We start from the raw sequence: 700042 nt of genomic DNA, 5'->3' as shown, positions 1-700042 counted from the left end.
TTAGGCCTGCCGCTAGCGTTCATCCTGAGCCAGGATCAAACTCTCCATTGTAAATGATTTGTACTTATACTTTACGCAGAATCCTTACTTCTTACTTACTTGGTCAAGTTGTCAAAGAACGTGTTTTCCTCGCTTGGAAAACTGTTGCTGAACGCTTCCGTCCAGCCGTATCACTTATTTGGGACTGCAAAGATAGAGGTTTGTTTTGCTTAGCGCAAGTCCTTTTTCGAAAAAAGTTAATTTACCACAACATTCTTTTTTGAATGCAATTCTATCTCCTTATTGATCATTTTAAATGTTATTCACTCTCCAAAAAAGGATACCGGAAGTCAGTTGGTGACACCAACGTCTCCTTGATGGTCCGGGCCGAAACCCACCGCAGCAAGTTTAATAAGGAACCGGCTTTGTCGTTTGTCCCTGACGCCCGGGCTCCGCCAAAGGGTTGCTGACCCACAACGGCTCCCGTTGGTTTGTCATTGATGTAGAAATTACCGGCCGCATTTGACAGTTTTTTCGTGACCAATTCAAGGGCATACCGGTCTTTGGCGAAAACCGCCCCCGTCAAGGCATACGGTGACGTTTGATCAACCAGTTCGATGGTATGTTCAAAATTGTCAGGATGATAGAGATAAATGGTCAAAACCGGGCCGAATATTTCCTCACACATCGTTACATACAGCGGATTAGACGCGACCAAAACCGTTGGTTCCACAAAAAAACCGTCGGTTTTATCCACATTTCCCCCCGCAATGATTTCGACGGTCGGATCAGCCTTCGCATCAGAAATGTATTTGCTGATCTTATCGAAGGATTTTTCATCAATAACCGCATTGACGAAATTCCCGAAATCTTCGACACCTCCCATTTTGATGGCCTGCAAATCGGCCACGATGTACGTCCGGATCTGTTCCCAGAGGTTTGACGGAATGTACGCCCGGGATGCCGCCGAGCATTTCTGCCCCTGGTATTCAAAGGCCCCGCGAACCAGGCCGGTCGCCACGGCTTTCGGATCGGCTGATTCGTGAACCAATACGAAGTCTTTTCCGCCGGTTTCGCCCACAATGCGCGGATAGGATTTGTACCGATGGATGTTTTCGCCAATCGTTTTCCAGATCTGCTGGAAAACACCAGTGCTACCGGTAAAATGTATTCCCGCAAAATCCGGGTGTTTGAAAATCACTTCCCCCGCCAATGGCCCATCCACGTAAATCAAATTGATGACACCATCGGGCAAACCGGCTTCTTTCAGCACTTCCATGATGACTTGCGCTGAATAAATTTGCTGGTAGGCCGGTTTCCAAACCACGGTATTTCCCAACAAAGCGGGCGCGGTGGGCAGATTGCCGGCAATGGCGGTGAAGTTGAATGGCGTCAGGGCAAAAACGAAGCCTTCCAGCGGACGGTATTCCAGACGGTTCCAGACACCAGCCGACGATTTAGGTTGCTGGCTGTAGATTTCCGTTGCGTAATGGACATTAAATCGTAGAAAATCAATCAGTTCACAAGCCGAATCAATCTCGGCCTGATATGCGTTTTTCGACTGACCCAACATCGTTGCCGCATTCATTTTGTAGCGATACGGCCCAGCCAGCAGTTCAGCGGCTTTCAGAAAAATGCTGGCGCGGTGTTCCCACGACAGATTCGCCCACTCTCCTTTCGCATTCAGTGCCGCCGTAATAGCCTGTTCAACATGCGATTGATCTCCTTCATGAAAATGCGCCAGAATCTGATGGCGGTTATGCGGAGCTACTAATTCCTTCTGAATTTCGGTCCGAACTTCGTCTGCACCGATGTACATCGGAATATCAACGGTTTTCGAAGAAGCCTCGGCGAGGGCGGCTTTTAACTTTGCGCGCTCGTCGGAACCGGGACGATACTCTTTAACCGGCTCATTTTGTGGAATCGGAACCTGAAAAAAGCCTACTGACATACGTTTGTTGATTTTTGAAGCTGCTAAACTAGATAATTGAATGTAACCTATTTAGGTTCCCAGTGGTTTATACCACAGTTTTTGTCATTTGTCGATTCAATTGTTCGCTTAACGGTTTGGGGTTTCGTAACTTGCGGCAATTTTTTAGCTCCTTACCATGAAGTTTTACAGTACGAATAATCCTTCTGTCCGGGTTTCGATGGAAGAAGCGTTGCTCCGCAGTTTGCCAGCAGACCGGGGCCTTTATATGCCGGAAACGATCCCAGCGATGGGCGCGGATTTTTTCAATTCCATTTCCGGCGGCTCACTGGCCGATATTGGCTTTCAAATCAGCTCGGCGCTTTTTAAAGACGCTATTCCAACCGCGAAACTGGAAGAACTGGTTCACCACGCTTTTCCATTCGATACGCCCGTGGTGGCACTCGAAGACGGAAAAACGCACGTTCTGGAGTTGTTCCACGGACCTTCGCTGGCTTTCAAAGATGTGGGCGCCCGCTATATGGCGGCCATGATGGGCTATTATCTGGAAAAATCGAACCGGGAAGTGCATATCCTGGTCGCGACGTCCGGTGATACGGGTGGTGCCGTGGCCATGGGCTTTCTGGGTGTTCCCGGTATCAAAGTGACGATTCTGTATCCCACCGGTCGGGTCAGTGAGTTGCAGGAAAAGCAGTTAACGACTCTGGGGCAAAATATTACGGCCATTGAAGTCGACGGTTCGTTTGATGATTGTCAGGCGCTGGTGAAAACCGCCTTTACCGATTCTGAATTGAATCAGCAGTTTAGCCTGGCGTCGGCCAACTCCATCAACATCTTCCGCCTGATTCCGCAAAGCTTTTACTACGCCCGGGCCTATGGACAGGTGAAGCATTTGGGAAAACCGGTGGTTTTCTCGACGCCCAGCGGCAATTTCGGTAATCTGAGTGCGGGGGCGTTAGCTTACAAAATGGGACTTCCCGTTCAACAGTTCATTGCGTCGACGAACCTGAACTACGTGGTTCCGAAGTATTTGGAAACGGGCGTATACGAGCCCAAACCGTCGGTTGAAACCATTTCGAACGCGATGGATGTGGGAAGTCCGAGCAATTTCGTGCGCCTTACCCACTTGTTCAACGATAATTTTGAAACGTTGAAACACGTTTTATCCGGTTATTTCTTCGATGATGAGCAGACCAAACAAGCCATGGCGGCTGTTTATCAACAATTCAACTACGTGATGTGCCCACACACGGCGGTCGGTTACCTCGGTTTACAACGTTATCAACAAACCAACCCGGATGTGTGTGGAATAACGCTGGCCACGGCTCATCCGGCCAAGTTCAAAGAGCTGGTCGAGTCAGTTATCCACACGCCTGTGGATATCCCGGCGGCTTTGGAAGAATTGATGAACCGGCCAAAAAGCAGTTTTAAAATGAAGGCTGATTTTGCGGAGTTTAAAGATTTCCTTCTGCAAACCGCCTGATAATCAAAAAGACCCGCCGAGTAGCGGGTCTTTTTGATTAATTGATGGTGTCTCCCCGCAAGGCTCGAAACCGCTTTCGGGCGTCGGCGCCAAAAATACTTCCCGGATATTTCTGTAAAAGCTGGTTGTAGAGTTCCATCGCTTTCGGCTTATCCTGTTTGTTTTCCTCGTACGTTTTGGCCGTCAAAAAAAGCGCGTCGTCGCCCAGAACATCTTCTCCGTAGTTGGCCGAGATTTTTTCCAGATCCTGCAGGGCTTCATCGATCTTATTCTGCTTGATCAGCGTATTGGCCCGCAGCCACAAAATGTTGTCGGCCAGACTGTGGTCTTTGTATTTGGCATACAACCGGTTGAGTTCCAGCGCGGCCGAATCGACTTTGTTCTGAAACAACATCAGCTCAATGGAAGCGTATTCTTTCATGGCGGTTTCGTTGCTATCCGAATCCATGCCGGTATTGTCCATAATGAGCAAACTGAGTGCCCCGGCGTCGTTGGCAATTTCCCGGCTGGTGGCTTGCTTCAGAATATCCAGCACATCTTTCGATAGCTCAAATTCGCCTTTGTAGTAATGCAACCGGGCATTCCGCAGCTTGGCTTCGTACCCCAGCAACTCTTCTTTCTGTGATTTTTCAACCTGTGAATACAGCAACGTGGCTTCCCAGGGTTCGCCTTTCAGGAGGTAAATATCGCCCATGTCCAGTTTGCACCGGTCGATAAACCCTTTTTCGTTTTTGCTGATTTCGGTGGCCAGTTGCAGAATTGTCAAAGCCGTGTCTTTTTCATCCAGGTAAAACGCATACAGACTGGCGGTGCTGCGGAGGGCTTCGAGCGTCCGGTTGTTTTTGCCCAGTTCCTGAAACATCTTCTGGTAATCGGCAATGAGCTTCCGGATTTCAAGATTATCCACCGGGTAGGTGTTCTTTACCTGCTCCTCCCGGGCCTTGATCACTAGCCGCCGGGCAAACGGATAGAGCTGCCCCTGGGGATATTCCTTCGCTACGTACTCAAACATGGCCGCTGCGTTCTTATAATCTTTGTTCTGGAGTGCGACCGCTCCCAGGTCATAAACGCGCACACCGGTCAATTTTAAGCGTTTGTCGAGGGCGCGTTCCTGAATGAATGCTTTATAAAACTCCTTCTTCTGCGTTAAGTACCAGACGAGCATCTCGGTATAGAACATCTCGTTCGGATTTTCCTGCACTTTCTTGTACAGAACCGTCTCCAGCATCTTCTGATCGGCGTCTTTCAGGTTGTCCTGCAAAATGGCCTGCACATTGTCACGATTGCCCGGAATGAGTCCCCAGTGCAGCAATTCGTCAATCATGTTTTCCTTTTGCCCGACAGCGCCATATAGGCGAGCCAGTTCGCCGGCATAGGCCAGCGGTTCCCGACTTTGCTCGCGCCCCTTCTTCAATACTTTGATGGCCCAGTTCTGTTTGCTTTGCTCGGCAAAATCCTGAGCCAGTTCCGGCAACCCGTTCATTGCGTTTCCTGCAACGGCGATAGCTTTGTTAAAGTAAACGTCTGCTTTAGCCGAATCGCTCCGGCTTTCTTCGAGAATGCCGGCCTGTAGAAACACATACGGATTTTTGTCGTCCGACTTCACCAGCTTCCTGATCACCTTTTCCGCTTCTGGTATTTTATTCAACTTGACTGAGCTTTCCACGTAGCGACTGATGATTTGCTTGCTGGCTCCGGGCTTCATCAATTTCTGGTAGATTGTATGCGCTTTTTCAAATTCGCCTTTTTTGAAATATTCATCTGCCAGGTCTGCTCCTTCCTGCGCAAATCCACTCAATGAGCCCACCAACAGTAGCATTATCAGGAGTCCTACTATCTTCTTCATTTTCTTTTTTATTAATTAAAGAATAAAAGGATTTAAAGGATTGTTGCCTGTGGATATGTGGACAACTTCTTTATGCACATTGGTTTGAAAATTCTGTGGAAAACAAAACTGACTTATCCACATTGGTTACATACTTATCCACATGTAATATACTGATTACCAGAGGTTTTATTTCTTATCAACATTCACACTCTGGAATACACCGGTCTTTTAGACACATTTCCACAAGATACACTATAAACATTTCCACGTGTTGATGAAGGTAGGAATAAGTTGTGGAAAATAGCAGAGTTGTACACGCTCTACACTTTACTTTTTTCTTATCCACAGCCGCAACCTGTTTGTCCACAGCAATTTTTGTACCCCGTCACATTTTATCCACACTCATTATTAACTTTTCCACGCACTTTTCCACCGATTACTTGTGTTTTTTTAATTTCACATTGACCTTTCAAAAGGCGTCTATATCCTCATTAACGTCGAAGTTCTGCTTGATGGGTATGATGCCCTTGTTATTCGTGAAGAAAAAGATGGGTTCAGGAAAGCGGTTTTCGGTCACATTCCCACTGTCCCACCGGCCGTTTCCATTCTCATCGATGATGACCCGAAGCCGGTAGCGACCCGGTTTTATGTTAACGAATCGATAGGTGGGGTTGTTTAATTGCTTCTCAACCAGCTTAAAATTCTCGTCCAGTAATTCCACAATAAACTGCTTTGCCGAGGTATTCACCCGGCCCGTCAGGACGCCATATTTCTCGGGATCACGGATGGTATAGTTCAATTCCGTTCGCGCCGTCGAGTCATTGAGTGCACTGATAAATGCTCCTCTTCCCAATCGGAGGATAAGGTTGTTCCGGGCGGTGGTCGACCTGGTCAGTACAAAACGGGTTTGATTATCTTCCCATCGGTAGTCCTGCGGGGTCAACGGAATGCGGTTTGTGCTGTCACTAAAGAGCTGTACCGAATCCGGTGTGATTTGCTTCATCGGCTTCGAAAACTCAAGCACGACTTCCAGGTTTCGATCACTATCTCCATTGTCGGTCGGCCTGGCCGTGATCGTTACCGGCTCCGGCGTTTCCCGGCGCGTGGAGGTTCGAAACTTGAATTTCTGGGTAAGTTCTGTCGTGTTTTTTAGCGAGTCCGTCACTGAAATCTTCACCCGAATCGTATCCGATGTTGCCTTCGCATTAAAGAAGGTCAGCTCCGTTGGCGTTCTGAAATACGATGGAATGCTGTCCTCCGGATTGTTAAAACGTATGGAATACTTTTCAATTCCCCGATCGAATACATAGGTATACGTGTTAACCATTTGCTGCGTTCGGACCGATCGCGGAGGGGTATTGTAAAACGAAAATAACTGCAAATTCAGGGTGTCATTGTTTGCCTTCAGGTCAAGATCACCTTTCAGAAAAGCTACTTTTTCCGTATTTGGATTCAGGATAAAATTCAGATTTTTATCGTCGAACGCGAATACTCTATAGCGACCGTCTTTCACGTTTTCCAATAGAAATACCCCTGATGTATCGGTGCGCGTGAAGTAATACGGTTTGCTTTTGGTGGGCGTCAGCGTATCATTTGGAATGTAGAGTCCCACCAATGTATTCAAGGTGGGCTGGCCCGTCTGGATGTCCGTCACCTTCCCTCCTACCCTGAGCGAGTCGATGGTGTTGCCCGTGCTGAAGACCAATTTGAGGCTCAGAGCCGGGTTGTTTTCGGTCACGTCTTTTACGGCATCCGTGAAATTGAAGGTGTACGTCGTACTATCCTTGAACGGTTTGTCGAACGAGAGCCGCAAACTGGTCGGCTTGATTTTGACTTTGAAAGGTGTTTCCGGCTCCGGCGTGATCAGGATTTTCTGGTTGGCATTCTCCACCCGGATGTATTCGTTAAAGAAAACTTCGACGGTTTTTCCTTTAAAATTCTTTTGTTTATTGATGGGTGTGCTGACCACCAGAACGGGCGCGAGGGTGTCTTTTTTACCCCCAATCGGTGCGGCATACTGGGAACAGGAGTTCAGAAAAACAACGATAATGGCGAATAGAGCGAGTGCTTGTTTCATTTTTGGCAATAAAAAACCCTGAACAGTTTCCTGATCAGGGCATGAGAAATGATTTATTATTGGGCCTGAGCGACGTAAATCAAGCTTGAATAATTCCCTCCATCCTGATAGGCTGACCAATTAGAACGAATTCCATTCCAAAAACTTTCAAGATAAGCCGGCTTTCCGTCCCGGTTTTTCGTGCTGAGCATGTTCACATAGAACGCATCAAATACCATCGGCCGCTGTTCTTTCAATTCAAAACCGTATCGTTTCAGCAACCTTTTCATGGTATCGGGCGAAAAGTGATAGAGGTGCCGGGGCACATCATAAGCCGCCCAGAACTGTTTGTAGTGCCGGGCATCCCACGAGTGATAGTTTGGAACGGCAATCACCAAATGCCCTTTCGGGTGACTGTGCCTGCGTATCCACTCCAGAGTTTCCTGCAATTCGTGAACGTGTTCCAATACGTGCCACATCGTAATCACATCAAATGGCTCCTTGTTTTCAAGCTCAAAAATAGACTTTCCAAGCTCCGTTTTAGTCCGTTCTGCGGCTTGTTGTCGCGTGTTGACATCCGGTTCAGTCCCCCTGATTTTCCAGCCCGCTTCCTGACTGGCTGCCAGAAAATAACCGGAGCCGCAGCCGATGTCCAGTAATTGACCTTTCCGTGGAGATAGCTCCGTAATCAGTTTCACCTTCTGCCGAACGGTTATCGTTCGAACGGTATGGTAGAGCTGGCTGATGATTCCTTTCCGCGTATCGCTGTGCGAAATGTATTCTTCTGATTGGTAATACTGTCCAATTTCTGCTTCTACCGGTCGTGGATTTGTTGCCTTAAAACCGCATTGTTCACAACGCTGGATGGCAAATTCGTTCTTCGAAACCAGATAATCCGTACAAGTCATCCAGTTGGAAAAAGACTGATTTCCACAAACCGGGCATTCTACAAGGTGCTCAACCGTCATGTTTACCGGCCTAAATAAATCATCAATATGGAAATATCCGAAGCACTAACACCGCTGATCCGCGATGCCTGGCCAATGGTTTGGGGACGGATCCGCTTCAACTTTTCACGCCCTTCGAACGACAAAGCAGAAAGCCGGTCGAAGTCAAAATCCGGACGGATCATCAGGCTTTCCAGCTTTTCCGTGCGTTCCACCAGCAGTCTCTCCTTCTCGATATAGCTTTCGTATTTCACCAGAATCACGGCTTCCTCAACGGTTTCTTCGTTGAACGCATTGAGATAATCGGCAACGTTTTCGCCCAGCATGGTCAGCTCTTTGCGATTAATTTCCGGTCGTCTTAGCAGCGCATATGGCGATGTTTTTTCCCGAATCTGTGCACTCCCCAGCGAATCCAGCAGGGTGTTGATGGTTTCCGGTTGCACCCGCATTTGTCTCATTTCATCCAGAATGGCCGTTACATTGGCCTGTTTGGTCTGCATGAGGTCAAACCGTTCCTGCGAAGCGAGACCAATTTTATATCCTTTTTCGGTCAGACGCAGGTCGGCATTGTCCTGCCGGAGAATGGTTCGGTATTCAGCACGGGACGTAAACATGCGATACGGTTCTTCGGTCCCCTTCGTAATCAGGTCATCGATCAGCACGCCAATGTAGGCTTCGGAACGTTTCAGCGTGAATTCGCCGAGACCTTTTGCGGTATTGTGGGCGTTGATGCCGGCCATCAAACCCTGGCAGGCGGCTTCTTCATAACCGGTTGTTCCATTGATTTGACCGGCAAAAAACAGCCCGTCGATCAACTGGGTCTCCAGCGTTTGCTTCAATTGGGTCGGTGGAAAGTAGTCATATTCGACCGCGTAGCCGGGGCGAAACATTTTGGCATTCTCGAAACCCGGTATTTTTCGCAAGGCTTTTATCTGCACATCTTCCGGCAAAGAAGTCGAAAAACCGTTGACGTACACCTCGACGGTGTCCCATCCTTCCGGTTCTACGAAAATCTGGTGGCGATCTTTGTCGGCAAACCGGTTGATTTTGTCTTCCACAGACGGGCAATACCGGGGGCCTAAACCCTTAATTCGGCCTGTAAACATGGGTGAACGCTCAAAACCGGTCTTCAAAATTTCATGAACTTCCGGGTTTGTATACGTGATCCAGCAGTGCCGTTGTTTGGTTAAAGCGGTTGTATTGAGGTAAGAAAACTTGCCCGGGTTTTCATCGCCGGGCTGTTCCTCCATCAACTTATAATTTAAACTACGACCATCGACCCGCGGTGGCGTACCGGTTTTCATCCGGCCTGCTTCAAAACCGAGGTGCACGAGTTGTTCCGTTAAGCCGGTGGCCGATCGCTCCGCGGTTCGTCCGCCCCCGAATGTTTTCTCACCAATGTAGATTTTTCCATTCAGAAATGTTCCGTTTGTAAGTACAACGGAATCAGCCAGAATTTCCATACCCATGCTGGTTTTTACACCGGTAACCCGTTGGTCCTTTACGATGATTTCAGTCACCATATCCTGCCAGAAGTCAAGATTGGGCGTTTCTTCCATAGTTTTACGCCACTCGGCGGCAAATAGCATGCGGTCACTTTGACAACGTGGACTCCACATAGCGGGACCTTTGGAGCGATTCAGCATTCGGAATTGAATCATCGATCTATCGCTGATGATTCCTGATTGCCCCCCTAATGCATCGATTTCACGAACAATCTGCCCTTTTGCCACACCGCCCATCGCCGGATTGCATGACATTTGAGCAATCGTTTGCATGTTCATTGTAATCAGTAAAACGGATGATCCCATCGTTGCGGCTGCTGTGGCAGCTTCACAACCGGCATGACCCGCTCCTACTACAATAACATCATACTTATTGAACATTGGTTTGAGATTTTACAATTTTGAAAAAATGTTCCACGTGGAAACATTTCACAGCGTGACAAAAAAGAAATACAAAAATAGAAATAAAACAAGCGTAAAGAGAAGGATTGTCAAAATCAACGTAGGCCGGACAGAAAAGATTCAAAAGAAAAAAGGGGCCGAAGCCCCTTAACTTACTTTAACTTTTTGAGATATGAATCCACTTCGCGTTTGTAGAATGGTGAAAAATCAGGTGGTACCGAGCGCAACAATTCAACTTGTTTTTGCTTGTCCTTCACCAATTGTTCATACTGTGGAGGTGGTTTCCGCATAACCGGTTTGGCCGATTCTGCTTTCCGTTGCATATCCTCCTCCTGCTCCTTAATTGCTTTTTCAGATTCCAGTAAGCGAATTAACATCTCCTGCTGGCGTTTAATGGTATTCTGTGTGACACGTTTGTTGACCAGATCCGTTTCCGTCTCATCCATTTTATTCATAATGTCATTCATTTCACCACCCAGTTTCTTGCCCATTTCAGTGCCTTTTTGAGCGTCCTGAAGTTCTTTCAGCATTTTCCGCATCATGGCCTGTTCGGCTGCCAGACGCGAAAGCTCTTCCGACATACCCCGTCCGCCTTTGCCTCCCTGCCCTTGCCCCTGTCCTTCTTTCATGAGTTTTTGCATCCGCTCATTCAATTGCTTTTGCATTTCTCCCATCGACATGCTCTTACCTTTGCCTTTTTTCTTGCCTTTTCCCGAACCGGAGGCCGACATTTGGCTCATCTGCTCCTGCATTTGCTTGAATACATCGCTGAGCATTAAGGCCAAATTATTGATGGAAGTCATCGCAAATTGCTGCTTCGATGTAGCAACATTTAATCGACGTTCGCGAATATATTTAACACTTTCATCCATGTATCCTTTCATGCTGTTCAATTCCCGGGTCACAAAAGACTGGATTTGTAAGACCCGATTGGCCAGAGCATAGAGGCTGTCTTCAATAATTTTGGCGTCATCTTGGAGCTTTAATTGATCCTGGGCGAGTTTTACGAAGCGGGGGTCCTGCAACGAAACCGCCTTGAAATCCTTCATAACGCGTTCCTGATCAAATGACAGTTGGATCAGGTTTTCAAGAATGTCACGCAAATCGTCCATGTTTTCCTGCGACTCTTCCATCTCTGCCGACTGCTGTTGTTGCTCCAGTTCCTGGCTCAGCTTCTTCATTTGCTTGGCGGCATTCTTCTGCGATTTCGACGCTTTGTCATTTTGTTTCTGATCAAGCTGCTTCTGGCTCTCCTGCTGCTCGTTGCTGATTTCCTGCTGAAGATCTTCGCGCGTGTCTTTTTCCTGCGCATTCTTCATCTCTTCGGCCATTTTCTCGATCTCTTTCAGATCCTCGCGGGTCTTCTCAAACTCCTTGTTAAGTTCCTCCTGTTTCTTGCTCAGCTCGGCATTCTCTTCTTTTTTGGCGTTATCCTCTTTTTTGGAATCAGCGTTCTGATCCTTCTTATCGCCGTTTTCATCCTTCTTCGCCGACTGATTTTCGTCTTTCTTCGACTGAGCCTTATCGTCCTTCTTCGATTTGGCGTCGTCTTTTTTCGGCTGAGCCTTGTCGTCCTTTTCTTTCTGAGCTTCCTGTTTCTCCGTTTCGTTCGCCAGTTTCTCCTGTTTTTCAGCCTGCTTCTCCAGATCTTTGATGGCATTTTCCATCTTCTGTTCCATCTGAAGCTGCTTGAAAAGCTCCAAAGCGCGCTCTAATTCTTTCTCCAGATTTTTCTCTTTATTCTTCAGCCGGTCGAGCATGTCGATCATTTTGTCGTCCTGCTTCTGCTCCAGCATCTTTTTCAGTTCCTCGTACAGCTTCTGCGTTTCCGGATCCATCAGCTCGTTCATGAGCTTCTGGAGCTGTTCAAATTTCTGGAGCATTTCCGGATTCTGGTTGTTAAACCGTTCCTGGCGTTCGTTGTTGGTCTTGTTCTGTTCCTGCAGTTCTTTCAATTCCTGCATCAGTTCTTCCCGCTTTTTCAGCAAATCTTCGGCTTGCTTTTTATCCTGAAAGTCCAGATTCTTCTTCGTTTGCAGGCGGTTTTCCAGCGCATTCAAATCTTTTTTGAGCTGCTGTGCTTTCGTCAGCGTTTTGCTAATCTGGTTTTCGGTCTTCTGGGCCGACTGCTCAGCGGCTTCTGCCAGCTTCGCCTGATCGGGAACGGCAAACTGAGCGAAGCTGGAACGGGCGCTTTTGTAGCCATTGACCACGTCGTTATCCCAGACCTGAACGAAATACTCAAGCCGGTCGCCGGGCTGCATTTTCAGGCTATCAAGCCCCCACTGGTAATAAAAATTCTGGGTAGCCGCCGATCGGTTGAATGGAACCGCGCGGGTTAGGAATTTATCCGGTGAGTTTTGACCAGCCCGGATCACTTTGTACATCACTTTCAGGTTGGAGAAACCGTAGTCGTCGGTGATGGTGCCTCCCAGCATGACGTAGTTGTAGAAAGTCGTATCCTTGAAATTTTCCAGCGAAACCTGCGGAAATTTGTCATTGACAACATTCAGCGTATACTGAATATTATCCCGGCTGGCGGCTACTTTGTTCTTCAGGGAAATAGAATACGTCGAGGATTTCTTCACCACGCGGGAGAATTCGAACTCGTCTGACGACTGTTTGTCGGCCACCAGGCCCCTGGGTTCATTGCCAAACCGCACCAGAACCGAGTCGGTATTGGCCGCGGAAAACCGCCAGGTCACCTGTGTTCCTTCGGGGACGAGCAAATTGCCAACATTCGAAAGTTGCTCCGACGGTTTGTTGAGATAGGATGGATACACCAGGCTGACGTCGAAAGCTAGCAAACCCGGACGATCCAGAACGACCAGCTCGTAGCCCGGCGAATTGAATCCGACGGCTTCAAAACGGAAGGGAATATCGCGCTGAACATTATCAAACGTATAGGTAAAAAGCCCTTTGCCGTCATTGGTCAGCTTGAAGCGCGTATTATTCGAAACCAGGTAAACGTCCTGTGGCAAGCTGTTTCCCTTGAGTTGTAATTCCAGTGTATAGTCTTCGTTCCGAAAAGCTTTGAGGTTTTTGTTGCGCAATTGAAACTGAAACGGGGCTTCTTCCGCAAACTCCTGATCATAGCTGATAATTCGCTTCGACGTGCTGGTCAGAAATGCCGGATACAGCAGCAGCAAACCGCCGATGATAAACGCCGGAATAATGGCAAATTTGATGAAACGGCGGTTTTGATTGATTTGAATGGCGTCGGCAAACCGAACGATCAGCAGTTGTTTCGACCGCTGGTTGATGCTGGCTTCAAGCAAATCGCTTTGCTGGCGTGACAACGCCTGAAGTTGCAGCGTGTTCAGGAGCTTATCCCCTACTTCCGGAAAAAACCGGCCGATCTGTTGGGCCGCTTCTTCGTTGGTCAGTGATTTTCCAATACCGTACAGATGCACCAGTGGATTAATAACCCAGTAGTACAAAGCCAGCAGCAGAACCGTCAACGAACCAAAAAACAGCACACCACGAACCGGCGAGCTAAACCGGCCGAAAAACTCGGCCGTGTTCATCAGGAGATAAATCGACAGCGTAAAGGCAATGAAAAATATGGCCCCTTTGGCAATCTGGTTGATGTAAAATTTCTTTCGGTATTCTTCAATACGCAGCAGCAGCGATTGAATGGATTCTTGCATCGGCATCGGTCTAGTCTTAAAGGGTTGACACTGCTCTGGTCATCACAACTCAATGATCCTTAAAATGAAGATAATCAATTGAACCTTAACTTCCTTCTGATAACGAAAAAGATCGTTGTACAATTTTATCCCGTGGCTCGACTCACTGATTTCCGGGTAAATCGAGGTAGTCGTTAAAATACGTAATGACGTGGAGTTTCAGAAAATTCTCCTGCGTCAGCAAGTCGACGTATGGGACTTTCTGGACCAGTTTCCAATGGGGCCAGCCGTCCTGATCCGTTCCTGCCAGTTCGTAATACCCCGAAAAACTCAGGACTTTGCAGATGGCGATGTGCATCAAATCCTGTTTCTGTTCTTTTGTAAAGACCTGCGTTCCCCGGCCCAGTTCCTGCACACCAATCAGAAACAGCACGCTGTTTAAATCCGCCGGCCGTTTGCCAACGGCTTTCTCCAGATAGTCCAGCACCTGCTCCCACTCCTGTTCAATTTCCTGTGTAATCATTCTTCGTAAAGATTTATGGAGTTTGTTCACTCATTTTTATGACTTTTTCCACCCGCCTTCGTCACATAGGAAGAGAACAAAAGAGGAATGGATTCTGCACGTCGTTGCATCAAAATAATTTCAACAAACCAAGTTCGTGAAAATCATTGGAAAATTGGTTGCAGACGGTTTTCGGGATCTGCTCAATCTGTTTTATCCCAACCCTTGTCTGCTGTGCCGCAACACACTGCAAAGCCAGGAACAACTGGTCTGCACGGCCTGTCGTCTTGAACTTCCGGAAACCGGACAGCACCGGGGCGAAGCACTGGTGTCGGGCCAACTCCGGTTTGCCGGAAAAGTGCCGGTGGACTTTGTGTATGCGTATCTCTATTTTAACAAGAAAGGAAAAACGCAGCGACTGATTCATGCCCTGAAATACCGCACTATGAAAGAGGTGGGAAGCGTGCTCGGGCGTTGGTATGGCTATCAGTTAAAAACCGACATTCGATTAAACGATCAGGTTGATCTTATCGTAGGCGTACCGCTGCATCCGGCCAAACTTCGGCAACGCGGTTATAACCAGAGCGACTGGTTTGCTCAGGGTCTGTCGGAAACGCTGGAAATACCGTGGAGTGATCGGGCGTTGGTACGCAATCTGTACACCATTAGCCAAACCGGGAAAGATCGAATTGAACGCTGGCACAATGTCAACAACGTCTTCGGGATTGGTGATCCGGATTTGGTGGCAAATAAGCGGATTTTGCTGGTCGATGATGTCTTGACCACCGGAGCCACTTTGGAGGCCTGTACGGCGACTTTATTGGCCGCCAACAGCCAATCGGTTGGGATTGTAACACTAGCGGCCACCCGATAGTCGGGTGGCCGCTGTAAGGGTCCAGGAAGTTCGTTCTTATTTGTTCCGTCCTCCGGCGATCATGGCACAACGGAAACCGATGGTAGCCGTTGCCGAATCCTGCGCCATGAACCGACGGGTACCCGGTGACAACCAGTAGGCAACATCCGACCAGGAACCACCTTTGTAAACCCGTAATTTATCGTTGATGATCGAGTTGCCGTTTTTCGTATCGTAGTTTTTCTCTTCATCCTGATACCCATCCCGACGCAGCGGATTGAGATCGTTCATGTCCTGATACGACAGCGGACGATAGACGTCATACACCCACTCGTTCACGTTTCCGGCCATGTTATACAAACCGAAGTCGTTGGGAGGATAGGTGTAGATTTCTGCGGTGATAATGGCCGCATCGTTCGATTTCCCGGCAATCCCGGCGTAGTCACCGCGACCGCGTTTGAAGTTGGCCAACATCTGGCCTTGTTTGCGGCCTTTTTTGGCGTTCCGAACAGACGAACCATCCCACGGATAAATGCGCTGATTCGACTGGTTTTCGTCAATGTATTGCGTACCGATCATAGCTTTGGCGGCATATTCCCATTCCGCTTCGGAAGGCAATCGGTAATTCGGCAACACATTCCCGCTTTCCATCGAAGCCGTGGTTTGCGAATTTTTGGCGACCGCGACTGGCTGCTCTCCTTCGGCGGCTGCCGGAGCGGCATCTTCTTTCTTCTTCCGCTTCAGCGAGAATCCTTTTTTCTTGCCGCTGCTGGCACCTTTCTGGGCCAGGTTGGCATTGACGGCATCCGTCCGCCAGGTAGAATAATCCACGGCCTGTTCCCACGAAACCCCAACGACCGGATAATACCGGAAACCCGGGAAACGCAGGTATTGCGTTACGTAGGGATCGTTATACGATAGCGGGTTTTTCCACACGTTCGTATCGGGCAGCGCGCGGCTGTAAATTTCTTCCGACGAATCGCGCTGAATGGCGTCGAGGTATTCGAGGTAGTGAATGTTGGCGATTTCGGTTTCGTCCATGTAGAACGACTGAATACTGACGGTTCGCTCGCGGTTGTCGCGCGAATTCATGACATCTTCTTCCAGCGCACCCATCGTGAAACGGCCTCCTTCGATGAAGACGAGGTTCGGGCCGGCCGATTGTCCTCTGTACTTAGCTACCTGAAATCCGTTTTCCTTGTTGTAGTTAATACCGGTGGCCGTACTTTCCTTCCCCGGCTTCACGCTGGTCGGGTGCTTGGACTTACACGCGCCTAACACTGCGGCAAAAGCCAGCAGACAGACCATCGAGCGTAACGGTTGTTTTCGATTCATTGTGATTAGGTAACTAATAGAAGTTCAAAATTACAGTTTGTCAGGGAAACTTTCACGATTACGAACAGCCGAATCCGAATTTTACGGCCATCACTCCACCATCTGGCTCAACACATCATCCATCTGATCGACTGCATTTACGTCTCGTTGCGTAAAAATCAATTTTCCTTTAAAGTCTTTTAATGAGCAGGTTGCCGAATTTTTCTTGACATAATCAATTACTTTGCCAAACTGCCCGGAGTTGAAGAAAGCGTCATTCCCAGAAGAAACGAAAGTTCCCTTCATGATATTATTTTTTAGTGTCAATTTTTCAAGCTGTAAGCGCTCGGCTTTCCAGCGAACCATCACTAATTTGATCAGATTCTCGACCTCTTCCGGCATTGGGCCAAACCGGTCGGCGATGGATCGCTGAAAACTCGACAGTTCCGTCTGGTTTTGAATGTTATCCAACTGGTTATACAACGACAGACGCTCCGAGATATTGGCTACGTATCGTTCGGGAATCAACACTTGCAAATCCGTTTCGATGAGCGTGTCCGGCAGCAGACTTTTCAGCGTTTCGTCATTGGGCATAAACAGGTTTTTGAACTCGGTTTCTTTCAGTTCCTGAACGGCTTCGTCCAGAATCTTGTGATACATTTCAAAACCGAGGTCATTCACAAAACCGCTTTGTTCGGCACCCAGCAGATTTCCGGCACCCCGGATGTCGAGGTCACGCATCGCAATTTTAAAGCCTTCGCCCAGTTCCGAAAAATCCTCGAGGGTTTGCAGCCGCTTCCGCGCATCCGTCGTGATCACCGAAACCGGGGGCGTCATCAGGTAACAGAACGCTTTTTTGTTGGACCGCCCTACCCTGCCGCGCATCTGGTGCAGATCCGACAAACCAAACATGTGAGCCTGGTTGATGATGATGGTATTGGCATTCGGAATATCCAGACCGGATTCGATGATGTTCGTCGAAACCAGCACGTCATTTTCGCCTTCGATAAACCGGGTCATCACCCGCTCCAGCCGGTCGCCTTCCATCTGGCCGTGCGCCACCGACACGCGGGCGTCGGGCACCAGCCGCATGATTAGATTGGCCATCGACTCGATGTCGCTCACCCGGTTGTGAACAAAAAATACCTGACCACCCCGCCGAACTTCGTAGCTAACGGCGTCGCGGATGACGGCTTCACTAAACGTGTGAACTTCGGTCGTCACCGGCTGGCGGTTGGGCGGTGGCGTCGCAATCACCGAAAGGTCACGCGCACCCATGAGTGAAAAGTGCAGGGTTCGGGGAATCGGCGTGGCCGTCAGCGTCAGCACGTCGACATCGACCCGCATTTCTTTCAGCCGGTCTTTCGTTTTGACGCCGAATTTTTGCTCTTCATCGATAACCAGCAATCCTAAATCCTTGAATTTGATGTCTTTATTCACGATCCGGTGCGTTCCGATCAGAATACCGGTTTCGCCCGTAGCCACCCGTTTCAGCGTTTCCTTGATTTGGGCTGCCGTTCGAAACCGGTTGATGTATTCGATTTTAACCGGGAAATCGGCCAGCCGCTCGCGGAACGTATTGTGGTGTTGCATGGCCAGAATGGTCGTCGGCACCAAAACCGCCACCTGTTTATTGTCCGTCACGGCTTTGAAAGCCGCCCGAATCGCCACTTCGGTTTTGCCAAAACCGACATCACCGCACACCAGCCGATCCATCGGGTGACTTTGCTCCATGTCGACTTTCACGTCCGCCGTCGCCTTGGCCTGATCGGGCGTATCCTCGTAAATAAACGACGACTCGAGTTCGGCTTGCAGGAAACTGTCGGGCGAAAACGCAAAACCGGGGGCTTGCCGGCGTTTGGCATACAACGCAATCAGTTCCTTGGCAATATCCTTGACCTGCTTCTTGACCCGCGATTTTTTCAGATCCCACTCCTGCGAACCCAGTTTGCTCATCACCGGTGGCGTACCTTCCTTCCCCGTGTATTTAGCAATCTTGTGCAGGCTGTGAATGCTGACCAGCAGAATGTCGTTATCGCGGTAAATGAGCCGGATCGCTTCCTGTTCACGACCGCCAACGTCCACTTTTTCCAGCCCCGCAAACCGCCCGATGCCGTGGTCGACGTGCGTGACGTAATCGCCGGGTTGCAGCGTTTTCAGTTCGCGTAGCGTCAGGGCTTTCGATTTGGAGAATTTATCACGAACCCGGTATTTGTAATACCGGTCAAAAATCTGGTGGTCGGTATAACAGACGATTTTCGTCTGCTCGTCTACAAATCCTTCTTTCAGCGAAATGCCTAAGGCCTGAAATTTGAGAAACGGATCGAGTTCTTCGAAAATCGTTTTTAAGCGTTCATGCTGTTTATACGACTCAGCCGCGATGATGTTGGTGTAACCTTTCGACTGGTTTTCAGCCAGGTTTTCGACCAGTCGCTTGAAATCTTTGTTGAACGACGGCTGTGCCTTGGATGCGTAGGTGAGTTTGTCTTCGGATTTAAAATAAAACCGGCGGCCAAACTCCACCGTCCGAAACGGCTTGATCTGATTCAGAAAACCGCGCCGGGTTTCAAACAAGGTGTTCGGATCAGAAACAATCTTGATCGCGCCTTTGGCACCCACCAGACTGGCCAGGCTCTCTTCCGCTTTTTCAAAACTCTTCTCAATGATTTCAAGCGTGAGTTCCACGTCTTTGAACCAGAGCGTGGCGGTTTCCGGAAAAAACTCCAGAAACGGCTCCCGGCTTTCGTGCGTCAGCTTGTTTTCAATGTTGGGAATGATGCTGATGCGGTTTACAGGATCGGTGGAAAGCTGACTTTCGGGATTGAACAACCGGATACTTTCGATCTCATCGCCAAAGAGTTCGATCCGATACGGAAACTCGCTGGCAAACGAAAAAACGTCGATAATTCCCCCGCGAATGGAGAATTGACCGGCTTCGTATACAAAGTCGGTTTTCTCGAAATCATAACTGTTCAGCAGTTCATTGATGAAATTGGCATCCAGTTTATCACCGGTCTGGACCGACAGCGTATTGGCCCGCAACGACCGTTTGTTGATTACTTTTTCTGATAAAGCTTCCGGATAGGTTACGACAACGGCATTTTCTTTGGCCTCCGAATTGAGTTTATTCAGTACTTCCGCCCGCATCAGCACATTGGCATTTTCGATTTCCTCGTATTGATACGGTTTTTTATACGACATCGGAAAGAACAAAACCTCCTGACCCAGAACGTTTTGCAGGTCGTTGTAGAAATACGAAGCTTCTTCCCGGTCGCTTAAAATGAACAGAAACGTGGAGGGGTTTGTACGGTAAATCGACGCGGCCAGTACGGCATCCAGGCTACCGGTAATGCCTTTCAGTTGAATGCGCGAAGGTTCTGTCGTATGCGGCTGTCGGAATTGTTCACCAATGATTTTGATGAAACTATCTTCAGTATATAAAGTGATTAAATCGGCTACTTTCATAGAAAAATAAAATGCCAAAAGCCGCAGGGAGCGAATTTTCCATGCGGCACACAGCAACTGATTAACCGTCTGCAAGCGGTTTTGGTTGCAAAATTAAACGGTGCGGTCGTACGCAAAATCTTCTTTATCCAACAGCGCAGTGAACGCGTCGCCGGGTTGAAACAAAATCACCAGCTCGCGGGGCGTAACGCCCTCTTCTTCCTCATCGACCCATTTCCAGTCTTCGGCGGCCACATCCAGGACGTTCAGCAATTCCACCTTGCGCGCTTCATTTTTTTCCTGCGACAGAAAAACGTCCGAATGGGTGATGTACAGCGCAATTTTGTCATCCTCCAGCCAATCCAGATCGTTCAGTAATTCATCCAGGGATTCCAGGTTGAATTCAAAATAATCCGGGAATTTGAGCTCGCGGGCCATTTGCTCATAAAATGCTTTGAACGTCTGGGCCTTCTGGCCGTCGATTCGGGCCACTCGAAAAGCAGCGTACGGTTTTAAGTCCGAATCCGATTGAACGACTCTAAAATTTGCCATGAATAAGCGGAAGATGAGAAGGCAAAAATAGTCAATTCAGCGAAAACAAGGGCATTCGTAACGAAACGATATTGTTGAACATCAGTTCCGTAATCGTCGGCTCCATGTAATTGATCAACGGGAATTCCGAAATAATTTCAATCGCATCAAATTCAGTCAGTGCTTTCACAACACACCATAATTTCTGACGATCGTAGGATAAAGCGTACGAAAGCAGTTTTCCGCTTTCCATCAGCTCATTTACTTTCAGCCGCTGAAGCGGGATTTTTGACGTAAATTCCTCGGTCATGTTAACCGGGAGATCAAATTCTACCATAAACTGGCTCATGGCGGTGGTAGTTTTAGGTGTACAGTTCTCGAATGGTGGCACCGGACGTGGGCGAACCAGCAATCAATTGATTAACAATCTTTAGCTCATCTTCGTTGACCGAATGCGGAAAATTTGGATATAATTTCATCGTCACTTCCGCACCCATCGATCGAAACACACCTTCCGACTCAATCACGCGTTCTTTCGGGATATGCGGGTCAATGTCGCTGCAACCCAGAAAAACCGGTGTTTCGTCCAACTCCCCTTCATACAACCGGGGTGTTCCCGGAGGGCCGATCAAACCACCGCTCAAACCAAAGACACCCCCGTAGGGCATTGCGTTGCGGGCCACGTATTCCAGCGCCAGACAAGCGCCCTGCGAAAAGCCCAGCCAGAAAATCTGGGGCGTTTTAAAATTATAATCGGATTGCAACCGGGCGCGAATGCTGCTCAACACCTGAAGTGCCGATGACAAATACGGTTCGTTTTGTTCCAGCGGACTCAAAAACGAATAGGGATACCACGTATTCTGGCTGGCCTGGGGCGCAATGAAGGCAAATTCCTTGTCGTCGATGTGGTCCGACAACGACAAAATATCCCGCGCCGGCGCTCCCCGACCGTGGATCATAATCATGACTTTGGTAGCTTTTTCCAGCGGTTTCCCGGCGGTTACGAAATTATTCGGATTGTGTATCATAGCAACTTCTACGGATTACTCCGGTTTTGCCATGCCAATCGAAAGGACTGGAATGACAAAACCGGACGAGAGAAAGCGATTATTTTACTTCGATTTTCGGTAAAGCCGCTTCGATTTTAGCGCGACGGGGTTCGTACCACTCCGGCAATTTAAGCGTTTTGCCCAATTCTGCAACCGGTTCGTCCACCGAGAAGCCCGGAGGATTGGTGGCGACTTCAAATAAAATACCGCCCGGTTCGCGGAAATAAATGCTGTGGAAATAATTCCGATCCTGAACGGGCGTCACCTGATACCCGGCTTCCAGAAGCTGATGCTGGAGAACGAGTTGTGATTCGTCCGTATCCGTCGAGAAAGCCACGTGGTGAACCGAGCCACCACCCTGCTGTCCGCGGACATCATTCGGTGAATGCTGAACGTCGACGTAATTGCCGGAACCGCCTTTCCCTGCCTGGAACCGGAACCGTCCGGCTTCTTCCGATACCAACGTGTGGCCGAGCGATTCGGTTAATAATTTTACCGTGTCGTCGATCCGAAACTCGTTCAGTGTAACGGTGTGAAAACCTTTCACGGCGTGTTCGACGGGAATAAAACCGTTCGACCAGCCCGGCCTTTGATCAGCGTCATTGGCGACCAGTTCGATGCCCATGCCGTCGAAATCTTCAAACCGTAGATACGTTTCGTTAAACCGTTGCAGCGGTTCAGTATGCGCAATATTGAATTCATTCAACCGGTTGATCCAGTAGGTCAACGATTCGGACGGAATAGAAAAGGCGGTGTAGGTCAGTTGTCCCCCACCCTTGCGTCCGCGGTGAATGTTTTTTCCGTACGGGAAAAAGGTCAGAATGCTGCCCGGCGACCCGGTTTCGTCACCGTAATACAGGTGGTACACGTCCGGTGCGTCGAAATTGATTGTTTTTTTAACCAGTCGTAACCCCAGAATATGGGTGTAAAAATCAACATTGCGTTGGGCTTCTCCGGCGAGAGCAGTGACGTGGTGTAACCCATTGACGAGCGTTTCCATAATTGAATATCAGTTAATTAAAGCAATTCGTTTTGGTTTGAGTTTTTAAATGTTGCTACATTTAATGTATATACATTTAAACTAGGATTTGAGTTCACTGGTTTTAAATAAAAGTGTAAAGATGCCTTTTTTGTCAGCATGACCGCTTTTATGCATTACCTTTGCGTCGCTAATCTTAATAAGGGGTGCCTTAATACAACGGGCTGAGATTATACCCATTGAACCTGCACCGGGTAATGCCGGCGAAGGGAACGGATCTGCGGAACGGGTCAAAATGGCTCGACCGCACAATTTAATTTATCATCCAAACAACCAAAAGGTAGGTTGGCCCCTTGCCTATCGTAAACTTTTCAGTCACATGAAAAAAGTTACGACCTATCTTGTTGGTGTGGCAGCGTTACTTTGCTTGTCATGCCTGCCCGCCTGGGCCCAATTCTCCATTTCTGGAAAAGTCAGCGATGCCGACGGCGGAATCTTACCCGGAGCTGCCATTGCGGTCGAAGGCACGTTCAAAGGCACCTATGCCGACGCCAGCGGGGCTTTTCGTCTGACCAATCTCAAACCGGGTTCACTCCAGCTTCGTATTTCTCTGCTGGGTTATGAGCCGGTTTTGCAAGCCGTCGAACTGAATCAGGATGCTGAGATCGCCGTATCGCTCACTAAAACCGCCGTTGCCATCGATGAGGTGGTGGTTAGTGCCACGCGGGCTAATCAGAAGTCGGCAATTGCCTACACGAACGTTTCGGCGCGGGAACTCAACAAACAGAATCTGGGTCAGGACATTCCGCTGCTGCTCAATTTCACGCCATCGCTGGTTACGACCTCCGACGCGGGCGCGGGCGTGGGCTACACCGGTTTTCGGATTCGGGGTTCGGATGCGACGCGGATTAACGTCACCGTTAACGGAATACCATACAACGATGCCGAATCGCAGGGGACGTTTTGGGTCAATATGCCCGATCTGGCGTCGTCCGTCAGCAGCATTCAGATTCAGCGGGGCGTCGGCACATCGACCAACGGCGCGGGGGCTTTTGGAGCATCGGTGAACGTGCAAACCAACAGTTTCGAGAAAAATCCGTATGGCGAAGTAGATGTTTCGGGCGGTTCTTTTAACACGTTAAAAACGACGGTTAAAGCCGGTTCGGGCTTGTTGAACAATCACTTTGTGGTAGATGCCCGGCTTTCCCGCATTGTTTCCGACGGTTTTGTCGATCGTGCGTCGTCCAATCTGAAATCGTTTTACCTTTCAGGGGGCTGGTACGGCAAAAAAAGCTTCGTGCGGCTGAATGTCTTTTCCGGGACAGAAAAGACGTACCAATCCTGGAATGGTATTCCCGAAAGCTTGCTGAAAACCAATCGTACGTATAATTCCTACACCTACGACAATGAAGTGGACAATTATCAACAGGATCATTACCAGTTGATTAGTTCGCGCGAACTGAGCCGCAACTGGCGATTGAACGCGTCGTTGCACTACACGCAGGGCCGGGGCTATTATGAGCAATACCGGGCTGATAACGACCTGGCCGACTACGGTTTGCCGTCGATCGTGATCCGTGATTCGACCATCAGCCGAACTGATTTGATTCGTCGTCGCTGGCTGGACAATGACTTTTACGGGGCGGTTTTTTCGCTGGATTACAACAGTTTCGGGAAGCTGACGGCCCACATCGGCGGGGGCTGGAATCAATACCGGGGTAAGCATTACGGCGAAGTAATCTGGGCGCGGTTTGCCAGCACGGGCAACATCCGGCACCGGTATTACGACAATGATGCCACCAAAACCGATTTTAATCTGTACGGGAAGGCCTACTATCAGTTTACGTCAAAACTAAACGCTTTTGTCGATTTGCAGGTGCGGACGGTCGGTTACTCGTTTTTAGGCTTCGACAATCAACTACGGAATGTGCAGCAGGATGCTAATTTGAGCTTCTTTAATCCCAAGGCCGGTATTACGTACGCCCTGAACGACCGCAGCACCGTGTATGCATCCTACGGCGTTGGTCACCGGGAACCGAACCGCAATGACTACACGCAATCGACACCCGCCAGCCGCCCGAAAGCGGAGGCATTGAATGACTGGGAAGCGGGGTACAAGCTGCAAACCCAGCGGCTGGCTTTTTCGGCCAATCTGTATTACATGAAATACAAAAATGAACTGGTATTGACCGGGCAGATCAATGATGTTGGGGCGTACAACCGTGTCAATATACCGAGCAGTTACCGCGCCGGGATCGAACTGGAAGCTGGAACTGCGCTGGCGAAAAATCTGCGCTGGAACGTCAACGCGACTTTCAGCCAGAATAAAGTCAAAACGTTTACGGAGTTTCTGGACAACTATGACACCGGCGAGCAGAAAGTAAATCAGTATGCAAACACCGACATTGCGTTTGCGCCGAATACCATTGTAGGCTCGCAATTGCTGTATACGCCCGCGAAAGGGCTGGAAATCGGGTTGTTATCGAAATACGTCGGGAAGCAATACCTGGACAATACATCCAACGAAAACCGCCAACTGGACGCGTATTTTGTGAACGATCTGCGGTTTATTTATACCGTAAAGCCCAAAGGGATGAACGAACTTTCGTTTTCATTTCTGCTGAATAATGTCCTGAGTGAGTTGTATGAGTCGAACGGCTACACGTTCAGCTACATTTCGGAAGGGAAAACCGTGACGGAAAACTTCTATTATCCACAAGCCGGACGGAATTTTCTGGCGGGGGTAAAAATGCGGTTTTAGTAAAAAAAGCCGGTTTGTAACCGGCTTTTTTATGCCATTTCTATTTCAACTTTACTCGGATTAATTTGTGTACTCGAAGCATTTAATACTTCGATTCCAACCAGCGAGCCCGTTTCCGAATAGTCAAGGATAACACCAGGTTTATCTTCATCACTTTCGGCAATCGGTTCATCGCTCAGGCGAATGTAAAGTATATCGGTTTCTTTATCGTATTTCACTTTCATACGTATTTACTTAGTTTAGAAGTTCGATATACCGTTTTAACCAAGTTCGGCGTCTTTTCGGAGTTAACAAATATTCTGACTAGATAATTTTTGCCAGATAAAAGAACCGTGGACTGGTAAATAACTTGTCCAATTCCATCGGGGATTATTTTGTCAGGATTCTCTAAAATCGTATTCACCACTTCTAAAGAAATACCGCGTAAGCTCATTTGTTCGATCGCATGGCGTGATAGTTCGAAACTCCTATTCATTACCCAATCGCCTGATTCAAATCTGCAATCAAATCGTCAACGTCCTCAATACCAACACTTAACCGAATCAGCGTGTCTTTCAAGCCGTTCTTCGCCCGTTCTTCTTTCGGAATGCTGGCGTGCGTCATCGAAGCCGGATGCGTGCAAAGCGACTCGACACCCCCGAGCGATTCGCCCAGCGAAAACACCTCGAAACTTTCCATCACTTTGATGGCTTCCGGGAGCGAATCGCCGTGGAGTTCGAAGGACACCATCCCGCCAAAACCGCGCATCTGCTTCTTCGCCAGTTCGTGCTGCGGATGATTTTCCAGCCCCGGATAATTCACCTGACTCACTTTCGGATGCTGACTCAAAAACCGGGCAACTTGCAGCGCATTTTCGCAGTGCCGCTGCATCCGGATGTGCAGCGTTTTAATGCCGCGCAAAACCAGAAAGCAATCTTGCGGCCCCGGAACGGCCCCGCACGCATTCTGGATAAATTCCAGCCGTTTCGTTAGCTCATCATCGTTCAGAACAATTGCGCCCATCACCGTGTCGGAGTGACCGCCGAGGTATTTCGTCACCGAGTGAAGCACAATATCAGCACCCTGATCCAGTGGATTTTGCAGATACGGCGACGCAAACGTATTATCGACCACCAACAAGGTGTTTTTTGCTTTGGTAATCGCGGCAATGGCTTGAATATCAACGATTCGCAGCAGTGGATTGGTCGGCGTTTCAATCCAGACCATTTTCGTTTCGGGCGTGATAGCGCTCTCCAGTGCTGAAGGATTCTCCAGTCCGATAAAGGTGAATTTGATGCCGTATTCCTGAAAAACCCGCACCATAATCCGGTACGTGCCGCCGTAGAGGTCGTTGCTGGCAATAATCTCGTCGCCGGGTTTGAAAAGCTTCAGAATGGCATCAGTCGCGGCCAGCCCGGATGCGTAGCAAATCCCGTGTTTGCCATTTTCCAGCGCGGCCAGGTTGTTTTGCAAAACCGTTCGCGTCGGGTTTTGCGTCCTGGCGTATTCGTAGCCCTTGTGCTTGCCGGGCGATTCCTGAACATAGGTCGAGGTTTGGTAAATCGGCGTCATGATGGCGCCCGTCGTGGGGTCCGGTTCAATGCCGGCGTGGATGGCTTTGGTTGCGAATTTCATACCCGAATGTAACACGGTTTTGGAAACCGTGCCAGTCATTGCCATGAAAAGCTGTAAGTTTGGTGCGTGAAGACGGTACTACTCAAAGCATTTTCGGGACCAGCACTGGCGGGATTGGTCCTGTCGGTGGCCCCCCTCCTGTTCAGTTCGGCGCTGACGTATCTGACCATTTCGAACGAAGAAACCGTTGCTCAATTTAACGGCTGGGAATGGCTGCTATTAACCATCGCCTGTTGCCTGACGTCGACGTTTGCCCTGACGCCACCGACCTTTCTAGCACTAATATTTGGTTATTTTCTGGGCTGGAATGCTTTGCTGCCGCTTTTTGCGCTCAATATGGTTTGTATCTTACTGGTCAATAAACTGGTAAGCTGGTTCGATCAGGACCGGTTTTTGCATTTCATCGAGCAAAATCCCAAGGCCAAAAACGTCCTGGAACGCATTCGGGAGCAGGAATTGAAGGTGATCTTTTTTACGAAATTATCACCGGTTTTGCCTTTTGCCGTGACGAATCTGGTGTTTGCCCTGTCGGGTGCGCGGTTGAACAATATTTTGCTGGGCGGTTTTCTGGGCATGATTCCGCGAACCCTGATTGCGGTCTGGACGGCAAAGCAAGCCAAAGAAATCCGGGCATTAGTCGAAGATCCAAATGCCGGCAATGAAACGCAGCTTCTCATTGGGATTCTGCTGTTGGCGTCGGTTGTTGGGTTATTTGTCGTCTTGAATCGGGCCTTAAACCGTTAAAGAATCTTCCCTACGCGTTCGAGGAGTCGGTTGTGACCGGTTTTTAAGACCGTCAGTTCATATGCGTGTAATTTTTGGCTCAATGGTTTGATGTATGAAACCGGCAGCACCTGATCAAAATGTCCGGCAAAAAAACGCACGCGTACCGGGTGATTATTCAAAGTCTCGCTCAGTTTTCGATGATTGAACTGTAATTTCCGGAAATACACCCAGGCATTATACACCGATTCCCGCTGTTCCGGCGTAGCAAGCGTACTTTCGGCGAACCGCAGGACACTGCGATTGATAAGCCCCAACGCTAAAAAAAGCAACCCAAACCGGTGAAAAAGCGGCATATGCTTCAGGAAATACCGAAAAAGCCGCCGACCCAGACCGGTATTCGTTGCCATTTGGTACCAGGGACTAATCGTAATGCCATCGGGTGCCAGCAAAATGAGTTCGGTGGTGTGTTTAGGAAAAGCCTCGGCGGTGGCCAGCGCAAAACGACCGCCCATGCTGAACCCCAAAACGGCGAAGCGATTGATCTGGTATTGATGCAGAAAAGCCTGAATGATTTCCTGAAACCGTTGTTTGGTCAGCACATCGTCAGAAACCGGAGCGGGTTGGGAGCCGTGAAAAAACAGATCGAAGGCATACACCGCAAACCGTCCTTCCAGTTGCTGCGCCAGCGGTTCAAAGGCCCGGTGATCCTGACCAATTCCGTGGAAAGCCAATAAGGGAACGGGGCCGTTTGACAGCTTGAAAACCGGGAGCATGGCCAAACATACAATAAACGACTGTTCCCGGCAAGCCAGAGCCTGCCGGGAACAATGTAGTGGGCCAAAAAAGACTTAATCCTGCATCAGCAGGTACGATTTGATAAACCCGTCGAGGTCACCGTTCAAAACCGCATCGGTATTGGACGTCTGGTAACCGGTGCGGTGATCTTTCACCCGGCGGTCGTCGAGAACGTAACTGCGGATTTGGGAGCCCCACTCGATTTTCTTTTTGCTGGCTTCCACTTCCGCGCGGGCCGCATTGCGTTTTTCAACTTCGATCTGGTACAGTTTCGATTTCAACAGCCGCATCGCCACTTCCTTATTCTGCAACTGGCTCCGCTCCTGCTGGCATTCGATGATCAGACCCGAGGGCCGGTGACGCAGCCGTACGGCGGTTTCGACCTTGTTGACGTTCTGACCACCCGCGCCACCCGACCGGAAGGTATCCCAGTCGATGTCAGCCGGATTGACTTCAATCTCAATCGAATCGTCGATGAGCGGATACGCGTAAACGGAAGCAAACGACGTATGCCGACGGGCGTTGGCGTCGTAGGGGGAAATCCGCACGAGCCGGTGAACGCCGTTTTCCGATTTCAGGAAACCGTAGGCCAACGGGCCGTCCACTTCCAGCGTGGCGGATTTGATCCCGGCTCCGTCGCCAGGCTGATAATCCACCTGTTTGACCTTGTAGCCGTGTTTTTCGGACCACATCAGGTACATTCGGTAGAGCATATCGGCCCAGTCCTGGCTTTCGGTTCCGCCCGCACCCGAGTTGATTTCCAACACTGCACTGAGCTGGTCTTCCTCGTTGCTGAGCATTTTCTTCAGCTCCAGATCGTCGAGCGCGGCTTTCACTTTTTCGCCCTCGGCGTCAACTTCTTCTTCCGTAACGTCGCCCGCTTCGTAAAATTCATAAAGCGTTTCGAGGTCGCCCACCAGGGCATCGACATGCTCGAAACCGCCCGTCCAGCCTTTCAGGGCGCGGACCTGCTTCATGGTTTTCTCGGCACCTTCGGCGTCCTGCCAGAACTCCGGTTGGGTTGTTCGGTCTTCTAAATCAGCGAGTTGTTCTTTTTTGCTATCGTAGTCAAAGATACCCCCTCAGGGCCTCTACTCTGGCCCTCACGTCCTTTAATTGGTCGGTCGTCATATGCGTGAAAAAATAATTGAATGGTGAATGTCTTACTAATTAGCCTGCAAAGATACGATTTTGCAAACCGCTATCCGAACCCAACAAAAAAGCGGATGATTTCATCCGCTCGAAGGTCTATATACAAAACCGGTTAAATACCTTTTTGTTGAACATCGAGGACCAGAGCAATCGGAACTTCCATGAGTTCGGCAATCTGTTCGATGGATAGTGATTTCTTATGGAGAAACGAGAAAATCAACTCCCGACGGGCCTGTTCTTTGCCTATCTTGACTCCATTTTCCATACCTTCCCGTACACCTTCTTTTATCCCGGTTTTTATTCCTTCTTCCCGGCCTTTGATATAAAGCCGATCGATGGTGATGTCGAATCCGTGTGCCATGGTTTCTGCTTCTTCTGAAACGATTGAATTAAAATTACGGAGTTGGGACAAGATTTCCAACTGCCGGATAAATTTGCCCAACTGGAGATGATCGGGCGCTAACCGATGCAAATTCAGTAAAATCTGGCTGATAATCTCACGCGGTTTTTCCTGCTGAAAATCCGCTAAAATCGTCAGGATCAGCTCTTCCGGTTTTTCGGAATTGATAAAGTGCTGATACGGAATTTCACTCAGATTGACGAGCGTGAACTGATACCGCAAGGTCCCGGTTTCCAATTGAACCGGCATTCGGGCGTGGCCTTCACCAATGTAAAAGACGTATTGCCGAACCAGGATTTTGTATTTCCGCAGCATCATGGCGGCATATTCCAGCATCCGGTACACCATATCCGGCGTGTCGGTGGTTTGAATCTCGATGTGGAGAATATAGGGATCATTCGCCACATCGACGACTTTCTTTAAAAAGTCGGGAATCCGTTCGACGGTTCGCTGCAATTTCTCGGGCAAATTTTCTAACCTTACCGGATTCAGACCGACGGTTTTCCGAACCAGAGGCAAGATGATTTCAGCCAGATTTTCCCGAAAAATTTTATCGTAATCCTGTAACATGTATGCACAGTTTCAAAGCGGTTTCTCCTTAGACGGGAAAGGATGCGGAAAGTAATGCGGAAATAGGTTGTGATTGAAACCGGGGCGGAGTAGAAGTAGGTGGTAAATCAACTTTTCAAACTAACTTTGCGTTCCCCTGATAGAGTTACGGTTAATTCTACTATTCATTAACATTCCGCAAATTATGGCATCACAATATGATGTAATTGTTCTTGGCAGCGGCCCCGGAGGCTACGTAGCTGCTATTCGCGCGTCGCAGTTGGGTATGAAAACCGCCATTGTCGAACGCGAAAGTCTGGGTGGAATCTGCCTGAACTGGGGTTGTATCCCAACCAAAGCCCTGCTGAAAAGCGCACAGGTTTTTGAATACATCAAACATTCTGAAAATTACGGTATTACCATCAGCGGTGAAGCAAAACCGGACTTTGGTGCGGTGATCAAACGCAGCCGGGGTGTCGCCGACTCCATGAGCAAAGGGGTTACCTTCCTGATGAAGAAAAATAAAATCGATGTTCTGTTCGGAAACGGAAAAGTAAAACCGGGTAAGAAAATCGACGTAACGGATAAAGACGGTAAAACCGCCGAATACGAAGCCAAACACATCATCATTGCCACCGGTGGCCGCGCCCGCGCCCTGCCTGCCGTGCCGATCGATGGCGAAAAAGTGATCGAATACCGCAAGGCGATGTCGTTGACAAAACAACCCGAATCGATGCTGGTGATTGGTTCCGGGGCCATCGGGGTCGAATTTGCGTATGTGTATGCTTCGATGGGCACGAAAGTGACCATTGTCGAGTTTATGCCGCGCATTGTGCCGGTCGAAGACGAGGAAATCTCGAAAGAACTGGCTAAAAATTACAAGAAACTGGGCGTCGATATTTATACGAGTTCGGAAGTAACGAAAGTCGATACGAGCGGAAAACTCAGCAAAGTATACGTCAAGACGCCGGATGGCGAAAAGACGTTTGATGTGGAAGTGGTGCTGTCGGCGGCTGGCGTAGTGGCCAACATCGAAAACATCGGTCTGGAAGAAACCGGGATCAAAACCGAAAAGGGTAAAATCACCACGGACGACTTTTACCGCACGAATGTGGACGGTTATTACGCCATCGGCGACTGTACCAAAGGCCAGGCGCTGGCCCACGTGGCCTCAGCGGAAGCCATCATTTGTGTGGAAAAAATCGCCGGTCTGGACCACGTCGAACCGATGAACTACAACAACATTCCGGGTTGTACGTACTGCACGCCGGAAATTGCGTCGGTTGGCTACACGGAGGCTGCGGCCAAGGAAGCCGGTTATGACATTCTGGTGGGTAAATTCCCCTTGTCAGCATCAGGAAAAGCCAAAGCCGCTGGTGCACCGGAAGGCTTCGTGAAAGTGATTTTCGACAAAAAATACGGCGAGTGGTTAGGTGCTCACTTCATCGGGTACAACGTTACGGAAATCATTGCCGAGGTGGTGGCTGCTCGCCGGTTGGAGACGACGGGTCATGAAATCCTGAAAGCGGTTCACCCCCACCCGACCATCTCCGAATCCATCAAGGATGCGACAGAAGCGGCTTACGGAGAAGCAATTCACCTCTAAGTCAGGACAATAGAGTTTTAGCTTTTTACAGAAATGCCGTCGGGAACGTTATCCCGGCGGCATTTCTGTTTTTACGATTCAGCTAGCGAAATGTGCAGTTGAACAGGCTGAACTTCCGTTTGCTGATTGGTCTGCTTTCGGCCTGCCCCCGCCTGCCTATCTTTGCCGAACGGTTTTTAAAACCGGTATACCAACAACAAATACCGCTAAACACTCATGAAAAAACCAGTACTGTTCTGGTTGGCAGCCACCTTCTGCGTCGCGGCCAATGCCCAAGACCTCATGACCGGCCCACTTTCCGGCGTATCTACCCAGTTGAAACCCGTCAAAACCGGAAATGCGCAGTTCATTCAGAAAATCGAAGCGTCTCAACCCAATTACCGGGCAACGTTTTCGGTGACCAAAACCAGCGATAAAGGCAAAGGAGATGAAAATACGTATTTTCTGAATCTATCGGATCTGGACGTCTCAACGGTAACGTATAAGGTTGAGCGAGACGTCATTGCGGTTTTGGCCGATACCAAACAACACCGCAAATTTGTTCGCTACAGCGAGAACGGCGAGTTGAAAAACCTGACCGACCGCGTTAAACTCTACGCCGATAATCCGGACATCGCCAAAGCACTCGTTGAGTCGTTGAAAAAGGTGATTCTGGCTGCCGAAAAAGCCTACAAACCCGCCCGGACGCCCGATACGCTGGACGAGTTGCGCCAGTGGTTGAAAGCCAACATTGGCAACGAAGCCATCGGTTCTGACAAATACGAACAGGCACTTACCTTCGATTTTGATAATCCGCTGCGGGCGGTTTTCCGCCGGAGCGAAGTGGGCGGAAAAGGGTCGGCCTCGTCGGAAACCTTCTCATTTAACCTCGGTGATCTGGGACTGGAAGGACTGCAAATAGAGACTAAAGGCAAGCGGTTTGAGCTGTCGCTGGTGGTTCAGCAAAAGCAGAAGCTGATGGGTTATGCGAAAGACGGAAAACTGGATAATGTCGTTCAGACGTTTGAAATCATCAGCGGTGATGCCGACAAAATCCGGGATGTGGCTGCCGCCTGGCGCAAACTGATCCCGCTGGCAGTCAAGCAACTGGAGTCTAAAAAGCCGGTTTTTGCCGCGATGCCCGCAGCGCAGAAATACCTGGAATCGAGCATCCAACCGGCTAAAACAAACGACCGCACGATTGAGCAGAGCCTGAAACCGGACTGCATCTGTACGTACACCCGGCGCGAAACCTACAATAAAAACAATACCGAAGAGGTTTATGAGTTCAATCTGGCCGATCTGGCAGAGAAAGGTGCCAAACTGGGCGTCGATAAAGAACTCTACACCATCGATCTGAAAACGCGCGACAACCGCCGGTTTATTGGGTATACCAAGAATGGTGTTCGTCAAAATTATGTATCCGAAATCGAACTGGCGTCCGACAATCTGGAGAACGTCCGATACATGTCACAGGCGTTTGAAAAAGCCGTTCAGGCCTGTGCGCAATCCCGGAAAAGCCCGGTGCCAACGGCTGGTCAACAAGCCCGGCTGGACTGGATTTCGCAGCAACTTCCCAAAGAATCCGCTGAAAAAGATCCGGTTACGTATACGCTGACGGCCGAAAATGGTACCTGCGATCTCAAGCTGACGGTGGCGCAAGGCGGCCGGAAAGTATCGGAACTCGTGTATGACCTGGCCTTGAAAGACCTGAATGCGGATGCCACCAGCTTCGATGTCGACGGCAAAACGGTCTACGTCAGCCTGGTGACCAAAGGAAAAGAAAAACTGGTGAAAACCTTTAAAGACGGAAAGCCTTCCGACTACGTCCACACCGTAAAAATTCAACTGGGTGATATTGAAAAAGGCCGCTACGTGGCCGAAGCCTTCAGGCAGTTGATTCGGAACTGCGTCTCGAATTAACAACATCCACACCTTCTGTTTAGGGTTTGGCATGAACGGTTTTGGGTCGATCGTTCATGCCAAACCTTTTTTGCCTTTCAAGCTACAGGAACGTGCGTTACTCTAACCGTCAGGCCGGAATGATTTCAACCGGCAGCTCACCCGTCAGGTTTTTGACCAAGTCCGCTACGTGAACGACGACGGCTTTCATGTCCTCTGCCGAGGGCGCATCAACATGCGGTATTGTTTCGAAGGTTGCCGTAAGATGATCCTTTTCAGCCGCTAAGGAAAAGCGGAAATCCAGCAGTTCTACCTCGACTTTTTCGTCGTCACTCATCTCTACCGACTGAATGATCCGGTGGCCGGGATTGAGCTCAAATTCATCGTTCCAGAGCTGCCGGATGCGTTTATACACTTTTTCGATCGTTGTATCCATGATTGGGAATTGAATTTTATAGCGCAATATAAGCAGCACCGCCGTTTTTTTTCACGCAAAAGCGATGGATGGGTATGCAAAAACCAGATGATGAGCCGTTTATATGAAATACGACGGGCTCTATGAAAAGGTATCTACTTCTGATCTTCTGGGCATTGCTGAATCTGGCAGCGGTTTCGGATGCGCTGGCCACCCACGTTCGGGCGGGCGAAATTACGACCCGGCGGGTGTCGTCTACGTCGCTGACCTACGAAATCACCTTAACGGTTTATTACGACGTCACACGCGGCCCCGGGGGGGGCTATGATGCTGCTCTTGCACAACGGGATGTCAATTTCTGTTTCGGCGTTGGGCAGCAAATGCGCCGGGTGCCCCGGGTCGATGCCGAAACCCGAAACATCAATGCCAATACCACCATCAACATGTACCGGACCACCTATACCTATTCGGGGCCCGGTGTCTATGACATCAGTTGCACCATCGTTAACCGGAACGAAGGAACCCGTAATATTCCCGTTTCGATCAATACCAGCTTTAAACTGCGGACCACCATTGTGGTGAATGCCAATCTGGGGCTCAACAGCACCCCGGTTTTGTTGAATCCCCCGTTGGATTCGGCCCGCGTGGGCCAGAAATGGTGCCACAACCCGGCGGCTTTCGATGCTGATGGCGATAGTTTGGCCTACCGGCTTTACACGCCTTCCGGGAAAATAAACGAGACCGACGATGCTTCCTGCGACCTGGGTTTTGTGGCCGGTTATTCGGACCCGACGACCATTGGTCTCAATCGGGTCAATGAAGCCAATACCGGCCCGGCGACCCTGACAGTCAACGCCCTGACCGGTGATGTCTGCTGGGACGCACCGGCCGAAGTAGGGCAATATAACATTGCATTCATTGTGGAAGAATGGCGGGATGGTGTCAAAATCGGCGAAATTGTCCGGGATATTCAAATCATTGTGACGCCTTCCGTCAACAAGCGTCCGGAACTGAGGGTACCGGAAGACCTCTGTGTGGAGGCCGGGACGCTCATCAACCAGACCATTACGGCCACCGACCCCGACGGAAACCGGCTCGAACTGACTGGCTACGGTGGCCCGTTCAACAAAGGTCCCAACAATGCCACCGTTCAACTGGTGGCTCCACCAGCCGCTACGCTGACGCCAGCGGGCGTTCAGAACAGTCCCGCAACCTCGGCTTTTCGCTGGCAAACCAACTGTGCCCACGTCCGGGCCGAACCGTACGATGTCATTTTCCGCGTTGTCGATTTCCCGCAAAGAGCGGGTCAGACTCAACTGGCAACACTCGAATCGTTCCGAATCAGGATTTATGCCCCCAAACCCCAGAATCTCACCGCCCGCCCGACCACGGACCCGGCCGGACGCGCCATCATTCTCAATTGGGCCGCCTATGCCTGCGGGGTTTCGGCGCTGCCGTCGGGCACGCAAATGGCTATTTATCGCAAGGAAGGCTGTGAGAATCTCACCCTCGACCCCTGCACCGAGGCCGGTCTGCTGGCGTCGACCGGTTATGTGAAAATTGGCGAAGTACCGATCGACCAAACCACGTTTACGGATAACAATTCCAGTCAGGGACTACCGCGGGGTGTGCAGTATAGCTACCGGATTGTGGTTATTCTACCGCGTCCTAACAACGGCCAAAGTGCGGTTTCCGAGCAGATTTGCGTGACCCTGCCCCAACAGGTGCCGCTGATTACCCACGTTACGGTCGACAGTACCTACGATACCCGGGGCGTTGTCACGGTTCGCTGGACCCGCCCGCCCGGTGTCGACCCCAACGATGGCACTGGCCCGTTCCAATACCGCCTTTTCCGGGCTACCGGCCTCACGGGCACCAACTTTACCCAGATTGCGGTCATCAGCACCACGCTGCAGCCTGGCGTTGCGGATACGGTGTATACCGACCGCGGACTGAATACGGTGGCGAATGCCTATCGCTACCGTATTGAATTTTACTTTACTGACCCGGCTTCCGGCCAGTTGCAGCGGCTCGATGCGACGGAAAACGCCAGTTCGGTTCGGCTGACGGCCACCCCCGGCATGCGACGCATTCAGCTTGCCTGGGAAGCCAATGTGCCGTGGAGCAATGACAACCAGCAACATCGCGTGTACCGCAGCAAAACCGGCCTCAACGGCCCGTTCAACCTGGTGGCCGTGGTTCCGGTTACCACGGCAAATAGCTATACATATACCGATCAGGGGGCCGATACGTACGCGGCCGATGGTATTCAGCCCGTCACGATGTCGGTCGATAGCAATTACTGTTACCGGGTGGAAACCGTAGGGCGGTATTCGGCTCCGCTGACGACGATGTTGCTGAACAATTTCTCGCAGGGCGTGTGTGCAATGCCCATCGACACGACCAAACCGTGCCCCCCACAGTTGGCCATCGATACGCTCAATTGCGCCAGTCTGACACCCGAAGCGTTCTGCAACCAGACGACCTTTGCCAACACGTTAACGTGGCAAAGGCCGACCACGGGCGAGTGTGACCCAAACGTAGTCAAATACAATATTTATTATGCGCCCTGCGAAGGCCAGGAGCTGGTTTTGCTGGCGTCGGTGAACGCGCCTACGATGACCTATCGGCACGAAAATCTGACTTCCTTTGCGGGGTGTTACGAAGTCCGGGCGGTGAGTCGGAGTGGTCAGGAAAGTGTGGCTTCCAACCGGGTTTGTAAGGACAATTGCCCGTATCTGATGATGCCAAATGTGTTTACGCCCAACGGCGATAGCAAAAATGACGAGTTTCAGCCTATGCAATGCCCCCGGTTTGTGGAGTCGGCCGAATTGATCATTGTAAACCGGTGGGGTGTACAAGTTTATCAGAACAACAGCGTCGATGGCGCGCTAACCTGGAATGGTACCAACAGCCGCGGTCAGGAATTGCCGGGCGGTTTGTATTACTACCAGATTCGGGTGAAATTCACGCGGCTGAATTGCGCAGCACCCGAGGAAATCTACAAAGGCTGGGTGGAGATTCTGAGAGAATCCGGCGGAACGAATTAATGAAGCGGTTTTGGGTTCTAAAGGGCCTGAATTTTAGGTGGTCCTACGGATTTACCGAAACCGCGAAGGGAAATCCCAATGACCCTGATCTCTTTTTCAACCAGGTACTGGTATTGATATCTATACAACCATATTGCGCGATCATTTCGCATAGAAAATCGCTAGCTGTTCCAGTCGCTGTTGAACAAGCGCGCTCTTCATGGGCTCGAATCTGGCCAGCTCGACGCCGTCTTTGGTGACGACCACATAAAACGGCTGATTCAACCGGGTGGTGAGGTGATAGATGGTTGCCAGTTCAGCGATGTCTTCAGACCAGGCCGCCATGGCATACAATGAGGCATACGGCGTCTTCGCGAGCTTTCGGTAGACTTCCGGTGCCAGGCTGATCGGCACGGCTTTGCCGCTTCGGAAACGGGTTTGTTCCAGCAGCGAATCGATATAGGGATCGACGGGCACGTTCATCGTGCGCCAAATACCGTTGGTGAACGCTGTCGGTTCACCAACGGACTGTTTTTCGGCCGCCTGCGGGGTGACCCCCATCACCACATCGACGATGTGGGTAGCCTCGTGCAGCAGCACGTAAATAATGGCATCCAGATTTCCGCCTTCAATGCGTAGTTTGTAGTCAGCATCATCTGCCGGTTTGAAGCAGGTATTTTCTTTCCACGATGCCCATTCTGAAATGGTCTCGTCCAGTAAACCCGCCCGAAAGGTAATGTTGAACAGCTTCGGCACGCCAGCGGAATCAACCGGAGATGTCAATGCCGTGTTCGGCATGTTATCCATAAAGCTGATGCTGTGCAGATGCTGTTTCAAAATCCGCTGATGCAACGGTGGCAACAGCGCGAACGCATTCTTCACCTTGTCTTTCTGGGCGGGCGTCAGGCCATGATCGACGGGCTTCATGCCGGCTTCGCGAAACATCTTGAAAACGCTTTCAGGTGCAATTCGTATCCGCTGAGACGGGTCATTTCTGTAGGTGACGTCCGACTTTTGCGCTTTGGTAAATGCGGAGAAAAACAGTATGACCAATGCCAACAGGGCCCATCTCAATCCCGATTTTTCGATTATCATTGGTAGAATACTTTTAAGGTTTCGCAGGAGGTTCCGTCACAAAAGTATGCGTTTTCTCGCAGCAAAGCCGGCGAAAGGAAGGTTTTGAAAGCTTACCCCGTAATCCTCAACGAGCGGATGAATTGACCAGCAAGGTCAAGGTGATAGTGCATCACGGCAGGACTTCCATCAAAGGTGCCCGTAACTTCTACGGTGAGATCGGCCACGGTGCCGGTTTGATTGTAATCGAGTGGTTGTAACTGCATTTGATACTTCTGAGTCGCCTGCTGGATCCACTGCTTGATTTCGGTTCGGCCCGAATACGCGGATCCTTCATCGGAAACGGTAGCTTCTTCGGTGAAGTACGCAGCAAAGGCCATGCTGTCCAAATCGTTTTGAGCCTTGATAAGCCCTTCAATAGTGCCAGGAAGTTTCATGAAATTTAAGGTATGATTAAACGAGTTTTGCTTCAATAACGGTTTGATAAATGCCCGCCTATACCGTGGGTATCGTGCCGCCGTCAATCACATAATCGGTGCCGGTCAGGTAAGTTGCCCTGGGCGAAACCAGGAACCCTACCAGCTCGGCAACTTCCTCGGGCCAGGCCGGCCTGCCGAAGGGAATGCCGCCCAGGGCCTCCATGACCCCCTTAGCGGCCTGTTCAGCGGTGCTGCCCGAACTCTGGGCAATACGTTCCATCATCCTGGCGGATGCCGTGGTCATAATCCAGCCTGGCGATACCGTGAGCACGCGCACGCCTTTCGGTGAAACTTCATTGGAAAGGCTTTTGCTGTAATTAACCAGGGCTGCTTTTGCCGCTGCATAGGGGAGCGTGGAGTCATACAGGGGCAACTTCGCCTGGATGGACGCAATGTGGATGATAACCCCTTCCCCGCGACTGATCATGCCGGGCAAAAATCCGCGGTCCAGTCGTACGGGTGCGAGGAAATTGGTCTGAATGGATGACTCCCAATCCTGATCAGAAAGCACCGCAAAACCGCCACCCGACGTTTCTGAGCCCCCCATATTATTAACGAGGATGTCCAGGTGGCCGAATTGATCCAATACTGCGTCAACGACTTTCTGCGTTTCTTCTGCCTTGCTTAAATCGGCCGCTATAAAAAAGGTGCTGTTGTTTTCAATTTCCGGCTTGTTTCTTGCCGTGATGATCACCGTTGCTCCCGCCTTCAAAAGGCGATCCGCAATCGCTTTACCGGTACCTTTGCTGCCTCCCGTTACCAGCGCAATTTTGCCCGCCAGTTCATTTTCAAACGTAAAGTCCATTGACCTGCTGATTTGTTTAGGACAAATTTCGGGCGTAGGACACGGGCTGACAAGTACGGACTTACGATTCAGATAGGGATAAATTTATCCCTATTGAACAGCCAGATGCATCTGGTTATCTTTGCCGTATGTACGAAAGAAAGACATTGCCCGACCTGAACTGCGGGCTCGACCTGATCGGCGAAGTACTTTACGGGAAATGGAAGATGCGGCTTTTGTGGTTTATCAACGAAGGATTTAAACGTCCCAGCGAGTTGCAGCGAAAAATTCCGGGTGCGTCCCGGCGCGTGCTGAATGTGCAGTTGAAGGAACTGGAAAGCCACGAGCTGGTGGGAAAGGTGATTTATCCGGTTGTTCCCCCAAAGGTGGAATATTATCTGACCGATTTTGGCCAATCCCTGATCCCGGTCATCGGCGCAATCGGGCAGTGGGGTGATGAGCATGACCAGCGTTTGCGGACGCTCATTCTGAAGAACGCGTGACCTTATAAAGGATATTGTTTAGGATTATACCGGAAAAGGACGATAAATGTTAAATGATGAATATCGAATGCAAAAGTGTTTCAAATCGAGCACTTTTACATTCGATATTCATCATTTAACATTTATCATTCCCTTTTATTTAATATGCGCCCGCAGCATCCAGGCGATTTTCTCATGTTTTTCCATCAAACCGGTGATGTAATCGCTCGTTCCGGCATCTTTGTGGGCATCGGCAAACTCGTCGATATTGCCCCGGATAAACGCAATGATGCTTTCGTGGTCGGCCAGCAGTTTTTTGATCAGGCTACGGCTGTCGTTTCCACCGGCATCGTGCTCGGTTAAGTGCGTCAGTTCCAGGAAGCTTTTCAGCGTGGCGGGCGCGTAATGACCCAATTGGCGAATCCGTTCGGCGACCTCGTCCACAATCTCTGCCGATTGCGTGTATAACTCCTCAAAATACAGGTGAACCGAATGGAAATCCATGCCTTCCAGATTCCAGTGGGCATTGAGGGTTTTTGTGTACAATACAAATTCATCGGCCAGTAATTTGGCCAGTTGGTGAGCGACAACCTCCCGGTTTTCGGCTGAAATACCAATACTTGTTTTCATCTGTTGTGTGTGTTAAAATGGGAACTGTGGGCTTGAAAGGCAATGTAGACAAAACACTGTTAAATCCGTTCGGCCAGATGGGCGGCCACTTCGGCCAGGCGGTTTGAGAAACCCCACTCGTTGTCGTACCAGGCCGCTACCGACAGCAGATTCCCTTCTTTCGCGGTCAGTGGCAGATCGATAATGGACGAATGCGGGTCGGCCACAATCCGCGACGAGGCCCACTCCTGCTCCAGCACATCCAGCACACCTTTCAAGGGTCCTTCCGAGGCCGCTTTACGGAACGCGTCGTTGACTTCCTGCACGGTGCAGTCTTTTTCAGTAATCAGGTTCAACTCGGCGATGCTACCCGTGCGCGTCGGAACGCGGTAGGCTTTCCCGGTGATTTTGAGGTCTTTCCAGATGAATTGCAAGGCACGGGCGGCTCCCGACGACGACGGAATGATGTTTTCGGCGGCCGCCCACGAATCCCGCCGGTCCTTCATCGGCTGGTCGGTCAGCGACTGGGTGTTGGTATACGAGTGAACCGTCGAAAATAAACCGTATTGAATGCCAAAATTCTCCCGAATCACTTTCACCACGGCCGCCAGGGCATTGGTCGTGCAACTTCCCATGCTGATGATGTGGTGATTTTCCGGATCGAACGTGTCGAGGTTAATGCCTTTCAGCAACACCGCGTCGCAGTCGGCCAGGGATTTGCTGGGTGCACTGATGAGCACATATTTAGCACCCCGGTCCAGGTGAACCTGCGCTCCGGCGCGGGTGGTGGCCCGGCCCGTACAATCGACCACCAGATCGACGCCCAGTGCCTTCCAGTCGGGGACTTCCTTGGCGGAGTTGATATACGGAATGGTCCGGTCGCCAATGGTCAACTGGCCTTCGCTGCCCGAAACAGGCTCCGGCCAGCGGCCGTAGTTGGTATCGACTGCGAACAGAGCCGCCAGAGTAGGCTCATCACGGATGTCGGAAATCGAAACGGGAACAAAGAGGTTGTTGCTCAAGCCAACACGCAGAAACTGCCGCCCGATGCGACCGAATCCATACAATGCAATAGTTGCCATACGAAAGATGATTTGTTGAACAAACGGGGAATTTGGCGTAAATCCGCGCTAAAACGTCACGATTGATCTTTACGCCCCTACAAAATGATAAGAGAGAGGAGCCTTCAAAAAGTTCAGTGAACTGTAATAAATATACGAACCGTGAAATTGTGCTTATGATGCTTTTTAGCAAGGGTAGGAAGTCAAAAACCGGTTATTTTCCGAAAATCAAAGAACCGTTGTTTTTGAGCTTCCAGCCCGCCTTTTCAACTATTTTTAGAAAAAAAAGGATTAAAATTGATATAACCCGGCATTAGTAATTAAACGGACGTGGTTTTGGGCCAATAAATCCTACCATTGTTCAACTATTCCTAACCCGACCTTTTACCACTGTGCCGACTCATCACTCCCCTATGGATTTGTGGTATGCCTTCCGCCAGGGGGATGAAGCGGCTTTTCAACAGATGTATCGGTTATATGCCCGCGACCTGTTGAATTATGGCTACAAAGTAACCAACGATGTACCGCTCATCGAAGACAGCATCCACGACCTGTTCATCGAACTGTGGCAAAGCCGGACTAACCTGAGCGACACGGATTCGATCCGGTTTTACCTGTTTCGGTCGTTGCGCAACAAGATTAACAAAACCCGCCACCGTGATCCGTTTTTTCAGGCTTCTGACATCGATACCGTTCATACGGCGGACGACTTTATCATTGAAAATACCCTCATCGAGCACGAACAGCGGGAACAGGTACACCAGCAGCTTCGCAAAAGTTACGATCTGCTGACACCCCGCCAGCAGGAAGCCCTGAATCTTCGATTTTACCAGCACTTCAGCAACGAAGAGATTGCCCGGATTATGGGCGTCAACTACCAATCGGCCTGCCGGTTTATTTACTCCGCGTTGAAAACACTCCGGGAAGCCGTTCGGATTTTTTCCTGGGGACTTTTGTGGGTCGGGCTGGACGAATTCTTTAAGCACATACAACCATGAATTATTATCAATTCAGCACGGAAGATCTGGCGGCTGACGACTACTTCAAAGAGTGGGTCAGCTCGCCCGGTCCTGAAACGGAGGCCTTCTGGACGGAGTTCCTGCGGGAGTATCCGGAACGGTATTACCAGGTGGCGGAAGCCCGGCAACTGGTGAGCGGTTTGCGGGACATTCAGCACCAGCCCGCGCTCACGAAAAACGTAGACGCCATCTGGAACCGGATCGAAAACACGCTCGAACGTACCCGGCCGATGCCGGTGGAACGTTGGCTGACGGGCTCCCGGAGTTGGAAAGTGGCGGCAACGGTTTTGCTGATGCTGGGCGTCGGCTGGTTCGGTTGGCAGCAACTGGAGAAAGCCGGTTTTTCGCCGACAGAACGTTCTCTGACGGCGAATGAATGGGTGGAAACGCTCAACGAAGCCAGCCAGATCATGCATATTCAACTGGCGGATGGCAGCCGGGTCGATCTGAAAAAAGGTGGCCGTCTTCGCTACCGGAAAGAACTGGCAGGCGCTCAGCGGGAGGTGCATCTGACCGGCGAGGCCTTTTTTGATGTGAAAAAGAATCCTAAAAAACCGTTCATTGTCTATGCCAATGGGTTGGTAACGAAGGTGTTGGGGACCAGTTTTTGGATCAAAGCCCCGAAGGATGCGCCCACGGTGACGGTGGATGTCAAAACCGGTCGGGTGTCGGTCTATCCCAACCAGCCGAGCCGGGTTCACGACCCGGAGTCAAAAGGAATGGTGTTGACGCCCAACCAGAAAGTCGTTTTTCAACGCGAGGCTGAGACGCTCAACAAACTGCTGGTGGAAAAACCGCTCCCGTTGATTCCCAAAAAAGAAATGCAGCGGTTTGTGTTTGAAGATGCGTCGGTAGACCGGGTTTTTACGGCCATCGAGCGGGCTTACGGGATCGATATCATTTTCGATGAGGAAGTGATGCAGTATTGTACGCTGACGATGAGCATCGACAATGAAGATCTTTTTCAGAAACTGGATGTCATTTGCAAAGTGCTCGACGCCCGGTATAAACTGCTCAATGCGCAAATCGTAATCTATAGCAAAGGCTGTCCTAAACCCTTGTAATAAACCCCTGCCGGTATGCCAATCCGATAAGCTTTTACCCAAAAAAACATCAGTGATGCTCGTAACACCACTGATGCCGATTCCCCCTCGATGCGCTGGTTTTGCCGTCGTCCTTTTCAGGATGAAGAGGGTTGTTTTGTCCAAAAATTTAACAAAACCTTTAAAGCTAATGAAAAAACCAATACCAATCCAAACCCTGCTATTACTCATGAAACTCTCGCTGGCCCAGGTTATTCTGGCCATGATTTGTACGGGTGTTTCGCTGGCCTATGATGCCACCGCCCAGGAAGTATTGAATAAGCGGGTAAGCTTTCGGTTTGAAAATCAGGGCTTACGCAAGGTGCTGAAAGAAATCGAAAACCAGACCAACATTCGGTTTGCGTTCCGGCCCCGGGAGATTCCCTTCGACCGAAAAACGACCATTAGTGTGTCCAACGAATCGCTGGGAACGGTTTTGGACAAAGTGGTAAAACCGCTTCGGCTTCGTTATGAAGTCATTGGACGACAGATTGTTATCTCGCCGATTCCGGAACCCGCCAAGCCGGAAACCGCCCTTCCGGTAGCCAATGAAAACACGGCTTTTGTGGGTTCGGTCGAGCAAACCGTCAGCGGAACCGTGCGGGATGAAGCCGGGCTGGCCCTTCCGGGGGTGAGTGTGGTGGTGAAAGGCACGACCAAAGGAACGTCCACCGATGCCGAAGGCGCTTTTCGCCTTTCGGTGCCGGATACCAAATCGGTGCTGGTGTTTTCCTACGTTGGGTTTGTGAATCAGGAAGTTCCGGTTAACAGCCAGACCACGTTTACGATCACGCTGAAGTCCGACGACAAAACGCTGAGTGAAGTGGTCGTCGTGGGATACGGCACCCAGAAAAAAGCTGATCTGACCGGGGCCATTGCGACTATTTCGGCGGACAAATTCAAAAACAAGGCAGCGGTTTCCTATGGTGAAGCGCTGGTGGGCCAGATGGCGGGCGTGCAGGTGCAGCAGATCAACGGTGCTCCCGGTGGCGAAGGCCTGTCGGTGCGGGTGCGGGGAACGGGTTCCATTACGGCAGGAAATGCGCCCCTCTACGTGATCGACGGGTATCCGATTGAAGGCAGTGCGTTTTCGCTGGTGAACCCGTCCGATATTGAAAGCATTCAGGTGTTGAAAGATGCCTCTTCTACCGCCATTTACGGGTCGCGGGGTTCCAATGGGGTTATTATTGTTACGACGAAAAAAGGGAGCATCGGCGCTCCAACCATCTCTTACAACGCTTTTTACGGGATTCAGCAGGTTGCCAGAAAAATGGACGTCATGAACACCCGGGAGTACATTGAGTTTTTTAAAGACGGCCACAACCAGGCCTGGCTGGATCGGGCACCGATGCCCGGCAATGCCCCGCATACCATCAATGATCCCAATTCCGTCCGCCAAAAATATACGAACTCCAGCTTTTACGTCATTCCCGAAAGTTTTAACGATCCGAGCCAGTTTGCGGACATCAACTGGCAGGACCAAATTTTCCGGATTGCTGCAACGCAGCGGCACGAGCTTTCCGTAACTGGGGGCGTTGAGAAAACCCGGTATGCGATTTCCGCAGGGTATACGAATCAGGAAGGTATTCAGATCAAAACCGACTTCAAACGGTACAATTTGCGGGCAAACGTTACGTCGAACATCAGCAAAAAGCTGGAGATCGGTACCACCATCAGTGCCTATTATTCCGAAAACAACAACGTCGATGACGGGAAAGACAGCCCGCTGGCGTATGCGGTATACCTGCCACCGATTTATCCGCTCAGAAATGCCGATGGTACCTACGGTTCGCAGGTTCGGAACCCCGAAATCTGGGCGGGCGACGTCGCCAACCCGGTCGGTATTGCGGAAAACATAACCAATTTTACGACCAGAAACGGACTGATTGCTTCGGTCTACGGGCAGTATGAAATCATCGAAGGCCTGAGATACCGGATCAGTTTGAACGGCTCGCTGGAAAACAAGCGGTTGAAATACTACCGCCCTTCGTTTGTCGATACCGACGGTTCGCGCGCGCCCAAAACCGCCGATGCCCGGAATGAAACCTGGCTGGACCGCAACTGGCTGATCGAACATACGTTGAATTACAACAAGACGCTTTTTAATAAACACGCCATTGGCCTGTTGGCGGGGTATACGGCCCAGAAAACCTTCGGCGAATACACGCAGGTGATGGCCCAGAATTTTCCCAATGACGTGATCCGGACCCTGAATGCCGGGCAAATCGTGGGCGGAACCAACACGGAATTCCGCAACTCACTGATTTCGTATTTAGGCCGGTTTACGTACGCGTACGATGAAAAATACCTGCTGACGGCCAGCATCCGAACCGATGGCTCGTCCAAGTTCGGGGCCAACAACAAATGGGGGACGTTTCCGTCGCTCTCCGTCGGCTGGCGGGTGAGCAGTGAACCGTTTATGCAGGACATCCGGCAAATTACGGACCTGAAACTGCGGGCGAGCTGGGGTTTGGTCGGCAATAACCGCATCGGCAATTATGACGCCATTGCCCGCACCAGTTCCAATTATTACATCCTGAACAACAGCCTGGTTAATTCCGTCAATCCGATCAACTACCCGAACCCCGATCTGGGCTGGGAAAAAACCCGGCAGTGGAACCTCGGTTTTGATCTGGGCTTACTGAACGGGCGGATTCAGGTGGAAGCGGATTTCTACAACAGCCGGTCGGTGGATCTGCTGCTGAACGTGCCGGTTCCGACGCTGACTGGCTACGCGACGCAGCTTCAGAACATCGGGCAGGTGGAAAACAAAGGCATGGAATACCTGGTGAGAACCCGCAACCTGATCGGCAAGCTGAAATGGTCGACGGATTTCAACATTTCCTTCAACAAAAACAAAGTGCTGGCACTGGGGCCGGATCGGCTGCCGATTTATGCGGGTGCGCCCAACGCGAATAACACGTTTATTACGACGATTGGCCAGCCCATTGCCACGTTCTACGGCTACCAGTACGACGGGGTCTTCAAAAATCAGTCGGAGCTGGATGCTGCGCCCCATTTGGCGAACGACCACCCCGGCGATCCGCGCTACGTCGACATCAACAAAGACGGCATCATCAGTGCTGCCGACAAAACCTATCTGGGCAATAACCAGCCGAAGTTTATGTACGGTTTTAGCAACGATTTTTCGTACAACCGCTTCGATCTGAATGTGCAGTTGACCGGTTCGCAGGGTGCCAAACTGTTTAGTTTCTTCAACCGGATGGTCGGTATTTACCACGGCGACCGGAACGGACGGACCAAGTTGATCGATCGCTGGCGGTCGGAAAGTGACCCGGGATCGGGCGACATTCTGCGGGCCAACCGTGACCCGAAAGGCTTGCAGAAAGAGCCTTCCAGCTATTGGGTGGAAGACGGCTCGTTCCTGCGCATCCGCAATGTTTCGCTGGGCTATAATTTCGCACCGGCTCTCACCCAACGCCTGCACGTCAAAGGTTTACGGGTTTACGTGACGGGGCAAAACCTGTACACCTTCACGAACTATCCGGGCTTCGATCCGGAAACGAGCAGCCAGGGCGACGGGTTGTCGCGGGGTGGTGATTACCTGGGGTATCCGGCCGCCCGCACCATCATCGCTGGTCTTAACGTAAGTTTTTAATTACCTGATCGTCAAACTTCTGGAACATGAAACGAATTCTTATACTCGTCCTGCTCATTGCGGTTTCTTTCTCCTGCAAGGAGGAGTTTATCAACCTCCAACCCATTTCGGACATGAACGCGGGCGTATTTTACAAGACCGAACAGGATATGAATCAGGCGGTTATGTCGCCTTATGCGTCGCTGCGGAATGTCTACAACCAGCTTTTTATCTACATGGGCGAGGTTCGTTCGGATAATACGACGTTTTCCTGGGTGCCCGGCGACTCCAAAAACATGACGTCCATCGACAATTTCGGGGATGTGATGCTGTCTGACAATACGTTTGTTCTGAATTTCTGGAACAACGTCTACAACACCATTCTGCGGTGCAACATCGTGCTGGATAAAATCGACGCCGTACCGTTCAAAGATCCAAAACTGAAAGAGCAGTATAAGGCGGAGGCCAAATTCGTTCGGGCGCTGATGTATTTCTGGCTGGTTCGCGTTTACGGCGATGTGCCGAAAGTCGACAAACAGTTATCGGTTTCGGAAGCCTATGCCGTCGGGCGCACATCGACGCAGGAGATCTATGACTTTATCGTCGAGGATCTGAAATTCGCCGAGGCCAATCTGCCGGTTTCGTACGCAACGGTCGACAAAGGACGCGTCACGGTGGGCGGTGCCAAAGGGCTGCTGGCGAAAGTCTACATGACGATGGCCGGTTTTCCCCTGAAAAAAGGCGCATCGCATTACGCTTTGGCGGAAGCCAAAGCCCTGGAAGTGATCAGCATGCCGACCTATTCGCTGGTGCCGGATTACAAGGCGTTGTTCGATGTGAAAAATGAAAACACGGCCGAATCCTTGTTCGAGATTCAATACAAAAAGGGCGGAACGACAACGGGAAGCCCGTGGAACAATGATTTCGCGCCCCGGTTTTCGAACCGGGAAGTTGTTTTGGTTGGCGACAAGAGCGGTTTTAACGCGCCCACGCCGTCGATATCGGCAGCCTACGAAACTGGTGATCCGCGAAAAACCGTATCCATGAGCGATAACTACGTGGCGGTGCCGGGTGGCAACACGGTGAACGAGAAATACGTACGGAAATACTACGACGTCTCGTTTGCGGGTTCCGACAACGACAACAACTGGATCGAACTTCGGTTGGCGGATGTCTACCTGCTCTACGCCGAAGCACTCGTTCGGCAGGGCAAGCAGTCCGAAACCGCCCTCGTTTACCTCAATAAAATTCGCCAGCGCGCCCGGAACAGCACCGGCGGTTCGGCAAGTATACTGGCTGATTATCCGCCTTTTACCTCCAGTGAAGCGTTCTTGCTGGCCATCGAAAAAGAGCGTCGGGTCGAGCTGGCTTTTGAAAACCACCGGTGGTTCGATCTGGTCAGAACGGAACGGGCCAAAACCGTGATGTCGCAGGAGCAGAAAGAACAGAATGGATTTAACCCGGCTTCGTGGAGCGACAACATGCTGCTGTTTCCGATTCCGTTGTCGGTTATTCAATCGAATCCGGATAAAATCAAGCAAAACCCTGGCTATTGAGACGCATGAAAACACGGATGATACCAGGGCTTTTAGGTATTTTGACGCTCGGAATGCTGCTGCCAACGGCGGTTTTCGCCCAGAAGGCCAACACCTTGACTGGAAAAGAAAAAAAGGACGGCTGGGTTCTGCTGTTTGACGGCACGAGTTCGGCGGGTTGGAAAACACCAGCGGGAAATCCGGTTCCGGCGGGTTGGGAAATCAAAGACGGGACGCTGACGGCCAAAAAAGGCGGTAAAGGCGGGGATATTGTCAGCGAAAACCAGTATTCGGATTTTGATCTGAGGTTCGATTACACTATCGAACCGACTGGCAACAGTGGCGTCAAGTATTTTTACACGAAATACGATAAAGGCGGTAATCTGGGCATGGAATACCAGCTTCTGGATGATAAACTGGCGGAAGACAACAAGAAGGAAAACCACCTGACGGGCTCGTTTTATGATGTGATACCGCCCAATGCGGCCCTGAAAAAGATCCATGAACCAGGTCAGTGGAATACGGTGCGAATCGTTTCCAAAGCCAAAAAAGTGGAACACTGGCTGAATGGCGTGAAGATTCTGGAGTTTACACGCGGCAGTCAGGCGTTTACGGATGCGGTGGCGCTGAGTAAGTTCAACAAAGCCGAACCCGCTTTTGGAACGGTTGAAAAAGGCCATATTCTGTTGCAGGAACATGGCGGTGAGGTTTCGTTTAAAAATATCAAAATCAAAGAGTTATAAGCCCTGCGCATGGAAAAAAGACGTGAATTTATTAAGAAAATAGCCGCCGGTTCGGCCAGCCTGGCCGTCGGCGGAACGGCCTTCGGATTCAGTGCCAAAAGCTATAACCGCATCATCGGGGCGAATGAACTGGTTCGGGTAGCCACGATTGGCGTCAATAGCCGCGGAAACAGCATGGGCGGCACCATTGCCGGACAGAAAAACGCGGAAGTCGCCACGGTTTGTGACGTAGATGAGCGCACCATTCCGAAGGCCATCGCCACCATCAAAAAGGTTAAAGCAACGGCCAGCCCGAAATCCGAAAAAGACTGCCGGAAAGTGCTGGAGGACAAATCGATCGATGCCATCTACATCGCCACGCCCGACCATTGGCACGCTCCGCTGACCATCATGGGCTGTCAGGCCGGAAAACACGTGTATGTTGAAAAACCGCTGAGCCACAATCCGCACGAGGGCGAACTGGCCATTGCGGCCGCCCGGAAATACAACAAGGTGGTGCAGATGGGCGCCCAACGCCGGTCGGCACCGGTTTTGACGGAAGGGATTCAGCAGTTGCACAAGGGCATTATCGGACGCGTGTATCTGGCGAAAGCCTGGTATACGAACAAACGCAAGGCTACGGTTTTAAAACCGGGCACGGTTCCGTCCTGGCTGGATTATGAACTGTGGCAAGGCCCGGCTCCGCGTATGCCGTACAAAGAAGGACTGATTCACTATGACTGGCACTGGTTCTGGCACTGGGGAACCGGCGAAGCACTGAACAACGGCACCCACGAAGTCGATGTAGCCCGCTGGGGATTGAACGTCGATTTTCCAACGCGAGTCACCTCCGTAGGGGGTCGCTATGAGTTCAAAGATGACTGGGAAACGCCCGATACGCAGGTGATTACGATGGATTATCCCGGTCGCGTGTCGCTGATGTGGGAGTCCCGAAGCTCAAACGGCCGGAAAATCGAAGGCCTGGATCGGGGTATTATTTTCTACGGCGAAAACGGCAGTCTGGATACCGGTGGCGACAGCTACAAAGTCTATGATCTGGATGGCAAGCTGGTGAAGGAGATCAAATCCGTCGGTGATGGCGAAGGCGATGTGCAGGGACGGAATACGGCCAGCCCGAGTTTGGGCATGGACAATCTCCACGTTGCCGACTTTCTGGACGCAATCAAGAACAACCGCCGTCCGAACTGCGATGTTGAATTGGGGTATAAAAGTGTAGTGGCGATGCAGTTGGGCAACATTGCCTGGCGCGTGGGCCGGGATTTGAAAATCGACCCCAAAAACGGCCATATCATTGGTGACAAAGAAGCGCAAAAGCTCTGGAGTCGCGATTACGAAAAAGGCTGGGAGCCGAAAGTATAAAAACCGTGTGGTTTTCAATTGCCGTCAGGTTTTTTCTAGCCCCCGGTTTCAACCGGGGGTTTATAAACGCCATTTTGTTAGCTTTTAACAACCGTTTTAACGGTTTCTAAACCGTTAAAACGGTTCGGCTGTCGGCGTTACCGTCATTTTCCCGTCCACCCGGTCGAAACCGGGGGCTACTGTCACTGCAATCAATTATTCCGGAATCAGGGCGTATTGATCAATCGTGTTACCGGTTTTACGGCTTTCCGCCGTGCGTTGCAATTGCAGGGATAAACCGTCGGGTTCGCTTAAAATATAGTATTCAATAAGGCCGCCGGTATTAGTCGGTTTGGGTGTCAGATTGCTCAATATCAGGCGTTTGTTGTCGGTCGATACCGTCCAGGTTCCTGTTACCAGCCGTCCATCGATGTCGATTAAACTGGCCTTGTCAGCCTGGCTTAAGTCGAGCCGGAAGCGGGTATAACCCGGTTTAATGTTCGTGGAAGATCCCAACGTAAACACAAGCAAATCCGCTTCTTTAACGGTATTGGCTTTCCAGACTTTCGCCAGCAAATCGGTAATGGGTGCCAGCGGTTTCACCCGGCAGCTTCCCAGACTCATCAAAACGAGAAACAGCAAAAAATAACGTTGTTTTTTCATGGCAAAAGAAACCGTTTGGTGAGCGAACGCCCGTCGGCGACGAGGGCAATGAGATAAATCCCGGTGGGTAGCCGATCAAGCGAATACGTCCAGACATCAGCGGGATGCACCTTGCGGGTATCGGTCAAAACGACCTGTCCCGTCATGGTGATCAGTTGAATGGTTGTTTGGGTGGGCTGGAACCAGTTGGTGTTGACCTGCAGGGTTTTCTGACTGACGGAAAAGAACGTGTGCGTCGCCCATTCATCTTCCACCGCAATGATGATCTCCTCAATCCGCACGTTGGCAACATTGGAATAGCCCGATTTTCCTGCCGGGTTGACAGCCCGAATGCGATAGTAATAGGTCGTAAATTCCTGTAAACCCGTGTCGAGGTAGTTGGTTTGGGCGGCTGGCTGCTGCGCAATCTCTGTAAATCCGGCATTCGGGTCCGTCGATCGTTCAATCGCGACTGTAACCGTACCGGACGATACCACAGGCCACGTTAACAGCACCTGATCGTAATCGGCTAATTGGGCCACCAGCGTTCCGGGAACTGCCGGAGGAGCCAGGGGCGTGGTGGCGCAAACCGCGTCGGTGAAGCCCGAAACGCCAGCGGCATTTTTGGCCCGGACCCGGTAACAATACGTGGTATTATCAACCCGGTTTTTGTCTTCGTAGGTCGTAGCATTGGGGGCTACATCGGCAATTTTTGTAAACGAACCTGTCGCGCTACTCCCCCGCTCGATTTCAAAACCGCTTTCGTTCGTCGACAGATCGGCCCAGGCCAGATTAATCTGAGTTGGTGCAACGGCGGTGGCGGTCAGTCGGGCGGGCGCGGCTGGGGGTACGTTCGGCGTCGTGACACAGGCCGCGTTGGAGAAGTCTGACGCGCCAATCGCGTTTCTGGCCCGAATCCGGTAGCAATACGGTTCCGCAGGCGTCAGGCCCCGGTCTTCGTAGGTGGTCACATTCGCGGCTACATCCGCCAGTTTGCTGAACGTACCGGTTTCACTCCTACCACGTTCAATTTCAAAACCGGTTTCGTTGCCCGATAAATCGGCCCAACTGAGCGTAACGCTAACCGCCGACGTCGCGGTGGCCATCAGCCGGGCGGGTGCAACCGGGGCCACATCGGGCGTCGTGGCATCGGCAATGTTGGAAAAAGCCGACTGCCCAGCCACGTTGGTCGCCAGAATGCGGTAAAAATACTTCGTGACGGGTTGCAGACCGGTATTCTGAAAAGAGGTCGCGTTCGCTGCTGCATCGCCGACTTTAGTCCAGTCGCTGGTACCATTGGCACTGCGCTCGATCATAAAACCGCTTTCGTTGTCCGATAAGTCCGCCCAAACCAGGTTAATCTGGGTGGCCGAAACCGCCGTGGCCGTCAGCCGGGCCGGCGCCACGGGCGGAGTCAGCGGTTTGTCCTGCGTGGTTGCGTCGGCGGTATTGGAAAAGCCGGATTCACCTACGGCATTGGTGGCCTTAACCCGGTAAAAGTACTTCGTAGCCGGATTCAGACCGGTATGTTGATGCGTTGTCGTGTTGGCCGGGAGATCGGCAATTTTTTTCCAGATCGCCCCGTCAGGACTTTGTTCGAGTTGAAAACCGGTCTCATTGTCCGACACGTCGGCCCACTGCAAATTGATCTGATTGGGCGAAACCGCCGTCGCTGCTAGCCGGGCGGGGGTTGCGGGCGGAGCGTCGGGCGTCGTTGCATCCGCTACGTTGGAATAGGTGGAGGAACCGGCTGCGTTTTTAGCCAGAATGCGGTAAAAATATTGGGTACGCGGTTGCAAATTCGGGTCGCTGTACGACGTGGCATTGGCTCCCAGATCAGCGATTTTCTGAAACGAAGCGCCATCCGTTGAGCGTTCCAGTTCAAAACCGGTTTCATTATCCGACACATCGGCCCATTGTAGATTGATCTGGCTGGGCGAAACCGCCGTGGCCGTCAGCCGCGCCGGATTGTTGGGCTTCGCAATGGGTGGAGCTTGCGTCGTGGCACAGACGATGCTGGAATACGGTGCGGCTTCGTACGTAGCCAGCATGATCCGGTAGCAGTACTCCGTCGCCGGCGTCCGGTTGTTGTCGGTATACCCCACCGTCGTGCTGGCAATCCGCTCAAAACGACCCGATTGCCCCGTTCGCCGTTCGAGGTAGTACTCGGCTTCTTTGCCGATGTCCGTCCAGGTCAATTCGATGGACGTGGTGCTTTTTGCCGTCGCTTTCAGGTCGGTTACGGTTGACGTCGGCACGGGAAGCGTTGTAGCATCGGCAGTATTTGAATTAGGGGTTGGGCCACCCCGCAAACTCGCCCGGATTCGGTAATAGTATCGGGTGGTGGGCTTCAAACCGGTGCTTTGGTACGACGTGGCGTTGGCATCAGCATCGGCAATTTTCGAAAACGACCGGTTATCGGTACTGATTTCAATTTCGAAGCCCGATTCGCCGGTGCTGTTGTCTTTCCAGGTCAGATTGATCTGGCTGCTGGATTGGGCCGAAGCGACCAGATTCGACGGAGCGTTATTCGTCTGGGCGAACGTGGACGTGAGCACCAGCCACCAGCCCAAAACGGCAAATAGGTGTTGTTTTTTCATGGGATTCTCAGTTAGCGCCATTCCACGCCGATGGGGTCGGTCGGGTCGCTTTCGCGTTTGTCGGGTTGAACGGCTACCAGAGTGTAGAAATAGGCAATACCGGGTGTGGCTTCGCGATCGATGTACTCGGTCTGACGTCCCGGCAAGGTGCCAATCAGCCGGGGGCGGTCGGTTTTATCGGTGTACCGATACACCACAATTTTGTCCAGGTTCCGGTCCAGCGGCTCATCCCACGCCACGCGAACGCCCTGATTGACAGCCAGTACTTTGATTCCGCGCAACGGAAGCACCGGCGACAGAGGACGAAAATAGTCGCTGGTGGCCGTACTGAAAGCACTTTCTTTGCGATCGGTTCGGTACGCTTTGATCCGGTACGAATACCGGCGTCCGGGCTGCACGGTCATGTCCGCGTAGGCATTGCGGGCGCGATCCTTCGGCGTCTGGCGATACAGCAGCGTTTCTTTCTGATTGTTTTCGACGCGATAAACCGCATATCCTGCGATGTAGGGATCGATTTCTTTCATGTTCTCCCAAACCACCAGCACGCCTTTCTCCTGCCGCAATACCACCGGGTTGAACGGCGTCGCGACGCGTTCGGGCAGGCGCATGGACGTATAGACTTCATTACTTTTGGGACCGATGTTGTAACTGGTATTCAAAGCCGCTACGGCCCAGCGGTAACTCACGCCGATGGGCAGGTTTTTCGTCGGAATGGCAAAATGAACCACCGAATCCCGCGTTTCGATCAGGCCCGAATAAGGTTGTAAGGGTGTGCTGGCGTTGGTCGACTGGTAGAGGTAATAGCCCCGGGTGTCGAAATCAGCGCGCTGCCAGCTAAAGCGTAACGTATCATTTCCTTCACTTACCCGCAGAAACGAAGGCGAAACGACCGCCAGACGATAGGCTTTCACCATGCCCGACACGATCACCGAGGTCGCCATCTGACTGTAGGTGCCGTTGGGCCGGAGCTGGTAGTAGTAGCTTTCGACGGGCTCAACCCGGTTATCCAGAAAAACCGTATCGGCAGGTTGGGCCGAGCCGATGCGGACATAACCGTCGTCGTAGCGGGTGCTGCGCCAGATTTCCACCGAGCGCAGGTCTTTGGTGGACGACAACTGCCACGAAAGCCGGATGGCGCCGTTTTTTTCGTCACTGGTGGCTTTCAGGTCGGCAATGACGGGCAAGGCTTCTCCATCGCGCAGGTTGGTAATTGTCAGCGTATCGGACGGTTGTCCTTCGTTGCCCAACAGGTCGATTGGAATGACCACATACTGATAAATCATTTTCCGACGCGCGTCACGGTCGACAAAAAAAGCGAACGTACTGTCTTTCTTTCCTTTCGTAAATCCCCAATCCGCACCGATTTCGGCAAAACCGGTCTGGGCATAGGTCGCCCGCATCACCCGCATTCCGGCCAGTATCGGGACGGTTTTTTTAAGCAGATACGTAATGCGTATGGAACGTCCGTCAGCTTCGTGGTGCAACGACCGGGCCGTGGTAGCCAGCCGCCCGCGCAGGGTTTTGAGATCCGGCACGGTGACGGTTCGCGTGGTGCGAATGGGCGCGTCGGCGGGTAAATCGGCCAGCCGAATCCGGTAGTCATACCGACGCCCGGCAACGACCGCGGTGTCCAGATAGCCCACGCCGAGGGCTTCCAGAATCTGCGGATGCTGCCCAAAAGCAAACAGCGAATCGGTGGTGGGAGCTGCCGAGAATTGCCGGAATAAGCTGATAGCCAGCGTATCCGAAGGGAGATCGTAAAGCGGATTTTTTGGCGCAATCAGCATCAGCCGCATTTTTAAATCGCTGGCCGAGCGGGGGGCATCGTCGTTGGTATACACCCGTTTCCACTCGCGGGTGCCCGCTTCGAGCCGTTCCAGCGCGAAACGCGGGCCGTGCAACAGCCGGTCAACCTGGACAAATACCCCGTAACGACCCGACTGAATCTGCGGGTACTGCGCCCGTGCTGACAGGCCGGACAGGGTTGATAGCAACAGAACGATAAGGCGCGTTTTCATTGATTGGTTGAAACCGATTGACATCCTTTTTCTTCACACGAATTGAAATCACAGCTAAATTTTGGGGCAGACACGCTGGCGCCCCCGCCGATGGTGTACGATAGATTCGGCATATTCATCCCCAGACAAAAGCCAATGGTTTGATCGACGGAATAGGAATCGATGCCGAGATCGACGTTGAGTCTGGCGTTGAAATTTGCCGACATTTTCATGTCAGCCGCCATCGATACCGTGGAGCCATTCAGGTTTAGTGCAAACTGCGATGCTCCGTCTACGTCGATTGAACCGGATGCCGACACGTTCAGAACCTGGCCGTAGGCATAGTAATGAACCCCCGCACCCAGACCCGTTCCGAACGTAAATCCACCACCGGACTGGTAATTGGCGAAGGCATATCCGTCGACGTAGGCATTCAGGCCCATTTTGACCTCCCCCACGCCGAAGCTTTGCTGGTAGGTAAAGTTGTCGATGACGGGAATTGGTAGCTGGCCGTTCACGAAAACCCCTTTGAAACCCGTTCCAAAGGCACAGGGCAATGATTTTCGGTGGGTGTTGCTGAACAGAATGGATTCCGCATCCTTGAATTCCGGGCTGTCGTAGTAGCCCAGCATCAGCCCCGCCGTCATCGTCACCGGAATAATCAGCGGCACATTTTCAACTGTTGCCGAGGCCGCGAGGTAAAAGCCTTTGGGGTCGATCCGGACCTGCGCCACACCTTTCTGAACCCGCATGGTGGGTGGCAGCGGCATATTGGGCGGTAACGTCACGGTGCCGGTAAAGCGGCTGTTGGGCATGTCGTACTCCAGGCTCATGCCCGGAAAACCACCTTCGCCACCGATTCCGTCGGCTTTGATTTTTTGATTTTCGGCCCGGATCGACCCGTAGTTGGTGAACGTCAACCGGTTTTCTTCTTTCTCAGGAATCATCGTGTAGCCCTGTGGGATCCCCGAAAAGGTGAGCAAATCCCACTGGCCGCCTTTGACGGGCTGGTAGCACTGCACCGAACCGAATGATTTACCGCCCAAATCAATTTTCAGCGGTTTGTAATTGGCTTTAACGAAGGCCTGAACGGGCAGGGACTCCACCTTTTTGGAATCGTTGAGGTCAATAGTGACATCGTGGGTGATGTAGGTCGATCCGCCGTCCTGGATCGAATGAACCAGCACGACTCCCCCATTTTTCACATTGTCGGTTTGGCCCAGTTTCAGCTTGCCCGGTTCTTCCACCATGCCCCGAATGGCCATGATCTTGTCGCCGAAATAAAAAGCGGTTTTCTGCGCGCCATCCTGCGCTACATCCTGCCCGGCCACAAACCGTACCTGCCCTTTGGTGTCAATGGTATAGCCGCCCGGCACGATGGTTTTGAGGGTAACGGGACCGGTTCCGCCCGGTCTGAAATACGTCAGCCGCATCGGGACATCTTTCGGCGCATTCGGAATGGTGGTGGACATCCCGGCGTCGAAGGAGAAATAGTCAGGACCGGTTTCGATGGTTTTGGGCCGGACGGTCATCACGCCCCCGTAATAGTTTACCAACTGGCTGCTGGCTCCGAACGAAAACACGTCCTCCCCGTTGTCGAGCAGCGAAATGGTTTCAAAGGACAGATCACTGCTCAATCCCGGCAGTTTGGAAGCCGCCGATAACACCCCCGCCTGTTTATTGCCGTCGGGCACCACCACCAGCGCCCAGTGGCCTTTCTGATCGCTGCCGGTGGCCTGGTCGTAGCCGAAATAGGCTTTTCCGCCCAGATTAATTTGCGCAATACCCGCCAGGTCGAGGGTGTTGGTGGGTTTGGCATCGAGTTTGAAAAAGTCGGCGCGGAGGTTGAAGAGCGAAATCGGCATATCGACTTTACCGGTTTTTACCACACCTTCCGTGGCATAAAAACCGCCCTGTTTGTAGTCGAGCACCCAGTTGCGAACTTCGACGCTCCACTTCCCGGCGAGCGTAAACGTGAGCGGAGTCTGGCCCGATTTGGCATCTACCGTGTTATTTTTCAACACCAGGTCGCCCACATTCACCGTCATGCTGCTGGGAATGGCGTCTTTGAGGTGGCAGGTCAGCGTGGGGCTCAGGTGAATTTCATCGCCCATCAGGCGCGAACCTTCCAGGCTGCTGGTGGCTTTGAACGCCAGCAGTTCCAGCTCAATCGGTTTACCGTCTTTGCTGCAAATACCGAAGTCCGTCCGTTTTTTGGTGCCGTTGCCCGAGTCGAAAGCCACCACGATGGGGCGCGTTCCGGGTTGCCCGGCGGTTTTCGGATCGTAGAGGAAAAACTGGCCTTTCTGGTATTTGAGTAGATTCTCCGAGAACTTAAATGAGTTGTCGATGACCTGGGCCTGCGCCATAATCACCCCTGCCGACCCTTCGGATTTGACAATTTGAAAATTTCCACCCGAGAATACGTTGTCGAACGCGGTTAAGCGGATGTTATACAGCGGAACGTCGCCGGGTTTGTAGAGCTTGCTGTAATACCCCAGATTATTCAGTATGCCGGTTTTCAGCGGAACGTTCACGGTCGTCGGTTCACCCAGTTTCGGGTCGCTGGCGCTGGGTTTGAAGATGACATTTTCGAAACGAACCCGCAAATCAGGATCGAGAATGGCGAATGGCCCCAGATTTGTACCGCTCAGATCGACCTCACCCGAAACCCGGACGGTGCCGTTTGGCAAGGCCGTTAGGGTTTCCACCTTGATCGGAAAGCCCCAGATGGTCGAAATCTTGAATGTATCGAAGGAGGTCAGCGTCAGTTTCAGCGACGCACCGGGGGCTTGCGGTACCGGGTAGTTTTTTTCGGTGGCGCCCGCGTAGCTCTCGCCCGCAACGACCACGTTTACCGGCGTTCCGCCCCGGCCGGTCGACGAAGATTGGCTGCCCGCTTCGCGGTAGGTGGCCTGAATCGTTACGTCTTTCAGTTGTTTGCCAACGGCCAGCGTAAACGAACCGCCCGGCCCCGAAGTTGTGCTGTAGGGCGTCTGGGTGTTGGAGCCGCCCGCGACAAAGACTTCGGCACCGACCAGCGGTTTTTCTTTGTTATCGGCGGTTTTAACCACCACAACCCCTTTGATGAGACTGGCGGGTTCGAGCAAAACCGGTTGGATTTTGGACGATTTCGATTCTACGTTCGTGACCGACTGCGTTTTGGTTACGTAACCGGGGGCCAGAATTTCGACAAACAGATTTTCGACCGAGACGTTCTTGAATTGGGCATCCAGCAAACCGTCTCCATCGCTTGGTCCAAAGACAAAGCCCGGTTCATTGCGTCCGAAAAGCCGAACGGTGCCGCCTTTAATCGGTTTTTTAGCGACATTATCCAGCAGGAAAAAACTGATCCGGTGGTCGCGCTGGTAGATTTTGATTTCACCCGCATCGACACTGAGCATTCCTTTGGCGTCGGAAGCGAGCGTGCTGGGTATCGGTTTGGGTAGTTGGCTCACCAGCCGGAATTCGTTGAAATAACTGATGTTGACGGGATAAATTTTCAGCGAATCCGCCTTGCTGCTGGGGGCGTAGGCCGCAAACCGCTGAACGTTCTTGTTGCCGTTCGACGGAAACGTCTTGAAATAATAACCGTCGTCAATCTGCACGTAAGCTTCCAGCGACGGTTTTGGCTGCACGCCGGGGTTGGCTTCAACCGCGTCCTGATCGACCGTCGAGCCGATGTACCGCGTATTGGGCTGCATCAGAATCCGGTCGATATACACGTTCTGACCCAGCATCAAATCGCCGAGGTTGATTTTTAATTCCGCACCGGCCGACATTTTTACCGTGTCTTTTTTCACCGGGTCATAATACACGTAGCTGTCGAAAATATAGCCCTCCTTCTCAATCGTCAGCACGGTATTCTTGCCGGTTGGCAGGTCCGTGAATGACACATACCCCGAGGGGTCGGACCAGTGCCCGGCGATGATTTTGTTGCCATGATTGAGGTATACTTCAGCGGCCCAAATGCCTTTGGTTGGGTTCGTTTTGTCCACCACCCGCAGGTTCACACTGGGGTTTCCGGGTTTGAGAAAGCGGGTGATCGGCGCAATAAGGCCATATTTATAGTCATCGGTGAAGGCCGCGTTACTGGTATACTTGAGCAGAGCACCGGAATTGTTGACGGGGCTATCGGCAACCCGCATGGTGGTCCAGGCGCAGTCGATGGACACAGAACCGATCGTTCCGACGTCTTTTTTGTAGGTTACCTGCCCTTTGGCAATGGCCTCTTTCAACTGCGCGGCTGACGCGTTTGAATAGGGATGCTCCATGCAATCCGGGTAATATTTTTCCGAAAGCAGGATACTTTTCAGGCTGACCATCTCGTAGTTATTCTGACCGGTTTTTCCCGACTGGGTCGCAATCAGGTATGTATCGGCTTCGTCTTTTGCCACCACCAGCCGCGTAAATTTTACGATGCCTTCGGCGTTGGTTTTCCCGGACGAAACCACCGCGTACGTCACGCCGTTGAGGGTCATTTTCTCGTTCAAACCCTGGCCTTCGTCTTTGGGGGGCGCTAGTCCGGGGGCCACCGGCAACGGTCGGCGAAGGACATGAACCGCAATGCCCGACAAGACCTGCTGAATGCCACTGACCTGCTTTTCGGCTCCGCCCAGACCCGTCGTGTCCGAGCGAACCTCGACGGTCAGGCCGTAACTGCGGACTTTGGACAGCAGATTGCCGAGATCATACTGGCCCTGTGGCTGAATGCGCTCCTCCGCAGTGTCGCCAAACTGGCTCGAGGGATGCGTGTAGTAGGCATTATCGACCATTACCTGTAGAGTTCGGACGTATACATTCTGGTCCGTTCCAAAATCAGCATTGCTCTCGGTAACGGGGTCAAGCGTGCCCAGTTCGAGTGGTTTGGTGAGTTTGACGCTGAACGAGAAATTGCCGTCTTGATCGGTTTCGTCCGTCGCCAGCGTCTGATTCAAGGTTTTGTGAAACTCGGCAAATCCGGAAGGTACCTGGTTGTAATACAGCGTTTTGCCATTGCTGCTGCGATAAACCACCTGAAGCCGTACCAGAGTCTTTCCCAACGGCCGGACATCGGCGCCGTCTTTCCCAAGGTCGGCAAACCGATACGTCAGTTTCCCTTTGAACGTCACCGTGGGCGCTTCGGTAGTCTGGATGTTGAACGTATAACTTTCGGTGCGGGCCAGTACGGGCGACAGCGCTTCTTTGGGGGCGTTGATCCAGAACGTTTCGGCATCATCGGGATTCTGGCCGCAATCGGGGCAATACACCGCGTATTTATCGAGTGGATTAAAGGCATAAAGCAACTGGTCGATACCAGCTTTATACGCATTGCCGTCGGCCTGAAGCGTAGTGATTCCGATGAATGTATACCCGGCCTGTTCAACCTCTTTCTGCAACGCGTTGGCTTGCAACTGGGTAGTGATCACCTCTTTTTTCTTGTCAGCATCGGCATTCAACGGTCCTGCATTAACTGGATTGGCCGGTTTTTTTTGGGTATTGGTACCGGAGTTGGCAGCATAAGCTCCAAGTCCGATGCTGGTCTGCCCGCCAGACGTCGTGTCGTTCTGGGCCTGTTTCTGCTCATCCGTAGAACGGTCTATCTGGCCTTCCAGGGGCAACCGATAGTCGTCAACCTGCTTGTTGGGCTTGCGGTACAGCACCAGGCGTTTGCCGCTAAGGTTCACATGGGGCGCACCGGGCCAGTCGTTGTAAGCCTGCCGGGCCGTTATGCTCAGGCGATAGCCTTTGGCGGGCATCAGAATGGTTCCGGCATCCAGCGGGCCAACCTGTTCGTGCGAAATGGTGAACGTCTGCTCCGAAGGCAGCAAATACATGTTACCAGAAACCACCCGGTACCGAACCTGATAACTGTTGGCCTTGACCACCGTATCTGCTGGCGTAATTTGCCAGCGGGCAACGGCCACCGTAAACTCGCCGAGGGCATTGGTTTTGGTGTAGCCCATGTTATTTTCGTAGCCACTTTTTTCGATGCGCTTCAGCATCAGCCAGGTGTTGGGCATGACGTGGCCGCCCCCGTTTTCGCCGGGGTAGCGAAACACCAGCACGCCTTTCACATACACCGAGTCGGACTGACTTCCCGAATTTTTGCTAACCAGTGAAAAACTGCGGGGCTCGGCGGCAATCGGGCGGCTCGACAGGCCGAAGGTTTTACGTTGCAAGTCCGTCAGCCCCACCAGTTCGACTTCCGCCCGATACGGTTTTCCCGGCAGAAGCGTAGCGGGTAAATCACCTTTTTCAGCACTCAGATAAGGCGTTTTCACCTGCCGGTCGAGCACGATCTGGGCGGGTTTGTTCGGCTGCGCCAGCGTTTTAATGAGAACCCGGTAACTGAGATTGGTTTTGGTCAGGTCATGACTCTTTGCCGGTGTTTTCAGCGCATTTTCCTGACCAGACGGCGATGACCGGTTTTCGGCCAACATCGTCGCCAATGGGCCCGACATCTCCCAACTCAGGTACAGCGGATTGCCGTAACCCAGGGCCACCTCCGGTAGTTTTCTGCCTTTGCCCTCACCCGGTTTCAGAAACGCCAGGTAGTGCGGTGGATTATCGCCAAGGGGGTCGCGCAGCATCGGGCCATACCGAAACGCACAAACCGGACTTTTGCCGTTGTTGAGCAAATTCAGCCGACCGGTTTTGTCCACGGCCTGCACCCGCCAGGCGTAGCGTTTACCCGGTTTTAGCGGCAGGTACTGGGGGCCGTACAGAAACGTACTGGTGAGCAGATTTTTGATTTCGATGCCTGAAGGCGGCAGCGTAACGGCATCGATAAACACGTTAGGGTCCACGTTTTCGAGCGGCAATTCCACCACCCGCAGCGTGTAGCTGACCTGTGCGGGCGAAATCCCGGTAGGCGGTGTCCATGTAAAAACCGTTACCTGGGGCGTTGTAGGCAGGATTTCACCATCGCACAAGGGCGCGATCAGGATGGGCGGCTCGATGGCCCGAACCGGAAACGGGGGCGAACACCCCAGCGGTTCACCGGCCGACAACTGGCGGCTGGTCGCGTTGTCGAACACCTGCACGCAGAGTTGATACTGACCGTCGGGCAGCGGTTTTCCCTGATACAACAAGTTTTTATCCAGGCCCTCCACGCTAATCTGATTGAGGTCGAACAGACCTTCGAGATCGGGGCGGGTGAGCAGCTTGTTTTCCAGCGGTCCCAGTCGCAGCGGCACAACGGGCCGAAAATTCGGCAGGGTGCGAATATCCACGCCGTTATCGCCCGTCACACTGGCCTGCAGCCGGATGTTGACCGCTGTGGTCGTGGTATTGCGCACAAAAATCTGGACCCGGTTCACCGACGTGGCATAGTCCTGAATGTAGGCGCTGTAGGGCGGCAGCACGTTGACCGTCACCTGAACCTGTTGCGCCCAGGCGGTTTTAGGGCCAAAAAAGGCAACAAAAAGCAGCCAGAAGGCCCGATGTCCGGTGCGTATTTTAGAAAGAGATGCCATAGCCTAAGGTGCCCCGAAGTTCGTTGTAGCGTTGTTCAGCAACGCCGGTATTTGAGTTGAGATACGCCATCTGGAAAGTAAGATTCTGGCGTTTGCCAAGTTGGTAGCCCACGTTGGCCGATGCATTGATGATTTGCCCCTGCATCGTTTCCTGGGTCGCATCCGTCTGCTGATTGATCAGGTAACTGCCATTGAGCGAGGTGCTGAGTTTGTTGGTCAGGAACGACTTGGTCAGCCCCAGCGTCGGGCCGTAGAAACTGGTTTTCATCCCCTGCGCCAGATTGGCCTGCGTGTACGATACGAGCAGATTGGCCCCAAAACCGCTGGTGATGCGTTGGTAGAAATAGCCCAGATTCAGGTTTGTATTGGTGTTGTTGGTAAAAACCGCCGTGTTCGGATTGAGATCGCTCAGTTGCTGGCGCGTTGCTGTCAGGGTAAATAGGTTCAAAATGCGTTCATTCTGAATGGTATAGCGAGTATTGACGGTGGCTGAAAAATTATTCTGGGCCAGCCGGATGGTGTCGATGATGGGCCGGATTCCCGCCTGCTGGCTGATGCCGTAGTTGGACAATTGCAGGTCGATGCCGAACGCCGTCGCCGGGTTATACGAAGCCACCAGTGAGCCGATCTTCCGACCGGTCCGGGCGTTTTTCGTGCGGGCTAAATTGTCGAATTGCACGCCGTAACTGCCGGAAAGCCGAAGTTTTCCCTTCATCAGCGACAGGTTGGGTGCAAGGGCGTAACTTTCGATATCACTCTGGAAATAGTAGGCTCCCATGGTCTGGAAATTCGGGTCGATGCGCTTGTACTGGAGTTTAATTCCGGCGTTTTTCGTCCGGTAGCCAATGGCGGCCTGGGTGGCCTGCGTGAGCTGGGTTGACAGCCGGGCCGTCAGGAGTTTGCCAAAAAGACGGATCAAAGGCGAATTGCCCTCTGCCGAAACCGGGCTGCTCCGAACATCGCGGGTGTAGCCACTCACGGCACCGTCCAGTTCAATTGTAATGTGTCTGACAATCAGCAGGCGGGTGGTGACGCCAACCACCAGGTTTTCGGCGGGTTTAATAATTTGGGAAGCGGTTTCGGGCACAGCGCCGATGGATGCCGTATCGTCTTTCGCCCGCAGCATCACCAGATCGACGTAGTTACCCGGTTTTCCGTAGCCAACTTTCACGGCGTAGCCGGTGCGTTGGTAAGCGGGGATTATATCGGGTTCGGCCAGATTGCTGGAAATGGCTTTGTTAAACCGGCCGTAAACCGCTCCCAGCCGCAGTTTGCCGGGATTTACTTCAACACCCCCGCCCAGAAACGTATGCCCCGCCAGCGTGAACGGTGAAAACGAAACGTTGCGATAACCGGCGTGAACCGTCGCCCATTTGTACGTGGGTGATACGCCAAATTGATTGAAAGGCTGGCGGAAACTGTTCCCCTGATTGCCCAAAACCGCCGAGAACGGCAGCGAAATACCGCCGGGCAGCGAAACCGTAACCGAACCGCTCAATCCAAACGGCGTGGGCTGGTTCCGGGCGGCAAGACCGCTGGCCCTATAAAAACCGGCGTAAGCGTTGAGCCCTCCCGATACCTTGACCAAAGAAGATTTGGTGGCTAGTGAATCCGTCTGAGCCCACGCTGGAACGCTCAGCCAAAAACCGCAAAGAAGAAGTAAAAATGGACGCATTCGCTGACACCGGTTTGAAGTAACTCAACGGTATCAAAGCTACCGATAGTCCCCGTGCGCGTCAATCGGATAAATGTATGATGGGGAAACTACGGAGGAAGAATAATAGAGTTATCGTACTGATTTTTAATTGATTAATTTTTGGAGAGCAGCGGCTCCTTAGCCTATAACGCGTAGTACTACGTACGGTCGGGAAACCGGATGCTGAAATTCAGGAACGAAACAGACCGGTTTTCAAGGCCTTGGCGACGGCTTCCGATTTGGAATTGACGTGGAGTTTCTCGTAGATGTTGACAATGTGTGTTCGAACGGTTCCCATGCTGATCCCGCAGTGGAAGGCAATGAGCTTGTAACTATCGCCTTCCACCAGCCGATAAAGCACTTCATTTTCCTTGTCTGTTAATGGGTAGGTAATCGCTGGTGATTTGGGCTGCGGCCGGAACGATTCGAGGACTTTCAGGGCAATGGAGGGCGTCATAGCCGCTCCTCCATTCATCACTTCGCGGATGGAATCGATGATTTTATCGGCGGGTGTTTTCTTGAGCAGATACCCGACGGCCCCCGCCGAAATAGCCGCAAAGATGCGCTCCACATCGTCAAAAACCGTCAGCATCAGGATTTTAGGCAGGGCTACTCCACTCGTAGTAAGTTGTTCGCGGATGAGTTGAACGGCCTCGATACCGGTGCGACCCGGCATGTCGATGTCCATCAGAATGACGTCGGGCGAGTCGCGCTGAACGGCCTGCACGACATCAAGCGCGTTGGCATACAATCCGGTCGTAATCAAATCGTCGGTGGCGTCGAAGATCAGCGCGAGGGTTTCGCGCAGGGAGTCATTGTCATCAAAAATAGAGACGCGAATCATAGCGAATGGAACGGTGGCGGAAAGCAGGTGAACAAATGTAAAGCCGTTGTGAAAACCGCACAATCGGATAATCATCCGATGGGTACCGATACCTGCAGCGTGGTTCCGAAACCCGTTCCCGACTGGACGTTGAGGGTTGCCGCCATAGCCTTCGCCCGTTGTTGCATACTGGTTTGCCCCGTTCGTTCCGAAAGCTGACTGGTGTCGAAGCCCCGGCCGTTGTCTTCGATCACGACGTTGAGCTGGTCTTTCTGATGCTCAAACCGCATGGTGGCGATGGTTGCTTCCGAATGTTTGACCAGGTTGTTAATCGCTTCCTTACCAATGAGATACAGATTTCGGCGCACTTCCATCGAAATCGGTAAACTGTCCAAGACCGGGTCGGCCACCAGCGAAAACTGAATGTTCTTCGACTCCATCAACGGTTGCGCGTATTCCTGTAAGCGCAGAGCAATGCGGTGCAGCGTGTCGTTGCTGGGGTTGATGGTCCAGATGATTTCGTCCATCGCTTCCAGAATCTGGCGGGCATCGGTATTGATTTTCTGAACCGCCCGCTCCACCGATTCGGGCCGGTTTTGGGCAATGATGCCATTGACCATCCCGCTCAAGAGTGAAATGCTGCTGAGTGTACTGCCCACCTCATCATGGAGGTCGTGGGCAATCTGTTTACGGAGTTGCTGCGCTTCCTCCAGACGCCGGAGTCGGGCGCGGTTGAGAAGCCAGGCCGTTACGGCCGCCCCCAGCAACAGGAGCATGACCGCACCCATGAGCAAGGCTGTCGTTTGCAGGCGTTTATTCGCCAGCTCATCGTCGCGGATTCGGGCCTGCTGGTTGAGCAGTTTGATTTGCTGTTCTTTCTTTTCGGTTTTATACTGCGTGATCAATTCTTCCACCTGTCGATTGGTGGCCAGCGTTACCGACGAATCTTTCAGAGCAGCCAATTGCACCTGTTTGTCGTAAGCGAGTTTGTACTCCTTCATGTCGTTGTAGAGCTCCGCCAAACCTGCCGTGTAATCGGTAATCTTTTGTTTATTCCCCACTTCATTGGCTAGCGCCAGGGCCTTTTTCATGTAGTCTTCGGCCGGGCCAAGCTGCTTAAGATCCTGATAAATCTGCCCCAGATTAAAAAAAGCTGTGCCTAAACCGCCTTTATTTTGCAGTTTCTGCTCAATCGCCAGCGAGCGTTTTACATAAGGAAGGCCCTCTAACGGGCGGTTTGTCAGACGGTAAACCAGTCCCAGATTAACCAGAATATCAGCTTGTAATAATTCAAAGTTAACTTCCTCTGCGTGTTTCAACGCCCGGCGATAGTACGGGATTGATTGGTTGTATTGCTCCAGGAGATCATACGTGACTCCCAGATTATTTTCAACGATTGCCATCCCCTGAATTTCTTTTCCAGCTTGGCGAATCGCCAGTGCCTGCTGGTAATAGGGCAATGCTTCGCGGGGTTTGCCCAGGTTTCGATAGGCATTTCCAAGCCCCTCGTAAGTCGCTGAAATGCGGGGCTGGAGGTTCTTTTCTTCCTGAAGACGCAGGGAACGAAGCTGGATTTCTACCACTTTGTCGTACTGTCCCAGCTTGTTGTAAGCGGCCGCTACATTGGAGAATGCGCCACACGTAAACCGCAGCGAAAGAGGATAGGATTCCGCAACTGACAATGCCTTCTGGAAATACGCCAAAGCCTGCTGCGGCCGGTCGGTCAGGAAGTAGATGGATGCTATATTCGTGTAGGCTTTGCCTAATCCCAAACCGTAGTGAAGGTTAAGAGCCAGTTTCTCGGAAACGCGCAGAGCAGAATCGGCGCGTTTGTAATCAGGGTTGCCGGTCGAGTGAAGTTCCCGTCCCATAACATTGAGCGCAATGACACGGTTGGTATCCTGATCCGTATGGTTTTTCAGGTAAACCATCACCGAATCGAGGGTCTGCGGAACCTGCGCTCCTGCAAGTTGGTAAACCAGCCAGAAACTAACAATCAGATAGCCAATCTTCATTGCGTTGTAGTAGATTACCAGCTAATTACTCATTTATTTTTAATGAATCAATAAACAGTTTAGCATGTGGTTCTACGACGGAGGAGTCTCCACAGGATTGATTTTATAATTGAATGTACATCTAATGGTGTTAAGTTGATGATATTATGTATAATTTCTAAAATTCATTAGAATTTGATGTCCGAATTCTTCTTTATCATGAGCCGTAGCTGAAGTGTTATTCAAGCAGGATGGGGTGTAAATCTAACACTGTTATCAGATAATGAGATAGTTACTATTTTCGAGAATTGGTATACATAAAAAAATCGAACGGATTGGATGAAGCTCTCCTTTATTGGTGCCGGGAACCTGGCCTGGCATTTGGCAATGGCATTCGAAAATGCTGGTAATTTTATTTGTGAGGTGTATAGTCGCGACGAAAAAAACGCCCGGCGGCTCATTTCGATGCTGTATGATGCACGATTAAATCCCGATCTGAACTTTGCCGAAAGCGAGTCCGAGCTGTTTGTTCTGGCCATTCCGGACGACGCCATTGAAGAAGTAACCGCCCAACTGGTGTTGCCTGAAAACGCGCTGGTGGTTCATACGTCCGGTAGCAAATCCCTGGAAAGTCTGCGTCAACTGATGGACATTTACAGCGACGTACCAGTTCGGACGGGCGTTTTTTACCCGCTTCAAACGTTCAGCAAAGGCATCAATCCCCTGCCTTTTGAAACCATTCCGCTCTGCATCGAAGCCAGCGACAAGAGCACTGAAAAACTACTCATTGCACTGGGGCAGGAACTGAGCCAGATTGTGTATCTGGTCAATTCGCACGAGCGGAAAGTGCTGCACATCGCTGCGGTGTTTGCCTGCAATTTCACCAATTACCTCTTCGGCATTGCCAAAGACCTGACCGATTCTGAAAACCTGGAGTTTGATTTATTGAAACCGCTGATTGAGGAAACCGTTCAAAAAGCACTCGATGCGCGGCATCCGGCCGAGGTGCAAACCGGCCCGGCCCGGCGTGGTGATGTGACTACGCTGAGTCTCCACCGGGCTTATTTATCGGACAAGCCGGAGCTGTTACACCTGTATCGAATGCTGTCGGAGGGAATTCAAACCCGGCGTTAAAACGGATTCAGCGCAATGGGCGACCAATCCGGGTTTCCAGGCGGGGTTTGTCAGCGATGGCGGCACTTTGTTCCAGAGCCTGCCAGGTTTCGTACAAGCCTTTGATGAGGTGGTAACACCCTTTTTCGGGAGTCGCTTTCACCGTCGACACCGGCTCCCCTTTTCGATCGAGGATGCCGAACCATTCCTTGTTTAGCTTGTCCGGGAAGTGTAACCAGGTATAGTCGTGAACCTTCCGAAACCATTTCAGGCAATCATTTTGCCGCGTGCGGACATACCCTTTCGAAAAAACCGCCAGGGCTTCGGAGTGAATCCACCACAGTTTCCGGTCCCATTCACTGGATACGCTGGGTCGTTCTTTCAAATCGGCATACTGAAAAAAACCGCCGGCCGGTTCATCCCAGCAAATATCGGCCAGGTGAAGTGCCATCTGCATGGCTTGCTGGGCCAGTCGCCGGTTGCCGGTCAGATCGGCGGCATCCAGCAGGTAATTCGCGGTTTCAAATCCGTAGCCGCCGTGGAGCCGCCGACCGGTTGCACTGTCGTAAAAAGAACCGCCCGGCAGCACATGCTCTCGTAAAACCGTGATGCGTTTGTCGAAAAACTCGTTTTGAATTTCGCTCAAAACCGCTTCATACGCCTGTTTATAGAACTCCGGGTCCAGCAACGAACGGGTTTCCAGCAAGGCTTTCAGGAGCAGCATCGGTTCGCCCAGGTGTTTAAACTCCCGGAAACCGCCCAGCTGACTCTCCCATTGTTCGCGTTGCTCCAGACGATGGGTAGCCACAGAGAAAATGGTTTGCCGGGCGATAGTCGCAAATTTTGCGTCTTTGGTCGCCACGTACAACTGCGCAAACGCCATGGCGGCCGAGCAATCCGATTCGATGGTCGCGGCTGGTGTCACGGCCCTTCCCCGCCGATCGACTACGCCCAGCCAGCGGTTTTCTTGCTGCCCGTGGTTCAGCAAAAAATCGGCACCGTGCCGGGCCAGATCAAGCCACAACGGAATGGCATCGACCTGGTTGTATAAAAAAGCAAAGGCCCAGATTTGTTGCGCCTGAAGTTTGATGACTTTGTCGGTGTCGAAAGCTTCTCCCTGATCGGTAAGTGCATTAAAGTACCCTCCGCAGAGCGTATCGCGGCTGTTTTTGGTCCAAAAAGGGATGATCGTTCGGAAAAGGCTTTCCTGGTACTGAGCAGCCAGTTTACTGAAATCCATTCAAAATATCTGCATTCATTGGCATTCCCGAAACTATAAGAAAATCGGAGTAAATGGAAATTAAACCGATTGAACGCGTACTTTCGTCCGTTTTGATGGGAACGCGGATTCAACGGATGAGACGGATTTGCGCGAATTGAAATCCGTTTTGATCTGTTCGATCCGTTTAATCGGTGTTCCCATCAGTAGTCTCATTAACCGTATCAGTATGGATGCTTTACAGGAACGATTTAAACAAATAACTACCTTCATTTTCGATGTCGACGGGGTGATGACGGACGGCAGTGTGAACGCCCTGGAGTCGGGGGAACAATTCCGGACGTTCAATATCCGCGACGGGTATGCCATCGAGCGGGCCGTAAATGCCGGCTACCGGGTAGCTGTCCTTTCCGCCGGAAATCAGGTGGGCGTTCGAAAGCGGCTGGAATTCCTGAAAATCAAGGATATCTTCATGGGCAGCCCCACGGAACAAAAAATCTATGCCTACCTGGGGTATTTGAACCGCGACCAGATCAACGAAGCCGAAGTGTTGTATATGGGCGACGACATTCCGGATTTTCAGGTGCTTTCGCGCCCTAATCTGTTCAGCACTTGTCCGGCCGATGCCGCCGATGAAATCAAAGCCGTTTGTGATTACATCTCGCCCGTGCCAGGTGGTCGTGGGGCGGTTCGCGATGTGATTGAGCAGGTGATGAAAGCGCAGGGCAAATGGCTGTCGTGGCTGACGGATGTGGAACCGTTCAAACTGCACAACGAGCGGTGATCAAGACGACACCACAGCAATACCTGACAGGTTTTCAAAACCTGTCAGGTATTGCTGTGGTGTTACCAATTCCCGATCAGTTCGTTAAATTCTTCCAGTAAGAACAATGTCCGTTTGCCCGGTTTTCCGTCGGCAATCGTCAACTCGCCAATCTGAACGATGGGCAATACTTTTTTGGTCGAACTGGTCGTAAAGGCTTCGTCAGCGTCGTAAAGATCGGAGAGCAAAACCGGGCGCTCTTCCACCTGAAAATCGTTCTGTGCCAGGTTCATGACCGTTCGGCGGGTGATGCCGTGCAGAATATGCCGGTTGGGCGTAATGAGTCGGTCGCCTTTGAAGATGAAGAAGTTGCTGCGGCTGAGCTCGCTGATTTCGCCGTTTTTGTGGTACAACACATCCGACGCCCGTGCCGACCGGATGGCTTGGGCGAGCAGAATGACGCGCTTGTAATCCGTACTTTTCACTTCGGCCATCTCGCGGACGTAGTCGTCCAGAATTACCTTGATGCCCTCTTCAAACTGGCTGAGTGGGGTGGGATGGATTTCCTCTGTAATTATCACCAGATTGGGATTGACCACGCTGATGCTGTCGGAGCTGTAACCGCCCGTCATCACGAAGCGTATAGCAACATCCGGCAGACTGCTTTTATCGACCAGTTCCATCACCACCCGGTAGGCTTCCTCCTTCTGAATCGGAACCGGCAAGTGCATTTTGGTGGCTGAATTCGCGAAACGCTCCCAATACCAGTCCCACTGAAACGGGCGTCCGTTGTAGGTACGGAAATAATCGAACAACCCGAAGCCGCGCAGCAAGCCGAGGTCTGTGATGCCGAAAGCGATTTGCTCGACGGGGAGAATGGAGCCGTTGAAATAGCCGTACATGTGCAGTGATACCAAAATTTCAACCTGTCAGGTCTACAAGACCTGACAGGTTACCAATCCTAAACCAGTTTCTTGTACTTAATCCGTTTCGGCGTAGCATCTCCACCCAGCCGTTTTTTGCGGTTTTCTTCGTATTCGGAGAAGTTGCCTTCAAACCAGTAGACCTGCGAATCGCCTTCAAACGCCAGAATGTGCGTGGCCACGCGGTCGAGGAACCAGCGGTCGTGGGAAATGACGACGGCGCAACCGGCGAAGTTTTCCAGCCCTTCTTCCAACGCCCGCAGCGTGTTGATGTCCAGGTCGTTGGTCGGCTCATCGAGCAGCAGCAAATTGGCGCCTTCTTTCAGCATCATGGCCAGGTGAACGCGGTTGCGCTCCCCGCCCGACAGATTGGCAATTTTCTTCTCCTGATCGGAACCGGTGAAGTTGAACCGGCTGACGTAGGCGCGGGCATTCACTTGCTTGCCGCCCAGAATCACCCATTCGTTGCCGCCCGCGATGGTCTGAAAAACCGTCTTGTCGCCTTCCAGCCCGTCGTGTTCCTGATCGACGTATGCCCACTTCACGGTTTCGCCCACTTCGAACGTGCCGTTTTGGGGTTTCTCTTTCCCGGTGATGAGTTTAAACAGGGTCGTTTTCCCAGCACCGTTCGGGCCAATAATACCGACAATACCGCCTTGTGGCAACTGAAAATCCAGGTGTTCGAACAGCAGCCGGTCGCCAAACGCTTTGGCAACGTCGTGCGCTTCAATGACCTTGGAACCCAGTCGCGGACCAGCCGGAATAAAGATTTCCAGTTTGTCTTCCTTCTGGCGGTTGTCTTCACTCAGCAGCTTTTCGTAGGCACCCAACCGCGCTTTCGACTTGGCCTGACGGGCTTTGGGAGCCATCCGGACCCATTCCAGTTCGCGCTGCAAGGTCTTTTGGCGCTTCGATTCCTGCTTTTCTTCTTTGGCTAAGCGGGTTTGCTTCTGATCGAGCCACGATGAATAATTGCCTTTCCAGGGAATGCCTTCGCCCCGGTCCAGCTCCAGAATCCAGCCGGCGACGTTATCCAGAAAATACCGGTCGTGCGTTACGGCGATGACCGTTCCGGCATACTGGCGCAAGTGTTCTTCGAGCCACAGCACCGATTCAGCGTCGAGGTGGTTGGTCGGTTCATCCAGCAGCAAGACATCGGGTTGTTGGAGCAACAGGCGGCAGAGGGCCACCCGGCGTTTTTCCCCGCCCGATAAATTCGCCACTTTCGCATCGGAAGGCGGGCAACGAAGGGCGTCCATGGCTTTTTCGAGCCGGTTATCCAGTTCCCAGGCATTCAGGTGGTCGAGTTTCTCCTGCACCTCGCCCTGTCTGGCAATTAGCTTGTCAAAATCAGCATCGGGATCGCCAAACGCTTCATTGATCTGATCGAATTCTTTCAGCAGATCCACCGTTTCCTGCACGCCTTCTTCGACGATTTCCTTCACGGTTTTGGTTGGATCGAGCTTCGGTTCCTGCTCCAACATGCCCACTGAATAGCCCGGCGAAAACACAACGTCGCCCTGAAAGTTCTTGTCAATACCGGCAATGATGCGCAATAGCGTCGATTTCCCGGAGCCGTTCAAGCCTAAAACACCAATTTTTGCACCGTAAAAAAAGGAAAGGTAGATATTCTTTAGGATTTGTCGGTTTGGCGGAATAATTTTACTGACACCCGCCATGGAAAAAATGATCGTTTCCTGACTCATTGGTTTGGTTACTTTTTTAGGTGGCAAATATCAACAATTAAACCCATAGCTTAGTCTTAAAGAGTAAAATAATGGAACAAGCTCAATTGGTAGACGAATACGGTTACGTCAAAGACGGAAAGGTATTCTTATCGAGCTACCTCAGCTATCCGGACCGACAAATCGGTGAAGTGAAACGCACAGAACAGGAAGCGCTCGATTATTTCAAAAATAGGTTTACAATTGCCGAAAACAAAGTAAACCAGTTAGAGCAGGAAGTTGAGGAGGCCCAGAACAAAGGGTCGTACCTGACGAAACTCGTTCAACTGCGAAAAAAATTACTGAGTTTCGACGCAATTGGAAATTTCATTCCGCTGCTGAACCGGCTCGACGAACAGGAACAGGTCCTGGTCGAACTGATTCGGACGAACCAGCTCAAAAATCTTGAAATCAAGCACGCTCTGCTGGCAGAAGCCGAACAGGTCGCCGACAGTACGGAATGGCGCGAAACGGCGGAGAAGTTACAGGAGATTAAGCTAAAGTGGATAAAAACCGGGCCGGTCGATAAAGAACTGGACGAAACCATCGAGACGCGTTTTAGCGATACCCTCGATGGCTTTTTTCAGCGTCGGCGCGAATTCTTCAATGAACAGAATAAGGTGATTCAGGAGCGCATGGATCGCTACGATAACCTGATCTGGCAGGCCGAACGGGCCGTTCGGAGCATCTATGAAGCCGACCGCAGCCGCCCCTTCAAACGCGACGGCCTGGAAGGCGAAGCCCTCGAACGGGCTAATGTCGCCGAAGAACGGTACATGAAAGTGCTGACGGAAGCCTATCACCTCGTTCGGAATCTGAACAACGACTGGAAAGAGGTGGGCGAAGTGCCGATCAAAAAATCCGGAAAAATTCTCAAAAAATACCGTCGGGCCACCAAAACCATCTTCGACCGCTACAACCTGGCGCGCGGAATCCAACCGAAAGTTCGGATCGACCCACGTGTGGAGCAGCAAATGAAAATGGCTGACGAAGCCGAAAAACTGGCGAAACAATCAAACATTCCGGCGGCTGCCGATCGGGCGAAAGAACTGCTGAATCAGTGGAAAGAAATCAAGATTCCGTTCAAACTGGTCGATAAGGCGGTTTCGGAGCGGTTCCGGTCTTCGTGTGACAAGATTTTCGAATTGAATTATCTGGAACGTGTCATCAGCCGCAAATACCCGGCCTTCGAACTCAAAAGCCGCTCGGAGCAACTCCGGACGAAAGTTCGGGAACTGGAGTATCTGGTTCGTCGCGAAAAAAGCGATCTGGCCATGTCGATGAGCAGCATGGACACGATGGGGCGTCCCGGTAATGAGGACGTAGACAAGATGATGATGAGCAAGATGAACACGCAAAAAAGGAAGATTGCCATGAAGGAACAGATACTGACGGAGTTCAATAAAGAACTGAGTCAATATTGAGGTAGAATAGAGAAGTTAGAGAAAAGACAAGAGAGTAAAGAAAACCGCACTGGAATTCTTTACTCTCTTGTCTTTTAGTAGTATTACCGTCTTTGTTCTCTTGTCTTTTCTCTCTTGTCTATCACGGTTTCCGGCGCTTTAACGCCAGATCGTGAGCGGTGTCGTAATACGAGCGGAGGTTAGTCCAGTCGAAGACTTCGGCAATGTTTTCAACCCGGTTGCGCTGCGTAATCCGGTCGCGTTGTGAAAGCCGGACAAAGCGGAACAGGATGTTGGCCAGTTGATCGGCTGCTTCGTTGAACGTTTGCGTTTTCCGGTTGACGACATAAATGCCCCGGTTTTCGTAATCCCGCATGATCTGCATGATGAAATCGCCAAAACCGGACAGGTCGCTGGTGACGGTCGGAATGCCCCGGACCACGCATTCCAGGGGCGTATACCCCCAGGGTTCGTAATAGCTCGGAAAAACGCCCAGGTGACAACCCCGCACAAACTGGCCATAATCAAGCCCAAACAGCGGATTGGTCGAGGAAATGAAGTCAGGGTGATACACGACTTTTACGCGGTCGTGGGCATTGTTGACCAATTGCACCTGCCGGATAAACCGCACCATGTCATCTTCTTCAACCAGATCGTGGGTCACAAAAGGCGGCAGTTGCTTGGTCTTGAAGCTCTGGATGGTTCGCCGGAGCCGGAGCCGCCAGTATTCATCCACAAACTGATTCAAGTCGGGCAAATTGATGTCTTCGCCGGAAGCGGCATTCAAAAATAACTTATCACCGAGTTGATTTTCAATGGCTTTACAAGTTTCCTGAATCTCGTCCAGCAGTGCCCGGCTGTGCAACACGTCGGGGTTGATGGACTTGAAGGGTTGCTTGGTAATCATGAACATAACGACGGTCATGTCCATATTGGCCTCGCGCATTTTCCAGTTCAGCCGGGCGAGCGCTTCGAGCGTTATATCGTACCCTTTGTTGCTGAACTCAAACCGGCCTGAGGTGAAAAAATACAGGGTCTTTTCCAGATCGAACGAATAACTCTGGAAGAAGTGGCCCATGATAAACTCATGAATCCGTTCCTTGAACTTGACGTGCAGATTCTGGAATTCATGAACCGCCGTAAACCGGACGATATTCAATCCGTTGGGCAGAATCAGGTCGGGAACGCGGCCCAGAAACACTTCACACTCGCGGGCGGTAACGTCGCTGACGGTCGTGAAAACGTGGGAAAGCTGCGCCGAAAGCCGCTCGATGGTTGCCTGAGCCTCGATATTGTAGTGTTTGGCTTCGCGCTGCCAGTCGAAAAACGGCAGTTTGCCGTAAAAACCGGATTCATTCTGGGCCAGATAACGACCGAGCATGGTGGCGTGGGTGGTGAAAACCGTAGCCACCTTCACATTGTCTTTCCGCAGATCCGGCAAACCGCTGCTGGCCATCCACTCGTGAAAATGAACCACAATATCGACGTGCTTAGCACTTTCAGCGGCCAGTTCGGTCAGGAAAATGCGCACCAGTTCACCAAAACCAACCACCTGATTGACCAGGTCCTCGACGCCCAGCGTCGAAATCTGGTGACGCTCCCAAAGCTGGTATTTTACCTGCTCAATGGCCGGTCCCAGACTTGCAATGCCAAAAAGAACCACGCGCGGCTTGCCCGTGATGAGCCAGTGGCCATATTGAACGTCCAGCCCCCGCGAGCGCATGTTCAGCACAACGCGACCGATTTCAGTGCCGTCGTCGTGCGTAATCGGTTCAAATTCAACGGCGGCCCGTTGTGGAAAATACGGGCCCAGCAGGATGTAATCAGTATCCCATTTCTCGACCATCGAAGGCACCTTCGACCGGATGACGGTATAAATACCACCGACCTGGTTGCAAACTTCCCAGGCCACTTCAATCAGTAATTTTCGCTTAGATGCAGAGAACATCGATTCCAATGCCATACAATTTGTTAGGGTGGCTAGCCTGCCTTATTCAGTCGGGAAAGGCGATTCGCGAGGTGATTTTACTACTTTTACACTAACTTTCAAATTATCAATTCGTTCATGTCAATCGAAACACGTCACATTCTGTTAATGGACGGCCCCGATAGCACGGGACTCATTCACCGCGTCACCGGCGTACTGGCGCATTACAATCTGAATATCATCCGAAACGACGAATACGTAAGCCCCGACCGGCAGTTTTTCATGCGTACCGAGTTCGAAGGTAATTATGATTCATCTGCTTTGTCTGATAACTTACAACAAACGCTACCACCGGGCATCAATCTCCGTATTAATCCCAAAAAAAAGAAAAATATTATTGTTTTTGTTACAAAAGAGCATCATTGTTTGGCCGAATTGCTGATCCGGTATGCTTTTGATGAACTCGATGCCGATATTCTGGCGGTGGTCAGCAACTACAATACGCTCCAGCCGCTGGTCAGTAAGTTCGGTATTCCGTTTCATTATGTTACGCACGAGCACAAAACCCGGGAAGAACACGAGGAGGCCATTACCCGAACCTTGTCGATTTATGAACCGGAATACATTGTGCTGGCCAAATACATGCGGGTGTTGACGCCGACGTTTGTAAAAAAATTTCCGAACCGGATTGTCAACATTCACCACTCGTTTTTGCCGGCCTTCATGGGAGCTAACCCATACCGGCAGGCGTATGAACGGGGGGTCAAAATCATTGGAGCCACCGCCCACTTCGTGAACAATGATTTGGATGAAGGACCGATTATTGCCCAAAATATCAAGGAGGTCGACCACCGGCACACGGCGGCCGACATGTCTACGGAAGGAAAAGACGTGGAAAAAATCGTGTTGTCGCAGGCGCTAAAACTGGTTTTCAACGACCGCGTCTTCATTCACCAGAATCGGACGATCATTCTGTAGGGTCGAACAGTGTGCCGTCGATGGGTGTTTAGGTATAACCGGCTATTTCGCCGGTTTCGATTGCTCAACGATCTGTCTGTAAAAGCATGGCGAGGTTTTCTCACTGGATAAAAATAGGAGCCGCTCTGGCTGGCGTTCTGCTGGTGGTGGGCTTGCTGATTCCGCTTTTGCTGACAACCGTCTACAAAGAAAAAGTCATTCTGGCCGTTCGCAATGAATTTGCCAGCCATTCCGAACAGCGTCTGGCCGATTTCGGCGTAAATTTTTCATTGCTCAGCCACTTTCCGAATCTGGCCATTCAACTCAACGATGTGTCGATTCACGATAACCAGGGGCCAAAACCGATGGAAATTGTGGGCGTCGATCAGGCCAATCTGGTGATCCGGCTCACCGATATTTTCCGGGAAAGCCGGACGGTGAAGAAGATCTTGCTCAAAGGCGTTCGGTATCACCAGCGCGTTGATTCGACCGGACAAAAAACCGGGCTGGTCTGGAAAGCCGAAACCCGGCCGGACACCAGCCACACGCATTCGATTGCCATTCCCGAAATCCGGATCGAAGACGCTGCGGTGGTCGTTGAAAATGAGTACAAAAAGAATGCATTTTCGATGACCATCCGGAATGCCGATCTGAGTGGACACCTCAACCAGCCGACGCTGCAATTGCAGGGAACCGTCGAGGGCGCCATCGACTTCATTAAAAACCGGAACCTGATGCTGTTTCGGGCGCAGGCTTTCACGGCCAATGTCCGGTATGAATACAATCCGACGACCAAAACCGGGACGTTCAGCCAAAGCCAGCTTCTGGTCAACGGTTCGCCCATTCATCTGACGGGCAGCCACCGAAAACTCCCCGAAAACCAGGGCATGGATTTGAACATCGGCCTGAACGGCCTGCAACCGGCTCACGAGTTTCTGGCAGCTTTGTTGCCCGACTCGCTCAAACGGTATGCCGGTGATGCCGCCATGAAAGGGAAAGTCGCTTTCCGGTTTCGAATGAGCGGACAAAGCAGCACGACGGTGCGGCCCCACAACGACATCAGCTTTCAGCTTCAGGCCCAAAATTACCACTGGCCCAAAACACCGGTGGTTTTTCAAACCGTGCAGGTGCGGGGAAACTGGAACAATGGGGCTAAAAACGCCCGTGAAACCACTAAACTGACGCTTCAGCAGTTTCGGGTTCAGTCGGGCGACGATACGCTGGTGGTACGCGGCACGCTGGCCAATCTGGTATCGCCGGTTGCCGATGCCACCATTCAGGGAAACTTGTCGCTGCAACAACTGGCACAACTGATGAACTGGCCCGGCGACTCGCTCTACTCCGGGACAGCCGCCATCGATCTGACCGTTCGCAGCCCGCTGCTGTATTCGAATGTAATCAAACCCTCTCCCAATGAACCCTTCTGGAAAGGAACCCTTCGCGTGAAAGACGGGTGTCTTCATTTTCCAAAACCGTCGGGTCGGTGTACGGCACTCAATGCGGATATTCATTTTATTCCGGAAAATAACATGCTCCGGCTTCGGGAAGTGGTGGGAAAACTGGATGGCCGGGTTTTTAAAATCAACGGCGAAGTGACCAATTTGCTCCGGTATGCCCTGGGCGGCAACCGGACTACCTACCCGGTTCGGACCAAACTGGCCGCGCACTGGCAGGAACTGGATTTCTCGAAACCGCTGCCTCCGCCAACCCGGCGGGCGGCTCCCCCCAAAATACCGACTTCAACGGATAGCTTGCTGGCCGGGCTTTTGTTCGGCGCCGAGTACTCGGCCGTCATTCGGATTGACCGCATCCGATTGCCGTCCCGGGAAGATTTGAGCGATATGTCGTTTGTGGTTAACAAGAAGGGAGAACAGGTGCGCGTTCCGCAGCTTCGTTGCCGGACTACCCTGGGCGGATCGATCGCGGGGCTGGGTCACTTTCAATTGACTCCGGACGGCATTCAGGAGCCGTATGCGGCTTTAAGTCTGTCCTACGAACGGCTGGATCTGCAACGGCTGGTGGGGCTGCTGGCAGGTTTAAACAGCATGCAGGCAACGTATAAGCGCCCTGCTTCGCAGCAAAAAAAATCCGCGTTGAACGATTACCAGTTCGATGTGGAGGTGAAAGCCCGCAAGCTGGATTACCAAACGCTGAAAGGTGATGACTTTGGTCTGAAAACCGTCATCAAAGACGAAACCGCGCAACTGGAACGGCTTACGATGAATGTTTTTGGCGGGCGGCTGGGTTCTCACGGTCTGATGAAACTGGGGCGTCCCGAAGGGTTTCCGGTAACGCTCAATGTAACGCTCCAGAAGATGGATTTGCACCAGCTTTTCCGGGCCGCTGAGGAAATGAGAATCGATGTGCTGAAGAGCGAGAACATCCGGGGCAATGTGGATTGCGCCATGACGCTCCGGACGGAATTAAACAACGATTTTTTGCCGGATATCAAGAAAATAACCGCCTATACCAGGGCGTCGATCCGGCAAATGGAACTCATCGAAGTCCAGCCCATTCAGCAAGCCCTGCGATTTTTGCCGAAAGCCAAGACGAGCCACATCTATTTTGAAGACGTGGAAGCCCAGTTTTTGCTGCACGACAACCGGATTCTGATGCCGGATCTGAATCTGTCCAGCAACCTGTCGTATCTGCATTTGAACGGCGATTACACGCTCAACAAGAAAGCCGCTTTTCTGGTGGAAATTAGTCTGACAGATTTAATCTTTGGCAATAACAAACGACGCATTCGGCAAATCCAGGAACCGGATTCAACCCGAACCTCCCGGGGCCTGAAAAACCATTTGCTGTTGCAGCGCGATCTCGGAAAATACCGCATGAAAATGTTTGGCCGAAGAGATTTTGAAGCCCAGAAGCAAACCCTCCGTTCGGAATGGCAGGAAGAATTGAGCCGCCACAAAATTGACACTACCTTTGCCCGATGAAGCGACGTTTGAAGGGTAATCGTGAGCGTGCCAGCGCCATAATCCGGGCGGTTTCTTACTTTTTTCCGGTTGTCTGGCTGGTGTTCGAAACGGTTTCGCCAGCACGGGCCCAAAGCCTCCTGGGTCGTGGGCTGGACTCGACGTACGTAAAGACGTTCCCCGGAAAACTGACGGGGCGGCTGTATCTTTCCCAAAAATACACCTCGTTTGTTCTGTCAACCCCGGTTATTCCGAGTCCTACGCTGCGTTTCAAGCCCAATTCGTCGCTGGACCTGGGCATTGGTGCCACCTTCAACGCTCTGACGCTAAACCTGGCTTACGGTCTTTCGTTTCTAAACAACAACGGGAAAGGAAAAACCCGCGACATTGACCTGCAAACGCATCTGTACATGCGAAAATGGGTCGTCGACGGATTCGGGCAATTTTACGAAGGGTACTACCTCGCCCCCCGGGGCAACGCGTCGCCTGGTCCCGATCAGTATTACCTGCGCCCCGATCTGGGCATTTATTTGGTGGGCGCATCGATTCGGCGGGTTTTTAATTTTCGGCGGTTTTCGTTTCGGGCGGCTTTGGTGCAAAATGAGTGGCAGAAAAAGTCGGCAGGCACATTTCTGGCCGGTTTCCAGTTGTATTATGGCATTATGCGGGGTGACAGTGCGCTGTATCCTACCGTTCTGCGACCGGTTTTCCCGGAGTCCGACGTGCGTCGGATGCGGTTTCTCAAATTTGGCCCCGGTGGGGGCTATGCCTACACGTACGTCTATCGGCAACACTGGTTTGCCACGGGTTCGCTGACGACCAATTTGAACGCCACCTTTAGTAAGGAGACCTTCGGAGCGGGCAAACTGACCTACAGCACACTGCGTCCGGATCTCCTTTTCAGGATCGTTGCGGGCTACAACAGCAATTTGTGGTGTGTAACGCTCGGCTGGGTCAACGGCTCGGTGTCGGTCATAACGCCCATTTACAATTACACCATCCATACCGGCAACTACCGGCTCACCGTTGCCCATCGCTTTAAAACCAATCCCCGGTTGCGAAAAATCGTGCCGGAGACCATCAAAATCTGATGATTTGGCAAAAAAACGCTTCGCAACAATAATCCGCGCCGAAGTCGAAGATTGGCAAGAATATGTTCTGTAAATTATTATCTTTCGAGTCGTAATAATCCTAAGCTTATTTCTTCCCTGCTTACAGTTGCCGTCATGCAAAAATTACAGACTCTCGATTACGTTGTTTTCTTCATTTATTTCATCATTGTAGCGTCGTACGGCTACTGGATTTACCAACGAAAAAAGACCAAAGAAACCTCCTCCACCGATTTTTTCCTGGCCGAAGGGTCACTTACCTGGTGGGCCATCGGGTCGTCACTGATTGCTTCCAACATTTCGGCGGAGCAGTTCATCGGTGCTTCCGGTGACGGTTTTGCGATGGGGTTGGCCATTGCCACCTACGAATGGATGGCGGCCGCTACGCTGATCGTGGTCGCCGTTTTTTTTATGCCGATTTACCTCAAGAACCGGATTTTTACGATGCCGCAATTCCTGACCAAACGGTATAACAACACCGTCGCGATGATCATGGCCATTTTCTGGCTGTTTCTTTACATCCTGGTCAACCTGACGTCGATTCTGTTTTTGGGCGCATTGGCGGTTTCCACCATTTCAGGACTCAATTTTACATTCTGTATGTTCGCTCTGGCCGTTTTTGCGGTCATCATCACGCTGGGCGGCATGAAAGTGATTGGTTATACGGACGTAATTCAGGTGTTTTTTCTCATTCTGGGCGGGCTGGCCACCACCTATCTGGCGGTCAATCTGGTCTCGTCGGAAAACGGTACCACGGGCATTCTCAACGGCTTTAATCACATGCTGGCGAAATCCGAAGACCATTTTCACATGATCTTTCCGAAGGGTCACCCGCATTACGCGTCGCTGCCCGGTCTGACGGTACTGATCGGCGGGATGTGGATTGTGAACCTGAACTACTGGGGCTGTAACCAGTACATCACGCAACGGGCGCTGGGAGCCGATTTGAAAACCGCCCGGGAAGGTATTCTGTTTGCGGCATTTCTGAAACTCCTGATGCCGATTATCGTGGTTTTGCCGGGGATTGCCGCCTACACACTGTATCAACAGGGCTTGTTTCAACAGGAAATGCTCGATGTTACGGGGGAGGTAAATAAAGATCATGCCTATCCGGTTTTGCTCAATTTGCTGCCCGCCGGTCTGAAAGGTCTTTCATTTGCCGCGCTGACGGCTGCGGTCGTGGCATCGCTGGCCGGGAAAGCCAACTCGATTTCGACCATTTTTACGCTCGATATTTTCAAGAAATACATTGCACCGGATGCCAGTGAGAAGAAACTGGTTCGGGTGGGTCGAATCGCCATCTGGGTGTCGATGCTGATGGCCATTTTCATTTCGCCGTTTATGGGAATCGATAAAAAAGGCGGTTTTCAATTTATTCAGGAAATGACGGGGCTGGTGTCGCCGGGCGTTTTTGCCGCCTTTATCATGGGTTTCTTCTGGAAAAAAACCAACTCGTCCGGGGCCTTGTTCGCCATTGTTGGCGGGTTCCTGTTGTCGCTGTTTTTCAAATACATGCTGCCCGGTCTGGTAGATCTGCAATTTCTGGCCCCAACCGGTTTTGCTGTTCCGAACCCGGATGGCATCTACACCATTCCGTTTCTCGACACGATGGGCTTTGTCTTCCTGATCTGTGTCGCTGTGATGATCGTGCTTGGTTTGCAAAAGCCCAGTGACAAAGGGCTGGAGATTGACAGCAGCATGTTCAAAACCTCTTCCAGCTTCGCCATCGGAGCCGCCATTGTTCTGGTGCTTATCGTACTTTTATACGGGTATTTCTGGTAAAAAGAGAAATTATTACACAGAGGGAATCAGAGATTATCAGAGTTAAACAGAGTATTTCTCTGATAATCTCTGATTCCCTCTGATAAACTCTGTGTAATAACTCAAACCGCGTCAACCACCGCCCGGACGACTTCACGGCTCGTACTGAGCCATTCGTATTCGCTCATGGCTACCGAAGCCATCGGCACGTTGGGGTTACGGTATTCCATGCCGCTATCCATCACCTTTTTTCCAGTCAGGTGGAGCGCGTGGACGCCTGTGGCAGCCAGTTGCGCGGCATTGGTGGCTGTCACGCCCGCTCCGGCCATAATTTCAATCCGATCGTCTGCCTGTTGAACCAACTGCCGGAGAAGCGGAATACCGGCTTCTGCGCTGGCTTGCTGCCCCGAAGTCAGAATCCGTTTGGCACCCGTTCGGATGACGGCTTCCAGGGCTTCTTCCGGATCGCGCGTCAGGTCGAACGCCCGGTGAAACGTCACCGCTAAGGGGTGGGCTACCTGAATGAGTTCGGCGGTTTTTTCTTCATCGACCGTACCGTCGGCCTTCAACAGGCCCAGCACCACGCCATCGGCACCGGCTTGCTTCGCGGCTTCAATATCCCGGCGCATCACCGCCAGTTCGGTGTCGTTGTATAAGAAATCGCCCCCACGGGGACGTATCATGACGTAAAGGGCAATCGTTACCTGCTGGCGGGCCAATTCGATCAGGCCGTAGCTCGGCGTGGTGCCGCCCTCCCCGGCTCCCCCACACAACTCGATCCGGGTGGCACCGTTGGCCTGCGCAATCAGGCAGGACTCCAGAGAAAACGCGCAAATTTCAATGTTCATTGATTAAGAGACGGTTAGAAAAAGAAGAAGTTTGACGAAAGAATACAAACATTTTTAGCCGTGAATCCGTTAAATGGCCTGAATAGCATTCCGAACGTTTCTGAAAGAATTTTCGGGGACATGTATAGGATATTCATATTTTTTTACTTTTGCACAATTTTACGACAATCAGTCGTCATATTTTAGCAGCAACGCGTATGTATTGGACACTCGAATTGGCATCCTATCTGGAAGATGCCCCCTGGCCGGCTACCAAAGATGAGTTGATTGATTACTCGATCCGCTCTGGCGCTCCCTTAGAAGTAGTTGAAAACCTGCAGGAGTTGGAGGACGACGGTCAGCCCTACGAGAGTATCGAGGAAATATGGCCTGATTACCCAACCAAGGACGATTTCTTCTTCAACGAAGACGAGTATTAGCCGGTTGTTTCCATGAATTTGGCCCATAAAGGTACAGCGTCAATGTTGTGACTTTATGGGTTTTGCCATTTGCGGGAAATCACCGATTCCGGTATTTCTTTGGCGCATACAAAAAACCAAATGCCTCAGCTCCCTGGCGCTTGTGAACCTTGTGGTGAATGTAATGCGCCCGAATGATTCGCTTGAGGTACGAATTTCGGGTGTTGAACCGGATTTTGATCCGCCGGTGAACAATCACATCGTGGAAAAGAAAATAAAAAATACCGTATAAGGTCACGCCAATGCCGATTGGTGCCAGAAACCAGAGCGAGTCCACTTCAAAACCCACTACCACTGTTCCGACTGCGGCCAGACTGAAAATGACACTGAACAGATCATTTCGCTCCAGAAAACCGGCATGGTGGTTGTGGTGCGAATGATGCCAGCGCCACATGAAACCATGCATGATGTATTTGTGTGTCCACCAGGCCACTCCTTCCATTCCCACAAACGTAACCAAGACGATAACAACGTTTACCAGCATTTTTTCGTTACTAGATCAGATCCTACCAAAAGGTAAAACCGCTAACTAGTTTAAATGGTTAATACGGAGAACAACGGACAAAATTACGGCAATTTCCGGTAAAATAGTTGTTCAACCTTTTGGTTCGTATGGGTTAAAACGGTTATATTTAAAAGCAAGGGAGGGGCTGACATCCTTCCTGATACCTACACAGCCGACTGACGGATGGACTACAGGGCGCTCAAGGAACTGGTTAGACAGGGTGAGGGAACGCATCTCGAATTCAAATTAAAGTCCAATCACCCCGAACGGATTATTCGCGAAATTGTGGCGTTTGCCAACACCGAGGGCGGAAAACTGCTGATTGGCATCGGTGATGACAAAAGTATCCAGGGCCTTAAACACGTCGACGAAGACGAATACCTGCTGGAACGCGCCATCGAACGGTATTGTACGCCCACCATCGCCTACTCCATGGAACGCGTGCTGCTCGCCAACGAGCGGGAAGTGCTGGTGATTACGGTTCCGGAGAGCGAGCGAAAACCGCACTACGTCGACGATCCGCTCAACGATTTTCGGCGGGCCTACATTCGGGTTGACGACAAGGCCGTTCAGGCCAGCAAAGAGGTTCGCGAGATTATGAAAGGCGAAACCGCCGAGCGGGCCGTGCGGTTTACATATGGCGACAAAGAGCAGACGCTGATGCAGCATCTGGATCGTAACCAGAGCATTACCGTCGATCTCTTCGCCAACATCGCCAACATCCCCCGCAAAATGGCCTCCCGGACTCTGGTCTTGCTGGTGTTGGCCAATGTGCTGGAAATTCATCCCAACGAAACCGTGGATCAGTTTACGACGCGGATTGAATGAAAGGTTTTTTAATAACGAATATTGAACAACGAATAGCGAATAACGAAGTTAAAACCGAAATCCTGGCCTTCACTTCGTTATTCGCTATTCGTTGTTCAATATTCGTTATTAGTACTTTCCACTAAAGATCAACCCGCCTTTGTCGGATGACTATCCGATGTTTTCCACTACCTTTGCATATTGTGACCAATGGTTGCATCCGGTTGCAATAGAGACTGTGCCTGACACGTTTGAACAGGAGAGCCCGGTGGGCATTCAGAGTCGTTCAATTCATTTAAGTAACTCATACAGATGCACTATCTGGTAAAACCCAATTGGCGGAAATGGCTGGTTGCCGGTATCGGTTGCCTGATGGTGTGTAGCACCACACCCGCTGAGGCACAACGTAAAGCCAGGGAGAAAGAGCAGCAGAAGCCAAAGGAAGGCGTTCGGGGGGTGGAGGAATCCCTGTTTACGGAAGGGATGAAGTTCATGATGATGGATGAACCGGCCAAAGCCGTAGCGCAATTCCAGAAAGTAATCCAGCTTGATCCCGAAAACCCGGCGGCCAACTACGCAGCCGCTACGGCCCTGATGAAACTGAGCAAACCGGAAGAAGCCCTTCCTTTCGCCCAGAAAGCCGTTCAGTTGGATAAAGGCACCAACAAATATTATGTGCTGCAACTGGCCGAACTGCTGGTGAAGCAGAAACGATACGCCGATGCCGAAAATCTGTATGAAGAACTGATCAAGAAAAGCCCGGAAAATATCGAATATGGCGTTGAACTGGCGGCCATTTACCTGTTTGACGAAAAACCGGATAAGGCCCTCGACATGTACGACAAAGTGGAGAAGGCCACTGGCATGAACGAAGAGATCATCCGGCAGAAACAGCGGATTTACCTGAAGCAGAACAAGGTGGAAAAAGCCATTCAGGAAGCTGAAAAACTGGTGGCTTCCGAACCGGGCGAAACCGATTACCTGCTCGAAGGGGCAGAATTGCTGATTGCCAACGACCGGAACGATCAGGCGGTGGACTGGCTTCAGCGAGCCTTGAAAGTCAACACGGATTTACCCCAGGCCCACGTGATGCTGGCCGATCTGTACCGGAAGCAGGGTAATCTGGAAAAATGCAGCCAGGAACTCGACAAAGTCTTCTCGAATCCGAACCTGGAAGCCGACATTAAAGCGCGGATTTTGTCGAGTTACATCCGCATGGTTGGGAAGGACGAAAAAGCAAAACAGAGTGCGGTGAAGCTGGCAAAAGAACTGTCGGCGGCTCATCCCAAAGACGCTCAATCCCAAGCGATTTATGCCGACTTGCTGGTGCAACAGGGTAAAAAAGCCGAAGCCCGGGATTATTACGTCAAAGCCGCCCGGCTGGACAAAGCCACCTATGAAGTATGGGGGGCCATTTTGCAGCTCGATGGCGAACTGAATCAGATGGACAGCATGCTGGTTCACTCCGAACAGGCACTGGAATTGTTTCCGAATCAGGGCGTCATTTGGGCGTTTAACGGATCGGCCAATTATTTCAAGAAACGGTACAAAGAGGCCATTGAAGCCTACGAGGAAACCCGGCGGCTTTCGGCCACCAACGCCGAGCTGATGAAGAGCGTAAATGCACAGTTGGGCGACGTTTACAACGGCATGGGCGACCACCAGAAGTCGGACGAAGCCTACGAACTGGTGTTGAAAGAAGACCCGGACAACGATCACGTTTTGAATAACTACAGCTATTTTTTGTCCCTGCGGAAAGAAAAATTGCCGCTGGCGCTGCAAATGTCGGAGCGACTGGTTGAAAAAAACCAGACTAACGCGACCTATCTGGACACCTACGCCTGGGTTTTGTACGTCATGAAAGACTACGCCAAGGCCCGTACTTTCCTTGAAAAAGCCATTCAATCCGATCAGAACGTGAGTGGGACAATTATCGAACACTACGGCGATGTGCTGTACCAGCTTGGTGAGCACGACAAAGCGGTTGAACAGTGGAAACGGGCTAAACTAAAAGGCGAAACGACCGAACGGTTGGACAAGAAAATTGCAACCGGAAAAATTTATGAGTAAATACCTTATTGGACTTTTGTGCGTCATCATGCTGTGTACATCGGAAGGATGCCGTCGGCGGAGACTGTTCCGCAACGCCCCTCCTTCGCCCACAGCCGATACGGTTTCCGTGCAAGCCCAAACCCCAATCCGGACCGATACGATTGCCACCGCCCCGGTAGTGTCTTCTGTTGACCCCAAGGCGACCGTCGACCAGGTTGATTTTGCCTATCTGACGGCTAAATCGAAGGTTTCGTTCAAAAGCAAAGACCAGGACATCAACAACGCGAACGTAAACCTTCGCATCGATAAAGACAGCCTGATCTGGTTGTCGGTGTCGGGCGTCGGGGTTGAAGTGGCACGGGCGCTGATTACAAAAGATTCCGTGGTGATTATGGATCGCATTCACCGCGAATATTCCGTATATGATTACGCGTCATTGAGTCAACGGTTTAATTTTAACCTGACTTTCGGGTTGATCCAGTCGCTGCTGATCGGGAATCTGCCGCTGCCCCAGGAACCGGCTCAGCGGGTTAAAAACGAGAAGGATTACCTCCTGTTGCGGCAGCGCGAAGGCAAGGTGATGGTCGACAACTACATTGGCGAAGAAAACCGGAAACTGAAAAAGCTGCTGGTGGTGGAACAACCCACCCGAAATTCGCTGACGCTGGATTATGAAGACTTCACGGTATTGAATAATTTTCTGTTTCCGTACACCAGTCTGGTAACCGTCGATTATAAATCCAAAAATGATGGTCAACCGTACCAGACCGTCTTACGAATACGACACAATAAAGTAGAGCTTACCGATAAAAATCCGGGCTTTCCGTTCAGCATTCCGCCAAAATACCAGCGGAGACCGTAACAGCCCCGGTATTGCAAGATGCTTATGAAGTACAGAGTGGTTCGGGCTACCGATTGGAGGGAATTGATCCTCGTGCTTACCCTATGCTGGCTGGCTGGCGGGAGCGTAATGGCCCAACAGCGGAGTCGTCAGCAGTTAGAAAAAGAGAAAAAACAGAACATCGAGAAGGTATCGCAGATCCGGACGATTCTGAAAAAGACTTCTTCGCAGAAACAGGCCACCCTCGGCCAACTAAAAGCGCTGAATCAGGAAATTGCGGCCCAATCCAAACAGATCAACCTGCTGACGGAAGACGTTAAACTGATGACGTCCGAAATTCAGGACCTGCGCCGGACTTCCAACCAGTTGCAGAATAATCTGGAAAAACTCAAAAAGGAATACGGCGAAATGATTTATGCCGCCGATAAACGCCGGCAGCAGGTGAACCCGCTGGGCTTTCTGTTTTCGGCCGAAAATTTCAACCAGTTGGTGGCGCGGTATAAATACCTCCAGCAATATTCTGAAGCCCGGCAGGGACAGGTACGGCAGATGGAGAAAGTACGGCAGGAAATGCTCACGAAGCAGCAGGACGTTGAGCGTAAAAAGAAACAACAACAGGGAACACTGGCTGTGCAGGTCAACGAATCGAAACGCCTGGAAGGGCTGAAGGATGAGAAAAACCGGGTTGCTGAGGAACTGAGCGAGAAGGAGCAGGATTTGCGTACTGAGCTGGCCGAAAGCCGCAAGGCCGTCAACCGGCTGGAATCGGCCATCACGGAAATGATTCGCCGGGAAATTCGCGAACGGGAAGAGCGGGAACGCGTGGCCCGTCTGGCCCGATTAAAAGCCGAACGCGAGCGCATTGCCCGCGAAAAAGCCGCTGCTGCTGCCGCAGCCAAAGCCGAACGAGCCGCAGCCGCGACGGAATCGGAAACAAACAAACCGGAAACTGCTGAACCGAAAGCCGCCGAGCCCAAAGTCACGGAATCGGCCCCGGAAGCATCCGAACGAACTGCCCGGAAGCCCGATGAGCGTCGGAATACCTTGCTGAATGACGAAGAAGCGGCTTTAGCGTCCTCCTTTGCATCCTCGAAAAACCGGCTGCCCTGGCCCGTTACGCGCGGGTTTATTTCGGATCATTACGGCGTAAAACCGCACCCGGTTTTGAAAGGCGTCATGCAGGATAATCCCGGCATCGACATTCAGACCACGCCCGGTGAGGTGGTGAAAGCGGTTTACGACGGAATAGTTCAGTATACAACCTATGTAACCGGGATGCACAACATCGTGGCGGTTCAGCATGGGGATTATTACACGGTTTATGCCAAACTGAAAAGCGTATCGGTGCAGGTGGGACAGCGCGTCAAAGCCCGCGAAGTGATTGGCGTGGTGGCCACCGACAAGGATGGCGTGGCGGAAGTGCAGTTCCAGGTCTGGAAAAGTACCAGCCGGATGAACCCCGAATCCTGGCTGATCGACCGTTGATTTTGATCCAAACCGCAAACCGTTCACCTTCAACAGAATCATTTTGCCGTCATCGTGGTTTTATTACCTACGAATACCCGTAGATTGCCTGCTAAAACCTGCTCACTGACTATTATAAACGGTTTACCTAAGGAATGTCTGTTCATAACCCCGACATCAAACGGATCACTACCCATGTTATTCAGGAGCTGAAAAGCAAGGGAGAGAAAATTTCGGCATTAACTGCCTATGATTATTCACTGGCGCGGTTGGTTGATGCCGCCGGTGTCGAAATCATCCTGGTGGGTGATTCGGCCTCCAACGTGATGGCTGGCCACGAAACGACCCTGCCGATCACGCTGGACCAGATGATCTACCACGCGACGTCGGTTGTTCGGGCCGTGAAGCGGGCGCTGGTCGTGGTCGATTTGCCGTTTGGTTCCTACCAGGGGAATTCATCGGAAGCCCTGCGGTCGGCCATCCGGATCATGAAAGAATCGGGTGCGCATTCGGTGAAAATGGAAGGCGGTCTGGAGGTTCGGGAGTCGATTATCCGGGTTCTGAGCGCGGGCGTTCCCGTGATGGGCCACCTGGGTCTGACCCCGCAGTCGATCTATAAATTCGGGACGTATGCCGTTCGGGCGAAGGAAGAAACCGAAGCCCAAAAACTGTTGGAAGACGCCAAAATGCTGGAAAACATTGGCTGCTTTGCCGTCGTTCTGGAGAAAATTCCGGCCGCATTGACCAAACAGGTCTCTGAAAGCCTGACTATTCCGACGATTGGTATTGGGGCCGGACCGGATGCCGATGGCCAGATTCTGGTGTTGCACGACCTGCTGGGCATCAACAAAGAATTCAAACCGCGTTTCCTGCGCCGGTATGCCGACCTGCACGGCGTGATTACACAGGCCATCGGGCATTATGTCGACGATGTAAAAGATCGTGAATTTCCGAGTAAAGAAGAAGCATACTAGCCGAACAAACGGTCGGATGACGCATGGCGTCCGGCGTATCAGGGAGGCACAAAAGACGGTTTTAAAAACCGTCCCAAACGAATGAAACAGAAATACGTCGTTGTCTACGAGGATAACCATCTCATTATTGTTAACAAAGAGCCGGGGGTATTAGTGCAGGCGGATAAGACCCGCGATGTGCCGCTGCTTGATATGATGAAAAATTACATCAAGAAGAAATATGACAAACCCGGCGATGTGTTTTTGGGGACCGTTCATCGGCTCGACCGGCCCGTGAGTGGGCTGGTGGTGTTTGCCCGGACGTCGAAAGCGCTGGAACGGATGAACGAAATCTTCCGAAAACGGCAGGTTCAGAAAACTTATTGGGCGGTGGTGGGGCGAAAACCCCGGGAGGAGAAAGGGCGACTGACCCATTTTCTGCTCAAAGATGAAGCGACGAATACCGTCAAAGCCTATGACGACGAAGTACCGGGTTCGCAAAAGGCCGAATTGACGTACCGTTTACTCGGAAAAATCAACGATCATTATTTGTTGGAAGTGAATCCGATTACGGGTCGGCCGCACCAGATTCGGGTGCAATTGGCAAGTATGGGCTGCCCCATCCGGGGGGATATCAAGTACGGTTTCCCGCGGCCGAATCAGGACAGCAGCATCAATTTACATGCCAGACGGCTTTATTTTATTCATCCCATAAAAAAAGAACCCCTGATTTGCAAAGCCGGGGTTCCAAACAGTCCATTTTGGGAAGAGTTTTTAACGCTTGATCCGGAAGATTACAAGGATAAAAACCTAGATTTTATTTATTGATCACTCCCGTCAGCGAAAGGCCAACGTAGAATCATCCTACAATTCGTTAAAATGGCGTAGAGATTCGGGCGAAGAGAAACCGGTCTTCGAACCGGAAAATGAGGAATACAAACCGCTTACTTTACGGTGGGTGCTACATCAGACCAAAACTGGTTGAGCACTTTGTCTGCCATCTGAATCGCTCCCTGAAAAGCGCCAAAAATCATGCATAAAGGCAGAATGATAGGGAAGAATACGACCCAGTGCAAAATCATGTTCAATTTGACCTTCTTCATCTCGGTATTTGGGTAAAAGGGTGCCACTTTTAACGGAACTCAAGGTATTAAAACCCCTATTGGTAGTGTACTGGATTCAAAGAAAGAAACGTTTAATTTCTGCTTATATTCAAAGTTACTCTTGAATTATTTCTATAACAAACATTCAAAAAAAAAGATTTACTAAATTACAAAAGCTGGTCTGATTGCTTTTCCGTATGTCATGGAAAAATAGTAATTTGTTCTTCCATTAAAGGTTTGAAATAGTAGATAAATACAAAATGTTGAATATTATTCAACTGTTACCGGATTCGATTGCCAATCAGATTGCGGCAGGAGAAGTGGTGCAACGCCCGGCATCAGTGGTCAAAGAATTACTGGAAAACTCAGTAGATGCCCAAGCAAAAACCGTACAAATTATTATTCGGGACGCCGGGAAAACACTGATTCAGATTATAGATGATGGCATTGGCATGTCTGAAACGGATGCCCGGATGAGTTTTGAACGGCACGCTACCTCAAAAATTCGTTCGTCCGACGACCTGTTTCGCATCCGAACGATGGGGTTTCGGGGCGAAGCCTTAGCATCCATTGCTGCTATTGCTCAGGTCGAACTGCGCACCCGCCGGTCCGATGCATCCCGCACCAACGACGAGCTGGGAACGCTCATCCGGATGGAAGGCTCCGAACTGAAAACCCAGGAAACGGTTTCGTGTTTGCCGGGGACGAATATTCTGGTAAAAAATTTATTCTTCAATGTTCCGGCCCGGCGCAATTTTCTGAAGACCAATTCGGTAGAAATGCGCCATATACTCGATGAGTTTCAGCGTGTCGCGCTGGCCCATCCGGAGGTAGCCTTTTCTCTGTATCACAACGATTCGGAAGTCTACAACCTGCAGGCCGGAAAGCTGAGCCGCCGGATTGTCGATTTATTTGGCAAGCAATACCGCGAACAACTGGCTTTCTGCGAAGAAGAAACGCCATATGTAAATGTCCGGGGGTATATCGGCAAGCCCGAATTTGCCCGCAAAACGCGCGGAGAACAGTTTTTCTTTGTCAATTCGCGCTTCGTCAAGCACAACTACCTGCACCACGCCGTGGTGGGGGCCTACGAAGGAACGATTCAGGACGGTTTTCACCCTTTTTACGTCCTGTTTATCGAAATTGACCCGTCACACATCGACATCAACATCCATCCCACCAAAACGGAAATCAAGTTCGACGATGAACGTTCGGTGTATGCCATTGTCATGGCGGCCGTTCGGAAAGCCGTCGGCGTCTATAATTTGACCCCTTCGCTTGATTTTGACTCCAATGTGAACTTCCTGCCTGTGACCCCGGCCCCCCGTCGTTCGTCTGAAGTACAGGTGGGAAACGGCAATGGTCAGGCTGATGCCCCAAACCGGTCGTCTCTGCGCCCGATGTCACCCGCTTGGTCGACCGAACCGGCGGAACACAAAGCGGCAACCGGTTTTGACTTTCCGCGGAAGTCGGCGGCTAACTGGCAGGCACTGTTTGAAGGGCTGGAAACCAACGAAACCCCGGCAACGGAAGCGCAGAATCTGTTTGACAACACCGTTTCCGCCGATTCACAGGCCGAAATCGAGTCGGTAACGCTGGGAAGCCGGGTGAACAAACTGATCACGTCGGCGGTTGCTCTGGAAGGGGCTGGTCCCATTCTTCAAGTGCACAACCGCTATCTGGTGACGTCCGTTCAGGCTGGTATGCTGGTGATCGACCAGCGCCGGGCCTACGAACGGGTGTTGTATGATCAATACCAGACCGCGCTAACCAAGCGCAACGGCGTGTCGCAGCAATTGCTGTTTCCAAAAACAGTAACGGTGATGCCGGTCGATTACAACCTGGCCCTCGAGCTGCGCGACGATTTGACGAGTCTGGGGTTTCTGTTCGACGAGATCGGGCAGAATGCGTTTATGATCCGGGGCGTTCCGGCGCTTTCGGTTGGCGAGAATGAAGAAGAACTGTTTGCCAACCTGCTGGCGCAACTCCGCGAAGATACGGGGCGGTTGAAACTGGAGCGGGCCGAAGTCCTTGCCCGTTCGCTGGCCCGGCGGTCGGCTGCGCGACACCAGAAGCAACTGGCCGAACCGGAGCAACGGGCCCTGGTTGATCAGTTGATGGCGTCATCGAACCCATCCTATACGCCCAATGGTGAACCGATCACAACTGTATTGGCGTTAGATAAATTAGCGGGATTATTTCGATCCTGATATGGTTATTATGCAAGAAAACGTTACAATTTTATGAATCTTACGCCGGTCGTCAGGACGCTATTGCTGATTAATGTTGGTCTGTTTATTGTTAAAGCGTTGGGAATCGATCTGATCAGTACGTTTGGACTCTATTCTTTTCTTTCACCGGCCTTTGCACCCCACCAGTTTGTAACCTACATGTTCCTGCATGCTGATTTTGGTCACATTTTCAGTAATATGCTGGGTTTATTTTTCTTTGGCCCGATGCTTGAGCAGGTATGGGGGAGCAAGCGATTTACGATTTTTTATTTTATTACCGGCGTTGGAGCCGGATTATTATTTCTGGGCATAAACTATTTTGAAGCCAGCCAGTTACGAGATGCAGTGGCTGCTTTCCAAAGTAACCCAACCCCCGAGTCGCTGGAGATGTTTCTGTCGGATCGGGGTCTATTGAGTCAGGGCGATAATTTTTTACGCGTGTTTGAAGACAACCCGACGGACCCGGCGTATCGACGAGGGGCCGTGCAACTGATTCAAACGTATTACGAGCAGCAATTGGCGGTGCCGATGGTGGGCGCGTCGGGAGCAATTTTTGGGATCTTGATGGCATTTGGATTATTATTCCCAAATACCGAACTTTTCCTTTTATTTCCACCGATCCCCATCAAGGCGAAATACCTGGTGGCGTTTTACGGTGCGTATGAATTGTATTCGGGCATTTATCGGGCACAGTCCGACAATGTGGCGCATTTTGCTCATATTGGCGGTATGCTGTTTGCTTTTATATTGGTAAAATATTGGGGGAAGCAACGAAATAATTTTTATTGAGTAATGAGTGGACTGTTAGATGACTTCCGGAGCGAATTCAACAAGCCCAACAACACGTTGGTGCAGTTGATTCTTATTAATACGATTGTCTTTCTGCTGCTGTTGATCCTGAAAGTCATTCTGACGCTGGCAGAGATGTCAGGAGTCTACACCCTGATTGTCGATCAAATGCGGTTACCGGCTGCCCTGGGCACTTTCATCACCAAGCCGTGGACAATGATTACGTACTTCTTCACCCACGAAGACGTCTTCCACATTCTGTTCAACATGCTCTTCCTGTACTGGTTTGGCCGGTTGATCGACGAATACCTGGGGAATCGCCGACTGGTGGCCCTCTACATGCTGGGCGGTTTGGCGGGCGGTCTGGCCTACATGGCCATCTACAACCTCCTCCCCTATTTCCAGGAACAAGTGGGTGACTCCCGGATGCTGGGCGCGTCGGCAGCGGCTTTTTCCGTTGCCGTCGGAGCGTCAACGCTGCTGCCCAACTATACGTTTCATCTGCTGTTTTTCGGTCCGGTTCGGATCAAATACATTGCCTTCTTTTACATTGTTCTGTCGCTGGCCCGGTCCATTGGTCCGAATGCCGGGGGCGATCTTTCCCATTTGGGGGGGGCTTTAGTCGGGTTTCTGTTCATCAAAATGCTTCAGAATGGAACAGATCTGGGGCAGCCCATTTATTGGGTGATGGACGGCTGGCAAAGCCTGTTTCGGAAAAAACCGCCGGTTAAAGTGTCTTACCGTCAGCGCAGTAGTGCCAGCCTGAGCACCGGAGCCTACGCGGCTCCGTCGTCTCCTTCGGCGGTTGCGATGCCGGATCAGGACGAAATTGACGCGATTCTGGATAAAATATCCCGTTCCGGTTATGAAAGCCTGACTCGTGAAGAGAAACAGAAACTTTTCCGGGCGAGCCAGCGTGGATAGAATCTAAATTGTATTTTTCTCGCGCAAATTCGGCGGTATTTTTAGCAGGAAAGAACACGGAAGTTTGACAATTTTTATTTAAAAGCACGCTGAAACACGGTTTTGGCGTGCTTTTTAACCCTTTACCGTTCCTCTGGTTCATTTATCCGGAATCCGGACAAGCACTGTGCCGTTTGTATTTTTTTTGTACTTTTGCCCGATACTTATTTCATGAATGAACGCTGTGAAACAGTTTGTTACCACACGTAGTTTATGAAAAACATTTTATACCATTCAACCTACTATGTTGATCACACCCGGCAGGCTACTCGCCAAGATTGACAGTCCGGACGACCTCCGTCATTTGAATCAAACCGATCTTCCACAAGTCTGTGCCGAACTTCGGCAGTTCATTGTCGATAACGTATCGGTTTATGGGGGCCATTTCGGGGCCAGTCTGGGCGTTGTCGAATTGACGGTAGCACTACATTACGTTTTCAACACGCCGGATGATCAATTGGTCTGGGATGTTGGGCATCAGGCGTATGGCCATAAAATTCTGACCGGACGACGGGATACTTTTCATACCAATCGGTTTTATAAGGGGCTTTCCGGTTTTCCGAAACGGAAGGAAAGTCCATATGATTCTTTTGGCGTTGGCCACTCTTCAACTTCGATTTCGGCGGCCCTGGGTATGGCGGTTGCCTCGCAGCTACAAAACCATCCCAAACGGCATCACATCGCCGTCATTGGCGACGGTGCGATGACGGCCGGTTTGGCTTTTGAAGGCATGAACCACGCTGGTGCAACCGAAGCCGACTTGCTTATTGTGCTGAATGACAACTGCATGTCCATCGACCCCAACGTGGGCGCCTTGCGCGAATATCTGACGGACATTACCACCTCGCCGACCTACAACAAAATGAAGGACGAAGTCTGGAATTTGTTGGGCAAGATGAGCAATTTCGGAAAAAGCGCGCAGGACATTGTTTCTAAAATTGAAACCGGACTGAAAGCGTCGCTGCTTCACCAGAGCAACCTGTTCGAATCGCTGAACCTGCGGTATTTTGGCCCCATCGACGGCCACGACATCGATCATCTGGTGAGTGTGATGAACGACCTGAAAGACATTCCCGGCCCCAAACTGCTGCACTGTCTGACGGTAAAAGGCAAAGGATACGGCCCCGCCGAAAAAGACCAGACCAAATGGCACGCGCCGGGTTTGTTCGACAAGGTAACGGGCGAAATCAAAAAGAAAGTCTACGATAAACCGCAACCGCCTAAATACCAGGATGTTTTCGGGAATACACTGGTGGAACTCGCCGAAGCAAACGAAAAAATCGTAGGTGTAACGCCCGCCATGCCGTCCGGATCGTCAATGAACATCATGATGAAAGCCATCCCGGACCGGGCTTTCGATGTCGGCATTGCCGAACAACATGCCGTTACGTTTTCGGCGGGAATGGCCACACAGGGACAGGTCGTTTTCTGTAACATCTACTCCACGTTCATGCAACGGGCCTACGATCAGGTGATCCATGACGTCTGTATTCAGGAACTGCCGGTTATTTTCTGCCTCGACCGGGCCGGTTTTGCCGGTGCCGATGGTCCAACGCACCACGGAGCCTACGATTTGTCTTTCATGCGCTGCATTCCGAACATGATCGTGGCCAGCCCGATGAATGAGCAGGAACTCCGTAACCTGATGTTTACGGCCCAGTCGGACACCATTCAGCAGGGAAAACAGGCTTTTACCATCCGCTACCCACGGGGTGAAGGCGTGATGCCCAACTGGCGGACTCCGCTTGAAGCCATTGAAGTAGGAAAAGGACGCAAAATCCGGGATGGGAAAGGCGTCGCCATTCTGACCATTGGCCCCATTGGTAACTACGTCACAAACGCCTGTGAACTCCTCGAAACCGAGCTGATTCACCCGGCGCACTACGACATGCGGTTCGTAAAACCGCTCGACGAAGCGATGCTGCACGAAATATTCCAGCGGTACGACAAAGTCGTGACCGTTGAAGATGGCTGCGTGATGGGCGGTTTTGGCAGTGCGGTGATCGAATTCATGACCGACCACGGTTATGTGGCCCGCGTGAAGCGGCTGGGCATTCCGGATGCGGTGATCGAACACGGCGAGCAGATCGACCTTCACCGCGAATGTGGTTTCGATCCGAAAGGAATTGCCGATGCCGTCCGGGAACTAACCTATGCCGAGCGCATCATTACCGCTTAACCGATAACCCTTACTCAGCAACGTGGCCGGGTTACCAGTGTGATTGAACCGATGGATGGGTGCGGAAATCAAACGGCCTCCTCTCTTCAATCGCATCGGTAATCCGGCCACGTTTTTATTCATTTCTACATTTTGACAATGCAGGTATTTAAATTCGGCGGAGCATCGGTGAAAGATGCGCAGGGAATTCGCAACGTGGCCGGAATCATTCAACAGCAGCCACCGAAGCAACTGGTGGTGGTGGTGTCGGCAATGGGTGAAACCACGAATGAGCTGGAGAAGCTGACCTGGGCCTATCTCGGCCGGGAAGCGGCCAAAGACACGATCTGGCAGCACATCCGGGCGCGTCACGAACACGTGATCAATAATTTGGCTGGTGATAACCGCGAGCCTTTTGAGGGCGTCTACGAGCTGTTTTCCGCCGTAGAAAACCTGCTTGCCGAGGAGCCGGAACCCAATGGGGATAAAGTATACGACCAACTGGTTTCATTTGGTGAACTGCTGTCAACGCGCATTCTCAATGCTCACCTGAACCAATCCGGTTTGGACTCCTACTGGGTGGATGCCCGGCGGTTAATTCGAACGGATGATACCTACCGCGAAGGCAAGGTAGACTGGGATCGAACCGGTGAACACATTACGGACACCCTCGCCGATCTGATCGAAACCAGCGTCGTGATCACGCAGGGGTTTATTGGCAACACAGGCGAAGGCTACACCACGACTCTGGGCCGGGATGGTTCAGATTATACGGCGGCAATTTTTGCCTATTGCCTCAACGCTGAGCGCGTTACGATCTGGAAAGATGTGCCGGGCGTTTTGAATGCCGATCCGAAATGGTTCGACGAAACCGTCAAAATCGACCAGTTGACTTATCAGGATGCCATCGAACTGGCCTATTACGGCGCTACGGTTATTCACCCGAAAACCATCAAACCGTTACAGAATAAGAACATTCCATTGTACGTCCGGTCGTTTCTGCAACCGCAGGAGCCCGGAACGGTAATCGGCCATTTTGAGAAGCACCTGCCCGTTCCGTCGTTCATTTTCAAGATGAACCAGACGCTGATTTCATTGCATCCAAAAGACTTCTCGTTTATTGCGGAAGAAAATCTGAGCAAGATATTCGGTCATTTTGCAGAATACGGCGTGAAAATCAACCTGATGCAAAATACCGCCATCAGCTTTTCCGTCGTGGTCGATCACCGGCCGGAGCGGTTGGCCCGTTTGATGCCCCATTTGCAGGAAAACTTTCGGATTACCTACAACGAGGGGCTGGAGCTCATCACCATTCGCCACTACGACGAAAAAACCATCGACCGGGTTTTGGTCCATAAAAAACTGCTGCTGGAACAGAAAAGCCGGTATACCGTGCAACTGGTGGTGAAAGACGAAGCCAGTAGCCCGACCCCGGAACTTACGCCAGAATAGGTTTTACCACCTTTCCGGCCACATCGGTCAGCCGGAAAGGGCGGCCCTGAAACTGGTACGTGAGTTTTTCGTGATTGAACCCCAGCAAATGCAGAATCGTCGCCTGTAAATCGTGGACGTGTACCTGATCCTTCACGCCGTAATAGCCGATGTCATCGGTTTCGCCAAATGAAAAACCACGTTTGACGCCACCGCCCGCCATCCAGACCGTGAACGCATCCAAATGGTGATCGCGACCCATGAATGGCAGAGTCTGGCCATCGCGGTTTTCCTGCATCGGCGTCCGGCCAAATTCGCCACCCCACACCACGAGCGTATCGTCGAGCAAACCGCGTTGTTTCAGATCCTGGAGCAAAGCCGCCACGGCCTGGTCCGATTGCCGGCATTTGTCGTGCAGTCCCAGATCGATGGCCGTACTGGTGTCTGTACCGTGGGAATCCCAGCCCCAGTCGAACAACTGCACAAAACGCACTCCGCGCTCCACCAGCCGCCGGGCCAGCAAACAGTTCCGGGCAAATGAGCCTTTGTTCGGGTCAACGCCGTATAGATCAAGCATATACTGCGGTTCGCCTTTGATATCCATCGCATCCGGCACCGACATCTGCATCCGGAACGCCAGTTCATACTGCGCAATTCGGGTCAGAATTTCCGGATCTTTGACGTCGTTGTATTGCTGCTGGTTAATTTCTGAAATGGCATCGATGGTGTTTTTCCGCATATCCCGCGACATCCCATCCGGGTTGGAAACGTACAAAACCGGGTCGCCTTCCGTCCGGCACTGAACGCCCTGATACACCGACGGCAGAAAACCGCTGCCCCAGACCGATTTGCCCGCATCGGGTTGTTTGCCGCCCGATGCCAGCACGATGTAACCGGGCAAATTGTCATTTTCCGTTCCCAAACCGTAGGTCACCCACGAACCCATGCTGGGCCGTCCCAGCCGGGCGGCTCCGGTGTGCATCAGCAACTGCGCCGGAGCGTGGTTGAACTGGTCGGTGTGCATGGCTTTCAGAAACGTAATTTCGTCCACCACACCCTGTAAATGGGGCAAATAATCGGAAACCCAGGCTCCCGACTGACCGTGTTGCGCAAACTTTCCCTGCGGTCCCAGCATTTTGGGAACGCCCCGGATGAACGCAAATTTCTTCCCGGTCAGCAGTTCCTGCGGACAGTCTTTTCCGTTGTATTTCGCCAGTTCGGGCTTGTAATCGAACAATTCCAGTTGCGAGGGCGACCCGGCCATGTGGATGTAAATCACCCGCTTGGCTTTGCCCGCAAACTGCGCCGGACGCACCGCCGTCGGGGAACGGTCGTCGTTACCCAGCGGTTGCGCACTGGTTACGGACGAACCTTTCTCGTCGGATTTCCCCAAAAAATCACAGCTAGCCAGGACGGAACCCAGTGCCATGGCACCCAAACCGGTGGAACACGTATGCAAAAAATGCCGCCGGGTTTCGCGCTGGACAGCCGCCTGTTGTAATTCGTTGATGAGCTTTTTCATGTCATTCTTTGGTTATCACCTCATCCAGATTGAGCATCGTATTGGCCGTAATCGTCAAAGCCGCCAACTGCGGAGTGGCGTCTTTCCGGGCCAGTAACTTCTGCGCGTCGATGGGATGTTGTTGATAATAGGTCTCCGCTTTTTGATACAACTTCACCAGCACGGCCAGTTTCTGAGGGGCCGGATTCCGCTGCATGACTTGCCGAAAACCGGCCTGAATTTGTTGGTCGGCGGTTTTTCCGTGTTTCTGCATCATAGCCGCCAGCGTCTGGGCCGATTCAACAAAAACCGGATCGTTTAGGGTAACGAGTGCCTGCAAAGGCGTGTTCGTCCGAATGCGCCGGACCTGACAAAATTCCCGGCTTGGGCTGTCGAAGGTAATCATCGACGGATAGGGCGAGGTGCGTTTCCAGTAGGTGTAAAGTGCCCGGCGGTGGCGGTCTTCGCCCTCGCTCAGTTTCCAGCTCTCGCCGTTGTAGGGCGACTGCCAGATGCCGTCGGGTTGCGACGGTTTTACACTCGGACCAAACCGTTTCGAACTCAGCAAACCACTGGTTGCCAGCGCCTGATCGCGAACTTGCTCGGCGGTTAACCGGACACGCGGGCCACGCGCGAGCCAGCGGTTAAACGGATCTTTTGCGACCAGATCCGCCGAAGCCTCCGAACGCTGGCGGTAAGTCGCCGACAGAACCATGCGTTTCAGCAGGCGTTTCACCGACCATTGATCGGTTTCCATGAATTCGGTCGCCAGATAATCCAGCAGTTCCCGGTGGGTGGGCGGAATGCCCTGCGTTCCCAGATCCTCCACGGTTTCGGCCAGACCGGTTCCGAAAAGTTGCTCCCAGAAGCGGTTGACGGCTACCCGGGCGGTCAGCGGATGATCGCGGTTGACCATCCACAACGCGAGTCCCAGACGGTTGCGGGGAACCGGTTTTCCGTTTGAATCAGTGGGCAAGGGTGGCAGCGATTGGGGAACGTCGGGCTGAACCGGTTTTCCTTTCACGAGCCAGTTACCCCGGTCGAACACGTGCGTTTTCCGGGCAAAATCGCCTTTTCCTTCGAACAAAACCGGCGTCGATTCCGGTTTGGCGTTCAACACAGCCTGGAGTTTGTAATCCATTTCGCCCAAAACCGTTGCCGAGGTTCCCGGTAAGGCAGGCCGAAACGACACCCATTTGATCATCGTCCAATCCTTCGGTTGCTTCGGGCTATCCATGGTCAGATACACATGATGACGCCCCGAAATCGTCGGAAGCGCGTAAATCATCACCGTATCGCGCCACTGGCTACCGGTTTTCGGTACCGGGATCGTTAGTAGTGTCGGGCCGGTCGGGCTGTCCTGGTGAAGCGTCAAAACCGCTTTTTCGGCATTCGTTCCGATCGCCATAATCAGGCGATTCGTTCCGTTCAGGTTGACACTTTTGATTCGCGCCGATCCGCCGTGCTGCACGCCGAAAAACTTGGCATCCAGCAGCGACGCATTGACGTACTGATCGAAATCGTGTGAGTTGATTTTTGGCTCCGTCAGCCGGACAAAATTCACCAGTTCCTGCACCGGCTGTGGTTGCTTCGTATGCGATGCCACCCAGTTTTTCAACTCAGCCACCTTCACCGAATCCTGGTCCTTGAAAAACCGCAGGGTCGGCGTATCGGTCTGAACGTCCTCGTCGCGCGTGTTGTTGAAAAACGCCAGATACTTGTAATATTCATCATGAACAAACGGGTCGTAGGGGTGACTGTGACACTGCACACAGGCAAACGTCGTTCCCTGAAACACGTCCCAGGTCGTGTTGACCCGGTCCAGCACCGCAGCTACCCGAAATTCCTCGTCCTGCGTGCCGCCCTCGTCGTTGGTCATCGTGTTGCGGTGAAAACCGGTCGCAATGAATTGATTGTCAGTTGCATTGGGCAACAAGTCGCCTGCTAGTTGTTCGATGGTGAACTGGTTGTAGGGCATATCCTGGTTGAACGCGTTGATAACCCAGTCGCGGTACCGCCAGATTTTTCGTTCGGTATCTTTTTCGTAGCCTTTTGAATCGGCATAGCGGGCCAGATCGAGCCAGAGCGCCGTCCAGCGTTCGCCGTACGCCGGTGAAGCCAGAAGCCGGTCCACCACTTTTTCGTACGCATTCGGTGATTGATCCTTCACAAAATCAGCCACTTCCTGTTGGGTGGGCGGCAAACCGGTCAGGTCGAGGGAAACGCGCCGGATGAGCGTGGCGCGGTCGGTTTCCGGTGACGGTTTGAGCGATTGGCCCCGGAGTTTTTCGAGCACAAACGGATCGATTTCGTTTTTAACCCAGTCGGTTTCATCATTTTTGGCCATTCCCATGCGGCTCCAGAACGTACCCACTTTCGGAATTTCCGGTTTTTCGATGCGGGTATAGGCCCAGTGATCTCCCCATTCCGCGCCCTGATCGATCCACTTGCGGAGGGTTTCAATTTCTTCGGGTTTCAGGGGGGGCGCATCCAGCGGCATCCGGTCGTCATGATCGGTTAGCGTCAACCGGCGAATCATTTCACTGGCGTCGGCATCACCGGGAACGATCGCGGGTTTGCCCGATTTCGTCGGTGCGACGGCTTCGTGCCGAAACAAGACGGAAAAGCCCCCGGCCTTTTTGACGCCCCCGTGGCAGGCAATGCAGTTTTTATTCAGCAGCGGTTTGACCTGGGTGTTGAAGTCGACGCGCTCCTCGAACCAGCCCAGAAAAGACGAGAGCAGCAAGCCTACGCCTACTACAGCTCCACTGACGACGATTACTTTTGTGTTCATACGCGGCCCTAACTGGGCGGTATTGGTTCTACACAAATTTAGTCAGCCATAATCCTAATCGGAATGGAGCAAATTTTGCTTTACATGGATAATTTTACGGAATTTGCTGAAGAGCCTATTACAAAGTTTTTACTCCGCCATCCATGACTAATTCGGAACCAACCATGTATTTAGAAGCATCCGAGGCTAAATAGAGGAATCCTTCCGCAACTTCCTCAACCGTGCCCAGCCGTTTCGCGGGGATAATGCTGGCCATGTATTCTTTTGTGCCATCAACTTCTTCCTGTGAAGCACCACCTCGGCCGAAAAATGGGGTGTCAATCGCGCCGGGTGACAGAACGTTCACCCGGATATTCCGGTCCATCAATTCGGTCGAAAAACTTCGGGCCAATGACCGGACGGCCGCTTTTGTAGCCGAATAGGCCGCCCCATTGCTAAATCCTTTTTCGTTTACGGCGCTGGAAGTCAGAATAATGGACGCTCCATCATTTAAATACGGCAACGCGCGCTGCACCGAAAAAAAGGCCCCTTTGAAATTGATGTCGCTGATCTGATCGAATTGTTCTTCCGTATAGTCGGCTAACGGCCCGGCATGATTTACACCCGCATTGACGACCAGTACGTCAATCTTGCCAAACACTTCGCTTACTTTTTCATACGCTTTTGTGATGTTGTTTACATCGGAAACATCACTGACAATGCCGACCGCTCCGTGGCCTATGGCTTCTACAGCACGGTCTAAAGAAATCGGGTTGCGGCCGGTAATGGCTACGTTGGCACCCTGTTCGGCAAATAGTATGGCGGTTGATAAACCGATTCCGCTGTTTCCACCGGTGACCACTGCGACTTTGTTTGCTAACTTTTTCATGTTCGTTTTTAGTATGGCTGCAAAAGTATGCACCAGTTGCTATACATTTGTGTGCAGTATACTAAGGTATAGCGCTATCATCGGGAATAGCACCCACAACATGAAAGAGGAATACGTCTGCAACTTCAGTTGCCCAACCGATCTGAAATACATTCAGGACACCTTGTATGTAATCAGCGGTAAATGGAAAGTATTGATCATCGTATCGCTAAGCAGCGGCCACAAGCGCTACCGGGAAATTGCCAAAAGCATCCCGAATATTACGTTCAGGATGCTTTCAAAAGAGTTGAAGGAATTGGAAATGAATAAGTTGGTAACCAGAACGGTACATAATGAAACGCCCGTCCTCATCGAATATGAAATCACGGAGTATTGCAAAACGCTCTGGCCAATGCTGAGCGAAATGATTAGCTGGGCGAAGCATCATAGAACCGTGATCTAGTTCTTCCTGGGCTGAAAGACCTTTAAAGGGCCATTATTGACCGAGACCACAATCAGCCGCTGGGCAGGGCTGTTGACTCCAACGATGAATTTGCAATCGCCATCCGCCAGAAAACCGCTTTGCGGAAACAATAATGGCTGAAATCCGCCTTTTCCGTCGCCTTTCAGCACGAGTCCCGTCATCGCATCGTATTGTCCGGCCACCGACTCGGCATCATACGCGTTTCCGACCGCCAGCACGTCGAGATGACCGTCCTGATTGATGTCTTCCACCAGCAAACTCTGGATGGGTGCCCACTGAGCAAGCGCAGGCAAGGGTTGAAGCCGGAAACTGCCGCCGGTATTTTCGAGGAATACACTTTGCTGCCAGCAAGCCTGCAAAACCGTGCTGATTTTTTGTCGCTCGGGCGTCAGCAGGTCGGTGACTTTGGCTTTGGCGTAGAGGGCGTAATTCGTGAACTGCTTTTTGATGAGGGGCAACTGGCGACCCAGCTCGTCGCGGGACGCAATCGGATATTCGATGCCGTCTAAATAATAGGTGGCGATGGCATCGAGCCGACCGTTATTGTCGTAATCACCCGCGTAGATGCGCATCGGCTGGCTGGGCGACACCCGGTAGCGGCTGTTCAGCCCCAGATTGCCAATCACAAAATCAAGATCGCCATCGTGGTCGAAATCACCGGAACGAATGCAATTCCAGAACCCTTCCGAGCCTTTCAGTGCCTCCAGCGACAAGGGCACGAGTCGGCCCCGGTTATTTTTGAAAACCGTAATCGGCATCATTTCACCCACCACCACCAGATCCGGCCACGAATCGCGGTCGATGTCGGCCCAAACCGCATCGGTCACCATACCGACGTTCCGCAGGTTGGGTGCCAGCTCATCCGTTGCATTCCGAAAGCGCCCGCCGTCGTTGATCAATACGTAGCTTTCGCCGGGCAGAGGATATTGCAACGCCTTCAGTCGCCCACCCCGGAACAGGTCGAGGTCACCGTCTTTGTCCACATCAACCGCCAGCACACACGAACCACTGTGCCGGATGGCCGGTAATCGGTCGGTGGCTGCCGTAAATTTGCCTTTTCCGTCGTTGAGATACAGCCGGTCCTGGTAATACTCGGAACCGTCGTAATACTCGTTGGAGCCGCTGACAATGTACAAATCCTTATCGCCATCGCCATCCGCGTCGAACAGCAGCGCCCCAACATCCTCCTCGTCTTTCGGCTGCGATTCATCGGTGTACGGTTTTTCGATAAACCGCCCTGCCGACGTCTGGATCAGCAATTTTCCGTAATGCCGGAACGAACCGCCCACGAACAGATCTTCCAGACCGTCGCCGTTAACATCGCCTGCCGCCAGTTTCGGGCCTTGTTGCGAGAGTTTGTGCGGCAAAAGCGGTTCCTGGTTGTAATCCAGATACGACTCTTCCTGGTGCGTCAGCCTTATTCCAGATGCCTGGGTTACGTCGGTCAGCAGCGTGACCGGGCGGATTTCCGGTTGCCGGGCGGTTTGGGTAGCTTGACGGTAATCCAACGATACCAGCCGGTCGATGCCCGGTTTTTTGAGCGTCTGCAATTTGCCATCCGGCCACACAATCCGCAGGGAATCAACGGTTTTTGCGGCACCCAAACCAAAGTGAATAATGTAATCGACTGACGATTGATAGCCCCGCGTAACGGCCTGATGATGCGTTTGCGTCAATCCGTTGTTGTAGAGTGTCACATCCGCCCCCAGTCCGAACCGGTTCTGTTTCGGGCCTTGTAATTTCAGTTGCAGGTAATGCGAGTTGGCGGTCGCGTTTTGTAGGATGTAGGCGTCCTGGTTGATGTTGTTGACAATCAAATCCAGATCACCGTCGCGGTCGAGATCGGCGTAGGCTGACCCATTCGACAGGGATGTTTCCGAGCCGAACCAGGTGGCGGTCACATCATCAAAGGTCAGATCGCGACGGTTTCGGAAAAACCGGTTGGCCTTTTTGATGCTCGGCATTTTGGGTGCGCCCTGCCGCAGATACGCATTAATTTCTTCGGGCGTGCGGTTTCCCTGCGCGAAGGAATCGTTGAACGATACAAAATCCAGATCGGTAATGTCGCGCAGATAGCCATTCGTGATGACCAGATCCCGCCAGCCGTCGTTGTCCAGATCGGCCAGCAAAGGCGACCAGCTCCAGTCGGTGGACGAAACCCCGGCGAACTGCCCAATTTCGGAGAAAACGATCCGGCCGTCGGCGGCTTTTCCGCCGTTCACCTGCAGCATATTGCGCATAAACTGCGGGTGATAGCCCTGGCGGGTGATGCTTTCAAACTGCTGATAGTTAGCGGCCCCCGCCATTTTTTTACGCTGCTCGTTGTCGGCGGGCAGCATGTCGGCTACGACCAGATCCGGTAAGCCGTCGTTGTTGATGTCGGCAGCATCGCAGCCCATCGAAAACTGGCTGTGGTGCTTGAAATACGATTTACTGACTTCGCTGAAGGTCCCGTTCCGGTTGTTGACGTACAGAAAATCGTTCGCCAGAAAGTCGTTGGCGACGTAAATGTCCTCCCAGCCGTCCTGATTGAAATCCGAAACCGTCAGCCCCAACCCGAAACCGTCGTGCAGAATACCGGCCGCTTTGGTCACGTCCGTAAACCGGGGTCCCGATGCCTTCGAATCGTTGCGAAACAGCTTGTCGTTGGCCAGCCCGGAACCGTCGGCAATGACCGGCGTCACCTGGTTGGGATTGCGAACCAGATTCGTACTGGTCAGCAAAAAAACGTCCAGATCACCGTCCTTGTCGTAATCAAAAAACGTAGCCTGATTGGTGTAACTGGTATCGTCCAGACCGTAGCGTTCGGCGCTTTCTTCAAACTGAAAATTCCCTTTGTTGATGTAGAGCTGATTTTTCCGGCGGCTTCCGGCGTAATTCCCGGACTTACAAACGTAAATATCCAGCAGCCCGTCGGCATTCACATCGGCCATCGTGACCCCAGTCGACCAGCCGCCTTTCTGAATACCGGCCTTGTCCGTCACGTCCTCGAAGGTGGGCGAATCCGAACCGGGTTTGGTGGTGTTCCAATACATCCGGTCGCCCACCTGATTGCCGGTGAAATACAAATCGGGCAGGTTGTCGTTGTTCAAATCACCGACCGCGACGCCCCCGCCGTTGTAGACATAATAATAATCGACCAGATTAAAGGAGTCGTTTTCGGTAATGGAATTCTGGAAATGGACGCCGGTTTGTGAAGCGGGCAAGGTGGTAAAGAGCGTCTTCGGCTTTTGCTCGCAGGCCAGGATGCACAGGAAAACCGGCAAGAGGAATAGGTACTTCATACAGGCAAGGTCGCTAAAAAACAGAAATCAAAAAAGGGCTCGTGAAAGCCCTCTTTGATTGATCAAATTTTGCCCCTAAATCCCCTAAAGGGGACTTTCGTCCTGGAGAATCTGTGTACAAGTCTCCTTTAGGGGATTTAAGGGCAACTAACTATTACTGCCACACCGGGTTTTGCGTTACGTTCGGATTTCCCTGCATTTCTTTCAGCGGGAGTGGAAGCACGTAATCCCGTGGTTTGAGGGTCCGGCCCACTTTGTATTTCGTAATATAGTGGTTGATTCGCTCACCCAGGTAATCAGGCTGTCCGCCCGGTTTGCTTTTGCGACGCAATTCCGGATACATGACCTGCTCAAAGACGAACTCCTGCTCGCGCTCTTTGATGATCGCATCCCGCAACGCCGACTGGCTCAAACCGCTCAGGGCCGTCAGACCGGCACGAGCACGTACCTTATTGATTCCCATGAACTTGTCGCCCGCATTGCTTTCATTACAGGCTTCGGAATGACCCAGTAGAATGTCCGCCAGCCGGATGTAGATGGTGTTCTTTTCGGTATTGTTGTAGTTAATACCCAGTTCCACCAGCTTGCCCGCCCAGGCTTTGCCAAAAACCAGTTGATTAGGGTCCGCCGGATTCGCATCGGCCTTGACAATACCGCCAAACCGGGAAAGGTTGAAATCCGCTGTTGGGCTCCACTTCACAACCGGATATTGCCCGTTGACTTTGCCCAGGCGGCCCGTTGGATATGATTCGATGAACGTGGCATCGATGCGTTTGTCCTTGCTGTCGTACGAAGCCCGGAATTCCTGCGTCGCGCTCAGCCAGCTCCAGCCTGCACCACCCAGTTCGCTCGGATAATCTTCCGGATTGAAGTGGGCTGAATGCACATTCCACTCGCTGGCGTTGGCGGCTGCCGAAACCTGGCCTTCAAAAATCCGTTCGCCCTGGTTTTCGTGGGCCAGATCGAAGTTATACCCGAAGTTTTCGTACAACTGCAAACCGCTGTTGTTGATAATGTCTTCGGCGGTGGTTTTGGCGTCGGCCCATTTTTCATCCCAAAGCTGGGCTTTCATCAGGATCGATTTGGCGGCCCATTTCGTCGCCCGTCCGGCGTTGGCACCGGTGTAGGCTGCGGGCAATGCTTCAGCCGCGGCTTTGGCATCGGCGTAAATCTGGTCGATGACCGCCCGTTTTCCACCCGCGTTCGACGGCAATTCACTAATGCCCTTGGTCGATTTGGTCGTCAGCGGAGGATTGTCAAAATAACTCAGCAAACCGTAGTAATAGAACGCCCGCAGAAACTGCGCTTCGGCCTTCAGGCGTTTTACCAGGGCGTCGTTGGATGGATCTTTCATCGCATCGGCGGTTTCGATCACCGCATTGGCGCGGTTGATGGAACGGTAACTGATTGACCAGTAAGCCTCAATGTACTCATCGGCCGAGCTGACGTTCCCCAGGTTGTATTGCAGCGGGCCTTTTTCCCAGCCGATCTGGTCGCCCGTCAAACACTCAAACACGTAGCGGTCATAGAAATAACCGGAATAGCCGGAGTTCAGATCGTCGTAAATACCGTTGACGCCCAGTTCCAGTTCCGTAGCCGATTTATAAAACGTGTCGGGATTGATAAAGTCGGGGTTTTCCTTGAGATCCGAGCAACCGAGGCCCGTGGCCAGGACCGACAGCATCAGCAGGGATTTGACTTTGGAAGAAATAATCAGGTTCATGTCTCTTTAAAGATTGTAGGGTTAGCGAATTACAGACCAAGATTGACTCCCACCGTAAACATCCGGGCGCGGGGATACGCGTCGTAGTCATCGCCCCGGTTCAGGTTGTTCTGGCCCTGGTTGTTCACTTCCGGATCGAATCCTTTGTATTTCGTAATCAGGAACAGGTTCTGACCGCTGGCGTAGATCCGGGCCGACCGGATGTATTTGGTATTCAGCGGCAGGTTATACCCCAGCGCCAGGTTTTGCAACCGAACAAAAGATCCGTCCTGAATGAAGAACGACGACCGGCGGAAGGAGATGAAATCCCGGCGACCATCGATCACGGGCCGGCTGGCACCCGTGTTGGTCGGCGTCCACGAATCCGTCAGGATGTCGCCAATCTGGTTGATTTTCTGAACCCCATCGCCCATTTCCGACTGTTGCAGGTTCCGTACATCGTTGCCATGAACACCCCGGAAGAAGATCGACAGGTCGAAATTTTTAAACTTGACACTGGAATTCAGTCCCCAGGTAAATTTCGGGTTTGGATTGCCCATCACCACGTAATCATCGGCGGTATATTTTCCGTCGCCGTTCACGTCTTCGTATTTCGGATAGCCCGCGCGGGCGGCAAAGGTCTTGCCTTCGTCGTCAGTTTGAAACAGTCCGACGTATTTGTAGCCTTTCCAGACGCCGATCGGATTTCCGGCTTCTACCCAGCTACCAAAAACGCCCAAGTGGCCGCTGGTGCTGTTGGCGAAGAAGGGCGTACTTTGGCCCAAATTGGTAATCTCATTCCGCAACACCGAAATATTACCGCTCACATCCCATTTAAACGCGGCATTGTTAACGATTTTGTAGTTCGTGGAAAACTCAACACCCTTGTTAGTCAGCGATCCGGAGTTCAACATGATGGTGCTGAAACCGGTGCTCTGCGGAATGGAAACATCCAGCAACAGATCCGTGGTTTTGTTGCTGAACACGTCGAAGGTCATCGAAAGGCGGTTGTTCAGCAGGGACAGATCCAGACCGAGGTTCAGCATCGCCGTGCTTTCCCATTTCAGGTTGGGGTTCGCAATCCGGTTGGGGCCATAGCCCGCAGCCAGGCTACCGCCGAACACATAATTGTAGGTCGACAAACCACCCAAAGATCGGTAAACCGGGATTTGTGAATTCCCCGTCAGACCGTAGCTGGCCCGGATTTTAACGTCATCAAACACATTTTTCAGAGCCGAGTTCTGGAAGAAATCTTCGTTTACCAGACGCCAGCCAACAGCCGCTGAAGGGAACGTGGCCCATTTGTTGCTCGGGCCAAACCGGGACGAACCATCGCGCCGGAACGTTACCGTAAACAGGTAGCGGTCTTTCAGATTGTAGTTCACCCGGCCCAGCAACGATTGCAGGGCCCAGTCCTGACGCCCGGAATTGGGAATCTGCGGTTTGCTACCGTTTTGCATGTTAACCGACTCCGGATCGTCCGAGGGCAGTCCGCGCGTCGACGCCGAGTTGAACAGGTTGCTCTCCTGCTGGTAGGTATATCCCAGTGTTACGTCGAGGTTATGGCCCGGCCGGATTTGCTTGTTGTAGCTCAGAATGTTTTCGTTCAGGATGCTGCTGACGTTGCGGTTGGCCCGTTCCAGTTGCCGGCCATACTGCCGACCGGTGAAAGTGTAGTTGTTGTAGAACGTGTTACGGGTCGCATTCACGACATCAGCGCCCAGGCTGGTCCGGAATTTCAGCCCCTCAATGATGTTGAAGGTCAGCGCCGTGGTTCCGAATAACCGGTTGATGTTATCCCGGTCGTAGCCTTCCTGAGCTTCCGCCAGGGGGTTGATGTTGAAGCGCTGATCGTAGCTGGGGTAATTGTAATTGCCATTCTGGTCATACACCGCGACGGTTGGGTCCAGGCCCAGTGCCGTAATGATGATTCCGCCCGGGCCGCCCCGATCCGTTGCCACGTTGCTGCTTCCTGTCCGGTTATACGACCAGCTATTGCTGAGTGTGGCCCGGCCGTTGAGAAAATCATTGTCGAGGTTCAGCCGAAAACCGTACCGTTTGAAAAATGTATTCTTGACAATTCCCTTGTTATCCAGATAGTTGGCAACGAAAGCATACCGCATGGCCTTGTTTCCGCCGGTAAACGAAAGCTGGTGGTTAGACAGTGCGCCGGTTTGCGTAATCGCATTCAGCCAGTTGGTGCCCTCGCCGATCTGGCTGATTTGCGCGTCGGTAAACCGAGGGCTGCCGCCCTGGCTTCGTTCCAGAAGGTTCAGATACCGGGCGTAATCGCTGCCGTTCAACACTTCAATGGGCCTTGCAATTTGCTGGAACGAGTACGATCCTTCGTAATCGACCCGGCTCTGGCCTTCTTTCCCGCGTTTGGTCGTAATCAGAACCACCCCGTTCGAACCCCGCGACCCGTAAATCGAGGTGGCGGAGGCATCTTTCAGAATTTCGATGGATTCAATTTCGTTGGGGTTGATGGTGGCCATCGCGTTGCTCGATTGCCGGTTCCCCGCGGTTCCCATCGCGCCATTGTCGGGATACATCGGAAAACCGTCGATGACATACAGCGGCTCACTTCCGCTGTTGATGGAGTTGGCACCCCGCACACGAATGGAAATCCCACCGCCCGGAGCCGCCGAACTCTGGGTCACCTGAACGCCAGGTGCCCGCGACTGAATGGCCTGATCGACCGAAACCACCGGCATTTCCTTGATGGCATCGGCCTTGATGGTCGAAACCGAACCGGTCAGGTCACTTTTCTTCACCGTACCGTAGCCCACCACCACTACTTCTTCCAGACTGCGGGTGTCGGTCAGCATTTTGATGGTCAGGCTGGTGCGGTTGCCAACAACGGCTTCCTGAGTCACATAGCCCACGTAGCTGAATACGAGCGTTTCGTTGGGGCTGGCATTCAGTTGAAACCCGCCAGAAGCATCAGTTGTCGTGCCCCGGGTCGTGCCCTTTATGGTAATCGTAGCACCCGGTATGCCATCGTTTTGCTCACCAACCACCTTGCCCGTAATCAGGCTCTGGGCAAAAGTGGTCAGTGTAAGGCAAACCAATACCAGGGTTGTTTGCAGACACCGTATAGAATGATTCATACGTAAGAAAGGATTAAGGGTTTAGTTGATTAGTCAGAATTAGCCGATTGAATTGATGGTAGGCACAATAAAATCCAAATCATTATTTGCTAAATTCCATAACTACAAAGATTAAAGGCTTCGACGCCTAAATCAATAGAGAGAATTTCGATTAAGATGGATAATTTTATGAAATCAGTGTGCGGTGAAGGTATCTTCCAGTTCTTCCAGCGTTTTTCCTTTGGTTTCGCGCACATTTCGGCGGACAAACCAGAATCCGACGAGACAGATTACCGCGTAAAGCCCGAAAGGTCCGTATGTCCCGAGCTGTTCGGCCAGAATGGGAAAGGTGAAAACCAGAATGAAGTAGGCACCCCACAACGCCAGAATCGCGACCGACGACGCCAGTCCACGGACCCGGTTGGGAAAAATCTCCGAGATCAAAACCCAGGTGATGGGTGCCAGGGAGGTTGCGTAAACGCTGATTGCCAGCAGCACAAAGACCGACAGCAAACCCGACGATGCACCGGTTTTCAGGAGCACTGCAATCACCACATACAACACCGCCAGCCCCAGGGTTCCGATGAGCATCAGCGGTTTTCGGCCCAGTTTATCCACCTGCCACATGGCCACCAGCGTGAACACCAGATTGACGATTCCGATGGCTACGGTTTCGAACAACTGCCGGTCGAGATTGGCTCCCACGGTCTCGAAAATCGTGGAGGTATAATTGAAAACCACATTGATTCCGCACAATTGCTGCAGCACCGCCAGGCCAATGCCGACAATCACCGCCGGGCGAACGCCCTGCTCCAGCAGCATGGACAACGACGGTTTTTCGGCTCCTTCCATTGACCGATTGATGGCAGTAACGGTCTGTTTTACAAAGGATTCTCCACCAATCCGACGCAAAATCGTTTCGCCTTCCTGCACCCGTCCTTTCTGTACCAGCCACCGTGGACTTTCGGGTAACCAGAACACGCCCAGCAAAAAACCGGCGGATGGCACCGCCCCCAGCCCGAACATCCACCGCCAGGCATCGGGGCCGTTATCAGCCAATGCGTAGTTAACCAGATTGGTGATCAGAATCCCGATAACGATGGTCAACTGGTTGATGGACACATTCCGGCCCCGGACTTCGGCGGGCGAAATTTCGGCAATGTAGAGCGGACTCAGCGTCGACGCCATCCCGACCCCGATCCCGGCCACGAAGCGCATGGTGATGAAAACCGGTAAGGTGGAGGAGAAGGCCATGCCCAGCGAAGAGAGCGCAAAAATGAGGGCCGCCACCATCAGGCCGGGCTTACGACCGTAGCGGTCGGCGAGGTTACCAGCCAGCACGCAGCCCAGCATACAGCCCAATGCCAGCGAACCGGTTAGAAATCCCTCCCACCAGGCTGTGAGCCCGAAATAGCCCCGCAGAAACGGCAGCGTCCCCGAAATCACGGCAAAATCAAAGCCAAACAGATACCCGCCCAGGGCCGAAATGAAGGCGATTCCAAAAATATAGTTGGCGTTAAGCCCGGTTTTTGCCATGGTGGTTTTGTTAAAGTATTCGGGTAATTTTTAGAAAAAAAGCGATACAGATGCGTATTTTTACAAACCATTCCTGACCCATACCTAGATAATATTGCGACATGATCAAAAAGAAAGAAGGCTTTGCCGGACAACGCAGTTATGTGTTGCCGGGCGAGTTAAAAAAACTGATTGCCGTTCATCCGCTTTGTGAGTCGTTGTACATCACCGATATCGGGTATTATCCGAAAGCCGCTTTCCATGACCGCGAACGCCGGAAAGGAAGCCCGCAGCATATTCTGATCTACTGCGTTCAGGGGGAAGGCTGGTACGTCCTCAACGACCGTAAACACCTTGTCAAACCCAATCAGGCCTTTATCCTGCCCGCTGACCTCGCCCACCGCTACGGAACCGACGCCCAAAATCCCTGGACCATCTACTGGCTGCATTTTACCGGTTCCAACGCGCATCATTTTTTGCAGTTTTTAAAGCAGGATACCGATCCTTCCCCGGTAACCGTGTCGCCCCAGCCCGAACGGTTTCAACTTTTCGACGACATTCTGTCGCACGTTGAAATGTCGTATAACATGGACAATATTGTGTATGCCAACAGCAGTCTGTCGCGGTTTCTGGCCACGTTCAACAATGCGGTTTATAACCCCAACCAGTTTGCCCAACCCGAAAATGACCCGATCAGCCGAACCATCGCGTTCATGAAAGAAAACCTGAGCAAGAACCTGACGCTGGAAGACCTGGCGCAGATTGCGGGTATGTCGGCGTCGCATTATTCGGCGGTTTTTCGGACCAAAGTCCAAAGTGCGCCCATCAATTTCTTCACCTTTTTAAAGATTCAGGAATCCTGCCGTTTACTTGAAAACACGCAATTGCGCATCAAGGAAGTCGCCTATCAGATCGGGTACAGCGACCCGTACCACTTCAGCCGGGTTTTTGCCCACGTCATGGGCGTGTCTCCGCGCGACTTCCGCAAACTCCGGAAATCCTAACCCGAAACGACCTGTGTGGTTAGAAAATCGACCATTTTTCGGTGCAAAGCTGCGCCCTGGTGGTTGCGATCACTCGCCAGAACGGCATCAAAACTACTTAAGGCCCGGTCGATATGTCCATTTCCCAAACCCAGGTGACCAAGGCCCATCAGGTACTGACAACCGATGCGGTTTCGTTCGTTCAGATCGGCATCAAAGACCAGTAAATCGGGGAGCGATACCGCGAAATAATCGATCTTGATGGCGTCGTTCAGGTGCGTTTCTCCGTACTGAATCAGCATCTTGAAGAGCTTTTCGGCCCGGTCGTTCTGCCCCAGTTTTTTCCAGGCCAGTCCCTGATAAAACAGTTTGTCCGGTTGCTGATCGTTGTAGAAAACCGCCTGTACCGGCGCATCCAAACCGACTGATGCCCGTTCAAAATACGATCGGGCGGTTTGCGTTTCGCCCATCGCTTCGCAGGCCAAGCCTTTCAAATAGAAAATATCAGGCTCCTGCACGCCATACAGTTTGCCTTCGCCCAGATTGACCGGATAGGTTTCAGCGGCCGTCAGTAAAGTCAGAGCCTCCGAATAATCCGCATTTTGCAACGCCTGTTTCGCCAGTTCGATGTGGCAAATCAGGTACTGACTCACCACTTTGCCTTCGCCCCCCTCCCACGGATGAAATTGCCGGGTGGCCAGCAAATCACGGGCTTTTTCATACGCGCCGAGCTGATTATACAGCGTGATTCGCTCTAAAGACAGGTCATCGCGCTCTTCGGTTGTATCAAGATGTTTTTCCAGTAGTGCCAGCCGCTCTTCGTGCGGGTAATTCAGCTTTTTATACAACTGATCCAACTCCATCAGTACCCGCGCATCGGCGGTATCCAGCGCAAAGGCGATTTCCAGAGACGCCAGTGCTTTGTCGGCCCGTTGCTGTTTGTTGTAATACGCCAAAGAGAGATTCCGGTGCACGGTGGGAAAGGTATTATCGAAATTCACGGACCGCTCCCAGGCGTCGATGGCTTCTTCATATTGCCGGTTGCCATACCAGAAATTGCCCAGAAAATACCAGGCATGGGCGTGATTAATCGGCTGATTATCCGGTTTTTGCAAAACCGCCCATTGCAAAACCATCAATTCTTCCAGCCGGTTGGGGAACACAAAGTCAGGACTGGCTTCGGTGGCTTTTTTGAGATGATCGTGAGCGGTTTCGGTTTGGCCCAACTGCGTGTTGAAAAAGGCCAGAAAGTAATACACCATCGGATAAACTGCTTTTCCAGTTTTCAGCAATTCCGAGAGCAGTTGAATGGCTTCGTCGTATAAACCGGCCCGGCTGTAATCCAGCGCGTAGTCCAGGTAGGTATGGACGTTGTAGCGCATCAGGTCGTTAAGCTGGCTCCGCGTCTGGGCCGCAGCCGTTGCGTCGTCGGTTTGCAAGAGGAGCGATTTTTCGAACAGACAGCCGAAATGAAACCGGTCGATCGCCAGGGTGTCGTTGATGAGTTGCAAAGCCTCGTGGGTTCGCCCGGTTTTCCGCAGCAAAGCGACTTTTAAATGCCGCGCCGAATGCCCGTGCCAGTTACGCGCCAGTGAACGCTCGACCAGTTCGAGGGCCTGGGTATAGGTTTTCCGCCGGGTGGCAATGCGAGCCAGTTCCAGAAAGCTGGTGTCCTGCCAGGCGGCATTCCAGGTGGCTTTGAAAAACGCGTCGAAGGCTTCGTCATACCGCCCCACCCCCTGCAAACACAGGCCGAGGTTGTAATACGGTTCGCCGTCGTACGGATTCGGATTTCGCTGGATCAGTGTCTGAATGGCTTGCCTGAAATACGGTTCCGCTTTGGCGAACTGACCGCGTTTCATATGCCAAAGCCCCAGGGCGTTGTTGCACCGCACATCCTTCGGATCACGGCGCAGGGCTTCTTCGTAATAATCGGTGGCAACATAGGTTGCGTGGCGGTATTGCTCGATGTGTAACCCCGTCAGATACAACTGCTCGTTGTTTTCCACCTCGGCGGGGTCCAGAGCGGCCTGCGCCGGTTCCGGAATAACCGTTGTCTCCGCTACTTCGTCGGGCTGGTAAGCGACCAGTTCCAGGCCGTCAGCGGTTTCGACGCTCAGGCGGAATACCCCTATATCCCCTGAAGGGGACTCGGACGCAAAATCCTCCGGATGCAAAAGGTCCCCTTTAGGGGATATAGGGGCAAAAAGCGGGATTTCATGCAGAAACGGTTTTTCCGGCGAAAGCTCAATCCGTTGTTCAAAAACCACGTTTCCATTTTTTGTCAATCGAATGACGGCCCCGGCGTACACGGCGGTGGCATACGCGCTGATCTGGACGGTTTTATATGTAAGTTCCAGATTGACAGCGGCTTCCTTCGTAGCGTTTTTGACGATGCCGATTTCGCTGTACGGCATGAAGTACTGCACAAACGTCCGTTCTTCATTGGGCATGATCCACGAAAAATCGGGTTGGTTGTCCGTAAAAACGCCGGTCATCAGCTCGATATACGGCCCGTCTTCGTCGGTCAGGTTGCGATCCCAGGCGTAGCCAAACTCGCCGTTGCCCCAGGTCCACTGCTTTTTACCGGGCGACAAATGGTGATTGGCTACATGCAGCAAACCGCCCCGGCTGTCGTGTTCGTAGCCGCCCATAAAATCATACTTCGACGCCACGGCCATGTAAGACGTTGGGACCGGAATGTTCTTGTACCGCGAAATATCCGTTCCCGGTGAATAATCCACTTTGTAGTAGGTCCCGGTGGCAATCGGAAACGAGGAAACATCCCGTTTTCCATGGTCGAAAACCGCATACACATCCGGCGGAAAAACCGACTGGTAGTGATCATTCACTTTGACGGCCGGATTCGTCCACCACAAAAAAGTCTGCGGAACGGGCGTGCGGTTGTACAGCACGCCCTGAATTTCGAGGTAGGCTTTATCAGGATGCAGCCGAAAACCGGCCATGCCTTTGGTGTGAAACATCCGCTCCACTTCGCTGACCCACACGGTTTTGGAGCCGTCGGGATGCGCTTCGGTCGTATAATCCACCGGCTCAAACGTGCTGGGGCGGTGGTGCTGCGGCCAGTTGAACTCGATACCGCCCGAAATCCACGGCCCTGTCAGCCCGACCAGTGCGGGTTTGATCACCTGGTTGTAATAGACGAAATGACGGTTTTTGATTTTATCGTAAGCCATCTGAATCCGTCCGCCCAACTGGGGCAACACCATGATTTTCAGGTAGCGGTTTTCCAGAAAAACCGCCTGGTAGGTCCGGTCCTCCTTGTGATCGTCGATCTTTTCGATCACGGCATGGGGATACACCACCCCGCTGCTGCCCTGATACACCCGTTTTTCCAGAAACATCGGATTTTTTTCGGGTGCGCCGACACCATACGTGGGAATCACAACCGATTCTTCCCACACAGTTACTTCCTGCAAAGCCATAAAGATGCTTGTATATAAAAACGGACCAGTTTTTAATGTTTTTAGAACTTTCGCTTGTTGCCCCTAAATCCCCTAAAGGACGGTCGGCCGCTGCCGGACTTTTAGCATCCAGAGGGTTCCGCGTCCAAGTCCCCTTTAGGGGATTTAGGGGCAATTTGTGAACACAATTTGAGTATCATACCTAAGTTCTAGTTCTTTAAGCTCGGACTAAGCAGAGACGTTTCGGCCTGAAACAACTGGTTTACCTGATCGAGTGCCAGCTCGTTCGCGGGCTTAAACTGGCTGCTGTTCATGTAGTTCAGCAGGCTGTATTTCAACTGCCGGGCGGACGGGCGTTTGGCCAGATCACTTTCCAGATCGATGCTGCACACCAGCAGTTTTCCTTTGCCAACCCGGCCTTCGAAGGCCAGCGACAACCGGCGGTTTTCAAACCAGGTATCGATCGGCTGAATCAGCGGACGGAGGTTTTTCGGAAAACCGTTCAGAATGACGGTTTGCGAATGACTGACCAGATCCTGCCACTGGTAGTTGCTGCTGGCTTCGGTCGGGAAGCTGGCAAACAGCGGATGAGCCGGGTTGCAAACCAGACCGAGCGTGTGCGGAGCCTGCCCTTTGGTCCAGGACGTATTCCAGAAAACACTCGAAAACCCAATCTCCACTTCAGCCCCTTTGCCTTTTTTGACGTGTCCGTAGGGCAACAGCAACACGTTCGCGCCGTTCTGCAATTGATTGACAACATCCGGCGTTAACGTATGAGCAACAATAACTTTGCCCGTAGCCGCATCGGCATCAACGCCCGCCGGATAGACCCAGAAATTCCAGGAATTCGTACTCTCAGCCCCTTTCAACGCGACTTTCAACGTAAGCATCTCCGGTTTTTTGAAACCCGCCAGCGGCAATTGAATGGTTCCGACCGACTGGAGGTTATCAATTGCTATCTTGTCTTTGGTCAGCGAACCACTTCGTTTTACTTTACCGGCTGCATCGAGCACCTGCCAGAGCACGGTTTGGTTGGTCAACTCGCCCGCGCCAAAGTGGGCGATTTCCACAGCGGCCTGTAACGTTTCATTGTTTTCATACACGAGCTTTTCCATGCGGGCCAGCAAAACCGTTGGGCTGCAAAACGTGCGGTATTCCTCAGGGGTGGTGTAGCCTTTGGATTCCCAGAAAACATCCAGCGCGCCCACCAGCGCGGTGCCCTGTCCCGGAAAATCGTGTAACCCCAGCAACTGAAAACCGGCAAAACCGGGCGTGCGCAGGGCCGCTTCGATATCGGCTTTATAGCAAAGCGTCTGCAAACGACCCGACGAATGCAGAAAGGCTTCGGCCTGATCGCCCATGCCGTTGGCTTCGAGCGTTTCCTTGAAAATTTCAAAATTTTTCGCCCGCACCACGCCGGTGTATTTAGCGATCTCCTTGAAATTCGGATAAACGCACCACTGCCCGATTTCATGGCTGACGTAGGGTGCCGTAGCGGTTTTGGTGATCTCGCGCCAGTCGTAACTGGTTTTGGGCGTTCCCGCGTTGATGATGCTTTTCACGCCCTCGCCCCACCGCTGAATCCGGGCGTCGGAATGAATATGAAACTGGTTTTCAGGAATCATCGGCCAGCCCGCGCCACTGGTGTAGAGTCGGCGGTTGTCTTTTTGCTTGAAATGATCGACCCAGCGACCCAGAAACTCGTTCTGCTCGGGTCCGGCTGGTTCATTGCCGTAGGACATCATGCAAAACGACGGGTGATTGCCGTACGCTTTCAGAATGCGTTCCGATTCCTGGTAAATGAAATCGTCGATTACGCCACCGGTGCCGACGGCACTGCTCTGGTTGGCCCACAGCGGGCTTTCCACGTACAGATACACGCCAAGCCGGTCGGCCACGTCAAATGCCGCTTCGGGCGGACACCACGAGTGAAAGCGCAGATGATTCAGGCCGTAACTTTTGGCGGTTTTCATGATTTTTTCCCAGTACGGTTCCGCCGTTGGCGGATAGCCCGTCAGCGGGAAGGTGGCGCATTCGACATCGCCCCGCAGAAAAATCGGGCGACCGTTGATGGCCAGTCGCGTTCCGCTCGTACTCATTTCGCGCATGCCAAACGTCACCTCCCGTTCCGATAGCAACTCGCCCTGATCGCTGACCAGCCGAACGTGCAATTTGTACAGGTTGGGGTTAAACTCGTCCCAGCGTTGCGGATTCGGTATGGCATACGTTGGGTTTACCGTGGTTTCTTCGCCGGTGAACCGAACGGCCTGCGTGAATTCCGGCAAGGCCGCGCCATTTTTTTGCAAACTCCGGGCCTGTAGAATCAGCTTCCCCTGAAATTCCTGGTGCCGGGGCTGGCGAAGCGCCATCGTCACTTTGATCGATTGAGTTGCCAGATTTGGAAAGGCTTGAACGTCTTCAATATACGTTGGTGCTTCGGCGGTTACCGACAAATCACCGACCAACCCATTCCAGTTGGTTTGCGTATGATCGGCAACGCTGTGCGAATTGGGGCCAATGTGCAGTTTATACCGGTTGTCGACCCGAATAGCGATGGTATTAGTGCCCGGTCGAAGGTGTTTGGTCAGGTCGAACTGATGGGGAGCCACGAGGGAGTTGCGGGTGCCGCAGAACTGGCCATTAACGTATACCATTGTTTCCCAATGGCAGCGTTCCAGGTTCAGCGTCATGCGTTTTTTGGCCCAGTTGGCGGGAATTTCAATCTGGCGTCGATACCAGGCCGGTCCGGCGTAATACTTGACGGATTGAAGCCAGAACGGTATTTTGATGGGATTCTCGCGGTATTTTTTGTAGCTGTCCGCGAAAAAATACGTGCTGTCGATGACATCGCCGACCCAGGGTGTTTGCAGGGTAATGTCATTCCCCTTTCCGTTTTCCGTTAAAGAACCCGGTAGCTTCACCCGATCGGGGTAGGTTCCCTGCCACCAGTGTTCCCGTAAACCCAGATCGGCGGGGTCTAAACGGAGTTGCCACTCCCCGGCGAGCGAAAGTTTGGATTGACTGACGGCTTGTGTAGAATTGGCAAGCCAGCTTCCGATGGAAAGGATAAAAATGAATAGCCCCCTTTTTTGCATTGTGAACCCGATCAGGCGGTTTATGATCAGCCGTGATCTACCTAATCGTCATGCAAAAAACACAAATTCATATAAAATAAACCATAGAGTTTATTTGGGAAAAGATGGATAATTTAACGGAAATTCCAGAGCCCTTCAATCAAGGACTTTCGCTTTCTGCCCCGTTCCCCTAAAGGGGACTTCTAGCATCCGGAGAATTCGCGTCCAAGTCCCCTTTAGGGGAACGGGGCAGAAAGCGAAAGAATTATCAGGTGTAAGTCCTAAATAAATTAAACGAAAAGGTCAGGCATTTCACGAAACAAAGCAACTAGAATTTGGGGCAGGAAAGCTGCTTGCGAGCTTTGCGGTTTTTCGGTTTGCCCGCAGGAAAATTCTCGAAGGTATACGACAGCGAAATTTCGTGGGCACCCCCGCTGCCCGGTCCGAGCGAGGAAATGGTGGCGTCGTAGCTATAGCCAATCGAAAAATTGTCCTGACGAAAACCGGCCAACACAATCAGTGATTCGCGGTTGGTGACACTCGGAGCGTATTTTTTCAACGGTAAACCACGGTACCAAAGCCCGACCACCATGGGCGAATAGGTCATGTAAACACCCAGATCCAGTTGGTCGTACTTGCCCTGATACCGGTAGTTAATCGCGGGGGATATCGTTTTCTCACGATCCCACTCGTCGCCCAGGCCGGTGAAACCCGCGAAGGGAATTCGCAGACCCGCGTGGACGCTCCCTTTCATCGGAAGACGGCTTTCGTCGCTCAGGACAAAAACGCCCTGATTGGGTCGCCCCAGGTGGTGAGCCGCCACGCCGATCCAGTACCAGTCGGAATACAGCAAACCGCCGGTTGAAAAATCCAGGTACGAAAGGGTTGGCGAGCCGTTGGAAACCACGGGGTCAGTGGTGGGATTGCCGGTGAAGCCGCCGTTGTTATATTGATCGCCAAAAGTCAAGCCAAACCAGTTGATCGAGCGGTTTACGTAGGAGCCCTGAACGCCCAGCCGCACGAACGTTTGTTCGGCCAATTGAATCTGGTAGGAATATTGCAAGCCAATGTCGGTGGAACGGATGCGCCCCTGACCCTGGTTATCGCTTTGCAGCATCAGGCCAACCCCGCTGTTGTAACGGTCGAAATAGTGATCGACGCTCACCATGGACGTGACGTAATTGGTCACGGCGGGCCATTGGTTCCGGTAGTTGACCGTTACCCGTGGCGCCAGGGCTGAACCGGCAAAAGCCGGGTTTAAGTACATGGGAGCCGCATAGAACTGCGAAAACTGCGGATCCTGCGCCCAAACCGTTCCGGCGATCAGCAAGCCAAAGAGGAGAAGAAGGTAACGTTTTAACATAACTGTATCTTTAGTGCAAACAACTTGCCAAACTGGTTCCGGGAAAACACTAAAACATAAACGTTTTTTTACCGTAAAATTGCACTTGACCGCCTAGATAAAGGTAGTGGTAACGGATGAAACGGATGAATGGAGTCCTATAAAATTTTTATAGCTGCCGTTTCGTTTACAATAACGTACTGCCGACCTTCACTGTTATGTTCACAGCCACTGGGAAAACCGGCAACCTACTTGATTTTATTAGCAGCGAATGACAACCTATACAGGAATGGTACGGCGGTTGGGATGGATGCTTCTGTGTTGGGGGCTGTTTGCCGGAATGGCCCGGGCGCAGTCGGGCATTAAGGTGAGCGGCAAGCTTTGTATTCCGGATCCATCGTGCGAGAATGGCCCCGCCGTAATGTTTGCAGATACCGTGCCGAATGTGCGCTCCCGGGCGTGGGATTTTGGCGACCCCTCTACCGCTGCGGACACTTCCACGGCGGCAAAACCGAGTTATGCCTATAGAAACCCCGGAGCTTATACAGTTTCGTTGACCCGAACACTGCAGAATGGGTCAACACTGCGCACGGATACGACGATCACAATCGGCGTCCCTCCTACCCAGTTTCAGAACTGGCGGACGGACACCATGCTTTGTAATGGTCAGAAAATCACGCTTGATCCGTATCCCAACGGCGCACCAGCCGGTGCCAGTTACCTCTGGTATCCCAAAGGCGACACGACGCGGACCATTCAGGTCGATAGCGCGGGGTGTTATTCGGTGGAAGTCTGGATTGGTACACAGGCGGATAAACAGAAAGTCTGCTCGGTGGAAGACCGGATCAATGTGCAGGTCTGCGGACAGCGGCCGCAGCAGCAGGGTGCCAAGTGGTATTTCGGGAACAATGCCGGGATCGACTTCTCCGGCGGAAGTCCCAGCCCGCTCGACGACGGGAAACTCAACACCATCGAGGGTTCGTCGTCGATCTCCAACACCAAAGGACAACTTCTGTTTTACACCGGCGGGGTGTTGATTTACGACAAAAACGGTAATCTGATGAAACCGCTTAACCCGGCAGATACCGCCCAGTTGCAGGGGAGCCAGACCTCGACGCAGTCGGCCCTGATTGTGCCACAACCCACCTGTAAAGGCTGCGAGTACCTCTACCGGGTGTATACAACCTCCGAAATCAACGGGAAAAAGATCCTGAGTGTCAGTACCGTCGATATGCGGTATAACCAGGGAACCGGTGCCATTATTGAAAAAAATACGCTGGTCGATTCCCTGACGACGGAACGGCTGGCGTCAGTCCGAAACGACCGCGACACGACCTATTGGGTCATTTCCCACGATTACGGCAACAACAAATTTCAGGTCTACCACGTGACCAAAGCCGGGGTTGAAGGGCCGGAAGAATATGCCCTCGGGATGCCCCACGACACGACGACAAAGGGCGAAGGGTACATGAAAATTGGTCCGGCGGATACGACCGGCAACGGAAACCGCCCCATCGCGGTGGTGGTGCCCGGTCCACCCACCAACTACGTCGAAGTGTTTACCTTCAATGATTCGACCGGAGTCATGACGGCCGGGCCTGCCATCAACATTGGCCCCGCCCCGCCCAAAGCCTACGGGGTCGAGTTTTCGCCGGATGGGTCGAAACTCTACGTTTCGTTACAGGGCGATACGGCCAATGCGTCCCAGATTCTGATTTATGACCTCACGAATCCGGACCCGGCGGCCATTGAAGCGTCCAAAACCGTGCTGGACAGTACGAAAAGCCGACAGTACGGGGCCTTGCAAATTGGCTCCGACGGAAAAATTTACGTGGCGATCAAGGATGGTACCAGCCTGGGCGTGATCGACAACCCGAACGACGAACTGCTGGCCCCCGCCACCTTCGACCCCAATGGACTCAATTTGAATGGACCAACCAGCCAGTTGGGTTTGCCCAACATGGTGGCCAACTTCAACGAGCCGTCCAACTCACCCGGTTTTTCGTATGCCGACACCTGCGCCGGTTCGCCCACACAGTTTACGGTGACGCCCATGTGTCCGCCGTTGAAGGATAATTATACCTGGAATTGGGGTGACAACAGTGCGCCCTTTAGCTCCACGGCCACACAGGCTACACACACCTACAATGAACCGGGCGTGTATTCGGTTAGTCTGCGGATCGTAACCATGCGGTCGGATGGCGGGATTTGCAAGGACACGGTTATTACGCAGGATGTAACCATCGTTCGGACGCCTGACCCGATCAATCTGGGGCCGGACATTGACAGTTGCAAGAATATGGTGACGCTGGATGCCAAAGTGGAGGCCAGTGTCTACATCTGGATTCGAAACGGGCGATTGATACGAGGGTATAATGAACGAACGTTACCCGTGACCGTGCCCGGATCGCCGGGTTATAACGGTATTCCTCCGGGACGGTTTATTGTCATTGCGGCCAATGGCGGTTGTTTTTCGAGTGATACCATCAACGTGACGTTGCGCCGACCGCCCAATTTCACACTGGGTCCCGACACTACGCTCTGTCTGAACAGTTCCCTGACGCTGACCGCCCGGGGCAATGCCTGGAACAGTTTCCGGTGGAGCAACGGAACCACCGAACGGGCCACGACGATTACCCAGGCTGGTACGTATTCCGTCATTGTTCGGGATGTGAACGGCTGCGAGAATACCGATACCGTCGCGGTGGTCGCTTTACCCAAACCGGTCGTTACGGCTTTCATGACTCCTCCCACGGGTTGTACGACCACCGACGGCAGCATCCGGCTCAGCGTTGGGTCGGCCACGGTTCGGCGGTTTGAATGGCGTTCTGGCGGGCAACCGCTTAGTGATACGACTGCGCTGTTGCAAGGCATCCGGGACGGCGAATATACCGTTCGAATTATCAGCGACAACGCCTGTACGGTCGATACGACCTTGACGCTGCGATCCAACAACAGCATTGAGGTTCAGGCCAATCCGCAGACCGCTTTGTGTACGGTTCCACAGAGTGGCTCGATTCGACTTACGATTGTGCGGGGACGACCAACCGAGTTTATCTGGCGGGATGCCAATGGTGCGGTGGTAGGCAACGGGTCTGGTCTGACGGGCATCAACGGTGGGATTTACAGCCTTGAAGCCCGCGATACCGGGGGCTGTCTGGATACCCTGAACAACATCCGGGTTCCGGTCGACACCACCGGTTTTGTTTCATTAGGGCCTGATCGGGGCAAATGCATTGGCGATACGATCCAGCTGTCGACGCTGGTGCGGGCGCCCGGCGACGTTTACCTCTGGAACAGTGGTCAGACTACCCCCTCGATCAATGTAACGACGGCTGGTCCCTACCGCCTGACGGTTCGCAACTCGATCACGGGTTGCCGGGGTTCCGACGAAGTGGTGGTTACCTTCAACGCAAAACCGGTGGTGGAAGCCGGGCTTCCGCAGGAAATATGCGCCAATTCGCCCAGTTTTACACTCAGTGGCGCAACGCCCCTGGGGGGCTTCTGGACGGGCCGGGGCGTCGACAGTACCGGGCGTTTCACCCCCGCCGATAGTCTGGCGGGCCCTAACCCCATCGTGCTGACCTATTCGGCTTCTCAGGGCGGTTGCGTGGCCTTCGATCGCAAGATTGTTTTCGTTCAGGTTCCGCCCACGGTGAGACTGGGGCCCGATACGACGCTCTGCCCATCACCGACACTGCGGCTGGCAGTAACCGCGTCGGCGGGGGCTACGTATCGGTGGTCGACGGGGGCCACCACGTCGTCAATTCAACCTACCACATCCGGCAGTTACTCCGTCGTGGCGACATCCGGAGCCTGTACGGCGACTGATGAGGTGAAACTGACCTTTTTGCCATTACCGACTTTCGATCTGACGCGGGAGGTGCCGCTGTGCGTCGGCGATCAGGGACGGGCGGTTTTGCAGGTATCCGGAAACAGCACGCTGACGTATTTCTGGCCCCATTCCGGCGATTCAACGCCCCGAATTACCGTTCTTGAAGTAGGCCGTTATGCCGTTCGGGTAACGGGCGCCAATGGCTGTGCCGCGGTAGATACGGCGGTGGTGGTGGACAAATGTGAACCCCGGGTTGTGCTCCCCGATGCCTTTACGCCGAATGGTGACGGTAACAATGATTTGCTGGATGTTTTTACGGCTTACGTAACGGATTTTGAACTTCGGGTCTTTAACCGCTGGGGCGAAGTGATTTTTGTTTCCAATGATCCGGAGCAAAAATGGGATGGCAATTACCGGGGCCAGGCCTATCCGTCGATGGTGTATGCCTACACCGTAAACTTCAAAAGTCTCTATTATCCGGAGCGGCCAAAAGTGCTGAAACGCGGTTCAATTCTGCTGGTTCGATAGTGAAAATATGCCCGAAATTCTGTATATTTGAATGAAAACAACGCCCGTTTAAGTACTTGACAAACAGGCTTGTTTTAGGTATAAACAACAAATACGTTCATTCAAATACCGATGCGGAAAGACATTTTGAAAGGTACCAACGAAGGGATGACGGCCACCGAAAAAGAGATTGAACGCGCCTTGCGGCCGCTTTCATTCGAAGACTTTACGGGACAAGCCAAAATACTCGAAAACCTGCGGATTTTTGTACAGGCTGCTCTCCAGCGTGGCGAAGCACTCGACCACGTTTTGCTTCATGGCCCTCCGGGTCTGGGTAAAACCACCCTCTCGCACATCGTTGCCAACGAGCTGAATGCCAGCATCAAGATGACATCCGGCCCGGTGCTCGACAAGCCGAGCGACCTTGCCGGTTTGCTGACCAATTTGCAGGAAAACGATGTGCTCTTTATCGACGAGATTCACCGGCTCAACCCGGTGGTGGAAGAATACCTGTACTCGGCGATGGAAGATTACAAAATCGACATCATGCTCGATTCCGGCCCGAATGCGCGAACCGTTCAGATCAAACTGAATCCCTTCACGTTGATTGGTGCCACCACCCGCGCCGGGTTGCTGACGTCACCGTTGCGGGCGCGGTTTGGGATCAACGCCCGGCTGGAGTACTACGATGCGGCTTTGCTGACCACGATTGTCAACCGGTCGGCGGCTATTCTGGGAACACCCATCGAAGCCGATGGGGCCTATGAAATTGCCCGCCGGAGTCGTGGAACGCCCCGGATTGCTAACAACCTGCTTCGCCGGACGCGCGATTTTGCGCAGGTCAAAGGGAAAGGAGTCATTACCGTTGCGATTGCCGAAATGGCTCTGCGGGCGCTCGATGTGGATCAAAATGGTCTCGACGAGATGGACAACCGAATTCTGACGACGATCATTGAAAAATTCAAGGGCGGTCCGGTTGGGCTGTCGACCATCGCAACGGCCTGTGGCGATGAGGCCGAAACGATTGAGGAAGTATACGAACCGTTTTTAATTCAGGAAGGCTATCTGAAACGAACGTCGCGGGGACGGGAAGCAACTGAAAAGGCGTATAAACACCTGGGCATTGTGCCCGCGTACCGGGATGGGGAGTTGTTCTCCTGAAAACTGAAAAAGGGAAGCGCTACTGCTTCCCTTTTTCATTACGCCAGAATTTTACTGCGGTAAATGCAATCGATAATTTCGGCTATCGAATTGTCTACCAGAAAATAATAGATGTTTTTGCCACTTCGCCGGATTTCAAGAATTCCTTTGTCGCGCATATTAATGAGATGGTGTGAGATCAACGACTGCTCTGCATTCAGGTTCTTATAGATCGTTGATACGTTTAATTCCTTGTGCTCATTCAACATCTGGATGATCTTGATGCGCAGCGGATGAGCGACGGCCTTCAGAACATAAGCGGCCCGCTCAATCTTTTTTTCGTCGTTAACTAACGTTTCCTTTGTCATGATTCTGTGTGCTATTTAGGTGCGTAAAGTAACTGAAATTTAGTTATTTATACGAGAGAAGCAAAAAAATATGCCAGTAACATTGATATGTTAATCTATTTAAAAAGGGTCTAAAACTAGTTAAGGGGGGCGACGGAATTAGCAGACAAATTGCCGTCACTTGCGGCCTTTCCAGCCAATCAGAAAGACCCCAAGCAGCACCAGCAACGTACCTAAAAGTTGGAAGAGCGAGATGGTCTCGTCTAAAAGCGTGGTTGCCAGAACGATGGTGAAAATGGGGCCGATGCTGGCGACAATGGAGGCATTGCCGGAACCGATGCGTTTGATGCCCTCGGCGATCAGAAACGTCGGAATCACGGTGACTAAAACCGCCATCAGCAGGGCCAGTCCGTACACCGGAGCCGCAAATCGGAACAGATCCAGGCCGTTGGCGATCAGACAATGGAGAACGATAGCCAGGGTGGCCGCAATCATGGCGTAACAGGTATACCGCTGGGCGCCCACGCGGGCAATCATCGTATCGCTGCCCACCAGATAAACGGCGTAGACCAGCCCACTCAGAATGACCCAGAACGCCCCCAAAAATACGTCTCTCTGCTGCCCGGTGTTGATGTTAGGGGCAAACGCCACCATGATCCCGGCATACGTCAGCAGCACCGCCAGAATCTGCAACCGGTTGACTTTACGGCCATAGACCACGCTGCCGAGCAGCAAGACGAACGTGGGATAGACAAACAGCAGGATGCGCTCCAGACTGGCCGTGATGTAAACCAGACCCAGAAAATTTAGAAAGCTAGCGATGTAGTAGCCCGTCAGGCCGAGCATACCCAGCTTTAACCAGTTTTGAATGGATAAACGGGCCGGTGGAAGCCGTCGGGACAGATTCAGGGCAATGGCTACGTAAAACGGCAACGCAAAGACCATCCGCAGCGTCAGCAGCGAAATCGCGTCGATCGGATACTGGTAGGCCATTTTGATTAAGATGCCCTTTAAGGCAAAACAAAACGCTGCCAGAAAAACCAGCAGCGCTCCAATCCAATACCGTGTCCGAGTTGATGCCGTTGTCTGCGGACCCCTCATTTTTGCCGGAAAAATATCGTTATCGGTGCTCCATCGAACCCGAAGTGATCGCGGAGTTTGTTTTCCAGATACCGGGTATACGGTTCCTTGATGTACTGTGGCAGGTTACAGAAAAACACAAACGTGGGCGAGGGCGTCGGTAACTGAATCATGTACTTGATTTTGATCAGCTTTCCTTTCGTGGCCGGGGGCGGGTAGTTCATGATTTCCTGCTGCATGGCCTCGTTGAGTTTCGAGGTCGAAATTTTCTTGTGCTTGTTTTCGTAGACCTCCATCGCTTTTTCCATGACCTGGAAAATCCGCTGTTTCTCTACGACCGAAGCGAAAATAACGGGCAGATAATCGATAGGCGCCATGCGCTGCACGATTTCTTTTTTCCACGTATCGGCGGTTTTGGTATCTTTCTCGATGGCGTCCCATTTGTTCACCATCAGCAGGACCCCCTTCTTGGCCCGAACGGCCTGTCCGATAATGTTCATATCCTGCGCTTCGAGACCGCGCGTGGCGTCCAGCATCACAATCACCACATCCGACTCTTCCAGGGCCTTCAGCGAGCGCATCACCGAGTAAAACTCGATGTTATCCTTCACTTTGGCTTTGCGCCGGATCCCGGCGGTGTCGGTCAGGATAAAATCCTTGCCAAAAGCTTTGTAACGGGTGTCGATGGCGTCGCGGGTGGTGCCGGCAATGTCGGTCACGATGCTTCGTTCTTCGCCGATCAGGACGTTCAGAAATGATGATTTCCCAACGTTCGGACGACCCAGAATGGCGATGCGCGGGATGCCCGCGTTCGGATCTTCGACGCCATCGGACGGAAAATGCTTCACGACTTCATCCAGCAAATCGCCCGTACCGGTTCCCGTCAGGGACGAAATCGGGAACGGATCACCCAGACCCAGCGCGTAAAATTCGCCGACGGAGTTCTGACGCAGCACGGTTTCGGATTTGTTGGCAACCACGATGACCGGTTTTTTCGACCGGCGCAGCACGTCGGCAAAATCCTTGTCCATGTCGGTCAATCCGGCCATGGTATCGACCATGAATAAAATCACGGATGCTTCGTCAATGGCGATCTGAACCTGCTCCCGAATCGACTCTTCAAACACATCATCCGATCCGACCACATAACCGCCGGTATCGATGACGGTAAAATACTTCTCGGTCCAGTCGGCATAGCCGTAATGCCGGTCGCGGGTTACGCCCGGCTGGTTATCCATAATGGCCTGGCGCTGTTCGACCAATTTATTAAACAGCGTCGATTTACCGACATTCGGTCGGCCCACAATTGCTACAATATTTGCCATGATTCACTTTAGAGGAAAGAAGGAGCGCGTTGGCTGGCCTTCGGTTATTCTTCGTACCCAAACCTCTTCAGCGACCGTTCTTTGGTGCGCCAATCGGGTTCAACTTTTACGTATTGTTCAAGGAACACCTTCTTGCCGAAGAAGCGTTCCAGTTCCTCACGGGCCATAATACCCGTTTTTTTAATCATTTTACCCCCTTCGCCCAGCAAAATCGCCCGTTGAGTAGCCCGCTCAACCAGGATTTCCGACTGGACAACGATGATGTCGTCTTTTTCTTTAAAGCCCGTGATGATCACTTCACAACTGTAGGGAACCTCTTTTTTGTAGTTCAGGAAAATCTTCTCGCGAATGATTTCTGAGGCAAAAAAGCGCTCGGGCCGGTCGGTCAATTCGTCTTTCGGGAAATAAGGCGGATGAACCGGCAGGCGGCTTACAATGGCTTTAAAGACATGCTTGATGTTGATGTCGGTGAGGGCGGAAATCGGAATGATGGCTTCGGATTTGAAGTTCTCTTTCCAGTACTGAATTTTCTCCTCCACCTGTTCGGGGGTCGCCAGATCGATTTTGTTGATGAGCAACAAAACCGGGGTCTGCGTTTTCTGCAACCGCTCGATCACGTCATTTTCGTCGTATTTCTCGAAAATGTCGGTCACGAACAAAATCACATCCGCGTCTTCCAGCGAACCGCGCACAAAACTCATCATCGATTCATGCAACCGGTATTGCGGCTTGATAATACCGGGCGTATCCGAATAGACCAACTGAAACTCCTGCCCGTCGTGCACCCCGTTGAGGATGCCCATGATGCGGTGGCGGGTGGTTTGCGCTTTTGACGTGATGATCGAAAGCCGCTCGCCCACCAATTGATTCATCAGCGTCGATTTGCCGACATTGGGCTTACCGATGATGCTGACATAGCCGGCCTTATGATCCGGGCCGTACGTTTCATTTGAAATATCCATGTAATTGACAACCAATGACTACAGAAAAAAACTCCCCTCCGGCTAAAAAAAATAGCGGGAGGGGGCAGATTTTTTCACAAAGGTAATTGTTTTTTATGAAAAACGCCTTACCTTTGCAGTCCCAACATCGCGGGATGGAGCAGTTGGTAGCTCGTTGGGCTCATAACCCAAAGGTCGCTGGTTCGAGTCCAGCTCCCGCTACAAAAAAAAGGTCACACAATCGTGTGGCCTTTTTCTGTTTTCAAACAGTTTCCTTTCCCAAAATACCTGGTCAAATCCCTTAGAACGACTATGAGCCGGAGGTGATTTCCAATAGCGATACGCTTAAACCGTTATCCATCAGCGTGCAGTCGAAATGTACGCTATAAAAAAATCGGCCAGTTGGACCAAAAACCAATGACCAGAATACCGGGCCAATATTTTGTACCTTTGCGTTTTAAGATAAAAACGTACCCATATTCATTCATCATTCCACTCGCATGAAGTCACTTAAGTTTCTCACAACGGTTCTTGCTATTTTTCTGGCGGTGGGCGCAACCGCTCAGGCCCAACTGAAAATACCAGCCGCCAGCCCCGCCCAACTCACCAAACAAAGTTTTGCCCTGGGCGACATTACCCTGGAATACTCCCGACCAGCCGTGAAAGGACGGACCATCTTTGGTGATCTGGTTCCCTATGACAAGGTGTGGCGGACCGGTGCCAATGCTACTTCTAAAATCACCTTTTCATCGGATGTCAAACTCGAAGGCAAAGACGTGAAAGCAGGTACGTATGGATTATTCACCATTCCCGGTAAAACCACCTGGCAAGTCATGCTTTCCAAAGACCTGAACCTGGGGGCTAACGTGGGCGACTATAAACAAGAAAACGAAGTACTGCGGGTGTCGGTAAAACCGACTGCATTGACTAACAAAGTAGAAAACTTTACCCTCAATATCGCCGATATTTTGCCCAGTTCGGCGGTTTTGGAAATCATTTGGGATAAAACCCGTGTTCCCGTAGCCATTACGGCCGATGTTGACCAGATCATTGTCAAGAACATCGAGACTTCGTTGGCTTCTGATAAGCCGTCCTATTTTGAGGCCGCCAGCTATTATTATGATACCAATCGGGATTTAAAACAGGCGCTTACCTGGGTAACCAAGGCCACTGAACAAAACCCCAAGGCGTTTTGGGTGATGTTACTCAAGGCTCGCATTCAACTGAAATTAAACGAAAAAGCCAATGCCATTGCCAGCGCCGAGAAAACCGTTGCCCTGGCAAGCGAAGCTAAAAACGCGGATTATGTGAAAATGGCCAACGATCTGATTGCTTCCGCTAAGAAGTAATCAGATGCAGGCAAAGTGAATCAGAAACCTAAAAAGTTGGCTACCGGCAGAGATCATCCTGCGATAGCCAACTTTTTTTACGTTATTCCCGATTAGGAAAGTCTCAGTCCAAAACCGTTACGGTTTGTTGCTGTCTACCACCAGTTTATTCTCCCGGTTCACAATTTCCCAGGCGGTATAAAACACCAGCCGGGCGGATTTTTCGGCCAGTGTGAAGTTGATTTTCTCGACGTCGTCGCCGGGGCGGTGGTAGTCGGCGTGGAGGCCGTTGAAGTAAAAAATAATGGGGATTTTGTGCTTGGCAAAATTGTAATGGTCGGAGCGGTAGTAAATCCGTTGCGGATCGCTGGGCTCGTTATACTTGTAGTCCAGCTCCATCATGGTGTACTTCCGGTTGGCATCTTCGCTGATCTGGTGCAGTTCAGACGATAATTTGTCGGAACCGATGACGTAGATGTAGTTGTCGGATTTGCCTTCGTGCAGATCGTCGACGCGGCCCACCATGTCGATGTTCAGATCGCAGACGGTTTTTTCCAGCGGCAGAACCGGACTCATATCCGTGTAATATTCCGATCCCAGCAAACCTTTTTCTTCGCCCGAAACCGTTAGAAACAGCATGCTCCGGCGAGGGCCGTGGCCTTCGGCTTTGGCTTTGGCAAAGGCCTGCGCAATTTCAATCACCGAAACCGTTCCCGAACCGTCGTCGTTGGCACCGTTGTTCACTTGCCCGTCCGGATTGACGCCAATGTGGTCGTAATGCGATGAAATCACCACGATTTCGTCTTTTTTGTCGGTGCCTTCCAGAAACCCAAGCACGTTGCTGCTTTCCAACTGCACGTCTTTCCGCTCGGCTTTCAGGCTGATTTTACCTTTCAACGCGCCGGAATTGGTCTTGCCGGTTTTGTTGATTTTGGCCACCGCGCTCTGTAATTTGGCCGTTGTCGTGTTGAGAACAGCCGCGGCCATGTCCTGCGTGATCAGGAATGTTCCAACGGCTCCAATTTTTTCCATGGCCGGGCGGAGGCTCAGGCGATTGAACCGGCCCATCAACGCGCTGCGTTCGGCCACCAACCGGCGGTAGGCTTCCGGCGATTCGGCCGAAACGATGAAAATTTGTTCGGCCCCCTTGTCCTTGGCAATCGTGACTTTTTTCCGCAGACTCTCGTCATTGCTCCATTCCGAGGCTTTGTCCGAATTGGAAATCACGTAATTTCCGTTGGCTTTTTTGGGTTCACCTTCCAGAATGACAACGGCTTTTCCCTGAATGTTGATTTTCGCGTAGTCGTTGTATTTGTCGGTCAAGATGCCGTAGCCCGCAAACACGGTTTCTACCGACGCTTCCTGCATCACGCCAAACAAGCCGTTGACAATGAAATCTTTGGGGTAGGTGTACGTTTTTCCGTCGGCCTTGACGTAAAAATCGCCCCAGGTTTTCTGGTACAGCTTGAACGGCTGAAAATAGCCGGTTTTCCCGTCGTCGGTTTTGACGATCGCTTGCAGATTTTCAGCCGCAAACTGTTTAGCAATGTAATCGGCGGCTTTCCGCTGTCCTTCGGTACCGGTTTCGCGGCCCTGCATATCGTCGGCAGCCAGCACGCGCAGGTGTTTTTCGAGATCAGCCGCCGAAATGGTGTTGGCATAATCGGTGGCGGTTTGGGCCGTCGCTAAGTGCGTAATCAGGAGCAAACCGGCACTATACTTCAAATATTTCATCGGGTTGTTGTGAAGAAAATGACAAATCAAAAAAGCAGGAATAGACAATCGTCCTCCCTGCTTGTGCAAAGATAAAACGAAATTACGGGTTAATTATGTTAACGTAGGTTCACTGTTCATATCCGATTCGTCAGGCTGCCTTGCCCCGGTTTTTGGCCAGAATAAACGGAACGATCAGGAAGCTCAGGCTGCTCAAAACGAGATTGATTCCGAAGCCCACGGCGTGCAGGAACGTGGCGACAACGGCTCCCTCGGCGGGCGTAAAACCGTAGACCACCAACACCCGGCTGACCAGAAAATGGTAGGTTCCGATTCCGCCCTGCGTGGGCACCGCCAGTCCGCCGAGTGAGCTAACGGCCAGGATCGTCAGGGCTGCGGTGGGCGGTAGAGACCGGGTGCTGTCCAGCGCCATCAGGAGCCAATAGGTGCTCAGCCAGGAAAAAAACTGACTTAACACTGTTAGAAGTACAAACAAGTAAGAGTTCGGGATCTGCCGAATGGCGTTAAAACCCTTCCAGAGCCCCTTAACACTGTTAGCTATTTTGAGAGCAACCGGATGTTGTTTTTTATTGAAAATCAGTAACATACGCCAAATGCCAGCGCCTGCCAAAACCAGAAAGACCAAAAGTCCGCCCGCCAGAAACCAGGCGGTTTTGTCTGGTACCCGGAAAGACAGGCCGGACACATAGCTACTAACGCGGTTTATTTCGAGCAGGAAGGTCAGCAAAAGCACCAGACCGAGCATGATCAAGTCGATGATTCGCTCGGCCACGACCGAACCAACGCCCTGCGAAAACGGTACGTTGTCGGTCCGTTGCAGCGTGGCGCAGCGGGTTAGTTCGCCGGAGCCCGGCACAATCATACTGGCAATGACACCCGCCAGTGTGGCAACCGTGGTCCGGAAAGCCGTCGGAAAAAACCCGAGGGCGAGTAAAGGCTGCTGCCAGCGTTTTCCCCGCACCAGGTAGATCAAAACCGTCAGCAGCCCCACCAGCGCAATCCAGCCATAGTGAGCCTGCTGAAACTGCCGCCCGATGTCGGCGAACGAAATGTCCTTCAGCGCATACGCCAGCAGGGAAATGGCCAGGACAAAGGGAAGGGCGGTTTTGAGAAGTTGCTTCATTCAGTTTGACAATCGGCTGTAAGATAGGGAAACATCGGATAATTTATGGCACATAATTTGACCCAAATCGTGCGTCCTGCTACCTTTGAAAATTGCGTAGCAGATTCCCGCTTTAACTCGTCCAACGTTCTACCTAAGAAAGAAAATGAAGTCACTTCGGGTGCTGGTGGTGGTTCCGTGCTACAACGAGCAGCGTTCGGTTGCTGCGGTTGTGAATGATATTCACTGGGTAAAAACCCGGTTTGGCCTGTCGCTGGATACGCTGGTGGTCAACGATTGTTCAACCGATAACACGATGGCCGTTGTCCGCACGCTGGACTGCCTGCACCTCGACCTACCCGTGAACCTCGGTATTGGTGGCTGCATGCAGGCTGGTTACAAGTATGCGTACCGCAAGGGGTATGACATTGCGGTTCAGATCGATGGCGACGGGCAGCATCCCGCCGAAGGGCTGATAAAGCTGCTGCGACCGCTGTTCGACGATCAGGCCGACGTCGTCATCGGCTCCCGGTTTTTGGAGCGCCAGGGGTTTCAGTCGTCGTTTGTCCGGCGCATCGGGATTCGGTATTTTCGCTGGCTCAACCAGTTGCTGATTCGTAAAACCGTGCATGACAGTACGTCGGGTTTCCGGGCCTTCAACCGCAAAACGATTGAGATTGTCAACCGCTATTATCCCGACGAATACCCGGAACCGGAAGCCATCGTGCAGTTTGGATTGCATAAACTGCGGCTGCTGGAAGTGCCGGTTTTGATGGAAGAACGGCAGGGGGGAACCTCATCAATTGGCTGGGTTCAATCGGTCTATTATCTGTTTAAAGTGACGCTGGGTACCCTGTTTGTTTACATTCGTTTACGGAAAATATAGTTTTCAATTATGGAATCCTTACCCATCACTATTCAGGTTTTCAGTCTGATTGGCACCTTAATCTTCCTGGCCTTCATCGCCCGGCTTATCGTTAGAGGAAAATTGCGCGAAGAATATTCCTTCATCTGGATTGTTTGCGCAATCATCTTGCTTGTCTTTGCAGCCTGGCGGGATGGATTGACCCAGATTTCCCGGTTATTAGGGGTTTTTTATCCACCCTCTCTTATTTTTTTAACGGCTATTTTTGCCATCATCTGTTTCCTGGTACACTTGTCGGTGGTTAACTCCAAACTGCAAAATTCCATCAAAGAATTAACGCAGGAAGTGGCCATTTTAAAAAAAGAAGTAACGGATTTACAAGTCCCGGATAAATTAGTGATGGCGAACGAAAGCCAAACAAATTTGCCGTAATTGTCGAATCGATCCCGAGTTTTTAGATCCACTTGTAGTTGCAGCGCTTAAAAAAATAGAACGGCAGTTATGTCAAAAAAGAAAAAAATACCGGCATCAGTACAACCTACCCCACCCAAAAGTATCTCCCAACCGGCAAAGTCCGATTCACCGGTCAGCCGATCGGCGGTTTCGTCCGAAAAACCGTCTCCGGTACGCCCTGAAAAAACTGGTCAGCTCATCGATTTTAACAAGCGGTTAAAATGGTTTATCGGTGTTTGTATCGGTCTCTTTCTGCTGCTGACGCTGGCTAAAATTCATTACTCCTCCTTGCCGTATTGGAATCAGGTTATTCCGGATGGGTCTGATCCCAAACGGGGTTTGATTTCCGGCAAGCCCCGCCCCATTCGCATGGACGAGTGGGCGGCCATGGTGCCGTTTACGCTCTCGCAGGCTAATCAGAACTATCCGGTTGAGAACATGGCAATCGGGGGCGAAAAACCGGCCCTGGTTTTGTATCTGCCGGTTAAGCATTTTATCATGCTCTTTCGGCCCGACTACTGGGGCTTTTTCATCAGCACGGATTTTGGCCTGTCCTGGCGCTGGAATTTCATGTTGCTGGGGAGCCTGATCGTAACAACTTTGCTTTTCCTGATTCTTACCCGCAATAATTTCTGGGTTTCGGTCTGTGGCGCCATCTGGCTTTTGCTTTCACCGGGCTTTGCCTGGTGGTCGTTCTCTCTGCTAACCAGCATGATATCCGGCGGATTGCTGTTAATTTCGTCGCTTTATCTGTTTTATGCTCAAAAACGAAGTACGCTGCTTTGGGCCGGTTTGCTGTTTGCCTGGTCCTTGGTTGCCTACGCGCTCAATTTGTATCCGCCCTACCAGGTATCGATTGGTTACCTGCTGGTTTTTATTCTCATCGGATTTGTCGCCAGTAATTTTCGCCGGGAGCAACTGTTCTCCCAACTGGGCAGTAAAGCCGTCACGTTTGCCCTTGCATTCGCGCTGATTGGCTTCGTTTTGTACCAGTATTATGTGGAAGCGAAAGCCACCATCGACGTGATGTCGCAGACGGTTTATCCCGGGAAAAGGAGCGAAACCGGCGGAACGGGCTTCATTGCCAACTGGTTTTCCGAATATTATGCCGGCTGGCTGCTGGACGATCAGCGGTTTCCGAAGGGCTGGCTGAACATTTGTGAACTTTCCCACTTTGTAACTTTCACACCGGTTATTGCGGTTTGTATGGGTTTCTATTTTGTAACATTCCGCAAAATCGACCCGCTTTTGACGCTGGTTCTGCTCTACGTCGTGTTGCTCTGGCTCTGGATCGAGGTGGGTTATCCGGCAGGACTCGCCAAACTAACGCTGATGGATATGAGCCCGACCCGACGCACGCAAATCCCGTTTGGTATCGGAAATGTGGTGTTGGCGGTGCTGTATCTGGGGTACATTCAGGACAAAAAGATTGCCCTGAAACCGCTGATCAGCGGTTTGCTGGTAGTGGGCGTCGTTGCATTCATGGTGTATGCCGCCTGGCTTAACCTGAACGATTCCGACGGTTTCTACAAAGCACACCAGCTCTTTTTGCCAACGGCGTTCTTTCTGGCCTTAAACTTTCTGATGTTGCCCGTCAGCACCTTCCGGTATAAAGAAGTGGTGATCGGGCTGGTTCTGGTTCTGTTTTCGCTCCCTAATCTGGGCATCAACCCGGTTTCTAAAGGAACCGCGCCCCTAACGCAACACATTCTCTACCAGAAAATTCGGGCCATTCACGAGCAGGACCCTACGGCTCGCTGGGTGGTTTTGGGGAGCCAGTACATCACGTATCTGGTTACCGCAACCGGTGTCAATCAGTTGAGTGGGATTAAATACCTGCCGGATTTTAAAACCATGCGGGTGCTGGACCCGACGGCGAAGCGTGATTCCGCCTACAATCGGTATGCACACACGGTTTACAGCACCTACATCGACGGGCGGGATTCCATTGTGATCCAAAATACCTTTGAAGATGGGTATCAGGTCGCGCTCGATCCGTGTTCACCACGACTTAAGAAGCTCAACACCAAATACTTTGTTTTTGACCGGACGCCACAAGCTGTCGAAACGCGTTGCCTTAAACTCGTCGATAAATTAGGCTCGGTTGAAATTTACCGGATCAATGAGTGAGGAGACGGATTAGCGGTTGGTTAGGCCGGTTTCGGTCCGGAGCAAGGCCTCATACCGGTCGATCATCGTTTCGTTTTCAAAATAGCGGGGTGGTGCGTAGTTGCTGCGGTGATGAACCATGTCGGTAATGGCGTCAGCCAGCGCGTTGCTGTCGGCCGGAGGAACCAGCCGGTAATGCCCGCTGATGACTTCCGGAATGGAACCGGCCGTGGTAGACACCACGCTGCGGCTCAGCATGCAAGCTTCCACGGCGGCATACCCAAATCCTTCGGCCAGCGACGGAACCACCACACAGTCGGCGGCCTGGATGTAATGCAGCAAATCGGTCCGTGATTGTTTGTCGAGAATCCGCACCGATTTGCCAGCCTGAAAGCTGTCGAGCCGTTGGACGAGCGAGTCGCGCAGGGAAATAAAATTCGGTGCTGACGGCCAGATGAACAAAAACCGGACGTTGGCTTGTGTCTTCAGCACCTGCGGAACCGCATTGACCAAATAATCGAACCCTTTGGAAATGCCGGGCCGACCGAATCCAACCACCAGAAAATCGTCGGAGCTATAGCCTTTTTCAGCGCGAAAAACCGCCCGTTGCTCGTCACTGAGCCGGTTTTTCTCAAAATCGTCATAATCGACGCCGGGGTAAATCCGGGATACGGGAGCCGACGGAAACAGACGAACGTAATCCCGCAGCGTACTATCCGAAATACAGACCACGCGATTAAACGGAAAGGTCAAAAGCATCCGTTCGAACAGGCGGAACAGGCTGGCTTTCCAGCGCGATTGGCCGCTCAGCGTATACCATTTGGTGTCCCACACTTCGTAAACCGTCAGAATTGCTTTTTTGCCGCTCAGTTTACTGGCAATCCAGGCGGGTACAATGGCGTTATACGTTGCCGTCTGGATAATGTCGTGGTGTTTGGCCAGACGAATGGCCCGGAAAATAGCCAGGACCATAAAAAAGTAACGCTGCGCGAAGGAAGGCACCTTTTGCCGGATAATCTGAACGCCATTGTGGGTTTCTTGATCCAGATAGTCCGGGTAATTTTTAGGCACCAGAACCGTCACCGTCATGCCCCGCCGGACCAGCCCTTCGGCCAGGCGCTGAAACAACAACTCTGCTCCGCCAATGTGCGGATAATAGTTGTCCAGAATGAACAGTACTTTCATAGGCAGAATCGGTCAGGCTGAGGCATAGCGGTCGGCAAGTTCGCCAAAAACCATCCGGGACATATCTTTCCAGGTGGTACTTTTCAACCAAAACCGGCTCGGATTGTCGGTGATGGTTCGATGAAGTTGGCAGGCATCGAAAATGTTTTCCACGCCGTAGGTAGCGGCATTGATCAACAGAAACGGATACGAATAGCGTTTCAGATCGTAAGGGATAATATTGTTCAGGCGGCTGGTCGAGCCATGGATGAGCTTCTCAACCCGTTCACGGTCAAGGTGATTGGTTTCGGCGATATACCGCGTGACGTTCAGAATGTTGTCACGCTGATTATGAAACTTCGTATTGGCTTCCTTGATGGCGGTTTCGATAAAAGGCATCCAGTTAAAAGCCGCTTTTTCGTCCGGATTCAACCCGGCGTCAAAGGATTGTAGAAAGCTCTCGGCGATCAGATAGGTGTAGGATGGGCAATATTGCAAGGCCGGATGAAACGGAATATTGGGTTCGCTGGCAAATTTGTCCATCGCCTTTTTGTTGGCGTCGTAGTTAAACTGTGACATGCCCGTGCTGTGCGACGACGCCCCGGAGATCCGCAACCGTTTTTTCGAATAAACGTACGCGCCCACCTGATTGGCCAGGGCAATACCGGAATAAACGTCCGGTATTTGCGACCGGAAAAACGCACCGGTTTTTCGTTGAATCGGCTCGATTGCCGTCATGTTAACGAAGGAACTATAGACAAAAGGCAATGGCAAATAGTCTTCCCGGCATTGGAGAACTTTCCGCAAAACTGCCTTTCCCTCTTTAATTACAAAACCGCTCTGAAAGCTAACTTTCAGCATGTTAGCCTGTTTCTTGTTAAAATAAGAAGGCCAGAAATAGAAATCTGGCGCGGGATTCATGTTGACGGCCTGCAAGCCGGTTTCATTAAAAAGCACATTGACGTCCTGCACGGCGTCGGGCAGCAGGCCGTCGTCATCCCCCAGAAAGGTGACATACCCTTCCCGAACATGCGACAAGGCAAATTCCCAATTGTGCGACATGCTGAGCCGTTTGCCCGTGTTGACATACTGAATGCGCGGGTCGTTGAACGACCGAACGACTTCTTCCGTCGTATCCTGGCTACAGTTGTCCGAAACCAGAATCGTCAGGTTATCGTAGTTTTGGGTCACGCAGGTTCGCAGCGTGTGCAGTAAAGTGTCCGCGCGTTCGCGGGTGGGGACAACCACCGTGTATTTATGTTCTTTCATGAACGGATCGTTTTTTAACGGCTACCGAATCCGTTTCAGATACCCTTCCGGTGCCACCGAAATCAGGAGTTTATGGTCAATTTCGTGGTTGATTTCAAAATCTGAATTATGCTTCAAAAACTCCCAGACGGCGGTTTTAGGGTTGTTGCCTTTGTCCCAGGGCCGGTCGTAGGAGTTGGCGGGCAAGTCTTCCACAATCGTATCAAAAACAACCAGATACGACCCGACCGTTACCAGCGGAGAATACAGTTCCAGTTCCCGCAAGACGTGATCGTGCGTATGATTCGAATCGAGGCAAACCATCACGGTTTGTTTGTTTTCGGCTTTCCGGGCTACCTCAGCGGCCAGTGTTTCATCGATAGCCGAGCCTTCCAGCATCGTGATCCGCTTAAACATGGGGTGGTTTTCGATTTCCCGGCGGTTGTGAGCCCGGATGTCGATGTCGATACCCAGCACCTCGCCGTTGCCGATGAGTTCGAGGATCGACGCATAAAAAATCAGCGAACCACCGTGGGCGATGCCGGTTTCAATGATCAGATCCGGTTTGAGCTGCCAGATCAATTCCTGCATGGCGATCATGTCCTGCGGATACTGAATAATGGGGCGGCCCATCCAGGTGAAATTGTATGAATATTTATCCCGGTTAGAGGTCAGATTAAAAGCCGCAGCGGCAGCCAGTAAGTCGGGTTGGGTGGGATAGGCAGCGATGCGCTCGGTACGTTCTTTTTTAAACTCCTCAATTGGATCAGTCATGATTGGACAGTAGATTTAATAGTTTTCGATGATCGCCCCAGAAAGCCAGCGGCTCGTAGTCGGGATACGGATAATAGCCCAGATTGAGCGTCATGGTATAGCGATTCTCCCGCATAAACCGTTCCACCAGCGCCCGTACGGAAATCGGCTGGCCGCTGCAACAATTGACGATGCCGGTAATGCGCTGCTGGAGAGACGTTTGGATAAGGATCTTGGCGACGTCCGTTACCGGTAAATAGTCCCGCAACTGTTCCCCTTTCGACATGTTGAAAACCGGCTCATTCCGCAGCGCGGCTGCTTCAACCTGCGCAAGCAACGACTTCGGGTTCTGGCCTTTTCCGAACATGTAAAATAACCGAACCCATTTGAACGAAACGGTGCGGTTTTTTATAAACAGTTCGAGGGCTTTTCGCAGGCTGTCCTTTGCCAATCCATAAGCCGTAGTCGGCTGGGTTGGCGCGTCTTCCGATAAACAACCGCTTTGCAAACCGTATTCCAGACAGGTTCCGGTTACGGTCAGGTTGGTCAGGCCGTTGGTGATCAGATTGGTCAAAAACCGGTAATGCTGTAACCAGTAGGTGTCGATGTGCGCCAGCGATTTGTAGTCGGGCAAACCGGGCCAGGCGAGGTGGATAACGGCATCCGGTTTTCCGAAATACGTAAAAAGGTCTGTGTCGCCCCAGTCGGTACTGATGTCGAACGGGACAAACTCAACCTTTGAAAGCCCGGCGGTTTTTCCGGCTGACGGTTCGGTTCGGGCTGTCGCGATCACCCGGATGCTGTCTGTCGCAAGCAGGTGTTCCACAACGTGTTGGCCAACAAAACCAGTGGCGCCGGTGACCAGAATCGTCATAGCGTTGTCAGGGTTGGAATCGGTACAACACACTGCCCCCCCCATTCCCGGATGTACGATAGTTGCTGGGTAATCTCATCACGCAGATTCCAGGGCAAGATCAGGACAAAATCCGGTTTTCGCTCGCGAAGAGCGGTTTCCTGCACCACCGGAATGTGGCTGGCGGGCAGAAACTTGTTCTGTTTTGCCGGGTTTGCATCGACCACAAACTCGATCAGGTCGTTTTTGATCCCGCAGTAATTTAGCAGCGTATTGCCTTTGGCGGCTGCGCCGTAGGCCACAACGGTTTTACCCGCCCGTTTCTGTTGGGTCAGAAAATCAGTGAGTTCCAGCTTGACCCGGAGGGCTTTCTGCTGAAAATTCTCGTAATAACGCAGGTCGGTCAGGCCAGTGTCGGTTTCCTTTTGCAGCAGAGCCGTCACGCTGGCCGAAACCGGTTTGCGGTCATCTTCTTGGTGCCGGGCATAGATCCGCAACGAACCGCCGTGCGTCGGCAATTCCTCCACATCAAACAACACCAGCCCCTGCGATTCAAAAATCTGTTTGACGGTTCGAAACGACAGATACGAGAAATGCTCGTGGTAAATCGTGTCGAACTGGTTGTTTTCGACCAGTTGCAGCAAATGTGGAAACTCCATCGTGATTACGCCCGTCGGTTTTAGAACGATTTTCATACCGGCTACAAAATCCACAATATCGGGCACATGCGCCAGAACGTTATTGCCGAGCAATAAGTCGGCTGTCGTTCCTTGTGCAATCAACTCACGTGCCAATTCAGCACCAAAAAAACGGGTGATGGTCGGTATATTTTTCTCGATGGCAACAGCCGCCGTATTGGTAGTGGGCTCGATGCCTAAAACTGGAATCTCTTTTTCAACAAAATACTGGAGCAAATAACCGTCATTCGAGGCAATTTCGATCACCCGGGAATCGTGGCCCAGCCCGAACCGTTCGGTCATCCGGTCGACATACTGCCGGGCGTGGTTTAGCCAACTGGTGGAAAAAGAGGAGAAATAGACGTAGTCGCTATCAAAAATGGCGTCAGATTTTTTGTATTCGTCAATCTGCACCAGAAAACAGGAATGGCACGTAAAAACCTTCAACGGATAAAACGTTTCCGGTTCATTGAGCTGTTCGGTGGTCAGGAACGAATTGGATGCCGGTGAATTCACCAGATCGATAAAGACGTGTTGCAGCGGAGTTTTACAGAAGCGGCACTCCATGAATTAGAAAGTTAAACCGTGAAAAGAAGTGTCTAAAAGGGGATGGGCCGCATCCCGGGCCGACAGGTCGGCGGCTGGCAGCGGCCATTCGATGCCGATCTGCGGATCGTTGTAACGAACTGCCCCTTCGCTGCCGGGCGTGTAATAGTCGCTGTGGCAATACATCAGTTCGCAATGCTCCGTCAGCGTTTGAAAACCGTGGGCAAACCCTTTCGGAATATACAGCATCTGCTGGTTTTCGGCGGATAATTCCGTTCCAAACCATCGTCCAAAAGTCGGCGACCCGGCCCGTAAATCGATGATGACGTCAAATGCCCGACCAGCAATGCAGCGCACGAGCTTGATTTCGGCGTGGGGCGGATTCTGGTAGTGCATCCCGCGAATGGCCCCGGTTTGCTGCGTCATCGAATGGTTCATCTGCACCCAGTCGGCCGCCAGACCGACGGCTTCGAAATCCCGGCGGCAATAGGTGCGGGCAAACCAGCCCCGATTATCCCGAAACGGTTTCAGAGAAATGAGATACGCACCGGTTAATGCCGTTTCTGTAAAAATCATACTGCCCAGATTGAATTTGCCTCTGTTGCCCGTTGTACATAAGCCGCGAGGTCGGAATATGTACTGATCTGTTGGCTTTTTGTGTACGTTTTGTACCAGTTTATGGTGTATAGCAGGGCGGTTTCCGTATCCCAAACCGGTCGCCAGGCCAGTTGCTGCGCTGCTTTCGTGCAATCAAGGCTCAGAAAATGCGCTTCGTGCGGATTGGTTTCGGCCGGTAGTTCCTGATACGAAATCGCATCCCATTGTTCTCGCGCCTGACGAACCATCTCCCGAACGGGCAAAACGTCCGACAGCAACGGACCGAAATTCCAGCCGCCAGCCGCCGACGTATTTCCTTCCAGAAGCCGTTGACCGAGAAGCAGATACCCGGAAAGGGGTTCCAGAACATGCTGCCACGGCCGAACGGCTTCCGGGTTTCGAATCACGACTGGTTGCCCGCTTTGGGTCGTTTTGATCAAATCCGGGATCAGACGGTCGTCGGCCCAGTCGCCCCCGCCGATGACATTCCCGGCCCGCGCACTCGCCACGAGAACCTGATGCGTTTTGCCGAATTGATTGACATTGAAAAAGGAATTCCGGTAACTGGCAGTCACCAGCTCTGCGCAACCTTTCGACATGCTATACGGATCGTAGCCCCCCATGGGACCAGTTTCAACGAGCGGTTTTCCATCTTCCGGATTGTCGTAGCATTTATCGCTGGTGACGACAACGACGGCCCGCACCGAAGCCGACTGCCGGGCGCATTCCAGCACATGGGCCGTGCCGACGATGTTCGTTTCGATGGTTTCGAGCGGATGCTGATACGAATACCGGACCAGTGACTGAGCCGCCAGATGAAACACCACCTCCGGTTGATACCGGTCGAACGTTTGTCGCAGGCTGTCCAGATGCCGGATGTCGCCGGTTTGGTGCGGAACGGGTAGATCGAGCAAGCCCCAGTGGTTCGGCGTGGTGGGCGCCGGCAAGGCATAGCCAACCACTTTGGCCCCCATCTGGTGCAGCCAGTATGCCAGCCACGATCCCTTAAAACCGGTATTTCCGGTAATCAGGACGGTTTTATTCTGATAGATACCCGCAAAAAGTGTTGTCATCGTTCTGCTAAAATTACCAGCTTTTCCACTCTGCCTGCCCGGTGTTCCAGGCGGTTTCCAGTTCCAGTTTGTCGCGGAGGGTGTCCATCGGTTTCCAGAAACTATCGTGTTTAAAAGCCATCATTTGTCTTTCGGCCGCCAAGGTTTCCATCGGTTTACGTTCCCAAACCGTATCGTCGCCCTCAATGTAGTTGAAAACCGCCGGTTCGCAGACAAAAAAACCGCCGTTGATCCACGCACCATCGCCTTTCGGTTTTTCCAGAAAAGATTGGACGGTATGGTCGTCGCTCACATCCAGCGCCCCAAACCGCGCCGATGGCTGAACCGCCGTCAGGGTGCATAGTTTGCCGTGCTGGTGATGAAAGGCGACCAAAGCCGTGATGTCTACATCGCCAACGCCATCGCCATACGTCAGCAGGAAAGGTTCGTTGCCAATGTGTCGCTGAACCCGTTTGATGCGGCCGCCGGTCATGCTGTCTTTTCCCGTATCCACCAGCGTGATTTTCCAGGGCTCGGCGGCTGAATCATGCACTTGCAATGAATTGGTAGCCAGATCGATGGTAATATCGGACTGATGAAGGAAATAATTGGCAAAGTATTCCTTAATCAGATACCCTTTATAGCCCAGGCAGATGATAAAGTCGTTATAGCCGTGTGAGGAATAAATCTTCATGATGTGCCACAGGATGGGCATACCGCCGATTTCCACCATGGGTTTGGGTTTCACAACGGTTTCTTCACTCAGGCGCGTTCCTAAACCACCCGCCAAAATAACGACTTTCATATAATTTGGTTTTGTTGACAAACAACTATTGGGTTTCGTTGAAAAAATTGATGGTAATATAAGATTGCTTTATTTGTTGATCGTAATTTTTTTGTGCCGGAGAGTTAAAAACTTACACATTTACCGGATAAAATCAAATCGTGGCCGGATTCGTCGGTGGGAACCAATCGGGTTCATTTATTCTTTGTATTTTTGTATTTATGTCATTGCTTTCGGCAACCGCACTTTAACCCGGTTATCTCAATCGCTTTCAATCACACTTCACTGGTAATGAAGCTCGACCTACACTATCAGGAACGTTTCGAAGACCGTCACAACGGCTCGGATGTTTCACAAACGAATGCCATTTTGAAAACCATCGGAGTCGATTCGGTGGATGAACTCATTGACCAAACGGTTCCGGCCCTGATCCGGCTCGAAAAACCGCTCGATCTGCCCGAAGCCAAATCCGAGTACCAGTTTCTGGCTGATTTTAAAAAGCTCGCTCAGCTTAATAAACTGAATAAATCCTACATCGGCACGGGCTACTACGATACCATTACGCCGAATGTCATTCTGCGCAATATATTGGAAAATCCGGCCTGGTATACTGCCTACACACCGTATCAGGCCGAAATTGCCCAGGGTCGGCTGGAAGCCCTGCTGAATTTCCAAACCGTCGTCATCGATTTGACCGGCATGGAAATCGCCAATGCATCGCTGCTCGATGAGGGCACGGCTGCGGCCGAAGCCATGCACGTTCTGTATGCCCAGCGCCCGGCCGCCAAAAAGAATGCTACGACCTTTTTTGTGTCGGAAAGCTGCCATCCGCAGACCATTGACGTCATCAAAACCCGTGCCACGCCCCTGAACATCGCCATTCAGGTGGGCGATCACCGGAAAGTAAACATCACGTCCGACGATTTATTCGGTATGCTGCTGCAATACCCGGCGTCCGACGGCGAGGTGTTTGATTATACCGATCTCATTACAGCGGCTCACGAGCAGAATATTTTTGTGGCCGTTGCGGCTGATCTCCTGAGCCTTACGCTGTTGACTCCTCCAGGTGAAATGGGGGCGGATATCGTGGTGGGTTCTTCACAACGGTTTGGTGTTCCGATGGGTTACGGTGGGCCGCACGCGGCTTTTTTCGCGACTAAAGACGCTTTCAAACGGCAGATTCCGGGTCGGATTATTGGCGTTTCCATTGATGCCGAAGGAAATCCAGCTCTGCGGATGGCCTTGCAAACCCGCGAACAACACATTCGCCGGGAAAAAGCGACGTCCAATATCTGTACGGCGCAGGTGCTGCTGGCGGTTATGGCAGGAAGTTACGCGGTCTACCACGGTCCGCAACGGCTGCGGGCCATTGCCGAACGCATCCACGGCATGACCAAGCTGTTCGTGACGGTTTTACGGTGGAACGGCTATAAAATTCAGACGCAGAATTACTTCGATACCGTTACGGTCGAGGTGGATGATGTGGAATCGTTGCGGAAATCGGCGCGGACGGCGGGAATCAACCTGCGGTATCTGGACGACGAACGGGTCTGCGTTTCGTTCGATGAAGTAAAAACCGTCGATGATGTGGTTCAGTTGCTGGATGTCTTCGGGATCTGCGCCGACATGGATGCCGCCATCGAAACCCTGGCCATCAACTGGCCGGAGCGACTGATCCGTCAATCGGCGTATCTGACGCATCCGGTGTTCAACACACACCACACCGAGCACCAAATGCTGCGGTATTTGAAGTCACTGGAAGAAAAAGACCTTTCGCTGGTGCATTCGATGATTTCACTCGGCAGTTGCACGATGAAATTGAACGCAACCGCTGAAATGATTCCGGTCACCTGGCCCGAATTCGGTGGTTTACACCCGTTTGCGCCGAAAGATCAGGTGATGGGCTACCAAAAACTGGTCGATGATCTGAGTAAATGGCTGAGCGAAATAACCGGTTTTGCCGGAATCTCACTGCAACCCAACTCCGGGGCGCAGGGCGAATACGCCGGTTTGATGGTGATTCGGGCGTATCACGAAAGCCGCAACGATGGTCACCGCAATGTGTCGCTGATTCCGTCGTCGGCCCACGGCACCAACCCCGCCAGCGCGGTGATGGCCGGGATGAAAGTCGTGATTGTGAAGTGTGACGAGCGCGGCAACATCGACGTGGCCGATCTGCGGGCGAAAGCCGAGCAGTACAGCAGCGACCTGTCGTGTCTGATGGTGACCTATCCATCGACGCACGGCGTTTTTGAAGAAACGATCAAAGAAATCTGTGATATTATCCACGAACACGGCGGTCAGGTGTACATGGACGGCGCGAACATGAACGCACAGGTGGGCCTGACGAGTCCGGCGACCATCGGCGCCGATGTTTGTCACCTGAACCTGCACAAGACGTTCTGCATTCCGCACGGCGGTGGTGGGCCGGGCATGGGGCCAATTGGGGTCGTTGAGCATTTGATGCCCTTCCTGCCGGGTCATGCCGTGGTGGAAACGGGCGGCAAGCAGGCGATTCACGCGGTTTCGGCGGCTCCGTACGGTTCGGCCAGCATCCTGACGATTTCGTACGCGTACATTGCGATGATGGGCGCGGAGGGTTTGACGAATGCGACCAAAACCGCTATTTTGAACGCCAACTACCTAAAAGCGAAGCTGGAAGAACATTATCCGATTTTGTATACTGGGAAAAATGGTCGTTGCGCCCACGAAATGATCGTCGATTGCCGGCCGTTCAAAGCTGCGGGTGTCGAGGTGGAAGACATTGCGAAGCGACTGATGGACTACGGTTTTCACGCGCCAACGGTTTCGTTTCCGGTACCGGGTACGATGATGATCGAGCCGACGGAATCCGAATCAAAAGACGAACTCGACCGGTTCTGTGAAGCCCTGATCAGCATTCGGGCCGAAATCCGGGAGGTGGAAGAAGGTAAAGCCGACAAAGCCAACAACGTTCTCAAAAACGCCCCCCACACGGTCAACGTGTTTATCGCCGATGCTTGGAACCGCCCGTACAGCCGCGAAAAAGCGGCCTTCCCGTTGCCGTACGTGAAAGCCCGCAAATTCTGGCCGAGTGTCAGCCGGATCGACAACGCGTATGGCGACCGGAATCTGGTCTGTGCGTGTTTGCCGGTGGAGGAATATGCTACTTCGGAGGTCGCGGAGACGGCGTCGTAAGTTTTTAAATAGAAGAAATGGAAAAGCCCTCGTCTGGTGTCAGGCGGGGGCTTTTTTGTTGATCAAGATTTATTGATTTAAACAAAATAACCGTCGGATTCACATTCTGGCTAGCCCACTGCTTTAGCTGTGGGTAATGCGAAAAAAGATCTCCTGGTAACGGAACCGTTTTAACGGTTTCATGGTCCAGCCTAACCGTTAAAACGGTTCCAGAATGATTCGGTTTCACTTCAATTTACCAACAGCTAAAGCAGTGGGCTGATAAACATTTACTTCGGCGGTTATTTAGTGTAAATCCGTTAAATCTTGATCTTCTCTGTAACGGATTTGTAATCCAGTGTCGTGCAATCATAAGAAATGTTAAAAGGGGAATTCCTTACATTAATTTTTCACCTTCCAAAAACCCCTTATCACCTTATCTGTCAACGGGTTTCGTTTTCAACATGAATTATCGAAAAGCCGTTGGTCCTTACCCGAATTCGAATGACCTCACGGTAGCGCGATCAAACGAAGTAACGACGAATGTTCTGGTGGGATTAGGAGCGCAGTACCGAATCAATTCGAGGTGGTCGGTGATTGTTCAGCCAACGGTTTTGTACCGGTTGCAAAAGCTCAAATCAAAACCCAATGGCTACCTAATCCGGCATGAATATGGCCATTATCGGGACTGTCAGGTAGGCGTGCAGGCTTAGGTCAAGTACACGTTCTGAAAATTGAAAGTTAAGTAACCAAAAACCGCCCGGCTCCACAGGAACCGGGCGGTTTTTGAAATCTGTAATCTATTAAAAACTGTTCACCAAGTTAGAATAAATGACCCTTAATAGATTTATAAAAATGTGTTTCTACTGTAACTCCAGCATTAATTGGTCAAAATCAATCACCTTTAATTTGTTTTTGGTCGGTGTCATATTTTCCCACAGCCAATTATAATAGGCTATTACTTGCTGAGCCTCCATATGAGGACGATTTGCTGTCGTATGACCATCTTTAACAATTATTACATCATAATACTTGCTTAACGCCGATTTAACCGTTGTGTCAACGCAAAAGTCTGTAGCACAGCCAGTAACTACTAATTCTGTTATGCTATACTCTGAGAGTGTTTTCCTTAGATTTGTTTCGTAAAACGAATCATTAGCGGTTTTACCTATCGTTATATCTGTCGGGGATTTTGTTAGTGTGGGTAGGATTTCCCAATCGGATGAATGAGGTAAAAAGGAATTTTCTCTTGTGCCATCATGCTGAATAAAAATTACTTTTTTGCCGGTTTTTCTGAAATAGCTGGATAACTTATTGATTCTATCGATAACACCCGAATCGTCAAATCGTGGCGTCTCATGTTTAAAACTGCCAACCTGCATGTCAATAATAATCAACGCTTTCATCAACTGGTTGATAAAGTTTTAAAGGACAAATTTCAATCAGCAAACTACAAGTCCGCCACCACCGTCACCCCGCCTTTCGTCTTCTCGCCAATCTTCACTTTCACCTCCGCATCCAGCGGCAGGAACAAATCGACGCGGGAACCGAACTTGATGAAACCCAGCTCGTGGCCCTGCTCAACCTGCTGTCCTTCTTTGGCATACCAGACAATCCGCCGGGCCAGTGCCCCCGCAATCTGGCGCAGGAGAATTTCGGCCCCGTTTTTCGCCTTGATGACGACGGAAGTCCGTTCGTTTTCGGTGCTCGATTTCGGATGCCAGGCCACCAGGTACTTTCCGGGGTAATATTTGACGTATTTGACCGTGCCGGTAACGGGGTGGAAATTGATGTGCACATTCAACGGCGACATAAAGATGGACACCTGCCGACGCTGTCCTTTGAAGTATTCCGGTTCGTTCACCTCCTCGATCACCACTACCGTGCCGTCGCAGGGCGAAATGATGTGCTTGTCGTTCAGGGGCGTGTTTCGGCGCGGTTTCCGGAAAAATTGCAATACCAGGAAAAACAATACCAGACTAACAATGAGAATCAGTGTGCTGGCGGTTTGATTGCCGGTAAACAAATAGAAGATGGATAAAACGTTGACTCCTAACAGAATGAGGGCTGTCCAGAACAAAATTTGATATCCTTCCTTGTGGATGGTCATACGATTGGAAAATCAGTTGCGTCTAAAAAGATGGGCTAGAGCGGTGAAGGTACGAAACAAACTGCATTGGCTCCAATTCGGTTACTACATTCGCAGGACCGCAAAATACGGTTTTCAGACGCCAATTGATCGGAAAGTGAGTCCGTTGGCAATCGCCATTTGAAAACCGTGTCCGTCTGATCAATAACCGCCCCGGTATTTGTAGGTGCTGGCGACCTTGTCGATAGCGACGATGTAAGCCGCCAGCCGCATCGAAACCTTGTATTTCTGCGACGTTTCAAACACGCGGTCAAAGGCATCTTTCATGTTGCGGTCGGCTCGACGATTGATCCGGTCGAGCGTCCATTTGTAACCAATGCGGTTTTGTACCCACTCAAAATACGAAACCGTTACCCCCCCGGCATTGGCCAGAATATCGGGCACCACCATGATGCCTTTTTCGTTGATGATGTCGTCGGCACTCGCTGAGGTCGGACCGTTGGCGCCTTCCACGATCATTTTTGCCTGGATGGAATCCGCGTTTTCGGCCGTGATCACATCTTCTTTGGCCGCCGGAACCAGCACATCGACCGGCAACGCCAGCAGTTCTTCGTTCGTGATGCGTTCGGCACCGTTGAACCCTTCAAGTGTGCCTTTATTGGCGTTGCGGTAGGCGAGGGCCGCGCCGATGTCGATGCCGTGGTTGTTGTAGTAGCCCCCCGTCACATCGCTGATTGCCATCACCGTCACCCCCCGTTCGTGCAGCAACTCAGCCGCAAACGAGCCGACGTTGCCAAAACCCTGAATGGCCGCCGAAGAGCGGTAGGGGTTCATGCGGAGTTTGTCCATCGCCGACAGCGCGGCTACAGTCACCCCGCGTCCGGTCGCTTCCGTCCGGCCCAGCGACCCGCCCAGTACGAGCGGTTTTCCGGTGACGACGCCGTTGATGGTCATGCCGCGGGATTTCGAATATTCATCCATGAGCCACGCCATTTCGCGCGGGCCGGTTCCCATGTCGGGGGCCGGAATGTCGCGGTCGGGACCAAAAACGTCGAGCATGGCCACAGTGTAAGCCCGCATCAGGCGCTCGATTTCACCCGCCGACATTTCGCGCGGGTTGCAGGCAATACCGCCTTTGGCTCCGCCGTAGGGAATGTCGACCACAGCGCATTTCCAGGTCATCCAGGCGGCCAGGGCGCGTACTTCATCCAGCGTGACGCCCGGATCGAGCCGGATACCCCCTTTCGACGGTCCGAGGATGGTGGAGTGAATGACGCGGTGACCTTCAAAAACCTTGATCGATCCGTTGTCCATCGTGATGGGCAAACCCACCATGACCTGACGCGCGGGAACCTTCAGAATGTAGTACATTTCTTCCGTAATACCCAGCATTTGCGCTGCGGCATCGAACCGCGACATCATGGATTCGAGCGGGTTTTCTTTATCTTTTATGGGGGCTGGTTCTATATAAGCCATATTCCTGTTTTTTTAGTTGGCAATTCTGATGTGGTGCCACAGCAAACTTACCAAAAAAGATAACGATGTATCTTAAGAACTATTTTTTCGTGATTTAATCTAATTTTCCGTTTCGAAATCATGTATTACGCCACCTGTTTTATACCAAACATCGTCATAAACAAGCCGTTGAATAACCAAATATTGCTTGGTGTTTCCGGGTATTTACCGATGACTATTTTTTGAACTTTTTTTTAAACGGCAGGCTCTATTGATTGAAAAAGAATCAATAGAGTTGTAATTTTGTTATTTCATCGACGGAGAAATTTTCACCCACTTAACTAGCTGATCAGTACTATGGTTCAGGAAGACAAGAAAAGGTACTCGGAGGAGGAGCTAAAAGAATTTGAGGTGCTGATTAGCCAGAAGTTAGAAGCATCCCGAAACGAGCTGAATTACATCAAGGAAACGCTTAGTAAACGCAACGACAGTGGTACGGATAATACATCGGGTACGTCCAAATTACTGGAAGACGGTGCGGACACCAGTGAGCGTGAAAACTTGAGCCAACTGGCGGCCCGTCAGCAGAAATTTATTCAACAACTGGAATCGGCTTTGGTGCGGATTAAAAACGGAACGTACGGCATTTGCATCGATACCGGTCGGCTTATTCCGAAAGAACGCCTACGCGCCGTTCCACACACCCAGCAGACGATCGAAGCAAAACTGAAACGGACGTAGTTCTGCTCAGCATACATTAGGAAAAATCCCTTATACATCACCCGCTTCACAAGTGAAGCGGGATTTTTTTTGTACGTCCGTGATGACTATTTCGCATTTTTGCGTCCAATAAACAGACCCTGCCTAAAAAACCGGTTCTCCTAAAAAATTTTCCAAACAAAATAGGCTATAATTGGTAACTACTAGAGCAGTCATTACTACAAACCGCCATGTTAGAGAAATTAGAAGAAATCAGGGAAGGCATCTTTAAATACCTGGAAGCGCGGATTGAGTTATTTAAGCTGGAAACGCGCAATCAGGTTGAAAACATTGCCCTGAATGCGGTACACGGAATTGTACTGGGTTTTTTAGCGACCATCACCACCATCTTCCTATTCTCATTGTTGGCGGCTTACCTCAACGAAGTGCTGGATAGCCGCTACCTGGGTTTCCTGATTGTAGCCGGTTTTTTTCTGCTGCTGACGCTGATCTGGGCTTTTGCCAAAGGGCCGGTGGAAGGCATGCTGCGGAAGATGACCTACAACATGCTTAAAAATGCTCAGGAGAAAAAAGCCGAAGAACGGGCCGAAACCATTCAGGATTTGATGGACCAAACGCGGGAATCGCTCAACGAGAGCGGCTCGAGAAAGGAATAAAACGTTTATTTGCCCTCGAATACTAACTAAGTAGTGAGCTTTATCATAAGTCAATCCATTTTTTTACTAATTTTAGAACGCTCTTTTTTATGGATACAAATGTGCCCTTTTCAGATACCTCGGCCCGACGGGCTGAGTTGATGGAAGCCACCGAGCAGTATAAAAGTTCGATTGAGTCCAACGTCAAGGCACTAAAAGAGGATGCCGCAGAAGTCGGCAAAACCGTGGCGTTGGTGGCTGGAGTTTGCCTGGCCGTTTTTGTGGTGGCCAGCATTGTATTGCCAAAGTCTGATAAACCGGATCTGGAATACGATGATGACGACTACGAAGAGGCCGATGAGTATACCGGTGGCAGCACCCGGGCGCAGGTGCGACGGGCCGCGAAAGCCGCAGAGGAGGCTCCGGCAAAATCGGCAATCGGTGGTGCTATCACCGGGATTGTGACGTCCATTCTGACGAATCTGGCCCGGCAGCAGGTAACTGATTTTATTTCGCGTTTACGTCAGAATAATGCAACCACACAACCAGAACCAGGCCAGTACCCGTAACGTATTGAATACCCTGTATAGCCGCAAGGAAACAGGGCAAAAGTCATTTGCCGTCTTGCTCGACCCGGATAAGATCGAGCAAGATTCGTTTAAAGACCTGCTGATTCGGAGTGTTGAAAACCGGGTTGACTTCTTTTTTGTGGGCGGTAGTCTGATTACCAACTTCATTCTGCGCGAAGTCATTGAAACCATTCGAACGTATACCCCTATTCCGGCGATTCTTTTTCCCGGTAATAGCCTTCATATTGAACCCAGCGCGGATGCCATTCTGCTGCTTTCGCTGATTTCGGGCCGAAATCCGGAGTTTTTGATCGGCCAGCACGTGATTGCGGCTCCTCTTTTGAAAAGAAGCGGTTTGGAAATCCTGCCCACGGGCTACATGCTGGTCGATAGCGGGGTGCAAACCACCGTGTCATACATCAGCAACACCACGCCTTTGCCCTACGACAAACCCGGCGTTGCGGCCTGTACGGCGATGGCGGGCGAAATGCTCGGCCTGAAATTGATTTACATGGACGCGGGCAGTGGCGCCCGTCGCCCGGTTTCGCCGGAAATGATTGCCGCCGTGCGCAGTTGCGTCGACACGCCCATTGTCGTCGGGGGAGGCATCAACTCCGTAGAACGGGCTCAGGCGGCCCTGCAAGCCGGTGCGGACGTCATTGTGGTGGGCAACGGTATTGAGAAAAATCCGGACTTGCTACCGGAAATCGCGGCCGCGGTTCAGGACGTAAACCGGCAGTTGGCCTAACGAATACTAAAAATCGGGGCGCAAAGGCTGGAAGGAATCAACTCCTTCAGCCTTTGCGCCCCGATTTTTAGTATTTCGACTACCCGTTATACGTTCATCAGCGACTCCCGACGGCGCATCTTCCCGGCCGGAATCCCGAACATCATCTTGAACCGGCGGCAGAAATAAGCCGTGTCTTTGTAACCCACTTCGGCGCCGATGGCCCGGATGCTTTTCTTCGACGTCCGGAGCAGCCCAACGGCGGCTTCCATCCGTTGGTATTCGATGTAATCCTGCGGATTAATCCCGGTCAGCATTTTGAAATACTGCCCGACGTAATCTTCCGACACGTTGGCGACGTTGGCCAGCACCTTGTTCGACAGGTCACCGCCCAGGTTGTCTTTGATATAGGCGAAGATGTCGATCAGGCGCGGATCTTTGAAATACGTGCTGTTGGTCACCAACTGCTCGACGAACAGGCGGTTTTTCAGGATGTACCGAATCACTTCGATAACGATTTCTTCCGTCTTGATCTTAATGATCCGGCCTTTACCCGCCGTATCCAGCATTTCTTCGGCCAGAATCTGGTTGATCGTCTGTACCAGCGCATCTTCCCGTTTAATGATAAACGGCGGCACGTCCAGCGAGTTAAAGAAGTTCACTGAGTCGAATACCTTGGCTTCAAACGATACATAACCGAACGAGTTCGGCATGTTGGCGATTTTCTGCGGATCGCGGTTGGCTTCAAAATACAGCTCCCGATGAATCATAAATTCTTCGTTGGAGACGGTTTTGGGCTGCGAAGCATCGCCGTAGGTCACGGTAATGTGTTTACCACCCGGAATAAACAGCATGTCGCCGGTTTCCACCTTTACTTTTTCTTCGCCGAACGATACCTCGCCGTTATACAGAACGGTCAACGTATTTTCAACATCGTAATAGTTTTTGATGGTTATGGGCTGTAAAATGCGGATGTTTCGGGCCTTAATGAACTTCACACCCAGCGATTCGATAATCTTATTATAGTCTTCCATATGGGGAAAGTGATGTATCTACATGATAATAATTGCAAAGTTGCACAAAACTAATAAATTGTACAAATCTAATACAACATTCGTTCTTGCGAAAAGATAAAAAAAATAGCGCGATACCAATAAAGTAGCGCGCATGTTTTTTGAAAAAATTGTGCTAACGGTAAAAAAGTTCTATTTAAGCAGCTCCCGGGCGATTACTAATTTTTGGATTTCGGACGTACCCTCATAGATTTGGGTGATCTTGGCATCGCGCATCAACCGCTCGACGTGATACTCTTTTACGTAGCCATAGCCGCCGTGAATCTGGACGGCTTCGGTGGTGGCCCACATCGCAACATCCGACGCAAACAGTTTGGCCATGGCGGCTGCCTGCACATAATCCTTGTGTTCGTCCTTTAGCCGGGCGGCTTTGTAGACCAGCAAGCGGGCGGCTTCAATTTTCGTCGCCATTTCGGCGAGTTTAAACTGAATGGCCTGATGCTCAAAGATTTTCTTTCCGAACGACTGCCGTTCCTGTGCATACGCCAACGCCCGCTCGTAAGCACCAGCCGCAATGCCGAGCGCCTGAGCCGCAATGCCGATGCGGCCGCCGTTTAGGGTTGACATGGCAAATTTGAAGCCAAAACCGTCGTCGCCAATCCGGTTTTCTTTCGGCACGTGTACATCCGTAAACATCAGCGAATGGGTGTCCGACGCCCGGATACCCATTTTGTCTTCTTTTTTCCCGACGACGAACCCTGCCTGGCCTTTTTCGACAATCAGACAATTGATGCCGCGGTGCTTTTTTTCAACATCGGTTTGTGCCATCACCAGGTAAGCACCCGCCGACCCGCCGTTGGTAATCCAGTTTTTGGTACCGTTCAAAATATAATGATCGCCGTGGTCAATCGCCGTGGTGTGTTGCGACGTTGCATCCGACCCTGCTTCCGGTTCCGAAAGACAAAACGCCCCAATAATTTCGCCCGCAGCCAGTCGCGTCAGGTATTTCTGTTTTTGATCTTCCGTGCCGAAGGCTTCCAGGCCCCAGCAAACCAGCGAGTTATTGACCGACATCACCACGGAACAGGAAGCATCGACTTTCGAAATTTCTTCCATCGCAATCACGTACGAAACCGTATCCATCCCGCCACCGCCGTAGTCCGGTGACACCATCATGCCCAGAAACCCCAGTTCGCCCATGCGCCGAACCTGTTCGGTGGGGAATTTGGCGGCCGTGTCGCGCTCGATGACGCCGGGCAGCAGTTCGGTCTGCGCAAAGTCCCGCGCGGCTTCCTGCACGGCCAGGTGTTCTTCAGTCAGGTTAAAATTCAGTCCGGATAAGTCGAGTGTGGAGGTTGACATGTTGTGAAGTGGTTAAATTGGGAATGGAATACGCAAAAATAATAGGTCAGGGCGTAATGACTAGCTTTCCCATCACCTGTCGGTTCATCATTTCAGTGAGGGCCTGCGCCACTTTCTCAAGTGGATATTCCGCCTGAATGTGCGGTTTCATCTGCCCCCGTTCGTAAAACGTCAATAACTCCCGAACATTTTTAAAATTGTCTTTCGTTTGTTTTTCGGCAAACGCGCCCCAGAAAACGCCAACCACCGAACAGCCTTTCAGCAGGGGCAAATTGAGCGGAATCGCCGGAATCTGACCGGCCGCAAAGCCCACAACCAGATACCGGCCGCGCCAACTGACGGAGCGCAAAGCCGCTTCGGTGAGGCTACCACCAACGGGATCGTACACCACATCGACACCCTGCCCGCCGGTCATTTCCTTCAGTCGTTCGCGCAGGTCTTCGCGGCTGTAATTAATCGTATCACTAGCTCCGGTTTGTCGGCAGAGTTCCAGCTTTTCGTCGGTCGAAGCGGCTGCAATGACTTTCGCGCCCATGATCCGGCCCAGTTCAACAGCGGCCAGCCCAACGCCCCCGGCGGCTCCCAGCACCAGCAGGGTTTCGCCGGGTTGGAGATTGGCACGGTCTTTCAACGCGTGGTATGACGTGCCGTAGGTGTACATGAGCGATGCTGCCGTGACGAAATCCATGCCCGACGGAATTGGAAAAGTCTTGAAACCGTCGGCCAGCACCTCGTCGGCAAAACCGCCCCAGCCGGTGAGCGCAAAGACATTATCACCCGGTTTCAGGTGCGTGATGCCTTCGCCCACTTCTTTGACCACACCGGCCACCTCACCACCGGGCGAGAACGGAAACGGCGGCTTGAACTGGTATTTCCCCTGAATCATCAGCGTATCGGGAAAATTGACTCCGCAGGCTTTCACCTGAATCACCAGCTTGCCCGGGGCTGCTTTCGGCGTAGCGGTTTCTTCCACGGTTAAGGTTTCGGGCGGGCCATAGTGATGGCAGAGGACGGCTTTCATGGTTACAGCATTTTTTGGTGTTCAATAGATTGTATGCCTTTTCGGGCCAGCGCCCGAACGCCCGCCAGCAAGCCCGCAAACCGGTGGTCTTGGGTCAAACCCTTTTGGTAGCGGGTGTAAATTTGCTGCATCACCACCGAGTTTTTGAATAACCCAAAGATATAGTAGTACAGAATGCCTGACAAGTCGCGGCCACTGCCTGCGGCATAGCGATCGGCGAATTCCTGACGGGTCAGATTGCCGGGCAACCACGTCAGATTAAACGACTTCTCAAACGGGCCGTCGTTGCTTTCGGCCCAATAGGAGAGGGCGGTTCCGACGTCCATGAGCGGGTCGCCCACCGTACACATTTCCCAATCCAAAACCGCCCGAAGGTCGGTCAGGTCATCCGGATTCAGAACGACGTTATCGTATTTGTAATCATTGTGCAGCAAGGTCGGTGGATTTTCGGCCGGCAGATGATCCGTGAGCCAACGGGCTAAAGCGTCCATGTCGGGCAAATCATCGGTTTGGGAATTTACGTAGCGACGGTGCCAGCCTTCCACCTGCCGGCGAACGTAGCCTTCCGGTTTTCCCAACTGAATCAGACCGGTTGTCTGAATATCCAATGCATGCAATTGAACCAGGTTATCGACCAGCGATTCGGACGCGCGACGCCATATTTCGGCCGGAAGATTCAGTTTCGGAGCAGTATGCGCCCGCAAAATGATACCAGAAACCCGCTTCATGACGTAAAACGGGCCACCCAGAACCGACTCATCGTCGCAGAATACCACCGGTTCCGGAATTTTCGGGTAACCCGCCGACTGGAGTAACGACAAAACCCGAAACTCCCGACCCATATCGTGAGCGCCTTTGATCGTCGCGCCAAACGGCGGTCGGCGGAGAACATACTCCTGCGAGTTGGTTTTAAGCAAATACGTCAGGTTGGAATACCCGCCGGGGAATTGCTCGCAAGCTGTAATGGTCCCGAAACCGGGAACCGTATCGTTTAAATAAGCCGTCAACGCGGCCAGATCGAGTTCTTCGCCGGGGCGGATGCGGGTGGCGGAGTCGGGGTTGAGATCAGCCATTTTTCTTTTTCGTGTCTAAACCGTACTCTTTCAAAATGCTCCGCGCCAGGGCTGATTTATGCACTTCGTCGGCGCCGTCGTAAATCCGCGCCCCGCGTTCGTGCCGGTAATACCAGGCCAGCAGAAGGTCATCTGTAATGCCCATGGCACCAAACGTCTGAATGGCCCGGTCGACCACTTTCAGCATGGTATTGGCGACAAAAAACTTGATGGCCGAAATCTCATTGCGCACGCTGGCGGCTCCGAAACGGTCGATGTTGTGGGCCGTTCGTAACACCATCAGCCGGGCGGCATCGATTTCGGCGCGGCTTTCGGCAATGAACCCCTGAATAAACTGCTTTTCGCCCAACCGAACGCCCGGTTCGATTTCGCGCGTGGCGGCCCGGCTGCACATCAGATCGAAACAGCGTTCGCTGATGCCGATCCAGCGCATGCAGTGGTGAATCCGGCCCGGCCCCAGCCGTTCCTGCGCCAGCACAAAACCCAGTCCTTCGTCCCCGATGCGGTTTTCGATCGGCACCCGCACGTTTTCGTAAACGACTTCCGAATGACTGCCCCAATGATCGCCCGAATCACCCATGATGGAAATGTTGCGGACGAGCCGAAAACCGGGCGCGTCGGTCGGCACCAGAATCATACTGGCCCGGCGGTGGGGCGCGGCATCGGGCGTGGTGACGGCCATGACGATGGCAAAAGCCGCGCCGTCGGCGGAGGACGTAAACCACTTGCGACCGTTGATGACGTACGCGTTGCCGTCCAAAACGGCAGTTGTGCCGAGTTGCGTGGGGTTGGAACCGGCAAATTCGGGTTCGGTCATCGAAAAGCAGGAACGAATCCGGCCTTCCCGGAGCGGTTCCAGAAACCGTTGTTTCAGTTCATCCGACGCGTGCTTGTGCAGCAGTTCCATGTTCCCAATGTCCGGGGCCTGGCAATTGAAGGTATAATGCCCGAACGGACTAGTGGCCAGTACCTCGCTGATTTGCCCGAATTCACACAACGTCAGGCCCAAACCACCTTCGTCCACACCGTGTTGCAAGCCCCATAAACCGGCTTTTTTGACCAGATTCCGTTTTTGATCCAGAACCGTAGCGACTTTGGAAAAAGGCCCGGTCAAGTGCCCGGCGGTTTCGAGCGGGATGAGTTCGGTTTCAATAAAGGCCCGGATGCGGGGCACGAGGTCGCGGGTTCGGTCGGTGGCGAAAAGATCTTCCATGCTTTTAGTTAAAAACGACAATCAAAACCGCCCCGGTCACCATAATAACCGCGCCGATGAGTTTCTGGACAATGTTCTGCTCTTTAAAAAACTGATAACCGAACAGGACGTTGAGCAGGGCCGAGGTTTGGAACAAGGCGAGCACATACCCCACCTGCATGCCGCCAAAGGCCGTATTGGTCGAAAACTGCATCAATCCCGTTGCAACAAACAGGGCGGCATAGGTCCCTTTGTGGGTAGAAAAAACCCGGATCTGCGCTTTCCAGCGACTGCGCAGCGTCAGCAATACCCAACTGAAGGAGAACAGAAAACCCAGCGCACACCAAAGCACAAAGGTGGTCATGGGGGTAGACAAGAGCATGGCGCGTTTGATGAAAATCGCTTCGATGGCCGAGCAAACCAGCGCGATCAGACGAAACTGAATTTCCGGTTTTTTCAGAATGTCCAGCGAGAAACCGCGTCCGCGCTGGCCGGAACCCAAAACCACGTAACTCCCGGCGACAATCAGCAGGACGCCCACCACCCCCATCCAACTGGGTATTTCGTTGAGCAGCAGAATGCCCAGCACCAGGCTGACAACGGATTTGTAGGCATTGACCGGGCCGAGAACGGACAATTCGCCGGTTCGGATGGCTTTGATCAGGAGGACATTTCCCAGAACGCCGATCAGGTTAAAAACGAGCACATCCCACCAGAATGCCGGGGGCAGGTTGGCCAGGGCCAATTCAGACCAGAACGGGATTGTTAATATGGTCAAAAAGCCATAGGTTGCGGAGGAGACAAACAGGGGCTCGGCAGCGCGTTGGGTGAGTTGTTTCTGGAAAACATTCGATAAAGGGCTCGATACAATGCGAACAAGAATGGCAACGGTGGTTAGGGTTAGGGCAAATAACAACATCATAATCGGGTCTACAAATCAGGCTTTCAGGATGCGCTTCCGGCTTTTTATCGGTTTTTGGTTACTGACTTCCCAACTCTGGGCGCAGAAAAAGATCGTGATCACCGTCGATGATCTGCCGGGGGTTACCAGTTACTACCGAACCCCCGACGGTCGGCTGATCATGAATCAAAAACTGGTCCGGCATTTTCAGACGCACCGCGTTCCGGCCATCGGGTTTGTGGTTTCGCAGTGGTTGTACCGGGATGGCGCTCCCGACCCAAATCAGGTCAATGTACTAAAATTGTGGCTCGATGCCGGGCTGGAACTGGGAAATCATACGTTTTCACACAAAGACTATACGGTTATTACGATCCGGGACTACCTGAACGAAGTAACGGGCGGGGAGAAAATCGTCAAATCCCTGGTGGAACAACGCGGCAAGCCGTTTCGGTTTTTCCGGCATCCATTCCTCCGCAAGGGAGAAACGCCCGCTAAAAAAGATTCCCTGGAGCGGTTTCTCGTGCAACATAACTACCGTGAAGCCCCTGTAACGGTCGATAATTATGATTTTCTGTTTTCCCACGCCTACGACAACGCACTGCTGAAAGGCGATACCGCGTCGGCGGCCGAGGTTGGTCGGCAGTATCTGGACTACATGACGGCCTATGTTCGCTACTACGAAGCGCAGTCGGATTCGCTTTTTGGCCGACTCATTCCGCAGACGCTGTTGACGCACGCCAATACGATCAATGCGGTTTACATGGGCGAGTTGTTAACCCGGCTTGCGAAAAGCGGTTACACCTTTATTCCGCTGGATGAAGCCCTGAACGACGAAGCCTACCGCTCGAAAGACGGTTACATTGGCAAAGGCGGTATTTCGTGGATGCACCGCTGGGCGCTGACGCAGGGCAAAAAAGGCGCGTTTTTCAAAGGTGAACCCGAGGTCCCGGCAATGGTGACCAAATGGGCCGAAAACCCGTAGAGACGCGATTAATCGCGTCTCTACCCCGTCAACCCGCCGTCAATCCACCATCCATCTGCAGCGCCTGCCCGGTACAAAACGCGTTTTCGTCCGAACAGAGCCACAAAATCGCCTGCGCAATTTCCTCCGGTTGGCCGAAACGACCGAGGGGAATCACCTGGCGCATCCGCTTTTCCATTTCGGGCGACCGGCTGATGAGTTCATCGACCATCGCCGAATGCGTATAAACCGGGCAAACCGCATTAACGCGGATGTTTTGCCGGGCGTATTCCAGAGCCGCCGTTTTGGTCAGACCCAGCACACCGTGTTTGGCCGCGCTATAGGGGCCGCCTTTGATCATGCCCCGAACGCCCGCAATCGATGAGAGGTTGACGATTTTTCCGCCACCCTGCGCCAGCATTTGCCGGATTTCGAACTGCATGCAGTAGAAAACACCACTCAGGTTGACGGACAGCATTCGGTTCCAGTCGTCGCAGGTCTGGTCGGCCAGTCGGGCGTAGGCGCCACCGATTCCGGCGTTGTTGATGCCGATGTCCAGTCGCCCGAACTGTTCGACGGTTTGCCGAACAGCCGCTTCAACGTCTTCCGGATTCGCCACGTTGCAGGCTATAAACCGGGCTTCCGCGCCTTTGAATTCGGTAATTTCCGCCACGGTTTGTTGTCCACCGGTTTCGTCGATGTCCGCCACCACGACCTGCGCCCCGGCCTGTGCGAACGCTAATGCCGTCGCCCGCCCGATGCCAGAACCGGCTCCGGTGATGAATGCAACCTGATTCGCAAAGTTGGCCATCTTTGATTGTTTATGCCCCGGATTGCATCCGGGGTTATCCACGTTTTAACCCTTCGGGCTTTTTTGGGCAATTCAATGTCTATAAGTTCCGATTCATCCGGACATACTGCCTTTACCACCAAAACGGCTTTGGTTTGCTGGCGGCTTTCCACCAACTTTGAACCACCATGCGTACCCTGATCCGCTATCTCCGCGAACACCTGAAAGCCGACTTTCGCGCCGACTTATATGCCGCAGCCGCCGTGTTTCTGGCGGTTTGCATCAGCATCAATTATTACCTTGATTTTGAGGATAGTTACATCGACGCGTATCGGGGCGAAAACATCCGGATTCTGTTCTATTTTCTACTGTACGCTTTTGCCTATTATTCCGGGGTGTGGTTATGGACGCACTTTCACCAGCGGCTGGACATCTGGCGACGGCGGGATTTTTGGGTGTATAGTCTGGCGGGATTGGCGATCTACAGTTGGTACGCCGGTTTTTACGGATTCAACGACTGGAGTCACGCGGTTTTTGACGGTCAGATTTACCAGTTTGCGTTTTATTGCCTGCGCAACTGGCAGTCGCTGCTGACGGTTTTGCTGCCGTTGCTACTCTTTTACGGGTTTGTCGAAAAAGAATCGAACGGTTTTTACGGAATGCGGCCGAAATGGAAAGGACTGCAAATCTATTTTGTGCTGCTGCTGTGCATGGTGCCGCTGATTACGTACGCGTCTTTCCAGCCGTCTTTTCTGGAGTCGTATCCAACCTACCGCGACACCAACGCCAACGAGTTTTTCAACGTGCCGGAATGGGTAACAGCTTTGGTGTATGAACTGGCCTACGGCTGGGATTTTGTGCCGACGGAGTTGATGTTTCGCGGTTTTCTGGTGATCGGCATGGCGCGGATTCTGGGCCGGGGCACGGTTTTTCCGATGGTAATTACCTATGCTTTCATTCACTTCGGAAAACCGCCCGGCGAAACGATCAGCTCCATTTTTGGCGGTTACATTCTGGGCGTCATTGCGCTCCAAACCCGCAGTATCTGGGGCGGCATTATCATTCACCTGGGCGTGGCCTGGCTCATGGAACTGACGGCTTTTTTGCAGTTGGGGTTGGGGAAATAAGCCCGGTTTCTTGCGATTTGGCCCATTTCCACGAAATTGCGATCCATGAAATTTCTTCTTCTGTTCCTGTTTCTACTCCCGTATCCGCTCTACAGCCAGTCGAATGGAGTCGGATTGGGGCCGTTTCGAATTGGGATCACGACGCCTGACGCTTTGCAGCAGGCCGGTTTTCAGGAACAGGAGCTGGTGGTTGTCAAGGGAACGCTTGCCCTACCCTGCACGAATATTCGCGTTTTTAAAGCGGATTCTGTTGAGGTTCAAGGCATTCTGATGGCTCGATTATTCCTGGTCTTTCACGAAAACCGCTTGTATCGGATTACGTGCGAGTTCGATGGACCGCTCCAAACGGCTTTCGTTGCCCAACATGGCAAAGGCCAAAAGAGACCAACCACCCGCCTTGCCTTGTGCGACCGGAGCAACGCGAAGCGTATGGTTCTGGAAAGCGAAAGCTGGCAACTGGGTGATTGCGTAGCCCTGGCGATTCGTGCCGTGGGGACCAATGCGCGTTGTGAGCCGGAGCAAACGACCCGTCTGACCATCGCGAGTCCGTCAGTCGCTGCCATCACCTCGGAATGTGATCTGGATCATCTGGATCCTTATTTTGAGGGAATTGGGGTGAAGCGGTAGGCAAAGTTTTTCAACACGGTTGAGTATTGAAAATGACGCGGCTTATCTGGTCGGTTTTGACAAAGTTTTTAACGCAAACTGTGAGATTATTGACCCCGGAGGGGTCCGATTTGCTATTAACATTACGTGCCGCTGGCACTTAAACAACTGTCAGGCATGGGCATCGTCTCATAGTTGGCGTTCTTTTTACTATTTACAAGCTTCCGGTAGTGTTGAATTTCTTCAGTTTCAACTACTTCCCTTCCCCCGACAACGGCACCAGCTTCGCCGATAAATCTGGGGTTTTCATGGCTGCGTCGAAAGGAAACATCGGCCGTTTGATCCGTTTGTACGGTAATCGCGCCAAATCCTGATCAACGCCCCCGGGTGTCAGCGCCATGATCCAGTCGGCCTGCATGGCATATAGTTCCGGCTCAAGATAGCCGATTTTGACGACGACAATGTCCGATTTACGGGGATTCAGGCCCAGGCGGGTGAAGTCGATTTCCTTGTGGTACGGTTTTCGTTTTTGGGTAACGATGACATGCACGCTCCCTACTTTCACGACTACCTCAACTTCAGCGTTGATATCGCCTTTGACAATGGCTTCGACGGTGCCCTTCAGCGGAACCGGCGGGGCAAACCGGGCATCGACCCGGGCACCCGCAACGCCTTCCACCTGGCCTCCAATGCCCGCTGCCATCGCCTTTTTCACCAGTTCCGGATCGGGAATCGACGCGTAGATCAATGACGGGCCATCCGCCCGCTGAAATTCCGGACGCGCCAGAATCTGTGTAAGCGTCCAGGTGACGTCACCCGCCCCACCCGCCGTCGGGTTGTCGCCGGTATCGCTGATGAAAAAAGGATGCTTCTGGCTGACCAGGGCTTTGGCCAGAACGTCTTCCAGTTTGCCCGTCGGCGCAACAAAATCGAATTGGTTCCGGACCTTCCAGAACGCCTGCGCCAGCTTCTCGGCCGTTTGAATGACCTTGGTTTTGTCGTCACCGACCGCCATCACCACGGCATGGTTGCGGGGTTCGTCCGCCCAGGCGTAACCAATCCAGATGGCTGCATCGACAATGCCAGCCTGGTGGTCGGCCAGGGGAGCCACCTGTTGATACAGACTTTTGCCGGGTTCGATGCGCGTACTCGTTTTTTCGCCCGGCAACAGAATCGGGATCGGAATCCAGGCTTTGTAGGCCGGTTTTCCCTTGCCGCTTTTGATGCGATCGAGCAGGTTGACGACGGCCCGTTCCTTGGTTTGCATGGCATCCTCGTGCGGAGCCATCCGGTAACAGGTCATCAAATCCGTATTTTGGGCCAGCCGCCAAGACACGTTGCCGTGCAAATCCATCGACGTAGAAATGAGGGTTTTATAACCGATTACTTGGCGGATTCGGGTAATGAAATCACCTTCCGGGTCATCCAGCCCCTTGACGCTCATGGCTCCGTGAATATCAAAATACAACCCGTCGTAGGGGCCGTATTTTTTGAGCGAATCCAGCGTTTTGCTGACCAGCGATTCGTAGGCTTCCCGCGTCACGGCTCCGCCCGGCAGCGATTTTCCGACGATGGTGGGCACCCAAACCGCTTGTTTGCGCAGGGGCGAAATCGGCATCATAAACGGGTAGGCGTTGTAGATCTCCCCACCGTAGCGGGCGTGAAAAGCTTCTTCGTGGGTAACCGCCGGAGAAAACGTGCTGGATTCGATGCCTAACCCGGCGATGGCGATGCGGGGCAACTTCGGTGCACCAGTGTTGTTGGTCGGTTGGGCAAATGCGGAATGAGATGCCGTAAGCCAAACTGCCACGAAGAAGAACTGTTTCATGAGATTGGAGCGAGAAACCCCGCGCCTTTAGGCCGGGGAGGAAAGCGACGCGCCTGTGGCGCAACACCTTCCGGTGAAACATAACTTTTCAATGACTGAATGACTTTTCGTATCTTTGGGTTGTGAAACTGACTGCCAAAATAAAACTCCTTCCGACTTCCGAACAGGCTCAAAACCTGCTTGATACGCTTGTTCGAGCCAATCAAGCTTGCCATGCTTTGAGTGAAATTGCCTGGGAGAATAAACAGTTTAAGCAGTTTGGGCTTCACAAATTGGCCTACTACCCGATTAAAGAACAGTTCGGGCTTTCGGCGCAAATGATCGTCCGGTGTATTGCCAAAGTGGTTGATGCCTACAAATTGGACAAAAAGTCCAAGCGCGAGTTTCGGCCAACCGGGGCTATTGCCTACGATAGCCGGATTATTTCGTACAAGCCCGCTAAAAATACCGTTTCGATCTGGACACTGACCGGGCGCGTAGCCATTCCTTATATCGGTGGTGAGCACAATGAAGCCCTTTTGAAGTTTCAGCAGGGCGAATCGGACTTGTTTTACCGCAAAGGCAAGTGGTTTTTGTTGGCCACCTGCGATGTGCCCGATGAGCAAACCAGCGAGATTGATTCTATACTCGGCGTTGATCTCGGTATTGTCGATCTGGCAACTGACTCGGATGGTCAGCGGTTTACGGGCTCTGAAATTCGGAAGTATCGAAAGAAAAGGGCCTCTATTCGTGCCAGTGTTCAGGCCAAAAAGAACGCGAAGGCTTCTAAATCTACCATTAAGAATACCCGGCGTTTGCTTAAACGAATTAGTAAAAGAGAGCGAACGACCTCTACCATCATTAACCACACGATTAGTAAAAGACTGGTTGAGAAAGCCCAATCTTCTAATCGTGGCATTGCGTTGGAGAACTTGAAAGGCATACGGGATCGAACCGTACCACGGCTCCGCAAGAAACAACGCCGTGAACACAGTTCGTGGCCGTTTTACCAGTTGCGCCAGTTTATTACGTACAAAGCGCAACTGAATGGTGTTCCGGTGATGGTTATCCCACCGGCCTATACCAGCAAAACGTGCCACGAATGCAACCACCTTGGACACCGTTCCGGCAAGTCCTTTACGTGTACAAACTGCGGCAATTGTACTGATGCTGACCATAATGGGGCGTTGAACATTGCTGCGGTCGGGGCTAGTGTAACTTGGCCTGAAAACTCGACTCTGATTTGCTTTCTGCATCGAAGTTAGGGTTAAAGCCGCCTTGCTTTAGCTGGCGGAATAGTTACAGCTACAAGTTAAAGCATTTCGCCCATCTTTAAAATTTCTGGCTAAATCTGTCTTTTAGCTACTATAAATTCAACCTGTCGTTCAATTTTCTGGCACGATATGAGCCGTTTTTACTATTTTTAGAAGGTCGCTGACTGTGATAAACCGACGATCATGGCAAAAAATAAAACAACGGAAACCGAGCATAGCGTATCCGCTTATCTGAATGCAATTGCAAATGAGAAACGACGCAGCGATTGCACGGAACTGGTTGCCTTCATCACCGCACAAACCGGGCTTGAACCTAAAATGTGGGGTACAAGCATTGTCGGCTTCGGCAGTTACCATTACAAATATGAGAGCGGACATGAAGGTGACGCCCCGCTGATTGGGCTTGCTTCCCGTGCCAATGCCATTACCTTGTACATGGCTTCCGATTTCGATGAGAAAGAGCCATTGTTACAACAGTTTGGCAAGCACAAAACCGGGAAAGGCTGTATTTACATCCAAAAACTGGAGGACATTGACACGGCTGTCCTGGGCCAAATGGTGCAGAATTCGGTGAAGCACCTGAAAGATCGGTATCAAAGCACCTGATCGTTTTCGCTTCGCAGTAATAAACTGACCCGTTGGTAAAACGGAATATGACCTTCAATCACTTAAACGCCGGTTTTCTCCGCAGGAAAACAAAACCGGCGTCCTCCCGAATAATTTCCAGATTCGGATGATAGCGGTACTGATCAATGTTGATGTTGCGGGTGACGAAAAAAGCCGGTTTATCGACCGGGCCGTTGATCAGCCAGTCTTCCCGGTAGCTGTTGGGATTGGTCGGCGGTTGTTTCCGGAAATAAAACAGGTGGGCATAGCTTTTGTAACCGATGGGTTCGATATACACATCCTGTCCCTGTTTGGCTTCGTAAAAATCAATGACCGCGCCCTGCGTATACCGTTCGATTTTGGGAATAATCGCCGGTAACACAAACCACAATAAAACCGGGGTCGCCAGGAACAACGTCACCACACTGCCGACGGGCCGTTTTTGCCGGAGCACTAACAGACCAATAATAATCACGCCATAAGCCGTCCCGATGACCCATTCCCAGCCCTGCCATTCGACGGGGGCGGTCAGGTTGGCGGCTGCAAACCGGTCTTTGATGTACGGGATCAGTTCGACGGCATTCATTCCGACCAGCGGCAGGGCCGTAATCAGGAGGGCCAATACGCCACCAATCACGGCAATGCCGATGGTAAGCCAGCGGTTCCATGTCAGAGACCCTTTCAGATAGCTATACAAAACCGTAGCGGCCAGATAAGAAACCGGAAACCACGCCATTGAGGAATAGTGAACGATTTTGGTTTTGACGATGGAGAATAAGATCATCACCACCCAAAACAGAATGATCATCCAGCGCCGAAGTGAAACCGCTCGTTCAGATTTTAACGGTCCGGTGTTCCGATCTGAACGGTTTTCTGTCGCGGATTTGTAATCCGCAATGGATTCTGGTATTGGAACTGCGGATTGCAAATCCGAACGAGAATCCGCAAAAAAACCGCGAATCGCCAGCAGTGACATTGGAAAACAGCCCAGCAAAACCACCACAAAATGATAGTAAAACGGTTGTTGGTGGCCCGCGTCGGGCGTGGAGAAGAGCCGGATCTGGTAGCGGAAAAATTCTTCAAAAAACCAGAAACCGTTCTTGACCAGCTCCAGACCAAACCAGACCGAGGCTACGGCCAGCCCGCAACCAAAAAACAACAAACCGTTTAGAAAGCTGAGGATCGGACGAAACCGCTGAATGGCCCAGTAAACCAGAAACGTCAGGCCGACCAGCAAACCGCCTACTGGGCCTTTGGTCAACACTGCCAACCCGACGAACAGCCCCGAAAAAGCCGCCAGCCGGGTGGCTTTGGGCGTGCCGTAAGCCGAAACCGCCTGGGCGATGAACCAGACGCTCAGGAAGATAAAGAGGTTGAAGGTCGGGTCGATAATGCCGGATTTGAAATACAGATGGGGCGTTAAGGAACCGAAATAGGCCAGCGCCCACAGCAGACCAAACCGCTCATCGACACTCTTTTTTCCCACGAAATACAGAACCAGCAGCGTGACAATGCCCATGACGGCATTGGGAAACCGGGCGGCAAACTCGTTGATTCCGAATGCCTTCATGGCCAGCACCTGCAGCCAGAAAAACAGGGGCGGTTTTTCCCAAAACGGCTGAAAGTTGATCTGAACCCGGGTGTAGTTGCCCGTCACGATCATTTCCCGCGCCGACTCGGCAAAATTGATCTCATCCCAGTCGAAGAGGTGAACGCGGCCCAGAAACGGAAAATAGAACAACGCTCCGGCCAGAACCAGCAATAGGGGAATAAAACGGGACGGAATTCGGGGCATAGCGTTGGGATTGATTTCGCAAAAGTACAGAAACTAGCCGTTCCGTCGCGCGCTTGCGTGTATCTTTGCGCCATCATTCTAAAAGGCTTTTCATGGCAACTCCAATTCGTATCGGTGTAATCAATGTGTCTGACCGGGCCAGCGCGGGCATTTACGAAGACATTCCCGGCAAAGCCGTGGTGAGTCTGTTGACAAAATACCTGAGTTGTGACTGGGAGCCGGTGTATCGGGTCATTCCCGATGAGCAACCCCAACTGGAAGCCACGATGATCGAACTCGCCGATGTGGAAGGCTGCTGTCTGGTGGTGACCACGGGCGGCACCGGCCCGGCCCTGCGCGACGTGACACCGGAAGCCACCGAAGCGGTTTGTCAAAAAATGCTACCGGGATTTGGTGAGCTGATGCGGCAGGAAAGTCTGAAATACGTGCCGACGGCCATTCTGTCGCGCCAGACCGCCGGGATTCGCAACCAGACGCTGATGCTGAATTTGCCCGGAAAACCGACGGCTATCGAGCAATGTCTGTCGGTGGTTTTTCCGGCCATTCCGTATTGCATCGACCTGATTGGCGGCCCGTTTCTGACGACCAACCCGGACGTTATGAAGGTGTTTCGGCCCAAATCGGCCTGATTAGCTCAATCGAACGTCTTTCATAGTCCGCCCATCCAGTTGCCCTTCGATCCAGTCCATGCCCCGGCTCAGCAGCGCCTGGGTAAAGCGGACGCGGTTGTCGAAGTCGTCGTTGTCGGTTTCGCCTTCATTCATGAAATCGCGGATGAGTCGGGCGTTGTCGTTAACCTGTAGGTTCATCACGATTTCGTCACTGGCTGTGCGGTATTCGGCAAAGGCGGGCAAGTCGGCGTCGAAATGTTGGTAAAACAAGTGACCGCGGGCCGTCCGGACGGCGCACAGAATTCCGCTGCTCCGGCTGGTCGAGGGTGAAAGACTGCCTTCCAACCCGCGTTTCATCACAATGACGGCATCGAAACCGGCCATGAGTGCCAGTTCGGCCATTTTCATCTGGAAGGGGACCTGAAAAACCGGCGTCACCAGAATCCGGGCGCTGCACGGGTTCATGATTTTTTCGAGCGTCGCTAGAAAGGGTCGTTTGAGCATAAGCCGACGGCGGTCGACCCAGCGGTTCAAGGCAGGCGAGAGCGCTTTCTGATCGAGCACCCAGCCGAACGGTTCCGGTGGTGTATTGATTTCGTGGTTGCTCTGCAACATCTGACACCCCAGGTAGAGATACAGATCGAGGGCATTGAGGGTATATTTCGGCCCCGGCGTTCGGCCAACGACCGACAGCGCGCCGTAGCCGCGCTGTTCGAAAAAATGGGCCAGCAGCGGAGTAATCAGGTACGTATGCTCCACGCCATCGAACGGTTCGGCCAGTTGAACCAGCGGGCGGTCGACACAGCTCAGTTGCCGAAAACCGGGCGTAATGGTTTCCATGGCGGCATCATAGAACCCCTTGTATTCGTCGTTGGATTCGATGCGGATGCGCAAAATGTTGGTAGCCATGCCTTTGAACGTTTCGCAGTCGTCGTCCAAAAACAGAAAGTTTCCCAGCTGATGGGCTTCGCTGGCGCGGAGAATATGGCCTTTCAGGAGTTTGGTGGCAATGGGAAAGAGGTTTGTGGGCAAATCAGGACATACTTTATTGATAAAGAAGGTCGGATTCAAAAAAGCCCCTTTCCCGAAAATCTGCTCCAGTGACCGTTCTTCCGGCATCGGTCCTTTCGCCAGCAGAGCCCCCAGAAAAGCGCCCTTTTGCAACGGATCGGCGTGGCCCGACACCAACACCTGTCGGCATTCTTCCATCAAAGCAGGCGGTAAGGGTCGACGGCCCAATTTGCCGAAACCAATGTGCTGAATACCCCGACCTAAGGCTGTAGTGGTTGGATCAGCAATGGATGGCGTTTGAAGCATAATAATGGAGAACCTTGGATTTCAAGCTGAAATTACGAAAAGAGATACGTATTGTTGATAACTGAGAATATTTTTAAACTGAATTTTTGATAAATACCAAATAATTATTGATATAAACCCATTTAGGCAACCTATTTTTTGGGAAATAGACTATTTTGCCAAATTGAAAAGCTGGACGTACAGGGCATATCAAATACCCGGGCAGGCAGGTATATACGTAAAAGGTGAGCGATCGAACTATTTACCGATTCGATGTGATTATTTCAGGATTATTTTTGTATGCGCAAATTTGGGTATTAGAGCCGTAACCGACGATCGTGCCAGGTTTTCGGGTTTTGATCCCAGTGGCGGCTCAGGAGCCAGAAAACGAGCAGGGAAGAAACCGTTCCGATCAGTGAGCCGACGTATACATCCTCCACAAAGTGCTGAAAGAGATACACCCGCGAATACGCTGTAATACCGGCCATAAGCGCAAAAAACCAGCCCCGGCTTTTGCGATCGTCGAGCAGGGCCAGAAGGCAAAAAACCGCAAATGCTGTAGTGGAGTGGCCCGACGGAAAACTGTTGTAACTGTGGATGTCCAGGCCGTCGATAATCCGGTATTGCCAGGGCGAATGTTCGAAATATTTCAACGGGCGCAACGAATCCGAGAAAACAAATTGCTTCAGTACGCGGGTAATCAGAGTCGATAGCAGAAACGAAGCCACACCCATGAGGGCAAACCGGAGCGACCGGAACAAGAGAATGATGATGACCAGAACGGCGAAAGCCCCATCGCCCAGATACGTAACGTTCTGAAAAAAGAGATCGGCCAGGGGGGCGTGGTGGCCGTTCACCCACTGCATGAGTTCAGCCTTGGTGTAAAGCAGCATCAACACACCGACCGTTACCAGGAAAAGGAGATAGATGATGAAAAAAGAACGGTTTCTGGCTATAATTTCCATAAATGGCGTTTTTAACGGGCAGAAATACGGGAAGGGTGTGAAAAAAAATGAATTAGAAAGTATCTTGATGCGTTTTTACACTCGGCGTTATATGCGTTCTGTTTCATTGCCTGGTTTTTTTTCAGTGCTGCCCACGGCAGTCGCCTATCGCCGGATTGGCTGGCTCTTTACGGTTGCCTGGGGCGCTTTCATTGTTTTTCGACGTTTGCTGCGCGAAGGCATGTGGGCCGATGGTCTCACCTACGCGGCCCTTTCCCGCAATATGGCCATCGGAAAAGGGTCATTCTGGTCGCCGGTTTTTGCCAGCTCGTTCTGGCTGCCGTTCAACCAGACCGAAACATTTTACGAACATCCTCCCCTGTTGTTTTACATCCAGTCCTGGTTTTTCAGGCTCCTCGGCGACACGTACGTCACCGAACGCGTCTATTGTCTGGTGATGCTTCTTTTGATCCTTTTCCTGATGGTTCAGTTATGGCGGCAACTCGTTCCGACCGACCATCCGATGTACCGCTGGGAATGGTTACCGGTTTTTCTGCTGTTTACGTTTCCGCTTACAGAGTGGACCTATGCGCAAAATTACCTGGACGTAACGATGAGCCTGTTCTGTCTGCTGACCGTCAAATATACGATTGAAGGCTGGCAAAATCCCAAAAGATGGTTTCCAATGGCTACGCTGGCGGTTTTGGCCTTGCTGGCCGCCTTTTTGACCAAAGGCCCGGTGAGTCTGCATGTGCTGGCGGTTCCGGGGCTATACGGATTGTTTTGCTTCCCAACCCCGGAACTCGGAAAGGCGACCCGCTGGACGTTTTTGCTGATTGGTGGGTTTGCGCTGCTGCTGTCGCTCCTGTTGCTGTATGAACCGGCCCGGATTTTCCTGCATACCTACTTTAACCAGCAGGTGTGGGCGGCCCTGAACGGAAAACGCGAGGTCTACGGTGATACTTCAGGCTCGCTGGGCCGAACCTTCATTGTGAAAGTGTTGCTGACTAACTTGGCCCCCGCGCTGGTGCTTCTGGCGGTTTTGTGGCTCCTGAACCGGTTCTGGTTGAAATCAAGGGAAGCGATTCGTCCGCTTTCGGGAATGATCCGGTTTTATATAGCTCTGGGGCTGGCTTCTACGCTACCCATTATGGCTACCACCAAACAGATCGAATATTACATCGTTCCCGCACTTCCGTATATGGCACTGGGCCTGGGGGCCTGGATAGGGCCACAACTGGTAAAACTCACGTTTCGGTTGCCGAAAACCAGTTTGCGGATCTTCCTGGCGCTGGGCTGGATGGCGTGCCTCGGTTCCGGAGTCTACGGAATCAGCATTGCCGGAACGCCCTACCACAGCCACCGGGCCATTCTGGCCGATGTTCACACCATCGGATCGGTCGTTCCGTCGAACACCAGGCTGGGGGTTTGCCCGGAAATGATGGCCAGTGTCTTGCTCCATTCGTATCTGCAACGCTACCACCGCCTTGAAATGACGACGCTGGCGAAAAAGCCGGTCTATTTCCTGGCCGACCCCACGTGCCGGGATGCCCAGCATCCGCAATTGACCGCTGCCGGCTACCAACCCGTTGCGGTTTCGATGAAAAGTTACGTTCTCTACCACCGGCCGGCCCCACCCGTCTCAACAAAGAGACTGTAAATTGACAGTTAGTCTTTTAGGATTCAGAAATAGTTCGTAACTTTGCGGACTATTTTGAGACGATAGTGAAGGAGTTGCAAAAATACACCATCCCCATTAGCAGTCTTGAAGACAAATCGTACGAGTTTGACTTTGAATCCGGCGATGCGTTTTTCGAGGCCATGGATCAGGAACTGATTCAGAGCGGGTCATTCAAGACGCATCTGGTTTTAACCAAGTCGTCGTCGATGATTCACTTGAATTTCCATATCCAGGGAACGGTGGGCCTCATCTGTGACCGCAGCCTGGATCCGTTCGACGAGCCGATTGCTATTGAGGAACAACTGTTTCTGAAATTTTCGGATCGCGTGGAGGAACTGACCGACGAAATCGAACTGATTCTGTGGGAGACGCAGCAAATTAATATTGCGCGTTACCTTTTCGATTTTATCGTTCTGTCGTTGCCGATGAAAAAACTCCATCCCCGGTTCCGAGAGGAAGAAAACGACGAGGATGAGGAACAGGAAGGCAAGGTGGTGTACCGGTCGGACGCTCCGGGGCCTGATGACGAAACCCCTGAGCCGCCCGTTGACCCCCGTTGGGAAGCATTGCGAAAACTGAATAATAATTAATACAATTTGTTATCCCTCCAGCAACCGTTCCGGCGGTGGGAGAATGGCAAGACTTACTGACAATTGACACGATACAATTATGGCACATCCCAAACGCAGACATTCAACCACCCGCCGGGACAAGCGTAGAACGCACGATAAACTGACCCCGAAGGCGCTATCTTTCGATGCGACGACGGGCGAGATTCACATTCGTCACAAAGCGCACGTATTCGAAGGCAACCTGTATTACAAAGGCAAGGTGATGATTGAAAATTACGCACCAACCGCCTGACATTCCAGCCCCCAACCCCACGCAGGGGCTTTTTTCAGCGTATCGAAAACCTCTTTTGCGAGGTTGGGGGTAAAAAGTATTTCACAGGAATCTGCACCGGATGAACGTGAAATACTTTTTTATTGCCGGGCAACTACTATTTTTACACGTTCGTTTACCAATTCAGCGCACCCAAACCTGGTTCAATGAGAATCGCAGTCGACGCTATGGGTGGCGATTTCGCTCCGGACGCAATTGTGGAAGGAGTCGTGATGGCCGCTAAAGAATTACCGAGTGACGTTACCATCGTATTGGTGGGCAAGCAACGGGTAATTGAAGACCTTCTTCGAAAATATAATTACGCAGGTTCCAGCGTGGAAATTGTCCATGCAGAAGATGTGGTTGAAATGGGAGAGCACCCCACCAAGGCACTCTCGCAAAAACCCAATTCCAGCATCGGAGTTGGGTTTAAACTTTTACGTGACAAGTTGGTCGACGCCTTTTGCAGTGCGGGCAATACCGGTGCCATGCACGTGGGAGCCCTGTTCAGCATCAAGGCAATCGAAGGGGTCATGCGGCCTGCCATTGCCGGTTTTGTTCCCCAGCTTAGTGGCGGTTTTGCCGTTATTGTCGATATTGGTGCCAACGCCGACTGCAAACCGGAAATGCTGCTGCAATTTGGCGAAATTGGCTCCATCTACGCTCAATACACGTTCGGGATTGCTAAACCCCGCGTGGCATTGATGAACATCGGTGAGGAAGAGCAAAAAGGATCGCTGATTGCCCAGGCCGCCTATCAGTTGCTGAAAGACAGCCGGAAAATCAATTTTGTCGGTAATATGGAAGGGGGCGATTTTTTCCGCGATAAAGCGGACGTGATCGTAACGGACGGTTTTACGGGCAACATCCTGTTCAAAATGGGCGAGTCGATTTATGAAATGACCAAAGAACTGGGCCTGAGCCACGAGTTTACGGACAAAACCAACTATGAATCGGTGGGTGGTAGTCCGATCGTGGGTGTTAATGGCAATGTCATTATTGCCCACGGGATCTCGTCGCCGTTGGCCATTAAAAATATGCTTAGTCTGGCAAAAAAGCAGGTAGAATCCAACGCTTATACGAAAATCGCACAGGCTTTAAGTTGAAATAAGACCGAAGAGTAAAGCCATGAGACAAAAGACATCAGCACCCTTGCGACCGATCGACTCTCTTGTTCCCTGTCTCTATTCTCTTGTCTGTAAAATTGATTGCACCCCCGAGTATGAACAGTAAAGCGGCAATTACGGGCGTATACGGCTATGTACCGGACTACATCCTGACCAACGCGGAGTTGGAGAAAATGGTGGATACCAGTGACGAATGGATCACCAGCCGCACCGGTATCAAAGAACGGCATATCTTGAAAGGTGAAGGCCTGGGCACGTCGCACATGGCGGCCAAAGCTGTGGAAGGCCTGCTGGCCAAAACCGGTACAAAACCGGCAGACATTGAACTGCTGATCTGTGCCACCACCACACCGGATTACGTTTTTCCGTCGACGGCCAACCTGATTTGTGATATGACTGGCATCCGGGCCGTCGGGAGCTTCGACATTCAGGCCGCCTGTTCGGGTTTTCTGTATGCGCTAACGATTGGTTCTCAGTTTATTGAAACCGGAAAATACAAGAAAGTGATTGTGGTGGGCGCCGATAAAATGTCGGCCATCGTCGATTATACCGATCGAACCACCTGCGTGTTGTTTGGCGATGGTGCCGGTGCGGTTTTGCTGGAACCCACTCCGGAAGACAACGGCATCATCGACTCCATCATTCGCTCCGACGGTTCCGGCCAGAATCATCTGGTTCAGAAAGCTGGCGGAAGCCGTTACCCACCCACCCACGAGACCATCGACAAACGCTGGCACTACGTCTACCAGGATGGCCCGTCGGTGTTTAAATTTGCGGTCAAGAATATGGCCGACGTCTCCGCCGAAATTATGGAACGGAACCACCTGAAAGGCAGCGATGTCGCCTGGCTGGTACCGCACCAGGCGAACAAACGCATCATTGAAGCCACCGCAAACCGCATGGGCCTGGGTATGGATCGGGTCATGCTCAATATTCATAAATACGGCAATACCACCGCAGCAACCATCCCGCTTTGCCTGTTCGACTACGAATCGCAGTTGAACAAGGGCGATAATTTGATTCTGGCCGCTTTTGGCGGAGGATTCACCTGGGGAGCGGTTTACCTGAAGTGGGCCATTTGATTATCTGAACCGCACGGGCGGCCCCGCGGGATTACACTGATTATACTGATTAACTATGATTCTTTTAGTCGTATTAGTCGCAAAAATAAGTGTAGTTTCTATTCAGATTAATCAGTACAATCAGTATAATCCTAGTTCAAAATCATGGCAACGACTGCAGATCTTCGGAACGGACTCGTTATTAATTTTAACCACGACCTGTTTCAAATTGTTGAATTCCAGCATGTTAAGCCCGGCAAAGGCGGAGCTTTCGTTCGTACGAAACTGAAGAGCCTGACGTCAGGGAAAGTTCTCGACAACACCTTCAACGCCGGCGTGACGATTTATCCGGTTCGGGTTGAACGCCGGAAATTTCAGTTTCTTTACAAAGATGAAGCCGGCTACAATTTTATGGACAATGAAACCTTCGACCAGATCAACCTGACGGATAAAATCGTCGATGGAGCTGATTTGATGAAAGAAGGACAGGAAGTTGAAATTCTGATCAATGCAGAAACCGATACGCCCTTAACCTGTGAATTGCCGCCCTTTGTGGAACTGGAAGTAACGTATGCCGAACCGGGAATCCGGGGCGATACGGCCAATAGCCCCAAAAAGAAAGTGGAAGTGGCTACCGGTGCCACCATCATGGTGCCGCTGTTTATTGAACAGGGCGATAAAATCCGGGTCGATACCCGAACCTACGATTACGTTGAACGAGTAAAATAAAAGGAATGATGAATGATGAACGATGAACGATGAATGGTTTCCAGTCTTTTCATTCATCGCTCATCATTCAGCGTTCATCATTTAGAAAAACATGGACACGAAAGACATTCAGAACCTTATTGATTTCATCGCCCAGTCGGGACTGGATGAGGTCAGTATTGAAACCAATGAGCTGAAACTGAACGTAAAACGCTACGGTCAGACCCCGGTTTCTTCGGCTCAGCCGGTTGCGCAACCGGTTGCGCAACAACCGGCTCCGGCTGCTCCACAGGCGGTTTCAACCCCTGCGCCCGCTCCGGCTCCCAAAGCAGAAACAGCCAACTACCTGACCATCAAATCGCCCATGATCGGAACTTTTTACCGGTCGGCGGGGCCTGATGCTGAGTCGTTTGTGGAAATAGGCGATGAGGTAAAACCGGGGAAAACGGTTTGCATCATCGAAGCCATGAAACTCTTCAACGAAATCGAGTCCGAAGTGGCGGGCCGGATTGTCAAAGTCCTGGTCGAAAACGCTACGCCGGTCGAATACGATCAACCGTTGTTCCTAGTCGAACCTATTTAATCAATGAGTGAATGAGCGAATGAGTGAATGAGTGAATAGCTTCGCAGAATGCAGGTAATTGGCGAAGCTATTCACTCATTCACTCATTCGCTCATTCACTCATTCAAAAATATATGTTCAAGAAAATCCTAATCGCCAATCGGGGCGAAATTGCGTTGCGGATCATCCGGACGTGCCGCGAGATGGGCATCAAGACGGTGGCAGTTTATTCAACCGCCGACCGCGATAGCCTCCATGTGCGGTTTGCCGACGAGGCCGTTTGCATCGGCCCTCCGCCGAGCCGCCAATCCTATCTGAATATTCCCAGTATTATTTCTGCCGCCGAAGTAACCAGTGCCGATGCCATTCATCCGGGCTACGGTTTTCTGTCTGAAAACGCGGAATTTTCGCAAATCTGCGCGGATTACGGCATCAAGTTCATTGGAGCGACGGCCGAGCAAATCAACGCGATGGGCGATAAGGCGACGGCCAAAGCCACCATGAGAGCCGCCGGTGTGCCGGTTATTCCGGGGTCGGAAGGGCTGCTGGAGTCGGTGGAAGAAGGCAAGCGGCTGGCGGTTGAAATCGGCTATCCGGTCATTGTGAAGGCAACCGCCGGGGGCGGTGGTCGCGGAATGCGGATCATCAAAAGCGAGCTGGACTTTGAAAAAGCCTGGCTCGACGCCAAGATGGAATCCGGTGCGGCCTTTGGCAACGACGGCCTGTATCTGGAGAAATTTGTGGAAGAACCCCGCCACATTGAAATCCAGATCGTTGGAGATCAGTACGGCAAAGTCTGCCACCTCTCGGAGCGGGATTGTTCCATTCAGCGTCGGCACCAGAAACTGGTCGAAGAAACGCCTTCGCCGGTGGTCAGTTCCGAACTGCGGGAACGGATGGGGGAAGCCGCCATCAAAGGCGCGTCGGCCATCGGGTATGAAGGTGCCGGAACCGTTGAGTTTCTGGTGGACAAACACGGCGATTTCTACTTTATGGAGATGAACACCCGGATTCAGGTGGAACACCCCATAACGGAAGAAGTGACTGATTTTGACCTGATTAAAGAGCAAATTAAAGTCGCTGCCGGAACGCCGATTTCCGGAAAAAACTATACCCCGAAAATTTACGCGATGGAATGCCGCATCAACGCGGAAGACCCCGCCAACGGTTTTCGGCCTTCACCGGGCAAAATCACGAACCTGCACTTTCCGGGCGGACACGGAATTCGGATCGACAGCCATGTCTACAGTGGCTACACCATTCCGCCGAACTACGACTCGATGATTGCCAAGCTGATCGTGTCGGGCCAATCGCGCGAGGAGGTCATCACCCGAATGAAGCGGGCGTTGCAGGAAGTGGTAATCGAAGGCATCAAAACCACTATTCCATTCCACATTAAGCTCATGGACGACCCCAAGTTCCAGTCGGGCCAGTTTACAACCTCGTTTTTGGAAGGATTTGATTTTAGCACCTTGTAATTACCTTCGGACTCAGATCCGTGGGTGCATGGGCCGGAAGTTGTCTCCAACTTCCGGCTTTTTTATGACTCATAGATCATTCCGGAGAGGATATTTTGCCTGCTACGTCCTTTCACTACGTAGTATCTTTTTCGGAGTAGAGTAGTATTCGTTTAAATCGTAAATAGCCATGTCAAAACTGAATCTTACCCTGGGCGACAAAACGTATTTTCCGTTCGTAAAGGAACCTATTCCGTACGAAGGCCGCGAATCGGATAATCCCCTGGCGTTTAAATGGTACGACCAAAACCGCACGATTCTGGGCAAACCAATGAATGAACTGTTCCGGTTTGCGGTTGCCTACTGGCATACGTTCTGTGGCACGGGTGCCGATCCCTTCGGGCCGGGCGTCAAGCAGTTTCCCTGGAGTACGAATGCCGATCCGCTGGGAGCTGCTTTTGACAAGATGGATGCTGCTTTTGAGTTCATCACGAAAATGGGGATGGAATACTATTGCTTTCACGATACGGATGTGGCACCGGAAGGCAGTTCCAATGCCGAATTTGAAAGCAACTTCCGGAAGATTGTCGATTACGCGAAACAGAAACAACAGGCCAGTGGTGTTCAGTTGCTGTGGGGAACGGCCAACCTGTTCTCGCACAGCCGCTACATGAATGGCGCATCGACCAACCCTGATTTTCACGTACTGGCCCACGGTGGCTGGCAGGTTAAGAATGCCATCGATGCCACGATTGAATTGGGAGGTTCGGGCTATACGTTCTGGGGAGGTCGTGAAGGCTACATGTCATTGCTGAATACCAACATGAAACGGGAGCAGGAACACCTCGCCCGCTTCCTGACAATGGCCCGCGATTATGCCCGCAAACAGGGGTTCAAAGGAGCGTTCTACATCGAACCCAAACCGATGGAACCCAGCAAACACCAGTACGACTTCGATGCCGCTACCGTGGCTGGTTTCCTGAATAAATACGGTTTGCAGGATGATTTTGAACTGAACGTCGAAACCAACCACGCAACCCTTGCCAGCCATACCTTCGCGCACGAGTTGCAGGTGGCCGCCGACAACAACATGCTCGGCAGTATCGACGCCAACCGGGGAGACTACCAGAATGGCTGGGATACCGACCAGTTTCCGATGGATCTGTATGAACTGACAGAAGCCATGCTGGTGATTCTGGAAGCGGGTGGTTTGAAATCGGGCGGGGTGAACTTCGACGCCAAAACCCGCCGGAACTCCACCGATCTGGACGATATTTTCATTGCGCACATTGGCGGGATGGATGCGTTTGCGCGGGCCGCTATTGTGGCTGAAACCATCCTGAGCAAATCGCCATACAAAAAACTCCGCGCCGACCGTTACGCCAGTTATGACAGTGGCGAAGGAGCCCGTTTCGAAAAAGGCGAACTGACGCTCGAAGATTTGCGCGAATTCGCCCTGGCCAACGGCGAACCGAAGCAGACCAGCGGCAAGCAGGAGTTCTATGAAATGATTCTGAATCAGTATATTTAGATTATTTATCCTGTCAGCGGCCAGAGGCCCTGACAGGGTAATGCTATTTAGTTATGCCCTTTAACTTCATCAACCTATGAAAACAAGTCTTCTCCTTCTTCTTGGTTTGTTTTCAGCCTCCGCTTTTGCGCAGTCTGACGACGAAAAGGGTATACGTGCTGCCATCACGCAACTGTTCGACGGTATGCGGAAGGCCGACACGACGCTCTTCAAAGCGGTTTTTGCCCCCACGGCATCGCTCCAGAGTATTGCGAAAAACAAAGAGGGCGTGATCAGTGTGCGGAGTGAATCGATTCCCAACTTCGTTACGTCGGTTGGCAAACAGAAACCGGGGGCACTCGACGAACGGCTTTCGGCCTATGACGTCAAGATCGACGCCGAACTGGCCATCGCCTGGACGCCGTACGTTTTTTACTTCAACGGCCAGAAAAGCCATTGTGGGGTCAATGTTTTCACGCTGGTAAAACTGAACGGTAGCTGGAAAATTCAGTCCATCATCGATACCCGACGACGGGAAGGCTGTCCGGATTTGTAAAGAGAATGATAAATAATAAATGCGTAATGCTAAATGCAAAAGTGGTTAGGCGCTTCTGAAACACTTTGGTATTTAATATTTATCATTTTACATTTAAAATTATTTTTCTTTCCCCCACTTCGGCAATCGCTTCTCCAAAAAAGCCACCATCCCTTCTTTCGCGTCGGCGGTTTGTTGAATCTGCTGGAACTGTTCCTGCAAAAAGGCCTGTTGCTGATCCGCAGACAGGTTTTTTAATTGCTGGAAGGCTCGTAAGCCAAACTGCATGGCGGTCGGCGAATACTGCTTTAGCTCATCGACTAACCCCTGAACAGCCCGATTCAACGCATTTACCGACACCACTTCCGTAACTAAACCCACTTCCCGGGCGTCGGCTGCCGACAGCGTCCGGGCGCGGAGGCACAGATCCAACGCCGTTCGGGCGGGCATGATGTCTAGCAGAACTGCCATGACCTGAAACGGAAACAGCCCGCGTTTTACTTCCGGTAAACTGAACGTAGCGGTATCGGCGGCCACAACGTGCGTACAGCCGCCCACCAGTAGAAAACCGCCGGCATACACGGCTCCCTGCACTTTGGCAATACACGGTTTATGCAGACCCGCCAGCAACTCACCCAGCCGCACCGGGCCGGAGGGTGGAGGAACGGTTTGCGCATTTGGCTCGCTGGACGACAGGCTTTTCAGATCCATACCGGCGCAGAACACATCGCCCGTAGCCGCCAACACCACCAGCCAGACGTCGTTTTCGAAGTGCGCGTAGGCCAGCGCAAAGGCCAGCTCGTTCAACAGCGTCGGGTTCAACGCATTTTTCTTCTCAGGGCGGTTGAGCGTCAGAGTCAGCACATGATCGTCCAGGTTCGTCAGCAAATGCTGAAACGGATGAGTTGAAAAACCGGCGATTTGCCCGGGCGTGTAAAGCATTCTGTATCAATCGTAAAAGGTCGTCAATAGTTGCCGGTTGTAATACTACGAAATTGCGTTCTCCGTTTCAAAATAAATGATTCCATTGCTGGTATTACCCTATCCTTCCTTATCCCCTCCTGTATGAAAAAGATCACTACTCTTTTGCTGTTTTTGAGCGCATTTCCCGTGTTCGGTACCCACCTGATCGGGGGCTATATTCAGGTTAAACGGGTTTCGGCTTCGCTTACCTTCGAGTTTTCGGTTCAGGTGTACATGGATGAAGTTTACGGCAAAACAGCTGTTGATCAAAGTGACCTGATTTTGTTTTGTACCGGCGACGGTTCCGGCAATTTAGAAATTCCGCGGTATTCCAGAACACGGCTTGAAAACGGGATTAGCTTAAATGTCTATAAAGTTACGCATACGTACAGCGGAACGGGCTCGGGAATGTATACGGTTTCCACACAACTTCGCAGTCGTTCTGAACTCAGCAATCTGCCCAATGCGCTCACTGTACCACTTTATCTGGAAACTACGTTTTCGGCAGCGGTCGTTAATAACCTTCCGGTTTTTCAGGGACCAGCCCTCAGTAGTCTGACGGTTCCGGTCAACCAAAAAGCCGTGTACAATTTTCAGGCAAAAGACGCCGATGGAGACAGTGTTGTGCATCATTTGATTCGGGTTCGGAACGGCGATTGTGGCAAAAGCAGTCAGGCGCTTCCCGACTACAGCTTTCCCAACGATATAACCCGAAAAGGAACCTTTAAAGTTGATGTAAAAACCGGGCAGGTGACCTGGGATGCACCCGCGCAGGTTGGGACTTACGACTTTGCCGTTGTGGCCGAAGAGTGGCGAAACGGCCAGCGGATCAGCTCAACACTCTTCGATCTGGTAACGCGGGTAATCGACCAATCCGGCGGCAATCCCGGTGCCATTCCAGCCTACGAACCGGTTCTGGAGCGTGGTTTACTGACGGCTTTGGAAAACCGCATCAACGACCGGGATTTATCCATTGTGGTTTACCCAAATCCCTCGCAAAGCCGTTTTCAGATTATCCTGAAAAACCATAAACCGACCACCGCAACGTTTCAATTGCTGGACAGTCAGGGGAGAATTATTCAGGAGATCGCTGAAAATAAGAAGGTTTCTGAACACCAGCAGGCCATCGGCAACGAGCAACTGGCTCCGGGATTGTATTTGATCCGGACGTTGGTGCGTGGGCGGGTGTATACGAACAAAGTAATCAAGCAATAACGGTCCTGTCCCGGATGAAATACGAGTCGTCCGGTAAAGAGTTTGTCCAGCAACCGCAGGAAAATTGCACTTTTGAGTAGGTAGGCTCTATATTACACTTTATTTTGATCCGTAGCTTTACTTATTCTCACTTCATGCATTTCACTACCTGGAACCTGCTGTTTACGGGTATGGTCAGTTCGATACTGCTGCTAAACCTGGTGCAGTGGAATATCTACCGGGAGCGTATCTACGGTTTTTATGCCTTATACATGCTGGCCTGGCTGGTTTATTTCAGCCTGCGGGTAGACGGTTTAAACGCGTCCCTTTCGACAAATGCCCAAAATTTTGTTCGTGCCACGGTCCCTATGCTGGCGTATGTGGTGTATTTCAGTTTTATTGATTCTTTGCTTCAACTCCGCCGGACTATTCCACGCTTGCTGTGGCTGTTTGACTGGACCCGATTCCTAATTCTGGGCTACGTTGTGCTGATTGGCGTGGTGTGTTTTGCCCATTGGAACGAACCGCTCTATACCAGTGCTCATGCTGTTATACGTCTGATTATCATTGGATTGGCTACTTACGCCATTCCGCAAATCAGTCGGTTGAAGGGCGTTGTACCGCGCTACCTGGCCTTGGGTTCCGGTCTGTTGCTGGCAGGCGCTGTTGCGTCCATGATCATGTCAACGGGGCAGGTTTATACAATAAATCCCAACTCGTTTTTGTTCGCTCCGCTAACCTATCTGGAATTTGGTATTATGGGGGAATTAACCTGCTTTACCTTATTGTTGGGCTATAGCCAGCGACAGGGGGCCATCAAGAGTGCCATTGTTGAACAGGAACTTGCCCGCGAACGCGAGCGGCACCAACGTGAACAGATCGAAGCGGAGTTGGTGGCCGAAAAATTACAGCAGCAGATTTCGGCTGTTCAGATAAAGGCGTTGCGGTCACAAATGAACCCACATTTTTTTTATAACTCACTGAACGCTATTCGGTTATTTGTTCTCCAAAATGACAGCGACAACGCTGATAAGTTTTTGGTGAAGTTCTCCCGGCTCATGCGACTCATTCTGGAGAATTCCCGGCAGGAGTGGGTGACCTTAGCCAGTGAGCTCGAACAGTTGCAGTTGTATTTAGAATTAGAGCAGCTCCGCTTCAGTAATAAATTTGACTTTTCGATTAGGACTGACCCTGCCCTGTTTCAAGATGCGGTGTCGATTCCGCCTATGATTATCCAGCCCTACATCGAGAATGCTATTCTGCACGGCATTGCCTATAAGAAAAGCCGGGGCAACATCACCGTTTGCATCCAGCCCAACCAGCATGGACTGGATTGCAGCATCGAAGATGATGGAGTGGGCCGTCAGAAGTCAGCTGAACTAAAGAGCAAAACCGTTTCCTCGCATACGAGTGTGGGACTAAAGGTAACCGAAGAACGGTTGCAGCTCATTCGCCAGCAAACCGGCCAACCAAGCCAGGTCGTCATTCTGGATAAGGTGGACGCCGAACAGAAGCCAACCGGTACGAAGGTAGAGATTCACTTACCCATCCAATCGGCAAGGCCTGAATCTGAGTAAGGCGCAAGACTTCAGTGACCCTTCAAGTCGACTCTATGACCTCAGAACAACTGCTTCCAGGTGCCCTTGATGCGGTTGTATTTCAAGGTGCTGGGGAGGGCTTTCCACCAGTACCGGTTCATTTCAACGGCAAAGGAAGGTTGCATGTAGCAATTGATGGCGCAGCCTTCACAACCCGGCAGCCGACCTTCCAGTGCAATCAGTTTCTGCACTTCATCAGAGCGATAGAGATCATACAGCTTGCCGTCGATGGGCAGGTCTTTCAGGCCGAGGTGGTAGCAAGGTAGAACCAATTTGTTTTCGGGGGAGATCACCAGGGTGGTGCTGCCTGCCAGACAAATCGGATCGTCGACATGGTTGCCGCCATCGCGCCGGAGTTGAATGAAGGCATCGTTGAGGTACACATTTTTCTGCTTGCCCCACCACGTCATTTCCTGCAAGGTTTTCTCCGAAAAACCGCCCCCGGTTTCAACGTCGTTGTATTCAAAAACCGGGTTCAGAATTAGCACCAGATCATTGGGGAGACAAATTTCTTCGTGTAGCTGCTTGATCTGGTGAACGTTGTGTTCAAAAACCGTAAACAGAATATCCGGCCGTTCGCCCAATTGTTTTGCAATGGCGATGGATTCCATCACTTTGTCGAAACACTTGACGCCCCGCGATTTGTCGTGTTCTTCCGCAATCGGCGAATCCAGCGAAAAATGCAGCATATCGACCAGCCCGTGCAGCCGTTCGGCATATTTGGGGTAGAGCAGCCCGTTGGTCGTAATGGTTGTAATGAGCCCCAGGTTTTTGGCTTCGCGGAGCAGGTCGTTCAGTTGGCGGTGCAGCAGGGGTTCGCCCCCCGTAAAATCGATCACCCGGACGCCCAGCCGTTTCAAATCCCGCAGGTTGTCGCGCACGTTCTCCTGCGTCACGTAGGGCGAGGGACGCTCCCAAATGTCGCAGAAACTACAGGTCGCGTTGCAGCGATAGGTGATGTAGTAATTGCAGAGAACGGGATGGGAGACTAGGCGCATGTACTTAGAATGTTGGTTGAAGATTGTAGAGCAACATTCCTTCCGCCGATAAATCTTCGTCAATTTCCTCCCAGTGAACGCCATAACCGCCTGCAATCAGACGCCAGTTTTGCCGTTGGCTATCGCTGGCTTTTTTGAGTCTGGGAAACCAGCTAAGCGGACTTCCAATCGTTTTTCCGTCCGTAAGGTCAAAATAGACCTTTTCGCTATCGAACCAGACAGAATTTACTTTCAGACTCCTTAATAAGGTTGCGGTATCCATACGAGCTTCAACTAAAATAGCTTTTCCACTTTGCAATGAATTCCTGTTGTCGTTCAGCAATGATCGCTTCGGCTCTTTTTAAATCTTTATTTTTCATCCCCTCATTCTTCACAAGAGAGACCGGAATCAAATTAAATTTTGCTGCCGAGTCTCCCTTTTCAACATGAACGTGTAAAGGCTCATGTTCGTTGCTGAAAAAGAAAAACCGAACACCATCCTGAATCTAAACAGTAGGCATACCGAAGAGCTACTGCAACATTTTAAACAACCCGGTCAGCTTGTCTTTCAGATCTTTCCGATCGACGATGAAATCCAGAAAACCGTGTTCCAGCACGAACTCGGCACTCTGGAACCCTTCGGGCAGGTTTTTTCCAATGGTTTCGCGAATGACGCGTGGCCCGGCAAAACCGATCAGTGCTCCCGGTTCGGCAATGTTGAAATCGCCCAGCATTGCAAAGGACGCCGTCACACCGCCGGTGGTTGGGTCGGTCAGCAGGGAAACGTACGGTATTTTCTCGTTCGACAACAGCGCCAGTTTGGCCGAGGTTTTGGCCATTTGCATCAGCGAATAACCGGCTTCCATCATCCGCGCCCCGCCCGATTTCGAAATCATTACGAACGGTGTCCGGGTTTTGATCGAATGGTCGATGGCCCGGGCAATTTTTTCGCCCACCACCGATCCCATCGAACCACCGATGAAATTAAAGTCCATACAGGCCACCGTAACCTCCAGTTCGTTCATCTGCCCGTAGGCCGACCGAACGGCATCTTTTAGCTGCGTTTTGTTGATGGTCGCTTTCACGCGTTCCGGATACGGCTTCGTGTCGACAAACTTCAGCGGATCACCCGAGGTCATGTTCGCATCCAGTTCCGTGAACACACCGTCATCGAACAGGATGGAGAAATAGGCATCCGAACCGATTTTCTCGTGGTAGTTGCAGTGTACGCAGGTATAGGCATTCAGCTTATGTTCCCGCGAATGCATAATTTTCTTGCAATTCGGGCATTGGTACCACAAGCCATCCGGCGCTTCGCGCTTCTCTTCGGTTGGCGTGTTGATACCTTTTTCTTTACGGATAAACCACGACATAGGGGGTCAGTCTCCAGTTAACAGTTCGCAATCAATAACTTTGCTTTTCAGGCAGGGGGCAAAGATAGTAAGAAAACGGCAGGGCTGCTCATAGATCAAGGTAGTACTTTCGCCGGGCGGGGTCAAACCGCTCGATGGCATACCGCAAAGCCGTCCGCGGAAACCGCCCCGCATGGTCGTGCAGGAACTCTTCGAGCGCGTCCGGATTTTTCTTTCCTACTTCCCGCAGCATCCAGCCAACGGCTTTGTGAATGAGGTCGTGCCGGTGACTGAGCAACAGTTCGGCAATCTGAAAAGTGTCCTGAAACTGGTTTTTACGAATAAAAGCCAGCGTAGACACCATCGCGATCCGCTGCGACCACAGGTGGTTTTCCCGAGCCAGTTCGTATAAAACGCTGCGGTCTTTGTTCAGCAGGTAGTTGCCAACGATTCCGGGGCAGCTCGTATCCACCAGGTCCCAGTTGTTGACAACGTTTTTATTTCGGAGGTAGTAGTCGAAAATCAGTCGCCGGTTTTCTTCCCCGGGCCGTTTGGCCTGGTTGGTCCAGATGATCAGACCCGTCAGACGGCATTCGTGAAACGGATCCCGCACGAGTTTTTCCGTCTCCTCCGGCGGCAGCAGCCGGTAAGTTTGGGCGATGATGCGTTGTTGCGGAACCGTCACGCCCAGAAATTCATCGCCTTCGCCGTACTGACCCGGCCCGGTTTTAAAAAATCGTTTGAAAAAGACGGCTTTTTCGGGAACCGCCAGAGCCAATAGCTCATCCTTAACGTCCTGGTGAGTCATTTCTGTACTTGAACTAAAACCCGAACGGGTTGTTATTGCTGCAACTGAGTGTCTATTCAGCAGAACGAAAACAAGGATATGAATACAAATCCTACCGAACCGGTACGTGAAAATCCCATCGTCATCATCGTCGGAACCAATCGGAAAGACTCCATGTCGCGCCATATTGCCGATTATTACCACCTCATTTTGCAGCAACTGGGTAAACCGAGTGATATTCTGGATTTAAGCGGACTTCCCCCCGATTTTATGACGACGGCTTTGTACGAAAATACGGGAAAAAATCCTGAATTCAACCAGTATAAGGAAGTGGTCGAGCGGGCGAAGAAAATGGTGTTTATCGTTCCGGAATACAACAATTCGTACCCCGGCGTCCTGAAAGCATTTATCGACGGGATGAGCTATCCCAGCGGTTTATCAAACAAGAAAGTGGCTCTCGTCGGCCTATCCGCCAATCACCAGGGTGGCGCCCTGGCTCTCAGCCATTTGAATGATATTTTTAGCTACCTGGGGACGAATACACTGGCGTTGCGCGTGAAGCTGGCGCAGATCCGAAATTACTGGAAAGAAGGCGCTCTGCACAACGAGCTTTACAACCTGCTCCTGCAACAACAGGCGCAGCAATTAATTGATTTTTGAATGATTGCCCCTAAATCCCCTGAAGGGGACTTTCTGATCCGGATAGTGCCGCGTACAAGTTCCCTTCAGGGGATTTAGGGGCAATCATTCAATCATTCAGTCGGGTACGAATAATATCCCGCTCATCGAGAAGCGGTATTTCGTATAAATTCACTTTCTGGCGAGCAAAAGCCGGTGTTTCCAATTCCCGTTCCCGCTCCGAATACCGCCCCTGCGAAAATCCTTCGACCATTTTCTGGATCAGCAGCAAGTCATCTTCCCGCTTTTCGTCAATCAGAATGTCGTCGATGCTGGTCAGATGCGGGCGCGTTACCGGATCGGGTATCGGTGCTACTTCAACGTTCCCACCGCCCCGTGTCAGGGTGTCTGCTCCCTGGGGTTGATCCTCCGTTACCAGTTCCGTATCTTCTTCTTCGTCAACGGGTAATTCGTCGGTTACTTCCTCTTTTTTCAGCTCCGGCTCCGGCTGTTTCCAGTTCGTTGGCGGAAAATCCGGCCGTTCGGCGGGCAAATCAAAACCGGCAGCAATCACTGTAACGCGGAGATTTTTGCCCAGCGACTTGTCTTTGATCGTACCGTATTTGAAGAGATGCGCCTGCTTGTCTTTGCCGATTTTTTCCTTGATATAACCGGTAATGATCTGCAATTCCCGCATGGTCGTACGGGCATCCGGACCCGACGCCATCGTGAGCAGAATCCGTTTGGCACCCCGAATGTCGCGGTCGTTGAGCAACGGCGAGTTGAGCGCATCCTGAATGGCGGTCAGTGCGCGGGTTTCGCCTTCGGCATCGGCGGAGCCCATCACGGCTTGACCGGCACCTTCCAGTACGCGTTTGACGTCCATGAAGTCGACGTTGATTTCGCCCTGAACGGTAATGATTTCCGCGATACTTTTAACGGCATTCGCCAGCACGTCATCGGCCTTGGCAAATGCCTGATCCATCGGGAAATCCTCGAAGATTTCCGCCAGTTTGTCGTTCAGAATGACCAGAACCGTGTCGCAGTATTCCTTCAACTCTTCGATACCGCGCATGGCCTGATCCAGCTTCTCGATGCCTTCGAAGTCGAACGGTGCCGTAACAACCGCAATTGTCAGCAGGCCCATTTCCCGGGCAATCTGTGCGATGACCGGTGCGGCTCCGGTACCGGTGCCTCCCCCCATCCCCGCCGTGATGAAAACCATCTTGGTGGGTTCGCCCAGTAACTGCCGGATGTCGTCCGTGTTTTCCAGCGCGGCCTGACGGCCTACTTCGGGGTTTGTTCCGGCTCCCAGTCCGGAAGTCAGAAGCGCACCCAATTGGATTTTGGTCTTTACCGGGCTATTGGTCAGGGACTGGCGGTCGGTGTTGCAGACAATAAAATCCACATCCTTCACGCCCATTCGAAACATGTGGTTGACGGCATTGCTGCCACCGCCACCGACGCCTATTACTTTAATGATTGGGTCATCCTCCTCGTCGGGGAATTCAAACCTCATGCCGTACTCCAATGCCTCTGGCATACCTGCTAATGTTTGTTGCTATAAATATATATTTGGTAACGCTGGATAGCCAGTACGTTGTGCCGTCAAAATTGAGTACTACTGATTGTACCGGTCGTCGGGGCCGAGGTCTTTGCCGATGTCATCGGTCAGAAACTTCCGAACCCAGGTCATAAATCCTCCACCCCCTTTTTCTTCTCCTTTGCCCGTGTCCTTCGTATTCTTCCCGGATGTCTGTCCGTTTGTACCATGTCCATGACCGTGACCATGTCCGTTTGTGCCGGAACCAATCACCGGATTCAAAACCATGTGCTGCAAGGGAATGCGGTCGTCCAACCGTTTGAACCCGGCCCACACCAGACCCACTGCCGTGGCAAACGCCGGGTCGCTGACCAGGTCCGCCTTGACATTGTGTTCCAGTTGATCCGGAAAACCGATCCGGACGTCGAGGCCCGTAACGCGCTCAAAAATCCGCTCGATGCCTGAGATCGAAGCTGTTCCGCCGGTCAAAACCACACCGCCGACCAGTTTGTCACGGTAGCCGGAGCGGATAATTTCGGCCTGTACCATCGCTGCGATTTCTTTCAGACGGGCCTCAATGACGAGAGCCACGTTTTTCAGCAGAATATCTTTGGGCGGCCGACCGCTCAGGTTCGGAACCGCCACAACTTCGTTCAGTCGGAAATCGGTGGGGTCGGCACTGCCAAACTTCGTTTTCAGCAGTTCGGCCTGGGTTGGCAACACCCGGCAACCGACTTCCAGGTCGGCCGTCAGGCTATTTCCCGCATAAGGAACCACGGCAACATGCCGCAGCACATTTTTGTGATAAATCGCAATTTCAGTGGTTCCACCGCCAATATCGACCAGAGCGACACCCGCGTGTTTTTCCTCATCGGTTAAAACCGCCAAAGCCGACGCGAGGGGCGCCAGCAGGAATTTGTCGTTTTCCAGCGGTTCTTTCTGGGGAGATACCGAACGGGCACGCTGAATGCATTTCCGGGTGTAGGAAGCGGAACTCGTTTGGGCGGTAATGACCTGAAAATCAGCTTCCAGCTTAACACCAATCCGCCCAACGGGGTAGTCGATGTTCGATTCGCTGTCGACCGTGAAATCCATTGGCAGGACGTGGACAATTTCTGCACCGGCCGGCAGAACCGAACGGTACATATCGCCCACCAGGTGGTCGATGTCGTCGGCCACCACCTCGTCACCGGGCGACGTGCGCGTAATGCTGCCGTGTTGTCGGCGGGCGGTTACGTTTTGCCCGGAAAAACTGACATTCACGACGTGAATATCGATGTTGGCTTGCCCGGCAGCTTCTTCAACCGCCCGGTTGATGGCTTCGACGGTTTGCCCAATATTGACGACGGAGCCTTTGGTGACTCCCTTGGAAACGGCTTTTCCCACGCCCAGAACATCCAGGCGAGCGTGATCGTTACTGCGGATAAGGCGACCGGCCACGGCGCACACTTTGGTGCTGCCGATGTCCAGTCCAACTATAATTTCTTCCTGCTTAGGTATCATTCGCACACAATCTGGTTACGGTACTGCACACTAACCCTCCGGTATCGTTCCCACCCTTTCAGGGGCAGAATATGCTTGTAAAACAATTTAATCTTTTCAAATTTAGACTCCAGTTCGACGGGTTGCCCGATTTCGATCAGACAGTCACCCACCTGCGGAATCAGCGTAACCTCGCGATTTCTGTCGACTACCACCTGGGCCACCTGCGCTTTCCAGAACGGGTCTTTTTCAATCTGCTTCAGTAATTCAATCAACGGTTGGTTTTGCTCCGTCGTCAGTGATTTCCGTTCGCTAAAATACGAACCGGACACCAGAACAACCCGTGCCGTGTAATTCATAGACAGCGGAAACCAGTGCCCTTCTTCGGTCAAATAATAGCCAGCATACGCTGATTTGTCCTCATCGCCATCCGGAACCAGCCGCGCCAACGGCCGCTGCTGCTTGATATCAGCGATCAGAATGCCTTTCAGATCCCGATACAACTGACAACTTTTTATCAACCCATTCTGTTTCAGCCGTCTTTCCAAAAGCTTCAAATCCAGGTCGGCATAGTCGTCGCCCAGGAGTGGATCAGCGCCTTCGTTGGTCAGCGTTTTCAGTACGTCGTTCCGGTTCAAAAACCGGTGGCCATCAACTTCGTCCATCCGGATGTCGATGCCTTCACACTGGCGGTGGTTTTGGCGGTGTTCGGTAAAAGCAATTAGCCCCACCAAAATAGCCAAACCGGCTACGGTCAGAATGAAAGTTCTATTTAAGGGAAAAATAGAAAACATCCGTGTTTATTAACTTTAAAAGAGATGAATTTTTATTGATTGGTCTCAAATAGGTTTCGCAACACCGGAATCATCTGATCAATATCGCCTGCGCCGATGGTGGCCACCAATTCCGGCGGTTCGTTTCGCAGCAGATCGGGCAGGTCCGCTTTGGTGCATTGAACTTTATTTTCAGACAAAATCGATTTGAAAATCAGGTCGGCACTTACCCCTTCGATGGGCAATTCACGGGCGGGGTAAATATCGAGCAAAATAACCCGATCGGCCAGTGAAAGGCTCTTTGCAAACTCATCGGCGAAATCACGGGTCCGGCTAAAGAGGTGCGGCTGAAAAATGGCCGTTACCTTCCGTTCCGGATACAACGCTTTCAATGACGATAAAAAGGCAAATACTTCGGCGGGGTGATGGGCGTAATCATCGATAAATATAACGTTTTTTGATTTGAGTATATACTCGAAGCGACGTTTTACCCCCTTATAATTTCCGAGTGCCTGCCGGATCTGTTCCGGTGCGACACCCACCTGCAAAGCTGCTGCCGCGGCAGCCACGGCATTCTCGACGTTATGAAAACCGGGCATCTGTAAAGCTATATTTTCGATAACGCCCTGAGGATAAACGATGTCGAAAACGAAGCAGGCATTTTCGATGCGCAAATTCTTACTGTAGAACGAGCCTGCGTCTAACGCGTACTCATAAACGGTTGCCGGGGTTCGGTCGGCCAGTGCCAGCCCGCGTTTCATGAACAGAGTGCCATCCGGTTTAATCTGGCCGACAAAAGCACTGAACGAATCCAGAACCGCGTTGTGGTCGCCGTAAATATCCAGATGGTCGGCATCAGTCGAGGTGACGATGGCCACCTGCGGAAACAGGGTCAGAAAAGACCGGTCAAACTCATCGGCTTCCACCACGCAAATGACCTTCGACAGATCGTCGGTGGGTTCGTTTAGCAGAAAATTGGTACCGTAATTTTGGGTAATGCCGCCCAGAAAAGCCGCACAGTTCACGCCCGAATCTTTCAGAATGTGAGCCACCATCGACGACGTCGTCGTCTTGCCGTGGGTGCCGGCAATGGCCACAGTGGTCATCCGCCCGGCCAGCAAACCCAGCACCTGCGACCGCTTCTGCAACGTAAAACCGTGTTCGGTCAGGTAAATGTATTCCTGATGGGTTTTGGGTACGGCAGGCGTGTAAATGATCAGGGTTTCGTCCCGGTTTTCCCGAAAATGCGCCGGAATCTGTTCGACATCCTCCTCAAAGTGAATGGCCATGCCTTCCTGTTGCAGGGCGTTGGTCAGGGCGGTGGCGGTGCGGTCGTAACCCGCAACTTCATACCCGTTGACCAGAAACCATCGCGCCAGGGCACTCATGCCAATACCGCCAATTCCCAGAAAATAAACGTAACGGATGTTATTCATTTTTAATGGTCTACGATGGTTAAATGGCTATGATGGTTTGAATGGTTAAAAATGGTTTCGATGGTTAAATGGTTAAAAATGTTACAGGTCTAATAAACCATCCAACCATTTTTAACCATTCAACCATGCAGCCATTTACACCAGTCAAACCATTTCTACCCATCTATTTTATCAAGTTTAAAACTTCTTCCGCAATTTCCCGCGCGGCTTTGGGCCGGGCCAGTTCGCGAATCTGTTGACTGAGTGTTTGCTGCTGCCCGGGATCGGCCAAAAGCCGCAGAGCCGCCGGAACCAGATCGGTGGGGGCTGCACGGTCGTTGACCAGCAAAGCCGCCTGCCGGTTCACCAGACTCATCGCATTCTTGGTCTGGTGGTCTTCTGAAGCCGCCGGAAACGGCACCAGAATCGCCGGTTTTTCGACCAGGCAAAGCTCGGAAACCGACAAGGCTCCCGCCCGCGACACCACCACGTCGGCGGCTGCGTAGGCCAGATCCATCTCGTAAATAAAATCAAACGCTTTGACCCGGCTGGCCCCGGCATCGGCAATGGCTTTGCGGGCGCGTTCGATGAACAGCGGCCCGGTTTGCCAGACAACCTGATGGCCGGAATCGACCAGCAGCCGAAGGTCTTTTTCGATGCTTTCGTTGATGGTACGCGCTCCCTGACTGCCCCCAATGATCAGCAACGTTTTGCGATCGGGTTCCAGCTTAAAAAAAGACAGGCCTTCCGGTCGTTTCCCTTTGGCCTGCATAATGTCGGTCCGGACGGGATTGCCGGTCAGCTTGATTTTTTGAACGGGAAAAAATGCTTCCATGCCAGGATAAGCCACGCAAATGGTTTTGGCTCCGCGCGACAATAGCTTGTTGGTTAACCCGGCGTATGAATTCTGCTCCTGAATCAGGGTCGGAATGCCCTTCAGCGAAGCCGCCAGCAAAACCGGGCCGCTGGCGTAGCCCCCCACGCCCACGGCCGCATCCGGCCCGAAGTCGCGGACGACCTGTTGCGCCTTCAGAAAACTCCGCCCCAGTTTGAACGGGAAAGCCAGATTCTCCAGCGTCAGCTTCCGTTTAATCCCGACCACCGGCAAGCCGATGATCCGGTAGCCTGCCCGTGGCACTTTTTCCATTTCCATCTTTCCTTCCGCTCCCACGAACAAAATTTCGGTGGTTGGATCGATGGTTTTCAGCTCATTGGCAATGGCAATCGCCGGATAAATGTGTCCGCCGGTTCCTCCACCGCTGATGATGATGCGTTTTGGCATAGTGGGTTGACTCCAAATTGAAATTACGAATGTGTTAAAAACCGTTCGTAATCAGTTGGTTTACGTTATATTTTACTTTCGTCGGCTTCTCCCCGGCTCACACTGATGATAATGCCGATGGCCGTGCCGGTGAAGAGCAGCGATGTGCCGCCCATACTCAGCAAAGGCAACGGCTGGCCCGTCACGGGAACCAATCCGACCGAAACCGCCATGTTGATCATCGCCTGAATCACGATGCTGAACGTTAGACCGGCCGACAGCAAACCGCCATACGCCCGGTTGGCCTTTCGAATGGCCCGCATTCCTCGCCAGAGCAGATAGAGATAGGCCGCAATGATGACAATGCCGCCGATCAGCCCGTATTCTTCCACGATCATGGCAAAAATAAAGTCGGAATAGGAGTGGGGCAGGAAATTCCGCTGGTGGCTGTTGCCCGGCCCTTGTCCGTAAATTCCGCCGTGTGCCAGCGCGATGTACGATTGTTCAACCTGAAATTCGGGCGGTCGCCTTCCGTTGAAGGTCTCCCAGTAATTGGTCAGACGACTGCCCGATGTTTTAGCCCGCTGCCCGATCAAAAGAGCAAAGCTACCCATGATCATGCAAACCACCACCATGATGAGCAAATACTTGCTGGGTACGCGTCCGATGAACATCAGCAGAAAGCAGGTGGCGGCCAGCAAAGCCGCTGTCGATGCGTTACTCAAAACGATACAGGCACAAATAATCCCGATCCAGCCAATCATGTTGACCAGAACGCTGGGGTCATACTGTTCCTTTTTGATGTGCTGCCGTTTGGCCAGCATGGCGGCCAGATTGGAGATCAGCGCCAGTTTGGCCAAATCCGAGGGCTGAAAAGTCTGGTTGATCAACGGAATGGTGATCCAGCGTGAAGCTTCGTTCAGATTTGTCCCTTTGAAATAAGCCCACAGCAACAGGGGAACGGACAGCCACATGCCAAAGCGCGACAACCGGGCGTAGTAGACGTAGTTGAACCGGTGAGCCACCCACATGCAGGCCAGCCCCAGCACCACCAGCGCGCCGTGTTTAAAGAGGTAATGTTCCGTTGATTGCAGTTTCTGATAGGCCATCGTCCCCGTGGCACTATACACCACCGCAACGCTCATAATCGATAGAAAAAGTACGACCCCCCAAATGTGGTAGTCGCCCTTGATGTTGCTTTTCAACCAGTCTGTTGGAGAGATCGTCATATCTGAGTGAAGAGTTAAGAGTGAAGAGTGAAGAGTGAAAATGGCTGACGCACACGTTAACTCTTCACTCTTCACTCATCATTCATAATTCTTTTTACGGCTTCTTTAAACTGATTACCCCGGTCTTCGTAATTACGGAACAGGTCAAAACTGGCGCAGGCGGGGGATAACAGAACCGTATCGCCCGGATTGGCCAGCTCCAGTCCTTTGGCAACGGCTTCGTTAACGTCCTGCGTCTCGAACAAAGTCGGAACGCGGGCCGCAAAATAGCTCACCAGTTTCCGGTTATCTTTTCCCAGACAAATTAACGCTTTTACTTTTTCCCGAACCAACGGCTCAAGCTGGTCGTAGTCATTTCCTTTGTCTAACCCGCCCGCAATCCACACCACCGGCGTTGGTAGGCTTTCCAGCGCGTAGTAAACCGAATCGACGTTCGTCGCTTTGGAGTCGTTGATGAACCGCACGCCCCTGATTTCGCCCGCCGGTTCGAGCCGGTGAGCAGCATTTTGGAACGTCAGTAATCCTTCCCGCAGTGCGTCCGGTTTGACGCCGACCGCCAGAGCCGCCAGCGTTGCCGCCAGCATGTTGATCGCGTTATGCTGGCCTTTCAACGGCAGATCAGCCAGTGGAATCTCAAGGGACTGAGAACCATTGTCGATTACCAGCAAACCGTCTTTCAGATACGCCCCTGGTTTGGGCGCATCGACCAGCGATACGGGCAACAGCCGGGGCACCGGTTTTTTAACGGGCAGGGCCTCGCTGATCACCGGACTTTCCTGGTAGTAGATAAACGTGTCATCGGGAGTCATGTTTTGCAAAATACGGAATTTCGAGTCGACGTATTTTGAAAACTGGTACTCGTAGCGGTCGAGGTGATCGGGCGTGATGTTGAGCAGGATGGCGACATTCATCCGGGCCTGAATCATATCGTCCAACTGGAAACTGCTCAGTTCCAGAACGTAATAGTCAAATGAATGGTCGAGAACCTGTTGCGCGAAACTGTCACCGATGTTCCCCGCCAGACCGACGTCGAAGCCGGCGGTTTTCAGCAGATGATAGGTCAGGAGGGTCGTAGTGGTTTTTCCGTTGCTGCCCGTAATGCCGATCAGTTGGGCCTTCGTGTAGCGCGAAGCCAGTTCGATTTCCGAAATAACCGGGATTTTCTTTTCCCGGAGCTTCTGAATAATGGGTGCTTTTTCGGGAATGCCGGGGCTTTTCACCACTTCGTCGGCCTGAAAAATAGTTTCTTCGGTATGTTGCCCTTCTTCAAACGGGATGCCCTCTTGCTGGAGAATCTGACGATAGGATTCCTGTAAGAGACTTTTGTCCGACAAAAAAACCGTGTATCCTTTTGCTTTTGCCAGCAAAGCCGCACCCACACCACTTTCTCCTCCGCCCAAAACAACCATCAATTCCCTAATACCTTTCATAGATTTATGTGCAAACCGGAGACAAAAATAGAGGTTTCACCGTAGTCTGTTCGCCCCTTCACCAATCTTTTTGTTTCTAAAAAAGAAACCCCGCTCTGGAGCGGGGTCGATGGAGTGGGTACAGTGGAAAGGTTACTCTTTCTTTTCCTGCGACCTAAATCGGTTGGCCGCCTTAACAATGAGAAACACCACCCAGGCAATGATCAAGAACTGAATGACAATGTTGAGGAAATTGCCGTACCGAATGGCGACTTCCGGCGTTTCACCGACGGCTTCCTTCAGAACAACTTTCAAATTACTGAAATCGACACCGCCCGTTAAGAGCCCCAGGATCGGGTTGATAATATCTTCAACCAGAGAGGTGGTTATTTTTCCGAAAGCCGCACCAATAATGACACCCACGGCCAAATCCAGTACGTTGCCCTGAGCAATGAAGGTTTTGAATTCTTTCAGCATGGATTGAGTGGTTAAGTTGATTGGCAGGAAGTTATGAAATGTAACCGTTTTGTCAAATTTATTTACAAAAAAAGAAAACCGGTCTTATTTCGCCTGTCTGGCAACTTATGCGTCTGTTTTCTTTTCTTCCACCCACACCCGCATTTCTTCTAAAGTCATGGCGCCATACTGTGTTGCCAGGGCCACATCGGCCGCATCCCGGCCATAGGCGACCACGATCCGATTGCCACGGGGTTCTTTCTGGGTGGCGTCGAACGTATACCAACGGCCATCGATGAACGCTTCGAACCAGGCGTGCAGATCCATCGGTTCCAGCAGGTGCAGGTAGCCTACCACCATGCGGGCCGGAATGTTGATGCTGCGGCAGAGCGAAATGCCCAGGTGCGCAAAATCCCGGCAGACGCCAATGCGCTTTTCGGCGGTTTCAACGGCCGACGTGCTGGCGTCGCTGGTGCCATACTGGTACGTCACGCGGGTCTGAATCCAGCTCCGGATCGCTTCAACCTGGTCGTAACCGGGGAGGGCGGTTTCCGTAATTTCGGCCGCCAGGGCTCCCAGCCGGTCCGACTGGCAGTAGCGGCTGGGCAGTAAAAACTGCAGGGTGTCGTCGGGCAAATCCTGCACGGGCACAAAGGGCGCGCCGGGAGCCGTATCAATTTCGTCGGCAGTTTCGACCACCAGCGATATTTGGATCTTAAACTGGCCCTCCGGGGCCATCAGCCGCTGACACAGATTGCCGTACGGGTCGGTGTATTCGATCACCGGAATGCTCGGTTCGATCTGGTATTCTTCGGAAATTACCCATTGCCCGGCACCGGAGCGGGGGCGTAACATAAGCACAACAGGTGCTGGAGCCGGAACTTGGTAGAGGAGTTCACAGCCGGCGAAAAGTTTCATAAATTGTCAGGATGCGAGCGTCGGTTTTAAATTGCTCAAGCTTTCCTAACTTCAATTTCTGTGAAATTGTTCTTCGTTTTTCAGGAGTAAACGAATTATTTTCTGTACGGTTGAACGCAAAAGCGACCCCGCTTTAAAACCGGGGTCGCTTTTGCGTCGGAGGATGGTCAATCCGTTAAATCTTCACGGAATATTTCTGCTGATAGGTCTTCGTTTTGAACTGATCGAAGGGCTCTTTGCTGTAATGGTCTCCCCCGATGAAGGTAATGATCTGATGAAATTCCGGGGCTTTTATGTATCCGGGGATGGGTTGAATTGGCTGGAATTTCTCGTTCAGAAATACGACAGTCGGGTAGCTTAACTGGTTGCGCAACAACGCAGCCGCCAGTTGGTGATAGCCCCGGCCACCCTGCGCAACATACACAAACTTATCGGTTCCCAGCACGATGTCGGCCTTCTGTTCGGCGTTCAACTTGACGGCATAGTAGTTTTTATTGATGTAGTCGACGACGGAAGGGTTGGTGAAGGTTTCGCGATCCATAACCTTGCACCAGCCGCACCAATCGGTATAGACGTCGATGAAAACCTTTTTCGGGGTTTTCTGATTCAGCGCAAAGGCTTCCTCAATCGTGAGCCACTTGATTTTGGCCTCTTCTTTGGCGGCTTCCGGGCGGGGCCGAAACGAAACCAGTGTCACTGCCATAAGCAGCATGGTTACAATAACGGTGAATAATTTATTCATAAGTCTGATGATTTAGGCAAAACCGCTTCCGGGTTGCTGTACCAAATTAGATAACGAAAGATACGAAGGAAACCGTGTGGCACAACGCGAAGTTCGTGCTCCTTGTTTTGACTTCAAAAAGGAGGAAGAGTAACGCGTTTTCGCTAAAAAACTATTGGATGTATCGGTTTCGTCATTCAAAACGGATTTTGGTCATCGTGCAAGTCCTTGATCGATCCAAAACCGATGACATCCCGGAATACCGGGTTATCGCGGAGTTCGGTGGCACGCATCAGCTTATCGCTCCCGAACTTTGCTTTCACTTCATAAACCGTTTTCCGAAGGGTGTTTTTGCGGGTACTGTCTTCAAATAAGCTGAAGGGAACCAGTTGGGCAGGGATGAAACGAAATACACTGACGCTCATGCTCCGGATCGAGCGGTTTAAAATCGGTTCGCACTGGTTAAGTTTCTGAAACCGCTCGAAGCGTTGCCGGATCAGGTGGTAGAGTTCCATGCTGTCCTGCTTCGGTTCGGGCAGCCGGACTTCGTCGCTGTAGTTTCGGCCGTCATGATACCGACAATAGAACGTCACGATCTGGCAAAAGACATCCTGGCGCACCATCCGGCGCTCGAGCGTGAGGCAAAGCGACTGAAGCAATTCATCCAGTTGCTCTTCGGATCGTCGCTGGGCCGTCGAAATGGTTCGCATGGCCTGCATGCTTTTGTAGGCGCTGGTTTCCAGATCCACTTCGCCCCCGAAGTTCAGCCGCAAATGCCAGTGCCAGCCGATGACGCTCTGGCAAACCGCCCGCAGCCGCTCGGGCGACGCATACCGCAGATTCAGGGGCGTCAGAATGCCTTTGTCTTCGAGTCGTTTTGCCATTCGGGTTCCAATGCCGGGCAAATCGGTCAGTTTCAGATTCCGTAAAACGTCGTCGATGGTTTCGGGCGTGATCATCACCAGACCGTCGGGCTTCTGGAGATCAGAGCCTAATTTGGCCAGAAACGCATTGGGCGCAATCCCGATGGAGCAGCGCAGGTAATCACCGACTTTTTCGCGAATATCCCGTTTGATCTGCTGGGCAACTTCCCGCACATCCTTGTACATCAACTGGCAGTGCGTGAGGTCGACCACCGCTTCGTCGATGCTTTTCGGCAATACATCGGGCGTAAACTGGCGGAGCACGTCGATGATGGCAACGTGAAATTCGCGGTAGCGCTTGGAATTCGTTTCAACCGGAACCAGGTCCGGGCAAATCTTTACGGCTTCGTCCAGCCGCATCCCGAGCTTGATTCCCAGTCGTTTGGCTTCGATGGAGGGCGCAATCACGCAACCCTGTTTTCCGGTATAGACGCACACCGCAATCGGGCGGTCGCGCAGGTAATAATTCACCTGTTGCTCGCAACTGGCAAAAAAACTGTTCATATCGACGAACAGAACCGTCGGTTTTGTGTATTCCCCCAGCCGCTTCATCCTGTTTTTTAGCTATCGTATAATATTATTCTGGTAGTTTTCATCGGATTTGTTGTTTTATTTAGTAAATTTGATCACAATATATAATACTTATATTATAAAAGTCAACAACTATATTATGTTTAACGAACCCGGAAAATCTTTTGAGGAGGGTTTAGAACCGATTCAGGAGCGGTTGCGGCAAGTATTTGACGCGCTGGAAATCAGTATCTACCAGGCTGCCAAAGACCTGGGTGAGAACTCATCGAAGTTTTATAACATCCTGAACGGCCGCGCTAAACCATCGTATGATACCATCATGCGGTTGTTGGAGCAATATCCGCAGGTACGGGCCGACTTTCTGTTGCGGGGGCAGAAACCCGTGTTGGACGAGCCGGAGCAGAACGGAAAAATTATTGAACTGGAAGTACGGTATACCGACCTTCCTTTTGTGCCGACGCGTTTCTACGCGAGCTTCATCGAGACCTACATTGAAGGAATCAGCATGGCACAGATGGAAACGTACCGCGTTCCGGTTCATCTGGTGGGCAATCACAAGGACCCGGTTGTTATCGAGGTTTCGGGCAACAGCATGACGCCACAACTGGCCAACGGAGCGAAAGTGCTGGCGATTCTGGTGGACCCGAACAATTGGGAATACCAGTCGGGCGGCATCTTTGCGGTGATTTATCGCGACTTTTTTGTCGTTAAACGCATCAAAGACAACGAATTACTGACCAAGCAGCGGCTCACGCTGCATTCTGATAACCCAAACGGTGGCAGTGTTACGGTTCCGTTGAAAGACATTCGCGGCATCTGGAAAATCGTGCGGGTGATCGATTCGCCGGTGGAGTAGGGTATAGGAACGTAAATAATAACCGGCTTAAACTAGACAGACACCTGTCTAGTTTAAGCCGTATCTCCGTGAAAAGCAATAAAGGCAGCCCGCCCACCAAACCAACTCAAAACTTCATCGCGACACAATAAAGTCGGTTTTTCAGAAATCAACGATTGAAAAGAAGAATGCGGCCATTTAGCCAATTTCCTGCAAAAACCGTGTTTGACGGGATTATGGTGGATATAGTAAATAAGCTGGTTGTAATAGCGTTCATCGCTGACTTCTTTTCTTTTGAAAGGATTTAGGAATAAGGCTCCTTTTCGCCCAAATCGCCGGTTATAGGCTTTGGCGTATGCATTGAAGAAATTCGAAAATAGTTGACTGAGTTGCCAGGTTATTTTATCCTGTAATTCCAGAGAACTCAGATTTATAGGCATTTCAAAATAAGATACCAGCTCGCTTTCAGACTTTATGCGAACAAATAAATGAAAATGGTTAGGCATCAAACAATAGGCGAAGGTATCGACAACAGGCGCGCAGTGTTCTGCGTATTTTTTCAGAAAATACTGGTAATTAGGGATTTTCCGAAACAATAAGTTCGATGCGTTTGCATGGTTATAGATGTGATAATACTGATCAGGCAGCAGGGGAAGGGGACTAACTGACATAGTGGAAGTTTTATCTGTTTAGACGTAAAAACCCCTGTCAGGTTTTCAAAACCCGACAGGGGTTTTTGTTTAACTTGCGAAAGGATTTAACCGCTTTTATTCGATGAACCTCAACGGAAAGGCCAAAGAACAAATGAGCTACGACGCCATCGTCATCGGCTCGGGAATCAGCGGGGGCTGGGCCGCCAAAGAACTGTGTGAAAAGGGTCTGAAAACTCTCGTGCTGGAACGGGGCCGCATGGTAAAACACATCACGGATTATCCGACTGCTATGGCCAATCCGTGGGACCTGCCCCACCGCAACCGGATGCCCGACACGTTTGAAGTGGCCAATCCCGTAGCTACCAAATGTTACGCGCTGGACGAGGCAACGCAGCAGTATTTCGTGAAAGATGCCGAGCATCCCTACATTCAGGAAAAACCGTTCGACTGGATTCGGGGCTATCAGGTGGGCGGAAAATCGCTGATCTGGGCGCGGCAAACCCAGCGGTGGAGCGACTATGAATTTGTCGCCCCGGCCCGCGACGGTTTCGCCGTCGACTGGCCCATTCGCTACGCCGACCTTGCCCCCTGGTATAGCCGGGTCGAGAAGTTTGTCGGCATCAGTGGCAACAAAGACGGGATCGACAGCCTGCCCGACGGCGAGTTTTTGCCGCCTTTTGAATTGAACTGCGTCGAAAAACACATCCAGACGGCGGTTAAAACCAACTACGCTGACCGGCATGTGATCATTGGGCGCTGCGCCCACCTGACCAAACCGCAGCCCATTCACTTGCAGCAGGGCAGAGGGCAATGCCAGGCACGTCATCTTTGCTACCGGGGCTGTCCGTTTGGCGGGTATTTCAGTTCCAACTCCGCGACCTTGCCGTGGGCGGCCAAAACCGGTAACCTGACGATTCGGCCCGACTCCGTCGTTCACTCCATCATTTACGATGAACAGAAAGGCAAGGCAACGGGGGTGCGGGTGATCGACGCCCATACGAAGCAAACGACCGAGTATTTTGCCAAAATCATCTTTGTGAATGCGGCCTGTCTGAATTCCAACCTGGTGTTATTGAATTCGACCTCGAAACGCTTTCCGAATGGCCTGGGCAACGACAACGGGCTGCTGGGCCGTTACGTGGCCTTCCATAATTACCGGGGCAGTCTGACGGCTTCGTTCGAGGGTTATAAGGACCAGTATTTCTACGGACGTCGACCGACCACGGCTTTTATGCCTTCCTTCCGGAACGTGAAAAAACAGGAAACCGACTTTCAGCGGGGCTACATGGTGGCCTTTAGCGCCAGCCGCGCCGGTTGGGGACGCGGCAACGGACAGGAAGGGTTCGGGGCGGAATTTAAAGAAAGTCTGCTGACGCCCGGCGACTGGAGCGTGTACATGATGATGCAGGCCGAAACCGTTCCGAAATACGAAAACCACGTTCGATTGAGTGCCGATCAGAAAGATCCCTGGGGCATTCCGCAACTGATTACGTCGGTGGGGTACGACGACAATGACGTAAAAATCTTGAAAGACTTTCTGGTGCAGGGGGCCGAGATGCTCGACAAATCAGGGTGTAAAAACATCGCGTCTTATGACGATAACCGCAATCCGGGTTTGGACATTCACGAAATGGGCGGTGTCAGGATGGGCAAAGACCCCAAAACGTCGCTGCTGAACAAGTGGAATCAGTTTCACAACGTCAAAAACGTTTTCGTCACCGATGGAGCCTGCATGACGTCGGTTGGCAACCAAAACCCGTCCATTACGTTTATGGCCCTGACGGCCCGGGCGGCCAATTACGCGGCTGCGGAGTTGAAGAAAGGGAAGCTGTAAACTTAATGATGAACGATGAATGCGTCAGCCCCATTCATCGTTCATCATTCATAACTCATCATTAAATTCAATACCGTATCGTCCAATACGGGTTTTCCTGGGCTTTGGTGCTGGTCTGGATATGGTCTTTGATCAATTTATCGTAGTCGGCGGTTTTGATTTTCTTGCCTTTGATCTTTTTGGTAGCGGTCAATTCCTTCGAGACATCCCGCATCTCAATCTTGCTGGCGGTAATGACCGCGTCACCGTCGTTCAAATCCAGTTCCAGAATCAGGCCCGGTAAGCCGAAATACTGCTCGGGCCCGGCCGAAACCGGAATGTCCTGGGCAAACCAGGCGACGACTTTCTGTTGCTTGATGGGGTCTTCGGTTTCGGCCTTCATGCAGATATGGCCCGCAATGTCTTTCAACTGGTTCAGAATCTTCCATTGGGGCGTTTTCAGGGAATCGTCGATGAGGTAGGTTCTTCCCAACATTTCGATCACGTCCGACTTGGTTTCCTGTTTGAAATCACGACGGATGATGTAATCGCTGTTTCGGTAGGACCACTGACCGTTTTCGCTCCGCCAGTACTCACTTTCGTTTGTATACAGACTTTGATCTTCATTAAAATACAGCACCATTTGGGTGGGGCGGCTGCTGTAGTTTTTGTTGGTGGCCTTCATGCGCTCTTTCTGATCCAGGCTCAGAAACGTCATCCGGGACATGATTTTAACGTAATCCTGCGTGCGGTCATACGTAACGACACCTTCCATTTTTTGGGCCATTGACGGAGCACCGATCGTTACGAGAAGAAGAATCAGAAGCTTTTTCATTATCATTTCCAGTTCCTGCTGATTAATAAATGTAGTTGTTTTGACGCATTTGCGACTTCAGGCCCCGCAGGTTATACGAAAAAGAGAGCATGAAATACCGCGCTAGGGTTTGAACCCGCTCGGTTTGAACGTAATTCTGGTAAGCCTGTTGCGTAATGCCCCGGTTTTTGTTGAAAACGTCATAGGCCGTCAGCCGTACCTCCGCTTTGTTGTCTTTCAGGAAGAGTTTATAAACGGCCAGGTTCAAAATCGGCAACTCCTGTCTGAAGTCAAACTTGGGATTTTTGTAAATCTGGTAACTCATCCGCCCGTTGAAGAAAATCCCCTTTGGCAACTGAACGTTCATGTTACCGCCGTAATTGTAATTATAAATGGTCAGGTTTTGCGCCGTATTGACGGAATACTTCGTATCCGTGATGCTAAAATTAAACGTCGGATAGAACGTAAATTTTTCGCTCGGCGTCAAATCCAGGCTCATGTAGGCGTTGTAATTGTTGTTGTTGGTTTGATTCGGGATACCATTGATGAACGTCGGGAATTTGTTGAGGTTGGTGTAAAAATTCGTATTCAACACCGCTTTCGTCTTTTTTATCGGGAAACTAAAATAGACGCTTCCGCCCTTGCTCGTTCCTCCGCTGATGTTCTCCGGACGGGTTGTCGTTACCAGTAATTCATTAACGGTTTGATTGTAAACGATTTGGTTGATGTTGTACCCGTAGTTGACATTGACAAATACGTTGACAAAGCTACCAGGATTGAAGACCCCGAATCCGCCACTCACCCGGTGTGTGAGGGATGGCAACAGGTTGGGATTTCCTTCCCGGATGAAACGGGGATTGCTGTTGTCGACAACCGGTTGCAAATCACTGGTTTGCGGCTGGTTGACATTGACATTGTAACCGGCATTGAACCGTTTGTTCTTCTTGTTATAATTTACGCTGATGTTGGGAACGACTGAGAAATAATTGCGGTCGACTTTCGTAAAATTCGGGGACCCCTGATTCGAGGCAAATTGCCCGGCCTGATGAAACCACATCCCCGCCAAACCGCCCGACACATTAAATCCTTTGTCGGAATACCGGATCAGAGAGCCAATCCGGTTGTAGGTAAAATCATTGGTGTAATACCGGCTCAGGGTTTCATTCCGGACAGAACCCTGATCGCCCACATTGAAAACGTCGCGATCGACCTTGTCGTTGCGTAAACTAAAATTGTAAAACGTTTCCCAGAACGTTGTTTTTGATAACGGTTCGGTATAATCCAGACTGGACTTGATTTCGGTCCGTAAACTGCTGGTGACGTTGTCCTGGTTGATGCGGAAGACCGACGGGCCGGTGGCGGTGGTATCATTAAAATAGGTGTTGGTCGAGCGTTGCTGGGCCGAGCCATCGGTATCGTTTACGTTATAGGCCAGGCTGGCGGCAAAGTTGCGCCCTTTCTTCCGGAAGGTGTGCCGGTAAATCGCCGTTGTCGCAAGCTGAAAACCGTTGAACTGGTTGTAGTTGGCGAAATTGGTCTGGCTGGTGCGCGTCTCCTGATTGGGTCCTTCAAAAAAGTTCTGATCGCTGAACAGGGCCGTGTTGCCGTTGTTGGCGCGCAGGTTGCCGATGATGACCAGCGTATTGAGCGAATCGATCTTTTGTTCAAACCGGGCACTGCCCCGATGGTTTCGGGTCAGGCTACCCTGGCTCTTGTGATCCGTATTCAAAAAAGAACTGTTGGGCAGAAAGGTTTCCTTTTCCAGATCGGAGTTCAGTGTCAAACCGCTCTGGTTGTAGAAATAATTGGAGCTGAGTTTGGTCTTTTTGGTATCGTAATTATAATTCGCACCACCGGCATAGTTGCGGGAAAAGCCCCGGCTGTTGCTCCCCCCGCCCGTGATGGGAACCCCGATGCCATCGTCGCCCCCAAAGAAGTAGACCCCTCCGCTGTAGAACCCGAAATCACCCTGATCTTCCCAGTTAAAGGACTGGCTTCCCCGAAAATCCTGGTAATCATCGAACGATAAACCGGTCTGGTTGATGTTATTGCCGAGACCAATCACCGACATTTGTTCTTTGGTATTGAAGCGGTTGTAATTTCCCCGGAGCTGAAACCGGTCTTTGGTTCCGACGCCCGCCGTCACTTTCCCGAAACCGCCTTTGCGGTGGCTTTCCTTCAGTTCCAGGTTAACAGCCTTTTCCCGTTTTCCGTCGTCGATACCCGTCGTCTTGGCCGCTTCTGTTTTATCGTTGAACACCTGCACCTTTGAAATGGCGTCGGCGGGGAGGTTTTTGGTGGCTAATTTGGGGTCTGAGCCAAAGAACGTTTTTCCGTCAACGGTAACTTTCGTGACGTTTTCGCCCTGGGCTTTGATGTTTCCTTCCTGATCGACCTGCATCCCCGGCAGCTTGCGGAGCAATTCTTCTACCGTCGATCCGGGTGGTACCTTGAACGAAGCGGCATTGTACTCGATGGTATCGCCCCGAATGCTCAGCGGTGCTTTGGCCGCTTTAATGACCACTTCCAGCAATTCCTTCTGAATGGGCTTGATGGGCAAGGCCCCCAGGTCGGTCACCTCGCTGTTGTCGGGATTCACTTCCACCTGCAAAGGCAAAAAACCGACGTACGATACTTTCAGAATGTAGGGAGCCCGCTTTACATTCCGGAATTCAAACGCCCCTTTGTCGTTGGTTCGGCCGAAATTGACCAGTGCGGAGTCTTTCGGAGTCAGAAGCATCACCGTTGCTCCGGGCATGATGGCTTTGGACGTATCGGTAATGGAACCCCGGATGGTGATCCGGTTCGACTGTTGGGCAAAAGCCGCCTGGCAGCATACCGTTAATAACAGCAGCAGGAAAAGTTTTCTCATGGGGAATAGGAATCGATTGACGAATAAGGATCGGCAAGTTGGAAAGAATTAACATCCGTTGCTGAAAGTTAACAAATTTTAATAGTTGCAACTATGCATATAGTTAAAAAAATATTTTTATAGAAGCAATGCCGGGTTAGCAAACGGGCGGGGCAATTCTGAAAAACAAGGGAAAGACATTGATTCACAGCGGACTGTTGCATGAATCAACAGAAAAACGGAGAAAATATACTTTGTTATATGTTCCTTATCAAATTAATTCATTTACCCGCACCAGCCGGTATTTTTTCTGCTGTAAATACACAAGAAGTTCGTCCAGGTGTGCATACAGTTTATCGGTTCGGGCGGGGTGTGTTCCAATGTGGAACAAGAGAATAAAACCGTTCAGGCCGGTCGGATGCCGCTGCTCCTGCGCGTAAATGGACGCTAAAATGGCCCGGCTGCTGCGGTAATTTTTTAGATCGGGCGTCGTATAATCGGCGTGGCTGAGGGTTCCGGGTGTATAGTTGATAAGTTGGAAACCCGCGGTTTTGGTCCAGGCGGCAATCGTGTCGTTATACCATTCGTAGGGCGGCAGAAAAAAACGGGCGTCTTGTTTTCGAATACCGTAGGATTGCATGGCTGCGTAATTCTGCTCCAGATCGTTGCAAAACTGCGTTTGGGTTACCAACAAGCTGTCGCGCTTTGTCCAGTCGCAATACAGCAAATGGGCGTCGGAATGAGCACCGAGGTAATGCCCGTCTTTTTTCAGGCTGCGGATCAGGGGTTGGAAAACCGGATTGCGATAAAAGCGGCCCGTCAGGAAAAACGAGGCAGCAACCCGGTGATGCGCTAGTTTCTGCCGGATTGGTTCACCACCATCGGCGTATTCGTCCCCCGTAAAGACGATCGCCAGCCGCCGGGCGGTTGTGTCGCCCCGAATGATGGCCCCCCGGTGCCGCGCAATATATTTTTCGGGGTTTGTGTCGTTGCGTGCAACGTCGGCGACCCGGACTGCATCTTTTACCCAATTATCGATCCCAGGAGCGATAGTCCAACACAGTAAACACAACCAAACGATCAGCATAGCGGGACACCATTACTTCCAAAAACACCGTATCATGAATTTGATGAACTCTTGGGCTACCCGGACCCCTATGGCCACTCCATTGACCACTTACACCGTTGAAATGGAACACACCGGTTTATCCGGGTGGATCAGCTACCGTGAATCCATGCTGACGTTGCGGTTTTCGTACGAACGCATGCTGACCTCCATCTACGTTTTCGTACCGGGCAACGAACAATGGCCTGCCTATTGCCGGAGCGCGGGCGCCAAAATCGCCACCCCACGCCGAACCGAAATCATTCAGCGCATTGCCACCGAACTGCGCAACCAGCAGGCCCCTTCGATGGTGCAAATTAATGATTTTGGAATAGAAGTGGTGTTTTGAGGGAACAGAAACCCGGGCTGAATCAATTACACTTTTTGAAATCGAACTCTTCACTGGTAGGGTCGAGCCAGTCAACTTCTTCGGGTTGCCAAACCCGGTTGGCGGCTTCCATGCGGAATGAGTCCACATTCTTGTTCAGTCGGTAACTAAAAAGCTCTTTAATCCGGACTTTGAACCGGGTGCGTTCCGGATTGATCTCTTCAATAACTACCCGAATGGCCATTTTAGCACTGGTGCCCGGCACTTCTTTTCCATTTTCGTCAAGTTTGACGCTGCTGGTGGTCCAGCACAAACTTTCCCCAATCACCCATTCTTTGGCTAATTCCAGCCTGCGGGTGCGTTCAATCTGTTTCTTGCTTAACCGCTCGTCTGCACTGGTAATGAGAATGCCCGTTGCATTGGCCAATCCGGAAATGATTTGGCCGGCATATCCGTCGGCGTCCGGGATCTTACCCCGCTTTTCTGTGAGTTCAGTTTGCAGTTTCCGTCCCGTTTCCACGACCTTGTTGTAAGCTTCAAGCGTATTGGCTTCATAATACTGAGCCCGTAAATTTTGGACCTGAATGATTTCAGATTTTACCTGCCGAACGGCCTGACTATGCTCACCCCGAGCGAAATAGTTAATGTAGGTTTCCCAGGAATCATTGGAGCCAGTCGTCACTCTTTTATACGCCAGTACCTCTCCTTTTTGGAGTACTTCATTTTTATACCGGCCGTTCGGGAAGTGATCGAGGTAGTATTGCCAGGAATCATACTTTACGAAATTCTGATAAGCGGTTTCTTCCCGCGCTATTTCGGCTTGTCGGGCTCTTTCTTCCGCTTCCCGACGCTCCCGTTCGGCTTTCTCTTTGATTTGCTGTTCCGTTTGGTCGTAGTCTTTAACTTGTTTGTGGGGAATAAGCAACAGCCGTCCGCCCGGATCGCGCTCCCTGACTACATAATTGCCAAAGGCCGACACCCATTTGTCTTCCTCACTGGTTTGGTAGGGACGTGACCGAACGTTTTTCTTTCGAAAAAAGGCAAAGGGGATATAACCGGGTACCATCAGCCCCAATCCGGCCCCTACTGCCGCGGTGGTACCCACCGGATAGGGTGCGCCCGTATTTTTATTCGAATAAAATTGTGGATCCGCATTTTGACGTACGGCAAAAAAAGTGCCCATGGCCAACGGACCCACGATGAAAGGCCAGGCCTTGCTCCAAACCGTCCGTTTCGATTGCCAGGATGGAGTCACCCGTATGGCTCCATCATGGAGATTCTCCGTGCCGAGTGCGACCGGTTTATGCGATACACAGGCATTACCCAGCAGGGCAATTACAAGACAGAGCAAGCAGATGCGTTTCATAATTAACTGGAAGGAATCGTTGGAATCGACGGGATGGTGCGGAAGAAAACCGCTGGTTTGTTTTGTCGAATGTACTTGATTGCCAGAAGTGAATTATCGGTAACTTTACCAATGAAGGGGATGCCTATGCGGAGTCGCCGATTCTCTCAGTGAGGATTTCTGATTAGAATGACAAACCCTCTTTCTTTTGCTTTAATACGTAAATCTAGCCAGATCAATCCATGTCCTCTCTTTCCCTTTGGCCTACGACGGCGCGGCTCACTGGGCTTTTGCTGATCCTTGGATTGACGCTGGTGGCAGGCAGGGCACAGCAACCCCACTACCTGAAACTCCAGTCGCATAAACTGCTCTATGCGGATACGGTATACCGGGAAGCCACTGCGAAAAAAGATTCGATGTTGCTGGCTGAAGCGTATTACCTGTATGGAAAAACCTATGAAGCCTCCGGCGATCTTCTAACCGCTCACCGCTGGTTTCTCAAATCATTAAAAATCACAGAACCCCGTGGCGACTCCTTTGATCTGGTCAGATTGTACGTTCGGTTGAGCGGCACTCAGGAAAACCGCCAGGATAGGCTCTCGTATGCGTATCGGGCACTGGAGATGGCCGGGCGTATTCACTCTGATAAAGCCTTGATCAGAGCGTACGGGTGCCTGATGGGCTTTTATGTCTATAACGGCCCCGATGGAGCTAAACCACAGCCAGACAGTGTCATGCATTACTACCGGAAAATAAACCAGCTTGCTCATAAACTGAAAGATACCGTAACCCGCATTGAAAACCATTTGGCGGTTGGCCGCTTTTGGAGAAGTGTGGGGCAGAATCAGACCGGAACAGACTACCTGAAAAAAGCGCTGGAACTGGCAACGCAGCAGAAAGAGCAGGGAAGTCGGATGAGGCTCATGCTGGAACTGGCTTCGGCGTATACCAGTATGGGCCAGCCCAGGCAGGCATGGTCATTTCTTTCTCAGGCCCAGCATCTACTCAACCAGAGTCCGTTCATCGACCATTTTATCAATTATAGTTTCGAAAGCAATTACCAATCGTATTATCAATCCATTGGCGACTGGAAACGGGCGTATGTGCACAGCGAAAAATTGCGTCAGATTGAACGTGATAATTACACGGTTGATCACGCAGGGGCTATATCCCGCCTGAACATGGAGTATAAAGCCGGGCAAAAAGATGCACTCCTGAAAGCCCAGCAGCAGGAACTGGCGTTGCGTTCGGAAACCCTGTTCTTTCAGCAACGCCTGACCTGGGCCGTCTCGGCTCTCCTGCTCGTGACGGTCGTCACGAGCGTCGTTTTTTTTCGGCTCTATCGCAAAAATCAGCGCATCAGCGCCCGGAATGCCGAGTTGGTGAAAGAGCAGAACCACCGGGTGAAGAACAACCTGCAAGTAGTATCCAGCCTGCTCAACCTGCATTCCAGACAGCTTGTCGACGAAACCGCCCGAAAAGCCGTGGAAGAAAGTCAGTTGCGGGTGCAGGCAATGGCCCTGCTGCATCGCCGGCTTTACGATGGCGAAGGGCTGGTGACCGTCAATCTGCCTGATTTTATTCCTGAACTGGTCGAGAGTGTCATCCGTACCTTTGGTTATTCCGGGATTCAGACGATATACAACCTGGAAGAGATTGAATTACCAGCCACCCATGCGTTGTCGTTGGGATTGATTGTGAATGAGTTAACCACCAATGCCTGTAAATATGCGTTCCCGGATCATCCTGACCCGGTTTTCCGGGTGATGAGCCGGCGGCAGGGCAACGCGCTGCTGCTGATCGTCACCGATAATGGACCGGGACTACCGCTTTCGCAAACCGGTACGGCTATTTTTAGGGAAAGTAAGACCTTCGGAATGCGTCTCATTCAGATCCAGGTCGATCAGTTGTATGGCTCCTGTCAGTTTCATTCGGAAGAAGGCACCCGGTTTGAGATGCAGTTTAAAATTTGAACGTACCATGGAATCCTTAACCATCCTGATTATTGAAGATGATTTGTTGACAGCTCATGACCTCAAAGGAGCGTTGGAAAGTGCCGGGCACCGGGTGCCGACGATCGCCCGGAATTACCAGGAAGCGATGGCCGCTGTCCGGCGACACCCCCCTGATATGGCGCTGGTTGATATTCATCTGGAACGATCCACGGCTGACGGCATTACGACGGCGAGGGATATCCTGGCCATGCATTGGATGCCCATTATCTACCTGACCGCCAATTCAGAAACGCCGACGTTTCAACGGGCCAAAGAAACCGAACCGATTGCCTATCTGATCAAACCCTTTCACCAAAATGAAATTGTCTTTCAGATCGAACTGGCCTATACGAATCGTTCATTGAGCCAGCGGGCCAGCCACACAGCGGTTGCCGAGACGTTGTTTCTACCGATCAACAAGGGGTATGAAAAAGTATTGCTCCGGGAGGTTCTCTATCTGCTGGCCGAGGGAGCCTACGTTAAGGTTTTTATGGTCAATGAAGAAAAACCGCATCTGTTGTCCATGAACCTGGGTTATCTGGCTCAGTATTTCCCCATCTCCTACTTCTACCGGTTGTCACGCTCGCTACTGATCAATCTGAACCACATTGAACGTCTGGAACGAAACCAGTTGTTTATGCGCAACCAGAGCACGCCCATTTCTGTTCCGGAAAGCAACCGGACCGAGCTGTTAAGAAAATTGGGGGTGATTCGGACCCGATAAAAAGAAACGAAAACCGCTTACCGTCTCCGTTTCTTCTTTTTCCCCGACGAACGTTTGGCAGAGGCCTTTTTTCGTCCGGAGGACTTTTTGCGAACCGTCTTTTTGCGGGACGAGGTCTTCTTTTTAATCACTTTCGTTTTTGCCGGAGCAGCAACCGTGGCTTCCGCTGCCGTTTCGCCCTGTTTGGCGGCCAGCAGGTAAATCAGCGAAGCCGTGCCGTCCATCGTTGGCTCATTCGTGCTGTAGTCGCCATAATCATCGTGATAAACGACCAGATCACTCTGAAACTCCGCGTATTCATCCGGTTCTTTCAGCTCGATCCCGATCAGATTTTTGTAAATCCGGCCATACACCGGCCCGTCGACCAGACCGCCATCGATGGGGTAGTTTTTGAGGTGGGTAAAGGCCGAGTGCGGGTCGGCGGGCGTATCCGCTCCGGCGGGCAAACCGTACACAAAACTGGTTCCCCACGGATTACAGCCAAACAGCCAGTCGAAACAGGCCTGCTCAAGTTGCAGATAGCGGGTATCGCCGGTTAGTTTGCGGTACCAGTAACACTGAATGGCGAAAGACGTCGTCAGGTTGTTGCTGCACCAGATAAACGGAACACCCCGGTAAAAAGCGTTGCCCTGCGCCTTCTGCCAGACTTTTTCAATCCCATCCCGGTAAAAACCGACCATGTGTTGCCGACGGGTATCGACAACCCGCTTGGCCACCTCGAAATGGCCGATGTTAATGAACGGATACCACTGGTAATGCCGGGCCGTATCGGCTCCCAGCCAGGGCGTTACCGGTTCGATCAAGCCGTAGGCGTAGGCACTGTTGAGGTAGTCGGCGGCTTTATAGCCCTGAACCCGGGCGGCATTGTACATCTCGACAGCCGCCAGTTCCATGTCATCGACGTAATTGTCTTCTTCGTAAAAATAGGGTGCCCGACCCGGCGCGGTCTGGCAAACCCCCGGTTTTTGCAGGCCGAGCATGTAAGCACTTTGCGCCCGTTCCCACAATTTGTCGGCATAATCCAGATCCCGTTTGCGCAGTACCTGGTAGCCCAACGCAAACGCGCTGCTGAATTTGCCCGCCGTGGAAGCAACGCCCGTTGCGCGGTTTTTGTGTTTGAAAAGCCCCTGCGGTTTTCCGGTCGCGAAATACACGGGCCGCTCATAGCCCTTTCCATACGCCGAGTCCCGTTTGGGAATGCGCAACCCGGAATGATCCCGGTCGTCGGCCAGTTGGTTGAACATCCAGTCGTCTTTGGGGTGCATTTTCAGCAACCAGTCGAGGCCCCAGCGCGCTTCGTCCAGCACATCGGCCTGGTTGTTACTTCCTTCCAGCCCGTTGGCCAGGTGCTGATCACCGAAAACTTTCGGAAAATCGCGGAAAGCGGCCAGCAGGTGGTAGGTGGCGTTGGCGGAGGTCGGAACGTATTGCAGGTAGTCGGAGGCATCGTGCCAGCCGCCCGACACATCGATGTGGGTGCTGTCGGGCATGGGGCCATACATCGTATAACCGTCGTGGGTATGGCACGAATCTTTCAGGAAAGGATTGTAACCACTGCGTTGCTGGCGCATATAGCGCAGGCAGAAATCAGCCGCCCCGTTGTATACGTCGTCCGCAATCCGAAATTCCGGCGATTGAATGGTTCCGGTTTTGAGGTAGTAGGTACCCGGTTTGCGAACGCCGGAAAAATCCAGTCGGTGGGTTTGCACAAAGGGGCCGTACGCACCAAAGTCTTTCCCAACCGGATTTTCATAAACAACTTTTCCGGTTTGCGCGTCAATGACCTGAAAAGGCTGTGTGACGGCTTCCTCCGTTTTTCCGACCCAGATGGCTACTTTCGTACTGGCGGGCCGGTATCCCAGGGAATTGATTCGGATCCAGGCCTGTTCGTCAACGGTGGATTTGAAAGCAAAAAGCCAAACAATAAAACCAATCAGCAAAAATAATTTCCTCATCGATAGGCAAGTTACAACTTTTACCGTTTGTGGAGGAAGGTCCCGTTAAATGAAATAAACCCATTCCCGACTTTGGCTAAAAATCGTCAGGAATGGGTTCTCGGATGGATATAGTATAAGGGATAAGCTACCCGTACCGTTAGTAGCGCCGTTCGAGCATTTCGAGAATACGCAGCCACGGCATGCCGCTGCGTATAAATTGATCCAGCGGAATCTCCGAAAGGAGATTAAACCGCTTTTCCAGACTCTCCTCAATAGGTTGATCTTTTTTAGATGAATGCTGACGATATAATTCATCGCCCATCATGCTGGATAAGAGGTAATAGCGATTGTATTGCATACGATTACTTAATCTTTTCGGTGATACAAAGGTAGACTACAAAACGCCCTTCTCCAACCCGTTAAAACAGTTTATTCGGATCAACCCGCTCCTAATCAGGGGAAAACGAATGATTTAACCGACTTGGAATGTACTCGTCCCACCCGATAAAATGGTAGGATATACTTAATAGACGCAACTTAGTCCCAAAAGTCACTTTTCGATTTTTTTTATTAGTATGTGGTCAGGCTTCCGCCACCCGAATAGCTCCGCAAACTGCCGTCATACATCGCGTCGGCAGAGACCGGCCCCAGCGCAAAACGACCTTTGGACACCACCCGGACGAGGTAATAAAATGTTTTAACGGTTGTTGCGGTCGAGGTGAAAAAATGAATGCGGTCGTCGCGCACATCGAAGTGTTCCGGCGTCGAAGCCCCTTTGATCCAGGGCATTTCACGCGGTTCGGTCAGGCGCGGATTTTCGATCTCAAAACCGGCGGGTAGCATGTCCGTCACCACCACGTTGTTGACCGCAATCCCGTTGTCGCTTGCCAGTGAAATTCGGACCACCACCAGGTCATTTTGCTTGAACGATGCCATCGGCGCACCGTCGCGGTCCAGAAATTCCCGGCGAACCCGCAAACCCGCATCTTCTTCGGTATAGTTTCCCGTGGCACTCAATCCTTCGGTTTGGGCAAACCAGTACAGATTACCAGTGCCCTGCGTCATCAGCTTCAGTTTCCGGTTGGCAATACCGGTCGTCAGATTCAGCGTTTTGCCGGTAAACTGCCCCACGGTTTTTCCGTCCGCCGACAGCGTGGCGGTGGCCGTCGAGGTCGCGGCTTTTTTGGCCATTTTGCCCAGCGCCAGCACGGCAAAAACCGACTCCTGCGTGTTCAGATACGAGCTGGTGTTCAAGGCCAGCGACAATTGCCGGGCCAGGGTCGGAATCTGCAAATTGTCCGGATCAGTTTCCAGCAAGGTGTTCAGCACCAGCGCCAGATTCCGAATCGGTGACGCATAGCTGCCGCCCGATTGCCGCTGGCTGGTCGTATTGGTGAATTTTTTGGGTAGCAAAGCCGTGTAACTCCGCGTATCACCGGTGAGGTAAAACGCTGCTGCCAGCAAATACCGACTGTCTGGTGTTATCGAATTTTCGTTCGGCCGCAGGGCGGCTGTTTTATAATAATTCATCGCCGGACGATTGGGTTGCCCGCCCAGTGCCAGGGCATATAAACCGTACAGATTCTGCCGGCTCACCACTTTACGAATCGTATTACCCGTTTCTTCGTAAGTGATTTCATCCTCCAGCGCGGGGCTGCTCGTGCGGACATTCAGACGATCCAAGGCTTTGCTATACACCGACGGACTCACTTCAAAACCGGCGCGTCGGGCTTCGGTCAGGAAATGAACCGCGTAAGCCGACGCCCAACCGTCTTCCGTGGGCAAACCGGGCCACATACTAAAACCACCGTCGGCCAGTTGCATTGATTCCACGCGCCGGATGGCTTCCTGAACGGTATAATTCGGATTCAGATCACTGTCGCCCGAACGCACGAAATAGGTGCCCGGTTTGCCCATTGTTTTGAGCACTTCGGCAAAATACAACTGCGGAAACGCCTTGGAAATGGTTTGTTCCATGCAACCGTACGGATAGCCAAGCAGGTACGACAACTCCTTGCTCAACTGAATCATCGGCGACCGGCTGACGGTCAACTGGCTCCGCACCGTACCGGGAATATAGGCATTGGCCAGATCGATGGTTTGGGATTGGTTGGCCGCCACAACGCCCGATTGGGCGGTTTTCAGCAAAGTCGTTACCGGACGAACCGTCAGGTCGATGCTTTCGCTGAATGTTTCGTTCAGGCCTTTCACCAGAACCGTTATATTGCCCGTTCCGATGGCGGTTTTCGCTTTCACAGCAAAGGTCGCGCGGGCTTCCTGCCCCGGCCCGATGGTGAGTTGCTGCGTAGTCGCGCCGTTGGCCAGTAAAGCCCCGCTCAGTTTCAGCGAAGCCGTCACGGTTGCCGATTTTTTGGTGGTATTGCTGATCGTCACGGGCAGACTCAGCTCGTCGTCCGGACTCAAAAACCGGGATGCGCCGGTGCTGATGACGAGCGGATCAGCCACTTTCATGTTCTTCGTCGCCGAACCGAACGCCTTGCCTTTATACGCGACGGCCATGACCCGCAAATCGCCCGAAAACTGCGGAATCGCCACGTCGAAACTGGCTTCTCCACTGCCGTTGGCTTTCAAAACACCACTCCACAAGGCCACCAGTTTAACGCGTCCGTTGCTCAACGGATTGATGCGTTTGCCCAGATTATAGCCGTCACCACCAAACGACGAACGGCCGGAAAGGGCTAATTCCGGGAATAGGAAGGCATACAAATCGTGGCTATTAACTTCCAGAGCGCGTTTCTGGTAAAAATAACCGTGAATGTCGGGCGTCTGGAAATTCTTCAGTTGCAGAATTCCTTCATCGACGACGGCCACGGTCAGTTCGGCATTCGGGCTGGTTTTAACCGAAACGTGCTGCTTCGTTTTGGAGCGGGATTGGGTCACCGCCGTAATTTCCACCGGCAATTTCGTTTCCGGGTCTTCTACCGAAATCGGTGCAAAACCGTGGGCGACCGTGAGCGGCAGGTTGGACCCATCAACGGGGCGAATGAGCGTAGCCGTCACGTACACCGTTGGCAGGTGTTCACTGGACAAACTAAAGGTCAGTTCGGCGGATTTCTGGTCGGTTTCCAGCACATGCGTTTCCAGGACTTTGTTGCGCTCCAGCGTCACCAGCAGTTTTCCGGCAAACGGCGTTTTGAACAACACTTTCGCTTTATCGCCCACCTGATACTTTTCCTTGTCGAACTCCATCAACACCTGCCCTTCGGTGCTGACTTCGAACGATGAACTTTGCGTGGTGCCAAAACCGTAAGCATAATACGAAACCGCTGTGTAAGCCGCAGCCACGTCGCCGGATTTGCCCGTCCGTCGGATGCGCACCTCGTATTCGCCCGAAACCGTCGGCACGTAACTGAATTTCGCCCGGCCGTCGCCGAACGTCAGGTTATTGGTGTAAACGACCTTCTCGCGTTTTTTTGAGACATACCGCAACTGGTCGTACTGTTTTTCAACGACCGTCTGGTAATCAAACCGCACCACCTCGGCCTGCGCCGTAGCGCCTTTTTGCAGATTACCGTTTCGGTCAACAGCCACCACATCGACGGGCAGCGGAACGTTGGTGCCGACGTACGAATCCGCCAGCCGAATGCCATAAAACGTTTCCTGCGTGAATACATCGAGTTGTTTCAAACGATTGACCGGGCGGCTGTTTTCGTCAAAAACCGTGACGAACAGTTTGCCTTCCAGCACACCGATGTCGCGGTAACTGGTCGAAATCGGGAAGCGTTCAACGGCTTGGCCGTTGGCGTCGGTCACGCCCTGGCGCCGGTTTTTTTCAAACGAGGTGTTGCTCTCGATGGCAAAGGTGTAGTCTGGAAACTGTTTGGCCGTAAACGCCCGCTGCTTCAGTTGCAGGTCCATTTCGTAGGTTCGCCCGGTGGCTGGCGGGCCGAATAGGTTCGTGGCCGTAGCGGTCATCGTAACGGTTTCGCCGGTTTTATAGGCGTCGCGGTCGGTGCGGGCTTCCACCCGGATGCGGTCGGGAATAAATTCCTCGATGCTGATGGTCCGCGATGCCAGCAAAACGTCGTTGGCGTTGTAAATCTCCGTGACGTACGTTCCCGTGACGGCCGCCGGATCAATGGGTACGTCGGTGGCCACGGCGCCCTGCTCGTTGGTCGATTGGCGCAGCGCCCGGTATTCTTTGCCGTTGGGCGACAGCACTTTAATCTTCAGCGGAATCTCGCCGACGCTTTCCCAAACCGGGTTTCGAATGATGGTGTTGAAGTGAATCGTTTCGCCGGGGCGGTAAATGTTGCGGTCGCCGTAGACAAACGCGTCAAAACCGGTCGGGTTGTCGCGTTTGCCTTCCACCTCAAACCGCGACGTCTCGACTTTCGCGTCCTGCAACAACAGGTAATTGAAATCATCTTCGGTTTTTGACAGCACCATCGCCAGTTTGGAACCGGGCGTTTTCTCTGCTATTTTTTCGAAATGCGCGACACCTTTTCCGTTGGTTTGCACCGTGGCAATGATCTGGTTGTTGCTGCTAATCAGCGTGATATCGACGTTCGCCAGCGGCTCGGCGGTTTTGATGGAGTTGGCAAACACCCAGACTTCGTCGTTGCCCTGTTTGGTGATCAGACCAATGTCCGACACCGAAATGAGTTTGGTCGCACTGATGTACGCATCGTCTTTCGAACTGACCGTAACGAGGTAAATTCCCCGGGGCGGATTTGGGCTGGACGCGGTTTGGTCGGGGAGGGAGAGGTTTAAGGCCGAAACGCCTTTGGCTTTGGGTAAATTGGTTGTTTCGACGGTTTTCTGAACGATGATATCGCTGTAATTCTGTTGTTCATCGTCGTAATAATAGTGCGTTCCCAGCGGTTTCCATTCGCCGTCGATTTCGCCACTTTCTTCGTAGCGACCCGAGCGCAGGTAGTGCAGAATGTTATTTTCGTACACCTTCGCAATCTTCACGTCCACCTTCGGCACGTTGACGATGTTGACGCCCACGTTTTTTGCGCCTTTCGATGAAAGATACACGGCCCGCTTGTTGACGAAGGAAATACCGGCGGGCATTTTTCCGAAAAACACGTCTTTCGAAACCGCTTCGTCCAGTCGTGCGCCCAGAACGCCTTTTAGCTGGTCGGTGAGCGTCAGCACGTAGGTTTCGGTTTCGTTGAAATTGCCGCGAATGACAAAACCGTTCTCGGTGAGTTCGGCACGACTTTCGGCTTCCGGTGTCAGCGTATAATACGTGCTTAATTGATTTGCCTGCAATTCCTGCGTCGTGATGACCCGGATAACGCCTTCGTTGTTTTCAAACCCGGTTTTGACGTCTACCACCTCCAGGCTGTATTGCGAGGGCAGCGCGGTCGTTTGTTCAAACGCTTCTTTCGTGCTGAAAGCGGTATTCGGGACTTTCAGGCCTTGCCCGATCTGAATTTTCAGTGGCGTTTCGCTGCGGGAAGCGGGGGCGTTGGCGAGTGTAACCGGGATGGTTTCGTTCAGCGATGTTTGCAGAACCTGCGTTGTCAGCGATTTTTCAGCTTCGGCTTCAATTTTCAGTAAACCGGCCAGTTCGGCTCCGCTCACCGGATAATTGAAATTCAGTTTTGCTTTGGCAACCGGGCGGCCGTTCTCGCCCCGCGTCCACCAGAATTCGGTGTCGGCGAGCTGGAGATACGGCGTATGAAAGGCAATGGTTTCATTATCGAGAGAGAGTTGCGCGTCTTTCTGCTGACGAACCAGGGCGTTGTCCAGTTCGGCCTTGTATTCCGTGGCTGGTTTAAACGCAACTGCCGGTGAAAACACCAGTTCGTTGGGGGCAGTCCACTTGAAATTGCCCGCAACCGCCGGTTCAAAAACCACGTATTGCGTCGAATCCCATTCGTTGAGTCGGCCTTCCGGCACGAGGTCTTTGCTGAACGTGAAAACCAGATTCTGGTTCCGGCCCACTTCCTCTTCAAAGTTTTGATTGATCAGCCGGACGGAATTACTGAGGTGGGAACAGGTGCTTAAAAAAAACAGGACGCTAAGGGCCGTTAACGAACGCAGGTACGTCTTCATGGTTTGGAATTGTTACGGAGAAGAACGGCGAAAGGTCTTAAAAATAGTTGGCATTTTGCAATAGGAATGAATAAATGGCGGTTTCAGGCTGGTAATCACCGCTATATCACAGATGGCAGGAAGGGAAACCCGGATCGGTTCTACGGAATGAGGGGCCACACAATCGGTCTCGCCAGTTCGCAAAAACATAAAGCACGCACAAGCCGTTCTGCCGACTCACCCTTATCTCAACGGAGTCATGCAAGATCCCCGACACGACGAAGACGGCCATATCCAGAATCTCGCCGGAGCAGAAGCCCTCGAAAAATTAAAAGACCTCGCCGAAGGCATGTGTATGTTTACGACCTTCACCGACAGCCGCCCGGCCCCCAGCCGCCCGATGGCGTTGCAGGGCGTAGACGACGATGGCGCACTCTATTTCCTCAGCGCGGCTTCCTCAAATAAAAACAAGGAACTGGCCACCGACCCGGCGGTGCAGCTTTTCTTCTGCAAGGAAGGCCCCTCCGAATACCTCAGTTTGTATGGCACGGCTACCGTTTCGCAAGACCGGCAAAAAATTGAAGAATACTGGACGCCCTTCGCAAAGATCTGGTTTCAGGGCGGCAAAGACGATCCGGATCTGACGGTGATTCGTGTGCAGCCCGAAAGTTGCCGCTACTGGGATACGAAGAACAACCGCGCGGTGTCGTTCATCAAGATGGCGGCTTCGCTGGTGACCGGCAAAACGATGGACGACGGCGTAGAAGGCGAGCTAAAGGTCTGATTTTCGCTGCGTTTGTTGAAAGGTAACAAACAATAAAGCCGACCGCGAACCCGCAGTCGGCTTATACAGTTTTGGTTTTTAGTTGTGAAGTTAATCGGTCGGTCTGGCGGTTTACGTAAACCGGTAGACCTGAGTTTCTTAGAAAATATATTTATTCTCCGCAATCATCGCATCGGCAATGCGACGGCGGGTGTCTTTCAGGTTCAGCGGTTCAATTTTGGTAAAGCGTTTCAGGCCCATCAGCATCACGCGGAGTTCGTCGCCCTCGGCAAACGACGAGATGGCGGCCCGACCGGCGTTGTTGATTTTCTCGACGGCTTCGTGCAAGTAGACCAGTGCAAGGTCTTTCTGCAACGCGACCGAGGATTCGCCCTTGAGGCCCGTCAGCTTTTCAACCCGCAGCAAAACCGACTCGGCCACGTACAGTTCAATGACCATATCGGCGAGATTCATCAGGATTTCCTGCTCATCCGACAGTTTCATCATCAGTTTCTGAACAGCCGCCCCGGCCACCATCAGGATGGCTTTTTTCAGGTTCCGCAGCACTTTTTTCTCGGCGGCAAACAGCACGTCTTCTTCGTCGGCACTGAAATCCGGGATCGACATGATTTCTTTGGAAACCGCCATCGCCGGACCCATCAGATCGAGTTCGCCTTTCATGGTTCGCTTCAGAATCATGTCGACGGTCAGCATCCGGTTGATTTCGTTCGTACCTTCAAAAATCCGGTTGATGCGGGCGTCGCGGTAAGCACGGTCCATCGGCGCGTCGGCCGAATACCCCATGCCTCCATAGACCTGAACGCCTTCATCGACCACGTAATCCAGTGCTTCGGAACCGTGAACTTTCATCATGGCACATTCGATGGCGAACTGCTCCAGGGCTTTCAGTTTGGCTTCAGAGTCACCCAGGCCGTTGGCTTTCAAGTTTTCGATCAGGTCGTCGATGTTCTGTCCGGCGCGGTAACAGGCGGTTTCACAGGCATATACTTTCACCGCCATTTCGGCCAGCTTGTGCTTGATTGCGCCAAAGCTCGAAATCAGCGTGTTGAACTGCTTGCGTTCGTTGGCATACCGAATGGCGTTATTGATCACTTCTTTTGAACCTCCGACTGCGGCCACGCCCAGTTTAATCCGGCCAATGTTGAGAATATTGACGGCAATTTTGAAACCGTTGCCCCGCGTCGACAGCAGATTTTCGACCGGTACCTTGCAATCATTAAAGAAAATCTGGCGGGTGTCGGAGCCTTTGATCCCCATTTTGTGCTCCGGTTCGTTCATCGTAATGCCACCAAAATCCTTTTCGATGATGAAGGCACTCAGGTTCTTGTCCTCATCAATTTTGGCAAAAACAATGAACAGATCGGCAAAGCCGCCGTTCGTGATCCACATTTTCTGACCGTCGATGATGTAGTGCTTACCATCTTCGGTCAATTTAGCTTTCGTTTTGCCGGAGTTGGCGTCCGAACCCGAATCTGGCTCAGTCAGGCAGTAGGCAGCTTTCCATTCGCCGGTTGCCAGTTTGGGCAGGTATTTCGATTTCTGGTCGTCGTTGCCATAATACACAATCGGCAGGGTTCCGATACCGGTGTGGGCCGACAGCGCCACGGAGAACGAATGCCCGGCACCGGTTACTTCCGTTACCAGCATCGACGTGTTGAAATTCATGCCAAAACCGCCGTATTCTTCCGGAACCGACGTACCGAGCAGACCCAGTTCACCGGCTTTGTCCATCAATGAAGCAATCAGGTCCGGCGATTTGGCCTGGTCGATTTCGTCCAGACGAGTCCAGATTTCGCGCTCCAGAAACTCGCGGCAAGTCGCGGCAATCATTTGTTGCTCTTCCGAAAATTCCTCCGGAATGAACACCTGCGAAGCATCGGTTTCCTTGATCAGAAACTCTCCGCCTTTCAGCGATGCTTTATGGTCTGTTGCAATCATGATGTGTAGGTCGAATAGGGGTTTACAGGTTGGTATGCAGGCATACTGTTCCCATGCAAAAGTAAAAAAAGTAGAAATAGTATGCAAGCATACGGGTTTAATTTGACGACGGTTTTTGCCGGTAGTAGTCCTTCGGTTTGTTAATGGAATGGATCACTTGGTAGCTATAGAGTATAAAATTAATGCCATTTTGCTTGTACATGTATGATTTAACTGTATATTTCGTCTATTATTGGGTACGACTATTGCGTAGGTATGATCCAGGAAAATACATTCAGACCAGCGGTATTCCGGCGCGGCCTGAATCCGTCGTTCATCAGGCGACTGTTTGGATTGAGTTTAGGTCTTCTGCTTCAGGGTGGAGCCGTTCATGCTCAGGGTGTTCCCCGGATTGATAACCGACTGGAATTTGCCGGGGTAACGATTCTGTTGACCCCGGCCACGCAGCATTCCGTTCAACAGGAAGCAGAATTATTGTATGTCAATCGGGCATTGGTGACGGCCCGATTGGAACGAATGAATGCCTACTTTCCGATTATCCGGCCTCTTCTGGCTCAACATTCCCTATCCGACGATTTTTTATTTCTGGCCCTTCATCATTCGGTATCGGCTTCTGATGAAGCATCCTCCGGTTTTTGGGCTTTGGATAAGACGACCCTGCACGATCTGCGAACTGATGTTTTTGTGGATGAACGGCGGCATCCCGTCCGATCGACGCGGGCCGTTTTGACCCGGTTAAAACAACTGTATAACCGAAAGCCGAACTGGGTGTCGGTCATCCACCGGTACGATCAACTGTTGCGCGGAGACTCGACCCAGCTTTTGGCCCAAGACCCCGTAGATGGGAAAACTTACGCCCTCAATGATCCGCAGGATGTGTTTCTGATCCGGTTGCTGGCGTCTAAAATGGTTCTGGAGCGCGCCTTGTCGGTTTATCATCCGCAAAAACAAACGGTTTTGTTTCCGTATGAAGAGACCCGGGGGAAAAGCCTTTCGCAAATTGCGGAAACGTGTCGGGTTAGTGAAGCCCTGGTCAGTCCATACAACACGTGGCTAAAAGCCTCCCGCATACCGGACAATGAGGATTATACAGTTTATGTCCCGACAACGCCGGAACAGTATGCCGGGTTGAAGCAGCAAACCGGTTTGTCAGGCGACACGCAGGCCGCTCTTCAGGATGCCGGTTTCCCGGTTTTGCAAAAAAGTACGGCGGAACCCGGTAAACGGGGTGGGACATTCTACCAGATCAACGGAAAAAAAGGGATTCAGGCGCAGTTATTCGACAACCGGATTACGCTGGCTTATGAGGGCAAAATAAAGGTGGAAAAGTTTCAGCGGTATAACGACCTGCGGAGCGACCGCCCGATTGTGGCCGGCGAAATTTATTACCTGCGGAAAAAAAAGAAACGGGCCAACGTGCCGTTTCACATTGTCAGACGCGGGCAGTCGCTGTGGGCCATTGCCCAGCAATACGGGATTAAACTTCACAAACTGATTGCGTACAATGGGGTCAATCCCGAGCAGCAACCCGCGGTGAACCGGATTTTATGGTTGCAGAAAAAGCGCCCCTCCAACCTGCCGGTGGAATATTACCGGACACCCGCCGAACCGCCTTTGACACCTAAAACCGAACCCGTCCTGGCCGTTACCAAACCGGACTCCGCCGATCAGAAACCCGTCGTTTTGAAACCGGAGCCGACTGAGCAGCCCGAGCGGCTGGCGGTTGCCGAAAAGCCCCTGACCACCGTTCCGAGCCGAAGCACCCTGTCGACGCTGGACAGTATGATTGCGGCATTGAACGAACCGGAAGCCCCGCAGTTCCGTTCGAGTGCCGCCAAAACCATTCAGCCCGTTCGCGTAACAGAGAAAGCGGTTCCGGTGAAGGAAGCCGAAGAAGAGCCGGAAGAGGTGAGTGGTCCGCTGATTATGCACGTGGCGGAAAAAAGTGATACCTATGCAACGGTAGCCCGGAAATACAACGTGACGGTTTCCCAATTGTATCTCTGGAATAATTTGTCGGCCCAAAAACCGCTCCGGCCCGGTCAGGCATTGTTGATCGATCAATCGAAGTCGCCCACGAAAACCGGTTTAGTTCCGCTGGCCGCGAAACCCACCAAACCCGCAATGGCCCGTCCGCCCGTGGCAAAACCGGCAGCACCGGCCATAGTACCAACCCTTTCAACGGATGAACTCATTCATGTGGTGAAACCCGGCGAAAATATGTACCGGATTGGGTTGCGCTACAACGTAAAACCGGAGCAGGTTCGCCAATGGAATCATTTGCCGGATTTGACGGCGGTTGTGGGGGCACGGTTGGTGATCCGGAAAAAATAAAAGGGGCCGAAGCCCCTGTATTTGATGATGTCCCTAAATCCCCTAAAGGGGACTTTCTGCATTTGGAGTAAGCTGTGTCCAAGTCCCCTTTAGGGGATTTAGGGGTATCGGGCGGTTGTCAAAGCCGCTCAAAAATCCCGGCGACGCCCTGCCCGCCACCGACACAGGCCGAAACCATGCCGTACTTCTGGTTCTGCCGTTCCATTTCATTCAGGAGTTGCACCGACAAGCGCGCGCCGGTCGAACCAAGCGCGTGACCGAGGGCAATGGCCCCGCCGTTCGGATTGATCTTGCTGCGATCCAGCCCAAGTTCCTGAATAACCGCCAGCGATTGGGCCGCAAAGGCTTCGTTCAGTTCAATTTGATCGATATCATCCTGTTTTAACCCGGCTTTTTTCAGGGCTAACGGAATGGCGTTCACCGGCCCGATGCCCATAATGCGCGGTTCTACGCCAGCGGCTGCATAAGACACCATCCGGGCTTTGGGTTTCAACCCCAGTTCGTTGACCAGCTTTTCGGACATCACGATGACAAACGCGGCACCGTCGGATGTTTGCGATGAATTTCCTGCCGTGACCGAGCCGCCAGCCGCAAAAACCGGTTTCAGCTTGTTCAGGGCTTCAAAACTGGTGTCGGCGCGGGGTCCTTCGTCTTTGCCAACGGTCCACTCGCGGGTTTTCTTTTTGCCCGAATCGGCATCGAAATACGTCTCTTTCACCGCAATTGGCACAATTTCACCGTCGAATTTTCCGGCTGCCTGGGCCGCCAGGGCTTTCTGGTGTGATTCGTAGGCAAACTGATCCTGTTCTTCGCGGCCAATTTTAAACTGCTCGGCCACCTGCTCGGCGGTTAGTCCCATGCCAATGTAATAATCCGGGTGTTTCTGCGCGATTTCGAAGTTCAGGGCGGTTTTCCAGCCCATCACCGGCACCAGCGACATTGACTCGGTACCACCCGCAATGATGCAGTCGGCCAGTCCGGCGTGGATTTTGGCGGATGCGATGGCGATGGCTTCGAGTCCTGATCCACAATACCGGTTGATGGTCATGCCCGGCACGCTGTTGGGCAGCGACAGCAGGGCAATATACCGGGCAATCTGCATGCCCTGCTCGGCTTCCGGCACGGCATTGCCGACGATGAGGTCTTCGACGCGCGCGGGGTCAAAATTCGGAACCTGCGCCAGCAGGTGTTTGATGACTTCAGCCGCCAGGTCGTCGGGGCGGGTGAGCCGCAATCCGCCCCGGGGAGCTTTCCCGACGGCGGTTCTATAGCCAGCTACGATGTATGCGTCCATTTTTTATTGAGATTAAAGAGGTTAGACATGAGACAAGAGAAACTCTTAAGTTTAGGAAGAAATTTGACTTTCAAACTTTTTGTGGAGTGAGAATATCATTTTCTGTATCTCATGTAGTTTCCGGATTATTTCTTGAACAATAGTTTCTGCCAGGAAATTTAGACGATCTGCAACGATTAGTTGTGTTTCTAATTCGTAGGATGAAGCCAGCGATATAGATAAGAAACGGGCGAATTCCTTATTACTACCCCGTCCAGATCCTTCCGCGATATTGGAAGGAATGGAAACTACCGAGCGTTTAATTTGTGAAGACAAACCGAATTTCTCGTCATTTGGAAACAGGGTAGTCAATTGGTAAATAGCTGTCACAAAATCTACCGATAACTGCCATACTTTTAAATTTCTGAAATTGTGTGTTTCCATCTTCTAAATGTGAGATTATAATGAAAGGTCTTTATTCTCTTGTCTCACATCTCGCATCTAAAAAATCAATTCCTAGGCGGTTTCCCCCCATTCAATAACCCCTGAATCCGTTCCAGCGTCTTTTTCTCGCCGGTTAACGAAAGAAAAGCTTCCCTTTCCAGATCGATCAAATACTGCTCACTAACGTTTTGCGGAGAACTCAAATCTCCACCGCAAATAACATACGCCAGCTTTTCGGCAATTTTCTGGTCGTGGTCGGAAATGAAGCGGCCCATGCGCATGGCGGTAATCCCGGCTTTGAAGAGCGCAATCCCGGTTTTTCCCTGCACCTTGATGTCTTTGCGCGGTTTGGGTTGCGTGTAGCCGTTTTCAGCCAGTTCGATGGCGACCTGCTTGGCTTCGGCAATCAGGCGGCTGCGGTTCAGCACGATTTGCGCTGAGGGCAACAGGTAATTCATTTCGCGGGCTTCCTGCGCCGAAGTCGAGACTTTGGCAGTGGCAATGTTCATGAACATACTTTGCAGAATGTTCAGTTCGGGGTCGCCGGTTTGGTAGAGATCGCTGGCGCGGGCGGCCATTTCTTTTGTGCCACCCCCCGCCGGAATCAGGCCGACGCCCACTTCCACCAGACCCATGTACAGTTCGGAATGGGCCACCACGCGGTCAACGTGCAGGTTCAGTTCGCAGCCCCCGCCGAGGGCTAGGGAATGCGGAGCGCCCACGACCGGAATGGACGAATACCGCGCCCGCATCATCGTCTGCTGGAACTGCGCAATCATCAGATTGATCTCGTCAAATTCCTGCTCGATGGCAAACATGAACAGCGTCGCCAGATTGGCTCCCGCCGAATAGGCTTCCGACGAGTCATTGCCGATCACCAGGCCGCGAAAATCCTTTTCCGCCAGGCTGATGGCTTTGTGGATGCCTTCGATTACCTCGGCACCCATCGTGTTCATTTTGCTGCGGAATTCCAGGTTCAGAATCCCGTCGCCCAGGTCGTAGATGACCGAACCGGCATTTTTCCAAACCACATTGTTCGACAAACTTTCCAGCAAAATAAACTGCTCGGTTCCCGGAATGGCCTTGTAACTTTTCGTCGGAATGTCGTAGTATTTACGAATACCGGCTTCCACTTTGTAGAAACTGTCAAAACCGGCATCGAGCAGATCGTAGACCCACTGCGCCGGTTTTGACCCCTGCGACTCGATCAGTTCGATTCCCTTGCGAATGCCGATGGCATCCCAGGTTTCGAACAGACCCAGTTGCCAGCCAAAACCGGCGGTAATGGCGGCATCGATGCGGTAGAGTTCGTCGGCGATTTCAGGAATGCGGAGACTGGCATACCGGAACTGGTCGGCGAAGGTTTTGCGGTAAAATTCCCCGGCTTTGTCCTGACCAGCCAGCAGAACCGAAAACCGCTTTTTGAGGTTGTCGATGCTTTTGGTGCCTTCCAGCGTCGCGAATTTGACCTTCTGCGACGGTTTGTACTCGAACGTTTTCGGGTCGAGCGCCAGAATAACAGACTGTCCTTTTTCGTCCTTGATTTTCTTGTAAAAGCCCTGCCCGGTTTTATCGCCCAGCCACTTGTTTTCCATCAGTTTCTGCATGACGGGCGGCAACTGGAAGGTGTCTTTCGACTCGTCGTTGGTCAGCACGTTCAGCAGGTTGTTGGCCACATTCGCCGTCGTGTCCAAACCGACGACATCCGAGAGCCGGAATGTTCCCGATTTCGGGCGACCCACCACCGGGCCGGTCAGTTTATCGACTTCCTCCACGGTCAGCCCCATTTCTTCAGCCACGCGAATGGTCTGGATCATGGCGTAGATGCCCAAACGGTTGGCAATGAACGCGGGCGTGTCTTTGCACAAAACCGTGGTTTTTCCCAGATACAAATCGCCGTATTTCATCAGAAAATCGATGATCGCCGGGTCAGTTTCGGGGCCGGGAATGATTTCGAGCAGGCGCAGATACCGGGGCGGATTGAAGAAGTGGGTTCCACAGAAATGCCGCCGAAAATCCTCACTCCGGCCTTCGGTCAGCAGGTGCATCGGAATCCCGGAGGTATTCGACGTGATCAGCGTGCCCGGTTTACGGTATTGCTCGACGCGCTCGTACAACGATTTTTTAATGTCCAGCCGTTCGACCACCACCTCGATAATCCAGTCGTATTTGCCGATTTCGGGCAGATTATCGTCAAAATTCCCCAGCGTAATCCGTTGAGCAAATTTCGAACTGTAGAGCGCAGCCGGGCTGGCTTTCAGCAGATTCTGAAACGCGTCGTTCACAATCCGGTTGCGGACGGCGGGTTTTTCAAGCGTCAGTCCTTTGGCTTCCTCGGCGGGTGTGAGGGTGTTGGGGGCTATGTCGAGCAGCAGCACATCGACGCCGATGTTGGCAAAATGAGCGGCAATGCGCGAGCCCATAATGCCGGAGCCCAGGACGGCTACCCGGCGGATGCTGCGGTTTTTGGCCGTTGGAGTTCGACCTTCTGATTGTGGTTTTGCAAGGGTTGCTTCCATGGTATTGAAATAGGGTCTGGATCTTTATGGAAGAGTAGAGCGATGAGACCAGAGAAGAAAGACTGGGTCGTCCGACGAATTGTCTTACCTCTCTGGTCTCATTTCTTTACTCTCCTTCACTTCATTACGAATTCGGTAATTCCGCTCGCTTTCATTTTGGCATTTTCATCCTCCACCAACCGGTTGATGTCCTTCATCACGTCGAAGAAAACCACCAGTTTTTCCAGCGGAATATTGTCCCGGATCAGGTTATTGAACTGGATAACGCCTTCACGGGCTACTTCGCGTTTCTCTTTCCCGGCATCCGTCAGCAGGATACGGACAAACCGTTTATCGTTTTCGTCGATGACGCGCCGAATCCAGCCGCGTTCTTCCAGGCTTTTCAGCATCCGGACGAGACTGCGGGGCTCCATGCCCAGCAACGGCCCGATTTTGGTAGCGGGTGTGCCTTGTTCGGTGTCGATATTTAGCAACACATAGCCGATTGCCATCGTCATATCGTAGCGGATTGCGTAGGCATTGTACATGCGCGAAATGGCGTGCCAACCCGTTTTAATGTGATAATCGACGGTTTTCTCTTTCTTCATCTTCAGTTCTCGTTGCTCGTTAGGGGCCATCAACTGTAAAGCTACAATATAGACGAGGTATTATGCAAGCATACTATTGAAGAAATGAAGATAAAATTGGGATAAAACCGGACGACAAAGAGCGCACAAAACCGCTACTTCACCTCCCTGATCACCGCAATCGCTCCTTTGGCACCCACCGCCCAGCATTGACCGCCCGAACAGTCGATGGAATGAAAAGCCGAATCGTCAATTTTGGTCCAGGTTTTGCCGAAATCGTCGGTGTAACCCGTTCCCGACGGCCCCACTGCAATGAGCCGCTTGCCCGACAATCGCCCGACGGCTTCTTTCAACCCCGGTGGGTCGGTGGGGGTGCCGGCTTGCCAGGTTTTACTGCCATCGGTGGTTACGGCCACATTCTGCCAGACGCCTTTTTCATTTTTATAATCGCCCCCAACGGCCATGCCATTCTGGCCCTGCGCATCGAACCAAAGCCCAAAGATGCCGGCCGTTGGACCCGCCGGAATGGGCGTTTCGATCATTTGCCAGGTCGATTCGGGCGTTGCCGCCGTATACAATCGCCCGTTGCCGACGCCCCCTGATGCAATCCAGGCCCGCTGGTAACTATTCATGCGCCATTTATACCCCCGCGTGATCAGGCTGGTTCCGCTGGCGGCAAAGGCGGCTTCACCTGTGGGAAGGAGGGGCAAATTGTCCGCCGGAACCCGTTTCCAGTTTTTTCCGCCGTTCGTCGTTGTCATCACATACCAGGTTCCATTAACCGGATCGCTGAAAACCATGCCTTCCCAGCGGTTCCAGAAGTCCATCGAGTCGAAAAAAACGCCGGGCTGTTTGGTCTGGTAAATGAGCTGCCATTTTTTGCCGCCGTCGTTGGTGCGATACAATCGCGCCTGGCCTTTTTCGGCGGGGCCGGCAGCCATTAGAATGGCTTCTTTGGCACTGAAAGCCTGGACATCGCGAAAGTCGCAGCTTTCGGCCCCCGGCACGGTTCCGGTTTTCCAGGTTTTTCCGCCGTCGGCCGTGCGGACGAAGGTGCCTTTGCTGCCGCCCACCCAAACCACCTTCCGGCTCACCGCGCTGACGGCCCGGAAGTTGGCGTCGGTGCCACTGGTTTGGGGTTGCCATTGCGCAAAAACAAGGGAGGGGAGCAGTAAGAACAAAAGCAGTTTCATACGGGAAAAGAGCGGTTTTAACAGGATTAAATAGCAATACAGACCGGTTTTGAAAACCAGAACCGGCAAGGTAGTTTATTTTTGTAAACGGCTTTTCGTGAATGGTAACCGGATTGGTGCCGATTCACGTATGTTTGTTCCGAAATACTGCTAACAACAACGAACAGAATACCTTATGAAAAAGATTTTCGCCCTTATCGTAGCCTTCGGCTGGAGCGTACTGACGTATGCACAAGCGCCGGAGAATGTGGTTTCTGCCAAAATTAACGGGAAAGAGTGGCAAGCCAAAGCCCAGCGGCTCAATCTGCCCTTTACCGGTGTCAAATACCTCGCCATTGCCGGGATGAATGTGAGCCCGGATGTGCAGACCTGGATTCGTTTTGTGTATGTCGACCAACTGAAACCGGGCACCTATCCGGTTATTGCGGAAAATGACCGGGAGATGGAAAAGAAATACAAGGAATCGAACGGCAACGTGATTTGGGCGCTGGTCGATTACACGGAGGAATCGAAAGGACTGGGCCACGCGTTCCGTGATGGGGAGTCGTGGAAAGGGACGGTGACGATTACCAGTGTGACAGATAACAGCATTGAAGGGACGTTTGAAGCCACGTTAAAAGAAGTAACGTATAAAAAACGCGCCCTGGCTACCATTTCTGGTTTTGGAATCCGGCAGAATCTGGAAGACAAAGCCATCACGGCAGCCGGTGGCGGGATGCTGACGAAATCGGGGCCGCACGACCACGACAACACCAAACGCACTGAAGGCAGCGGTGAAATCTCAATCACCGAAGGCAAATTTAAGGTGAGCTGGGGCAAAGATTCGGCTAAAAAAGACAAATAATACCCACCAAACTGATTCCGCCCACCGGGGATTCGTCAGCGCGAATCCCCGGTGGGCGTTTTTATGGGCTGTAAGCGTTACAAGGAAAACCGCAAACGGCTGTAAATTCTGATTAAAATACAATTAACCACGAGGTTTAGTAGAACAAATGGATGGTCGGAGCGTTAAAATATAGTAACGAATCACGCGTTAGATTTACACACTTCTTTCAATTCGCATCAACAAAACGCACCTAATGAAAATTTCTGTGAACGTACGGCAGTCTGTTTGGATGGTAGTGGGAGGGCTTGGTTTTTGGATGACTGCTTGTACGAAAGACCCGTCCGTTACCCCGCAGTCGCCGGTGAGTGGCACACCTGCAAAGGCCGACCAATCGGTGAACAACTGGATTCTGGAAAATATGCGGACGGTGTATTACTGGAATGACAAAATTCCGGCTAGTCCGGATACGACGCTGGCACCCAGCCCGTTTTTTTACTCGCTGCTTTACGATTACAACAACAAAGCCAACCCGGAGCGCGACCGGTTTTCGTGGATTCAGGAAAGCGCCGATGAACTGAAGTCGTCGTTGAGCGGAGAAGAAAAAACAACCGGTCTGGAGGTCAAGTATTTTCTGCGGACGACGGGTTCGACGGATGTGATCATCAAGGTTCTGTACGTTTTGCCCGGTTCCCCCGCCTATAAGGCCGGTCTGAAACGGGGCGATATTATTACCACCATCAACGGGCAGAAGCTGACCACCAGCAATTATGCTTCTCTGGCCAATGACCCCACGACTTTCAACTACGGTTTGGCCAAACTGGAAAGTGGCAAAATCGTGGATACCGAAGTCGTGAAAACGGTTACGGCGGAAGTCTTTCAGCAAAACCCGGTTTTTCTGGATTCGATTTATGCAATTGGTGGAAAAACGATTGGCTACCTCGTCTATAATCAGTTTATCCCCGGCCCGAATGGCAGCACAACGCCCACCTACGATCAGAAACTGGAGCAGATTTTTAGCAAATTCAAGGCGCGGGGTGTCAATGAATTAGTGCTCGATTTGCGCTACAATCCGGGCGGTTACGTGTCGTCGTCGGTCAAACTGGCGAGTATGATAGCCAAGGGAGTCGATAACACGAAGACGTTTTACCGCACGGAATACAACAAGGACGTGATGGCGGAACTCCAGAGCCAAAATCAAACCGCTCAGTTAACGACCCGCTTTCAGACCAAAGCCCAAAACATTGGCGGCAATCTGTCGCGGGTGTTCGTCCTGACCACGGGCGGAACCGCTTCGGCCAGTGAATTGATTATCAATGGTTTGAAGCCTTTTATGCCGGTCATCACCATCGGTGAAACCACCTACGGCAAAAACGTTGGCTCCATCACGATTTCGGATGAAACCGGCAAAATCAAGTGGGGTATGCAACCCATTGTTTTCAAGTCGTTTAACGCCCAGAACCAGTCTGATTATTCGACCGGTTTTACACCCACAATTGCCAAAAGCGAACCGCTCGGGGTGAAGCAACTGGGCGATATCGAAGAGATTTATCTCAGTACGGCTCTGTCGCAGATTACCGGCAGTGGTGCCCGCATCTCCGCCGATCAGGGTCCGCAATTACCCGCCATCGGTTCCTCGGTTGAACGCCGGGCAGGCGGCAGCAATATGTTCGACGACCGGAGTCCGTTGACTTTGTGATGGGTCTGGACGTCAAATACAGTGAATCATAAATGTAAAATGATGAATTTTAAATGTAAAAGTAAAGACGCGCTCTTCGCACACTTTTACATTTAAAATTCATCATTTATTATTTTTGATTTCCTTTTTACCCAAAATACCGCCCCGACTCAATACGCGGTAACGAATCTGTTGGCGGTTTGAAAAGATACGTCCAGCAATCGACCAAACCATCGGCGGTTTGGACCGGCACAACCGACCGGACATACTCATCTCCTTCGTAGTCATCGAGCGTTTTCCGCTCCCGTTTCCACCCTGATTCTGTGAACGAATAGACTTCCCCAAACACATTCGATTGAGCAACCGGGTCATAAACCGCTCCGGGATACATGCCAAGATCGTATAACCGACCGGGGAAAAAACCCGGCCCGAGAAGCCGGGTTTTTTGACGTAAATTCTGCGCCATTGGGTGTTTTGACGCACTCAGCAGGGTTCCGTAAACAAAAAGACGGACAAAAGACGTTGTAGAAGTAGACATGCGATAGGCGGTATTCACCAGGATATTTGTAAATTTAAACCAAAAGTTAGCTTGCCCGTCGCAGGTGAACTCGTCTACTCGCCAACCTATGTACGATAAAACCATTGGAACCAAACAAAAAGGGCTGCGAATAAACCTCGACCGGCGGATTTACGGCTCTTTTGCCGAAATTGGAGCCGGGCAGGAAACCGCAGCCATGTTTTTTAAAGCCGGGGGCGCGTCGGGAACCATTGCCAAAACCATGTCGGCGTATGACATGACCTTCAGCGATGCGATTTATGGCCCGGAAGAAAGCGGGCGTTATGTGGTCGAATCGCGGCTGATCAAAATGCTCAGCAAGGAATACAGCCTGATGGAGAAGCGGCTGGCCGATCAACGTGGCGAAACCACCACGTTTTTTGCTTTTGCGAATACCGTCGTTGCGCTAAATTACCAGAAAACCAACGAATCACACGGCTGGATTGGCCTGCGGTTTCAGCTTGAACCCAAAGGGCCTTATAACGACGTGATCATCCACGTCCGGATGCTCGACAACGAAAACGTGTTGCAGCAGCAGGCGCTGGGTGTGATTGGCGTCAACCTGATCTACGGTTGTTATTATTACCATAAATCGCCGGAAACCTTGTTGTTGTCGCTCATGGACGATCTGTCGCCGGAGCGCATTGAAATTGACATGATCCGTTTCGACGGGCCGGATTTTCCCAACGTCGATAACCGGCTGATGAGCCTGTATCTGGTGCGGAACGGTTTTACCAATGCTGCTCTGTTTGGGCCGGACGGGCGGGTGCTGCAACCCTCGGAAGCACTCTATAAACGCCATATTGTGTTGTTGCGCGGGCGGTTGCGGCCCGTCACCAACGTTCATGTCGACATGCTCAGCAACGGCCTGAAGCAGTTTCTGGAAGAACCCGAAATTGACCCCAACCGGGTGGTGACTGTCGCGGAGTTAACGCTTCACAACCTGGCGGCCAACGTCGATCACGGGATCGACGAGAAAGATTTTCTCGATCGCGTCGATATTCTGTGCTCGCTTGGGCAAACGGTGATGATTTCGAGTTTTCTGGAATATTACCGGCTGGTTTCGTACCTCTCGCGGCTGACCCGCCTGAAAGTGGGCCTGATCCTGGGCATTCCCAACCTGGAATACATATTTGAAGAGCAGCATTACAAAAACCTGCCGGGGGGTATTCTGGAGTCATTTGCCACGCTGTTCAGCCGGAAAGTGAAACTTTTTGTCTATCCGACGCTGCTCTCCGACGGCGTGATTTACCGGTGTCAGGATTTTCAGTTGCCGCCCAACCTGCAACCGTTGTACCAATACCTCATTGCCAACGACAAAATCGAAGACATTACCGATTACAACGAAGAAAACCTGCACATTTCGACCGACCGCGTGCTGCAAATGGTCAAAGCCGGGGAAGATGGCTGGGAAGCGATGGTACCCGAGGGCGTTGCCAAGATCATCAAAGACAACTGCCTGTTTGGCTATCCGTGCGAAGTAGAATTCGTACCCACAATCCCGCAGATCCAGGAAGCCACGGAACCACGCCCCCAGTAAAAGAGCAATACACCCAACGCCACAACCCCAACGGGGTTGACTCTGGATAACCCCGGATAGAATCCGGGGCCTGGGGTGAGCGTGGGCCGACCTCCCGTACCCAACCCCAACGAGGTAGACTCTGGATAACTCCAAATGCAATCCGGGAGCAAGAAGATGGTGCTGTAGTTGAACGGGAATGGAAATAGTTCTATTTTGCCGTTCTTTAAGCCTAAAACTACCCTGGAATGAACCACCTTCAACCCGCCGATTACGCGGTGTTCCTGCTGTATTTTGTCATAGTATCCGGCTACGGTTATTGGATCTACCGCCGTCGAAAATCCGCTGAAACCAACACCAAAGACTTTTTTCTGGCCGAAGGATCGCTAACCTGGTGGGCCATCGGAGCTTCGCTGATTGCATCAAACATCTCCGCCGAACACTTCATCGGCATGGCCGGGTCGGGGTTTGCCATGGGCCTCGCTATTTCATCGTATGAGTGGTTTGCGGCTGCTGTATTAATCGTTGTGGCGGTTTATTTCATTCCGATTTACCTGAAAAACCGCATCTACACCATGCCGCAGTTTCTGGCGCAGCGGTATAACGACACGGTCAGTACGATTCTGGCTATTTTCTGGCTTGTCGTTTATGTACTCGTTAACCTGACGTCGATTCTGTACCTGGGCGCCATTGCCATCGAGTCGCTGGCCGGTATTTCGTTCACGACCTGCACCATCGGGCTGGCTCTTTTCGCCATTTTTATCACGTTGGGCGGTATGAAAGTCATCGGCTATACGGATGTCATCCAGGTGGTGGTGCTGATTACGGGCGGTTTGGTGGTGACGTATCTGGCCTTGCAACTGGTGTCCGACAAACTGGGTATTTCCGGCGTCTGGAATGGGTTGCTGTCGCTCCGCACCGAAGCCGATTCGCATTTTCACATGTATTTTCCGGAAGGTCATCCGCACTACAGCGTGTTGCCCGGCATGGCGCTGGTAACGGGCGGCATGTGGGTAAACAATCTGTCGTACTGGGGCTGTAATCAGTACATTGTGCAACGGGCGCTGGGAGCCGACCTGAAAACCGCTCGGAGCGGCATTCTCTTCGCGGCTTTTCTGAAACTGATGATTCCGCTCATTGTCGTGATTCCGGGCATCGCGGCTTATGTGCTGTTCAAAAATGGCACATTTCAGACCGAAATGACCAGCAACGGGGCGGTTCGGCCCGACAATGCCTACCCGGTTTTGATGAATCTGCTGCCAACGGGCATGAAAGGACTGGCGTTTGCCGCTTTGACGGCCGCCGTGGTGGCTTCGCTGGCGGGGAAATGCAACAGCATCTCGACAATTTTTACGCTCGATATTTACAAGAAATTCTTCGACAAAGACGCGTCGGAGCAGAAACTGGTGCGGGTGGGGCGGTATGCGGTGGTGGTGGCGTTCATCATCGCCATCATCATTGCGCCCATGCTGCGGTCGTTCGATCAGGTGTATCAGTATATTCAGGAATACACCAATTTCATTACGCCGGGCGTTTTCGCCATTTTCCTGCTGGGCTTTTTCTGGAAACGCGCCACCACGCGGGCGGCTTTGACGGTGGCCATCGTCACCATTCCGTTGTCGACGCTGCTCAAATTCTGGGCAGAAGTGATGGAGACGTTCGGAGTTCAGGCGGCTGACATTCCGTTTCTGCACCGGACGATGTGGGTTTTCTGCATCGACATCGCCATCATGTTCATCGTTTCGCTGACCGATCCGGCCAGTCACCACAACGAGAAAGGCCTGGAAATCGACCGGCAAATGTTCAAGGTAACGCCCTCGTTCATCGCCGGTTCGGCGCTGATTCTGGGGATTCTGGTGGTTTTGTATGCCAATTTCTGGTGATGATACGTTGTATCGGGTTCAATAATGGCCCATGATTTATTCATTACCGAGCCGTTGTTGCCTCATGAGGGGCTCCACAGCGCAGCGTCGGTAGTAGCTCTTGGTATAATCAAAACCATTCTACTAAAAATATAATCAAGCTTTAATCATGTATACAGCGTTTTTTCGTAGATTTCTTTAAAAATCTCGACGATGAAAACACTGTACCTTTTATTGCTGGCCTGGCCCGTGGGAGTGTGGGCGCAGTCTGAACCCTTGAAACCGATTGAAACGGTTACTTACTCAACATCGATTTATACCCAATACGGTTACCGAACCCAGCCTTCCTCGCAGTATCTGTACGACGGCATTGAAGTCCGCCGGGCGACGGATTTAGGCCAGTACATCCTGGCTTCCGGCGATCCGGATGCCATTCGTGAATACCGGCAGTTCAAAAGTGGGCGTGAATTGGGTACCAGCCTGATGCTCGTCGGCGGAGTTGCGTCGCTGGTAGGAATAATTGTTACTGCCAATCCCAAAGAGGTACAAAGTCAAAACGGGGTTCCCAAAGGGTTGACGTATTACAATGGTGCCTGGTACGGGAATGGGCTGGTCTACCTGGGTAATCCATACGCGAATACAGAAACGAAAAAAGAAGTCAGAAAAGGTGGACTCGTTACCATGACAACCGGCCTTAGTCTGTTTCTGGTGGGCTCGTTAATCCGCATTCCCGGTTTTCATTTCCGGCGTTCCATTCAGTATTATAATAAAGCATTGCGGACGAAAGACGTCTCTTTCCGGCTGGAACCGCACATTGACTACACCAATACCGGAATGGGTTTGGTCGCGCGGTTTTGACACTGAGCGATTTATCCGGATTTTTTTGAATCTTTCCCGGTTCTCTCAGCATTTCTCCGTATTTTTGCACCCAATTTTTAAGACTTGTTTCACTTAATTGATTGGTACGGAAATGAAAATTGCAGTAGTAGGTGCAACCGGCCTTGTCGGTGGCGAAATCCTGAAAGTGCTCGAAGAACGTAACTTCCCGGTAACGGAACTGATTCCTGTCGCGTCAGAACGCTCGGTGGGTAAACAGATTACGTTCAAGGGTAAACAGGTTACGATCGTGAGCTTTGAGGATGCCATCGCGGCAAAACCGGCTATTGCGATTTTTTCGGCCGGGGGCAGCACGTCGCTCAAACTGGCTCCGCTCTTCGCTGAAGCCGGGATTACGGTCGTCGATAACTCCTCGGCCTGGCGCATGGACCCGACCAAAAAACTGGTCGTTCCCGAAATCAACGCCCACACGCTGACGCTGGAAGACAAAATCATCGCCAACCCCAACTGCTCGACCATCCAGATGGTGGTGGTGCTGGACCCGCTGCATAAAAAATACGGGGTGAAACGCGTGGTGGTGTCAACTTATCAATCCGTAACCGGAACCGGGAAAGCCGCCGTCGATCAGTTGTTTTCCGAGCGTTCGGGCGATTATTCCAACCCGAAAGTCTACCCGCACCCCATCGACCTCAACGTGTTGCCGCACATTGACGTGTTTCTGGACAACGGCTACACGAAGGAAGAAATGAAGATGGTGAACGAAACCAAGAAAATCATGGGCGACGACACCATTCAGGTGACGGCTACGACCGTGCGTATTCCGACCATCGGCGGGCACTCCGAAGCCGTGAACATCGAGTTCGAAAATGACTACGAAGTGGGCGATGTCGTTAAAATTCTGGAAGAAGCGGAAGGTGTTATCGTTCAGGACGATCCGAAAAACTACCTGTACCCGATGCCGCTGACGGCACACGGAAAAGATGAGGTGTTTGTGGGCCGGATTCGTCGCGACGAAAGCCAGCCGAATACCCTCAATCTCTGGATTGTGGCCGACAACCTTCGGAAAGGCGCGGCTACCAACGCCGTTCAGATTGCGGAATATTTAGCGGAAAACAATTTGGTCTAACATCCCGTTATAGACATATAAGCCTGTCGGCCTTAGGCTGACAGGCTTTTTTCTTTATAGCCCCATCTACTCAAGCCTATACGTCTGATCCGGTTCATTTTGGATGAATTCCGGGTATAACGCCCTGGTTTACCTGCTAAAAACCGTTCAAGCCGACCCTGTTCGGTAAAAACGGTCGGCGTAGGAAATCCGGATGAACAGGCCTGCTTTCTTAAATAGATACCATTTATTTCAACGTTTTATGAAGACCGATCCGGTTTCTTTTTTAGTGATTTGTGCCCTCTGGCTCGTGTTGGGAACCGCCCAGGCGCAGCAACCAGCACCGGTTTCCAATGCGATGGTGCAAGCCATTGGACTGGAAGCGGATACGACCCAGCCAGCCGCTCCGATTCGTCCGGACACGACGCAGTACAATTCGGCCGACCGCCCTGATACGGTTCGTTCCGCGTCGACGCAGCCGGTTTTGCAACCAGCCCTTCCAACCACGGATGGGCCAACGTCGGCAACCCAACCGGCTGGTACAGGAACAGCAGCGGGTCGTCGGGCCAATGCGGGGGCACCGGAATCCGTTGTCGGTTCCGGAAAAATCAGCGGAAAACTCCTCACTCCGCAAGCCGGAAAAAACCAACCCGTCGAATTTGCCAGCATCGGCCTGTTCCGCTCGCGGGATTCGAGTTCGGTGACGGGCGCATTGACGGACGAAAAAGGGTTTTTCCAGATGAACAATCTGGCGCCGGATGCCTATTACCTGCTCATTCAAAGCCTGGGTTTCGCGGCCAAACGGGTGCCGCGCATTGTGATCAGTATGGACAAACCGATCGTCGATCTGGGGAATATTCTGATGACCGAAACCGCCAAACAGCTTCAGGAAGTGGTGGTTCAGGGGCAGAAACAGGCGTATGAATACTCCCTCGACCGCAAAATTGTGAACGTCGATCAGTTGCCCATCGCGCAGGGCGGTTCGGCCATCGATATTTTGCAGAATGTACCTTCCGTAACGGTGGATGTCGATGGTACACTGAGTTTACGCGGCAGCAGCAACGTGATTGTGCTGGTCGATGGAAAACCGTCGGGTTTGACGGGGCTCGACCGCCAGGCGATTTTGGAACAGATTCCGGCCAGCAACATCGAACGAATCGAGATGATCACCAATCCGTCGTCACGATTCGATGCCGACGGAGCGGCCGGGATTATCAACATTATTCTCAAAAAAGAACGTGCTGCGGGTTTCAATGGCAATGTGCAACTGAACGTCGGTACGCGGGATAAATACAATGCGTCGATTAATCTGAACACACGGTTTAAGAAATTGAACCTATTCAGCAGTTATAATTTCCGGGCAAACCGGCGGTTTCAGTACCGGATTTCGGAACGGCAGAATATATTCGGAGACTCGATCAGTTATCTGGCGCAACGCAACGACGCCATCCGAAGGAGCGTGAACAACAACCTTCGCGTCGGTTTCGATTACACACTGTCGCCCCGCGACAACATTACCGCTTCGATTCTCTACCGGCCTGAATACAGCCGCGATTCGGAAGAGGAGAATTTCAATACATTGGATGCTAACCGGGTGTCGCTGGGACGAACCCTGCGGATTACCGAAGAAACCGAACCTGAAAGAGGACTGGATTACGTTTTCGGGTATCGCCGGACGTTCGACAAACAGGGGCGGGAACTCACCTTTGATGCCACTACATCGACTAACGAAAGCACGGAATACCAGAACTTCAGCAACACCACGACCTTGCCCGAAACGTTGTTGACGCCCAATTTCCTGATTGGCCAGCAGCGCGCCGACAATGGCCGGGAAAACCGGGTGGCGGTGTTGCAACTGGATTTTGTGGAACCGCTCAAAGACAAGAAGAAACTCGAAACCGGCTTGAAACACACCTACCGGCGGCTGGCTTCCGACTATACGTTTGAGAACCTGCTGGACGGCATCTGGACGATAAACCCCGCCATCAGCAATAATTTCATTTACGACGAACGAACCAGCGCGGCTTATGTCAATTTCGGCAACGAGATCAGAAAGTTTAGCTACCAGGTGGGGTTGCGTACCGAATATACCAACATCACAACGGATCAGCGGACCACCAACGTGAAAAGCCAGCGGGATTATATCTACCTGTTTCCCAGTGTTTTCCTGAACTACAACGCCAGCGAATCGCAGAAGATGCAGATCAACTACAGCCGCCGGATCAACCGGCCGTCGACCTGGTCGCTCAACCCCTTCATCGACTTGTCCGATCCGCTGAACATCCGCTACGGGAATCCGGACCTGAACCCGGAGTTGATCAATTCGTTTGAGATAAGCCATTTGCTGTATGGCAAAAGCACAACGCTGACATCGTCGCTGTTTTTCCGCCAGACAAACAACGAAATTACAAATTACCGGACGCTGCGACCCGACGGTATTACCGAGCAAACGTCGCTGAACCTGAACCGTTCGCAGAATTACGGGCTGGAAGTGGTCGTGACGCAGGATCTTACGCGCTGGTGGAAGGTGAATGGTAATTTCTCGTTTTTCCAGCGAAACATCCAGGCCAGTGCCGATGTTCCGGGCATTCTGACCCGCACGAACCGGAGTTGGACGGCCCGGGTCACCTCCAACATGAACCCGAAAAAAGGAACCGATATTCAGGTGGCGATGAATTACCGGTCGCCGTTTATCGTGGCACAGGGAACCATCAAAGGCTTCTTTAACGTCGATCTGGGGGTCAAACAAAATATTCTGAAAGGGCGCGGAACGGTGAGCCTGCGCGTCAGTGACATCTTCAATACGCTGCAGTTTCAGAACGAGAGTTTTGGCTCCAACTTTGTGTCGTCTACGCGCAGCAAACGCGAAAGCCGCATCGGTTTCATTGGCTTCAGCTACCGATTGAGTCGGCAGGTGGTTCGGGAAAAAGATCGCGATCAGGAACGTGATCGGGATGATACGCCGACGGAGAATGAGTTTTAGTTATCTTTAGGCATGATGCGACTCTTTCTCCTCTTTCTTTTGGCCGGAAATTATGCTTTCGCCACTGCCGACAGTGTTGCGATCGACGGCAAAGCGTTTGTCAAACACATTCAGGTACTGGCTTCAGACGCCTTCGAAGGGCGAAAACCGTTTACGGCCGGTGAAAAGAAAACCGTCGACTACCTGAAAACCGCGTTTCAGAAAGCTGGTTTGCAACCCGGCAATGGCAAGAGCTATTTTCAGGATGTACCGATGGTAAACATTGCCTCGACCCCGGCGGGTCCACTGATGCTGAAGGGTAAAAACGGCACGGTTTCGCTCGCGAACCTGACCGATTTTGTCGTAACAACGCCCCATGTGGAAAATCAGGTGAAGATTACCGATTCGGAGCTGGTGTTTGTGGGCTACGGCATTGTGGCACCCGAATACAACTGGAACGACTACGCGGGTCTGGACGTCAGGGGCAAAACCGTGGTGGTGATGGTGAACGATCCGGGCCTGATCGACAGCACGCTGTTTAAGGGAAACATCATGACCTACTACGGTCGCTGGACGTACAAATATGAAGAAGCGGCCCGGCAGGGCGCGGCAGGCGTTCTGATCGTTCATGAATCCAAAGCCGCCAGTTACGGCTGGTCCGTGGTTCGCAGCAGTTTCTCGAAATCAAAACTGTACTTACAGGCCGCCGACAACAACCGATCGCGGGCGACGGTGGAAGGCTGGCTTACGCTGGATGCGGCCAAGAGCCTGTTCAAGCACGCGGGCGTTTCGCCGGAACTGTTTCGGGAAGCGGGTGTTCGTGGTTTTAAGCCCGTCAAACTGGGACTGACGACTTCGCTGGTGATCAACAACCAGATTACGAAATCGACCTCCCAGAATGTGCTGGCCTTGCTCCCCGGCACCGATCGAAAGAACGAATACATCATTTACACTTCACATTGGGATCATCTGGGCAAAAGCGAAGCCATCAAAGGCGACTCGATTTACAACGGGGCGTCCGATAATGCGTCCGGCACGGCGGCTTTGCTCGAACTGGCCGAGACGTTTGCCAAACTGAAAAAGAAACCGTCACGATCCATCCTGTTTCTGGCCGTGACGGCGGAGGAACAGGGCTTGCTGGGGTCGGAATACTACGCAACGCACCCGGTTTTCCCGTTAGCCAAAACCGTTGCCAACATCAACATGGACGCGTTCATTCCGGTGGGACGGACCAAAGATGTGGTAATTGTCGGCAAGGGACAGTCCGATCTGGAAGATTACGCGGAGGCTGCGGCCGCCAGACAGGGGCGGTTTATCCGGGGCGATTTCAATCCGTCGGCGGGGAGTTATTTCCGCTCCGATCACTTCAACTTTGCCAAAGTCGGTGTGCCAGCCTTGTACCTCAAAACCGGTGTTCGGTCGGTGAAAAACGGCGAAGCCTGGGGAAAAGCCCAACTGGAAGACCACAACCTGAACCGCTACCACGCGCCCTCGGACGAATATTCATCGTCCTGGGATTTGTCCGGCATCCTCGAAGACATGCAGTTGCTGTTCAACGTGGGCTATCGCCTGAGCAACGAATCCACCTTTCCCGGCTGGAAAACCGGCTCGGAGTTTAAAGCCGCACGGGATAAGAAGTAAGGAAGAAAAGATAGAACGGCCCCGGTTGATGCCGGAGTTCGGGCAAACCGGGACCGCCTATTTTGTTACTAGAGCGTACAGCGTTTTATCGATAGCAAGACGTTGGAGGTATGGAAAAGGCGGCTAGACGCCGGGAACCATCAGTTTTTTTACAAAGCGACGCAGGGTGTCGTGACTGACGGGTTTGGTTATTCGGGTATTGACGTGTTCTAAAACCTGGTTGTAATTGCCCTGATACATCTGAAAAGCCTGTTTTACTTCTTCTACATGATCCTGGCGGGCTACATTCAACTTGGGCTTCAGACCACGGCCCGGTTTATCGATCAGTGCTTCGATTCGGCCTTTGTTCCACCGATTCATCCAGTTGTAAATACTCCGGCGGTCGACCTGGAACATGCTTACGAGTTCATTGACCTGCATCCCCTGAAAACTGTAGAGAATGCACTGACAGCGTCGTCGCAAGATGACATTATCCGTGGTAGAAATCAACTGACGAAGTTGCTTCATTTCATCCGGGGTAAGTGCTTTAATGTTTTTCATTGCTCTCAACAGTTTAATTGATGAGATGACTGCGGTTGCGTACCCGATTATTCCACATAGAGGTGTCGAATTTGCCGCCCCAGTCTTCTTTTCGTTCACGTTTCGTTAAAATCAGGAATACGAAAATAGTCTGATAAACAGTACGTTAAAAGTGACCGTTCAGGTTTATTGGAAAGGTTATATCGCTTTTAAAATAGGGGCATTTTTTCTTATTTAGACTGAATGTAATCAACAAAAGGTTTTTTATAAAATTTCAATAATGCTGTTTTTTTTACTTAAAAAAATATAAATCGATTTAATTATTACAAGATATAACCCCTGTTTTTAGGAGTTTACCGTATACAAATGGTTACTTAGATAGTGGCAAAAAAGATGGAAAGTGGTTTTCTTTTACGAAATAGCCCCAAACCAAATAATCACTTCTAAAAAAATTACAATAGGAATTAGAGTTTGTGCAGACAATAGAACTTTAGCTTCCAGTCCGGTTAATAGTTAAACCAATTCTGGAAAACCAGGTTGAAAAGAGAGAACCGGTCTCAATTCGGAGGCTCATTGAACACAGCGAAAGAACGGTCTTTTACACCCTATTTTATTCATCCCTATTATGATTGCAGCTAAAGGATACGCAGCCCAGAATGCGCAAACACCACTGGCTCCGTTTCAGTTTGAACGGCGCGAGGTGAAACCCCACGACGTTCAGTTCGACATTCTCTACTGTGGGGTTTGTCATTCCGATTTACACCAGATTCGGGACGAATGGGGCGGGTCGATTTTTCCGATGGTGCCGGGTCACGAAATCGTGGGGCGCGTGACCAAGGTCGGCGCGGAAGTTACCAAATTTAAGGTCGGCGATCTGGCCGGGGTCGGCTGTATGGTCGATTCGTGCCGCGAGTGCGAAAATTGCCGGGAAGGTCTGGAGCAATACTGTCTGGTGGGCAATTCACAAACCTACAACGGCCGGGAGCAGGACGGTGTAACGCCGACCTACGGCGGGTATTCGAACCTGATTGTGGTCCACGAAGATTTTGCGCTGCACGTCTCCGAAAAGCTGGATTTGGCCGCCGTGGCTCCGCTACTGTGCGCCGGAATTACCACCTACTCGCCCCTGCGTCACTGGAAAGTGGGCAAAGGGCACAAGGTTGCTGTGTTGGGGCTGGGCGGCCTGGGACACATGGCCGTTAAATTTGCCGTGGCTTTTGGTGCTGAAGTAACCATGCTGAGTACCTCCCCTTCGAAAGAAGAAGATGCCAAACGGTTGGGCGCTCACAAGTTTGTGCTGACCAGCGATCCGGCCCGGGTGAAGGAAGTGAAAGGGTATTTCGACTTCATCATCGATACGGTTTCGGCACCGCACGACTACAACCTGTATCTGTCTCTGCTCAGAACCAACGGCATACACATTTGCGTGGGCGCCCCCCCGACACCGGCCGAAATCATGGGCTTTAGCCTCATCGGCGGTCGCAAAAGCATCGCTGGTTCGGGTATCGGCGGGATACCCGAAACGCAGGAGATGCTGGATTTTTGCGCCGAGCACAACATCGTTTCGGATATCGAGCTGATTCCGATCAAAGACATCCAAAACGCATACGACCGGATGCTGAAAGGCGACGTGCGCTACCGGTTTGTGATCGATATGAATACGTTGTAAAACGGGCGGTTTTCCGGCGAATGAGCCTTAGGCCGTAAAAATAGCGTCCATTTTCTCGCGGATGGTCAGCAGCCGGGTGCGGTCGCCACCGTTGACTTCGGCCGACGCCCAGCCGGAATAGCCAATCTTTACAAGGGCTTTGTTCACCGCCGACCAGTTGCAATCGCCCTCCAGGAATTCAACGTCGAACCCTTTCCAGAGACCCTCGTCCTGCTGTTTCTTCAGACTGTACTCTTTGACGTCCAGTTTCAGAATCCGCTTGCCGAGGGTTTCAATCCAGTGGGTTGGCCAGCCGTAGCGGAGGATGTTACCCACGTCGAAATACCAGCCCACGAGCGGGTGTTTGAACTCATCGACAAACCGGGCGGCTTCCAGCGGACTGATCAGAAAACCATTCCAGACGTTTTCGAAGGCAATCTTGACGCCGGTTTTTTCGGCCATCGGCAATAGCTTTTTGATTTCCTTGCGGCAGCGTTCGTAGGCATCTTCGTAGCTAACATCGGCTTTCACCACGCCGGGAACCAGCAAAACCGTTGTGCCGCCGTACTGCTTCGTGTCTTGCAGCGATTTTTCCATCGCTTTCACGCACACTTCCCGAACCTTCGGGTCCGGATCCGACAGGGGCGATTTCCAGTGCGCCGAATTGACCGTGCCGGGCAGTTCCAGGCCGGTTTTGTCGCGGGCGTCCAGTACCTCCTTCAGGTCGAGGTTGTTGGGCGTGTCCAGTTCCACCCCGTCGAAGCCCAGGTCTTTCAGCAATTTGAATTTATCGAGTACCGACAAATCCTCTTTCACCATACCCCATTTCAGGCTTTTCTTCACCATCGGCGTTTTAAGAACCGGGTTGGAAACCGGATTGACAAACGGGGCGGAAACCGATGCAATCACATGAGGTGCGGATTCAATAGCGGCAAAACCGCCTACAGCGGCCAGCGAGCCGTTTTTTAGAAATTCTCTGCGTTGCATGGTTTTCAGGAGAAAGAGGTAATACCGGGTCGGGCGACTTCCGCAACCGGGGGCTTCATGTCAAAACTATAGGTGTCCGGGCCTAATTTTTCGGTAGAATTCATCGCTTCATCCCAGGTGATTCGACGGCCCGTATAGGCCGCCATGCGCCCCATGATGCCGAGCAGCGTGCTGTTGGCCATGTATTCGCCCTGATTGATCGGTTCGCCCTTCCGAATGGCCGCAAACAGCTCGTCGTGTTCCGTCTGGTACATGTCGTTGGCAACTCCCGAATATTTCCATTTTTTCCGCCCGGTGATTTCGTGTACGTTCCGGGACACGTTGGCGACCGCGCGGCCTTTCGTTCCTAAGGCTTCGCACATATAACTCCCCTCGCAGTTGACCTGCTGGCGGCTGAAATGGAATCCCTTGGCTCCGTCTTCGTATTCGTAGGTAATGGCGAAGTGGTCGTAAATGTTGCCATAGATCGGTTCGGTTCGAACCTGACGGCCACCGGTTCCGGCTGCCGAAAGCGGCATTTTGTCACCAAAGGCCCATGACATCATATCGACGCTGTGAATCGCCTGCTCGACCAGGTGGTCGCCCGATAGCCAGGTGTAATAATACCAGTTCCGGAGCACATATTCGGCGTCGGTCCAGCCCGGTTTTCGGGGGTGCGACCAGACGGTGCCAGTATTGTAGGTGTTGTAAACAGTAAGCACGTCGCCAATGGCACCGTCCTGAATTTTCTCAAACGTGGCCCGTTTGGGTTCATGAAACCGCCAGCAGAAGCCCGAGAGAAGCGAGATTTTCTTTTCCTTCGCAATTTTAGCCGCTTCCAGCACCTTGCGGACGCCGGGTGCATCGACGGCCATCGGTTTTTCGCAGAAAACGTGTTTCCCGGCCTGCACGGTGGCCATCAGGTGTTCGGGACGGAAATGCGGGGGTGTCGCCAGAATCACCACATCGACCCCCGACTCCAGCACTTTTTTATAGGCATCGAACCCCACGAATTTGTGTTCTTCGTCGACTTTGACCTTGTCGCCGTGGATTTTCCGCAGGTTGTTCAGCGAGTCATCCAGTTTATCCTTGAAAATATCGCCAACGGCGTGCAGCACCACATTGGGGTCGGCTTTCAGCGCCTGGGCGGCTGCGCCCGAACCCCGGCCCCCACAGCCGACCAGGCCGACTTTGAGGGTGTCGGTGTTGATACCGGCAAATGAACGTTGGGGGTGCAAAATAGTGACGGCGGGTAAAACGCTGCTGGCCAACGCCATGCCAGTCATTTTTAAGACGTCTCGACGGGAAGTACTCATACGAAAGTGGTTTAGGATTTTGGGTCGAAAAATCGGTGAAGATTTTCCCGGAAAGATAGCCAGTCCAACCGGGAAAGTCAAAATTCGGGTGGTTTTCACCTTTCGAAAGGCCATTTATCCCACCGGTTTACCACTTATCTAATAGATTGCAATAAAAGGTACTGGGTTTTGCACAGTAATTAAATAGATTTTTATCTTTAAACCTTCACGCTAAACCAACAAATCCTGATGAAAACGTTCCTCTTCTCCTTTTCCCTGCTTTTCAGCACCGTCCTCAGCTTTGGCCAATGCGACAAGGAAGTCAAGTTAACCACTTCAAAAACGGAATACCTGGATGCCGCCGGTGTGGTTCAGCGGACGGTGGAGGAGCAAAGCACCATTGACATTGGGAAAACCGATGTGCTGATCGTACCGGGGAATGCCGATCAAAAAATGATCGGCACCATTCAGTCGACCACCTGCACCTGGAGCGTTCCGTACAAGGAAGGGAAAACCGTGATGAAAGCGTTATTTAAAGAACCGTCCGGCGAAGAACGCCACGTGACGCTGACCATCGAAGGCAAAGCCGACCAACTCACGTTCCTGATGGAAATTGCCGAAATGCCGGATCGAAAGATTCGGGTGTGGGTGGAGGAGTTTGGGGAGAAAAAGTGAGGGGGATTGGTGCAAAAGTCACTACTTGCACATACTGAAACTTTTATGATCGCCACAAATGACATTTCCCACTAAAACAAAAAGCCCGTAATCAAGCGATTACGGGCTAAATTGCTGTGCCGAAGGCGAGACTCGAACTCGCATGAACTTACGCTCACACGCCCCTGAAACGTGCGTGTCTACCAGTTTCACCACTTCGGCATACATTCCCCAGATGGGATTGCAAAGATGCAGGGTTTTGATTTTCTATGCAAGTCGTCGCTACAGATTTTTTACGGTTTCTTCGTTTTTTTAGGTTTCAGGCGTCTTTTGCCTGCGCTTTTTACAAACCGCCTACAATTCCACCGACTCATACAGCGCCGGGATGTAGACATTCTGGAAACCGGCGCTCTGGAGTTTCTGCCGGAAAACCACCTGCCGGTCGTATTCGCCGTGGACCAGAAACACCTGTTTTACCTGCCCCGCATCCTGGCACGACAGAAATTCGAGCATCTCCCGGTAATCGCCGTGGGCACTGAAGGAATCCATCACTTCCACGTCCGCTTTCACCAGAAACGTTTCGCCAAAGATTTTCACCTGCGAATCGCCCCGCTTCAGGGCCCCACCCAGCGTTTCGGGGCCGCAGTAGCCCACAATCAGAATCGTGCAACGCGAATCTTCGATGTTGTTTTTGATGTGGTGTTTGATGCGTCCGGCTTCGGCCATACCCGATGCCGAGATGATGATGCAGGGTTCGTCGCGCTCGTTGATGGCCTTCGATTCATCCACATCCGACACGTAATGCAGGTTCGGGAAAGCAAAGGCGTCGCCGTCTTTTTCGATGTAGGCCAGAATCTCCGGGTTGAAACATTCCTCGTGCGCTTTCATCAAATGCGTGGCTTTCACGGCCATCGGACTGTCGATGTACACCGGAAGACGCGGCAATTCGCCCCGGTTTTCGAGCTGGTCGAGCGCATACACCAGCTCCTGCGTCCGGTCGACGGCAAAAGCCGGGATGATGAGCTTGCCCCGACGCACCACGCAGGTTTCGTGTACAATCCGGAGCAAATGCGCACTCATGTCGACTTCCGGCTCGTGGAGTTTGTCGCCGTAGGTCGATTCGCAAAGAATGTAATCCGCCTGCGGAAAGGGTTCCGGCATTTTCAGTATCTTGTCGTGCGGCCGGCCAATGTCGCCACTGAAAAACAGGCGTTTCTCCACCGAATCGCCGTTCGGAGCGGTTTCGTGGACGGTCAGGCTAATGGCCGCGCTGCCCAGCAGGTGGGCGGTATCGGTAAAGACCACGCTGACTTCGTCGCGGCTGAGCCAGAACGTTTCGCCGTATTCGACCGGTTTCAACAGTTCCAGGGCGCGTTCCACATCGGCGGTTTCGTACAACAGCTCGAGCAAGGCGCGGTCTTGCTTTTTCCGGCGTTTGTTGATCCGCTCCAGATCCTTTTCCTGAATGTGCGCACTGTCGAGCAACATGAGCTGGCAGAGATCAGCGGTGGCAGGGGTGCAGTAAATCGGGCCGGTAAACCCCTGACGAACCAGCCGTGGAATCAATCCGCAATGGTCGATGTGGGCGTGCGACAGGAGGAGGTAATCGACGTCGGAAGCTTTAAACCGGAAATCCTGATTGAGATCGTCGGTATTGATGCCCTGAAACAAACCGCAGTCGAGCAAAATGCGTGTTCCGCGTTGGGTCGTAATCAGGTGTTTACTGCCGGTAACGGTGCGGGCGGCACCAAAAAATTGTATTTTCATAAAAGGATTTATTTTTATCTGCCCTTAAAATCGTTTACACCCCTAAATCCCCCAAAGGGGACTTGGACACAGAATCTCCGGATTCAAAAGTCCCCTTTAGGGGATTTAGGGGCTTTTTAAAATAAGGGTTCGCATATTGGAAAAATTACTTCATATCGCCAAAAAATTCTGGAAACGACGCGGGGTAAAAGCCCTGGCTGCGTTCGTCGGGCTGTTGCTGGGGTTGAATTTGTTTTTTCCGCTAAAGGTCCGGCCACGGTATTCAACGGTTATTACGGCCGCCGATGGCACCATTCTTCATGCCTTCCTGAGTGACGACGACAAATGGCGATTAATGACAGAACTGGACGAAATCACGCCGGTGTTGCGAAAAACGATTTTACACAAGGAAGACCGATTCTTCTATTACCACCCCGGTTTTAACCCCTTATCGATGGCGCGGGCGGCTGTTCGAAACCTGACAACGGGCCGTCGAACGTCGGGGGCGTCTACGATCACGATGCAGGTGGTCCGGCTGCTGGAACCCCGAAAACGGACGTACACCAGCAAACTCGTTGAAGTATTCCGGGCCGTTCAACTGGAGCTTTTTTATTCCAAAGACGAGATTCTGCAACTGTATCTGAACCTGATTCCGTACGGCGGGAATGTAGAGGGCATCAAATCGGCGTCGATGCTGTACCTCGGAAAACCGCCCCAATTGCTGAGTCTGGCCGAAATCACGACGCTCACGATCATTCCAAACCGCCCTTCGACCCTGCGGCTGGGAATCAATAACAAGCTGATCGTTCAGGAACGAAACCGCTGGCTGAACCGCTTCCGACAAACCGGGCTGTTCACGTCCGAAGCCATCGCCGACGCCCTGGCCGAACCCTTGGAGGCACACCGGCGGGCCTTACCGAAACAAGCCCCCCACCTGGCGCTGCGGCTGAAAAAAAGCCAGCCCGATCAGCCGATTATTCACACGCTGCTGCGGCCCAACCGACAGGCGCAGGCGGAGCAACTCGTCGCCAATTACGTCGGGCGGGTGCGTTCGATGAACATTCACAACGCTGCGGTTCTGGTGCTCAATAACCAGACAATGGCCGTCGAAGCCTACGTTGGTTCGGCGGATTTTGCGAATGGCTATGACGGCGGGCAGGTCGATGGTGTTCGGGCGGTGCGTTCGCCGGGCAGCACCTTGAAACCACTGCTGTATGCCGTGGCTTTCGACAAAGGCCTGATGACGCCGAAAACCGTCCTGAATGATGTGCCGACGAGCTTTTCCGGCTACGAACCCGAGAACTACGACCGGCAGTTCTACGGCCCGATCACGGTGGAATCCGCGCTGGCGAACTCGCTGAACGTTCCGGCGGTGAAGACGATGCAACAGCTTGGCACACCGACGTTTATTAATTATTTGAAAAAAGCCGGTTTTGAAACCATCAAAAAACAGTCGAAAGGGCTGGGTTTGTCGGTCATTCTGGGCGGTTGTGGTGTCACGCTGGAAGAACTGACGAGGCTGTTTGCGGCTTTTGCCAACGGCGGTCAGATGAGCAATCTTAACTTTATAGCTCCCCATTCGACTGAAAATCCCGCGAAAAAAAGCCGCCTGATTTCGGAGGATGCTGCCTTTTTGATTACCAACACGCTTACCCAAATTACCCGCCCGGATTTGCCGAATAACTTTGACAATAGCTACCATTTGCCGCGCATCGCCTGGAAAACCGGTACGTCCTACGGTCGGCGGGATGCCTGGAGCATCGGCTACAACAAGCGGTATACGGTGGGCGTTTGGATTGGCAATTTTTCGGGCGAAGGCGTGCCGGAACTGAGCGGAGCCAACATTGCTACCCCGTTGTTATTCAGCATTTTCAACGCCATCGACTACAACTCGACCAGCGGCTGGTTCCGAATGCCGAAAAGCTTGTCGATGCGTCAGGTCTGCGCCGAAACCGGCGATGTGCCGGGTGAATTCTGTGCGCATAAAATCGTTGATTATGCCATTATGGGCGTTTCGCCCTACCGCCGTTGCCAACACCAGAAAACCGTCTGGACCAACCCGGCCGGAACCGTGTCGTACTGCGCCCATTGTTTGCCCGAAAATACCGGTTCGGAATCCGATCCTGCCGTTCAACGGTTTTACCCGAATCTGGCGCCGGAGTTAATTGCTTTTTACGAAAGTCGTCGGATTCCGTACCTGAAAATACCGCCCCACAACCCGGCCTGCACACGGGTATTTGCCCAACAGGGGCCGCAGATTGTGAGCCCGAACGACGGCAGTGAATATTTTATCAATCCCAATCAGCCGCAACAGTTGCAACTGAGTTGTCAGGCCGACAATGAAGTGAAGCTGGTTTACTGGTATCTGAACGATAAACTTTACCGAAAAGCCGCCCCAACGGAGGGCGTTTTCTTCAGTCCGCAACCCGGTTTGCTCAAAATTTCCTGTGCCGACGACAAGGGGCGAAATACCGACATCCGGATTTCGATCAAAGCCGAATGAGTTGTCTGGTTAATTTTACGGAACCGCCTTTCAAAACAGCTATACTTCATTAGATTTGTGCAACTTATGATGGGAGGAAAGACAAGGGACTTGGATCTTGTCACACCTCTGATTTCTTTACTCTGGTAGTATTTCTCCTAAAACCATTCTGGCATGAATTCCAACCGTCGTGATTTTTTACAAAAACTTTCGAAAGGCATTGGCGCTTCGGCGCTCGCTTCGCCCTTAGCCGGTTATGCGGCTTCGCTGAATCAGCAGGATGAATTTTCCCGCATCAACACGCTCGTTTCGCATCTGGGCGAACCGCTGCGGCAAGGCCGTAAATTGGGTATGGCGCTGGTCGGTCTGGGAGGGTATGCCAAGAATCAACTGGCCCCGGCTCTGCAACAAACACAGCACGTTCGGCTGGCTGGTATCGTGACCGGAACGCCTGCCAAAGCAGAAGAATGGATGGCTAAGTACAACATTCCGAAAGCGAATGTGTACGACTACAAGACGTTTGACCGCATTATCGACAACAAAGACATCGACGTGGTCTACGTTGTTTTGCCGAATTCGATGCACGCGGAATACGTCATTCGGGCGGCCAAAGCTGGCAAACACGTCATCTGCGAAAAACCGATGGCGATTACGGTGAAGGATTGCCAGGATATGATCGATGCCTGTAAGAAGGCCAACGTGCAACTGGCGATTGGCTATCGGCTTCATTATGAACCATTCACGCAGGAAATGATGCGGCTGGGTCGGGAGAAAGTATTCGGAAATCTGAAATTTCTGGAAGCCAGCGACGGTTTCAAGGCTGGTGATCCGAATCAGTGGCGGCTCAAAAAAGCGATGGCGGGGGGTGGCCCGATGATGGACGTGGGCATCTACGCCATTCAGGGTGTGCGGCTGGTAACGGGTTTGGAACCCATCTCGGTAACGGCCCAGTTTGCACCCAAAACCGACCCACAGAAATTCAAGGATGTGGAGGAGACAATGTACTGGCAGTTCGAATTTCCGAACGGTATCACCTCAACGTCGACTACCAGTTACGCTGCGGGCGTCGAGCGGTTGTATGCGTCGGCCGAAAATGGCTGGTTCGAGTTGCGCCCGGCCTTTGGCTACGGTCCGCTGAAAGGCATGACCAGCAAAGGTCCGATCGACAAACCGGTGGTGAATCACCAGGCGATGCACATGGACGGTATTTGCAAGGATCTGATCGACGGTAAACAACTGCCGAAGCACATCACGGGCGAAGAGGGAATGCAGGATGTGAAAATCATCCAGGCAACGTATCAGGCTGCGGAAACGGGGCGGAAGATTAAGATTTAAGGAGTTGTTTCGCGGAGTTGAGCGGAGAAAAAAGGGAGTTAAGCGGAGTTAATTATTTTCTCTGCTTAACTCCCTTTTTTCTCCGCTCAACTCCGCGAAACAATAAATCTCTTTTTACTTTTTCTTTCCCATCGCGTACTTAATCCCCCCCAGGATGTGCGTCAGGAATTGGGCGTCGCTGTAGGATTCGTCCGTGTGGCCCCCGCCGGTGTAGAACGACCGGCCACCGTCGAATTCACGGTACCAGATGAACGGGTGATTGTCACCGTTTTTGCCACCTTCGTAGGTTTTCTCATCCAGTTTTCCCAGAATTTTCAGGCCTGGCACAATGCTTTTGTAGTTGTACCACTCGTCGTAGCGTTTCCAGCGGTCGGGCAGCGCTTTGGTTGAAAGGTGTTTTTTATCCACGATTTCGATTTCGGCGTTCTGTTGTTTGGGGTGGCTCAGGAAGTAAGCCCCCACCAATTGGTTGTACCACGGCCATTCGTATTCGGTGTCGGCTGCCGCGTGAATTCCGACAAAACCGCCCCCTTTTTTGATATATTGCTCAAAAGCCGCCTGTTGTTCAGCGTTCAGAATATCGCCGGTTGTGCTCAGAAAAACGACGGCCTTGTATTTTTTCAGGTTTTCGGGTGTAAAAAGAGCCGCATTTTCGGTCGTATCGACGCTGAAACCGTTTTCCTGCCCCAACTTCACAATACTCATTTTACCCACTTCGATGGACTTGTGCCGGAAGCCTGCGGTTTTCGAAAAAACCAGAATCGCATCTTTGGCGTTTGCGGTCGTAGTTGCCAGACCGGTCAATACACACAGAATGCTGAGGAACTTTACAATCGTTTTCATTACACAAGGTTAAATTACAGTGTCAAAAGTATCGGTTTTGTTGTACTTTACTGTTCATGTTCCATCAATTTCTTCCTGAGTTATGAAAGTACGGCCTGCGGTGCTCCTGATCGAGAATAATCATTTGTTGTTGATGCATTACCGGTATGGTGACACGGACGTGTATGCCCTGCCCGGCGGCAATCCCGACCGGGGCGAAACCCTGGATCTGACGGTGATGCGCGAGTTGCAGGAAGAATTGGGCATTGATGTCGAAGTCGGGCCCATCGCGTTTGTTGGCGAAGTGATTTTCCCCCCGACCCACGGGTCGGAAACCAAAGAGGATGTGTTGCACGTGGTATTTGTGAGCCAACTGATTGGCGGTATTCCCCGCATCAACCCGGAAGAAACCACAGCACTGGCCGTTAGCTGGAAGCCGGTTGGCGAATTGGACGATTTGAATCTGTATCCGAATGTCGGGCGGCAGATTCAGCGCTGGCTGACGTCGCAGACCAATTTGGAATACATCGGAAAAATCGATCAGGCGTTTTTTTGATTGCCCCTAAATCCCCTGAAGGGGACTTTTAGATCTGGATAAGCTGCGTCCATGTCCCCTTCAGGGGATTTAGGGGCAATCATCACCCCCAGAACCATGCCTGCTATACTGGCCAGTAAACCATAGACCAGGGCCGGATATTCCGTTTCAATGGCCAGACAGGTTAGCCAGACAACGATTCCGCCCACCATCGACAACAGACAGCCCAGCGTGTTGGCCGGTTTCCAGTATAAACCGGCTGTGAGCGGCACGAATAACGATACCAGACTAAACGCCGACGACTCGCCAACCAGTTCGAAAATGTTGACGTCGCGGGCTGCGGTCATCCAGACGCAAATCAGGGTGATCACCGCCACCGCCAGCCGGATGGTACGCAGCAGCGTTTTGTCGCTGATGTCGGGCCGGAAAAACCGGTAGATATTCTCGCCAAAAACCGTGGCCGGTGCCAGAATCGCCCCACTCGATACGCTGAGAATGGCCGATAACAAGGCCCCGAAAAAGAGAATTTGCAGCGGCATGCTGGCTTGTCGCAACACCATGTTCGGAATCAGCATCTGGTTGTCCAGGTTCAAATCCGGGTGTAGCTGCTTTCCCACCAGCCCAATAAACAGGGGCAGCATGGCAATGGTGATGTACAGAAGCGAGGCCAGATAGGAAGCCCGGACCGTGGTCCGCTCGTTTTTGGCCGACATCACGCGCTGGAAAACGTCCTGTTGCGGAATGGAACCCAGGCCGATGGTGATCCAGGCGGCCACCCAGCCGACGCTGTCTTTGAACGTCGGTTTGGGCAGGAAATGGAAAAAACCGGGCTTGGTTTTCTGGACGATGCTGGCTATCCCGTCGGTCTGATTATACAGAATAACGGCAATGATGATCAACGCAATGACGATGATGATGTTGTGGAGGAAATCGGTGATGGAAAGCGACCACATGCCGCCCATCATCGTGTAGATCATCACGATGGTTGCGCTGGAGGCAATGCACCAGAAAATAGGCACACCCGTGACCAGATTAAGGACAATCCCGATGGCGATGAACTGGGCGGAAATCCAGCTAAAATACGACGGAATGACCAGTGCTGCCGACAGAAACTCCGCCGAACGGCCAAAGCGGATGCTGAAATAATCCGAAAACGTGGTGATTCCCAGCCGATACAGCGGTCGGGCGTAAAAGGCCCCAACCAGAAACAGGCACAAGGCCGACCCGAACGGTTCTTCGATAACGGCCAGAAAACCGCCATCGACAAACATCGCCGGCGCGCCCATGATCGTTTCCGAGCCAAACCAGGTGGCAAACGTGGCTGAAGCCGCCAGCGCCAGCGGGAGCCGCCGACCAGCCAGCACAAAATCCTGACTACTGGTTACTTTTCGGGCCGCCCAGGCACCGATGGCGAGGTTGGAGAGGAGGTAAAGCGCAATGAAAGTGAGGAGCATCCGGCGAGTAGGCTTGTCGTCACCAAAATAAACAAAAAAACCGATGTCGGAAACATCGGTTTTTTGTGTAACCCCGTCAGCGCCGGGCCGTCGATACGGTTGAAAACCCTGACGGCGGTTTGTTTTTAAATCTGGCTTTATAACCGCCGTCAGGGTTTTCAACCGTATCGACGGCCCGGCGCTGACGGGGTTACAACCGAATCGTCGCAGGCAAATACTTCGCGATCAGGTCTTCGTAATACGGTTTCAGTTCTGAAACGACCGGCGTTACCGGGCTTTTCGAATACAAATCGTACGGATTGAATTTATCGACCCACTTGAACATCGCCCGGTCGTGATCGTCCATCAGGTGATCATACGCTTTTTCGCGGTGTTGCGCGTAGAACGAGTGATACCGGATCATGTACAGGGCCGGTTCGGGCAGGTGATCTTTCGTAATGTGGTACAAATATTCGTCGTGACCCCACGACATCGTGACGTTTTTCAGACCGCAATTCGGTTCGTAAACCCCGTATTTGGTGTTGAAATCCTTGTTATACGTATCCGGATTGGCCGAAAAATACTCGGGATAAACGATCTTGTCGGAATGCGCACAGCCCACCGGGAACGTGTCGCCAACAACCGCCCATTGCGGTTCACCGAACAGACACAGGACTTTGCCCATGTCGTGCAGAAAACCGGTCAGCACAAACCAGTCGGGGTGACCATCGGCGCGGATGGCTTCGGCGGTTTGCAGCAAATGTTGCAACTGGTCGAGTTCAATATCCGGATCGGAATCATCGACGAGGGTGTTCAGAAACTCCATCGCGCCCCAAACCGGGATTTCTTTTTTGTCGAATTTGAGGAATTCAGCCCGTTTTTCCTGCACAAAATCGTACGTCTGGTAGGTGTGATTCAGGCGGTAAAACTCCCGGACGGTATCGCGGGCGGGGTCATCATAATTGCGGTATTCTTCCTTGGCCTTGTGTTCGGGTTCGGGGTAGCGGATCAGCAGATCATCTTCCCATTGTTCCAGGCTGGAGAGGGGGTTGCGTTCGGTGTCGGTGAATGCCATAGTAAGGTAGCTGTTAATAAGCCAATTAATGGTGTAAAGATAATCATTCCCCCAACTATTTCAAGTCTATCGCTTACCCGAAATAGCCAGTCAATTCGTCAGATTGTGCAATGCCCAAACGTCAATAGAGCTTTCCGTGTCTGCTTCTAGCACGTTTAAAACGTCGGCAAAAGGCCGGTGATTGTCGGCCAGATTTGAAAACAGAACAACCAATGTCTTTTTCTGCGGAATGCGAACGACGCAGTTGCTAAAACCGCATGTACTGCCGGAATGAAAAAACTCCGATGCTTCGCCGTTTGTTTGGGTGAAAAACCAGCCCAACCCGTAAAAACCGTTTGGCTGTCCTTCAATCGGATGTTGGACGGTTTTGAGTTTTTCCACGACATCGACCAGTTGGCCGGTTGTCAGCGCGTTGTCCCACTTTTTATAGTCCGCCAGGGAAGTGTAAACACAGCCGTCGCCTTTGGTTCCGCTCGTCACGCTCTGGTCCGAAAACCGGACGGTTTGGTCCTGATTCCGGGCATAGCCCATCGCCCGGTTGGGAATCATCCGCGTTGGTTCATAGAGCGTGGTCTGCCTCATGCCCAGCGGTTTGAAAAGGTTTTCGGTAATGAACGCCAGATACGGTTTTTTCGTGACCCGCTCCACGACTTGGGTAAGCAAACAGAAGGCCGAATTGCTGTAGCGAAACCGGCTCCCCGGTTCGAAATATGTCGAGTCCCGCGACTTCAGCAGCGTCAACACTTCCGTATCAAAAACCGGCTCCTTTCGACCGGACGACAGAAGTGATTCGTAATCCAGAATCCCGGAAGTGTGCGTCAATAAGTAACGTAGTTTGATACTTTTGCCCACTTTCTGGTTGAAGTCCGGGAAGAATTTAAGCAGATTATCGTCTAAGGAAAGCTTTTTCTGTTTTTCCAGCAGCAGAATACACATCGCCGTAAACTGTTTGGAAACCGACGCCATCCGAAAATTGGTTTCCGGCGAAATCAGTGCTTTGGTCTCCAGATTCGCCAGGCCAACACCCCGGTTGTAGACGGTTTTTCCATCGATCACCACCAGCAGGGCGCCACCGGGCTGGTCGATCGAAAAGTGGCGGTGCATCACCGAATCGAGAGCCGCCGGGAGCTTTTGAGCCAAAACCGTATGAAGCATACAACACCAGAAAACGAGGATTTTCATTGCGGCAATCTACGAAATAGGAACACAGATTTGACGGATGGAACGGATTTTCACGGATAAAATCGGTTTTAATCCGTTCCATCCGTCAGATCAGCGTTCCTATCAAAAATCCCAGATTTGATCGGGTGTGATGCAGAAATTTATACGAATGTCGCCTTCGTAAACATCGTCAATTTGATCGACCGGATCGAACAGCGACAGCCCAATTTTCAGGCAATCCGGGCGGCACTGCGCCAGAAACCGGTCGTAAAAACCGCCCCCGTAGCCGACGCGGTTGCCGGTTTGGTCGAACGTGAGTAAGGGAATTAGAATAATGTTAAATGATGAATGATGAATGATGAATGATGAAGTGGCAAGAGGCTCGGGAATACCGTACCGGTTTTTGATAAACTCGGTTTGGGGAGTGATCTCGTAGTTTTCCAGCGTTCCGGTTTCCAGATTCGTAACGGGCGCGGCTACCCGAATCTGTGGGAAATCCCGCCAGAGCCGCCGGACGATGAGCCAGGTGTTGACTTCTTTCTGACTTTCGATGGGCAGAAACGTACCGATAACCGAAACCGGTTTGGAGGGCAGAAGCGTAAAAAACTGATTTGAAATCGCTTCGCACCGGTTTTGCCACTCGGTTTCGGACAACGACCGGCGCTTCTGGCGGAGTGCAGCACGCAGCTCGGATTTCGTCATTGCTTAGTCTTTCAGCACCAGCATCTGGTAGGCCAGCGGATCAAAAGCGGTCAGCAATTTCGGGATAAACTGCGGGTCGTTGAGCTGGAAATTCAGGTAGTTTTCGGAGCGTTCCTGAATACCGCCGTTCGGGAAGAGCTTCTGTTTCAGGGTCATCAACTGGCTGAGAACCGTCTCGTAATTCTTCTCCTCGGTTTTCTTCAGCCGCTTTTCCAAATGATCGATCGTGTGCATCAATCGGGTTTTTTCGGCCAGAACGGCCCCTTCCAGCGATCGATCCACTTTGACGGATTTGTGTAAAATCTCGGCAAAACATTGTTCCAGACACGCTTTCTGTTCCGACAGATCGAGGGAGTTTCCCGAAATCCGTTCCGTATACGCCCGGCGCAATTTCACCTCGTCCCAGAACAGCTCTTCGGGCGATACACCCAGTTTGTCCATCTTTTTGGCGCTGGCCGGATTCACGTACAACGCAAAATTGCGGGGCATCAGCAGCGGAAACGGAATCTTGAAATGATCGAAAACGCCTTTCAGTTGAAGCCAGTATGGCACTTCCGACGGGCCGCCGATGTAGGCCAGATTCGGCAAAATGACTTCCTGATAAACCGGCCGCAGCACTACATTGGGGCTAAACCGCTCCGGATGTTCGTCAACTAACGCCAGCAATTCTGCCTGCGAAAACCGGATTTCCGTGTTCAGTACTTCGTAAGAATCCTCGCCATCGGTAACGATTCGCTCGCGCAACTGGTCGTCCAGGTAAAAGAGATTGATTTCGCGGGGCGTTATCTGCGTTTTGTACCCGAGTGCTTCCAGTTGCTGGGTGGTTTTGGTCACAATGCCATCGGTTGGACGGTTTAGCAACTCGTCTTTAATGATGGGCGCAAACAGCCGTTTCAAGTCTGCATCGTCGGGGTCGAGGCAAATCAGGCCCTCTTTGCCGAGCAATTCGTTGGCGTACCAGCGAACGGCGTCCGACAACGTATCGTGTTTCAGGTAAGCCTCCTCAAACAGAAACAGCTTTTCCGGCATCTGGTCGAACACGGTTTTCAATTCTTTCGGGTTCATTCGCCCAACGGCTCCGCGTTGCTCCGTCTCCCAGGTATAGTTTTTGCCAAACAGCGTAAAATGGTTGATTTCCGCAAAATCATGGTCTTCGGCGGCCAACCAGTAGATTGGCACAAACCGGTAATTTGGATACGTTTCGTTCAGTTTTTTCGCCAGATTTACCGTCGTAATCCACTTATACAACACGTAAAGTGGCCCGGTGAAAATATTGAGCTGGTGGCCCGTCGTCACCGTAAAGGTATTGGGCTGGGTCAGGACCGAGAAGTCGGGTTTGTTGGGAATGTGCTGGTACTGCCGTTCCAGAACTTCCACCAGCGTCTGCCGTTTGCTGTCGTCGAACGCCCGGTTTTTGACTTGTTCCTCAAACGCTTCCAGGGTTGGAAAGTGGTTGTAATAGGGTTGGAGGGCTTCTTTTTGCGAGATATAATCGAGGAACAGATTCGAAAACTGGCCGGTGGCGGTGAGTGGCAGGTACTGACAGTCCATGAAAATGGGATTTTTGTCACTGAACACAGAATCGGGGATCAAGGTTCGGACGAGTTAAGGTGAATACACGAATGGCAAAGCAACGCATGCCGATCGGCTACGGTTTGGCCCCCGCAATCGTATCCAGAAATCAGGCCAGCCCGGTTTTCGGAATCTGGTTCCAGAGGTTGTTTCGGGTCGTGTGAATTTCCTGCAATGCCCGGGTTCCGCCCAGCGTCACGCTGAAAAACCGCTTTCGCCGACCCCCGCGTTCGGCGGTGGCCCCGCCCATCTGCGATTTAAGGTAGCCTTTTTCTTCGAGTCGTTGCAGCGTCGCGTGAATGGCGCTCAGACTGACGGTACGACCGGTTTGCTTCTCGATTTCTTCCAGAATGGTTACGCCGTAAGCCTGCCCGTTCAGCATGGCAACCGTTAGCAGAACCAGTTCCTCAAATTCGCCTAAGTACGGACGATTCATATTTGTTTAGGTTTTGTAAAACAAATATATCCAGATTCTTTTAGCAGCAAAGAACCGGTCGGGAAATCATCGTTTTTTGGCGGAAAATGACGGAAAATTAATTTATTAAAGTGCCCGAATCTTGATGTTCCGGTAGTAAACCGGGCTGCCCCAGTCCTGCAAACCAATGCTTCCTTCTAGCTTGCCTTTGCTGATCGGAGCATTTTTTAGGTTGCTTTCGGCGATTCGTTTTTTCCAGTCGGCACTCTCAACGTTGTGTTCCTGAATGAGATAACCGTTCATGTAGACCGACAGGACTTTCCCTTTCAGCTTGAAATGAATCTGGTTCCACTCGCCCACGGCTTTCGGTTCGCGAATGCGGGCGTTGGCCACACTGAAGAAATCACCCGCACGGTGTTTGTTTTCCGGGGCTCCTTCGTAGATGGCGTTGTCGAGCACCTGAAGCTCCAGGCCAGTATGGTAAATCTCCTTGTATTCCGGGGCTTCGGTTACAAAAAAGAAAATACCACTGTTCGTAAACCGTTCGACTTTACAATCCGCCTTGAATTCAAAATCCCCTTTAAACGTCTGATCCGTCACCAGATCGCCCCCGTTTTTGGCTTTGTTTCCGGCGCGTTCCGGTACATTCAATTTCAGTGCGCCATTCTCAATAATCCAGGCCGAGCCGACACCGGTTTTGCCGTACGTATGCCATCCGCTGACATCTTTTCCGTTGAAGAGCAGTTTCCAGCCTTCTTTCTTTTCCTGTGCAGTCAAGGTGTTCGGAGCCTGCGCAAACAGGTGGACGACCGATAGGAAGAACAGCACAGTTAGTGAGATTTTTTTCATAGGTTTTGAAAGAGAGAAAAGAGCAGAGACAAGAGAAGAAAGACGCGGGTTTTCAGGTCTCTACTCTCTTGTCTCTGCTCTGTATTCTAACAAAATTACATCGCCCAGCCCGGGCGGTATTCGCGTTTCAGGTAGGGGTTCAATTCCGGGGCGTTGGTGAAGGCCATGGTTTTCGTATCCCAGTTCAGTTTGGTGCCCTGTTTGTAGAGCGCCACGATGCCCAGCAGCATGGTTTCGCACAACGGACCGGCATATTCGAAGGGAGAAACCGCCTTGCCGTTTCCTTTACAGGCTTCCGCCCAGTTGCGTTCGTGACTCATGCCCACGCGAGGAATCGTCTGCGCCGGTTTTTTGTAGGAATCCATTTTTTCCTGCGGCAGTAGCCGCGGTTTGGAGCCGTATGTCTCATGAAAGAGTTTTCCTTTCGTTCCGACATACAAAACGCCACCACCTTTCGGAACGGGGCCGTCGCCGAATTCGATCGGTTTGGGTGGCAGAATACCGCCGTCGTACCACGTCATCGTCAGCGGATTTTTCTTGTCTTTGGTTTCAAACTCGAAAGTCACCAGCGACGAAACCGGGTAGCTTTGCTTGTTAAACGGCGTCGAGGAAGCCTCGACGGTGATCGGTGGGTTGAGCCCCAGCGCCCAGAACGGGTGATCGACCAGGTGAGCGCCCATATCGCCCAGCGCCCCGGCACCGTAGTCGACCCAGCCGCGCCATTTGAACGGGGTATACGCCGGATTGTAGGCCCGGTGCGGAGCGGGGCCTAAAAACAACTCCCAGTCCAGCGTTGACGGTGCGTCGACGGCTTCCTTCGGTACCTCCATGCCTTGTGGCCAGATGGGGCGGTTAGTCCAGACGTGGACTTCCTGTACTTTGCCAATGGCGCCGTCGGCAATCCATTCGTTGATCAGCCGGGCATCGTCGTTCGAGTGGCCCTGATTTCCCATTTGGGTAACGACTTTCGGATTTTCTTTCGCCAGCCGCGCCAGTTCGCGCGATTCCCACACCGTAACGGTCAGCGGTTTTTGCACGTAAACGTGCTTGCCGAGTTTCATGGCGGCTGACGCAATGATGCCGTGCAGGTGATCGGGCGTTGCTACCACGATGCCGTCGATGTCCTTCTGGGCTTCGAGCATCTTGCGGTAGTCTTTGTACCGCTTGGCGTTCGGGTATTTTTCGAAAACCGGGCCGGCGTATTTCTCATCAACATCGCAAAGCGCGACGATGTTTTCGGTGGGCGCCAGGGCGTTGAGGTTGCTTTTTCCCATGCCGCCGATGCCGACCCCGGCGACGTTCAGTTTATCAGACGGCGCGATGAAGCCTTTACCACCCAGCACGTGCCGGGGCAGAATGGTTACGCCAGCCAGAGCGAGCGACGAGGCTTTGACAAACCCGCGTCGGCTCACCGCCTGATCGGCTTTGTTTTTCAGATTGCTCATACGTGAAACAGTATGTTTGTTAAGGGATGGAATACGAATGTGTTAAAAGTACAAAATCATTGTTTGTGTCGTACTATTCAATCGTATTTTCATACTATTCTGTGTAACCCTGACAGCGGTCTGAAGACCCTGTCAGCGGTTGAAAAATCTATTAGCCAGATCAACCGCTGACAGGGTCTTCAGACCGCTGTCAGGATTACTTCAATTTTTTCGGATTAATCCGCCGGATCACTTCCCGTTTGTTGAACACGATTCGCCAGATCACGAACGGCAAAGCCGCATTGTCGGTGCAGGTTTTGCAGATGATATCATCCGTCGCAACGGGTGAATTGTAGACAAAAAGCGTGTCGTTCAGTTTCTGGACGTTATCGTTCTGCTCCAGTTTATTCTGAGCGTTATAGACATACGCTCCCAGCAAATCCCGCTCTTTGGGGTTCAGGGCCGGGTTGGTCACGTCCTTCGCCTTCAGCAAATCGATCGTAATAGCGTATTGTTTTTCCAACCGCCGAATAGCCGGTACATTTTTCAGGTTGCAAAAGGTGGAGTCTCCGGGCTTTTTGGTCAGCTCACGGATTAGCACTTTTCGGGTAGTCAGAACGAGGGCTTTGCCCCACTCGTCAACGGTGGTGGTCAGTTGGACATTGGTGACCCGCTTGATCTTGTTGTCGTTCATCTCCTGCACCAGCGCCTTCGTATTCTGGTTCCGTTCGGGGTTGCAGGCGGATGCGAAAAAGAGAAAAAAGGCCGGACAAATCAGAAAAAGGAATGGAGAAAAGATGCGGTTCATTGCCAGGAACTTAGTGTGGTGAATTCGTGTCATCAATCAGGATAACGATGGGGTTGGCCGTTTCGTTGACAAATGTACGACCGAAGCGTTGACTGACCGAATTTTCGTAGATTTGTATCAAAATACTCCTAAATCCCCTGAAGGGGACTTTTGCACATGGATTATTTCGTGTCCAAGTCCCCTTCCGGGGATTTAGGGGTAAGTTAGGCATAAAGTTTCTGAACAATGATTGATCAATTAGAATCCATAAAAGAACGGTTTGAGGAGGTGTCTCAGCAAATCATGATGCCGGAAATCGTTTCGGATCAGAAGAAATACACCAAGCTGAGCAAAGAATACAAAGACCTCGAAAAGATCGTCAAACAGTATCAGTTGTATAAAAAACTGATGAACGATATCGACGGCGCGAAAGAGTTGCTGGCGACCGAAAAGGACGAAGATTTGCGCGAAATGGCCAAAGCCGAACTCGATGAGCTGGTGCCGCAGCGCGAACCGATGGAGAATGTCTTGAAAGAAATGCTAATTCCGAAAGATCCCAACGACAGCAAGAACGTCATTCTCGAAATCCGCGCCGGAACCGGTGGCGACGAAGCCTCCATTTTTGCGGGGGATCTGTTCCGCATGTACCAGCGGCTGTGCGACCGCATGGGCTGGCGGATGTCGCTGATGGACTTCACCGACGGAACTTCGGGTGGTTATAAGGAAATTATCTGTCAGGTCGAAGGCGAGGACGTCTACGGCAAACTGAAATTCGAATCCGGCGTTCACCGCGTTCAGCGGGTTCCGGCCACCGAATCGCAGGGACGGATTCATACCTCAGCCTCCAGCGTAGCGGTTTTGCCCGAAGCCGAAGAGGTTGACGTTCAGATCAATATGAATGACATTCGGAAAGATACCTTCTGCTCGTCAGGTGCGGGTGGCCAGTCGGTCAACACCACCTATTCGGCGGTTCGGCTCACGCACATTCCGTCGGGTCTGGTCGTGCAGTGTCAGGATGAACGTTCGCAGATCAAGAATACCGAGAAAGCCCTGACGGTTTTGCGGTCACGGTTATATGAAATTGAATTGCAGAAACACAACGACGAAATCAGTTCGCAGCGCAAGTCGATGGTGGGCAGTGGCGACCGTTCCGACAAAATCAGGACCTACAATTACCCGCAGAGCCGCGTCACCGACCACCGCATCGGCCTGACGGTGTATAACCTGCCGACAGTGATGGACGGCGACATCGACAACTTTATCGAGCAACTCCGCATGGCCGAAAACGCTGAACGGATGAAAGAAGCCGCGTTGGTGTAAGTACTCTGGTCGGAAAGCCGCTGCCGCTCTAGTCCGTGAGATTCTTATCATTTTAGGAGCTTGGACAGGGATCTTACGGACTAGAATCTATTTGGGTTAATCCGGAAGCCCTGGAAGGGCAGTCTGTCAATAGTCAAAAGGTTATCCACAACTGGTAGCTCCGGCGGAGCGGCCTGAAGTTGTTTTTAGCCCGCTCCGCCGGAGCTACCAGTTGTGGATAACCTTTTGACTATTGACAGGGAAGGCCTCCGGCCTTAGTTCAAACCACTTCTTAGACATTTTGAGTCGCTTTCAACCGGTCGCGGAGTTGAAACAACTCATCCCGCAGCCGGGCCGCTTCCATGAAATCCAGGTCTTTGGCGGCTCGTTCCATTTTATTCTGAGTCTCTTTGATGACCTGCTCCAGGTCATTTTTCCCCATGTATTGCACCACGGGATCGGCAGCAATCCGGAATTCGTCGGGTTCAACGTAGTATTGTTTGGCCTCCGGACGCGAATCGGCAATGCTGGTTTGGCCCATAATGGCGTCGTGGGATCGCAAAATGGTCATTGGCGTAATACCGTGTTTCTCATTGTACTCCATCTGGATTTCCCGTCGTCGGTTGGTTTCGCTGATGGCTTTCTCCATCGAACCGGTGATGCGGTCGGCATACATGAGCACGCGCCCGTTGGAGTTCCGGGCCGCCCGGCCAATGGTCTGAATCAGGGATCGAATGTCGCGCAGGAAACCTTCTTTATCGGCGTCCATGATGGCCACCAATGACACTTCCGGCAAATCGAGTCCTTCGCGCAAGAGGTTGACACCCACCAGCACATCGAAAACACCCAGTCGCAACTCCCGCAGGATTTCAACCCGATCCAGCGTTTTCACTTCCGAGTGAATGTAGCGGCCTTTGACGCCCACCCGTTCCAGGTATTTGCTCAACTCCTCGGCCATGCGTTTGGTCAGCGTCGTCACCAGCACCCGTTCTTTGCGTTTGACGCGGATGTCGATCTCTTCCAGCAAATCATCGATCTGGTTCAGACTGGGCCGTACTTCAATCGCAGGGTCCAGCAAACCGGTCGGGCGAATCAACTGTTCGACCACTACGCCTTCGCTCCGGCGTAATTCGTAATCAGAAGGGGTTGCGCTAACAAAAACCGTTTGCCCGGCCATTTGCTCAAATTCCTGAAACGTAAGCGGACGGTTATCGAGCGCCGATGGCAGCCGAAAACCGTAGTCAACCAGGGCTTCCTTGCGCGAACGGTCACCGCCCCACATCGCCCGGATTTGCGGCATCGTCGCGTGGCTTTCATCCACAATCGTCAGAAAGTCGTCGGGGAAATAGTCGAGCAAACAGAAGGGACGCTGGCCGGGTTGCCGGCGGTCGAAATACCGGGAGTAGTTTTCAATACCGGAACAATAGCCCAGTTCGCGCATCATTTCGATGTCGAACTCGGTCCGCTCCTTGATTCGCTCGGCCTCCATATTCCGGAATTCGGATTGAAAATAGCGAATCTGCGCCACCAGGTCATTCTGAATTTCGCCGATGGCCATGTTCAGGGTATCCCGGCCCGTTACGAAGAGGTTTGCCGGGAAAATGGCAATGATCCGGTCGTCGCCGATCTTCTTGCCCGACGCCGGATCGATGCGCTGAATGGCTTCAATTTCGTCGCCGAAGAAAACAATCCGGTACGCAAAGTCGGCATAACCGGGAAAAATATCGACCGTATCGCCCTTTACCCGGAACGAACCACGCGTGAATTCCACCTCGGTACGGCTATACAGAATTTCGACCAGTTTGAAGAGAAACTGGTTGCGGCTGATGGTTTCGCCCACGCCCAGCCGCACGATGCTTTTCTGGTATTCGTTCGGGTTACCCGCGCCGTAGATGCAGGAAACCGACGCAATCACCACAATATCCCGCCGACCGCTCATCAGCGCCGAAACCGTCGCCAGCCGGAGCTTGTCGATCTCTTCGTTGATGGCCAGATCTTTTTCGATGTACGTGTTGGTCGTCGCGATGAACGCTTCCGGCTGGTAGTAATCGTAGTAAGAGATGAAATATTGAACGGCATTTTCGGGGAAAAACTGCTTGAACTCGCCGTAGAGCTGAGCTGCCAATGTTTTGTTGTGGCTCAGCACGAGCGTCGGGCGGTCGAGTTGGGCAATGACGTTGGCAACTGTAAACGTTTTGCCAGATCCGGTAACACCCAACAACACCTGCGACGGTTCGCCTTCCTTAATGCCTTTTACCAGCTTTTCAATGGCCTGTGGCTGGTCGCCAGTCGGTTTAAATTCTGAAGTCAGCTTGAAATTCATAACAAGCTAAGATACGAAAAAAGCAAGATTGAAACAAGAACGGTTTTAAAGATAACCGCACTTTGTCAGGATTGTTAGCGTATGCTCATTCTGTCATTTTTTTCCAAACAACTCGCCCACCTCCCGGTTACGATAGTAGTCACTCAACGTTCAATTACCATGAAAAATAACCTGAAAAATGCATACCGGAGCCTGATTGTCGGGTTTGGTATTCTTTCGACAACCTTTTGCCTGAGTTGTAATTCCAAACCGGAAAGCACGCAATCAGGCACCGATTCGACGGCCATGGCGAATGATACGAGCATTATGGGAATTCAGGGCGACACGACCACCAATTCGCTGGATGCACCACAAGCAGCCCAGGGCGATACCGGACAGACGCTCCCGGAAATGCGCGCTAAAAAGAAAAACTGATTCGGGCGGTATTCACTGATTATTGATACGTCCCCACCAGCGTAACGACCGACTTGGGTTCCAGCCGAATCTGATCGGCCCGTACGGTGGATTTCGTCAGGGTTTGGGTGGCGGAGGTGGTATAACCGGCAAAGCGTCCGTTCCGAATTTTTACTCCGCTGAGGGATACGGTCAGGGCGTCGGAGGTCATGTTGATGCAAACCAGCACAAGCTGTTTACGGGCAGCATCTTTGTAGGCCGACACCATACCCTGACTTGCTTCGGCCACCGGGTTCGCCACCTCACCGATGCGGACCGCCACCCGTTTCATGCCGGGCCGGATGAAGCGGGCATAATTGCCGAACGCCCAGAGTTGTTTGGAGTCGATCACCTGCCCGTCAAGCCGGGCGTTGTCGTGGTTTTTGTACCCGCCGTCGGGGCCGTTGATATACACCAGCCCATCGCTGTAATCGTACGGATTGATGGCCAGCCACCATTGCCACGAGGTCACGTTGGCGATGGTTAGGTCGTTGTGAATCACCTTTGCCACGTAGAGCCCATAGTCGATGTCGGTGTGGCGTGGACTGCCGTTGTACTGGCCGCAGATGTCGCCCAGAACACCAAACTCACTTTGCCAGAGTGGCGGACTCCCCACGGTTTTGGCGCGTTGAGCCGCTTTCTGGCGCATTGCCACGAGTGTCGAATCCCGGCAGGTCGAAAAATAGCTGTGATACGCCCAGATCGGTTCCACATTCGGGAGTTTGGGTAGCGAAGCGGTTTGGTTCGTGCCAAAAAAGTAGTCAAGCTGATTGCCGCGTCCACTTTCGGCTTTCTCGTAGAGGTAATCAAGCTGGCCCGCTTCACCCGTTACCACCTTTGTTTTGGATTTACCGGATGCCAGTTTGGTCGCTAAGGCTTTGGTTACCGCCAGAATATCCGCATTTTCCGCCGGGGAGCCTTCCTGATTGGCTTTGCCGTTTTTGCCGGCGGTCCAGTCCCACTGCGGTTCGTTGATGGGGCTCAGGTAATCAAAGTTGAAGTGTTCGGCCACGGTGACCAGAAAATCGGCGAAGGGTTCCAGCGCGGTTGGTTTGAGATTGAACGCTTTTCCGCCCGGCGAAAAGGCTTTGCCGTTTCGGGTCATTTGCACGGGCGGGGAGTTGGTAAACCCGAGGGTGTAGCGAACACCCCGCTGGCGGGCCGCCTGTAAAAACCATTGATTGCCAGCCTGTTTACTCCAGTCGTAACGGCCATCAGGAGTTAGAAAACACGCTTCCCGGCGCCATTCATCCCGGATGGTGCTGCTGTCTTTCTGTTCAAAGCTTCCGGCACCGATGTTGACCCGCCACAACGACAATCCAATGCCTTTCGGCTGGCCGCTGGCCAGGGTATCCTGACTGAAGAGCAGATCGGCGATCTGGTTCTTTTTGGCCTCATCGCTCCATTTCCCAATAAACTTGGCCGACCAGCAATCGGACGCGCCGAAGCTATGGATGGTTTGAAACTCCTCATTCAGGTTGATCGTCACCGCCGAAGCGAGCGGTTTGGCCGGTTCCGTGAAACCGGTTCGGTGGCTGGTGCCGGTCAATACAATCAGGAGGAGCAGGGCGGTTTTGGCAAGGAGTCTCATGGAAAAAGAAAAAATAACAGGTGTCTTTACGATTGACTTTTACCCGTCTTCCAACCCGATCAGGATTGAACACCCAGCCACTGGTAGCGGTTTTGCAAACCGGCCTCGTCGTCGTGCTGAACGAGCAGCACCGACGGCGCACTAACTAGGTCGGTGGTATCGTATTCCAGTTGCAGGCCGACAAACGCCAGGTATTCGTTCAGGAGCGATTCCAGCGGTTCATTGCCAAAGATGCAGCGGTCATAATACCAGTCGAGCGGTTCATCGGCCACTTCTTCCGTGATGGCGCGGTACTCCTCCAGCGTATACCCCACGAACGGTTTTCCGAATCGTTCCCACATCAGCCGCATGACGTCATCGAGTGAACGGGCGTGGTTCCATTTTCGGCGGATGTGCAAGTCCAGAATGAGCGCAACCGTAGCGCCCTTGTAATACACCGACACTTTCCGGTTCGGTACGCCTTTGTCGTAGCCGTCCAGCCACAAATCCCAGGACGATTCGGTAAGCGACTGGAACGATCGTCCGTTGGGTTCAAAATGCCGTTTCAACAGCACCTGAAGCTCTTTCCAATAGGCGGCATCGGTGAAAACGTTCGCCCGGCGAAGGAGCAAATCCCCGTAATAGGTCGTGACGCCTTCAGCCACAAAGCAGGTCGTAAAGTACGTTTCCCGGGTAAAATCATACGGCAATAACTCCATTGGCCGAATGCGAATGACATTCCAGGCGTGAAACAATTCGTGTGACGAAACGCCCAGCAAATCCGTATACAGGCCCTCGCCTTCGTCGTTGGGGCCCAGCACGAGCATGGTGGAGTTGCGGTGTTCGACGCCGTGGTAATGCGCCGTCGGCAGAATCAGCGTCAGAAAATGGTAGTCTTTCTCGGGAAATTCGCCGAAGAGCCGGATTTGGGTTTCCGAAAACCGGCTGAAATCGCGCCGGATTCGTTCCCAATCCGGTTTGATGTTGCCGCAGATCCAGAGGTGAAACAGGGTCTCATCGACTTCATATTCCAGGTGTTGCAAATCGGGCGAAGCGATGAGCGGGCAGTCGACCAGTTCATAGAAATCGGAGGCAACCAGGATGTTAGGTGCGGTTTGCTTCATTCCGCAGGCCATCTGCCAATCGTCCGGAATGGCCAGTTCGAGCGTGCAGGGTTCCAGCAGACGACCGTCGGCATACAGACACAAATTGACCGGATTGAGGTACAACAGCCGCTCGTCGGCGTAGCTGGTTCCCGCGTTGATGGTGTTGCTGTAATACGTGTACCGGGCGACGAGTTCCGAAACGCCTTCGGTTTGTACCCGCCAGCGGTCTTTGGTGAGTTTCTGAAACGCCAGCGGTTTTCCGGTTTGATCAAAGATTTCGAACCGCTGAATGTTTTTGGCGAAGTTCTGAATCTCATACCGGCCGGGGCGCCAGGCGGGGAGCTGCAGGTCAACGGTGGACGATGAAATGGCCGTCAGCAAAAAATCAACTTCAAGGAGCCGGGACGAAGGGTTGGTAGACGAAATACGGTAGTGCATACCTGCGAATATAACCGCTTGTTTGTGAAAACGCTAAATGTGAAAATCAAACTTGTTTCGTTCCGTAACATTCTCTACCTTTGCAGACTCATTTGAAAAATAGGCATCCAAGATATAGTTAGTCATGAAAAGAACGTTTCAACCTTCGAACCGTAAGCGCCGGAACAAGCACGGCTTCCGCGAGCGCATGGCATCAGCCAATGGCCGCAGAGTACTGGCCGCCCGTCGCGCAAAAGGACGTCATAAACTGACGGTTTCGGACGAGAAAAAAGGCGATCGGTTTAAAATCTAATCGTTTAAGGTTTGAAGTTTAAGGTTTAACGTTTCTGCGCAAGAAGCAGCCTTAAACGTTAAACATTAAACCTTAAACGCATTATGAAGCAAACGTTCAAAAAATCCGAACGGCTTTGCAGTAAAAAAACCATCGGTCAGTTATTTCAGAAAGGTAGTGCGACCACGCGGACGTTCTACCTTTTTCCATTTCGACTCCTCTATATGGACGACCCCGAGCGGGGCAATCCAGCCGGGACTGATCCGCTGCCTGCCGTCCTGATTTCGGTCTCCAGCCGAAACTTCAAAAAAGCCGTCGACCGCAACCTCATCCGTCGCCGGGTCCGCGAAGCCTACCGCCTGAATAAGGCACTTCTGTTCGGAACCGCTGAAAAACCGAAGCAACCTCCCGCCTATATTGTCTTTTTATATACCGCCCGCGCAATAATTTCGTTTGAAGAGATAGAAAAAAGTATGAAATTAGCTTTAGCTCGTGTGTGAGTAAAAAAGCTATTTCACAGAGTTTATCAGAGAAAACCAGAGGTAATCAAAGTTTTCTCTGATAAACCCTGATTTTCTCTGATTAGCTCTGAGAAACAACTCATTTTCCTTAAAGATATGCGCAAACGTCTGACTGTCGCCCTGGGAGCGACCCTTCTGGCAGGAAGCCTGGGTTTTTATTCGTTCCGCAACGACGACCGGTTTTTTGAAATTGCCCGCAACCTGGACATTTACGCGACGCTGTTCAAAGAGCTGAATCTGTATTACGTCGACGAACTGAATCCGAACCGGATGGTGAAGAACAGCATCGACGCCATGCTGAAATCGCTCGACCCGTATACCAACTTCTTCGCCGAAGACGAAATCGAGGATTACATGACGATGACCACCGGACGCTACAATGGCATCGGGGCGCTCATTGGCTCGCGGCAGGGACGCAGCATCGTGATGATGATTTATGAAGGCACACCCGCCGAGAAATCCGGTTTGCAGATTGGCGATGAGATTCTCAAGGTCGACGGTGTGGACATCAAAGCCCGGCGCGAACTGGATTCTGACAAACTGCTCCGGGGGCAAACCAATACGGCGGTTAAACTGACGGTGAAACGCTTTGGAGCCAAAGACCCCATTGATCTGAATGTGACGCGCGATGTGGTCAAAATGACCAACGTGCCGTATTCCGGCATGATTTCGAGCGACGTAGGCTACATCGATCTGAAAGACTTTACCGGTACGGCATCGCGTGAGGTGCGGAATGCGTTTGTCGAACTCAAAGGCAAGGGCATGAAAAAACTGGTGCTGGATGTACGCGAAAATCCGGGCGGTTTGCTCAATATGGCCATCGATATCGCCAACATCTGGTTGCCGCGCGAATCGGAAATTGTGACGACCAAAGGCAAAGTAACCGAATGGAACAAAACCTACACGGCTTTGAACCCGCCCCTGGATCTGGAAATTCCGATCGTCGTGCTGACCAACAGCCGGAGTGCTTCGGCGGCCGAAATCGTTTCGGGCGTTATTCAGGACTACGACCGGGGCGTTCTGGTAGGGCAACTGACCTACGGAAAAGGGCTGGTGCAAACCACCCGCGAACTGTCGTACAACACCAAGCTGAAAATTACCACGGCCAAATACTACATTCCGAGTGGTCGCTGCATTCAGGCCATCGACTACAGCCACCGCAACCCGGACGGCAGCGTGGGCAAGATTCCGGATTCGCTGAAAACCGCCTTCAAAACCAAAGCCGGTCGCCCGGTTTACGACGGTGGTGGCGTTACGCCGGATGTGCTGGTCGAACCGATAACTCCCGCCCCGATCGCGATTAGCCTGACCAACAAGGGGTTGATTTTCGATTACGCCATCAAATACCGGCACGACCACCCGACCATCAAGCCCGCGCGTGAGTTCAGCCTGACTGACGCCGAATACCAGAATTTTGTGACATGGCTGAAAGACAAGGAATACGATTACACCACGCAGGTTGAAAAAGAACTGGGAACGCTCGAAGCCTCGGCCAAGAAAGAAAAATCGTTCGATCAGATTCAGGATCAGCTAAAAGCGTTGCGTACGAAACTGTCGCACAGCAAGGATGTCGATCTGGTGACGTTCAAAAGCGAACTGAAAACGTTGCTGGAACAGGAAATTGTCGGGCATTATTACCTCCAGAAAGGCATGAAAGAAGTTTCGTTCGCGACCGATCCGGAAGTCAAAGCCGCCCTCGACCTGTTCAAAGACATGAACCGGTATCAGTCTATTTTGAAAGGAAAACCTTAATTTTTTAATGATGAATGATGAACGATGAACGATGAATTTGTGCGCCAGCCCATTCATCGTTCATCGTTCATCGTTCATCATTCATTTCATGTCTCTTATTCTCTCCCTCGATACCTCTACCACCGTCTGTTCGGTAGCCCTTCATCGCGACGGAGCGGTTTTGGCCTGTTTCGAATTGTTTACCGAAAAATCATCGTCGGGCATGTTGACGACGCTGATTCAGAATGTGGTTCATCAGAGTGGACACCAGCTTTCTGAACTGGACGCAGTCACCGTGGCCAAAGGGCCGGGGTCCTACACCGGTTTGCGGATTGGCGTTTCGACGGCCAAAGGGCTGTGTTTTGCGCTCGATAAACCGCTGCTGGCGATCAACACGCTCGAAGCGATGGCGTGGCAGGTGAACGGTTTTTATCCTGCGTCTTACGCCCTTTGCCCGTTGCTCGATGCCCGGCGGATGGAAGTCTACTGTGCGGTTTATGATTCGGAAGGCCGTGAAAAGGTGCCGACCTCAGCGCAAATCATTGATGAACAATCGTTCGCGGACTTACTGGCGCAACAGCCCGTCGTGTTTTTCGGGAATGGTGCGGCCAAATGCCGGGCGGTTTTGGCGCATCAACCGAATGCGATTTTTACCGAACAGCTCATTCATCCCTCGGCCCGAACGGTGGGCCAACTGGCCGCTCTGGCGTATCGGGAAGGCCGGTTTGAACGTGTCGCTGATTTTGAGCCCTACTACTTAAAAGATTTTGTGGGAACCAAGCCGAAGAAGCTGGTTGTTTAGCGGGTATGGAAACGGAACTGATTGTCAATCGGGTCGCCAAAAGCGGCCTGGTATCCCTGGATTTGGAAGATTATTACCACCCCGGCGAGCGGATTGTCTACGACTTGAAGGGCAACCTGTTTATGGGGCTGATTCTCAAGGAGAAAGATTTCCGTGAATTCCTGAAAACCCACGACTGGAGCCAATACGCTGATAAAAATGTGGCCGTCACCTGCACCGAAGACGCCATCGTTCCGACCTGGGCGTTCATGCTCCTGACGATTCACCTGGAACCCTACGCCCACACCGTGGTGTTCGGTTCGCTGCAGGATCTGGAAGAAAAACTCTATTTCGACGCCATTGCCCGCATCAACATCGAAGACTACCGCGACACCCGCGTGGTGGTGAAAGGCTGCAGCAAAGTTCCGGTGCCGACCGCGGCTTACGTCGAAATCACCCGCCGGTTGCGCCCCGTTGCCCAGAGTATTATGTTCGGCGAGCCGTGCAGCACCGTGCCACTATACAAGCGCCCGAAGCAGGGGTAATGGTTTACGGTTTTCAGTATACGGTTCTCGGTGGCTGACGCATGCTTCCTGGCGGATTTGCAACTGCGTTAGCTGTCATACGTCAGCCACCGAAAACAGAAAACCGTATACTGAAAACCTATTCGTTATAAATAAACTCCTCTTTCCGGCCATCGGCATATATCATCCGGGCGGGATAGCCGTCGGGGCGGTATTCGTATTTCCATTGTTCGTCGGTGCTGATTAACGAAACCAGGTTGATCGACTTTTGCCGGACAATGTTGTTGGGACTCATGTACCAGCTAATCTCGGAGTTCAGGCGGACCGTGCGATAGGGATTTGGCGCAGTATCGTATTCGTAGGTTGTGCTGACATTGGGCCGGGCATTATCGGAAACGTTTGTATATAGCTCCTCCATCGTTACGTTTCCCCGGTTATCGTACTGGAATACGGTGTACGAAGCCAGCTTTCCATCGCTCGTGTAAGTGTTTTTCCGCGTGATTCGATTCCCGTAGGCATACTCAAATGTAGTGGAGGAGCGATACTCGGTTTTTGTATCAGTCTGGGTATAGTTTTGTCGTTTGCGGATGGTCGTGTCGGGATTGAAAACCGTATCATCGTAGGAATAGATTTTCAGGGGTTGTCCCGATTGAATGCTGCTCGACCAGGGCGGATTGGTAAAATGCTGTTCCACGCGGAGCGTATTTCCGTCTGTCCACCGGTAAACCTGTTTGCTGTCCACCGTGCCGTTTGTGTTTGCCGAAATGACCTCGCGGAGCAGGTTGTTCTCGTCGTAGTCGTAGCGGGTGGATCGAAACGAAGCCGGATTCGCCGGATTTTCGTAGTAATCTGTTCGAATCAAACGAAAGGAGGAGCCTCTCGCCAGAATCGCGTCGTCGTTCTTGCGGTTACAGGCCGTTACCAGAAGGAGCAGAAACAGCAGGTTCAGAATTTTCATAAAGGGTTGGAAAAGCAGATACCGACAGGATTCCGTTGGGTCACAAACCGTTGTAATCGGCGACGGAATTTCTATACCAGCCGGAAACTCATCCGGTGCCACCGGCACGGCCCGAATTCCTGAATCGCCCGGCGGTGGTAGGGCGTCGGATAACCTACGTTCCGCTCCCAGCCGTAGTGCGGAAACTCAATCGCCAGGTTTTCCATCAACTCATCCCGATACGTTTTGGCCAGCACCGACGCGGCCGCAATCGACAGAAACTTGGTGTCGCCTTTGACAATGCAGGTGTGCGGAATCATCGGGTAGTTCACAAACCGGTTGCCGTCGACCAGCAAATGATCCGGTTTGACACCACCAATCTGACTCATGATCGAGTCCAGTGCCTGATGCATCGCCAGAAAGCTGGCTTTCAGGATGTTAATCCGGTCGATTTCCTCGTTCGACACCTCCGCAACGGCCCAGGCCAAAGCGTCGCGCTGCAATTCTGTCCGCAGTTGCTCGCGCTGAAAACGGCTTAGTTGCTTTGAGTCAGTCAGAATAGGATGGGTGTAGTTTTTCGGCAAAATAACCGCTGCCGCCACCACCGGCCCCGCCAAACACCCCCGCCCAACCTCATCCAGCCCCGCTTCAATGTAGTTTTCGTTGTAGTAAGAAAGTAGCATACGAGATGTGAGAGGATAGAGGTGAGACAAGCGACAACAACGGCAAAACGGTCTTTACTCTCTTGTCTAACATCTTTAATCTTCCAGTATATTTCCAAAAATCGTGTTCTTCAGGAACAGCGTCAGCAACAGGAACACGATGGCCCAGTACAGATAAACGCGGTAAAAATCTTTGACATCCTTGTAAATCACGGTTTTAACCGGCGCTTTTTCCAGTCGGTCGATTTCGTTGAAAACGGCCTGGAGACGCGGGGCATCGCCCGCCCGGAAAAAACTGCCGCTCCCGATGTTGGCAATAGTAGTCAGAATGCCTTCGTCCACCGTCACCGTCGTCAGGTTGCTGGACACACTCGGCATCGGTGGGCGGCCGATGGCTACGGTGTAAATCCGGATGTTAAACGCTTTCGCCAGCCGCGCCACCGTCACCGGGTCGAGGTTGCCCGCCGTATTGTCGCCGTCGCTGAGCAGAATGGTCACCTTACTCTTGACCTTCGATTCGCGCATCCGGTTGATGCAAACCGCCAGGGCGCTGCCGATGGCGGTTCCGGACGTTTTGATCATGCTGTCATCCAGGTCGTTCAGGTAGCCGTTCAGGAGGTCGTGGTCAGTCGTTAGCGGGCAGAGCGAATAGGCTTCGCCGGCAAAAATAACCAGCCCAATCCGGTCGTTCCGGCGGCTTTTAACGAAACTGCGGGCCACGCGCTTGGCGGCTTCCAGGCGATTGGGCTTCAGGTCGGTTTCGGCCATCGACGACGAAATATCAATGGCGAGCATCAAATCGATTCCTTCGGCCACCCGCTCGGTTTCTTCGCGAATGATCTGGGGCCGCGCAAGCGTCATCAGCAGAAGTGTGGTGGCAATAAACAGGCTGAGGGGCAGTAGATACCGCAAACTCCCCACCAGCGAAGGCTGGAGTTCGGTCTTGTTGAGGGCCACATTCAGCCGTTGCCGCGATGGACTGGACAACAACGATCGTAAGCCAAAGAGCAGGAGAATGGCCGGAATGGCGTACAAATAAATCGGTTGCGCCCAGGTAAACTGGCGCAGTTGCGAAATTGTAAACCATTGATACGAAAACCATTCCATAGGCAACTGTTCAAATAGGCACTTCCTGATTTACTTCCTCCATCCGAACGCTGCTCCGGCGGTAGGCCGTATCCGCCACCTCGTTCAGGATGCGGAGGGACTGCTGCGTCTGGTCGGAATACACACTTCCGTAAATCACACCGTCGATTTCTTTCAGCGCGTCGGCCAGCCGGTTATCCTGCACCGATTCAACAATTTCGCGGGTCGTCAGCGATGTATACGGTTTTCGCTCCAGCCGTTCCATGTACTGTTTCCAGATCACGACGGCCCGTCCGGCGTCTTCGTGGGCGGTTTCGGGGCCAATGCCGCGCGTCAGACGGGTGAACGCCCGTTGAAAATCCAGGTACTGCCGATACAACTGATACCGCCGGATGCGCGTTCGGATGGTTCGTCCGAAAAACAGAAACAGGATCCCCGCCAGCAGGCATAACCCCGCCACAATCGTCATTAGCAACGGATAATTCATCTGCTGCCGAAGCGAAACGACGGTGGTATTGGTCGACAGCCGGAGCGTGTCGGGGCGCAGCGTCTGAATGCGCTCCCGCAGCCGGATCGTATCGACATTGGAGAAAACAACAGTGCAGTCGGTGGGGGTGCGCAGCAGAAACACCGGCACTTTCAACGTCTGGGTCGGACTCGTTTCGAACGATACGAGCGTATACACCGAACTGTCGAGGCTGCCTTTGGCGTCGGTTTTGGTCGAAAAAATCGCAATGTCACGCACCAGAAACGGAGCGAAGTGACGGGAGGTGTCCGGAAACAACACATCGACCCTGGACCGGTGGCGAATGCTCAGGGAATACTGGAACGGTTTGCCGATTTCAATCGTGTCGGTGAGGAAAACGCCTTTGGGAGGCTGGGCGGGTGAGGGAGTTAAGAATGAAGAGTTAAGAGTTAAGAATAAATAATGAATAGCGAACAGCGAATAACGAATACCGATCTGTCGGCGCATAAAATCCGTTTTAGTCGGTTGAATCCGTTTTAGCGTGCGACGACCCGGCTGTGTTCCTGTCATACTATTCATCGGGTTTTTCGGACACGGAACAGCTCGATCAGTTGCGGAACGTAATCCGCCTGCGAATCGAGGGCCACGTAATTGGCGTTATATTGTTTACAAAACCGCTCCAACTGCTGCTGACTCTGCCGAAAGGTCTGTTTGATGCCATTCCGAAAGCCCGAAGAGGAGGTGTTGACCCAAACCGTTCGGCGGCTTTCCGTGTCATAGACCGGAATGATGCCCAATCGCGGCAGGCTGGTTTCCCGCTGGTCGTACATGTGAATCACCACCAGATCATGTTTTCGGGCGAGGGCTTTTAGGCTGTGTTCGTAGCCGGAGTCGATAAAATCCGACACCAGAAAAACCACACTCCGGCGTTTCAGTACGTTGAGCGTAAACAGCAGCGCATCGGTCAGGCTGGTTCGGACGGACTCCGGTTTTAGCTTGAACAGGTTGACAATCAACTGATAACCGTGTTTCATGCTGTTCGACGGTTTCAGGTATTTTTCCTTTTGATCCGAGAAACAATACATGCCCACGTGACTGGCTTCCTTGATGGCCGACAACGCCAGAACGCCACACACTTCGCGGGTCGTATCGAGTTTGGAGCGGGTGGTGGTGCCAATTTCCTGCGACGCGCTGACGTCGATGAGGAAAAAAACCGTCTGGTCTTTTTCTTCCCGGAAGATTTTTACGAACGTTCCGTGGCCTTTCGACGATACGTTCCAGTCGATTGCCCGCACGTCGTCGCCGTACTGATACGTCCGCAAATCGCTGAACTCCAGTCCGGAACCTTTGAAAATGGATCGAAAATTGCCGCGCATCTGCGAATTGACGGCTTTCCGGATCCGAATTTCAAACTGATATAGTCTTGCCAAAAACTCGTGCATGGTGTTTTTTCGGTTCAATGCGGCTGAAAATCCCGAGAAAAAGAATTCAGTCAAGAATAGCCGCGTTGAACAGCGTGTTACTAAGAACAGGATTCCCGACATTTGCATAACTTTCGATATCCCTAAATTCCCTTCAGAGGATTTTATGAATCTGGATACTTCGGTGTCCAAGTCCCCTTTAGGGCCGGGCCGTCGTTACGGATTTAGGGGCTATTCAAATGCCAGCTTTGACAAAAATAACGAAAATGAACGCGCAACTGTGCAGCCAATTCCGAATAGGCCTGCTGTTCCTGTTTCTGGCTCTGTCGCAGGCCTGCCAAACGCCCGTGGCAGAAGCGCCCGAAAACCTGATTCCGGAAGCAAAAATGGCGCAGATTCTGACCGAAATCCACTTGGCCGAAGCCCGGGTTACGAAACTGAACCGGATTTCGCAGGATAGCAATACGCTGATTTACAAGCATATCGAAAAACAGATTTTTCGAAAATACCAGGTCGATACAGCCGCTTATTCGAAGAGTTATACCTATTACTCATCGGACCCGGAACAGTTAGCCGAAATTTATAAAAAGGTGACGGAAGAGTTGGAACGGCGTAAAAAAACGACGGATACCAGCAGCGTGACAAAAAGCAAGCTGCCGACCCGACTGAAAAATTTAGCGAAATGATTGCCATTATTGGAGCAGGTATCTCGGGCCTGACGCTGGCGTATGACCTTCAGCAACGCCAGATCCCGTATCGGTTGTTCGATCGCGGACGTGAACCGGGCGGCCTTATGCAGTCCCGGCGCGACGGAGCGTATTTGATCGAACGCGGACCGAATTCGCTGCTGGGTGATGCGGCTTTGCTGGCCTGGCTCGACCAGTTGGGGCTGACGCCGGACATTCGGTTTGCCAAACCGGTAAGTAAAGCGCGGTATATTTACCGGAACGGAGCCTATCGAAAACTGCCCGCGGGGCCGTTGTCGCTGCTTTTCTCGTCGTTCTTCAGCTGGGAAACCAAAAAGGCATTCTGGCGGGAGCGTTCCAACCCGACGGTTTCGCCCCCGGGTGAAACCTTGAGTGCTTTTTTTCGCCGGCGGTTTTCGCAGGAAGTGGTCGATTATGCGCTGGCGCCGTTCGTGGCCGGTGTCTATGCCGGTGATCCGGATCAGTTGCTGGTTTCGGAAACCTATCCGATGCTGCTGGACTACGAAAAACAATATGGTTCGGTGCTCAAAGGCTTCATCAAAAAGGCGGGTTCGGCGGAGCGTCGGCAGTCGTTCAGTTTCCGTGAGGGATTGCAAACATTGCCCAATGCCCTGGCGGCCCAACTTACGGCCCTCAACCTGAACGATTCGGTAAACCGCCTGACCAAAACCGCAACCGGCTGGCTGCTCGAAGCACAGAGCGGAACGTATTCTGCCGATGCTGTCGTGCTGGCCTGCGATACAGCCGCTGCGGCTCACCTGCTCGAGGCAACCTGGCCGGAGGTGGCCAACCGGCTCCGGCAGATCACCTATCCACCCATGACCGCCGTTCATTCGGTCTATAAACGTGCCGATGTTACTCACCCGCTCGACGGTTTTGGCGGTCTGAATCCGCGGGTCGAAAACCAGTTTGCGGCTGGCCACATCTGGAGCAGTTCGGTTTTCGACGACCGCTGCCCGGCGGACGAAGTGTTGTTTACCAGTTTGGTGGGCGGACAGCAGGGCGCAGAAAACACCCAACACCCGGACGAGGTCATCCGGCATCGGGTGCATCACGAACTCGTTCAGGCGTTTGGCATTCGGGCCGAAGCGCCGGTGCGGCAGTGGCTCACGCGCTGGGAACGGGCTATTCCGCAGTATGACGCCCGGATGGTGCCGGTTCGGGAGCAGACGCCGGCACTGGAAACGGACGGTTTGTATGTGTGCGCCAACTGGTATGAGGGACCGAGTCTGTCTGACTGCATCCGGAAAGCCAAAACGTTGGGTGCGCGACTGGCCGGGTTGGAAATCGCTGAGTAATACCCGGTTTTTAACAAATTTTAAGGGAAGCAGTACCTGATTCCGGTATTTTTTTTTGTTATTTTATGAGTAACATACTCTAACCCGACTGTTGCCTTGAAAGAATGCTTGGTGGTCATTCCGACCTATAACGAAATTGAAAACATCGAACTCATCATTCGAAAGGTCATGAGCCTGCCGACGCCTTTCGATATGCTGATTGTCGATGATGGATCACCGGATGGCACGGCCCGGCGGGTGAAAGAATTGCAGCAGGAGTACGGCGCCGACGGGTTGCCGTGGCGGCTTCATCTGATGGAACGGAAAGGCAAGCTGGGCCTGGGCACGGCCTACATCACCGGTTTTCGCTGGGCACTGGAGCAGGGTTACCGGTATATTTGTGAAATGGATGCCGATTTCTCGCATAACCCTGACGATCTGGCGCGGCTCTACGAAGCCTGTGTCGACACCGGCAACGACGTGGCCATCGGCTCCCGGTACATTACGGGTGTTAATGTGGTAAACTGGCCGATGGGGCGCGTTTTGATGTCGTACTTTGCCGGGATTTACGTTCGCTTCATCACCGGTATGTCGGTCATGGACCCCACCGCCGGATTCATCTGCTACAGCCGGGATGTACTGAAAACCGTCCTGCAAAATAATATTCGGTTTGTTGGTTACGCGTTCCAGATCGAGATGAAGTTTCTGGCCTGGAAATACGGGTATCGCATCACCGAAGTGCCGATTATCTTCACCGATCGAACCCGGGGAGCCTCCAAAATGTCGAGCGGGATTTTCAAAGAAGCCGTATTTGGCGTTTTGCAAATGAAAATTGCCAGCTTTTTCCGGCAGTATATTCCCCCGCCGAAGCAACCAAAACCGGTTCTGGCTGAGCCGGAAACCACAGAAGCGGTGTAGGATCAACCTACACCGCTTTTTTTTTGCGTTTGTCTTTCACACAAAGGCTGATAGAATGGAAGAGTCGTGTTGTATTATTCTGCGGTATTGTGTTTACTATTCAATACACTCCGTTTCTATCCTATAAGGCTAAAACGGCCGTTCCAGCGCTGTTTACGGTACTTTGAAAATAGCCTGATGACGGTAAAACCTCGATTTATCTCCAGTTCGTGAAAAATAAAATTGTATTATATAAAGAATTTTTGAATTTTTCAATTATTTCTGATACTTGAGCAAGCGGCTTATCTGAAAATTAAATGAATCCGTTTTGTATAGATGCCAAATAATATTTGGTGCGTATAAGTACAATTGTAATAAGCTGTTGAAATTGAAATTGCACTGAAAACCAGTGCCTTAAATGGGTAGAACTTTATATCATCTTTTAATAGTTACTTTGTTGAATAGTTCGAAAAAAGGTTTTCCACTGTAAACAAATAGAAAGATGAACACCACACTGAAAGCTTCGTTGATGGCCCTTGGGATGGGCTTTATTATGATTTGCGTAGTCGACGCCGTTACTCCTAAATCACTGCTTGGTTCGTTAATGGGCCAATCTGGTCCACAGGCGAATGTAACCGTCGTTGTCAATAGAGTTGATGATCAGCCGATTACGGTTCGGTTGTCAAAATTGAACGGCGAAGTGATTGCCAGCAAAGAATTGGGAGAAGGAAACACGGTTCATTTCGGTTTGAAAGATGCCGTAAACGGTACCTACCGGGTTGAAGTTTCCAACGCGACCACTAAAAAGGTAAAAGACGTAGTTCTGTCTGCCCAGAAGGCGGTTTAATACGAAACGGATTAAAAATCCGTTCTGATTACATGCTAAGCCCAACAGTTTTAATAACTTGTTGGGCTTAGCATTTTTTTATGGCTTCACGTTTCCGATTTCTGTGGATTGGCTTGCTGGTGGGGATGGCGCTCGGAGCCAATGCTCAAAAACCGCTTTATAACCGGCAACAGCGGTCGTTTCTCAACCAGCTCAGTCAGGGTTTGCAGCAAAACCGTCGTCCGGCGTACCTCCGGGCCGTAGAAATCGCTCAGAAACAGAAGATTCCGCTGCGTCAGGAACGCTCAGACGGAACGATTCTTCTCCTCCACGGCGTCGATGAACACCATAATCTGCTCTTCAAGGCGACCACCAGTGCCACCCGGGCGGGCAATACGACCCGTACCTCATCGCTGTATACCGGCGGTTCGCTCGGCCTGAACCTGTCGGGCAATAGCGCGGCTGTGCGCGACAAACTGGGCATCTGGGATGGCGGCAAAGTGCGCTCGACCCACGCGGAACTGACCGGACGGATAACGCAGGTGGACAGCAGCGGGGTCATCAGCAATCACCCGACCCACGTGGCCGGCATCATGATCGGTGCCGGGGTAAACGAACGGGCGCGGGGAATGGCTTTCGGGGCCAATCTGAAAGCGTATGACTTCAGCAATGATGACGCCGAAATCGCTGCGGCTGCAGCTGATTTGCTGCTTTCCAACCATTCGTACAACATTCAGGCCGGTTGGGTTTTTAATGCCGACCGCGCGGGTGACGTCAAATGGGAATGGTGGGGCGATACGACGGTCAATGCGTTGGACGATTACAAATTCGGGATTTACAACAGCGGTGCCCGCGATCTGGACCGCATCGCCGTGGCGGCTCCGTATTATCTGCTGGTGAAATCGGCGGGAAATACGCACGGGCAGAATGGCCCGGGAGCCAACGAACCCTACTGGCTCGTCAACCGGAATGCCGCCAGCCGCACTCCCCGCAACAACCAGACCGGCTACGATCAGATTTCGACGGATTGCAACGCCAAAAATATTCTGTCGGTGGGCGCCGTCAGCAGCATTGCCACTGAATATGCCCAACCCTCGGACGTCCGGCTGGCGGGTTTCAGCTCCTGGGGTCCAACCGACGACGGGCGCATTAAACCGGATCTGGTGGGCGTGGGCGTCAGCGTGCTGGCTGCCGGGTCGGCCAATGACAATGCCTACGCCACACTTTCCGGTACGTCGATGGCGGCACCCAATGTGTCGGGGTCGCTGCTGTTGTTGCAGGAGCAATACGCTCAATCGCACAGTGGACAGCTCATGCGAGCGTCGACGCTGAAAGGGCTGGCGTTGCACACCGCCAACGAAGCCGGTGACGCGCCCGGCCCCGACTACCGGTTTGGCTGGGGGCTGCTCAACGTGGAAAAAGCCGCGCGCGTTATTGCCAATACCGACAAAAGTCATTTGCTGGAAGAGCGAACGCTGAATCAGGGCGAACGCCAAACCGTGCAGATCGTAGCCTCGGGGCGAGGGCCGCTGGTGGTCACGATTTGCTGGACCGATCCGGCCGGAACGAGTCTGGGCGCTTCAGTCGCGAATTTCAATAACCGCAGTCCGCGACTGGTCAACGACCTGGACATTCGGGTGGCGGATGGTTCGCAGACACTGTTACCCTGGGTGCTCGATCCGGCCAACCCGGCGAATCCGGCGACGCGCGGTGATAACCTTCGGGACAATGTCGAGCAGATTCTGATTGCTGACGCCATTCCCGGAAAGACCTACACGCTGACTATTTCGCACAAAAACAGCCTGTTGAACGGCCGGCAAGATTTCGGTCTGATCGTCAGTGCAACCGGCGGGAAAGCGTATTGTGCTTCGGCGGCTGCTTCGGCGGGTGCGGCCAACATCGACCGCGTTCGCTTCGGCACCATCGACCAGGCCGGGCGCGACGGCTGCCAGTCGTATTCTGATTTCACGAGTGTAATCACCAACGTTTCTATCGGTCAGCAACTGCCGCTGAACGTGACCCTCGGCAGTTGTGGCGAAAACCGGCAGACCGTTACCAGAGCGTTCATTGACTGGAATCTAGACGGTGATTTTGATGACGCGGACGAACTGGTCGCCACCTCGGGTGTGCTGACGACTCCGGCAACCTTTTCGACAACCGTAACGGTGCCGGGCGGTTTGGTCGAAGGGCAATCTACGCGCCTGCGGATTGTGACGGTCGAAACGAGTGATGCCAGCGCCGTGCAGGCCTGTGGAAATTATCCCAACGGCGAAACCCAGGATTATCTGGTGCGCTTCGTTCGTCCGCAAAGCGATGTCGGAATCAGTGCGCTGGTGTCGCCCCAGAACGGTTTTTGCAGCCAGTCCGAGATTCAGGTAGCCGTAACGGTTCGGAATTATGGCTCCACCGAGCAGCGGAACATTCCGGTGACGGTTCAGATTCTGGCCCCGTTTGGTGGTGCTGTTGCCAGCCTGAGCGACACGCTGAAAGTGACATTGGGGCCATCGCAGGAAGCCCGGTTGGTTCTGCGCGGCCCGGCGGAATTCAGAACCACAACCGCCTATCGCTTCACGGTTCAGACGCGTTTGCCAGCGGATCAAAATGCGGCAAACGACCAACTGGTAAGCATTCTGACGACTACGGCAGCCCTCACCGATCAGGGCAGTTTTTCGGTTTCGGCTTGTGACAACAGTGCAGTTTCACTCCGAAATACCGGCAGTGGCACGGCTTTCTGGTACGATGCTCCGACAGGCGGAAACCTGATCGGCGCGGGTAATCAGGCAACGGCACTCAGCCAACCAGCCAGCGGTATTTACTATGCGGCACTCAACCAATTTACCGGTACGTTCGGCCCGGCGACCAAACAGGCGTTTGGCGGAGGAACGTATTCGGGGAATTTTGGTCCACAACCGGTAATTTCGACGCAGGTTCCGATCATTCTGGAAAGTGCCCGGCTGTATATCGGCAGCGCAGGACGGATTACGTTTACGGTTCAGAAACCGGATGGCGCCTTCGTTTCCAGCGTAACGCTCGACGTAACGCCTACGCGAAGCCCCAACACGCCCGTCGGAACGCCCCCATCGGGACAGCAATCGGACGACCCCACCGATCCGGGTGCCGACTATTTGCTCAATCTGTCGATTCCGGAAGCGGGCAATTATACAATTGGTATTGCTTATGAAGATGGTGCTACTATTTTTCGAAGCAATGTCGGCGTCACGGGTTTTCCGTTCCAGATTCCCGGTGTCATCAGTCTGAAAGGATCGCTGTTTAATGGGGATACGCTGACGAATGCCTATTATTACCTCTACAACCTGCGGGTGAAAGCAACGGGTTGTCCGGCATCGGAGCGCGTGGCCGTGACGCCGAAACCGGGTTCTGCGGTGGTGGCGGTGGTAACGCCCGATGGCGCAACGGACATTTGCCGGGGCAGTTCGGTGGTGCTGCGGGCGCAGAATGTGGCCGGATATGCCTATCAGTGGTTGTTGAACGGACAGGCGATTTCAGCGGCTACCTCCGCTACGCTGGCGGTGGCATCTGCCGGTTCCTACAGCGTCCGGGTGTCGGGCGAGTGCCCCACGGCGACCTCGGCGGCTGTGGTCGTTACGGTCAAAGATCCACAGGTACCGGTGATTACCCGCGATGGCTACACCCTGCGATCCAACGCAACGACGGGCAACCAGTGGTTGTTGAACGGCGTTCCGATTGCGGGGGCCACGCAGCAATCCTATACGGCCACCCAATCGGGGCGGTATTCGGTGCGCGCCAACGCCAACGGCTGTGCGGAACTGGTTTCGGCAGAAATCACGCTGGATGTCATTACGTCAGTAAATCCGCCCGTCAGTTCTGGAGTCAGCCTGCGGATTTCGCCGAATCCGGCTTCCCGGCAGGTGACGATTGCGTTTATACCGGAATCGGTCAAGAGCCGAACCTACCGGTTTACGCTGGTGGATGTCCGGGGCATCGTCCTTCGCTCGGCGCTCCTGACCCGAACCGCTACCGATTACTCCGCAAACATCGACGTGTCTACCTTGTCGCCGGGCCTGTTTTTTGTATTGATTCAGGATGAAGACGGGCAAACCGTTCGGCGCAGTAAATTGCTAAAAGAGTGATTGAGTAGGTTACTGATTATGAGGTTTACTGCTTGATTGTGAGTTAATTACGTGCCATAGGTACGATATGTTTCCGGGTCGCCGGTGCGATAGCAAAAGGAATCACCCGGAAACATCAGTCCGCTACGCGTCCAATAATCTCATAGTTCGCGTTAATTTTAGTATCCGGTCGATAGTAAGTGTATTAAGAGAGCGGTTTTCCCCCGGATTACTTCATTTTTCATTCTTTCGGCGACCATCTGCAACGCTCATCCGTGCGCTGGCGTAAGGACAGGAAAGAGAATACAACCTGACTACCGTACTAAACGAATGAGGATGCTGGTAATTGGCGGATGCCACACCTATGGCTATGGTGTGCGCCCCGGACAGAGTTTTGTGGAGCAATTTGGCCGGCGTCTGGAGCAGATCGGTGCGTATGTGGAAATTGATTATTACACCCCTTTCGACTTACCTGTTGCCGCTTCGCTGGTGCGTAACCTGAATCTGGATCAGTACGACCTCATTTTGCTCCAACTGGGCAACTACCGGCTCCAGCATCCGTCGGCGTTTAAAACCCTCCTCAAAAACCGGATGCAGACGGCTGGCCCGAAACCGGACCCCATCAAGTGGACAACGCCTGTCCGGATTGTCACCTTGCGGAGCCAATCGCAGGCTCCCTTTCCAACCGGCCCGAATACCCTCGGCAAACGGCTAAAAACCGGCATTAAAATCATGGCGCTGAAAGCACTGGACATGACCCGGAACGTGGAGCGGCTGAACGAAGTAGGACAGCAATTGAGCAATGTCATGCATGCCTTGCACGCCCATCGCCGGAAAGTGGTTTTGCTGACTCCGTTTCCGCACCTCGACCCCGTCACGTACTGGCTCCGGCAACGGGGTCGGCAACTATTTTGTCAGATTGGTCGGCAGAAGGGCGTTTCGGTGCTGGATACACACCTCTACATTCGCGCTCAGAAACAGTATTTCATCACCGGCGATTCGGGTCATCTGAACGCGATTGGTCACGAGTTGATCGGATTGTATCTGTACGACTTCTATCAGACCAGATTGCAGCAGTGTGCTGTTGAAGAGACACTTACGTGATCATTGCCTGCGGGTTTGTGTAGAAAATAGAGAAAGATTGCGTAATTTAGGGTAGCCAGGCAACTGCTACTGCAACCGGCTCACCATCTCACATGTAAACGCTACGGATATGAATTCTCTCATTTCGCGTCGAACCTTTCTGAATGGTAGTTTAACGGCAGGGCTCAGCCTGCCGGGGCTGCTTTCTCCCACCGCCCACGGTTTTGCTCCGGAAGACAACCTGCTCGTGATCGGGCCGTTGAAGGGCTACAGTCCCCAAATTGGCACGCTCGTTTCGATGCTGAACTACAACCGGGACACCATCATCCGTTCGGTGAAAGGGATGACGAAGGCCCAACTCGATTTTCTGTTCGATGCCCACGCCAACACCATCGGCAGTTTGTTGCTGCATCTGGGGGCAACGGATAAGTTCTACCAGATCAATACATTCGAAGGACGGCAGGAATTCAACGAGGAGGAAAAAAAGGAATGGGGGGCCGCGATGGCGCTGGGCGATGCCGGGCGGAAAGAGATCAAAGGCCACGAGGTGAATTATTACCTGGACAAACTGGCTGCCGTGCGTGATAAAACGCTGAACCTGCTAAAAACCAAAGATGATGAGTGGCTGCTGGCGCTCGACCCGGTCTGGTCGAAACAGCAACCTGTCAATACCTACTGGAAATGGTTCCACGTCTGCGAGCACGAATCGAACCACCGGGGCCAGATTGCTTTTCTGAAAAGTCGCCTGCCCGGCGCGAAACCGGCGAAGGATTGAATGCTACTCCTTCGACAGGGCGATCAGTACGGCCCCACCGGCCATCAGGACGGCGCCCGCAATGACTTGCCAGTTGATTTTTTCTTTCAGGAAGATAACCGCCAGGATAATCGTAAACACCAGCGAGATTTTGTCCAGTGGAGACGTGCGGGAGGCATCGCCTAACTTCAACGCCCGAAATGTGAGCAGTGACGAGACGCAGGTGATGATGCCCGCAGCGATCAGGTAAATCCAGACCCGCCGTTCAATGCGACTGACGTCCGGCAGATTGCCTTGCCCGATCACAACGCCCCACGACACCAGGAGGATGCAAACCGATTGGATCGCAAACGCCAGGCTGGAATCGACCTGCTTGATGCCCGCTTTAGACAATGTCACCACGACAGCGGAAGCTAAAGCGGCCAGTAATGAAAAAACGATCCACATGAATTGATAGAAGATAAGTATACCATCAGAAAGCGTTCGTTGAAGGAAAAGGATATAAAAACTGATTGAAAGGATTTCCGGTTGGGCGAATCGTAAAAACTTGTTGTTCCAAAATTTATAATATATCTAAAATATAAAAAATGATCCAAATTAGGGCTATTTCCATCGAAAAAGCATTTTTTGTCACCTTAAAGCCTGAAGATTTAAACAACTCTTGCTTTTAGTCGGTTGTATGATATAAATATACGATACAATCAACGCTATGAAAATCGCAGTAGAAGAAGGGCAGGACAAAGCGGTACTGGCCAATGGCCGGCAAACCGTTACGATCACGCACATTGAGGAGGGCGTTAGCGAACGCAAAGGCATTCCGTTCTTTGCCGTCCGGTTTGAAAACGAATCGGGTTACGTTTCCCACCGGTTTTATCAATCCCCGGCGGGTATGCCCGCGATCATCAGCCTGTTCGATCAGGTTGGGATCAAAGCCCAGGAAGGCAAAGAACTCGATACCAAACAGTTGATGGGGAAAGAATTAACGATCGAGGTGGGTGAGCGGTCGTATAGCGACCCCGAAACCGGGAACGAGCGCACCCTGAAACAGGCTGTTAACTTTCTGGCGAGTTGACGCTACGCCGGTTCTCTGATTGCAAACGCCTTGACCAATCGAGTCAGGGCGTTTGCTTGAATAAGGTAAAAGGAAATTGCCAGGGGTCTTCCGGTCGCATAACGATTAACTCCGCCTAATCAATAAGTGCTGTTTTCTTAAGCCAGCAATACACTGGCCGGTATTCCTAACTCTTTGTGGAAGAATTTTGCCATGGCCAGCGTTAGCGGTTTACGCCTATTTAATACGGCTGAGATGTAACTTTTGCTGCCCAGCTTTCCAACAAAATCCTTATTTCTAACCCCTTTTTCTTCCATTTTGAGTCGAATAGCTTCAATGGGATCGGGAGCTGGAATGGGATAATGCTCATCTTCGTAAGCTTTTATCAGCAATAAGGCAACTTGCAAAATTTCTCCTTCGGCGCTATCTGGTTGCAGCTTTCTATCAAATTGTTCGTCTACCCATGTCATCATTTTGTCGTATTCCTGTTCAGTTTTAATAGGCTTTAGTTTCATAGTTTCTGGTATTGTACTGTTGTCACATCAATTTTATCGTATTCTGCATGCGTACCAAACCACTTGATTTGGATGGTTTTATAATCGAATACCATTCGAACCACCAGCCGGTATTTATTGCCCATGATGTTAAAAACTACTCGGTCATCAGCAACAACACTAACATTACCGTAGACGGATTTCAATTCATTGAAGTTAGCAAATTCCCGCCCTTGTAGTTCCGCGTACCATTGTTTCAACGCGTTAGCGGCCTGTGGATACAACCTGCAATAATCCAGTAACGTACGACGCGCTATTATGTTGAACATCGCTGTATCGAAAGAAGTTTACTTATAGTGAACAACTGTGATTTAAAATTATATCACTCCAGCGCAATCTTCGCCTGAATCACCGGATGCTCGCCTATTCCCACCCGCGAGAGGGGCGCGTTGCGTCGCCAGGTGCCGCCGTTGATGCGCTCCCAGTAGGTTGCCGTTCGTAGCTCCCGGTTAAAGGCCAGGTATTGCCCGAAACACTCCCGCACATTCTTCTGACCGTCCGGCATTTTGAACGAGGTCGCAAATTTATACCGGTCTTCGTTGGTCGGGAGCCATTCCATCGCGATGAAGAGACCTTCTTTCGGAAATTCAATCTGGTAGCGCGACAGATCGACCTCGCACCAAGCGTTGCCCCGCCGGGCCGCCGTCACTACGCTCTGAGGCAGCCGGTCCTCGCCCGGTTCGCCGTCCGCGTTGGCGTAGACGCGCACCCGAAACGGTGCCGTCGCCACGCCCCCGCGTGCAATCAGATACGAAACCCGGTGCAAATAGCCCCGAATGCCTTTGACATTGCGAACGTGCAGCGCAAACTCGATGTTCCGGCCCGAGCAGTTGCCCCAGACAATCGGCGCGCGCTTCCGAATGGCCCCAACGGCCACCACCTTCGGTTTTCGGCCCCGAACCACAATTTCGGTCAGCACGTTCGGTTTGGCCCGTAGCCGGTAAACCGCCGTGCTGTCCGACAAACCGGCCAGCGGCAGCATCAGGTTCTCAAAACCGACGCAGCTAATCAGAAGGGTGTCGATGCCCTCCGGAATCCGGGCCGAAAACCGTCCCTGCGCGTCGGCGTAGGTGCCAAACCGGTGCTGTGGCTCGCTGATCAGCGCGTAGGAAACCGGCTGGTTCGTGCTGTCAATCTGAACTTGTCCCTTGATAGTCGTTTGAGCAAGCATCCATACAGGGCTGAATAAAAAAACAAAGGCAAACAGAAACCGGCAGCAGGTGGTCGTATACATGGAAAACCGTCAACAATTCGGTAGTTTTGTAATTCGGGTGAATGGATAAAGAGCGCGATCAATGCGTTGAACCGGAATCCGAATCGCATTCACAATTCTTCCGTTTTATGGATTTAAAGCACGTACCGCTCGAAACGATTCACGAACAACTTGGGGCAAAAATGGTGCCGTTTGCCGGATTTTTGATGCCGGTGCGGTATTCGTCCGATCTTCTGGAGCACCAGACCGTCCGCAATGCCGTCGGAATTTTCGATGTGTCCCACATGGGTGAGTTCATTTTGAAAGGTGAAAAAGCCCTTGATCTGATTCAGAAAGTGTCGGCCAATGATGCCTCGCTGCTCTACGACGGCAAAGTGCAATACAGCTACCTGCCCAACGATCAGGGGGGTGTGGTCGACGATCTGCTCATTTATCAGATCAGCAAGTTAGAATATATGCTGGTGGTAAATGCGTCGAACATCGAAAAAGATTGGAACTGGATCCAGAGCCAGAACGATTTCGAAAGCGGCCTGGAGATGATCAACATCTCGGACGGCACCTGTCTGTTCGCCGTTCAGGGGCCCCTGGCGGCTCAGGCACTGCAACCGCTGACCAACGTCCTGCTGGAGTCGATGTCGTATTATACCTTCGAAAAAACGGATTTTGCCGGTTTTCCCAACGTCATTGTCTCGGCAACGGGCTACACCGGTGCGGGCGGTTTTGAAATTTACGTGGCCAACGAACAGGCCGAAGCTGTTTGGAATGCGATCATGAAAGCCGGCGAATCTTACGGCATCCAGCCCATCGGATTGGGCGCGCGGGATACGTTGCGACTCGAAATGGGCTATTGTCTCTACGGAAACGACGTAGACGACACGATTTCTCCGCTGGAAGCCGGTTTGGGCTGGGTGACGAAATTTACCAAGCCGTTTGTCAATTCCGAAAACCTGCAAAATCAGAAGAAGGACGGTTTGAAACGGAAACTGGTCGGATTTGAACTCATCGACCGGGGCATTCCGCGGAGCCATTACGAGCTTTGCGACGCTGATGGAAACCGCATCGGTGAAGTCACGTCCGGCACCCAGTCGCCCACGCTCAGCAAGGGCATCGGCATGGGCTACGTTCCGACGGAATACAGCAAACCGGGTTCCGAACTATTTGTCAAAGTCCGCGACCGGCTGTTGAAGGCGCAAGTCGTGAAATTACCTTTTGTAAAAAATTAACGTAGATGGGAACACGGATTGTGCGGATTTGCACAGATAAAAATCAGTTTTGATCCGCACAATCTGTGTTCCCATCCCTCCCCGTATGAAAACCATTGACGTCTGCCTGACTCCCGATTTACTCCACCTGCATACCGATTCCCTCGAAAATTCCATTGTTGTCGTAGCGGACGTGTTCCGGGCTACCTCCTGTATGGTGACGGCCTTTGCCCACGGGGTCAACAGCATCACACCGGTGGCAACGGTCGAGGAGTGCAGCCAATTGCAGGGCCGGGGCTATCTGGCCGCAGCCGAACGAAACGCCAAAAAAGTGGACGGTTTCGATCTGGACAATTCGCCGTTCAGCTACATGGACGAGCGGCTGATCGGCGCCAACATCGCCATGACCACCACCAACGGCACCTATGCTATCACGCGTTCACGAAATGCCGTGAAGGTGCTCGTCGGGTCATTCCTGAATCTGGAAGCCGTGGTGCGGTTTCTTCAGGGCGAACGCTACGATGTTCTGATCTTGTGTGCGGGCTGGAAAGGGCGCGTCAATCTGGAAGATACCCTGTTTGCCGGGGCGCTGATCGAGCGGCTGAAGGACGAATACATGGTTCCGGAAGACAGCGGGCTGATGGCCTTGCGGCTGTATGCCCAAGCGAAAAACGATTTACCCGCGTATCTGGCACCTTCTTCCCACGTCCGGCGGCTCCACCGGCTTAGCATTCACAAAGACATTATTTACTGTTTGCAGCACGATCTGTACGACGTCATCCCGGTTTTGCGGGGTAGTGCGCTGGTCAGTATGGAAGTGTAGCCAAAAAACGAGCCGACGCGCATCTCCTTCCGGAATCGCACGTCGGCTCGTTTCATATGCTATTTTTTAGGCTGGCTTAGTCCTGCATGGCAACGTGCTGCTCCGTCTGCAAATAGTCAACAACGCCCTGAAAAGTGGTCAGTTTCGAGTAATCTTCGTCGGGAATCCGAACGCCGAATTCCTGTTCCAACTGCATAATCAAATCAACTGTGTCCAGGCTGTCGAGGCCCAGGTCGCGCGTAAAGTGAACGGTAGGATGAATGGCCGATTCCTTGATGCCGAAGTTCTTGAGGATGTTGGTTACGCGATCTTTCATAGTCGTAAACTGTTTTCAGGTTGTCTAGTCGTGCAGACGAGCATCTGCTGGTGTGTGAGAGCGGCTATTTGTGTACGTGGCCACGCTGAAAGAACCGTCTGTTTTCTTTTTTAGTTTGCCAGACAATCAACTTTTCGTTTCCGGTACCTATAAATTTTCGCCCAGCAATCGTTTGTACTCCAAATGATTGAGTAATAGTTGGTACTGATAGTTCAATCGGGCCAGTTCCGCTTCTTCCACACCGGTTTCTGCGCTCTGCAATTCAACGGGTGTAATGACGCCGGAGGTTAACCGGATCTGGGCAATTTCGAGCGCTTTCCGGGCCTGTAACACCTGCGTTTCCAGGTTCTGTAACCGTTGCTGGTTGCTCCGAATATCAGCATTCAATTGTTCCAGACTCTGCCGCAACTGGGCGTTGGCGTTCTCAACGGCATACCGGCTGGCGTCCAGATTCAGACGGGCGGCCTGGTTTTGCAAGCTGTATCGTTTGCCGGCATAAATCGGTATTGTCAGATTGACCCCGGCGGCTACGTTAAACCTCAGCGCGCCAATTTCCGGTAAATACCCGTTTTTGTACCCCGCTGAACCGTTAAAACTCAGGTTAGGCCGTCCACTGCGGTCGTTGGCCAACACATCGGTTTGGGCCGCCCTTACCCGGTCTTGCGCTAGTTGTACTTCTTTATTTGTTGATTGAGCCGTTTGCAGGCTTCCTTCCAGTGTGAATGGCTGAACCTGTGCATCGAACTGGACGGCAACAGGGCTGATGGCCGGATTTGGATCGCCGGTCAGATACGTCAATAACGCCCGTTGCCGCTCCAGATTGTTTTGCAGATCAATTTTTCGATTCTGGGCGGTTTTCAACCGAACCTGTTGCGTCAGCAAATCATACTGTAACGCTTCGCCATTCTGTAAGCGGTTGGCAAAAATCTGAATATTGCCTTGCGCAACTTTAATAACCGAATCCTGCACGACCATACTTTTTTCCAGAAAGCCGATGCCGTAATAAACCGCAGCCACCTGATAACCCAGGTTTTGCCGGGTCAGCTCCAGATTTCGGCGCAGCAACTGCACCTGATCGACGGCTTGTTTAATGCTGGCATCCGTCCGGCCAAAGTCGTACAGGGTTTGTCCGATGCCGATGTTCGCATTGACGTTGTGATTGGGCTGAAATTGAATCGTGGCGTCCTGGCCGTTAACCGGCAAAGTGGCCTTTGCGACAGGCGTAACATACTGATAAATACCGTTGCCGGTAATGTTGGGCTGGTAGGCCGAACGGGCAATGGCCACGTGTACCTCGCCCGCCCGGAGCTGTTGCTGCTGCTCTTTCAGACGCGGATAATTGGTGTTGGCCTGATTGATAAGCCCCCGCAAGTCGTCCGGAATCGACTGGGCTTCTGCAAGGTTTGTGATTAAGGCGGTAACTATGAATAGGCTTAACTTTTTCATTTTATTAGTGTGAGCAACTACCTGAAAATTAGTTTCTAACAGATTTCGAAACACCCCCAACCCCCTAAAGGGGGCTAAAACCTCTGTTTTGAAAGCCCCCTTTAGGGGGTTGGGGGTGTTTCGATTGGGGGGGGTGAGATGTTTAGTGGGCAGCATCGGCTGCGGCTTTGGCGGCTGCGGGGTCCATTTTTTTGTTCTGCATCAGAAACAGCAGCGGAAGGGTCACCACGAAAAAGAGCCCGGCGAGTCGGAACGTGTCCAGATACGAAACCATCAGGGCCTGTTTGGAAATCAGCGCATCCATGTTTCGGTAGGCTGCTGTAACGGAGTCGAATGCATTCATGCCCCGGGATGCCAGGCTCTGGGCCATCGCATTCAACCGGTCGGTGGTCAACGCATCACCGGGTTGCAGGTTCGAAACCAGATCGTTGCGGTGGACGGCACTGCGCTGGGCGATGTACGTGTTGGTGATCGCAACCCCGAAGGCTCCGCCCAATTGCCTCACCATGTTGGTGAAGGCAATACCGGTCGGCAGTTCAGACGGTTTTAAGGTCGAAATCGACTGGTTGATCAACGGCGCATTGATCATCGCCAAACCGGCCCCGCGTACCAGCAATGCCCACGTAAAATCGCGCTCGCTGGCGTCTGCGTTGAGGTTCGACATCATGTAGCAGAAAAGAATGAACGCCAGATAGCCGAGAATGGCGAAAATGCGGGGAGAAACGCCAGCCGCCATCGATCGCCCGACCACCGGGAACATGATCAACGCCACCGCTCCGCCAGGAATCAGGATGTTCCCGGTTTTGGTTGCCGTATACCCGACAATCCGCTGGGCAAACAGGGGAAACAGCAAAATTGAGGTGAACAAACCGTAGCCGATGATGAACACCAGCACCGAACCGACGGCCAGATTGCGGTTTTTCACCACCCGTAAATCCATCACCGGACTCTTGGTTTTCAATTCCCACCACAGAAACAGCGGAATGGAAATGATGGCTACGATGGTCAGGTACAGAATGGCGCGGTCGTCGAACCAGTCGTCGGCCTCGCCCCGTTCCAGCACATACTGCAAACTCCCGACGCCCACGGCCAGCAACAGAATCCCGATCTGGTCGATCTTGATCGTACTGCGATCGATGCTGTATTCGGACGGCTGTTTGTCGATAAAGGTCGAACACAGAAAAACCGCCAGAATCCCGATCGGAACGTTGATGAAAAACATCCAGCTCCAGTGGTAATTGTCGATGATGTAGCCGCCCAGGGTAGGCCCTAGGGTAGGACCCATCACAATACCCATCCCGAAAAGAGCCGAGGCAATGGCGCGTTGCGAGGGCGGAAACGCGTCGTACATAATGCCCTGCGAGGTCGAGAGCAATGCGCCCCCGCCGATTCCCTGCAAAAAACGGAATGCCACCAGCGTCCACAGATTGTCGGCAATCCCGCAGAAATAGGACGCAATCGTAAAGAGAATGATGGAACCGATGTAGTAGGTTTTCCGGCCAAAATAGTTCTGGAGAAAACCGGTCATCGGAATGATGATCACGTTGGCAATCGCGTAGGCCGTGACAACCCACGAAATGTCTTCAATCGTGACGCCGAGATTGCCCGCCATCTGGGTGATCCCGACGTTGACAATCGACGTATCGATCAGCTCCAGAATGGCTGCTGATACGGTTGTGATGACGATAATCCACTTTTTGAATCCTGCTGATGCCATCTTATTGCACTTTCACGGCTACGTCCGTACTCAAACCCGCGCGTAGCAGATCTTTGTATTTCGCCGGATTTTCGATTTCAATTTTCACCGGAACCCGTTGCGTTACTTTTACAAAGTTGCCGGAGGCATTGTCGGCGGGCAGCAGGGCAAATTTGGCCCCGGTCGCTTCCGAGAGCGAAACGACTTTGCCTTTGACTTCCAGATCCGGGTACGCATCGATCTTCACGTCGACCGGTTGCCCGACGCGCATGTGTTGCAGTTGCGTTTCCTTAAAATTGGCCACCACCCAGAACGTCGAATCGTTGACGATGGTGAACAGGTTCTGGCCAGGCTGCACATACTGACCAACCACCACGTTTTTCTTGCCGATCTTACCGGCGATAGGAGCGGTAATTTTGGCGTAGCCCAACCGGAGTTTGGCGTTGTCGATGGCGGCCTGTTTCACTTTCAGCAGCGCCTGCGCTTTCAGAATGTTGGCCTGAGCCTTTGCAATGGAGGCCTGCGCAACGGCTTCGGAGGTTTTGGCCAGCCCGATCTGCTGCACGTTGGCGTCGAATTGCCGGGCCTGAACCTCGGAGTTGTTGCGGCTGTCTTCCAGTTGCTTTTGCGTCAGCGACTGGCCTTTGTACAGATTTTCGTCGCGTTTGAGGTCGTTGGCGGCTTTCGAGACGCGCAGTGATTGCACATTGGCATTCGACTGGGTGACTTTCAGATTTTGCTGCACATTACGGAAACTGGCCTGGGCATTTTGCAAATCGGCCCGGGCGGTTTGAATATCGGCCAGCGTTTGCTGGTAATCAGCCTCCGCCTGTTGCAGCGCCACTTCATATTCCTGCGGGTCGACGGTGATCAGCTCCTGACCGCGCCGGACGGCGGCATAATCTTCAATGCCAACCTGTTGCACATACCCGGCAACCCGCGCCAGAACCGGAGCCGTGTTGCCCTCAATTTGGGCGTTATCGGTCGTTTCGTACTGTTGATTATAGCGATACGATTGAAAACCGTAGAAAGCAGCCGCCACCACAACGACCAACACGAGCAGACGGGGGAGATACTTTTTTACGGGTGTGGTTTGTTCTGTTGCCATTTTTAGGAAAAGTTATACGAATCTTGTTTTAGTAAACCTGGTTGACTAGTTTTGGGCAAAAGTAGAAGAAGTTTTGAGAATAGTCAACTTAATTGACTAGTTGTTTTCGTACTTTAACAGGATTTTAATAGCAGGCAACGGAGCCTCGCGAACGACCGTTTACGCAGTCGATGCTCCTCACCTTGTGAAAAGTTTGTAACTTGTCGGCTCTGTAACGACGCAAAGGAAGACGTATGAATACCGAAGCGGTGGCGGTTGAAAAACCGTTTGATTTTCAGTTTTTTTACAAAGTGCGTGAGCGGACGTTAGGCCGGGTCATGTCGAAAATGAAGCGGTTTATAGGCCGGTATATTGAGCAACGGCTTCCTGAGCTGGGTTTTCCGGATTTCAAAGCGAGTTACATTGCCTTTCTGGCCAATCTGGAGGAGGATGGCATTACAAACAATGAGCTGGCAAGACGGGCGGGCGTTACCAAACAGGCGATGAGCAAGGTCGTCAAATTGCTGGAAGACGACGGCTATATTTATACGGTGAAAAACGAGCGTGATTCGCGTTCCAGCCAGATTTTTATCAACGAACGCGGCAAGCAGTTGATGGTAGCGGTTTTCAACTGCATGGAGGAGATTCGGGCGAAATTCGAGGTTATTGCCGGTCGCGAACGGGTCGAGCAAATGATCGATACGATGGTGATGCTGGTGCGGGAAATCGAGAACGATACCGGCCCCTTATCGGGGATTCACTGCGTTCAATAACGATTGATGCTGAAATTTCACCCTAACTGGTCAGTCGGTTAGGGTGTTTTTTTGTTTAGGAATAAAAACCACAGGCCATGAACTTTACATCCGTCAACCCCTATACCCAGAAAAAAATCAAGTCCTATCCGGCCCTGAGTGCACAGTCGCTCGACCAGAAAATCAAACAGGCGGATCGCGCATTTACGGGTTGGTCGGCCCTTTCGCTGGAAGAACGTCTGGCCTATTTTAGGAAAGTAGCGGCTTATCTGCGTCAGGAAAAACAGCGCTATGGGGCGTTAATGACGGCTGAAATGGGCAAAACGCTCAAGGAGGCCGTGGCCGAAGTGGAAAAATGCGCCGTTGGCTGCGATTATTACGTCGAACACGCGCCCCGGTTTCTGGCCGATCTGACGATCAGGACAGAAGCTAAAAAGAGTTTTGTGGCCTATGAACCGCTGGGCGCGGTGCTGGCCGTGATGCCCTGGAATTTTCCGTTCTGGCAGGTTTTCCGGTTTGCCATTCCGTCGCTGCTGGCGGGCAACGTCGGCTTGCTGAAACATGCCGCCAACGTCAGCGGCTGTTCACTGGCGATTGAGGAAATCTTCCGGGCCTGCGACTTTCCGACCGGCACGTTTCAGTCGCTGCTCATCGAATCGAAAACCGTCGAAACCGTTCTGAAAGACCCGCGCGTGAAAGCCGTTACGTTGACTGGCAGCGAAAAAGCCGGGATGTCGGTGGCGTCAATTGCCGGTAGCCAGGTCAAAAAATCGGTGCTGGAACTGGGCGGCAGCGACGCCCTGATTGTACTGGCCGATGCCGATCTGGAAAAAGCCGCCCAAACCGCCGTGCAGTCGCGGATGCAGAACGCCGGACAAAGTTGCATTGCCGCCAAGCGGTTTATCGTCGAAAAATCGGTTAAAAAAGAATTTACAGAACGGGTTCTCAGTCATATTCAAGCCATTCAGCAGGGCGATCCGACCCTGGAAACCACGACTATGGGGCCGGTAGCACGGGTCGATCTGGCCGAAACCATTGAAAGCCAGTGCGCGGAAACCGTTCGGCAGGGTGCCCGGATTTTGCATAGCGGAAACCGGGAAGGCTGCAATGTGCAACCGATTTTGCTCGATAAAGTAAAACCGGGTATGACGGCTTTCGATCAGGAAACGTTTGGACCGCTGGCCGTTATCGTTGAAGCCAAAGACGAACAGGATGCGGTGAAGCTCGCGAATCAATCCAACTACGGCCTGGGATCTGCGCTCTGGACGCGGGATCTGGAGCGGGCTGATCGGCTGGCGCGGCAGATTCAGGCCGGGTCGGTGTTTGTCAATTCGCTGATGCGTTCCGACCCTAGGGTGCCGTTTGGCGGGGTGAAATTGTCGGGATTTGGCCGGGAGTTGGCGGAAGTCGGGATGAAAGAATTCCTGAATATCAAAACCGTCTGGATGGAATAACGATCAGACCGCCACTTCCACGACCGTGCCACGATCGGAGTAAATCCGGAACTGACCGCCCAACTCCTCAGCACGTTTTTTCATGTTTTGTAAGCCGTAATGGTTGTCGAGCGATTCGTCCTGATTCCAGGCCAAACCGTTGCCGTTATCGCTGACACTCAGTTGGAAAGAACCGTCGGGTTTGGCGAGCAGCAAAACCGTCACTTCCGTCGCGTGGGCGTGTTTGACCACGTTGTGTAAGGCTTCCTGCATGATTCGGAACATGTTCAGGGCCTGAACCGAGGTCAGCGGCTGGGCGAGTTCACCTTCGGTATGGATCGTAATCTGCAGCGGGTCCAGTTGCTGAAAATACCGGCTGACGTAGTGGTTGATCCGCTCCTCAAATTCTTCCAGCGTAAAACTTTCCTGGTGGATAGCCCAGATGGTATCGCGGAGCATCTTGATGGCTTCGCGCGTGTAATCGACGACAGAACGGAGCTGCGACGACAACGGCCGGGTGTTGGCGACCGGCTGTTTTTCGGCCTGACGAGCGATTTGCTGCAAACTGTTGACAATAAACGACAATTGCGCGCCTACGTTGTCGTGCAAGTCGCGGGCAATGCGCTCTTTTTCCTGTAAGGATTCATTTCTGAGCTGAAGCCCCTGCACGTGCGCTTCAAACGCCAGCCGTTGCTGCTGGGTGCGTTCTTCGCTGAGTCGTTCGTTGTGGTCTCGAATGAGTTTATACCGGTACGCCAGCCCGAAAGTCAGCACCATCACTTCAAACAAAGCTGCCAGGGCGAAATTCTCGTAGCTTTCCAGAAACGCGTAGGTCGGAAACAACTTGAGATTGCACAGAATTACCAGAAAATTGAGGGCATAAAACGGGCTGACGGCCACCAGATAGAGCCAGGCTTCCTGCACGCGATACCCCCGGATGAGGTTGATAACGATGAAAGCCCAGATCAACGGCATCGGCAGCCAGTAAAAAACAATGAAAAGTCGCATCACCATCAACTCGACCAGGGGCGGAACGTAGGTGATCCATTCGACCAGCAGGGACGTCAAACAGAAGACGCCACCCACCAGAGCCACCGTTGCTACGCGATGCCACAGGCGGCTGGGGGTTTTTTCCAGCGACAAAAACGACCGCACGAACAGCAGTTGGAAGAAAAAGAGCAGCAAAGGAAACACGAAATAGATGTTTCGGTTGGGCATTCGGAACTGGCTGTCGAAATAGAACTGGTATAAAAAACCGTCGTTGATGAAAAAGTAGCCCGCCAAGCCAATCACGCAGAGAATATACTTCGCATAAATCCGGTCGAATGTCGTCAGATAGAAGAAAAAACTGATGGCGATGACGAAGAGAAATACCGCAAAAATACCACCCCAGAACGCGTAATCGCCCAAAATGAAGGTGTCGAGCCCTCCCTGTGGCCGAATGGTGATCGGAACGACCTGGACGCCCCGGCTTTTGAACGACCGAACGTAACAAGTGACTTCCATCCCGGCGGGCAGGGTGAACGGAAACCAGTAATTCCGGTGGTAAACCATTTTCTGTGTAACGGGCGTTTTCCAGCCGTATACAGGGGAGGTATAAACGACCTTCTGCCCGTTGGTAATAAACAGTTGCAGGTCGTCGAAGGCCCAGAAATCGATTTCGCAAAACAGCGCCTGAATTTGATCGGATGTGTTTTTCAGCCGGAAGCGCACCCAGACCGGGTGTGAAAACTGGTTGCCGCTGCTGTAGCCAAAATTCGGAATGGGCGACGAACTGGGCTGAAACGCTGCGGCCATTTCCGGTCGCACAACCTGATCGATGGTCAACCGATGAGCCGTATCCTGAACGAACCAGAGATCGTGATCGATAACCAGGGTTTGATTACCGGATGAAACGGGTATGACGGGTTGGTCTGCCCGGACAAAAACCGGAGAGAATAGACCAAGAAAAACAACAAGCCGGTAAAGAGGAGCCATACCGTCGGGAAGGTTCGGACCCAAATATACTGAAAAACCGGCTTGGTTGAGAGGGAGTTAGCGGTTTTTGTTATTCGGTTACGACGCCGTATACGTCGAACTCATGGGCTTCTGTAATGCGGACTCTGGCAAAATCGCCCTGCCGGACATATTGCCCTGCCGGAACAAGCACCTCGTTATCGACTTCGGGTGAGTCAAACTCCGTCCGGCCAATGAAAAAACCGCCTTCTTTCCGGTCAAAAAGCACCTTATAGGTGTTACCGAGTTTGGCCTGATTCAATTCCGACGAAATACCCTGTTGCAGATCCATGATGGCGTCGGCGCGCTCCTGCTTGATGTCGGCCGGCACGTCGTCGGGCATCGTGTAGGAATGCGTGTTGTCTTCGTGGGAATACGTAAAAGCACCCAGCCGGTCGAACCGCATCCGTTCGACAAAATCGTACGTTTCGTCAAACATCGCTTCGGTTTCGCCGGGATGGCCGACAATCAACGTGGTCCGGAGCGCAATACCGGGTACTTTTTCGCGAATGGTGTCGATCAGGGCTTCGGTTTTCTCGCGGGTAATGCCCCGGCGCATGGATTTCAGGAGTTCGGTCGAGCCGGTTTGCAGCGGCATGTCGAGGTAGTTACAAACGTTCGACCGCTCACGCATCACATCGAGCACATCCATCGGAAAACCGGAGGGATAAGCGTACTGCAAGCGAATCCATTCAATGCCTTCGACGTCGGCCAGGCGATTGATGAGGTCGGCCAACGTGCGTTTTTTATAAATATCCAGCCCGTAGTAGGTCAAATCCTGGGCAATCAGAATCAATTCTTTGGTGCCGCGCCGGGCCAGCGACTGCGCTTCCTTGATCAATTCTTCCGCCGGACGCGAAACATGGTGTCCGCGCATGAGCGGAATGGCACAAAACGAGCAGGGGCGGTCGCAACCTTCGGCAATTTTCAGGTACGCATAATGGGCGGGGGTCGTCAAAAGCCGTTCGCCCACGAGCTCGTGTTTGTAATCGGCTTTCAGCGTTTTCAGCAATCGGGGCAGTTCATTGGTGCCAAACCACGCATCGACGGTCGGCATTTCAATCTCCAGTTCGTCTTTGTAGCGATGTGACAAACAGCCGGTTACGTATACTTTGTCGACCACGCCGGCGTCTTTGGCATCCACATATCGCAGAATGGTGTTGATCGATTCTTCCTTTGCATTGTCGATAAAACCGCAGGTATTGATGACCACAATGTTGGCATCGTCTTTCTTCGATTCGTGCGAAACGTTGTAGCCGTTGCCTTTCAGTTGCGTAAACAATACTTCCGAATCCACCAGGTTTTTCGAACAACCCAGCGTGACGATATTGATTTTATTCGTGCGTAATCCTTTTGTTTTCAAAGTAGTAGAATGCTAAGTACCCAGAGCGGTGACCGTTCTGGCACAACACCGGTATTTTGGGCAAAGTTCGGAAAAGTACAATTCAGGAGAAAGTTATGGGGCAACAATCCACGGAATTTTATGCGGGACATACTGAATCGGAACGGTTTTGAAATAGGCTTCAAGCGCAAATTCGAGGTAGCTTTTGTTTAGATTGAGGTAAACCGCATGGCCGTTCTTCAATTTGAAAATCAGATAACTGTAGCCAGCGACCATTTTGCTGGACTTTAGACCGGACCCGTGTTTTTCAATTTCCTGCACATCATCGGCCGAAAATCGGATTATTTCCTCCGCCGTATCGATTGTCAGGCTTTTATCTGCTGGGTCAAGCGTAACGGTTTTGTTTCGGGTGATGAGCCAATATTGCCAATCCGGCTTAAAAACAGAAGCAATCAACCACAGAGTATAAAGACAAGTCGCAAACAATCCTAAACTGACCATCCAGTGCCAAAAGGTCTTGGAGGCTGGCATAAATAGAAATACATTCGCATACAGCATGGAGACCATGAGCAAGGTAATCACCACATTTAGAATGTAATCAAAGCGCGTAAAGTATTCCCAGTCTTCGATTTTGTAACTAACGACAATCACCAGTGGGGATTCGTCGCCGATGGTTCTGGCGGTGTAGCGGAGCAACTTGTAGATGACCCAGGCGAAGGGAGCCAGCACCGAAACCGTAATCAAAAAAGCGTTCATGACGGTTAAAATACCGCCTGATACGAAATATCAAATGCGATTGTTGACCGGCGGTTTTTCGCCACCGTTACCGGAAAAATGTTGTTTTGGCCGTCGGAGAGGTTGGCATACAAGCCTTTTTCTTCCTGCACAAAAACGGAATAACTACCGGCGGGCAGACTGATACAAAATTTTCCGTCTTGATCAGATTTTACTTTTTTAATGAGCCGGGTGTTGATTTTGGAGTAAAAACCGTCGTCGGTAGCTTCCGTCTGGTCAATTTTCGTCAATTCATAAATCAAAACCTCCCGAACGACGGGATGGCCTTTGGGCATCGGTCGGTCGGGGCCGGGCATGTGGTTGCCGGATTTGAAAAGAACCGTTCCGCAAATGCCCTGAAATGACGTGCTGGTCTGGCTGGGTTTGCAGGCGATGAAAAGGGTGAATGCCAGCAGGAGCAAAGATGGTTTCAGAATGGCTGAAAGACGGTTTTTAAGCATAATGCGAACGACCCTATTTTCGGCCCTGTTAGGGGACAGATGTTTGTAGCAAAACGGTAGTCTGAGCAGATTCGCGTGCCAGCGGTACGCAATATGGGTAAAAGTTGCGCACCGTTGGCACGCTGAGGAGTGGCTAGATTGGCCGTTTCTACAAACATTACGTGCCACTGGCACCCAACGAATAGGTGTTAACCACTCAAATTTTCTTAAAAAACGAATCCACGAACTCCATCTTGTGGAACGTCTGCAAATCTTCGATTTTTTCGCCGACGCCGATGTATTTAACCGGAATCTTGAATTGATCCGAAATGCCGATCACCACACCGCCTTTGGCTGTTCCATCTAACTTTGTGATGGCCAGGGCCGTCACATCCGTCGCTTTGGTAAACTCCGTCGCCTGAATAAAGGCGTTCTGGCCGGTCGACCCGTCGAGCACCAGCAACACTTCGTGGGGCGCTTCGGGCAGGAATTTCTGCACCACCCGCTTGATTTTCGATAACTCGTTCATCAAGTTCACCTTTGTGTGCAGACGGCCCGCCGTATCGATAATCACCACATCGGCGTTCATGTCCACGGCTTTTTTGACGGCGTCAAAAGCCACGGCCGACGGGTCGGTGTTCATGCCGTGTTCAATCACCGGCACGCCGACGCGTTGGCCCCACAGTTTTAACTGCGTAACAGCGGCCGCCCGGAAGGTATCGCCCGCGCCCAATACCACCTTGTAGCCGCGCTTGTGAAACTGCGAGGCCAGTTTGCCGATGGTAGTGGTTTTACCGACGCCATTGACGCCGACGACCATGATCACATACGGTTTTTTATCGGCAGGCAACGAAAAATCATCGTCCACATCGTCGGATTTGTTTTCGGCCAGCAAGGCGGCAATTTCCTCCCGCAGAATGCTATCGAGTTCACTGGTGCTGACGTATTTATCCCGGGCAACGCGGTCTTCAATGCGCCGGATGATTTTCACCGTGGTGCCAACGCCCACATCCGAGGTAATCAGGACTTCTTCCAGTTCGTCCAGAACCTCCTCATCCACCGTCGATTTGCCGACGACGGCGCGGTTGAGTTTCGAGAAAAAACTTTCTTTGGACTTCTCCAGTCCTTTATCGAGTGATTCTTTTTTTTCCTTCGAGAAAAAATCAAACAGACCCATTTCGTTGTCGTTAGAACTTTTGATGGCAGACCACAGACGGCGATTCGTACGTATACAGCTTCGTATCTGTTTTGTCGAACAAAGATACAAACAAAAAAGTCCCACAAAGGGGACTTTCGATGTACCATAAAACCGGAAGAACTAGCCTTTCAATGCGGCTTGTACTTCTTCCAGCGGGACCATTTCTTCTCTAAAGGTGTAGGCACCGGTTTTCGGTGACTTCACGGCTTTGATAATCTTCGCGAAGTTCTTACCGCCACCTTCCTTCTTCAGGGTTGCAACAACTTTCTTTGCCATCTTGGATCGTCGGGAACAGTCCCGCGGTTACAATTATTTAATTTCTTTGTGTACGGTTACGCGCTTCAAGTTCGGATTGTACTTTTTCAGTTCGATCCGGCTTGGCGTATTCTTACGGTTTTTGGTGGTGATGTAGCGTGAAGTACCCGGTACATTCGTATCCTTCTGCTCCGTACACTCCAAAATCACCTGAATTCTATTGCCTTTCTTAGCCATTGCTGTAAATATTTTCTCAAACAGGAACGCAAAGGTAAGATAAAGTCTTAAAAACCACAATGGTTGGTTGTGAAAAAAGCACTTAAAACTTGGTTTATGGTTTACGGTTTTCAGTTTTCGGTGGCTGACGCATGCTTTTCAACGATTTTTACAGCGCGTCAGTCCCGGCGGGGAACCGCACCGAAAACTGAAGACCGTAAACCGAAAACCCTGCCGGGTTTGACTTTTGACCGTCTCCTGCCGACCTTTGACGGACGATGACCACACAAACCATCCAATACGACTACCAGCCCGGCGTGTTTCAGGCTTCCGAGCCCAATAAATATACGCTCGATGAACTCGGCTCCGGCGAGATGATTCTGAACATGGGGCCGCAACACCCCTCGACGCACGGTGTTCTGCGGTTGGAAATCGTCACCGATGGCGAGATCATTGTCGATGTGGTGCCGCATTTGGGCTATCTGCACCGCTGTTTCGAGAAACACGCCGAAGCCTTGCCGTATAACCAGATTCTTCCCTTTGTCGACCGGCTGGATTACATGGCCGCCATGAACAGCGAACACGTCTTTTGCATGGGCGTGGAACGGATGCTGGGCATCGATAAAGAACTGTTAACGACGCCCAACGGCCGCCGGATCGAATACATCCGGGTGCTGGTTTCGGAACTAAACCGGCTGGCGTCGCACTTCGTGGCCATCGGAACCTACGCGCTGGACATCGGTGCCTACACGCCGTTTCTGTGGATGATGCGGGACCGCGAACACCTTCAGCGGCTTTTGGAATGGGTTAGTGGAGCGCGGATGCTGTATAATTACATCTGGATTGGCGGTTTATACTACGATTTGCCGGTTGGTTTTGAAGAACGGTGTCAGGAGTTTCTGACCTATTTGAAACCGAAACTGGTGGAATTGCAGCAACTGGTGATCGAAAACAAGATTTTCGTGAAACGAACCGCCAATGTGGGCGTTCTTCCGTTGCCGGTGGCAATCAATTACGGCTGTTCGGGGCCGGTTTTGCGGGCGTCGGGTTTGCGCTACGATCTGCGTCGGGTTGATGCCTATTCCGTGTATCCTGAACTGGAATTTGCTATTCCGATTGGCGAAGGAACCGTCGGGACGCTCGGCGACTGCTGGGATCGGAATTATGTGCGGGTGCTGGAATGCTGGGAGTCGGTGAAAATTGCCGAGCAATGCCTGGCGCGGCTGACGGGCGATCTGAAACGCACCCGGGATTTTGATCCGCAGGCGATGGCGCCCAAAAAAATCCGTCCCAAAGCACAGGAATTCTACATCCGGGGCGAAATTCCGAAGGGTGAACTGGGTTTCTACTTCCGGGCCGACGGCCGGGCCGATATGCCCTTCCGGTGTCGGGCGCGGTCATGTTCGTACCACAACCTGTCGGTCATCAGCGAAATTTCCAAAGGTGCCATGATGGCCGATTTAGTCGCCATTATCGGCTCAATCGATGTCGTAATGGGTGAAGTAGACCGTTAGGCCAATACAAAGATTTCCTGCGTATTACGGCCAAAACCGTCGTAATCCAGCCCGTAGCCGACGACAAACTGGTTTTGAATCTCGAAACCGACGTATTTAATGGCGACATCGATCTGCAAGGATTCCGGTTTGAATAGCATCGTGGCGATTTCCAGGGATGCGGGTTGCTGCTCCAGCAACTGCTGGGATACCTGCTGAATGGTGAGACCGGTATCGATAATGTCCTCAATCAGAATAAGATCCTGACCCGCCAGCGATTCGCTCAGACCCAGGATGTGTTTGACAACACCCGACGAAGCGGTCTGCTGGTAGGAACTGACCCGAATGAAAGTAACCCGGCACGGAACGGTCAAATGCGTCATCAGTTCAGCCGCGAAGATAAAAGCACCGTTTAGTACCACCACCAGCATGGGCTCCCGGTCCCGGTAATCCTGATTAATCTGTTCGGCCAACTGAACAATGCGGTTTTTCAGCGTGTTTTGATCAATAAACGGAACGAAACTCTTGTCTTTGATAGTCAGCATAGGATACCCGTTGACGCGAAACTCAAAGGTAAGGCATCGAAAGGGTTCGTAAAAACTTTTGGTGGCGTAAACTGGAAATTCAAAAACTTCGTTGATTGAAGACGATACCAGTGTCCCTTAAAAATGAAAAAAAACCTTCTGATTCTAATCGGCTTGTTTCTGACCTTAACGGCTCGCGCTCAGGTCTATTCACTGGCTGAATTTGACAAAAAATACGATATGCTGATGAAGCACCCCGGCGTTCAGATCGAGTCGGCGGAGGCTATCAATAACTTGTATAATTACAAATTTTACGAAGCGGACAAAGAGTTTCGTTGGCTAAAAATGAGGTATCCCGACCACCCGATGCCGTACTTTCTGATGGCCCTTGCCGAGTGGTGGAAAATTGTTCCGAACACCGAGAATACGGACTTCGACGACAAATGCATCGCCTATTTGGATACGACCATCACGAAGGCGGAGAAGATGTATGACGATAAGGAGAATAAAGTAGAACCCGCGTTTTTCCTGGCGGCTGGCTACGGTTTTAAAGGGCGGTTGTATTCGGAGCGCAAGAAATGGGCAAAGGCCACCTGGGCCGGGAAAAACGCCCTGAAATATTTCGAAAAGTGCAAAGGCAACGGTGATTTGACGCCCGAACTGCTGTTTGGCGACGGTTTGTTCAATTATTACGCCCAGTGGATTCCGAAAAATTACCCGGCTTTGAAACCGATTCTGATGTTTTTCCCGAAAGGCAATAAGGCGGAAGGCATTCAGCAATTGGAAAAAACTGCCAACAACGCTTTTTACACCCGAACCGAGGCCCGGTATTTCCTGCTCCAGATCTACAGCATGGAGAACCAGTATGAAAAGGCATATGATCTGGCCAAATACATGTGGCAACAGTATCCCGACAATCCGTATTTTGAGCGGTATTATGCCCGGACGGCTTTTGTGCGCGGATACAGCAACGAAGCGGCTGCCGCTTCCAACAGCATTTTGAGCAAAATCGAGCGGGGGATGGACGGTTATGAAGGGGTTGGCGGTCGAACGGCGGCTTATATTCTGGCGTATAACAACCAGCATTATACCCGCGATTTAGCGAAAGCGAAGCAGTATTACCTGAAAACCATCGAGTTTGCCAAGCAGACCAACTCCTACGATGCGGCCTATTACTGGGCGTCGGTGTTGAGTCTGGGAAAAATTGCGGCTGCGGAAAAAAACTACGATCAGGCGCAAACCTATTACAAGGAAGTCATCGACAAAGCCGACCGCAAATCCAGCCAGCATAAAGAAGCGAAGGATGGTCTACAGGAACTCAAGAAACTGCGGAGAGACGAGCGGAGGAAAGCGAGGAAAAGTTAAGAGTTATGAGTTAAGAATTATGAATGCGTCAGCCAACTCATAATTCTTAACTCATAACTCTTAACTCCTTCAGGGGATCGGAAGTACTTTACTTTCTTTAAACGTCGACAGAATGACCATGGTTTGGGTGCTGGCGACTTCTTCGATTTCGTTGATTTTTTCCAGCATCAGAACCTGATACGAGGCAATGTCTTTGGCGATGACTTTCAGCAGAAAATCGCCGGAACCCGTGATGTGGTGGCATTCGATAATCTCCGGAATTCCCTTCACGGCATTGACAAACGATTCGGTTACCTGCTTCTTGTGACCGACCAGCGAAACCTGCACAAACGTGGTAACGCCCAGGCCAACCCGGTCCCGGTTCAGTTGAGCATGGTAGCTCTGAATGATGCCCGAAGTTTCCAGTTTTTTAACGCGCTCAAGGGTAGGTGCCGGGGACAAACCAATTTCCTTCGACAGCTGAGCATTGGTGATTTTAGCGTTTGTCTGTAGAATTTCTAATACTTTCCGATCAATCTGATCGAGTTTGATTCCTGACATGATAGTGATGACCTTAAAACTTTATCCAACCAATATGAGATCACGCAAAACTAAACACAATCCTTTTATTTTTATAAAAAAATATGGATTATTTACTAAAATGTAAAATAATGATTGGTTTTGCGGCCCAATTTTAGCTACAAAATTACTGTATACAATAGTTATACCAAATACTGTTCAACATTAATATTAACCGTTCCTAAATTTTTTCCAAATAATATTTTGTGGATATAGGAGCGGTTTTCTGGAAAGGCATCCGAAAAAAAAGGAATCGTCTTCTTAAAATCCAAAACGCAGCAGCCCCATATCAGGGGACTTCAACAGAAGCAACGCAATAAACCGATTGGTAACAAAGTTTGAAAGGGGAGAGGGTTCTTCCGTATCTTTGAGCATCAATCTTTTTGACCAATCTCGTGCGCATGCGCTTTCACTACCGGGCTTTCTTCGTCTTTTTCGTCTGCTTTTTTTGGGAAATGTCTGAAGCGATTGCCCAGCACCCGCCCAAGCGGGAGTTTCGTGCGGTTTGGATTGCCACGGTGGACAACATCGACTGGCCGAGTGTGCGGGGGCTATCCGCCGAAAACCAGCAGGCCGAATTCATTGCCCTGCTCGACCAGCACCAGCGGGCGGGCATCAACGCCGTGGTGGTGCAGATCCGGGCGGCTGCGGATGCCTTTTACGCCAAAAGTACGGAACCCTGGTCGTTCTGGCTAACGGGCCAACAGGGCCGCGCCCCGGTGCCATTCTACGATCCGCTGGAATTCATGATCCGGGAAACCCACGACCGTGGCATGGAATTCCACGCCTGGTTTAACCTCGACCGGGCTACGTTCAGTAAAAACTCCAGTGTTACGCCCGATCACATCAGTTTCCGCCGGCCGGAATGGATGCTGCAATACGGTGGCCGAAAATTATTCAATCTGGGTTTGCCCGAAGTCCGCAATTATGTGACCGGTATTGTGACCAACATCGTTCGGAACTACGACGTAGACGGGATTCATTTTGACGATTATTTTTATCCGTACGGAGTGGCCGGACAGGTTATTCACGACGAAGTGACCTATAAAACGTATTTCAACGGGATGAACCTGGCGAATTGGCGTCGGGAAAACATCAACCAGTTGATACACCAACTCCGGGATTCGATTCAGGCCCTGAAACCGTATGTGAAGTTTGGCGTCAGCCCGTTTGGGGTCTGGAAAAACAGCAGCCAGGACCCCGAAGGCTCGCTCACGACGGGCGGTTTGACATCTTATTTTGATTTGTATGCCGATACCCGCAAATGGATTCGGGAAGGCTGGATCGACTACATTGCGCCACAAGTGTATTTTAGTACGGATTTTCAGAAGGTTCCGTACCGGCTTCTGGTCGACTGGTGGATCAAAAACGGTTTCGACCGACACCTCTACATTGGCCAGGGCGCGTTTCGGATCAACCGTTCTACCCCGCGCGACCGGGCCTGGAACAATCCGAACGAGATGACGACCCAACTGAACTACAACCGGCAGTTCAGCCAGATTCATGGCAGTATCTTCTTTAGCTCCAAATCCCTGACGGATAACCTGAATGGTGTTCGCGATACGTTGCTGACGAATTTCTACCGGTATCCGGCGCTGATCCCGCCAATGCCCTGGAAAGATCCCGAACCGCCCCTTTCGCCCAAAGACCTGAAAGCCCGGCCTACGTCCGAGGGCGTCGAACTGCTCTGGCAGGAGCCCGGCCCGGCACCGGACGGCGACAAGGCCCGGTATTATGTGGTGTATCGTTTTGACCGGAAAGACAAGGTGAATACGGAAGATCCGACCCACATTCTGGCGATTTGCGTGGGCGAGCGAACCACCCGGTTTATTGACCGAACCGCCGAAGCCGATGGACGGTATGTATACCTGATTACGTCACTCGACCGGTTGCACAACGAAAGCGTGCCGAGTCAGGTCAATGTCCGGGTTCCGGAGGAGTAAATTATAAATTGCCCCCGGCCCCTAAAGGGGAGAGGACGCTAAACGATCCAGATTAAGCGACGTCCTCTCCCCTTTAGGGGCCGGGGGCAAGCGTTACACCGTCTTCAAAAACGCCAGTCCTTTCACGGCAATGTCTTCGCCGGAGGGTTCGATGTCGCGCCAGATGGCTGCGGCTTTGGCAATGGCTTTCACCTCGGGCGTAAACGACTCGATAACCAGTTGGCCTTTGAAATCAATGTCTTTCAACGCCTGACGGATGGAGGCCCAGTCGATGTGGTCGTTGCCCGGAATACCCCGGTCGCACCCGCAACTGTGCAGCAATTCCAGCCGCGAACCGGCTTTGCGAATGGCTTCGGCCTGAAATTTCTCCTCGATGTTCATGTGGAACGTGTCCAGGTGCAGCCGAACGGCGTCGTTACCAACCAGATCCGCCAGGTGAATGGCCTGATCGGCGGTATTGATAAAGTCGGTTTCGAAGCGGTTGAGCGGTTCGAGGGCAATTTTCAACCCTTTGCCCGCAGCGTAAGCCGCCAGTTCTTTCAAATGCCCAACCACGGTTTTCTCCTGCTCTTTGTACACTTCTTTCGGGGTCGCTTCGGCACGGCCAACACTCGAATACAACGGCCCGACCAGCATTTCGGCGCCGATGATTTCCATGAAATCCAGCAGCGCTTTCAAATACGTCATTGCCGTTTGCTGCTGCTCTTCGTCTCCACGAAAATCCCGGTCCGGACCCATGGCCGCACAAACCGTCTTACAGCCTAAATTGGCATCGGTCAACGCTTTTTTTACCAATTGAGGATCAACGTTCCAGGGTTCTTCCAAACCGATTTCGACGGTATCGAAACCCCATTCCGCGAATTTTGAAAACCACTTCACGCTTTCGTTCGTGAAAGGCGATGTAAATAAAAACGTGTTGATGCCAATGGTGTACATACGGGTTGATTGGTTATGATCTGGTCTTGTTTCTGCGGTTTTGCCTCAGTGAGCCCTGTAAAACGGGTGTATCTCGGTAATTACCTTTTAGGCAATGCAAAGGACGGTTTGTGTGCTTTTTACTGTCATGGCAGGACATTTATGGCGATTTCCTGCCGGATTTCAGGAAGCAAACTGCTGTTCGACTTCTGCCATGACGGCGTCAATCGGGCGGGCATCGGCAAAAAAAGAGACGATTTTGAGGAGGATACCTTCTACCACTGCGTCGGGGCAGGACGCTCCGCAGGTCAGTAGAACGGTGACCGGGTTTTGATCCGGAAGAAAGTTTTCGGTGACCACTTCCTGTTTCGAATGCAGGTTAAAATGCCGGATCAACTCCCGTGACAGGATTTTCTGTTCGGTTTCAATAAAATACGTCGGCAGTTTTTCTTCGCACAACTCCACAATGTGCAACGTATTGGAGCTGTTGTAGCCGCCCGCAACAATCGCAAAATCGGCGGGATTCGTCAGCAGGGCGTAGGTAGAATCCTGGTTGTCGTTGGTCGCATAGCAAAGCGTGTCGCGGGTGTTGGCAAAACGACTATCCACCTCGTCCGGCAGCAGACGATAATGGCGGATCATGACGGTTTTCAGGAAATCGGCAATCTGCTGTGTATCCGACGCCAGCATCGTGGTTTGATTGACGACGCCGATGCGCTGCAAATCCCGTTCGGGGTCAAAACCGGGCGAAAACTGGCCGTTGAATTCGGCATAAAACGCTTCTTTGGTCGACTCGCCGGTGAGGTACGTCGCCAGCCGTTGCGCCTGTGCCATGTCTTTCACCACCACGGTCGGAGCCGATGCTTTGCTGTGCGAAAACGTAGCGCGGGTTTCCTCGTGCGACGGTTTTCCATGAACCACCACGGTATAGTCCTTCTGCCCGATTTGGGTGGCTTTGTTCCACACTTTTTCGACAAACGGGCAGGTCGTGTCATATTGCTCGACATTCAGGCCGATGTCGGCCAGCCTTTGCTGAATTTCGATGGTCGTGCCAAACGCCGGGATCACCACCACATCATCTGTGGTTAGTTCGGTCCACGGAATGATCTGTTTTCCGGACGTTTCCATGATAAACTGCACCCCACGTTCCTGCAAATCCCGGTTCACATCCGGATTGTGAATCATTTCACTGAGCAGAAAAATGCGTTTTCCGGTATTTTCAGCAATCGCTTTGTAGGCAATTTCAATGGCGTTTTCGACGCCGTAGCAGAATCCAAAATGCCGGGCAATGAGGAAGCGGACCGGACCAAAATCAAGAACCGTGGGCGTAAAATCGCGCTTGAGCTTATCGCGTTTCCGCCGAAGTTCTTTCAACGGGCTGATGATGGTACTGCGGTAATACTCCGGGATGTTGAAGGATTTCATTCGGGCAAAATTAGACAGACTTCATCGGAAGAACAACCGCTGCAAACGCTTCGTTCGGCTAAAAATGACCGGCTTATCAGGAGAGCGTTGTCAAACGGCCCAGAATATCGTCCAGATACTCCCGGCTGTTGCTCAGGCGCGGCACTTTATGCTGGCCACCCAGCTTGCCCCGGGTTTTCATCCAGTCGTAGAACGTCCCCCGCGGAACGGCGTGGACAATAGGCGGATGCAGCACCATGTCGTTATACCGCTTGGCGTCGTAGTCGGAATTAACCTGCCGGAGCGTTTGGTCGAGGACCTTGCGGAATGTATCGAAATTAGCAGGTTCGCTCGAAAACTCGATGATCCATTCGTGCCGGCCGTTGGTTCCGCTGCCCATATAAACCGGCCCGGCGGTATAATCGCTCACGGTAGCACCGGTTGCTGCGCAGGCTTGGGTAATGGCGTTTTCGGCGTTTTCGATGATCACTTCTTCTCCGAACGCATTGATAAAATGCTTGGTCCGGCCACTCACTTTCAAGCGGAAGGGGTATTTTGAGGTAAACCGCACGGTGTCGCCGACGCGGTATCGCCAGAGTCCGCCGTTGGTGGTAATCACCAGCGCGTAATTCTTGTTCAGTTCAACTTCTTCAATGGTCAGGGCTTTTGGAAAAGGCTTGTCGGCATCTTCCATCGGCACAAACTCGTAGAAAATACCGTAGTCCAGCATGATCAGCATCTCGCCGATCCGCTTCAGATCGTCCTGAATCGCAAAAAAACCCTCCGAAGCGTTGTAGATTTCAAGGTAGCGGGTGTCGTTGGAAGGAAAAACTTCGTTGGAAAACAACTCCCGATAGGGCTGAAAAGCCACGGCACCGTGGATAAAAACCTCAAAATTGGGCCATACTTCCAGAATATTCTGCTTGCCGGTTAGGGTCAGCACTTTTTCCAGCAAAACCAGCGCCCAGGTCGGAACGCCCAGAATACTCGTCACGTTTTCGCGGGCGGCAATTTCGGCCATCCGGTCGATTTTTTCCTCCCACTTGTCCATCAGCGCCACTTCAATGGGCGGGGTGCGAATGTATTGCGCCCAGGGCGGCAGGTTTTTCATGACCACCGCCGACACATCGCCCGCGTAGCCGTGCTGACCATACGGATTTTCGTGTAAACTACCACCAATCGACAACCCTTTCCCCTCGAAGGCTTTGCTTTCCGGGTTATTGGCAACGTAGAGCGCCATCATGTCTTTTCCACCCCGAAAATGGCTTTCGTCCAGCGATTCCTGCGAAACCGGAATGAACTTGCTGCGGGCGTTGGTGGTTCCCGACGACTTGGAAAACCAGTGAATGCGGGAGGGCCATAGCAGTTTCTGCTCACCCTTCATCGTCCGCTCAATGTACGGGAAAAGGTCTTCGTAGGACGAAACCGGCACCCGCTCCTGGTACTCACGGACGGTGCGAATGGAATCGTAGTGGTGTTGGCGGCCCCATTGCGTATGACGGCCTTTGCTGATGAGCTGCTGAAAAACCGCCTGCTGAACCTCGCCGGGGTGCGCCATCATAGCCTTGATGCGCGGCACACGCCGGAGCAGCAGCCATTTCAGTGTCGTATTCAGCAGGGTCATACGTGGAGCGGTAATTCTGATTCAAACTTACTAAAAATGTTGTATTTAGAAGAACTTTGCTTCATAACCTGATTCGGTGGATATTGTTCGTTGCACTTTGTTAACTGCCACCGTTGAAAAAACCGGGAGTTTAGGCTCTTTTATTGGTATAAAAGCGAGAATAAATTTTCTTTGTGAACGATCCGGCAAACGCCGTTCCCTGTATGAAAGTCTTGAAAGCCCTGCTGAGCCTACTTATTTCCATTGGTGTAACGGTTGCACTCAATCAACCCTGGGGCGCTATTCCGGCTCTGGGTCGTTTGCTGAGCCCATTTGAAGGGTTTTGGCAGAATGCCGAAACCGCGGGTTACTCTTCGGAACAAAAAATATCCGTCAAAGGTGCGAAGGAGGACGTCACCATTTTGTTTGACGATCTGCATGTTCCGCACATTTTTGCCAACAATGATTACGACGCTTATTTTGCCCAGGGTTACGCTACGGCCCGCGACCGTTTGTGGCAGATGGAATTTCAAACCCACGCGGCTGCCGGACGGATTTCGGAGCTAATCGGTGATCGGGCGGTCGAACTCGACCGCTACAACCGGCGGCTGGGCATGGCCTATGGTGCCGAAAAATCGCTGGAAGGCATGTCGAATGATCCGGTTTCCAAATCGGTGCTGGAAGCCTACACGGCGGGCATCAACGCATACATCGACCAATTGAAACCGGCTGATTATCCGATTGAATACAAACTGCTGGGATACGCTCCCGAACCGTGGACGCCCATCAAAGTGGCGTTTCTGCTCAAGCAGATGACCCAGACGCTGGCAGCGGGCGCCGACGATGTGATGATGACCAACGTCCGGCAGCAGCTCGGCCCGTCCCTGACGGCCAATTTATTTCCGGATTATCCTTTTAAAGAAGACCCCATCATTCCGGTCGGTACACGTTGGGACTTTGAACCGGTTAAATTGCCCAATCCGCCCCCGAATACTGAAACCGATAGCAGCGTCGCGCTGAACTGGCAGTCGCATGATCCGGGGATTGGCAGTAACAACTGGGCCGTCGGTCCGGAGAAAACCGCCACGGGCTACCCGATTCTGGCGAATGACCCGCACCTGACGCTGAGTTTGCCTTCCATCTGGTATCAGGTTCAACTCGTGACGCCCACGATGAACGTCTACGGCGTGTCATTGCCCGGTGCCCCCGGTGTCATCATCGGTTTTAACAAGGACGTGGCCTGGGGCGTTACCAACGTCGGGGCCGATGTGCTGGATTTTTACAAGATTCGTTTTCGGGATAACCGGCGACAGGAATACTGGCACGACGAAAAGTGGAAACCGGTGCGTCGGCGGGTTGAAACCATTCGGGTGAAAGGAAAACCGGCGGTTGTCGACACTATATTATATACCCACCACGGCCCGGTGGTTTATTTGCCGGAAGACAAACCGTTCCGAAACAACATTCCGACGGGCTATGCCGCTCGCTGGATTGCCCACGAGGTCGACAATGGCATCAAGACCTTCTATTTGCTGAACCGGGCCAAAACCTACGACGATTATGTAACGGCCTTGTCGTATTACGTAGCTCCCGCGCAGAACTTCGTTTTTGCCAATGCGGCCAAAGACATCGCGATTTCGCCGAATGGACGGTTTCCGTTAAAATGGCGCGATCAGGGCAAATTTCTTTTGGACGGTACCAAGGCCGCGAACGACTGGCAGGGCTGGATTCCGGCGGCTCAGAATCCGCGGGTCAAAAATCCGCCGAGGGGATTTGTCAGTTCGGCCAACCAATCGTCGACCGATCCGACCTATCCCTATTACATCAATTGGGAGTTTGAAACGACCGATCGGGGCATGCGGATCAACCAACGGCTGACAGCAATGCAAAACGTGACGGTGGATAGCCTGCGTCATCTACAAAATGATGTGTATAATCATCAGGCTTCCAAATTTCTGCCGGTTCTGCTGCCATATATTCAGGGAAAAGACCTTTCCGATCCGCAAAAGCAGGCGCTGAAAACCGTCCGCCAGTGGAACTACCAGCAGGATACGGCATCAGTTGCCGGCACCATTTTCGTGGATTGGATTAGCCGTCTGGAAGACGGAATCTGGGCCGACGATTTTCCGGATAACGCCAACCGGCCCCTGCGGTATCCGAATGCCGACCGCACACTGCAACTCGTCACCGAAGAACCCACTTCCCGTTGGTTTGACAACGTGCAGACGCCAAACCGCCAAGAAACGATTCAGGAAATCGTCACCAGCAGCTTTCGGTCTGCGGTCGATTCGCTGGTGAAACAGCACGGGCCGTTGGGGAAAACCTGGGCCTGGGCCGATCATAAAGGGACATCCGTCCGGCACCTGATTCCGGGTCTGGATGCCTTCAGTGCATTGAATGTGCAGATTGGCGGAGGGCGCGGCATTGTCAACGCGGCCGGGCGCCGGGCCGGGCCGTCGTGGCGGATGATTGTCCAGACGGGACCCGACGTTCGGGCCTACGGTGTTTTTCCGGGCGGCCAATCCGGCAATCCCGGCAGTCCTTACTACCTGAACATGCTCGAAACCTGGCGAAAAGGGAACTTGTACGAGCTGCTTTATTTAAAATCGGTAACCGAAAAAAGTCCGCGGATTCAATCGACTCTTCAACTGACCCGTTAAAACCATGATGCCCTTTTTGTTACTTGTGTTGTTAAGTGCCGTCGCGCAGTTGTTTTTGCCGTGGTGGAGTATTGCCCTGGTGGCGTTTGGGGTCTGTTTCTGGCGTAGCAAAACCGGCTGGCGGGCTTTTGGGATCGGGTTTTCAGGAATTGCGGTGGTCTGGTTTGTCTATGCATTCCTGATTCATCTGCAAACGGACGGTATTCTGACGGGTCGGATGGCTGAGCTTTTTTTTAAAACGAAAACGCCGGTTTTCCTGCTCCTCATCACGCCCCTGCTGGGCGGTTTGACAGGCGGCCTGGCGGGTTTGGCGGGTCATCAGACCCGGGCGGTTTTTACGACTAAACCGGAATGAATGCTCCGCAGAGCTTCATCAGATTGCTACGTAACGAGTAAATCGTACCTTTGTAAAATCATTAATCCATTAATTAACTGTTTCTTGTGAAAAACGCATCCCTTGTTTTGAACGCCGTACTGGCGGTTGCTGTAGCAGTTTTATACTACCTGCACTTCTCTGATAAAAACACTACAGACCCTGTTGCTGCCACTACAACGAAATCGGCGCCGGTCCGCAAGACGGTTTATGTCAACGTCGACTCCCTGCTGACCAATTACGATTATTTTAAAGACACCCGGAAAGTGCTGGAAAGCAAACGGTTTCAGCTTGACAACGAATTGAATAACAAGGGACGTTCACTGCAAAATGAAGTGGCTTTCTTTCAGCAACGGGCCCAAACGATGACGATGGAACAGGGCCGGGCAACGGAAGCGGCTTTGCAAAAAAAACAACAGGATTTGGTAGCGTACCGCGACCGGGTGGTTCAGCAACTGGCAGAAGAAGAGCAAAAAAAGAACGAAGAACTCTACAATCAGATTCATGATTATCTGAAGAAAGTCAACAAACAAAATCAGTACGACTTTGTGATGGGCTACTCCAGAGGGGGCGGCATTCTCTTTGCAGATACCACGCTGGATGCAACCAAATCGATCATCGGCGGCTTAAACAAAGAGTACCAGCAGAAGCAGACCAAAAAATAACCCCTTTTCACCTACCGGAACTATGCTCCACTACCAATTCGGTAGTGGAGCTTTTTTTATGTTCTTTTTCCAACAAAATAAAGATTCATGCCGGGTTTTTAGAAGGTTGGCAGCACTACGGCATAAAATTTGTTAAACGTAGGGTGATGTTGTATGTATCGACAAGTCATTTCGGTCCATCCAATGCAATAATCTTTCTAAATAATATTAGTTAGTCTGGAAAGATAAGGTTTAATTTTTAGCGATTAGTACACGCTCAGGGTGTGTATAAATGAAGATATCCTGGAGAATGCCGGTGTGTACAGAAGGGTCTTGAGGCTGTGATTCGGCTGTACGCCGTATCTTTTTGGATGCGGTTAAAACACCGGCTTCGCCAGGAAAATGTTTATAATGCAGGAATCATTTGATACCCCGGAGATTACTTCGGGGTATTTTTTGTTGACAAATCGGTACTTTTGAATTAGTATTTAAAAGTCGGTTTGTCAGCCCGTTTTCCTACACGCGAATGTTCCGGGAAGAACACAGGGGCGGTTTTCCGATGACCACATTGACCACACTATAAGTATGTCTGATAAAACACTGGCCAAACACATCGAAATCCGGAATCGCCGGGCTTCGTTTGAGTACTTTTTTCTGGAAACTTTTACCGCCGGGATAATGCTTACAGGTACCGAAATCAAATCGGTTCGGCAGGGAAAAGTGAACCTGGGAGATGCCTATTGTTTATTTTCCAAAGAAGAGTTGTATGTCCGACAAATGCACATTTCGCAGTATACCGAAGGGACCTACAATAACCACGAACCGCTGCGCGACCGGAAACTGCTCTTGCAGAAGCGGGAGTTGAAACGGCTGGTCAATAAACTAACCGATCAGGGGTTGACGATCATCCCAACGAAGCTTTTTATCAATGACCGGGGGTTTGCCAAACTGGAGATTGCCCTGGCCAAAGGGAAAAAATTATACGACAAACGCGATTCGATCAAGGAACGGGATGTTTCGCGGGAGATGAGCCGGGAGCAGTTTTGATGCGTAGTTGCCTGACGGTCAAGCTTGTCGCCGATAATTAAAAAAATACGTACGATTCCGGGAATAACCTGTCATTTATAATGAAATATCATTAACTTGCTTGAAAAAGTAGGAGTCAGATACATTGTTTATGGGTAGGAAAGTCCTGGTACTTAATCAAGACTATAGCGCATTAGGCATCTGTTCTGTACCGAAAGCGTTCTTGTTGGTCTACCTGAACAAAGCGGAACTGGTTGCCAAATCTCAGGGTTTTGTCCTGCGAACGGTGGACGTTGAGTACCCGTCTCCCACCGTCATCCGCCTGCACCGCTACATACACCTCCCCTACAAGGGGGTCATGCTCAACCGTCAGAATATTTTTAAACGCGACGGAAACCGGTGTCAGTACTGCGGCAAACACGAAGACCTGACCCTCGACCACGTTCTGCCCAAATCGAGGGGCGGCAAAACCAACTGGGACAACCTCATCACGGCCTGCAAACGCTGCAACTCCCAGAAAGGCGACCTTACGCCCGAGGAAGCCGGCATGAAATTGTATCAGAAACCCTTCAAACCGTCTTTTCTCGTCTTTCTGCGCGACTTTTCCGGCTCGCTCGAAGAAACGTGGGTGCCTTTCCTGGCCAAGCGCGAAAAAATGTACTGAGCAATCTGCACTTCAACGGCCCCGTTGACGGGAAATGACATTTTTTTGTCTTTCCTGGATGTTTTTCCAGAAAACTTCACTAGTTTTGCACCTCCTTTTTTGGGGCAGTGTCTCCATGTATCAACTAAAAGTCAGCCAGGAAGGCCCGGGGGCTGATGTATCGATGGGCCACAACCAAACTTTTATGAGCAAAACGCAAACACTGCCTGATTTTGATTGGGATAAGGCAGACAACCGGGGTTTCGGTAGCGGTTATTCAGACGAAGAACGTAATCGTCTGTCTGAGCTGTACGATAACACCCTGGCGCAAGTAAACGAGAAAGAGGTAGTGATCGGAACCGTTGTCGGTATTACTGACCGGGAAGTGATTCTTAACATTGGTTTTAAATCGGATGGTCTGGTTCCGGCTTCGGAATTCCGTGATCTGCCCGATATGAAAATTGGTGATGAAGTAGAAGTTTACGTAGAAAATCAGGAAGACCCCAACGGTCAACTGGTGTTGTCGCGCAAGAAAGCCAAAGTCATTACGGCCTGGCAGAAAATTCAGCGCGCCCTGGACGAAGACCTGGTCATCGAAGGTTTCGTGAAGCGCCGGACCAAAGGCGGTCTGATTGTCGATATTTATAGCATTGAAGCTTTCTTGCCAGGATCGCAGATCGACGTGAAGCCGATTCGTGATTTCGACGTGTTCGTCGGCAAGAAAATGGAAGTGAAAGTGGTGAAAATCAATTACGCTAACGATAACGTAGTGGTTTCTCACAAAGTACTGATCGAAAAAGATCTCGAAGCACAACGTCAGCAAATCCTGAACAACCTGCAAAAAGGTCAGGTGCTGGAAGGGGTGATCAAGAACATGACCAACTTCGGGGTATTCATCGACCTCGGTGGGGTCGATGGTCTGTTGCACATCACGGATATTTCGTGGGGCCGCATCAGCCATCCGTCCGAACTGTTGCACCTCGATCAGAAAGTCAACGTCGTTGTCCTGGATTTCGACGAAGACAAAAAACGGATTTCACTGGGTATGAAGCAACTCCAGGCGCATCCCTGGGATTCGCTGCAGGAAGGCATGCAGATTGGCTCGAAGGTGAAAGGCCGGATTGTCAATGTCGCCGACTACGGCGCGTTCCTGGAAATCATGCCGGGTGTTGAAGGTCTGATTCACGTTTCTGAAATGTCGTGGTCACAGCATCTTCGCAATCCACAGGACTTCCTGAAAGTAGGTGACGAAGTAGAAGCCGTTGTGCTGACGCTGGATCGCAACGATCGCAAGATGTCCCTTGGTATCAAGCAACTGACGGCTGACCCCTGGTCACGTCCGGAGCTGGTGGAGAAATACGCCATCGGTACCAAACACAAAGGCATCGTTCGGAACCTGACCAACTTCGGTTTGTTCCTGGAACTGGAAGAAGGCATCGACGGTCTGGTACACGTATCGGATCTGTCATGGACGAAGAAAATCAAACACCCGTCTGACTTCATCAAAGTGGGCGAAGAGCTGGAAGTAATCGTTCTGGAACTGGATGTTGACAACCGTCGTCTGGCGTTGGGTCACAAACAACTGGAGGAAAATCCGTGGGATACGTTCGAAAGCGTTTTCACTCCGGGTTCCGTTCACCGGTGTACGATCCTGTCGAAAAACGATAAGGTTGCAACCCTGGAACTGCCTTATGGCATCGAAGGCTTCTCGGCCCTGAAAAACCTGCAGAAAGAAGATGGTTCGTGGGCTGATGTCGGCGAAACGGTTGACTTCAAAGTGATTGAATTTTCGAAGGACGAAAAACGCATCATGTTGTCACACTCGAAAACGTGGCAGGAAAAAGGCGATGATCGCAAACCGGAGAAAAGACAGGCCGTTGCCAAAGCACCGACCACCAGCAGCAAAGAACCGGAGCGGGCTACGCTCGGTGATCTCGATGCCCTGGCTGCGTTGAAAGAGCAAATGGAAGGTCGTTCTTCGAAAGGAGAATAAGTTCTGAAATTTTTGAAGTGCCGCGCTGTCTGGAATGAATATTGTAGTAAGTTTGCGGCACGATAAGCAGTCGAGGAGTTTGGGAATTTGAGAATTCAGGAAGGCTCGAAGGAGAACTCCCCACCCCTCAAATTTCCAAACTCCGAAACCAAAAAGGTCCTGTGGCCGAGTGGCTAGGCAGAGGTCTGCAAAACCTTTTACAGCGGTTCGAATCCGCTCGGGACCTCTTCCGGTGTATCCAAGCGATACAAGTACTATTTTAAGACTGATTGCCATCCGAAGAGGTTCAACGCCTACCGGATGGCATTTTTTTTAGAATTAATTTTGGTCTGCAGGGGTCGGTAAAAGTGGTTAATTCGCGCAGAAAAGCCAGTTACTTAGACAAAGTATAAATAAAATCCCCTGGTAAAATATCAAACCGCAGATGTTTGATTAAAACCGTTCCTGTGCTACTTTTGTGCGTTAATGGAAAATAATTAGTAGGTATGCATACTGATTTTATCGGTTTCTCATTGATTAAAATGTACTCACGAAGTGTAATAAGTACTTTAGTAATTGTACTGATAGCAGTCTTCAGCAGCTATCAGTCAGTGGCTCAGGAAGCCGCGGCTGCAGGTGGTGATGCGGCAAAAGGAAAGGAATTATTCTCGACTTTATGCCAGCAATGCCACGCCGTAACGGACGAAAAAGTAATCGGTCCAGGATTGAAAGGAATCAAAAGCCGCCGGGATGAAGCATGGCTGATCAAGTGGGTGAAAAACCCGCAAGCCGTCATTTCCAGTGGCGATGCCTATGCCACGGCATTGTACGCCAAGTACCAGCCGCTGGTGATGCAGAGCTTCCCGGATTTGTCCGATGATGACATCAAGAACATTCTGGCGCACGTAGAAGCGGCTGGAAAGCCGGCACCGACTGATGCAACAGCATCGGCTGGAACTGTAGGGTCGGCGACAGCCGCACCGGCCAGCGAAAGCCCATCCGGGTTGTTTACGGCCGTACTGGTTGCGCTGCTTGTTGTTATGTTGCTGGTTCTGGGTGTTTTATTGGTTCTGGTATCGGTTCTGTCAAAAGCCGTTGCGCCAGCCGCCGGTGCTGAAGGCGGGCAATCGACGCCGTTCTTCCAGCGACTGAAAAGCAACCTGTCGGCTGCCGCCAGCAACAGTACCCTGCGCTCTATTGTATTGTGGTTGTTTGTGTTTGTGGTAACCAAGCAAACCTTCGACGGCATGTACAGTGTCGGCGTTTCGCAAGGCTACGCTCCCAAGCAGCCCATCGCATTTTCGCACAAGCTACACGCTGGTCAATACCAGATTAATTGTAACTACTGTCACACCAGTGTTTACAAGGGAAAGCTGGCCACGATTCCATCGGCTAATATCTGTATGAACTGCCACGGTGAAATCAAACGCGAATCACCGGAAATCCAGAAAATCTACAAGGCCATCGAAGAAGATCGTCCTGTGGAATGGGTGCGTGTTCACAACCTCCCGGATCTGGCCTATTTCAATCACGCCCAGCATACGAATGTAGGTCAGGTGCAATGCCAGACCTGCCACGGCGAGATCGAGAAAATGGAAGTAGTCGAGCAGCGGTCGTCCCTGACGATGGGCTGGTGTATCGATTGCCACCGGAAAACCGAAGTTGCTACGAAGGATAATGCCTACTACGATAAATTAGTTGCCCTCCACAAAAAGGGAAGCAAAGAACCGTTGCGAGTGGCTAATATTGGTGGCCTCGAGTGTTCAAAATGCCATTATTAATCACACCGAATCCCATTAAACAGTTGAACTGAATCAATAGGACTGTATGGAAAGTACAAATAAACGGTATTGGAGGGGACTGGAAGAGCTACGAAACGACGAATCTTTTGTAAAAAACGCGTATAAGGAGTTTCCAGAAGCCACGAGTGATAAATCATCTACCGAATCAGGAAGTATTGTCGACGGAATTGGTAGTGACCGTCGGGATTTCTTAAAAGTATTGGGATTCGGCATGGCCGCCGTGACATTGGCGGCCTGCGATACGCCGGTTCACCGTGCTATACCTTATATTAATAAACCGGAGAGCACCTTTCCGGGCATTGCCGATTATTACGCATCGACCTACAGTGAAGGGGGCGACTACATTCCGGTTTTGGTAAAGACCCGCGAAGGTCGTCCCATCAAAATTGAAGGAAATACGTCTTCGACCATCACCAAAGGGGGAACGTCGGCGCGGGTTCAGGCTTCCGTTTTGTCGCTGTATGACAACGACAAACTGAAAGGCCCGAAACGCGGAGAAGCGGACAGCGACTGGGCAACGATTGACAAGGAAATTCTGGGTCAGTTGCAACGGGGTGGAGCCATCCGCATCGTTTCATCAACCCTGTTGAGTCCGTCGACCAAATCGGTCATTGCGGCTTTCATTGCCAAATACCCAACGGCTACGCACATCCAGTATGATGCCAATTCCGTCTCCGGATTGGTGCAGGCCAACCAGACGTCGTTTGGTCAGGCGGTGATTCCTTCCTACGATTTCAGCAAAGCCAAAACGATCGTCAGCATTGGAGCCGACTTTCTGGGTAGTTGGATCGCTCCATTAGAATACACGGATCAGTATATTTCAACCCGCAAAGTCGGCGCAAACGGCGGGAACAAAAAGGAAATGTCACGGCATTACCAATTTGAAACCGGTTTGTCGATGACGGGTTCCAACGCCGATTACCGGAGTCCCATCAAACCTTCGCAGGAAGGCCTGGTTGTGGCCGCGCTCTATAATAAAGTAGCGGCTAAATTGGGTGGTGCACCGATTAGCACGGCGGCTGTGGATGTTCCGTATCTGGACAAAGCCGCTGCCGATCTGGCATCTGCCCGGGGGGCCGCTCTGGTCGTTTCCGGTTCAAATGATCCCAATGTTCAGGTGCTGGTCAATGCGCTGAACAACCTGTTGGGCAGCTACGGCGTTACGATCGATCTGAGTCGGCCGGTTAATTACCGCCAGGGTAATGATGTGGCCATGAATGCCTTCATCAACGATGCCAAGGCGGGACGGATTCAGGGAGCGATTTTCTACGCAGCTAATCCGGTTTACGACCACCCGCGCGGTGCCGAATTGAAGGAAGCCCTGCCAAAAATCGGCTTATCGGTTTCCTTTGCCGACCGTTCCGACGAAACCGCTTCCCTCTGTAAATACACCTGCCCGGCGTCGCATTACCTCGAATCGTGGGATGACGCGTCACCCAAAGCCGGGTTCTACAGTCTGACCCAACCGACGATCAATACGATCTTTAAAACCCGTCAGCCGCAGGTTTCGCTGCTGACCTGGGCCGGATTGAGTCCGAATTACGAAAACTTTATCAAAAGCTACTGGCGGACTTCCATTTATCCACAGGCTGGTAGCGGACTGCCCTTCGACCAGTTCTGGATTCAGTCCCTGCACAATGGTGTTCTGGAAGTGAATTCGGCGGCAGCCGGTGCAGCCAGTGCTTTCAAACCAGAAAGCGTTGCAGCCGCCGTCGCGGGGGTTACTCAAAAATACAAGCCAAACGCAACGGGATTCGAATTGTCACTTTACGAAAAAGTGAGCATTGGAACCGGTGCCATGGCGAACAATCCCTGGTTGCAGGAATTGCCCGATCCGGTGTCGAAAGCCTGCTGGGATAATTACGCGTGTCTGTCGCAGAAAACCGCTACCGAACTTGGTGTTCAGCAGTTTGATCTGGTTTCGGTTGAAGTACCGGGCAAACCCGCCGTTGAATTGCCGGTTCTGGTTCAGCCCGGGCAGGCCGATGGTACGGTTTCGATCGCTATCGGATACGGTCGCGAAAAAGCCGGTAAATCGGCTGATGGCGTTGGCAAGAATGTTTACCCGCTCGCGTCAGTTTCGGCAAATTCGCTGTTGTTTTCTGCTACGGATGTAAAAATTGCCAAAGCAAGCGGAAGTCGCACCATCGCCCAGACTCAAACCCACGATACGGTGATGGGTCGCCGGGCGGTTATTCAGGAAACCATCTTATCGGCTTACAAAAAAGATCCGAAAGCCGGGCGGTATTTCCCCAAAGTAGTTACCTCGGAAGGACCTGTAGCGCCTACGGATATTTCACTCTGGAAAGGCTACGAAAAAACGAACCACTCCTGGGGGATGATCATTGACCTCAACTCCTGCACGGGTTGTGCCGCGTGTGTTGTGGGGTGTCAGGCCGAGAATAATATCCCGGTTGTTGGACGGCAGGAAGTTATCAACCGCCGTGAAATGCACTGGATTCGGATCGACCGGTATTACAGCAGCGATGCCGAAGCCGAAGACCGGAAAGGACTGGAAATTGCTTCAAACAATCCGGAAGTTGTCTTCCAGCCCATGCTGTGTCAGCATTGCTCCAATGCCCCTTGCGAAACCGTATGTCCGGTACTGGCAACAACGCACAGCACGGAAGGTCTGAACCAGATGGCCTACAACCGGTGCGTAGGAACCCGGTATTGCGCCAACAACTGCCCTTATAAAGTTCGCCGGTTTAACTGGTTTAAATATTTCGATAACGATAACTTCGATTACCACTACAACAACGATCTCGGAAAGATGGTCATCAATCCGGATGTAACCGTTCGTTCACGGGGTGTTATCGAGAAATGTTCGTTCTGTGTCCAACGCATTCAGGAAGGGAAGCTGACGGCCAAGAAAGAACGCAGAAGACCAAAACCGGATGAGATTCAGGTGGCCTGTGCGCAAGCCTGCCCAACCGGTGGCATTATCTTTGGTGATATGAACGATCCGGAAAGCACAATCTCAAAACTGTTGAAAGAAGAGAATGAAGCCCGGGCTTTTCAGGTTCTGGAAGAAATCAACGTGAGACCGCAGATTTCATACCTGACCAAAATTCGGAACAAGGATGAAGTAGCGAAACCGGCTGCGGCTGCGGCTGAGCACGCTGAATAACGTCACCCCTGATTGTGTATTTCCAGTTTGTTAACTAGTAGCATTCAAAATTAACTACCATGCACGTTACATCACCCGTGAGAACCCCACTGGTAACCGGGGGCAAGACATATGCCGACGTGACGGAAGACATCTGCAAGCAGGTTGAAGGAAAACCAACCCGCGCGTGGACGATCGCTTTTGTCATTTCGTTTGTCGTACTGATTTACGGTACCTGTTGCGTATTCTGGACCTGGTGGGAAGGTCTGGGCGTCTGGGGCTTGAACAAAACCGTAGGCTGGGCCTGGGACATCACCAACTTCGTGTGGTGGGTCGGTATTGGTCACGCCGGTACCCTGATTTCCGCCATTCTGCTGTTGTTCCGGATGAAATACCGGACGTCGATCAACCGGGCGGCAGAAGCCATGACGATCTTCGCCGTTCTTTGTGCCGCCAGCTTTATCCTGATGCACATGGGCCGCCCCTGGCTGGCTTACTGGGCGTTGCCGCTGCCGAACGCTTTTGGTTCACTTTGGGTAAACTTCAACTCGCCCCTGGTTTGGGACGTGTTCGCCATCAGTACCTACTTCACCGTATCGCTGGTTTTCTGGTATATGGGTCTGGTGCCGGATTTAGCGACCATCCGCGACCGGGCCACAAGCAAAGTATCCCGCTATATCTACGGTGCTTTTTCGCTGGGCTGGAATGGCGGAGCTAAAACCTGGGCGCGCTACGAGTACATCAGCTTGATTCTGGCCGGTATCTCAACACCACTCGTTCTTTCGGTTCACACCATTGTTAGTATGGACTTTGCTACCTCGGTTATTCCGGGCTGGCACACAACCATCTTCCCGCCCTACTTCGTTGCGGGTGCTATCTTCTCCGGTTTTGCCATGGTGCAAAACCTGATGTTGATCACGCGGGTCGTTTTCAAACTGGAAGACTACATTACCTTCGAGCACATCGAGTCGATGAACAAAATCATCACGCTGACGGGTTCAATCGTCGGGGTTGCCTACATCACGGAGTTTTTCATTGCGTGGTACTCGGGTGTTGAATACGAACGGTATGCGTTCCTGAACCGGATGTTAGGTCCGTACTGGTGGGCTTACTGGGCCATGATGACCTGTAACGTAATTTCTCCACAGTTGTTCTGGTCACGGAAAATCCGCCGGAGTGTAACGTGGACGTTCGTGTTGTCGGTCATCGTAAACATCGGGATGTGGTTCGAGCGGTTTGTAATTATCGTAACGTCACTGCACCGCGATTACCTGCCATCAAGCTGGGCGATGTTCTCACCAACCATGTTTGACATTGGTGATTATATTTTCTCCTTCGGATTGTTCTTCACGCTGTTCCTGCTGTTTGCCAAATTCCTGCCGGTAATCAACATGTTTGAAGTGAAAGCCATCATCCGGTCGGCGTCTGAAAAGCTACCGAAATCGGTATCGGGCGTTGCCAAAGGCGAAAGCGTGACAAGCCCGACCTTCAATAAAAACGTCGAGTAAGAGGGTGCCACATTAACTGAAGAACTGGTTCAAATTTTATTATAGCAATGTCTCATCATAACGATAGCGCAAAATTTCTGGTAGGCGTTTACGACGACGATGAAGTCGTTTTGAAAGCCGTTACCGAAGTCAAAAGCGCGGGTGTCCGGATTCACGAAGTTTATACCCCTTTTCCTATTCACGGGCTTGATGTCGCATTGGGTCACCCCCGTACCCGCATCGGTATTGCTGCATTCCTGTTTGGTTTGACGGGCTTTCTGACGATGGTGTCGTTGACGTATTATACGATGGGCTACGACTGGCCCATGGTGATTGGGGGGAAAGACAACTACGCTTATCCGGCTTACATACCGGTCATGTTTGAGTTGACGGTTCTTTTTACGGCACTCGGTATGGTTGGTACGTTTCTGGTATCCAATGGTTTAGGTCCCACAGTGAAACCACTGATGTTTGATCTGCGCAGTACGGATAACAAGTTTGTGATGGCAATCGATCTAAGCAAAAACAAGCAATCAGAAGTAGAGATTGCTTCGGTTTTGCGGGCATCGGGCGCGGCAGAAGTAAATGTAAAACAATTTTAATCCGACTGACGACACATGAAGTTTACGCGACTAAACCGCTCTCTTCTGGTGATGGCAGCCGCCATGCTAACGATAACCGCCTGCAAGCGGGGTCACGACAATCCGGGTAGCCAATATGCCCCCAACATGTACGAACCGGTCGGTTATGAGCCCTACAAGCAAGTAGACGGTTTCAAAACACCTTATAGTAAAACTGGTACGGCTTTATGGCTGCCCGTAAAAGGAACCGTATCCCGGCGTAATTACAATACGACGTTCGGCGATGGTGACAGTACGACGAGCGACCTGATGATTTACAACATTCCTGCCGATAGCATCGAGATTGCCGAGCGGACCCTGGTTAACCCCATTCCGTTGAACGAGAAGACGCTGGCCGAAGGAAAAGAATATTACACCCGGTTTTGTCAGCATTGCCACGGCGAAGCCGGTAAAGGTGATGGCCTGGTGGCTGCCCAATACAAAGGGGTTCCGAATTATGCCTCCATGTCGGGCATGAAAGAAGGACACATCTTTCACGTGATTACCCACGGTAGAAACCGGATGTGGCCCCACGGCTCCCAGATAACGCCCGAAGACCGCTGGAAAATCGTGCATTATGTCCAGAAATTGCAGAATGGGGGTTAAGTTGTACATAGAAGACTCATTATAGTTCACAAAGGAATGGCTCATACACATTCAATCCCGTCTCTTGACGAACAATTTGAATTTACAGCCGAAAGCAAGCGCCGACTCACCATCGGAATCATTGCTGGGGTTGTACTGGTTGGCATTGGTGCTTATCTGGCGGCAAAAGGGGGTGGCGGACACGAGCACGTCGAAGCAGCCCACGGTGCGGCAGGACATGCGGCCCATGGCGAAGCAGCCCATGCTGCGGCTGGCGGACATCATGAATACAAGTGGACGACCCGTCTGTGGGCCAACGTCTGGGTAAATAGTGTTTACTTCACCGGAGCAGCCGTCATTGGTATGTTTTTCATCGCATACAACTACCTGGCGCAAGCGGGCTGGTCGGCGGTCTTTAAACGCATTCCGGAAGCCTTACCGGCCTTTCTGCCGATTACAGGTGTTATTATGCTCATCACATTCTTTGTCGCCGGGCACGATCTGTTCCACTGGACGCACGAAGGACTTTATGAAGTAGGCGGACCGGAGTACGATCCAATCATTGCCGGGAAAAAAGGATTCCTTAATACGCCGTTTTTCGTAGGCCGCATGATTTTTTACTTTGTAGCCTGGTATGCTTTGTGGCGAATTGTCCGTAAATTCTCTCTGGACGAAGATCTGGAAGGCGGAACGGAGTACTACGAAAAAAGCATTAAATATTCGACCGCTTTTCTGGTCGTTTTTGCGGTTACCTCATCAACTTCAGCCTGGGATTTGATCATGTCCATCGATACGCACTGGTTCAGTACGATGTTCGGTTGGTATACCCTGGCAAGCTGGCACGTGACGGGTCTGGCCATCATCACCCTGGTGGTTGTCAGCCTGCGCGAAAAAGGCTACCTCAAAGCCGTTAATGAAAGCCACTTGCACGATTTAGGTAAGTTCATGTTTGCGTTCAGTATCTTCTGGGCCTATGTGTGGTTTGCCCAATTCATGCTGATTTATTACGCCAACTTACCAGAGGAAACCATTTATTACCGGGAACGGTTTAGTGGGTATGGCGGTATCTACAAGGCCCCGTTTTTCATCAATATCTTCCTTTGTTTTGTCTTTCCATTCCTGGTGTTAATGACACGGGATGCCAAGCGGACGCCTATCATTTTGAAAGTTGCTTGCTGGGGAATTCTTGTGGGTCACTATTTTGACTTTTACACGAACATCATGCCCGGAACGGTGGGAGAGCACGGCGGATTTGGGCCGATCGAATTCGGAATGATCCTGATTTTTGCCTGTGCCTTCATATGGTCAGTATCTGCACAGTTGGCGAAAGCAAACCTGATTCCCAAAAATCACCCGATGCTGGAAGAATCTTTGCACCACGATATTTAAGAATCGGTACATTTTCGTATTCAAATTCATTCACAGATTGCTATGGTTTACCTTGTAGGACTGTTGTCGTTAGTATTTCTCGTACTGGCTATTCTGGTGCTGACGCGATTGACCTCTGTTTTAAAAGGCGTCAATGGTGACACACCTACCCAGGAAAGCGAAGGGGCGAGCGTGAGCAACCGGGTTAACGGGTTTCTATTTCTTGTTTTTTTTGTAGCCGGTGCTATCGCTGCTGCCTGGTCATTTATTCACGCTTCACAGTTTTTTCTGCCCGAAGCCTCTTCTCCGCATGGTCGGCACACCGATAACCTGTTTTGGTTAACGATGTCGGTTATTACCATCGCATTCGTGGTGACCAACGCGTTGCTGTTTTACTTTGCCTTTAAATACCAGTACCGGAAAAACCACCGGGCCACTTACTATCCGGAAAACCACAAGCTGGAATTAATCTGGACGGTTATCCCGGCCGTGGTAATGGCTTTGCTGGTATTTACCGGCTGGCGCGCCTGGCGTGATATTACCAAGGAAGCTCCGGAAAACGCATTAGCCATTGAAATCGTTGGCAAGCAGTTTAACTGGGAAATGCGCTATCCGGGTGTTGACAACGACAAACTGGGAAATTACAATTACAAACTCATTGATGCTGCCAACAGCCTGGGAATCGACCTGGAAGATGAATCCTCGTTTGATGACGTAACGGTTTCCAACGAAATGCACATTCCGGTTAATCGCCCGGTTTTGCTGAAAATTCGTGCCAAAGACGTACTGCACAGCGTTTTCATTCCGCACATGCGGGTGAAAATGGATGCTGTTCCGGGGATGCCAACGCGGTTCTGGTTCGTTGCGGATAAAACCACCGAGCAGATGCGGAACGAAACAGGCAATCAGAATTTCAAATATGAAATTGCCTGTACGGAAGTTTGCGGTCAGGGACACTTCTCGATGAGAACCACCCTGATTGTTGAAGACGAAGACTCCTACAACAAATGGATGGCTGAACAGAAACCGTGGTTGACCAAAAACCCGGAATATCTGGCTCGTGTACCGGAGAAACTGAAAGCGAAAGCCGCCAAGTATGCACCGGCCGATGCTGCAGCACCAGCCGACAGCACAGCAGCACCTGTTGAAGAAGGAGCGGGGGCAACAACCAGTGCATCGTTGCGATAACCAATTAACCTAAAGATTCTATAAAACCATACACTATGGCAACCGTTGAAACGAACGCAGCATCATCGGCGGTTCATGTTGAAGAACATGACCACCACGAAGAGCTAAGTTTCCTGAGGAAATATGTGTTCTCGGAAGACCACAAAACGATTGCAAAACAATACATGTTTTCGGGCATTTTCTGGGCGATCATTGGCGCATCGCTTTCCGTTCTGTTCCGGTTGCAATTGGGATTTCCGAACATGACGCTGGAGTGGCTTCGTCCCATTCTGGGCGGCTGGATCGATGAATCCGGTAAGCTCGATAAAGAATTTTATCTGGCTATGGTAACCATGCACGGTACCATCATGGTATTCTTCGTGTTGACCGCCGGGTTGAGTGGTACGTTCAGTAACTTCCTGATTCCCTTGCAGGTAGGCGCCCGCGACATGGCCTCAGGCTTCCTGAACATGCTTTCCTACTGGTTTTTCTTCCTGTCCAGCGTTCTAATGTTCTCGTCACTGTTCATCGAAACAGGGCCGGCATCTGGTGGCTGGGTGATTTACCCCCCTTTGAGTGCCTTACCACAGGCCATGTCCGGCTCCGGTCTGGGGATGACGCTCTGGTTGATGAGTATGGCGATTTTTATCGTCTCGCAATTATTGGGTGGGATCAATTACATCACCACGGTTATTAACCTGCGGACACGCGGTATGTCATTCAGCAAAATGCCGCTGACCATCTGGGCATTCTTATTGACGGCTATTCTGGGTTTGATTTCCTTCCCGGTATTGTTGTCGGCAGCCCTGCTGCTGATCTTCGACCGGAGCATGGGAACCAGCTTTTACCTCTCCGAAATTTACATTGGTGGAGAAGCGCTGCCGAACATTGGTGGTAGCCCGATTCTGTTTCAGCACTTATTCTGGTTTCTGGGGCACCCGGAAGTATACATCGTACTGCTCCCGGCACTCGGGATCACTTCCGAAATTATCGCTACGAATTCCCGCAAACCGATTTTTGGCTATCGGGCTATGATTGCCTCCATGATCGGTATTGCCTTCCTGGCATTCATAGTCTGGGCTCACCACATGTTCGTAACCGGGATGAATCCATTCCTGGGATCGATCTTCATGTTCCTAACACTGATCATTGCCGTTCCATCGGCGGTAAAAGCGTTCAACTACATCACAACCTTGTGGCGCGGTAATATCGTTTTCACACCGGCCATGTTGTTCTCAATCGGTCTGGTATCCTTCTTTATCTCAGGCGGTTTGACTGGTATTATTCTCGGAAACAGCGCATTGGATATTCAGTTGCACGATACGTATTTCGTAGTTGCTCACTTTCACCTGGTGATGGGAGCGGCTTCGGCCTTCGGATTCCTGGCGGGGGTTTACCACTGGTTCCCGAAATTCTTCGGACGGATGATGAACCCGACATTGGGTCATATCCACTTCTGGCTTACATTTATCGGAATTTACCTCGTATTCTTCCCGTTGCATTACATTGGGATTGCCGGGTTTCCACGTCGGTATTATTCATTCACCACTTATGAAGCCTTCCGCACGTTTGGTGATTTGAATATGTTTGTGAGTATCGCAGCGATTTTCACCTTCACGGCGCAGTTTATTTTCCTCTGGAATTTCTTCTACAGTATTTTCAAGGGGAGGAAGGCCGCACAGAATCCGTGGAATTCGAACACACTGGAGTGGACGACTCCGCTGCATCCGGGGCACGGCAACTGGCCGGGCGAAATCCCGCCGGTTTATCGCTGGCCTTATGATTACAGCAAACCGGGTGCAACCAGCGATTTCATTCCGCAGAATGTCCCCTACTCTCAAACGCCGGAGTCGAATCTGCCGCACGAAAATGCGCTGATCGCCTTGGAGAAAGAGATTGAGGCTCAGAACTACAATGACCAGTTCAAGCAGCCTCACTAATCAACGTGAGCACCTGTTCCGGCGCCTGGCCCTTCTGACCGTCATCACCATTTACCTGCTCATTCTGGCGGGAGGGATTGTCAGAAGTACCGGCTCCGGAATGGGTTGTCCAGATTGGCCCCGGTGTTTCGGACGATGGATTCCACCCACCGAAGTATCCCAACTCCCTCTCAACTATCAGGAAATCTACGGAGCCAAACTGAAAGGAGAAGTTGAGTTTAATCCGGTTAAAACCTGGATCGAGTACGTCAACCGTTTGCTGGGTGCTTTTGCCGGTTTACTGGTTTTTGCCCTGCTCCTGGTTTCGATTCCTTACCTGAAAAGCGATAAACGTGTTTTTTACTGGAGCTTCATCTCGTTCGTTCTGATCGGCCTGAACGGCTGGCTGGGATCACGCGTCGTCGCAACGGAATTGGCACCCTATCTGGTCACCTTGCACATGCTGTTGGCCATCCTGGTGGTCTTTGCCTTACTGTATGTCATGGCAATTTCTTATACCGGTCGTGTTCATGTAGAACCGATTAGTAAGAAGAAACGGGTGATTAATCAGATTTTACTCTGGGCTATGGTTCTTTCTGTGGTTCAGGTGTTGATCGGGACGCAGGTGCGCGAATCCATTGATGAAGTCATTCAGCGAATTGGTTACAGTGAGCGGTATCGGTGGATGGATAGCCTGGATTTTCGTTTTTACATTCACCGGTCTTTCTCATTGGTCATTCTGGTGTTTCACGTGGCGGTTATTTACCAGTTGCGCAAACATGCAACCACTAAAGGGCTCCTTTCTCAACTGATTACCGCTTTGATGATCATGGTTGTCGTTGAGATTCTGACGGGCATTATATTGGCTTATTTCGCAGTTCCTGCAGCGGCTCAGCCCATCCACCTGACGTTGGCTATTATAATACTGGGTCTGCAGTTTATTGCACTTTTGGTGTTGAATGCCAACCAATTGTTAAGAAATCGGGCTGTTCAACAGCCTATTTATTCAAAATTATAGAATGCAACAAACCAAAACCATTGGTATCAGTGCGTTTGCATTAAAAGGAAAAGCGTACTTCGATTTGCTGAAATTCCGTTTATCAGCTTTTGTCGCTTTGTCCGGCATGTTTGGCTACAGCCTCGCGGTCACCCGGATTGATTGGCTAAAGCTGGGATTGTTGTTCGTTGCTTCGCTGGCGATGACTGGTTCGGCGAACATCATCAACCAGATTATCGAGAAAGAGTATGATAAATTGATGAAACGGACGGCAGGTCGGCCTTTGCCAACCGGTCGGCTAACGGTTCAGGAAGCCGCCATTTTCGCGTTTGTCCTTTTCGTCGTTGCCTGCTATCTGTTTATTGTCGTTTTTAACCTGCGGGCGTGTGCTCTCTCGGTCCTTTCATTATTGCTTTATGGGTTTGTTTACACGCCCTTGAAGCGGGTCGGCCCGATCGCGGTTTTTGTAGGTGCTTTGCCCGGTGCATTTCCACCCATGATTGGCTGGGTTGCTGCCACGAACCACTACGGTTTGGAACCCGGCATTCTGTTTGCCATTCAGTTTTTCTGGCAGTTTCCACATTTCTGGGCCATTGCCTGGGTGGCCGACAACGATTACAAAAAAGCCGGGTTCAAACTGTTGCCTTCAACGGGCGGCAAGGATGAAAAAACCGCCCTGCAAATCATGATTTATACTCTGTTTCTGTTGCCGGTTGGCTGGTTGCCTTACGAACTGGGCATGACGGGGATCAACTCGGCGATTGTTGCCATGGTTTGCGGAATTCTATTTCTGACTCAGACGTTTTACTTAATGAGAAAACGGACGGACAAGGCGGCTTTACAGATTATGTTTGGATCATTCCTGTATTTGCCGATTGTTCAAATTGCCTTCTTGTTAGACAAATTGTAACAAACTATGAGCGAACTAGTTAAAATATTGCCAATGGCGGAGGAACCCGAAGAAACCTTATCGATGAACCCCAGGAAGTTCATCGTCTGGATGTTCGTGGTCAGTATTGTGATGTTGTTTGCCGCAATGACGAGTGCCTATCTGGTTCGTCGGGCGGAAGGAAACTGGCTGGAGTTCGAAATGCCCGCTATTTTCATGTACAGCACAGTGGTGTTGCTCATCAGCAGCGTTTCCATGCACTGGGCGTACCGGGCCGCAAAAAAAGATGATTTTGGAACCCTGAGAACAGCAATTTCTATTACTTTTGCGTTTGGGCTGGCCTTTTTAGTCATGCAATTGCTAGGCTGGAAAGATCTGGTGGCTCAGAATGTATATTTTGTCGGCAATCCGTCCGGCTCATTTATGTACGTTTTCACCGGACTTCATGCTTTTCACCTGATTAGTGGCTTGATTGTGCTTCTTTACGCACTGCGGGCTTCCTTCCAGTTGAAGATTCACGCTAAAAATTTGACCCAACTTGAAGTTTGCATGACCTACTGGCATTTTTTAGATATCTTGTGGGTCTATCTGTTTGGCTTTTTATTGTATTTTAATTGATTCAATTTCCGTAAAGCATGGCTGCTACTGCAACAACCGAAGCACCGGTGTTCGACAAGAAAACCTGGATGGGCGGTGTAGAACCAATGAAAGTGAGCTACGGTAAGCTCATGATGTGGTTCTTCCTGATTTCCGATACCTTTACCTTTTCTGCATTGCTGGTAACCTACGGGTTGATCCGCTTCAGTTTTCAGGCATACGATCCGGCCATTCACGGGGAGTTTCATTTCTCGAACCTCTACTGGCCCATTCCCGAGAAGGTTTACGAAGCCGTACCATTCCTCCATGGCGTTGAATTGCCACTGGTATTTGTCGGAATCATGACTTTTATCCTCATTTTCTCATCGGTTACGATGGTGTTGGCGGTAGAAGCGGGTCACCGGATGGACAAAGCCGCAGTAGAGAAGTACATGCTGTGGACAATTTTGGGTGGTTTGACTTTCCTGGGCAGCCAGGCATGGGAATGGACGCACTTTATCCACGGAACCGAAGAAGGATCGGTCATCCGGGAGATCGTAAACGGGCAATGGGTTGAACGCACCATTTTTGGAGCAAACCTGACTGAAAACCAGTATGGCCCTCCGGCTTTTGCCGATCTTTTCTTTTTCATCACCGGTTTTCACGGAACCCACGTTTTGAGTGGCGTTGTCCTGAACATCCTGATTTTCTACCGCACCTCTTTCGGTTTGTACCAGCGTCGCGGGCATTACGAGATGGTTGAAAAAGTAGGTCTGTACTGGCACTTTGTTGATTTGGTTTGGGTATTTGTCTTTACCTTCTTTTACCTGGTATAAAAATTCTGAGATACAATCATGGCAGATCATAGCTCCCATCACCACGATACGGAACCCGGCGTTATTGCCGAACCGCAAACCAAGGCCATCTGGCGGACGTTCATCATCCTGTCGGTTTTAACGGCTTTCGAATTCCTGATTGCCTTTACGTTGCACGCTGGTTTTCTGAAAACGTCGATTTTCGTTCTGATGACCATCGTGAAGGCTTTCTACATCGTCGGTGAATTTATGCACTTAAAACACGAAGTTAAATCACTGATCTGGGCGATTATTTTGCCTTGTATTTTTGTGGTTTGGCTGTTGCTTGCCCTGTTGATGGAGGGTGGCTTCATCTTCGTGGCACGATAAAATGGCGCGTCTTGTAAAGGCCGGAATCCTCCTGTTCTTGTTGGTGGTTCCGGCTTTTGTTTTTATTTTTCTCAAGGTATTTGGTCGCAATCAGTTTACTCTTCAGACCTTTTTTCCGGTAATCGATGCCAAAACCGGCCAGATTGAAACCAGGCCCGCCGACAGATCGGGTTGGGGAAAAGGGGCACGGGATACGGTTTTCTACACCTTACCTCGGATTGTGGGGACTTTACCGGATAAAAAACCATTCTCCACCTCAGATCTCAACGGTAAACTCTATGTTGCTTCGTTTTTTGGTCTGAATTGTGACAGCACCTGTGGCCAGGTGGCGGGCCAACTCAATCGCGTTCAGGACATCTTTATCCAGAAACCGGATATTATGTTGGTGTCATTTGTCGACACCGATTCGGTGGCCAGACAGGTCATGACAGCAAATGATGTACAGCCTGAAAAATGGCTCATTGCCAAACCCGATTCGCTGGAAACTGCCTTCCTGGGCGAACAGTATTATCGGATCAAACAGCGCCCTATGACGGGCCGTAAAAACGAAACTTTTACGCTCTACGAAGGGTTGGTATTAATAGACCACGAAGGACACATCCGGGGTTTTTACAACGGAACCGATAAAGCGGATGTCGATCGGTTGGTTCTGGAAGTCAGAGTTCTACAAGATATTTACTCCCATCAATAGGCTCCTGCATCGTATGGTAACCTTGCAAATTGAACAAAGTAAAAAATACAGCCGCCTGATCAACATCCTGGCGGTTGTGATCCCGGTGGTCGTAGCCGTTCTGCTGGGAATTCGCCAAAAAGTGGATTTAGGCGAATGGACAACTTACCTGCCGCACATCAATGCTGTCATCAATTCGGCCACGGCGGTTTTGTTGCTGGCGGGCTTTTATTTCATCAAGCAGAAGAACATCGCAGCCCACCGGGCAACCATGTTGGCCGCTTTTACGCTGGGCTTTCTTTTTCTGCTGAGTTATGTCTTATACCACCTGTCGAACGAGTCAACGCCTTTCGGTGGAGAAGGCTGGATTCGGCCGGTTTATTACTTTCTGCTGATCAGCCACATTAGTTTGTCCATTGTCGTCGTGTGGTTTGTGCTTCGGGCGGTTTATTTTGCGTTGAGTGGGCAGATTGCCAGACACAAGGCCGTAGTGAAATGGGCATTTCCCATCTGGTTGTATGTCAGCATCACCGGCGTTGTCGTTTATTTATTGATTGCACCTTATTACAATCATTAATCCAGTGGGCTATGAAAACCTTGAAAAGCTTTTTGGCACTTAGTGTACTGTATATGCTCACCCTCACCAACACCTTTGCCCAATGTGCCATGTGTCGGGGAACGGTGGAAAGCACGATGAGCAACGGTCGTAACCAGGTTGCGGTGGGCTTAAATACTGGTATTCTCTATTTGTTGGTAACGCCGTATCTGCTGGTAGCCATCATCATCTTTCTTTGGATAAGAACCAGCAAAAAAGAACATGGCAAACGTCTCGCAATTGCAAGCCGTGTCCGGGGGGCTATGTCCCAGATGTAGACAGGGCAAGGTTTTCCAATACGCGGTTTACAACCTCCGGCGGTTTGATGAAATGTATGAGCATTGTCCGCACTGCGGTTTGCGGTACGAAATTGAACCCGGTTATTTTTGGGGGGCCATGTTTGTCAGTTATGTTTTGTCGGCCGGTATTGCCCTTCTACTCGGCTTTTTGATTTTCTACGGACTCAACGACCCGGGCGGTTGGACCTACGTGCTGATCATTTGTCCGGCACTGGTTCTGATTACTCCCATCAACTTCCGCATTTCCCGCATTGTCTGGCTTCATTTTGTATCGGGGATCTATTACGAACCCGGCAAAACGTCGGAATTTTAAACTTCCTCAAGCCCGGTCAGTCGACCGGGCTTCTTTTTTGAATAATTTCAACCCACCGTGCAACCCTGATCGGCCCGGTTTGCATCTTGTTCCTGAAAACGATTCTTAACCGGCATGATTCGACGATTACTCGGCTATTCAACGGAAATGCAGCTCATAACGGCACTGCAACGGGCGGACAGCCGGGCGCAGAAGGCGTTGTTTGAGCGGTATTCTTCGAAAATGCTGACGATCTGCGTCCGCTACGTCTCCAACCGCTACGAAGCGGAGGAGATTCTGATGGACGGTTTTATGCGGGTTTTTGAAAAAATCGGGCAGTATAAAAGCGAAGGTAGTTTTGAAGGCTGGATCCGGCGGATCATGGTGAATGAATCCCTGATGTATCTGCGAAAGAACAAACAATGGCGGGCCGAAATTGCGCTGGAAGATGCCGCACCGGAAGCCGATACCACGTTTGCCGATCAGGATTTGATGGCTGAAGACCTGATGAATCTGCTCGAACAATTGCCAGCCGGCTACAAAACCGTATTCAATCTGTACGCCATCGAAGGGTACAGCCATGCCGAAATAGCCGAATCATTGGGAATTACCGAAAGTACCTCCAAATCGCAACTGCACCGCGCACGGGCTCTCCTGCAACGGTTGCTGACGCAGTTGGACGTAAAAAAAAAATCAATAAGTTATGAGCCAGCATCCTATTGACGATCTGTTTTCCAGCCAGTTAAGGGACCACAGGGTAAAACCGGAACGGGCTACGTGGGAAGAGTTACAGCGCCGAATGAACGCGAAAGAGGAGCGCAAATCACCGTTTGTCTGGTGGTATGCGTCGGCCGCCAGCGTAGCCGTACTGCTGTTGGCGTCGTGGTGGTTGTGGTCGGGCGATGAAACCGTCAAAACCGATCCGGCAACCACCCGAATAGCGAAGCAGACACCGAGAAAGTCGGTACCGGGCCAAAAACCTATACCATCAAAAACCGACCTGCCGTCAGCGATGGACGAAGCGGAAAAACCGGTCATCGCGTTTGAAAAACCGGCGGTTCGCCGAAGCAACAGCCAGAACGAAGACAGCCATCAGGTTGTAAAACGGGCTCCACATGCCGCTGAGGAACTGGTAATCACTGAAAAACCGCCTATTTCAATTCCGCAGGAAGAGGTTCGGAAACCGGAAGTGTTGCTTGCGGCCGAAGAAACTCCTAAGCAGGCCGAGCGAACATTGGTGGTTCAGATGGCGGCTCCGGAAATCAAACCAACGGCTTTGGTCGCATCAACGGAATCAGAAAACGCTGCGTTTACAGAACGCAATGGTGAGGATCAGCCGAAGAAAAAACGCTTCCGTCTGGGACGCGTGCTGCGCCAGTTCAACAAGATAAAATCCGGTGAACCCGTCGAATGGGAAGAAGTAGGCGTTCAGCCGGGGGCGTTGCTGGCCCGAGCGTCGGAGCGGGTTCAGGAAGGAAAAGAGAAGATTTCCAATTCGTACGAGAACCTGCGCTACAATGCATTCAAGAAAAATCCAAACAACAAATAGAACCATGAAATCCGTATTCACCACCCTCCTGATCCTGTTCGGTAGCCTGGCGTGGGCCGCTCCCGAAAGTCTGAAAGCCGATTCGCTGGTTATTCTATTCGGCAACAAAACCCGGCTGGTTATCCACTCCAACGATAAAGAAGGAATCCGGCAGTTGTCCAATTATGACATCAATAAAATTATCCGCGACATGGGCATGAAGCTCGATTCGGCCAAAGCGGGGGAGACGTTCATTGTCATCGACGAAAACCGGGTGCAGCGGTATTTGCAGGATACGGTTTTGATTGTGACCCAGCGGGATGGCGAGGTGAGCGTGACGATCAAAGAATCGGATGATCGGCGTTATGAGCGTTCGGATAGTGACTCGGACTGGTCGAGCCGGAACCACAGCCGCCGTCGGAAAAAAGACAACTGGGAAGTGGGCGCCGAGGGGGGCGGCATTGGGTTGAACAGCCTGGTTGAGAAAAGCGCCAATCCGAATTATCCCGCCGAAAGCTACCGGCTGCGGCCGTTGGGTTCCCGTTACATCAGCCTGGCTTTGAGCCAGATGCCGACCCTTGCCCGGAGCCAGCACGTAGGTTTCAAACTCTATTACGGAATAGAAGTGTCGTGGAACAACTACATGTTCGAAAACGATGTTATTGCGCAGAAAGGGGCTGAGGGAATCGTATTTGCGGATGCCGGACGGGATTTAAAGAAAAGCAAACTGACGGTTTGTTCGGTGAATCTGCCGGTGGTGCCACGGCTCAGTTTTTACAACAGCAGTGGCCGTAAGATGGGCCATTTGGGTTTCGGTGGTTACGCGGGGTACCGGGTCGATAGCTACACGAAAATCAAAGAGCAGGATAGCAACAAAGAACGGCAGCACTCGAATTTTTACCTGAATGATTTTCGCTACGGCCTCATTGCCCACATTGGCATTGCCCGTACGAACTTCTTTATCAAGTACGATCTGAATCCAATGTTCCAGGACAACAAAGGGCCGAACGTTCGGGCGTTGAGTTTCGGAATTGGTTTGTAAGAATTTCTGAGGGACAAAAACCGTCGTTGGCGCAGGCCAGTGGCGGTTTTTGTTTGTTACTAAATTGGTTCAGCTAAATTTATTTTAAGCGAATAGTTGACTTAGCAAAAAAAGCATGTAATTTTGCAACTCCGTTGGCAGAAGTGCTGGTTGAGTGACATCAAAAAGTACTTTTTAAGGACTGAAAGGGGAGTTTCCAGAGTGGCCAAATGGATCAGACTGTAAATCTGCTGGCGTACGCCTTCGGAGGTTCGAATCCTCCACTCCCCACCAAGTAAAAGTGTAAATAGTGCATAGGTTTGAGTTTACCGGTTTGATCAGGAATAATAAACTCATAAACCGACAAAAAGCGGGAGTAGCTCATTTGGTAGAGCGGTAGCCTTCCAAGCTTCAGGTGGCCGGTTCGAGCCCGGTCTCCCGCTCCAGATAATGAATAGTGTATAATGAACGTGACGAGTCAATCATTTTCATTCTGCATTATTCATTTTTCTTAGTTATAAGTGAAGAAAAGCCGTTGTAGCTCAGTGGTAGAGCACTTCCTTGGTAAGGAAGAGGTCAGGGGTTCAAATCCCCTCAACGGCTCAGAAACGCCAAATTTCAATCAATTAATAACCAGTTCAATTTAAGCTTTTCCAACAATGGCTAAAGAAAATTTTGACCGTTCCAAGCCGCACGTCAATATTGGTACGATTGGTCACGTTGACCACGGTAAAACAACCCTGACCGCTGCCATCACGAAAGTGTTGTCAGAAAAAGGTTTGGCCGAAAAACGCGACTTCTCGTCCATCGACAACGCACCGGAAGAAAGAGAGCGTGGTATTACCATCAATACCTCGCACGTAGAATATTCGACGGCAAATCGTCACTACGCACACGTTGACTGTCCGGGCCACGCTGACTATGTGAAAAACATGGTTACGGGTGCTGCTCAGATGGACGGTGCGATTCTTGTTGTAGCCGCCACAGACGGCCCAATGCCCCAGACCCGCGAGCACATTCTGCTGGCTCGTCAGGTAGGTGTACCTCAGCTGGTTGTTTTCATGAACAAAGTGGACATGGTCGACGATCCGGAACTTCTGGAACTCGTTGAAATGGAAATCCGCGAACTGCTGAGCTTCTACGAATACGATGGTGACAACATTCCGGTGATCCAGGGTTCTGCTTTGGGTGGTCTGAATGGCGATGCCAAATGGGTGGCTACCATCGAAGATCTGATGTCTAACGTTGACAGCTACATTCCGCTGCCTCCACGTCAGACCGAACTTCCGTTCCTGATGCCGGTGGAAGACGTGTTCTCCATCACAGGTCGTGGTACGGTGGCTACAGGTCGGATCGAACGCGGAATCATCAACTCTGGCGAGCAGGTTGAGATTCTGGGTATGGGTGCCGAAAACATGAAATCAGTTGTTACGGGGGTTGAAATGTTCCGGAAAATTCTGGACCGTGGTGAAGCCGGTGACAACGTAGGTTTGCTGTTGCGTGGTATTGAAAAAACCGATATCCGTCGTGGTATGGTTATTTGCAAGCCAGGCTCCGTAAAACCACACGCTAAATTCAAAGCGGAGGTTTACGTTCTGTCGAAAGAAGAAGGTGGCCGTCACACGCCGTTCTTTAACAAATACCGTCCACAGTTCTACTTCCGTACCACGGACGTAACGGGTGAGATCTCTCTGCCTGCAAACGTTGAGATGGTTATGCCCGGTGATAACATCACGATTGAAGTTGTCCTGATCAACAAAATCGCCATGGAGAAAGGTCTTCGTTTCGCTATTCGCGAAGGTGGCCGGACGGTTGGTGCAGGTCAGGTAACAGAAATCCTCGACTAATACAAGGCTATTAAAACAGGTGCATTTCTTTCGGGGAATGCACTTGTTTTTTCTGAATATTTAGTAACTTTGCAGTCCGTTTCGGCGGGCAAACCGGAACAAAGAGAAAAGAGCTAAGATAAAAGGCCTGATTCGCATCTTTTGTCTTACTTCTTTTCTCTTTCTTCTAACTAAACACGGGTGTAGTTCAAGGGTAGAATAGCGGTCTCCAAAACCGTTGATGGGAGTTCGAATCTCTCCACCCGTGCCAATCACATCACAGATGGACAAGGTTACCTCATTTCTGAAAGACTCCCTAGAGGAGGTTCAGCACAATGTTACATGGCCAAAGTTTGGCGATTTGCAAGCCAGCTCAACATTGGTCTTGATTGCATCGCTGATTTTTGCACTGCTGGTAGGAGGCATCGATTTTTTGTTTGAAAATGCGCTGAATCTTTTTTATCAGTCGTTTTGATGCCAGGTCATAATTGTCTCTGTGTGATTCGGAGTTGGTAATCATTCAGCAACAATTACAATTCGTAACGAATTCACGATGGAAAGCGGAATCAAATGGTATGTCGTCCGGGCCATTTCTGGCCAGGAAAAGAAAGTCAAGTCTTATCTGGAAAATGAAATTGCCAGACAAGGATTGGGTGACTTTGTTCCTCAGATTCTGATCCCGTCTGAAAAAGTATACGAAATGCGGAACGGAAAAAAGCGGGTTCGTGAGAAAACGTTCTTTCCGGGCTATATTTTAATTTCAGCCGATCTCTCCAACGGCGAAGTTTCCCACTTGATTACCAGCATGCCTGGTGTTCTGGGTTTTCTGGGAAATGCCAACGGCCCGACCAAAATACCGGTTCCGTTGCGACAGGCTGAGGTAAACCGTATTTTAGGGAAAGTCGATGAGGTAACTCAGGAAGTGACAACCCCTACGGTATCGTTTATTAAAGGAGAGTCGGTAAAAGTGGTTGATGGCCCGTTCAGTGGGTTTATCGGAACCGTCGAAGAAGTGTTCGACGAACGGAAGAAGCTGAATGTGGTGGTCAAAATTTTCGGCAGAAATACCCCTGTAGAGCTGAGTTACGCACAAGTAGAAAAGGAAAATTAACTGGCTATGCCCGAGACCATGCCGTCGTATGCTTCCCACTGGACGGACAGTCATTCGCAGGGCTTAGCGTAACAAACCAGAAGCAATGGCAAAAGAAGTAGTTGGCTACGTGAAATTGCAGGTGAAGGGTGGTGCTGCCAATCCCTCTCCTCCGATCGGACCAGCGTTGGGTTCCAAGGGTTTGAACATCATGGAATTCTGCAAGCAGTTCAACGGACGGACGCAGGACAAGGCAGGCATGGTCCTTCCGGTACTGATCACGTACTACAAAGACAAATCGTTTGAATTTGTCATCAAAACACCGCCTGCACCCATCCTGTTGATGGAGGCTGCCAAAGTCAAAACCGCGTCGGCCCAGCCGAACCGGAATAAAGTTGGCTCAGTAACCTGGGATCAAGTTCGGCAGATTGCTGAAACGAAAATGCCGGATCTGAACGCCTTTACCATCGAATCAGCGATGAAGATGATTGCCGGTACCGCCCGGAGTATGGGCATCACGGTATCGGGGAAAGCTCCCTGGGACAATTAATTTCAGCAGTCAAATTCAGAGAAGATAATGGGAAAATTGACTAAAAAACAAAAGGATGCTCTGAGCAAATACGAAGTTGCGAAAGAGTACTCATTGGCGCAGGCTGCCGAGATTTTAAAGACAATCTCGTATACGAAGTTTGACGCTTCCGTAGACATCGACGTTCGTTTGGGCGTTGACCCCCGGAAAGCGGATCAAATGGTACGGGGTGTAGCTACACTGCCTCACGGTACGGGTAAAACCGTTCGTGTATTGGTACTGTGCACACCGGATAAAGAAGCTGAAGCGAAAGAAGCGGGTGCTGATTTCGTGGGGCTGGACGAGTACATTACCAAAATCGAACAAGGCTGGACGGACGTCGACGTGATCATCACTATGCCGAACGTTATGGCTAAAGTTGGTAAACTGGGCCGGGTTCTGGGGCCGCGCGGTTTGATGCCAAACCCGAAATCGGGTACGGTAACGCCGGAAGTAGGCAAGGCGGTTCGTGAAGTGAAAGCCGGTAAAATCGACTTCAAAGTCGATAAATTCGGAATCATTCACGCCGGTATTGGTAAAGTGTCGTTCGACCCGGACAAACTGGCCGAAAACGCACAGGAAATTATTGCAACCCTGCTGCGCCTGAAGCCATCGTCCTCAAAAGGTACGTATGTAAGAACGATTCATTTGTCAAGCACGATGAGTCCGAGTGTAGTAATTGATAAAACGACGGTATCAGGACTGTAACATGACACGGGAAGAAAAAGGAGCGATTATTGAGGAACTGAGCGAGAAGTTCAAGACGGTTCCCTACTTCTATATCACCGATGCCAGTGGCATGTCGGTTGCCGAAGTAAACAAACTGCGTCGGATGTGTTTCGACCAGGGTATCGAATACCGGGTTATCAAAAACACACTGATCCGGAAAGCACTGGAAACGCTGGAAACCGACTATGCTTCCTTTGATGAGGCTGTATTAACGGGATTCTCCGGTGTCATGTTCCACGCAGAATCGGGTAAAGTTCCAGCCAAGCTGATCAAACAATACCGCAAAGAAGCCGGTAATGACAAGCTGAAGCTGAAAGGCGCATCGGTCGATTACAGCCTGTTTATTGGTCACGACCAATTAGAGACGCTGTTGACACTGAAAACCAAGAACGAACTCATCGGCGACGTTATCGCCTTGCTGCAATCACCTGCCAAGAATGTTATTTCTGGTTTGCAGAGTGGTGGCAACAAACTGGCCGGTATCCTCAAAACACTGTCGGAGCGGGAAGCCGCCTGACGCAATACAATGCTCACGGATTAACGGCTAATCGCCCCGGTCCCTGGGTACAGTTTTAAATCAATTTTGTAACAATCTAATCAAGAATACGAAAATGGCAGATTTGAAAGCGTTCGCGGAGCAGCTTGTCAACCTGACGGTAAAAGAAGTTAACGAACTGGCTGCTATTCTGAAAGATGAATACGGCATCGAACCAGCAGCAGCAGCACCAGTAATGGTAGCCGGTGGTGGTGGCGGTGAAGAAGTGGCAGCCGCTCCTGAGAAAACGTCTTTTGACGTGATCCTGAAAGCAGCAGGCGCCAGCAAACTGGCCGTTGTGAAATTGGTGAAAGACCTGACCGGTCTGGGCCTGAAAGAAGCCAAGGAATTGGTTGACACAGCTCCAAAACCAGTGAAAGAAGGTGTTGCAAAAGACGAAGCCGAAGCGCTGCGCAAGCAACTGGAAGAAGCCGGAGCAGAAGTTGAAGTGAAATAACCCTGCTTGGGGCATCACATTCTCCCCCGGGAATAGGCCTGGCATCTGTCAGGTCTTTTCCTGTTTGGGGAGTTTTGCGCTGTACACACGGGAAAGCAAACTATTTTCCTGTATATTACGTTGTCCGTTTACGCCCTTTTGTGTACCAAAAGTAAGCGGACGAGTCAATCTCGATCACTATCACTAAACGCAACGAAGTCTTGGCTACGAAAACAACCACGCGTATAAGCTTTGCGAAAATCAAACCAGTGATCGAATATCCGGATTTTTTGGATGTTCAGATACAATCTTTCCAAGATTTTTTTCAGTTAGACACCCCTTCTGATAATCGTTCGAAAGAAGGTTTGTTTAAAGTTTTTCAAGAAAATTTTCCGATTTCTGATTCCCGCGAGAATTTCGTGCTGGAGTTTATCGATTATTCGGTGGATCCCCCGAAATATTCGGTCGATGAGTGTATCGACCGGGGTTTGACGTATTCGGTGCCCCTGAAGGCAAAATTACGACTTTCCTGTAACGATGCGGATAACGAAGACTTCGAAACCATTGAGCAGGAAGTATTTTTAGGAAATATTCCGTATATGACCGCGAAAGGTTCGTTTGTCATCAACGGAGCCGAACGCGTAATTGTTTCTCAATTACACCGTTCACCGGGTGTGTTCTTCTCGATGAGCAAGCACACCAACGGTACGAAACTGTATTCAGCACGGATCATTCCGTTCAAAGGATCGTGGATTGAATTCTCGACTGATGTCAACAACGTCATGTATGCTTACATCGACCGGAAAAAGAAATTTCCGGTAACGACGTTGCTGCGTGCCATTGGCTTTGGTTCGGATAAGGAAATCCTGGACTTGTTCGGTTTATCTGAAGAAATACCGGCAACGCCGGCAAACCTGAAAAAAGTAGTGGGCCGTCGGCTAGCTGCCCGGGTTTTGCGGACGTGGACGGAAGATTTTGTGGATGAAGATACGGGAGAAGTGGTGTCAATCAGCCGGAATGAGGTATTGATGGAGCGTGATTCCGTCATCGCGGCTGATCACATCGACACCATTACTGATTCAGGACAGAAGTCGATCATCCTGCACAAGGAGGATATGAACGTCGCTGATTACAACATCATCTACAACACCCTGCAGAAAGATAGCTCCAACTCGGAGAAAGAAGCCGTTGAGCAAATCTACCGTCAGCTTCGGAACACCGAGGCTCCGGATGAGCAAACCGCCCGTGAAATCATTCAAAGTTTGTTCTTCTCGGACAAACGCTATGATTTGGGCGATGTTGGACGGTATCGGATCAATAAAAAACTGGGTCTGGATGTAGCGCCCGATACGAAGGTACTGACGACGGAGGATATCGTTTCCATCGTGAAATACCTGATCGGTCTGATCAACTCCAAAGCCGTTGTCGATGACATTGACCACTTGAGCAACCGGCGCGTCCGGACGGTCGGTGAGCAATTGTACGCCCAATTTGGTGTCGGTCTGGCCCGGATGGCGCGGACGATCAAAGAACGGATGAACGTTCGGGACAACGAAGATTTCAAACCGGTCGATTTGATCAATGCCCGGACCTTGTCCTCGGTCATCAACTCGTTCTTCGGTACGAACCAGTTGTCGCAGTTCATGGACCAGACAAACCCGCTGGCCGAAGTGACGCACAAACGCCGGATGTCGGCACTCGGACCCGGTGGCCTGTCGCGCGAGCGGGCCGGTTTTGAGGTACGTGACGTTCACTATACGCACTACGGTCGCCTGTGTACGATTGAAACGCCGGAAGGACCGAACATCGGTTTGATTTCGTCGCTTTGCGTCTACGCGAAGGTAAACAGTATGGGCTTCATCGAAACGCCTTACCGCATTATTGACAGCGGTAAAGTCGTGCCCGATATCCCGGTGAAATACCTGACTGCCGAAGAAGAAGATACGCACTACATTGCCCAGGCGAATACGCAGGTCGATACGAAAGGAGTGCTGACGGGCGACCGGATCAAGTCACGTTTTGAAGGTGACTTCCCCATCTCGGAACCGTCGAGCATTACCTATATGGATATTGCGCCGAACCAGATTGTCTCGGTGGCCGCTTCGATGATTCCGTTCCTGGAACACGATGATGCCAACCGGGCCCTGATGGGATCGAACATGCAACGGCAGGCAGTTCCGCTGCTCCGCCCGCAGGCACCGATTGTCGGAACCGGTCTGGAAGGACGCGTTGCGATCGACTCCCGTGCTCTGGTTATTGCCGAAGAAAACGGGGTGATCGAGTTTGTGGATTCGACCAAAATTGTGGTTCGCTACGATCTGGCCGACGATCAGCGGTTGATCAGCTTTGATGATGATCTGAAGACCTACAACCTGATTAAATTCCGCCGGACGAACCAGGATACCTGTATCAACCTGCGGCCGATGGTTCTGAAAGGTCAGAAAGTGAAAAAAGGCGAACCGCTTTGCGAAGGATACGCAACCGAAGGTGGTGAGCTGGCGCTGGGCCGGAACATGAAGGTGGCCTTCATGCCTTGGCAGGGCTATAACTTTGAGGATGCGATTGTGATTTCGGAGCGCGTTGTTCGCGAAGACATCTTTACGTCGATCCACATTGAAGAGTTCGAACTCGAAGTTCGTGATACCAAGCGTGGTGAAGAGGAACTGACGGCTGAAATTCCGAACGTTTCGGAAGAAACCGTGAAGAACCTCGACGAAAACGGGATTGTTCGCGTCGGTACGGAAGTGAAGGAAGGCGATATTCTGATTGGTAAAATTACGCCAAAAGGAGAAAGCGATCCGACGCCGGAAGAAAAACTGCTCCGTGCTATTTTTGGTGACAAAGCCGGTGACGTGAAGGATGCTTCCAAAAAAGCACCGCCGTCGCTGAAAGGTGTCGTCATTGATACGAAGCTGTTCTCGCGTCCGAACAAAGACGAACGCTCGAAGCACAAGGATGAGATTAAGGCGTTGATGAAACGGTATAGCCGGGAGTTGGTCGGTGTGCGCGAGCGCATGATCAACAAGATGTCGACGTTGCTGGAAGGGAAGACTTCGCAGGGAATCAACCACAAATTCGGCGATAACATCACGAGCAAAGGCGTTAAGTTTACCCGGAAGAACATCACGGATAACCTGTTCCCGGACAAAAACCCGTATCGTGACGAAAGCAGCTATTCCGTTCCGGAAGAAGTGAACCTGTTGGGTGACCTGTTGATCGAAGGATGGACCGATGATCCGCATACGAACAAGTTGCTGACCCAGATGGTTAAAAATTACAACAACCGTCGGAACGAAATCACCGGACGCTTCAAGCGCGAACGTTTTACGCTCGAAGTGGGTGACGAACTACCGGCCGGTATTGTGAAGCTGGCAAAAGTCTATGTTGCCAAGAAGCGCAAGCTGAAAGTGGGTGACAAGATGGCCGGTCGTCACGGGAACAAAGGGGTTGTAGCCCGGATCGTTCGGGATGAGGACATGCCGTTCCTCTCTGATGGATCGCCGGTCGACATCGTTCTGAACCCCCTGGGTGTACCTTCCCGGATGAACTTGGGTCAGATTTACGAAACCGTACTCGGTTGGGCCGGTTTGAAATTGGGTCGCAAATACGCTACGCCCATTTTCGACGGAGCAACGGAAGACCAGGTGGTTTCGGAACTGAATGATGCCGGGTTGCCTTCGTTTGGCCGTACGTATCTCCACGACGGGTTGTCGGGCGAACGTTTCGATCAGAAGGTTACCGTGGGTGTTATTTACATGCTGAAACTGGGTCACTTAGTGGATGATAAAATGCACGCCCGTTCGATTGGACCGTACTCACTCATTACGCAACAGCCGTTGGGTGGTAAGGCACAGTTTGGAGGTCAGCGGTTTGGTGAAATGGAAGTTTGGGCGCTCGAAGCATTCGGGGCATCGCACATTCTTCAGGAAATCCTGACCGTTAAATCCGACGATGTCGTGGGCCGGGCTAAAGCATACGAAGCCATCGTAAAAGGCGAAAATCTGCCGAAACCGAATATTCCGGAATCGTTCAACGTGTTGGTACACGAGCTACGCGGTCTGGCCCTTGAGGTGACGATGGATTAATAAAAATGGTTTACCGGTCGGTTCAGTCGAATCGACCGGTAGTACTAATTCGCTAAACGGATTTTCCGGTGTGACGCCAAAACTCATATATTTCTGAAAAGCTACAAGTACACGGTTGAAATCCTCAACCTACGTGCTTGTTTTTTATGCATATGCGCTTTTACATTGCCAAAACCGGTTTTCTTTCTCTTCCTAAGAAGCGCAGGATGATTTGCGATCAGCTACATAACGTGTACAGGGTGTGCGGGCAATCACACCCGTGAATGATAGTTGCGTAAAAGTTGTTTAGTCTAGTGGTGGTTAGCTTTTAAAAAATCCATACAAGTATGTCCTTTAAGAAGAACAAAAAACTCAACAGCGACTTTTCCAGGGTGCTGATAAGCCTGGCTTCGCCTGAGTCCATTCTGGAGAGTTCGTACGGGGAAGTGACCCAACCTGAAACGATCAACTACCGGACTTACAAGCCTGAGATGGGCGGTTTGTTCTGTGAGCGGATCTTTGGGCCGGTCAAAGACTGGGAATGCCATTGCGGGAAGTACAAACGGATTCGCTACAAGGGCATTATTTGCGATCGCTGTGGGGTGGAAGTAACGGAGAAAAAGGTGCGCCGGGAACGGATGGGACACATCGAACTGGTGGTTCCGGTTGCCCACATCTGGTACTTCCGGAGTCTTCCGAATAAAATTGGGTATCTGCTCGGTCTTTCTACCAAGAAGCTCGATCAGATTATTTATTACGAACGCTACGTTGTCGTTCAAACCGGTATCAAGGGGGAAGACGGTATTCAGGAACTCGACTTCTTAACGGAAGACGAATACCTGGACATTGTTGATAAACTGCCGAGTGGCAACCAGCTTTTGCCGGATTCTGATCCGCAGAAGTTTATCGCCAAAATGGGGGCTGAAGCCCTCGAAATGTTGCTATCACGGGTGAAGTTGGACGAACTGTCGTACAACCTGCGCCACGCTGCGGCAACGGATACATCGCAACAACGGAAAGCGGAAGCCCTAAAGCGACTGAAAGTCGTTGAAGCCTTCCGGGATGCCAACACCCGCGTTGAAAACCGCCCCGAGTGGATGGTGATTCGCATGGTGCCGGTGATTCCGCCGGAATTGCGTCCGCTGGTGCCTCTGGATGGTGGTCGTTTTGCTACGTCTGACTTGAACGACTTGTATCGCCGGGTGATTATCCGGAACAACCGTCTGAAGCGTCTGATTGAAATCAAGGCGCCGGAGGTAATTCTGCGGAACGAAAAGCGGATGTTGCAGGAAGCGGTCGACTCCTTGTTTGACAACTCCCGGAAAGTCAACGCGGTTCGTTCGGAAGGAAACCGGGCACTGAAGTCGTTGTCGGACATGCTGAAAGGAAAGCAGGGCCGGTTCCGTCAAAACTTGCTCGGTAAGCGGGTCGATTATTCGGGTCGTTCCGTAATCGTTGTTGGACCCGAATTGAAACTGCACGAATGCGGTCTGCCGAAAGATATGGCGGCTGAGCTTTTCAAGCCGTTTATTATTCGGAAACTGATCGAGCGCGGTATTGTAAAAACCGTGAAATCGGCGAAGAAAATCGTTGACCGGAAAGACCCGATTATCTGGGATATTCTGGAAAACGTATTGAAAGGTCACCCCGTTCTGTTGAACCGGGCTCCAACGCTGCACCGTTTGGGTATTCAGGCGTTCCAGCCGAAACTGATTGAAGGAAAAGCAATCCAGTTGCACCCACTCGTCTGTACAGCATTCAACGCTGACTTTGACGGTGACCAGATGGCCGTTCACGTTCCGCTGGGACAGGAAGCCATTTTGGAAGCCTCGATGCTGATGCTGGCGTCGCACAACATTCTGAACCCGGCCAACGGCGCGCCCATTACGGTACCGTCGCAGGACATGGTTTTGGGCTTGTACTACGTGACGAAAGGTCGCAAGAGTACGCCCGAATATCCGATCATCGGCGAAGGCATGACGTTCTATGGCGCGGAAGAGGTGATCATTGCCATCAATGAAGGCAAAGTCTCGAAGCATGCGAATGTCAACGTTCGGACGAAGGTTCGGAACGAAAAAGGCGAACTGGAAACGAAGATTATCGATACCGTAGCTGGTCGGGTGCTGTTCAATCAGTCCGTACCGGAAGAGGTTGGGTATATCAATGAACTGCTGACGAAGAAAAAACTGCAGCAGATTATTTCGTACATTTTCAAAATTTCAGGTGTATCGAAAACCGCTCAGTTCCTGGACGACATCAAAGAACTCGGTTTCCAAATGGCCTTCAAAGGCGGTTTGTCAATCGGTTTGAGTGACGTGAAGGTTCCTGATGCGAAAGAAAAACTGATTGGTGAAGCCAAACAGGAAGTTGAGTCGGTTTGGAACAACTATCTGATGGGTCTGATTACGGAAAATGAACGCTACAACCAGGTGATTGACATCTGGACGCGCGTCAACAGCCGGATCACCGAAACCCTGATGAAGCAGTTGGAAGCCGATCAGCAAGGATTCAACTCGATCTTTATGATGATGCACTCCGGAGCCCGGGGTTCACGCGAACAGATTCGTCAGTTGGGCGGTATGCGGGGGTTGATGGCCAAGCCACAGAAGAACCTGCAAGGTTCAGTCGGCGAGATCATCGAAAACCCGATTCTGTCGAACTTTAAAGAAGGTCTGGACGTACTCGAGTACTTCATCTCGACGCACGGTGCGCGGAAAGGTTTGGCTGATACCGCTTTGAAAACAGCGGATGCCGGTTACCTGACCCGTCGTTTGCACGACGTGGCGCAGGATGTCATTATTACGGAAGACGATTGCGGTACGTTGCGCGGTCTCCAGATCTCGGCATTGAAAGACAACGAGGACATCGTTGAACCATTGTCAGAGCGGATTCTGGGTCGGGTTACGGTACACGATGTGTATAATCCGTTGACGAAAGAGCTGATAGTGGCGGGTGGTAGCGAAATCAACGAAGAAATCGCGGCTGCTATTGACGAAACCAGCATTGAAACCGTCGAAATCCGGTCGGTGTTAACGTGCGAAGCCAAGAAAGGGGTTTGCGCGAAATGCTACGGTCGGAACCTGGCAACGGGTCGCATGGTCGACATTGGTGAGGCAGTGGGCGTAATTGCTTCGCAGTCCATCGGTGAACCGGGTACGCAGTTGACGCTTCGGACCTTCCACGTTGGGGGTACGGCTTCAAACATCGCAGTCGATGCGTCCATTCGGGCGAAATTCGACGGGATGGTTCAGTTTGAAGAAATGCGGACAGTTGAATCCGTTGATAACGAAGGAAACCCGATTACGGTCGTGATGGGTCGTTCCGGTGAAGTTAAAATTGTCGATCCGGCTAATCCGAATCTGGTGTTGATCAGCAACAACGTGCCTTACGGTGCTTTCATGCGGGTCAAGGAAAACCAACTCGTGAAGAAGGGAGACGAACTTTGCGCCTGGGATCCGTACAACGCCGTTATCTTGTCCGAAATAACGGGTAAACTGGAATTCGAAGCCATCGAAGAAGCCATTACCTATCGCGAAGAGTTTGACGAACAAACGGGCTTCCAGGAAATGGTGATCATCGAAAGCCGGGATAAGACCAAAAACCCGGCGATTATGGTGAAAGGAACCAGTATCCTGCTGGAAGACACCACTGAGAAAAGCTATAACCTGCCGGTGAGTGCCCGTCTGGTTGTGAAAAACGGTCAGTCGATCAAGGCCGGTCAGCCGGTGGCGAAAATTCCGCGTAACGTTGGTAAAACCCGCGACATCACGGGTGGTCTGCCCCGGGTAACGGAATTGTTCGAAGCGCGTAACCCGTCGAACCCGGCGGTTGTGAGCGAAATCGACGGTGTTGTTACCTACGGTACGATCAAACGCGGTAACCGCGAAATTTATATCGAGTCGAAAGACGGAACGAAGAAGAAATACCTGGTGCCGTTGTCGAAACACATTCTGGTTCAGGACAATGACTTCGTTCGGGCGGGTGATCCGCTGTCGGATGGCGCCATTACGCCGTCGGATATTCTGTCGATCAAAGGACCAACCGCGGTGCAGGAGTACCTGGTGAATGAAATTCAGGAGGTATACCGTCTGCAGGGTGTGAAGATCAATGATAAGCACATCGAAGCGATTGTTCGTCAGATGATGCAGAAAGTTGAGATTATGGACGCTGGCGACACGATCTTCCTGGATATGCAATCGGTTGACAAATGGAGTTTCCGGACCGAAAACGACAAAATCATGAACATGAAAGTCGTCATGGATCCGGGTGATTCTGAAACGCTGAAAGCCGGTCAGATCATTTCTGTACGTCGTCTGCGCGATGAAAATTCGAGCCTGAAACGTCGGGATATGAAACTGGTCGATGTTCGTGATGCCATGCCGGCGGTTTCACAACCGACCCTGCAGGGGATCACACAGGCGTCGTTGGGTACGGAAAGCTTCCTGTCGGCAGCTTCATTCCAGGAAACGACCAAGGTGTTGAGCGAAGCGTCGATCCGTGGAAAAGCCGATTACCTCGAAGGCTTGAAAGAAAACGTGTTGGTAGGCCACCTGATCCCGGCTGGTACGGGAACGCGCCGGTACGCCAACATCATTGTCAACTCGAAAGAAGAATACGAATCGTTCGTTGAAACGCGTGAGAAATTTACGCGCAGCAAAAAACGCGAGACGGTTTAGTCTCGATCCATACATGAAAAGTGAACAGGGTCAGGCCATTCGGTCTGGCCCTGTTTTTGTATAGGCAAAGGCCGGGTCAATCCAGAATCCACCTGCAATCTGATACCGCATAGTCAATAAGTTGTTGGTCAGGTGGATAAAAATACCCACAGTTTTTTTGAACTACGGAAAACCGCAGAGAGTTCTTTATCTTTGATTCTTACACCAAATGACTATGGAAAACCAGTTACCTGATCAGGACGCACAGATCAACATCGAATTAACGGAAGAAATTGCGGAAGGAATCTACGCCAATCTCGCCATGATTGCGCATTCCAACAGCGAGTTCATCATCGATTTCATTCGTTTGATGCCCGGTATTCCCAAAGCCAAGGTGAAATCCCGGATCATTCTGACCCCCGAACACGCCAAGCGGTTGTTGACGGCCCTGAAAGATAACATCCGGAAATTTGAAGATACGTATGGAGATATCAACGGCGCTGAAGATGCGTTTCGGTTTCCGACCCAGTTTGGCGGCCCGATCGGTGAAGCCTAATCCGGTAATGGACAAGAAATTACTGAAAATTAATTCGCCAGTCACTTTGGTTTTCCAGCCGATTTAGCTAATTTTGCACTCCTATTTTTCCAGAGGACTGTAGTAATACCAATTCTGATACAATGCCTACGATACAACAATTAGTACGCAAGGGCCGTGAAAAGCTGACTTTTAAATCAAAGTCGCCGGCATTGGACTCTTGCCCACAACGCCGTGGTGTGTGTACGCGTGTGTACACAACCACCCCCAAAAAGCCAAACTCGGCTTTGCGTAAAGTAGCCCGTGTGCGTCTGTCACATGGCAAAGAAGTTAACGCCTATATTCCGGGCGAAGGCCACAACCTGCAGGAGCACTCGATTGTTCTGGTACGGGGTGGTCGGGTGAAAGACCTTCCGGGTGTGCGTTATCACATCGTTCGTGGAGCACTTGATACGGCTGGCGTAAGCGGTCGGAAACAAGCCCGCTCGAAATACGGTACGAAACGTCCGAAACCGGGTCAGGTGGCTGCACCGACGAAGGGAGCTCCCGCTAAAAAGAAAAAATAATAGCTCCCGGATTTAATTGACTGAGCGTTGCCAACGATGCACAACGTTTAGAGTAAGATTTATCATCTGAAGATCATGAGAAAAGCAAAACCAAAGAAAAGATACGTTTTACCCGATCCTAAATACAAGGAGACGCTGGTAACGAAATTTGTGAACAACCTCATGTACGAAGGTAAAAAGAGCCTTTCGTACTCCATTTTCTACGACGCACTGGCGCTGGTTGAGAAAAAAACCAACGACAACGGCTTAGACGTTTGGAAAAAGGCGTTGAACAACGTAATGCCTTCAGTTGAGGTGAAAAGCCGCCGGGTAGGTGGTGCCACATTCCAGGTTCCGACGGAAGTACGTCCTGATCGTAAAGTATCAGTAGGCATGAAATGGCTGATCAAGTATGCCCGTTCACGTGGTGAAAAAACCATGGTCGATCGTTTGGCAGCGGAAATCGTAGCAGCAGCAAAAGGTGAAGGCGCTGCCGTCAAGAAAAAGGATGACACCCACCGGATGGCCGAAGCCAACAAGGCATTCTCCCACTTCCGGTTCTAATCCGAACCAAGTCAGTATTGAAAAGACCTCCCGAACAAGGAGGTCTTTTTTTGTTTAAAAGGCCATCATAAACTCGTTCAGATTCGCTTCCTGTGGCAAATTCAATCGTTTTCGCAAGCGATACCGTTTCAGTTCGACGCTCCGGACGGTAATGTTGAGCAATTTAGCCACTTCTTTACTCGAAAGATTCATCCGCAGGTAAGCCGCCAGCCGCATGTCGTCGGGCGTCAAACCGTCGTACTGGCTCAATAACCGCTTGAAGAACTGTTCGTGAACTTTGTTAAAGTTCTTCTCGAAAACCTTCCAGTCGTGCCGGCTTGAAATATTGGAATCGATCAGTTTGACGAGCTGGTTGATGTGTCCCGTTGCCTGATCGATGGTTTGCCGTTGTTGAACCTCATCTTTTAATTTCTCAACTTCTCCTTTCAGTTTGAGCAGCAGGTCATTTTTGTGAATCAGGTTCATGGTGGTGTTGGCCAGCTCCTCCGACTTGCCGATGACGTCCTGTTCCAGTTTTTCTTTCTGAACCTGCATCAGTTGCTGCCGGTGCTTTTCCTGTTCCCGGGCCAGTTTATCCTCCATTTGCTGCCGGACTTTGGTTTGATGAGTCGCCACCTGCCGCCGGTGAACGTAAAAGCTGCCACCAATCAAACCGCACCCAATCAGAAAGTAGGTCAGATAAGCCCAGACGCTCTGGTACCAGGGCGGCAAAATCTCAAACGGAAACGAGGTAACGGAACCTTCCGAAGTAGAACGCACCTGAAATTCGTAGGTGCCCGGCCGCAGACTGGCATACTCTTTTTCGGCCAGCGGGCTGAAATCCGACCAGTCCTCATCTAATCCGGCCAGACGGTAGCTGAATAAAGGCTCCTGAATGGATTCGGGCGTGCTAAAATGAAAGACCAGGTGGTTTTCTCTGGCTTTCAGAACCGGAGAAAAGGATGCCAGGAATGAAGCACTACGAAAGGTAAAATTCCGGCTGTCGTTTCCATTCAGAACGGCCAACTGCCGGATCAGGGGTTTGCTGGTCTGTTGTTGATTGCTTACCGCTGACAACTCCTGCCGGGGCAAAAGCGCATAGCCTTTCTCAAAGCAGAGCAAGTAATACACCGAGTCCAGTGGGACAATGTTCTCATAATCATCCATCCAGGCGAAGTGGCTGATGGAAAATTCCGCTTTTAAGCCGTCCGGTTTGGCCACCAGAAGACTGCCATCCTGCCGCAAGAAGAGCTGTTCATCGTTCCAGCCACCGAAAATTCGCCGAATCGATCCTGAAACCCCAAACTGCTTTTTCAAACCGGCCTCTTGGGAATAGGAAGCTACCCAGTTGAGGTGACTAATTTTCCGTAAATCCGCGGATAACTGGACCGAATACACCCCATTGTGGGCGTGACGCAGCCAGATTTGTCCCTCCGCATCTTCCCAAACCTGCCGAATGGGTTCGCTAAACCCTGTGATCGAATGGCTGAATTGCCATTTGCCGTTCGGGTCACGGCGATAAACACACAAGCCCGTGTACGTTCCCTGTAGCGCAAAACCGGGCTGTGAAGACAACGCCCGTAAACTCCAGCCACCGGTTTGCGTGAAAAGGGACTCCCACCCATCGGCAGGCGTTATCCGAAACGTACCGGCGTTGTGACCACAAAGCAACTGCCCGTCGAGTACGGTCAAATCCCAGACCTGCCCCTGTGAGCCCTCCACCAGATGGTAAACCGGTACACCGGATGTGGGGAAATCGCACCAGTATACGCCATGGTTGGTGCCTAAATACAGCTTTTTATGGTAAAGAACCGCATCGTAGGGCGTTCCTAGTTGACCGTTTGGATCCGTAAAATACTTCAGCGGGTAACTGAACGCTATGGCATCGATGCCGTCATCGAGTCCGGCCCAGACGTTTCCTTTGAGGTCGAGAGCCAGCGAGAGGACAGTATTGTTCTGCAGGCCCTGCCGCTGATTGACGGAATACAATAGAGTGCCGGTCGTATCAGTGACAATCATCCCGTTGAGAATCGTACCGAAAGCATACCGGCCATCCGACAACGCCAGCCCTTTATTGCACTGGTACCGCTGCAAAAACTGGCTGGCAGGGTGATTCGACCGGGAAAGACGTCCATTTTCATAGATGAATAAACCGTGATCGCGGGTGCCGATCAGCAGCCCTTTCAGCCCGTACGGGAGAATCGCATGAACCGCCGTGGAACCCAACGGCTCCGTATTGGGAAGGGAAACGAATTTTCCATTCACCAGTTCATACAAACCGTTTCCGATGGATTGGAGATAATAGCGGTTACGAACTCCGTAGAGAAAAAGCACATTGCCCGGTAAACGCACCTCGGAAACCCGCCCGTTGCGGTATAAAAAACCGGTCGAAAAAGACTGGAAAAACACGAAGTCAGCGCCAATGACAATATTCCAGATTTCTTCTTTCGGGAAAAGCTTGCCGGGAATCCGTCCGCTGAGTGAACGATAGTGAAGCACACCGGCAGCATTGGGCTGCCAATAGCCAATCTCACCCAAACCGCCGGTATAAATGCGTCCTTGTGGATCGATAGCCACCGACCGAACAATCTGCCGTTTGGGCAATCGATAGGTTTGCCAGCGCGTTCCGTCGTATTCCAGCAAGCCCTTAGAGTTAGCAGCATACAGGAAACCGGTAACCTTGTCCTGACAAAGCGACCAGTTTTGATTATAGGCCTGGTATTCCTGTTTCGGAAAATTTCGGATGTAGGGCGCCAGAAACGGATTTTGGGAAGTAGGAGCCGACATCAAATCGGATACAAGAAGTAACCAGATTGGAAGATGAATAAACCCCTTTATTCGTTGAAAGCACCTTGGCATGATGGGTAAGCACAAGTAATGTGAAAAGTTATTAAAAATGTAACAAACTCATTTACAGAACACTATCATAGGGTTATAGGCTGTTTTTAAGTTGAAAACTAATTGTGTAGTTAAAATGATGTAGTAGTGATGTACCCCATTTTAACAGAATCTGGTTGGAGTTCGTTTACATTTGAGCTAAGAATAAGCAAACAATTTATCAGAAAAATTATGGAGAGGGGTTTACTCAGTTTAATGGCATTGCTGCTGCTGACGGCTACGGCCTGGGCGCAGCAACGAGTCAACGGGAAAGTGACAGCGATCGACGGTTCGGTATTACCGGGTGTCAGTGTTCAGATTAAGAATACAACGAAAGGAGCCAATACCGACGCCAATGGTCAGTACAGCATCGAGGCTAATCAGGGTGATGTTTTGGTTTTCAGTTTTATTGGCATGAAGCCGACGGAACGCACGGTGAACGGCCCAACCGTAGACGCACAATTAGAAGAAGATGTCACTACGCTGACCGAAGTGGTAGCGGTCGGATACGGCGTGCAGCGAAAGGCGGATGTGACCGGGTCTATTTCTACCGTGAAAGCCCAGGACATTGCCAGCCGTCCGGTTGCGAATGCGACGCAGGCCTTGCAGGGCAAAGCGGCCGGGGTGTTGATTACTACCAACCAGGGTTTGCCGGGCGCAGCACCAAACGTCCGGATTCGGGGGGTTGGCACGGTGGGAAACAGCAATCCGCTGTATGTGGTCGATGGTATGTTTGTCGATGACATCCGGTTTTTGAACCCCTCCGACATCCAAACCATCGATGTGCTGAAAGATGCGTCCTCGCTGGCTATCTACGGGGTTCGCGGAGCGAATGGGGTGGTGTTGGTAACGACGAAAAGCGGTAAATCCGGTCGTACTGTGTTTAATTACGAAGGCTTTGGCGGGGTTACGCAGCTTAGTAAAAAGCTTGATATGACCAATGCCAGCGAGTTTGCCACGCTGGTGAACGAAGTGGCCGTCAGCGAAGGCGGAGCCATTAAATTTCCGAATCCGAGCTCGTTTGGGGCCGGAACGGACTGGTTCGATTATATCTTCCGCAACGGCAGTGTCCAGAGTCACCAGATTACAGCTTCGGGCGGCAACGAGCGGGTTACCTTCAACGTCAGTGGCAGTTATTACGACGAAAAGGGAATTGTTGACAAATCGGCGTATAACCGCCTGACTTTCCGTTTAAACAACACCTACAAACTGACGGGAAATTTCCGGCTTGGGAACAACCTGGCGTTCTCACGAGCGCAGTCCAACAACATCCCGGGCGGGATTGTCCAAACGGCTTATAATGCCGACCCGACCATCACGCCGGTCAATGCCAATGGGACCTACGGTTTTTCGAGTGTCAGCACCGTAGCGAATCCGGCAGCGGTTTTGGCGTATCAAACCGACGACATTGCCAAAAGCGGCCAACTGGTCGGGAATATCTATGGCGAACTCGACTTTCTGAAATCGTTCACTGTGCGCTCCAGCTTCGGGGTGGATCTGGGCCTCAACAACAGCAGCGTTTACCTGCCCCAGTATCTGGTGTCGGCCAGCCAGCGGAATGACCAGAGCAAATTGACGCGTGAGTATGGGCTTAACACGACCTGGTTGTGGGAAAACACGCTGACGTTCAATCGGACATTTAACAAGATTCACAACGTCAATGTGCTGGTGGGAGCGACGGCGCAGAATAGCCGTGCCGATGTGTTGCAGGGCATCCGTTTCAACGTGCCGGGGTATAACAACAACGTGAAATTCCTATCGCTGGGTAGCACCGTCGGCGCCCAAACGACCGATAATCCCGACAACCGCAGCTATGAGTTTACCTACGCATCGTACCTGTTTCGGGTCAACTACAACCTACTGGACCGGTATTTACTGACCGTGAGTCTCCGGCGGGATGGTTCGTCGCGCTTTCCGACCGAAAGCCGGTGGGCCACTTTTCCGGCCGTTGGCCTGGGCTGGCGGATCATCGATGAACCCTTCATGATGGACCAACAGTTGTTCAGCAACCTGAAGCTACGGGTCAGCTACGGAAAGCTGGGAAACACCAACATCCCTAACTATTTATATTATTCCCGCATCAGCAGCGGTCTGAACGCCATTTTTGGATCCGGGCAAACGCTGCAACAGGGCGCCACGCTGCAAAGTACCAATACGTCGAACCTGCTTTGGGAAACCGTTACCCAAACAGATATTGGTCTGGAAATGGGATTCCTCAATAACCGTCTGACGGCTGAAATCGACTATTACAACCGGAATACGTCCGACATGATCCTGAATGTCAACATCGGGAATGGCCGTCAGGTACAGTCCAATGCCGCCAGTGCCTACAACCGGGGTTTTGAATTCACGACGGGCTGGAATGATACCGCCGGCGACTTGAAATACAGCCTGAACGCCAACCTCACGACGGTGCAGAACGAAGTAACCAACCTGGGCAATGGCGGGATTCCGATTATTGGCGGTAGCCTGGGCAACGGCCGGACGGCTACGCTGACGGATGTGGGTCGACCCATTGGTGCGTTCTTCGGTTATAACCGAATAGGCGTTTTCCAGACCGCCGATGAAGTACGGGGCAGCGCTCAACCCAATGCCAAGCCGGGTGATTTGCGGTATGAGGACATCAACGGGGATGGCGTCATCAATGGCGATGACCGCGTTTATCTGGGAACACCGATTCCGAAAATGTTCTGGGGATTCAATACCAATTTTGCCTTCAAAGGCTTCGATCTGGGTGTCGATTTGCAGGGGACCCACGGCAATAAAATTTACAATGGTCGGCGGGCGGTGCGTTTCGGCAACGAAAACTACGAACGCATTGCCCTGGAACGCTGGACGGCCCAAAATCCATCGACGACCCAGCCGCGTCTGACCAACGGCGGGCCCAACTACGATGTCTCGAATTACTTCATCGAAAGCGGTTCCTTCGTCCGGATTCGGAACATTCAGGTAGGCTACACCCTGCCGTCGAGCCTGCTGCGTTCGCTGGGTGTGCGTTCCATCCGGGCGTATGTCAACGCCCTGAACCCGGTTACGTTCACCAATTACTCGGGCTTCTCGCCGGAAGTAGGCGGTAACGATGCCAGCACGCTGAGCCGCGGGGTCGACCTGGACGTCGTGCCGGTCTACCGCACCACGACGGTTGGTTTACAAATTGGATTTTAATTTTTAACGGGCAACCATCATGATTTCCATATCGAAACAATTTTTGAGAATTGCGCTGGCGGGTTCCCTGATGCTGACGGGACAGGCATGCAGCGAAGAATTTCTGGACAAAAAACCGCAGGGTGAGCTAATTGCCGAGGATTTTTTCAACAGCCAGGAAGGGGCCGTACAGGCTACCAACGCCATTTACTGGCAACTTCGCCAGTGGCCGACCCACGTTTTTGCATTCATCGGTCTTTCGAGTCTTCCGTCGGATGACGCCGACAAAGGGAGCGAACCGGGCGACGCGAGTTTCCTGAGCGAGTTCGATTTGTTTACCGTAACGCCAACCAACGGCGGTTTGAATGACTACTGGAGTGGACAATACCTGGGCATTGCCAAGGCCAATCAGGTGATCGAGCGGGTTCCGGCCATCGAAATGGATGAAACGCTCAAAGCACGGCTGATTGCGGAAGCCAAAATGTTGCGGGCTTATTTTTACTTCAATCTGGCACGGGCCTTCGGCGGGGTTCCGCTGATTATGCAGTTGCAGGACGACGATGCGCCAGCCGTGCCGCGTGCCAGCCGGCAGGAGATTTACCAGCAGATTGAAAAGGATTTGAATGACGCAATCACGGTTTTACAGGAAAAATCGGAATACGCAGCCACTGAACTGGGTCGGGCCACCAAAGGAGCCGCGAAAGGCTGGCTGGCGAAGGTGTCGATGTATCAGGGAAAGTGGAGTGAAGTACTCCGGCTGACGAATGAAATCATGCAATCGGGACAGTATGACCTCAAAACGCCTTACGAAGTGATCTTCACCGAAGCCGGTGAGAACACCTCCGAGTCGCTGTTCGAAGTACAAAATGCGGCCTTACCCCAAGGTGGAGGAGGGTCGCAATACGCCGAGGTGCAGAGCGTCCGGGGGCAGTTTGGTTGGGGTTTTAACGTCCCTTCCGAAGATCTGGTGAAAGCATACGAAACCGGTGATCCGCGAAAAGCGGCTACGATTATCGAGCGGGGCGAAACCATGCCCGATGGGGTCGTCATCATCTCGAATGCGACGAATCCGTACTACAATCAAAAGACATACGTGGCGCAGAACGAAACCAAATCACCCAACGGTATGGGCGATTCCAACAAGAACATTCGCCTGTTGCGGTATGCCGACATTGTGCTGATGAACGCCGAAGCCGCTAATGAGCTGGGGCAATCACAACAGGCTGTAGCGTCTCTGAATGCGGTTCGGGCGCGGGCGCGGGGCAGCAATGCCGCTTTATTGCCTAATGTCGTTTTCGCCAGCAAAGATCAACTGAAAACTGCGATCTGGAAGGAACGCCGGGTGGAACTGGCCATGGAACACGACCGCTTCTGGGATCTGGTGCGGCAGGGCCGGGCTGGCTCGGTCTTGCGGGCGCTCAACAAGCAATTTGTCGACGGCAAGAGCGAATTGATGCCCATTCCACAGCCGCAAATCGACGCCAGCGGGGGCGTATTAACGCAAAATCCCGGTTATTAATTTGTTGATGGTGGGAACGCGGATTGAACGGGTCAAAACGGATTTTTATCTGTGTAAATCCATTTTGATCCGTTCAATCCGCGTTCCCATTCAATTCTGTAGGCATGAGACTATTAAAATTACTCCTTTTCTTTTCCCAGGTTCTGGCCTGGCTGACCACCTGCTCGGCGCAGTCTGCGAACGAAGCCATTCCTCCCGTTGCCAACGAATACAGCGAGTACCTCGAAACCGTTCAAAAAGCCACGTTCCGGTATTTCCGGGATTTTGCGCACCCGGTTTCCGGCCTGGCTCCCGAACGAACGGCTACGCCCAACATCGTCACGACGGGCGGCAGCGGTTTTGGTATTATGGCCATCATCGTAGCCGCCGACCGCCGTTGGGTAACCCGCGCCGAAGCCGTGCAGCAATTGCAAAAGATGACCGGTTTTCTGGAAAAAGCCGACCGGTTTCACGGTGCCTGGCCGCACTGGCTCGATGGCAATTCGGGGAAAGTGATTCCGTTTTCGGAGCACGACAACGGTGGAGACTTGGTCGAGACGGCTTTTCTGGTGAATGGTTTGCTGAGCGCCCGGGCGTATTTCGATGGGACTGCCGCTGCTGAAAAAGACCTCCGGCAACGGATCGATAAACTCTGGCGGGAGGTCGAATGGGACTGGTACGTTCGCGATGGCAAACTTCTCTGGCACTGGTCGCCGAACCATGCGTGGAAAATGAACCACCCCCTGCGCGGCCATGACGAAACCCTGATTACGTATGTGCTGGCGCTCGGTTCACCAACGCATGCCATCAAACCGGAAGTCTACCAGAACACCTACCAGCAAAGTGACCATTATACCAACGGGCAAACCTATTTTGGCTATAAACTGCTGCTCGGTTTTCCGATGGGCGGGCCGCTGTTCTTCACCCATTATTCTTTCCTGAGCCTCGATCCGCGCCTGATGCAGGATGAACAGACCAACTACTGGGAGCAGAACCGCAATCACACGCTCATCAACCGGGCGCATTGCCTGCAACCGCGTCAGGCCATGTTTGGCTACGGGCCGGGCAACTGGGGGCTGACTGCCAGCGACGACTATAATTTTTACGATGCCCATTCGCCAACGAACGACAACGGCACGATTAGCCCGACGGCGGCTTTGTCGTCGTTTCCTTACACCCCCTATTATTCGATGCAGGTGTTGCGGAATCTGTATCTGCGGGAAGGAAACCGGTTTTTCGGTCCGTACGGTTTTTACGATGCCTACAACAAAGGCTTGAACTGGTATTCCAACCAGTATCTGGCGATTGATCAGGGGCCCATTGTGGTCATGATGGAAAATTACCGCTCGGGGTTGCTCTGGAAACTGGGTGAAAAAACGCCGGAACTCGGGACGGGACTGACCAAAATGGGCATCAAAAAACCGGCTTACCCGACGGGTTTCTATGCCTACGCCCCCGATTTTCGCACCGGTTATATTGATCTCTGGAAGCATCCCGACTGGGGGGCGTATGTACTGGACTTTGCCGTAAAAGGTACTGGGGCCATCACTCTGGCGGTTTTTGACGAAGCTGGCCGGGAGGTGCGGAAACTGATCGATGCTAAAACCTATCCGGAAGGAATGCAGCAATTGGCCTTTCAGTTTCCGGATGGGAAGTATGAATTTGAGCTGGTGCAGGGCGCGGACAAGCAGCGTGTTAAGATTTCACTTCATCAAAGTGTTGATAATCAGTAGGGAGGCAACCCTGTCAGCGGTCGAAGACCCTGACAGCGGTTTGTTGTTAGTATCGCTTTTCTAACCGCTGTCAGGGTCTTCGACCGCTGACAGGGTTAGAAAAGCGAATAAATGAACGGTGCCAGCGCCGAACCCGTTGTTAAAACCGTCAAGGCGCTCAGGAGCAGCAACAGAATCAGCAGCGGGTAGAGCCAGTACCGCTTGCGGGTGCGCATAAAAAGCCAGAATTCGCGTAGAAATTCCATGGTCGGGTTAGTTTTTAATCGCCTGGAGTTGGGATTTTAATTGCAGGGCTACGGCATTCCGGGGATCGGTGCGCAGGGATTTTGCCACGTATTTAGCGGCTCCGTCGGCATTGGCGAATTTCAGATACCCGGCGGCTAGCTGATTGCTCAGAGCCACGTTCGTCGTGTCGGTTAAATACCGGTTTTTGACAGACACCAGTTGTTCCACAAACGTTTGCAATTCGGTCAGGCTGAATTGGGTTTCGTTATGCGCGGCTGCATAACGGAGATACACCAGGGCTTCGTCGGGCCGATCCAGTTTCAGCAACGAGATGAACAGGCTCTGCGCCGTGGGAAAGGCTGGTTCCAGGTCAAACGCCTTTTTCAGATGCCAAACCGCCTGTTCAGGCTGGTTCAGGCTCAAGGATAATTTCCCGGCCTGCGCATAAAAACCGGGATCATACGGATATTCCAGCGACAAGGCTTCGGTGACCTGCAAAGCGCCCTGCGGGTTATTCTCGTTCTGGTAATGCGCCAGCAGTTGATCCATCGCGTCGCGCCAGGAAAGCTGCTTCACCACCAACGCCCCCGCCAGTTGCTCCTCCACGGTTTTGGCACGTTTTTCTTCGGGCGGCATCGGTTCATTAAACGGCCAGCCTTCTTTCAGAATCAGCATTTCAAAAACACCCTTCAGTGAATCGACGGACGTAATCGGCATGTGCTGGCGCAATTGAGCCAGGGACAGTTCGTTTGTCCAGTCGGCAGCAATGAGTTTCCTTTTTTTCAGGGCTTCGTAAAACGCGTCGGACAGCAGCGCATAGCCGTACAAATTCGGGTGAACGTGTTCCAGTAAGGTCTCGTGTCCCAGAATGCCGTTCGGCGAATACCGTTCAAAAACCGCCCGGGTGTCCACTTCCGTCACGTTTGGGTATTGAGCCGTCAGCTCCTGAATAACCTGATTGATGGCTTCCGGCGCCCGAAACCGCAGCAAATCCAATTCTTTCGCCCTGACAAAACGGTTTTTTGCGGCCTTAAAATCACCTTTTGCATAGGCTTGTTGCGCCTGTTTAAACTGCTCCTGCGCCGATTGGGCGGCATTTCCCGGCGCGCTGATGAACGGTTTTAGATCCTTTTCATTGCTGACCAGATTGCTGATCAATACCGGAATATGATGTTCTGAGAAGAGCTGACAGAGCTCGTTCAGGTTGGTTTTAAATTGTTCAATGCCCTGGTGATACGCTTCCGATCCGTACGGAATTTGCTGGTCGGCGGCCATGCGTTTCATCAGGTTTTCGCGCAAATCCACGTTTTCGCCCGAAACGGTTTTTCGAATACCGCCGAGCATTCGGTTCAGGAGTTGCATCAGCCGGAATTCCCGGAGTTTCAACACCAGACGCACGAGAGCAGGATGACCGCCCAGCGAACTGGTTGAGCCGACGCCCATAGCACCGTAATATTCATTGTGGCCGGTATAAATTAAAATTGCATCCGGTTCATAATCAATTAATTGTTTGCCAAAACCGAAAACCGTGTAGGAGTTGACGGCCGTCAGCGAAAGGTTGATGATTTCAAAATTCCGGTTCGGGAAGGTATGCATCAGCCGGTAGTGCAGCCAGCGGTGGAACGAGCCGTTGTGGAAATAGGGATAGCCGATGGTGGTCGATTCGCCCAGGACAAAAATCCGGAACGTGCCATCCGCTTTTCGCTGTCGGAAGGGTTCGAAATTCCCAACGGTCGCGTTGGCGGTTTCGGTAAAATACCGCTCCGACGCGTGTTGATTCATGATCAAAAAACCGTTGTGTTGCGGGTCTTCCACGAACAAGCGGTAATCCTGGCCGTAGCCGAACAGCCGGAGGAAGCCTTCGGCCAATCCCAGCAGCAACACCGGCAACAGCACCGCAAGTCCTTTAAACAGCCATAACCGCTTCTTCATGAATCAAACCGGTTACCGTTTGGCCGTCAAATGATAGGTTCCAACTTCTTTGCCATCGTCGAGCAACATGCTCAGATGCAGGTCTTTTCGGTCGGCTTTCAGTTTCATGATTGTCCGGGTACCGTCTTTCGAGCCACCGCCGATGATGATTGGATAGTTGTGTTGGTTGGCCACCGGCTCGTGAATCCCGTATTTGTGAGTATGACCGCTGATGCAAAGATCGATCTTGTGTTTGTTGAATAAGGGCGTAAAGACTTTCTGGCAGTGCATCGGGCCGTGCCAGTTGTTGTGGTGAAACGTCGGGATGTGCATGAAAACCACCCGGAATTTGGCTTTTTTGAACGCGGCACTCTGCATCACCTGCTCGACCCAACGCCCCTGTTCCTCGCGATAGGCATCAAAATCAACGATTCCGGCATAGACGGGTTCGCTATCCGGTTTGTCTTCGCCGGTGTCGATGACCGTAAAATGAACCGGCCCCCAGGTATAACTGTAGTAGGACTTACCGCCCGGATTGGAAAAATACTGCGGTAATTCACTGCGGTATTTGCCCCTCGTTTCGTGGTTGCCCCGCACAAATAGAAACGGAATTTCTTTGGCAAAACCGGCGGTGCAGGGCGTCAGCAGGTGGTCGATAAGCTGCTGCTCATCGGTCTGGTAATCGAACAGATCGCCGTTCAGGAACACAAAATCGAACGGATCATTGCCCTTCAGACTCAGCAGGTGCGTGATGGTTTCGGGCCGGTCGTGGACGTCGTTCAATACCAGGCAACTGACCGCATCGGATTGTTCGTCAGGCGTTTTAAAACGCAACAGGCCGCTTTCAATCGTCTGGCCGTACGTCAGTTTATACGGTTTGAAATCCGTAATTTCTTTGGAATACACCCGGTATTGGTAGGTGGTTCCCGGTTTTAAGTCACGGAGTGTAATGCCATTGATCCGGTTGTAGGCATCGACCAAACCATCCGTTATGCTGTGCGCTTTCTGCCCTAATGAATCGGTTTCGCCATACTCGACCCAACTGTACGACGGCAGATTGGCAATCCACCGCACCGTCATCGAACCCGGCCCGGCATATTGCAAATATGGTTCCGTCAGAAAAACGTGCCCTTTGGCCGGATCGGGCGACACCAGTTGTGGGTTGTTCGCCCAAACCGCTTCGGGCAAAACCGTACCGAGTGTGCCTAGACCGGCCGCCGATTTCAGGAAAGTCCGGCGGTTGGAGGAGTGGTTGGGATTGTTCATAATAAAGGGAAGGGACACTCGTTTGACCGCATTCCGTGAGCTACCCCAAAGGGGTTTACTGTTAATAGTCCAACCAAGTTAATTAATCGTTTTGAGCCCCGGTAGGGGCGTCCTAATGCCTGTTTTGGGAATTAGAACGCTCCTCCGGAGCTCAAATACTATTCAGGATTTTTGACTATTAACAGTAAACCCCTCCGGGGTAGCTCGCCGAATGCGGTCAAAATAGGTATCCTTTCAAAAAAGAAATTTTTCCTGCCAACTTACTCTTTTACGGCCGGATGATGGTTCCGTCGATTTTCCGAACCTGCCAGTTCGATTTCGTGCCGATGGGGTATTTAGCCGCTTCCTTCTCGTTGATGTCGACGCCCAGGCCCGGCACTTCATTAACCGACATATAGCCTTTGTTCATCGTGGGGCAACCGCTGAATACTTCCTTCATTTTGTCCGAAAACTGCACGGCTTCCTGAATTCCGAAGTTCCAGACTGCCAGGTCGATGTGCGCATGAGCCGCGTGGCCCACCGGCGACACGTCGCCCGGACCGTGCCAAGCGGTGCGGATGTTGAACCACTCGCCCAGCCGGGCCACTTTCATGGCGGGCGTAATACCGCCGATCTGCGAAACGTGAATCCGGATGAAATCGAACCACTGGTTCACCATCGGCTCTTTGAATTCGTTGATGTTGTTGAACAACTCACCCATCGCAATCGGCACCGACGTCGCCTGACGGAGTTGCGCAAACCACTTCATGTTTTCGGGCGAAAACGGATCTTCGATGAAAAACGGTCGGTATTCTTCGACCTGTTTGATCATGTTGATGGCGTCGATGGGTTGCACGCGCTCGTGAATATCGTGCAATAACTCAATCTCGTCACCACACTGTTTCCGAACGACCTCGAACATTTTCGGAACGGATTTCAGGTACATCCGCTCGTTCATGTAATTGTCGGTGGCACCCCCGAAACCGGCGGCTTTGAAGTCGGGTGTTGCCGAATTGGCGCCAACCGCCCCGTAGCCGCCCTGCTGAATCCGGATGTACTGAAAGCCCTGCTCCATGAATTTCTTTACGCTGTCGGCAGCCGCTTCGGGCGTGTTGCCGCCCGCGTGGGTGTAACACGGAATGGCAAACCGCGCTTTTCCGCCCAGTAATTGGTACACCGGCATGTTGGCGCGTTTGCCTTTGATGTCCCACAACGCCTGATCGAGTCCCGAAAGGGCGTTGTTCAGAACCGGACCGTTGCGCCAGTAGGAACTGACATAGGCCGCCTGCCACATGTCTTCGATGTTATCCACATCTTTTCCCACACAAAATTCATTCAGGTACGTATTGATGGCGACGATGACCACAGCCGCCCGCTGGGTGAAGGTGGCGCAGCCCAAACCGTATAAACCGGGTTCGGTCGTTTCAACTTTGACGACGATGAGGTTGGAACCCTGGGGGGCCGTGGCGATGGCTTTCACCGATTTGATTTTGACCGGGGCCATGGCTTTGGCGTAGGAGGGTGTGCCTTGCCGTTCGCGGGCTTCGGCGGTCGACATTCCCCCAAACAAGCCTAGCAAACCGGCTGAGGAGCCAAAACCTATTTTTTTTAGCGTCTCGCGACGGCTGTTCATTTCGGCGAAGTTTTCGTTTTTTTCCATGGGTACAGATAAGGGTTTAGATGCAAATGTGAATAGGTTTACGGCAAGGCAAAGGCAATGTACGAACCACCCGGTTTGTGGCCGTTTTTAACGCCACCGGCGGCAATGACCACGTATTGTTTTCCGCCAACCTGGTACGTGATCGGCGTGGCAAAACCGCCCGCCGGAAGCTGGTATTCCCAGACTACTTTTCCGGTTTTTTTATCAAACGCCCGGATTCGTTCGTCTTTCGTACCGGCAATAAAGACCAGGCCCCCAGCCGTAACAATCGGCCCGCCGTAATTTTCGGTACCCGTAATTGGAACGCCTTTTTTCGTTAATTCCGGAAATTCGCCCAGCGGAACCCGCCACAGGTAGTCACCGGTATTCAAATCGATGGCGTTTAGCGTTCCCCAGGGCGGTTTGACGGCCGGATAACCGTCTGGATCGAAAAACCGGGTGTAGCCATTGTTGATGTAAGGCGGGATATAGGGGAAATCTACTTTTTCATCCGTTCCGGTCAAAACCGGCGCGTTGTGCTGATCCTGACTTTCGGCCGGTTTGGGTTCCGGGGTTTTGGTATCGGCGTTGAGCAAATACCGGACAAGCGTAAACCGGTCCTGATCGGAAAGGTGCTGGAACGACGGCATCCGACCCCGGCCGGATCGTAAAACTGCGTTGATTTCCTGACCCGAAAGCCGCTTGCCCAGATCGACCAGGCTCGGGTATTCCTGTCCGCTGCCTTTGCGGTCGGGACCGTGGCAAGCCATGCAATTGGCCTGGTACAGCGTTTTCCCTTTCGAGGCAATTTCGGCATTTCGGGCGGCCAGATCCGCCATTCTCAAATCCCAGACCATCTCGTTCGAATTCTGGTACAGAATGCCCTGCGGATCGCTGGCGTTTCCGCCCCATTCGGCTCCACCCCCAATGCCGAAAAACAGCGTTCCTTCCAGGCTGGGCGGCATGAATTTGTCACCCGAACGGGTTTTTAGAAACTTCTCTTTGACGAAAGCATGTGCTTCGGGCGTCCGGTTGGTGATGTCGGCTTCGGTAAAAACCTGCCGGGCAAAGGGCGCGGGTTTGAGCGGAAATTTCTGCGTCGGCCACGGCACTTCGCCGGGCAGCGCGGGGGAAGTTGGGACATTCCGTTCTTCCACGGGGAAAAGCGACTCGCCGGTGTCGCGGTTCAGGACATACACCAGACCGTCTTTGGTGGTTTGGGCTACGGCATCCACGGTCTTGCCCTTATGCTTCACCGTCACGAGGTTGGGTGGACAGGGCAGATCGCGGTCCCACAGGTCGTGGTGAATCGTCTGGTAAAACCACTGCATATGGCCGGTTTCGGCGTTCAGTGCCAGAATACAATCGGAGTAGAGATTCTGCCCGGCCCGAATACCACCGTAGAAATCGACGGAAGGTGAGCCCGTTCCGAAATAAACCGTGCCGCGCTTTTCGTCGAGTACCATCCCGGCCCAGTTGTTAGCTCCGCCGATGCGTTTGTAGGCGTCTTTCGGCCAGGTTTCGTATCCTTTTTCGCCCGGTTGCGGAATGGTGTGAAAAACCCACTGCACTTTTCCGGTTCGGATGTCGAAGCCCCGAACGTGGCCCGGTGCCGCGTCGCCCTGTTCCGAAACCGCCGACCCCAGCACCAGAATGTCCTTGTAAATTACGCCCGGCGTCGTGGAGGTCACCGACAGTTTGCTCAGATCCCGCTTCGATTCGTCTTGCAGGCCCTCCCGCAAATCGACTTCGCCGTTTTGGCCAAAACCGGCAACGGGTTCGCCCGTCAGCGCATTGAGCGCATAGAGCGTCGAACCGGCGGAATACAGAATGCGTTTGTCGGTGCCCGGTCCGCCGTCGCGGCTTTCCCAGTACATGACGCCCCGGCTCTGGTTAAACCGGGGTGGTTTGTTCTTAAACGGATCAAAAAGCCAGCGTTGTTTGCCCGTTCCGGCATCGACCGCAAAAACCTTGAGCATGGGCGTCAGGCCGTAGAGAATCCCGTTGATGACAATGGGCTGGCACTGAATTTCGAGCGGTCTTCCGGCTTGGCCATCGGCACCAGCCGCGTCGAAAGTCCAGGCTACTTTGAGATTTTTTACGTTTTGGAGATTGATCTGGTTCAGGGATGAATAGCGGTTTCCGGCTTTGTTTCCGCCGTAGGTTGGCCAGTCCTGATTACGGGGCGGGTTGGTGCCGCCTTCGTCCCAATTAGGAACCAGGGCTGTACTACTCAAAATCAGCCATCCCAGCCCTAAAAACTGTAGCGCATACTTCATGATGGTATCCAGAAAAAAGATGGATTAGTGAGTTGATGCGGTTTTGGGCAGTGTATAAAAGTCGTACGAAATTTTCCACCTGAACGTCTGACCCGGTTCGGCTTTGATTTTAATGTAAGGCTCTGGACACACCGTCGTGTGAATTGACCAGAAGGCCAGTTGCACAATGGGCTGATCGCCGACTACCCGGACGCCGGACCCGGTTTTGGTGTTTTCAACGCGGAAATCATAGTCTTTGGCCGTGTCGCCAAAACCGGTCAGGTAGCAATGCGTGCTTTCGCCTTTGGGCAGTTCTTTCAGATACACAAACCGGTTGCCCTGCACATCCGCAAACGTGCCGATCCCCCGTGTCGGTTTAACCTGTAATTCAAATGGAAACGTGACCGAAATGTCCGGACCGGTTTGCTGGTTGTCGAGCATGAAAAAGTTATGATCATACACCGTCGTTTCTATGGTTTTCTTTCCGGTATTTTTCAGGCTGTGTTCCAGAACCAGCACCGGTTTGCCTTTTAAAAGCTTCACGGTTTTCTGGTAGCGGTAGGAATACCCGGCGGCATCGGTCAGTTCGTGGGTGAAAATAACCTCATCGCGACCGGTTTTTACCGCCCATTTTCCGGGATTGACAATGGCGTACGGCATCGCAAACCGGTAGGGCGAGTCTTTTGCTTTGCGCAGCGAACCGACGCCAATCTTCAGGAAATCGTCACCCGGTTTGGCTTCGTCGTAGCCAATGGGCGTAAATTCTTCGACCGGGCCGCTGATGGCGTCGTGCCCTTTCGGATCGTATTTCTCGAACCACTGACCAAAAAATGAATGCTCTTTATAGTCCAGGCTGGCAATCACGCCCGACCCGTCGAACCGGACCCCCTGGTAATACCCGTTGACCGAATCGGGCAGATACAGTTTCGCCCGGATGATCCCGTTGGTTATTTCCGCTTGCGGAAACGGTGGCAGGAGGGTGGCGCTGGCGAAACTGAGGAGAATGGTGAAAAAAACGACGATTTTCTTCATAAGAAAAACTAAACCCAACAGATTCTGTTATGCCGCCGAATTACCCCGGAGGGGTGTCCTGTTAATAGCAACAGCGGATCGATCCATTGTTTTAAGCTCCGGAGGAGCGCCCTGAAATCCCAAACCGCTATTCAGGACGCTCCTCCGGAGCTTGTATGAAATCATAATTCGGATGGCTATTAGCAGGACACCCCTCCGGGGTAATTCGGCGGCATAACAGAATCTGTTGGGTTGAATAAATAGATCAATAGCCCGGATTTTGCTTCATTTTAATATTCGAGTTGATCTCGTCGATCGGAATGGGTTGGGCGTAATCGGTGGCTTCCCACTGAATGGTTCCGCCCCGGATGCGCTGGTAATAAGCCGCTTCCTGGGCCCCCAACTGCCAGCGACGAACATCGATCCACCAGTGGCCTTCGCCAAACAATTCCGCCCAGCGTTCGTACTTGAGTGGATCGGATTTAAGAACCGCATCGGGGGCTTTCGTGGCATCGGTCAGGCTTTTGTAATCGACCGGCGACGCGGTATTGACCGGATAGCCGTAGGCCCGCCGTTTTACCTTGTTGATGTATTCCAGTGCCGTGGCATTGTCGCCGGTCCGCATGAGCGTTTCGGCATACAGAAGATACACGTCGGCTAACCGCAACAGCAGGATGTTGTTGCCATTGGCCATGTTGACTTCGGTTTCCGTAGCATCGACCGTCAGGTATTTCCGGAAACTCCAGGCTTCCATGTCCATTTCACTGATGTCGAGGAAGTGTGAAATGGGCCGTTTTTTACCGTTTACGGTCATGCTATCCACGTAAGGCTGCCAGCAGGCCACCCACAGGCGCGGGTCGACGGTTTTGTTCTGACGGGCTAATACCGAGCGGGTGATGTAGGCTGGATCGACGTTCGTGGCCAGCGGTTGTGTGGTACCGGCTTTGAAGTAATGTCCTTCATTGAAACCAAACCGGGCAAGGTTTTTGGCGTGCGGAAACACGTTCGACCAGGCTGAAGCGGCTGGCAGGTTGTTGTCGCCCACGTAGGTCGGTGCCAGCACCATGCCGATGCTCGACCCCATCGAGAGTTCTGTGTTGCCACGCGCGGTCATATCTACATTCAGGTTCATTTCCAGCAAGGATTCGGAGTTGAATTCGTTTTTGCCGTTGAACATGGTTTTGTAGACATCGAACGAAACCAGCGACTTACCGCTGTTGGTAATCACATCCGCCAGCGAGGTTTTTGCATTGGTCCAGTCCTGGGTGTAAACGTACGCTTTGCCAAGGGCTGCCTTAACCGCCCAGCCGCTGATTTTGTGTTTATCGTTGGCACCCGTCCAGGTTTTTCCGGCCAGCAGCGTTTCTGCCGCTTTCAGATCGCTGATGATAAAATCCCAGACCTGCTTCACCGTGGCCCGATCCACCTGCGTCTGATCGAGGCTGGTCGAGGCTTCGGTGATGATGGGAACACCCAGTTTGTCGCCACCCTGACCATTGACGATCATGGCTTCCCCCCAGATCGTGATCAGGTACTGGTAATACCAGGCGCGGAGGAAAAGGGCCTGCCCTTTCATGAGGTCAATGGTCGCTTTATCGGCTTGCGAAGTCGCTTTGGGGCGGTATTTTTCGATGTTGACCAACAGTGTATTGGCGCGCTGAACGCCTTTCCAGGTATCGCGCCAGGTTTCCGACAGAAAACCGTCGTTGGGCTGCGAGTTGTTCTGCCCGAGCTGAATCCAGGTGGGAGTTCCCTGCCAGCTCAAATCGCTGGTGTGATCCCACATATAAAACCCTTTCCCATAAATGTTATGGCCGAACAGGCCCGGGGTGTGCTGTGTCCCGTAAACGCCCGTTAGCAATTGCTCCAGATCGGTTACCGTATTGGGGTAATTATTGGTCGAGAGCGCACCGGGATTGGTCACATCGATAAAATCTTCTTTACAGCCGGCCAAACCGAGCAGGGCCATAAAGAGGGTTATTTTCAGAAATGGCTTCATCGTATGAAACATAGTTGTATCAACTGAGTAAGGTCTGGTGAATTAGAAAGTGGCGTCGATGCCCATTGACAGGAGCGTGGTGCGCGGATAAGAATAAATCGCGTCGATTCCGCGTCCGGTCGTCCCGTTCCGGCCCAGCACTTCCGGGTCCATGCCTTTGTACTTGGTCAGCGTCATCAGGTTTTGTCCCTGAAGGTAAATACGGAGGCTGCCCATCTTGATCTTGTTCGTTACGACAGACGGAAGCGTGTAGCCAATTTGCAGGTTACGCAGTTTCAGGTAAGCCCCATTTTCCACAAAATAATCCGAGATGCGGGTGTAGTTGGAGTTCGGATCGCGAATGTAGTTGCCGGAGGCATCCTTGTATCCCACCCGGGGCCGGTCGGTCAGGCCGTTTCCGTTGAAGAACGACGTCTGGAAAATGTCGTTCGTCGTGTTGTAATCCCCCACGAAAAACTGCGTGTAATACCGGTTGGCGTTGTAGATATCCAGCCCCTGTACGCCCTGAAACAAGGCCGAAACGTCAATGCCTTTCCAGCCCAGATTCAGCGTCAAACCGTAGGTCATCTTCGGCCAGGGATTGCCGATGTAGGTTTTATCGTCGATCGTAATCCGGCCGTCGCCGTTTACATCCCTGAATTTCAGGTCACCGGCACCGGTTCCGGCTGCCTGATACACCACGCCCGTTGTGGGTTTTCCGGCGGCTGCGGCTTTTTCCTGCGCCTGTTGATTCAGGGTGGCCACTTCCGCATCGGTTTGAAAAATGCCTTCCGTGATATACCCGAAATACTGACTCATGGCGTAACCGGCCTGCGTCCGGGCAATGGTGCTTTCCAGGTAATCGCCACCGGCGCCGTCGTTGATCGGGTTGTTGTTGGTGCCGCTCAGTTGTTTGACGAGGTTTTTGTTGAAAGCAGCATTAGCGGCAATGCTATACGTAAAGTCACCCGCTTTACCCCGGTAGTCGATGGCCAGTTCAAGCCCTTTGTTGCTCATCTGACCAATGTTGGTATACACGGTAGAGGCCGCAAAACCCGCCGACCGGGGAACCGGCACCTGATAAATCATATCCTGGGTCTGGCGGCTGTACCAGTCGACGGTCACGTTCAGGCGGTTGTTAAACAGCCCAATGTCGGCCCCGATATCCGTTTGGTTCACTTCTTCCCATTTGATATTCTCGTTCGGTAGCTGAGCGGTTAACGCATACCCTTTGGAGCGGCTGCCGTCCGGTAAACCCTGAATGTTGGTGCCCCCGGTACCGCCGTACGACGCCTGATAGGTAAACTGTGGAATGTTGCTGGTGCTTCCGAGCTTTCCGTAGCTTCCCCGGATTTTGAGGTTCGAGATGGCCGGAATATCCCGCATAAACGCTTCTTCGGTCACTTTCCAACCGACCGAAAACGACGGGAAGACCCCCCAGCGGTTGGTGGGACCAAACCGGTCGGAACCGTCCCGACGGACATTGGCCGTCAACAGGTATTTTCCGGCGTAGGTGTAATTGATCCGGCCAAACTGCGACAAAAGCCGCGTTTGTGGGTATTCGCCCCCACTGGCCCGGTAGGTGCTGGGGTCGGTGCTCAGTCCCAGGTTGTAGGTAATGATCTGAAAACCCTGGGCTTCGGCCGACAAGTTGCTCAGATCCTGCTGATACGCTTCGTAACCCGCCATGGCCTTGAACTCGTGCTGGCCGATGGTTTTGTCGTAGGTCAACACAAAGTTGGCCGTCAGGTTACGCTGACTGCTTTGGTCGCGGGTTAAATAGGCCAGGGTGTTTTTAACAACGCCGAAGTCATGAGCCTCCCGGAAGGTATAGTTGCGACCGCTGTAAACGGAAGCCCCGAAGGTCGAACGAAGATTTAATCCGTTGATGATTTCCCAGTCGGCGTAGATATTCCCTTCCAATGCATACTGATCATTCAAACGGTGGTGAATGTTTTCCCAGCCGACTAAGTTTGGTCCCGTGAAGAAGGAACCGGTTTTGGCCCAGCCGCCAAACGGATTGGTCGGGTCCAGAACCGCTACCAGGGGGGCTGAACGGAACGGATAGGTAGCACTTTGCACCGGATTGGTGCTGGTTTTCCAGGCAAACAGGGTTTCTCCGATCTTAAAACGCTTGTTAATTTTGAAATCCGCATTGGAGCGAATCCCGTAGCGTTCGAAGGAGTTATCGATGATGGTGCCGCCTTCGCGCTGGTAGTTGGCCGACAGGTAATAATTGGCTTTGGCCGAGGCTCCCGCCAGCGAAAGCGAATAGCTTTGCTCTTTTCCATTCTGGAAAATTTCGTCGACCCAGTTGGTGTTGGGCAGCGTGGCCGGATCGCCATAGCCGCTTGTGTTGACGCCGAAGGCCTGTTTGGCTTTGATGTAGTCGGCCGTATTCAGCATCTGGTAGAGATTCCGGGGTTGCCGAACGCCATAATACGCATTGAAGTTAATGCTCATCTTGTCCATCTTCGTGCCGCGTTTCGTCGTCACCAGCACCACGCCCCCCGCAGCCTGTGCTCCGTAAATGGCAGCCGCGCTGGCGTCTTTCAGCACTTCGATGGATTCGACATCCTGGAGGTTGAAGTTATTACCCGCACCCATCCGAATACCGTCCACAATATACAAGGGCGACATGCCGCCAATGGAGCCAATACCCCGGATGACAATGTCGGAGCCACCGCCCGGTGTTCCGTCTGGTCGGGTGACCTGCACCCCGGCGGCCCGGCCCTGCAGGGCTTCGTTGACGCTTCGGACAGGCAGGTTCTTGATTTCCTCCGCTTTGACCGACGAAACCGAACCGGTCAGATCCGACCGTTTTTGGGTACCGTAACCGACCACGACGACTTCACTGAGGTTTTTCGTGTCGGTCAACAGGCTGACGTTTACCTCCGTACGGTTTCCGACGGCAATTTCCTGGGACGTATAGCCCACAAAACTGAACACCAGAACCGCATCGCCCGTCTGCATCGTCAGGCGGTATTGTCCGTTGCCGTCCGTTGTGGTTCCGCGGGTGGTGCCTTTCACCACCACGCTAACGCCCGGCAGCCGCACCCCGGCTTCGTCCGATACCGTTCCGGATACGTTCTGATCCACCGCTGCGGCATCGTTGCTGCGCAACACCTCATCCGCCGACGGAACCGGCAGGGGTTCCAGGTTCAGAATGATCTGCCGCCCTTTTACGTAGTAGGTCAGGCTCAGTGGTTTCAATAATTTGTCCAGGATTTCGCTCAGCGGCTGGTTGCTGGCGTTGAACGATACACGCTGATTCAATTGAACCAGGGCCGAGCGGTAGGCAAAACGGACGTCGGCCTGTTTTCCGAGCTGGTTCAAAACCGCCTTCATCGGGAGGTTGGTGGCCTGGATCGTAACACGTTGATCCATGATTCGCTGGGCTTCTACGGGGCGGGCAAAAGCGAGCCCGGTGAAGATCGCGGCCAGGAGTAACTGATAGAAAGTCAATTTCATAAAGCTACGCAACAGGCTAAGCGGTTGTCGAAGTTTTTTCATACTTTTGCTTGTTTTTTGGCTGTTTGGGGTTTCGAATAGACAAAAAATACCCTTCTTCATCCTGGATGAGGTTGCTTAAAAAGGGGTCTGTTAGGGTCAGTGATGCTGGAACCATCATTGACCTTTTTTTGTGAAGAGACGGATTACTCAATCATAGGCGAATGGGATTAGGGATAGAGATGGGGTCTGCGTAAAATGTATAGGGTTTAGGAATAGGTACTTCAATGGCATCCTTTGCTGGTGATCACGATCTGGCCGTCGAGCACTTCATACGATGCGCCGATGGTCTGGCAGATGACATCCAGCCGTTCCAGCAAATTCTCTTCGTTAAAGGTCAGGTTCACAAGGCAGTTGGCCAGCGCTTCCTCATCGAAAAGCAGTTTGATGCCGTACATACGCTCAATGCTGGAAAACACTTTGTCCACCGGCGCATCTTCAAACACCTGCTCGCGACTGGGCCGGTTGGCGATCAAAGCCGCCGGTTTGGCCACCAGTGCTTTCACCAGCTTGTTCTCTTCCAGATTATACGTCATCTGTTGATTGGGCGTCAGCACCACGCCTTCGACGCGCCGGAGACCGGATTGCTGCGCCAGTTCATAGTCTTTCTGTGAATAGACTGAAACCCGACCGGTTTTTACCATGACCGTTACGTCTTTTTCGCCCGTGTAAGCCCGAACCAGAAAGCTGGTTCCCAGTACCTTCGTAACGGTTTGGTTGGCGTAAATCAAGAACGGTTTGGCCGGATTTTTCATCACGTCGAAGAACGCTTCACCGCTGAGGTACACCGTACGGGTTGTGTTGTCAAACCGTTCGGGATAGCTCAAGCGGCTGTTGGGATTCAGCGTTACCACACTGCCATCGCTCAGCAGGATATTGATCGCTTTGGGGCCGGTATTGACCTTTTCCTGAAGCGGTAGGGTGACGGTTTTGGTCAGGTATTCATACGGGTCGGTTGCCGGTTTGGGAGCCCGGTTCACAAAAAGCCAGGTACTGAGGCTGATCAGCAATACGGAAGCCGCCACCGCCCAGCGCCACCACAACCGTTGCCCCAGCGGCCGAACCGGCACGTCCAGCTCCGTATCCCGGTGTTCGACGGCCTTGCCGACCAGCCGGTTCAGCTCGTCCGCCAGCCGGTTTTCGGTCGCATCGTCGCGGTAATGAGCATCCAGCGCGCGAACCAGTTCCTGAGCCTGCCGAACCACGTCGGCGCGGTCGGGATTCTGGGCCAGCCACCGGTTCCAGAAAAGGGCGGCTTGCGGAGAGGACTCCGTCGTCCATTGCCGGAATGACGCATCGAACAGGAAGTCTTCAGCTTCGTACGTTCTGTAATTAATCATTGAGAAAATAGTATTCTAGGGCTTCTACTTCCATAGTGCCGGAGAGGGAGAGGCAATACCCAAAAAAAAGTAAAATTATTTTTGGGAAGAGTTCAATTAGGAAATGCCAGTGACATATGTATCCATTTTTTTACGCCGTTAGGGATTCAATCGCGCAGCGTCGGCCGCCGAAAACAATCAGTAGCCCTACGCGTGCCCTGAGGTAAGCGACTACATTGTACAGACCAATTGTTTCGTACCGATCGGCACGTGGATATGGAAATAACCGAATGTGCTCCTACTGACGCTACGCTGTTAAACCCCTATGGGATAAATTGGTTAAAATCAAAAGGAATTTTAGGCTGTTAGAAGATAGACGGGGATTGCTCTTGATAGTTAGCTCCTTCATGGCTTGATACCTGATACCTCACGATAACCGCACCATTCCCAGCAAAATCAGCAGCAGGCTGGACGACCATTGGTGGCGGAGTTCCTTGAAGGTTCGGTGAAGCAGATTAGCGACGCTCTGGCGCTCCAGCCCCATAATCAGGGCAATTTCGTGGTTTTCCAAATTCTGGTAAAACCGCAGGTAGAGCACTTCCTGCTGGCGTTTGGAGAGGGAAGCCATGAGCTGGCGTAACAGGCGGGTTTGCTCTGTCTGGTTCTCATCATCAATGATTTTCTGTTCGATGGAATCGGAAAAAGGCATTTGGGCGGGTTCCGATTCGTCGAGTTGAACCGCGGGTTGTTGGGGAAGTGCTTTTAGCAGTTTATAGCGAAGCGCTTTCAGCAAATACGTTTTGACAAACACCGCATCGCCGACGGTCGCTCGATGGTCCCACAATTCCAACAGCAAATCCTGGATGGTGTCCCAAACCAGTTCCGAATCCGCAGTCAGCCGCGAACCGTAGTTATACAGGCTACGGTAATGCCCCTGAGCCAGTTCGCCGAAAGCCAGTTCGTCACCGGCTTTGAAGCGTTGCCATAGCTCCCGGGGGGCAAGATTTTTATACTCAGCGGCTGTAAAGCGTTCCAATGGATGATGACCGTCAAGGACTAACTTTAATTGTACCAAATGTAGTGTTATTTTAACAGAGATGGTATTTTGTGGGTGAAATCTATAATTAAAAGAATTTAAAATATAGCGGTGCGGTTTGCGGATAAAACCCGGAACAAAGGCCGACGTGCGCGAAAAGCAGCAAAAATGGGAAGACGGCTTTCAATAAATCGGCAGTTCGCTAACTTTGGTGGAATATTGCTTTCAGGAACGCCCGGTTTCGATAAAGGCATTGATCAAACGAATAGCCACACCATGAATAACCGTTTCAAAATATGGCTCAAGCGCGTCGGCTGGCTGGGCTTTCTTTTCTTTCTCATTAAAGGCCTGCTCTGGCTGATCATCCCTTATTTAATTGCGAAAGGCGTTTTCTCAAAGTAAAACAGAACCAAGAAGGAACATCACTATAACATAATCACTTTCTGCACGGTTTATTGAAGAAGGAAATTGGCCGGATTATTGACACTGTCTCTATTATTTTTTTGTACAAATAGGATCCGCCGTTCAACATTCGGCGTCTAAAGTACGTATTGAATAAGGAGCAAAGACAGAAAGCAGGGTAGTCGGTTGGTTATCCGGTGACTGATACAAGGAACGTGAAAAAATTTCTGACGGTTTTTTTCCTGGCTATACTGGCACTGATTTTTCTGGTGATCGGGTTCCTCGGTGTAGTCGGTACGACGACCTGGGGGCAGGAATTTGTGACCCGTCAGGTCAATAATTACCTGGCCGGAAAACTCAAAAGCCCTTTTCGGATTGGCCGGATTACCTACGAAATTCCGGATTACATCAGTCTGGAAGAGGTGCTGTTTATTACGCCCCAAGGCGACACCCTTCTGGCGGGCCAGAAACTTCGGGTCGATCTCGACATGATGGGCCTGCTCAAAAACCGGATTGCGCTCAACCAGATCGAACTGGAGAAGGTTAGCGTGAACCTGAACCGCACACTGCCCGATACGGCTTTCAATTTTCAATACATCATCGACGCCTTCGACACCGGCGGACCACCCCAGCCGGTCGACACCACGGCGACCCCGCTGGACATCAGTTTGTCCGGTATCACGCTGAAAGACGTTCGGATTCGCTACAAAGATGATGTCGTCGGTGCCGATGTCGGTGCCTACGTCGATACGTTGCGGGCTAACTTCGACAAAACCAACGTTGATAAATCCCAATACCACCTTCGCGATGTGACGGTTGACGGTCTGGTCGCCAACACGCGGCTTTACAAAGGGATCGATACGCCGGACACTCCCGATACGTCGGCACCGGGTGATACGATGGATCTCCAGTTAGGCAATTGGAAACTCACCCGGGCGCGGTGGGATGTTAAGGTGGAAGAGGCTGATTTCCAGACGAAAGGCTCGGCCGGACGACTGGCGATGAACGCCGATTATCTGTATCTGGACGGGCAGCGCATCGGCATCAAATCCCTGGAACTCGAAAATTCGGATATTTCGGCCATCCTGACCAAACCGACTAAAAAAGCAACTCCGCCCACCATGACAACGGCCACCGCCGACGATGCGGGTGGCTGGCGGGCCAGCATCGGGCGGTTGGCACTGGCCAAAAACCGTATCCGGTTCGACGATCAAAATCAGCCCAAACAGAAAACCGGTCTGGATTATGGGCACCTTGATTTGCAGGATTTTTCGCTAACGGCTCAGGCGCTGCAATACAGTCCGCAGGTCATTTCCGGGAAGTTTCGCGGAGGCCGTTTCCGGGATCAAAGCGGTTTTGCGCTCCAGCGACTCGATGCCGACGTGGTTTATAGCGATACGCTGACGTCGATCAACCGGCTTTTGGTTCAAACGCCCCAGACACTCATTCGTGACCAACTCATTCTACGGTATGACTCCATCGGGCAACTGAGCCGTCCGCGCGAAGCCGGGCGTGTGGGGATTCGGGTCAACCTGAAACAAAGTCGGCTGGCAGTGGCGGACATCCTGCAACTCGCCCCTTTTCTGGCGACCACTGCGCCTTTTGCCGGAAACCGTCAGGCGGTTATTCGGGTCAACACTTTGATGCGGGGAACGCTGGCGAATCTGAGCATTCCGACGTTTGAACTCGATATGCTGTCGGGAACCCGGTTGCGGGCCAGCGGTCGGTTGCGCAACGTGACCGATGTCAACCGGATGGCGATGGACATTACTCTGACCGAAGGCTCAACGCAGCTTCGCGATATTCGGCAGTTGGTACCGAAAGGAACGTTGCCGGATTCCTTCAACATTCCACCGAAACTTCGGCTAACCGGGCGTTTTCAGGGCGAAATCAATGATCTGAACATCAAATCTGCGCTGCAAACCGATTGGGGCAATGTCGATTTCGACGGAAACGTGCGGGGATTTGTGGCCGGAAAAAATCAGGCTTACAAGGGCACCCTGGCGCTGGCGAATTTTGAAGCCGGTCGCTGGCTGAATCAGCAGGCAACGCTTGGCAGCATTACGGCTGATGCGACCGTCAACGGGCAGGGAATCGATGTCAAAACCATGCGGACCACGTTCCGGCTCAATGTCCGGCAGGCGGAACTGAATGGATACAACTACCAGAATTTTGCCGCCGAAGGCGAACTGGACAAAGGCATTCTGACGGCCAAAAGCACACTCGATGATCCGAACGCCAGGCTGGCTCTGAATTCCGAGGTTGGTTTGCTGGAAGACTATCCCAGCGTGAAAGGCGGTTTGGTGATTGAAAAGCTGGATGTGACGGCATTGAAGTTTTACAAGGATCCACTCAGCATCGAAGGCCGGATGCGGTTTGATTTTGCCTCCACTGACCCGGTTAATCCGGTGGGCACGCTGACGGCCCGGGAAACCGTGGTGCGATTAAACGGCAAAACGTATCCGCTGGATTCGTTTTATGTCAAGGCGGCACCGGAAGGCGTTCGGAAAATCGTGGAAGCCAAACTTCCCTTCGCGACTCTAAAGCTCGACGGTCAGTTTGACTACACCCGCCTGTACGATATTGTCGTGGGGGAATTCAGCAAATACATCAAACTACCCGACCTGACCTACAAGCCGGTGAATCCGCCTTATGGTTTCAACATCGACATGACGGTCAACCAGCATCCGTTGCTGACGGCTTTTTTGCCCGCCCTGACCAAAATGGACCCCGTTACCCTGAAAGCGTACATTGACAATACAAAAGACACCACCCTGTCGGCCTTGTTGAAAACCGGTACGATCGAGTACGACACCATGCGGTTTCAAACCGTAACGATGGGGCTTCAGGCGGTTAATGATCGTTTGCTGATCCAGAGCCGGGTTAATGCTGTTCACACGGATCAGGTTGATCTGAACGTAACCCGATTCAACGGGGAAGCTATCAAAAACCGCCTGCATTTCGATATTATTTCGGAAGACTCGACGGGCCGGGCCTGGTATGCCTTGTCCGGTAATCTGGGCGTTGCCGACCGCGCTTATCAGTTTCGGTTCAACCCGGACGGAATGATGACCAATTACCAGCGCTGGACGAGCGACACGACGGGGTATATTCAATACAGCGAGGACGGTATTCTAGCCGATAAATTCTTACTTCAAACCGGTTCCCAGAAGATTCTGGTCAACAGCATTGTTCCGAAACCCAATGCGCCCCTGGAAGTGAAAGTGGAGAACATCGACCTGACGAATATGGCGAAACTGGCCAATCAGGACACCACGCTGGCGGGCGGTTTGCTGAATGGTGACGTCATCCTGCGGAATGTGATGACCAATCTGTCGTTTACCGGCAATGTAACCGTCGATAGCCTGAAGGTGATGGCAAAACCGCTGGGAAATCTAACCGCCAGTTTTGAAAACACGACAGACCAGCGGATTTCGACCGATATTGCCCTGAAGGGTTCGGGAAACAGTGCGCGGGTAACGGGGTTTTACAAGGCGTCGGACCCGGCGAATGCCCTGGATTTCAAGATCAATCTGGAGCAGTTGAGCGCACAAACGATCGAAGCGTTTAGCTTTGGTCAGTTGCGGCAAACGTCAGGCCGGTTGCGCGGGCAGGTCGATGTGTCCGGTTCGACCGAACAGCCCCGGATGAATGGGTCGATGTCGTTCGATTCACTGGCTTTCAACGTCGCGTATCTGAATGCCACGTATAAAATCGACAAGGAAACCATTCGTTTCAACGAGAAAGTAATCACGTTTCAGGATTTCAGCGTTCGGGACGCGTTGAACCGCAGCCTGACCACCAACGGAACCATAACGCTCCGGAAACTGCCCGATGTGGCGTATAACCTGCGCATCAATGCCACGAAATTTCAGGTGTTGAATGCCACCCGGAAAGACAACGATCTGGCGTACGGGAATGCCGCCATCAGCGCCAACCTCAGCATTCGCGGGAGCGGCACCAGCCCCACCATTGGTGGCTCGATTAAACTGGAGGATGACAGCAAGGTGACAATGGTGTTGCCTGATCAGACGGCGTCGGTGAACGAGGCCCGCGAGATTGTCACCTTTATCGACCACAATGACACCCTGGCGTTGCGGAAATACCTGGTGGTTGCCCGGCCCGACACGGCCTTGCGCAGCCGGGCTTTCAAGGAGTTGAGCAATGCCCAGATCGATTTGAGCCTGGAAGTCAACGAAAAATCTGAAATTACCGTCGTTGTCGATGAACTCAACGGCGACAACCTGCGCATCAAAGGCAATGCCCGCCTGAACGTCGGTGTGAGCCAGAGCGGGGCGATTTCGCTGCTCGGTCGCTACGATGTAACCGAAGGGGAGTATTCGTTGACCTATCAGGTCCTCAAACGCAAATTCTCAATTCAAAAAGGGAGTTTTATCACCTGGACGGGCGATCCGCTCCGGGCTGAACTCGACATTACGGCGGTTTACCAGACCACGGCGGTTCCCTCGAACCTGATTGCCAACGAAACCAGCGAACAAATGCGGACGGCGTCCAAGCAGAAAATACCGTTCAACGTGTTGCTGAAGATGAAAGGCCGGCTGGCGGCACCCGACATCAGTTTCGACATTGTGATGCCGGAGGAAGATTTTCTGGCTTCCCGCACGGTGATCGACGCAGTCAATTCCAAACTGACGCAGTTGCGGAACGATCCGTCGCAGTTGAACAAGCAGGTTTTCGGGTTGATGGTATTGGGTAGTTTCATTGCCGAAACATCCTCCAGTTCGTCCGGGGGGGGAATCAATACGGAAGAGATTGCCCGAAACAGCGTCAGCAAGATTCTGTCAGATCAATTGGAGCGGTTTGCTTCCAGTCTGCTGAAAGGATTCGATGTCGATTTCAACCTGCTTTCGTCGAGCCAGTCCGCACAGTCGAACAATACGGTAGGTTCCCGAACCGATTTAAACGTCGGGGTATCCCGCAGTTTCCTGAATGGACGGCTGACGGTTTCGGTGGGCCGTAATTTTGTGCTGGAAAAAAACAGCAATACCATTACCCGAAATCCAAACGAAGTCTTTGATAACCTGTCATTAAACTATAACCTTTCCCGCGACGGTCGCTACATGATGCGGGGGTATCGCAAGAGTGATTATCAGGCGGTTTTGGAAGGGTATGTGATCGAAACCGGTATTGGCTTTGTCATCACCGTCGATTACAATCAGTTGAGTGAAATCTTTAAAAAACCGGAGGAGAAAGTGAATCAATGAGAAACGGTTTAGCATACATATCTTTTTTCCTCTTTCTGACGGGTTGCCACGTTGCCAGACACATTCCGCCCGGCGAGAAGCTCTACGTCGATACGGAAATCAATGTTCAGGTGGATTCGACCGTTTCCAAAACCGAAAAAGGGCAGATTGAAACGGCACTGGCCGACATGGCGCGTCCGAAGCCCAACAAGAGATTGTTCGGCTATCCGTACAAAGTCGGGTTGTATTATTTGATGGGCGAACCCAAAAAAGAGAAAGGATTTCGGGCGTGGTTTCGGCGAAAGGCCGGAGAACCGCCGGTTTTTGCGAGCGCCAAGGCGTTGTCGTCCAACGCACAGCTCTGGATGGGATTTCTGGAAAATGAAGGGTATTTCCGATCAACGGTTTCGGGCAGTTTGAAGGAAGAAGGGTATCAGGCTACGGGGGTCTATCAGGTGCAGGTGCAACCACGGTATTACATCGACTCAGTGGCCTTTCTGATGGATTCAACGTCTTTGCGGAAACCGATGGTGGAGGTCAGAAAACGTAGTTTGCTCAAGAAAGACAACCCCTACCGTTTTGAGTTGATTAAGCTGGAACGGGAACGGATCACGCAGGCCTTGCAGCGTCAGGGTTTTTTCTACTTCCAGCCCGACTACCTCGCTGTCTTGGCCGATAGTGCGCTGGGAAAACACCGCACCCGGCTCTACCTGGCCATCAAGCCTGAAACGCCACCGGCGGCTTTGTTGCCATATTCGATCCGGGATATTTATGTCTATCCCAATTACAGCCTTTCCTCCAATACAACCCAAACGGATACGTCAGAAAATCAGGCTGTTAAGTTTGGTAAATTAAATATTGTCGATCCGGCTGGCATCTATAATCCCAAGTTGTTTCGGGATATCATTGCCCTGCAACCCGGGAAGCGGTACAACAGCCGGGCGCAGGATCAGACCTTGTCACGGTTTATCAACGTAGGGTCGTTTAAATTTGTCCGCAACCGGTTTGAAGCGGATCAGCAAGGCGATTCGGCCGTGCTGGATGTGCATTATTTCCTGACGCCCTACCCTAAAAAATCAGCCCGGCTTGAAATTGCCGGGACGAGCCGCTCCAACAACCTAGTGGGGTCGCAACTTTCCCTGAACTGGCGAAACCGGAACGTTTTTGGACGCTCTGATCTGTTCACCATCAGCGCCAATGCCGGAATTGAATTCCAGGTAGGTGCGCGCGGGCAGGGTGTTGCCAACTACCGCTACGGCATTCAGACCAGTCTGACGTTTCCCCGGCTGGTTACGCCGATTCCCATTAAATATTACCAGCGCGGACAGGCGCTGCCCCAAACCATCGTCTCATTGGGGTACGATCTGATCGTTCGGGGAGAATTATACCACTTGAATTCGTTTCTGACCACGTTTGGCTATTCGTGGCGGAGCAATCCGCAAACGGAGCACATTTTTCAGCCCATCAGCATTAACTACGTGTTGCCTTCCAATTTTACCGAAAAATTCTTCGCCCTGGAAGACGACCCCAGCACACGGCAGCAGTACATCAATATTCTGCGTTCCGAACAGCTCATTCTGAGTACGTTATATACGTATAATCTCAGCTCATCACCCCGGACCGCTTCGGCATACACCTATCGGTTGAGTGTGAACGTTGAACCCGCCGGTAATCTGGCTTCGTGGCTGACGCGCAAAACCAATGCAGAAGGGCGGGAAGTGATCTTTGGAGTACCCTATTCGCAGTTTTTTCGGATGGATGTCGATAGCCGGCATTTTTTTAAAGTATCGGAAAATTTGACCTGGGCCAACCGGTTTTTTGGTGGATTTGGCGTTCCCTACGGTAATTCCACGGAATTGCCTTTCGTGAAGCAATATTTTGTCGGGGGGGCCAACAGCCTGCGCGCTTTCCGCCCCCGGGCGGTTGGCCCCGGGATTTTTACCCGAAATCTGGAAGGTACGGTGCAGCTTCAGGACGGCGGGGGCGACATCAAGCTGGAATTTAATACCGAACTTCGTCCCAAATTCAATAAATACATCCAGGGAGCCCTGTTCCTGGACGTCGGCAACGTCTGGATGTACTCCGATAATACGTTATACGGACTTGGAACACAGTTTAAGTCCGATTTCTACAAACAACTGGCCGTCGGCACGGGGGTGGGTCTCCGGGTGGATGTGTCGTATTTTGTCGTCCGGTTTGACCTGGCGTTTCCGCTGCGCAAACCGTGGTTGCCGGAAGGGCAGCAGTGGGTGACGGATGAAATTGCTCCCGGCAACCGAGCCTGGCGCCGGGAGAATTTGATCCTGAATGTCGCCGTGGGGTATCCGTTTTAACCCCGGCGTTCATTTGTCAGAGTTCTGTCGCGGAATGAAATGTTCCATCGCTGTTGAACAGAACCCGCCAAATCCGGGCATTCGTTGCATCCAGCAGGATGACCCGCCAAGGCTTATTCGCTTCGTCATCGACGTCCGTCAAAACCGTGTGGATGCTGCTTCCGGGAAAGGTTTCGCTCAGATGCGTGCGGGTGATTGCCGGTACTGAATCCGGACTGAGCAGCACGCCCTGTTCAACCACGACTCCGCTCGTTTGGAGGAGAGCGACTTTTGCAGTGGTTCCTTCCGTGAAACGGGCTTCCCAAATTCGATCCTGAAGACGATTCCAAGTCACCGACCGGGCGCTGGGAAACGCCGTTTTGAAGCCACTGTAAGCCCCCAGGGATACCCCCGAACGAGCTGCCTCATTAATTAAGTCGGCACCGGCTTTATCCTGGCAATTAAAACTGATTGTCGCTAAAATTAGGATGCTGAAAAGGGTTGTAAGACGGGAAACGATGGGATTGCGTTTCATGTTTCGATGTGTTTAAGTGAAAATTAAAACTTGACTATTGGTTTATTGGCCTGATTATTCATCCAGATCCTGGAGCCGGTGAACCCGGTGGCGGTAGAAAAACCGGTAGATGATGGGGAAAACCAGCAGCGTCAAAACGGTGGCGGTGATCAGTCCGCCGATGACGACAATCGCCAGCGGTTTCTGGGTTTCCGATCCAATTCCGGTGGAAAGTGCGGCTGGCAGCAGCCCGATGGCCGCCATCAGGGCCGTCATGACCACGGGGCGTATGCGCGACTGAACCCCGTCCCGGATGGCCTCGTCCAGCGACATTCGGGCCAGCAGGTTTTTGTTGAAAACCGAGATCAGAATCACCCCATTTTGCACGCAGATTCCGAAAAGGGCAATGAATCCGACCCCCGCCGAGATGCCAAAGTTCATGTTTGTTGCGTGCAGTGCCAGAATGCCACCAATCAGGGCAAACGGAACGTTAAGCAGCACCAGGCCCGCATCTTTGGTGTTGCCGAAGGTGATGAACAGGATCACAAAAATGGCCGCCAGACTGATGGGGACGACCTGTGCCAGCCGCTCGGTGGCCCGCACCTGGTTTTCAAACTCCCCAACCCATTCCATCGAGTAGTCTTTGCCCGGGTTGAGGGCCGCATTGACCTTTTTCTGGGCTTCGGCAATCGTACTGCCCAGATCACGCCCTCGCACCGAAAATTTGACGCCGATAAACCGCTGATTAATATCGCGGTAGATGAATGCCGGGCCGGTTTGCTTCTTGAGCGAAGCGATCTCCCGCAACGGAATCAGACCCCCTTTCAGCGTCGGAACCATCAGGCTCATGATGTCTTCTTCACTCTGGCGGTATTCGTCCTGATACCGGACCCGAATGTCGAACCGGCGCTCGCCCTCGTACAAAACCGATGCGGTTTTTCCGCCAATGGCCATCTCGATCACCGCCTGCGCATCCGCTGTGGTAACGCCATACAACGCCATTTTGTGGTCATGAAACAGCACGCTGATCTCCGGCTGACCGACATTCCGGATCACGCCCAAATCCCGGACGCCTTCGACGTCTTTCATAGCGTTCAGAACCTGGTCGGCGTATTTTTCGAGCTTGTAAATATCCGGCCCAAAGATTTTTACGCCGTTGCTGGCTTTGTAACCGGCGACGGCTTCGGCCACGTTGTCGATGATGGGTTGCGAATAATTGTAGACAATCCCCGGATAATTCCGCAGTTTTTTGTCCATCTCATCGGTCAGTTCTTCCACCGACAGCTTGCGTTTCCAGTCGTCTTTGGGGGCCAGATCGACCTGAAACTGGCAGAAGTAAAAACCGTTCGGATCGGTACCGTCGTTGGAACGGCCCACCTGCGAAAGCACCTGATTGACTTCCGGAAACGTCTTCAAATCCCGCCGGATCTGCCCGGCCATCTCCACGCTTTCGGGCAGCGACAGACTCATGGGCAACTCGGCCGTGACCCACAGTGCGCCCTCGTTCAGTTGCGGCAGAAACTCTGTTCCCAGAAACCGGGCGGAGAAAAACGTGCCGCCCATCAGCAGCAAAGCGGCCACGATGCTGCGTTTTTTATGACCGTAGCACCAGCCAAAACCCGCCATGACGATGCGGTTGAAGAAGTTGACAAGGGGGTTATTCTTTTCGCGGACGTTCTTTTTTAGCAAAATGGAACACAAAACCGGCACCAGCGTCAGCGTAAACAGCAACGCACCCAACAGGGCAAAACCGAGCGTCCAGGCCAGCGGAGAGAACATTTTACCTTCGACTTTCTGGAACGCGAAAATGGGCAGCAGGGCCGTGATGATGATGAGCTTTGAGAAGAAAACAGCCTTGCCCAGTTCGCCACCGGTTTTTTTGATCAGACCCAGTTTGGCCAGTTTGTTGAATTTGGTCATGCCAACTTTGTGCGCCCGATGATCGAGGGTGACGAAGATTCCCTCGACCATCACCACAGCCCCGTCGATGATGATCCCGAAATCGACCGCTCCCATCGACAGTAGATTGGCCGACATACCCCTCAATTTCAAACACATGAACGCAAACAGCAACGCCAGCGGAATGATGATCGAAACGATGAGCGTGGTTCGCCAGTCGGCCATGAACAGAAAAACCATTACCGTTACCAGCACAATGCCTTCGGTCAGGTTGTGCAGAACCGTGTGCGTACAGAACTCGATCAGGTTGTCGCGGTCGTAGAACGTCACTATGTTGACGTCCGGTGGCAAGACCCGCGTGTTCAATTGTTCGATTTTCGCCTTCACGCGGCCCAGCACGTCGCTGGGATTTTCGCCTTTTCGCATCACCACAATACCCTGCACCACGTCGTCATCGTCGTTCAGACCCACCTGCCCCACGCGCGGCAACTGCGATTCGGCCACCTCCGCGACGTTTTTGACCAAAACCGGGTTGCCGTTCAGTTCCTCAATGATGATGTTGCCGATGTCCTGAATGGATGTTAGCAGGCCAATGCCGCGAACCACATACGCCTGTCCGCTTTTTTCGATGACATCGCCCCCGACGTTGATGTTGCTGCGGGTAACGGCCTGGTACACTTCCAGCGGTGTCAGATCGTATTTGGCCAGTTGCGTCGGGTTGACGCGCAGTTCGTAGATTTTCTGCCGACCGCCAAACGCCACGACGTCGGCCACGCCCGGAACACTCCGCAACTGGCGGTCGATCACCCAGTTATGAACCGTCAGCAGTTCGCGACTATCCCGCTTGTCGCTTTTCAGCGTGAAGCGGTAAATTTCACCTGTCGGGCCATATGGTGGCTGCACATCCGGTTCGACACCATCGGGCAACGTGATGTTACGCAGTTGATTGTTAACCTGTTGTCGGGCAAAAAAGTCTTCGACCTCATCTTCAAAAATGATTTTGATGACCGACAACCCGAACATGGTGACGGAGCGCACGTTGGTTTTTTTCTGCACCGAATTCATGGCGACTTCGATGGGAACGGTGACGAAACGCTCGATTTCTTCGGCGCTCCGGCCGTTCCATTCCGTCACCACAATAATCTGCGTATTGGTGACATCGGGGAACGCTTCCAGGGGCGTATTGAGGTAGCTGAACACCCCCGCAATGACCAGACCGGCGGTCATGAAAAAGATAAAAAACCGGTTTTTCAGCGAAAAACCGACAATATTCCGAATGAACTGGTTCATGAGTTAGTTGTTCAAGGCGTTGTAAATCAGGATCTGATTCTTGGAAACCACGGTTTCGCCGGGCTTCAGACCCGCGTTGAGGTAGGTGACCGCCCGCAACGTTTTGTGAACGGATACTTCACGAACTTCCAGATCGCTCCGGTTGCGGTAGACGACAACGTAGTTTTTCGATCGGTCGAAAATAACCGCATCGGTCGGTACGGTCGCCAGTTGCCGGCCCGTTTCCAGCGTCAGCCGGATGGTCGCGTGCATCTGCGGTTTCAGCTTGTAATCCGGATTTGCCAGCCGAATTCGCACGCTCATGGCTTTGGTGTTGGCATCGAGTACGCTGTAGATTTTGTCTACTTTGCCCCGAAAAACCGCATCGGGATAACTCAGCGTTTCGATCTGGGCCGCCATCCCGGTTTTGACCCGGCCGATGTCGCTTTCATTAACGTTGGCCATTACCCAGACGTCCTTGATTTCGCCGATGGTGAAGAGGTTGTCGGCGTTATCGGCCCGGAGCTGCAAGCCGGGATTGACGTTTTTCTCGATGATGAACCCGGAAATAGGCGCTTTGACCGTGTAGTTACTGGTTTTGCCCAGACCATAAATTTGGAAGACTTCCCGCAACCGGGCCAGTTCGGCTTCGGCCTGACTGACTTCGTTTTGCGCCTGAACCACATCGCGCTGGGCGTTCAGTTTGCTTTCGTTCAGATCCTGGGCAACCCGCAGGTTTTTTTGCGCCACCAGCAAGCCCGACTGTGCCTGGATCATCTGCCGTTCCAGATCGGCCACTTCGCCGGATCGGATCAGCGCCAGCGTTTGCCCTTTCCGAACGTAATCACCTAACTCAACCGGCACGGTTTCTACGTTGCCACCCACCAGCGGAAACACCTTGATGACCTTGTTTTCGTCGGCCACAACGCGGCCCACCAGTGTCAGTTCATTTCGAACGGGCTGGTTCACAACCGAGTCCAGCCGGATGCGTTTCTGCATCGTATCCGATAGCATGAAGGCTTTCGTTTCTTCGGCAACTGGTGGCGTATCGCAACTGAGTGTTCCCATTCCGGCCGCCAGCAGGAAGGTGATGATGATGAGTTTGTTCATTGGATTAGTTTGACAGATTGGTACCCATGACGTAGTTGAATTCCTCGTAAGCCGCCATGCGGTCGGTTTTCAGGCGGTTCAGATCCCGAATGTTTTCGGTGTAGGTTTCGAAGAGATCGACAAATTCGAGCAGGGAGATATTCCGCTTCAGGAAGTTGGCCAGTACACCCCGGTTCAGTTCTTCGAATTGCTCCGTAAACCGGCCTTCCACCGAGCGAATCATCTGGTCGGCGTTGCGGATTTTTTGCCAAACCGCCGTCACCTCGTTCTCCACCTGAATCGTCTTCTGCTGGTGCAGCTTTTGCTGGTACCCGATCTGACTTTTGGCCGCCCGAATGGCTCCCTGATTGCGGTTGAACAGCGGCAAATCCATCGAAACCGACAAACCGGTGTAATTCTGGATGTAATTGGACGACTGATCGTAGACCCCACCGACGCGCACATCCGGTTTCGCCAGTGCCCTTTGCAGGGTGTAGTTCAGTTGCGCCTGCCGGGTTAGCGATTCGCTGATGCGAACATCCGGGCGGTTTTGGAGGGCCAGATTTTGCAACGAATCCAAGGGCTGAACCGGCGGTTGCAACCGGACCAGAGCGGCTTCATCGACCAGCGGCCGGATGGGTTGATTCGTAGAAAGCAGGGTTTGCAGAAACTGCTGCTGATCGACCAGTTGGGACTGAATTTCGGTGCGGTTTTTCGAAAGCTGAAAGAGCAGCGATTTAAGCCTCAGCATTTCCAGCAGCGAAACATTGTTACGTTGGTACTGCTCCTCAAAGGCGTTGAGGGTCGTCTGCAAAACCAAAACCTGCTGCTCGTATTGTTTCAGGGTGTTCTGCTGAAAATAGATTTCGTAGAACCGGCTGTGCAGCTCAAACCGGAGCACCCGGAGCAGATCGCGGAACCCCAGCTCGGTCAGGTGAGCCGATTCCTGCGCCAGCGCGATTCGTTTGTTTCGTTTCCCGGCGGTATACAGCAGTTGCTCAATCGCGACGAATTTTTGTCCCTGTTTGCCAACGTCCAGCACCCGGCGTCGTTCCGGGTTGTAGGCATTGATTTCTGCCGTAATCGTAGGATTGTCGAACAAACCCGCCTGGATTACTTCGGCTTGAGCGGTTTCGATCTGGTACCGGCCGGCCAGTGCGAGCAGATTTCTCCCAACGAACAGGCTATCAGCCTGCCGGAGGTGAATGGACAGCGTGTCCTGGGCCCGGGCCATCCCGCTCCAAAGCAGGACCACCAGGGTCACGTATTTGATCATGATCTAAAAATATCGTAAGAAAAAGAATGGCATGACCGCACGATCACCAGCACCGGGAGAAATGCCAGCGACCAATCCAAAAAGAACCGACGCAGCAAAACAGCGGATGACGGCAACCGGCGGATGCGAAAAACAGAAGAAAACCGTCGGCAACCGAATGCAGGGAGCCGGTCAGTTCTTCACACAAAAGGGGACTTGATCAGGCCCGTTGGGGCGGAGGAGAATCGATCTCGGGCGAATGAGACGAATAGAAAGAAGCAGAGAAGAGATGCTTCCGGGGAACCAGCAGGCAAAAGCTAACCGCCACTTTCGGCAACGGCACCATCACGCTGGGTGCGGTCCAGTCATAAACGGTTTTGACGAGTTTGACCGCAATGGGATGATCCGGATCATCCCGTTCCGGTACGGCATTGGGAATCGCCAGAACCTCTTCGAGCAGAACCTCGCCAATACTTTCCATTTTGTTGACCGACAGATCTTCCGCACCCACATTCTGATGAACAGATTGGGTGAGGTGATCCGGGGCATCAATGCTGAAGTTGAGGACATTAATGGCCATCAACAAACAGAAAAGCCGGTGCAGAAAAGGAAGTTGACGCAGTTTTTTCATAAAATCCGTACGACAAAGGTACGGTAAATTGCCGAAAATTAACAGGTTGCACCCAAAATGACACTGTCGATGCCGCACAAGGATGCCAGGCAGAACGCTATGCTCCTGAAAAAATAGAGGGTGAAAAGTAGGAAGACGAAGCAACAAGGCTGCCTAGTCTTCCCGCCCTTCCTTGCGGTTGGCGTCGGCCATCCGGACGATTTTCGGCGTAAATTTCGCCAGAACTTCTACCAGATCGCGTTGAGCATCGATAACGGTTTCGATGTTTTTGTACACCATCGGTGCTTCGTCCAGATCGCCACCGATCAGTTGGATATCGGCTTCTTTCAAGGCCTTGTTCCATTGGGAGCGCGTCAGGGTGTTGAACGCCTGCGTTCGCGACATCAACCGCCCCGCTCCGTGGGAGGCCGAATTCAGCGAATCCGCATGACCCTTTCCGCGAACCACAAAACCGGGTTGGGTCATGGAACCCGGAATAATGCCCAGCACATTGGCCCCGGCGGGGGTGGCTCCTTTCCGGTGCACAATGACGTCACGGCCGTCGGCGAGTTGTTCTTTCCACGCAAAATTGTGGTGGTTTTCGACCATCGTCAGCGGTTTTTCACCCAGTGCCTTCGCCAGTTTACGGTGAATCTCGTGGTGATTGGCGGAAGCATACGCACCGGCCAGATTCATGGCAATCCAGTATTCCTGTCCTTCCTCCGTGTTCAGGTCCAGCCAGGCCAAATGAGCCGCCTGTTTGGGCAACCGGGTTTTCTGCATCGCCAGTTTGGAATAGTAATTGGCGACGTTTCCGCCAAAACCGCGTGAGCCGGAATGGGAGAGCAGGGCCAGGTATTCGCCCGGTGGCAGGTTCAGTTGGTCATCCGGTTCGTAGACCTCCACGACGCCCCATTCGACAAAATGGTTTCCGGTTCCGGAGCTTCCCAATTGCCGGTAAGCCTTGTCTTTCAGGTTGCGGATTACCTTGGTGGCCTGCCAGTCCGGCAAATCCATGACGGTTTCGTCGATTTTGTCGCGGGTTTCACCCCCCATACCGAATTTGGTTTTTTCTAGCAGCGATTTTTTCAGGAGATCGGGTTGTCGTTTTAAAAAAGCCGGGGGCAAATCGAAGACCGACAGACACATCCGGCAGGCAATGTCGACACCCACCGCAAAGGGAATAACCGTATGGGCTTCCGTCGCCAGAACGCCCCCGATCGGCAATCCGTAGCCCTGATGCGCATCCGGCATCAAGGCCCCGGCTACCGAAATGGGCAGACTGGCGGCTGTTTCCATCTGTTTCAGAGCGCCTTCCTCGATCTGGTCGCGACCGAAAACCGCATACGGTAACGCATCGGAGCGCAGGCCGAAGTCGCGATCTGCTTGTTTTTCGCTGGCGTCCAGCACAAAAGGAGCGGGTTCCGGTGGTAGATAAGTCATGCCGGTTTCACTCAGCGGAACAGCAATTCCCTGCTTGTTCAATGCATAAACGGCCTGAGCCAGGTTGGTAACCTTGTTTTTGGAATACGCAAATTTTTTGGGATTCTGAAGCATCTGTGCCAGCAAACCCATCGCTTTTTCTTTGGAATACCCGGCGCGTTGCAGCAACCCATTGGCCACGCGCAGAAACGGGGTATGTAGCGATTCCGGGATGGGTCCCAGTATCAAAATATCTTCAAGTACAACGGAAGTTTCCATGATCTTTCAGTTTACCCGACTTTCCCAAAAGTGTTGATCTATCTTTCAGGAAGGTCGGGAATTTTATAAAATTAGCGGTTTCGCCGACGGACCAGAATTTCCTTCGATATTACCAGGCTATTGAGAAACCCGCATCCGGTTTGATAACTGGTCTGTTCTGTCGCTACAAAGGTTGGACTCTTCTGCGCAGTGTTTTTGCGCAGTTCAAAAAAAATATCGATTTTTCTCAAAAAATTCAGATTGATCCATGCCCGTCAACCGGAATGCCCTGATTCGTTATAAAACGCTGGATGCCTGTCTGCGAAACCGGCAACGCAAATGGACGCTGGACGACCTGATTGAGCGGGTTTCGGAAGCACTTTACGAGTACGAAGGGATTGACAAAGGAATCAGCCGACGGACCATTCAGGCCGACCTGCAACTGATGCGGAGCGACAAACTCGGTTATTTTGCGCCGATCGTCGTTCTGGAGAAAAAGTATTATACGTACGAAGATCCCGCCTACAGCATTACCAACATTCCGCTGTCGGATGGCGATTTGCTGCGCATGAATGAAGCCGTTGAGGTGTTGAAACAATTCAAAGGGTTTTCTCACTTTTCGTCGCTGAATGAAGTCGTTCAGAAACTCGAAGACCACGTGTACTCGACGGGCCGGAAGTCGGCCCCGGTTATTGATTTTGAGAAGAACGAAGGGCTGAAAGGGCTGCATTTCCTGGAAGAACTCTATCAGGCGGTTATTCAGAAAAAGGCCCTTCAGATCCGGTACCAGTCGTTTGTTGCACGATCTCCCCAGCTCTTCACTTTTCATGTCTGGTGGTTGAAAGAGTTTAAGAACCGCTGGTTTGCGGCCGGTGTGCAGAAAGGGAAAGATAAGCAAGGGATCATGCACTTAGCACTGGACCGCATGGTGGCTATCAACCCAGCATCCGATACGGATTATATTCCGAATGAGATGACGGATGCTGATGGGTATTACCGCGATGTGATCGGGGTTACGGTCAGTGAAAATCTGCGTGCTGTTCCAGTAAAACTGTTTGTAAGCCGTCTGCACGCTCCCTACGTGGAAACCAAACCGCTTCATCATTCCCAGCAGGTGCTGGAACGGCGGGACGAGGGTATTGTCATTCAACTCCGGGTGCAACACAATTATGAATTGGAAAAAGAGATTCTGGGTTTTGGGGAGGGGATGATCGTTCTGGCCCCCGAGCGGCTTCGTGTGGCCATCCGGCAGCGTCTGCAGGCGGGTCTGGATGCGTATGCCGCTGTGTAAAGCCCATCGCAGCCGCCGGAACCGGTGTCGTCCTGAAGAATCGGTTTGAAAACCGGTATTGCTTTCATTTCCTGACTATTAACTTTTGCAATAGTCTTTACAATACTTTTGCTTTTCCATCCCCGATTCCCTATCTTTGCGCTCTGATTCGCGAAAAGTGCCTTTTTGATACCAACAAGTTGCTTTTTCGGATCCCTGCAATTGTACATTAACTTCTGTAATTATACTTCATTATGGCAACTGATCTTCGATACCTGCGAAACATTGGTATCGCTGCCCACATCGACGCCGGTAAAACGACTACCACCGAGCGGATTCTTTATTACTCCGGGGTCAGCCACAAAATCGGCGAAGTACACGAAGGGGCCGCTACCATGGACTGGATGGAGCAGGAACAGGAACGAGGAATCACCATTACGTCGGCAGCGACTACCGTCAACTGGAAATACCGCGACCAGAACTACCACGTGAACATCATCGATACGCCGGGTCACGTTGACTTTACGGTGGAAGTGAACCGTTCGCTGCGGGTTCTGGATGGTCTGGTGTTTTTGTTTAGTGCCGTAGATGGGGTTGAACCTCAGTCGGAAACCAACTGGCGTTTGGCCAACAACTACAACGTAGCCCGTCTGGGTTTCGTGAACAAGATGGACCGCGCCGGTGCTGACTTCCTGAACGTTTGTCAGCAGGTGAAGGATATGCTCGGCAGCAATGCCGTGCCGCTGCAATTGCCAATCGGGGCCGAAGATAACTTCAAAGGTGTAGTCGATCTGGTGAACTTCCGCGGTATTCAGTGGAACGAACACGATAAAGGCATGACGTTCCAGGAAGTTCCGATTCCGGACGACATGCTGGAAGAAGCGAAAGAATGGCGCGAAAAACTCCTCGAAGCCGTTGCGGATTACGACGAGTCGCTGATGGAGAAATATTTCGAAGATCCGGAATCGATCACGGAAGACGAAATCCTGACCGCCCTGCGTCAGGCGACCATCGAGATGAAAATTGTTCCGATGTTGTGTGGTTCATCGTTCAAGAACAAAGGTGTTCAGACGATGCTCGACTACGTGATGTCGTTGCTGCCTTCTCCACTCGATAAACCGGAAATTAAAGGAACCAACCCCGATACGGATCAGGAAGTCATTCGTCATCCGAACGAAACCGATCCGTTTACGGCTTTAGGTTTTAAAATTGCCACTGACCCCTACGTAGGACGTCTGTGTTTTGTACGGGTTTATTCCGGTATTCTGGATTCCGGTTCCTACGTTTTGAACACGCGTTCGGGCAACAAGGAACGGATTTCGCGGATTTTCCAGATGCACGCCAACAAACAAAACCAGATCGACAAACTGCGGGCTGGTGATATTGGTGCCGTCGTTGGGTTCAAGGACATCAAAACGGGCGATACGCTTTGTGATGAGAAACACCCGATCGTACTGGAATCCATGGTCTTCCCGGATCCGGTTATTGGATACGCCATCGAACCGAAGAAAACGGCTGATCAGGATAACTTCTCGAAAGCCATTGGTAAACTGATCGAAGAAGATCCGACTTTAAAAGTAGAGACGGATGAAGAAACCGGTCAGACGATTATCCGCGGTATGGGTGAGTTGCACCTTGAAATTATCATCGACCGGATGCGTCGTGAATTCAAAGTGGAAGTCAACCAGGGTGCTCCGCAGGTAGCCTACAAAGAAACGTTGACGAAGAGCTTCGAACACCGCGAGCTTTACAAGAAGCAAACGGGTGGTCGTGGTAAATTTGCCGATATCGTGTTCGAAATCATGCCGGGCGAAGAAGGCAAAACCGGTCTGGAGTTTATAAACGGTATTGTGGGTGGGGTTATTCCGCGCGAATTCATCCCATCGGTCGAAAAAGGATTCCGCGAAGCCATGTCGACGGGTCCGTTGGCGGGCTATCCGCTGGATTCGATGAAAGTTCGCTTGTTCCACGGTTCTTTCCACGACGTTGACTCCGACTCTCTGTCGTTTGAACTGGCAGCGCGTCTGGGCTTCCGGGAAGCGGCTAAAAATGCCGGTCCTAAACTACTGGAACCGATTATGGCCGTTGAAGTACTGACGCCGGAAGAATATACCGGTCCGATCACGGGTGACTTAAACCGTCGTCGCGGTATCATGAAAGGAATGGATTCACGGGCTGGTTCGCAGGTAATCAAGGCTGACGTTCCGCTGTCGGAACTGTTCGGTTATGTAACGGATCTGCGTACGATGTCGTCAGGGCGTGCCACAGCCAACCTGACATTCGCACACTACGAACAAGTGCCGACTAACCTGGCAGAAGGAATCGTAGCGAAAGCAAAAGGAGCCGTTAGAGCTTAATGATTGAATCATAGATGACCAATGAACAGTCTGTAAGGCATTGTTCATTGGTCATTAAATAAAAACCGCTGCTGGAGTAAATGGTTCTTTCGGCAGAGGCTCACGTGTCGGTTAACTACCGGCTATTATAACCAGAACCACAACTTGTCATGAATCAAAAAATTCGGATTAAACTGAAGTCCTTCGACCACATGCTGGTCGACAAGTCGGCTGAAAAAATCGTTAAGGCAGTAAAATCAACGGGTGCTATCGTGAGCGGTCCGATTCCCCTGCCGACCGAGAAAGAAATCTTTACGGTTCTGCGGTCTCCGCACGTCAACAAAAAATCACGGGAGCAATTCCAGCTTTGCACCTACAAGCGGTTGGTGGATATTTACTCAACCAGCGCCAAAACGGTCGATGCCCTGATGAAACTGGAACTTCCGAGCGGGGTCGATGTTGAGATCAAAGTATAACGCTAAGAATCTTCAGTAACTTTTGGTAAAAAAGTTTTTTGAAGTCATAAAATAGCGTACCTTTGCAAGCCGAATTTAGAATTAAGAGCAAAGACATACCTCGGGTGAAGGTCCTTCACGGAAACCGCATCTGACTAATTTAGTACGGTAACACAGGCATTTGTGTCAACCGAGCGAAAAGGTCAGGTGGAACACGCCTGGCCTTTTTTGTTTTTAATTTGCTCGGAATCATTGGAATAAAGTAAAATACGGTTTGGAATAAAAGTTAGTAATTCCTACCTTTGCACTCCGATTTTTTCGGGTTGAAACTATAAATTCCTGCTTTACAACCACTTATTTATGTCTGGTTTAATTGGAAAGAAGATTGGGATGACCAGTCTGTACAATGCTGACGGGCAGGCTCTGGCATGTACAGTTATTGAGGCTGGTCCCTGTGTCGTTACACACGTAAAAACGCAGGAGAACGACGGCTATCAGGCTGTTCAGTTGGGTTACGGCGAGAAGAAAGAAAAACGTACAACCAAGCCATTGCTGGGGCACTTTAAAAAGGCCGGTACGACGCCAAAGCGCAAGTTAGTTGAGTTTAAAACATTCGAAAAAGAGCTGAGCCTGGGTGAAACCCTGCAAGCCGCGGATGTTTTTGTCGAAGGCGATTTCGTTGATGTCGTCGGAACGGTAAAAGGTCGCGGATTCCAGGGCGTTGTAAAACGTCACGGTTTCGGTGGTGTCGGTGGACAAACCCACGGTCAGCACAACCGCGCTCGTCACCCGGGTTCTATCGGTGCCTGTTCATTCCCTTCACGGGTTTTCAAAGGCATCCGGATGGCCGGTCGCATGGGTGGCAACCGGGTGAAAGTTCAGAACCTTCGTGTTTTGAAAATACTGTCAGAACAAAATCTGATCGTAGTGAGCGGCTCGGTTCCGGGCGCAAAAAATTCGTTCCTCATTTTAGATAAGTAAATCATGGAGGTAGCAATTTATAACTCGAAAGGCGAGGATACAGGCAAGAAGATCACCTTGTCTGCTGAAATCTTCGGAATTGAGCCAAGCGAGCACGCGATCTACTTAGACGTGAAACAATACCTGGCCAACCAACGTCAGGGAACGCACAAGGTAAAAGAACGTGCCGAGAATGCTCACTCGACTCGTAAAATCAAGAAGCAAAAAGGTACGGGTGGTGCTCGTGCCGGTTCCATCAAATCGCCGGTATTCGTTGGCGGTGGAACCATCTTCGGTCCCCGTCCGCGTGACTACTCGTTCAAACTGAACAAGAAAGTAAAGCAACTGGCCCGTAAATCAGCGCTTGCCGCCAAAGCACAGGGTAACAGCGTTTCCATCCTGGAAAACTTCACCCTGGAAGGCCCCCGTACGAAGTCATACATTGAGTTTTTGACCGGTTTTGAAGCTTTGAATACGAAAACGTTGCTGATTCTGCCCGAGGTAGACACCAACGTTGTGCTGTCGAGCCGTAACCTGCAAAAAGCGAAAGTCGTAACGGCTGACAACTTGAATACGTATGATTTGATGCACGCCGACCGTCTGCTGATTGCTGAAGGGGCTTTGTCGAAACTAGAATCTCTTCTCCAGTAATTGATTATGGAAAACGTACTGAAAAGACCGATCATTACCGAAAAAGTGACGGCCCAGAATAAGAAGGGACAATACGGTTTTGAGGTGTCGATGAATGCCAATAAAATCGAAATCAAAAAGGCTGTCGAGAAATTGTATGGCGTTACGGTGAAGGAAGTCAATACGATGCGTTGCTTCGGACACATGAAGTCGAAGAGCACGAAGAAAGGCGCTGTTACGGCAGGCCGGACGTCAACCTGGAAGAAAGCAATCGTGACGGTTGCCGACGGGGAGATCATCGATATTTACGCTGAAGCATAAGGCAACCCAACCACGAACGACTAAACGAAGTAGTTAGGAATCATGGGAGTTAAGAAACTGAAACCAACAACCCCGAGTCAACGTTTTCGCGTGGCCCCGGACTTTGCCGAGATTACGACGGACAAACCGGAACGGAGTCTGCTGGTATCGATAAAGAGATCAGGTGGCCGGAACAACCAGGGTCACCGTTCAATGCGCTACATTGGTGGCGGTCACAAGAAACAGTATCGGATTATCGACTTCAAACGCGATAAGGCTGATGTACCGGCAACGGTTAAAACGATTGAGTATGATCCCAACCGTTCGGCTCGGATCGCTCTGTTGTTCTACGTTGATGGGGAAAAGCGTTACATCATTGCCCCTCAAGGCATCACGGTTGGACAGCAGGTCATTTCAGGCCCGTCCGTTCCGCCGGAAGTTGGAAACGCCCTGCCATTGTCGGCCATGCCGATTGGTACCATCGTTCACAACGTGGAGCTGAAGCCTGGTAAAGGAGCCGCTATGGTTCGCAGCGCCGGAACCTACGCCCAGTTGGTAGCCCGCGAAGACAAATACGCGATTCTGCGGATGCCTTCGGGTGAGCAGCGGATGGTATTGGGAACCTGCATGGCAACCGTCGGCTCGGTGTCTAACCCGGATCACATGAACGTGAGCATGGGAAAAGCCGGTCGGAACCGTTGGTTAGGGATTCGTCCCCGCGTCCGTGGTGTTGCCATGAACCCCGTCGATCACCCGATGGGTGGTGGTGAAGGTCGGGCATCCGGTGGTCATCCCCGGTCACGTACCGGTCTGTACGCAAAAGGCAAGAAGACCCGCCCGGTGAACAAATATTCAGATCGTCTGATCATTAGTAAACGAAAAAAATAAGAGGTAGATGGCACGCTCACTCAAAAAGGGTCCCTACATAGATTTTCGTCTGGAAAAGAAGGTGGACACCATGAACGATGCAGGCAGAAAGTCTGTAATCAAAACCTGGTCCCGCCGTTCAATGATCTCTCCGGATTTCGTTGGCCACACGTTCGCCGTACACAATGGCAATAAGTTCATTCCAGTGTATGTCACCGAGAATATGGTGGGTCATAAATTAGGCGAATTTTCGCCTACCCGTAACTTCCGGGGGCACGTTGCGAAGAAAGACAAAGGCAAACGGTAGAATTGTTTAATGTTTAAAGTTTAAGGTTTGAAGTGTTCGTTAAACGTTAAACTTTAGACCTGAAACCAGAAAAAATGGAAGCAGTAGCAAAGCTAAAAAATGTGCCTTCGTCTCCTCGTAAAATGCGGCTGGTAGCCGATATGATCCGGGGTCAGAAGGTTAGCAAAGCATTGGGTATTCTGCGTTATCAACCCCAGGCCGGTGCAGCGCTGCTGGAAAAGCTGGTGCTCTCGGCGGTTGCTAACTGGCAGCAAAAAAACGAAGATGAACGCGCCGAAGACGCTGATCTGTACGTAAAGACGATTTTCGTCGACGGCGGTCGGATGCTGAAACGTCTGCGTCCTGCTCCTCAGGGTCGTGGTCACCGGATTCGCAAACGCTCCAACCACGTTACGATCGTGATTGAGAGTGCCGCCGGATCTCTTACGGTTGCACCAGTAGTTTCAACAGAAAACGCAGAATAACAAGACAATAAAATGGGACAAAAAGTAAACCCCGTTGGTTTTCGGCTTGGTATCGTCAAAGGATGGGATTCAAGCTGGTATGGCGGCAAAGAGTTTCCTGATAAGCTGGTTGAAGACGAAAGAATTAGAAAATATATTCAGGCACGTATCCCGAAAGGATCAATAGCCCGGGTTGTTATCGAGCGGACGTTGAAGCGCATTACATTGACCATTCACACGGCACGTCCGGGTATTGTGATCGGTAAAGGCGGTGGCGAAGTCGATAAGATCAAGGAAGAGCTAAAGAAAATTACCGGCAAAGACGTTCAGATCAACATTTTCGAAATCAAACGTCCGGAAATTGATGCTAAACTGATCGGTGAAACGATTGCCCAACAATTGCAGGCGCGTATTTCGTACCGCCGGGCCATGAAACAGGCGATTAGCTCAGCGATTCGGGTTGGCGCTCAGGGAATCAAAGTTCGCGTATCAGGTCGTCTGGGCGGTGCTGAAATGGCCCGTACGGAAGAGTACAAAGAAGGTCGGGTGCCCCTGCACACACTTCGGGCTGATATCGACTACGCCATCTCGGAAGCACAAACGATCTACGGAAAAATCGGTATCAAAGTTTGGGTATTCAAAGGTGAACTTTACGGCAAACGTGATTTGTCACCAGCGGCTCAAATTACCGCAGCGCAGTCCGATCGCGGTAACGACCGGGGTGATCGTCGCAACGATCGCGGAGACCGTCGCGGAGAACGCGGTGGTGAAGGCGACCGGGGTGATCGTCGCCGGGGACGCAATGATCAAAATCGTGGTGGCGGTGCCGGTGGTGGCGCTCCGCGTGGTCAGGGCGGACAAGGTGGAGGCCCACGTGGCGGACAGGGCGGAGGTCAACGTGGTGGTCAGGGCGGAGGCCCGCGGCCGGGCGGTGGCGGAGGTCAAGGTGGTGGCCCACGCAAAAGATAGTAAGAACATCGGACGTCATACCAGGCACGTCCTTTAGATACGACTAAAGATGTTACAACCAAAAAGAACCAAGTTTCGTAAGCAGCAGAAAGGCCGTGTGAAAGGCATTGCCGGACGGGGTCACCAAATCGCTTTCGGATCGTTTGCCATCAAGTCGCTGGAACCCGGTTGGATTACAGCCCGTCAGATTGAAGCGGCCCGTATTTCCGTCACCCGTGCCATGAAACGTGAAGGCCAGGTTTGGATCCGTATTTTTCCAGACAAGGTGATCACGAAGAAACCAGCCGAAGTACGGATGGGTAAAGGAAAGGGAGCTCCTGAGTATTGGGTAGCTGCCGTAAAACCGGGCACCATTCTGTTCGAAGCAACTGGTGTTCCCCTGGACGTAGCCAATGAGGCTCTGCGTTTGGCGGCTCAAAAGTTACCGATCAAAACAAGATTCGTTGTTCGTCGGGATTATCAGGAAACAGAAGACTAATCAGTCATGAAAAAGAACGAGATCAAGTCGCTGACGGTTGAACAATTGAATGAGCAGGTAGCGGCTGAGAAAGATCGCTTGCAAAAATTAAAGTTTGCGCACGCCATTTCGCCCATCGAGAACCCGATGCGGATTCGCACCACGCGTAAATTGATTGCTCAATTACTGACCGAGCTGACTGTTAAAGAAAACGCCAGCTAATTAAACGGTATCGACTCATGGAGCAGCAAGAAAGAAATTTAAGAAAAGAAAGAATTGGTAAGGTGGTAAGCAACAAGATGGAAAAATCCATCACGGTTGCAGTCGATCGGAAAGTGCAGCATCCCATTTATGGAAAATTCATGCACCGTACGAAGAAGTTCATGGCCCATGACGAAAAAAATGAATGTGGAATCGGTGATACGGTTCGCATCATGGAAACCCGTCCGCTGAGCAAGAACAAATGTTGGCGATTAGTCGAAATCATTGAAAAGGCGAAGTAATCATGATCCAGCAAGAATCACGTTTGGGCGTAGCCGATAATAGCGGTGCCAAAGAAGTACTCTGTATTCGGGTACTGGGTGGAACCGGCAAGCGTTTCGCTACGGTTGGAGATAAAATTGTAGTGACGGTTAAGCAGGCGCTTTCTTCGAGTAACATGAAGAAAGGTACTGTTTCGAAGGCGGTCGTCGTTCGCACCAAGAAAGAAATTCGTCGGAAAGACGGTTCCTACATCCGGTTTGAAGACAATGCAGCCGTCCTGCTGAACAACAATGACGAGCCGCGCGGTACCCGCATTTTTGGGCCCGTTGCCCGCGAATTGCGCGAGAAGCAGTTTATGAAAATCGTTTCTTTGGCTCCAGAAGTATTGTAACCCATGAAGAAAGTAGCAGACAAGCCTGCGAAGTTACACATCAAAAAGGGAGACGCTGTGAAAGTGCTCTCTGGTAACTCGAAGGGCCAAACCGGCACCATCCTGCGCGTTTTGGTCGATAAGCAACGCGCCGTGGTTGAAGGAGTGAACATGATCACCAAACATGTGAAACCCTCCGCAGCCAACCCACAGGGAAGTTTGGAGAAACGCGAAGGAACAATCCACATCAGTAACCTGATGGTGATTGACCCCGCCACCAAAGAACCGACCCGGACCGGCCGTAAACTGAATGACAAGGATAAGTTGCAACGGTACTCGAAAAAGACCGGTAATTTTATCTAATCGATTAGAAATCAGGAACGTATTAAACAGATACGAAAGTGGCAACACCGAGGCTGAAAGAGAAATATACAAACGAGATCGTGGCCCAATTGAAAGAAAAGTTTCAGTACAAAAGCGTAATGCAGGTACCGAAACTCTCTAAGATTGTTGTAAACAAAGGGATTGGGGCCGCCGTCGCTGACAAGAAGTTAGTCGATGTAGGTGTCGAAGAACTGACGATGATTACAGGCCAGAAAGCAGTGGCAACCATTGCGAAAAAAGCCGTCTCTAACTTTAAGCTGCGCGAAGGCATGCCGATCGGCGCTAAAGTAACCCTGCGCGGAGAGAAGATGTACGAATTTCTGGATCGTCTGACCGCTGTCGCTCTGCCGCGCGTTCGTGACTTCAAAGGAATTAGTGACAAAGGCTTCGATGGCAACGGAAACTACACGTTCGGTGTCCAGGAGCAGATTATCTTCCCGGAAATCACGATTGACAAAGTAAGTCGGATTTCAGGAATGGATATCACGTTCGTCACCACGGCGAACACGGATGAAGAAAGCTTTGCATTGCTAAAGGCCCTGGGCATGCCCTTCGCCGGCGGTAAAAAATAACGCATAACGCGAATAAAAACATGGCAAAAGAATCCATCAAAGCAAGAGAGCGTAAGCGGATTGCCTTAGTTGCGAAATACGCTACCAAGCGTGCCGCACTGAAAGCTGCCGGAGACTACCTCGGGTTAGACAAACTGCCGAAGAATGCTTCGCCGGTACGTCTGCACAATCGGTGTAAGTTAACGGGCCGCCCTCGCGGGTACATGCGGAAATTTGGTATCTCCCGCGTGACGTTCCGTGAAATGGCATCGGCCGGTAAGATTCCGGGTGTAACAAAGGCAAGCTGGTAACTTTCACGCCATCTTAGCGATTATCGAAACAATTCCCTAATTTTGCAGGCCCGTTCAAAACGGCTAATCCGTCAGCGAGGTTTGCAGTTACTAATCAGGAGGAAATGAATACTGATCCCATAGCAGATTATCTGACTCGCATCAGAAATGCGATCCGCGCCAAGCACCGGGTCGTGGAAATTCCTGCTTCCAATATAAAGAAGGAGATCACTAAGGTACTCTTTGATAAAGGCTTCATCCAGAACTACAAGTTCGACGAGACGGGCCCGCAAGGAAGTATTAAAATTGCACTGAAGTACAATCCGGTTACGAAACAACCTGCTATCGTTGATTTGCAGCGCGTGAGCCGCCCGGGTCTGCGTCAGTACAAAGGAGCTACGGACATTCCGCGGATTCTGAATGGCTTAGGTGTCGCCATCGTCTCTACCTCGAAAGGGGTGATGACGGACAAGGAAGCCCGGACGCTGAACGTAGGCGGTGAAGTGTTGTGTTACGTATATTAATCAGAAACTATGTCACGCGTAGGTAATAAATCCATTGCACTGCCCGAGAAAGTGTCAGTTTCGGTCGAGAACGGTAACACAGTTACGGTGAAAGGCCCGAAAGGGGAACTGTCGCAGAGCATCAACCCGGATATCAAATTAGAGATCGCCGACGGAGAACTGAAAGTGATTCGCCCGAATGATCAGAAGCGTTTCAAAGCCTTGCACGGTTTGTACCGCGCCTTGGTCAACAATATGGTAACGGGTGTTAGCACCGGGTATCGGTTGGAACTCGAAATCGTCGGTGTTGGTTACAAAGCCGTTGCAACGAACAATATTCTGCAATTGACGCTGGGGTATTCACATGATATTTATGTGGCCATCCCGACGGAGCTGAAGGTAACTTCCGTAACGGAAAAAGGGCAAAACCCGAAGGTCATTCTGGAAGGAATCGATAAGCAACTCATTGGCGATGTTGCGGCTAAAATCCGCTCGTTGCGGAAAGTTGAACCGTACAAAGGGAAGGGTATCCGCTTTGTGGGCGAGAAAATTCGTCGGAAAGCTGGTAAGTCTGCTTCCAAGAAGTAATAGGTGAACCATATAATAAGCACAGGCGAAAATGGCTGTCACGAAAGAAAGCAGAAGACTGCGTATTAAGAATCATATCCGGAACAAGGTTTCCGGAACGGCTGACCAGCCGAGACTATCCGTCTTCCGGTCAAATGCCCGTATCTATGCCCAAATCATTGACGACGAAAAAGGCCACACGCTGGTCAGCGCTTCATCAATCGAGATTACCGGCAATGATAAGAAAGGCGTTAACGTCGAACTGGCAAAACAGGTTGGACAGGCTTTGGCAGAGAAAGCAACTACCAGCGGTATTTCCAAGGTAGTTTTTGATCGGAATGGGTATTTATATCATGGTAAGGTGAAAGCTTTGGCCGACGGTGCCAGAGAAGGAGGCCTTAAATTCTAAGCAAAACAATGGTAACCAATACAAGACCTGCTAAAGTTAACGAGTCTGAACTGAAAGAACGCGTTGTCGCTATCAACCGCGTTGCCAAGGTGGTGAAAGGTGGTCGGCGTTTTAGCTTTGCGGCCATCATCGTAGTCGGCGACGGCAACGGCGTGGTTGGCTACGGCCTCGGTAAAGCGAACGAAGTAACGGATGCGATTGCCAAAGGAATTGAAGATGCGAAGAAAAACCTCGTTCAGGTTCCGTTGTTGAAGCACACGGTTCCTCATGCGATGGAAGGCAAGTTCAGCGGTGGTTTTGTTCTGCTGAAACCCGCTTCGGCCGGTACGGGTGTTATCGCCGGTGGTGCGATGCGTGCGGTATTGGAAAGTGCCGGTATCCGCGACGTATTGGCAAAATCGAAGGGTTCATCCAATCCGCACAATGTGGTGAAGGCAACCATCGACGCGCTGCTGAAAATGCGCGCTCCGCATCAGGTCGCCTTCCAGCGTGGGGTGAAACTGAGCAAAGTTTTTAACGGATAAGAATCCTTAACAACGGCAAGAAAATGGCACGGGTTAAAATAACACAGGTTCGCAGCATCATTAAGCGGCCGAAAACACAGAAACTGGCGATCAAGTCGCTTGGTCTGGGTAAAATCAACCGCAGCGTTTCGTTGGAATACAATGACGCAGTTGGTGGGATTATCCGTAAAATTCAACATTTAGTTACTGTAGAAGAAATTTAAGATTATGAATCTGAATACACTTAAACCTGCGGAAGGATCAGTCCGGCAGCGCAAGCGAGTAGGTCGGGGTACGGGTTCTGGGATGGGTGGAACATCAACCCGTGGCCATAAAGGTGCCCAGTCGCGTTCCGGTTACAGCGCTAAGAAAAACTTCGAAGGAGGTCAGATGCCTCTGCAGCGCCGGGTACCGAAATTCGGCTTCAAAAATATCAATCGGGTTGAATATAAGCCGATTAACCTAGACACACTTCAGCAGTTAATTGAAAGCGCCGGCATTACTTCCATCGATATCGATGTGCTAATGCAACACGGGTTAGCCGGTAAAAACGACAAAATAAAGATTCTGAGCCGGGGTGAAATTTCGTCAGTCGTGGAAGTGAAAGCACATGGCTTTTCGCAGAAAGCGATTGAAGCAATTGAGAAAGCAGGCGGTAAAGCAATCAAGCTCTAATCGGCTTGTTCGTTCATGAGTAGATTTAGCCAATATTTCTTCGTAAATTTGGTGACTTTTTTCGGACGAGCAGCTTGATACACTAATGAAACGATTCATCACGACCCTTCAGAATATCTTTTCGATCGAGGAACTGAGAACCCGCATTCTCAACACGTTGTTGTTTGTGACGGTTTTTAGACTAGGGTCTCAAATTGTATTGCCAGGGATCGATCCGACGAAATTAAACCTCAATCCGCAGGGACTCCTGGGATTGCTGGAAACGTTCTCGGGTGGAGCCTTCAGCAAAGCATCTATTTTTGCTTTGGGAATCATGCCGTATATCTCGGCATCGATTGCAATTCAGCTTTTGACGCTGGCCCTGCCTTACTTTCAGAAAATGCAGAAAGAAGGAGAGTCGGGCCGGAAGCGTTTAAATCAGATTACCCGTATCCTGACCATTTTCGTGACGGCGGCTCAGGCGATTACGTATTTGACGACGACCATTCCGGGCGAAGCCATTATGATCAACAAGGCCACATTCAATATTGTGTCTGTTGTTGTTTTGACGGCCGGTACCATTTTTTGCATGTGGCTGGGTGAGCGCATCACCGATAAGGGAATCGGGAACGGGATTTCGATGCTGATCATGATCGGTATTGTGTCGCGGTTTCCGGGTGCCGTATACGGAGAGGCTTTGTCCCGCGGATCAGGAGGAGCTTTACTGTTCGTCCTTGAAATCGTTGCTCTGTTCTTTGTCGTAATGGGTGCGGTGGTACTGACACAGGCGGTTCGCCGGATTCCGATTCAGTATGCCAAGCAGGTTGTTGGGAACAAGGTAGTGGGCGGTCAACGTCAGTATCTTCCCCTGAAGTTGAATGCCGCCGGTGTCATGCCGATCATTTTTGCCCAGGCACTGATGTTCGTTCCGTCACTGGTTGCTTCGTTGTTTGCGGAGAAGAGCGATTTGGCCGGTTCGGTACAGACGGTTTTCGCCGATTATACCTCGTGGCAGTATAACGTGTTGTTCGCCGTTCTGATTATCGTCTTTACGTTTTTCTACACGGCGATTTCGGTTAACCCGAATCAGATTGCGGATGACATGAAACGGAGCGGAGGTTTTATTCCCGGTGTTAAACCCGGTTTTATGACTTCTGAATACATCGGTCAGGTTTTGGACCGGATTACGTTACCGGGAGCGCTGATGCTGGCTATTGTAGCGATTTTGCCGGCTGTTGCGTCTTTGCTGGGAATGACTCGCAACTTCTCGCAGTTTTTCGGAGGTACGTCGCTGTTGATTATGGTGGGCGTGGTGCTGGATACCTTGCAGCAAGTTGAAAGTTATCTTCTGATGCGTCGTTACGAAGGCCTGATGCAGTCAGGACGCGTAACGGGCCGCACGGAGAGCATAACGGCTTAACGAAATGATTTACCTGAAATCAGACGCCGAAATAGAGCTGATGAAAATCAGCGGGCAGGTTCTCGGCAAAGCACATGCCGAAGTAGCCAAACGGATTCGTCCGGGTGTGACTACGAAAGAACTGGATCGCGTGGCTGAGGAGTATATTCGCGACAACGGTGGTATTCCTTCTTTCAAAGGATTCAACAACTTCCCGGCTGCTTTGTGTATTTCGGTCAATGAGACGGTCGTACACGGTTTTCCGAGTAAGTACGAACTGAAAGAAGGTGATATTATTTCGATCGATTGTGGCGTAAAACTGAACGGATACCATAGTGATAGTGCGTATACCTATCCCATTGGAGAAATTAGCCAGGAAGTTCGTGATCTGCTGATTCGTACCAAACAATCCCTGTATTGCGGTATTGAAAAAGCAACGGAAGGAAACCGGATCGGCGATATTGGGTATGCCGTGCAGAGTCATGTAGAGAAGTTTGGCTATTCAGTGGTTCGGGAGCTAGTGGGTCATGGACTCGGAAAGAGCCTCCACGAAAGCCCGGAAGTGCCGAATTACGGCAAACGTGGACAGGGCGTCAAGCTGAAAGAAGGCATGGTTCTGGCCATCGAGCCGATGGTAAATCTCGGCAAGAAAAGCATTGTTCAGGAACGGGATGGCTGGACCATCCGAACCGCCGACCGAAAACCGTCTGCTCATTACGAACACTCGGTTGCGATCCGGAAAGGCCAGGCCGAAATTCTGACGACGTTCCAGTACATTGAAGAAGTAACGGCCAATACCAGCTTAATGATTGAAGTCAACGAAGTGACCATAGCGTAACGAATGGCAAAACAGACATCCATCGAACAAGACGGTACCATTGTAGAAGCACTCTCCAATGCCATGTTTCGGGTACAACTCGAAAACAAGCATGAAGTAGTGGCTCATATTTCCGGGAAAATGCGGATGAATTACATTAAGATTCTGCCCGGCGACCGGGTGAAATTGGAAATGTCGCCGTATGACCTGTCCAAAGCACGAATTGTTTATCGGTATAAATAAGGTTTAAAGTGTACGGTTTATGGTTTACGGTGGGCTGACATTGTGCAGCAACAACCGAAAACTGAAAACCGAAAACTGAAAACCGTAAAACGGAGAGTAAAACCATGAAAGTCAAGGCGTCGATTAAAAAGCGCAGTGTTGATTGTAAGGTGATCCGCCGGAAGGGGAAGCTTTACGTGATCAATAAGAAGAATCCTAGGTATAAACAAAGACAAGGTTAATCACTGAATATGGCACGTATTGCAGGGGTTGATATTCCCGACCGGAAACGCGGTGAAATTTCGTTGACTTACATTTTTGGCATTGGCCGTAGCTCAGCGCAGAGAATTCTGAATAAAGCAGGTGTATCTGTTGATAAGAAGGTGAGCGAGTGGAACGACGAAGAGTCGAATGCCATCCGGACCATCATCAGCGCAGAACACAAGGTTGAAGGGGCACTGAAATCGGAAGTCCAGTTGAACATCAAGCGATTGATGGACATTGGTTGCTACCGGGGTCTGCGTCACCGGAAAGGCCTGCCGGTTCGTGGCCAGCACACGAAAAACAACTCCCGCACGCGGAAAGGTAAGCGTAAGACGGTAGCAAATAAGAAGAAAGCAACTAAATAATGAGTTTAAGGTTTGAGGTTTAACGTTTAAGGTTTTTCGCAAAATGCTTTAAACCTTAGACGTTAAACGTTAAACGATCAACTAGAAATGGCTCAGGCAAAACGCAAAGACAAAGCGAAAAAACGGGTAGTAGTCGTTGAACCCGTTGGTCAGGTACACATCCGGGCTTCGTTCAATAACATTATCATTTCCATTACGAATAGCTCGGGACAGGTAATCTCGTGGGCATCGGCCGGTAAAATGGGCTTCAAAGGCTCCAAGAAAAACACGCCGTATGCTGCTCAGACTGCCGCTCAGAACTGTGCTACCGTAGCCCACGATCTGGGTATGCGCAAGGCAGAAGTGTTCGTAAAAGGTCCCGGTTCCGGTCGTGAATCCGCCATCCGGACGATCCAGAACACTGGTATTGAAGTAATGTCCATCAAAGACATTACACCACTGCCACACAACGGCTGCCGCCCTCCGAAACGCCGTCGCGTTTAATCATTACTTTTAATTCTGCGGGTTGCGTTGAGCAAGCCGCTTCACTTAATGAATACGGGCAGGCGACATTGGGTTGTGTCTGTTCATCGTTTTTCGTTATTCATTCTCAGTACAAATGGCAAGATACACAGGCCCTAAGGCCAAGATTTCCCGCAAGTTTGGTGAGCCGATTCTCGGCCCCAGCAAAGCCCTGCAAAAGAAAGCCTACGCTCCCGGACAACACGGGCGCGGTCGGAAACGGAAACAGTCAGAATATGCTGTTCAGTTGCAGGAAAAACAAAAAGTAAAATACATCTACGGTATTCTGGAACGTCAGTTCCGGGGCTTGTTCCACCGGGCCGTTGTTAAACAAGGCATCACCGGTGAAAACCTGCTGAAACTTTGCGAAGCACGTCTGGACAACACGGTTTACCGTCTAGGCATTGCCCCAACCCGCCGGGCTGCCCGCCAATTAGTCTCTCACAAACACATTGCCGTTGACGGCGAAGTGGTCAATATAGCTTCTTACTCATTGAAACCCGGTCAACTGATCAGCATTCGTGAGAAATCGAAGTCACTTGAAGCCGTGACAACCAGCCTGTCGGCCCGGAATCCGAAGCGCTACAACTGGTTGGAATGGGATCAACAACAGTTGCAGGGGGTGTTTACCACCTACCCGGAACGCGATCAGATTCCTGAGAACGTGAACGAGCAACTGGTGGTTGAATTGTATTCTAAGTAACAGTTTTGGTTTTCGGTATACGGTTTTCGGTTTTCAGTTAGATTGCAAAGTGACCGAACCCGCTACCCTGCGTAAACCGTATACCGAAAACTGTACACTGCATTTCATTAGTTGAACGGTTAAAAACAAATTCGTATGTCAATATTAGCGTTCCAAATGCCCGATAAAGTTGTCATGGAGCGAGCTGACGACTTTCACGGGTTGTTTGAGTTCAAGCCACTCGAAAAGGGCTATGGCGTGACCATAGGGAATGCGTTGCGGAGAATTCTGCTGTCATCGCTGGAAGGCTATGCCATTGCCAGCGTACGATTCCCTGGCGTACTGCACGAGTTCTCATCCATAGAAGGCGTCGTTGAAGATGTTACCGAAATTATCCTGAACCTGAAAATGGTTCGGTTTAAGAAAGTTTCGGACATGGTCGACAACAAAATTACCGTTACGATCAAAAATCAGTCGGTGTTAAAAGCCGGCGACATATCAAAATTCACCGCGTCGTTTGAAGTACTGAATCCTGAACTGGAAATCTGTCACATCGACGATACGCGTGAGCTGGAAATGGAAATTCACGTGGAGAAAGGCCGGGGGTATGTGCCTGCCGACGAGCCACGTGCCAACGAACTGCCTTTCGGACACATCCCGATCGACGCCATTTATACGCCGATCAAGAACGTCCGTTACAGCGTTGAAAACACGCGGGTTGAGCAAAAAACCGACTACGAACGGTTGTTGCTGGACATCGAAACCGACGGTTCCATTCACCCGGAAGAAGCCCTGAAAGGCGCAGCTACCATCCTGATTCAACACTTCATGCTGTTCTCCGATCAAACGATGACGTTTGAAACCGCGAAAGCCGAAGAAGACAACGTGGTTGATGAAGAAATGCTGCACATGCGGAAGTTGTTGAAAACTCCGCTGGCTGATCTTGATTTGTCCGTACGGGCTTACAATTGCTTGAAATCTGCCGATGTGAAGTCACTGGGTGACCTGGTGAAACTGGAGATTTCAGATATGATGAAATTTAGAAACTTCGGTAAGAAGTCGCTGACTGAATTGGAACAGTTGGTGGCCGAAAAGAACCTGACTTTCGGCATGGACATTACCAAATACAGATTAGACGAGGACTGATACCATGAGACACGGTAAAAAAAATAATCACCTTAGCAGGACCCATTCACACCGGACGGCAATGCTGTCGAACATGGCATCCTCGCTGATTCTGAGCAAGCGCATCGAGACGACGGTTGCCAAAGCGAAAGAACTGCGGAAATACGTTGAACCCCTGTTGACCCGCGCCAAAGACGATTCGTACCAGAACCGCCGGGTTGTTTTCTCGTACCTCCAGAACAAGGAGACGATGAAAGAACTGTTCAACGTCGTATCTGACAAAATCTCGAACCGGCCGGGTGGCTACACCCGGATCATCAAACTGGGCAACCGGTTGGGTGACAACGCCGAAACCTGTATCATCGAACTGGTCGACTTCAACGAAACGATGTTGACGGCCGTTGACGAGCAAAAAGCAACCCGGACCCGTCGTGGTCGTCGGGGTGGCCGGAAAGCCGACGAAACCGTTGCAGCCGCACCGGTAGCCGAAGCAAAAACCGAAACCGCTCCCGCTGTCGAAGCAGCCCCGGAAGCGGCCGCTGATGATCTGGCGCTGATCGAAGGCGTTGGCCCGAAGATCGCTGAAGTGCTGGTAAACGCCGGTGTGACAACGTTCGCCCAGGTAGCCGATATGACCCCGGAAGCCATCAAGGAAATCCTTGACAACGCCGGATCTCAATTTGCTTCACACACGCCGGAAACCTGGCCACAACAGGCTGCTCTGGCCCGCGATGGCAAATTCGACGAGTTGAAGACCCTGCAGGATGAATTGAACGGCGGTCGACCCAGCTAATTAATCATTGTGAAGAGCGAACTCAAATACCAAATAGAGGGTTAACCGTAACGGGTTAACCCTTTTTTTTAACTCAAAAACTCCAACGTAATTCATGAAACAGGTTCAGCAACCAGATGCTTTACTGGTTTTGAAAGATGGTTCCGTGTTTAGGGGAACGGCTCTCGGCAAAATCGGGACGGCAGGTGGTGAAATATGCTTCAACACGGGCATGACCGGCTATCAGGAGATTTATACGGATCCCTCGTATTACGGTCAGGTGATCGTTAACACAACATCACACATTGGGAACTACGGGGTCCAGTATCGTGATGAAGAGGAATCCGGAAGTGTTAAGATCCGGGGTATGGTCTGTAATTTCTTTTCGCAGATTCATTCACGGCATACCGCTGATACCTCCTTGCAGGAGTATTTTGAACGGGCTAACATTGTCGGAATCAGTGGAATCGATACCCGTCAGGTGGTGCGGCACATTCGCGACAAAGGCGTCATGAACTGCATTATTTCGTCCGAAATTCTGGACCCGGCCGTTTTGCTCGATCGGCTGCACCAGATACCGGACATGGAAGGCCTGGAGCTTTCGTCGGAAGTGAGTACGCAAAAGATATACGAAGTAGGAGATGCAGGTCGGGCCGACTTTAAAGTGGCGGTGCTGGACCTGGGAATCAAAAAAAGCATTCTGAACAACCTGGCAAACCGGGGCGCGCACTGCCGGGTTTTTCCGGCTAAAACGCCTTTTGAAGAAATCAATGCTTGGAACCCGGACGGTTATTTTATTTCCAACGGCCCCGGCGACCCGGCTGCGATGCCTTACGCCGTTCAAACCGTAACGCAGGCGCTGGAAACCGATAAACCGTTGTTCGGCATTTGCCTCGGACACCAGATTCTGTCGCTGGCCAGTGGCATTACCACCTACAAAATGCACAATGGCCACCGGGGTTTGAACCATCCCGTCAAAAACCTGATTACGGGCCTGTGTGAGGTAACTTCCCAAAATCACGGTTTCGCCGTGCGGGCTGATGAAGTGATGGATAACCGGGATATTGAACTGACGCACATCAACCTGAACGATAAAACGATCGAAGGGATTCGTCGGAAAGACCGCCCGGCTTTTTCGGTGCAATACCACCCCGAAGCTTCGCCGGGACCCCACGACTCCCGGTATTTATTCGATGACTTTGTGAAATTGATCGAGGTCGAAGCACGATAAGAATGAAAAACCGGTCATTGGCCGGTTTTTTTATGACTATTGCCGACGGTGTATTGCTCCTGTTTACGCATAAAACTAACTTGTGTGTAAATTAAGCCATTCATCCTATGTCAGTTACGGCCACCTTGCCTCTGAATCGTGTAGCAGCCCGCATCCTGAGCATCGATACGGTGCGGGGTATCGTGATGGTCATTATGGCCCTGGATCATACGCGGGATTTTATCCACCTCAACGGTTTTTTTTACAACGCCACGGATTTAAATACCACCACGCCCAGCTTATTTCTGACGCGCTGGGTAACGCATTTCTGTGCGCCAACTTTTGTCTTTCTGGCCGGAACGTCGGCTTATCTCATGAGCCTGAAAAAGACAAAGCCGGAACTGAGCGTTTTTCTGCTGACGCGTGGCGTCTGGCTGATGTTCGTGGACATAACCGTCGTTAACCTGATTATATGGTTTGATATCACGTTTTCCGTAACCGCCCTGGAGGTGATTTGGGCAACGGGTGTTGGCATGGTGATTTTGAGCGGGTTGCTATTTTTGCCGCCAAGGCTTGTTCTGACACTTGGCCTGCTCATTTTGTTTGGTCATAATGCAACGGACAGCGTTTCCTTTCAACCCGGAACGGCCCTAGACACCCTCTGGTCGATGCTGCACAGGCCCAATGCGATTCCCTTAGGCTCGGGCCGGATTGCCATTACGATGTATCCGGTGTTGCCGTGGATTGGGATTCTCATTCTGGGCTATTGCCTGGGGGAATTATTCAGCCCGGATGTCGAACCGGCGAAGCGCAGCCGGATGCTCAGATGGATTGGAATGGTTGCGATCACGGTTTTTGTGTTGATTCGCGCCCTGAATCGCTACGGTGATCCTGTACCGTGGGCCGTACAGAAAACGCCCCTGTTTACCCTGTTTTCTTTTATCAACGTCACGAAATACCCGCCCTCGCTGCTTTTCACCCTGATTACGTTGGGACCGGCACTGTTGCTATTAAGTTGGCTGGAGGGCAAACGGGCCAACTGGATGAATTTTTTTATCGTTTACGGGCGTGTTCCGCTCTTCTACTTCCTGGTTCACTTTTTGCTGATCCACGTTCTGTCCGTTTTGCTTCTGATGTCAGATGGTATTCCGTGGTCGTCTATTAACTTTCAGAACAAAACGGCGGGTGCAATGCCCGATCATGGGTTGTCGCTGGGGCTGACCTATGGCGTGTGGATTCTGGTCATACTGGTTATGTATCCGCTTTGCAAAGCCTATGGTCGAATCAAAAACCGGAGCCGTAGCCCAATCTGGAGCTATCTTTAAGCCAGTGCAATGTCGGTTGAAAACCACTGAAGTTTGGCCGTTCGCTTGGGCGAAAACCGGGCCGAATAATTTTGGTATTCAATCGCCTGATAATGTAAATTGACCAGATAACGTTGGTAGGTTTCCTCAGAAGGGATGTCCAGCGATGGATCGATGCCTACATCCCACGTGTTCGATTCAGCGAATAAATGCTCCATGTTGAAAATAAAAGAATGGCATGTACGGGCCATTGGTGGATAGCCCGTACACAAATGCATGATCAGAACAGAGAAAATAGTAGTCTGCAATATTGATGAAATTACCACAAACAAACTCGCAATTTTCGGACAATTACACTCAATTTTCAGACAACACACTCCGAATGTACTCCGAAGGCGACAAGGTGAAGAGGTCTTTGAAGCATTGACCAAAATAGGAAGGGCTCTCAAAACCAACCATATAGGCCGTTTCTGAAACCGGATAACCAGCCTTTAACAAATCTGCGGCTTTGCGAAGGCGGTAATTGCGGATAAACTCACTGACCGTCATGCCCAGCATGGTCGTCAGCTTGCGATTGAGGGTTCGGGAACTCATCGACACTTCCAGGGCAAGATCGTCGACCGAAAGTTTGGCGTCGTCGATGTGCTTTTCGAGGGCCTGGTAGAGCTGACTCAGAAAAGCGTTTTCGTAAGCCGGCAACGCAATGGGTTGGGGTTTGCTGAACTGGAGGTTGTAAAATTTGCGCAACGTCGATTGGTAGTGGAGCAGGTTAGCCACCCGGAGCTGCAATTCCCGTTGATCGAAGGGTTTGGTTAAATAATCGTTGGCACCCACCGACAAACCTTCCAGTTTGCTTTCGGAAGCGGTTTTGGCGGTCAGCAGAACGACGGCAATGTGGCCCGTTTGGGTGGTTTGCTTGATAAGCCGACAGAGTTGAAGCCCGTCCATTTCGGGCATCATGATGTCGCTCAGCACCAGATCGGGCAATTCGGCCTGGCAGAATTGCCATCCTTCCTGCCCATTGGCCGCCGTAATGACCCGGTAGGTATTGGAAAGTCCGGCTGCGATCAGGTGGCGCAGGGCCGGGTTATCTTCTACGACCAGAATGAGCGGGAGTGTTTCATTGACGGAAGCGGTTTTGTCGGGTAATGGAGCAACAAACGGGGGGGGGAGTTCCGGCCACAGCGTCTGAGACGGGAGTGGGTTCAGCGTTGGATGCTCGGCAAAGGGAAGACGAACGGGACACTCGACGGTCACGGTGGTGCCTTTGCCGACTTCACTTTCCACCCTGACCGTGCCATTGAGCAGATCTGTCAATTCTTTTACGAGAGCCAACCCGATGCCGGTTCCGCCAAAAGAGCGCGTTCGGGAGTCGTCGATCTGATAAAAGCGATCAAAAATATGGGGAATCTGGTCTGACGCAATACCGATTCCGGTGTCGGAAACCGACAGCCGCAAGATGAGGTAGCCAGCCGCCTGCATTGGCTCGGCACTTAATTTGACCTCCACCGAGCCTCCGCCGGGCGTATATTTCAAGGCGTTCGAAAGCAGATTGTAGCTGATTTTTCCCCATTTGTCGTCATCGAACAGCAGTTGGTCTGGAAGAGGGCCCGGTTGGTACGTCAACTGAATCCGTTTGGTTTCGGCAGTTATCCGGAATGAATTAACGAGATCGTTCAGGAAATGAACCACATCGCCCTGTGATTCCTGGATGGTCAGACTGCCGGATTCGAGTTTTGACAAATCCAGCAATTGATTGATCAGTTGAAGCAATTGACGCGCATTGCGGTGGATGGTCGTCAGCGTATTTTGGAGAACGGAATTTTCAACGGAAAACCCTTTCCCCGGCGGGGGCAGCAGTTGCTCGATGGGGGAGATAATCAACGTGAGGGGCGTCCGGAATTCGTGGGTAATGTTGGAGAAAAACCGGTTTTTTACTTCCTCAACCTCCTTGCGCCGGTCGGCTTCCTGCCGTTTCACCGCCATTTGCTCGATGAGCTGGTTCGCCGTTTTCAACTCCACCGTCAGCGCTTCGGTCCGCTTAAAAGCCGTAGAGAAACGAATCGCCAGCAACAACGACTGACAAAGGGTGAAAATGACGACGGCGCTGGAAAGCAGGAAATAGGTATGAATGAGACCGGCCTGATACAAAGTGTCGTTGATCGCACAGGCCGTCAGCAGAATCATATCACAAAAAAGGATAAAACCGCCCTCTTTCTTTTGTCGGGTGGCCTGAAAGGCAATCCAGAAAAAATAACCGCATTCAACCGTCGCGAGGGGGCTGATGAGGGTTCCCCAGGCTGCGTAGACCGGGGGCGGTGTGAGCAACACCAGCGCCAGAAAACCCAGGTTCAAGGCGAAAATGCTTTTTCGGGCCAGGGCCGAAATGGCACCCGGAAACAGGCATTGCAGGTAGAGCGTGATGCCGATGATCCCAACCGGAAAGGCACTATAGAGTGCTTTGTTGGCCAGTATCCAGTCTGCTGCGGGAAAAACCAGAAAAAACAGACTCTCCGAATTGAGATTCTCCCGAAACGCAGCCAGTACACACAGTATGCCAAACAGCAAGGGCGCCCGGTCTTTTCGGCGAAGCGCATAGAGCACAAAGTGGTACAGGCCAATGATTAAAAGAGCGCCGACGATGAAGGAAGAAATCAGCAGGCTTCGTTCCCGGCTTTGTGAAATGACCGCCGGGTTGCCCAATTCCAGGCTTTTCCAGATGCCACCGTAGGCAAAATAATAGTTGGAAACGTGTAGCAACAGGAATGCTTCTTTGCCCGGAACCAGAAATGAGACGACTTTGGCGTTGATCTCCGGTTTCATGGTCTGGTCGGTTGCCACCTGGCCAGTCTGGGCCACCAACTGACCATTGACGTAAAGGGTATAGGCGGTTCGGATTGGCGGAAGGCGCAACGACCATACTTTTCCTGAATCGGGAAGGATAATCCGCAACCCGTAGGTGCAGTGGCCCAAATCCTGCGGAAACAAGGTGGAACTGCCGGTATACGAATGCCAGTTTCCGGGTACCGGTATCAGGGTTTGGCTCGTGGCGACGCGGGCTGAATCGACAAATTGGTTCCATTTAAAAAACCAGTCGCCCACGAGAGATACGGGTTCTGAAGCACCATAGGAGTAGGAAGAAAGATCCATGACGCCAGCCTGGGCCGTGTAGACACGGTTTTTCTGAGCCAGACCAACCAGGGTTTGGCTACTCAAATAAAACACCAGCAGCAAGACCCGTGGGTTCCGTAGGGGCGTCATAAAAATCTGCATACCTCATTTCCCGCTGAGACACCACGAACACGTGGGTCGGATGGTCAAATCGTCGGGTAATAATTGCGTAATACCGAATGGCTTAATTCATCGGGCATTCCCTACAAACCGAAAAAATCACTTACTTTGTATGGCAAAAATCGTGCTATAACCAATTGTCAGTAAATGGTAACAGTGTCAGTAAAGAGCCGTCAGGGAATTTTCTGCACACTTGTTCCTTTTCGTTTACAGAACATTAACCAACTTTTTCAGACACAATGAGTATTATTCAGTCCATTCATGCCAGACAGATTCTGGATTCGAGAGGCAATCCGACCGTGGAAGTCGATGTTCGCACCGAAAACGGTTTTTTGGGCCGTGCGGCCGTTCCATCGGGTGCCTCGACCGGTTCACACGAAGCCGTCGAATTGCGCGACGATGATCCGAAGCGGTACGTCGGCAAAGGCGTATTGAGAGCGGTTCAGAACGTCAATGAACTGATCTTCCCGGAACTGGTAGGATCGTCGGTGTTCGATCAGAGCATGATCGACCGGATTATGATTGAACTGGATGGTACGTCGAACAAAGGTCGTCTGGGTGCCAATGCCATTCTGGGTGTTTCGCTGGCCATCGCCAAAGCGGCTGCTCAGGAAGCCGGTTTACCACTGTATCGCTACATTGGCGGGGTCAATGCCAACACGCTGCCCGTACCGATGATGAACATTCTGAACGGTGGTAGCCATGCCGATAACTCCATTGACTTCCAGGAATTTATGGTGATGCCAGTTGGCGCGCCCAGCTTCTCGGAAGCTCTGCGTTGGGGAACGGAAGTGTTCCACTCGTTGAAAAAAGTGCTGAAGGGCAAAGGCATGTCGACCAACGTGGGCGACGAAGGCGGTTTTGCTCCCAACATTCCTTCGAACGAAGAAGCTATCCAGATCATTCTGCAAGCCATCGACAAAGCCGGGTATCGCGCCGGTCAGGATATTTACATTGCGATGGATGCCGCTGCGTCGGAGTTTTACGATGCCGAATCCGGAACGTACCATTTCAAAAAATCGACCGGCGACAAACTCAGCTCGTCCGAAATGGCGAACTACTGGAAAGAGTGGGTTGACAAATATCCGATCATCTCTATCGAAGACGGTATGGCCGAAGACGACTGGAGCGGCTGGAAAGAGCAAACCGAGCTGATCGGAAAGAAAACCCAACTCGTTGGGGATGACTTGTTTGTGACGAACGTTACGCGTCTGCAACAAGGCATCGATCAGGGAATTGCCAACGCCGTTCTGGTGAAAGTAAACCAGATCGGTTCGCTGACGGAAACCATCAATACGGTTAACCTGGCGAAACGCAATTCGTATAAAAACATCATGTCGCACCGTTCCGGCGAAACCGAAGATGCAACGATTGCCGATTTGGCCGTGGCCCTGAATACGGGTCAGATCAAAACCGGCTCGGCGTCCCGTTCCGATCGGATGGCGAAATACAACCAGTTGCTCCGCATTGAAGAGGAACTGGGCGAAATCGCGTATTTCCCGGGCATTAAAATGTAATACTACCCCAACTCACTAAAGGGCGCTAAAAAAGCCAGATGCTGAAAGCCCCTTTAGGGGGTTGGGGCCTTTATTTCAAAATCCCATGCTGACCAAAATCCTCCGAGTCGTCAAAAACTTCTATTTCGCAACGGGTGTGGGATTGTTGATCTGGATGCTGTTTTTTGATGCCAACGACATCATTTCTCAAGTTCGCAACAGCCTGAAACTGGGCGATCTGGAGACGGATCTGGTCTATTACGACGAAAAAATCGAGGAAGTAGAAATTCAGCGCCAGTCCATTCTGGGCAATCCCCGTTTGCAGGAGAAATACGCCCGCGAAAACTACCTCATGAAAAAGCCCAATGAGGATGTTTATGTGCTGGTCAATGAGAAAAATGAACCCATCGAAAAGTAGACCTTTAGTGACCATCGGCCATTGACGATTGACAATGCTCCATTGTCCATTACCCATCATCATGCTTAACGTTCTCTTTGTCTGTCTGGGAAACATTTGCCGGTCGCCGGTGGCGGAAGGCGTATTTCAGCAGTTGATCAAAGAACGGGGCCTGGAAGCGTCGATTCAATGCGACTCAGCCGGCACATCTTCCTACCACATTGGCGACCTGCCCGACCGCCGGACCCGTGAAAATGCGCTCGAACACGGCATTAAACTGACCCACCGCGCCCGCAAGCTGTCGGGTGAGGATTTGTCGCAGTTCGATTACCTCGTGGCCATGGACGAAGCGAATTATGACGCCATTCAGTATTTCAGCCACCGGAGTACCGGACTTTACAGCGAAGAAAACACGGTTCTACTGCGCGAATTTGATCCCCAGCCGGATTCCGGGCCGAATGGGCTGAGTGTCCCCGACCCTTATTACGAAGACGCTGTAGTTTTTGAACAAGTCTATCAGATTGTGTCCCGTTGCTGCGAAAATTTGCTGAATTACCTGGTGGAGCAACACGCACTGCAACCATCTGTAACGGGAGCAAAAAAGAAATAATGCACTTGATAATCTCCCCCGGAGGTACGGATAGTTTTATGAAATAAAGAAAAAATTTCAATAAAATAGGTCTGACAAACCGTATGGCTTTTAGTCTGCTAATTTTCTTTAGATTGAACCCGTTTGTGAATGGCCATCCATAACTACTCAACGATATACCATCTTAAAATTAGCTTCGTAAATGATGAGAATTAAAAAAGCGGTGATTACGGCGGCTGCCCGTGGAGAACGGCTCTATCCGGTTGCGGATACCATTCAGAAAGCCATGCTTCCGGTGATCGATACCGACGGCCTGCACAAACCGGTGATCCAGATTATTGCTGAAGAAGCGTTTGCCAGCGGAATTGAAGAATTGTGCGTGGTTTGTGCGCCCGGCGACGGCGACCGCTATCTTAAAGCTTTTGCTTCCCTGCGGGATAATCTTTTCAATTCATTCAAGGGCGTCGACTGGGCGAAGAAAGAAGCCGAGAAAATCGATCATTTGCTGGATCGCGTTCAGTTTGCCGAGCAACAGGAACCGCTGGGCTATGGCCATGCCGTCTATTGTGCTAAGGATTTTGTGAACAATGAGCCCTTTCTGCTGTTGTTGGGAGATTATCTTTATGTTTCCAATCTCAAATTGAAAAGCTGCGCGGCCCAATTGCTGGAACTGGCTTCGCAGGAAAACTGCTCGGTTTCGGCCGTTAATCCGACCATCGAACACCAGATTGGCCGCTACGGAACGCTTACGGGCAAGCAGGCTGCTAACCGTTCAGGAGTCTATCAGATTGAGAAAATCATTGAAAAACCACCCCTGAGTGTGGCCGAACTCGAACTCCAGACTCCGGGTTTACGGGCTGGCTATTACCTGTGCTTCTTCGGAATGCACGTCTTTACCCCCGCTATTTTCTCCATTTTACAGAAATACATCGACCAGAACAGCACCAACATTCTGTTGACGCCTGCCCTTCAGGAACTGGCCGAAACCGAAAACTATCTGGCGCTGGAAGTAAAAGGGAATCGCTACGATTTAAGCCGGAAACACGGGCTGTTACGCGCGCAGATTGCGTTGGGATTAGCGGGCGATGCCCACAGCGAAATCCTGTCGACAATGGTGGAATTACTGGCTGAAGCAAACAGCAGAACTGTCTGATATATGAACGTTTTTATAGAGACGATTACATCGACAGATCCCGCCAAACGCAACCGTTCTTTTTACGAAATAAGTCGCCGGTTGTCGGGGAAAGAGTTGCTGGGCCTGTTGCGGGAGCTCGATGAATTTCGGAAATCGACACCGAGTTTATACGATAAAGTAAGAGCCATTCTGTTCCTGTATGCGGGCTTCCGGTTTTTCCTGATGGAAACGCCCGAAACGCCAACAACCGGGAAAGTGCCGTACGCCGGTTTTGAGGATTTGCTGGCCCGCCGGTTCGAGCAGGCTATTGCTACCTTTTTGCACGAACTGGATAAGCAGGGACCCAATGCGGCTTTGTTCAGCGCGCTGGCCGAAAGCTACCACCATCTATCGTTCCAGATTCTGGCGGGGCAGGTTCGGAAAAGCGTACGTTCCAGCAAAGGAAACCAGTGGATGTTTCGGGTCGGCCACCGCGAAGAACACCCGATCCGGATTCATCCGACTTTGCTGAAACGCCCGGAGAATTCGCTCTTTTATCCCATTCTGCACGAACAGACGTCCGTACGGATGGACTTGACCCACAGCGGTTGGTCGGATATTTTCTTCCTCGGAATGGATTATCCGGAAGGTGCCCGCGTGGTCAATATATCAATTGATCTAGGCGTTTTTGGCCGTGATGCCGACATTCGCCCCCCGCTGAACTGCTACGTTCGCGTGATACCGGACCCGGTTCTACGCCTGACGAGCATCGACTTAAACACCACGAAAGACATTGCCGATCTCGCCGATTTGTTCAATTTCGGAAATGATTACCTGAGTCTGGTAAAAGCCGGGGTCATTGCCTCGGGTCTCATTCCGCCTTCGTTCGAAAACACGAATCAGTCGCTACCGGATATTCTATCCCGGATGGTGGCGCCGGGTATGGGCATCGAGCTGGTGACCAAAGTAAACGACATTCCGAAAGGCTCCCGGTTTGCGGTTTCGACCAACCTGTTAGGTTCGATCATCAGTCTGCTCATGCGGGCGACGGGTCAGACGAAGAAGCTGGAAGGCGGTTTGGAAGAAAGCGAACGACGGCTGGTGGCGTCGCGGGCCATTCTGGGCGAATGGATTGGCGGTTCGGGCGGAGGCTGGCAGGATTCCGGCGGGGTCTGGCCCGGTATCAAAGCCATTCAGGGTACGTTTGCGCAGGAAGGAGATCCCGAATCCGGCATCAGTCGCGGAACCTTATTACCGCGTCACCGGGTCTTGCAGGGTGACGAAATTCACCCGGAAATGGGTGAGAAGATCATGAAATCGCTGGTGTTGATGCACGGCGGGATGGCTTCCAACGTCGGCCCGATTCTGGAAATGGTGACTGAAAAATACCTGCTCCGGGGCGACAACGAGTGGACCGCCCGGCAGCAAACCAACCAGGTTTTCGATAATATTCTGGCGGCCATCAAAGAAGGCGACATCCGGAAGTTGGGGGCCAATACCGCCAAAAACTGGGAAGGCCCGATCAAAACCATCATTCCGTGGGCTTCCACGTATTTCACCGAGCAAATCATTTCCAAAGCGAAAACCGCCTTTGGCGACGACTACTACGGTTTTTTGATGCTGGGCGGGATGTCCGGGGGCGGCATGGGCATGTTTGTCAATCCGGTAGGGTACGAAGACTACAAAATGAAGGTGCTGGACATTCTGCGGAAAACGAAAGCGGAATTGTCGGCTTCGCTGCCGTTTGCGATGGAACCGGTAGTCTATAACTGGAGCATTAATTACAAAGGAACCTGGGCGACTTTGCAGGCCGGAACCGAAGCCCTGATGCCGGAGCAATATTACGGTATTCACGTGTCGGAACTGGTTCGGAAAGACCCCGCTTCGATTTCGTACATCCGGCGGGCGGAAATCGATCTGTTTACGACCTATTGTGAGAAAAATAACCTCGCCTATCCGCTTCTGCGAACCATAATTAGCAATTTGTTCAAAGTTTCCGATCCAACGTCGCAAAGCAACCGGAGTGTCGAAAACGAAAAAGCGGAACGCATCAAGAAAGAAAACGGTTTCGATTACATTCAACACGAGGAGATTCGGGAAGATTTACAAAAAGGCCGCATTGGTCTGTCCCGCAATCGGTTAGCGGCTGAGACGACCATTGAAGATGTACAACCGGGTGACATCGTTCAATTCGATGAACTGACGGCATCCGTCAAAACCGGGGAAGCGGCTATTCGCGCCGGAAAAGTGGCGGTTTTGAGTCTGGCAGCCGGTGTGGGCAGTCGGTGGACGAAAGGCGCCGGGGTGATCAAAGCCCTGAATCCGTTTGTGGAAATTGAAGGCCGGCACCGGAGCTTTCTGGAAATCCATCTGGCGAAAACCCGGAAAGTGGCGGAGACGTACGGCGGTCTGATTCCGCATCTGGTCGCCACCAGCTACCTGACCCACGAACCGATTCGGAAGATATTGGCGGAAACCGGCAATTTTGGCTATTCCGGCACTACCTATCTGTCGCCGGGCCGTTCGATTGGGCAGCGGTTTGTGCCAATGGAACGCGATCTGCGGTTTATGTGGGAAGAAATGCCGCAGGAAACGCTCGACGAAAACAAGCAGAAAGTGCGCGATGCGGTTCGACAGACGATGATTGGCTGGGCCAAATCGAAAGGCGAAGGCTCGGATTACGTCGATAACATTGCGGCCCAGCGGTTTTCGCCCCTGGGTCACTGGTATGAAGTGTCCAATTTGCTCCGCAATGGGGTTTTGGCGCAACTGCTGGCCGAGCATCCGCAGGTGGAAACGATCGTTTTGCACAACATCGATACACTGGGGATGAACGTGGACCCGGCGGTTGTGGGTCATCACCTGGAGTCGGGGAATATGCTAACGTTCGAGGTGGTTCCCCGCCGGATCGAGGATCGGGGGGGAGGGCTCGCACGCGTGAACGGAAACCTGCGGCTGCTGGAAGGACTGGCGCAGCCCCGCGAGGAGGACGAATTGAATCTGAGTTACTACAACTCAATGACGACCTGGATTCAGATCGATCCGTTGCTGGCGCTGTTCGGCCTGACGCGGCAGGATTTGCAGGACGGCGACGAAGCCAAACTCGCCAAAGCTGTTCGGAGCGTCGCTCACCGCATTCCGACGTATGTTACCACCAAAGATGTTAAATACCGCTGGGGACACGGCCAGGAGGATATTTATCCGGTGGCGCAGATCGAAAAATTGTGGAGTGATATGTCTGCATTAACTGACGTTCAGTGCGGTTACGTTGCCGTTCCGCGGATGCGCGGGCAACAAATGAAAGATCCGGCCCAACTGGATGCCTGGGTCACCGACGGCAGCAAAGACTATATTGCCGGTTTAGGGACATTTGAATGATTTGAATGGCTGAAGAATGGTTGAAAATTGGCAAGACTGCTCAAATGAACCATTTTTTAGCCATTCAGCCATTTCAACCATCAAAACCATTTTTAACCGTTCAATAATGTCTTTTGCCGCTAATGTTGTTAATTTCGAACTATGAATAAGAAAGTCATATTAATGATTCTGGACGGCTGGGGAATTGCCCGAAAGATCGATGTTTCGGCGATTGATGCGGCCAATACGCCCTTTGTAGACTCGCTGTATACGAATTATTCACACAGTCAATTGGAAGCTTCGGGCCTGGCGGTCGGTTTACCGGCGGGTCAGATGGGCAACTCTGAAGTGGGACACATGAACCTCGGTGCGGGGCGAATTGTGTATCAGGATTTGGTGAAAATCAATTTGGCCGTTGAGCAACATACACTGGACAAAGAGCCGGTTTTGCTGGATGCGCTGAATTATGCCAAAACCAACGGTAAAAAAGTCCATTTTATTGGTCTGGTATCCGACGGCGGGGTTCACTCGCACATCGAACACCTGAAAGGCCTGTGTACAGTAGCGCACGAGCAAGGCCTGACGGATGTGTTTATCCATGCCTTTACCGACGGTCGCGATACGGACCCGAAAAGCGGCTACGGTTTTCTGGCCGATCTGGAAGCGCATCTGAAAACGACTACAGGGCGGATTGCCAGCATCACCGGACGGTATTTTGCAATGGACCGGGATAACCGTTGGGAACGGGTCAAACTGGCCTACGACGCGATGGTGAAGGGCATTGGGAACGAAACCTGCGAAGTGGGCGGGGAATTGTCGGCGATTCATAAATCGTATGAAGAAGGCGTAACGGACGAGTTTATCAAGCCTATTATTGTGACGAATCCCGACGGAAGTCCGCTGGCGACGATTCAGGATGGCGATGTGGTGCTTTGCTTCAATTTTCGTACCGATCGGGGCCGCGAAATTACGCTGGCGCTTAGTCAGCGGGATTATCCGGAGCAGGATATGAAAAAACTGAACCTGTACTACGTCACGCTGACCAATTACGACAACGAATTTGTGGGTGTGAAGGTCATTTATGACAAAGACAACCTGACGAATACACTCGGCGAAGTAGTTTCGAAAGCGGGTAAAAAACAGATTCGCATTGCCGAAACCGAGAAGTATCCACACGTGACGTTCTTCTTCTCCGGTGGTCGGGAGGATGTCTTCGAGGGCGAAAGCCGTTTGTTGTGCCCATCGCCTAAAGTTGCGACCTACGACCTGCAACCGGAGATGAGCGCCAGGGACATCCGCGACGCCATTATTCCGGAACTGGAACGGGAGCAGGTGGATTTTGTCTGCCTGAATTTCGCCAATACCGATATGGTGGGTCACACAGGTGTGTTCTCAGCCGTTGTGAAAGCCGCCGAAACCGTCGATCAATGCGCTCAGGCGGTGATCACCACGGCCCTGGCCCACGGCTATACGACCATTGTGATTGCTGACCACGGCAATGCGGATTATATGATCAACGAAGATGGTTCGCCCAACACGGCCCACACCACCAACCCGGTTCCGTGTATTCTGGTCGATAACGGCTTTCATCCGAAACTGAACAACGGTGTTCTGGCGGATATTGCCCCGACGATTCTGCACCTGATGGGCATCGCGCAACCCGATGTCATGACGGGCCATAGTTTGATAGCGGAATAGACAAGAGAAGTGAGACAAGAGAGTAAAGACTTATAACAGATCATTCAAATGCGGTCTTTACTCTCTTGTCTCACTTCTCTTGTCTTGAACGACAAACTTTTCAGCTTTGGTTGGTGTTCGCCAACTAAACAGCATTGCACTCCCTCTGATTGGAAAGTCAGGGGGTATTTTTTAGGATGATGAAATTTAGTTACGGACTTGTTTTTATTCTGGCGTTAGCCGCTTGCAGCAATCCTACCAAAGAAGCCCCCGCCGGGACGTATTACGATCTGAAATCGTATATCGAACAGCAGATCAATCAGTTAAAAAGCCAGCAACCGACGGTTTTGAAACAGGCCGGTTTTGGCGATGAGAAAGAGCAGCAAACGACAAAAGACATTGACTGGAGCCGTGAACTCGATTTGTTTCTGCAAGCCGACATCAACAAGCAGGCCTATCAGTCCAGTTATCTGAAAAACCGCCCGGATTCGCTCACATATGAATATGTCCTGAAACCGGGAGAAAAGCTCCCCGTTCAGGTTCTGCGCATCGAGCTGGATTCGGCCACCCGCCAGCCCCGGCTGATCAAAGCGACCTTACGAACCAAGAATTCCCTCTATGAATCGGAACGGAACGTCTGGCTGGAAAGCGAGAAAGGCGCGGTCAAACGCTACCACCTGGAAGGATTTCAGCAACTGGCGTGGCTGGATCAGAAGCGGTTTTTGATTGATGGAAAGTTAGTGAAGAGTGAAGAGTGAAGAGTTATCTGATAGACAGTTTAACTCTTCACTCTTCACTCTTAATTCTTAACTCAGTAATCCCCGCCAGCACCGCCCCCGCCGAAGCTGCCGCCCCCGAAGCCCCCGAAACTGCTGCCGCCACCACCTCCGCCACCCCAATTGCCGGACGAACTGCCCCAGCCGGAGAACGTGGAAGTTGGGAAAGGGACCGGAAAGAAACCCCCGCCCCGGTTTCGGTTGCTACCACCCCCGCCCCGGTTCCGGCTGATCCAGATGATGACGATGATCACGACGAAAATGATGATGAAGAAGAGGATGCCGTCACCGCCCCCGCCGTCGTCCGCAGGATCGGCTTTGTATTCGCCACTGGCCCGGCGAATGATTTCGTCGGTCGCTTCGTCCAAACCGGCGTACCACTGTTCGCTTTTGAAACGCGGGACAATGATCTGGCTGACAATCCGCTTGGCGATGGCATCCGGAATCGCTCCTTCCAGGCCGTAACCCGTGGCAATAAATACCTTGCGGGTTGATGGTACCCAGGTCATTACCAGGCCGTTGTTCTGCCCCTTCTGCCCCACTCCCCACTTGCGGCCGATCTGAAAACTGTAGTCGCCAATCGGGTAGGGTTCGGTGGTTTTGGCAATCACAATGACGATCTGAGTGGATGTCGAGTCGTTGTAAACCCGTAGCTTTTCCTCCAGTCTCGCCCGTTCGTCTGCTTTCAGAATTCCCACAAAATCATTGACCAGACGCGGTGGATTGGGTCGGGGCGGAATGACATCATCCTGGGCGTAGGTCCGGAAAGAAACCACGGCCAGCAGAAGAATCAACAGAATTCGAACCGGTATTGCAAAGCGATATGTGACGAAAGGAAGTTTCATTTAGTGTGAAATTTCGTCGGAAAGCTCGTTAGAGTCATTATCCAGACGAGGAAAATACTGTCGTAACTGCTGTCCTGCCCGTTCAATTCCCAGACAGAATCCTTGCGTAAACCGACCGGCGCGAAAATTTTCACGCATAATATCTTTGGTGGTTTCCCAGAAGTCGTTGGGTACTACCTTGTCGATCCCTTCATCACCCAACACGGCGAACTTGTGGTCTTCCGTCGCCAGATAAAATAAAACGCCGTTGCGCTGGGCGGTTCGGTCCATGCTCAGTTGCCGGAAAACCTGCACCGCCCGTTCGATGACGTCGGGTGTCGGACAATGCAGCTCGAGATGGACCCGAATTTCGCCCGACGTTTCCAGTTCAGCCGACCGAATCGCCTGAATGATCTGCTGCTGTTCGTCGGACGTGAAAAGATTGATTGCGGACATAAAGGAGTTATGAATTAAAAGTTAAGAGTTAAGAGTTAAAAATGTTGATCTGCCAAATGTTTAATGAGGCAGTCTATTTTTAACTCTTAACTTTTAATTCTTAACTTAAAATTGAACGGCTGGGGCATTCTGGGCGGCTTGTGACGCTTCGAAGAAACCTTTCACTGAGAAACCGAAAATACCGGCGAAAATATTGGCCGGGAATGTGCGGACCGAAACGTTGTAGTCTTTGACGGCCGCGTTGAAGTCATTCCGCGCTACACTAATGCGGTTTTCGGTGCCTTCCAGTTGCGACTGGAGTTCGGAGAAATTCTGCGTGGCTCTCAACTGCGGATAGTTTTCGGACACGGCCAGCAGACGCGACAGCGTACCGCCTAACTGATCCTGAGCCGCCTGAAATTTCTGAACATTCTCGGGCGTCAGTTGGTCGGCGGTCAGTTGAACGCTGGTGGCTTTCGAACGGGCTTCCATGACCGCTGTTAACGTACTTTTTTCAAAATTGGCGGCTCCTTTTACGGTGTTCACCAGGTTCGGAACCAGGTCGGCCCGGCGTTGGTATTGTGTTTGGACCTGAGCCCATTTTTCACCCACATTCGCGTCTTTTCCGACGATACCGTTATATGTACTGCATCCGAAAAAACCAAAAATCAGAACCAGGACGATGCCAATAATAAGACCTTTAGACATGTTTTTTATCGATTAATTTGTTAGCAAAGTTCGTTAAAACCGGATCCATACCCCAATAAATTACACGGTCGGACGCTTTCGACCGTAATCCCTCCGCCGGGGTTGATGATTGGAAACCCGCATGGATGGGGGGCAGGTGATTCGGGTGAATAACTGATTACGGGTACCAATTGATTGGTAAATTAGTAAAAATATTGCCGCAATGCCGTTATTTAGCAATTTACACGAATGAACGGGTTGTAGCCGCTAAAAACGGCCCGGACTAAACCGACTTTACGATGAATCTTTCGCTTACCGGAAAAACCGCTATTGTCTGTGGAAGCACGCAGGGAATTGGCTATGCGACCGCCGTTGAACTGGCGCTATTGGGCGCGAATGTTACGCTGCTGGCTCGCAATGAAGAGAAACTGAAAGAAGCCATCGGCTCATTAGACACACAGCAGGGGCAGCAACACCGGTATCAGGTAGCTGATTTTGCCAGTCCGGAAGAAGTGAAAACCGCCATCGATGCTTATCTGACTGACTTTCCGGAGGTTCACATTCTGATCAATAATACCGGTGGCCCGGCGGGTGGCCCGCTGATCGACGCCAAACCGGAGGAGTTTACCAAAACGTTTGCCGCTCACCTTCTGAATAATCAGATTCTGGTGCAGGCCGTCGTGCCGGCGATGAAGCGGGCGGGGTACGGCCGGATTGTCAACATTATTTCCACATCGGTGAAACAACCTATTGTGGGCCTGGGCGTTTCCAACACCATTCGCGGAGCGGTAGCGCAGTGGGCCAAAACCCTGTCGCTGGAAATCGCTCAATTTGGAATCACGGTTAACAACGTGTTGCCGGGTTATACGCGTACGGCCCGACTGGATGCCGTGCTGACCATGCGGGCGGGCGCGCAGAATCAATCACGGGCTGAAATTGAAGCCCAAATGCAGGCCGAAATTCCCAGCCGACGGTTTGCGGAAGCGGAAGAAGTAGCGGCAGCCGTGGCCTTTCTCTGCACACCCGCAGCGGCTTCGATCAACGGAATCAATGTGCCGGTGGATGGGGGAAAAACCGGCGGTTTGTAATTACCGGTTAAACCGTTCAAACGATTCCTGCAACGGTTTAAACCGCTCTTCGGTAATCGGGAAATCGCCGTACCAGATGTATTCAAACTGCGTCGTCAGGGTTTCGAACGCCGGTTGCAGGGGCGACTGTGCCAGTTCGTAAACGTAGCTGCGGTTGGTCTTATTCGGTTTCCAGTCGATCAGGTTGTGGTTGCTCAGGTGTTTCAGCGTTTGCAAATACAGCAACCGAACCGCCAGCCGGTAATTTCGCTGGTCGATAGCCGCGTTGATCTGTTGCTCAAAGTCGATTTCGTGAATGTTTTCAGTCAGCGTTTCGTAAGCCAGCGCAGCTCCCTGTGATTTTTTACTAAAAATGAATCCCATGATTTCGGCTTTGATGACCAGCCAGACTACCAGACCCGCAGCAGCCGCCAGAAACACATATTGCCAGAAATTCTGGTAGGATTTGCTCGTCAAAAATTCGCCCACTTTTTGCCAGAACCAGCTCCAGAATTTAGACCACAGGTTGTTGCGGGGTTTAAAGTCCTGGCCATACTGGTAATCGCGGTCGTTGCGATAGTCGTTCAGTTTGGCGGTCGACGGTTTTCGCATCCGGATCGAACTGCGGTCGTCGGGAGCCGGTTGTGCCTGCGCCGTGTCTTTGGCCTGGGGAACGGGCAGTTGCGCTATCGCCGGAAAACCGGTCAGGGTCGCCAGGAGCAATAAACCGGCCAGGCGGTTTTTCGCCCTACGGTTAATAATCACCTTCATCGCTGGAACGGGGAATGGGTGGGGGCGTAGACGATCCGATGCTGTCGATGGCCGACAGAATGCTGCGGCCATCCCGCAATTCAACCAGGTTAAAATACTGAAAAGCGATGCCCAGGGCGATGAGCGACGAGACCACCACACTGCCGATCGTACTGAGGATGCTGGTCAGAATCGTCACGTAAACCGGCATGCTGGGGACGAGTTTCAGGGCGACCATCATGCTGACACCGGCTGCGGGCACATTGAATGCAAAACTGAGAATATAGGCGATAAAACTGATGATGATGATCAGCCCGAAGGTCGACCACCAGTGGTCGCGGATCAGTTCGAAACACCGCCCCATAAACGTGCTGGCCGAACCGTCTTCCAGAACCACCACAGCGAGTGCTAACGAAAAGACAACGCCCAGATAAATACCCGGAATCAGGAAAAAAAGCGTGGCCGCAATGACGAGGATGCCAACCACCAGCCAGGTAACGACAGCCCGCCCGAACGCATTTTGAACCTCCGCCCAAACCGCTTCAACGCTGACGGGTTCGCCCGGATTTCGGTTGTAGACTTTCAAATGGCCATAAACGGTGAGATTAACCAGCAGCGGGATGAACAACGCAAACACAATGGCCACCAGGTAATAAGGGCTCGACAACTGCTGAATCATCCAGTCGTTCATGCGGGGCGCATTGACGCCGGTTGGTTGGGTCGACAGCATCGACGCCGATGCCATACCCGACGCAATCCCCGCGATCAGCGCCGGAGCCCCGGCAATGTAGAGCAGCGCCGTGCTAAGACTGCGGATTTGCTTGACGGCATATTGAATCGTGGCGTTGATTTTTTCGCCGAAATCGCGCGTTTGGTAGAGATTCATGAGTTATTATTTATTTGACGGATGGGAACGCGGCCGGGTCGCCGTTGCGATTGAACGGATTGAAACAGATTTCCACGGATAAAATCTGTTTCAATCCGTTCGATCCGCGTTCCCATCCTCAGTAATTCTCTTTTCCAGTTGAATCGGATACAGGATAAAATACCAGATAATGAACGCAGCCGATGCCAGAATAATAGCCGAACTGACCACCGGATGCAGGGGTAACCGCGTGACGAAACTCTCCAGAAAACCCGCCGTGATGAAAACCGGTACGAGCCCGATCACAATTTTGAGCCCCTGTTTGGCTCCGTGTTTGAACGACTCCAGCCGTGACCAGGTGCCCGGAAACAACAAACTGTTGCCGAGCGTCAGACCCGCGCTGCCCGCAATGACGATGGCCGAAATTTCCAGCGTTCCGTGAATCCAGATCGTTAGGACAGACGGAAGCAGCAAACCGCGTTCGTAGAAAAAATACTGAAAAGCGCCCAGCATCACGCCGTTCTGAAACATGACAGCAATCGTTCCGAAGGACGCAAACAAACCCAGAATGAACGCGATGAACGAAACCCGGATGTTGTTGACGGTGATGCCCATGAACATATCGGCCTGTCCACTGCCTTTGTAAACCGCCAGCGGATCGCCTTTCCGGATGTTTTCGAGCGTCATATTGACGTAATCGTCGCCCAGAATCAGCCGGACAAACAACTCGTCGTTGGCCGCCGACACCCAGCCCAGTGCAGCCGCTACCAGAAAAATGACGAACGACACCAGCAAAAGCCGGTGTGATTTCCGGAACAGCAACGGCAATTCTACCGCCCAGAACTGGACAAAACGGCTGCGGTCCTCCCGTTTGTTGCCCATCAGCCGCCGGTGCATCGTGGCCGCCAGACCGTTGAGATACCGGGTGACGGGCGACGTGGGGTAGAACGTCCGGGCATACGACAGGTCATCGGTCAGTTCGATGAAGTGGTCGGTCAGCACGTCGGGGTTGGAGCGGTCGTTGGCGGTTACCGGTTCGCTCTCGATCTCCTTCCACTTTTCCGTATTCTGTTTGATAAAAGCCGCTTCGCGCATGAAAAAAACGGGTTATGGGCCGAAACCCATTGGGTCGGATAAGTTGCAAATCAAATGCCATATTTCAAAGCCGCTCATACGAACGGGGACAATACGGTCGATTTCGGCAACAAATAGCCGTTGTCAAAGGGTTTCTCCGTAAGTTTGTAGTTTCTGGGTGTATTTGGCTATTTTATGAAAGTATTGTTTGACCATCAGGCCTTTACAGGGGTGCGGTATGGCGGAGTGTCCCGGTATTTTTACGATCTGATGGTATCGCTGCGAGAAAAAGGCGTTGAAACCCAGTTGTCGCTTTTGTTTTCCAACAATGCCTACCTGCTGGAAAGTGACGCGTTTCGGGTGCAGTCATTTTCGTATTTCCTGGGTTTTATGCCCACCAATATGCTCTTTTCGCAGGTGAACCGGTTGTGGAGCGTGACCCGGTTGATGCAGAATAACTACGACGTTTTTCACCCTACTTTTTTTCACCCGTACTTTCTGAAGCACACGAAAAAACCGGTGGTGTTGACGTACCACGATGCCATTAAAGACAAGTTTGGGGCTGAATTCGGCCACATCGATAACGCGTCGAAAGACCTGAAACAAAGGTTGTTCGACCGGAGCGCCCAGATCATTGCGGTGTCGGAAAACACCAAAACCGATCTGATCGAGCTGTTTAACATCAAACCGGAGAAGATCACCGTCGTTTACCACGCAACGGCTTTTCAGACGCTGAAAGTCCCCGAAACCGTTCAGATCGAGGTGCCGGAAGCGTATTTGCTGTATGTCGGTGCCCGCAACGATTACAAAAATTTCATTCCTTTTCTAAAAGCAGTTGCGCCGACGCTCAAAAAACACCGTCATGTCCAACTGATCTGTGCCGGGGGCGGTTCGTTCAGTCCGGAAGAGACGCAGTGGATTCAGCAACTGGACCTGACAAACCGGATCAGCCAACGCAACATCGACGATTTTACGCTGTATCGCCTGTACCAGAACGCACTGGCGTTTGTCTATCCGTCGCTCTACGAAGGCTTCGGCATTCCGATTCTGGAAGCTTTTGCGGCCGGTTGCCCGGTGGTGTTGAGTCGGGCGTCCTGTTTCCCGGAAGTGGCGCGGGAGGCCGCGCTGTATTTCGACCCGGAATCGGCGTTGGATATGCAACAACAAATCGAAAAAATCATTCTGGACGAGTCACTGCGCCAGTCCCTGGTCCGGAAAGGACGCGAGCGGGGGCAGCATTTTTCGCTGGAAAAAACGGCGAGTCAAACACTTCAGGTTTACCAACGTATTGCATAAGTGAACAGAGCGAAAAAAATCCTGCTTTTTGATACGATCATCGACGGCCACCACGCTGATTACCTGACGCATCTGATCGCCTACTGGGTGCAAAACCGCCCCGAAGGTGAACTGATCGTCGTGACCCAGCAATCGTTCGGGAAGCAATTTGAGGCCTTGCTCGAAGCCAAACCGGGTATCGAAAACATCCGGTTCGTACCCATTTCGGAGGAAGACATTGAAACCGTACACGGAGCGTCGATGGCGACCCGTTCGTTCAAGGAATGGAATCTGGTGTTGAAATACGGGCAGACGCATCAGCCATCGCACGTGTTGCTGATGTATTTCGATCTGTTTATGCTGGCAACCTGGCTCGGACGGTCGGCGCCCTTTGCCGTTTCCGGTATTTATTTTCGGCCGGATTTTCATTACAAAACCCGGCCCGGCATCAAAGCCCGGCTGAACGGAATTCGAAAAAAAGTAACCTTAAACGGGGTTCTGAACCGGAAAGGCTTGACCAATCTGTTTTGCCTGGATCATTCGGCGGTGGAGGGCTTGCGGGCGTTGAGTCCGCACGTCAAAATCTGGCCGCTGGCCGATCCGGTCGAATCGCATGCCATTACGCCCGCCGAGGTCGAACACCTGCGAATGAAACTCCAGATTTCACCCAACCGCCGGATTCTGCTGCTTTTCGGGCACCTGGACGACCGCAAAGGCATTGAGCCGCTGCTCGATGCCCTGAAACTCCTGAAACCGGCGCAGCAACGGGCATTGTGTCTGGTGCTGGCCGGGCCGATTCAACCCGGTTTTCGGGAAAAAGTCGAACGCAGCATGACTGAGGTCGGGAGCGACATGCAGATTGTGCGGGTGTTTGACGAAATAAAAGGGCGGGAAATTCAGGTGTATTTCGAGTTGTCGGACTACGTTTTGGCGTTATACCAGAACCACATCGGCATGGCGTCGGTCGTGGTGCGGGCTGCGGTTTCCGGAAAACCGGTGTTGGCGTCGGATTACGGTTATCTGGGTCATCTGGTGCAAACCGAGCAACTGGGGGCCGTGACGGATGCCACCTCGCCGGATGCGATTCGGGCTCTTCTGGAACGGATTTTGACGGAAGCACCACCGTATTCGAAAACAAATCTGCAAAAGTTAGCCGATCGCAATTCGAACGTTTATTTTGCAGAGACAATTTTTAATCATCTTTGATTTGTTTCCAGGCTGACCCTGTTAGTGGTCAAAGACCCTGACAGGGTCAGCCTGGAAACAAATCAAATGGTCGAAAGTCTTGCCAGGAAAACCAGATTATTATGACCGTTTCGATTCAGACTTCCCAAAACGTTACGCTGGAATACGAACCCGCCAGTTTGGGCGACCGGATTCTGGCGTTGTTGCTCGATTACCTGATTCTGCTGGGATGGCTGATTCTGTATTTTGTGCTGACCAAACTACTCCCCGGCGCTTTTCGGAGCCCTTTCTGGACGGGCCTGTTTTTGCTGTTGCCATTCATGCTGTATGATCTGCTGTGCGAAACGTTTCTGAATGGACAAAGCCTCGGCAAAATAGCAATGAAAATTCGCGTCGTGATGCTCGACGGATCACAACCCGGTTTGGGGGCTTATCTGCTCCGCTGGCTGCTCCGGATCATCGAATCGCCGATGTTTTTTGGCGGTATGGTGGCCGTCATTACCATTGCGGCCAACGGCCGGGGCCAGCGAATTGGCGACATTGCCGCTGGCACCACGGTGGTGAAACTGACCCGCCCCGTTACGCTGGCGCAGATTACCTACCGGGCCTTACCCGACGATTATCAGGTGCGGTTTCCGGAAGTAGCCCAGCTTTCCGACCGGGATTTGAACATTGTCCGGGAAGCGTTGCGAATGAATAATCCCGAAATCAGCGGTTTAGCGGCTGATAAAGTCAAGCAAGTGATTGGGGTTCGGTCGGAACTGGACGATACCACGTTCCTTCGGACACTGATCAATGATTACCAGTTTTTAGCCTCTTAAAGCCTGCGCGGCCCGGTTCCGCAGGGATCTACCCATATGAAAGAACAAATCAAAACACTAGCGCGGGACTATGCGGCCGACTTGATTGCCAACCGCCGTCACCTGCACGCCAACCCGGAGTTGTCGTTCAATGAGTTCAAAACCGCTCAATTCGTTGCCGAACAACTCAAAGCCATTGGCCTGACTCCGCAGGAAGGCGTTGCCAACACCGGTTTGGTCGCGCTCATCGAAGGACAGGCGGGCCGTTCATCCGAAAGCCGGGTCGTGGGGCTGCGGGCCGATATGGACGCGCTGCCGATTCACGAAGCCAACGATGTTTCCTACAAATCGACCGTCGAGGGCGTCATGCACGCCTGTGGGCACGATGTTCACACGTCGTCATTGTTGGGAACCGCCCGGATTTTGCAGCAACTCCGCGACCAGTTTGAGGGAACGGTGAAACTGGTTTTTCAACCGGCGGAGGAAAAAGCCCCCGGTGGCGCGTCGTTGATGATCAAAGACGGCGTGCTGGAAAACCCGGCTCCGGCCAGCATGCTCGGCCAGCACGTGGCCCCGAATGTGCCGGTCGGGAAAATCGGCTTTCGGGAAGGCATGTACATGGCCAGCACCGACGAATTGTACCTGACGGTTATTGGGAAAGGCGGCCACGGAGCCATGCCCGACCAGCTCATCGACCCGGTGTTGATCGCTTCGCACATCATCGTGGCTTTGCAGCAGATCATCAGTCGCAACCGCAAACCGGCCAACCCCTCGGTGTTGTCGTTCGGGCGGTTTATTGCCGACGGCGTCACGAACGTGATTCCCAACGAAGTGAAAATCGAAGGCACGTTTCGCTGCATGGACGAAGAATGGCGGGAAGACGGCCTGCGCCGGATGAAAAAAATGGCCGAAGGCATGGCCGAAGCGATGGGAGCCGTGTGCGAATTTACGGTGGTACGCGGTTATCCGTTCCTGAAAAACCACCCCGAACTGACCCGGCGCATGCGCTCGGCGGCCACGGAATACATGGGTGCTGAAAACATCGTGAACCTCGATTTGTGGATGGCGGGCGAAGATTTTGCGTTTTATTCCCAAGTGGTCGATTCGTGTTTTTACCGACTCGGAACGCGCAACGAAGAGCGGGGCATCATTTCCGGCGTTCATACGCCCACGTTTGACATCGACGAATCAGCCCTGGAAATCGGGGCCGGGTTAATGAGCTGGCTGGCGCTGGAGGAGTTGAAGGTGAAGAGTTAAGAATTAAAAGTTAAGAGTTTTACGACGCTGCGATGAGGATCGATAAACTGCTCCCGGTTTTGTTTCTGGTGCTTGGCCTGACGGGCTGTTCGACGTCTACAGTTTACATTGTTCGGCACGCGGAGAAGGTCAACGAGGCCGACAGCAGCGGTTTGACCGCCGTTGGGCTGGAACGCGCTCAGGCTCTGGCCGACCGGCTGGAGGACGAGCGGATTAGCCAGATTCTGACCACGCCCTACCGCCGGACGCAGGAAACGGCCCGGCCCCTTTCGCAGCGACTTAACCTGCCCATCGACTCGTATCCGGCAAAACCGGTTGGTGCGGTGGTAGAACTGATCCAGCAAACGAAGGGTAAAAATAGCCTGGTGGTCGGCCACAGCAACACGATTCTGGAGATCGCGCAAGGGCTCGGGACCAAACCGACCAAAACAAAAATTGAATCGGGTGATCACGATAACTTGCTGATTGTGACCATCAAAAACGGCATTTTTGGCAAGTCGGTCAGTTTGCAGGAAGAAACGTACGGTAAGCCGACAGAACCTTGATCGGTTCGCTTTCGGGGAAATGTAAATACCAGGCGACAAAAAAACAGGCAATTTTTTGTCGTTTAGGCAGTTAAGAAAGAGAATGTTAATCCAAATTGAATGTGTTTGATGAGTTTGCGACCTGTGAGATTGTTCTTTGTTTTTTGTCTGACGTATCTGCTTGAAATTAGTCTGGCTACGGCTCAAACACCGGCACCGGCGGGGTCAACGTTTCCAAATCGGTTCACCGGCCGTCAGATTGTGGTAACGATTGGCAACGATACCGACCGGCCCGAATACCGGCTGCTGGACAACGGGTTGATGTATTACCGGGAAGGTTCCGAGGGTGGATTTACGCAATTGGGCCAGCAGAAAAAGGATACCACCCAGAAGGTGTTCGCGAACCTGGAGCAGACGTGTAAGATCAAAACCACCAAACTGGAAAAACCGGAGAATCCGGCGGTGACCGTGACCTGGAAGAGGGCCAAAACCGAGTTTGCCGTGGGCTGGGAAAAACGAAAAGCCCCGGATGAGTACGAACAGTTTTATGATCAATTCATGGAACTGTTCCCTAAAAACAGAAAGAAGTAATTTCAAAGAAGCCCCGGCACGTTGCGTACCGGGGCTTCTTGTTTTATTTTTCTTCCAACTCAAATTTAATCGGCAGGTTGTATTTCACCCGCACCAGTTTTCCATCCTGGGTGGCTGGCTTCCAGCGCGGCATGGCTTTGAGCACCCGAATCGCTTCTTCGTCGGCACCAAAACCAAAGCCTTTCAGGACCTGAATGTCCTGAAAACTGCCGTCCGTGTTGATAACAAACGAAAGAAAGACCTTTCCACTCACGTGTGCTTTTTGGGCGGCTTCCGGGTAACGCAGGTTTTCGTTGATAAAACGGGTCAACCCAACCATCCCACCCGGAAATTCAGGATGCTTTTCAACCACGGTGAAAACGTGCTCCTTATCCTGCACCGCTGTCAGTTTTTCAGCGGTCCGGTCTGAATCTGTGGACTGGCCCGAAAACCGCCCCGCTGTTTCGTCAGAACCTTCAACCAGCCGGGCATTCACAACGGTTTTTCCGCCGACTGCAATTTCCTGGCTTTTGTGCCCAACAAAACCGACCAGCAAGGCTCCATTGGCAGGGACCTGAATTTTATACCGACCATTCACGTCCGTTGTTGTGCCCTTTGATGCCCCTTTCAAAACAACGTTAGCGCCCGGAATGGGTTGTCCGTCACTAGCCAGAATCTGTCCGGAAACCGTTATTTCTTTGTCGTTGACCACGTCCTGCTTCGCACGGTCCTCACAAGCTGCCACAAATACAAACAAGGAAAAGGTGATCAGGGCTACAAAGCCGTATTTGACGACTGCCCAGCGGCTGGTTTCGGATTTCTGGAGCATGAGAATGCGTTGTTTTAGGGTGGACGATTGGAAGAAGGGCGTTACAAAAGCCGACGGTTTCGGCCCGAACGTGTAGGCAATGAGTCGGTTGTCCATCCGGCGCTGGCAGAAGCGGAGCCGGGCAGACACGGTTGTGGAAAGCTTCATAAGGGGTTTAGTTTTTGGTAGTGGCCTTGATGGTGTAAGTGGATTTGGTATGATCGACCTCGACACTTTGCAAACTCTTGGGGTTCAGCTTTTGGAAGTCTTCCCGCGTGATTGTTTTATCATCCAGCATATAAACCGGCGGTTTTCCGTCGTAATCGATCCGGCCAGCCTGCTGAATCTGTTCGCCCATTGCGGCCTGTTTGGTTTTCACCTGAATTACCCCGTTCTTACCTTCATCGCCATACAAGGTGGTCGCTGATTCACCTTTCAGGACGTTAATGGATTGGATATCAGCCGTTTTAACAGAAGCGTTGAGGCTTTCGGTTTTTGCCATTTTTTCACCATCAACGACAAACAGCGGCTTTTTGTCCGGGTCAGAAAGGGCAGAACCGCTGAGGATGACATTCGGAGAATTCGCTTTGTTGTTCATCAACCGACCGCTTCGCTTGTCGTCTTTTTCCAACGTAAACTGAATGGGTAGAACGTACTGGGTCATAACCGGTTTTCCGCTTTGCATGCCCGGTGTCCAGCGCGGCATCTGACTGACTACCCGAACGGCTTCTTCGTCGCAGCCCGAACCGATGCCTTTTTTCACCCGAAGGCCCTGAATGTCGCCGTTCAAATTGACGGTGAATTGCACGAAAACCGTTCCCTGGGTACCATTCTGCCGGGCTTCTGCCGGATACCGGATGTTTTTGGAGAGGTATGCTCCCAAAGCCGGTAAACCACCCGGAAACTCCGGATTTTGTTCTATTGCGGAAAAGCTTTCGACTTTTCCAGATAAGGTATTCGCTTCCGGTTTGGCGGGAGCCGGATTTGCCGGTTTTGTAGAAGACCCATATCCCACCACTACGACCGGTCGCAACGAGTCAACTTTAGTCTGCAGCGCAAAATCAAGCGTCTTTTTGCCGGCTACGTCCTTCACCTGCGATACATAGCCGACGAAACTGGCCACGATTTTGGCATCCGACGGAACATTTTTTAACTCGTAGCGGCCTTGTAGGTCGGTTTGTGCACCACTCGTTGTGTTGCGGACGATGAGCGTCGCACCCGGCAGCGGCTGTCCATCGTTATCGATAACTTTTCCCGAAACGGTTCCTTTTTCATCCGAAACCGGAGTCACCAGTTCCGTAAGTTGTTCGCGGGCGGCTGTCATCGCCAGTAAACTCAGCAAAAGCGGCAACACCAGCATGTATTTTCCCAGTGCCCAGCGGCTGGTGGCCCGGCGTTGCAGCATTTTGATGCGCTCTTTGAGCAACGACGGTTTGAAAAAACCGTTGGTCAGCGTATTGGGTTGAACGCCAAAGGCGTAGTCGATGAGGAAAGTGGCGTATTCGTGTTTGTCTTCCGCCTGGGCGTCGGCCAGAAACTCGTGGACTTGCTGAAGGGTCTGTTTGTAGAGAATCAGAACCGGGTTCATCCAGAAGAAAAGCTGGACAATTTCCAGCAGGAGCACATCGAAACTGTGTCTTTGCCGGATGTGAACCAGTTCGTGGGCCACAATCGGCGTGTTAGCCGTTTGCGCATCCCGGCGGCACAGTACGAGATAGCGGAAGAACGAGAACGTTGGAACGCGCTCATCGGCGGGCAACACCAGCGTGTATTCGTCCAGATCGTGCTGTTCCGAGCGTTTGATCAGCCGCCCTACGCCCGTTATCTGCACCAGCAACCGCAGGAACAGCGCTCCGGCGACCAGCCCGTATACCCAGTAGGCGATGGTTTCCCAATCCGGCCCGGTTGGCTGTTCCGCCGTTTGGATAACGACCGGCAACGAAAACGCGACCACCGGAACGGGAAGGGTTTCGGCTGCGTCGGCGGGCAGCTCCACCAGCGGCAGGGTGAGTGAAAGCAACACCGCGACGATCAGGTAGGCCCGGTTGAGCCGGAAAAACGTGTGCTTTCGGAGCCAGATCCAGTAACAGGCGTAAAACAGGATCAGAAACAGATTGGCTTTCAGCAGGTATTCGAGGGCCGCGTTCATGATTCTTTTTGGCGGTTTAGAAGGTCAATAATTTCGTTGGCTTCTTTCAGGCTCAGGTTGCGGTCTTTGACGAAAAACGACACCAGCTTTTTCAGCGAATTGTCGAAATAACCGGACATGAGCTGCTCCATTTCGAAGCGTTTATACTCCTCTTCCGTGATCAGCGGGTAGTATTCGTGCGTTTTGCCGTAGGCCCGGTAGCCCACCAGTCCCTTTTTTTCGAGAATGCGGATGATGGTCGAGACGGTGTTGTAGGCGGGTTTGGGCTCCGGGAGTTCGGCCAAAACATCCTTGACAAACCCTTTTTCCAGTTTCCACAACACCTTCATGATTTCTTCCTCGGCATTGGTCAATTCGCGAACTTGCATACGACATCAGGTTGATAACAATCTTAAACCAAATGTATGACTAATGATTTAGTTTTACAACTAATCTGTTAGTTTTTGTTTGAAAAAAAGGTTTTGTTGGGTTATTGGGGGAATAAAGAGTGAAAAAACAGCTCACGGTTTTAACCGTGAGCTGTTGTGGAAAGCCAATGAGGAAACCGTTGAAACGGTTTCAGGATGTAAAAATACTCTTTAAACCCACGGTTAAAACCGTGGGCTGATACTACTGAAGACAGATCTTACGAGTTCATATTATTTTACTTCCCCCGCCACCGGCCGTTGCCCCGCCTTCACCCAGCTTCGCAGTTGATCGAAAACCGCTTCGGTCTGGCCGGGGGTAAACCGGCAATGGCCCTGTCCGTCGGTGAATTTCATGATAAAAAGCCGGTCGTTGCCCGCTTGCCGGGCAATGGCGTCGTAGGCCGTGGCTTCTTCGGGTGGAATCAGCTCGTCGTAGGTCGTGTGAACCAGCAAAACCGGGTCGCTGATTTTGCCGCTAAACGTGGTGTAAGGCCCCAGGAACGTTCGGGCTTTGGGTTGGGCCGTCAGCCGGGTGGCCCGGCGGTTGACGAGCGCGTCGTCGGGAAAACCGCTGTACAACAGGTTCGTATTGTCGAACGGATTGCCACCGGCCTGCTGGCTGATGTCGCGGTAGATTTCCTGAAAAAACGAGAGGACGCCCGGCAGGTCTTTGTATTTGATGGAAAACCGGCGGGCAAATTGCTGGCCGGTCAGCGAGTCGGCCTGTAATTTTTGCCGGATCGCATCCGGTGCTGTGGGAACGCCGGTTCCTGTTGCCAGCTTCTCCAGTGCCAGCGTGTTGGGAAAAAGGCCGTCGAAGGTGACCAGAACCGCAAAAAGGTGTCTCTGCAACGATTGGTACAAATGGCCGGAGATGGGGCAAAAGGGCATGGCACCCTGGTAATGCTGCGGGAATTTCTCGATGGTCGCCAGTGTGATCATGCCACCCATCGAATGGCCGGTAACGAATGTACTGTCGGGCTGTCCGTATTTTTTGACAAAATGCTGCCGCAGGGCTTCCGTGTCGTCCACGCCTTCTGAAACGGCCCAGCCCTGCCGCCGGTAGGCCGACTGGGCTACGGCAAAGCCTTTTTTCAGGAAAGGGGCCATCCATCCGCCACTCAGGTTGCCCCGTTTGTTGCCGATCGTTTCGTAGCCGTGCGCGTACATCAACAGGCGTTTGGACGAACCGGTCTGGCCCCAGTTGGCGGGAAAGTCGATCCGGTAGCGGGCACCGTCGATGGTGCCGGTATCGACGCGAGCCTGTGAGGACGATTGCGCCAAGGCGCTCAGTGTAAGGCAGAAAAAAGCAAGAAGTAAAATTGATTTCATGATTAACCGGGAAGGAATACAGGAATAGTAAGTCGATTTAACAGAATGCATTCGTAAAAACAAGACCGTTTCCTCGAAACACCGTCCTGGCTTCAATCTCTGCCGAATCGATAAGGTTTATGACAGATAGGGCACCTTTCTTTGTTCGTTTGTTGTTCTAGAACAATAGAACTTATGCTTGCTAACCGGACGTAAAAATGAAGTTAAGTGTTTTAGATCAGTCACCCATTCGCAAAGGGAGCAACGCGCGGGAAGCCTTGCTGGAAACCGTGGCGCTCGCCCAACTAACGGACGAACTGGGATACACCCGGTTTTGGGTATCCGAACACCATAATGTGACCTCGCTGGCCGGAACAACGCCGGAAATTCTGATTGCCCACCTCGCCGGCCAAACGCAATCCATCCGCGTGGGCTCGGGCGGGGTGATGATTCCGCATTACAGTGCATTGAAAATAGCCGAGAATTTCCGGATGCTGGAAACGCTTTTCCCCGGCCGTATCGACCTTGGCATGGGCCGCGCACCGGGTGGAGACCGGGTTACGGCCAGCATTTTGAACCCGACCAACACCTTCAGCGAACAGGATCTGGTGCAGCAACTGTTTGATTTGCAGAATTATTTAAACGATCGGTACGCGCCGGGCAGCGTTCAGGCCAAGGTGCGGGCCATGCCGATTCCGCCGTCGGTGCCGGAGCAGTGGATGTTAAGTTCCAGCGGTCACAGCGGCTTGCTGGCGGCTCATTTCGGCATGGGATTTTCTTTCGCCCATTTCATCAACCCACACGGCGGGCCGGAAGCCATGCAGCAGTACCGGGCGCGGTTTCAGCCGTCCGAGAACCTGGAAGAACCGCAGACCAACGTCGCGTTTTTCGTCTTCTGTTCCAACGATCCCGAAACCGTACACCGGCAACAGGCCATGATCGACTACCGGTTTTTGCAATACGAAACCCGGGGCAAAGTGGACCCGTTCGACTACAACGATCTGAAAACCGTCACGTATTCGCCGGGCGAGGAAGCGCGCATTCAGCACAACCGGCAGCGGATGATTATGGGCAATTCCGAAGAAGTGAAAGCACAACTGCTGAAATACGCCGATCAATACGCCGTAGATGAAGTGATGCTGGTTAACGTGGCCTCCGAATTTGAAGAGAGGCTGGAGTCGTATCGGCTGCTGGCGGAGGTGTTTGAGCTGAAAACTGTGGCGGTTTGAGTTTCGGTATACGGTTTTCAGTTTACGGTATTCGGTGGCTGACGCAAGCTGCAACAAGAATGCGTCAGCCACCGAATACCGTAAACTGAAAACCGTATACCAACTCTTTATTTCTTCTTGTACGCAATTCGGAAAATCGTTCCGCCCAGATCGTCGGAGACGTACAGAGAGCCGTCAGGTCCCTGCGCCAGTCCGCAGGGGCGGTGTTGGACGGGGCCGGTTGGTTTTGCTAAGTCGATACCGGCAAAATTGTCGGCAAAAACTTCCCAGGCTCCTGATGGTTTTCCGTTTTTAAACGGCACAAACGCCACCAAGTAGCCTTTTTGTAGTTCCGCCGACTGGCTGTGAAACGCCACGAACGCGCCATTGCGGTATTTTTCGGGAAACATCGTGCCGGTGTAAAACAGCAAACCGTTCGGAGCCAAATGCGCCGGGAAGGCCACAACCGGGTTCATAGCTTTTTCGCCACCGGTTTTTTTACCATCACCGCCGTATTCGGGTGCCAGAATTTTCTTCTTCTGAATGTGGTCGTAATACACATACGGCCAGCCGCCATCCGATCCCTTTTTCACTTCATACATGGTTTCGGCCGGTAATTCTGCGCTGTGCTTGGGCGTATAATATTCCGGATAGAAATCGTGGAACTTGCCGCGACCGTGCTGTACGACGAACAACGAGTTGGTTTTGGTGTTCCAATCCAGGCCGACGGTGTTTTTCAAACCCGTTGCAAACCGGACACCGTCGCTGTAGGATTGGTTGAGTCGGTTGGTTTTAAACTGCCAGATGCCGGCGGCTGAATCCAGCAACGGGCATGGCATCAGGCCTTTACCGGTTCCGGCTTCGCGGCAGGCATCGTTGTCGGAGGCCACGTTGACATAAATCATCGACTGGTTATCGACCGCAATCGATTTGGACTGATCGCGTTCTTTCAGCCGCAGACCTTCCACAATTTTTTCTGGCTGATCCGGCTGCATCACCTCGCCTTTTTCATTCAACTGATAGCGATAAACGCCACTGTTGGACGACGCGTACAGGTAATCGTCCTTGATGAAAATGCCCGTGCCGGGATAGTCGCCAAAACCGGTTTGTTCATCGATTACGCCGTCTTTGTTGGTATCCCGCAGTCGGTAAATGCCTTTGCCATCTTTCAGTTTTCCCAATTTGACGTAAATGTCGCCGTTTTTGCTCACGGCCATGTGCCGGGCCGCGCCCAGATCCGTGGTCAGGATGGAAGCCGAAAAACCAGCCGGTAGTTTGATCGCCGAAGGCTCGACGGTTTTGCTTTTTGGCGTCGAAGAAGCGGGCGTGTCGCCGGTGGCCCAGACCGGATGAAAGCCTGCCAGGGCGCTAACCAGACAGATGGTCCGGATAAATGTTTTTTTCATGAAAGGGTTTAGTCGTTAAATGGGGAACCGTGAGTCTAAAGATTGCCAATTTCTGTGTATTTTGGCAGAATCACTGGATAAAATCATACTATTCCTAAAAACATGACCTTAAATCGTCGAATTTTCCTCCACCAACTGGGTCTGGGCGTTGCGGGCCTGGGTCTGATCGGCTCCCTGCCGACGACGCTCCGGGCGGCTCCGCTGCGTTCGTTCCGGCTGCCCCGCAGCCTGCCCGAAGCACAGGGCGTGTCGTCGGCGGGTTTGCTGGATTTTGTCAATGCTGTTGAAGCGGGGAAACTCAATCTGCACAGCCTGATGGTGGTGCGACATGGTCAGGTCGTGGCGGAAGGCTGGTGGGCGCCCTACGCTCCCGATCTCAAACATACGTTGTATTCGCTCAGCAAAAGCTTTACATCGTCGGCGATTGGCCTGGCGGTGGCCGAAAAGCGGTTGACGGTCGAGGATAAGGTGGTTTCATTTTTTCCGAACGAGGTTCCGGCTACGGTCAGCGCCAATCTGGCTGCCATGCGGGTGAAAGACTTGCTGACGATGGCAACGGGCCACGACAAGGACTCGACGGGTTCCCTTCGGGCCGACCCGGACAAGAACTGGGTGAAAGCGTTTCTGGCGCAGCCGGTCGAGCACGAGCCCGGTACGTTTTTCGTCTATAATAGTGGAGCCACCTACATGCTGTCGGCGATTATTCAGAAAGTGACGGGTCTGCCGTTGCTGGCTTACCTGAAACCCCGGCTTTTCGATCCGCTGGGCATCGAAGGAGCCGATTGGGAAACCGATCCGAAAGGCATCGCGACTGGCGGTTGGGGGCTGCGCGTGCGCACCGAGGACATTGCGAAATTCGGTCAGCTATACCTGAAAAAAGGCCTCTGGAACGGCAAGCGGATTTTGCCCGAAGCCTGGATCGAAGACGCCACTAAATTCCAGATTCAATCGAAAGGCGGATCACGCCCGAAGGAAGAAAACGACTGGCTGCAAGGCTACGGCTACCAGTTCTGGCGGTGCCGCAATGGCGCGTACCGGGGGGATGGTGCCTACGGTCAATATTGCATTGTGATGCCGGAAAAAGACACGGTGATTGCCATTACGAGCGAGACGAGTGACATGCAAGGCATTCTGGATCAGGTCTGGAAGCACATTCTGCCCGGCATTCAGCCGGAGGCCATCGCGGCAAAACCGGCGGTTTCGCTCAAGCAGAAATTAGCCGCACTGGCGTTGCCGCTGCCCGCCGGACAAGCCACTTCGCCGACGGTGGCGCGGGTGACGGGAAAACCGTATCAGATGGCCGACAATTCGTTGAACATCAAACGGGTTTCGCTGGCTTTTCAGAACGGTTCCTGCGTCTGCACGCTGCACGACGACCAGGGCGAACACCGGGTGGTTTGCGGTTTGGGAAACTGGAAAGAAGGTGACACCGATTTATCGACCGTTCCGCTGAAACTCGTTCCGACGGCAGTTCCGAAGGAGACCAAAACGAAACTGGCCGGGAGTGGTGCCTGGAGCGACGAAAACACGTTTACGATGACATGGCGGTTTATCGAAACGGCCCATTATGAGAACGTGATCTGCCGGTTTTCGGGCGACGATCTGCGGCTTGAATTCCAGAAAAGCCTGGCGGTTTTGTCAAACACCAAAGACCCCCGCCCGGTTTTGGAAGGGAAGTTGATGGGGGCGGTTTCGCAGGGGAAATGAGCGGGTTGAAGCTCAGGTAGTTTGGTATGATCTGCCTGGCGTAACCGGAGGTTGCGTTGAAAGTTTGCAGAGGCTGTCTCAGAAGGGGTGGCCTCTTTCATTTTAATCATTGTCCGAGGATTTTCTTCCGGTGATTGACACCCCAGGCATGCAGTTCCATCATGACACTTTTTAGCGTGCGTGAATAATCCGTGGCGATGTATTCGATTAAAACCGGATACTCGTCATGAACGATGCGTTTGATCAACTGGTGTTCTTCCATGTCTTTCAATTCTTTGGAAAGAACCTTGGGATTGATTTTGGGAATGCTTGTCTCTATTTCCTTGAACCGCCGGTTGCCATGCATAATGGAGGTCAAAATCAACATTTTCCATTTGCCGCTAATAACATCCAGCGCATCCCGGATCGGGAGCATCTGCTCCAGACATTCAATGTGCTTCGTTTTGCCTTCCGTTAAAATCATACCGCTTACGTTAAGGTAACTGCTTACTTTTTGAAAGCAAAAGTAGGCACCTTTGCCTAACGAACCAACTGCATGTTAAGCCGTATGACCAGTCAACCTAAAAAATTAAAAATCCTTCCCATTGCCTTGTGGATTGTTCAGGCAATGCTTGCACTCCTCTTCATCGGCACGGGAATTTTCAAGCTGGTTGCGCCCGTTTCTACAATCGCCGGGATGTGGCCCTGGGCGGGAGAATACCCGGATCTGCTTCGTGTGACGGGTATGTTCGATCTGGGTGGTGGCATCGGCCTCATTCTGCTTGCGCTGACCGGTATCAAGCCTGGGTTGACGGTAGTGGCTGCATTGGGATGCGCTGCGCTCCAGGTGAGTGCCATTGTCTTTCATTTTTCCCGTGGAGAGGCTGCGAACACGCCGTTCAACTTTGTCATGCTAGGCCTCGTTCTTTTCGTTTTCTGGGGACGTGGTATGAAAGCATCGGTCAGTCCACGGACGTAAGACCAGCCCTTTTGGTTTCTACATCCTGCTTCTTGTGAATTCGGCAGATTCACTGAACACGGTTTTCCGAGAAATGACTTTCAACAACAGCCTATAAATGCTCACAGACCCTGTTCTTCAGCGAACTGAATCAATTCGGCCAGGTTGTTGACTGCCAGCTTGTAATAGATGTTCTTGCGGTGGATTTTAACGGTTTCGGTCAACAGCAAAAGCCGTTTGGCGATTTCGGGCGTGTCGAATCCCTGTTTCAGGAGGGCGATAATTTCCAGCTCGCGGGGCGATAGTTTAAACCGTTTCAGAAGATCATCTTCGGGGTGCAGCGTTCCGGCCTTGCTGCCCGATTTCGGATCGAAGTACGGAATACCATCGACGACGTTTTGCAGGCAGGTGAACAGTTCCTGTTGGGAAGCACTTTTCAGGAGATAACCGGCCACACCGATGGCTTTCAGTTCGTCGACAAACGTCTGGTAGCTGTACATCGAAATGATGATGACCCGAACCAGTGGAAACGCCTGAACGACCTCGCGGGCCCTGTTTAGCCCATTTCGGTTAGGCAGGTTGATGTCCAGCAGGACCAGATCAGGGTGTACGTTCTGAATGGCCGGCAGGATGTCCGTTCCAGTATAGACCTGATCGACCACCTGATAGCGGGAGCCAACCGACCGGAGCAGGCTGTACAGGCCGTCGTTAAACACCTGATGGTCGTCGGCAATCAGAATGGTGATCGGTTTAACAGCAGAATCCATGCATTTACGAATCAATAGGCACCTCCAGAATGATGGTTGTTCCGCGTTCGCCGGAATCGACCAGTAATTTCGACTTCAGATACGTGACCCGGGAGCGAATATTGCGCAGCCCGATTCCGGCGGGTTTGTTGCGCCCGGCTGTCGCATATCCCCGGCCGTCGTCTTCGACCAATAAAGATACCTGTTGTGGGTAAAAAAGCAACTGAACGGTTATCTGCTTTGCCCGGGCGTGCCGGATGGCATTCTGAATGAGTTCAACCGCAATCCGGTAAATGGTCAGCTCCATTTCATTGTCGAGCCGGCGTTCCGGGCCAAACGAGATGAACAGAAAGTAAATCCCGGAATTGGCTTCGACCCGGTTTACGGTTTCGTGCAGGGCTTCGGTCAGGCCGAGCCGGGCAAACTCGGGGGGCATCAGGTTGTGGGAAATGTGCCGAAGGTCGCGAATTGCTTTTTCCATCAGCCTGATCGGCTGCAGCAGGGCATCGTCGGGTTCGTGAACGATTTCGAGTTGCACCTTGATGGCGGCCAGCGTCGATCCCAGGTCATCGTGCAAATCGGCCGCCAGCCGCTGACGTTCGCCCTCCTGCGCCTGCAAAACCTGTTTCATCTCGTGCCGTTGCCGGCTCAGTTTCATCTGCGTGTAAAGCCGGACGGCGCTACCGGCCAGCAGGAGGAGGCTCAGGATGGCCACCAGCCGAAACCCGGTCGTTTGCCACCACGGTGGATGAATGATGACCCGGATCGACGTTCCTTTTTCGTTCCAGACTCCATCGTTGTTCGATCCCTTGACCCGGAAAACGTACGTTCCGGGATCCAGGTTGGTATAGCTCACATACCGTCGCGAGCCACTGTACACCCAGTCTTTTTCCAGACCTGCCAGGTGGTAGGCGTATTGATTTTTGGAAGGATTTACATAATTCAGGGCCGCAAATTCAAAGGAGAAAAAGTTTTCATCGTAGTTCAGGTGCAGGGTTCGGGCTTCTATTTGACCGGCGATGGGTTTGTCGAACAATTTGGCCTGCGTAATCACCACCGGCGGAACGTGGCGGTTGGTGGTTAGCTGCCGGGGATCGAACGCAACGAATCCATTCTCACCACCGAAGTACAGCACACCGCTTTTCCCCTTGCAATGGGCCTTTTTGAAGCCGTCGCCGGGCAAACCGTCACTGACATCATAATTGATAAACGTCTTGTCGGCAAACGAAAACCGGGAGAGGCCCTTGGACGTTCCCAGCCACAAATGCCCCTGATTGTCTTCCTGAATGGAAAAAATAGAATGATCGGCCAGCCCGTCGGCCTGCGTAAGGACCTGAAATGTTTCCCTGTCATACTCAAATCGGCACAACCCTCCCCCAGAGGTTCCCAGCCACAGATTTCCCTTTGAATCCTGAAAGATGCTGGGAACGGCATCCGACGGCAGGCTACCCGGTTTGCGACGATCCGGGCGATAGTGGGTAAACCGCCCGGTTTTCCGGTCCAGCCGATTGAGGGCTACGCTGCCCGTCCCAATCCAGAGGTTTCCCCGCTGGTCTTCGCGGATCGAAATCGCCCAGGCATCGCTGATTCCCTTCGCGTTTTTCGGATCATAGGCATAGTGGGTTACGTGGCCCGTTTTTCGGTCGAAGCTTTTGATCCCGTTGTTGGTACCCAGCCAAAGCAGGCCCTGGCGGTCTTCGTACAGGGTGAAGATCGCGCCATTGCCGCCGAGTCCCGGATAGCGGAGGGTGTCCTGCGTAAACGGGATGAACGTTTCCGTTTGCCGGTTGAACAGCGCCAGGTCGCCCTGGCTACCCACCCACAGGTTGCCGTCGCGGTCTTCGAGCAGGGCATTGACATGGCGATTCGGCTGTCCCTTTGGCTGGTTGGGGGTGAATCGATACGTCTTAAAACGGCCCGTTCGTTGGTCCAGCCGGTCCAGTCCGGCCCCGGTGGCCAGCCAGACGATGCCGGAGCGGTCTTCCAGAATGGCATCGACGTACTTATTGCTCAAGGACGAAACCGGAGCGGGAAGCGGTCGGTAATGCTGGAACGGCTGCTGGCGGGGATGAGCCCGGTCAACGCCCTCGCCCCAAATGCTGACCCACAACAAACCGGATCGATCCACCAGGAGGGCGTTGACGAAAGACCCACGCAGGCTCGCTGGATTTTCCGGGTCGTGCTGCACCTGCGTGAAGTGCGTGCGTTCGGAATTGAGCTGAAACAAACCCTGCGTGTTGGTGCCAATCCAAAGGTTCCCCTGCTGATCTTCGGCAAAGTGCCTGAACTTTCGGTTGATGGTGGCATTGATGGCCGGCGATGGATCTGATGTGTACGGGTAATGCCTGAACGTCCCGCTTTTCCGGTCAAACCGGTTCAGGCCGTTCTCGGTGCTGATCCACAACATACCTGCCTGGTCTTCATACATTTCCCGCACCTCATCGTGGCTCAGGCTGCGGGAATTGGCAGGGTCGTGCCGGTAGGTTGTAAAGCTAACTGGAGTGGTTTTTCCGGTTTCTGTCGGGTTGAGAGTCATCCGGTGCAGCCCCTGTTGACTGCCCACCCACAGCGTTCCGGTTTTGTCGCGATAGAGTGTATTGACTTCCGGGACTATCCCGGTGGAAGACTTTTCGGCCAGCAAGGTCGCATAATTGAAGCGGGAATAAGTGCCGGTTTTTTTGTCGAATTTCCGTAGTTCGGGCGTGCCGTTCGCTACCCACAGATCGCCCTCCCGATCTTCTACAATGGTGTTTATCGTGCCTTGTTTCAGGGTTTGGGGGGTAGGGCCGTAGCAGGTAAAGATTTCAGTCTGTTTATCAAATTTGCAAATTCCCTGCCCCATCATGCCGAGCCAGAGGAAGCCTTCCCGGTCTTCCATCAACTGGATCACGGAATTGCCCGCGAGCGATGTGGTATCTCCGGGGATCTTTTTGTAGGTAGTAACCGTGTAGCCGTCGTATTTGCTGAGTCCATTGTCGGTCGCAAACCACACATACCCCTCGCGGTCCTGAAGCAGGGCATACACCACATTATTGGCCAGCCCCTGGTTGATGCCCAGGTGTTCGAAGCGGAGCTGGCGGGCCGTCTGGGCGTGGCTCCAGACGCTCAACGAGCAAATGAACAGCAGGGCGATACACCACAGACGGGTCATGGCAGCGGGTTTGGGGCTAGCTCCATCAATCGGTTTCAATCACTACCTTGACCGTATGAATTTGTCCGGCATTCGAAAGCCGCAACAGGTACAGACCCGGAGCGGTTTTCAGCCTGACCGGCACCGGCCCCACCGGTTTGCTGGCGTAGGAACGGCTGTAGACTTGGCGGCCCAGGTTATCCACCACCTCCAGATCCCCCGACCGGAACGCGTCGGGCCACTCCACCCAGAACGTTCCGTTGCCGGGATTCGGGTACACTTTCAAGGTTCCCGGCGTTGGCTCCACCGCCGTGATGATCATCGGGTCCGAGTCGTTGAAGCAGCCACCTTGTCCGGTCACGCGGACGGTATAGGTTCCGGCACCCGGATTGCGCAGAACCTGGCGCGTCGAATCCGGCAGGGGTTGACCGTTTCGGTACCACTGATTGCCCGTCGTACTGCTCGACCGGAAACCGTTGCTTTCCAGGGTCAGGGTTGGCTTGGTCGGTTTGGGGGAGAAGTTCATGGTGACATAATCGGAGGTCGGCCCTTCCAGATTGCCCCGTTTGGGCGTCACCGCCACGGAAGCGCTCTGCTTGATGAACCGGGTGCTGCTGGTGGTTGTCACCGACGGGCCGTCTTTGGTCAGCCACGTATACGAACTGAAATTATCGGGCGCTTTCAGCGCGACGCTGTCGCCCGTGCAAAGGGGGACGGGGGCAGTGACGGATAGCGCCGGTTTTTCAATCCGAACCGAAACCGGTTTTGACAGGGCTGAACAGCCGTCTTTTACAACGCGAACGGAATAGTCGGCCAGTAAAACCGGTCGGGCCGTGTCCTGCGTGGTTTCCTGCCAGCGTTCGCCGTTAATGAACCAACTGAAACCACCGGTAAAAGCTCCTGCGGGCGTTACCCGCAGCCGGTAGCGATCCGGGAACGTTTCGACCGTCAAAACCGGGATAACCGGCCCCGGTTTTTCGGTGATGGTAATGCCTTCACTGCTCACCTCCTGGCCGCACTGTTTGGCTTTTGCCGTGTAACTACCGCTCTGACTCACCACCAGTTTCTGGCTTTTGGCCGTAGTGATTTCCTGCCCGTTGCGGAACCAGCGGAAGTCAGTGAAGGTCTCGGGAACACGGAGCGAAACCGTATCACCGGAGCAAAGCGACAGCGAACCGGCGGCTGAAATCACGAGCGGTTCGGCATTCGTACAGGGCGGATCGAGGAGTAGGAGAGGGTCGCCAAGCGGGTATTGGGCGTCATTGAACGTGAAGCCATGCCGGAATGCATCGCTGACGTACGCTCCCCGGGCAAAGGCGTGAAAAGGACGTTTTTCCTTGAATTTTTCCAGTAATGGCGATTCATTTTCTTGGGTAGACGCAAATATGGTCACCGAATAGGCATTGACAAAAAGGGTGTTTCCTTTATCCAGGTACGTACCAGCCATATAATCCCGGACATCGATACCGCCCACCGAACAGGCCAGAAAGTCAAAAAGAAGCGTGTTGAGTTTACCCAAATTCTGAATTTCGGTCGGCGTTATTCCAAAATAATGCAAACCGGGGGAGCCATGCCCGTAAAAAGTGGCTATTTCGTATGAGTTGCTGCCTAACTTCTTAAGGTAATCGGCTCGCCAGATCGGGTCATCCCCGTGAAAATTAGGACCATATTTCCGGGGAACGTTGATCGTATCGTTGTTGGTCCAGCGCCCCGTCAATTCTTCAACTTTTTTCGGATAACTCCCGTCGTGGTAGAACGTATCGGCCAGCAGCGCTTTTTTATCAAACTTAATTTGCCCCGTTTTGTATCGGTGCAGTTTTTCAAAATACCGCAATAGGTAGGCTTTCCCTTCTTCCGGACGCGTAGGTACAATAGCGCCGTACGAAATATCGACAATAGATGATTGAGCATAGGTAGACGAAATATCATTCGGAATCGGATCGGCTCCAACGTCCTGACACCTGTATCGCCGGTTTATAAAAGCGTTTTGCTGGGGATCGAACGGGTAATCCTGGGTCAGGATTTTGGCATACACCCCAATGCTGGGTAAACTGAACACGTCGCCTGGCCCCGCCTGATTGGTTTTGGGGTTCAGATGATACGATCGAATGTAGGTGCTGGCATTCTGTCCGATAAAAAACAGGTAATGGAGCGGAGTCGTGGCATCGAAGTACCAGCTTTTGATCTGTTCGTAGAGTTTCCCTTTTTCGGCCGGATCCGTAGAAAGATAAAACCGTTCAAAAACGAGATTGGGGTCGGCCCGGTTCACGTCGGCTTTGTAAACCGACAGCGCCTGTTCAATTTGCAAATCGTTTTCGTACTGCTTGTCGAGTATCAATAGTATTCTTTTGGGCTTTTGCAGAGCCGCACCCGTTTTGTAATGAACTTCGGCGATGGTTTCACCCGTGCATTCGCTGGAATAAAGGAGCGTGAAGTAATAATCCGTGTTGGCATTCAGACCGCCAACCGGGATCTGCATGGTTCGGGAAGATCGATCGACAAGCTTGTTTGAAATGTAAATAACATCCGACTGGTTCGTAAGTTCAGGGGATGTTCTAACGATCAGCGTAAAATTGCTCCCATTGTTGAGGTTGATTTCGGGGCCGAGTGACACCGAAAGAACGGCCGCATCACCCGATCGTCGGGAATCATTCGCAATGGATACCGTCACCGTCTGCGCTTTTCGGGCCGCCGAGGTCTGCGAATTCGCGTTTTTCTGAAGCTGATAAAAACCGTGCTGATCAGGTTGAACCGAAAAGGATTGCGCCAAGAGGAGAGAGGTCGCAGGCAACAGAAGACAAAGGGCGAGGAAAAAGCCTTTAAAACCCTTGTTTCTGGCTGAATAAGATACCCTGTGGCGATTCGCTGGTAAAGTTTCCATACAGACAGGATTCCGGTTTTCAGGAAAGGGTTTGGCTGATTACCTGATAAAGTTACAAATAATCCTATCTTTTTATAAAATGGTAACAAAGAGCCAGTACCCGAAAAGCTGTAAACCACCCATCAATTCTGGCTGTTCCTGATCAGCGTGGCGTAAAACCGGATCATGTTCCGGTAGTCTTTCAGGCTAATCCGTTCGTTGGTGCCGTGAACCCGCTGGGTGTCTTCGTCGTTCATGGGCGTGGGCGAAAACCGGTAGATTTGCGGACAAACGCGGGCGTAAAACCGGGAGTCTGTGCCGCCCAGCGTTAAATACGGCGTGACGATGGTTTCGGGATAAACGCCCTTGATGGTGCGGTGAATCCGTTCGAATCCGAGCGCATTCGGATTCGAAACCGGTGAAGGCTGGCTGATGAATTTTTTCAGCACATTGACCTGAATCCGCTCATCATCAATGACTTCCTTTACGCGTTCGGCAACGGTCTCCACCGTTTCGCCGGGTAGAATCCGGAAGTTAATCGTCGCCGTGGCTTCAATTGGCAGCACATTGTCTTTGACGCCGGCCTGAAAAATCGTGGGCGCGGTAGTGGTTCGTAGCGTTGCATTGCCAGAATTCGACTGCGCCATGATGCGGGTGATGAGGGGCGCAAACAACCACTGGTTGGCAAACACGATCCGCTGTCCGAACGGCATTTCGGGACCGATGTACGTAAACATCTGATCCAGTCCCGCGTCCAGCCGCGCCGGAAACGGGTTCTTTTCCAGTTTGCTCACCGCTTCGGCCACCAGCCCGATGCTGGTCTGTTTCGGCGGCATCGACGAATGCCCGCCCTTGCTAACGGTCGTCAACTCGATGCTGGCGTAGCCTTTTTCGCCAATTCCGATGAGCGCGACCGGTCTGGGCAGGCCCGGAATACCGTCGGTTTTAATCACACCACCCTCGTCCAGCACGTATTCCAGCGTGATTTTCCGCCGTTCCAGTTCGGCGGCCATGGTTTGGGCACCCCGAAAACCGGTAACTTCTTCGTCCTGTCCGTAGGCCAGCATGATCGTCCGCTCAGGCTGAAAACCGGTAGCGAGCAGCCCTTCGACGGCTTCGAGTTGCGCCATGACGCTGCTTTTGTCGTCCAGCGTGCCCCGGCCATACAGAAAACCGCCTTCCAGCAATCCGTCGAACGGCGGTCGTTTCCACATTTTCTGGGTGCCCTGAATCACCGGAACGACATCGTAATGTCCTGTCAGCAATACCGGTTTCAACGCCGGATTTTTGCCTTTCCATTCGTACAGTAACCCGTACTGGTTAAACGTCTCGCGCTTCAGTTGCTGATGAATCCGGGGGAAGGATTGCTGCAGCAGGCTGAGGAATTGGTCAAACTGTGTGGTGTCCGTCAGCGACTCATCGGAATAGGAAACCGTCCGCAGCCGCAGTGCCGCCACCAGCCGGTTCACGGCCGAATCGCCGACAGAAACGGATGCTGCGGGTGGAACATCGCTCAGTTGCTTGGAGGAAAAGCGGAGGGTATTGACCAGCAGAACAAGCAGCAGGACAGCCAATCCAATCAGGAGCCAGCGGAGTCGTTTCATTTTTTCTAAATCATGCCCCGGGCTTTCAGTTCCAGGTATTTATTGACGGTGTTGGCGGTCAGGTTCTGCGGGGCGGTCAAAATGGCCTGAATGCCGTATTGTTGTAATTCTTTGACGATCAACTTTTTCTCGTAATAAAACTTCTCGGCAATGGTTTTCTGGTAGATTTCTTCCGTCGAACTGGCCGGGCTGCTCAATAACGTTTTCAATTCGGTATTTTCAAAAAAAACAACGATCAGCAGGTGGTCTTTGGCCATCCGGCGCAGATACGGTAGTTGCCGGCGCAGGGCATTAACCGTCTCAAAATTAGTAAATAACAGTAATAAACTCCGCTGGCGGATGTGTCGGCGCAGGTTGGTGTACAAGGCTTCGTAATCCGATTCCAGAAACCGGGTTTTCTGCCGGTATAACACTTCCAGGATTTTCTGCATGTGGCCCGGTCGTCGCTCGGCGGTCACCAGTTGTCCGATTTGTTCCGAGAACGTCAGCAGCCCGGCGCGGTCCTGTTTGAGCAGGGCAATGTTGCTCAAAACGAGTGTCGCATTAATGGCGTAATCGAGCAAACTAAGTCCTTCAAACGGCGATTTCATGACGCGGCCTTTGTCGATGAGGCAATAAATGGCCTGCGATTTTTCGTCCCGGAAGGCGTTCACCATCAGGTCGCTCCGGCGGGCGGTGGCTTTCCAGTTGATGGTCCGGACGTCGTCACCCCGGCTATAGGCCCGTACCTGTTCAAATTCCATGCTGTGCCCGATCCGGCGGACTTTTTTGATGCCGACCTCGCTCAACCGGTTCGAAATGGCCAGCAATTCATACTGCCGCATTTGCAGAAACGACGGAAAAACCGCCACCATCTTGTTCTGCGAAAACTGGTAGCGCCGTTTCAGCAGCCGCAGGGGTGTCATTGCGTAGACGTTCACGGCGCCGAAATTATATTCCCCGCGTTTGGTCGGCCTTAGTTCGTAGCGTAACGTTTTGGTTTCGTTGGGCTTCAGCGTGGCTGTAAACAGCACATCCCGCTTCTGAAACTGGAACGGGATTTCATCGATGATTTCGACCTGTGCCGGAAAGGAATAGCGGTTTTCGAGGTAAAGGGTCACCGGGTTTTCGTCACCGTTCGAGAGCCGGTCGGGGAGTTCGCGTCGGGCAAAAAAAGCCGCCCGTTTGGTTGAATTTCGGAACAGCAGAATGCCGTCCAGCAGGCACAGCGCCACCAGAACCGCCAGCAGCAGTTTGACAAACGGGAACAGGACCGGAAACACGTACGCCAGAATGAACAGCAACACGAACGCGATCAGCAACAGCCAGACGCGGGTAGAAACGTAGAGTGCGCGGAAAAGGGTCATCGCGGCACCTCAATCTTCTGCACCACCTGACCAATCACTTCATCCGCTGTGCCGCCTTCCATTTCGCGTTCGGGGGTGAGCAACACGCGGTGGCGCAACACCGGCGCGGCCAGTTCCTGCACGTCTTCGGGCGTGACGAAATCGCGGCCCCGGAGGGTGGCGAGGGCTTTGGAACTGTTCAGGAGCGCCACCGAAGCCCGGGGCGAGGCACCCAGAAACAGTGATTTGTGCGTGCGTGTACTCTGCACGATCTGAGCAATGTATTCAAACAACTTATCCTCAATGTGAACCCGGTGAACCTGAGCCCGTAACGCCTGCAACTGATCCGCCGTGAGAGACGCCTGAACCGCTTCGACCGCGTCGGCCAGATTCCGGCGTTCGTGGTGGCCTTTCAGGATGTTCACTTCCTCCAGCACGTTGGGATACCCGACGACGACTTTGAACAGAAACCGGTCGAGCTGGGCTTCGGGCAGCCGGTAGGTGCCTTCCTGCTCGACGGGATTCTGGGTCGCCAGCACCAGAAACGGGTCGGCCAGCAGATACGTGATGCCGTCGTTGGTGGCCTGCCGCTCTTCCATCACCTCAAACAAAGCCGCCTGGGTTTTGGCCGGGGCGCGGTTGATTTCGTCGATCAGCACGATGTTAGAGAAAATCGGCCCCCGGCGGTATTCAAAATCGGTGGTTTTGGGGTTGAAAATGGACGTTCCCAAAACGTCGGACGGCATCAGGTCGGGCGTAAACTGAATCCGGCTGAAATCGACCGAAATGGTTTTGGCCAGCAGTTTGGCAATCAGCGTTTTGGCTACGCCCGGAACGCCTTCGATCAGCACGTGGCCGTCGGCGAGCAAAGCCGTCAGGAGCAGATCGATGGTTTGGTGTTGCCCGACGATGACCTTGCCAATTTCGGCCCGAATCGCATCGACGGCGGTTTTGAGTTCGGTTAAATCTAAGCGGTTTTCGTAGGGAGACATGGTGTGAATTCGCAGTTACGCTTTCGCCTGTACATAAAAATTTTCTATCAACTCATTCAATCGAATCAAATCGTATTCACTCATCATCTGCTGTTGCGAAAAAGCAATTTGGCGGAATAAGGCCTGAACATCCGGCTCCGAAACGCCACTTTTCCGCGCCAGGGCCAGCTTGAATTCTTCGTCAGGAAATGCAGTATTCAATCCAAACTGTTCCCGAACATAGGCCAGAAAATACTGAATCTTCTTCTGGGCCAGATTCCCGTGGTCGGCGCGCTGGAAATACAAACGACCCACGTTCTGCACAAACGCCAGCGAGGTATTCTTCAACGGTTCGACCAGCGGAATAACGCGCTGGGTGCGTTTTCCCGCAAAAATAACGTACAGCAGCAAACCCACGACCGTGAGATAATAGGCCCAGGTCAACGGCGGCTGCGTCAGAATATACCGCAGCAGCGACTGCTCGTCCTCATCGAAACGCCCCAGTTTCTGGTATTCGTCCCAGAAGGTCGGCTGGGCGGGCAGATACGACAGGGCTTTGTAAGCATAATCTTCCGTAGACGGATCGAGGAGGTAGAAATTGGTAAACGCCAGCGGCAGGTTGTGGATAAAAAAAGCACCTTTGCCGTATTGAATTTTGAGGAAAATAGGCTCGTTTCGGGCATTTCGGCCCAAAACCGTCGTTTGAGCGGCTTTCGTGGTGACCAGAAAATTCCGCCCGTCGTCGTGCCGGAAGTGATAATCGACCCGGTTTTTCAGCTCCGGATTGGTGAAATTCATGCCTAAGGTCGTATCGCGCAGGGTAGGCGTTTTCAGATCGGCGCGAAAACCGAGCCGCATCGCCAGTGAATCCGGGAATTCGTAGGCCGAAATAAAAACCGTATTGCCCCGATTGGCATACTCCAGCAGCTTTTTCCGATCAAAACTGCTCAATTTCACCGTATGACAAATGAAGACATAGTTGCTACGGACGGGTAAGGTACTATCCGAGAGGTGGTTGTACACCGGTAGGCGCAGGCTTTTTACGGGTTGCTGGTTCAGCACGTCCGGCAACAGGTCGAACAACACCCGGGTGCCGAACGGAATTTTGTCCTTGTTCGTGTAGGTGGGATTCCAGTCGATGGGTTTTGGGCGATAAAATTCGAACAGCCCATACGCAACGATGGTTGTCATCAGAAAGAGAAGGTATTTGTTCGGTTTCAAACGGTATGGGTTTATTTGCTGCCACTTGACAAGCGGTTCGCGTGGGCATTCGCACAAATGACATGCCGGTTTATCTGCAAGTTATAATAAGTTAGAAACCCGCAACCAAACAAATTTTCATAACTTTCCTGCTAGCTAAACAAAATCCCTGTTTTATGAAAAAAGTCTTATGGATCGTCGGCGGCCTTGCGGTTTTGGTACTCATCGGTTTTTTTGGCCTGCGGTCGTTTACCAAGTCGTCCAGCCCGGAAGCGGTTGCGACCAGTGACCAGAATGGCGTTCAGGTAAAAGTGGAATATTGCCAGCCGTATAAAAAAGGACGCAAAATTTTCGGCGGTTTGGTTCCCTATGGCGAAGTATGGCGGACGGGAGCAAACGAAGCGACGATCATCACGATCGATCAGAACGTTACCGTGGCCGGACAACCGCTGGATGAAGGCGAATATTCGCTCTGGACCATCCCGTCGGAAGGCAGTTGGATGGTTATTTTCAACCGGGAAACCGGGCAGTGGGGAACCAGTTACGACCAGACCAAAGATGTTTTGCGGGTGCCGGTGGCGGCCCGGAAACGGAATGCGGTGGCCGAACAGTTCTACATCAGTTTTGCGCCCCAGGCGGGCGGGAGCGACATGCTGCTGGCCTGGGATCAAACCGAAGCCATTGTGCCGATTCGGCTCCGCGAAAATCAATAATATCTGATTGAGTGAGTCAATTCGTTGAAACCGGATTCAAACGGGGCATGAACTATTTTGTAATCGTTGTCAGTATTTTCTGGTTTGGCCGGAGTGTGTACGCGCAGAAAACCGTTTCTGCGGTGCCACTCAGTCCGCGAATTGCGAATTACCAGATTCAGGTCGAGCTCAACACGGCCACGAAGCGGCTGGAGGGCAAAGAGACGCTGGTCTGGAAAAACCCGTCGAACGAATTCGTTCGTGACCTGCAGTTTCATTTGTATCTGAATGCTTTCCGGAACCTGCAATCCACCTTCATGCGGGAATCGGGGGGGCAGTTGCGGGGTGAATTTATTGATAAAAACGACCCGGAGTCCTTCGGATCGATCGATATTGTGTCGATCAAAACCCGCGCCGGAGCCTCGGGTAAAGCCGAAAATCTGACGGGTAATTACCGGTTTATCCAGCCCGACGATGCGAATGCCGACGACAGAACCGTCATCCGCGTACCACTCAGCAAACCGGTTGCGCCCGGCGAGAGCATCACACTCGACATTGCGTTTCGGGCCAAATTGCCTAAAATTTTTGCCCGCACCGGCTACAGCCGCGATTTTTTTCTGATCGGGCAGTGGTTTCCCAAAATCGGGGTGTATGAACCGGCCGGAACCCGCTACGCCACACAAGGCCAATGGAATTGCCATCAATTTCACGCCCATTCGGAGTTCTACGCCGATTTTGGGGTCTACGACGTCGCCATGACCACACCGGCAACCTTCCGCGTTGGTGCGACGGGTCAGTTGAAAAGTGAGCGACGAAATCCGAATGGGACCAAAACCCAGCGTTGGTACGCCGAAGATGTGGTTGATTTCGCCTGGACGGCTTGCCCGGATTTTGACGTGTTTGACGACCGCTGGCGGCACGTTTCGATTCGCGCCCTGATGCAGCCCGAACACGCCGGCCAGGCAAAGCGGCACATCGATGCGGCCAAAGTTGCGCTGGCCTATTTCGATAAAAACCTGGGGCGGTATCCGTTTACCACGCTCACCATCGTGGACCCGCCCGTGTGGGCGCTGGGCGCGTCGGGAATGGAATACCCCACCTTTATCACCGCCGGAACAAGCTGGGGAATGCCCGCCGGGATGCGGCTGCCGGAGCAGGTAACCATCCATGAGTTTGGCCATCAGTACTTTATGCAACTGCTGGCGACCAACGAGTTTGAAGAAGCCTGGATGGACGAGGGCTTCAACCAGTATTACGAAGGCCGGATCATGGACGAAACCTACGGCCCGAAATCGTCAGTGATCGATCTGTTCGGCTACCAGATGGGCAACCTGGAGTTGTCACGCACCTCCTATGTTCACCTCGACCATCCGGCGATTGCCCCTTCGTTTGGTAATGTCTGGCAACTGCCCGACGACTATTACGGCGAACTGACCTACTTCAAACCCGCCACCTGGATGCGGACGCTCGACGGGCTGGTGGGCCGCCCGGTGATGGACGAAATCATGCGGACGTATTTTAACCGGTGGCAATTCAAACACCCCAATGCCGACAACTTCATCGCCATCGTGAATGAGGTCGTTGGCAAACGGCTGGGCAACCGGTTTGGGCCGGATATGAGCTGGTTTTTCGATCAGGTACTCTACGGCAATCAGGTTTGTGACTACGAATTGCACGCCGTACGCAGCACGAAGCAGGGAAGTTCGTACCGATCCGCCATCACGGTATACCGAAAAGGCGACGCACAATTGCCGGTAGAGGTGCTGGTGCATTTCGAGAACGGCCAAGAAGAACTTCTGCACTGGGATGGCAAGGCCCGCTCCCACACCTTTACGCTGACGCAGCCGACCCGCGCCGACTGGGCGAAAGTCGATCCGCAGCAGAAGATCTACATCGATAGTAACCTGAACAACAACAGCTTTACGACCCGTCCACCCGCCAGCCCGGCCGCTAAATACGCGGCTAAATTGATGTTCTGGGCGCAAAACTGGATGCAGTGGCTGGCGTGGCTGGTTTGATTTTAACACGGACTAATGAACGCGACCCTAGTCTTTTTATGTATTGTTTTTGAACCGAAATGCTGATTATTAGTGCCTTACACGTCGTCGTTCGTTCGTGGCGTATGGTTTTGTGGGTGTATTTTGTTCATTTTCTAGTGGGTTTGCTGGTCTTACTCTCGGCCTATGCAACGCTCCGAAGTGAAGCCGGTTCTTCCCTGGCGTATTTGAAATTACTGAATAGCTTCGACTATACGGTTTACAGCGATTTCATGCAAAACAGCGAATCGGCTATCGGCCCGTTGCTGGCTGTCGGGAGTTGGCTGGGCGTTTTGTATCTGATTCTCAGTGTGTTTTTTTCGGGCGGTATGCTGCTGTACGTAGCACCCTCGGCCGAACACCTCCGGCAGGCGTTCCGGCTGAGCTGGTTTCTATCGGCCTGTGTTGAATGCTTCGGGCGGTTTTTTCGGTTATTTCTCGGCATCGCCGGCATCCTGCTGGCGTTGGCCTTTGTCGGTATGTTTTTCGCCGGCTTGCTGGCCTACAGCCTGAGCGATCTGCTGAATGAGCAAAGTATGATTTATCTCCTGATGGCCTGCTTTTTTGTATTTGCCTTCTTCGCGTTGCTGGTGCTTTGCCTGGGAGATTACGCCAGAATTCTGCTTTTTCGTCAGGACGACACTCGCGCATTTCTGGCGTTCCGTCAGGCATTGCGGTTTGTTTTAGCCCATTTTCGAACAATTTTTGGTTATTATCTGCTCCTGATGAGTATAGGAGCGGGTTGTTTTGCTATCTACTTCCTGATCGAGTCCTGGATTGTCACCAGCGGCTGGCTCCCGATTATCCTGCTGTTCATGGTTCAGCAACTCTTCATCTTTTCAAGAGTCGCGCTGAAAGTTTGGACCCTGGCAACCGCCATGCAGGTGATCGTCCACCGTGAAGCGCAACTGACTCCGTATCAACCGATTTAAACCACCGGTCTGGCACTACCTTTGCGGATAAGTTGGTCAAATGTGGCTAAATCGGTAACTTGCCATTCATTCTATTTTCCTAACATCCTTTTACCAAACGAATGCATTCTACAGTTCCTCCCCCGCCAAAGGTATCGTACAAATCCCTGTTTGGCCTTCCGGTCATTGTCGCTGCACTGGGCTACTTTGTCGACATTTACGATTTGTTGCTATTTGGCATTGTCCGCGTTCCGAGCCTCAAAGATCTGGGGTTGAACGACGAGCAGATTTCCCGCGTTGGGGCCAACATTCTGAACTGGCAAATGGGCGGATTGCTCATCGGCGGCATTCTCTGGGGCGTTCTGGGCGACAAACGCGGACGGCTTTCAGTACTTTTCGGTTCCATCATTACGTATTCCATTGCCAACATTGCCTGCGGTTTTATCGACCGCGTGACGTTTATGGACCCGACCGATTATTACGCGGCCATGCGGTTTGTGGCGGGTGTCGGGCTGGCCGGCGAACTGGGCGCGGGCATCACACTCGTTTCCGAAGTGTTGCCCAAACAACTGCGCGCCATCGGCACGTCGCTGGTGGCCGGGGTTGGGTTGTTCGGCGCGGTCGTCGCGTATTTCACCGTCGAGCTGTTCAACTGGCAAAACGCCTTTCTGATCGGTGGTGCCATGGGAATCGGTCTGCTCCTGCTCCGGATCGGAGTCATCGAGTCCGGTATGTTTACGCAGGTGTCTGAACAGAAGCACGTTCAAAAAGGCAATTTCTTCGCATTTTTTACCAACTGGGAGCGGTTTTCAAAATACATGAAATGCATCGGCATCGGACTGCCAACCTGGTTTGTGATCGGTATTCTCGCGACGTTCAGCAACGAATTTGGTCTGGCGTTTGGCATCGCCGAACCGGTTAAACCGGGTCTGACCATCATGTGGTGTTACATTGGCCTGGCCATTGGTGACCTGGCGAGTGGTGTCATCAGTCAGGGCCTCAAATCGCGCAAGCAGGCGGTTTCACTGTTGATGGGCTTCACTCTGATTGTCAGCCTGATTTACGTGTATGTGGCACCGAAAACCGTCATGGGGCTTTACATGTATTTTCTGGCGATGGGCTTCGGCATCGGCTACTGGGCCATGTTTGTCACCATCGGAGCCGAGCAATTTGGTACGAATCTCCGGGCCACAGCTGCTACCACCGTGCCGAACATGGTGCGCGGAACGGTTATTCTGATGACCAGCCTGTACGCGTATCTCAAACCGTCCCTCGACATCGTCAATGCGGGCGTCGCTGTGGGAATCATCAGCTTTGCGATCGGCTTTTACTCCATCCTCACCATTCCCGAAACGCACGGGAAAGATCTTAATTACCTGGAGGAGTAAGGGACACGTTGTTAAAAATGATGAATGTAAAATGAGTAACGCTAAATGTAAAAGGGGTTCAGAAGCACCCAGCCTACTTTTACATTTAGCGTTGCTCATTTTACATTCATCATTCATTTAAAATTAAACCATTCTCCTTCTTCCTCTGGCATGGCTTCTTCTTCGCCTTCCGTAACCTACCGCCCGCTGTTTACATTGCCGGTTATTGTGGCCGCTCTGGGCTATTTCGTGGATGTCTACGATCTGTTGCTGTTCAACATCGTTCGCGTGCCGAGTCTGAAAGATTTGGGGCTCGACGAAAAACAGGTGTCGGTCATCGGGGGAACGGTTTTGAACTGGCAGCAGGCCGGGTTGTTGCTGGGCGGTGTTTTCTGGGGTATTCTGGGCGATAAGCGGGGGCGGCTTTCGGTGCTCTTCGGGTCCATCATTACCTATTCACTCGCCAACATTGCCTGCGGTTTTGTGCAGGACGCGGATACGTATGCGGTTTTGCGGTTTGTGGCCGGGCTGGGGCTGGCCGGCGAATTGGGCGCGGGCATTACGCTCGTTTCCGAAATCCTACCGAAAGAACTCCGGGGCTACGGCACCTCACTGATCGCGGGTGTGGGTCTTTTTGGGGCCGTGGTGGCATATTTCACCGTCGTGCTGTTCGACTGGCGGACAACGTATTTCATCGGGGGTGGCCTGGGCCTGCTGTTGTTGCTGTTGCGCGTGTCGGTTTTCGAGTCGGGAATGTTTCTCAAAATCAAGGAGCAAACCGTCCGGCGCGGTAATTTCTGGTCGCTGTTCTCCAACCAAAAACGCTTTCTGACCTACCTGCGGTGTATGGGGCTGGCCGTTCCGACCTACTTTGTAATCGGCATCCTGGCCACCTTCAGCAACGAGTTCGGGAAAGCCCTGGGCATTGCCGAGCCCATCACGCCGGGTCGAACCGTCATGTTCACGTATATCGGTATGGCGGTAGGCGATTTGATCAGCGGGGCATTGAGCCAGTGGTTTCGGTCCCGCCGACGGGCCATTGGGGCGTTGATGACGATGAATCTCGTGTTTGTAGGCATTTATCTCTTTGGCGGTATTTCGTCCGTCCCGCTGTTTTATGCCGTTTGCGTAGGGCTGGGATTCTCGATTGGTTATATCGCCCTGTTTTTAACCGTTTCGGCCGAACATTTTGGTACCAACCTGCGCGCCACCGCCACAACCTCCATTGCAAACAACGTCCGGGCTACCACATTAGTAACGATTCCACTCTTTCAATCGCTCAAACTTTCGGTTGGTGTGATTGGTGCAGCCGCCCTGGTTGGATTGCTTTGTTTTATGATTAGTTTCTGGTCTTTGGTGACATTAGATGAAACATATGGCAAGGATTTAAACTACATTGAAGATTAATACCGTTGTATTCTATAAATTATCTATATAAATAATATATTTACGATTAACTGGATATTCTATGTAATATACGCTCTACTCTGTTCCTATTATGCTTCCTGCTAAGACCGATTCCATTTACTTTAAAGGGTTTAATGGTATTCGTTTTATTGCTGCATCGGCTGTCATTATTCATCATATTGAAGAATACAAATCGGTCTTTTTTCTTCGTATTGATAATTTGAATGACCGGCCGGTCATTTACCAACTTGGTAAATTTGGTGTTGCTTTATTCTTCGTCCTGAGTGGTTTTTTAATTACATATTTATTACTGGCTGAAAAGCAGAAAACCGGTACGGTCGATATTGCCAAATTCTATCTGCGACGGATGCTTCGCATCTGGCCGCTGTATTTCCTGATCGTTCTGCTCAGCTTCTTTGTTTTTCCTGCTATTGGCCTTCTTCAGATGCCAATCTGGTCAGAAACCACTTTTCATCACTTTTACGAAAAACTAACACTCTATTTACTCGTTCTGCCCAACCTCGTCGTAGGTCTTTACGAGCCCATGCCGCTCTCCGGGCACGTCTGGTCGATCGGGGTCGAGGAGCAGTTTTATTTGTTCTGGCCCTGGCTAGTATTGAGCCGTCATTTCAAAAGAACACTGGTTATAATCGGAGCGGTCGGCCTGGTTTTGGCGGGCATTTTTTTCTATTTCCGGTTTGTTCTTAATCCGTATCACATTGCTAAAGAGCAAACCCATCCGGCTTTGTTTTTTATATCGATGTTTATGGCACAATTCAGAATTGGCTGCATGGCCATTGGTGGATTAGGCGCTTATTTCGTTTATAAAAATCATTTCGTTTTAAAAGTTTTACATCGAAAGTCAGTTCAGATTATCATGTATTTATTTTTAATTGCTTTTATAGCAACCGGTTTCCGGGTACCGGGAATTAATTATGAATTTTACGCTATATTCTTTTGTTTTTTATTGATTAATCTGGCGTCTAATCCGCAATCCATTGTGCAGTTCGAAAACCCGTTGATGAAGTTCATGGGAAGCATTTCGTACGGGCTGTACATCTACCATCCGGTTGCGATAACCCTGGTGCTTAATCTGCTTGCCGGTCGACGTGCCAACCCCGGGCTCCTCCATTCTTTCCTGTTCAATTTGCAGGCGTATGCATTGATACTCTTGCTCACGATTCTGTTATCGTACCTTTCTTATATGTACTTTGAGAAACCTTTCCTGCGTTTGAAAGACCGGTTTATGGTGGGGGCTTCCCCGGATCACCGTACGGCTGTTTCGAGCTTTGAAGTGCCGGTAATCAAGTAAGTTCAGGGCCTTTTCGGCAGTTCTTCCCGACTTACAACCACTCATCCTTTTTTTCTGCCGTTTTTCCCGGCCGTCGGTGCCAGCCTGTGTGTGGTGTTGTCTTTGGTCTGCAATTGAACAGTAAGCAACAAATACGAACACACATGAAAAAGCTCATTCGCCCCCTTGGTGCCCTTCTGTTGGGTGCCTTTCTCCTGGTCGGCCCGTCCTCCTTCGCCCAGGCAACTACCGGAGACAAGCCCTTTGTAGCCGCCACCTATCCATCGGCTAACCCGCTGAAGTTGTGGGTGACTATTCAGAAAAATGATCCCAAAAGTAAAATCATTGTCCGGTTGCGCGATCAGAACAACCGGGTCCTCTTTGCGCAAACCATGCCCAGAAATCTGGATAAATACCGCCAGCGGTTTGACATGAGTGAAATGGCCGACGGAGCTTATACGTTCCAGATCACCAACGGTGATGAAACGATCGAAAAAGCTTTTCAATTAAAGTCGTCCGGAATTCAGCAGCGTTCGACGCAGCGGCTACTGACGGTCGTGCCGGTTGTGGAGCCGCAGACGGGGATGTAGAGCAATTATTCGATCATTCACTTAGTGAGGCTGTGCCCAGGAGGTGTAGGTCAGCGGATTAACCTGGCGTCTGATCAGTTGGGTTGATTTTTCGTCGTACTCGGCCATACCGCCCCGTTGCAGGGTATATTTCTTCATTTCGCCCAGCATGCCTGAATAGTGAATGACGAAGTTAGCCAGGCCTTGTTCCACCACGACCCGCACTTTTTTGTCTTTTCGTGCTACGAAAATTCGGGCTTTTTGTGCTTCAGTCACCACGTGGTCGGCAGTATGAATCAGCAAACGGAAACCGATGGGCTGTTCTGCCACGTCAACAATCGCTTCGCCATCGAGCCAGATGCTGCGGTTCGGGCCTGACCAGTCGGAAGAAACCGTTAAGGTTGAGTTTTTATTGAGGATGACGGACGAATGATCTGTTAATTCCACCCGCATGGATTGATCGGCTCCGGATTGGTAGATGACATCGGCGGGCAACTGGGCTTCCCGCAGGAACCGGATGCCAAGTCCAAAAGCAATAATACACCCAATCCAGATCGCAATGCGGGCAATCTGACGCCAAACTGTGCGGTATAAAGGAGGCTCGGATTCTATGGGCAAGTCTTTGGTTTGTCGGGCAATACCCATCCACATCTGCTGCCAGTCGGGCGATTCGACCCCGGAAACCGACGGATTGCTCCATTGTTTCCGCATCAATCCGCGCAAGCGTGATTCGTTGTCCGGGTTCTGCAACCAGCCAATGACCCACTGCTCTTCTTCAGGGCTGCATTCATTCCGGACGTATTTAACCAGCAATTCCTCCATTCTAATGATAGAATGAGTGAATGAGCGAATGAGTGAATAAAAAGCAGGATCTTTGATCTATTCACTCATTCGCTCATTCACTCATTTAGTAGGTATGTCGTTGAAAATAACTGCCCAGCGTGTCGTAAGCCTGGGCCAGATGATCTTCGATTGTTCGGGTGGAGAGGTTCATGCGATCCGCGATTTGCTGCGACGTATATCCTTCGTGTCGGCTGAGCAAGTAGATTTCACGCCGACGCGGGGGAAGTTGCCCAACGGCCTGTTGATACAGTAATTCCAGTTCCTGATACAGCACTTGCTCCTCGGTATCGGTGCCGGACTGCGTGGTCAATCGCTGGAGAATTTCCTGCGGCTGGCATTGGCTGTGCCGTTCGCGAAAAGTCGAAAGCACGAGTCCGTAGGTCATGGTAAACAAATAACCGTTCAGGGGGATGTCTTCATCAAGCGTACTGCGTCGTTCCCAAAGCGTAGTAAAGACGTCACGCACAATCTGTTGAGCGGTTTCCGGTGATTTTAGAAAGCTTACTGTGAAATAATAAATCCGTTGAACGTACCGATCGTAGACCCGCCTGAAGGCAGTCGGGTCGGCGTTCCGCAGTTGTCGGAGAAGGGTTTGTTCAGCTTGCATCCTAATACACGTTTTTTTTAAGCAGCCTGATTGTTCTTAGTTATCAGACGCAGAACTCCACTGGCTCGTCAACAAACTTCGAATGCTCTGGTCACGGATTTGCGCTCTGGCGTTAGTGAGAATCTCCCGGCAGACCAAAGTAATACCTGCCGTCTGTGAAGACACGGGGAGGGTATTATCTATTCTGATCGTACAGATTGAGAGGGTAAATATACACAGAATTGTCAGAAATGCAGAAAATGGGATTACCGTTAAGTAAACCGTTGCTGTGGAGGATCGTTCCATCAGTACAGAGAAAATCAGATTAGTTCAGGGCGTGGTTAACGGGTTTGAACTTACTAAATTTTTCGGTATTCTTTACACTTTTACCAAAAAAACCGCCTAGTTTTAGCGGTTTTTGTCCTATTTCGAGTCATAAACGAACCACACGCATGAATTTACAGGAATTTACGGATCAAATCCGTCAACGCCTAGGTACCGACAGTGGGTTAGATGCCACCGTTAAACTGGCTACCGATCAGGGTGTTATCTACATCGATGGCCGACAGGTGCCGGCCGTTGTTTCCAACGAAGACACCGACGCAGATTGCACCATTAAGGTGTCACTGAGTGATTTACAAAAATTAGGCACCGGTGATCTGAACCCCATGACCGCGTTTATGTTCGGTAAACTCAAGGTCCAGGGCGATATGGGTCTGGCCATGAAAATTGGTCAAAAACTGAGCTAACGGCTCGGTCGTTCTCCCTGTTTCACTCCCTAAACCTAAACCCGTATGAAATTTACCTCCCTTTCCCGCCGGAAATTCATTCAGGGCAGTGCCCTGGCTGCCGCCGGTTTTACGATTGTACCCCGTCACGTGCTGGGCGGTTCCGGCTTTACGGCTCCCAGCGATAAGCTCAACATCGCGGCCGTGGGTTGTGGTGGTAAAGCGGATGTAAACATTCGGATGGCCTATAACAACGGCTCGGACAACATGGTCGCGCTGTGTGATGTCGACGACCGGCAGGCAAAGAAGTTCCGCGCCCAGTTTCCCAAGGCCCCGTATTTCAAAGATTACCGCCAATTATTCGACAAGGAAGCGAAGAATTTCGAAGCCGTGATTATCTCGACACCCGACCACATGCACGCGCCGATTGCGATGGCCGCCATGCAGTTGGGCAAACACGTGTATTGCGAAAAACCGCTGACGCACGATATTTACGAAGCCCGGATGCTGACCGAAGCGGCCCGGAAATACAAGGTCGTGACGCAAATGGGCAATCAGGGCAGCAGCGGTGATGATACACGCAAGATAGAAACCTGGATTCAGAAAGGGGCCATCGGGCACGTTCATACCGTCAACTGCTGGACCAACCGCCCGGTGTGGCCGCAGGGTGTTCGGTCGCCAAAAGACAAAGGCGAGTCGCAACCGGTTCCGTCGGAGGTCGACTGGGATTTGTGGCTCGGCACGGCCCCTGCGCGCGACTACCACGAAGCCTACATGCCGACCCGCTGGCGGGGCTATTGGGACTTCGGTACGGGCGCACTCGGCGACATGGGTTGCCACTTCATGGATGTACCGTTCCGGGCGTTGAAACTGAAATACCCGACTTCGGTGGAGTGTAGTGTGGGTTCGGTCTATTCTGATTTCTTCAAAGAAGCGTTTTACGACGATGTTTGTCCCCCCTCGTCGGCGATTCACCTGACCTTTCCGTCGGACGACAGGAAGGTAAAAGAAATCAAGTTTTCGTGGTACGATGGCGGGATTCGTCCGCAAGTACCGGACGGCATTCCGTACGAGAAAGTGTTTACGAACATCGACGGCGGCATGATGTTCATCGGTAGCAAAGGCATTCTGGTTGCCGAGCTGTTTGGGAACAATCCGCGTTTGTTTCCGGAAGAAAAATTTGGCGACAAAAAAATGCCGGATGCCGAAAAACCGCTGGTCGAGGGCAAAACCGACGGCCACCAGCAGCAATGGGTCAAAGCCTGCAAGCAAGGCTACGGGGCCTATACGAGCTCGTCGTTCGATGAATCCGGCCCGCTGACCGAAACCGTTCTGATGGGGAACCTGGCGACACGTAGTTATTTGTACCGGGAACCGAAAACCGGTGGAGGCTTCACTTTCCCGGGCCGTAAGAAGCTGTTGTGGGACGGCGTAAACATGAAAATTACCAACTTCGATTACGCCAACCAGTTTGTGAAACGGCAATACCGGGGTAATTATTCGTTGTAACACCCTGACAGCGGTCGGAGACCCTGTCAGCGGTGGATTTTACAGCTTTACTACTGCTGGGTCGGAAACCCTGTTAGCGGTGGATTTTATAGCTTTACTACTGCTCGATCGGAGATCCTGTCAGCGGTGGCTGCGCGGATACCGCTGACAGGGTCTTCGACCGCTGTCAGGGTATCCGCGCAGCCACCGCTTCAATCTCAATCAGAAAACCGTAGTGCAGTTCTTTCGTTGGCACCACGGCGCGGGCGGGTTTGTGATCGCCGAAAAAATCCGCGTAAACCGCGTTGACCTGGTCCCAGAGCGAAATGTCGGCGATGTAAACCGTCGTTTTCAGGACGTGGGCCAGATCGCTCCCGGCGGCTTCCAGAATGGCTTTGACATTTTCCAGCACCTGCCGGGTTTGTAGGTCGATCGGGCCGGTGAATTTCTCCTTCGTGACGGGATGAATGGGCAATTGACCGGATACGAAAATCAGGTCGTTCCAGACCGTGGCCTGGGCATAATGCCCGGCAGGAAGCGGAGCGTTGGGGGTTTCGACGGATGAAATCATGGTGTAGAGGATAGAGGATAGACAAGAGAGTGAAGACAAAGTGCTGGTAGCCAGCTTAGTTTGTCTTTATTCTCTTGTCTATCCTCTTTATTCCAATTCTTTTAAATACAATTGAATGGTATTTTCTAGGCCCAGATACAGTGCGTCGCTGATGAGCGCATGACCAATGGATACTTCGAGCAAACCGGGGATGTTCTGGTGAAAATACCGCAGGTTTTCCAGACTTAAGTCGTGACCTGCGTTGAGACCCAATCCCAATTCGTTGGCAAGTTTGGCCGCCTGAACAAAGGGAGCGATGGCGGCTTCCCGGTTTTCGGCGTAGTGAGCCGCATAGGGTTCGGTATACAATTCGATCCGGTCGGTGCCGACTTCTTTAGCCCCCTGCACCATCTGCTCATCGGCATCCACGAAGATCGAAACCCGGATTCCCAGGTCTTTAAACCGCTTGACCAGATCCGTCAGGTAATCCCGGTGCAAAACCGTATTCCAGCCCGCGTTGGACGTAATGGCGTCGACCGCATCGGGAACCAGCGTCACCTGCTCGGGCCGCACGCGCGTCACCAGTTCAATAAACCGCTCGTCGGGATTGCCTTCAATATTAAATTCGGTCGTGACTACCTCTTTCAACTGCAACACATCGTTGTAGCGGATGTGCCGTTCGTCGGGGCGTGGATGCACCGTTATGCCCTGCGCTCCGAACCGTTCGCAATCGAGGGCCACATTGACCACATTCGGATTATTGCCACCCCGCGAATTCCGTAGCGTGGCAATTTTATTGATATTAACACTCAAACGAGTCATTTTTTAGGGAAGAGTTATCAGTTAAGAGTTATGAGGTGCAAACAAGCCCATCCTGTTTTCGTAACTTTGCCAAACAGTCATTGGTTCCGGAGTTAAAGTAACTCTTAACTCATAACTTTTAATTATTAACTGACATATGGCGCTGAAACAACAAATCGATGCTGACATCAAGGAGGCTATGAAAGCCCGGGAGCAGGATCGGTTGCGGGCTTTGCGGGCGATTAAGTCGCTGATTTTACTGGAAGAAACCAAAGACGGTTCGGCCGGGGGCGACATCAAGCCCGAAGATGAACTGAAACTGCTGACCAAAGCCGTGAAACAGCGGAGGGATTCGGCCGATATTTACCGGACGCAGGGCCGCGACGATCTTTTGCAGGCCGAACTGGCAGAAATCGCCATCATCGAACATTATTTACCCCAACAGCTCTCGGAAACCGAACTGAAAACCCGCGTGCAGGACATCATCGCCCGCGTTGGTGCCACCGGGCCGTCGGATTTGGGAAAAGTAATGGGCGTGGCTACCAAAGAACTGGCGGGTCAGGCCGAAGGGAAAGCCATTTCAGCGTTGGTAAAGAATTTGCTGACTGCTTAAATGGTTGTGAATGGTTTTGATGGTTATCATGGTTAAAAATGGTTGGATGGTTAAAACTACGACGAGCCATTTAACCATTTTCCACCCATTCAACCATCAAAACCATTTTTCAGCCCTTTAACCATCAAAGCCATCCAACCATTTAACAATTGAAAATTCTCGACATCATCATTCTGATTACGTTGCTCTATGGCGCGTTCAATGGCTACCGAAAGGGTTTGCTGGTGGAAATTGTGGCCATTGTGGCGTTTATCGTGGCGATGATCGTCGGATTCAAGTTTCTGGGTTTCGGCATTGACCTGCTGGCACCGTACATCAGCATGGAAGTGGCCCGGCGGTTATTGCCGTGGCTGGGCTTTTCCATTATTTTTTTTCCGACTGTTTTTCTGATCAACCGCATCGGTTTTTCCCTGCGCCAGTCGCTTAAATACACGCTTCTGGGAACGTTCGACAGTTTAGCCGGAGCGGCCGTCGGAATTTTTACCTGGGTTTTCGGAATTAGTGTAATGCTCTGGTTGTTAACGTGGATGGGAATCCGTATGCCTGTGAAACACACGCAGGAAACGTATCTGTATCCGGTCGTAAAACCCATCGCACCCATCGTGATGGATGTAACCTCCGGCTGGATTCCCGTAGGAACGAACTGGATTCGAAAACAAAAGGAAGAATTCTCACGCAACTGGTCCGACGACAACACCGATTCGGAAGACTCCGGCGTGGAAAGACCGCATAAAAAAGGATGATTACGACGAAGCAGGATATACGCAAGCTCAGTGACGACCAACTGAAAACCTGGCTGACCAGCCACGGCGAGCAGGGTTTTCGGGCGAAACAAATTCAGGAATGGCTCTGGAAACATTCGGTACGCACGTTTGAGGAAATGACCAACCTGTCGCTGAAAACGCGGCAATTGCTGGCCGAACATTTTGAAGTGCGGGCGCTGGCGGTCTCGAAACAGCAGCAAAGTGCCGACGGTACCATCAAATCGTCGTTCCGGCTTTTCGACGGCAATCTGGTAGAGGGCGTGCTAATTCCGTCGTTGCGGAAAAGCGAAGACGACCGGATGACGGCCTGCATTTCGTCGCAGGTGGGGTGTTCGCTGACCTGCAAATTCTGCGCAACGGGCTACATGGACCGCAAACGCAACCTGGAAGCCAGCGAAATGGTGGATCAGGTGGTGGCCATCGACCAGCAGGCGAAAGAAGCCTACGGAACCGGTCTGACCAACATTGTCTACATGGGCATGGGCGAACCACTGCTCAATTATGCCAACATGCTGGAGTCGGTCGAGCGGATTACGTCGCCCAACGGCCTGGGCATGGCGGCCAAACGGATTACAGTTTCGACCGCCGGAATTGCCAAAATGATTAAAAAACTGGGGGACGATCAGGTGAAATTCAACCTGGCGCTTTCGCTTCATGCTGCCAACGACGAAAAGCGCAACCAGATTATGCCCATCAACGAGAGCAATTCGCTGCCCGCACTGGCCGAAGCGCTGACGCATTTCTACCAGAAAACCGGTACGCGGGTTACGTTTGAATACATCGTTTTCAACAACGTCAACGATACGCTGGAGGACGCCAAGGAGCTGTGGCAATTCACGAAGAAAGTACCGGCCAAAGTCAACATCATCGAGTACAATCCGATTTCGGAAGCCGATTATAAAAATACCGACCCCCAGACACTCGACCGGTTCGCCGGTTTTCTGGAAGACCGGGGCGTCATCGTCAACATTCGGCGGAGCCGGGGCAAAGACATCGATGCCGCCTGCGGACAATTGGCCGGTAAACAGTAAGTTAACGCCAACTATGAGATGATGCACTTGCTTAAGTGCCAGCGGCACGCCTGGAACTCTCAGAATACCGATTTGCTATTAACATCGGACCCCTCTGGGGTCAGTAATCTCACAGTTTGCGTTAACTTATTCATACCTTTCAGGTTTTGCGATTTCAATGAAGGGTATCACTTTAGCCAGACCTGCCAGGTTTTCAAAACCTGGCAGGTCTATTGCTTAACATTTAGGTAACATTGTGGTCAAAAGTTTACCGTACTTTTGAGCTAAATTGATTTGTTGAGTTTTTACTAAGACTCAGTTTCACAGACTTGTATCTGCATGTTCGGATTAGAAACGGATATTTTTATCCTCCTCGCACTTTGTCTCTTCGCTGCCTGCGCTTTTGAATTTGTCAATGGATTCCACGATACGGCCAATGCCGTGGCTACGGTTATTTATACGAACTCCCTGAAACCCAACGTTGCAGTTGTTTGGTCGGGCATCTGCAACTTTGTGGGTGTGTTGCTGGGCGGTATCGGCGTGGCCATGGGAATTGTCAATCTCCTGCCCGTCGAATTGCTGGTCGACCAGAATGTGTACCACAGCATTGCGATGGTTTTGGCGCTCTTATTTAGTGCGATTATCTGGAACCTGGGAACCTGGTATTTCGGTCTGCCCAGTTCGAGTTCACACACCCTCATTGGCTCGATTTTGGGGGTTGGACTGGCTTTTTCAACGATGGGCCGCGCTGGTGAGCCCGGAGGGGTCAACTGGGAGGAGGCCGAAAAAATCGGGAAAGCCCTGCTGCTGTCTCCCCTGATCGGTTTTAGCCTTGCCATCATCCTGATGTTTCTGTTGCGCCGGTTGGTGGGGAATAAAGAACTTTTTAAAGAACCCAAGAAAAATACACCCCCGCCCACCTGGATTCGTTCCATCCTGATCATTACCTGTACGGGCGTTAGTTTTTTCCACGGTTCGAACGACGGACAGAAAGGCGTCGGGCTGATCATGCTGATTCTGATTGGGATTACACCCGCTTATTTTGCCCTCAACAACACCATTGAACCAACCACGATGCGCGGAAATCTGGTCCAGATTTCACAAATCGTCAACAAAATTGATACCACGGGGCTGTCTGACACCGATCGGGGCCGGGTGGCGGGCACAAAAGCAGAAATTGTTGATTTGCAGCGCGTGATCAGCCTTCCGCTGGTCGACGGGAAGTTCAAAGCCGAAGAGCGGTTGCAGATTCGCCGGGACTTGCTGCTGATCAACAACAACGTCAAAAAGTTGATCGAAAGCGAAGATGTCGACCTGAGTGCAACCGACATCAACACGCTAACGACCAACCTGAATGAAAAAGTAGGCTTGCGCCGGTTTACGGATTATGCTCCGCTTTGGGTCATTCTCATGATCGCCCTATCGCTCGGTTTGGGTACGATGGTAGGCTGGAAGCGGATTGTGGTTACGATTGGAGAAAAAATCGGGAAGCAACATTTGACGTATGCTCAGGGTGCCTCGGCGGAGTTGGTGGCCGCTACCACCATCGCTCTGGCAACGCTTTACAAAGCGCCGGTCAGCACGACTCACATGCTGTCGTCGGGGATTGCCGGGAGTATGGTGGCCAGCAAAGGGATCAAGAACCTGCAGGGCGGAACGGTTCGGAACATTGCCCTCGCCTGGCTGATGACGCTGCCGGTTTCCATTACACTGTCGTTCACCCTTTACCTGCTTTTCCGCTGGATATTGGACTAAGATCTACGACAGCCAGGTTAGTTTCTCTTTCGGAATATCCTGCTCAATAGCTTCCCGCACTTTATTGATCAGGGCGTCAACCGATTCCGCTTCGCTATATTGCAAGGGCGGTTTGAAGCGTACACTCAACTGCGTATTTCGCTTTTTAATCCGCAACCCCTTCTTGTCGAAGGCCCGCCGAAAACCGTTGATCACCACCGGAATTACAATTGGATTGTTGTTTTTGAGAATGTGCGCCGTGCCTTTCCGGATCGGCGCGTAGGGGCTTGTGGTGCCCTGCGGAAAACTGATCACCCAGCCGTGTTCGAGGGCGGCAGCAATCCGGTCATTCGCTGTCGTATCGACTTCCCGTTTCACATCCTGCCCCTTCGCCCGCCAGGAACGCTCGACCTGAATGGCTCCTCCCAACGAAAAAATACGCGGTACTAAACCGCCTTTCATGGTTTCGCTGGCGGCCACATAATAGTTGCGGACACGGGGCCAGAACAGATACACGGGCGGCACAATCGTGTTGGTAAACCCCCATTTGACGCTACAGAAAATGTGGTAAAACGCAATGACATCGGCAAAATACGTCTGATGGTTGGAAAGAAATACCACGTTGTTGATTGGTAAATCCTTCAAATGCTCGGTTCCCTCTATGGTCAGCTTGTTATAAACCGTGTACCGAAAGTAGGTGATCCAGCCGACGATGGCAATCATGATTCGTTTGATAAACAACGAGTTACCGAATGGGTCTCTTTCGAAAACCCCCAAAAAATCCAGCCTGTCAAGCGGTTTTGGTAAAAAGCTGTAGCGGGTTGGTTTTTTCTCCGTCATCATGCAAAGCGTTGGCAGGGTTGAATAGGTACTAAAGCGACAAAAGCAAGGCAATGTTTTCGGTATAAAGTACTAAAAGATCCATGATTTTAACTAATTCTGAACAAAATGCCCCGGGTCATTAATCCATTGCCGCCGACGCCTGTCCAAGCATCAGATTGCGAAACCAACCAGCCCTTTTAAGATCAGAACGGAAGCGACCGGTTTGCCATCGAACAACCAACCAATCTTTTGATCGACCATGAAACGATTTACACTGGCAGCACTCGCTGCGCTGACCTTCTTTCTCATTCAAACGGCATCGGCTCAGGTTCAGGTCGGCTTTCGGGCAGGGGCCAATTGGGGAGCGGTTTCCAAACCCGAATTTTTAGACAGTTTTTCACCCACGTTCCGCCTGTCGCCCGGCCCAACCGGCGCGTTGTTCCTCGAAGTTCCGGTGAGTGACCGTGTAAGCATCCGCCCCGAAATTTCGTACGTACAGAAAGGATTTTTGGTCGACGAAGGCTTTGATCTGTCGATAGGCAACTGGGATTTGCCACTGGGTGCCCGCGTTGCCTACCAGACGCGGTATGTGGAGCTGCCGGTTTTGGCCAAAATCAACCTGAACGAAGGACCGGTTCAAGTCTACATGCTGGCGGGAGCTGCCGCCGGTTATGCGGTCAACGGTCGGATTCGCACCCGGACCAGCGGTATTTTCCGGAGCCAGCCCATCGACGTCGACATGAATATGAGTACGTTGGGCTATAACCGCTGGGATTTCAGTGCCATTGGCGGACTGGGTTTCAGCATCGACGCCGGACGGGGCAAATTCTTTGCCGAAACCCGGTATGAGCACGGTTTTTCGCGGCAATATGATCTGCCCTTCCTTCAGCTTCCCATCCGCAACCGCGGACTCAGCGCATCGATCGGCTATTCGTTCGCGATAGGGCAGTGAAGGAATAATGAGCTAATATCGAATAATGAATACTGAATAACGAACATTGAATTAGGGAAATGGCAAAGTGATGAACACTTCGATGTTCGTTATTCAATATTCATTATTCGATATTAATTCAATACAAGACAGTTTGTGTGTGTTTAAGGGTTAGAGTTGAATTGGAAAAGCCCGGTGCGTTTGCGCCGGGCTTTTTTGCGATAGTTCAAAAGTGTTTCAGTTTAAAGAACGCCTTTCACAAAGCCGAGTACACTGTCCAACTGGCCCTTCACGGCGGGTTCAGCCGCTTTTGCGGCTACGCCCCCTTTACTCAGTTTCGAGAGGCCGCCGAGGGCCGTCGTGATGAGTGAATTGCCCGTACTGGCACTGCTTCCGCCCAGCGCGGAAAGGCCGGTTTTAACCAGATTCAGGTTGCTGGTCAGTCCGGTGACTTTCGAGAGCAGGTTCCCGCCCCCCATGAGTTTTTCAACCTGACTGGCACCCAACGCCATTTTGGCGAGGCTCACCGCTTTCTGCAAAATATCGCCTTTCAGCAAACCGCTTTGCGCCAGCGGAATCAACTTTTTCAGATTCCCAACCTGCCCCAGCAATTTGTCTTTCAGACTTCCGGTGCTGCTTTTGGCTTCGGTTTCCAGGGCCGTAGTGCCAGCCTGCAACGCTTTTGCGGTTCCGGCCTTATCGCCTTTTGCATTTGCTTCCACAGCTTTGTCGAGCAGGGTTGCCGTTGAGTCGGAGCTGATTTGAAGCATTGTGGTGGCACCCCGGGCTGGTATTGCTGCCGATGCTGCGGTTGGCGCATAGCTGATGGCTGCGATCGAAGTCGCAAAACAGAAAAGGATTTTCTTCATAGTAGCATGGTTTTTAGCGTTTCTTCCAAGCGAATTGGGCATACCTGATAGACCCGCAGAAAGTTAATGCTTTTACAAACATGAAAGGCAGGTGAACTTCGTTTAGTTTTTTGGAAAACCGGTCGCTGGGCGTACACTTTTGTCCGCATTTGAACAGGGATTGTCCGGCTTCGTACACTTGAAAAGCAAGTGTAAATTCTTATTCTATGATTATCAATTAGTTATAAAATTGGTATTGCCTTGGCACGGCGTTGGCATTATAGATCATCGAACAGGAAACAACAACGCTAAGACATAAACAACACAATACTAAACAACAAATATCATGATGAATTTACTGAGTAACCTGATTTGCACCGCTATCCTGAGTACTACCCCAGTTGACAACGGGACGGCTCCCAAAACCCTTTCGTTCGATGCCAGCGCCTACGTGACCATCAACAACCAAATCCGGGTGGCGGTCGAAAAAACCGCCCTGGAACCAGTGGTCGTTCTGTTGCGTGACAAAAACAACCGCGTGATGTTTCAGCAGTTTGTGGGCAAAAAAGAACAGAAGTACGCCGTCAAACTGAACGTTGCGGAACTGCCCGATGGCCAGTATGAACTGGAAGTAAAATCGAAAGAAGGCAGCATCGTGAAAGAAGTGAACCTGGGTTCGGAACCGGTTGAAGCGCCGACGCGACTGGTGGTCATGAACTAAGGACTTCAAATGTCTTAATCATAAAAAAGGCCAGGTTGATCCTGGCCTTTTTTATGCGTCACTGTACGTACTTTTTTCGATCATTCGCCTGGCGATCCACCATCCAGCCCGGATATTCGGGAGCCAGTTTGCTGATGTCATCCAGTTTTTTCAGGTCATCGGCACTCAGAACGACGTCGATTGCTTTGAGGTTGTCTTCCAGTTGTTCCGGTTTTTTGGCTCCGATGATAACCGTAGTTACAGCGGGTTGGTGCAACAGCCACGCGAGCGCGATCTGGGCTACCGAAACGCCTTTTTCTTCGGCCATCGGCTCCATCACGTCCAGGATATCGTACGCTTTTTCCTTGTTGACCGGCGGAAAATCAAAATTCACCCGGCGGGAATCTTCCGGTTGTTTGTTACGACCGTATTTGCCGCTCAGCAAACCGCCCGCCAGCGGGCTCCAGACCATCAGGCCCACGTTCTGATCCAGCAGCAGCGGAACGATCTCACGCTCCAGATCCCGGCCCGCAATGGTGTAATACGCTTGCAGGGACACGAATTTGGCCAGATCCTTGTGTTCAGAATACGACAACGCTTTCATCAAATGCCAGGCCGCCAGGTTGCTGCAACCGATGTAGCGGACTTTCCCACTCTTCACCAGATCGTCCAACGCCCGGAGCGTTTCTTCCAGCGGAGTCAGAAAATCGAAACCGTGAATCTGGTAGAGGTCGATGTAGTCGGTGTTCAGTCGGCGCAGACTTTCCTCGGCCTGCTGTACAATGTGTTTCCGGCTCAGGCCGATCTGGTTGGGTCCTTCGCCCATTTTACCCCGGACTTTGGTGGCAATGACCAGATCATCGCGGTTGAGACCGAGGTTTCGAATGGCCTGGCCCGTAAGCTGTTCCGACACGCCTTCGGCATAGACATTGGCGGTGTCGATAAAATTAATGCCCGCATCGACGGAGCGTTTCAGAAGCTGATTGACCGGTTCCTGCTCCAGTTTTCCAATGGCCGCCCACATGCCCGTGCCGCTTCCGCCGAAGGTCATGGTGCCTAAACAAAGCTCGGAAACCAGTAATCCGGTGTTTCCCAGAAGATTGTATTTCATAGTGTGTGATGATTTTGGGTTTGTCGGTACCGCTTCAGGCTGCTTTGGGAAGCGTTATACCGTTCATTCTAACAAAACCGGTTGCAATTCGTTTCATTGAACAAATGATGTTATTGTTATGCGCCCGATTGTCATGTTCCTCGTTTTTAGTTTTTCCGCTGGTGTCTGTTTGGGACAAAGCGATACCGTTCGGCAAAAACCGCAACAACTCCCGACCACGATTGCGCCCGTGGTGACGCCTTCGAACAGCGCGCCCTTGACCAGCCCGGCTGCCGAACCTTTATCAACGCCGGGCAAGGTCATCAGTCCGCGCGAGGGAAGAGGCAAACGCAAGGTCAGAGTCGTTCCGCCGAGCGATCCCAATGCCTTTGGCGTGGGCGCAACCCTGGAAAAACGCGATACCACCCGGCGGAAGGATAATTAATCTAGTGATTTTGCAAGCTAATCGAACCACCTGCTTGCAGCTTCAACGTCACAAAACCGGGTTCTGCGCGTTCAACGGTCGCCTTTTGTGACATCTTGATAACGTAGGTATTGAAAGGCAGTTTTAGGCGTACTGTTCCGCCTTGGTCGGTTTTTACCGTAATCTCTTTCACGCTTCCGGCACGTTTTTGAGCACTGACCAGAAAAGCCCCTTCCGTTCTTAAATCCGTAAAACCGACGTCTTGCCAGTTGGCGGGAATGGCCGGAAAAATTTCGATCAAACCGGCGTAACTCTGGATCAGCATTTCCTGTAAACCGGCAGCAAACGCAAAGTTTCCTTCCAGCGTGAACGGGCGGTACGTAAACTTCGATTTTCCGGATTTGGTCTGATCGCCGTTCAGGTGAAACGAATTAACCGAACAAAAGGCCGAGGCAAAGGTATGCAGGGCTTCGGCGGCTCCCGATCCGTCTTTCGCCCGCGCTTTTAGACTGCCCAGCCAGGCGTAGGAATACCCGCACCACCAATCCGGCCCGACGCGGTCGAGCAACGCCAGTGAATTCCGAATAATCTGCTGCGACTTTTCGCCATCTTCCCACCGAATCAGGCCCAGTGGATGAATCGCCATGAGGTGCGAAAAATGGCGGTGGGATTCATTGTAGGGCAAACTGGCGGCAAACATCAGTTCGTTCCGGTCGCTCAACGCAAAATCACCAAACTGGTTTTGAATGGTCTGCCAATGCCGGGCGTCCGCTTCGTTGCCCAAAGCCGTCGCCATTTCGGTTGCGGATTTAAACACAAACTTCATGAGAGACAGATCGTAGTTGGTATTGGTGGGAAACCAGGCTTCCAGTTTATTATCCTTGATTTCCGGACTCGAACTGATGGGCAGTTTACGTTTCCCTTTTTCATCCAGAACCGTTAGTTTTTCCAGGTGCTGCGCCACGCCTTTCAGCCACGGATAGGCTTTCTGGCGCAGAAAAACCGCATCGTTGCTATACCGCCACTGTAAATAATAATGCTGCGCCAGCCAGGCCGAAACTGTGGGCGAGAGCGAATACTGAATCCAGCCGCCCATTTCCTTGCCCGTCAGTGTGGTGACGCCCGGTACGGCAATCCCGTCGGTTCCGAAAAACCGCTTCGTGTAGTCGCGATAGGTCGGCAGATTCTCTTCCAGGTGATTAATGTACCCGATGCTTTCTTCCAGATGATTCCCGCTGTAGCTCGGCCAGTAACTCAGTTGCGTGTTCAGATCATGGTGGTAATCGCCTTTCCAGGGCGGAATCCGGCCGTTGTCGGCCGTCCAGACGGCTTGCAGGGAAATCGGTGGGGCATCGGCGCGGGCGGTGGCGCCAAACTTGTAGGTTTCCAGATACCATTGTTTTTGCAGCAAGGAATCCGGCACCTGAACCGACGATTTCGACCAGAACCGCTGCCACCAGCTTCGGTGCGAAGCCAGATCTGTGGCAAAAGTTCGGGTTGTAGACGCGGTTTTTGCTAAACTGCCGGTTTTGGTTTTTTCGGGATAGGCCGATGCAATGGTCCAGGTTCCTTCCAGCGTGCTGCCTTTCTGCGTCCATTGCACCGTGACGTCGTACGAAAAACCGCCCCAGCCGGTCTGGTGATACGTAACCTTGTTTTTTTGCGGCAAAACGGTTCCTTGTGAATACCCTAAACGAACCAGATCGTCGCCATCAACCACGGCATTTTCCGCTTTTTCCTGAATCGATTTTCCGTAAGCCGGTGGAATGAGTTCCAGCGCAAAGTGGGCCGGGATCTTCTCGAAACGAAACCAGCCAACCGGTTCCGTCGCGTGGACGAACGAACGCAAAACCGCTCCGTTCTGCCAGGTCACTTCCGCAACGGCCTCCTGAATGAGTAGTCGGGCCGACTGCACCGAACCGAGGGCGGCCGTGTTGAATTCGAGAGCCGCCCCCGGAATTTTGGTCGGACCGGGTTCTTCATCATACGGTTTATCGAAATACTGCTGAACGATCTTGTAGTCTTTTTTCATGACCTGCCCCAGAACCCATTTATAGCTGAATTCGGGGCGGTCGAGTCCGCGCATCGGGCGCAAATCCCACAGATCCACCCGATCCAGCGAAAACCGGAGACGGTCGTTTTTCTGCCAGATCAGCGCGCCCAGAACCCCGTTGCCCAACGGCAGCGCTTCATCCCAGCGGGTGGGGAGTTGCGAAAACCGGAGATCCTGCGGGCTGACTTTGAGCGATTGTGCGGTGGTCGGCTGAGGGCCTAACAGAAACCAGCAGGCAATTCCTGTCAAAAATGAACGAATTTGATTCGCACGGATGGTCGTCGTAATCATAAAAGGGTAGAGGGCGGTATTTTACGGAAGGCAAGGTCTACAGGCGTACGCAAAAAAGCAAATGAGATGAAAGAAGTGAGACGAAAGAATAAAGACCAGTTGGCGGGTAGCGAATGATCTTTATTCTTTCGTCTTTTCTCTTTACTCCCGGCTGCGTATCTTGCCGTCCAACAAAACCTATTCCCATGAACCGATTTAAAAATTTCCGCTTCGGCACTCTACGCGACTATGTCCCCTTTACGATTCTGATTGCTCTTCATTTAGTCGTGAACCAGGCTGCTCAGGCCCAAACCGGCTCGTTGGCAGATGTTAGTTTTATGGAAGGCCGCTGGAAAGGGACTTTCAACGGCGGGCCGATCGATGCCGCCTGGGCTGCTCCGCAGGGCGACAACCTGGCCGGTTTTATGCGCATGATGAAAGACAACAAAGTGACGATGTATGAACTGTTGATTTTTGAGCAAACCGAAAAAGGACCGATCGTGCTGGTCAAACATTTCAAACCGGGTTTGATCGGTTCCGAAGAAAAAGACGTATCGGACCGGTATTCGTTCATCGAGGCCAAAAAGAACCAGGCCTTATTTGAGAAATCAGACGGCTCGATCCGGATTATCTACGAAAAACGCTCGGACAACCAACTGGTGATTCAACGCGGCAATCAAAAGGACGGCAAGTGGGTTTTCGCCGATTTGTTTGTGTTTGACCGGGTTCGGTGAGGAACTCGGCCAAGGGCCGGGGTGTTGTGACGTGAAGCCCAATGCTGAGCAACACCCCCTGCATGAAAAAAGTCTTGAAAAGAATGGCCCTGATTCTCGTTTCCCTCCTCATTCTCCTGGTTATTGCCGCCGTTGCGTTTGTAAACTTTGCTCCCCAGTTCGGCGAAAACCCGGCGGGTGAGCGGCTGAAACGCATGCAGGCTTCCCCCAATTTTAAAGACGGTACGTTTCAGAATCTGGTGCCGACCAGCCTCGATATGTCGGCGGGGAAAATGGTGTCGGCTACCTGGAAAATGCTGACGGGCGTGCCGGGAGCCGAGCCGACTGATACCATCCAAACCGTCCCGTTCGATCAGGCGGTTTTTGAAGGCAATGGCGGACCCGAGCAGGTCGCCATTAGCTGGTTCGGGCATTCATCTTTGTTGATTCGGATTCAGGGGAAAACCTTGCTGACCGACCCGGTTTTTAGCGAACGGGCGTCGTTTGCGTCCTTCAGTGGCCCAAAGCGGTTTCCCTTTGATCATTACATGAATGTGGATGAACTGCCGCCGGTAGACGCCGTTGTGTTGTCGCACGACCATTACGATCACCTGGATTACGAGACTTTTACAAAGCTGAAGGGAAAAGTCAGCCGGTTTTTCGTGCCGCTGGGCGTGGGGGCGCATCTGGAAAAATGGGGGATTGCGCCCGATCAGATTACGGAACTGGACTGGCATGAATCCACTAAATTCGGTGATCTGACGCTGGTGTGTGCCCCGGCGCGGCATTTCTCCGGGCGTAGCCTGACCAACCGAAACGGCACGTTATGGTGTTCGTGGGCGTTGCTGGGAACGCAGAAACGGGTGTATTACGGGGGCGATACGGGCTATTATCCGGGTCTGAAAACCATCGGCGAGAAATACGGCCCGTTCGACATTGCTTTGCTGGAATGTGGTGCCTACAACGAAGACTGGATCGATATTCACATGATGCCGGAACAAACGGCTCAGGCTCAACTGGATGTCAAAGGCGACCTGTTGATTCCGATTCACTGGGGAAAATTCAATCTGGCCCTGCACACCTGGCGCGATCCGATTCAGCGGTTGATGAAAAAGTCGGCCGAACTGGGCACCAAAGTCGCCACGCCCCGGATTGGCGAAGTGGTCGTTCTGGGTTCGACGGTTCCGACCGGGCGGTGGTGGGAAACCATGCCGTAGCCGCTACAGCCGGTCTACCAGGCCCTTCATCATTTCCACAAAATATGCCCCGTTTTCCGGCCCGAACCAGTTCATCGTCATGGTCTCGTACGAGTTCTTGTGGTAATATTGGTCGGGCGTAATGTAACCGACATAGCCGCCGTTGAAACTCGTAACCATCAACTGAAAGCCTTTCCGGTCGGCTTCCTGCCGGAGTTCGGCCACCAGCTCGCCCGAAAAATCGCAGGGCGTACCGAGCAAAACCGTCTGACCGATGCGCAACGCCTTCAGGTCGGAAGGGTAGTCGCCGTAAACGGAATGAAACAGCCAGCCACGTACCCGCCAGTCTTCGATTACACGGGCTTGGGGTTCGCGCAGTTGCAGAGGCAAGGTCAGAATTTCCAGCGTGCTGTCGGGCTGGGTTTTGAACTGGGGCAATGTTGGTAAAATCCGCGCAGTCAACGTATCGGCGTAGGTTCGGATGGTGGCAAATTCGTCTTTCCCCGGCGTGGTTTTTGAGCCCGTACTGCCCACCGAACCGGCCATGAAGGCCACAAAGCTCCCGGTTTGCTTCTCCAGCCGGTCTACCAATGCGCCCGGATAATCGCGGCTGAGGTATTGATAATCGGCGGCCCGGAAAATGGTAGCGTGCGCCCCGAACGTACAGAGGAGCGCCGACTCGCCGGTCTTTTTTTTGAGCTTCAGAAGCCGCACATTGGCGTCCACTTTTCCCTCCTGGTTCATCCGGTTATACACCAGATCGGGGGCGTCGAATTGCGAAAAACCCACTTCCACCGGGGCCAGTTGCTTCTCCGCCAGCACAATCGATTTCAGAATGGTATCCGTGATGTGATCGACTACGCGCTGGTCAAAATCGCCCGCAAACAGTTCACCGACCAGACCAGGCGCCCAGCCGCCGAGGCTATTGTGGCTGTGGATGGCACCCGTGAACACCTGATCCCACTGAAATCCGATTTCCGGCAATCTTTTTTTAAGTTGCTCGGTTACGGTGGGGGGCGTGATGAGTAAATCCAGCGCAATAATGGCTACTTTGGTGCCGCCGTTGCTGAGAACGATGGTCCGGACATAAATGGAATCGCTGACGGTGGTCCAGTGCTGGCCTTTTCGGGCCCCATAACCGCCCGTTGGCGTGGTGAACGAGGGCGTCAGGTTGGTCTTCGCCCAGCCTGCCCGCAAGCCCGTTTGCGGATTGGGCGGAGGAGCCAGATCGAGCAGTTGTTGCCGCGTATACCGGTAATAGTCGGTTTTCCGATACGGCTGATCATCGACGGGTGCCAGGCTGACGGCTAAAAACAGGAGAATGGCCGCAACCAGACCCAGCAGCACTTTGAAGAAGATACGGAGGTATTTCATGATTTTTGAAGCCCAAATCTAACAAAATCTAACCTTGTATCCTCAAATCCAGTTAATAGCTAAAATCAGTTTATTGATCAGCCGATATGGGTGCCCAGTAAGGTTAAATTATTTTCTTGATTTCCAGTGTGTTTAACTGTGTAAAATCATAAATTTTAACGGATAAACCCGTTCAATACCACAGGTGATTATTTTTACGGATGCAAGCCAGCACAACCCCATCGAAAACGGATACCACCCCTAAACCGGTCGTTTCCCGGCGGCTCGACCGCCTGTTTTTGTCTCTCAGCGATGTCGCATCGTTTGTCGGGCAATTTTTTAAGGAAGTTTTTGTTCCGCCTTACGAAGGAAAGGAAATTGTTCGACAATGTTATGAGGTAGGCGTTCGTTCGCTGCCGCTGATCTCGTTAACGGGTTTCATTACCGGAATTGTATTTACCAACCAGTCGCGGCCATCGCTGGCTACATTTGGGGCCACTTCCTGGCTTCCCTCGCTGATTTCCATTGCGTTGGTTAGGGCGCTGGCTCCGTTGGTAACCGCCCTGATTGCTTCCGGGCGGGTGGGCTCCAACATTGGAGCCGAGCTGGGTTCCATGCGCGTAACGGAGCAGATCGAAGCGATGGAGGTTTCGGGCACGAATCCATTCAAATTTCTGGTCGTCACCCGGGTCATTGCCACCACCTTTATGATCCCGGTTTTGGCAATGTTTTTCGTTTTCCTGGGCGTTCTGGGGTCGTATGTTAATGTGGCGCAGAACGAAAAAACCAGTTTCATGTCGTTTATCGAAACTTTTTTCAGTTCCATTACTTTTCTGGACATCAATTCGACCGTTGTCAAAGCCCTTATTTTCGGGTTCACCATCGGCATGGTTGGCTGTTACAAGGGTTATAATTCGTCGAAAGGAACGGAAGGGGTCGGAAAAGCGGCCAATGCCTCGGTGGTTACGTCGATGTTTCTGGTTTTTATCGAAGAACTGTTGTTCCTCCAAATCATCAATGCCATTCGCGCTTCGTAACGCATGAACACGAAAAAATCGGTCAATCATCCGAAAGAGTCCGTCATTGTGATTCGGGATCTGAAAATTTCGTTCGGCGATTTGCACGTCCTGCGCGGGGTCGATCTGGATTTGTACCAGGGCGAAAACCTGGTGGTACTGGGTCGATCGGGAACGGGGAAGTCAGTCCTGATCAAGATTATTGCCGGTTTGCTGGAGCCGGATGAAGGGTCGGTGAACGTATTGGGCGAAGACGTGGCGAAACTCAACAAGCGGGAATTGGACGCGTTGCGGCTGAAGCTGGGATTTTCCTTTCAGAACAGCGCCCTGTATGACAGCATGACCGTTCGCGAGAACCTCGAATTTCCGCTGATCCGGAACGTACGGAATTTGAGTCGCAGCGACATCGACAAAGCCGTTGAGGAAGCCCTGGCGGATGTTGGGCTGAGTCAAACCATCAACCAGATGCCCTCGGAACTGTCGGGCGGGCAGCGCAAGCGGATTGGCATTGCCCGGACGCTGATTCTGAAACCCGAAATTATGCTCTACGACGAACCTACAGCGGGTCTGGATCCGATTACGTCCAACGAAATCAACAACCTCATCAACGAGGTTCAGGAGCGCCACAATACCTCATCGATTATCATTACCCACGACCTGACCTGTGCCAAAACCGTCGGTGATCGCATTGCGATGTTACTCGATGGCCGGTTTGAACGGCAGGGTACGTTCGAGGAAGTTTTCGAAGATTCGAACGATGAGCGCGCAAAACAGTTCTATGAATACAACTTTGTTAATTAAACCCCTAAATCCCCTAAAGGGGACTTTTTAGATCTGGATGACGTTGACGTCCAAGTCCCCTTTAGGGGATTTAGGGGTTAACAGACTGAGGATTTGATAATTAATCCATACCTCAAAAAAGAAACTCAATGAAAGCGGCAGAAAATAAGCGGGCCATCACCGTCGGGATTTTTGTATTGATCGGCATTGTGATTCTGGTTACCGGAATCATGGTGCTGGGCGGGCAGCAAAAGCGGTTTGTTAAAAGTATTCGCGTGAATGCAATTTTCGACAACGTCGGCGGATTGCAGGCCGGTGCGAATGTCTGGTTTTCCGGTGTGAAAATCGGCACCGTTCGCCGGATTCAGTTCTACGGAAATTCGCAGGTCGAAGTGACCATGAACATCGAGGAATCGAGTCAGCAGTATATCCGCAAAGATGCACTGGCCGCCCTGAGCACCGACGGGTTGATCGGGAATAAAATCGTGGAAATCGTTGGGGGCAGCATGAAGGCAGGAACGGTGGAGGATGGCGATATTCTGCACGCCAAAGCGGCCCTCAACACCGACGAGATCATGGCGACACTCCAGCAAAACAACAACAACCTGCTGCGCGTAACGTCTGATGCCAAAAAGATTCTGGACGAAGTATTGAAAGGGAAAGGCATGGCAGGGGCGGTTTTGCGGGATTCTACGATGGCTAATCGCTTTAAAAATACGATGGCTAATCTCCAGATAGCTTCGAGCGGGGCGGCCCAGGCCACCAAATCGCTGAGCCAGGTGTCGAACTCCCTGAACCAGTATGCCGGTAAACTGAACACGAAAGGAACATTGGCTAGTGATCTGGTGTCCGACACGGTTATTTTCCACGACCTGCGGATGTCGTCGGCCAAACTGCGGCAGGTTTCGGGAACAGCGGCCGAAGCAACGGAGAACGTCAAGCGGGCGAGTGATAAACTCAACAGCAGCGACAATGCCATCGGAATTCTGCTCAACGACAAGGCCGTGAATAAGAACCTGAAAAATACAATTCAAAACCTGGAAAGCAGCAGCTACAAGCTCGACGAAAACCTGGAAGCCTTGCAACATAATTTCCTGTTGCGCGGGTTTTTCCGACGCCGGGCCAAAGACCAGGCGAAACAAAAAGAAGCGGCTGCAACGGCTGTCACCGTCACACCCGACTCGAGCATGCGGAAGTAACGGGACGGAAACCGTATCTTTGGGTCATGGTAGCAACCCAACCCATTGGCGTGTTCGACTCCGGCTACGGGGGCCTGACGGTCTTGAAGTCGATTGTTCAGCAACTGCCGCAGTACGATTATATTTATCTGGGCGACAACGCCCGTACGCCTTACGGAACGCGCTCGTTCGAAACCGTTTACCACTACACGCTAGAATGCGTTCAGCGTCTGTTTGACAAAGGTTGCCGACTGGTCATTCTGGCCTGCAATACGGCTTCGGCCAAGGCATTGCGCAACATTCAGCAACTCGATTTGCCAACCCTCGCGCCCGATCGTCGGGTTTTGGGCGTCATCCGGCCCACGACGGAGGTCATTGGAACGTATTCCAAAACCGGTCAGGTTGGGATTCTGGCCACCCGCGGAACGGTGACGTCGGAGTCGTATGTGGTTGAAATTGAAAAGTTTTTCCCGGACTTAAAGGTCTATCAGGAAGCTTGCCCGATGTGGGTGCCGCTGGTGGAAAATGGCGAACACAACGGCCCCGGTGCCGACTATTTCGTTCAGAAACACCTCGACCGGCTGTTGCAGCAGTCGCCGGAAATCGATACGCTTTTGCTGGCCTGCACGCATTACCCGCTCTTACTCCCCAAAATCCGGCAATTTGTTCCTGAAAATCTGACGATTTTGAGTCAGGGCGACATTGTTGCCAACAGCTTGCAGGATTACTTACACCGCCATCCGGAGATCGACGCCCAATGCAGCAAAGGCCGGACGCTGCACTTTTACACCACGGATTCGGCGGAAGAGTTTGAACAGAAAGCCGGGTTGTTTTGGGGAAAACCGGTGCGGGCGGAGCGGTTGGCGCTGTAGAAAACGGATAGATCAGAAAACGATACTACGGAGCCAACATGGCCAGTACCAGTGACCATGACGAAATTTTTACACCTCAGTTAATTTTCAGAACCGTATACGCGGCCTGATTCGGCTGACGGATTTTCGTCCCCACGGTTGTGTTGGCGCGGTCGTCGTCGTGAATCACCAGCAGGTGGTTGGCATCGATCAGCGTCAGATCTTCGGCTTTGTGGTTGAAGTGAATGGGCTGACCAGCCGCATCGCGCACCGGCTTGAAGGGTCGGTTGTTCAGCAATTCGTCGGGCGTTGCCGTCCAGAGATACGCATCTAACCGGCCGTTGGTTTCAATGGAGGTTAACAGCCAGAACAGCTTGCGGTTGCGGTCGTATTCAATGCTCGACAAGGCCAGCGGTTTTGGTAAATCAGCCACCGTCGCCGGGTCGAAGTCGGCCACGATGCGCCAGTCGTCGCGCAATGCCAGGCGTTCCCCTTCGGCGGTTTTCTCCACAAAAAACGGCACGGTGACGATGCGAACCCGGTAGTCGAACTTATCATATTTTTCGCCTTCCTCCCGAATTCCGAACAGCAGCAGCGAATCCATCACAGCCAGCCCTTCCACTTTGAAATAAGGCATCCCGTTCGGGAAAGCCGGGCGGTTTTGGGTTAAGACCTTGCTGAGTTGCTCCCGGTAAGCCACCGAATTTTTTGCCCCCCGTTGTGGTGCCAGCACCTGCGGATTCGCTTCGTTGCCCTTTTTCCAGTACAGAATGGTGTTATAGCCATCCCAGTCGGTCGAACCCGCTTTGACGCGGTCGAAGGCGGTGGTTAGAAAAACATAGTCGCCATTGGTGGCAAAATCTTCGTATTTCCGGGCCTCCCGAAACGCGCTCGCCAGCAGGGGCGTGGGCCGAACGGTGGTGTCGGCAAAGCTTTTCCAGGGCTTGGTAAACACCGAACTGAGACCGGCGGGCATGTCTTTGTCGTTGGCGACGTACACCATGCCGTTATCGAACAAAACCGCCGATGCTTCGCACCAGACCGGGTTTCCGTCGGGCATTTTCGTGCCGAAACCGCAGCAGGTCAGCAGGTTTTCCGTTTCAATGGACGCACGCAGAACCGGGGCGGTTTTTCCGGTCGGGATCCGGCTTGTTTTACACTCGACCAGCGAAAGGGAGAGCAGCAGTAGGCCGATCCATAGGGAATGATTTCTCATCAGACGAAAACGGAAACAATAAAATAGATACTTCCAGAATGCAAAATTAACAGAGAGCCTTAAATCACCCGTTTTTATGCAACACTTCTTTGCCGCACCGCGTATCGTCAGGTATAGATAAAAAGGTTAGAATTACAGGCCCCGGTACTTGCCGGGGTTTTGTTTTTCAAGTTGTTACCATCGGTGCGGTAGTGCGAAAGATAACGGATTTTGCGTCGTATATTTACCTGTATATCTGTCAATCTTGTCTTGCATGAAGCAACGCTACCTGATTAGTCTGATCGGATTCTTTTCTTTTCACCCGGTTTTTGCCCAATCGCCTTCGCAACCGCAAAATCGGGTTTATGCGGAAATCGGCGCACTGGCCTCTTCCACCGATCAAACGCCTTTCTGGCTTCGGTCCAATCAATACGGTATTATACCACTGACAGCGCCATTTGGCACGTTTCGGGTTGGCGGGGCTGGAGCCGTGTTGCTCAGTGACACGACAACGGGCCGCTACCAGACTCGACCCAACCGGGCGTGGCGGTTGGAATACCAGGCCGAAGTGGTGGCCAATGCCGGAAAATCGAGCCAGCTTCTGGTTCCGGAAGCCTACGTAAAACTGGCACACCGGGGTATCGAGTTGGTGCTGGGTCGTCGGCGCGAGGTGATTGGTCTGGTGGATTCCACGCTTTCGTCGGGTTCATATGCCTGGTCGGGAAACGCCTTGCCGCTTCCGAAAGTGCAGTTTGGAACGCGCGGTTTTGTGCCGCTCGGACGGCGGGAGTGGCTGTCGATCAACGGCTTTATCGCCCACGGCTGGTATGCCAAAACCTGGTATTTGCGGCACTCGTTTCTGCACCAGAAATCGCTGATTTTCCGCATCGGCAAGCCCACGTCAACGCTTCGGCTGTATGCCGGAATCAACCACAATGCGCAATGGGGCGGTCAATCCGACTACATCGACCCGAAATTCGCCGTCGATGGCAAACTGCCCGGCCGCCTGGAGGACTTCCCGAACGTGCTGTTTGCCATCCGCACCAACGGCCTGAACAACGATCGGCTCACCTCGTTCGATTACGTGAATTTATACGGTAATCACTTGGGTTCCATCGACTTTGCCGCGGAACTCCGGTTTCCGGCGGTGGATCTTTTTGTGTATCACCAACATGCTTTCGACGATGTGACGGGCATGTTTTTTAAGAATCTTCCCGATGGATTGAGCGGGATTCGGCTGCGGAACAACCGTCCGGGTGCTTCCGGTTTCCAACTGAATGAGGTGCTGCTGGAATTTCTCACCACCCTGAGCCAGAGCGGACCCACCTTGTACCAAACCAACAAAGCCTGGAAAGGAGCCGATAATTACTTCAACAATTCGCAATACCGGGAAGGCTGGACGTACCAGAACCGGGTAATCGGGACGCCCTTTCTAACCCGACGGCAGGACATTCAGGCGGCTTATCAAAACACCAGCGACTGGGCCTTTGTCAACAACCGGGTTCAGGTGTTTCATGCGGCTCTGCGGGCAACAGTGGCCCGACAGATCGACCTGCGTGCCCGGGTTTCCTACAGCCGCAATTTCGGGATTCCGGAAGTTTTTCTGGCGGGGCCTCCCACCCAGGTATCGACCTGGGTGCAGGTTGGTTTTCCGCTGCGCTGGCTTGGCGGCTCCTATCTGACAGCCGCTCTATCGGCCGATGTGGGGCAGTTGTATGAGGATGCTCTGGGCGGTTTTATAGGGTTTCGAAAAACCGTTTCGAGAAAAAAGAAGTAAGACAATAGAAAAAAGACGTAAACCGTTGTGGGTCTTTCTTCGCCCGTAAAATTTAATTCTGCTTTTTCCGTTGTAGGTTTGCCGCTGAACCGACATCGGCGTTCACCACTGAAGGGCCGTTTTACACGTTTCAGTTTGTGGTTTTCCCAGTTGAACCTTTTACCGATTTGATTCCTGTCGTTTGGTTACCACTTTTGTCGTATCGTGATGGATGCAGGCGCGAATGACCTCTTTCCTGAACAGTAAACAACTAGAAGAGCGTAACTATCAATCTGTTGTGAAGCTAAAAATACTCTGCACCTTTCTATGGCTCTCCACGGCGGCAACGCCCGGCTTTTCGCAAATAGCCCGAAAAGTGAACCTCATGCTTAACATGGGCTTAGGAATGCAGACGTATGCGTTGGGAGGATTGTGTAATGGAGCCTCTTTTGAACTCGGCTTTACGGATCAGGTCAGCGTGGGCGGTTTTTTCGATTATGCCCTGTACGGCACCAAATTCGGAGACCGTCAGTGGAAATCGCAGTTTGTGAGCGTCGGCCTTCGCAGCTCGTACCACCTGGCTAATCTGCTGGCCATCGGAGACGATAAATTTGATCCCTATGCCGGTTTGGCCGTAGGTACGCGCAGCACCATGCGCCGTGGTAAAGAAGATCATTTGGGCTACTTCAAACCCCGTCCCAAAGGCATTTTTCCGGGCATTCACCTCGGTGGCTTCTATCGGTTTAGCCAGAAAATCGGCGGTTTTGCTGAAGTAGGCCTGGGTATATCCCCCATCCGACTGGGAATCACCGGGAAATTCTAAGACCGTCTGTTCCGGATAGGTCACTCAATCGTTAGAAATAAAAAGAGGAATGATAAATGTAAAATGATGAATATCAAATCTAAAAGTGCGTCGCATTGAAACACTTTTAGATTTGATATTCATCATTTTACATTTATCATTCCTCTCCCATACCGTATAGGCCGGTTAATCTTCGTACCCGTCGCTTTTCATCAGTTCCTGCTCTTCTTTCAGCCGCAGCCGTTGAACGTAGCCCGATACCCAGATACTGACTTCGTAGAGCAGCACCAGCGGAATGGCCACCAGAATCTGGCTGTACACATCCGGTGACGGGGTAATGATGGCCGCAACCACCAGAATAACGACCAGCGCATGACGGCGGTAGGCCCGCATGAACTGGGGGGTCAGAATACCAATTTTAGACAGGACAAAAGCCGCAATCGGCATCTGGAACGTCAAGCCGCAGCCCAGCGTCAGCGTCGCGAGCGTTGAAATGTACGAGGTAATGTCGAACTCATTGACAATACGCGGGTCAAGCTGGAAATTGGCCAGGAAGTTTAATGCCAGAGGGGATACAATGTAGTAACCGAAAAGGACACCCGAGAAAAACAGCGACGTTACAAAAAAAACGGCACCCCGCGCAGCCCGGCGTTCTGACGATTTTAAACCCGGCATGATAAACCGCCACATTTCCCAAAAGGCATAGGGAAAGGCAAACAGCAACCCGATCATCAGCGAGGCTGTCAGTGCCATCGTAAACTGACCACCTACCTCACGACTTTGGAGCGTAAAGTTCAGCTTTTCAACGCATAAGTCCGTGAAGCCGGTTTTTTCCGACAGCTTACACATCATCCGGTACGTCCAGAAGGTGGGGCTTGACGGTCCCAGAATCACCTTATCATATATTTCACGAATGTAGATGAAACTCAGGAGCGAAAATATCGCAATCGATCCAACGGCACGAACCAGGTGCCATCGAAGTTCTTCCAGATGCTCAAGGAAGGTCATTTCCCCGGCTTCTTCAACTTCACTCTCGCTATCAAACTCTTGGTCTATGGGCTTCATTGAAGTAAATGAGTGAATGAGTGAATGAGCGAATGAGTGAATAGCTGCCGCGATTAAAAGCGTGATCTTTGATCCTATTCACTCATTCGCTCATTCACTCATTCACAATTAATTATAAAGTGGAAACGCTTTCATCCAGGAATTGATTTCTTCTTTCACAACCTGAATTTTGGCGTCGTTATCGTGATTCATCAGCACGTCGTCAATATATACGACAATTTGCTCCATATCAGATTCTTTCATGCCGCGCGTTGTGACGGCCGCTGTGCCAACCCGCATCCCCGACGTCACCATCGGCGACTTGTCGTCGAACGGAACCATGTTTTTGTTGATCGTAATGTCGGCCTTGATGAGCGTGTTCTCCGCCAGTTTTCCCGACAATCCTTTCGAGCGCAAGTCGATCAACATCAGGTGATTATCGGTTCCGCCCGAAATGATTTTATACCCGCGCGATACAAAAGCCGCAGCCATCGCCTGTGCATTCCGCTGGATCTGGTTGGCATAGTCACCGAATTCGTCGGACAACGCTTCCCCAAACGCAATCGCTTTGGCGGCAATAATATGTTCCAACGGCCCGCCCTGCGTACCCGGAAAAACGCCCGAGTCCAGCAAAGACGACATCATCCGGAGGTCACCTTTTGGCGTTTTGATGCCAAACGGGTTTTCAAAATCGTTCCGCAACATGATCATTCCGCCACGGGGGCCGCGCAGGGTTTTGTGCGTGGTCGTGGTCACGATGTGGCAATGATCCATCGGGTCGTTCAGCAAGCCTTTGGCAATCAGACCGGCGGGGTGCGAAATATCCGCCAGCAACAGCGCACCCACCGAGTCGGCAATGGCACGAAGCCGGACGTAATCCCAGTCGCGGCTGTAGGCTGATGCACCACAGATCAACAGCTTCGGACGTTCGCGCTGGGCGGTTTCTTCTACCTTGTCGTAGTTGATGACGCCGGTTTCCTGCTCAACGCCGTAAAACGTCGGCCGGAAATATTTTCCCGAAATGTTCACGGCTGAACCGTGGGTTAGGTGACCGCCGTGTGACAGGTCGAAACCCAGAATGGTATCCCCCGGTTTCAGGCAGGCCAGAAAAACCGCCGTGTTGGCCTGTGCGCCCGAGTGCGGTTGCACGTTGGCCCACGAAGCACCAAACAATTCCTTCACGCGGTCGATTGCCAACTGCTCGATTTCATCCACCACTTCGCAACCGCCGTAATACCGTTTGCCCGGTAAGCCTTCGGCGTATTTGTTGGTCAAAACGGTTCCGGCGGCTTCCATAACTTGTTTGGAAACGAAGTTTTCGGAAGCGATCAATTCGATACCGGATTCCTGACGGTGCTGTTCTTTGGCGATAAGCTCAAATACCTGCGTATCACGGGTGATGGGAGTAACTAGTGTCGACATGCTAAACGGTTCGCCGGAGCGAATGGCTATTCGTAGTTGGATAACAAATTAACGATACTGGTACAAAAGTACGGAGAAAAACAGCATTCTTGTTGTCTTCTACTTATTATGTTGAAGGGACTGGTATTTCAGGGGCGTAGTGCCGTTGTGCAGCTTGAATTGCCGGTGAAAATGCGAGATATTATTGAAACCGCACTCCAGCCCAACCTGGCTGATGCTGAGATCCGACTGCACCAGCAGTTTCCGGGCGTGGCTGATCCTCAGTTCGTTCAGGTATTCGATAAACGATTTGCGGGTTCGCTTCCGGAAATACCGGCAAAAAGCCGCCGGTGCCATGCCGGCCACGGAAGCCATGTCATCGACCCGGATTTCTTCCCGAAAATGGGCCAGCATAAAATCCAGCACCCGCTTCATGCGCTCGGTTTCGGCTTCGCTGGCTTTCAGTTCATAGTTGTCGCTGGCCAGCATCACGGCGTCGGTGTCGCTGGCCAGTTGCTGGAGCAGGAAAAGCAGGCGGAGCAATCGCTCGAGTCCCTGGCATTTCAACAAGGTTTCGAGGGCGGGTGTCACTTCGGCCACCTTCGGTTTTCCAAACCGCACGCCGTACCGGGCCCGATTCAGCAAGGCCATTAGCGGCTGGGTTTCCGGCAATTGGGGGAGCAAAGTGTCGCCCAGTGACTGGGAAAACTGCACCACGATGGATTCGGCCCGGCGGTCGGACTCCGGCTGGTAATACTCATCGTCATTGCGCCAGAAGTGCGGTAGCCCCGGCCCCAGCAACACCAGGTCACCGGCATCGAAGGGCTCGACGTGATCGCCGACGAACCGGTTTCCGTGGCTTCGGGCGATGTACGTCAATTCGTATTCGGGATGAAAATGCCAGGGGGCGTCGAAATACGGCAGATCGACGTGCACCACCCGCAGGGAATTGTGGTCTCCTAATTCAATTTTTTCAAATAAAGCTTTCACAACATGCAGTATTTTTACTCTCTGCGAGTAATATGGGGAACAAAAAGTCACAATTATACACTTATTGGCATAATAATTAAATTTTTACAAGAAACAATTGAACCAATTTTGTATCACTGATTTTCCTAAACCCGTTAATTGTATGCAAGTGACCGTTGACAACACTTCTTTGCTGGACGAACTGAACGAAGCGTATGCTGTCAGTCCGGAAGCAATTGCGTTTTATCAAAAAAACGGTTACGTAAAATTAAAAAATGTGCTCAGCCCGGAAGTCCTCAAACACTACGGAGACGTGATTACCGATCTGGTGATCAGGCTGAACACCCTGACCAAGTCGATGGAAGAGCGTACGACCTACGAGCGCGCGTTCCTCCAGATTATGAACCTCTGGCGGGAAGACAAAACCGCCAGAGAGTTCGTATTCTCCCGTCGACTGGCCAAAATTGCGGCCGACCTGATGGGCGTCGATGCCGTTCGGCTTTACCACGACCAAGCACTGTACAAAGAACCGTCGGGCGGTTTCACACCCTGGCATGCCGACCAGTTCTACTGGCCTCTTTCGTCTCCCAAAACCGTTACTGTCTGGATCCCGTTGCAGGATACCCCGATGGAAATGGGGCCGCTGGCCTTTGCCGAGCAGAGCCAGCAGGTGGAAATTGGCCGCAACATCGAGATCAGCGACGAAAGCGAGCGGTTGCTGGCGGAGGAACTGACCAACCTGAATTTTACCATCAACGATACGCCTTTCGAACTGGGCGAGGTGAGCTACCACGCCGGCTGGACGTTCCACCGGGCGGGACCCAACACCTCCAGCACCCCGCGTAAGGTGATGACGATGATTTACATGGATGCCGAACAAACGATTACGCAGCCCCAAAACACGTATCAGGAAGCCGACTGGACGACGTGGCTGGGAAGCTACCCCATCGGTAGCAAACCCGAAGGTGAGCTGAATCCATTGCTGTTTGAAAGAGAGTAAAGAATAGAGAATAAAGACAAAAGAGGATAGACGAGAGAATAGAGACTGAGTGCCTGGTGGTGTTCCTCTTTATTCTCTTGTCTTTGCTCTTTCATCCTCACTAAAACAAAATATAGGTTGGTTGTGCAGAACACCCCGCTGGAGCTCCGGCAGGGTGTTTTTTTTTAGGGCTGGATGATTTGTGCGCGGATTGGAGATATTTTTGCAGAAATCGTGTTGTAAGGTTGGGCAATTTAGTAAGCCATTGATATGAAACAAGTTGGTCATTTTTTCTCTTTTCTGACGGTATTTTTCGTAACGCTGACGGCGGCAGCACAAATTCAGCCCGATCCGACGCACTGGACGTTCACCGCATCAAAAACCAACGCCAAAGTCGGCGAGGTGATTGAGATTCGCATGAATGCAACCATCGACAAAGGCTGGCACATGTATGCTTCGGACCTGAATCCGGACATTGGGCCGATTCCGACGACCTTGAAGTTGAAGGAAAACGGCAGCTTTGAAAAAGTCGGCTCGTTCGTTTCAGTGGCTCCGAAAGAAGAGTTTGAGGAAGTCTGGAACAGCAAAGTGCGGTTTTTCGAGAACAAAGCCGCGCTCATTCAGAAGGTTAAACTATTGAAAGCCAATCCGGTTATCGCCGGTAATATTGAATACCAAACCTGTTCAGGGACCAATTGCCTGCCGCCTGCCGAACACGAATTTTCGGTATCGGTAAAAACCGTGGGCGTGGCTGCGGCACCAGTGACTGTAAAACCTACGGCTGAAGCCGTCGCAACGGGTGAACCCGCATCTGCTTCGATCACGCCAGACACCACTTCCCGCGTCGCCGTTGCGCCTTCAACCGGAGCCGACAGCCCGGATTCAGAGACCGTAACCACCGCCGAAGCGCCGGTTGCTACGCCACAACTGACTGATACGTCGGCAGAAAAACCGGAAGAATCGCTGATCGGGTTTATGATTGCCGCTTTTCTGTCGGGTCTGCTGGCCTTGCTGACGCCCTGCGTGTTTCCGATCATTCCGATGACGGTCAGCTACTTTACCAAGCAGGATCACGGATTGTGGAAAGCGGTTTTGTACGGTTTGTCCATTATTTTCATTTACGTGCTGATTGGTACCGTGGTTTCGCGGATCAACGGCCCGGCATTTGCCAATTTCGTCAGTACCCACTGGCTGCCCAACGTTCTGTTCTTTGCGATTTTCTTCATTTTTGGGCTGTCGTTTTTGGGCTTGTTTGAAATTGTCCTGCCGAATTCACTGGTCAACTCCATCGATGCCAAATCCGAAAAGGGCGGTATTGCCGGGATTCTGTTCATGGCCTTTACGCTGGTGCTGGTGTCGTTTTCCTGTACGGGGCCGATTGTCGGCAGTTTGCTGGTGGCCTCTGCGGGTGGTGAAGTCTTGAAACCAATCGTCGGCATGGCGGCTTTTTCGGCGGCTTTTGCCATTCCGTTTACGCTGTTTGCGGCTTTTCCACAGTGGCTCAAAAGCCTGCCCAAATCGGGCGGCTGGCTGAATTCCGTAAAAGTGGTACTGGGCTTTCTGGAACTGGCGCTGGCACTGAAATTTCTAAGCATTGCCGACCAGGTCTACCACTGGAATCTGCTCGACCGCGAAGTGTATCTGGCTTTCTGGATCGTCATTTTCGCCCTGATCGGTTTTTACCTGCTCGGAAAAGTTCGGCTACCGCACGACAGCGAAACGAAAACCGTCAGCGTGCCGCGTTTGCTGCTGGCCATTGTCACCTTTGCCTTTGTGGTCTACATGATTCCCGGTTTATGGGGCGCTCCCTTGAAAGCCCTGGCCGGTTATCTGCCCCCTGAAACGACGCAGGATTTCGGTTTCAGGGGTGTCGGCAATTCCACCCCAGAACAAAATACGTTGGGCGAAAAACCGAAATACAGCGAATTGTTCCGGTTGCCACACGGACTTCAGGGCTTTTTCGACTACAAACAGGCGTTGGCCTACGCGGCTAAAGTGAACAAACCCGTTTTCATTGATTTTACGGGCCACGGCTGTGTGAATTGTCGGGAAATGGAAGCCCGCGTGTGGGCCGAAGAGCCGATTCTGCGCCGGTTGCAAAACGATTACGTCATTCTGGCGCTGTATGTCGATGATAAAACCGAACTGCCGGAATCGGCCTGGTATACGTCGACCTACGATAACAAGCAAAAGAAAACCATCGGGGCGCAAAATGCGGATTTGCAGATTGTGCGTTACAACAACAACGCCCAGCCTCATTACTGCATCGTCGACCAGACGGGGAAACTGCTGGTCAAGCCGAAGAATTATGACCTGGATGTCAATAACTTCGCCGGTTTTCTAGACGAAGGCAAGACGGTTTTTGCCGCTCCGCAAACCGTAGCGGCCCGTTCGTCGGCGCCCAACCCAGGTCAATGATCGGCTTTGAAATAAGCCGGGGGAGGCAACAAATTCCTTCTACGATTGGTTAAACCATGACCATCCTCTATCCGTCATGGCAAAAACTATTCTGATTACCGGCGGCACCGGCACCATCGGCCGTCGGCTTACTCAATTGTTGCTTCAGCAGGGCTTTCAGGTTTCGCTGCTGAGTCGTTCCGCAGAAAAGAAGGCCATTCCGAATGTTACGGTTTACCAGTGGGACATCGAGAAAGGGCATATCGACCCGCAGGCGATTCTGACGGCCGACCACATCATTCACCTGGCCGGCACCGGTATTGCCGACGAACGCTGGACCGATCAGCGCAAACGGCAGATTATCGAAAGCCGCACCAAATCCACGCAATTACTGGCCAATGCCCTGCGTTCGGGTAAACACCACGTTCAGTCCTTTGTCTCATCCTCGGCCATTGGCTATTATGGAGGAGATACCGGCGACCGCCCGCTGACCGAAATCAGCGAAGGCGGAAGTGATTTTCTGGCGCAGGTGGTTCGGGCCTGGGAGCGGTCTGTCGATGAAGTGGCCGCCTTGGGCATTCGAACCGTTAAACTCCGGACGGGAATTGTGCTAACGATGGAGGGTGGTGCTTTGCCCAAGCTCGTGCAGCCCATTCGTCTGGGAGCCGGTGCTCCCCTGGGCTCGGGGCATCAGTACATGTCGTGGATTCACATGGACGACCTCTGCCGGATGTATTGTCAGGCGGCTACCGATGAGCGTTGGCGGGGAATTTATAACGCCGTTGCTGCCAAGCCTGTGACTAATGAGAACTTTACACGTCAAATAATAGACTTACTCAAAAAGCCGCATCTTTTACCCCGCGTACCGGCCTTTGCCATTCGGTTGCTTTTTGGTGAAATGGCCATTGTCGTACTGGGAGGAAATTATGTATTGAATAAACGGGTACGGGAAGAAACAACATTTGAGTATCTATTTCCTGATTTGCTGCCGGCTTTGAGGGACTTATTGCAATAACAGTTTCGTAGCGATAGTACAGATTAAGTTTAATATCAGTATACTTGCTTTCACAAACAAATTGGTAAACTACCTGTAGAAATAGTTGGCAATGAGGTAACCAGTATTCTCCGACCTGTGAACAAATGATTGAACAATTACTAAAAACGAGTGCGACACGCTTCGTGTCCAGTTATCTCGTGCTGAGTATCGATGTAATCATCTGCATTGTATCGTTTTCAGTCGCTTATCTTTTGCGGTTTAATTTTGAAACCAGCGGTCTTAACCGGGCCGACTTTTTTTATTGTGTACAGGTCGTTGTCGGTGTTCGTTTTCTGTTTTTTTTGCTGTTCCGTCCCTACCAGGGTATTATCCGGCATACCAGTCTGGAAGATGTCACCCTGCTGGTTTACGCCGTTACCATCAGTGGAGTAGTCACGGCGGTGGGTTCATTTCTTGTCTGGCAACTGACCGATCAGGTTTCCGTTTATATTCCGGTTTCCATCTTACTGATCGACTATTTTTCCTGCCTTGTATTACTCTCCGTCAGCCGGTTTATGGCCAAAGCGTTTTATTGGGCCTTACGAGCTGGAAACGGAGGAGTTCGGCAACCGGTTTTGATTTATGGTGCGGGTGAAACCGGCCTGTTGACGCGCAAGGCATTAGCCCAGGACTCCATCCAGCGCTACACCATTCTGGCGTTTATTGACGACAATCCGTACAAAATTCAGAAAGTAATTCAGGGCATAAAAGTCATTTCGCGCCAGGAAGCCTACGAGCGGTATGTGCGGAATCGGGATGTTTTACCGCAGGTAATTTTGGCGATGGGAACCGCTGATCTGCGTCAGAAAAACGAAATAACCGAGTTTTTTCTACAGCATCACGTCAGTGTTAAAACCATCCCGACGGTGGGGCAGTGGATCGACGGCGAACTAAAATCCTCGCAGATTCGGGACGTTCGGATTGAGGATTTGCTGGGACGGGCTCCCATTCAAGTCGTCAATCCGGTTACCGGCGAACAACTGCGGAATCAGATCGTGCTCGTGACCGGAGCTGCCGGCTCCATCGGGAGCGAGCTGGTTCGGCAGGTGGTCAGCCATAAACCGCACACAATCGTATTGCTGGATCAGGCTGAGTCGGCCTTGTTCGATCTGGAATTTAACTTGCGCCGGGAATATAAAACCGTGCTGGCCACTACGAACCTGATCCTGAAAATTGGGGATGTGGCCGATGAAGTGCGGATGCACCATATTTTCCGGGATGTTAAACCCGATTACGTCTTTCACGCGGCCGCCTACAAGCACGTTCCGTTGATGGAAGAGCATCCCTACGAAGCGGTTCGGGTCAATGTGCTGGGGACTCAAATCGTGGCCGATTTGGCGCTTCAATTCGGAGTTCGGAAATTTGTCATGATTTCGACCGACAAGGCAGTGAACCCCACCAACGTGATGGGAGCCACCAAGCGTCTGGCCGAAATGTACGTGCAGAGCCTGAATCAGCAGCCTGGAAAGCTGCGTCAGACCCGATTTATTGCCACGCGATTTGGTAATGTGCTGGGTTCCAATGGTTCAGTCGTAACGGTTTTTCGGCAGCAAATCCAGGCCGGTGGGCCGGTAACGGTGACACATCCGGACATCATCCGTTATTTCATGACCATTCCCGAAGCCTGCCAACTGGTGCTGGAAGCCGGAACAATGGGCAAGGGGGGGGAAGTGTTCGTTTTCGACATGGGTGAACCCGTACGAATCGCCGAACTGGCCCGGAAAATGATTCACCTCTCCGGCTATACCGTGGGCAAAGAAATTCAGGTGGTTTATAGCGGGCTGCGTCCGGGTGAAAAACTGTTTGAGGAACTCTTGAACAACAACGAAGAAACCTTGCCGACCCACCATCCGAAAATCATGGTTGCCCGGGTCAATACGCCGGACGCGAACGAGATAAAAGCCGTTCTGGAAGAACTGCGGTATCGCCTGGTCGAGGGTGATGCCACGAAACTGGTGCGAATTATTAAACTGGTCATCCCCGAATACATTAGTAAAAACTCCATTTTTACCGCACTGGATTCCCAAAAACCCAAAGCGGTTGAACTGTAACTTTCCACGAGTTCCGGAAAATAACCGATTCGTCCCGTTGATTTTAAAGCATTTGCTTGCGGCCTATGTGCCATACCGGTAAGTTTGTTTTTCGGTGATCGTATGTCCGCATACGGTTGTGAAATCCGATAAGCAACCATTCCTATGACCCAGGCCTTTATTTATGACGCTGTTCGCACACCCCGTGGCCGGGGAAAAAGTGACGGCTCTCTCCACGACGTCCAGCCTATTCAGTTACTGACCAGCGTTCTGCGCGAACTCAAAAACCGGAATCAGCTCGATACCGCTCTTCTCGACGACGTCATCATGGGCTGCGTAACGCCCATTGGCGAACAGGGGGCCGACATTGCCCGTACCGCCGTCATCGAAGCGGGTTATGCCGAAACCGTCGCCGGGGTGCAACTAAACCGCTTTTGCTCGTCCGGGCTCGAAGCCATCAACATGGCGGCCGCTTATGTGCTGTCGGGGCAGTTTGAGGCCGTTGTGGCCGGTGGTGTGGAGTCGATGTCGCGCGTTCCCATCGGGTCCGACGGAGGTGCCCTCTTCATGAATCCGCAGATTGTGGCCCGGCACAACATCGTTCCGCAGGGCATTTCCGCCGATTTAATTGCGACCAAATACGGTTTTAGCCGCGCCGATGCCGACGCCTTTGCCGCCGAATCCTACCGACGGGCCACGATAGCCCAGCAGGAAAACCGGTTTGGCCGGACGCTGGTTGCCATCAAAGACGACCTCGGCACCATCCTGCTCGACCGCGACGAAGGCGTTCGTCCGGGCACCACTGCCGAAAGTCTGTCGAAACTGAAACCTGCCTTTGACGCCATCGGGAAAGCCGGTTTCGATGCGCTGGCCCTACTGAAATACGCCGATCTGGCCCAGATTAACCACATTCATCACGCCGGTAATTCCTCACAAATTGTCGATGGAGCCGCCGGACTGTTGATTGGTTCGAAAGAATTTGGCAAAAAAACCGGTCTGAAACCCCGCGCCCGCATCCGGGCTTTTGCCGTTATTGGAACCGAACCGACCATCATGCTCACCGGTGTGGTTCCGGCCACGCAGAAGGTGTTGAAAAAAGCCGGTATGCAGCTCAGTGACATCGACCTGTTCGAAGTAAACGAAGCGTTTGCGGCTGTTCCGCTGCTGTATATGGAGCAATTGGGCGTCGATCACAGCCGGTTGAATGTGAACGGCGGAGCCATTGCGCTGGGTCATCCGCTGGGCGCAACCGGGGCCATTCTTTCGGCGACACTTCTGGACGAACTGGAACGAACCGGCCGGCAAACGGGGCTAGCAACGCTCTGCGTGGGCGGAGGAATGGGCGTTGCCACGGTTTTTGAACGAATCAACTAAGCCATTGACCATGATTAACTACACCATCGACCGAAACGTCGCCATGCTGAGCTGGAACATGACCAGTTCGCCCATGAACGTGCTCAACGACGACTCCATTCCGGCGTTCGAGGCTGCGCTGCAACGGGCTTACGACGACGCGGAGGTCAAAGGCATCATCATTACGTCGGAGAAAAATGAATTCATTGCCGGTGCCGATCTGAAGATGATTCTCCGCAATAATGACAAAGAGCCGGGCGACATGTTGAAGGTTTCGGCGGAACTGAACCGGGTTTTCCGGGCCATCGAAACATCGGGAAAGCCGGTTGTTGCCGCCATCAACGGTACGGCGCTGGGCGGGGGGTATGAAGCCTGTCTGGCCTGTCACCACCGCATTGCGCTCGACAACCCGAAAGCCGTTATTGGTTTGCCCGAAGTAACGCTCGGTTTGCTGCCCGGCGGGGGCGGAACCCAGCGATTGCCCCGAATGCTCGGGATGGAAGCCGCCCTGCCGCTGTTGCTGGAAGGCAAACGCGTGAGTCCGAAAGAAGCCCTGGCTCTGGGTCTGGTGGATGAGCTGGCGACCTCCCGCGACGAACTGCTGGAAAAAGCGTTTGCGTGGCTTTCGGCTAATCCCGAACCCTTGCAGCCGTGGGACGAGCGCGACCGAAAAACCGGTCGGATTGTCGGAAAAGAGCATTTCAAAGTGCCGGGGGGAGCAGTGCAAAGCCCGACGGGGGCGCGGGTTTTCAGTGCGGGAACGGCGATGCTGATGGAAAAAACGCGGGGAAACTACCCGGCCCCCCTCGCCATTCTGTCGTGTGTTTACGAAGGGTTACAGGTCAATATCGACCGCGCGCTGGTGATCGAAGCCCGGTATTTCGTGCAGGTCGCGACCTCGAAAGTGGCCAAGGGGTTGATCCAGACCATGTTTCTGGGGCTGAACGAAGTCAACAAAGGCATCAGTCGTCCGAAAACGATTCCGGCAACGGACGTCAAAAAAGTTGGTATTCTGGGAGCTGGTATGATGGGTTCGGGCATTGCGTATGCAGCCGCGCTGGCCGGTATCGAAACGGTTTTGAAAGATGTGTCGGTCGAAGCGGCTGAAAAAGGGAAAGCCTATTCGCGGACGGTTTTTAAAAAAGCCATCGAGCGCGGGAAAGGAACGCAAGAAAAGGCTGAAGCCACCTTGAATCTGATCAAAACCACCGCCGATGCCACCGATCTGCAGGGCTGCGACCTGATTATTGAAGCGGTTTTTGAAAACCGTGAGTTGAAAGCCGAGGTGACGAAAGAAGCCGAACCGATGCTGGTTGAATCGGGCGTTTTTGCGTCGAACACCTCGACCCTGCCGATCAGCGGACTGGCGCAGGCATCGGCCAAACCCGAAAACTTCATTGGTCTGCATTTCTTTTCGCCGGTCGATAAGATGCAGTTGGTGGAGGTGATTGTGGGAAAACAAACGTCGGACTATGCGCTCGCTTTCGCCCTGGATTTTGTGAAAAAGATCCGCAAAACGCCGATTGTGGTCAACGACTCCCACGGTTTTTATACGTCGCGGGTGTTTACGACCTACACGTCGGAAGGGATGGAGATGTTGCAGGAAGGTGTCAATCCGGTTTTGATCGAAAATGCCGGGAAAAATGCCGGGATGCCCGTAGGACCGCTGGCGGTTTCCGACGAAGTCGCGTTGGATTTGATCAGCAAAATTTCCGGCCAAAGCATCCACGACGGCATGATGACCGAAGACGATACGGCGTACCAGGTGGCCGGAAAATTTGTGGCCCTGGGCCGGTTGGGGAAAAAATCGAAAGCCGGTTTTTACGACTATCCCGAAGGCGAAAAGAAATACCTCTGGCCGGGGCTGTCGGAACTCTTTCCGCTGGCCGACCAGCAGCCGACGGTTGACGAAGTGAAAAAGCGGCTGTTGTACCGGCAGGTGATCGAGACCGTACGCTGTTTTGAAGAAGGCGTGATTCGAACCCAACTGGATGCCGACATTGGTTCCATTCTGGGCTGGGGTTTTCCGTCCTACACGGGCGGCACGCTGTCGTTTGTCGATTTTGTGGGTATAAAAACCTTCGTGCAGGAAGCGGACCGGCTGGCCGATGCCTATGGAGAGCGGTTTCGCCCCACCCAAAACCTGCGTGACAAGGCCGAACAGGGGAACAGCCGTTTTGAACAGATCAATTAAAGGATACACTTCATAGGACTTACGTCTGATAATTTTATCACACTTTCGCTTTCTGCCCCTAAATCCCCTAAAGAGGACTTTGGGAATCGGAGTTATCGTGTTCAAGTCCCCTTTAGGGGATTTAGGGGCAGAAAGCGAAAGTCTTAACTTCACAACCATGCAAAGATCATACGGCCTTCTGGTAACCGGTTTTTTCCTTTCCGTTGCTGCGGTGGCGCAACCGGTGGCTAAACTTCCCGAATCCAAACTCAGTCGCACCGAACTCGAAGCGCACATGCGTTTTCTGGCCGCCGACGAACTCCAGGGTCGCCGGACGGGCGATCCGGGCAATTTTGTGGCCGCCCGCTACCTTGCCGAACAATTTCGGACGCTGGGGCTAAAACCAGTGGCCGGGCAAGCGGATTATTTTCAGAAAGTGCCGTTTCTCCGGTCAAAACCGGCCACTTACGCCCGGCTCCAAATTGGCAGCGACTCGCTGCAAGCGGGAAAACAGTTCGTGGTGATTGGCGGGAGGGAAACGAATCTGAAAGCGGAAACCGTGTATGTCGGTTACGGACTTACCGAAACCGCTGATGGCTACAACGGACGCGATGTGCGGGGTAAACTTGTGGTGGCTCAGGTTGGTTCGCCGGAAGCCACTACCAACCGCGCCTTGCTGGCGGCTTCGGAACAGAAGCGGAAACTAGCCGCCGAAAAAGGAGCCGCCGGGCTGATTGAACTCTACACGAGCGGAACGTATCCGTGGCCGATTGTAACCCGGGCGTTTCAGGGCGAGCAAATGACGCTGGCCACGTCCACCGAATTGCCGACGCTGTTGCACCTTTGGGTTGATAACGGAAAAAACCAGTTGGCCGGACTGAAAGAGGCCGCTCAAACGGTGACGGTTCAGACGTCGGGTCGTTCACAGCAGTTGGTCAATGCGGTAAATGTGGCCGGGGTTATTGAAGGAACCGATCCGAAATTGAAAGAAGAATACGTGTTGTTGTCGGCCCATTTCGATCATGTGGGCGTTGGCAAGCAGGGCGGTCAGCCGTATACGTCGGCCGACAGCATCTTCAACGGAGCGCGGGACAACGTCTTTGGAACGGTGGCGCTCCTGGCATCAGCGAAGGCCTTGCAGGCGCAACGGCCCAAACGGTCGATTCTGATTCTGGCACTGACGGCCGAAGAAATGGGATTACTTGGCAGTCGGTATTACGCCGAACACCCGCTGATTCCGTTGAAACAAACTATTTTCAACCTGAACAGCGACGGCGCGGGTTACAATGACACCACGCTCATTTCGGTGGTAGGATTGGAGCGAACGGGCGCAAAAACCGAGATAGAAACCGCCAGCAAAGCGTTTGGATTGAGAGTTTTTGCTGATCCGGCTCCCGAACAAAACCTGTTCGACCGCTCTGATAACGTCAATTTTGCGGTGAAAGGCGTTCCGGCACCGACGTTCTCCGCCGGTTTCAAGAAGTTCGATGAGGAGCTGATGAAGTATTACCACCAGGCGGCCGACAACCCGGAAACGATTGATTTCGGCTATTTGCTCAAGTTCAGCCAGGCTTTTTCGTATGCCGCCCGGTTGATTGCCAACAAACCCGCCCGGCCGCAATGGGTTGCCGGTGACAAATACGAAGCCGCTTCAAAAGCGTTATACGGACAGTGATATACGTATCCAAGGGCCGCCTGTGCGGCCCTTGGATACGGGCTTAATAATTCCGGCCAATGCCGAAGCTGTAACCGAGGGTGAGCGCTACGGTTGAATTACCGAGCCAGGGCGACGGATTCGTTCTGACGTTCGTAAGGCCGAGGGTATACCGCGCATCGATCAGGAAACGCTGGCGATTTTTGACTTTGAAATTAGCCTGAAAACCAGCCGTTCCGCCCAGATCAAGGGGTTCAAACTCCTCGTCGGTTTTCGCATCGGGGAAAGACTGCCCCTGGTAGATCGAATTCGTCCGCTTGGAGTTCAGCAAAATTCCCAAAGAGGGTCCGATGAACAGATTGGGGCGGAAATTGCCGCTCAGGTTCAGATAATACCGGGCAACTACCGGAATCTCCAGGTAGTTGAGGTGCTGCGTATGGCTGCTTCGGTCGCTGGGCTGATCGTATTTACCACCCCGTTGCGAATATAGAATGTCCGCCGAAATACCAAAGTGATTGATCGAACTGTAGCTGACAAAGCCACCCGCTACTAAACCGACTTTGGCATTATAATAACTGCTCTTGCCATACAGACTCGAGATATTAACACCCAGACGGGGTCCGGCACTCCAGCGTTGCTGGGCCAGCAGGGTAGACGAGCTGGCTACTAATAACATCATTCCCAATACTATACTTCTTTTCATTGTGCAATGTAATCGATTCATTCGCGTGAGGTGAGTTTGATTTGCATTCATTACAACTGTTCCTGTCGTTAAATGTTTGACATTTTTTCGAAGGGCGCAAAGATAAAGGTTTCCGTAAAAAGGTGCCGCTTTAAAGAGGCCGAATCCACGGACCGAAAACGGGTAGCGGTTGTCCCGGTTTTTGGCGTGCTTTTAAAAGGCAACGGATTTTAGCCGCCGGCATTGCTTATTTTCTCCGATAAAGCATTGGCTTCGCGGATCACCTCCGCCGGATAAGCGTTCAGTTCCAGGATCCGTATGGCGTTCCGGGTTTTGAGATTGCCTTCCCGGAGCTTGAAATCAAAAGCAATCCGGTCTTCCTCCACAATCTCGGTAAAGTGATATAAATAAAACGTATCTTTTAGATAATCAGTCAGTTCGATGTCGTGCGTAGAAACAAAAACCAGGTGCGGCCCTTGGTTCAGATAGGTCAGTACGGCTTTTCCGGCCGCGATCCGCTCGACGGTATTGGTTCCTTTGAAGAGTTCATCCAGCAAAAATAAGGTTTGGATTTCAGACCGACTTTCGTCAATCATCCCTTTAATGGTCAGCACTTCCTCGAAATAATAACTCTTCTCGCTGAGCAGATCGTCGGCGATGCGAATGGCGGACAAAACGCGCATCGGAGGTATCGTAAACGCATTGGCGAAACAGGTGTGAATGGTTTGGGCCAGAATGCAATTGATCCCAATCGTTCGGATAAAAGTCGTTTTTCCCGACATGTTCGACCCGGTCAGCAAAACCGATTTATCGACGATGGTGATGGAATTGGCAACGGGATTGGGAATCAGCGGATGATACAAATCCGTCGCGCTGAGTTTTTTCGCCTTTTCGGTGATTTCTGGCTGGCAATAGTGGGTTACACCTTTTCGCAATGAAGCAATGGAAAGTGCCGTATCGATTCTGCCGACGTATTGAAAAACCGCGTCGATCTGAGCCCTTTTTGCGTCGATCTGGTGGAGAACCCGAAACAGTAACAACGGTTCGATGAGAAACAACGCTTTGAAAAGCTCGGTAAGCACTTCCACGATCATGCCCACTTCGCTCTGCAATTTGGACTCCAGTTTGAAAAAAGACATGGAATAGCCCATTTCATCGAGGATTTCGATCGACTGATTGACGTCATCGGTTTCCGGTTTTAACGCTTCGTGTTGGCGTAGTTCTTTTGCAACCTGGTTTAAACGAAGCAGTTGCGGAATGGAGGCAATGTACTGGTATACATTGTTTTTGTTCCAGTAATGAATGGCATAATTAATCGCTAAAATGCCAAACAGCCACAAAAACGCTGGTGGATAAAATGGAAGCAGCAGCAGCAGAAAAACGCTGATGAAGGGCAGCACCTTTACGATCCAAAACCAGTCCGGGGGTTGAAGATGGGATTTTAAAAACAACGACGGAATGTAATAGGCGTTCTGGTGCGAAAGGCTAGAAAGCTGAATTCCTGCATCTTCCCGTAATTTGCCATCGTCCTGAAAGGTTTTGATGAGACGTTCGAAGGACTGGTTTTTAGCCTCTAAAAAATCGATGGTTCGCAGCCTGGCGTATAAATATTGCTGGCCCACTTTCGAAATCGTTCGGTCTACAAACATGAAAACCTCATCAAAGTCCAGGTCCTGATAGGTCTTTTCAGAAATCAGGTGATCCGTGCTTTCTTTCGGCCGATTGGCAAAGAACTGTTCAATCCTGAAAAAATCGAACGATTCTGATTTGGGTTTGCCGTAAGTCTCCTGTAGTTGCGCCTTTTTCTTGGATTGAAGCATGTCTTTTCTGAAGCAGATGACCGGTTGGGGTAGAACATCCGTACGGCAAGTTACCGGGAATTTCCGCAGGAAACAGCCCCACCGGTTAGACGGTTTCAGAACGCAATGTCCTGTTCCACAAACTGGATGAATGGTTGGCCATTCCGGAAAGCCGGTTTCCAGCGCGGGCCTTCGCGGATGAGCCGGATCGCTTCTTCATCGCAACCGTATCCCAGCGATTGCACAATCGTGTACTGGCTGACCGAACCGTCGGCAGCGACCTGAAACCGGACGCGCACCGTTCCGGTAACGCTTTTCGCCTTCGCTTCGGGCGGCATCCGGCGGTTTTCTTCAAGGTAGGTTTTGAAGTTGGCAGGGGCGGAGGGAGCACCTGAATTCGCCAGGGCCAGCGAGGACACCCGTCTCGCTGCGGGCTTGTTGGCCTGGGCTTGTTGACCGTATCCTACCGCAACGACTTCTGACAGGGCCTTCGAATCCGGTTTTAGCTGGATTTTAGTGGTTTCAAGGTCCGCAACCCGAACGGTTTGCGTTTCAAAACCGACGGACATGATTTGCAACGAGTCTTGTTGATCGACATTCTCCAACCGGAACCGTCCCAACGAATCGCTACTGCTGCTACGTCGGGCCTTTTTGGCAACAATCGAAACACCCGCCAGGGGCTGGTTCGCTTCGTCAGTCACTTGACCGCTCAATCCCGGATTATCAAGACCGGTCGTGTTGTAAACCACGATTTCTTCGGATGCTGAACGAAACGCCCCGGGTGCTGCCCTCCGTTCTGACGAGGAGGCAATTAAATAATTCTTCGGAAAAATCAGGCTGTCTTTGGAAGGATTCTGTGCCACTTTTGGGTTCGCCAGTGCGGGTTTCGGTGGCGCAACTTTTTTCGCAATTCGTTCCGAACGAGGGATTTCAGTAGGAAAGACCGGCGGAGCGGTTTTTTCTGTCGCTGAAATTTTCGGCGCTGGTAAGCTGACCATACGCTCTGATTGCGGTTTTTCCTGTAACCGCAGATACAAACCAATACTCAACGCCAGCACCACCGAAGCCGCAGCAGCCGGGATCCAAACCGGCCATCGCCGGATTTTTGGGTTGCCGATGCGGTTTTGCAACCGTTCGCGCAACGCATTCGACGCCGTATGAAGCGCAATGCCTTCCTGTTCAGCGGCTTCCAGTCCTTCCAGCGCGTCGGCATACAGCGGATTTTCCAGCAACAGCCGTTCCACCCGGTGCTGTTCGGCAGCGGAAAGCGTACCGGCCCGGTAGTTGCGCAGGTCGTCGGCGGTCAGGAGGTCGTTATGTCGGTTGGCATCAGTCATGGGTTGCGTCGGTGTTCCGGTCCAGGCAGATTTTCAGGTTACGTCGGCCATTTTGCAGGTGGCTTTTCACGTGTTTGGGGTCGTAGCCGGTCAGTTCGGCAATGTCAGCATAGGTTTTCTGGTTCAGGTAAAACAGGGAAATGCTGGTGCGTTGTTCCTCCGACAGCTTTTTCAGGCAATCGTCCAGTTGGTTCAACTTCATTTCCAGTTCCAGACCGTCGGTTTCCGGCCAGACCGTCAGCGGCATTGCTCTGCTTTCGGTCTCGTCATTCACCTCCCCCGCGATCATTTTCCGCTGTCGCAACTGCATCAGGCAGTGGTTGCGGGCGGTCGAATGAAGCCAGCTTTTAAAGTTCTGAATCTCGTATTTCCGCAAATCCGTAATCAGTTGTTCGAATAACTGCATTACCGCGTCTTTGCTTTCGTCTTCGTCGCGCAAGTACTTGTAACACACCGCATACACGAGGTCCATATACCGTTCATACAACGCCCCAAGCAGTTCCAGATCGCCCGTAGTTTTATAAGCCGAAAGGTAGTCGGCGTCGGTAACGGGTTTGGATTTTCGGAACTGCCTGAAAAACATACGCTGGATACGGCTGCTGTGCAACTTACAAAAAAAAGTTTCGGTGCCGTATGGAATTCAAAACCGGTTTGCATCCATAGGAGAAAAAAGACTCCTCAATTCCATACGACCATGCGCACTATTTTTTCAATTCTGATGCTCGGACTGCTCTTCGTATCGACCGTTCGATCCAGTCGGACCCTTACGGGCCGTGTGACGGATGCCCTCACGAACCAGCCGCTGCCGGGCGTGAATGTCGCTTTCCGGGGCGCTCTGGCCGGGACAACCACCAACGCCGACGGCCGCTACACCATCGCCGTGCCGGACGGTCCGCAACTGCTCATTTTCAACTCCATTGGTTTTCAGCGAGCCGAAGTGAAAATTACGACGCAAACGGTGGTCGATGTAAAACTCAATACCGATGTCCGGGGCTTACAGGAATCGGTGGTGGTCGGATATGGTACGGTTCATCAACAAAGTATGCCGAGGCCGATGGGTGTGGGTATGCGGTCGGCCACCTCCTACGCGGTTGAACACGTAGTCGTTCCTGTTTTTAACACCGAAGATTACAGCAAAATTGATGAAACCGGCTTTCGAATGGCTCAGAGCCAGCCAGTTACCACGTTTTCGGTCGATGTAGACCGGGCTGCTTACGGCAACATCCGGCGGTTTTTGAACGGCGGAAACTTGCCGCCCAAAGATGCTGTCCGGGTCGAAGAAATGGTCAATTATTTTGAATACGACGATCCGCAACCGACCGGGACTGATCCGGTGGCCGTTAAAACCGAGTTGTCCGACTCCCCCTGGAATCCGGGTTTGCAACTGCTCCGCATCGGGCTACAGGCCAAAAGCATCCCGACCGGCAACCTGCCTGCCTCCAACCTGGTTTTTCTGATCGACGTATCGGGTTCGATGGAATCTGACAACAAACTTCCGCTGGTCAAAACCGCGCTCGGTTTGCTGGTCGATCAACTCCGCCCGCAGGATCGGGTGGCGATTGTCGTGTATGCCGGAGCCGCCGGGCTGGTGCTGCCTTCGACGCCGGGCAATGAACCGCAAAAAATCAAGGATGCGATCAGTCAGTTGTCGGCGGGAGGTTCCACGGCAGGGGGCGAAGGCATCCGGCTGGCGTACCAGATTGCGCAGGAAAATTTCCGGAAAGAGGGCAATAACCGCGTGATTCTGGCCACCGACGGCGATTTCAACGTGGGCGTTTCGAGCGACGGCGACATGCAGCGGCTGGTGGAGGAAAAGCGGAAATCAGGTGTTTTCCTGAGCGTGCTGGGTTTCGGAATGGGCAATTACAAAGACAACAAACTGGAGGTATTGTCAGACAAAGGCAACGGGAATTACGCGTACATCGATAATTTGCAGGAAGCGCAGAAAGTGTTTGGCAAAGAGTTCGGTGGCACGCTGTTCACGGTTGCGAAAGACGTGAAACTTCAGTTGGAGTTTAACCCGGCGCGGGTGCAGGGTTACCGGCTGATCGGCTACGAAAACCGGATGCTGAACAACGAAGATTTCCACGACGACCAGAAAGATGCCGGTGAAATGGGTTCGGGGCATACCGTGACGGCTTTATACGAAATCATTCCGGCGGGCGTCGAAAGCCGGTATTTGCAGAAAGTGGACCCACTGAAATACCAGCGGCAGGCGACTTCGACGGGCGACCCGAATGAATTGCTGACGCTGAAAATCCGCTACAAAAAACCGGATGACGAAACCAGTCAGTTGGTGAAACAGGTCGTAACGTACCAGCCGCAAACGTGGGACAAAACCTCGGCCGACTTCCGGTTTTCGGCTTCCGTCGCCGAATTCGGGCTGCTGCTCCGCGACTCGGAATTTAAAGGGAAGGCGCACTATAGCCAGGTCGAAACGCTGGCGAAAAAAGCCCTCGGTCGTGACCCGGAAGGCTACCGGAGTGAATTTATTCGGTTGGTGAAACTGGCTCATTCTCTGTCGAATGGGTCGGAAGTGGCGAAGAAAACCGCCGAAAAATAAACGAACGTTCCAACGGTGCCTTCCAAACCGGGGTCATTCAACCGGTAGCTACCACACTGTTTTGTTTCATATCAGCCCCTAAATCCCCTGAAGGGGACTTGGACGCAGAATCTACCAAATGCAAAAAAGTCCCCTTTAGGGGATTTAGGGGTGTATTAAAAGCTAGAGTTATGAAGTTTGTAAAATGGACGTTTGCCGCCATGTGGTTATTCATGGGCGCGGCTTGTCAGGATAGTGAAGTGGATCCCAATGGTCCGGTAACCTTGACCAACTCTGATTTTCGGAACAATACCGATGGCTGGATTGCCGAGGTGACGGATTATTCGACGGCTCAGGAGGAGATCATCGAGTTTCAGTCGGGCCACAAGGCGTTGCCCGAGCCGCTGGATGTCTCCAAAAAGTCGTTCATGATTTCGGGCCACAACCGCAGCGACGATCTGTTCATGTTTTTGAAAAAGAAAGTGACGGGTTTGAAGCCGAATCAGACGTATTCGATTGATTTTGAAGTAGAATTAGCGTCGAAATACGGCGACAACAGCGTCGGGATTGGCGGTTCGCCGGGTGGCAGTGTCTACCTGAAAGCCGGGGTTTTGGCCACGGAACCGAAGAAAGTGAAGGAAGGCGACGACTACCGTCTGAACATCGACAAAGGCAACCAGGCTACGGGTAGCGATGCCGTGCCGGTGCTGGGCAACATTGGTGCCGGAAACGACGCAACGCAGTATAAACTCATCCAGCGCAGCACCACGCAGCCGATTACGGCCAAAACCAACAGTGCCGGTGAATTGTGGCTGCTGGTCGGCACGGACTCCGGTTTCGAAGGGCTGACGACTTTGTATTACAACAAGATCAAAGTTGTTGCGGAGGTGAAGCCGGGCAACTGATTGAAGGCAGGTTACCAAAAGCCGCTCTGGTCTGAGGATCAGGGCGGCTTTTTCGTTTCAAACCTACCCGTTTTTAGTTGTGAATGAACCGGTTGCGTAAGTGTTACTTTCTGGATTGATAGATTTTTTAATGAAGTTCTATACAGCATCATTCGAATGAACAACGGATTTATCGGGTCCGTTTTGCTCCATATTCTGATTAATGGTTCCGTAGTCTGGCCTAAACTATTTACCTAGGATTAATCCTACAACCCCACAGTCCCCGTCATCACCTTTCCATCCAACTCCCAGACGCAGACGGCGGTTTTGCCCGCGACGGCCACACTGGGCATCGACCGAAATCGCTACTTGTTCTTTTGCTGGGTTCTGTTTTTTACCATGATCTGGATCATGCTCTCTTCATCAAAGGCAATTAATTGAACAACCGTAATTCTATAAAAGCGAGCAAGTTGTTGAAGGGTTTTAAACGTAGGATCGGTCTGACCCGCTTCATATTTCCGATACCCTTCGGTGCTTTTCCCCAGGCCATCCGCTACGCCCTCCAAGGTATAGCCATATAGATCACGTACTTTACGGAGTATTCTCGCGATGTCGATCTCCTGTTGCATAGGATGAGTGTTTTATGCTCAGACGTGCGGTTACCGGGAAAGTCACTTCAAAAGCAGAGATTGCCAGACGTTTAAGAAATAATTGTCGGATTCCCACTGAGAATAGAATTTTTACCACTCCCAGTGGCAAGATAATTGCTGGACAGTGTTTAGGTTTGTGCAACCAATCATCGCAGCTCACCAGCCCGGGAGGATGAGATGGCGGGGAGGTTGGGAGACAATTAATTTAAAAACCAATGCAAACATTAGATTTAAAACTAGAAAGGGATACTTTTCAAGACTTGGAAGTTGAACCATTGACAAGCCAGGAGCAAAATGAATATTCTGGAGGATTCTTTGGCCTTTTAACTCTTCCTATAACTGGCTTTATACTGGGATATACCTATCAAAAATTCTTCGGAAATTCACCACAGGGAAGTCATAATCATTTATTATGACTTCATTAGTGCCCATTTTTTACATCAATTCAAATTGTGAACAAATATGGAAAATAAATTGGTGCTTACAGAATCTGAATATTTTGAAGAGTTGAACTCGAGTGAGATGATAGAAATGTCAGGAGGATTCATACCATTCATAGGATTGTTAGTAGGAGCAACAGCTTTAAGCTATCAACTTTTTAAATGGGGATGGGACGAAGGTAAAGCTTTTGCCGAAAAACATTAGTTTTTTATCCAGGAGTATAATTTCTGAAATTATACTCCTGGATATTTATTTTTGATTGATTTTTAAACAGAACATATATGAAAAATCCGCTCACTGATACTGAAAAAAAAGCAAATTTATTTCTGTATATAATATTGATGAGTATAGTTTCATTAGCTATTCTAAGGTATTTTTTTGAACTGGGTAAAGAATTTGCCAAATAAAGCTTATTTACACAATCATAGGTTCTGGATTTTTAGCTTATTCTTATTATAGATATACAATAATTATGATACAAATAACTGAAAATGCGATTTTTTATAAATTTCACAATTTCCTATTTTGGAAAGGTATTATTATCCAATATCTTGTATTATTACTATTGTCACTAATAGTAAGTTATGCATTTTCTTTTACAATAGAAATTTTTGGCTATGAAGATTCATTATCAGGGGCTGATCTATCAAATTTAACAAATGAGGAATTATTCTTAACAGTTTCAATTATAGCTCCAATACTTGAATCTTTTTTATTTCAAATATGTATAATATATGGGATTTTGTATTTTACAAAATGGAAGTATAGTTATTTATTATCATTATTTGTATCTTCAATAGTATTTGGGTTAAGTCACTCCTATAATTCAATATATATGTTTTATGCTTTTTTGATTGGATTAATTCTTGCTTATGCTGTTTTAATTAACAAAGATAATTTACTAAAATCATTTCTTCTTATATTTTTGATTCATAGCACCTTTAATACCTATGTATATTTTTGTAATATTTATTTATAGTTCAATTTTTAAAATTCAAGAGTTGAAATTTATGGGTTTTAATATTGTTTTAATCAACGGTTCTGTAACGTGGCCTAAATTATTTACACATGGCTGACACGTCACTAACCGACCATGAATTGCTCGTTTACCTCCCCCGCGTCACCGTCCGCAGTCAACTCCTATACACCTCCGTTTTGCTGGCTATCACAGCGGCCATTGTCGCCCTGCCGTTCATTTACGTCGATGTTTCAGTTCAGGTATCAGGTTTAATCCGTCCGGTTGCGGAACGGAGTGAAGTTAAAACGACAACCAGCGGAACGGTAGCGGTTTTGTGGGTGCAGGATAATCAGGTGGTACGGGCTGGTCAGCCATTGCTGCGGTTGCAAACCGATATTGCAGACACGAAACTTCGGTTATTGACCACACAGCAAACCCAGAAACGGGCGTATATCCACGATTTGGAACAATTAACCCGGCTGACGGATAACCGCTTGTTTTCGGCAACCGGACTAACTTCCCCGCTCTACCGCCAGCAATATGAGCAGTTCCGCTATCTGGCGCAGGAAAACCTGCAAACCCAGCAGAAACGCCAGCGTGAGTTGGACGTGAACCGGCAATTGTATTCCGACAAAGTCATTGCCCGGTTAGAGTTTGAAGACAAGGAGTTTGCTTACAAAACCGTCGTGGCCCAATACCGCACGTTGGTGGAGCGTCAGCGGAGTGAGTGGCAAACGGCTTTATCCGAACACCGGTTACAGTTGACGGATTTGATGGCTCAGGAGCGTCAACTCAAGCAGGAGCAAGCATTCTCCACTCTTAAAGCACCCGTGGGCGGTACCATCAGCCAGCTTTCAGGTCGTTATGTCGGCAGTTTTGTGCAGGCCGGAGAAGTGGTCGGCACCATATCGCCCGATTCTACGCTGATTGTCGAATGTTATGCCACACCCAAAGACATTGGCCTGTTGCGGGTTGGACAGAAAGCCCGCTTTCAGATTGCGGCCTTCAACTACAACCAATGGGGTTTGCTGGAAGGCCAGATACTGGACGTTGCCAATGATTTTGTCCTTGTCGAAAACCAGCCGGTTTTTAAAGTCCGGTGCCGACTCAGTCAATCGTTTCTAAGCCTGAAAAATGGGTACCGTGGAAACCTCAAAAAAGGAATGACGGTTCACGCGCGGTTTATCGTTACCCGCCGGTCGCTGTTCGATTTACTCTACGACAAGGCCGACGACTGGCTGAACCCGGTGAATCAGTCCGTCGTCAGTAGCATCCGTTAGGCCTGTGTCGCCTTCCAACCACACCATGAACAGCCGAATCAAAGTTAAACAACGCGACATTACCGACTGCGGAGCGGCTTGTCTGGCATCCGTAGCCGCGCACCACCGGTTATTGTTGCCGGTGGCCCGGATTCGGCAAATGGCTTCTACGGATCAGAAAGGAACGAATGTGCTAGGTTTGATTGAAGCAGCACAGAAACTCGGTTTTCAGGCGAAGGGGGTGAAGGGGCCGTTTGAAAGCCTCTCTAAAATCCCTAAACCGGCCATTGCGCACGTGGTGTTGAAGGGTGTTTTGCAGCACTACGTGGTGATTTATGACGTAACGCCAAAATACGTTGTGGTCATGGATCCGGGCGACGGTCTCATCCATAAAAAGACTCACGACGAGTTTAAGCAGGAATGGACGGGGGTACTGGTTTTGTTACTTCCGGATGAAACGTTCCAAACCGGTAATTCCAAAGCCTCGGTTTTGCAACGTTTCAGTCAGTTGCTCCGTCCGCACCGGGCAGTTTTGGCGCAGGCTTTGTTTGGTGCGGTTGTGTATACCTTGCTGGGTTTGACCACTTCGATTTATGTGCAGAAACTGGTCGACAATGTTTTGCCGGAAGCCAACCAGAATCTGCTGAATCTTCTCAGTGTGGTGATGATCGTGCTATTGCTGTTGCAACTCTTCATCGGTACAGTCAAGAGTTTTTTCAATTTCAAAACCGGTCAGCGCATGGATGCGGCCCTCATTCTGGGCTACTACAAGCACCTGCTCAAACTACCCCAATCCTTTTTCGATAGCATGCGTGTTGGCGAGATTGTCTCGCGGGTCAACGATGCGGTTAAAATCCGGACGTTTATCAATGATACGGCTCTCAATCTGATTGTCAACGTATTGATTATCTTTTTCTCGTTCGGACTGATGTTCACCTACTATTGGAAACTGGCATTGGTGTTGTTGCTGGTTATTCCGATGTATGCCTTGCTGTATTGGATTACGAACCGCATTAATCGGAAAAATCAGCGTCGCCTAATGGAAAATGCCGCCGAGCTGGAATCGCAATTGGTGGAATCCCTCAATGCCATGTCAACGATCAAGCGGTTTGGATTGGAGGAATATGCCGGAGCTAAAACCGAAACCCGGTTTGTGAAACTCTTGCAAACCATTTTCCAGTCGGGCAGTAGTGCGATTTACGTTGGAAGCATTTCCGAACTGATTTCCCGGTTATTTACCATTATTTTGCTGTGGGTAGGTGGTTGGTTTGTTCTTCATAATGAGATTACGCCCGGTGAACTCTTGTCGTTTTATGCCTTGATTGGCTATTTTACCGGCCCGGCAGCTAGTTTGGTCGGTGCAAACCGAACCATTCAGGATGCCTTGATTGCGGCCGACCGATTGTTCGAAATCATGGATCTTGAACGCGAAACTTCTGACAATACCATTAGTCTGAAGTCCGATATGATCGGCGAAATTTCCTTCCGGAACGTGTCCTTCCGCTACGGTTCCCGTGTAACGGTTTTTGACGATTTGTCGCTGACTATTCAGGCCGGAAAAATTACGGCCATTGTGGGCGAAAGCGGATCCGGTAAATCGACCTTATTATCGCTGCTGCAGGGACTTTATCCACTGCAAAAAGGAAGTATTTACATTGGCAATTTCGATATCAAACACATCAATCCCGCCAGTTTGCGGCAGGTAGTTAGCGTCGTACCCCAGAAGATCGATCTGTTTGCCGGAAACATCATTGACAACATTGCATTAGGGGAGTCGGTACCGGATATGAAACATGTTTTGGCTATTTGTCAGCAGTTGGGCATCGCTGATTTCATTGAAAAACTACCGAACGGCTTCCATACCTACCTGGGTGAAAACGGAGCGATGTTGTCAGGCGGTCAGAAACAACGAATTGCCATCGCCCGTGCCTTGTATCGAAATCCCGAAATTTTGATTTTTGATGAAGCAACATCGGCCCTTGATTCGGTTTCGGAGCAATATGTCCAGCAAACCATTCACAGCCTTCGTGACGCTGGAAAAACCATTCTGATCATCGCGCATCGGCTGAGTACCGTTCGTCAGGCCGATCAGATTCTGGTCCTGGAAAATGGCAAACTGGTCGAAGAAGGGACGCATCATGAACTGGTAAACAAAGGGGAAATCTACAGCCATTTCTGGCAACAGCAAACCGAATACCATTAACAATCCTACAACCCTACCGTCCCCGTCATCACCTTTCCATCCGATTCCCAGACGCAGACGGCGGTTTTGCCCACCACGGCTACACTGGGCATCTGGCCCTTTCCGACCGAAACCGCCGGCTTGGTCCCGGATTTCACCCAAACCACCCCGGCATCGTCCCAGGCCAGGAGTGGCCCCGTTGGTCCGGCGGTGAGCGTTATGTTGCGGCCGGAGGCAACGGCTTGCTCCGGTTCGCCGGGCTGGCAGGTATACAGCGTGTTTTCGCGTCGCCAGGCGGTGAAGGGTTGACCCGCAGCCGAAATCGCCACGGCACCACCGTCCATCGGGCAGGCTTTTAGTGGCCAGGTGCCGGTTCCCAGTTTTTGAGCAGGGGCATACGTTTTTCCGCCGTCGGTCGAGTGAGCCAGGTATAAATTCCGGGAGCCGTCGAGCCAGTTGCGGAACTGGACGTACACATCATTGTTTTTAGCCGCCATCGAAACTCGGCAGCATTCGCAAACCGTGCCGTCGGGGGAGCGGTAAATCACCTGATTGGCCGACCAGGTTCGGCCCCCGTCGCGGGAGGTGGTACCCACAATCTTGTTCTTCTTATCGTCCCGAAGGTCGAGCCAGGCGGCATGAAATACCCCGCGCGACGCCCCGGCAACGGCCTGAAAACCCTCTTTGGCAATCTGAGGCACATCGTTCATGCGCACGGCGGATGACCACCGGCCCGTTGCCCGATCCAGGGAATAGGCAAAAAGATCGCCCGCCCGGTTGACAGCACTGATGACGACGTACTGGGCCGTAACGGCGATTTGGGGGCCTCGCTTGGCACCTGCCACCAGGTTTGGCAGAACCGCTACCACTATAGGTGGGCCGAATGACGCGGTTTTGGTAGACGAAGTCGCGTAATAAACAGCCGAATCCTGACCAAAAGTCAGGTGCAGCTTGCCGCTGGGTTCGGCTATCACCACCGGCAAATGGCCGGGTGCAAGTGGGTGGACAGAATCGGCGGGCGGGCCAGTCAGGAGAATGGCAAATCCGTATACCATCAAATAGAAAAAGGAGGGCATGGGAATATAAAAATGAATGATCAGGATTGAGGTAGCGAATTTAGCTAATATTTGGCAGCAAGTGCCTGTTTTTCCAGGGGAACCAAAAATTGGCGTCCACTCCGCCAGTTTTTGGCTGGCATGATTTATGCACCATCAGATTTGTTACTAATTTGTGGGTTTTATTGGTATAATCGTGTTGATGGGGCAAGTTCGCAATTTATTTTTAGTTGCTTTGTCAAACAATAAAATGTGATCTGTCTAAAAAGGATGGCTTTGGCATAGTAAATGGTTTTTGCACGATCAAGTATGGGCACTTGTATTTTGAAATGTTGGCGTAAGCGCTGGTTCACCTTCGGATTGTTTTTTTGCGCGGTGGCTGTTGGCTATGCGCAATCCGATACGCTGTTGCAGCAGGCTAACCGGCAATATACCCTGAAAGCCTACGGGCGGGCCATTGAGATATACACCCAATTATTGGCCGATTTGCCGGACAAGTTGACGGCTGAACAACGCACGGCGGCCCAGGCCAATCTGGCACATTCCTATCAACTGGCGGGCGATCTGAAAAAAGCAGAACGCGCTTACCAGGAGCTGACGACCGCTACCGAATTGACCGGAAACCAGATTGAAAGTTACCTTCACTACGCTCAAACCCTGGCGGCCAACGGAAAATACAGCGAATCGCAGAAGCAGTATGACCGATACAACAAGCTGAAGGAAAAAGCCGTCCAGGCAGAATCCTCGCCTTTTTTAGACCCGGCAACGGGGGTGATCGGCAAAAAAACACCGACTCGCTACCGGCTGGAAGTCCTTGCACTCAACACCTCAAACGCTGAATTTAGTCCGATGTATTACCGGGACGGACTGGTGTTTGTATCCGGAAAAAAAGCAAGTGCCGCCATCGAAACGGCCGGGAAAGGGGGGGGAGGCAGTTACCTCGACCTCTTTTACGTCCAGGACCGGCAGCAGTTGAAGGCCACGCAGTTGATTAAAGCCGATGGCACGGTTTCGAAACCGGTGTCGGTCCGTACGCGAAAAGAACGCCGGTCCGGCGGTACTCCACGCAGCCGCGCTTCGGCCAACGATTCCCGCACGATTGGCGGATACGATGGCGGAATCAATATTTCGGAGGGGTTACGGTTTTCGAAAACCATTCAGCCTTTTAGCCGCGCTCTCAACAGCCGCTACCACGAAGGGCCGGTTACGTTTTTCAACGATGGCTATCAGGTCGTTTTTACCCGGAATAACTACGACGGCCGGCGGGTACGCCAAAGTACGGAAGGGGTAACGAACCTCAAACTGTATACCGCCGTTCAGCAAAACGGCACCTGGATCAATATTCAGGAATTACCGTTCAACAGCGACGATTACTCGGTCGGGCATCCGGCCCTGAGCAAAGACGACCGCTTGCTGTTCTTTGCTTCCGATATGCCCGGGGGCGTTGGCGGGACGGATTTGTACGTCGCCCGGAATGAAAACGGAAAGTGGTCGAAACCGGTCAATCTGGGGAAAGAAATTAATACGAAAGGCAACGATTTGTTCCCGTTTATCGATGAACGGGGCAATCTGTATTTTGCCTCGGATGGCCGAAAAGGGCTGGGGGGACTCGATATCTACTACGCCCCGCTCGTCAATGGGGCGCCCGTGGGGCCGGTCGAACACCTCGATGCGCCGATCAATTCCGATCAGGATGATTTTGGAATGATTACCGACGGAAACCGCAAAGGCGGTTATTTTAGTACCAACCGGCAAAAGGGCAATGACGATATTTTTCGGTTTGTTCGGGAAAGTTCGCTGTACGGATGCCGGAACCTGACGCTCCGGTTTTACGACGAGGTAACGAAACAACCCATCGATAGTGTGCTGATCGACATAAAAGCCCGGGGCGAAGGCCGCAAAGACCGAACGGTGGTGACCAAAAAAGACGGGTTGGTGCAATTGTGTCTGGAGTCCAACAACGATTTTATGTTTCGGGCTTCCAAAGATAGTTATGTGACCAGCACGGTTGGTTTCTCAACCAACTCACTCACCGATGACTCGCCTTCCCGGCTGGAAATTGCGCTGAATCAACCCCCGAAAATTATTGATACTGTGCAGTATGTACCGCTTCCGGCGAATGATGGCTGGGATATTGTCGATTCTCAGAAAGCCAAAGTGCGGGGTATTGTCATGAGCGAAAAAGACCGGAAACCGATCGAAGGCGTCACGGTCAATTTGAAGAACGACTGCGACGGCGCCATCCGGCAAATCACCACCGGCGCCGATGGCCGGTATGAATTTGAACTGACCGAAGGCTGCGACTACACCCTCAGTGCCTCAAAAGAACGGTATGGGACGAATACAAACCGGATTAAGAAGCTGACACCCAAAGCGACAACCAAAGTGCTGTCGGCGGATTTGAACATGCTTCGGGTGGGCGACATTGTTCAGTTGGACAACATTTACTACGATCTCGACAAATGGACGATTCGGTCGGATGCGTCGCGGGAACTGGACAAATTGGTGGCTACCATGCAGAAATATCCCCTGCTCACGGTCGAACTCCGATCCCATACCGACAGCCGGGGCGATGCGGTTTACAACCGGTATCTGTCGGCGCAGCGGGCCAATTCGGTGGTCAGTTACCTGGCATCAAAAGGGATTAGCCGCAAACGGATGGTTGCGGCCGGTTATGGCGAATCACTCCTGCTCAACAATTGCACCAATGAAGTGAATTGTACGGAAGCCGAACACCAGCGAAACCGCCGGACCGAATTCAAAGTGTTGTCGATCAAGTGAAACCGGCATCCAGGCGGTCGGTCAACCAGTTGTTTGTAAGACAGGAAACAAAAAAGCCGCAGATTGTTCGTCTGCGGCTTTTCATACTCACAATTCTTTTTACTGGGTAATCAGCAGGCGTTTAATGAGTTGCTGCTCGCCGGTTTTCAACTGGACGAAGTGAAGACCGGTTCCGCCCTGGCTCAAATCAACCGTTTGGTGCTGCACCTTACCCGTGCCGACAACGGCCTGTTGCCACGTAACCCGGCCCAGTACATCCACCACCTGCAGTTGGGCGGTTTTTTGGGCCGCCAGCCGGAAGCTGATGACCACCCGGCCGCTGCTGGGATTCGGGCTGACCGACAGATCGGAGGTGAATTCCGCCGTGGCAACTCCCTCACGACCACCATTGGGGCAATTCAGGATTTTCGGCGACCATTTCAGGGTGAAATTACCCCCCGGCACGCGACCACTGATCGAGTGGTCTTGTCCATCCTTGAGCGAAGCCGGTACCGTAAAGATGTAACCGTGGATCCCGTTGCCTTTGTTAGCGTTCTTCAGATCCTGGCGGAAAATGTTGGCATCGACCGCACCCACTACGGTGTTGCCATCCAGAAATTCAAGCGCAATCGGCGTGTTAGGGCGGTTGCGGTCCCAAACCCAACCCTGAATGCTGCTGCAATTGACCACGTCCAGGTAGCCTTCGTAACTGCCCGGTCCGCTACCACCACTGGTGGGTGGGGGCGTTGTGCCTCCGCTGGTGCTGACCGTCAGGGTGAGCGTGGTCGAAACCGGCGAATTCTGGCTGTCCTTGGCCGAATAAGTCAGCGTGAAGGTGCCGCTCACGGTCGGTGTTCCGGAGATGACCCGGGTTCCGGCATCGAAGTTGACGCCATTGGGTAATCCCGTCAGAGTATAGGTCAGCGGATCGTTTTCGGCATCGGTAAAGACCGGCAGAGCGCTGGCGGTGAAGGCAACGCTGATGGTAGCCGACAGGGGCGCGATGCTCGCCGGGGCCACCGGAGCCGCATTCGTTGGCGTTCCTCCTCCGCCAACGGTGAGCGTGAGCGTGGTCGAAACCGGTGCATGCTGGCTGTCCTTCCCGGAGTAAGTCAGCGTAAAAGTACCGCTCACAGTGGGTGTTCCGGCGATCACACGCGTATTGACATCGAAGTTGACGCCGTTGGGCAATCCCGTCAGGGTATACGTTAACGGATCGTTTTCGGCATCGGTAAAGGCTGGCAGCGCGCTGGCCGTGAAGGCCACGTTGAGAGTGGCCGATAGGCCCGAAACGGACGGAGCTACCGGGGCTGCATTCGACGGCGTTCCGGAACCGACACACCGGATGGTTTTAGGAGCCCACTTGAGGGTAAATTCCGATCCTTGCACCCGTGCCCAGATCGTGTGATTCTGGCCGTCTTTGATCTCTTCCGGTATGGGGAAGTCGTACCAGTGTACTCCGTTTCCTTTACCGGCATCCAGCAAATGCTGTTTAAAGACATTGGCTGCAATTGACCCGATGAGCCGACCCGTTGCAATCGAAGCCCCATCGAAAAACTCGACGGTGACCACCCGGTTGACACTGGTGCGGTCGTAGGCCCAGCCTGAAAGCGTATTGCAATTGACTTCCTGCGTCAGATATCCGTCGAAATTAGCCGCCGGAGCCGGTGGTGGTGTAGAACCGCCAGCGGCAACGGTTAACGCAATCGTCATATCAGCCGTGACTTTTCCATCGTTGGCGGCATACGTCAGCGAGAAGGTTCCCTGCTGCGTCGGTGTTCCGGAAATCACGCGGGTACCGGCGTTGAAACCCAGTCCCGATGGCAACCCGGTGAGGGTATAGCTCAGCGGATCGGTATCGGTGAATGCGGGCAAGGTGGACGAATAGGCGACGTTGACGGTAGCCGACAAGGGCGATACTGCCGGGGCGGCCGGAGGGACATTGGCCGGAGGAGCTGCATTCGTGATGACGAAGGTCAGCAGGGCGGAGGCTGTTTTTCCTTTGGGGTCCGTCACAATCAAGCTGGTCGTAAACGTTCCCAGTGTTGTGGGTGAACCACTCAGGGTACGGCTGGCCGCCGAGTAGCTTAGACCCGGTACGGAACCGTTGAGCGCATAAATCAACGCTCCTGATTCCGGATCGGTAAACTCGGGAATCGTATACGTTGTTGCGACACCAAGTTCGCGGTTTTGTATCGGCAGGGTAGGACCGGTCGGGGGCTGGTTGCCCGGATCATTCGGCAGCGGACTTCCGTCTCCGGGGCAGTTCAGCATTTTCGGAGAACCCATCAATTCATACGACGTTCCCTGAACCCGCATTCCGATGCTGTGATTCTGACCGTTTTTCAGCGTTGCCGGAATAATGAAGGAATACCCGTGTTGGCCGTTCCCTTTACCAGCACTAACCAGATCGGGCCGGGCCAGCGAAGCCGTAATGGTCGCAATGAGGTTGTCATTGTCCCGGATTTCAATATTCAGCGGAGTGTTGGGCTGATTGGCATCCCAAACCCACCCAAAAATATCTCCGTCGCAGTTGATCACATCCAGGAAACCTTCAAACGCGCCAGTCGGCGGAGGGGTCGACGGATTCGCAACCGTGAGCGTGAGCGTGGTCGGCACCGGAGCATGCTGGCTGTCCTTGGCCGAATACGTCAGGCTAAAGGTACCACTGACGGTGGGTGTTCCGGCGATCACGCGCGTATTGACATCGAAGTTGACACCATTCGGTAACCCCGTCAGGGTGTAATCGAGCGGATCGTTTTCGGCATCGGTAAAAACCGGCAGGGCGCTGGCCGTGAAGGCGGCATTAATGGTGGCCGACAGGGGGGCGATGCTCGCGGGGGCTACCGGAGCCGCGTTCACCGGTGGCGTGCTGCCTCCAGCGTTCACCGTGAGCGTGAGCGTGGTCGGCACCGGAGCATGCTGGCTGTCCTTGGCCGAATACGTCAGGCTAAAGGTGCCACTGACGGTGGGTGTTCCGGAGATCACGCGCGTGTTGACATCAAAGTTGACGCCATTGGGCAATCCCGTCAGGGTATACGTTAACGGATCGTTTTCGGCATCGGTAAAAACCGGCAGGGCGCTGGCCGTGAAGGCGGAATTGATGGTGGCCGACAGGGGGGCGATGCTTGCGGGGGCCACCGGGGCTGCATTCACGGGTGGCGTTCCGGTTCCGACGCAATTGATCGTTTTGGGAGACCAGTTCAGGATGTAGGTTGCCCCCTGCACCCGGCCCCAAATGGTATGCGTCTGATTGTCCTTCACACTTTCGGGAACCGTGAAGACGTACCCGTGGGCGCCATTGCCCTTGTTGGCATTTTTCAGATCCTGGCGGTAAATATCGGCGGAAATCGAACCGATGGAAACCGCAGTTGCGGCTGTGGCCCCATCCAGAAACTCAACCGTGATCGGCGTATTGGGTTTGTCCCGATCCCAGACCCATCCCGAAAACGTCGAACAGTTGACGCCATCCAGATAGCCTTCGAAGTTTCCGGTCACCACGCCACCCGCCGAAACCACCAGCGAAATCGCGAGATCGGTTTTATTCTGACTATCACTGGCCGAATACGTCAGGGCAAAGGTTCCCTGTTGGGTTGGGGTTCCGGAAATCACGCGGGTTCCCGCGTTGAAAGCCAGCCCGGAGGGCAAGCCGGTCAGTGTGTAAGAGAGCGGTTCGCTATCGGTAAAAACCGGTAATGTGTAGGTATAGGCTACATTCAGGGTAGCTGCCAGTGAAGAAACCGAAGGTTTGACCGGGGGCGGATTCGTTGGAGTCCCGCCAGGCGCTACGACCAGGGTAATGGAAAGGTCGGTTTTATTCTGGCTGTCGGCGGCTGAGTACGTAATCGTAAAGGTTCCCTGCTGGGTGGGTGTTCCGGAGATCACGCGGGTTCCGCCATCGAAAGTCAGTCCGGAAGGTAAGCCGGTCATGGTGTAGGTGAGCGGTTCGCTATCCGTAAAAGCCGCGAGCGGGCCGGAATTATACACGACATTAACCGTGGCCGATAAGGGTGACACCGATGGCTTGACCGGGGGCGGATTCACGGGTGTTCCCGTTCCTTCGCAGGTCAGCGTTTTGGGCGACCACAGCAGCACATAGGTCGATCCCTGCACCCGGCCCCAGATGGTTTGTTGCTGGTTGGTTTTGATGCTGTTCGGTACCGTAAAGCTGTAGCCATGCGCGCCATTTCCTTTCCCGGCATTCAGCAAATCCTGGCGGAAGTTACTGGCCACCGTGGTGCCGAATGAGGTGGCCGATTCAATCGACGGATTGGTGCCGGTTGCGGCCAGAAACTCGACGGTATACGGCGCATTTGGACTATCGTAGTTGAATACCCAGCCCGAAATCGTGTTGCAATTGACCACATCCAGATAGCCTTCAAAGTTTCCGGTCACCGTTGGGGGTGGGTTGCCGGTGCCGGCAGTATTGACGGTCAGCGTAACCGTCGTATTCACTGCGCTGCTCTTGCCATCCGTTGCGCTGTAAGTCAGATTGTAGGAAGTCGCCTGGGTCGGCGTGCCGCTGATGACGCGGGTGCTGGCATTGAAGTTCAACGTACCGGGCAGTCCGGTCAGGGTGTACGTCAGGGCATCCCCGTCCACATCGTTAAACGGCGGAAGCTGGCTCGACGTAAAGCTCGTGTTAACGGTGGCCGTCAAGGCACCGACCGATGGGGCGGTTGGTGGCGAATTCGCCGGTGGCGTTGTGGTTCCGGTGGTCGTACCCGTTGCCGTGTTGCTGTTGGCCGACACGTTACCGGTCGGGTCGATGGCCCGAACGAAGAAATAATACTCCGTACCCGCCGTTAACCCCGTTGCGTTGTAACTGGTACCGGAAGTAACGTCGCCAATTTTAACGTTGTTGCGATATACTTCGTAACTGGCAACGCTGGCATTATCCGTCGACGCGTTCCAGGTTAATCGCATGGAATTCTGCGTGATGTTGCTGAGTGCCAGAGACGTCGGGGCCGTTGGCGGTTGTTTGTCGGCGGCATCGGAAACCACGTTGAACGATTTCTCCACCGGACGGGCCGGTTTAAAACCGTCCCCACCATGTTGCGCGGCCCGGATAGTTACTTTGCCCAGGCGGCCCGTCAGAAACACTTTGCCTTCCGCAATGACTGCGGGTCCGGCAATGACATAGAAAACAATGGGTTTTCCCGACGAAGCAGAAGCTGCCGGTGTAAAAGCGGGTGAGTTTGGAGCCCGGTCGGCAATGTCGTTGAGCGTGATGGTTTGCGCTGTTCCGGCACAATCGGGGTAGATATACCGAATCGTCTCCGTTTTCAAGCCACCCGCATCTGTTACTTCCAGTTTCACGCCATACCAGAAGGTCAGGGTTCCATCGCAGCCAATCGGTGGCAGTGAAGCCGAGGAGGTCTGGCTGGTGGTTACAAAGTCATCGTGCTGGTGATCGTTGTGAAATAACGAAACCGTCCATTTGTAACTCAACTGATTGGCGGGGGTTTCATCGGTGATCACTGCCGACAGGTTAATGTTCCGGATTTCATCCAGATTCATCTGTGTCAACGCGTCGATGCTGGTGCTGACAATCACCGGCGCCGAATTATTGGCACTACTGACGGTGATCGCTTTCGTGGTCTGATGGCTTTTTCCGTCAGGGTCCGTAACCGTCAGTTTAACGGTGTAGACCGTCGAGGTTGCCGTCGTGGTAAAGGTATGTTCGGGGTTGGCGGACGTACTGCTCGTATTGTCGCCAAAATCCCAGGCATAGGTCAGTGCTTTTCCTTCCGGATCATAGGAGGTATTTCCGGTAAATTTAACCGTCAGTGGGCTCGATCCATTGCTTTTGTCCGACAGAATGATGGCCACCGGCGGGCTTCCACCGGCCGCTCCGTTGTAAATGACCCGACGCACGCGCTCTCCGCCATCTTCCGGATAGCGCAGGTAATACATGTTTTTATCAATTGGGTTGAATGCGATGCAGGTGATGTACTGGTACGAGCTACCCCCATCCAGCAATTTGGTCAGCGTTGCCGGTTGCGGCTGGTTGTCGCTGTCGAAAGCCATTCGGGAAATCCATCCCCCGTTGAAATCGGCGAAGTAGTAGGCGTTTTGGTATTCAGCCGGATAGTTTCCGCCACCCGGATGCCAGCTACCACCGATGGCGCAATAACCCGGTAAAAGGCTGGCTGGTGTCGCATTGACATTGGTCAGGGTTCCGTTGCGGTTCACCTGCCCCGGCCCCGAACGCCAGGAAATTACGGGTTTGCTGAAGGTAACACCCTCTGGTTTGTACTGGGTTTTGGTGTAGGCGCGGGTCGACGGGTTTTGACCTTCTTCAAAAGGCCAACCGTAGTTGGCTCCTTTTTTCACCACGTTGATTTCTTCCCAGTCCGTAAAGCCAACGTCACCCACATACAAGGCACCCGGATTACCGGCGTTGATGTCGCCACTCCCCGTGTTGGGACGGACCGACGACCGGAACGGCTGGCGAAGACCGGAAGCAAAAATCCGGCTTTTGACCGAGCGGGGGGCACTGGGGTCAAAGTTTGGATTACCCGGCATGCCATCCCCGTTTTCAGGATTGATCCGAAGGACTTTACCGGACAACGAATAATCAACCTGAGAGCGGTAACTGCCGATGTTTTCTGCAGCCGTGATGAATCCGTTCTGGATCGATTGACTGTAGTACGATTCGGAATACGATCCCTGATCGAAGGCCGGTGCGGCTCCGTCACCCGTTGGAATCAGCAGCGAGCCGTCTTCGCCCATCGAAATGCCGCCCCCGGCGTGTGAGCTGGACGTCAGCGGAATACAATCACCGGGAACCCCTTTACTCGGATTATTAGGGTCGGGTTCGCCAATCAGCACCTTGCGGCTATTGGCTTTAATGGACTTGAATCCGTCATCTTTGTTGGCTTCGTAGCGCGTAACCCGGGCATACGTTCCCTGCCATTTAACGGAGGCATATTTGATCACATAAAACAAATAAAACCGGCCGTTGGTCAGAAAATTGTTATCGAGGGTCATCCCCAACAAACCAAAATCATCATATCGTCCTATTTCTGACGATATGTCCAATAACTGCGTTTTCTGCTTTGTCTGAGGATCCACCCGGGTAATCCGGCCATCGATTCCCCACACGTACATGGCCCCGTTTTTGTCGAAAGTAAAGCCAACAGCACCAGCCAGATCACCGGCGTAAACTTCTTCTGAAAAGCCAGATTTATACTGGCCGTATCCGTTTGATACAAAAACGGTAACCAGGGTCAGGACCAGGATTAGGTTTTTGAGTTGAGTACAGAGGTTTGTCATACGTTAAAATTTACTTAAGTGTTGTCATTCAGCGCAGATCGTGCTTCACAATTGGGGTAAAATGAAATGGGAAAATCCATTCAGGGCGATAAAAAGGAGTTAGCAGAGCTAAGTACTGTATATTTAGACTCTGAAATTCAAAATTTCAGATGGGAAACTGGATGGAAATATAAGAAAAATCCAAATGAGTCCAATGTTAGTAGAAATCTAATTTACTAAGCGGTAAACTTAATGTTTTGATAATCAGATTATCGGTAACATAGCTGCGCGTCAATTGCTTTGATTAAATTATTAAAAGGTCATACTCTCTTTTAAATGATACTCTTCCCCAATGCCAAAATTAACATCGGTTTGCAGATCACGGAGAAGCGCCCGGACGGCTTTCATAACCTCGAATCGTGCTTCTATCCGGTTCCGCTGAATGACCTGCTGGAAATCATTCCGGCTTCGAAAACGTCGTTCGAAATCAGTGGAACCGACATTCCGGGCGACCCGTCCACCAACCTTTGCCTGCGGGCCTACGAACGTCTGAAGGTTGATTTTGAGTTGCCGCCCGTTCAGATGTATTTGCACAAACTCATCCCGATCGGGGCGGGTCTGGGCGGAGGTTCGGCCGATGCTGCTTTTACGCTGCGTCTGCTGAACGAGCAGTTCAACCTGGCCTTGTCAATGGAGCAATTAGAAACGTATGCACGGCAGTTAGGCAGCGATTGTGCGTTTTTTATTCAGAATCGACCCTTGTATTGCTTCGAAAAGGGGGATCACTTTCAGGATATTGACGTATCACTCCGCGGGTATACCATCGTACTGGTGTATCCCAATCTGGCCATTTCAACGGCCGAAGCCTATGCCAACGTTCGACCCCAAAAACCCCTTGCATCGCTGCGTGCGTTGTTGCAAAATCCGGTTGGAACCTGGCGAAATACCATCCGGAATGATTTTGAAACCAGCCTTTTTCCGGTCTATCCGATTCTGCATACAGTGAAACAAGAACTATACCAAGCGGGGGCTATCTATGCCAGTATGAGTGGTTCGGGCTCCACTATTTACGGTATTTTCGAGCAAGCGGTATCGTTACCGGATTATTTCCATGCCTACCAGGTCTGGCAGAAAACCATATGAGCGGTTATTGAAAACAAAAACGATGCTAAAGTAAAAAACCCGCCAGTTTTCACGGGCGGGTTCTTCACTTTAGCAGTAAGCCGAATCTTTAGCGGCTAATCAGCAAGCGTCTGGTAACAATCTGCTTGGCAGTCTGCAACTGAATTAAGTACAAATTGGCTCCATCCGAACTCAGATCGACGGTTTCGCGCTCCACTTTGCCCGTGCCAATGGTGGGTTTTTGCCAGATCGAACGACCCATCATATCCACTACCTGCAAATCAGCCCAGCGATCGGCTTCCACCATATACCTGATTTCGACCTTGCCCCGGCTGGGGTTCGGGCTAACCGTGAGTTCCATGCTTAACTCGACGCGCTCGTCTGTTCCCTGCCGACTGCCATTGGGGCAATTCAGGATTTTTGGCGACCATTTCAGGGTGAAATTACCCCCCGGAACCCGGCCACTGATCGAGTGGTTCTGCCCATCCTTGAGCGAAGCCGGAACCGTAAAACTATAGCCGTGAATCCCGTTGCCCTTGCCGGCGTTCTTCAGATCCTGCCGGAAAATGTTGGCGTCGACCGCACCTACTACGGTGTTTCCATCCAGGAATTCAACGGTAATCGGCGTATTGGGGCGGTTTCGATCCCAAAGCCAGCCCTGAATGCTGCTGCAATTGACCACATCCAGGTAACCTTCGTAACTGCCTGGTCCGCTGCCGCCACTGGTGGGGGGCGGATTCGTGCCTCCGCCGGTGTTGACCGTCAGGGTGAGGGTGGTGGAAACCGGGGCGTGTTGGCTGTCTTTGGCCGAATAAGTGAGCGTAAAGGTGCCGCTGACGGTCGATGTTCCGGAGATGACCCGGGTTCCGGCATCAAAGTTGACGCCGTTGGGCAAACCCGTCAGGGTGTAGGTCAACGGATCGTTTTCGGCATCGGTGAAGGCGGGCAATGCACTGGCCGTGAAGGCGACATTGATAGTCGCCGACAAGCCCGAAACCGCGGGTGCGACCGGCGCGGCATTGGCTGGCGGTGTTCCGCTTCCCGCACAATTGATGATTTTCGGTGAATCTTTCAGCGTAAACTCGGACCCGACAACCCGCGCCCAGATGGTCTGGTTCTGGCCATTTTTGATGCTTTCCGGCATCGGGAAATCAAACCAGTGTATCCCGTTTCCTTTGCCGGCATCCAGCAGGTGCTGTTTGAAAACATCAGCGGGAATGGATCCTAGTGACGTACCGTTGGCAATCGAAGCGCCAACGAATAACTCGACCGTGACCACCGCATTGCCTTTGGCCCGTTCCCAAGCCCAACCCGAAATTGTGTTACAACTGACTTCCTTCGCCAGATACCCGTCGAAATTAGCCGCCGGAGCCGGTGGGGGCGTGGTGCCGCCAGCCGCAACAGTTAACGCAATCGTCATGTCTTCCGTGACTTTTCCGTCATTGGCCGCATAGGTTAAATTGAAGGTTCCCTGCTGGGTAGGTGTTCCGGAAATGACGCGGGTGCCGGTATTGAAACCGAGTCCCGATGGCAATCCGGTGAGGGTATAAGACAGCGGATCGGTATCGGTGAAAGCCGGTAGGGTAGACGAATAGGCGACATTGACGGTGGCCGAGAGGGGCGAAACCGCCGGAGCAGCCGGAGGAACGTTGGCCGGTGGCGTACCTCCTCCCGCGTTGACGGTCAGTGTCAGCGTAATCGGCACTGGGGCATGCTGGCTGTCCTTCGCCGAATAGGTCAGTGTGAAAGTCCCTTGTTGCGTCGGCGTTCCGGAAATCACGCGCGTATTGGCATCAAACGACAGGTTGTCGGGTAAGCCCGTCAGCGTGTAGGTCAGTGCATCGTTCTCGGCATCCGTGAAAACCGGCAGCGCGCTGGCCGTGAAACCCACGTTCACCGTCGCCGACAGGGGCGAAACCGCCGGGGCTACCGGGGCGGCATTGGCGGGTGGCGTTCCGGTTCCGACACAGGTAATCGTTTTGGGAGCCCACTTGAGAATGAACTCCGAGCCGACCACCCGCGCCCAGATCGTATGCGTCTGGTTGTCCTTGAGCCGTTCCGGCACCACAAAGCTGTAGCCGTGGGCGCCATTACCTTTGTTGGCATTTTTCAGGTCCTGCCGGAAAATATTGGCCACGGTTTGGTCGATCACCGTTGAACCGGCCACGGTTGGCCCGTCCATAAACTCGATGGTGATGGGCGTGTTCGGTTTATCGCGGTCCCAGATCCAGCCGGAAAAAGTGGAGCAGTTGACCACATCGAGATAACCTTCGAAGCTGCCCGTGACCACCGGGGGCGGATTGCCGGTTCCGGCGGCTACGGCCAGGCTGATGGGAACGGACGAAGTGACTTTTCCGTCGCTGGCCGCATAGGTGAGCGGGAAAGTGCCCTGCTGGGTGGCTGTTCCGGAAATGACGCGGGTGTCGGCGTTGAAACCGAGTCCCGACGGCAATCCGGTGAGGGTGTAGCTGAGCGGATCGGTATCAGTGAAAACCGGTAGCGTTATTGAATAAGCTGCGTTGACGGTGGCCGAGAGGGGCGAAACCGTCGGTGCGGCCGGTGGCACATTGGCCGGCGGGTTGTTGGTTTCGTTGACTACCAGCGAAAAGACAACGCTGGTTTTGGCCCCTGGCTGATCGGTGGCAGTATAGGTCAGGCTAAACGTGCCGGTGGTGGCAGGTGTTCCGGACACCACCCGTGTCGAGGCATTGAACGTCAGGTTTTGAGGCAGTCCCTGGAGTTCATAGGTCAGGGGGGTGCTTTCCGGGTCGGTAAAAGCGGCCAGGGCTGCGGACGTAAAAGCGGTATTTACGAAAGCCGACAAAGACGATACCGAAGGCGGGGTGGGTGGCAGGTTGGCGGGTGGGACTCCGCTACCGGCACAATTGATGGTTTTAGGAGCCCACTTGAGAATGAACTCGGAATTCTGTACCCGCGCCCAGATGGTGCGGTTCGTGCTGGTTTTAACGCTTTCCGGGATCGGGAAGTTGTACCAGTGTTCGCCGTTTCCTTTGCCCGCATCTTTCAAATGTTGCTGGAAGACGTTAGCCAAAATAGACCCCAGCGGAGTACCGGCGGTAATGGAAGCTCCCTCAAAAAACTCGATCGTAACGGGGGCATTGGGGGCCGTTCGGTCCCAGGCCCAGCCCGAAAGCGTGCTGCAATTGACTTCCTGTGTCAGATACCCGTCCAGGTTCGCAGTCGGTATGGTGGATGTTCCATTGACCGCCAGCGTGACGAGGGTCGTCACCGCCGGGTGCTGGTTATCCGTGGCCGAATACGTGAGCGAATAGGTTCCGGTAGCGGTTGGAGTGCCCGTAATGGTTCGGTTGGCCGCATTGAAATTCAACGTTCCGGGTAAACCCGCCAGCGAATGGGTCAACGCATCGCCTTCCGGATCGGTAAAGGCTGGCAGCGCATTGGACGTATAAAGGACATTCACCGTGGCCGCATTGAGCGAAAGCGTGCCGGGAACCACCGGAGGCTGGTTGCCGGACGGCGCGGCCGCGGTGGTTGCATTGGCGGTGTTGCTGTTGCCTGAACTGTTTGATGCGGCATCCCGCGCTACCACATGGAAGGCGTAAGCGGTGCTGGGGCTCAGTCCCGTAACGGCAAACGTAGTACCCGAGACCAGGTTGGTATTGATTTTTGTACCGCCCTGGTAGACATCATAGCCGGTTACGCCCACATTATCCGTAGACGCGTTCCAGTTCAGTTGCAGGGATGTGGCGGTGATGTTGGAAACAGCCAGACCAGAGGGGGCCGAAGGGTTCTGCGTATCGGGCGTTGAAGGGACATTGTTGGTCACCATAAAAGACCGCTCGACCGGCTGCGCGTATTTGTACTGACCGTTTCCGTGTTGGGTGGCCCGGATCGTTACCCGGCCAATACCGCCCGTTAACCGGACCTGCCCATTTTCGATGACGGCGGGGCCATCGGCTACATACAGGGAAATGGGCAGACCGGAAGTGGCCGAAACCGGGGGCCTGAACGCCGGTGCGGTGGGAGCCTTGTCGCCAATCGGATCAAAGGTGATGGACTGCTGTTGCCCCGAACAGTTCAGGTAAACGTATTTGGTGTAGGTCGTTGTGAGGCCACCCCCGTCGGTAACGTCCAGAACCAGGCCGTACCAATAGCTGGCTTCGCCGTCACAGTCGCCTTCCGTCAGGGTAACCGTTCCGGTTGGGCCGTTGAAAATAGACACCGAGTGCCGGTGGTCATTGTGGTAGAGATACACATTCCACTGGTATTTCAACTGATCTGCCGGGGTCTGGCTGTCCGTCGCCGTCGCATTCAGGTTGATCGTTTGCGGCAGCGAAACCGAGTTGTAGCCGTCGACACTGGTGGTTTGAATGGTTGGGGGCGTGTTGTTAAGCGAAATAACCGTCTGCGTGGTATTGCTTTTTCCCTGCGCATCCGTCACTTTCAGCGAAACGTTGTAGGACTTTTGGCCGCCGAAGGTAAAGGTTTTGGCCGGCGGGTTTTTGGTCAGGTCTTTGGAACTGCCATCGCCAAAATTCCATTCATAACTCAGATTCGTTCCTTCAGGATCATACGAGTCATTGGCGGAGAAATTAACAACCAGCGGACTGTTGCCAAACGATTTATCCTGGGTGATGACGGCAGTTGGCGGTTGGTTGGTGGTAAAGGCAAACTGACGAACCAGCGATTTTTCGCCCAGCGTAACGTAGTAAATGTTCCGGTCGTAGGGGTTGAACGCCATGCCCACAATCCGTTCCGAGAAGGGCGTGACGGTCATTTTCGTGGCCATTTTAAAGAGGCTCCCCGCTTCCGGATTTTCGTCATGCCCAAATTTGGCCCCCGCAATCCAGCCCGTTCCGTAATCGGCAAAGTAATACGTGTCCTGAAATTCTTTCGGGTAATTTCCTCCGCCTTCGTGCCAGACTCCACCGATGATGCAGTTTCCTTCGAGCGGCCGTTTGTCGGAGCTAACAACGGTATTGCCCTGAATGATTTCCGTGTTCTTGTTCTCCCGGTACTGAATTCGGGGTTTGATGGGGTTCGCTGGTTTGAAAACTTCCGTTTTCCAGTAACCGATTCGACCCTGGGCCTGGCCTTCGTAGTAGGGCCAGCCAAAATTCTGGCCCGGTGCCGTGACCACATTCAGTTCTTCCCAAGACGAAAAACCCACATCGCCGACGTAAAGAACGCCCGGATTTCCGCTGGATGGATCCGGATTACCCGTATTAGGCCGTACCGACATTTTGAAGGCCTGCCGGAAACCAAGGGCGTATACCCGGTTCTGGGCCAGTTTCAGGTCCGAACCGGCACCTTTGTAGAAAGGGTTCGAAGGGTACCCTTCTCCATTTTCCGGGTTAATGCGTAGAATCTTACCGCAAAGCGAAAACAGGGCTTGTGAACGGTAGGCCCCGATGTTCTCCGTAAGCCGGTCCGGGCTATAGGTGTTGCAGCCGCCGTAGCCGTCCGACGGAATGGTTTTGATGATTTTTTTGTCGATGGCCTGTGTATACCAGGTCGTGTTGTTACACCCAATGTCTACCTCCACAAAGCTGGCGGCATCACCCGTGCCCAACAGAATACTACCATCGGTTCCGGTGGTCAGCCCACCGCCGGCGTGCGAAGCGGTAATGACCGGAATCGCGTCCTCCAGGGTTTCGCCAATCAGAATTTTGCGGCTGGCCGGATCGGCCTTATACTCGTTATTGGGATTGACGGTATACCGAACCAGTCGCCCGATGGTGGCGATATTATCGGTAGACTGATTGGCCTGATAACCTGGTTTTCCAAAATTTTCGTACCAGTACATATCGACCGTGTAATAGACAAAAAACCGGCCGTTGGTCAAAAAGTCGCGATCCAGCGTAAATCCAAGCAGGCCGTGGTCGCCGTATCCCGCCACTTCTTCCTGAATATCCAGAATAACCGTGGCCTTGGTCTCACCCCTTTTGACCCGGTAGACCAATCCATACCGGCACGCAACATACAGGTTGCCGGCTTTGTCGAAAACTAAATTGGTGGCAGCTTTAAAACTAACAGCGGGATTGGGAGCGGGGGTAACGGAGTTAATGTAATCCTTGTCTTCCATATTTATTCCCACTTGCCCGTACCCGATCAGTGACAGGAATACAGACAATATCAAAGCAGCACAGGTACGTGAAGTAAAGGAGTTAAGCATAGAAAGATGAGTTAATAAATACCAATAGGCACCTCAGCCAGAAAGCGGGACGAATAGAAGAATCTTAATATTTTGGAAAGATAGCTAACAAAAACTGGGCCGCAAAACCTGAAGTTACTTAAACTTAGTATCCGGTTATCCATAATCTCCCCGATATAATTATGTTTTAAGCCGGAATTGTCTGTTTTTATGGACTTTACAAATATAAATCAATACTTTTTCATGAAGTCATAATTAATTTTAGGGTAGTGTGGTAACATGCTTTTAATTGGGGGCTGAAGGACTTTATCCGTCCCAAATCGTGTTGTATTTTTACAAACTGCCAAACCCGCCAAACCATTTTTGGCCGGTTTGCGTTTGGCAGACAAACCCTAAAAACCGTGGTGGTGTCGCCCGATGGAAACCCGTCGCCAGAATAACTTTATGACGCGTCGCCGGGAGCCCAAGCGCTTCATGCTGTGGCTGTGCATTGCCGCCAGTGTTTTTAGTTTTACCGTCCTGCTGCTGGCTTACATCGCCCGAAAAGTCAGTTCCGACTGGCGCGATGTTCCCCTGCCGACGGTTTTTCTGGCCAGCACGGGCGTTATTCTGGCCAGTAGTCTGACGTTGCACATTGCCAACGGAGCCTTTCGACACGAGCGGTTTACCCAATACCGGCTGTATCTGGGCACGACGCTTTTTCTGGGCACCCTGTTCGTGGTGCTACAGGTGCTGGGTTGGCGGGAATTGATGCTGAAGGGCGTTTATCTGCAAACGACCCCGTCCGGCAGCTTTCTGTTTGTGTTGTCGGGGTTGCATCTGCTGCACATTGTGGTGGGCTTGATTTTTCTGTCCATTGCATTTGCCGAAGCGATGCGCCGAATCCCGTACGTCGACGCCTTTGTTTACAGCGTTAATCCGCCCAACTTACTAAAAATTAAGTTGTTTACGCTATTCTGGCATTTTGTGGACGTGTTGTGGCTGTGCCTTTTTCTGTTTTTACTCTATCACCACGGCGTGTAAATTCACCATCCGAAACCGGAAATGAAGTTCGAACGAATCCAGCCACCAGCCTGTCTCAAGGACTACGTCCGGTACTTCTGGGTTCTGGAAAGCAGCGATACCGACCTGGCTCCAAAAACCTTCCTGCCGCTGGCCGACGGCTGTCCGGGCCTGCTGTTTCAGGAGCCCGACCGGGGTGCTTTTTACGGACCGATGCAGCAGAAGTTACCCGGTATTTTTGTCTACGGCCAAACCGTCAATACCATCGAGCTCTATTCGGTCGGTAACGTGCGGATGATTGGCGTCTATTTCCGTCCCGATGCACTGAACTCCATTTTCAGGCTCAATGCCAGCGAACTTACCGACACCTGCCTGGATCTGAATGCGTGGGCCGAAGAGCAGGGCGTTTCATTGCTGGAACAACTGGTTGCGATCCGTTCGACGGTGGGTAAAATCGAGCGGCTCTCGGCCTACCTGATTGACCAGATCAAAAAAAACACGGCTCGTCCGGATGCGATGATTCCGTATGCCGTGGCTCGGATCATCCAGTCGAAAGGAGCGGTTTCACTAAAAGAACTGCAAAAAACCGCCCACCTCTCGGAGCGGAGCTTTGAACGAAAGTTCAACCAGCAAGTGGGGATTTCGCCAAAAGTTTTTTCCCGGGTTTGCCGGTTTCAGGCTTCCCTGAGACAATTTCGGGCCGATGACTTCAACCGGCTTTCAGACATCGCCTTCGATAATTTATATGCCGACCAATCGCATTTCATCCGGTCTTTCAAGGAATTTTCCGGTTTTTCTCCCAATCAATTCCAAAAGCGGTCGTTCGAATTAGTCGAGAATTTTCCCCAGTTGATTCAGTAGTCCCCTGTCGGTTTTGTTCTATTTTTCGCTGGTCACTCGCCCTAGCTTTGTCGAAAAAAAAGACCAAAACGATGAGCAAAGGCATTGAAAATCCAGCGCAGAAAACACTGGTATTGGGTGGTACAGGCAAGACCGGCAGCCGGATTGTCCAACGATTAACGGAACGCGGCTGGCAGGTTCGCATCGGTTCGCGCTCGGCGACCCCCGCCTTCGACTGGATGGATGAATCCACCTGGGGGCCGGTTCTTCGGGGCGTCGATGCGGTTTACATCACATTTCAGCCCGATCTGGCTGTTCCGGGGGCGGTTGCCAGCATTCAATCGTTTGTCGAAATGGCGGTGGAAACCGGCGTTCAGAAGCTCGTGCTGCTGTCGGGACGTGGTGAACCGGAAGCCGAAGCCTGTGAGCAAATCGTGATCCATTCCGGGGTCGACTGGACGATTCTGCGGGCTAGCTGGTTCAACCAGAATTTTAGCGAAAGCTACCTGCTGGAGCCAATTCTGGCGGGGTATGTCACCCTCCCGGTTGGTCACGTGGGCGAACCGTTCATCGATGTAGACGATATTGCGGAGGTGGCGGTTGCCGCTCTGACGGAAAATGGGCATACCGGCCAACTCTACGAACTGACCGGCCCCCGGTTGCTGACGTTTGAAGAAGCAGTAGGGGAAATTGCCCGGACAATAGGCCGATCCATTCAATATGAACCCATTTCGATGAGCGCGTATGCGGCCATGCTCAAAGAATACGGTATTCCGGAAGCGTTTGTGGCGCTACTAACCTATTTATTCACCGAAGTGCTGGATGGGCGGAATGCCAGCCTGGCCGATGGCGTTGAACGGGCGCTGGGTCGGAAACCTACCGATTTTGCGGAATACGTCCGAAAAACCGCAATCACCGGTGTCTGGAATCAATAAAGTCGTCATGAACTTAAAACTTCAATAGAATTCCAGGCCCTCTGACTGATTTCCAGGAACGGGGCCATTTATCCCGCAGGGATTGTAGAGCGAAGCGTCGGTAGCAACCGAAATCATGAATCACCCCCGCATGCCGTCAGGTATGCGACCAAGCTGCAAATTGTTGCGTGCCTGACGGCACGCGGGGCTTGGAATAACCTAATCTGCTACCGACGCTTCGCTCTACAATCCCTGCGGGATAAAAAAGCAACCTTCCAGCGAAGCCGCAGCGTTACGAATCCGTATTTTTAAAAACCATCAACAGTTTCAATTTGACCTTTTCATCGACCGGAACCATCATCAGAGACGGTTTTTCCACTTTGTAATCGGACAAATTGATGTCGAACTCTCCTTTGATGGTCACCTGCGCATTGTCGTCCTGCCGGGTTCCCAGAATAACGACCGGTTTGGTGACGCCGTGGAAGGTCAGATTGCCTTTGACGGTCAGATTCGTTCCCTGTTGCTGCACATCGTTGCTGGTAAAGGTCACCTTGGGATATTTCAACGCTTCCATTTTTTCCAGCGCGTGGGAGTCGCGGTTGGTGTTATCGCTGTCGAAGCTGGACACTTTGGTGGCAGCCGCTACGCTCTCGATCTTGTTGGCGTCGTCGATCACCATCACGCAGGCCACATCACGGCTGACGCCTTCAAAACTGTGCATGGGGTGCGACATGGCGTAGGTAATCGTCGATTTGGTCCGGTCGGCCATCAGCTTCCGTTTGGCCGGTGCGGGCGCATGGTCCGGTTGGTGAAACGCCACCAGTCCGGCGCTGACGAGCAATACCCAACCCGTCAGCTTTTGGTATGAAAAAGCAGTCATCGTAGTAATCCGGCGTGAAATGAGTGAACTTACTTGAGTTTGATGGCGATGATAGCGGCCGCATACGCTCCAAACGTAGTGTAAGCGGCAGCCCGGTGGTAAGGCTTCAGGTCGGGATTTTTGCCCACTTTATGCGATAAAATGTTTGTGGCAACCATACCGGTCAGGTGCACAACGGCCAGGGCGCGGTGCAGCTTGATCGAACTGAATCCACGTTTCCGGCTGGCGGTAGGCAAACCCGGTGGCGAGGTGAGCGACAGCAAAGCCGTGGTGCCATAGGAAAAGTTGATGAGTGTGGCCATCGTTTCGTGTTGCTCCTTGATCCGGGAATAATCCAGTCCTTTGGCGTTGTAGAGTTTCGAACCCAGAATGCCCTGGGCCACAAACCCGGCCAGCGTGACAAACCCCAGAACCTGGTGGCTCACCAGAAACGCCCGGCGGATTTTCAACTCTTTCTCACGACCCTGGGGCGACAGCGGGGCGATGTTGGTAAGCCGAAGCAATCCCTTCGGCCCCCAAAACGCCCGTTGCGTGAAAACCATCTTTTTGGGCAGCAACTCCTGCGCATCCGCTGTACTGTCGCCCAGCTCGGCCAGCAGGTCGTTGGCATCCGACGGTTTAATACTGGTATCAGCCGGCGTTCTTACGCGCGTCGAATCCTGAGCCCAAAGTGGCAAATAGAGAATGGTAAGCAGGCAAACAATCAACAGATGCTTCATAGATTAGGCTTCAAATACGCGCAGACTGGTACCGGTCAGAGTCGTACTATATTTTTTCAGGCTGGCCTGGTTGGCGACAACCGGGACGGTAACTTTACCGGTGGAGTCATATTCAGAACCGTGATTGGGGCAATAAAAGTTGTCGACGGTAGGCCGATACGTAACCAGATTTCCTTCGTGCGTACAGATTTTGGCCAGCGCAACGTAGGTACCGTTCTTGATCTGGGCAATCAGAACATCGTCTTTATACACAAACTTCTTGGTGGCATCCTTCAAATCCGCGTACGTACTGCTATTGAGGTCAATCGTAAAATCAACTTTACCGGTGGGGGTGGGCGTTGGATCCGGATCGTCAGAACCTTTTGAACAGGAGGTCAGTGTTCCCATGCAGTAAAATGCCATCAATGCCGCACTGCTCAATCCCAGGCTCCGAAGGAACTCACTTCGTTTGATCGGTTCTTGTTGGTTGGTCTCCATAAATTAATGAGTAGGTTGTTAATTAATGTACATACAGTATTTACGACTAACGATTTGACAACCGCAAAAAGTGTTGATCAAAGCCGGTAGCGCAACGAGAAAAATACGCCGGTACTCGTCAACCGGATTTTGCCGTAGCCCAGTTTGGACAGCGGGCTTTTCAGGAACGGTTCAACCTGCCAGGAAAACCGACGCAGTGGGCCATCGGAACGGAAGTTGCGTTCGTAGCCCAATGAAAAATTCAAGTGACTCCATTTGTGCAAACCGGTTTGGCCGTTCCATCCCTTGTACTTCTGTTGAGTTGACGGTTTGCTGCCAGGCGGGTAATTGTATACGTACGTTTCTTTTTGCATAATGTACGAGGATACACCGGCGTTGATAAACCACCGTCGGCGGTTGTTCAACAACACATCGAATCGAAGATTGATCGGAATATCGAGAACTATACAAGCTGCACCGACGCTTTCATACTTAGGGCCATACCAGTGTTTGGAGATCGTATCAGGCATGGTATAATCAGACGCCGACGCCGTGTATTTTTTGACGGATCGCAGGACGCCACTTTGGATTGTAAACCGTCGTAGAAAGCGGTATTCGGCCATTATACCCATTTGGAAATCCCTGGCTCCCTGACGGCTTTTTCCCACAAAATTCAGATCGGGAGCGGCCACGAACCGAACCGATAGCGCGGGATACCCAATGACCGGAATCGCTGGTGCCGCGATTTTGGGCCCAACCGGTGGCCGAACGGGTTCCAGATCCAGTTCCGGCAACGACGGCAAAACCGGTTTTGCCGGTGGCCGGGCTGGGATGGATGCCAGGTTCGCCAGCCAATTGAGGGGCTCGCTTTCCAAAACCAGTGCTTCGGTTTCCGTCGGTTGAACCAAAGGTGGTTCACCGGGAACGACGACCGAATGAACGGGGCCTTGCAAGGCGGAAACCGGTTGGGTCCGGCGGTTTTTCAACCCGGACGGAACGGCAGCATAGCCGGTGGTTTTGGGTAATCGGGTTCGGGACAACCTTTTGCTCCTGTCTACAGAAAAGGTCGAAACCGTTTCATCAGAGTTTGTTGGGGTATCCGAAACCGTTGCTTCAGATCGTCTCCGTACCGCGCGCGCCGTTTTCTCTGGGCGGTTTTTCAGAGCAGAACGGTTTTCGCTTGTGGGCTTCAGGGATGGCGTTGCCATCGCCTTGCTGCCGGATGCTTCCGAAACGGATGGCCGCACCGCGGGAACCGCACCGGTTTCCGGCGTCGACTCCGTCCGGGCCGAAGCGATTTTTTCAGCCGGTTTTTCCGGTAGCCGGTTTTCGGTAGCTTTTGCCGGATTCACCTTTTCCGAAGTGACAACCAGGGGCCGTCCGGTTCCCGGTGTCGAAACCGACTCTGTCCGGGGGCCTGTTTTTGACGCGGGTGGCCGCACTTCGTCCGGCTGCACCACCAGCGAAACCGTGGTCAGCAACAGCAATAACAGCGGCAGGCCCCAATAAATAAACCGGTAGAGAAACCGCGACCGGTCGTCGTCGTCAAGACGTTGGCGCAGGCTGTTCCAGTCGTCAGCATTGTAAGGCGGTTCAAACTCCTCGGCTGACGACCGGAAGAGCTTATCCAGTTCGTCATCGGGAAGTTCTTGCAAACTCGCCATGGCATCTACGTTTTAATAATTGTTTCAATTGATCACGGGCACGCGCCAGATTTGATTTGGACGTCCCCATCGAGATATTCAACTGACTGGCGATCTCCTCGTGGGTGTAGCCATCAATGGCGTATAAATTAAATACCATTCGGTAGGCCGGCGTCAGCAACTGGACGACTTCCATCAATTCCTCATAGCTCAGTTGGTCGAGGGCACTGGCCTCAACGTCTGGTAACTGACCGGCCTGATCGATGTCCTCATGGTACCGGTGTTTCAGATTCAGCCGGTAATAATCAAGAGCGGTATTGATCATAATCCGGCGCAACCACATCTTGAAAGGTACTTCCGTCCGGTATTGATCCGAGCGGGTAAACACTTTCATAAAACCATCGTTCAAAATCTCCACAGCCTCGTCCCGGCTATACGAATACCGCACGCAAATTCCCATCGCATACCCATAGAACTGCCGGTAGAGCTGCTCCTGGCTTCTGCGATTGCCTTGCTGGCATTCCTTCAATAGTCCGGCGATATCTGGGGAGGGAACGGTCATACGTCGGGTTTCAATCGTCAATACGCTGATTACCGAAAATGGGTTGCGTCAATCGGGCAAAAACCGGCACAGTCTTCAGTGAGCAGTTCTCATTTTACAAAAAATGGCAGGACAGAGCAAGATACAAAAAAACCGAGAACTGACTCACCGAAGACCACCAATCAGGGCGCCGGAGCAACCGGGGTGTCTTTATTGATGATGGGCCACACGCCGGGTTGTGGGAAACTGATGCCTTTGTTCAAACCGCGTTTTCCGTTGTCCTGCTGGAAATAGTACAAGGGCCAGCCTTTGAACGTCAATTGCTGGCGTCCGAAAACCGTAATGCTGCCAAACAGCGTTTTGTCGATCGTAGAAGGCACTTCTTTCAGCGTTTCTTCATACAAAGGCCAGACGGCATTGTTGCTGAAGTCGGATTTGGTGAAGTTGTTCTTCATGTTTTTATCGTTTCTGAAACCGTACAGCGTTCGACCCATGCCGTCGGTAAAATAAATCGTTTTTCCGGTGCCTTCCTTGTAATCAGACGTATACGATTTGCCATTGTGGCCCACCAACTGGGCATTGGCCATCATGATGGAGTAGTTCGGTTTGGCAACAAACCAGACGTTGCTCACGTTTTCACCCTTTACATCGCCCGATTTTGCGTCATCCTTGAAGTAGTAGAGCGGCCATCCTTTATAGGTGGTCTGTTTCGCGCCGTCGGCCCGGGTAAGGGTGCCGAAATCGGTGGCGGTCAGGCCCGAAGCCAGTTTGGGGGTAGCGCGGTAAAACACCGGCCAGTTGGTCAAACAGCCGCCGGTACAGGTCGAAGCGCCGGTGCTGTCGTAATCATTGGAAAAGAAATAGAGCGTCCGGCCGGTTTCGTCGGTCATCACATTGCCCAGTGAGGTGCTGGTCAGGTTAATAGCGGGTTCCGGGGGCGTTGGGGTAGCTTCCTCCGAATCGTTGTCGCAGGACTGGGTGAGCGAACCGACAATAAGCAACAGAGCGGCCACAGGGGTCGCAATCCATCTTGATTTCATAGCAAATAAATAGAAAGATTAGAATTAGAAATGGTACCTGTCGAATCGATTCGATGGCAGTACGGTAGCTGCTGGAAAAGGGTTGCGTGTTCGGTAAAAAAGGACAAAAAAAAGCCCGTCAATACTGACGGGCTATACTAAACGGTGGAGATCGTTAACCGACCTGATCGGTGAAATGGCTCAGTTCGTGACCCATTTTGTCCCGTTTGGTCCGTAAGTACACTTCGTTGTGCGGGTTGGGGCGGATGTCGATGGGGACAGTTTCGACAATTTCGAGACCATAGCCCATCAGGCCCGCCCGTTTTTTGGGATTATTGGAAATCAGGCGGAGCTTGGTGATGCCCAGATCCCGCAAAATCTGCGCACCGACGCCATAGTCCCGGGCGTCCATCGGCAAGCCCAGTTCCAGGTTGGCTTCGACGGTATCGCGGCCCATTTCCTGCAATTTATACGCTTTCAGTTTGTTCATCAGCCCAATTCCGCGTCCTTCCTGAAACATATACAGCACCAGGCCTTTGCCCTCCTGTTCCACCATTTTCATGGCGGCATGAAGCTGTTCTCCGCAATCGCAGCGGCAGGAACCAAAGATGTCGCCCGTCACACAGGACGAGTGGACGCGCACCAGCACGGGTTCGTTTTTCTCCCAAGTGCCTTTGATCAGGGCCAGGTGTGTGTCGTCGGTGTTGAGTTGTTTGTAGGCAATCAGTTCGAAATCGCCGTACGTTGTGGGCATGTTCACCCCAATTTCGCGTTTGATCAGGCTTTCCTGTTGTAGCCGGTATTCGATCAAATCCTGAATACTGACCAGCCTCATACCGAATTTGTCGGCCATCGTCCGCAGTTCAGGAAGCCGCGCCATCGTGCCGTCTTCGTTCAGCACTTCGATCAGCACGCCCGCCGGTTGCAAACCCGCGAGTTGGGCGAAATCAATGGCGGCTTCGGTATGCCCCGCCCGGCGGATGACGCCCCCATCGACGGCCCGCAGCGGAAAAATGTGCCCCGGACGGCCCAGATCTTCCGGTTTGGTTTCCGGATCCACCAGCGCACGGATGGTTTTGGCACGGTCGCTGGCCGAGATGCCCGTGGTGCAGCCATTGCCCAGCAAATCAACGGATACCGTAAAGGGTGTCGTATGAACGGAGGTGTTGTTGCCCACCATCATTTCCAGGCCCAGTTCCTGACAGCGTGCTTCGGTGAGTGGAGCACACATCAGACCGCGGCCTTCCTTGACCATGAAATTGACCATTTCGGGCGTGATTTTCTCCGCAGCGCAGATCATGTCACCCTCATTTTCCCGGTCTTCATCGTCCACGACGATAATGATTTTTCCATCGCGAATATCCTGAATCGCGTCTTCAATCCGATCCAGCAGACTCCCGGGATTGGTATTATTATTGCTCATCATACAGTGAAATGACTTGAGAAAATAGAAGTGAGACAAGAGATGACAGACAAGGAGTAAGAGTCCATTTAAGGGTTTTAGTCTCTTGTCTCACTTCTTCATTCTCACGTCTTTTAGAACATTGTTCCACAAAGATACGTTCGATACGCTAAATTTGTGTTTTGCGCGTTTTTATCTGAAATAGCACCTGTAGTTACGAAAAAAACTTTACCCTTGTGAGAGCAGTCAGGAAATGGTCAGCCGGTTTGGTAGGAATGGTCCGGCATCAGGTCCGGTTTTTCCTGCTGGGAGCCTGTTTTGTTCTGAGTCTACATGCGTTTGCTCAAACAAACGACTGGTGCGCGACGCCCCCGTCCAATGCAGGAAAAGGCAGTTTCAATGTATCAGCAAAGAAAGGGTGCGCTCCCATGACCGTGACGGTGAGTAATACCACCGGAATACCGGATAACATTTTTCTCTACGTGTACGACTACAAAGGTGGTGACCCGGTTGCCACCAAATCGGGCGTTGCCGCTACGACTTACACCTTTACGAAACCGGGTACCTACAAAATATTGCAGTTGGGCAGTGTCGGAACCGGCTCCGTAGCCTGTCAGGAAATAGAAGTTCTGGATGCCACACCGCCCAATTTTCGGGCTTTTACCTGTTCCGACCGCCGGGTGCTGGTCGATATCGTCAACGATGCCGTGGCCAGCCAGTACGACGAATTTATCATTGACTGGGGGGATGGAAGTCCTCGGCAAACCGTTCAGAAAACCGCCATTTCGGGGCTTATTCACACCTATTCGTCGCAGGCAACCCGGACGATCAACGTGCAGGGCAATTACCGGGACATTTCGTGCGGGGGCATGACCCAGCAGTCGGTGACACCCGGCGGCACCATCATGCAACCCACCGTATCCAGCCTGAAAACCACCGGAACCACGGTTACGCTGCAAATTCAGGTGGCGGCTAATCAGGTGGTGGTCATCCAGAAAAAAAACGCATCAGGTACGTTCGAGAACACCACCACCACCCGAACCGGCAGTGGTTCGGTCAGCCTCACCAACGTAACCAGCCACCCGACCTGCTTTAAAGTCGTGTCGCAGGATGGCTGCGGCAACACCGTGGCATCGGACGAAGTGTGCAGCATCGGGCTGGAGGTGGAAGCGAAAGATCAACAGAATGCCGTGGTGTGGACGGTTCCCGGAAGCCCGGCCAAATTTCAGAAATATACCGTTTCCAAAAACGATGATGTCTTTCGCACGTTCACCAGCGTCGGCACCAGTTCCGTCACGGATTCGGAAGGGCTGAATTGCAACGAAGAGTACTGCTATCAGGTAACGGCGCTGGTGGGCACGACCGAAATCATCTCCGACCGGAAATGCGTAACCGTTCGCTCGTCGGCCATACCGCCCGCTTTTTCAACGGTGCAGGTGTCGGTCAATGGCGATAACCGGGTCGATCTGCGGGGTTTGCCGCCCGTTCCGACTTCGCAGAATCCGAGCTATAAAATGATCGTTTTCCGTCGGGATAATCCGGGCGGCTCGTTTGTGCAAACCGGCGAGGAAGTCGACCGGAACATCCACCAGGACGGCGGAGTACAACCCCAGAAGCAGTCGTACTGCTACCAGTTGGTGTATCAGAATGCCTGCGGGGTGTCGTCGGAACCGTCCAAAATGGTCTGCACGATTTTCCTGAACTCCCATTCCGCTTCCACCATCGACTGGATATCCGATTCGCCGTTTGCGAACGAAGAAATCGACCATTATGTGATCGAAAAAATCGACGATAGCGGGGTGGTTTGGGAAGAAGTTTCCGTTGGACTGCAAACCTCCTACCGGCCTGCTAATGAGCCGGATAATCAGCGATTCCGGTTTCGGGTCAAGGCGGTTTCCAAATCCGGTTCCATCAGTTATTCCAATTTCTACACCTTCGTGCAGGCTTCCCGGGTGTTTGTTCCCGATGCGTTTACGCCCAACGACGATGGTGTCAATGATCTGCTGGAAGTAAAAGGCAGTACGTATCTGGCGTCGATTCAGCTAACGGTCTACAACCGCTGGGGGGAGGTCGTATTTCGTTCCGAAAGCCGCGAAGGATGGGATGGGAAAATCAGTGGTCAGGCTGCTCCGGCCGGCACCTATGCCTATCGGGTCAGTGCAACCGATCAAAACGGTTTGAAAACAGAAAAGACCGGTCAGGTGTTACTGATTCGGTAAACCATAGAGGAACGACAAAAGAATGTGGAAAGCAGGGCAGACTGTTCAATCCTTGCTACCTTTGTTTAGACAATCCCATTGTGTGGTTGGTTTTCTCTTGTCTAGTCTCTCACTTCTTTTTTTGTAAGTTATGTTCAATATGATGGATATGTTCGGCAAGGTAAAGGAATTTCAGGCCCGCATGAAAGAAGCGCAGGCCAGCCTGAATACCATTACCGAATCGGGAGAATCAGGTGCCGGAATGGTCCGTGTGACCGTTAACGGGCTGAAACAAATTGTGCGGCTGAACATTGACCAGGATTTGATTCGTCCCGACGACCGGGAGATGTTGCAGGATCTGGTTGTGGCGGCCACCAACAAGGCACTCGAAAACGTGGAACCGAAAATCAAGGCTCATCTTCAGAAAGCAACCGAGGGGTTGTTGCCCAATATTCCCGGTTTCGACCTGGGCAACCTGATGTCGTAAGGAATGGACGAGGTTGCCATCGTGATTCTGAATTACAACGGAAAATCCTTTCTAGAGCAGTTTTTGCCTTCCGTTCTGACGCACTCGGAAGGTTGCCCGGTTTACGTTGCCGACAATCATTCTACGGACGGTTCGCTGGCATTGCTGGAGAGAAAGTTTCCGTCCGTCCACCTGATCCGTCTGGCGGCTAATTTCGGGTATGCAGGCGGTTACAATGCGGCATTGACACAGATCAACGCTACCTACCTTCTTTTGCTCAATTCCGACGTAGAAGTTAGTTCGGGCTGGCTGGCACCGCTCGTGCAGCGGATGAAAGCCAATCCCCGCATTGCGGCCTGTCAGCCCAAAATCCGGTCCTTCAAACACCCGCGGTTGTTTGAATACGCGGGTGGTGCCGGAGGCTACATCGACTACCTGGGGTATCCATTTTGCCGGGGTCGCGTGTTCGATACGGTCGAAGAAGACCAGAACCAATATGATGATGCACGGGAAATTTTCTGGGCAACGGGGGCGTGCCTGCTCGTTCGGTCGGATGTTTTTCTGCGTTTGGGCGGATTTGATCCCCGGTTTTTTGCCCACATGGAAGAGATTGACTGGTGCTGGCGGGCTAAAAATGCCGGTTACCAGATTTGGTATGTCCCCGAATCCACCGTATATCACGTCGGGGGCGGAACCCTTCACAAATCCAATCCGCGCAAGACGTTCCTGAATTACCGCAACAGCCTGGCGATGCTCTACAAGAATTTGCCGACGGGTCACGTGTTTCTCAACATCCTGATTCGGTTGGTTTTAGACGGGATATCCGGGGTAAGGCTTTTGCTGGCTGGAAACTGGCGGGATACGCTGGCGATTTTGCAGGCTCACTTCACTTTTTACAGTTGGTTGCCCTACCTTCGGAAGCAACGGAACGCGCTGGCCGATCTTCGTAATAACCGGATTACCCATCCGCAAATTTATCCGCACAGCATCATCTGGCAGTATTTCGTAAAAGGCCGGAAAACGTTCGCAGCGCTTTTGAAGGACAAAAAATAGCTTTTGCCCCTAACCCCCTGCAGGACGGTCGGCCGCTGCCGGCCTTTTTACATCCGGAGCAACCGCGTCCAAGTCCCCTTCAGGGTATTAGGGGCAAGTAGAAAACGATTATAATTCCCAGATAGTCGGGTGATTATGCCGCCGGAGGTGTTTGTTCATTTCCATCCAGAAGGCCATGATCAGATACAGCACAACGGGCGAACCCAGCGTGAGACACGAGGTATAGATAAAATAGAGACGAATGCTACTGGCAGAAATGTTCATCATCTCGCCTAGTTTGGTGCAAACGCCAAATGCCTGACTTTCGACGAAATACCTGAGTTTATTCATAGTAGTAACGCTCCTGATAATCAGTTCCTGGCCATAAAGAGAAAAGGGCGTCTGTCAAACCCGTTTTACAGCTTGCTTCGTTTACCAAAGATACACGGAACCAACTGGATCAACAATTCCGGTAACGAATTGTTTGTGCTACTTATTTAGCGGTAAGCCCATTTCGTACAATTATCTCTTTAAATAACGCAATTAAAATCAAAAAAAATTGTTTAAAAATTCGTAACAAATTTTGTTACTTTGTGTTTACTAAGGCGTTGTCTTATAAAAGTTAAGATTTTTTTGCTATTCAACAAAGTCAATGCATAGACGGTGTGTTCCATCCGTATCGCCCATTTCGTGTGTTAACCTGGAACCTGTTTGAAGACTTTTGTTAAGAATACTCCAGTCAGTAATGTTTTATTTTTAATTTTTTAAGTTTTATGCAAACAGGTGTTGTCAAATTTTTCAACGAGAGCAAAGGCTACGGGTTCATCGTCGAAGATGATACGAACCGTGACATTTTCGTACACATTACTGGCCTGAATGGTACCACTATTCGGGAAACAGACCGGGTCTCTTTCGAAGTAATCGAAGGGAAAAAAGGCCTTAATGCTGTGAAAGTTAAAAAAATTGAAGGAGCCTATTGAGAAACCACTCCTTTACAAACATAAAAACCCCGATCGAATGACCGGGGTTTTTGTTGTTTTAGGAGAGAGGTGATAGCATAGGCAAAGAGAGATGAAAGACTAAAATCGTTATCCATCTCTTGTCTTTATTCGCTTGTCTATGCTCTCACATCTCTTCTGTCTCATCCCACCGAAATAACCCGAATCGGCCTGCCGTTAAAAATCACTTCGTCACCGGCTTTCGCGTGATTCAGTCGGACGCCGATGGGCGAAGCGGCCGAAACTGCGAAGTAATCGGTTTGGTCCACGGTTATTTTTCCGGCGCTGATGGCGATGAAATAATTTCCCTGACTCGTCATTACCAGACTTCCCGGCTGAACGGCGGAATGGATCTTGCCCGCGTCGACGCGCGCCAGTTCCTGCTCCAGCTTGCGGGCTTCGGCCAGTTGCTGGGCGTGGCGGTCGCGCTCGATTTGCGCCATGGCCCGACCGGTTTCATATTTGTCGCCCGCACTGCTTTTCGACTCCTCGTTGGCTGCCGACTGTGCGGCTTCCATCGCGGTTCTGGCCGTTTCGATGCGCTGCTCTACGTACTGGCGGCAATGGTCAAAAAGCATGTGCTTGATAGTAACGTAATCGATCATGAGCGGTTTGGTGTTATACGCCCAAATTACGGGAAAGTTGACGTTCTTTTACAGGTTAGGTAGCCATAAGCGCATCATCGCCCCAAAAATTCCGATACCTGTGATGCCGGTACACAGAAAAATCAGCACCGATGCGAAAAGACTGAGCGCATCATTCTGTCTTTTTCGGGCATAAAAATACAACTCCAGCACAATCAGCGAGAGCGGAATGGCGTACGTGAGTAGAGAAAGAGCCGTGAGAAAAGGGCCGGTGAACGTTTTGGGATCAAAACCGACCGGGCCACCATTGATCAGTAACCAGAACATGAGTCCCACCCTGAAAAACCAAACGCCATTGACCACCATGAACAGCCGCAAGGCCCATTCCCGGTGTTGAGTGAATTGGCGGTCTCTGGCGTGTCGGATTGTGAGCAAGGCAAATAAAATAATGTAAATAGCCTGAATGCTGATGCTGATGTGCCGGATGGAATGGCCTTCACTACGGCGTGTCCAGATCATAATTAATCCCGCTACACTGACAACGATAGCCGTCGTGACGTAGGTTCTGCCGAGCCAGCGATGACAACGGGGCCAGTGCTGACGGATCGGTGGGATTACTTGCAGGGGTCCACCAATAACCAGAATAGCGGCCAGCAAAACGTGAATGGCAACGACCGTATTTGCTTTCCAGTCGCCTTCGACGTAGCCATGTGGTAGAACCCTATTCCATTTTTCAAAATCGCCCGTAACGGCGTACTTACCGTAGAACAAGAGAATGTAAATTCCAAATAACCATTGACCTATTGTCGCCACAACGAACCACGCGGTTGCAGCGAAGGTCAGGAGTTTGGTTGCATAGGGAGCATTTGCTTTTTGGAGGAGGACATCGGTATTTGTTGTCATAGCAGAAAGGACGTTAAGTTTTGCTTAAACTTAGGGCTGTACCTTTCTTTGATGACAAGACAAATGTCCAATACGGATGAGCGGTTCTATTTCGGGGTAGGCGTTACGGGCCAACTTTTCTGCATGATCCGGGAATTTGTTTCTATTGATTCCATCACTGACCCGTCCAGCTTTTTACCTGGTCCAGCGTTGGCATCGTCACGTCCAGTTTCAGTTTCTTCCGCATTCCGCCCAGATCGTTGAAAATCTTGTTGGCATTGGCACCATTCAACTGGCTGACGTGCTGAAAACCCATCTTCTGCAAGGCTGGGATCCAGCCTGCCGGAATGCCCAACAGTTCGTAATCGGCATCGGTCGACAGCTCAATTTTCTTCTCAGGACGCATTTGCGGGAAAAACAGCACATCCTGAATCGACGGCTGGTTGGTCATGATCATGGCCAGCCGGTCGATGCCCAAACCGACGCCCGCCGTGGGGGGCATACCGTATTCGAGTGCCCGCAGAAAATCTTCGTCCATGGCCATGGCTTCCTCATCACCGCGTTTCGCCAGTTCGAGTTGCTCCTCAAACCGGGCGCGCTGGTCGAGCGGATCGTTCAGCTCCGAATAGGCGTTGGCAATTTCTTTTCCGTTGCAAATGGCTTCAAACCGTTCCACCAGACCCGGTTTGCTCCGGTGTTTTTTGGTCAGGGGCGACATTTCGACCGGGTAATCCGTGATGAACGTGGGCTGAATCAAATTGCCTTCCACAGCCTCGCCAAACAGTTCGTCGATGAGCTTCGATTTGCCCATCGTGCTATCGGTTTTGATGCCCCGGCCTTCGGCCACAGCCCGCAGTTCGTCTTCGCCCATCGCCGACACATCAACGCCGGTGTATTCCTGAATGGCTTCGAACATGGTGAACCGCTTCCAGGGGCGCTGGAAATTGATGAGTTTGTCGCCCACCGGCAATTCGGTTTTTCCGTGGAGGTCCAGCGCAATCTTCTCGACCATCTCTTCGATCAGATCCATCATCCAGTTGTAGTCTTTGTAGGCGACATACAACTCGACCTGCGTGAACTCCGGGTTGTGAAACCGGCTCATGCCTTCGTTGCGGAAATCTTTCGCAAACTCGAACACACCGTCGTACCCACCCACGATCAACCGCTTCAGATACAGCTCGTTGGCAATCCGCAGGTAGAGCGTCATGTCGAGCGTATTGTGGTGCGTCCGGAAGGGCCGGGCCGCTGCGCCACCGTGAATCGGTTGCAGAATCGGCGTTTCCACTTCCAGATAACCGTGGTTGCTCAGAAACGTCCGGATCGAATTGACCAGTTGCGTCCGCTGAACAAAGGCGTTCCGAACTTCCGGATTCACAATCAGATCGACGTACCGCTGCCGGTAGCGTTGTTCCGGGTCCGAGAATGCGTCATACGTCTGCTTATTTCCCTGTTCGTCAACGACTTCTTTTACTACCGGCAAAGGACGCAGCGATTTGGTCAGCAGTTTGAACGCCGTTACGTGGATGGAAATTTCACCGGTTTGGGTCGTAAACACATACCCTTGCACGCCGATGATGTCACCAATGTCCAGCAGTTTCTTGAAAACCGTATTGTAGAGTGTTTTGTCTTCGTCAGGGCAGAGGTCGTCGCGCCGGAAATACAACTGTATCCGGCCCGTGGCGTCCTGCAACTCCGCGAAGGAAGCCGAACCCATGATGCGGAAACCCATCAACCGGCCGGCAATGGCAATGCTTTTATAGTCGGTTTTGTTGCGTTCGTAGTTTTTATGGATGTCGGCCGCCGTGACGTTGACTTCGAATAATTCGGCAGGATACGGGTCAATGCCCATCCGCATCAGTTCCTCGCGCTTGTTGCGCCGGTTTATCTCCTGTTCGCTCAGTATCATCTTGAAATAAAAAAGATTTGCAAATATAGGGGATTGGAACACGGATTCAGCGGATTGAACCGATTCGAACGGATTACTTTATCCGGGTTCAGAACGCATTCCCCGTAAAAATTTACCGCACATCCGAAATTCGTTGGCTGAGAATCAAAATAATTGCTACTATTGTGATATCAAAATACTATCACAAACTGCCATGAATGAAAAGAACCTTACTTCCCTTTCCGGCTATGTTCTGCTGCTCATAGCCCTAATTCTGCTGGGCGTCTCGGCCTACGGATTTTTTTTACGCGCGTTTTGGCTTGGTGGTCTTTCCTTCTTTGTTTCCATGGTTCTGATGAGCGGACTCGCCGTGATCAATCCGAAAGAAGCCGTTGTCACCACGTTTTTTGGTGATTACACCGGAACGATGAAACAAACCGGCCTTCGGTGGGTCAATCCATTGTATAGCAAGAAAAAAATCAGCCTGCGCGCCCGCAACCTGAACGGCCAAACGCTGAAGGTGAACGATAAAATGGGAAATCCCATCGAAATTGCCGCGGTTGTCGTGTGGCAGGTAGCCGACAGCGCCAAAGCCTTGTTTGAAGTGGACGATTACACACTGTTTGTGCAGATTCAGTCGGAAGCGGCTGTCCGACACCTGGCCAGTACCTGTGCCTACGACAGCATCGAAGACGAGGACGCGCCGGTTACGCTCCGCGACAGCACCGGCCAGATCAACATCCTGCTGGAACGGGAACTGAACGAACGGCTGGAACGGGCCGGGGTCGATGTGCTTGAAGCCCGGATTAGCCACCTGGCTTATGCGCCCGAAATTGCCGGAGCGATGTTGCAACGCCAGCAGGCTACGGCGGTCGTATCGGCCCGGAAGCAGATTGTGGAAGGAGCCGTCGGTATGGTTGAAATGGCGCTGGCGCGACTGGCTGAAAAAGGGGTGGTGCACCTGGATGAGGAGCGGAAAGCCGCCATGGTCAGCAACTTACTGGTGGTTTTGTGCGGAGAAAAATCCGTCAGCCCCGTTGTTAACGCCGGAACCCTTTACAACTAAGAGTGATGAGTTAAGAGTAATGAGTTGGCTGACGCAAGCAGAAAACAAGTGCGTCAGCCAACTCATCACTCTTAACTCTTAATTCATCACTAAAGAATGGCTGCGGAGAAAAAAGCATTTGTGTTGCGGATCAATCCCGAAACGCTGAAGGAACTCGAGCGCTGGGCGCAGGAAGAGTTTCGCAGTGTGAACGGACAGATCGAGTATATCCTCAATGAAGCGTTGAAAAAACGAAAAAAAGGCTCGAAGCCCAATCCCGACACCGATCCGGAGGTGGACTAAACCCGCAGGCCCACTTCCCGAATGCCGTCCAGGGTTAAATTCGGAACAATAGCCGCAAAATCAGCTTCTAAAGTTGGGATAGCGGTGGCCATGCCACCCGTGGCGATGGCGATGCAATCGCCGTTCAATTCGGCCCGGATGCGGTTGAGGAGCGACCGGACCAGGCCTTCGTAGCCCAGGACCACACCCGCCTGAATGGCGTGGGCGGTGCTGGTACCCAGGGCCGATTCGGGCATCACCAGCGGCACTTCGGGCAACTGCGCCGTGGTGGAAAACAGCGAACGCACGGCGGTTTTCAGCCCCGGTGCAATGGCGACGCCGAGCATCTGACCAGCCGCCGAAACCGTTGTAAAGGTTAGCGCGGTTCCGAAATCGACGACAACACAGTTCTGTTGGTAACGCAAGTGAGCCGCTAACGCGTTGGCCACCAGATCGGTTCCGATGGCGTAGGGCCGCAGAATCTGGAGTGGCAAGGCGTGGTAGATCGCCGGGCCAACCACCACCGGTTCCAGACCAAAAAGCCGGGCGAGTGTGGTTTTCAATGTGGGGGTGAGTTCCGGTACCACACTGCTAATGACAATCGACTGAATCGCACGGAGGGGAATATTGGCTTCCAGAAACCACAAACGCAGCAGTCGCTCATACCGGTCACGCTCAGCCGGAACGGCATCCGCATCGCCAAAGGGTCGGTCACTGAGGTGAAAAGCCATGGGTTCTTCGAGCAACGAACGCGTCCGCCAGACGTGTCGCCATTGCTGCTGATCGTATAAACCAAAGACGGTATCGGAATTGCCTGCGTCGACGGCGAGGAACATAGAGGGTATGGTATTTCAGTAGAATTTGCAAAGATAGCACGAAACCCCGTTCTGAAAATGAAGTGTTCGCGCAATGCTGTTATTTTTGACACCGGATTTGCTCAACAATTGATCTGACTACGAACCGGAATGACACATCGGATGAAAGGTTTCTGCGGGTTGGTGCTGCTAAGCATGCTGGTAACGGGTTGTCGGAAAGGCGATCAGGACGTTGCGCCGGACAAACCCCTGACTTGGTTTGATACGTTTGCAAAAGCCCTCGATGATTCGCTGAAAACCAAACAGATCGGCTACGGGTTTGTGATTCTGGAAAAAGGTGAAGTGCGGGCGTCGGGCCGTGGCGGCTTGAAGTCCCGAACAACGGAGTCGGAAGGGGAGAAAGCGTTTACACTCGATACCAAAACGCACATCGCCAGCATGAGCAAAACCATCACGACGATGGCTTTTCTGCACCTAGCCGCGGAGAAAGGCCTGAAAACCACCGATAAAATTGCCCCCTATCTGCCGCCGTCCTGGCCGAAAGGCGAGAATATCGATCAGATTACGTTTCGGGATTTGATGACGCACCGCAGCGGCATCATTGGACTGGGCAACAATTGCGTCAATGGGGCTTTTTCCGAAAACATCTGGTCGGGATTTAAACAACTCGTGCAGCAGGGCGTCAAAACCGCCAACCGGGGGAATTATTGTTATCAGAATGCCAATTTCGGTTTGTTTCGGGTCCTGATTCCCGGCATTTTAGGGTATTCATTTTCCGGCGACGATGGCACCGACGATCTGCAAACGCAGCAGCGGTATATGGATTACGTCCAGAAAAATGTGTTCGAGAAAGTCGGTCTCACCAACATTCTGGCCAACCATCCGACCGGCGACCCCACTTATACGTATTCCTATTTGAAGACGGGCATAACGGGCTGGAACCCGGGAAATTTTACCAACACGATTGGGGCGTATGGCTGGTATATGACACCCACCGAAGCCGGTAAATTGTTTGCCACGGTTCTGTCCACTACCGACCAGAGCGTGCTGACCACCGCGTGGAAAGACACCCTGCTGACGCACCGGCTGGGAACTTATGCCGGTACGATTCCGGGCGGGGCCATCCAGTACCACGACGGGTGGTGGTATCTGAAACTGGCTCAATACCAGGGCGTCCGAACAGTCTGGATGACATTTCCCAATCAGGTAACGGCGGTTCTGTTTGTCAATGCGCTGCACCATTCGCGCGGGAATTTCCCGAGCGACGATGGCACCGATATTGTCACCTATCTGAGTCGTGCGTATACGCTCACCCGGCAGATGAAAGGGGGGCGGAAACTGGCGGAAAAAGTAATTCTGGAACACGACGAGCCGCACTGATTCACCCCAAAAAAGGATGGAAATTCACCCGGTTCGTTGTATCTTTACTTGTTGATTTTCAGCATATGAAGAGTGCTTTGCCGATCGAATGAACGGCAGCCCGGTTACCAGGTAAACAATAAATACGAATCTATGTACCCGGCATTGCTAATTGCCAGACAGTTCATAAACAAGGGCGTTGCCGAAGGCCGTCCCCTGACGCCGATGAAGCTGCAAAAGCTCATTTACATGGCGCACGGGCTGCATTTGGCCCGGCACGAAAAACCGCTGATTGCCGAAAAAGTACAGGCGTGGTCGTATGGCCCCGTGATTCCCGACGTCTATACCCGCTTCAAACGGTTTGGGAATAACCCCATTACAACCCCAATTCCGACCAGTGACTGGGACGAAGAACTGGATCCGCAGGCGCAGGATTCCATCAATTTTGCCTGGGACATTGCCAAAGATTACAACGCCATTCAGCTTTCCAACTGGACCCACGTCGAAGGATCACCCTGGTATCTGTCGGTTAGCCGCAACGGGGATGGCACACTGGAGCAGGAACCCATCGATAACGACTTGATTAAAGACTATTTCACCGAAATTATCAGACGCGATGTCGGAGAATGAAGGCAGCGAAAAGGCGAAAGAGAACTTCCGGAAACTGATCGAATCGTCGTCGACGAACCCGCTTAACAGCGGACTTTCCCAAAACGAGTTCGAGCAATATGACAAGGAAGAACGCCGGACGCGTCTGGTAGGGCTGGCGCAGGACATTCAGGAACGGAAGAAATTCGCCCAATGGATTTTCTGGATGGTGGTTTTCTGGCTGGTCGTGATTCTGGGAATTATCATCGCCGAAGGGCTTCATTATCTGGACATTCCGCAGGCCGTCACCATCGCGTTGATCGGTTCTACGACGGTTAACGTGACCGCGTTTTTTGTGATTGTAACCAAGTATTTATTCCCCGGAAAATAAGGATTGATAGCTGTAGAAGGCTTGTGGCAGAACTTTCATGCCTGGAAGCCATTGCCTTTTACTAAAAAATAGTACAAAATGATTGTAGATTTATACTATTTGCAAGTGAGTTCAGTGTAAGTATGCCTTTCGCCTGGCCCGATCAAGGGCTTTCATTGCACCTGGTGTCAAAATACCTCTCTGCTAAACTTTTCCTCCCAATGAAAACAGTGTTTACCCAAAGAAGGCTGGGCTACCTGAGCCTCCTTTTACTGCTGGTTTTTCCCTGGTCCTGTTCCGATCATCAAATCGATCCCAATACGTCTGTAACGGTTACTTGCAGATGCCAGCTGATTGATAACAGCGGTCCTACCCCATTTTATGACGAAAGAACGTTGGAATGCCCGGGTGGCCGCTATACCTGCAAATGCGGAGGCATCAGCCTGAGAGGTTCTATCGAAGAGTTTCACTGCAACGATTGAGTCTTGCGGTACTTTTCGGAGAGAAACCGAACGCAAAGTGTTTACAAAAAGAGTAAAGCGAACCGGACCCTTTGCTTTTGGTTATTTAATCCGTCAGTTATGCTTGTCAATACCGCCGTATTCCGGATTCGTGCCTTTGTATTCTTTCTGCTGCTTTTCGTCAGTCGGGTCGCCGTTTCCCAAACTGGCGCTCCGGCATCTTCCGACTCGAAAAAGAATGGAAAACCGCTCCATGTGTTCCTCATCGGGAACAGTTTTTCGGGCAATGCGGCTAAATACCTGGGGGAACTGAGCGAAGAAGGTGGCCATGCGCTGACTCTGGGCCGGGCTGAATTAGGCGGTTGTTCGCTGCAACGGCATTGGGAAATTGCGGAAGCCGCCGAGGCTAATCCGGACGATCCGAAAGGAAAAGCCTACAACGGCAAGTCACTGAAAATGCTGCTGGCGGAGGGCGTCTGGGATGTGGTGACGCTGCAACAATATTCCATGCTGTCGGGCGACGTAGACACTTACCAACCCTACGCGAAAAAACTGGTCGACTACATTCGAAAGCTGCAGCCTTCGGCCAAAATCGTGTTTCATCAAACCTGGGCCTATCGCTCCGATGCCGACGGTTTCGGGCAAATTGCCGCCGGGAAACTGGCGCAGAGCGAAAAGGAAATGTGGGAGAAATCCCGGGCGGCTTACCACACCATCGCCCACGAACTGGGCGCGTCTGTCATTCCGGTTGGTGATGCCTTCTGGCGGATCAGTTCAGACCCCAAGTGGGCGTACCGGAAAGACACCGGTTATGATTTTGCCAAACCACAAGCCCCCAGTTTGCCGAATCAGGACCATTCTTTGCACGTGGGATATAGCTGGAAAGATAACAAACTGGGTTTTGATTCACACCATGCCAGTGCCGCCGGTTGTTATTTGGGGTCGCTGGTCTGGTACGGTTTTCTGTTCCATGAATCACCCGTCGACCTGAAATTCGTTCCCGAATCGGTTCCCACCGATTTTGCCGCTCAACTGAGAAAAACCGCCTGGTCGACGGTGAAAAAGAGTGGCAAAGGTGTTAAAAATTAGAAATTACTCCGCTCATACATTCAGTAACCATCAGGATTTGAACGCGATAGATCAGAATCTCACCCTGAAAAAGAACCGCTTGTAATTCAAAAACTGTATCCTGCATAACAATTCTCGCGGTGATCTGAACGATCGGTACATTACGGCCCAATCGGTCGTAGAAGTCCGAACCGTGTTCAACTCATAACCTGATGTGCAATGGATATTCGATCAATTACCCGCTATTTGCTGGTGCTGGTTGCTACGTTCTTTATTCTGAACGGAACGTTTGCCTTATTGAATCAGGCTAATTCGTTCCTGAATTTTGCCGGTTTTGTGCTAATCGCGTCCTGGATTCTGCTGGTAATTGGCACAAAAGGTTTTACAAAACTCCTTCTTAAAAATCGAAAACACCACAATGGAAACACTCCCTCGTAAACGTCTGGTTACCATCGGTATAACCGTCGTTATCTTCCTGATTCTTTTCTCGTTCATTGGCCGGTTTTACACCCGGATCGATGCCGGACACGTGGGGCTAAAAATTAACATGTCGGGGTCGGATCGGGGCGTGAGCGACATTACGGAGGTGACCGGTTTTGTGTGGTATATTCCCTGGCTGACTAAAATTGAAGAATTCCCAACCTTTACCCAGACGGTCGATTACCAATCCTTTACCGTGAACACCAATGATGGCGCATCCTTTACGGTGGACCCGACGCTGACGTACCACCCCAATCCGGCGGAGGTTCCCCAGATTTACCGGCAATACCGCCGACCGTTGCCGCAACTCGAGCAAACCATTATCCGAAACATGGTGTTCGATGCTTACCGGCTGACTACCAACGAGTTTAAATCCGATAGCCTGGTGGGGCAACGGGCGCGTTTCGAAGCGAAAGTGGAAGCCGAGTTGCGTAAATCACTCAAAGAAGACGGTTTTATTTACGAACGGTTGACTTCAGCCGTCACCCCACCGCCTTCTTTACAGGCTGCTATCGATGCCAAAAATACCGCCGTTCAAACGGCCATGGCCCTTCGGAACAAGATTGAGTCGGAAAAAGCCCAGGCCGAAATTGCGATTACCCGCGCAACCGGAGCCGCCCGCGCCCGGCTGATCAACGCCCAAGCCGAATCCGAAGCCAACACGCTGAAACAGCGTACCTTGACGCCCATGCTGATTCAGCAGCAGTGGATTGAAAAATGGGACGGAAAGCTCCCCACCACCTCGACGGGATCGGCCAATTTGATGCTCGGTATCAAGCCCTGAAACGAAGTTTGCTATTCTACTTGTAAATTGTCCCGTTCATCTAAAGGGCAGGGCTGTTAGGTTCTGCTTCGATTTGCCCCCCAAGCCCCCTAAAGGGGGAGTTTTTCCGCGCTCAAGGCTCTCCCTTTAGGGGGCTGGGGGGCAAAAGCGGACTTAGTCGATTCTAATTCAAAAACGTAACTAACCCTTCCTAAAGAGACCTGGACACAATAAATCCTTTTTATGAATCAAGTTCCTGCATCCATTCATCGTCTGGCTAAAAAACTATGGGATTACCACCGGCTTAACCAGCCTCTCCAGCCTGCCGACGCCATTTTCGTCCTGTGTAGCTACGATAAACGGGTCGCAGAACGGGGCGCGCAGCTTTGGCTGGACGGCTGGGCCCCGCTCCTGATCTTTTCCGGCGGCTTGGGCGTGATTACCCGAAACCTGTGGACCGAACCCGAAGCGGATCAGTTTGCCGAAATTGCCCGGAACATGGGTGTTCCGGACGAGGCCATGCTGATTGAAAACCAATCCACCAATACCGGTGAGAATGTCCTGTTTACCCAACAACGGCTTGCGGAGCGCAACCTGGACCCCACTCATTTTCTGCTGGTTCAAAAACCGTACATGGAGCGCCGGAGCTATGCTACGTTTCGGAAGGTTTGGCCCCAAAAACAAGTGCGTGTTACGTCCCCGCAGGCTTCCTACGAGGAATACCTGGAAACGTACTCGAATCCCGAGCTGTCGGCGGAGCAGGTGATCCACATCATGGTGGGGGATTTACAACGAATCAGGGAATACCCTCAGAAGGGGTTTCAGATTCCGCAGGAGATACCACAAGACGTTTGGGATGCCTATAAGGCCCTGGTTGCAGCCGGGTATGACCAGCACCTGATTAAAGCGTAACGAATTTTGGGCTTGTTCTTTTTTCCCAATTCGTCAATCCACAAAAAAAGCACCCTGATTCAATGTAACCTCCTCCCGGAGAACGGGACCAATTGCGAGCGTAGTCACTACTTCAGGCGTATAGGCATAATAATTGTTGCATTTTCTCTTAAGTGAACTTCCTAATCTTTTAACCCTTAAGAGCTTATGAATCAGTTTTCCATTATCAAAGTATTTAGTATTATGCTGGCGATCGCTGTAAGTTCGTGTTCTAAAACCGAAGACATTGTAAAGCCCGATGTTATCCATTGGAATTACGAACACCCTGATTGGCAAACACAGGGATTTTCGGAATGCGCAGGCCCGATTCAATCGCCGGTGGATATTCAAACGAATAGCACCATCAAAGTCGATCTGCCCAATCTGGATTTTAACTATAGCGCTTTTCCAATTAAAATACTAGACAATGGTCATACGCTCCAAGTCAATAATAACGGTACCAATCGAGTTGTTTACAATAAGAAAACGTATGACTTCAAGCAGTTTCATTTGCATTACCACAGCGAACACTTGCTTGATGGCGTAGCCAGCGATATGGAACTACATCTGGTGCATCAGGACCCCTCCTCCGGGGCGCTACTGGTAGTGGGTTTTTTTCTTAAAAAAGGAGTTAGCAATTCGCTCATTGAATCCGTGTTGAGTAATTGGCCAAAACAAAAAGAAACGGAGGTGAGTGCAACTACATCCATTGACCTGAATAGCCTACTGCCTTCCGATAAACGCTACTACACCTACATGGGGTCGCTGACCACTCCGCCCTGTTCGCAAGGGGTACTGTTTTTTATTGTAAAAACACCGATTGAGGTTTCAAGTGCACAAATTGATCAGTTTAAAGCGCATTATGATCACAATGCCCGGCCTGTCCAACCGCTGAATTCAAGGCTGTTGTACGAAGATGTTTTGTGAAAAATGGATGATTTTCTCTGATATCATCCGGTCGGCAAAGTCTGATCAGGAATGCCGCTACCGGTCCGTTCAGGCCATATCAAACAGGGTCTGCCTGGGATGCGGGAGATAACAAGGATTCTATTTTTTCCAATAAAGACTTCATGGCAAATGGCTTCATCAGAAACGCATCAGGGGAAGATTCATTGGCCCCTTGGCGGGCAATCGGCCATTCGGCACCTGAGATTAAGATAACTGGTGTCTTGCTGGTTGACGTCTTTAGTTTCGTCAGAACATCCACACCACTAAAACGGGGCATTAGCAGATCCAGCAAAATCAAGTCGGGTTGCTGTTCCGGTCGAAGCCAATTCAAGGCTTCGTATCCATCCCTGGCCAGAAAGACCTCGTAACCTGCTTTGGATAGGTGAAGCGTTAGGAGCTGGCGGTACGTTGCATCGTCATCAACAATGAGTATTTTCGGTTTCCGGTTTATCTTCTCTTCCACAATCTGTACCACAAGTGTAAGCTGGCTGGTACACGTTTACCAGGCAGGTCTTAGGGTATAGAACGCTCCTCGATATCAGTTGGTTATGCTAACTTATTATTCGGTCATATTCTCATCGGCCAACTCACTACAGATGAGCAGATAATTTCGTTCCAAGGTCCTGGTGTGCTGAATAGCCAAAATCTTTTGAACCGTTTCGGTAGCCTTTTAGCAGGAATAAGGATCCGGTCGGCGAGAAAGCATCCCCCTGAGCCCAGTTAGGATCGAACGTAGCCACTCCCGTTGGCAGATGGTAAACAACGTGTACGGAGTTAGGTTGGATGGGTTGATCGGCTGGGTTCCGGTGGAAATCACACATCAGGCAAGGGAAAGATAATGGCGGGGTAAATCCAATCTCGTTAACCATTTCGTCAACGCAAAAATAAAAAGACCGCTAACGGGATGATCGTTAGCGGTCTACATTTATTGTCAGTTGCCGGGGAAGGATTCGAACCCTCACAAACAGAACCAAAATCTGTCGTCCTACCCTTAGACGACCCGGCAATTGCGAGTGCAAAGATAGCGGTTCTGCACTTAAAAAAGCAAGAAGCTTTCGAAAAAAGTTAAGAGTTATGAGTTAAGAATGAAGAGTGGGCTGACGCGCTTTTTTAATTCTTCACTCTTCACTCTTCGTTCTTAACTAGTTACGCCCTGTGTTTCGGCGGTTGGAATAATTTTCTTCACCAGACCCTGAAGCACTTTGCCGGGGCCGCACTCCACGAAAACCGTGGCACCATCGGCACTCATGGCTTCAACCGATTGCGTCCAGCGGACGGGGGCTGTCAATTGCGCGATGAGGTTGGCTTTGATCGTTTCCACATCCGTGGCCGGTTTGGCATTGACGTTTTGGTAAATCGGGCAACGCGGCTGGCTGAATGGCGTCGTTTGAATGGCTTGGGCCAGTTCTTCGCGGGCCGGTTCCATCAGGGGCGAGTGAAAGGCTCCACCCACCTGCAACGGCAGCACCCGTTTAGCCCCCGCTTCTTTCAGTTTTTCGCCCGCGAGCCGGACGCCCTCGAGCGAACCCGAGATGACGACCTGACCGGGGCAGTTGTAATTTGCCGGAATCACCACTTCCTTAAATCCGGACCCGGCGGCCACGTCCAGACAGATCCGTTCGATGGTGGCATCGTCGAGCCCCAGCACGGCGGCCATCGTCGACGGCTGGAGTTCACACGCTTTCTGCATGGCACTCGCCCGCTGGGCCACCAGCCGCAAACCATCCTCGAAGGACAGACCGCCAGCGGCAACCAGGGCCGAAAATTCGCCCAGCGAATGCCCGGCCACCATATCCGGGGCAAAATCCCCGACGGTTTGGGCCAGAATGACGGAGTGCAGAAAAATGGCGGGTTGGGTCACGTTCGTTTGCTTCAGCTCCTCGTCGGTGCCTTCAAACATGACTTTCGTAATCTCGAAACCCAGAATGTGGTTGGCCTGCTCGAAGAAGTATTTCGCTTTTTCGGATTGCTGGTATAGACCCAGTCCCATTCCGGAGAATTGTGCCCCCTGGCCGGGGAAAATGTATGCTTTTTTCATGATCGAATAAGGTCGTCTTGAATTGTATTGGCAGAGAGTGGAGGATTCAAAGGATTGAACGGTTTGTCAAGTAATCTGCTTATCCTTTTTAATCTATGCAATCCAGTTCAGGGCAAAAGTAACAGCCTTCCGGTAATTATTCCAAAAGTCGCGCTTTTACTGCCGGAGCGGGAAGGAATAGGGTAATCGAAAAAGTTCAAAATTAACGAAGAGGGCAGGAGGAATATACGCTGTACAGAAAGAGTCTATACGTTATAAAGGCTTAAAATAATCCTATTCGGATCGTTGAATAACAAAACAAAATCGGTTTACAACCCGTTAGCCGGAGAAACGGAACAACGACCTTTTATTAATTCCAAATAAGCGTAAAAATACGGGGTTTTTTTGGTTCGAATCGCTTTGTGCTGTAGTTTTGACCTCTACGAATCGGTTAATTTTCAAGCCGGTTTACTAAACAAAAATTTCTTTACACGCTATATGTCTTGGGTAACAACAACACTTTCCAGCACCCTCGGTCGCAAAGTTGTCATGTCGCTGACGGGGCTGTTTTTGTGCTCGTTCCTGATTGTCCATTTGGTTGGGAACCTGCAATTGTTCAAAGGCGACGAAGGCCGGGCCTTCAATGAGTACAGCTACTTTATGACCCACAATCCGATCATAAAGACCATTTCCTATTTACTGTACAGTTCGATCATCGTTCATGCCCTGATGGCGCTGGTGCTGACGCGCCACAACCAGGCTTCGCGCCCCGTTAAGTATGCCTACGCAAAACCGGAAGCCAACAGCCCCTGGACCTCGCGCAACATGGGTATTCTGGGAACGATCATTCTGGTTTTCATCATCATCCACATGCGGACGTTCTGGTACACGATGCATTTCGGGCCGGTGGTGTTGAACGGCGAAACGATTACGGCCGGAAGCATCCCGCAGGTAACGTACGACGGCGAACCCATCAAGGATCTCTACGCCGTGACCGTTTTTGCCTTTTCCTACCTGTGGTATGTCGCACTGTATGTGGTGTCGATGATCGCCCTGTCGTTTCACCTCGTACACGGTTTTCAAAGTGGTTTCCAGACGCTGGGCCTTCGCCACAAGAAATATTCTCCGCTTATTGAATTTTTGGGTACGTACGGATTTGGGATCGTCATTCCGGCTTTGTTTGCCGCCATGCCGGTTTACATTTATCTGAAAGCGCACCATATTCTTTTTTAATCAGAACAGGGTTTTATCGTACAAGTATTGAACCGTATCTGTCTATGTTAGACGTATTAGAAGAGAAAGAAACCGGGACGAAGCTGGAGTCTAAGGTTCCGGAAGGCCCCCTCGCTGAAAAGTGGGCGAAGCATAAATTTAATCTGAAGCTGGTCAATCCGGCCAACAAACGAAAATACGAGGTCATCGTGGTCGGCACCGGGCTAGCCGGTGCCTCAGCAGCGGCTGCACTCGCCGAACTGGGCTACAACGTCAAGGCGTTTTGCTTCCAGGATAGCCCCCGTCGGGCGCACAGTATTGCGGCCCAGGGCGGTATCAACGCGGCTAAAAACTACCAGAACGACGGCGACAGCGTCTTCCGGCTGTTCTACGACACCATCAAAGGCGGTGACTACCGCGCCCGCGAAGGCAACGTTCACCGGCTGGCCGAAGTCAGTGTCAACATCATCGACCAGTGTGTGGCGCAGGGGGTCCCCTTCGCCCGCGAATACGGTGGCGCCCTGGCCAACCGCTCCTTCGGTGGTTCGCAGGTATCCCGGACGTTCTACGCACGGGGCCAAACCGGGCAGCAATTGCTGCTGGGTGCCTACAGCGCGCTGAGCCGGCAGGTTGCCAACGGAAAAGTGAAGCTGTATCCGCGTACCGAAATGCTCGATCTGGTGATTGAGGGCGGTAAAGCGCGCGGGATCATCACCCGAAATCTGGTTACGGGCAAAATCGAATCGCATTCAGCGCACGCGGTTTTACTCTGCACGGGCGGCTACGGCAACGTCTTTTACCTGTCGACCAACGCCATGGGCTCCAACGTAACGGCAGCCTGGCGGGCCCACAAAAAGGGGGCCTTAATGGCCAATCCGTGCTTCACCCAGATTCACCCGACCTGTATTCCGGTGAAAGGAAACTACCAGTCGAAACTGACGCTGATGTCGGAATCGCTGCGGAACGACGGCCGGGTTTGGGTGCCAAAAACGAAAGAGATTGCCGAGAAAGTCCGGAAGGGCGAAATCAAGGCGAAAGATATCAAGGAAGAAGACCGCGATTATTTTCTGGAACGCCGGTATCCGTCGTTTGGGAACCTTGTACCGCGCGACGTCGCTTCCCGCAATGCGAAAAACGTTTGTGACGAAGGTCGTGGCGTTGCACCAACCGGTCTGGCGGTTTACCTCGACTTTGCCGATGCAATCAAACGGGACGGTCGGAAGGTGATTGAAGCCAAATACGGCAACCTGTTCGAGATGTACGAGAAAATCGTGGATGACGATCCGTACGAAACGCCGATGAAAATTTACCCCGCCGTTCACTATACGATGGGTGGTTTGTGGGTCGATTACAACCTGATGACGAACGTTCCGGGCCTCTACGCCCTGGGCGAAGCCAACTTCTCCGATCACGGTGCCAACCGTCTGGGCGCATCGGCGCTGATGCAGGGACTGGCCGACGGTTATTTCGTTATTCCGTATACCCTGGGCGATTACCTGGCGACGATCGGTCCGGCGGACAAAATCGCGGTCACGCACCCGGCTTTCAAAGAAGCGGAGCAGAATGTGCAGGACACAATTGCCCGCATGCTGGCCATCAAAGGTGAGAAAACCGCCGAGGAGTTCCACCGGCAGTTGGGCCACATCATGTGGGAATACTGCGGAATGGCGCGGAATGCCGAAGGATTGACCAAAGCCAAGAAGATGATTCAGGAGTTGAAAAAAGAATTCTGGAGCAATCTGCGCGTCACCGGCACCGACCTGGAACTGAATCCGGCGCTGGAACAGGCTTCCCGCGTAGCTGATTTCATCGAACTGGGGGAACTGATGGTCGACGATGCATTGAACCGGAACGAATCCTGCGGAGGACACTTCCGGGAAGAATACTCGACTGAAGACGGTGAAGCCAAGCGTGATGATGAAAATTACACGTATGTAGCCGCCTGGGAATACAAAGGCCCGGGTCAGCCCGAAAAACTGCACAAGGAAGAGCTGAAGTTTGAAACCGTCAAGCTGACACAGCGGAGTTATAAATAAGGGTTTAACGTTTGGGGTTTAACGTTTAAAGATCGATCCGGCAGGCATCCTCTTTAAACGTTAAACCTTAAACCTCAGACATAAAAAGAAATGGATATTGCCTTAAAAGTCTGGAGACAAAAAAATAGCCAAACACCAGGCAAAATGGTGGACTATAAATTGTCGGATATTTCGCCGGATATGTCTTTCCTGGAAATGTTCGATGTGTTGAACGAAGACCTGTCGCACAAAGGCGAAGAACCGGTTGCGTTCGATCATGATTGTCGGGAAGGAATCTGCGGATCCTGTTCCATGTACATCAACGGTCGGCCACACGGTCCGCAAACCGGCACCACGACCTGTCAGTTGCACATGCGGAGCTTCAACGACGGCGACACCATTGTGGTGGAACCCTGGCGTGCGCGGGCTTTCCCGGTTCTGAAAGACCTGATTGTGGATCGCGACGCCTTCGACCGCATTGTGCAGGCTGGCGGCTATGTGTCGGTCAACACGGGTTCGGCCCCGGATGCCAACGAGATTCTGATTCCGCGCGAAGTGGCTGACGAAGCCATGGATGCGGCCCAGTGCATTGGTTGCGGAGCCTGCGTAGCGGCCTGTAAAAATGCGTCGGCCATGTTGTTCGTAGCCGCGAAAGTGTCGCACCTGGCGGTTTTGCCACAAGGCCAGGCCGAACACCAGTTGCGCGCTGAGCGCATGGTCGCCCAGATGGATGCCGAAGGATTTGGAGCCTGTTCATTCACGGGCGCCTGCTCGGTGGAATGTCCGAAATCGATTTCATTGGATCACATTGCCCGTCTGAACCGCGAATACCTGGGCGCCAAACTGGCTTCGAATAACGCGTAGATTCGATTTAAAAGCGAAATTCAAACGCCCGGCCATCATGGTCGGGCGTTTTTTGTTACCAATTCAGGTAAATTATAACATAATATGTGACTTCAGAAGGTATTCTGCGTCTGGATTAAACAAGCCACTCAACGGAGTGGCCGCAAGCAATTCACCGTAACTATACACATCGCTCTGAAGTCATGGGAATCCTCGTTACAATTTTAGTGGGTGCCGTTGCCGGCTGGCTGGCCGACCTGGTTTTTAAACGGTTTTCGTTTTCGATCTGGCTCCAGATTTTAATTGGTATCGCCGGCAGTTTTGTCGGCAGTTGGGTGTTAGGCAATGACTTACAGGTCATGTTCGGCCTGCCCGACCTGCTCGCCCGTATTCTGACGGCTTTTCTGGGAGCGTTGGTGATCCTGGGCATTGTGGCCTTCTTCAAAAGCAGACAGAATAGCTGATCGTCTTATTAGAAGGCAGACTGCAAGATTTCTGTAACTACTATGTGACTTTTCCCGACGTCCTGCGTCTGATTAGTGACTGAAAGCTAACAATCTTTACCAATGGAAAAAATCAAACGCAATCGTGCGCAGACTTCGCAGAGAATCATCAATGCCCTGGAAGATGTTATCGCAGAAAAAGGGATCGATGGAATCGGGATCAATCGAATTTCTGAAAAAGCGGGGGTCAGCAAAGTCCTGATCTACCGCTATTTTGGTGGGTTGGACGGCTTGCTGACTCATTACATTAAAATGGGGCGCTTATTTCCGCTACTCAGTCCGGCTACGCTGGAACAACTGCGCCCGGTTCATGAAAATGATTTATCCAAACTCTGGTACAAACAATTAATCCATACCTACCGGTTTTTTCGGCAATTCCCGGCAGCTTTTCAGGTATTAAAGGCAACCGTCGCCGAAACCGGCCAAATGGCTGACGAGGCCAGTGCTGCTTACGATGAAGAACTGACGCGCATGGTGGGGCAACTTGCTTACATCAAAGGGGCCGACTATCAGGCAGTTTCGGCCATCATGGCCGGAGCCATGTCGTATTTGACGCTGCTGTCGAAAAATAACCGTACTATCGTTGGCATTAATTTAACCACCGAAGAAGGCTGGAATCGGGTTGAAGATGCCGTGCGGGTTATCTACACCGCTCTGAACCGGATGGCTGTTCAATCGGAAAAGGTATCACTCGAGGTGCATCAAACCGGCGTTCCTTCTACTTTCTGGTAAGCCCTATGGTTGACCCAGTTTTAACTGGGGCTACAACATGGCCCATCCCTTCGGGATTATTAAATCCAACCCATCCCGGAGGGATGGATCGTTTTGTAGCGGTGGGTTTGAACCCACTGAAGGTAGGGTAATTGAAGGCAACCATCCCGGAGAATAACCGATTGAACGCTTCCTGAACTACCTGTAGGCACATTATTCGTTCCAGGAAGAACGGTAATATGAGCGAATGAACAAAACCGCAGCCGTCACCAAACCGGTGACGGCCAATGCCCATACGGGTAACCGGTACATTATCAGGAGGAAGCAGGCAATGAGGGGCCAGAAGAGCTGCGACATAAACCGGTCGCGGGGCTGATGACGGGACAGGAGTGCGGCATATTGCAGGAAAAGCAAACTAAGTCCCCAAAGCCACACGCCTATTACCGCCAAAAGCGTGACGTCAGCCGGATGGTTTTTTAGCAGCAAAACCGCTTCCGGGCTGATTACCAAAGCAAGGATTCCTGTATAGTATAGAAACCGGCTGGAAAGAGAGACTGGTAAATTCCGGAGCAACAGCAATTGGTTGGCTTCAAACCGGTACAATTCGAAGATTACCCCGGCATGCAAAGCCGCTGACAGCAACATTCCCAACGACAGCAGCCGGATGTCATACTCGTCGGTAGGATAGAGGGCCAGCACGCCAATCGTTACCAGACAGGAGCCAACCTTGGTTAGAAAGAGCGTGGCCGGTTGTTCGCGGAAAAGATAGCGAATAAAAAAGAGGACGTAGGGCGTGGTGAACCGTTGCCGAAGCCAGGCACCAATGTGGCCCGCAAACGGCTCCGGGTTGGGTTGTCGCAACGCCCGTTCCACAAACGGAAGCGGCAAAACCGACAGCAAGCCCATGAACACGACGACCATACTATTGGCTGCCGTTGTACCCTGCTGGTTGCCAACCCAGAGCATGAAACCGCCGTAGAAGACAACCGGAGCCAGCAACTGCAGGTGCAGAAAATACAGGATAGTGAGCCGTTTGAAAGACGGAATGAGCCGGAAAAGCTGGAGCAAATCGGTTTTCTGAAAAACCTGCAGGCTAAACTGAATCGTGTGAGCCGAATAGATTCCCCAAACGATGCCGTAGGCTGCCAGAAAAGCCCGGTCGTGCAGGGCGTAACTCGCCAGCGCGATGTGCTCGGTCGAACTCAGAAATCCAAAGGACAGCATCATCACGACCAGAAACAGACCGGTATTTTGAAGATAAAATTGCCTGACAATCAGCTTTTCCGGTACGGTCCACAAAGCACTCATAAACCAGCCGGTTGGGTGATGTGTTCCAGCGTCTGATTCTGAACAATCCAGACGGAATCGACCGGCAGTTCAGACGCGTCGACGTCCTGGTGCGATGACAGCAGAAAGCTAATGCCTTGTTCCCGGCTTTGCCGAATGCGGTCGATGACGGCTTTGGTGGTCGCGTGATCGAGGGTAATCAACGGTTCGTCGAGCAAAATCAGGCTGGGTTTTCCAAGAAAGGCCAGGACCAGCGACGTCTTTTTGAGCATCCCGCTCGAATACGTTCCGATGGGAGTTTTGATGAAATCCCGGATTCCGAACAGGTCGATCAATTCATCGATTTGTTTTGTCGCGGCCTGTTTGGTCGTTGCCACCCAGTGGATCAATTCCCAAGCCGTCAGAAATTGGGGATACAGCGGTTCGGCTTCCCCGTAATTGACCCGAAGCCGGTAGTCGACCGGTTGCTGCCGAATGTCGTACTTTGCCTCCAAAACCAGACTTCCGTCGAAGGGCAATAACCCGGCAACCGACCGAAAAAAAGTCGTTTTCCCAGAGCCATTGCGGCCCTTCAGCCAGTGAATGCCCGGAGAAAAATCCGCTTGCGGAATCGCCAGCACCAGCCGGTTGTGGTATTCTTTACGGAAATTCCGGACGGTGAGCATACAATCCAAATTACCTGGGTGCTACAGCCACCTCTTTTTTCGAGGTCAGTTTTTCCACCACGTATTCCCCCACTTTTCGTCCCTGGATGTTGCCGAGTTCCAGGGCATCCCGGAAATGAATACCGCCGTATAACCGGCTATACGATGCTTCCAGAGCGGCTTCCCGGAATGACTTAAACGAACGAACGCCGTGGCCGTACGGATTTTCGGTTGAATCGGTGAACGCGATGTTGTCACCGTAAAGAATCGTCAGTACCTCGGCGGCTGCGGCCGAGATGACGCTGTGTCCGCTGGTATATTCCGGAAACGGGGGCGTTTGTAGGTACGGCGTCCACTTCGGATCGATAAATTTGTTGATGACGGTTTCGGGCCGGATGCGGTTACTACGGTATTTCTCGTCCCAGCAACTGATAAACCCGTCGGCTAGCGCAAAGGAGGTCAACGTATAGGCCTGTACCGTTTGGGCAAAATTGGCTTTCTGCTGACGGGACACCGTTGCTGCGATGGCCAGCCAGTGACCACCCGGCGTCATTTTTTTAGATGCGTACGAAACATGACCGGCGACGTTCATCACAAAGGCATTGTCGTCCCAGAAAAAGGCAATTTTCCGCTCTTCCTCGGTTTGGCGAAGGCTCATTTGATAAACTTCATCGGCCAGTTTATAAAAAGGACTCCCTTTGGTCATGTTATACGGAACGGCCGGCGGAGGAATAAACTGCGAGCAGGTATCCATCACCCAGCAGCGAATTTGCATCCATTTCGGCTCGGCGGCTTCCATGTAGGCCGGGGGCGTTGGCACCCAGGTTCCTTCGGCGTTGGTCACCGTGTGCTTGAATCCACGCGTCTGTTTGTACGAATCCTTACCCGCAAACTCCATGATGTGTTTGGCCACCGCTTCACCATACGCCATCGAACGCTCGATGACTTCTTCGGGAACGCCAATGGCTTTGTATTGCTCATAAAAGTTTTTTTCAAAACCGTCGAACATGTCCCCGGAAAACGTCAGATTGCGACCAACCGTCAGAAACGCCCGCGCGCTGGCCAGCGGAAAGCAGTATTCCTGACCCGGTTCCGGTTTGGGGGGAGCCGTAAATTTCCGGAGTTTGCCCGCCAGCGATTCATACCCGGGCTGGCCCGGTACCATAGCTTCGTAACCGGCCAGATTGGCGTACCCATAAATCCGGCTGGCTACCGGCGGAGAGAAAATGTCGTGAATGATCACGTCGGTCAATTGCTTGACACACTGGTGATAACGTTCCGGTTCAGCAGCTTTGGCATTGTATTCGTCCGGAGTGGCTTTGGGCTGGCAACCGGCAAAACTCCATAGGCTGCCAAGGAATAAAACCCACAGGATTCGATTTTTCATGAACAACTCTGGTCATTAATGGTACAAGAGGACTACAAATTTACCTTAAAAAAAGTATATCTGATGCGCAGACCTGTGATTTCCGTCTCTTCAATGATGGATTATGAATGATGGACGATGAATGAGCTGGCGCAAGTAATTCATCGTCCATCATTCATAATCCATCATTTCTTATAGAACACCTGAATCGTCGTGTCGTTGCGGGCCACCAGCCAGCGTAGCGTCCCCGCTGCCCGAATCGGCTTGATATCGCGCACTTCGCCGTCGAGCCGAAAACCGCTGACAACCGGTGAAAGCGCTGCAAATCGGGCGGTATTGCTGGTCGTTTTGCCTTTGTTTTTGAGAACCAATCCGTAGTTGGCGTCATAACGACCCTGATAGGTGCTAACACCGTAGAAATTGCCACCCGCCAGGATGTCGGGGTAACCATCGTTGTCGATGTCATCGGTTCGGAGCGCAAACAGTTTGGAAACCTGGGCCAGCATCGGCAATGGGTGTACTACAAAACGCCCGTCGCCGGTGTTTTCCAGATAGACCGAGGCAAACTGGTTGACTTCGTATTCGTCGGCCCCGTTCAGTTCTTTTTTCTCAAACAAATCCTCCACCGGTTTTCCGGCGAATGAAGTATAATTGGTAAACCGTTTGTTGATAATGCCGGGCATCTGTTTGCCCAGTTCATCCTTGAAATTGACGGGATACCAGTCTTTTCCGTCGCGCTGGTAGGCCAGAATCTGTTCAATGCTACTGTTGTTGTCGAAGTCTTTCACCCACATTTTGAGTCGGGGTTCGGCCTGTTTGATGAATTTGGTGTTCAGACCCAAATTCCCGGCTACCAGATCCAGATCGCCGTCGCGGTCGAAGTCGGCAGCAGTCAGGCATTGCCAGAAACCGTTCAGGGGTGTCTTCTCGTCGGTGATGCGTTGAGCCGCTTCCAATTTGCCGTTCTGATTGGCGAACACCCGAATCGGCATCCAGTCGCCAGCCACCACCAGATCGAGATCTTGGTCCTGATCATAATCCATCCAGAGGGCGTCGGTCACCATCCCGGCTTTGCGGAGGTCGGGGGCGAGCTGGTCGGTTTTGTCCGTAAAATGCCCTTTGCCATCGTTGATCAGGAGATACGAGTTCGGAATCTTTCCATACGCAAAAGCGATCACCCGGCCACCCACGAACAAATCCAGATCACCATCCTGATCCAGATCAACGGGACGAACGCAGCTTTTGTTGTCATACATCGGCGGCAATCCATTCGAGCGGGCGAAGTTTCCCTTGCCATCGTTCAGGTAGAGCCGGTCGAACTGCTCGGGCATTTTCTCAAAAAATTCATTGCCGCCCGAAACCACGTATAAATCCAGATCCTTGTCGCCATCGGCGTCGAAGAAAACCGCATCGACATCCTCGTATGTCGAATCGACCCGAAAAGTTGGTTGGTTGCTTGGCAAAAACCGGCCACCGGGTTGCTGAATCTGCAAACTGCCGGCCTGCCATTTGGCACCAGACGCGTAAAAATCGTCTAAACCGTCGCCATTGACATCGCCGACCGCCAGCTTAGGCCCTTCCATCGACACCTTGAACGGCATCAGTGATTCCCGGACAAAATCGAAATACGTGTTTTCCTGGTGCCGGTACGCCATTGGCGACTGGCTGGTGATGTCTTCAAACAGCGGTTGGGGATCGGGAGCCGTGAACCGGAAAGTGCCAACATCCTGTTGAGCCGCCGTTTGTTTTAGCGTCAATGTCTGGTTGGTCTTCACGCCGGTCTGAATTTGCATCTTCTGGTTCGGCCAGATCACGATCAGCGAGTCAACCGTGGCGGTTTCGCCTAATCCAAACGTTAATATCGGCTCGACGGACGATTGAAAACCGCGTGTGGGCATCAATTGCTGGAGTTGCAGACCGGTTTTTGTTTTCAATACGACTTTGGCCCCTACGCCAAACGTGTTGGCCGACTCGCCCTGAAGTTTGATTTTCAGATACGTGTGAGTTGGGAATACCTCATTTGCCTGATTCTGGTAGACACCCGCCGGATCGTTGATGTCGTTGGTCACCAGATCCAGATCGCCGTCGTTGTCCAGATCGGCATACACCGCGCCACTCGAAAACGTCGGTTTTTCGAAGCCCCACGCCAGCGATTTGTCCGCAAATTTCAACTCTTTCGACCCCTGATACAGGTAATTGTGCACCTTACCTTCGGGCATCAGCGCAATCGCTTTCTGATCGATGGCTTTGGACGTTTCCATCGCATACCGTAGCGAATCGTCGGACGCGTACTTCACGTAATCGAGGTCGTTGGGCCGCCGGACGATGCCGTTGGAGATGAACAGGTCCTTGATGCCGTCGTTGTCGTAATCGGCCAGCAGGGGCGACCAGCTCCAGTCGGTGGCCGCAATCCCGGCCATCGCCCCAATTTCCATGAATTTCTGGCCCGACTGGCTGATCTGCAAACAGTTGCGGCTGTACTGATTCATGTAGCCAAAACTCAGTTTATAGAGGTAAATGTCCAGCGGATCTTCGCCCAGCGACATTTTTTCGACCCGTTCTTCTTCGGGGTACATGTCGAGCGTGACCACATCCGGGTAGCCGTCGTTGTTGACATCCCCCACATCGTTCCCCATCGAAAATCGGCTGGCGTGGGCAAACGCCTTTCGCATGCTTTCTGTAAAACCGCCTTTGCCGTTGTTGATGTAGTAATAATCGTCTTCGTGAAAATCGTTGGAGACGTAAATATCTTCCCAGCCGTCGTTGTTCAGATCCGCCACCGAGATGCCCAGGCCGTAGCCCATGGCCGCGCCGAAAATCCCGGCCTGCTCGCTGATGTTCGTGAAACGACCCTTCGGGTTTTTCGTACCGTTGCTGATCAATTCGTTCCGGTACAGGTAATCACCCGATTCGTTTTGCCGCAGATTCCGGGCCGTGACGCGGTCATAACTGCGGGAGGTGTGCACGGCGTGGTTGAGCAAATACAGATCCAGATCGCCGTCGTGGTCGTAGTCGAAGAAAGCCCCCTGGGTCGAAAAGCCGGTAAAGTCCAAACCGTATTCGGCGGCTTTCTCGGTAAAGGTGCCGTCGTGGTTATTGATATACAGTTCGTTGGAGCCTTCCAGCCCTTTGAAGTTGCCGACCGCGCACACGTAAATATCCAGCCAGCCATCGCCGTTGACGTCAGCCATGGTGACCCCGGTTTGCCAGTCGGAAAAACCTTCGACACCGGCATTCTGCGTAACGTCTTCGAATTTGAAATTGCCTTTATTCAGGTACAACTTGTTTTTCCCCTGATTGGAGACAAAATACAAATCGGTCAGGCCGTCGTTGTTGAGGTCGCCAGCCGCCACACCCGCCCCGTTGTAGAAATACAGGTAGTCGATGATGTTGAACTGATCCGTATTATGAACCTGATTGGTAAACCCGATGCCCGTCCGGGTCGAATCCAGAATCTGGAACAGCGGTTTTTCGGAAGTACTGTTCAGTTGTTTACAACCCGCTACGGAAAGGGTTACGGCTGCAAAAAAGATACTAATTCGTTTCATCATAGGTTAAATTCTGAACCAGGAATTGGGTACTACTGATTCAGACTCATTTAAACACCTGTACATTATCCTTATTTTTCCCCAACACAAACTGTCCCTGTTTCAGACGCACGAGTTGCCGGACCTGCCCATGGACAATGAAGCCGGAAACCGCCGGGTCGAGGGGCTTCCAACTGCCGTTGCCTTTTCCGAGCAGCACCAAACCGTAACTGGCATCATACCGCCCAATTTCTGGCAGAACGTCGTAAAAATTTCCGGTCAGCACCAGATCCATTCGTTTATCGCCATCGACGTCCGTGATTTCAATGCCGCAAACCGGTGAAAACTGCGCTTCTTTCGGCAGGGCCTGAAGGGTGAACTTTCCTTTTCCATCGTTCAGCAAAACCACCGATTCGCCTGTATACGCCCGTTGCACCACGGCACTTTGCAATTGTTTTTCGTCCAGAATCTCGTTCAGTTTCTTGCCTGCGTAATCCGTAAACTTGAGGTATTTCTTTTTAATGGAAGGCATTTCTTTTTGCAAATCCTGCTTCAATACCATCGGATACAAGGTTCCGGTTTCATCGGCGCAATTGATGATTTGCTCCAGGCTGCCATTCTGGTCAAAATCAGCCGTGTAGAGTTCCGCCGGGATTTTGGACGTTGCCTTGATCCGGGAATTAAGCCCCAGATTGCCGATCACCAGATCAATATCGCCATCGCCATCGACATCCCCGGCTTTGACGCAATTCCACCAGCCGGAAGCCGGTGTGGTCGAATCCGCCAGTTTGGGCGTTTCAGAGGTCGCCAGCTTGCCGCGCTGGTTTTGAAAAACCGTAATCGGCATCCAGTCGCCTACGACGATCAGTTCGGGATAACCGTCGCCGTTCAGATCGCTCCACGTTGCATCCGTCACCATGCCCAACTGCTCGGCGTTCGGCAGGTAGCGCCGGGTGTAATTCTTGAAATTGCCGGTGCCATCGTTGGTCAGCAGATAACTCGCCGGATTGAAACCGTATTTCCCCGGAATCAACCGGGTGCCAACAAACAGATCGATGTCGCCGTCGCGGTCATAATCGGCAGCCGCGACGCAGGAACCGCTGGCTTTCAGGTTCGGCAAACGGTCGTCGCGGACAAAACCGCCTTTGCCGTCGTTCAAATACAGCCGGTCGAGCAATTCGTCAGCCTCGGCTTCAAACTCATTGCTGCCCGAAACAACGTAGAGATCCAGATCCTTGTCACCATCGGCATCGAAGAAAACCGCATCGACGGCTTCGTAGGTCAAGTCCTGTCGCAAAACCGCCGGGGTTTTATCCACAAACCGGCCGTTGGGCTGTTGATAAAACAGATGATGCGGTTTTCCGAAGGCTCCACCAAAAAACACATCGTCCAGCCCGTCGCCGTTGACATCGCCCGTCGCCATGGCCGGGCCACCGGTCGAGAGCATTTGTTTCAGCAACGGGTCGCGGTTGTAATCCACAAACGGACTTTCTTCGTGGGTATAATTCAGGCCGGAAATCGTGGTAATATCCTGAAAAAGAGCCGGGGAGGGTGCTTTGGCTCTCCAATTGCCAGTTGCTTCCGGCTGCTTCAGCGTCAGCAATTGGTTGGCTTTGGGTTGGCGGACGGTTTGCATCCGGTCGTTCGGCCAGACCACCGTCACGGAGTCGATCACGTTGCCGGTTCCCAAACCAAACAGCAGATTCAGATCAACGGACGACTGAAAACCGCGGTTGGGCATCTGCTGCAACACTTGCTGGTTGCCTTTCTGGTACACAAAAACCCGCGCGCCGATGGCATTGCGGTTTCTGGCATCACCGACCAGCTTGACCCGCAGGAAGTTGGTTTTGTGTTTCTCGACCGACAAATTTTTAAAAACCGATACCGGCGAGTTGACGTTGTTGACCACCAAATCCAGGTCACCGTCGTTGTCGAGATCGCCGTAAGCCGCACCATTCGAAAAACCCGGTTCGCCCAGTCCCCAACTGGCGGCCTGGTTGGAAAAGCTCAGGTTGCCATCGTTTCGGAAGGCGTAATTGGGAATCGGTTCGGAGGGTGCTTTATCCAGAAACTCCTTGAAGTTGAAAGCGCGCTGGCGGGCAATCTGGGCCATGTTTTCCCGGTCGGCCAGGAAATGAATAAAATCCTGATCGGTCACCTCTTTGGCAATGCCGTTGGCAACAAAAATATCTTTCCGGCCGTCATTATCCATGTCGAAAATCAAGGCGCCCCAACTCCAGTCGGTCGCGTGAACGCCCGAAAACCGGGCGATGTCGCTGAACATTGGAGTGGCGGTTTTCCCGCTTTGTGCGGGTTCGTTACCCTGGTTCAGATGCAGCATGTTCTGCATGTACTGGTAATGAAAATCCCGCGACAGTTTGATTTCCTGCAGGTCGTAATTCTCGAAGGACGAATTCTTTTTCAAGCGAACATCGTTGCCCGGCAGCATATCGGTCACGAAAATATCCAGCCGGCCGTCGTTGTTGATGTCGGCCACGTCGGCACCCATCGACGACAGGCTCAGGTGCGGCATGGCGTCTTTCACCGACTCCCGGAAGGTGCCGTCGTGGTTGTTGAGGTAGAGGTAATCCCGTTCGTAAAAATCGTTCGAAATGTAAATGTCCAGCCAGTTGTCGTCGTTCACATCGCCGATGGTGATGCCGAGGCCAAAACCGATCAGGCTGCCGTAAATTCCGGCTTTCTCGCTAACATCAGCAAAGCGGGCGCCGTCATTCCGAAACAACTTATGACCGCCCAGCGAATCGCGTTCGGAGCGGATGTTGGCGTAGCCCAATTTCCCGACGGGCATGAAGCTGTTGTTGAGCAGATACATGTCCAGATCGCCGTCGCGGTCGTAATCGAAAAAGGCTGCGTGGGTTGAAAAACCGTGGTCGTCCAGGCCGTAATCGGCGGCTTTTTCGGTGAAGGTTACTGTGCCATTTTTGCCAATCCCGTTGTTGATAAAGAGCTCGTTGCCGCGGTCGTCGCCGGGGCGAATACCGGCGTTGCAGACGTACAAATCCAGCCAGCCGTCGCCGTTGACATCGGCAAAAGTCGCGCCCGTACTCCAGGCACGTTTGCCGGCTACACCGGCTTTGGCGGTAATGTCTTCAAATGCCAGCGCAGCAGCACCCGATTTCCCCTGGTTGAGATACAGGCGATTTTCGCCCATGTTGGCAATCAGGAAGACGTCCGGAAACCCGTCGTTGTTGACATCACCGATGGCGACGCCCCCACCGTTGTAGAAATTCCGGTAATTGAAAATGTTAAATTCCGGGTCGTCGACCACCGAATTGGTGAAATTGATGTGGGTTGTTTCAGACGGTAGTTTTTCAAAAAGCCGCTCTTCCGATGGCGCATCCGCAGAACCACAACCGACAAGAAAACCTACTATTAAAAAGAAAATCAGGTAGCGCATGGACCGTAGCGAACTGTCAAATCACGTCTTAAAGGTACTCAATAAATTGCTTTTGGTTGGCGGTTTTATCCTATTGAACGCCAATACTCCGGGAATGGATTAAAACAGAAAAAGCCCGGAAACCCCGGGCTTTTTACAGGAAAAGGCTTTTTACTAATTGTAACCTGGATTTTGCTTCAGATTGGGGTTCAACGAAATCTGGTCTTTCGGAATCGGGAACAGCTCGCGGTATTTCTCCGAAGCGGGTTTGAAACGCCATGCTTTGGTGAACTGCCCGAACCGGATCAGATCCTGACGGCGGTGGTATTCCCAGGCCAGTTCGCGACCCCGCTCGGCCAGAATTTCATCCAGCGTGAGTTGAGCGGCTGTGTAGTCGGGTACGCCCGCCCGTTTCCGGATCACGTTGAAATCCGTCAGTGCGTTGGCGGTTCTCCCCAACCGGAAATTGGCTTCTCCACGCATCAGATAGACATCACCCAGCCGGAAAATAACGAAATCGTTACTCATGTCATTGGTGGTGTTGTTTTTCTGAATCTCGTATTTCTGACTCCGGGCTCCGGCCAGACGACCCGCCGGACCCGCCGGCATTTCGAAGGCCGGGATTTCTGGGGTGATGACCAGCGGGATCCCGTCGTCGTCCAGTGCTTTGCCGCTGGCGTCGTACTGCTGACCAACGATCCACATTTTTTTGCGCAAATCCTGCGCCGTGAACGAGTTGTAAAACTCAACGACGGTTGCGTAGCCATTCCAGGGAGAAGCCGGGAGGTTGTAGGTCAACTGGTGCTTGTAGTGCAGAGTCGCCATATGGACGTTGAATCCACCCCGTTTCGAGTTGTCAAAAGGCGTTGCCAGGATAATTTCGGGCGAGTTCTGGTTCTGTACTTTGAAGTTGTCCAGCAAGTCGGCCGCCAGGGAGAACTTGCCCGACAGAATAATGCTATCACAACGCGTCACCGCATCGGCCCAGCGTGCCGTACCGGTATAAACCTGCGCATTGAGATACATCTTTGCCAGAATCATATTGACCACCGGTTTATTGAACCGGCCATAATAGGCACCGCCCACCGTTGCGCTCAGCTTGGGATATACCTCCAGCAGCTCTTTTTCAATCCAGGTAAATACCTCGGTCCGGGTTTTCTGAGCGGGTGTCGAGCTTCCCACCTGGTCGGCAATGATCACATTGCCAAACATGTCCATTGCCTTGTAGTGGAAGAAGGCGCGCAACGCCCGAAGTTCGGCTTTCACGGTTTCGTCCGTAATGGAACCCAACTGCTGGTTGATGGACGTGATGTTGTTGTAACACCAGGTCCAGGGGCCGTTGAACTGGCCGTTGTCGGTCGTCGGGTCCCAGGTATGCTGATAAAGCCGTTTCCAGTTGTCGCCATCTTTCCAGTCACCACCGCGGGTCGGCACGATCTGTTCGTCCGTTACCGCGTTCAAACCGGCACTGTTGCCGTAATAATCGGCCAGACCGCTGTAGAGCGGGCCAATCAGCGCAGCTTGCTGAGCCGCCGTTTGGCCAAACTGATCGGTCGGAATGACGTCGTAGGTTTTTTCGTCGAGGTCCGTACAGGCCTGGCCTGCCAGCAGCAGAACCAGGCAGACGCCCCAAACTCGTATGGTTGAATTAAACATCTTCGTAGTTGGTAGTTAGTTGATTAACAACGGTCAAAACGTCAGGTTAACGCCCAGTTGGAACGAACGGGTTTTGGGATAGATATTGCTAAAATCCATCCCGATGTTGTTGGGAGCCTGGCTTTCGTTCTGCAAATCCGCTTTTACCTGAAGTTCAGGATCGACTCCTTTGTAGCTCGTCAGCGTGAACAGGTTGTTACCACCGAGGTAGACCCGGGCAGCCGACAGGTATTTGCCACCGGTCCGGATGTTGTACCCGATTTGCCAGTTATCCAAACGGGCGTAGGTTCCGTTTTCGAGCCAGTAGGTCGACAACACGTTGGTGCCGTAATCTTTCGGCAGAGCCGCTACGCCGTTCAGCATATTGGTTTCCAGAATCGAGCCCGGAATCATCAGGTTCGAGCGCAGGTTGTTCAGGATTTTGTTGCCAAATGAACCCCGGATCTGAAAGTTCAGGTCGAATCCTTTGTACGTAAACGTATTGATGAACGAACCGGTCAGGAACGGTTGCGGATTGCCCTGCGCAATGGGGTTCTGCGTGTTGATTCCCGTAGCCGCATCGGCCTTGCTCACATCGGTGGTGGGCTGATCGCCCGTTCCCGGTTTCAGCAGCACTTTGCCATCGGCGGTATAATCCACGAACGTCGGAACGTTGTTGAATTCACCCAGCGGACGGCCCGGCCAGAGGTAGGAAGCAAACACATCCGACAGACCACGACCACCAAAGGCATTGAAACGGATCAGACCGGAGTCGAACTCGTCGCTTTTCAGGTTGACAATCGTGTTTTTGTTATACGCCCCCACAATGCGGGAAGTCCAGCTAAAGTTGTCTTTCTGGATGAGGTCACCCCCGAACGACAGCTCGATACCCCGGTTTCGCATGGTGCCTACGTTGGCCCAGATGAAGTTGGTGAAGTATTTAACCCCATCGGCCGGCACCGAATACCGGTACAGCATATCTTTGGTCGTCTTGCTGTAGAACTCCAGCGTACCCGAGAAACGGCCGTTCAGCAACTGAAAGTCTAACCCGGCGTTAGACGTCGTTAAAACTTCCCATTTGAGGTTTGGATTGGCATTTTGGGTAATTCCGTAGCCCGGCAGGAAGTCGGCCACGCTGCCATCGTAATACGTTCCTTTCTGGCCATACAACTGGAGCGACTGGTACGGTTTCAAGCCTTCCGAGTTCCCGGTTTGTCCCCAACCCAGGCGCAGCTTCAGGTAGTTCAGCGTAGTCGATTTCGGGAAGAAATCTTCGTTCGTCAGCGTCCAGCCTGCCCCTATCGACGGGAAAAGGCCCCACTTGTTGTTGGCCCCAAATTTCGAACTACCATCGCGACGCACCGTTGCGGTCAGGTTGTATTTGTCATTCATGTTCACCGTAGCCCGGGCAAAGAAGGACGCCAGGGTGGTGGCATTCCGGTACGAAGTCGCGTAGTTTGACGCCGGACTCAGCAGCGTTCCGGCACCCAGCCCCAGATTGTCGTACGATAACGTATTGGTCAGAAACTGGGCGTTCCGGGCCTGAAAACCGTCATAGATAATGTTCTGGTAGGAATAGCCTCCCAATACGTTGAAGTTGCTGTTGTTTTGGCCAAAAGCTTTGGTATAGGTCGCGGTCAGTTCCAGCAGTTTATTGTTGACCTGGTCCATTTTTCGGTAGGCTTCGCCATTGGTCGACTGGAAAGCCTTGATGCTGCGGTCGCGGGAGCGGCTTTCGTCGGTATTTTCGTTCTGGTAAGCCCCGTTGACGCCCAGCGTCAACCCGTCGATGATCTCGTAGCGCAGGTTGACTCCACCGATCAATAACCGTTTCTGCTGATCGAAGCGCTGGCTGTTGAGCATGGCAACGGGGTTGAAGAGGTCGAAACTACCGCCTACTTCATAATAACCGCCCACGTTGTTGGCCCCCGTAGGATCGGTAATAGGCAGGGTTGGCAGGAACGTAACCGCACGGGCGATGATGGCATCGTCGTTCAGTTTGGAGTTGGTGTTGGTCACCGACAGGTTATACTGGATGTTCAGGCGGTTATCAAGGGCCTTCTGATCCAGGTTAATCCGGGCCGTTACCCGATCGAAGCCGGTTTTTTTGATAATCCCGTCGCGGCCAATGTAGTTGAGTGACCCCCGGTAGCTGAACGCCGGTGAACCGCCCGAAATGGCCAGATCGTGATTCGTCGTAACACCCGCCCGCGTGATTTCCTTCACCCAGTCGGTGTCGTAATTGCCCGCCGGAAACCGGATTCGGTCTGCCGTGAGCGCACTGGCCCCCTTGAGCTGCGTGACAGCATCCCGGTAGCCCTGGGCATCCAGCAAATCCAGCCGGTTTGAGATGGTTTCAACGCCGACATAGTTGTTGAAGGTGATCGTGGTCTTGCCGGATTTTCCGCGTTTGGTCGTTACGATAATGACGCCGTTGGCCGCCCGAGAACCGTAAATAGCGGCTGCGGAAGCATCCTTCAGGACGTCCATCGACTCAATATCCGTCGGAGAGACCGTCTGGATGGGAACGCCGATCACGCCATCGACGACATACAGCGGATCGCTGCCACCCGCCAGTGAGGTATAGCCCCGCAAACGAACGGTCGGTGCCTGGTTGGGGTCACCCGACGGCATGGTGATCACCAAACCGGCCACTTTACCTTGAATGGCTTGCAGCGGATTCGGAACAATACCGGGGTTAAACTCCTTGGCGGTTACCTGCTGCACCGAGCCGGTCAGGTCTTTGCGCTTGGCGGTGCCGTATCCTACAACGACCACTTCCTCCAGCGATTTGGTGTCGGAAGTTAGAACGGCATCGACAACGGAGCGGTTGCCTACCGCGATTTCCTGATTTTGCAGCCCAATGAAGCTAAAAACCAGGGTGGCGTTGTCAGGAACATTGGTAAGAGAATACTTTCCTTCGGCGTCGGTATTGGTGCCGCGGGTTGTTCCTTTGATCTGAACGGTAACCCCCGGTAACGAAACCTTGTCTTCCGACGACGTAACGGTTCCGGTGACCGTCCGCTCCTGAGCAAATGCCTGGCTGAGGCCCAGGCAGAGAATGAACGCAAACGATAGCAAAAAGGCAGGTAACAAACCTTTTTGGCTGACTTGAAACACCCGTGAATTTTCAGGGTTGTTTACTTCTTTACGTTCATGATTGAATCTGATAAAATGATCCATCATAGGTTAACTAGTAGAAATAGGTGAAAATGAAATTGGTAAGCAGATGCAGAACCATGGAAAACGAAATTTCAGCGCAGTACAAATGAGTAAAACCCAATCAATCAGTAGGGCTACTGTTCGACCGGGTTGCTGTCATTTTTTTACGTATATAGTACCGTGATGAGATTTTATAGAACATATTTCTGAACTGATTAAGCAAATTACAATAAATAATCTTTATAATACAATGGAGAAAAGCCGAAAATTATCTACTGAATTGTTATTGCAACGAATGACCGGAAGTACCTCCGGAAGGCATTCTAAAGGAGCGGTCGCCCAAATTGCATAGTGCTTAGTAGTTGAATACGGTAAATGGCTCGCTATGAAGAGCTTTCCGACAGGCCGGGGCGGGGATTAAATAGCATTATTTAAATACAGCCTGCTGTCTGGTATTTGTTGGTTTCGGACGGCATACTGGAAAAATTTGTACCTTTAAGGTCGGGAACCCGATTTTTTTGAAAACTAATTTTGATCCGGTCTTGGACGAAGACTCTTATGGTCAATCAGGAGACGCTACAACAACTTTCTGCTCAGTTAGACGGTGAATTTTACACCGATACCACCCAACGTACATTATATGCTACCGATGCGTCAGCTTACCGGGAAATGCCGCTGGCGGTCGCCATTCCGAAGTCGGTCGATGATCTGAAAACGCTGATTGCTTTTGCCCGTGAAAACCGCACCTCGCTCATTCCGCGTACGGCCGGCACCTCGCTGGCCGGGCAGGTGGTCGGCAACGGAATTATCGTCGATGTTTCCAAAAACTTCACTAAAATTCTCGAAATTAACGAGCAGGAGCGTTGGGTGCGCGTGCAGCCGGGCGTGGTTCGTGATGAATTAAATTTCTTTCTGAAACCGTACGGCCTGTTTTTTGGGCCGGAAACCTCGACGGCCAACCGGGCGATGATTGGGGGCATGGTCGGGAATAATTCCTGTGGCTCCAACTCGGTTGTGTATCGCTCGACGCGGGAGCACGTCCTGTCCGTTAAAGCGTTGCTGGCCGACGGGAGCGAAGCCGAATTTGGTCGATTGGAAACCGATGCGTTTGCCCAACAGATCGACGCGGGTAGACACAAAAATGGCAGTGCGTCGCTGCTGGATAAAATTTACCTGAAAACCAACGAAATCCTGGCGAATCCGGACAACCAGGCCGAAATCCGGCGGCAGTTTCCCAAACGCAGCATCGAACGGCGGAACACGGGTTATGCGCTGGACGAACTGCTGGAAACGGCCCCCTTTACAGAAGGCACTGAGCCGTTCAACTTCTGCAAACTCATTGCCGGTTCGGAAGGAACGCTGTGCTTTCTGACCGAAATCAAACTGAATGTGGTGCCGTTGCCTCCCAAAGAACTGGGTCTGGTGTGTGTGCATTTCAACAACGTTGATGAGTCGTTGCGGGCCAACCTGATTGCGCTCAAATACCAGCCCCGCGCCGTCGAGCTGATCGATCATTACATTCTGGAGTGTACGAAAGACAACATCGAGCAACGCAAAAACCGCTTCTTCGTTCAGGGCGATCCGGGCGCCATTCTGGTGGTGGAACTGGGGGCGGCCAATCGGGAAGACATTGCACAGCGCGCGGTTGAAATGGAAGCGGAGATGCGGGCTGCTGGTTTGGGCTACCATTTTCCGGTATTGTATGGTGAGGATGGTAAAAAAATCTGGACCTTGCGGAAGGCGGGTCTGGGATTACTGGCCAACCTGCCGGGCGATGCCAAAGCCGTTGCTGTGATCGAAGATACGGCCATCGACGTGCATGATTTGCCCGACTACATCCGTGATTTCAACGAGATTCTGACGAAACACAGCATGTCGGCAGTGCATTACGCCCACGCCGGTTCGGGCGAAATTCACCTGCGCCCCATCATCAACCTCAAAACCGAAGAAGGCCACCGGCAATACCGGATGATCGCCGAAGAAATTGCCCGGCTGGTGAAAAAATACGACGGTTCGCTCTCGGGCGAACACGGCGACGGACGACTCCGGGGCGAGTTTATTCCGCTCATGGTAGGGCCGAAGAATTACGAGCTGATGCGGGAACTCAAGCAGGCCTGGGACCCGTACGGTATTTTCAATCCCGGCAAAATCGTGGAAACGCCCCCGATGGATACGTTTCTGCGGTATGAAGCCGGGCAGCAAACCCCGGATTTCAAGACGTTCTTCCGGTTTCCGGATCAGACCATTCTGCAACACGCCGAACAGTGCAACGGCTCCGGCGATTGCCGGAAAACGGAGCTGTCGGGTGGAACGATGTGTCCGAGCTACATGGCAACCCGCAACGAAAAGGAAACCACCCGGGCGCGGGCCAATATCCTGCGGGAAATGCTGACGCTGTCGCCGAAAGAAAACCGCTTCGACAACAAAGCGATTAAAGAGGTGTATGACCTCTGTCTGGCTTGTAAAGGCTGCAAGGCCGAATGCCCGTCGAATGTGGATGTGGCCAAGCTGAAAATGGAGTTTCTTCAACATTACCACGATGCCAACGGCGTTCCGGTGCGCAGTCGGCTGATTGCCAATTTTGCGAGTTTGTCGGGGCTGGCGTCGCTGGTGCCGTGGGCCTACAACGCGGTGCTGGGTACCGAATCGCTTCGGCGGGTGGCCAATCGGGTGATCGGGTTCCACCCCGACCGGACGATGCCGCTGTTGCACAGCACAACGTTGCGGAAGTGGGCGAAAGGCAGTGAAAAAGGCGCCGGAACCGCTGGACGGGTTTACCTTTTCTGCGATGAGTTTACGAACTACAACGATGTCGAAGTAGGCAAAAAAGCGGTTTTGCTGTTGAAAAAACTGGGCTATGACGTGATCATTCCCGAACACGGTGAAAGCGGGCGGGCGGCTCTTTCGAAAGGCTTGTTGCGGCAGGCTAAGCGGCTGGCCGAAAAGAACGTTGAGCAGCTGAAAGAGCTGATTACGATTGAAACGCCGTTGGTGGGCATCGAACCGTCGGCAATTCTGACGTTTCGGGATGAGTACCCGGATCTGGTCGACGAGTCGATGGTGGCCGATGCCCGGCGGATTGCCGAAAGTGTGCTGACTTTTGAGGAGTTCATCGCCCGTGAAATTGACAAGGGGGCTATTTCAAAAAGTGCCTTTACCACCGAAAAACGGTTGATCAAGCTACACGGACACTGTCAGCAGAAAGCGGTTTCGTCGCTGGTGCCATCGAAAAAAATGCTGTCGCTGCCCGAAAATTATACCGTCCACCTGATTCCATCGGGCTGCTGTGGCATGGCCGGGTCGTTTGGGTACGAAGCAGAACATTACGACGTATCGATGAAAATCGGGGAACTGGTCTTATTTCCGACGGTTCGCCAGCAAGCGGATGAGGTCATCATTGCTGCCGCCGGAACCAGTTGCCGCCACCAGATCAAGGATGGAACCGGGCGCAAGGCCAAGCATCCGGCCGAAATACTCTACGAAGCTTTAGCGATGAAGGAATGAAAAATCGACTCCTGTGGCCTTTAACGGGGATCTTCCTGATGATTGGTTTTGGTTTGGCCCTTACCCACAACCTGCCGTTGCGGTATGATGTAACCTTCGGCGACGAAATGACCTACCTGGCTTCCAGCCTGACCTACACCTTTCCGCCCGCGCCCTATCTGGCGCAGTGGGGATCATTTTACGCAGCCTGGCTGAAAGCCTTGCAAGCCTTCACCAATGACACCCTGGTTTTGTTTTACCTGAACTGGCGGTTGTTGATTCTCATGACCGGGTCCCTGTTGTTTTTATACCTTTATCTGCGAAAGTCGGGATTTATTGTCAGTCTTTTCTGCGCGCTCTGCTTTCAGTTTTCAGCCCTGAACGTGCAGCTCGATCCCCGGATTTCGGCGTTTACGCTCTGTCTGATTCTGGGTGGTTTGTGCGTGGTGCAGGCCTGGGAATGGTCGACCCGTAATGTGCTGCTGATCACAGCCTTAACAGCTCTCGTGTGTTCCTATGTTCGCCCGGAGTTTTACATTTCCATGATGACTGCGGTTGTGGTAGCCATCGAAACGTATTTTCCCCGCAAATACCGTAACCGGGAGTTGACCCTGAATTCGTTTTCCGGTCTTTTAAGCTTCGCCGTGCTGGTAATTGCCATGCGATTGCTTTTTGGCAATCCATTAGCGCAGGGCGAGGAGGGTACTAATCGCAGTTTCGACGCCTTTGTTCAGCACTTTAGCATCAACTACAACACCTGGAACAACCGTCCCATCGACATCCCAATTCCGGACCAGTTCAAACTGGTTGCGAATGTGTTCGGAAGGGATGTCAAGTCGATGAGTGCGGCTTTTTTTGTCCATCCCGACCTGGTCTTGAGGCACTTCTGGACCAACATCGCCAACACCGCGAAGGCGGAATTTCGGATTTTGAGCGATCTGTTTTTCAAAACACCCTTAATGAACCTGAGCTCGCCTTACCGAAAATGGTGGTTATTGGGCTTGCTGGTCGTTGTGGTATTCGGTTTGCTCGATTTGTCGGGGACGTTCCGACGACTGGTCACTAAGTCCATCCGGCTGAACAGCAAAGAACTGGCCCTTTTTATTTTGCTTTTCCCTTCTATGGCGTCCGTGGTGCTGGTTTTTCCGCGAAGTCATTACCTGTATTTCCACGCCTTTGGACTGATTATCATCGTCGCTTTTTTGTTGGGATACGTCAAATTACGCATTGCTCAGTCGTCGGCCTGGTTGGCGAGCCTGGCGAGCCTGATGATGATCTGGGTGATTTACCAGACTGCCCAGCAGCAGAAGGAACTTCGCCCTACGCCGGTAGCTGATAACATCCGGTTTATTCAGGCGCTTTCCATTAACGGGCCGGTATCGTCATTGGAACGGGACTGGTATCGGGTATTCTTGTATAGTCAGGAACAGAAACCGCGCTGGGTTCCGGTCGAATTTTACCAACCAAATACCGACTTCGGACGTTTTCTAACGGAGCAGAACGTCAATTTCATCCTGATGACAAAAGACATGCAAACGTATTTTGCCGGTGATCGTGGTTTTGCCGCCTTTATGTCAGGTGGGGATGCGAGTCAGTTTGTTCGCCTGGAAGCCCCGGAGCCCGGCAGCTATTTGCTGGTTCGGCCGGAACTCTTGTCGAAACCACCGACGGTTTCGGCCTTATTGGGCAATTAAAATCAAAGCGCGTAACGCATTCACATCAACTTCATGAATAAACTCCTTTTTTTTATTGGTATCCTGGTTTCGGTCGCAGAAGTCCGGGCGCAGTCGAAAACAAGTTCAAGTTACGACGCCCACGAACTCTTTCATCCGCTATTCAACATGCAGCCCGGAAACGATTACCGGGCAGGAAGTGGGGCTCCCGGTCCGCGCTACTGGCAAAACCGGGCCGATTACAAAATCAACGTTCGTCTGGACGACGAGAAAAACGTCCTGAGTGGGGACGTCGAAATCACCTACAAAAACAACAGCCCCGAAGCGCTGCCGTTCCTCTGGCTTCAGCTCGATCAGAACGCATTCTCCGACTCTTCCCGGGCCGCCAAAACGACGCCCTTGCGCGGTGGTCGCTACGGAAATGCGGGGTTTTCCGGCGGGTATGCCATTCAGTCTGTCACAATCGATCAGGGAAAAACCAAAACCGTGGATTACCTGATTACCGACACGCGGATGCAGGTGCGGCTGGCCGAACCGCTGAAACCCGGTGGTGATGTGGTGAAAATCAAAATTGAGTACTCTTTCAAAATTCCGGCCTATGGTTCCGACCGCATGGGCACCCAGCCGACCCGCAATGGGTTGATTTACGAAATGGCGCAGTGGTATCCGCGGATGTGCGTGTATGACGACATTGAAGGCTGGAATGTGCTACCCTACCTCGGAGCGGGAGAATTCTACCTGGAGTATGGCGATTACGAATACGCCATCGACGTGCCGTGGAATCACATCGTGGTGGGTTCCGGCGAGTTGCTGAACGCGCAGGAAGTGCTGACGTCCGATCAGCAGCGACGGCTGGCGCAGGCCCGGAACAGTGATAAAACCGTCTTGCTGCGTGCAAAAGACGAGGTGACTAATCCGCAAAGCCGACCGAAGCAAACGGGTCGTCTGACGTGGCGGTTCCGCTGCCAGAACGCCCGGGATGTAGCCTGGGCAACCTCAAAGGCGTTTGTGTGGGATGCCGCCCGGATCAATCTGCCGAGTGGGAAAAAAGCCCTGGCCATGTCGGTTTACCCCGCCGAAAGCGCCACCGACGATTCCTGGAACCGTTCGACGGAATACGTCAAAGGCTGTATCGAATTTTATTCGGATTACCTCTTCGAGTACTCGTATCCGGTGGCCACCAACGTCGCCGGAATCGTGGGCGGAATGGAATACCCCGGTATTGTTTTCTGCGACCGGCGCGACCGGAAAGATGCCCTCTGGGGTGTTACCGACCACGAATTCGGGCACAACTGGTTTCCGATGATCGTGGGCAACAACGAGCGGAAGTTTGCCTGGATGGACGAAGGGTTCGATACCTTCATCAACATGCTTTCCACTGAGAAATTCAACAAGGGGGAATACAACCGCCCGAAAGGAACGATGCACGACATTGCGCCGGCTTTGTTCAACATCGACGAGCCGATTATGACCACGCCCGATGTACTGCAACCGATGAGTCTGGGCATTATGGGGTATTATAAACCGGGAATGGGCCTGAAACTGCTGCGCGATGTGGTGCTGGGGCCGAAGCGTTTCGATTATGCTTTTAAAACCTACGTACACCGCTGGGCCTTCAAGCACCCGACACCCTATGATTTTTTCCGAACCATGGAGGATGCGTCCGGCGAAGATTTGGGCTGGTTCTGGCGCGGGTATTTTTACGAAAACTGGAAGCTGGACCAGTCGGTGAAAGACGTCCGGTATGTGGAGCAGGACCCGCAGAAAGGCTCGGTGATCACCATCGAAAACCTGGAAAAATGGGCTATGCCGGTTATTATTGAAGTAGAAGAAGTGGGCGGAAAGAAAACACGGGTCAATCTGCCGGTCGAAATCTGGCAGCGCGGTGGTACCTGGAGTTTCAAACAACCGACTACGACGCCCATTCGCTCGGTGACCATTGACCCCGATGAGCAACTGCCGGATATTAATCCACGGAACAATACCTGGAAAAACACCTCGGCTCCCTCGTCTTCAACGGCGAATTGAGAGATGGAATGATGAATTATAAATGATGAACGATGAATGGAAAATTAGATGTTAGCCTCTTTTCCATTCATCGTTCATCATTTATAATTCATCATTGCTGTATTACACTTCCACCAGCATGGCGCCGAACGAGTAGCCTCCTCCGAAGACGGTCAGCACAATGTTCTGCCCTTTCTTGAAAAGAGCCCGGTTTTCGGACAAGGCGATGGCGCAACCCGCACAGCCGGTATTCCCCAGCTTCTGAATGTTGGAAAGCAGCTTTGTTTCGGGGAGTTTCAGGGTATTGATGACGTTCAGGCTGATGCGAAGATTGGCCTGGTGTGGAATCAGGTAATCCACATCGTCAATGGTCAGGTTGTGTTTCTCCAGCACCTGTAAACTGACTTTGGGCATATAGAGACATGCATTGATGAAGACGTCACGACCGTGGGGCATCAGGACGCCCTGTTCGAGCGGTTTCAGCATCACGCCGGTCGTTGCTTTGCCGCTGGTGGCTGCTCCGCCCGTAATGATGGTGTGGATTGTCATATCCTCGTCGCTGATTCGTTCTTTCGAGATCAGCAAAGCGGCTGCACCATCGCCCCACAAATGCCCCGATACGGTATCCGTTTCGTTGTTGTAAGCCGTATTGTGTTCCGAAACCACCACCACGGCCAGCGTCGCTTTATTCATTGCAAAATAACCCTCAACAACCTCAACGGCGTTGATCAGCGAGGAGCAGGCCGTCGATACCGAAATAACCGGAATATCGGGAACTCCCAGATTGTGCTGGACAACATGAGCCAGGGTGACGATGGTATCGTATGGCGTATAGGTCGCACCTACAATGAGGTCTATTTGAGAAGGGTCAATCGCCGTTTGGTCGAACAGCCGCCGGACGGCTTCGAGGGCCATCGTGTTTGTATTCTCGTCGGGTGCCGCTTTGCGACGCTCCCGAATTCCGGTACGTTCGGTAATCCACTCGCTCGATAATCCATTGAGCCGGGTAAAGTGTTCGTTGCCAACTACTTCGCTGGGAAAGTAATGACTAACTGCATGAATATACATCATACGAAAGTAAAGAAGGGAATCAACTTTAGTGATTCCACACCGAAAATTAAGTATTTCCGGGAAAGCGTAGTATTGAAAATTGGAACAATACTACAAAATCTTTCTTTCTTTATTGTTTTTGTAAAAGATTTTAAAAATTTATTGTAACTACACGAATTTGGGCCTGAAATGGGGCGTCCTGCGGTAATTTCAACTCAGCAACCCAACGGTTTGTTCGTAAATGTCCCGCAGCGAAAGGGTCCAATCAAGCGTTTGAATGGTCAGAAAGTCGTCTACCGCGCCGGTTTCCTTCCGCAGCGTCCAGAAGCCGTTTTCCGGTTTATACTAGGCTTCTACCCGAATCTGTTCGGAGTCGACCAGAATGTATTCCTGAAAAGTCGGGATGTTGCGGTACAGCATGAATTTCCCGCCCCGGTCGTAGTCCTTCGTGCTTTCCGACAAAACTTCAACGAGGATGGTAGGATTCAAGAGCGTATCAAAGGTAGAATCCAGCAGTTCCGGTTCGCCACAAACAATGACCAGATCAGGATATGTATACAGCGAATTTGAAGGAATATGAAGCCGCATGTCAGATGAAAAACTCTGACAGCGTTTTCCTTTCAAATAGGAACCTATTCCAATCGACAGATTTTCCTTAATCCGATTGTGATTGCGGGATGCACCTGCCATCGCGACTATCTCACCTTTGAAATATTCGCTCTTGTATGCGGCTTTGCGCTCAAGTTCAAGATAGTTTTCCGGTGTGCAATACGGTTTTGGCTGGGCTAACATGGTTTTCAGATTTACGGTATTCAGTTTCCAGTTTACGGTTTTCAGTGGCTGACGCACGTTTATGAATGCGTCAGCCACTGAAAACCGTAAACTGAAAACCGTAAACGTTTACTCAATCAAAACCGCCCGGCCGCTTTGCACGTCGTTTTCGACCACCTTGTATTTGACATCCCGCTTGATGGTGCCGTCCATGTACTGAACGCTCACTTTCTCGTTGCGGTTGGCAATTTTGACGGCCCGAACCGGCGCCTGTTTCTCCGCCGTCGCCATCTTGCGGGCGTATTCCTCGGGGCCGCCCGCTACGGGTTCTTCGTGCTCTTCCTTGTTGGTGTGCAGTTCCGGCTGCGGTTCCGGACGCGGATTTTTGGGCGCCTGCCGCACTTCCTGCTGCACCTCTTCGGCTTCCTGACCCGGAATGTCAGTTTTCGTCAGGAAACTGATTGTGTCGAAATTGACTTTGCTCAAAAACCGCTTGAACAACTCGACCGACTCAAATTTATAGACCAGCAACGGGTCTTTCTGTTCAAAAACCGCGTTCTGTACCGACTGCTTCAGGTCGTCCATTTCGCGCAGGTGTTCTTTCCATTCCTGATCGATGATGGACAGCGAAACCGCTTTTTCCATTTCCGTGATCAGCTCGCGACCTTCCGTTTCAACGGTTCGGCGGAGGTTGTTGACCACCGTCAGTTCGCGCAGACCGTCGGAGAAAGGCACCACAATGTCCTGAATGGTGGCACCCCGCTCGGCCAGAATGGATTGTAGAACCGGCTGTGCTTTCTGCCGAATGGCGTTGTTTTTTTCGTGGTAGTGCTTGTCGGCTTCTTCGTATAGCTTCTGTGCCAGGTCCTTCGGTTTCAGCCGGATGAACTCTTCGCGGCTCATGCTGATCTCAAAACCGAGTGCCGTCAGTGTTTGCAGGGCCAGTTCGTCGTAGTTGCCTTCGGTGTTGTTGGCCAGATCTTCGCAGACGTCATACATCGTGTTGGCAATGTCCAGCGCCAGCCGGTCGCCAAACAGGGCGTTCCGACGGCGTTTGTAGATGGCCTCACGTTGGTAGTTCATCACGTCATCGTATTCCAGCAACCGCTTCCGAATCCCGAAGTTATTTTCTTCAACTTTCTTCTGCGCCCGTTCGATGGACTTCGTAATCATCGAGTGTTGAATCACTTCGCCTTCTTCCAGACCCATCCGGTCCATCACCTTGGCAATCCGGTCGGAGCCGAAAAGCCGCATCAGGCTGTCTTCCAGCGACACAAAGAACTGCGTGGTTCCGGGATCGCCCTGACGACCCGACCGACCGCGCAACTGACGGTCGACGCGCCGGGATTCGTGCCGTTCCGTACCGACGATGGCCAAACCGCCTGCTGCGCGAGACTCCGGCGTCAGCTTGATGTCCGTACCCCGACCGGCCATGTTGGTAGCAATCGTTACGGTACCCGGTTTTCCGGCTTCGGCCACGATTTCGGCTTCCCGCTGGTGTTGCTTGGCGTTCAGAACCTGGTGTGCAATTTTGCGCAGCGACAGCATCCGGCTTAATAACTCCGAGTTTTCAACCGAGGTCGTTCCGACCAGCACCGGGCGGCCTTTTTCAACGAGCGTGACGATCTCATCGACCACCGCGTTGTATTTTTCCCGAACCGAACGGTAGACTTTATCTTCTTCATCTTTCCGAACGATGTTCCGGTTCGTCGGAATCACGACCACGTCCAGTTTGTAGATCGTCCAGAATTCCGACGCTTCGGTTTCGGCCGTACCGGTCATCCCGGCCAGCTTGTGATACATCCGGAAGTAATTCTGGAGCGTAACCGTCGCGTAGGTCTGGGTAGCGTCTTCTACTTTCACGCCTTCCTTGGCTTCAACGGCCTGGTGTAAACCGTCTGACCACCGGCGTCCTTCCATGATCCGGCCCGTCTGCTCATCGACAATCTTGATTTTGCCATCCATGATGACGTAATCGACGTTGATTTCAAACAGACTGTATGCTTTCAGCAACTGGTTGACGGTATTGATCCGCTGGGTTTTGACCGAATAATCGCGAATCAGGGCTTCTTTGTGGAGAATTTTTTCCTTCTCGTCCAGTTCCGTGCTTTTCTCGATGTTGTTAATATCGATCGATAAGTCGGGCAGGATGAAGAAGTTCGGATCTTCGCCGGAACCGGTGATGTAATCGATGCCTTTTTCTGTCAGGTCGATGCTATTGTGCCGTTCGTCGATCGTGAAATACAACGGTTTATCCGCTTCGGGCATCAATTTCTGGTTTTCAGCCAGGTAAATTGACTCGGTTTTCTGCAAAACCGCCTTGATACCAGTTTCGCTGAGGTATTTGATCAGCGGTTTGTATTTGGGCAGACCCCGGTGGGCGCGGAAGAGGGCCAGACCGCCTTCTTTTTCGTCGCCGGCGGCAATTTTCTTCTTCGCTTCGTTCAAAAAGTCCTGTACCAGTTTCCGCTGCACCTCGGCCACGCGGGACACACGCGGTTTGAGTTCGGCAAAATCCTGTTCGTCACCGCGCGGCACCGGGCCGGAAATAATCAACGGCGTCCGGGCGTCATCGATCAACACCGAATCGACCTCATCGACCATCGCGTAATGGTGTTTGCGCTGAACCAGCTCGTCAGTACCGCGTGCCATGTTGTCGCGCAGGTAATCGAAGCCAAATTCGTTGTTGGTACCGTACGTAATATCAGCCAGATAGGCTTGTTTCCGCGAAAAAGAATTGGGTTGGTGTTTATCGATGCAATCGACGCGCATGCCGTGGAATTCGAACAGGGGCGCCATCCACTCGGAGTCACGTTTGGCCAGGTAATCGTTAACCGTTACGATGTGTACTCCGCGTCCGGCGAGGGCGTTTAGATAAGCCGGGAAGGTAGCGACCAGCGTTTTTCCTTCCCCGGTGGCCATTTCCGAAATTTTCCCCTGGTGCAAAACCGTCCCCCCGATGATCTGCACATCGTAGTGAACCATGTCCCACTTCACGAGCGTTCCGGCCGCATCCCAGCTATTGGCCCAGTAGGCTTTGTCGCCCTGAATGGTGATGTGTTTTTTGCGGGTGGCAAATTCACGGTCGAACTCCGTGGCCGTTACTTCCAGTTGTTCGTTTTCTTTCAGCCGTTTGGCGGTCTCTTTCACGACCGCAAATGCCTGGGGGAGAATATCGAGCAGCACCACTTCCAGTTCCTTGTTCCGGTCGGTTTCCAGCTTGTCGACCTGATTGAAGATGCGTTGTTTCGCATCGACGTCCAGGTCGGGCTGATCCGTGACCTGCTGGTGAAGATCGGCCAGCTGGGTATCGATAGGCTGCAACCGCTGTGCGATGATCTGCTTCAGCTCAGTGGTCACATTCCGGAGTTCGTCGTTGGATAAAGACTGTAATTTCTGAAACTCGGCATTTACCTTGTCGACATACGGGAGCAGGTCGCGCATGTCCCGATCCGACTTGGTACCGAAGAGTTTCGTAATGCTCTTGGTTATGAGGTTAATCATTCTAAATGTCTATTAAACGAATGTTTCAATACGATATGCAAAATTAGGGGTTTGCGCCATAGAATAGTAACAATTTCTGAATCAGTTTCATTGCGATGAACCGGGAGTTTTCGGAAAAGCGACTCTATTAGCGTATAAAGTAGCTTAACGGCACCATAGGCGGTTTTTTGCCCGGAACGAAAGCCGATGCGTCATTTACTAATTTAGGGTCAGATTATCCTTTGTATTCACCCAACAGGGGACTCGCAACCCGGATCAGCACTAGTTTTTGCGCGTGGGTTCAGCCGGTTTTTCGTCAATCCCCATGGTTGTCAACACCGGGTTCAGCGTTTGGGGGACGATGCGGATGCGGAATACTTTGGCTCCGGCCACGTCGAAATCACACTGATAACTACCGCGTTGCTTCAGGCTGCGGTAAACGGCGGTATAATTCACCTTGATCGGCCAGCCATTCAGGGCTAATTGACCAATGATGGTTTCAACGGCTTTTTTAAGATTGGAGAAGAAAACGATGAAAGGTTCGCGCTGGCGGAGCGCATTGAGGGAGCCAATATACAGAATCGTGACTTCGTAGATCGTCTGGGATTGTTTTCTCATAACGGGCGAACCCGGTTTTTATTGTCTGCCTTGAAAAACTGCGGGGTAATGTGTCAAAAAAAGCCCCTACAGACCTGGATCTGTAGAGGCAATGCTTACCGGGATGAGTAATTGGGTGCTTCTTTCTGAATCTGAATGTCGTGCGGGTGGCTTTCGCGAACCCCGGCCGACGTGATTTTGACGAACTTGGCATCCTGCAGGGTTTCGATGTCTTTCGCTCCGCAGTAGCCCATACCGGCTTTCAAACCACCCACCAGTTGGTAGATAATCTCGGCTACCCGGCCTTTGATGGGAACCCGCCCCACGATGCCTTCCGGCACGAGTTTCTTAATGTCGTCTTCCGCATCCTGAAAATACCGGTCTTTCGAACCTTCTTCCATGGCTTCGACAGAACCCATGCCACGGTAGGTTTTAAACCGGCGACCTTCGTACAGCACCACTTCGCCCGGAGCCTCTTCGGTGCCGGCCAGCAGCGAACCCACCATGACGGTGTAGGCACCACCCGCGATGGCTTTCGTAATATCACCCGAGAAGCGAATACCGCCGTCGGCAATCACCGGAACGCCGGTGCCTTTCAACGCTTTCGCCGATTCGTAAACCGCCGTCAACTGCGGCATCCCGATGCCCGCAATGATCCGGGTCGTGCAGATACTGCCCGGCCCAACGCCCACTTTAACGGCATCGGCACCGGCATCGGCCAGCGCTTTGGCACCCGCGCCCGTGGCCACGTTGCCCGCAATCACTTCCAGTTTCGGAAACCGTTCTTTGATGCCCCGGACGGCGTCGATAACGCCCTGGGAATGGCCGTGCGCCGTATCGACACTGATGACATCGACACCGGCTTTCACCAGGGCCTCGATGCGCTTGATCAGATCGTGCGTGACGCCTACGGCTGCTCCCACACGCAACCGGCCCAGTTCGTCTTTGCAGGCGTTGGGGTGGCTTTTCTTTTTCAGAATATCCTTGTAGGTAATCAGGCCGACGAGGTGGTTCTGATCGTTGATGATCGGCAGTTTTTCGATCTTATACTGTTGCAGAATGCTTTCGGCTTCTTCGAGGGTAATTCCTTCCCGGGCGGTGATTAGATTCGTGCGGGTCATGATATCCGTGACCGGCTTCGACAGCTCCGTTTGAAAACGCAGATCGCGGTTGGTCAGGATACCGACGAGTTTATTGGCCGCATCGACGACGGGAATGCCACCGATTTTGAATTCACGCATAATTTGGTGGGCATCGGCGAGCGTGGCCCCTTCCATGAGCGTGATCGGGTCGATAATCATGCCACTTTCCGAGCGTTTTACTTTCCGAACCTGCTCCGCCTGCAGCTCGATGCTCATGTTTTTGTGAATGATCCCGATACCGCCTTCCTGCGCCATCGCAATGGCGAGGTCCGATTCCGTAACGGTGTCCATGGCCGCCGAAATGAGCGGAATGTTCAGCCGGATGTTGCGGGTAAGTTGGGTAGTTGTCTGTGTATCGCGGGGGAGAACCTCCGAAAAAGCAGGCAAAAGAAGAACGTCGTCGTAAGTAAGCGCTTCGTAGAGGAATTTCGAGGAGTCTAAGCTCATAGCAAATAAACACGATAGGTTATTTGCCGGGTAAAGTTACTAAAAAAAATCTTCCGAACTCAGATTAATTTTATTGAAATCTTTTTTTCCGACTCCTCGACACGTACCCGGCAGTCGTCAAATGCGGGTCCTGACAGGGTGGGGCGGAAATTGTTGCTAAACCCATACGGCTCTTTCGGGATGCCAAACATCTTTTTATCCAACTGGCCATTGCCGTTTACATCGTGGAAAAGGGCGACGGCATAGTCGCCGGGTTTCACGCTAAACGTGATGCGGGCGGTGTTTCCGGTTACGTCAACCTGATGACTGACAATGGGTTTGCAGCCAGTCGGGAAGTTGGCGCAGGGTTTGTAAAGGCCGACCCGGATTTGGCCGGTATGGTGTCTGATATTTTGAACATCCACAACCAAGGTCTTTTCCGTCGAAAAGGAATGAAAGGCCAGGAGCCGGAGCGCAAAAAAGAGGAGCATGCAGACGGGAATTTGATTTTTTAATAAACGCAAATTGTAGACCCTTGTTTTGTGTCCTGCGGAAAAAGAGGAGAGAATTGTTACCGTTTAATTTTAGATGAATCGTTATATGACCGAATACTCAATAATTGTAGAATATGAGCTAATTTTTCTTATGAAACGTGTGACTTCATTCCCGTACTCACGTCTACTTCTGCAACGAGTGACTTTTTTTACAATTACTCTCTGGCTCCATGAAGGAAGAACTGTACGACCGATTTATTGCGTCTTTACTGGAAGCCTGCCCGATAAATGAAGAAGTAATCCGGTTCATTCGGCAATACCTTCTGGTGAAAAATTTCCCGAAAGGCACTCATCTTCTATCGATCGGGAGAACGGCCGATAAGCTATTTTACATTGGAAAAGGACTCGCTCGGAGTTATTACTACTTGGATGGAAAAGAAGTGACATCCGGCGTTGCGGCTGAAGGCGATATGGTGTTATCGATTCCGAGTTTTTTAAACCAAATTCCATCCTCAGAAACGATCGAATTACTGGAAGATTCGGAACTTGTTTTTTTGTCGTATCCAGATTTACAGCGGTTGTATTATAAATACCCGGTTACGAACGTGATCGGAAGACTAATTTGTGAAAGGTATCTGGTTATTTTTGACGAACGAATCCGTTCCCTGAGAATGCTCAACGCCGAAGAACGCTATTATCAGTTCTGTGAGCAGTACCCAACGATCTGCGCCAGAATGCCTTTGAAGCATATTGCTTCCTATCTGGGTCTGTCCCGGTTTACCCTGAGCAGGGTGAGGGGACAGAAAATAAAGACCGGATTGTTGACTAAAGAGTGCTAGGAAAAAATAACTTTTTTTTGGCAAAAAAATTGCTTTTTAGCAACTATTAATCAATAGTTGAACCGTATATTTGCTCCGCTTGGATTAAATAAAATATGACAGCCTCATTTTTTTTAATCAAGGTGTTTAAAGTAATAACTACAACGATCATAAAGACTATTGCCGCTGGTGATAGTCTTTATTTTTTAATGTACTCTGAGCAAAAGTAAAATACTTATGACAAAGATTAACAAATCTTTAGGTAGTTGCAATAGGGCCGCAAAAATAATTTCATATTTTTTATACTACCCTTTTGAATTGAGCCAAATAAAAAATGTTTCCTGTTAAACTAGTAGATACGTAAAGAGCAAAAATAGTAAACATTACGTTACCATTTTTGCTCTTTACAGTTGGTATTAAATCGAAATGTTACTGCCTTTTTTGATTGGTTAATCACTGAATTAATTCTGGCTCTTCTGCAGCTTTAGTTACTTTTAACTCGACGCGGGGCGGCAGCAATTTATACAATACCGGTGTCACAATCCGCGAGAGGAGGGTTGAGCTGATTAACCCGCCAATTAGCACCAATGCCAGGGGCGAATAAAGCGGATTTCCCTCGATGGCCAGCGGAATCAAGCCGCCAATGGCCGTGAGTGAAGTCAGCACAATCGGCACAAAACGAATTTCACCCGCCTGCTCGATGGCTTCGATGAGAGGCATTCCCTGCTCCCGGAGTTGATTGGTGAAATCGACCAGCAGAATGGAGTTTTTGACCTCGATACCGATCAGCGCAATCAGACCGATGACGGCCACAAACGAGAAGGGATTGCCCGACAGCAGCAGGGCCGCAATGGCCCCAATGATGCCCAGCGGAATCACCGACAGTACAATCAGCGTGCTTTTGAAGGTGCCAAATTCCAGGATCAACACCGCCAGAAAACCGAAGACGGTGATCAGAATGATGGTGCCCAAACCGCCGAATGATTTTTCCCGGCTTTCCAGTTCGCCGGCGGCCTTGTAGCGAAAATCGCTCGGAAACTTCAGCGCGTCGAGCTTTTTAATGACTTCATTGTAGACATTATCGACCAGATAACCGCTCTTGACGAAACCGGTCACCGTGACGTAACGGTCCTTGTCGTAGTGCCGGATCTGGTTGGTCGAGGTCTCGAACTGCAGGTTGGCAATCTGGCGCAGTGGGACCGAGCCACCCGCTAGCGTATTGACATAAAGATTATTGAGTACCCGCAAATCCGCCACCTTTCCTTTGGGCAACGTGACGTTAATCAGGAAATCGTCTCCCGCTTCGTCCTTGAACACGCCCACGTTCAAGCCCGCAATGGCCAGCCGGATGGTGCGGTTGATGTCGGCCACGGACATGCCCAGCATCCCGGCTTTTTCCTTGTTGATTTTGACGCGCAGGTCGGTTTTGCGGGTTGCCAGCGGATTGTTGATGTAAATTAAACCGGGTGTGGTTTTCAGGACTTTCTCCACATCGGCGGCCACGGTTCGGAGCGTATCCAGATTTTCGCCAAACACCCGGATGGCCACCGGCGCTTCCTGGTCGGGGCCCTGCTCAAAGTCCTTGACCTCAATTTTGGCGTTGGCATAAAACTTGAATTTCTCCCGCAGCTTGTCAATCAACTGGCGTTTTTGAGCCGGTGGCATGTCGTGCAATTGAACAAAAAACTGCGAGAAATTGGTAGCCTCGTTCCGCTGAATGATGTTGTAGTAAATCCGCGGATTGCCCTTGCCAACGTTGGTCGTGAAATACTTGACGTCCGGTTCGTTTCCCAACTGGCTTTCGACGTAGCGGGCCACGCGGTTGGTTTCCTGCAAACTGGTGCCTTCGGGCGTTTCGATATTAATCAGAAATTGCGGTTTTTCGGACGCCGGAAACAGCGCGAAACCAACTTTCGGAACCAGCGATACAGCCCCACCAAAAATCACCAGTGCCCCCAGCAGCGTAATGACCGGATGGCGCAAAGCCGTGTGCAACAGGCGGCTGTAGGATCCGCTGATGAGTTTTTTCAAGGCCCGCATGAAAATATTGCCTTCCGGATTGTGCTCTTCCTTCAAAATCCGGCTGGAGAGAAACGGGACAATGGTCAGCGAAACCAGCAGCGATGCCAGAATGGTGGTAACCACGGCGGTGGGTAACGAACGGATGAAATCGCCGGATGCTTCGGGCAAAAACATGAGTGGCAGAAAGGCCAGAATCAACGTAACCGTACAGCCAATGACGGCCAGCGTAATCTGTTTGGTTGCCTTGATCGCGGCTTCCCGCCGGGAAAAACCGTCGCGCAAATACCGCTCGATGTTCTCGACCACCACAATCGAATCATCGACCAGAATGCCCAGCGCGACGATCAATCCGACAATGCTTAACTGGTTGATGCTGAAACCGAACATGTTCAGCAGCGAAAGGCCGATCGACAACGAAAGCGGAATTGAAATCATGACGACGATGGCCGCCCGGATGCCGAGCGGCAGCAGCGTCAGGGCAACCAGCAAAATGGCGATGCCGAAATCTTTGGCAAACCGGCTCAGCCGGGCGTTGACGCTGGCGGCCTGGTCGAAGTTTTTGACGAGCTTGATGTGGGGCGGCAGGGTTTTCGCAAAATCCTCGATGACCGGGTTCAATTGTTCCCCCACTTTCGCGATGTTTTCGCCGAGCTTCTGACCGGCCGTGACCAAAACCGCCCGGTGTCCGTTCAGGCGGGTGATGTGGGTTTCATCTTCGTAATTGAAATCCACGTCGGCAATGTCGCGGAGGTAAATGATTTTTTGCCCGTTGGTCGAAACCACGGTATTTTTGATTTCGTCCAGCGACTGGTAATCCCCGCTGGTTTTGACGTTGAATTTCCGCGTACCGGCCTGAATGCTGCCGCCCGGAATGTTCAGGTTTTCGGCCTGCAACGCGCCAATCAGCCGATTGACCGCAATGCCTTCCTGCGCCATCCGCTCGATGTTCAGCGAAATGCGAACGGTGCTGGCCGGGTAGCCCCAGTCTTCGACACCTTTCAGACTTTTGACTTTTTCCAGCCGTTCTTTCAGCGCGTCGGCATAGTCGCCCAGCTCTTTGTTGGAAGCCACTTCCGACTGCAAAGCCACCTGAACGATGCTGACGTCGGTTGGTGAAAATTTGCGGATTTCGATGTTGAAAATGTCCGTTGGCAGTTGCGCCCGGAGTGCATTGACTTCGCGCACCATCTCCTGGTATTTTTCGTCCGGATCGACGCTGTAGTCGTATTCCACCCGCAAAACCGCCAGACCGTCGTCGATGGTGGTGATGACGTGGCTGATGTCGTCCAGGGAATTGAAACGCGCTTCGGCCGGATCGACCACCAGTTCCTCCATATCCTGCGCGTCGGTGCCGGGATACACAATCACCACGGCAAAGGAGGGAGCCGTAAATTCGGGGTCTTCGCCCCGGGGCATGTTAAACAGCGAGTTGACGCCCAGCGCCACCACGGCGATGAACAGCACCAGCATGAACTGCCAGTTTTTGACGGAAAATTCGGATAAGTTCATAGTGGAAGTGTTTTCTCTGATCACCTCCGATGATCTCTGATAAACTCTGTGTAATGGCTTTTTAGTTGTTTCGCAGAGTTAAGCAGAGGAAATCAGAGTTTATCAGAGGAGTTATTTGAGAACGACAGTTGACGTTTCTGTCAGATAGGCTGAACCGGCCGTTACCACATTTGATATTCCCGATAAGCCGTTTGTTAGCAGGACTTTGTCGTTGTCGATGAAGCCGATCTGCACCGGTATTTTGCGGACACGCTTCTGGTCCTCAGTCAACACAAAAACGAAACCGTCTTTGCCATTTCCTTCCACGATGGCTTCAATCGGAACCAGCGCGTAACTGCGGCTCTGGGCGGGTTGCAGGCTCACTTTGGCGAATAAACCGGGTGCAAATTTCACCGCGCCGGGGTTGATGCGGATCTCCACGTCGTAGAGCTTGTTCTGAGGATCGGCGGCTTGGGCCAGCTCACTCACGGTACCCACAAACGTCTGGTCTGGATAGGCTTCCAGCGTGATGGTGGCGCGATTGCCCACTTTCAGCCGCGCCCAGTCCTTGTCGGCCACGCCCACCCGCACGATCCAGTCGTTTTTCCGGGTCGACGAAATCATGAAGACCGCCCCACCCGCCGACGCAAATTCGCCTTCGTTCATCAGTTTCCGCGTCACCGTACCATCCACCGTCGACCGGATTTGGGCATAGTTCTGGTTGAACTGCGCGATGGTCAGGTTCTGTTTGGCAACTTCGTGGCCCGTCGTGGCATTCTGCAACTGTTCGAGGGTAGCGGCTGTGTCGGCATACAAGGCTTTGACGCGGTTGAGGTCGCGTTCGGCTTTTTCGTTCGAAAACTGCGCCTGGCTCACCTGGGCGTTGATTTCCGTCATATTGAGCGTCGCCAGCAGTTGCCCTTTCCGGACGGCCTGGCCTTCGTCGACGTACGTTTTTTGAATAATACCGCCAATTTTGAACGACAGTTTGGCTTCTTCCGACGACGACACCAGCCCCGATGCCACCACCGGTTCGGAGCGAACCACCGATTCAACTTTGGTTAATTTGACCGGTATGGCCATATCGTCGGTTTGTTCCGTCGGTTTTTTTTCCTGGCTTTCTTCGGCTTTGGTGCCGCAGGCCCACAGCCCGCCCGCCAGGAGTACGATTAGAAAATACTGGATGACTTTCATTGGAATACGTAAGTTTATAATCGGTGCAGTTAATCGTGTAGGGAGATGAATCAGAATGGAAAGCGGGAACTATTGAATGGCTGTTACCCGATCCAGGGCGGCCCGCTTCGTCAGAACGTCATAGCGCGTCAGAACCTGCTGAATCTGAGCCGTTAGCCGGTCGTTCTGGAACCGCAGGTATTCCACCAGCAGCGCCTGGCCGTTGCGGTATTTGCTGTCGACAAGCCGGAAGGTTTGCTCGGCATTGGCAAGTCCGGTTTGGGTGGCATTCAGGCTTTCGCTGGCCGCATCCAGTTCATAATACGCCTGCAAGACCTGCAACTGAATCTGTTTTTCAACTTCGGTCAGCTTCGTTTGCACGAGTTCGGTCTGGATTTTGGCCTGTTGCACCTTCGAGCGTTTTTCGTAGCCTTTGAACAAATCCCAGGACAGGCCCACCTGTCCAACCACATACGCCTGGTTGCTGAAGGTGTAGCCAAATCCCTGAAAACCAGCATTCCCGCCAACGTAAACATTGGGTAATTTGAGGGAAGCTTCGTTCATTTTAATGGCATTTTGCGACGCCCGGAGCGAGCCACCGAGTTGCTTCAATTCCTGGCGGCTTTGCAGGGCGGTTTGCTGCAACTCACCCAGCGCAGGAGGAGCCGGAGGCAGCGTTTGGGTCAGCAGCGAATCGACCTGGATGTCGGCGGTCAGATCGCGGTTGAGCAGAAAATTGAAATAGGCTTTGGCACTCTGGCGATTTTTGTCGGCAATGGCCAGTTGCTGATCGATCTTGCTGATTTCGTAGCGGGTTGAGGTCACGACGTCCTTGGTGGCCACATTGTTGGCGACCAGCTTTTCGTTCAGCCGTCCCAGTTCGCGCAACACCGCGCGGTTGTTGTCGTAGATCCGGAATGCGTCGAGCGTCTGTAAATACTGGTAGTACGCCGTGGCGATGGTATAGCGCAATTCGTTCTCGACCACGCGCTTGCGGGCTTCCTGAGCGGAAAGTAAATCTTTTTGAATCAGGTAATTATATTGAATGTCGGTATTGAAAACCGCGTACTGAACGCTGAGTTTGGTGTCGTGGAAATTGTTGGGAGCCAGCAATTCGTTGACGTTCGGAATGTTGGTGGGAAAGCGGTCGGAACCGGCGAGTTGATTGAGCGTGGCATACACCGGATTGAGCAAATCGCCGACTGGAAACTGCAACCGCCGACCGCCAGCCGCCAGCGAATACGTCGGGTTAAACGTCAGTCGGGGATAAAACAGGGCTTTTGCCTGGTTGATCGATTCTGTCACCCGGCTGATTTCCAGAGATTCCTGTTTCAGCGCGAGGTTGCTTTGTAAACCTTCCTGAATATAAGCGTTCAGAATAACCGAAGGGGCGTCGGCGGATTGAGCAGGACTTGCCAGTGGGCTAAGTGTTAAACTGAGAATCAGCAAGTAGCTGATTTGTAGCTTTGTAACCATGCAGTATAAAATTAACACTGTTCACTATGTTGATAAAATTTTTTACAGCCCTTTGTGAATGGTTTCGATGAAGAGTGTGAAAGCATCTTCCATCAATTGTTTCCGGCGGCTTTCCTCAAACATTTCCAGTCGTTTTCGCAGAAAAAGTGCGGTATTGCCATGCACTGCACTCCAGATCATCAGGGCGGCCACTTCGGCATCCTGGTACTTAAATACACCAGCGTCGATACAATCCTGCACGCAGGTTATCAGTAGTTGGAAGGCCGTTCGTCCTTCGTCCCATTTATCATCATCCCGACAAGCCAGCGAATCCATTGGTGCCGTCATGATAAACATCAGGTCGAACAACTCCGGATTCTCGAAGGCAAATCGAAAATACCGACGCCCCATTTCCACCAAGCGATCAAAAGGATCAGCCAGGTTGAGTGCTGGCTGGAACTCTTCGACCATTTTTTGAAAACCGATGTTGTGGATGGCGTACAGCAACTCGTTTTTATCTTTAAAATACAGGTAAATCGTCGCCGGACTGTATTCAATGGCATCGGCAATGTTCCGGATGCTTACTTTTTCGAAACCAGTCTCCAAAAACAGCTTTTGGGCTGCTTCCAGAATCAGTTTCCGCATTTCCTCTTTCTCGCGCTCTTTTCGCTCAACAATTCCCATATCTGTTAATTAACGTTACAAATGTACTGAACACTGTTTAGTAAACAAGGGGTGTTTAATTGAAGGGGTAAAAAAAGGGGATGAATGGTTAGAATTCGGGCGCCAACCGGATAAAAATCGACGTGAATACAGCGCGTATTTATTCGATCACCGCATAAACCGCCACCGGATTTGCTTTATTTTTCAGCAAAACTTCACCCAGCGGTTCACAACGGAAGGAGTTTTTGACCAACTGGTAGGCGGCATCACTGATGATGATCTGCCCTTCCTGGGCATACGACTGCAGGCGCTGGGCCGTATTGACCACATCGCCGATGACCGTGTAATCGAGCCGACGGAGGGTTGCCGAGCCGATGTTGCCGGAAATCACTTCACCGGTATTGATGCCGATGGCCACTTTGGGCGTGTAAATGGGTTCGTCGGGCAGCGTGGCTTCCATCGACTCAATGTGGTTCCGAACGGCCAGAGCGGCTTCGATGGCCCGGTCGAGGTGGTAGTCGCCCCGGAAAACGGCCATGATCGCATCGCCCATGAATTTATCGACAAAACCGCCCTGGGCGATGATTTCTTTCACCATCACGTCGAAATACAGGTTGATCAGCTTCACGACGGTATCGGCACTTTCGCGCTCCGTGATGGCCGTAAACCCGCAGATGTCGATAAAAACCGCCGTCGCCTGAACCGTTTCATTCACCATCAGTGACGATTCGAACTCCCGGCGATCCATGAAATTGAGCACCGACTCATCGACGTACATCCGCAGAATATTGTTTTCCTTGATGGCCTTCAGCGTATCCCGGAGTTGTGCCACGTGCCGGATGGTTTTCTGCATCGTAACGTCCAGGTCTTCAAAATTGACCGGTTTGCAGATAAAATCGAAGGCTCCCCGGTTCATGGCTGTCCGGATGTTGGCCATGTCGCTATACGCCGAAACGATCACGGTTTTGGTCAGCGGGCTGACCTCGCCGAGTTTTTCCAGCAGCGTCAGACCATCCATTTCGGGCATGTTGATATCACTCAGCACAACATCGATGTCGGGATGTTGCTGGAGTTTAACCAGCGCATCGACGCCATTGAAAGCAAAAACAAACTCATATTGCAGTTCGCGGATTTGTCGGCGAAACTTTTGCCGGATCAGCAGTTCCAGATCGGTTTCGTCATCCACGACCAGAATTTTAGACTTCATAGGGCGCTTTTGAGTTTTTCTTTCAGGTTGGTAAAGTCAAGCGGTTTGGTCAGAAACGCGTCGGCTCCGAGTTGCATCGCCTGGTCGTAGCTTTCGCTATCACCATACGCCGTGATCATCATCACAACGGGCGGAGGGGCCGGGTAAGAGGTTTTAATCAGGCGCAACAGTTCCAGACCGCTCATGCCGGGCATGTTGATGTCCGACAGAATCAGTACATATTCAGAAGGGTGTTCGTTCAGATAAGCGAGGGCTTTCTCGCCCGAATGGGCAAAAGCGAACAGGAGTTCGCCCGCGCGGATCTCGCGCCGAAAGCGTTGTTCAAAAAGTATTTGTACGTCCGTTTCGTCATCTACTACCAGTACTTTCATCTCAGGCGTATTTAGTAAAAAATAAAAAGGGTTCGTTCTCAAAGGTACGCAAACTCGGCCTTTATGTCGGTAACTGAATGATGAACTCCGTAAACTCACCTTCTTCGGTTTCGACGGTCAGCGCTCCACCGTGGCCTTTTGTAACGATGTCATAACTCAGCGACAGACCCAGACCGGTTCCCTGGCCCGTGGGTTTGGTTGTGAAAAATGGCTGGTAAATTTTGTTCAGGACGGTTTTCGGAATTCCGCAGCCATTGTCGCGCACCCGGATTTCAATTTGCTCGTCGGACAGGCGTTTCGTGCTGACCTGCACCGTGGGCTGATAGCCCGCCAGACCGGTTTTTCGTTTTTGTTCCGTGGCATAAAAAGCATTCGTAAATAGATTGAGCAGCACCCGGCCCATGTCCTGCGGCACCACAGAGACCTTGCTCAGGTGCTCGTCGAAATCCATGATCAAGGTGGCATTGAAGGACTTATCGCTGGCCCGCAAACCGTGGTACGCCAGCCGTAGGTATTCATCGGCCAGGTTGTTGAGGTCGGTGGGTTCCCGCTGGGGTGTGCTGGTGCGCGAATGTTGCAGCATGCCCTTCACAATCGAGTCGGCGCGTTTGCCGTGGTGCGTAATTTTTTGCAGGTTTTGCGTAAGATCGGTCAGCAGCTCTTCTTCCAGTTCAATGTCCCGGTCTTCCCGTCTGCGTTCTTCCTTCAACTCTTCGATCAACTCCACCGACACTTCCGAAAAGTTGTTGACGAAGTTGAGCGGATTCTGAATTTCGTGGGCGATACCGGCGGTTAGTTCCCCCAGCGAGGCCATTTTTTCGCGTTGAATCAGTTGATCCTGCGTGGCTTTCAGTTCGGTCAGCGTTTGTTCGAGTTCTTCTTTTTGGCGGGTCAATTCGGCCGTCCGTTCCGCCACAAGCTGTTCGAGCATGACGTTCTGACCGGCAATAATCCGACTTTGTTCTTCTTCCTGGAGTCGTTTCAGGCGTTCTTTTTCGAGGGCTTTCTGCTGCCGTTGCGTACTGACCCAGGTCGCAATCAGCCACACCAGCGTAAAGACTTCGGCGATCTCAACGACCGTACTGATGGATTCGTAAAAATCCGAATCGATCAACCTTGCGATGTCTTTGAAGAGCGAAACCAGGATGTAGGGGCCAACCGCCAGCCAGACGTTGCGAACCGGCCGGAACTCTTTCAGGAGATAAGCCGCCCCAACCATGCCGAGCAGCATAAGGTGCCAGAGCCATTTGGTAATGCTGGAATCAAGAAAGACATCGGCTGCCAATAAACCGGATGCCGCATACTGAACGATCACCAGGATTCTTTCCCACTCCGGAAACCGCACGGCTGTCTGGAGTGAGGTCCGGATGTATCGCACCATAAAAAAGACAATCAGAAAAGAAGCTATTTCCATAGAGATCGGGCAGCAGTGGGGCAAAGGGTGGTTTGGCTCCTCAAATTAAGCGTTCCGGTGTAGACTTACAATTTCTATTTGTAAGACAGCCGTTGTGGGCAGGAAACCGGGTGATGCAAATCGTGATATATTTGTCCCGGTTATTAAATTGACGGAATGGGAATCGTTATTTCGCGGAGTTAAGCGGAGAAAAATAAGAGGTACGCAGAGATTATTTATACACTCCGCTTAACTCCTTTTTCTCTGCTGATCTCCGCGAAATAACCTTTATTTTTAAATTCTTCATTGCTATGGAATACAGACAGTTAGGTGCGTCGGGGCTAAAGGTTCCGGTGTTGAGTTTTGGAACGGGCACGTTTGGGGGCGGCACGGATTTTTTTAAAGCCTGGGGCAGCACACAGGTCGATGAAGCGACCCGGATGGTCAATCGTTGTCTGGATGCCGGTCTGACATTGTTCGATACCGCCGACGTGTATTCAAAGGGCACGTCCGAAGAAATTCTCGGCAAGGCCCTGACCGGTTTACGCGATAAGGCCCTGATTTCGACCAAGGCAACCTTTAAAATGGGCGATGGGCCGAATGATTTTGGTTCGTCACGGTTTCACCTGGTCAAATCCTGTGAAGACAGCCTGCGCCGGTTAAAAACCGATCACATCGACATCTATTACATGCACGGTTTCGACGGCAACACGCCCGTAGAGGAAACGCTGAGTGCATTGAACCATCTGGTACAGAGCGGAAAAGTGCGCTACATCGGCTGTTCCAACTTCTCCGGCTGGCATTTGATGAAATCGCTGTCGGTTTCCGAACGCTACGGCTGGTCGAAATACGTGACACACCAGGCGTATTACTCGCTGCTGAGCCGCGAATTTGAGTGGGAATTGATGCCGCTTGCGCTGGATCAGAACGTTGGAACGGTGGTCTGGAGTCCGCTGGCGGCCGGACGATTGGGTGGCAAATACCGTCGGAGCAATCCGGCACCTGCCGACAGCCGGATTGCGCAGGGTGGGGGCGAAGGCCCGGTGATTCCGGAAGACTACTGGTTTACGATTGTCGATACGCTGGACGAACTGGCGGCCGAAACCGGCAAAACCGTCGCCCAGGTGGCCCTGAACTGGTTGCTGCAACGCCCAACCGTTTCGAGCATCGTAATCGGCGCCCGAACCGAAGAACAACTGACCCAGAATCTGGGTGCCATTGGCTGGAATCTGTCGAACGAGCAGGTGGCCCGGCTCGATGCTGCCAGCAACAAAGAGCCGATTTATCCGTATTGGCACCAGCGCAAAAACCCGGATCTGAATCCGCTGCCGGTTTAATAAAAGAACAGGCCGTATTCCCGGCGAGTGCCAGCATCCGGCCTGTTCGAAGGTTGCAGGGTTATTTTGTCAGCTTGTAAAAGTGTGTGATTAATCCACCGGCGGTCAGCGCAGCAATTTGAGTTGCCTTGCTGGTCGTTGGGTCGTAGCTATAAATACCGTTCAGCTTTTGCTCGGCATTGTAGACCGGCATGTAAATTTTGCCATCGTACTTGTACGTAATCGGATACCCGTAGCCAGCCGTCAGCGGAATATCCTGAATGATCGTGGCGGTTTTGGCGTTCAGATCCAGCCTGGCCCAGCGCTGGTTGGCTCCGTAGAAGGCCAGGTTGGAAAGTTCCTGATACTCCGTGGCCGTAATCGTGTTCGTCGCCAGTTTGGCGATCAACTCCAGGAGTCTTGGCGGATCCTGTTGCCCGGAAATGCAGGCATAGGCAATCCCGTTGGCGTCATAGACCCCACCCAACACCAGTTGAAACATCAGGTTGGGCAAACCCACCGCACTGACCGGATTGAAACTGTAGGTTTTGTCGAAATCCGTACTTCCCGCCGGTATTTTCAAAATCTGGGGGCGCGACCGTTTGGCGGCATTGGGACCGAGCTGCCCGTCGAGACCATACTGCCCCTGCGTAATGACGTAGATAGTACCGTTCTCGTCGACCAGGCTGTTTTCGGCTCCGCGCGAAACCGCGTAGGTCGCCTGCTCGAATACGGCCGTTTTTTCCCACTTTTTGGTGGTCATGTTAATTACCTCCACATACACATTCTGCGCATCATAAAACTGGCCGGTTTTCGAGCTATTGGTGTATAAAGACGCAAAGAGCCGGTTGTCGCTGGCCCGGTACGTCAGATGCGGATAGATGTTGGTCTCATGATCGGGAAAATTCTGGGCCGATGCCATATCGATCGGACCCAGGTTTTCCATGGTAGTCGGATTGAACATAAACAGGGCCCGATTGCCCCCCGTCGAATAAACCCCCAATTGATCGTTGATAATCAGCACCCGGGATATGTAGTCGACCAGCGGAATACTAGCCACTTCCTCAATGGCCCCGGTTGCCTTTACAACGGCCATTTTTGACAACTTTTTGTCGGAAACAAGCGGTTGGCCAAACAGGTAATTTTTCCAGGTTGCGCTCGGGTAAAAGCTGGAATAGCTCGATTTGGCGGTCAGGTCCACATTGCCGGAGGGCAGCGTTGGAAAATACCCGGCGTAAAATGTATTGCTGGCCGAGGTCTGCGAAATGGACGCCAGTACGTAGCCTTCCTCCTGGTATTTGGATTCGGCAGCGGGCGTGTCGGGGTCACTGGTTTGACACGAAAAGAGGGTACCTGCGATGAAAATAGAAAGGAGTAAACCGGTTTTCTTCATGGTTATTTAAAAATTAGCGATTTCATAAATGATCTTGACATTGAAGCTTCTACCGGCCCGGGGTACCAGAAAATTGTCGAACAACTCGGCATTGAAACTATTCAGGACGTTGACCGAGGTCGTCAGGCCCTGCTTGTTGAGCTTGTAGGAGACGCCGGCATCGACCCGGTTTTGCACCGGTACATACGCCGTTGGTGTTTTGCGGGGGCTGTTGTCTTTGCCGACCTGGATGTAGTTGAACGTGGCGATATAATTGTAAAAAACGTAGGCCCTGAAGTGGTCATTTTCGCTGAACAGCTTGCCTTTCTGCCACGAAAACTCGGTATTGGCGAAAAAATTGGGGTTGTTGGGAAAAGCCGCTCCGACCAGAAACTGATTTTCCGGTGCTTCGATTTTGGCGAAGGTTTTCCGCATAAACGTCACGTTCGTTTTGAGCGAAAAGGCGGTTTTGTAGGTCAGCAACACGTCGCCTTCAACGCCCAGCGTGCGGACTTCATCGGCATTTTCGTAACGGGTGAAAATCGTGTTTCCCAGAAAAATGACATCATGCTGTTTGCGATAAAACCCGTTCACCGCGCTCGCAATCCGCAACGTCGGAGCAACCGGACGGTCCACCGTAACGCCCAGATTCAGGTTGTCGCTGCTTTCGGGCCGCAAATCGGTGTTGCGCAGCACGTCGGCACCGTTGCCCACAAACTGGTAAAACTGCGGGATCAGATACCCTTTTTCGAACGACGCCCGGGCAAAAAGCCCCGGACTCAGGTCGTATTTCAAACCGGTATTCCAGCCCCAGAATCCATTCTTTTTCCGGATCAACTGGAGTGTGAGATTTTCCGCGCCGTTCAGGTTGAAATCAAATCGTTTGGCGGCTGCGGTGAACGTGAGCCTGTTGAAGAAAAAAGCCTCATATTGTAAACCCGCAATGTTTTTGGTCAAGTCCTGCGGAATTCGCAGGTAATCCCGCGCCGGGTCCAGGAGGTAATTTTTACCCAGAATCGTTTGTCTGGCGTAGAGGTTGGACAACAGCAACTTGTGTTTGGCTGCCAGTGCCACCGTCAGCGTACTGCGGTTTACCCAACTGTCCGTATCGGTGTCGGAATGGGTGTTGGTGTATTCTCCCGGCGAACTCCTCCGACCCACAATTGCCCCACTCCAGCTATAGACGTTGCGGGTCGTATCGACGTAGTTGATATGCTCACGGCTGTAATTACCGATGGAATTGAAGTGGACTTTTTCGTTCAGAAAGGATTTGGTATAGGTTAGCGTCGCCGACAGGTTGTTGGCGTGATAAACCGCTTCGCCAAAAGCCGTGTTGGTAACGCGGGCGCCGTTCATGAGTTGTTTGTAACCACCCGACAAATTCAGTGATACTTTCAACTCATCCGCCCACGGTTTGCTGTGTGTTCCAACGGTAATTCCGCCAAAAGCCATCCGGTATTGGTCGTGAAACCGCCGGACCTGCTCCACCTTGTTTTTCTCAAAAACCAGCGCATTCATCCTGTAATCGTTATCGGAATAATTATAGGCGCCCGAAACGTTGACGAAGAAATTCTTCGAATTGGCCAGGCTCAGGGAGAAATCGGCGAGGTGGGTGTTGAACGAGCCGACGTTGTACGACGCCCGCAGCGAATTGTGCATTTTCTGCTCCGTAATCAGGTTGATTCCCCCGCCCATCGCATCCGTCCCCACATCGACGGGCAGCACCCCTTTGTACACATCGACCCGTTTGACATTGCCGATGGGCAGCGTCGAAATGTCGAAGCGGGGATAGATGAATTCCATCGGCAAACCGTCGATGTACACCCGGATGGCGGTTCCGCGAATGCCGTTGATGGAAATATCCGAACCGTCGCCCAGCGAACTTGACCGCCGGATGCGCACGCCCGACAGACGATCCACCACGTCGGTGAGCAAAACATTCTGCGCGACAACGTCTTTGATCTGGATGCTGCTGATGGTAATGGGTTTGGTTTCCTGAATTTTGGTCTGCTTTTCGGCCTTCACCGACACCTCCGCCAGTTCCTTCGCCGTGTTGATCAGAACAAGGGTTGCCAGGGTCGTGTCTTTCTGTACCTCCACCTCTTTTTCGATCGTGCCAAAGCCCAGATAGCTGATGACCAGCGTGTGTTTTCCACCGGTAACTTTGGTAATCTGAAACGTTCCTGCTCCATTACTCAGCGTTGTGTATTTAGTATTTTTCAGGTAAACCGTTACGGAGGGTAAAGGACTGCCAGCCTCGTCGTGTACGGTTCCTCGCAAGGTATAGTGCTGCGCCAGCGTGCAATTTGCTACAGCGGCAAGGAAGGGTATGAGTATAAATGTTCTCAAATTCATTGGTCATGAGTAATCTTTATTTCGGCAGCAAATCTATTTGTATTTAATCTAAATAAATATAATATTGCCAAAAAAAGTTAAATGGCTATTTTCTACCTCTTCGTCTCTGGGGCATATTTGTACTATTGCAAGTCGAAATATTTTCCCGCCGGGATTTACAAGCTCCCGGCCTCGTGGTCATCCTGGTTGGGACTCGCTTTGTTTGCCACCGGCACCGCGCTCTACGTGAGCAGCGAAGGCTGGGCAAGCGGTCTGATTCTGGCCTTGTGTGCTGTGACGGTCGCACTGATGCTGATCCAGTTTGCCGCCATTTTGGGGAAGTGGTATTTCTACGGCCTGGTGATTCTGACCCACGGTTTGGCGCTTATTGACCTTCTATCCTGATGCCGGCTAAAAAAGAACACCTCACCACGTCCGGCCAGCGGGCGCTGAAAATCTCCGCCGGGATTCTGGGCGGTTTTGTCCTGACCACCTGCCTGCACCTGTTGCTGGCCGTGATCACTCCCTTTCGCGAACACGTCCTTTTAACCGCCACATTTTCATTTTTTCTGTGCTGGGTGGCGCTGATGATTCTGGCGTTTCTGGCCCGCAACGGCTGGAAAATCTGGGGGATTTATCTAGTGAGCAGCATCGTATTTTCAGGAATCATCTATTTCGCCCGATAACAATGAAACTCAAAGGCTTAGGAAACCGGGCTTATCACATCATGTTCCATACCCACACGGTATCGGGCATCGTTATCAGCGTGGCGTTGTACATTATCTTCTTTGCGGGGGCTTTCACCCTTTTTCGGGAAGAATTTTACCAGTGGGAAAACCCGTCTGCCCGTATCGGTGTTGTTGATCACATTGATTATCAAGATATAATCCGTAAAATAAAAATCCTCGACCCGACTTTTCTGGTCGATAAGGAAATGCGGATTGTTCCGCCCACCGAAGAAAATCCGCTGATCAGTGTGTATGGGATGGTGGCTAAATCCAACGGAAAACCAGAATACGAAGGCTTTCGGTATAATCCCCTCACCAAAACCGTTGCAGATCACGAATGGCATGAGTCCACGGTAGGGGAAACGCTTTTCCGGTTGCATTTCCTGGATCAATTGCCGTATGCAGGCCGGTGGATTGCGGGGTTCGTCTCCCTGTTTTTTCTGTTTGCCGTTGTAACCGGTGTGCTGGTTCACTGGCGGAATATCCTGACCAAGTTCTACGGGTTTTCGCTGAAAGGCACCCGGAAACAACTCTGGACCAACGCCCACACCGTTTTTGGTTTGATCGGCTTGCCGTTTCAGATGATGTACGCCGTTACGGGCGCATTTTATCTGCTCACGCTGCTGATTCTGCTGCCCGCCGTGATGGTGTTGTATGGCGGTGATCAGCAGAAAATTTTTGCGCTGATCCGACCCAACGAAGCCGTTAAACTGAATGAGAACGCAGCCGTTACCACCGGAAACACATCCATAAGCACTCTTTTAAACCGCATCGAAACAGAGTATTCGGGGTATAAAGTGCATTATTTTACGGTGGAGAATCTGACGCGCGAAGATGCGTTGCTGTCCGCCCGGATTGTCGATAACAAATCCTTTACGGGTGACGGCATTGTATCGATTTTCATGAAAGATGGTCGAAAAGCCGTCGAGGTAATTCCCGGTCGGAAGAAGTATGTTGAGTCGGTGATCGACGGCATTGCCCGCGTGCATTTTGCCCAATTTGGCGGCCTTTTCCTGAAAGGAATTTACTTTGTGCTGACGCTTTTCACCTGTTTCGTAATCGTCAGTGGCGTTTTGTTGTGGAAGGAGGCCCGGAATAAAAAAGGCTATACCGACCAGCAGAAACGGTTTCATCACCGGGTAACGATGATTTATCTGGCCATTTGCTTCGGTTTGTTTCCGGCAGTGCCGGTTTTGTTCATTGCCGAATTGGCGATTCCGGCGCAGGTTGCATCGCATGCCGTTCTGGTCAATACGGTTTTCTTTCTGTCGTGGCTGGGGTTTACTGTCATTGGATTATTCCTGAAAACCGAAGCCCGGCAAACCCGTCTCTTTCTGGTGCTGGGCGGTTTACTGTCGGTTCTGGTTCCGGTCGCCAACGGTATTCAAACGGATGACTGGTTGTGGAATCCGGCCACCAGCCGGTATGTCCTGGCGACGGATTTGTTCTGGCTATTAACCGGAATCGGTACGCTGGCAATTTATGGCTCCATGCTGAAAAACCGCCAAACCGTACTGGAAGGAAAAGCAGTAAAAGAAACCGCGATTGTTTAGGCGGTTTTTAAACTTCGTTATTCGGTGTTCGTTATCCAATATTCGGTGTTCAAGAATCTTAATATCGAACGCTGAATACCGAATAGCGAAGTTTAATGCTTCACGGAGGTCTGAATCAAATTCGAAGACGCTTTGGCGATGATTTTGCCATCGGCTGCCGTGATCTGGCATTCGGCATGCACGATGTTTTTACCCGCCCGCACCACCTGAGTCCGCGCCGTGACGGTTTCGCCCAGCCGGGCGCTGTGCAGAAAATCGACGTTCAGATTCACCGATGTATACAGATGTTCCCGGCCCAGGGCATAAACCGTCGTGCCAATCAGCTCGTCGATGATGGCCGAAGCGGCTCCACCGTGCAGAATCCGCGTCGGATTGGTCATGTCCTCCCGGACTTCGTATTCGACCGTTAGTGATCCTTCTTCGGCCGCCAGCAGCCTGCCATTCAGCCAGCGACCCAGGGGCGACGGGCTTTGGGCCATGGCCTGGCCGATCATGGAGCGGAAGAATTGCAGCCGGGGGTTGGTTTCGGGAGTCGACATAAGCGGGACTATTTTTACAAAAATAGCATTTAACCAAGTAGAAAACGGTTTAATGAACTATATTCCGTGGATTTTCTTGGGAGGTAGCTGGACTTGTGTTACTTTTGGGCGTTTTTTGCGCTAACACGCTTTTCCCCTCAAAATGAATTATACGCTTTCCCACATTCCGGAACGGACCGTAAAACCCCGGCAGGACGGCCTGACGATGGTTATGGACAAGGGGCTTAGTATCAGACAGGTCGAAGATTTTTTATCCACATCGGCCGCCCACATTGACATTGTGAAGTTAGGCTGGGCCACGTCATTCGTAACGCCCAATCTGAAAGACAAACTGCAGATTTATAAAGATGCCGGTATCCCGGTCTATTTTGGCGGAACGCTGTTTGAAGCTTTCGTGATCCGGAACCAGTTCGATGATTACCGGAGGCTGCTCGACACCTTTGATTTACAGTACGCCGAAGTCTCGGATGGCTCCATCGAGATGAACCAGGACGACAAATGTGAGTACATTCGTCAGCTAGCCACCCAGGTGACGGTTTTGTCGGAAGTAGGGTCGAAAGATGAGGCCAAAATCATCCCGCCCTACAAGTGGATTCAGTTGATGCGGGCTGAACTGGACGCGGGTGCCTGGAAAGTGATCGGTGAAGCCCGCGAAGGCGGAACCGTCGGCCTGTTTCGGGCCAGCGGGGAAGTCCGGCAGGGGCTGGTGGAAGAAATTCTGACGCAGATTCCCTCCGATCGAATCATCTGGGAAGCCCCCCAGAAAGAACAGCAGGTGTGGTTTGTGAAGTTGCTGGGTGCCAATGTCAATCTCGGCAATATCTCTCCCAACGAAGCGATCCCCTTGGAAACCATTCGGTTAGGTCTTCGCGGGGATACTTTTTCTCATTTTCTGAACGGACTCGGGCTGAAGACCGGCCAGGAATCTTCTCACTAATCAACCCAGAAACCACTCCTATGGAATTCCTTCAGTCGGTTCTCGACTTCTTTTTGCATTTGGACAAACACCTCGCCGATATCATCAATGAATACGGCACGCTGACCTATGCCATTCTGTTTCTGATCATCTTTGTGGAAACCGGTCTGATCGTCATGCCGTTGTTACCGGGCGACTCGCTGCTGTTTGCCGCCGGAGCCCTCGCGGCTTCAACTGGTTCGCTGGACATGAAAATCATGATTCCGTTGCTGATTGTGGCGGCTTTGTTGGGCGACAATGTCAATTACTTCGTCGGTAAATTCCTTGGTAACCAGATTAAAATGCGGGAGCGAATCCTCTTTTTCAAGCGGGAATACATTACTGAAACGGAGAATTTTTACCACAAACACGGTGGTAAAACCGTCATCATGGCCCGGTTCATTCCGATCGTCCGCACGATCGCGCCATTTGTAGCCGGTGCGGGAAGCATGGACTATGGCAAATACATTGGCTATTGTGTGGCCGGCGCTATTCTGTGGGTTGTGGGCGTGAGTATGCTCGGGTATCTTTTCGGGAATCTGCCTTTCATAAAAAATAACTTCGAGTTGGTCATTTTTGGCATCATCGGCCTGTCGATTGCTCCGATTATTTTCCAATTTATCAAGTCGAAAATGAGCCGGACGACGGCGTAATGCGCCGAATCGAAACGTTACCATCGGGGGTAATCATCCATTCCATTCGGGTGATTGCCCCCGATGGCGTTTGTGGTGATGCCTTATGAATCGTATTGTACCCCTGCATCCAGAGCTCGACCGCCAATCACTCGATCCGAAAGGAAAAAGAATGGCCATGCCGATTCGACCAACGTAGAAACTACGTTGCCAGATTTTCAAAACCGCTATAAGATTTCGGTGGGAGTGGACACAAGAAGGGGTCAAAGCAAGGAATGCTTGTGTGCCACTGGCAAGAAGGAAGAAGAGAAAGCCGGTTAGCCTTTAAAAATAATAATCCCTGAAAGCTAACCGGCCGTTGGTTACCGGGCCCGCTTAACGTTCGTTGCATTCAACCCTTTCGGGCCGCGCTCTACTTCGTAAGTGACTTTGTCTTGCTCCCGCAGTTGGTCCTGGCAGGCAGACACGTGAACGAAAATGTCTCCACTTGAGTCATCAGGTACAATAAACCCGAATCCTTTGTTCTCATTAAAAAACTTAACTGTACCCGTTGGCATGATTTTCAAGAATAAAATTGAGTTGTAAAGTAACGGTTTCTTCCCGGTAGTTTTCACTCTGAAGGTAAAAAAATATGCAAAGTGTGAAAAAAAAGTGTCCAAGTCGGTTCTAAGGGGTTTGTAGCGACAGCTATTGGATTATTTTTTGGCAAAATATTTTCCTTTTTAGTCCTCAATGATCGTTCAACGGGAGGCCGCGCCGTTGAAATTCTTTCCAGTTGACGTATTCCTCCCCCTTCCGTTGCTCCACCATCGTGATGCAATCGTCAACGGGGCAAACCAGTTTGCAGAGATTGCAGCCGACACATTCTTCCTCGATGACGGAATACGTATTGTACGGTTTGCCATACAGCAGGTTGATCGACTGGTGGGACGTATCCTCGCAGGCGATGTAACACAGCCCGCAGTGGATACACTTATCGGGGTTGATTTTAGCGACGATGTGGTAGTTGATGTCGAGATCTTCCCAATGCGTAATGGTGGGTACGGATTTGCCAATAAAGTCATTCAACGTTTTGAAGCCTTTTTCGTCCATCCAGTTGTTGAGCCCTTCGCACAGGTCTTCAATAATCCGAAAACCGTGTTTCATCACCGCCGTGCAGACCTGCACCGTGGTGGCACCCAGCAACAGAAACTCGGCAGCATCTTTCCAGGTGCTGATGCCGCCAATGCCCGAAACCGGCACCCGCGACGTAATGGGATCCTGGCTGATGGTCGTAAGCATCTTCAACGCAATCGGTTTGATGGCCGGGCCGCAATAGCCGCCAAAGACGGATTGCCCCGCGACGTAGGGATTGGGCACCAGCGTGTCGAGATCGACGCCGGTGATCGATTGAATCGTGTTGATCAGCGAAAGCCCGTTCGTGCCGCCCTCCACCGACGCCCGGCCCGACGGCACCACCGAATGGACATTCGGCGTCAGCTTGGTAATGACCGGAATTGTGGCTTTTTCCATCACCCATTCCACCACCATCCGGGCAATTTCGGGGTCCTGCCCAACGGCCGCGCCCATGCCGCGTTCGTTCATGCCGTGCGGACAACCAAAATTAAGCTCCAGGCCGTGGGCACCGGTGTCTTCCACCTGGGCAATCAGCTCGTGCCATTTTTCCCGGCTGTTGTCGGCCATGAGCGAAACCACCATCGCCCGGTCAGGAAACAGGCGCACGCACTCCGCAATTTCGCGGAGGTTGATGGCCAGTGGTCGGTCCGAAATCAGTTCGATGTTGTTGAAACCCATCATCCGGCTGCCGTTGTAATCGACGGAAGAATAGCGCGACGACACGTTTTTAATCTGGCTTCCCAATGTTTTCCAGACCACGCCACCCCAGCCGGCTTCAAACGCCCGCAGCACGTTGTATTTTTTGTCCGTCGGCGGGGCGCTCGCCAGCCAGTACGGATTGGGCGATTTGATGCCGAGGAAATTTGCCGATAAATCCGCCATGAAAGGAGTTGGTTGAGTTTATGGGTTTACGGTTTTCCGTATTCGGTTTACGGTGGCTGACGCATTCGAGCGAACGCAATGATAATTTGTTGGCAAGCGCGCGTCAGCCACCGTAAACCGAATACGGAAAACCGTAAACTATTTTAAGAATTCCAAAATCGCTTTGGCCCCGTCTTTCCCGGCCTGAACCGCGTCGACGACTTCTTTTCCGCCATTGACGCAGTCACCGCCCGCAAAAACACCCCGGAGGTTGGTGGTACACGCGTCGTTGATGGTAATTTTGCCTTTCCGGTTCTCCAGGTGATTCTCGCTGACTAATTCTTCAAACGGCATTTGTCCGGCGGCTTTGATCACCATATCGACTTCCAGCGTCATGGTTTCACCGGTTTCGACGGGCGACCGGCGGCCGCTGGCGTCGGGTTCGCCCAGTTGCATGAGGCTACAAATCAGTTGCGTAACCTGCCCGTTTTCGCCGATGATTTCCTGCGGAGCGGCCAGCCACATGATCCGACAGCCATCCAGTTTCGCCAGATTCAGTTCGGTTTCCGTGCAGGGCATTTCGGCCTGCGTTCGGCGGTAGACGATGGTTACCTCGCTGGCTCCCAGTCGTTTGGCTTGTGTTGCGGCATCGATGGCCGTCATGCCCAACCCAATCACGGCAACTTTATCCCCCACCGGTACGGAAGAATACCCATTGGTCCGGATGTCGTAAATAAACCGGATCGCATCTTCGACGCCGTTGAGATTTTCGCCAGGAATGTCCAGTTGCCGGGCCAGCCCGACGCCGACGCCCAGATAAACCGCATCGTAGTTTTGCTGTAAGTCGGCCAGCGAGACGGTTTTGCCCAGTTCGGCATTGTAATTAATGACAATACCGCCCAGTGAGGTGATGAAATCGACCTCATCCTCGCAGAACTGGGGCGTCACTTTATAAGCCGCAATGCCGTACGTCATCAGCCCTCCGCCTTTGCTTTCCTTTTCGTAAACCGTCACGTCAATGCCTTCGCGACTCAGTACGTGGGCGCAACTCAAACCAGCCGGACCCGCGCCAACCACGGCGACTCGCTTGGTTGTAGACGGTTTTCGCTGAAACAGCGGCCACTTTTCCGCAATGGCTTTTTCGGTAGAAAACCGCTGGAGTTTGGCAATCGGAATGGGCGGTTCGTCCATCAAGTTATAAACACACGATCCCTCGCATAATTTCTCCACCGGGCAAACTTTTGAGCAGCCACCACCCAGAATGTTGGCACTGAGGATGGTATGGGCCGATCCTTTGGGATTATCGGTCGTAATCTGCCGGATAAATTTCGGAATATCGATACTTGTCGGACAGCTTTTAATACACGGGGCATCGTAACAAAACAGGCAGCGGTTGGCTTCCACCAAAGCCGCATCGCGTGTTTCGAACGGCGGATGAATATCACTGAAATTCTCCCCGTACTGTTCTGCCGTTAAGCGATTATTGACAAGAGCCATAATTAAGAGTTATGAGTTAAGAATTAAGAGTTAAAAATTAAAAAGGCAACGCAACCGCCGGTGGCCGATGCCGTATCGTCTTAATTCTTAACTCATAACTCTTTACTAATTAGGGTTCAACCAATTTGTTGTACGTCTCCGGCCGCCGGTCGCGGAAGAACTGCCAGACGCTGCGGACTTCTTCGATCAGATCGAGGTCAAAATCGGCAATCAGCAGTTCATCTTTATCTTCCGAGGCCGTCGCGAAGATTTGCCCGCGCGGATCCACAAAATACGAGGAGCCGTAGAACCGGCCGAGGTTCCAGGGTTTTTCTTCACCCACCCGGTTGATGCAACCCATGAAATAGCCGTTGGCAGCCGCGTGGGCAGGTTGTTCGAGCTTCCAGAGATATTGAGAAAGACCGGCCACCGTTGCCGAAGGATTGTATACAATTTCTGCGCCATTTAATCCCAGACACCGGGCGCCATCGGGAAAATGACGGTCGTAGCAGATGTAAACGCCAACTTTTGCATACCGGGTCTGGAAAACCGGGTAGCCCAGATTACCCGGTTTAAAAAAGAATTTCTCCCAAAAACCGGAGGTATGCGGAATGTGGTTCTTGCGGTATTTGCCCAGATACGTTCCATCGGCGTCGATCACAGCCGCCGTGTTGTACAAGACACCGGCCTGCTCTTTTTCGAAAATAGGAACGATCATTACCATGCTGTATTTTTTGGCGTACTCCGCCATTTGATCGATGGTTGGCCCCGGAATGGTTTCCGCCGATTTATACCATTCCCGATCCTGTCCCGGACAGAAATAGGGCGTATTGAAGATTTCCTGAAGGCAAAGAATCTGAACGCCTTTTTGCCCGGCTTCGTCGATCAGCGGCAGGTGTTTTTGCACCATCGCTTCTTTAATTTCTGCAATCGTACCTTCGCCTTCCGTCAGCGGCAGACTCATCTGGATCAATCCCGATCGGATCATTCGTGGCATAGTGGTATGGATTAAATCGTTCCGCTGACTTTATTTCGTTTGATGAATTTTCCGTATCCTTTTTCAACGAGACAGTTTCCGTTGTCGATAACGACTTTCCCGCGCAGCAGGACGGTTTTCACTTTTCCGGTTATTTCCCAGCCTTCATACGCTGAATAATCGACATTCATATGGTGGGTTTTTGCCGAAATGGTATGCTTTTCAGTAGGGTCGAAAAGGACCAGATCGGCGTCACTTCCAACGGCAATTGTGCCTTTTTTCGGAAAGAGTCCAAAGATTTTGGCTGGATTGGTGCAAGCGACTTCAACGTATTTATTCAGCGTAATTTTTCCGGTATGAACTCCCTCGCTGTAGAGCAATTCCAGGCGGTTTTCGATGGCGGGATGGCCGTTAGGGATTTTTGAAAAGTCGTCTTTGCCCATCAACTTCTGTTCCCACATAAACGGGCAATGATCCGTCGCCACGACCTGCACCAGCCCCTGATTGATACCGGCCCAGAGCGTCGTCTGGTCTTTTTTCTCCCGCAGGGGCGGACTCATCACCCACTTGGCCCCCTCAAAATCATCCTCATAGAGCGATGCGTCCAGAATCAGGTACTGAATACAGGTTTCCACAAACAGTTTCTGATTCCGGCGAGTAGCATTCCGAACGGCATTCAGCGCGCCCTCGCAGGTCAGGTGAACGATGTAAGCGGGACAACCGGTGTAGTCGGCCATATCGGCGAAGCGGCCGCTGGCTTCGGCTTCGGTCATTTCCGGCTGCGAAAGGTAGTGGTAGAGCGGGGCGAGTTTGCCTTCCGCCCGGTGTTTGGCCACGAGGTAGTCGATGACGTCGCCGTTGGTCGCGTGAACGGTTACCATCCCCCCTTGCTTTTTCACTTCCTGCATCAGCGCTACCATTTGCCGGTCGTCGATCATCAACGCACCTTTGTACGCCATGAAGGTTTTGAATGATGTAATGCCTTCATTTTCAATCATGTGCTTGATTTCAGCGCGGGTGTTTTCGTTGAAATCAGTGACGGCCATGTGGAAACTGTAGTCGCCCACGGCGGTTCCGCGTGCTCTCGAATTCCAGTCGGCCAGGGCGTCTTTCAGGGAATGCCCCTGTTTTTGCAGAACAAAATCGATGACGGTCGTGGTGCCGCCGTGGAGTGCCGCCCGGGTTCCGGTTTCGTGGGTGTCGCTCGAAAACGTGCCCATGAACGGCATGTCCAAGTGAACGTGCGGGTCGATGCCGCCGGGAAAAACCAGCAGACCGGTGGCGTCGATGGTTTCATCGGCATGAAGCGACAAGTCTTTTCCGATGGCGCGAATGGTTTCACCTTCCACCAGAATATCAGCGACATACGCGTCGGTCGCCGTGATAATCCGTCCGTTCTTAATCAAAAGCGACATGCGGGAGTTCGTTAGAAGGGAGAGGTTGATACGAACGCATCATGACCAGATAAACCAGACCGCTGACCAGAAAACCGACAAACCAGGCGTAATTGTACAGGTGAGAAATCCAGGCCGGAACGCTGTCGGCCGGAATCAGTTGGATCGTGGTCAGAAAACCAGGTACGTTGGGCAGAATGCCCAGCAGTAAAGCGACCAGAGCCGCCGGATTAAAACCGTTTTTAAAGCTATACATACCGGTCGCGCTGTACAATTCGGAAGTGATTAATTGCTGTTTTCGAACAAAGAAATAATCCGCAATCATGATGCCGCCAACCGGCCCGAGCAGACTCGAATAACCGACCAGCCAGGTAAAAATATAGCCGCTCGGATCGGCGATGAGTTTCCACGGGAAAATCAGAATCCCGATGACGCCGGTGATGTAACCACCGGTTCGGAAGTTGATTTTGGCAGGAGCGAGGTTCGCAAAATCGTTGGCAGGACTGACCATGTTGGCGGCAATGTTGGTGGCCAGGGTCGAAATCGCTACCGCAATCATGGCGAGGCTGACGATGAGTTTGTTCTCGAATTTTCCGGCCAGCACGAGCGGGTCCCAGATCGTGGTGCCGTAAATAATCGTGGTGGCCGAGGTGACCACCACGCCGATGAACGAGAACAGAGTCATGGACGGCGGCAGTCCGATAATCTGGCCTTTGATCTGCGCCTGCTGGCTTTTGGCGTAGCGGGTAAAGTCGGGAATATTCAGCGATAGGGTAGCCCAGAAACCGACCATACCGGTTAAAGCCGGGAAGAAAAAGGCGAAAAAATCGGCGGTATTGGCAAATTTGGAAGGCTGTTCCAGAATAGGCCCTAACCCGTTTCCGGCCGAAATCGCCCAGAACAGCAACGCCAAAGCAGCCACGGGAAGAAAGAACGCTTTGAAGACGAGCAGCTTTTTGATGCTTTCTACGCCGAGGTAAATAACGTACATATTGAGCAGCCAGAACAGAAAGAAGCAGATCGCGGGGCCGGTTTGCAGTCCGAAAGAGGCCGGAAAAACCGGGGGCAGCGTTTCCAGGGCCGGTATCCAGAGCCGGAACATCTGGTAGAGCGCGAAACCGCCGATCCAGGTTTGAATGCCGAACCAGCCACAGGCCACGATGGCGCGGAGCAGGGCCGGGATGTTGGCTCCGCTGGTGCCGAAACTGGCGCGCGCCAGCACCGGGAACGGAATCCCGTATTTGGCGCCCGCGTGTCCGTTTAATACCATTGGAACGAGCACAATGGTATTGCCCAGGAAAATGGTCAGAATGGCCTGCCACCAGTTCATGCCGCCTTCGATAAGCGAGCTGGCGAGCATGTAGGTTGGAATGCATAAGCTCATGCTGATCCACAGTGCCGCGTAATTCCAGGTCGTCCAAGTGCGTTTGTCCACCGGAATGGGGGCCAGGTCTTCGCTGTAGAGCGTGGAAGCAGGACGTGGATGTTGACTTTCGCCGGTACGACTTTGCATAAACAAGCAGCAGGTTTGAAATAGACAGTTTCCCGTTGAATCGGAATGGGTAAGGTAGAAATAAAGCCCCGGATTATCAACTACCGTGTACTCACCTGATTCAGGGACGATGCTTTTCTTTTTCGTCTGATTATACCGGGTTTTCTTCGTAAAGAGATAGGCTTATTACTGAAAAAAATTATATTTTGGCATCAAATTTACTAGCACGCCAAGCGGTAAGAAAGACTCAACGATGCAACGGGACGATCAGAATGAAGAGGATATCGGGCTATTTCAGCGTATGAAACAGGACGATGCGCGGGCGTTCGAAGCGATTTACAACCGCTACTTTCTGAAACTATCCAATACGGCTTTCAAACGCCTTCAGGATCGGGAAACGACGGAAGAGATTGTGCAGGAACTGTTCGTGAATCTCTGGCTGAAGCGCCACCGGCTTCCGGATCTGAAAATTCCCGAAAGCTATCTGCAAACGTTGCTCCGCCATGCCGTGATCGACTGGTTTCGGGCGCAGGCCCGGCAGAATGGTTTTGCGGCCGAGATGCTGGCCCAGCCGGATCGGCAAACTGTCAATGCTACCGAGCAGCACATTCTTTACGCCGATTTGCAGCAGGCGTACGAATCGACCGTCGGGCGGCTTCCGGAAAAATGCCGACAGGTATATGCCCTTCATCAGCAGGGGCGGTCGGTGGCCGATATTGCCCACGAACTTCAGATTGCGCCCAAAACCGTGGAAAGCCACCTGCTCAAAGCCCAGCACACGCTGCGGGAGTTGCTGAAAGACTACTCCGCTGTTGCCGTGGCCTTGATGATCTCGTTTTGAAAATTTCGAAAAAATAACAGAAACCGACTAAGGTTTTCCCCCCACTTGTTCGTCTTAGAGTAAATGGATTGGATTTTACCGTCTTAATCTAGTATCCTGGACAGAATGGACAACCGCTACCCCTCTCCCGAATTACTGGAAAAATACCTCGCCGGCCGTTGTTCGACCGACGAAGCCCGGCAGGTCGAGCAATGGTATGACTCATTTGAAAACCAGCCGGATCTGGCGCAGCAACACCCGCAAACGCAGCAGCCTGACTACGCCCGCAAGATTCTGCACCAAATCCGTCGGCGAATTGAAGAAGCCGACCCGAAACCGGTGCGTAGGCTGCTTTGGAGTCGAAACGGTTTCTGGGCGCTTAGTGGTGTTGCCGCTGCGCTGCTGCTGTTAACCGTTGGCATCTGGCAGTTTCAACGCTCTGAAACCGGCGAAAAACCGGCATCTGACGAATCGCAAAGGCTGGAAATGGCGTTGCTGGAAAATACCAGCCAAACCATCCAGCGTCACCAGTTAGCCGACGGGAGCGTGGTTTGGCTGAGCCCGGCCACCCGATTGCGGTATCCGAAGACGTTTGCCCCGTCGTTGCGGGCCGTTCAGTTGGAAGGCGAAGCTTTTTTTGAGGTTCGCCGGGACACCACCCGTCCGTTTGTCATTCAGTCGGGGAAACTGAAAACGGAGGTGCTGGGCACGACTTTCAATGTCCGGGCGTATCGCAACAGCCCCCGGTTTGAGGTGTCGGTCGTGACGGGAAAAGTGGCCGTGAGTGTCGCCAATCAGAAGGCGGTTTTGCTGACAGCGCGTCAGCAGGCGGTTTTTAATCCCAAAGCCGAATCGCTCGCCAAAACCGGCTTGCCCCGCTCGGCCAAGCCGAAACTGTGGGAACCCACCACGATTGCTTTTGAATGGGCGTCGCTCCGGCAGGTGGCCGATGCGCTCGAAGACTCATTTGGCGTCCGGATTCACTTCCGCAATCCGGCGCTTCAGCACTGCAAACTCCGGGCTGACTTTTCGAACATGCGTCTGCCCGTTATCCTGAATGTACTCTGCAAAACAACCGATGCAACTTATACGCTCGATGGCCAGACGATTGAGCTCGATGGCGCGGGTTGTCCTTAATGTGCTTTTCTGATAACCTAATTCCAAACCTGTTTCACTAGTAAAACTATGAAGAATCCTTTTTACGTCCCGCCAGGCGGCAGGGCATGGCCGTTTCGGTCAATGTTCTTCCACCTGCTTTTGGTGGTTTTCGTGTCATCGGCCACCTTCGCCGGTCATCGGTCCGGCCAGGACGAACTCAGCCGGAAAGTAGCCCTGAAAGTCGAAAATGCCCCTTTGCGCGAGGTCCTTATGCAAATTGAGCGGAAAGCCAACATCAAATTTGTGTACAGCAGCCGCATCATCCAGGAGCAGCGGGTGAGCTTTCAAACCCACAACGACCGGCTGGCCGAGGTGCTGGATAAATTGCTCATGCCCCTCGGAATTGCCTACGAACTGGTTGATAACCAGATTGTATTGTCTAAAAAAGAAACGCCTGCAGCCGAACCCGCAGCAACCTCGAATGAAGAAATGACGGAGGTCAGTCAACCGCAAGCGGTGGTTTTTTCGGTACGCGGGGTGGTGAAAGAAGCCAGCGGAACTCCCTTGCCGGGGGTCAATGTCGTTGAAAAAGGCACGACCCGCGGAACCAACACCGACGCCAACGGGGCTTTTCAGCTCGATGTGACAGACGGAAATGCCACGCTGGTTTTCAGTTCCATCGGGTACAGCAAAAAAGAAGTGCCGGTTGGCAACCAGAGCACGATGGAAGTGAGTCTGGTGTCGGACGACCGGAGTCTGGAAGAAGTGGTGGTCATCGGGTACGGAACGGTCAAGAAAAGTGACCTGACCGGTTCTGTAGGGGCTATCAAGGGCGAAAAACTGCTTGACCGCCAGGCCACAAACATCGGCCAGGCCTTGCAGGGCCGGATTCCGGGCGTCGATGTGGCCGTGATGTCGTCGGCCCCCGGGTATCAACCACGGGTCCGGATTCGGGGGGTCGGTTCGATCAATTCGAGTCTGGAACCGCTGTATGTGGTCGACGGGATTATCGGCGTAACCAATGCCAACCTGATCAATCCCAACGACATTGAGTCGCTGGAGGTCTTGAAAGATGCGTCGGCAACGGCCATTTACGGCGCGCGGGGTGCCAATGGGGTCATTATCATTACGACCAAACGGGGCAAATCCGGGGCGACGCAGGTTTCGTATGATACCTGGGGATCGTACATCACACCCGCCAAATACATCGGCGTCCTGTCGTCGGACGAATTCATGTCCGTCTATAACAAAGCGTATGATAACGCCCAGAAGTATGATCCCGAAGGGTTTGCCAGCGGGAAATACGTGCGAAATGATCCAAAAAACTTTCCGAATCTGTTCGATAGCAACGGCAAACCTCTGTATAACACGGATTGGGAGCGGGAAATCTACAAACCGACCTGGGCGCAAAACCACGAATTGGGTGTTCGGGGCGGAAGTGAAAAAACGTCGTATAGCCTGGCGCTGGGCTACACCGATCAGGGCGGTTTGATGCTGAACTCCTGGTTCAAACGGTATTCGGCCAAGTTTACGCTGGATACCGACGTGAAGAAATGGTTGAAACTGGGTGGAAGCATGTTTCTGAACCGGACCAACCAGCGCGAGGTCGACGATGCGTCGGGTGGGTTGAATGTGCCGCGGATGGTGATGGAAGCCGTACCCATTCTGCCGATCCAGTATCCTGACGGAAGCTGGGGGCGTAACAAAGACTGGCCGGGGATGGAAGGGGGCGAAAACCCGGTCCGGATTGCGAATCAGCGCATGCGGATCAATCCCAAAAACCAGATGCTGGGACAAATTTATTCGTTGCTGACCTTTACGCCGGACCTGACGCTGCGCACCAACTTCGGGTATGAACTGAAGTTTGAGAAAAACAACTTCTATTCGGGCCGTGACCTGAACGCGCTGTCGGCCGATCAGAAAGGAACCGCCGACATCTGGAGCAATCAGGAATACTACTGGCAGTTTGAAAACTACCTGAACTACAACAAGACCATCGGAAATGACCACACCATTTCGGCTCTGGCCGGGTTGTCGTGGCAGAAACGCTCCTGGGAACGGTATTTTGCCGCAGCCCAGAATTTCATCGACGATTTCTGGGGATACCACAACCTCGGCGTCGGAACCAGCCTGCAAAAACCGTCTTCCGAAGATCAGGAATGGTCGTTGAACTCCTATTTTGCGCGGTTGAACTACAACTTCAAAGACCGTTATCTGTTTACGGTTACCGGGCGTTACGACGGGGCATCGAAGTTTGGGGCCAACAACAAATATGCGTTTTTCCCCTCGGCGGCCATTGCCTGGAACGTGAGTCAGGAGGAGTTTCTGAAGCCGGTTTCGTGGCTGTCGAACCTGAAATTACGCGCCAGCTACGGAAAAACCGGTAACCAGGAAATCGGGCAATACCGCTCACAGCAGTTTCTCGGCACGGGGGATGTGTTGCTGGGTGGTGTGCGGCAAACCGGCATCTGGCGCAGTTCGTTCGGCAACCCGGATCTTCGCTGGGAATATACCAACCAACTGGACATCGGGGCCGACATCGGGTTGTTCAACAACCGCGTCGATCTGACGGTGGATTACTACCACAAAATTACGAAAGACCTGTTGCTGGATGCCCCGATTCCGTGGTCGACGGGCTTGAGTGTGATTACGCAAAACATCGGTTCGGTGGAAAACAAAGGGCTGGAAATCGGGATCAACACCCGCAATGTGGCCACGAGCAATTTCTCCTGGACGACGAACCTCGCGTTTTCGACCAACAAAAACAAAATCCTGAAACTGGGGGCCAACAACGACGACATTTTTCCGGGACCGTGGTTCCTCGGCCAAACCAACATCCTGCGGGTCGGGCAACCGATCGGGTCGTTCTGGGGGCGCAAACGGCTGGGAACCTTCAGCACTTCGGAGGCTGATCTGGCGGCCAAATACAACCGCCTGCCGGGCGATATCAAGTGGGCGGATCTGAACAACGACGGGAAAATCGACGGTTCGGACGAAACCATCATCGGTCGGGCTTATCCCAAATGGAACCTGAACGTGGGCAATACGTTCCAGTTCGGCAAGTTTGACCTGTCGTTCGACATCCGGTTTGTGATGGGCGTCAACACCGTGAATGCCACGAAGCACTCGGTGGAAGACCGGCAGGCCATCGCCAGCAGTTCGCGGACGGTTCTGGGGGCCTGGACGCCGGAAAACCAGAACAGCATGATTGCCGAAATCCGCCACTACAACGCCGGGTATGACACTGCCATGGACGACTGGTGGATGGAAGACGGCTCGTTCATTCGGGGGCAGAATCTGGTACTGGGGTATTCGCTGCCCACCAAAATCGGCAAGGTCAATTTCCAGCGTTTGCGGGTGTATGCCAGCGCACAGAACTTCTTCCTGGTCTCCGACTATTCGGGCTACGATCCGGAAGCCCTGACGGCATTTGGCGGGCCATTGATTCAGAATATTGAGTTTTTCCAGTATCCCCGACCCCGTACGTTCAGCGTCGGTTTGAATGTCCAGTTTTAATCCCCGAACCTGAAATCATGAAAAAACAGATCATCTATACCCTGGCGGCACTCGGTTTGACCCTGACGTCCTGCGAAGACTTTCTGAAAGAAAACCCGACGGGTTCGCTCACCACTTCGTCGTCGGTTTCCAGCCCCGAAATTGCCCGGGCTTTTGTCAACGGTGCGTATTCCACAATCGGTACCTGGAACAACGGGGGCGGAGGCTGGGGCGGCAACAACGCTTCCCTGCTGGAGTTTATGACGGGCAAAGCCGACGGCAATTCCCAAACCGAAGCGTTCAAATTCTACAACCTGGAATACGACGCCCGGGCGTTTTACATCGACAACTGGTGGTCGGGTTTGTATGCCGGTATTGCCCGCGCCAACCTGGCCATTCAGAAGATCGGCGAATTTACGACCCTGCCTGCGGCCACCAAAACCAACATGATTGCGGAAGCCAAAACCATGCGGGCGTTGTATTATTTTCAGCTGGTGCGCATGTTTGGCGATATTCCTAAAATAACCTCACAAATTACGGAATTGAGTCAGGTGCAGACGAACCGTTCGCCGGTCAAGGAGATTTACGACGAAATCATCATTCCGGACCTGCTGGAAGCCGAAAAATCGACCTTGCCCTGGCGCGACACGGAAGGCAAAATATCGATGGGAGCCGTCAAAGCCATTCTGGCCGACGTCTATCTGACGTATGCCGGTTTCCCGGTCAGAGCGGGTACGCAGGCGTATGCCGAGTCGGCCAAACGGTCCAAAGAAATCCTCGACAATGGCACCTATACCTTGTTTACGGAGTATACGGACATGATTATCCCGGCCAACCGCAACCAGAAGGAGTTCATTCTGCAGGTGCAGCACGAGAAAGACATCCGCCACAACGGCATGACGCCTGTAACCCTGCCGGCGTTTCGGGGCATTGCGGCCTATGCCGATGAATACGGCGGGCTGATTCCGCGGAAGGAGTTTGTCGAAAGCTACGAAAAGGGCGATAAACGGACGGAAGAAAAGCAGTTCTATTACACGTTCTACAAAGGTCATCCGTCGGATTATCCGCTGGGCGACCCGCGTCGCGACAAACTCGAACTGGGCGGTTATTATGTATACAAGTACTTTGACAAACAGGCCGTCGATAGCGATGCCAAGGCCAACATCAACTACACCATTTACCGGCTGGCCGATGTCATGCTGATGTATGCCGAGGCTGCCAACCGGGCCGAAGGCAGCCCCAACGCCCAGGCGCGGAAGGCACTCAACGATGTTCGGGCGCGGGCGAAACTGGCTCCGGTAACGGCAACGGGCGTGGATGCGTTCGAGCAGGCGGTTTGGGCGGAGCGGTATTACGAACTGGCGTTCGAGAGCAAAATCTGGTTCGATATGATCCGGACGCGGAAAGTGCGCAACGATGTAACCAAAGCCTGGGACAATTTTGTGGGCCATACGACGGTATACGGCAAAACCTTCACCGCCAACCAACTGCTGCTGCCGATTCCGAAGCGCGAGATCGACAACAATCGCAATCTGGTGCAAAACGCCGGTTTTTGATTTTTCCTGACTACTTCCTCACCCTGGCCCCGTTGGATTCTCCGGCGGGGCTTTTTACTGGCGGTCACCCAACCCCTTATTTAACAAACCTTAACTTGGAGACGGCCAGTCGGTTCGTTTACCTTTACCGGCATATAGATAACTACTTTGACCGTGAAATTTCTCCTCGCTCTTCTGTTCGTTAGCACCCTGGCTAATCCCGTATTTTCCCAGCCTTCGCAACGCGCTCTGGGCGACTACACGGTTTTCACCATTCCTTTTCAGGGCGATTCCATCACGTTTGCCGTAGTCGCTAAGAAGGGAGAACTGACCCAGCGCAAGCCCATTTTTCTGTTTCGGCAGGGGTCGTTACCCATTCCCCTGTTTACGATCAATCCGAAAACGAACCGACCGGCTTTGACGGAACTGCCCGCCACCTGCTACGACCACGAAGCGGAGTATTACAGCATCATGATTGCCAAACCCGGTATTCCACTGATTGTTACTGATTCGTACCTGGATACCTTGTTCAGCAGCCCGTCGGCTCCCAAAACCGGGATGTATCCGAAGGCCTATCAGTCACGCAATTACCTTGATTATTACGTCGATCAGACGAACGCTGTGCTGCGGTTTGTCTTGAGCCAGCCCTGGGCCGATCCGAAACGGGTTGTTATTGCCGGTGGTTCGGAAGGCTATCATGTGGCCATCAAAACCGCTTATACCAACCCACAGGTAACACATCTGATTGGCTTTTCGGGCAATCTGGACGGTCGTTTTCAATCCATTTTGCGCACCGAGCGAATGAAAGGCTATACGGGGGAATACACGCAGGAAGAAGCGCAGCGCCGGGTCGAAGCCTTGCAAAACGACTGGGTGGCCCTGTGCCGGGATTCCCTGAACACCAGCGCAACGGAAGGCGATCCGAACCGGACGATGTACTCGTTTTCGCACGGACACAATCCGGATTTTTTATTGGCGCTGACCATCCCGGTCTGCATTCTGTATGGCACCGCCGACGTGGGGGCAACTTCCAATGATGTGTTGCCGCTGGCGTTTGCCCGGCGGGGTAAGACCAACCTGACGCTCCGGGCCTATCCGAACCACGACCATACGTTTCACAAATTGACTTACGATGCCAGCGGGAAGGTTATCGGCAAATTCCACAACGGGGCTGCTGTCGAAAAAGACTATTTTAACTGGTTAAGCCAGCACTGAGCCGTTGGGCAGAGCTCAGACTTCCCTTCATTCGCTCTTTCAGGCCTTTCTTTGATCTTTTTTGCGGCACTCAAATTATTAATTAACTTTACAGTAAATGGGTTTTTGTTTACTTTAGAGTACCAATCTCGTTTACATTACTAATCGGATGAAAGAGGATTCACTGGCCAATAAAGCGTATACCGAACTAAGAAGAAAAATCCTGTCCAATCAGCTGGTCTCCGGAATGCGGTTGAAGGAAGATGTTTGGGCCAGCAAACTGGAAGTAAACCGCATGGCCATTCGGGAGGCACTCACCCGGCTTCTGGGTGAGCAGTTGGTGGTTCTGGGCGAAAAAGGCGGTTTTTTTGTGAAGTCCCTCATTGCTGCCGACATCCAGCAGATTCGGGAGTTGCGGGAAATTCTGGAGCTGGGCGCCATCCGGTTGGCCATTCAGAAAATAGACCAGCAACACATCGACGAGCTGGAGCGAATATGTGAGGATTTTACGTCCATGATTCAGCGCGGTTATTTCGGCGGGGCCTGCGAAGCCGACGTAAAATTCCACGAAACCTTGATCGATAGTGCCGACAACGAAAAACTCCGAAATCTGTACCAGTCCGGCAATATTCCCCTTTTCCATCAGAAGTTAGGCCAGGCCCAGACGCACATGGACGACTATGAACTCACGGACATGGAACACCGGCAGATTCTGAAAGCCCTGAAAGAAAAAGACCTCAAACTCGCCGAAGAAACCCTTACCCGGCACCTCATCCGCGGTGAAGTAGCCACCCTGGACCTCGATTGAGGGCCATTTTTTTATCCCCTGTTTTCTTCTGATTGCCCTCTTCTCCGCAGTCTGCTGCACCGGTTTACCAATAGCCGCTCCCTTTTAAGATATCGGGTTGATTTTCCCTTTCCCATGCCCCTCTTCCACTTCTGTCCCTGAATACGCCGGTTCGGGAAACCAGCGTATAGGTCTGGCAGTTCTACACAATTTGTATAAAGTGAAAAAAAAGAATAGAATATTTTTTTGTTAACAAATAGAATCTATATTTGTAAGCATAAATCGGCTATTTAGTATGTCGGATCTTACTCCGGGTACGTATAGTATTAGTAAATACCCAATTTTTTGTGTTCTGCCCTGATTGAATGAAGGTGTGCTACCAGAACACAAAAGCCCGTTAAAGCCATCGACTTTACACCAAGCCTGAATTGTCTGATTCGGGATTTGTTTACGATTCTCTTTTCGAAGTAAGCCTGTATCCGTTATTCAGTTCCTGAAGAAGGGCCTGAGCTAGTGAGTTCCCCGCGTACGAGTGCCAAGTAGTGAGTCAAGACCCCTTAATCAACCTCAAAACGTATTGGTGTATGAAAAGAAGAAAGTTTTACCAGATAGGGCCGTGCTTTGTCCTGCTGTTTGCCCTTTTCCTCGGTACAAACGGGCGGTTGTCCGCTCAGGACACCCGGGAAATCCAGGGAACAGTCGTGGACAACAATGGTCAGGCGACCTTGCCCGGCGTTAACGTCGTGATCAAAGGGACCAGCCGCGGGACGGCCACGGGTGCCAACGGGCAGTTTACCATCAGTGCCAAGCCGAGCGATATCCTGATTTTTTCGTTTATTGGCTACGTTACCAAAGAGATTACGGTAAATTCCCAGACGACGATCAATGTTAGTTTAACATCTGATTTGCAGTTGCTTAATGAAGTAGTCGTGACCGGATATTCAAGCCAGCGGAAGAAAGACATTACAGGTTCGGTGGCGGTGGTCGATATGAAAGCCGTGAAATCGTTTCCGGCGGGTTCGGCGGTTCAGGCCCTGCAGGGGCAGGCTGCCGGGGTCAATGTCATCACGTCGGGGGTTCCGGGTGCGAGCAGCAACATCTTCGTTCGGGGCGTTACGTCCTTCGGCAATACGCAGCCGCTGGTGCTGGTCGACGGGATTCAGGCCGATCTGAACAACATCAGTGCCGACGATGTGGAGTCGATTCAGGTGTTGAAAGATGCCGGTGCAGCCGCTATTTATGGCGTTCGGGGTTCCAACGGGGTTCTGATCGTGACCACGAAAAAAGGGAAATCCGGCAAGCCCACCATCACGTATGATGCGTATTATGGGATGCAGATGCCTTTGCCCGGCAATCCGTTCGACCTGCTGAATTCCGAGGATTTTATGAAAGTGGTCAAAATTGCCACGCCTAATAACGTACTTTTTGCTAACGGGATGCCAGACTATTTGTATGCAGGGCCGGGTGTTGCCGGTGTGGCCAAAGCCGGGGACCCGGCCGTTGATCCGTCTAAATACAGTTACGATCCGATCAATACCGCCAACAATTACCTGATTCAGCAGGTCAATAAAACCGGTACTGACTGGTTTCACGAACTCTTTAAACCAGCACCCATGACGAGTCATAACCTGACCGCCAGCGGGGGAACCGATAAGTCCAATTATTTGCTGTCACTGGGCTATATCAACCAGCAGGGCACTCTGATCGAAACCTACATGAAACGCTATTCAGCGCGGGTCAATACGGCTTTTAAAGTGGGAAAAAATATCCGAATTGGGCAGAACGCGAACGTTTTTTACCGGGATAGCCCGGGCTTCGGTAACCAGTCTGAATTTGGTACCCTATCAGCGGTTTATAAAATGATGCCGATTATCCCGGTGTATGACATTAAAGGCAATTACGGAGGCACATTTGCCGGGCCTGGTTTAGGCAGTAACCAGAATCCGGTAGCCATGCAGAAGCGGAATATTAATAACCGTTCCAATTCCTGGAATATCGTCGGGAATGCGTATGCTGAAGTAGATTTTCTGAAAAACTTTACGGCGCGTACGAGCTTCGGTGCAACGATCGATAACAACTACGGGCAGAGCTTTAATTTTACGCAGTATGAGAACAAACAGGGGAACAGCAGTCCGAACAGTTATTCGGAAAATGCCAGTTTTAACAGCACCTTGACGTGGACCAACACGCTCAAATACGAAACCCAGCTTGGCAAACATTCGATTCAGGCGTTGGTCGGTTCGGAAGCCATTAAAAGCTCCGGCCGAGGTGTTGGCGGGAGTTCGCAGCGGTTTTTCTCCACGAATTATGATTACCTTATTCTGGGGAATGGAACCACGGGGGTTACCAATTTCAGCAATGCATACATCAACAGCCTGTTTTCTGTTTTCGGCCGGGTCGATTACGCCTACAACGATAAGTATCTGATCGGTGCCACCATTCGCCGGGACGGTTCTTCCCGCTTCGGTAGCGAAAAACGGTATGGCGTGTTCCCGTCCGTTTCGCTGGGCTGGCGGGTTTCGAACGAAGGTTTCATGAAAGACATAAGCTGGCTGAGTGACCTGAAAATCAGGGGAAGTTACGGTATTCTGGGGTCCCAGAACAACGTAGCACCCGAAAACGCCTTCAGCTTATACGGGGGCGGTTATGGCACGGCCTACTACGACATTGCCGGAACCAGCAACACCGTTCAACAAGGATTTATTCAAACCCGGATTGGCAACCCGAATGCGGGCTGGGAAGAAAACATCGTTTCCAACCTGGGCTTCGATGCCAGTCTGTTCAACAACAAACTGGACATTTCGGTCGAATATTACAAGAAATCCATCAATGGATTGCTGTTCACGCAGCCGCTGCCGGCCACGGTTGGCGGTGCAACCGCGCCCGTGGTCAATATTGGCGATATCCAAAACAAAGGGGTCGACGCGTCCTTGACCTACCGCGGTACGATTGCCAATGAATTGCAGTTTTCGGTTGGGGCCAACATCACCTCGTATAAAAACCTCGTGGTCGACATTCCGAACCCCGGTTATTTTGAAACATCGAGCTTACAGGGAATGGGTAATCTGGTCCGGAATCAGGAGGGGCAGGCCGTCAGTTCGTTCTTCGGGTATGATATTCTGGGTCTTTTCAATTCGGCGAGCGAAGTGTCCGAATCGCCCGCGCAAAGTGGTGCCGCTCCGGGCCGTTTTAAATACCGCGATGTCAACGGTGATGGCGTCATAACACCCGCTGACCGTACTTTTTTGGGTAGTCCGAATCCGGATTTTACGTACGGAATTAACCTCGGGTTAAATTACAAAGGCTTTGACCTGTCCACTATTTTTTATGGATCGCAGGGGAACGAAATCGTCAATACCATTCGGTCTTACACGCATTTTTATGCCGGTTATGTCGGGAATAAAAGCAACGTCCTGCTCAATGCCTGGACGCCGCAGAATACCAACACAACCGTCCCTGTTATCGAAACCGGTGCTTCCTTAAGCACGTCCGGTGCGTTGAACTCCTATTTTGTCGAAAACGGTTCTTACCTGCGGATGCGGTCGTTAATCCTGGGGTATACGTTGAAACCAACGCTTTTGCAAAAAGCGGGCATCGGTAAATTAAGAGTCTATGCGCAGGCGGCTAATTTGTTTACGATTACCAACTACACCGGCCTGGATACGGAGTTAGGTGGTAGCAGCTCGGCTTTTGGGGTCGATTTTGGGAATTACCCGAACAACCAGCGGAATTTTCTTTTCGGCGTTAATCTATCCTTTTAAAACACCTCCTGTTAAAAAATAGAAATCATGAAAAGAAGTTATCTAAAACCGATTTTAACAGGCTGTCTGGTATCGCTTTTGTCGTTGTCGGCCTGTACGGAAGAGTATCTGGAAAAACAACCCATTGGTTCGATTAGCGAAAGTACCCTGGCGAACAAGTCCGGTATTAAAGGGGTTCTGATCGGGGCCTACTCATTGCTCGACGGCGTAGGCGCCACGGGTGGAAGTTTCTGGAGCAGCCCGACGGTTTTGTCGAGTATGGCGTCCAGCGATGCGCACGTGGGAACGGAGCCGAACGGTTTGCTGGCTTCCTACGAGGCCTATACCCACGATCCGACCAGTTCGTCGACCAATGAACGCTGGCAGTTTTTGTATGCCGCCGTTCAGCGGACCAATGACGTCCTGCGTTTACTACCCAAGGTTACCGAACTGACGGCCGATGAAGCGGCCCAGATGAAAGCCGAAGCCATCTTCCTGCGGGCGGTCTATCACTTTGAAGCCGCCAAGCTGTGGCGGAACGTGCCGTTTGTGGATGAGTCGATTGGCTATGATGCCGGGAATTACAACGTTTCGAATACCGATCCCATCTGGCCTAAAATTGAAGCGGATTTTAAATACGCGGCTGACAACCTGACGCCGACCAAATCCGATGTCGGGCGGGCCAATAAATGGGCCGCTAAGGCTTTTCTGGCGAAAGTGTATCTGTTTCAGCAAAAATTCACCGAAGCCAAACCGTTGCTGGCCGAGATCATCGCCAGTGGCGTAACGTCCAACGGCAAGAAGTATGCGCTGGCGGAACAGTATGCCGACAATTTCAGAACCGACAAAAAGCATGGACCGGAAGCGGTTTTCACTGTTCAGATGTCGGTTTATGACGGGGCCAATGGGGCCAACGGGAATGCTGCCGACATGTACAACGGCCCGTTTGGTGGTCCGCCGTCGTGCTGCTACGGCTGGTTGCAGCCTTCGTTCGACCTGGTAAATTCGTACCAGACCGACGCCAATGGGTTGCCGATGATCGATACGTACAACAACAACCTCGTTACGAATGACCAGGGGCTGCAATCGTCGGCACCGTTTACGCCCTACGCCGGTACACTGGATTCCCGGCTGGACTGGGTGGTGGGTCGCCGGGGCATACCGTACCTGGACTGGGGCATTCATCCGGGCATGGCCTGGATTCGGCAGCAGAATACCGGTGGGCCGTATAGCGTCATCAAAAACATTGCCTGGCAGGCCCGCATCGCCACCGATCGCGAAAATGCGAACACCAACAACCCCTACAGCCTGATTCGTTTTGCGGATGTGCTGCTGTGGGCGGCTGAGGTCGAGGTGGAGGTGGGGAGTCTGGCGCAGGCCGAAATCTACGTCAACCAAATCCGGGCGCGGGCGGCCAATCCGGCTGGTTTTGTGAAGAAATACATTGACAATGCGGCCCCGTTGAAAGGCTTCACCAACGAACCGGCGGCTAATTACAAGGTAGGATTGTATAGCGGGCAGTTTGTTCAGAAAGGGAAGGAGTTTGCCCGCGAAGCCGTCCGGTTTGAACGCAAACTTGAACTGGCGCTCGAACACCACCGGTTTTTCGATCTGCAACGCTACGACAACGGCACGGGTTACATGGCCACGTATCTGAACAAATACCTGAAGTACGAAGCGGCTGTTCCCAAGTACTTTAATCAGGATTACATGAAAGGCGCTTTCTTTACCAAAGGAAAGAACGAGCTTTATCCCATTCCGCAGGCTCAGATTGATTTGAGCACGAAAGATGGCAAGCCGACACTCAAGCAAAATCCGGGGTATTAATTTTTGATCTATTCTGACTATTTCCGCTATGATTAACCCTAACAGCAACCCTCAGGCTTCGTCCGGAGCATCGGACGGGACGCCACTGAATTCAAAGGAAACCAGTCCTTTCAACCGCCGTTCGTTTCTGCAATCGCTTGGGCTGGGTGTTACCGCCCTGGGCGTTTTGCCGGGCTGTTCGACCGGAAAGCAACCCGCGCAGGCTGCTGCCGGAAAACCGGCCATTCAGGGATTTGAACGGACGCAGGAAACCGCCAGCGCGGCCAAAAAGTGGGTGCCGGTTTCGGACCGCAAAATCCGGGTCGGCATTGTCGGCTACGGTCTTTGTAAATTCGGGGCGGAGTTTGGTTTCCAGAACCATCCCAACGTCGAGATTGTGGCCGTGAGCGATCTGTTCCCCGATCGCTGCGCCCAGTTGGCCAAAGCCTGCAAGTGTTCGAAAACGTATCCGTCGCTCGAAGAAATGGTAAAAGACGATACGATCGAAGCGGTTTTTATCGCCACCGATGCGCCGAGCCACGCCAAACACGCGATCCTGGCCCTTCAGCACGGCAAACACGTGGCCACGGCGGTTCCGGCGGTTTTTGGTTCGCTGGAAGATGCCGACCGGCTGTATGAAGCGGTGAAAGCCAGCGGCAAAAAATACATGATGTTCGAAACGTCCTGTTTTCACGAAGATCTGTATGCCATGCGCCAGATTTACAACGCTGGCGGTTTGGGCAAACTCGTTTATTCGGAAGGCGAATATTATCACTACATGGACGACCCGCTGCCATCCTACAAGGAATGGCGCGTCGGTTTGCCTCCGCAATACTATCCGACCCACTCCAACGCGTATTATGTGGGCGTCACCAACGGCAGTTTCACCGAAGTTTCCTGCCTGGGTATGCCGAGTATTTCCAAGCAAATGCAACCCGGCAGCAACCGGTACAACAACCCGTTTGGCTCCGAAATTGCGATGTTCCGCACCAGTGAAGGCGGTTCGTCACGGATGGCGGTGAGCTGGGATACGCCCGGTGACCACGGCGAACGGGGCCGCGTTCGCGGACAGAAAGGATCGTTCTACGGCAAATACGAAGGGCTGGAGAAAAACCTGCCCGATCTGATTCGCCCCGCCTTGCCCCCCGGCGTCGAATCGGGCGGTCACGGTGGCTCGCACGGACGGCTGACGGACGAATTTCTGACGGCTATTTTGCAGGATCGCCATCCGCTTGTCAACATCGTCATGGCGCTGAACCTGACGGTTTCGGGGATTGTCGCCCACCAGTCGGCGCTGAAAAACGGCGAGACGCTGAAAATTCCGCAGTATAAACTGTGGAATGTATAAAGTTTGACTAATCCTAACCCTTAACGCCCCCGTTCCCCTGAAGGAGACTTGGACGCCGAAACATCCGGATTTTAAAGTCCCCTTTAGGGGATTAGGGGCAAATTTATTCTTTACAGTATGAATAATTCACTCAATCGTCGCGCCTTTCTGAGTATGGCCGGTGTTTCGGCAGCCGCACTATCGGTGTCTTCCCGGTTTGCGTTCGCGGGCCAGTTGTCAGCGGATCGGAAAGTGCGGATTGGCATTGTCGGCGGTCGGTTTGGCCTCGGTTTTTATTTCCATGAACATCCGAATTGTACCGTCGAAGCAGTCAGCGACCTGCGCCCCGAGCGTCGGGAGGCCCTGATGAAGACGTACAAGTGTACGAAAAGCTACGAATCGCTCGACAAACTGCTGCAGGACCCTAAAATCGAAGCGGTTTTTCTGGCCACGCCCGCACCCGATCACGCCAGTCACGTGCTGGCATCGCTGAAAGCCGGGAAGCACGTTCTCTGCGCCGTTCCGGCGGCTCTGAACCTGGAAGATTGCGCCAAACTGCGGGATGCCGTCAAGAAATCCGGGCTGACCTACATGATGGCCGAAACCAGCGCCTTCATGCAGAGCACGATTTCGGTTCGGAAAATGTACAAAGCCGGGGAGTTTGGAACCTTGTTTAGCGCGGCTGCCGAATACAATCACCCCGGCCTGGAGGTGCTTTATTTTGAAAACGGAAAACCAACCTGGCGCCACGGTTTGCCGCCGATGTTGTATCCGACGCACTGCACCTCGTTTCTGATTTCGGTCACGGGCGAACGCCTGACGCACGTCAGCGGCATGGGCTGGGGCGACAACAGCCCGGTTCTGAAAGGCAATCCCTACAAAAACCCGTTCTGGAACGAAACCGCCTTTTTCAAGACCAATAAGAATACGCCGTTTCGGGTGGAAGTCAACTGGCGCGGAGCGTTGCGGAATGTGGAGCGGGGCGAATGGCGGGGCGAGAAAATGAGCTTTTTCATGCCCCAGGCCGAACCCGGCGAATCGATTATCGTGCGGTCGGATGCCAAGGAAGGGCTGGATCACGGCGGGTTTCAGGTGGCTAAAAACACCACCGAGACGTTTAAACAGCCAAAGTGGTGGGAAACCGACATGCTGCCGGCCCCCATGCGGCACGACAGCGGCCACGGCGGTTCGCACACGTTCATCACCCACGAGTTCATCGACGCCATCGTCAACAACCGCCAACCGTTGGTCAACATTCACGAAGCGCTGGCCTACACCGCGCCCGGAATCGTTGCCCACCAATCGGCATTGAAAGACGGCGAATATTTGAAAATCCCGAGTTTCGATTAATAGTTTACGGTATTCGGTTTACAGTTTACGCCGGGCCGTCGCTACGGTGCGGTTCCCCGCCGGGGCTGACGCAAGTTTTCCTGAACGCGTCAGCCCACCGTAAACTGTAAACCAAATACCGTAAACCGAAAACAAACATCAACTGTATCAACCTGAATTAACAATGAACAAGTGGCCGAAATCGCAGGAAATTCTCAAAACCAACGAACAATGGATCCCCGGTGGGGTTGTATCGCTCAACCGGAAATCGGACCCCAATATCTGCTTTACAAAAGGGTCGGGTAGCCGGGTGTGGGATATTGAAGGAAATGAATACATTGATTATCAGGCTGGTTTTGCGGCTACGTTCCTCGGCCACAACGATCCGGATATTAATGAAGCCGTTCGGCAGGCGCTGGGCGAACAGACGGTTTTGATGGGCGCGGGACCCACCGATCTGGAAGGGCAGTTTGCGGAGTTGTTCTGCAACAGCGTGCCTTCCGTCGAAAGTCTCCAGATTACGTCAACCGGCTCCGAAGCTACCTACCACGCCATGCGCATCGCCCGCGCCGTCACGGGCCGCGATCACGTCATCGTGATCCAGGGCGGCTACAACGGCTGGCACAACGACGTGGCCTGCAACGTCATCAGCAGCCTCGCCGATGTGGGGCCGCGCGTCAGCCCCGGCGAGTATCCGTTCGATGCGCTTTCGGCGGGGATTCCGGAGGTTCATAAATCACTGGTCCACATCATTAACTACAACGACCTCGACTCCGTCCGCTACGTGTTGAAGCGGCATCCGGTCGCGTGTCTGATTATTGAACCCATTTTGCAGAATGTGGGCATCGTGAAACCGCAACCGGGTTACCTGGAAGGCTTGCGGCAACTGGCCAGCGAAGCCGGTTTTCTGCTCATTTTTGACGAAGTAAAAACCGGTTTTCGCCACGCCATTGGCGGTTACCAGAGCATATGTGGCATCCAACCGGATTTAAGTACGTTCGGAAAAGCCGTCGCCAACGGCTATCCGCTGGGCGTTATCGGTGGAAAAAAAGAATATCTGGACTATTTTATTCATCCCGACAAAGCCAAACGGGTGCTGATTGCGGGCACGTACAACGCTTTTCCGCTGACCACCGTAGCCGCCATCGCTACCCTTAAAAAACTGCTTTCGCCGGTACACAATGTCTACGACCACGTCAATAGGCTCGGTCAGATGCTGGAAGACGGTTTGAACACGATCTTCGCATCAACGGGTCGGCCTTTTCACCTGGCGCGGCAGGGCTCGGCGTATTGCCTGTATTTTATGGATCACGCGCCCGTCGATTTTCACGATATTGCCGAACACCACGATTTCGTGCTGGATAAAACGTACCGCGTGAAACTGATCGAGAAAGGTGTTTTCAACTTTCCCCTGCCAATCAAACAGGGCAGCATTTCGTTTGCCCACACGGTTCAGGATATTGAGGAAACCCTGGAACGAACCGAGGATGTGGTCAACCACCTGTTCAAAAAAACGCTGTCCACCCAAATCGCCTGATTAACAGTACCGAATAAAATGAAGATTACGGCCATTGAAACACAGGTTTGCCATGCCCGGATGCGGAATTGGATTTTTGTGAAAGTGATTACCGATCAACCCGGTTTGTGGGGCTGGGGCGAAGCGACGCTCGAGTGGCACACGCGCTCGGTGGTGGGGGCAATTGAAGACCTGTCGCAACTGCTGATCGGCGAAGATCCCCGGCGCATCGAACACCTCTGGCAGATGATGTACCGCCAGCATTTCTGGCACGGCAACGGCATTGTGCGCGGCACCGCCATCAGCGGCATCGACATTGCGCTCTGGGATATTGTCGGCAAAATCCACGGGGTTCCGTGTCATGAACTCTGGGGTGGCCGCGTTCGGGACTACATCCGGCTGTATTGCCACCTGGGGGGCGGGAAAATGGAAGATTTCTACCAGACCAAACCCGACGACGCCAACCGGTTTGGCGAGCTGGCGCAACAGGCCGTGGCCGACGGTTTTACGGCGTTCAAGTCGATGGCCGTTCCGGAAACGATGTCGCTGGAAGGCTTGCAACCCGTTCATTACGCCGAAGCCTGCGTCAAAGCCATGCGCGAAGCCGTCGGCAGCGAAATCGACATCATGGTCGATTGCCACGCTCGTCCTTCTCCGCGCATGGGCATGCAGTTTGCCAAAGCCCTCGAACCGTACGGGTTATACTTTTTCGAAGAACCATGCTGGCCGGAAACGATGGACGATATTGCGCTCATTCAACGCGCCGTCAAAACGCCGATTGCCAGTGGTGAACGGCTGATTGGCGTTCATGCGTTCCGCGAAATGCTCGAAAAACGGGCGGTGAGCGTCATTCAGCCCGACATTACGCACTGCGGAGGACTGAGCGAAGTGCGCCGGATTGCGGCCCTGGCCGAAGCCTACCGGGTTTCCGTAGCCCCGCACAATCCACAAGGGCCGGTCAGCACCGCAGCCTCCATCGAATTCGGCTTTTCCACACCATCTTACATCATTTGCGAAAGTGTCCACAACGACGTTCCCTGGCGGGTCGATGTGGTCAGCGAAGGGTTCACCGTTCAGGAAAAAGGCCGGATTGTCTTTCCGAATCAGCGTCCGGGGCTGGGTATCGAAATCGACGAAGACGAAGTGAAAAAACATCCGTTCCAGCAGGAAGTGCTGCAGCGGACTTTTTACAAAGACGGCAGTGTGGGTGATTGGTAAAAATTGACCGCCCTGAAATTTCCAAAGGCAGTCCTGTAGGATAGGCTAACCTTGTCTGCGTTTGTTTACCCCGGAGGGGTAGCCTGTTAATAGAAAAATCGTTTACAAGGCCCTATCTAAGCCCCGGCAGGGGCGTCCTAAATACATACAAGAATCCCTTTAGGGCGCCCCTGCCGGGGCTTAAATTTGGTGGCTTAACTCCATTCAGCTATTAACAGGTTACCCCTCCGGGGTAAACAAAAACAGACAGGGTTAGCCGAATGAAAGCATGACGTTACGTGAAAGATTAAAACCGTAGGCAGCGTGGACAACTTATTTACAAACCGAACCGTCCTGATCAGTGGCGGACTGGGCGACATTGGCCGGGCGACCGTGCTGGAGTTTGCCCGAAACGGGGCCGCCATTGCCATCGGCGACATCGCTCCACCGACGAAGGCGGAAGCATTTCTGGCCGAACTGAAGCAATTTGAGGTAGCCAGCCACTACACGCAGGTCGATGTGACGGACGCCGGTGCCGTGCAGGACTGGGTGCTGGCGGTCGAACATACGCTCGGGGTGGCGGATCTCGTCATTGCCAATGCCGCCACGGTTACACCAGCCGGTATTCACGAGATCACGCCGGAGCAGTGGGCCAACGAACTGAATGTCAATCTGAACGGAGCTTTTTACCTAACCCAAAGTGCCACCGCCCGGTTGCTGGCCCGCCAGCGTCCGGGGCGGGTGGTGTTCGTCGGGAGTTGGGCCGCCCACGCGGTGCATCCCCACATTCCGGCCTACTGCGTTTCCAAAGCCGGTCTCCGGATGCTCTGCCAGTGTCTGGCGCTGGAACTGGCCCCGCACCAGATTCTGGTGAACGAAATCGCGCCCGGCTATGTCAATGCCGGTTTGAGCGCGCGGTTTTGGGAAGAAGACCCGGCATCGAGCGAGGTGGCCCGAAATCAGGTTCCGATCAAAAAACTGATCAGTGCCGAAGCGGTTGCCAGACAGATTGTTCAGCTTTGCCACCCGGATAATGAGCACATGACGGGCAGCACATTGCTGATGGATGGCGGACTTTCCTTATTGACTTAAACCCTACCACTATGGCCTTTAGTCTAACCAATAAACAGGTTGAATCGTATCATGAAAATGGCTATTTGATCATTCCCGGTTTTTTAAACGCCGACGAAGTGGCGAAACTCTACCGGGTTGCCATCGAAGATGAAGCGATCCGAAAAAACAGTTTTGACCTGGACGATAAAGCCGGTAAAAAAACGAAACTGGCACTGTGGTTTACGCCGGGAAACGATGTGTATGGCTTGCTGACCCGCAGCGAACGCATGGTCGATTCGGTGCATAAACTGCTCGACGGAAAGGCCCCGGTTTGTCATTTTCATTCCAAACTGATGCAGAAAGAACCGAAGGTGGGTGGTGCCTGGGAATGGCACCAGGATTACGGCTACTGGTACAAAAACGGTTATTTATTTCCGGATCAGATGATTTCGGTAATGGTGGCCGTGACGGAAGCGACGAAAGAAAACGGCTGTTTGCAGGTCATTAAAAAGTCGCATAAAATGGGCCGGGTCGAACACGGTTTTTCCGGCGAACAGGTCGGGGCTTCCATGCAATACGTCGACTTCGCCTTGCAAACCATGGAACTGGTGTATGTCGAATTAAAACCGGGCGATTTGCTCTTTTTTCACAGCAATATTCTCCACCGGTCAGAAGCCAATCTCTCCGATACCGCCCGCTGGTCGCTCATTTCGGCCTACAACCGGCAGACCAATCCGCCTTACATTACTGAAACACCTTCCAGCATTACGCCTTTGCAAACGGTGCCGGACGATGCTTTACTTCTCCACGATGACGCGTCCGGTATTCTCGAAAATACGACGCAATTTCTGAGCGTAGAAAGTGCCAAGGCAAAGAAGTAAACTCAACAAACGGTTAGGTCTAGTTTGGAGAAAAACGGCGAAAACCATAGACGATAAACCATAAACCAGACACGACAGATGGCTTTGGTACTCACGGCAACCGACGCGTTTGCTTCCGGCGATTTTGCGTATAACAAAGCCTATATCTACCGGATTAATGCGATAGCGGCTTTGGGGGGAATTCTGTTCGGATTTGATACCGCCATCATTTCGGGGACGATTCATTTTTTCAGTCAGCATTTTCAACTGAACGACCTGCAAACCGGCTGGGCGGTGGGTTGCATCAGCGTTGGGGCCGCCATCGGAGCGTTGGTTTCCGGGCGATTGAGCGATCTGGTAGGGCGGAAAAGGATGCTGTTAGTCAGTGCGTTCCTGTTTGCCATCACCGGCGTCGGCACCGGCTGGGCCACGACTTTTCCGGTTTTTGTCGCTTTCCGCATCGCAAGCGGGATCGCCATCGGCTGTGCGGCTCTGGTCTGCCCGATCTACATTGCCGAAATGGCCCCGGCTCCCTGGCGCGGGCGGCTGGTTTCGTTCTATCAACTGGCCGTTACGCTCGGCGTTTTGCTGGCTTATCTTTCCAATTACCTGCTGCTTTATACGGGTGATGATAACTGGCGCTGGATGTTTTCGTCGCAGTCCGTCCCCGCGTTGTTGTTCTTTCTCGGTTTGTTTTTCGTGTCCGAAAGTCCGCGCTGGTTGATGAGTAAAAACCGGGAAAAGGAAGCCCGGATGGTGCTGACCCAGATTGGCGGCAGTGCGTATGCCGAAGCCGAAAGCAAAACCATCCGTGCCAGTTTTTCTGCGATCAGGAAGGAAGATCTCCGTTTTTTATTCCGGAAAGACGTTTTTGTTATTGTTCTGATCGGAATCGTTGTTGCGTTCTTTTCCCAGATTGGCGGGCCGCTCGTCGCCTACGCACCCGAAGTTTTTAAGCAAGTCGGCATCGCCGAAGATTCGGCTTTTCTGCAATCGGTTTTGTTGGGCATTATTCTGTGTGTATTCACCTTTGTCGCGATTGCGACCATCGACAAAGTGGGTCGTAAAAAACTGCTGCTGGTCGGTTCGGCATTGCTGTCGGCTGATATTCTGGCGCTGGCTTTCGCCTTTTATTTCCAGCTTCCCGGCTTTTGGGCGTTACTTTTTATTCTGCTGTTCATTGCCGGTTATGCTGCCACCATCGGTCCGGTTACGTGGGTGATTCTTTCCGAAATCTTTCCCAACCGCATCCGGGGCAGCGCGATGTCGCTGGCAACTCTGTCGTTGTGGATGGCCAACTTTGTCGTAATCGGTTCGTTTCCGGTCATGAAATCGCAGTTTGGAATGCCGCTTACCTTTGGAATCTATGCGGTTTTACTGCTGATTTATTTTGTTTTCATCGTCATCACCGTTCCCGAAACGAAAGGCAAATCGCTGGAAGAAATCGAACGGTTATTAATCCGTAAAACCTGATTATAGTACGAATAATCAAAGGATTACCCACGGTTTTAACCCTGGGATTACGCGAAAAGAAAACCAAATGTGGCAACCGTTTTAACGGTTTCAGGATTTTAAAACCGTTAAAACGGTTGTCGGTAATTCGCAAATCACATTTCTGGCCCCACGGTTGAAACCGTGGGCTGGTAATTATAAAACCATTAACTACCTGGAGAATGGAATCTCAAAAATACCCTGCCTTTAAACAACCGTCGTTCACCGGTTTTATTGGTGTTTCCCAGACGGATATAACCCCGCCGGTGGGCATTTACGCCCGCAACTGGGGAGCCGCCACGCACGAAGCTGCCGAGGGCATTCACCGGCCGCTGATGCTGACCTGCGTGACGTTTCAAACCGCCAGCGAAGCCGAACCGCTCGTGTTGATCGGCGCGGATCTGGGGTGGTGGCGCAGTTCCGACGACGAGCGGTTTTTGCGGAACGGGATTCTGGAAGCCGTGTCGCTCGATCCGTCGCGGCTGATGTTCTGCCTGTCACACACGCACGCCGGGCCGAGTCTCAGCCGCGATGACGCGTCGAAAGAGGGCGGTCACCTCGTGGAACCGTACCTCCGGTTTATTCAGACAAAGGCGATTCAGGCGATTCAAATGGCCTTGTCCAATGCAGAACCGGCCACGCTGACCTGGGGTTATGGGAAATGCAATCTGGCCAGCAACCGCGATTTGCCGGACGCCGATCAAGACCGATTTATCTGCGGTTGGAACCCCGAAAAAAGTGCCGACGATACACTGCTTGTCGGACAAATCGCCAATGAGCAGGGCCAAACGCTGGGAACCCTCGTCAATTACGCCTGCCATCCGACGACGCTGGCCTGGGAAAATCGCCTGATTTCGCCCGACTACATCGGTGCCCTGCGGGAAGTAGTGGAGAAGACCACCGACGCGCCGATGTTGTTCCTGCTGGGCGCTTGCGGAGAGTTGGCACCGCGCGAGCAATACGTCGGTGATGTCGGTATTGCCGATGCCTACGGACGGCAGTTGGGGTATGCGGTTTTGTCTACATTGGAAGCGATTTTACCACCCAAAACACAACTTTCGTTTGCCGGCATCGTTGAATCGGGCGCGCCCCTGGCAGTCTGGAAAAAAGAAGCCTATCAGCCTTCTACGGTTCTTTCGGTTGAGATGATTGAGGTGGAACTGCCCTTAAAACCGCTGCCGTCGCTGGCGGAAATTGAAACGCAATGGGCCGAATGCGAGGATAATGTTCTGAAGGAACGCATCTGGCGAAGACGCGGCATCCGGAAAACCGTCGGCGATGGCGACACCACCCACATGCCGCTTTGGGTCTGGCGGCTGGGCGATTCTGTGCTGGTGGGGCAGCCCAACGAAGCCTATTCTGAATTCCAGCAGCAACTGCGGGCAGAACTGGCCCCGAATGCCGTTGCCGTGATGAACATTGTAAACGGCTCGACCGGTTATTTGCCCCCCGAAAATCTGTATGCCGAAGATATTTATCCCGTCTGGCAATCGCCTTTCGAAAAAGGTTCGCTGGAACTGCTGACCGAAAAAGCCACTCGTATTACCCGTTCATTACTCCAACATGAATCTATCGACGCTTGACCTGATTATTTTTGGCGTTTACATTCTGGGCGTTATTTCATTGGGCATTTATGCCTCCCGCAAGGGCAAACAAACCAAGCGAGATTATTTTCTGGCGGGCGACAAATTGCCCTGGTGGATGATCGGCGGCAGCATCATTGCGTCCAACATCAGCAGTCACCATTTGGTCGGCGCGATGGGCGTGGCCTACAGCCGGGGCTTTGTCGCCATTGCCATGGAGTGGGGGGCCATCCTGATCGGTTTCAACGCCTTGCTCTGGATTTTTCTCCCGTTTTACATCCGCAACGGTTTTTATACGATCCCCGAATTTTTACAAAAGCGGTTCGGCGCGGCCGCCCGAACCACGTACGCAACCCTGATTCTGTTGACGTATGTTTTCGTGGAAATTGCGGCCGTTCTCTATCTGGGGGCCCTTTCCCTGCACTCGCTTTTGGGGATTCCGGTCATTGCCAGCATCCTGGTCTTAGCGGTTTTTACCGGTATCTACACCATCGCGGGCGGTTTACGGGCGGTAATCTGGACCGAAATGCTGCAATTGATCGTCCTCGTACTGGGCGGGGTGGCGCTGACGGTTGCCACGGTCAACGCGGCTGGCGGAATGGATGCCGTCATGGAAACGTCCAAAGACTGGGATCTCATTCTACCCGCCAACGACCCGGATTTTCCGTGGACAATGTACCTGGGTGGCACGTTGTGCATCAGTATTTTCTATTGTGCGACCAACCAGTTTATCGTGCAACGGGTGCTAGCGGCCAAAAACGAGTGGCACGCACGGATGGGCGTCGTCTTCGGTGATTACCTCAAATTTCTCATTCCGATCATCATTACGGTTCCGGCGCTGGTGGCGCCCAAACTGTTCCCGAACCTCGAAAAACCGGATTTGCTCTTTCCCACACTGGTCGAGAATCTGCTCCCGGCGGGCCTGGTCGGGCTGGTGATGGCGGGTCTGATTTCGGCGGTAATGTCGCACCTTTCCGGGGCTATCAACTCCTGCACCACGATTCTGACGGTGGATGTGTACCTGACCTATTTCCGAAAAGACGCGTCGGACGCCCAGGCGGTGCGGTTTGGCCGAATTGCCGGAGCAACGATCATCGTGCTGGGCATTCTCTGCACGGGGTTGTTCATGACCCAGTCCGACAAACCGGTTTTTCTGTATCTGATGAATGCCTACGGGTTGTTCACCCCCGGCATTGCGGTGATGTTCCTGCTCGGTATTCTCTGGAAACGCACCACCCACGCGGGCGCACTAACCGCTGGTATTCTGACCATTCCGCTTTCCATTGCCCTCGAAATGATCTTTCCGACCATGCCGTTTTTCAACCGCACCGGCATCGTTTTCTGGACCTGCATGTTGCTCTGCGTGCTGGTTAGTCTGGTGACTAAACCCAAGCCAGAAGCCGAACTGGTGGGATTGATCTGGAACAAGGAGAGCCTTTCACTGCTCCCCGCCGAACGCGACCAGCAGCGCGGTTTGCGAAATCCTTTTATCTGGTGGGCGATAGTTACCGCGATGGTTCTGTACTTTTACATCCGGTATGCTTAGCCCCCCAACCCCCTAAAGGGGCTTAGTGAAGCCATTTTTAAGCCTCCTTTAGGGGGTTGGGGGCTGCTAAATACAAGTAAAATGAATCAAAACAACTGGGAAACCGTCCTCGATCATTCCTGCCAGTTGGGCGAAGGCCCGGTTTGGGATGCGGAAAAGCAACGCATTTTATGGGTGGATATTCTGCCAGGCGAAATCCATTCCTTCGACCCCGTCAGCGGTGAACACCGTGTTTTTAAAACCGGGCAGATGGTGGGAGCCATTGCCCTTCAACCCACCGGCGATTTGATTGCCGCGCTTCAGCACGGTTTTCATACCATTTCGCTGGAAAATGAAACCGTCATTCCGATTGCCGATCCGGAAGTTCATCTGCCCGGCAACCGGTTTAACGACGGAAAATGCGACCCCGCCGGGCGGTTTTGGGCGGGAACCATGTCGATTACGGACGAACCCGGTGCGGGAGCGTTGTACATGCTGGATCAAAATCATTCGGTTTCGGTCAAGGTCGACAACGTCACCTGTTCCAACGGGCTGGCGTGGAGTCTCGACCACCGCCTGTTGTATTACATCGACTCGCCAACCCGGCAAGTGGTAGCCTACGACTATGACGTACACACCGGTACGATTACCAACAAGCGGGTGGTCATCCAATTTGAGGAAGTAGACGGTTTTCCGGATGGCATGACCATCGACGAAAAAGGCATGCTCTGGATTGCCCTGTGGGACGGCTGGAAGGTGGTTCGCTGCAATCCCAACACCGGCGAACGGCTTCAGCAGATCGGCCTGCCAGCCGCCCGGATTACATCCTGTACGTTCGGGGGCGAGTCGCTGGATGATTTGTACATCACCTCCGCCAAAACCGGTTTAAGCCAGCAGGAACTGGCCGAACAGCCGCTGGCGGGTTATCTGTTCGTGGTTAAAACCACTGGCATCAAAGGCGCAGGTAGCCCGGAACTCTGATTCGTGGGGTACGAGTTCTTACACCTCCGAAATCGTAACCGCTTCTTTGGGATAATCACCGGTTTTGTAAATCTCGACCATAAACCGGGCGACGTTAGAGCGGCTGATGGTCAGATTGGGTTTCGGCTCATTGTTAATCGTAATCCGGACTTGTCTCGGCTTCTTTGAATTCGTCAGCCCGACGGGGCGAACCGCCGTCCAGTCGCTCGGCGAAGCGGCCAATAGCTGTTCCTGACGCTCGTGATCGCGGTAGGCGACGCCCACGTTACTGTAGTTGATGACGAAGCGAAACCAGGCGGGGATGTCCTTTTTGGTTTCATTGACGCCCCAGGCGGTGGTGATAATAATCCGTTTGATGTGCAGTTCGTTGGCGACCTCCAGCACGTTTCGCATCGTGTTGGAGAGAAAATCCTTCGGCGTTCGCAGACTGCTCCACGGAAAATCGGAGGCTCGGGAGATATTGAGGGTACTTAAAACCGCATCGCAGCCGAGCATGGCGAGCCGGAGCGCCGTTCGGTCGAGCTTCTTGCTTTCGAACAGCTTGAGGTTGCGGGAGGTCATTTTCACTTTATCGATATCCCGAACCAGCGCGTGAACGGAAATACCGGCTTTCAACGCCTGATCGAGCAATTCTTTTCCCGTGCGACCCGTGGCACCGAGTATCAATATTTTCATCGTACCGCTAAGTTACGTGTAAAGAAAACAAAAAAGCCGCCATCAGAAGGGTCTGATGACGGCTTTTTCAGGTGTCGATAGGATTACTTCTTACCGTACCGTTTCAGGAATTTATCAACGCGACCCGCAGTGTCGAGCAGAACGTTCTTGCCGGTATAAAACGGGTGTGATTCCGAACTTACTTCGACTTTCACAACCGGGTAGGTGTTGCCTTCGTATTCGATGGTTTCCTTCGTTTGAATGGTCGAGCGACTCAGGAATTTGTGATCGCTGGTCAGATCCCAGAATACGACGTCTCTATATTCCGGATGGATGCCTTTTTTCATGACAATGGTAATATTATAAAATAAATCAGTTCTGGAACGGTCTCACCACCAGCCCAGTTGGAACGGGTCGGTGGATTTAAGGAGTGCAAAGGTAAAGAGTTTCCGACTGGATTCCAACCTCTTCGCTCGCTTTTGTTTGAATCAAAAAAAGTATGTTACTCTTGATTGAATTTTTATTGCTTTTTTGGTAATTTGGGTAACAATTCGGTAACAGTCAGAGTTTTAGCAGCAGGTACATACCGTTCGCTAAATTTAGCCTATCAACTTTTTTAGACCGTATTTCCGGTAGGCTTTCGATAAGTTATTCTGCGTAAGGTCTTAACAGTTTCGTAACACAGCCGCCTGTTTTAATAATTCCAAGTTCGCAGAGCATGAGTGAACATTCCGCTTTGCTTTGTTGTAGTACTGCTTAGTACCTTTAAGCAATCAATCGAGAGGCATCATATCCTATATATCTACTTTACAACATTCCATATCATATTATGTACGTACTCAAGCGTGACGGCCGCAGGGAATCGGTCAAGCTCGACAAAATCACCGCCCGGATCGAAAAACTGTGCTACGGTTTAGACCCGGCCTACGTTCAGCCGATCGAGGTGTCGATGAAGGTGGTGAACGGGATCTACGACGGCGTCAAAACGACGGAACTGGACAATCTGGCGGCTGAGACAGCGGCTTCGATGACCACCCGCCACCCGGATTATGCGATTCTGGCCGCTCGTATGGCGATCTCCAACCTGCACAAAGAAACCAACAAGTCCTTCTCGGGAACCATCAAGCGGCTGTACAACTACGTTGACCCCAAAACCGGTGAAAACGCAGCCCTGATTTCCAAGGAAGTGTACGACGTGGTTCGGAAAAATGCCGCCCTGCTTGACTCTACGATCATTTATGACCGGGATTACGGCTACGATTATTTTGGGTACAAAACGCTCGAAAAATCGTATCTGCTAAAGATGGAAGGCAAAATTGCCGAACGTCCGCAGCACATGCTGATGCGCGTGGCCGTCGGGATTCACATGGCCGACGTCGAAGCGGCTGTTGAAACCTACAACCTGCTGTCGGAAAAGTGGTTTACGCACGCAACCCCGACGCTGTTTAACGCCGGAACGCCCAAACCGCAGATGTCGAGCTGCTTCCTGCTGACGATGAAAGACGACAGCATCGAGGGCATTTACGACACGCTGAAACAAACCGCCAAGATTTCGCAATCGGCGGGCGGTATTGGTCTGAGCATTCACAACATCCGCGCCACGGGTACGTATATTAAAGGAACCAACGGAACGTCGAACGGGATCATTCCGATGCTCCGCGTTTTCAACGATACAGCCCGTTACGTCGATCAGGGCGGTGGAAAGCGCAAAGGTTCTTTTGCGGTTTATCTGGAACCGTGGCATGCCGATGTGTTCGATTTTCTGCAATTGAAGAAAAACCACGGCAAGGATGAAAACCGCGCCCGTGACCTGTTCTACGCTTTGTGGGTACCGGATTTGTTCATGAAACGGGTGGAAGACAACGACGTCTGGTCGCTGATGTGTCCGCACGAATGCCCCGGCCTGGCGGATACCCACGGGGAGGCTTTTGTGGAACTTTACGAACAGTACGAACGCGAAGGCCGGTACCGCAAGCAGGTGAAGGCGCAGGATTTGTGGTACGAAATTCTGGAATCGCAAACCGAAACCGGAACGCCTTACATGCTTTTCAAAGATGCGGCCAATGCCAAATCGAATCAGAAGAACCTGGGCACGATCAAGTCGTCGAATCTCTGCACCGAAATTATCGAGTACACGTCGCCCGATGAAATAGCGGTTTGTAACCTGGCGTCGATCGCGTTGCCGAAGTACATTGTGAAAGGCGCTGACGGCATTTTGCGTTTCGATCACCAGAAACTGTACGACATCACGCGGGTTGCGACCAAGAACCTCAACAAAATCATCGATATCAACTATTATCCGGTTGAGGAAGCCCGTCGGTCGAACATGCGCCACCGCCCCATCGGGTTGGGCGTTCAGGGGCTGGCCGATGCGTTCATCATGCTGCGGATGCCGTTCGAATCGGAGGAAGCGAAGCAGTTGAACAAGGATATTTTCGAGACGATTTACTTTGCCGCCATGACGGCGTCGATGGACCTGGCGAAAGTGAACGGTCCGTACGAAACCTGGAAAGGCTCGCCGATTTCGCAGGGCATCTTCCAGTTCGATATGTGGGGCGTTACGCCGGATTCGGGTCGCTGGGATTGGGAGTCGCTGCGCAAGGAAGTGGTTCAGCACGGGGTTCGGAACTCGCTGCTGCTGGCGCCGATGCCAACGGCTTCGACCAGCCAGATTCTGGGCAACAACGAGTGTTTCGAACCGTTTACGTCCAACATTTACGTCCGTCGCGTGCTGTCGGGTGAGTTCGTGGTGGTCAACAAGTATTTGCTGCGCGACCTCGTGAAACTCGGCATGTGGAACGACCGGATGAAAAACATGCTGATTGCCGCCAACGGTTCGGTGCAGAACATTCCGGGTATTCCGCAGAACATCAAGGATCTGTACAAAACCGTTTGGGAGATCAAGCAGAAAACCGTCATCGACATGGCCGCTGACCGGGGTGCGTTCATCTGCCAGTCGCAGTCGTTGAACATTCACATGGTGGATGCCAACTTCGGCAAGCTGACGTCGATGCACTTCCACGCCTGGAAGCGCGGATTGAAAACCGGGATGTATTACCTCCGCACGAAAGCCGCTGCCGACGCCATCCAGTTTACGGTGGAGAAGCAGGCCGAGTCGCAACTGGAGCCGGTGTTGGCCGAAACGATGGAAAAACCGTTGAACTACGAAAAATACGCCCAGGAAGGAGCAGCCGCTCATCCGCAACTGGTCAGCGACGCCGAAACCGCCTATGCCGCGATGGTGTGTTCGATTGACAACAAGGATGATTGTGAGGCTTGTGGGAGTTGAGAATCCGATTTTCCTAAAGTAATGAAAGCCGGTCCTAACAACGTTTGGGACCGGCTTTCATTTTTTCACTTATTAACTAAACAACCGGAGATTGCAGTTTTGCGTTAGCTTAGCAAATTGAAGGCAGAGACGATCATGAAAACTGCGGCCAAATCCAGTAGAGCCCTGCCAGGAAAACCGAAACCAAAATCCAACCTGAAATTGGCGATAGGAAAGTACAAAGGTGTCATTGTCGAGAAAGCTGACTGCTGGGATGGGATTTGAAGAAGACAGTTTTTAATTGATATGTCTAATTTACGCTAAATCAGGCTTAATCGTAGCCGTTTAAGCGTAACTGTCGATAGCCCACGGTTTTAACCGTGGGGCAAGGAGAAAATCCATGATTCATGAAACCGTTTCAACGGTTTGGCCGTCCAAAACCGTTAAAACGGTTTCCATTTTTCAGCCTTCCTTCCCGAAACCCACGATTGAAATCGTGGGCTGATCTGTTGGACTTGGCGAACCTATTACCGTATTCCATAAAATCGGCCCCCTTATTTCTTATGACTCGCCAGCCACTGGTCCACGGTACCGGTGATCGAAAACCGGACGTCTTTAAACCGCTCGGGCTTGGGCGTATTCAGGGCTTGCTGGAGCTTGACGATGCTGGGGTAAAAATCAGCGCTCCGGTTCAGGAATTGCCCGTCGAGGGCGCGCAGAAGCTGGTCGATGCCGTACATATCGAAGCTCCAGTGCTGGAGGTTGTTGCTGTCTTTGATGTCCGCCCGAATGTCGGCCGATAGCCGACTGATGCTCGCGTTCAGGGGACCGACAAACTGCTCGGGATGCTCCACTGCGTTGCCATCCAGAAAATAATAGACCTCCTTATACCGCCACTCACTCTGAAGCAACGCAATCATCTCGGCTTCCCAGTTTGGGTGCGCTTTGATCTTGGCCAAAGCGGCCTGCTTGACGTCGTCGGACTGATACCGGCCGGAATACCCCAGCAGGTTGACAATCGGATCGTCGACTTTCTGAGCCGCAATCGTCTCCAGATTTTCCCGGTGAATTCGGTCTTCCTGCTCAGCTCGCTGGGCCATTTCGACCTCCGCCGACCGGGCAGATTCGCGAAAGTATCCCACCAGCAAACCGCCGGAAAATACAGTACTAAGGCCCATGGCTACCCAAAAGGAACCTTTGAGAGCGGTGAGCGGAACCAGCGGGGGGCCAGCAGAATGGAGTGAGAGCAAACACGGGATCAGCCAGAGCAACGGGATCCAGAACTGTCCCTGCCGGACGGCCAACCCGTGCAAAAAAGCGGGGTAAAGCGTATCGCTGTGCCACTCCCATTTAAACAGGGCACAAAAAAACGTGGTCAACGCCACCACCAGCCAGGCAGAAAAAACAAGGAGGTTACGTGTGCTGCCATTTTGGGCAACCCAATCAAAACCGCCCCGGACGTTTAGCGCAATCGTTAGAATCAAACTGGTGACGACAAAACCGGCTCCCAAAAAGAACAGGCCCAGCCCGTAACCCATGGCGTTTTCGCCAACCAGCGACGGTTTGGAGGCCGTAAACAAGGTCAGGCCGATAAAGAATACGGTCGTAAGGACCGCAAAGAGGTAGGCAAGCATGGTGGTTTCAAGGTTACGGGGATGGGGCGAAATATAGCGGTTTAGGTGGAAATCTTAAAAAAAATGTTGCCTGATGCCATGGCCACTTGTTAGGTGACTGTATTGTTGGTAATAGTTACTTTTGTCAAAATATAATATTCTAAAATAGATTTTAATGCTATTGATATTCTGTTGAAATTAGTAATTTTGGAATTATCTATTTTTTGGCTAGCATGTTCAACGGCCGTCAGCGGTATTCCCTTCTCTTCCCCTTTCTGATCATCGTTGCCATTTCGTTCATGGGGATTGGCGGGTATATGTACATCGAAGAGTACAACTTCATCGACGCCCTGTACATGACCGTCATTTCGATTACCACGGTGGGCTACACGGAGGTGAAACCGTTGTCGCCCAATGGCCGGCTTTTTACGGTTTTGCTGCTGATTTCCAGCTTTACCACATTCGCCTATGCCCTGGCACTTATTACGCAATACGTCGCCAGTGGCGAATTGATCAACTATTTTAGACAACGGAAAATGGTCAAACAGATTGATGAACTCACCAACCATGTGATTCTCTGCGGGCTGGGGCGAAACGGGCAGGAAGCGGCTATCACGCTGCGTCAGAACAAAGTGCCGTTTGTCGTGATCGAGCAAAACGAAGAGCGCGTCCGGTCGTATATGGCCAAAAACGCATCGCTGCTGTATCTGATCGGCAATGCCACGGAAGATGAAACGCTCCAGAAAGCTGGCATCGACCGGGCAAAGGCCTTGCTGACTGCCCTGCCCACCGACGCTGATAACGTTTTTATCGTGCTGAGCGCCCGGAGCCTGAATGAGAAACTGACCATCATCAGCCGGGCATCGCAGCACTCGGCGCTGAATAAACTGCGGAAAGCCGGGGCCAACAAGGTCGTGATGCCGGATAAAATCGGGGGCGCCCACATGGCCAGTATCGTGAGCCGCCCCGACGTGATGGATTTCTTGGAATACCTGACAGGCTACGCCGAAAGCGGATCCATTGTCGACGTGATGGAAATTGGCACGTTATCAAAGGATTATGAGGGCGTTCCGCTCCGGCAACTCATCGATGACCACCTGGCCGAAGGCATCGTTATCGCCATCAAAACCACCACCGATTACCTCATTACACCCAGCCCCAGTCTGCTCCTCGAACGGACGATGAAGTTGTTTTTCCTCCATAAAATCAACGTTCGGAATGCTTCGATGGAAGTGGTGCAGAAAGCCTGACTAATGACGGTTTTTAGAGAATAGGCAGCCAGGACAGCCAGTTCGATTGCCGGAGCGGAATCCGCTGACTACCTTTGCCAGTCCTCTGAAATTATCACAATCGGTAATGTCTTCCCGCCTGAGTCTGATTATCGGCATTCTGTGCATCAGTATTTTCCCGGTTCTCATCCGGGCTACGCCGATTTCCGGCATCAGCGATGCGTTCTATCGCATGAGCATTGCCACGGTGCTGATCTGGCCTTACGTACTTTTAAATGGAAACTGGCAGGCTAAAACGCTGCGCTACTGGAAACCCATTCTGGTGTGCGGACTGTTTTTTGCGTCCGATATCGTCGTCTGGAACCTCTCCATTCAGGAATCGACCGCCACACAGGCGAGTTTGCTCACCAACCTGTCGCCCATCTGGGTGGGAATCGGCACGTTCCTGTTTTTTCCCGATAAACCAACGAAATATTTCTGGATCGGTACGGCCACGGCGCTGGTCGGACTCGTTCTTTTGATGGGCGTTGAAGTGTTTCTGACCATGCAGTTCGACCGCGCGTTTTTTCTGGCCGTTCTGTCGGGGCTGTTTTATGCCGGGTACATTGTCGTCAGCAAGACGGTTTTGGATAAAGTTCCGATTCTGAACTTTATGGCTTCGAGCATGACGGTGTCGAGCCTGTATCTGGTGCTGTTGTGCGTCGGGTTGGGCGAACCGCTGTGGGGTTTCGAACCCCGGATTTGGGGCTCTCTAGTGGTTCAGGCGGTGGTTTGCCAGCTTTTGGGCTGGATTGCGGTCAGCCATGCGCTCCAGAAAATCGATGCGCAACGGGTGTCGCTGAGTCTGCTCAGCCAGGCTATCGTGACCGGTTTTCTAGCCTGGCTGTTTATCGACGAAAAAATAACGGTTCAGATGGTTCTGGGCGGAATCATCATTTTGCTGGGCATTGCCATCACCTTCCGGCGGCCGGTTAACCCGTAACCTGCCGCACCATCGCTTCCAGCTTCTGAAGTGGCAGCACCCCCGATTGCCGCCAGATGATTTTTCCCTTGTGAAATAAGATCATCGTCGGAACGCTCTGAATCTGGTAGGTGCCGGAAGCCCAGCGGCTTTTGTCGACATCCACTTTGATGATGCGCAGTTTGTCGCCGGTTCGTTCGGCGAGTTGCTTCAGCGTGGGGGCCAATACTTTACAAGGCCCGCACCAGTCGGCGTAAAAATCGACCAGCACGGGCTTGTCGCCCCGGATAATATCATGAAAGGATTCGTTTTGTGTCGTGTTTGCTGCGTTGCTCATACCCATTGCCGGGCAAAAGAGACACCGGCAAAGGCATAACAACGCGATTCGTCAGGAAGTTTTCGGATCAGGATAAAGCTTCGGGCATCGTCGGAAACGAGACAATCGCGTATAGTATAGCGTTAATGTTTCCTATTTGTAGATTTGGGTTGCAAATTTATTCCGGTTTATCCCGCATTGTCCCCCTTACTTGCATCCCCATCGGGTTCGTCAGGCCCGTCAGGCTCTATAATTGACCATTCGGGGAATCGTGGATGGAAATTTCGATAGATTCGTTTTCTATCCTTTGTTGTGCATCCATTTTCCCTGTTTTGTTAACTATATGTTTATTTCTGCCACGATCTCCGGAGTCGTTCGTAAGAGGATTCCTAATTTGCTTGTCGGCCGCCTGTGTCTACTTTTCATAGCTCTGCTTACCGGTTGGTGCCTACCCAATTTCGGGCACGCGCAACCCCTGGTCTGTAGCCAATGCAATTCCGGCGATGTTACGTTTGACTGGATATACGTCGGTAGCCCATCCGGAGGTCCGTTGTCAAATACCTGCACGGTAGGAGCTACTGTGTCGGCTAATCTATGTGTAGAATTTGAAGTCGTCTCGAATACGCGGTACGGATTTTACCTTGCCCTGCAATACACGGTTAATTCCGTTCCCTACAGCTTCACACAATGCTATTCGGAAACTTTGAATCAGGGCGTGTTTACCAAGTGTATACCCATTACTTACCACTGTGGTGACCCGGTAATGGTGAACACCGTTTTGATTGCGTGGGGAAACCAGCAAAGAGATTTAACTTCGTTTTGTTTGCCTAATAACCTGACTTGCTCGGATTTTAATCCAAAGTGTTTCAGCGAGGTTGTTCCGGCCGTGGAAGCTCCCCTGATCGGCAATTTCGCCAACGCCCCTTCCTGCCAGGGAACGAATCCGTTTCAGACCGTAGCCTACAGCGGAACCGCAACCGGAGGTGCTGGTCCTTATACCTATGACTGGGATCTGGACGGAAATGGGACATTTGAGATTCTAAACCAGCGAACCCCAACCCGTCTTTATACTGGCAGTACCTCTGTCAGCGTAACCATGCGGGTGACCGACAGCGGAAATCCCGTTAAAACAGATTTGCAGACGTTTTCGATCGTTCCCGGAGCCTGTGTGGTACTTCCGGTGAACCTGACCCGATTTGAGGTGAGCGAAAAAGACCGAAAAGCTGTGTTAACGTGGGAAACCACGCAGGAAAAAGACAATGCCTACTTTCTGGTTGAATACAGCCTTGATGGGAAATCATTTGAAGCACTGGGCCGGGTGGAGGGTCATACTACAACTGAAAGCACGCATCGGTACGCGTATGTTCACGAAACGCCCCCGGTTGGCACTACCTATTACCGGTTGCGGCAAACGGATCTGGACGGCCAGTTTACATACTCTAAAATCAAGAGCGTTAGCATTCGCGCCAACGGAAAAATGGCTATTCAGCCGAATCCGGTTCGTGATTTTCTGATCCTTTCGGGTTTGGAGAAAGGCGCAGCGGTTTATGTGACCAACCTCAACGGACTCACTCTCTATCAGACGGTTGCTGAAACGGGATCGTTAAAATGGTCCGTTCCGAAAACGTGGGAGAATGGTCTCTATTTACTCCAGGTAGCTGATCGGTACGGACGGCAAACGTTCCGGTTTCTGCTGGAGCGATAATCGGGCAAATGTCGCCAGTCGGGGCGGACTCGTTGAGACCGAAATAAACTTTGTACGATCCGCTACACCTGGCACAAAGTTTATTTCGGCATCTACGAACGAAATCGCGGGTTAGTTGGATTAGCCGCTGTCCGGGCTGTCGTACCGGTTTGGCTTTCCAAAAAAGATCGATTCTGATTATTTACCGGATTGGGCCGTTTGGTTGTTCAGATTTGTGAGCGCACAGACGTGAATGATCTTCCATTTTCCACCGATTTTTTCAACCACCCGGGATTCTTTCGAGGTGGTTTTGCCGTGGCTGTCGATCAGCATCTGGTCATACCACACAAAGGCCATTTTTCCGTTCTGATGAATCTCGTAGTTTGTGTTGTAGATGGACACGCTGTCGGCCGGTCTGGAGCTGTTAAACTGGCTCTTGAACTGCTTTTCCATGTTGTCCCACCCTTTGATCAGGGTAAAATCTCCGCCGTATAAATTAGCCGCAAAATAGATGTAAGGGGTGTGTGCCCAGCAATCCGCCCATTTTTCTTTGTCTCTCTTAAAGAAACCCTCCGTCTCATCGTAAAGAACCTTTTTGATGGCCACCTGATCGTTCTGCCCCCATCCGGGAAGAACCGTGCCAGCCATGACGACGCATAAAATCAGAAGCTTTTTCATGATCGTATCGGGGAATGGTGTAGGATGAAGGTATGGACTTTTATTGCAATAATCAAGTATTATTTTGTATTTTATCTGTTCATGTGGGTACAATAAAAACCAATCCGTACTTTCGAGCCTATGTCAAACCAAACTGCTACCAGCCGGGCTGAAATGCCAAAGGCTGCCAACCCGATTCTGGATCGAAGAACCGTTGAAAACGCCAACCGGAATTTGTTGAAACACCTGAAACCGGGTCTGTCGGTGCTGGATATGGGCTGCGGTTCCGGAGCCATCACGCGCGGGATAGCCGAGCGGGTGGGGCCGCAGGGACGCGTGGTGGGCATTGACCCCAGCGAAACCCTGCTTTTACAGGCTCGCCAACAGGCTGGCGAATTGCCCCAACTCACGTTTCAAACGGCGGATGTGTACGATTTTGAAACCGACGAACAGTTCGATTTGGTCACCTGCGCCCGTGTGCTGCAATGGCTGGCTCGCCCGGAAGAGGCCCTGGCCCGACTGGCAAAACGGGTGAAACCGGGCGGTGTGTTGGCCGTACTGGACTATAATCACGAGAAGGTGGAATGGAGGCCCGAACCGCCCGAAACCATGAAGAAATTCTACGGGGCGTTTCTGAAATGGCGGCAGGAAGCCGGTTTCGACAATGCCATTGCCGATCATCTGAAAGACCAGTTTCTGCGGATCGGTTTCGAAAAAATAACGATTGAACCCCAGTTTGAAACCAGCCAAAAAAGCGATCCGACTTTCGGAGAAACCAGCCGCATCTGGTCGGAAGTGGCCCACCTTCGGGGACCACAACTGGTGAGAGACGGGTATATTTCGGAAGAAGACCGGACGGCCGCCATCGAAGACTACGATCGGTGGATTGCCACAACCGGCGAATCCATGCAGTTGTATTTACTGGCGGTTGAAGGGCAGAAGAACGGGTAAAACCGGTATTCGGTTTACGGTGGCTGACGCATTAAATGGCATAAGCGTGCGTCAGCGACCGTAAACCGTAAACTGAACACCATAAACCGTCAATTTACTTGGCCGATTTAACGGTTATTTCAAAAGCCAGTGGCGCATAGGGAGGGACGACGTAATAGCCTTTGGAATCAGAGCTACCCTGCGCACCATAACCGATTCCGGACGGGAAAACCAGCAAGGCTTTGTCGCCTACGGTGAGTTGAGAAATCCCTTTGTCGAAACCAACGATGTATTGTCCGGAACCCAGTTTGATGCTTAAGGAGTCACTTTTATCAAAAGGCGTAGTTCCTCGCAGTGAATTAGCGGTATAAGCAACGGTAACGGTTTGCCCGGCGGTGATGGGCGCCCCCGTTCCTTTGGAAAGGCGGTATATCCGAACGCTATCCGTGCCTTGAGCTAATACGGTAGCATCTGGACGAGGCAATTTTTTGAGCGTAGCATAATCATTCATTTGCTCCAGCTCGGTCCGCGACCGATTCAAGGTGACGTCAAAAATAACCGCACTGTATTCCGGCATTTTATTTTCGCGGGTATTACTGCCAAAGGCCAGATTGTTCGGCATATAAAACCGGCCTCGCTGCCCTTCTTTCATCAACAAAAACCCTTCTTCCAGACCTGGAACAACCACACCCGCCAGAAAAGGAATATAAGCCGGTTTGGTTCGGTTAGCGCTATCTACCAAAACCGCCTTTTTCGTGGTCGGATCGATGTAGGACAGCGTATAGGTAAACTCCAGTTCTTCGTTTGGCTTCGTCGCTTTGGCGTTCGAAGTGGTTGGTGTAATGATGTAATACAGCCCCGAAAGCGTAGGTGTTACCTGATCCTGTAACTGGTTTGTCGTCAAATAATCCTTGATCTGCTGGATGTTCTGTTCCACCGTTCCGGCACTCGGATCGTCGAGTTTATTCATACAGGAAACCAGTCCGACCGCCAGAGACAAGGCAATAAGCGCACTCAGATGTTTAGAATTCATGCTCGCAATTAAAATTGAATTGATAAGGTGTAACTGTACCAATGACCCCACCTTTTGAAAAACCGTTGCAACGGTTGGCAAAATTACGGTACCAACCGCCCTTCACCCTCCCGTAACGTCCAAAAATGCGTGGTTAGCTCAGGTCTGGTTTTCAGGGTTTTATGCAATTCTTCGACGGGCTCGTTCTCCCCGTCATCGGCCAGCGGAAATGTGCCGTAATGAATGGCTACGCTCTGTTGCGAACGGATGTCGTCGTGGATCCGGACGGCCTCGGCGGGCGAACAGTGGATGGGCGACATAAACCACGTTGGCCGGAAGGCACCAATTGGAATCAACGCAAGCCGGATGGGACCTAACTGCTCCCCGATTTTCCTGAAAAATGGACCGTAGCCCGTATCGCCGACAAAATACAACTTCCCGGCGGCCCGGCTATCGATCAGAAAACCGCACCAGAGCGTGGCGTCACGATCGAACATGCCCCGCCCGGAGAAATGCTGTGCCGGAACGCAGTGGATCGTGGTGCTGCCGTTGTAGGCCAGCGAGTCGTTCCAGTCCATTTCGGTTACGTTTTGGCAACCCTTTTCTTCCAGAAAAGCTTTCACACCCAGCGGACAATAGACTTTGGGCTGATCGCGCCGGCAAAGTTTCTGAACCGTCTCAATGTCCAGATGATCCCAGTGATTGTGACTCAGCAGCAGAATGTCAATTTTGGGAATGTCTTCGAAACGAAGGCCGGGCGGACGGTTTCGCGCCGGACCCACCCACTGAAAGGGGCTGGTGCGTTCGTACCAAACCGGGTCCGTCAGCACGTTCAGGCTGTCGAACTGGAGCAAAACCGTCGAGTGATTGACAAATGTGATGCGCACCGGAGAGCCGCCAACGCGGCCGGGTGGGGGAGGACCCGGCGGTTCATTACGGAAAGCCCCCCACGGTTTTTTGTCGCTGCCCGACAACATCCACTCGAGGGCTTCCATTAAGCCTTTGGCTTTCGCACCGTTGTAATTATGGAATTGTTTCCCATCGAAATGGTCGGTGACCGGCCCCTTGTAACCGGGTGCGGAAATCAAATAACCAATCGTGAGAAGAATGGCGACGGCAACGACGATAAAGACCAGTAAACCCAGCAGAATTTTCGGAACCATACGGCGGGCAGATTACAGCAACACCTTGTCGATCTTGTGAACAACGCCGTTAGTCGCGGTCATGTTGGCGCGGGTCACCGTGGCCGGCGACGTCAGGCCTTTGCTCTTCACGGTCACCGTCGTGCCAGTCGCGGTCACCGTCAGTTTGCCGGTGCTGTACGCCGTCACCTCACCCGTGGTCAGATCATTGGAATAGAGACGACCCGCTACGACGTGGTTGGCCAGAAGGGCGGTCAGGGCTGTTACCGGCACTTTATTGATCGTATCGGCCGTGCTGAGTTTCAACGCCCGAAACGCGTTGTTGGTGGGTGCAAAGGTGGTGTAAGGCTGCGTCCCGGTCAAAACGGCCGCCAGCGTTGGGTTGACGGTGGCAATCCGCAGAGCGGCAACCCCCAGCAACGACAGACTGGTGTCGGCCTGAACCACACCCACCAGACTGCCTCCGCTGCCGGTTGGTGGTGGCAACAGAATGCGGTCGATGACGTGCATGATGCCGTTTGCGGCCTTTACGTCGGGCGTGATCACTTTGGCGCCGTTGATGAATAAACCGCTGGTGCCGTTGGTAACGTAGGCGACAACCGCCTGGTTGTTAATGCTCAATGAGGTTTGAACCGCCTTATTCTTTTCCATCGGAAAACCGGAGGAGGCCACGGCGGCTTTCAGAACGTGGTATTGCAGAATGCCGGTCAACTGTTCTTTGGTTAGGGCCGTCAGTGAAGTCGCATCCGCAACCCCCGAAGCCCGGAAAGCCGCGTCGTTGGGGGCAAAAACCGTCAGGTTTGGGTTCTTGAACGCGTCGAGCTGACCCGCCTGGAGAATAGCCGCTTCCAGAATGGTGAAGTCGCTGCTTTCAACGATCAGATCAGCAACGGTTTTGGGCTGGGCGGATGCGGTGTCTTCTTCTTTGTCACAACTGGTCGTAAACGTAAAAAGAGCGGCTAAAACCGCCAGTAGCAAGGCCCGGGACCGGGGTGTGGACGAACGTGTTTTTTTCATGGAAAAGCGATGGATAAATAAGATTAAGTGGATAATCAGGTCGGACAGACGCATCGGCTTGCTATCTTTATGCCGGTACAGTTCAAAACGAAACCGATAGTATGTTTATTAGACAAAACCAACCGGTTACAACTACGTTACAAAACTACCAAATCCTTTGTTAAACTTACTTTTTTGATAACCCATGAAAGAAAAAATGCTCGTATTGGTTCTCCTGGTTGTGGTGTCGGTTGGTTTTATGGCACCAACCAAAAAAGTCCGGCTATTCAACGGAAAAGATTTGACGGGCTGGAAAATCTACGGTACCGAAAAATGGTATGTGGCGGATGGTGAACTGGTCTGCGAAAGCGGCCCCGACAAAGGCTACGGGTATCTGGCGACCGATCAATTTTATAAAAACTTTGACCTGTCGCTGGAATTCAAACAGGAAGCCAACGGCAACAGTGGCGTTTTCATCCGGTCGACGGTGGAAGGAACGAAAGTGAGCGGCTGGCAGGTCGAGGTGGCGCCCCCGAACCACGATACGGGCGGTATTTACGAATCCTATGGCCGGGGCTGGCTGATCCAGATTCCCGACGAGAAAGAGAACATCCTGAAGCCGGAGCAGTGGAACAAACTGCGGATTCGGGCCGAGGGCGACCGCGTGCAGACCTGGCTCAACGGGAAGGAAATGGTCGATATTAAAGACGAAAAAATCGGGAAAGGCGAAGGCGGAGTGGCCTTGCAGATCCACGATGGGGGTGGTATTAAAGTGCGCTGGAAAAACCTGGAACTGAAACCGCTGTAAACGAAGGAACGACCACGTTGTCACTTGCTTACAGCAAGTGACAACGTGAAAAAGGTTTTGAATCAGCTATTTTGTAGGGTTGCAATCGCTTGTCTGATGCGTATACATCTCTTTAATTTTTAATGATAAAAGCGGCCTGATCACCTTTATTTTCTTTGTTTAATTGCCGGGCGAGCCTTTTGTATTTTTCTTTTTTTAATTTTCTGTCTAAATAACTTGAATATAGGCTTTTTGAGTCCTCGTAAAGCCCGATGTTATTTTTATATTTTTCGCTGTTTGTAAATTGCGCATGGGTAGAATCATATATAATATCTTCTAGTTTCAGCCCCGTCTTTGAAATTAGAAATTTCATGCTCTCTAGCGAATGGAGAAATAAATGTCTGGGCGCATCCAGTTGAAACCAGTCTGTTCCGTAATGTTCCCAGGCGTATGAAGTAACCGTTGGAATCCGGATGACACAAATTCCACCGGGTTTTAACAAGTTGGAAACTGCCAGTAAATGTTCTAAAGGATCCGGAACATGCTCAAAAGAATGGTTATAAAGGATAATATCCCATTTTCCGGTAACCGTATAGATTTGATTTTTAATAACTTTATACCCGTTTGGATAGACAATAGTTTCCTTTATAAAGGGATCTACGCCTTGCACCCGCTTCATTCCTAATTCGTATAAGGGGTATAGAAAAGCCCCCTCACCACTGCCCACATCCAGTATTTTAGACTGCATGGTCAGCGACAAAGAACCCAGTATGTCGTATTGCTTTGCCTGAAAGAACCCGTTTAGAAAGCCTGAAGAAGCGGTTTTTGGGAATAAAGATGCTTTATATTTGTACTTCCTGATGGTGCCTTTTATTCCTCCGAATATATCCTTTTCAGGAGACTCGAATCCGTTGTAACCTTCGGGATAATATTTCGATAAATTGCCGGGAATGTCTTCTATTTGTAAACAATGGCATTGGCCGCACTGGAAGTAGGTAAATTCTTCTCGTGTGCCAAGCATCATTTCTTTTGCTTTGAAATATTTTTTTTCCTTTTCACTTCCGCAGATACGACACTTCATACGATACTTTCAATAAAACTGCGTTTATAACTTTATTACAGTTTTAAAATTAGTTTAAAACCCGGTTTCAGAATCTAAACAGTCTCTTTGCTTTTGACGAAGATAGTGAACAATCTGGGGAGTATGTACAATTAAGGGTAAATAACAGCCATACGGGTTATTTTAGGCGAAGTATACCTGGCGGTTATTGCTCCGCTCACGGACAACCTGTGGCCGCGAAACAACGCTTTGGGTCGTATTGTACTTCTTGTAGCTTTACAAAAAAATAAACCCGTCATGAAACCGCGTCACTACATTGCCATCACCGTCCTTGCCGTTCTGGGCATCATCTGGGTGGGGCCTTACTATACGGTTTATCAACTCAAAACGGGTGTGAAGGCCAACGATGCGGAAGCGATTGCTGATCAGGTGGACTTTACCCGGTTGCGCCAGAATCTCAAAGATCAGCTCAACGCACAGGCTGCCAATGCCGTCAACGACCCTAACAACAGCCCGGCTACAGCCATGGTGAAAGGATTGACCGGCCTCTTTGCCGGAGCGGTAGTTGACCGGATGGTAACACCGGTTGGCCTGGCGACGATGATGCGGGGGCAAAAAGTGAATCCCCTGAAGAAATCCACCGGGGGAACGACCGAACCGTTCGGTAAAGTGCGCTTTCGGTTCAATTCCTTCAATACGTTTTCGGCCTATGTTCCCCACAAAGACGGGAATGAAATTCGTTTTGTGCTCACACGCGACTGGTTCGACTGGAAGCTGACCAATGTGATTCTGCCGCTGGAGTAAGGCGGTTTTACCAACTCGCGGCTGACCCATTCCGGTCTCCGGCCTGCGCTATTCCGTACCGTGAAATTTCTGAAAAATCTAAAAACAGCGTCTATGATGACTTCCCGGAATCGACTTTTACTCGGTTTGATCCTACTTAGCAGCGGTTGGCTGGGGCTCGCCGTAACGCCCTCCCCGGTGGCTACCAAACCCAACGTAATCATCATCATGGCCGATGACCTGGACAGTCGGCAGTTGAGTTGTTACGGCGGGAAAAACCTGAAGACGACCCACATCGATGCGCTGGCGAATGAAGGCTTGAAATTCAATCACATCTACGCGTCCGAAGCCATGTGTGTGCCGACGCGGGCCTCGCTCTTTACGGGTTTGTATCCGGTGCGGCACGGATCATTCCAAAACCACAAGCCGGTTTATGATACCCTGAAAAGCGTTGGCCATTACCTGGCGGATCTGGGGTATCGCGTTGGGCTAACGGGCAAAGATCACAGCACCAAACCCAAAACCGTTTTTCCGTTCGAGATCATCACCGGTTTTGAACCCAACTGCGTGGCCCCGACGGACGACTACCAGTTGAATGATGTCCGGAAATTCATCACCCGCACGAACCAGCCGTATTGCCTGTTTGTCATGAGCATCAATCCGCATACCCCCTGGACGGTGGGCGATACCACCGAGTTCGATGCGGATAAATTGATTCTGCCCGCCAATTGGATCGATACGCCGGTCACGCGCCGACAATTTGTCAAATACCTGGCTGAAGTCCGGCGGCTGGACGAGCAGGTGGGCGAAATTACCCGCTTGTTGAAAGAAACCGGTCAGGACAAGAACACCATCGTCGTGTTTCTGGGCGAACAGGGTGCACAGTTCCCGGGTGCGAAATGGAACCTGTGGGATGTGGGACAGAAAAGTTCGATGGTGGTCAAATGGCCCGGAACCGTCAAACCCCGAACTGAAACCGACGCGCTGGTTCAATACGAAGACATTACCCCAACCCTTGTGGATATTGCGGGGGGCAAACCCATCGCCGGGCTGGACGGCAAAAGCTTTCTGCCGGTTTTGCTGGGAAAAAGTTCGACCGCGCGACCGTATGCCTACGGAATCCACAACAACATTCCCGAAGGAAATCCCTATCCGATCCGCAGCATCCGCGACACCCGCTACAAGCTGATTCTGAACCTGACACCCGATGAAGAATATTACAACCGGTTTATGATGAACGCGAAGCAAAAAGACCGCAATTCGGTCTGGTTCTCCTGGATCGACCAGGCACCGAACGATCCGAATGCCAAGCGGATCACGGACCGGGTTGTGAAACGGCCCGCCATCGAATTTTACGATACCCAGAAAGACCCCTGGGAGCTTACCAATCTGGCAACGGACCCGACTCACCAAAACCGGATCAGACAATACCGGCAGAAGCTGGAAACCTGGATGAAACAACAGGGGGATGCCGGAGCCGCACTCGACATCGTTTATGCTAAAAAGAAGGAATAACCGGCCATCCATAACACCAACCCAAAAAAATAGCACCAGGAAGATCCCGGTGCTATTTTGTTTGTCAATTTAATCGGTACTCGAAAACGATCTATCGTTGCCTATTTATCCCACCAGACAACGCTGGAGAGCGTGTTGGTGCCGCCCTGCCGTGTTCGTGCTTCGATGAAATTGGTTTTGTTGTACGTTTCTTCCGAATCGGGAACCACAAAGCGGGTTGGGATTTTTCCGCCCGTCAGGTTGCCCGGATAATTGGTCGGCGTCAGCACCGGATAGCCGGTCCGGCGCCAGTTGGCAAAAATCTCGTATTCGTCTTCCAGGAAAAGCGACACCCACTTTTGGGTCTGGATCTGTTCCATTTGCTGCGCCACGGTCCCACCGGTTTTGTACGGATTGAGGGCCAGGTACGCGTTGACCTTGGCCTCGGAGATTGCCCCACCGGTTCCAAACAGCGACCATTGCCGCATCCCGGCTCTAACGGCATTGGCATACGCCGTTGCCGCCGTTGTTCCGCTGGCCCAACCCCGTACGGAAGCTTCCGCCAGCAACAGGTTCGTTTCGGCATTGCCAAACACGATCAAGGGCGCACTGTATTTCAGCAGCGTGTTCGGATTGGGTTCAGAAAACGTGTTGAAGTTGGCTGGCAGGTTGTTGTAAGCCGCGTTGGGCATTCCGCTTTGCAAAGCCGTTGTGGTATCAGCCGTAAACGTTTTGCCGTCGGCAGACGTCCAGACGATGGAAATCACGTTCAGACGCGGATCTTTGGTGTTTTTCAAATAATCGATCAGCGTTTTGGCAAATTTGCCGCCTTCCACATTGTCGCCACCGGGTGTGATGTAATCGGTGCTGAGCAAACCGTTGGCAATGAAATTGCGGCTGGCGGTTTGCGAACCGTCCACGTAGGCAATGACGGCCCGGTCGGCATCCTCCAGAATCACGCCCCCGGCGATGGCTTTTTCAACCCAGGTTTTGGCCGTAGCCGCATCCACTTCGGTCAGGCGCATGCCCAGCCGCAGCATCAGCGAGTAGGCGAATTTTTTCCACTTCACCACGTCGCCCCCAAACATCAGGTCGGCTGAACCAAAAGTGGCCTTGGTGGCATCGAAAGCCGCAATCGACTGTTCCAGTTCTTTCAGCAAATCGGCGTAAATCGCCTGCTGGGTGTCGTATTTAGGGCCGTAATTCTTGTCAGAAAGGGCCTTTCCAGCCTCGAAATACGGAATGTCACCGTACAAATCCGTCAGCCGGTGAAATACATACGCCTTCCAGATGCGGGCCGCCGACAGTTTGTTCACGCTGGCCGGATTGGTCGAAACCGCATCGATCACCTGGCGGATGGAAACGATCGCGCCCTGCCCGGCACCGGTTCCGGCGTAGGCATTCCAGTTGCCGGTCGAATAGCTGAAATTGAAGTATTTGTCACCAGCCGCCGGGACCTCCTTGTAGGTAGCAAAGTGCTGCATCGACTGCCCGATGGTCAGGTAAGCCGCCCCGGTAAAGTTGGTGCTTACGCCGTCCAGCAAGGCGCGGGTGAACATGTATTCGGGAATGACTTCGGAATATTTATTGGGGTCCACGTTCATTTCCTCAAAACCCTTGTCGCAGGAAGACAACAGGAAGAACAATGGGGCCGCACACAGTATTTTTTGGATCAGACGCTTCATCGTGAGATAGTTTTAATTAGAATTTCACCATTAAATTCACACCAAGACTGCGGGTTCTGGGCACCCCAAAGGCTTCCAGACCCTGGGCGTTGGTGCTCGTATAGCCCGATTCAGGATCGAAATACTGGTTCTTTTTGTCCTTGTACAGAATCGCGAGGTTACGCGCCACGAAGGAAATCGAAGCCGATTGCAGTTTCAGGAACGACAGCTTGCTGACGGGTAGGTTGTAGCTCAAAACTACCTGACGAAGCTTTACGAAGTCGTTGTTGAACATGAACATGGCGGTGTAATTCTTGTCGTTGTCGTAGTAAGTGTCTACCTCTTCTTTTTTCCAGGTTTTGGTAAACGGATTGCCTTCGGGGGTGACACCGGTTACGGTGACACCGGTTTCACGACCCGGCAGCGTTTCCTGCGGCAGACCAAACCGGTAGGCATACTGGTAGAGGTTCGAATACACAATGCTGCCGAACTTGCCGTCGATCAGGAAATTGAGCGAGAAGTTTTTATACCGGAAATTGTTGGTAATCCCCATCGTGAGCGGAGGAGTGCCCTGCCCGATTTCCTGCAGATCGCCCCGAACGGCATAACCGCTGGCGGTATTGAAAACGACGTTGCCATTGGCATCGGTTTTCTTCTGGTATCCCCAAACCGTTCCATACGGGCGGTTCAGGACGTTCCGCACCAGACCACCACCCACACCGCTGCCGACGTCGATGCCGGTCAGCCCTTCGGCCAGCCGCTCGATCTTGCTTTTGTTGTAGGCCATGTTGAAGCTGACATCCCAGCCGAAAGCGCCTTTGGCAACGGGCGTGCCGGTCAGCAGCAGTTCCACGCCTTTGTTGCTCAACTCACCCACGTTCAGCAGGGCCGAGGTGTAGCCCGACGACAGGGCGATGTTGGACGTTACGATGTCGTCCGTGGTTTTCCGGTTGTAAAACGTCAGGTCGATGCCCAGGCGGTTGTTCAGGAATTTGGCTTCAAGACCGCCTTCGTAGGTGGTGGATGTCAGCGGTTTCAGATCCGGGTTGGGCACCTGCGACGACGACAACACCTGCACCGGACGACCATTGTGACCACCCTGCTGCATCGAGTAATACTGGTAAATCTGGTAGGCATTCACCGTAGCACCACCCACCTGCGCCCACGAGGCCCGCAGTTTGGCAAAGCTGATGGCTTTCGGCAAGCGGAACGCATCCGACAGAATCAGCGAGCCACCGATCGACGGGTAGAAAATGCTGTTGCTTTTCGGATTCAGAACCGAGAACCAGTCCTGCCGACCGGAAACCGTCAGGTACGCCAGACCCTTGTAGCCAAAATCGACCGAACCAAACACGGAATTGATCGCGCTTTTCAGATACGTCGGCGTGGTCGTCGATGCGGCCAGGTTGGTGTAGCTGTAGAAATAAGGCACCGTAAACTCGCTGCCCGCGATCACTGTCTGGTCGTAAATGGCGCGTTGCGAATTGGCTCCCAACATCGCCGTAAAGCTCAGTTCCTTGAAAAACGTGGTGTTATAGTTCAGCGTCAACATGCCGTTGGTTTCCGACGACGTCGTTTT

565 protein-coding genes, 8 tRNA genes and 2 pseudogenes (1 of these 575 cut by a window edge) are annotated in these 700042 nt (G+C 52.0%); 309 read left to right on the top strand and 266 right to left on the bottom strand.

Features of this window, described 5'->3' with window-relative positions; translation table 11 throughout:
* Positions 1-298: 298 nt before the first annotated feature.
* Positions 299-1930, bottom strand: coding sequence for an L-glutamate gamma-semialdehyde dehydrogenase (pruA, locus tag F0P93_RS15910; protein WP_150877526.1), 1632 nt, complete (start codon positions 1928-1930; stop codon positions 299-301).
* 157 nt (positions 1931-2087) lie between these two features.
* Between pruA and thrC the strand changes: the two genes are divergently transcribed.
* Complete coding sequence (gene thrC / locus F0P93_RS15905) at positions 2088-3392, top strand: threonine synthase (RefSeq protein WP_150877524.1); 1305 nt, start codon at positions 2088-2090, stop codon at positions 3390-3392.
* A gap of 37 nt (positions 3393-3429) precedes the next feature.
* Here the strand turns inward: thrC and F0P93_RS15900 are convergent, their stop codons facing one another.
* From F0P93_RS15900 to F0P93_RS15875, 6 genes are all read right to left on the bottom strand, one after another.
* On the bottom strand, positions 3430-5238 hold the full coding sequence (locus F0P93_RS15900) for a tetratricopeptide repeat protein (RefSeq protein ID WP_191908829.1): 1809 nt from the start codon (positions 5236-5238) through the stop codon (positions 3430-3432).
* 451 nt (positions 5239-5689) lie between these two features.
* The gene (locus F0P93_RS15895; RefSeq protein WP_150877522.1) at positions 5690-7297 is read right to left on the bottom strand and encodes an Ig-like domain-containing domain; all 1608 of its coding nucleotides are present in this window, start codon (positions 7295-7297) and stop codon (positions 5690-5692) included.
* Positions 7298-7353: 56 nt separating this feature from the next.
* Complete coding sequence (locus F0P93_RS15890; protein ID WP_225309503.1) at positions 7354-8184, bottom strand: class I SAM-dependent methyltransferase; 831 nt, start codon at positions 8182-8184, stop codon at positions 7354-7356.
* Positions 8185-8246: 62 nt separating this feature from the next.
* Positions 8247-10109, bottom strand: coding sequence for a tRNA uridine-5-carboxymethylaminomethyl(34) synthesis enzyme MnmG (gene mnmG / locus F0P93_RS15885; protein ID WP_150877518.1), 1863 nt, complete (start codon positions 10107-10109; stop codon positions 8247-8249).
* A gap of 173 nt (positions 10110-10282) precedes the next feature.
* Positions 10283-13780 (bottom strand): DUF4175 family protein, encoded by a 3498-nt coding sequence (locus F0P93_RS15880; RefSeq protein WP_191908828.1) that lies wholly within the window; start codon positions 13778-13780, stop codon positions 10283-10285.
* A gap of 142 nt (positions 13781-13922) precedes the next feature.
* Entirely contained in the window at positions 13923-14282 is a 360-nt protein-coding gene (locus F0P93_RS15875; RefSeq protein WP_150877516.1) for a hypothetical protein, read from the bottom strand.
* A gap of 136 nt (positions 14283-14418) precedes the next feature.
* Between F0P93_RS15875 and F0P93_RS15870 the strand changes: the two genes are divergently transcribed.
* The gene (locus tag F0P93_RS15870) at positions 14419-15135 is read left to right on the top strand and encodes a ComF family protein (RefSeq protein WP_225309502.1); all 717 of its coding nucleotides are present in this window, start codon (positions 14419-14421) and stop codon (positions 15133-15135) included.
* A 36-nt stretch (positions 15136-15171) separates the two neighbouring features.
* Here the strand turns inward: F0P93_RS15870 and F0P93_RS15865 are convergent, their stop codons facing one another.
* From F0P93_RS15865 to F0P93_RS15840, 6 genes are all read right to left on the bottom strand, one after another.
* Positions 15172-16449 (bottom strand): SUMF1/EgtB/PvdO family nonheme iron enzyme, encoded by a 1278-nt coding sequence (locus F0P93_RS15865; RefSeq protein WP_150877514.1) that lies wholly within the window; start codon positions 16447-16449, stop codon positions 15172-15174.
* 90 nt (positions 16450-16539) lie between these two features.
* On the bottom strand, positions 16540-19893 hold the full coding sequence (mfd, locus tag F0P93_RS15860; RefSeq protein ID WP_150877512.1) for a transcription-repair coupling factor: 3354 nt from the start codon (positions 19891-19893) through the stop codon (positions 16540-16542).
* Positions 19894-19986: 93 nt separating this feature from the next.
* Positions 19987-20424, bottom strand: a complete 438-nt coding sequence (locus F0P93_RS15855; protein WP_150877510.1) for a barstar family protein — start codon at positions 20422-20424, stop codon at positions 19987-19989.
* A 31-nt stretch (positions 20425-20455) separates the two neighbouring features.
* The gene (locus F0P93_RS15850; protein ID WP_150877508.1) at positions 20456-20752 is read right to left on the bottom strand and encodes a hypothetical protein; all 297 of its coding nucleotides are present in this window, start codon (positions 20750-20752) and stop codon (positions 20456-20458) included.
* 13 nt (positions 20753-20765) lie between these two features.
* The gene (locus F0P93_RS15845) at positions 20766-21431 is read right to left on the bottom strand and encodes an alpha/beta hydrolase (RefSeq protein ID WP_150877506.1); all 666 of its coding nucleotides are present in this window, start codon (positions 21429-21431) and stop codon (positions 20766-20768) included.
* A gap of 79 nt (positions 21432-21510) precedes the next feature.
* The gene (locus F0P93_RS15840; RefSeq protein ID WP_150877504.1) at positions 21511-22452 is read right to left on the bottom strand and encodes a ring-cleaving dioxygenase; all 942 of its coding nucleotides are present in this window, start codon (positions 22450-22452) and stop codon (positions 21511-21513) included.
* Positions 22453-22810: 358 nt separating this feature from the next.
* Here F0P93_RS15840 and F0P93_RS15835 point away from each other — a divergent pair, with 358 nt between their 5' ends.
* Positions 22811-25192: a TonB-dependent receptor gene (locus tag F0P93_RS15835; protein ID WP_150877502.1), complete on the top strand. Its 2382-nt coding sequence runs from the start codon at positions 22811-22813 to the stop codon at positions 25190-25192.
* A gap of 29 nt (positions 25193-25221) precedes the next feature.
* Here F0P93_RS15835 and F0P93_RS15830 read toward each other — a convergent pair whose 3' ends face one another.
* The 3 genes from F0P93_RS15830 to F0P93_RS15820 are packed head-to-tail and all read right to left on the bottom strand — an operon-like array spanning position 25222 to position 26806.
* Positions 25222-25416, bottom strand: a complete 195-nt coding sequence (locus F0P93_RS15830) for a DUF2283 domain-containing protein (RefSeq protein WP_150877500.1) — start codon at positions 25414-25416, stop codon at positions 25222-25224.
* On the bottom strand, positions 25413-25667 hold the full coding sequence (locus F0P93_RS32025; RefSeq protein WP_150877498.1) for a DUF4258 domain-containing protein: 255 nt from the start codon (positions 25665-25667) through the stop codon (positions 25413-25415). Before F0P93_RS32025 ends, F0P93_RS15830 begins: the two co-directional genes overlap by 4 nt.
* Complete coding sequence (locus F0P93_RS15820; RefSeq protein WP_150877496.1) at positions 25667-26806, bottom strand: cystathionine gamma-synthase; 1140 nt, start codon at positions 26804-26806, stop codon at positions 25667-25669. The genes F0P93_RS32025 and F0P93_RS15820 overlap by 1 nt, the downstream gene beginning before the upstream one ends.
* Positions 26807-26872: 66 nt before the next feature.
* Between F0P93_RS15820 and F0P93_RS15815 the strand changes: the two genes are divergently transcribed.
* Positions 26873-27550, top strand: a complete 678-nt coding sequence (locus F0P93_RS15815; protein ID WP_150877494.1) for a TVP38/TMEM64 family protein — start codon at positions 26873-26875, stop codon at positions 27548-27550.
* Here F0P93_RS15815 and F0P93_RS15810 read toward each other — a convergent pair.
* The 3 genes from F0P93_RS15810 to F0P93_RS15800 all read right to left on the bottom strand — a co-directional run bounded on the left by F0P93_RS15810 (position 27547) and on the right by F0P93_RS15800 (position 30449).
* Positions 27547-28305 carry an alpha/beta fold hydrolase gene (locus tag F0P93_RS15810; protein WP_150877492.1) on the bottom strand — a complete coding sequence of 253 codons (759 nt, stop codon included), beginning with the start codon at positions 28303-28305 and terminating at the stop codon, positions 27547-27549. The two genes, F0P93_RS15815 and F0P93_RS15810, sit on opposite strands and share 4 nt — an antisense overlap.
* A gap of 75 nt (positions 28306-28380) precedes the next feature.
* Positions 28381-29458 (bottom strand): peptide chain release factor 2 gene (prfB, locus tag F0P93_RS15805; protein WP_150877490.1). Its coding sequence is split into 2 segments (ribosomal slippage): positions 28381-29397 and positions 29399-29458, totalling 1077 coding nucleotides; the frame shifts between segments, so codons are not numbered across the junction.
* A gap of 133 nt (positions 29459-29591) precedes the next feature.
* Entirely contained in the window at positions 29592-30449 is an 858-nt protein-coding gene (locus F0P93_RS15800) for an RpnC/YadD family protein (RefSeq protein ID WP_150877488.1), read from the bottom strand.
* Positions 30450-30633: 184 nt separating this feature from the next.
* Between F0P93_RS15800 and lpdA the strand changes: the two genes are divergently transcribed.
* Positions 30634-32034 carry a dihydrolipoyl dehydrogenase gene (gene lpdA / locus F0P93_RS15795; protein ID WP_150877486.1) on the top strand — a complete coding sequence of 467 codons (1401 nt, stop codon included), beginning with the start codon at positions 30634-30636 and terminating at the stop codon, positions 32032-32034.
* A gap of 216 nt (positions 32035-32250) precedes the next feature.
* Entirely contained in the window at positions 32251-33936 is a 1686-nt protein-coding gene (locus F0P93_RS15790) for a hypothetical protein (RefSeq protein WP_150877484.1), read from the top strand.
* 109 nt (positions 33937-34045) lie between these two features.
* On the opposite strand, the gene F0P93_RS15785 is transcribed toward F0P93_RS15790, so the two are convergent.
* Positions 34046-34351 carry a hypothetical protein gene (locus tag F0P93_RS15785; protein ID WP_150877482.1) on the bottom strand — a complete coding sequence of 102 codons (306 nt, stop codon included), beginning with the start codon at positions 34349-34351 and terminating at the stop codon, positions 34046-34048.
* A gap of 122 nt (positions 34352-34473) precedes the next feature.
* On the opposite strand from F0P93_RS15785, the gene F0P93_RS15780 reads away from it, so the two are divergent.
* Complete coding sequence (locus tag F0P93_RS15780) at positions 34474-37380, top strand: T9SS type B sorting domain-containing protein (protein WP_150877480.1); 2907 nt, start codon at positions 34474-34476, stop codon at positions 37378-37380.
* A gap of 141 nt (positions 37381-37521) precedes the next feature.
* On the opposite strand, the gene F0P93_RS15770 is transcribed toward F0P93_RS15780, so the two are convergent.
* The 3 genes from F0P93_RS15770 to F0P93_RS15760 all read right to left on the bottom strand — a co-directional run bounded on the left by F0P93_RS15770 (position 37522) and on the right by F0P93_RS15760 (position 39717).
* Positions 37522-38304, bottom strand: a complete 783-nt coding sequence (locus tag F0P93_RS15770) for a hypothetical protein (protein ID WP_225309501.1) — start codon at positions 38302-38304, stop codon at positions 37522-37524.
* A gap of 242 nt (positions 38305-38546) precedes the next feature.
* Entirely contained in the window at positions 38547-38870 is a 324-nt protein-coding gene (locus F0P93_RS15765) for a nuclear transport factor 2 family protein (RefSeq protein ID WP_150877476.1), read from the bottom strand.
* A 58-nt stretch (positions 38871-38928) separates the two neighbouring features.
* The gene (locus F0P93_RS15760) at positions 38929-39717 is read right to left on the bottom strand and encodes an SDR family oxidoreductase (RefSeq protein ID WP_150877474.1); all 789 of its coding nucleotides are present in this window, start codon (positions 39715-39717) and stop codon (positions 38929-38931) included.
* Between the two features lie 128 nt (positions 39718-39845).
* Here F0P93_RS15760 and F0P93_RS15755 point away from each other — a divergent pair, with 128 nt between their 5' ends.
* Positions 39846-40199, top strand: a complete 354-nt coding sequence (locus F0P93_RS15755; RefSeq protein WP_150877472.1) for a winged helix-turn-helix transcriptional regulator — start codon at positions 39846-39848, stop codon at positions 40197-40199.
* 135 nt (positions 40200-40334) lie between these two features.
* Here the strand turns inward: F0P93_RS15755 and F0P93_RS15750 are convergent, their stop codons facing one another.
* Positions 40335-40808: a Dps family protein gene (locus F0P93_RS15750; protein WP_138992865.1), complete on the bottom strand. Its 474-nt coding sequence runs from the start codon at positions 40806-40808 to the stop codon at positions 40335-40337.
* A 59-nt stretch (positions 40809-40867) separates the two neighbouring features.
* On the bottom strand, positions 40868-41869 hold the full coding sequence (locus F0P93_RS15745) for a type I glyceraldehyde-3-phosphate dehydrogenase (RefSeq protein ID WP_114407583.1): 1002 nt from the start codon (positions 41867-41869) through the stop codon (positions 40868-40870).
* A 392-nt stretch (positions 41870-42261) separates the two neighbouring features.
* On the opposite strand from F0P93_RS15745, the gene F0P93_RS15740 reads away from it, so the two are divergent.
* From F0P93_RS15740 to F0P93_RS15715, 6 genes are all read left to right on the top strand, one after another.
* Complete coding sequence (locus tag F0P93_RS15740) at positions 42262-42846, top strand: RNA polymerase sigma factor (protein WP_150877470.1); 585 nt, start codon at positions 42262-42264, stop codon at positions 42844-42846.
* The gene (locus F0P93_RS15735) at positions 42843-43931 is read left to right on the top strand and encodes a FecR family protein (RefSeq protein WP_150877468.1); all 1089 of its coding nucleotides are present in this window, start codon (positions 42843-42845) and stop codon (positions 43929-43931) included. The genes F0P93_RS15740 and F0P93_RS15735 overlap by 4 nt, the downstream gene beginning before the upstream one ends.
* Positions 43932-44139: 208 nt before the next feature.
* The gene (locus F0P93_RS15730) at positions 44140-47568 is read left to right on the top strand and encodes a TonB-dependent receptor (RefSeq protein WP_225309500.1); all 3429 of its coding nucleotides are present in this window, start codon (positions 44140-44142) and stop codon (positions 47566-47568) included.
* Positions 47569-47594: 26 nt separating this feature from the next.
* On the top strand, positions 47595-49103 hold the full coding sequence (locus F0P93_RS15725) for a RagB/SusD family nutrient uptake outer membrane protein (protein WP_150877465.1): 1509 nt from the start codon (positions 47595-47597) through the stop codon (positions 49101-49103).
* 5 nt (positions 49104-49108) lie between these two features.
* Positions 49109-49825 (top strand): 3-keto-disaccharide hydrolase, encoded by a 717-nt coding sequence (locus F0P93_RS15720; protein WP_150877463.1) that lies wholly within the window; start codon positions 49109-49111, stop codon positions 49823-49825.
* Positions 49826-49834: 9 nt separating this feature from the next.
* Positions 49835-51184, top strand: coding sequence for a Gfo/Idh/MocA family protein (locus F0P93_RS15715; RefSeq protein ID WP_150877461.1), 1350 nt, complete (start codon positions 49835-49837; stop codon positions 51182-51184).
* A 195-nt stretch (positions 51185-51379) separates the two neighbouring features.
* Here the strand turns inward: F0P93_RS15715 and F0P93_RS15710 are convergent, their stop codons facing one another.
* The 7 genes from F0P93_RS15710 to F0P93_RS15680 all read right to left on the bottom strand — a co-directional run bounded on the left by F0P93_RS15710 (position 51380) and on the right by F0P93_RS15680 (position 68393).
* Complete coding sequence (locus tag F0P93_RS15710) at positions 51380-51826, bottom strand: hypothetical protein (protein ID WP_150877459.1); 447 nt, start codon at positions 51824-51826, stop codon at positions 51380-51382.
* Entirely contained in the window at positions 51823-54405 is a 2583-nt protein-coding gene (locus F0P93_RS15705) for a fibronectin type III domain-containing protein (protein WP_191908826.1), read from the bottom strand. The genes F0P93_RS15710 and F0P93_RS15705 overlap by 4 nt, the downstream gene beginning before the upstream one ends.
* An 11-nt stretch (positions 54406-54416) precedes the next feature.
* Complete coding sequence (locus F0P93_RS15700; protein ID WP_150877455.1) at positions 54417-56423, bottom strand: fibronectin type III domain-containing protein; 2007 nt, start codon at positions 56421-56423, stop codon at positions 54417-54419.
* Positions 56420-63859, bottom strand: a complete 7440-nt coding sequence (locus F0P93_RS15695) for a hypothetical protein (RefSeq protein ID WP_150877453.1) — start codon at positions 63857-63859, stop codon at positions 56420-56422. Before F0P93_RS15695 ends, F0P93_RS15700 begins: the two co-directional genes overlap by 4 nt.
* Positions 63843-65534, bottom strand: coding sequence for a hypothetical protein (locus F0P93_RS15690; RefSeq protein WP_150877451.1), 1692 nt, complete (start codon positions 65532-65534; stop codon positions 63843-63845). The genes F0P93_RS15695 and F0P93_RS15690 overlap by 17 nt, the downstream gene beginning before the upstream one ends.
* A gap of 211 nt (positions 65535-65745) precedes the next feature.
* On the bottom strand, positions 65746-66399 hold the full coding sequence (locus F0P93_RS15685; protein WP_150877449.1) for a response regulator transcription factor: 654 nt from the start codon (positions 66397-66399) through the stop codon (positions 65746-65748).
* A 71-nt stretch (positions 66400-66470) separates the two neighbouring features.
* Positions 66471-68393, bottom strand: coding sequence for a tetratricopeptide repeat-containing sensor histidine kinase (locus F0P93_RS15680; RefSeq protein WP_150877447.1), 1923 nt, complete (start codon positions 68391-68393; stop codon positions 66471-66473).
* 318 nt (positions 68394-68711) lie between these two features.
* On the opposite strand from F0P93_RS15680, the gene F0P93_RS15675 reads away from it, so the two are divergent.
* Positions 68712-69506 carry a Rossmann-like and DUF2520 domain-containing protein gene (locus F0P93_RS15675; RefSeq protein ID WP_150877445.1) on the top strand — a complete coding sequence of 265 codons (795 nt, stop codon included), beginning with the start codon at positions 68712-68714 and terminating at the stop codon, positions 69504-69506.
* Between the two features lie 7 nt (positions 69507-69513).
* Here the strand turns inward: F0P93_RS15675 and F0P93_RS15670 are convergent, their stop codons facing one another.
* A complete protein-coding gene (locus F0P93_RS15670; protein ID WP_150877443.1) occupies positions 69514-70725 on the bottom strand; it encodes an AGE family epimerase/isomerase in 1212 nt (403 codons plus the stop codon).
* A gap of 208 nt (positions 70726-70933) precedes the next feature.
* Here F0P93_RS15670 and F0P93_RS15665 point away from each other — a divergent pair, with 208 nt between their 5' ends.
* The gene (locus F0P93_RS15665; RefSeq protein WP_150877441.1) at positions 70934-71488 is read left to right on the top strand and encodes a KdsC family phosphatase; all 555 of its coding nucleotides are present in this window, start codon (positions 70934-70936) and stop codon (positions 71486-71488) included.
* A gap of 62 nt (positions 71489-71550) precedes the next feature.
* Here the strand turns inward: F0P93_RS15665 and F0P93_RS15660 are convergent, their stop codons facing one another.
* Together F0P93_RS15660 and ettA are read right to left on the bottom strand one after the other, a co-directional pair.
* Positions 71551-72369, bottom strand: a complete 819-nt coding sequence (locus tag F0P93_RS15660; RefSeq protein ID WP_374756773.1) for an aminotransferase class IV — start codon at positions 72367-72369, stop codon at positions 71551-71553.
* 59 nt (positions 72370-72428) lie between these two features.
* The gene (gene ettA / locus F0P93_RS15655) at positions 72429-74096 is read right to left on the bottom strand and encodes an energy-dependent translational throttle protein EttA (protein ID WP_150877439.1); all 1668 of its coding nucleotides are present in this window, start codon (positions 74094-74096) and stop codon (positions 72429-72431) included.
* 71 nt (positions 74097-74167) lie between these two features.
* Here ettA and F0P93_RS15650 point away from each other — a divergent pair, with 71 nt between their 5' ends.
* Positions 74168-75538 carry a DUF349 domain-containing protein gene (locus F0P93_RS15650; RefSeq protein ID WP_150877437.1) on the top strand — a complete coding sequence of 457 codons (1371 nt, stop codon included), beginning with the start codon at positions 74168-74170 and terminating at the stop codon, positions 75536-75538.
* A gap of 121 nt (positions 75539-75659) precedes the next feature.
* Here F0P93_RS15650 and F0P93_RS15645 read toward each other — a convergent pair whose 3' ends face one another.
* Positions 75660-77474 carry a glycosyltransferase gene (locus F0P93_RS15645; RefSeq protein ID WP_150877589.1) on the bottom strand — a complete coding sequence of 605 codons (1815 nt, stop codon included), beginning with the start codon at positions 77472-77474 and terminating at the stop codon, positions 75660-75662.
* Between the two features lie 108 nt (positions 77475-77582).
* On the opposite strand from F0P93_RS15645, the gene purU reads away from it, so the two are divergent.
* The 4 genes from purU (at position 77583) to F0P93_RS15625 (ending at position 84213) form a co-directional block, all read left to right on the top strand.
* A complete protein-coding gene (gene purU, locus F0P93_RS15640) occupies positions 77583-78422 on the top strand; it encodes a formyltetrahydrofolate deformylase (protein ID WP_150877435.1) in 840 nt (279 codons plus the stop codon).
* Between the two features lie 86 nt (positions 78423-78508).
* Positions 78509-81343 (top strand): AsmA family protein, encoded by a 2835-nt coding sequence (locus tag F0P93_RS15635; protein ID WP_150877433.1) that lies wholly within the window; start codon positions 78509-78511, stop codon positions 81341-81343.
* Positions 81340-82413, top strand: coding sequence for a DUF4421 domain-containing protein (locus F0P93_RS15630; RefSeq protein ID WP_150877431.1), 1074 nt, complete (start codon positions 81340-81342; stop codon positions 82411-82413). Before F0P93_RS15635 ends, F0P93_RS15630 begins: the two co-directional genes overlap by 4 nt.
* A 135-nt stretch (positions 82414-82548) precedes the next feature.
* Positions 82549-84213 carry a sodium/sugar symporter gene (locus F0P93_RS15625; protein ID WP_150877429.1) on the top strand — a complete coding sequence of 555 codons (1665 nt, stop codon included), beginning with the start codon at positions 82549-82551 and terminating at the stop codon, positions 84211-84213.
* A gap of 101 nt (positions 84214-84314) precedes the next feature.
* On the opposite strand, the gene F0P93_RS15620 is transcribed toward F0P93_RS15625, so the two are convergent.
* A complete protein-coding gene (locus F0P93_RS15620; RefSeq protein ID WP_150877427.1) occupies positions 84315-85040 on the bottom strand; it encodes a copper homeostasis protein CutC in 726 nt (241 codons plus the stop codon).
* Positions 85041-85237: 197 nt separating this feature from the next.
* Between F0P93_RS15620 and F0P93_RS15615 the strand changes: the two genes are divergently transcribed.
* Positions 85238-85459, top strand: coding sequence for a DUF2795 domain-containing protein (locus F0P93_RS15615; RefSeq protein ID WP_009284883.1), 222 nt, complete (start codon positions 85238-85240; stop codon positions 85457-85459).
* A 79-nt stretch (positions 85460-85538) separates the two neighbouring features.
* Here the strand turns inward: F0P93_RS15615 and F0P93_RS15610 are convergent, their stop codons facing one another.
* Positions 85539-85982: a sterol desaturase family protein gene (locus F0P93_RS15610; protein WP_150877425.1), complete on the bottom strand. Its 444-nt coding sequence runs from the start codon at positions 85980-85982 to the stop codon at positions 85539-85541.
* A 204-nt stretch (positions 85983-86186) separates the two neighbouring features.
* Here F0P93_RS15610 and F0P93_RS15605 point away from each other — a divergent pair, with 204 nt between their 5' ends.
* From F0P93_RS15605 to F0P93_RS15555, 11 genes are all read left to right on the top strand, one after another.
* On the top strand, positions 86187-86831 hold the full coding sequence (locus tag F0P93_RS15605; protein WP_150877423.1) for an AlbA family DNA-binding domain-containing protein: 645 nt from the start codon (positions 86187-86189) through the stop codon (positions 86829-86831).
* 291 nt (positions 86832-87122) lie between these two features.
* Positions 87123-88880 (top strand): tetratricopeptide repeat protein, encoded by a 1758-nt coding sequence (locus tag F0P93_RS15600; RefSeq protein ID WP_150877421.1) that lies wholly within the window; start codon positions 87123-87125, stop codon positions 88878-88880.
* Positions 88873-89724, top strand: a complete 852-nt coding sequence (gene lolB1, locus F0P93_RS15595) for a lipoprotein insertase outer membrane protein LolB1 (protein WP_138992887.1) — start codon at positions 88873-88875, stop codon at positions 89722-89724. Before F0P93_RS15600 ends, lolB1 begins: the two co-directional genes overlap by 8 nt.
* A 24-nt stretch (positions 89725-89748) precedes the next feature.
* On the top strand, positions 89749-91188 hold the full coding sequence (locus F0P93_RS15590) for a murein hydrolase activator EnvC family protein (RefSeq protein WP_225309498.1): 1440 nt from the start codon (positions 89749-89751) through the stop codon (positions 91186-91188).
* A gap of 134 nt (positions 91189-91322) precedes the next feature.
* A complete protein-coding gene (panB, locus tag F0P93_RS15585; protein ID WP_150877417.1) occupies positions 91323-92141 on the top strand; it encodes a 3-methyl-2-oxobutanoate hydroxymethyltransferase in 819 nt (272 codons plus the stop codon).
* Positions 92142-92222: 81 nt separating this feature from the next.
* A complete protein-coding gene (locus F0P93_RS15580) occupies positions 92223-92948 on the top strand; it encodes an RluA family pseudouridine synthase (protein WP_150877415.1) in 726 nt (241 codons plus the stop codon).
* Between the two features lie 535 nt (positions 92949-93483).
* The gene (gene mutL, locus F0P93_RS15575) at positions 93484-95433 is read left to right on the top strand and encodes a DNA mismatch repair endonuclease MutL (protein WP_150877413.1); all 1950 of its coding nucleotides are present in this window, start codon (positions 93484-93486) and stop codon (positions 95431-95433) included.
* A gap of 33 nt (positions 95434-95466) precedes the next feature.
* Positions 95467-96243 carry a rhomboid family intramembrane serine protease gene (locus F0P93_RS15570; protein ID WP_150877411.1) on the top strand — a complete coding sequence of 259 codons (777 nt, stop codon included), beginning with the start codon at positions 95467-95469 and terminating at the stop codon, positions 96241-96243.
* Positions 96244-96246: 3 nt separating this feature from the next.
* Positions 96247-97167 carry a rhomboid family intramembrane serine protease gene (locus tag F0P93_RS15565; RefSeq protein ID WP_150877409.1) on the top strand — a complete coding sequence of 307 codons (921 nt, stop codon included), beginning with the start codon at positions 96247-96249 and terminating at the stop codon, positions 97165-97167.
* A 283-nt stretch (positions 97168-97450) separates the two neighbouring features.
* Positions 97451-99385 carry a 1-deoxy-D-xylulose-5-phosphate synthase gene (dxs, locus tag F0P93_RS15560; protein WP_150877407.1) on the top strand — a complete coding sequence of 645 codons (1935 nt, stop codon included), beginning with the start codon at positions 97451-97453 and terminating at the stop codon, positions 99383-99385.
* 138 nt (positions 99386-99523) lie between these two features.
* Positions 99524-100816 (top strand): aspartate kinase, encoded by a 1293-nt coding sequence (locus F0P93_RS15555; protein ID WP_150877405.1) that lies wholly within the window; start codon positions 99524-99526, stop codon positions 100814-100816.
* On the opposite strand, the gene F0P93_RS15550 is transcribed toward F0P93_RS15555, so the two are convergent.
* From F0P93_RS15550 to F0P93_RS15540, 3 genes are all read right to left on the bottom strand, one after another.
* On the bottom strand, positions 100803-102317 hold the full coding sequence (locus tag F0P93_RS15550) for a DUF1501 domain-containing protein (RefSeq protein WP_150877403.1): 1515 nt from the start codon (positions 102315-102317) through the stop codon (positions 100803-100805). The genes F0P93_RS15555 and F0P93_RS15550 overlap by 14 nt on opposite strands.
* 1 nt (position 102318) lies before the next feature.
* The gene (locus F0P93_RS15545; protein ID WP_150877401.1) at positions 102319-105090 is read right to left on the bottom strand and encodes a DUF1553 domain-containing protein; all 2772 of its coding nucleotides are present in this window, start codon (positions 105088-105090) and stop codon (positions 102319-102321) included.
* Between the two features lie 118 nt (positions 105091-105208).
* On the bottom strand, positions 105209-105958 hold the full coding sequence (locus F0P93_RS15540) for an SDR family oxidoreductase (protein WP_150877399.1): 750 nt from the start codon (positions 105956-105958) through the stop codon (positions 105209-105211).
* A gap of 100 nt (positions 105959-106058) precedes the next feature.
* Here F0P93_RS15540 and F0P93_RS15535 point away from each other — a divergent pair, with 100 nt between their 5' ends.
* Positions 106059-106400, top strand: coding sequence for a winged helix-turn-helix transcriptional regulator (locus F0P93_RS15535; RefSeq protein ID WP_150877397.1), 342 nt, complete (start codon positions 106059-106061; stop codon positions 106398-106400).
* Here the strand turns inward: F0P93_RS15535 and F0P93_RS15530 are convergent.
* From F0P93_RS15530 to F0P93_RS15515, 4 genes are all read right to left on the bottom strand, one after another.
* Positions 106397-109705 (bottom strand): VCBS repeat-containing protein, encoded by a 3309-nt coding sequence (locus F0P93_RS15530; protein ID WP_150877394.1) that lies wholly within the window; start codon positions 109703-109705, stop codon positions 106397-106399. The two genes, F0P93_RS15535 and F0P93_RS15530, sit on opposite strands and share 4 nt — an antisense overlap.
* Before the next feature lie 154 nt (positions 109706-109859).
* Entirely contained in the window at positions 109860-111428 is a 1569-nt protein-coding gene (locus F0P93_RS15525; protein WP_150877392.1) for a RagB/SusD family nutrient uptake outer membrane protein, read from the bottom strand.
* A gap of 29 nt (positions 111429-111457) precedes the next feature.
* A complete protein-coding gene (locus F0P93_RS15520) occupies positions 111458-114517 on the bottom strand; it encodes a SusC/RagA family TonB-linked outer membrane protein (RefSeq protein ID WP_150877390.1) in 3060 nt (1019 codons plus the stop codon).
* A gap of 174 nt (positions 114518-114691) precedes the next feature.
* Positions 114692-116032 carry a sugar porter family MFS transporter gene (locus F0P93_RS15515; RefSeq protein WP_150877388.1) on the bottom strand — a complete coding sequence of 447 codons (1341 nt, stop codon included), beginning with the start codon at positions 116030-116032 and terminating at the stop codon, positions 114692-114694.
* Positions 116033-116133: 101 nt separating this feature from the next.
* On the opposite strand from F0P93_RS15515, the gene F0P93_RS15510 reads away from it, so the two are divergent.
* The gene (locus tag F0P93_RS15510; protein ID WP_150877386.1) at positions 116134-117015 is read left to right on the top strand and encodes an AraC family transcriptional regulator; all 882 of its coding nucleotides are present in this window, start codon (positions 116134-116136) and stop codon (positions 117013-117015) included.
* Here F0P93_RS15510 and F0P93_RS15505 read toward each other — a convergent pair.
* The 3 genes from F0P93_RS15505 to F0P93_RS15495 form a co-directional block, all read right to left on the bottom strand.
* Complete coding sequence (locus tag F0P93_RS15505; protein ID WP_150877384.1) at positions 117012-120440, bottom strand: DUF5107 domain-containing protein; 3429 nt, start codon at positions 120438-120440, stop codon at positions 117012-117014. The two genes, F0P93_RS15510 and F0P93_RS15505, sit on opposite strands and share 4 nt — an antisense overlap.
* 188 nt (positions 120441-120628) lie before the next feature.
* Entirely contained in the window at positions 120629-123514 is a 2886-nt protein-coding gene (locus F0P93_RS15500; protein ID WP_150877382.1) for a DUF8487 domain-containing protein, read from the bottom strand.
* 307 nt (positions 123515-123821) lie between these two features.
* Positions 123822-124856, bottom strand: coding sequence for a PorP/SprF family type IX secretion system membrane protein (locus F0P93_RS15495; RefSeq protein ID WP_150877380.1), 1035 nt, complete (start codon positions 124854-124856; stop codon positions 123822-123824).
* Positions 124857-125106: 250 nt separating this feature from the next.
* Here F0P93_RS15495 and F0P93_RS15490 point away from each other — a divergent pair, with 250 nt between their 5' ends.
* A complete protein-coding gene (locus F0P93_RS15490; RefSeq protein WP_150877378.1) occupies positions 125107-129198 on the top strand; it encodes a PKD domain-containing protein in 4092 nt (1363 codons plus the stop codon).
* Between the two features lie 111 nt (positions 129199-129309).
* Complete coding sequence (gene ruvB, locus F0P93_RS15485) at positions 129310-130338, top strand: Holliday junction branch migration DNA helicase RuvB (protein ID WP_150877376.1); 1029 nt, start codon at positions 129310-129312, stop codon at positions 130336-130338.
* 38 nt (positions 130339-130376) lie between these two features.
* Here ruvB and F0P93_RS15480 read toward each other — a convergent pair whose 3' ends face one another.
* The 4 genes from F0P93_RS15480 to era all read right to left on the bottom strand — a co-directional run bounded on the left by F0P93_RS15480 (position 130377) and on the right by era (position 134031).
* Entirely contained in the window at positions 130377-130685 is a 309-nt protein-coding gene (locus F0P93_RS15480) for an ArsR/SmtB family transcription factor (RefSeq protein ID WP_150877374.1), read from the bottom strand.
* A 156-nt stretch (positions 130686-130841) separates the two neighbouring features.
* Positions 130842-131765, bottom strand: coding sequence for a DMT family transporter (locus F0P93_RS15475; RefSeq protein WP_150877372.1), 924 nt, complete (start codon positions 131763-131765; stop codon positions 130842-130844).
* Positions 131762-133069, bottom strand: a complete 1308-nt coding sequence (gene der / locus F0P93_RS15470) for a ribosome biogenesis GTPase Der (RefSeq protein ID WP_138992910.1) — start codon at positions 133067-133069, stop codon at positions 131762-131764. The genes F0P93_RS15475 and der overlap by 4 nt, the downstream gene beginning before the upstream one ends.
* Positions 133070-133113: 44 nt before the next feature.
* Entirely contained in the window at positions 133114-134031 is a 918-nt protein-coding gene (gene era / locus F0P93_RS15465) for a GTPase Era (protein WP_114407539.1), read from the bottom strand.
* A 128-nt stretch (positions 134032-134159) separates the two neighbouring features.
* Here era and F0P93_RS15460 point away from each other — a divergent pair.
* Together F0P93_RS15460 and F0P93_RS15455 are read left to right on the top strand one after the other, a co-directional pair.
* Positions 134160-134232: transfer RNA gene (locus F0P93_RS15460), tRNA-Met, on the top strand.
* Positions 134233-134510: 278 nt separating this feature from the next.
* Positions 134511-135359: a DUF2911 domain-containing protein gene (locus F0P93_RS15455; protein ID WP_150877370.1), complete on the top strand. Its 849-nt coding sequence runs from the start codon at positions 134511-134513 to the stop codon at positions 135357-135359.
* 117 nt (positions 135360-135476) lie between these two features.
* On the opposite strand, the gene F0P93_RS15450 is transcribed toward F0P93_RS15455, so the two are convergent.
* Entirely contained in the window at positions 135477-137072 is a 1596-nt protein-coding gene (locus F0P93_RS15450) for a M28 family peptidase (protein ID WP_150877368.1), read from the bottom strand.
* A gap of 130 nt (positions 137073-137202) precedes the next feature.
* A complete protein-coding gene (locus F0P93_RS15445) occupies positions 137203-138195 on the bottom strand; it encodes a lysylphosphatidylglycerol synthase transmembrane domain-containing protein (RefSeq protein ID WP_150877366.1) in 993 nt (330 codons plus the stop codon).
* A 145-nt stretch (positions 138196-138340) separates the two neighbouring features.
* Here F0P93_RS15445 and F0P93_RS15440 point away from each other — a divergent pair, with 145 nt between their 5' ends.
* From F0P93_RS15440 to F0P93_RS15430, 3 genes are all read left to right on the top strand, one after another.
* Entirely contained in the window at positions 138341-139060 is a 720-nt protein-coding gene (locus F0P93_RS15440; protein WP_114407535.1) for a glycosyltransferase family 2 protein, read from the top strand.
* Positions 139061-139069: 9 nt separating this feature from the next.
* Positions 139070-139471: a DUF2304 domain-containing protein gene (locus F0P93_RS15435; RefSeq protein WP_150877364.1), complete on the top strand. Its 402-nt coding sequence runs from the start codon at positions 139070-139072 to the stop codon at positions 139469-139471.
* Between the two features lie 69 nt (positions 139472-139540).
* On the top strand, positions 139541-141622 hold the full coding sequence (locus F0P93_RS15430) for a DUF7657 domain-containing protein (RefSeq protein ID WP_150877362.1): 2082 nt from the start codon (positions 139541-139543) through the stop codon (positions 141620-141622).
* A 9-nt stretch (positions 141623-141631) separates the two neighbouring features.
* On the opposite strand, the gene F0P93_RS15425 is transcribed toward F0P93_RS15430, so the two are convergent.
* Genes F0P93_RS15425 through rfbF form a run of 8 tightly spaced genes read right to left on the bottom strand, consistent with a single transcriptional unit; the run spans position 141632 to position 149296 of the window.
* A complete protein-coding gene (locus F0P93_RS15425) occupies positions 141632-142786 on the bottom strand; it encodes a glycosyltransferase family 4 protein (protein WP_150877360.1) in 1155 nt (384 codons plus the stop codon).
* 12 nt (positions 142787-142798) lie between these two features.
* Positions 142799-144034: a glycosyltransferase family A protein gene (locus F0P93_RS15420; RefSeq protein ID WP_150877358.1), complete on the bottom strand. Its 1236-nt coding sequence runs from the start codon at positions 144032-144034 to the stop codon at positions 142799-142801.
* Positions 144035-144055: 21 nt separating this feature from the next.
* Complete coding sequence (locus F0P93_RS15415; RefSeq protein ID WP_150877356.1) at positions 144056-144787, bottom strand: cephalosporin hydroxylase family protein; 732 nt, start codon at positions 144785-144787, stop codon at positions 144056-144058.
* The gene (locus F0P93_RS15410; RefSeq protein WP_150877354.1) at positions 144780-145640 is read right to left on the bottom strand and encodes an NAD-dependent epimerase/dehydratase family protein; all 861 of its coding nucleotides are present in this window, start codon (positions 145638-145640) and stop codon (positions 144780-144782) included. Before F0P93_RS15410 ends, F0P93_RS15415 begins: the two co-directional genes overlap by 8 nt.
* Positions 145637-146863 carry a class I SAM-dependent methyltransferase gene (locus F0P93_RS15405; protein ID WP_150877352.1) on the bottom strand — a complete coding sequence of 409 codons (1227 nt, stop codon included), beginning with the start codon at positions 146861-146863 and terminating at the stop codon, positions 145637-145639. Before F0P93_RS15405 ends, F0P93_RS15410 begins: the two co-directional genes overlap by 4 nt.
* Positions 146864-146866: 3 nt before the next feature.
* Positions 146867-147418: a dTDP-4-dehydrorhamnose 3,5-epimerase gene (gene rfbC / locus F0P93_RS15400; RefSeq protein ID WP_150877350.1), complete on the bottom strand. Its 552-nt coding sequence runs from the start codon at positions 147416-147418 to the stop codon at positions 146867-146869.
* On the bottom strand, positions 147415-148512 hold the full coding sequence (gene rfbG / locus F0P93_RS15395) for a CDP-glucose 4,6-dehydratase (protein ID WP_150877348.1): 1098 nt from the start codon (positions 148510-148512) through the stop codon (positions 147415-147417). Before rfbG ends, rfbC begins: the two co-directional genes overlap by 4 nt.
* Positions 148513-148525: 13 nt before the next feature.
* On the bottom strand, positions 148526-149296 hold the full coding sequence (gene rfbF, locus F0P93_RS15390; protein WP_150877346.1) for a glucose-1-phosphate cytidylyltransferase: 771 nt from the start codon (positions 149294-149296) through the stop codon (positions 148526-148528).
* A gap of 270 nt (positions 149297-149566) precedes the next feature.
* Between rfbF and gcvP the strand changes: the two genes are divergently transcribed.
* Positions 149567-152452: an aminomethyl-transferring glycine dehydrogenase gene (gene gcvP, locus F0P93_RS15385; RefSeq protein WP_150877344.1), complete on the top strand. Its 2886-nt coding sequence runs from the start codon at positions 149567-149569 to the stop codon at positions 152450-152452.
* 443 nt (positions 152453-152895) lie between these two features.
* Positions 152896-153144, top strand: a complete 249-nt coding sequence (locus F0P93_RS15380) for a hypothetical protein (RefSeq protein WP_150877342.1) — start codon at positions 152896-152898, stop codon at positions 153142-153144.
* A gap of 150 nt (positions 153145-153294) precedes the next feature.
* Here the strand turns inward: F0P93_RS15380 and F0P93_RS15375 are convergent, their stop codons facing one another.
* The 3 genes from F0P93_RS15375 to F0P93_RS15365 form a co-directional block, all read right to left on the bottom strand.
* Positions 153295-153837, bottom strand: a complete 543-nt coding sequence (locus tag F0P93_RS15375) for a cysteine hydrolase family protein (RefSeq protein ID WP_150877340.1) — start codon at positions 153835-153837, stop codon at positions 153295-153297.
* 44 nt (positions 153838-153881) lie between these two features.
* Positions 153882-154541, bottom strand: coding sequence for a phosphatidylserine decarboxylase family protein (locus F0P93_RS15370; RefSeq protein ID WP_150877338.1), 660 nt, complete (start codon positions 154539-154541; stop codon positions 153882-153884).
* Between the two features lie 180 nt (positions 154542-154721).
* On the bottom strand, positions 154722-155996 hold the full coding sequence (locus F0P93_RS15365) for a Glu/Leu/Phe/Val family dehydrogenase (RefSeq protein ID WP_191908825.1): 1275 nt from the start codon (positions 155994-155996) through the stop codon (positions 154722-154724).
* Positions 155997-156332: 336 nt separating this feature from the next.
* Between F0P93_RS15365 and F0P93_RS15360 the strand changes: the two genes are divergently transcribed.
* From F0P93_RS15360 to F0P93_RS15345, 4 genes are all read left to right on the top strand, one after another.
* Entirely contained in the window at positions 156333-156716 is a 384-nt protein-coding gene (locus F0P93_RS15360) for a TraR/DksA family transcriptional regulator (protein WP_114407523.1), read from the top strand.
* 209 nt (positions 156717-156925) lie between these two features.
* Positions 156926-157351 (top strand): phage holin family protein, encoded by a 426-nt coding sequence (locus tag F0P93_RS15355; RefSeq protein WP_150877336.1) that lies wholly within the window; start codon positions 156926-156928, stop codon positions 157349-157351.
* A gap of 89 nt (positions 157352-157440) precedes the next feature.
* A complete protein-coding gene (locus F0P93_RS15350) occupies positions 157441-157899 on the top strand; it encodes a hypothetical protein (protein ID WP_150877334.1) in 459 nt (152 codons plus the stop codon).
* Complete coding sequence (locus F0P93_RS15345) at positions 157862-158647, top strand: phosphoglycerol geranylgeranyltransferase (protein WP_150877332.1); 786 nt, start codon at positions 157862-157864, stop codon at positions 158645-158647. The genes F0P93_RS15350 and F0P93_RS15345 overlap by 38 nt, the downstream gene beginning before the upstream one ends.
* A gap of 86 nt (positions 158648-158733) precedes the next feature.
* On the opposite strand, the gene F0P93_RS15340 is transcribed toward F0P93_RS15345, so the two are convergent.
* The 6 genes from F0P93_RS15340 to F0P93_RS15315 form a co-directional block, all read right to left on the bottom strand.
* Positions 158734-159660, bottom strand: a complete 927-nt coding sequence (locus F0P93_RS15340) for an AraC family transcriptional regulator (RefSeq protein ID WP_114407519.1) — start codon at positions 159658-159660, stop codon at positions 158734-158736.
* A gap of 171 nt (positions 159661-159831) precedes the next feature.
* Positions 159832-160971 (bottom strand): acyl-CoA dehydrogenase, encoded by a 1140-nt coding sequence (locus F0P93_RS15335; RefSeq protein WP_191908832.1) that lies wholly within the window; start codon positions 160969-160971, stop codon positions 159832-159834.
* 76 nt (positions 160972-161047) lie between these two features.
* Positions 161048-162022 (bottom strand): NADPH:quinone oxidoreductase family protein, encoded by a 975-nt coding sequence (locus tag F0P93_RS15330; RefSeq protein WP_150877328.1) that lies wholly within the window; start codon positions 162020-162022, stop codon positions 161048-161050.
* 2 nt (positions 162023-162024) lie between these two features.
* Positions 162025-163095 (bottom strand): phosphotransferase family protein, encoded by a 1071-nt coding sequence (locus F0P93_RS15325; RefSeq protein ID WP_150877326.1) that lies wholly within the window; start codon positions 163093-163095, stop codon positions 162025-162027.
* A complete protein-coding gene (locus F0P93_RS15320) occupies positions 163088-164308 on the bottom strand; it encodes an acyl-CoA dehydrogenase family protein (protein ID WP_150877324.1) in 1221 nt (406 codons plus the stop codon). Before F0P93_RS15320 ends, F0P93_RS15325 begins: the two co-directional genes overlap by 8 nt.
* Positions 164309-164312: 4 nt before the next feature.
* Complete coding sequence (locus tag F0P93_RS15315) at positions 164313-165209, bottom strand: DMT family transporter (RefSeq protein ID WP_225309497.1); 897 nt, start codon at positions 165207-165209, stop codon at positions 164313-164315.
* A 28-nt stretch (positions 165210-165237) separates the two neighbouring features.
* Between F0P93_RS15315 and F0P93_RS15310 the strand changes: the two genes are divergently transcribed.
* A complete protein-coding gene (locus F0P93_RS15310) occupies positions 165238-166170 on the top strand; it encodes a polysaccharide deacetylase family protein (protein ID WP_150877322.1) in 933 nt (310 codons plus the stop codon).
* Between the two features lie 28 nt (positions 166171-166198).
* Here the strand turns inward: F0P93_RS15310 and F0P93_RS15305 are convergent, their stop codons facing one another.
* On the bottom strand, positions 166199-166960 hold the full coding sequence (locus F0P93_RS15305; RefSeq protein WP_150877320.1) for an SDR family NAD(P)-dependent oxidoreductase: 762 nt from the start codon (positions 166958-166960) through the stop codon (positions 166199-166201).
* A 167-nt stretch (positions 166961-167127) separates the two neighbouring features.
* Between F0P93_RS15305 and F0P93_RS15300 the strand changes: the two genes are divergently transcribed.
* Positions 167128-168066: a CPBP family intramembrane glutamic endopeptidase gene (locus tag F0P93_RS15300; RefSeq protein WP_150877318.1), complete on the top strand. Its 939-nt coding sequence runs from the start codon at positions 167128-167130 to the stop codon at positions 168064-168066.
* A gap of 45 nt (positions 168067-168111) precedes the next feature.
* Entirely contained in the window at positions 168112-168693 is a 582-nt protein-coding gene (locus F0P93_RS15295; protein WP_150877316.1) for a hypothetical protein, read from the top strand.
* A gap of 232 nt (positions 168694-168925) precedes the next feature.
* Here the strand turns inward: F0P93_RS15295 and F0P93_RS15290 are convergent, their stop codons facing one another.
* The gene (locus tag F0P93_RS15290) at positions 168926-170500 is read right to left on the bottom strand and encodes a M81 family metallopeptidase (RefSeq protein ID WP_150877314.1); all 1575 of its coding nucleotides are present in this window, start codon (positions 170498-170500) and stop codon (positions 168926-168928) included.
* 122 nt (positions 170501-170622) lie between these two features.
* Between F0P93_RS15290 and F0P93_RS15285 the strand changes: the two genes are divergently transcribed.
* Together F0P93_RS15285 and F0P93_RS15280 are read left to right on the top strand one after the other, a co-directional pair.
* Entirely contained in the window at positions 170623-171744 is a 1122-nt protein-coding gene (locus F0P93_RS15285) for an RNA-guided endonuclease InsQ/TnpB family protein (RefSeq protein WP_150877312.1), read from the top strand.
* Positions 171745-171936: 192 nt separating this feature from the next.
* On the top strand, positions 171937-172359 hold the full coding sequence (locus F0P93_RS15280; protein WP_150877310.1) for a DUF1801 domain-containing protein: 423 nt from the start codon (positions 171937-171939) through the stop codon (positions 172357-172359).
* Positions 172360-172417: 58 nt separating this feature from the next.
* Here the strand turns inward: F0P93_RS15280 and F0P93_RS15275 are convergent, their stop codons facing one another.
* A complete protein-coding gene (locus F0P93_RS15275) occupies positions 172418-174154 on the bottom strand; it encodes an ArnT family glycosyltransferase (RefSeq protein WP_150877308.1) in 1737 nt (578 codons plus the stop codon).
* 92 nt (positions 174155-174246) lie between these two features.
* On the opposite strand from F0P93_RS15275, the gene mog reads away from it, so the two are divergent.
* Positions 174247-174783, top strand: a complete 537-nt coding sequence (gene mog / locus F0P93_RS15270) for a molybdopterin adenylyltransferase (RefSeq protein WP_150877306.1) — start codon at positions 174247-174249, stop codon at positions 174781-174783.
* On the opposite strand, the gene F0P93_RS15265 is transcribed toward mog, so the two are convergent.
* Positions 174784-176082 carry an anthranilate phosphoribosyltransferase gene (locus tag F0P93_RS15265; protein ID WP_150877304.1) on the bottom strand — a complete coding sequence of 433 codons (1299 nt, stop codon included), beginning with the start codon at positions 176080-176082 and terminating at the stop codon, positions 174784-174786. It lies immediately after the preceding gene.
* A gap of 296 nt (positions 176083-176378) precedes the next feature.
* Positions 176379-177026, bottom strand: coding sequence for a phosphatase PAP2 family protein (locus tag F0P93_RS15260; RefSeq protein WP_150877302.1), 648 nt, complete (start codon positions 177024-177026; stop codon positions 176379-176381).
* Positions 177027-177117: 91 nt separating this feature from the next.
* Here F0P93_RS15260 and F0P93_RS15255 point away from each other — a divergent pair, with 91 nt between their 5' ends.
* From F0P93_RS15255 to F0P93_RS15210, 10 genes are all read left to right on the top strand, one after another.
* Positions 177118-178665 (top strand): glycosyltransferase family 39 protein, encoded by a 1548-nt coding sequence (locus F0P93_RS15255; RefSeq protein ID WP_191908824.1) that lies wholly within the window; start codon positions 177118-177120, stop codon positions 178663-178665.
* Positions 178666-178730: 65 nt separating this feature from the next.
* Positions 178731-179276: a YceD family protein gene (locus tag F0P93_RS15250; protein ID WP_150877297.1), complete on the top strand. Its 546-nt coding sequence runs from the start codon at positions 178731-178733 to the stop codon at positions 179274-179276.
* 79 nt (positions 179277-179355) lie between these two features.
* Positions 179356-179550: a 50S ribosomal protein L32 gene (rpmF, locus tag F0P93_RS15245; RefSeq protein ID WP_114407505.1), complete on the top strand. Its 195-nt coding sequence runs from the start codon at positions 179356-179358 to the stop codon at positions 179548-179550.
* Between the two features lie 185 nt (positions 179551-179735).
* Entirely contained in the window at positions 179736-180674 is a 939-nt protein-coding gene (gene plsX / locus F0P93_RS15240; RefSeq protein WP_150877295.1) for a phosphate acyltransferase PlsX, read from the top strand.
* Positions 180675-180790: 116 nt separating this feature from the next.
* The gene (locus F0P93_RS15235) at positions 180791-181777 is read left to right on the top strand and encodes a beta-ketoacyl-ACP synthase III (protein WP_150877293.1); all 987 of its coding nucleotides are present in this window, start codon (positions 180791-180793) and stop codon (positions 181775-181777) included.
* Between the two features lie 144 nt (positions 181778-181921).
* A complete protein-coding gene (efp, locus tag F0P93_RS15230) occupies positions 181922-182485 on the top strand; it encodes an elongation factor P (protein WP_150877291.1) in 564 nt (187 codons plus the stop codon).
* A gap of 91 nt (positions 182486-182576) precedes the next feature.
* A complete protein-coding gene (accB, locus tag F0P93_RS15225) occupies positions 182577-183047 on the top strand; it encodes an acetyl-CoA carboxylase biotin carboxyl carrier protein (RefSeq protein WP_150877289.1) in 471 nt (156 codons plus the stop codon).
* Positions 183048-183160: 113 nt separating this feature from the next.
* A complete protein-coding gene (gene accC / locus F0P93_RS15220) occupies positions 183161-184504 on the top strand; it encodes an acetyl-CoA carboxylase biotin carboxylase subunit (RefSeq protein WP_150877287.1) in 1344 nt (447 codons plus the stop codon).
* Between the two features lie 169 nt (positions 184505-184673).
* Complete coding sequence (gene xylA, locus F0P93_RS15215) at positions 184674-186014, top strand: xylose isomerase (protein ID WP_150877285.1); 1341 nt, start codon at positions 184674-184676, stop codon at positions 186012-186014.
* 76 nt (positions 186015-186090) lie between these two features.
* Entirely contained in the window at positions 186091-186549 is a 459-nt protein-coding gene (locus F0P93_RS15210) for a nuclear transport factor 2 family protein (RefSeq protein ID WP_150877283.1), read from the top strand.
* A 99-nt stretch (positions 186550-186648) separates the two neighbouring features.
* On the opposite strand, the gene F0P93_RS15205 is transcribed toward F0P93_RS15210, so the two are convergent.
* Positions 186649-187470, bottom strand: a complete 822-nt coding sequence (locus F0P93_RS15205; protein WP_150877281.1) for an enoyl-CoA hydratase-related protein — start codon at positions 187468-187470, stop codon at positions 186649-186651.
* Positions 187471-187593: 123 nt separating this feature from the next.
* Here F0P93_RS15205 and F0P93_RS15200 point away from each other — a divergent pair, with 123 nt between their 5' ends.
* A complete protein-coding gene (locus F0P93_RS15200) occupies positions 187594-188706 on the top strand; it encodes a T9SS type A sorting domain-containing protein (RefSeq protein ID WP_150877279.1) in 1113 nt (370 codons plus the stop codon).
* 134 nt (positions 188707-188840) lie between these two features.
* Complete coding sequence (locus F0P93_RS15195) at positions 188841-190262, top strand: sensor histidine kinase (RefSeq protein WP_150877278.1); 1422 nt, start codon at positions 188841-188843, stop codon at positions 190260-190262.
* Positions 190263-190303: 41 nt separating this feature from the next.
* On the opposite strand, the gene F0P93_RS15190 is transcribed toward F0P93_RS15195, so the two are convergent.
* The 5 genes from F0P93_RS15190 to F0P93_RS15170 form a co-directional block, all read right to left on the bottom strand.
* A complete protein-coding gene (locus tag F0P93_RS15190; protein ID WP_150877276.1) occupies positions 190304-191281 on the bottom strand; it encodes a radical SAM protein in 978 nt (325 codons plus the stop codon).
* Positions 191282-191285: 4 nt separating this feature from the next.
* The gene (locus F0P93_RS15185; protein WP_225309496.1) at positions 191286-191603 is read right to left on the bottom strand and encodes a DUF2442 domain-containing protein; all 318 of its coding nucleotides are present in this window, start codon (positions 191601-191603) and stop codon (positions 191286-191288) included.
* Positions 191551-191766, bottom strand: coding sequence for a DUF4160 domain-containing protein (locus tag F0P93_RS15180; RefSeq protein WP_225309507.1), 216 nt, complete (start codon positions 191764-191766; stop codon positions 191551-191553). The genes F0P93_RS15185 and F0P93_RS15180 overlap by 53 nt, the downstream gene beginning before the upstream one ends.
* Before the next feature lie 24 nt (positions 191767-191790).
* Positions 191791-192633 (bottom strand): acetyl-CoA carboxylase, carboxyltransferase subunit beta, encoded by an 843-nt coding sequence (accD, locus tag F0P93_RS15175; RefSeq protein WP_150877274.1) that lies wholly within the window; start codon positions 192631-192633, stop codon positions 191791-191793.
* 88 nt (positions 192634-192721) lie between these two features.
* Positions 192722-193420: a DNA alkylation repair protein gene (locus tag F0P93_RS15170; protein WP_150877272.1), complete on the bottom strand. Its 699-nt coding sequence runs from the start codon at positions 193418-193420 to the stop codon at positions 192722-192724.
* Between the two features lie 78 nt (positions 193421-193498).
* On the opposite strand from F0P93_RS15170, the gene F0P93_RS15165 reads away from it, so the two are divergent.
* Positions 193499-194059 carry an NADPH-dependent FMN reductase gene (locus tag F0P93_RS15165; protein ID WP_150877270.1) on the top strand — a complete coding sequence of 187 codons (561 nt, stop codon included), beginning with the start codon at positions 193499-193501 and terminating at the stop codon, positions 194057-194059.
* An 88-nt stretch (positions 194060-194147) separates the two neighbouring features.
* On the opposite strand, the gene ftsZ is transcribed toward F0P93_RS15165, so the two are convergent.
* From ftsZ to F0P93_RS15110, 11 genes are all read right to left on the bottom strand, one after another.
* Positions 194148-195560: a cell division protein FtsZ gene (ftsZ, locus tag F0P93_RS15160; RefSeq protein WP_150877268.1), complete on the bottom strand. Its 1413-nt coding sequence runs from the start codon at positions 195558-195560 to the stop codon at positions 194148-194150.
* 78 nt (positions 195561-195638) lie between these two features.
* A complete protein-coding gene (gene ftsA / locus F0P93_RS15155) occupies positions 195639-197063 on the bottom strand; it encodes a cell division protein FtsA (RefSeq protein ID WP_150877266.1) in 1425 nt (474 codons plus the stop codon).
* Complete coding sequence (locus F0P93_RS15150) at positions 197060-197836, bottom strand: cell division protein FtsQ/DivIB (protein WP_150877264.1); 777 nt, start codon at positions 197834-197836, stop codon at positions 197060-197062. Before F0P93_RS15150 ends, ftsA begins: the two co-directional genes overlap by 4 nt.
* Before the next feature lie 32 nt (positions 197837-197868).
* Positions 197869-199251, bottom strand: coding sequence for a UDP-N-acetylmuramate--L-alanine ligase (gene murC / locus F0P93_RS15145; RefSeq protein WP_150877262.1), 1383 nt, complete (start codon positions 199249-199251; stop codon positions 197869-197871).
* A gap of 163 nt (positions 199252-199414) precedes the next feature.
* Positions 199415-200512 (bottom strand): undecaprenyldiphospho-muramoylpentapeptide beta-N-acetylglucosaminyltransferase, encoded by a 1098-nt coding sequence (gene murG / locus F0P93_RS15140; RefSeq protein ID WP_150877260.1) that lies wholly within the window; start codon positions 200510-200512, stop codon positions 199415-199417.
* 65 nt (positions 200513-200577) lie between these two features.
* Entirely contained in the window at positions 200578-201720 is a 1143-nt protein-coding gene (locus F0P93_RS15135) for an FtsW/RodA/SpoVE family cell cycle protein (protein WP_170315701.1), read from the bottom strand.
* A gap of 71 nt (positions 201721-201791) precedes the next feature.
* Complete coding sequence (gene murD, locus F0P93_RS15130) at positions 201792-203150, bottom strand: UDP-N-acetylmuramoyl-L-alanine--D-glutamate ligase (protein ID WP_150877258.1); 1359 nt, start codon at positions 203148-203150, stop codon at positions 201792-201794.
* Positions 203151-203282: 132 nt separating this feature from the next.
* A complete protein-coding gene (mscL, locus tag F0P93_RS15125; protein WP_150877256.1) occupies positions 203283-203606 on the bottom strand; it encodes a large-conductance mechanosensitive channel protein MscL in 324 nt (107 codons plus the stop codon).
* 105 nt (positions 203607-203711) lie between these two features.
* Positions 203712-204503: a transglutaminase family protein gene (locus F0P93_RS15120; RefSeq protein ID WP_150877254.1), complete on the bottom strand. Its 792-nt coding sequence runs from the start codon at positions 204501-204503 to the stop codon at positions 203712-203714.
* A 175-nt stretch (positions 204504-204678) separates the two neighbouring features.
* Positions 204679-205245, bottom strand: a complete 567-nt coding sequence (locus F0P93_RS15115) for a thioredoxin family protein (protein WP_225309494.1) — start codon at positions 205243-205245, stop codon at positions 204679-204681.
* 176 nt (positions 205246-205421) lie between these two features.
* Positions 205422-206699, bottom strand: coding sequence for a DNA polymerase Y family protein (locus F0P93_RS15110; RefSeq protein WP_150877252.1), 1278 nt, complete (start codon positions 206697-206699; stop codon positions 205422-205424).
* Positions 206700-206817: 118 nt separating this feature from the next.
* On the opposite strand from F0P93_RS15110, the gene F0P93_RS15105 reads away from it, so the two are divergent.
* The gene (locus F0P93_RS15105) at positions 206818-207534 is read left to right on the top strand and encodes a LexA family transcriptional regulator (protein ID WP_114407483.1); all 717 of its coding nucleotides are present in this window, start codon (positions 206818-206820) and stop codon (positions 207532-207534) included.
* Positions 207535-207587: 53 nt separating this feature from the next.
* Here the strand turns inward: F0P93_RS15105 and F0P93_RS15100 are convergent, their stop codons facing one another.
* Positions 207588-208184: a transposase gene (locus F0P93_RS15100; RefSeq protein WP_150877250.1), complete on the bottom strand. Its 597-nt coding sequence runs from the start codon at positions 208182-208184 to the stop codon at positions 207588-207590.
* A gap of 103 nt (positions 208185-208287) precedes the next feature.
* Between F0P93_RS15100 and F0P93_RS15095 the strand changes: the two genes are divergently transcribed.
* Complete coding sequence (locus F0P93_RS15095) at positions 208288-210000, top strand: GMC oxidoreductase (protein ID WP_150877248.1); 1713 nt, start codon at positions 208288-208290, stop codon at positions 209998-210000.
* Between the two features lie 67 nt (positions 210001-210067).
* Here the strand turns inward: F0P93_RS15095 and F0P93_RS15090 are convergent, their stop codons facing one another.
* The 3 genes from F0P93_RS15090 to F0P93_RS15080 form a co-directional block, all read right to left on the bottom strand.
* Positions 210068-210814, bottom strand: coding sequence for a GLPGLI family protein (locus F0P93_RS15090; protein WP_138992963.1), 747 nt, complete (start codon positions 210812-210814; stop codon positions 210068-210070).
* Positions 210815-210836: 22 nt separating this feature from the next.
* Complete coding sequence (locus F0P93_RS15085) at positions 210837-213665, bottom strand: outer membrane beta-barrel family protein (RefSeq protein WP_150877246.1); 2829 nt, start codon at positions 213663-213665, stop codon at positions 210837-210839.
* Between the two features lie 250 nt (positions 213666-213915).
* Positions 213916-214731: a polysaccharide deacetylase family protein gene (locus F0P93_RS15080; RefSeq protein ID WP_150877244.1), complete on the bottom strand. Its 816-nt coding sequence runs from the start codon at positions 214729-214731 to the stop codon at positions 213916-213918.
* Positions 214732-214801: 70 nt separating this feature from the next.
* On the opposite strand from F0P93_RS15080, the gene F0P93_RS15075 reads away from it, so the two are divergent.
* Positions 214802-215098 carry a hypothetical protein gene (locus tag F0P93_RS15075; RefSeq protein WP_150877242.1) on the top strand — a complete coding sequence of 99 codons (297 nt, stop codon included), beginning with the start codon at positions 214802-214804 and terminating at the stop codon, positions 215096-215098.
* Positions 215099-215120: 22 nt separating this feature from the next.
* On the opposite strand, the gene F0P93_RS15070 is transcribed toward F0P93_RS15075, so the two are convergent.
* Positions 215121-216443, bottom strand: a complete 1323-nt coding sequence (locus F0P93_RS15070; RefSeq protein ID WP_150877240.1) for a hypothetical protein — start codon at positions 216441-216443, stop codon at positions 215121-215123.
* 221 nt (positions 216444-216664) lie between these two features.
* Here F0P93_RS15070 and F0P93_RS15065 point away from each other — a divergent pair, with 221 nt between their 5' ends.
* Together F0P93_RS15065 and F0P93_RS15060 are read left to right on the top strand one after the other, a co-directional pair.
* Complete coding sequence (locus tag F0P93_RS15065) at positions 216665-218395, top strand: sensor histidine kinase (protein WP_150877238.1); 1731 nt, start codon at positions 216665-216667, stop codon at positions 218393-218395.
* Positions 218396-218402: 7 nt separating this feature from the next.
* Positions 218403-219140, top strand: coding sequence for a response regulator (locus tag F0P93_RS15060; RefSeq protein WP_150877236.1), 738 nt, complete (start codon positions 218403-218405; stop codon positions 219138-219140).
* A 17-nt stretch (positions 219141-219157) separates the two neighbouring features.
* Here F0P93_RS15060 and F0P93_RS15055 read toward each other — a convergent pair whose 3' ends face one another.
* The 3 genes from F0P93_RS15055 to F0P93_RS15045 all read right to left on the bottom strand — a co-directional run bounded on the left by F0P93_RS15055 (position 219158) and on the right by F0P93_RS15045 (position 227107).
* A complete protein-coding gene (locus tag F0P93_RS15055) occupies positions 219158-221095 on the bottom strand; it encodes a glycoside hydrolase family 9 protein (RefSeq protein WP_150877234.1) in 1938 nt (645 codons plus the stop codon).
* 139 nt (positions 221096-221234) lie between these two features.
* The gene (locus F0P93_RS15050) at positions 221235-221435 is read right to left on the bottom strand and encodes a hypothetical protein (protein ID WP_114407472.1); all 201 of its coding nucleotides are present in this window, start codon (positions 221433-221435) and stop codon (positions 221235-221237) included.
* A 212-nt stretch (positions 221436-221647) separates the two neighbouring features.
* Complete coding sequence (locus tag F0P93_RS15045; protein WP_150877232.1) at positions 221648-227107, bottom strand: alpha-2-macroglobulin family protein; 5460 nt, start codon at positions 227105-227107, stop codon at positions 221648-221650.
* A 238-nt stretch (positions 227108-227345) separates the two neighbouring features.
* Here F0P93_RS15045 and F0P93_RS15040 point away from each other — a divergent pair, with 238 nt between their 5' ends.
* The gene (locus tag F0P93_RS15040) at positions 227346-227870 is read left to right on the top strand and encodes a pyridoxamine 5'-phosphate oxidase family protein (RefSeq protein WP_150877230.1); all 525 of its coding nucleotides are present in this window, start codon (positions 227346-227348) and stop codon (positions 227868-227870) included.
* Positions 227871-228008: 138 nt separating this feature from the next.
* Here the strand turns inward: F0P93_RS15040 and F0P93_RS15035 are convergent, their stop codons facing one another.
* The gene (locus F0P93_RS15035; protein ID WP_150877228.1) at positions 228009-229808 is read right to left on the bottom strand and encodes an acyl-CoA dehydrogenase FadE; all 1800 of its coding nucleotides are present in this window, start codon (positions 229806-229808) and stop codon (positions 228009-228011) included.
* A 255-nt stretch (positions 229809-230063) separates the two neighbouring features.
* Here F0P93_RS15035 and F0P93_RS15030 point away from each other — a divergent pair, with 255 nt between their 5' ends.
* Positions 230064-232142 carry a LysM peptidoglycan-binding domain-containing protein gene (locus tag F0P93_RS15030; RefSeq protein WP_150877226.1) on the top strand — a complete coding sequence of 693 codons (2079 nt, stop codon included), beginning with the start codon at positions 230064-230066 and terminating at the stop codon, positions 232140-232142.
* A gap of 118 nt (positions 232143-232260) precedes the next feature.
* Here F0P93_RS15030 and F0P93_RS15025 read toward each other — a convergent pair whose 3' ends face one another.
* From F0P93_RS15025 to F0P93_RS15005, 5 genes are all read right to left on the bottom strand, one after another.
* Positions 232261-233436, bottom strand: a complete 1176-nt coding sequence (locus tag F0P93_RS15025) for an acetyl-CoA C-acyltransferase (protein ID WP_150877224.1) — start codon at positions 233434-233436, stop codon at positions 232261-232263.
* Between the two features lie 51 nt (positions 233437-233487).
* Entirely contained in the window at positions 233488-233859 is a 372-nt protein-coding gene (locus F0P93_RS15020) for a four helix bundle protein (RefSeq protein WP_150877222.1), read from the bottom strand.
* A 65-nt stretch (positions 233860-233924) separates the two neighbouring features.
* Positions 233925-236378 carry a 3-hydroxyacyl-CoA dehydrogenase/enoyl-CoA hydratase family protein gene (locus tag F0P93_RS15015; RefSeq protein WP_150877221.1) on the bottom strand — a complete coding sequence of 818 codons (2454 nt, stop codon included), beginning with the start codon at positions 236376-236378 and terminating at the stop codon, positions 233925-233927.
* Between the two features lie 116 nt (positions 236379-236494).
* On the bottom strand, positions 236495-236965 hold the full coding sequence (locus F0P93_RS15010) for a MarR family winged helix-turn-helix transcriptional regulator (protein WP_150877219.1): 471 nt from the start codon (positions 236963-236965) through the stop codon (positions 236495-236497).
* Positions 236966-237099: 134 nt separating this feature from the next.
* Entirely contained in the window at positions 237100-238137 is a 1038-nt protein-coding gene (locus F0P93_RS15005) for a beta propeller repeat protein (RefSeq protein WP_150877217.1), read from the bottom strand.
* Between the two features lie 175 nt (positions 238138-238312).
* Between F0P93_RS15005 and F0P93_RS15000 the strand changes: the two genes are divergently transcribed.
* Positions 238313-238981, top strand: a complete 669-nt coding sequence (locus F0P93_RS15000) for a hypothetical protein (protein ID WP_150877215.1) — start codon at positions 238313-238315, stop codon at positions 238979-238981.
* Positions 238982-239279: 298 nt separating this feature from the next.
* Positions 239280-240659 carry a S41 family peptidase gene (locus F0P93_RS14995; protein WP_225309493.1) on the top strand — a complete coding sequence of 460 codons (1380 nt, stop codon included), beginning with the start codon at positions 239280-239282 and terminating at the stop codon, positions 240657-240659.
* 127 nt (positions 240660-240786) lie between these two features.
* Here F0P93_RS14995 and F0P93_RS14990 read toward each other — a convergent pair whose 3' ends face one another.
* On the bottom strand, positions 240787-241176 hold the full coding sequence (locus F0P93_RS14990; protein ID WP_191908823.1) for a gamma-glutamylcyclotransferase family protein: 390 nt from the start codon (positions 241174-241176) through the stop codon (positions 240787-240789).
* An 88-nt stretch (positions 241177-241264) separates the two neighbouring features.
* On the opposite strand from F0P93_RS14990, the gene F0P93_RS14985 reads away from it, so the two are divergent.
* The 6 genes from F0P93_RS14985 (at position 241265) to F0P93_RS14960 (ending at position 251120) form a co-directional block, all read left to right on the top strand.
* A complete protein-coding gene (locus F0P93_RS14985; RefSeq protein WP_150877209.1) occupies positions 241265-242734 on the top strand; it encodes a TonB-dependent receptor in 1470 nt (489 codons plus the stop codon).
* A gap of 227 nt (positions 242735-242961) precedes the next feature.
* Positions 242962-244596, top strand: coding sequence for a sodium/sugar symporter (locus tag F0P93_RS14980; protein WP_150877207.1), 1635 nt, complete (start codon positions 242962-242964; stop codon positions 244594-244596).
* A gap of 192 nt (positions 244597-244788) precedes the next feature.
* Positions 244789-245433, top strand: a complete 645-nt coding sequence (locus F0P93_RS14975) for a hypothetical protein (protein WP_150877205.1) — start codon at positions 244789-244791, stop codon at positions 245431-245433.
* Positions 245434-245545: 112 nt separating this feature from the next.
* Positions 245546-246538, top strand: a complete 993-nt coding sequence (locus F0P93_RS14970; RefSeq protein WP_150877203.1) for an aspartate-semialdehyde dehydrogenase — start codon at positions 245546-245548, stop codon at positions 246536-246538.
* 241 nt (positions 246539-246779) lie between these two features.
* Positions 246780-249500, top strand: coding sequence for a TonB-dependent receptor (locus F0P93_RS14965; protein WP_150877201.1), 2721 nt, complete (start codon positions 246780-246782; stop codon positions 249498-249500).
* A gap of 12 nt (positions 249501-249512) precedes the next feature.
* Complete coding sequence (locus tag F0P93_RS14960; protein ID WP_150877199.1) at positions 249513-251120, top strand: M28 family metallopeptidase; 1608 nt, start codon at positions 249513-249515, stop codon at positions 251118-251120.
* A gap of 123 nt (positions 251121-251243) precedes the next feature.
* Here the strand turns inward: F0P93_RS14960 and F0P93_RS14955 are convergent, their stop codons facing one another.
* Entirely contained in the window at positions 251244-251660 is a 417-nt protein-coding gene (locus F0P93_RS14955) for a helix-turn-helix domain-containing protein (protein ID WP_150877197.1), read from the bottom strand.
* A 604-nt stretch (positions 251661-252264) separates the two neighbouring features.
* Here F0P93_RS14955 and F0P93_RS14950 point away from each other — a divergent pair.
* The gene (locus F0P93_RS14950; protein WP_150877195.1) at positions 252265-253308 is read left to right on the top strand and encodes an NAD(P)-dependent alcohol dehydrogenase; all 1044 of its coding nucleotides are present in this window, start codon (positions 252265-252267) and stop codon (positions 253306-253308) included.
* 27 nt (positions 253309-253335) lie between these two features.
* On the opposite strand, the gene F0P93_RS14945 is transcribed toward F0P93_RS14950, so the two are convergent.
* Positions 253336-254274, bottom strand: a complete 939-nt coding sequence (locus tag F0P93_RS14945) for a sugar phosphate isomerase/epimerase family protein (protein WP_150877193.1) — start codon at positions 254272-254274, stop codon at positions 253336-253338.
* 5 nt (positions 254275-254279) lie between these two features.
* Positions 254280-255569 (bottom strand): Gfo/Idh/MocA family protein, encoded by a 1290-nt coding sequence (locus tag F0P93_RS14940; protein WP_225309492.1) that lies wholly within the window; start codon positions 255567-255569, stop codon positions 254280-254282.
* 228 nt (positions 255570-255797) lie between these two features.
* Here F0P93_RS14940 and F0P93_RS14935 point away from each other — a divergent pair, with 228 nt between their 5' ends.
* Positions 255798-256223, top strand: a complete 426-nt coding sequence (locus tag F0P93_RS14935) for a hypothetical protein (protein WP_150877191.1) — start codon at positions 255798-255800, stop codon at positions 256221-256223.
* Between the two features lie 117 nt (positions 256224-256340).
* Here the strand turns inward: F0P93_RS14935 and F0P93_RS14930 are convergent.
* A tRNA-Leu gene (locus F0P93_RS14930) sits at positions 256341-256424 on the bottom strand.
* Between the two features lie 132 nt (positions 256425-256556).
* Complete coding sequence (locus F0P93_RS14925; RefSeq protein ID WP_150877189.1) at positions 256557-257969, bottom strand: MBL fold metallo-hydrolase RNA specificity domain-containing protein; 1413 nt, start codon at positions 257967-257969, stop codon at positions 256557-256559.
* A gap of 133 nt (positions 257970-258102) precedes the next feature.
* Here F0P93_RS14925 and pbpC point away from each other — a divergent pair, with 133 nt between their 5' ends.
* Positions 258103-260451: a penicillin-binding protein 1C gene (gene pbpC / locus F0P93_RS14920; protein ID WP_374756775.1), complete on the top strand. Its 2349-nt coding sequence runs from the start codon at positions 258103-258105 to the stop codon at positions 260449-260451.
* A 153-nt stretch (positions 260452-260604) separates the two neighbouring features.
* The gene (locus F0P93_RS14915; protein ID WP_150877187.1) at positions 260605-261765 is read left to right on the top strand and encodes a Gfo/Idh/MocA family protein; all 1161 of its coding nucleotides are present in this window, start codon (positions 260605-260607) and stop codon (positions 261763-261765) included.
* 114 nt (positions 261766-261879) lie between these two features.
* Here F0P93_RS14915 and F0P93_RS14910 read toward each other — a convergent pair whose 3' ends face one another.
* The gene (locus tag F0P93_RS14910; RefSeq protein ID WP_150877185.1) at positions 261880-262608 is read right to left on the bottom strand and encodes a ThuA domain-containing protein; all 729 of its coding nucleotides are present in this window, start codon (positions 262606-262608) and stop codon (positions 261880-261882) included.
* 82 nt (positions 262609-262690) lie between these two features.
* Here F0P93_RS14910 and F0P93_RS14905 point away from each other — a divergent pair, with 82 nt between their 5' ends.
* A complete protein-coding gene (locus F0P93_RS14905; RefSeq protein WP_150877184.1) occupies positions 262691-263143 on the top strand; it encodes an NUDIX domain-containing protein in 453 nt (150 codons plus the stop codon).
* On the opposite strand, the gene F0P93_RS14900 is transcribed toward F0P93_RS14905, so the two are convergent.
* From F0P93_RS14900 to F0P93_RS14860, 9 genes are all read right to left on the bottom strand, one after another.
* Positions 263128-264576, bottom strand: coding sequence for a high affinity choline transporter 1 (locus F0P93_RS14900; protein ID WP_150877182.1), 1449 nt, complete (start codon positions 264574-264576; stop codon positions 263128-263130). The two genes, F0P93_RS14905 and F0P93_RS14900, sit on opposite strands and share 16 nt — an antisense overlap.
* Positions 264577-264766: 190 nt before the next feature.
* Positions 264767-265630, bottom strand: coding sequence for an inositol oxygenase family protein (locus F0P93_RS14895; RefSeq protein WP_150877180.1), 864 nt, complete (start codon positions 265628-265630; stop codon positions 264767-264769).
* A 90-nt stretch (positions 265631-265720) separates the two neighbouring features.
* A complete protein-coding gene (locus tag F0P93_RS14890) occupies positions 265721-266812 on the bottom strand; it encodes a serine hydrolase domain-containing protein (RefSeq protein WP_150877178.1) in 1092 nt (363 codons plus the stop codon).
* A 102-nt stretch (positions 266813-266914) separates the two neighbouring features.
* A complete protein-coding gene (locus F0P93_RS14885) occupies positions 266915-267493 on the bottom strand; it encodes a 5-formyltetrahydrofolate cyclo-ligase (RefSeq protein ID WP_150877176.1) in 579 nt (192 codons plus the stop codon).
* Between the two features lie 3 nt (positions 267494-267496).
* Positions 267497-269044 (bottom strand): bacillithiol biosynthesis cysteine-adding enzyme BshC, encoded by a 1548-nt coding sequence (gene bshC / locus F0P93_RS14880; protein WP_150877174.1) that lies wholly within the window; start codon positions 269042-269044, stop codon positions 267497-267499.
* Positions 269045-269174: 130 nt separating this feature from the next.
* Positions 269175-269501, bottom strand: a complete 327-nt coding sequence (locus F0P93_RS14875) for a PadR family transcriptional regulator (protein ID WP_150877172.1) — start codon at positions 269499-269501, stop codon at positions 269175-269177.
* A 105-nt stretch (positions 269502-269606) separates the two neighbouring features.
* Positions 269607-270329, bottom strand: coding sequence for a 3-keto-disaccharide hydrolase (locus tag F0P93_RS14870; RefSeq protein ID WP_150877170.1), 723 nt, complete (start codon positions 270327-270329; stop codon positions 269607-269609).
* 95 nt (positions 270330-270424) lie between these two features.
* Positions 270425-271774, bottom strand: a complete 1350-nt coding sequence (locus F0P93_RS14865) for a Gfo/Idh/MocA family protein (RefSeq protein WP_150877168.1) — start codon at positions 271772-271774, stop codon at positions 270425-270427.
* Between the two features lie 196 nt (positions 271775-271970).
* A complete protein-coding gene (locus tag F0P93_RS14860) occupies positions 271971-272561 on the bottom strand; it encodes a hypothetical protein (protein ID WP_150877166.1) in 591 nt (196 codons plus the stop codon).
* Between the two features lie 225 nt (positions 272562-272786).
* On the opposite strand from F0P93_RS14860, the gene prfA reads away from it, so the two are divergent.
* Positions 272787-273860, top strand: a complete 1074-nt coding sequence (gene prfA / locus F0P93_RS14855) for a peptide chain release factor 1 (protein WP_150877164.1) — start codon at positions 272787-272789, stop codon at positions 273858-273860.
* A 271-nt stretch (positions 273861-274131) separates the two neighbouring features.
* On the opposite strand, the gene uvrB is transcribed toward prfA, so the two are convergent.
* Positions 274132-276162: an excinuclease ABC subunit UvrB gene (uvrB, locus tag F0P93_RS14850; RefSeq protein WP_150877162.1), complete on the bottom strand. Its 2031-nt coding sequence runs from the start codon at positions 276160-276162 to the stop codon at positions 274132-274134.
* A 159-nt stretch (positions 276163-276321) separates the two neighbouring features.
* Between uvrB and F0P93_RS14845 the strand changes: the two genes are divergently transcribed.
* The gene (locus F0P93_RS14845; RefSeq protein ID WP_150877160.1) at positions 276322-276576 is read left to right on the top strand and encodes a hypothetical protein; all 255 of its coding nucleotides are present in this window, start codon (positions 276322-276324) and stop codon (positions 276574-276576) included.
* Between the two features lie 19 nt (positions 276577-276595).
* Here the strand turns inward: F0P93_RS14845 and F0P93_RS14840 are convergent, their stop codons facing one another.
* Together F0P93_RS14840 and F0P93_RS14835 are read right to left on the bottom strand one after the other, a co-directional pair.
* The gene (locus F0P93_RS14840) at positions 276596-278185 is read right to left on the bottom strand and encodes a glycoside hydrolase (RefSeq protein ID WP_150877158.1); all 1590 of its coding nucleotides are present in this window, start codon (positions 278183-278185) and stop codon (positions 276596-276598) included.
* A gap of 59 nt (positions 278186-278244) precedes the next feature.
* Positions 278245-279708 (bottom strand): M61 family metallopeptidase, encoded by a 1464-nt coding sequence (locus tag F0P93_RS14835; RefSeq protein ID WP_150877157.1) that lies wholly within the window; start codon positions 279706-279708, stop codon positions 278245-278247.
* Positions 279709-279832: 124 nt separating this feature from the next.
* Between F0P93_RS14835 and rpmH the strand changes: the two genes are divergently transcribed.
* The 5 genes from rpmH to F0P93_RS14810 all read left to right on the top strand — a co-directional run bounded on the left by rpmH (position 279833) and on the right by F0P93_RS14810 (position 283557).
* Positions 279833-280000, top strand: a complete 168-nt coding sequence (gene rpmH / locus F0P93_RS14830) for a 50S ribosomal protein L34 (protein WP_111628991.1) — start codon at positions 279833-279835, stop codon at positions 279998-280000.
* 83 nt (positions 280001-280083) lie between these two features.
* Positions 280084-280479, top strand: a complete 396-nt coding sequence (gene rnpA / locus F0P93_RS14825) for a ribonuclease P protein component (protein WP_150877155.1) — start codon at positions 280084-280086, stop codon at positions 280477-280479.
* Between the two features lie 117 nt (positions 280480-280596).
* Positions 280597-282252 (top strand): S41 family peptidase, encoded by a 1656-nt coding sequence (locus F0P93_RS14820; RefSeq protein ID WP_150877153.1) that lies wholly within the window; start codon positions 280597-280599, stop codon positions 282250-282252.
* Between the two features lie 88 nt (positions 282253-282340).
* Entirely contained in the window at positions 282341-283033 is a 693-nt protein-coding gene (gene tsaB, locus F0P93_RS14815; protein ID WP_150877151.1) for a tRNA (adenosine(37)-N6)-threonylcarbamoyltransferase complex dimerization subunit type 1 TsaB, read from the top strand.
* A 5-nt stretch (positions 283034-283038) separates the two neighbouring features.
* Positions 283039-283557 carry a DUF2480 family protein gene (locus F0P93_RS14810; protein WP_150877149.1) on the top strand — a complete coding sequence of 173 codons (519 nt, stop codon included), beginning with the start codon at positions 283039-283041 and terminating at the stop codon, positions 283555-283557.
* A 118-nt stretch (positions 283558-283675) separates the two neighbouring features.
* Here the strand turns inward: F0P93_RS14810 and F0P93_RS14805 are convergent, their stop codons facing one another.
* The 5 genes from F0P93_RS14805 to F0P93_RS14785 form a co-directional block, all read right to left on the bottom strand.
* Positions 283676-284494 (bottom strand): hypothetical protein, encoded by an 819-nt coding sequence (locus F0P93_RS14805; RefSeq protein WP_150877147.1) that lies wholly within the window; start codon positions 284492-284494, stop codon positions 283676-283678.
* 71 nt (positions 284495-284565) lie between these two features.
* Positions 284566-285156 (bottom strand): ribonuclease HII, encoded by a 591-nt coding sequence (gene rnhB / locus F0P93_RS14800; protein WP_150877145.1) that lies wholly within the window; start codon positions 285154-285156, stop codon positions 284566-284568.
* A 75-nt stretch (positions 285157-285231) separates the two neighbouring features.
* Complete coding sequence (locus F0P93_RS14795; protein WP_150877143.1) at positions 285232-286242, bottom strand: VWA domain-containing protein; 1011 nt, start codon at positions 286240-286242, stop codon at positions 285232-285234.
* A 10-nt stretch (positions 286243-286252) separates the two neighbouring features.
* Entirely contained in the window at positions 286253-287257 is a 1005-nt protein-coding gene (locus F0P93_RS14790; protein ID WP_150877141.1) for a hypothetical protein, read from the bottom strand.
* A gap of 5 nt (positions 287258-287262) precedes the next feature.
* On the bottom strand, positions 287263-288129 hold the full coding sequence (locus F0P93_RS14785) for a DUF58 domain-containing protein (RefSeq protein ID WP_138993017.1): 867 nt from the start codon (positions 288127-288129) through the stop codon (positions 287263-287265).
* Positions 288130-288374: 245 nt separating this feature from the next.
* Here F0P93_RS14785 and F0P93_RS14780 point away from each other — a divergent pair, with 245 nt between their 5' ends.
* The 7 genes from F0P93_RS14780 to F0P93_RS14750 all read left to right on the top strand — a co-directional run bounded on the left by F0P93_RS14780 (position 288375) and on the right by F0P93_RS14750 (position 297764).
* Positions 288375-288794 carry a DUF4296 domain-containing protein gene (locus F0P93_RS14780; RefSeq protein WP_150877139.1) on the top strand — a complete coding sequence of 140 codons (420 nt, stop codon included), beginning with the start codon at positions 288375-288377 and terminating at the stop codon, positions 288792-288794.
* Entirely contained in the window at positions 288791-290113 is a 1323-nt protein-coding gene (gene hemG, locus F0P93_RS14775) for a protoporphyrinogen oxidase (protein ID WP_150877137.1), read from the top strand. Before F0P93_RS14780 ends, hemG begins: the two co-directional genes overlap by 4 nt.
* Positions 290114-290209: 96 nt before the next feature.
* Complete coding sequence (locus F0P93_RS14770; RefSeq protein ID WP_150877135.1) at positions 290210-291010, top strand: polyprenol monophosphomannose synthase; 801 nt, start codon at positions 290210-290212, stop codon at positions 291008-291010.
* Positions 291011-291491: 481 nt separating this feature from the next.
* On the top strand, positions 291492-291836 hold the full coding sequence (locus F0P93_RS14765; protein WP_138993021.1) for a T9SS type A sorting domain-containing protein: 345 nt from the start codon (positions 291492-291494) through the stop codon (positions 291834-291836).
* A gap of 80 nt (positions 291837-291916) precedes the next feature.
* Positions 291917-295927, top strand: a complete 4011-nt coding sequence (locus F0P93_RS14760; protein WP_150877133.1) for a S8 family serine peptidase — start codon at positions 291917-291919, stop codon at positions 295925-295927.
* 309 nt (positions 295928-296236) lie between these two features.
* Positions 296237-297010 (top strand): SGNH/GDSL hydrolase family protein, encoded by a 774-nt coding sequence (locus F0P93_RS14755; RefSeq protein WP_150877129.1) that lies wholly within the window; start codon positions 296237-296239, stop codon positions 297008-297010.
* Positions 297011-297119: 109 nt separating this feature from the next.
* Positions 297120-297764, top strand: a complete 645-nt coding sequence (locus F0P93_RS14750) for a DinB family protein (protein ID WP_191908822.1) — start codon at positions 297120-297122, stop codon at positions 297762-297764.
* Positions 297765-297767: 3 nt separating this feature from the next.
* On the opposite strand, the gene F0P93_RS14745 is transcribed toward F0P93_RS14750, so the two are convergent.
* Complete coding sequence (locus F0P93_RS14745) at positions 297768-298190, bottom strand: EamA family transporter (protein ID WP_150877127.1); 423 nt, start codon at positions 298188-298190, stop codon at positions 297768-297770.
* Positions 298191-298452: 262 nt separating this feature from the next.
* Between F0P93_RS14745 and F0P93_RS14740 the strand changes: the two genes are divergently transcribed.
* Positions 298453-298815: a hypothetical protein gene (locus F0P93_RS14740; protein WP_150877125.1), complete on the top strand. Its 363-nt coding sequence runs from the start codon at positions 298453-298455 to the stop codon at positions 298813-298815.
* A 137-nt stretch (positions 298816-298952) separates the two neighbouring features.
* Here the strand turns inward: F0P93_RS14740 and F0P93_RS14735 are convergent, their stop codons facing one another.
* Genes F0P93_RS14735 through F0P93_RS14725 form a run of 3 tightly spaced genes read right to left on the bottom strand, consistent with a single transcriptional unit; the run spans position 298953 to position 300519 of the window.
* Positions 298953-299309 (bottom strand): helix-turn-helix domain-containing protein, encoded by a 357-nt coding sequence (locus F0P93_RS14735; protein ID WP_150877123.1) that lies wholly within the window; start codon positions 299307-299309, stop codon positions 298953-298955.
* Positions 299306-299617, bottom strand: a complete 312-nt coding sequence (locus tag F0P93_RS14730; protein WP_150877121.1) for a type II toxin-antitoxin system HigB family toxin — start codon at positions 299615-299617, stop codon at positions 299306-299308. Before F0P93_RS14730 ends, F0P93_RS14735 begins: the two co-directional genes overlap by 4 nt.
* A 53-nt stretch (positions 299618-299670) precedes the next feature.
* Complete coding sequence (locus F0P93_RS14725; protein ID WP_191908821.1) at positions 299671-300519, bottom strand: carboxypeptidase-like regulatory domain-containing protein; 849 nt, start codon at positions 300517-300519, stop codon at positions 299671-299673.
* Positions 300520-300689: 170 nt separating this feature from the next.
* Between F0P93_RS14725 and gcvT the strand changes: the two genes are divergently transcribed.
* Both gcvT and F0P93_RS14715 read left to right on the top strand, forming a co-directional pair.
* The gene (gene gcvT / locus F0P93_RS14720; RefSeq protein WP_150877117.1) at positions 300690-301784 is read left to right on the top strand and encodes a glycine cleavage system aminomethyltransferase GcvT; all 1095 of its coding nucleotides are present in this window, start codon (positions 300690-300692) and stop codon (positions 301782-301784) included.
* 85 nt (positions 301785-301869) lie between these two features.
* Positions 301870-302586, top strand: coding sequence for a 2-phosphosulfolactate phosphatase (locus F0P93_RS14715; protein ID WP_150877115.1), 717 nt, complete (start codon positions 301870-301872; stop codon positions 302584-302586).
* A 76-nt stretch (positions 302587-302662) separates the two neighbouring features.
* Here the strand turns inward: F0P93_RS14715 and acpP are convergent, their stop codons facing one another.
* The 4 genes from acpP to F0P93_RS14695 all read right to left on the bottom strand — a co-directional run bounded on the left by acpP (position 302663) and on the right by F0P93_RS14695 (position 307152).
* Positions 302663-302902 carry an acyl carrier protein gene (gene acpP, locus F0P93_RS14710; protein WP_114406463.1) on the bottom strand — a complete coding sequence of 80 codons (240 nt, stop codon included), beginning with the start codon at positions 302900-302902 and terminating at the stop codon, positions 302663-302665.
* Between the two features lie 147 nt (positions 302903-303049).
* Entirely contained in the window at positions 303050-304348 is a 1299-nt protein-coding gene (locus F0P93_RS14705) for a TolC family protein (RefSeq protein WP_150877113.1), read from the bottom strand.
* A gap of 142 nt (positions 304349-304490) precedes the next feature.
* Complete coding sequence (locus tag F0P93_RS14700; protein ID WP_150877111.1) at positions 304491-306065, bottom strand: DHA2 family efflux MFS transporter permease subunit; 1575 nt, start codon at positions 306063-306065, stop codon at positions 304491-304493.
* A gap of 1 nt (position 306066) precedes the next feature.
* Complete coding sequence (locus F0P93_RS14695; protein WP_150877109.1) at positions 306067-307152, bottom strand: HlyD family secretion protein; 1086 nt, start codon at positions 307150-307152, stop codon at positions 306067-306069.
* A gap of 233 nt (positions 307153-307385) precedes the next feature.
* On the opposite strand from F0P93_RS14695, the gene F0P93_RS14690 reads away from it, so the two are divergent.
* Together F0P93_RS14690 and F0P93_RS14685 are read left to right on the top strand one after the other, a co-directional pair.
* The gene (locus F0P93_RS14690) at positions 307386-307904 is read left to right on the top strand and encodes a MarR family winged helix-turn-helix transcriptional regulator (protein WP_150877108.1); all 519 of its coding nucleotides are present in this window, start codon (positions 307386-307388) and stop codon (positions 307902-307904) included.
* Positions 307905-307981: 77 nt separating this feature from the next.
* A complete protein-coding gene (locus tag F0P93_RS14685) occupies positions 307982-309337 on the top strand; it encodes an NAD-dependent succinate-semialdehyde dehydrogenase (protein ID WP_150877107.1) in 1356 nt (451 codons plus the stop codon).
* Positions 309338-309340: 3 nt separating this feature from the next.
* Here F0P93_RS14685 and F0P93_RS14680 read toward each other — a convergent pair whose 3' ends face one another.
* The 7 genes from F0P93_RS14680 to rpmG form a co-directional block, all read right to left on the bottom strand.
* Positions 309341-311293, bottom strand: coding sequence for a sensor histidine kinase (locus F0P93_RS14680; RefSeq protein ID WP_150877106.1), 1953 nt, complete (start codon positions 311291-311293; stop codon positions 309341-309343).
* A 70-nt stretch (positions 311294-311363) separates the two neighbouring features.
* A complete protein-coding gene (gene rimO / locus F0P93_RS14675) occupies positions 311364-312674 on the bottom strand; it encodes a 30S ribosomal protein S12 methylthiotransferase RimO (protein ID WP_150877105.1) in 1311 nt (436 codons plus the stop codon).
* Positions 312675-312767: 93 nt separating this feature from the next.
* On the bottom strand, positions 312768-313409 hold the full coding sequence (locus tag F0P93_RS14670; RefSeq protein ID WP_150877104.1) for a PH domain-containing protein: 642 nt from the start codon (positions 313407-313409) through the stop codon (positions 312768-312770).
* Between the two features lie 5 nt (positions 313410-313414).
* Positions 313415-313888, bottom strand: coding sequence for a hypothetical protein (locus F0P93_RS14665; RefSeq protein WP_150877103.1), 474 nt, complete (start codon positions 313886-313888; stop codon positions 313415-313417).
* A gap of 196 nt (positions 313889-314084) precedes the next feature.
* Positions 314085-315044 carry a signal recognition particle-docking protein FtsY gene (ftsY, locus tag F0P93_RS14660; protein WP_150877102.1) on the bottom strand — a complete coding sequence of 320 codons (960 nt, stop codon included), beginning with the start codon at positions 315042-315044 and terminating at the stop codon, positions 314085-314087.
* A 141-nt stretch (positions 315045-315185) separates the two neighbouring features.
* On the bottom strand, positions 315186-315341 hold the full coding sequence (locus F0P93_RS14655; RefSeq protein WP_111626371.1) for a DUF4295 domain-containing protein: 156 nt from the start codon (positions 315339-315341) through the stop codon (positions 315186-315188).
* Positions 315342-315374: 33 nt separating this feature from the next.
* Positions 315375-315557: a 50S ribosomal protein L33 gene (gene rpmG, locus F0P93_RS14650; RefSeq protein ID WP_038121932.1), complete on the bottom strand. Its 183-nt coding sequence runs from the start codon at positions 315555-315557 to the stop codon at positions 315375-315377.
* Between the two features lie 69 nt (positions 315558-315626).
* Between rpmG and F0P93_RS14645 the strand changes: the two genes are divergently transcribed.
* Together F0P93_RS14645 and F0P93_RS14640 are read left to right on the top strand one after the other, a co-directional pair.
* On the top strand, positions 315627-315818 hold the full coding sequence (locus tag F0P93_RS14645) for a hypothetical protein (RefSeq protein WP_150877101.1): 192 nt from the start codon (positions 315627-315629) through the stop codon (positions 315816-315818).
* Positions 315815-317050: an NADH-quinone oxidoreductase subunit D gene (locus tag F0P93_RS14640; protein ID WP_150877100.1), complete on the top strand. Its 1236-nt coding sequence runs from the start codon at positions 315815-315817 to the stop codon at positions 317048-317050. The genes F0P93_RS14645 and F0P93_RS14640 overlap by 4 nt, the downstream gene beginning before the upstream one ends.
* Here the strand turns inward: F0P93_RS14640 and hpt are convergent.
* Positions 317047-317574 carry a hypoxanthine phosphoribosyltransferase gene (gene hpt, locus F0P93_RS14635; RefSeq protein WP_150877099.1) on the bottom strand — a complete coding sequence of 176 codons (528 nt, stop codon included), beginning with the start codon at positions 317572-317574 and terminating at the stop codon, positions 317047-317049. The two genes, F0P93_RS14640 and hpt, sit on opposite strands and share 4 nt — an antisense overlap.
* Before the next feature lie 123 nt (positions 317575-317697).
* Between hpt and F0P93_RS14630 the strand changes: the two genes are divergently transcribed.
* Positions 317698-318918 carry a tetratricopeptide repeat protein gene (locus tag F0P93_RS14630; protein WP_150877098.1) on the top strand — a complete coding sequence of 407 codons (1221 nt, stop codon included), beginning with the start codon at positions 317698-317700 and terminating at the stop codon, positions 318916-318918.
* A gap of 69 nt (positions 318919-318987) precedes the next feature.
* Here F0P93_RS14630 and F0P93_RS14625 read toward each other — a convergent pair whose 3' ends face one another.
* Entirely contained in the window at positions 318988-319458 is a 471-nt protein-coding gene (locus F0P93_RS14625) for an Lrp/AsnC family transcriptional regulator (RefSeq protein ID WP_114406450.1), read from the bottom strand.
* A 419-nt stretch (positions 319459-319877) separates the two neighbouring features.
* On the opposite strand from F0P93_RS14625, the gene F0P93_RS14620 reads away from it, so the two are divergent.
* Positions 319878-321419, top strand: a complete 1542-nt coding sequence (locus F0P93_RS14620) for a glycoside hydrolase family 10-like protein (protein ID WP_150877097.1) — start codon at positions 319878-319880, stop codon at positions 321417-321419.
* 93 nt (positions 321420-321512) lie between these two features.
* On the opposite strand, the gene F0P93_RS14615 is transcribed toward F0P93_RS14620, so the two are convergent.
* The 3 genes from F0P93_RS14615 to F0P93_RS14605 form a co-directional block, all read right to left on the bottom strand.
* Positions 321513-322355 carry a sugar phosphate isomerase/epimerase family protein gene (locus F0P93_RS14615; RefSeq protein WP_150877096.1) on the bottom strand — a complete coding sequence of 281 codons (843 nt, stop codon included), beginning with the start codon at positions 322353-322355 and terminating at the stop codon, positions 321513-321515.
* A 162-nt stretch (positions 322356-322517) separates the two neighbouring features.
* Positions 322518-323759, bottom strand: coding sequence for a 4-hydroxy-3-methylbut-2-enyl diphosphate reductase (locus F0P93_RS14610; protein WP_150877095.1), 1242 nt, complete (start codon positions 323757-323759; stop codon positions 322518-322520).
* Between the two features lie 76 nt (positions 323760-323835).
* Positions 323836-325362, bottom strand: a complete 1527-nt coding sequence (locus F0P93_RS14605) for a GH3 auxin-responsive promoter family protein (protein ID WP_150877094.1) — start codon at positions 325360-325362, stop codon at positions 323836-323838.
* A 203-nt stretch (positions 325363-325565) separates the two neighbouring features.
* Between F0P93_RS14605 and F0P93_RS14600 the strand changes: the two genes are divergently transcribed.
* The 43 genes and pseudogenes from F0P93_RS14600 (at position 325566) to rpsG (ending at position 368314) form a co-directional block, all read left to right on the top strand.
* On the top strand, positions 325566-328001 hold the full coding sequence (locus F0P93_RS14600) for a penicillin acylase family protein (RefSeq protein ID WP_150877093.1): 2436 nt from the start codon (positions 325566-325568) through the stop codon (positions 327999-328001).
* A gap of 4 nt (positions 328002-328005) precedes the next feature.
* Positions 328006-328356, top strand: coding sequence for a hypothetical protein (locus F0P93_RS14595; RefSeq protein WP_150877092.1), 351 nt, complete (start codon positions 328006-328008; stop codon positions 328354-328356).
* 86 nt (positions 328357-328442) lie between these two features.
* The gene (locus F0P93_RS14590; RefSeq protein ID WP_150877091.1) at positions 328443-329039 is read left to right on the top strand and encodes an OmpH/Skp family outer membrane protein; all 597 of its coding nucleotides are present in this window, start codon (positions 328443-328445) and stop codon (positions 329037-329039) included.
* Positions 329040-329603: 564 nt separating this feature from the next.
* Positions 329604-330065, top strand: a complete 462-nt coding sequence (gene smpB, locus F0P93_RS14585) for an SsrA-binding protein SmpB (RefSeq protein WP_138993052.1) — start codon at positions 329604-329606, stop codon at positions 330063-330065.
* 130 nt (positions 330066-330195) lie between these two features.
* Positions 330196-330708 carry an HNH endonuclease gene (locus F0P93_RS14580; RefSeq protein WP_114406440.1) on the top strand — a complete coding sequence of 171 codons (513 nt, stop codon included), beginning with the start codon at positions 330196-330198 and terminating at the stop codon, positions 330706-330708.
* 184 nt (positions 330709-330892) lie between these two features.
* Positions 330893-332680 carry a 30S ribosomal protein S1 gene (gene rpsA, locus F0P93_RS14575; RefSeq protein WP_150877090.1) on the top strand — a complete coding sequence of 596 codons (1788 nt, stop codon included), beginning with the start codon at positions 330893-330895 and terminating at the stop codon, positions 332678-332680.
* A 155-nt stretch (positions 332681-332835) separates the two neighbouring features.
* Positions 332836-332906: transfer RNA gene (locus F0P93_RS14570), tRNA-Cys, on the top strand.
* Positions 332907-333201: 295 nt separating this feature from the next.
* Complete coding sequence (locus F0P93_RS14565; RefSeq protein WP_150877089.1) at positions 333202-334440, top strand: c-type cytochrome; 1239 nt, start codon at positions 333202-333204, stop codon at positions 334438-334440.
* A gap of 46 nt (positions 334441-334486) precedes the next feature.
* Positions 334487-337591 carry a TAT-variant-translocated molybdopterin oxidoreductase gene (locus tag F0P93_RS14560; RefSeq protein WP_150877088.1) on the top strand — a complete coding sequence of 1035 codons (3105 nt, stop codon included), beginning with the start codon at positions 334487-334489 and terminating at the stop codon, positions 337589-337591.
* Positions 337592-337650: 59 nt separating this feature from the next.
* Entirely contained in the window at positions 337651-339078 is a 1428-nt protein-coding gene (nrfD, locus tag F0P93_RS14555) for an NrfD/PsrC family molybdoenzyme membrane anchor subunit (RefSeq protein ID WP_150877087.1), read from the top strand.
* A gap of 47 nt (positions 339079-339125) precedes the next feature.
* On the top strand, positions 339126-339659 hold the full coding sequence (locus F0P93_RS14550; protein WP_150877086.1) for a DUF3341 domain-containing protein: 534 nt from the start codon (positions 339126-339128) through the stop codon (positions 339657-339659).
* A 15-nt stretch (positions 339660-339674) separates the two neighbouring features.
* Positions 339675-340283, top strand: coding sequence for a c-type cytochrome (locus F0P93_RS14545; RefSeq protein WP_150877085.1), 609 nt, complete (start codon positions 339675-339677; stop codon positions 340281-340283).
* Positions 340284-340319: 36 nt separating this feature from the next.
* Complete coding sequence (locus F0P93_RS14540) at positions 340320-341651, top strand: quinol:cytochrome C oxidoreductase (protein ID WP_138993057.1); 1332 nt, start codon at positions 340320-340322, stop codon at positions 341649-341651.
* 42 nt (positions 341652-341693) lie between these two features.
* A complete protein-coding gene (gene coxB / locus F0P93_RS14535) occupies positions 341694-342818 on the top strand; it encodes a cytochrome c oxidase subunit II (protein ID WP_150877084.1) in 1125 nt (374 codons plus the stop codon).
* Between the two features lie 35 nt (positions 342819-342853).
* Positions 342854-344737: a cytochrome c oxidase subunit I gene (locus F0P93_RS14530; RefSeq protein ID WP_150877083.1), complete on the top strand. Its 1884-nt coding sequence runs from the start codon at positions 342854-342856 to the stop codon at positions 344735-344737.
* Entirely contained in the window at positions 344712-345734 is a 1023-nt protein-coding gene (locus tag F0P93_RS14525) for a COX15/CtaA family protein (RefSeq protein ID WP_150877082.1), read from the top strand. The genes F0P93_RS14530 and F0P93_RS14525 overlap by 26 nt, the downstream gene beginning before the upstream one ends.
* 1 nt (position 345735) lies before the next feature.
* A complete protein-coding gene (gene cyoE, locus F0P93_RS14520) occupies positions 345736-346623 on the top strand; it encodes a heme o synthase (RefSeq protein ID WP_150877081.1) in 888 nt (295 codons plus the stop codon).
* A gap of 6 nt (positions 346624-346629) precedes the next feature.
* Positions 346630-347220 carry a cytochrome c oxidase subunit 3 gene (locus F0P93_RS14515; protein ID WP_150877080.1) on the top strand — a complete coding sequence of 197 codons (591 nt, stop codon included), beginning with the start codon at positions 346630-346632 and terminating at the stop codon, positions 347218-347220.
* A 17-nt stretch (positions 347221-347237) separates the two neighbouring features.
* The gene (locus F0P93_RS14510) at positions 347238-348014 is read left to right on the top strand and encodes a cytochrome c oxidase subunit 3 (protein WP_150877079.1); all 777 of its coding nucleotides are present in this window, start codon (positions 347238-347240) and stop codon (positions 348012-348014) included.
* An 18-nt stretch (positions 348015-348032) separates the two neighbouring features.
* On the top strand, positions 348033-348362 hold the full coding sequence (locus F0P93_RS14505; RefSeq protein WP_150877078.1) for a cytochrome C oxidase subunit IV family protein: 330 nt from the start codon (positions 348033-348035) through the stop codon (positions 348360-348362).
* A 1-nt stretch (position 348363) separates the two neighbouring features.
* Positions 348364-349053, top strand: a complete 690-nt coding sequence (locus F0P93_RS14500; RefSeq protein ID WP_150877077.1) for an SCO family protein — start codon at positions 348364-348366, stop codon at positions 349051-349053.
* Positions 349054-349066: 13 nt separating this feature from the next.
* Complete coding sequence (locus tag F0P93_RS14495; RefSeq protein ID WP_150877076.1) at positions 349067-349609, top strand: DUF420 domain-containing protein; 543 nt, start codon at positions 349067-349069, stop codon at positions 349607-349609.
* A gap of 11 nt (positions 349610-349620) precedes the next feature.
* Positions 349621-349905, top strand: coding sequence for a CAMCR motif-containing small membrane protein (locus F0P93_RS14490; protein ID WP_150877075.1), 285 nt, complete (start codon positions 349621-349623; stop codon positions 349903-349905).
* A gap of 52 nt (positions 349906-349957) precedes the next feature.
* Positions 349958-350239 carry a DUF983 domain-containing protein gene (locus tag F0P93_RS14485; RefSeq protein WP_255472168.1) on the top strand — a complete coding sequence of 94 codons (282 nt, stop codon included), beginning with the start codon at positions 349958-349960 and terminating at the stop codon, positions 350237-350239.
* A 114-nt stretch (positions 350240-350353) separates the two neighbouring features.
* A complete protein-coding gene (locus F0P93_RS14480; RefSeq protein ID WP_114406422.1) occupies positions 350354-350941 on the top strand; it encodes an RNA polymerase sigma factor in 588 nt (195 codons plus the stop codon).
* Complete coding sequence (locus F0P93_RS14475) at positions 350922-351767, top strand: hypothetical protein (protein ID WP_150877073.1); 846 nt, start codon at positions 350922-350924, stop codon at positions 351765-351767. The genes F0P93_RS14480 and F0P93_RS14475 overlap by 20 nt, the downstream gene beginning before the upstream one ends.
* Positions 351736-352656: pseudogene (locus F0P93_RS14470) on the top strand (outer membrane beta-barrel protein); the annotation flags it as partial. The gene F0P93_RS14475 and the pseudogene F0P93_RS14470, both read left to right, overlap by 32 nt.
* 319 nt (positions 352657-352975) lie before the next feature.
* Positions 352976-353061: transfer RNA gene (locus F0P93_RS14465), tRNA-Tyr, on the top strand.
* 76 nt (positions 353062-353137) lie between these two features.
* A tRNA-Gly gene (locus F0P93_RS14460) sits at positions 353138-353213 on the top strand.
* 85 nt (positions 353214-353298) lie between these two features.
* Positions 353299-353370: transfer RNA gene (locus tag F0P93_RS14455), tRNA-Thr, on the top strand.
* A gap of 56 nt (positions 353371-353426) precedes the next feature.
* A complete protein-coding gene (tuf, locus tag F0P93_RS14450) occupies positions 353427-354614 on the top strand; it encodes an elongation factor Tu (protein WP_114406419.1) in 1188 nt (395 codons plus the stop codon).
* A gap of 176 nt (positions 354615-354790) precedes the next feature.
* Positions 354791-354864: transfer RNA gene (locus tag F0P93_RS14445), tRNA-Trp, on the top strand.
* Positions 354865-354876: 12 nt separating this feature from the next.
* Positions 354877-355068: a preprotein translocase subunit SecE gene (gene secE, locus F0P93_RS14440; protein WP_114406418.1), complete on the top strand. Its 192-nt coding sequence runs from the start codon at positions 354877-354879 to the stop codon at positions 355066-355068.
* 78 nt (positions 355069-355146) lie between these two features.
* Complete coding sequence (gene nusG, locus F0P93_RS14435; protein WP_138993071.1) at positions 355147-355704, top strand: transcription termination/antitermination protein NusG; 558 nt, start codon at positions 355147-355149, stop codon at positions 355702-355704.
* Positions 355705-355789: 85 nt separating this feature from the next.
* Entirely contained in the window at positions 355790-356233 is a 444-nt protein-coding gene (gene rplK, locus F0P93_RS14430) for a 50S ribosomal protein L11 (protein WP_114406416.1), read from the top strand.
* Positions 356234-356260: 27 nt separating this feature from the next.
* Positions 356261-356959: a 50S ribosomal protein L1 gene (rplA, locus tag F0P93_RS14425; RefSeq protein ID WP_114406415.1), complete on the top strand. Its 699-nt coding sequence runs from the start codon at positions 356261-356263 to the stop codon at positions 356957-356959.
* A 1-nt stretch (position 356960) separates the two neighbouring features.
* Positions 356961-357497: a 50S ribosomal protein L10 gene (gene rplJ, locus F0P93_RS14420; RefSeq protein WP_114406414.1), complete on the top strand. Its 537-nt coding sequence runs from the start codon at positions 356961-356963 to the stop codon at positions 357495-357497.
* Between the two features lie 94 nt (positions 357498-357591).
* Positions 357592-357972, top strand: coding sequence for a 50S ribosomal protein L7/L12 (gene rplL / locus F0P93_RS14415; RefSeq protein ID WP_114406413.1), 381 nt, complete (start codon positions 357592-357594; stop codon positions 357970-357972).
* A 200-nt stretch (positions 357973-358172) separates the two neighbouring features.
* Positions 358173-362036 (top strand): DNA-directed RNA polymerase subunit beta, encoded by a 3864-nt coding sequence (gene rpoB, locus F0P93_RS14410; protein ID WP_150877071.1) that lies wholly within the window; start codon positions 358173-358175, stop codon positions 362034-362036.
* Between the two features lie 326 nt (positions 362037-362362).
* Positions 362363-366691 (top strand): DNA-directed RNA polymerase subunit beta', encoded by a 4329-nt coding sequence (gene rpoC / locus F0P93_RS14405; RefSeq protein ID WP_150877070.1) that lies wholly within the window; start codon positions 362363-362365, stop codon positions 366689-366691.
* 214 nt (positions 366692-366905) lie between these two features.
* Positions 366906-367226, top strand: coding sequence for a DUF3467 domain-containing protein (locus tag F0P93_RS14400; RefSeq protein WP_114406410.1), 321 nt, complete (start codon positions 366906-366908; stop codon positions 367224-367226).
* A gap of 122 nt (positions 367227-367348) precedes the next feature.
* Positions 367349-367771, top strand: a complete 423-nt coding sequence (rpsL, locus tag F0P93_RS14395; protein ID WP_114406409.1) for a 30S ribosomal protein S12 — start codon at positions 367349-367351, stop codon at positions 367769-367771.
* Positions 367772-367846: 75 nt separating this feature from the next.
* The gene (rpsG, locus tag F0P93_RS14390; protein ID WP_114406408.1) at positions 367847-368314 is read left to right on the top strand and encodes a 30S ribosomal protein S7; all 468 of its coding nucleotides are present in this window, start codon (positions 367847-367849) and stop codon (positions 368312-368314) included.
* Positions 368315-368368: 54 nt separating this feature from the next.
* Here the strand turns inward: rpsG and F0P93_RS14385 are convergent, their stop codons facing one another.
* Positions 368369-371080 (bottom strand): triple tyrosine motif-containing protein, encoded by a 2712-nt coding sequence (locus tag F0P93_RS14385; protein ID WP_191908820.1) that lies wholly within the window; start codon positions 371078-371080, stop codon positions 368369-368371.
* A gap of 282 nt (positions 371081-371362) precedes the next feature.
* On the opposite strand from F0P93_RS14385, the gene F0P93_RS14380 reads away from it, so the two are divergent.
* The 3 genes from F0P93_RS14380 to F0P93_RS14370 all read left to right on the top strand — a co-directional run bounded on the left by F0P93_RS14380 (position 371363) and on the right by F0P93_RS14370 (position 377545).
* Positions 371363-374335 carry a SusC/RagA family TonB-linked outer membrane protein gene (locus F0P93_RS14380; protein ID WP_150877068.1) on the top strand — a complete coding sequence of 991 codons (2973 nt, stop codon included), beginning with the start codon at positions 371363-371365 and terminating at the stop codon, positions 374333-374335.
* A gap of 19 nt (positions 374336-374354) precedes the next feature.
* The gene (locus F0P93_RS14375) at positions 374355-375833 is read left to right on the top strand and encodes a RagB/SusD family nutrient uptake outer membrane protein (protein ID WP_150877067.1); all 1479 of its coding nucleotides are present in this window, start codon (positions 374355-374357) and stop codon (positions 375831-375833) included.
* A gap of 104 nt (positions 375834-375937) precedes the next feature.
* Complete coding sequence (locus F0P93_RS14370) at positions 375938-377545, top strand: glucoamylase family protein (protein WP_150877066.1); 1608 nt, start codon at positions 375938-375940, stop codon at positions 377543-377545.
* 95 nt (positions 377546-377640) lie between these two features.
* Here F0P93_RS14370 and F0P93_RS31500 read toward each other — a convergent pair whose 3' ends face one another.
* The 11 genes and pseudogenes from F0P93_RS31500 to F0P93_RS14325 form a co-directional block, all read right to left on the bottom strand.
* Positions 377641-377790: a DUF5989 family protein gene (locus F0P93_RS31500; RefSeq protein WP_171062891.1), complete on the bottom strand. Its 150-nt coding sequence runs from the start codon at positions 377788-377790 to the stop codon at positions 377641-377643.
* Positions 377791-377797: 7 nt separating this feature from the next.
* A complete protein-coding gene (locus F0P93_RS14365) occupies positions 377798-379702 on the bottom strand; it encodes a GSCFA domain-containing protein (RefSeq protein WP_191908819.1) in 1905 nt (634 codons plus the stop codon).
* A gap of 12 nt (positions 379703-379714) precedes the next feature.
* Positions 379715-380947 (bottom strand): purple acid phosphatase family protein, encoded by a 1233-nt coding sequence (locus F0P93_RS14360; RefSeq protein ID WP_150877065.1) that lies wholly within the window; start codon positions 380945-380947, stop codon positions 379715-379717.
* Between the two features lie 268 nt (positions 380948-381215).
* Positions 381216-382586 (bottom strand): enolase C-terminal domain-like protein, encoded by a 1371-nt coding sequence (locus F0P93_RS14355; RefSeq protein ID WP_225309490.1) that lies wholly within the window; start codon positions 382584-382586, stop codon positions 381216-381218.
* A gap of 38 nt (positions 382587-382624) precedes the next feature.
* Entirely contained in the window at positions 382625-384844 is a 2220-nt protein-coding gene (locus F0P93_RS14350) for an outer membrane protein assembly factor BamB family protein (RefSeq protein WP_150877064.1), read from the bottom strand.
* Between the two features lie 24 nt (positions 384845-384868).
* Positions 384869-385855, bottom strand: coding sequence for a hypothetical protein (locus F0P93_RS14345; RefSeq protein WP_150877063.1), 987 nt, complete (start codon positions 385853-385855; stop codon positions 384869-384871).
* A 244-nt stretch (positions 385856-386099) separates the two neighbouring features.
* Positions 386100-386594, bottom strand: coding sequence for a RagB/SusD family nutrient uptake outer membrane protein (locus tag F0P93_RS32080; RefSeq protein WP_510186273.1), 495 nt, complete (start codon positions 386592-386594; stop codon positions 386100-386102).
* A gap of 525 nt (positions 386595-387119) precedes the next feature.
* Positions 387120-387803, bottom strand: a pseudogene (locus tag F0P93_RS32015) (RagB/SusD family nutrient uptake outer membrane protein); the annotation flags it as partial.
* 72 nt (positions 387804-387875) lie between these two features.
* Positions 387876-391325, bottom strand: a complete 3450-nt coding sequence (locus tag F0P93_RS14335) for a TonB-dependent receptor (protein ID WP_150877061.1) — start codon at positions 391323-391325, stop codon at positions 387876-387878.
* 221 nt (positions 391326-391546) lie between these two features.
* Positions 391547-392662, bottom strand: a complete 1116-nt coding sequence (locus tag F0P93_RS14330) for a FecR family protein (RefSeq protein ID WP_150877060.1) — start codon at positions 392660-392662, stop codon at positions 391547-391549.
* Between the two features lie 406 nt (positions 392663-393068).
* Positions 393069-393677 (bottom strand): RNA polymerase sigma factor, encoded by a 609-nt coding sequence (locus F0P93_RS14325; RefSeq protein ID WP_150877059.1) that lies wholly within the window; start codon positions 393675-393677, stop codon positions 393069-393071.
* 168 nt (positions 393678-393845) lie between these two features.
* On the opposite strand from F0P93_RS14325, the gene F0P93_RS14320 reads away from it, so the two are divergent.
* The 3 genes from F0P93_RS14320 to tamL all read left to right on the top strand — a co-directional run bounded on the left by F0P93_RS14320 (position 393846) and on the right by tamL (position 401616).
* On the top strand, positions 393846-394079 hold the full coding sequence (locus F0P93_RS14320) for a hypothetical protein (RefSeq protein WP_150877058.1): 234 nt from the start codon (positions 393846-393848) through the stop codon (positions 394077-394079).
* Between the two features lie 215 nt (positions 394080-394294).
* Complete coding sequence (locus tag F0P93_RS14315; RefSeq protein ID WP_225309489.1) at positions 394295-399304, top strand: translocation/assembly module TamB domain-containing protein; 5010 nt, start codon at positions 394295-394297, stop codon at positions 399302-399304.
* Positions 399301-401616 (top strand): translocation and assembly module lipoprotein TamL, encoded by a 2316-nt coding sequence (tamL, locus tag F0P93_RS14310; RefSeq protein ID WP_150877057.1) that lies wholly within the window; start codon positions 399301-399303, stop codon positions 401614-401616. The genes F0P93_RS14315 and tamL overlap by 4 nt, the downstream gene beginning before the upstream one ends.
* A 16-nt stretch (positions 401617-401632) precedes the next feature.
* Here tamL and F0P93_RS14305 read toward each other — a convergent pair whose 3' ends face one another.
* From F0P93_RS14305 to F0P93_RS14290, 4 genes are read right to left on the bottom strand one after another with little or no spacing between them, the layout of a single operon-like run.
* Positions 401633-402130, bottom strand: a complete 498-nt coding sequence (locus F0P93_RS14305) for a hypothetical protein (RefSeq protein ID WP_150877056.1) — start codon at positions 402128-402130, stop codon at positions 401633-401635.
* Positions 402131-402184: 54 nt separating this feature from the next.
* Positions 402185-405298: an efflux RND transporter permease subunit gene (locus F0P93_RS14300; RefSeq protein WP_150877055.1), complete on the bottom strand. Its 3114-nt coding sequence runs from the start codon at positions 405296-405298 to the stop codon at positions 402185-402187.
* Positions 405299-405301: 3 nt separating this feature from the next.
* Entirely contained in the window at positions 405302-406387 is a 1086-nt protein-coding gene (locus tag F0P93_RS14295) for an efflux RND transporter periplasmic adaptor subunit (RefSeq protein ID WP_150877054.1), read from the bottom strand.
* 4 nt (positions 406388-406391) lie between these two features.
* A complete protein-coding gene (locus tag F0P93_RS14290) occupies positions 406392-407642 on the bottom strand; it encodes a TolC family protein (RefSeq protein ID WP_150877053.1) in 1251 nt (416 codons plus the stop codon).
* 31 nt (positions 407643-407673) lie between these two features.
* Between F0P93_RS14290 and F0P93_RS31495 the strand changes: the two genes are divergently transcribed.
* Positions 407674-407841 (top strand): hypothetical protein, encoded by a 168-nt coding sequence (locus F0P93_RS31495; protein ID WP_191908818.1) that lies wholly within the window; start codon positions 407674-407676, stop codon positions 407839-407841.
* Here the strand turns inward: F0P93_RS31495 and F0P93_RS14285 are convergent, their stop codons facing one another.
* Together F0P93_RS14285 and F0P93_RS14280 are read right to left on the bottom strand one after the other, a co-directional pair.
* Positions 407842-408252, bottom strand: coding sequence for a hypothetical protein (locus F0P93_RS14285; RefSeq protein ID WP_150877052.1), 411 nt, complete (start codon positions 408250-408252; stop codon positions 407842-407844). It abuts the gene before it with no gap.
* A gap of 153 nt (positions 408253-408405) precedes the next feature.
* Entirely contained in the window at positions 408406-409932 is a 1527-nt protein-coding gene (locus F0P93_RS14280; RefSeq protein ID WP_150877051.1) for an RtcB family protein, read from the bottom strand.
* Between the two features lie 247 nt (positions 409933-410179).
* Here F0P93_RS14280 and F0P93_RS14275 point away from each other — a divergent pair, with 247 nt between their 5' ends.
* From F0P93_RS14275 to F0P93_RS14110, 34 genes are all read left to right on the top strand, one after another.
* On the top strand, positions 410180-411202 hold the full coding sequence (locus F0P93_RS14275) for a helix-turn-helix transcriptional regulator (RefSeq protein ID WP_150877050.1): 1023 nt from the start codon (positions 410180-410182) through the stop codon (positions 411200-411202).
* A 233-nt stretch (positions 411203-411435) separates the two neighbouring features.
* Complete coding sequence (gene fusA / locus F0P93_RS14270; RefSeq protein WP_150877049.1) at positions 411436-413538, top strand: elongation factor G; 2103 nt, start codon at positions 411436-411438, stop codon at positions 413536-413538.
* A gap of 149 nt (positions 413539-413687) precedes the next feature.
* Entirely contained in the window at positions 413688-413993 is a 306-nt protein-coding gene (rpsJ, locus tag F0P93_RS14265) for a 30S ribosomal protein S10 (RefSeq protein ID WP_114406391.1), read from the top strand.
* A gap of 339 nt (positions 413994-414332) precedes the next feature.
* On the top strand, positions 414333-414953 hold the full coding sequence (gene rplC / locus F0P93_RS14260; protein WP_114406390.1) for a 50S ribosomal protein L3: 621 nt from the start codon (positions 414333-414335) through the stop codon (positions 414951-414953).
* 3 nt (positions 414954-414956) lie between these two features.
* Complete coding sequence (gene rplD / locus F0P93_RS14255; protein ID WP_150877048.1) at positions 414957-415583, top strand: 50S ribosomal protein L4; 627 nt, start codon at positions 414957-414959, stop codon at positions 415581-415583.
* Positions 415584-415589: 6 nt separating this feature from the next.
* Positions 415590-415883 carry a 50S ribosomal protein L23 gene (gene rplW, locus F0P93_RS14250; protein WP_114406388.1) on the top strand — a complete coding sequence of 98 codons (294 nt, stop codon included), beginning with the start codon at positions 415590-415592 and terminating at the stop codon, positions 415881-415883.
* A gap of 42 nt (positions 415884-415925) precedes the next feature.
* Positions 415926-416750 carry a 50S ribosomal protein L2 gene (rplB, locus tag F0P93_RS14245; RefSeq protein ID WP_114406387.1) on the top strand — a complete coding sequence of 275 codons (825 nt, stop codon included), beginning with the start codon at positions 415926-415928 and terminating at the stop codon, positions 416748-416750.
* Positions 416751-416757: 7 nt separating this feature from the next.
* Positions 416758-417036 (top strand): 30S ribosomal protein S19, encoded by a 279-nt coding sequence (gene rpsS, locus F0P93_RS14240; protein ID WP_114406386.1) that lies wholly within the window; start codon positions 416758-416760, stop codon positions 417034-417036.
* 74 nt (positions 417037-417110) lie between these two features.
* Positions 417111-417500: a 50S ribosomal protein L22 gene (gene rplV, locus F0P93_RS14235; RefSeq protein ID WP_114406385.1), complete on the top strand. Its 390-nt coding sequence runs from the start codon at positions 417111-417113 to the stop codon at positions 417498-417500.
* 12 nt (positions 417501-417512) lie between these two features.
* Complete coding sequence (gene rpsC / locus F0P93_RS14230) at positions 417513-418448, top strand: 30S ribosomal protein S3 (RefSeq protein ID WP_150877047.1); 936 nt, start codon at positions 417513-417515, stop codon at positions 418446-418448.
* Between the two features lie 49 nt (positions 418449-418497).
* Positions 418498-418926: a 50S ribosomal protein L16 gene (gene rplP / locus F0P93_RS14225; protein WP_114406383.1), complete on the top strand. Its 429-nt coding sequence runs from the start codon at positions 418498-418500 to the stop codon at positions 418924-418926.
* A 6-nt stretch (positions 418927-418932) separates the two neighbouring features.
* Positions 418933-419127 (top strand): 50S ribosomal protein L29, encoded by a 195-nt coding sequence (rpmC, locus tag F0P93_RS14220; protein ID WP_114406382.1) that lies wholly within the window; start codon positions 418933-418935, stop codon positions 419125-419127.
* Between the two features lie 17 nt (positions 419128-419144).
* Positions 419145-419408 carry a 30S ribosomal protein S17 gene (gene rpsQ / locus F0P93_RS14215; RefSeq protein ID WP_038119974.1) on the top strand — a complete coding sequence of 88 codons (264 nt, stop codon included), beginning with the start codon at positions 419145-419147 and terminating at the stop codon, positions 419406-419408.
* A 2-nt stretch (positions 419409-419410) separates the two neighbouring features.
* Entirely contained in the window at positions 419411-419779 is a 369-nt protein-coding gene (gene rplN / locus F0P93_RS14210; RefSeq protein WP_111626186.1) for a 50S ribosomal protein L14, read from the top strand.
* A 3-nt stretch (positions 419780-419782) separates the two neighbouring features.
* Positions 419783-420121: a 50S ribosomal protein L24 gene (rplX, locus tag F0P93_RS14205; protein WP_138993097.1), complete on the top strand. Its 339-nt coding sequence runs from the start codon at positions 419783-419785 to the stop codon at positions 420119-420121.
* Positions 420122-420159: 38 nt separating this feature from the next.
* The gene (gene rplE / locus F0P93_RS14200) at positions 420160-420714 is read left to right on the top strand and encodes a 50S ribosomal protein L5 (RefSeq protein WP_114406379.1); all 555 of its coding nucleotides are present in this window, start codon (positions 420160-420162) and stop codon (positions 420712-420714) included.
* Between the two features lie 20 nt (positions 420715-420734).
* Entirely contained in the window at positions 420735-421004 is a 270-nt protein-coding gene (gene rpsN / locus F0P93_RS14195; protein ID WP_114406378.1) for a 30S ribosomal protein S14, read from the top strand.
* Positions 421005-421108: 104 nt separating this feature from the next.
* Positions 421109-421507, top strand: coding sequence for a 30S ribosomal protein S8 (rpsH, locus tag F0P93_RS14190; RefSeq protein WP_114406377.1), 399 nt, complete (start codon positions 421109-421111; stop codon positions 421505-421507).
* A gap of 9 nt (positions 421508-421516) precedes the next feature.
* Positions 421517-422074 (top strand): 50S ribosomal protein L6, encoded by a 558-nt coding sequence (gene rplF, locus F0P93_RS14185; protein WP_150877046.1) that lies wholly within the window; start codon positions 421517-421519, stop codon positions 422072-422074.
* A gap of 31 nt (positions 422075-422105) precedes the next feature.
* Complete coding sequence (gene rplR, locus F0P93_RS14180; RefSeq protein WP_114406375.1) at positions 422106-422462, top strand: 50S ribosomal protein L18; 357 nt, start codon at positions 422106-422108, stop codon at positions 422460-422462.
* Positions 422463-422470: 8 nt separating this feature from the next.
* Positions 422471-422986, top strand: coding sequence for a 30S ribosomal protein S5 (rpsE, locus tag F0P93_RS14175; RefSeq protein ID WP_114406374.1), 516 nt, complete (start codon positions 422471-422473; stop codon positions 422984-422986).
* Between the two features lie 23 nt (positions 422987-423009).
* Complete coding sequence (gene rpmD / locus F0P93_RS14170; protein ID WP_114406373.1) at positions 423010-423189, top strand: 50S ribosomal protein L30; 180 nt, start codon at positions 423010-423012, stop codon at positions 423187-423189.
* Positions 423190-423193: 4 nt separating this feature from the next.
* A complete protein-coding gene (rplO, locus tag F0P93_RS14165) occupies positions 423194-423640 on the top strand; it encodes a 50S ribosomal protein L15 (protein ID WP_150877045.1) in 447 nt (148 codons plus the stop codon).
* Positions 423641-423725: 85 nt separating this feature from the next.
* Complete coding sequence (gene secY, locus F0P93_RS14160; RefSeq protein ID WP_138993100.1) at positions 423726-425039, top strand: preprotein translocase subunit SecY; 1314 nt, start codon at positions 423726-423728, stop codon at positions 425037-425039.
* Between the two features lie 4 nt (positions 425040-425043).
* The gene (map, locus tag F0P93_RS14155; RefSeq protein ID WP_150877044.1) at positions 425044-425856 is read left to right on the top strand and encodes a type I methionyl aminopeptidase; all 813 of its coding nucleotides are present in this window, start codon (positions 425044-425046) and stop codon (positions 425854-425856) included.
* 3 nt (positions 425857-425859) lie between these two features.
* A complete protein-coding gene (gene infA / locus F0P93_RS14150; RefSeq protein ID WP_114406369.1) occupies positions 425860-426078 on the top strand; it encodes a translation initiation factor IF-1 in 219 nt (72 codons plus the stop codon).
* A gap of 104 nt (positions 426079-426182) precedes the next feature.
* Positions 426183-426299, top strand: a complete 117-nt coding sequence (rpmJ, locus tag F0P93_RS14145) for a 50S ribosomal protein L36 (RefSeq protein ID WP_091512700.1) — start codon at positions 426183-426185, stop codon at positions 426297-426299.
* A 9-nt stretch (positions 426300-426308) separates the two neighbouring features.
* Positions 426309-426686, top strand: a complete 378-nt coding sequence (gene rpsM, locus F0P93_RS14140) for a 30S ribosomal protein S13 (protein ID WP_114406368.1) — start codon at positions 426309-426311, stop codon at positions 426684-426686.
* Positions 426687-426773: 87 nt separating this feature from the next.
* Positions 426774-427169 carry a 30S ribosomal protein S11 gene (gene rpsK, locus F0P93_RS14135; RefSeq protein WP_114406367.1) on the top strand — a complete coding sequence of 132 codons (396 nt, stop codon included), beginning with the start codon at positions 426774-426776 and terminating at the stop codon, positions 427167-427169.
* 115 nt (positions 427170-427284) lie between these two features.
* Positions 427285-427890 carry a 30S ribosomal protein S4 gene (rpsD, locus tag F0P93_RS14130; RefSeq protein ID WP_114406366.1) on the top strand — a complete coding sequence of 202 codons (606 nt, stop codon included), beginning with the start codon at positions 427285-427287 and terminating at the stop codon, positions 427888-427890.
* 135 nt (positions 427891-428025) lie between these two features.
* Positions 428026-429015: a DNA-directed RNA polymerase subunit alpha gene (locus tag F0P93_RS14125; protein WP_150877043.1), complete on the top strand. Its 990-nt coding sequence runs from the start codon at positions 428026-428028 to the stop codon at positions 429013-429015.
* Positions 429016-429019: 4 nt separating this feature from the next.
* A complete protein-coding gene (gene rplQ / locus F0P93_RS14120) occupies positions 429020-429787 on the top strand; it encodes a 50S ribosomal protein L17 (RefSeq protein WP_150877042.1) in 768 nt (255 codons plus the stop codon).
* 94 nt (positions 429788-429881) lie between these two features.
* A complete protein-coding gene (gene carA / locus F0P93_RS14115) occupies positions 429882-430997 on the top strand; it encodes a glutamine-hydrolyzing carbamoyl-phosphate synthase small subunit (protein WP_150877041.1) in 1116 nt (371 codons plus the stop codon).
* A gap of 107 nt (positions 430998-431104) precedes the next feature.
* A complete protein-coding gene (locus F0P93_RS14110) occupies positions 431105-432301 on the top strand; it encodes an acetyltransferase domain-containing protein (RefSeq protein ID WP_150877040.1) in 1197 nt (398 codons plus the stop codon).
* Here the strand turns inward: F0P93_RS14110 and F0P93_RS14105 are convergent.
* Both F0P93_RS14105 and F0P93_RS14100 read right to left on the bottom strand, forming a co-directional pair.
* On the bottom strand, positions 432298-432498 hold the full coding sequence (locus tag F0P93_RS14105) for a hypothetical protein (protein WP_150877039.1): 201 nt from the start codon (positions 432496-432498) through the stop codon (positions 432298-432300). The two genes, F0P93_RS14110 and F0P93_RS14105, sit on opposite strands and share 4 nt — an antisense overlap.
* A gap of 139 nt (positions 432499-432637) precedes the next feature.
* Positions 432638-435541 carry an ATP-binding protein gene (locus F0P93_RS14100; RefSeq protein ID WP_191908817.1) on the bottom strand — a complete coding sequence of 968 codons (2904 nt, stop codon included), beginning with the start codon at positions 435539-435541 and terminating at the stop codon, positions 432638-432640.
* Between the two features lie 269 nt (positions 435542-435810).
* Here F0P93_RS14100 and eno point away from each other — a divergent pair, with 269 nt between their 5' ends.
* The 7 genes from eno to F0P93_RS14065 all read left to right on the top strand — a co-directional run bounded on the left by eno (position 435811) and on the right by F0P93_RS14065 (position 444959).
* Positions 435811-437088, top strand: a complete 1278-nt coding sequence (gene eno, locus F0P93_RS14095) for a phosphopyruvate hydratase (RefSeq protein ID WP_150877037.1) — start codon at positions 435811-435813, stop codon at positions 437086-437088.
* An 85-nt stretch (positions 437089-437173) separates the two neighbouring features.
* Positions 437174-437485: an FtsB family cell division protein gene (locus F0P93_RS14090; protein ID WP_150877036.1), complete on the top strand. Its 312-nt coding sequence runs from the start codon at positions 437174-437176 to the stop codon at positions 437483-437485.
* Positions 437486-437546: 61 nt separating this feature from the next.
* Positions 437547-438074, top strand: coding sequence for a low molecular weight protein-tyrosine-phosphatase (locus F0P93_RS14085; protein WP_150877035.1), 528 nt, complete (start codon positions 437547-437549; stop codon positions 438072-438074).
* A 181-nt stretch (positions 438075-438255) separates the two neighbouring features.
* Positions 438256-439206: a UTP--glucose-1-phosphate uridylyltransferase gene (locus F0P93_RS14080; protein WP_225309488.1), complete on the top strand. Its 951-nt coding sequence runs from the start codon at positions 438256-438258 to the stop codon at positions 439204-439206.
* Positions 439207-439209: 3 nt separating this feature from the next.
* Positions 439210-442545: a UTP--glucose-1-phosphate uridylyltransferase gene (locus F0P93_RS14075; protein ID WP_150877034.1), complete on the top strand. Its 3336-nt coding sequence runs from the start codon at positions 439210-439212 to the stop codon at positions 442543-442545.
* A gap of 141 nt (positions 442546-442686) precedes the next feature.
* The gene (gene gpmI, locus F0P93_RS14070) at positions 442687-444222 is read left to right on the top strand and encodes a 2,3-bisphosphoglycerate-independent phosphoglycerate mutase (protein ID WP_150877033.1); all 1536 of its coding nucleotides are present in this window, start codon (positions 442687-442689) and stop codon (positions 444220-444222) included.
* A gap of 176 nt (positions 444223-444398) precedes the next feature.
* On the top strand, positions 444399-444959 hold the full coding sequence (locus F0P93_RS14065; protein WP_225309487.1) for a hypothetical protein: 561 nt from the start codon (positions 444399-444401) through the stop codon (positions 444957-444959).
* Positions 444960-445012: 53 nt separating this feature from the next.
* Here the strand turns inward: F0P93_RS14065 and F0P93_RS14060 are convergent, their stop codons facing one another.
* The 3 genes from F0P93_RS14060 to F0P93_RS14050 all read right to left on the bottom strand — a co-directional run bounded on the left by F0P93_RS14060 (position 445013) and on the right by F0P93_RS14050 (position 446944).
* Positions 445013-445822, bottom strand: coding sequence for a TPM domain-containing protein (locus F0P93_RS14060; protein WP_150877032.1), 810 nt, complete (start codon positions 445820-445822; stop codon positions 445013-445015).
* Entirely contained in the window at positions 445823-446257 is a 435-nt protein-coding gene (locus F0P93_RS14055) for a TPM domain-containing protein (RefSeq protein ID WP_191908816.1), read from the bottom strand.
* A 105-nt stretch (positions 446258-446362) separates the two neighbouring features.
* Positions 446363-446944 carry a LemA family protein gene (locus tag F0P93_RS14050; protein ID WP_150877031.1) on the bottom strand — a complete coding sequence of 194 codons (582 nt, stop codon included), beginning with the start codon at positions 446942-446944 and terminating at the stop codon, positions 446363-446365.
* Between the two features lie 278 nt (positions 446945-447222).
* Here F0P93_RS14050 and F0P93_RS14045 point away from each other — a divergent pair, with 278 nt between their 5' ends.
* The gene (locus F0P93_RS14045) at positions 447223-448011 is read left to right on the top strand and encodes an SDR family oxidoreductase (RefSeq protein WP_150877030.1); all 789 of its coding nucleotides are present in this window, start codon (positions 447223-447225) and stop codon (positions 448009-448011) included.
* Here F0P93_RS14045 and F0P93_RS14040 read toward each other — a convergent pair whose 3' ends face one another.
* From F0P93_RS14040 to F0P93_RS14030, 3 genes are all read right to left on the bottom strand, one after another.
* Positions 448012-448761 (bottom strand): DUF4129 domain-containing protein, encoded by a 750-nt coding sequence (locus tag F0P93_RS14040; protein WP_191908815.1) that lies wholly within the window; start codon positions 448759-448761, stop codon positions 448012-448014.
* Positions 448745-449626, bottom strand: coding sequence for a hypothetical protein (locus tag F0P93_RS14035; RefSeq protein WP_150877028.1), 882 nt, complete (start codon positions 449624-449626; stop codon positions 448745-448747). Before F0P93_RS14035 ends, F0P93_RS14040 begins: the two co-directional genes overlap by 17 nt.
* A 90-nt stretch (positions 449627-449716) precedes the next feature.
* Positions 449717-450700 (bottom strand): stage II sporulation protein M, encoded by a 984-nt coding sequence (locus F0P93_RS14030; RefSeq protein ID WP_150877027.1) that lies wholly within the window; start codon positions 450698-450700, stop codon positions 449717-449719.
* 174 nt (positions 450701-450874) lie between these two features.
* Here F0P93_RS14030 and F0P93_RS14025 point away from each other — a divergent pair, with 174 nt between their 5' ends.
* The 6 genes from F0P93_RS14025 (at position 450875) to F0P93_RS14000 (ending at position 456311) form a co-directional block, all read left to right on the top strand.
* Entirely contained in the window at positions 450875-451975 is a 1101-nt protein-coding gene (locus F0P93_RS14025; protein ID WP_150877026.1) for a glycosyltransferase family 4 protein, read from the top strand.
* Entirely contained in the window at positions 451976-453160 is a 1185-nt protein-coding gene (locus tag F0P93_RS14020) for a glycosyltransferase (RefSeq protein WP_150877025.1), read from the top strand.
* Between the two features lie 101 nt (positions 453161-453261).
* Positions 453262-453960 carry an RDD family protein gene (locus F0P93_RS14015; protein WP_150877024.1) on the top strand — a complete coding sequence of 233 codons (699 nt, stop codon included), beginning with the start codon at positions 453262-453264 and terminating at the stop codon, positions 453958-453960.
* A 36-nt stretch (positions 453961-453996) separates the two neighbouring features.
* Positions 453997-455196 (top strand): M20 metallopeptidase family protein, encoded by a 1200-nt coding sequence (locus F0P93_RS14010; RefSeq protein ID WP_150877023.1) that lies wholly within the window; start codon positions 453997-453999, stop codon positions 455194-455196.
* Between the two features lie 32 nt (positions 455197-455228).
* Positions 455229-455741, top strand: a complete 513-nt coding sequence (locus F0P93_RS14005) for a SixA phosphatase family protein (protein WP_150877022.1) — start codon at positions 455229-455231, stop codon at positions 455739-455741.
* A gap of 123 nt (positions 455742-455864) precedes the next feature.
* The gene (locus F0P93_RS14000) at positions 455865-456311 is read left to right on the top strand and encodes a hypothetical protein (protein ID WP_150877021.1); all 447 of its coding nucleotides are present in this window, start codon (positions 455865-455867) and stop codon (positions 456309-456311) included.
* 43 nt (positions 456312-456354) lie between these two features.
* On the opposite strand, the gene F0P93_RS13995 is transcribed toward F0P93_RS14000, so the two are convergent.
* From F0P93_RS13995 to F0P93_RS13980, 4 genes are all read right to left on the bottom strand, one after another.
* Positions 456355-457266, bottom strand: coding sequence for a TonB family protein (locus tag F0P93_RS13995; RefSeq protein WP_150877020.1), 912 nt, complete (start codon positions 457264-457266; stop codon positions 456355-456357).
* 7 nt (positions 457267-457273) lie between these two features.
* Positions 457274-459247, bottom strand: a complete 1974-nt coding sequence (locus F0P93_RS13990) for a M56 family metallopeptidase (protein WP_150877019.1) — start codon at positions 459245-459247, stop codon at positions 457274-457276.
* The gene (locus tag F0P93_RS13985) at positions 459244-459615 is read right to left on the bottom strand and encodes a BlaI/MecI/CopY family transcriptional regulator (RefSeq protein ID WP_150877018.1); all 372 of its coding nucleotides are present in this window, start codon (positions 459613-459615) and stop codon (positions 459244-459246) included. The genes F0P93_RS13990 and F0P93_RS13985 overlap by 4 nt, the downstream gene beginning before the upstream one ends.
* Positions 459616-459885: 270 nt before the next feature.
* Entirely contained in the window at positions 459886-460986 is a 1101-nt protein-coding gene (locus F0P93_RS13980) for a DUF6351 family protein (protein ID WP_191908814.1), read from the bottom strand.
* A 197-nt stretch (positions 460987-461183) separates the two neighbouring features.
* On the opposite strand from F0P93_RS13980, the gene F0P93_RS13975 reads away from it, so the two are divergent.
* A complete protein-coding gene (locus F0P93_RS13975; protein ID WP_150877016.1) occupies positions 461184-462194 on the top strand; it encodes an LLM class flavin-dependent oxidoreductase in 1011 nt (336 codons plus the stop codon).
* Between the two features lie 107 nt (positions 462195-462301).
* On the opposite strand, the gene F0P93_RS13970 is transcribed toward F0P93_RS13975, so the two are convergent.
* Positions 462302-463579, bottom strand: coding sequence for a PQQ-dependent sugar dehydrogenase (locus F0P93_RS13970; protein WP_150877015.1), 1278 nt, complete (start codon positions 463577-463579; stop codon positions 462302-462304).
* Between the two features lie 102 nt (positions 463580-463681).
* On the opposite strand from F0P93_RS13970, the gene F0P93_RS13965 reads away from it, so the two are divergent.
* Positions 463682-465286, top strand: a complete 1605-nt coding sequence (locus F0P93_RS13965) for a serine hydrolase domain-containing protein (RefSeq protein WP_150877014.1) — start codon at positions 463682-463684, stop codon at positions 465284-465286.
* Between the two features lie 106 nt (positions 465287-465392).
* On the opposite strand, the gene F0P93_RS13960 is transcribed toward F0P93_RS13965, so the two are convergent.
* Positions 465393-465749, bottom strand: a complete 357-nt coding sequence (locus tag F0P93_RS13960) for a winged helix-turn-helix transcriptional regulator (RefSeq protein ID WP_150877013.1) — start codon at positions 465747-465749, stop codon at positions 465393-465395.
* An 84-nt stretch (positions 465750-465833) separates the two neighbouring features.
* Between F0P93_RS13960 and F0P93_RS13955 the strand changes: the two genes are divergently transcribed.
* Positions 465834-466244 carry a DoxX family protein gene (locus F0P93_RS13955; protein ID WP_150877012.1) on the top strand — a complete coding sequence of 137 codons (411 nt, stop codon included), beginning with the start codon at positions 465834-465836 and terminating at the stop codon, positions 466242-466244.
* Between the two features lie 101 nt (positions 466245-466345).
* On the opposite strand, the gene F0P93_RS13950 is transcribed toward F0P93_RS13955, so the two are convergent.
* The 7 genes from F0P93_RS13950 to F0P93_RS13920 form a co-directional block, all read right to left on the bottom strand.
* Positions 466346-466990, bottom strand: a complete 645-nt coding sequence (locus tag F0P93_RS13950; RefSeq protein WP_150877011.1) for a response regulator — start codon at positions 466988-466990, stop codon at positions 466346-466348.
* 4 nt (positions 466991-466994) lie between these two features.
* Positions 466995-470120 (bottom strand): sensor histidine kinase, encoded by a 3126-nt coding sequence (locus F0P93_RS13945; protein ID WP_150877010.1) that lies wholly within the window; start codon positions 470118-470120, stop codon positions 466995-466997.
* A gap of 25 nt (positions 470121-470145) precedes the next feature.
* Complete coding sequence (locus F0P93_RS13940) at positions 470146-472869, bottom strand: T9SS type A sorting domain-containing protein (protein ID WP_191908813.1); 2724 nt, start codon at positions 472867-472869, stop codon at positions 470146-470148.
* Positions 472870-473102: 233 nt separating this feature from the next.
* Positions 473103-474563, bottom strand: a complete 1461-nt coding sequence (locus tag F0P93_RS13935; protein ID WP_150877008.1) for a M20 family peptidase — start codon at positions 474561-474563, stop codon at positions 473103-473105.
* 5 nt (positions 474564-474568) lie between these two features.
* A complete protein-coding gene (locus tag F0P93_RS13930) occupies positions 474569-475909 on the bottom strand; it encodes a DUF58 domain-containing protein (protein ID WP_150877007.1) in 1341 nt (446 codons plus the stop codon).
* The gene (locus F0P93_RS13925; protein WP_150877006.1) at positions 475906-476880 is read right to left on the bottom strand and encodes an AAA family ATPase; all 975 of its coding nucleotides are present in this window, start codon (positions 476878-476880) and stop codon (positions 475906-475908) included. The genes F0P93_RS13930 and F0P93_RS13925 overlap by 4 nt, the downstream gene beginning before the upstream one ends.
* A 15-nt stretch (positions 476881-476895) precedes the next feature.
* Positions 476896-478080 (bottom strand): DUF4350 domain-containing protein, encoded by a 1185-nt coding sequence (locus F0P93_RS13920; protein ID WP_225309486.1) that lies wholly within the window; start codon positions 478078-478080, stop codon positions 476896-476898.
* A gap of 155 nt (positions 478081-478235) precedes the next feature.
* Here F0P93_RS13920 and F0P93_RS13915 point away from each other — a divergent pair, with 155 nt between their 5' ends.
* The 7 genes from F0P93_RS13915 (at position 478236) to F0P93_RS13885 (ending at position 486353) form a co-directional block, all read left to right on the top strand.
* Complete coding sequence (locus tag F0P93_RS13915) at positions 478236-478772, top strand: DUF2911 domain-containing protein (protein ID WP_150877005.1); 537 nt, start codon at positions 478236-478238, stop codon at positions 478770-478772.
* A 47-nt stretch (positions 478773-478819) separates the two neighbouring features.
* Positions 478820-480769 (top strand): M1 family metallopeptidase, encoded by a 1950-nt coding sequence (locus F0P93_RS13910; protein WP_150877004.1) that lies wholly within the window; start codon positions 478820-478822, stop codon positions 480767-480769.
* A 59-nt stretch (positions 480770-480828) separates the two neighbouring features.
* Complete coding sequence (locus tag F0P93_RS13905; RefSeq protein WP_150877003.1) at positions 480829-481719, top strand: hypothetical protein; 891 nt, start codon at positions 480829-480831, stop codon at positions 481717-481719.
* 101 nt (positions 481720-481820) lie between these two features.
* Positions 481821-483086 (top strand): MFS transporter, encoded by a 1266-nt coding sequence (locus F0P93_RS13900; protein ID WP_150877002.1) that lies wholly within the window; start codon positions 481821-481823, stop codon positions 483084-483086.
* A 150-nt stretch (positions 483087-483236) separates the two neighbouring features.
* A complete protein-coding gene (locus tag F0P93_RS13895; RefSeq protein ID WP_150877001.1) occupies positions 483237-484472 on the top strand; it encodes an MFS transporter in 1236 nt (411 codons plus the stop codon).
* Between the two features lie 91 nt (positions 484473-484563).
* Positions 484564-485784 (top strand): acyltransferase family protein, encoded by a 1221-nt coding sequence (locus F0P93_RS13890; protein ID WP_150877000.1) that lies wholly within the window; start codon positions 484564-484566, stop codon positions 485782-485784.
* Positions 485785-485927: 143 nt separating this feature from the next.
* Positions 485928-486353 (top strand): T9SS type A sorting domain-containing protein, encoded by a 426-nt coding sequence (locus tag F0P93_RS13885; protein ID WP_150876999.1) that lies wholly within the window; start codon positions 485928-485930, stop codon positions 486351-486353.
* 21 nt (positions 486354-486374) lie between these two features.
* Here the strand turns inward: F0P93_RS13885 and F0P93_RS13880 are convergent, their stop codons facing one another.
* Positions 486375-487154, bottom strand: coding sequence for a FecR domain-containing protein (locus tag F0P93_RS13880; protein ID WP_150876998.1), 780 nt, complete (start codon positions 487152-487154; stop codon positions 486375-486377).
* Positions 487155-487239: 85 nt separating this feature from the next.
* Complete coding sequence (locus tag F0P93_RS13875; RefSeq protein WP_150876997.1) at positions 487240-487782, bottom strand: RNA polymerase sigma-70 factor; 543 nt, start codon at positions 487780-487782, stop codon at positions 487240-487242.
* 431 nt (positions 487783-488213) lie between these two features.
* Between F0P93_RS13875 and F0P93_RS13870 the strand changes: the two genes are divergently transcribed.
* Both F0P93_RS13870 and F0P93_RS13865 read left to right on the top strand, forming a co-directional pair.
* Positions 488214-488510 carry an SCP2 sterol-binding domain-containing protein gene (locus F0P93_RS13870; RefSeq protein ID WP_150876996.1) on the top strand — a complete coding sequence of 99 codons (297 nt, stop codon included), beginning with the start codon at positions 488214-488216 and terminating at the stop codon, positions 488508-488510.
* Positions 488511-488555: 45 nt separating this feature from the next.
* Positions 488556-489998, top strand: coding sequence for a Gfo/Idh/MocA family protein (locus F0P93_RS13865; RefSeq protein WP_150876995.1), 1443 nt, complete (start codon positions 488556-488558; stop codon positions 489996-489998).
* Between the two features lie 166 nt (positions 489999-490164).
* Here the strand turns inward: F0P93_RS13865 and F0P93_RS13860 are convergent, their stop codons facing one another.
* The gene (locus tag F0P93_RS13860) at positions 490165-490548 is read right to left on the bottom strand and encodes a RidA family protein (protein ID WP_191908812.1); all 384 of its coding nucleotides are present in this window, start codon (positions 490546-490548) and stop codon (positions 490165-490167) included.
* Between the two features lie 87 nt (positions 490549-490635).
* Entirely contained in the window at positions 490636-491349 is a 714-nt protein-coding gene (locus tag F0P93_RS13855; RefSeq protein WP_150876994.1) for a pyridoxine 5'-phosphate synthase, read from the bottom strand.
* A 136-nt stretch (positions 491350-491485) separates the two neighbouring features.
* Between F0P93_RS13855 and F0P93_RS13850 the strand changes: the two genes are divergently transcribed.
* The 4 genes from F0P93_RS13850 to F0P93_RS13835 all read left to right on the top strand — a co-directional run bounded on the left by F0P93_RS13850 (position 491486) and on the right by F0P93_RS13835 (position 495470).
* Positions 491486-491941 carry a GatB/YqeY domain-containing protein gene (locus F0P93_RS13850; RefSeq protein ID WP_150876993.1) on the top strand — a complete coding sequence of 152 codons (456 nt, stop codon included), beginning with the start codon at positions 491486-491488 and terminating at the stop codon, positions 491939-491941.
* A gap of 149 nt (positions 491942-492090) precedes the next feature.
* A complete protein-coding gene (locus F0P93_RS13845; protein WP_191908811.1) occupies positions 492091-492684 on the top strand; it encodes a CvpA family protein in 594 nt (197 codons plus the stop codon).
* Positions 492681-493736 (top strand): dual-specificity RNA methyltransferase RlmN, encoded by a 1056-nt coding sequence (gene rlmN / locus F0P93_RS13840; RefSeq protein WP_150876992.1) that lies wholly within the window; start codon positions 492681-492683, stop codon positions 493734-493736. Before F0P93_RS13845 ends, rlmN begins: the two co-directional genes overlap by 4 nt.
* Before the next feature lie 318 nt (positions 493737-494054).
* Complete coding sequence (locus F0P93_RS13835; protein WP_150876991.1) at positions 494055-495470, top strand: inorganic phosphate transporter; 1416 nt, start codon at positions 494055-494057, stop codon at positions 495468-495470.
* 3 nt (positions 495471-495473) lie between these two features.
* On the opposite strand, the gene F0P93_RS13830 is transcribed toward F0P93_RS13835, so the two are convergent.
* Entirely contained in the window at positions 495474-496289 is an 816-nt protein-coding gene (locus tag F0P93_RS13830) for a lysophospholipid acyltransferase family protein (RefSeq protein WP_150876990.1), read from the bottom strand.
* A 241-nt stretch (positions 496290-496530) separates the two neighbouring features.
* Here F0P93_RS13830 and F0P93_RS13825 point away from each other — a divergent pair, with 241 nt between their 5' ends.
* Positions 496531-497223, top strand: coding sequence for a porin family protein (locus tag F0P93_RS13825; protein WP_150876989.1), 693 nt, complete (start codon positions 496531-496533; stop codon positions 497221-497223).
* Positions 497224-497444: 221 nt separating this feature from the next.
* Here the strand turns inward: F0P93_RS13825 and F0P93_RS13820 are convergent, their stop codons facing one another.
* The gene (locus F0P93_RS13820) at positions 497445-498071 is read right to left on the bottom strand and encodes a hypothetical protein (RefSeq protein WP_150876988.1); all 627 of its coding nucleotides are present in this window, start codon (positions 498069-498071) and stop codon (positions 497445-497447) included.
* A 325-nt stretch (positions 498072-498396) separates the two neighbouring features.
* On the opposite strand from F0P93_RS13820, the gene F0P93_RS13815 reads away from it, so the two are divergent.
* The gene (locus tag F0P93_RS13815) at positions 498397-498771 is read left to right on the top strand and encodes a DUF3244 domain-containing protein (protein WP_138994691.1); all 375 of its coding nucleotides are present in this window, start codon (positions 498397-498399) and stop codon (positions 498769-498771) included.
* A 58-nt stretch (positions 498772-498829) separates the two neighbouring features.
* Here the strand turns inward: F0P93_RS13815 and F0P93_RS13810 are convergent, their stop codons facing one another.
* Positions 498830-499861: an aldo/keto reductase gene (locus F0P93_RS13810; RefSeq protein WP_150876987.1), complete on the bottom strand. Its 1032-nt coding sequence runs from the start codon at positions 499859-499861 to the stop codon at positions 498830-498832.
* Positions 499862-499979: 118 nt separating this feature from the next.
* Between F0P93_RS13810 and F0P93_RS13805 the strand changes: the two genes are divergently transcribed.
* Positions 499980-500285: a hypothetical protein gene (locus F0P93_RS13805; protein WP_138994692.1), complete on the top strand. Its 306-nt coding sequence runs from the start codon at positions 499980-499982 to the stop codon at positions 500283-500285.
* A 1-nt stretch (position 500286) separates the two neighbouring features.
* Here F0P93_RS13805 and F0P93_RS13800 read toward each other — a convergent pair whose 3' ends face one another.
* A complete protein-coding gene (locus tag F0P93_RS13800; RefSeq protein ID WP_150876986.1) occupies positions 500287-502608 on the bottom strand; it encodes a glycosyl hydrolase family 95 catalytic domain-containing protein in 2322 nt (773 codons plus the stop codon).
* A gap of 185 nt (positions 502609-502793) precedes the next feature.
* Between F0P93_RS13800 and F0P93_RS13795 the strand changes: the two genes are divergently transcribed.
* Both F0P93_RS13795 and F0P93_RS13790 read left to right on the top strand, forming a co-directional pair.
* Complete coding sequence (locus tag F0P93_RS13795; protein ID WP_225309485.1) at positions 502794-503321, top strand: DUF6265 family protein; 528 nt, start codon at positions 502794-502796, stop codon at positions 503319-503321.
* A 62-nt stretch (positions 503322-503383) separates the two neighbouring features.
* The gene (locus tag F0P93_RS13790; RefSeq protein WP_150876985.1) at positions 503384-504517 is read left to right on the top strand and encodes an MBL fold metallo-hydrolase; all 1134 of its coding nucleotides are present in this window, start codon (positions 503384-503386) and stop codon (positions 504515-504517) included.
* A gap of 3 nt (positions 504518-504520) precedes the next feature.
* On the opposite strand, the gene F0P93_RS13785 is transcribed toward F0P93_RS13790, so the two are convergent.
* On the bottom strand, positions 504521-505870 hold the full coding sequence (locus F0P93_RS13785) for a neutral/alkaline non-lysosomal ceramidase N-terminal domain-containing protein (RefSeq protein WP_150876984.1): 1350 nt from the start codon (positions 505868-505870) through the stop codon (positions 504521-504523).
* 200 nt (positions 505871-506070) lie between these two features.
* Between F0P93_RS13785 and F0P93_RS13780 the strand changes: the two genes are divergently transcribed.
* The 4 genes from F0P93_RS13780 to murI all read left to right on the top strand — a co-directional run bounded on the left by F0P93_RS13780 (position 506071) and on the right by murI (position 509695).
* A complete protein-coding gene (locus F0P93_RS13780) occupies positions 506071-506886 on the top strand; it encodes an MlaE family ABC transporter permease (protein ID WP_150876983.1) in 816 nt (271 codons plus the stop codon).
* 3 nt (positions 506887-506889) lie between these two features.
* Positions 506890-507666, top strand: coding sequence for an ABC transporter ATP-binding protein (locus tag F0P93_RS13775; protein ID WP_150876982.1), 777 nt, complete (start codon positions 506890-506892; stop codon positions 507664-507666).
* A gap of 128 nt (positions 507667-507794) precedes the next feature.
* Entirely contained in the window at positions 507795-508844 is a 1050-nt protein-coding gene (locus tag F0P93_RS13770; protein ID WP_150876981.1) for an MlaD family protein, read from the top strand.
* 26 nt (positions 508845-508870) lie between these two features.
* A complete protein-coding gene (murI, locus tag F0P93_RS13765; RefSeq protein WP_150876980.1) occupies positions 508871-509695 on the top strand; it encodes a glutamate racemase in 825 nt (274 codons plus the stop codon).
* Between the two features lie 76 nt (positions 509696-509771).
* Here murI and F0P93_RS13760 read toward each other — a convergent pair whose 3' ends face one another.
* Positions 509772-510890, bottom strand: coding sequence for a hypothetical protein (locus tag F0P93_RS13760; protein ID WP_150876979.1), 1119 nt, complete (start codon positions 510888-510890; stop codon positions 509772-509774).
* A gap of 253 nt (positions 510891-511143) precedes the next feature.
* On the opposite strand from F0P93_RS13760, the gene F0P93_RS13755 reads away from it, so the two are divergent.
* Complete coding sequence (locus F0P93_RS13755; RefSeq protein WP_150876978.1) at positions 511144-512646, top strand: capsule assembly Wzi family protein; 1503 nt, start codon at positions 511144-511146, stop codon at positions 512644-512646.
* Between the two features lie 277 nt (positions 512647-512923).
* Entirely contained in the window at positions 512924-513448 is a 525-nt protein-coding gene (locus F0P93_RS13750) for a hypothetical protein (RefSeq protein WP_150876977.1), read from the top strand.
* Between the two features lie 165 nt (positions 513449-513613).
* Here F0P93_RS13750 and tatC read toward each other — a convergent pair whose 3' ends face one another.
* The 3 genes from tatC to F0P93_RS13735 form a co-directional block, all read right to left on the bottom strand.
* Positions 513614-514492: a twin-arginine translocase subunit TatC gene (tatC, locus tag F0P93_RS13745; RefSeq protein ID WP_150876976.1), complete on the bottom strand. Its 879-nt coding sequence runs from the start codon at positions 514490-514492 to the stop codon at positions 513614-513616.
* 108 nt (positions 514493-514600) lie between these two features.
* Positions 514601-515893: a serine hydroxymethyltransferase gene (gene glyA / locus F0P93_RS13740; protein ID WP_150876975.1), complete on the bottom strand. Its 1293-nt coding sequence runs from the start codon at positions 515891-515893 to the stop codon at positions 514601-514603.
* A 99-nt stretch (positions 515894-515992) separates the two neighbouring features.
* Positions 515993-516862: a helix-turn-helix domain-containing protein gene (locus tag F0P93_RS13735; protein ID WP_150876974.1), complete on the bottom strand. Its 870-nt coding sequence runs from the start codon at positions 516860-516862 to the stop codon at positions 515993-515995.
* A gap of 142 nt (positions 516863-517004) precedes the next feature.
* Here F0P93_RS13735 and F0P93_RS13730 point away from each other — a divergent pair, with 142 nt between their 5' ends.
* From F0P93_RS13730 to F0P93_RS13700, 7 genes are all read left to right on the top strand, one after another.
* Positions 517005-517841, top strand: a complete 837-nt coding sequence (locus F0P93_RS13730; RefSeq protein WP_150876973.1) for a phytanoyl-CoA dioxygenase family protein — start codon at positions 517005-517007, stop codon at positions 517839-517841.
* Positions 517842-518090: 249 nt separating this feature from the next.
* Positions 518091-520238, top strand: coding sequence for a protein-disulfide reductase DsbD family protein (locus F0P93_RS13725; RefSeq protein WP_150876972.1), 2148 nt, complete (start codon positions 518091-518093; stop codon positions 520236-520238).
* Positions 520239-520314: 76 nt separating this feature from the next.
* The gene (locus tag F0P93_RS13720; RefSeq protein ID WP_150876971.1) at positions 520315-521232 is read left to right on the top strand and encodes a TIGR01777 family oxidoreductase; all 918 of its coding nucleotides are present in this window, start codon (positions 520315-520317) and stop codon (positions 521230-521232) included.
* A 125-nt stretch (positions 521233-521357) separates the two neighbouring features.
* The gene (locus F0P93_RS13715) at positions 521358-523304 is read left to right on the top strand and encodes a polysaccharide biosynthesis protein (RefSeq protein ID WP_150876970.1); all 1947 of its coding nucleotides are present in this window, start codon (positions 521358-521360) and stop codon (positions 523302-523304) included.
* Between the two features lie 144 nt (positions 523305-523448).
* Complete coding sequence (locus F0P93_RS13710; RefSeq protein WP_150876969.1) at positions 523449-524657, top strand: acetyl-CoA C-acetyltransferase; 1209 nt, start codon at positions 523449-523451, stop codon at positions 524655-524657.
* A 10-nt stretch (positions 524658-524667) separates the two neighbouring features.
* Positions 524668-526830 (top strand): 3-hydroxyacyl-CoA dehydrogenase NAD-binding domain-containing protein, encoded by a 2163-nt coding sequence (locus tag F0P93_RS13705; protein ID WP_150876968.1) that lies wholly within the window; start codon positions 524668-524670, stop codon positions 526828-526830.
* 157 nt (positions 526831-526987) lie between these two features.
* Positions 526988-528484 carry a M20/M25/M40 family metallo-hydrolase gene (locus F0P93_RS13700; RefSeq protein ID WP_150876967.1) on the top strand — a complete coding sequence of 499 codons (1497 nt, stop codon included), beginning with the start codon at positions 526988-526990 and terminating at the stop codon, positions 528482-528484.
* A gap of 43 nt (positions 528485-528527) precedes the next feature.
* Here F0P93_RS13700 and F0P93_RS13695 read toward each other — a convergent pair whose 3' ends face one another.
* From F0P93_RS13695 to F0P93_RS13680, 4 genes are all read right to left on the bottom strand, one after another.
* Positions 528528-529166: a porin family protein gene (locus tag F0P93_RS13695; protein WP_225309484.1), complete on the bottom strand. Its 639-nt coding sequence runs from the start codon at positions 529164-529166 to the stop codon at positions 528528-528530.
* A 209-nt stretch (positions 529167-529375) separates the two neighbouring features.
* Positions 529376-530965 (bottom strand): MutS-related protein, encoded by a 1590-nt coding sequence (locus tag F0P93_RS13690; protein ID WP_150876966.1) that lies wholly within the window; start codon positions 530963-530965, stop codon positions 529376-529378.
* Positions 530966-531060: 95 nt separating this feature from the next.
* Complete coding sequence (locus F0P93_RS13685; RefSeq protein WP_150876965.1) at positions 531061-532281, bottom strand: energy transducer TonB; 1221 nt, start codon at positions 532279-532281, stop codon at positions 531061-531063.
* Positions 532274-532864 carry an RNA polymerase sigma factor gene (locus F0P93_RS13680; protein ID WP_150876964.1) on the bottom strand — a complete coding sequence of 197 codons (591 nt, stop codon included), beginning with the start codon at positions 532862-532864 and terminating at the stop codon, positions 532274-532276. The genes F0P93_RS13685 and F0P93_RS13680 overlap by 8 nt, the downstream gene beginning before the upstream one ends.
* 111 nt (positions 532865-532975) lie before the next feature.
* Here F0P93_RS13680 and F0P93_RS13675 point away from each other — a divergent pair, with 111 nt between their 5' ends.
* Both F0P93_RS13675 and F0P93_RS13670 read left to right on the top strand, forming a co-directional pair.
* Positions 532976-534844, top strand: coding sequence for a vWA domain-containing protein (locus F0P93_RS13675; RefSeq protein WP_150876963.1), 1869 nt, complete (start codon positions 532976-532978; stop codon positions 534842-534844).
* Between the two features lie 170 nt (positions 534845-535014).
* Positions 535015-535728 carry a hypothetical protein gene (locus F0P93_RS13670; RefSeq protein WP_150876962.1) on the top strand — a complete coding sequence of 238 codons (714 nt, stop codon included), beginning with the start codon at positions 535015-535017 and terminating at the stop codon, positions 535726-535728.
* Between the two features lie 344 nt (positions 535729-536072).
* Here the strand turns inward: F0P93_RS13670 and F0P93_RS13665 are convergent, their stop codons facing one another.
* On the bottom strand, positions 536073-536336 hold the full coding sequence (locus F0P93_RS13665; RefSeq protein WP_150876961.1) for a helix-turn-helix domain-containing protein: 264 nt from the start codon (positions 536334-536336) through the stop codon (positions 536073-536075).
* A 236-nt stretch (positions 536337-536572) separates the two neighbouring features.
* Between F0P93_RS13665 and F0P93_RS13660 the strand changes: the two genes are divergently transcribed.
* The 5 genes from F0P93_RS13660 (at position 536573) to F0P93_RS13640 (ending at position 541218) form a co-directional block, all read left to right on the top strand.
* A complete protein-coding gene (locus F0P93_RS13660) occupies positions 536573-536773 on the top strand; it encodes a hypothetical protein (RefSeq protein WP_150876960.1) in 201 nt (66 codons plus the stop codon).
* A gap of 46 nt (positions 536774-536819) precedes the next feature.
* On the top strand, positions 536820-537002 hold the full coding sequence (locus tag F0P93_RS13655) for a hypothetical protein (protein WP_150876959.1): 183 nt from the start codon (positions 536820-536822) through the stop codon (positions 537000-537002).
* 268 nt (positions 537003-537270) lie between these two features.
* On the top strand, positions 537271-537777 hold the full coding sequence (locus F0P93_RS32010) for a CPBP family intramembrane glutamic endopeptidase (protein WP_150876958.1): 507 nt from the start codon (positions 537271-537273) through the stop codon (positions 537775-537777).
* Between the two features lie 89 nt (positions 537778-537866).
* Positions 537867-539036, top strand: coding sequence for a beta-barrel domain-containing protein (locus F0P93_RS13645; RefSeq protein ID WP_150876957.1), 1170 nt, complete (start codon positions 537867-537869; stop codon positions 539034-539036).
* 25 nt (positions 539037-539061) lie between these two features.
* A complete protein-coding gene (locus tag F0P93_RS13640) occupies positions 539062-541218 on the top strand; it encodes a peptidase domain-containing ABC transporter (RefSeq protein WP_150876956.1) in 2157 nt (718 codons plus the stop codon).
* A gap of 5 nt (positions 541219-541223) precedes the next feature.
* On the opposite strand, the gene F0P93_RS13635 is transcribed toward F0P93_RS13640, so the two are convergent.
* A complete protein-coding gene (locus F0P93_RS13635; RefSeq protein ID WP_225309483.1) occupies positions 541224-542273 on the bottom strand; it encodes a sialidase family protein in 1050 nt (349 codons plus the stop codon).
* Positions 542274-542627: 354 nt separating this feature from the next.
* Between F0P93_RS13635 and F0P93_RS13630 the strand changes: the two genes are divergently transcribed.
* A complete protein-coding gene (locus tag F0P93_RS13630; protein WP_225309482.1) occupies positions 542628-545033 on the top strand; it encodes a carboxypeptidase regulatory-like domain-containing protein in 2406 nt (801 codons plus the stop codon).
* A gap of 99 nt (positions 545034-545132) precedes the next feature.
* Here the strand turns inward: F0P93_RS13630 and F0P93_RS13625 are convergent, their stop codons facing one another.
* On the bottom strand, positions 545133-552290 hold the full coding sequence (locus F0P93_RS13625) for a putative Ig domain-containing protein (protein WP_150876954.1): 7158 nt from the start codon (positions 552288-552290) through the stop codon (positions 545133-545135).
* Between the two features lie 315 nt (positions 552291-552605).
* Here F0P93_RS13625 and ispE point away from each other — a divergent pair, with 315 nt between their 5' ends.
* Positions 552606-553412, top strand: a complete 807-nt coding sequence (gene ispE, locus F0P93_RS13620; RefSeq protein WP_150876953.1) for a 4-(cytidine 5'-diphospho)-2-C-methyl-D-erythritol kinase — start codon at positions 552606-552608, stop codon at positions 553410-553412.
* Between the two features lie 88 nt (positions 553413-553500).
* Here the strand turns inward: ispE and F0P93_RS13615 are convergent, their stop codons facing one another.
* A complete protein-coding gene (locus F0P93_RS13615; RefSeq protein WP_191908810.1) occupies positions 553501-559458 on the bottom strand; it encodes a putative Ig domain-containing protein in 5958 nt (1985 codons plus the stop codon).
* Positions 559459-559944: 486 nt separating this feature from the next.
* Here F0P93_RS13615 and F0P93_RS13610 point away from each other — a divergent pair, with 486 nt between their 5' ends.
* From F0P93_RS13610 to F0P93_RS13600, 3 genes are all read left to right on the top strand, one after another.
* Positions 559945-560550 carry a cytochrome c oxidase subunit 3 gene (locus F0P93_RS13610; protein ID WP_225309481.1) on the top strand — a complete coding sequence of 202 codons (606 nt, stop codon included), beginning with the start codon at positions 559945-559947 and terminating at the stop codon, positions 560548-560550.
* A 21-nt stretch (positions 560551-560571) separates the two neighbouring features.
* Positions 560572-561390, top strand: a complete 819-nt coding sequence (locus F0P93_RS13605) for a helix-turn-helix domain-containing protein (RefSeq protein ID WP_150876951.1) — start codon at positions 560572-560574, stop codon at positions 561388-561390.
* 71 nt (positions 561391-561461) lie between these two features.
* The gene (locus tag F0P93_RS13600; protein ID WP_150876950.1) at positions 561462-562304 is read left to right on the top strand and encodes an NAD(P)H-binding protein; all 843 of its coding nucleotides are present in this window, start codon (positions 561462-561464) and stop codon (positions 562302-562304) included.
* A 271-nt stretch (positions 562305-562575) separates the two neighbouring features.
* On the opposite strand, the gene F0P93_RS13595 is transcribed toward F0P93_RS13600, so the two are convergent.
* The 7 genes from F0P93_RS13595 to F0P93_RS13565 all read right to left on the bottom strand — a co-directional run bounded on the left by F0P93_RS13595 (position 562576) and on the right by F0P93_RS13565 (position 568964).
* Complete coding sequence (locus F0P93_RS13595; protein ID WP_150876949.1) at positions 562576-563163, bottom strand: YceI family protein; 588 nt, start codon at positions 563161-563163, stop codon at positions 562576-562578.
* 29 nt (positions 563164-563192) lie between these two features.
* On the bottom strand, positions 563193-563882 hold the full coding sequence (locus F0P93_RS13590) for a hypothetical protein (protein ID WP_150876948.1): 690 nt from the start codon (positions 563880-563882) through the stop codon (positions 563193-563195).
* Positions 563883-563885: 3 nt separating this feature from the next.
* On the bottom strand, positions 563886-564359 hold the full coding sequence (locus F0P93_RS13585) for a QcrA and Rieske domain-containing protein (protein ID WP_150876947.1): 474 nt from the start codon (positions 564357-564359) through the stop codon (positions 563886-563888).
* A gap of 77 nt (positions 564360-564436) precedes the next feature.
* Complete coding sequence (locus tag F0P93_RS13580) at positions 564437-566002, bottom strand: porin family protein (protein ID WP_150876946.1); 1566 nt, start codon at positions 566000-566002, stop codon at positions 564437-564439.
* Positions 565974-566543 (bottom strand): RNA polymerase sigma factor, encoded by a 570-nt coding sequence (locus F0P93_RS13575; protein ID WP_150876945.1) that lies wholly within the window; start codon positions 566541-566543, stop codon positions 565974-565976. The genes F0P93_RS13580 and F0P93_RS13575 overlap by 29 nt, the downstream gene beginning before the upstream one ends.
* Positions 566544-566704: 161 nt before the next feature.
* Entirely contained in the window at positions 566705-567562 is an 858-nt protein-coding gene (locus F0P93_RS13570) for a hypothetical protein (RefSeq protein WP_150876944.1), read from the bottom strand.
* Positions 567563-567716: 154 nt separating this feature from the next.
* Complete coding sequence (locus tag F0P93_RS13565; RefSeq protein WP_150877552.1) at positions 567717-568964, bottom strand: bifunctional 3,4-dihydroxy-2-butanone-4-phosphate synthase/GTP cyclohydrolase II; 1248 nt, start codon at positions 568962-568964, stop codon at positions 567717-567719.
* A gap of 215 nt (positions 568965-569179) precedes the next feature.
* Between F0P93_RS13565 and F0P93_RS13560 the strand changes: the two genes are divergently transcribed.
* The 3 genes from F0P93_RS13560 (at position 569180) to F0P93_RS13550 (ending at position 572660) form a co-directional block, all read left to right on the top strand.
* Positions 569180-571162 carry a T9SS type B sorting domain-containing protein gene (locus F0P93_RS13560; RefSeq protein ID WP_150876943.1) on the top strand — a complete coding sequence of 661 codons (1983 nt, stop codon included), beginning with the start codon at positions 569180-569182 and terminating at the stop codon, positions 571160-571162.
* Positions 571163-571292: 130 nt separating this feature from the next.
* Entirely contained in the window at positions 571293-571628 is a 336-nt protein-coding gene (locus F0P93_RS13555) for a YbaB/EbfC family nucleoid-associated protein (RefSeq protein WP_114410022.1), read from the top strand.
* Positions 571629-571631: 3 nt separating this feature from the next.
* Entirely contained in the window at positions 571632-572660 is a 1029-nt protein-coding gene (locus tag F0P93_RS13550) for a glycosyltransferase family 2 protein (RefSeq protein WP_150876942.1), read from the top strand.
* A 108-nt stretch (positions 572661-572768) separates the two neighbouring features.
* Here the strand turns inward: F0P93_RS13550 and F0P93_RS13545 are convergent, their stop codons facing one another.
* On the bottom strand, positions 572769-572990 hold the full coding sequence (locus tag F0P93_RS13545) for a PspC domain-containing protein (RefSeq protein WP_150876941.1): 222 nt from the start codon (positions 572988-572990) through the stop codon (positions 572769-572771).
* A gap of 422 nt (positions 572991-573412) precedes the next feature.
* Here F0P93_RS13545 and F0P93_RS13540 point away from each other — a divergent pair, with 422 nt between their 5' ends.
* Positions 573413-573619: a cold-shock protein gene (locus F0P93_RS13540; RefSeq protein WP_114410025.1), complete on the top strand. Its 207-nt coding sequence runs from the start codon at positions 573413-573415 to the stop codon at positions 573617-573619.
* 161 nt (positions 573620-573780) lie between these two features.
* Here the strand turns inward: F0P93_RS13540 and F0P93_RS13535 are convergent, their stop codons facing one another.
* The 3 genes from F0P93_RS13535 to lysS form a co-directional block, all read right to left on the bottom strand.
* Complete coding sequence (locus F0P93_RS13535; RefSeq protein WP_150876940.1) at positions 573781-574242, bottom strand: 3-oxoacyl-ACP synthase; 462 nt, start codon at positions 574240-574242, stop codon at positions 573781-573783.
* Between the two features lie 48 nt (positions 574243-574290).
* Positions 574291-575124 carry a DUF2306 domain-containing protein gene (locus F0P93_RS13530; protein WP_150876939.1) on the bottom strand — a complete coding sequence of 278 codons (834 nt, stop codon included), beginning with the start codon at positions 575122-575124 and terminating at the stop codon, positions 574291-574293.
* A 154-nt stretch (positions 575125-575278) separates the two neighbouring features.
* Complete coding sequence (gene lysS / locus F0P93_RS13525; RefSeq protein WP_150876938.1) at positions 575279-577009, bottom strand: lysine--tRNA ligase; 1731 nt, start codon at positions 577007-577009, stop codon at positions 575279-575281.
* Positions 577010-577202: 193 nt separating this feature from the next.
* Here lysS and F0P93_RS13520 point away from each other — a divergent pair, with 193 nt between their 5' ends.
* Positions 577203-578054 carry an SPFH domain-containing protein gene (locus F0P93_RS13520; RefSeq protein WP_150876937.1) on the top strand — a complete coding sequence of 284 codons (852 nt, stop codon included), beginning with the start codon at positions 577203-577205 and terminating at the stop codon, positions 578052-578054.
* A gap of 96 nt (positions 578055-578150) precedes the next feature.
* Positions 578151-578336, top strand: coding sequence for a type II toxin-antitoxin system antitoxin (locus F0P93_RS13515; protein ID WP_150876936.1), 186 nt, complete (start codon positions 578151-578153; stop codon positions 578334-578336).
* Here F0P93_RS13515 and F0P93_RS13510 read toward each other — a convergent pair.
* The gene (locus F0P93_RS13510; protein WP_150876935.1) at positions 578333-579151 is read right to left on the bottom strand and encodes a type III pantothenate kinase; all 819 of its coding nucleotides are present in this window, start codon (positions 579149-579151) and stop codon (positions 578333-578335) included. The genes F0P93_RS13515 and F0P93_RS13510 overlap by 4 nt on opposite strands.
* 141 nt (positions 579152-579292) lie before the next feature.
* On the opposite strand from F0P93_RS13510, the gene F0P93_RS13505 reads away from it, so the two are divergent.
* From F0P93_RS13505 to F0P93_RS13470, 8 genes are all read left to right on the top strand, one after another.
* Positions 579293-580510 carry a serine hydrolase domain-containing protein gene (locus tag F0P93_RS13505; RefSeq protein ID WP_225309480.1) on the top strand — a complete coding sequence of 406 codons (1218 nt, stop codon included), beginning with the start codon at positions 579293-579295 and terminating at the stop codon, positions 580508-580510.
* Positions 580511-580642: 132 nt separating this feature from the next.
* Positions 580643-581119 carry a Panacea domain-containing protein gene (locus F0P93_RS13500; RefSeq protein WP_150876933.1) on the top strand — a complete coding sequence of 159 codons (477 nt, stop codon included), beginning with the start codon at positions 580643-580645 and terminating at the stop codon, positions 581117-581119.
* Complete coding sequence (locus tag F0P93_RS13495; protein WP_114410033.1) at positions 581106-581468, top strand: hypothetical protein; 363 nt, start codon at positions 581106-581108, stop codon at positions 581466-581468. The genes F0P93_RS13500 and F0P93_RS13495 overlap by 14 nt, the downstream gene beginning before the upstream one ends.
* A gap of 560 nt (positions 581469-582028) precedes the next feature.
* The gene (locus tag F0P93_RS13490) at positions 582029-582997 is read left to right on the top strand and encodes a DUF4886 domain-containing protein (RefSeq protein WP_150876932.1); all 969 of its coding nucleotides are present in this window, start codon (positions 582029-582031) and stop codon (positions 582995-582997) included.
* Between the two features lie 198 nt (positions 582998-583195).
* Positions 583196-583414 (top strand): hypothetical protein, encoded by a 219-nt coding sequence (locus F0P93_RS13485; RefSeq protein ID WP_150876931.1) that lies wholly within the window; start codon positions 583196-583198, stop codon positions 583412-583414.
* A complete protein-coding gene (locus F0P93_RS13480) occupies positions 583395-584240 on the top strand; it encodes a prohibitin family protein (protein WP_150876930.1) in 846 nt (281 codons plus the stop codon). The genes F0P93_RS13485 and F0P93_RS13480 overlap by 20 nt, the downstream gene beginning before the upstream one ends.
* Before the next feature lie 222 nt (positions 584241-584462).
* Positions 584463-585131 (top strand): YdcF family protein, encoded by a 669-nt coding sequence (locus F0P93_RS13475; protein WP_150876929.1) that lies wholly within the window; start codon positions 584463-584465, stop codon positions 585129-585131.
* Between the two features lie 186 nt (positions 585132-585317).
* Positions 585318-586076 carry a carbonic anhydrase gene (locus F0P93_RS13470; RefSeq protein ID WP_150876928.1) on the top strand — a complete coding sequence of 253 codons (759 nt, stop codon included), beginning with the start codon at positions 585318-585320 and terminating at the stop codon, positions 586074-586076.
* 79 nt (positions 586077-586155) lie between these two features.
* On the opposite strand, the gene F0P93_RS13465 is transcribed toward F0P93_RS13470, so the two are convergent.
* From F0P93_RS13465 to fabD, 3 genes are all read right to left on the bottom strand, one after another.
* Positions 586156-586572 (bottom strand): response regulator, encoded by a 417-nt coding sequence (locus F0P93_RS13465; protein ID WP_150876927.1) that lies wholly within the window; start codon positions 586570-586572, stop codon positions 586156-586158.
* A gap of 460 nt (positions 586573-587032) precedes the next feature.
* Positions 587033-587103 (bottom strand) — tRNA-Gln (locus F0P93_RS13460).
* 132 nt (positions 587104-587235) lie between these two features.
* Entirely contained in the window at positions 587236-588135 is a 900-nt protein-coding gene (gene fabD / locus F0P93_RS13455) for an ACP S-malonyltransferase (protein ID WP_150876926.1), read from the bottom strand.
* A gap of 477 nt (positions 588136-588612) precedes the next feature.
* Here fabD and F0P93_RS13450 point away from each other — a divergent pair, with 477 nt between their 5' ends.
* The 5 genes from F0P93_RS13450 to F0P93_RS13430 all read left to right on the top strand — a co-directional run bounded on the left by F0P93_RS13450 (position 588613) and on the right by F0P93_RS13430 (position 593419).
* Positions 588613-589347 carry a succinate dehydrogenase cytochrome b subunit gene (locus F0P93_RS13450; protein WP_114409977.1) on the top strand — a complete coding sequence of 245 codons (735 nt, stop codon included), beginning with the start codon at positions 588613-588615 and terminating at the stop codon, positions 589345-589347.
* A 44-nt stretch (positions 589348-589391) separates the two neighbouring features.
* Positions 589392-591362 carry a fumarate reductase/succinate dehydrogenase flavoprotein subunit gene (locus tag F0P93_RS13445; protein WP_150876925.1) on the top strand — a complete coding sequence of 657 codons (1971 nt, stop codon included), beginning with the start codon at positions 589392-589394 and terminating at the stop codon, positions 591360-591362.
* A 90-nt stretch (positions 591363-591452) separates the two neighbouring features.
* The gene (locus F0P93_RS13440) at positions 591453-592205 is read left to right on the top strand and encodes a succinate dehydrogenase/fumarate reductase iron-sulfur subunit (RefSeq protein WP_150876924.1); all 753 of its coding nucleotides are present in this window, start codon (positions 591453-591455) and stop codon (positions 592203-592205) included.
* A gap of 182 nt (positions 592206-592387) precedes the next feature.
* On the top strand, positions 592388-592648 hold the full coding sequence (locus F0P93_RS13435; RefSeq protein ID WP_138994412.1) for a GlsB/YeaQ/YmgE family stress response membrane protein: 261 nt from the start codon (positions 592388-592390) through the stop codon (positions 592646-592648).
* Positions 592649-592750: 102 nt separating this feature from the next.
* On the top strand, positions 592751-593419 hold the full coding sequence (locus F0P93_RS13430; RefSeq protein ID WP_150876923.1) for a TetR/AcrR family transcriptional regulator: 669 nt from the start codon (positions 592751-592753) through the stop codon (positions 593417-593419).
* A gap of 192 nt (positions 593420-593611) precedes the next feature.
* Here F0P93_RS13430 and F0P93_RS13425 read toward each other — a convergent pair whose 3' ends face one another.
* From F0P93_RS13425 to F0P93_RS13395, 7 genes are all read right to left on the bottom strand, one after another.
* Complete coding sequence (locus F0P93_RS13425; RefSeq protein WP_150876922.1) at positions 593612-594706, bottom strand: hypothetical protein; 1095 nt, start codon at positions 594704-594706, stop codon at positions 593612-593614.
* Positions 594703-595350: an ABC transporter ATP-binding protein gene (locus F0P93_RS13420; RefSeq protein WP_150876921.1), complete on the bottom strand. Its 648-nt coding sequence runs from the start codon at positions 595348-595350 to the stop codon at positions 594703-594705. Before F0P93_RS13420 ends, F0P93_RS13425 begins: the two co-directional genes overlap by 4 nt.
* Positions 595351-595360: 10 nt before the next feature.
* Entirely contained in the window at positions 595361-596716 is a 1356-nt protein-coding gene (locus F0P93_RS13415) for a vanadium-dependent haloperoxidase (RefSeq protein WP_150876920.1), read from the bottom strand.
* Positions 596717-596880: 164 nt separating this feature from the next.
* Complete coding sequence (locus F0P93_RS13410) at positions 596881-600243, bottom strand: VCBS repeat-containing protein (protein ID WP_150877550.1); 3363 nt, start codon at positions 600241-600243, stop codon at positions 596881-596883.
* A gap of 46 nt (positions 600244-600289) precedes the next feature.
* The gene (locus F0P93_RS13405; RefSeq protein ID WP_150876919.1) at positions 600290-603640 is read right to left on the bottom strand and encodes a VCBS repeat-containing protein; all 3351 of its coding nucleotides are present in this window, start codon (positions 603638-603640) and stop codon (positions 600290-600292) included.
* A 153-nt stretch (positions 603641-603793) separates the two neighbouring features.
* Positions 603794-605275, bottom strand: coding sequence for a RagB/SusD family nutrient uptake outer membrane protein (locus tag F0P93_RS13400; protein ID WP_150876918.1), 1482 nt, complete (start codon positions 605273-605275; stop codon positions 603794-603796).
* Positions 605276-605308: 33 nt separating this feature from the next.
* The gene (locus F0P93_RS13395; protein WP_225309479.1) at positions 605309-608350 is read right to left on the bottom strand and encodes a SusC/RagA family TonB-linked outer membrane protein; all 3042 of its coding nucleotides are present in this window, start codon (positions 608348-608350) and stop codon (positions 605309-605311) included.
* A gap of 624 nt (positions 608351-608974) precedes the next feature.
* Here F0P93_RS13395 and F0P93_RS13390 point away from each other — a divergent pair.
* From F0P93_RS13390 to F0P93_RS13380, 3 genes are read left to right on the top strand one after another with little or no spacing between them, the layout of a single operon-like run.
* A complete protein-coding gene (locus F0P93_RS13390) occupies positions 608975-611920 on the top strand; it encodes an FAD-binding and (Fe-S)-binding domain-containing protein (protein WP_150876917.1) in 2946 nt (981 codons plus the stop codon).
* Positions 611917-613593, top strand: coding sequence for a hypothetical protein (locus F0P93_RS13385; RefSeq protein ID WP_150876916.1), 1677 nt, complete (start codon positions 611917-611919; stop codon positions 613591-613593). Before F0P93_RS13390 ends, F0P93_RS13385 begins: the two co-directional genes overlap by 4 nt.
* Before the next feature lie 33 nt (positions 613594-613626).
* Positions 613627-615600, top strand: coding sequence for a M1 family metallopeptidase (locus F0P93_RS13380; RefSeq protein WP_150876915.1), 1974 nt, complete (start codon positions 613627-613629; stop codon positions 615598-615600).
* 102 nt (positions 615601-615702) lie between these two features.
* Here the strand turns inward: F0P93_RS13380 and F0P93_RS13375 are convergent, their stop codons facing one another.
* The 6 genes from F0P93_RS13375 to F0P93_RS13350 form a co-directional block, all read right to left on the bottom strand.
* Positions 615703-616647: a 3-oxoacyl-ACP synthase III family protein gene (locus tag F0P93_RS13375; RefSeq protein ID WP_138994440.1), complete on the bottom strand. Its 945-nt coding sequence runs from the start codon at positions 616645-616647 to the stop codon at positions 615703-615705.
* A gap of 327 nt (positions 616648-616974) precedes the next feature.
* Positions 616975-617478, bottom strand: a complete 504-nt coding sequence (locus F0P93_RS13370) for a Uma2 family endonuclease (protein WP_225309478.1) — start codon at positions 617476-617478, stop codon at positions 616975-616977.
* Between the two features lie 51 nt (positions 617479-617529).
* Positions 617530-620904 (bottom strand): preprotein translocase subunit SecA, encoded by a 3375-nt coding sequence (gene secA, locus F0P93_RS13365; protein WP_150876914.1) that lies wholly within the window; start codon positions 620902-620904, stop codon positions 617530-617532.
* 261 nt (positions 620905-621165) lie between these two features.
* Positions 621166-621501: a hypothetical protein gene (locus F0P93_RS13360; protein ID WP_150876913.1), complete on the bottom strand. Its 336-nt coding sequence runs from the start codon at positions 621499-621501 to the stop codon at positions 621166-621168.
* 95 nt (positions 621502-621596) lie between these two features.
* Positions 621597-623069: an IMP dehydrogenase gene (guaB, locus tag F0P93_RS13355; protein ID WP_150876912.1), complete on the bottom strand. Its 1473-nt coding sequence runs from the start codon at positions 623067-623069 to the stop codon at positions 621597-621599.
* 59 nt (positions 623070-623128) lie between these two features.
* Positions 623129-623539, bottom strand: coding sequence for a DUF2141 domain-containing protein (locus tag F0P93_RS13350; RefSeq protein WP_150876911.1), 411 nt, complete (start codon positions 623537-623539; stop codon positions 623129-623131).
* A gap of 233 nt (positions 623540-623772) precedes the next feature.
* Between F0P93_RS13350 and F0P93_RS13345 the strand changes: the two genes are divergently transcribed.
* The gene (locus tag F0P93_RS13345) at positions 623773-624381 is read left to right on the top strand and encodes a Crp/Fnr family transcriptional regulator (protein WP_150876910.1); all 609 of its coding nucleotides are present in this window, start codon (positions 623773-623775) and stop codon (positions 624379-624381) included.
* Positions 624382-624813: 432 nt separating this feature from the next.
* Here F0P93_RS13345 and F0P93_RS13340 read toward each other — a convergent pair whose 3' ends face one another.
* The 7 genes from F0P93_RS13340 to F0P93_RS13310 form a co-directional block, all read right to left on the bottom strand.
* On the bottom strand, positions 624814-627891 hold the full coding sequence (locus F0P93_RS13340; protein WP_150876909.1) for an efflux RND transporter permease subunit: 3078 nt from the start codon (positions 627889-627891) through the stop codon (positions 624814-624816).
* Positions 627892-628002: 111 nt separating this feature from the next.
* Positions 628003-629064 (bottom strand): efflux RND transporter periplasmic adaptor subunit, encoded by a 1062-nt coding sequence (locus F0P93_RS13335; protein WP_150876908.1) that lies wholly within the window; start codon positions 629062-629064, stop codon positions 628003-628005.
* Positions 629065-629133: 69 nt separating this feature from the next.
* On the bottom strand, positions 629134-630519 hold the full coding sequence (locus F0P93_RS13330; protein WP_150876907.1) for a TolC family protein: 1386 nt from the start codon (positions 630517-630519) through the stop codon (positions 629134-629136).
* A gap of 42 nt (positions 630520-630561) precedes the next feature.
* A complete protein-coding gene (locus F0P93_RS13325) occupies positions 630562-631182 on the bottom strand; it encodes a TetR/AcrR family transcriptional regulator (RefSeq protein WP_150876906.1) in 621 nt (206 codons plus the stop codon).
* A 139-nt stretch (positions 631183-631321) separates the two neighbouring features.
* Complete coding sequence (locus F0P93_RS13320) at positions 631322-632368, bottom strand: adenylate/guanylate cyclase domain-containing protein (RefSeq protein WP_150876905.1); 1047 nt, start codon at positions 632366-632368, stop codon at positions 631322-631324.
* The gene (locus F0P93_RS13315; protein ID WP_150876904.1) at positions 632365-632739 is read right to left on the bottom strand and encodes a response regulator; all 375 of its coding nucleotides are present in this window, start codon (positions 632737-632739) and stop codon (positions 632365-632367) included. The genes F0P93_RS13320 and F0P93_RS13315 overlap by 4 nt, the downstream gene beginning before the upstream one ends.
* A gap of 61 nt (positions 632740-632800) precedes the next feature.
* A complete protein-coding gene (locus tag F0P93_RS13310) occupies positions 632801-634153 on the bottom strand; it encodes a sensor histidine kinase (RefSeq protein ID WP_150876903.1) in 1353 nt (450 codons plus the stop codon).
* Between the two features lie 290 nt (positions 634154-634443).
* On the opposite strand from F0P93_RS13310, the gene F0P93_RS13305 reads away from it, so the two are divergent.
* The gene (locus F0P93_RS13305; protein WP_150876902.1) at positions 634444-635469 is read left to right on the top strand and encodes an aldo/keto reductase; all 1026 of its coding nucleotides are present in this window, start codon (positions 634444-634446) and stop codon (positions 635467-635469) included.
* Between the two features lie 61 nt (positions 635470-635530).
* On the opposite strand, the gene F0P93_RS13300 is transcribed toward F0P93_RS13305, so the two are convergent.
* Positions 635531-636841: a DUF4374 domain-containing protein gene (locus tag F0P93_RS13300; protein WP_150876901.1), complete on the bottom strand. Its 1311-nt coding sequence runs from the start codon at positions 636839-636841 to the stop codon at positions 635531-635533.
* Positions 636842-636847: 6 nt separating this feature from the next.
* Positions 636848-639100 carry a TonB-dependent receptor gene (locus F0P93_RS13295; RefSeq protein ID WP_191908809.1) on the bottom strand — a complete coding sequence of 751 codons (2253 nt, stop codon included), beginning with the start codon at positions 639098-639100 and terminating at the stop codon, positions 636848-636850.
* Positions 639101-639256: 156 nt separating this feature from the next.
* On the opposite strand from F0P93_RS13295, the gene F0P93_RS13290 reads away from it, so the two are divergent.
* Genes F0P93_RS13290 through F0P93_RS13280 form a run of 3 tightly spaced genes read left to right on the top strand, consistent with a single transcriptional unit; the run spans position 639257 to position 641435 of the window.
* Positions 639257-639559 (top strand): hypothetical protein, encoded by a 303-nt coding sequence (locus F0P93_RS13290; RefSeq protein WP_150876899.1) that lies wholly within the window; start codon positions 639257-639259, stop codon positions 639557-639559.
* On the top strand, positions 639559-639840 hold the full coding sequence (locus F0P93_RS13285) for a hypothetical protein (protein WP_150876898.1): 282 nt from the start codon (positions 639559-639561) through the stop codon (positions 639838-639840). Before F0P93_RS13290 ends, F0P93_RS13285 begins: the two co-directional genes overlap by 1 nt.
* A gap of 2 nt (positions 639841-639842) precedes the next feature.
* On the top strand, positions 639843-641435 hold the full coding sequence (locus tag F0P93_RS13280) for a PepSY-associated TM helix domain-containing protein (RefSeq protein ID WP_150876897.1): 1593 nt from the start codon (positions 639843-639845) through the stop codon (positions 641433-641435).
* A 92-nt stretch (positions 641436-641527) separates the two neighbouring features.
* On the opposite strand, the gene F0P93_RS13275 is transcribed toward F0P93_RS13280, so the two are convergent.
* Positions 641528-641974: a PaaI family thioesterase gene (locus F0P93_RS13275; protein WP_150876896.1), complete on the bottom strand. Its 447-nt coding sequence runs from the start codon at positions 641972-641974 to the stop codon at positions 641528-641530.
* 142 nt (positions 641975-642116) lie between these two features.
* Here F0P93_RS13275 and F0P93_RS13270 point away from each other — a divergent pair, with 142 nt between their 5' ends.
* Both F0P93_RS13270 and F0P93_RS13265 read left to right on the top strand, forming a co-directional pair.
* Positions 642117-642911 carry a phosphosulfolactate synthase gene (locus F0P93_RS13270; RefSeq protein ID WP_150876895.1) on the top strand — a complete coding sequence of 265 codons (795 nt, stop codon included), beginning with the start codon at positions 642117-642119 and terminating at the stop codon, positions 642909-642911.
* Positions 642912-642931: 20 nt separating this feature from the next.
* Complete coding sequence (locus F0P93_RS13265; protein ID WP_138994382.1) at positions 642932-643582, top strand: DedA family protein; 651 nt, start codon at positions 642932-642934, stop codon at positions 643580-643582.
* Positions 643583-643923: 341 nt separating this feature from the next.
* Here F0P93_RS13265 and F0P93_RS13260 read toward each other — a convergent pair whose 3' ends face one another.
* The 6 genes from F0P93_RS13260 to F0P93_RS13235 all read right to left on the bottom strand — a co-directional run bounded on the left by F0P93_RS13260 (position 643924) and on the right by F0P93_RS13235 (position 650897).
* On the bottom strand, positions 643924-644118 hold the full coding sequence (locus F0P93_RS13260; RefSeq protein ID WP_114406921.1) for a cold-shock protein: 195 nt from the start codon (positions 644116-644118) through the stop codon (positions 643924-643926).
* Positions 644119-644290: 172 nt separating this feature from the next.
* Positions 644291-645559 carry an NAD-dependent dihydropyrimidine dehydrogenase subunit PreA gene (gene preA / locus F0P93_RS13255; protein ID WP_150876894.1) on the bottom strand — a complete coding sequence of 423 codons (1269 nt, stop codon included), beginning with the start codon at positions 645557-645559 and terminating at the stop codon, positions 644291-644293.
* 138 nt (positions 645560-645697) lie between these two features.
* Entirely contained in the window at positions 645698-647035 is a 1338-nt protein-coding gene (locus F0P93_RS13250) for an NAD(P)-dependent oxidoreductase (protein WP_150876893.1), read from the bottom strand.
* A gap of 109 nt (positions 647036-647144) precedes the next feature.
* Positions 647145-648011, bottom strand: a complete 867-nt coding sequence (locus F0P93_RS13245) for a nitrilase-related carbon-nitrogen hydrolase (protein ID WP_191908808.1) — start codon at positions 648009-648011, stop codon at positions 647145-647147.
* An 11-nt stretch (positions 648012-648022) separates the two neighbouring features.
* Complete coding sequence (hydA, locus tag F0P93_RS13240; RefSeq protein ID WP_150876892.1) at positions 648023-649405, bottom strand: dihydropyrimidinase; 1383 nt, start codon at positions 649403-649405, stop codon at positions 648023-648025.
* On the bottom strand, positions 649389-650897 hold the full coding sequence (locus tag F0P93_RS13235) for an NCS1 family nucleobase:cation symporter-1 (protein WP_150876891.1): 1509 nt from the start codon (positions 650895-650897) through the stop codon (positions 649389-649391). The genes hydA and F0P93_RS13235 overlap by 17 nt, the downstream gene beginning before the upstream one ends.
* 232 nt (positions 650898-651129) lie before the next feature.
* On the opposite strand from F0P93_RS13235, the gene F0P93_RS13230 reads away from it, so the two are divergent.
* The 18 genes from F0P93_RS13230 (at position 651130) to F0P93_RS13145 (ending at position 678213) form a co-directional block, all read left to right on the top strand.
* The gene (locus F0P93_RS13230; RefSeq protein WP_150876890.1) at positions 651130-651717 is read left to right on the top strand and encodes an RNA polymerase sigma factor; all 588 of its coding nucleotides are present in this window, start codon (positions 651130-651132) and stop codon (positions 651715-651717) included.
* 105 nt (positions 651718-651822) lie between these two features.
* Positions 651823-652833, top strand: coding sequence for a FecR family protein (locus F0P93_RS13225; protein WP_150876889.1), 1011 nt, complete (start codon positions 651823-651825; stop codon positions 652831-652833).
* 48 nt (positions 652834-652881) lie between these two features.
* Positions 652882-656310, top strand: coding sequence for a SusC/RagA family TonB-linked outer membrane protein (locus F0P93_RS13220; protein WP_225309477.1), 3429 nt, complete (start codon positions 652882-652884; stop codon positions 656308-656310).
* 17 nt (positions 656311-656327) lie between these two features.
* Positions 656328-657845 (top strand): RagB/SusD family nutrient uptake outer membrane protein, encoded by a 1518-nt coding sequence (locus F0P93_RS13215; protein WP_150876888.1) that lies wholly within the window; start codon positions 656328-656330, stop codon positions 657843-657845.
* A 153-nt stretch (positions 657846-657998) separates the two neighbouring features.
* On the top strand, positions 657999-659039 hold the full coding sequence (locus F0P93_RS13210) for an alpha/beta hydrolase family protein (RefSeq protein ID WP_150876887.1): 1041 nt from the start codon (positions 657999-658001) through the stop codon (positions 659037-659039).
* A gap of 148 nt (positions 659040-659187) precedes the next feature.
* On the top strand, positions 659188-659826 hold the full coding sequence (locus F0P93_RS13205; protein ID WP_138994373.1) for a GntR family transcriptional regulator: 639 nt from the start codon (positions 659188-659190) through the stop codon (positions 659824-659826).
* Between the two features lie 563 nt (positions 659827-660389).
* A complete protein-coding gene (locus F0P93_RS13200; RefSeq protein WP_150876886.1) occupies positions 660390-663566 on the top strand; it encodes a SusC/RagA family TonB-linked outer membrane protein in 3177 nt (1058 codons plus the stop codon).
* A 27-nt stretch (positions 663567-663593) separates the two neighbouring features.
* Positions 663594-665372 (top strand): RagB/SusD family nutrient uptake outer membrane protein, encoded by a 1779-nt coding sequence (locus tag F0P93_RS13195; RefSeq protein WP_150876885.1) that lies wholly within the window; start codon positions 663594-663596, stop codon positions 665370-665372.
* A 28-nt stretch (positions 665373-665400) separates the two neighbouring features.
* Positions 665401-666699: a Gfo/Idh/MocA family protein gene (locus F0P93_RS13190; RefSeq protein WP_225309476.1), complete on the top strand. Its 1299-nt coding sequence runs from the start codon at positions 665401-665403 to the stop codon at positions 666697-666699.
* 117 nt (positions 666700-666816) lie between these two features.
* Positions 666817-668028 carry a Gfo/Idh/MocA family protein gene (locus F0P93_RS13185; RefSeq protein WP_150876884.1) on the top strand — a complete coding sequence of 404 codons (1212 nt, stop codon included), beginning with the start codon at positions 666817-666819 and terminating at the stop codon, positions 668026-668028.
* 163 nt (positions 668029-668191) lie between these two features.
* Entirely contained in the window at positions 668192-669544 is a 1353-nt protein-coding gene (locus F0P93_RS13180; protein WP_150876883.1) for an aspartate aminotransferase family protein, read from the top strand.
* Positions 669545-669562: 18 nt separating this feature from the next.
* On the top strand, positions 669563-670741 hold the full coding sequence (gene dgoD, locus F0P93_RS13175; protein ID WP_150876882.1) for a galactonate dehydratase: 1179 nt from the start codon (positions 669563-669565) through the stop codon (positions 670739-670741).
* A 303-nt stretch (positions 670742-671044) separates the two neighbouring features.
* Positions 671045-671812: an SDR family NAD(P)-dependent oxidoreductase gene (locus F0P93_RS13170; protein ID WP_150876881.1), complete on the top strand. Its 768-nt coding sequence runs from the start codon at positions 671045-671047 to the stop codon at positions 671810-671812.
* Between the two features lie 11 nt (positions 671813-671823).
* A complete protein-coding gene (locus tag F0P93_RS13165) occupies positions 671824-672654 on the top strand; it encodes a phytanoyl-CoA dioxygenase family protein (protein WP_150876880.1) in 831 nt (276 codons plus the stop codon).
* Positions 672655-672732: 78 nt separating this feature from the next.
* Positions 672733-674106 (top strand): sugar porter family MFS transporter, encoded by a 1374-nt coding sequence (locus F0P93_RS13160; RefSeq protein ID WP_150876879.1) that lies wholly within the window; start codon positions 672733-672735, stop codon positions 674104-674106.
* Positions 674107-674306: 200 nt separating this feature from the next.
* Positions 674307-675707 carry a neutral/alkaline non-lysosomal ceramidase N-terminal domain-containing protein gene (locus tag F0P93_RS13155; RefSeq protein ID WP_150876878.1) on the top strand — a complete coding sequence of 467 codons (1401 nt, stop codon included), beginning with the start codon at positions 674307-674309 and terminating at the stop codon, positions 675705-675707.
* Positions 675688-677253 (top strand): SLC5 family protein, encoded by a 1566-nt coding sequence (locus F0P93_RS13150; RefSeq protein WP_150876877.1) that lies wholly within the window; start codon positions 675688-675690, stop codon positions 677251-677253. The genes F0P93_RS13155 and F0P93_RS13150 overlap by 20 nt, the downstream gene beginning before the upstream one ends.
* An 81-nt stretch (positions 677254-677334) precedes the next feature.
* Positions 677335-678213 carry an SMP-30/gluconolactonase/LRE family protein gene (locus F0P93_RS13145; RefSeq protein ID WP_150876876.1) on the top strand — a complete coding sequence of 293 codons (879 nt, stop codon included), beginning with the start codon at positions 677335-677337 and terminating at the stop codon, positions 678211-678213.
* Between the two features lie 18 nt (positions 678214-678231).
* Here F0P93_RS13145 and F0P93_RS13140 read toward each other — a convergent pair whose 3' ends face one another.
* Together F0P93_RS13140 and F0P93_RS13135 are read right to left on the bottom strand one after the other, a co-directional pair.
* A complete protein-coding gene (locus tag F0P93_RS13140) occupies positions 678232-678888 on the bottom strand; it encodes an NAD(P)-dependent oxidoreductase (protein ID WP_150876875.1) in 657 nt (218 codons plus the stop codon).
* Between the two features lie 83 nt (positions 678889-678971).
* Positions 678972-679214, bottom strand: coding sequence for a type B 50S ribosomal protein L31 (locus tag F0P93_RS13135; protein ID WP_138994361.1), 243 nt, complete (start codon positions 679212-679214; stop codon positions 678972-678974).
* Between the two features lie 482 nt (positions 679215-679696).
* Here F0P93_RS13135 and F0P93_RS13130 point away from each other — a divergent pair, with 482 nt between their 5' ends.
* Positions 679697-682156 (top strand): ribonucleoside-diphosphate reductase subunit alpha, encoded by a 2460-nt coding sequence (locus F0P93_RS13130; RefSeq protein ID WP_150876874.1) that lies wholly within the window; start codon positions 679697-679699, stop codon positions 682154-682156.
* A gap of 533 nt (positions 682157-682689) precedes the next feature.
* Here F0P93_RS13130 and F0P93_RS13125 read toward each other — a convergent pair.
* Positions 682690-683769, bottom strand: coding sequence for a hypothetical protein (locus F0P93_RS13125; RefSeq protein ID WP_150876873.1), 1080 nt, complete (start codon positions 683767-683769; stop codon positions 682690-682692).
* A 212-nt stretch (positions 683770-683981) separates the two neighbouring features.
* Here F0P93_RS13125 and F0P93_RS13120 point away from each other — a divergent pair, with 212 nt between their 5' ends.
* Positions 683982-684998 (top strand): potassium channel family protein, encoded by a 1017-nt coding sequence (locus F0P93_RS13120; RefSeq protein WP_150876872.1) that lies wholly within the window; start codon positions 683982-683984, stop codon positions 684996-684998.
* Positions 684999-685104: 106 nt separating this feature from the next.
* On the top strand, positions 685105-685959 hold the full coding sequence (locus F0P93_RS13115; RefSeq protein WP_150876871.1) for a DMT family transporter: 855 nt from the start codon (positions 685105-685107) through the stop codon (positions 685957-685959).
* Here the strand turns inward: F0P93_RS13115 and trxA are convergent.
* Complete coding sequence (trxA, locus tag F0P93_RS13110; protein ID WP_150876870.1) at positions 685949-686275, bottom strand: thioredoxin; 327 nt, start codon at positions 686273-686275, stop codon at positions 685949-685951. The two genes, F0P93_RS13115 and trxA, sit on opposite strands and share 11 nt — an antisense overlap.
* An 865-nt stretch (positions 686276-687140) precedes the next feature.
* On the opposite strand from trxA, the gene F0P93_RS31490 reads away from it, so the two are divergent.
* Positions 687141-687959, top strand: coding sequence for a PKD domain-containing protein (locus F0P93_RS31490; RefSeq protein ID WP_191908807.1), 819 nt, complete (start codon positions 687141-687143; stop codon positions 687957-687959).
* A 177-nt stretch (positions 687960-688136) separates the two neighbouring features.
* Here F0P93_RS31490 and F0P93_RS13100 read toward each other — a convergent pair whose 3' ends face one another.
* Positions 688137-688616, bottom strand: a complete 480-nt coding sequence (locus tag F0P93_RS13100; protein WP_150876868.1) for a Cif family virulence factor — start codon at positions 688614-688616, stop codon at positions 688137-688139.
* Between the two features lie 120 nt (positions 688617-688736).
* Between F0P93_RS13100 and F0P93_RS13095 the strand changes: the two genes are divergently transcribed.
* A complete protein-coding gene (locus tag F0P93_RS13095) occupies positions 688737-689546 on the top strand; it encodes a class I SAM-dependent methyltransferase (RefSeq protein WP_150876867.1) in 810 nt (269 codons plus the stop codon).
* 94 nt (positions 689547-689640) lie between these two features.
* Here the strand turns inward: F0P93_RS13095 and F0P93_RS13090 are convergent, their stop codons facing one another.
* The 3 genes from F0P93_RS13090 to F0P93_RS13080 all read right to left on the bottom strand — a co-directional run bounded on the left by F0P93_RS13090 (position 689641) and on the right by F0P93_RS13080 (position 692696).
* On the bottom strand, positions 689641-690558 hold the full coding sequence (locus F0P93_RS13090) for an FKBP-type peptidyl-prolyl cis-trans isomerase (protein ID WP_150876866.1): 918 nt from the start codon (positions 690556-690558) through the stop codon (positions 689641-689643).
* Positions 690559-690641: 83 nt separating this feature from the next.
* Positions 690642-691700, bottom strand: coding sequence for an MBL fold metallo-hydrolase (locus F0P93_RS13085; RefSeq protein WP_150876865.1), 1059 nt, complete (start codon positions 691698-691700; stop codon positions 690642-690644).
* Positions 691701-691712: 12 nt separating this feature from the next.
* Positions 691713-692696, bottom strand: a complete 984-nt coding sequence (locus F0P93_RS13080; RefSeq protein WP_191908806.1) for a fasciclin domain-containing protein — start codon at positions 692694-692696, stop codon at positions 691713-691715.
* Between the two features lie 196 nt (positions 692697-692892).
* On the opposite strand from F0P93_RS13080, the gene F0P93_RS13075 reads away from it, so the two are divergent.
* On the top strand, positions 692893-693483 hold the full coding sequence (locus tag F0P93_RS13075; RefSeq protein WP_374756774.1) for a 3-keto-disaccharide hydrolase: 591 nt from the start codon (positions 692893-692895) through the stop codon (positions 693481-693483).
* A 112-nt stretch (positions 693484-693595) separates the two neighbouring features.
* Here the strand turns inward: F0P93_RS13075 and F0P93_RS13070 are convergent, their stop codons facing one another.
* Positions 693596-694543: a class I SAM-dependent methyltransferase gene (locus F0P93_RS13070; RefSeq protein ID WP_150876862.1), complete on the bottom strand. Its 948-nt coding sequence runs from the start codon at positions 694541-694543 to the stop codon at positions 693596-693598.
* Positions 694544-694819: 276 nt separating this feature from the next.
* Between F0P93_RS13070 and F0P93_RS13065 the strand changes: the two genes are divergently transcribed.
* Together F0P93_RS13065 and F0P93_RS13060 are read left to right on the top strand one after the other, a co-directional pair.
* Positions 694820-695326 carry a DUF2939 domain-containing protein gene (locus F0P93_RS13065; protein WP_150876861.1) on the top strand — a complete coding sequence of 169 codons (507 nt, stop codon included), beginning with the start codon at positions 694820-694822 and terminating at the stop codon, positions 695324-695326.
* A gap of 93 nt (positions 695327-695419) precedes the next feature.
* Positions 695420-696820, top strand: coding sequence for a sulfatase family protein (locus F0P93_RS13060; RefSeq protein ID WP_225309475.1), 1401 nt, complete (start codon positions 695420-695422; stop codon positions 696818-696820).
* Between the two features lie 101 nt (positions 696821-696921).
* On the opposite strand, the gene F0P93_RS13055 is transcribed toward F0P93_RS13060, so the two are convergent.
* Positions 696922-698484, bottom strand: coding sequence for a SusD/RagB family nutrient-binding outer membrane lipoprotein (locus tag F0P93_RS13055; protein WP_150876860.1), 1563 nt, complete (start codon positions 698482-698484; stop codon positions 696922-696924).
* Between the two features lie 16 nt (positions 698485-698500).
* Positions 698501-700042, bottom strand: partial view of a SusC/RagA family TonB-linked outer membrane protein gene (locus F0P93_RS13050; protein ID WP_150876859.1) — the end only. Its footprint extends 1863 nt past the window's final position; 1542 of the gene's 3405 nt are visible here — the last part of the coding sequence; its start codon lies off the right edge, out of view — the gene reads right to left on this strand; its stop codon occupies positions 698501-698503.

The organism is Larkinella humicola, assembly GCF_008727875.1.
In the GTDB taxonomy this organism is placed as follows: Bacteria; Bacteroidota; Bacteroidia; order Cytophagales; family Spirosomataceae; genus Larkinella; species Larkinella humicola.
Note: the sequence above shows the minus strand (reverse complement) of the source record. Positions and strands in the feature narration are given on the sequence as shown.

Coding starts and splice junctions, on each gene's coding strand:
- F0P93_RS14960 (WP_150877199.1), top strand. CDS start 249,513: ATGATGCGACTCTTTCTCCTCTTTCTTTTGGCCGGAAATTATGCTTTC.
- thrC (WP_150877524.1), top strand. CDS start 2,088: ATGAAGTTTTACAGTACGAATAATCCTTCTGTCCGGGTTTCGATGGAA.
- accB (WP_150877289.1), top strand. CDS start 182,577: ATGGACACGAAAGACATTCAGAACCTTATTGATTTCATCGCCCAGTCG.
- F0P93_RS32025 (WP_150877498.1), bottom strand. CDS start 25,667: ATGAATAGGAGTTTCGAACTATCACGCCATGCGATCGAACAAATGAGC.
- F0P93_RS14835 (WP_150877157.1), bottom strand. CDS start 279,708: ATGCACTACCGTATTTCGTCTACCAACCCTTCGTCCCGGCTCCTTGAA.
- F0P93_RS14840 (WP_150877158.1), bottom strand. CDS start 278,185: ATGAGACTCCTTGCCAAAACCGCCCTGCTCCTCCTGATTGTATTGACC.
- F0P93_RS13530 (WP_150876939.1), bottom strand. CDS start 575,124: ATGACAACAAATACCGATGTCCTCCTCCAAAAAGCAAATGCTCCCTAT.
- rfbF (WP_150877346.1), bottom strand. CDS start 149,296: ATGAAAGTCGTTATTTTGGCGGGTGGTTTAGGAACGCGCCTGAGTGAA.
- F0P93_RS31495 (WP_191908818.1), top strand. CDS start 407,674: ATGACCGCACGATCACCAGCACCGGGAGAAATGCCAGCGACCAATCCA.
- F0P93_RS15355 (WP_150877336.1), top strand. CDS start 156,926: ATGTTAGAGAAATTAGAAGAAATCAGGGAAGGCATCTTTAAATACCTG.
- F0P93_RS13800 (WP_150876986.1), bottom strand. CDS start 502,608: ATGATTACGACGACCATCCGTGCGAATCAAATTCGTTCATTTTTGACA.
- bshC (WP_150877174.1), bottom strand. CDS start 269,044: ATGGACTGTCAGTACCTGCCACTCACCGCCACCGGCCAGTTTTCGAAT.
- rfbC (WP_150877350.1), bottom strand. CDS start 147,418: ATGATTTTTACAGAAACGGCATTAACCGGTGCGTATCTCATTTCTCTG.
- F0P93_RS15330 (WP_150877328.1), bottom strand. CDS start 162,022: ATGAAAGCCGTCCTCTGCCATCACTATGGCCCGCCCGAAACCTTAACC.
- eno (WP_150877037.1), top strand. CDS start 435,811: ATGAGTATTATTCAGTCCATTCATGCCAGACAGATTCTGGATTCGAGA.
- F0P93_RS13440 (WP_150876924.1), top strand. CDS start 591,453: ATGGATATTGCCTTAAAAGTCTGGAGACAAAAAAATAGCCAAACACCA.
- F0P93_RS14055 (WP_191908816.1), bottom strand. CDS start 446,257: ATGTCCGCAATCAATCTTTTCACGTCCGACGAACAGCAGCAGATCATT.
- F0P93_RS15200 (WP_150877279.1), top strand. CDS start 187,594: ATGAAAAAGATCACTACTCTTTTGCTGTTTTTGAGCGCATTTCCCGTG.
- nusG (WP_138993071.1), top strand. CDS start 355,147: ATGGAAAGCGGAATCAAATGGTATGTCGTCCGGGCCATTTCTGGCCAG.
- F0P93_RS14690 (WP_150877108.1), top strand. CDS start 307,386: ATGAATACCGAAGCGGTGGCGGTTGAAAAACCGTTTGATTTTCAGTTT.
- F0P93_RS13830 (WP_150876990.1), bottom strand. CDS start 496,289: ATGACGGAGAAAAAACCAACCCGCTACAGCTTTTTACCAAAACCGCTT.
- F0P93_RS13055 (WP_150876860.1), bottom strand. CDS start 698,484: ATGAAGCGTCTGATCCAAAAAATACTGTGTGCGGCCCCATTGTTCTTC.
- F0P93_RS13510 (WP_150876935.1), bottom strand. CDS start 579,151: ATGTTCCTCGCCGTCGACGCAGGCAATTCCGATACCGTCTTTGGTTTA.
- F0P93_RS14665 (WP_150877103.1), bottom strand. CDS start 313,888: ATGCTTAAAAACCGTCTTTCAGCCATTCTGAAACCATCTTTGCTCCTG.
- F0P93_RS14125 (WP_150877043.1), top strand. CDS start 428,026: ATGTCAATATTAGCGTTCCAAATGCCCGATAAAGTTGTCATGGAGCGA.
- F0P93_RS13860 (WP_191908812.1), bottom strand. CDS start 490,548: ATGATTTCATCCGTCGAAACCCCCAACGCTCCGCTTCCTGCCGGGCAT.
- rplP (WP_114406383.1), top strand. CDS start 418,498: ATGTTACAACCAAAAAGAACCAAGTTTCGTAAGCAGCAGAAAGGCCGT.
- F0P93_RS13865 (WP_150876995.1), top strand. CDS start 488,556: ATGAAATTTACCTCCCTTTCCCGCCGGAAATTCATTCAGGGCAGTGCC.
- F0P93_RS13265 (WP_138994382.1), top strand. CDS start 642,932: ATGGAATTCCTTCAGTCGGTTCTCGACTTCTTTTTGCATTTGGACAAA.
- F0P93_RS13655 (WP_150876959.1), top strand. CDS start 536,820: ATGGAAAATAAATTGGTGCTTACAGAATCTGAATATTTTGAAGAGTTG.
- F0P93_RS14580 (WP_114406440.1), top strand. CDS start 330,196: ATGGGTAGGAAAGTCCTGGTACTTAATCAAGACTATAGCGCATTAGGC.
- F0P93_RS14350 (WP_150877064.1), bottom strand. CDS start 384,844: ATGAAGTATGCGCTACAGTTTTTAGGGCTGGGATGGCTGATTTTGAGT.
- F0P93_RS15520 (WP_150877390.1), bottom strand. CDS start 114,517: ATGAATCATTCTATACGGTGTCTGCAAACAACCCTGGTATTGGTTTGC.
- F0P93_RS13445 (WP_150876925.1), top strand. CDS start 589,392: ATGTTAGACGTATTAGAAGAGAAAGAAACCGGGACGAAGCTGGAGTCT.
- F0P93_RS15605 (WP_150877423.1), top strand. CDS start 86,187: ATGGACTACAGGGCGCTCAAGGAACTGGTTAGACAGGGTGAGGGAACG.
- F0P93_RS14845 (WP_150877160.1), top strand. CDS start 276,322: ATGAAAAATAACCTGAAAAATGCATACCGGAGCCTGATTGTCGGGTTT.
- F0P93_RS14275 (WP_150877050.1), top strand. CDS start 410,180: ATGCCCGTCAACCGGAATGCCCTGATTCGTTATAAAACGCTGGATGCC.
- F0P93_RS13315 (WP_150876904.1), bottom strand. CDS start 632,739: ATGAAAGTACTGGTAGTAGATGACGAAACGGACGTACAAATACTTTTT.
- F0P93_RS15165 (WP_150877270.1), top strand. CDS start 193,499: ATGAATACAAATCCTACCGAACCGGTACGTGAAAATCCCATCGTCATC.
- F0P93_RS13475 (WP_150876929.1), top strand. CDS start 584,463: ATGAATCAAGTTCCTGCATCCATTCATCGTCTGGCTAAAAAACTATGG.
- F0P93_RS13325 (WP_150876906.1), bottom strand. CDS start 631,182: ATGGGAATTGTTGAGCGAAAAGAGCGCGAGAAAGAGGAAATGCGGAAA.
- F0P93_RS15545 (WP_150877401.1), bottom strand. CDS start 105,090: ATGAACACAAAAGTAATCGTCGTCAGTGGAGCTGTAGTAGGCGTAGGC.
- F0P93_RS13130 (WP_150876874.1), top strand. CDS start 679,697: ATGTACGTACTCAAGCGTGACGGCCGCAGGGAATCGGTCAAGCTCGAC.
- F0P93_RS15445 (WP_150877366.1), bottom strand. CDS start 138,195: ATGAAGCAACTTCTCAAAACCGCCCTTCCCTTTGTCCTGGCCATTTCC.
- F0P93_RS15435 (WP_150877364.1), top strand. CDS start 139,070: ATGGAATCCTTACCCATCACTATTCAGGTTTTCAGTCTGATTGGCACC.
- F0P93_RS14605 (WP_150877094.1), bottom strand. CDS start 325,362: ATGACCCTGCTGAATACGACACTGAAATGGCTGCTGCTCCGGCGTGTG.
- F0P93_RS13200 (WP_150876886.1), top strand. CDS start 660,390: ATGAAAAGAAGAAAGTTTTACCAGATAGGGCCGTGCTTTGTCCTGCTG.
- F0P93_RS15425 (WP_150877360.1), bottom strand. CDS start 142,786: ATGAAAGTACTGTTCATTCTGGACAACTATTATCCGCACATTGGCGGA.
- F0P93_RS15060 (WP_150877236.1), top strand. CDS start 218,403: ATGGAATCCTTAACCATCCTGATTATTGAAGATGATTTGTTGACAGCT.
- F0P93_RS15735 (WP_150877468.1), top strand. CDS start 42,843: ATGAATTATTATCAATTCAGCACGGAAGATCTGGCGGCTGACGACTAC.
- F0P93_RS15345 (WP_150877332.1), top strand. CDS start 157,862: ATGCAACCACACAACCAGAACCAGGCCAGTACCCGTAACGTATTGAAT.
- F0P93_RS15170 (WP_150877272.1), bottom strand. CDS start 193,420: ATGACTCACCAGGACGTTAAGGATGAGCTATTGGCTCTGGCGGTTCCC.
- F0P93_RS14105 (WP_150877039.1), bottom strand. CDS start 432,498: ATGGAGCATTTATTCGCTGAATCGAACACGTGGGATGTAGGCATCGAT.
- F0P93_RS14110 (WP_150877040.1), top strand. CDS start 431,105: ATGTCAGTTACGGCCACCTTGCCTCTGAATCGTGTAGCAGCCCGCATC.
- tatC (WP_150876976.1), bottom strand. CDS start 514,492: ATGAAGCCCATAGACCAAGAGTTTGATAGCGAGAGTGAAGTTGAAGAA.
- F0P93_RS13305 (WP_150876902.1), top strand. CDS start 634,444: ATGGAATACAGACAGTTAGGTGCGTCGGGGCTAAAGGTTCCGGTGTTG.
- F0P93_RS14940 (WP_225309492.1), bottom strand. CDS start 255,569: ATGAGTACTTCCCGTCGAGACGTCTTAAAAATGACTGGCATGGCGTTG.
- F0P93_RS13540 (WP_114410025.1), top strand. CDS start 573,413: ATGCAAACAGGTGTTGTCAAATTTTTCAACGAGAGCAAAGGCTACGGG.
- F0P93_RS14695 (WP_150877109.1), bottom strand. CDS start 307,152: ATGGCAACAGAACAAACCACACCCGTAAAAAAGTATCTCCCCCGTCTG.
- F0P93_RS15635 (WP_150877433.1), top strand. CDS start 78,509: ATGGCGAGGTTTTCTCACTGGATAAAAATAGGAGCCGCTCTGGCTGGC.
- F0P93_RS13340 (WP_150876909.1), bottom strand. CDS start 627,891: ATGAACTTATCCGAATTTTCCGTCAAAAACTGGCAGTTCATGCTGGTG.
- F0P93_RS13385 (WP_150876916.1), top strand. CDS start 611,917: ATGAAAAATCGACTCCTGTGGCCTTTAACGGGGATCTTCCTGATGATT.
- der (WP_138992910.1), bottom strand. CDS start 133,069: ATGGCAAATATTGTAGCAATTGTGGGCCGACCGAATGTCGGTAAATCG.
- F0P93_RS13675 (WP_150876963.1), top strand. CDS start 532,976: ATGCGCACTATTTTTTCAATTCTGATGCTCGGACTGCTCTTCGTATCG.
- F0P93_RS15450 (WP_150877368.1), bottom strand. CDS start 137,072: ATGAAATATTTGAAGTATAGTGCCGGTTTGCTCCTGATTACGCACTTA.
- F0P93_RS14280 (WP_150877051.1), bottom strand. CDS start 409,932: ATGGAAACTTCCGTTGTACTTGAAGATATTTTGATACTGGGACCCATC.
- F0P93_RS15035 (WP_150877228.1), bottom strand. CDS start 229,808: ATGATTGCAACAGACCATAAAGCATCGCTGAAAGGCGGAGAGTTTCTG.
- F0P93_RS31500 (WP_171062891.1), bottom strand. CDS start 377,790: ATGGAATTTCTACGCGAATTCTGGCTTTTTATGCGCACCCGCAAGCGG.
- F0P93_RS13065 (WP_150876861.1), top strand. CDS start 694,820: ATGAAACCGCGTCACTACATTGCCATCACCGTCCTTGCCGTTCTGGGC.
- F0P93_RS14705 (WP_150877113.1), bottom strand. CDS start 304,348: ATGAAAAAGTTAAGCCTATTCATAGTTACCGCCTTAATCACAAACCTT.
- F0P93_RS15315 (WP_225309497.1), bottom strand. CDS start 165,209: ATGATGTTGTTATTTGCCCTAACCCTAACCACCGTTGCCATTCTTGTT.
- F0P93_RS14890 (WP_150877178.1), bottom strand. CDS start 266,812: ATGAAAATCCTCGTTTTCTGGTGTTGTATGCTTCATACGGTTTTGGCT.
- prfA (WP_150877164.1), top strand. CDS start 272,787: ATGATTGATCAATTAGAATCCATAAAAGAACGGTTTGAGGAGGTGTCT.
- F0P93_RS14360 (WP_150877065.1), bottom strand. CDS start 380,947: ATGAACAATCCCAACCACTCCTCCAACCGCCGGACTTTCCTGAAATCG.
- rpsJ (WP_114406391.1), top strand. CDS start 413,688: ATGAATCAAAAAATTCGGATTAAACTGAAGTCCTTCGACCACATGCTG.
- F0P93_RS14910 (WP_150877185.1), bottom strand. CDS start 262,608: ATGAAAACGATTGTAAAGTTCCTCAGCATTCTGTGTGTATTGACCGGT.
- tuf (WP_114406419.1), top strand. CDS start 353,427: ATGGCTAAAGAAAATTTTGACCGTTCCAAGCCGCACGTCAATATTGGT.
- F0P93_RS14285 (WP_150877052.1), bottom strand. CDS start 408,252: ATGAAAAAACTGCGTCAACTTCCTTTTCTGCACCGGCTTTTCTGTTTG.
- F0P93_RS13785 (WP_150876984.1), bottom strand. CDS start 505,870: ATGAAATACCTCCGTATCTTCTTCAAAGTGCTGCTGGGTCTGGTTGCG.
- F0P93_RS15195 (WP_150877278.1), top strand. CDS start 188,841: ATGCATTTCACTACCTGGAACCTGCTGTTTACGGGTATGGTCAGTTCG.
- F0P93_RS14970 (WP_150877203.1), top strand. CDS start 245,546: ATGAAAATTGCAGTAGTAGGTGCAACCGGCCTTGTCGGTGGCGAAATC.
- ftsZ (WP_150877268.1), bottom strand. CDS start 195,560: ATGCCAGAGGCATTGGAGTACGGCATGAGGTTTGAATTCCCCGACGAG.
- F0P93_RS13260 (WP_114406921.1), bottom strand. CDS start 644,118: ATGCCAACGGGTACAGTTAAGTTTTTTAATGAGAACAAAGGATTCGGG.
- F0P93_RS13835 (WP_150876991.1), top strand. CDS start 494,055: ATGTTCGGATTAGAAACGGATATTTTTATCCTCCTCGCACTTTGTCTC.
- F0P93_RS13590 (WP_150876948.1), bottom strand. CDS start 563,882: ATGAAGCATCTGTTGATTGTTTGCCTGCTTACCATTCTCTATTTGCCA.
- F0P93_RS15835 (WP_150877502.1), top strand. CDS start 22,811: ATGAAAAAAGTTACGACCTATCTTGTTGGTGTGGCAGCGTTACTTTGC.
- F0P93_RS13930 (WP_150877007.1), bottom strand. CDS start 475,909: ATGACCCTTTTCCGCGCACTCTACGTTTCTACCCGCGTCTGGCTGTTG.
- F0P93_RS15540 (WP_150877399.1), bottom strand. CDS start 105,958: ATGAAAAAGTTAGCAAACAAAGTCGCAGTGGTCACCGGTGGAAACAGC.
- F0P93_RS14015 (WP_150877024.1), top strand. CDS start 453,262: ATGACCGTTTCGATTCAGACTTCCCAAAACGTTACGCTGGAATACGAA.
- F0P93_RS14860 (WP_150877166.1), bottom strand. CDS start 272,561: ATGAACCGCATCTTTTCTCCATTCCTTTTTCTGATTTGTCCGGCCTTT.
- rplX (WP_138993097.1), top strand. CDS start 419,783: ATGAAGAAAGTAGCAGACAAGCCTGCGAAGTTACACATCAAAAAGGGA.
- F0P93_RS13670 (WP_150876962.1), top strand. CDS start 535,015: ATGAAGTTTGTAAAATGGACGTTTGCCGCCATGTGGTTATTCATGGGC.
- F0P93_RS14100 (WP_191908817.1), bottom strand. CDS start 435,541: ATGACGCCCCTACGGAACCCACGGGTCTTGCTGCTGGTGTTTTATTTG.
- F0P93_RS15875 (WP_150877516.1), bottom strand. CDS start 14,282: ATGATTACACAGGAAATTGAACAGGAGTGGGAGCAGGTGCTGGACTAT.
- F0P93_RS13725 (WP_150876972.1), top strand. CDS start 518,091: ATGAAACAAGTTGGTCATTTTTTCTCTTTTCTGACGGTATTTTTCGTA.
- F0P93_RS13795 (WP_225309485.1), top strand. CDS start 502,794: ATGAACCGATTTAAAAATTTCCGCTTCGGCACTCTACGCGACTATGTC.
- fabD (WP_150876926.1), bottom strand. CDS start 588,135: ATGAAAAAAGCATACATTTTCCCCGGCCAGGGGGCACAATTCTCCGGA.
- F0P93_RS14550 (WP_150877086.1), top strand. CDS start 339,126: ATGTCTCATCATAACGATAGCGCAAAATTTCTGGTAGGCGTTTACGAC.
- F0P93_RS15070 (WP_150877240.1), bottom strand. CDS start 216,443: ATGAAACGCATCTGCTTGCTCTGTCTTGTAATTGCCCTGCTGGGTAAT.
- F0P93_RS14975 (WP_150877205.1), top strand. CDS start 244,789: ATGAAAACACTGTACCTTTTATTGCTGGCCTGGCCCGTGGGAGTGTGG.
- F0P93_RS14685 (WP_150877107.1), top strand. CDS start 307,982: ATGAACTTTACATCCGTCAACCCCTATACCCAGAAAAAAATCAAGTCC.
- rpmD (WP_114406373.1), top strand. CDS start 423,010: ATGGCACGGGTTAAAATAACACAGGTTCGCAGCATCATTAAGCGGCCG.
- F0P93_RS14085 (WP_150877035.1), top strand. CDS start 437,547: ATGCTTAACGTTCTCTTTGTCTGTCTGGGAAACATTTGCCGGTCGCCG.
- ruvB (WP_150877376.1), top strand. CDS start 129,310: ATGCGGAAAGACATTTTGAAAGGTACCAACGAAGGGATGACGGCCACC.
- F0P93_RS15715 (WP_150877461.1), top strand. CDS start 49,835: ATGGAAAAAAGACGTGAATTTATTAAGAAAATAGCCGCCGGTTCGGCC.
- F0P93_RS13570 (WP_150876944.1), bottom strand. CDS start 567,562: ATGAAATCAAGATGGATTGCGACCCCTGTGGCCGCTCTGTTGCTTATT.
- F0P93_RS14875 (WP_150877172.1), bottom strand. CDS start 269,501: ATGAATCGTCCGTACTTAGGCGAATTTGAGGAACTGGTTCTGCTAACG.
- F0P93_RS13695 (WP_225309484.1), bottom strand. CDS start 529,166: ATGAAAAGAAGTATAGTATTGGGAATGATGTTATTAGTAGCCAGCTCG.
- rplW (WP_114406388.1), top strand. CDS start 415,590: ATGGAAAACGTACTGAAAAGACCGATCATTACCGAAAAAGTGACGGCC.
- F0P93_RS14790 (WP_150877141.1), bottom strand. CDS start 287,257: ATGACAGGAACACAGCCGGGTCGTCGCACGCTAAAACGGATTCAACCG.
- F0P93_RS13990 (WP_150877019.1), bottom strand. CDS start 459,247: ATGAACGCGGCCCTCGAATACCTGCTGAAAGCCAATCTGTTTCTGATC.
- rplL (WP_114406413.1), top strand. CDS start 357,592: ATGGCAGATTTGAAAGCGTTCGCGGAGCAGCTTGTCAACCTGACGGTA.
- F0P93_RS13965 (WP_150877014.1), top strand. CDS start 463,682: ATGACCTTAAATCGTCGAATTTTCCTCCACCAACTGGGTCTGGGCGTT.
- F0P93_RS13435 (WP_138994412.1), top strand. CDS start 592,388: ATGGGAATCCTCGTTACAATTTTAGTGGGTGCCGTTGCCGGCTGGCTG.
- F0P93_RS14500 (WP_150877077.1), top strand. CDS start 348,364: ATGGCGCGTCTTGTAAAGGCCGGAATCCTCCTGTTCTTGTTGGTGGTT.
- F0P93_RS13235 (WP_150876891.1), bottom strand. CDS start 650,897: ATGCAAAGTCGTACCGGCGAAAGTCAACATCCACGTCCTGCTTCCACG.
- F0P93_RS15115 (WP_225309494.1), bottom strand. CDS start 205,245: ATGAATAAATTATTCACCGTTATTGTAACCATGCTGCTTATGGCAGTG.
- F0P93_RS15505 (WP_150877384.1), bottom strand. CDS start 120,440: ATGGCTTTGCAGGAAGTAACTGTGTGGGAAGAATCGGTTGTGATTCCC.
- F0P93_RS15510 (WP_150877386.1), top strand. CDS start 116,134: ATGATCAAAAAGAAAGAAGGCTTTGCCGGACAACGCAGTTATGTGTTG.
- F0P93_RS15085 (WP_150877246.1), bottom strand. CDS start 213,665: ATGAGAAAACTTTTCCTGCTGCTGTTATTAACGGTATGCTGCCAGGCG.
- F0P93_RS15475 (WP_150877372.1), bottom strand. CDS start 131,765: ATGAGGGGTCCGCAGACAACGGCATCAACTCGGACACGGTATTGGATT.
- rnpA (WP_150877155.1), top strand. CDS start 280,084: ATGAAGCAAACGTTCAAAAAATCCGAACGGCTTTGCAGTAAAAAAACC.
- F0P93_RS13480 (WP_150876930.1), top strand. CDS start 583,395: ATGGAAACACTCCCTCGTAAACGTCTGGTTACCATCGGTATAACCGTC.
- F0P93_RS14065 (WP_225309487.1), top strand. CDS start 444,399: ATGATGAAATTTAGTTACGGACTTGTTTTTATTCTGGCGTTAGCCGCT.
- F0P93_RS13640 (WP_150876956.1), top strand. CDS start 539,062: ATGAACAGCCGAATCAAAGTTAAACAACGCGACATTACCGACTGCGGA.
- F0P93_RS15590 (WP_225309498.1), top strand. CDS start 89,749: ATGAAGTACAGAGTGGTTCGGGCTACCGATTGGAGGGAATTGATCCTC.
- rpmF (WP_114407505.1), top strand. CDS start 179,356: ATGGCACATCCCAAACGCAGACATTCAACCACCCGCCGGGACAAGCGT.
- F0P93_RS14375 (WP_150877067.1), top strand. CDS start 374,355: ATGATTTCCATATCGAAACAATTTTTGAGAATTGCGCTGGCGGGTTCC.
- rpsA (WP_150877090.1), top strand. CDS start 330,893: ATGAGCAAAACGCAAACACTGCCTGATTTTGATTGGGATAAGGCAGAC.
- F0P93_RS15685 (WP_150877449.1), bottom strand. CDS start 66,399: ATGATTCGCGTCTCTATTTTTGATGACAATGACTCCCTGCGCGAAACC.
- F0P93_RS14290 (WP_150877053.1), bottom strand. CDS start 407,642: ATGATCAAATACGTGACCCTGGTGGTCCTGCTTTGGAGCGGGATGGCC.
- F0P93_RS14885 (WP_150877176.1), bottom strand. CDS start 267,493: ATGACGAAATCCGAGCTGCGTGCTGCACTCCGCCAGAAGCGCCGGTCG.
- F0P93_RS14505 (WP_150877078.1), top strand. CDS start 348,033: ATGGCAGATCATAGCTCCCATCACCACGATACGGAACCCGGCGTTATT.
- map (WP_150877044.1), top strand. CDS start 425,044: ATGATTTACCTGAAATCAGACGCCGAAATAGAGCTGATGAAAATCAGC.
- F0P93_RS14625 (WP_114406450.1), bottom strand. CDS start 319,458: ATGTCAGGAATCAAACTCGATCAGATTGATCGGAAAGTATTAGAAATT.
- F0P93_RS13625 (WP_150876954.1), bottom strand. CDS start 552,290: ATGACAAACCTCTGTACTCAACTCAAAAACCTAATCCTGGTCCTGACC.
- murC (WP_150877262.1), bottom strand. CDS start 199,251: ATGAATAACATCCGTTACGTTTATTTTCTGGGAATTGGCGGTATTGGC.
- F0P93_RS13715 (WP_150876970.1), top strand. CDS start 521,358: ATGATTGAACAATTACTAAAAACGAGTGCGACACGCTTCGTGTCCAGT.
- F0P93_RS14640 (WP_150877100.1), top strand. CDS start 315,815: ATGACCACACAAACCATCCAATACGACTACCAGCCCGGCGTGTTTCAG.
- F0P93_RS14025 (WP_150877026.1), top strand. CDS start 450,875: ATGAAAGTATTGTTTGACCATCAGGCCTTTACAGGGGTGCGGTATGGC.
- F0P93_RS15850 (WP_150877508.1), bottom strand. CDS start 20,752: ATGAGCCAGTTTATGGTAGAATTTGATCTCCCGGTTAACATGACCGAG.
- F0P93_RS15670 (WP_150877443.1), bottom strand. CDS start 70,725: ATGGATTTCAGTAAACTGGCTGCTCAGTACCAGGAAAGCCTTTTCCGA.
- rpoC (WP_150877070.1), top strand. CDS start 362,363: ATGTCCTTTAAGAAGAACAAAAAACTCAACAGCGACTTTTCCAGGGTG.
- F0P93_RS15265 (WP_150877304.1), bottom strand. CDS start 176,082: ATGCTTCAAACGCCATCCATTGCTGATCCAACCACTACAGCCTTAGGT.
- F0P93_RS14620 (WP_150877097.1), top strand. CDS start 319,878: ATGCGCTTTCACTACCGGGCTTTCTTCGTCTTTTTCGTCTGCTTTTTT.
- F0P93_RS15750 (WP_138992865.1), bottom strand. CDS start 40,808: ATGAAAACAAGTATTGGTATTTCAGCCGAAAACCGGGAGGTTGTCGCT.
- rpmJ (WP_091512700.1), top strand. CDS start 426,183: ATGAAAGTCAAGGCGTCGATTAAAAAGCGCAGTGTTGATTGTAAGGTG.
- F0P93_RS14305 (WP_150877056.1), bottom strand. CDS start 402,130: ATGAAACGCAATCCCATCGTTTCCCGTCTTACAACCCTTTTCAGCATC.
- F0P93_RS15350 (WP_150877334.1), top strand. CDS start 157,441: ATGGATACAAATGTGCCCTTTTCAGATACCTCGGCCCGACGGGCTGAG.
- F0P93_RS15030 (WP_150877226.1), top strand. CDS start 230,064: ATGATCCAGGAAAATACATTCAGACCAGCGGTATTCCGGCGCGGCCTG.
- F0P93_RS15675 (WP_150877445.1), top strand. CDS start 68,712: ATGAAGCTCTCCTTTATTGGTGCCGGGAACCTGGCCTGGCATTTGGCA.
- F0P93_RS13995 (WP_150877020.1), bottom strand. CDS start 457,266: ATGAAGCTTTCCACAACCGTGTCTGCCCGGCTCCGCTTCTGCCAGCGC.
- rlmN (WP_150876992.1), top strand. CDS start 492,681: ATGATTACGACGAAGCAGGATATACGCAAGCTCAGTGACGACCAACTG.
- rpsD (WP_114406366.1), top strand. CDS start 427,285: ATGGCAAGATACACAGGCCCTAAGGCCAAGATTTCCCGCAAGTTTGGT.
- F0P93_RS13885 (WP_150876999.1), top strand. CDS start 485,928: ATGAAAAAGCTCATTCGCCCCCTTGGTGCCCTTCTGTTGGGTGCCTTT.
- F0P93_RS14380 (WP_150877068.1), top strand. CDS start 371,363: ATGGAGAGGGGTTTACTCAGTTTAATGGCATTGCTGCTGCTGACGGCT.
- nrfD (WP_150877087.1), top strand. CDS start 337,651: ATGCACGTTACATCACCCGTGAGAACCCCACTGGTAACCGGGGGCAAG.
- F0P93_RS14355 (WP_225309490.1), bottom strand. CDS start 382,586: ATGGAAAAAAACGAAAACTTCGCCGAAATGAACAGCCGTCGCGAGACG.
- F0P93_RS13760 (WP_150876979.1), bottom strand. CDS start 510,890: ATGAGAAATCATTCCCTATGGATCGGCCTACTGCTGCTCTCCCTTTCG.
- F0P93_RS15120 (WP_150877254.1), bottom strand. CDS start 204,503: ATGAAACTTTTCGCCGGCTGTGAACTCCTCTACCAAGTTCCGGCTCCA.
- gpmI (WP_150877033.1), top strand. CDS start 442,687: ATGAATAAGAAAGTCATATTAATGATTCTGGACGGCTGGGGAATTGCC.
- F0P93_RS13660 (WP_150876960.1), top strand. CDS start 536,573: ATGCAAACATTAGATTTAAAACTAGAAAGGGATACTTTTCAAGACTTG.
- F0P93_RS14540 (WP_138993057.1), top strand. CDS start 340,320: ATGGCTCATACACATTCAATCCCGTCTCTTGACGAACAATTTGAATTT.
- cyoE (WP_150877081.1), top strand. CDS start 345,736: ATGCAACAAACCAAAACCATTGGTATCAGTGCGTTTGCATTAAAAGGA.
- F0P93_RS13220 (WP_225309477.1), top strand. CDS start 652,882: ATGAAGAATCCTTTTTACGTCCCGCCAGGCGGCAGGGCATGGCCGTTT.
- F0P93_RS15380 (WP_150877342.1), top strand. CDS start 152,896: ATGAATTATCGAAAAGCCGTTGGTCCTTACCCGAATTCGAATGACCTC.
- F0P93_RS13160 (WP_150876879.1), top strand. CDS start 672,733: ATGGCTTTGGTACTCACGGCAACCGACGCGTTTGCTTCCGGCGATTTT.
- F0P93_RS15535 (WP_150877397.1), top strand. CDS start 106,059: ATGAAAGAGGAATACGTCTGCAACTTCAGTTGCCCAACCGATCTGAAA.
- F0P93_RS13415 (WP_150876920.1), bottom strand. CDS start 596,716: ATGAAAAATCGAATCCTGTGGGTTTTATTCCTTGGCAGCCTATGGAGT.
- carA (WP_150877041.1), top strand. CDS start 429,882: ATGAAACAGGTTCAGCAACCAGATGCTTTACTGGTTTTGAAAGATGGT.
- F0P93_RS13770 (WP_150876981.1), top strand. CDS start 507,795: ATGAAAGCGGCAGAAAATAAGCGGGCCATCACCGTCGGGATTTTTGTA.
- F0P93_RS13450 (WP_114409977.1), top strand. CDS start 588,613: ATGTCTTGGGTAACAACAACACTTTCCAGCACCCTCGGTCGCAAAGTT.
- F0P93_RS14985 (WP_150877209.1), top strand. CDS start 241,265: ATGTACGATAAAACCATTGGAACCAAACAAAAAGGGCTGCGAATAAAC.
- hemG (WP_150877137.1), top strand. CDS start 288,791: ATGATTGCCATTATTGGAGCAGGTATCTCGGGCCTGACGCTGGCGTAT.
- F0P93_RS13135 (WP_138994361.1), bottom strand. CDS start 679,214: ATGAAAAAAGGCATCCATCCGGAATATAGAGACGTCGTATTCTGGGAT.
- F0P93_RS13430 (WP_150876923.1), top strand. CDS start 592,751: ATGGAAAAAATCAAACGCAATCGTGCGCAGACTTCGCAGAGAATCATC.
- F0P93_RS14365 (WP_191908819.1), bottom strand. CDS start 379,702: ATGAAGAAGCGGTTATGGCTGTTTAAAGGACTTGCGGTGCTGTTGCCG.
- F0P93_RS13925 (WP_150877006.1), bottom strand. CDS start 476,880: ATGTCTCCCTACGAAAACCGCTTAGATTTAACCGAACTCAAAACCGCC.
- rplO (WP_150877045.1), top strand. CDS start 423,194: ATGAATCTGAATACACTTAAACCTGCGGAAGGATCAGTCCGGCAGCGC.
- F0P93_RS13505 (WP_225309480.1), top strand. CDS start 579,293: ATGAAAGGTTTCTGCGGGTTGGTGCTGCTAAGCATGCTGGTAACGGGT.
- F0P93_RS15045 (WP_150877232.1), bottom strand. CDS start 227,107: ATGAAGACGTACCTGCGTTCGTTAACGGCCCTTAGCGTCCTGTTTTTT.
- F0P93_RS15580 (WP_150877415.1), top strand. CDS start 92,223: ATGAAACAGAAATACGTCGTTGTCTACGAGGATAACCATCTCATTATT.
- F0P93_RS13520 (WP_150876937.1), top strand. CDS start 577,203: ATGAATGAAAAGAACCTTACTTCCCTTTCCGGCTATGTTCTGCTGCTC.
- F0P93_RS13635 (WP_225309483.1), bottom strand. CDS start 542,273: ATGCCCTCCTTTTTCTATTTGATGGTATACGGATTTGCCATTCTCCTG.
- rnhB (WP_150877145.1), bottom strand. CDS start 285,156: ATGCTACTTTCTTACTACAACGAAAACTACATTGAAGCGGGGCTGGAT.
- F0P93_RS13280 (WP_150876897.1), top strand. CDS start 639,843: ATGAAACTCAAAGGCTTAGGAAACCGGGCTTATCACATCATGTTCCAT.
- coxB (WP_150877084.1), top strand. CDS start 341,694: ATGGTTTACCTTGTAGGACTGTTGTCGTTAGTATTTCTCGTACTGGCT.
- rfbG (WP_150877348.1), bottom strand. CDS start 148,512: ATGACAACACTTTTTGCGGGTATCTATCAGAATAAAACCGTCCTGATT.
- F0P93_RS15855 (WP_150877510.1), bottom strand. CDS start 20,424: ATGGCAAATTTTAGAGTCGTTCAATCGGATTCGGACTTAAAACCGTAC.
- F0P93_RS13665 (WP_150876961.1), bottom strand. CDS start 536,336: ATGCAACAGGAGATCGACATCGCGAGAATACTCCGTAAAGTACGTGAT.
- purU (WP_150877435.1), top strand. CDS start 77,583: ATGTCAATCGAAACACGTCACATTCTGTTAATGGACGGCCCCGATAGC.
- F0P93_RS14955 (WP_150877197.1), bottom strand. CDS start 251,660: ATGAAAAACATTAAAGCACTTACCCCGGATGAAATGAAGCAACTTCGT.
- lpdA (WP_150877486.1), top strand. CDS start 30,634: ATGGCATCACAATATGATGTAATTGTTCTTGGCAGCGGCCCCGGAGGC.
- F0P93_RS13905 (WP_150877003.1), top strand. CDS start 480,829: ATGCTGATTATTAGTGCCTTACACGTCGTCGTTCGTTCGTGGCGTATG.
- F0P93_RS13230 (WP_150876890.1), top strand. CDS start 651,130: ATGCAACGGGACGATCAGAATGAAGAGGATATCGGGCTATTTCAGCGT.
- F0P93_RS14600 (WP_150877093.1), top strand. CDS start 325,566: ATGAAAGTCTTGAAAGCCCTGCTGAGCCTACTTATTTCCATTGGTGTA.
- F0P93_RS14075 (WP_150877034.1), top strand. CDS start 439,210: ATGAACGTTTTTATAGAGACGATTACATCGACAGATCCCGCCAAACGC.
- F0P93_RS15790 (WP_150877484.1), top strand. CDS start 32,251: ATGAAAAAACCAGTACTGTTCTGGTTGGCAGCCACCTTCTGCGTCGCG.
- F0P93_RS15325 (WP_150877326.1), bottom strand. CDS start 163,095: ATGGCTGATCTCAACCCCGACTCCGCCACCCGCATCCGCCCCGGCGAA.
- F0P93_RS15530 (WP_150877394.1), bottom strand. CDS start 109,705: ATGAAGTACCTATTCCTCTTGCCGGTTTTCCTGTGCATCCTGGCCTGC.
- F0P93_RS13825 (WP_150876989.1), top strand. CDS start 496,531: ATGAAACGATTTACACTGGCAGCACTCGCTGCGCTGACCTTCTTTCTC.
- F0P93_RS15490 (WP_150877378.1), top strand. CDS start 125,107: ATGACAACCTATACAGGAATGGTACGGCGGTTGGGATGGATGCTTCTG.
- tamL (WP_150877057.1), top strand. CDS start 399,301: ATGAGAAACGGTTTAGCATACATATCTTTTTTCCTCTTTCTGACGGGT.
- F0P93_RS15080 (WP_150877244.1), bottom strand. CDS start 214,731: ATGCTGATCGTTTGGTTGTGTTTACTGTGTTGGACTATCGCTCCTGGG.
- F0P93_RS15275 (WP_150877308.1), bottom strand. CDS start 174,154: ATGCCCCGAATTCCGTCCCGTTTTATTCCCCTATTGCTGGTTCTGGCC.
- hydA (WP_150876892.1), bottom strand. CDS start 649,405: ATGTCGCTTTTGATTAAGAACGGACGGATTATCACGGCGACCGACGCG.
- murD (WP_150877258.1), bottom strand. CDS start 203,150: ATGAAAGGTATTAGGGAATTGATGGTTGTTTTGGGCGGAGGAGAAAGT.
- F0P93_RS13575 (WP_150876945.1), bottom strand. CDS start 566,543: ATGACCGTTCCCTCCCCAGATATCGCCGGACTATTGAAGGAATGCCAG.
- F0P93_RS15050 (WP_114407472.1), bottom strand. CDS start 221,435: ATGCAATACAATCGCTATTACCTCTTATCCAGCATGATGGGCGATGAA.
- tsaB (WP_150877151.1), top strand. CDS start 282,341: ATGTCTCTTATTCTCTCCCTCGATACCTCTACCACCGTCTGTTCGGTA.
- F0P93_RS14990 (WP_191908823.1), bottom strand. CDS start 241,176: ATGTCTACTTCTACAACGTCTTTTGTCCGTCTTTTTGTTTACGGAACC.
- F0P93_RS13075 (WP_374756774.1), top strand. CDS start 692,893: ATGCTCGTATTGGTTCTCCTGGTTGTGGTGTCGGTTGGTTTTATGGCA.
- rplD (WP_150877048.1), top strand. CDS start 414,957: ATGGAGGTAGCAATTTATAACTCGAAAGGCGAGGATACAGGCAAGAAG.
- F0P93_RS15785 (WP_150877482.1), bottom strand. CDS start 34,351: ATGGATACAACGATCGAAAAAGTGTATAAACGCATCCGGCAGCTCTGG.
- F0P93_RS14925 (WP_150877189.1), bottom strand. CDS start 257,969: ATGAAAATACAATTTTTTGGTGCCGCCCGCACCGTTACCGGCAGTAAA.
- F0P93_RS15235 (WP_150877293.1), top strand. CDS start 180,791: ATGAACAGTAAAGCGGCAATTACGGGCGTATACGGCTATGTACCGGAC.
- murG (WP_150877260.1), bottom strand. CDS start 200,512: ATGCCAAAACGCATCATCATCAGCGGTGGAGGAACCGGCGGACACATT.
- F0P93_RS14935 (WP_150877191.1), top strand. CDS start 255,798: ATGAAAACGTTCCTCTTCTCCTTTTCCCTGCTTTTCAGCACCGTCCTC.
- F0P93_RS13330 (WP_150876907.1), bottom strand. CDS start 630,519: ATGGTTACAAAGCTACAAATCAGCTACTTGCTGATTCTCAGTTTAACA.
- rplA (WP_114406415.1), top strand. CDS start 356,261: ATGGGAAAATTGACTAAAAAACAAAAGGATGCTCTGAGCAAATACGAA.
- F0P93_RS15150 (WP_150877264.1), bottom strand. CDS start 197,836: ATGTTTTCTATTTTTCCCTTAAATAGAACTTTCATTCTGACCGTAGCC.
- F0P93_RS14870 (WP_150877170.1), bottom strand. CDS start 270,329: ATGAAAAAAATCTCACTAACTGTGCTGTTCTTCCTATCGGTCGTCCAC.
- F0P93_RS13730 (WP_150876973.1), top strand. CDS start 517,005: ATGCAAGTGACCGTTGACAACACTTCTTTGCTGGACGAACTGAACGAA.
- F0P93_RS15255 (WP_191908824.1), top strand. CDS start 177,118: ATGCGTTCTGTTTCATTGCCTGGTTTTTTTTCAGTGCTGCCCACGGCA.
- rpsK (WP_114406367.1), top strand. CDS start 426,774: ATGGCTCAGGCAAAACGCAAAGACAAAGCGAAAAAACGGGTAGTAGTC.
- F0P93_RS13945 (WP_150877010.1), bottom strand. CDS start 470,120: ATGACCCGTCTGTGGTGTATCGCCCTGCTGTTCATTTGCTCGTTGAGC.
- F0P93_RS14005 (WP_150877022.1), top strand. CDS start 455,229: ATGAGGATCGATAAACTGCTCCCGGTTTTGTTTCTGGTGCTTGGCCTG.
- F0P93_RS14740 (WP_150877125.1), top strand. CDS start 298,453: ATGAAAATCGCAGTAGAAGAAGGGCAGGACAAAGCGGTACTGGCCAAT.
- F0P93_RS13275 (WP_150876896.1), bottom strand. CDS start 641,974: ATGTCGACTCCCGAAACCAACCCCCGGCTGCAATTCTTCCGCTCCATG.
- ftsA (WP_150877266.1), bottom strand. CDS start 197,063: ATGATACCTAAGCAGGAAGAAATTATAGTTGGACTGGACATCGGCAGC.
- F0P93_RS15005 (WP_150877217.1), bottom strand. CDS start 238,137: ATGAAACTGCTTTTGTTCTTACTGCTCCCCTCCCTTGTTTTTGCGCAA.
- gcvP (WP_150877344.1), top strand. CDS start 149,567: ATGAAGCTCGACCTACACTATCAGGAACGTTTCGAAGACCGTCACAAC.
- F0P93_RS13390 (WP_150876917.1), top strand. CDS start 608,975: ATGGTCAATCAGGAGACGCTACAACAACTTTCTGCTCAGTTAGACGGT.
- F0P93_RS14495 (WP_150877076.1), top strand. CDS start 349,067: ATGGTAACCTTGCAAATTGAACAAAGTAAAAAATACAGCCGCCTGATC.
- accD (WP_150877274.1), bottom strand. CDS start 192,633: ATGTCGTGGTTTATCCGTAAAGAAAAAGGTATCAACACGCCAACCGAA.
- F0P93_RS13545 (WP_150876941.1), bottom strand. CDS start 572,990: ATGAATAAACTCAGGTATTTCGTCGAAAGTCAGGCATTTGGCGTTTGC.
- F0P93_RS15415 (WP_150877356.1), bottom strand. CDS start 144,787: ATGACTGATCCAATTGAGGAGTTTAAAAAAGAACGTACCGAGCGCATC.
- F0P93_RS13685 (WP_150876965.1), bottom strand. CDS start 532,281: ATGACTGATGCCAACCGACATAACGACCTCCTGACCGCCGACGACCTG.
- F0P93_RS13245 (WP_191908808.1), bottom strand. CDS start 648,011: ATGCCACGAATGATCCGATCGGGATTGATCCAGATGAGTCTGCCGCTG.
- F0P93_RS14755 (WP_150877129.1), top strand. CDS start 296,237: ATGAGGATGCTGGTAATTGGCGGATGCCACACCTATGGCTATGGTGTG.
- mutL (WP_150877413.1), top strand. CDS start 93,484: ATGTTGAATATTATTCAACTGTTACCGGATTCGATTGCCAATCAGATT.
- F0P93_RS13490 (WP_150876932.1), top strand. CDS start 582,029: ATGCTTGTCAATACCGCCGTATTCCGGATTCGTGCCTTTGTATTCTTT.
- F0P93_RS13950 (WP_150877011.1), bottom strand. CDS start 466,990: ATGGATTCTGCTGTTAAACCGATCACCATTCTGATTGCCGACGACCAT.
- xylA (WP_150877285.1), top strand. CDS start 184,674: ATGTCAAAACTGAATCTTACCCTGGGCGACAAAACGTATTTTCCGTTC.
- F0P93_RS14560 (WP_150877088.1), top strand. CDS start 334,487: ATGGAAAGTACAAATAAACGGTATTGGAGGGGACTGGAAGAGCTACGA.
- F0P93_RS15300 (WP_150877318.1), top strand. CDS start 167,128: ATGCGTACCCTGATCCGCTATCTCCGCGAACACCTGAAAGCCGACTTT.
- ispE (WP_150876953.1), top strand. CDS start 552,606: ATGATACTCTTCCCCAATGCCAAAATTAACATCGGTTTGCAGATCACG.
- F0P93_RS14795 (WP_150877143.1), bottom strand. CDS start 286,242: ATGGAATGGTTTTCGTATCAATGGTTTACAATTTCGCAACTGCGCCAG.
- F0P93_RS15625 (WP_150877429.1), top strand. CDS start 82,549: ATGCAAAAATTACAGACTCTCGATTACGTTGTTTTCTTCATTTATTTC.
- mog (WP_150877306.1), top strand. CDS start 174,247: ATGGCAACTCCAATTCGTATCGGTGTAATCAATGTGTCTGACCGGGCC.
- F0P93_RS13815 (WP_138994691.1), top strand. CDS start 498,397: ATGATGAATTTACTGAGTAACCTGATTTGCACCGCTATCCTGAGTACT.
- F0P93_RS14515 (WP_150877080.1), top strand. CDS start 346,630: ATGAGCGAACTAGTTAAAATATTGCCAATGGCGGAGGAACCCGAAGAA.
- F0P93_RS15135 (WP_170315701.1), bottom strand. CDS start 201,720: ATGACGATCTCTCCAACAGACTGGTTGAAAAGCAACATCAAGGGCGAC.
- F0P93_RS13755 (WP_150876978.1), top strand. CDS start 511,144: ATGAAGCAACGCTACCTGATTAGTCTGATCGGATTCTTTTCTTTTCAC.
- rpmH (WP_111628991.1), top strand. CDS start 279,833: ATGAAAAGAACGTTTCAACCTTCGAACCGTAAGCGCCGGAACAAGCAC.
- F0P93_RS15095 (WP_150877248.1), top strand. CDS start 208,288: ATGAACCTCAACGGAAAGGCCAAAGAACAAATGAGCTACGACGCCATC.
- F0P93_RS14300 (WP_150877055.1), bottom strand. CDS start 405,298: ATGAACCAGTTCATTCGGAATATTGTCGGTTTTTCGCTGAAAAACCGG.
- F0P93_RS15810 (WP_150877492.1), bottom strand. CDS start 28,305: ATGCTCCCGGTTTTCAAGCTGTCAAACGGCCCCGTTCCCTTATTGGCT.
- rpsM (WP_114406368.1), top strand. CDS start 426,309: ATGGCACGTATTGCAGGGGTTGATATTCCCGACCGGAAACGCGGTGAA.
- F0P93_RS14610 (WP_150877095.1), bottom strand. CDS start 323,759: ATGAAATCCTTCAACATCCCGGAGTATTACCGCAGTACCATCATCAGC.
- F0P93_RS15840 (WP_150877504.1), bottom strand. CDS start 22,452: ATGGAAACGCTCGTCAATGGGTTACACCACGTCACTGCTCTCGCCGGA.
- F0P93_RS13915 (WP_150877005.1), top strand. CDS start 478,236: ATGAAAAAAGTCTTATGGATCGTCGGCGGCCTTGCGGTTTTGGTACTC.
- rpsN (WP_114406378.1), top strand. CDS start 420,735: ATGGCAAAAGAATCCATCAAAGCAAGAGAGCGTAAGCGGATTGCCTTA.
- F0P93_RS13225 (WP_150876889.1), top strand. CDS start 651,823: ATGGACAACCGCTACCCCTCTCCCGAATTACTGGAAAAATACCTCGCC.
- glyA (WP_150876975.1), bottom strand. CDS start 515,893: ATGTCGACACTAGTTACTCCCATCACCCGTGATACGCAGGTATTTGAG.
- F0P93_RS15800 (WP_150877488.1), bottom strand. CDS start 30,449: ATGTTACAGGATTACGATAAAATTTTTCGGGAAAATCTGGCTGAAATC.
- F0P93_RS14480 (WP_114406422.1), top strand. CDS start 350,354: ATGATTCGACGATTACTCGGCTATTCAACGGAAATGCAGCTCATAACG.
- F0P93_RS13195 (WP_150876885.1), top strand. CDS start 663,594: ATGAAAAGAAGTTATCTAAAACCGATTTTAACAGGCTGTCTGGTATCG.
- gcvT (WP_150877117.1), top strand. CDS start 300,690: ATGGATTTAAAGCACGTACCGCTCGAAACGATTCACGAACAACTTGGG.
- F0P93_RS14060 (WP_150877032.1), bottom strand. CDS start 445,822: ATGAAACTTCCTTTCGTCACATATCGCTTTGCAATACCGGTTCGAATT.
- F0P93_RS13850 (WP_150876993.1), top strand. CDS start 491,486: ATGGCGCTGAAACAACAAATCGATGCTGACATCAAGGAGGCTATGAAA.
- F0P93_RS14345 (WP_150877063.1), bottom strand. CDS start 385,855: ATGAAGAAAATCGTCGTTTTTTTCACCATTCTCCTCAGTTTCGCCAGC.
- guaB (WP_150876912.1), bottom strand. CDS start 623,069: ATGAGCTTAGACTCCTCGAAATTCCTCTACGAAGCGCTTACTTACGAC.
- F0P93_RS13910 (WP_150877004.1), top strand. CDS start 478,820: ATGAACTATTTTGTAATCGTTGTCAGTATTTTCTGGTTTGGCCGGAGT.
- F0P93_RS13425 (WP_150876922.1), bottom strand. CDS start 594,706: ATGAGTGCTTTGTGGACCGTACCGGAAAAGCTGATTGTCAGGCAATTT.
- F0P93_RS13535 (WP_150876940.1), bottom strand. CDS start 574,242: ATGATCGATTACGTTACTATCAAGCACATGCTTTTTGACCATTGCCGC.
- F0P93_RS15700 (WP_150877455.1), bottom strand. CDS start 56,423: ATGAAAACGCGCCTTATCGTTCTGTTGCTATCAACCCTGTCCGGCCTG.
- F0P93_RS15755 (WP_150877472.1), top strand. CDS start 39,846: ATGTACGAAAGAAAGACATTGCCCGACCTGAACTGCGGGCTCGACCTG.
- F0P93_RS15845 (WP_150877506.1), bottom strand. CDS start 21,431: ATGATACACAATCCGAATAATTTCGTAACCGCCGGGAAACCGCTGGAA.
- F0P93_RS13500 (WP_150876933.1), top strand. CDS start 580,643: ATGTACCCGGCATTGCTAATTGCCAGACAGTTCATAAACAAGGGCGTT.
- F0P93_RS14370 (WP_150877066.1), top strand. CDS start 375,938: ATGAGACTATTAAAATTACTCCTTTTCTTTTCCCAGGTTCTGGCCTGG.
- F0P93_RS13935 (WP_150877008.1), bottom strand. CDS start 474,563: ATGAAACGACTCCGCTGGCTCCTGATTGGATTGGCTGTCCTGCTGCTT.
- F0P93_RS13580 (WP_150876946.1), bottom strand. CDS start 566,002: ATGGCGAGTTTGCAAGAACTTCCCGATGACGAACTGGATAAGCTCTTC.
- mscL (WP_150877256.1), bottom strand. CDS start 203,606: ATGCTGAAAGAATTCAAAACCTTCATTGCTCAGGGCAACGTACTGGAT.
- F0P93_RS14485 (WP_255472168.1), top strand. CDS start 349,958: ATGTATGAGCATTGTCCGCACTGCGGTTTGCGGTACGAAATTGAACCC.
- F0P93_RS15025 (WP_150877224.1), bottom strand. CDS start 233,436: ATGGACGCATACATCGTAGCTGGCTATAGAACCGCCGTCGGGAAAGCT.
- F0P93_RS13080 (WP_191908806.1), bottom strand. CDS start 692,696: ATGAAAAAAACACGTTCGTCCACACCCCGGTCCCGGGCCTTGCTACTG.
- F0P93_RS14760 (WP_150877133.1), top strand. CDS start 291,917: ATGGCTTCACGTTTCCGATTTCTGTGGATTGGCTTGCTGGTGGGGATG.
- F0P93_RS15055 (WP_150877234.1), bottom strand. CDS start 221,095: ATGAGGAAATTATTTTTGCTGATTGGTTTTATTGTTTGGCTTTTTGCT.
- F0P93_RS13895 (WP_150877001.1), top strand. CDS start 483,237: ATGGCTTCTTCTTCGCCTTCCGTAACCTACCGCCCGCTGTTTACATTG.
- F0P93_RS13150 (WP_150876877.1), top strand. CDS start 675,688: ATGAATCTATCGACGCTTGACCTGATTATTTTTGGCGTTTACATTCTG.
- rpsG (WP_114406408.1), top strand. CDS start 367,847: ATGAGAAAAGCAAAACCAAAGAAAAGATACGTTTTACCCGATCCTAAA.
- rplC (WP_114406390.1), top strand. CDS start 414,333: ATGTCTGGTTTAATTGGAAAGAAGATTGGGATGACCAGTCTGTACAAT.
- F0P93_RS14785 (WP_138993017.1), bottom strand. CDS start 288,129: ATGCACGAGTTTTTGGCAAGACTATATCAGTTTGAAATTCGGATCCGG.
- uvrB (WP_150877162.1), bottom strand. CDS start 276,162: ATGAATTTCAAGCTGACTTCAGAATTTAAACCGACTGGCGACCAGCCA.
- F0P93_RS14820 (WP_150877153.1), top strand. CDS start 280,597: ATGCGCAAACGTCTGACTGTCGCCCTGGGAGCGACCCTTCTGGCAGGA.
- rplK (WP_114406416.1), top strand. CDS start 355,790: ATGGCAAAAGAAGTAGTTGGCTACGTGAAATTGCAGGTGAAGGGTGGT.
- F0P93_RS14040 (WP_191908815.1), bottom strand. CDS start 448,761: ATGAAGGTGATTATTAACCGTAGGGCGAAAAACCGCCTGGCCGGTTTA.
- F0P93_RS15760 (WP_150877474.1), bottom strand. CDS start 39,717: ATGGACTTTACGTTTGAAAATGAACTGGCGGGCAAAATTGCGCTGGTA.
- F0P93_RS13290 (WP_150876899.1), top strand. CDS start 639,257: ATGGCTATTTTCTACCTCTTCGTCTCTGGGGCATATTTGTACTATTGC.
- F0P93_RS13380 (WP_150876915.1), top strand. CDS start 613,627: ATGAATAAACTCCTTTTTTTTATTGGTATCCTGGTTTCGGTCGCAGAA.
- F0P93_RS13090 (WP_150876866.1), bottom strand. CDS start 690,558: ATGAATTCTAAACATCTGAGTGCGCTTATTGCCTTGTCTCTGGCGGTC.
- F0P93_RS13550 (WP_150876942.1), top strand. CDS start 571,632: ATGGACGAGGTTGCCATCGTGATTCTGAATTACAACGGAAAATCCTTT.
- F0P93_RS13645 (WP_150876957.1), top strand. CDS start 537,867: ATGGCTGACACGTCACTAACCGACCATGAATTGCTCGTTTACCTCCCC.
- F0P93_RS13405 (WP_150876919.1), bottom strand. CDS start 603,640: ATGCGCTACCTGATTTTCTTTTTAATAGTAGGTTTTCTTGTCGGTTGT.
- F0P93_RS15705 (WP_191908826.1), bottom strand. CDS start 54,405: ATGAAAAAACAACACCTATTTGCCGTTTTGGGCTGGTGGCTGGTGCTC.
- lysS (WP_150876938.1), bottom strand. CDS start 577,009: ATGATACTGAGCGAACAGGAGATAAACCGGCGCAACAAGCGCGAGGAA.
- F0P93_RS13495 (WP_114410033.1), top strand. CDS start 581,106: ATGTCGGAGAATGAAGGCAGCGAAAAGGCGAAAGAGAACTTCCGGAAA.
- F0P93_RS15000 (WP_150877215.1), top strand. CDS start 238,313: ATGAAAAAGATTTTCGCCCTTATCGTAGCCTTCGGCTGGAGCGTACTG.
- F0P93_RS13060 (WP_225309475.1), top strand. CDS start 695,420: ATGATGACTTCCCGGAATCGACTTTTACTCGGTTTGATCCTACTTAGC.
- F0P93_RS15830 (WP_150877500.1), bottom strand. CDS start 25,416: ATGAAAGTGAAATACGATAAAGAAACCGATATACTTTACATTCGCCTG.
- fusA (WP_150877049.1), top strand. CDS start 411,436: ATGGCAACTGATCTTCGATACCTGCGAAACATTGGTATCGCTGCCCAC.
- F0P93_RS14320 (WP_150877058.1), top strand. CDS start 393,846: ATGGGAAGACGGCTTTCAATAAATCGGCAGTTCGCTAACTTTGGTGGA.
- F0P93_RS14730 (WP_150877121.1), bottom strand. CDS start 299,617: ATGTTCAACATAATAGCGCGTCGTACGTTACTGGATTATTGCAGGTTG.
- hpt (WP_150877099.1), bottom strand. CDS start 317,574: ATGCTGACTATCAAAGACAAGAGTTTCGTTCCGTTTATTGATCAAAAC.
- F0P93_RS15090 (WP_138992963.1), bottom strand. CDS start 210,814: ATGAAAAAGCTTCTGATTCTTCTTCTCGTAACGATCGGTGCTCCGTCA.
- F0P93_RS15890 (WP_225309503.1), bottom strand. CDS start 8,184: ATGACTTGTACGGATTATCTGGTTTCGAAGAACGAATTTGCCATCCAG.
- F0P93_RS14525 (WP_150877082.1), top strand. CDS start 344,712: ATGACCAGTTCAAGCAGCCTCACTAATCAACGTGAGCACCTGTTCCGG.
- F0P93_RS13140 (WP_150876875.1), bottom strand. CDS start 678,888: ATGAAAATATTGATACTCGGTGCCACGGGTCGCACGGGAAAAGAATTG.
- plsX (WP_150877295.1), top strand. CDS start 179,736: ATGAGAATCGCAGTCGACGCTATGGGTGGCGATTTCGCTCCGGACGCA.
- F0P93_RS15065 (WP_150877238.1), top strand. CDS start 216,665: ATGTCCTCTCTTTCCCTTTGGCCTACGACGGCGCGGCTCACTGGGCTT.
- F0P93_RS15865 (WP_150877514.1), bottom strand. CDS start 16,449: ATGAATCGAAAACAACCGTTACGCTCGATGGTCTGTCTGCTGGCTTTT.
- F0P93_RS13690 (WP_150876966.1), bottom strand. CDS start 530,965: ATGCTTCAATCCAAGAAAAAGGCGCAACTACAGGAGACTTACGGCAAA.
- rpsC (WP_150877047.1), top strand. CDS start 417,513: ATGGGACAAAAAGTAAACCCCGTTGGTTTTCGGCTTGGTATCGTCAAA.
- era (WP_114407539.1), bottom strand. CDS start 134,031: ATGGATATTTCAAATGAAACGTACGGCCCGGATCATAAGGCCGGCTAT.
- F0P93_RS14400 (WP_114406410.1), top strand. CDS start 366,906: ATGGAAAACCAGTTACCTGATCAGGACGCACAGATCAACATCGAATTA.
- F0P93_RS14915 (WP_150877187.1), top strand. CDS start 260,605: ATGAATTCCAACCGTCGTGATTTTTTACAAAAACTTTCGAAAGGCATT.
- F0P93_RS13705 (WP_150876968.1), top strand. CDS start 524,668: ATGATTAACTACACCATCGACCGAAACGTCGCCATGCTGAGCTGGAAC.
- F0P93_RS13805 (WP_138994692.1), top strand. CDS start 499,980: ATGCGCCCGATTGTCATGTTCCTCGTTTTTAGTTTTTCCGCTGGTGTC.
- F0P93_RS13710 (WP_150876969.1), top strand. CDS start 523,449: ATGACCCAGGCCTTTATTTATGACGCTGTTCGCACACCCCGTGGCCGG.
- F0P93_RS32080 (WP_510186273.1), bottom strand. CDS start 386,594: ATGGACATGGAAGCCTGGAGTTTCCGGAAATACCTGACGGTCGATGCT.
- F0P93_RS13585 (WP_150876947.1), bottom strand. CDS start 564,359: ATGGAGACCAACCAACAAGAACCGATCAAACGAAGTGAGTTCCTTCGG.
- F0P93_RS15820 (WP_150877496.1), bottom strand. CDS start 26,806: ATGAAATTCGCAACCAAAGCCATCCACGCCGGCATTGAACCGGACCCC.
- F0P93_RS13155 (WP_150876878.1), top strand. CDS start 674,307: ATGGAATCTCAAAAATACCCTGCCTTTAAACAACCGTCGTTCACCGGT.
- F0P93_RS15745 (WP_114407583.1), bottom strand. CDS start 41,869: ATGGCAACTATTGCATTGTATGGATTCGGTCGCATCGGGCGGCAGTTT.
- mfd (WP_150877512.1), bottom strand. CDS start 19,893: ATGAAAGTAGCCGATTTAATCACTTTATATACTGAAGATAGTTTCATC.
- F0P93_RS14385 (WP_191908820.1), bottom strand. CDS start 371,080: ATGTCGGCTCCTACTTCCCAAAATCCGTTTCTGGCGCCCTACATCCGA.
- F0P93_RS13185 (WP_150876884.1), top strand. CDS start 666,817: ATGAATAATTCACTCAATCGTCGCGCCTTTCTGAGTATGGCCGGTGTT.
- panB (WP_150877417.1), top strand. CDS start 91,323: ATGTCTGTTCATAACCCCGACATCAAACGGATCACTACCCATGTTATT.
- F0P93_RS15040 (WP_150877230.1), top strand. CDS start 227,346: ATGCAAGATCCCCGACACGACGAAGACGGCCATATCCAGAATCTCGCC.
- F0P93_RS14750 (WP_191908822.1), top strand. CDS start 297,120: ATGAATTCTCTCATTTCGCGTCGAACCTTTCTGAATGGTAGTTTAACG.
- F0P93_RS15515 (WP_150877388.1), bottom strand. CDS start 116,032: ATGGCAAAAACCGGGCTTAACGCCAACTATATTTTTGGAATCGCCTTC.
- trxA (WP_150876870.1), bottom strand. CDS start 686,275: ATGAGCAACGCAGCAAACACGACACAAAACGAATCCTTTCATGATATT.
- F0P93_RS13780 (WP_150876983.1), top strand. CDS start 506,071: ATGCAAGCCAGCACAACCCCATCGAAAACGGATACCACCCCTAAACCG.
- F0P93_RS15190 (WP_150877276.1), bottom strand. CDS start 191,281: ATGCGCCTAGTCTCCCATCCCGTTCTCTGCAATTACTACATCACCTAT.
- F0P93_RS13085 (WP_150876865.1), bottom strand. CDS start 691,700: ATGGTTCCGAAAATTCTGCTGGGTTTACTGGTCTTTATCGTCGTTGCC.
- F0P93_RS15550 (WP_150877403.1), bottom strand. CDS start 102,317: ATGAAAAAGCTCATCAACGAATTACAACAGGCGGCTGTCCAGCGCGAA.
- F0P93_RS14780 (WP_150877139.1), top strand. CDS start 288,375: ATGAACGCGCAACTGTGCAGCCAATTCCGAATAGGCCTGCTGTTCCTG.
- acpP (WP_114406463.1), bottom strand. CDS start 302,902: ATGAAAGATCGCGTAACCAACATCCTCAAGAACTTCGGCATCAAGGAA.
- F0P93_RS15295 (WP_150877316.1), top strand. CDS start 168,112: ATGAAATTTCTTCTTCTGTTCCTGTTTCTACTCCCGTATCCGCTCTAC.
- F0P93_RS13400 (WP_150876918.1), bottom strand. CDS start 605,275: ATGTTTAATTCAACCATACGAGTTTGGGGCGTCTGCCTGGTTCTGCTG.
- F0P93_RS15900 (WP_191908829.1), bottom strand. CDS start 5,238: ATGAAGAAGATAGTAGGACTCCTGATAATGCTACTGTTGGTGGGCTCA.
- mnmG (WP_150877518.1), bottom strand. CDS start 10,109: ATGTTCAATAAGTATGATGTTATTGTAGTAGGAGCGGGTCATGCCGGT.
- F0P93_RS15440 (WP_114407535.1), top strand. CDS start 138,341: ATGAAGTCACTTCGGGTGCTGGTGGTGGTTCCGTGCTACAACGAGCAG.
- F0P93_RS13345 (WP_150876910.1), top strand. CDS start 623,773: ATGAAGGAAGAACTGTACGACCGATTTATTGCGTCTTTACTGGAAGCC.
- F0P93_RS13125 (WP_150876873.1), bottom strand. CDS start 683,769: ATGCTTGCCTACCTCTTTGCGGTCCTTACGACCGTATTCTTTATCGGC.
- F0P93_RS15495 (WP_150877380.1), bottom strand. CDS start 124,856: ATGTTAAAACGTTACCTTCTTCTCCTCTTTGGCTTGCTGATCGCCGGA.
- F0P93_RS14295 (WP_150877054.1), bottom strand. CDS start 406,387: ATGAACAAACTCATCATCATCACCTTCCTGCTGGCGGCCGGAATGGGA.
- F0P93_RS15630 (WP_150877431.1), top strand. CDS start 81,340: ATGAAGCGACGTTTGAAGGGTAATCGTGAGCGTGCCAGCGCCATAATC.
- F0P93_RS13600 (WP_150876950.1), top strand. CDS start 561,462: ATGAGCAAAGGCATTGAAAATCCAGCGCAGAAAACACTGGTATTGGGT.
- F0P93_RS13360 (WP_150876913.1), bottom strand. CDS start 621,501: ATGAGAAAACAATCCCAGACGATCTACGAAGTCACGATTCTGTATATT.
- F0P93_RS13775 (WP_150876982.1), top strand. CDS start 506,890: ATGAACACGAAAAAATCGGTCAATCATCCGAAAGAGTCCGTCATTGTG.
- accC (WP_150877287.1), top strand. CDS start 183,161: ATGTTCAAGAAAATCCTAATCGCCAATCGGGGCGAAATTGCGTTGCGG.
- F0P93_RS15570 (WP_150877411.1), top strand. CDS start 95,467: ATGAATCTTACGCCGGTCGTCAGGACGCTATTGCTGATTAATGTTGGT.
- F0P93_RS14335 (WP_150877061.1), bottom strand. CDS start 391,325: ATGAAAAAACTTCGACAACCGCTTAGCCTGTTGCGTAGCTTTATGAAA.
- F0P93_RS14865 (WP_150877168.1), bottom strand. CDS start 271,774: ATGAGCAATCTGAAAAACAAAGCCGATCAGGCGGTGAGCCGACGCGGG.
- F0P93_RS14565 (WP_150877089.1), top strand. CDS start 333,202: ATGTACTCACGAAGTGTAATAAGTACTTTAGTAATTGTACTGATAGCA.
- F0P93_RS13615 (WP_191908810.1), bottom strand. CDS start 559,458: ATGGAAGACAAGGATTACATTAACTCCGTTACCCCCGCTCCCAATCCC.
- F0P93_RS13870 (WP_150876996.1), top strand. CDS start 488,214: ATGAATTTACAGGAATTTACGGATCAAATCCGTCAACGCCTAGGTACC.
- F0P93_RS15290 (WP_150877314.1), bottom strand. CDS start 170,500: ATGAAACAGTTCTTCTTCGTGGCAGTTTGGCTTACGGCATCTCATTCC.
- F0P93_RS14700 (WP_150877111.1), bottom strand. CDS start 306,065: ATGGCATCAGCAGGATTCAAAAAGTGGATTATCGTCATCACAACCGTA.
- F0P93_RS14475 (WP_150877073.1), top strand. CDS start 350,922: ATGAGCCAGCATCCTATTGACGATCTGTTTTCCAGCCAGTTAAGGGAC.
- rplJ (WP_114406414.1), top strand. CDS start 356,961: ATGACACGGGAAGAAAAAGGAGCGATTATTGAGGAACTGAGCGAGAAG.
- F0P93_RS15100 (WP_150877250.1), bottom strand. CDS start 208,184: ATGTCAGTTAGTCCCCTTCCCCTGCTGCCTGATCAGTATTATCACATC.
- dgoD (WP_150876882.1), top strand. CDS start 669,563: ATGAAGATTACGGCCATTGAAACACAGGTTTGCCATGCCCGGATGCGG.
- F0P93_RS14950 (WP_150877195.1), top strand. CDS start 252,265: ATGATTGCAGCTAAAGGATACGCAGCCCAGAATGCGCAAACACCACTG.
- efp (WP_150877291.1), top strand. CDS start 181,922: ATGGCAACGACTGCAGATCTTCGGAACGGACTCGTTATTAATTTTAAC.
- F0P93_RS14980 (WP_150877207.1), top strand. CDS start 242,962: ATGAACCACCTTCAACCCGCCGATTACGCGGTGTTCCTGCTGTATTTT.
- rpsH (WP_114406377.1), top strand. CDS start 421,109: ATGAATACTGATCCCATAGCAGATTATCTGACTCGCATCAGAAATGCG.
- rplN (WP_111626186.1), top strand. CDS start 419,411: ATGATCCAGCAAGAATCACGTTTGGGCGTAGCCGATAATAGCGGTGCC.
- F0P93_RS13420 (WP_150876921.1), bottom strand. CDS start 595,350: ATGCTCACCGTCCGGAATTTCCGTAAAGAATACCACAACCGGCTGGTG.
- F0P93_RS13145 (WP_150876876.1), top strand. CDS start 677,335: ATGAATCAAAACAACTGGGAAACCGTCCTCGATCATTCCTGCCAGTTG.
- F0P93_RS15480 (WP_150877374.1), bottom strand. CDS start 130,685: ATGACAAAGGAAACGTTAGTTAACGACGAAAAAAAGATTGAGCGGGCC.
- F0P93_RS15555 (WP_150877405.1), top strand. CDS start 99,524: ATGCAGGTATTTAAATTCGGCGGAGCATCGGTGAAAGATGCGCAGGGA.
- F0P93_RS13980 (WP_191908814.1), bottom strand. CDS start 460,986: ATGAAATCAATTTTACTTCTTGCTTTTTTCTGCCTTACACTGAGCGCC.
- murI (WP_150876980.1), top strand. CDS start 508,871: ATGGTAGCAACCCAACCCATTGGCGTGTTCGACTCCGGCTACGGGGGC.
- F0P93_RS15610 (WP_150877425.1), bottom strand. CDS start 85,982: ATGCTGGTAAACGTTGTTATCGTCTTGGTTACGTTTGTGGGAATGGAA.
- secE (WP_114406418.1), top strand. CDS start 354,877: ATGGACAAGGTTACCTCATTTCTGAAAGACTCCCTAGAGGAGGTTCAG.
- F0P93_RS13700 (WP_150876967.1), top strand. CDS start 526,988: ATGCAAAGATCATACGGCCTTCTGGTAACCGGTTTTTTCCTTTCCGTT.
- F0P93_RS13215 (WP_150876888.1), top strand. CDS start 656,328: ATGAAAAAACAGATCATCTATACCCTGGCGGCACTCGGTTTGACCCTG.
- F0P93_RS15075 (WP_150877242.1), top strand. CDS start 214,802: ATGGCCACTCCATTGACCACTTACACCGTTGAAATGGAACACACCGGT.
- F0P93_RS15110 (WP_150877252.1), bottom strand. CDS start 206,699: ATGAAGCGGCTGGGGGAATACACAAAACCGACGGTTCTGTTCGTCGAT.
- F0P93_RS15695 (WP_150877453.1), bottom strand. CDS start 63,859: ATGGCATCTCTTTCTAAAATACGCACCGGACATCGGGCCTTCTGGCTG.
- F0P93_RS13285 (WP_150876898.1), top strand. CDS start 639,559: ATGCCGGCTAAAAAAGAACACCTCACCACGTCCGGCCAGCGGGCGCTG.
- F0P93_RS13565 (WP_150877552.1), bottom strand. CDS start 568,964: ATGAGCAATAATAATACCAATCCCGGGAGTCTGCTGGATCGGATTGAA.
- F0P93_RS15710 (WP_150877459.1), bottom strand. CDS start 51,826: ATGAAAAAACAACGTTATTTTTTGCTGTTTCTCGTTTTGATGAGTCTG.
- F0P93_RS13485 (WP_150876931.1), top strand. CDS start 583,196: ATGGATATTCGATCAATTACCCGCTATTTGCTGGTGCTGGTTGCTACG.
- F0P93_RS13975 (WP_150877016.1), top strand. CDS start 461,184: ATGAAGTTAAGTGTTTTAGATCAGTCACCCATTCGCAAAGGGAGCAAC.
- F0P93_RS13115 (WP_150876871.1), top strand. CDS start 685,105: ATGTCTTCCCGCCTGAGTCTGATTATCGGCATTCTGTGCATCAGTATT.
- F0P93_RS14735 (WP_150877123.1), bottom strand. CDS start 299,309: ATGAAACTAAAGCCTATTAAAACTGAACAGGAATACGACAAAATGATG.
- rpsS (WP_114406386.1), top strand. CDS start 416,758: ATGGCACGCTCACTCAAAAAGGGTCCCTACATAGATTTTCGTCTGGAA.
- F0P93_RS13875 (WP_150876997.1), bottom strand. CDS start 487,782: ATGCAAGCTGAACAAACCCTTCTCCGACAACTGCGGAACGCCGACCCG.
- F0P93_RS13410 (WP_150877550.1), bottom strand. CDS start 600,243: ATGAAACGAATTAGTATCTTTTTTGCAGCCGTAACCCTTTCCGTAGCG.
- F0P93_RS14330 (WP_150877060.1), bottom strand. CDS start 392,662: ATGATTAATTACAGAACGTACGAAGCTGAAGACTTCCTGTTCGATGCG.
- F0P93_RS13300 (WP_150876901.1), bottom strand. CDS start 636,841: ATGAAGAAAACCGGTTTACTCCTTTCTATTTTCATCGCAGGTACCCTC.
- rplQ (WP_150877042.1), top strand. CDS start 429,020: ATGAGACACGGTAAAAAAAATAATCACCTTAGCAGGACCCATTCACAC.
- secA (WP_150876914.1), bottom strand. CDS start 620,904: ATGATTAACCTCATAACCAAGAGCATTACGAAACTCTTCGGTACCAAG.
- F0P93_RS14035 (WP_150877028.1), bottom strand. CDS start 449,626: ATGAATCTCTACCAAACGCGCGATTTCGGCGAAAAAATCAACGCCACG.
- F0P93_RS13605 (WP_150876951.1), top strand. CDS start 560,572: ATGAAGTTCGAACGAATCCAGCCACCAGCCTGTCTCAAGGACTACGTC.
- F0P93_RS15500 (WP_150877382.1), bottom strand. CDS start 123,514: ATGCAAAAAAGGGGGCTATTCATTTTTATCCTTTCCATCGGAAGCTGG.
- F0P93_RS15320 (WP_150877324.1), bottom strand. CDS start 164,308: ATGGAAGATCTTTTCGCCACCGACCGAACCCGCGACCTCGTGCCCCGC.
- pruA (WP_150877526.1), bottom strand. CDS start 1,930: ATGTCAGTAGGCTTTTTTCAGGTTCCGATTCCACAAAATGAGCCGGTT.
- ftsY (WP_150877102.1), bottom strand. CDS start 315,044: ATGGGTCTGTTTGATTTTTTCTCGAAGGAAAAAAAAGAATCACTCGAT.
- F0P93_RS15780 (WP_150877480.1), top strand. CDS start 34,474: ATGAAAAGGTATCTACTTCTGATCTTCTGGGCATTGCTGAATCTGGCA.
- F0P93_RS14080 (WP_225309488.1), top strand. CDS start 438,256: ATGATGAGAATTAAAAAAGCGGTGATTACGGCGGCTGCCCGTGGAGAA.
- F0P93_RS14895 (WP_150877180.1), bottom strand. CDS start 265,630: ATGGCATTCACCGACACCGAACGCAACCCCCTCTCCAGCCTGGAACAA.
- F0P93_RS13100 (WP_150876868.1), bottom strand. CDS start 688,616: ATGAAAAAGCTTCTGATTTTATGCGTCGTCATGGCTGGCACGGTTCTT.
- F0P93_RS13190 (WP_225309476.1), top strand. CDS start 665,401: ATGATTAACCCTAACAGCAACCCTCAGGCTTCGTCCGGAGCATCGGAC.
- F0P93_RS14810 (WP_150877149.1), top strand. CDS start 283,039: ATGGAAACGGAACTGATTGTCAATCGGGTCGCCAAAAGCGGCCTGGTA.
- F0P93_RS14680 (WP_150877106.1), bottom strand. CDS start 311,293: ATGGCTCCTCTTTACCGGCTTGTTGTTTTTCTTGGTCTATTCTCTCCG.
- rplV (WP_114406385.1), top strand. CDS start 417,111: ATGGAAGCAGTAGCAAAGCTAAAAAATGTGCCTTCGTCTCCTCGTAAA.
- F0P93_RS13350 (WP_150876911.1), bottom strand. CDS start 623,539: ATGCTCCTCTTTTTTGCGCTCCGGCTCCTGGCCTTTCATTCCTTTTCG.
- F0P93_RS13595 (WP_150876949.1), bottom strand. CDS start 563,163: ATGACTGCTTTTTCATACCAAAAGCTGACGGGTTGGGTATTGCTCGTC.
- F0P93_RS15370 (WP_150877338.1), bottom strand. CDS start 154,541: ATGACCATCCACAAGGAAGGATATCAAATTTTGTTCTGGACAGCCCTC.
- F0P93_RS14010 (WP_150877023.1), top strand. CDS start 453,997: ATGAAAGAACAAATCAAAACACTAGCGCGGGACTATGCGGCCGACTTG.
- F0P93_RS13070 (WP_150876862.1), bottom strand. CDS start 694,543: ATGAAGTGTCGTATCTGCGGAAGTGAAAAGGAAAAAAAATATTTCAAA.
- F0P93_RS14745 (WP_150877127.1), bottom strand. CDS start 298,190: ATGTGGATCGTTTTTTCATTACTGGCCGCTTTAGCTTCCGCTGTCGTG.
- F0P93_RS15420 (WP_150877358.1), bottom strand. CDS start 144,034: ATGAAAGAACATAAATACACGGTGGTTGTCCCCACCCGCGAACGCGCG.
- F0P93_RS14655 (WP_111626371.1), bottom strand. CDS start 315,341: ATGGCAAAGAAAGTTGTTGCAACCCTGAAGAAGGAAGGTGGCGGTAAG.
- rpsL (WP_114406409.1), top strand. CDS start 367,349: ATGCCTACGATACAACAATTAGTACGCAAGGGCCGTGAAAAGCTGACT.
- F0P93_RS14765 (WP_138993021.1), top strand. CDS start 291,492: ATGAACACCACACTGAAAGCTTCGTTGATGGCCCTTGGGATGGGCTTT.
- F0P93_RS15660 (WP_374756773.1), bottom strand. CDS start 72,369: ATGTACGGCTATTTCAACGGCTCCATTCTCCCCGTCGAGCAAATCGCT.
- lolB1 (WP_138992887.1), top strand. CDS start 88,873: ATGAGTAAATACCTTATTGGACTTTTGTGCGTCATCATGCTGTGTACA.
- F0P93_RS14030 (WP_150877027.1), bottom strand. CDS start 450,700: ATGCGCGAAGCGGCTTTTATCAAACAGAATACGGAAAAGTGGAAGGAG.
- F0P93_RS15020 (WP_150877222.1), bottom strand. CDS start 233,859: ATGGAAACACACAATTTCAGAAATTTAAAAGTATGGCAGTTATCGGTA.
- F0P93_RS14725 (WP_191908821.1), bottom strand. CDS start 300,519: ATGCTTGCTCAAACGACTATCAAGGGACAAGTTCAGATTGACAGCACG.
- F0P93_RS13680 (WP_150876964.1), bottom strand. CDS start 532,864: ATGTTTTTCAGGCAGTTCCGAAAATCCAAACCCGTTACCGACGCCGAC.
- F0P93_RS13515 (WP_150876936.1), top strand. CDS start 578,151: ATGGCTGCGGAGAAAAAAGCATTTGTGTTGCGGATCAATCCCGAAACG.
- F0P93_RS15600 (WP_150877421.1), top strand. CDS start 87,123: ATGCACTATCTGGTAAAACCCAATTGGCGGAAATGGCTGGTTGCCGGT.
- F0P93_RS15360 (WP_114407523.1), top strand. CDS start 156,333: ATGGTTCAGGAAGACAAGAAAAGGTACTCGGAGGAGGAGCTAAAAGAA.
- F0P93_RS15310 (WP_150877322.1), top strand. CDS start 165,238: ATGCGCTTCCGGCTTTTTATCGGTTTTTGGTTACTGACTTCCCAACTC.
- rpsE (WP_114406374.1), top strand. CDS start 422,471: ATGGTAACCAATACAAGACCTGCTAAAGTTAACGAGTCTGAACTGAAA.
- F0P93_RS15305 (WP_150877320.1), bottom strand. CDS start 166,960: ATGGCCAACTTTGCGAATCAGGTTGCATTCATCACCGGAGCCGGTTCT.
- infA (WP_114406369.1), top strand. CDS start 425,860: ATGGCAAAACAGACATCCATCGAACAAGACGGTACCATTGTAGAAGCA.
- F0P93_RS13790 (WP_150876985.1), top strand. CDS start 503,384: ATGAAAAAAGTCTTGAAAAGAATGGCCCTGATTCTCGTTTCCCTCCTC.
- ettA (WP_150877439.1), bottom strand. CDS start 74,096: ATGAGTCAGGAAACGATCATTTTTTCCATGGCGGGTGTCAGTAAAATT.
- F0P93_RS15410 (WP_150877354.1), bottom strand. CDS start 145,640: ATGACGATTCTGGTCACCGGCGCCACTGGTTTTGTTGGCCAACACGTT.
- F0P93_RS13205 (WP_138994373.1), top strand. CDS start 659,188: ATGAAAGAGGATTCACTGGCCAATAAAGCGTATACCGAACTAAGAAGA.
- F0P93_RS13310 (WP_150876903.1), bottom strand. CDS start 634,153: ATGGAAATAGCTTCTTTTCTGATTGTCTTTTTTATGGTGCGATACATC.
- F0P93_RS14670 (WP_150877104.1), bottom strand. CDS start 313,409: ATGAACGCTTTTTTGATTACGGTTTCGGTGCTGGCTCCCTTCGCCTGG.
- F0P93_RS15615 (WP_009284883.1), top strand. CDS start 85,238: ATGTATTGGACACTCGAATTGGCATCCTATCTGGAAGATGCCCCCTGG.
- rpmG (WP_038121932.1), bottom strand. CDS start 315,557: ATGGCTAAGAAAGGCAATAGAATTCAGGTGATTTTGGAGTGTACGGAG.
- F0P93_RS14945 (WP_150877193.1), bottom strand. CDS start 254,274: ATGCAACGCAGAGAATTTCTAAAAAACGGCTCGCTGGCCGCTGTAGGC.
- F0P93_RS14905 (WP_150877184.1), top strand. CDS start 262,691: ATGAAAGTACGGCCTGCGGTGCTCCTGATCGAGAATAATCATTTGTTG.
- F0P93_RS13855 (WP_150876994.1), bottom strand. CDS start 491,349: ATGACTCGTTTGAGTGTTAATATCAATAAAATTGCCACGCTACGGAAT.
- smpB (WP_138993052.1), top strand. CDS start 329,604: ATGTCTGATAAAACACTGGCCAAACACATCGAAATCCGGAATCGCCGG.
- F0P93_RS13270 (WP_150876895.1), top strand. CDS start 642,117: ATGAATTATACGCTTTCCCACATTCCGGAACGGACCGTAAAACCCCGG.
- F0P93_RS14715 (WP_150877115.1), top strand. CDS start 301,870: ATGAAAACCATTGACGTCTGCCTGACTCCCGATTTACTCCACCTGCAT.
- F0P93_RS14995 (WP_225309493.1), top strand. CDS start 239,280: ATGACTGCTTGTACGAAAGACCCGTCCGTTACCCCGCAGTCGCCGGTG.
- F0P93_RS15105 (WP_114407483.1), top strand. CDS start 206,818: ATGTTTAACGAACCCGGAAAATCTTTTGAGGAGGGTTTAGAACCGATT.
- F0P93_RS15620 (WP_150877427.1), bottom strand. CDS start 85,040: ATGAACATTGAAATTTGCGCGTTTTCTCTGGAGTCCTGCCTGATTGCG.
- F0P93_RS13095 (WP_150876867.1), top strand. CDS start 688,737: ATGTCAAACCAAACTGCTACCAGCCGGGCTGAAATGCCAAAGGCTGCC.
- F0P93_RS15680 (WP_150877447.1), bottom strand. CDS start 68,393: ATGAAGATTGGCTATCTGATTGTTAGTTTCTGGCTGGTTTACCAACTT.
- F0P93_RS15880 (WP_191908828.1), bottom strand. CDS start 13,780: ATGCAAGAATCCATTCAATCGCTGCTGCTGCGTATTGAAGAATACCGA.
- F0P93_RS14090 (WP_150877036.1), top strand. CDS start 437,174: ATGCTGACCAAAATCCTCCGAGTCGTCAAAAACTTCTATTTCGCAACG.
- F0P93_RS13820 (WP_150876988.1), bottom strand. CDS start 498,071: ATGAAGAAAATCCTTTTCTGTTTTGCGACTTCGATCGCAGCCATCAGC.
- F0P93_RS15365 (WP_191908825.1), bottom strand. CDS start 155,996: ATGGCTTATATAGAACCAGCCCCCATAAAAGATAAAGAAAACCCGCTC.
- F0P93_RS15375 (WP_150877340.1), bottom strand. CDS start 153,837: ATGAAAGCGTTGATTATTATTGACATGCAGGTTGGCAGTTTTAAACAT.
- F0P93_RS14805 (WP_150877147.1), bottom strand. CDS start 284,494: ATGAAAATTCTGAACCTGCTGTTTCTGCTCCTTCTGGTAACGGCCTGT.
- F0P93_RS13720 (WP_150876971.1), top strand. CDS start 520,315: ATGGCAAAAACTATTCTGATTACCGGCGGCACCGGCACCATCGGCCGT.
- F0P93_RS13180 (WP_150876883.1), top strand. CDS start 668,192: ATGAACAAGTGGCCGAAATCGCAGGAAATTCTCAAAACCAACGAACAA.
- F0P93_RS14900 (WP_150877182.1), bottom strand. CDS start 264,576: ATGCTCCTCACTTTCATTGCGCTTTACCTCCTCTCCAACCTCGCCATC.
- F0P93_RS13165 (WP_150876880.1), top strand. CDS start 671,824: ATGGCCTTTAGTCTAACCAATAAACAGGTTGAATCGTATCATGAAAAT.
- F0P93_RS13610 (WP_225309481.1), top strand. CDS start 559,945: ATGGAAACCCGTCGCCAGAATAACTTTATGACGCGTCGCCGGGAGCCC.
- F0P93_RS13555 (WP_114410022.1), top strand. CDS start 571,293: ATGTTCAATATGATGGATATGTTCGGCAAGGTAAAGGAATTTCAGGCC.
- F0P93_RS15455 (WP_150877370.1), top strand. CDS start 134,511: ATGAAGTCACTTAAGTTTCTCACAACGGTTCTTGCTATTTTTCTGGCG.
- rpmC (WP_114406382.1), top strand. CDS start 418,933: ATGAAAAAGAACGAGATCAAGTCGCTGACGGTTGAACAATTGAATGAG.
- F0P93_RS15405 (WP_150877352.1), bottom strand. CDS start 146,863: ATGGAGTGCCGCTTCTGTAAAACTCCGCTGCAACACGTCTTTATCGAT.
- F0P93_RS15690 (WP_150877451.1), bottom strand. CDS start 65,534: ATGCGTCCATTTTTACTTCTTCTTTGCGGTTTTTGGCTGAGCGTTCCA.
- F0P93_RS13120 (WP_150876872.1), top strand. CDS start 683,982: ATGTTCAACGGCCGTCAGCGGTATTCCCTTCTCTTCCCCTTTCTGATC.
- F0P93_RS14630 (WP_150877098.1), top strand. CDS start 317,698: ATGAAAAAAAACCTTCTGATTCTAATCGGCTTGTTTCTGACCTTAACG.
- F0P93_RS15010 (WP_150877219.1), bottom strand. CDS start 236,965: ATGAAGAAAGAGAAAACCGTCGATTATCACATTAAAACGGGTTGGCAC.
- rplB (WP_114406387.1), top strand. CDS start 415,926: ATGGGAGTTAAGAAACTGAAACCAACAACCCCGAGTCAACGTTTTCGC.
- F0P93_RS15730 (WP_225309500.1), top strand. CDS start 44,140: ATGAAACTCTCGCTGGCCCAGGTTATTCTGGCCATGATTTGTACGGGT.
- F0P93_RS14510 (WP_150877079.1), top strand. CDS start 347,238: ATGGCTGCTACTGCAACAACCGAAGCACCGGTGTTCGACAAGAAAACC.
- F0P93_RS15525 (WP_150877392.1), bottom strand. CDS start 111,428: ATGAACCTGATTATTTCTTCCAAAGTCAAATCCCTGCTGATGCTGTCG.
- F0P93_RS15770 (WP_225309501.1), bottom strand. CDS start 38,304: ATGTTTCGCGAAGCCGGCATGAAGCCCGTCGATCATGGCCTGACGCCC.
- F0P93_RS15015 (WP_150877221.1), bottom strand. CDS start 236,378: ATGGAAGCAACCCTTGCAAAACCACAATCAGAAGGTCGAACTCCAACG.
- F0P93_RS13955 (WP_150877012.1), top strand. CDS start 465,834: ATGACCAGTCAACCTAAAAAATTAAAAATCCTTCCCATTGCCTTGTGG.
- F0P93_RS13960 (WP_150877013.1), bottom strand. CDS start 465,749: ATGATTTTAACGGAAGGCAAAACGAAGCACATTGAATGTCTGGAGCAG.
- F0P93_RS13900 (WP_150877002.1), top strand. CDS start 481,821: ATGCATTCTACAGTTCCTCCCCCGCCAAAGGTATCGTACAAATCCCTG.
- F0P93_RS15430 (WP_150877362.1), top strand. CDS start 139,541: ATGTCAAAAAAGAAAAAAATACCGGCATCAGTACAACCTACCCCACCC.
- F0P93_RS15260 (WP_150877302.1), bottom strand. CDS start 177,026: ATGGAAATTATAGCCAGAAACCGTTCTTTTTTCATCATCTATCTCCTT.
- F0P93_RS15650 (WP_150877437.1), top strand. CDS start 74,168: ATGGAACAAGCTCAATTGGTAGACGAATACGGTTACGTCAAAGACGGA.
- F0P93_RS14045 (WP_150877030.1), top strand. CDS start 447,223: ATGAATCTTTCGCTTACCGGAAAAACCGCTATTGTCTGTGGAAGCACG.
- F0P93_RS15280 (WP_150877310.1), top strand. CDS start 171,937: ATGGCAAAAAATAAAACAACGGAAACCGAGCATAGCGTATCCGCTTAT.
- F0P93_RS13375 (WP_138994440.1), bottom strand. CDS start 616,647: ATGTATATTCATGCAGTTAGTCATTACTTTCCCAGCGAAGTAGTTGGC.
- F0P93_RS15740 (WP_150877470.1), top strand. CDS start 42,262: ATGGATTTGTGGTATGCCTTCCGCCAGGGGGATGAAGCGGCTTTTCAA.
- F0P93_RS14595 (WP_150877092.1), top strand. CDS start 328,006: ATGATGCCCTTTTTGTTACTTGTGTTGTTAAGTGCCGTCGCGCAGTTG.
- F0P93_RS15725 (WP_150877465.1), top strand. CDS start 47,595: ATGAAACGAATTCTTATACTCGTCCTGCTCATTGCGGTTTCTTTCTCC.
- F0P93_RS15765 (WP_150877476.1), bottom strand. CDS start 38,870: ATGAAACTTCCTGGCACTATTGAAGGGCTTATCAAGGCTCAAAACGAT.
- dxs (WP_150877407.1), top strand. CDS start 97,451: ATGTTGATCACACCCGGCAGGCTACTCGCCAAGATTGACAGTCCGGAC.
- F0P93_RS13810 (WP_150876987.1), bottom strand. CDS start 499,861: ATGAAATACAATCTTCTGGGAAACACCGGATTACTGGTTTCCGAGCTT.
- preA (WP_150876894.1), bottom strand. CDS start 645,559: ATGGCGGATTTATCGGCAAATTTCCTCGGCATCAAATCGCCCAATCCG.
- F0P93_RS14050 (WP_150877031.1), bottom strand. CDS start 446,944: ATGTCTAAAGGTCTTATTATTGGCATCGTCCTGGTTCTGATTTTTGGT.
- F0P93_RS13320 (WP_150876905.1), bottom strand. CDS start 632,368: ATGAAGTCTAAAATTCTGGTCGTGGATGACGAAACCGATCTGGAACTG.
- F0P93_RS15895 (WP_150877522.1), bottom strand. CDS start 7,297: ATGAAACAAGCACTCGCTCTATTCGCCATTATCGTTGTTTTTCTGAAC.
- F0P93_RS15720 (WP_150877463.1), top strand. CDS start 49,109: ATGAAAACACGGATGATACCAGGGCTTTTAGGTATTTTGACGCTCGGA.
- F0P93_RS14965 (WP_150877201.1), top strand. CDS start 246,780: ATGAAGACCGATCCGGTTTCTTTTTTAGTGATTTGTGCCCTCTGGCTC.
- F0P93_RS15205 (WP_150877281.1), bottom strand. CDS start 187,470: ATGCTTTACACGCCCGGGCAAATCGCCGGTTTTTCAACTCATCCGTTT.
- F0P93_RS13890 (WP_150877000.1), top strand. CDS start 484,564: ATGCTTCCTGCTAAGACCGATTCCATTTACTTTAAAGGGTTTAATGGT.
- F0P93_RS13335 (WP_150876908.1), bottom strand. CDS start 629,064: ATGAAAGTCATCCAGTATTTTCTAATCGTACTCCTGGCGGGCGGGCTG.
- F0P93_RS13970 (WP_150877015.1), bottom strand. CDS start 463,579: ATGAAAAAAACATTTATCCGGACCATCTGTCTGGTTAGCGCCCTGGCA.
- F0P93_RS15340 (WP_114407519.1), bottom strand. CDS start 159,660: ATGGAAGACTATAATAAGATTATCGAATCGCTGGGTGTGAAGTTCATT.
- F0P93_RS13470 (WP_150876928.1), top strand. CDS start 585,318: ATGAATCAGTTTTCCATTATCAAAGTATTTAGTATTATGCTGGCGATC.
- F0P93_RS14615 (WP_150877096.1), bottom strand. CDS start 322,355: ATGTACACCATTGGCATCAACACGTTTTTATTTACATCGCCTTTCACG.
- F0P93_RS14530 (WP_150877083.1), top strand. CDS start 342,854: ATGGCAACCGTTGAAACGAACGCAGCATCATCGGCGGTTCATGTTGAA.
- F0P93_RS13985 (WP_150877018.1), bottom strand. CDS start 459,615: ATGCAAGTTCGCGAATTGACCAATGCCGAGGAAGAAATCATGAAGGTG.
- secY (WP_138993100.1), top strand. CDS start 423,726: ATGAAACGATTCATCACGACCCTTCAGAATATCTTTTCGATCGAGGAA.
- rplF (WP_150877046.1), top strand. CDS start 421,517: ATGTCACGCGTAGGTAATAAATCCATTGCACTGCCCGAGAAAGTGTCA.
- F0P93_RS14545 (WP_150877085.1), top strand. CDS start 339,675: ATGAAGTTTACGCGACTAAACCGCTCTCTTCTGGTGATGGCAGCCGCC.
- F0P93_RS13880 (WP_150876998.1), bottom strand. CDS start 487,154: ATGGAGGAATTGCTGGTTAAATACGTCCGGAATGAATGCAGCCCTGAA.
- F0P93_RS15210 (WP_150877283.1), top strand. CDS start 186,091: ATGAAAACAAGTCTTCTCCTTCTTCTTGGTTTGTTTTCAGCCTCCGCT.
- F0P93_RS13250 (WP_150876893.1), bottom strand. CDS start 647,035: ATGGCTCTTGTCAATAATCGCTTAACGGCAGAACAGTACGGGGAGAAT.
- F0P93_RS15665 (WP_150877441.1), top strand. CDS start 70,934: ATGGATGCTTTACAGGAACGATTTAAACAAATAACTACCTTCATTTTC.
- F0P93_RS32010 (WP_150876958.1), top strand. CDS start 537,271: ATGATACAAATAACTGAAAATGCGATTTTTTATAAATTTCACAATTTC.
- rplR (WP_114406375.1), top strand. CDS start 422,106: ATGGCTGTCACGAAAGAAAGCAGAAGACTGCGTATTAAGAATCATATC.
- F0P93_RS15565 (WP_150877409.1), top strand. CDS start 96,247: ATGAGTGGACTGTTAGATGACTTCCGGAGCGAATTCAACAAGCCCAAC.
- rpsQ (WP_038119974.1), top strand. CDS start 419,145: ATGGAGCAGCAAGAAAGAAATTTAAGAAAAGAAAGAATTGGTAAGGTG.
- F0P93_RS14490 (WP_150877075.1), top strand. CDS start 349,621: ATGAAAACCTTGAAAAGCTTTTTGGCACTTAGTGTACTGTATATGCTC.